The 914770-nt window shown below is 72.0% G+C and carries 834 protein-coding genes, 11 tRNA genes, 3 rRNA genes, 1 other RNA gene, 4 pseudogenes and 2 riboswitches (2 of these 855 cut by a window edge); of the genes and pseudogenes, 555 read left to right on the top strand and 298 right to left on the bottom strand.

Annotation, left to right across the window (positions count from 1 at the left end):
• On the top strand, window positions 1–1468 hold the 3' portion of the coding sequence (locus tag LUW87_RS08795; protein ID WP_232670766.1) for a CocE/NonD family hydrolase. 455 nt of this gene lie to the left of the window's left edge; the window shows 1468 of its 1923 coding nt (coding positions 456–1923); its start codon lies beyond the left edge, outside the window; it ends in the stop codon at window positions 1466–1468.
• Window positions 1469–1577: 109 nt separating this feature from the next.
• A complete protein-coding gene (locus LUW87_RS08790) occupies window positions 1578–2390 on the top strand; it encodes an NAD(P)-binding domain-containing protein (protein WP_232670765.1) in 813 nt (270 codons plus the stop codon).
• A gap of 356 nt (window positions 2391–2746) precedes the next feature.
• On the opposite strand, the gene LUW87_RS08785 is transcribed toward LUW87_RS08790, so the two are convergent.
• The 3 genes from LUW87_RS08785 to LUW87_RS08775 form a co-directional block, all read right to left on the bottom strand.
• Window positions 2747–4717, bottom strand: coding sequence for a hypothetical protein (locus LUW87_RS08785; protein ID WP_232670896.1), 1971 nt, complete (start codon window positions 4715–4717; stop codon window positions 2747–2749).
• Window positions 4718–5202: 485 nt separating this feature from the next.
• A complete protein-coding gene (locus LUW87_RS19185) occupies window positions 5203–5742 on the bottom strand; it encodes a nuclease-related domain-containing protein (RefSeq protein WP_232670764.1) in 540 nt (179 codons plus the stop codon).
• 349 nt (window positions 5743–6091) lie between these two features.
• Entirely contained in the window at window positions 6092–6991 is a 900-nt protein-coding gene (locus LUW87_RS08775; RefSeq protein ID WP_232670763.1) for an HNH endonuclease, read from the bottom strand.
• 79 nt (window positions 6992–7070) lie between these two features.
• Here LUW87_RS08775 and LUW87_RS19180 point away from each other — a divergent pair, with 79 nt between their 5' ends.
• From LUW87_RS19180 to LUW87_RS08760, 3 genes are all read left to right on the top strand, one after another.
• Entirely contained in the window at window positions 7071–8120 is a 1050-nt protein-coding gene (locus LUW87_RS19180) for an HNH endonuclease (RefSeq protein ID WP_232670762.1), read from the top strand.
• Window positions 8121–8199: 79 nt separating this feature from the next.
• The gene (locus LUW87_RS08765; protein WP_232670761.1) at window positions 8200–8430 is read left to right on the top strand and encodes a FitA-like ribbon-helix-helix domain-containing protein; all 231 of its coding nucleotides are present in this window, start codon (window positions 8200–8202) and stop codon (window positions 8428–8430) included.
• Window positions 8427–8825 carry a type II toxin-antitoxin system VapC family toxin gene (locus LUW87_RS08760; RefSeq protein ID WP_232670760.1) on the top strand — a complete coding sequence of 133 codons (399 nt, stop codon included), beginning with the start codon at window positions 8427–8429 and terminating at the stop codon, window positions 8823–8825. The genes LUW87_RS08765 and LUW87_RS08760 overlap by 4 nt, the downstream gene beginning before the upstream one ends.
• Window positions 8826–9244: 419 nt before the next feature.
• Here the strand turns inward: LUW87_RS08760 and LUW87_RS08755 are convergent, their stop codons facing one another.
• Window positions 9245–10213: a hypothetical protein gene (locus LUW87_RS08755; protein WP_232670759.1), complete on the bottom strand. Its 969-nt coding sequence runs from the start codon at window positions 10211–10213 to the stop codon at window positions 9245–9247.
• Window positions 10214–10433: 220 nt separating this feature from the next.
• Window positions 10434–11276, bottom strand: a complete 843-nt coding sequence (locus LUW87_RS08750) for a DUF7669 domain-containing protein (protein ID WP_232670758.1) — start codon at window positions 11274–11276, stop codon at window positions 10434–10436.
• An 84-nt stretch (window positions 11277–11360) separates the two neighbouring features.
• Here LUW87_RS08750 and LUW87_RS08745 point away from each other — a divergent pair, with 84 nt between their 5' ends.
• Entirely contained in the window at window positions 11361–12161 is an 801-nt protein-coding gene (locus tag LUW87_RS08745; RefSeq protein WP_232670757.1) for a hypothetical protein, read from the top strand.
• Window positions 12162–12637: 476 nt separating this feature from the next.
• Entirely contained in the window at window positions 12638–13168 is a 531-nt protein-coding gene (locus LUW87_RS08740; protein ID WP_232670756.1) for a DUF4190 domain-containing protein, read from the top strand.
• A gap of 18 nt (window positions 13169–13186) precedes the next feature.
• On the opposite strand, the gene LUW87_RS08735 is transcribed toward LUW87_RS08740, so the two are convergent.
• The gene (locus tag LUW87_RS08735; protein WP_232670755.1) at window positions 13187–14644 is read right to left on the bottom strand and encodes an ADP-ribosylglycohydrolase family protein; all 1458 of its coding nucleotides are present in this window, start codon (window positions 14642–14644) and stop codon (window positions 13187–13189) included.
• 179 nt (window positions 14645–14823) lie between these two features.
• Window positions 14824–15417: a hypothetical protein gene (locus LUW87_RS08730; protein ID WP_232670754.1), complete on the bottom strand. Its 594-nt coding sequence runs from the start codon at window positions 15415–15417 to the stop codon at window positions 14824–14826.
• Window positions 15418–15663: 246 nt separating this feature from the next.
• On the opposite strand from LUW87_RS08730, the gene LUW87_RS08725 reads away from it, so the two are divergent.
• The 7 genes from LUW87_RS08725 (at window position 15664) to LUW87_RS08695 (ending at window position 22905) form a co-directional block, all read left to right on the top strand.
• Window positions 15664–15852, top strand: coding sequence for a trypsin-like peptidase domain-containing protein (locus LUW87_RS08725; protein WP_232670753.1), 189 nt, complete (start codon window positions 15664–15666; stop codon window positions 15850–15852).
• Window positions 15853–15906: 54 nt separating this feature from the next.
• A riboswitch (SAM riboswitch) is annotated at window positions 15907–16014 on the top strand.
• A 31-nt stretch (window positions 16015–16045) separates the two neighbouring features.
• Window positions 16046–16813, top strand: coding sequence for a hypothetical protein (locus tag LUW87_RS08720; RefSeq protein ID WP_232670752.1), 768 nt, complete (start codon window positions 16046–16048; stop codon window positions 16811–16813).
• Between the two features lie 178 nt (window positions 16814–16991).
• A complete protein-coding gene (locus tag LUW87_RS08715) occupies window positions 16992–18632 on the top strand; it encodes an NERD domain-containing protein (RefSeq protein ID WP_232670751.1) in 1641 nt (546 codons plus the stop codon).
• A 102-nt stretch (window positions 18633–18734) separates the two neighbouring features.
• Window positions 18735–20438, top strand: coding sequence for an alpha/beta hydrolase (locus tag LUW87_RS08710; protein ID WP_232670750.1), 1704 nt, complete (start codon window positions 18735–18737; stop codon window positions 20436–20438).
• 44 nt (window positions 20439–20482) lie between these two features.
• Window positions 20483–21334: a phytanoyl-CoA dioxygenase family protein gene (locus LUW87_RS08705; protein ID WP_232670749.1), complete on the top strand. Its 852-nt coding sequence runs from the start codon at window positions 20483–20485 to the stop codon at window positions 21332–21334.
• 219 nt (window positions 21335–21553) lie between these two features.
• Complete coding sequence (locus LUW87_RS08700) at window positions 21554–22510, top strand: oxygenase MpaB family protein (RefSeq protein WP_232670748.1); 957 nt, start codon at window positions 21554–21556, stop codon at window positions 22508–22510.
• Window positions 22507–22905 (top strand): SRPBCC family protein, encoded by a 399-nt coding sequence (locus LUW87_RS08695; protein ID WP_232670747.1) that lies wholly within the window; start codon window positions 22507–22509, stop codon window positions 22903–22905. Before LUW87_RS08700 ends, LUW87_RS08695 begins: the two co-directional genes overlap by 4 nt.
• A gap of 52 nt (window positions 22906–22957) precedes the next feature.
• Here the strand turns inward: LUW87_RS08695 and LUW87_RS08690 are convergent, their stop codons facing one another.
• Window positions 22958–23509, bottom strand: coding sequence for a hypothetical protein (locus tag LUW87_RS08690; protein ID WP_232670746.1), 552 nt, complete (start codon window positions 23507–23509; stop codon window positions 22958–22960).
• 139 nt (window positions 23510–23648) lie between these two features.
• Window positions 23649–24608 carry a hypothetical protein gene (locus LUW87_RS08685; RefSeq protein WP_232670745.1) on the bottom strand — a complete coding sequence of 320 codons (960 nt, stop codon included), beginning with the start codon at window positions 24606–24608 and terminating at the stop codon, window positions 23649–23651.
• Window positions 24609–24710: 102 nt separating this feature from the next.
• Here LUW87_RS08685 and LUW87_RS08680 point away from each other — a divergent pair, with 102 nt between their 5' ends.
• Window positions 24711–25106: a hypothetical protein gene (locus LUW87_RS08680; protein WP_232670744.1), complete on the top strand. Its 396-nt coding sequence runs from the start codon at window positions 24711–24713 to the stop codon at window positions 25104–25106.
• A 44-nt stretch (window positions 25107–25150) separates the two neighbouring features.
• Here the strand turns inward: LUW87_RS08680 and LUW87_RS08675 are convergent, their stop codons facing one another.
• The 3 genes from LUW87_RS08675 to LUW87_RS08665 are packed head-to-tail and all read right to left on the bottom strand — an operon-like array spanning window position 25151 to window position 27272.
• Complete coding sequence (locus LUW87_RS08675) at window positions 25151–25867, bottom strand: oxygen-binding di-iron domain-containing protein (protein WP_232670743.1); 717 nt, start codon at window positions 25865–25867, stop codon at window positions 25151–25153.
• Complete coding sequence (locus LUW87_RS08670) at window positions 25867–26625, bottom strand: maleylpyruvate isomerase family mycothiol-dependent enzyme (protein WP_232670742.1); 759 nt, start codon at window positions 26623–26625, stop codon at window positions 25867–25869. The genes LUW87_RS08675 and LUW87_RS08670 overlap by 1 nt, the downstream gene beginning before the upstream one ends.
• A complete protein-coding gene (locus tag LUW87_RS08665; protein WP_232670741.1) occupies window positions 26622–27272 on the bottom strand; it encodes a TetR/AcrR family transcriptional regulator in 651 nt (216 codons plus the stop codon). Before LUW87_RS08665 ends, LUW87_RS08670 begins: the two co-directional genes overlap by 4 nt.
• A 209-nt stretch (window positions 27273–27481) precedes the next feature.
• Between LUW87_RS08665 and LUW87_RS08660 the strand changes: the two genes are divergently transcribed.
• The 3 genes from LUW87_RS08660 to LUW87_RS08650 all read left to right on the top strand — a co-directional run bounded on the left by LUW87_RS08660 (window position 27482) and on the right by LUW87_RS08650 (window position 30281).
• Window positions 27482–27928 (top strand): DoxX family protein, encoded by a 447-nt coding sequence (locus tag LUW87_RS08660; protein ID WP_232670740.1) that lies wholly within the window; start codon window positions 27482–27484, stop codon window positions 27926–27928.
• A gap of 102 nt (window positions 27929–28030) precedes the next feature.
• Window positions 28031–29089 carry an alpha/beta hydrolase gene (locus tag LUW87_RS08655; RefSeq protein WP_232670739.1) on the top strand — a complete coding sequence of 353 codons (1059 nt, stop codon included), beginning with the start codon at window positions 28031–28033 and terminating at the stop codon, window positions 29087–29089.
• Between the two features lie 67 nt (window positions 29090–29156).
• On the top strand, window positions 29157–30281 hold the full coding sequence (locus LUW87_RS08650; protein WP_232670738.1) for an AMIN-like domain-containing (lipo)protein: 1125 nt from the start codon (window positions 29157–29159) through the stop codon (window positions 30279–30281).
• Between the two features lie 127 nt (window positions 30282–30408).
• On the opposite strand, the gene LUW87_RS08645 is transcribed toward LUW87_RS08650, so the two are convergent.
• Window positions 30409–31083 (bottom strand): GOLPH3/VPS74 family protein, encoded by a 675-nt coding sequence (locus tag LUW87_RS08645; RefSeq protein ID WP_232670737.1) that lies wholly within the window; start codon window positions 31081–31083, stop codon window positions 30409–30411.
• A gap of 120 nt (window positions 31084–31203) precedes the next feature.
• On the opposite strand from LUW87_RS08645, the gene LUW87_RS08640 reads away from it, so the two are divergent.
• Window positions 31204–32256 (top strand): hypothetical protein, encoded by a 1053-nt coding sequence (locus LUW87_RS08640; RefSeq protein ID WP_232670895.1) that lies wholly within the window; start codon window positions 31204–31206, stop codon window positions 32254–32256.
• A 149-nt stretch (window positions 32257–32405) separates the two neighbouring features.
• Here LUW87_RS08640 and LUW87_RS08635 read toward each other — a convergent pair whose 3' ends face one another.
• On the bottom strand, window positions 32406–33545 hold the full coding sequence (locus LUW87_RS08635) for a hypothetical protein (protein ID WP_232670736.1): 1140 nt from the start codon (window positions 33543–33545) through the stop codon (window positions 32406–32408).
• Window positions 33546–33712: 167 nt separating this feature from the next.
• On the opposite strand from LUW87_RS08635, the gene LUW87_RS08630 reads away from it, so the two are divergent.
• On the top strand, window positions 33713–35584 hold the full coding sequence (locus LUW87_RS08630) for an HNH endonuclease signature motif containing protein (protein ID WP_232670735.1): 1872 nt from the start codon (window positions 33713–33715) through the stop codon (window positions 35582–35584).
• Window positions 35585–35619: 35 nt separating this feature from the next.
• Here the strand turns inward: LUW87_RS08630 and LUW87_RS08625 are convergent, their stop codons facing one another.
• Together LUW87_RS08625 and LUW87_RS08620 are read right to left on the bottom strand one after the other, a co-directional pair.
• On the bottom strand, window positions 35620–36813 hold the full coding sequence (locus LUW87_RS08625) for a sulfotransferase family protein (protein ID WP_232670734.1): 1194 nt from the start codon (window positions 36811–36813) through the stop codon (window positions 35620–35622).
• A gap of 117 nt (window positions 36814–36930) precedes the next feature.
• Complete coding sequence (locus tag LUW87_RS08620; protein WP_232670733.1) at window positions 36931–37311, bottom strand: hypothetical protein; 381 nt, start codon at window positions 37309–37311, stop codon at window positions 36931–36933.
• A 258-nt stretch (window positions 37312–37569) separates the two neighbouring features.
• On the opposite strand from LUW87_RS08620, the gene LUW87_RS08615 reads away from it, so the two are divergent.
• The 3 genes from LUW87_RS08615 to LUW87_RS08605 all read left to right on the top strand — a co-directional run bounded on the left by LUW87_RS08615 (window position 37570) and on the right by LUW87_RS08605 (window position 40849).
• Window positions 37570–38274 carry a hypothetical protein gene (locus LUW87_RS08615; protein ID WP_232670732.1) on the top strand — a complete coding sequence of 235 codons (705 nt, stop codon included), beginning with the start codon at window positions 37570–37572 and terminating at the stop codon, window positions 38272–38274.
• Between the two features lie 102 nt (window positions 38275–38376).
• Entirely contained in the window at window positions 38377–39582 is a 1206-nt protein-coding gene (locus LUW87_RS08610; RefSeq protein ID WP_232670731.1) for a sulfotransferase family protein, read from the top strand.
• 37 nt (window positions 39583–39619) lie between these two features.
• Window positions 39620–40849 (top strand): DUF1214 domain-containing protein, encoded by a 1230-nt coding sequence (locus LUW87_RS08605; RefSeq protein ID WP_232670730.1) that lies wholly within the window; start codon window positions 39620–39622, stop codon window positions 40847–40849.
• A gap of 12 nt (window positions 40850–40861) precedes the next feature.
• On the opposite strand, the gene LUW87_RS08600 is transcribed toward LUW87_RS08605, so the two are convergent.
• Complete coding sequence (locus LUW87_RS08600; protein ID WP_232670729.1) at window positions 40862–41695, bottom strand: class I SAM-dependent methyltransferase; 834 nt, start codon at window positions 41693–41695, stop codon at window positions 40862–40864.
• Between the two features lie 118 nt (window positions 41696–41813).
• Here LUW87_RS08600 and LUW87_RS08595 point away from each other — a divergent pair, with 118 nt between their 5' ends.
• Window positions 41814–42305 (top strand): nuclear transport factor 2 family protein, encoded by a 492-nt coding sequence (locus LUW87_RS08595; RefSeq protein WP_232670728.1) that lies wholly within the window; start codon window positions 41814–41816, stop codon window positions 42303–42305.
• Window positions 42306–42381: 76 nt separating this feature from the next.
• Window positions 42382–42894, top strand: coding sequence for an SRPBCC family protein (locus LUW87_RS08590; protein WP_232670727.1), 513 nt, complete (start codon window positions 42382–42384; stop codon window positions 42892–42894).
• 25 nt (window positions 42895–42919) lie between these two features.
• On the opposite strand, the gene LUW87_RS08585 is transcribed toward LUW87_RS08590, so the two are convergent.
• The 5 genes from LUW87_RS08585 to LUW87_RS08565 form a co-directional block, all read right to left on the bottom strand.
• Window positions 42920–43282, bottom strand: a complete 363-nt coding sequence (locus LUW87_RS08585; protein ID WP_232670726.1) for a DUF4190 domain-containing protein — start codon at window positions 43280–43282, stop codon at window positions 42920–42922.
• A gap of 215 nt (window positions 43283–43497) precedes the next feature.
• Window positions 43498–43914 (bottom strand): PLD nuclease N-terminal domain-containing protein, encoded by a 417-nt coding sequence (locus LUW87_RS08580; RefSeq protein WP_232670725.1) that lies wholly within the window; start codon window positions 43912–43914, stop codon window positions 43498–43500.
• Window positions 43915–44055: 141 nt separating this feature from the next.
• Complete coding sequence (locus tag LUW87_RS08575) at window positions 44056–44766, bottom strand: alternative oxidase (RefSeq protein ID WP_232670724.1); 711 nt, start codon at window positions 44764–44766, stop codon at window positions 44056–44058.
• A gap of 135 nt (window positions 44767–44901) precedes the next feature.
• Window positions 44902–46518: a succinic semialdehyde dehydrogenase gene (locus LUW87_RS08570; protein WP_430300533.1), complete on the bottom strand. Its 1617-nt coding sequence runs from the start codon at window positions 46516–46518 to the stop codon at window positions 44902–44904.
• A gap of 122 nt (window positions 46519–46640) precedes the next feature.
• Window positions 46641–47228 carry an acyl-CoA-like ligand-binding transcription factor gene (locus tag LUW87_RS08565; protein WP_232670722.1) on the bottom strand — a complete coding sequence of 196 codons (588 nt, stop codon included), beginning with the start codon at window positions 47226–47228 and terminating at the stop codon, window positions 46641–46643.
• Between the two features lie 116 nt (window positions 47229–47344).
• On the opposite strand from LUW87_RS08565, the gene LUW87_RS08560 reads away from it, so the two are divergent.
• Window positions 47345–49585, top strand: coding sequence for an MMPL family transporter (locus tag LUW87_RS08560; RefSeq protein ID WP_232670721.1), 2241 nt, complete (start codon window positions 47345–47347; stop codon window positions 49583–49585).
• Window positions 49586–49636: 51 nt separating this feature from the next.
• Here LUW87_RS08560 and LUW87_RS08555 read toward each other — a convergent pair whose 3' ends face one another.
• The 3 genes from LUW87_RS08555 to LUW87_RS08545 form a co-directional block, all read right to left on the bottom strand.
• Complete coding sequence (locus tag LUW87_RS08555; protein WP_232670720.1) at window positions 49637–50404, bottom strand: DUF6544 family protein; 768 nt, start codon at window positions 50402–50404, stop codon at window positions 49637–49639.
• Between the two features lie 274 nt (window positions 50405–50678).
• On the bottom strand, window positions 50679–51488 hold the full coding sequence (gene heR, locus LUW87_RS08550) for a heliorhodopsin HeR (protein WP_232670719.1): 810 nt from the start codon (window positions 51486–51488) through the stop codon (window positions 50679–50681).
• A 64-nt stretch (window positions 51489–51552) separates the two neighbouring features.
• Entirely contained in the window at window positions 51553–52515 is a 963-nt protein-coding gene (locus LUW87_RS08545) for a pirin family protein (protein WP_232670718.1), read from the bottom strand.
• Between the two features lie 83 nt (window positions 52516–52598).
• Between LUW87_RS08545 and LUW87_RS08540 the strand changes: the two genes are divergently transcribed.
• Window positions 52599–53021 (top strand): PPOX class F420-dependent oxidoreductase, encoded by a 423-nt coding sequence (locus tag LUW87_RS08540; protein ID WP_232670717.1) that lies wholly within the window; start codon window positions 52599–52601, stop codon window positions 53019–53021.
• A 270-nt stretch (window positions 53022–53291) separates the two neighbouring features.
• Here LUW87_RS08540 and LUW87_RS08535 read toward each other — a convergent pair whose 3' ends face one another.
• From LUW87_RS08535 to LUW87_RS08505, 7 genes are all read right to left on the bottom strand, one after another.
• The gene (locus LUW87_RS08535) at window positions 53292–54332 is read right to left on the bottom strand and encodes an LLM class flavin-dependent oxidoreductase (protein ID WP_232670716.1); all 1041 of its coding nucleotides are present in this window, start codon (window positions 54330–54332) and stop codon (window positions 53292–53294) included.
• A gap of 91 nt (window positions 54333–54423) precedes the next feature.
• Window positions 54424–55527 carry a phosphotransferase family protein gene (locus LUW87_RS08530; protein WP_232670715.1) on the bottom strand — a complete coding sequence of 368 codons (1104 nt, stop codon included), beginning with the start codon at window positions 55525–55527 and terminating at the stop codon, window positions 54424–54426.
• Window positions 55528–55653: 126 nt separating this feature from the next.
• On the bottom strand, window positions 55654–55842 hold the full coding sequence (locus LUW87_RS08525; protein ID WP_232670714.1) for a hypothetical protein: 189 nt from the start codon (window positions 55840–55842) through the stop codon (window positions 55654–55656).
• An 84-nt stretch (window positions 55843–55926) separates the two neighbouring features.
• Window positions 55927–56400, bottom strand: a complete 474-nt coding sequence (gene bfr, locus LUW87_RS08520; protein WP_232670713.1) for a bacterioferritin — start codon at window positions 56398–56400, stop codon at window positions 55927–55929.
• Between the two features lie 36 nt (window positions 56401–56436).
• The gene (locus LUW87_RS08515; RefSeq protein ID WP_232670712.1) at window positions 56437–56643 is read right to left on the bottom strand and encodes a (2Fe-2S)-binding protein; all 207 of its coding nucleotides are present in this window, start codon (window positions 56641–56643) and stop codon (window positions 56437–56439) included.
• Window positions 56644–56758: 115 nt separating this feature from the next.
• Entirely contained in the window at window positions 56759–57397 is a 639-nt protein-coding gene (locus LUW87_RS08510) for a nuclear transport factor 2 family protein (protein ID WP_232670711.1), read from the bottom strand.
• A complete protein-coding gene (locus LUW87_RS08505; RefSeq protein WP_232670710.1) occupies window positions 57397–58170 on the bottom strand; it encodes an SDR family NAD(P)-dependent oxidoreductase in 774 nt (257 codons plus the stop codon). The genes LUW87_RS08510 and LUW87_RS08505 overlap by 1 nt, the downstream gene beginning before the upstream one ends.
• A 128-nt stretch (window positions 58171–58298) precedes the next feature.
• On the opposite strand from LUW87_RS08505, the gene LUW87_RS08500 reads away from it, so the two are divergent.
• Entirely contained in the window at window positions 58299–59042 is a 744-nt protein-coding gene (locus LUW87_RS08500) for an SDR family NAD(P)-dependent oxidoreductase (protein WP_232670709.1), read from the top strand.
• A 30-nt stretch (window positions 59043–59072) separates the two neighbouring features.
• Here the strand turns inward: LUW87_RS08500 and LUW87_RS08495 are convergent, their stop codons facing one another.
• Together LUW87_RS08495 and LUW87_RS08490 are read right to left on the bottom strand one after the other, a co-directional pair.
• Entirely contained in the window at window positions 59073–60512 is a 1440-nt protein-coding gene (locus LUW87_RS08495) for an amidase (protein WP_232670708.1), read from the bottom strand.
• Window positions 60509–61678 carry a sulfotransferase family protein gene (locus LUW87_RS08490; protein WP_232670707.1) on the bottom strand — a complete coding sequence of 390 codons (1170 nt, stop codon included), beginning with the start codon at window positions 61676–61678 and terminating at the stop codon, window positions 60509–60511. Before LUW87_RS08490 ends, LUW87_RS08495 begins: the two co-directional genes overlap by 4 nt.
• Window positions 61679–61806: 128 nt before the next feature.
• On the opposite strand from LUW87_RS08490, the gene LUW87_RS08485 reads away from it, so the two are divergent.
• From LUW87_RS08485 to LUW87_RS08450, 8 genes are all read left to right on the top strand, one after another.
• Window positions 61807–62694: an SDR family NAD(P)-dependent oxidoreductase gene (locus LUW87_RS08485; protein WP_232670706.1), complete on the top strand. Its 888-nt coding sequence runs from the start codon at window positions 61807–61809 to the stop codon at window positions 62692–62694.
• Entirely contained in the window at window positions 62691–64208 is a 1518-nt protein-coding gene (locus LUW87_RS08480) for an acyl-CoA carboxylase subunit beta (protein ID WP_232670705.1), read from the top strand. The genes LUW87_RS08485 and LUW87_RS08480 overlap by 4 nt, the downstream gene beginning before the upstream one ends.
• 86 nt (window positions 64209–64294) lie before the next feature.
• Window positions 64295–64873, top strand: coding sequence for a MauE/DoxX family redox-associated membrane protein (locus LUW87_RS08475; RefSeq protein ID WP_232670704.1), 579 nt, complete (start codon window positions 64295–64297; stop codon window positions 64871–64873).
• A gap of 10 nt (window positions 64874–64883) precedes the next feature.
• Window positions 64884–67040, top strand: a complete 2157-nt coding sequence (locus tag LUW87_RS08470) for a hypothetical protein (RefSeq protein ID WP_232670703.1) — start codon at window positions 64884–64886, stop codon at window positions 67038–67040.
• Window positions 67037–67930, top strand: a complete 894-nt coding sequence (locus tag LUW87_RS08465; RefSeq protein WP_232670702.1) for a hypothetical protein — start codon at window positions 67037–67039, stop codon at window positions 67928–67930. The genes LUW87_RS08470 and LUW87_RS08465 overlap by 4 nt, the downstream gene beginning before the upstream one ends.
• 87 nt (window positions 67931–68017) lie before the next feature.
• On the top strand, window positions 68018–68617 hold the full coding sequence (locus LUW87_RS08460) for a hypothetical protein (protein ID WP_232670701.1): 600 nt from the start codon (window positions 68018–68020) through the stop codon (window positions 68615–68617).
• A 107-nt stretch (window positions 68618–68724) separates the two neighbouring features.
• Window positions 68725–69219 (top strand): hypothetical protein, encoded by a 495-nt coding sequence (locus tag LUW87_RS08455; RefSeq protein ID WP_232670700.1) that lies wholly within the window; start codon window positions 68725–68727, stop codon window positions 69217–69219.
• 115 nt (window positions 69220–69334) lie between these two features.
• Window positions 69335–71233 carry a propionyl-CoA synthetase gene (locus LUW87_RS08450; RefSeq protein ID WP_232670699.1) on the top strand — a complete coding sequence of 633 codons (1899 nt, stop codon included), beginning with the start codon at window positions 69335–69337 and terminating at the stop codon, window positions 71231–71233.
• A 29-nt stretch (window positions 71234–71262) separates the two neighbouring features.
• On the opposite strand, the gene LUW87_RS08445 is transcribed toward LUW87_RS08450, so the two are convergent.
• Together LUW87_RS08445 and LUW87_RS08440 are read right to left on the bottom strand one after the other, a co-directional pair.
• Window positions 71263–72060 (bottom strand): type 1 glutamine amidotransferase, encoded by a 798-nt coding sequence (locus LUW87_RS08445; RefSeq protein ID WP_232670698.1) that lies wholly within the window; start codon window positions 72058–72060, stop codon window positions 71263–71265.
• A gap of 2 nt (window positions 72061–72062) precedes the next feature.
• Window positions 72063–73415 carry a MurT ligase domain-containing protein gene (locus tag LUW87_RS08440; protein WP_232670697.1) on the bottom strand — a complete coding sequence of 451 codons (1353 nt, stop codon included), beginning with the start codon at window positions 73413–73415 and terminating at the stop codon, window positions 72063–72065.
• 64 nt (window positions 73416–73479) lie between these two features.
• On the opposite strand from LUW87_RS08440, the gene LUW87_RS08435 reads away from it, so the two are divergent.
• A complete protein-coding gene (locus tag LUW87_RS08435; protein ID WP_232670696.1) occupies window positions 73480–74271 on the top strand; it encodes an SGNH/GDSL hydrolase family protein in 792 nt (263 codons plus the stop codon).
• Here the strand turns inward: LUW87_RS08435 and LUW87_RS08430 are convergent.
• Complete coding sequence (locus LUW87_RS08430; protein ID WP_232670695.1) at window positions 74251–77355, bottom strand: putative bifunctional diguanylate cyclase/phosphodiesterase; 3105 nt, start codon at window positions 77353–77355, stop codon at window positions 74251–74253. The genes LUW87_RS08435 and LUW87_RS08430 overlap by 21 nt on opposite strands.
• A 164-nt stretch (window positions 77356–77519) precedes the next feature.
• Between LUW87_RS08430 and LUW87_RS08425 the strand changes: the two genes are divergently transcribed.
• Window positions 77520–78302 (top strand): SDR family NAD(P)-dependent oxidoreductase, encoded by a 783-nt coding sequence (locus LUW87_RS08425; protein ID WP_232670694.1) that lies wholly within the window; start codon window positions 77520–77522, stop codon window positions 78300–78302.
• A gap of 194 nt (window positions 78303–78496) precedes the next feature.
• On the opposite strand, the gene LUW87_RS08420 is transcribed toward LUW87_RS08425, so the two are convergent.
• Entirely contained in the window at window positions 78497–79510 is a 1014-nt protein-coding gene (locus tag LUW87_RS08420; RefSeq protein WP_232670693.1) for an oxygenase MpaB family protein, read from the bottom strand.
• A gap of 242 nt (window positions 79511–79752) precedes the next feature.
• A riboswitch (cobalamin riboswitch) is annotated at window positions 79753–79875 on the top strand.
• Between the two features lie 123 nt (window positions 79876–79998).
• Between LUW87_RS08420 and LUW87_RS08415 the strand changes: the two genes are divergently transcribed.
• The 5 genes from LUW87_RS08415 to LUW87_RS08395 are packed head-to-tail and all read left to right on the top strand — an operon-like array spanning window position 79999 to window position 86003.
• Window positions 79999–81048, top strand: coding sequence for a hypothetical protein (locus tag LUW87_RS08415; RefSeq protein ID WP_232670692.1), 1050 nt, complete (start codon window positions 79999–80001; stop codon window positions 81046–81048).
• Window positions 81048–82364: an energy-coupling factor transporter transmembrane component T gene (locus LUW87_RS08410; RefSeq protein ID WP_232670889.1), complete on the top strand. Its 1317-nt coding sequence runs from the start codon at window positions 81048–81050 to the stop codon at window positions 82362–82364. Before LUW87_RS08415 ends, LUW87_RS08410 begins: the two co-directional genes overlap by 1 nt.
• Window positions 82361–83989: an ABC transporter ATP-binding protein gene (locus LUW87_RS08405; RefSeq protein ID WP_232670691.1), complete on the top strand. Its 1629-nt coding sequence runs from the start codon at window positions 82361–82363 to the stop codon at window positions 83987–83989. Before LUW87_RS08410 ends, LUW87_RS08405 begins: the two co-directional genes overlap by 4 nt.
• Window positions 83986–84963: an ECF transporter S component gene (locus LUW87_RS08400; protein ID WP_232670690.1), complete on the top strand. Its 978-nt coding sequence runs from the start codon at window positions 83986–83988 to the stop codon at window positions 84961–84963. Before LUW87_RS08405 ends, LUW87_RS08400 begins: the two co-directional genes overlap by 4 nt.
• Before the next feature lie 47 nt (window positions 84964–85010).
• Window positions 85011–86003, top strand: a complete 993-nt coding sequence (locus LUW87_RS08395; RefSeq protein ID WP_232670689.1) for a 2-hydroxyacid dehydrogenase — start codon at window positions 85011–85013, stop codon at window positions 86001–86003.
• A gap of 33 nt (window positions 86004–86036) precedes the next feature.
• Here LUW87_RS08395 and LUW87_RS19175 read toward each other — a convergent pair whose 3' ends face one another.
• Window positions 86037–86942 (bottom strand): B12-binding domain-containing protein, encoded by a 906-nt coding sequence (locus LUW87_RS19175; protein WP_232670688.1) that lies wholly within the window; start codon window positions 86940–86942, stop codon window positions 86037–86039.
• Window positions 86943–87086: 144 nt separating this feature from the next.
• Between LUW87_RS19175 and LUW87_RS08385 the strand changes: the two genes are divergently transcribed.
• Complete coding sequence (locus LUW87_RS08385; protein WP_232670687.1) at window positions 87087–88040, top strand: Swt1 family HEPN domain-containing protein; 954 nt, start codon at window positions 87087–87089, stop codon at window positions 88038–88040.
• A 63-nt stretch (window positions 88041–88103) separates the two neighbouring features.
• Here LUW87_RS08385 and LUW87_RS08380 read toward each other — a convergent pair whose 3' ends face one another.
• Window positions 88104–89048, bottom strand: coding sequence for a hypothetical protein (locus LUW87_RS08380; protein ID WP_232670686.1), 945 nt, complete (start codon window positions 89046–89048; stop codon window positions 88104–88106).
• Window positions 89049–89153: 105 nt separating this feature from the next.
• Here LUW87_RS08380 and LUW87_RS08375 point away from each other — a divergent pair, with 105 nt between their 5' ends.
• Window positions 89154–89411: a globin family protein gene (locus LUW87_RS08375; RefSeq protein ID WP_232670685.1), complete on the top strand. Its 258-nt coding sequence runs from the start codon at window positions 89154–89156 to the stop codon at window positions 89409–89411.
• On the opposite strand, the gene bioD is transcribed toward LUW87_RS08375, so the two are convergent.
• From bioD to LUW87_RS08355, 4 genes are read right to left on the bottom strand one after another with little or no spacing between them, the layout of a single operon-like run.
• A complete protein-coding gene (gene bioD, locus LUW87_RS08370) occupies window positions 89374–90027 on the bottom strand; it encodes an ATP-dependent dethiobiotin synthetase BioD (protein WP_232670684.1) in 654 nt (217 codons plus the stop codon). The genes LUW87_RS08375 and bioD overlap by 38 nt on opposite strands.
• Window positions 90024–91196, bottom strand: coding sequence for an aminotransferase class I/II-fold pyridoxal phosphate-dependent enzyme (locus tag LUW87_RS08365; protein ID WP_232670683.1), 1173 nt, complete (start codon window positions 91194–91196; stop codon window positions 90024–90026). Before LUW87_RS08365 ends, bioD begins: the two co-directional genes overlap by 4 nt.
• Window positions 91193–92503, bottom strand: coding sequence for an adenosylmethionine--8-amino-7-oxononanoate transaminase (gene bioA, locus LUW87_RS08360; protein WP_232670682.1), 1311 nt, complete (start codon window positions 92501–92503; stop codon window positions 91193–91195). Before bioA ends, LUW87_RS08365 begins: the two co-directional genes overlap by 4 nt.
• A complete protein-coding gene (locus LUW87_RS08355; protein ID WP_232670681.1) occupies window positions 92500–93999 on the bottom strand; it encodes an ABC1 kinase family protein in 1500 nt (499 codons plus the stop codon). Before LUW87_RS08355 ends, bioA begins: the two co-directional genes overlap by 4 nt.
• Window positions 94000–94108: 109 nt before the next feature.
• Between LUW87_RS08355 and LUW87_RS08350 the strand changes: the two genes are divergently transcribed.
• The 5 genes from LUW87_RS08350 (at window position 94109) to selD (ending at window position 99710) form a co-directional block, all read left to right on the top strand.
• Window positions 94109–95635 carry a hypothetical protein gene (locus tag LUW87_RS08350; protein WP_232670680.1) on the top strand — a complete coding sequence of 509 codons (1527 nt, stop codon included), beginning with the start codon at window positions 94109–94111 and terminating at the stop codon, window positions 95633–95635.
• 11 nt (window positions 95636–95646) lie between these two features.
• Window positions 95647–97173: a carboxylesterase/lipase family protein gene (locus tag LUW87_RS08345; RefSeq protein WP_232670679.1), complete on the top strand. Its 1527-nt coding sequence runs from the start codon at window positions 95647–95649 to the stop codon at window positions 97171–97173.
• The gene (gene queC / locus LUW87_RS08340) at window positions 97170–97928 is read left to right on the top strand and encodes a 7-cyano-7-deazaguanine synthase QueC (RefSeq protein WP_232670678.1); all 759 of its coding nucleotides are present in this window, start codon (window positions 97170–97172) and stop codon (window positions 97926–97928) included. The genes LUW87_RS08345 and queC overlap by 4 nt, the downstream gene beginning before the upstream one ends.
• 85 nt (window positions 97929–98013) lie before the next feature.
• Complete coding sequence (gene queE, locus LUW87_RS08335) at window positions 98014–98646, top strand: 7-carboxy-7-deazaguanine synthase (RefSeq protein ID WP_232670677.1); 633 nt, start codon at window positions 98014–98016, stop codon at window positions 98644–98646.
• Window positions 98643–99710: a selenide, water dikinase SelD gene (gene selD, locus LUW87_RS08330; protein ID WP_232670676.1), complete on the top strand. Its 1068-nt coding sequence runs from the start codon at window positions 98643–98645 to the stop codon at window positions 99708–99710. The genes queE and selD overlap by 4 nt, the downstream gene beginning before the upstream one ends.
• Window positions 99711–99836: 126 nt before the next feature.
• Here selD and glgP read toward each other — a convergent pair whose 3' ends face one another.
• From glgP to LUW87_RS08310, 4 genes are all read right to left on the bottom strand, one after another.
• On the bottom strand, window positions 99837–102371 hold the full coding sequence (gene glgP / locus LUW87_RS08325; protein WP_232670675.1) for an alpha-glucan family phosphorylase: 2535 nt from the start codon (window positions 102369–102371) through the stop codon (window positions 99837–99839).
• 167 nt (window positions 102372–102538) lie between these two features.
• Window positions 102539–102997: a peroxiredoxin gene (locus tag LUW87_RS08320; protein ID WP_232670674.1), complete on the bottom strand. Its 459-nt coding sequence runs from the start codon at window positions 102995–102997 to the stop codon at window positions 102539–102541.
• 499 nt (window positions 102998–103496) lie between these two features.
• Window positions 103497–103886 carry a type II toxin-antitoxin system VapC family toxin gene (locus LUW87_RS08315; protein WP_232670673.1) on the bottom strand — a complete coding sequence of 130 codons (390 nt, stop codon included), beginning with the start codon at window positions 103884–103886 and terminating at the stop codon, window positions 103497–103499.
• The gene (locus tag LUW87_RS08310; protein WP_232670672.1) at window positions 103873–104103 is read right to left on the bottom strand and encodes a FitA-like ribbon-helix-helix domain-containing protein; all 231 of its coding nucleotides are present in this window, start codon (window positions 104101–104103) and stop codon (window positions 103873–103875) included. The genes LUW87_RS08315 and LUW87_RS08310 overlap by 14 nt, the downstream gene beginning before the upstream one ends.
• A 363-nt stretch (window positions 104104–104466) precedes the next feature.
• On the opposite strand from LUW87_RS08310, the gene LUW87_RS08305 reads away from it, so the two are divergent.
• The 3 genes from LUW87_RS08305 to LUW87_RS08295 all read left to right on the top strand — a co-directional run bounded on the left by LUW87_RS08305 (window position 104467) and on the right by LUW87_RS08295 (window position 106678).
• Window positions 104467–105114, top strand: coding sequence for a TIGR03086 family metal-binding protein (locus LUW87_RS08305; RefSeq protein WP_232670671.1), 648 nt, complete (start codon window positions 104467–104469; stop codon window positions 105112–105114).
• A gap of 179 nt (window positions 105115–105293) precedes the next feature.
• Window positions 105294–106214, top strand: coding sequence for a ParA family protein (locus LUW87_RS08300; protein WP_232670670.1), 921 nt, complete (start codon window positions 105294–105296; stop codon window positions 106212–106214).
• A gap of 11 nt (window positions 106215–106225) precedes the next feature.
• On the top strand, window positions 106226–106678 hold the full coding sequence (locus LUW87_RS08295) for a hypothetical protein (RefSeq protein WP_232670669.1): 453 nt from the start codon (window positions 106226–106228) through the stop codon (window positions 106676–106678).
• Window positions 106679–106741: 63 nt separating this feature from the next.
• Here LUW87_RS08295 and LUW87_RS08290 read toward each other — a convergent pair whose 3' ends face one another.
• The 4 genes from LUW87_RS08290 to LUW87_RS08275 all read right to left on the bottom strand — a co-directional run bounded on the left by LUW87_RS08290 (window position 106742) and on the right by LUW87_RS08275 (window position 111108).
• The gene (locus tag LUW87_RS08290) at window positions 106742–108151 is read right to left on the bottom strand and encodes an Nramp family divalent metal transporter (protein WP_232670668.1); all 1410 of its coding nucleotides are present in this window, start codon (window positions 108149–108151) and stop codon (window positions 106742–106744) included.
• A 155-nt stretch (window positions 108152–108306) separates the two neighbouring features.
• Window positions 108307–109089, bottom strand: coding sequence for a tyrosine-protein phosphatase (locus tag LUW87_RS08285; RefSeq protein WP_232670667.1), 783 nt, complete (start codon window positions 109087–109089; stop codon window positions 108307–108309).
• 188 nt (window positions 109090–109277) lie between these two features.
• Window positions 109278–110306, bottom strand: a complete 1029-nt coding sequence (locus LUW87_RS08280) for a zinc-dependent alcohol dehydrogenase family protein (RefSeq protein WP_232670666.1) — start codon at window positions 110304–110306, stop codon at window positions 109278–109280.
• Window positions 110307–110313: 7 nt separating this feature from the next.
• The gene (locus tag LUW87_RS08275; protein WP_232670665.1) at window positions 110314–111108 is read right to left on the bottom strand and encodes a universal stress protein; all 795 of its coding nucleotides are present in this window, start codon (window positions 111106–111108) and stop codon (window positions 110314–110316) included.
• Window positions 111109–111232: 124 nt separating this feature from the next.
• On the opposite strand from LUW87_RS08275, the gene LUW87_RS08270 reads away from it, so the two are divergent.
• Window positions 111233–112093, top strand: coding sequence for an alpha/beta fold hydrolase (locus LUW87_RS08270; RefSeq protein WP_232670664.1), 861 nt, complete (start codon window positions 111233–111235; stop codon window positions 112091–112093).
• A gap of 87 nt (window positions 112094–112180) precedes the next feature.
• Here LUW87_RS08270 and LUW87_RS08265 read toward each other — a convergent pair whose 3' ends face one another.
• The gene (locus LUW87_RS08265; RefSeq protein ID WP_232670663.1) at window positions 112181–112519 is read right to left on the bottom strand and encodes a sll1863 family stress response protein; all 339 of its coding nucleotides are present in this window, start codon (window positions 112517–112519) and stop codon (window positions 112181–112183) included.
• 201 nt (window positions 112520–112720) lie between these two features.
• Between LUW87_RS08265 and LUW87_RS08260 the strand changes: the two genes are divergently transcribed.
• Window positions 112721–113515 (top strand): hypothetical protein, encoded by a 795-nt coding sequence (locus tag LUW87_RS08260; protein WP_232670662.1) that lies wholly within the window; start codon window positions 112721–112723, stop codon window positions 113513–113515.
• Between the two features lie 53 nt (window positions 113516–113568).
• Here LUW87_RS08260 and LUW87_RS08255 read toward each other — a convergent pair whose 3' ends face one another.
• The 3 genes from LUW87_RS08255 to LUW87_RS08245 form a co-directional block, all read right to left on the bottom strand.
• Window positions 113569–114867 (bottom strand): EAL domain-containing response regulator, encoded by a 1299-nt coding sequence (locus LUW87_RS08255; protein ID WP_232670661.1) that lies wholly within the window; start codon window positions 114865–114867, stop codon window positions 113569–113571.
• Window positions 114864–116828 carry a PAS domain-containing protein gene (locus LUW87_RS08250; protein ID WP_232670660.1) on the bottom strand — a complete coding sequence of 655 codons (1965 nt, stop codon included), beginning with the start codon at window positions 116826–116828 and terminating at the stop codon, window positions 114864–114866. Before LUW87_RS08250 ends, LUW87_RS08255 begins: the two co-directional genes overlap by 4 nt.
• Window positions 116829–116939: 111 nt before the next feature.
• Window positions 116940–117650, bottom strand: a complete 711-nt coding sequence (locus tag LUW87_RS08245; RefSeq protein ID WP_232670659.1) for a crotonase/enoyl-CoA hydratase family protein — start codon at window positions 117648–117650, stop codon at window positions 116940–116942.
• Window positions 117651–117980: 330 nt separating this feature from the next.
• On the opposite strand from LUW87_RS08245, the gene LUW87_RS08240 reads away from it, so the two are divergent.
• A complete protein-coding gene (locus LUW87_RS08240) occupies window positions 117981–118814 on the top strand; it encodes a TIGR03619 family F420-dependent LLM class oxidoreductase (protein WP_232670658.1) in 834 nt (277 codons plus the stop codon).
• Between the two features lie 64 nt (window positions 118815–118878).
• Here LUW87_RS08240 and LUW87_RS19170 read toward each other — a convergent pair whose 3' ends face one another.
• Entirely contained in the window at window positions 118879–120111 is a 1233-nt protein-coding gene (locus tag LUW87_RS19170) for a cytochrome P450 (RefSeq protein WP_232670657.1), read from the bottom strand.
• 79 nt (window positions 120112–120190) lie between these two features.
• On the bottom strand, window positions 120191–121042 hold the full coding sequence (locus tag LUW87_RS08230) for a DUF6159 family protein (RefSeq protein ID WP_232670656.1): 852 nt from the start codon (window positions 121040–121042) through the stop codon (window positions 120191–120193).
• Between the two features lie 94 nt (window positions 121043–121136).
• Here LUW87_RS08230 and LUW87_RS08225 point away from each other — a divergent pair, with 94 nt between their 5' ends.
• From LUW87_RS08225 to LUW87_RS08210, 4 genes are read left to right on the top strand one after another with little or no spacing between them, the layout of a single operon-like run.
• The gene (locus LUW87_RS08225; RefSeq protein ID WP_232670655.1) at window positions 121137–122837 is read left to right on the top strand and encodes an ATP-binding protein; all 1701 of its coding nucleotides are present in this window, start codon (window positions 121137–121139) and stop codon (window positions 122835–122837) included.
• Window positions 122834–124012: a metallophosphoesterase family protein gene (locus LUW87_RS08220; RefSeq protein WP_232670654.1), complete on the top strand. Its 1179-nt coding sequence runs from the start codon at window positions 122834–122836 to the stop codon at window positions 124010–124012. The genes LUW87_RS08225 and LUW87_RS08220 overlap by 4 nt, the downstream gene beginning before the upstream one ends.
• On the top strand, window positions 124002–126404 hold the full coding sequence (locus LUW87_RS08215) for an AAA family ATPase (protein ID WP_232670653.1): 2403 nt from the start codon (window positions 124002–124004) through the stop codon (window positions 126402–126404). Before LUW87_RS08220 ends, LUW87_RS08215 begins: the two co-directional genes overlap by 11 nt.
• Before the next feature lie 13 nt (window positions 126405–126417).
• Complete coding sequence (locus LUW87_RS08210; RefSeq protein ID WP_232670652.1) at window positions 126418–127344, top strand: DNA double-strand break repair nuclease NurA; 927 nt, start codon at window positions 126418–126420, stop codon at window positions 127342–127344.
• A 35-nt stretch (window positions 127345–127379) separates the two neighbouring features.
• Here the strand turns inward: LUW87_RS08210 and LUW87_RS08205 are convergent, their stop codons facing one another.
• The 5 genes from LUW87_RS08205 to LUW87_RS08185 all read right to left on the bottom strand — a co-directional run bounded on the left by LUW87_RS08205 (window position 127380) and on the right by LUW87_RS08185 (window position 133767).
• The gene (locus tag LUW87_RS08205; protein WP_232670651.1) at window positions 127380–128612 is read right to left on the bottom strand and encodes a peptidase C69 family protein; all 1233 of its coding nucleotides are present in this window, start codon (window positions 128610–128612) and stop codon (window positions 127380–127382) included.
• Between the two features lie 83 nt (window positions 128613–128695).
• Entirely contained in the window at window positions 128696–129535 is an 840-nt protein-coding gene (locus tag LUW87_RS08200) for a DUF3097 family protein (RefSeq protein ID WP_232670650.1), read from the bottom strand.
• Window positions 129536–129547: 12 nt separating this feature from the next.
• Window positions 129548–130273 (bottom strand): ATP-binding cassette domain-containing protein, encoded by a 726-nt coding sequence (locus LUW87_RS08195; RefSeq protein WP_232670649.1) that lies wholly within the window; start codon window positions 130271–130273, stop codon window positions 129548–129550.
• Window positions 130270–131835, bottom strand: a complete 1566-nt coding sequence (locus LUW87_RS08190) for a hypothetical protein (protein ID WP_232670648.1) — start codon at window positions 131833–131835, stop codon at window positions 130270–130272. The genes LUW87_RS08195 and LUW87_RS08190 overlap by 4 nt, the downstream gene beginning before the upstream one ends.
• A 111-nt stretch (window positions 131836–131946) precedes the next feature.
• On the bottom strand, window positions 131947–133767 hold the full coding sequence (locus LUW87_RS08185) for an ABC-F family ATP-binding cassette domain-containing protein (RefSeq protein WP_232670647.1): 1821 nt from the start codon (window positions 133765–133767) through the stop codon (window positions 131947–131949).
• A 169-nt stretch (window positions 133768–133936) separates the two neighbouring features.
• Between LUW87_RS08185 and LUW87_RS08180 the strand changes: the two genes are divergently transcribed.
• Window positions 133937–134590: a NifU family protein gene (locus LUW87_RS08180; RefSeq protein ID WP_232670646.1), complete on the top strand. Its 654-nt coding sequence runs from the start codon at window positions 133937–133939 to the stop codon at window positions 134588–134590.
• 93 nt (window positions 134591–134683) lie between these two features.
• Here LUW87_RS08180 and LUW87_RS08175 read toward each other — a convergent pair whose 3' ends face one another.
• Window positions 134684–136957, bottom strand: coding sequence for an FUSC family protein (locus LUW87_RS08175; protein ID WP_232670645.1), 2274 nt, complete (start codon window positions 136955–136957; stop codon window positions 134684–134686).
• A 168-nt stretch (window positions 136958–137125) separates the two neighbouring features.
• Here LUW87_RS08175 and LUW87_RS08170 point away from each other — a divergent pair, with 168 nt between their 5' ends.
• The 18 genes from LUW87_RS08170 to LUW87_RS08085 all read left to right on the top strand — a co-directional run bounded on the left by LUW87_RS08170 (window position 137126) and on the right by LUW87_RS08085 (window position 155740).
• On the top strand, window positions 137126–137929 hold the full coding sequence (locus tag LUW87_RS08170) for a crotonase/enoyl-CoA hydratase family protein (protein WP_232670644.1): 804 nt from the start codon (window positions 137126–137128) through the stop codon (window positions 137927–137929).
• 73 nt (window positions 137930–138002) lie between these two features.
• Window positions 138003–139019: a Zn-ribbon domain-containing OB-fold protein gene (locus tag LUW87_RS08165; RefSeq protein ID WP_232670643.1), complete on the top strand. Its 1017-nt coding sequence runs from the start codon at window positions 138003–138005 to the stop codon at window positions 139017–139019.
• Complete coding sequence (locus LUW87_RS08160; RefSeq protein WP_232670642.1) at window positions 139019–140086, top strand: lipid-transfer protein; 1068 nt, start codon at window positions 139019–139021, stop codon at window positions 140084–140086. Before LUW87_RS08165 ends, LUW87_RS08160 begins: the two co-directional genes overlap by 1 nt.
• A complete protein-coding gene (locus LUW87_RS08155; RefSeq protein ID WP_232670641.1) occupies window positions 140083–141240 on the top strand; it encodes a thiolase domain-containing protein in 1158 nt (385 codons plus the stop codon). The genes LUW87_RS08160 and LUW87_RS08155 overlap by 4 nt, the downstream gene beginning before the upstream one ends.
• 117 nt (window positions 141241–141357) lie before the next feature.
• Complete coding sequence (locus LUW87_RS08150) at window positions 141358–142194, top strand: patatin-like phospholipase family protein (protein ID WP_232670640.1); 837 nt, start codon at window positions 141358–141360, stop codon at window positions 142192–142194.
• Entirely contained in the window at window positions 142191–142778 is a 588-nt protein-coding gene (locus tag LUW87_RS08145) for a MarR family winged helix-turn-helix transcriptional regulator (RefSeq protein WP_232670639.1), read from the top strand. Before LUW87_RS08150 ends, LUW87_RS08145 begins: the two co-directional genes overlap by 4 nt.
• Window positions 142775–143587, top strand: a complete 813-nt coding sequence (locus LUW87_RS08140) for an SDR family NAD(P)-dependent oxidoreductase (RefSeq protein WP_232670638.1) — start codon at window positions 142775–142777, stop codon at window positions 143585–143587. The genes LUW87_RS08145 and LUW87_RS08140 overlap by 4 nt, the downstream gene beginning before the upstream one ends.
• Before the next feature lie 101 nt (window positions 143588–143688).
• Window positions 143689–144945 carry an amidohydrolase family protein gene (locus tag LUW87_RS08135; RefSeq protein ID WP_232670637.1) on the top strand — a complete coding sequence of 419 codons (1257 nt, stop codon included), beginning with the start codon at window positions 143689–143691 and terminating at the stop codon, window positions 144943–144945.
• 58 nt (window positions 144946–145003) lie between these two features.
• The gene (locus LUW87_RS08130) at window positions 145004–146143 is read left to right on the top strand and encodes an amidohydrolase family protein (RefSeq protein ID WP_232670636.1); all 1140 of its coding nucleotides are present in this window, start codon (window positions 145004–145006) and stop codon (window positions 146141–146143) included.
• Between the two features lie 11 nt (window positions 146144–146154).
• On the top strand, window positions 146155–146856 hold the full coding sequence (locus LUW87_RS08125) for a class II aldolase/adducin family protein (protein ID WP_232670635.1): 702 nt from the start codon (window positions 146155–146157) through the stop codon (window positions 146854–146856).
• A gap of 2 nt (window positions 146857–146858) precedes the next feature.
• The gene (locus LUW87_RS08120) at window positions 146859–147608 is read left to right on the top strand and encodes a cupin domain-containing protein (RefSeq protein ID WP_232670634.1); all 750 of its coding nucleotides are present in this window, start codon (window positions 146859–146861) and stop codon (window positions 147606–147608) included.
• A 337-nt stretch (window positions 147609–147945) separates the two neighbouring features.
• Window positions 147946–149571, top strand: a complete 1626-nt coding sequence (locus LUW87_RS08115; protein WP_232670633.1) for an ABC transporter substrate-binding protein — start codon at window positions 147946–147948, stop codon at window positions 149569–149571.
• Between the two features lie 142 nt (window positions 149572–149713).
• On the top strand, window positions 149714–150742 hold the full coding sequence (locus LUW87_RS08110) for an ABC transporter permease (RefSeq protein WP_232670632.1): 1029 nt from the start codon (window positions 149714–149716) through the stop codon (window positions 150740–150742).
• On the top strand, window positions 150729–151940 hold the full coding sequence (locus LUW87_RS19165) for an ABC transporter permease (RefSeq protein WP_232670631.1): 1212 nt from the start codon (window positions 150729–150731) through the stop codon (window positions 151938–151940). The genes LUW87_RS08110 and LUW87_RS19165 overlap by 14 nt, the downstream gene beginning before the upstream one ends.
• Window positions 151937–152956, top strand: a complete 1020-nt coding sequence (locus tag LUW87_RS08100) for an ABC transporter ATP-binding protein (protein ID WP_232670630.1) — start codon at window positions 151937–151939, stop codon at window positions 152954–152956. Before LUW87_RS19165 ends, LUW87_RS08100 begins: the two co-directional genes overlap by 4 nt.
• Window positions 152956–153999 (top strand): ABC transporter ATP-binding protein, encoded by a 1044-nt coding sequence (locus tag LUW87_RS08095; RefSeq protein ID WP_232670629.1) that lies wholly within the window; start codon window positions 152956–152958, stop codon window positions 153997–153999. The genes LUW87_RS08100 and LUW87_RS08095 overlap by 1 nt, the downstream gene beginning before the upstream one ends.
• Window positions 153996–155363, top strand: a complete 1368-nt coding sequence (locus LUW87_RS08090) for an acyclic terpene utilization AtuA family protein (protein ID WP_232670628.1) — start codon at window positions 153996–153998, stop codon at window positions 155361–155363. Before LUW87_RS08095 ends, LUW87_RS08090 begins: the two co-directional genes overlap by 4 nt.
• Window positions 155360–155740 (top strand): DUF4387 family protein, encoded by a 381-nt coding sequence (locus LUW87_RS08085; protein WP_232670627.1) that lies wholly within the window; start codon window positions 155360–155362, stop codon window positions 155738–155740. The genes LUW87_RS08090 and LUW87_RS08085 overlap by 4 nt, the downstream gene beginning before the upstream one ends.
• A 28-nt stretch (window positions 155741–155768) precedes the next feature.
• On the opposite strand, the gene LUW87_RS08080 is transcribed toward LUW87_RS08085, so the two are convergent.
• Window positions 155769–156677, bottom strand: a complete 909-nt coding sequence (locus tag LUW87_RS08080) for a dihydrodipicolinate synthase family protein (RefSeq protein ID WP_232670626.1) — start codon at window positions 156675–156677, stop codon at window positions 155769–155771.
• 142 nt (window positions 156678–156819) lie between these two features.
• On the opposite strand from LUW87_RS08080, the gene LUW87_RS08075 reads away from it, so the two are divergent.
• From LUW87_RS08075 to LUW87_RS08060, 4 genes are all read left to right on the top strand, one after another.
• Window positions 156820–157596 (top strand): FadR/GntR family transcriptional regulator, encoded by a 777-nt coding sequence (locus LUW87_RS08075; RefSeq protein WP_232670625.1) that lies wholly within the window; start codon window positions 156820–156822, stop codon window positions 157594–157596.
• A 212-nt stretch (window positions 157597–157808) separates the two neighbouring features.
• A complete protein-coding gene (locus LUW87_RS08070; RefSeq protein ID WP_232670624.1) occupies window positions 157809–158963 on the top strand; it encodes a thiolase C-terminal domain-containing protein in 1155 nt (384 codons plus the stop codon).
• A 45-nt stretch (window positions 158964–159008) separates the two neighbouring features.
• Entirely contained in the window at window positions 159009–159563 is a 555-nt protein-coding gene (locus tag LUW87_RS08065; protein ID WP_232670623.1) for a nuclear transport factor 2 family protein, read from the top strand.
• A gap of 26 nt (window positions 159564–159589) precedes the next feature.
• Window positions 159590–160327: an SDR family NAD(P)-dependent oxidoreductase gene (locus LUW87_RS08060; RefSeq protein ID WP_232670622.1), complete on the top strand. Its 738-nt coding sequence runs from the start codon at window positions 159590–159592 to the stop codon at window positions 160325–160327.
• A 38-nt stretch (window positions 160328–160365) separates the two neighbouring features.
• On the opposite strand, the gene LUW87_RS08055 is transcribed toward LUW87_RS08060, so the two are convergent.
• Entirely contained in the window at window positions 160366–161511 is a 1146-nt protein-coding gene (locus tag LUW87_RS08055) for an acyl-CoA dehydrogenase family protein (protein WP_232670621.1), read from the bottom strand.
• Between the two features lie 132 nt (window positions 161512–161643).
• Here LUW87_RS08055 and LUW87_RS08050 point away from each other — a divergent pair, with 132 nt between their 5' ends.
• The 4 genes from LUW87_RS08050 to LUW87_RS08035 are packed head-to-tail and all read left to right on the top strand — an operon-like array spanning window position 161644 to window position 165672.
• A complete protein-coding gene (locus LUW87_RS08050) occupies window positions 161644–162762 on the top strand; it encodes an amidohydrolase family protein (RefSeq protein ID WP_232670620.1) in 1119 nt (372 codons plus the stop codon).
• A 16-nt stretch (window positions 162763–162778) separates the two neighbouring features.
• A complete protein-coding gene (locus LUW87_RS08045) occupies window positions 162779–164425 on the top strand; it encodes an AMP-binding protein (protein WP_232670619.1) in 1647 nt (548 codons plus the stop codon).
• Window positions 164418–165263: an enoyl-CoA hydratase/isomerase family protein gene (locus LUW87_RS08040; protein ID WP_232670618.1), complete on the top strand. Its 846-nt coding sequence runs from the start codon at window positions 164418–164420 to the stop codon at window positions 165261–165263. The genes LUW87_RS08045 and LUW87_RS08040 overlap by 8 nt, the downstream gene beginning before the upstream one ends.
• Window positions 165264–165270: 7 nt before the next feature.
• Window positions 165271–165672, top strand: coding sequence for a Zn-ribbon domain-containing OB-fold protein (locus tag LUW87_RS08035; RefSeq protein WP_232670617.1), 402 nt, complete (start codon window positions 165271–165273; stop codon window positions 165670–165672).
• 45 nt (window positions 165673–165717) lie between these two features.
• Here LUW87_RS08035 and dxs read toward each other — a convergent pair whose 3' ends face one another.
• Genes dxs through LUW87_RS08020 form a run of 3 tightly spaced genes read right to left on the bottom strand, consistent with a single transcriptional unit; the run spans window position 165718 to window position 169684 of the window.
• Window positions 165718–167586 (bottom strand): 1-deoxy-D-xylulose-5-phosphate synthase, encoded by a 1869-nt coding sequence (gene dxs / locus LUW87_RS08030; protein WP_232670616.1) that lies wholly within the window; start codon window positions 167584–167586, stop codon window positions 165718–165720.
• Window positions 167583–168500, bottom strand: a complete 918-nt coding sequence (locus tag LUW87_RS08025) for a phosphatase PAP2 family protein (protein WP_232670615.1) — start codon at window positions 168498–168500, stop codon at window positions 167583–167585. The genes dxs and LUW87_RS08025 overlap by 4 nt, the downstream gene beginning before the upstream one ends.
• Before the next feature lie 8 nt (window positions 168501–168508).
• Entirely contained in the window at window positions 168509–169684 is a 1176-nt protein-coding gene (locus LUW87_RS08020; RefSeq protein ID WP_232670614.1) for a lysylphosphatidylglycerol synthase transmembrane domain-containing protein, read from the bottom strand.
• 52 nt (window positions 169685–169736) lie between these two features.
• Between LUW87_RS08020 and LUW87_RS08015 the strand changes: the two genes are divergently transcribed.
• Entirely contained in the window at window positions 169737–170903 is a 1167-nt protein-coding gene (locus LUW87_RS08015; protein ID WP_488169001.1) for an SCO4651 family lipoprotein, read from the top strand.
• A 91-nt stretch (window positions 170904–170994) separates the two neighbouring features.
• Here the strand turns inward: LUW87_RS08015 and LUW87_RS08010 are convergent, their stop codons facing one another.
• Window positions 170995–171372: a thioesterase family protein gene (locus LUW87_RS08010; RefSeq protein ID WP_232670612.1), complete on the bottom strand. Its 378-nt coding sequence runs from the start codon at window positions 171370–171372 to the stop codon at window positions 170995–170997.
• Window positions 171373–171529: 157 nt separating this feature from the next.
• Between LUW87_RS08010 and LUW87_RS08005 the strand changes: the two genes are divergently transcribed.
• Genes LUW87_RS08005 through LUW87_RS07985 form a run of 5 tightly spaced genes read left to right on the top strand, consistent with a single transcriptional unit; the run spans window position 171530 to window position 177542 of the window.
• A complete protein-coding gene (locus LUW87_RS08005) occupies window positions 171530–172921 on the top strand; it encodes a TldD/PmbA family protein (protein ID WP_232670611.1) in 1392 nt (463 codons plus the stop codon).
• Window positions 172921–174261: a TldD/PmbA family protein gene (locus LUW87_RS08000; protein WP_232670610.1), complete on the top strand. Its 1341-nt coding sequence runs from the start codon at window positions 172921–172923 to the stop codon at window positions 174259–174261. The genes LUW87_RS08005 and LUW87_RS08000 overlap by 1 nt, the downstream gene beginning before the upstream one ends.
• Entirely contained in the window at window positions 174258–175640 is a 1383-nt protein-coding gene (locus LUW87_RS07995; RefSeq protein WP_232670609.1) for a TldD/PmbA family protein, read from the top strand. Before LUW87_RS08000 ends, LUW87_RS07995 begins: the two co-directional genes overlap by 4 nt.
• A gap of 46 nt (window positions 175641–175686) precedes the next feature.
• The gene (locus LUW87_RS07990; RefSeq protein WP_232670608.1) at window positions 175687–177033 is read left to right on the top strand and encodes a 1-acyl-sn-glycerol-3-phosphate acyltransferase; all 1347 of its coding nucleotides are present in this window, start codon (window positions 175687–175689) and stop codon (window positions 177031–177033) included.
• Complete coding sequence (locus LUW87_RS07985; protein ID WP_232670607.1) at window positions 177030–177542, top strand: hypothetical protein; 513 nt, start codon at window positions 177030–177032, stop codon at window positions 177540–177542. Before LUW87_RS07990 ends, LUW87_RS07985 begins: the two co-directional genes overlap by 4 nt.
• Here LUW87_RS07985 and LUW87_RS07980 read toward each other — a convergent pair.
• Window positions 177526–178599 carry an undecaprenyl-diphosphate phosphatase gene (locus LUW87_RS07980; protein WP_232670606.1) on the bottom strand — a complete coding sequence of 358 codons (1074 nt, stop codon included), beginning with the start codon at window positions 178597–178599 and terminating at the stop codon, window positions 177526–177528. The genes LUW87_RS07985 and LUW87_RS07980 overlap by 17 nt on opposite strands.
• A gap of 108 nt (window positions 178600–178707) precedes the next feature.
• Between LUW87_RS07980 and LUW87_RS07975 the strand changes: the two genes are divergently transcribed.
• Window positions 178708–179337, top strand: a complete 630-nt coding sequence (locus tag LUW87_RS07975) for a CpaB family protein (protein ID WP_232670605.1) — start codon at window positions 178708–178710, stop codon at window positions 179335–179337.
• Window positions 179338–179347: 10 nt separating this feature from the next.
• Here the strand turns inward: LUW87_RS07975 and LUW87_RS07970 are convergent, their stop codons facing one another.
• Complete coding sequence (locus LUW87_RS07970; protein WP_232670604.1) at window positions 179348–179698, bottom strand: FmdB family zinc ribbon protein; 351 nt, start codon at window positions 179696–179698, stop codon at window positions 179348–179350.
• A gap of 119 nt (window positions 179699–179817) precedes the next feature.
• Between LUW87_RS07970 and galU the strand changes: the two genes are divergently transcribed.
• The 6 genes from galU to LUW87_RS07940 all read left to right on the top strand — a co-directional run bounded on the left by galU (window position 179818) and on the right by LUW87_RS07940 (window position 185279).
• Entirely contained in the window at window positions 179818–180705 is an 888-nt protein-coding gene (gene galU / locus LUW87_RS07965; protein WP_232670603.1) for a UTP--glucose-1-phosphate uridylyltransferase GalU, read from the top strand.
• Window positions 180702–181952 carry a molybdopterin molybdotransferase MoeA gene (locus LUW87_RS07960; protein ID WP_232670602.1) on the top strand — a complete coding sequence of 417 codons (1251 nt, stop codon included), beginning with the start codon at window positions 180702–180704 and terminating at the stop codon, window positions 181950–181952. The genes galU and LUW87_RS07960 overlap by 4 nt, the downstream gene beginning before the upstream one ends.
• Before the next feature lie 43 nt (window positions 181953–181995).
• Window positions 181996–183000 (top strand): GTP 3',8-cyclase MoaA, encoded by a 1005-nt coding sequence (gene moaA / locus LUW87_RS07955; RefSeq protein ID WP_232670601.1) that lies wholly within the window; start codon window positions 181996–181998, stop codon window positions 182998–183000.
• 146 nt (window positions 183001–183146) lie between these two features.
• Window positions 183147–183719, top strand: coding sequence for a cyclic pyranopterin monophosphate synthase MoaC (moaC, locus tag LUW87_RS07950; protein WP_232670600.1), 573 nt, complete (start codon window positions 183147–183149; stop codon window positions 183717–183719).
• Window positions 183720–183986: 267 nt separating this feature from the next.
• Window positions 183987–184589 carry a hypothetical protein gene (locus tag LUW87_RS07945; protein WP_232670599.1) on the top strand — a complete coding sequence of 201 codons (603 nt, stop codon included), beginning with the start codon at window positions 183987–183989 and terminating at the stop codon, window positions 184587–184589.
• 18 nt (window positions 184590–184607) lie between these two features.
• A complete protein-coding gene (locus LUW87_RS07940) occupies window positions 184608–185279 on the top strand; it encodes a translin family protein (RefSeq protein WP_232670598.1) in 672 nt (223 codons plus the stop codon).
• Between the two features lie 162 nt (window positions 185280–185441).
• Here the strand turns inward: LUW87_RS07940 and LUW87_RS07935 are convergent, their stop codons facing one another.
• On the bottom strand, window positions 185442–185915 hold the full coding sequence (locus LUW87_RS07935; RefSeq protein ID WP_232670597.1) for a CAP domain-containing protein: 474 nt from the start codon (window positions 185913–185915) through the stop codon (window positions 185442–185444).
• A 281-nt stretch (window positions 185916–186196) separates the two neighbouring features.
• Here LUW87_RS07935 and LUW87_RS07930 point away from each other — a divergent pair.
• The 4 genes from LUW87_RS07930 to LUW87_RS07915 all read left to right on the top strand — a co-directional run bounded on the left by LUW87_RS07930 (window position 186197) and on the right by LUW87_RS07915 (window position 188560).
• A tRNA-Ala gene (locus LUW87_RS07930) sits at window positions 186197–186270 on the top strand.
• A 167-nt stretch (window positions 186271–186437) separates the two neighbouring features.
• A complete protein-coding gene (gene sqr / locus LUW87_RS07925) occupies window positions 186438–187676 on the top strand; it encodes a type III sulfide quinone reductase, selenoprotein subtype (RefSeq protein ID WP_232670596.1) in 1239 nt (412 codons plus the stop codon).
• Between the two features lie 52 nt (window positions 187677–187728).
• Window positions 187729–188046, top strand: a complete 318-nt coding sequence (locus tag LUW87_RS07920; protein ID WP_232670595.1) for a TusE/DsrC/DsvC family sulfur relay protein — start codon at window positions 187729–187731, stop codon at window positions 188044–188046.
• Between the two features lie 46 nt (window positions 188047–188092).
• Window positions 188093–188560, top strand: coding sequence for a DsrE/DsrF/DrsH-like family protein (locus LUW87_RS07915; RefSeq protein ID WP_232670594.1), 468 nt, complete (start codon window positions 188093–188095; stop codon window positions 188558–188560).
• 374 nt (window positions 188561–188934) lie between these two features.
• On the opposite strand, the gene LUW87_RS07910 is transcribed toward LUW87_RS07915, so the two are convergent.
• Entirely contained in the window at window positions 188935–190155 is a 1221-nt protein-coding gene (locus LUW87_RS07910; protein WP_232670593.1) for an acetyl-CoA C-acetyltransferase, read from the bottom strand.
• Window positions 190156–190356: 201 nt separating this feature from the next.
• Between LUW87_RS07910 and LUW87_RS07905 the strand changes: the two genes are divergently transcribed.
• The 3 genes from LUW87_RS07905 (at window position 190357) to LUW87_RS07895 (ending at window position 193168) form a co-directional block, all read left to right on the top strand.
• A complete protein-coding gene (locus LUW87_RS07905) occupies window positions 190357–191355 on the top strand; it encodes an LLM class flavin-dependent oxidoreductase (protein ID WP_232670592.1) in 999 nt (332 codons plus the stop codon).
• Entirely contained in the window at window positions 191355–191972 is a 618-nt protein-coding gene (locus tag LUW87_RS07900) for an isochorismatase family protein (protein WP_232670591.1), read from the top strand. Before LUW87_RS07905 ends, LUW87_RS07900 begins: the two co-directional genes overlap by 1 nt.
• Before the next feature lie 509 nt (window positions 191973–192481).
• A complete protein-coding gene (locus tag LUW87_RS07895) occupies window positions 192482–193168 on the top strand; it encodes a TetR/AcrR family transcriptional regulator (RefSeq protein WP_232670590.1) in 687 nt (228 codons plus the stop codon).
• On the opposite strand, the gene LUW87_RS07890 is transcribed toward LUW87_RS07895, so the two are convergent.
• Window positions 193147–193305 carry a hypothetical protein gene (locus LUW87_RS07890; protein WP_232670589.1) on the bottom strand — a complete coding sequence of 53 codons (159 nt, stop codon included), beginning with the start codon at window positions 193303–193305 and terminating at the stop codon, window positions 193147–193149. The two genes, LUW87_RS07895 and LUW87_RS07890, sit on opposite strands and share 22 nt — an antisense overlap.
• Before the next feature lie 229 nt (window positions 193306–193534).
• On the opposite strand from LUW87_RS07890, the gene LUW87_RS07885 reads away from it, so the two are divergent.
• Entirely contained in the window at window positions 193535–194452 is a 918-nt protein-coding gene (locus LUW87_RS07885; RefSeq protein WP_232670588.1) for a TIGR03619 family F420-dependent LLM class oxidoreductase, read from the top strand.
• Between the two features lie 15 nt (window positions 194453–194467).
• On the opposite strand, the gene LUW87_RS07880 is transcribed toward LUW87_RS07885, so the two are convergent.
• Complete coding sequence (locus LUW87_RS07880) at window positions 194468–194923, bottom strand: hypothetical protein (protein ID WP_232670587.1); 456 nt, start codon at window positions 194921–194923, stop codon at window positions 194468–194470.
• A 95-nt stretch (window positions 194924–195018) separates the two neighbouring features.
• Between LUW87_RS07880 and LUW87_RS07875 the strand changes: the two genes are divergently transcribed.
• Window positions 195019–196065, top strand: coding sequence for an L-threonylcarbamoyladenylate synthase (locus LUW87_RS07875; RefSeq protein ID WP_232670586.1), 1047 nt, complete (start codon window positions 195019–195021; stop codon window positions 196063–196065).
• Here LUW87_RS07875 and LUW87_RS07870 read toward each other — a convergent pair.
• Window positions 196058–197722: a molybdopterin-dependent oxidoreductase gene (locus tag LUW87_RS07870; protein WP_232670585.1), complete on the bottom strand. Its 1665-nt coding sequence runs from the start codon at window positions 197720–197722 to the stop codon at window positions 196058–196060. The genes LUW87_RS07875 and LUW87_RS07870 overlap by 8 nt on opposite strands.
• 265 nt (window positions 197723–197987) lie before the next feature.
• Here LUW87_RS07870 and LUW87_RS07865 point away from each other — a divergent pair, with 265 nt between their 5' ends.
• Complete coding sequence (locus tag LUW87_RS07865; protein ID WP_232670584.1) at window positions 197988–199163, top strand: acyl-CoA desaturase; 1176 nt, start codon at window positions 197988–197990, stop codon at window positions 199161–199163.
• A 122-nt stretch (window positions 199164–199285) separates the two neighbouring features.
• Here the strand turns inward: LUW87_RS07865 and glpX are convergent, their stop codons facing one another.
• Complete coding sequence (gene glpX, locus LUW87_RS07860) at window positions 199286–200275, bottom strand: class II fructose-bisphosphatase (protein WP_232670583.1); 990 nt, start codon at window positions 200273–200275, stop codon at window positions 199286–199288.
• A gap of 89 nt (window positions 200276–200364) precedes the next feature.
• On the opposite strand from glpX, the gene LUW87_RS07855 reads away from it, so the two are divergent.
• Both LUW87_RS07855 and LUW87_RS07850 read left to right on the top strand, forming a co-directional pair.
• On the top strand, window positions 200365–201027 hold the full coding sequence (locus tag LUW87_RS07855) for a hypothetical protein (RefSeq protein ID WP_232670582.1): 663 nt from the start codon (window positions 200365–200367) through the stop codon (window positions 201025–201027).
• Window positions 201028–201047: 20 nt separating this feature from the next.
• Complete coding sequence (locus LUW87_RS07850) at window positions 201048–201767, top strand: J domain-containing protein (RefSeq protein WP_232670581.1); 720 nt, start codon at window positions 201048–201050, stop codon at window positions 201765–201767.
• A gap of 118 nt (window positions 201768–201885) precedes the next feature.
• On the opposite strand, the gene LUW87_RS07845 is transcribed toward LUW87_RS07850, so the two are convergent.
• Entirely contained in the window at window positions 201886–202824 is a 939-nt protein-coding gene (locus LUW87_RS07845) for an HpcH/HpaI aldolase/citrate lyase family protein (protein ID WP_232670580.1), read from the bottom strand.
• 114 nt (window positions 202825–202938) lie between these two features.
• Between LUW87_RS07845 and LUW87_RS07840 the strand changes: the two genes are divergently transcribed.
• The 3 genes from LUW87_RS07840 to LUW87_RS07830 are packed head-to-tail and all read left to right on the top strand — an operon-like array spanning window position 202939 to window position 206587.
• Window positions 202939–204384, top strand: a complete 1446-nt coding sequence (locus LUW87_RS07840; protein WP_232670579.1) for an amidohydrolase family protein — start codon at window positions 202939–202941, stop codon at window positions 204382–204384.
• Window positions 204381–206027, top strand: a complete 1647-nt coding sequence (locus LUW87_RS07835; RefSeq protein WP_232670578.1) for a class I adenylate-forming enzyme family protein — start codon at window positions 204381–204383, stop codon at window positions 206025–206027. The genes LUW87_RS07840 and LUW87_RS07835 overlap by 4 nt, the downstream gene beginning before the upstream one ends.
• A complete protein-coding gene (locus tag LUW87_RS07830; protein ID WP_232670577.1) occupies window positions 206024–206587 on the top strand; it encodes an alpha/beta hydrolase family protein in 564 nt (187 codons plus the stop codon). The genes LUW87_RS07835 and LUW87_RS07830 overlap by 4 nt, the downstream gene beginning before the upstream one ends.
• A gap of 137 nt (window positions 206588–206724) precedes the next feature.
• Here LUW87_RS07830 and LUW87_RS18750 read toward each other — a convergent pair whose 3' ends face one another.
• From LUW87_RS18750 to LUW87_RS07815, 3 genes are all read right to left on the bottom strand, one after another.
• On the bottom strand, window positions 206725–207315 hold the full coding sequence (locus tag LUW87_RS18750) for a hypothetical protein (protein ID WP_283250874.1): 591 nt from the start codon (window positions 207313–207315) through the stop codon (window positions 206725–206727).
• Between the two features lie 161 nt (window positions 207316–207476).
• Window positions 207477–208283 (bottom strand): L,D-transpeptidase, encoded by an 807-nt coding sequence (locus LUW87_RS07820; protein WP_232670576.1) that lies wholly within the window; start codon window positions 208281–208283, stop codon window positions 207477–207479.
• Between the two features lie 97 nt (window positions 208284–208380).
• Window positions 208381–210126 (bottom strand): MFS transporter, encoded by a 1746-nt coding sequence (locus LUW87_RS07815; protein WP_232670575.1) that lies wholly within the window; start codon window positions 210124–210126, stop codon window positions 208381–208383.
• An 11-nt stretch (window positions 210127–210137) separates the two neighbouring features.
• Here LUW87_RS07815 and murA point away from each other — a divergent pair, with 11 nt between their 5' ends.
• The 5 genes from murA (at window position 210138) to LUW87_RS07790 (ending at window position 214480) form a co-directional block, all read left to right on the top strand.
• The gene (murA, locus tag LUW87_RS07810) at window positions 210138–211388 is read left to right on the top strand and encodes a UDP-N-acetylglucosamine 1-carboxyvinyltransferase (RefSeq protein ID WP_232670574.1); all 1251 of its coding nucleotides are present in this window, start codon (window positions 210138–210140) and stop codon (window positions 211386–211388) included.
• Window positions 211389–211483: 95 nt separating this feature from the next.
• Window positions 211484–211750, top strand: coding sequence for a NifU family protein (locus LUW87_RS07805; RefSeq protein WP_232670573.1), 267 nt, complete (start codon window positions 211484–211486; stop codon window positions 211748–211750).
• Window positions 211751–211808: 58 nt separating this feature from the next.
• Window positions 211809–212819 (top strand): methylmalonyl Co-A mutase-associated GTPase MeaB, encoded by a 1011-nt coding sequence (gene meaB / locus LUW87_RS07800; protein ID WP_232670572.1) that lies wholly within the window; start codon window positions 211809–211811, stop codon window positions 212817–212819.
• A 264-nt stretch (window positions 212820–213083) separates the two neighbouring features.
• Window positions 213084–213635, top strand: a complete 552-nt coding sequence (locus LUW87_RS07795; protein ID WP_232670571.1) for a hypothetical protein — start codon at window positions 213084–213086, stop codon at window positions 213633–213635.
• Window positions 213636–213757: 122 nt separating this feature from the next.
• On the top strand, window positions 213758–214480 hold the full coding sequence (locus tag LUW87_RS07790; protein WP_232670570.1) for a hypothetical protein: 723 nt from the start codon (window positions 213758–213760) through the stop codon (window positions 214478–214480).
• Between the two features lie 3 nt (window positions 214481–214483).
• Here LUW87_RS07790 and mscL read toward each other — a convergent pair whose 3' ends face one another.
• A complete protein-coding gene (mscL, locus tag LUW87_RS07785; protein WP_232670569.1) occupies window positions 214484–214909 on the bottom strand; it encodes a large conductance mechanosensitive channel protein MscL in 426 nt (141 codons plus the stop codon).
• An 86-nt stretch (window positions 214910–214995) separates the two neighbouring features.
• Here mscL and LUW87_RS07780 point away from each other — a divergent pair, with 86 nt between their 5' ends.
• The 5 genes from LUW87_RS07780 to LUW87_RS07760 all read left to right on the top strand — a co-directional run bounded on the left by LUW87_RS07780 (window position 214996) and on the right by LUW87_RS07760 (window position 219996).
• On the top strand, window positions 214996–215772 hold the full coding sequence (locus LUW87_RS07780) for an enoyl-CoA hydratase/isomerase family protein (protein ID WP_232670568.1): 777 nt from the start codon (window positions 214996–214998) through the stop codon (window positions 215770–215772).
• A gap of 70 nt (window positions 215773–215842) precedes the next feature.
• Entirely contained in the window at window positions 215843–216700 is an 858-nt protein-coding gene (locus LUW87_RS07775) for a rhomboid family intramembrane serine protease (RefSeq protein WP_232670567.1), read from the top strand.
• A 90-nt stretch (window positions 216701–216790) separates the two neighbouring features.
• Window positions 216791–217993, top strand: coding sequence for a PP2C family protein-serine/threonine phosphatase (locus LUW87_RS07770; protein ID WP_232670566.1), 1203 nt, complete (start codon window positions 216791–216793; stop codon window positions 217991–217993).
• Between the two features lie 9 nt (window positions 217994–218002).
• Window positions 218003–219562 (top strand): sensor histidine kinase, encoded by a 1560-nt coding sequence (locus LUW87_RS07765; RefSeq protein WP_232670565.1) that lies wholly within the window; start codon window positions 218003–218005, stop codon window positions 219560–219562.
• On the top strand, window positions 219559–219996 hold the full coding sequence (locus LUW87_RS07760; RefSeq protein WP_232670564.1) for a response regulator: 438 nt from the start codon (window positions 219559–219561) through the stop codon (window positions 219994–219996). Before LUW87_RS07765 ends, LUW87_RS07760 begins: the two co-directional genes overlap by 4 nt.
• 52 nt (window positions 219997–220048) lie before the next feature.
• On the opposite strand, the gene LUW87_RS07755 is transcribed toward LUW87_RS07760, so the two are convergent.
• The 3 genes from LUW87_RS07755 to LUW87_RS07745 are packed head-to-tail and all read right to left on the bottom strand — an operon-like array spanning window position 220049 to window position 222324.
• Window positions 220049–220492 (bottom strand): SRPBCC family protein, encoded by a 444-nt coding sequence (locus LUW87_RS07755; protein WP_232670563.1) that lies wholly within the window; start codon window positions 220490–220492, stop codon window positions 220049–220051.
• 57 nt (window positions 220493–220549) lie between these two features.
• Window positions 220550–221527 carry a galactose-1-phosphate uridylyltransferase gene (gene galT / locus LUW87_RS07750; protein ID WP_232670562.1) on the bottom strand — a complete coding sequence of 326 codons (978 nt, stop codon included), beginning with the start codon at window positions 221525–221527 and terminating at the stop codon, window positions 220550–220552.
• A complete protein-coding gene (locus LUW87_RS07745) occupies window positions 221524–222324 on the bottom strand; it encodes a class I SAM-dependent DNA methyltransferase (protein ID WP_232670561.1) in 801 nt (266 codons plus the stop codon). The genes galT and LUW87_RS07745 overlap by 4 nt, the downstream gene beginning before the upstream one ends.
• Before the next feature lie 62 nt (window positions 222325–222386).
• Here LUW87_RS07745 and LUW87_RS07740 point away from each other — a divergent pair, with 62 nt between their 5' ends.
• Both LUW87_RS07740 and mnmA read left to right on the top strand, forming a co-directional pair.
• Window positions 222387–223616, top strand: coding sequence for a cysteine desulfurase family protein (locus LUW87_RS07740; RefSeq protein WP_232670560.1), 1230 nt, complete (start codon window positions 222387–222389; stop codon window positions 223614–223616).
• Window positions 223617–223621: 5 nt separating this feature from the next.
• Window positions 223622–224701, top strand: a complete 1080-nt coding sequence (mnmA, locus tag LUW87_RS07735) for a tRNA 2-thiouridine(34) synthase MnmA (RefSeq protein ID WP_232670559.1) — start codon at window positions 223622–223624, stop codon at window positions 224699–224701.
• Window positions 224702–224714: 13 nt separating this feature from the next.
• Here the strand turns inward: mnmA and LUW87_RS07730 are convergent, their stop codons facing one another.
• On the bottom strand, window positions 224715–225614 hold the full coding sequence (locus LUW87_RS07730; RefSeq protein ID WP_232670558.1) for a hypothetical protein: 900 nt from the start codon (window positions 225612–225614) through the stop codon (window positions 224715–224717).
• 174 nt (window positions 225615–225788) lie between these two features.
• On the opposite strand from LUW87_RS07730, the gene LUW87_RS07725 reads away from it, so the two are divergent.
• From LUW87_RS07725 to LUW87_RS07715, 3 genes are all read left to right on the top strand, one after another.
• Window positions 225789–226808 carry a uroporphyrinogen decarboxylase/cobalamine-independent methonine synthase family protein gene (locus LUW87_RS07725; protein ID WP_232670557.1) on the top strand — a complete coding sequence of 340 codons (1020 nt, stop codon included), beginning with the start codon at window positions 225789–225791 and terminating at the stop codon, window positions 226806–226808.
• Between the two features lie 91 nt (window positions 226809–226899).
• Window positions 226900–228969, top strand: coding sequence for an NAD-dependent DNA ligase LigA (ligA, locus tag LUW87_RS07720; protein WP_232670556.1), 2070 nt, complete (start codon window positions 226900–226902; stop codon window positions 228967–228969).
• A gap of 56 nt (window positions 228970–229025) precedes the next feature.
• The gene (locus tag LUW87_RS07715; protein WP_232670555.1) at window positions 229026–229676 is read left to right on the top strand and encodes an HAD family hydrolase; all 651 of its coding nucleotides are present in this window, start codon (window positions 229026–229028) and stop codon (window positions 229674–229676) included.
• A gap of 28 nt (window positions 229677–229704) precedes the next feature.
• On the opposite strand, the gene LUW87_RS07710 is transcribed toward LUW87_RS07715, so the two are convergent.
• A complete protein-coding gene (locus LUW87_RS07710; RefSeq protein ID WP_232670554.1) occupies window positions 229705–230160 on the bottom strand; it encodes a hypothetical protein in 456 nt (151 codons plus the stop codon).
• Between the two features lie 101 nt (window positions 230161–230261).
• Here LUW87_RS07710 and LUW87_RS07705 point away from each other — a divergent pair, with 101 nt between their 5' ends.
• Window positions 230262–232364, top strand: a complete 2103-nt coding sequence (locus LUW87_RS07705; RefSeq protein WP_232670553.1) for a protein kinase domain-containing protein — start codon at window positions 230262–230264, stop codon at window positions 232362–232364.
• A 54-nt stretch (window positions 232365–232418) separates the two neighbouring features.
• A complete protein-coding gene (locus LUW87_RS07700) occupies window positions 232419–233996 on the top strand; it encodes a DHA2 family efflux MFS transporter permease subunit (protein WP_232670552.1) in 1578 nt (525 codons plus the stop codon).
• A 132-nt stretch (window positions 233997–234128) separates the two neighbouring features.
• Here the strand turns inward: LUW87_RS07700 and LUW87_RS07695 are convergent, their stop codons facing one another.
• The gene (locus tag LUW87_RS07695) at window positions 234129–234548 is read right to left on the bottom strand and encodes an SCP2 sterol-binding domain-containing protein (RefSeq protein ID WP_232670551.1); all 420 of its coding nucleotides are present in this window, start codon (window positions 234546–234548) and stop codon (window positions 234129–234131) included.
• 82 nt (window positions 234549–234630) lie between these two features.
• Between LUW87_RS07695 and gatC the strand changes: the two genes are divergently transcribed.
• From gatC to LUW87_RS07665, 6 genes are all read left to right on the top strand, one after another.
• On the top strand, window positions 234631–234933 hold the full coding sequence (gene gatC, locus LUW87_RS07690; RefSeq protein WP_232670550.1) for an Asp-tRNA(Asn)/Glu-tRNA(Gln) amidotransferase subunit GatC: 303 nt from the start codon (window positions 234631–234633) through the stop codon (window positions 234931–234933).
• A complete protein-coding gene (gene gatA, locus LUW87_RS07685; protein WP_232670549.1) occupies window positions 234930–236384 on the top strand; it encodes an Asp-tRNA(Asn)/Glu-tRNA(Gln) amidotransferase subunit GatA in 1455 nt (484 codons plus the stop codon). Before gatC ends, gatA begins: the two co-directional genes overlap by 4 nt.
• The gene (gene gatB, locus LUW87_RS07680) at window positions 236381–237877 is read left to right on the top strand and encodes an Asp-tRNA(Asn)/Glu-tRNA(Gln) amidotransferase subunit GatB (protein WP_232670548.1); all 1497 of its coding nucleotides are present in this window, start codon (window positions 236381–236383) and stop codon (window positions 237875–237877) included. The genes gatA and gatB overlap by 4 nt, the downstream gene beginning before the upstream one ends.
• Before the next feature lie 456 nt (window positions 237878–238333).
• Window positions 238334–238843, top strand: coding sequence for a hypothetical protein (locus tag LUW87_RS07675; protein ID WP_232670547.1), 510 nt, complete (start codon window positions 238334–238336; stop codon window positions 238841–238843).
• A 46-nt stretch (window positions 238844–238889) separates the two neighbouring features.
• Window positions 238890–239471 (top strand): hypothetical protein, encoded by a 582-nt coding sequence (locus LUW87_RS07670; protein ID WP_232670546.1) that lies wholly within the window; start codon window positions 238890–238892, stop codon window positions 239469–239471.
• A gap of 100 nt (window positions 239472–239571) precedes the next feature.
• Window positions 239572–240864: a GNAT family N-acetyltransferase gene (locus tag LUW87_RS07665; RefSeq protein WP_232670545.1), complete on the top strand. Its 1293-nt coding sequence runs from the start codon at window positions 239572–239574 to the stop codon at window positions 240862–240864.
• Between the two features lie 16 nt (window positions 240865–240880).
• On the opposite strand, the gene LUW87_RS07660 is transcribed toward LUW87_RS07665, so the two are convergent.
• From LUW87_RS07660 to LUW87_RS07640, 5 genes are read right to left on the bottom strand one after another with little or no spacing between them, the layout of a single operon-like run.
• Window positions 240881–242203, bottom strand: coding sequence for an MATE family efflux transporter (locus LUW87_RS07660; RefSeq protein ID WP_232670544.1), 1323 nt, complete (start codon window positions 242201–242203; stop codon window positions 240881–240883).
• A gap of 13 nt (window positions 242204–242216) precedes the next feature.
• A complete protein-coding gene (locus LUW87_RS07655; protein WP_232670543.1) occupies window positions 242217–242942 on the bottom strand; it encodes a hypothetical protein in 726 nt (241 codons plus the stop codon).
• Window position 242943: 1 nt separating this feature from the next.
• Window positions 242944–243933: an ABC transporter ATP-binding protein gene (locus tag LUW87_RS07650; protein ID WP_232670542.1), complete on the bottom strand. Its 990-nt coding sequence runs from the start codon at window positions 243931–243933 to the stop codon at window positions 242944–242946.
• On the bottom strand, window positions 243930–244808 hold the full coding sequence (locus tag LUW87_RS18305; protein WP_232670541.1) for an ABC transporter permease: 879 nt from the start codon (window positions 244806–244808) through the stop codon (window positions 243930–243932). Before LUW87_RS18305 ends, LUW87_RS07650 begins: the two co-directional genes overlap by 4 nt.
• Entirely contained in the window at window positions 244805–245794 is a 990-nt protein-coding gene (locus LUW87_RS07640; protein ID WP_232670540.1) for an ABC transporter ATP-binding protein, read from the bottom strand. The genes LUW87_RS18305 and LUW87_RS07640 overlap by 4 nt, the downstream gene beginning before the upstream one ends.
• 25 nt (window positions 245795–245819) lie before the next feature.
• On the opposite strand from LUW87_RS07640, the gene ilvD reads away from it, so the two are divergent.
• The 7 genes from ilvD to LUW87_RS07605 all read left to right on the top strand — a co-directional run bounded on the left by ilvD (window position 245820) and on the right by LUW87_RS07605 (window position 254780).
• Window positions 245820–247502, top strand: a complete 1683-nt coding sequence (ilvD, locus tag LUW87_RS07635) for a dihydroxy-acid dehydratase (protein ID WP_232670539.1) — start codon at window positions 245820–245822, stop codon at window positions 247500–247502.
• Window positions 247503–247781: 279 nt separating this feature from the next.
• Window positions 247782–248777, top strand: a complete 996-nt coding sequence (locus LUW87_RS07630; RefSeq protein WP_232670538.1) for a glycine-rich protein — start codon at window positions 247782–247784, stop codon at window positions 248775–248777.
• 323 nt (window positions 248778–249100) lie between these two features.
• Window positions 249101–250828 carry a biosynthetic-type acetolactate synthase large subunit gene (ilvB, locus tag LUW87_RS07625; RefSeq protein ID WP_232670537.1) on the top strand — a complete coding sequence of 576 codons (1728 nt, stop codon included), beginning with the start codon at window positions 249101–249103 and terminating at the stop codon, window positions 250826–250828.
• Complete coding sequence (gene ilvN / locus LUW87_RS07620; protein ID WP_232670536.1) at window positions 250828–251361, top strand: acetolactate synthase small subunit; 534 nt, start codon at window positions 250828–250830, stop codon at window positions 251359–251361. Before ilvB ends, ilvN begins: the two co-directional genes overlap by 1 nt.
• Before the next feature lie 75 nt (window positions 251362–251436).
• Window positions 251437–252471: a ketol-acid reductoisomerase gene (gene ilvC, locus LUW87_RS07615; RefSeq protein ID WP_232670535.1), complete on the top strand. Its 1035-nt coding sequence runs from the start codon at window positions 251437–251439 to the stop codon at window positions 252469–252471.
• Between the two features lie 221 nt (window positions 252472–252692).
• Entirely contained in the window at window positions 252693–253535 is an 843-nt protein-coding gene (locus tag LUW87_RS07610; RefSeq protein ID WP_232670534.1) for a metal-dependent hydrolase, read from the top strand.
• A 90-nt stretch (window positions 253536–253625) separates the two neighbouring features.
• On the top strand, window positions 253626–254780 hold the full coding sequence (locus LUW87_RS07605) for a fibronectin type III domain-containing protein (RefSeq protein ID WP_232670531.1): 1155 nt from the start codon (window positions 253626–253628) through the stop codon (window positions 254778–254780).
• Between the two features lie 82 nt (window positions 254781–254862).
• Here LUW87_RS07605 and LUW87_RS07600 read toward each other — a convergent pair whose 3' ends face one another.
• Window positions 254863–255780, bottom strand: coding sequence for a TIGR03564 family F420-dependent LLM class oxidoreductase (locus LUW87_RS07600; RefSeq protein WP_232670530.1), 918 nt, complete (start codon window positions 255778–255780; stop codon window positions 254863–254865).
• The gene (locus LUW87_RS07595; protein WP_232670529.1) at window positions 255777–256958 is read right to left on the bottom strand and encodes a cytochrome P450; all 1182 of its coding nucleotides are present in this window, start codon (window positions 256956–256958) and stop codon (window positions 255777–255779) included. The genes LUW87_RS07600 and LUW87_RS07595 overlap by 4 nt, the downstream gene beginning before the upstream one ends.
• A gap of 91 nt (window positions 256959–257049) precedes the next feature.
• On the opposite strand from LUW87_RS07595, the gene LUW87_RS07590 reads away from it, so the two are divergent.
• The 4 genes from LUW87_RS07590 to LUW87_RS07575 all read left to right on the top strand — a co-directional run bounded on the left by LUW87_RS07590 (window position 257050) and on the right by LUW87_RS07575 (window position 261706).
• The gene (locus LUW87_RS07590; RefSeq protein ID WP_232670528.1) at window positions 257050–258087 is read left to right on the top strand and encodes an aldo/keto reductase; all 1038 of its coding nucleotides are present in this window, start codon (window positions 257050–257052) and stop codon (window positions 258085–258087) included.
• 235 nt (window positions 258088–258322) lie between these two features.
• Window positions 258323–259636: a bifunctional o-acetylhomoserine/o-acetylserine sulfhydrylase gene (locus LUW87_RS07585; RefSeq protein WP_232670527.1), complete on the top strand. Its 1314-nt coding sequence runs from the start codon at window positions 258323–258325 to the stop codon at window positions 259634–259636.
• A gap of 118 nt (window positions 259637–259754) precedes the next feature.
• Entirely contained in the window at window positions 259755–260738 is a 984-nt protein-coding gene (locus tag LUW87_RS07580; protein WP_232670526.1) for an SDR family NAD(P)-dependent oxidoreductase, read from the top strand.
• A gap of 176 nt (window positions 260739–260914) precedes the next feature.
• Window positions 260915–261706 (top strand): methyltransferase domain-containing protein, encoded by a 792-nt coding sequence (locus LUW87_RS07575; protein WP_232670525.1) that lies wholly within the window; start codon window positions 260915–260917, stop codon window positions 261704–261706.
• Between the two features lie 21 nt (window positions 261707–261727).
• Here the strand turns inward: LUW87_RS07575 and LUW87_RS07570 are convergent, their stop codons facing one another.
• Window positions 261728–264187, bottom strand: a complete 2460-nt coding sequence (locus LUW87_RS07570; protein ID WP_232670524.1) for an ATP-binding protein — start codon at window positions 264185–264187, stop codon at window positions 261728–261730.
• Window positions 264188–264390: 203 nt separating this feature from the next.
• On the opposite strand from LUW87_RS07570, the pseudogene LUW87_RS19160 reads away from it, so the two are divergent.
• Window positions 264391–264779: pseudogene (locus LUW87_RS19160) on the top strand (VOC family protein).
• 37 nt (window positions 264780–264816) lie between these two features.
• Here LUW87_RS19160 and serC read toward each other — a convergent pair.
• The gene (serC, locus tag LUW87_RS07565) at window positions 264817–265938 is read right to left on the bottom strand and encodes a phosphoserine transaminase (protein WP_346742427.1); all 1122 of its coding nucleotides are present in this window, start codon (window positions 265936–265938) and stop codon (window positions 264817–264819) included.
• A 155-nt stretch (window positions 265939–266093) separates the two neighbouring features.
• Here serC and LUW87_RS07560 point away from each other — a divergent pair, with 155 nt between their 5' ends.
• The 7 genes from LUW87_RS07560 to LUW87_RS07530 all read left to right on the top strand — a co-directional run bounded on the left by LUW87_RS07560 (window position 266094) and on the right by LUW87_RS07530 (window position 277046).
• Window positions 266094–267296, top strand: coding sequence for a pyridoxal phosphate-dependent aminotransferase (locus LUW87_RS07560; RefSeq protein ID WP_232670521.1), 1203 nt, complete (start codon window positions 266094–266096; stop codon window positions 267294–267296).
• A gap of 6 nt (window positions 267297–267302) precedes the next feature.
• Window positions 267303–269345 carry a S9 family peptidase gene (locus LUW87_RS19155; RefSeq protein ID WP_232670520.1) on the top strand — a complete coding sequence of 681 codons (2043 nt, stop codon included), beginning with the start codon at window positions 267303–267305 and terminating at the stop codon, window positions 269343–269345.
• Window positions 269346–269386: 41 nt separating this feature from the next.
• Complete coding sequence (locus tag LUW87_RS07550; protein ID WP_232670519.1) at window positions 269387–269794, top strand: hypothetical protein; 408 nt, start codon at window positions 269387–269389, stop codon at window positions 269792–269794.
• Window positions 269795–269874: 80 nt separating this feature from the next.
• On the top strand, window positions 269875–271434 hold the full coding sequence (gene serA, locus LUW87_RS07545; RefSeq protein ID WP_232670518.1) for a phosphoglycerate dehydrogenase: 1560 nt from the start codon (window positions 269875–269877) through the stop codon (window positions 271432–271434).
• Window positions 271435–271672: 238 nt separating this feature from the next.
• Window positions 271673–273268 carry a 2-isopropylmalate synthase gene (locus LUW87_RS07540; RefSeq protein WP_232670517.1) on the top strand — a complete coding sequence of 532 codons (1596 nt, stop codon included), beginning with the start codon at window positions 271673–271675 and terminating at the stop codon, window positions 273266–273268.
• Window positions 273269–273393: 125 nt separating this feature from the next.
• Window positions 273394–274596, top strand: a complete 1203-nt coding sequence (locus LUW87_RS07535; RefSeq protein ID WP_232670516.1) for an amidohydrolase family protein — start codon at window positions 273394–273396, stop codon at window positions 274594–274596.
• Between the two features lie 65 nt (window positions 274597–274661).
• Entirely contained in the window at window positions 274662–277046 is a 2385-nt protein-coding gene (locus LUW87_RS07530; RefSeq protein WP_232670515.1) for a CaiB/BaiF CoA-transferase family protein, read from the top strand.
• 30 nt (window positions 277047–277076) lie between these two features.
• Here LUW87_RS07530 and LUW87_RS07525 read toward each other — a convergent pair whose 3' ends face one another.
• From LUW87_RS07525 to leuC, 5 genes and pseudogenes are all read right to left on the bottom strand, one after another.
• Window positions 277077–278588 (bottom strand): hypothetical protein, encoded by a 1512-nt coding sequence (locus LUW87_RS07525; protein ID WP_232670514.1) that lies wholly within the window; start codon window positions 278586–278588, stop codon window positions 277077–277079.
• 76 nt (window positions 278589–278664) lie between these two features.
• Window positions 278665–281148 (bottom strand): beta-propeller domain-containing protein, encoded by a 2484-nt coding sequence (locus tag LUW87_RS07520; protein WP_232670512.1) that lies wholly within the window; start codon window positions 281146–281148, stop codon window positions 278665–278667.
• Window positions 281149–281215: 67 nt separating this feature from the next.
• Window positions 281216–281440, bottom strand: a pseudogene (locus LUW87_RS19150) (class I SAM-dependent methyltransferase); the annotation flags it as partial.
• 4 nt (window positions 281441–281444) lie between these two features.
• On the bottom strand, window positions 281445–282053 hold the full coding sequence (leuD, locus tag LUW87_RS07510) for a 3-isopropylmalate dehydratase small subunit (RefSeq protein WP_232670510.1): 609 nt from the start codon (window positions 282051–282053) through the stop codon (window positions 281445–281447).
• Between the two features lie 13 nt (window positions 282054–282066).
• Window positions 282067–283473, bottom strand: coding sequence for a 3-isopropylmalate dehydratase large subunit (gene leuC, locus LUW87_RS07505; RefSeq protein WP_232670509.1), 1407 nt, complete (start codon window positions 283471–283473; stop codon window positions 282067–282069).
• A 176-nt stretch (window positions 283474–283649) separates the two neighbouring features.
• On the opposite strand from leuC, the gene LUW87_RS19145 reads away from it, so the two are divergent.
• Window positions 283650–284315, top strand: coding sequence for an IclR family transcriptional regulator (locus LUW87_RS19145; RefSeq protein ID WP_232670508.1), 666 nt, complete (start codon window positions 283650–283652; stop codon window positions 284313–284315).
• Between the two features lie 5 nt (window positions 284316–284320).
• Window positions 284321–285904 (top strand): Ppx/GppA phosphatase family protein, encoded by a 1584-nt coding sequence (locus LUW87_RS07495; RefSeq protein ID WP_232670507.1) that lies wholly within the window; start codon window positions 284321–284323, stop codon window positions 285902–285904.
• 18 nt (window positions 285905–285922) lie between these two features.
• On the opposite strand, the gene LUW87_RS07490 is transcribed toward LUW87_RS07495, so the two are convergent.
• Both LUW87_RS07490 and LUW87_RS07485 read right to left on the bottom strand, forming a co-directional pair.
• The gene (locus LUW87_RS07490; RefSeq protein ID WP_232670506.1) at window positions 285923–286825 is read right to left on the bottom strand and encodes an alpha/beta fold hydrolase; all 903 of its coding nucleotides are present in this window, start codon (window positions 286823–286825) and stop codon (window positions 285923–285925) included.
• 14 nt (window positions 286826–286839) lie between these two features.
• On the bottom strand, window positions 286840–287307 hold the full coding sequence (locus LUW87_RS07485; protein WP_232670505.1) for a GreA/GreB family elongation factor: 468 nt from the start codon (window positions 287305–287307) through the stop codon (window positions 286840–286842).
• Window positions 287308–287568: 261 nt separating this feature from the next.
• On the opposite strand from LUW87_RS07485, the gene LUW87_RS07480 reads away from it, so the two are divergent.
• The 6 genes from LUW87_RS07480 to LUW87_RS07455 all read left to right on the top strand — a co-directional run bounded on the left by LUW87_RS07480 (window position 287569) and on the right by LUW87_RS07455 (window position 294723).
• Window positions 287569–288543: a 3-isopropylmalate dehydrogenase gene (locus LUW87_RS07480; RefSeq protein WP_232670504.1), complete on the top strand. Its 975-nt coding sequence runs from the start codon at window positions 287569–287571 to the stop codon at window positions 288541–288543.
• A gap of 14 nt (window positions 288544–288557) precedes the next feature.
• Window positions 288558–289475, top strand: coding sequence for a branched-chain amino acid transaminase (locus tag LUW87_RS07475; protein WP_232670503.1), 918 nt, complete (start codon window positions 288558–288560; stop codon window positions 289473–289475).
• Window positions 289465–291117, top strand: coding sequence for a citramalate synthase (gene cimA, locus LUW87_RS07470; RefSeq protein ID WP_232670502.1), 1653 nt, complete (start codon window positions 289465–289467; stop codon window positions 291115–291117). Before LUW87_RS07475 ends, cimA begins: the two co-directional genes overlap by 11 nt.
• A gap of 183 nt (window positions 291118–291300) precedes the next feature.
• Window positions 291301–291759, top strand: a complete 459-nt coding sequence (locus LUW87_RS07465; RefSeq protein WP_232670500.1) for a hypothetical protein — start codon at window positions 291301–291303, stop codon at window positions 291757–291759.
• 231 nt (window positions 291760–291990) lie between these two features.
• The gene (locus LUW87_RS07460; RefSeq protein WP_232670499.1) at window positions 291991–294006 is read left to right on the top strand and encodes an HNH endonuclease signature motif containing protein; all 2016 of its coding nucleotides are present in this window, start codon (window positions 291991–291993) and stop codon (window positions 294004–294006) included.
• Between the two features lie 153 nt (window positions 294007–294159).
• Window positions 294160–294723 (top strand): hypothetical protein, encoded by a 564-nt coding sequence (locus LUW87_RS07455; protein WP_232670498.1) that lies wholly within the window; start codon window positions 294160–294162, stop codon window positions 294721–294723.
• Window positions 294724–294805: 82 nt separating this feature from the next.
• On the opposite strand, the gene LUW87_RS18735 is transcribed toward LUW87_RS07455, so the two are convergent.
• Window positions 294806–295651 carry a L,D-transpeptidase gene (locus tag LUW87_RS18735; RefSeq protein ID WP_283251006.1) on the bottom strand — a complete coding sequence of 282 codons (846 nt, stop codon included), beginning with the start codon at window positions 295649–295651 and terminating at the stop codon, window positions 294806–294808.
• Between the two features lie 24 nt (window positions 295652–295675).
• Between LUW87_RS18735 and gltX the strand changes: the two genes are divergently transcribed.
• The 11 genes from gltX to LUW87_RS07395 all read left to right on the top strand — a co-directional run bounded on the left by gltX (window position 295676) and on the right by LUW87_RS07395 (window position 308192).
• Entirely contained in the window at window positions 295676–297115 is a 1440-nt protein-coding gene (gene gltX, locus LUW87_RS07445) for a glutamate--tRNA ligase (RefSeq protein ID WP_232670497.1), read from the top strand.
• A gap of 27 nt (window positions 297116–297142) precedes the next feature.
• Complete coding sequence (locus tag LUW87_RS07440; protein WP_232670496.1) at window positions 297143–297736, top strand: YdcF family protein; 594 nt, start codon at window positions 297143–297145, stop codon at window positions 297734–297736.
• Between the two features lie 49 nt (window positions 297737–297785).
• Window positions 297786–297857 (top strand) — tRNA-Gln (locus LUW87_RS07435).
• 130 nt (window positions 297858–297987) lie between these two features.
• Window positions 297988–298944: a potassium channel beta subunit family protein gene (locus LUW87_RS07430; protein WP_346742426.1), complete on the top strand. Its 957-nt coding sequence runs from the start codon at window positions 297988–297990 to the stop codon at window positions 298942–298944.
• Window positions 298945–299601: 657 nt separating this feature from the next.
• A complete protein-coding gene (locus LUW87_RS07425) occupies window positions 299602–300801 on the top strand; it encodes a geranylgeranyl reductase family protein (protein WP_232670494.1) in 1200 nt (399 codons plus the stop codon).
• Between the two features lie 141 nt (window positions 300802–300942).
• Window positions 300943–303315 carry a phosphoketolase family protein gene (locus tag LUW87_RS07420; RefSeq protein ID WP_232670493.1) on the top strand — a complete coding sequence of 791 codons (2373 nt, stop codon included), beginning with the start codon at window positions 300943–300945 and terminating at the stop codon, window positions 303313–303315.
• Window positions 303312–304451, top strand: a complete 1140-nt coding sequence (locus LUW87_RS07415; protein WP_232670492.1) for an acetate/propionate family kinase — start codon at window positions 303312–303314, stop codon at window positions 304449–304451. The genes LUW87_RS07420 and LUW87_RS07415 overlap by 4 nt, the downstream gene beginning before the upstream one ends.
• Before the next feature lie 243 nt (window positions 304452–304694).
• Window positions 304695–305981, top strand: a complete 1287-nt coding sequence (locus LUW87_RS07410) for a M15 family metallopeptidase (RefSeq protein ID WP_232670490.1) — start codon at window positions 304695–304697, stop codon at window positions 305979–305981.
• A 62-nt stretch (window positions 305982–306043) separates the two neighbouring features.
• A complete protein-coding gene (locus tag LUW87_RS07405; protein ID WP_232670489.1) occupies window positions 306044–306907 on the top strand; it encodes an SDR family NAD(P)-dependent oxidoreductase in 864 nt (287 codons plus the stop codon).
• On the top strand, window positions 306904–307368 hold the full coding sequence (locus LUW87_RS07400; RefSeq protein WP_232670488.1) for a nuclear transport factor 2 family protein: 465 nt from the start codon (window positions 306904–306906) through the stop codon (window positions 307366–307368). Before LUW87_RS07405 ends, LUW87_RS07400 begins: the two co-directional genes overlap by 4 nt.
• A complete protein-coding gene (locus LUW87_RS07395) occupies window positions 307365–308192 on the top strand; it encodes an SDR family NAD(P)-dependent oxidoreductase (RefSeq protein ID WP_232670487.1) in 828 nt (275 codons plus the stop codon). The genes LUW87_RS07400 and LUW87_RS07395 overlap by 4 nt, the downstream gene beginning before the upstream one ends.
• A gap of 36 nt (window positions 308193–308228) precedes the next feature.
• Here LUW87_RS07395 and LUW87_RS07390 read toward each other — a convergent pair whose 3' ends face one another.
• Window positions 308229–309290, bottom strand: a complete 1062-nt coding sequence (locus LUW87_RS07390) for a phosphotransferase family protein (protein ID WP_232670486.1) — start codon at window positions 309288–309290, stop codon at window positions 308229–308231.
• Window positions 309287–310591 carry an acyl-CoA dehydrogenase family protein gene (locus LUW87_RS07385; RefSeq protein ID WP_232670485.1) on the bottom strand — a complete coding sequence of 435 codons (1305 nt, stop codon included), beginning with the start codon at window positions 310589–310591 and terminating at the stop codon, window positions 309287–309289. The genes LUW87_RS07390 and LUW87_RS07385 overlap by 4 nt, the downstream gene beginning before the upstream one ends.
• 54 nt (window positions 310592–310645) lie before the next feature.
• Here LUW87_RS07385 and LUW87_RS07380 point away from each other — a divergent pair, with 54 nt between their 5' ends.
• Window positions 310646–311092 carry a MarR family winged helix-turn-helix transcriptional regulator gene (locus tag LUW87_RS07380; protein WP_232670484.1) on the top strand — a complete coding sequence of 149 codons (447 nt, stop codon included), beginning with the start codon at window positions 310646–310648 and terminating at the stop codon, window positions 311090–311092.
• A 163-nt stretch (window positions 311093–311255) separates the two neighbouring features.
• Here the strand turns inward: LUW87_RS07380 and LUW87_RS07375 are convergent, their stop codons facing one another.
• The 3 genes from LUW87_RS07375 to LUW87_RS07365 all read right to left on the bottom strand — a co-directional run bounded on the left by LUW87_RS07375 (window position 311256) and on the right by LUW87_RS07365 (window position 314301).
• The gene (locus LUW87_RS07375; protein ID WP_232670483.1) at window positions 311256–312494 is read right to left on the bottom strand and encodes an NADH:flavin oxidoreductase; all 1239 of its coding nucleotides are present in this window, start codon (window positions 312492–312494) and stop codon (window positions 311256–311258) included.
• Window positions 312495–312510: 16 nt separating this feature from the next.
• On the bottom strand, window positions 312511–313332 hold the full coding sequence (locus LUW87_RS07370; protein WP_232670481.1) for a hypothetical protein: 822 nt from the start codon (window positions 313330–313332) through the stop codon (window positions 312511–312513).
• A gap of 159 nt (window positions 313333–313491) precedes the next feature.
• Window positions 313492–314301 carry a TauD/TfdA dioxygenase family protein gene (locus LUW87_RS07365; protein WP_232670480.1) on the bottom strand — a complete coding sequence of 270 codons (810 nt, stop codon included), beginning with the start codon at window positions 314299–314301 and terminating at the stop codon, window positions 313492–313494.
• A 237-nt stretch (window positions 314302–314538) separates the two neighbouring features.
• Here LUW87_RS07365 and LUW87_RS07360 point away from each other — a divergent pair, with 237 nt between their 5' ends.
• Window positions 314539–315354, top strand: coding sequence for a coniferyl-alcohol dehydrogenase (locus tag LUW87_RS07360; RefSeq protein ID WP_232670479.1), 816 nt, complete (start codon window positions 314539–314541; stop codon window positions 315352–315354).
• A 22-nt stretch (window positions 315355–315376) separates the two neighbouring features.
• Here LUW87_RS07360 and LUW87_RS18290 read toward each other — a convergent pair whose 3' ends face one another.
• Window positions 315377–315835 (bottom strand): MarR family winged helix-turn-helix transcriptional regulator, encoded by a 459-nt coding sequence (locus tag LUW87_RS18290; RefSeq protein WP_232670478.1) that lies wholly within the window; start codon window positions 315833–315835, stop codon window positions 315377–315379.
• 136 nt (window positions 315836–315971) lie between these two features.
• Here LUW87_RS18290 and LUW87_RS07350 point away from each other — a divergent pair, with 136 nt between their 5' ends.
• Window positions 315972–316805, top strand: a complete 834-nt coding sequence (locus LUW87_RS07350; RefSeq protein WP_232670477.1) for an SDR family NAD(P)-dependent oxidoreductase — start codon at window positions 315972–315974, stop codon at window positions 316803–316805.
• Between the two features lie 52 nt (window positions 316806–316857).
• On the opposite strand, the gene LUW87_RS07345 is transcribed toward LUW87_RS07350, so the two are convergent.
• Both LUW87_RS07345 and LUW87_RS07340 read right to left on the bottom strand, forming a co-directional pair.
• Window positions 316858–317046: a hypothetical protein gene (locus LUW87_RS07345; protein WP_232670476.1), complete on the bottom strand. Its 189-nt coding sequence runs from the start codon at window positions 317044–317046 to the stop codon at window positions 316858–316860.
• A complete protein-coding gene (locus LUW87_RS07340) occupies window positions 317043–317249 on the bottom strand; it encodes a hypothetical protein (RefSeq protein ID WP_232670475.1) in 207 nt (68 codons plus the stop codon). Before LUW87_RS07340 ends, LUW87_RS07345 begins: the two co-directional genes overlap by 4 nt.
• Window positions 317250–317483: 234 nt before the next feature.
• On the opposite strand from LUW87_RS07340, the gene LUW87_RS07335 reads away from it, so the two are divergent.
• On the top strand, window positions 317484–318176 hold the full coding sequence (locus LUW87_RS07335) for a YqjF family protein (protein ID WP_232670474.1): 693 nt from the start codon (window positions 317484–317486) through the stop codon (window positions 318174–318176).
• 84 nt (window positions 318177–318260) lie between these two features.
• A complete protein-coding gene (locus tag LUW87_RS07330; protein WP_232670472.1) occupies window positions 318261–318485 on the top strand; it encodes a hypothetical protein in 225 nt (74 codons plus the stop codon).
• 77 nt (window positions 318486–318562) lie between these two features.
• On the opposite strand, the gene LUW87_RS07325 is transcribed toward LUW87_RS07330, so the two are convergent.
• From LUW87_RS07325 to LUW87_RS07310, 4 genes are all read right to left on the bottom strand, one after another.
• Entirely contained in the window at window positions 318563–319333 is a 771-nt protein-coding gene (locus LUW87_RS07325; RefSeq protein ID WP_232670471.1) for a hypothetical protein, read from the bottom strand.
• Window positions 319334–319383: 50 nt separating this feature from the next.
• Window positions 319384–320346 carry an LLM class flavin-dependent oxidoreductase gene (locus LUW87_RS07320; RefSeq protein ID WP_232670470.1) on the bottom strand — a complete coding sequence of 321 codons (963 nt, stop codon included), beginning with the start codon at window positions 320344–320346 and terminating at the stop codon, window positions 319384–319386.
• 132 nt (window positions 320347–320478) lie between these two features.
• Window positions 320479–321327: a glucose 1-dehydrogenase gene (locus tag LUW87_RS07315; RefSeq protein ID WP_232670469.1), complete on the bottom strand. Its 849-nt coding sequence runs from the start codon at window positions 321325–321327 to the stop codon at window positions 320479–320481.
• Window positions 321328–321475: 148 nt separating this feature from the next.
• Complete coding sequence (locus LUW87_RS07310) at window positions 321476–323224, bottom strand: N-acyl-D-amino-acid deacylase family protein (protein ID WP_232670468.1); 1749 nt, start codon at window positions 323222–323224, stop codon at window positions 321476–321478.
• 152 nt (window positions 323225–323376) lie between these two features.
• Between LUW87_RS07310 and LUW87_RS07305 the strand changes: the two genes are divergently transcribed.
• Complete coding sequence (locus LUW87_RS07305) at window positions 323377–323931, top strand: cupin domain-containing protein (RefSeq protein ID WP_232670467.1); 555 nt, start codon at window positions 323377–323379, stop codon at window positions 323929–323931.
• A gap of 8 nt (window positions 323932–323939) precedes the next feature.
• Here the strand turns inward: LUW87_RS07305 and LUW87_RS07300 are convergent, their stop codons facing one another.
• Window positions 323940–325718 carry a glycoside hydrolase family 20 zincin-like fold domain-containing protein gene (locus LUW87_RS07300; RefSeq protein WP_232670466.1) on the bottom strand — a complete coding sequence of 593 codons (1779 nt, stop codon included), beginning with the start codon at window positions 325716–325718 and terminating at the stop codon, window positions 323940–323942.
• A 125-nt stretch (window positions 325719–325843) separates the two neighbouring features.
• On the opposite strand from LUW87_RS07300, the gene LUW87_RS07295 reads away from it, so the two are divergent.
• Window positions 325844–327514, top strand: coding sequence for a flavin-containing monooxygenase (locus LUW87_RS07295; protein WP_232670465.1), 1671 nt, complete (start codon window positions 325844–325846; stop codon window positions 327512–327514).
• A 111-nt stretch (window positions 327515–327625) separates the two neighbouring features.
• Here the strand turns inward: LUW87_RS07295 and LUW87_RS07290 are convergent, their stop codons facing one another.
• Window positions 327626–328894, bottom strand: a complete 1269-nt coding sequence (locus LUW87_RS07290; protein WP_232670463.1) for a cytochrome P450 — start codon at window positions 328892–328894, stop codon at window positions 327626–327628.
• 124 nt (window positions 328895–329018) lie between these two features.
• Here LUW87_RS07290 and LUW87_RS07285 point away from each other — a divergent pair, with 124 nt between their 5' ends.
• Window positions 329019–329702, top strand: a complete 684-nt coding sequence (locus tag LUW87_RS07285) for a TetR/AcrR family transcriptional regulator (RefSeq protein ID WP_232670462.1) — start codon at window positions 329019–329021, stop codon at window positions 329700–329702.
• Between the two features lie 37 nt (window positions 329703–329739).
• On the opposite strand, the gene LUW87_RS07280 is transcribed toward LUW87_RS07285, so the two are convergent.
• The gene (locus LUW87_RS07280) at window positions 329740–330795 is read right to left on the bottom strand and encodes a hypothetical protein (RefSeq protein WP_232670461.1); all 1056 of its coding nucleotides are present in this window, start codon (window positions 330793–330795) and stop codon (window positions 329740–329742) included.
• Window positions 330796–330910: 115 nt separating this feature from the next.
• On the opposite strand from LUW87_RS07280, the gene LUW87_RS07275 reads away from it, so the two are divergent.
• Window positions 330911–331147, top strand: coding sequence for a hypothetical protein (locus LUW87_RS07275; protein ID WP_232670460.1), 237 nt, complete (start codon window positions 330911–330913; stop codon window positions 331145–331147).
• A 47-nt stretch (window positions 331148–331194) separates the two neighbouring features.
• On the opposite strand, the gene LUW87_RS07270 is transcribed toward LUW87_RS07275, so the two are convergent.
• The 4 genes from LUW87_RS07270 to LUW87_RS07255 form a co-directional block, all read right to left on the bottom strand.
• Complete coding sequence (locus LUW87_RS07270) at window positions 331195–332307, bottom strand: calcium/sodium antiporter (RefSeq protein ID WP_232670459.1); 1113 nt, start codon at window positions 332305–332307, stop codon at window positions 331195–331197.
• A gap of 219 nt (window positions 332308–332526) precedes the next feature.
• A tRNA-Glu gene (locus tag LUW87_RS07265) sits at window positions 332527–332602 on the bottom strand.
• Between the two features lie 74 nt (window positions 332603–332676).
• Window positions 332677–333360: an adenylate/guanylate cyclase domain-containing protein gene (locus LUW87_RS07260; RefSeq protein WP_232670458.1), complete on the bottom strand. Its 684-nt coding sequence runs from the start codon at window positions 333358–333360 to the stop codon at window positions 332677–332679.
• A gap of 76 nt (window positions 333361–333436) precedes the next feature.
• On the bottom strand, window positions 333437–334252 hold the full coding sequence (locus LUW87_RS07255; RefSeq protein ID WP_232670457.1) for an acyl-CoA thioesterase: 816 nt from the start codon (window positions 334250–334252) through the stop codon (window positions 333437–333439).
• A 121-nt stretch (window positions 334253–334373) separates the two neighbouring features.
• Between LUW87_RS07255 and aqpZ the strand changes: the two genes are divergently transcribed.
• The 3 genes from aqpZ to LUW87_RS07240 all read left to right on the top strand — a co-directional run bounded on the left by aqpZ (window position 334374) and on the right by LUW87_RS07240 (window position 337667).
• The gene (gene aqpZ, locus LUW87_RS07250) at window positions 334374–335162 is read left to right on the top strand and encodes an aquaporin Z (protein ID WP_232670456.1); all 789 of its coding nucleotides are present in this window, start codon (window positions 334374–334376) and stop codon (window positions 335160–335162) included.
• A gap of 151 nt (window positions 335163–335313) precedes the next feature.
• Window positions 335314–336600, top strand: coding sequence for an acetyl-CoA hydrolase/transferase family protein (locus LUW87_RS07245; protein ID WP_232670455.1), 1287 nt, complete (start codon window positions 335314–335316; stop codon window positions 336598–336600).
• On the top strand, window positions 336597–337667 hold the full coding sequence (locus tag LUW87_RS07240) for a threonine aldolase family protein (protein WP_232670454.1): 1071 nt from the start codon (window positions 336597–336599) through the stop codon (window positions 337665–337667). Before LUW87_RS07245 ends, LUW87_RS07240 begins: the two co-directional genes overlap by 4 nt.
• A 39-nt stretch (window positions 337668–337706) precedes the next feature.
• Here the strand turns inward: LUW87_RS07240 and LUW87_RS07235 are convergent, their stop codons facing one another.
• The 3 genes from LUW87_RS07235 to LUW87_RS19140 all read right to left on the bottom strand — a co-directional run bounded on the left by LUW87_RS07235 (window position 337707) and on the right by LUW87_RS19140 (window position 341934).
• Entirely contained in the window at window positions 337707–339134 is a 1428-nt protein-coding gene (locus tag LUW87_RS07235) for an amidase (RefSeq protein ID WP_232670452.1), read from the bottom strand.
• 55 nt (window positions 339135–339189) lie between these two features.
• Complete coding sequence (locus LUW87_RS07230) at window positions 339190–340263, bottom strand: TetR/AcrR family transcriptional regulator (RefSeq protein WP_232670450.1); 1074 nt, start codon at window positions 340261–340263, stop codon at window positions 339190–339192.
• A 102-nt stretch (window positions 340264–340365) separates the two neighbouring features.
• Window positions 340366–341934, bottom strand: a complete 1569-nt coding sequence (locus LUW87_RS19140; RefSeq protein ID WP_232670449.1) for an amidohydrolase family protein — start codon at window positions 341932–341934, stop codon at window positions 340366–340368.
• Window positions 341935–342082: 148 nt separating this feature from the next.
• Between LUW87_RS19140 and LUW87_RS18730 the strand changes: the two genes are divergently transcribed.
• Together LUW87_RS18730 and LUW87_RS07205 are read left to right on the top strand one after the other, a co-directional pair.
• Window positions 342083–343297 (top strand): SPFH domain-containing protein, encoded by a 1215-nt coding sequence (locus LUW87_RS18730; protein ID WP_346742406.1) that lies wholly within the window; start codon window positions 342083–342085, stop codon window positions 343295–343297.
• Between the two features lie 7 nt (window positions 343298–343304).
• On the top strand, window positions 343305–344282 hold the full coding sequence (locus tag LUW87_RS07205) for a 39S ribosomal protein L45 (protein WP_232670448.1): 978 nt from the start codon (window positions 343305–343307) through the stop codon (window positions 344280–344282).
• A 63-nt stretch (window positions 344283–344345) separates the two neighbouring features.
• Here LUW87_RS07205 and LUW87_RS07200 read toward each other — a convergent pair whose 3' ends face one another.
• The 10 genes from LUW87_RS07200 to LUW87_RS07155 form a co-directional block, all read right to left on the bottom strand.
• Window positions 344346–344921, bottom strand: a complete 576-nt coding sequence (locus tag LUW87_RS07200) for a hypothetical protein (RefSeq protein ID WP_232670447.1) — start codon at window positions 344919–344921, stop codon at window positions 344346–344348.
• A gap of 984 nt (window positions 344922–345905) precedes the next feature.
• Window positions 345906–346520: an RNA polymerase sigma factor gene (locus LUW87_RS07195; protein WP_232670446.1), complete on the bottom strand. Its 615-nt coding sequence runs from the start codon at window positions 346518–346520 to the stop codon at window positions 345906–345908.
• A gap of 148 nt (window positions 346521–346668) precedes the next feature.
• Window positions 346669–347220 (bottom strand): hypothetical protein, encoded by a 552-nt coding sequence (locus LUW87_RS07190; protein WP_232670445.1) that lies wholly within the window; start codon window positions 347218–347220, stop codon window positions 346669–346671.
• A 232-nt stretch (window positions 347221–347452) separates the two neighbouring features.
• On the bottom strand, window positions 347453–348034 hold the full coding sequence (locus tag LUW87_RS07185) for a TetR/AcrR family transcriptional regulator (RefSeq protein ID WP_232670444.1): 582 nt from the start codon (window positions 348032–348034) through the stop codon (window positions 347453–347455).
• The gene (locus LUW87_RS07180; RefSeq protein WP_232670443.1) at window positions 348031–349704 is read right to left on the bottom strand and encodes an AMP-binding protein; all 1674 of its coding nucleotides are present in this window, start codon (window positions 349702–349704) and stop codon (window positions 348031–348033) included. The genes LUW87_RS07185 and LUW87_RS07180 overlap by 4 nt, the downstream gene beginning before the upstream one ends.
• Before the next feature lie 49 nt (window positions 349705–349753).
• On the bottom strand, window positions 349754–350929 hold the full coding sequence (locus tag LUW87_RS07175; protein ID WP_232670442.1) for a lipid-transfer protein: 1176 nt from the start codon (window positions 350927–350929) through the stop codon (window positions 349754–349756).
• The gene (locus LUW87_RS07170) at window positions 350926–351366 is read right to left on the bottom strand and encodes a MaoC family dehydratase (protein ID WP_232670441.1); all 441 of its coding nucleotides are present in this window, start codon (window positions 351364–351366) and stop codon (window positions 350926–350928) included. Before LUW87_RS07170 ends, LUW87_RS07175 begins: the two co-directional genes overlap by 4 nt.
• Entirely contained in the window at window positions 351363–352505 is a 1143-nt protein-coding gene (locus LUW87_RS07165; protein ID WP_232670440.1) for an acyl-CoA dehydrogenase family protein, read from the bottom strand. The genes LUW87_RS07170 and LUW87_RS07165 overlap by 4 nt, the downstream gene beginning before the upstream one ends.
• Window positions 352505–353473 (bottom strand): bifunctional MaoC family dehydratase N-terminal/OB-fold nucleic acid binding domain-containing protein, encoded by a 969-nt coding sequence (locus tag LUW87_RS07160; protein WP_232670439.1) that lies wholly within the window; start codon window positions 353471–353473, stop codon window positions 352505–352507. The genes LUW87_RS07165 and LUW87_RS07160 overlap by 1 nt, the downstream gene beginning before the upstream one ends.
• Window positions 353470–354672 carry an acyl-CoA dehydrogenase family protein gene (locus LUW87_RS07155; RefSeq protein WP_232670438.1) on the bottom strand — a complete coding sequence of 401 codons (1203 nt, stop codon included), beginning with the start codon at window positions 354670–354672 and terminating at the stop codon, window positions 353470–353472. The genes LUW87_RS07160 and LUW87_RS07155 overlap by 4 nt, the downstream gene beginning before the upstream one ends.
• Before the next feature lie 221 nt (window positions 354673–354893).
• Here LUW87_RS07155 and LUW87_RS07150 point away from each other — a divergent pair, with 221 nt between their 5' ends.
• Together LUW87_RS07150 and LUW87_RS07145 are read left to right on the top strand one after the other, a co-directional pair.
• Window positions 354894–355388 (top strand): MaoC family dehydratase, encoded by a 495-nt coding sequence (locus tag LUW87_RS07150; protein ID WP_283251000.1) that lies wholly within the window; start codon window positions 354894–354896, stop codon window positions 355386–355388.
• Window positions 355385–355834: a MaoC/PaaZ C-terminal domain-containing protein gene (locus tag LUW87_RS07145; protein WP_232670436.1), complete on the top strand. Its 450-nt coding sequence runs from the start codon at window positions 355385–355387 to the stop codon at window positions 355832–355834. The genes LUW87_RS07150 and LUW87_RS07145 overlap by 4 nt, the downstream gene beginning before the upstream one ends.
• 19 nt (window positions 355835–355853) lie before the next feature.
• On the opposite strand, the gene LUW87_RS07140 is transcribed toward LUW87_RS07145, so the two are convergent.
• From LUW87_RS07140 to LUW87_RS07085, 12 genes are all read right to left on the bottom strand, one after another.
• Entirely contained in the window at window positions 355854–357491 is a 1638-nt protein-coding gene (locus LUW87_RS07140; protein ID WP_346742425.1) for an acyl-CoA dehydrogenase family protein, read from the bottom strand.
• Between the two features lie 102 nt (window positions 357492–357593).
• Window positions 357594–358067, bottom strand: coding sequence for a PaaI family thioesterase (locus LUW87_RS07135; RefSeq protein ID WP_232670434.1), 474 nt, complete (start codon window positions 358065–358067; stop codon window positions 357594–357596).
• A 7-nt stretch (window positions 358068–358074) separates the two neighbouring features.
• Window positions 358075–359511, bottom strand: a complete 1437-nt coding sequence (locus LUW87_RS07130; RefSeq protein WP_232670432.1) for an extracellular solute-binding protein — start codon at window positions 359509–359511, stop codon at window positions 358075–358077.
• Window positions 359512–359559: 48 nt separating this feature from the next.
• A complete protein-coding gene (locus LUW87_RS07125; RefSeq protein WP_232670431.1) occupies window positions 359560–361017 on the bottom strand; it encodes an extracellular solute-binding protein in 1458 nt (485 codons plus the stop codon).
• Between the two features lie 93 nt (window positions 361018–361110).
• On the bottom strand, window positions 361111–361947 hold the full coding sequence (locus tag LUW87_RS07120) for a carbohydrate ABC transporter permease (RefSeq protein WP_232670429.1): 837 nt from the start codon (window positions 361945–361947) through the stop codon (window positions 361111–361113).
• Window positions 361937–362908, bottom strand: coding sequence for a carbohydrate ABC transporter permease (locus tag LUW87_RS07115; protein WP_232670428.1), 972 nt, complete (start codon window positions 362906–362908; stop codon window positions 361937–361939). Before LUW87_RS07115 ends, LUW87_RS07120 begins: the two co-directional genes overlap by 11 nt.
• Window positions 362905–364014 carry an ABC transporter ATP-binding protein gene (locus LUW87_RS07110; protein ID WP_232670427.1) on the bottom strand — a complete coding sequence of 370 codons (1110 nt, stop codon included), beginning with the start codon at window positions 364012–364014 and terminating at the stop codon, window positions 362905–362907. Before LUW87_RS07110 ends, LUW87_RS07115 begins: the two co-directional genes overlap by 4 nt.
• A gap of 172 nt (window positions 364015–364186) precedes the next feature.
• The gene (locus LUW87_RS07105) at window positions 364187–364945 is read right to left on the bottom strand and encodes an FGGY family carbohydrate kinase (protein ID WP_232670426.1); all 759 of its coding nucleotides are present in this window, start codon (window positions 364943–364945) and stop codon (window positions 364187–364189) included.
• 46 nt (window positions 364946–364991) lie between these two features.
• Entirely contained in the window at window positions 364992–366107 is a 1116-nt protein-coding gene (locus tag LUW87_RS07100) for a hypothetical protein (RefSeq protein ID WP_232670425.1), read from the bottom strand.
• A gap of 134 nt (window positions 366108–366241) precedes the next feature.
• Window positions 366242–366901 (bottom strand): 3'-5' exonuclease, encoded by a 660-nt coding sequence (locus tag LUW87_RS07095; protein ID WP_232670424.1) that lies wholly within the window; start codon window positions 366899–366901, stop codon window positions 366242–366244.
• A gap of 67 nt (window positions 366902–366968) precedes the next feature.
• Window positions 366969–368294 (bottom strand): RNA 5'-3' helicase PhoH2, encoded by a 1326-nt coding sequence (gene phoH2, locus LUW87_RS19135; RefSeq protein WP_232670423.1) that lies wholly within the window; start codon window positions 368292–368294, stop codon window positions 366969–366971.
• A gap of 358 nt (window positions 368295–368652) precedes the next feature.
• Window positions 368653–369360, bottom strand: coding sequence for a DUF429 domain-containing protein (locus tag LUW87_RS07085; RefSeq protein WP_232670422.1), 708 nt, complete (start codon window positions 369358–369360; stop codon window positions 368653–368655).
• Window positions 369361–369445: 85 nt separating this feature from the next.
• Between LUW87_RS07085 and LUW87_RS07080 the strand changes: the two genes are divergently transcribed.
• Window positions 369446–371452 (top strand): acyl-CoA thioester hydrolase/BAAT C-terminal domain-containing protein, encoded by a 2007-nt coding sequence (locus LUW87_RS07080; RefSeq protein WP_232670421.1) that lies wholly within the window; start codon window positions 369446–369448, stop codon window positions 371450–371452.
• Between the two features lie 13 nt (window positions 371453–371465).
• Here LUW87_RS07080 and LUW87_RS07075 read toward each other — a convergent pair whose 3' ends face one another.
• Both LUW87_RS07075 and cofC read right to left on the bottom strand, forming a co-directional pair.
• The gene (locus LUW87_RS07075) at window positions 371466–372248 is read right to left on the bottom strand and encodes a PIG-L deacetylase family protein (protein WP_232670420.1); all 783 of its coding nucleotides are present in this window, start codon (window positions 372246–372248) and stop codon (window positions 371466–371468) included.
• The gene (cofC, locus tag LUW87_RS07070; protein WP_232670419.1) at window positions 372245–372829 is read right to left on the bottom strand and encodes a 2-phospho-L-lactate guanylyltransferase; all 585 of its coding nucleotides are present in this window, start codon (window positions 372827–372829) and stop codon (window positions 372245–372247) included. The genes LUW87_RS07075 and cofC overlap by 4 nt, the downstream gene beginning before the upstream one ends.
• 106 nt (window positions 372830–372935) lie before the next feature.
• Here cofC and LUW87_RS07065 point away from each other — a divergent pair, with 106 nt between their 5' ends.
• The 12 genes from LUW87_RS07065 to LUW87_RS07010 all read left to right on the top strand — a co-directional run bounded on the left by LUW87_RS07065 (window position 372936) and on the right by LUW87_RS07010 (window position 387792).
• On the top strand, window positions 372936–373952 hold the full coding sequence (locus LUW87_RS07065) for an NAD(P)H-dependent glycerol-3-phosphate dehydrogenase (RefSeq protein ID WP_232670418.1): 1017 nt from the start codon (window positions 372936–372938) through the stop codon (window positions 373950–373952).
• Window positions 373953–373993: 41 nt separating this feature from the next.
• Window positions 373994–376330, top strand: coding sequence for a hypothetical protein (locus tag LUW87_RS07060; RefSeq protein ID WP_232670417.1), 2337 nt, complete (start codon window positions 373994–373996; stop codon window positions 376328–376330).
• Entirely contained in the window at window positions 376327–377979 is a 1653-nt protein-coding gene (locus tag LUW87_RS07055; protein WP_232670416.1) for an adenylate/guanylate cyclase domain-containing protein, read from the top strand. The genes LUW87_RS07060 and LUW87_RS07055 overlap by 4 nt, the downstream gene beginning before the upstream one ends.
• Before the next feature lie 288 nt (window positions 377980–378267).
• Window positions 378268–378984 (top strand): GntR family transcriptional regulator, encoded by a 717-nt coding sequence (locus LUW87_RS07050; RefSeq protein ID WP_232670415.1) that lies wholly within the window; start codon window positions 378268–378270, stop codon window positions 378982–378984.
• The gene (locus tag LUW87_RS07045) at window positions 378981–380537 is read left to right on the top strand and encodes an ABC transporter ATP-binding protein (RefSeq protein ID WP_232670414.1); all 1557 of its coding nucleotides are present in this window, start codon (window positions 378981–378983) and stop codon (window positions 380535–380537) included. The genes LUW87_RS07050 and LUW87_RS07045 overlap by 4 nt, the downstream gene beginning before the upstream one ends.
• Window positions 380534–381670 (top strand): ABC transporter permease, encoded by a 1137-nt coding sequence (locus LUW87_RS07040; protein ID WP_232670413.1) that lies wholly within the window; start codon window positions 380534–380536, stop codon window positions 381668–381670. Before LUW87_RS07045 ends, LUW87_RS07040 begins: the two co-directional genes overlap by 4 nt.
• Entirely contained in the window at window positions 381667–382572 is a 906-nt protein-coding gene (locus tag LUW87_RS07035) for an ABC transporter permease (protein ID WP_232670412.1), read from the top strand. Before LUW87_RS07040 ends, LUW87_RS07035 begins: the two co-directional genes overlap by 4 nt.
• 79 nt (window positions 382573–382651) lie before the next feature.
• Window positions 382652–383827: a BMP family ABC transporter substrate-binding protein gene (locus LUW87_RS07030; protein WP_232670411.1), complete on the top strand. Its 1176-nt coding sequence runs from the start codon at window positions 382652–382654 to the stop codon at window positions 383825–383827.
• On the top strand, window positions 383828–384646 hold the full coding sequence (locus LUW87_RS07025) for an alpha/beta fold hydrolase (protein WP_232670410.1): 819 nt from the start codon (window positions 383828–383830) through the stop codon (window positions 384644–384646). It abuts the gene before it with no gap.
• On the top strand, window positions 384636–385262 hold the full coding sequence (locus LUW87_RS07020) for an isochorismatase family protein (protein ID WP_232670409.1): 627 nt from the start codon (window positions 384636–384638) through the stop codon (window positions 385260–385262). Before LUW87_RS07025 ends, LUW87_RS07020 begins: the two co-directional genes overlap by 11 nt.
• Window positions 385259–385975 (top strand): biuret amidohydrolase, encoded by a 717-nt coding sequence (biuH, locus tag LUW87_RS07015; protein WP_232670408.1) that lies wholly within the window; start codon window positions 385259–385261, stop codon window positions 385973–385975. Before LUW87_RS07020 ends, biuH begins: the two co-directional genes overlap by 4 nt.
• The gene (locus LUW87_RS07010; protein WP_232670407.1) at window positions 385972–387792 is read left to right on the top strand and encodes an allophanate hydrolase; all 1821 of its coding nucleotides are present in this window, start codon (window positions 385972–385974) and stop codon (window positions 387790–387792) included. The genes biuH and LUW87_RS07010 overlap by 4 nt, the downstream gene beginning before the upstream one ends.
• Window positions 387793–387887: 95 nt before the next feature.
• Here the strand turns inward: LUW87_RS07010 and LUW87_RS07005 are convergent, their stop codons facing one another.
• On the bottom strand, window positions 387888–390575 hold the full coding sequence (locus tag LUW87_RS07005; protein ID WP_232670406.1) for a glycoside hydrolase family 38 N-terminal domain-containing protein: 2688 nt from the start codon (window positions 390573–390575) through the stop codon (window positions 387888–387890).
• A 203-nt stretch (window positions 390576–390778) separates the two neighbouring features.
• Here LUW87_RS07005 and LUW87_RS07000 point away from each other — a divergent pair, with 203 nt between their 5' ends.
• From LUW87_RS07000 to LUW87_RS06965, 8 genes are all read left to right on the top strand, one after another.
• The gene (locus LUW87_RS07000) at window positions 390779–392485 is read left to right on the top strand and encodes an ABC transporter substrate-binding protein (RefSeq protein WP_232670405.1); all 1707 of its coding nucleotides are present in this window, start codon (window positions 390779–390781) and stop codon (window positions 392483–392485) included.
• A 121-nt stretch (window positions 392486–392606) separates the two neighbouring features.
• Window positions 392607–393308, top strand: a complete 702-nt coding sequence (gene rnhB / locus LUW87_RS06995; RefSeq protein WP_232670404.1) for a ribonuclease HII — start codon at window positions 392607–392609, stop codon at window positions 393306–393308.
• 50 nt (window positions 393309–393358) lie between these two features.
• On the top strand, window positions 393359–393862 hold the full coding sequence (locus tag LUW87_RS06990) for a hypothetical protein (RefSeq protein ID WP_232670403.1): 504 nt from the start codon (window positions 393359–393361) through the stop codon (window positions 393860–393862).
• A 13-nt stretch (window positions 393863–393875) separates the two neighbouring features.
• Window positions 393876–394205, top strand: coding sequence for a NifU N-terminal domain-containing protein (locus LUW87_RS06985; protein ID WP_232670402.1), 330 nt, complete (start codon window positions 393876–393878; stop codon window positions 394203–394205).
• A gap of 81 nt (window positions 394206–394286) precedes the next feature.
• Window positions 394287–395048, top strand: coding sequence for an LLM class F420-dependent oxidoreductase (locus LUW87_RS06980; RefSeq protein WP_232670401.1), 762 nt, complete (start codon window positions 394287–394289; stop codon window positions 395046–395048).
• Between the two features lie 64 nt (window positions 395049–395112).
• Entirely contained in the window at window positions 395113–395859 is a 747-nt protein-coding gene (locus LUW87_RS06975) for a hypothetical protein (protein ID WP_232670400.1), read from the top strand.
• Window positions 395860–396003: 144 nt separating this feature from the next.
• Window positions 396004–397572 carry a Y-family DNA polymerase gene (locus LUW87_RS06970; protein ID WP_346742405.1) on the top strand — a complete coding sequence of 523 codons (1569 nt, stop codon included), beginning with the start codon at window positions 396004–396006 and terminating at the stop codon, window positions 397570–397572.
• A gap of 109 nt (window positions 397573–397681) precedes the next feature.
• The gene (locus tag LUW87_RS06965) at window positions 397682–398218 is read left to right on the top strand and encodes a hypothetical protein (RefSeq protein WP_232670399.1); all 537 of its coding nucleotides are present in this window, start codon (window positions 397682–397684) and stop codon (window positions 398216–398218) included.
• 24 nt (window positions 398219–398242) lie between these two features.
• Here LUW87_RS06965 and LUW87_RS06960 read toward each other — a convergent pair whose 3' ends face one another.
• Window positions 398243–398776: a metallophosphoesterase family protein gene (locus LUW87_RS06960; protein WP_232670398.1), complete on the bottom strand. Its 534-nt coding sequence runs from the start codon at window positions 398774–398776 to the stop codon at window positions 398243–398245.
• An 83-nt stretch (window positions 398777–398859) separates the two neighbouring features.
• Between LUW87_RS06960 and LUW87_RS06955 the strand changes: the two genes are divergently transcribed.
• The 4 genes from LUW87_RS06955 (at window position 398860) to LUW87_RS06940 (ending at window position 408397) form a co-directional block, all read left to right on the top strand.
• Window positions 398860–401430 carry a S8 family peptidase gene (locus LUW87_RS06955; RefSeq protein ID WP_232670397.1) on the top strand — a complete coding sequence of 857 codons (2571 nt, stop codon included), beginning with the start codon at window positions 398860–398862 and terminating at the stop codon, window positions 401428–401430.
• Between the two features lie 501 nt (window positions 401431–401931).
• The gene (locus LUW87_RS06950) at window positions 401932–404196 is read left to right on the top strand and encodes a glycoside hydrolase family 43 protein (RefSeq protein ID WP_232670396.1); all 2265 of its coding nucleotides are present in this window, start codon (window positions 401932–401934) and stop codon (window positions 404194–404196) included.
• A gap of 89 nt (window positions 404197–404285) precedes the next feature.
• Window positions 404286–407765: an error-prone DNA polymerase gene (locus LUW87_RS06945; protein WP_232670395.1), complete on the top strand. Its 3480-nt coding sequence runs from the start codon at window positions 404286–404288 to the stop codon at window positions 407763–407765.
• Between the two features lie 95 nt (window positions 407766–407860).
• Window positions 407861–408397 (top strand): DoxX family protein, encoded by a 537-nt coding sequence (locus LUW87_RS06940; protein WP_232670394.1) that lies wholly within the window; start codon window positions 407861–407863, stop codon window positions 408395–408397.
• Between the two features lie 409 nt (window positions 408398–408806).
• On the opposite strand, the gene LUW87_RS06935 is transcribed toward LUW87_RS06940, so the two are convergent.
• The 4 genes from LUW87_RS06935 to LUW87_RS06920 form a co-directional block, all read right to left on the bottom strand.
• On the bottom strand, window positions 408807–409850 hold the full coding sequence (locus LUW87_RS06935; protein WP_232670393.1) for an NAD(P)-dependent alcohol dehydrogenase: 1044 nt from the start codon (window positions 409848–409850) through the stop codon (window positions 408807–408809).
• A gap of 61 nt (window positions 409851–409911) precedes the next feature.
• Complete coding sequence (locus LUW87_RS06930) at window positions 409912–410202, bottom strand: hypothetical protein (protein WP_232670392.1); 291 nt, start codon at window positions 410200–410202, stop codon at window positions 409912–409914.
• Window positions 410203–410285: 83 nt separating this feature from the next.
• A complete protein-coding gene (locus LUW87_RS06925) occupies window positions 410286–411686 on the bottom strand; it encodes a serine/threonine-protein kinase (RefSeq protein WP_232670391.1) in 1401 nt (466 codons plus the stop codon).
• A gap of 42 nt (window positions 411687–411728) precedes the next feature.
• Entirely contained in the window at window positions 411729–412373 is a 645-nt protein-coding gene (locus LUW87_RS06920) for a YbhB/YbcL family Raf kinase inhibitor-like protein (protein WP_232670390.1), read from the bottom strand.
• 62 nt (window positions 412374–412435) lie between these two features.
• Between LUW87_RS06920 and mca the strand changes: the two genes are divergently transcribed.
• Together mca and LUW87_RS06910 are read left to right on the top strand one after the other, a co-directional pair.
• Window positions 412436–413287, top strand: coding sequence for a mycothiol conjugate amidase Mca (gene mca / locus LUW87_RS06915; RefSeq protein ID WP_232670389.1), 852 nt, complete (start codon window positions 412436–412438; stop codon window positions 413285–413287).
• A 65-nt stretch (window positions 413288–413352) separates the two neighbouring features.
• Window positions 413353–414309: a hypothetical protein gene (locus LUW87_RS06910; protein WP_232670387.1), complete on the top strand. Its 957-nt coding sequence runs from the start codon at window positions 413353–413355 to the stop codon at window positions 414307–414309.
• Between the two features lie 9 nt (window positions 414310–414318).
• Here the strand turns inward: LUW87_RS06910 and LUW87_RS06905 are convergent, their stop codons facing one another.
• Window positions 414319–414831, bottom strand: coding sequence for a hypothetical protein (locus tag LUW87_RS06905; protein ID WP_232670386.1), 513 nt, complete (start codon window positions 414829–414831; stop codon window positions 414319–414321).
• Window positions 414832–414908: 77 nt separating this feature from the next.
• Between LUW87_RS06905 and LUW87_RS06900 the strand changes: the two genes are divergently transcribed.
• Complete coding sequence (locus tag LUW87_RS06900) at window positions 414909–417146, top strand: molybdopterin-dependent oxidoreductase (protein ID WP_232670385.1); 2238 nt, start codon at window positions 414909–414911, stop codon at window positions 417144–417146.
• A 20-nt stretch (window positions 417147–417166) separates the two neighbouring features.
• Here LUW87_RS06900 and LUW87_RS06895 read toward each other — a convergent pair whose 3' ends face one another.
• The 4 genes from LUW87_RS06895 to LUW87_RS06880 form a co-directional block, all read right to left on the bottom strand.
• Window positions 417167–418003, bottom strand: coding sequence for a polysaccharide deacetylase family protein (locus LUW87_RS06895; protein WP_232670384.1), 837 nt, complete (start codon window positions 418001–418003; stop codon window positions 417167–417169).
• Window positions 418000–418542 carry a thermonuclease family protein gene (locus tag LUW87_RS06890; protein ID WP_232670383.1) on the bottom strand — a complete coding sequence of 181 codons (543 nt, stop codon included), beginning with the start codon at window positions 418540–418542 and terminating at the stop codon, window positions 418000–418002. Before LUW87_RS06890 ends, LUW87_RS06895 begins: the two co-directional genes overlap by 4 nt.
• A gap of 145 nt (window positions 418543–418687) precedes the next feature.
• The gene (locus LUW87_RS06885; RefSeq protein ID WP_232670382.1) at window positions 418688–419869 is read right to left on the bottom strand and encodes a steroid 3-ketoacyl-CoA thiolase; all 1182 of its coding nucleotides are present in this window, start codon (window positions 419867–419869) and stop codon (window positions 418688–418690) included.
• Window positions 419870–419927: 58 nt separating this feature from the next.
• Window positions 419928–420158 carry a hypothetical protein gene (locus LUW87_RS06880; protein ID WP_232670381.1) on the bottom strand — a complete coding sequence of 77 codons (231 nt, stop codon included), beginning with the start codon at window positions 420156–420158 and terminating at the stop codon, window positions 419928–419930.
• Window positions 420159–420314: 156 nt separating this feature from the next.
• Between LUW87_RS06880 and LUW87_RS06875 the strand changes: the two genes are divergently transcribed.
• Window positions 420315–421097: an acyl-CoA thioesterase gene (locus LUW87_RS06875; RefSeq protein WP_232670380.1), complete on the top strand. Its 783-nt coding sequence runs from the start codon at window positions 420315–420317 to the stop codon at window positions 421095–421097.
• On the top strand, window positions 421094–422062 hold the full coding sequence (locus tag LUW87_RS06870; protein ID WP_232670379.1) for an LLM class F420-dependent oxidoreductase: 969 nt from the start codon (window positions 421094–421096) through the stop codon (window positions 422060–422062). The genes LUW87_RS06875 and LUW87_RS06870 overlap by 4 nt, the downstream gene beginning before the upstream one ends.
• A 46-nt stretch (window positions 422063–422108) precedes the next feature.
• Here LUW87_RS06870 and LUW87_RS06865 read toward each other — a convergent pair whose 3' ends face one another.
• The 5 genes from LUW87_RS06865 to LUW87_RS06845 all read right to left on the bottom strand — a co-directional run bounded on the left by LUW87_RS06865 (window position 422109) and on the right by LUW87_RS06845 (window position 429044).
• The gene (locus LUW87_RS06865; protein ID WP_232670378.1) at window positions 422109–423983 is read right to left on the bottom strand and encodes a DUF4914 family protein; all 1875 of its coding nucleotides are present in this window, start codon (window positions 423981–423983) and stop codon (window positions 422109–422111) included.
• A 77-nt stretch (window positions 423984–424060) separates the two neighbouring features.
• Complete coding sequence (locus LUW87_RS06860) at window positions 424061–424393, bottom strand: hypothetical protein (protein WP_232670377.1); 333 nt, start codon at window positions 424391–424393, stop codon at window positions 424061–424063.
• Between the two features lie 80 nt (window positions 424394–424473).
• The gene (locus LUW87_RS06855; protein WP_232670376.1) at window positions 424474–426549 is read right to left on the bottom strand and encodes an FUSC family protein; all 2076 of its coding nucleotides are present in this window, start codon (window positions 426547–426549) and stop codon (window positions 424474–424476) included.
• A 6-nt stretch (window positions 426550–426555) separates the two neighbouring features.
• Entirely contained in the window at window positions 426556–427545 is a 990-nt protein-coding gene (locus LUW87_RS06850) for an LLM class F420-dependent oxidoreductase (RefSeq protein WP_232670375.1), read from the bottom strand.
• Between the two features lie 17 nt (window positions 427546–427562).
• Window positions 427563–429044 carry a serine/threonine-protein kinase gene (locus LUW87_RS06845; RefSeq protein ID WP_232670374.1) on the bottom strand — a complete coding sequence of 494 codons (1482 nt, stop codon included), beginning with the start codon at window positions 429042–429044 and terminating at the stop codon, window positions 427563–427565.
• A 301-nt stretch (window positions 429045–429345) separates the two neighbouring features.
• On the opposite strand from LUW87_RS06845, the gene LUW87_RS06840 reads away from it, so the two are divergent.
• A complete protein-coding gene (locus LUW87_RS06840; RefSeq protein ID WP_232670373.1) occupies window positions 429346–429516 on the top strand; it encodes a hypothetical protein in 171 nt (56 codons plus the stop codon).
• Window positions 429517–429636: 120 nt separating this feature from the next.
• Here the strand turns inward: LUW87_RS06840 and LUW87_RS06835 are convergent, their stop codons facing one another.
• The 4 genes from LUW87_RS06835 to LUW87_RS06820 form a co-directional block, all read right to left on the bottom strand.
• Complete coding sequence (locus LUW87_RS06835) at window positions 429637–431019, bottom strand: wax ester/triacylglycerol synthase domain-containing protein (RefSeq protein WP_232670371.1); 1383 nt, start codon at window positions 431017–431019, stop codon at window positions 429637–429639.
• Window positions 431020–431099: 80 nt separating this feature from the next.
• Window positions 431100–431699 (bottom strand): DsbA family protein, encoded by a 600-nt coding sequence (locus LUW87_RS06830; protein ID WP_232670370.1) that lies wholly within the window; start codon window positions 431697–431699, stop codon window positions 431100–431102.
• A gap of 106 nt (window positions 431700–431805) precedes the next feature.
• Window positions 431806–432498 carry a phosphatase PAP2 family protein gene (locus tag LUW87_RS19130; RefSeq protein WP_232670368.1) on the bottom strand — a complete coding sequence of 231 codons (693 nt, stop codon included), beginning with the start codon at window positions 432496–432498 and terminating at the stop codon, window positions 431806–431808.
• The gene (locus tag LUW87_RS06820) at window positions 432495–433373 is read right to left on the bottom strand and encodes a RecB family exonuclease (protein ID WP_232670366.1); all 879 of its coding nucleotides are present in this window, start codon (window positions 433371–433373) and stop codon (window positions 432495–432497) included. The genes LUW87_RS19130 and LUW87_RS06820 overlap by 4 nt, the downstream gene beginning before the upstream one ends.
• A gap of 85 nt (window positions 433374–433458) precedes the next feature.
• Here LUW87_RS06820 and LUW87_RS06815 point away from each other — a divergent pair, with 85 nt between their 5' ends.
• Window positions 433459–433908: a nuclear transport factor 2 family protein gene (locus LUW87_RS06815; RefSeq protein ID WP_232670365.1), complete on the top strand. Its 450-nt coding sequence runs from the start codon at window positions 433459–433461 to the stop codon at window positions 433906–433908.
• Window positions 433909–433959: 51 nt separating this feature from the next.
• Here the strand turns inward: LUW87_RS06815 and LUW87_RS06810 are convergent, their stop codons facing one another.
• Entirely contained in the window at window positions 433960–435870 is a 1911-nt protein-coding gene (locus tag LUW87_RS06810) for a cation:proton antiporter (RefSeq protein ID WP_232670363.1), read from the bottom strand.
• A 155-nt stretch (window positions 435871–436025) separates the two neighbouring features.
• Here LUW87_RS06810 and LUW87_RS06805 point away from each other — a divergent pair, with 155 nt between their 5' ends.
• Entirely contained in the window at window positions 436026–438572 is a 2547-nt protein-coding gene (locus tag LUW87_RS06805) for an ABC transporter permease (RefSeq protein WP_232670361.1), read from the top strand.
• 103 nt (window positions 438573–438675) lie between these two features.
• Here LUW87_RS06805 and LUW87_RS06800 read toward each other — a convergent pair whose 3' ends face one another.
• Window positions 438676–439578 carry an SDR family NAD(P)-dependent oxidoreductase gene (locus LUW87_RS06800; protein WP_232670360.1) on the bottom strand — a complete coding sequence of 301 codons (903 nt, stop codon included), beginning with the start codon at window positions 439576–439578 and terminating at the stop codon, window positions 438676–438678.
• A gap of 188 nt (window positions 439579–439766) precedes the next feature.
• Between LUW87_RS06800 and LUW87_RS06795 the strand changes: the two genes are divergently transcribed.
• Both LUW87_RS06795 and LUW87_RS06790 read left to right on the top strand, forming a co-directional pair.
• Entirely contained in the window at window positions 439767–440090 is a 324-nt protein-coding gene (locus tag LUW87_RS06795) for a hypothetical protein (protein WP_232670358.1), read from the top strand.
• Between the two features lie 59 nt (window positions 440091–440149).
• Window positions 440150–441181 carry an LLM class F420-dependent oxidoreductase gene (locus LUW87_RS06790; RefSeq protein WP_232670356.1) on the top strand — a complete coding sequence of 344 codons (1032 nt, stop codon included), beginning with the start codon at window positions 440150–440152 and terminating at the stop codon, window positions 441179–441181.
• Window positions 441182–441196: 15 nt separating this feature from the next.
• On the opposite strand, the gene LUW87_RS06785 is transcribed toward LUW87_RS06790, so the two are convergent.
• From LUW87_RS06785 to LUW87_RS06760, 6 genes are all read right to left on the bottom strand, one after another.
• Window positions 441197–442159 carry an NAD(P)H-dependent flavin oxidoreductase gene (locus LUW87_RS06785; RefSeq protein ID WP_232670355.1) on the bottom strand — a complete coding sequence of 321 codons (963 nt, stop codon included), beginning with the start codon at window positions 442157–442159 and terminating at the stop codon, window positions 441197–441199.
• A gap of 31 nt (window positions 442160–442190) precedes the next feature.
• Window positions 442191–443486, bottom strand: coding sequence for a geranylgeranyl reductase family protein (locus LUW87_RS06780; protein WP_232670354.1), 1296 nt, complete (start codon window positions 443484–443486; stop codon window positions 442191–442193).
• A 31-nt stretch (window positions 443487–443517) separates the two neighbouring features.
• Window positions 443518–444588: a hypothetical protein gene (locus tag LUW87_RS06775; protein WP_232670352.1), complete on the bottom strand. Its 1071-nt coding sequence runs from the start codon at window positions 444586–444588 to the stop codon at window positions 443518–443520.
• A 58-nt stretch (window positions 444589–444646) separates the two neighbouring features.
• Complete coding sequence (locus tag LUW87_RS06770; protein ID WP_232670351.1) at window positions 444647–445129, bottom strand: DUF983 domain-containing protein; 483 nt, start codon at window positions 445127–445129, stop codon at window positions 444647–444649.
• A gap of 80 nt (window positions 445130–445209) precedes the next feature.
• Window positions 445210–445728 (bottom strand): NUDIX hydrolase, encoded by a 519-nt coding sequence (locus LUW87_RS06765; RefSeq protein WP_232670350.1) that lies wholly within the window; start codon window positions 445726–445728, stop codon window positions 445210–445212.
• Entirely contained in the window at window positions 445725–446912 is a 1188-nt protein-coding gene (locus LUW87_RS06760) for a DUF2332 domain-containing protein (RefSeq protein ID WP_232670348.1), read from the bottom strand. Before LUW87_RS06760 ends, LUW87_RS06765 begins: the two co-directional genes overlap by 4 nt.
• A 159-nt stretch (window positions 446913–447071) precedes the next feature.
• Between LUW87_RS06760 and LUW87_RS06755 the strand changes: the two genes are divergently transcribed.
• Window positions 447072–447506, top strand: coding sequence for a DUF983 domain-containing protein (locus LUW87_RS06755; protein WP_232670347.1), 435 nt, complete (start codon window positions 447072–447074; stop codon window positions 447504–447506).
• A 16-nt stretch (window positions 447507–447522) separates the two neighbouring features.
• Here the strand turns inward: LUW87_RS06755 and LUW87_RS06750 are convergent, their stop codons facing one another.
• Window positions 447523–448251, bottom strand: a complete 729-nt coding sequence (locus LUW87_RS06750; protein ID WP_232670346.1) for a protease inhibitor I42 family protein — start codon at window positions 448249–448251, stop codon at window positions 447523–447525.
• A gap of 84 nt (window positions 448252–448335) precedes the next feature.
• On the opposite strand from LUW87_RS06750, the gene LUW87_RS06745 reads away from it, so the two are divergent.
• From LUW87_RS06745 to LUW87_RS06695, 11 genes are all read left to right on the top strand, one after another.
• Window positions 448336–449568 (top strand): acyl-CoA dehydrogenase family protein, encoded by a 1233-nt coding sequence (locus LUW87_RS06745; RefSeq protein ID WP_232670345.1) that lies wholly within the window; start codon window positions 448336–448338, stop codon window positions 449566–449568.
• Complete coding sequence (locus LUW87_RS06740; protein ID WP_232670344.1) at window positions 449565–451082, top strand: DHA2 family efflux MFS transporter permease subunit; 1518 nt, start codon at window positions 449565–449567, stop codon at window positions 451080–451082. The genes LUW87_RS06745 and LUW87_RS06740 overlap by 4 nt, the downstream gene beginning before the upstream one ends.
• A 55-nt stretch (window positions 451083–451137) precedes the next feature.
• Entirely contained in the window at window positions 451138–451545 is a 408-nt protein-coding gene (locus LUW87_RS06735) for a PH domain-containing protein (protein WP_232670343.1), read from the top strand.
• Window positions 451546–451650: 105 nt separating this feature from the next.
• Entirely contained in the window at window positions 451651–452211 is a 561-nt protein-coding gene (locus LUW87_RS06730; RefSeq protein WP_232670342.1) for an RNA polymerase sigma factor, read from the top strand.
• A 136-nt stretch (window positions 452212–452347) separates the two neighbouring features.
• Entirely contained in the window at window positions 452348–453118 is a 771-nt protein-coding gene (locus LUW87_RS18715) for a hypothetical protein (protein WP_283250871.1), read from the top strand.
• An 84-nt stretch (window positions 453119–453202) separates the two neighbouring features.
• Window positions 453203–453868, top strand: a complete 666-nt coding sequence (locus LUW87_RS06720) for a hypothetical protein (protein WP_232670341.1) — start codon at window positions 453203–453205, stop codon at window positions 453866–453868.
• A complete protein-coding gene (locus LUW87_RS06715; protein WP_232670340.1) occupies window positions 453862–454320 on the top strand; it encodes a TadE/TadG family type IV pilus assembly protein in 459 nt (152 codons plus the stop codon). The genes LUW87_RS06720 and LUW87_RS06715 overlap by 7 nt, the downstream gene beginning before the upstream one ends.
• A 53-nt stretch (window positions 454321–454373) precedes the next feature.
• Window positions 454374–455939 (top strand): pilus assembly protein TadG-related protein, encoded by a 1566-nt coding sequence (locus LUW87_RS06710; RefSeq protein ID WP_232670338.1) that lies wholly within the window; start codon window positions 454374–454376, stop codon window positions 455937–455939.
• 250 nt (window positions 455940–456189) lie between these two features.
• Entirely contained in the window at window positions 456190–456654 is a 465-nt protein-coding gene (locus LUW87_RS06705; protein ID WP_232670337.1) for a TadE/TadG family type IV pilus assembly protein, read from the top strand.
• A 50-nt stretch (window positions 456655–456704) separates the two neighbouring features.
• Window positions 456705–457550, top strand: coding sequence for a TadE/TadG family type IV pilus assembly protein (locus LUW87_RS06700; protein ID WP_232670336.1), 846 nt, complete (start codon window positions 456705–456707; stop codon window positions 457548–457550).
• Between the two features lie 10 nt (window positions 457551–457560).
• Entirely contained in the window at window positions 457561–458664 is a 1104-nt protein-coding gene (locus tag LUW87_RS06695) for a pilus assembly protein TadG-related protein (protein WP_346742404.1), read from the top strand.
• A 17-nt stretch (window positions 458665–458681) separates the two neighbouring features.
• Here LUW87_RS06695 and LUW87_RS06690 read toward each other — a convergent pair whose 3' ends face one another.
• The 4 genes from LUW87_RS06690 to LUW87_RS06675 all read right to left on the bottom strand — a co-directional run bounded on the left by LUW87_RS06690 (window position 458682) and on the right by LUW87_RS06675 (window position 462760).
• Window positions 458682–459551, bottom strand: a complete 870-nt coding sequence (locus LUW87_RS06690) for an amidohydrolase family protein (RefSeq protein WP_232670333.1) — start codon at window positions 459549–459551, stop codon at window positions 458682–458684.
• Window positions 459552–459798: 247 nt separating this feature from the next.
• Complete coding sequence (locus LUW87_RS06685; protein ID WP_232670331.1) at window positions 459799–460026, bottom strand: hypothetical protein; 228 nt, start codon at window positions 460024–460026, stop codon at window positions 459799–459801.
• Between the two features lie 303 nt (window positions 460027–460329).
• Window positions 460330–461457, bottom strand: a complete 1128-nt coding sequence (locus LUW87_RS06680) for a lysylphosphatidylglycerol synthase transmembrane domain-containing protein (RefSeq protein ID WP_232670330.1) — start codon at window positions 461455–461457, stop codon at window positions 460330–460332.
• A 73-nt stretch (window positions 461458–461530) separates the two neighbouring features.
• On the bottom strand, window positions 461531–462760 hold the full coding sequence (locus LUW87_RS06675; RefSeq protein ID WP_232670329.1) for a CaiB/BaiF CoA transferase family protein: 1230 nt from the start codon (window positions 462758–462760) through the stop codon (window positions 461531–461533).
• Between the two features lie 157 nt (window positions 462761–462917).
• On the opposite strand from LUW87_RS06675, the gene LUW87_RS06670 reads away from it, so the two are divergent.
• The 12 genes from LUW87_RS06670 (at window position 462918) to LUW87_RS06615 (ending at window position 480204) form a co-directional block, all read left to right on the top strand.
• Entirely contained in the window at window positions 462918–463112 is a 195-nt protein-coding gene (locus LUW87_RS06670) for a ferredoxin (RefSeq protein WP_232670328.1), read from the top strand.
• A 43-nt stretch (window positions 463113–463155) separates the two neighbouring features.
• Complete coding sequence (locus tag LUW87_RS06665; protein ID WP_232670327.1) at window positions 463156–464388, top strand: NAD(P)/FAD-dependent oxidoreductase; 1233 nt, start codon at window positions 463156–463158, stop codon at window positions 464386–464388.
• Window positions 464388–464888, top strand: a complete 501-nt coding sequence (locus LUW87_RS06660) for an NUDIX hydrolase (RefSeq protein ID WP_232670326.1) — start codon at window positions 464388–464390, stop codon at window positions 464886–464888. Before LUW87_RS06665 ends, LUW87_RS06660 begins: the two co-directional genes overlap by 1 nt.
• Window positions 464889–464894: 6 nt before the next feature.
• A complete protein-coding gene (locus LUW87_RS06655; protein WP_232670325.1) occupies window positions 464895–465527 on the top strand; it encodes a lysoplasmalogenase in 633 nt (210 codons plus the stop codon).
• 82 nt (window positions 465528–465609) lie between these two features.
• Window positions 465610–467169, top strand: coding sequence for an FMN-binding glutamate synthase family protein (locus tag LUW87_RS06650; RefSeq protein WP_232670324.1), 1560 nt, complete (start codon window positions 465610–465612; stop codon window positions 467167–467169).
• Window positions 467170–467290: 121 nt separating this feature from the next.
• Window positions 467291–469351 (top strand): alpha-1,4-glucan--maltose-1-phosphate maltosyltransferase, encoded by a 2061-nt coding sequence (locus tag LUW87_RS06645; protein WP_232670323.1) that lies wholly within the window; start codon window positions 467291–467293, stop codon window positions 469349–469351.
• Window positions 469352–469400: 49 nt separating this feature from the next.
• Entirely contained in the window at window positions 469401–472781 is a 3381-nt protein-coding gene (gene treS / locus LUW87_RS06640) for a maltose alpha-D-glucosyltransferase (RefSeq protein ID WP_232670322.1), read from the top strand.
• On the top strand, window positions 472778–474916 hold the full coding sequence (gene malQ, locus LUW87_RS06635) for a 4-alpha-glucanotransferase (RefSeq protein ID WP_232670321.1): 2139 nt from the start codon (window positions 472778–472780) through the stop codon (window positions 474914–474916). The genes treS and malQ overlap by 4 nt, the downstream gene beginning before the upstream one ends.
• Entirely contained in the window at window positions 474913–476838 is a 1926-nt protein-coding gene (gene glgB, locus LUW87_RS06630) for a 1,4-alpha-glucan branching protein GlgB (RefSeq protein WP_232670320.1), read from the top strand. Before malQ ends, glgB begins: the two co-directional genes overlap by 4 nt.
• Window positions 476839–476921: 83 nt before the next feature.
• Window positions 476922–478574, top strand: a complete 1653-nt coding sequence (gene mptB, locus LUW87_RS06625; RefSeq protein ID WP_232670319.1) for a polyprenol phosphomannose-dependent alpha 1,6 mannosyltransferase MptB — start codon at window positions 476922–476924, stop codon at window positions 478572–478574.
• Between the two features lie 32 nt (window positions 478575–478606).
• The gene (locus LUW87_RS06620) at window positions 478607–479440 is read left to right on the top strand and encodes a DUF2127 domain-containing protein (protein ID WP_232670318.1); all 834 of its coding nucleotides are present in this window, start codon (window positions 478607–478609) and stop codon (window positions 479438–479440) included.
• Window positions 479441–479529: 89 nt separating this feature from the next.
• Complete coding sequence (locus tag LUW87_RS06615) at window positions 479530–480204, top strand: TMEM175 family protein (RefSeq protein WP_232670317.1); 675 nt, start codon at window positions 479530–479532, stop codon at window positions 480202–480204.
• Between the two features lie 6 nt (window positions 480205–480210).
• On the opposite strand, the gene treY is transcribed toward LUW87_RS06615, so the two are convergent.
• From treY to LUW87_RS06600, 3 genes are read right to left on the bottom strand one after another with little or no spacing between them, the layout of a single operon-like run.
• Complete coding sequence (gene treY, locus LUW87_RS06610; RefSeq protein ID WP_232670316.1) at window positions 480211–482733, bottom strand: malto-oligosyltrehalose synthase; 2523 nt, start codon at window positions 482731–482733, stop codon at window positions 480211–480213.
• Window positions 482734–482743: 10 nt separating this feature from the next.
• Entirely contained in the window at window positions 482744–484891 is a 2148-nt protein-coding gene (gene glgX, locus LUW87_RS06605) for a glycogen debranching protein GlgX (protein ID WP_232670315.1), read from the bottom strand.
• Window positions 484888–487533: a M1 family metallopeptidase gene (locus LUW87_RS06600; protein WP_232670314.1), complete on the bottom strand. Its 2646-nt coding sequence runs from the start codon at window positions 487531–487533 to the stop codon at window positions 484888–484890. Before LUW87_RS06600 ends, glgX begins: the two co-directional genes overlap by 4 nt.
• A gap of 24 nt (window positions 487534–487557) precedes the next feature.
• On the opposite strand from LUW87_RS06600, the gene LUW87_RS06595 reads away from it, so the two are divergent.
• The 3 genes and pseudogenes from LUW87_RS06595 (at window position 487558) to LUW87_RS06585 (ending at window position 490105) form a co-directional block, all read left to right on the top strand.
• Entirely contained in the window at window positions 487558–488574 is a 1017-nt protein-coding gene (locus LUW87_RS06595; protein ID WP_232670313.1) for an adenosine kinase, read from the top strand.
• A gap of 9 nt (window positions 488575–488583) precedes the next feature.
• Window positions 488584–489165: pseudogene (locus tag LUW87_RS06590) on the top strand (glutaminase); the annotation flags it as partial.
• A gap of 100 nt (window positions 489166–489265) precedes the next feature.
• Window positions 489266–490105 (top strand): crotonase/enoyl-CoA hydratase family protein, encoded by an 840-nt coding sequence (locus LUW87_RS06585; protein ID WP_232670312.1) that lies wholly within the window; start codon window positions 489266–489268, stop codon window positions 490103–490105.
• Window positions 490106–490180: 75 nt separating this feature from the next.
• Here LUW87_RS06585 and LUW87_RS06580 read toward each other — a convergent pair whose 3' ends face one another.
• Both LUW87_RS06580 and LUW87_RS06575 read right to left on the bottom strand, forming a co-directional pair.
• A complete protein-coding gene (locus LUW87_RS06580) occupies window positions 490181–490789 on the bottom strand; it encodes a hypothetical protein (RefSeq protein WP_232670311.1) in 609 nt (202 codons plus the stop codon).
• An 86-nt stretch (window positions 490790–490875) separates the two neighbouring features.
• On the bottom strand, window positions 490876–491889 hold the full coding sequence (locus tag LUW87_RS06575; protein ID WP_232670310.1) for a queuosine salvage family protein: 1014 nt from the start codon (window positions 491887–491889) through the stop codon (window positions 490876–490878).
• 154 nt (window positions 491890–492043) lie between these two features.
• Here LUW87_RS06575 and LUW87_RS06570 point away from each other — a divergent pair, with 154 nt between their 5' ends.
• The gene (locus LUW87_RS06570; RefSeq protein WP_232670309.1) at window positions 492044–493483 is read left to right on the top strand and encodes an MBOAT family O-acyltransferase; all 1440 of its coding nucleotides are present in this window, start codon (window positions 492044–492046) and stop codon (window positions 493481–493483) included.
• Between the two features lie 111 nt (window positions 493484–493594).
• On the opposite strand, the gene LUW87_RS06565 is transcribed toward LUW87_RS06570, so the two are convergent.
• Window positions 493595–493810 (bottom strand): dodecin family protein, encoded by a 216-nt coding sequence (locus LUW87_RS06565; protein WP_232670308.1) that lies wholly within the window; start codon window positions 493808–493810, stop codon window positions 493595–493597.
• Between the two features lie 73 nt (window positions 493811–493883).
• Here LUW87_RS06565 and LUW87_RS06560 point away from each other — a divergent pair, with 73 nt between their 5' ends.
• Window positions 493884–495119: a DUF459 domain-containing protein gene (locus tag LUW87_RS06560; RefSeq protein ID WP_232670307.1), complete on the top strand. Its 1236-nt coding sequence runs from the start codon at window positions 493884–493886 to the stop codon at window positions 495117–495119.
• A gap of 59 nt (window positions 495120–495178) precedes the next feature.
• Here the strand turns inward: LUW87_RS06560 and queF are convergent, their stop codons facing one another.
• Both queF and LUW87_RS06550 read right to left on the bottom strand, forming a co-directional pair.
• The gene (gene queF / locus LUW87_RS06555) at window positions 495179–495532 is read right to left on the bottom strand and encodes a preQ(1) synthase (protein WP_346742403.1); all 354 of its coding nucleotides are present in this window, start codon (window positions 495530–495532) and stop codon (window positions 495179–495181) included.
• Window positions 495533–495642: 110 nt separating this feature from the next.
• On the bottom strand, window positions 495643–496692 hold the full coding sequence (locus LUW87_RS06550; RefSeq protein ID WP_249419998.1) for a PHP domain-containing protein: 1050 nt from the start codon (window positions 496690–496692) through the stop codon (window positions 495643–495645).
• Window positions 496693–496817: 125 nt separating this feature from the next.
• On the opposite strand from LUW87_RS06550, the gene ychF reads away from it, so the two are divergent.
• The 5 genes from ychF (at window position 496818) to LUW87_RS06525 (ending at window position 501274) form a co-directional block, all read left to right on the top strand.
• Entirely contained in the window at window positions 496818–497894 is a 1077-nt protein-coding gene (ychF, locus tag LUW87_RS06545) for a redox-regulated ATPase YchF (RefSeq protein ID WP_232670305.1), read from the top strand.
• A gap of 16 nt (window positions 497895–497910) precedes the next feature.
• The gene (locus LUW87_RS06540; RefSeq protein ID WP_232670303.1) at window positions 497911–498264 is read left to right on the top strand and encodes a DUF192 domain-containing protein; all 354 of its coding nucleotides are present in this window, start codon (window positions 497911–497913) and stop codon (window positions 498262–498264) included.
• Window positions 498261–499088 (top strand): 16S rRNA (cytidine(1402)-2'-O)-methyltransferase, encoded by an 828-nt coding sequence (gene rsmI, locus LUW87_RS06535; RefSeq protein WP_232670302.1) that lies wholly within the window; start codon window positions 498261–498263, stop codon window positions 499086–499088. The genes LUW87_RS06540 and rsmI overlap by 4 nt, the downstream gene beginning before the upstream one ends.
• Window positions 499089–499179: 91 nt before the next feature.
• Entirely contained in the window at window positions 499180–500526 is a 1347-nt protein-coding gene (locus tag LUW87_RS06530; RefSeq protein ID WP_232670300.1) for a DNA recombination protein RmuC, read from the top strand.
• A 196-nt stretch (window positions 500527–500722) separates the two neighbouring features.
• Window positions 500723–501274, top strand: a complete 552-nt coding sequence (locus LUW87_RS06525) for a MarR family winged helix-turn-helix transcriptional regulator (protein ID WP_232670299.1) — start codon at window positions 500723–500725, stop codon at window positions 501272–501274.
• A gap of 102 nt (window positions 501275–501376) precedes the next feature.
• On the opposite strand, the gene LUW87_RS06520 is transcribed toward LUW87_RS06525, so the two are convergent.
• The gene (locus LUW87_RS06520) at window positions 501377–502420 is read right to left on the bottom strand and encodes an NAD(P)-dependent alcohol dehydrogenase (RefSeq protein ID WP_232670298.1); all 1044 of its coding nucleotides are present in this window, start codon (window positions 502418–502420) and stop codon (window positions 501377–501379) included.
• Between the two features lie 180 nt (window positions 502421–502600).
• On the opposite strand from LUW87_RS06520, the gene metG reads away from it, so the two are divergent.
• The 5 genes from metG (at window position 502601) to LUW87_RS06495 (ending at window position 507506) form a co-directional block, all read left to right on the top strand.
• Window positions 502601–504121: a methionine--tRNA ligase gene (gene metG / locus LUW87_RS06515; protein ID WP_232670297.1), complete on the top strand. Its 1521-nt coding sequence runs from the start codon at window positions 502601–502603 to the stop codon at window positions 504119–504121.
• Window positions 504122–504126: 5 nt separating this feature from the next.
• The gene (locus tag LUW87_RS06510; protein WP_232670296.1) at window positions 504127–504933 is read left to right on the top strand and encodes a TatD family hydrolase; all 807 of its coding nucleotides are present in this window, start codon (window positions 504127–504129) and stop codon (window positions 504931–504933) included.
• A gap of 264 nt (window positions 504934–505197) precedes the next feature.
• On the top strand, window positions 505198–505815 hold the full coding sequence (locus tag LUW87_RS06505; protein ID WP_232670295.1) for a transglycosylase family protein: 618 nt from the start codon (window positions 505198–505200) through the stop codon (window positions 505813–505815).
• Window positions 505816–505920: 105 nt separating this feature from the next.
• Window positions 505921–506769: a 16S rRNA (adenine(1518)-N(6)/adenine(1519)-N(6))-dimethyltransferase RsmA gene (gene rsmA, locus LUW87_RS06500; protein ID WP_249419624.1), complete on the top strand. Its 849-nt coding sequence runs from the start codon at window positions 505921–505923 to the stop codon at window positions 506767–506769.
• A gap of 5 nt (window positions 506770–506774) precedes the next feature.
• Window positions 506775–507506, top strand: coding sequence for a 4-(cytidine 5'-diphospho)-2-C-methyl-D-erythritol kinase (locus LUW87_RS06495; protein WP_232670293.1), 732 nt, complete (start codon window positions 506775–506777; stop codon window positions 507504–507506).
• Between the two features lie 144 nt (window positions 507507–507650).
• Here LUW87_RS06495 and LUW87_RS06490 read toward each other — a convergent pair whose 3' ends face one another.
• Together LUW87_RS06490 and LUW87_RS06485 are read right to left on the bottom strand one after the other, a co-directional pair.
• Complete coding sequence (locus tag LUW87_RS06490; protein WP_208027376.1) at window positions 507651–507752, bottom strand: 30S ribosomal protein bS22; 102 nt, start codon at window positions 507750–507752, stop codon at window positions 507651–507653.
• Between the two features lie 52 nt (window positions 507753–507804).
• Window positions 507805–507876, bottom strand: a tRNA-Gln gene (locus LUW87_RS06485).
• Window positions 507877–507942: 66 nt separating this feature from the next.
• On the opposite strand from LUW87_RS06485, the gene LUW87_RS06480 reads away from it, so the two are divergent.
• The 15 genes from LUW87_RS06480 (at window position 507943) to LUW87_RS06410 (ending at window position 526012) form a co-directional block, all read left to right on the top strand.
• Entirely contained in the window at window positions 507943–509049 is a 1107-nt protein-coding gene (locus LUW87_RS06480; protein ID WP_232670292.1) for a bifunctional UDP-N-acetylglucosamine diphosphorylase/glucosamine-1-phosphate N-acetyltransferase GlmU, read from the top strand.
• Window positions 509050–509085: 36 nt separating this feature from the next.
• Complete coding sequence (locus tag LUW87_RS06475; RefSeq protein WP_232670291.1) at window positions 509086–510066, top strand: ribose-phosphate diphosphokinase; 981 nt, start codon at window positions 509086–509088, stop codon at window positions 510064–510066.
• A gap of 146 nt (window positions 510067–510212) precedes the next feature.
• A complete protein-coding gene (locus LUW87_RS06470; protein WP_232670289.1) occupies window positions 510213–510899 on the top strand; it encodes a 50S ribosomal protein L25 in 687 nt (228 codons plus the stop codon).
• Between the two features lie 68 nt (window positions 510900–510967).
• Window positions 510968–511588, top strand: a complete 621-nt coding sequence (pth, locus tag LUW87_RS06465) for an aminoacyl-tRNA hydrolase (protein ID WP_232670288.1) — start codon at window positions 510968–510970, stop codon at window positions 511586–511588.
• Window positions 511589–511652: 64 nt separating this feature from the next.
• Window positions 511653–515246, top strand: coding sequence for a transcription-repair coupling factor (mfd, locus tag LUW87_RS06460; RefSeq protein WP_232670287.1), 3594 nt, complete (start codon window positions 511653–511655; stop codon window positions 515244–515246).
• Between the two features lie 8 nt (window positions 515247–515254).
• On the top strand, window positions 515255–516343 hold the full coding sequence (locus LUW87_RS19125; RefSeq protein WP_232670286.1) for a peptidylprolyl isomerase: 1089 nt from the start codon (window positions 515255–515257) through the stop codon (window positions 516341–516343).
• 7 nt (window positions 516344–516350) lie between these two features.
• Window positions 516351–517724 (top strand): MazG family protein, encoded by a 1374-nt coding sequence (locus LUW87_RS19120; protein ID WP_232670285.1) that lies wholly within the window; start codon window positions 516351–516353, stop codon window positions 517722–517724.
• 117 nt (window positions 517725–517841) lie between these two features.
• A complete protein-coding gene (eno, locus tag LUW87_RS06445; RefSeq protein ID WP_232670284.1) occupies window positions 517842–519131 on the top strand; it encodes a phosphopyruvate hydratase in 1290 nt (429 codons plus the stop codon).
• 773 nt (window positions 519132–519904) lie between these two features.
• Window positions 519905–520228: an FtsB family cell division protein gene (locus LUW87_RS19115; RefSeq protein WP_232670283.1), complete on the top strand. Its 324-nt coding sequence runs from the start codon at window positions 519905–519907 to the stop codon at window positions 520226–520228.
• Window positions 520229–520325: 97 nt separating this feature from the next.
• Window positions 520326–522641: a xanthine dehydrogenase family protein molybdopterin-binding subunit gene (locus LUW87_RS06435; protein ID WP_232670282.1), complete on the top strand. Its 2316-nt coding sequence runs from the start codon at window positions 520326–520328 to the stop codon at window positions 522639–522641.
• A complete protein-coding gene (locus LUW87_RS06430) occupies window positions 522638–522796 on the top strand; it encodes a hypothetical protein (protein ID WP_232670281.1) in 159 nt (52 codons plus the stop codon). The genes LUW87_RS06435 and LUW87_RS06430 overlap by 4 nt, the downstream gene beginning before the upstream one ends.
• Before the next feature lie 25 nt (window positions 522797–522821).
• Complete coding sequence (locus LUW87_RS06425; protein WP_430300523.1) at window positions 522822–523751, top strand: AAA family ATPase; 930 nt, start codon at window positions 522822–522824, stop codon at window positions 523749–523751.
• On the top strand, window positions 523748–524872 hold the full coding sequence (locus tag LUW87_RS06420; protein WP_232670278.1) for a vWA domain-containing protein: 1125 nt from the start codon (window positions 523748–523750) through the stop codon (window positions 524870–524872). Before LUW87_RS06425 ends, LUW87_RS06420 begins: the two co-directional genes overlap by 4 nt.
• 28 nt (window positions 524873–524900) lie before the next feature.
• Window positions 524901–525215, top strand: coding sequence for an XdhC family protein (locus tag LUW87_RS06415; protein WP_232670277.1), 315 nt, complete (start codon window positions 524901–524903; stop codon window positions 525213–525215).
• 11 nt (window positions 525216–525226) lie between these two features.
• A complete protein-coding gene (locus tag LUW87_RS06410; protein WP_232670276.1) occupies window positions 525227–526012 on the top strand; it encodes an XdhC family protein in 786 nt (261 codons plus the stop codon).
• 422 nt (window positions 526013–526434) lie between these two features.
• Here the strand turns inward: LUW87_RS06410 and LUW87_RS06405 are convergent, their stop codons facing one another.
• From LUW87_RS06405 to LUW87_RS06395, 3 genes are all read right to left on the bottom strand, one after another.
• Window positions 526435–527259, bottom strand: coding sequence for an FAD binding domain-containing protein (locus LUW87_RS06405; RefSeq protein WP_232670275.1), 825 nt, complete (start codon window positions 527257–527259; stop codon window positions 526435–526437).
• Window positions 527256–527756: a (2Fe-2S)-binding protein gene (locus LUW87_RS06400; protein WP_232670274.1), complete on the bottom strand. Its 501-nt coding sequence runs from the start codon at window positions 527754–527756 to the stop codon at window positions 527256–527258. Before LUW87_RS06400 ends, LUW87_RS06405 begins: the two co-directional genes overlap by 4 nt.
• A gap of 83 nt (window positions 527757–527839) precedes the next feature.
• The gene (locus LUW87_RS06395; RefSeq protein ID WP_232670273.1) at window positions 527840–528286 is read right to left on the bottom strand and encodes a DUF6941 family protein; all 447 of its coding nucleotides are present in this window, start codon (window positions 528284–528286) and stop codon (window positions 527840–527842) included.
• A 52-nt stretch (window positions 528287–528338) separates the two neighbouring features.
• Here LUW87_RS06395 and LUW87_RS06390 point away from each other — a divergent pair, with 52 nt between their 5' ends.
• From LUW87_RS06390 to LUW87_RS06365, 6 genes are all read left to right on the top strand, one after another.
• A complete protein-coding gene (locus LUW87_RS06390) occupies window positions 528339–528920 on the top strand; it encodes a nucleotidyltransferase family protein (RefSeq protein WP_232670272.1) in 582 nt (193 codons plus the stop codon).
• Entirely contained in the window at window positions 528911–529717 is an 807-nt protein-coding gene (locus LUW87_RS06385) for an SRPBCC family protein (RefSeq protein WP_232670271.1), read from the top strand. Before LUW87_RS06390 ends, LUW87_RS06385 begins: the two co-directional genes overlap by 10 nt.
• Window positions 529714–530202, top strand: coding sequence for a DUF501 domain-containing protein (locus LUW87_RS06380; RefSeq protein ID WP_232670269.1), 489 nt, complete (start codon window positions 529714–529716; stop codon window positions 530200–530202). The genes LUW87_RS06385 and LUW87_RS06380 overlap by 4 nt, the downstream gene beginning before the upstream one ends.
• Window positions 530199–531110, top strand: coding sequence for a Ppx/GppA phosphatase family protein (locus tag LUW87_RS06375; protein WP_232670267.1), 912 nt, complete (start codon window positions 530199–530201; stop codon window positions 531108–531110). The genes LUW87_RS06380 and LUW87_RS06375 overlap by 4 nt, the downstream gene beginning before the upstream one ends.
• Before the next feature lie 113 nt (window positions 531111–531223).
• Window positions 531224–531814 carry a GNAT family N-acetyltransferase gene (locus tag LUW87_RS06370; RefSeq protein ID WP_232670265.1) on the top strand — a complete coding sequence of 197 codons (591 nt, stop codon included), beginning with the start codon at window positions 531224–531226 and terminating at the stop codon, window positions 531812–531814.
• A gap of 83 nt (window positions 531815–531897) precedes the next feature.
• Window positions 531898–533283 carry an MFS transporter gene (locus tag LUW87_RS06365; RefSeq protein WP_232670264.1) on the top strand — a complete coding sequence of 462 codons (1386 nt, stop codon included), beginning with the start codon at window positions 531898–531900 and terminating at the stop codon, window positions 533281–533283.
• A gap of 52 nt (window positions 533284–533335) precedes the next feature.
• Here LUW87_RS06365 and LUW87_RS06360 read toward each other — a convergent pair whose 3' ends face one another.
• On the bottom strand, window positions 533336–534307 hold the full coding sequence (locus LUW87_RS06360) for a PD-(D/E)XK nuclease family protein (RefSeq protein ID WP_232670263.1): 972 nt from the start codon (window positions 534305–534307) through the stop codon (window positions 533336–533338).
• A gap of 123 nt (window positions 534308–534430) precedes the next feature.
• On the opposite strand from LUW87_RS06360, the gene LUW87_RS06355 reads away from it, so the two are divergent.
• The 6 genes from LUW87_RS06355 to LUW87_RS06335 all read left to right on the top strand — a co-directional run bounded on the left by LUW87_RS06355 (window position 534431) and on the right by LUW87_RS06335 (window position 539160).
• Window positions 534431–534901, top strand: a complete 471-nt coding sequence (locus LUW87_RS06355) for a hypothetical protein (protein WP_232670262.1) — start codon at window positions 534431–534433, stop codon at window positions 534899–534901.
• 45 nt (window positions 534902–534946) lie between these two features.
• A tRNA-Leu gene (locus tag LUW87_RS06350) sits at window positions 534947–535032 on the top strand.
• A 212-nt stretch (window positions 535033–535244) separates the two neighbouring features.
• On the top strand, window positions 535245–537791 hold the full coding sequence (locus LUW87_RS06345; RefSeq protein ID WP_232670261.1) for a GAF domain-containing SpoIIE family protein phosphatase: 2547 nt from the start codon (window positions 535245–535247) through the stop codon (window positions 537789–537791).
• Window positions 537792–537884: 93 nt separating this feature from the next.
• On the top strand, window positions 537885–538439 hold the full coding sequence (locus LUW87_RS06340; RefSeq protein WP_232670260.1) for a hypothetical protein: 555 nt from the start codon (window positions 537885–537887) through the stop codon (window positions 538437–538439).
• Between the two features lie 37 nt (window positions 538440–538476).
• Window positions 538477–538599, top strand: a complete 123-nt coding sequence (locus LUW87_RS18695; RefSeq protein WP_283250869.1) for a hypothetical protein — start codon at window positions 538477–538479, stop codon at window positions 538597–538599.
• A 108-nt stretch (window positions 538600–538707) separates the two neighbouring features.
• A complete protein-coding gene (locus LUW87_RS06335; protein WP_232670259.1) occupies window positions 538708–539160 on the top strand; it encodes a VOC family protein in 453 nt (150 codons plus the stop codon).
• Window positions 539161–539191: 31 nt separating this feature from the next.
• On the opposite strand, the gene LUW87_RS06330 is transcribed toward LUW87_RS06335, so the two are convergent.
• A complete protein-coding gene (locus tag LUW87_RS06330) occupies window positions 539192–540118 on the bottom strand; it encodes a TIGR03619 family F420-dependent LLM class oxidoreductase (RefSeq protein WP_232670258.1) in 927 nt (308 codons plus the stop codon).
• Between the two features lie 63 nt (window positions 540119–540181).
• On the opposite strand from LUW87_RS06330, the gene LUW87_RS06325 reads away from it, so the two are divergent.
• From LUW87_RS06325 to LUW87_RS06315, 3 genes are read left to right on the top strand one after another with little or no spacing between them, the layout of a single operon-like run.
• Window positions 540182–540952 (top strand): SDR family NAD(P)-dependent oxidoreductase, encoded by a 771-nt coding sequence (locus LUW87_RS06325; RefSeq protein ID WP_232670257.1) that lies wholly within the window; start codon window positions 540182–540184, stop codon window positions 540950–540952.
• Entirely contained in the window at window positions 540949–542727 is a 1779-nt protein-coding gene (locus LUW87_RS06320; RefSeq protein WP_232670256.1) for an ABC transporter substrate-binding protein, read from the top strand. Before LUW87_RS06325 ends, LUW87_RS06320 begins: the two co-directional genes overlap by 4 nt.
• Before the next feature lie 9 nt (window positions 542728–542736).
• The gene (locus tag LUW87_RS06315; RefSeq protein ID WP_232670255.1) at window positions 542737–544194 is read left to right on the top strand and encodes a class II fumarate hydratase; all 1458 of its coding nucleotides are present in this window, start codon (window positions 542737–542739) and stop codon (window positions 544192–544194) included.
• Between the two features lie 49 nt (window positions 544195–544243).
• Here LUW87_RS06315 and LUW87_RS06310 read toward each other — a convergent pair whose 3' ends face one another.
• Window positions 544244–544726: a hypothetical protein gene (locus LUW87_RS06310; RefSeq protein WP_232670254.1), complete on the bottom strand. Its 483-nt coding sequence runs from the start codon at window positions 544724–544726 to the stop codon at window positions 544244–544246.
• 143 nt (window positions 544727–544869) lie between these two features.
• Here LUW87_RS06310 and LUW87_RS06305 point away from each other — a divergent pair, with 143 nt between their 5' ends.
• The 8 genes from LUW87_RS06305 (at window position 544870) to LUW87_RS06270 (ending at window position 552442) form a co-directional block, all read left to right on the top strand.
• Window positions 544870–545313 carry a hypothetical protein gene (locus tag LUW87_RS06305; RefSeq protein WP_232670253.1) on the top strand — a complete coding sequence of 148 codons (444 nt, stop codon included), beginning with the start codon at window positions 544870–544872 and terminating at the stop codon, window positions 545311–545313.
• 32 nt (window positions 545314–545345) lie between these two features.
• Window positions 545346–546146 (top strand): hypothetical protein, encoded by an 801-nt coding sequence (locus tag LUW87_RS06300; RefSeq protein ID WP_232670252.1) that lies wholly within the window; start codon window positions 545346–545348, stop codon window positions 546144–546146.
• Between the two features lie 201 nt (window positions 546147–546347).
• A complete protein-coding gene (locus LUW87_RS06295) occupies window positions 546348–547034 on the top strand; it encodes a dienelactone hydrolase family protein (RefSeq protein WP_232670251.1) in 687 nt (228 codons plus the stop codon).
• A gap of 9 nt (window positions 547035–547043) precedes the next feature.
• Window positions 547044–548243, top strand: coding sequence for a hypothetical protein (locus tag LUW87_RS06290; RefSeq protein ID WP_232670250.1), 1200 nt, complete (start codon window positions 547044–547046; stop codon window positions 548241–548243).
• On the top strand, window positions 548240–549640 hold the full coding sequence (gene eutB / locus LUW87_RS06285) for an ethanolamine ammonia-lyase subunit EutB (RefSeq protein WP_232670249.1): 1401 nt from the start codon (window positions 548240–548242) through the stop codon (window positions 549638–549640). The genes LUW87_RS06290 and eutB overlap by 4 nt, the downstream gene beginning before the upstream one ends.
• Entirely contained in the window at window positions 549637–550416 is a 780-nt protein-coding gene (gene eutC, locus LUW87_RS06280) for an ethanolamine ammonia-lyase subunit EutC (protein ID WP_232670248.1), read from the top strand. Before eutB ends, eutC begins: the two co-directional genes overlap by 4 nt.
• A gap of 44 nt (window positions 550417–550460) precedes the next feature.
• Window positions 550461–551510 (top strand): HpcH/HpaI aldolase/citrate lyase family protein, encoded by a 1050-nt coding sequence (locus LUW87_RS06275; protein ID WP_232670247.1) that lies wholly within the window; start codon window positions 550461–550463, stop codon window positions 551508–551510.
• Window positions 551511–551563: 53 nt separating this feature from the next.
• The gene (locus LUW87_RS06270) at window positions 551564–552442 is read left to right on the top strand and encodes an HpcH/HpaI aldolase/citrate lyase family protein (RefSeq protein WP_232670246.1); all 879 of its coding nucleotides are present in this window, start codon (window positions 551564–551566) and stop codon (window positions 552440–552442) included.
• 41 nt (window positions 552443–552483) lie between these two features.
• On the opposite strand, the gene LUW87_RS06265 is transcribed toward LUW87_RS06270, so the two are convergent.
• Window positions 552484–553311 (bottom strand): DUF1206 domain-containing protein, encoded by an 828-nt coding sequence (locus LUW87_RS06265; protein WP_232670245.1) that lies wholly within the window; start codon window positions 553309–553311, stop codon window positions 552484–552486.
• A gap of 127 nt (window positions 553312–553438) precedes the next feature.
• A complete protein-coding gene (locus LUW87_RS06260) occupies window positions 553439–555052 on the bottom strand; it encodes an acyl-CoA dehydrogenase family protein (protein WP_232670244.1) in 1614 nt (537 codons plus the stop codon).
• Window positions 555053–555152: 100 nt separating this feature from the next.
• Between LUW87_RS06260 and LUW87_RS06255 the strand changes: the two genes are divergently transcribed.
• On the top strand, window positions 555153–555668 hold the full coding sequence (locus tag LUW87_RS06255; RefSeq protein ID WP_232670243.1) for a MaoC family dehydratase: 516 nt from the start codon (window positions 555153–555155) through the stop codon (window positions 555666–555668).
• Between the two features lie 80 nt (window positions 555669–555748).
• Entirely contained in the window at window positions 555749–556690 is a 942-nt protein-coding gene (locus tag LUW87_RS06250; RefSeq protein WP_232670242.1) for an HhH-GPD family protein, read from the top strand.
• A gap of 74 nt (window positions 556691–556764) precedes the next feature.
• Here the strand turns inward: LUW87_RS06250 and LUW87_RS18690 are convergent, their stop codons facing one another.
• Window positions 556765–557280, bottom strand: a complete 516-nt coding sequence (locus LUW87_RS18690) for a UGSC family (seleno)protein (RefSeq protein ID WP_273701366.1) — start codon at window positions 557278–557280, stop codon at window positions 556765–556767.
• Window positions 557281–557294: 14 nt separating this feature from the next.
• The gene (locus tag LUW87_RS06235) at window positions 557295–558773 is read right to left on the bottom strand and encodes a YbbN family protein (protein WP_232670239.1); all 1479 of its coding nucleotides are present in this window, start codon (window positions 558771–558773) and stop codon (window positions 557295–557297) included.
• Between the two features lie 207 nt (window positions 558774–558980).
• On the opposite strand from LUW87_RS06235, the gene LUW87_RS06230 reads away from it, so the two are divergent.
• Genes LUW87_RS06230 through LUW87_RS06220 form a run of 3 tightly spaced genes read left to right on the top strand, consistent with a single transcriptional unit; the run spans window position 558981 to window position 560863 of the window.
• Window positions 558981–559829, top strand: a complete 849-nt coding sequence (locus LUW87_RS06230; protein WP_232670238.1) for an MBL fold metallo-hydrolase — start codon at window positions 558981–558983, stop codon at window positions 559827–559829.
• Window positions 559830–559841: 12 nt separating this feature from the next.
• Window positions 559842–560336: a flavin reductase family protein gene (locus tag LUW87_RS06225; RefSeq protein WP_232670237.1), complete on the top strand. Its 495-nt coding sequence runs from the start codon at window positions 559842–559844 to the stop codon at window positions 560334–560336.
• A gap of 8 nt (window positions 560337–560344) precedes the next feature.
• The gene (locus LUW87_RS06220; protein ID WP_232670236.1) at window positions 560345–560863 is read left to right on the top strand and encodes a gamma carbonic anhydrase family protein; all 519 of its coding nucleotides are present in this window, start codon (window positions 560345–560347) and stop codon (window positions 560861–560863) included.
• Between the two features lie 79 nt (window positions 560864–560942).
• Here the strand turns inward: LUW87_RS06220 and LUW87_RS06215 are convergent, their stop codons facing one another.
• On the bottom strand, window positions 560943–561452 hold the full coding sequence (locus LUW87_RS06215; RefSeq protein WP_232670234.1) for a DUF2752 domain-containing protein: 510 nt from the start codon (window positions 561450–561452) through the stop codon (window positions 560943–560945).
• Window positions 561453–561530: 78 nt separating this feature from the next.
• Between LUW87_RS06215 and LUW87_RS06210 the strand changes: the two genes are divergently transcribed.
• The 7 genes from LUW87_RS06210 (at window position 561531) to LUW87_RS06180 (ending at window position 567281) form a co-directional block, all read left to right on the top strand.
• On the top strand, window positions 561531–562412 hold the full coding sequence (locus LUW87_RS06210) for an LLM class F420-dependent oxidoreductase (protein ID WP_232670233.1): 882 nt from the start codon (window positions 561531–561533) through the stop codon (window positions 562410–562412).
• 187 nt (window positions 562413–562599) lie between these two features.
• Entirely contained in the window at window positions 562600–564003 is a 1404-nt protein-coding gene (gene sufB / locus LUW87_RS06205) for a Fe-S cluster assembly protein SufB (RefSeq protein ID WP_232670232.1), read from the top strand.
• A gap of 56 nt (window positions 564004–564059) precedes the next feature.
• A complete protein-coding gene (locus LUW87_RS06200; RefSeq protein WP_232670231.1) occupies window positions 564060–564410 on the top strand; it encodes a hypothetical protein in 351 nt (116 codons plus the stop codon).
• A gap of 316 nt (window positions 564411–564726) precedes the next feature.
• On the top strand, window positions 564727–565794 hold the full coding sequence (gene sufD, locus LUW87_RS06195) for a Fe-S cluster assembly protein SufD (RefSeq protein ID WP_232670230.1): 1068 nt from the start codon (window positions 564727–564729) through the stop codon (window positions 565792–565794).
• Window positions 565791–566105, top strand: a complete 315-nt coding sequence (locus LUW87_RS06190; protein ID WP_232670229.1) for a non-heme iron oxygenase ferredoxin subunit — start codon at window positions 565791–565793, stop codon at window positions 566103–566105. The genes sufD and LUW87_RS06190 overlap by 4 nt, the downstream gene beginning before the upstream one ends.
• A 1-nt stretch (window position 566106) precedes the next feature.
• Entirely contained in the window at window positions 566107–566952 is an 846-nt protein-coding gene (sufC, locus tag LUW87_RS06185; protein ID WP_232670228.1) for a Fe-S cluster assembly ATPase SufC, read from the top strand.
• A gap of 35 nt (window positions 566953–566987) precedes the next feature.
• Complete coding sequence (locus tag LUW87_RS06180) at window positions 566988–567281, top strand: 4a-hydroxytetrahydrobiopterin dehydratase (RefSeq protein ID WP_232670227.1); 294 nt, start codon at window positions 566988–566990, stop codon at window positions 567279–567281.
• Window positions 567282–567318: 37 nt separating this feature from the next.
• Here LUW87_RS06180 and sufU read toward each other — a convergent pair whose 3' ends face one another.
• The 7 genes from sufU to LUW87_RS06145 form a co-directional block, all read right to left on the bottom strand.
• Window positions 567319–567819: a Fe-S cluster assembly sulfur transfer protein SufU gene (sufU, locus tag LUW87_RS06175; RefSeq protein ID WP_232670226.1), complete on the bottom strand. Its 501-nt coding sequence runs from the start codon at window positions 567817–567819 to the stop codon at window positions 567319–567321.
• 87 nt (window positions 567820–567906) lie between these two features.
• Complete coding sequence (locus LUW87_RS06170) at window positions 567907–569157, bottom strand: SufS family cysteine desulfurase (RefSeq protein ID WP_232670224.1); 1251 nt, start codon at window positions 569155–569157, stop codon at window positions 567907–567909.
• Window positions 569148–569903, bottom strand: a complete 756-nt coding sequence (sufC, locus tag LUW87_RS06165) for a Fe-S cluster assembly ATPase SufC (protein WP_232670223.1) — start codon at window positions 569901–569903, stop codon at window positions 569148–569150. Before sufC (LUW87_RS06165) ends, LUW87_RS06170 begins: the two co-directional genes overlap by 10 nt.
• 97 nt (window positions 569904–570000) lie before the next feature.
• Window positions 570001–570903 (bottom strand): hypothetical protein, encoded by a 903-nt coding sequence (locus LUW87_RS06160; RefSeq protein ID WP_232670222.1) that lies wholly within the window; start codon window positions 570901–570903, stop codon window positions 570001–570003.
• A gap of 79 nt (window positions 570904–570982) precedes the next feature.
• Window positions 570983–571588: an MBL fold metallo-hydrolase gene (locus tag LUW87_RS06155; RefSeq protein WP_232670221.1), complete on the bottom strand. Its 606-nt coding sequence runs from the start codon at window positions 571586–571588 to the stop codon at window positions 570983–570985.
• A gap of 60 nt (window positions 571589–571648) precedes the next feature.
• Window positions 571649–572062, bottom strand: a complete 414-nt coding sequence (locus LUW87_RS06150; protein ID WP_232670220.1) for a type II toxin-antitoxin system VapC family toxin — start codon at window positions 572060–572062, stop codon at window positions 571649–571651.
• Between the two features lie 3 nt (window positions 572063–572065).
• A complete protein-coding gene (locus tag LUW87_RS06145) occupies window positions 572066–572332 on the bottom strand; it encodes a type II toxin-antitoxin system Phd/YefM family antitoxin (RefSeq protein WP_232670219.1) in 267 nt (88 codons plus the stop codon).
• Window positions 572333–572411: 79 nt separating this feature from the next.
• Here LUW87_RS06145 and LUW87_RS06140 point away from each other — a divergent pair, with 79 nt between their 5' ends.
• From LUW87_RS06140 to LUW87_RS18685, 5 genes are all read left to right on the top strand, one after another.
• Window positions 572412–573527, top strand: coding sequence for an acyl-CoA dehydrogenase family protein (locus LUW87_RS06140; protein WP_232670217.1), 1116 nt, complete (start codon window positions 572412–572414; stop codon window positions 573525–573527).
• Window positions 573528–573619: 92 nt separating this feature from the next.
• On the top strand, window positions 573620–574072 hold the full coding sequence (locus tag LUW87_RS06135) for a hypothetical protein (protein WP_232670216.1): 453 nt from the start codon (window positions 573620–573622) through the stop codon (window positions 574070–574072).
• 339 nt (window positions 574073–574411) lie between these two features.
• Window positions 574412–574630: a hypothetical protein gene (locus tag LUW87_RS06130; protein ID WP_232670215.1), complete on the top strand. Its 219-nt coding sequence runs from the start codon at window positions 574412–574414 to the stop codon at window positions 574628–574630.
• A 157-nt stretch (window positions 574631–574787) separates the two neighbouring features.
• Window positions 574788–575561, top strand: coding sequence for an alpha/beta hydrolase (locus LUW87_RS06125; RefSeq protein WP_232670214.1), 774 nt, complete (start codon window positions 574788–574790; stop codon window positions 575559–575561).
• A gap of 26 nt (window positions 575562–575587) precedes the next feature.
• Window positions 575588–576220, top strand: coding sequence for a gamma carbonic anhydrase family protein (locus LUW87_RS18685; protein ID WP_232670213.1), 633 nt, complete (start codon window positions 575588–575590; stop codon window positions 576218–576220).
• Window positions 576221–576281: 61 nt separating this feature from the next.
• Here the strand turns inward: LUW87_RS18685 and LUW87_RS06115 are convergent, their stop codons facing one another.
• Together LUW87_RS06115 and aceE are read right to left on the bottom strand one after the other, a co-directional pair.
• Complete coding sequence (locus LUW87_RS06115) at window positions 576282–576866, bottom strand: HhH-GPD-type base excision DNA repair protein (protein ID WP_232670212.1); 585 nt, start codon at window positions 576864–576866, stop codon at window positions 576282–576284.
• A gap of 64 nt (window positions 576867–576930) precedes the next feature.
• Window positions 576931–579663, bottom strand: a complete 2733-nt coding sequence (gene aceE, locus LUW87_RS06110) for a pyruvate dehydrogenase (acetyl-transferring), homodimeric type (protein WP_346742402.1) — start codon at window positions 579661–579663, stop codon at window positions 576931–576933.
• Window positions 579664–579783: 120 nt separating this feature from the next.
• Between aceE and LUW87_RS06105 the strand changes: the two genes are divergently transcribed.
• The 5 genes from LUW87_RS06105 (at window position 579784) to LUW87_RS06085 (ending at window position 585681) form a co-directional block, all read left to right on the top strand.
• Complete coding sequence (locus LUW87_RS06105; protein ID WP_232670211.1) at window positions 579784–580866, top strand: ribonuclease H family protein; 1083 nt, start codon at window positions 579784–579786, stop codon at window positions 580864–580866.
• On the top strand, window positions 580863–582731 hold the full coding sequence (locus tag LUW87_RS06100) for a hydantoinase/oxoprolinase family protein (RefSeq protein WP_232670210.1): 1869 nt from the start codon (window positions 580863–580865) through the stop codon (window positions 582729–582731). The genes LUW87_RS06105 and LUW87_RS06100 overlap by 4 nt, the downstream gene beginning before the upstream one ends.
• The gene (locus LUW87_RS06095) at window positions 582728–584305 is read left to right on the top strand and encodes a hydantoinase B/oxoprolinase family protein (protein WP_232670209.1); all 1578 of its coding nucleotides are present in this window, start codon (window positions 582728–582730) and stop codon (window positions 584303–584305) included. The genes LUW87_RS06100 and LUW87_RS06095 overlap by 4 nt, the downstream gene beginning before the upstream one ends.
• A gap of 88 nt (window positions 584306–584393) precedes the next feature.
• On the top strand, window positions 584394–585170 hold the full coding sequence (locus LUW87_RS06090; RefSeq protein ID WP_232670208.1) for an SDR family NAD(P)-dependent oxidoreductase: 777 nt from the start codon (window positions 584394–584396) through the stop codon (window positions 585168–585170).
• 226 nt (window positions 585171–585396) lie between these two features.
• Complete coding sequence (locus tag LUW87_RS06085; protein WP_232670206.1) at window positions 585397–585681, top strand: DUF427 domain-containing protein; 285 nt, start codon at window positions 585397–585399, stop codon at window positions 585679–585681.
• 23 nt (window positions 585682–585704) lie between these two features.
• On the opposite strand, the gene rsgA is transcribed toward LUW87_RS06085, so the two are convergent.
• A complete protein-coding gene (gene rsgA, locus LUW87_RS06080; protein ID WP_232670205.1) occupies window positions 585705–586760 on the bottom strand; it encodes a ribosome small subunit-dependent GTPase A in 1056 nt (351 codons plus the stop codon).
• A 43-nt stretch (window positions 586761–586803) separates the two neighbouring features.
• A complete protein-coding gene (locus LUW87_RS06075; RefSeq protein WP_232670204.1) occupies window positions 586804–587724 on the bottom strand; it encodes a TIGR01777 family oxidoreductase in 921 nt (306 codons plus the stop codon).
• A 283-nt stretch (window positions 587725–588007) separates the two neighbouring features.
• On the opposite strand from LUW87_RS06075, the gene LUW87_RS18680 reads away from it, so the two are divergent.
• The 14 genes from LUW87_RS18680 to LUW87_RS06010 all read left to right on the top strand — a co-directional run bounded on the left by LUW87_RS18680 (window position 588008) and on the right by LUW87_RS06010 (window position 603803).
• A complete protein-coding gene (locus tag LUW87_RS18680) occupies window positions 588008–588139 on the top strand; it encodes a hypothetical protein (RefSeq protein WP_283250867.1) in 132 nt (43 codons plus the stop codon).
• Complete coding sequence (locus tag LUW87_RS06070) at window positions 588136–588699, top strand: PRC-barrel domain-containing protein (protein ID WP_232670203.1); 564 nt, start codon at window positions 588136–588138, stop codon at window positions 588697–588699. The genes LUW87_RS18680 and LUW87_RS06070 overlap by 4 nt, the downstream gene beginning before the upstream one ends.
• Window positions 588699–589244 (top strand): PRC-barrel domain-containing protein, encoded by a 546-nt coding sequence (locus LUW87_RS06065; protein ID WP_232670202.1) that lies wholly within the window; start codon window positions 588699–588701, stop codon window positions 589242–589244. The genes LUW87_RS06070 and LUW87_RS06065 overlap by 1 nt, the downstream gene beginning before the upstream one ends.
• 99 nt (window positions 589245–589343) lie before the next feature.
• Window positions 589344–590894 (top strand): circularly permuted type 2 ATP-grasp protein, encoded by a 1551-nt coding sequence (locus tag LUW87_RS06060; RefSeq protein ID WP_232670201.1) that lies wholly within the window; start codon window positions 589344–589346, stop codon window positions 590892–590894.
• The gene (locus LUW87_RS06055; RefSeq protein ID WP_232670200.1) at window positions 590894–591868 is read left to right on the top strand and encodes an alpha-E domain-containing protein; all 975 of its coding nucleotides are present in this window, start codon (window positions 590894–590896) and stop codon (window positions 591866–591868) included. Before LUW87_RS06060 ends, LUW87_RS06055 begins: the two co-directional genes overlap by 1 nt.
• Window positions 591865–592776 (top strand): transglutaminase family protein, encoded by a 912-nt coding sequence (locus LUW87_RS06050; protein ID WP_232670199.1) that lies wholly within the window; start codon window positions 591865–591867, stop codon window positions 592774–592776. The genes LUW87_RS06055 and LUW87_RS06050 overlap by 4 nt, the downstream gene beginning before the upstream one ends.
• A 103-nt stretch (window positions 592777–592879) precedes the next feature.
• Window positions 592880–594292, top strand: a complete 1413-nt coding sequence (lpdA, locus tag LUW87_RS06045; protein WP_232670198.1) for a dihydrolipoyl dehydrogenase — start codon at window positions 592880–592882, stop codon at window positions 594290–594292.
• Window positions 594293–594301: 9 nt separating this feature from the next.
• The gene (sucB, locus tag LUW87_RS06040) at window positions 594302–595852 is read left to right on the top strand and encodes a 2-oxoglutarate dehydrogenase, E2 component, dihydrolipoamide succinyltransferase (protein ID WP_346742400.1); all 1551 of its coding nucleotides are present in this window, start codon (window positions 594302–594304) and stop codon (window positions 595850–595852) included.
• Window positions 595853–595871: 19 nt separating this feature from the next.
• Window positions 595872–597710 carry a lipoyl synthase gene (gene lipA, locus LUW87_RS19110; protein ID WP_232670196.1) on the top strand — a complete coding sequence of 613 codons (1839 nt, stop codon included), beginning with the start codon at window positions 595872–595874 and terminating at the stop codon, window positions 597708–597710.
• Window positions 597711–597806: 96 nt separating this feature from the next.
• A complete protein-coding gene (locus LUW87_RS06030; RefSeq protein ID WP_232670194.1) occupies window positions 597807–598916 on the top strand; it encodes a M24 family metallopeptidase in 1110 nt (369 codons plus the stop codon).
• 13 nt (window positions 598917–598929) lie between these two features.
• Window positions 598930–599796, top strand: coding sequence for a hypothetical protein (locus LUW87_RS06025; RefSeq protein ID WP_232670192.1), 867 nt, complete (start codon window positions 598930–598932; stop codon window positions 599794–599796).
• Between the two features lie 24 nt (window positions 599797–599820).
• Window positions 599821–600699, top strand: a complete 879-nt coding sequence (ku, locus tag LUW87_RS06020; RefSeq protein WP_232670191.1) for a non-homologous end joining protein Ku — start codon at window positions 599821–599823, stop codon at window positions 600697–600699.
• A gap of 85 nt (window positions 600700–600784) precedes the next feature.
• The gene (locus LUW87_RS06015; RefSeq protein ID WP_232670190.1) at window positions 600785–602125 is read left to right on the top strand and encodes a glycosyltransferase; all 1341 of its coding nucleotides are present in this window, start codon (window positions 600785–600787) and stop codon (window positions 602123–602125) included.
• A gap of 88 nt (window positions 602126–602213) precedes the next feature.
• Window positions 602214–603803 carry a glycosyltransferase family 4 protein gene (locus LUW87_RS06010; RefSeq protein WP_232670189.1) on the top strand — a complete coding sequence of 530 codons (1590 nt, stop codon included), beginning with the start codon at window positions 602214–602216 and terminating at the stop codon, window positions 603801–603803.
• A 35-nt stretch (window positions 603804–603838) separates the two neighbouring features.
• On the opposite strand, the gene metH is transcribed toward LUW87_RS06010, so the two are convergent.
• On the bottom strand, window positions 603839–607378 hold the full coding sequence (metH, locus tag LUW87_RS06005; protein ID WP_430300532.1) for a methionine synthase: 3540 nt from the start codon (window positions 607376–607378) through the stop codon (window positions 603839–603841).
• Window positions 607379–607536: 158 nt separating this feature from the next.
• On the opposite strand from metH, the gene LUW87_RS06000 reads away from it, so the two are divergent.
• Together LUW87_RS06000 and LUW87_RS05995 are read left to right on the top strand one after the other, a co-directional pair.
• Window positions 607537–608079, top strand: a complete 543-nt coding sequence (locus tag LUW87_RS06000) for a cob(I)yrinic acid a,c-diamide adenosyltransferase (protein WP_232670187.1) — start codon at window positions 607537–607539, stop codon at window positions 608077–608079.
• A 31-nt stretch (window positions 608080–608110) separates the two neighbouring features.
• Entirely contained in the window at window positions 608111–609607 is a 1497-nt protein-coding gene (locus tag LUW87_RS05995) for a leucyl aminopeptidase (RefSeq protein ID WP_232670186.1), read from the top strand.
• Here LUW87_RS05995 and LUW87_RS05990 read toward each other — a convergent pair.
• Entirely contained in the window at window positions 609573–610430 is an 858-nt protein-coding gene (locus tag LUW87_RS05990; protein ID WP_232670185.1) for a hypothetical protein, read from the bottom strand. The two genes, LUW87_RS05995 and LUW87_RS05990, sit on opposite strands and share 35 nt — an antisense overlap.
• 189 nt (window positions 610431–610619) lie before the next feature.
• Here LUW87_RS05990 and LUW87_RS05985 point away from each other — a divergent pair, with 189 nt between their 5' ends.
• From LUW87_RS05985 to LUW87_RS05940, 10 genes are all read left to right on the top strand, one after another.
• Entirely contained in the window at window positions 610620–611576 is a 957-nt protein-coding gene (locus LUW87_RS05985) for a YihY/virulence factor BrkB family protein (protein WP_232670184.1), read from the top strand.
• Between the two features lie 14 nt (window positions 611577–611590).
• Window positions 611591–612388: an SIR2 family NAD-dependent protein deacylase gene (locus tag LUW87_RS05980; RefSeq protein ID WP_232670183.1), complete on the top strand. Its 798-nt coding sequence runs from the start codon at window positions 611591–611593 to the stop codon at window positions 612386–612388.
• A gap of 74 nt (window positions 612389–612462) precedes the next feature.
• Window positions 612463–613644: a molybdopterin-synthase adenylyltransferase MoeB gene (gene moeB / locus LUW87_RS05975; RefSeq protein WP_232670181.1), complete on the top strand. Its 1182-nt coding sequence runs from the start codon at window positions 612463–612465 to the stop codon at window positions 613642–613644.
• Between the two features lie 274 nt (window positions 613645–613918).
• A complete protein-coding gene (locus LUW87_RS05970; protein ID WP_232670179.1) occupies window positions 613919–616099 on the top strand; it encodes a hypothetical protein in 2181 nt (726 codons plus the stop codon).
• 47 nt (window positions 616100–616146) lie between these two features.
• Entirely contained in the window at window positions 616147–617253 is a 1107-nt protein-coding gene (locus tag LUW87_RS05965; protein WP_232670178.1) for a glucose-1-phosphate thymidylyltransferase, read from the top strand.
• Window positions 617254–617378: 125 nt separating this feature from the next.
• The gene (locus LUW87_RS05960) at window positions 617379–619451 is read left to right on the top strand and encodes a glycoside hydrolase family 25 protein (protein WP_232670177.1); all 2073 of its coding nucleotides are present in this window, start codon (window positions 617379–617381) and stop codon (window positions 619449–619451) included.
• A 157-nt stretch (window positions 619452–619608) separates the two neighbouring features.
• Complete coding sequence (locus LUW87_RS05955) at window positions 619609–620685, top strand: glycosyltransferase (protein ID WP_232670176.1); 1077 nt, start codon at window positions 619609–619611, stop codon at window positions 620683–620685.
• Between the two features lie 13 nt (window positions 620686–620698).
• Window positions 620699–621919 carry a polysaccharide pyruvyl transferase family protein gene (locus LUW87_RS05950; RefSeq protein ID WP_232670175.1) on the top strand — a complete coding sequence of 407 codons (1221 nt, stop codon included), beginning with the start codon at window positions 620699–620701 and terminating at the stop codon, window positions 621917–621919.
• 134 nt (window positions 621920–622053) lie between these two features.
• Window positions 622054–623670, top strand: a complete 1617-nt coding sequence (locus LUW87_RS05945; RefSeq protein WP_232670174.1) for an asparagine synthase-related protein — start codon at window positions 622054–622056, stop codon at window positions 623668–623670.
• Window positions 623667–624740: a lysylphosphatidylglycerol synthase domain-containing protein gene (locus LUW87_RS05940; protein ID WP_232670173.1), complete on the top strand. Its 1074-nt coding sequence runs from the start codon at window positions 623667–623669 to the stop codon at window positions 624738–624740. The genes LUW87_RS05945 and LUW87_RS05940 overlap by 4 nt, the downstream gene beginning before the upstream one ends.
• Here the strand turns inward: LUW87_RS05940 and LUW87_RS05935 are convergent.
• From LUW87_RS05935 to LUW87_RS05925, 3 genes are read right to left on the bottom strand one after another with little or no spacing between them, the layout of a single operon-like run.
• The gene (locus LUW87_RS05935; protein ID WP_232670172.1) at window positions 624686–625531 is read right to left on the bottom strand and encodes an FkbM family methyltransferase; all 846 of its coding nucleotides are present in this window, start codon (window positions 625529–625531) and stop codon (window positions 624686–624688) included. The genes LUW87_RS05940 and LUW87_RS05935 overlap by 55 nt on opposite strands.
• Window positions 625515–626588: a glycosyltransferase family 2 protein gene (locus LUW87_RS05930; protein WP_232670170.1), complete on the bottom strand. Its 1074-nt coding sequence runs from the start codon at window positions 626586–626588 to the stop codon at window positions 625515–625517. The genes LUW87_RS05935 and LUW87_RS05930 overlap by 17 nt, the downstream gene beginning before the upstream one ends.
• A 51-nt stretch (window positions 626589–626639) precedes the next feature.
• Complete coding sequence (locus LUW87_RS05925; RefSeq protein WP_232670169.1) at window positions 626640–628745, bottom strand: ArnT family glycosyltransferase; 2106 nt, start codon at window positions 628743–628745, stop codon at window positions 626640–626642.
• A gap of 233 nt (window positions 628746–628978) precedes the next feature.
• On the opposite strand from LUW87_RS05925, the gene LUW87_RS05920 reads away from it, so the two are divergent.
• From LUW87_RS05920 to LUW87_RS05885, 8 genes are all read left to right on the top strand, one after another.
• On the top strand, window positions 628979–629545 hold the full coding sequence (locus LUW87_RS05920; RefSeq protein ID WP_232670168.1) for a dTDP-4-dehydrorhamnose 3,5-epimerase family protein: 567 nt from the start codon (window positions 628979–628981) through the stop codon (window positions 629543–629545).
• 64 nt (window positions 629546–629609) lie between these two features.
• On the top strand, window positions 629610–630566 hold the full coding sequence (gene rfbB, locus LUW87_RS05915; RefSeq protein ID WP_232670167.1) for a dTDP-glucose 4,6-dehydratase: 957 nt from the start codon (window positions 629610–629612) through the stop codon (window positions 630564–630566).
• Window positions 630567–630571: 5 nt separating this feature from the next.
• Window positions 630572–631420 carry a dTDP-4-dehydrorhamnose reductase gene (rfbD, locus tag LUW87_RS05910; protein ID WP_232670166.1) on the top strand — a complete coding sequence of 283 codons (849 nt, stop codon included), beginning with the start codon at window positions 630572–630574 and terminating at the stop codon, window positions 631418–631420.
• Window positions 631421–631498: 78 nt separating this feature from the next.
• Window positions 631499–632056: a hypothetical protein gene (locus LUW87_RS05905; RefSeq protein ID WP_232670165.1), complete on the top strand. Its 558-nt coding sequence runs from the start codon at window positions 631499–631501 to the stop codon at window positions 632054–632056.
• A 4-nt stretch (window positions 632057–632060) separates the two neighbouring features.
• Window positions 632061–633125 carry a glycosyltransferase family 4 protein gene (locus LUW87_RS19105; protein ID WP_232670164.1) on the top strand — a complete coding sequence of 355 codons (1065 nt, stop codon included), beginning with the start codon at window positions 632061–632063 and terminating at the stop codon, window positions 633123–633125.
• Window positions 633125–634366 carry a glycosyltransferase family 4 protein gene (locus tag LUW87_RS05895; RefSeq protein ID WP_232670163.1) on the top strand — a complete coding sequence of 414 codons (1242 nt, stop codon included), beginning with the start codon at window positions 633125–633127 and terminating at the stop codon, window positions 634364–634366. Before LUW87_RS19105 ends, LUW87_RS05895 begins: the two co-directional genes overlap by 1 nt.
• A gap of 70 nt (window positions 634367–634436) precedes the next feature.
• Window positions 634437–635162 (top strand): glycosyltransferase family 2 protein, encoded by a 726-nt coding sequence (locus tag LUW87_RS05890; protein WP_232670162.1) that lies wholly within the window; start codon window positions 634437–634439, stop codon window positions 635160–635162.
• Complete coding sequence (locus LUW87_RS05885) at window positions 635159–635569, top strand: DUF2304 domain-containing protein (RefSeq protein ID WP_232670161.1); 411 nt, start codon at window positions 635159–635161, stop codon at window positions 635567–635569. The genes LUW87_RS05890 and LUW87_RS05885 overlap by 4 nt, the downstream gene beginning before the upstream one ends.
• An 84-nt stretch (window positions 635570–635653) precedes the next feature.
• On the opposite strand, the gene LUW87_RS05880 is transcribed toward LUW87_RS05885, so the two are convergent.
• Window positions 635654–636379: a DapH/DapD/GlmU-related protein gene (locus LUW87_RS05880; protein WP_232670160.1), complete on the bottom strand. Its 726-nt coding sequence runs from the start codon at window positions 636377–636379 to the stop codon at window positions 635654–635656.
• An 80-nt stretch (window positions 636380–636459) separates the two neighbouring features.
• On the opposite strand from LUW87_RS05880, the gene LUW87_RS05875 reads away from it, so the two are divergent.
• The 6 genes from LUW87_RS05875 to LUW87_RS05850 all read left to right on the top strand — a co-directional run bounded on the left by LUW87_RS05875 (window position 636460) and on the right by LUW87_RS05850 (window position 643866).
• On the top strand, window positions 636460–637569 hold the full coding sequence (locus LUW87_RS05875; protein WP_232670159.1) for a DegT/DnrJ/EryC1/StrS family aminotransferase: 1110 nt from the start codon (window positions 636460–636462) through the stop codon (window positions 637567–637569).
• A 9-nt stretch (window positions 637570–637578) separates the two neighbouring features.
• Window positions 637579–638766 (top strand): glycosyltransferase family 4 protein, encoded by a 1188-nt coding sequence (locus LUW87_RS05870; RefSeq protein WP_232670158.1) that lies wholly within the window; start codon window positions 637579–637581, stop codon window positions 638764–638766.
• An 85-nt stretch (window positions 638767–638851) separates the two neighbouring features.
• Window positions 638852–639826 carry a Gfo/Idh/MocA family protein gene (locus LUW87_RS05865; RefSeq protein ID WP_232670157.1) on the top strand — a complete coding sequence of 325 codons (975 nt, stop codon included), beginning with the start codon at window positions 638852–638854 and terminating at the stop codon, window positions 639824–639826.
• Window positions 639823–641151 carry a hypothetical protein gene (locus LUW87_RS05860; RefSeq protein ID WP_232670156.1) on the top strand — a complete coding sequence of 443 codons (1329 nt, stop codon included), beginning with the start codon at window positions 639823–639825 and terminating at the stop codon, window positions 641149–641151. The genes LUW87_RS05865 and LUW87_RS05860 overlap by 4 nt, the downstream gene beginning before the upstream one ends.
• Window positions 641152–641213: 62 nt before the next feature.
• Window positions 641214–642413 carry a glycosyltransferase gene (locus LUW87_RS05855; RefSeq protein ID WP_232670155.1) on the top strand — a complete coding sequence of 400 codons (1200 nt, stop codon included), beginning with the start codon at window positions 641214–641216 and terminating at the stop codon, window positions 642411–642413.
• Window positions 642414–642450: 37 nt separating this feature from the next.
• Entirely contained in the window at window positions 642451–643866 is a 1416-nt protein-coding gene (locus LUW87_RS05850; RefSeq protein WP_232670154.1) for a hypothetical protein, read from the top strand.
• A 56-nt stretch (window positions 643867–643922) separates the two neighbouring features.
• Here the strand turns inward: LUW87_RS05850 and LUW87_RS05845 are convergent, their stop codons facing one another.
• A complete protein-coding gene (locus LUW87_RS05845) occupies window positions 643923–646556 on the bottom strand; it encodes a hypothetical protein (protein ID WP_232670153.1) in 2634 nt (877 codons plus the stop codon).
• Window positions 646557–646750: 194 nt separating this feature from the next.
• Here LUW87_RS05845 and LUW87_RS05840 point away from each other — a divergent pair, with 194 nt between their 5' ends.
• The 4 genes from LUW87_RS05840 (at window position 646751) to LUW87_RS05825 (ending at window position 651479) form a co-directional block, all read left to right on the top strand.
• Window positions 646751–647554, top strand: a complete 804-nt coding sequence (locus tag LUW87_RS05840; RefSeq protein WP_232670152.1) for an ABC transporter permease — start codon at window positions 646751–646753, stop codon at window positions 647552–647554.
• A 2-nt stretch (window positions 647555–647556) separates the two neighbouring features.
• Window positions 647557–648771, top strand: coding sequence for an ABC transporter ATP-binding protein (locus LUW87_RS05835; RefSeq protein ID WP_232670151.1), 1215 nt, complete (start codon window positions 647557–647559; stop codon window positions 648769–648771).
• A gap of 98 nt (window positions 648772–648869) precedes the next feature.
• Window positions 648870–651116, top strand: coding sequence for a glycosyltransferase (locus LUW87_RS05830; RefSeq protein WP_232670150.1), 2247 nt, complete (start codon window positions 648870–648872; stop codon window positions 651114–651116).
• On the top strand, window positions 651117–651479 hold the full coding sequence (locus LUW87_RS05825; RefSeq protein ID WP_232670148.1) for a hypothetical protein: 363 nt from the start codon (window positions 651117–651119) through the stop codon (window positions 651477–651479).
• A 35-nt stretch (window positions 651480–651514) separates the two neighbouring features.
• Here the strand turns inward: LUW87_RS05825 and LUW87_RS05820 are convergent, their stop codons facing one another.
• From LUW87_RS05820 to scpA, 3 genes are all read right to left on the bottom strand, one after another.
• Window positions 651515–653989: a glycosyltransferase gene (locus LUW87_RS05820; protein WP_232670147.1), complete on the bottom strand. Its 2475-nt coding sequence runs from the start codon at window positions 653987–653989 to the stop codon at window positions 651515–651517.
• A 112-nt stretch (window positions 653990–654101) separates the two neighbouring features.
• On the bottom strand, window positions 654102–655091 hold the full coding sequence (gene meaB, locus LUW87_RS05815; RefSeq protein ID WP_232670146.1) for a methylmalonyl Co-A mutase-associated GTPase MeaB: 990 nt from the start codon (window positions 655089–655091) through the stop codon (window positions 654102–654104).
• Window positions 655092–655112: 21 nt separating this feature from the next.
• Window positions 655113–657275 (bottom strand): methylmalonyl-CoA mutase, encoded by a 2163-nt coding sequence (scpA, locus tag LUW87_RS05810; RefSeq protein ID WP_232670145.1) that lies wholly within the window; start codon window positions 657273–657275, stop codon window positions 655113–655115.
• A 190-nt stretch (window positions 657276–657465) separates the two neighbouring features.
• On the opposite strand from scpA, the gene LUW87_RS05805 reads away from it, so the two are divergent.
• The 4 genes from LUW87_RS05805 to LUW87_RS05790 all read left to right on the top strand — a co-directional run bounded on the left by LUW87_RS05805 (window position 657466) and on the right by LUW87_RS05790 (window position 660992).
• Window positions 657466–658212, top strand: a complete 747-nt coding sequence (locus LUW87_RS05805; RefSeq protein WP_232670144.1) for an ABC transporter ATP-binding protein — start codon at window positions 657466–657468, stop codon at window positions 658210–658212.
• Complete coding sequence (locus tag LUW87_RS05800; RefSeq protein ID WP_232670143.1) at window positions 658209–658994, top strand: ABC transporter permease; 786 nt, start codon at window positions 658209–658211, stop codon at window positions 658992–658994. Before LUW87_RS05805 ends, LUW87_RS05800 begins: the two co-directional genes overlap by 4 nt.
• A gap of 87 nt (window positions 658995–659081) precedes the next feature.
• Window positions 659082–660440, top strand: a complete 1359-nt coding sequence (locus tag LUW87_RS05795) for a dihydrolipoyl dehydrogenase family protein (RefSeq protein ID WP_232670141.1) — start codon at window positions 659082–659084, stop codon at window positions 660438–660440.
• 12 nt (window positions 660441–660452) lie between these two features.
• Window positions 660453–660992 carry an RDD family protein gene (locus LUW87_RS05790; RefSeq protein ID WP_232670140.1) on the top strand — a complete coding sequence of 180 codons (540 nt, stop codon included), beginning with the start codon at window positions 660453–660455 and terminating at the stop codon, window positions 660990–660992.
• A gap of 124 nt (window positions 660993–661116) precedes the next feature.
• Here the strand turns inward: LUW87_RS05790 and LUW87_RS05785 are convergent, their stop codons facing one another.
• The gene (locus LUW87_RS05785) at window positions 661117–662892 is read right to left on the bottom strand and encodes an acetyl-CoA carboxylase biotin carboxylase subunit (RefSeq protein ID WP_346742424.1); all 1776 of its coding nucleotides are present in this window, start codon (window positions 662890–662892) and stop codon (window positions 661117–661119) included.
• Between the two features lie 17 nt (window positions 662893–662909).
• Between LUW87_RS05785 and LUW87_RS05780 the strand changes: the two genes are divergently transcribed.
• Entirely contained in the window at window positions 662910–663719 is an 810-nt protein-coding gene (locus tag LUW87_RS05780) for a biotin--[acetyl-CoA-carboxylase] ligase (protein ID WP_232670137.1), read from the top strand.
• A 39-nt stretch (window positions 663720–663758) separates the two neighbouring features.
• Here LUW87_RS05780 and LUW87_RS05775 read toward each other — a convergent pair whose 3' ends face one another.
• Window positions 663759–664625, bottom strand: coding sequence for an aminotransferase class IV (locus LUW87_RS05775; protein WP_232670136.1), 867 nt, complete (start codon window positions 664623–664625; stop codon window positions 663759–663761).
• A 1-nt stretch (window position 664626) separates the two neighbouring features.
• Window positions 664627–665673, bottom strand: coding sequence for a chorismate-binding protein (locus tag LUW87_RS05770; protein ID WP_232670135.1), 1047 nt, complete (start codon window positions 665671–665673; stop codon window positions 664627–664629).
• Between the two features lie 100 nt (window positions 665674–665773).
• On the opposite strand from LUW87_RS05770, the gene LUW87_RS05765 reads away from it, so the two are divergent.
• The 3 genes from LUW87_RS05765 to LUW87_RS05755 are packed head-to-tail and all read left to right on the top strand — an operon-like array spanning window position 665774 to window position 670557.
• Window positions 665774–666907, top strand: coding sequence for an LCP family protein (locus LUW87_RS05765; protein WP_232670134.1), 1134 nt, complete (start codon window positions 665774–665776; stop codon window positions 666905–666907).
• A gap of 34 nt (window positions 666908–666941) precedes the next feature.
• Complete coding sequence (locus LUW87_RS05760) at window positions 666942–669596, top strand: nucleotide sugar dehydrogenase (protein ID WP_232670133.1); 2655 nt, start codon at window positions 666942–666944, stop codon at window positions 669594–669596.
• Between the two features lie 7 nt (window positions 669597–669603).
• Window positions 669604–670557, top strand: coding sequence for a UDP-glucuronic acid decarboxylase family protein (locus LUW87_RS05755; RefSeq protein ID WP_232670132.1), 954 nt, complete (start codon window positions 669604–669606; stop codon window positions 670555–670557).
• A gap of 68 nt (window positions 670558–670625) precedes the next feature.
• Here the strand turns inward: LUW87_RS05755 and LUW87_RS05750 are convergent, their stop codons facing one another.
• Window positions 670626–671615, bottom strand: a complete 990-nt coding sequence (locus LUW87_RS05750; RefSeq protein WP_232670131.1) for a GDP-L-fucose synthase family protein — start codon at window positions 671613–671615, stop codon at window positions 670626–670628.
• A 93-nt stretch (window positions 671616–671708) separates the two neighbouring features.
• Here LUW87_RS05750 and LUW87_RS05745 point away from each other — a divergent pair, with 93 nt between their 5' ends.
• The 5 genes from LUW87_RS05745 (at window position 671709) to LUW87_RS05725 (ending at window position 677042) form a co-directional block, all read left to right on the top strand.
• Entirely contained in the window at window positions 671709–672806 is a 1098-nt protein-coding gene (locus LUW87_RS05745) for a glycosyltransferase family 4 protein (protein ID WP_232670130.1), read from the top strand.
• Entirely contained in the window at window positions 672803–673993 is a 1191-nt protein-coding gene (locus LUW87_RS05740; protein WP_232670129.1) for a glycosyltransferase family 4 protein, read from the top strand. The genes LUW87_RS05745 and LUW87_RS05740 overlap by 4 nt, the downstream gene beginning before the upstream one ends.
• Window positions 673990–675276, top strand: a complete 1287-nt coding sequence (locus LUW87_RS05735; protein ID WP_232670128.1) for a glycosyltransferase family 4 protein — start codon at window positions 673990–673992, stop codon at window positions 675274–675276. Before LUW87_RS05740 ends, LUW87_RS05735 begins: the two co-directional genes overlap by 4 nt.
• Before the next feature lie 90 nt (window positions 675277–675366).
• Window positions 675367–676050, top strand: coding sequence for a hypothetical protein (locus LUW87_RS05730; protein WP_232670127.1), 684 nt, complete (start codon window positions 675367–675369; stop codon window positions 676048–676050).
• Window positions 676047–677042, top strand: coding sequence for a nucleotidyltransferase family protein (locus LUW87_RS05725; protein WP_232670126.1), 996 nt, complete (start codon window positions 676047–676049; stop codon window positions 677040–677042). The genes LUW87_RS05730 and LUW87_RS05725 overlap by 4 nt, the downstream gene beginning before the upstream one ends.
• 561 nt (window positions 677043–677603) lie before the next feature.
• Here the strand turns inward: LUW87_RS05725 and cofE are convergent.
• From cofE to LUW87_RS05695, 6 genes are all read right to left on the bottom strand, one after another.
• A complete protein-coding gene (cofE, locus tag LUW87_RS05720) occupies window positions 677604–678320 on the bottom strand; it encodes a coenzyme F420-0:L-glutamate ligase (RefSeq protein ID WP_232670125.1) in 717 nt (238 codons plus the stop codon).
• Entirely contained in the window at window positions 678317–679291 is a 975-nt protein-coding gene (gene cofD, locus LUW87_RS05715) for a 2-phospho-L-lactate transferase (protein WP_232670124.1), read from the bottom strand. Before cofD ends, cofE begins: the two co-directional genes overlap by 4 nt.
• A gap of 21 nt (window positions 679292–679312) precedes the next feature.
• Window positions 679313–680293: a GDP-mannose 4,6-dehydratase gene (gmd, locus tag LUW87_RS05710; protein WP_232670123.1), complete on the bottom strand. Its 981-nt coding sequence runs from the start codon at window positions 680291–680293 to the stop codon at window positions 679313–679315.
• A 97-nt stretch (window positions 680294–680390) separates the two neighbouring features.
• On the bottom strand, window positions 680391–681311 hold the full coding sequence (locus tag LUW87_RS05705) for a GDP-mannose 4,6-dehydratase (RefSeq protein WP_232670122.1): 921 nt from the start codon (window positions 681309–681311) through the stop codon (window positions 680391–680393).
• A 58-nt stretch (window positions 681312–681369) separates the two neighbouring features.
• Window positions 681370–682500: a glycosyltransferase family 4 protein gene (locus LUW87_RS05700; protein WP_232670121.1), complete on the bottom strand. Its 1131-nt coding sequence runs from the start codon at window positions 682498–682500 to the stop codon at window positions 681370–681372.
• Window positions 682497–682700 carry a hypothetical protein gene (locus LUW87_RS05695; RefSeq protein WP_232670120.1) on the bottom strand — a complete coding sequence of 68 codons (204 nt, stop codon included), beginning with the start codon at window positions 682698–682700 and terminating at the stop codon, window positions 682497–682499. The genes LUW87_RS05700 and LUW87_RS05695 overlap by 4 nt, the downstream gene beginning before the upstream one ends.
• Window positions 682701–682762: 62 nt before the next feature.
• Between LUW87_RS05695 and LUW87_RS05690 the strand changes: the two genes are divergently transcribed.
• The 3 genes from LUW87_RS05690 to LUW87_RS05680 are packed head-to-tail and all read left to right on the top strand — an operon-like array spanning window position 682763 to window position 688408.
• Window positions 682763–686239, top strand: a complete 3477-nt coding sequence (locus LUW87_RS05690) for a glycosyltransferase (RefSeq protein ID WP_232670119.1) — start codon at window positions 682763–682765, stop codon at window positions 686237–686239.
• Entirely contained in the window at window positions 686236–687915 is a 1680-nt protein-coding gene (locus tag LUW87_RS05685; protein WP_232670118.1) for a DUF5719 family protein, read from the top strand. The genes LUW87_RS05690 and LUW87_RS05685 overlap by 4 nt, the downstream gene beginning before the upstream one ends.
• A gap of 1 nt (window position 687916) precedes the next feature.
• Entirely contained in the window at window positions 687917–688408 is a 492-nt protein-coding gene (locus tag LUW87_RS05680) for a TlpA family protein disulfide reductase (protein ID WP_232670117.1), read from the top strand.
• Between the two features lie 79 nt (window positions 688409–688487).
• Here the strand turns inward: LUW87_RS05680 and ftsH are convergent, their stop codons facing one another.
• Window positions 688488–690446, bottom strand: a complete 1959-nt coding sequence (ftsH, locus tag LUW87_RS05675) for an ATP-dependent zinc metalloprotease FtsH (RefSeq protein ID WP_232670116.1) — start codon at window positions 690444–690446, stop codon at window positions 688488–688490.
• 93 nt (window positions 690447–690539) lie between these two features.
• Window positions 690540–690749 (bottom strand): DUF3499 family protein, encoded by a 210-nt coding sequence (locus tag LUW87_RS05670; protein WP_232670115.1) that lies wholly within the window; start codon window positions 690747–690749, stop codon window positions 690540–690542.
• A 57-nt stretch (window positions 690750–690806) separates the two neighbouring features.
• On the opposite strand from LUW87_RS05670, the gene LUW87_RS19100 reads away from it, so the two are divergent.
• The 14 genes from LUW87_RS19100 (at window position 690807) to LUW87_RS05600 (ending at window position 707622) form a co-directional block, all read left to right on the top strand.
• On the top strand, window positions 690807–691889 hold the full coding sequence (locus tag LUW87_RS19100; protein WP_232670114.1) for a CPBP family intramembrane glutamic endopeptidase: 1083 nt from the start codon (window positions 690807–690809) through the stop codon (window positions 691887–691889).
• 58 nt (window positions 691890–691947) lie between these two features.
• Complete coding sequence (locus tag LUW87_RS05660) at window positions 691948–694773, top strand: 6-pyruvoyl-tetrahydropterin synthase-related protein (protein WP_232670113.1); 2826 nt, start codon at window positions 691948–691950, stop codon at window positions 694771–694773.
• On the top strand, window positions 694770–695690 hold the full coding sequence (locus LUW87_RS05655) for a glycosyltransferase (RefSeq protein ID WP_232670112.1): 921 nt from the start codon (window positions 694770–694772) through the stop codon (window positions 695688–695690). The genes LUW87_RS05660 and LUW87_RS05655 overlap by 4 nt, the downstream gene beginning before the upstream one ends.
• Before the next feature lie 11 nt (window positions 695691–695701).
• Entirely contained in the window at window positions 695702–697102 is a 1401-nt protein-coding gene (locus tag LUW87_RS05650) for a phosphomannomutase/phosphoglucomutase (protein ID WP_232670110.1), read from the top strand.
• A 33-nt stretch (window positions 697103–697135) separates the two neighbouring features.
• Window positions 697136–697378 carry a Trm112 family protein gene (locus LUW87_RS05645; protein WP_232670109.1) on the top strand — a complete coding sequence of 81 codons (243 nt, stop codon included), beginning with the start codon at window positions 697136–697138 and terminating at the stop codon, window positions 697376–697378.
• On the top strand, window positions 697375–698418 hold the full coding sequence (locus LUW87_RS19095) for an SIS domain-containing protein (protein WP_232670108.1): 1044 nt from the start codon (window positions 697375–697377) through the stop codon (window positions 698416–698418). The genes LUW87_RS05645 and LUW87_RS19095 overlap by 4 nt, the downstream gene beginning before the upstream one ends.
• Window positions 698419–698538: 120 nt before the next feature.
• The gene (gene ahcY / locus LUW87_RS05635) at window positions 698539–700002 is read left to right on the top strand and encodes an adenosylhomocysteinase (protein ID WP_232670107.1); all 1464 of its coding nucleotides are present in this window, start codon (window positions 698539–698541) and stop codon (window positions 700000–700002) included.
• A gap of 82 nt (window positions 700003–700084) precedes the next feature.
• Window positions 700085–700912 carry an SDR family NAD(P)-dependent oxidoreductase gene (locus LUW87_RS05630; protein WP_232670106.1) on the top strand — a complete coding sequence of 276 codons (828 nt, stop codon included), beginning with the start codon at window positions 700085–700087 and terminating at the stop codon, window positions 700910–700912.
• A gap of 53 nt (window positions 700913–700965) precedes the next feature.
• Window positions 700966–701565, top strand: coding sequence for a ComF family protein (locus tag LUW87_RS05625; RefSeq protein WP_232670105.1), 600 nt, complete (start codon window positions 700966–700968; stop codon window positions 701563–701565).
• Complete coding sequence (locus LUW87_RS05620; RefSeq protein WP_232670103.1) at window positions 701562–701993, top strand: hypothetical protein; 432 nt, start codon at window positions 701562–701564, stop codon at window positions 701991–701993. The genes LUW87_RS05625 and LUW87_RS05620 overlap by 4 nt, the downstream gene beginning before the upstream one ends.
• Window positions 701994–702065: 72 nt before the next feature.
• Entirely contained in the window at window positions 702066–704798 is a 2733-nt protein-coding gene (secA, locus tag LUW87_RS05615) for a preprotein translocase subunit SecA (RefSeq protein WP_232670102.1), read from the top strand.
• A gap of 16 nt (window positions 704799–704814) precedes the next feature.
• On the top strand, window positions 704815–705930 hold the full coding sequence (gene prfB / locus LUW87_RS05610) for a peptide chain release factor 2 (protein ID WP_232670101.1): 1116 nt from the start codon (window positions 704815–704817) through the stop codon (window positions 705928–705930).
• 109 nt (window positions 705931–706039) lie between these two features.
• Complete coding sequence (gene ftsE / locus LUW87_RS05605; RefSeq protein ID WP_232670100.1) at window positions 706040–706717, top strand: cell division ATP-binding protein FtsE; 678 nt, start codon at window positions 706040–706042, stop codon at window positions 706715–706717.
• Window positions 706718–706728: 11 nt separating this feature from the next.
• Window positions 706729–707622, top strand: coding sequence for a cell division protein FtsX (locus tag LUW87_RS05600; protein WP_232670099.1), 894 nt, complete (start codon window positions 706729–706731; stop codon window positions 707620–707622).
• A gap of 227 nt (window positions 707623–707849) precedes the next feature.
• Here the strand turns inward: LUW87_RS05600 and LUW87_RS05595 are convergent, their stop codons facing one another.
• A complete protein-coding gene (locus tag LUW87_RS05595) occupies window positions 707850–708359 on the bottom strand; it encodes a beta-class carbonic anhydrase (protein WP_232670098.1) in 510 nt (169 codons plus the stop codon).
• A gap of 103 nt (window positions 708360–708462) precedes the next feature.
• Between LUW87_RS05595 and LUW87_RS05590 the strand changes: the two genes are divergently transcribed.
• The 4 genes from LUW87_RS05590 (at window position 708463) to LUW87_RS05575 (ending at window position 711770) form a co-directional block, all read left to right on the top strand.
• Window positions 708463–709710, top strand: coding sequence for an AI-2E family transporter (locus tag LUW87_RS05590; RefSeq protein ID WP_232670097.1), 1248 nt, complete (start codon window positions 708463–708465; stop codon window positions 709708–709710).
• 41 nt (window positions 709711–709751) lie between these two features.
• A complete protein-coding gene (locus tag LUW87_RS05585) occupies window positions 709752–710636 on the top strand; it encodes a Bax inhibitor-1/YccA family protein (protein ID WP_232670096.1) in 885 nt (294 codons plus the stop codon).
• Window positions 710637–710743: 107 nt separating this feature from the next.
• A complete protein-coding gene (gene trxA / locus LUW87_RS05580) occupies window positions 710744–711112 on the top strand; it encodes a thioredoxin (protein ID WP_232670095.1) in 369 nt (122 codons plus the stop codon).
• 76 nt (window positions 711113–711188) lie between these two features.
• On the top strand, window positions 711189–711770 hold the full coding sequence (locus tag LUW87_RS05575) for a YqgE/AlgH family protein (RefSeq protein WP_232670094.1): 582 nt from the start codon (window positions 711189–711191) through the stop codon (window positions 711768–711770).
• On the opposite strand, the gene LUW87_RS05570 is transcribed toward LUW87_RS05575, so the two are convergent.
• Window positions 711743–712024: a hypothetical protein gene (locus LUW87_RS05570; RefSeq protein ID WP_232670093.1), complete on the bottom strand. Its 282-nt coding sequence runs from the start codon at window positions 712022–712024 to the stop codon at window positions 711743–711745. The two genes, LUW87_RS05575 and LUW87_RS05570, sit on opposite strands and share 28 nt — an antisense overlap.
• A gap of 127 nt (window positions 712025–712151) precedes the next feature.
• Between LUW87_RS05570 and LUW87_RS05565 the strand changes: the two genes are divergently transcribed.
• Both LUW87_RS05565 and LUW87_RS05560 read left to right on the top strand, forming a co-directional pair.
• Window positions 712152–712961: a L,D-transpeptidase family protein gene (locus tag LUW87_RS05565; RefSeq protein WP_232670092.1), complete on the top strand. Its 810-nt coding sequence runs from the start codon at window positions 712152–712154 to the stop codon at window positions 712959–712961.
• A 46-nt stretch (window positions 712962–713007) separates the two neighbouring features.
• Window positions 713008–714642, top strand: coding sequence for a DEAD/DEAH box helicase (locus tag LUW87_RS05560; protein ID WP_232670091.1), 1635 nt, complete (start codon window positions 713008–713010; stop codon window positions 714640–714642).
• A 7-nt stretch (window positions 714643–714649) separates the two neighbouring features.
• Here LUW87_RS05560 and LUW87_RS05555 read toward each other — a convergent pair whose 3' ends face one another.
• From LUW87_RS05555 to LUW87_RS05545, 3 genes are all read right to left on the bottom strand, one after another.
• Window positions 714650–715399, bottom strand: a complete 750-nt coding sequence (locus LUW87_RS05555) for an SDR family NAD(P)-dependent oxidoreductase (protein WP_232670089.1) — start codon at window positions 715397–715399, stop codon at window positions 714650–714652.
• A 152-nt stretch (window positions 715400–715551) separates the two neighbouring features.
• On the bottom strand, window positions 715552–715932 hold the full coding sequence (locus LUW87_RS05550; protein ID WP_232670088.1) for a nuclear transport factor 2 family protein: 381 nt from the start codon (window positions 715930–715932) through the stop codon (window positions 715552–715554).
• Window position 715933: 1 nt separating this feature from the next.
• Complete coding sequence (locus LUW87_RS05545) at window positions 715934–717082, bottom strand: NDMA-dependent alcohol dehydrogenase (RefSeq protein WP_232670087.1); 1149 nt, start codon at window positions 717080–717082, stop codon at window positions 715934–715936.
• Between the two features lie 237 nt (window positions 717083–717319).
• On the opposite strand from LUW87_RS05545, the gene LUW87_RS05540 reads away from it, so the two are divergent.
• Window positions 717320–718450: a nitronate monooxygenase gene (locus LUW87_RS05540; RefSeq protein WP_232670086.1), complete on the top strand. Its 1131-nt coding sequence runs from the start codon at window positions 717320–717322 to the stop codon at window positions 718448–718450.
• A gap of 37 nt (window positions 718451–718487) precedes the next feature.
• A complete protein-coding gene (locus LUW87_RS05535; RefSeq protein WP_232670085.1) occupies window positions 718488–719747 on the top strand; it encodes a cytochrome P450 in 1260 nt (419 codons plus the stop codon).
• A gap of 91 nt (window positions 719748–719838) precedes the next feature.
• Here the strand turns inward: LUW87_RS05535 and LUW87_RS05530 are convergent, their stop codons facing one another.
• Window positions 719839–720402 carry a YceI family protein gene (locus LUW87_RS05530; RefSeq protein ID WP_232670084.1) on the bottom strand — a complete coding sequence of 188 codons (564 nt, stop codon included), beginning with the start codon at window positions 720400–720402 and terminating at the stop codon, window positions 719839–719841.
• A gap of 135 nt (window positions 720403–720537) precedes the next feature.
• Between LUW87_RS05530 and LUW87_RS05525 the strand changes: the two genes are divergently transcribed.
• Complete coding sequence (locus tag LUW87_RS05525; RefSeq protein WP_232670083.1) at window positions 720538–721026, top strand: MarR family winged helix-turn-helix transcriptional regulator; 489 nt, start codon at window positions 720538–720540, stop codon at window positions 721024–721026.
• 49 nt (window positions 721027–721075) lie between these two features.
• Here LUW87_RS05525 and LUW87_RS05520 read toward each other — a convergent pair whose 3' ends face one another.
• From LUW87_RS05520 to LUW87_RS05505, 4 genes are all read right to left on the bottom strand, one after another.
• Window positions 721076–721696: a flavodoxin family protein gene (locus LUW87_RS05520; RefSeq protein ID WP_232670082.1), complete on the bottom strand. Its 621-nt coding sequence runs from the start codon at window positions 721694–721696 to the stop codon at window positions 721076–721078.
• Window positions 721693–722166 carry a hypothetical protein gene (locus LUW87_RS05515; protein WP_232670081.1) on the bottom strand — a complete coding sequence of 158 codons (474 nt, stop codon included), beginning with the start codon at window positions 722164–722166 and terminating at the stop codon, window positions 721693–721695. The genes LUW87_RS05520 and LUW87_RS05515 overlap by 4 nt, the downstream gene beginning before the upstream one ends.
• A 50-nt stretch (window positions 722167–722216) precedes the next feature.
• Entirely contained in the window at window positions 722217–724520 is a 2304-nt protein-coding gene (locus LUW87_RS05510; RefSeq protein WP_232670080.1) for an arylsulfatase, read from the bottom strand.
• A gap of 85 nt (window positions 724521–724605) precedes the next feature.
• Complete coding sequence (locus tag LUW87_RS05505; RefSeq protein ID WP_232670079.1) at window positions 724606–725433, bottom strand: endonuclease/exonuclease/phosphatase family protein; 828 nt, start codon at window positions 725431–725433, stop codon at window positions 724606–724608.
• 156 nt (window positions 725434–725589) lie between these two features.
• Here LUW87_RS05505 and LUW87_RS05500 point away from each other — a divergent pair, with 156 nt between their 5' ends.
• Entirely contained in the window at window positions 725590–727197 is a 1608-nt protein-coding gene (locus tag LUW87_RS05500) for a class I adenylate-forming enzyme family protein (protein WP_232670077.1), read from the top strand.
• Between the two features lie 20 nt (window positions 727198–727217).
• Here the strand turns inward: LUW87_RS05500 and LUW87_RS05495 are convergent, their stop codons facing one another.
• The 6 genes from LUW87_RS05495 to LUW87_RS05470 all read right to left on the bottom strand — a co-directional run bounded on the left by LUW87_RS05495 (window position 727218) and on the right by LUW87_RS05470 (window position 731243).
• Entirely contained in the window at window positions 727218–728048 is an 831-nt protein-coding gene (locus LUW87_RS05495) for an MBL fold metallo-hydrolase (RefSeq protein WP_232670075.1), read from the bottom strand.
• A gap of 41 nt (window positions 728049–728089) precedes the next feature.
• The gene (locus LUW87_RS05490; protein WP_232670073.1) at window positions 728090–728683 is read right to left on the bottom strand and encodes a flavin reductase family protein; all 594 of its coding nucleotides are present in this window, start codon (window positions 728681–728683) and stop codon (window positions 728090–728092) included.
• A gap of 52 nt (window positions 728684–728735) precedes the next feature.
• On the bottom strand, window positions 728736–728885 hold the full coding sequence (locus LUW87_RS05485; protein ID WP_232670071.1) for a hypothetical protein: 150 nt from the start codon (window positions 728883–728885) through the stop codon (window positions 728736–728738).
• Window positions 728886–728966: 81 nt separating this feature from the next.
• Window positions 728967–729203: a hypothetical protein gene (locus tag LUW87_RS05480; protein WP_232670070.1), complete on the bottom strand. Its 237-nt coding sequence runs from the start codon at window positions 729201–729203 to the stop codon at window positions 728967–728969.
• A 94-nt stretch (window positions 729204–729297) separates the two neighbouring features.
• The gene (locus LUW87_RS05475; RefSeq protein ID WP_232670069.1) at window positions 729298–730221 is read right to left on the bottom strand and encodes a DUF368 domain-containing protein; all 924 of its coding nucleotides are present in this window, start codon (window positions 730219–730221) and stop codon (window positions 729298–729300) included.
• A gap of 53 nt (window positions 730222–730274) precedes the next feature.
• The gene (locus tag LUW87_RS05470) at window positions 730275–731243 is read right to left on the bottom strand and encodes an NADPH:quinone oxidoreductase family protein (protein ID WP_232670068.1); all 969 of its coding nucleotides are present in this window, start codon (window positions 731241–731243) and stop codon (window positions 730275–730277) included.
• Between the two features lie 110 nt (window positions 731244–731353).
• On the opposite strand from LUW87_RS05470, the gene LUW87_RS05465 reads away from it, so the two are divergent.
• The 5 genes from LUW87_RS05465 (at window position 731354) to LUW87_RS05445 (ending at window position 736041) form a co-directional block, all read left to right on the top strand.
• On the top strand, window positions 731354–732211 hold the full coding sequence (locus tag LUW87_RS05465; protein ID WP_232670067.1) for an SDR family NAD(P)-dependent oxidoreductase: 858 nt from the start codon (window positions 731354–731356) through the stop codon (window positions 732209–732211).
• 2 nt (window positions 732212–732213) lie between these two features.
• Complete coding sequence (locus LUW87_RS05460) at window positions 732214–733398, top strand: sensor domain-containing diguanylate cyclase (RefSeq protein WP_232670066.1); 1185 nt, start codon at window positions 732214–732216, stop codon at window positions 733396–733398.
• Window positions 733395–734432, top strand: a complete 1038-nt coding sequence (locus LUW87_RS05455; RefSeq protein WP_232670065.1) for a cobalamin B12-binding domain-containing protein — start codon at window positions 733395–733397, stop codon at window positions 734430–734432. Before LUW87_RS05460 ends, LUW87_RS05455 begins: the two co-directional genes overlap by 4 nt.
• Window positions 734429–734998 carry a hypothetical protein gene (locus LUW87_RS05450; RefSeq protein ID WP_232670064.1) on the top strand — a complete coding sequence of 190 codons (570 nt, stop codon included), beginning with the start codon at window positions 734429–734431 and terminating at the stop codon, window positions 734996–734998. The genes LUW87_RS05455 and LUW87_RS05450 overlap by 4 nt, the downstream gene beginning before the upstream one ends.
• A 143-nt stretch (window positions 734999–735141) precedes the next feature.
• Complete coding sequence (locus LUW87_RS05445) at window positions 735142–736041, top strand: hypothetical protein (protein WP_232670062.1); 900 nt, start codon at window positions 735142–735144, stop codon at window positions 736039–736041.
• Window positions 736042–736075: 34 nt separating this feature from the next.
• Here the strand turns inward: LUW87_RS05445 and LUW87_RS05440 are convergent, their stop codons facing one another.
• Window positions 736076–737674 (bottom strand): hypothetical protein, encoded by a 1599-nt coding sequence (locus tag LUW87_RS05440; protein WP_232670061.1) that lies wholly within the window; start codon window positions 737672–737674, stop codon window positions 736076–736078.
• A 110-nt stretch (window positions 737675–737784) separates the two neighbouring features.
• On the opposite strand from LUW87_RS05440, the gene LUW87_RS05435 reads away from it, so the two are divergent.
• The gene (locus LUW87_RS05435; RefSeq protein WP_232670059.1) at window positions 737785–738207 is read left to right on the top strand and encodes a rhodanese-like domain-containing protein; all 423 of its coding nucleotides are present in this window, start codon (window positions 737785–737787) and stop codon (window positions 738205–738207) included.
• Window positions 738208–738245: 38 nt separating this feature from the next.
• Window positions 738246–738920, top strand: a complete 675-nt coding sequence (locus tag LUW87_RS05430; RefSeq protein WP_232670058.1) for a DUF3109 family protein — start codon at window positions 738246–738248, stop codon at window positions 738918–738920.
• Window positions 738921–738939: 19 nt separating this feature from the next.
• On the opposite strand, the gene LUW87_RS05425 is transcribed toward LUW87_RS05430, so the two are convergent.
• Window positions 738940–741264, bottom strand: a complete 2325-nt coding sequence (locus LUW87_RS05425) for a hypothetical protein (RefSeq protein WP_232670057.1) — start codon at window positions 741262–741264, stop codon at window positions 738940–738942.
• Complete coding sequence (locus LUW87_RS05420) at window positions 741261–741632, bottom strand: hypothetical protein (RefSeq protein ID WP_232670056.1); 372 nt, start codon at window positions 741630–741632, stop codon at window positions 741261–741263. Before LUW87_RS05420 ends, LUW87_RS05425 begins: the two co-directional genes overlap by 4 nt.
• Window positions 741633–741757: 125 nt before the next feature.
• Between LUW87_RS05420 and LUW87_RS05415 the strand changes: the two genes are divergently transcribed.
• Together LUW87_RS05415 and LUW87_RS05410 are read left to right on the top strand one after the other, a co-directional pair.
• Window positions 741758–744154: a bifunctional lysylphosphatidylglycerol flippase/synthetase MprF gene (locus tag LUW87_RS05415; protein ID WP_232670055.1), complete on the top strand. Its 2397-nt coding sequence runs from the start codon at window positions 741758–741760 to the stop codon at window positions 744152–744154.
• A gap of 32 nt (window positions 744155–744186) precedes the next feature.
• A complete protein-coding gene (locus LUW87_RS05410; protein ID WP_232670054.1) occupies window positions 744187–744594 on the top strand; it encodes a hypothetical protein in 408 nt (135 codons plus the stop codon).
• 3 nt (window positions 744595–744597) lie between these two features.
• On the opposite strand, the gene LUW87_RS05405 is transcribed toward LUW87_RS05410, so the two are convergent.
• From LUW87_RS05405 to LUW87_RS19090, 3 genes are all read right to left on the bottom strand, one after another.
• The gene (locus tag LUW87_RS05405; RefSeq protein WP_232670053.1) at window positions 744598–746238 is read right to left on the bottom strand and encodes a serine hydrolase; all 1641 of its coding nucleotides are present in this window, start codon (window positions 746236–746238) and stop codon (window positions 744598–744600) included.
• A gap of 112 nt (window positions 746239–746350) precedes the next feature.
• Window positions 746351–747553 (bottom strand): serine hydrolase domain-containing protein, encoded by a 1203-nt coding sequence (locus LUW87_RS05400; protein WP_232670052.1) that lies wholly within the window; start codon window positions 747551–747553, stop codon window positions 746351–746353.
• Between the two features lie 136 nt (window positions 747554–747689).
• A complete protein-coding gene (locus tag LUW87_RS19090) occupies window positions 747690–748364 on the bottom strand; it encodes a nitroreductase family protein (protein ID WP_346742423.1) in 675 nt (224 codons plus the stop codon).
• 537 nt (window positions 748365–748901) lie between these two features.
• Here LUW87_RS19090 and LUW87_RS05390 point away from each other — a divergent pair.
• Complete coding sequence (locus tag LUW87_RS05390; RefSeq protein ID WP_232670050.1) at window positions 748902–749645, top strand: sulfotransferase-like domain-containing protein; 744 nt, start codon at window positions 748902–748904, stop codon at window positions 749643–749645.
• A gap of 63 nt (window positions 749646–749708) precedes the next feature.
• On the opposite strand, the gene LUW87_RS05385 is transcribed toward LUW87_RS05390, so the two are convergent.
• Window positions 749709–750521: a hypothetical protein gene (locus LUW87_RS05385; protein WP_232670049.1), complete on the bottom strand. Its 813-nt coding sequence runs from the start codon at window positions 750519–750521 to the stop codon at window positions 749709–749711.
• A 51-nt stretch (window positions 750522–750572) separates the two neighbouring features.
• Window positions 750573–751157, bottom strand: a complete 585-nt coding sequence (locus tag LUW87_RS05380) for a type 1 glutamine amidotransferase domain-containing protein (protein WP_232670048.1) — start codon at window positions 751155–751157, stop codon at window positions 750573–750575.
• A 216-nt stretch (window positions 751158–751373) separates the two neighbouring features.
• On the opposite strand from LUW87_RS05380, the gene LUW87_RS05375 reads away from it, so the two are divergent.
• The 3 genes from LUW87_RS05375 to LUW87_RS05365 all read left to right on the top strand — a co-directional run bounded on the left by LUW87_RS05375 (window position 751374) and on the right by LUW87_RS05365 (window position 754834).
• Entirely contained in the window at window positions 751374–751694 is a 321-nt protein-coding gene (locus LUW87_RS05375) for a hypothetical protein (protein ID WP_232670047.1), read from the top strand.
• Between the two features lie 78 nt (window positions 751695–751772).
• Window positions 751773–752624 carry an EAL domain-containing protein gene (locus LUW87_RS05370; protein WP_232670046.1) on the top strand — a complete coding sequence of 284 codons (852 nt, stop codon included), beginning with the start codon at window positions 751773–751775 and terminating at the stop codon, window positions 752622–752624.
• Window positions 752625–752746: 122 nt separating this feature from the next.
• Entirely contained in the window at window positions 752747–754834 is a 2088-nt protein-coding gene (locus LUW87_RS05365) for a putative bifunctional diguanylate cyclase/phosphodiesterase (RefSeq protein ID WP_232670045.1), read from the top strand.
• A gap of 107 nt (window positions 754835–754941) precedes the next feature.
• Here the strand turns inward: LUW87_RS05365 and ssrA are convergent.
• Window positions 754942–755327: a transfer-messenger RNA gene (gene ssrA, locus LUW87_RS05360) on the bottom strand.
• A gap of 131 nt (window positions 755328–755458) precedes the next feature.
• Between ssrA and LUW87_RS05355 the strand changes: the two genes are divergently transcribed.
• The 3 genes from LUW87_RS05355 (at window position 755459) to LUW87_RS05345 (ending at window position 757091) form a co-directional block, all read left to right on the top strand.
• Complete coding sequence (locus LUW87_RS05355) at window positions 755459–755926, top strand: VOC family protein (protein WP_232670044.1); 468 nt, start codon at window positions 755459–755461, stop codon at window positions 755924–755926.
• A gap of 26 nt (window positions 755927–755952) precedes the next feature.
• Window positions 755953–756246 carry a ferritin family protein gene (locus LUW87_RS05350; RefSeq protein WP_232670043.1) on the top strand — a complete coding sequence of 98 codons (294 nt, stop codon included), beginning with the start codon at window positions 755953–755955 and terminating at the stop codon, window positions 756244–756246.
• Window positions 756247–756347: 101 nt separating this feature from the next.
• Window positions 756348–757091: a hypothetical protein gene (locus LUW87_RS05345; RefSeq protein ID WP_232670042.1), complete on the top strand. Its 744-nt coding sequence runs from the start codon at window positions 756348–756350 to the stop codon at window positions 757089–757091.
• 33 nt (window positions 757092–757124) lie between these two features.
• Here the strand turns inward: LUW87_RS05345 and smpB are convergent, their stop codons facing one another.
• A complete protein-coding gene (gene smpB, locus LUW87_RS05340; protein ID WP_232670041.1) occupies window positions 757125–757640 on the bottom strand; it encodes an SsrA-binding protein SmpB in 516 nt (171 codons plus the stop codon).
• Between the two features lie 336 nt (window positions 757641–757976).
• Here smpB and LUW87_RS05335 point away from each other — a divergent pair, with 336 nt between their 5' ends.
• The 13 genes from LUW87_RS05335 to gad all read left to right on the top strand — a co-directional run bounded on the left by LUW87_RS05335 (window position 757977) and on the right by gad (window position 770038).
• On the top strand, window positions 757977–758465 hold the full coding sequence (locus LUW87_RS05335; protein WP_346742399.1) for a M67 family metallopeptidase: 489 nt from the start codon (window positions 757977–757979) through the stop codon (window positions 758463–758465).
• A 90-nt stretch (window positions 758466–758555) separates the two neighbouring features.
• The gene (locus LUW87_RS05330; protein WP_232670039.1) at window positions 758556–759506 is read left to right on the top strand and encodes a PLP-dependent cysteine synthase family protein; all 951 of its coding nucleotides are present in this window, start codon (window positions 758556–758558) and stop codon (window positions 759504–759506) included.
• 217 nt (window positions 759507–759723) lie between these two features.
• Complete coding sequence (locus LUW87_RS05325) at window positions 759724–760248, top strand: TetR/AcrR family transcriptional regulator (RefSeq protein ID WP_232670038.1); 525 nt, start codon at window positions 759724–759726, stop codon at window positions 760246–760248.
• A 42-nt stretch (window positions 760249–760290) separates the two neighbouring features.
• Window positions 760291–760461, top strand: coding sequence for a hypothetical protein (locus LUW87_RS05320; RefSeq protein ID WP_232670036.1), 171 nt, complete (start codon window positions 760291–760293; stop codon window positions 760459–760461).
• A 119-nt stretch (window positions 760462–760580) separates the two neighbouring features.
• Window positions 760581–762248, top strand: coding sequence for an ABC transporter substrate-binding protein (locus LUW87_RS05315; RefSeq protein ID WP_232670034.1), 1668 nt, complete (start codon window positions 760581–760583; stop codon window positions 762246–762248).
• A 212-nt stretch (window positions 762249–762460) separates the two neighbouring features.
• On the top strand, window positions 762461–764092 hold the full coding sequence (locus LUW87_RS05310; protein ID WP_232670033.1) for an ABC transporter substrate-binding protein: 1632 nt from the start codon (window positions 762461–762463) through the stop codon (window positions 764090–764092).
• 158 nt (window positions 764093–764250) lie between these two features.
• Entirely contained in the window at window positions 764251–765057 is an 807-nt protein-coding gene (gene murI / locus LUW87_RS05305) for a glutamate racemase (RefSeq protein ID WP_232670031.1), read from the top strand.
• Window positions 765048–765785, top strand: a complete 738-nt coding sequence (locus LUW87_RS05300) for an MBL fold metallo-hydrolase (RefSeq protein ID WP_232670030.1) — start codon at window positions 765048–765050, stop codon at window positions 765783–765785. The genes murI and LUW87_RS05300 overlap by 10 nt, the downstream gene beginning before the upstream one ends.
• Window positions 765786–765814: 29 nt before the next feature.
• A complete protein-coding gene (gene rph / locus LUW87_RS05295) occupies window positions 765815–766558 on the top strand; it encodes a ribonuclease PH (RefSeq protein WP_232670029.1) in 744 nt (247 codons plus the stop codon).
• An 8-nt stretch (window positions 766559–766566) separates the two neighbouring features.
• The gene (gene rdgB / locus LUW87_RS05290) at window positions 766567–767196 is read left to right on the top strand and encodes an RdgB/HAM1 family non-canonical purine NTP pyrophosphatase (RefSeq protein WP_232670028.1); all 630 of its coding nucleotides are present in this window, start codon (window positions 766567–766569) and stop codon (window positions 767194–767196) included.
• A gap of 124 nt (window positions 767197–767320) precedes the next feature.
• A complete protein-coding gene (locus tag LUW87_RS05285; protein WP_232670027.1) occupies window positions 767321–767590 on the top strand; it encodes a metal-sensitive transcriptional regulator in 270 nt (89 codons plus the stop codon).
• 242 nt (window positions 767591–767832) lie between these two features.
• Window positions 767833–768528: a CPBP family intramembrane glutamic endopeptidase gene (locus tag LUW87_RS05280; RefSeq protein ID WP_232670026.1), complete on the top strand. Its 696-nt coding sequence runs from the start codon at window positions 767833–767835 to the stop codon at window positions 768526–768528.
• A 115-nt stretch (window positions 768529–768643) separates the two neighbouring features.
• Complete coding sequence (gene gad / locus LUW87_RS05275) at window positions 768644–770038, top strand: glutamate decarboxylase (protein ID WP_232670025.1); 1395 nt, start codon at window positions 768644–768646, stop codon at window positions 770036–770038.
• A gap of 59 nt (window positions 770039–770097) precedes the next feature.
• Here gad and LUW87_RS05270 read toward each other — a convergent pair.
• A tRNA-Leu gene (locus LUW87_RS05270) sits at window positions 770098–770179 on the bottom strand.
• Window positions 770180–770308: 129 nt separating this feature from the next.
• On the opposite strand from LUW87_RS05270, the gene LUW87_RS05265 reads away from it, so the two are divergent.
• A complete protein-coding gene (locus LUW87_RS05265; protein ID WP_232670024.1) occupies window positions 770309–770905 on the top strand; it encodes an ATP-dependent Clp protease proteolytic subunit in 597 nt (198 codons plus the stop codon).
• 19 nt (window positions 770906–770924) lie between these two features.
• On the opposite strand, the gene LUW87_RS05260 is transcribed toward LUW87_RS05265, so the two are convergent.
• Both LUW87_RS05260 and rpe read right to left on the bottom strand, forming a co-directional pair.
• Window positions 770925–771428 (bottom strand): hypothetical protein, encoded by a 504-nt coding sequence (locus LUW87_RS05260; protein ID WP_232670023.1) that lies wholly within the window; start codon window positions 771426–771428, stop codon window positions 770925–770927.
• A 1-nt stretch (window position 771429) separates the two neighbouring features.
• Complete coding sequence (gene rpe / locus LUW87_RS05255) at window positions 771430–772125, bottom strand: ribulose-phosphate 3-epimerase (RefSeq protein WP_232670022.1); 696 nt, start codon at window positions 772123–772125, stop codon at window positions 771430–771432.
• 64 nt (window positions 772126–772189) lie between these two features.
• Between rpe and LUW87_RS05250 the strand changes: the two genes are divergently transcribed.
• From LUW87_RS05250 to LUW87_RS05230, 5 genes are all read left to right on the top strand, one after another.
• Window positions 772190–773527, top strand: coding sequence for a class I SAM-dependent RNA methyltransferase (locus LUW87_RS05250; protein ID WP_232670021.1), 1338 nt, complete (start codon window positions 772190–772192; stop codon window positions 773525–773527).
• A 50-nt stretch (window positions 773528–773577) separates the two neighbouring features.
• A complete protein-coding gene (locus LUW87_RS05245) occupies window positions 773578–774156 on the top strand; it encodes a sigma-70 family RNA polymerase sigma factor (protein WP_232670020.1) in 579 nt (192 codons plus the stop codon).
• Window positions 774153–775001 carry an anti-sigma factor gene (locus tag LUW87_RS05240; RefSeq protein WP_232670019.1) on the top strand — a complete coding sequence of 283 codons (849 nt, stop codon included), beginning with the start codon at window positions 774153–774155 and terminating at the stop codon, window positions 774999–775001. Before LUW87_RS05245 ends, LUW87_RS05240 begins: the two co-directional genes overlap by 4 nt.
• A 177-nt stretch (window positions 775002–775178) precedes the next feature.
• Window positions 775179–776147 carry a zinc-binding dehydrogenase gene (locus LUW87_RS05235; protein WP_232670018.1) on the top strand — a complete coding sequence of 323 codons (969 nt, stop codon included), beginning with the start codon at window positions 775179–775181 and terminating at the stop codon, window positions 776145–776147.
• A gap of 227 nt (window positions 776148–776374) precedes the next feature.
• The gene (locus LUW87_RS05230; RefSeq protein WP_232670017.1) at window positions 776375–776878 is read left to right on the top strand and encodes an HU family DNA-binding protein; all 504 of its coding nucleotides are present in this window, start codon (window positions 776375–776377) and stop codon (window positions 776876–776878) included.
• Between the two features lie 84 nt (window positions 776879–776962).
• Here the strand turns inward: LUW87_RS05230 and LUW87_RS05225 are convergent, their stop codons facing one another.
• The 10 genes from LUW87_RS05225 to LUW87_RS05180 form a co-directional block, all read right to left on the bottom strand.
• On the bottom strand, window positions 776963–779038 hold the full coding sequence (locus tag LUW87_RS05225) for a putative bifunctional diguanylate cyclase/phosphodiesterase (protein ID WP_232670016.1): 2076 nt from the start codon (window positions 779036–779038) through the stop codon (window positions 776963–776965).
• A 218-nt stretch (window positions 779039–779256) separates the two neighbouring features.
• On the bottom strand, window positions 779257–780837 hold the full coding sequence (locus LUW87_RS05220; protein ID WP_232670015.1) for a nucleotidyltransferase family protein: 1581 nt from the start codon (window positions 780835–780837) through the stop codon (window positions 779257–779259).
• Window positions 780834–781553, bottom strand: coding sequence for a glycosyltransferase family 2 protein (locus tag LUW87_RS05215; protein ID WP_232670014.1), 720 nt, complete (start codon window positions 781551–781553; stop codon window positions 780834–780836). The genes LUW87_RS05220 and LUW87_RS05215 overlap by 4 nt, the downstream gene beginning before the upstream one ends.
• Window positions 781550–782605, bottom strand: a complete 1056-nt coding sequence (locus tag LUW87_RS05210; protein ID WP_232670013.1) for a phosphoenolpyruvate carboxykinase (ATP) — start codon at window positions 782603–782605, stop codon at window positions 781550–781552. Before LUW87_RS05210 ends, LUW87_RS05215 begins: the two co-directional genes overlap by 4 nt.
• On the bottom strand, window positions 782595–783032 hold the full coding sequence (locus tag LUW87_RS05205; protein ID WP_232670012.1) for a PqqD family peptide modification chaperone: 438 nt from the start codon (window positions 783030–783032) through the stop codon (window positions 782595–782597). Before LUW87_RS05205 ends, LUW87_RS05210 begins: the two co-directional genes overlap by 11 nt.
• 21 nt (window positions 783033–783053) lie before the next feature.
• The gene (locus LUW87_RS05200; RefSeq protein ID WP_232670011.1) at window positions 783054–784163 is read right to left on the bottom strand and encodes a glycosyltransferase family 4 protein; all 1110 of its coding nucleotides are present in this window, start codon (window positions 784161–784163) and stop codon (window positions 783054–783056) included.
• A 37-nt stretch (window positions 784164–784200) separates the two neighbouring features.
• Complete coding sequence (locus LUW87_RS05195) at window positions 784201–784998, bottom strand: Stf0 family sulfotransferase (protein WP_232670010.1); 798 nt, start codon at window positions 784996–784998, stop codon at window positions 784201–784203.
• Between the two features lie 93 nt (window positions 784999–785091).
• Window positions 785092–785166: transfer RNA gene (locus LUW87_RS05190), tRNA-Lys, on the bottom strand.
• A gap of 76 nt (window positions 785167–785242) precedes the next feature.
• A tRNA-His gene (locus tag LUW87_RS05185) sits at window positions 785243–785320 on the bottom strand.
• 75 nt (window positions 785321–785395) lie between these two features.
• Window positions 785396–785469 (bottom strand) — tRNA-Arg (locus LUW87_RS05180).
• Window positions 785470–785593: 124 nt separating this feature from the next.
• On the opposite strand from LUW87_RS05180, the gene LUW87_RS05175 reads away from it, so the two are divergent.
• From LUW87_RS05175 to LUW87_RS05155, 5 genes are all read left to right on the top strand, one after another.
• Window positions 785594–786652, top strand: a complete 1059-nt coding sequence (locus LUW87_RS05175; protein WP_232670008.1) for an LLM class F420-dependent oxidoreductase — start codon at window positions 785594–785596, stop codon at window positions 786650–786652.
• Window positions 786649–787488: an enoyl-CoA hydratase-related protein gene (locus LUW87_RS05170; RefSeq protein ID WP_232670007.1), complete on the top strand. Its 840-nt coding sequence runs from the start codon at window positions 786649–786651 to the stop codon at window positions 787486–787488. The genes LUW87_RS05175 and LUW87_RS05170 overlap by 4 nt, the downstream gene beginning before the upstream one ends.
• A complete protein-coding gene (locus LUW87_RS05165; RefSeq protein WP_232670005.1) occupies window positions 787485–789095 on the top strand; it encodes an MDR family MFS transporter in 1611 nt (536 codons plus the stop codon). Before LUW87_RS05170 ends, LUW87_RS05165 begins: the two co-directional genes overlap by 4 nt.
• 96 nt (window positions 789096–789191) lie before the next feature.
• Window positions 789192–789725 (top strand): hypothetical protein, encoded by a 534-nt coding sequence (locus LUW87_RS05160; RefSeq protein WP_232670004.1) that lies wholly within the window; start codon window positions 789192–789194, stop codon window positions 789723–789725.
• A 79-nt stretch (window positions 789726–789804) separates the two neighbouring features.
• The gene (locus LUW87_RS05155; protein ID WP_232670003.1) at window positions 789805–791151 is read left to right on the top strand and encodes a flotillin family protein; all 1347 of its coding nucleotides are present in this window, start codon (window positions 789805–789807) and stop codon (window positions 791149–791151) included.
• Between the two features lie 24 nt (window positions 791152–791175).
• On the opposite strand, the gene LUW87_RS05150 is transcribed toward LUW87_RS05155, so the two are convergent.
• A complete protein-coding gene (locus LUW87_RS05150; RefSeq protein ID WP_232670002.1) occupies window positions 791176–792144 on the bottom strand; it encodes a TauD/TfdA dioxygenase family protein in 969 nt (322 codons plus the stop codon).
• A 96-nt stretch (window positions 792145–792240) separates the two neighbouring features.
• Window positions 792241–793128, bottom strand: a complete 888-nt coding sequence (locus LUW87_RS05145) for a DUF389 domain-containing protein (protein ID WP_232670001.1) — start codon at window positions 793126–793128, stop codon at window positions 792241–792243.
• Between the two features lie 141 nt (window positions 793129–793269).
• Between LUW87_RS05145 and LUW87_RS05140 the strand changes: the two genes are divergently transcribed.
• Complete coding sequence (locus LUW87_RS05140) at window positions 793270–794022, top strand: YceI family protein (RefSeq protein WP_232670000.1); 753 nt, start codon at window positions 793270–793272, stop codon at window positions 794020–794022.
• 50 nt (window positions 794023–794072) lie between these two features.
• Here the strand turns inward: LUW87_RS05140 and LUW87_RS05135 are convergent, their stop codons facing one another.
• The 4 genes from LUW87_RS05135 to LUW87_RS05120 form a co-directional block, all read right to left on the bottom strand.
• The gene (locus tag LUW87_RS05135; protein WP_232669999.1) at window positions 794073–794894 is read right to left on the bottom strand and encodes a hypothetical protein; all 822 of its coding nucleotides are present in this window, start codon (window positions 794892–794894) and stop codon (window positions 794073–794075) included.
• 144 nt (window positions 794895–795038) lie between these two features.
• Window positions 795039–795113: transfer RNA gene (locus LUW87_RS05130), tRNA-Gly, on the bottom strand.
• 96 nt (window positions 795114–795209) lie between these two features.
• A tRNA-Pro gene (locus tag LUW87_RS05125) sits at window positions 795210–795287 on the bottom strand.
• Between the two features lie 50 nt (window positions 795288–795337).
• Window positions 795338–796729, bottom strand: coding sequence for a M15 family metallopeptidase (locus LUW87_RS05120; protein WP_232669998.1), 1392 nt, complete (start codon window positions 796727–796729; stop codon window positions 795338–795340).
• Between the two features lie 216 nt (window positions 796730–796945).
• On the opposite strand from LUW87_RS05120, the gene tig reads away from it, so the two are divergent.
• The 45 genes and pseudogenes from tig (at window position 796946) to LUW87_RS04895 (ending at window position 843576) form a co-directional block, all read left to right on the top strand.
• Window positions 796946–798397 carry a trigger factor gene (tig, locus tag LUW87_RS05115; RefSeq protein WP_232669997.1) on the top strand — a complete coding sequence of 484 codons (1452 nt, stop codon included), beginning with the start codon at window positions 796946–796948 and terminating at the stop codon, window positions 798395–798397.
• Entirely contained in the window at window positions 798394–799065 is a 672-nt protein-coding gene (locus tag LUW87_RS05110) for an ATP-dependent Clp protease proteolytic subunit (protein ID WP_346742398.1), read from the top strand. Before tig ends, LUW87_RS05110 begins: the two co-directional genes overlap by 4 nt.
• Window positions 799066–799101: 36 nt before the next feature.
• Complete coding sequence (gene clpX, locus LUW87_RS05105; protein WP_232669996.1) at window positions 799102–800373, top strand: ATP-dependent Clp protease ATP-binding subunit ClpX; 1272 nt, start codon at window positions 799102–799104, stop codon at window positions 800371–800373.
• Window positions 800374–800384: 11 nt separating this feature from the next.
• Window positions 800385–801689, top strand: a complete 1305-nt coding sequence (locus LUW87_RS05100) for a bifunctional folylpolyglutamate synthase/dihydrofolate synthase (protein ID WP_232669995.1) — start codon at window positions 800385–800387, stop codon at window positions 801687–801689.
• 217 nt (window positions 801690–801906) lie between these two features.
• On the top strand, window positions 801907–802335 hold the full coding sequence (locus LUW87_RS05095; protein ID WP_232669994.1) for a TadE family protein: 429 nt from the start codon (window positions 801907–801909) through the stop codon (window positions 802333–802335).
• Complete coding sequence (locus tag LUW87_RS05090) at window positions 802332–803648, top strand: pilus assembly protein TadG-related protein (protein WP_232669993.1); 1317 nt, start codon at window positions 802332–802334, stop codon at window positions 803646–803648. The genes LUW87_RS05095 and LUW87_RS05090 overlap by 4 nt, the downstream gene beginning before the upstream one ends.
• A gap of 10 nt (window positions 803649–803658) precedes the next feature.
• Window positions 803659–804303 (top strand): Flp family type IVb pilin, encoded by a 645-nt coding sequence (locus LUW87_RS05085; RefSeq protein ID WP_232669992.1) that lies wholly within the window; start codon window positions 803659–803661, stop codon window positions 804301–804303.
• A 56-nt stretch (window positions 804304–804359) separates the two neighbouring features.
• Window positions 804360–804767, top strand: coding sequence for a nucleoside-diphosphate kinase (gene ndk / locus LUW87_RS05080; protein ID WP_232669991.1), 408 nt, complete (start codon window positions 804360–804362; stop codon window positions 804765–804767).
• Window positions 804768–804921: 154 nt separating this feature from the next.
• Window positions 804922–805968 (top strand): rod shape-determining protein, encoded by a 1047-nt coding sequence (locus LUW87_RS05075; RefSeq protein ID WP_283250865.1) that lies wholly within the window; start codon window positions 804922–804924, stop codon window positions 805966–805968.
• 17 nt (window positions 805969–805985) lie between these two features.
• The gene (gene mreC / locus LUW87_RS05070; RefSeq protein ID WP_232669990.1) at window positions 805986–806813 is read left to right on the top strand and encodes a rod shape-determining protein MreC; all 828 of its coding nucleotides are present in this window, start codon (window positions 805986–805988) and stop codon (window positions 806811–806813) included.
• The gene (locus tag LUW87_RS05065; protein ID WP_232669988.1) at window positions 806810–807319 is read left to right on the top strand and encodes a hypothetical protein; all 510 of its coding nucleotides are present in this window, start codon (window positions 806810–806812) and stop codon (window positions 807317–807319) included. The genes mreC and LUW87_RS05065 overlap by 4 nt, the downstream gene beginning before the upstream one ends.
• Before the next feature lie 115 nt (window positions 807320–807434).
• A complete protein-coding gene (gene mrdA, locus LUW87_RS05060) occupies window positions 807435–809402 on the top strand; it encodes a penicillin-binding protein 2 (RefSeq protein WP_232669987.1) in 1968 nt (655 codons plus the stop codon).
• A gap of 3 nt (window positions 809403–809405) precedes the next feature.
• Entirely contained in the window at window positions 809406–810551 is a 1146-nt protein-coding gene (gene rodA, locus LUW87_RS05055) for a rod shape-determining protein RodA (RefSeq protein ID WP_232669986.1), read from the top strand.
• A 32-nt stretch (window positions 810552–810583) separates the two neighbouring features.
• Window positions 810584–811930: a replication-associated recombination protein A gene (locus LUW87_RS05050; protein ID WP_232669985.1), complete on the top strand. Its 1347-nt coding sequence runs from the start codon at window positions 810584–810586 to the stop codon at window positions 811928–811930.
• On the top strand, window positions 811927–812349 hold the full coding sequence (locus LUW87_RS05045) for a hypothetical protein (RefSeq protein WP_232669984.1): 423 nt from the start codon (window positions 811927–811929) through the stop codon (window positions 812347–812349). Before LUW87_RS05050 ends, LUW87_RS05045 begins: the two co-directional genes overlap by 4 nt.
• Window positions 812350–812351: 2 nt before the next feature.
• Window positions 812352–812636, top strand: a complete 285-nt coding sequence (locus LUW87_RS05040; RefSeq protein WP_232669983.1) for a hypothetical protein — start codon at window positions 812352–812354, stop codon at window positions 812634–812636.
• A 59-nt stretch (window positions 812637–812695) separates the two neighbouring features.
• Window positions 812696–815260: an alanine--tRNA ligase gene (gene alaS, locus LUW87_RS05035; protein WP_232669982.1), complete on the top strand. Its 2565-nt coding sequence runs from the start codon at window positions 812696–812698 to the stop codon at window positions 815258–815260.
• Window positions 815261–815269: 9 nt separating this feature from the next.
• On the top strand, window positions 815270–815710 hold the full coding sequence (ruvX, locus tag LUW87_RS05030; protein WP_232669981.1) for a Holliday junction resolvase RuvX: 441 nt from the start codon (window positions 815270–815272) through the stop codon (window positions 815708–815710).
• Between the two features lie 29 nt (window positions 815711–815739).
• The gene (gene mltG / locus LUW87_RS05025) at window positions 815740–817221 is read left to right on the top strand and encodes an endolytic transglycosylase MltG (protein ID WP_232669980.1); all 1482 of its coding nucleotides are present in this window, start codon (window positions 815740–815742) and stop codon (window positions 817219–817221) included.
• Window positions 817218–818093 (top strand): shikimate dehydrogenase, encoded by an 876-nt coding sequence (locus LUW87_RS05020; RefSeq protein WP_232669979.1) that lies wholly within the window; start codon window positions 817218–817220, stop codon window positions 818091–818093. Before mltG ends, LUW87_RS05020 begins: the two co-directional genes overlap by 4 nt.
• A 97-nt stretch (window positions 818094–818190) precedes the next feature.
• Entirely contained in the window at window positions 818191–819180 is a 990-nt protein-coding gene (locus LUW87_RS05015; protein WP_232669978.1) for a DUF4388 domain-containing protein, read from the top strand.
• 102 nt (window positions 819181–819282) lie between these two features.
• Window positions 819283–819972, top strand: a complete 690-nt coding sequence (locus LUW87_RS18250) for a prepilin peptidase (RefSeq protein WP_232669977.1) — start codon at window positions 819283–819285, stop codon at window positions 819970–819972.
• Between the two features lie 49 nt (window positions 819973–820021).
• Window positions 820022–821182, top strand: a pseudogene (gene aroC / locus LUW87_RS05005) (chorismate synthase); the annotation flags it as partial.
• A gap of 104 nt (window positions 821183–821286) precedes the next feature.
• Window positions 821287–821865, top strand: a complete 579-nt coding sequence (locus LUW87_RS05000; protein WP_232669975.1) for a shikimate kinase — start codon at window positions 821287–821289, stop codon at window positions 821863–821865.
• The gene (locus LUW87_RS04995) at window positions 821862–822896 is read left to right on the top strand and encodes a 3-dehydroquinate synthase family protein (RefSeq protein ID WP_232669974.1); all 1035 of its coding nucleotides are present in this window, start codon (window positions 821862–821864) and stop codon (window positions 822894–822896) included. The genes LUW87_RS05000 and LUW87_RS04995 overlap by 4 nt, the downstream gene beginning before the upstream one ends.
• Complete coding sequence (locus tag LUW87_RS04990) at window positions 822893–823351, top strand: type II 3-dehydroquinate dehydratase (protein ID WP_232669973.1); 459 nt, start codon at window positions 822893–822895, stop codon at window positions 823349–823351. The genes LUW87_RS04995 and LUW87_RS04990 overlap by 4 nt, the downstream gene beginning before the upstream one ends.
• Window positions 823348–824478, top strand: coding sequence for a M24 family metallopeptidase (locus LUW87_RS04985; RefSeq protein ID WP_232669972.1), 1131 nt, complete (start codon window positions 823348–823350; stop codon window positions 824476–824478). Before LUW87_RS04990 ends, LUW87_RS04985 begins: the two co-directional genes overlap by 4 nt.
• A 35-nt stretch (window positions 824479–824513) precedes the next feature.
• On the top strand, window positions 824514–825077 hold the full coding sequence (gene efp, locus LUW87_RS04980; RefSeq protein WP_232669971.1) for an elongation factor P: 564 nt from the start codon (window positions 824514–824516) through the stop codon (window positions 825075–825077).
• A complete protein-coding gene (gene nusB / locus LUW87_RS04975) occupies window positions 825074–825511 on the top strand; it encodes a transcription antitermination factor NusB (protein ID WP_232669970.1) in 438 nt (145 codons plus the stop codon). Before efp ends, nusB begins: the two co-directional genes overlap by 4 nt.
• Before the next feature lie 128 nt (window positions 825512–825639).
• Window positions 825640–826140 carry a bifunctional pyr operon transcriptional regulator/uracil phosphoribosyltransferase PyrR gene (gene pyrR, locus LUW87_RS04970; RefSeq protein WP_232670879.1) on the top strand — a complete coding sequence of 167 codons (501 nt, stop codon included), beginning with the start codon at window positions 825640–825642 and terminating at the stop codon, window positions 826138–826140.
• Complete coding sequence (locus LUW87_RS04965; protein ID WP_232669969.1) at window positions 826137–827114, top strand: aspartate carbamoyltransferase catalytic subunit; 978 nt, start codon at window positions 826137–826139, stop codon at window positions 827112–827114. Before pyrR ends, LUW87_RS04965 begins: the two co-directional genes overlap by 4 nt.
• A 57-nt stretch (window positions 827115–827171) precedes the next feature.
• Entirely contained in the window at window positions 827172–828506 is a 1335-nt protein-coding gene (locus tag LUW87_RS04960) for a dihydroorotase (protein ID WP_232669968.1), read from the top strand.
• On the top strand, window positions 828503–829618 hold the full coding sequence (carA, locus tag LUW87_RS04955; protein WP_232669967.1) for a glutamine-hydrolyzing carbamoyl-phosphate synthase small subunit: 1116 nt from the start codon (window positions 828503–828505) through the stop codon (window positions 829616–829618). The genes LUW87_RS04960 and carA overlap by 4 nt, the downstream gene beginning before the upstream one ends.
• Window positions 829618–832911, top strand: coding sequence for a carbamoyl-phosphate synthase large subunit (carB, locus tag LUW87_RS04950; protein ID WP_232669966.1), 3294 nt, complete (start codon window positions 829618–829620; stop codon window positions 832909–832911). Before carA ends, carB begins: the two co-directional genes overlap by 1 nt.
• Window positions 832908–833861 (top strand): dihydroorotate dehydrogenase, encoded by a 954-nt coding sequence (locus LUW87_RS04945; RefSeq protein ID WP_232669965.1) that lies wholly within the window; start codon window positions 832908–832910, stop codon window positions 833859–833861. The genes carB and LUW87_RS04945 overlap by 4 nt, the downstream gene beginning before the upstream one ends.
• On the top strand, window positions 833851–834567 hold the full coding sequence (pyrF, locus tag LUW87_RS04940) for an orotidine-5'-phosphate decarboxylase (RefSeq protein WP_232669964.1): 717 nt from the start codon (window positions 833851–833853) through the stop codon (window positions 834565–834567). The genes LUW87_RS04945 and pyrF overlap by 11 nt, the downstream gene beginning before the upstream one ends.
• A 214-nt stretch (window positions 834568–834781) precedes the next feature.
• Window positions 834782–835666: an oxygenase MpaB family protein gene (locus LUW87_RS04935; RefSeq protein WP_232669963.1), complete on the top strand. Its 885-nt coding sequence runs from the start codon at window positions 834782–834784 to the stop codon at window positions 835664–835666.
• A 188-nt stretch (window positions 835667–835854) separates the two neighbouring features.
• Complete coding sequence (locus LUW87_RS04930) at window positions 835855–837093, top strand: LLM class flavin-dependent oxidoreductase (RefSeq protein WP_232669962.1); 1239 nt, start codon at window positions 835855–835857, stop codon at window positions 837091–837093.
• A gap of 59 nt (window positions 837094–837152) precedes the next feature.
• Window positions 837153–837824 carry a TetR/AcrR family transcriptional regulator gene (locus LUW87_RS04925; RefSeq protein ID WP_232669961.1) on the top strand — a complete coding sequence of 224 codons (672 nt, stop codon included), beginning with the start codon at window positions 837153–837155 and terminating at the stop codon, window positions 837822–837824.
• A 78-nt stretch (window positions 837825–837902) separates the two neighbouring features.
• A complete protein-coding gene (mihF, locus tag LUW87_RS04920; RefSeq protein ID WP_232669960.1) occupies window positions 837903–838220 on the top strand; it encodes an integration host factor, actinobacterial type in 318 nt (105 codons plus the stop codon).
• Between the two features lie 25 nt (window positions 838221–838245).
• Window positions 838246–838782: a guanylate kinase gene (locus tag LUW87_RS04915; RefSeq protein WP_232669959.1), complete on the top strand. Its 537-nt coding sequence runs from the start codon at window positions 838246–838248 to the stop codon at window positions 838780–838782.
• Window positions 838783–838840: 58 nt separating this feature from the next.
• Window positions 838841–839146 (top strand): DNA-directed RNA polymerase subunit omega, encoded by a 306-nt coding sequence (gene rpoZ / locus LUW87_RS04910; RefSeq protein ID WP_232669958.1) that lies wholly within the window; start codon window positions 838841–838843, stop codon window positions 839144–839146.
• A 31-nt stretch (window positions 839147–839177) separates the two neighbouring features.
• Window positions 839178–840416: a bifunctional phosphopantothenoylcysteine decarboxylase/phosphopantothenate--cysteine ligase CoaBC gene (gene coaBC / locus LUW87_RS04905; protein WP_232669957.1), complete on the top strand. Its 1239-nt coding sequence runs from the start codon at window positions 839178–839180 to the stop codon at window positions 840414–840416.
• 52 nt (window positions 840417–840468) lie between these two features.
• Window positions 840469–841662: a methionine adenosyltransferase gene (gene metK / locus LUW87_RS04900; protein WP_232669956.1), complete on the top strand. Its 1194-nt coding sequence runs from the start codon at window positions 840469–840471 to the stop codon at window positions 841660–841662.
• A gap of 138 nt (window positions 841663–841800) precedes the next feature.
• Entirely contained in the window at window positions 841801–843576 is a 1776-nt protein-coding gene (locus LUW87_RS04895) for a primosomal protein N' family DNA-binding protein (protein WP_232669955.1), read from the top strand.
• 16 nt (window positions 843577–843592) lie between these two features.
• Here LUW87_RS04895 and LUW87_RS04890 read toward each other — a convergent pair whose 3' ends face one another.
• From LUW87_RS04890 to LUW87_RS04880, 3 genes are read right to left on the bottom strand one after another with little or no spacing between them, the layout of a single operon-like run.
• A complete protein-coding gene (locus LUW87_RS04890; protein WP_232669954.1) occupies window positions 843593–845092 on the bottom strand; it encodes a potassium/proton antiporter in 1500 nt (499 codons plus the stop codon).
• A gap of 12 nt (window positions 845093–845104) precedes the next feature.
• Complete coding sequence (locus tag LUW87_RS04885) at window positions 845105–845662, bottom strand: TrmH family RNA methyltransferase (protein WP_232669953.1); 558 nt, start codon at window positions 845660–845662, stop codon at window positions 845105–845107.
• On the bottom strand, window positions 845659–846300 hold the full coding sequence (locus tag LUW87_RS04880) for a class I SAM-dependent methyltransferase (RefSeq protein WP_232669952.1): 642 nt from the start codon (window positions 846298–846300) through the stop codon (window positions 845659–845661). Before LUW87_RS04880 ends, LUW87_RS04885 begins: the two co-directional genes overlap by 4 nt.
• Before the next feature lie 76 nt (window positions 846301–846376).
• Here LUW87_RS04880 and def point away from each other — a divergent pair, with 76 nt between their 5' ends.
• The 8 genes from def (at window position 846377) to ribH (ending at window position 853182) form a co-directional block, all read left to right on the top strand.
• Window positions 846377–846919 (top strand): peptide deformylase, encoded by a 543-nt coding sequence (gene def / locus LUW87_RS04875; protein ID WP_232669951.1) that lies wholly within the window; start codon window positions 846377–846379, stop codon window positions 846917–846919.
• Between the two features lie 5 nt (window positions 846920–846924).
• Window positions 846925–847896, top strand: coding sequence for a methionyl-tRNA formyltransferase (locus tag LUW87_RS04870; protein ID WP_232669950.1), 972 nt, complete (start codon window positions 846925–846927; stop codon window positions 847894–847896).
• Window positions 847893–849119, top strand: a complete 1227-nt coding sequence (locus LUW87_RS04865; protein ID WP_232669949.1) for a transcription antitermination factor NusB — start codon at window positions 847893–847895, stop codon at window positions 849117–849119. Before LUW87_RS04870 ends, LUW87_RS04865 begins: the two co-directional genes overlap by 4 nt.
• A gap of 64 nt (window positions 849120–849183) precedes the next feature.
• On the top strand, window positions 849184–849675 hold the full coding sequence (locus LUW87_RS04860) for a MogA/MoaB family molybdenum cofactor biosynthesis protein (protein ID WP_232669948.1): 492 nt from the start codon (window positions 849184–849186) through the stop codon (window positions 849673–849675).
• 124 nt (window positions 849676–849799) lie between these two features.
• Complete coding sequence (gene ribD / locus LUW87_RS04855) at window positions 849800–850819, top strand: bifunctional diaminohydroxyphosphoribosylaminopyrimidine deaminase/5-amino-6-(5-phosphoribosylamino)uracil reductase RibD (RefSeq protein WP_232669947.1); 1020 nt, start codon at window positions 849800–849802, stop codon at window positions 850817–850819.
• A gap of 4 nt (window positions 850820–850823) precedes the next feature.
• Window positions 850824–851462 carry a riboflavin synthase gene (locus LUW87_RS04850; protein WP_232669946.1) on the top strand — a complete coding sequence of 213 codons (639 nt, stop codon included), beginning with the start codon at window positions 850824–850826 and terminating at the stop codon, window positions 851460–851462.
• A complete protein-coding gene (locus tag LUW87_RS04845; protein ID WP_232669945.1) occupies window positions 851459–852697 on the top strand; it encodes a bifunctional 3,4-dihydroxy-2-butanone-4-phosphate synthase/GTP cyclohydrolase II in 1239 nt (412 codons plus the stop codon). The genes LUW87_RS04850 and LUW87_RS04845 overlap by 4 nt, the downstream gene beginning before the upstream one ends.
• Window positions 852697–853182: a 6,7-dimethyl-8-ribityllumazine synthase gene (gene ribH, locus LUW87_RS04840; protein ID WP_232669944.1), complete on the top strand. Its 486-nt coding sequence runs from the start codon at window positions 852697–852699 to the stop codon at window positions 853180–853182. The genes LUW87_RS04845 and ribH overlap by 1 nt, the downstream gene beginning before the upstream one ends.
• Window positions 853183–853298: 116 nt before the next feature.
• Here the strand turns inward: ribH and LUW87_RS04835 are convergent, their stop codons facing one another.
• Complete coding sequence (locus LUW87_RS04835) at window positions 853299–854069, bottom strand: VIT1/CCC1 transporter family protein (protein ID WP_232669943.1); 771 nt, start codon at window positions 854067–854069, stop codon at window positions 853299–853301.
• Window positions 854070–854159: 90 nt separating this feature from the next.
• Between LUW87_RS04835 and hisG the strand changes: the two genes are divergently transcribed.
• Together hisG and LUW87_RS04825 are read left to right on the top strand one after the other, a co-directional pair.
• On the top strand, window positions 854160–855035 hold the full coding sequence (gene hisG / locus LUW87_RS04830; protein ID WP_232669942.1) for an ATP phosphoribosyltransferase: 876 nt from the start codon (window positions 854160–854162) through the stop codon (window positions 855033–855035).
• A gap of 4 nt (window positions 855036–855039) precedes the next feature.
• Window positions 855040–855297 (top strand): cold-shock protein, encoded by a 258-nt coding sequence (locus LUW87_RS04825; RefSeq protein ID WP_232669941.1) that lies wholly within the window; start codon window positions 855040–855042, stop codon window positions 855295–855297.
• A gap of 46 nt (window positions 855298–855343) precedes the next feature.
• On the opposite strand, the gene LUW87_RS04820 is transcribed toward LUW87_RS04825, so the two are convergent.
• A complete protein-coding gene (locus tag LUW87_RS04820) occupies window positions 855344–855775 on the bottom strand; it encodes a DUF1844 domain-containing protein (protein ID WP_232669940.1) in 432 nt (143 codons plus the stop codon).
• Between the two features lie 326 nt (window positions 855776–856101).
• On the opposite strand from LUW87_RS04820, the gene infC reads away from it, so the two are divergent.
• From infC to LUW87_RS04740, 16 genes are all read left to right on the top strand, one after another.
• Window positions 856102–856740: a translation initiation factor IF-3 gene (gene infC / locus LUW87_RS04815; RefSeq protein ID WP_346742422.1), complete on the top strand. Its 639-nt coding sequence runs from the start codon at window positions 856102–856104 to the stop codon at window positions 856738–856740.
• 59 nt (window positions 856741–856799) lie between these two features.
• The gene (rpmI, locus tag LUW87_RS04810; protein WP_232669938.1) at window positions 856800–856994 is read left to right on the top strand and encodes a 50S ribosomal protein L35; all 195 of its coding nucleotides are present in this window, start codon (window positions 856800–856802) and stop codon (window positions 856992–856994) included.
• A gap of 81 nt (window positions 856995–857075) precedes the next feature.
• On the top strand, window positions 857076–857441 hold the full coding sequence (gene rplT / locus LUW87_RS04805; RefSeq protein ID WP_232669937.1) for a 50S ribosomal protein L20: 366 nt from the start codon (window positions 857076–857078) through the stop codon (window positions 857439–857441).
• 61 nt (window positions 857442–857502) lie between these two features.
• On the top strand, window positions 857503–858297 hold the full coding sequence (locus tag LUW87_RS04800) for a TrmH family RNA methyltransferase (RefSeq protein WP_232669936.1): 795 nt from the start codon (window positions 857503–857505) through the stop codon (window positions 858295–858297).
• Window positions 858298–858361: 64 nt separating this feature from the next.
• Window positions 858362–859396 carry a phenylalanine--tRNA ligase subunit alpha gene (gene pheS, locus LUW87_RS04795; protein ID WP_430300531.1) on the top strand — a complete coding sequence of 345 codons (1035 nt, stop codon included), beginning with the start codon at window positions 858362–858364 and terminating at the stop codon, window positions 859394–859396.
• Window positions 859393–861804: a phenylalanine--tRNA ligase subunit beta gene (pheT, locus tag LUW87_RS04790; protein WP_232669934.1), complete on the top strand. Its 2412-nt coding sequence runs from the start codon at window positions 859393–859395 to the stop codon at window positions 861802–861804. The genes pheS and pheT overlap by 4 nt, the downstream gene beginning before the upstream one ends.
• Before the next feature lie 52 nt (window positions 861805–861856).
• Window positions 861857–862900 carry an N-acetyl-gamma-glutamyl-phosphate reductase gene (gene argC, locus LUW87_RS04785; protein ID WP_232669933.1) on the top strand — a complete coding sequence of 348 codons (1044 nt, stop codon included), beginning with the start codon at window positions 861857–861859 and terminating at the stop codon, window positions 862898–862900.
• A complete protein-coding gene (argJ, locus tag LUW87_RS04780; protein ID WP_232669932.1) occupies window positions 862897–864060 on the top strand; it encodes a bifunctional glutamate N-acetyltransferase/amino-acid acetyltransferase ArgJ in 1164 nt (387 codons plus the stop codon). The genes argC and argJ overlap by 4 nt, the downstream gene beginning before the upstream one ends.
• A complete protein-coding gene (argB, locus tag LUW87_RS04775; RefSeq protein ID WP_232669931.1) occupies window positions 864057–864983 on the top strand; it encodes an acetylglutamate kinase in 927 nt (308 codons plus the stop codon). The genes argJ and argB overlap by 4 nt, the downstream gene beginning before the upstream one ends.
• Window positions 864980–866197 carry an acetylornithine transaminase gene (locus LUW87_RS04770; protein WP_232669930.1) on the top strand — a complete coding sequence of 406 codons (1218 nt, stop codon included), beginning with the start codon at window positions 864980–864982 and terminating at the stop codon, window positions 866195–866197. Before argB ends, LUW87_RS04770 begins: the two co-directional genes overlap by 4 nt.
• Window positions 866194–867093, top strand: a complete 900-nt coding sequence (gene argF, locus LUW87_RS04765; RefSeq protein WP_232669929.1) for an ornithine carbamoyltransferase — start codon at window positions 866194–866196, stop codon at window positions 867091–867093. Before LUW87_RS04770 ends, argF begins: the two co-directional genes overlap by 4 nt.
• Entirely contained in the window at window positions 867090–867590 is a 501-nt protein-coding gene (argR, locus tag LUW87_RS04760; protein ID WP_232669928.1) for an arginine repressor, read from the top strand. Before argF ends, argR begins: the two co-directional genes overlap by 4 nt.
• A gap of 74 nt (window positions 867591–867664) precedes the next feature.
• Complete coding sequence (locus LUW87_RS04755) at window positions 867665–868924, top strand: argininosuccinate synthase (RefSeq protein ID WP_232669927.1); 1260 nt, start codon at window positions 867665–867667, stop codon at window positions 868922–868924.
• A gap of 10 nt (window positions 868925–868934) precedes the next feature.
• Window positions 868935–870317 (top strand): argininosuccinate lyase, encoded by a 1383-nt coding sequence (gene argH, locus LUW87_RS04750; RefSeq protein WP_232669926.1) that lies wholly within the window; start codon window positions 868935–868937, stop codon window positions 870315–870317.
• Window positions 870314–870934: a DNA-3-methyladenine glycosylase gene (locus tag LUW87_RS04745; RefSeq protein WP_232669925.1), complete on the top strand. Its 621-nt coding sequence runs from the start codon at window positions 870314–870316 to the stop codon at window positions 870932–870934. Before argH ends, LUW87_RS04745 begins: the two co-directional genes overlap by 4 nt.
• A complete protein-coding gene (locus tag LUW87_RS04740; protein WP_232669924.1) occupies window positions 870931–871548 on the top strand; it encodes an NUDIX hydrolase in 618 nt (205 codons plus the stop codon). Before LUW87_RS04745 ends, LUW87_RS04740 begins: the two co-directional genes overlap by 4 nt.
• A 37-nt stretch (window positions 871549–871585) precedes the next feature.
• On the opposite strand, the gene LUW87_RS04735 is transcribed toward LUW87_RS04740, so the two are convergent.
• The gene (locus LUW87_RS04735; protein WP_232669923.1) at window positions 871586–872170 is read right to left on the bottom strand and encodes a hypothetical protein; all 585 of its coding nucleotides are present in this window, start codon (window positions 872168–872170) and stop codon (window positions 871586–871588) included.
• A 100-nt stretch (window positions 872171–872270) separates the two neighbouring features.
• Here LUW87_RS04735 and tyrS point away from each other — a divergent pair, with 100 nt between their 5' ends.
• The 8 genes from tyrS to LUW87_RS04695 all read left to right on the top strand — a co-directional run bounded on the left by tyrS (window position 872271) and on the right by LUW87_RS04695 (window position 884500).
• Window positions 872271–873539 carry a tyrosine--tRNA ligase gene (tyrS, locus tag LUW87_RS04730; protein ID WP_232669922.1) on the top strand — a complete coding sequence of 423 codons (1269 nt, stop codon included), beginning with the start codon at window positions 872271–872273 and terminating at the stop codon, window positions 873537–873539.
• Window positions 873540–874098: 559 nt separating this feature from the next.
• Window positions 874099–875622, top strand: a 16S ribosomal RNA gene (locus LUW87_RS04725).
• 345 nt (window positions 875623–875967) lie between these two features.
• Window positions 875968–879035: ribosomal RNA gene (locus LUW87_RS04720) — 23S ribosomal RNA — on the top strand.
• Window positions 879036–879118: 83 nt separating this feature from the next.
• Window positions 879119–879235, top strand: a 5S ribosomal RNA gene (gene rrf / locus LUW87_RS04715).
• The 16S, 23S and 5S rRNA genes sit together here, the layout of an rRNA operon.
• 740 nt (window positions 879236–879975) lie before the next feature.
• On the top strand, window positions 879976–880914 hold the full coding sequence (locus LUW87_RS04710; RefSeq protein WP_232669921.1) for a tetratricopeptide repeat protein: 939 nt from the start codon (window positions 879976–879978) through the stop codon (window positions 880912–880914).
• Window positions 880915–881109: 195 nt separating this feature from the next.
• Window positions 881110–881529 carry a single-stranded DNA-binding protein gene (locus tag LUW87_RS04705; RefSeq protein WP_232669920.1) on the top strand — a complete coding sequence of 140 codons (420 nt, stop codon included), beginning with the start codon at window positions 881110–881112 and terminating at the stop codon, window positions 881527–881529.
• Window positions 881530–881613: 84 nt separating this feature from the next.
• A complete protein-coding gene (locus LUW87_RS04700) occupies window positions 881614–883491 on the top strand; it encodes a 2-oxoacid:acceptor oxidoreductase subunit alpha (protein ID WP_232669919.1) in 1878 nt (625 codons plus the stop codon).
• Entirely contained in the window at window positions 883484–884500 is a 1017-nt protein-coding gene (locus tag LUW87_RS04695) for a 2-oxoacid:ferredoxin oxidoreductase subunit beta (protein WP_232669918.1), read from the top strand. The genes LUW87_RS04700 and LUW87_RS04695 overlap by 8 nt, the downstream gene beginning before the upstream one ends.
• A 98-nt stretch (window positions 884501–884598) precedes the next feature.
• Here LUW87_RS04695 and LUW87_RS04690 read toward each other — a convergent pair whose 3' ends face one another.
• Complete coding sequence (locus tag LUW87_RS04690; protein ID WP_232669917.1) at window positions 884599–885807, bottom strand: DUF1015 family protein; 1209 nt, start codon at window positions 885805–885807, stop codon at window positions 884599–884601.
• A gap of 129 nt (window positions 885808–885936) precedes the next feature.
• Here LUW87_RS04690 and LUW87_RS04685 point away from each other — a divergent pair, with 129 nt between their 5' ends.
• The 11 genes from LUW87_RS04685 (at window position 885937) to LUW87_RS04635 (ending at window position 895776) form a co-directional block, all read left to right on the top strand.
• The gene (locus LUW87_RS04685) at window positions 885937–886755 is read left to right on the top strand and encodes an HAD-IIA family hydrolase (protein WP_232669916.1); all 819 of its coding nucleotides are present in this window, start codon (window positions 885937–885939) and stop codon (window positions 886753–886755) included.
• A gap of 75 nt (window positions 886756–886830) precedes the next feature.
• Complete coding sequence (locus LUW87_RS04680) at window positions 886831–887439, top strand: phasin family protein (protein WP_232669915.1); 609 nt, start codon at window positions 886831–886833, stop codon at window positions 887437–887439.
• Between the two features lie 16 nt (window positions 887440–887455).
• Window positions 887456–888319 carry a TlyA family RNA methyltransferase gene (locus LUW87_RS04675; protein ID WP_430300530.1) on the top strand — a complete coding sequence of 288 codons (864 nt, stop codon included), beginning with the start codon at window positions 887456–887458 and terminating at the stop codon, window positions 888317–888319.
• A 3-nt stretch (window positions 888320–888322) separates the two neighbouring features.
• Entirely contained in the window at window positions 888323–889177 is an 855-nt protein-coding gene (locus tag LUW87_RS04670; RefSeq protein ID WP_232669913.1) for an NAD(+)/NADH kinase, read from the top strand.
• Window positions 889177–890799, top strand: coding sequence for a DNA repair protein RecN (gene recN / locus LUW87_RS04665; protein ID WP_232669912.1), 1623 nt, complete (start codon window positions 889177–889179; stop codon window positions 890797–890799). The genes LUW87_RS04670 and recN overlap by 1 nt, the downstream gene beginning before the upstream one ends.
• A 43-nt stretch (window positions 890800–890842) precedes the next feature.
• Window positions 890843–892510, top strand: a complete 1668-nt coding sequence (pyrG, locus tag LUW87_RS04660; protein ID WP_232669911.1) for a CTP synthase — start codon at window positions 890843–890845, stop codon at window positions 892508–892510.
• A gap of 1 nt (window position 892511) precedes the next feature.
• Window positions 892512–893108 (top strand): NUDIX domain-containing protein, encoded by a 597-nt coding sequence (locus LUW87_RS04655; RefSeq protein ID WP_232669910.1) that lies wholly within the window; start codon window positions 892512–892514, stop codon window positions 893106–893108.
• Window positions 893084–894082: a site-specific tyrosine recombinase gene (locus LUW87_RS04650; protein WP_232669909.1), complete on the top strand. Its 999-nt coding sequence runs from the start codon at window positions 893084–893086 to the stop codon at window positions 894080–894082. Before LUW87_RS04655 ends, LUW87_RS04650 begins: the two co-directional genes overlap by 25 nt.
• Before the next feature lie 68 nt (window positions 894083–894150).
• Window positions 894151–894522, top strand: coding sequence for a TraR/DksA family transcriptional regulator (locus LUW87_RS04645; RefSeq protein ID WP_232669908.1), 372 nt, complete (start codon window positions 894151–894153; stop codon window positions 894520–894522).
• A gap of 75 nt (window positions 894523–894597) precedes the next feature.
• Window positions 894598–895122 carry a hypothetical protein gene (locus tag LUW87_RS04640; protein ID WP_232669907.1) on the top strand — a complete coding sequence of 175 codons (525 nt, stop codon included), beginning with the start codon at window positions 894598–894600 and terminating at the stop codon, window positions 895120–895122.
• 69 nt (window positions 895123–895191) lie between these two features.
• On the top strand, window positions 895192–895776 hold the full coding sequence (locus LUW87_RS04635; RefSeq protein WP_232669906.1) for a hypothetical protein: 585 nt from the start codon (window positions 895192–895194) through the stop codon (window positions 895774–895776).
• A gap of 35 nt (window positions 895777–895811) precedes the next feature.
• Here the strand turns inward: LUW87_RS04635 and LUW87_RS04630 are convergent, their stop codons facing one another.
• The 4 genes from LUW87_RS04630 to LUW87_RS04615 all read right to left on the bottom strand — a co-directional run bounded on the left by LUW87_RS04630 (window position 895812) and on the right by LUW87_RS04615 (window position 900262).
• Window positions 895812–897989, bottom strand: coding sequence for a glutamine synthetase III family protein (locus LUW87_RS04630; RefSeq protein ID WP_232669905.1), 2178 nt, complete (start codon window positions 897987–897989; stop codon window positions 895812–895814).
• 138 nt (window positions 897990–898127) lie between these two features.
• On the bottom strand, window positions 898128–898439 hold the full coding sequence (locus LUW87_RS04625) for a DUF4235 domain-containing protein (RefSeq protein WP_232669904.1): 312 nt from the start codon (window positions 898437–898439) through the stop codon (window positions 898128–898130).
• A gap of 91 nt (window positions 898440–898530) precedes the next feature.
• Window positions 898531–899514 (bottom strand): tryptophan--tRNA ligase, encoded by a 984-nt coding sequence (gene trpS, locus LUW87_RS04620; protein ID WP_232669903.1) that lies wholly within the window; start codon window positions 899512–899514, stop codon window positions 898531–898533.
• A gap of 109 nt (window positions 899515–899623) precedes the next feature.
• Window positions 899624–900262 carry a hypothetical protein gene (locus tag LUW87_RS04615; protein ID WP_232669902.1) on the bottom strand — a complete coding sequence of 213 codons (639 nt, stop codon included), beginning with the start codon at window positions 900260–900262 and terminating at the stop codon, window positions 899624–899626.
• A gap of 96 nt (window positions 900263–900358) precedes the next feature.
• Between LUW87_RS04615 and LUW87_RS04610 the strand changes: the two genes are divergently transcribed.
• The 9 genes from LUW87_RS04610 to LUW87_RS04570 all read left to right on the top strand — a co-directional run bounded on the left by LUW87_RS04610 (window position 900359) and on the right by LUW87_RS04570 (window position 908202).
• Window positions 900359–901138 (top strand): segregation and condensation protein A, encoded by a 780-nt coding sequence (locus tag LUW87_RS04610; RefSeq protein ID WP_232669901.1) that lies wholly within the window; start codon window positions 900359–900361, stop codon window positions 901136–901138.
• Between the two features lie 3 nt (window positions 901139–901141).
• Complete coding sequence (gene scpB, locus LUW87_RS04605; protein ID WP_232669900.1) at window positions 901142–901813, top strand: SMC-Scp complex subunit ScpB; 672 nt, start codon at window positions 901142–901144, stop codon at window positions 901811–901813.
• A 3-nt stretch (window positions 901814–901816) separates the two neighbouring features.
• Window positions 901817–902593, top strand: coding sequence for a pseudouridine synthase (locus LUW87_RS04600; protein ID WP_232669899.1), 777 nt, complete (start codon window positions 901817–901819; stop codon window positions 902591–902593).
• 11 nt (window positions 902594–902604) lie between these two features.
• Window positions 902605–902973, top strand: a complete 369-nt coding sequence (gene aroH, locus LUW87_RS04595) for a chorismate mutase (protein ID WP_232669898.1) — start codon at window positions 902605–902607, stop codon at window positions 902971–902973.
• 10 nt (window positions 902974–902983) lie between these two features.
• Window positions 902984–904102 carry a prephenate dehydrogenase gene (locus tag LUW87_RS04590; RefSeq protein WP_232669897.1) on the top strand — a complete coding sequence of 373 codons (1119 nt, stop codon included), beginning with the start codon at window positions 902984–902986 and terminating at the stop codon, window positions 904100–904102.
• Complete coding sequence (locus LUW87_RS04585; protein ID WP_232669896.1) at window positions 904099–905550, top strand: 3-phosphoshikimate 1-carboxyvinyltransferase; 1452 nt, start codon at window positions 904099–904101, stop codon at window positions 905548–905550. Before LUW87_RS04590 ends, LUW87_RS04585 begins: the two co-directional genes overlap by 4 nt.
• Window positions 905547–906206 carry a (d)CMP kinase gene (cmk, locus tag LUW87_RS04580; RefSeq protein WP_232669895.1) on the top strand — a complete coding sequence of 220 codons (660 nt, stop codon included), beginning with the start codon at window positions 905547–905549 and terminating at the stop codon, window positions 906204–906206. The genes LUW87_RS04585 and cmk overlap by 4 nt, the downstream gene beginning before the upstream one ends.
• Window positions 906203–906919, top strand: a complete 717-nt coding sequence (locus tag LUW87_RS04575) for a lysophospholipid acyltransferase family protein (protein WP_232669894.1) — start codon at window positions 906203–906205, stop codon at window positions 906917–906919. Before cmk ends, LUW87_RS04575 begins: the two co-directional genes overlap by 4 nt.
• 110 nt (window positions 906920–907029) lie before the next feature.
• Window positions 907030–908202 (top strand): acyl-CoA dehydrogenase family protein, encoded by a 1173-nt coding sequence (locus tag LUW87_RS04570; protein ID WP_430300529.1) that lies wholly within the window; start codon window positions 907030–907032, stop codon window positions 908200–908202.
• 39 nt (window positions 908203–908241) lie between these two features.
• Here LUW87_RS04570 and LUW87_RS04565 read toward each other — a convergent pair whose 3' ends face one another.
• Window positions 908242–908796 (bottom strand): HD domain-containing protein, encoded by a 555-nt coding sequence (locus LUW87_RS04565; RefSeq protein WP_232669892.1) that lies wholly within the window; start codon window positions 908794–908796, stop codon window positions 908242–908244.
• 73 nt (window positions 908797–908869) lie between these two features.
• Window positions 908870–909931 carry a 4-hydroxy-3-methylbut-2-enyl diphosphate reductase gene (gene ispH / locus LUW87_RS04560; RefSeq protein ID WP_232669891.1) on the bottom strand — a complete coding sequence of 354 codons (1062 nt, stop codon included), beginning with the start codon at window positions 909929–909931 and terminating at the stop codon, window positions 908870–908872.
• 82 nt (window positions 909932–910013) lie between these two features.
• Between ispH and LUW87_RS04555 the strand changes: the two genes are divergently transcribed.
• The 5 genes from LUW87_RS04555 to LUW87_RS04535 all read left to right on the top strand — a co-directional run.
• Entirely contained in the window at window positions 910014–911396 is a 1383-nt protein-coding gene (locus LUW87_RS04555; protein ID WP_232669890.1) for a DUF512 domain-containing protein, read from the top strand.
• Window positions 911393–912835, top strand: coding sequence for a ribosome biogenesis GTPase Der (gene der / locus LUW87_RS04550; RefSeq protein ID WP_232669889.1), 1443 nt, complete (start codon window positions 911393–911395; stop codon window positions 912833–912835). The genes LUW87_RS04555 and der overlap by 4 nt, the downstream gene beginning before the upstream one ends.
• Window positions 912836–912901: 66 nt before the next feature.
• Window positions 912902–913978 carry a PP2C family protein-serine/threonine phosphatase gene (locus LUW87_RS04545; RefSeq protein ID WP_232669888.1) on the top strand — a complete coding sequence of 359 codons (1077 nt, stop codon included), beginning with the start codon at window positions 912902–912904 and terminating at the stop codon, window positions 913976–913978.
• Between the two features lie 62 nt (window positions 913979–914040).
• Complete coding sequence (locus LUW87_RS04540; RefSeq protein WP_232669887.1) at window positions 914041–914241, top strand: endonuclease Q family protein; 201 nt, start codon at window positions 914041–914043, stop codon at window positions 914239–914241.
• A gap of 32 nt (window positions 914242–914273) precedes the next feature.
• Window positions 914274–914770, top strand: partial view of a flavin-containing monooxygenase gene (locus tag LUW87_RS04535; protein ID WP_232669886.1) — the start only. Its footprint extends 1000 nt past the window's final position; 497 of the gene's 1497 nt are visible here — the first part of the coding sequence; the start codon lies at window positions 914274–914276; its stop codon lies beyond the right edge, outside the window.

Below are 914770 nucleotides of genomic sequence, written 5' to 3'. Positions count from 1 at the left end.
GCGCGGGTGGCTGGCATCGGAGGGGGTGGTCGAGCAGGGGTTCCTGCTGTTGTGGGCCGTCCGCCACCTGCTCCCCGGTCTGCAGCTGCGAGCCGAGTCGGGCTCGGCGCTGGGCACGCTCCCGGCACTCGACGTCGACGCGCTGGCATGGCAGCCCGATCCCGAGGTCCTCGAGGTGCTCGCCGCCGCCCTCCCGCCGATCGGCGCCACCCTCGCTGCCGGACGACCGGTGCCGCTCGAGGTGGGGCCTCGCCGGCTCACGGCGCCGGCGCTGTGCATCGGCGGGTGGTTCGACATCTTCAACGACGGTCTCATGGCCACCGTGGCGCACTTCCGGGCCGACGCCGGGGCGCCACCGGTCGGCCTCGTCGTGGGACCGTGGCCCCACGGGGGCACCAACCCCGGCGTCTTCCCCGAGCACAGCTTCGGTCCGGGGGCGAGTGGCGACGCCGTCGGGCTCACCGACCTGCAGCTGCGGTGGTTCGACCGCTGGTTGCGCGGTGTCGGCGTCGACGGTGCCGGGGTCCCCGAGGGCCCTGGCGCCCCCTCGGCCGCCTGGGGTTCCGGGGGCACGGGGGGCTCTGTGTCCACCGGGGGCTCTGTGGGCGCCGCGGCCGCCGGTGGTTCTGTGGGCGCCGCGGCCGCCGGTGGTTCTGTGGGCGCCGCGGCCGACGGTGGTTCTGTGGGCGCCGCGGCCGACGGTGGTTCCGGAGGTGCCGTGGCGTCCGGGGCCGAGGCGCCTCTCACCAAGGTGTTCGTGACCGGTGCCGACGAGTGGCGCGACGTGGATGCAGAGGCCCTCCACTCGCCGACCACCGACTGGTACCTCGGCGCCGGCCCAGAAGGTGGCGAGGGGTCGTTCGGTCCCGAAGCACCCGATGCCTCCCACGAGGTGGCGCTCGCCTTCGACGAACGCCACCCGGTTCCCACCCTCGGCGGGCAGACCTTCCTCCCCGGCCTCGAGGTGGCGGCCAACGCCGGGCCGCGCGACCAACGATGCCTGCTCGGGCGCGACGACGTCGCGGTGTTCGTCGGCGCCGACCTCGGTGCGGGTCTCGGTGCGGGTCTCGGTGCGGGTCTCGGTGACAGTTTTGGTGGCGCCGATCCCGGTGGCGCCGAGCTCTCGGGCCAGGTGCGGGCCCGGCTCGCCCTGGCCGGCGCGGAACCGGGGCTGCAGGTGTGCGTGCGCCTGGCGGAGGTGGAGCCGAGCGGACGGATCATGCTGCTGCGCGAGGGGGCCGGGCGCACCGGCGCCGACGGCACCACGGCCGAGCTCACCGTCGGGTGGCTCACCCACCGTCTGCGGCCCGGTCACCGCCTCGCCGTGCTGGTGTCGCTCACCAGCTACCCGAGGTTCCCGCGAACCGTGACCCGCACCTCCCCGGGCGACGAGCACGGGTCCGTGTCGTTGCTCTGCGGTGCGCAGGGTTCGGTCATCCGCCTGCCGCTGGTGGGTGGGCCCACGTGAAGACCGTCAGCCGATGGGGCCCCGTAGCGCCCGCGAGGCCAGGTGAAGACCGGGAGGCCAGGTGAAGACCGTGAGGCCCTGTGGCCATGACGACAAGTGAGAGGGCGCCATGAGCGTTGCAGTGATCGGACTCGGCAACATCGGCCTCGCCATCGGGCGACGGCTCACGATGCGGGGCCAGGAGGTCGTCGGTGTCGAGCTGTCCGAGCTCCGTCGGACGGTGTGGACGGCCATGACCGGATTGGAGGCCGTGGAACGGCTCGACGACGTCGACTGGCGCGACGTGACCCGGGTGCTCGTCGTCGTCCGGCTCACCGAGCAGGCCGAGGAGGTCCTCGAGGCACTGGGTCGGGTGGCTGAGGGGCGGGTGGCCGAGAGCCGGCCCCTCACCGCCTTCGTCGTCACCACCCTCGAGGCCGAGGCGGCCACGAGGCTCGATCGTTTCGCCACCGACCAGCTGCGGCTCGTCGAGCTGCCTGTCTCCGGCGGGGAGTTCGGAGCGCTGGCGGGGAACCTCACGGTGATGGGCGCCGGACCTCTCGACGACGAGGACGAGGCCTTCCTGCTGTCGACCATCGCCTCGAAGGTCGTGCGCTTCGATGGCTACGGACAGCCCACCATGGCCAAGCTCGTCAACAACGTCCTCGCCGCCTACAACACCGCGGCGCTGGCCGAGATGCTCCGGTTGGCCGACGAGGTCGGTCTCGACGCGGCCAAGGTCTACGAGGTGGTGCTCTCCGGATCCGGGGGCAGCTGGATGGCGGGGAGCCTCTTCGAGATCGTCGTCGATCTGCTCGAGAAGGACGTGGGCCTGTTACAGGACCGGCTGGGCGGGCTGCCCCGCATCAGCGTGGAGGGCGATGGTGAGCTGACGCGCGCCCTGGACGGCGCCCGTCGGCTCTTCGCCGGCCCCACGACCTGACCCCCCGCACCGCCGGTCGCCGTCGTGTGGGCTGGCGTCGTGTGGGCGGGCGTCGGGTTTCGTGGGTTGGCGCTGGCCGGGCTGGCGTCGGGTTTCGTGGGTTGGCGCTGGCCGGGCTGGCGTCGCGTCTCGTGGGTTGGCGCACCGCCGTCCTGCCGTCGTGTCTCGTGGGTTGGCGCAGCGCCGTCCTGCCGTGCCGTTGTGCGGTTGTGCGGCTGTCCGCCCGGGGCGGCGAGCGGGCTGAACGCGCAGCCGGCCGACGTCTCACATCGTCTGTCGCCTGTCGCCTGTCGCCTGTCGCCTGTCGCCTGTCGCCTGTCGCCTGTCGCGTGGCGTGGCCCGTCGGACCGCCTGGGTCATGGGTCGGCCGCTTCTGCCAGGGGGTCGGTGGGTGGGAGGAGAGGCCGCTTGCCCGTGCCGGGGGCGAGGCGGTAGCCGTCATGGGTCTTCATGCGGTGATGCTGCCGGCAGAGGTGCTCGAGCTCGGAGAGGGTGGTGTGGCCGGTGAGGCACCATTCGACGACGTGGTCGGCCTCGAGGCGGATGCGGTTGGAGCAGCCGAGCACGGCGCACACCGGCGAACGCCACTGCAGGGCGGTGCGCTGGACGGCGTTGGGTCGCCGGCCACGGTGGACGAGGTCGGCGACGTCGACGCCTCGCATCCGCACGGCAGCCTGCAGGGGCGCCGACGCCGGGTGCCGCAGCTCCTGCTCGGTGAGCTGCACGATGACCTTGATGTGGTGGGCACTGGTGTCGCGATCGGGCCCGGCGGGCCGACCAGCAGGCCCGTGCACGGGGGACCAGAGCTGGCGGACGAGCGGTGAGCGTCGCCCGAGGTGGAGCACGGAGCGGACGTCGAGGGGGTCGTCGTCGGCGGTCACGACCAGGGCGACGAACGCCCCCTGGCCCAGCCATTGGCGGACGACCCCCACGGGGATCGGGCCCTGCCCCACGATCTCGGCCAGGTCGCCCGGCTTGGCCACGTCGGCCACGTCGGCCGGGTCGGCTCTGTCGGCTGCAGGGACGGAGGGGGTCCGGTCGGCGGCGTTAGTTGGGTCGGAGTGGTCGGCAGCGTGGGCAGGGCCGGCCAGGTCGGCGAGCTTGAGTTGGTTGTCGACCTGGCCTTCGTCGGCGCAACGATCGAAGCCGACACCGAAGGGCTGCTCGTTCGTCGTGGCCGCGTCCCGCGGGTCATCGAGTCCCTCGAGCAGGAGCCGGTGGCTGACGTGGACGAGCACCTCGGCGGGCGCGGGTGCCTCGGAACCACGATCGCTGGAAACCGAGGTCTGGCCCTCTGCTGGTGGGGCTTCGGGCGTCGGACCCGACGTGGGCCCGGGCGGTGATGGGCCGGCCGGCGGTGGTCCGGATGGTGGCTCGTCGGGTGGGGGATCCGCCGGGGAGGGGCCGGATGGTGGCTCGTCGGGTGGGGGATTCGCCGGGGAAGGTGCGGCGGAGGGCGTGTCGGGCGTCGGACCCGACGTGGGTCCGGGCTCGGCCTGATCGGGTTGGTCGGCGCCGCTGGAGGCAGGAGCGCCGACGCCGGCATCGGTGGGCGCGGGGTCGTCGGGGGCGCTCGACGAGGACTTCGGCCCCCGGCGTTTGGGGGAGCGGAGGGCAGCTCTGGCGACGCGGACCAGGGCGTCGGCTCGGTAGGCGTCCATGGGCTCTCGCCGGCCCTCACGGCGGGCCTCCTGGAAGACGAGGTCGGTGTGGGCCTCGACCAGCGCCATGAACTGGGTGTGCTCGGCGAGTTCGAGGCTCCAGGAGCCCCGCCCGGCGCCGTCGTCATCGACCCAGGCCCGCAGGTAGCGCCCGCGGTGCACCCGAGCCGCCTGCTCTTCGGGCCCGATGGCGGCGGCTCGCACCTTGCGGCCCCGGCGCTTGAGCTCGGTGAGCGAGGAGTTCTCGGCCTGGTCGAGCATGTTGCGCTCGGACCCGGGGGCGACCTTTTCGGTGCGGACCACCTCTGCGGCCTGCTCGGTGGAGATGTCGCCGGCCTTGAGCGCCTCGAGGGTCTGCGGGGCCGACTCGAGACCGCCGGCGAGGTTGAGCAGCTCGGCGGCGTGCCCGGGGCTGGTGCCCAGCTGCCGGCCGGCCCACTTGGATCCGTCGACGTCGTCGCGGCGACGCACCTTCGACGTCTCGGCGGCGCGCTTGATGCAGAGGAGCTCGGCGGTCTGGGCCATGCGCTTGACCTTGCCGAAGCGCTTGGCGGCGGTGGCGGCGTCGCTGGGGGAGAGCTCGCCGACCTCGAAGCGATCGACGTAGCGCCCGAGGTGCTCGACGATCTCGCCCAACGTGAGCGGTGGTGTGTCGGCGATCGTCATGGCCGGAGCCGCCTGGCGAGCTGCGGGCACGCGCCCGGCGAGACCGTCGCCACCGTGCCAGGAGCACGCGGCGGTCGCCCGACCAGCGGGCACCGGCGATGGGAGCCCGACGAACCTGGTTGGACCTGCTCGGCCCTTCGCGGCATCACACGCACCTCGACCAACGGAACGAGACGGCTGAGAGGGCGCCAGAAGCGCCGAGAAGGGGAAGAACCTGCACTCTACAGGATCGAACTCATGTACGCAATCCGGAACCGAAAGAGAATTCGAATCGGGCTCTCGCCGGCCGATTTCATCCCATCGAGACCACGCAGGGCCCGACGAGCACATCGGATCGATCGATGAGCGTCAGCCTAGGAATGGCATGGGACAGTCGACCGGCGGGCCGACGACGGCGAGGCCGAGGTCGCTCGGAGCGACGAGCGACGGGCGAGGGACGACGGGCGAGGGACGACGGGCGAGGGACGACGGCCCAGCCGTCTCGTTCAGGCCGGTGGGAAGTGGCGGCCGAGATGGTGCACTGCGGCCTCGATGGTCTCGGCGGCGATGGGTCCGGTTCGGCTCACGGTCTTCTGCAGCGCGCGAGGCCAGGTGACGAGAACGCCGTCGAGCTCGAAGGGCTTCAGGAGGAGGGAGGCGTCGATGTCGACGAAGCAGAGTGCCGGTCGCACCGGGAGACCGTCGAACTCGGTGCCGAGCGCGCACCGCACCGCGGCTGCCTGGTCGGCGACGGCGGCCGCGAGTGGCGTGCGGTCCCTTCCCCCGATGTAGAGGCGGATGTCCCGACGGAACCAGCCTCCGACATCGCGCCGCTCGAGGCGACCCGAGTAGCGCTTGGTGTCGATGACGTAGACGCCGGTCGGTGTGACGGCGATGTGGTCGATGTTGCCTCGGGACCGGGGTTTGCGGCGGTCGTGGAGAGCGACGACGCCCTGATCGGCGACGGCGTCGAGACGGCTACCCACCAGCCGTTCACCGCTGGCTCCCTTGCCGTAGGTGCGCGTGGCCGTGGGATCCTTGGTCACCGCGAGGATGGCGCCGCCGATGCGGGGGAAGCGGCCCCGGATGTCGGCCTCGTGGCGTGCCTTGGCCCGGACGGCGATCTGCTCGGCGGAGCGTCCTGCTCGGCCCAGGTCGATGTCGGCCCCCGCCGGGGCATCATCAGCAAGGTCGGTCGTTGCCCCGCTCGGACTCGGATCTGTGGCCGTCGCGCACCTGAGGCAGGTGATCGTCTTGGTTGCCTGGTCCCACGTCGCCGTGGTGCCTGCTGGAAGGGGTTCGTTGCAGCTCCGACAGTGACCGGGATACCGGAGCCGTATGGACGTGTGGGCCGTCTGCGGCCTCGAGTCGTCCGATCCCGGGTGGCCCGGGGGCTCAGCCGGCATCGCGGTACTCCGAGTAGCGCTCTTCGAGGCGGTCCGGGTCCGGTCGGTCGGGCGGACGGTGGGGGAGCCTGATGAGGTTGCCGTGGAGGTCCTGGAGGCCATGGCGCAGCATGGGCCCGTCGACCTCGTCGAGGATGTCGTGGCGGATCTCCACGACGTGGTCGGGCCGGATGCCGAGGATGTTGGCGTCGAACGCGGCGTGGTGGATCTTGCAGAGGGCCAGGCCGTTGGGCACGACCGGCTCACCTCGTGGGTGACGGTCGCTCAGGATGTGGGCGGCGTCGAGCAGCTCGCTGTGGCGCAGGTGGCAGATGCTGCAGCGGGTGGCGTAGGCGGCCAGGACCCGCTGACGGAACCCGGCCTGGTGGACCCGGGTGAGGGCGAGGCGGGTGACGTACTGGCGACGGGCGTCGTCGGCGGCGTCGATGGTCACGCCCGGGGCGAGCGCCTCGACGTCCTCGCAGGCCATCAGGAACGTGAGGCGCTTGGGGTCGTCGGCGACGATGACCATGGGCCACAGCGGCGAGTACAGGCCCTTGGCGACACCCCGGAAGTAGAGGAGGGGTCGGCCTTGCTCCATGAGCGAGCGCAACCCCCGGTTGTCGGCGTGGGCGGGATCAGTGCCGAAGTAGCGGTAGCGGAGGAACCCGTCGTCGCCGGCGACGTCGCCGTAGGGGTCGTTCGGGCTGGTCGTGATGGAGATCGGCATCGGCCATCCCCGTGCCCGCCAGATGCCGCGCTGGCCGATGAGCGTGACCCGTTGCCCGGCGAAGGTGAACCCTTCGGTGAGCGCGCTCCACGGCAGGACGTCACCGAAACGGGTGGTGAGGTCTTCGACGTAGGCGAACGCCGCCCACCTCATCATCCAGTCCGCATCCGGCTCCGCCATGCCGCACCTCCAGGTGCGCAGAGCGTAGGAGATCCGCCGGAGCCGGAGACGAGCGGGCCGTGTCCGGCAAGCTGTGGTCGTGAGTGACGACCTCCTGCTCGAGCGCCTGTTGCAGGTCATCGACGAAGGTCGGCGGACGGCGACCTACAAGTTGGCGTTGTTGAGCGCCCTCATCGACGCGGCTGCCCTGGCTCCCGGTCGATCCGACATCCCGACCCGAGCGATCGCCGCGTCGGTCCTCCACACGTACTTGCGGCAGGTCCCGTCCTACGTGAGCAACGACGGGTCGGTCCACGCGTTGCGCCAGATCACCAACAAGCGGTCGGCGGTGATCCGCGCCGTGGAGCAGCTCCACGACGCCGCCGAGGCCGCCGGTCTACGCACGTTGGCCGACATCCAGGTCCAGCTGAAGGACGACTACGCCGCGGCCGTGGCCAAGGTGGAGGACACGTTCGTTCGCTATCCCATCCCGTTGCTGCAGGTCATCGGGAGCGAGCCGGTCCCGTTCCTCTACGAGCCCGATTGGCCCGAAGGCACGAGCGCGTCGTCGTTGCGCCGAGACGGCCGTGATGTCCTGCGGCTCCTCCCCGGGGTCGCCGACCGGCTCATCGTGCTGGGCCCGTTGCTGCGGCCCCTCATCGAGGTGCACTGGGCCGCCGACGTGGCCAAGTGGTCCGGGATCAGCCTGGAGGACGAGCGCCTGCATGGGCACCTGTTCGGCGCCGAGCGTGCCGCGTTCCCCGCGCCGCTGCGCAAGGGCCTCGTCGAGCTGCAGGAAGGCCGCTGCTTCTACTGCGGCTCTCCCTTGCGCAGATCGGTCCAGGTGGATCACTTCCTGGCGTGGTCGCGCTGGCCGAACGACGCCATCGAGAACCTGGTGGCGGCCGATCGGTGCAACACGATGAAGAGCTCGCATCTGGCGGCCACGAGCCACCTGGACCAGTGGCGGACCCGCTTCGATCGGTCGGGGACCGACCTCGTGGCTGTGGCGGCGGGTGCCGGCTGGGTCAGTGACCCGGCCCGCAGCCTGGCGCTCGTGCGCTCGACGTACGGCCACGTGGTGGCCGGCACGCCGCTGTGGGTGGAGGACCGGGTGTTCGAAGCGGCGGACGGCCCGGTCGCGGTGTAGGTCCTCGGCCGCTCCGAGCTGGTGCTCGGCGTGGATCGAGGGCGTTGTCTTCAGCGCCCCGTGCAAGCAGAATGCAAGCATGCCGAACGTCTTGATCCGCGATCTGCCCGACGACGTGCACGCCCGCCTGCAGCGCCGAGCCGAGGCGGAGGGCCAGTCGTTGCAGCAGTTCCTCACCCGCGAGCTGACCCGGGTCGCGTCCACGCCGTCGCTCGGCGACGTCCTGGCCCGGATCGACGAACGCTCCGGCGGCCGGGTGGGCCTCGACTCGGCCGTCGACGACCTCGCCGAGGAGCGCGGGCGGCGGTGATCGTCGTCGATGCCTCGGTCATCGCCAATGCCGTCGGCGACGACGAGGACGCCGGAAGGATCGCTCGACGTCGTCTTCGTGAGGTCGACGAGGTGGCGGCCCCCGACCTCCTCGACGTCGAGACGGTCGCCGTCCTTCAGCGCGCCTGGCTGAAAGGCGGCCTGTCCGACGAACGGTTCGCGGCTGCCGTCGACGACCTGTTGGCCCTGCCGATCCGTCGATTGCCGACCGGGCCGCTCATGCCGCGGGCCTTCGCCTTGCGGGCCAACGTCACTGCCTACGCCGCTTGCTACGTGGCTCTCGCCGAGGCTCTCGGTTGGCGACTGGTCACGGCCGACGCCCGCCTGGCCACGGCGCCCACGATCGAGTGCGCCGTCGAGGTGCTCACCGTCTGACCCTCTGCAGTGGTGTCCTACCGACGTGGGTCCCTGCGGACGGGACAGATGATCGGCGACGTCGGCTCGGCACGGGTGGCTCCGCGGGCGCCGGGGTCGAAAATGCCCACGTCGTAGCGACAACTGCGGCCGTCGTTCGGTCATCTGATCGGCCTTGGTCGATGCCGTCCGACGCCTGCGGGAACGGTCGTCCCTCGCCGCCGAAGCCGCAGAGCTCGACGCCGACGAAGCCGATCGCGAGGAGATGCTGGCGGTTGCCAGCTTGATGGAGTCCGTACGAACTCCGGGGTGAGCGCACTGAGGTCTCGGCCCTGGGGCCCATGGCTGCACTCTCCTGGCTCGGGTCCCGCTCCGCGAGTCGAAGCAGGTTCCTCAGATCGGGTCGCTCCCGATCCGCCTCAGGAGCACGCCATTGCGCCTCACAGCTCCCGTGCGGACGCGCTGAGGGGTGCCTCGACGTCGTCGAGAGCTGACCGATAGGCGCTGGCCACAGTGCGGCAGAAGCGAAGGAGTGGCTCGACCCGGTCGGTCGTCACCCACCCCGTTTCGGTGCTCGCCAGGCGTTCCGTTCCGTTGAAGCCGAACAGTGCATCGGCCTCGTGCCGGAACGCTGGTTCGGTGAGTGATTCGACCGGGATGCCGCTGTTCACCCCTGCGTAGGAGTGGAACGGAACCATCACGTGGCCGTCGCTGTAGATGGCCACCACCGTGCGGAACCCGTTGGCCGAGGGGCCTTCGGCCATCAACACGACGTGCGTCGGGCCGAGGCGCCACCGGTGCCCGTCGGCCTTCCACGCGGCAACGAGATCTTTGGTCGCGGCGAGCGTGTCGTCGGAGCTGAACTGCTCCCAGAAGGCTTCGATCGATGCGGGGGAGCGGTCCCGTTGCCGGACCTGTTCGACCGTGGCGGTGAACTGGTTCGGCTCGACCGCGACCGAGAAGAGCGGTGCCCAGGGACTGTCTCCGATCCGGACGGCCTTCGCCTCCACGAGCCAGACGGGGATACCCCGTTCGGCATCGAGTTCAGCCATCTCGTTGAGGTACTCGGCGACTGCGCGGAACTCGTCGCGGTGCTCCTCGGCCACGACGACGAGCCCTCGTGCGCGACGGGCCACGGCATAGGCCAAGCCGCGGGTCAGGTGGTCGTGGTCCGCCTTCCCGTACTGGTTCTCGATGACGAACTCGACGCCGTTCGCGTCGCTGGCGACGATGTCGATCCGCCGGCCGCCCGCGGTTGCGACCTCCCACTCGCCGACGGTCGCCAGATCCACGCCTATCGCATCACCGAGGGCGTCGAGTTGCTCTCCTAGGAGGGGGGTGAAGTCCGTCGCTTCGCCGCGCCACGCTTCACTGAGCCGTCTGAACTCCAGCCTCGCCATCGCACTCATGTCTCTCGTGTCTACACCCCGGGCTCGCGACAGAGTTCTCGGCAGAACTGGTATCGAGTAGCTGATCGTCGCGGCCCTGGGGCAGCACGTGAGCGGCGGTCAGGCGTCCTGGCGTGGTTGGCTCGGGTTCCCGAGGTCGAGGTGGTGAGCGCCCGTCCGGCCGGAGTCGTTCTCCGCGTCTGAGGCGGCTGCACGACGAGGCGTCCAGTCCGAAGGTCGACTACGGGGTGTGGGCGCCGCGAACCTCACCGGATTCGGTGACGAGCCACACCTCCAACCCTGCTCTCGTTGCCGGGTCGAGGATGCGTCCGGCCAGGGTCTCGAAGGTGGAGAAGGCCGGGAAGGCGAGCACGACGCGGGCATCTGGGTTGCCGGACCGCATGAGCATCCCGGTGAGCAGAGCCCCGGCGAAGTAGGTCCTCGCCTGTGTCGCAGTGCCGGTCGGCTTGGGCTGTCCCTTCTTTGGCCCGCTGCTGTAGATGGTGCTGGGATAGCCCTTGACCTCGATGAGGAGATGCTCGTGGCCCCGGCGGGCTTCGACGTCGACACCAGCCTCCTTGGTCCGGGTGTCGGCGACTCTCACGATCGACCACCCGTCGGCCGTGAGCATGCGGACGACGGCGTCTTGGACGTTGCCCTCCCAGAACCAGTAGCGGTGGGCAGCATCCTCAGGTGGTGGCGGAAGATCGGCGCGTGGCGTCGGGATCCGCGGACGTCTCACCGGAGGGGCCGTGGATGCGCCGGCCGAGTCCAGGCGGTACTCGCCACGATCGACCCGGACCAACCCCTGACCCCTTGCTGCGATCCCCTGGTCCGTTCGTAGGCCCGAGGTGATCTGCGTGCGGAGAGTGGAGTCGGGGTAGCGGGCCCCTCGTCTCCGAGCTTCGGCGATCAGCTCGGCGGGTGAGAAGGTCTGCTGGCCCTTCGACTCGAGTGAAGCGGCGGCCTGGATGAGTTCGTCCCGTGCGGTCATCGGCTGCCCTTTCGCCTGGACCTGTCTAGCGCCCTCGATGGGCCGTGCGGAGCTGGCGTCCCTGGGGCTGACCAGAATGGTGCCGTGCAAGGACGATCGGTGAGCGCAACGGAGGTGGGGCTCGTGCCATTACCAGGCCGCTGATCGAGGCGGTCTCGTGACACGGAGGCCCACATGCACACCACCCGTCGACGCGACCCCCGCGCCGCCAAGCGGCGCGACATCGCCCGGTCCGTTCTGCCGTCGACCGCTCGCGGCGCCGCTCGCACGACGCTCACCGCACTGCGTCGAGCCGACCGTCGGGCCGTGGCCATGGCCCTCACCACGCGGCGCGGGTCTCGGGGGGCGAACGACGACGTCGTGCTGCCGGACTACCCGCTGAGCCGGCATCGGGAGGCCATCTTGGATCGCCGCTGCGCCGACAAGCTGGCCCCGCTCGAGCGGTGGGCCGCCCACGAGGTCGACGGACTGGAGCTCGATGCGGCTCGCGCCCGCCTGCGCAAGGTGCTCCCGACGGGCTTCGTGGGCGTCCACGCCGTGTCTCACCTCGAGCTCAGCGTCCTGCGGGATCGGCCAGCGCGTCATGCACTGTCGGGACGGCCGGACCCGGCGTACCTCGAGGACGTGGCCTGTTCGATCGGGCGATGGGCGTTGGAGCACGGCCGCCATGGCGAGCTGAACCACCAGGTCCACCTCCACCTGCCCACTCCGGTCGACCCGGCCGACGGCCCGGGGAACGGGCAGCGCCGCCGACGACTGCCCGTGGTCGGCGCCATCTCGGCCGGCGGTCGCCCCCTGCTCGGCATCCACGACCTCGACGTGTGGTCTCAGGCGATCGGTGAGTCTGCGTGCGCTCGCAGCGCAGGGGCCCGTCGGTCCGACCAGAACGGGGGGTTGCGAAGGCTGCGGGGACTTTCGCCGGTCGCCAGCTGGGCGAAGTCTCTCGGGTGGTCCGACGGCAGCTCGGGTCGTTGACGGCTCGTCAGGCCGAGCTGCCAGGCCATGAGGGCTCGGGTGAGGCTCCGCCGCTCGAGTCAGCCGGGGGCCACCCCGGCAAACTGTGACAGTCGCCCGGAGAGGTCCTGCCATGTCCTTGTCGTGGGAACCGGAGATCTGTGCGTGCAGGGGATCAGGAGGGCGGATGCGGGGGGCAGGGCCGTTGGGCGTGGCGTGCCCTCACCGGGGCGGATAGTTTCCTGCCCAGCGAATCCAGGCGGTCGAGGGGACGGGCACCTCGTTGTGGCGGGTGGCGGTTCGGAGCACGAGCTGCGCCTCGATCTGCGGGCTGGTGCCTCGGGCACGATCGCAAGATCGACAGGGGAGAACCAGAAGTGACGAATCCACCACCACCTCCGGGTTTCGGCGGACCGCCTCCGGCTGGTCCACCACCTCCGTCCCCGTACGGCTCGACGCCGCCGGGAGGGCCGCCACCGAAGGGCCAGTCCAACGGCATGGCGGTCGCCTCTTTGGTGTTCGGGATCCTGACGTTCTTCTGCCTGGGCCCGATCGCCGGCATCCTCGCCATCGTCTTCGGGTTCGTCGGCCTCAACCGGGCCAAGGAGATCGGCGTCGGCAAGGGCATGAGCATCGCCGGGATCGTGCTCGGCGTCATCGGGTCGATCGGCGCAGTCCTGATCGCGGTGCTCTTCATCTTCGCCGCCGACGAAGCCGTCGACGACCTCGGTGGGCAAGCCGATTCGGACACCTATGAGCTGACCATCGATGGGTCGAGCTGCGCGACCGACCAGTTCGGCTTCGTGACCTTCGAGGGCACGATCGCGAACACCTCGGGTTCGGAGAAGAACTTCACCATCGACGTCGAGTTCCGCGACGCCTCTGATGATGTGCTCATCGAGGACCTGGCGGACATCGTCTTCGACCTGGCACCTGGGGACACTGCCCGATGGGATGTCACGACGAACATCGAAGAGGACGTCGAGCTGGTGTGCGACGTCACGAGCGTCGACAACTTCTTCAACTGACCGGCTTGACCAGCGTTGCTACCGGCCTCGCCGCCGCAGCACGTCGACCTGTTCGGCGGTCTCGGGCGCGGGTCGATGGGCCTTGCGGGTTCCGGCGCGCATGTCACTCAGGCGGGTGGTGATCGAGTCGAAGTCGTGGCCCTGGTCGGCGAGCAGGCAGCCGATGACGGTGCCGGTGCGGCCGATGCCGCCCCAGCAGTGCACGTACACCACGCCGCGCTCGCGATGGATGCCGATCAGCTGGACCAGACGGTCGTACTCGGCGTCGGTGGTGATGTCGAGGTCGGGGATGGGGACCGGGACGTGCTCGAGGTCGAGGCCGCGAGCGGTGCCCACCTCGGCGAGCACCGGGGCGTACAGGGTCAGCTGGTCTTCCGGTGTGGTGAGGTCGATGAAGGTGTGCACGCCGGCATCGACCAGCAGGTCGACCTTGGCCCGGGTGGCGACCGGCCCGCGACGGGTGGCGGGGTACTCGCCGGCGAGGACGGCACCCGGTTCGACCCACCAGGCGTGGTGGTGGTCGTCGTGCGCCCACGGCACGGGCGGAGTCGCCCCGGCTCCCCGGGCGTGGAGCTGCCGGCCCAGCTCGGTGATGCGGCTGCCGAGCGCCAGTACGTCTCGCCAGTCGGCGGGGATCCCGGATGCTCCCCAGCGGGCACCGGCGAGCTGGCCGGCGATGGCGGCGGTGGTGTCGGCGTCGTCGCCGAGGTTTGCCGCCCGCAACACGGCGTCGGCGAAGTCCTGCGCGCCGGCCACGGCCCAGATGGCCGCCTCGAGGGCGTCGACGCAGTACCCGGTGCCTCGGATCTGCGGAGGCTGCCGGTCCCGCCACGACCCACGGGCCACGGCCTCGATCTCCGGGTGCAATGGACCCCACGACCAGAAGTCGGGGTCGAGGACCTCCTCGGCCGGCATCCCTCCGATGAGAGCGGCCGTCATGGCGCCCAGCACCCGGCAGGCGTCGACGGGGCGGGTTGCGGCGTGCGTGGACCGGCTCGACTCCCCGGAGCGTTCGGCGGCCTCGGCGATGTCGGTGTGCCAGCGGATCGGGACCGGTGCCAGTCGCATGAGAGAGCCGTTGGCAGCGGCGTCCTCGTCAGGCTGGGGGTCGACAGCCTCGCCGGTGCGCTCGAAGCGGCGAAGCTGGCCGGCGACGGTGCCGCCGATGTCGAAGCAGCGACCGTTGGACGCCAGATACCCCTGGTCTCGCCAGAGCACGTAGCGCCGGAGGTGGTCGGCGAGGTCGAGCTCGTCGCAGTCGACGAGCGACTCGGCCATGCACAGCGCCATGGAGGTGTCGTCGGTCCACTCACCTAGCTGGAGCCGGAACGGCCCGCCGCCGACCATGTCCGTAAGTGGCGCGAAGCTCCCGGGGGCCCGGAACTCGACGGTCGTGCCCACCGCATCACCGGCGGCGAGGCCCAGAAGCGCGCCGATGGAACGGTCTTCGCGGCTGTGGCCTTCGATTCGACTCATGGAGCCATTGTCGCCGCAGGTTGGGACACCGAGGAGCCCGGACCAGGCGGTCAGCGCAGGGACCGTGGTTGCCAGGTGCGGAGCGTTCGACGAGCCCCATCGGCCGCCCTGCGTTCGTTCCGCGACTGGTTCCGCCTGGTGGCGGCGCGAAGCGTCCACGTGCTTGGCGTCGTCTCGGTTCAGTCTCCCAGACTGAGCGACACGTTCCAGTTTCGCTCTTCGAGTTCGGTCCGGCTGTAGCTCAGCTCACCGCGCCGCCCGACCTCGATCACGTAGAAGTCTTCGCTCGGCACGTCGACCTCGAACACGACCGTGCAGCCAAGGAACTCGAACATCAGGTCCGCCAGCTCCTCGGGGGACATGTCGTCGCTGTCGTCATCGCTGCGTCCGTCGCCCCTTTCCTCGGTGGCGTTGTCGCCGAAGTACTCGTCGATGACGATGTTGGCGCTGGTTCCTGAGGCGACGATCTCGCCGGAACCGTTGCGGACGGTCACGTTCATCCCGGGCCCGAAGTCCGAGTAGCCCCCGGTGCCGCTACAGGTCTCGGGACCTCCCCGGATGCTGTCCGTGTCCGACAAGGCGAACTCGCCCGTCAGGGTCAGCCCGTCGTCTTCGCTGGCCACAACGAGGGCGAGGGCCAAGGCGCCCAAGCTGACGACCGCTGCGGCCACGATGCCACCGATGACGAGAGGTCGTCGGCGTGTCTCGTCGGCCTGGTTGATCGCCGGCGGCGAGAGGTGGCCCTCCGCGTCTGGCGCCTCGGCGGGGGGCATCCGCTGCGATGCGGCAACGGGTACCTCGTCGTCAGGTCCGTACCACTTGCCGTCGGGGCCTTGCCGCCATCCGTCCGCCGGGGGTGGTGTGTCGCTCATGTTGTCTTCCGCCTTCTGTCGCCCGACGACGACACTGGGAGCTGACCGCCGTCAGCTGCTTTGGTCGTCGACGTGTGACAACGACCCCGCGCCGTCAGAGTACGCGGCGTCGCCGACGCAGGCCGTCCAACCCCGTAGTTCCGAGTGATGCGCACCACCGCCCGAGTCGAGCCGGGCAACTCGGGCGGTCCGCTCCTCGACGCGAACGGAGACGTGGTTGGTGTCGTGTTCGCCATCGAGACGGAAACGGGGTACTCGCTGGTGATCCCCATCGGTGTCGTCAAGAGCCTCGTGGCGAACCCGGTCCAGTTCCGACCGGTCGTTGCGTGTGAGTGACGGATCGGCGGCCCCCACGGGCGCTGTCTCACCCCCTGCGTAGGGTGAGAAGTGGCTCAAGAGCGGACGACGACTCGGGTACTCGGCCCGTCGTCCCGGCAACCGTCCACCAGCGGTGCCCCGAGGGAAGAGCCGGCCCCATCCACACGGCAAAGGTGGGACGCCTCGGCGGTGTCCCGGAGGAGGACACCCGATGCACCCCCACGAGTCCAACGCCCCCGAGATCGAGTGGGTGTTCGGCTGCAACACCGTCCTCGGCTACGTCGCCGCCGGCCAACGCCACTCCCGGTTCAACGGCCATCGCGTGCCCTATCGACCGGATCCCGACCTCACCCGCGGCGCCCGTTGGTGCTCGACGGACTGGCTGACCATCGACCGGGGCCAACGTGGCTTTGCCGCCCGGGATCAGGCCGGGCTCTCTCGAATGGGCATGTTCGTCACCGGTCAGGTGGACGGCGGCCTCGTCGTGGTCGTCGACGACGAGGACCTCGGACGAGCCGTCGTGGCGGTCCGCGCTCTTGTCGACTCGAGCGCACGCCGCGGCGACGGCCCGACGGAGTGGTCGATGGCCCTGGTGCGCGCCACCGGTCGGACTCGGCCGGCGCTACGGCTCGGCGTCACCCGCGACGACGATGCCATCGAGCGCGCTCTCGCTCATCTGACCAGGGAGGTGCCGGTGGAGTGGGCCTTCTGGTTCGCCAGCGGCATGGGCGACCTCCCCGACGTCGGCAAGCTCCTCCACCCGGACGGGACCACCTGGGCCCAGCCCGAGGGCGCGATCTACCTGGAGTCCGAACCCGTGCCGGTCCGGCTCGTCGAGCTGGCGGCCATCCACGGCAACGGCCTCGCGAGCACCGGACCCTCACCGATCATCCGGATCGACGACGAGTCGTGGCGACCCCTCGAGGACGACGAGCTCACCACCGACCACGACCTCAGCCCCTGGCTGCAGCCGGATTGAGTCCGCGAGGGATCCGACCGCTTCGACGGAGGGAGGACAGCTTGGTGCCCGGCGCGAGCGGTCGCCCCCTGCGGTCGTTGGGCGTGGCAGGCTCGCTGACGCCCCGCCCTGGACCAGCGGCGAGGACGGAAAGCGGCGGAGCGACGGCCACCGGCAGTCGAGAAGGGCAGTCACCACGATGGGCACTCTGATCCCCGAGGACTTCGACCTCGACACGCTGGCCAACGACGCCGAGCGGGTGGTCGTGCGAGCCCTCGTTGACGGCCTGTTCGACAGCTGGCTCGTCATCCCCGACGTCGGCCTGCACACGAAAGCCAAGGACCACCAGAGCGACATCGTGCTCGTCCACCCCGAGATGGGCGTCGTGTTGCTGGAGGTGAAGGGCCACCGCATGGCCATCCGCCAGGGCCAGTGGGTCGGCCAGGAGGGCACGCCCCTCAAGCCCCAGCCCGTCGCCCAGGCCAAGGACAACGCCTACGCCCTGCGCCGCCGCATCCGCAAGGAGGTCGACGGCCTCGACCACCTCGAGGTCGAGTACGGCATCGCCCTGCCCAACACCCGCGCCGTCGACGGCAACCTCCCCACCGACGTCGACCCGGCCCAGGTGCTCGTCTCGGAGAACCTGGCCGGTGGCGGTGCCGTCACCGACGCCGTCGAGCACCTGGCCCTGCTGCGGCGCTGGTCCACGCCGCTCACCCAAACCCAGCTCGAGGGCATCGTCGCCCTGCTGCGCCCCGACGTCGACTTCGCCTGGGACCCCGAAGCCCGCACCACCGCCACCCGCGAACGCCTCCGTGAGCTCTGCGAGACCCAGGTCGGTGCCCTCGTCCCCCTCATGGCCAACCGCCGGGTGGTCGTCACCGGCGGCGCCGGCACCGGCAAGACCCGCCTGGCCGTCGGCTGGGCCTGGCGGGCGTGGAACGAGGGCGACCGGGTGCTGCTCACCTGCTTCAACGAACCCCTCGCCCGCTGCATGGCCGACGAGATGTGTGGCTCCGACGGCGAACCGGTCGAGGACCTCGACACCGGGGCCTTCCTGCGCTTCTCCCTCGGCCTGCCCGGCATGCCCCGCCTCACCATCCCCGACGACGCCGACGCCTTCTGGTGGGACAACGTGGCCGTCGGCCACCTCCACAAGCACTGGCCCCTCGTCGGTGCCGCCTACGACACGATCGTCGTCGACGAGGCCCAGGACTTCAGCCCCGCCTGGCTGGCCCAGCTGGCCGCCCTCCTCGACCCCGACGGCCGGCGCCGCATGCTGCTGCTCGCCGATGAGGAGCAAGCCCTCTTCGACCGGGGCTTCGTCATCCCCCACCCCGACGACGGCTGGGTGCGCGCCGAGCTGCTGAACAACTGCCGCAACGCCCTGCCCATCGCCCGCATCCTGCGCTACAAGCTCGGCGGCGCCCCCGCCCCGGCGGCCAGCCCCGACGGCCTCGGGGTGCACTGGCGCCCCGCCGCGGACCTCGACGCCGTGGTCGCCGCCGTCGGCGCCGAGCTCAGCCGCCTCATCGACGACGAGGGCCGCGACCCCGCCGGTATCTGCGTGGGCACCTTCCACACCGACGTGCGCCAGGCCCTGCGTCGCGCCCTCGACCTCGTGGCCCACGACGAGCGCCTCGACCCCGACGAGGTGGTGTGCGAGAACGTCCACCGCCTCAAGGGCCTCGAGTTCGACACCCTGATCCTCGCCGGTCCCGACGACGAGGACGACCTCATGGTCCTCTACGTCGGCGTCAGCCGCGCCGTCACCGAGCTCGTCGTCGTCGGCCCCGAACCCCTCGCCGACCGCCTCGGCCTCCGCCCCCGCCCGGTCTGACCGCAGGCGCCCCTCCGAGAGGGTGGGCCCGAACCTCACGCGGCCACGACCTACCCTGGCCCTGCCCGGCGGGGGACCGCGGCAGAGAGACGAGGACGTCACATGCGACAGCACCGCGCACCACGACCGAGTGCGGTGGTGCTCCTCCTGGCCGCCCTCGCCCTGCTCGCCGCCTCGTGCACGTCCGACGACACCGCCACGTCCGAGAACAGCGACAGCAACCGCACTGGTGGCGCCAACAGCGTCGCCGTCGCCGCCCTTCCGGGCTCGGACACCTCGCTCTCGTGGGCCGACTGCCTGGACCCCGACGACGAGCCCGATCCCGGCGACGTGGTCTGCACCACCATCGAGGCCCCCATCGACTACGACGACCCCGACGGCGAGACGCTGCGCCTGGCCGTCGAGGTCGTGCCCGCCACCGAGCCCGACCCCATCGGCTCGCTGTTCGTGAACTTCGGCGGCCCCGGCGGGGAGACCGTCCCCGAGACCGAGGCCTGGGCGAGCACCCTGCCCGAGGCCATCACCAGCCGCTTCAACGTGGTGGGCATGGACCCCCGCGGCGTGGGCCAGAGCGGAAGGGTCGTCTGCGGCCCCGTCCCCGACGGCGTCGACCTCACCCCCACCGACGACGAGTTCGAGGCCTTCCTGGTGCAGAGCACCGTCTTCTCCTCCGCCTGCCTGCGCGACACCGGCGCCTTGCTCGGTGCGGTGGGCACCGACAACGTGGCCCGCGACATCGACCACGTCCGCGAGGCCCTCGGCGAGGAGCAGATCACCTACTACGGCTACTCCTACGGCACCCTGCTGGGCGCCCGCTACGCCGACCTCTTCCCCGACCGGGTGCGGGCCATGGTGCTCGACGGCGCCGCCGACCCCACCGCCCCGCTGGTCGACCGCTTCGTCGAGATGGCCATCGGCCGCGAGAAGGCCTTCGACCGCTTCCTCGCCGAGTGCGCCGCCGACGCGGCCTGTGCCTTCCACTCCAGCGGTGACCCCGCCGGCGCCTTCGCAGCCCTCCGGGCCGAGTTCCTCTCGGGCACGGCCGAAGGGGAGCAGTTCGCCGAGGTGCTCACCGCCGCGCCCAACGCCATCTTCTACCGGGGTCAGCCCGCCTACGACGGCCTGGCCCACTGCCTGGCCGCCCTCGCCGAACCCGGATTCGTCGACAAGCCCCAGAACGAGGTGCTCGAGGTCGTGGCCGGTGCCTGCGCCCTCCCGCTCGCCGGGGACGGTCCCGAGGACCCCGAGGATGCCGACGACCCCGACGACCCCGGCTTCGAGCGGCCGATCGTGAACCCGCTGGCTGCCGAGGGGTCGTTCCACGCCATCAACTGCGCCGACTACCCCACGCCGACCCGCGAGCAGCTCGAGGCCGCCGAGGCGAGGGTCGCGGCCGAGGCTCCCCGCTTCGGTGCCGGCGCAGTGGAAGCCGCCGCCACCTGCCTCACCTGGCCCACCCCGCCGACAGGCACCAACACTGCGGTCACGGCCGAGGGGCTGCCGCTCATCGTGGTGGTGAACACGACCCACGATGGCGCCACGCCGCTGGTCACCGCCGAGCGCATGGTCGCCGCCCTCCCCGAGGGCCGACTGGTCGTGGTCGACGGCGCCGTGCACGGGTCGTTCCCGCTGGAGCTGGCCGGCGACGGCCCGCCGGAAGCGTGCCTCGACGTGGCCATCATCGACTACCTCGTCGACCTCGTGGCCCCGCCCGAGGGCCTCGAGTGCTCGGTCATCGCCCGCGGCCCCGGCGAGCCCCGTGAGCTGCCCGGCCGCCCCAACCCGCTGTTCACGACCGACGGCTGAGCGGCCACGCCCTAACGTGGCCGAGGGGGACGGGAGGGAACCCGATGGGCGTCCAACACGTGAAGGCCGACGAACCCGTGGCCGACGTCGTCGCGGTCCTCGAGGCGGACGGGGTGGTGATCGTGGACGGCCTGCTCGACGACGACCTCCTCGCCCGCTTCAACGCCGAGCTCGACCCGCTGCTCGAGCGGGCTCGACCCGACGACGGCCGGTTCGTGAACCAAGCCGTGGCCGGCTTCTTCGGCGACAAGACCCGCCACGTCGTCGGCGTGGCCGGCAAGTCGCCCGTCTTCGCCGCCGAGGTCATGACCAACCCTGTCCTGCGGGGCGTGTGCGACGAGGTCCTGCTGCCGAACTGCGCCCGCTACCAGCTCAACCTCGCCCACGTCATGGACCGCGGCCCCGGTTCGGTGCGCCAGTGGCCCCACCGCGACGAGCTGGTGTGGAACCAGCTCCCGACGCCGCACCCCGAGGTCCAGGTGGCCTCGGTCATCGCCCTCGTGGACTTCACCGCCGACAACGGCGCCACCGTCGTGGTCCCCGGGAGCCACCGCTGGGACGACCGCGACCGCCAGCCCACCGACGACGAGTGGGTGGCCGCCGAGATGCCGGCCGGCTCCGCCGTCGTGTACCTCGGCTCGACCATCCACGCCGGCGGTTCCAACACCACCGACGGGTGGCGCCGAGGCATGCACCTCAGCTTCTGCCTCGGGTGGTTGCGCACCGAGGAGAACCAGTACCTGGCCACCCCGCTCGAGGTGGCCCGCACCCTGCCCCGCGACGCCCAGGAGCTGCTCGGCTACGCCGCCCACGACGCCATCGCCACCGGCGGCGGCTACCTCGGCACCGTGGAGGTGCAGGACCCCGTCGAGCTCATCGCCCGCGGCGAGCTGTAGCCACCAGCGGTGGAGGCGCCCGGCCCTACGGTCAGCGCCGGCACAGCCGCTTCAGGAGGAGCGGAATATTCAGCACTGATCACGGTTCCGACTGGAGTACGTCTCGTCGATCCGTGGAGGGCCGGCAGTGCCCACTCCTCTCCGTCCAGCACCCGCCACCACGGCCACGGCCGCGCGCTCCGGTGCCGCGGCGGAACACCACCTCGGCGGGGCCTCGTCGTGATCGACGCCCTCAAGGATCGCGTCGTCGAGGCGACCGGCCAGCTGTTCGCCCACGGACCCCGGCCTCTCGCCCACACGCTCGAGCATCCGGGCGATCCCGGGTTGCTGGGACCGGACTCGGTCTCGTGGCGGGTGATGGGCGACGCCTCGGTCTTCGTCGGCGGCATCCGCGCCCTCGTGATGCAGACCGCCCACCCCGAGGTGGTGGCCGGGGTCGAGCAGCACTCGCGCTACCGGGCCGACCCGCTCGGCCGGCTCTCGCGCACGGCCGCCTACGTCACCGAGACGACCTACGGGGCCATGCCCGAGGTCGAGGCCGCCGTCGCCGGGGTCCGCGCCGCCCACCGCCCCGTGCACGGCCACTCCGACCGCCAGCGGCCGTACCGCGCCGGTCACCCCGAGATGGCCGCCTGGGTGCACAACGCCCTCACCGACTCCTTCCTCGCCGCCTACCAGGCCTACGGGCCCGAGCCGCTCTCCGACGCCGACGCCGACCGCTTCGTCGCCGAGCAGACCCGGATCGGCGCCCTGCTCGGCGCCCGCCCGCTGCCGCCCACCGCCCCGGACCTGCGGAACTGGATCCGCGACCTCGACGCGGTCGCGCCCTCGTCGGCCCAGCAGGCCTCCATCGACTTCCTGCGCGACCCGCCGCTCGCCCTACCGGTGCGGGTCGGCTACCGCCTCCTGTTCGAGGCCGCGGTGGCGACCCTCCCCGAGTGGATGGTCGACATGACCGGCCTGTCGCCGCGACCGGGCGCCGCCCAGGTGGGGCGCACCACCCTCGGCGCCCTGCGCTGGACGCTCGGCGCCTCCCCGTCGTGGCACCTCGCCCTCGTCCGCGGCGGCGCCCCCGTGCCGAAGGGGCTGTTCCGCCAGCCCCTCCCCGCCGACGCCCACCTCGACGACGAACGGCGACCCGAGATGCCCGAGACCCCCGACACGGTCGCCTCGTGAAGACGCTGTGGACCTGGGCCGAGTACGACGCACCGGCGACGATGCTCTGGGACCTCCTCGTCGACACCGACGCCTGGCCCCGGTGGGGGCCGTCGGTGCGGAGCGCGGCCCTCGACGCCGACGAGCTGGCCGAGGGGGTGCGCGGCACCGTCACCACGGCGGTGGGCGTGACCCTGCCCTTCGAGATCACGACCTTCGAACCAGGCACCCGCTGGGCCTGGAAGGTGGCCACGGTTCCGGCCACGGACCACCGCGTGGAGGCCATCGGGCCGCAGCGGTGCCGCGTGGGCTTCGGCGTTGCCTTGCCGGCGGCGCCCTACCTCGCCGTCTGCCGCCTGGCGCTGGGCCGACTCGGCGGACTCGTCGACGACCGGAGGGCCGACATCAGCCGCTGAACGGCGGTGCGGGTCGGCCCGGTGACGACTCGGGCGCCGGTATCCCGGAGCGTCAGACCCGGACCGGCTCCACCTCGTCGAGGCTGATCTTGCGCTCGGCGATGCCGGCGAAGCCGTCGCCCTCGGCCCAGCTCTCCTCGCCGACCAACAGCCCGGTCTCGGGGTCCACCGGCCACACGATGGCCATGCGCGACACGTACAGGTAGTAGGCGTCGGGGTCGTCGACCTCGATGCCCCGGTGGGCCAGCACCCACCCCGGGTAGGCGATCTTGATGACGCCCTCGGTGTACACGCCGGTGCGATCGGCGATCACCCGGTCCACCGCGTGCTCGATGCGGTGGGCGTCGGTGTCGACGATCGTGGCCTGGTAGAAGGCCCGCACGCCCTCGGTGGTCGTCGGGTTCACCAGCTCCAGATCGGGGCTCGAGTGGGCCACGTATCGCGGGTTCGGGCACAGGGTGGCCAGCACGCCGTCGAGGTCGAGGGTGGCCTCGGCCTTGCCGTGGGCGATCACCAGCTCCAGGTTGCGGCGCACCACCGGGTCGGTCTCGGCGGCCAGGCGCTCCTCGAGCAGCCCCCAGATCTTGTTCGGGTCCAGCGTCATCGGTCGTGTCCTCCCCCGTCGCGGTGTCGCCCCCCACGGACGCCCCAGGGGAATCTAGGGGCGGACGCGGCGTCGGACCCGGTGGTCGAGCCCCACTGGTCTCACGGTCGTCGTCACCGCGGTTCGGGCGAGCGCCGACTCAGGCCGGCGGCTGCCTCGGCGGACGGCGGGGGTAGGCGTCCAACAGCACCTGCATGCTCGACGGCTCGAGCAGCGTCTCGGCGTCGAGCGGGTGAGCGACGCCACGACCGGCCAGGTCGTCGCCCAACAGCTCGGCCACGTGCGCCAGGGTGAGGTCGTCGGTGTGCTCGTCGTGGCGACGGGCGTCGTCGGCATCGGCGAACACCATCGCCTTCCACGAGACGCTGAGGCGGACGTCGGCCACGTCGTAGGTGCCCAGCACGGCCCCGTCCTCCACGATCTCCCAGCGACGAGGATCACCGGGCGACGGCGCCAGCAGCGAGTCGACCGTGATCCCGGGGGCGGCCTCGGTGTGGCCCACGGCCTCGACCCGGTGGTGCATGGTGTCGTTGTCGCTCACCAGGGCGGTGTTGCGAAACGGCGGCGCGTGGCGGGCCGGGAGCTCGTCGGGCCCGTCCGCCCAGTACGTGAACGCCCCGCCCTCCTGGTCGCTGAACCAGCTCACCGCGGTGGCCACCGGCACCCGCCAGCGCTCGAACAGGCCGGACTCGCGCATCACGTGGCAGATCTGCACCCCGCACTCGTTGCGGTCGATGCCCCGGTACAGCGGCACGTCGAGGTGGCCGGTGTCGGCGATGCGCCCGGCGGTGTTGAGGTTCAGGTACACGCTCCACGGCCGGACCACCGCACCCGGGTCGCCGCCGGCGAACACCTCCCGGGCGGCGGCGTGGAACGGCTCGTGGGCCAGGATGCGCTCGGCGCCCTCCACCAGCGGGCGGCCCCCGAAGGCCCAGTCGCCGCGGAACCACGGCGACCCCGGCGGCTTCGGACCGGTTCCCTCGGTCGGTGGGGTCACGTAGCGCAGGGTCGTCCAGTACGGGGCGTTGGCGTGCACCATGTCGAGGATGAAGCCGTCGTCGTCGAAGACCCGGTCGAGCTCCACCACCGTCGTTCCCATGAGCGGCGAGGGTAGTGCTCGGCGTCGCCCCGGAGGCCGGCCGGTCGAGTCGCCCCGACCGGCGGCGCTCTCCGCCCGGACCGGGTGCGCGAGCCTTGTGCCGTGCTGGTGATCGATGCCGCCAACGTGATCGGTTCCCGACCCGACGGGTGGTGGCGGGACCGGCCCGGCGCGGCCCGCACGTTCACGGACCGGGTCCGAGCCGGTGTGGCCGACGGGCTGCTCGATCCGCCCGTCACGATCGTGCTCGAGGGGCAGAGCCGCCGTGGCGTGACAGAGGACGACCTCGACGGGGTGACGGTCGTGCACGCCCCCGGCGAGGGCGACGACACCATCGCCGCCGTCGCCGAGGCGAGCCACCACGGGGCGATCGTCGTCACCGCCGACCGGGCGCTCGCCGAACGGGTCCGTACCACCGGCGCCGACGTCGTCGGCCCCGGCTGGTTGCTGCAACGACTCGACCAGCTCGACGAGCCCGATGGGGGAGAGGGGGCGTGACCGACTCCCTCGGGGCCTTCGGCAGCCCCGTGGCTCAGCGACCTCTAGTTCGACAGCCGAGCGATGCGGGCGTCGACGTCATCGGCCAGGGCCAAGAGGGCGGCGCGGCAGTCGCCGCTGAAGGCCGGGCCGTGCATCAGCGCCAGCGTCTGCACGTCGAGCTCGGCCAGCTCCCGGATGATCCGCCCGCTGGCCGGGTGCAGCGACAGCCCGCCCGGCGCCATGTCCTCGGCCTCCACCGCCGGGCCCACGATGTCGTCGTCGCTGGTCGCCTCGAACTCCCCGAACCGGGTGAACAGGTCGCCGCAGAACAACGTCTTGGCGGTGACGTCGTAGAGCACCCCCGCCTCCCAGGCGTGGGGCACGTGGGGCGTGTCGAACCACTGCACCACGTGGCCGCCGATGTCGAGCGTCTCGCCGTGAGCCAGTGGTCGGGGCGCTCGGTCGGCCAGGTCCTCGACCGACACCATGCACCCGATCTGGCCCTGCACCGGCGTGGCGTGGGGGGCCACGGCCAGCCACTCGTTCAGCGACCCCGACTCGTCGGCCTCCACGTGGCCGAAGCTCACCCACCGCAACGACTCCACCGGCAGCACCGAGCCCACCCCGGCGGACACGGCACCGAACGTGGCCCGCATGCCGGTGTGGAACAGCAAGGGCTCCTCGGCGGCGACCAGGTACTGGTTGAAGCCGACGGGAGCCCCCACGAAGCTCGAGAGCTGGTAGGTGTCGGGGGCGACCTCGGTGACTCGGGATTCCATCAGAACGGGACCTCCTGGGTGAGCAAGCCGGCCCCGGTGGCACGGCCCGACAGGATGCGACAGAACTCCAGGGCGTCGATGGCGACGTGCTCGCCGTCGGTGCCCTGCTGGTAGACGACCTGCAGCGGACCCGGCCCGGTGAGCTCCAGCACGAACGCCTGCCCGTGGCGGCGGGCCCACTCGGCCACCACGTCGGCCACGATGCGCCCGTCGTGCTCGGCGGTGAGCTCCACCTCGGCTCCGGTGGCGTCGGCCACGTCGACCCGGTGCATCCACGGGTCGCGGGTGAGGATGGTCTCGAGCAGGTAGCCCATGCGCCACGTCTCGGGCACGCCACCGACCTCCTCCTTCATCGGCATGCGCCGCATCAGCGCCGGCCGGGTGGCCCGCCACCGCGCGGCGACCGGGCCCAGCCGGTCGATCTCGGCGATCAGGTCGTCGGTGGTGGCGTCGGCCCGCTCGGCCACCTGGGTGGCCGTGAGCCCGTCGACCCGGGGCCCGCCCGACCGCTTGGCCTCCTTCGACGCCGCCCGCATGGTGCGGAACATCGCCCCGTAGCCGGTGAAGGTGGCCATCATCCCGGCGCTGTGGGCGGCCATGGCCCGCACGTCCCACAGCGGGCACGCCGTCGGCTGCGACCAGTCGTCGGGCCCGAGGCGTCGGAGCTGGTCGGCCACCCGTCGATACTCCGTGGCCGCCAGCGATTCCACCTCCTCCCGGGCGATCGGCCTGATCGTCTCCACCCGTGTCGTGGTCATCCTGCTCGCCTCCCCTTCGACCGGCCCGTGCCCTTGCGGGAGGGTGCCGTTGCTTCCTGGTCTGCCTTCTGGGCTCGCTTGGTCAGGTGGTCGTGGAACATCTCGGCGGCGTCGTCGATCAGCCGGATCCAACGGTCGCCGCCGGGGTCGTTGGACAGCTGCTGGTCGGTGAGGCCGGTGCCGAGGGCGGTGAACAGGTCCAGCATCTCGGGATCGTCCACCCCGCAGCGGGCCAGCCTCTCGGCCACCTCGGCCAGGTTCTCCTGGGAGATCCGAAAGGACTCGGGCGACGGCTCGAACCCGGGGATGGTGCGTTGGAACACCAGCTGGTAGCGGGCGATGTCCGCCGCGCAGAACTCCACGAAGAAGCGCAGCATGGTCTTCAGCGCCTCGACGGGGTCGTCGGGGAGGGGCAGCGCCGCCTGCTGTTCGTCGACGAACTGCTGCGCCGCCTGGGCGTACATGGCGTCGTAGATGGCGTTCTTGGAGTCGAAGTAGCTGTACAGCGACGGCGCCCGCATCCCCACGCTGCGAGCCAGGTCCCGCAGCGACAGCGCGGCCAGGCCGTGCTCGCGCACCTGGGTCCAGGCGGCGTCGAGGATCTCCGCCCTCGTCGCCGCGTGTCGTTCCGCTCGTCGATCTCGCACCGGTTCTTCTAACACTGTTCGGAGTATCGAACAGCGGTCGGAATCCGTCAAGGGCCGTTCCTCCCTGACGCCATCGGTCGCCTACCGAGCCGTCTCGACGGACGGCATGGGACCGCCCTCGTCCAGGGGGCGGTCCCGGTGTGTCGTTGGTGGCCGGACCCCGGCTCGGTACCGTCGGCGGGGATGGTCCCGCCACCGAGAAGGTCCCCGTGAAGAACGGTGACGCCCGCGCCGGCCGTCGTGTCCGAGCCGTCGGGCAAGGACTCCTCGGGGCCGCGCTGCTCGTCGCCGGCACCGGCCACCTCACCTTCCAGCGCGACGAGTTCCAGGCCCAGGTCCCGTCGTGGTTCCCCGCCGACCCCGACGTGGTGGTGCTGGTCTCGGGCGTGGTCGAGTTGGCCCTCGGCGTGGCGCTGGTGACCCAGTGGCGCCAACCCCGCCGGGCCCTCGTGGGCGGCGTCACCGCCGCCTTCTTCGTGGCCGTGTTCCCCGGCAACATCGCCCAGTTCGTCGAGGGCAACGACGGCTTCGGGCTCGACACCGACGCCGAGCGAGCAGTGCGACTGGTCTTCCAGCCGCTGCTCGTGGCCTGGGCCCTCGTGGCCACCGAGGCCATCCGGGTGGGTCGCCGCTGGTGGGACCGCCACCGCCACTGACGCTCCGGCGGGTCCTCCCGTCGGGTCCGTCGTCGAGGGGGGCGCCCCGACGCCGACCGTGCTGCGCTGGTAGAAGGGTCGAACGACGAACGATGCACCCCAATGACCAGGAGGAACCCCATGGGCAAGCTCATGAAGCTGACAGTGGTGGCCGCAGGGATCGGAGCGGGGGTGGCGTTCGGGCGCAAGAAGGCCGACACCCGCCTGGCCGACTGCGACCCCGAGCTGCGCGTCCCCGCGCTCGCCCTGCCCTTGTCGCTCACCAGCGAGCGGGGTCTGCGGTTCATGCGCTCCCTGCCGTCGCGCCCCACGCCCGTGGCCGACGGCGTGTCCGTCGACGACCGCATCGCCACCGCCGACGGGGCCGACGACGTGCGCGTGCTCGTCTACCGGCCCGACCAGCTCACCGAACCGGCCGGCGCCCTGGTGTGGATCCACGGCGGCGGGCTCGTCCTCGGCCAGCCCGAGATGGACAACGACTTCTGCTCCACCCTGGCTCGCGACCTCGGGATCGTGGTGGTCAGCGTCGACTACCGCCTCGCCCCCGAGCACCCGTTCCCCGCTCCGCTCGACGACTGCCACACCGCCCTGCGCTGGGTGCACGACCATGCGGGCACCCTCGGCATCGACGCCGCCCGGGTGGCCGTCGGCGGTGGCAGCGCCGGTGGGGGACTGGCCGCCTCGCTCGCCCAACGGGCCCGCGACGACGGTGGACCGCCCATCGCCTTCCAGTTGCTGGCCTATCCGATGATCGACGACCGCACCTCGCTGCGCCGCGACCACGAGGGTCGGGGCCAGCTGCTGTGGACCCCCGAGTCCAACCGGTTCGGGTGGGCTTCCTACCTCGGCCACATCCCCACCTACGCCTCCCTGCCGCCCTACGCGGCGGCCGCCCGCACCGACGACCTCGCCGGTCTGCCCCCGACGTGGATCGGCGTCGGCGCCCTCGACCTCTTCCACGACGAGGACGTCGACTACGCCGAGCGCCTCCGCGCCGCCGGTGTGGCCTGCGAGGTGCACATCACCCCCGGCATGTACCACGCCGCCGAACGCTTCAAGCCCGACGCCAGCGCCTCTCGCCGCTTCACCCAGCACATGACCGAGGCGCTGCGCGCCGCCGTCGGCGCCCCCGACCCGGCGACCGTGGCCTCCACCAACTGACCCACCGCAGTCGGCCGCCGGCGGCCCCGGGGCATCCCTCGGCGGGCTGTCGGGTAGCGCGCGCGGCATGCGACGACTCCTCGCCCTCTTCGCCGCGCTCACCCTCGTGGCCGCCGCCTGCAGCAGCGACGGTGATGACGCGGCCCCCGACGACCCCACCACCACCGAGTCGACCACGTCCACCAGCTCGACCACCGTCGACGGCGAACCCGCCTGGACCACCTGCGAGAACCCCGAGGTGGCCTACCGGGTGGCCCACCCCGAAGCCTGGGCGGTGAACGACGGCACCGTCGTGCCGCCCTGCTCGCTGTTCGACCCCGAGCCCTTCGAGGTGCCCGAGGCCACCGAGGTGCCCACCACCATCGCGCTGTCGTTCTTCGCCGAACCCGCACCGTTCGCCACGGTGGTGAGCGACTCGCCCGCCTTCGTCGAGTCCGATCGCCGCGACGCCACCGTCGACGGCCGCACCGCCCTGCGCCAGGAGCTGGTGGCCACCGGCGAGGGCCTCCACAACGAGGGGTTGAGCGTGGTGCGCTGGTCGATCGACCTGGGCGGCGAGACCCTCATCGCCCAGACCCACGACATCCCCGACACCGAGCCCGGCTTCGCCGAGGCCCAACGCGTGCTCGACCGCATGGTCGAGAGCCTCACCATCGACCTCGTCGACGACCCGGCGCCCACCACCACCACGACCGCCCCGCCCGACGAGGGCATCGAGCCGGTGGGGACGCCCGGCCCCGACGACGTGCAGAGCGAGGGCTTCCCGAGGGCTGATGGGCCAGTCCGGCACCTCGTGGCCGTGCGCCAGGCCACCCACGACGGGTTCCACCGCATCGTGCTCGAGTTCGAGGAGGGCGACAGCCCGCCCGCCTACCGGGTGAGCTACGTCGACGAACCGGTGCGCCGCCCCGGTAGCGGGCAACCCGTGGCGGTGGAGGGCGACGCCCGCCTCGAGCTGCGGCTGACGCCCGCCCGCACCGTGAGCCTGCGCGGCGACGAGCCCCGGGTCACCTACGACGGCCCCGAGCGCATCGCCATCGACCAGGGCATCGTGAACGAGCTGGTCTTCGTCGGGGACTTCGAGGCCACCATGTCCTGGGTGGTCGGCGTGGACACCCCCGACCCCTTCGCGGTGGCCATGTACGACGACCCGACCCGCCTCGTCGTGGACATCGTCTCCGACGGCAGCTGAGGCTCCGGGAGCCTCCACCGGCATCCCGGCCGGTCGGGCGGAATCCCAGCCGTGGTGGCCGCCTGCGGGGTGCTGCTCGCCCCGCTGGTGCGCGCCGTCGTCCCCGGGCCGTAGGGCACCCTCTCCGTCACGAGCTGGCGGCGGAGGACGCCGCCGCGGCGGTGACCGCCACCACGATCGCTGCCTGCAACTGCTCGACGGCCTTGCGGGTGGCCTCGCCGAGGCGCTCGTCGGCGGCCAACGCGGCGATGCGGTCCTTGCGCCCGGCCACCTCCTTGCGGCCGAAGATCCGGGGCAGCAGCTCCGCCGACGACGCCACCGCCACCACCAGGCACGTCTGCTCGTCGACCTCGCTGGTGGCGCCGTCGCCGAACACCGCCCGGCGCAACCGTTCGACCAGCTCCTGTTCGGGTTCGGGATCGGCCTCCGGGTAGCGCGTCCTGGTGAACAGGCCCAGCACCTTGGTGGACTCCTCGTGCAGCACCCCCTGTTCGACCAGCGGCTCCGCCACCCGGTCGCGCAGCCCCCGCATGTCGGCGATCCGGTCGATCCACGACTTCAGCGGCCGAGGACGACGGGCCGAGGCGATCTTGTCGAGGACCCTGTCCATGACCGCCTCCCCGGTGGGGGAGGCGTCCGCCACCGTCACGGTGCCCTTCTTGTCGTCGGCCACCTCGAGGCGCCCCTCGGTGACGAGCTCGCCCAGCACCCCCGCAGCCAACGCCAGGTTGGCGTAGGTGCCCTTCGGGGTGCCCTTCTCGTCGTGCAGGACCAACAAGAGCAGTTCCTCGTACATGCGCATGCCGACCATCCGATCACGGTCGCCCCGGCGACGGCAGCTCTTCCCTCATCCCGGCGGCGCCACGGGCTAAGTTCGCCGGCGGCGGGGAGGCACTCCGCCCACACCTGGGAGGAACCCTCGATGTCGAACTCTGCGCGTCCCCTGCGTCGCCGCACCGGCCGGATCGCCGCCGTCGGTGGCGTGGCCGTCGCCGGCCTGCTGTTGCCGGGCCTGGCCTTCGGGCCCGCCGGTGCCCAGGACGCCGGCGAGGAAGCCTCCTTCGAGTACACGGGTGAGGTCGAGACCTGGACCGTGCCCGCCGACGTGCAGTGCCTCGGCTACGGCGTGGGCGGCGGCGCCGGCGGCGCCGGCGGCGACTTCGGTGGGGAAGGCCCGGTTGCGGCCGGCGGCAGCGGTGGCCTCGGCGGCACCGTGTTCGGTGAGATGGTCGTCACCCCCGGCCAGACCCTCTCGATCTTCGTGGGCCAGGCCGGCGCGGACGGCGACCAGGAGCGGCCGCTCGAGATCGAGGCGTACACCGTCGCCGGGCTCGGTGGTGGCGGCGGTGACGGCGACATCGCCTCCGGCGGCGCCGGTGGTGCCGGCGAAGGTTCCGGCGGTGGCGGCGGTGGCGGCGCCTCGTGGCTCACCGAGGCCGACACCCCGCTGGTGATCGGTGGCGGTGGCGGCGGTGGTGGTGCGGCCGGACCCGGTGGTGACGGCGTCGACGGCGGCAACGGCGGTGCCCCGGGGACCGATGGCTACCAGGGTGAGGACGTCGACGACCTCTTCGGCACCGGTGGCGGAGCGGGCACGGCGGGCAGCCCCGGTGCGGCCGGCACCTACCTGGGCGGCGACGAGCTCTTCCTCGACACGGCCCCCACCGCGGGTGACGCCCTCACCGGTGGCACCGGCGGCACCTCCGGCGACGGCGGCGGTGGCGGCGGTGGCGGCTACCTCGGTGGTGGCGGCGGCTACCCCGGCTACGGCTCGGTCGGCGCCGGTGGTGGTGGCGGCGGCAACCTGGCGCCCGCCGGCTCCGAGGTCAGCCCCAGCCCGGCCCCGGGCGACGGTTTCGTCGTGCTGGCCTGGATCGAGGGCGACACCTCCTGCCTGCCCCAGCCCATCGAGACCACCACGACCACCACGACCGCGGCTCAGCCGGCCGTGGTCACCCCCCGCTTCACCGGGTGACTGGTCCCGGCTCCTGCGGCCGGGTGAACGAGGACCGACGACGGGCCCGCCCTCCGGGGCGGGCCCTCGCCGTGTGCGCCCGAGCGTTCCGCCACCCCACCACCCCGCTGACCCGTGGCCTGAGCGGATCGTGGATCGTGGGCGGAGATCTACGCCAGGTGGGCGGTCTCGGCCAGGCGGTCCTCCAGCTGCGCGGCCCGAGAGAGGTACCAACGGCGGGTGCCCGACACCAGCAGCTGGGCATCGCCGAGTCGGATCGGACGCCGCCTGCGCATCCGGCGCGGGAGCTCCGCCTCCTCCGGATCAGGGGCGGGCTGCTCGATGTGGGCCAGGGCCAGCAGGGCGGTGGCGCGCTTGCTTACCCCCGAGGGGCTGACGCCGCAGACGTAGGCGATCGAGGCGATCTCGAAGTAGCCGAAGCGGCGGACCCGGAGGCGGTTGCCGTGGATGGCAAGATGACAGACCGCCGCCGCGACGGAGCCTGGCTTCGGACGGCGGAACGCCGGCCCGCCGCGGTGGGCGAAGAGGGCGACGAGGCGGCGGGCGACAGTGCGCAGTTCACGGTGGATCTCGAGGCTGAAGAAGGCATCGCAGAGTGCCGCGACCTCAGTGACGAAGGCCGCCGTCGGGTCGTCGAGGCCGGCGGTGTCGAGCGGCTCGTCCGGCAGGGGATCGTCGGTGAGCCGGGCGAGCGCCTCGTGGCCACCGAGATCGGCGGCGATCTCGTCGAGCGCCCGGAGCACACCTGGTCGGTTCGCCCGGCGGCGTTCTTCCAAGAGGTGCAGGCCGGCCCGCCATGCGGGTTCCAGACGGTCGATCTCGTCGAGGAGGAACACGGTGAGCTCGGCGTTCGAGTCGGGGGTCCGGCTGCGACAGAAGCGCACCCATGCCCGGAGGCCTCGGGGGAACTCCTGCATGAAGAGGGGCACGAGGCCGTCGACGGTGTCGAGCGTGGCGGGATCCATGGCCCGGTGGACGAACCGGACGCCGCACGTACCGTCGTGGGAGAGGGCCGGGCGGTCGCCCTCGAGGAGGGCGCCCAGCCCGTAGCGCTCCTCGTAGGTGAGTGGACGCCCCTGCGGTGCGTCGTAGAACAGCTCGAGCTCCACCTTCACCCGCTCGGGAGTCCATGTTCCCGGCGGCGGATCGCCCCGGCTGGCCTCCGCCCGATCGTCGGTGGGTCGGCCGGTGGGCGCACCACGGCCGCCGACCAGACGCAGGTGGTCGGCCCTGGGACGCGGTGGGCCCGGTGGGGTCGATGGTTGGCGATGTCGTCCCTTCTTGGCCATGTCCCCGACGGTACGAAGCGTCTGGGACAGTCCCGGATTCCCCCGATGTGGTCACGGGAGGTGCCGGCAGGGACACCACCGGTGAGGAGCGGTTCGACAGGTGTGAATGCAGGAAAAGAAATGGCGAACAGGGTGGATCTCGAACGTGTGTCTGATAGCATGGCCGCATGTTCGAAGGGGCTGCGACCGGGGGGTTGGGCGACACCGCCGACCTCAGCGCGGTGGGCCACGGCGGTGAGCCTGATGCGGACATCTCGGTCGACGTGCCGGTCTCCGATGACGAGTTGGTGGCGTTGTCGCGGCGTATCGATGGGTTGGAGGCGGTGCGGGTGGTGGGTCTGGTGGGGTTCTTCGCCGCCGACGGTCACCGGGTGGAGGGGTTCCCGACCAAGGCGTCGTGGGTGCGGGCCCGTCTGGGGTTGACCGAACCGGCGGCTCGGTCGTTGTTGGTGCGGGTGGCCCGCATGGCCGTCTGGTCGACCATGCGGTCGTTGTGGGCCGATGGTGCGTTGACCGGGGCGCAGGTGGAGATGGTCGTCCGGTTGATCCCCAAGGGTCTGGTCGATCTGTACGCCGAGCACGACGCCGAGTGTTCGCCGGTGCTGGTGGGGTTGTCGTTGGCGGACACGAAGGTGGTGATCGAGGACTGGGTGGCTTGCGCTGATGCGGTCACCTCGGCGGATCCGGCCCGGTTGGAGGCCCCACCGGTGGTGCCGCCGTCGGAGGCCCAGTGGTCACGCACCCTCGGCGACCGGGCCGAGCAGCGAGCGAACTTCGCCCCGGGTGATGCCACGGTGATCGAGAACGCCCTCCGGGTCGCGGAGACCGAGGATGAGCCGGGTGAGGTGCGCACCGCCGCGCAACGTCGGGGGGACGCGTGGGTGGACATGGCCCGGTTCTTCCTCGACCACCATCCCAGCGAGGGGACCCGCCCGGGTCGTCAGCACCCCCACATCCTGGTCACCGTCGACCTCGACGGCCTTGCCGCCGGGGTGTTGTGGGGCGCCGGCATCACCACGGCCGAGCAACTGGGCGCGTGGTGCGCCCTGCACGGGTACGGCGCCGCGACTCGGGCGTTCCTCACCCACGCTCTGGCCCGGGGATCCACCGCCTTGCGCACCATCGAAGGTCGCAGCCTGACCCCCGAGGTGGTCAACGATCTGTTCGGGGAGGGCACCACCCTGGCCCGGTTGTTGCTGGCCCAGGGTCAGGTGATCGATCACGGCCGGTCGATCCGCCTGGCCACCCCCACGTTGCGTGACGCGATCCTGGCCCGTGACGGCACCTGCCGGTTCCCCGGCTGTGACGCCCCGGCGGCGTGGGCCGACATCCACCACATCGACGCCTGGGCCGACGGCGGTGGAACCGACATCGCCAGGCTGGTCGCCCTCTGCGGCGCTCACCACGGTCTCGTGCACCGCAAAGGCCACGGGCTCACCGTCGAACCCGACGGCACCGTGGTGTTCACGTTCCCCGATCGCCCACCCATGCTCTCACCGCCCCCGAGACGCACCCGACCACCCCGCCTCCCCCTCGACCACCCCACCATCGACGCCCTCACCCCCCACCCCTTCACCCCACCCACCCGCACCGACGAGGCGCGGCCCGACGGCGCCCCTGGTAGCGGCGGCGAACTGGTGGTGTCCGGCGACTTCATCGACGTCTTCGAGCCGGTCAGGGCGAGCACCAAGCCCACCGACGGAACCACCCCGAGCACCGGGGACGATGGCACCACCACCCGACCGTCGGACCCCGATGGGGCGGAACCCACCTCCGACCACGCCGCCGATCCGACCCCACCCGCAGTACCGGGCGAGTCCACAAGACCCCCGCGACGTCCCGGGCAGCGCAACACCCCGACGGCTGGGGCCTCCGAGAGCGCCGAGCTGACCGAGATCGCCGAGGTGCTCCACGAGGTCGTGGCCCTGCTCACCAGCGGCGCCCTCGGCCCCCACGACACCAACGGCGAACCCCTCGACGACGACGCCGTCCACGCCCTCATCCGCCACCGAGCCCACCAACTCGTCCGCGCCGCCTGACCACGGGCTGGCTCCGGGCGTCGCCGGGCCGGCGGTCAGGCGGTCGGTTCGGGCTCCACGCCGTAGTGGTCGATGTAGGCGGCGGCGCCCTGGCGGATCTCCTCCGCGTCGAGGCCGAAGTCGGCGGCGGAGTAGCGGTGCACCCCGTGCTTGTCCTGCGGGCGGGCGTCGAGGTAGCCGGTGATGCGTCCTGGGAGCTCGTCGGTGAACGGGATGCCCAGCCGCTCGTAGGCGCCGCCGATGGCGCCCACCGGGTCGCGCAACAGGTCGAGGTAGTGCAGGTCGGTCACCTGGTCGGCCGGCACTGCGCCGGTGGTGCGCTCGTTCATGGTGGTGTCGAGCATCATCGTCATGCCGAACCCGGTGGTGACGGCCACCTCCTTGGGGTCCACCGCGTCGGAGCGCAGCCAGCGCCCGTTGGCCACCGTGCTCACCGTGGAGGGCACCACCTTGGCCGGGTCACGGTGGGTGTGGATCACCCGGGCGTCGGGGTAGACCGCGAACAACGTCGACAACCGGCCCATGTGCACTGGCGACTTCAACGCCCACGTGGTGGGCCCGGTGCCGTGCTGGAGGACCTGCAGCATCGTCCGGTGCATCTCATAGCCGGACAACGGATCGCTCATGGCCCGCCACATCATGAAGCTGGGCACGTTGGTGCAGGTGGCCCAGTAGCCCAGAGCGAAGTCCGGGGCCATCAACCAGATGCACTCCTCGGGCAGCGTCGACGCCAGCTCGTGCACCGCGGCGAACTCGGGCGACACGTCACTCCACAGGTCGAACGACGGCTCGGTGTAGGCCGCTCGCTCGTCGGGACCATCCGAGGGGGCGAAGGGCTGCACCATCTCCCAACCCAGCGGGCCGCGCAGGTTCGGGTCCTGGCTCAACAGCTCGTGCAGGATGCTGGTGCCCGACCGCGCCGGGCCGGTGACGAACACCGGGGCGGTGACCTCCTGTTCGGTGATCGACGGGTCCCCGGCCACCGCGTCGAGCACCTGGAGGCGTACCCGCAGCTGGGTCAACAGGTCGTAGCGGGTCTGCAACCGCCCCACGACGTGCAGCTCGGCCTCGTCGTTCAACGAGTCGACCAGGCGCCGGTAGGCCTCCTCCCAGCTGCCGGTGCCGAAGTCCTCCAGGCCGGTCGAGACGGCCGCCCGCGCCATCAGGTCGTCGGCGTCGAGCGGCACCAGGTCCGCCGCCCCGCCGGCCCCCATCGCCATGGCGTTCATCCGCCGCACCCAATCGGGTCGCGTGTGCATCGTCGTCCTCCCCCCGGAGGTCCCCCGACCTCACGTCTCGACGGCCGACACCCTACGCAGCGGCGGGCCCAGGGAGGGGTGAGCGGCTCAGCACTCCTCTTCGTCGCCGTCGACCACCAGGACGGTCGTGCCCACGAACGACCCGACCGCCGCGCAGGCGACGGCGCGCTGGGAGGTGGTGGCCGTCGCCAAGGTGACGGTGGCGACGTCGTCGGCCACGACGATGTCGGTGACCTCGAGCCCGGCGGCTTCGAGTCCCGAGCGGATGGCGGTCTCCAGGCCGGCGTCGCCGATGGCGAGGTCCTCGCCCCCGGTGCCGTCCTCCGTCGCCGCGCTGCTCGTGGTGGCGTCGGCGGCGGCTTCGGTGGTGGGTCCGGCCTCGGAGTCCGACGAGTCGTCGCTTCCCCCGCAGGCCAGCGTCACCAGGGCCATCACCGCCATGATCAGAATCGCTGCGGTTCGCCTCATGATCTCGGAACCTACCATCGGCCCTCCCCGCGGGGCGGGGGAGTCGGACGGGGGGCTCGGCGCCGCGCCCCACGGCCGGGTCGACGGGCCCGGTGGCGGGGTCGGTGGCGACGTCGGTGGCGACGCAGGTGGCGGCGCACCGGCTCCGAGCCGACGTACTCGCCGAGCCGGCGGGTCACCGGAAAGGGAGAGGGATGCGGTGATACTGGGGGAGTGCGGGCGTCGTCGGCTCGCCGCGCCTCACGAAGGACCAGCCCGTTGGATCAACCCGAACGTCCCCGCCCCGCCAACCAGGACGTGCCGCCCGGCGCAGTGACCCCGCACCCACCCATGCCGGTGCCCGAGGACGCCCACGGCGTGGGCTCCGACGACCTGCCCTACGTGCGGGAACCGATGAAGATCCGCAACCGGGTGAGCGGGTCGGCCCTGGTCTGGGTGGGCGGCGTCCTCGCCCTGGTGGTCATCCTGGCGCTGGGCTTCTGGGCCGTCACCCAACGCGACGAGGCGGCCGACGCCCGCGACCAGCTCGCCACCTGGCAGGACGACGTCGGCCGGCTGAGCGAGGAGCTCGACGCCACCGAACGGGCCCTGCGCGACTCCGAGGCGGAAGCCACCTCGCTGGCCGCCCAGGCCGAGACGCTGCGCACCCAGGTCGAGGAGCTGGGCGGGGAGCTCGAGGCCAGCACCATCGAGGGCTTCCTCGTGGCCACCGACCGCGAGACCTTGCGCGAGATCGCCGAGCGGGGGCCGGTCGTGGCCACCGAGATGCAGCGTTGCGCCGACGCCCGAGGCGAGGTCGCCAACCGCGCCATCGAGCTCGTCGGTGCCCCGCCCGAGGCCCCGCGCACCGCGTTCGACGCCGCCCTGGCCAACGCCGACCAGATCTGCACCCAGGCCGTCGCGTCGCTCACCCAGCTCCAAGAGGACGTGGACGACATCGACCAACCCGCCCCCGAGGAGTGACCCGCCCCCGGCGCCGGGGCTGCTCACGTCGGCGCGGGGATCGTCGCGGGCCGTCCCGGCCCGGTGGCGTCGTGTGATAGCCCGGACGGCAGGGGGTTCACCATGTCGACCGACGACGAGACGCCGACCACCGCCACGCCCACGAGCGAGGCCGCGCCCGACACGAAGGGCCGCTATCCCACCAGCGAGCAGCTCCTGGCCGAGGCGATGGCCGCCACCGGCCTCGACGACTTCGGACCCGGCGACTTCCGGGACGGCCTCGACGCGTTGCTCGACAGCCTCACCCACGACGCCGACCTGAGCCCCACCACCGACCCCGCCGTGCTCGACCGGCTGCGCCAACGACTCGTCAACCGCCTCGAGGTGGAGGCCTGGTATGCCGAGCACCCCGAACTCGAGGGGCTGGAGCTGCGGGGCCCCGTCGACATCATCGGGCTGCCCCGCACGGGCACCACCGCGCTGGCCAACATGCTCTCGCTCGACCCCCAGTTCCGGTGCCTGCGGGGCTGGGAGCAGGCCCGCCCCGTGCCGCCGCCCACCCTCGACGGCGAGGCCGACGACCCCCGCCGCCTGCAGGCCGCGGCCGACAACGAGCAGGTGCCGGCCGAGCTCAAGGCCATGCACCTCTACGACCTCGACGCCACCACCGAGGACAGCGAAGTGCTGGGCATGGCGTTCCACGGCCAGCAGATGACGTTGCCGGTGTGGGGCTACCACGACTGGTGGCGGCGGGCCGACAGCACCGAAACCTTCGCCTACCACCGTCGGGTGGTCACCCTCCTGCAGTCCCGGCGACCCCCGGACCTCTGGCTGTTCAAGGCCCCGCACCACAAGTTCCACCTCGAGGCGATCGTCGCCGCCTACCCCGACATCCGCTTCGTGATGACCCACCGCGACCCGGCCAAGGTGGTGCCCTCCTACACCAGCCTGGTGACCAGCATCTTCCCCGAGCCCCGCACCGAGCCCGACCTGCACCGCGCCGGCCGCGAGGTCTCCGAGCACCTGCGCATCGGCATGGACCACGCCATGGCCGCCCGGGCCCGCCTGGGGGAGGAACGCTTCCTCGACGTCCACCACGTCGACCTGGTCGCCGACCCCTTCGCCACCGTGGCCCGCACCTACGACTGGCTGGGCCTCGAGCTGCGTCCCGAGGTCGAGCGCTCCATCGCCGAGTGGCACGCCGCCAATCGCGCCGGCGCCCACGGCGCCCACCGCTACACCGCCGAGCAGTTCGGCCTGTCCGCCCCGCAGATCCGCGCCGACTACGCCGCCTACATCGACCGCTTCGACGTCGCCCTCGAGGGCTGACCGCCCCGACCGCCGGCCCCATCAGGAGACCAACCCCATGACCAGCCCCCACCCCGCACCCGGCGCCTCGGCCCTGCCCAGCTGGGCCGACCAGATGGCTCTGCTCGACCACGTCGGCGACCACCTCGTCGACCTCTGGCGCCCCGACGGCGCCACCGAGGCCGAACGCCAGGACATGTACGGCCTGGCGTTGTCGATCCTGTCGGGCGGCTACCTGTGCCGCGTGTACACCGACGCCCGCCGACCGGTGTTCATGCCCCTGTGGAACTACGCCTACAACCAGGGCGGCCCCGACCCCGACTACGTGTACTCCACCACCGAGATCGACGCGACCGGGGTCTACGAGCTCTCGGGGCGTCGTGGCACCTCGCGCTTCGTCGAGATCACCCAGATGGGCTACGACATCATGAGCCCCACCAGCGTGGTGGAGGCCGGGCCGGCGAGCGCCACCCACGACCTCGACGACCTCGCGCTCGGTCCCGACGGCTCGTTCCGGGTGGTCCTCAGCCCCGAACGGCCCGCCGGCCACGACGGCGACTGGTGGGAGCTGAACCCCGGCACCGTGCGCCTCCTCATGCGCAAGTGCGCCTGCGACTGGAACGCCGAGGTCGACGCCCAGGTGGCCATCAACCGCCTCGACGACGGCGGCGCCGACACCGACGCCTGGGACATGACCCCCGAGGACCGGGCCCGACGCTTCTCCGAGCTGGCCGACTGGGTCACCGGGATGATCGAGTTCGACATGGACCTGGTCCGTTGGTACCGCGAGCACCACGGGGTGAACCACATCGCCCGGTCCACCAAGATCGACACCCTGGGTGGGCTGCCCACCCAGGCCTACTACGACGCCATCCACGAGATCGACGACGACGAGGCCCTCATCCTCGACACCGCCCTGCCCCGCGAGAGCCGCTACTGGCAGGCGCTGGTGGCCGACGACCGCTTCGCCACCGTCGACTGGGTCAACCGCCAGTCCAGCCTCAACGACGCCCAGGCCCGCGTCGACACCGACGGCCGCTTCCGGGCCGTCATCTCCCGACGCGACCCCGGCGTGCCCAACTGGCTCGACAAGGGCAACCTCCCCTGGGGTGTCATCCAGATGCGGGTCAACCGGGGCAGCGACTACCCCGACCCCATGCTGATCAAGGTGCCCTTCGCCGAGGTCCGCGACCACCTCCCGGCCGACACCCCGGTGGTCACCCCCGACGAGCGTCGCCACCAGCTGCGCCTCCGTCGCGAAGGCGCCCAACTCCGCCGCATCTGGTGACCGGCTGGCCGGCTACCGGGGGAGGCGGGCGACCATCACCAGGTAGGGGGACTCGAGGTGGCAGCCGGCCTCTGCCGACGAGGAGGTGTCGGCGTCGACCATGCACTGGTGCAGGAGCTGGCGGGCCTCGTCCTGCAGGCCCCGTCGGCGCATGCCGTCCATGAAGGCGATGAAGGGCCCGGACGCCTCGAGGTAGAAGTCGAGGGCCGCCTCCGGCGAGGGGAACGACCAGTCGAGCACCCGCTCGTGGAGCTCGACGTCGAGACCCACGGCGGCGAAGCGGCGGCGGACCTCGTCGGGATCGCCCCATGCGTCGGGCCCGGCGTTCGGTGCAGGAGTGGGTGCGGAGCCCGGGGCCAGCTGCTCGGCCACCGCGGCGCGCCACCGGCCCATCCACCCGCCCTCGGCCCATGCCGCCGCCGCCACCGTGCCCCCGGGGCGGCACACCCGGACCATCTCGCGCAGGGCGGCGGCGTGGTCGGGAGCGAAGATCATGCCGAGGACGCTGATGACCACGTCGAACTCGTCGTCGCCGATGTCGAGCGCCTGGGCGTCGCCGGGGCGCAGCTCCACCGTCACCCCCTCGGCCGCCAACCGGGTCAGGGCCTTGTCGAGCTGGGCCGGGGTGAGGTCGACGCCAACGACCGACGCGCCCCGGCGCACGGCCAGCAAGGCGGCGTTGCCGTCGCCGGTGGCCACGTCGAGCACCCGCTGGCCGGCGTCGATGCCGGCGAGCTCCACCGTGGACTCGGCCACCTCGAACATCCGGCGGGCCACCGCCGGGTAGTCGCCGATGGTCCAGATGTGGCGCTGGACGGCAGCCGCGTCCTCGTCGATGTCAGCCATGGCGGCGAGCCTTCCACACCGACCGACGATCAGTTGGTGCCCAGCGATCGCGGTCGTGTCCCTCCGCTCGGCCCTGGTGTCTGCGCGACACTGCCGGGGCACGAGCCGAGGGGGAGCGATGGGTGCAGGCCTGAGCCGCGACGACGTCCACGACATCGGTGAGGTGCTGGTGCGCTACGCCTCCGGCATCGATCGGCGGGACTGGGCGCTGTTCCGCTCCTGCTTCACCGAGGACTGCACCGCCGACTACGGCGACATCGGCACCTGGCACGGCGCCGAGGAGATCACCACCTGGATGGACCAGGTCCACGCCGCCTTCGGCCCCACCATGCACCGCATCACCAACATCGACGTCCGGCCGCCCGGTGGGTCGCCTGCGTCCGGCACCGGCACCGGTACCGGCACCGGTACCGGCACCGGTACCGGCACCGACCGGGCCGAGGCCCGCAGCTACGTCGACGTGCTCCTGGTGCTCCCCGACGCCACGGGGGCCATCCGGGGCGCCGGCTACTACGACGACGTGGTGGTGCGCACCGACACCGGCTGGCAGATCGCCGAGCGCACCTTCACCAGCGTGGTGCAGCGTACCGAGACCTTCGACGGGTCCTGACCGCCGGCCCCGGCCGCCCGGCCGCCCCGGTCCCGGTCCCGGCTCTAGGGTCGCCCCCGGCCAGAGGAGGTCAGCCATGCGTCAAGCCGACGAACCCGAGATCAGCGTGGACGTCACGGTGCTCACCGAGCCGGCCCCGCTGTGGGCGCTGGTCACCGACATCGAGCTGCCGGCCCGGTTCTCGGGTGAGCTCCAGGGCGCCCACTGGCTCGACGACGTCGACGGGCCCGCCCTCGGTGCCCGCTTCGTCGGGCGCAACCGACGGCTGTTCGGCACCGAGCCGGTGGAGTGGGAGACCACGAGCACGGTCACCGCCCTCGAGCCCCAACGGCGCTTCGAGTGGAGCGTGGGCGACGTGGACCAGCCCATCGCCCGGTGGCGCTTCGACCTCGAACCCCGAGGGGCGGGCGCGACGCAGCTGACCATGTGGGCCAAGGTCGGTACCGCGACGTCCGGGCTCACGATGGCCGTCGAGGCCCGCCCCGACCGCGAGGAGGGCATCGTGGCCGCCCGCCTCGAGGAGTGGCGGGCCAACATGGCGGCCACCCTCGACGGCATCAAGGCCCTGGCCGAGCAGCCCCGCCGCTGAGGCGGGCGGCTGGCCGACCGGTCTCCTACGTGGTCGACCTGCCCAGGAAGACCAGCAACACGACGGCGACGAAGGCGGCGACGAAGAGGTAGCCGATCACCAGCCCGGCGATGGCCAGGCCCTTGCCGCCGGTGCCGTTGCGCTTGATCGCCCCCAGGGCCAGGTGGCCGCAGATGATCCCGCCGATGGCGCTCAGCCCGCAGGCGAAGCCGAGGATCGACAGCACCAGCGACCAGATGGCCAGTGGTTCGGTGCGGGCCGAGGGCACCCCGGCCATCCCCCCGGCGGCGGCGTTGGCGGTCCAGGCGGTTCCGTCCCAGTACCTCTGGCCGCCCGGGTTGGACGGATCGGCGTACCAGCCGGCGGGAGGTCGTGGTTCTGGGGTCACCGTTGTCTCCGGTCGCCTGTCGGAGAGGCATCGGTGGGATCCCCGCCGGTGCCCCGCTCACCAGGTGGTGAGCCGGGCCCCATGATGCTCCTTGGCCGGCCGCCGCGGAGGGGATGCTCCTCGGGTGCGCCCAGTGCCCGCCGGGGATCGACCGTCGCTCGGCGATTGCGTCGACACGGCTCCGCTCGCGATCGAGCCCGGGGGTGAGGCGATCGCTAGCTGCCGGTCAGCGCGTGGTCGTCCTCGGAGGCATCGGACGATCCGGCATCGGAGGAGCCGCTGTCCGAGGAGTGGCGGTCGGAGGACGGCGCGTCTCCGGAGGTGCGGCCGGCCAGGAGGTAGAGCACGGGACCGACGACGTTGACCGAGATGACCAGGGCCCACAGGGCCTTGGGGCCCCGCACCTTCTCGGACGGTCGGCGGGCCAGGTCGATCCACGCGGCGGCCGCCATGGAGACCTGCACCACACCGGCAGCCACGAGCGTCGCCCGTTGGCTCGACTCCATGTCGTGCCAGCGCTTCTTGCCGACCCGTTTCGCCGCCTTGGCCGGCAGCGCCGCCACGGCCTTGGTGGGCAGCACATCCACTGCCTTGGCGGGGATCGACTTCTTCTTGTTGCGGGTCAGGGCCATCGTCGCCTCCTGGGTCGTCGTGATCGGTCGTTCGGGCCGGTCGGTGGTCGTCCCCACGTGCCGTCGGTGCGGCGCGCGAGATCTCGCAGGGTCCTACCCGATCGGGCGCCGCATCGGTCCTGTCGGTGATCGGGTCGTCGCTCAACCGAAGCGGGCGCGGTCCAACAGCAGCTCGCTCTCCTCCTTGTGGAGGCGCTCGTCGTAACCGATCTGGCGGAAGAGGTCGGCGAGGCTGTCGAAGGCCCCGAAGTCCTCGGTGAACTGGCCCTCGTAGCGCTCGGTCTCCCACTCGGGGTGCTCGTCGACGAGCAGGGCGTACTCGTGCTCGGCGTGATCCTCGAAGTCCGCGTTGAGCCGGTAGCTCCAGTGCGGGTTCACCGCGAACATGAACCACGACAGCTGGTAGTAGGCGAAGGCCAGCAGCTGGGGCACGATGCGGGTGCGGATCCAGGGGCGCCGGTCACCGCTGGTGAGCTCCTCGAGGATGAGCAGGTGCCACTGCTCGTTGTCCTGCTCGAAGCGGGCGGTGCGCACCCGGTCGAACACCCGCCGGGCGAAACCGGTCTGGCGGGAGGTGTGGGTGACGGCGACGTAGGCGACGTTCTCCCAGGCCTGGTACGGCACCCGGGCCACCAGCTCGAGGACCCGGAACTTCTCGAGGGTCCGCGCTTCGCCGTAGAGCAGGTCCATCACCGCGAACAGGCCGCGGGCGCTGAGCGACGCCCGGCGCCTCGGGGTGCCCATGGTGGCCCGCTGCTCCTCGACGAGGCGATCGTGGTCGAGGCGTTCCATGGGGCCGAAGGGCTTTCGCTCCCCGATCGCGGCGGTCACGGGGCCGATGCGCTCGGACATGTGTCTCCTCTGGGTCGTGTCGACGGACACGAGGGCACCGAGGCGGACCACGGGACCGCCCGGTCCTCGTCCACCCCCGAGGGTAGAGGGGCCGCGTCCGGTCCGGACCTCGCCATCGCGCCCGAAACCGGACGGTCAGCGACGCAGGGGCAGGCGCCGCAGGGCGGACAGGGCGCCGGACATCACCTTGGCGTAGGCCGCCACCGGCATCCCCGGTCGCGGGCCGATCGGCAGCAGCCGCTGCACGGCGATGGTCTGGGGTTCGGTGTACTTCACGATGCCTTCGTGGCCGTGGCGGCGCCCCACGCCCGACTCCTTCATGCCGCCCATCGGGGCGTCGATCGAGCCCCACGTGGCCGCGTAGCCCTCGTTCACGTTCACCGTGCCGGCCCGGATGCGCCGGGCGAGCGCCTCACCCCGGGTGCCGTCGGTCCACACGCTGGCGTTGAGGCCGTAGGTGGTGTCGTTGGCCAACTCGAGGGCCTCCTCGGCGTCGCGGACGCGTTGGACGGCCACGACCGGCCCGAACGTCTCGGTGCGGGCCAGCTCCATGTCGTCGGTGACGTCGGTGAGCAGGGTGGGCTCGTAGAACAGCGGCCCGAGGTCGGGTCGGGCCCGGCCCCCGGTGAGCACCCGGGCGCCCTTGGCCACCGCGTCGTCGACGTGGGCGTTGACGACCTCGAGCTGCTGTTCGCTGACCAGCGACCCCACCTCGTGCTCCCAGTCGAACCCGGCGCCCACCGACATCGACGCCACCCGCTCGACGAGCGCAGGCACGAACCGGTCGTACACGGCGTCCTCGACGTACATGCGCTCGATGCTGATGCACAGCTGCCCGGTGTTGGAGAAGCAGGCCCGCACGGCCGCCTCGACCGTGGTGTCCACGTCGGCGTCGGCCAGCACGATCATGGGGTTCTTGCCGCCGAGCTCGGCCGAGAAGCCGATGAGGTGGCGCCCGCACTGCTCGGCCACGATGCGCCCGGTGGCGGTGGAGCCGGTGAACATCAGGTAGTCGACCCGCTCGATCATGGGTGTCCCGAGCGTCGAGCCCGCCCCGGTGACCACGCCGAACACGTCGTGGGGGACCCCGGCCTCGTAGAGCAGCTCGACCGCGGCGAGCGCGGTGAACGGGGTCTGGGCGTCGGGCTTGAGCACCACGGCGTTGCCGGCCATGAGGGCGGGCACCGCGTCGCTGACGGCGAGCGTGAGCGGGTAGTTCCAGGGGCTGATCACCCCGATCACGCCCTTGGGGTGGTGCACCACGGTGGTGCGGGTGAGACCCGGCAGGGCACCCTGGCGGCGCCGGGGGCGCAGGTGCCGCTCGGCGGTGTTGGCGTAGTAGCGGGCCGTCATGGCCACGTCGAGGAGTTCCTCGAACGCCGAGAGTCGAGCCTTGCCCGTCTCGAGTTGGGTGAGGTCGAGCAGGTCGTCCTGGTGGGCGAGGACCAGGTCGTGGAAGCGCAGGAGCACCTGGCGGCGCTCCTCGAACGAGCGGTCCGCCCACCCCTTCTGCGCGGACCGGGCCCGCTGCACGGCGAGCTCGACGTCGTCGGCGTCGCAGGTCGGCACCTCGCCGACGAGCCGCCCGTCGTAGGGGGCATGGGAGGGCTGGTGGGGCCGTTCACCCACCGTCGTCACCAGCCCGGCCAGGCGCTCGATGCGCTCGGCGCTGGACCAGCGGGTCGGCGCCGGGTGGGGGGCACGCTGGCCCCGGAGCTCGTCGGCGGGGTCGAACGTCTCGACGGGTGGGATGCTCACGGTGGGCTCCAGACGGCTGCGGACAAGCTTCGACGGTCTCTACCCTCGCCGACCGCCCGCCTCCCCGCACGCCACCCTCGGCGCCGCTCGGTTGCCCCTCCGGCGCAGTGGGCCGGTCAGCGCAACCCGGCTCCGAGGCGCTCGAAGCAGGCGGTCACCAGCCCGGGGAGCTGTGGCTCCCCGTCGCTTGCCAACCACTCCTGTAGCGAGGCGCGCATCGAGGCGAGGGCGGCACCGGCCATGAGTCGGGTGGTGAGGTCGGGGTGGCCCGGGTCGCCGATGCGCGACGCCAGGGCATCGGCCAGGGAGACCTCCCAGCCGGCCTGCAGGTGGAGAGACCGGGCGAACACGGTCGGGGAGCCGGCCATGATCCGGAAGCGGCGCAGCAGCTGGTCCTTCTCGGACTCGTAGTCGGCGGCCACCTCCACGAACGAGTGCTCGAGCGCCGACCAGGGCGCCAGCCCGGGGGGTTGGCCACCCAGCACGGCGATGATGCGGGCCAGACGGTCGCCGTGGTCGGCGACGACCACGTCCTCCTTGGTGGCGAAGTAGTGGAAGAAGGTGCGGGGGGAGATGCCCGCCTCGGCCGCGATGGCGTCGACGGTGGTGGCATCGAACCCGTCGCGGTCGAACAGGTCCAGTGCGGCATCCTCCAACCGGCGGCGGGTCTCGACCTTCTTGCGTTCTCGCAGGCTCTCGGCCACGGGCAGACGGCCTCCGGGTCAACGGGCGGACAGGAATACCGTATCAGTCACTGCAAACTTGCAGGGACTGCAAAAAACGGTAGGCTGAGGACCACTCGACGGCAGGAGGCCCTCCCATGGGCAGATGGTTGCACCGCACCGGTTCGTTCTCGGCCCGTCGGGCCCGCTGGGTGGTGCTCGGCTGGGTCGTCGTCGCCCTCGTCATCGGCGTGTCCAGCCGCACCATCGGGGGCGACGCCGTGGACGATTTCTCCGTCCCCGGCGTCGAGTCGCAGGCGGCCAGCGACCTCCTCGAAGAGCGCTTCCCCGAGCGGTCCGGCGCCACCGCCCTCGTCGTCTTCCACGTCGACGAGGGGGCCGTCACCGATCCCGAGGCCGCCGGTGCCATCGCGGCCACCACCGACGCCGTCGCCGGGGTGCCCGGGGTGGTGGGCGTGACCGACCCGCTCGCCAACCCCATGAGCATCTCCGCCGACGGCACCACCGCGTTCGCCTCCGTGCAGTTCGACGCGTCGACCGCCGAGCTCGGCCGCGGCACCCTCGACGACCTCGTCGACACGCGCCAGGCCGCCGCCGGCAGCGTCGTCACCGTCGAGTACGGCGGCGAGCTGCCCACGGTGCTGAAGGAGGAGTCCACCGGGCCGGCCGAGGCCATCGGCATCGTGGCCGCCCTGATCATCCTCTTCGTCATGTTCCGCAGCGTCACCGCCATGGGCCTGCCGCTGCTCACGGCCCTGCTCGGGCTGTTCACCGGCCTCGGCCTCGTCGCCCTGCTGGCCGGCGTCATCGAGATCCCCAGCATGGCCTCCAAGCTCGGCACCATGATCGGGCTCGGCGTGGGCATCGACTACGCCCTGTTCGTCCTGAGCCGCCACCGCGACAACGTCGCCGCCGGCATGGACGTGCACGAGTCCATCGCCCGCACCAACGCCACCGCCGGCAAGGCCGTCGTCATCGCCGGCTCCACCGTGGTCGTGGCCATCCTCGGCCTGCAGTTCGCCGGCATCCCCTTCGTCGCCGCCCTCGGCTACGCCGCCGCCCTGGTGGTCGCCGTCGCGGTGGTGGTCGCCGTCACCCTGCTGCCCGCCCTGCTCGGTCTGGCCGGCACCCGGATCCTCGCCCGGCGCGACCGGGCCGGCGTCCCCGTGGCCCCCGAGACCCGGCGCGGCGGCTGGGTTCGCTGGGCCCACTGGGTGGCCCACCACCCGTGGCGGTCGGCCGTGGCCGCCACCGCCGTGCTGCTGGTGCTGGCCGTCCCCGCCCTCGACATGCAGCTGGGCCAGGCCGACGCCGGTTCGGCCCCGACCGACACCACCCACCGCCAGGCCTACGACCTGCTGGCCGACGGCTTCGGCGACGGGTTCAACGGGCCGCTGGCCCTGGTGATCGATCTCGGTGCCGACCCCGACGCCGTCGTGGCCGACCAGGTGTCGGCTGCCGTCGGCGAGGATCCCGGGGTCGAGGCCGTCTCCCCCGCGCAGATGAACGCGGCCGGCGACACCGCCCTCGTCACGGTGATCCCCACCACCAAGCCCCAGGACGTCGCCACCTCCGACCTGGTCCACCGTCTGCGCGACACCACCCTGCCGGCCGTCACCGACGGCACCGACGCCCAGGTCGCCGTCGGTGGGCCGACCGCCCGGTTCATCGACCAGTCCGACCGCATCGGCGAACGCCTGCCCTGGTTCATCTTCGGCGTCGTCACCGTTTCGTTCCTGTTGTTGATGGTCGTGTTCCGCTCGATCCTCGTGCCCCTCAAGGCGGCCCTGCTCAACCTCCTGGCCATCGGCGCCGCCTACGGCGTGGTCGTCGCCGTGTTCCAGTGGGGGTGGGGCCGCAGCCTCATCGGGCTCGACGAGGCGGTCCCCATCGCCTCGTTCGTGCCCATGATGATGTTCGCCATCCTCTTCGGGCTGTCGATGGACTACGAGGTGTTCATCCTCAGTCGCATCCGAGAGGAGTACCACCGGGGCCACAGCAACATCGACAGCGTGGTGGAGGGACTGGGCGCCACGGCCAAGGTCATCACCGCCGCCGCCCTCATCATGATCAGTGTCTTCCTGGGTTTCGTGGCCAGCCCCGACCCGATCGTGAAGATGATGGGGGTGGGTCTGGCCACCGCGGTGGCCCTCGACGCCACCATCGTGCGCATGGTGCTGGTGCCCTCCACCATGGCCCTGGTGGGCGACCCCAACTGGTGGTTGCCCCGTTGGCTCGACCGGCTCCTGCCCCACCTCGACGTCGAGGGAGAGCCGCCGGCCGCGGTGGCCGAGACCGCCGAGGGTGCCGAGGGTGCCGACCCACTCGGCGGCGAGCAGTCGGGGACGGCCCATGCCCCGGCCCGCGTCGAGGCGTAGGCCGCCCCGCCTGAGATCGTCCCGTGCCAGCCCGACCGAGGGGCTCCGGCCTCAGCGCACCAGTTCGAGGTCGGTGATCTGGTAGCGGAAGAACTCCCCCTCGGCGAAGCGGGGCGAGCCGTACCACCAGCCGATGCGGCCCTCGTTGGCGATGGTGACCCCGTCGAAGGTGGCCCAGCCCAGGGCATCGCCGCCGAACGGCACCCGCCGCCACGTGCCGGACTCGTCGGGGTCGCCCCACCGCTCGAACCAGAACCGCAGCAACCGTCCGTCGGCGTCGACGTGGAGGTGCACGTCGACGGTCTCGTCGCCCATCGAGCAGGTGACGACCAGGTGGCTGTCGTCGAGGGCCCGCCACGTCGTCCCGAAGCGGGGGAGCAGGGCGGTGGGCGCCCACACCGACTCGGCCGCGCCGCGCCCGGCGGCGGAGCGGCTGACGTCCGGACCGTCGGCGTGCACGACCACCTTGCGCCCGAGGAGGCGCCAGTCGAGCGCTCCCTGGCCGTCGAAGAAGTGGTCCGAGCCCCGGATGACCCCCCGCACCGAGGCCGGCCACACGAACCCGAGGCCCGGCGCGAGGGTCTCGGTCGCCCGGAACGGCCACCACCGCTCGCCGAGGCGGATGTGACCGGCCATGGTCAGGTGCACGGCCCGAGCCAGCGGGACCCCCGGCGCGATGGCGGCCCGGAACCACCGGGCCACCGGGTCGGGTAGGCCCAGCAGCTCGTCCTCGGCGAAGGTCTCGGCGTCGGCGGGCACCTCCAGCGCCCGGCGCATGGTGCGCACGTCCGGAGCGGTCTTCGCCGACTTGGTGCCCATCCTCGGTCCCTTCCTCGGAGCTCTCGACCCCCACCATGGCCCAACCGCCCCGCCGACGCCACGGCGGCCGCCGTCTCCTCGTGCACCACCCCTGCATCCCCCAGACCGTGGCGCTCCTCCGCATCGACCGTCCCGATCACGCCGTCGACTCGGCCCGTCGGGACCGGCCGTGCGGCGCCGGCTGATGCCCTCCGACCTCTACGCTCGCCGCTTCCTCGTCGGCGCCGTGCTGTTGTTGCCCGAGCGGGTTCGCGATCCGTCCCCCGACTGAGCGTCAGTCGGCCAGGGTGCCGCCGAAGATCTGCCAGGCCAGGGCCGTCTTGGCCGTCAGGCTCAGCACCAGGTACACCTTCTCGCCGTACAGGTAGTCGGCGAAGCGTCCCTTGCCCCGGTACTGCAGCCACTGGTTGATGGCGAAGGTGTTGAACAGCACGAACAGGGTCACGAAGATCACGTAGACGAAGGTGGGCACCCCGTCACCGTCACCGGCCTGCTGGGTCGCCGTGATGAGCGAGATGGTGATGACGATCCAGGGCACGATGCCGGCGATGCAGCCGAACACGAACGGCCACCAGTTCACCGACTCACGGTCTTCGGGGTTGACCTGCTCCATCACCAGTCCGAACAGGATCATGGCGGCGTTGACGCCGAAGAGGGCGATCACGGCATAGAGGTCGTTGATCCCGGTGAGCAGCCCGATCAGCACGATCATCAGCGAGGCGCTCACCGAGTACTCGATCCAGCGGGCGTAGTTGCGACCCCGGCGCAGGTTGGCCTCGTACCACTGCCGCACCGGGGGAACGACCATCAACAGGTGGTCGGCGGCGGCGAGGAACAAGAAGAGGGCGATGCCCAGGGGCAGGCTGAAGTCGAAGAAGGTCACCGAGTCGGTGATGGGGGCACCCGGCGGCCCGGTGGGCACGTTGGCGACGATGGGGATGGCGAACGAGGTGCTGAGCACCAGGATCGCCACGCCCTGGGCGAGGTGCACCACCCCCACGCCGAGGTTCCAGGCGCGCAGGTTGCTCAGGCGGCCCTGTTCCTCGGGGGTGGCCGCGGCGGATCGGTCCAGGTCGGTGGCCATGCGCGGCACAGTAGGGCGACCGCATCGCCCGTGCTGGGCTCGGGCCGACCGGCGGCGGCCCCGGTCAGGACCGGGGGCGGGCGGGGACGGTGCCGAGGCGGCCCGCGTTGAAGTCCTCGACCGCCTCGAGCAGCTGCGCCCGGGTGTTCATGAGGAACGGGCCGTAGTGGGCGACGGGCTCCTTGATGGGCAGCCCGCCCAGCACCAGCACCTCGAGCTGGGGGAACTCGTCGGTCTGGTGGCCGGCGGCCTCGATGCGCAGGGCGTCGCCCGGGCCGAACAGGGCCAACTGGTGGTTGTCGACCGGTCGGCGTTCGGTGCCGGCGAAGCCGTGGCCGCCGAGCACGTAGGCCATGGCGTTGAACGCCGGGTTCCAGTTCAGCTCCAGCGTGGCGCCCGGCTGGAGGCTGACATGGGCGTAGGTGATGGGCGTGTAGGTCGAGCCGGGGCCCTCGTGGCCGTCGAGGTCGCCGGCGATGAGGCGCACGAGGGCGCCGCCGTCGGGGCTGGAGAGCAGGGTGAGGTCGTTGCGGCCGATGGCCTGGTAGCGGGGCTCGGCGAACTTGTCGCGTGCCGGCAGGTTCACCCACAGCTGCACCCCGTGGGTGCGTCCGCCCGAGCGGGTGAAGGCCTCGGTGGGCACCTCGTCGTGCAGGATCCCGGCGCCGGCCGTCATCCACTGGGTGTCGCCCTCGCCGATGACGCCGCCCCCACCGTGGGAGTCGTGGTGCTCGATGACCCCGTCGAGCACGTAGGTGACCGTCTCGAACCCCCGGTGGGGGTGCCACGGCGCGCCGACGGGCTCGTTGGGGGCGTAGTCCACCGGACCGAGCTGGTCGAGGAGGAAGAAGGGGTCGCTGTCGGCGGTGTGCACCCCGCCGGGGAAGGGGCGCCACACCTCGAAGCCGGCACCCTCGACGGCGTGGTGCGCGGCGATCACGTCGCGCACCGGGCGCGGGGTCACGTCGGGCCCCGGCCGGGTGAGGCGGGGGAGCACCAGGGGGTCGGTGACGGTGATGGCGGGCATGTCTCCTCCAACGTCATTGCGCGCGCAAATGTTCCGCCTTCCCGAGCGGAATGCCGCCGGGGCCGGGCGGCGTTGGCCAGTCCATGGACCTCACCGCCGCCATGGCCTACCTCCGCGAACGTCGCAACGGGGTGCTCGTCACCCTCAAGTCCGACGGCCGCCCGCAGAGCTCGAACATCATCTACGTGGTCGGCGACGACGATGTCGTACGCGTCAGCGTCACCGACGACCGGGCCAAGACCCGCAACATGCGACGCGACCCCCGGGTGTCGCTGCACGTGAGCGCCGACGACTTCTGGTCCTACGTGGTGGTGGAGGGCGACGCCGACCTGAGCCCCGTGGCCACCGATCCCCACGACGCCACCGTCGACGAGCTCGTCGAGCTGTACCGCGCCATGCAGGGCGAGCACGGCGACTGGGACGAGTACCGCGCCGCCATGGTGGCCGACCAGCGCCTGGTGCTGCGCCTGCGTCCCACCCATGCGTACGGGATGCTCGGCCGCTGACGACGGCTGACGGTCGCCGGCTTCTGCCGGCCACGGTCGAGCGTCGACACCCGCCGTCGCACGGCCGGACGCATCGGCCCGGCGGGCCCGCCGCATCCCCGCCCGGCCCGGGCCCCGTCGGCCCGTACGGACGTTCGTGTCGCAGGGGTCTGGGAAGATGGATCTCGTGGTCGGGCGGCGGGCTCGGCGGGGTCGGCGGGCTGGCCCGCGCCGTCTCGGTGCCCGGCCACACCCCGGTCGGCGGGCGGCTGGGTCGAGCCGGTTCGCTGGTCAGGTGGTGGGGAAGGCGGGGATGACTTCGCGGCCGTAGAGGCGGATCATCTCAGCGATGTCGTCGAACCCGCCGAGCGAGGCCTTGGCGCTGGCTCCGGGCAGCCCGGCGCCGAAGGCGGCGTGCACGTGCTCGCAGCCGGTGAGGTCGCGGTAGCGCTGGACCTGGGCGATGACGTCGTCGGGGGCGCCGAAGAGCAGGCGGTCGGCGGCGATCTCCTCGGCGGGCACGTCCTCGCCGGCGTCGATGCGGGCGAAGAGGGCCTTCTCCTCGTCGTCCTCCACCGACTCGCGCCAGTGCTCCATGAGCCCGCCCACGTACTCGGGCAGCACCTCGTCCATCACCTGGCGACGGTCGGCGCCCACCCACGCGTAGCGCCGCAGCACCCAGTCCGGCGTGGTGCCGGCCGCCGCGCACGACGCCCGGTAGACCTCCAGGCACGACAGGGCCTTGCCGAGTGACTGCACCGGCCCGCACAACCAGGCGTCGCCCAACCGGGCGGCCCGGTCCACGGCGGCGTCGGCCACGCCGGCCACCCACAACGGCGGGTGCGGGTCCTGCACCGGGCGGGGGTGCACGGTGAGCTCGGGGAACGACCAGAAGCGGCCGTCGTAGGAGGTCTCCTCCTCGGTCCACACCAGCTTGAGGATGCGCAGGGCCTCCTCCATGCGGGCGCCGCGCTGGCGGAAGTCCGACCCGTGCACCTGGTACTCGAGGGGCCACCACCCGAGCCCCACTCCGAGCGAGATGCGCCCACCGGACAGCTGGTCGATGGTGGCCACCTGCTCGGCCACCCGCACCGGGTTGTGCACGGGCAGCTGGAAGATGCCGGTGCCCACCCGGAGCGTGGAGGTGCGCGCCGCCACCGCGGCGAGGAAGGTGAGGGGGTCGGCCATGTTGCCCGGCATGAAGTGGTGGTGGCCGATGGTGACCGTGTCGAAGCCGCACTCCTCCGCCAGCACGGCGAGGTCGAAGGTCTCCCGGAACGGGTCCGGGGCCGACAGGTCCTTCAGCAACGGCAACGACAACGAGAACTTCAACGACGGCACTCCATCGGCTTCGAGGGCGCCCCGGCGGGGCGCGACGGGGAGACGGTCCGAGGTCGGGAGTGACCTCGGCGGGAGGCCGGCCTCAGGCCGAGGCCGGCTCCGGAGCGGGCGGCATGTCGATGCCGATCAGCTCGGCGGTGATGGCGGCCACCGGGTTGTGCACGGCCATGGTGAGCGCCGCGGGACCCAACGACATGGAGTACATCTCGGCCAGCTTCACCATGACGAGGCAGAACTGGAAGCCGCCGAGCACCTCGTAGAAGTCGACGTGCGTGGCCGGGCGGCCCATGTGGCGCTCCCACTCGGCGATCGTCTGGGCCCGGTCGAGCATGCCCTCGAGGAGCGGTGCACCGTTGCCCTCGGTGGAGTAGCGCTGCAGGAAGAGCCACCACCCGAGATCGGACTCGGGGTTGCCGAGCGACACCATCTCCCAGTCGAAGACCCCGATGACCTCGGTGCCGCGGTACATCTGGTTGCCGGGGCGGGCGTCGCCCCAGCACAGGGCGGTGTGCTCGCCGTCGTCGGGCCAGTTGGCCATCAGCCACTCGAACGCCGGGTGGGCGATCGGGTGCTGCTCGCCCTTGGTGGCCCACTCCAGATAGCTGGCGAAGTAGTTGCGCCGCTGCTCCGGTCCGAGCTCGCCGTGGTGGGTCTGGTCGAGGTGGTGCAGGCCCACGGCCTGCCAGTCGACCTTGCCCACCCGGGTGAGCACCTCGACCGCGTTGCGGTGCCACTCGTTGCGCTCGTCGACGGTCATGTCGACCACGAAGCCCTCGACCGTGTAGGGCGGGGCGTCGCCCGGGACCAGCCCGTGGAGGCGGTCCATCACGAAGAACGGGGCGCCCAGCACCGCCGGGTCGTCCTCGGCCCACCGGGTGCGGGGCACGGGCACGTCGGTGTCGTACAGGGCCTGCATGACCTCGTACTGGTGGGCCAGCAGTTCGCTCTCCGGGAACAGCTTGTGCACCAGGGGCTGGCTGCGCAGCACCAGCTCGGCGGCCTCGTCGGTGCCGTCGGGGTTGGTCCAGCGGGCGTCGAGCAGGAACGTCTCGTTGGAGAAGCCGCTCGACTGCGGCACCTCGAGGCTGGTGATCTCCACGCCGGACGCTTCGGGCATCTTGTCGGCGAGCCACCGCTCGAGTGCGACCTTGACCTCTGCGGGATCGCGTTGACCTTCGACCGGCATGTGGTGCCCCCCTGGACCTGGCGAATCGGTGAACGGCACCCGACCTCCGGGTGACCGACGTCGCACTCTACGCCGTCGGGTCGGGGGCCTGTCCCGCAGGATCGGGCCGAGCGTCCTCCGCCGCGGTCAGTCGCAGCAGGAGTCGCGCCACCCGCACCCGGTGCAACGGAAGTGGGCGTGCTCGGGAGCCATGTCGCCGCCGCAGTGGGGGCAGTCGATGAACGTGCCGAGCGGTGATCGGGCGCAGCCGGCCGGAGGGGCGGCGGCGCTCACCGGGGTGGGCCCGGGATGCGCAGTGGTGGGTGGTTCGGCCATGGTCCCAGCCTGGCGCGGCGACGCCGCCCGGTCGGGGACCCGTGGTGGTCCCGGCCGGACGGCGTCATCGACCGTCGGGAGGGCTCAGCTCTTGTGGATCTGCTGGGTCAGGTAGTTCTCGACGCCGAGCTGCTCGATGAGGTTGAGCTGGGCGTCCAGCCAGTCGGCGTGCTCCTCCTCGCCCTCGAGGATGTGCTCGAGCAGCTCCCGCGAGCCGTGGTCGTGGCGGTCGCTGCACAGCTCGATGCCCCGGGTGAGGCGCTCGACGGCCTCCGTCTCCACCTCGAGGGCCAGCTTGAGCTTCTCGGGGACGGTCTCGCCCACCCGCACCGCGCCCAGGCGCTGCAGGTTGGGTACGCCGTCGAGGTAGAGGATGCGCTCGATGAGGGCCTCGGCGTCCTTCATCTCGTCGATCGACTCGTCGCGGAACTGGTGGCCGAGGCGCTCGTAGCCCCAGTTCTCGCACATCTTGCCGTCGATGAAGTACTGGTTGATCGCCGTGAGCTCGGCGGTCAGGACCTCGTTGAGGATCTCGATGACGTCGGGGTTGCCGTTCACGAGGTTCGCTCCCAGGGGGGTGGGCCGCCCCTGAAATCAGGCGACGGCGACGCGGATTCCGTAGATCTGCTCGACCGGCTGGCCGGTGCGGGCTGCCAGCAACTCTGCCAGAGCCGGATGGCATCCGCCGCAGCGGGTGCCGGCACCACAGACGTCACCGATCTCGTCGATCGTGCGCGCGCCCTTGTCGACGGCCTTGCGGACCTTGCGGTCGTTGACTCCTCGACAGTGGCAGATGATCACGCGGGACCCACCTGTGGCGAACTCGAGGCATTCGGTGATCCGAACGCTTCCGTTAAGTCTGCCTAACGAGAGTGAGTTGGTCAACCCCCTGTTCGCCCTCCCGGGTGAGGGGCGATCAGGCGCCGTGGGTGGGGAACCCGGGGACGAGGCCGTAGAGGGGGTCGTCAGGACCGCGACGGCCGACCCCGATGCCGTCGGGGATCGGCCAGGCCTGCTCGGGGGTCACGGCCTGCACCCACTCGGTGGTGGCCACCCGCCGGGCGATGCGCCATCCGTTGGCGTCGCGGCGTTCGAAGCGGTCGAGGAACCGGAAGCCGATGGTGAGGTTCAGCTTCGGGTCGGGATCGCTCGAGCGGTGGTGGGCGATGCCGTAGGTCTCGGATCGGGCCAGGTCGCCCTCGACCTCCACCAGCTGGTTGGCGACCAGGTGGAAGGTGGCGTCGTAGCGGCCGAGCAGGCGCTCGACCCAGGCCAGGTACTCGTCGACGGTGCCCACGAACGTGCCGTGGTCGTCGATGGCGTCGGGGTGGTAGCAGGAGCGCACCAGGGCCAGGTCCATGCGGTCGATGCCCCGGCAGTAGTGGCGCACCACGTCGCGGATGGCCTCGACGTCGACCAGGCGGGCCAGGGTCGCGGGATCGGTGGCCCGGGCCGACTGCGCAGGCCGGCCGGCGTCGGGGGTCTGGCCGGCGTCGGTGGGTGGGCCGGGATCGTCGGTGGTCCGGCTGGGATCGGCGGCGTCGGGGCCCACCATCAGTCCCCCGTGGGGCGCGGGGTGGCGGCCGGCGCCGACGACGATCCGCCGTCGACCACGACCTCGGCGCCCGACACGTACGAGGCGTCGTCGGAGGCCAGGTAGCAGACGACCGAGGCCACCTCCTCGGGTTGGCCGGCCCGTTGCAGGGGGATGCCCGCGAAGCGGGCGTCGCCCATGCCGGTGGTGTCCGGCGGCAGCATCGACGTCTCGATGGGCCCGGGCATCACCGCGTTGACGCGGACGCCCTCGGGCCCGAGCTCCTGGGCCGCGGTGCGGGTGAGGCCCCGCAGGGCCCACTTCGACGCGCCGTAGGCGCCCTGCCACGCGTAGCCGTGCACCGAGGCGAGGGACACCACGTTCACGACCGCCCCGCCTCCGTGCTGGCGGAACGCCGGGAGGACGGCCTGCAGGCCGAGGAACGGGCCGATGGCGTTGACGTCGAACGCCCGGCGCAACCGGTCGGCGGTCTCGTCCTCGAGGGGGCGCCGCCAGTAGACGCCGGCGTTGTTGACCAACACGTCGAGGCGCCCGAAGGCGGTGCCGGCCAGCTCCACCGCCGCCGTCCAGCCATCGGCGTCGGTGACGTCGTGGGTGAGGAACCGCGCCGCGCCGCCGAGGTCGGCGGCCACCGCCTCCCCCTCGTCGGTGAGCACGTCGGTGAGCACCACCCTCGCCCCTTCGGCGACCAGGCGGCGGGCGATGGCCTCGCCCATCCCTCGTCCGGCACCGGTCACGATCGCCACCTTGTCGTCGAAGCGGCCGTCGGTCATCGAGCTCCCCCTGGGTCGGCGTCGGATCCGTCGGGCACCTTGACAGATCCGCAGGGCCCGCGCTCGACTGCCGCCGGGCCGGCACCAGGCGGGCCCGACGAGATCGATGGGGGAAGCAGATGCACGCGATGGGCGCAGTGGTCATCACCGGTGGGGCGTCGGGGATCGGTCGGGCCAGCGCCCGCGCCGTCGCCGCCCAGGGCCGAGGGGTGGCCCTGTGGGACCTCGACGGTGACCGGGCCGCCGCCGAAGCCGCGGCCATCGCCGAGGAGTTCGGGGTGGCCGCCCACGGCCACCAGATCGACGTCACCGACGCCGCCGCCTTCGACGCCGCCATCGACGCCAGCCGTCAGGTGGTGGGGCCCATCGGCGGTCTCGTGCACGCCGCCGGTGTGGTGCGCGCCGACGGCCTCGGCCAGCTCGACGCCGACGCCTGGGACGCCGTGCTCGACGTGAACCTGCGGGCCTTCCCGCTGCTCACCCAGGCCCTGTTGCCCGAGCTGCGCTCGGTGTCGGGGGCGGCCGTCGTCGGCATCTCGTCGATCGAGGGGTGGATCGGCAACGGTGCCATCCCCGCCTACTGCGCCTCCAAGGCCGGACTCCTCGGTGCGGTGCGGTCCATGGCCGCCCAGCTCGGCCCCGAAGGGGTGCGGGTCAACGCCGTGTGCCCCGGCTACATCGAGACGCCGATGCTGGCCGACGCCCTCGAGGTGCCGGGCCTGCGCGAGGAGTTCTCCAACTCGTCGGTGCTCGGCCGGGTGGGCCAGCCGGAGGAGATCGGCGCCCCGGTGGCGTTCCTGTTGTCCGACGCGGCGTCGTTCATCACCGGCGCCTCCATCGTCGTCGACGGCGGGACGACAGCCGTCGACTGACACCCGCTCCCGGGTCACCGGGTCGCCGGGTCAGCCAGGCGGGGGCCAGGGGGCGATCTTGGGCCACGGGGCGGCCTCTTCGATCTGGGAGGCCACCTGCAACAAGATGCCCTCGCGGTTGTGGGTGGCCACGAACTGGGCGCCGATGGGCAGGCCGTCGTCGTCGTGGCCGGCGGGCACCGACATGGCCGGCATGCCGGTGACGTTGGCGGGGGCGGTCATCTCGCTGTACGCCCCCGCCCGGGTGAACATGGCCTCGGGGCTGGTGGTGTCGAGCCAGCCCAACTCGGGCACCCGGGGGTTCAGCGTGGGGCACAGCCACAGGTCGTGGTCGACGAAGAAGTCGGCCACCGACCGGCTCACCACCTCGATGCCCTGCAGGGCGCGGTTGAGATCCTGCGCCGACATCTGCAGGCTGCGCTCGTGCATGAAGCGGACGAAGGGCTCGAGGTCGTCGTCGCCCAGCTCCCGGCCCAGCTCGGCCAGCCGCTCCTCGACCTGAGCCGCCGACATGGCGCCCATCACCACCGAGACGGCCTCGACGACCTGGCCCGGGTCGTAGACCGGGCGGGCCTCGGTGACCTCGTGGCCGAGCTCGGCGCACACCTTCGCCATCCGCTCGACGGCGGCGGCCACGGCCGGGTCGGCCGGGTTGCCCGCCACCGAGGAGGTGGAGAACCCGATGCGCAACGGGTGCGGAGGCTCGGCCAACACGGCCATGAACGTGCCTGCCCGCGGGGTGGGGGGCGCGTTGAACGGGTCGCCGGGCATCCCTCCGGCGGTGGCGTCGAGGATGGCGGCGCTGTCGCGCACGGATCGGGTGAGGGCATGGCCGACCGAGAGCGGATACGAGAAGAACGACGGCGCCGGCCACGACGGCGTGCGGGCCCGCGTGGGCTTGAGCCCGAACAACCCGCAGGCCGACGACGGGATGCGGATGGATCCGCCGCCGTCGTTGCCGTGCCCGGCCGGCACCATGCCCCCCGCCACGGCGGCCGCGGTACCCCCGCTGGACCCGCCCGTGGAGTGGGTGGTGCGCCACGGGTTGCGGGTGGGTCCGTGCAGCAGGGGTTCGGTGCTGGCGTTCTTGCCGAACTCGGGGGAGTTGGTGTTGCCCAGGATCACCAGCCCGGCGGTCCGGTAGCGCCGGGTGAGCTCGCTGTCCTCGGCGGCGACGACGTCGGCGAAGAGCCGGCTGCCGCGGGTGGCGGGCAGGCCGGCCACGTCGCAGCCCAGGTCCTTGACCACGAAGGGCACGCCCTTGAGGGGGCCCTCGGGAAGCCCGGCGTCGACCTCGGCGAGCGCCTGCTCGAAGCGGGTGGCCACCACGGCGTTCAGGGCCGGGTTGCGTTCCTCGATCCGGGCGATCGAGGCCTCCACCAGCTCGCGAGGGGCGATCTCGCCGTTGACGACCATCCAGGCCAGGTCGAGGACGTCGCGAGTGTCGAGGAGCTCGGCGAGATCGGTCATCGGGGTGCCTCCAGGTGGGCGGCGTAGCGAGTCGTGTAGTCGGCGAAGCGTTCGGCCAGGGCGTCGGGTGACACGCCGAAGTCGTCGAGGGAGTACTGGTGGGAGCCGTGGGCCCCCTGGGTGTGGGTGGCGGCGTGGCGGTGCATGGCGTCGCTGGCCTCCGGCGAGAGGCGCTGGCCGAGCTGCTCGTAGACGGTGGTGACCGTGCCCATCGGGTCGGCCACCAGGTCGGCGTAGGCCACGTCGACGAAGCTACCCCCCTTGCCCCGGGCCTCCATGGCGTCGCGGAAGGCGCTCTGGCGCTCGAGCAGCGTGACCACCACGTCGGTCCAGGCCTCGGCGATGTAGGCGGTGCGGTCGGCGTCGCTGAAGGTGCCGGTGAGCGACCGCACCAGGCTCAGCACCGATGCCGTCACCCGCACCGGGTCGCGGTGGGTGAGCACGAACCGGGCGTCGGGGTAGACGGCGGCGAGGGCGGACGGGTCCACCAGGTGCACCGGCGACTTGAGCTGCCACTGGCCCGGGCACTGCGACTGGAGCACCTGCAGCACCTGGCGGTGGTAGCGGTAGGCCTCGGTGTGGTCGGCCGCGAACAGCCACCGGCGGTACGTCTCGACGTTGTACACGGTGGCCAGGTGGAGGCTGGTGAAGTGCTGGCCCAGCACGGTGGCGCACTCGACCGGCATGTCGGGCGGGTCGAAGTGGATGGCCTTGAACTCGGGGTTGATGAGGTCGAGCATGTTCGGCGCCTCCATGGCGGCGACGAAGCGGGGGTCCTCCCGGTAGCCCTGGGCGGTCGGCGGAGGCACCGACTCGTTGGCCTCCCAGGCCAGCAGCGAGCGGTTCGCGGGGTCGGCCCCCAACAGGTGGCTGAGCGCGGTGGTGCCGGTGCGGGGCAACCCGATGAGGAAGATCGGCGATTCGACCGACGCCGCCCCCACCTCGGGGTGGCGGGCGTGCCAGTCGGTGACCCGCAGACGGTTGGTGAGCGAACCGATCGCCATGGCCTCCACCGAGGCCTCACCGATGGCGTTCAGGGCGCCATCGGCGCCCGCCGAACCCAGGAACACCTCGAGGGCCTCCCGGTAGGAGGGGTGCCCGAAGTCGGTGAGACCGCCGGCGGCCTCGCTGGCTCGCTCTTCGAACCCGTCGGCATCGAACTGCATCGTCGTCCCTCCCCCGATCCCGGCCCCCTGCCGGGATCGGCCGACCGTAGTGGTCGGCAGCGGTGTCGTCACCAGGAGGAGAGCGGGTGCCGCTGCAGCCCTCGAGAGGGGACTGCTAGACACGCGCCATGACGAGCGACGCACCCCTCGACGGCACCCACGCCCTGGTGATCGGCGGCAGCAGCGGTATCGGCCTGGCCACGGCGCGCCTGCTGGCGGCCGACGGCTGCCGGGTCACCATCGCCGGGCGCGACGAGCAGCGCTTGGTCGACGCCCTGCGCGTCCTGGCGGCCGAGGGCCTCGAGGTGCACCCCTGCCCCTGCGACACCCTGCGCCCCATGGACGTGGCCGATGCCGTGGCCTTCGCGGCCGACGGCGACAGCCTCGAGATCGCGGTGACGGTGCCCGGAGGAGGGAGCCCCTCCCGCCTCGTCGACTACGACCCCGACCAGTTCAGTGCCGAGGTCGACCGCAACGTGCGCCCGGTGTTCCTCCTGCTCAAGTACGCCGTGCCGGCGATGCCGCCCGGCGGCTCCATCGTGGCCGTGTCGTCCACCGCCGCGGCCTTCTCCACAAAGGGCCTGGCCTCGTACAAGACCGGCAAGGCCGCCGTCGACGCGCTCGTCGAGGTGGCCGCCGACGAGCTCGGCGAGGAGGGCATCCGGGTGAACTCGGTGCGTCCCGGGCTCACCCGCACCGCCAGCACCACCGGTCTGTTCGCCGACGACGACATGATGGCGGCCTTCCTGGCCAACCAACCCCTCGCCCGCGGCGGTGAGGCGGACGACATCGCCCAGGCCATCCGCTACCTGGCCGGGCCGGAGTCGAGCTGGGTCACCGGCCAGCACCTCACCGTCGACGGTGGGCACACCCTGCGGGCCTTCCCCGACATGCGCCCGCCCCGCCCGGACGGCCAGGAGTCGGTGAGCGCCGCCGCCGAGGAGGCCGAAGAAGAGGTCGAAGCCGAGATCGAGGCCGCGGGCGAGGGCGAGACCCCGGTCCCCGCCGACGCATGAGCCCCGACGACGCCACCGGGGCCCCCGACCTGCCCGGTGGGTGGGGGCCGACCCTGGCCGACCTGTCGCAGCGCCGAGCCGCGTCGCGGGCCATGGGCGGCGAGGAGCGGTTGGCCAAGCGCCACGCCCGCGGCCTCATGGACGCCCGCCAGCGCGTCGAGCACCTGCTCGACCCCGGCACCTTCCGCGAGATCGGCACGCTGGTGGGCGAGTCCATCGCGTCCGACGGCATCGTGGCCGGCGCCGGCCGCATCGACGGCCGCCCGGTCATGGTCGGGGCCGAGGACTTCACCACCCTCGCCGGCTCGATCGGGCCGGGCAGCAGCTCCAAGCGCTATCGCATCGCCGAGCTGGCGCTGCGTGACCGCATGCCGCTGCTCATGTTGTTGGAGGGTGCCGGGCACCGCGGTGGCGGGGGAGGGGGCCGGGCCCCCACCGACCTGCTCATCCAGGCCCAGTGCTCGGGACGGGTGCCGGTGCTCAGCGCGGTCATGGGCCCCTCGGCCGGTCACGGTGCCCTCATCGTGCCCATGAGCGACTTCAGCGTCATGACCGCCGACGGCGCGGTGTTCACCGCCGGGCCACCGGTGGTGAAGGAGTCGCTCGGCGAGGAGATCTCCAAGGAGGACCTGGGCGGGCCGTCGGTGGCCGTGGCCAGCGGCCTCATCCACAACGTCACGCCGGACGACGCCTCGGCGCTCGACATGCTGCGCCACTACCTCGAGTTCTTCCCGTCGAGCGCCTGGAGCCACCCGCCCCGCGTCGGTGGCGGCGACCAGGGGCCGAGGCCCACCGACGAGCTGCTCGGCATCGTGCCCCGCGACACCCGGCGGGTCTACGACATGGCCGACGTGCTCGACGTGGTCGTCGACGACGGCCACTGGTTCGAGGTCCAGCCCGGCTTCGGCCCGTCCATCATCTGCGCCCTCGCCCACCTCGGCGGCGATCCGGTGGCCATCGTGGCCAACCAGCCCAGCGTGCTGGCCGGGTCGGTCGACGCCGACGCCGCCGACAAGGCCGCCCACTTCATCTCCGTGGCCGACTCCTTCCACCTGCCGCTGGTCTTCCTGGCCGACAACCCGGGCATGCTCCCGGGGCGGGCCTCCGAGCGGGCCGGGGTGCTGCGCAGCGGAGCGCGCATGTTCGCGGCGCAGACCCAGGCCACCAGCCCCAAGCTGCACCTCACCCTGCGCAAGGCCTACGGCTTCGGTTCCATGGTGATGTCCCTGGTCGGCTTCGACGGCCAGTCGGCCACCTTCGCCTATCCCGGGGCCACCCTCGGGGCCATGGGTGCCGCGGCCATGAGCCGGGCCACCGGTGCCGACGTCGACGAGGCCACGCTGCTGCGTGAGGCCGAGCTGGAGGCCTCGTACCGGTCGGCCGCCAACCTCGGCTTCGACGAGCTCATCGACCCGCGCGAGACCCGCACCGTGCTGCTCGACGCCCTCCGGCGGGCCCTGTCGCGTCGCCAGGCCCCGCCCGAACCCGTCCAGCGCACCGCCATCACCCCCTGACCGTCATCACCGCCTGACCGTCATCACCCCCTGACCGCCCGCCCCCTCGGGTGAACTGCGGGCGACCGGCACTACCATCGGCCGACGTGGTGCTCGGAGGCCTCTTGGGGGTCGTGGCCGGCGTTCTCGCCGTGGGAGGGATGGCCAAGCTGCGCGCCCCGGCCGCCACCGTGCCCATGCTCGAGGCCCTGCGCCTGCCCGCCCGACCCGCCCTGGCCCGGCTCCTCGGCGCCGCCGAGGTGGCCATCGGGGTCGCCACCTACCTGTTCGGCGGCCCGTGGCTGGCGGCCGCCACCGCGGTGCTGTTCGTGGTCTTCACCGGCTCGGTGCTGCGCCTGCGTGCCGCGGGCGAGGCGGCCGTCTCCTGTGGCTGCTTCGGGGCCTCGTCGGCCCCGCCCACCCTGGTGCACGCCGTCGTCGACGGGGCGGCCGCCCTCGTCGCCGTCTCCGCCGCGGTCACCGGGGCGCCGGGCTTCATCGAGATGCGCCCCGACCTGCCCGCCGCCGGCGTCGCCTACCTGTCGGTGTCGTTCGTCGCCGTGGGCCTCGGGGTCGCCCTGCTCACCGCCCTGCCCGAGGCGCTCGTCGCCGCCCGCCGCACCCCCGGCTCCGCCGGGACCGGCCGACCCGTTCGCTCCTTCTCCGTGGAGGCCCCCCTCACATGAGCCGACCGTCATGAGCCGTGCCACCACGACGCTGGTCGACAAGGTCGCCGGCGCCCTCTCCGCCCGAATGGGCCGCCGCGGCTTCTTCGCCCGCAGCGCGGTGGTCGGCTCGGCCATCGCCGCCAATCCCGTCTCCTATGCCCTCACCCCCACCGACGCCTACGCCGCGGTGTGCTCGTGCCAGGGGCAGGCCTGCGCGTGCGGCTCGTTGTGCTGCGACGGCTACACCGAGTTCTGCTGCACCCTCACCGGTCGCAACCAGTGCCCTCCGGGTTCGCTGCTCGCCGGTTGGTGGAAGGTCGACGGCACCGGGTTCTGCAGCGGCCCCCGCTACTACATGGACTGCAACGCGCCCTGCAACGGCTGCGGGTGCGGCGGCAGCGGCGTGTGCAGCGGTTCCTGCTCGGGCACCGGGTGCGGGTGCGCCAACGGCGACTGCAACAACCGCAAGGCCGGCTGCACCAACTTCCGCTACGGCCAGTGCAACCAGGGTGTGGCGTGCGTGGGTCCGATCATCTGCCGGCTCGTCACGTGCATCGCGCCGTGGGAGATCGACGGCACCTGCACCGGCACCATCCGCGTCGACAACGCCACCGCCACCCACGACCGCTCCTGCCTGCACGGGGTGACCGGCCAGATCGACTCCGCCACCGAGGTCTCGGGGGGCATCCGCGTCAAGGGGTGGGCCATCGACTGGGACACCAACGCCTCCGTCGACGTCCGGCTCATCATGAACAGCGAGGTCGTCGCCGTGGTGCGCGCCGACCGCCCTCGGTCCGACATCGCCGCCGCCCACCCGGGCATGGGCCCCAACCACGGGTTCGATGTCGTCCTGCCCGGCTCCCAGGGCGGCCAGCGCCAGGTCTGCGCCGTCGCGGTCAACATCGGCCCGGGTTCCGACGGCATCATCGGTTGCCGCACCGTCGTGAGCCGCAACCCCTTCGGGGTCATCGACAACGTGACCGTCGGAACGGGCAAGGTCACCGTCGAGGGGTGGGCGATCGATCCCGACACCACGAACCCCATCGACGTGCACGTGTACGTGGCCGGCAAGGGCGTGGCGGTGCGCGCCGACCGGCGCCGTGCGGACCTCGACGTCGCCTTCGGCATGGGCGCCGACCACGGCTTCCGGGTCACGATCGACGTCCCGCAGGGGCGTCACCGGGTCGACGTCTACGCCATCAACGTCGGGGGCGGGTCGGGCAACGTGCTGCTCGGGTCGCGGACGATCGAAGTGGGAACCCCGATCGGGACGGTCGAGCGCGTCGATCCGGCTCCGGGTGGGTTGCGGGTGCGGGGCTGGGCGCGCGATCCCGACACCACCGATCCCATCCAGGTCCACCTCTACGTGGCCGGCAAGGGCCTGGCGGTGCTCGCCGACGATCCCCGACCCGCGCTGAGCTCGACCAGCCCTTCCACCAACCACGGTTTCGATGTCGTGGTGCCGGCCCCACCGGGCAGCCACGAGCTGGTCGCCTACGCCATCAACGATCGCCCCGGCCCCAACGCCTTGATCGCCGTGCGGCCCGTCAACGTGCTCTCCGGGGCACCCTTCGGTGCCCTCGACGTCGTGCGCGCCGGACCGGGCAAGATCGCCGTCGCCGGTTGGCTCCTCGACCCCGACAGCTCCGACCCCGTCGACGTGCACGTGTACGTCGACGGCGTCGGCCACGTCCTGCGGGCCGATCGCCGGCGCTCCGACGTGGCTGCGGCCTACCCGGGGTACGGGTCGGCGCGGGGCTTCTCGGCCGAGCTGCCGGCCTCCTCCGGGCTCCGGACGGTGTGCGCCTACGGCATCAACCTCGGCCCCGGTTCGAACAGCCTGATCGGATGTCGATCGGTGTTGGTGGGCGGCTCGCCGTTCGGGTCTCTCGACGTGGCAAGAGGGGGGTCCGGCACCATCCGGCTGCAGGGCTGGGCCATCGACCCCGACACCGCGGGACCGATCGACGTGCACGTGTACGTCGACGGTGTCGGCGCGGGAGTCGCCACGGCATCGAAGAACCGCAGCGACGTCGGCGCCGCCCATCCCCTGTACGGGCCGTCACACGGCTTCGACGTCACGGTCGGGGCGTCTCGCGGGTCCCGGACGGTCTGCGTGTACCTGATCAACCGCGGCCGGGGCGACAACGTGCTCCTGGCCTGCCGCTCGGTGAGGGTCTCGTGACCGTCGTCGTGGTGCTGTTGGCCCTCGTGGTGGCCCTCCTCGCGGTGCTCGTCGTCGGGCTGCTGCGCAGCCACGCCGAGATCCTGCGCCGCCTCCACGAGCTCGGGGCCGGCATCTACGACGAGAGTGCCGACGGCGCCGACCCCACCGACCCGTCGGGCACCGGGTCCACCACGGGAGGGGTGCGCTCTCCGGTCGAGATCCGCACCCGACCCGGGGTGCCCGAGCCGCGATCGCAGACCGGCGTGGTGAGCACCGACGCCCACGACATCGCCGGCGTCACCCCCGACGGGGCGGCCACGGTGGCGGGGGTGGTCGGCACCGACCACACCACCTTGTTGGCGTTCCTGTCGAGCGGCTGTGGCACCTGCGCCGACTTCTGGCAGGCCTTCGCCGACGGCGAGGGCACCCGACTGCCCGGGCGCGACACCCGCCTGGTGGTCGTCACCAAGGGTCCCGAGGCCGAGAGCGTGAGCGCGGTGGCCGGCCTGGCCCCGACGGGGGTCACCACCCTCATGTCGAGTGCGGCGTACGACGAGTACGGCGTGCCGGCCAACCCCTACTTCATCCTCGTCGACGGCCCCTCGGGAGCCGTGCTCGGCGAAGGGGCGGCGGCCACCTGGGCCCAGGTGGCCAACCTCCTGGGTCAGGCCGCGGCCGACGCCGGCCACGACGTGGACGGCTCGTCGCTGCACCGCTCGGCCCCCGCCGGCCGCCTCACCGGCCCGGAGCGCACCGCCCGGGCCGACCGCGACCTGCGCGCCGCCGGCATCGGCCCCGGCCACCCCAGCCTCTATCCCAGCCAGCTGATCGCCGACGACGATCCCGCCGACGGAGACGACGACGACGCCGCCGCCGGGCCCGACGCCCGCGACGCGCCCTTGCCGTAGGCCGTGCCCGTCGCCCTGGTCGTCGTCGGCCTGGTCTCGGCCGTCATCGGGGCCATCCGCTCCACGTGGTCGCCCTGAGGGGAGTCGATGCTCTCGAGCATCACTCCGCTCGGTGAGCGGGGACGAGCCCAACGGTGGTGGTTGACCGTCACCGCCCACATCCTCGGGTCGGCGCTCGGCGGCGCCCTGCTCGGCGCGCTCCTGGGCCTGGTGGGCACCCCGCTGGTGGCCTGGATCGGAGAGGTGGCCGTCGCCGTCGTCGTGGGCGTGGTGGCGCTCGGTGCGCTCGCGGCCGACGCCTCCGGGGGTCGGCTGCCCCTGCCCCGCTACGGCCGGCAGGTCAACGAGGACTGGATGACCTCCTACCGGGGCTGGGTCTACGGCGGCGGGTTCGGCCTCCAGCTCGGTGCCGGACTCACCACCATCGTCACCGCTGGGCTCGTCTACGTGGTCTTCGTGACCTGCCTGCTGTCGGGTTCGTGGCTGCTGGGGGGCCTGATCGGGCTGACCTTCGGTCTGGTGCGCGGCCTGGCGATCCTGGCCGCCCGGGGGGTGCACGACCCCGACGCCCTCGTGGTCTTCCACCGCCGCCTCCAGGCCCGGGCCTCGTGGGCCCGGGTGGCCACCGTGGTCGGCGACCTCGCCGTCGTGGTGGTGGCGGTCGGAGCCACCGTCACCCTGGCCTGAGGCCGGCCGAGACGACGCGGGCGGCCCCTCCCCGCGCAGCCGGCGTCGGCGTCGGACCCCGGCGCCGCCTCCCGCCGGCGGGTCGTTCGGTGGCAGACTGGCGGATCATGCCGACGTTGTCCGCCCACGGCCTCACCGTCGCCCCACCCAACGGGTGGGACGCCCAGATCTACCGCCGCGACCCGGACCCGCTGCCCGACCCCCGGGCACCGGAGACGCTGGCCCCGTTCGGCGGAGCCGAGTCGGTGCCGCCCATCGCCCACGTGGCCAACTTCGGGCTGCCGCCGGTGCGGGGCGACTTCGGCGGCGGTGCCGTCGAGCTCATGGAGTCGGGCGCGATCTTCATCTCGCTGCTCGAGCACCCGGTCGAGGAGGCGGCCACGGCCCTCTTCGCCGGCCAGGCCATCCCGTGGCCGTTCGCCGGCGACGACTTCTCGCCCGACACCCTCCAGCGCGGCATCGCCGGCCAGGCCGGCCTCCAGCGCTTCTTCGTCGCCGAGGGACGGCCCTTCTGCCTCTACGTGGTGATCGGCAGCCACCGGCTCCGCAACGTGCTGGTGCGCGAGGTCAACGCCGTGCTGGCCAGCGTCACGTTCGCCTGACCCGGGGCCCCGCCCACCCGTCGTCAGCACCCGGCCCCGCACCGGGCCGACGTGACCGTGTCGGCCCCGATCGAGCCCCCACCGCCCCGCCGGGTCGGCGGTAGCGTCGGCGCCGATGGGAACCTTCGACGAGCTCCACGCCGCCAGCCTGGCCGACCCCGAGGGCTTCTGGGGCGACGCCGCCGCCGCCATCCACTGGGACACCCCTCCCGATCAGGTCCTCGACGCCTCGGACGCCCCGTTCACCCGCTGGTTCGTCGGCGGTCGCCTGAACACCTGCTTCAACGCCCTCGACCGTTGGGTCGACGGAGGCGACGGCGTCGACCGGTTGCGCGGCGACCAGATCGCCCTCACCTACGACAGCCCCGTCACCGCGACGATCCGCCACGTCACCTACGCCGAGCTGCGCGACGAGGTGGCCCGCGCCGCCGGGGCGCTGGCCGCCCTCGGTGTCGCCGCCGGCGACCGGGTCGTGCTCTACATGCCCATGATCCCCGAGGCGGTGGTGGCCATGCTGGCCTGCGCCCGCCTCGGTGCGGTGCACTCGGTGGTGTTCGGTGGCTTCGCCGCCCACGAGTTGGCGGTGCGCATCGCCGATGCCCGCCCCAAGGTGGTGGTGTCGGCCAGCTGCGGCATCGAGGGCAGCCGGGTGATCGAGTACAAGCCGCTGCTCGACCGGGCGCTCGACCTGGCCGGTTCGGCCGGGCCCGAACGCTGCGTGATCGTGCAGCGACCCGAGGTGGAGGCCTCGCTCCTCGCCGGCCGCGACCTGGCCTGGGCCGACGTGGTGCCCGGCGCCGAACCCCACCCGTGCGTGCCCGTCGCCGCCACCGACCCCCTCTACGTGCTCTACACCTCGGGCACCACCGGCAAGCCCAAGGGGGTGGTCCGCGACAACGGCGGGCACGCGGTGGCGCTGCGCTGGAGCATGAGCCACGTCTACGGCATGGCGCCGGGGGAGACGTTCTGGGCGGCGTCCGACGTGGGCTGGGTCGTGGGCCACAGCTACATCGTGTACGCCCCGCTGTTGTCGGGGTGCACCACCGTGCTCTACGAGGGCAAGCCGGTGGGGACCCCCGACCCGGGGGCCTTCTGGCGGGTGGTGGCCGACCACCGGGTCGACGTGATGTTCACCGCCCCGACCGCGCTGCGCGCCATCAAGAAGGAGGACGCCGCCGGCGCCCACCTGGGCGGGCACGACCTGAGCCGGCTACGAGCCTTGTTCCTCGCCGGCGAGCGCACCGACCCCGACACGCTGGCCTGGGCGGGCGAGCTGCTCGGGGTGCCGGTCATCGACCACTGGTGGCAGACCGAGACGGGGTGGGCGGTGGCGTCGCAGCTGTTGGGGGTCGAGCCGTTGCCGGTGAAGCCGGGGTCGCCCACCAAGGCGGTGCCGGGCTACGCGGTGGAGGTGCTCGACGACGACGGCCGGCCGGTGCCACCGGGCACGGACGGTGCCATCGTGATCCGGTTGCCACTGCCCCCGGGGTGCCTCCCCACCCTCTGGCAGGACGACGACCGCTTCGTGTCGTCGTACCTCGAACGTTTCCCGGGCTACTACCTCACCGGCGACGGGGGCCGCCTCGACGCCGACGGCTACCTCTTCGTGATGGGACGCATCGACGACGTGATCAACGTGGCCGGTCACCGGCTCTCCACCGGGGGCATGGAGGAGACCCTCGCCACCCACCCGATGGTGGCCGAGTGCGCCGTGATCGGTGTGGCCGACCAGTTGAAGGGCCAGCTGCCGTTGGGGCTGGTGGTGCTCAAGTCCGGCGTCGACGTCGACCCCGCCCGGATCGAGGCCGAGCTGGTGGCCCTGGTCCGCGACGAGATCGGGGCGGTGGCCTCGTTCAAGCGGGTGATCGTGGTCTCCCGGTTGCCCAAGACCCGCTCGGGCAAGGTGCTGCGCGCCACCATGCGGGCCCTCGCCGACGGGCGCGAGGTCGACGTGCCCTCCACCATCGACGATCCCACCGTCCTCGACGAGCTGGCGCCCCTGCTGCGGCGCTGAGGAACGGCGCAGCTCAGGAACGGCGCAGCTCAGGAACGGCGCAGCAGGTCGCGCCAGGAGCGGCGGGGGGCCAGCTCGCCGGCCCGGGCGGCGCGCACCCGGTCGGCCCGCAGGGCCTCCACCTCGTGGTCGTCGAGGGGGCCGAGGGCGTCGGGGCCGACGACCCACCCGAGCAACAGGTCGGCCAGGCGGGGGTTGCGGGCCAGCACCGGTCCGTGCAGGTAGGTGCCGACCACCCGGCCCACGACCACCCCTTCGCTGCCGTCGCCGTTGCCCTCGCCCACCTCGACGGCGCCGAGCCGTTGCGCCCCGCCGCCGACCACGGTGCGCCCGGCGTGGTTCTCGAAGCCGGTGAGCACCCCGAGGTCGTGGTGGACGCCGTCGGGCCCGGTGACGCCGGCGGTGGGGGTGAGCAGCTCGCCCACGGCCCGCGGGCGGTCGACGCGCACGGTCTCGCAGTCGAGCAGGCCCAGGCCGGTGCGGTCGGCGCCGGTGGCGTCGGGGAAGCGGTGGCCGAGGATCTGCATGCCGGCGCACACGGCCAGCACGGCCGCACCGCGATCGACGGCGCGGTGCAGCGCCCGGCTCTCGATCAGCTCCCGGGCGGCCTGGGTCTGGGGGCCGTCCTCGCCGCCGCCGACCAGGTAGACGTCGCAGGAGTCCGGGGCGATGTCGCCGCCGGCGACGGTGACGACCTCGGTGGGGATGCCCCGCCAGTGCAGGCGCTGGGTGAGCACCGTGGCGTTGCCGCCGTCGCCGTAGGTGCCCAGCAGATCGGGGAACAGCACGCCGACGCGGACCGCCGAGGGGGAGGAGGAGCCGGCCACGTTCACCGCGGACCTCCGACCTGCTCGAGGAACTCTTGGAAGGCGGTGTAGTTGGCGGCCACGTCGAGGACACCCTCGAGGGGCGCCGCGGTGTGGGCCCGCACGGCGGCGACGGCGCCGTCGAGGTCGGTGGCCACGCGGTGATCGACGTCGGCGTAGCGCAGGCGCACGGCCAGGTCGTGGCGGCGTTCGCCGGTGGCCACCACGAAGCGGCCGGCCAGGCGCTCGAAGGGCACGTCCCACAGCCACGAGGGGTCGTGGCCGTCCGCGATGCGGGCGTTGATGGCCACCACCACCGGGGCGGGGGCGGGCGCCAACAGGTCGAGGGCCTCGTGCCACCCGGCGGGGTTCTTGGCCAGGACCAGGCGCACCGACGTGCCGCCCACGTCGGCCACGCGGTACCGCCCGGCGATCTCGGTGACGGCCGCCAACCCCGACGCCGCCCGGTGGGCATCGGCGCCCATGGCGGTAGCCGCGGCCAGGGCGAAGGCGGCGTTGACACGGTTGACCCGGCCGGGAAGCGCCAGCGGCACGGGCACGGTGCCGGCGGGGAGGGTCACCATGGCGGTCGCCCGACCCGATCCGCCGGCGGGTTCCTGGCCCTCGTCGCGGTCGGGCCCGTCGGCCAGCGCCACGGTGACCTCGGGCTCGGGGCGGGCCAGCGCGCAGTCGGTGCAGTGCCAGGACCCCGGCTCGAAGGCGATGCGGCCCGAGCAGGCCGGGCAGCCGGCGGCGTCGGCCGTCCAGTCCTGGCCCGTGCCCACCCACACCACGGCGGGGGCGGCCATGGCGGCCCAGGTCACGAGCGGGTCGTCGGCGTTGGCCACGACCCGCCGGGGCGGGGTGGCGGTGAGGGCCCGCCGCCAGCGCTCGGCCAGCTTGCGCACCTCCTGGGTGCGGTCGAGTTGGTCGCGGCTCAGGTTCAACAGCACCACGGTCGCCGCGCCGGTGTCGGCCAGGACCTGTTCGAGCCAGCGCTCGTCGACCTCCAGCACGGCCGTGGCCCGAGGGTCGGCCGGACCGAGGGCGGCGACGATGCCCGGGGTCATGTTGGCGCCCAGCGCGTTGGACACGACCGGTCGGTCGACGCCGAGCGCAGCGCTGAGCAGCCGGGTGGTGGTGGTCTTGCCGTTGGTGGCGCTGACCAGGGCGACCGGGCGGCGGGCGGTGAGGTTGGCCAGCAGCGCCGGGTCCACCGCCAGTGCGGCCCGCCCCCCGATGACCGATCCGGAACCGAAGTGCACCGCCCGCGACGCGCCGGCGACGGCTCGGCTCACCGCCACGGCGAGGCGGGTGCGCCAGGGACGCGGGGAGAGGAGGTCGTGGTCGGCGGGGGAGGAGTCGGGGGGCGTCACGGCGGGGCCGATCGTACCGACGTCGCCGCCCGGTCCGAGCCGCCGCCGGTACGGTGGTCGGGTCATGTCGCCCGGATCGCCCCCCGAGTCCGCTCCACCGCGTCGGACCCCGGTGCTGGCCCTGCTCGGGGCGTTGGCGCTGCTGGTGGTGATCTGGGTGGGGGTCGCCGTCGTGGGCGGCGACGACGAGGCCGAACCGTCGGCGGGCGAGACCGGGGCCGCCGACGTCGCCGCGGACGTCGTCGCAGAGGGCGGGGCCGGCGCGTCGGAGGGCGAGGAGGGCGATGGTGCGGTCACCGTGCTCGGCGCCGACGGCGATCGTCCGGCGTTGGCCCTGATCGGCGACTCGATCTTCTTCGGCGCCGCCGCCGTGTTCGACGAGCGGTTGGGTGACGGGTGGGAGCTGCGCCTGCACGCCGTGCCGGGCAACACCACGCGGGAGCAGGTGGCCGGTGCCCTCGAGGTGGCGGCCGCCGAACCCCCCGTCGAGCAGGTGGTGATCAACCTGGGGACCAACGACGTGACCTCCCTGCGCCCCCTCGACGAATCGACGGCCGCCCTCACCGAGATCGTGGCCGCCTATCCCGACGCGCGCTGCCTGCACCTGGTCACCGTCACCGACCGCCGGCGCGACGAGGGTCGCATCGAGCGCTGGCCCGAGGCCGAGGCGCTCAACGCCGCCTGGCGGGGGATCGCCGCCTCCGACCCGAGGATCCGGGTCGTGGACTGGGCCGACATCCTGCGCCGGGCCGACGGCTCCGAGCCGGTCCTGCTCGAGGACCAGGTGCACCCGAGCCCGGCCGGCGACGAGGTGCTGGTCGAGGCCATCGCCGAATCACTCGCGGGGTGCGGTTGACCCCGGGCGGATCTCGAGGTGCTGCACCAGGGTGAGCTCGACGAAGGGCACCGGCCGGCCCAGCAGGTAGCCCTGGGCCCGGTCGCAGCCGGCGGCCGTCAAGGCGGCGAGCTGCTCGCTGGTCTCGGTCCCCTCGGCCACCACGCTCAGACCCAGGCTGTGGGCCAGGGACACCACGCTGCGCACCACCTCGCCGTCGTTCTCGCCGACCGTGACGCTGTCGATGAACGCACGGTCCACCTTGAGGTCCTCGATCTGGAGGTCCCGCAGCAGCGACAGCGACAGCAGGCCGGTGCCGAAGTCGTCGATGGCCAGGTGGACGCCCAGGGCGCGCAGGCGGCCCAGGCTGGCGGTGAGGCGGGTGAGATCGCCGATCAGGGCCCGCTCGGTGATCTCGATGCCGAGCGCCGTCGCCGGCAGCTCGGCCTCGGTGAGCGCCTCCGTCACGCCGTCGACGAACTCCGGACGCCCGGCGAAGCCGGGGCTGATGTTCACCCAGACCGGGAGCTCGACCCCCCTTCGGTGCCACGTCGCCGCGGTGCGGGTGGCCTCGGCCAGGACCTGGCGGTCGAGCTCGCCGTCGAGGCCGGCGTCGGCGGCCACCTCGAGGAACTGACCGGGGAACAGCAGACCCCGCGTCGGGTGGCGCCAGCGCACCAGGGCCTCGATGCCCACCGGGCGTCGGTCCTCGATGCGGTACACGACCTGGTAGTGGAGCTCGAGCTGGTCGTCGTCGAGCGCCCGGCGCAGCTCGGACTCGAGAGCCAGACGGGCCACCGCCTCGTCGTGCATGGCCGACGTGAAGGTCTCGATGCGGTTGCGCCCGGCCGCCTTGGCCCGGTACATGGCCACGTCGGCGTCGCGCAGCATGGTGTCGGCCGTGACCCCGGGGGTGGCGTGCACCACGCCCACACTGGCCGACACGGCCAGAGTCCGCCCCGCCACCTCGACCGGCCGGGCCACGGCGTCGAGGATGCGCCCGGAGATCTCGGCGGCGGCCGTCTCGGGATCCTCGTCGTCGTCGGTGCGCAGGCACAGCACCGCGAACTCGTCGCCCCCGAGGCGGGCGGCGGTGTCGCCGGCCCGCACCGAGGCCTCCAGCCGGGTGGCCACCTCCCGCAGCACGCGGTCGCCGACGTCGTGGCCGAGGCTGTCGTTGATCACCTTGAAGCGGTCGAGGTCCACGTAGAGCACGCTGGGGAAGCGGCGGTGGCGTTCGGCCTGGCGCAGGGCGGTGGCCAGCCGATCGAGGAACAGCACCCGGTTGGCCAACCCGGTGAGATCGTCGTGGAGGGCCTGGTGGGTGATCTCCACCTCGTAGGCCCGACGGGCCAGCGCCCGGCCGATGACCTCGGCCAGGCCGTTCACCAGCTCCAGGGTCTCGTCGTCCCAGGTCCGGTCCCCGCTCGTGGTGCCGAGGCCGGCCAGGCCCACCACCGGGGGTTCGGTGGCGACCGGGTGCACCACCAGCGAGCGCCAGCCGTGCTTCTCGGCCTCGGCGATCAGGGCGTCGAGGCCCTTGCGCCCGCGGAGGGCGGCCTGGGAGGCCGTGGCCGGATCAGGGAGCAGCTCGGCATCGGCGTGGGCCGCGGGGTCGTCCCAGCGAAAGACGAGCGGGCGCTCGGTGGTGGTGTCGACGGCGGCGACGAAGACGTGCTCGGCGCCGGCACGACCGCCCACCCGGGCCAGGGCTCGCTCGACCGTGGTGTCGAGGTCGTCGGCCGGCACGGCGACCAGCTCCTCGGCCACCTCGGTGATGAGGTCCTGGAAGGCCATGTGCTGGGCCAGCCGCTCGGCGGCGCGGTGGCGCTCGTCGACGTCCTCCACCACGGTGACGACGGCGTCGAGGCGTCCGCGTCGGTCACGTACGGCGGAGAGCCCCACCCGGCACCACACCGCGCTCCCGTCGGGCCGCAGGTAGCGCTTGTCGAGCGTCTCGAGCTCGGACTCGCCCCGACGGAGCCGATCATGGGCCTGGATCGATGCCGGGATGTCGTCGGGATGGGTGAGGTCGGCCCACCGCAGGGTCACCATCTCGTCGCGAGGGCGACCGAGGATGGCGCACAACCGGTCGTTGACCTCCAGCCACCGCCCGTCGGGTCGGTTCATGGACATCCCGGTGAGAGGGAGGGTGAGGTAGCCGGCCAGGTGCCGTTCGGCCTGCCGGGAGGCGTCGAAGAGCAGCTTGAGCCGCAGGAGGGCCAAGGCGGTGAAGACGAAGCCGTACGCCGCCACCAACCGGGGGTCGATGTCGTCGTCGCGGGCGACGACGAGGGCCACCAGCGGGGCGGCGGCCGCCACCGCGTACAGGGCGTACGCCCGCAGGTCCAAGGGGTCGATGCGGCGGGGCTCGAGGCGCGGCAGCCGGCGGGCGGTCGGCAGGAGGGTGGCCAGGGCCAGGACGGCGGTGCTGGCGCCGATGGCGGCGTGGGCGGTGGCGTCGAGGCTGGTTCCGCCGGCGGCGAAGTCGAGGGCGTAGACGACCGGGGTGGTGCTGCCGAGGAACAGCAGGGCGCCGACCAGCCGGACGCGTGGATCGCCCACGACGAAGCCGAACGATGCCAGGGTCGTGAGGGCCAGCCACACGATGGGCAGACCCCACGGCTCCCACCCCCCGGTACCGCTGGACGCGGTCTCGAGCACGACGCCGGCCACGAGCGTGGCGGCCAGGGCCATGACGCCGGCATCGAGGCCCTGGGCCAGGCGCTCGACGACCTTCGTGCCCGACGACGACAGACTGAGGGCGCCTGCGAACAGGGCGACGACAGCTGCCACGTAGAGGCCGAAGGTGACCGGGAGGGCGAGGAGGTCCTGGTGGGCGACGTCGGCGGCGGTGAGGGTGGTCAGATCGGCGGTCCCGGTGAGCGCCAGCGCCACGGGCACCAGCCACCAGCCCGGTCGGTCCCGGCACCGGAGCCACACCCCGGCGGCGGCCACGGCGGCGACGACGAGGGTGGTGAGGCCGGCGACGAGGTGAACCCCCGAGTGCTCGGTCACGAAGGGGACGACGACCGCAGGGACGGTCACCACCACGACCAGGGCTGCGAGGCCCCGCCGCACGCCCCACTGCTCGGTGCCGGTCACCCCTCCACTCTGCTCCTTCGGAGCGCGGAGGGTAAGGGCCACTGGTCATCGCGTGCCGCGGGGGACCGACGGACGCGTCGGCGCGGACGAGCCGCAACAGACGCCCGGTGGCGACGGGCCGCGGTCCGATCCGGCACCCGAGCACGCTGCACTAGACACTGGGCATGGACGTGGGAACCAAGGACTTCGAGGGGCGCCGCGGGGCTGCCCTGGTCACGGGCGGCACCGGCGGCATCGGCGCCGCCATCTGCCGCATGCTGGTGGAGCGGGGCAGCGCCGTGGCGTTCACCTACCGCTCGAACGACGACGTCGCCCGCCAGCTGGTCGACGAGCTGACCGGGCTCGGCGGCGAGGTCGCCGCCCACCGGGTCGACCTGGTGGACGAGGCCGCCGTCGGCGGCCTGCTCGGCGACGTCGTCGAGCGCTTCGGCGGTCTGCACACGCTGGTCCACGCAGCCGGGCCCCACGTGCCCCAGATCCACCTCTCGAAGGTGCCCCCCGCGCAGTACCGGGCCCAGCTCGAGGCCGAGGCGGGCGCCTTCTTCACCCTCGCCCACGCCGCCCTCCCGGCGCTGCGCGAGGCCGCCGGCAGCATCGTGGCCGTCACCACCGCCGCCACCCGCCGCTACCCGGTGCGAGACGGGCTGTCGTCGGGCACCAAGGGGGCCATCGAGGCCGTCGTGCGGGCCCTGGCCGCCGAGGAGGGCCGGTTCGGGATCCGGGCCAACTGCGTGGGGCCGGGCATGCTCACCGACGGCATGGCCGCCCGCCTCATCGCCTCGGGAGACCTCGACGAGGCCGCCCTCGAGGTCACGACCCGCAACATCCCCCTGCGCCGGTTCGGTGACGCCCTCGACATCGCCGAGGCCGTCTGCTTCCTGGCCTCTGACCGCGCCGACTTCATCAGCGGCCAGATGCTCGACGTCGACGGCGGTTACGGCATCTGATCGGCAGCCTCCCCCGGAGGCGGTCCAGACAGCTGCGGCTCTCTCTTCCCCCTGCCCCCGCCCCCGCCGACCCCTTGCGTTCTTGCATGAACGCGGCGCTCCATACAACGCCGATTCGATGCAAGAACGGTCTGGGCGGCAGCGGATCTCCGCAGGAACGAGCCGGCTGCGGTCGTCCTCCGGCCGGGGGTGCGTCAGGCGGCGTCGGCCGACGCGTCGTCGGAGGTCGGAGCCTCGACCTCGGTGGGGGCGTCGTCGACGGCGAGGCCGCCCATCACCCAGCGCAGTGACGCCGTGAGGGCCCGGGCCGCGGGCCGCACGACGAGCGGGTCGACGCCGGGGGCCGTCGGGAGCCAGAGGGCCCGGCGGGCCCAGAGGGGCAGCAGCCCCACCGCCGCCGGCGCCACCACCGTGTAGGCGGCCCGGGCCGGCCACGGCAGCGGGGGGACCATCAGCCACCAGGTGGCTTCGCGAGCGGCGGCGGTGGCTCCCAGCTCCGGGCCGACGGCGTGGAAGTAGGCCTCGAGCTCGGCCACCGAGCGAGCGGCCGGCTCGGCGTCGAAGAGCTCGCACAGCACCGCCATCTCGTCGACGTAGCGGTCGGCGTCGGCGTCCGACAGCGGTTCGGCCCCGTAGCGGCGGTAGGCGGCCAGGAAGCTGTCGACCTCGGCATGGTGGACCCAGGTGAGCAGGTGGGGGTCGTTGGCCGCATAGGGCCGGCCGTCCGGCGCGGTGCCTCGCACCCGGGCGTGGACCCGCTTCACCATCGCCACGGCCGCCTCGGCCTCGGCCGTGGTGCCGTAGGTGGTGGTGCCCACGTACACGCTGGTGCGCCACAGCCGCCCGATGGGGTCGTGGCGGTAGTCGGAGTGCTCGGCCACCCCGGCCATGGCCAGCGGATGAAGGGTCTGCAGCAGCAGGGCCCGCAGCCCACCGATGAACATGGAGGCGTCGGCGTGGATGCGCCAGGTGACGCTGTCGGGGCCGAAGATCCCGGGATCGTCGCCGACCACGCGCCGGTCGCGAGGAGGCGGGGCGTCGCCCACCAACATGCGGCGCATCGATCCGGCGAGACGGCGGCGGGCCTCGGCCACACCGGCATCGACGGCGGCGACGGGGTCGGGCCAATCCGGCCAGCCCAGCGCCGGAGGTCGGAGGTCGAGGTGTCGGGGGAGCGACACCCCCGGAAACGGCCGGATGGAGCCCACGACCGCGAGGATAGGCAGCGCCGGGCCGATCTCCGGGGTCCGGCGCCAGGGCGACGGTGGGCCTGGTGCCGGGGCGGCGGTCTGCCTGGTGCCGGGGCGGCGGTCTGCCTGGTGCCGGGGCGACGGTGGGCCTGGTGCCGGGGCGGCGGTCTGCCTGGTGCCGGGGCGGCGGTCTGCCTGGTGCCGGGGCGGCGGTCTGCCTGGTGCCGGGGCGGCGGTCTGATTGACGTCGGGGTGGGGGTGTGGTTGCGTGGGCCCACAACGCAACCCGAAGCCGTGGGGGAAGCCGGTGTGAATCCGGCGCTGTCCCGCAACCGTGGGTGCGTCAGCGGTGCAGACCGTGACGCACGAGCCGGAATGCCCGCGACCGAGGGAAGCTCCGCCATCAACCCGTCGTCGGACTGCGGGTCGCGGGGCCGGGATCCGGACACAGGTGCCCAGCACCGCCGGGAACGGGGCCTTCGACCCGGGTCGCCAGGATCCGCCTCGTGTCACACGTCCCCGCCGTCGCCGCTGTGCCCGTCTCCGTCGCGCCCCGCCGCAGCCGCGTCCGCCGGGTGCCGACCGGCCTGCTGCTGGCGCTGACCCTGGCGTTCGGCGGGTCGGCCGCGACCGTGGCCGCCGGGCTGGACGCCACCCCCGCGGCCGCGGCCACCCGCTGCAGTGGGTCGGTGCCCGGCGGGCACGTCCGCGTGGTGGTCGTCGTCGACAGCGGTGTCAGCGCCGCCAACGCCATCTGTCTGGTCGTCGCCGAGGGCACCACCGGCGCCCAGCTCTGGGCCGATCGGGCTGCGGTGCTGGGCACGGCCCGCCCCCGCTACGCGGACAGCGGCCTGCTGTGCGCCTTCGACGGGTACCCCGCCAGTGGGTGCGGCACCCCCTCGGGCGACGGCTACCTCTACTGGTCGTACTGGTCGGGCACCTCGGGGTCGTGGGTCTACGGCGGGGGGAACCCCCACGTGCGCCGTGTGCGCGACGGCGACATCGAGGGGTGGCGCTTCGTGAGCGGGCCCGACGGGGGGCACAACCCGCCGCCGCGCATCGCCCCGTCCCGGGCACTCTTCCCGCCGCTGCCGGCCCCCCCACCGGCGCCCGCGCCCGCCCCGGCTCCGGCACCCGCCCCGGCTCCGGCACCCGCCCCCACGCCGTCCCCGGGGCCGTCGAACAGCCCGAGGCCGGCCCCGCCGGCGCCCTCCGCGGCCGACGACACCTCCGGTCCGACGCGTGGCCCGCGGGTCACGACCATCGATCCGGAGACCGGTGCCACCATCGACCGCGACACCGGTGAGGTGGTGGATCCGATCGACGACGACACTGCGTCCGACGACACCGGGGCCGACGAGGCCGCCGGGTCCGACGAGACCACGACGACGACCCCGCGCGACGACGACGGCGCCCCGCCCGACACCGAGCTGGCCGCCGGCACCTCGTCGGCCGGCTCCGGCGGCCTCGGGGCCGGGATCGGCGTGCTGATCGCGGTCGTGCTCATCGCTGTCATCGGTGGGGCGGGCGTCGTGAGGGCCCGGTCGCGCCGGTGATGGTCCGCGCCCGCACCGACCGGCGCTTCGTGCACCCCGGTGCCTGGTGGCTGTGGGCCGCCTGCGGTGCGGTCACCGCGCTGCGCACCACCAACCCGCTGCTGCTCGGCCTGTTGCTGGCGGTCGTGGCCTTCGTGGTCGTGAGCCGCCGCAGCGACGCTCCGTGGGCGCGCACCTTCTCGGCCGCCCTGCGCCTCGGTGTGCTGGTCATCGTCATCCGGCTGGCCTTCCAGATCCTGTTCGGGAACCGCCTCCCCGGCACGACGTTGTTCGCCGTCCCGTCCGTCGACCTGCCCGCCTGGGCTGGCGGGGTGAGCCTCGGGGGAGAGGTCACCCTCGAAGCCCTGGTCGGCGCCTTCTACCAGGGCTTTCGGCTGGCCGTGGTCATCGCCTGCTTCGCCGCCGCCTCCTCGCTGTGCAGCCCCTATCGCCTGCTGCGCAGCCTGCCCTCGGTGCTCTACGAGGCCGGCGTGGCCGTCTCGGTCGCCCTCACCACCGCCCCCCAGGCGGTCGTCTCCGCCCGACAGGTCCGCGACGCCCGGCGCCTGCGTGGTCGCGGCGGCCGGGGCCTGACCGTGCTGCGCGACGTGGCCCTGCCGGTGCTCGAGGGGGCGCTCGAGCGCTCCATCGCCCTGGCCGCCTCCATGGACGCCCGAGGCTACGGACGCCGGGGCGATGCCTCGGTCGGTGCTCGCCGGGTGGCCGCCACGCTCACCCTGGCGGGCCTGCTCCTGGCCGCCGTCGGGTCCTACGGGGTGCTCGACCCGTCGACGCCGTTCGTGCTCGGCGTGCCCGCCCTCGCCGTCGGCATGGCCTCGTTGGCCGCCGCCCTCGTGGCGGGCAGCCGTCGTTCGGCCCGCACGCGGTATCGCCCCGATCCGTGGGCGGGCCCCGAGTGGGCCACCGCGGCCTCCGGGCTGATCATGGTGCTCGGCGTCGTGGCGGCCGGTCGGGCCGGCGCCGACCTCGAACCGAGCGTGCAGCCCCTCGAGTGGCCCACGCTGCCGGTGCTCGCCGCGCTCGGCCTGCTCGCCGGCCTGCTGCCCGCCTGGCTCACCCCGCTGCCCCCCTCGCTGGCCACCGTGGACGACCTGCCCCCCGCCGAGCGCACCCCCGCCACGACCCCCTGCCGCCCGGACCCGGCCGACCCCGCCGCCGCCGACCAGGGCGCGGCTGGCTCCGGCGGGCCCGAACGCGGCACGTTCGGGCCGGCCGTCGCGGACCCCTCCCCGGCCGGCGCGACCCCGGCCACCGGAGATCGGAGCTCGGCGACCCAGCTCCCCGACCCGGGCCCGCTGGCCGAGGCGGCACCGTGATCTGCTTCGACCGTGTCTCGTTCACCTATCCCGAGGCCGCGTCCCCCACGCTGCGCGACGTGTCCTTCGAGGTGCCCGAGGGCGAGCTGTGCCTGGTCATCGGTCCCACCGGGTCGGGCAAGTCCACGCTCCTGCGAGCCGTCAACGGCCTGGTCCCGCGCTTCTCCGGCGGGCTGCTCACCGGCACCGTCACCGTCGCCGGGCGCACCACCGAGGCCTTCCCCCCGCGTGAGTTGGCCGACGTCGTCGGCCTGGTCGGCCAGGACCCGGCCGCCGGGTTCGTCACCGACATCGTCGAGGACGAGCTGGCCCACGCCATGGAGAACCTGGGAGTGGCGCCCGACGTCATGCGCCGCCGGGTCGAGGACGTGCTCGACCTCCTCGGCTTGCACGAGCTGCGGGCCCGTCCCCTCGCCACCCTCTCGGGAGGACAGCAACAGCGCGTCGCCATCGGGTCGGTGATGACCGCCGGGCCCCGCGTGCTGGTGCTCGACGAACCCACCTCCGCCCTCGACCCCGCCGCCGCCGAGGAGGTGCTGGCCGCCCTCACCCGCCTGGTCCACGACCTCGGGGTCACCGTCCTCGTCGCCGAGCACCGCCTCGAACGGGTCGTCCAGTACGCCGACCGGGTGGTCGTGCTCGGCGGGCCCGGCCAGGGTGGCGCCGTGCGCAGCGGGCCCCCGGCCGCCGAGTTGGCCCTGTCGCCGGTGGTCCCCCCGGTGGTGGCCCTCGGGCGGGCGGCGGGTTGGTCGCCGCTGCCGTTGTCGGTGCGCGACGCTCGCCGCCGGGCCGGCGACCTGCGCACCCGGCTGGCCGGGGTGACGCCTCCCGTCCGCGCCCCCGAGACCGGCGCGGCGTTGGTGCGCGCCCGCGGGCTCTTCGCCGGCTATGGGCCTCTGACGGCGCTGCGCGACGTGGGGATCGAGGTGCGCGCCGGAGAGGTCGTGGCCCTGATGGGTCGCAACGGGGCCGGCAAGTCCACGCTGCTGTCGCAGTTCGTCGGCCTCGCCACCCCCCACGGGGGCGACGTCGACCTGCAGGGCTCGGCCCCCCACGGCCTCTCGGCCAAGGAGGTGGTGCGGCGGGCGGGTCTGGTGCCCCAGGACGCCGGCGTGCTGCTCTACCACGACACCGTCGCCGCCGAGTGCCGGGCCACCGACCGCGACGGCGGCCTGGCTCCCGGCACCACCCGGTCCCTGCTCGACCGCCTGGTGCCGGACCTGGCCGACGACGCCCACCCCCGCGACCTCTCCGAGGGGCAGCGGCTCGGCCTGGCCCTGGCCGTGGTCATGGCTCCCGAACCACCGCTGGTGCTGCTCGACGAGCCCACCCGGGGCCTCGACTACGCGGCCAAGGGCCGCCTGGTGGCCATCATCCGCCAGCTGGCCGACGACGGCCACGGCGTGGTGATCGCCACCCACGACGTCGAGGTGGTGGCCGAGGTCGCCGACCGGGCCATCGTCCTCGCCGACGGCGAGGTGGTGGCCGACGGCCCGGCACGCGAGGTCGTCGTGCACTCGCCGGTCTTCGCCCCGCAGGTCGCCAAGGTCATGGCCCCCGAGCCGTGGCTCACCGTCGGCGAGGTCACCGTCGCCCTCGCCGCCGGGGCGGGAGCACCCGCATGAGCGCACCGACCGCGACCGCGACCACGATCCCGACCACGACCGCGCCGACCGGCCATCCCGGCCGGGTGCAGGCCGTGCGCCTCGGCTGGCGGTCCTGGACGCTGTTGGTGGCGGCTTCGCTGCTGGGCCTGGTGGCCTTCACCTGGCCGCTGCTCACCGCCCCGTCGGGGACGGCCGGCACCGCCCACAGCGCCGACGCGCCCTGGCTCTTCGTGGCCCTCCTGCCGCTGCTGTTGGCCATCGTGCTGGCCGAGCTGTCCGAGGGCTCCCTCGACGCCAAGGCCATCGCCCTGCTCGGGGTGCTGGCCGCCTGCGGCGCCGCCCTCCGGCTCCCGAGCGGCGGGGTCGCCGGGTTCGAGCCGGTGTTCTTCCTCCTGGTGCCGGCGGGTCGGGTGCTGGGGCGCGGGTTCGGCTTCGTCCTCGGTGCCCTCACGCTGTTCGTGTCGGCCCTGCTCACGGGTGGGGTGGGCCCCTGGCTGCCGTTCCAGATGTTCGGCGCCGCCTGGATCGGCTTCTTCGCCGGCTGCCTGCCGCCCCTGCGAGGCCGGGCCGAGGTGGCGATGCTGGCCGGCTACGCGGCGGCGGCGTCGCTCGTCTACGGGCTGATCCTCAACCTGTGGTTCTGGCCCTTCGTCACCGGGGGCGACACCGCCATCTCCTTCGTGACCGGCGCCGGGCTGGGCGAGAACCTGTCGCGCTTCTGGGCCTTCCACCTGGCCACCTCGCTGGGGTTCGACCTCCCCCGCGCCGCCTTCACCGCCGGGTTCCTGGTGCTCGCCGGCCGGCCCCTGCTCGCCGCCCTGCGACGGGCCTCCCGACGAGCTGCGTTCGGCGCCGCCGTCACCTTCGCCGCCGCGCCCCACGACCCTGCGAGCCCGGACCCGGACCCGGACCCGGACCCGGACCCGGCCGCCGGTGGCTCCGGCCGGCGCAGCTCGGCGGGCGGCCGGCCCGGCGAGCCGTACGAGCCCTGAGCGCCCGCCGGCGCCGGCACCGTCGGCGGTTGCGCGACGGTGGGGGCATGGATCGCCCCGCACCGTCGCTCTCCGGCACCGTCCACGTCACCCGACCGCTCCCCGAGCCCGGCACGGCCCTGCTCGAGGCGGCCGGGCTCACCGTCACGGCCAACTCCGACGACCGGCCCCTCGACGCCGCGGAGCTGGCCGCCGCGGTGGCCGACGCCGATGCCCTGGTGTGCATGCTCAGCGACCGCATCGACGGCGCCCTGCTCGACGCCGCCCCGCGCCTGCGGGTGGTCGCCAACTACGCGGTGGGCTTCGACAACGTCGACGTGGCGGCCGCCCGGGCCCGGGGTGTGGAGGTCACCAACACCCCGGGGGTGCTCACCGACGCCACCGCCGACCTGGCCTGGGCCCTGCTGCTGGCCACCGCCCGCCGCCTCGGCGAGGGGGAGCGGCTGGTGCGGTCGGGTGCCTGGTCGGGGTGGGCGCCCCGTCAGCTGGTCGGTCAACCGGTGGCCGGGCGCCGGCTCGGCATCGTCGGCATGGGGGCCATCGGCCGGGCCGTGGCCCGCCGGGCCGCCGGGTTCGGGATGGAGATCTGCTACCACAACCGCCGGCGGGTGCCCTCCGACGTCGAGGCGCAGCTCGGCGTCACCTACGTGGGCCTCGACGAGTTGTTCGCCACCGCCGATGTCGTGTCGCTGCACGCCCCGCTCAACGCCGACAGCCACCACCTGGTCGACGCCGACGCCCTGGCCCGCATGAAGTCCACCGCGGTGCTGGTCAACACCGGTCGTGGGCCGCTCGTCGACGAAGCCGCCCTGGTGCAGGCGCTGGACGAGGGGCGCATCGCCGGCGCCGGGCTCGACGTCTACGAGGCCGAGCCGGTGGTGCATCAGGGGCTGCTCGACCGCGGCGACGTGGTGCTGGCCCCGCACCTGGGGTCGGCCACCACCACGGCCCGCGCCGACATGGTGGAGCTGTGCACCCGCAACGTGGTGGAGGTGCTGTCGGGCCGGCCGGCGGTGACACCGGTGCCCCCCGGACCCTGACCGGGTGTCGAGCGATGTGTCGGGGTGCCGGGCTCAGGCTCGGCGGCGGGAGCGGGTCTCGGCCAGCGCGTTGAAGGCGGCGATCGCCTCCGGTGCCGACCGGGTGACCACGTCGGCGCCGAGCGTCGGGGCCGATTCCGGGTCGAGGCCGCTTCCGCCGAGCACGATCGGGCACCCGAGCATCCGGCGCACGTCGGCGATGGTGGCAGCGATGTTGGCCTCGTTGCGCGGCGTGGTGGCGTTGATGCCCACCGCCACGAGCCGTTCGGCGTCGCGTGCCGCCTCGGCGAAGGACTCCGCCGGGGTGTCGGCGCCGAGGTCGACCACCGTGAACCCCTCAGCCCGCAGCAGGTCGGCGGCCAGGGCCACGGGCACACCGTGGTGGTCGCCGGGGGCGGCGCCCACCACCACCGACCCGCGCTTGCGCCCCGGTCGGGAGAAGCGCGGGCCCAGTCGCCCGATGAGGCGCAGCATCACCACCGACGCCCGGTGCTCCTCGGCCACGCTGATCCGGCCGGCCGCCCAGCCCTCGCCGATGGCGGCCATGGCCGGGGCCATCACCTCGAGGTAGATCTCGTGGGGTTCGACCCCGGCGGTCATGGCGTCCTGGAGGATCGACCAGGCTCCGGGCTCGTCGCCCGCCAGGAGGCGCCCCTCGAGGCGGTGGTGGTAGCTGACGCCCCGTCGTCTGCCGCGGGCCGGCACCGGGCCCGGCCGACCCTCGCCGACCTCGCGGTGGCCGTTGCCACCCCCGCGGGGACCGGCGGCGGCGTCGCGGAAGGCCTCCAGGTCGGCTCGTTGGACCCGCCACTCGGCACCGTGCTTGGCCGCCGGGAGCCGGCCGGTGCGCACGTAGCGGTAGGCGGTCATGTAGTGCACACCAAGGAGGTCGGCGGCCTCGTGAAGGGTGACAGCGGGGGACGGTCGCTCAGCGGACACTCGTGCTCCCTTCCCCCGTCGTCGGTCGCCCCGACGCTAGCGGGCGGGCCGCGCGCCCCTCGTCGTCGGGCGACGACCTTTTTCGCTCCGGCGCCGCGCCGGCGGCCTCGCCGCCCCGCCCCCGGGCCCGGTACCGTCGCCCTCGTGTCCGACGCCCCCGCCGCCGATCCCTCCGAGGGGCCCAGCCATCGTGGCGAGGTGGCCATCGCCTTCGAGGCCCTGGCCGAGGGTCTGGCCCCGTTCGTCGACGCCCGCATGCGGGCGGCCTTCCCCGACGAGGACTGGATCATGATGGCGGCGTCGAAGCTGGGCAAGCGACGCGACGTCCTGGTCTCGCTCACCGACCCGCACTTCCAGCTCGAGGTCATCGCCCGCTGGTGGGGTCCCGTGTTCCTCGCGGTGCTCGGGGCGTCGACGAGGGACACGGTCACCGACCTGCGCACGGCCCGCAACCACTGGGCCCACCCCGACGCCGAGCACCCCTTCGACCTCGACTACGCCCTGGCCGTGCACCGGTGGGCCGAGGACCTGCTCGAGCGGGCCGGCTCACCGATGGCCGATCGGCTCGTGGAGCTGACCGAGGACCTGCGGTGGCAGTCGGCTCGACGTCACGCCCGCCAGCGCGGCGTCACCGAGGCCGAGGCCCTCCTCGGCGAGCTCGCCGAGCTCCAGCACGAGCGCGAGGACCTGCAACGCCAGCTCGACGAGGCCCGAGCGGCCGCGTCCAGCGCCGTCGGCCGGGGCCGGGCCGTGGCTCGCCAGCTGGCCGAGCTGCAGGCCCAGTACGCGGCGGTGGCCGGTCTGCGCGACGAGTACCGCGAGCTCGAACAGGAGCTGGCGACCGAACGGTCGGCTCGCGAGGCAGCCCAGGAGGACACCAGCGCGGTGCAGTCCCAGATGGACGACACAGGGGCGGCGGCGTCGGACCTCGAACGTCAGGCCGAGGACCTGCGCCTCGAGCTCGAACGGGCGCGCCAGGCCCTGGCCCAGGTCGACCCGCTCGACACCGACGCCGGGCGACGGTGGCTGTGGTTGGTGAGCTCGCTCATCGTCCTGCTCGGGTTGCTGGTGCTGATGGTCTCCACGCTGCCCCGTTAGGGCGCTGGGCGGCCTCCAGGGGCCGGCGAGCGACGCCGTCCCACCCCGCCCGTCCGGAGCGACTCAGTGCTCGGCGTCTCGGTGGTCCCGGGCCAGGCGGGCGACCACCTCGGTCTTGGCGGCCAGCTCGTGCTCGTCGAGCACCCCGGCCCGGTGGAGGTCGACCAACTTGTGCAACAACGCCCCTTCGTCGAACGTGGGGCGGTGGTCGACCCGGGGTGCGGGCCCGGTGGGGGTGAGCAGGCGGCGGACCTCGTCGGCGGCGTCGGGCCGGACCCCTTTGAGCACCAGGGGGAGGCCGGCACGCGAGTGGAGCTCGAGCACGGTGCCGGTGAGTCGGCGCTGGACCAGCACCTCGGTGACGTCGCGTCGGCGCATGGTGCGGCGGAGGCGGCCGTGGCGGTCACGGTGCTCCACCCGGTCGTCGTAGACGAGGACCCGATCGCCGAGCTGGTCGACGCCGGCGCCGATCGTGGAGGGCCGCAGCTCCAGCAGAGGGGGAGCCGGGGACTGCGATCCCTGCTCGGCGGCGGCCGCTCCGAACACCTGGGCCACCACCGCGGCCGGCCCGCCGGTGGGAACGGGGACCGCCCCGTGGGTGGCGTCGGTGGTGTCGGCCGGCCCGGGCTCCGCGGTCTCGGTCGCCGGTGGGGGGCCGGGGCTGGCGCCGTCGTCAGCCGCGGCGGTCGGGCGCGCCTCGGGGGCGCCACCGGCCTCGGGCGCCCGCTCGTCGCGGCCCGCGTCACCTGACACCCCCGGCTCGTCGGCGCCCGCGTCGCCGCGCAGGTGGGCCAGCGCCTTGACCGCCGCCGCTCTCCGGCCCTCGGCCTGGGTCCGAGCGTCCTCCGCCGACGCCCGGTCGCGGGCATCGAGCTGGGCCGTCAACGTCTCGTCGTGCTCGGCGCCCGTCGCGACGGTGGCCAGCTGGTCGACGCGACGGACGGCCGCGGCGGCGGCGTCGGCCTCGCCGCCACGCGTGGGCGTGCGGTCGGACGATGGATGGGGCACGCTTGTCCATCGGCTGTCCGGCTCCATTGGTTGAGCCGTACGTCCACGACCGCCCGGTCCGCCGCAGGGTGCGGCGACCCCCCCGTTCGAATGGGAGTCCCCTCGATGACCACGTCTCGCGACGACATCCAGCCCGACCGCCCCGAGGATGAAGGCCTCACCGACCCCGAGCTGCCCCAGGTCGACATCGAAGGGGCCCACCTGCTGGCCAACGAGGCCCGCGGCCGGTTGAAGGGCGACGGGTTCACCGACGACGAGGTCGACGCCTGGACCCGGGCCTACTTCGAGGAGGGGCACGAGGGCGACGTCGACGGCCTCGTCGCCTTCATCGCTGCGGAGCAAGCCAAGGGTCGAACCATCTGACGAGACCCGCCACGGTCACGATGACCTCGACGTCGAGGTGGGCGTCGAGCCAGGCCTTGTTGCGTCGGTGGAGCTCGTCGGCGGCGTCGAAGCGGTTCAGGAAGACCAGCGGGGTGGCCACGTGGGCGCCCCGGTCGAGGGCTTCGAGGGTGAGGCGGGTGCCGTTGATGGTGCCCAGACCGGCGTCGGCCACCACCAGCACCACCTCGGGCTGCAGCGCCTCCACGTAGGAGACGGCGTCGCCGTCGGTGGCGTGGGGAGAGCGCACCCCGCCGGCCGTCTCGGCCAAACCCAGCGCGGGCGGGGGGACGGGCCAGATCGTCTCGGCGGCCAGGTCGTCGACGGTGAAGCGGGGGCGCCCGAGCGCCTCGGCCGCCATCGGCGGGGCCATGGCCACCGGGTACCAGCGGTGCCGGGGGCAGACGTCAGCGGGGTCCTCGCCGGTGGCTCGGGCCAGCACGTGGGCGTCGGTGGAGCGGTCGTCGGGATCGAACGACTGCGCCGGCTTGCGGGCCGACACCTCGTGGCCCTCGGCGCGCAGGTCGCGCAGCAGGCGAGCCGACACCCAGGTCTTGCCCACCTCGGTGCCGGTGCCCACCACCACGACGAGCTTCACGCCGGCCCCCCGGGAGCCGTGGTGGCGACGGGCAGGTCCGACAGGGCGGAGAGGAGCCGGTCGAGCTGGTCGTCGGTGTGGGCCGCCGACAGGGCGACGCGCAATCGGCTGGTGCCGGGGGCGACGGTGGGAGGGCGGATGGCCGGCACCAGCAGGCCGGCGTCGAGCAGTCGGGCGGCCGCATCGAGGGCGGCCGCCTCCTCGCCGAGCAGGACCGCCACCACCGGGCTCGGGTGGCCGGGGCGCAACCGGGCCACGTGGGTCCGCAGGCGGTCGCGTCGGGCCTCCCCCTCGGGCGAGGTGACCACGCCGACCGCCGCCAGGGCGGCCGCGGTGTCGGCGGGGCTCGAGGCCGTGGTGAAGATGTAGGAGCGGGCCCGGTTGACGAGCAGGTCGACCACCGACCGGGGCCCGGCCACGAAGCCGCCCAGGGCACCGAGCGTCTTGGAGAGCGTGCCCACCTGCACCACGACGGGACCACCGGAGGGCACGGACGGCGGGTCCTGCAGCACGGCGTGGGCCTCGTCGAGGACGAGCAGGGCCCCGTGGCGATCGCACAGGGCGACGAGCCCGTCAACGTCGGCCACGTCGCCGTCCATGGAGAAGACCGTGTCGGTGACCACCACCAGACGCTCGGCCCCGGGCTCGGCGAGCAGAGCGTCGAGGGCGTCGAGGTCGCGGTGGGCGAACACCCGGACGTCGGCTCCGTTGGCCCGGGCCAGACGGCACCCGTCGATGATGGAGGCGTGGTTGAGCGCATCGGAGCAGATGCGCACCCCGGGGCCGGCGAGGGTGGACAGCACCCCCAGGTTGGCGGCGAAGCCGGTGGGGAAGACCACCGCGGCCTCGGTGCCGCGCCACTCGGCCAGGGCGTCCTCGAGGTCGTGGTGCACGGGCCGGGAGCCGACGATCAGGCGGGCGGCGCCGGCGCCCGCGCCCCATCGGTCGAGGGCGTCGTGGGCGGCGCCGACCACTGCCGGGTGCTGGGAGAGGCCCAGGTAGTCGTTGGAGGCGAAGGACACGACCCTGTCGCCGGTGGCGGTGAGGGTGCCCTCGGGGCCGGCGGCGTCGAAGGCCCGGGGGGCGCGCCATTGGCCGGCGGCCCGCACCCGGTCGTTGGCCGTGTCGACCCAGGCGCGCCAGGGTTCCGTCGTGGCCTCGGGGGTCACGGTGGCCCCGGGTCGGCGCCGACCTCGGCGATGGCGGCGGCCAGCACGTCGACGATGCGGTCGATCTCGGTGGCGGTGGAGGTGAGCATGGGCATGACCACGACGACGTCGCCGAGGGGTCGCAAGAGCACGCCGCGGCGCACGGCGGCGGCGCACACCCGGCGGCCCCAGCGCAGGTCGTCGCCGGGTGGGGCCAGCTCCACTCCCGTCATCAGCCCGCGCCGGCGCACGGCCTCCACCTCCCCGAGCGGGGCGATCCGCTCGTCGAGGGCGGCGCCGAGCTGGTCGGCCCGGGCCCGGACGTTGTCCAGCACGTCCCACTCGTCGAGGAGGTGCAGGTGGCGCAGGGCGACCGCGGCGGCGAGGGCGTTCCCCGAGAAGGAGTGCCCGTGGTAGAGCGTGCGCTCGCTCAGGTCGGGCCCGAGGAAGGCGTCGTGGACCCGGGGCGAGGCCACGGTGGCGGCCATGGCCAGGTAGCCGCCGGTGAGGCCCTTGCCGATGGTCATCAGGTCGGGCCGGATGCCGCACTGCTCGCTGGCGAACAAGGTGCCGGTGCGACCGAACCCGGTGGCCACCTCGTCGGCGATGACCAACACGTCGTGGGCCTGGGCGGCGTCGACCAGGCGCCGCACCGATGCGGGGTCGGTGACCTCGATGCCGGCGGCCCCCTGCACCAGCGGCTCGACGACGACGGCGGCCAGCTCGTGGGCGTGCGCCTCGACCAGGGCGACGGCGGTGTCGGCCCAGTCGGGGCGGTCGTAGCCGGGGGCGCGCAGCACCCCGAAGCGCAACGGGTCGAAGACGTCGGTGCCGAAACCACCGGCGCCGAGGGAGATGGCCCCGATGGTGTCGCCGTGGTACGCCCCGCCCAGCGCCAGATAGCGGGTGCGGTCGCCGATGCCCTGGTTGGTCCAGTACTGGAAGGCGATCTTGAGAGCCTGCTCCACGGCCGCGGCGCCGTCGGAGGCGAACAGGAAGTGGGGGTCGTCGACCGGCACGAGGGGGGCGAGCGCCTCGGCCAGCTCGACGGTGACGCGGTTGCCGTTGCCCAGCAGGGTCGTGTGGGCCACCCGGTCGAGCTGGTCGCGCAGGGCCTGGTCGAGCTCGGGCACCCGGTGGCCCAGGGTGGTCACCCACAGCGACGAGATGGCGTCGAGGTAGCGGCGACCGTCGACGTCGATCAGCTCGTGGCCCTCGGCCGACTCCACCATGATCGGTGCGTTGTCGGCGTAGGCGGACATCTGGGTGAACCCGTGCCAGACGACGGCGGCGTCGCGGTGGACCCAGTCGTCGTGGGTGCTCGTCATACGAGGGTGGCCTCCATGTCGGGGTCGGCGGCGCGGGCGCGACGCCATCGGTCGATCTCCTCGCCCATCGGGGTGCACGGCGGCCGCCCCACGAAGGGCCAGAGCTCCTCGGCCAGGCGGCGCCAGTTGCCGGTGGCCCGCAGGTCGCCGAACAAGGCGTACAGCCCGAGGCTGATGCGCTGGATCACCACGAAGCTGGGCGGCAGGTTGGCCGCCTTCTGCATCACCGCGTAGGGCCCCGAGGTGTCGAAGAAGCGGCGCACCGTCTCCGAGGCGTACGCCGGGGTGATCTGGTAGACGCCGTCCTCGGCCACGAACTCGTAGAAGTGCCCCAGGTAGTCGAGCACCTCTTCGTCGGTGACGGGCAGACCGGCGGGCAGCAGGCCGATGCGCTCGACGGAGGCCCGGAAGGCGGCCGGGTCGGGATCGACCACGATGTGGCGGATCATCTCGGCGAAGTCGGCCAGCTCCTCGGGGGTGAAGTGCTTCACGAGGCCGAAGTCGAGGAAGGTGACGCGCCCTCCCGGACGGAAGAGGTAGTTGCCGGGGTGGGGGTCGCCGTTGAAGGCGGCCAGCCGGTAGAGGCTGCCGAAGGCGAAGCGGTACAGGGTCTCGGCGGCCAGGTCCTTCTCCTGCTGGCTCCACGTGAGCAGCTCGTCCCAGCGCACGCCCTCGGCCATCTCGGTCACCAGCACCCGCCGGCTCGACAGCTCGGGGAGCACGGCCGGCACGTGGATGGTGGGATGGCCGGCGTAGGCCTCGGCGAAGAGGGTCTGGTTGGTGGCCTCGATCTCGTAGTCGAGCTCCTCGAGCAGCCGCTCGCGCAGCTCGCCCACCAGCGACTCGTGGTCGAGCCCGGCGAAGACCTGGCCGAGGCCGGCGAAGATGAGCCCGGCGTTGTCGAGGTCGGCGGCCACCGCGTCGGCCACCCCCGGGTACTGCACCTTCACCGCCACGGCCCGGCCGTCGCGGGTGATGGCCCGGTGGACCTGGCCGATGGACGCCGAGGCGATGGGCACCGGGTCCCACTCGGCGAAGAGCTCCTCGGGGGAGGCGCCCAGCTCGTCGCGGACCATGCCGGCAGCGAGCTCGGCGCTCATCGGTGGGGCGTGGTGCTGGAGGTCGGCCAGCGCGGTGCGTACGTGCTCGGGCAGGCCCTGGTCGAGGTAGCTGGCCATCTGGCCCAGCTTCATGAGGGCGCCCTTCATGTGGCCCAGCGCTTCGGTGACCTGCTCGGCGGTCTTGAGCTCGAAGGCGGTGTCGAGCTGGCGGCGCTCTTCGGCGTCGGCGAAGAGCCGGCGGGCCCGGTGGGTGGCGTAGGAACCACCGGTGCGGGCCCCCAGGGTGGCCAGGCGCAGGTTGCGGGCCGTGCGGTGGCCGCGGCGCCCGCCTGCGGAGCGCGACGGCCGGCCCGCTCGGGTGGCGACGAGGGCGCCGAGCGCGCCGAGCGCCACGCCGCCGATCACGGCGATGGGCAGCAACGAGCGACGGGTCACGGGCGGGCAGCCTACGGGCCGGGAGGGAGTGAGCCCACACCGCGACCCGCACGTCGGAGGCGGCCGCCGAGGGGTCGGCGCGCCGGGCGGTGGCTGGCAGACTCATCGCATGTCCGCGTCCGCCGTCGAGCCCGGGAGACGGTTCGCGGCCCGCGTGGTCCGGGCCGTGGTGGTGGCGATCGTGCTCGTCGGGGTGGGCGGGGCCGGCGTCGGCCCGGGTCCGGTCCCGGTGGGGGCCCAGGAGCCCTCGGGGGTGGGGGCCGAGCGCTGGGCGCCGGTCACGACGGACCCCGCCGCCCCGCCCGAGGTCGCCGTCTCCCGCTTCTGGATCGATCCGGCCCCGCCGGCGGACGGCTCGCAGGCCTCGGTGGTGGTGGACCTGGCCTCGGCGGCAGGCCCCGGGGGGCCTCCGTGGCGGGTGTCGGTGTCGGTGGGCGACCCTCTCGGCGTCCGCACCCGGGTCTCGGCGGTGGCGGTGGACCAGACCGTGTCGGGTCTGGTGGAGCGCGGCGACGGCGTCCGCTGGGACGAGCTCGGTCCGGGCACCGTGGCGGTGGGCGACGGCGGGCGCGTCACCGTGGAGGTGCCCCTCGACGAGGCGGGGGCCGACGCCGTCGTGTGGGTGCAGGTCGAGGCCACCGTCGACGGCGCGTCCGTCACCTCGACCAGCTCGTGGTTCGCGCTGGTGGACCTGCTCGGCACCCGCCCGGGGCCGGCGCTCGGGGTGGCCCCGGTGGCTGCGGTGGTCGCCGACGGCGACGCCGGCCCCGTGAGCCTGCCGGGCCCCCGGCCCACGCTCGCCGTGGTGGGGCGGGGGCTCGAGGTCGTCACCACCGATCCCGTACCTCTCGACGTGGGCGGCGTGGGGGTGGCCGGCGTCGTCGACACGGTACTGGTCACCCGCGACAGCGACGACGGCGGGGCCCGCACCGACCGCGTCGAGATCGACCGAGGCACCGGCGAGGTGCGCCTGGTGCCGGCCGACGGCGAGGTGGTGGTGGCCGAGCCGGGGACCTCGCCGTGGTTGGTGTCCGGACCGTCGCCCACGGACCCGGGAGCACCGGCGACGGTCACCTTCGACGTCGAGGCGCTCGACGTGGCCTTGGGCGGGCCGGTGCTGGAACGGGCCACGACCGCCGTCGGGGTCACCCGCACCGTGGCCCTCGACGACGGTCGGGCGCTGCAGGCGGCCGGCGTGGTGGGCACCATGGCCTGGTTCGACACGGCGCTGGTGGCGGCCGCCCCCGACGCGGACGCCGAGACCGGCGCCGTGCGCGAGGCGACGGCGACCAGCACGGTGCTGATCGCGCTCGTGGCGCTGGTGGTCGTGGCGCTGGTGGCGGTCGTGGTGCTGGCGCGGCGCCGGCGTCGGCGGGGAGGTCGGGACCGGGCCGCCGAGCCGAGCGCGGCTCGCGCCAGCGGTGCCGGGCGTGCTCCCGCCAGCGGTGCCGGGGTCGGCGAGGGGCCCGACCCGCTGGCCGCCCTGTTCGCCGAGGTCGACGAGCTCAGCGCCCGGGTGGACCGCCTCACCGGGCCCGACCCCGGCCCTGGCCCCGACGCCGAGCCCAGCGCTGGTCCCGGTCCCGGCTCCGAGCCCGACCCGGGCGGCGGCGGCGGGGTCGAGCCCGGCCGGTAGCGTCGGTGCCCATGATCGTCACCACCGCCCAGGGCGAGGTCGAGGGCTTCGAGCGCGACGGCATCTGGAACTTCCGCGGCCTGCCCTACGCCGCCCCGCCCGTCGGCGAGCGGCGCTTCCGGGCTCCGCAACCCCCCGAGCCGTGGGCCGGGGTGCGCGACGCCCGCCACTTCGGCCCGGTGTCGTGGCAGAACAAGGGCGGTCTCATGGCCATGCTCGGCGACGCCGAGCTCGACATGTCCGAGGACTGCCTGGTGCTCAACGTGCAGACCCCGGCCTGCGACGACGCCCGACGGCCGGTCATGGTGTGGGTCCACGGTGGCGGCTTCGTCACCGGCTCCTCCGCGGTGCCCTGGTACGACGGCACCCACCTGGCCACCCACGGCGACGTCGTGGTGGTGAGCGTGAACTACCGCCTCGGCGCCCTCGGCTTCCTGTGGCTGGGCGCGCTCGGCGAGGAGTTCCGCAGCAGCGGCACCAACGGCATCCTCGACCAGGCCGCCGCCCTGGCCTGGGTGCACGACAACGTCGCCGCCTTCGGGGGCGATCCCGACAATGTCACCGTCTTCGGCGAGTCGGCCGGGGCCATGAGCGTGTCGACCCTGTTGGCCCTGCCCGCCGCCCGGGGGCTGGTCCACAAGGCCATCGCCCAGAGCGGGGCGGCCCACAACACGTTCACCACCCACGTGGCCGACGAGGTCACCGGCACGGTGCTGGCCGAGCTGGGCGCGACCGACCTCACCGCCGTGCTGGAGGCCACCCCCCAGGAGCTCGTCGCCGTCGAGGCCGCCGTCACCCGGCGGGTGTTCCGCGATCCGGCCCGCCTCGCCGGGCGCTCCGGGATCGCGTTGGCCATGCCGTTCCAACCCGTGGTCGACGGCCAGTGGCTCCCCACCGACCCGCTCACCGCCATCCGCCAGGGCGCGGCGGCCGACGTGGCGTTGCTGGCCGGCACCAACCTCGACGAGTGGAACCTGTTCCGCGTCATGTCGCCCGGAGGGATCGACCACCCCAAGCTGCTCGAGCGCCTCGACCGCATCGCCGGCAACGGCCACGAGTTCCACGACACCTACGCCGCCTCGCGGCCCGAGGCCACGCCCGACGACCTGTGGAGCGCGGTGCTCACCGACGCCGGGTTCCGTGTGCCCACGGTGCGCCTCCTCGAGGCCCACCACGGCGCCGCCGCCCCCGGTGTGGCCGCGTACGAGTACCTGTTCACGTGGCCCACCGCCGCCTTCGGCGGGGTGATGGGGTCCTGCCACGCCCTCGAGATCCCGTTCGTGTTCGACAACCTGCACCGCGGTGGGGCCGAGCTGTTCCTGGGCGGATCGGTCGGTCCGGAGCTGCACACCCTCGCCGCCCGCATGCGCGACGCCTGGACGGCCTTCGCCCACACCGGCGTGCCCGCGGCCGAGGGGCTGCCCGCGTGGCCGGCCTTCGATCCTCGCCGGCGCGAGGTGCTGCGCCTCGACCTCCAGCCCGAGGTGCTGGCCGACCCCGGCCGGGCCGAGCTCGACCGCTGGGCCGATCTGCTGTGACCGGCCCCCTGGTCGACGAGCCGGAGGGGCCGCCGCCCGTCGCCGTCGTCTTGCTCTCGGGCGGACTCGACTCCACCACCTGCCTGGCCATCGCCCGGGCCGAGGGGTTCACGCCCGTGGCGCTCAGCTTCCGCTACGGCCAGCGCCACACCCACGAGCTGGACAGTGCCCGGGGGGTGGCCGACGCGGCCGGGGTTGAGCACCTCGTCGTCGACATCGACCTGGGCGGCATCGGTGGCTCCGCCCTGCTCGACGAGTCCATCGCCGTGCCCAAGCACGTCGACGCCGAGGCCATGGCCGCCGCCGTCGGCGACGGGCCCGACGGCAGCGACATCCCGGTCACCTACGTGCCTGCCCGCAACACCGTCTTCCTGGCCCACGCCCTCGCCCTGGCCGAGGCCCGCGGGGCGCGCGACATCTTCATCGGCGTCAACGCCGTCGACTACTCGGGGTACCCGGACTGCCGTCCGGAGTACCTCGCCGCCTTCGAGGCCATGGCCAACCTGGCCACCCGCGCCGCGGTCGAGGGTCACCGGCTGGTGATCCACGCCCCGCTGCTCGAGCTCACCAAGGCCGAGATCATCCGTTGGGGCGTGGCCCTCGGCGTCGACTACGCCGCCACCTCCACCTGCTACGACCCGGCCCCCGACGGCGCCGCCTGCGGGCACTGCGATGCCTGCCTGCTGCGGGCCCGGGGTTTCGCCGAGGCCGACGTGATCGACCCCACCCGCTACGCCGACAGAGCGCGCCCGTGAGGGCGGGGGCCTCCTCCTGCCCCGGCCGGCCCCCGGGCCGCCACCGTCGTCGTGCGCGGCGATGGGGTGCACCGAGGGGGCGACGATGAGCACCTACCTGGTCAAGGAGACCTTCCTCACCCTTCAGGGCGAGGGCATGCATGGCGGGCGGCCGGCGGTGTTCTGCCGCTTCTCGGGCTGCAACCTCTGGACCGGTCGCGAGGAGCACCGGGCCCAGGCCGTCTGCCGGTTCTGCGACACCGACTTCGTGGGCACCGACGGCCCCGGCGGCGGCCACTTCCGGTCGGCGCGGGCGCTGGCCGAGCACGTCCGCTCGTTCTGGCCGTCCCCGGGGCGGGGCTTCGTGGTCTGCACCGGCGGCGAGCCCACCCTCCAGCTCGACGACGCGGCCGTGGCCGCCCTGCACGCCGTCGACCTCGAGATCGCCATCGAGACCAACGGCACCCGGCCGGTGCCCGCCGGCGTCGACTGGGTGTGCGTGAGCCCCAAGGCGGGGGCCGAGGTGGTCCTCGAGCGGGCCGACGAGCTCAAGCTGGTCGTCCCCCAGCCCGGGGCCGAACCCGAGCGGTGGGTGGACTTCGCCGCCGACCACCACCTGTTGCAGCCCATGGACGGCCCCGACCGGGTGGCCAACACCGCGGCGGCCGTCGCCTACTGCCTCGAGCACCCGACCTGGCGGCTCTCCGTCCAGACCCACAAGGACATCGGCATCCCATGACCACGCCCTCGGCCAAGCGCCTCACCGAGTACAGCCACGGCGCGGGGTGTGCCTGCAAGCTGCCACCCGGGCTCCTGGGCGAGGTCGTCGCCAACCTGCGACCGGTCACCGACGAGCGGCTCCTGGTGGGCTCGGCCACGGGCGACGACGCCGGCGTCTGGCGCCTCGACGACGATCGGGCCCTGGTGTTCACCACCGACTTCTTCACCCCGATCGTCGACGACGCCCGCACCTGGGGCCGGGTGGCGGCGGTGAACGCCGTCTCCGACGTCTACGCCATGGGCGGGCGGCCCCTGATCGCCCTCAACCTGGTGGCGTGGAACGTCGACGAGCTCTCCGCCGAGCTGTTGGGGGAGGTGTTGGCCGGGGCCGGTGACGTGGCCGCCGAGGCCGGCTTCGCCATCGTGGGAGGGCACTCCGTCGACGACCCCGAGCCCAAGTACGGCCTGGCCGTGGTGGGCGAGGCCCACCCCGACCGGCTGCTCACCAACGCCGGGCTACGGCCCGGCCAGGCCCTGGTGCTGACCAAGGCGTTGGGCACCGGCATCGCGTCCACCGCGGTCAAGCGCGGCGTGGCCCCGCCCGAGGTGGCCGCCGCGGCCGTCGACTCCATGCTGGTGCTCAACGCCGACGCCGCCCGGGTGGCGCTCTCGGCCGGGGCCACCGGCGCGACCGACGTCACCGGCTTCGGACTCCTCGGCCACCTGGGCCGCATGGCGCTGGAGTCGGGGGTCGACGTGGCCGTGGAGGCCGGCGCCGTCCCCGTGATCGCAGGGGTGAGGGACCTGGCCGCGGCCGGCGTGGTGCCGGGAGGATCGGGCCGCAACCGGGCGTTCGTGGCCGACCGCCTGGTGGTGGGCGACGGCGTCGACGAGCTGTCGGTCACCGTGCTGGCCGACGCCCAGACCTCGGGCGGGCTGGTCTTCGGTGTGGACCCCGCCCGGGCCGCCGACGCCGTGGCCGAGCTGCGCGCCCTCGGTCACCCGGCCGCGGTCATCGGCGAGGTCCTCGCCCCCGACCCGGCCGGGTCCGCCACTCGCACCGGACGCCTCCACCTCCGCTGACCCGAGCCCCCCCCCAACACCGGGGTTCTTGCATGAGTTCGGCGCGGTGGGCAGCGACGAAACCATGCAAGAACGAAGGGTGTGGGGTGGGGCGGGGGAGGTGGGAGTGGGCCGGGGCTGGCTCGGTCAGGTCTGGGCGATGGCGACGCGGCCCAGCTGGGCGTAGTCGTCGACGTCGGGGTGCGACGGCACGGCCCGCACCGTGTAGCCGAACGTGCCCGAACGGGGGAAGGTGACCTCGGCCCGGTAGCGACGCCAGCCCGGATGGTCGCCGTCGCCCACCACGGCCATGGGCACGACCTGCGGATCGCGCATGTCCTCGTCGAGGTCGATGGCACCGTGGACCAGCTCGACGGTGAGGTCGTCGGGTTCGAGGTCGCCGAGGGCCACCTGGGCCTCGACGGCGAAGCGGCCGGGGCCGTCGCCGAGCTCCTGGTAGGTGGTCGACGGCACCGAGACCCCGGGCCAGGCCCGCTCGAGGTGGCGGGTCCAGCGCACCAGCCCCCGGGCCCGTTCGAAGCCGTCGCCCATCATCTGCCCGGCCCGCTCGGCGGCGGGTTCGTACAGCCGCTCGACGTACTCGCGCAGCATCCGGGTGGACTCCACCTGCGGGCCGAGGCGCACGACGGACCGCTTGACCTTGGCCAACCACTCGGTGGGGATGTCGTTGTCGGCCCGCCGGTAGTAGAGGGGCACCACCTGGCGCTCGAGCAGCTCGTAGACGCTGGACGACTCGAGGTCGTTGCGGGTCTCGACGTCGGGGGCGGTCTCGGCCGACGGGATGGCCCAGCCCACCTCCGGCGTGTACATCTCGTCCCACCAGCCATCGAGGATCGACAGGTTGAGCCCACCGTTGAACACGACCTTCATGCCCGAGGTGCCGCAGGCCTCGTTGGGGCGCAGCGGGGTGTTGAGCCACACGTCGCAGCCCTGCACCAGCATGCGGCCGACCGAGATGTCGTAGTCCTCGAGGAACACCAGCCGGTGGCGGATGTCGATCTCGGAGGCCATCTCGGCCACCTGCTGGAGCAGGTGGTGCCCGGGCTCGTCGGCGGGATGGGCCTTGCCGGCGAAGACGAACTGCACGGGGCGATCGGCGTCGAGCAGGAGCCGGCGCAGGCGCTCGGGGTCGCGGAACAACAACGTGGCCCGCTTGTAGGTGGCGAAGCGTCGGGCGAAGCCGATGGTGAGCGCGTTCGGGTCGAGCGCCTCGTCGGTCCAGGTGACCTGGGCCGGGGTGCGGCCCTTGTCGAGCGCGGCCTGGCGCAGCTTGTGGCGGGCGTAGCCGACCAGGCGCTCCTTGGCGTCGGCCCGGGCCCGCCACAGGTCGCGGTCGGCGACGTCGTCCATGGCCCGCCACTGCTCGGGCTCGGCCTCGGGCCAGTGCGGGCCGATGGCCTTGCGGTAGAGCGCGCTCATCTCCGGTGACGTCCACGTGGGGGCGTGCACCCCGTTGGTGACGGCGGTGATGGGCACGTCCTCCACCGGGATCTCCGGCCACAGCCCGCTGAACATGCGCCGGGACACGTCGCCGTGCAGCTGGGCCACGCCGTTGGCCCGACCAGCCATGCGCAACCCCATGGCCGCCATGTTGAACACCTCGCCGTCGGGGGTGCCGGGCTCGTGGCCGATGGCCATGAGGTCGTCGACGGTGAGGCCGAGGTCGCGGCACCACCCGGCGAAGTAGCGCTCCATGAGCTCACGGGGAAAGCGGTCGATGCCGGCCGGCACCGGGGTGTGGGTGGTGAACAGGGCGCTCGGGCGCGACGCCTCCCGGGCCTCGCTGAACGACAGCCCGTGGTCGGTCATGAGGCAGCGGATGCGCTCGAGGGCGAGGAAGCCGGCGTGGCCTTCGTTCATGTGGAAGACCTGCGGTCGGCGTCCGAGGGCCTCGAGGGCCCGGATGCCACCGACCCCGAGCACGATCTCCTGGCGGATGCGCTCCTCCACCCCACCGCCGTAGAGGCGGTCGCAGGTGAGTCGGTTGACCTCGTCGTTGTCGTCGATGTCGGTGTCGAGCAGGTACAGCTCGATGCGCCCGACCCGGGCCCGCCACAGCCGGGCGTAGACGGGCACGCCGGCGAGCTCGACCATCACCTTGATGTCGGGCACCGCCTCGAGGGCCATGGCCCGGGGGTCGAGGCGGGGGAAGCGCTCGACCTGCCAGCCGGTGACGTCGAGCTGCTGGCGGAAGTAGCCGTGGCGGTAGAACAGGCCGATGGCCACGAGGGGCAGGCCGAGGTCGTTGGCCGCCTTGAGGTGGTCGCCGGCCAGCACGCCGAGGCCGCCGGAGTACTGGGGGAGGGCGGCGGCGATGCCGAACTCGGGGGAGAAGTAGGCGACCTCCTGCAACGGGGAGGCACCCCGGTCCTGGAACCATCGGGGCTCGTCGAGGCTGCGGCGCAGCTCCTCGTGCACGGCGCCGGCCAGCGACGTGAACGAGGCGTCGGCGGCCAGCCGGTCGAGCTGCTCCTGGCTCTCGGTGGCCAGGATCTCGGCGGGATCGCGGCCCTCGAGCTCGAAGGCCTCGCGGTCGAGGCGCCGGAAGAGGTCGTGGGCCCGCTCGTCGTCGGCCCAGCCCAGGTTCATCGCCACCGCCCGCAGGGGTTCGAGCTCGGGGGGCAGTTGGGACACGACGGTGAACGTCTGGACAGCCTTCATGGGCGGCAACCTAGTGGTGCGCAGTCGCTGCGAGAACAGTGGATGTGTCACACCGGCCGGGTCGGCGACCAACCGCTCACGTCGCTCGTCCCCCCGGCCGACCCGCAACCGCCGACCGCCCCCCGGGCAGCATCCCGCTCCGGTGAGCTGCGCGGTGGTCGGTCGGGTCAGGCCGAGGTGCCGGCGCGGATGACGGAGAGGGCCTCGTCGATGTGCTTCTTGGGCTTGAACTGCGACGAGAACTTGTGACGCACGACCCCCTCGGGGTCGATCACGTAGGTGACCCGACCCGGCAGCAGCCCCAGCGTCTTGCCCACGCCCCAGGCCTTGCGGACCTCACCGCTCTCATCGGCCAGCAGGGTGAACGGCAGCTGGTGCTTGTCGGCGAAGGCCCGGTGCGACGACACCGAGTCGCCGCTGATGCCCACGACACGGGCCCCGGCGTCGACGAAGTCCTCGTGGCTGTCGCGGAACGAGCACGACTCGGCGGTGCAGCCGGGGGTGTCGTCGGCCGGGTAGAAGTAGACGACGGCCCACCCGCCTCGCAGCTCCGACAGGCTCACAGGGGAGCCGTCCTGGTCGGGCAGGGTGAACTCGGGTGCGGGCTGGCCGACGGTGGCGCTCATGTCGTGGCTCAGCACCGTCGAGGCAGCTGCTATTCCGCGATGTCGGCGCCCTCCTCGCAAGCTCGTCGGGACGCGGTGTGGCGGCGACGCTGCGCTTGCCCGCCGCCACCAGCCCCAGACCCTCAGCCGACTCGCAACAGCCGAAGGAGCGCAGCGACGAAGGCTCGGACAGTTCTCGCGTTTCGCCGAAGGCGGCGAGGGGAGGCTTGCCGACCCGAGCTGAGTGTCACGGCGCCCGCCGAGCCGCACTCGCTCCCGTGCGCGCGTCAGAACCAGTGGTGCGGGCCACCCACCGGAACCGTGTCCATGGCGCCCTCCTCGCGAGCTCGTCGGGACGCGGTGTGGGCGGGTCGCTGGCGCTCCCGTCGCCCACCTGACCGTGCGCTGGTGCTGGTGACAGCCGGAGGAGCGCCAGCGACGGAGCCTCAGCCCGGTCCGGTGTTTCGCCGAAGGCGGCGGAGGGAGGCTTGCCGACCGGAGCAAGGTGTCGCGGCGCGGGCTACGGCACTTCGACGGCGCAGCGGAGGCCGGGCGCCTCGGCGAGGCGCCGGTCTGCGGTCAGCAGGGGGTGGTCGACCGCCTCGGCCAGCGCGACGTAGCAGCCGTCGTAGGCGCTCACGTTGTGGCGGAGCTCCCACACCCGAGGCAGGAGCGGGGCTGTGGGGAACACGGTGATCGGGAACGCCAGGAGGTCCTCGACCGCGCGATCGGCTTGAACGTGGGTCAGGGAACCCTTGGCGACATGTCGTCGCAGGACCGAGACCACCTCGAGTCGGAGCAGGTCAGGGCCGATGACGGTCTCGCCGCGTAGGCGTTCGCGGAACCGTCGGCCGTCGCTTCCCTCGTCGGCCACGGCCGGCGCGAGGATCGACGCATCAACGACGAGCACGTTCCTCGTCGAGGACGTCGATCGTGGTCGCAGCAGACAACGAGCCCTTCGACCGGCGCTCGATCCGGTCGAGGATGTCCTCGGTCGTCGGCGTGGCGGCGATCACGCCGAGCTGCGCGGCCAGGAACTGTTGCAGTGACTGGCCTGCCAGCTCCGCTCGCCGCACGAGCTCGGCGTGGACGTCGTCGGGAACATCGCGGACCTGCACGTTCGGCATGCATGCAGAATACATGCACGCTCGATCGTCGGCAACGGGTTGCCTCGGGGTGGGGCGGATCGCTGGCGCTCCCGTCGCCCACCTGTCCGTGCGCTGGTGCTGACGTTTCCCACCCCTTCGTGAACCTGTCGGAAAAGTGCGCTGACAGGTGTCGCGAAGTGCCGACAGCTTCGCGTTCGAGGTCGTCAGCGGGCCCCCGACAGGCGGAGGAGCGCAGCGACGGAGCCTGAGCACGCGTTCGCGCTTCGCCGAAGGCGGCGGAGGGAGGCTTGCCGACCGGAGCAAGATGTCACGGAGGCTTGCCGACCGAAGCAAGAACAAAGCGGTCACGACGTGACCGGTTGGGGCCTGCACGATGGCGCCATGACCACATCGAACAGCTCCACCACCCCGCAGCTCGCCGACCCCCGGCCGATCCTCGATCGGGCCATCGCCACCGGTGGGGTGGTGATCGCCGGCGTGCGGCCCGAACAGCTCGCCGCTGCGACACCGTGCCCGGAGATGGACGTGCGCGCGATGCTGCGCCACGTCGTCGGGGTCCTCGACCGCATCGCCGCCCTCGGCCACGGCGAAGACCCCTTCGCCGTGACCGAGACCGACGTGCCCGACGACGGCTGGTCCGACGCGTGGACGAGGGCGGGCAGGCGAGCCGCCGACGCGTGGCGCGACGATGCCCTGCTCGATCGGCCCATGGCGCTGCCCTGGATCGAGGGCAGCGGCGCGGAGATCCTGACCTCCTACTTCTCCGAGCTGACCGTCCACACGTGGGACCTCGCCACGGCCACCGGCCAGCAGCCCCGCTGGGACGACTCGGTCCTCACCGCCGCGCTCGAGGCTCGCCCCATCCTGCCCGCGGAGAACCGCCGAGCCCTCGTCGAGGAGATCTCGGCCGGGCTGGGGCTCGACGAGGTCGCCATCCCGTTCGCCGAGGCCGTCGCCGTCCCTGACGATGCCTCCGCCATCGACCGCCTCGTCGCCTGGAACGGCCGGGATCCCCGACGCTCGTCCTGAGGCGGCACGGCCGTCCGGCTCCACGGCACGGGCGGTGCGGCGGGGCCGACCGTGACTGGCGTCGGCACCTCTGTGGAGGGCGTTGGGTCCCGCCGGCGCCGATCTCGCGTCCGAGGCGCGGCACGCGTCGGCACCGAGCCTCGCCGAACGGCGAAGGGCACGGGAGTAGCGTGTCGCCCATGCCGGTCATCGCCGTGGTGAACCAGAAGGGTGGGGTGGGCAAGACCACCGTGGCGCTCGGGTTGGCGTCGGCGGCGGCGCACCGGGGGCTGCGCACCCTCGTCGTCGACCTCGATCCTCAGGCCAACGCCACCACGGGGCTGGGCGTCTGGGACCCGCCCCACACCGTCGATGCGGCGCTCGAGGCCGACCGTCCAGGGGGTGCGACCCAGCTGGTCGTCCCCGCCGGATGGCCCGTGTCCGACGATGGGGTGGTGCCCGACGTGGTGGCCTCCACGCCGGCGCTGGCGGCACGCGAGCCTCAGCTGGCCAACGACCCGGTCGGTGCGCAGGACCGCCTGCAGCTCGCCCTCGAGGGGCATCCCTACGACCTGGTCGTCATCGACTGCCCGCCGTCGCTCGGGCTGCTCACGATCAACGGGCTGTTCGCCGCCGATCGGGCGCTCATCGTCACCGAGCCGGCGGCCTGGGCGTCCGACGGGGTGGCTCAGATCCGCCGCACCATCGACCGCATCGCCGCCCGGCGCGACGGGGTGCCCCGCATCGCCGGCGTGGCCGTCAACCGCCTGGGCCGCACCCGAGACGCCAAGTACTGGCACGGGCAGCTGTGCGAGCACTACGGCGACGACGTGCTCGAGCCGGTGCGCCTGCGTGCTGCGGTGGCCGAAGCATCGGCCCAGTCGTTGCCGATCCACGGTCTCGGCCATCGGCCTGGCGCGCCCGAGGCCAGCGAGGAGTTCGACGTCCTCCTCGACGCGATTGCCCCGGAGTTGGCTCGACCCGTGCCGGAGGCACTCGCGGCTGACGAGCCCTCGACCCCGGAGCCGTCAGGTGACGGCGAGGCGCCCGGGGCCGACCCGAGGATCGACGCGGTCGGCGACCGGCCGAGCTCGTCCGCCCCCTCGACCCCCGCCGTCTGATCGGAGCCCCGATGCCCTACGACCCCCAGCGTTCCCACCACCGTCCCGAGCCGGCGTCCGACGAACCGGCGCCGGTCGACGCCATCCTCGACGCCGAGGCGGTCGCCGATGAGGTGGCGCTGCCCGAGGGCATGGATGTGGAGGTCACCGAGGGCGGTGAGCTGGTGGTGCACACCCTCGACGCCGACGTGGAGATCACCACCGCCGGCGACGACGTGGTGGTGCGCACCGACGACGCCACCGTCGAGGTGCGCCCGGAAGCCGAGGAGGTGCTCGTGAGCGCGGCCGGCGAGGAGATCATGGTCGACACCACGCCGCGCACCGGGGCCGACGCCGAAGCGATCCTCGAATCGGAGATGGCCGCCGCCGGGCGGGGCCGTCGCACCCGCCTGCTGATCGTGGCCGCCGTCGCCGCCGTCCTCGCCGCCCTCGTTGCCGCCCTGTTGGGTCGCCGCCGGCGCTGACCCGCGGGGCGGTGCCCGCGACCGGTGGGGCCACGCGCCCGGCACGGTCCGAGCCCCGAAGGGTCAGGCGACGACGCGCAGCACCGAGAGGGCCAGATAGAAGCATCCGGCCAGGGCCAGCGCGCCCGTGGCCAGCAGGCCCGGTCGCACCACCGGGGGCAGGTGGCGCCAGTTGACCAACAAGATGAGCCCGACGATGAACGGCGTGTGCACCGCGGCCACGACCCCCGACATGCTCATGATGGTGACCGGATCCTGCACCACCAGGTAGACCGCGAGCGGGAGCAGGCCGGTGACCGCCACCACGTAGAGACGGCGGAGCCGTCGGCGGGTGAGCCAGTGAGGCCGGCCACGCCGTCGGGTGAGCAGCATGGTGATGTCGGCGAAGCTGCGACCCCACCCGTCCTGGTTGGCCATCACGCTGCCGCCCAGGGCGAAGACGGTCAGCGCGATGAGGGCCCAGAAGCCGGACCGGCCCCACACGCCCTCCATGAGCCCGCCGAGGTCGGCGGCGACGTCGACCCCCGACGGCACCGTGCCCTCCGGGGCGAGCAGCTCGGCCCCGAGCACGTTGAACGAGCCGATGACCAGCGCCCCGGTCACCACGGCCAGGCCGGCGGCACGCGACACGAGCCTCAGCCAGGCCTGCAGGCGTGAGTCGCGCTGCTCGGTGTCGATGGCCGGTGGGGTGTCGTCCTCGGCACCGGCCGCCTCGTGGTGCTCGGCCGACAGGGCCGTCGGTCCGCCGTAGCCGTGGGTGCCGGTCCAGTACGAGAACCAGACGATGCCCATCGAGCCGGCCAGGATGGTGCCCACCCAGGGCAGCACGAAGCCCACGTCGAAGTCGTCGGGGATCTGGGGCACCAGACCCGATGCGATCTCCGCCGGCGACGATCCCACCTGGGTGGCGGCGACCAGGCTCAACACGACCAGCACCACGGCCAGGGCCCGGGTGAGCTTGGTGATCAGGTCGTACTCCCCGATGCCGACGACGGCGGTGGAGCCCACGATGACCGCAGCGGTCAACGGCACGGGTGAGACGTCGAACGACACGTGCAGGGCACTGCCGACGAGCGCCGAGAGCCCGGCGATCCCCACCACGGCGGCGAAGAGCTGGGGGACGAAGATCACCCAGAGGGCCCAGCCGTGCGGGCCCGGCAGCCGGTCGAAGCCATCGAGGAGGGTCCGTCCGGTGGCGGTGGTGTACCGGGCCGCCTCGCGGATCATGATCCACATGAACCCGCACGTGACGAGGGCCAGCCACAGCAGCTGGTACTCGTAGCGGGCGGCGATCCGGGGGGTGAACAGCACCGAGCCCGACCCCACCGCGGAGACGGTCCACAGCAGGGCCGGTCCGTACCATCCGAGCCGTCGCCGCCCGTGGGGCAGCGGCCGCACCTCCCGTCGGAGGGCGGCGTCGGGCGCCGTGGTGGCGCGGTGGTCTCGGGTCTGCTCGGCGGAGGTGGCGGACACGGAGCCCTTTCGATCAGCGGTCGTCAGCCGCCGACCGCTCCCCGAGCCAGCCCGCACGGCGCCCGGGAGCGATTCGGCGCGTCCGCGTCGCCTACCCGAGAGGGAGCCTCGCTATCACCGCCCGCCTGGGTCGGGGCTCACCAGCACCCGACTCGTCAGCTCGAGGGGGCGAGCAGCCCGGCGCGGAGGCGGCCCACGACGTCGTCGTCGACGCCGATCTCCTGCACGTAGCCGGCGATCGAACCGTGGGCCGAGTGCACGTGGGACAAGAAGTGCTCCATGGCCCCGGCCGGAGCGGCCAGGTAGGCCTCGGGCTGGTCGTTCATGGCCGTGAGACCTTCGGGGTTGTCGGTGCGGAGCCGGTCGCGGAGACGCTCCATGGCCCCGGCGGTGAGGGCGTAGTCGGCCACGATGAGCTCGTCGGCCACGCCGAGCAGGGCCAGCACGATGGCGGCCAGCACGCCGGTGCGGTCCTTGCCGGCGGCGCAGTGGAACACCGCCGGGACGTTGTCGGTGCCGGCCAGCAGCTCGAGGGCGCCGGCCAGGGCGGGGGCGCCGACGTCGAGCATCTGCACGTAGAGCGAACCGAGGATCTCGGCGGCGTCGGCGTTCTCGTCGAGCTCGGCGGGTGCCCAGGTCTCGTTCAGCACCGGGAGGTGGTGGTGCACGATGCCGAGGTGGTCGGCCTGGAGGCGACCACGGTCGATCTCGCCGAGGGTGCGCAGGTCGAGCACGGCCCGCACCCCGAGCCCGCCGAGCACGTCGAGCTCGTCGTCCTCGAGGCGGTGGAGGGCGTCGGCCCGGTACAGGGTGCGCCAGCGCACGGGACGGCCGTCGAGGCCCTGGTAGCCGCCCAGGTCACGGAAGTTGAAGGCGCCGGCGAAGGTGACCCGGCGGTCGGGGTGCTCGGGCAGCACCAGCCCATCTCGATCGATCACGTCTCGGAGGCTACGAGCGATGGTGCCGTCCATGACAACTCCCGGTTCTGCGTCCTCGGGGCGCCTCGCCTGGATTGCGGGGCCTCCCCTGATGTCGTGCAGTCTCCCGGGTCGGATCGTCGGGGAGGCGGCCTCGGTCTGACCGGGCGGTGACGCCTGGGCGAACGTTGGGCGTCACCCGTCACCCGTCACCCATCACCCGAGGAGGCCACGTCGAGGACGAGCGATCCCTGCACGTCGCCGGCCGCCAGGCGAGCCAAGCCGGCGTTGGCCTCGTCGAGCGCGAGCACCTCGAACTCGGTGCGCACGGGCACCTCGGCGGCGAGGGCCAGGAAGTCGTGGACGTCGGCGTGGGTGACGTTGGCCACGCTGCGCAACGACCGCTCCCACCACAGCCGTTCGTAGGCGAACTCGGGGATCCGGTCGAGGTGGATGGCGTTGATGGCCACGACGCCACCCCGATCGACGGCGTCGAGGGCAGCCAACACCACCGAACCGACGGGGGCGAACGTGATGGCAGCGTCGAGCGGCACCGGCGGCGCCTCCTCGTAGCTGCCGGCCCAGGTCGCCCCGAGATCCCGGGCTCTCTGCTGCTCCTGCGGGGAGCGGGTGCACACGTGCACCTCCACGCCCCAGTGGCGGGCCACCTGGATGACGCACGTGGCCGATGCCCCGAACCCGAACAGGCCGAGGCGGGCGCCGGCGGACTCGGGGCCGATGCCGGCCACCCCGAGGGACCGATGGCCGATGACTCCGCCGCACAGCAACGGAGCGGCCTCCACGTCACCCAGGCCGTCGGGCAGCTCGGCGGTGGCGTCGGCCCGCGCCACCATGTGGGTGGCGTAGCCGCCGTCGCGGTCCCAGCCGGTGAAGGTGCTGTCCGGGCACAGGTTCTCGCGGCCCGATCGACAGAAGCGGCAGCGACCGCAGCTCGACGCGATCCAGGCCACGCCCACGCGTGCCCCGACCGCCGGGGCGCGCACGCCGTCGCCGACGGCCACCACGTGGCCCACGACCTGGTGGCCGGGCACGATGGGCAGCCGTCGCGCCGGGAGGTCGCCCTCGACGAGCTGCAGGTCGGTGCGGCACACGGCGCAGGCGGACACCGCGAGGACGACCTCACCTGGCCCGGGGCGGGGCACGTCACGCGCCTCCAGCTCCAGGGGCCCGTCGGCGCCGGCGGGGCCCGGACGGCGCAGCACCCATGCCCGTCCCACGGCGGCGTCAGCCCTCCGGCCGGTAGACGAGCACCGGGCACGAGACGTCTCGAACGACCGCCATGGTGGTGCTGCCGAGGGCGGCCCGGGCGATCCCACCTCGGGCGTGGGTGCTCATGGCCACCAGCGTGGCGGGCAGGCGTCGGGCCAGGTCGACGAGCGCGCTCGCGGCGTCTTTGGCGACGAGGCGTTCGACGTGCACCGGGCACCCGGCGGAGCGGAACGCCTCGGCGCTCTCGGTGAGCTGGTGGTGGAGGGTCTCGGGGTCACCCCCGCCGAGCGGGGTGCCGTCGGCGTGGACGACGGCGACGACCCGCACCGAGAGCCCCAGGGTCTGCGCCCACGGGACGGCGTGGTCGACGACGGTGGACGACAGCTCACCCCCGTCGCAGGTCACCACGAGGTCGCCGTCGGTCAGCGGGGCGACGGTGGCCGACGGGCCGGCCAGGAGCACGGGGCGATGGGCGGTGCCGACGACGTCCTCGGCCACGGAGCCCAACACCACCCGGGCCAGGCCCTGGCGCCCCTTGGTGGTCATGACCACGGCACCGTCGTCGGGGGTGAGGTCCCGGATGGCGTCGGCGGGGAACGTGTCGGGCACGACCGCCGAGCGCCAGGGCACGGCCCCCAGACGGGGAGCGAGGTCGTGGTGGTAGGCGGTGAGGGCCTCGGCGGTGCGGCCCCAGCCCGCGGTGACGAGCACCACCTCGGCCCCGAACGCGTCGGCGAGCTCGGTGGCGAGCGGGAGCACGGCCTCGGCCCGCTCGGACTCGTCGAGCGGGACCACGAACGTTCGCAACATGGAGGACTCCTCGGTGGCCTGCCCCGATCCTGCCCGACGGCGGCCCCGACGGGCCAGGGCCATGGGTCCCCAGCGGCCCGGTGCGCCCGGCACGAGGAGCGGCGGTGCGGCCAGACTGGCACCCATGGTCGAGTCCACCGTCACCGTCCCCTCCTCCGACGGCGAGGTCGTCGTCCACGTCTGGCTTCCGTCGGGCGACGCCCGCGGCGTGGTGGTGGTGGCCCACGGCATGGGCGAGCACGCCGGGCGCTACGCCCGCCTGGCCGGTGCCCTCACCGCGGCCGGTTGGGCGGTGTACGCCCCGGACCACCGCGGCCACGGCCTCACCGCCGGCGCCCCCGAGGCGTTGGGCGACCTCGGGGCACGGGGCTGGGACGGGTTGGTCGACGACCTCGGGCGGATCGTCGCCTTCGCCGCCGGTCGCCACCCGGGGCTGTCGGTGGTGCTGCTGGGGCACTCGATGGGCAGCTTCGCCGCCCAGCAGTACGTGCTCGACCACGCCGACCGGTTGGCGGCGCTGGTGCTGTCGGGCACCACCGCGGTCGACCAGATCGCCGGGGCGCTCGATCCCGACCAGCCGGCCGACCTCACCGCCTTCAACGCACCGTTCGAACCGGCCCGCACCGACTACGACTGGCTCAGCCGCGACACCGCCGAGGTCGACGCCTACCTCGCCGACGACCGCTGTGGCTTCGGTCTCGACGGCCCGTCGACGGCCTCCATGGTCGCGGCCGCACCCCGGCTGGGCGACCAGGCCGAGATCGACGCGGTGCCCGACGGCTTCCCCATCCTCGTGGTGTCGGGTCGCGACGACCCGTTGGCCTTCGGGGGTGCGCTCGTCGAGCTGGTCGCCGACCGCTACCGGGCCGCCGGGGCCGACGTCACCCTCTCGGTGCACGAGGGGGCGCGCCACGAGATCTTCAACGAGATCAACCGCGACGAGATCACCTCCGAGGTGGTGGCCTGGCTCGACGCCCACGGCTGACACCGGGCCCACCTCGGCTCACGAGGAGGCTGCGGCGGTCTCGGAGGGCCCGGGGCGCCGGGGCGCCGATCCGTCGGCCGGCGAGGGTCAGCGGCCGGGGGTGATCCGCTCGGCGGCGTCGGAGAGGGCCTTGCGCAGGTCGTCGAGCGCGCTCTTGACCCCATCGGACACGGTGGACACCGCGTCGCCGGCGGCGCCGCCCACCCGATCCAGCTGCTGGCGGGCGTCGAGCAGCCGGTTGCGCATCTGCTCGAGGAGCGGTTCGATCTCGCCCCTCGCGTCCATCTGGCCGAGGTGGGCCTGCACCTCCAACTGGTCGATGCGGGCCTTCCACTCGTCGAGCTGGCCTTCCACCAGCTCGGATCGCAGCGCGTGCAGCTGCTCTTCCAGCGCGGCGACTCGTGCTTCCAGGTCCTGGTCACTCATGGTCGTCTCCTCGTGACATCGCACGGACAGGAGCACCGTACCGAGGCGACCACCGGGTGGACACCGCCGAAGGTCACGACGAGGCGGGGAGCTCGACCACCGCGTCGACGGCGTCAGAAGCAGTCGGCGTCCCATCGCGCTGAGCGCGAGCGGTCCTTCCCCCCCCCCCCGCCGGAGCGGCCGGGGCATGATGGGGCCCACATGTACGACAACGTCATCGTTCCGTTCGACAGCAGCCTGGAGCTGCGAGCGGCGTTGGCTCCGGCGGCAGACCTGGCCTGGCGGTGCCGGGCCAAGATCGTCGTGGTCAACACCACGCCCGCGGCGGACGAAGAGTCGCGCCTGGTGCTCAAGTCGCAGGCCATCTCGATGAGCGGCGCCGACGTCGACTTCTGGGTCGACCTCGATGTCGGGGTGGGCGACGCCCTCGTCGAGGCCGCCCGCCATCGGGCGCACCCGATCCTGTGCGTGGCGTCCCGCTATCGGAAGTCGGGCCTCCTCCGCCGGCGCCGGTCGATCCCGCCTCCCCGGCAGGTGTTCACCGAGATCGACGCCCCGGTGCTGGTGATCGGCCCCGAGGCCGACGTGAGCCGCGGCCTCAACATGGTCGAGGTCCTCGTTCTCGACGACGGCGCGGCGTCGGCGGACGCCTTGGCCCTGGCCGCCCGATGGGGCCAGGGGCTCCGGGTCGACGTGCGGGTGGTGTCGGTCGTCTCGACCACCGATCACGACACCATGGCCCAGGTCCAGCAGCGCTTCGACGCCCTGGTGGCCGAGGTGCCGGGCGCGTCGTTGGAGGTCCTGGCCTCCGACCGGCCGGCCGCGACCATGGTGGCGGTGGCCGGACGACGACCCGACGCCGTGGTCATGGTGGGCCGGGGGGTGCCCTCCGCCGGGTCGCCGGTGGGGCCGGTGGCCGCCGAGTTGATCGCCACCTCGCCCCGTTTCGTGGTGGTCGCCGGTGCCGGCCCGGGGGACCAGGCGGCGGTCTTCTGACGGGGCCTCGACCGGGACGCGGCCCCGTCGGGGCCCGTCGACAGGTCACCGGTTCAGCCCGGGCTGCCGGAACCTTCGCCGAGGTGGGCCAGGCGGTCGGGGTCGAAGGGCAGCGCCTGCGGTTCGCCGAGGAAGCGGCCCTGGCCGTGGCGCAACCCGAGCTCGCGCATGGCCAGCAGCTCCTGGGGGGTGGCGATGCCCTCGGCCACCAGCACTGCGCCGATCTGCTCGGTGAAGGAGAGCAGCGCGGTGGTGAGCGCCCGTCGGACCGGGTCGTCGGCGACCCCTTCGATGAAGGAGCGGTCCAGCTTGATGATGTCGGGGTTCAGCACGAGGATCTGCTGCAGGCTGGCGAACCCGGCCCCGGCGTCGTCGACGGCCAGACGCACGCCGAGGCGGCGCAGCCTCTCGACCGGGGCGACGAGGGTCGAGTGGTCGACCGACCGTTCGTGCTCGGTGAGCTCCAGGACCAGGCGGCGCCCGGGCAGCGTGGCCACGAGGTCGAGCAGGGCAGGGGACCGCAACGTCTCGGCCGACGCGTTGGCGGCCAGGTAGGCGTTGGGGGGCAACAGCGACAAGCCCTCCGCGGCCCGGCGGATGGCGGCCAGCTCCAGCTGGATGCCGAGGCCCACCTCCGCCGCCTCGGTGAACCACTGGGCGGGGCTGCGCTGGGGCTCGGTGCCGAAGCGGGCCAGCGCCTCGGCCCCCAGCACCTGGCCGGTCAACAGGTCCATGATCGGTTGGTAGACCATCGTCAGGCGGACGCCGCCCTCGTGGGCGGCCGGGGTCTGGTCGGCGGCCAGCACGGCTTCGATGCGACGACTGGCCGTCCGCCGGCGTTCGGCGTTGGCCCGCTCGGTGGCCTCCTGCTCGCGCATGCGGGCCTCGAGGATGGCCTTGTCGCGGTGGAGCCGCGAGTGCAGGGCCCGCGTCTCGAGGAGGTTGTTGAGGCGCAGGAGCAGCTCGTTGTAGCGGAAGGGCTTGGTGAGGAAGTCCCGGGCCCCCATGGCCAGGGCCCGCTCCCGGGTGGAGTCGGTGACGTCCGCGGTGAGCACCAGGATCGGCACGTAGCTCCCGGCCGGGATCAGGGGCTCCAGCTGGGCCATGATCTCGAACCCGTCGGGGGGAGGCATGTGCAGGTCCAACAGGACCAGGTCGGGTTCGAACGCGACGAAGCGCTCGACGGCCGACGACGACTCGCTCAGCGTGAGGATGTTGGTGTAGCCGGCGCGCTCGAGCATCGTGCGCAGCACGAGCAGGTTGGTCTCCTCGTCGTCGACGATGAGGATGCGGGCGTTGGTCGTGGCGGTGGCGTCGGGGGCGACCGGACCCGGGCCGGGCGAGATGGTCATCGATGGTCTCCGGGGGAGAGAGGGGCAGAGGGCAGGGCGGTGGAGGGATCGGCGCCGGCGAGGGGGAGGTCGACCCAGAAGGTGGAGCCCACGCCGGGCGCCGACCGGACGCCCAGGGTCCCGCCCATCTTCTCGGTCAGGCCGCGCGACAGGGCCAGGCCCACGCCCGACCCCTCGATGCCGGTGTGCTCCAACCCCAACCGGTCGAACGGCACGAAGAGCCGGTCCACCTGCTCGGGTTCGAGCCCGCGCCCCGTGTCGGCGACCGTGAGCTGGACTCGCCCGTCGTCGGTACGGATGGCTTCGAGGTCGACCCGCCCCCCGGGGTGGTTGTACTTGATGGCGTTCGACGTGAGGTTCAACAGGACCTGCAGGAGGCGCTGGCGATCGGCGAGGACCGCCACGGCCTGCGTTCCCGGCCGGGCCGCGGCCAGCGTCACCGACGAACGGGCAGCCAGGGGACCGGCCAGCTCGGCCACCTCGGCGAGGGCGCGGGTGGCGTCGATCGGTTCGAGGTGGAGGTTCAGGTGCTCGGTCTCGATCCGTCCGATGTCGAGCAGGTCGTTGATGAGGCTGAGGAGGTGGTCGCCCGCCCGCAGGATCTGGGCCACGAACTCCGGAGCGGGCTCGGCCAGCTCCTCGACCTCGAGCAGCTGCGCGAACCCGAGCATGGCGTTGAGCGGGGTGCGCAGCTCGTGGCTGATGCGCGACAGGAACTCGCTCTTGGCCTTGCTGGCTCGTTCGGCGTGCTCCTTGGCTTCGCGCAGGGCCGCCTCCAGCGCGATCTGATCAGAGATGTCGCGGCTCACCATCACCACGCCGTCGTGTTGGTCGTGCTGGTCGACCATGAGCTGGGCGTGCGACTCGATGGTGACCCACTGGTGGTCGGCCCGCCGGGCCCGGAAGCGCAGCGTGGTGCGGTGGTCGGCGTCGGTGGCGAGGCGCGCGAAGCCCTGGCGGACGGCGGCGACGTCGTCGGGGTGGACCACGTCGAAGAGGCACCGGTCGACCAGCGCCCGGGTCGGATGGCCGAAGATCCGCTCGAAGGCGATGCTCGTCGTGCGGATCACGCCGTCCTCCTCGAGGATGGTGATCACGTCGGGAGACGCCCCGATGACGGTGGAGAGGACCCGTTCCCGAGCGGCCAGCGTGTCGAGCACGGTGGTCAGCTCGGTGATGTCGGTGGCGACCGTGCCGATCGCGGTGGGGACCCCGTCGTCGTCGAGCAGGGGGAACTTCTGGGCGAGGAACGTGTGGGGCCCGTCGGGGAGCGGGAGCACCTCTTCGAACTGCAGCTCGTTGCGTCCCACCAGGACCTGCTGGTCGTGGCCCCGGACGGCGGCGGCGGCCTCCGGCCAGTGGTCGAAGTCGTCGGTGCCCACCACCCGATCGGCGGGCGCGCCCACCAGATCGGCGAAGGCCCGGTTCACGAACTGGTAGCGACCGAACGGGTCCTTCAGGCTGATGATCGCCGCACTGTTGTCGACGAAGGCCGCCAGGCGTGACTCGCTGCGGCGCTGGGCGGTCTCGGCCTGGTGGCGGGCGGTGCCGTCCACCGCGTAGCCGAGGACCCGTGAACGGTCGGTGGCATGACCTCGCAGCATGCCTTCCATCCACCGCCACGAGCCGTCGAGGTGGCGCAGCCGGAGCTCGAGGGGGACCCGCCGGCCCGGTGCGCCGACGGCCTCGGCGGCCGCCCGCAGCAGCGTGGCCTCGTCGTCGGGGTGGACGCGAGCCGCGAACGCCTCGGGGGAGCCCGTGATCGACGACGCGGGGTACCCCAGCACCCGACTGCAGTTGGGGCTCACGTAGTCGAGCGACAGTGCCGAGCCTCGCTCGGTGTCCGGGCCGAGCACGGCCGTCAGCATCACCATGGGCCCGGCCGCCACCAGGTCCTCCAGCACGCCCGGCGCCGGCACCGCCCTCTCGCGTCCGCGAGCGTCCTCGTCGACGCTCCTCACTCGTCCCACCTCGTCTCGCGTTCGTCGTACCCAGTTCCATCGGCACGACGGGCCGCGGACAGGAGCGAAAAGCGCGAGGGCGACCGGGGGCGGCGCCGGGCGCCGCCCGGATCAGCTGGCGGGGAGCTCCACCACGAACTCGGTCAGATCGGCCGCGAGGTCGTGCCGGAGCTGCTCGGTGATCTGGCCCCGGCAGTTGGCCCGGGTGGCCACGAAGGCCCCGCGGCGCAGCGTCTCGCCCAGATGGGCGGCGTGGGCCACGGCGGCGGCTGGCACGTCGTCGGCGGGGACGACCTGATCGAGGTACCCGACGCCGTGGGCGCCCTCGGGGTCGTAGATCCGGGCGTGGTTGATGGCCGGGATGAAGGCGGCCGGCACCAGGCGATGGCGGGCCAGCTCGACGGCGAAGCGCGGCACCGGCATGCCGATGGCGACCTCGTTCAGGCCGATCTTGGCCGGGCCGTCGCCACCGATGCGGGTGTCGGCGGCCAGCAGGAGGATGGCGCCCATGGCCAGCGCGTGGCCGGTGACGCCGAGCACGACCGGCATGGGGAACTCGTGGATCTCGATGGCCAGCTCGGCGCCCACGCGCAGCAGCTCCCGGGCGTTGTCGGTGCCCGAGGTCATGACGCTCAGGTCGAACCCCGCCGAGAACTTGCCGGGACGGCCGATGATGGCGACCGCCGACGCGTCCTCGCGCGCCCGGCTCAGACCGTCGTGGACCGCGGCGATGGCCTCGTGGCCGAGGGCGTTGGCCTTGCCGTCGTCGAGGGTGATGACGGCGACGGCACCGTCGAGGGCGTAGGTCACGGAGTCGCTCATGGAGACCGAGTCTGTGTTGTTTGTGCTCGGCTCGGCAAGCCTCGCCTCGCCGGCTGCGCCGACCGTTCGGGCTGTCTGAGCGGGCCTTGCTGCGCGGCGGCCGCTGTCACGTCACGGGGCTCGGCAAGCCTCGCCTCGCCGGCTGCGCCGACCGTTCGGGCTGTCTGAGCGGGCCTTGCTGCGCGGCGGCCGCTGTCACGGGGCTCGGCAAGCCTCGCCTCGCCGGCTGCGCCGACCGTTCGGGCTGTCTGAGCGGGCCTTGCTGCGCGGCGGCCGCTGTCACGGGGCTCGGCAGTTAAGGTCCGCTCGATGCGCTGCTGGATGCCCGTGATGTTCGAACCGCTCGACCAGCTCCTGCCCATCGCCCGTATGGCCGAGGAATACGGCTACGAGGGCATCGGCCTGGCCGACCACGTGGCCGTCCCCGAGACGTTCGCATCGGTCCACCCGTCCGGCGAGAACCCGTTGACCGCCCGGTCGGACTTCCCCGACTCGTTCACCGCCATGGCAGCCATGGCCGCCGTCACCGAACGCCTCCGGTTCATGAGCTACGTCTACGTCCTCTCGATGCGCGATCCCCTCAGCGTCGCCAAGCAGGTCGGCACCCTGGCGGGGCTCTTTCCCGGACGTCTCCGCTTCGGCATCGGCGCCGGTTGGCTCGCGGAAGAGATCGAGCTGTTCGGTGTCGATCCGAGAACACGTGGCCGGCGGATGGACGAGATGCTCGGGATCATCGCCGACCTCTGGGACGACGGGTGGGCGGAGCACCACGGCGAGTTCTTCGACCTCCCGAGGGTCGGCATGTTCCCGGTACCGGAGGACGCGCCACCGATCTGGGTCGGAGGCCGCAGCGAGGCGGCACTGCGGCGAGCCGTTCGCCACGACGGCTGGCTCGGCATGAACTACGGGCTCGACGAGATCGAGGCTCTCGTGGCCCGTCTCGGTGACCTGCGCCGCGACGCGGACGACCGCCGATCCCAGTTCGAGGTCTTCGTCATCCCCAACGCCCAGCCGACGGCGGCGCTCCACGATCGTCTGGCCGAGATCGGTGTCACCTCCACCATGGTGATGCCGTGGATCCCTGGGGACCCGGCGGCGGCCACGCTCGACGCCAAGCGCCGGGCGATGGAGCAGCTGGCCGAGCGACTCGAGCTGAGGCGATAGCGGTCACTCGTCCCGGCCGAGCCGCGAGTCGCTTCAGGGGCGTTGCCCCGTCGATCTTTTGAGCTCAGCGAGGGGTGAGGTGGAGCGGGAGGTGCTTGAGGCCGCCCACGAAGTTGGAGCGCACCCGCACCGCGTCGCCGGTCTGCTCGAAGGCCGAGAAGCGCGAGAGGAGCTCCTCGAACTCCACCTTGAGCGTGAGGCGGGCCAGGTGGGCGCCCAGGCAGAAGTGCTCACCGTGGGCGAAGGCCAGGTGGCGGTTGGGCTGGCGCCGGACGTCGTAGCGGAAGGAGTCGTCGAACACGTCCTCGTCGCGGTTGCACGACGGCGACCACACCACCACCCGCTCGCCCTCCCGGAGCTGGTGGCCACCGAGCTGGGTGTCGGCGGTCAGGGTGCGGGCCTCGGAGGTGATCGGGCTCGACCAGCGCACGAACTCCTCGATGGCGACGGGGAGCAGACCGGGGTCGTCGCGCAGGGCCGAGAGCTGGTCGGGGTGCTGCAGCAGGGGCAGCATGGCCCCCGCCGAGGCTGCCGCCCGGGTGGTGTCGAGCCCGCCGGCCAGCAACAGCACGGCTTCGGAGACGACCTGGGCCACCGGGAGCTCGTCGCCGTCGATGCGGCCCCGCAGGAACTGGCTGAGCAGGTCGTCGCCCGGATCCTCGGCCCGGGCGGTGAGCAGCTCGTAGAAGTAGAGGCCGAGCTCCATGCTGGCGGCGTTGGCCGCTTCGTAGGGGTCACCGCCGCCGGCGAACTCGGGGTCGGTGCGCGTCACGGTGCGGTGCTCGAGCTCGGCCAGCCGGTCCCAGTCCTCGCGAGGGACGCCCATGAGCGACAGCCCGATGGCGGCCGGGATCCGGTGGGCGATGTCGACGACGAAGTCGACGTCGCGCTTCTCGGCGGCCTCGTCGAGGCACTCGATCGCGTAGGAGCGGATCTGGGCCTCCAGCTCGCCGATGGAGCGCGGCGTGAAGTTGTGGGCGATGATCTTGCGCAACGGGGCGTGGCGGGGCGGATCGGTGTGGATCATGGGGTTGATCCCGGCCCCCACCCGCGGGTTCTCCATCAGGTGGCTGTCGCGGACGACGATCCCGGCGGCCTGCGAGCTGAACAGGGTCGGCTGCGAGTGGACGACCTTGGCGTCGTCGTAGCGGCTGACCGACCAGAACGGTTCACCACCGGGTCGGTCGTGCCACCACACCGGGGCTTCTCGCCGCTGGACGGCCCACGCGGCGTGGGGGTCGCCGTCGACGAACATGTCGAGGTCCCAGTAGTCGATCTCGTCCAGCGTCGTCGGCACCAGCGCCACGTCATCGCCCTCTCGTCGGTTCAGTGACCAGACGATAGGAGAGGAATCCCGGCCACGGAGGGCGCCGGGATCACATGAACTTCTTGAACCCGCTGCCCTTGGGCTTGAAGGCCCCGGCGAGGGCGGCCTCGGGGAAGGCCCCTCCGTTGGGGAGGCCGACGGCGTAGCGGTACAGGGCCGCCCGGAAGATGCCGCCCAGGGCGGCGAGGATGGCGCTGGCCACGGCGATGTAGAGCACGAGCAGCGGGATGCCCACGATCGGCAGCACGAAGCTGAGGGCGCCGAAGACGACGATGCCGGCCAGCATGACGAGCATGCCGATGATCCCGAGGCCGGCCTGGGCGATGACGTTCTCGCCCCAGGTGCGCTTGAGCAGCTCGACGGAGCGCTTGACGCCCTCGATGGGACCGTGGCCCTCGATGACGATGGCGGGCACGGCGAGCCAGGTGACGACGTTCCAGGCCATGCCGACGAGGCGCATGGCGATGTCGCCCAGGGGCCCGGTGCGATCGGCGATGGCCGACAGGATGAGCCCGACGGTGACGTTGATGGCCGCCCAGCCGGTGAGAGCCCAGAAGTGCTTCTTGGCCAGGGCGAAGGCCGAGCCGAGCGTCGGGTTGCCGCCGGCGAGGCGCTCGTTGGCCCCGGCGATGAGCACGCCGGCGAAGAACTGGGCCACGACGCCGATGACGAGCAGGCCGACGACGCCGACCACGTAGGTGAGAGGGGTGGGTTCGAGGGAGTCGCCCACCTGGGGGTCGGTGACCGTCTCGAGGGTGAAGTAGGCGCCGCCTCCGAAGACGATGGCGACCACCACGCTGATCGCGGCCGAGGCCACCGGGATGGCCACCAGCTCCTTGTCCTGGCGCAGCACCCCCCAGCTCTCCTTGGCGAGGGTCCAGCTGTTCGAGAAGCGACTCATGGCCGCAGAGAGTAGCCAGCGGCCCACCGCCTGGTGCGATCATCCGTCAGGCCGGGTCGACGTCGGTGTCGCAGCGGCTGCCTAGGGTGGCGCCATGGCTGGCGACGAGGAGGTCTCGGTTCCCGACGGGCGGGTCATCGGCACCGACGACGCCACCCCGCTGGAGTTCTGGGTGGGCGTGGCGCCACAGTCCTACCTCCAACTCGACGACGTCGTCACCTGCGAACGGTCCCTGCCCGACGGGCGCTCGGTGCGCATCTCCGGGGTGGTCGGCCAGGTCCGGGCCCGTCACGAGGGGGCCCGCTTCGACAGCGACGTCTTCCTCATCGCCGACGGTGTGCTGCCCGCCGAGGTGAGCGAGGCGGCCATGGTGCAGGCCACCCGCTTCGAGCCCGAGGTCTTCGTGCCGCCGCTGCCGGGCACCCCGGTGGTGAAGGCCACCGGCGAGGCGCGCGACCACGCCCTGTTCTTCGACGGCATGCAGCGCCTGCTGCCCGCCGGGCTGTCCCGCGACGACGAGCCCGTGTACCTCAACCTCGAGTTCCTCGACGGCTCCCGGGGCGCCCACGTCAACATCAGCGGTGTCTCGGGCGTGGCCACCAAGACCACCTACGCCACGTTCCTGCTCTACAGCCTCTTCACCTCCGGCGTGCTCGGAGCCGAAGCGGTCAACACCAAGGCGCTGGTGTTCAACGTCAAGGGCGAGGACCTCCTCTTCCTCGACCACGCCAACACCGCCCTGTCGCCCACCCAGGCGGCCCGCTACGCCGCGCTGGGCCTCAGCCCGGGTGCCTTCCCCAGCGTGGGCGTGTTCGCCCCGCCCCGGCGAGGTGACCCCAACGCCGTGCCCGACGTGGCCAGCCGCACCCTCGGGGTCACCTCCTTCTTCTGGACCATCGAGGACTTCTGCCGCGACGAGCTGTTGCCCTTCCTCTTCGCCGACGCCGAGGACGACCGGGCCCAGTACACGCTGGTCGTGCACAACGTCACCGCCCGCCTGGCCGCCGACGCCCGCCCGGTGGGCGACGGTGCGGTGTCCGTCGACGGGACCACCGTGCGCACGTTCCGCCAGCTCATCGAGGTCATCCACGCCAAGCTCGAGGACGACCTCGAGATGGAGCGCTGGGCCGGGCGGGCCGTGGGCCAGGGCACCATCAACGCCTTCATCCGCCGGCTCAACGGCGCCACCCGCCACGTCGAGCACCTCGTGCGGGGCGACGTCCCCGAACCCGATCGCCACAAGGTCCGCGACGACGCCCAGGTCACGGTGGTCGACCTGCACAACCTCAACGACCGGGCCAAGCGCTTCGTGGTGGGCGTGGTGCTGCGCAAGCAGTTCGAGGCCAAGGAGCGCTCCGGCGTCGCCCGCCCCCTGCAGTTCGTCGTGCTCGACGAGCTCAACAAGTACGCCCCCCGTGAGGGCTGGAGCCCCATCAAGGAGATCCTCCTCGACGTCGCCGAGCGCGGTCGCTCGCTCGGCATCGTGCTCATCGGCGCCCAGCAGACGGCCAGCGAGGTCGAGCGGCGCATCGTGGCCAACTCCGCCATCCGGGTCGTCGGTCGCCTCGACCCGGCCGAGGCCGGGCGCGGCGAGTACGGGTTCCTGCCCACCGCCCAACGCCAGCGCTCCACCATCATCAAGCCCGGCACCATGATCCTGGCCCAGCCCGAGCTGCCCGTGCCGCTCATGGTGCAGTTCCCGTTCCCGGCCTGGGCCACCCGGGCCAGCGAGGCGGGGGCCAACCCGGCGGCCGTCGACCAGCCCGACGACCCCTTCGCGGGGATGCCGTCGTGAGGTTCCTGCACACCGCCGACTGGCACGTGGGCAAGACCATCCGGGGCCGGAGCCGCACCGACGAGCACGAGGCCGTGCTGGGCAACCTGGTCGAGCTGGCCGACACCGAGGACGTCGACCTCGTCGTCGTGGTCGGCGACCTGTTCGACTCGGCGGCGCCGTCGCCGGAGGCCGAGCGCATCGTCTACCGCACCCTGCTCGACCTCGGGCGAGGGGGCCGCCCCGTGGTGGTGGTCTCGGGCAACCACGACAACCCGCGGCGCCTCGCCGCGGTGGCTCCGGTGTTCGACCACTCCCACGTTCACCTCCACACCACCGTCGTGCCCCCCGACCAGGGCGGGGTGCTGGCCCTCGAGGCCGGGGGCGTGCCGGTGCGCCTGGCGCTGCTGCCCTTCGTGTCCCAGCGCCACGTGGTCGGCGTCGACGAGCTCATGGGCTCGGCCGCCGACCAGCACGCCCTGGCCTACGCCGACCGCATGGCCCGCATCCTCGAGGTGCTGGCCAGCGGGTTCGAGGACCACACCGTCAACATCGTGGTGGCCCACGCCATGGTGGCCGGTGCCGTCACCGGCGGCGGCGAGCGCAGCGCCCACACCATCTTCGAGTACGCCCTGCCGTCGGTGGCCTTCCCCGCCTCGGCCCATTACGTGGCGCTCGGCCACCTGCACCGCGGCCAGCAGATCCACGGGCCGTGCCCCATCTGGTACCCGGGCTCACCGCTGGCGCTGGACTTCGGAGAGCAGCACGACCTCAAGGGAGCCCTGCTGGTCGAGGCCCTACCCCGCACCCCGGCGCGGGTCGAGCCCATCGCCCTCGGCGGCGGACGCGCCTTCCGCACGGTCACGGGCACGGTGGCCGAGCTGGCCCAGCAGGTCCGCGACGGCGACGACAGCTTCGTGCGGGTCGTCGTGCGAGAGCCGGGGCGGGCCGGCCTGGCCGACGAGGTGCGGGCGCTGTTCCCGGAGGCCATCGAGATCCGGGTGGAGCCGCCCGACGGCCTCGCCGGGCCCCGCCCCGACGACGACCTGCTGGCCGAGCGCACCACGCCGCGCCAGCAGTTCGCCGGCTATCTGGCGGCGCGCGCCATCGACGATCCCCGCCTGGTGGCGTTGTTCGACGAGCTCCACGACGACGCCGTGCGGGCCGAGCGCGACGAGGCCCTCGATGCGCCCTGAACGCCTCGAGCTGCACGGCTTCACCACCTTCCGCGAACCCACGGTCGTCGACTTCGCCGGCGCCGACCTCTTCGCCCTCACCGGCCCCACCGGGGCCGGCAAGTCCAGCATCATCGACGCCGTCTGCTTCGCCCTCTACGGCGTGGTGCCCCGCTACGACGACCGCCGGCTGGTGGCCCCGGTCATCAGTCAGGGCGGCATCGAAGCGCGGGTCCGTCTCGACTTCTCCGTCGGCGACGACCACTTCAGCGCGGTGCGGGTGGTGCGGGCCACCGCCAACGGGGCCACCACCAAAGAGGCGCGCCTGGTCCAGCACGTGGGTGCCCACGGCGCCGACGAGGTGCTGGCCGGCACGGCCGACGAGCTCACCGCCGCCGTCACCCGCCTGCTCGGGCTCACCTACGAGCACTTCACGGTGTGCGTGGTGCTGCCCCAGGGCGACTTCGCCCAGTTCCTGCACGCCAAGCCACGAGACCGCCAGAAGCTCCTCGTCGAGCTGCTCGACCTCGGCCTCTACGACCGCATGCGGCGTCTGGCCCGCGAGCGCGAAGCCACCGCGGGGGCCCAGCGCGAGCTGGTGCAGTCCCAGCTGGCCGCCGCCTCCGCGTTGGCCGACCCCGCCCGCATCGAGGCGTCGGCCGGTCGGGTTCGCCAGCTCACCGCCCTGGTCGAGCGGGTCGACGCCGACCACGACCGCCAGAGCGAGCTGACCCGCCGGGCCGAGGCGGCGGCCGCCGCCTCCACCGAATCCGAGCGCGAGGTGGCGCTCCTGGCCGGGATCGTCCGCCCCGCTGGCGTCGACGACCTCGCCGGCACCCTGGCCCGGGCGGCCGCCGCCGTGGTCGAGGCCCGCCGCGGGCGAGACGACGCCGAGGCCGCCGTCGAGGACGCCGAGAAGGCCCTCCAGGCCCTGCCCCCACGCATCGAGCTGGCCGCCACGGCCAAGGCCCACGACGAGCTCGCCCGCCTCGAGAAGGCCCGGGCCAAGGGCGAGACCACGCTGGCCGACCGCCGGGCCGAGGTCGCCGACACTCGTGCCCGCCTGCAGGGGGCCGAGGCGGCGGTGGTCGAGGCCGACGGCGCCGTGCAGCGGGCCCGCCACCAGCACCTGGTGGCGTCGGTCGCCGAAGGGCTGTCCGTCGGCGACCCCTGCCCCGTGTGCGGGGGAGAGGTGGCCCACCTGCCCGACCTCGACGCCGACGCCGTCACCAGGGCCAGCGAGCACCTCGCCGGGTGCCGCGAGGCCGAGCGCGACGCCCGCGCCGCCCACGCCGCCGCCGAGGGCGAGCTGCGGCGGGTGGCCGACAAGCTCGACGACGTGGTCACCTCCGCCGAGCGCCTGGCCGCCGAGCTGTCCGACGCCCCGGGCCCGGACGAGGTCACCGAGCTGCTGGACCGGGTGACGGCGGCCGAGGAGCTCCTCGCCGCCGCCCGCACCGCCGACAAGACCGCCCGCACCCACTGCCGCCAGCTCGAGCAGGCCGAGGACGCCGCCCGCGCCGCCGAGCGCTCCGGGCGAGCCGACTTCGACGCCGCCCGCGATGCGGTGGCCCGCCTGGCGCCACCGGCACCGGGTCGCGACGACCTGGCCGCCGACTGGGACGCCCTGGTGGCCTGGGCGGCCGCCCGTCGGGCCGAGGCCGAACAGGCGGTGATCGTGCACCGGGCCGAGGCCGAGCAGGTCCGGGCCGAGGCCGAGGCCCTGGTCGAGGAGCTGGTGGCGGCGTGCGCCGCCGCCGGCGTGTCGATGACGGGCGCACCGGTGCGCGACGTCCTCGTCGACGCCCGGGCCGAGGTCGAAGCCGACCTCGAACGGCGTCGGGCCGCGGTGGCTCAGCGCGACGAGCTCGAGGCCCGGGAGGCCGAGCTGGCCGAGGCCCAGGAGGTGGCCAAGGAGCTCGGTCGCCACCTGGCCGCCAACGGCTTCGAGAAGTGGGTGCTCGACGCCGCCCTGCGCCACCTGGTGGCCGGCGCCACCGGCATCCTCCACGCCCTCTCCGCCGGCACCTACTCCCTCACGCTCGACCCCAAGACGTCCAACTTCAGCGTCATCGACCACGCCAACGCCGACGCCGTCCGCTCGGCCCGCACCCTGTCCGGCGGCGAGACCTTCCTGGCGTCGCTGGCGCTGGCGTTGGCGTTGGCCGAGGAGGTGGCCCACCTCGGGGCCGGCGGCGCCGCCCGGCTCGAGTCGATGTTCCTCGACGAGGGGTTCGGCACCCTCGATGGCGACACCCTCGACACCGTGGCCGGGGCCATCGAGGACCTCGGCGCCCAGGGGCGCACCGTCGGTCTGGTCACCCACGTCACCGAGCTGGCCGAGCGACTCCCCACCCGCTTCGTCGTCGCCAAGACCGCCACCGGTTCCACGGTGCAGCGCGTCGACGGCTGAGGGGCTGCCGCCGATGCGCTTCGCCGTCGAGTCCTGGTCGCCCGACTACGGCAGCCCCACCGACGCGGCGGCCCTCGAGGCCTCCGAGCGCCAGGTCGACCCCTGGGTCGAGCACGATGCCGGCCGGTGGGGCCCCCTGGCCTCCGGGGCGGCCGAGCCCCTCGGTGCGGTGGCGTTCGTCGACGGGGTGCGCCGGGTGGAGGCCAACGTCTGGATCACCGACGCCGAGGGCCAGGTGCACCAGGGGATCTGCGCCTCCTACGCCGCCGGCGTGGTGCGCTGCGACGGCGCGGCCCGGGTGGTGGCCGCCGCCGTGCGCCGGGGCCTGTTCGCCCCTGCCGAGGGCGCCGCCCCCATCGCCACCCGCCACGGCCACTTCGACCTGCACCCCACCACCGCCGACGACCCCGACACGTTGTCGCTGCGCTTGCAGCAGGCCATGGGCGAGCTCGAGGCCGAGGTCTCCCTGGCCGCCGTCGACGTCGACGTCGTGGTGGTCGACGGGCCGTTGCGCCTCGGCGCCCACCGCCCCGGGTTCGTCGGCTACGTCAAGACCCACCGGGCGTCGTACGGCCCGCCGCTGGTGCGCGACGTCGTCACCCGCCTGGCGCCGGGCGAGCGCACGCCGATGCTGTTGATCGACGGGCCGGTGTCGCGCTTCAGCTGGTACCTGCGCCTGCCCTGTGCGATGGCCCACGGCTGGGACGGCGTGGTGCGCCTCGAGGTGCCCGCCGACCGGCCGGTGGCCGAGACCGCGGCGCTGGCCGAACGTCTGGGCGCCACCCTTCCCCGGTTCGCGTCCACGCCCCACAAGGACCCTCGGGCCCCGCAGAACCTGGTGCCCATCGGGGGGCTCGAGCGGGAGCTGCGCCACCGCCTGGGCGATGCCCCACTCCTGCTGCGCGCCCTGCGCACGGCCGCCACCGGCCAGGTTGCCTGACCGGGCGCCGCACCGTCATCGACGCAGTGGCCGGCTCAGACACCGAGGGTGGTGAGGGCCTCGTCGATGCGGCGCCAGGCGTCGGTGGCGAACACGGCTCGCCGGTCGCCGTCGGCGGACCGGGCCGACTGGTGGAGCACGTCGGCCTCCTGCCACAGCTCGGCCTCGAGGGGGGCGAGGACGGCGCGCACCTCGCTGAGCGCCTCTCGACCGCCGTCGGGGCCCTCCTCCACCCGCTGGCGCAAGGCGGCGAAGCGCGACCAGGTGCCCACCTCGGCGAGGGCGGCCGGCACGCCGTCGGTGACCCACACCGGCACGTAGACGCTGGCACACGGGCTGCCGAGCGCCACCCAGGCTCGCACCGGCGGGGCGTCGGCGTGGAAGTCCGGGTCGGAGGTGCCGGGCAGCTCGGCCACCATCGACGCCGCGGTGGCCTGGTAGCCCCGCAGGTGCATGCACACGGTGATGCCCGTGCCGTCGGGGCCGACGTCGGGCGAGGGGAGCGGTTCGAGATCGGTGGCGGCGCCCACACCCGGAGCTCCCCAGGGGCGCGTCCCGTGGTGGCGCATCAGGCCGGCCAGATCGGCGGGTTCGAGCGGCCCCTCCTCGGCGACCGCCGGGAGGGTGCAGGCCAGACGGACGTCGGCCACCGGGCCCCAGGCCGGCTCGCGCAGGGCGTCGAAGTCGTCGCCGGGGGCCAGGTCGGCCGAGGCGCGGGTCCAGTCGGTGCCGAGCGAGATGCGGTTGGAGATGGCAGCCGCTCCGTCGACCGGCTTGGCCGCCCAGGTGCGCCCCACCGTCTCGAGCACCCACCCGCCCCGGCCGTCGAGCACGAGGAACGACGAGTAGTAGGCCTCGTCGTCGATGGCATCGGCGACGCCCCCCTGGCCGTGGGCCTCGAGCAGCTCCACCATCACCTCCACGGCCTCGTCGGCCCGTCGGGCCCGCTCGAGGCCGAGGCGCACGAGGTCCATGCCGATGAGCGCCGGCCGGCGGGCATCGCCGTCGCGGGTGGTCCAGACCTTCTCGTTGCCGATGGCCACCCCGGCCGCGTTGACCCCGTGCTCGAGGCCCCACAGCCAGTCGGGTCGTGAACCGAGCACCGGCAGGGCACCCTCGTCGGCGATCTCGAGGTACTGCGTGCGCAACGTCGACCCGGGGGTGCGGGCCCCGAACGCCTCGATGACCTGGGGTTCGCCCGCCGGTCGGTCGGAGTTCTTGGCGAACAGGGTCCGCGTGGGCTGGACCTGGCCGACGGTGTCGCACATGCCCCTCACGCTAGGACCCGGCGAGCGGGCCCGGAGCCTCCTTCGTCGAACGGCCGGCGACCAGCCGGCGACCGTGCGGGCGATCAGCCCGAGGGCTCGGTGACGAAGTCGATGAGCTGCTCGACCGCCCCGACCAACGGTGGTTCGAGGTCGGCGTAGGAGGACACCGAGCCCAGGATCTGCTTCCAGAAGCGTCGCGGGTCGTCGACGCCGAGGGCGGTGCACACCCCTTCCTTCCACGGTTGGCCCTTGGGCACGTCGGGCCAGGCGGGGATGCCCACCACGGACGGCTTGACCGCGGCCCAGATGTCGACGAAGGGGTGCCCGGTGATGCACACGTCGGGGTGGTCGACGGCCGCCGCGATGCGGCTCTCCTTGGAGTGCTCGACGAGGTGGTCGAGCAGGATCCCGAGGCGTCGGCCGGGACGGGGGCCGAAGGACCGCACGATCTCGACGAGGTCGTCGGCCCCACCCAGGGGTTGCACCACCACGCCCTCGACCCGCAGGTCGTCGCCCCAGACCTTCTCGACCAGCTCGGCGTCGTGCACGCCCTCGACGAGGATGCGGCTGGCCCGGGCGATGCGCGGTGCGGCCCCGGGCACGGCCACCGACCCCGACGCGGTGCGTCGGTTGCCTCCGTCGGCCGGGGCGGCCTTGGCGGGCACCAGCGTGACGGGTGCGCCGTCGATGGCGAAGGCCCCGTCGACCAGGCGCACCTTGTGGTCGCGGCCTTCGTCGTCGCGCAGCACCACCACCTGCTTGTCGCCGCCCACCACCACGCCCACCTTGCGGGTGGCGCGCACCGTGACCCGCAGGCCGGGGCGGGCCTCCACCCGGCGCGGCGGTCGCTTGACGCGCGGCGCCCCACCATCGAGGTCGAGGGGGTCCGAGAGGATCCCCTTCATGTAGGGCCGGTCGCTCATGCGGGCCGGACCTCAGACACCGCCGACCAGCTCGCGGATCTTCTCCGCGGTGGCCGGTCCGTCGTAGGCCAGTTGACCGTCGCGCAGCCCCACGCAGCGGGTGGCGGCCGGCACCAGGTCGAGCTGGTGGGTGGAGCACACGATGGTGGCGCCCTGCTCGACGACGTCGCTCATGATCTCGACGAGCGTCTCCTGGCCGGGGGTGTCGAGGCCCACGAATGGCTCGTCGACGAGCATCAGCCGGAAGGGACGGATGAAGCCGAGGACGAGCCCGGTCTTCTGCTTGAGCCCCCGGCTGAACCGGGAGGGGAGGTCGTCGATCCGCTCGTCCAACCCGAACATCTCGATGAGGTCGTCGGCGTAGTCCTCCCAGTCGACGGTGCGGTGGAGCCGGGCCACGTACTCGATGTGCTCCATGAGGCTGAGGTCGTCGTAGAGCACCGGGTCGTCGGGCAGGTACGAGAGCGCGGCCCGGGCCTCGATCGTGCCGGCGGCGGCCCCGTCGACGTAGGCGGCCCCGGTGGTGGGCTCGAGCATGCCCGCAGCCAGGCCGAGGAAGGTGGACTTCCCGGCGCCGTTGGGTCCCACCAGCATGATCAGCTCGCCGTGGCCGACCTCGAGGTCGAGCTCGGTGAGGCCCATGCCGTCGCCGTAGTCCTTGCCCAACTCGAAGGTGTGCAGGGCCAGCGACGGGTCGACGTCGTCGTTGCGGGGTGGCTTGATGTCGAGGAAGCTCACAGGTGCTTCGGCTTTCGGGTGCGCAGGAACAAGAAGGCGGCGCCGACGAGCAGCAGCGTCCAGGTGGTGAGGTTGGCGACGCGGCTGGCGTCGACCGTGGCCGGGTCCGAGCCGGCGGCGAGGAGGGGCAGGAGGGCGGCCACGACGATCGCCGGGGGGATCACGACCCGAGCGAGCATCACCCAGCCCATCACGTCGGGGCCGAGCCCCGACAGGGCGCTGCTGTTGGGGGCGCCCTGGGCGGTGGAGAGGATGGCGGCGATGGCGGCGGCGAACGACACCGGGATGATGAGCACGGGGGTGAGGCGCACGACCACCTCGGCGGGCGTGAGCACCAGCGACGTGGCCGCCGCGATCAGCCCGAGCACCACCATCACCGAGAAGGCGGCGGGCACGTGCTGAGTCAGCAGGCGGCCGGGGTCGTCGGGGTAGCTGCCCCACCGGGAGGGGTGGTCGACCTCCTGGGCGACCGGTTCGGCGGCGTCGTACGCGGCGATGAAGAAGGCGAGGCCGGCCACGAACAGGGCGGCGGGCGCCCCTCGCCAGGCGGCACCGAGCGCCAGCCCGGAGATGGCCGCCAGCACCGCCATGCGGACCAGCCGCACCAGCGGGAAGCGCAGGTAGCTCTGCCAGTCGCGCTTCCAGATGGTGGGGACGCGGCTGGTGGTGGCCGCTCGCCCGATGCGAACCCAGGGTCGGCTGCGCGGCTTCTCCTGGGAGAGCTGCCGGCGCAACAGCACGACGGTGCGCACGTCCTGGAGGGTGACGGCGAAGCGCAGCTGGGCGACGAGGCCGGCCCGGCGCAGGGCGGCCTCGGTGGAGACCCGGCCGATGCCCACCACGCCGATGACGGGCACGGCCACGGCGAGGGCGGCACCGGCGATGGCGAGCGGGGTGAAGGTGATGACCCAGAAGGCCCCCGAGGCCAGCCACGTGAGCGGGGAGGTCTGCACCTCCAGCACGACGTCGAGCGCCGACCAGGCGATCAGGGCGACGGCGACCGCGTTGGCCGGATACCAGCCGACCCGACGGCCCGACAGGGTCATGGCCGTGCCCGACGCCAGCACGCCGGCCAGGGCGAAGACGACGGCGCCCCCGACGATGGCGCCGGCCATGTTGACCGGGAGCTGTTGGGCGGCCAGCTGCCCGGCGATCGCGCCGATCACCGCACCGGCGAAGGCGAGGAAGCGCAGCTGCTTGACGGCCGGCCCTCGCAGCACGGCGGCGCGATCGACGGGGGCGTTGAGCTCGTGGACGACCACGGGGGCCTCCAGTACGAGCGGGCCGCCCCGAGCCCCCGATCGCAGGCCGATGGCCACGGCCACGGCGATGACCAGGCCCAGCCAGCCGGCGGCCGAGGCGGCGAAGTCCACCGCCTCGCGCTCGGTGAGTTGCTCGCCGGGGAGCTGGCCGGCACCGAAGGCCACGGCCAGCACGCCCACGAAGCCGACCACGTAGACGCGGTAGAGCGCGTCGATCCAGTGCACGTGGGCCAGTCGGTTGTGGCGGCGGGCCCGGCGCAGGTCGTGGAGGGCGACCTCGGGGGCCTCGGCGGCGATCACGGGTCGCGACGCTACCCCTCGTCACCCCCGGCTCCCGAATGCCGCCCCTCGTGGTGGGGGGCGGGGCGAGGTCGGTCCCGGCGGACCACCCCTGTCCGGCACCGGAGGGGTTCAGCCCTTGGCGGCCTCGGCCTCCTCGGCGAGGGCCAGCCACTGCTCCTCGGCCCGGTCGACGGCGGCGGTGAGCTCGGCCAGCCGGTCGCCCAGGGCCCGCAGCTCGGTGTGGTCGGCGGTGTTGGCCTTCTCGGCCAACTCCTCCTCCACCCGGTTGCGCTGGCGGGTGAGCCGGGTGAGCTCCTTGTCGGTGTCCTTCATGAGGTGGCGCAGGGTGCTGGCGCTGCGGGCCGGCGCGCCGTCAGCCCCCGTCGGGCCGCCGGCCGGGGGTCGGTCCCGACGAGGCGAGGTGGGAGCGGCCCGCTTCGAGGCGGACGTCGCCGGCGCCGGTCCGGCCACGGCCCGGCCCTTCTGGCGGTTGGCGCGGCGTTCGTCCTCCCACGTGGCGTAGCCGCCCGGACGTCGGCCGGGCGGGGCGTGCCCGTCCATCACCCACACGTCGGTGACCGTGCGCTCGAGGAAGGCTCGGTCGTGGCTGACCACGACGAGGGCACCGGGCCAGTCGTCGAGGAACTCCTCGAGGACCCGGAGGGTGTCGAGGTCGAGGTCGTTGGTGGGCTCGTCGAGGAGCAGGACGTTGGGCTTGGCGGCCAGGACCAACAGCAGCTGGAGCCGACGTCGTTCGCCGCCCGAGAGCAGCCCGATCGGCGCGAACTGGGCGTCGGTGTCGAACCAGAACGACTCGAGCAGGGCGGCGTCGCGCCAGTCCGGCTGGCGGTGCCCGCCCACCAGGGCGTCGCGCACCCGCTGGTTCGGGTCGAGGGTGGCGCCGACCTGGTCGTAGTAGCCGAGCGAGACCGTGGGGCCGGTGACGACACGGCCGCGAGAGGGATCGAGGCGCCCGGCGGCGAGGTCGAGGAGCGTGGACTTGCCCACGCCGTTGGGGCCCACGATGCCCAGGCGCTCGCGGTTGTCGAGGAGGAGCTCGACGTGGTCGAAGAGCGGCTCGGCGTCGGGGTGGGCGTAGGCCACGTCGTGCAGCTCGACGACCTTGTCGCCCAGCCGCGGGGTGCCGAGGTGCAGGTCGGGGATGCCCTGGCGGGCTGCAGGCTCGGCCCGACCTTCGACGATGGCGGTGGCCGACTCGATGCGGGCCTTGGGCTTGCGGGTGCGCGCCGGTGCCCCCCGGCGCAGCCAGGCCAGCTCCTTGCGGGCCAGCACCCGGCGGGTGGACTCGTCCGACGATGCCTTCTCCTCGCGCTCGGCCCGTCCCTCGAGGTAGGCGCCGTAGCCGCCGTCGTGGAGGTAGCCGCGCCCGCGGTCGAGCTCGAGCACCTTGGTGGTCACCCGGTCGAGCACGTGGCGATCGTGGGTGACGAGCACCAGTCCGCCCCGGTAGGCGGCCAGGCGCTCCTCGAGCCAGGCGATGGCGTCGATGTCGAGGTGGTTGGTGGGCTCGTCGAGGATCAGCAGGTCGCTGTCGGCCACCAGGGTTCGGGCCAGGGCCACCCGCTTGGCCTGCCCACCCGACAGACGGCCGGTGTCGGCGTCGGCCAGCTCGGACATGCCGAGGTGGTCGAGGACCGCAGCGGCCTCCCAGGCGTTCTCGGCGCCGCCCTCGACGGCGGCCAGCACCGTCCCGGACGGGAGGACCGGTCGTTGGGTGAGGGCGGCGATCCGGACTCCGCGACCGGTGCGGACCACGCCGGACTCGGGCTCGGTCTCACCGGTCATCACCGAGATGAGGGTGGACTTCCCGCAGCCGTTGAGGCCGACGATGCCGAGGCGGTCGCCGGTCGAGAGGGTGAGGGAGAGGTCGGTGAAGAGCGGCCGGCCGGGGCGGCTCATCGTCACCGACTCGAGGTCCACGAGGATCACAGCGGCGAGGCTACGGCCCCGGTCGCCGACCCCGGTCCGGTCCGGGTCGGCGCCGCCCCCCTCGTCCCCGCTGGGGGGCTTCGGCGACGGCTCTTTGAGCCGGGCGGGTCCGGCGATACGCTGATTTGCACGACCCGGCCCGAGTTTTCTCCGCCGAGAGAGGCCCTGCATGACGATCGACGCCGACACCCCCGACACCGAGACGGACCCGGAGGCGGGGCCCGTCCCCGTCCTGGCCGTGAGCCCCGAGGCCCTCACCCGGGTCCTCGAGATCCGCGACGGCGAGGAGGACCCCGGCAGCCTGTGCCTGCGGGTCGAGATCACCGGGGTCTCTGGGCCCGACTACACCTACGACCTGGCCTTCGAGAGCGTCTCCGAGCTCGAGGAGGACGACGACATCTCGGTGCAGGGCGGCCTCAGCGTGGCGGTGGCGGCCGACAGCATCGAGCGCATGCAGGGCTCCACGCTCGACGTCCCCCGCAACCCGGGCCAGGCCGGCCTCGTCATCCGCAACCCCAACCGGCCCAACCCGATGGCCGGCAAGGACATCGTGCTCACCGGTGACCTGCCCGACCAGGTCAACCAGCTGCTGGCCGAGTCGATCAACCCCAGCCTGGCCGCCCACGGCGGCTACGCCGAGCTGGTCGGGGTCGAGGGCAGCACCGCGTACCTCACCATGGGTGGTGGCTGCCAGGGCTGCGCCATGAGCGCGGCCACCCTGCGCGAAGGCATCCAGGTGGCCATCCTCGAGACCATCCCGGACATCACCGAGGTGGTCGACGTCACCGACCACAACGCCGGCGACAACCCCTTCTACACCTAGGGTCCTGACCCGGGGCCTCTGCGCTGCCGGTTCGGTCGGAGCGCACCAGCCCCCCGGCGGCCCCTCAACCCCGTGTGGGGCCGTCACCCGGCATCAGACGGTCGCGGCGTCGGGGGACTCGACCTCGGCCGGCGGCGGCCCTTCGCGCTGCCACCAGCGGCGGGGGAGGTCGCGCACCAGCTGCACGCTCGCCGGGGCGGTGTGCTCGACCGAGCGCTCCAGCAGGTCGAGCCACGCCCGCAACCAGATCCACGACAGCAGCACCCGGGCGTCGACCCCGGTCGGGTCCGGCAGAGCCACCGGACCGGCCTCGCCGAGGGGGCGCACGATGCACCCAGGGTCCTCGAGCTGGTCGGCCACCAGGCCCAGTCGGGCCTCGACCTCGAAGGTGCGGGCCTCGAGGGTGAGGGGCCCGAGCGCCGGGGGGATGTCGTCGGCCGAGGGGACGTTGCCCGTCAGCGGTCCGGTGCGGCCCACGTCGGCGGGGTCGTCGACCCAGAACGTGCGTCGCGTCCAGTCGCCGGCCAGCACGACGGCGGGCGGGGTGAGCAGGGCGACCCGGGTCGAGAGGTCGACCACGGTGCGCCGATCGGACGTGAGCTCCTGGAGGGTCTCGTTGAGCTGGGCGCGGGTGGCCAGCAGCTCGTGGCGAGCGCGGTCGAGGGCCCGGGGGCTGCCGGGTAGGTCGAGCACCTCGGCGGTGATCGCCGCCACCATGGCGCCGGCCGCCCGGTAGTAGCGGGCCGCCACCGCCCCGATGGTGGCCTCGGGCCCGCGTGGCCAGAAGAGCACGCCGGCCACCGCGGCCACGGCCACGCCCACCGCCACCGTCTCCAACCGGACGAGCGCGGTCTGGGCGCCCTGCGGGGTGAACAGGTTGAACAGCACCACGACGAAGACGGTGAAGGCGGCCTGCCCGGTGCCGAGCCCGATGGCGGCCGGTGCCCAGGCGGCGACGAACGTGGCGATCGGCAGGACCACCCACAGCACGGTGTCGTCGCCGGCGAAGAAGTAGGCGAGCGGCGCGGCCAGCACGAAGCCCACCCCCACCCCCTTGAGGGCGTCGACCGCGCTGGCGGTCGTGTCCACCGCACCGCTGCGCAGCACCATGAGGGTGCCCAGCAGCACCCAGAAGCCGTGGTCGAACTCCCAGGCCCGGGCGATCGTGAGGGCGGCGGCCAGAGCCACCCCGGCTCGCAGGCTGTTGCGCAGGCGGGTGCTGGTCCAGCGCAGGTGGAACCCGAGGATGGCGAGCGTGCGCCCGACGAAGGCCCGGGCCCCGGGTCGGGGGATCTCCACCTCGACGTCGAGGAGGGGGCGGGTGCCTCCGGCGGGGAGGTGGCCCGCCACGACGGCGGCGTCGGCCGCGGTGACCGCCGCGAGCGAGGCGGCCAGGCGATAGCCGATGGTGGCGGCCGCATGGCGTTCGACGTCCCAGCGCACGGCGGGGTCCTCGGTGGCCAGGGCCTGGATGAGCCGACGGCGGTGCGCGGTGAGCTCGTGGTGCACGGTCCCGAGGTCGACGGCGTCCCCCTCCACGAGGGCGCGAGCGGCGGCCTCGAAGGTGTCGGCGGCCAGGGCGGCCAGCTGCCGGCAGTCCGAGGAGGTGTCGACCGCACCCAGCTGTTGTTCGGCGACGTCCTCGGCGGCGACCGGGTCGAGCCGCTCGACCACCAGGGTGGCCCGGCCCAACCCGTCGAGCAGGCCGGTGAGGGCCCGCTGGTGGGCCGAGGAGTTGAGCGGTCGGGCCACCGAGCGCTCGAGCTCGATGCGGGCGTTGGCGATGCCTTCGAGCCCGGAACGGGGGTCGGGGTGGCGGCCGGCGGCCAGCTCGCGCAGGTCGGTGGCGAGCATCCGGGCGTGCTCGGCCAGGTTGTGGCGCGCCGGGTAGCGGTAGCGGGCAGTGGTCAGCACGGCCACCGCGGTGGCCACCAGCACCCCGATGGCCCAGCCGGCGACCCGCTGGTCCATCTCTTCGACGGGCGTGGCCATCACGGCGAGGGCGAACGCGGTCATCAACGTGGTGCCGGCAACCGTGGCGTAGCCGCCCAGGCAGCCGACGAAGCGCAGGACGAACGCCACCACGAAGACGGTGACGACCGCCGCGGGGAGGCTGTCGGCCACCGCTCCGGCCAGCACCACCAGGGCCGCCCCGCCCACGAGGAGGAAGCCGTAGCCGCCGAGGCGGCGTCGGACAGGGCCCTGGAAGTCGGCGAAGACCAGCGCCGAGAAGCAGGCGAAGGCGGCGAAGAGCGAGGCGGTGCCGCCGATCGCCCCGCCGACGACCCCGTAGGTGACGGGCACGGCCAAGCCGGCCCGCAGGCCCTTGTGCAGGGCGAGCCGATCGGGATCGTGGACCAGGGGCACCTCGTCGATGATGGTCGACCGTCCGGGTCTCGCGGCTGATGGGGGAGCGACGGCATCTAATTGCTATGCGGTGTGAAGTAAATTAGGGTGCGGCGAGCCGGTGGTCGCCAGTCGACTGCCGCATTCCGCCGGCACCCCGGGGGGCCACGACGCCATGGGAGGCAACGCATGCCCGATGCCCTGATCGAGCGCGACGGTCCCGTCCTGGTCATGACCATGAACCGGCCCAAGCGGCTCAACGCCCTGTCCGGGGCGATGCTGATCCGCCTGCACGACGCCATGGTCGCCGCCGACACCGACGACGACGTCCACGCCCTCGTGCTCACGGGAGCCGAGGGCAACTTCTCCTCCGGGGCCGACCTCAAGGCCATGGCCGGCGACGAAGGCCCCGACGCCGACACCGAGATCGACGTGCGGGCCCGCCTGGCCGACGATCCCGACCTCATGTGGAAGTGCCTGCTGCGCCACTACCAGCCCACCAAGCCGCTCATCGCCGCGGTCGAGGGCATCGCCTTCGCCGGGGGCACCGAGCTGCTGCAGGGCACCGACATCCGAGTGGCCGGGCAGAGCGCCCGCTTCGCCGTCAGCGAGGTGAAGCGCTCGCTGTACCCGATGGCCGGCTCGGCCGTCCGCCTGCGCCGCCAGATCCCCTACACCATCGCCGCCGAGGTGCTCCTCGCCGGGCGCGAGCTCACCGCCGACGAGGCGCTGCACTACGGCCTCGTCGGCCACGTGGTGCCCGACGGCCAGGCCCTCACCCGGGCCAAGGAGATCGCCCACCAGATCGCCGCCAACGGTCCGCTGGCGGTGGAGGCCGTGCTGCGCACCTTGCGCGAGACCGAGGGCATGACCGAACGAGAAGCGCTCGACCACGAGTTCGCCTACGGCCAGGCCGTCTTCGCCACCGAGGACGCCAGGGAAGGCCCCCGGGCCTTCGCCGAGAAGCGCCCACCCGTCTACCGGCGCCGCTGACGGCCCCGTCGCCGTCTCGTCGCCCACCGATCCACCCACCCACCACGACGCCTCAACCCACGAGGAGAACCACATGGCAGATGTCGTCCGAGAGTCGGTCTTCCGACTCCAATTCCCCTTCCAGCGCACGCTGGGCCCCACCGTCGGGGCCTTCGCATCCGCGCTGGCCGACCAGACCCTCATCGGGGTCAAGGTCGGTGACCGGGTCATCACCCCGCCGCTCGAGTACGACCCCGAGAACGGCGCCGCCGCCGGCACCGACTTCGTCAAGGTCGGCCCCAAGGGCACGGTGACCGGTTGGACCTGGGTTCCCGAACCCACCCACCTGCACCCGCTGCAGAAGCCGTTCGCCTTCGCCTTCGTCACCCTCGACGGCGCCGACACCCCGATGTTCCACGCCGTCGATGTCGACTCGGCCGACGCCATGAGCATCGGCATGCGGGTCGAGCCGCGGTGGCGCAGCGAGCGCCAGGGCCGCATCGACGACCTCGAGGCCTTCGTGCCGGCGAGCGACGGTGGCCCCTCCGAGGGCGCCGGCGACCCGTGGAGCGCTCCTGAGGAGCTCCCGGTCGACGCCATGGAGATGTTCTGCGACCTCACCTACGTCGACAACACCGCCCCGGCCACCATCATCTGGATGAAGTCGCTCCTCGAGGGCAAGCTCATCGGCCAGAAGTGCCCGCAGTGCGAGCGCATCTACGTCGGTCCCCGGGGGATGTGCTGCGTCGACGCCATCGAGCTCGACGAGAGCCACCTCGTCGACGTGCCCGACAAGGGCGTGATCACCAACTTCACGGTCATCACCCCGACGCCGTACCCGGGCCAGACCGAGACGGAGCCCTTCGCCCGCTGCTCGATCCTGCTCGACGGCACCGATGCGGTGCTCAACCAGCAGGCCATGCTCGACGTCGACGCCTACGACATCCGGGTGGGCATGCACGTCGAGTGCGTGTGGGCCCCGCCCGAGGAGCGCAACGTCGACGACGTCGGCAACCGCGGCTGGGGTGTCGCCGGAGACTGCATGCGCGGTTGGCGACCCACCGGAGAGCCGGATGAGCCGGAAGAGAACTACGTGGAACGGATGATGTGATGCCCCGCACCGAGAACGACATCGCCATCGTCGGCTACGCCATCTCACCGTTGGTGCGCCGTACCGAGGACACCGAGACCCTGATGATGCTGCCCACCGTGCAGGGAGCCATCAAGAGCGCCGGTCTGACCAAGGACGACATCGGGTTCACCGTGTCGGGTTCCTGCGACTACCTGTCGGGCCAGGCCTTCTCGTTCGTCTCCAACGTGGACGCGTACGGCGCCTGGCCGCCGATCAACGAGTCCCACGTCGAGATGGACGGCTCCTTCGCCCTCTACGAGGCGTTCGTGCGCCTCCTCCAGGGCGACATCGACACCGCCGTCGCCGCCGGCGTCGGCAAGAACTCCAACTCCGATCCGAGCACGCTCTACACGATCGAGATGGACCCCTACTACCTGACCCCGCTCGGGGCCGACCCCTGGTCGTTGCACGCCCTGCAGTACCAGGCGTTGCTCGAGTCCGGGAAGGCCACCGAGCGCGACGTGGCCGAGGTGGTGGCCCGCAACCGGGCCGCCGCCAAGGACAACATCCACGCCCAGGTCTCGGGTGACTTCGACGTCGACGAGCTCCTGGCGGCCGACTACATCCGTCAGCCGCTGCGTCGCCACGACCTGCCGCCCACCACCGACGGCTGCGCCGCCGTGGTCCTGGCCCGGGGCAAGCGGGCCTACGACCTCTGCGAGCGTCCGGCCTGGATCACGGGCATCGACCACCGCATCGAGCCCCACCTGCCCACCCTGCGCGACCTCACCACCTCGGTGTCCACCACGCAGGCGGCCAAGGGAGCCGGGGCCGGCGACGGACCCATCGAGGTCGCCGAGCTGCACGCCCCGTTCAGCTACCAGGAGCTCATCCTGCGCGAGTCGCTGGGTCTCGACGACCAGACGCTCGTCAACCCCTCCGGCGGCGCCCTCGCCGCCAACCCGGTGATGGTCACCGGCATCATCCGCATGATCGAGGCCGCCCGCCAGATCATGGAGAACGGCAAGCGCCGCACGCTGGCTCACACCACGTCCGGCCCCTGCCTCCAGCAGAACCTCGTAGCCATCCTGGAGGGTGACGCATGAGCCACCAGCCTGTAGCCGTCGTCGGCGTCGGCCAGACCCATCACAAGCGTCGCCGCGGCGACGTGTCCATCGCCGGCCTCGTGCGCGAGGCCGCCGAACGGGCGCTCGAGGACGCCGGCATGGACTGGGGTGACATCGACGCCGTGGTCCTGGGCAAGGCCCCGGACCTGTTCGAAGGCGTCATGAAGCCCGAGATGTTCCTCGCCGACGCCCTCGGCGCCAACGGCAAGCCCATGTTCCGAGTGCACACCGCCGGCTCCGTCGGTGGCTCCACCGGCATCGTGGGCTCCCACCTCGTGGGAGCCGGGCGCCACAAGCGGGTGCTCTCGGTCGCCTTCGAAAAGCAGTCCGAGGGCAACGCCCAGTTCGCCCTCGGTGGCGGCAAGGGCGGGTCCATCGGCGCCGGCGGGGCGTTCGCCCCGTTCATCCGGGCCTACATCCGTCGCTCCGGGGCTCCCGAGGACGTCGGCTGGAAGGTCGCCGTCAAGGACCGCCTCAACGGCGCCAAGAACCCCTACGCCCACCTCAAGCTGGCCGACATCACCATCGAGAAGGTCAAGGAGTCCCCGATGATGTGGGACCCCCTGCACTTCCTCGAGTCGTGCCCGTCGTCCGACGGAGCGTGCGCGGTGGTGTTCACCGACGAGGACGGCGCCAAGAAGGCACCGAACCCGCCGGCCTGGGTCCTGGCCACCGCCATGAAGTCCGAACCGTCGACCTTCGCCGGTCGCGACCCCGTCAGCCCCAAGGGCGCCCACATGTGCTCGCAGGAGATCTACGACCAGGTCGGGATCACCAACCCCCGCGAGCAGATCGACTGCGCCGAGCTGTACGTGCCGTTCTCGTGGTACGAGCCCATGTGGCTCGAGGCCCACGACATCGCGGCGCGCGGCGAGGGCTGGAAGATGACCGATTCGGGGGCCACCGCCCTCGACGGCGACTTCCCGGTCAACATGTCCGGCGGCGTGCTGTCGTCGAACCCCATCGGGGCGTCGGGTCTGCTGCGCTTCGCCGAGGCGGCCCTGCAGGTGCGGGGCATGGCCGGCGACCACCAGGTCCCCGACGCCAAGCTGGCCATCGCACAGGCCTACGGCGCCAACGCCCAGTTCTACGCGATGTGGGCCGTCGGCTCCACGCAGAAGCCGCTGGGCTGAGGCTCGGGTGCTCGGTGCGGGCCCGAGAGGTCCCGCACCGAGGCCGCGTAAGGACGACGGGGGCCGGTCACGACGTGGTGACCGGCCCCCGCCGCATCTGGTGAAGAGACGAGGGTCATGGGCAAGGCACTGGTGTTGGGTGGGGGCGGGGTCGCCGGCGTGGCCTGGGAGACCGCGTTGTTGCTCGGGTTGCGCGACGCCGGGGTCGACCTCACCGATGCCGACCTGGTGGTGGGCACGTCGGCCGGGTCGGTCGTCGCCGCCCAGATCACCACCGGGAACGACCTCGCCGAGCTGTACGAGGCCCAGCTGGTGGCCCCCGAGCAGACCGGCGAGCTGGCCGTCGAGTTCGACACCGACGCCTTCACCGCCACCCTGGTGGAGCTGCTGTCCGACCGACCCGCACCCCAGGAGCTACGGCGTCGCCTGGGGGAGGTGGCCCTGGCCGCCGACACCGTGCCCGAGGCCGACCGGCGCCGGGTCATCGAGGCCCGCCTGCCGGTGCACCAGTGGCCCGACCGCAAGGTGGTGGTGACCGCCGTCGACGCCGCCACCGGCGAGTTCGTGGCCTTCGACGCCGACGGTGGGGCGAGCCTGGTCGAGGCCGTCGGGGCGAGCTGCGCGGTCCCCGGCGTCTGGCCCCCGGTGACGATCGGCGTCCGTCGCTACATCGACGGTGGGGTGCGCTCGACCATCAACGCGGACCTGGCGGCCGGCCACGACCGGGTCGTCGTGGTGGCGCCGTTCGCGTGGGGCATCGCCGGACCGGTGGACGACGAGGTGGCCGAGCTGCGCGCCTCCGGTGCCCGGGTCGCGGTCGTGACCGCCGACGAGGCGGCGCAAGCGGCCTTCGGGCCGAACCCCCTCGATCCGGCCACCCGCCGGCCGGCGGCCGAGGCCGGACGGGCTCAAGGGGCCGCGGTGGCGGCGACGGTGGCCGAGGTGTGGCGATGAGCGCGGCCCGGCCCACCGACGTCGGCGCCGACCCCGCCGCCGCCCGCCGACGGCTGCGCGACGCGCTGCAGGCGCTGCACCGCATCACCGGCAGCGCCCGCCTCGAGCGCCTGAACGCCGCCCGCTCGGGTGTCTCCATCGGCTACGGCGCCGTCTCCGTGCTGGGCCGGGTGATCGAGGGCGGCCCCATCCGCATGAGCGATCTGGCCGCAGCCGGTCGCATGCACCCCGCCGCCCTCACCCGGCAGGTCCAGGCCCTCGAGGCCGAGGGCTACGTCGAACGGCGGGCCGACCCGGGTGACGGGCGGGCCAGCGTCATCGTGGCCACGGCCTCGGGACGGGGTGCCTACCGCCGGGTCGAGGCGTCCACCGATGCCATCATGGCCGAGCAGCTGTCGGGCTGGTCGCCAACCGAGCTGGCCGCCCTGGTCGACCAGCTCGACCGCCTGGTCGGCGACCTGCGGGCCGTGCCCGCATCGCGGACGGGACGCTCCCGGGTGGCCCCGGGGTCCGGGGCCGCCGAGACCAAGACCGACACCGACGACAGCGCGAGCAAGGGCTCGCGCGGGAGAGCAGACCGATGACCGATCCGAGCCGCCCCTCGACCACCCCGGTCCCGACCCGGCTCACCGGCCGGGTGGCACTGGTGACGGGCTCGGCCCACGGCATCGGCGAGGCGATCGCCCGGCGCTTCGCCACCGAGGGCGCCGTGGTGGTCGTGGCCGACCTCGACGCCGGGGCAGGGGAGTCGCTGGCCAGCGACCTCCGCCGTGAGCACGGCGACGACTCAGCCTGGTTCGTGGCCCTCGACGTGTCGTCCGAGGCCGACTGGGAACGCGCCATGGCCGAGATCACCGCCCGCCACGGCGGGCTCGACATCGCGGTCAACAACGCCGGCATCGTCGTGCACGCTCCCCTCGAGGAGTGCTCGCTCGACGACTACCGCCGCAGCGTCGACGTCAACCAGGTCGGCACCTTCCTCGGGATGAAGGCGGTGATCGCCCCCATGCGGGCCCGGGGCGGCGGGTCCATCGTGAACACCTCCTCGGTGCGGGGCCTGGTGGGAGCCACCGACCTGATGGCGTACACGGCCACCAAGTTCGCCATCACGGGCATGACCAAGGCGGCGGCGCTCGAGCTCGGACCGGACGGCATCCGGGTGAACTCGGTGCACCCGGGGGCCATCGGCACCCGCCTCGTCGACGGCGCCGACGACGACGCCATCGCGTCGTACTTCTCGAACCAGGCCATCGCCCGCCTCGGCCGTCCCGACGAGGTCGCCGCCCTCACCGCCTTCCTCGCCTCCGACGACGCGTCCTACTGCACCGGTGGGTCCTTCGTGGTCGACGGGGGGGCCACCGCGGGCGTGCGTCGGCCGGCTCGCAACCGCTGACCGCAGTCCGCGCCGGGAGCCTTCGGAACCCGACCACCCATCATGTAAAGTATTGAAACCGCAGCAGTCGGCGGCGGTGGCAGACCTGATCGGGGGATCAGATGGTCGTGCTCAACGACGAGCAGAAGCGAGGCCTCACCCGGGGCGCGCAGGGTCGGCCCAAGACGGTGACCTTCCTGCCCGAACCCCAGCGTCGGGCCCGGCCCTACCTGCTCATCTCGGTCGACGACCACGTGGTCGAACCTCCCCACCTGTTCGAGGGGCGGGTGCCGGAGCGGTTCGTCGAACGGGCGCCGCGCATCATCGAGGAGGACGACGGGCGCCAGCAGTGGCACTTCGACGGCACCCAGCCCAACGTCGGGCTCAACGCCGTCGTGGGGCGCCCGGTCCTCGAGGCCTCCTTCGAGCCCTCCCGGTTCGACGAGATGCGCAAGGGGGCGTGGGACATCGATGCCCGCGTCCACGACATGGACCTCAACGGCGTGTACGCCTCGGTCTGCTTCCCCTCGGCCCTGCCCGGCTTCGCCGGACAGCGCCTCCAGCTCGGCACCAAGGACGAGGCGCTGGCCGACGCGGTGGTGCGGGCGTGGAACGATTGGCACCTCGAGGAGTGGGCGGGCACCCACCCCGATCGCATCATCCCGGTGCAGATCCCGTGGCTGCTCGACCCGCAGAAGGCGGCGTCGATGATCCGGGAGAACGCCTCGCGCGGCTTCCGGGCCGTCACGTTCCCCGAGGCGCCGGAGAAGCTCGGCCTGCCGTCGTTGCACACCGGCCACTGGGACCCCTTCATGGCCGCCTGCGAGGAGACCGGCACCGTCATCTGCCTGCACATCGGCTCGGCGTCGTCCCCGCCGCCGGTGAACCCCGAAGCGCCCCCCGACGCCCTCGGCGTGCTGTTCTTCGCGTCGGCCATGTTCTCCGCCGTCGACTGGCTCTACTCGCTGCTGCCGCTCAAGTTCCCCGGGCTCAAGATCTGCCTCTCCGAAGGCGGGATCGCCTGGGTGCCCGGCCTGCTGGACCGCCTCGACCACGTGGCCCGCTACCAGGAGCTCTACGGCACCTGGGACGGCTACGAGCTCAGTCCGGCCGAGGTCCTCCAGCGCAACTTCTGGTTCTGCGCCCTCGAGGACCCCTCCAACATGCAGCTGCGCCACCGCATCGGGGTCGAGAACATCTGCGTCGAGAGCGACTACCCCCACCTCGACTCCACCTGGCCCAACACCCAGCGCATGGTGGGTGAGGCCCTGACCGGGTTCCCACCCGACGAGGTCCGCAAGATCACCTGGCAGAACGCGGCACGGCTCTTCGACCATCCCGTGCCCGCCGCCGTCGCCGCCGACCCCGAGTCGTACTGACCGGCGCGCGACCGCTCGCCACCGTCCGTCCCCGCCCGCCACCTGCCCCAGGAGCACGATGTCCACGTCAACCCCCGCCGGCGCGTCCTACCGCCTCATCGACGCCGATTCCCACGTCAACGAGCCCCCGGGCCTCTGGGTCGACCGGGTGCCGGCGCAGTACCGCGACCTGGTGCCGCGCATGGAGCACTTCGAGCAGGGCGACGCCTGGGTCATGGAAGGGGTCAAGGACCCCATCAACTTCGGCCTCAACGCCGGGGCCACCTTCAGTCGCACCGAGCGCCGCCCCTGGGTGCGCTTCGAAGAGCTGCCCGCCGGCGGGTACGAGCCCGCGGCCCGCCTCGCCGAGCTCGACCTCGACATGGTCGACGCCGCCGTGCTGTACCCCACGCCGCGCCTGAGCCACCTGGCCATCGCCACCCAGGATCCGGACCTGCACCTGGCCATGGTGCGGGCCTACAACGACTGGCTCGCCGAGTACGCCGGCTACGAGCCCACCCGGCTCGGCGGGGTGGCGATCATCCCCAACCGGGGCGTCGAGCAGGCCGTCGCCGAGATCCGACGGGTCGCGACGATGCCGGGCATCGCCGGACTCCTGATCGGCAACTACCCCCACGGTGACCCGGACCTGTCACCCGAGGACGACCCCGTCTGGGAAGCCGTCGTGGAGTCGGGCCTCAAGCCCCACATCCACGTGAAGCTGGTCAACGAGATGCCCGAGGACATCTACGCCCCGGGCAAGATCACCCAGGGCCGGGCGGCCGCCGACCTGCGCTTCCTGCAGGCCCCCGCCACCATGGTGCAGTTCCTCAACAGCGGGGTCTTCGACCGCATCCCCGAGCTCGAGGTCGTCTTCGTCGAGGTCGACGCCGGGTGGGTGCCCTACGTCAAGGAGCAGCTCGACAACCGCTTCCGCCGCCGGGCGGTCGACCCGAAGTCGCGGCTCAAGAAGCTGCCGAGCGAGTACGTCGAGGAGCACTTCTCCTTCACCTACATCACCGACTCCTACGCCATCCGCAACCGCCACGCCATCGGCGTCGATCGGCTGATGTGGTCGAGCGACTTCCCCCACTCGGGGGCCGACTGGCCCGATTCGTGGCGCACCATCACCGCCGTCATGGACGACGTCCCGGCCGACGAGCGCCACGCCATCTGTGCCGGCAACGCCCAGCGGCTCTACCGCTTCGGCGAGCGTTGAGGGCGGCGACCATGGACGAAATGGATCCCCGTTTCCGCATCGCCGCCGCTCGCCGCATGCTGGCCCGCGCCGGGTGCGAGAGCCGCGTCGCCGGTCACGTCAGCGAACGGGCGGCCGGTGAGGACGCCTTCTGGGTGTCGCCCTTCGGCTACTTCGACGAGACCACCCCCGACATGGTGGTGAAGGTCTCGTTCGACCTCGACCGCCTGGAAGGGGACTGGGAGCCGTCGCCCGCGGTCGAGTTCCACGCCGAGATCTACCAGCGCCGGGCCGACGTGGCCTCGGTGATCCACACCCACTCCCACGAGCTGTCCAAGTTCGTCACCCGGGCCCGCCCCATCGGCATGTACAACGTGGCCGCAGTGCTGTTCTTCGAGGACCAGGTCTGCTTCGACCGCGACGACCCCAGCCGCCACGAGATGGGCGACAGTCTCGCCGCTGCGCTCGGCGACAAGCGGGTGGTGCTCATGAAGAACCACGGTGCCGTGGTGGCCTCGCAGTCGCTCGAGCAGGCCACCATCGAGGCGATGATGCTGGAGGCCTGCGCCGAGTACCACCTCGCCGCCGAGGCCATCGGGGGCACGGAGTTCGAGGAGCGCGAGGTGCGACGGGGGCGCGACCGCTACCGGCAGTTCTTCCTGCCCAACATGTGGGACGCCAACTTCCGGCGCCTGCGCCGATCGGACCCGGACCTCTTCGAGCACCTGGACTGACCGTGGCCGGCATCGTGTTCGCGCCGGTGGGAGACCGTGGTCCGGCCCGGCGGCCCTCCTCCTACGAACCGGTGACGGGGGTGCAGCGCACGGCGGCCGACCTCGGCGACGTCCCCCTGTGGCTGGAGGACGTCGAGCTGGCGCCGGGGTCCGAGCTCGTCTTCCGTCCCGACCACGGCGAGGAAGCGCTGTTCGTCCTCGAGGGAGTGGTCGACGTCGACGGTGAGGGGTGTGGCGCGGGCGGTGCGGTGATCGTGGAGGCCGGGGCCCGGCCCCGGGTCCGGGCCGACGAGCCGGCCCGCCTCGTCCACTTCGGGCGCCAGGCGGCGGATCGCCGCGAAGCGGACGTCGCCCGTCCTGCGACCCACCACGTCGTCGGGCCCGAAGGCACCTACGCCCGCGAGGACGACGAGCGCCGCACGCGGTTCTTCGCCGACTCCGACTGCGACGGCTGTGCCATCACCCTCTTCACCACCGGGCGCACCAGCGCCTACACGTCGGCGCCCCACAGCCACTCGGCGCCCGAGATCCTCTACGTCGTCGACGGCACCATCGCCTTCGGTCGACGCCGCCTCGGGCCCGGCGACGCCGTGGGCATCGCCGCCGATCGCCGGTACGGGTTCCGCAGCGACGGTGCCTTCACGTTCCTGAACTACCGCCCGGGCCCCTCGTCGATGACGGCCGAACGAGGGGGCCGGCCTCGACCAGAGGGGGCGCGGGCCCATGGCTTCGAACGGGTCGCTCAGCCCTGAGCGGGCGTTGTAAGTGTAAACATTACAAAGATGACAGGGGCAGTATCGACAGCCTCCCGAACGCACGCTAGGGTCATCGGTCACAGGAAGCACAGCGTCGTGTGCGGGCTCGCCCCAGGGGGGATCGCTCGTCGGCGACCGACGTGGCCGCAGGCCGCCGGGCGCTTCCCCGTCGGGGGTTCGTCGATGACCACAGCGCCAGACAACGTGACAGGGACGTCCCACGTCTCTCGAGCCCCGTAGTCCAGGGGAGTCGTCGCCTCGGCGATCGATCGCCCCACCACCCGGGTCGTGCCCGCACGGTCCGAAACCCTCACCGGAGGAACGGATGAACCTGATGTCCAGGAAGAGGACCCGGTTCGGCGCATTGGCGCTGGCCGGAGCCCTGTTGCTCGGAGCGTGCGCTTCGGACGACTCGAGCAGCACAGAAGGCACCGACAACGGTGGCACCACCCCCGAGGTCGAAGAGTCCAGCTCGGTCATCCAGGCCGGCTGGGTCAACGAGACCGACCTCGAGACCACCCAGGGCGGCACCCTCGACGTCACCCTTCCCGCCGCCCCCTTCGGCCTCGACCCCACCGTGGCTTCGCTCGGCGTGACCACCGGTGGCGCCCCGCTGGCCGCCCTGTACGACACGCTCTTGCGCTGGGATCCGCTCACCAACGAGTACTCCGGTCAGCTGGCCGAGAGCATCGAGTCCAACGAGGACTTCAGCCAGTGGACGCTCAAGCTGCGCGATGACGTCGTCTTCTCCGACGGCACGCCGCTCGACGCCGACGCCGTCGAGTTCAGCGTCGAGCGCATGAGGAACGGCCGGGGCAGCGCCGCCACCTACCCCGAGTACATCGCGTCCTACGACAAGCCCGACGCCCAGACCGTGATCTTCAACATGGTCGAGCCGCTCAACAACTTCGACGCCCTCCTCGCCGGCGAGCTCGGCTACATGGTGTCGCCCACCGCGGTCGCAGCCGACCCCGATGGCTTCAACACCAACCCCGTCGGCGCCGGTCCGTTCGTGGTCGACAGCTTCAACGCCCAGGAGGCCCTGGTCGTCGTCCGCAACGAGAACTACTCGCTCGGCACCCCGCCGCTCGATTCCATCCGCTTCGTCTGGAACCCCGAGCAGGGCGCCAGCGTCGACAAGATGGTGAACGGTGAGACCGACGTCGCCATGTTGACCTCGGTCCCCGAGGAGGTGCGGGCCATCGAAGAGGGCTTCGCCGCCTATTCCCAGCTCGTCGCCGGTTCCGGCATGGCCATCAACTCCGCCCCCGATCGTGCCTTCCCCGGCGACGATCCCCGGGTGCGGCAGGCCATCTCGCTGGCCCTCGACCGTGATGCCATCAACGCCCGGGTCAACAATGACCAGGGCATCATGGGCGACTTCTACTTCCCGCCCTCCTCGCCGCTGTACACCGAGCAGCCCTTCTCCGCCTTCGATGCCGACGAGGCCCGTCGCCTGGTCGAAGAGGTCAAGGCCGAGACCGGCTGGGACGGCAGCTTCGAGCTGCTCACCCCGGTGCCCACCGACTACGCGCTGTCCTACCAGGCCCTGCTCAACAACGTGGGCTTCGACGTCACCATCGACCAGGTGGCGTCGTTCCTCGAGCTCGTCGAGCGCACCAACTTCACCAGCAACTTCGACGTCTCCATCCACGTGATCACGGCCTACGAGACCAACGTGTACCAGTCCCTGGCTCGCAGCCTCACCAGCGACAGCGCCAGCAACTACTCGGGCTACGCCAACCCCGAGTTCGACGCCATCGTCGAGGAGCTGCGCACCGCGTCGGTGCCCGACGGCCAGGCCGAGGTCCTCGGTCGCCTCGGCGAGCTCTGGCTCGACGAGCAGCCCTTCGTGCTCACCGGCGCCCAGCCGTTCACCACCATCACCACCCAGCAGGTCGGCGGCCTCATGCCGACGGTCAACGGCCTGCTCCTCTTCGGCGAGGCCTTCAAGGTCTGACGCCTGTCGTGGCGAGCTCTGACGCCCGTCGTCAGCCGCTCGTGACGAGCCGGCCGTCGGCCCCTGGTTACGGAGATAGTGTCTCCGTAACCAGGGGCCCGGGGGCCCTCACCTTTCAGCAGGACCCATGGGGGAGACAACGATGACGGCCGTCGCCACGACATCGACGGACAACAAGGACGCGGCGAACCGGGCCAGTCGGAACAAGCGCGTGCGGGCCGGCAAGGCCATCATGCGCAAGCTCGGCGAACTGGTGCTGGTGATCCTGCTGGTCACCTTCGCCACCGCCGTGCTGGTCGACCTGGTGCCCGGCAACGCCGCCGTGGCCATCCTGGGCGACAGCCAGCCCCCCGAGGCCTACGCGGCCCTCGAGGAGGAGCTCGGCCTCAACGACGGGCTCTTCGTCCGCTACGGCGAGTGGCTGGGCAACGCCCTGCAGGGCGACCTCGGTGAGTCGATCATCCCGCCCGGCGGCTCGGTCGTCGATCGCATCTCCTCCGCCCTGCCGGTGAGCATCCAGCTCGCCATCATGGGCCTGGTCATCGCCCTCGGTGTCTCCATCCCGCTGGCGCTGTGGTCGTCGTGGCGACCAGGGGGGAGGGTCGACCGCATCATCACCACGATGACGTTCGGATTGGTGTCGCTGCCGAGCTTCGTGGCCGGCATGTTGCTCATCTTGTTCTTCGTGAAGGTGTGGCCGCTGTTCCCCCGGGCCGAGTGGGTGCGCCTCACCGAGTCGGTGCCCGACAACCTGCGCCACGCCTTCCTGCCCGCCCTCGTCGTGGCCGTCGGCGAGATCCCCGTGTTCCTGCGGGTGCTGCGCGGCGATCTCGTCGAGACGCTCCAGCAGGACTTCGTCACCGCCGCCCGGGCCCGGGGCATGTCGCCCAAGCGGGTCCTAGTGAGCGAAGCATTCCGCCCGTCGTCGCTCTCGCTGGTCACCGTGGCCGGCGTGAGCCTCGGGCGCCTCATCGGCTCGACGGTCATCGCCGAGTCGCTCTTCGGGCTCCCCGGCATGGGCAGCCTCATCGTCTCCTCCGCCCTCACCAAGGACCTCGCCCTCTTGCAGGGCGCCGTGGTGACGGTGGCCGTCATCTACGTGGTGGTGAACGCGTTCGTGGATCTCTCCTACAGCCGTCTCGATCCGAGGCTCCGTCGTGCGGGGGCGTGACGACGACCGGGGTACGACCCCGGACCTCGCCACCGCTCCCTCCCGGCCGTCCCGCGACAACGAGGACGCCAACGCCGAGCTGGTGATGCGCTCGCCCCACCAGGGCGACGTCCTGGTGGAGGCCGAGGCCGTTCTCGGCGAGCCACTCCTGCCCGAGCAGGCAGCCGAGCACGGGGCGCCGCGCTCCAAGGCGCTCGCCGTCCTCATCGGCGCCGCGCTCTTCGTCGTCGGCATCGTCTTGGTCGTCCTCGGCGCCTCTGCGCTGCGCAACGAGCTCGTGATGAACGCCCGGGTGGCGTTCGTCCTGGTCGGCCTGGTGCTCGCCTACGTGGGCCTCGCTCGTGTCGTGCGGGGCATCTGGGGCCCTCGCACCGATGTCGCCTTCTGGTTGTCGGTGCTCTGGTTGGTCCTGCTGGTGGGGGCGGCGCTGTTCGCCCCGGTGCTGCCCCTCGGCGAGGCCGAGAACAGCGCGGCCACGCTCGCCGACCCCATCAACGCCCGCCCCGAGCTGTTCAGCGAGAACCCGTTGGGCACCAACAAGCTCGGTCTCGACATGCTGGCCCGCACCATCTACGGGGCTCGCACGTCGCTCATGGTCGCCCTGCTCGCCGCTCTCATCGGCATGACCCTCGGTGGCACCTTCGGGCTCATCAGCGGGTACCTGCGCGGCGCCTCCGACGCCGTCATCGGCGTCGTGACCAACGTGTTGCTGGCCTTCCCCCCGCTGGTGCTGCTGCTGGCCCTCGCCGCCGTGCTGCCCCGCACGTCGCGCAACCAGGCCCTCGCCCTCGCCCTGCTGGTCATCCCCATCAACGTGCGTCTGGCCCGAGCCACCACCCTCAGCTTCGCCCAGCGTGAGTTCGTGCTGGCCGCCCGGGCCATCGGCGCCAAACGGCGCCGGATCATGATCGGCGAGCTGCTGCCCAACGTCTTCGTGCCCCTGTTCAGCTACGCGTTCATCGTGATCGCGGTGCTGATCGTGGCCGAGGCCTCGTTGAGCTTCCTCGGCCTGGGCATCCCGCCCCCCAGCCCCACGTGGGGCAACATGATCGCCGAGGGCCGCAACGGCGTGTTCGAGCGCGAGCCCCACCTGGTGCTGGTCCCGGCGGGTGCGCTGTTCCTCACGGTGCTGTCGTTCAACCTGGTCGGCGAGCGGATGCGAGCCAGGCTGGCCAGCGGAAAGCAGGTGGAGCTGTGACCGACACGCCGCTGCTGCAGGTCCGCGACCTGCACACCACCTTCAACACCCCGCGGGGTCCCGTCCCGGCCGTCGACGGGGTCGACCTCGACCTCGCCGCCGGCGAGACCATCGGCATCGTCGGTGAGTCCGGCTCGGGCAAGTCGGTCTTCGTGCGCTCCGTGATGGGGCTCACCAACCACGTGCCCCAGGCCAAGGTCACCGGCCAGGTCACCTTCGACGGCCGCGACCTCTCCGCCGCCGACACCAACGCCTACCGCAGCCTGTGGGGCGCCGAGATCGCCATGATCTTCCAGGACCCCATGACCTCGCTGAACCCGGTCAAGAAGATCGGCGCCCACTTCGACCAGGGCCTGCGCAAGACGCTGGGCCTGTCCAAGAAGGACGCCCGGGCCCGGGCCACCGAGCTGTTGGTGGAGGTGGGCATCCCCGAGCCGGTCCGGCGCCTCGACCAGTACCCCCACGAGCTGTCCGGCGGCATGCGCCAGCGGGTGTGCATCGCCCTGGCCCTCGCGTGCCGGCCCAAGCTGCTGATCGCCGACGAGCCCACCACCGCGCTCGACGTCACCGTGCAGCGCCAGATCCTCGACCTGCTCGAGCAGGTCACGGCCGACACCAACATGGCCACCATCCTCATCACCCACGACCTGGGCGTGGTGGCCCGGCGAGCCGACCGCATCATCGTCATGTACGCCGGTCGGGCCGTCGAGCGCGCCGCCGTGCGCGAGCTGTTCCACCACACCACGCACCCCTACACCGAGGCCCTCCTGGCGTCCGTGCCCCGGCTCACCTACGAGCCCCACACGCGGCTGGCGGCCATCCCCGGCACGCCCCCGGACCTGACCCGGGCCATCGTCGGCTGCCCGTTCGCCCCCCGCTGCGCCTACGCCACCGACATCTGCCGGGTCGAGCACCCGCCGCTCGAACCGGCCACCGCGGACCCGGGCCACTTCGTGGCCTGCCACCACCCGGTCGACGTCGACAGCCGGGCCCCCCTCGCCACAGGAGCACGCTGATGGCCGGCACCGGCAACGCCCACCTCCGACCCGACGACGCCATCCTCTCGGTGCAGGACCTCGTCGTCGAGTACCAGACCAACGCCGGCATCGTGCACGCGGTCTCCGGCATCAGCTTCGACCTCGCCGCCCGCGAGACCCTCGGTCTCGTCGGCGAGTCCGGCTGCGGCAAGTCCTCCGCCGGGCGGGCCGTGATGCAGCTGCCGTCGCCGACCTCCGGCTCGGTCAGCCTCGGGCTGGTCGAGCTCACCGACCTGGGTGAGGAGAAGCTGCGCCGGGTCCGCTCGCGCATGCAGATGATCTTCCAGGACCCCATCTCCTCGTTGAACCCGCGCCGCAAGATCCACGACATCGTGGCCGAGCCCATCCGGGTCTGGGAGGGGCGCAAGACCCCCGACGAGACCGAGCGGGTCCGCAAGGCCCTCACCTCCGTCGGGCTCGATCCCGACCAGGTCTGGGACCGCCGGGCCCACGAGCTGTCCGGTGGCCAGTGCCAGCGGGTGTGCATCGCCCGCACCCTGGTGCTCGACCCCCAGGTGGTGATCTGCGACGAGCCCGTGTCCGCCCTCGACGTGTCGGTGCAGGCCCAGATCCTCAACCTGCTCGAGGAGATGAAGGCCGAGTACGACCTGAGCCTCGTCTTCATCGCCCACGACCTGGCGGTGGTGAAGAACATCTCCGACCGCGTGATGGTCATGTACCTGGGCAAGGCCTGCGAGGTGGCGCCGTCGGCGGCACTGTACGAGCACCCGGCCCACCCCTACACGCGGGTGCTGTTGGCGTCGATCCCCGAGCCCGACCCCGACGCGCCGGAGGCCGACATCGCCGTGACCGGCGAGCTGCCGTCGCCCATCGACCCGCCCAGCGGCTGCCGGTTCCGCACCCGCTGCCCCCGAGCCGACGAACGCTGTGCCAACGAAGAACCCGTCCTGACCGAGGTCGGACCGGACCACTTCGTGGCCTGCCACCACCCCCACGACGAGCCGCTCGTCGAGGTCGCCGTCGCCGCCCCGGCCGCCGACGCGCCCGGTGGGGGTTCGTGACGGACCCGCTGCGCTACCTCGCCCTGTCGGGCAGCCTCGGCTGCGGGTTCGAGGAGCGTTCGCTCGAGCGCGGGGTCGACGCCGGCCTCGCCTTCATCGCCTGCGACTCGGGTTCCACCGACGGTGGTCCCTACTACCTCGGCAGCGACGCCTGGATCTGGGCCGACTCGGCCTACGAGCGCGACCTCCGCCTCGGCCTGGCCGGCGCCCGTCGGGCCGGGGTGCCACTGATCGTGGGATCCTGCGGCGGCGGGGGCGGCGACCGGGCCGTGGCCGGCTACCTCGAGATGGTCGACCGGCTGGCCGCCGAGCTGGGCTGGTCGCCCACGGTGGCGTGCGTTTTCTGTGAGCCCGATCGCGAGGTGCTGGCCGCCAAGTACGACGGCGGGCGTCTGGTCGAGCTCCCCGGCGCGCCGGCCATCGATCGTGGCACCTTCTCCGCCGACGGCCACATCGTCGCCATGGCGGGCGCCGAACAGGTGCAGTGGGCCCTCGACACGGGGGCCGACGTCGTGCTCATGGGTCGGGTCGCCGACGCCGCCCTCTACGCCGCCATCCCGTTGGCCGCCGGCCACGACCCCGCGCTGGTGTGGAACGCAGCCAAGATCATGGAGTGCGGAGCCGCCGCCGCCCTCAACCGTCGCGGCCAGGACTCGCTGCTGTGCACCCTTGACGCCGACGGCTTCGTGCTCGAAGCTCCCGACCCCGACCTCGTGTGCACGCCCGCCAGTGTGGCCGCCCACACCCTCTACGAGGTCTCGGACCCCTACCGCCTGGTGATGCCGTCCGGTGTGCTCGACAGCCGCGAGGCTCGCTACGAGGCGCTCGACGATCGTCGGGTGAGGGTCACGGGCGGTCGCTGGACGCCGAGCGAGCAGTACACGGTGAAGCTCGAGGGATCGGCACCGCTCGGCTTCTTGTCGTCGTTCTGGGGCTCCATCAGCGATCCGCTGCTGCTCGGCCAGCTCGACGCCTGGTGCGCGTCGGTCGAGGACCGTCTCCGGGTCCGCCTCGGCGAGGTGGGGGCGGGTTCGTTCGAGGTGGCGGTGCGCACCTACGGTGCCGGGGCCACCACCGCCCAGCACGGCGCGGTGCCGCGCGAGGCGGTGCTGGTGGTCGATGTCGTGGGCCAGACGCAGGACGCAGCCTCGGCCATGGCCCGAGCGGCGTACCACGTGGCCCTGCACTGGCCCATCCAGGGCTGGAGCGGCGGCTCCGTCACCTCCTTCGCCCACCCCTACAGCGCGCCGGTCGTCGACCGTGGGCCCGTGTACCGCTTCACCCTCAACCACGCGGCCGTGCTCGGCGACGACGAGATCACCGGGTTGTTCCGACTCGAGACGCACCGGGTGGGGGCGGCGTGAGCGGCGCGCCGCACCGGGCCGAGCTCGGGTGGGACGACATCGTGGCGCGCGCCCCCAACCTGACGCGCCACTTCCGCCTCATCCGCAGCAAGGACGCCGGCCCGTTCATGTTGACGACCGACCTGTTCTGCCACGACGCCGAGGCCTACGCCCGAGCGGTCGACGCCGGCCTGCTCGACGTCGCCTTCTGGGCGGCGGCCTACGACCAGGACCCGTCGGTCGTCGAGGTGCATCCGGTCGAGGCCATCAGCGCCATCAAGGTGAGCTTCCCCCGTCGCGTGGTGAGCGGCGACCTGCCCGACACCGACATCACCGGTGGCCAGCAGTACGCCCGGGTGGTGGAGGCCCTGGCCCGCACGGCTCTGGCCGACCCGTGAGGCCCTGAGCGTGGACCTCGGCGGCAGGTCAGCCCACCCAGCCCTCGATCGCCGGGATGCCGGCCGCGTCGAGGTGCTCGACGATGGCGTCGACCACCTCGTCGGACACGGTGAGCTGGGGCAGGCGCACCGTGCCGCCCGGGAGGCCCAACCGATCGAGCACCGCCTTGGTGGCCCGGATGCCGCCGTGGCCGTACAGCAGCCCCGACAGGCGAACCACCTGGCCGAAGGCATCGAAGGCGGCGGCCAGGTCGCCGCGCCGGTGGGCGTCGATGACCGTGGCGCACAGCCGTGGCGCCAGGTTGGCCTCGGAGCTCAGGTAGCCCTGGGCGCCGAGCGACAGCGCGGTGAGTCCCTGCATGGGCCCACCGACATGGATGCTGAGCCGGCCACCGACCGTGTCGCACAGGGCCACCAGGGCGCCGACGTCGCCGTGGCTGCAGTTCACGCCGACGAGGTGCTCGTGCTCGTCGGCCAGCTCGCCCAGGAGCCGGGGGCGCACCTTGTAGCCCACGGACTGGTGGCTCGACACCACGCAGGGGAGCGTGGTGGCCTCGAGCACGGTGCGCAGGTAGGTCTCGACCTCCTCGGGACTCGGGCGGTGGCCATGGCCGGGATCGAGCGAGTAGATCTGGGCGGCGTCCACCCCGGCCCCGGCGGCGACGTCGAGGTAGTCGATCATCTGCTCCGCGGTGCGGGGCTCGATGCCCATCGCCCGCACCGGCACCCGTCCCCCGATCTGGTCCACGCCGATCTCGAGGACGCGGCGGGCCTCCTCCGGGGTCAGGGTGAAGCCCTCGCCGCTGCCGCCCCCGCCCAGGTAGACACCGACGCCGGCATCGGCCATGCGGTCGAGGTGGGCCCGCAGGGCCGTCTCGTCGAGGCGGCCCTCGGCGTCGAAGGGCGTGATGCTGATGACGAACACCGAGGGTTCCATCATGGCAATCTTAGATGGAAGAGCGGGGCCCGGCGGCCGATCAGCGCACCAGCGGATCGGGTGCCCCGGCACCGAGCAGTACCTTGCTCGGGCAGGCGGACGATGAGAGAAGGTGTGTGACGTGGCACGAGGGAACGGTCCGGTGAGCGCTCGCCACCAACTGCGTCAACCTCGCCTGGCCGAGATGGTGGCCAGCACCCTGCGGTCGCGGATCCTCTCGGGGGAGCTGGCCGACGGGTCGCTCCTGCCCAAGCAGGACGAGTTGCTCGAGGAGTTCGGGGTCAGCCTCCCGCCCATCCGCGAAGCGCTGCGCATCCTCGAGACCGAGGGGCTCATCACGGTGCAGCGCGGCAACGTGGGCGGTGCCGTGGTCCACGCCCCTCAGCGGGGCAAGGTCGTGTTCATGATGGGGATGGTCCTCGAGTCGCGTCAGGTCCCCCTCAGCGACGTGCTCTCCGCGGTGATCGCCTTCGAGCCGGCCTGTGCGGCCGCCTGTGCGGCTCGACCGGATCGGGCCACCACCGTGCTGCCCGCCCTGCGGGCCACCCTCGACGCGGCCGAGGCGGCGATCGACGACCCGACGGCCTACGCCGGGCTGGCCCGCACGTTCCACATCCAGATCGCCGACCTGTGCGGCAACGAGGCCATGTCGCTGGTGGTCGGTGCCCTCGAGTCGTTGTGGACCGGTCACGTCGACGCCCTGGCCCGACAGCGCGAGGAGCACGGGGCCTACTCGGACCTGGCGGCGCGCCGCCACAGCGCCAAGGAGCACGAGCGGCTCTACGTCAAGATCGAGAAGGGCGACGTGCGGGGCGCCGAGCAGCTGGCCCGCTCCCACTTCTCCGAGCCCGACCCCGGTTGGGAACGAGCCGTGGAGACCCAACGCACCGTTCGCGCCGAGTTCCTCGACGGCCGCTGACCCCGTCGCCCTCACGCTGCCCCCTACTGCACCCCCACCCCGAGGGTTCTTGCATGGTTTCGGCGTGCTGGAGCACGCCGAAACCATGCAAGAAGCGGTCTCCGTCCCTGGGGGTCTCGGGGGTGGAGCGGGTGGTCCCGGGGTGATGGGGGAGCGAGAACGAGCAGGGCCCCCGCTGTTCTCTCTATGATTGCGAGGAAAGGGAGGGGCGTGTGGCTCTGAGGCAGGCAGCGATCACCGGCGTGGGGTACACGCCGCTCGAGAAGCGATCCGGGCGGTCGGTGCTCGACCTGGCCACCGAGGCGTGCCGGGGGGCCATCGACGACGCCGGCCTGGCGCCGACCCAGGTCGACGGCGTGGCCAGCTTCGCGGTGATGCACGACTCGGTGCCCACCCAGGCGGTGGCCACCACGCTCGCCCTGCCCCAGCTGCGGTTCTCGCTCGACATCGACCTCGGCGGGCAGGCCCCCTGCCACCTCGTCACCCAGGCCGCGGCCGCCATCGCCACCGGCCAGGCCGACCACGTCGTGGTGTTCCGGGCCCTCAACGGCCGCTCCGGCAACCGGGTGGGCACCATGCAGTTCCACGGGATGGGGGCCCAGCACCGCTACCCGATCGGCTACGACGCCTACCTCATGTACGTGGGCATGTTCGGCCAGCGCTTCCTGCACGAGACCGGCCAGGGCGAGCTCGACACCGCGGCGGTGGCGGTGTCACAGCGCCAGTGGGCCGAGCGCAACGACCGCGCCTACCGGCGCCACCCGTTGACGGTCGACGAGTACCTGGCGGCGCCCTTCGTGGCCGAGCCCTACCGCGGCCCGGACTGCACCGTCGAGGTCGACGGCGCCTGTGCGGTGGTGGTGTCCGCTCTCGACGTGGCGCGCGACCTGGCCCACCCACCGGCGGTGGTGGCGTCGGGCACCTACCGGGGTGGCCCCCGACCGGGGCTCGACATCGGTGACCACCTGCTGTGGGACGACTACACCCGCAACTACACGTCGTACCTGGCCGACGACCTGTACGGGCGGGCCGGGGTGAGCGCCGCCGACGTGCAGTTCGCCGAGATCTACGACTGCTTCACCACCACCGTGCTGATGGGCATCGAGGGCCTGGGCCTGGCCGAGCGGGGCCAGTCGGGGGAGCTGTTCCGCTCCGGGGCCACCGGTCCCGGCGGGGTGTTCCCCGTGAACACCCACGGCGGGTTGCTCTCCGAGGGCTACCTGCACGGCATGAACACCGTCGCCGAGGCTGCGCTGCAGGTGCAGGGGCGAGGGGGGGAGCGCCAGGTCGCCCGCCACGAGGTGGCGGTCGTGACCTCGGGGGCGCTGATGGACGGATCGGCCATGATCCTCACGGCCGACCGATAGCAACTGCGACACGACACCGGCCCACCGTGGCCGACAGGGGGAACCATGCAGGATCAGGAGCTGGACCAGGTGCTCGACGTGTTCCGGCGGCCCGAGCGACGACGCTCGACCGTCGAGGAGCGCCTGACCGCGCTCGAGGACAAGACGGCCATCCGCGAGGTCATCATGGCCTACGGCTACCTGTGCGACGCCCGGCGCTGGGACGAGCTGCTCGAGCACTACACCGACGACATCGAGCGGGTGCTCGGAGGCACTCTCGCCGAGCGGATCCAGGGCAAGGAGGCCCTCAAGGAGGTCTACGAGGCCCCCGTGCTCCCCCGCGAGGGAGGCGAGGCCCCGCCGGCGGCCGAGCTCAACACCTACGAGCTGCGCCACCTGATCGTGGGCGACATGGTCCGGCTGGCCGACGACGGCACCACGGCCTGGGCAGTCGCCGCCTACTCGATGGTGGCCTCCAAGGGCGAGGTGCCCGACTTCGTGCGCGGCCAGCACGAGGGCGCCTACGTCTTCGAGTTCCGCAAGGTCGACGGTCGCTGGAAGGTCTCGCACTTCACCGTCTTCTCCGAGAACGCCCGCAACCCGCTCTTCGCCAGCCGGTGAGCGACCAGGGAGGGGCGCCGGGTCGGGTGGCGCTGGTGACCGCCGGCGCCGACGGCATCGGTGCGGCCGTGGTCGAGCGCCTGGCTCGGGACGGGCTGACGGTGGTGGCGGCCGACATCGACGATGACGGCCTCGCCCGACGCTGGGACGGCGACGCCGGTGTCGCCGCCCGGGTGCACCCGCGCCACCTCGACGCCACCTCCGCCGACGAGGCGCAGCGCCTCGTCGACGACGTCGTCGTCGAGCTGGGCGGGCTCGACGTGCTGGTCAACGTGGTGGGCGGTTCCCGGCCCGGCGTCACCATCGACGCGCTCGACCCCGAGGCCTGGCAGCGCCTCGTCGACCTCAACCTCACGAGCGTCTACGCCATGTGCCGGGCGGCCATCCCCCACATGCGCGCCGCCGGAGGCGGGGCCATCGTGAACGTGTCGTCGGGGGCTGCGATCCGGGGCATGAAGGCCAACCCCGGCTACATCGCGGCCAAGGCCGCGGTGATCGCCCTCACCCGTTCGCTGGCCATCGACCACGGCCCCGAGGGCATCCGGGCCAACTGCGTGGCGCCGGGTCCGGTGGCCACCCCACTGATGCGTCGCAACCGCACCCCCGACGAGATCGACCAGATCGCGGCCACCCAGACCATCGTGGGCCGCATCGGGGAACCGGAGGAGCTGGCGGCCGCCATCGCCTGGTTGGCGTCCGAGGATGCCAGCTACGTCCTCGGCCAGACGTTGCAGGTCGATGGTGGGGTGGCCACGTCGATCTGACGCGGGGCGAGCGGCCCCACCCCGGCCGCGAGCGCCCGTCAGAGCCCGAGCGATCGCCCGATCAGCTCCTTCATGATCTCGTTGGACCCGGCCCAGATGCGCGAGACGCGCGCGTCGGCCCAGGCTCGGGCCACGTCGTACTCGGCCATGTAGCCGTAGCCTCCGTGCAGTTGGACGCAGGCGTCGATCACCCGGTTCTGCACGTCGGCGCTCCAGTACTTGGCCTTGGCCGCACCGGTGGCGTCGAGACGGCCTTCGACGTGCAGGGCCAGGCAGCGGTCCACGTAGACCTGCGTGACCTCGAGCTCGGTGACGAGCTCGGCCAGCAGGAACTTGTTGTGCTGGAACGAGCCGATCGGCGATCCGAAGGCCTCCCGGGTCCGCACGTGCTCGAGGGTCTGCTCGACGGCGCGTCCGGCGTGGGCGACGTTGGAGATGGCGGTGGAGAGGCGCTCCTGGGGGAGGCGCTGCATCATGGCGGCCCAGCCGCCGTCGACGTCACCGAGGAGGTTCCCGGCCGGGAGCCGGACGCCGTCGAAGAAGAGCTCGGCGGTGTCGGCCTCGGGCTGCCCGATCTTCTCCAACTGGCGGTCCTGCTGGAAGCCGGCCATGCCCTTCTCGACCACGAAGAGGCTGATGCCCCGGTTGCGCGAGTCGGGCGTGGTGCGGGCGGCGACCACGACGAGGTCCGCGGTGGTGCCGTTGGTGATGAACGTCTTGGCGCCGTCGAGCACCCAGTCGTCGCCGTCGCGTCGCGCGCTGGTGCGCAGAGCGGCCAGGTCGCTGCCCGCGCCGGGCTCGGTCATGGCGATGGCGCACAACGTCTCGCCGGTGCAGAACCCCGGGAGCCAGCGCTGGCGTTGTTCGTCGGTCGTGAGCTCGAGCAGGTACGGGGCCACGACATCGCTGTGGATCTGGAACGCGGAGCCCAGCGCCAGCCCCTGGCGGCACAGCTCCTCGTTGACGACCGCGTTGAAGCGGAAGTCGTCGATGCCCCCTCCGCCGTAGGCCTCGGGCACCGCCAGCCCGAGCAGCCCCAGCTCGCCGGCGCGCCGCCAGACCTGCCGGTCGATGACGTGCTCGGTGCGGAAGCGGGGGTGCTCGGGGGCGACCTCGTCCTGCACCCACCGCCGCACCGTGCGCCGCAGCTCCTCGTGCTCGGGTTCGAACACGTCTCGGTCCATGGGGGCTCCTCGTGGGATCGGCGTGGGGTCGGCTCCCCGGTGGACAGCCTCCGCTCTTTCCTTATAATCTTAGAACACTTGGGGTGGGGCGCAGGGCGTCCCGCCACGCTCCGGCCACCAGAGGGGAATCACATGGGTACGACCGATCAGACCAAGGGACGCCGCTACAGGGTCATCTCCGGCGACAGCCACGTCAACGAGCCGCCGGACCTCTGGATCGACCGGGTGCCGGCCGCGTTCAAGGACCGGGCTCCTCGCATCGAGCACTTCGACGAGGGCGACGCCTGGGTCATCGAAGGCGTGAAGGACCCCATCAACTTCGGCATGAACGCCTGCGCCGGCCTGGCTCCCGAGGAGATGAAGGGCTGGGCCCGCTTCGACGACATCCGCCGCGGCGGCTGGGACCCCGCAGCCCGCCTCGAGGAGATGGACCGCGACGGCGTCGACGCCGAGGTCATGTACCCCACTCCCCGGCTGTCCAACGCCATCGTCGCCAACACCGACGCCGAGTACCACCTGGCCATGATCCGGGCCTACAACGACTGGATCAGCGAGTACGTCGGCTACGCCCCCGAGCGCTTCGGCGGACTGGCCATCATCCCCAACCGGGGCGTCGAGGAAGCCCTGGCCGAGATCGACCGGGTGATGGACCGCCCCGGCATGCGCGGCGTGATGATGGGCTGCTGGCCCCACGGCACGCTCCAGATCCAGCCCGAGGACGACAAGGTCTTCGGGGTGCTGGCCGAGCGTCGCCTCCCGTTGAGCATCCACGTCACCATGACGCAGTCCTTCCCGGCCGCCCACAAGGCCAAGCTCCCCGGCTACGGCCGCTTCTTCGACGCCCCCAACCGCATGATCGAGATGATCTTCGCCGGGGTCTTCGACCGCTTCCCCGAGCTCGACGTGATGTTCGCCGAGACCGACTTCGGCTGGGTGCCCTACGTCAAGGAGCAGATCGACAACAACTACTTCCGACTCGACCCGGTCAGCGACTTCGGACTGGAGATGCCCCCCAGCGAGTACATCTCGCGACACTTCCACTTCGGCTACATGACCGACACGTTCGGCCTGCGCAACCTCGACTACGTGGGGGCCGAGCGGGTGCTGTGGTCCAACGACTACCCCCACATCAGCGCCGACTGGCCGAACTCCTGGCGGGTCATCCAGTCGTCGATGGCCGGCATCGACCCCGCTGATCGCCAGCTGGTCCTCGCCGGCAACTCCCAGCGCCTGTACGGCTTCGGCTCCTGAGCCGGAGGGGGCACGAGTGGGGGACAGCCACGGGGCACTCACCGACCTGGTGACCCCGCCGGCACGCGCCGCGGCCTATCGCGACGCGGGCTGGTGGGACCACACGACCCTGCCCGGTCGGGTGGCGCACCACGCCGCCACCCGACCCGGGGGGCTGGCCGTCGTCGACGGGCATCGCCGCACGACCTACGCCGAGCTGGCCGCCGAGGCCGCCGCTCTGGCCGCCGCCCTGGCGGCGCGGGGGGTGGGGGCGGGCGACGTGGTGTCGGTGCAGCTGCCGAACCGCCACGAGGCCGCGGTGGTGGCCGTGGCCGTGCTCTCCCTGGGTGCGGTGATCAACCCGTTGCTCCCCAACTACCGCCAGCGCGAGCTGGCCCACGTCTTCACCACGGCCCGCCCGGCCGCGGTCGTGGTTCCGGCCGAGTACCGGGGATGCGACCACGTGGCGCTGGCCGCCGAGGTCGCCGCCACCACCGGTCTCGACCCGCTGATCGTGGTGGTCCCCGCCGACCCGGCGGCGTCGGGGTTCTCCGTCGTCGGCGAGGGCGAGCCCGTCGCGCTCGACGCCGGTCCTGTTCTCGGCGACCGCGACCCGAGCACGGTGTCGGAGCTCATCTTCACCTCGGGCACCGAAGCGCGACCCAAGGCCATCATGCACACCGAGCAGACCGCCGGGTTCAGCGTGCGCATCGCCCACACCGACCTGGGGGTGGGCGACGCCGACGTGGTCTGGATGCCCTCCCCGGTGGGGCACTCCACCGGCTTCAACTACGGGTTGCGCTTCGCCCTGCACCACGGGCTCCCCCTCGTCCTGCAGGACCGTTGGGACGCGGACGAGGCCATCGACCTGGTGACGGCGGAGGGGTGCACCTACACCCTGGCCGCCACCACCTTCCTCCAGGACCTCACCGAGGCCGCCCACCGCCGCCAGGTGCGGCTCGACTCGCTGCGCCTGTTCGGCAGCGGAGGGGCGCCCGTGCCGGCGGCCCTGGTCGACGCGGCCGCCGAGCGGGGCATCGGCGTGCTGCGCCTCTACGGCTCCACCGAGGTGCTGGTAGCCACCTGGAACCGGCCGGACTCGAGCGCCGACCACCAGCGCGACACCGACGGCCGGGCCATGAGCCACGTCGAGCTCCGCGTGGTCGACGAGGACGGTGCGATCGTGGACCCGGGTGAGAGCGGGGAGCTCGAGGTGCGCGGTCCCGACACGTGCGTCGGCTTCTTCGCCGACCCCGACCGCACCGCGGCCACCTTCCACCCGGATGGCTGGGTGCGCTCCGGCGACCTCGTCCGGGTCGACGACGAGGGCTACCTCACGGTCGTGGGCCGCAAGAAGGAGATCATCATCCGGGGTGGCATCAACATCACCCCGCGCGAGATCGAAGAGCTGCTGGTCGCCTTCCCCGAGGTCGAGCGGGCCGCGGTCATCGGCTTGCCCGACGCCCGCCTGGGTGAGCGCACCTGCGCCTGCGTGGTGCTGCGCGGCGGCACCACGCTCGACTTCGACACCATGATCGAACGCCTCGACGCCGCCGGGCTGGCCGTCTACAAGCGCCCCGAGCGCCTCGAGGTCGTCGACGTCCTGCCCACCACCGCATCGGGCAAGATCCAGAAGCACGAACTGGTGCGAGCCCTCACCCCCGGAGACGACACCCATGGCTGAGACCCCCGAGGACCGCGCCCCGACGGGCGGCGACGATCCCGTCGTGTGGGAGCGCCTGTCGGTGGGCGACGGCGCCCGCACGGTGGCGGTCGTGCGCCTCAACCGCCCCGACAGCCTCAACCCCATCGACACGTCCGTGCTCGCCGCCCTCGACGCCGCGCTCGACGAGATCGCCTTCGACCCGCAGGTGGCCACGGTCCTGGTGACCGGCAACGGACGGGCGTTCAGCGCCGGCGGCGACCTGAAGGGCTACCAGGAGCTGCAGCAGGACCCGGTGGCGTTCCCTCGCTTCGTGGCCGACCTGCACCGCGTGTTCGGTCGCTTCCGCCAGCTGCCGGTGCCCACCGTGGCCCTGGTCAACGGCGTCGCCGTCGCCGGCGGGCTGGAGCTGATCCTCAACTGCGACTTCGCCCTGGTGGCCGAGTCGGCCCGCATCGGCGACGGTCACCTCAACTTCGGCCAGATGGGCGGGGGAGGGGTGCTCACCCTGCTGCCCCGGGCCATCGGTCGGGCCCGAGCCGCGGAGCTGGTCTTCAGCGGCCGGTTGCTGACGGCCCCCGAGTGCGTCGAGTGGGGTCTGGCCAGCCGGGTCGTCCCCGACGCCGACCTCCTCGACGAGGGGTTGGCCTTCGCCACCGAGGTGGCGGCCAAGAGCCCGCTGGCAGTGGCCAACGCCAAAGCGGTGATGCACGACCTGTGGGCCGACAACGGCTCCGTGGACGCCGGGCTGCGCTACGAGCTCGAGCGCGACGTCTACTACTGCCTCACCTCCCACGACGCCCCCGAGGGGTTGGCCGCCTTCCGCGAGAAGCGCACGCCGCGCTTCGAGGGACGGTGAGACGACCATGACCCTCCCCGTCCCCACGCCCGACGAGCTGTCCGCCCCCTGGTGGGAGCACCTCGCCGCCCACCGGGTCGTCGTCCAACGCTGCCCGTCCTGCGACCGCCGCCGCATCCAGCGCCTGCCGTCGTGCCCCTACTGCGGGGCCCAGGGCGCGGCCGGCGGCGAGGACCTCGAGGTGCCGGGCACCGGCACCGTGTACTCGTTCGTGCGGGTGCACCGCCCGCTCACCCCGGCCTCGGCCGACGAGGTGCCGTACTGCGTGGCCACCGTCGACCTCGACGGCGGCGGTCGCGTCTTCGGTCGGGTCGAGCCCTACCAGGACACGGCGATCGGCGCGTCCGTGCAGGCCCGCTTCGTCGACCACGACGGCTGGACCGAGCTGCGCTTCTCGCTGAGGCCCTGACCGGGTGCTGCCCCGAGCCGGACCCGGGGGGCAGCTCGACCGGAATCAGACCGTGGCCGAGGCGCCTTCGGGGTGGTCGGCCGCCATCAACGAGACCGCCGAGGCGACGATGCCGGAGGTGTCGAGGCCCAGGTCGGCGAGGATGACGTCGGGCTTGGCGTGGGGGATGTACTGCGCGGGCACGCCCAACACCCGCACCCGCGGCTCGGGCCGGCCCACGGTGAGCTCGGCGAGCTGGTCGGCGATGGCCATGCCCACGCCGCCGTCGCGCAGACCGTCCTCGACGGTGACCACGTAGGGGTGGCGTCCGGCGTCGTCGAGCATCGCCGGGTCGAGCGGCTTGACCACGCGAGCATCCCACAGCGAGACCGAGACGCCGTCGGCTTCGAGGCGCTCGGCCGCGGCCTCGGCGGCATCGAGCATCTTGCCGACCGAGATGAGGCACAAGTCGTCGCCGCGACGCAGTCGCCGGGCCTTCAGCCCGGCACCGACCTCACCGGGAGCCGCCTGGCGGGCGGCGGTCTTGGCCCATCGGATGGCCACCGGTCCGTCGGTGATCTCGAGGGCGTCGTGGAACATCTGACCGAGCTCCTGGTACGACGCCGGGGCGAACACGGTCATGCCCGGGACCTTGGTGAGCAGCACCATGTCGAGGATGCCGTGGTGGGAGGGGCCGTCGTCGCCGGTGATGCCGGCACGGTCGAGGCAGAACACGACCGGCTGGCGGTGCAGGCCGACGTCGAGGTTGACCTGGTCGATGGCCCGGGTGAGGAAGGTGGAGTAGAGGGCCACGACTGGACGCAGGCCGCCCATGGCCATGCCCGCCGCCGAGGTGACGGCATGCTGCTCGGCGATGCCGACGTCGAAGCAGCGGTCGGGGAAGCGGTCGGCGAAGGGCAACAGGCCCGTGGAGTCGGGCATGGCCGCGGTGATGGCCACGATCTCGGGGTGGATCTCGGCTTCGGTGATGAGCGCCTCGGTGAACGCCGCGGTGTAGCTGCCCGGCTTGGGGGCCCCGATGTCGTGCATCCGCTTGATCGGGTCGTTCTCGGCCGGGCCGTAGCCGCGCCCCTTCTGGGTGAGCACGTGCAGCACCTGCGGCCCGCTCATCTCCGTGGCGTTGTGCAGGGCCTCCTCGAGGGCCTCGATGTCGTGGCCGTCGAAGGGGCCGGCGTAGCGCACACCGAGCGTTTCGAAGAAGGCATGGGGCTCCCACATCTCCCGGATGGCGGCCTTGGTGGCCTCGAGGCCCCGCTCGGCGAAACCGCCCACCACGGGCATCTCGGCCAGCGCCTTCTCGAGCTTGGCCTGACGACGCATGTACACGGGGTTGTTGCGGATCTTCACCAGGCTCTCGCCCAGCTTGGAGATGGTGGGCGCGTACGAGCGCCCGTTGTCGTTGAGGATGATGATGCAGTCGCGGCCGGAGTGGCCGAGGTTGTTGAGCCCCTCGAAGGCCATGCCCCCGGTCATGGAGCCGTCGCCGACGACGGCGACGATGCGGCGCGGGTCGGCCCCGTCGGCCGCCTGGGCCACGGCCAGCCCGTAGGCGTAGCTGAGGATGGTGGAGGCGTGGCTGTTCTCGACCCAGTCGTGCTCGCTCTCGTCGCGGCTGGGGTAGCCCGACATCCCCCCGGACTGGCGCAGACCGGTGAAGTCACCAGCTCGTCCGGTGACGATCTTGTGCGGGTAGGCCTGGTGGCCGGTGTCCCACAAGATGATGTCGTGGGGCGAGTCGAACACGCGGTGCAGGGCCAACGTGAGCTCGACCACGCCGAGGTTCGACCCCAGGTGGCCGCCGTTGGCGTTGACGGCGTCGACGATGAGCTCACGCATCTCGGCGGCGAGCACGTCGAGCTGGTCGTAGGTGAGCGACCGGAGGTCAGCGGGCGACGAGATGGTCTCGAGGATCATGGAGCGGGAGCTTCCTGAGCGGTGGAGCGGCCGGCGGCGGAGGCGTCGGGGCTCGCCGGCGGGATCGTGGCCGGCGGGGCGGCTGCGTCACCAGCCACGGTACCGGCACCTCTTCTCCGATTCTGCATCATGGCCTGGACGGCCCGGGCGACCCAGTAGCCAGCGGCGATCACGACCACCCCGCCGACGGCGTCGAGCCAGAAGTGGTTGCCGGTGACGACGATGGTGAACAGGGTGAAGAGGGGATAGGCCACGGCCAGGGCTCGGGCCCACCAGACCCGCAGGAACGGCCACAGGGCCATCGCGCACCACAGGGCCCATCCCATGTGGAGGCTGGGCATGGCCGCGTACTGGTTGGAGACCACCTGCATGGTGCCCGAGTCGAACGACCACAGGCCGCCGTGCACCGCCAGGGTGTCGACGAAGGTGGGCAGACCCTCCTGGAGCACCTGCGGACCGGCGCCGTAGGCGCAGTCGCACAGCAGGCGAGGGGGCATGAGCGGGAACAGCGCATAGCCGACGAGCGCGATGCCGGTGCCGGCGAGCAGGGTGGTGCGCCAGAAGGGGTAGGCGGCGGGGTGGCGCAGGGCGAGGAAGACGAGCACGCCGACGGGCACCACGAAGTGCAAGGTGCCGTAGTAGATGTTCACCCCGCGCAGGAAGACCGATGCGTCGAGGAACCACCCCTGGACGGTGGCCTCGTTGAAGATGCCCATCGCCTTCTCGAGGTCGATGATGGTGAGGGCGTTGGCGTAGGCCGTCTCGGGGCTCACCGTGGCCGAACCGAAGCGGTTCCGCACGAACGAGTAGAGCAGGTAGAAGGCCAGGATGTAGAGGACCTCGCGAAAGATCCGGACGCGCGGTTCGGCAGTGCCGGCGAGCGGGCCGTCGGACCCGGACGCGCGTCGTCGCATGGCAGGGCTCACGGGGGCGTGGCGGTCATGGGGGCGGTGGCGGTCGTGCGTCCACCGACGGCGAACGTCGGGACGCCGGCGAGACCGACGGCGAGGTTCAACAGGTAGAGCATCAGGCCGAGGGCCACGGCCTGCTCGGCGGGCACCCCGAGGGGCGTGAGGAACACCACGAACGCAGCTTCGCGGATACCGAGCCCGGCGATGCCGATGGGCAGCACCTGGGCGATGAGCACCGCCGGGAAGAACGCCAGCAGCGGGGTCAGCCCCATGTCGCCGATGCCGAGGGCGGCCGCCGCCATCAGCGCCGCCAGGCACAGCACCACCTGGTAGACGATGCCGACGGCGAGCACGGCCGCCGCTGAGAGAGGCCGGCGGCGCATGCGGGTGACGCCCGTGTGCACGGCGGCGACGAAACGGGTCCAGCCGCCGGAGGTGCCGAAGCGGCCGCCGACGCGCGGGCTGTCGGCCAGGAGCAGGACGACCGCCAGGGCGACGAGGGTGGCGCCGGCGGTGACGACGGCGAGCACCGTGGCGCGACCGAGGTCGCGCAGCCCGGGGTTCACGGCCAGCCCGAACAGGGTGATCAGGGGGAGCACGAGCCAGCCGGTGAGGCGCTCGAGGACCACGGACGCGAACGTGCCGGCCGGGTCGCCGTTCTCCTTGGACAGCCGGCTGACCCGCAACACGTCACCCCCCACGGTGGTGGGCAGGACGTTGGAGACGAACTGGCCGGCGAAGCTGAGCGGCACCAGGCGGCGGAGCCGGGACCGCAGGCCCAGGGCGCGCAGCACCTGGTACCAGCGCACGGCCGACAGCACGAGGGCGAGGAGGGTGAGGGCCAGGGCCGCGCTGAGCAGGCCCGCGGTGCGAGAGGACCAGCGGGGCAGCAGCGCCGACCAGTCGAAGTCGGGCATCTGCCAGTAGAGGACCCCCAGCATCCCGACGCTCACCGCGATGCGGGCCCCGAGCACCATGCCGCGTCGGTGGCCCGAAGGGGTGCGGTCGCCGGGTTCGGTGGGCAGCGACGCCTCCGCCTCGGCGGCCAGGAGCTCGGGCAGAGTGCTCTCGACGAGGTCGCCGAGCTCGGCCTCCGGGCTCCACGGCCGGGCGACAGAGTCGGTCGAGGGTCCGGCCGGGGTCGCGGAGCCCGCGTCAGGGGCGGAGTGCCGCGAGGCCCGATGCATGTCGTGAAGTGTACGAAGCCCGTGCCCCGAGCGTCGCCCGGACGACGAGACGGTGACGCCGGGATGCCCCGCGACCGTCTGGTCGGCGCGACGTCGTCGACGACGACAGCCGTTACCGTTGGTGCCGGTGCCGCCCCCCGGGGTGGACCTGGACCGAGCGGAGGGAACCACTGTGACGACGACGAGGCGGGCTCCCCGCCGGTTGGTGGCGATGGCAGGCCTGCTCGCCGTTCTCTTCGTGGTGGTCGCCGCCTGCGGGCCCCGCGTCGGCGAGGGCGAGGCCTCCGAGGGCGCGGCCGGGGCGTCCGTCGTCCGCGACGCCGCCGAGCGCACGAGTGAGCTCGCCACCGGGCGGCTCCGGGCGACCGTGGCGGTGGAGGCTGTCGGCGAGGGTGGTGGGCCCACGGAGGTCATGGTGGTCGACACCGCTTTCGACACCGGCGCCGACCGCTCGTCGGTGACCACCACCCTCGACCCGTCGGCCATGGCCGCGGTCATCGGTGAGGACCTCTGGGGCGAGGCGACCGACGGAGGGGAGCTCCCCGGGATCGACGGCTTCCTGGACGAACCCCTGACCACGGTCGTCGACGGCGACGTGGTCTACAACCAGGTGCCCGCCGCCCTGCTCGGCCGTGACGGGGGTGGCACCGTGTGGGTGCGGGTCGACGGCGCGTTCTCGGACCTCTTCGGCGCCGTGGGCCCGGGGGGCGGTGGGGCGATGGTCGGGGTCGACCAAGAGGTCCTCGAGGCCCTCGAGGCGGTCACCGAACCAGTGGTGGACAGCGGTACCGAGGTCGTCGACGGCGTGGAGACCACCCGCTACGAAGGCGACCTGGACCTGCGGGAGGCGGCCGAGCTGGTCGGCGAGGACGTCACCGGCGAAGATGCCGCCGTCCACCTGGACGGGCTGACCTCCGCCTACGTGGTGTGGATCGACGCCGACGGGCTCGTGCGTCGGGCCGAGGTGGTGCTCGAGGGGCTCGACGGAGCCTCGTTCGCCACGTCCCCCGACGCTGGCGCGGCACGGGAGCTGCGTTTGGCCGTCACCATGTCGTTCTCGGACCTGGGTCGCCCGGTCGCCATCGAGGTGCCACCGGCCGACGAGGTCGTGACCATGGCCGACCTCTTCGCCGGGATGGCGGGCGAGGAGGGGTTCGCCGAGCTGGGTGACGTGTTCGGCGCGCTGCACGAGGCCGACGCGGAGCCGGCCGGCTCCTGACACCGTTGGTCCGGTCCGCGGCCCCCGACGGGCGAGGTGCCCCGGTCGCTGTCGGCGCCCTATCGGGCCGGCAGCTCGGTTCGCACGACGCTCAGGAGCACTTGGTGAGGAACTGCTCGGCGTCGACCACCACGCGGGTGACGCGCCCGGCGGCCACCAGGCCCCGCTCGTCGTTGACCGAGACGGTGAACGACACCCGTCGCCCGGCGACCTTGTCGACGGTGGCCTCGGCGGTGACCTCGTGGCCGACGGCCGAGGGCTGCAGGTGGTCGATCTGCACCTTCATGCTCACGGTGGTCTCACCCGCCTTGAGGTGCCCGGCCACGGCGTTCACGGCGGCCTCTTCGCACAGGCCGATGAGGCGGGGGGTGGCCAGGACGGGGACCTCGCCGGAGCGCAGGGCGATGGCGGTGTCACCGTCGCCGACGAGGAGTGTCACGGCTGCGCACTGACCGGCTTCGACAGGCATTGGCGGTACGCTACGCCGCCCACCCTCCTCGGGCCAACCGGCCTCGTCGGCCTCTGTGACCGGCGTCGCTGCTACCAGAGGCACTTCGGTGGAAACAGTGTCACTCAACACCCCGGACCGTCCGGCCCGGGGCCGCTCGACGAGGAGGACCGCCGTCGTGATCGACGAAGCCGTCATCGACCGGGTGCTCGGCACCGCCCTGCGCACGGGCGGCGAGTTCGCCGAGGTCTTCGCCGAGGACAAGCGGTCGTCGTCCGCCCTGTTCGACGACGGCAAGGTCGAGGAGCTCACCTCCGGGCGAGACCGGGGCGCGGGCATCCGGGTCGTCGTCGGTGACACCACCGGCTTCGCCCACACCGCCGACCTCACCGAGGCCGGCCTGCGCACCGCCGCCGAGGCGGCGGCCGCCGCGGCGCGGGGCGGTGGGGGCGGCACCCGCACCGTGGCCCTCACCCGTCGCCACGCCGACCGTGGCTACGCCATCGAGACCTACCCCGAGGACGTCCCCAAGGCCCGCAAGGTCGAGCTGCTCGAGCGCGCCGACGAGGTCGCCCGGGCCACGGCCGGGGCCATCAGCCAGGTGTCGGCCAGCTACGGCGACAGCCGGCGGCGCATCCTGGTGGCCAACTCCGACGGGGTGCTGGCCGCCGACGACACCGTGCGCACCCTGTTCTCGGTCAGCACCGTCGCCAGCGGCGACACCGGCATGCAGACCGGGCGCGAGAGCGTCGGGCACACCGTCGGCTTCGAGCTCTTCGACATGGTCGACGTGGAGGAGATGGCCCGTCGCGCCGCCGGACGGGCCCTCACCAAGCTCCAGGCCCGCCCCGCGCCCAGCGGCCAGATGCCCGTCGTCATCGCCAGCGGCGGCGGCGGGGTGCTGTTCCACGAGGCGTGCGGGCACGGCCTCGAGGCCGACCTCGTGGCCAAGGGCGCATCGGTGTTCAAGGGGCGAGTCGGTGAGCGGGTGGCCAGCCCCGGGGTCACGGTCGTCGACGACGGCACCATGGCCAAGGAGTGGGGCAACCTCGCCATCGACGACGAGGGCAACCCGGCCCAGCGCAACGTCCTCATCGAGGACGGCTACCTCACCGACTACATGTGGGACCTGCTGCGGGCTCGCAAGGAAGGTCGCCCCAGCTCCGGCAACGGTCGCCGGCAGAGCTACCAGCACCTGCCCATGGTCCGCATGACCAACACCTACCTGCTCGCCGGCGAGGAGGACCCCGACGCCATCGTGGCCTCCACCGAGCGGGGCGTCCTGGTCAAGCACCTCGGCGGGGGGCAGGTGAACACCGCCACCGGCGACTTCGTGTTCGGCATGACCGAGGCCTACCTCATCGAGGACGGCGAGGTCACCGAGCCGCTGCGCGAGGGCAACCTCATCGGCAACGGGCCCGAGGTCCTGCAACGCATCGACGCCCTCGGCAACGACTTCGCCATGGGTCCTCCGGGCACGTGCGGCAAGGACGGCCAGGGGGTCCCCGTGGGCGACGGCGTCCCCACCCTGCGGGTGTCCAGCCTCACCATCGGCGGCACCGCGGCCTGATGGGCGATCTGCTCGACATCGCCGACCAGGTGGTCGCCCGGGCCAACGACGGGGAGCAGCTCGAAGCCGTCGTCGTGCGCGGCCTCGACACCGAGATCCGGGTCTACGAGGGCGAGGTCGAGTCGCTCGCCTCGGCCCAGAGCCAGGGCGTGGGCGTCCGCGTCGTCGTCGGCGGCCGCCAGGGCTTCGCCTACGCCGGCAGCCTCGACCCGGACGTGCTCGACGAGACCCTCGCCGAGGCCCGCGACAACGCCCGCTTCGCGACCGTCGACCCCTTCGCCGGCCTGGCCGAACCCGACGGCGTGACCGTACCCACGCTCGACCTCTACCGCGAGTCCCTGGCTCACACCCCCACCGATCGCAAGGTGGGGCTGGCCCTGGAGCTCGAGCGGGCGGTGCGGGCCGCCGACGGTCGCATCTCGGGCATCGAGTCGGCCGAGTACGTCGACTCGCTCTCCGAGGCCGCCATCGTCACCACGACGGGCATCCGCTCCAGCAGCCGCGACTCCAGCTGCTACGTCGCCACCTACGCCATGGCCACCGAGGGTCCCGACACCCAGACCGGGTTCGGCTTCTCCGTGGGCCGCGACCTCGAGAGCCTCGACGTGAGCCGGGCCGCCACCGACGCCGCCGACCGGGCCACCCGGTTGCTGGGGGCCTCCCAGCCTCCGTCGGAGCGCGTCACCGTCGTGCTCGACCCGTGGGTCACCGCCCAGTTCCTCGGCCTCATCGGCTACACCCTCGGCGGTGAGGCCGTGCTCAAGGGCCGCTCGCTGTTCGCCGAGCGCCTCGGCGAACAGGTGGCCTCCCCGCTGGTCACGCTGGTCGACGACCCCACCGACCCGCGGGCCTTCACCGCCACCGACACCGACGGCGAGGGCCTGGCCGCCCGTCGCAACGTGCTCGTGGCCGACGGCACGCTGTCGATGTTCGTGCACAACGCCTACACGGGCCGCCGGTCGGGTGGCGCCAGCACCGGCAACGCGGTGCGGGGCTACTCCTCGACCCCGTCGGTCGGATGCATGGCGGTGTCCCTCGTGCCCGGCACCGCCTCCCAGGGCGAGTTGGTGGCGTCGGTCGGCGACGGCGTGCTGATCCAGGACGTCGCCGGTCTGCACTCGGGCGTCAACCCGGTCAGCGGCGACTTCTCCACCGGCGCCGAGGGCCTGCGCATCCGGGGTGGCGAGTTGGCCGAGCCGGTGCGGGAGTTCACCATCGCCTCCACCCTCCAGCGCATGCTCCTCGACGTCGCCGCCGTGGGCGGCGACCTCCAGTGGCTCCCCATGAACGCCTCGGGGGTCAGCCTCGTCATCCACGACGTCACCGTGTCGGGCGCATGACGGCGACCGATGCGGGCACCGTCGCCCCCGACGACGAGTGCGCCGACCTCCTGGACCTGGCCGCCGGCGTCGCCCGCCAGGCCGTCGGTGGTGAGCAGGTCGAGGCCTTCGTCGGTCGCAGCTCGTACACCACGGTCAAGGCCCACGGCGGTGAGGTCGAGTCGTTCTCGTCGGCCACCACCGCCGGCATGGGCATCCGGGTCGTGCGCGACCACCGCCAGGGGTTCGCCTGGGCGGGGAGCCTCGACCCGGACGTGGTCGCCGAGACCCTGGCCGAGGCTCGCGACAACGCGGCCTTCGCCCAGCCCGACGAGTGGGTCGGCCTGGCCGACCCCGACGGCGTGGCGCCCGTGCCCTTCGACGCCTTCGACCCGGCGGTGGCCGCCCTGGCCCCCGAGCGCAAGGTGGCGCTGGCCCTCGAGCTCGAGGCCATGGTCCGCGGTGGAGACCCTCGCATCACCGGGGTGCGGGTCGCCACGTTCTCCGACTCGTCGAGCCGGGCCGCCGTCGCCTCCAGCACCGGCATCGCCGGGGCCTCCCGCTCGGCGTGGTGCTCGATGGGCGTGCTCGCCCTCGCCGCCGAAGGCGACGAGACCTACACCGGTTCGGGCTCCACGGTCGGCTTCGGACCCGACGACCTCGACCTCGACGAGGCCGCGACCGACGCGGTCACCCGGGCGGTGCGCCTCTTCGGTGCCCGGCCGGTGAGCTCCCGACGCCTCTCGGTCGTCCTCGAGCCCCGCATGGCGGCCGCCGTGGTAGGCCTGCTCGGCGGCACCCTCACCGGCGACCGGGTCCTGAAGGGTCGTTCCCCCTTCGCCGACCGCCTCGGCGACACCATCGCCGTGCCCGGCCTCACCCTCGTCGACGATCCCACCGATCACCGTTCGTTCGCCGCCGAGACCTTCGACGGCGAAGGGTTGGCGTGCCGGCGCAACGTCCTCGTCGCCGACGGGGTGCTGCAGGGCTTCCTCTACGACTCCGCGACCGGCCGCCGCGCCGGCCACCCGAGCACCGGGTCGGCCGTGCGGGGCGTCACGTCCACCCCGTCGGTCGGTTGCCAGGCTCTGGCGGTCACCCCCGGCGCGGGCACCCACGACGAGCTGGTCGGGGCGGTCGACCTGGGGGTCGAGGTCCAGTCGATCACCGGCTGGCACTCCGGCGTCAACGCCATCAGCGGCGATCTCTCCGTCGGCGTCGAGGGCGTCATGATCCGCGACGGCCAGCGGGCCGAACCGGTGCGCGAGGTCACCATCGCCTCCACCCTCCAGAAGATGCTCCTCGGCATCGACGCCATCGGCGGAGAGGTCGAGTGGCTGCCGGGAGGCACGGGCTGCCCCACCCTCGTCTTCGGCGACATCAGCCTCAGCGGCACCTGACGCCCGGCGCGGCCTCGGTGGGCCAGACTCTCGGCGTGGAGGGTTCGTGCGCCGGCTGATCGCCCTGGTGTGTCGCTTCGCGGCCAGACTGCTGTTCCGCCGGGTCGAGGTCGCCGACCGCGATCGCCTGCCACGCGGGAGGCCCGTGGTGTTGGTGGCCAACCACTTCAACGGGTTCGTCGACCCCCTGGTGATCGGGGCGGTGCTCGGACGGCTGCCCCGGTTCGTGGCCAAGGCCGCCCTGCTCTCGGTGCCCCTCACCGGCTTCTGGCTCCGGCGGGTCGGGGTGGTGTTCGTCCAACGCCGCCAGGACGGCCCCACGAAGGGCAACGACCACGCGTTCGTCGAGTGCCACCGCGCCCTCGCCGCCAACGACACGGTGGCCATCTTCCCGGAGGGGACGACCCACGACCGCCCCCGACTCGACCCCATCCGCACCGGCGCCGCCCGCATCGCCCTCGGTGCCCGGGCCGACGGCGTGGCCGGTGTGGTCGTCGTGCCGGTGGGCCTCACCTTCCCGGACAAGTCCGCGCTGCGGTCGTCGGCCCTGGTGCAGTTCGGCGAGCCCATCGAGGTCGACGAGATCGACGAGGTCGCGCCCGACGCCGGTGACACCGACCACGCGGCCGTCGCCGAGCTCACCGCTCGCATCGACCACGGCCTGCGTTCGGTGAGCCTCGACTTCGCCGACCTGGGATCGGCCCTCGCCATGGAGCAGGCGGCCGCTGTCGCCCTGAGCGCTCCGGGTCGGCGCCCGCCCACCCTCGAGGCCCGCTACGACCTGGCCCGGAGCCTGGGTCGGGCGCCGTCGGAGGCCCAGACCAGGGTGGCGGGGGCCCTCGGGCGCTACCTGACGTTGCTGTCGGGGTTGCACCTCACCGACACCGACGTGGTCAGCCCCACCAGCCCGCGGCGGCTGCTGCGCTCGGCGTTCGGCATCGCCGTGCTCGTGGTCCTGCTCGGAGGGGTGGTGGCCGCCACGATCGTGGTGAACGCCATCCCCGCAGCCCTCGTCGCCGCCGTGAGCACGTTCGTGCGCACCCCGGTCACCAAGGGCACGGTGCGGGTGCTCGTGGGCCTGGTGGCTTTCCCGGCGGCCTGGGTGACCGCGGCGATCGTCGCCGCCGACGACGTGGGGGCCGGGCTCCTCGTCGTCCTCCTCGCCGCCATCGGCGCCCTGGCCGCCGTCTGGCTCGTCGAGCGCGCCATCACCCTGACCGTGATGCTGCTGCGATGGCAGGCCCAGCTCGAACGGGCCCGCAGCATCGAGCTGGCCCTCCCGGCTCGCGGCGAGGTGATCGACGCCGTGCGGGCGGCGGTGCCGTCGGGCGAGCTGGCGGCGACGGCCGGGTCCCGCACCGTCACCGCCGACGACGGGGGCGAGGCGTCGTGACCGGCCCGCCCCGCGTCCACGTCGCCGTCGACGACGGCGAGCGCATCCGCCCCGGTCGCATCGGCCAGCCGGCGAACACCACGTCGAGCCTGGCGTTCGTCGTGGCGGCGCTGGCGATGGTGCGCCGGGCGCGGCGGCGCGATCGGGCCTGGCCGTGGACGGCGGTGGCGGGCGCCACCGCCCTCGTGGGGGTCGGCAGCGTCGGGTTCCACGGTCCGGGCAACCGGCCCGGCAAGGCCGTCCACGACCTCGGGGTCGCGGCCGTGGCCCTCACGTTGCCCCTCGCCCTCGCCGTCGACCCCCCGGACCGCTTCCCTCGGGCCGCCGCCGGCCTCGGTGCGGCCGCCGTGCTGTTGCACACCCAGAGCCGCACCGGTCGGCACCTGGCGGGCACCGACGCCCCGGTGCCGGGCCACTCGGTCTTCCACGTGGTGGCGGCGGCCGCCCTGGCCTTCGTGGTGCCGGGCCACGACTCGGGGGAGCGGGCCTCGATCAGATCGTGCCGGTGACCAGCAGGCCGACGGCCACGGCCGCGACGGCGAGACGTTCCCAGCCGAAGACCGCCAGGCTCCGCGACTGCAACCAGGCGACCATCCACTTCACGGCCACCACCGCCGACACGAACGCGAACACCAGCCCGATGATCGGGTCCACCGCGCCGTAGGCGTCGAGCATCGTCGAGCCGTTGTTGACGGTCTCGTAGAGGGTGGCGCCGCTGAGCGTCACCAGGCCCAGCAGGAAGCTGAACTCCACCGCGGTGGCGAGGCGGGCACCGACGGCCAGGGCGGCGAGGATGGTCACCAGGCTGCGGCTGGTGCCGGGCCACATGGCGATGATCTGGGCGATGCCGATGATGAGGGCGTGGCGGGGTCCGAGCTGTTCGAGCGTGAAGCCGGGCCGGTCCGGTCGCAGCCGGCCCGACACGGCCAGGATGACCAGCCCGCCCACGACCCAGGCCACCACCACCGGCCACGGCCCCAGCAGGTTGTCCTTGATGGGGCGCTCGAAGAGCAGGGCGACCACGACGGCCGGGGCGGTGGCGCACACCAGCGCCACCAGGAGCCGGCGGCCGTCGGGGTCGCGGCCCAGCAGGCCGGTGAAGAGGGTGGCGACCCGCCGCCGGTAGAGCACCAGCACCGCCAGGATGGCGCCGAACTGGATGGCGATGGCGTAGGAGTCGGCGGCGTCCTTGGTGGCGTCGTCCTCCCCGATGCCGAGGATCCGTTGGGTGACGAGCAGGTGGCCGGTGGAGCTCACCGGCAGGTACTCGGTGACGCCCTCGACCACCCCGAGCACGGCGGCCTTCAACGGCGTCATCTCGCTGTCGGCCGCCTCGGCGTCGACCGTGCCGTCGACCGTGCTGTCGGCGGTGTCCGGCGCCGGGTCGGCCTCTGCGGTCGCGGCCGCCAGCTCGCCGGGAGCCCCGGGGTCGGAGCCAGGACGGGCGGGCGTGGCCCCGGCGGGGGCGAGCCAGAGGGCCGAGGCGAGCACCGCCAGCACCGTCGCCAGCGCGAGCACGGCACGGGTCGGGACGGGCCGCGGACGAGGGAGGGGGGAACCGCGCACGGCGTCGCACGCTAGTTGACCCCGATCGGGCCCTTTCGCCGGCGTCGGGTGCCCCCTAGGCTCGGGCCCACTTCCCCCACCTGTGCCTCGTCGTCTCGGAGGACCACCGTGGGAACCCACTTGGCCGGGCCCGACCGTCGTCGCGTCCGGCGGGGCCGACGCCGGCCGCTGATCCGCTGGGCGGCCACCGTCGTCGCCGCGCTCGTCGCCGGCGCCCTCGCCGCCGGGGCCGTGGCGCGGGCCGACGCCGCCCGGGCGGCGTACGGCACCCTGCGCGAGGTGCCGGTGGCGCTGCGGTCCCTGGCGGTGGGCGACGTCGTGGGCCCGGCCGACGTCGAGATCCGAGCCCTCCCCGAGGTGATGGTGCCCGAGGGGGTGGCCGAGGACCCCCTCGGCCGGGCGGTCGGTGACGCGATCGTGGCCGGAGAGGTCGTGCTCGATGCCCGCCTGGCCGGGTGGGGCACCGGCCCGGCCGCCCGGCTCGAGCCCGGCCAGCGGGCCCTGGCCGTCCCCGTCGACGACCGGTCGCTCGTCCTGCAGATCGGCGACCGCGTCGACGTGCTGGCGCCGGAGGTGGGGTCCACCACCGGGGCCCGGCGGGTGGCGCGGGGTGCCGAGGTGCTCGCCGTCGACGCGCTCACCGTCACCGTGGCGGTCGATGCCTCGGCGGCGCCCGCGGTGGGTCGGGCCGTGCTCGACGGCGCCGTCGTGCTGGCGCTGGTGGGGGCGGTGCCCTGAGGGCGCCGTGTCAGGCGGCGCTGGACCCGCTGGAGCTGGTGGAGTCGGACCCCGATGTGCTGCCGGCGCTGTCGGAGCTGGTGCTCTTGGAGGCGCTGTCGGAGCTGGTGCTGGTGGAGCCGCTGTCGGTGGTGCTGGCGCCGCCGCTGCTCGACTCGGTGCTCGACGCGCTGCTCGACGACGTCTGGCGGGCGTCGTTCTTGTAGAAGCCGCTGCCCTTGAAGGCGATGCCGACCGACCCGAACTTCTTCTTCAGGGTGCCGCCGCACTCGGGGCACTCGGTCAGGGGGTCGTCGGTGAAGGCCTGCTGCGCCTCGAGGTGTCGGCCGCAGTCCTTGCAGCGGTATTCGTAGGTGGGCATCGCCGTCCTCCGTGGGGACCAGATCGTTAGCACTCGAGCAACGCGAGTGCCAGCATACGGCAGCGCCCCGGTCGGTGCGACCTAGCATCGGGGCCACGTCGATCGCACGAGGAGTGTCCGTGGCCACGCCGCACGTCACCAAGGCCGTGATCCCTGCCGCCGGGCTCGGGACCCGGTTCCTCCCGGCCACCAAGGCCCAACCCAAGGAGATGCTGCCGGTCGTCGACAAGCCGGCCATCCAGTACGTCGTCGAGGAGGCCGTCCGGGCCGGCATCGACGACATCTTGATCATCACCGGCCGGGGCAAGCGCACCCTCGAGGACCACTTCGATCGCAACTTCGAGCTCGAGTACTACCTGGCCCAGAAGGGCAAGGAGACCGAGTTGGCCGAGATGAAGGCCCTCGCCGAGATGGCCGACATCCACTACGTGCGCCAGGGCGAACCACTGGGGCTGGGCCACGCCGTGTCGGTCGCCCGCAAGCACGTGGGCGACAACCCGTTCGTCGTGATGCTCGGCGACGACATCATGGTCGACGACGGCGTCGTGCTCACCGAGATGATCGACACCTACGCCCACTACGGCCGTTCGGTCGTCGCCCTCTCGGAGTTCCCCGCCTCGGAGATCTCCGCCTACGGCTGCGTCGATCCCGAAGTCATCAGCGACGACCTCGTGCAGGTGCGCGGCATCGTCGAGAAGCCCGCCCCCGAGGACGCCCCGTCGAACCTGGCGGTCATGGGGCGCTACGTGTTCACCCCCGAGATCTTCGACGCCCTCGAGCAGGTGCGCCCGGGGGTCGGTGGCGAGATCCAGCTCACCGATGCCATCGCCGTGCTGCTCGCCAGCCAGACGGTGTACGGGTGGGTGTTCCGCGACGGCCGCTACGACATCGGCAAGAAGCTCGACTACCTCCGCGCCACGGTGGAGCTGGCCCTCGAACGGGAAGACCTCGGCCCCGACTTCCGCGACTTCCTCGTCGAGTTGCTCGACAAGCGCGGCCTGCGGTGATCTCGCTCGCCGAGGCGAGGGACGTCGTGTTCGGCGGGTGCCCCCGCGGGCCCGAAGCCGTCGTCCCCGTCGCCGAGGCGCACGGCGCAGTGCTGGCGGCGGCGGTGGTGGCCGGTGAGGCGGTGCCCCCGTTCGCCAACACGGCCATGGACGGCTTCGCGGTGCGGGCCGCCGACACCGTCGGAGCCGGACCCGACCACCCGGTCGACCTCGAGATCGTGGGCACCGTCCAGGCCGGCATGTCCGGGCTCGACGCTCCCGTCGGCGAAGGGCGAGCCGCCCGCATCATGACCGGCGCACCCATGCCGCCGGGGGCCGACGCCGTGGTCATGGTCGAGCGCACCGAGGTCACCGGCGACCGAGTGGCTGTCCTCGCGGAGGTGGCTGCGGGGCTGCACGTGCGCCCCGTGGGCGACGACGTGCGCCCCGGCGACGAGGTCGTGGCGGCCGGCACGGTGCTGGGGGCCGCGCACCTGGCCCTGCTGGCCACCGTGGGCGTCCAAGAGGTGCCCGTGGTGCGCCGCCCGGTGGTGGGGGTGCTCTCCACCGGCGACGAGCTCGTCGACGGAGGCGGGCCGCTCGGCCCGGGGCAGATCCGCGACTCCAACCGCCTGGCGCTGCGCACGCTGCTCGCGGCCGCGGGGTTCGAGGTGGTCGACCTCGGGCTGCTCCCCGACGACGAGGCCGTGATCACCTACGGCATCCGGGCGGGCATCGAGCGGTGCGACGCCCTCGTCACCAGCGGCGGGGTGAGCATGGGCGACTTCGACTTCGTGAAGGTCGTGCTCGACCGCCTGGGCGCCATGCGCTGGATGCAGGTGGCCATCAAGCCGGCCAAGCCCCTCGCCTTCGGCACCGTCGAGCGCGCCGACGGCGTGGTCGTGCCGATCTTCGGGCTGCCCGGCAACCCCGTGTCGTCGATGGTGAGCTTCGAGCTGTTCTGCCGGCCGGCGCTGCGCCAGATGGCGGGCCGCACCGGCATCGACCGGTTCCGGCCCCAGATCGTCGCCATCGCCGACGAGGCCATGGCCCGCAAGGCGGACGGCAAGACCCACTTCGTCCGGGTCCGGACTCGGTGGGACACCTCGGACGGACGGGTGCACGTCGCGTCGGCCGGTGCCCAGGGCAGCCACCAGCTGACCGCCATGGCCAACGCCGGAGGTCTGGCCGAGCTCCCCGACGGTGCCGGCGTCGAGGTCGGCGACCAGGTGGCGGTGCACCTCCTCGACGCCGCACTCGGGCTGTGATCGCCCCGGTGGTCGTGGCGGCACGCCGATACGCTCTGCTGCCGTGACCGATCCCACCCCCTCGGACCTCGTCGACGGGTACGGGCGCGTCCACCGCGACCTGCGCATCTCGGTCACCGACCGCTGCAACTACCGCTGCACCTATTGCATGCCGGCCGAAGGCATGCCCTGGCTGCCCCGCCAGGAGCTGCTCACCTACGAAGAGCTGGCCCGGGTGGCCCGCGTGTGTGTCGAGCGCTTCGGGTTCGACGGCATCCGCCTCACCGGTGGCGAGCCGACCGTGAGGGCCCACCTGCCGGTGCTGATCGAGAAGCTCGCCGCGCTCGGGGTCGACCTCTCGCTGACCACCAACGGCTCCACCCTCCGCCTCGTCGCCCACGACCTCGCCGCCGCCGGGCTGCAACGCATCAACGTGTCGTGCGACTCGCTGCGTCCCGAGCGGTTCGCGGCCATCACCAAGCGCGACGACCTGCCCCAGGTCCTCGACGGCATCGCCGCCGCCCACGAAGCCGGCCTCGGACCGGTCAAGCTCAACGTCGTCGTCATGCGGGGGGTGAACGACGACGAGATCGTCGACTTCGCCACCTACGGGCGCGAGCACGACGTCGAGGTCCGCTTCATCGAGTTCATGCCCCTCGACGCCCAGGGCGCCTGGACCGACGACCAGGTGGTGTCGCAGGCCGAGATCGTGGCCGCCATCGACGCCGTGCACCCCCTCGACGAGGTCCCCGCCGCCGAGCGCGGCGCCGACCCCGCGGCTCGTTGGCGCTACCGCGACGGCCGTGGCCACGTGGGCGTCATCGCCAGCGTCACCCAGGCGTTCTGCGAGTCGTGCGACCGGGTGCGCCTCACAGCGGAGGGCATGCTCCGCCACTGCCTGTTCGCCACCCGGGAGCTCGACCTGCGGGCGTTGCTGCGCGAGGGGGCCTCCGACGACGACCTGGCCGACGCCATCCGGGCGGAGGTGGGGGCCAAGTGGGCCGGCCACCAGATCAACCAGGTGCACTTCATCCGCCCGGCGCGCTCGATGAGCCAGATCGGCGGCTGAGCCGAGACGTAGGCACCCGCGGCGAGCCCACCGATCCGCCCCCCCTTTGCGCGGCAAACCTGTCGGGAACGGGCTGTCGACAGGTGACGCCCAACCCTGACAGGTACGCGGGGTGGGCACGAGCGGGCCGCCTACACTCGGCGCCCATGTCCGATCGCGGTCTCACCCACCTCGACCCCCTGGGTCGGGCTCGCATGGTCGACGTCACCCCCAAGGAGGTCACCCACCGCCGGGCGATCGCCCGGGGCAAGGTGTTCATGCAACCGGAGACCACGTCGCTCATCGCTCGCGGCGCCGTCTCCAAGGGCGACGTGCTGGCGGTCGCCCGGGTGGCGGGCATCCAGGCGGCCAAGAAGGCACCGGACCTCATCCCGCTGTGCCACCCGCTGCTCGTCGGGTCGGTGTTCGTCAACTTCCGCATCGAGGACCGCTACGTCGAGGTCGAGGCCCAGGTCGAGACCGTCGACCGCACCGGGGTCGAGATGGAAGCCCTCACCGCCTGCAGCGTGGCCGCGCTGACCATCTACGACATGTGCAAGTCCGCCGACCGCTCGATGGTCATCGGTGACGTCACCCTCTGGGAGAAGACCGGCGGTCGCTCGGGTACCTACCGGCGCGACCCCCTCGACGAGGCGGGCGTCGGTGTGGAGGGCCTCGGCGGCCTGTCGGGCAGCGACGACGACCTCGGCCTCGGGCTCGATCTCGACGACGAGACCTGACGTCGCCCGTCCCGGCCGCCGCCCGGCCGGCCCCTGTCCGGGCCTGGCGGACGCCGTCGTCGGCGCGAAGTCCCTGGTGACGGGCGGATGGCGCGCCGATGGCGGGGAGGCGACGGATGGCACGGTGGAACCCGTGGTGGTTCCGTAGTAGAACCGTAATGTTCTGATTCCGCCGATCGGCCGGACCGCCCAGGGGATCCACCCCCTGTGACATGCGGCCCGGTACGGTCCCCGACACCGAAAGCGCAGGCCCGGAGCGTGACATTCGTGGTGCTGTTCATCCTCGCGGTGGTGTGGGCGGTCTATCTGGTCTCGTGGTTCCGCACGCGCTCCGAGACCCGTAGCGGCAACTCCATCTCGTCGTTCAGCCGGCACCTGTCGGTCCTCGAGCGCACGGCTCCCGGTGCCCGCCAGGGCGGTGCCCGGGCGGCTGACTTCGGCCCTGCTCGGGCGGCGGCCGGCCTCGGCCCGCTCTCGTCCAGCGTGGCGCCTCGTCGCTCGGCGCAGGCCGCGGCCAAGAAGCGTCGCAAGGACATCTTGATGGGCCTGCTCGCCGCCACCGGGGTCACCGCACTCGGCGGCCTCGTGCTCGGCGGTCCGCTGCGTCTGCTGTTCGTCGTGTCCCTCCTGCTCACCGTCGCCTACGTGGCGCTGCTGGCCCAGGCCCAGAAGCGAGTGCTCGAGCAGCGCTCCAAGGTCCGCTACCTGGGTCCCTCGGGCGCCGTGAGCCCCGTTGCTCCCGTGGCCTGGGACGACGAGGCCTGGTACGACGAGGCCTACGACGAGCCCACCGCGGACGGCACCTACCCGACCGCCGACGTGCACGCCTACCCGCAGCCGCAGTCCGGCTACATGATCGCTCGGCGCTAGCCGCCGGCTGGCCTGCTCGTGTTCGCGGCCGACGCCCCGTCGAGCCGGCGTGCCGAGATGCTCGCCGCCGTGGAGGCGGTCCGCTCCGAGTTGGCCGGAGCCCACGCCGCCCGCGAGGTCGCACTCCCTGCCTGCCGGGCCGCCATCCGGTCCTCGGGCAGCTCGATCCGGGCCGTGCACCGAGGTGAGCCGGAACGGGCCGCCGCCCTCGCGGCCGACGCCGCCTCTGCGTTGCGCGAGGCCCAGGACGCGCTGGCCCCGTTCCCGGCGGTGGCCCACGCCGGCTTCCTCCACGACGCCGAGCGGGAGGTCGCCGAAGCCCACCTCACGGCCGCCCTCGTGGCCGGAGAGCCCCTTCCCGGGCCGGATGCGCTGGGGATCGACGGCCCACCCTGGCTCAAGGCCCTGGCCGAGGCGGCCAGCGAGCTGCGCCGCTACACGCTCGACCGGCTACGCGAGGGGGAGATGGACCGGGCCGAAGCCCTCCTGCAGTCCATGGACGACGCCTACGACGTCCTCGTCACGGTCGACTACCCCGATGCCCTCACCGAAGGGCTGCGCCGCACCGTCGACGCCTTGCGGGCGGTGGTCGAGCGCACCCGGGGCGACGTCACCACGACCGTGGTGCAGGTGCGCCTCCAGCAGGCCCTCGAGGGCCACGGCCACCCGGTCGAGCCGCTGCAGCCCTGAGTCCAGCGCTGGTGCGCCGGCCCGTGTCGCGCTGACGTCGGGGCGACCGGTGAGCGAAGGCGGGACCCGAGCGCGGTTCCGACCGGCGAACGGCGGCGGGCCGGACGCGCCAGTGGCGCCGCCGGGGCGGCGCCACTGCGACGAGAGGGGGAGGGCTCGGGGCTACTCGTACATGAACTCGTGGACGACCCACACCCGGCCGTCGGCGCCACGGGTGACACCGGTGCCCACCTTGTTGAAGCCACGGTCGAGGATGTTGTCGCGGTGGCCCTTGGAGTTCATGAAGGCCTGGTGGGCGCCCTCGATGGATCCGGCCACGCCGACGTTCTCACCGAGCTTGCGCCACGTCGTCGACCAGTTGTCGTTGGTGAGGTTGGAGTGCGAGAGGTGCCCCTGGCGGCTGAGGTGGTCGGCCCAGCCCTGGGCCTTGAGGTAGAGCATGGTGTTGAACTGCAGCGCCGGGATGCCCCGCTGGGCGCGTTCCTGGTTGATCAGGTCGGCGGTGCGGTTGGCCTCGGGGGTGCATGCGGCGAACAGCATCACGGCGGCGAGCGCCAGCGCGGCGAAGGCACCGGCACGCCGGCGGGACGGCCGGCGGGTGGTCGGTGCTGCCTGGGGGAGGGTCGCAGAGGTCATGTCAGTTACTCGGCGCGTTCGATCCTTCACCTTGAGTGATTTCCTTTCGGTCGGCCATCCGGCGCACCGGGGGCTCGGGCGACCCGCGTGGTCGTCGGTGACCGTTCTGGCGGGCGCGTGTGAAGGTGACGTGAGGGTCGGCTGAGACTCCTCCCATGTGCGCGGCACGCCGGGCGGCACCGGACGCAGCGGCACCCGTCACCTCGACGCCGGCGGCGGGAGCACGACCCGGGATGGTTTGCCGTGCCCGGCCCGGGGAGGAGTATCGTGGGCGCCCCTGCGGGGGTGTAGCTCAGTTGGCTAGAGCGCTACGTTCGCAACGTAGAGGTCGGGAGTTCGATTCTCCTCACCTCCACCGCCGCCGAAGGCCCGGTTCGCCGGGCCTTCTGGCTTTTTCGCCCCCGGGGTGGACGCGGGCCCCACGGGGGCTTCGATACCCGCGGGGGTATGACTTCGGACCCTAGGCGCCACCGTGGAGCCGCAGGAGGATGACGAGGACAACGAACAAGGGAGGCATGGCCCATGGCGCACCGCATCGTCATCCTCGGCGGAGGCACCGGTGGGACCTTGATGGCCAACCGGCTGCGCAAGCACTACGGCTCCGACGCCGAGATCACCGTGGTCGACCAGGACGACCGTCACGTGTACCAGCCCGGGTTGCTCTTCGTGCCCTTCGGCCTCGCCGACCCCGAGCACATCGTGCGGGGCCGCGAACGCCAGCTGCACAAGGGGATCGCCTTCCGTCTGGCGGCCGTCGACCGGGTGGACATCGACGAGCGCATCGTGACCCTCGAGGGCAACGAGACGCTGCCCTACGACCTGCTGGTGGTGGCCACCGGGGCTCGCCTGCTGCCCGAGGAGACCGAGGGCCTCACCGGGCCGGGGTGGAACGAGAAGGTCTTCACCTTCTACGACCTCGACGGGGCCACCGCCCTGCACCAGGCGCTCGAGGACTTCGACGGTGGCCGCATCGCGCTGAACGTCATCGACATGCCCATCAAGTGCCCGGTCGCCCCGTTGGAGTTCAGCTTCCTCGCCGACTGGTACTTCCAGGACCGCGGGATCCGAGACGCGGTCGAGCTCACCTACGTGACCCCCCTCGACGGCGCCTTCACCAAGCCCACCGCCTCGGCCGCACTCGGCGGGATGCTCGAGGAAAAGGGCGTCTCGCTGGTCACCGAGTTCAACACCGGTGAGGTCGACGGCCCCGGTGGCCGCATCGTTTCCTACGACGAGCGCGAGGTGCCCTTCGACCTCGCCGTCGTGATCCCCCTCCACGGCGGGGCCGAGTACGTCGAACGGTCACCCGGTCTCGGCGACGAGCTGGGCTTCGTGCCGACCGACGAGCGCACCCTGCAGTCCAAGGTCCGCCCCGAGATCTTCGCCATCGGCGACGCCACCAACGTCCCCGCCTCCAAGGCCGGGTCGGTCACCCACTTCGAGGGCGAGGTGCTGCTCGAGAACATCATCCGGTTCCTCGACGGCGACGAGCTCGACGCGTCCTACGACGGGCACGCCAACTGCTTCATCGAGACCGGGTTCCACAAGGCGATGCTCATCGACTTCAACTACGACACCGAGCCGTTGACCGGGCACTTCCCGTCATCGGTCGGCGTGCCGCTGTTGAAGGACTCCCGCCTCAACCACCTCGGCAAGCTCATGTTCCAGTGGTTCTACTGGCACGCCCTGCTGCCCGGTCGAGACATCCCGGGCATCGGCCCCGACATGCCCACCTCGGGCAAGGTCCTCGGCCCCCGCTGACCCCGCCGACCGCACGCACACCCCCGATCCCGCACCCACGAGGAGACACGCCATGGCCACCGTGACCATCGCCGGCCACACCATCGATCGCAACGACGAAGGGTTCTTCGAGGACCCCGACCAGTGGAACCAGGAGGTCGCCACCGAGGTGGCCAAGGAAGAGGGCATCGAGGAGCTGACCCCCAAGCACTGGCAGGTCATCGAGTTCATGCGCAAGGAGTACTTCGAGAAGGGCACCGGGCCGACGGTGCGCATGCTCGGCAAGACCTCCGGCGTCACCGTCAAGGAGCTCTACCAGCTCTTCCCCAAGGGGCCGGCCAAGGTGGCCGCCAAGGTCGCCGGCATCCCCAAGCCCCGCGGCTGCATCTGATCCGCGACCCCCGCCCGCCACACGACCACCACGAACTGGAGCCCCCATGTCCGACGCCATCGAGAAGGTCTCGATCATCATCTCCAAGGGATCCCTCGAGGGGATCTACCCGGGGTTGATCATGGCCAACGGCGCCCGCGCCGAAGGCATCGAGGCCAACCTCTTCTTCACCTTCTTCGGTCTCGACGCCATCCACAAGAAGAGGATGGAGCACATCAAGGTCGCCACCGTCGGCAACCCGGGGATGCACATGGCCACCCTGGTCGGTGGACTCCCGGGCATGTCGGCGATCGCCACCCACATGATGAACAAGAAGATGGAGGACTTCGACATCCCCTCCATCCCCGAGTTCATGGAGCTCATCAGCGACACCGGCGCCGGCATGTACGCCTGCCTGGCCTCGGTCGACCTGTTCGGCATGACCGAGAGCGACTTCATCGACGAGCTCGACGGCATCATCACCGTGGGCGACTTCTACGAGATCGCCGCCGGAGGCCAGATCCTCTTCACCTAGATGGCGCCCTCCTCGCAAGCTCGTCGGGACGCGGTGTGGGCGGGTCGCTGCGCTCCCGTCGCCCACCTGACGGCGCACGCCACCGGAACCCACTCGGACCCGAGTCCATGACGCCCTCCTCGCGAGCTCGTCGGGACGCGGTGTGGGCGGGTCGCTGCGCTCCCGTCGCCCACCTGACCGGGCACCGTCGGTGACCAACGCGGAAGGGCCCTCCCGTCGGGAGGGCCCTTCTGGTTCGTTGTCGCTCTTTGTCAGGCGCTTAGAACCCTCGAATCGGCTGGTGACAGCCGGAGGAGCGCCAGCGACGGAGGCTCAGCCCGGTCCCGCGTTTCGGCGAAGCCGGCGAGGGGAGGCTTGCCGACCCGAGCTGAGTGTCAGAGCCGCTCGACGATCATGGCCATGCCCTGGCCGCCGCCGACGCACATCGACTCCATGCCGATGGTCTTGCCGGAGTCCTCGAGGCCGTTGAGCAGGGTGGTCATGATGCGGGCACCGGTCATGCCGAAGGGGTGGCCCAGGGCGATGGCCCCGCCGTTGACGTTGAGCTTGTCCCAGCTGATGCCGAGCTGCTTGGCCGAGGGCACCACCTGCGCAGCGAAGGCCTCGTTGATCTCGACGAGGTCGATGTCGTCGATGGTCATGCCGGCGCGAGCCATGGCCTGACGGCAGGCCTCGATGGGTCCGAGGCCCATGATCTCGGGGTCGAGCGCGGAGACACCCGACGAGATGATGCGGGCGATCGGGGTGAGCCCCAGCTCGCGGGCCTTGGTGTCGCTCATCACGATCACGGCCGCGGCGCCGTCGTTGAGGGGGCAGGCGTTGCCGGCGGTGACGGTGCCGTCGGGGCGGAACACCGGCTTGAGCTCGGCGAGCTTCTCCTTGGTGGTGCCGGGGCGGATGCCGTCGTCCTTGGTGACGGTGACCGGGTTGCCGTCGGCGTCGACGGTCTCGATGGGGATGATCTCCCGCTCGAAGAAGCCCCGCTCCTGGGCGGCGGTGGCCCGCTGCTGGGACAGGGCGGCGAACTCGTCCTGGTCCTCACGGGCGACGTTCTCGTACTGGGCCACGTTCTCGGCGGTCTGGCCCATGGCGATGTAGTAGTCGGAGATGCCGTCGAAGGGCGTCCACGTGGGAGCGTCGCCCTCGGCGCGGGCCTTGGTGCGCTCCTCGGCCGACGCCATGCGCTCGTTGTGGGTGCCGGGGAGACCGTCGGACATGCCGCTCATGAACTGGCTCACCGTCTCGACGCCGGCGGCGACGAAGGCGTCGCCCTCGCCGGCTTTGATGGCGTGGGCGGCCATGCGGATGGTCTGCAGCGACGACGAGCAGTAGCGGTTGACGGTGACGCCGGGAACGTGGCCCATGCCGGCGAGGTCCGAGACGATGCGGGCCATGTTGTAGCCCTGCATGCCGGCCGGCTGGGCGCAGCCGAGCATGAGGTCGTCGATGGTGGAGGCGTCGAGGGCCGGCACCTTGTCGAGGGCGGCCCGCACGATGGTGGCGGCGAGGTCGTCGGGGCGCACCTTGGTGAGCGAGCCCTTGTTGGCCCGTCCGATGGCGCTGCGGGCGGTCGAGACGATGACGGCTTCGGGCATGTGGGGCTCCTGTCGTGGGTGAGGCTGGACGCGGGCCCGGTGACGGACGCCCCCCACTGGGCCCACAGCGTGGTCTTGTCTATCGCAGTGGCGGCCCGACGAGGTAACCGATCGGTAACTTGCCGAGCCGCGGCCGAGCCCTCCCGTTGCCGCACGCTGGGCTAGAACAGGACGACAGCCACCACCGGGGGAGACGCCGTCATGACCATGTCCATCCTGCGCTTCGACATGCGCGCGCCGGGCAAGAGCCGAGCCGAGATCCAGAAGATGTACGCCGCCGCCCTCGAGATGGCGGAGTTCGCCGACAGCAACGGCTTCGACATCTGTGTGCTCTCCGAGCACCACGGCAGCCCCGACAACTACATGTCGTCGCCGCTCGTCATGGCCGGCGCCATCGCCGCTCGCACCAAGAACGTGATGATCAGCATCCAGGCCCTGCTCGTGCCCGAGCACGACCCCGTGCGCCTGGCCGAGGACCTCGCCGCGGTCGACCACATCTCCGGTGGACGCATCACCTTCACCACCGGTCTGGGCTACCGGCCGATCGAGTACCACATGCTCAGCAAGGACTGGAAGCGGCGCGGCAAGCTCCTCGACGAGGCCCTCGACACCCTGCTCAAGGCGTGGACGGGCGAGCCCTTCGAGTACAAGGGCGACACCGTGCAGGTCACCCCTCCGCCCTTCACCGAGCCGCACCCCATGTTCTTCGTGGGGGGGTCGGGCAAGAAGGCGGTCGAGCGGGCCGCCCGCTTCGGCCTCAGCGCCCAGTTGGCGGTGCACGACGACGACCTGGCCGCTCACTACCAGGCCGAGTGCGAGCGCCTCGGCACCACGCCGGGCATGTGCCTGATGCCGGCGGAGAAGACCACCGGCTGCCTGTTCGTGAGCGAGGACCCCGAGCGCACCTGGGCCCAGGTGGGCCCGCACATGCTCCACGACGCCACCGTCTACAAGTCCTGGCAGACCCCCGACATCCGCTCGGCGGTCAGCACCGACGCCGACACCATCGACGACCTGCGCCAGGGCCACATCTACAAGGTGCTCACCCCCGACGAGACGGTGGACTTCGCCCGCGAACAGGGTCCCTTCGGCGGCCTGGTCCTCATGCCCATGGTCGGCGGCGCCGATCCGGCCGAGGGCTGGAGCAGCCTCGAGCTCTACGTCGAGAAGGTCCTGCCCCGGCTCAAGGACGACAGCTGATGGCGGTCGACCTCCGGCCGCTGCTGGAGCCGTCGACGACCGCGGTGGTGGCCTCCGAGTGCCAGAACGGCGTCCTCGGACCCGAGTCGGCGTTGCCCCAGCTGGCCGAGGCGGCCGCCGACACCGTCGTGCCCAACGGGGGCCGCCTCGTCCACGCCGCCCGCACTGCCGGCGTGCAGGTGATCCACGGCGTCTTCTGGCGCCGTGCCGACAACCGGGCGGCCAACACCAACGGCCGGTTGTTCGTGGCCATGAACACGTCCTCGCCGGCGATGGAGCCGGGCAGCGAGGCGGCGGCGCCCATCCCGGACTTCGGTCTCGCCCCCGACGACATGGTGCTCGGCCGCTACCACGGGCTCGATCCGATCGGCGGCACCGACCTCGACCCGGTGCTGCGCAACCTCGGCATCCGCACGGTCATCGTGGTCGGCGTGTCGGTCAACGTGGCCCTGCTCGGGCTCTCCATCGGGCTGGTCAACCACGGCTACCACGTGGTGGTCCCGCGCGACGCCGTCGCCGGGGTGCCCCGCGACTACGCCGAGGCCCTCCTCGACAACACCTTCCGCTTGATCAGCACCGTCACCACCACCGACGAGGTCCTCGCCGCCTGGCCGTAACTACTGCGCCCTCCTCGCGAGCTCGTCGGGACGCGGTGTGGGCGGGTCGCGCTCCCGGTGTCGGGTCCTCGGGGTCCCGGCAGGTCCTGTCCCGCACCAGAACCTGACGTGCTCGGTCGCTCGCAGCGGCGGCTTCGTCGAGCTCGGGCGTGGGTCGACGAACCCTTCGTCGAGTGCAGGCTGCGGTGGCCGAGCCGCACTCGCTCCCGTGCGCGCGTCAGAACCAGTGGTACGGGCCACCCCCCGGGACCCGCTCGGCCCCGACTTGCTGGCGCAGGCCGTCATCCAACTTGCAGCAGGCGGAGGAGCGCAGCGACGGAGCCTCAGTCAGCGCTCGCGTTTCGCCGAAGGCGGCGGAGGGAGGCTTGCCGACCGGAGCAAGTTGTTGCGACTCGCAACAGCCGAAGGAGCGCAGCGACGGAGGCTCGGACCGGCCACGCGTTTCGGCGAAGCCGGCGGAGGGAGGCTTGCCGACCGGAGCAAAGTGTCGGCGGCCCTAGCCTGGCCGGGTGTCCGATCCTGCGTTGCAGCCCACCCGTACGGTGGTGGGGCCGCGCGCCATGGGGCGTCGGGGCCAGCGCACCCGACAGCGGCTCCTCGACCGCACGGCTGACCTGTTGGGCTCGTCCACCTACCGCGAGGTCCGGGTCGTCGACATCGCCCGCGCCGCCCAGATGTCGCCGGCGGCCTTCTACCAGTACTTCGGCGACGTCGAGGAAGCCGTGCTCGCCCTCGCCGAGGAGATGGTCGAGACCTGTGGGCCCGAGCTGGCCTCCCTCGTCCGCGACCGCCCGTGGGGCGGCCCGTCCGCCTGGTCGAGCGCCATGGGGGTGGCCGATGGGTTCCTCGATGTCTGGGATCGACACCGGGCGGTGCTGCGGGTCGTCGACCTGGCCACCGACGAGGGGGACCAGCGGTTCCGGGCCCTGCGCACCCGGTTCCTGAGCCAACCCTCCGAAGCGCTCGTCGACATCCTCACCGAGCGACGAGCCGCGGGGTCGCCGGTCGGCCTCGACGCCCGCGCCGAGGCCGGCGTGGCCATCTCGATGCTGGCCCACGTGGCGGCCCACCACGAGGGCCTCGAGCAGTGGGGCGCCCCGGCGACCGACCTCCGCCAGGCCATGGCCCGCCTGCTCTTCGTCACCGTCACCGGTGACCTGCCCCCCACGAGCTCTCAGTCGTCGTCGGCGGGGTAGTCGTGCCGGGCCCGATCCGCGATCGAGCCGCGCCGCAACATGCCCCACAGCAACACCGCCAGGACGGCCACGACCGCGGCGACGACGGCCGGCCACGAGACCGCGAGGAGCACGACGGCGAGGTCGGAGCTGAGCACGAACCGCACTGTAGTGAGCACCACCGCACGGCCCGTCGTCGACCGGACCCGGGGTCCGGGACCCGCGGTCGTCGCACCCGGGCGCCGGGGTGGCGCTCGACTCCGGCGGGTTCGCGGCGGGCAGACGGGTGGAACGGGGCGGGCCGGGGTGGCGGTGGGGGCGTCGGTAGGGTGGCCGGGCTCGTCGTCGCGCCCTGCTGTCGATCTCCTGCGAGAGGAAGCCCGCACCATGAAGTTCACCCTCGGCCTGCCGGTCCACAACGTCGATCCGGTGGAGGAGTGGTGCAGCGCCGAGGCCATCACCGTCATGGCCCGGGCGGCCGAGGACGCCGGCGTCGACGCCGTCAACGTCACCGACCACCCGATCCCCGACGCCAAGTGGCTCAGCCGCGGCGGGCACCACACGCTCGACCCGTTCGTGGCGCTCACCGTGGCCGCCACGGCCACCACCCGGGTGCGGTTGCAGACCAACCTGGTGATCGTCGCCTACCGCAACCCGTTCCTCACCGCCAAGGCGGTGGCCACCCTCGACACCGTGTCGGGCGGGCGGGTGGTCGTGGGCACCGGCGCCGGCTACCTGCGTTCGGAGTTCGCGGCGTTGGGTGTCGACTTCGACGAGCGCAACCTGCTCACCGACGAGGCCATCGACGCCATGAAGGCCGCCTGGAAGGGCGAGCCGTTCGATTTCGAGGGCACGCACTTCGTCGCGGAGAACGCCCTGGCCCTCCCACGCCCGGTGCAGCGCCCCAACCCGCCGATCTGGATCGGCGGCAACTCCAACCTGGCCATCCGGCGATCGGTCGAGCGGGCCGACGGCTGGCTGCCCATGCCGAGCCCCGCCGGGGCCACGCGCCTGTTGCGCACGCCGCCGCTCGAGACCCTCGACGACCTCCGCGACCGCATCGCCTACCTGCGGGGCCACGTCGAGAAGGTGGGCCGCACCGACCCCCTCGACATCGTGTTCATGCCCATCGGGCTCGACGGGTTCCGCGAGGAGCTGCCCGAGGCCGGCCCGCTGGTCGAGCAGGTGCACGCCCAGGCCGAGCTCGGGGTGACCGCTCTGTCGATCACCCTTCCGTCGCCGAGCCGGGCGGCCTGGCTGGAGAACGTGGAGTGGTTCCGCCGCGAGGTGGTGGCCCACGCCTGAGCCGGGGGTGCGGGCTCAGCCGTCGGTGTCGGGGTTCGTCTCGACGCGGGGGTCGTGGGCGGCCCGCGGGCGCGGCTCGTGGCCCGGGCGGCCGCGGGAGCGCCGTCGTTCCTTGAGCTCGCTCTCGAAGACGTGGCGTTGCCCATCCATGTGGTCGCGCTCGAGGCGATCGAGCTCGGCCTGGACCGGGTGGAAGTAGAGCTCGTCGAACTCCTCGACGATCTGGAAGGTCCAGCGGCCGTCGAGCACGTTGCGACCGATGACCTCCTCGCGGACCCGCCCGGCCTCCTCGACGAGCCCGGCCTGCTCGAGACCGTCGGCGACCTCGTCGAAGAGCAGATCGGCGTGGCCGATCAGCTGATGAGCCGAGTACAGGTGTCCGCGGGCGCGGATCAGGTACTCCACGGCCTCGGAGAACTTCCCGACCGCCTCCACCGCCTCGTCCGATGCTCCCTCCGGTCGTTGCTTCACCTGGCCTCCTTTGCTCGACGCAGTGAGGATGGTCCAGCCGGGCGGCCCGCGCTCGATCGGGCGGCCTCCTCCCGGGTGGTCGGTAGGCTCCCCTCATGGTGGGCGACGATGCCGAGACGGGCGACGACGCGGCGATCGTCGACGGCGAGGCGGGCCTCGATCGCGCCGTGGCGGTGCTGCGGGACGGGGGGTTGGTGGCCTTCCCCACCGAGACCGTGTACGGCCTGGGGGCCGACGCGGCCGCCCCGGACGCCGTGGCCTCGATCTTCACGGCCAAGGGGCGACCGCCGACCCACCCCCTGATCGTGCACCTGGGCGATCTCGAAGCCCTCGACCAGTGGGCCGAGCGGGTTCCTCCCGAGGCCCACCTGCTGGCCGACGCGTTCTGGCCCGGCCCCCTCACGATGTTGCTGTGGCGGGCACCGGACGTCCCCGACGTGGTCACCGGTGGGCGGCCCACGGTCGGCGTGCGCGTGCCGGACCACCCCGTGGCCCGCGCCCTGCTGACCCGCTTCGGTGGCGGGGTGGCCGCGCCCTCCGCCAACCGGTTCGGCCGCGTCAGCCCCACGACCGCGGCGCACGTGCTCAGCGAGCTGCGAGGCCACGTCGACCTGATCCTCGACGGCGGCCCCTGCGAGGTGGGGGTGGAGTCCACGATCGTCGACCTGACCGGCGCCGAGGCCGTGGTGCTGCGTCCCGGCGGTGTCAGCACCGAGCGCCTCGCCGAGGTCCTCGGTCGCGAGCCGGCCGCCGCGACCGACGCCCCTCGCGGGTCCGTCGGGGCTCGTGCCCCGGGGATGCTGGCCGCCCACTACGCCCCCCGGGCCCGGGTGGAGGTGCTCGACGAAGACGCCGCCGCCGCCCGGATCGCCACCCTCCTCGCCGCCACCGATCCGGCCACCGGGCACGGTCCCGCCGTGGGGCTGTTGGCGCCGGGGGCCATCGACGGCGTGGCCACCGACGCGGTGGTCCTCGAACCGGTCGGGCCACCACCCGACTACGCCCGGCTGCTCTACGCCCGCCTCCGTCAGGCCGACCGGCTCGGTCTCGACGTGGTGGTGTGCGTGCCCCCGCCGGCGGCCGGCATCGGGGTGGCGGTGCGCGACCGCCTCCGCCGCGCCGCCCAGAGCTCGGTCAGCTGACCTGCACCGTGCGGGTGTGCCACCCGGTGGCGCCGTCGGGCGCCACCCGCGAGCGCTCCTCGGTCTGCGTCTCGCCCTCGCCGTCGGTGGCTCGTACGCGCAGCCGGTGCTCGCCCGGGGTGGCGTCCCAGTCGATGGCCCACTGGCGCCACACGTCGCTGTTGGCGCCGTCGCTCAGACGGGCCTCCTGCCAAGGACCGTCGTCGACCTGGACCTCGACCTGGCTGATGCCCCGGGTGGGGGCCCAAGCCACGCCGGCGACGGCGACGGGTCCGGCCACCAGGCCCGCTCCGGTGCGCGGCACGTCGATGCGTGACTGGGTCTTGACCGGGGCCTCCTTGGCCCAGCCCCGTGGGATCCAGTAGGCGTCGAAGTCGTCCCAGCCGGTGAGCTCGAGGCGGGACAGCCACTTGGTGGCCGACACGTAGCCGTAGAGGCCGGCGACCACCAGGCGGGCCGGGAAGCCGTGGCGCACGGGCAGGGGCTCGCCGTTCATGCCGACCGCGACCATGGCCACCCGCCCGTCGAGTGCGGTCTCGGTGGGGAAGCCGACGGTGAAGCCGTCGACGGAACGCCCCACCAGCTGGGCGGCGTCGTCGGGCACCTCGCCGGCCCGCAGCCCCGCCCGCTCGAGCACCGCGGTGAGGGGGACGCCCTGCCACACGGCGGTGCCGACCAGGTCGCCGCCCACCTCGTTGGAGACGCAGGCGATGGTCACCGGCGCCTCGACCATGGGCATGTCGAGGAGCTCGTCGAACGTGAGCGAGTAGGGCTCGGGTGTGGCCCCGGCGACCTCCAGGGACCAACCGTCGACGCCGACCTGCGGGAGCACCAGGGCGGTGTCGATGCGGTAGAAGTCGGCGGTGGGGGTGATCAGCGGGCTGACGCCGTCGACGGTGAGGCCCGGGCCGGGGACCGCGGCGCCGGAGGGGGCGGGAGGCAGCACGATCTCGGCGCGGGCCGCCTCCGCCGAGGTGCGACCGGCCAGGGACCGTCCGCCCAGGGCGGCGACCCCGGCGAAGGCGGTGGCGGCACCCGTCCAGGCCAGGAAGGCCCGCCGATCGCCGCGTCCGGTGCCGGGGACGTCGAGGTCGTCGGTGCGCAGACCCGGCATGGGCTCGGCCGCTCGTGGGCCGGTCGCCCCGCGCGAGACGGCGGTTGCGGTGGCGGTGGCTGCCACCGGGCGGCGGGTGGCCACCGGCAGCGGTCCTCCGGTGCGGGCCACGCCGAGCAGGGCCCACAGGGTGAGCGAGCCCGATGCCCAGGCCAGGACGGCCGCGGTGACGGCACCGGCGTCGGACGAGAGCGGGTCGGCGACGCCGGCGGCCGCGCCGGCGACGGCCGCGGCGCCGAGGGCCGCCGGTCCCGCCCACGCACGGCGCTGGGAGGCGGCGCCCACCAGAGCCCCGAGACCGAGGCACACGACGACGATGCTGGTCAACAGCACGGCCTTGTCGGCCGTGCCGAAGACCTCGATGGCCCACTTGACCACGCCGCCGGGGGAGCGGTCGACGACCTGGTCGCCCACCGAGGCCACCAGCGAGCGGGTGCTCGCCGACAGCCCGGTGACCAGCTCGGCCACGCCGAGCGCCACGGCCGCCGCGATCAGGCCGGCCAGGGAGGCGGGCCAGCGAGGGGCGGAGGCGTCGGTGGGCATCGTGCTCCAGTGTCGTCGCTCGTGGGGTGTCGGCGACGTCGGCACCCATCGAGTGAACGGAGCCGAGGGCCATGCTGGATGACATCGACGGATCGGGCGTGGGAAAGGAGCGTCCCGGCGCGGGTGAACACCGTGTGACGACTGTCCGCAGTGGTAGCCTACCGACCAGTAGGTAGGGTAGGGTCATCGTGTCTACCGACCAGTAGGTAGGCGCCAGTAGGTACGCACTGGTCCGAACGACCTTCCCCCCAGTCAGCGAGGCCCCGTGGACACCAGCACCACCCCCGTCGTGGAGGATCCTGCGGTCGGCACCACCGTGCTCCCCAAGGTCACCGCACCGTTCGAACGCTCCGCCGAGGAGCGCGTCAACTGGCGGGCCTCGATCCCGTTCCTGATGGTGCACGTCATCGCCGTCGCGGGCACGCTGGCCTTCGGCATCACCCTGAAGGCCCTGGTGCTGTTCGTGGTGCTGGTGTGGGGGCGCACCTTCTTCATCACCGCCGGCTACCACCGCTACTTCGCCCACCGGGCCTACAAGACCAATCGGGCCTTCCAGCTCTTCCTGGCCGTCGGCGGGGCCATGTGCGTCCAGAAGGGCCCCCTGTGGTGGGCCGGTCACCACCGCAACCACCACCGCTACAGCGACACCGAGGTCGACATCCACTCACCGCTGCGGGGGTTCTGGTGGAGCCACGTGGGCTGGATCCTGTGCGACAAGTACAAGGACACGCCCACCGACAAGATCCGCGACTTCGCCAAGTACCCCGAGATCCGCTTCGTCGAGCGCCACGACGGCATGTTCCCCTGGGTGCTGGGCGTGGCCAGCTTCCTCATCGCCGGGTGGTCGGGGCTGTTCTTCGGCTTCTTCCTCGGCACCGTGGTGCTGTGGCACAACACGTTCCTGGTCAACAGCCTGGCCCACGTGATGGGTCGGCGTCGCTACGTCACCGACGACACCAGCCGCAACTCGCTGCTCATCGCCGTCACCACCCTCGGTGAGGGCTGGCACAACAACCACCACTACTACCAGTCGTCGGCCCGCAACGGCTTCTTCTGGTGGGAGCTCGACGTCACCTGGTACATCCTCAAGGCCCTCAGCTGGGTCGGCATCGTGAAAGACCTCAAGGTGCCCACCCAGGAGATCCTCCAGTCGAACCGCATCGCCGACGGCAACTTCGACGTGGGCATGTACAAGGCGCACTGGGCCAAGGCCCAGGCCTACGTGGCCCACGCGCGGGTCGACGACCGCATCGCCGCCCTGTCGGCCACCGCTGACGACGCAGGGGAGGGGCTGGCCGCCGACCGCGACGCCCTCGACCTGGCCATCGAGACCCAGAAGGTGGCCATCGACGAGCTGTTGCACCGCACGATCGAGCCCGCCGAGGAGCTGGCTCGCGTCGCCAAGCGCAGCCAGAAGCAGTTCCCGGTCATCGACCGCTGAGGCGACGGGCGGGCCACCGCCCGCCCGTCGGGCCGGTCAGGCCCTCGGGTCCCAGCGCGGAACCCCACCCGGCGGCCCCGGCCCGCTCGGACCGAGGCCGCTCGGAAGAGTGGACCGGTCGCTCAGCTCCCGTACTGGGAGCGGAACTTGTCGAGGCGGTGGCGGGCGTTGACCAGCCGCACCGTGCCCGACTTGGAGCGCATCACCAGCGACTGCGTGGTGGCACTGCTGGCGTCGAGGTGCACGCCCCTGAGGAGGTCGCCGTCGGTGATGCCGGTGGCGGCGAAGAAGCAGTTGTCACCGGCGACCAGGTCGTCGGTGCCGAGGACCCGGTCGACGTCGTAGCCGGCGTCGAGTGCGGCCTGGCGCTCGGCGTCGTCGCGTGGCCAGAGGCGGGCCTGGATCTCGCCGCCCATGCTCTTGAGGGCGGCGGCGGTGATGACGCCCTCGGGGGTGCCGCCCACTCCGAAGAGGATGTCGGCGCCGGAGTCGGGCCACGCAGTCGAGATGGCCCCGGCCACGTCGCCGTCGGGGATGAGCCGAACGCGGGCCCCGGCCTGGCGGACCTCGGCGATCAGGTCGTCGTGGCGGGGACGCTCGAGGATGACCGCGGTGACCTCGGTGACGGCTACCCGCTTGGCCTGGGCCACGGCGCGAAGGTTGTCGGTCGGCGAGGCGGCGATGTCGATGGCTCCGACCAGCTCGGGGCCGACGGCGACCTTGTCCATGTAGACGCAGGGGCCCGGGTCGAACATGGTGCCGCGCTCGGACAGGGCGATGACCGAGATGGCGTTGCCCCGCCCCTTGGCGGTGAGGGTCGTCCCCTCCACCGGGTCGACGGCGATGTCGACCTCGGGCGGGGAGCCGTCGCCGATGCGCTCGCCGTTGTAGAGCATCGGCGCCTCGTCCTTCTCCCCCTCGCCGATGACCACGATGCCGTCCATGGCGACGGTGCCGAGCACCAGGCGCATGGCGTCGACCGCCGCGCCGTCCGCGCCCTCCTTGTCGCCCCGACCCATCCACCGGCTGGCGGCCATGGCGGCTGCCTCGGTGACACGCACGAGGTCGAGCGCGAGGTTGCGATCCGGCTGGGAGTCGTTGGTCTCTGCCATGGGCCGAGACTACTTGGGTGCGCCGAACGGGCCGGCCCCGGCGGCCGCCCGTTGCCCGACGTCCGGGTCCGAGGGGCCATACTGCAACGGTGGCCGACCACCTCCGTGACGGAACCGACGACACCGAAGGCGCAGCGGCCGGCATCGCCTCCGACGACGATGCCGCCGAGGCCCGCACCGAGTTCCCTCTCGACGACTGGTCCGTCGAGGATCGTGCCCTCCTCGACCGTCTCCTGACCGGTGAGGACATCCCCCACGCCTGGCAGGGCGCCACCGTGGTGGTGCCCCGAGGTTCCCAGTACGTCGTCGACGAGCTCATCGACCAGGTCGAGATGGCCGCCACGCCGGGGACGATGGCCGAGCCGGCGGTCCACGACGCCCTCGGCTCCGGCGGCGAAGCCGAAGGGGAGGCCGGCGGCGACCCTGACGGCGACGAGTGGGACGACGCGGAGGGATGGGACGACGACGTCGACGCCCAGGAGGTCTTGGGTGAGGCGTTCCTGGCCGCCGACCGGCTGAACCGTCGGGCTTCGGATCCGGAAGGGGTGCTGGCCCTCGTCGAGGTGCACGGGACCATGCAGTCCATGGGGCTCCCCTTCGGCTTCGAGCCCGCTGTCTGGGACGACCTGGTGTCCGCCGTGGCCAGGATCGCGGCGGTGCTCACCCAGGAGGTCGAGCCGGGCCCGGGCGGCGGGGAGCACGTCGAGGCGCTGGCCGAAGACCTGCGGGCCCGGCTGAGGCCGCTCGTCTAGGCGCCGATACCCTCGGCGCTGTGGTGGTGTTGGCCGAGCTCGAGATCTTCTGCTCTCGCCCCCACGCGCCCACCCGGCGGGTCGCCCTCGGAGAGATCGACCTCCCGTGCGAGCCGGCCCCGGGCTTCGGTGGGGTGCTGCTGGCCGGCATCGTGGCCGAGCACGTGGGGGCCATCGACCCCGACCACCTGCCCGACCTGGCCCGGCTGACCCGCGAGCTCGAGGACGGTCGCCGCATCCCCCAGCCGCGACTTCGCCATCGACTCCAGGTCGACACGGTCGGGCTCAACGCGGTGAGCCACCGCCTCCACGGTGACGGCGAGCGGCTCTGGTTCCAGTTCGGCGACGGCGGCGCCCCCGAACAGCAGGTCCTCGGGGCCGTGTACGCCGCCGGCCGGCTCGAGCCCGGCGCGCGCCACTCGGTCATGTCCTCGCTGCGACGCGCCACCCGGTGGGTGGGGCCCGTGGGCACCGACTTCATCGGCGTCGTCGCCGGCGGAGCTCGGGGGACCTCGTTCGACCACATGGCGCTCGAGAACCCGACGGCCTGGGCCATGACCGTCATGGGCTTCGGTGGGGGAGGGGCGACCACCCTGGTCGCGCCGCCGCCACGCGACGTGGTGCGCCGCTATCGCGAGCTGCTGCGCGAGGCTCATCCCGACCACGGCGCAGCCGACGAGGGCGCGGCCCAGCGCATCGCCGACCTGGCCGAGGCCCGCCGCATCCTCACCGGCGGCTAGCTGAGCTGGCCGCCGTGGGCGCGGTCGCGAGCCTCGCCGGCCGCGTCCGTTCCCCGCCGCAGGGTTCCCCTGGGAGCGGTCGTCGGGTGTCCGGGGGCGGGGCCGGGCGGCGGCGCCGTCAGGCCAGGCCCAGCTCCCGGGCCCACGCCAGGTTCTTGCGAGCCGACGCCACGTGGGCGCCGTGCACGACGTGGCCCTCGCCGTCGTTGGGATCGCCGTAGGTGATGGGACCGGCGTCGGGGTCGGCGGCGGCCTCGGTGGCCAGCCGGTCGAGGTCGGCCCAGTAGCGGACCTCGTCGGCGGTGGGGGAGAAGACCTCGTGGACCACGTCGACGTGCTCGGCGGTGTTGAGCATCATCCCGAAGTAACCGAGGTCGCGCAGCTCGGTCGCGAAGCGCCGCAGTCCGTCGAGGTCGTCGTTGGTGCCGCCCCACATGCCGCTGATCGGGTACTTGATGCCGGCCGCCCGGCAGTCGATCAGCACCTTGGAGCGGATGAAGAGCGTCTCGGTGCCCTCGGCGGTCCACCGGTAGCCGACGCTCTGGTGGATGTCGCCGAAGCGGGAGATGGCGCCGCCCATGTAGGCCACGCGAGGCGACGCGTCGGCGATGTCGTAGGCGTTGCGCAGGGCGGCGGCCGTCTCGAGGATGGGGTACAGGGCGACCGTGCCCACGGCCACGTCGTTCTCGACCTCCGCGGCGGTCACGATGGCGTCGGCGGCGACCACGTCGCGACCGTCCTCGAGCTTCGGGGTGAGCACGCCGGTGAGCGCCCCGCACAGCACCGGGTGCAGGTCGCGGTACATGAGACCCGTGCGCGGGGAGCGCACCCGCACGAAGTAGCTGGGGTGGTCGCCGTCGTCGGGCAGCGAGCGCAGGAACTCGCCCACCATCCGACCGGCGTCGCGACGCTGCTCGTCGGAGAAGGGCTCGCGCGGTTCCTCGAGGTCGACGACGACCGCATCGGCGCCACTGGATCGGCTCGTGTCGAGCGCACCGGCGTCGTCGCCCGGTACGAACACCAGGCTGCGGATCGGTCGTACGTCGTCCTTGTGCATCGAGCCCCCTGCGTGTCGGCTGCGTCGGCGGTGGTGGCCGCCCCGGCTGGTTCCCGAGCACCCTAACGGCCGGTAGGTTGGTCGCTCTTCACGGTCCGATCGAGGGGGAACTCCATGACCGCCACCGACATGCTCACCGCCGCCGAGGTCCGCCGACGCGTCGGACACCCGATCGTCGACGGCGACGGGCACTTCCTCGAGTTCATGCCGCTCGTCAACGACGAGATCACCTCCTACCTCGAGGAGAGCGGCGGGACCGCCCTCGCCGAGCGCTTCCGCACCCAGGTGCGGGGCGCCTTCGACACCGCCGTCTTCCAGGCCGACCGCTCAGCCCCCGAGGTCCTCGAGCGGTGGGCCTCCATGCCGTCGTGGTGGGGCAACCCCACCGACGACGCCCACGAGCGGGCCACCGCCCACCTGCCGGCGCTCATGTACGAGCGACTCGACGAGCTGGGCATCGACGTGATGTGCATCTACCCCAGCTGGACGCTCGGGTTCGTGGAGGCCGGCGATGACGAGCTGCGAGCCCATGCCTGCCGTGGCGTCAACCGCTACATCTCGCGTCTGTTCGCCGGCTATGAGGATCGGTTCGTCCCGGCCGGGGTCATCCCCATGGACACGCCCGAGATGGCCGTCGGCGAGCTGCGCTACGCGGCCGAGGAGCTGGGCATGAAGAGCGTCGTGCTGGCGGGCAACGTGGCTCGCCCGGTTCCGTCGGGCGGCACCCGCCTCGACGTGTTCGGCCTCGACAGTGCCCACGACTACGACCCCGTCTGGGCCACCTGCGTCGAGCTGGGCCTGGCCCCGGCCTTCCACTCGTCATTGCAGTACTCGCACTCCGCTCGCTCCGTGTCGAGCTACGTCTACAACCACGTGGGCGGCATCGCCGGAGCCCACACCGTGCTGGCCAAGGCCCTGTTCCTCGGTGGAGCGCTGCGCCGCCACCCGGAGCTGCGCATCGGCTTCCTCGAGGGTGGCGTGGCCTGGGCCGCCAGCCTCCTCGCCGATCTCGTCGGCCACTGGAACAAGCGGGGCGGCCACGCCATCGCCGATCTCGATCCTGCCAACCTCGACGTGGCCGCCGTCCTGGCCCTCGTCGAGCGCTACGGCGATGATCAGATGAGGGCCAACCTCGACCGGATCGGCGAGTACCTCTCGCGCCGCCCGGGTCGACCCGAGCAGCTCGACGAGTTCGCCGCCGCCGGCGTGACGAGCGTCGAGGACATCCTCGAGCCGTTCGAGAACCGCCTCTTCTTCGGCTGCGAGGCCGACGACCCCCTGGTCGGGTTCGCCTTCGGCCTCGACCTCGAAGGCACCCCGGCGCAGCTGCGGCCCGTCCTGGGCAGCGACGTCTCGCACTGGGACGCGCCGGTCATGGGCGACGTCATGGTCGAGGCCTACGAGCTGCTCGAGCACGGCATCCTCACCCCCGAGCAGTTCAAGGCGTTCACCTTCGACAACCCGGTGCTGCTGCACGGGGGCGCCAACCCGGACTTCTACGTGGGCACTCCGGTCGAGACCGAGGCCGCCGCGCTGCTCGCCGCTCGCCTCGGCCGATGAACCCCGGGCCGATCACCGTGCCCCGTGCCGACGCCGACGCCGCGGCGCGCTACCGCGCCGAGGGCTGGTGGGGCGACACCACCCTCGGCGACACGCTGGCCGCGCACGCCGTCCACCGCACCGAGCGGGCGGCCTACGTCACCGCCACCGAGCGGGTCACGTGGGGCGAGCTCGACCGGGCGGCCACGGTGTTGGCCGAGGTGCTGGCCGGCCTCGGCCTCGACCGGGGAGACCGGGTGGCCGTGATGTTGCCCGACACCGCCATCGTGCACGTGGCCTTCCACGCCCTGCAGCGCGCCGGCCTGGTCACCATGGGCATCGGCACCCGGGCCGGCGACGCCGAGGTGGCCCATCTGGCCGGCCGTTCCGGCGCCCGCGCCCTGCTCACCGTCGACTCCCTCCGGGGCCGTCGCACCAGCGAGCTGGTCGAGGTGGCCCGCGCCGCCGGCGCCCCCCTCGAGCACCACGTCGTGGTGCCCGACGCCCTGCCGGCCGTGGCCGCCCAGATCCAGGTCGACGGCCACCCGGCCACGCCGGGCGTGCTCGCTCCGAACCTGGCGCTCGACCCCGACGAGCTGTTCCTGCTCAACTCCACCTCGGGCACGACCGGGCTGCCCAAGTGCGTGATGCACACCCAGAACCGCTGGATCGCCTACCACCGCATGGCCCTCGAGGCCGGAGAGTTCGGCGACGGCGAGGTGTTCATGAGCCTCCTGCCGGCGCCGTTCGGCTTCGGCCTCTGGACCGCGCACTTCACGCCGACGCTGCTCGGCTGCCCCACCGTCGTCATGGAGCGCTTCGACGCCGAGGCCGCCCTCGACCTCATCGAACGCGAGCGGGTCACGGTCCTGTGCTGCGTCAGCACGCAGTTCATCATGTTGCTCAACGCCCAGGCCGAACGCCCCCGCGACCTGTCGTCGCTGCGGTGCATGTTCACCGGAGGCGAGGCGGTGCCCTTCCAACGAGCCGCCGACTTCGAGCAGACCACGGGTGCGTCGGTGCTGCAGTTCTACGGCTCCAACGAGACGGGGGCCTTGAGCTGCACGACCACCCGCGACGACCGTGAGCACCGCCTCACCACGGCCGGACGCACGATCGACGCCATGCACGTCCGGCTGTTCGATCCCGAGACCGGCGCCGACACCACCGGCGAGGGTCGGCCGGGGCAGCCCGGGTGCCGTGGGCCGGTCACCTGCCTCGGCTACTGGGCCGACGACGAGGCCAACGCCTCGCTGCTCACCGACGACGGGTGGATGCTGATGGGCGACATCGTCGAGATCGATCCCGACGGCTATCTGACGGTCGTGGGCCGCACCTCGGACTTCATCATCCGTGGCGGCAAGAACATCAGCGCTCCGGCGGTGGAGGCCGAGGTGGGCACCCACCCGGCGGTGGCCATGGTGGCGGCGGTGGCCTGGCCCGACCCGGTGTTCGGCGAGCGGGTCTGCGTGTACGTCGAGCTCCGCCCGGACACCACCCTCGACCTCGACGCCCTGGTGGCTCACCTGCGCGAGCGGGGTGTCACCACCGAGTGGTACCCCGAGCGGCTGGTGGTCGTCGACGAGATCCCGCGCTCGTCCGGCGGCAAGGTGGCCAAGGGCGAGCTCCGGGTGGACGCCGAGCGTCGGGCGGCAGCCTCGTGACCTCGGCCGGGGGCGTGCTGTTGGCCCCCGGGGCCGGTGCCGACCGCGATCACCACACCCTGGTGGCCCTCGAGGAGGGCCTGGCCCCGCTACCGGTGGGACGCATGGACTTCCCGTACCGCAAGGCCGGCAAGAAGGCCCCGGATCGGGCCCCTGTCGCCGTGGCCGCAGTCGTCGAAGAAGCAGAGGCGCTCGTCGCCGAGACCGGCGTCGACCCCGGGTCACTGGTGCTGGGCGGACGTTCCTTCGGTGGCCGCATGTGCTCGATGGCCGTCGCCGAGGGCCTGCCCGCCGCCGGCCTGGTGCTGCTCAGCTACCCGCTCCACCCGCCGGGCAAGCCCGAGAAGCTGCGCACCGACCACTTCGCGGCCCTCGATCTGCCGGTGCTGTTCGTCAGCGGCGAGAAGGACCCGTTCGGCTCGCCGGCCGAGTTCGAGGCGACCACCGCGGCCATCCCCGGCCCGGTGAGCTTCGTGTGGTTGAAGGGCGGGCACGATCCCCGCAACGCCGACGAGGCCATCGTGGCCGCCGTCGCCGACTGGCTCGCCACCCTCGCCTGACCGGCCGGTCCCTTGTCCCCTCCGGCAAATCTGTCCGGGCCCTGACCCCCTCCGGCAAACCTGTCGGAGAAACGCACCACACCGGGAGCGCACTTTTCCGACAGGTTCGGCGAGCGGGCGGTCGGGGCGAAGGACGCTCAGCCGGTGGAGGTGGGAGGGGCGGAGAGCACCGGGGTGTCGGCTGCGCCGGTCGCCGCTCGGGCCTCGGTGGTCGCCTCGGCGTAGACCGGGGACTCCCGCACCGCTCGGTTGATGATGACCCGCACGTCGTTGTCGGTGCGGGCAGCGATCAGCAGCTCCACGAGGTCGCCGTCGACCCAGTCGATGAGGTCCGCCTTGGCTCGGGTGATGTTGAGCTGGGTGACGGGCGGGGGCTCCGGGTCGTCGTTGACGTCGGGGTGGGGCTCCTGGCAGATGTCGTAGGACTCGAGCTCGGGCCAGCGTTCGAACACGTCCGGGGTGACGAGCGCCGAGAGCGTCCACAGCCGTTCGGCGTACTGGTCGGTGGAGTAGGCGGGGTCGATCGGCTCGACGTACAGCGCCAGGTGGCGACCGTCGGGGGACGGCTCGTAGCGGCCGCCCTCGAGGTCGATCAGAGCCGCGCGGGTGAGGCGCAGACCCATGGACGCGAAGGCCTCGTCGTAGACCCGTCGCACCGATGTCACATCCTGCGGGGGCAGCGTCTGGTCAGTGGCGACGGCGGGCAGCAGGGCGCCGGCGACGGCCACCTCGCCCTCCGGGGCCCGTGTCGCGCCCTCGACGGTGCTGGAAGGGCCGGTCGCGGGCTCGGTGGTGGTGGTGGCGTCGTCGGAGTTGTCGGAGCAGCCAGCGGTGAGCAGCGCCGCGGTGGCCAGGGCGGCGATGGCGAGCCGGGGGGCTCGCAGCGCGCTCAGGCGATCACCTCGACGGGTACGCCGAGAGGAAGGATCTCGGACAGGGCGACGATGTCGTCGTTGTGCATGCGGATGCAGCCGTTGCTGACCTTGGAGCCGATGAGCTCGGGACGGTTGGTGCCGTGGATCCCGAGCTGGCCCGGCCCGCCGTTGAACGAGGTGAGCACGTCGGAGAACCCCGACAGACCGTAGGCGAACGGCCCGTAGGCTCCGCCGGGGTCGGGGGTCTGCACCAGCTCGGTGATGTAGTACAGCCCGCCCGGGGTCGGCGTGTTGTCGGAGGCGACGGCGATGTCGATCTCCTTGATGGGCTCGCCGTCCTGGAGCACGGTGAGGGTGAAGTCGCCGAGGTCGGTCTCGATGCGGAAGGGGTTGGCGCTGATCTCCACGTCGCTGCGCTTCACCCAACCGCTCGACCCGTTGGGGCGCACGGGGAGGAAGACCTCGACCCACTGGCAGTCGTCGGTGACGGGGGCGTCCTTGACCAGCATCACCAGCGGGACGGCGGCGTTGGGGTCGCCGTTGATGAGCCGTGGGTTCTCCATGGAGCTCACCGGTTCGGCTGCGCCGGGCGCGTCGTACACGGCCAGGTCGCCCTGGTTCACGGCGGCGGCGTTGTAGCTGATGGTGCGGTCGGCGACGGCGCCGCAGCCGAACGGCAGCGACGCGGTGGTCGTCGTCGCCTCGGTGGTGGGGACGGTGACGACGGGGACGGTGTCGGCGGTGGTCTCCGAGCTCGATCCGCCGCAGGCGGCGAGGATCAGACCGAGAGTGGCCACCACCGCCGCGAGGCGGGTGCGCATGGGGGTGAAGGGTACTGGGGAAGTGGGCGGCGTCGCATGGCGCGCACCGGCGTTTTCATCTCCGACGGGAGAGGCCGCACACGATGGCGGGGTTCGCTCAGAGGCGGTCGCTCGGGTTGAGGTCCTCGAGCTCTCGGTGGGCCGTCTCCGGGTACCAGAGCGCGACGAACACCACCAACAGGGCGGGGCCGACGGCCAGCACCGCCATGGCCGGGCCGAGGGCGTCGAAGCGGTCGGCCAACCAGCCCGCGGTCAACAGCCCGAGGCTGGAACCGGCCACGCTGATCACCTGCAGGCCGCCGTTGGCCAGCCCCCGCTGGCCGGTGGGGAACAGCTCGGGGCCGTAGACGCCCAGCGCCGGGATGGCCACCGAACCGATGACGGCGGCCATGACCGACGACGCCCAGAGCGGCCAGCCCCATGTCACGTAGGAGATCACGGTGAAGCCGACCCCTCCGACGATGCCGATGATGCCCATGAGCCGGCGCCCTCGCCGATCGGCCAAGCGGCCGCCCACGATGACCCCGATACCGCCGGGGGTGTTGGTGGCGAGCAAGAAGATGGTGATCTCCACGCCCGAGAAGCCCCGCTCGGCCCGCAGGTACTCGTTGAGGAACTGCGCGGCAGGGGCGAGGAAGAGCGACCAGCAAAAGCCCGAGGCCGACAGCAGCGCGAAGCGTCCCCAGTCGACTCGTCGGCCGCGACCGGGCGCCATCGCGGGAGCGTCGGGCCCGGGCACCGAGGGGCCCGGAGAGGGCACGTCAACCGGCTCGGGAGCGGCGAGGTCTTCGGGGCCACCGGTGTCGGTGCGACGGGCCGGACCGAGCCGGTGGCGTTCGAAGCGGCGCGTCTCGGGGACCCGTCGGGCCAGGCGGACCATGGGCGCGACGGCCAGCAGGGGCAGCACGTAGGCCACCCGCCAGGCCCCTTCGGCCACGTCGGCGTAGAGGAGGTTGGCCACGCAGGCGCCGGCGCCGAGCGCCGCGGTCATGGCCAGCACCGACACGGCGAAGGCCCGTGCCCCCGACGGCATCTCCTCGATGGCGATGATCCCGATGAGCAGGGCGACGACCGTAGTCAGGGCGCGCGAGAAGGTCTGAGTGGTGCCCAACCAGACCATCCCGGGAGCCAGGGCGCCGAGGGCGGTGATGACCGCGGCCCCCACGATGGCGGCCAACAGCACGGCCCGCCGGCCGCGCCGGTCGGCCACCGACACCACCACGAGCGAGACCAGCACACCGATGCGGACGCTGGCGAGGAGCGTGCCCTGATCGGTGGTCGAGGCGTCGAACTCACGGGCCGCGTAGGTGATCGTCTGGGTGATGAGGGTGCCGAGGTAGCCGCCGAAGGCGCCGAGCACGCAGAGCAGCGACAGCACGGTCGCGGCCCGGGCGTCGAGCACCTGGGGCGGCGCCCACCAGGGCATCGACCCGGTGGGAGGGCCGCCGGCGCGCAGGTGGCGCCGCAGGGCGAACGAGAACAGCGGGGCCCAGACCGGCACGGCGAGGCGGTAGCGGACCGTCTCGGTCACCTCGACGGTGCCGTCGGCGGCAGTGGCCGTGCGCTCGGCGTCGCCCGGCGACGTGTCGCCGTCACCGATGTGGACCCGACGCTCCCATTCGTGGAACGGGCCCTCGACCAGGCCGAACACCAGCGTCTCGTCGGCCTCGACGACGGGCGTCGCCTCGCGCACGAGGCCGGATCGGGGCTCTCGCCACGCGGCCAGGTCGCCGGGGTCGATCCGGTGGTGGTTGACCGCGACGGGCACGAAGGGGTGGGCCTCCTGCCCCGGAGGGCGGTGGTCGGGACCGGCGCCGGCGGGGGACGGGGCCGGGGCGGCCATACTGGGCCGCCGTGGACCGCATCATCGTGCATCGCAGCGGACCCCTGTCCGGAACCGTGCCCATCGCAGGGGCCAAGAACTCGGTGCTCAAGTTGATGGCGGCCACGGCGCTGGCCGAGGGGCGCTACGAGCTCACCAACGTGCCCCGCATCACCGACGTCGACTGCATGGGCGAGCTGCTGGGCTCCATGGGCATGACCGTCACCGCGTCGGGCGACCACGGGCTCGTCATCGAGCACCACGACGGGCTGGTGCCCGAGGCGCCCTACGAGCTGGTCGAGCGGATGCGGGCCTCGATCGTCGTGATGGGTCCGCTGGTGGCCCGCTACGGGCGGGCCCGAGTCGCCCTGCCCGGTGGCGACGACTTCGGTCCCCGTCCCATCGACATGCACCTGCGGGCCCTCGAGCAGCTCGGCGCCACGTTCGAGACGGCGCACGGCTACATCGAGGCCCGAGCCGAGCGCCTGGTGGGCACCCGCATCCTGCTCGAGTTCCCGAGCGTGGGAGCCACCGAGAACGCGCTCATGGCGGCGGTGCTGGCCAAGGGCACCACCGTGATCGACAACGCCGCCCGGGAGCCCGAGATCGCCGACCTGGCCTCCTTCCTGACCCGGATGGGCGCCCAGATCCTCGGAGCCGGCAGCTCCACCATCGAGGTGGAAGGCGTCGACGAGCTGTCCGCGGTCGAGCACCGGGTCGTGCCCGACCGCATCGAGGCGGCCACCTTCCTCGCGGCGGTGGGCATCGCCGGCGGCGAGATCACCCTCACCGGCGCCCGGGCCGACCACATGGACATGCTCATCGCCAAGCTCGGCGAGATGGGGATGCGCATCTCGCCGACCGCCGATGGCCTGTGGGCCATGGCCCCGGGGCGGTTGCTCGCCACCGACGTGTCGACCCTGCCCTACCCGGGGGTGGCCACCGACTACAAGCCCCTGCTGGTGGCCATGCTGGCCACCGCCGACGGGGTGGGGATCGTCACCGAGAACCTGTTCTCGGGTCGCTTCCGCTACGTCGACGAGCTGGTGCGCATGGGTGCCGACATCCGCACCGAAGGCCACCACGCCGTGATCCGCGGCGTCGAGCAGCTCTCCGGAGCGCCGGTGCGGGCCCCCGACATCCGGGCCGGCGCGGCGCTGGTGGTGGCGGGACTGCGGGCCGAGGGTGAGACGGTCGTGGCGGGGGCCGACCACATCGACCGTGGCTACGAGCTCTTCGTCGAGAAGCTCCGCGCCATCGGGGCGTCCGTCGACCGGGGCTGACGCCGCACGGCGGGCGACGGTGCGGCCGGGTGGCTGGAGTGCCGGTTCAACGGCGACGGTGTGGAGCGCTCCGCCGGTTCCCTACACTCGGTGACGTGCGCGACAAGGTCGAAGAGGTCATCACCGTCATCCGACCGGCGATCCAGGCCGACAACGGCGACGTCATCCTCCATGACGTCGACGAGGAGAGCGGTGTGGTCACCGTGGAGCTGGTCGGCGCCTGCGTGACCTGTCCGGCTTCCACCGTCACCCTCAAGGCCGGCCTCGAACGCATCCTCATGGACCGGGTCCCGGGGGTCACCGAGGTGATCAACTCGGGGGAGACGGCCCAGGAGATCGGCGAGACCGCCGTCTCGTTGTAGGACCCAGACCTCCTGACGGTCGCAGGGCGGCCGAGTCGCCGTCGTTAGGCTCCGGGCCGTGGCCCGCCCCCCGTCCCGATCCCCGGCCGAGTTGCTCGACGCGGCCCGTGGCGGCGATCGCGGTGCCCTGGCCCGCTTGCTGTCGACGGTCGAGCGCGGCGGCGACGGTGCCCGGGAGGTGAGCCGGGCGGTGCACCCCGTGGGAGGGGCAGCCACGACCGTGGGCATCACCGGTTCGCCGGGGGCCGGCAAGTCGACGCTGGTGTCGGCCCTGGTGGGCGAGGCGCGCCGGGCGGGCGAGCGCATGGCGGTGTTGGCCATCGATCCCTCGTCGCCGTTCACGGGCGGCGCCATCCTGGGCGATCGCGTGCGCATGGGCGAACATGCCCTCGACGACGGGGTGTTCATCCGGTCCATGGCCACCCGTGGCCATCTGGGCGGGCTGTCGCTGACTGCCCCGGCCGCGGTGCGGGTCCTCGATGCGGCGGGCTGGCCCTGGGTGGTGCTCGAGACCGTGGGCGTCGGCCAGGTCGAGGTGGAGGTGGCCGGCGAGGCCGACACCACCGTGGTGGTGGTGAACCCGGGGTGGGGCGACGCCGTCCAGGCCAACAAGGCGGGTCTCATGGAGATCGCCGACGTGTTCGTGATCAACAAGGCCGACCGGCCGGGGGCCGCCGACACCCGTCGGGACCTGGAGTCGATGCTGGCGCTGGCTGATCGGGGTGGCTCGGATGGCGGTCGGGGTCCTGCTGGCTCGTCGGGCTCTGCCAGCGGTCCGGGGCCGTGGGTGCCCCCGATCGTGGAGACGGTGGCCACCACCGGCCAGGGGGTCGCTGAGCTCTGGGGCACGCTGGCCCGCCACCGCGAGTGGGGGCAGGCGAGCGGGGAGGTCGAGCGGCGTCGGGCTCGGCGGTCGGGGGCCGAGCTGCACCGCATCGTGGTGGCCCGCCTCATGGAGGAAGCCGCCGCACTCGGTTCGGGGGCGTTCTTCGACGGCCTCCGCGACGAGGTGGTGGCCCGCCGGCTCGACCCGTGGTCGGCAGCCGACCGCCTCCTCGCCGAGCTGTAGCGCCCCCGTTCCTGCGCTCGCCGGCCGGGCCGGTCGACGGTTCGCGGACGCGCATGGGTCGAACGGCCCGAATGCGGCGCCCGGCCCGGGGGGTGCCCTTGTGGAGCCGACGAACCTTGTTTACCGTGCCATCGCATCGCCGAGGGGTTCCTGGACACCCTCGGCCCCGTCGAGCGGACGACAGGACCACCCATGGACCCGACCTGCACCTCGCGCGCCCCCGGCGCGCCCCGATCACCCCGTCCCGCCCCCACCTTCGCGGGGTTGGCGCTCCTCGCCGGGCTCCTGCTGGCGGCCTGCGGCAGCTCGGGCTCGGCCGCCCCCGCCACCTCGACCACCACCGAGGCGCCCCCGTCGTCCACCACCACCTCCACCCCCACCACCACCGAAGCCCCCACCCCGGAGGCGGAGATCGAAGCCGTCTACCGAGCCTTCTGGGACGCAACGATCACAGCGAACAACCCCCCAGACCCTGGTTCGCCTGCGCTGGCGGAGTCGATGGCAGATCCGATGTTGGCTCACGTCACCGAGCAGGTGGCGAATCGATTGGAGACAGGGCAAGCAATTCGCCTGCCTGAGGGCTCACTGTCGTCAGTCTCAAATGTGGAAGTGGAAGTAGTTGGTGAAGAAGCGACCGTGATGGCCTGCGTTGTCGATGATGCCGTCGTGTTTGACCGAGCGAGCGGACTGGTGCTCAACGACCGGGTCACATCTGGTTGGACTCGGGCGACGGTGCGTCTCGTCGGTGACGGATGGCGGGTTGTCAGCAACGAGTACACCTCTCGGTCAGAAGGGGTTGACGGTTGCGCTCCCTAGCAGCGTCACTGAGTGTTGTCGTGCTGTTGCTCGCATCTGCTGATGTCGCTCGAGCCGACAGAGGCGATGACGTTGTGCTGCCGGGGGCAGGGGTTACGAACGGGTCGCCGGAGGCGGTGGTGGTGGTGGGGTCGTCGGGGACGATCGCGTCGTGGGAGGGCGGCACCGGAGGCGGGCGGCCGCGGTGGCGGTGCGGCTACTACCAGGTGGAGGCCAAGCCGTCGGAGTCCGAGGCCCATCCGATCCGCTACGACCTCGGTCCGATCGACCCGGTGGCCGGCGAGGCCTACGTGCTGGCCTGCTTCGACGCCGCCGACCAGATGGTGCTCAACCGGCCCACCCGTTTCGACCCGGGAGATCCGCTGGCGGGCATCGCCGCGGCCGAGCGGGCGCTCGACGAGGCCCGTCGGCGCCTCGACCTGCCCCTGCCCCAGCCGGCGCTGAACCCTCCCGGCGAACAGCTGGTGGGCGTGGCCACCTGGCTGTGGTTGGCCGACGCCTGGGCGCCGTCGTCGGCGACCGCGGCCATCGGGGCCGTGTCGTCCACCGTCACCGCCCAACCGGTGCAGGTCACCTGGGACATGGGCGACGGCACCACGCTCACCTGCGACGCCGGGGTGGCCTACGACCCGGGACGGGCACCCGAGGAGCAGTCGAGCGCCTGCACCCACGTGTACACCCGGGCCAGCGCCGGCGCGCCCGGTGGCCGCTACCCCGTGACGGTGACGGTGGGCTACGAGGTGAGCTGGTCGGCGAGCACTGGTGCCGGCGGCGAGCTGGAGGGCCTGAGCCGGCAGACGACCATCGACGTGGTGGTCCGCCAGGCCCAGGCCGTCATCCGCTGAGGCTCAGGCCTGGGGGCCCTTGCCCTCGCGGAGCGCGTCGCGGATCTCGGCGAGCAGGTCGAGCTCGGTGAGCACCACCTCCGCCTCGCCCTCCTCGCGCTTGCGCAGGTTGCTCACGGCGCTCATGGCCTTGATGACCGCGAACAGCACCGCCGCGATGATGAGGAAGTTGACCACTGCGGTCAGGAAGCTGCCGTAGTAGATCTCTGCGTCCCCCAGACCGATCGTGAGGCTGCTGAAGTCGGGCTCGCCGAGGATGGCGGCCACGATCTGCATCAGGATGTCGTCGGTGAGGCTGGTGATCACCGCGGTGAAGGCGACACCGATGATGAACGCCACGGCGAGGTCGATCACGTTGCCCCGCATGATGAAGTCCTTGAAGTCCTGCAGCATCGTGGTGTCCTCCCCCTCGGGCGGCCGGTCCGCCATCTGATCAGAGTCTGCCAACACGGCCATCGGGGTGCCCGGATGCTCGGCGCGTGGGGTCACCCGGTGCGGCGGTAGGGTCGTCGGCCATGTCAGAGCCCCTGGTGACCCTCGACCGTCGCGACGATGGCGTCGCCCTGGTGCAGCTCCGCAACGGCAAGGTGAACTCGCTGTCCACCGAGGTGTTGCGCCAGCTCGAGGTGCTGGCCGGCCAACTCACCGACGACCCTCCCGGTGCGGTGGTGGTGGCCGGGAACGACCGCATCTTCGCCGCCGGGGCCGACATCTCCGAGTTCGCCGGACCCGACGAGGCCCGGGCCATCGGGGCGCGTTTCCTCTCGGCCCTCGAGGCGGTGGCGGCCATCCCCCGCGTCACCATCGCCGCCGTGGCCGGCCCCGCGCTCGGCGGTGGCTGCGAGCTGGCGTTGGCGTGCGACTTCCGCCTGGCCGCCGACACCGCCCGCTTCGGCCAGCCCGAGATCCTGCTGGGCATCATCCCGGGCGGAGGCGGCACCCAGCGCCTGGCCCGCCTCGTCGGACCGGCCCGGGCCAAGGATCTCGTCCTCTCGGGCCGACAGGTCCGCGCCGACGACGCGCTCGCGATCGGGCTCGTCGACGAGGTCGTGCCGGCCGACGCCCTCCTGGCCCGGTCCCTCGACCTCGCCGCCACCTACGCCCGGGGGCCGCTCGCCGCCCAGGCCCTGGCCAAGCAGGCCATCGACCGCGGCCTCGACACCGACCTGGCCACCGGGCTGCGGCTCGAACAGGACCTGTTCGTGGAGGTCTTCGCCACCGACGACGCCCGCATCGGGGTGGCGTCGTTCCTGGAGAACGGGCCCGGCCAGGCCACCTTCACCGGCCGGTGAGGCGAACGACCGCCCCCTGCGCAGGTGGGTGCCTGCCGCACGGGGGTACCCGCTCGGTAGCGTCGAACCCGTGACCGCCCCGACCCCGATCACCACCTGCTACCGCCACGGCGACCGCCGGGCGGGGGTCGCCTGCCAGCGGTGTGGCCGACCCATCTGCCCGAGCTGCATGACGCAGGCCTCGGTCGGCTTCCAGTGCCCCGAGTGCGTGCGCGAAGGCGCGTCCCGGTCCCGCTCGATGACTGCGAGCGACCTGGCGCCGGGTCGCCCGCTCGCCACCCAGGTGCTCATCGGGCTCAACGTGGTGGCCTTCGTGGCCATGGCCCTCACCGGCGGTTCGCTGTGGGGAGCCGGTGGCGACGTCTACCGCGAGGGAGTCATCTTCGGCCCGTTCGTGGCATCGGGCGACTGGTGGCGGGTGGTGACGGGAGGGTTCCTGCACGCAGGCCTCCTGCACCTCGGGATGAACATGCTCATCCTGTGGATCCTGGGCCAGATGCTCGAACCGCTCCTCGGGCGGCTCCGGTTCGTCACCTTGTACTTCGCCGGTCTCGTGGCCGGCAGCTTCGGGGTGTTGCTGGTGTCGCCGACCTCGCCCACGTTGGGCGCGTCGGGTGCCGTGTTCGGCCTCATGGGTGCGGCGATGGTGGCCCAACGCCGCGACGGCATCGACGTGTGGCGCAGCGGCATCGGCGGCCTGGTGCTCATCAACCTGCTCATCACCTTCCTGGTGCCGAACATCTCCGTCGGTGGGCACGTGGGCGGTCTGGTCGGCGGCTTGATCGCCGGGGCCGTCGTCTTCGCCGTCGATCGCGCCGTGCCCCGCCCCTGGGTGGGGGCCGCCGCGGCCCTCGCGCTCACCGCCGTCTTCTACGTCGCAGCCCTGTGGGCCGCCGGCCAGTGGGCCTCACCACTGCTCGACATCTGAGGGGACGGCCGCCGCGACATGCCAGACTCTGACGACGGGGAGTGGGGCGCGAACGATCCCGAACGACGGACCCCCGACGAGGCCCACCGCATGACGCCCACCGAGCCCCACCCGCTCGAAGCACCCCGGATCCTGCTCGTCGAGGACGACGACGGCGACGCCCTGCTCGTCGAGGTGCTCCTCGAGGAGGCCTTCCCCGACGGGGTCGAGATCGATCGGGCCCGCGACGTGGCCGAGGCCGTCGCCCACCTCGACGCCCATCGACCCGGCTCGACGTGGTGCGCGCTCGTCGACCTCGGGCTGCCCGACGCCGAGGGGCTCGACGCCCTGCAGGCGGTGCGCCGCGCCGCCCCTCGCGATCCGGTGGTGGTGCTCACCGGCCTCGCCGACGACGCCAAGGGCCTGGCCGCGGTGGCCGCCGGGGCCCAGGACTACCTGGTCAAGGGCAAGGTGCAGGCCGAGGACCTGCGGCGGGCCGTGCGCTACGCCGTCGAGAGGTGCCGGGCCGACGAGGCGGCGCGACTGCTGCTGGAGGAGCACTACCTCCACGAGGAGAACGTGCGCCTCGAACGGGGGCTGCTCCCCAAGCCGCTGCTCGAGCAGCACCATGGACTGCGATGGGCCAGCCGGTACCGGCCCGGCAGCAATCGGCTGCGCATCGGGGGCGACTTCTACGACGTGGTCGAGTACGACGGCGTCGTGCACGTCGTCGTCGGCGACGTGTGCGGGCACGGACCCGACGAAGCCGCCATCGGCGTGGTGTTGCGGGTGGCGTGGCGGGCGCTGGTCCGCGCCGGCCTCCCGCCCGAGGAGGTCATGGGCCACCTCAACGACCTCATGGCCGTCGAGGCGCTCGAGCTCGGCCAGTTCACGACCGTGGCCAGCTTCCGGCTGCTCGGCGAGGGGCGGGTCGGGATGGTCCTGGCGGGGCACCCCGGACCGTTCGTGATCTCGGACCACGACGTCTCCGTCGTCGACAGCGACGCGGGGCCGCCGTTGGGCCTCTGGGAGGGGCTGCACTGGGCCGAGCAGATCCACCAGTTCCCGGCCTCGTCCATCGTGCTCGCCTACACCGACGGGCTGGTCGAGGGGCGGGCCGAGCCGGGTTCGGTCGAGCGGCTCGGTCTCGAGGGGGCGTCGGATCTGGTCCGCCACCTCGTCGCCGAGGCGGCCGGCGCGCGTCGGGCACTCGACGAGCGGGCCCTCGATGCGCTGCTCACGGCCATCGAGGAGCGTCATGGGGGCGCCCTCGACGACGACGTGGCCGTGATCGCCGTCGAGCTCCCCGGGTAGGCGGTCACGATGTCGAGGTCCCTCCGTCGCCGGCTGACGGCCATGATGGTGGCTGTCGCCTTCTTGCTGGTCATCATCGTGGTGGTGGCCGCGGTGTCGTTGAACAGCCTCCGCCGGGCGGAGACGGAGCTGATCGACCGGGTCCAGGTGGCCCGCGCCGCGGCCAAGGACCTGGAGGTGGCGCTGCTCGACCAGGAGTCCGGGGTGCGGGCGTTCGTCCTGTCCGAGGAGGGCGATCTCTTGTTGCCCACGGTGGCGGGCGTCGAGGCCGAAGAGGCGGCCATCGAGGCGATCCAGCAGACCACTGACGGGGACGAGGACGTCCTCGCCGCTCTCGAGGAGGTGGCGCGCACCATGGAGCGCTGGCGAGAGGAGGTGGCCGCACCGGTCGTGGCGGCCGCCGTCGACGGACGACCGGAGGAGGCCATCGGGCTCCTCGACGCCGAAGCCGCCCGCTTCGGGGAGGTCCGCGTCGCGCAGAACGAGCTCGAGGCGCTCCTGCGCCAGCGCCGCGACAGCGCCGTCGAGCGCTTCGACGATGCCCTGACCCAGCTGGTGATCGTGGGCGTCGCCGGAGGCGTGCTGTTGGTGGCCATGGCGGTGGCGGTGACGCTGGCCCTGCGCCGGTCCGTGCTGGAGCCCCTCGAACGCCTCGGCGAGGACGCGGCCATCGTCGCCGGCGGCGACTTCGAGCACGAGATCGCCCTGGCCGGGCCGGAGGAGGTCCGCCAGCTGGGCGAGGCCATCGAGGAGATGCGCCGACGGGTGACGCAGGAGTTCTTCCAGGTGCTGGCGGCGCGCGCCGATCTGGCGGCCAAGGCCGACGAGCTGGAGCGCTCGAACCGTGATCTCGAGCAGTTCGCCTACGTGGCCTCGCACGACCTGCAGGAGCCGCTGCGCAAGGTGGCCGGCTTCTGCCAGCTGCTCGAGCGTCGGTACGCGGGCACGCTCGACGAGCGGGCCGACGAGTACATCCACTACGCCGTCGACGGGGCCCAGCGCATGCAGGACCTCATCTCCGACCTGTTGTCGTTCTCGCGGGTCGGGCGCACCACCGAGCGCTTCGAGCTGGTCGACCTCGGCCGTGTGGTTGAGTCCGTGTGGACCCACCTCGAGCGTCCCGAGGGCGCCGAGCTCACGGTGACCACCGAGCTGCCCGAGGTCGCCGGCGACGTCGCTCTGCTGCGAGCCCTGTTCACCAACCTGCTCGGCAACTCGGTGAAGTTCGCCGGCGAAGGAAATCCGCGGGTGCAGGTGTCCGCCGAGGCGGACGACGGGTTCTGGCAGATCGAGGTCGCCGACGACGGCATCGGGATCGACCCGGAGTTCGCCGAGCGCATCTTCGTGATCTTCCAACGCCTCCACGGCCGGGAGACCTTCGAGGGCACGGGCATCGGTCTGGCCCTGTGCAAGCGCATCGTCGAGTTCCACGGCGGCGGCATCCGCCTGGCCGAGTCGTCGCGGGGCGCCCGCTTCGTGATCACCTTGCCGGTGGTGGAGGACCCCGCCGCCGTCGGACCGCCACCCGAACCAGCCATCTCCCACCGCCCCGGAGGCACCGCACCATGAACCAGGCCCGGCCCATCGAGATCCTGCTCGTCGAGGACGATCCCGGCGACGTGCTGATGGCCCGCGAAGCGCTGGCCGAGGGCAAGGTGGCCAACCACCTCGCGGTCGTGGCCGACGGAGTCGAGGCCATGGCCTACCTGCGCGCCGAGGGCGAGTTCGCCGAGCGCGCCCGACCCGACCTCGTGCTGCTCGACCTCAACCTCCCGCGCAAGGGCGGGCTCGAGGTCCTCGAGGAGCTCAAGGCCGATTCCGACCTCAAGCGCATCCCCGTGGTGGTGCTCACCACCAGCGACGCCGAGCGCGACATCGTCGTCAGCTACGACATGCACGCCAACGCCTACATCAAGAAGCCGGTCGACTTCGATCAGTTCGTCAGCGTGGTCCGCCAGATCGACGAGTTCTTCGTGAGCGTGGTGCTCCTGCCGCCGTCGTGACCGAACGGGCGGCGCGTCGGTCCCCGCTGCGCCGCGGGGGACCGGCCGGTGCTCAGCCCCCGCTCTCGACGATGCGCTTGAGGTTGGCCAGGTTGCGCGCCCAGACCAGGCGCAGCACCTCGCCGCCGACGGCGGCGCCGAACGGCCCGCCCATCCACCACGGGAAGCGGAGGCGCTCGGACCACGTGAAACGGGTGCGACCGCCGCGACGGCGGGTGAGGGTGAACACGCCCGTGCCGGTGACCATGCCCACGTGGCGCACACCCATGGCCTTGCGAGGCTCCCAGCGGGTGATCTCCATGCGATCGGTGAGGCGGAAGGGGCCCACCTTGGTGTCGCAGTCGAACGTGGTCCCCACCCCCGACGTGCGCGACGACGTGAAGTGGATGGCCACGGCGTCCTCCATCCACTCGACGTGGTCACCGACGTGGCGCACCACCTCCCACACCTCTCTCGGGGTGGCGTCGATGGTGGTGCTCACGCGGATGCCGGCCATGGCCGCATGCTAGGGAGCGGTGGAGGTCGAGGACGGACCCGGCGCCGACGATCCCCTTCAGGCGCCCCGGAGCTGGGCGGCGGCCCGTTCGGGGGCGACGATGTTGATGAGCACGCCGGTGCCCGCCTCGAAGCCGGCCACGCTGGTGAGGCGGGGCAGCACGTGCACGTGCCAGTGGAAGAGCCCCTCGCCCTGGTGGGGAGCGGAGTGGAACACCAGGTTGTAGGCCACGTCCCCCACCAGGCGTTGCAGTGCGGCGAGGCAGTCGCGCACGGCCCGCCCCACGGCCACCAGGTCGCCCGGATCGGCCCCGGCCAGGTGGGCCTCGTGGCGGCGGGGCACGACGAGCATCTCGTAGGGGGTGGCGCTCCAGTAGGGGCACAGCACCACGACCTTGTCGTCGGCGGAGACCACCCGCCGCCCCTCGTCGCGCTCGGTGGTGTCGGTGGCGCACAGCACGCAGTCGCCGTGGCGGTGGTCGAAGCCGGTGAAGCCCCGGCACTCGGCGCTGAGCTCCTCGGGCACGAACGGTATGCCGAGCAACTGGCCGTGGGGGTGCTCCAGGGACGCGCCCGCCTCGCGGCCGTGGTTGACGATGACCTGCGTGTAGCGCACCGACGACTGGCGGGCGTGGTCCTCGAGGCGATCGCGGATGGCGGCCATGGTGAGCCCGACCTGCTTGTCGTCGAGGCCGGACCAGCTGGCCCGGTGGTCGGGCGAGAACACCAGCACCTCGTGGATGCCGGTGGCGGGCGCCTGGGCGTGGAGAGGGCCGAGGTGGTCGACACTGAAAGGCCCGCGCCCGTCGAAGGCGGGGTAGAGGTTGGGGACCACCCGCACCAACCAACGCCCGTCGCGGGCGTAGGTCTCCAGCGCCGGCGGGGTCTCCTCCTCGTGTCCCGGGCAGAAGGGGCACGGGCGGTCCGACGGCTCCACGTCGAGCCACCGCGGCGCGAAGTCGCCGGGACGCGACGCTCGTTCCACCGCGATGGCCACCCAGCGGTCGGTGAGCGGGTTGAGGCGCAGCTGGCTCACGGTGTGGGGGCCCTCCGGTAGACGCTCACGTGGGTGTCGCAGGACGCGTCGAAGGCCCGGCCGTCCCAGCCGCCCCAGCGCTCGGTGCGGACCAGGCCGGCGGCGGCGGCCGCCTCGTCGAGCTGTTCGGGCGTGAGGTAGCGGACGCGCCACGGGCGCAGCCGCACGCCGTCCTCGGTGAGCTCGACGTGCTGGCCCTGGATCACCTGGGCGGCGGCGTCGTGCTCGGTGGCGGTGAGCACCACGGCGTCGGCGCGGACGGTTCGCACATCGAGCGAGGTCCGGGGCACGTCCTCGTCGGTGGGGACGAAGGCCTCGACGGCGAGCGCGCCGCCGGGGGCGAGCAGGCGGGCGCACTGGTGGAGGCAGCGACGTTGGGCGTCGTCGGTGGTGAGGTTGAAGAAGGTGTTGTAGGCGGCGAACACGAGGGCGAAGGCACCGATGGCGTCGGGTCCCAGGCGGGTGGGCGTCGCCTCGTGCTCGCCGGGAGCCAGGTCGTGGGCCGCCTCGACGAGCAGGTCGCCCATGTCGGCCAGGAGCGGATGGACGCGGACCCCTCCGGGCTTGGCCGCCAGACGATCGAGCATCGCCTTCGAGGCGTCGACTCCGATCACCGTGAGCCCTGTGGCGGCCAGGGGGATGGCGAGGCGCCCGGTGCCCACGCCGAGCTCGAGGACCGGGCCCGTCCCCGCCAGCGCCGCCAGCGCGTCCACCGCGGTGTCGGTGTCGAAGGCCTCCCCGTACCAGTCGTCGTAGACGTCGGCGAAGGCATCGCCGTACTGCGCGGGCTCGTGCACCGCCCCAGTCTGACGCGTGCCGATGGGTGAGCCCGCGACGCGGGCCGTAGCCTGGCAGGGTCATGCCCGCCGCCCACCAGAGCGCCTACCTCGACCACGCCGCCACCACGCCGATGCGGCCGGAGGCGGTCGAGGCCATGCTGCCGTTCCTCACCGTGCGCTACGCCAACCCGAGCGGCGCCCACCGCATGGCGCGCGACGCCCGGCGAGCCCTCGACGAGGCCCGCGACGAGTGGGCCGAGATGCTGGGCTGCGCTCCCGGCGAGGTGGTGTTCACCAGCGGGGGCACCGAGTCCGACAACCTCGCCGTGTTCGGCGCCGCCCGCCGTCCCGACGACCCGGCGGCCGAGCTCACCGCCCACGCCGGGCTGGTGGTGTGCTCGGCGATAGAGCACCACGCCGTGCTCGATCCCACCCTGGCCCTCGGGGGCCGCACCGTCGCCGTCGATCGCACCGGACGCCTCGACCTCGACGACCTCGCCGCCGTGCTCGACCAGGAGGCCCGGCGCCACGATGCCGGCGAGGGTCCCGGCGTGCGCCTCGTGTCGGTGATGTTCGCCAACAACGAGACCGGCGCCGTGCAGCCCGTCGGTGAGGTGGCCGAGGTCGTCCGCCGCCATGCCCCGCACGCGGCCCTGCACACCGACGCCGTCCAGGGCTTCTGCCTGGCCGACCTCTCCGTCGCGGCCGCTGCCGCCGACCTGGTCAGCTTGTCGGCCCACAAGTTCGGTGGCCCCAAGGGCGTGGGCCTGCTCGTCGTGCGCCCTTCGGTCCGGCTCACCCCTCGCCAGCTGGGTGGGGGCCAGGAGCGCGGCCATCGGCCGGGCACCCAGGACGTGGCCGGCATCGTGGCCGCCACCGTCGCCGGCCGCCTCACCGCCGCCTCGCGCCCCGCCGAGGTCGAGCGCCTGACCAAGCTCCGCGACCGCCTGGTCGAGGGCCTGCTGGCCGTGCTCGACGACGCGGTCGAGACCGGGGTCGAGCGCGTCGACGGCCTCGCCGACCGATCGGGCCGGGCCCCGGGCATCGCCCACCTGTGCCTCGGCGGGGTCGAGAGCGAGGCCTTGCTGTACCTGCTCGAGCAGGCCGAGGTGTTCGCCTCGGCGGCGTCGTCGTGCTCCAGCGGGGCGATGGAGGCCTCCCACGTCCTCGGGGCCATGGGCGTCCCGTCCGAGTGGGCGGCGGGGTCGCTGCGGCTCTCGCTCGGCTGGGCCAGCACCGACGCCGAGGTCGACCACGCCCTGGCCGCCATCCCCCCGGCGGTGCACCAGCTGCGCCGCTTCACCCTCTGACCGCCGTGGCCGTCCTCGTCGCCATGTCCGGGGGAGTGGACTCGTCGGTCGCCGCCGCGGTGCTGCGCGACGCCGGTCACGACGTCGTGGGCGTCACCCTGAAGCTCTGGGGCGGCGAGAGCGACTCCGGCTGCTGCTCGGTCAGCGACGTCGACGACGCCCGGCGGGTGGCCCAGCAGCTCGACATCGAGCACCTGGTGTTCAACTTCGGCGACGACTTCACCCGCCACGTGGTCGGTCCCTACGTGGCCGACCACGATGCCGGCCTCACCCCCAACCCCTGCATCGAGTGCAACCGCCACCTCAAGTTCGACCGCCTGCTGGGGCGGGCCCGTGCGCTCGGCTTCGACGCCGTGGCCACCGGCCACCACGCTCGCATCGTCGACGCGGGAGCGGGCGGGTCGCCCCGGCTGGCCCGGGGTGCCGACGCCGCCAAGGACCAGAGCTACGTCCTCCACGTCCTCCACGGCGCCCAGCTGGCCGAGGTGCAGTTCCCCATCGGGGCCATGACCAAGGCCGAGGTGCGGCAGCGGGCCGAGGAGCTGGGCCTGCGCACCGCCGGCAAGCCCGACAGCCAGGACGTCTGCTTCATCACCCGCAAAGACGGTGGCCGTCGCGCCTTTCTCGGGTCCCGGCTGGCGCTGCGCCCGGGCCGCCTCGTCGATGACGAGGGCCGGGCCGTCGGCGAGGTCGAGGCCGTGCAACTCGTCACCGTCGGCCAGCGGCGAGGGCTCGGCGTCGCCGTCGACGGCTCGCCTCGCTACGCGGTCGACGTCGACGTCGAGACGTCGACTGTGCGGGTGGGCACCGCCGCGGAGCTGGCGACGCCGTTCGAGGCGATCGGTGGGGTCGGGTGGGTCGACGAGGCGGCCCGGGTCGACGTGCTCGCCGGTCGCGTCGACCCGCTCACCGCCCAGTGCAGCGCCCACGGGGCCCCGATCGAGGTGGCGTCGGTGGTCGAGGACGAGCGCGGCGCGCTGACGGTGACATGGGTGGAGGCGCAGCGGCGGATGGCCCCCGGCCAGAGCCTGGTGCTCTACGACGGCGACGTCGTCCTGGCCGGCGGCACCGTCACCCGGACCTGAGCCCGGCGTCGGATCAGCCCACCGGGACCCGGCGCCGGGCCGCCTCTCGGAGCACGGCCGTGGATCGTGACGGGGTGAAGGTGACGGCCTCCACCCGCAGTGGGGTGGTGGAGCGCTCGCCGCGGGCTGGCCGGGGCGGCACCGGGACGATGACCTCGGGCTCGGTGAACTCCAGTTGGAGGGCCAGGCCCAGCGCTCCGGCGGTGAGGTCCAGGGCCGCGTTCTCCGCCGGCGCCGGCCCGAGGTGGGCGATGCGGTGACGCCGGGCGAGGAGGGCGTCGGTGAGGACCGTCGTGTCGACCAGCACCATGCCGGCCGGCACGAACACCACCCAGCGGCGGGCCAACTGGTGCAGGGAGCGCACGCCGAGCGCGGCGACGGCCCAGCCCACGGCGATCAACACGGCGCCGAGCACCCACTGCTCGGCGGCCAGCAGGAGAGGGCCTGCCACCGCGCCGGCCACGACCAGCGCCCAGACCAGCTCGATCGGCCCGAGCACCAACGGCCCGGGGGGGCGGAGGGGGAGACGGCGCTCCTCGCCGTACGCGGACCCGTTCACGAACTCCTCGCCGACGGGGGCGGAGAGGGCCACGACGGCGCTCAACGTGGTGATGCCGAGGGCGACGGCCTCGGGGGCACCGGCGCCGTCGGGGACGACGAGCGCGGCCCAGCCCGCCGCCACCACCGAGGCGGGCACCGTGATGCGCACCAGCGTGAGCGACACCGTCCGGGGGACGAGCGTCGCCACCAGCGCCACGGCCCACAGGGCCCACAGGCCGAGGCTGGCGGTGACCTGGATCGGCCGGCTCCGGGGGTCGAGCGCGTCGGCGAACGAGGGGCCGGCGAGGAAGGGCAGGGTGAGCCAGAGCAGGGGCAGGCCCCAACGGCGCGCGAGGGGGGCGAGTCCGTCCATCCCGTCGAGATTTGCCGAGGTGGTGCCCCGCTGGCTATTCCAGTGGGGTGCCCGCGGTCGACGACCGGGGGGTGAGGGGCGTCGGGGGGCGGCCCGGAGAGGTGGTCACGTGGTGGCGATCGTGCTGCAGTGCAGGCGGACGAACCGGCGCGTCCCGAGCCCGGGCGGGGGCACGTGACGCTCTCGCCCAACCCTGCGGTGCGCCTGCCCGTCGGTCTGGCCACCGGCATCGGCTGCCTGCCCCACGTCGATCCCGGCGACGCGGTGGAGTTCGTGCTGCGCCACACGCCCACCCTGCCGGCTGCGCCCAGCCTTCCCGCCCGTTCCCGACGTGAATCCATGATCGCCCGCGCCGCCACCGGGGTGGCGGGGGTGACCGTCGGCGACGACGGCAGCCTCGACCTCGACCATCGGGCGCTCGATCCCGAGGCACCCATCGCCCCCGGCTTCGACACCGACGCCTACACGAGCATGCGGGCCTTCCTCACCGCCGTGGCCGACCGCACCGGCCCGGTGAAGTTCTCCCTCACCGGGCCCGTCACCCTGGGCGTGGCCCTGCACGCCGCCGGGGTGGAGGCGCCGCTGGCTTTCCGCATCGCCGGCCGCGTCGTGCGCCAGCGGGCCCGGGCGCTCACCGACGAGGTGCTCCAGCGGGTGCCCCAGGCTCAGCTCGTGGTGTTCGTCGACGAGCCCGGCCTGGTGCAGCTCACCGAGCCGGGCTTCCCGATCGGACCCAACGACGGCATCGACCTGGTCTCGGGCGCCCTGGCTGCGCTCGAGCCGCTGGCCATCACCGGCCTGCACTGCTGCGGCCCGGCGGACTGGCGGTTGGCCCTGGCCGCCGGGCCGCGGATCCTGTCGTTGCCGGTGGGCGCCGGGGCCGAGCGCCACGCCGGCGTCCTCGGAGACTTCCTCGACGACGGCGGCTGGTTGGCCTGGGGGGCGGTGCCGGTCGACGGCCCCGTGGGGCCCACCGTCGACCGATTGTGGCGGCGCCTGTCCGACGAGTTCGGCGAGCTCGCTGCGGGCGGCTGCGACCCTGCGCTGCTGCGGACCCACGCCATGATCACCCCGGTGTGCGGGCTGCCCCACCACGGCATCACCCAGGCCGAGCACGTGATGACGCTGGCCAACGGCCTGGCCACCCTGCTCCACGGCCAGGCCATCGGCCTGCGGCTGTCGGTGGGCGCCTGAGGCCCCTCGTGGGCCGACGCCGCCGGGGCGCGCCCCGTTCCGGTCGGGTGGTCGGGATCGCCTGTCGTCGGCCGTCGGTAGTGTCGCACCCGTGAGCGAGGTCGATCCTGCGGAACGAGTCGAGGAGTTGCGCCGGCTGGTCCGCCACCACAACCAGCGCTACCACGAGCTCGACGCCCCCGAGATCCCCGACGCCGACTACGACGCCCTGCTGCGCGAGCTGCTCGCCCTCGAAGAGCGCTTCCCCGACCTGGTCACCCCCGACTCGCCCACCCGCACCGTGGGCTCGGCCCCGAGCGCCACCTTCGCCCCGGTCGAGCACCGCGTGCCGATGATGAGCCTCGACAACGCCTTCACCGCCCCGGAGCTCCAGGCCTGGGGTGGCCGCCTCGAGCGCCGCCTGGCCGAGCTGGGCGAGAGCACGCGGGCCGTCGGCCTGGTCGGGGAGCTCAAGATCGACGGGCTCGCCATCTCGCTGCGCTACGAGGGCGGCCGCATGGTCCAGGCCGCCACCCGCGGCGACGGCCGCACCGGCGAGGACGTCACCGCCAACGTGGCCACCATCGACGTGCTGCCCGACGTCCTGGCCTCGGGTGCGCCCGAGGTTCTCGAGGTCCGTGGCGAGGTGTACATGCCCATCGGCGTCTTCGAGGCCCTCAACGCCGCCCAGGTCGAGGCGGGTGACCGCACCTACGCCAACCCGCGCAACACCGCGGCCGGGTCGTTGCGCCAGAAGGATCCGTCGGTCACCGCCCGACGCGGGTTGGCCTTCTGGAGCTATCAGCTGGGCGAGGTCGTCGGCGGGCCCGCCTTCGCCCGCCACTCCGAGACGCTCGAGTTCCTCGCCGACCTCGGCTTCCCGGTCAACCCCGAGGTGCGCGTCCTCGAATCGCTCGGCGCCGTCTACGACCACGCCCAGCACTGGCAGGCCCACCGCCACGACCTCGACTACGAGATCGACGGCCTGGTGGTCAAGGTCGACGACCTGGCCCTGCAGCGCGAGCTGGGGTTCACCTCCCGGGCCCCGCGCTGGGCCATCGCCTACAAGTTCCCGCCCGAGGAGCGCACCACCCGCCTGCGTCGCATCATGGTGTCCATCGGTCGCACCGGGCGGGCCACGCCCTTCGCCGAGCTCGAACCCGTGGTGGTGGCCGGCTCCACCGTCGGGCTGGCCACCCTGCACAACCAGGACCAGGTCCGGGCCAAGGACGTACGGCCCGGCGACGTCGTCATCGTGCGCAAGGCCGGCGACGTCATCCCCGAGGTCGTGGGGCCCGTCCTCGCCGAGCGCCCCGAGGGGCTCGAACCCTGGGAGTTCCCCACCGACTGCCCGGTGTGCGGCCAACCGCTGGTGCGCCCCGAGGGCGAGGCCGACACCCGCTGTGTCAACGTGTCGTGCCCGGCTCGGGTGGCGGGCAGCATCGAGCACTTCGCCTCCCGCGGGGCCATGGACATCGAGGGCCTCGGCGAGCAGCGCGTCCGGCTCTTCCTCGAGCTCGGCCTGCTCCACGACATCGCCGGCATCTACCACCTCGACCGCGACGCCCTGCTCGGGCTCGAGGGCTTCGGCGAGACGTCGGTCGACAACCTCCTGCGGGCCATCGAGGACTCCAAGGCCCGCCCGTTGCCGCACCTGCTGGTCGGGCTCAACATCCGTCATCTCGGCCCGGCCGGGGCCCAGGCCCTGTCGCGGCGCTTCGGCCACATCGACCGCATCGAGGAGGCCGACGTCGACGAGCTGGCCGCGGTCGACGGCGTGGGGCCCACCATCGCCGAGGCCGTGCGCGAATGGTTCGGCGACGAACGCAACCGGACCCTCGTCCAGGAGCTGCGCGACGCCGGGCTGACCATGGAGGGGCCCGCCGCCCCCCAGGTCGAGCAGAACCTGGTCGGTCGATCCGTCGTGGTCACCGGCACCCTCGACCGCTTCACCCGCGACGAGGCCGCCGAGGCCATCAAGGCCCGGGGCGGCAAGTCCCCCGGCAGCGTGTCCAAGAAGACCACGGCGGTCGTGGTCGGCGCCGACCCGGGCGCCTCCAAGCGCACCAGAGCCGAGGAGCTCGGCGTCCCCGTCCTCGACGAGGCCGGCTTCGAGCACCTGCTGGCCACCGGTGAGCTCCCCGGTGCCGAGGGTGACACCGAGGTCCCGTCCAGCGACTAGAACACGTCAGGCGCCGCCAACCGGGCGGCGACAGACGTCGATCGCAGGGGGACGTGGTGACCATCAAGGCCGTGGTGTTCGACTTCGGGGGCGTCTACACGGGCTCGCCCTTCACCGGGGTGCACGGGTGGCACGTCGAGCGAGGCCTCGATCCCGCGGTCGGCCTGCGAGCGGTCTTCGGCCCCTACGACCAGGACACCGACCACCCGTGGCACCGGCTCGAGCGGGGCGAGGTGGCCATCGCCGCGGCGGCGGAGCAGATCAAGGCAGTCGCCGCCGAGGAGGGCCTCGACATCGACTTGTTCGACCTGCTGTCGTCCATGGGCGGTGGGGGAGGCGTGCGCCAGGACGTCATCGACCTCACCCTCGGCCTGCGGTCGCGCGGCTACCGCACCGCCCTCATCACCAACAACGTGGCGGAGTTCGCCGACGGTTGGCGAGCCATGATCCCCGTCGACGACCTCTTCGAGTTCGTCGTCGACTCGAGCCAGGTGGGGATGCGCAAGCCCGATCCGCGGATCTTCCAGATGGCGCTCGATCAGCTCGGCGTGGCAGCCGACGAGGCGGTCTTCCTCGACGACGCCCGGGGCAACGTCGAGGCCGCCCGGGCGCTGGGCATGCACGCCATCTTGGTGGACGACGACCACCTGCCGGCGCTCGACGAGCTGCAACGGCTCCTCGACGCCGAGGGCCCCGCCCCCACCTGAGGCCCGCTGCCGGCTGCTCGCCGCCGGATCACACCACCGTGAAGCACCACGCCCGGCTGCTCGACTGGCCGGGGCCGGTCTCCGAGCGCCAGAACGTGGCGATGATGCAGTTGCGTCCGGCCGGCCACGACTCGAAGGTCTGGCCCGGGCCAGGCTGGTAGAAGACCTGGTTCAGCTCCGGCACGAGCATGACCTCGTCATCGGGCAGCGGGTCCCCGTTGAGGGCCAGGCTCCCCTCGTAGCCGGGGGCCAGATCGATGCCGATGCGGTCCTGTTGCAGGATCTGGGCCTCTTCGGTCGGATAGAGCTGCTCGATGGCCGAGCTCTGCCCGGTGCCACCGTCCTCGGCCGCCAGCTGGTACACGAAGTAGAGGGCCACGGCGGCGACCGCGACGAGCGCGACGTAGCCGGCGTGACGGGGTTGGAGGCGTCGGGGCGGGCGGGCGGCCCCCGAGGTGGTCGTCGACGCAGCGGGATCGGTCATGGGCCCCAGTGTGCCCGCCGATCGGCGGGCGAGTGCCATCGGGCCGAGGTGGAGCGGGAGGGGTCGCCGAATTGCACGCGTGTAACCAGTAGCCTCGGGGAGTGGCAATTTCCCGCGTGAGCGACCGTGTGGGTCAGGTCCTCGGTGGGCGCTATCGCCTGCTCGGTCCCATCGGGACCGGGGCGTCCGCGACCGTCTACCTGGCCGATGACGTGGTCCTTCGCCGCCGTGTGGCGGTGAAGGTCCTGCATGCGGCGTTGGCCGACGACGCCGCCTTCCTCAAGCGCTTCCAGGCCGAGGCCCAGGCGGCGGCGGCACTGAACCACCCCCACGTCATGGGCGTGCACGACTGGGGCCAGGGCGACGTGCCCTACCTGGTCACCGAGCTGCTCGGCGGGGGGAGCCTGCGGGCGATGCTCGACCTGGGCCACCACCTCGACCCGTCCCAGGTCCGCGACGTGGGCATCGAGGCCGCCCGAGGTCTCGACTACGCCCACCGGCGGGGCTTCGTGCACCGCGACATCAAGCCCGCCAACCTGCTTTTCGACGACGAGGGTCGCCTGCGCATCGCCGACTTCGGCCTGGCCCGGGCCCTGGCCGAGGCCGCCTGGACCGAGCCGATGGGAGCGGTGCTGGGCACGGCCCGGTACGCGTCCCCCGAGCAGGCCCAGGGTCGTCCCCTCGACGGGCGCAGCGACGTCTACTCCCTCGCCTTGGTGCTGGTGGAGGCCCTCACCGGTGAGGTCCCCTTCACCGCCGACACCACGCTCGGCACCCTCATGGCCCGAGTCGGGCACCCCCTGCCGATCCCCGAGCAGGCCGGGCCCCTGACCGCCGCCTTGGCCGCCGCCGGAAACGACGATCCCGCCGAACGGCCCGATGCCGGCAGCTTCGCCACCCTCTTGATGGCCGCCGGCGACCTGGGCCCGGCGTCGCCGCTGCCGTTGGCCGGCACGGCCACCATCGACCCGGACGCCTTCGAGCCACGCGAGCCCACCACGCTCTTCGTGTCCGAACGTCAGCTGCGCGCCGAGCTCGATCCCGAGATCATGGCCGCACCACCGGGCACGACGACCAACGGCCTCACCATCGTGCACGAGGGCATCGAGGTGGTGCAGCCCGAGACGGTGCGCGTCGACCGCGACCCACCCGCCGACGACGAACCGCGGAGCCGGGCCGAGCGACGGCGTCGGCGCAAGGAGGAGCAGCGAGCCCAGAAGGCCGACGCCGAGGCCCTGGCCCTGGCCGGGGCGGGCGTCGACGACGGGCCCCCGCCCATCGGCGACGGCGCCGGAGAACCGCCGCGTCGCCGTCGGCGGGCCCGCTACGTCGTGGCTGCGCTCGTGGTGCTGGCCCTGTTGGGCGGCGGCTCGGCCGCGGCCTGGTACAGCACGCGGCCGGCCACGTTCGTGCTGCCCAGCTACGTCGGCGGCCCCGTCGACGCCGCGCTGGCCGAGCTGGCCGAGCACGACCTGGTCGTCGAGCAACGCCAGGAGTTCGACGATGTCGAGGCCGAGGGCACCGTCATCGGGCAGGACCCGGGCGCGGGCGTCGAGCTCGAGGAGGGCGAGGCGGTCGCCCTGGTCGTCTCGAGGGGTCCGCCTCCGGTGGCCGTCCCCCCGGCCGACCAGATCGGCGGCAAGTCCCTCCAGCAGGTCACCGACGAGCTGGCCGCCATCGGCCTCACCGTGGGCGAGGTCACCCGCACCTACGACGAGAACTGGGACTACGACACGGTGCTGGGCCTGGCCGAAGGCACCCCGGCCGAGCTCCCCAGGGGCGGGGCGGTGGCGTTGACCGTCAGCGACGGCCCCTTCCCGCGCACCGTCCCGGCCGGGTTGGTCGGCGGCACCTACGACGCCGCCGTGGCCGCGCTCGAGGCCGAGGCCCTGGTGCCCGAGAAGGTCGAGCAGTTCGACGACGAGGCGGCGGTGGGCACCGTGCTCTCTCTCGACCCCCAGGGCGGGGCCACCGTCGAGCGCGGGAGCAGCGTCACCGTCGTGGTGTCCAAGGGGCCCGAGCTCGTCACCATCCCGTCGTCGATCGTGGGCATGACGATCCTCGAGGCCTCCACCGCCCTGCAGAACCTGGGCCTCTACGTCGGGGGCATCCAGGGCTCGCCGCTCAGTCCCGTCACCGGCAGCGATCCCGCCGTCGGCCAGGCCGTCCGCAAGGAGACCTCGGTCAGCCTCACCACCCGCTGACCGGGTCGGCGACCACCGGAAGGCGGCCCGAGGTGGCCGGATAGGCTGACGGCCGTGCCCGTGTCCGACCAGAACCCGTCGGCCTCCGGCGGGTCGGCCCGGCCGGCTACCGGTGCGACCAGAGCCGACGAGTCCACCGACGAGCTCGAGATCGGCCTGGAGCCACCTGGCGCCGAGGACATCGCGGTGCTGCCGTGGAGCCTGATGCTGCGCCGGCGGGTCGAGGGCCGGATCGGCCGCAGCTCCCGCGGCCCGTGGATCGTGCTGGCCGCCTCGCTGCTCGGGGTGTTCACCGCCAGCTTCACCATCACCGTGCTCACGGTGTCGCTGCCCGAGATCGCCGACGACCTGGGGTCGACCGCCAGCGTGCTGACCTGGGCCATCACCGGCCCCAGCCTGGCCATGGCCGTGCTCGGTCCCATCGCCGGCAAGCTCTCGGATCGTCTCGGCGCCCGGCCCGTCTACCTGGTGAGCATGATCGGGGTGGTGGTCTTCTCGGCCGCCGCGGTCGTGGCCTGGGACGCCTACTCGTTGATCGTCTTCCGGTTCCTGGGCGCGGCCACCGGGGCGGCCGCCGGCCCGTCGGCCCTGGCCATGATCAACCGCAGCTTCCCCCCGGCCCGCCGGGCCCAGGCCATGGGCTACTGGTCGTTGGTCGTCGCCGGGGCCCCGGTGCTCGGGGTGGTCATCGGTGGCCCCCTCGTCGACGGCTACGGGTGGCGCTGGATCTTCGTGCTGCAGACTCCGGTGGCCATCGCCGCCCTCGTCATCGGGTTCCTCGTCCTGCCCGACACGGAGCGAGGCGAGCGGGTGCGCTTCGACGTCCTCGGCTCGGTGCTGCTGGCCCTCGGCGTGGGCTCGCTGCTGCTCGCGCTCAACCGCGGGCCCGAGAGCGGCTGGACGAGCCCCCTGGTGCTCGGCGGCTTCCTCGTCACCCCGTTGCTGCTGTGGTGGTTCGTGCGCACCGAGAACCGCGTCGCCCACCCGCTGCTGCCCATGCGGTACTTCCGGCACCGCAACTTCTCGTTCCCGTTCGCGACCTTGTTCCTCGCCAACTTCACCTACATGGGCGGCTTCATCCTCACCCCGCTGCTGCTCAGCGACCTGCTCGACTTCAGCACCACCAAGACCGGCTTGGCGTCCATCGTGCGTCCGGCGGCCTACTCGATCGTCGGGCCCATCGCCGGCTACCTGGCCGTGAAGTGGGGGGAGCGCACCATCGGGGTCGCGGGGGGATTGTTCCTCGCCGCCTCCATGATGGGCATGGCGGCCGTGGGCACCGGCACCGGCCTGTGGTGGATCGAGATCTCCCTCGCCCTGTCGGGGGTGGGCATGGGCGCGGTGGCCCCGTCGATGATCGCCAGCGTGGCCAACACCGTCGACAGCGGCGACCTCGGCGTGGCCAGCGCCGCGTCGCAGACCACGTCACAGATCGGCGCGGTGGCCGGCATGCAGATCCTGCTCACCGTGCAGGCCGCCACCGTGGCCACCCAGGGCGATCGCTCCTACGCCACCGCCTACCTGGTGGGCACCGCGGTGGCCATGGGGGCGGCGGTCACCGCCTTCTTCGTGCGGCGTACCGACTTCGGCGCGCCCGAGCCGACCGGGCGCACCGCCGACGCCGGCACCTGACCGGCCCCTGACCGGCACCGACCGGCCCCACCGCCCCCGACGCTGACCCACCCTGCGCACCCGTGCCCGGCAAACCTGTCGGGAAAGGGCGTCATCTGTCGGCGCACTTTTTCGACAGGTTCGCGGTGTGGGTCAGGAGCGGGTCATGTCCTTGACCGCCTCGGCGATGGCCACGGCGTTGGGATCCGGGGTGATGGCCTGGGCCTGCAGGGCCATGAGCTTGGTGATGTCGCCCTGCACCTTGACCTTGCCGGCCATGAAGGCCTGCATGGCCACGGCGAGGTCCTGCTCGACGAAGATGGCCTTGGCGGTGTCGTACTCGACGGTCACGGTGAGGTCCGGTGTGTCGAGGTGGCCCTCCTCGACGAGCAGCTCACCCTTGGAGGTGTCGACGTGGCCCTTCATGTCGCCACCGTCGAAGGGGGTCTGGATGACCACGACGTTCATCTTCATGGTCACCGGCGGTTCGCCCTCGGGTTCGGGCATCTCCTCGCGGAGGCGGCGCACCTGCGCCAGCCACTCCTCGCTGAGGAACTCGTACTGCTCGGCCACGGGGCCCTCCTGGGACGTCCAGACGCTCGACGCCGATGACCCTATCGGGACCACGCGACGGCCCACGTAGCATGAAGCGCCTATGCCCGAACGCCTGACCCGTGACGACGTGGCCCATGTGGCCCACCTCGCCCGACTGTCGCTCAGCGACACCGAGCTCGACACCTACACCGACCAGTTGGGGGCCGTGCTCGACCACGCCGCCGACGTCGCCGCCCTCGACCTGGCCGACGTCGCCCCGACCGCCCACCCGCTCCCGCTCGCCAACGTGCTGCGCGACGACGTCGTCGACGCCTGCGTCGACCGCGACGAGGTGCTGGGTCAGGCCCCCTCCGTCGAGGACGGGCGCTTCCGGGTCCCGGCCATCCTGGGGGAGGAGCCGTGAGCGAGCTCCCCGCCACCGCCGCCGGCATCGCCGCCGGTGTGCGCGCCGGGCAGGTGTCGGCCCGGGCCGTCGTCGACGCCCACCTCGCCACCATCGACGCGACCGAGGGCGAGGTCCACGCCTTCAACCTGGTCCTGGCCGACGAGGCCCGCGCCGCGGCCGACGTCATCGACCAGCGGGTGGCCGCCGGCGAGGACCCGGGGCCCCTGGCCGGCGTCCCGGTCGCCCTCAAGGACAACCTCTGCACCCGAGGGCTGCCCACCACCTGCTCCAGCCGCATCCTCGAGGGCTGGCGCCCGCCCTACGACGCCACCGTCGTGGCGCGCCTGGCGGCCACGGGCGCGGTGGCGATCGGCAAGACCAACCTCGACGAGTTCGCCATGGGCTCGTCCACCGAGAACTCGGCCTTCGGCCCCACCCGCAACCCGCGCGACACCGACCGGGTCCCCGGCGGGTCATCGGGCGGTTCGGCCGCCGCCGTGGCCGCCGGCTTCGCCCCGGTGTCGCTCGGCTCGGACACCGGGGGTTCCATCCGCCAACCGGCTGCCCTCTGCGGCGTGGTCGGTGTGAAGCCCACCTACGGCCTGGTCAGCCGCTACGGGCTGGTGGCCTTCGCCTCCTCGCTCGACCAGATCGGTCCGTTCTCCACCACCGTCGCCGACGCCGCGCTGCTGCTCGACGCCATCGGCGGCCACGACCCCCGCGACTCCACCTCCATCGACCGGCCCTACCAGCCCGTCGGGCCGGTCCTCGACCAGGGCGTGGCGGGTCTCAGGGTGGGCCTCGTCACCGAGCTCATGGGCGACGGCATCGCCCCCGACGTGGCTGCTCGGGTGCGAGAGGCCGCCGAGGCCCTGGCCGCCGCCGGCGCCGAGATCGTCGAGGTGTCGGTCCCGGCCGTCACCTACGGCCTGTCGGCCTACTACCTCATCGCCCCGGCCGAGGCGTCGAGCAACCTGGCCCGCTACGACGGCGTGCGCTACGGCCTCCGGGTCGACGCCCCCACCACCGCCGAGATGAACGCCGCCACCCGTACCGCCGGGTTCGGCGACGAGGTGAAGCGCCGCATCATGCTCGGCACCTACGCCTTGTCCGCCGGCTACTACGACGCCTACTACGGCAAGGCCCTCAAGGTCCGCACCCTCATCGTGCGCGACTTCGACGCCGCCTACGAGCAGGCCGACCTCTTGTTGTCCCCCACCTCGCCCACCACGGCGTTCCGCTTCGGCGACAAGACCGACGACCCGCTCGCCATGTACCTCAACGACGTGTGCACCATTCCGTCCAACCTCGCCGGTCACCCGGCCATGAGCGTGCCCTACGGCCCCGGCGCCGACGGCATGCCCGTGGGGGTCCAACTGCTGGCTCCGGCGCTGGGCGAACCCACCATGTTCCGGGCCGCGGCCGTGCTCGAAGCGGCCGCGCCGAGCCTCGAGGAGTTGGCCCGATGAGCCCGATCGAGAACCTCACCCACGAGCCCATCGAGGGCGAGCACTTCACCATCGACAGCGAGGCCACCGGGGCCACCTGGGAGATCGTGGTGGGCCTCGAGGTCCACTGCGAGCTGGCCACCGCCACCAAGCTCTTCTGCGGGTGCCCCAACCACTTCGGGTCCGAGCCCAACACCAACGTCTGCCCGGTCTGCCTGGGGCTCCCGGGGTCGTTGCCCGTGCTCAACCGCCAGGTGGTGGAGCTGGCCATGCGCCTCGGACGGGCGCTGCACTGCGAGGTCGAGCCGTCGGTCTTCGCCCGCAAGAACTACTTCTATCCGGACATGCCGAAGGACTACCAGGTCAGCCAGTACGACCGGCCCATCAACGTCGACGGCTGGCTCGACCTCCCCGACGGCACCCGCGTCGGCATCGAACGGGCCCACATCGAAGAGGACACCGGCAAGAACACCCACGCCGGGGGCAGTGGGCGCATCCACGGCGCCGACTACTCCCTCGTCGACTACAACCGCGCCGGGGTGCCGCTGGTCGAGATCGTGGGCCGACCCCACATCCGCCACCCCGAGCAGGCCAAGGCCTACATCGACGAGCTACGGGCCATCCTGCTGGCCACCGGCGCCTCCGACGCCAAGATGGAGGAGGGGTCGCTGCGCGTCGACGCCAACGTCAGCGTGCGTCACGTGGGCGACGCCGAGCTCGGCACCCGCTGCGAGATCAAGAACCTCAACTCGCTGCGCTCGCTCGGGCGGGCCATCGAGTACGAGGCCCGCCGCCAGGTCGACCTGCTCGAGACCGGTGAGCGCATCCGCCAGGAGACCCGCCACTGGGACGAGGGCGCAGGCCGCACCCGTCCCGGGCGGTCCAAGGAGGAAGCCGAGGACTACCGGTACTTCCAGGAACCGGACCTCGTGCCCCTCGACCCCGGCCGGGAGTGGGTCGACGCCATCGACGCCGCCCTCCCCGTGCTCCCGGCCGAGCGCCGGGCCCGCCTGGCCGCCGCGGCCGGGGTGGCACCGGCCGAAGCCGCCATCGCGGTGGCCCGCGACCTCGACGCTCTGGCCCTGTCCGCCATCGACGCCGGCGGCGAGCCGGCCCGGGTGCTCACCCACGTCGAGCACAACCTGGCCGTCGAGGGGGCCGAAGGGCTCGATCCGTCCCACCTCGCCGCCCTCATCGCCCTCGAGCTCGACGGCAAGCTCACCGCCACCCAGGCCAAGGCCGTGTTGGCCGAGATGGTCACCAGCGGCGAGCCGCCCGACGCCATCGCCGCGGCCAAGGGCTTCGAGGCCATGGACACCTCGGCGCTCGAGGCCGTGCTCGACGAGATCATCGCCGCCAACGCCGAGGCCTGGTCGGACTACTGCGAGGGCGACGACAAGAAGCGGGGCAAGCTCACCGGCTTCTTCGTCGGCAACGTGATGAAGGCCACCAAGGGCCAGGCCGACGGCAAGATCGTCACCGCCCTCCTGGAGCAGCGCCGCGTCGGCGCCTGAGCGCGCACGTCTCACCCCCCGACCTCCCGGCGGGTCCTGTCCCGGACCAGAACCTGACGTGCTCAGTCGCTCAGAGCGGCGGCTTCGTCGAGCTCGGGCGTGGGCCGACGAACCCTTCGTCGATCGCAGGCTGCGCTCGCCGAGCCGCACTCGCTCCTGTGCGCGCGTCAGAACCGTGGTCCGGGCCACCCCCCGGGAGGCCGACGGCTGGTTGTCGCAGGGGTGTGGCGAGGAGCGGCCACGTGGTCGAAGGCTCGCTGTCGTCGTGAGTCAGATGACGTTTGCGGACAGGTGGGCGACGGGAGCGCCAGCGACCCGCCCACACCGCGTCCCGACGAGCCTGCGAGGAGGGCGCCATCAGCAGAGCCCCTTGGCGGGGAATCGGCTCGGGGGTATCGTCGGCGCATCGGCCCTCCGGGGTCCTCGAAGCCACGAGGACCCACTGGAGGTCTCGACATGTCCTCACACCACGTCGCCCGGGCGGCCCTTCTCGCTCTGCTCGCCTCGGCCTGTTCGGGCACTGCCGCGTCTGCGCCTCCGCCCGAGCCGGCGGTCGTCAGCACGTCCGCTGGGCATGAGGAGGATCGCACCGCCCAGTGCGTCGCGCTGATCCACCTGTCCCACGCCACCGCCTTTCCGGCGCTGGGCCCGGAGGCGTCGTCCTCGGCCGAGCAGGGTGAGCTCGGGGAGTGGCTCGCCGGCCTGCGCACCCAGGTTCCGCCGGGGTTCGCCGACGACCTGGCCGCCATGGAGGCGGCGGTGACGACGCAGGTCGAGGCCCTGGCCCTGCTCCACACCGCGGCGGCGTCGAGCGGCTCGTGGCCGTCGGACGCCGAGGTGGCCGGGGTCCTCGCCGAAGGGACCGAGGCCTTCGAGGCGGCTGCGGCCGAGCTCGGGGCCTGGATCGACGCCGAGTGCGGGCCGGATGTGGTGGGACCGGCCGACCTGCTGGTTCCCGGCGCGTAGTCTCTGGACGACCACGGCCCCAGCCTGGACGGAAAGTGAGCTCGACATGGCGATGACTGCGATGCGCAACAAGGTGATGGCGACCCTGCTCGCCCTGGTGATGGTGGTGGCCGTGGCCGCGTGCGGCGGTGGTGGCGACGACCCCGTCGTCGAGTCCAGCGGCAACGATTCCCCCACCACCGAGGCCACCGACGACTCGGGCAGCGACAGCGACGACGGCGGCAGCAGCGGCGACCTCGACAACGCCCTGGGCATGTTCGGCGACGACGAGTGCACCAACGTCGGGCTGGCCTACGCCACCATCAGCCTGGGCGCTCTCGGGTCGATGTTCGGTGGGGCCATGGAGGACGAAGAGCTCCAGGAGATGGAGGACGAGCTGGCCGGGCTCGGTGCCGAGATCCCCGACGAGATCGCCGACGACTTCGAGGTGATCCAGGACGCGTTCGCCGAGTTCGGTGAGGCGCTGGGCGAGGGTGGCGGCAACATCTTCGACCCGGAGTACCAGGAGAAGATGGAAGAGGCCGGTGCCGCCCTCGAGAGCGACGAGGTCACCGAGGCTCAGGCCAACATCGAGGAGTGGCTCGCCGAGAACTGCGAGGGCTTCGACGCCTCGGACTTCGGTAGCTGACCACCTCGTGACCTGACACGAGGGCCCGGGCCGAGCGCCCGGGCCCTCGTCGCGTCCGAACCCCCGTGGCGTCGGGCCCAGGGTGGGGCAGACTCCACCCATGGGGGACGTGACGCTGCGCACCATCGGCGACGACGAGCTGGGCGAGTTCGTGCGAGCCACCGACCTGGCCTTCGGGTTCGTGCCGCCGGCCGCCCACGTCGAGCTCGAGCGGGGTGTCGTGGAGTACGACCGCACCCTCGTCGCCGAGCTCGACGGGGTCTTCGTGGGCGGGGCCGCGGCGTACTCGACGGCCATGACGTTGCCGGGTGCGACCGAGGACATCGGGGCGGGACGTCCCGCCCCCACGGTGCCGGTCGCCGCAGTCACCAACGTGGGTGTGCGCCCCACCCACCACCGCCGCGGGCTGCTCACCTCGATGATGGCCCGCCAGCTGGTCGACGTCGCCGAGCGGGGCGACGCCGCCGCCGTGCTGCTGGCCTCCGAGGCCGGCATCTACCGACGCTTCGGCTACGGGGTGGCCAGCGAGCACGAGAGCCTCAGGATCGACCGGCATCAGGCGTCGACCCTGGCCGCGCCTCCCGAGCGCCACCTGCGTCTCGTCCCCCAGGCCGAGGCGGCGGCGACGCTGGCCCCCGCGTTCGACCGGTACCGCCAGCAACGCCCGGGCGAGCTCAGCCGCCGCGAGGCGTGGTGGGAGTGCCTGCTGTCCGAGACGGCCACGTGGAAGAGCTTCGGTCGGGGCTTCGTGGTCGTGGCGTCCGAGGAGCCCGACGGCTCCGCCACCGGCTACGCCCTGTACAAGGTGCACCAGCGCGGTGAGGTGGGGACCTGGGAGGCCGAGGTCTTCGAGATGGTCGCATCGGACCCCGAGACCGACGCTGCCCTGTGGCAGTACCTCACCACCCTCGACCTGGTGTCGTCCGTGGTGATCTCGCGCCGCCCGATGGACGAGCCCCACCGCCTCCGCCTCGCCGACCCGCGTGCCCTCGGCGTCACCGAGCGCCACGACGGTCTGTGGGTGCGCCCGGTCGACGTGGCCGGCCTGCTGTCGGCCCGCGGCTACGCCGGTCAGGGCCAGGTGGTCGTGCACATCGCCGATCCGTTCGGCCGCCGAACCGCCGAGCGGTCCGGCTCGGCCTGTCCCTTCGACGTCACCGGCACCTACCTGGTCCAGGCCGATGCGGCCGGCACGGCGGCGTGCACCAGGGTCGAGGCCGATCCCGACCTGTCCACCTCCGTCGCCGACCTCGGCGCGCTGTGCCTCGGCCACACCACCTGGCAGGCCCTGGTCGGGGCCGGTCTGGTCACCGAGCACCGGTCGGGCGCGATCGCGCTCGCCGACGCCTTGTTCGCGACCGGGCTCGCCCCGCACTGCACCACCCGCTTCTGAACCGGGTCAGCCGTCGTCAGCGGTGGGCGCCGGTCACCGCCCAGGCGTCGCCCCGCCAGCGGTGCCACAGCAGCACCAGCCGGGTGACCATCAGCAGCGACAACGCCGCCCACAGCCAGCCGATGCCCAGCCCCAGCAGGGCCACCGCCGCCGCGCAGGGGACGAACACGAGGGCGGCCACCCCCATGGCCCGGGCCAGGAACGCCATGTCGGCCGCGCCGATGAGCAGACCGTCGAGCACGAAGACCACGCCGTTCACCGGTTGGATCACGGCCACCCAGAGCAACACGAACCCGGCGAGGGCGACCACCTCCGGATCGGTGCTGAACAGCTGTCCCAACCACGGGTGGGCCCCGGCGACGACGACGCCCAACACCACCCCGGCGGCCAGCCCCCACCCGAGGAGGCGTCGGCCGGCGGCCCGGGCCTCGGCGACCGAGCCGGCGCCCAGGTAGCGCCCGATCATGGCCTGGCCGGCGATGGCCAGGGCATCGAGGATCAGGGCCAGCAGGGCCCAGATCTCGAAGGCGATCTGATGGGCGGCGACGTCGACGGTGCCGATGCGGGTGGCCACCGCGGTGGCCACCAGCAACGAGCCGCGCAGGGCGGCGGTGCGCCAGAACAGGTCCCGCCCCACCACCGCCAGGCGCACCACCGTTCTGGGATCGACGCCGAGCGGCACCTGGTGGCGGCGCACGGCCCGGGCCGTCCACCACACGTACACGCCGGCCGAGAGCCACTGGGCCACCACCGTCGACGCCGCCGATGCGCCGACCCCGAGATCGAGCACCACGACCCACCACAGCCCGAGGACCAGGTTCAACAGCGCGGAACCGGCCGCCACCAGCAACGGGGTGCGGGTGTCCTGCAGACCCCGCAGGTAGCCGGTGCCGGCCAGCACCATGAGCATGGCGGGCACGCCCAGCAGGCTGATGCGCAGGTACAGCTCGGCCTGGGTGCGCACGTCGCCCGTGGCCCCGAGCAGCCCGACGAGGGGCCCGGAGGCGAAGGCGGTGACGACGGCGACCGCCACGCCGAGACCCAGGGCCAGCCACAGGCCCTGCACGGCCTGGTGGGCGGCTTCGCGCTCGTCGCCGGCGCCGATGAGGCGGGCCACCGACGCCGTCGTGCCGTAGGCGAGGAAGATGAAGATGGCGTAGCCCAGCAACAAGATGCTGGTGGCCACGGCCAGGCCGGCGAGGGCGTCGGTGCCGACGGCACGCCCCACCATGGCGGTGTCGGCCAGCACGTAGAGGGGTTCGGCCACCAGGGCGCCGAGCGCCGGCACGGCCAGGCGCAGGATCTCCCGATCGAGGTGCCTCACCGGGGCCGCGGCCACCGCCCGATGGTGGTCACGCCACGTCCTGGCGGGACAGTCGACGGGTGGCGTACACCAGCGCGGCCACGCCGACGAGCGGAGGGACCACCCAGCGGTAGGGCGAGGCCACGGCCGCGAAGCTGAGGGTCACGTCGGCGATGTCGCTGAGGGCCGAGCGGGCATAGGTGCGCACCGCCAGGCGGGCGGCGGTGTCGTTGGCCGTGGCGATGAACCCCTCCCAGATGAAGATGTAGAGCAGTCCCCACACCAACGAGCGGCGCACGCGCAGGCCGAGCGCGCAGAACAGGCCGGTGTAGGCGGTCAGCGCCAACGTGGTGGCCACGACCGTGCCCACGACGAGATCGGCGCCGCCACCGGTGGCCCACGCCGCCACGGCCAGGGGCACCACGACCAGCGGCCAGGCCACGGTCAGCGAGGAGGCGGCGGCGGCCACGACGATGCGGGAGCGACGGACCGGTCGCAGCCACAGGTAGACGAGGGTGCCGTCCTCGTCGAGGTCGCCCAGCGAGGCGGCGGCGAAGACCAGGGCCGTCACCGGGACCAGCAGGGAGAGGCCGAAGGCGTTGACGAAGCGGGCGCCGCGCTCGACCGGTTCGAACGAGGTGGTGGAGCCGATGGCGATGCTCACCACGATGCCGACCGCGCCGATGGCCAGCAGGGCCAGGACCCGGCCCCGGTTGACCTGGGTGCGCAGCAGCAACCGGTAGATGGGCAGGGTGGTGGGGGAGAGGGCCGCCACGTCAGCCCCCCACCAAGTAGCGAAAGACGCTCTCGAGGTCGTCGTCGAGGGGGGCGACCTCGAGCAAACGGGCGCCGTGCTCGGCGGCGACGACCGGCACCTCTCGGCGCAGGCGGGCCGCATCGGTGGTGTCGACGACCACGGTGTCGTCGCCGGTGAGACGGATGGCGACCACGACGCCTCGGTGGAGCAGCCCGCTGGCCAGCGCCCGGGGGGCGTCGCTGCGCAGCCGCACCCGGTGGGGACGGTCGTCCATGAGGTCGCGGATGGCGTGGAAGTCGCCCTCGGCGGCCAGGCGGCCCTGGGCCATGACCAGGACCCGGCTGCCGAAGCGTTCGACCTCGTCGAGGACGTGGCTCGACACCACCACCGTCTTGCCCTCTGCCCCCAGACGTTGGAACAGCCCGATGAGGTGGATGCGCTGGCGGGGGTCGAGGCCGGTGAGGGGCTCGTCGAGCACCACCACCTCGGGGTCGTGGACGATTGCCTGGGCCACCTTGGCCCGTTGGCGCATGCCCTTGGAGAAGCCGGCGATGGGGCGGGGCTCGTCGGGGTCGAGCTCGACGATGGCGAGCGCGTCGCGGGCGGCGCCCTCGGGGTCGTCGCGGCGGTGCAGCACGGCGGCGAGGCGCACGAACTCGAGGGCTGAATAGCCCTCGAAGAGGGTCTCTTGCTGGGGGACCAGACCGATGCGTCCGGTCAGCTCAACGTCGCGGCGGGGGTTGCCTCCGAGCACGGTGACGGTGCCCTGCGACGGTGGGGTGAGCCCGCACAGCAGGCGCATCATGGTCGACTTGCCGGCGCCGTTGGGGCCCAGGAGGGCGGTGACGCCCGGCCCCACGTGGAAGGTCACGTCCGACACCGCCACCAGGTCCCCGAACCACTTCGAGACGTGGTGGACGACGATGCGGGCGTCGGGCGGCACCGGCGGGTCGGGCGGGCCCGGCGGGGGCGGGCGACCGTCGGTCGGAGGCGGAGGGAGCGGGGTCACCGGGTGACCGTCATCCTGCGGTAGCGCAGCCAGGTGAACCCGGCGAACAGGGCGGTCCACCCGGCGTAGAGGGCGACGATGGTGCCGGTGGCGATGTCGCGGGCCGAGGTGATGCCGCTGGGCTCGTCGTAGATGCGGGCGACCAGCTCGAAGGGGAGCTGGACCAGGTTGAGGCCGAAGGCGATGTCGGGGGCGGCGGCACTGGTGAGCAGCGCGTCAGACACGGCGGTGCTGGCCAACAAGATGAGGATGATCGCCGCCGAGGCTGCCGCCTTGCGCGACGTGGTGGAGGCCACGGCCAGGGAGAGGGCGGCCTGCACCACGGCCACGGCCAGCCCCCCGAGGACCATCTGGAGCAGCAGCTCGGCCACCGCGGCCGGGCCGTCGGGCCCGCGTCCCACGATGACGAACCCGGCCAGCATCAACAGCAGCGGACCGAGCGTGACGAGGGCCAGCAGCACGACCACGGCGACGGCCTTGCCCAAGAGGTAGGTGTTGCGGGTGAGCGGTGACGCCAGGTAGAGCCCGAGCATGCCGGTGCGCCGGTCGGTGCACAGCAGCTCGGGAGCGACGAACGCGGCGAACACGACGATGGCGGCCGAGATGAACCCGTAGTAGTCGACGTAGGTAGGCAGGACGCCGGCGTTGTCGAGCAGCACGTCGGGCAGCAGCACGCTGATGCCCACGAAGACGATGGCGGGGACGTAGGCGATGAACACCGCCAGCAGGGGCAGCACCTTCTGCCAGACCGGCCGCTTGAGGCCGAGCGCCCGTTGGGTGGAGTGCACCACCAGCGAACGCACCGCCCCCCGCACGCCGGTACGGGGGCCGGTGTAGGCGCGGTAGCCGCGATCGAGGATGCGGGCGTCGCTCACGCGCCGACCTCCAGGAAGACGTCCTCGAGGCGGACGGTGCGGTCGCTCAGCCGTCGCACCCCCACCCCGGCGGCCACGACCGCGTCGCGCACGGCGTCGTGGATCACCACGTCGCCGGGCGGGCCCGAGCCGTCGGCCTCGGTGACCATGAGGCGCAGGCCGTCGACGGCGACCTGCAGGCCCGCGGCCCGCAGGCGGGCGGCCACGTCGTCGACGCTGGCGTCGACCTCGACCACGACCCCTCGTCCCTGGCCGGTGAGCTCGGTGAGGGGTCCGGCCGCCACCACCTGGCCGGCCCGCAGGATGACGGCGGCGTCGCAGGTGCGCTCGACCTCCTCGAGCAGGTGCGAGGAGATCACCACGTGGATGCCGAACTCGGTGCCCACCCGCCGGATGAGGGCCAGCATCTCGTCGCGCTGCACCGGGTCGAGGCCGTCGGTGGGCTCGTCGAGCAGGACGAGCGCGGGGTCGTGGGCGATGGCCTGGGCCAGCTTCACCCGCTGGCGTTGGCCGGTCGACATGGTGCCGACCGGCCGGAAGCGCTCCTCGCCCAGGCCCACCTGCCAGAGGGCGTCGCTGGCCCGGGCCGTCGCCTCGCGGTGGGGCAGCCCGTGGATCTCGGCCAGGTGGCGGACCAGGTCGTGGGCCCGCGTGTCGGGAGGCAGGAGGTGGTGCTCGGGGGAGTAGCCGATGCGCGCCCGCACCGCCGGCCCGGCCACGGTGGGGTCGAGGCCCAGGACCCGCAGCCGCCCGTCGTCGGGGCGGTGCAGGCCGAGGAGGAGCCCCATGAGGGTGGTCTTGCCCGCCCCATTGGCGCCGAGCAGGCCGGTGATGCCGGCCCCGATCGCGAACGTGGCCCCGTCGAGGGCGGTCACCGCTCCGAATCGACGGGTGACGCCGGTCGCGGTGATGACGGCGTCGGCGATGACGGTGCCCGACGGGGCCGTACCGCCCGTCGGGGCAGCCGGTGGGGAGTGGTCCGTCATCGCCAGCGGAGCCTAATCTCGGCCCATGACCGACCCGATGAAGCCCCGCTCCCACGAGGTCACCTCCGGCAAGGAGCGGGCCCCGGCCCGGGCCATGTTGCGGGCCATCGGCATGGGCGACGACGACTGGGAGAAGTCCCAGGTCGGGGTGTGCTCGTCGTGGAACGAGGTCACGCCCTGCAACCTGCCGCTCGACCGCCTGGCCAAGCGGGCCAAGGACGGTGTTCGCGCCGCCGGGGGCTTCCCCATCGAGTTCGTCACCATCGCCGTAAGCGACGGCATCTCCATGGGCCACGAGGGCATGCGGGCGTCGTTGGTGAGCCGCGAGGTCATCGCCGACTCGGTCGAGACGGTCATGCACGCCGAGCGCTTCGACGCTCTCGTCTCCTTCGCCGGCTGCGACAAGAGCCTCCCCGGCATGCTCATGGCCTCGGCCCGCCTCAACCTGCCCGCGGTGTTCGTCTACGGCGGGTCGATCCTGCCCGGCAACGCCAACGGCCAGGTCCTCGACATCGTGTCGGTCTTCGAGGCGGTGGGGGCCGAGGCCACCGGCGCCATCACCGCCGAGCAGCTCGACGCCATCGAGCGCAACGCCTGCCCCACCGAGGGCAGCTGCGCCGGCATGTTCACCGCCAACACCATGGCCTCCATCGGCGAGGCCCTCGGGATGTCGCTGCCCGGTTCGGCGTCACCGGCCGCCGTCGACCGCCGGCGCGACGACTACGCCAAGGCGTCCGGCGAGGCGGTCATGGAGCTGCTGCGCCAGAACATCCGCCCCCGCCAGATCATGACCAAGCAGGCGTTCGAGAACGCCATCGCCGTCACCATGGCCCTCGGCGGTTCGACCAACGCCGTGCTGCACCTGCTGGCCATCGCCGCCGAGGCCGGGGTCGAGCTCGAGCTCGACGACTTCAACAAGGTCGCCGCCCGGGTGCCCCACATCGCCGACACCAAGCCCCACGGTCAGTACCACATGGTCGACCTCGACCGGGTGGGCGGCGTGCCCATGGTCATGGCCGAGCTGCTCGAGGCCGGGCTCATCCACGGCGACTGCCTCACCGTCACCGGCAAGACCGTGGCCGAGAACCTCGCCGACATCGGACCTCCCGCTCCCGATGGAGCCGTGGTGCACCGCCTGTCCGATCCCATCCACGCCGTGGGCGGCATCGCCGTGCTCACCGGGTCGTTGGCCCCCAACGGTTCGGTGGTCAAGGTGGCGGGCATCGACTTCGACCGATTCGAGGGCAACGCCCGGGTGTTCGACGGCGAACAGGCCGCCATGGACGAGATCATGGCCGGCAAGATCCAGGCCGGCGACGTGGTGGTCATCCGCTACGAGGGTCCCAAGGGCGGCCCGGGCATGCGCGAGATGCTCGCCGTCACCGGCGCCATGAAGGGCGCCGGCCGCGGTGGCGACGCCGCCCTCGTCACCGACGGTCGCTTCTCCGGTGGCACCCACGGCTTCTGCATCGGCCACGTGGCCCCCGAGGCCGTCGACGGCGGGCCCATCGCCTTCGTGCGCGACGGTGACCGCATCGTCATCGACACGGTGAGCCACACCATCGACCTCCTCGTCGACGACGCCGAGCTCGAGCGTCGTCGGGCCGAGTGGAAGCTCCCCGAGCCCCGCTACACCAGCGGTGTGCTGGCCAAGTACGCCAGCCTGGCCCAGGGCGCCGAGAAGGGCGCCATCACCCTGCCGAAGTAGCTCGGCGAACGAGCGACGGCGGGTCCGGCTGCCGGCGTCACCATCGACGACGCCCGTCCGGGCTCACGGCACTGCGCGTCTCGGGGTCGGCGGAAGCACGGGCGCTGGTGGGGGTCAGCGTCGCGGCGACGCCGGCCTTCGCGCCGGCGCCCGCCGTGCTTCGAGACGATCCCGATCGGGTGTCGGGTCGGTCACCTGCTGGGCACTGGCGGGATCCCGGCGCGGCAGTTGCCCGGCCCACTACTGTTCGTCCGACTCGAACTCGATGGAGGAACCGTGATGCGACGGACTCGACGTGGTGTGACCGCAGCGGCCGTGGCCGTGGCCTCGGTGCTGGTGCTGCCGGCCACCGCTGGCGGCCAGTCCTTGGAGCCGGTGGTGGAGGGCTTCGAGGTGCCGGGCGTGCTCGACTGGATCGTCCCGACCGGGATCTGCGAGATCGATGTCGAGGCCTGGGGTGCCTCGGGCGGCTACGACGAGGGGGGCCCCGAAGGCGGCCTCGCGGCCGGTCTCGGTGCGCGGGTGCTGGCGACGGTCACCGTGACGCCGGGCGACGAGCTCGTGGTGGTCGTCGGCGGCCAGGGGCAAGACGCCGTGGAGGGCATCGGCGGCGCTGGCGGTGTCGGTGGCGGCGGCGACGGTGGCACCGCGCAGGAGGTCACCTCGGGCGGTGGCGGCGGTGGCGGTCTCTCCGGGCTGATCCCCGACGGACCCGAACCCCTCGTCGTGGCCGGCGGCGGGGGCGGTGTCGGGGGTTTCGCCGGCGTGGGTGAAGGCGACGGTGGCGACGGGGGCGAGGTCGGGGTGGCCGGTGCCGACGGCAGCGAGGCCGCCACCACCGGCGGTGGCGGCGGCACCCAAGCGGCCGGGGGCGCGGCGGGCGTCGACTACAGCGGCAGCGTCACCGCCGGCGCGGGTGTCACGTTCGACGGCGGCGACGGTGGCGACGGCACGGTCGACAACACCCCCGACCTCTACAACGGCGGCGGCGGTGGCGGCGGCGGCGGCTACTTCGGTGGCGGCGGCGGCGGCGCCGTGGTGAGCGGGGGTGGTGCCGCCGCAGGCGGCGGTGGCGGCTCCAGCTACGGCCCGGCCGGCGCAGTGTTCGAGACCGGGTTCAACGAGGGCGATGGTGCCCTGGTCATCAGCTACGACCCGGCCGACCAGCCCGCGGACTGCGGTGTGGCTCCCACCACCACCACCACGTCCACCCCCACGCCGAGCACCACTACGGCCGCTCGGCCGGCCGTGGTCACCCCCCGCTTCACCGGCTGATCGCTCGTCGCACCAGCCAAGCGTCGTCCTCGGTGGCGGGCCCTCGGGCCCGCCACCGTCGCGTTCGGCTGGGCCTCGCTGTCGGCCCGAGTTGCCGCCGGCGCAGCGGGCCTGGCACACTGGTCGGCCTATGAGCCCCGCGGACATCATCGTCATCTCGCTCGTAGTACTCCGCTAGCGCACGCCGGCCTCTCTCGCCGCGTGCGCGTCCCCGACCTCCCACTTGCGGGAGGTCGGTTGCGTTTTCGCCGCCGAGCGGCCGCCTCCCCGACCGTCCAGCCCCACCTCCCCACGCCACCACGCCCCGCACCGAGGACCACACCATGAAGACCAACGGCGGTTCCGCCCTCATCAAATCTCTCGAGCTGGAGGGGGTCGACGTCATCTTCGGCCTGCCCGGCGGCGCCATCCTGCCGGTGTACGACCCCATCATCGACTCGCCGATCCGCCACATCCTGGTGCGCCACGAGCAGGGCGCCGGCCACATGGCCGAGGGGTACGCCCACGTCACCGGCCGCCCCGGCGTGGCCATGGTGACCTCCGGGCCGGCGGCCACCAACATCGTCACCCCGCTGGCCGACGCCTACATGGACTCGGTGCCGCTCGTGGTGATCACCGGCCAGGTCGCGTCCAAGGCCATCGGCACCGACGCCTTCCAGGAGGTCGACACCGTCGGCATCACCCGGTCGGTGACCAAGCACAACGAGCTGGTCACCCGGGCCGAGGACATCCCCCGGGCCATCCGGGAGGCCTTCCACATCGCCACCACCGGGCGCCCCGGGCCGGTGCTGGTCGACATCCCCAAGGACATCGTCGACCCCACCAACCCGGCCTCCGCGCTCGACTGGTACTGGCCCGAGACCGTCGACATGCCCGGCTACAACCCCCGCATGGAGGGTGATCCGGACCTGGTGAGGGCTGCCGCCGAGCTCATCGGCACCGCCCGGCGCCCGGTCATCTACGCCGGTGGCGGCATCCTCAAGGCGCGGGGCGCCGAGGCGCTCACCGCCCTGGCCGAGCTGCTCGACCTCCCGGTCGTCACCACCCTCATGGCCCGCGGCGCCATCCCCGACGATCACCCGTTGTGCCTGGGCATGCCGGGCATGCACGGCAACTACACGGCGGTCACCGCCATGCAGGAGTCGGACCTGCTCATCGCCCTCGGCTCGCGCTTCGACGACCGGGTCACCGGCAAGCTCGACGGGTTCGCCCCCGACGCCAAGATCATCCACGTCGACATCGATCCCGCCGAGCTGGGCAAGGTCCGCCGGCCCGACGTGGCCATCACCGGCGACGCCCGCCTCGTCATCGAGGAGCTCATCGTGGCGTTGAAGGAGCTCGGCGCCCCCGGGAACCAACCGGACCGCTCCGAGTGGCGCTCCACGGTGAGCGGCTGGCAGGAGAAGCACCCCATCAGCTACGAGCAGTCCGAGCCCGGTGAGCTGTTGAAGCCCCAGTACGTCCTCGAGCAGCTGCGCGACAACACCCCCGACGACACCATCGTCGCTTCCGGGGTGGGCCAGCACCAGATGTGGACCTCGCAGTACTGGAAGTTCAACCACCCCTACACCTGGGTGAACTCCGGGGGGCTGGGCACCATGGGCTTCGCCGTGCCTGCGGCCATCGGGGCCAAGGTCGGCCGCCCCGACAAGATGGTGTGGGCCGTCGACGGCGACGGCTGCTTCCAGATGACCGCCCAGGAGCTGGTCACTGCGGCGGCCGAGCGCATCCCGGTGAAGATCGCCATCTTGAACAACGCCTACCTCGGCATGGTGCGCCAGTGGCAGGAGATGTTCTACGAGGAGCGCTACAGCGAGGTGTACCTCTCGCCCGACCTGCCCGACTACAAGATGTGGGCCGAGGCCATGGGGTGCGTGGGCATGCGGGTCGAGTCACCCGAGGAGGTGCTGCCCGCCATCGAGAAGGCCAACAGCATCGATGACCGGCCGGTCGTCATCGACTTCCGCACCGACGCCCGGGAGAAGGTCTTCCCGATGGTCCCCTCCGGCAGGACCAACTCCGAGATCGTCATCGGCCCAGGGGAGTCCTGATGCCCACGTCCACCCGTCGCCAGCACATCCTCTCGGTTCTCGTCGAGGACAAGCCGGGCGTGCTCGCCCGCGTGTCGAGCCTCTTCGCCCGCCGGGGCTACAACATCCACTCCCTCGCCGTGGCCCCCACCGACGACGAGCGCTTCAGCCGCATCACCGCGGTGGTCGACGTCGAGAAGGCACCCCTCGAGCAGATCGTCAAGCAGCTCGACAAGCTGGTGAACGTGGTCCAGATCGACGAGCTGGCTCCCGGCGACGCCGTGGAGCGCGAGCTGCTGCTGGTCACCGTGGAGGCACCGCCTGAGACGCGCGGCCAGGTCATCGAGCTCATCGGCGTGTTCGAGGGTCGCGTCGTCGGGGTCGGCTTCGACGAGATCACCCTGGTGCTCGAGGGCCACCCCCAGAAGCTCGACGACTTCGCCGAGCTCATCGCCAACTACGGCGTGGTCGCGCTCCAGCGCACCGGCCGGGTGGCCCTGCCCCGCATCGAGCGGCGATCCCCGGAGCTTTCCGCCGTCGCCGACGCGTCCTAACCTCTCCCGGTTCCCCGGACGCGCCGCGACGCGCCCGCCTCTTCTCCCCGTAATCCCTCCCAGACTGGAGTTCCCGTGGCCACCGTGTACTACGAAGCCGACGCCGACCGTTCCTTCATCGCCGACCGCAAGGTGGCGGTGATCGGCTACGGCTCCCAGGGCCACGCCCACGCCCTCAACCTCAAGGAGTCGGGCGTCGACGTCGTCGTCGGCCTCCGCGAGGGCTCGAGCTCCAAGGCCAAGGCCGAGGCCGAGGGCCTGAAGGTCCTCCCGATCGGTGAGGCCACCGCGTGGGCCGACGTCATCATGATCCTGCTGCCCGACACCGAGCAGAAGTCCGTCTACGACGCCGAGATCGCCCCCAACCTCTCCGAGGGCGACGCCATCTTCTTCGCCCACGGCTTCAACATCCGCTTCGGCCGCATCGTGCCGCCCGCCGGCGTCGACGTCGCCATGGCCGCCCCCAAGGGGCCGGGCCACCTCGTGCGCCGCACCTACACCGAGGGTGGCGGCGTGCCCTGCCTCATCGCCGTGGAGCAGGACGCCACCGGCCACGCCCGCGACCTGGCCCTGGCCTACGCCGACGCCATCGGCGGCACCCGGGCGGGGGTCATCGAGACCACCTTCACCGAGGAGACCGAGACCGACCTCTTCGGCGAGCAGGCCGTGCTGTGCGGCGGCCTCACCGCTCTGGTGCAGGCCGGGTTCGAGACCCTCACCGAGGCCGGCTACCAGCCCGAGATGGCCTACTTCGAGTGCCTCCACGAGGTGAAGCTCATCGTGGACCTCATGTACGAGGAGGGCATCGCCGGCATGCGCTACTCCATCTCCGACACCGCCGAGTACGGCGACGTCACCCGCGGTCCCCGCGTCATCACCGCCGACACCAAGGCCGAGATGAAGAAGATCCTCGCCGAGATCACCTCGGGGCAGTTCGCCGAGGAGTGGATCGCCGAGTCGGAGTCGGGCCGCGAGAAGTTCAACTCCCTGCGCAAGGCCGGCGCCGAGCATCCCATCGAGGCCACCGGCAAGGAGCTGCGAGGCATGATGCCGTGGATCTCCGCCGGTCGGAAGAGCGTCTCGGAGACCTCCGGCGGCGCCCAGGGCTGAGTCCCTGGCGGCGCGGAGCGCCGCGTGTGGCGGGGTCGCTGGCGCTCCCGACCCGCCACCTGACTGCGATCGTGCCCGGGGCTCACGTGCTCCCGCGTGACGGCGGTGCGGGAGCAGTGACACGTGATGCCTCATGTCGAGGGTCGGCCCTGCTGGGGGCCGGCCCTCCTCGCGTCCCGGGGGATGGGGGCCCGTCCGTCCGGGGGTGCGAGCATGGGGTGGTGACCTCGACGGGTGGGCTGACCGAGCGACGGGTGCGCCTCGCCCACGGCGACGAGGTCGACCCGGCATGGAACGCCCGACGCCCGGAGCTGGCCTTCGCCGTCAACGCCGTCTCGTTGCTCATGCCCTACGCCGAGCCGTACTTCGTGCGGGCGGTCCGGGGGGTGGCGCACGACCTCGACGAGCCGCTGCGGTCCACGGCGGTGGCCTTCTGCGCCCAGGAGGCGCGCCACCACGGCGAGCACCGCCGCTTCAACGACCGCCTCACCGTCGATCGGCCGGGCCTCGTGCGCGTCGAGGGGTGGGCGAGGCGGTCCTACGGATGGCTCGACCGCACCCGCAGCACCCGCTTCAGCCTGGCCTTCGCCGCCGCGTCGGAGACGATCGCCTTCAGCATCGCCCGGTGGGCCGACCGCCACGACCGCGTGCTCTTCGACGGGGTGGAGCCGTCGACAGCCGCGCTGTTCCGCTGGCACCTGGCCGAGGAGGTGGAGCACAAGAGCGTGGCCCACGACGTGTACGAGGCCGTCGACGGGTCCCGCCTGCGCTACGCCCTGGCGGCGTTCACCACGCTGTCGCTGCTGGCCTGGTTCACCGTGCTGGCCGTCCTCGCCCAGCTCTGGGGATCGCGGTGGCGCTGGTCGCCGTTGCCCTGGCTGCGCCTCGTGCCCTGGGCGGTGAGCATCGGCTTCGTCACCGTCCCCAACCTCGTGGTGGCCAGCTTCCCCGGCCACCATCCCCGCGACTTCACCGACCCACCGGGGCTCGTCACCTGGCTGCGCTACTTCGATCCCGCCACCGGCACCGTCCCCCTCCTCGAGGGCGACCTGCCGGACAGGTGAGCGGTCCGCCCGCGGTCGACCGGGGCCGCGGCCCGGCCCCGAGCACCATCCGGGCCCAGCGCCACGGTGACGCGCCTAAGCTTCCCGGCCATGAGTGCCCCCTCGCCCTTGGCCGTGATCGCCCGACCGCGCACCCTGATGGCGGTGCTGGTCGCCGTCGCTCTCGTGATGTCCACCTGGTTGGTGGCCCGGCCCGCCTCGGCGGCCGCTCCGGCGCCCACGGTGCACTACACCTTCGACGGCACCGTCACCGACCAGGCCGGCGGCAGCACGCTCAAACCCGTCCCCGCGTGCCCGGACAACCCGTGCAACACCTCCAGCGGGTTCGGCTCCGACGGCAACGGCGGCTTCTGGGAGTGGACCTCCAGCGGGCTCAACGGCGGAGGGTTCCGCGTCAACACCAGCGCGCCGATCGGCGACACGTACACGCTCGCCCTCAAGTTCTCGTTCTCCCAGGTCAGCAGCTACCGCAAGATCATCGACTACGAGAACCAGACGTCGGACAACGGCTTCTACTTCTACGACGGCTTCCTCGAGTTCTACCCCTTCTCCGAGACCAGCCCGTCGGCCTACCCGGCGAACACCGTGCTCGACCTGGTGGCCGTGCGCCAGAGCACCGGTGGGGTGAGCGGCACCTTCACCGTCTACGCCGTGGGCGGCGACGGGAACCTCACCCAGGTGTTCACCACCAACGACCCCACCGGTGAGTCCCTGGCCATGGGCAACGGCAAGGGAGGCACGCTCCTCGGCTTCTTCTTCGACGACAACGTGGTCGACGAGGAAGCCACCCCCTCGGGCAAGGTGTACGACCTGCGCATCTGGTCCGGCACCGCCCTCACCCCCGAGGAGCTCGAGGAAGAGGTCCTGCCGCCGACCGCCCCCACGGGAGTCACCGCCGTGGCCGGCGACGGACAGGCCACCGTGAGCTGGGACGCCGTGCCCGGCGCCACCTCCTACGAGGCCACCGCCGAACCCGGTGGTGCCGGCTGCACCACCATCGCCCCCGCCACCAGCTGCGTGGTCACCGGCCTCACCAACGGCACGACCTACGCCTTCGTGGTCAATGCCATCAGTGACGGCGGCGTCTCGGCCCCTTCGGTCCTCTCCAACGAGGTCACCCCCTCGGGCTCGGCCACGCCGACCACCACCGGCGGCACCGGCGGCGCCGGCGGCACCGGCGGTTCGGGTGGTGCCGGCGGCACGGCCGCCAACCCGGTGGCGGTCACGCCCCGCTTCACCGGCTGAGCGACGCCTGTAGGCACCACTGACACCGGGAAGGGCCCGCCCCCCGGCAGGCCCTGTCGCGTCGGGTGGTGAGTGTCGCCGGTCAGGACGAGCGGGTCAGCCGGGCGAGCAGGTCGAGGGTGCGGAGGCGTTCGCCGGGCTCGCCGACCACATTGGCCAGCAGCTCGGTGGCCCCGGCGTCGGCGAGGCCTTCGATGCGGGCGGCCACCGTGTCCTCGTCGCCCAGGACCACCAGGTCGACGGGGTCGGCGATGCCCTCGGCCTCCACCATCCTTCGGTAGGAGTCCATGTGCACCGGTCCCGCCATCATCGGGGCCAACCGCTCGCGGGCGCCGGCGACGTCGTCGGTCACGCAGACCGGCAGCCCCACGATCACCCGGGGGGCGCGGCGCCCCGCGGTCTCGGCCGCCGAGGCCAGGCGGGGCACCACGTCGCGCTCGAGGGCGACGGGCCCGGTCATCCAGGTCACGGTGCCGTCGCTGTGGCGGCCGGCGAGATCGAGCATCTTCGGGCCGAGGGCGGCGACCACCATGCCCGGCGGCGCCACGGGCATGCCCAGGGTGATGCGGGCGGTGAGGTGCTCGCCCTCGACCGCGGCGGTGCGCTCCGGGGCGAGGAGCGCCTCGAGCACCTCGAGGGTCTCGGCGGCCAGGCCCACCACGTCGGCGTACGGGATGCCGAACCACCCCTCGGACACCGGCTTGTGGGTGACGCCGATGCCGAGAGTGACCCGGTCGGCGCCGGCGACGTCGGCCAGGGTGAGGGCCTGTAGGGCGAGGGCGATCGGGTGGCGGCCCTGGATGGGCACCACCGCCGAGCCGACGGCGATGTCGGGCACGCGATCGGCCACCACGGCCAGTGCGGTGAGCGTGTCGAGCGCGGCGGTCTGGGGCACCCAGACGCCGGGGATGCCCAGGTCGGCGGCGGCCTGCACCCGTTCGGTGAGGGCGTCGACGGTGACGGTGTCGTGGCCGGCCCACAAGGAGATGGCGGGGGTCATGTGTCCTCCACGAGCACGGCGGGGATGGGCGCGTGGCCCAGGTTCCCGGGGACGGGCGGATAGGTGGCGCCGGCGACGGCGTCGAGCGAGCGGCAGCGATCGAGCAGCACTTGCACCGAGACGGTGCCCTCCAACCGGGCCAGGGCGGCGCCGGGGCACACGTGGGGGCCGGCTCCGAACGCCAGGTGCCGACGAGGCTCGGGTCGGTCGAGGCGGAAGGCGTCGGGGTCGTCGTAGACGGCTTCGTCGCGGTTGGCCGAGGCGATGCCCATCTCCACCCAGTCGAGGGTGTCGAAGTGCTCGCCGGCGAACTCCACGGCGTGGGTGCAGCGCCGGCTGGTGCGTTGCACGGGCGCGTCGTGGCGCAGCGACTCCTCCACGAAGGTGGGGACCAGGGCCCGGTCGTGGCGCAGCTGGGCGAACAGCTCGGGTTCGGCGACCAGGCGGCCGGCGAGGTGGGTGAGCAGGCCGCGGGTGGTGTGCACACCGGCCTGCACCATGAACTGGAGCTGGGTGAGGATCTCGGTGTCGGTGAGCGGCTCGCCCTCGACCTCGGCGCCGGCCAGCCGGGCGAACACGTCGTCGGGTGGGTCGGGGTCGGCCCGCCGGGCGGCCAGCACCTCGGCGAACCAGCGGTGGGGCTCGTGGGCGTCACCGACGCCCGGGGTGCAGGGTCGCTGCATGATGCGGCCGTCGCCCGACCAGGCCATGAAGTGGGTGGCGGCCTCGGGTTCGAGGCCCATGATGTGGGCCATCACCAGCCCGGGGATCGGCAGCGCGTAGCCGGCGTGGAGGTCCCCCGGTGGGTGGGCCACGAGGTCGTCGACGAGGCGGTGGCAGGTCTGCTCCACGAAGTCGGCCTCCGCCGCGATGCGATGGGGTCCGAAGGTGGCGTTGAACAGCCGACGGATCTGGCCGTGGCGGGGTTCGTCGATCTCGGAGAGGTAGAGCTGCTCGTCGGGGACCTCCTCGACGCCGCCGAGGCCGGAGAGCACACCGAGATCGGCGCGGAAGGTGTCGACGTCCTTGAGGGCGGCCTCGACGTCGGCGTAGCGCGACAGGTAGCGGGCTCCCGTGGGTGTCGGGCACACCGGTTGCTCGGCTCGGATGCGGGCCAGGTGGTCGAAGGGAACACCGTCGACGAGCCACCGCGGGTCGTGGGGGTCGTAGGAGAGCATCGCCGTCGACCCTAGTCACCGACCGCGCCGGTCGAGCTGGAGCCGTCGGCCGCCGGTACGGTGGCGGCGAGCCGCGACCGAGGGGGACGACGTGCACTACCGCAGACTGGGACGAACGGGGCTGCAGGTGAGCCCGTTGTGCCTCGGGGCGATGATGTTCGGCGAGTGGGGCAACCCCGACCACGACGACTCGGTGGCCGTCATCCACGCCGCCCTCGAGGCCGGCATCAACTTCATCGACACCGCGGATGTCTACTCCGCCGGCGAGTCCGAGGAGATCGTGGGCAAGGCCATCGCCGGGCGCCGCGACGAGGTGGTGCTGGCCACCAAGTTCTACGCCCCGATGGGCGAGGGACCGAACCAGGGCGGGGCGTCGCGCCACTGGATCATACGGGAGGTCGAGAACAGCCTGCGCCGGCTGGGCACGGACCACATCGACCTCTACCAGGTGCACCGACCGGACCCGAACATGGACGTCGACGAGACCCTCGCCGCCCTGTCCGATCTGGTCCACCAGGGCAAGGTCCGCTACATCGGCAGCTCCACCTTCCCGGCGTCGGAGATCGTCGAGGCCCAGTGGGTGGCCGAGCGGCGCCACCGCGAGCGCTTCGTGTGCGAGCAGCCGCCGTACTCGATGCTGGTACGCGGCATCGAGGCCGACGTGTTGCCGACCTGCCAGCGCCACGGCATGGGGGTCATCCCCTGGAGCCCCCTCGCCGGGGGCTGGCTGTCGGGCAAGCGTCGCCTCGCCGGCGACGACCCCTCCAGCCACCGAGCCATCCGCACACCGGCCCGCTACGACCTGTCGATCCCCGGGAACAGCCAGAAGCTCGAGGCGGCCGACGCCCTGGGCCGGCTCGCCGACGAGGCCGGGCTCAGCCTGGTGCACATGGCGGTGGCCTGGGTGGCCAACAACCCGGCGGTCACCTCGGCGATCATCGGGCCCCGCACCATGGAGCAGCTGACCAGCCAGCTGGGGGCGGCCGACGTCCGCCTCTCCGACGACGTGCTCGACCGCATCGACGAGATCGTGCCGCCGGGCACCAACTTCACCTGGGCCGACGCCGGGTGGACCCCCCCGATGGTCGGCGACGCTCGCCAGCGTCGCCGCCCGCCCCGGCGCAGCTGACGCACCCGGTCCCTCCCGCCTCGCCCCGCGCGCCCCGACCGTCGAACCTGTCGGGAAAGGGCGCTACCCCTCGGCGCTGTTCCCTGACAGCTTCGGCGGTCTGGCGCTGACCTGTCGCAGGCGCGTGACCGGCGTCTAAATCCGACTTGGTTGGTCAGGATTCGGGGCCGTAGGCTGCCCGCAACCGTCGTCACACGACCGTCGTGGTGACCGTGACCGCACCTCAGGAGAACCGATGAGCGAGCAGTGGGGCTTCGACACCCGCCAGATCCATGCCGGGCAGGAGGCCGACCCCACCACGGGGGCTCGGGCCGTGCCGATCTACCAGACCACCTCGTACCAGTTCCGCGACACCGCCCATGCCGCCAACCTCTTCGCCCTGGCCGAGGTCGGCAACATCTACACCCGCATCATGAACCCCACCCAGGCCGTGTTCGAGGCGCGCATCGCCAGCCTGGAGGGTGCCACCAGCACCGCCATCGGCATCCCCGGAGCGCTGGCCGTGGCCTCGGGCCAGGCGGCCGAGACCTACGCCATCATGAACCTGGCCGAGGCCGGCAGCCACGTCGTGGCCTCGGCGGCCCTGTACGGCGGCACCTACAACCTCCTGCACTACACGCTGCCCAAGTTCGGCATCGACGTGACCTTCATCGACGACCCCGACGACCTCGAGGCGTGGGCGTCGGCCGTGCAGCCCAACACCAAGGCCTTCTACGGCGAGAGCATCGGCAACCCTCGCAACGACGTGCTCGACATCGAGGGCATCTCGAAGGTGGCCCACGACAACGGTGTGCCCCTCATCATCGACAACACCGTCGCCTCGCCGTGGCTCATCCGACCCCTCGAGTGGGGCGCCGACATCGTGGTGCACTCCGCCACCAAGTTCATCGGCGGCCACGGCACCTCCATCGGCGGCGTCATCGTCGACGGCGGCAGCTTCGACTTCTCGGCCAACGACAAGTTCCCCATGTTCACCGAGCCCGACCCGAGCTACCACGGCCTCACGTACTGGCCGGCGCTCGGCCCCGGCGCCTTCATCATCAAGGCCCGCGTGCAGCTCCTGCGCGACATGGGCGCGGCGATCACGCCCTTCAACTCCTTCCTGTTCCTCCAGGGTGTCGAGACGCTGAGCCTGCGCATGGAGCGCCACAACACCAACGCCCAGGCCGTAGCCGAGTACCTCGCGAACCACGACCAGGTGGAGTCGGTGCAGTTCTCCGGTCTGCCCGGCTCGCGCTGGCACGAGCGCATGCAGCGCTACGGCCAGGGCAAGGGCGCCGGCTCGGTGCCGGCCTTCGTGATCAAGGGCGGCAAGGAGGCCGGCCAGAAGTTCGTCGAGGCGCTGGAGCTGCACAGCCACGTGGCCAACATCGGCGACGTGCGCAGCCTCGCCATCCACCCGGCCAGCACCACCCACTCGCAGCTCACCGAGGTGGAGCAGGTCTCCGCCGGCGTGGAGCCCGGGCTGGTGCGGCTCTCGGTGGGCCTCGAGGACGTCGCCGACATCATCGCCGACCTCGACGCCGGGTTCGCCGCCGCTCGCTCCTGAGCACCGCCGATCCGAGTCCGGGCACCCTCGTGGGCGCCCGCTGAGCCTGCCCGGGGCACGTACGCTCGTCGTCGTTCCCCGGGCAGTTCCGCGTCCGGGGTCGGAGGAGGGGACCGACGTGGGTGATGCAACCGGGGCGACCGACGCGCCCGAGCCGCTGGGGTTCGACGGCCAGGTGGCGGTGATCACGGGCGCCGGCGGTGGTCTGGGTCGCGCCTACGCCCTGCTCCTGGCCCGACGGGGCTGCCGGGTGGTGGTCAACGAGGTCGGGCTCCGCCACGGCGATGACGTCCCCACCGCCGAGTCGGTGGTGGCCGAGGTGGAGGCGGTCGGCGGAGTGGCCGTCGCCGACACCCACGACGTGATCACCGCCGGCGCCGACGTGGTGGCCACCGCCCTCGACGCCTTCGGCGGGGTCGACATCGTGATCAACAACGCCGGCATCGGGGCCGGCACCCCGATCGGGCCCGATGCGGCCGACGAGTGGCGGCCCACCATCGACGCCACCCTGCAGGGCTCCATCGCCGTCACCGGCGCCGCCTGGCCCAGCCTCGAGGCCCGCGGGGGAGGTCGGGTGGTCATGACCTCCTCGTGCGCCATGTTCGGCGCCTCCACCACCCCGCCGTACTCGACGGCCAAGTCGGCGCTGTACGGCCTCACCCGTTCGTTGGCGGGACAGGGTCGCCGGTCGAGGATCAGCGTCAACGCGATCATGCCCTCCGCCTACACCCGTCTCACCCGTTCCCTGCCCGACGGCCCGATGAAGCAGATGTTCGCCGAGCACTTCCCACCCGAGGCGGTCGCCTCGTTCGTGGCCTGGCTCTGCCACCCCTCGTGTGAGGTCTCGGGGGAGTCGTTCTCGGTCGGTGGGGGTCGTGCCGCTCGGGTCGTGCTGGGCGAGAACCGAGGGGTCCGGCTCGACGACGAGGCCGACCCGGCCGGCTGGGGCGCGTTGGTCGACGACCTGATGGCCACCGACGAGGTGGTGTACCCCCGGTCCATGAACGACGAGGTCACCTGGCAGGCCCACACGCTGGGTCGCCCGGTGCCGGCCGAGCTGGGCCCCGGGGGAGCGCTCGACTGGGACCGCCGTCCCCGCTGACGGCGACGAGAAACCGTGGGCCAGGCCCCCGAGCCCTGACGACCCGCGCCTCACCGGGCCGATCGCTGCCCTCGCCACGGCACCGCCAGGGTTCCGCAAGGACTTCGGCGCCCGCCCGGGGCGATGGTGGACCCAGCGGTGCGAGGACGCACCGCAGCTCGACCAGGGAGGCAGTCATGCAGGACACGACCACCACCACCAACACCCTCACCGTGGACCCGGAGGCCCTGCGCGCCGAGGTGCGCACCAAGTACACCGATGTGGCCACCGACCCGGGGGCCGGGTACCACTTCCACACCGGACGGCCGCTGGCCGAACGGCTCGGGTACCCGACCGACCTCTTGGCCGAGCTGCCCGACGATGCCGTGGCCAGCTTCGCCGGTGTCGGCAACCCGTTCTCGGCCGCTCCGCTGCCCGAGGGCGCGAACGTCGTCGACCTGGGCTCCGGTGGCGGCTTCGACTGCGTGGTCGCCGCCCACGTCGTGGGTCGCCAGGGCCACGTCATCGGCGTCGACATGACCGAGGCGATGCTCGAGCGGGCCCGCCGGGTGGCCAGCACCCTGGGGCTCGACACCATCGACTACCGGGCCGGGATCCTCGAGGACCTGCCGGTTCCCGACGGTTGGGCCGACGTGGTGATCAGCAACGGCGTGTTGAACCTCGTCGCCGACAAGGCCCGGGTCTTCGGCGAGGCGCGGCGGGTGCTGCGGCCCGGCGGGGTGCTCCAGTTCGCCGACATCGCCGTGGGTCGCGACGTCCCCGACGAAGCCCGCAGCGACATCGGGCTGTGGACCGACTGCATCGCCGGCGGCCGGTCGGTCGACGAGTGGTGCGCGGCGATCGAAGAGGCCGGCTTCACCGGCTTGTCGGTGGGGATGGCCGTCGACACCTTCGGAGGAGCCCCGGGTGAGGAGCGGGCCCGTTCCTTCGACGTCTACAGCCACACGTTCCGCGCCCGGCGCCGCTGAGGGCCGGGCCGGGCCGCCGGGTCAGGCCCCATCGGGGTCTGGCTCCGGTGGCTCCTCCCGGGCCAGCACCCGCGCCAGACCCCCGATGGCGGCCTCGGCGGCGTCCGGCGGGCGCCAGCGGCGTCCTTCCGCGACGAGCTCATCGGCCCGCTCGCCCAGCCTCGCCGACAGCTCGTCGCGCAGCAGCGCCGCGAGCACCTCGGAGAGCCCCACGGAGTAGCCGGATGTCTCCCGCGCCCCGAGGAGGCGAGCCGCCAGATCCACCTCACCGGCGTCGGCGAGGAGGCGGGCGGCCATGACCACGTCGGCGACGACGAGGTTCCACATGCCTCGCTCCTGGTAGCGACCGAGGGTGCGTCGCAGGATGTCCATGGCCTCCCGGGGCGGCCGTGACGGCAGCGCCACCTGGGTCAGGGTGCTCGCCGCCGCCCCCAGGAGCAGCCGGTACTCGCGTGCCAGCGACGTCTCGGCGACGGCCTCGAGCAGCGCGATGGCCCGGACGGGGTCGGAGGCGCACACGCGAAGGCCGGCCGTCAGGACGTCGAGCGTGCCCAGCACGCCGGTGGCGGCGTCGTCGGGCTCGACGGTGGCCGAGGTGACGTCGGTGTCCTGGCGCACGGCGGCCACGATGGCGACGAAGCCATCGGCGTAGCCCCGGTCGAAGCCCCGAGCCGACCGGCTGAGTTCGACCAGCTGGGGAGCCAGCTCGACCACGGTGTCGAGATCACCTCGGTAGTAGGCGGACCACACCAGGGCCATCGCAGTGGGATGGGAGCGGTGGGCCGCGGCCGCCTTGCGGGCGAGCTCGGCGGCGCGCTCGACGTGGCCCTGGTGGGCCAGCATGCGGGAGAGGACGGCCATCGTGTCCGCGTGCAGGTCCGACTGCGGCTCGTCGCCGAACCGTTCGACGGCGCGACCCGCCCAGTCCGCCACCTCGTAGGTGGCTCGCAGCTCGGCGACCTCCACCACGGCCCGCAGCAGGTGGCCCACGGCGTCGACGTCGTCGATGGCGAGCCCGTACCCGACCGCGGCGCGCAGGTTGGACCAGATGGCGGAGAGCTCGGCGATGGCCTCGTCGATGTGGTCCGTCTGGCACCGGGCATCGAGGTGCTCGGCTCGTTGGACGAAGTGGGCGACGTGGCGCCGGCGTCGATCGTCGTCGAGCGGCACCTGCTCGAGCACGAAGTCCCTGACCGAGTCGAGCAACTGGAACTGCGTCCTGCCCCGTTCGGCCGGGCGGGCCACGACGAGCGAGTGGCGCACGAGGCGTTCGACGTGGTCGACCACGTCGAACGGATCGGCGTCGGCCAGGGCGATCATGCGGGCATCGTCGAGGGTGAACGGGCCGACGAGCACGGCGAGGTCGGCGAGCAACGCTTGCTGGACGTCGTCGAGCGCGTCCCAGGAGGTGGCCAGGGCGGCGTGCAGCGAACGCTCGGCCCCCGCGACGGTGGCGCGCAGGAGGCGGAAGCGGTCGCGGAGCAGCGGCACCATCTCCGCCGGCGACAGCACCCGGGTGCGGGCGGCGGCGAGATCCAGGGCCAACGGCACGCCGTCGAGCCGTTCGCAGAGCTCCACCAGGGCGGGGTCGTCCACCTCGACCGTGGCCCCGGCGTCGGCGGCGCCGCGAGCGAAGCACCTGACGGCGTCGTCGAGGGCGAGCGGACCGAGCACCACCACGCTCTCGTCCTCGAGCCCGAGTGGCACCCGGCTCGTGGTCAGGACCCGGACCCCGGGACAGCGGGCGAGCAACCCCGCGACGAGCGGCTCCACGGCCGCGAGCACGTGCTCGCAGTTGTCCAGCAGCACCAGTCCCTGGCGGCGCTCGAGGACGCGCAGGACCGTCTCCATGGGCCCCCCGCCGCCCTGGCGAGCGTGCCCCAGGGCCCGGAGCACGACGTCGCCGACACTCGACGGGTCGCGCGTCTCGGCGAGGTGGCAGACGATCGGGTCGGGGGCGGCCACCTCGGCGATCAGCGTCTCGGCCAACGCCGTCTTCCCCACGCCCGCGGGGCCGGTGATCGTCACCAGCCGGTGGCCGTCCAGTCGTGCGGTGACCTCCCGACGATCCCGGTCCCGTCCCACGAGGTCCCGGCGGCGGGGCAGGGTCCAGTCGGGGAGTCCGGTCCGGGGGAGGTCGGGGCCCGGTCCGTCGAGCTCCTCGGCCTCGGCCACGAATTGGTAGCCCACACGGTGGGCGGTGCGGATGCGGTGCTGGCGCCGGCCGTCGTCGTCGATGGCGGCCCGGGCGTGCTTGATCCGGGTGCTGAGTGCCGATTCACTGACGAAGCGGTCGCCCCAGAGCTCGTCGAGCAGCTCGGTCTTGGGGACGACACGGTCGCGGTTGTCCACCAGGTAGGCCAGCACGTCGAAGGTGCGCGGCTCGAGGTCGACGACGACCCCGCCGCGGGTCAAGGTGCGGGCCCCGGCGTCGATGACGTGGTCGCCGAAACGGGTTCTCGCCGTGCGGGCCTGGGCCATCGAGGATCCCTCCCGGACCAGCCGGGGAGCCCTGCCACGGGGAGTGCCCGCCGAGGCGGGGCTCGATGCGCTCTGTGCAGTCCCTGGTGAACCTACCGCGCCCCGGAGGTTCGCAGCAGGTACGGCTCCTCCGCTGGCCCTTGACCCCGCCATGGAGTGCCGCCAGGGTCGCGGGGGAACGACCCGACGCGGAGGTGCCGCCGATGACGTTCCCGTCGATCACCCACATCGCCCTCACGGTGACCGATCTCGAGCGCAGCGTGCCCTGGTACGCACGGCTCTTCGGCACCGAGCCGGTCATGGACGAGGACACGGGGCCGTTCAGGCACGTCGTCTGGTCGCTCGGCGACACCCTCGTCGGGCTGCACGAGTTCCCAGACGGCCTCGACGACGTCGGTTTCGACGAGCGTCGCCCCGGGCTCGACCACCTGTCCTTCGGGTGTGCCGACCGGCACGAGTTGGAGGATGGGAGACCAGGCTCGACGAGCTCGGCATCCGCCACGGTGGTATCGAGGACGCCAGCTACGGCTCCGGGCTGTCGTTCCGGGACCCCGACGGGCTACCCCTCGAGTTCTTCGCGCCGCCGACCTGAGCGGCCCGGGGGTCGGGCGCCCGGGACGAGGCGGGGCTCAGCTCAGGGCGTCGACCACGTGATCGATGCACGCGGTGAGCGCGGCGACGTCCTCGGGATCGATGGCCGGGAACAGCGCCACCCGGATCTGGTTGCGGCCGAGCTTGCGGTAGGCCTCGGTGTCGACGATGCCGTTCTTGCGCAGCACCTTGGAGACGGTGGTGGCGTCGATGGCGTCGTCGAGGTCGATGGTGGCCACCACGTGGCTGCGGTCGTCCGGGTCCTTCACGAACGGCGTGGCCCACGGCCGGGTCTCGGCCCAGCCGTAGATGGTCTCGGCCGACCGGTCGCAGCGCGACGCCGCCCAGTGCAGGCCACCGTTGTCGTTGATCCACTCGACCTGGTGCACGGCCAGGAACACGGTGGCCAGCGCGGGGGTGTTGTAGGTCTGGTCCTTGCGGGAGTTGTCGAGCGCGGTGGTGAGGCTGAGCGACTCGGGGATCCAGCGATCCGACGCCCCGATGCGCTCGATGCGCTCGACGGCGGCGGGGGAGACCGCGGCCAGCCAGAGCCCGCCGTCGGAGGCGAGGCACTTCTGGGGGGCGAAGTAGTAGACGTCGGTCTGGGCGGGATCGAAGCGCAACCCCCCGGCCGCGGACGTGGCGTCGACCAGTACGAGCGCCTGCTCGGCGGTGGTGCCCTCGGGGCGTACGAGGGGCATGGCCACGCCGGTGGAGGTCTCGTTGTGGGTGAAGGCGTAGACGTCGACGGCGGGGTCGGCCACCGGGTCGGGGTGGCTGCCGGGGTCGACCGACAGGACCTGGGGGTCGTCGAGGAACGGGGCCGCGGCGGCGGCCTTGGCGAACTTGGAGGAGAACTCGCCGAAGGTGAGGTGCTGGCTGCGGCGCTCGATGAGACCGAAGGTGGCGATGTCCCAGAAGAGGGTGGAGCCGCCGTTGCCCAGCATGATCTCGTAGCCGTCGGGCAGGGCGAACAGCTCGGCGAGCCCGTTGCGCAGGCGGCTCACCATGAACTGCACCGGCACCTGGCGATGGCTGGTGCCGAGGTAGTCCTGCTCGGCGGCGAGGGCGGCCACGGCCTCGGGGCGGACCTTGGAGGGCCCGCAGCCGAAGCGGCCGTCGGCGGGCTTGAGGTCGGCGGGGATGGCGATGTCGGGGATGGCGGCGCTCACGTCCGAAGTCTCCCATCGTGCGGCGTCGCGGAGAAATGCGATCCTGCCTCGCCACGGGCGGCCCCGGAACCCGGGGCTGACCCGGCCGGGCGGCTCCGGTAGGTTCGCGGCCGGCCCCGTCCCCCCGCTGCAAGGAATCCCCCATGCCCGAGCGCCTGTCCCGTCGCGTCGCCGCCATCGCCGAGTCGGCCACCCTGGCCGTCGACGCCAAGGCCAAGGCCCTCAAGGCGGCCGGCGAGCCCGTCATCGGCTTCGGGGCCGGCGAGCCCGACTTCCCGTCGCCGGCCCACGTGGTCACCGCCGCCCAGGAGGCGTGCTCCGACCCCAAGAACCACCGCTACAGCCCCGCCGGCGGCCTGCCCGAGCTGAAGGAAGCGGTCGCGGCCGCCACCAACCGCCACTCGGGCACTGAGGTGACGCCCGGGCAGGTCCTCATCACCAACGGCGGCAAGCACGCCGTCTACAACGCCTTCGAGGCCATCCTCAACCCTGGCGACGAGGTCCTGCTGCCGGCGCCCTACTGGACGACGTACCCCGAGCCGATCGCCCTGGCCGGGGGCTCCTCGGTGGTGTTGCCCACCGGCGTCGACGCCGAGTTCCGGGTCACCGTCGACCAGCTCGAAGCCGCCCGCACCCCGAACACCAAGGCCATGGTGTTCGTGTCCCCGTCCAACCCGACCGGTGCCGTGTACCCCGCCGACGAGGTGCGGGCCATCGGCGAGTGGGCCGTCGAGCACGGGATCTGGGTGCTCACCGACGAGATCTACGAGTACCTCACCTTCGGTGACCACACGTTCTCCTCCATGCCCGGTCTGGTGCCCGAGCTGGCCGACACCTGCCTGATCCTCAACGGTGTGGCCAAGACCTACGCCATGACCGGCTGGCGGGTGGGGTGGATGATCGGCCCGGCCGACGTCGTCAAGGCCGCCACCAACCTCCAGTCCCACTCCACGTCCAACGTGGCCAACGTCTCCCAGCGTGCTGCCCTCGCCGCCCTCGAAGGAGGCCTCGACTGCGTCGACGAGATGCGCGAGGCGTTCGCCCGCCGGGCCCAGCTCATCCACGGCCTCCTCAACGACATCCCCGGGGTCACGTCCATGGAGCCCCAGGGGGCCTTCTACGCCTTCCCGTCGTTCGAGGGTGTCCTGGGTAAGGACCTCGACGGAGCCCGTCCCACCACCACCATCGAGCTCGCCGAGGTCGTCCTCGACAAGGCCAAGGTGGCCATCGTGCCCGGCGAGGCGTTCGGCGCTCCCGGCTACGCCCGCTTGTCGTTCGCCATCGGCGACGACGACATCCGCGAGGGCGTGGGTCGCATCGCCGAGCTCCTGAGCCGGGCGAAGTAGGCCCGCGTGCCGGCCCCCGAGGCACGGCCCCACGGGTCGTGGCCCTCGCCCATCACCCCCGAGGTCATCGTCGCCAAGTCGGTCTCGATCGGCGAGGTGGCCGTGGGCCTCGACGACGTGTGGTGGGCCGAGGCCCGACCCGAGGAAGGGGGACGGGTCCAGCTGGTCCGCCACCGTCCCGGCGGCGACCGCGTCGACGTCCTCCCCGACGGCTACGCGGCGCGCACCCGGGTGCACGAGTACGGCGGGGGCGCGTGGTGGTTGCACGGGCCCGACGTCGTCTTCGCCAACTGGGCCGACCAGCGGCTGTACCGCCTCGACGGCGGTGCCGACCGGCCGGTGGCGCTCACCCCCGAGCCCGAGGTTCCCCTGGGCGACCGCTACGCCGACGGCCGGGTCACCGCGGACGGCCGCTGGACCGTGTGCGTGCGCGAGCGGCACCGCCCCGACGGCAGCGAGCCGGCCAACGAGCTGGTCGGTGTCGCCCTGCGTCCCGACGGCGATCCCGCCGATCCGGTGGTGTTGGCCACCGGCAGCGACTTCGTGGCCGCCCCCCGGCCGAGCCCCGATGGCCGCCACCTCTGCTGGCTGCGCTGGAACCACCCCGACATGCCGTGGGACGGCACCGAGCTGTGCGTGGCCCCCATCGTCGATGGCCCCGACGGTTCGGACGACATCTCCGTCGGCGACGCGGTGGTGGTCGCCGGCAGCCGAGACGAGTCGGTCACCAACCCCGGTTGGGGTCCGGACGGTTCCCTGCTGTTCTGCTCGGATCGCGCCGACTGGTGGAACCTCTACCGGCTGACGGCCGACCAGGTGAGCGCCGCCACCGACGGTCCGGCGGCCGTCGTCCCCGAACCGGCGCCGGTCGCCCTGCTCGAGGCCGAGATCGGGGTGCCCCACTGGGTGTTCGACCAGTCCCGCTGGGCGGTCCTGGCCGACGGTCGCATCCTCGTCGCCTTCATGCGCGACGGGCTCGACCACCTCGGTGTGGTCGAGGCCGACGGCGGCGACGTGGTGGCGCTGGCCTCGGGGATCACCGCCTGGTCGTCGCTGCGCGCGTTCGGGAGCGGCGCAGTGGCGGTCGGGGCGTCGCCCACCACCGAGGCGGCGGTGTTCGCGCTCGACGTGCCCGATGTCGTCGCCCCCGACGGTGCCACCGCGGTGAGCACGGTGGCCCTGCGTCCACCCCGGGAGCTGGGCATCGATGTCGCCTGGTTCTCGGTGCCCGAGCCGATCATCTTCGCCACCACCGGCGACCGCTTCGCCCACGCCCTGCACTACCCGCCCACCAACCCCGAGGTGGTGGCTCCGGCCGGCGAGGCGCCGCCGCTCATCGTGATGATCCACGGCGGCCCCACCTCGGCGGCCCGGCCCCAGCTGAACCTCGGCGTGCAGTTCTGGACGTCGCGCGGGTTCGGGGTCGTCGACGTCAACTACGGAGGCTCCACCGGGTACGGACGCCGCTACCGGCGTCGGCTCAACGGCGAGTGGGGCATCGTCGACGTCGACGATTGCGTCGGTGCCACCCGCTATCTGGTCGACCACGGCGCGGCCGACCGTGATCGCCTCATCATCCGCGGGGGGAGCGCCGGGGGCTTCACCACCCTGGCCGCTCTCACCTTCCGTGAGGTCTTCGCCGCCGGCTGCTCCATGTACGGCGTGGCCGACCTCGAGGCCCTCGCACGCGACACCCACAAGTTCGAGGCCCGCTACCTCGACTCGCTCGTGGGGCCCTACCCGGCCCGCCGCGACCTCTACGAGGAGCGCTCTCCCATCCACCACACCGATGAGCTCGAGTGCCCCTTGTTGGTCCTGCAGGGCCTCGAGGACGAGGTGGTGCCGCCTGCGCAGAGCGAGATGATCGTGGAGGCCCTGGCCGACAAGGGCGTGCCCCACGCCTACCTGGCCTTCGAGGGCGAGCAGCACGGCTTCCGGCAGGCCGCCACCATCGTGCGGGCGTTGCAGGCCGAGGCCAGCTTCTACGCCCAGGTCCTCGGCTTCGAGTTGTCCGACGACATCGAGCCGCTCGAGATCACCGACCTCTGAGGTCGCTCAAGGGCGATGGTGGACGTGCCGACTGAGGACGGGTGAGCCCCGAGGACCATCCCGAGCCCGCCGACGCCGACGAGGTGATCGCCGTCGTCGCCGACCACGAGGAGGCCCGCCCCCTGGTCGAGTCGCTGCTGTTGGCCGGCCTGGGCCCCTCGTTGCGCGACGTCTCCGCCGGCGTCGAGGTGACGGTGGTGGCCGGTCAGGGACGCCGGGCGCGCCAGGTCCTCGGCCTCCCCGATGCCGAACCGGTCGACCCCTCCCCGGCGCCGCCCCGTCGTCCCCTCGGGGGAGTGCTCGGGTCGCCGGCGGCGGCCGCCCCGACAGACGGTCCGCCGGTCCGGGACCGCGCCTCCACGCTGCGGGCCCTGGTGATCTTCGCGGTGGCGCTCGTCGTCATCCCCGCGGTGGCCTTCTACATCAGCTTCAAGGTCGCCGGTGGCTGACACCGGGCACCCGGTGGCATCGGTCACCGGACGGGTCGGCCCGGAGGAGCACTGTGCCGCAGGGCCGTAGGATCGACCGCATGGCCCGCATCCTCGTCACCGAAGCCATCGCCGAAGGCGGTCTCGACCGTCTGCGCGAGGCCGGTCACACCGTCGACATCCACGAGGGGCTCAGCCCCGACGAGCTGTTGCAGGCGGTGCCGGGGGCCCATGCCCTCATCATCCGCTCGGCCACCCAGGTCACCGCCGAGGTCCTCGCCGCCGCCACCGACATGGTCGTGGTGGGCCGGGCCGGCATCGGGCTCGACAACGTCGACGTGGCTGCGGCCACCGACCGCGGCGTCATGGTGGTCAACGCTCCGCAGTCCAACATCCTCTCCGCGGCCGAGCAGACGATGGCGCTGCTGTTGGCCCAGGCCCGCAACATCCCCCAGGCCCACGCCGCGCTCGTGGCCGGCCGCTGGGAGCGCAGCCGCTGGACCGGTGTCGAGCTCGCCGACAAGACCCTCGGCGTCGTCGGCCTCGGTCGCATCGGCAAGCTGGTCGCCCAGCGGGCCATGGCCTTCGGGATGCGCATCGTGGCTCACGACCCGTTCGTCAGCCCCGAGATGGGTCGCAAGATGAACATCGACCTGGTCGATCTCGACACGTTGATGGACGTCAGCGACTTCGTCACGCTCCACGTGGCCAAGACCCCCGAGACGATCGGCCTGATCGATGCCGACCGCCTGGCCAAGGCCAAAGCCGGCATCCGCATCATCAACGTGGCCCGGGGCGGCATCGTGATCGAGTCCGACCTGGCCGAGGCCATCAAGAGCGGTCACGTCGGGGGCGCCGCCCTCGACGTGTTCGACACCGAGCCCACCACCGAGTCGCCCCTGTTCGGTCTGCCCGAGGTCGTGGTCACCCCGCACCTCGGTGCCTCCACCCACGAGGCCCAGGACAAGGCCGGCGACACCATCGCCGACATGGTCGAGCTGGCCCTCGCCGGCGAGTTCGTGCCGTTCGCAGTCAACGTCAACGCCGCCGAGGCCAGTGAGACGGTGCGCCCCTTCCTCTCGCTCGCCGAACGGCTCGGTTCGCTGTTCGCCGGCCTCACCGGCGGTGTGGGCGAGCTGCAGATCTCCTACGAGGGCGAGATCGGCGGGTACGACACCCGCATCCTCACCCTGTCGCTGCTCAAGGGCTTCTTCGGGCGCATCAGCGACGACCCGGTGTCCTACGTCAACGCGCCCAAGCTGGCCGAGGAGCACGGCATCGGCGTCACCGAGACGGCCACGACGACGTCGCACCACTACGTGAACCAGATCACCATCCGGGCCGGCGAGCACTGCATCTCCGGCACCCTCGTCGGGCTCGAGGGCGAGGCCCGGCTGGTGATGGTCGACGACCACCGCGTCGACCTCCCGCCCGCCCGGCACATGGTCGTGGTGCGCAACGACGACCGTCCCGGGATGATCGGCAAGGTCGGCACGCTGGTCGGCGAGGCCGGCATCAACATCGCCGACATGGACGTGGGCCAGTCGGCGAGCGGCGTCTCGGCGCTGATGGTGCTGGCCACCACCGAGCCGGTGCCCGCCGAGGTCCAGGACGCGCTTCGTTCGGTCGATGGCATCGTGTCGGTCGCCTCCTTGACCTGATCCGGCTCCTGGCTCGCAGGTTGACGTTCGGTGAGCGTCCCGGCACACTGACCGACATGTCCTCGACACGCTTCGAGCTTCTCCTTACGTAGGGCGAGCGCCCCCACATCGGTGCTCGCTGAACCTCCTGTGCCCACCGGGCCAGGGGGTTCTTGCGTTTTCGCCCCGCCGACACCGCTCGCCCGCCTCGCCCTTCTCCTCGCCCCCTACGACTCGCGTCCCCTCGAAAGGCCCCGCCATGGAGACCACGCCCACCCCCGCCAGTCCCGTCACCGACGACCCCGACCGCATCATCATCTTCGACACCACGCTCCGCGACGGCGAGCAGTCCCCGGGCATCTCCCTCGACCAGGGCGAGAAGGTCGAGATCGCCGAGCAACTGGCCCGCCTCGGCGTCGACGTCATCGAGGCCGGCTTCCCCATCGCCAGCCAGGGCGACTTCGAGTCGGTGCAGGCCATCGCCCGGGCCGTCCAGGGCCCCGTGATCTGCGGGCTGTCGCGGACCGCCCGCAAGGACATCGACCGCTGCTGGGAGGCCATCGAGCCCGCGGCCCGGCACCGCATCCACGTGTTCATCGCCACCAGCGAGACCCACATGGTCCACAAGCTGCGCATGACGCCCGACCAGGTGAAGGCCGAGACGGCCGCCGCCGTGGCCCACGCCCGGGGCTACACCGACGACGTGGAGTTCTCACCGGAGGACGCCTCGCGCTCCGACTTCGACTTCATGTGCGAGGTGCTGCAGATCGCGGTCGACAACGGCGCCACCACCTTGAACATCCCCGACACCGTCGGCTTCGGGGTGCCCGAGGAGTACGCCAAGCGCCTGCACGACGTGCGCGACCGGGTCACGGGCGACTACGTCATCTCCACCCACTGCCACAACGATCTGGGCCTGGCCGTGGCCAACTCCCTCGCCGCCGTGCAGACCGGGGCCCGCCAGGTGGAGTGCTCCATCAACGGCATCGGCGAGCGCGCCGGCAACGCCGCGCTCGAAGAGGTCGTGATGGCCCTGCGCACCCGCTCGGACTACTACGGCGGAGTCGACACCGGCATCCGCTCGGAGGAGCTGGCCCGCACCAGTCGCCTGGTGAGCCGCCTCACCGGCTACCCGGTCCAGTACAACAAGGCCGTCGTCGGACGCAACGCCTTCGCCCACGAGTCCGGCATCCACCAGCACGGGGTGCTCACCGAGCGCAGCACCTACGAGATCATGGACCCCGCCGCCGTCGGGCAGGGCGAGTCCAAGATCGTGCTGGGCAAGCACTCCGGCCGCCACGCCTTCGCCGACACCCTGAAGAAGATGGGCTACGACCTGCACGGCGACGCCCTCAACCAGGTGTTCACCCGGTTCAAGGAGCTGGCCGACCGCAAGGTCGAGCTGAGCGAGTCCGACCTCGAGGCGCTGGTGGCCGAGGAGATGGGCGACACCGTGCGCTACGCCTACCAGCTGGTGTCCATCGACGCCCACGGCGGCTCGTCGTCCACACCCGTGGCCACGGTGGTCGTCGACCGCGACGGCACCAAGCTCGAGGCCACCGCCGAGGGCGACGGCATGGTCGACGCCGCATGCCAGGCCATCCGCTCGGCCACCGGCATCGACGGGGTGCTCACCGACTACACCGTCACATCGGTCACCGGCGGGGTCGACGCCCTCGCCGACGTGGCGCTGCGTTTCGAGGCCGACGGCATGTCGATGCCGGGGCGGGGGCTTTCCACCGACGTCGTGGAGGCCTCGGCCCGGGCCTTCCTCAACGCCATGAACCGCATCGTCCGGGTCCGCGATTCGGGCGAGGACCCCACGGCCGTGGACCGGCCGGGCTCGCTGCGGTAGTGGCCCGCTGATCGTGCGGGAGGGCGGCCGCAGCCGCCTTCCCGCCCGGTCCGGCCCCCTCGGGCCGCTACGGTCGCACCCTGGGGCTCGGGGTGCTGGCCGAGTGGATGCCTGAGGGGGACCCGATGCAGCGTTACACCGTCATCTCGGCCGACTGCCACGCCGGCGCCGACCTGCGCGACTACCGGCCCTACCTCGAGGCGCGCCACCACGACGCGTTCGACGCCTGGGCCGACGGCTTCGTCAACCCGTTCGGCGATCTCCAGCGCGACGACGCCGACCGGAACTGGGACAGCGGACGGCGCCTGCGGGACCTCGAGGCCGACGGCGTGGTGGCCGAGGTGGTGTACCCGAACACCGTGCCGCCGTTCTTCCCGAGCGGTGGGCTGGTGGCCACGTCCCCGGCGGCGGACGAGTTCGAGCTGCGCCTCGCTGGCCTCCGGGCCCACAACCGATGGCTGGCCGAGTGGTGCGCGGAGGCTCCCGAGCGCCGTGCCGGCATCGGCCAGATCCTCCTCAACGACACCGACGAAGCCGTGCGCGACGTCCACTGGATCGCCGACCACGGCCTGCGGGGTGGGGTGTTGCTCCCCGGGGTCCCGCCCGATGCACCCATCGCTCCTCTGCACGCTCCGGACCACGATCCGGTCTGGCGGGCCTGCGAGGAGCGGGGCCTGGTCGTGAACGCCCACGGCGGTGGTGGTTCGCCGCAGTACGGGCCCTATCCGGCCTCGCTGTCGATGTGGCTGATGGAGGTGGCGTGGTACTCGCACCGACCCCTGTGGGCCTTCGTGCTCTCGGGCGTCTTCGATCGCTTCCCGGCCCTGCGTCTGGTGCTCGCCGAGCAGGGCGTGGGGTGGGTGGCCACCGCCTTGTCGTCGATGGACAACTTCTACGCCCAGCTGGCGGCCGGCAACGTCGGCGAGCTGGCGTTCGTGGAGCCCTTCCTGCTCGAGCGGATGCCCAGCGAGTACTGGGAGACCAACTGCGCCATCGGCGCCAGCTTCTTGCACCGTGACGACTGCGAGCGACGCGACCTGCTCGGCGTCGACCACATCATGTGGGGCAGCGACTACCCGCACCTCGAGGGCACGCCCCCGTTCTCCAAGGAGGGCATCGCCAAGACCTTCGCCGGCGTGCCCCGCCCCGAGGTCGAGGCCATGCTGGCGGGCAACGCGGCGGCTGTCTACGGCTTCGACCTCGACGTGCTGGCCCCGCTGGCGGCACGCGTCGGGCCGCTGGTCGACGACGTGGCCGCGGGGCTCGACGCCGTGCCCGAAGGGGCGACCAGCCCCGCCTTCGCCGAGCACATGATCCCCACCGTCTGACCACGCGTCACTGTCCGGCCTGCTCCACCCGCACCACCCGCACCCGACGAATCGCCCCGAGGACCATGAACGACAGCAGCGATCCCATCACCGACCCGACGGCCCTGCTCGGCGATGTCCGAGTGGTGGACCTGACCGATGGCTACGGGGCGTTCACGTCCCGGTTGATGAGCGACCTGGGCGCCGAGGTGGTGCGGATCGAGCCACCGGGCGGTGGCGCAGGGCGCCGGCGCCGGCCCCGTGCCGCCGACGGCACCGGGCTGCACCACGTCCACCGCAACGTCGGCAAGGTCGTCGTCGAGATCGATCCTGCGCTCGACGAGGGCCACCAGGCCGTCGAGGAGGTCCTGGCCGGGGCCGACATCGTGGTCGTGGCCGACGGGTGGGGCCACGAGCGCGACGACATGGCCCCGGCGCGGCTCTCCGAGCGCCACCCCCACCTGGTGGTCGTGTCCGTCACCCCCTACGGCATCGAGGGGCCCGGTGCCGAGTGGCCGGCCACCGAGCTGGTCGCCCAGGCCCTCGCCGGGGTCGTGTACCGCTCGGGCGTGCCCGAGCTGCCGCCGGTGTCGGCGCCCGGTTCCTACTGCGAGGACGTGGGGTCGACCACCTCGGCCCTGGCCGCCCTGATGGCCCTGTGGCAGGTCCGCCACGGGGGCGCCGGCCAGGTCGTCGACACCTCGACCGTGCTGGCCCTGGCCCAGTGCACCGAGATGTCGTTGCCCCTGTGGAGCCTTCTCAACTTCGACCAGGTCCGCTCCGGATCGGGTCTGTACCCCCTCTTCGAGTGCTCCGACGGGATGGCCCGCCTGGTGCTGCCCATGACGGCCAACGACTGGCGCAGCCTCATCGCCTGGCTGGGCAACCCGCCGGAGTGGACCGGTGCCGGATGGGAGGCCGCCATGCTGGGCGAGGAGGAGCGGGCCCAGATCATGGAGCGCCTCCCGGGCAAGTTCGCCGGCCGCACCCGCGAGGAGGTCACCGTCGACGGCGAGGCGGCCGGCCTGCGGGTCACGCCGGTGCTCACGCCGGCCGAGCTGCTCGAGAACCCTCACGTCGTGGCTCGTGGCACCTTCACCGAGATGCCGGTCGACTCCGAGGCCCGGCCCGGCCTGGTGATGGCCGGGCTGTTCGGCGTCGACGGCGTGCGGGCTGCCGCCAGCGGGCCCCCGCAGACGGTCGATGCTCCGCCGTCCTGGCCGGCGCGCCCCCGCCCCGAGAACGACCCTGGCCCCGCTGGCGTGGGGCCCCTGACCGGCCTGCGGGTCCTCGAGATCGGCACCGGCGTGGCTGCTCCCGAGGCAGGGCGCCTGCTGGCCGAGTGGGGGGCCGACGTCATCAAGGTCGAGACTTCCACCCGGCCCGACTTCCAGCGTCGGGTCCTCGGTGGCGACATGAACCCGGCGTTCGCCACCGTGGCCCGGGCCAAGCGGGCCCTCGGCGCCGACCTCGGCACCGACGAGGGGCGAGAGGTGGTGCGCTCGCTGCTCCCGCACGTCGACGTGCTCGTCGAGAACAACGCCACCGGCGTCATCGATCGTCTCGGGTTGGGCTGGGAGGCGGTCTCGGCGATCAACCCCCGCCTGGTCATGGTGGGCAGCCAGCTCTACGGCGATCGCGGGCCCTGGGCCACCCGCAAGGGCTACGGCCCGAGCGCCCGGGCGGTCGGCGGACTGACCTGGCTGTGGGCCCACGACGCGGAGGCCCCCCGTGGGGTGATGACCATCCACCCCGACCACCTGGCCGGTCGCCTCGTCGCCTTCGGGGCCCTCGCCGGGCTGTTGGCCCGTGAGCGCACCGGACGGGGATGCCACCTCGACGTGGCCCAGTTCGAAGCGGTGGCCGCCCTGCTCGGTGACCTGCTGCTGGCCGAGAGCCTCGAGGCCGGGGCCGCCCAGCCCCTCGGCAACCGCCACCTCGACCATGCCCCGTGGAACCTCTACCGGGGACCGGACGAGCCCGGCGGGGCCGAGAGCTGGCTGGCGGTGTGCGTCGCCGACGATCGGCAGTGGGCCGCCCTGGCCTCGGAGGTGCCCGAGCTCAACCGTCCGGAGTGGGCCACCGAGGAGGGCCGCCTCGCCGACGCCCATGCCGTCGACGCCGCGGTGGCGGCCTGGGTGGGCACCGTCGCCACCGACGACGCCGAGCGCCAGCTGCTCGCCGCCGGTGTGCCCGCTGGTCGGGCCCTGAGTCCGCGACTGCAGGCCGAGCACCCGCTCTTCGTCGAGCGGGGCTACGTCGTCTCCCTCGACCAGCCCGGCTCCGGTTCGATGCTGGTGGAGGGTCCGTGCTTCACCGCCTCCGGTCTGGGCGAGCCCCACCTGGCCCCGGCCCCGGCGCTGGGGGAGCACACCGTGGCCATCTGTCGCGACCTGTTGGCCATGGACGACGCCGACATCGACCGGCTGGTCGCCCTGGGCGCCCTGGAGGTGGCCCAGCCGGCCGAGTAGGGCGGGGGCGGCTGGACGCCCTCGCCGGGCTCAGACCGGCTGGTAGGTGAGGCCCGCCTCGCTGGCGGTCAGGCGCACCGGGCGACCCACCAGTCCGGTGTCGGTGAGCTGGCTCATGAGGTCGGGGTCGTCGGTGCGGGCCCCGACCCGGGCCCCGTCGTCGAGCTCGGCCACCAGCGGGGCCGCCTGCGCGTCGCCGTCGGGCCCGTGCACGACGGTCATGGCCACCACGGTGGCCACGCCCTCCACCGGCGCCTCGGGCGGTGGACCGACGGTGCTGGTGGGGGCAGGCGGTTCGTCGAAGGCTGGCGCCCGCTCGGGTGGTGTCGCGGCCAGCAGGCCGGCGGCGAAGTCGTTGGGCATCCCGCCGACACCGGTGAGGGCCACCACCTCGCCGAGGTCGGCCCGGGCGCGCCGGGCGGCGGCGGCCAGGCCGTGGAGCCCGTAGGAGGCGCCGGGGCCCCCGAAGTAGGGCAGCCCTCCGGTGAGGGTGAAGGGGCGGGGGTCGTCGAGGGCCACCCCGAAGGCGTCGAGGCCCAGCTGCACCGCGGCGGGGAAGCACGAGTACAGGTCGAAGGCGGCGATGGCGGCCGGGTCGACGCCCGTGTGGTCGAGCACGGTGCGGGCGGCCAGGCCCAGGGCGGGGGAGCGGTGCATCTCGGCCCACCGCGAGGGGGCCATGGGGTCCTTCACCGAGGCGGTGGCCCAGGGGTGCACCCGTCGCTCCACCGGGACCCCGAGGCGGTCGGCCTCGGCCACGGAGCACACCAGAACGGCGGCGGCCAGGTCGACGGTGGGGAACGAGCACATGGACTTGGTGTAGGGCTCGGCCACCAGCCGGTTGTCGGGGCGCACCTCGGCCAGGTCCGCGCCGGAGCGGGCCCGGGGGAACCAGGCCACCTCGGGACGGGACGCCGCCGTGGCGGTGAACGGAGCCATCAGCGCACCGAGGCGGGCGCGGTGCCCGGCCCAGGACTCGCCCGGCCGGGCCATGGCGCTCTCGATGAGCGCGAAGAGCTGCACGGGCATCTGCGCCCCGGCGCGGATCTCGGCGGGCAGCGGGCCCTCGACCGGGAGGCGCCGTCCGCTGGGCATCGGGGCCTGGTGGCGCGATCCCTGCGACCACACCGAGGTGGGCGGCGCCGGTGGGTCCTCGCCCCGGAGACGGGCTCGCTTCACCGAGGCGTCGGCCACGCCGCCGACGAGCAGGGCCGCCTCGATGCGGCCCTCGGCGATGCGCCGCCCGGCCTCGGCCAGCAGCCGCAGGGGACCAGAGCCGGTGTACCCGGTCTCGACCGTGTCGGCGGCAGCCAGCCCGAAGCGGGCCGCCACCAGGTCGGCGGCCCGGTCCTCGCTGTAGATCGACAGCGGGGTGGCGCCGACCAAGCCCACCCGGTCGAGGAGGCGACGGCCGGCGTGGCTGTCGGCGACGGCGTGGTCCACGGCCTCGGCCAGCAGCTCGAGGGGGTGGACGATGCGGTCGTCGTCGGTGTTGGCCACCTCGCCCACGCCCACGATCACCGGCAGCCGTGCCTGGTCCACTGTGCCCCCTGTCGTCGGCCCGGCCCACCCGGGCACCGGCGGGCGACGTTACCGCCGGTGCCGAACGGGTCGGGAGTCAGGCGAAGGCCGTCCAGGCCCGGGCCTCGAGCGTGGCCAGGTCGTTGACCATGACCCCGGCCGTCGACACGGTGAGGAGCCGGTCGCCGACCACCAGGGAGCGTTCGATGGTGGGTGCGTAGCCGGCGGGCTCGTAGAAGCCCGGTCCGCAGTCCGCCTCGGGCGGGCACACCGGTCGTGTGCCACCCGGTGGTTGCTCCTCGGTGGCGGAGGGGTGGGCCAACCGTCCCCGCTCGACGATGCCGTCGTCCGTGACGGTGGTGACCAGCACGCCGCGGAACACGTCGGCCGGGGCGCGGGCGATGTCGGCGCCGGGCTCGGGGGCCGGCAACGGGACGATCGGCCCCGCCCCCCAGACCTCGAGGGGCACCACCAGCGTGTCGGTGGCCGGCCACCACAACAGGGCGTGGTGGTCCTGCTCGGCCAGGGAGGTGCCGTCGGCCACGGTGAACTGGGCCAGGCGGGTGGGGTTCGCCGGATCGCTCACGTCGAACAGGCTCTCGGCGAACCCGATCAGCCGCCCGTCGTCGGTGCCGTCCTGGCCCACGCCCAGCAGGCGGCCCTCGTCGACGAGCTGCAGGTACGACGAGTAGCCGTTGATCTTCAGCTCACCGGCGACCACCGGGGCGGCGGGGTCGCGCAGGTCGACCACGTAGAGCGGATCGGTGCGCCGGAAGGTGACCACGTAGGCCAGGTCGCCCACGAAGCGGGCCGAGTAGATCTGCTCGGTCCGGCCCAGCCCGCCGACCTCCCCGATGCGGGCCAGCGTCTCGCCGTCGCGTTCGAGCACGGTGACGAAGCTCTCGCTGACCTCGGGTTCGGGGGCGACGCGGCGACCACCGTCGACGGTCGTCATCGGCCTCGACCACCCCCACCAGCCGGGGTCGACGGTGGTCGCCACCCGCAGGTGACCTTCGTGCTCGGACAGCGAGAACTGGTCGAGGACGGTGCCCCGCACCCGGCCCGACGCCAGGTACTCGGCCGGGCCTCGGCCGGCGATGCCGAAGGCGTGCACGTCGGTGTGGGGACCGGCCTCGACAGGGTCGTCGGGGGTCGTGGTGGTCGTGGTGGCTTCGGGTTCGCTGGTCGTCGTCGTCGACGGTTCAGTGGTCGAGGTCGAGGTCGAGGTCGTGGTCGATTCGGTGGTGCTGGTCGTCGACGTGGTGGGCGCCGAGGACGGGCTGGTGCCGGGCGTCGTCGTGGGCGCGGTGGTCGTGTCGGGCACGGTGGTCTCCGGTGCCGCCGGCTCATTCTCGGTGGCTGGGTCCCCCAGCTCCGGGGCCGGGGTCGGTGGGCGGGTCGGCCCGGGCACGGCGGTGCCGACCGCATCCTCCGCCCCGTCCTCGTCGCTGGTCGGAGTGTCGCCGTCGACGGCGGCGTCGGGCCAGCGTTCGGTGGTCACGTAGAGCGTGTCGGTGGAGGCGTAGACGGTGCCGGCCCCGGCGACCACGCCGGCGGAGGGCACCAGCTCGGCGCCGTCGGCGCGCAGGTCGAGGCCGACCACGGTGACCACGTCGAAGCCGGAGAACTGCTCGGGATGGTCGACGGCGTCGCAGGCCACCGCCTGGCGGACCTCCTCGGTGCCATCGGCGTTCGCCACGGCCAGCTCCGGGAGCCAGTCCTCGATGGTGGACGAGGCGATGATGTCGCGGTTGGCCTCCATGGACCGTTGCTCGGAGGCCTCGGTGCCGCTCGGGTACACGAAGCCGAGGTCTTCGGGACCGGAGCGGGTGACGACCCGTACCACGCCGTCGACCATGCGGGCGTCGACGTGGTCGGCACCGATCTCGACCCGTCCCACCACTCGGGGCTCGCCGTCGAGGTCGATGCGGGTGAGGGTGGTGCGCCCGGAGCCGGGCGGCAGCATCGACGACGACCCGATGCCGCCGTCGGGCTCGACCGGCATGCGGTCGCTCCAGCCGTGGCTGATCACCACGGCGTGGTCGCCCTCCACGAGGAGTCGGCCACCGGGCTCGCCCAGCTCGACGGTGGCGGCCACCACCGGCTCGGGACCGGTGAGGTCGACCACCCGCAGGTCCCCGCCGACCACGGTGACGAGCCGGCTGCCGTCGGTGACGGCCAGGTCCGGCTCGCCCACCCCGGCCTCCTGGACGTTGGTGGTGGAGAAGTCGCCGACAGTGGTGGGGGTGGAGGCCTCGGCTCCGTCGGCGGCGGCCCGGCTGCTCTCGCTGGCGGCGGAGTCCTCGGCCATGAAGGGCCTCATGGTCGGCCCTGGGACGCCGTACCAGCCTTCCTCGAGCCCGTAGGCCGTGACCCGCTCCCCGGCCTCCTCGTGGAACCAGCCCAGGAGGTCGTCGCAGGAGTCGAACGATACGAGGCGGGCCACGGCACCCACCACCGGGGTGGCGGGACCGCCGCCGCCGTCCCCTCCGCCGGTGCAGCCGACCGCCAGGACGCCTGCCGTCGTCACGAGGGCGACGCCCTCCCACACCCGCCTGGGCCAACCGTTCGTCGTGGTCATGGTGGATGAGACGTCGCCGCCGTCGATCTGGTTCCCGGCGATCTGGAGGTCGTGGCCCTCAGCGGTGGGCGGCCCTCACGCCCTCGGGCGCGACGTCGAGGCCGAGGACCTCGCCCGGCGCCACCCGGGCGGCCAGGTCGAGGGTGATGGTGCCGGGTCCGCAGCCCACGTCGAGCAGCCGCTGGCCCGGCTCGAGGTGGTCGAGCAGGTGGGCGGCGGAGTTCTCGGCGGTGCGCCACCGGTGGCTGCGCAGCACAGAGTCGTGGTGGCCGTGGGTGTAGCGGTCGGCCACGGCGTCAGCCCGCCCGCTCGGCCCCGCTGGTGGGCATCCACTCGGGCCGGGTGGCCTCGAAGGCGGTGATGTCGCCCTCCCACTGCAGGGTGATGCCGATGTCGTCGAGGCCCTTCAGGAAGCGCTCCTGGGTGGAGTCGTCGAGGGGGAACTCGACATCGAGGTCGATGGCCGGGGCCCGCAGGCGCTTGGCCTGGACGTCGACGGTGATCTCGATGGTGGGGTCGGCCATGACCGCGTCGATCAGCTGTCGGCTGATCTCGTGGCTGACCACGACGGGGACGAGGCCGTTCTTGGTGGCGTTGTTGCGGAAGATGTCGCCGAAGCGGGGGGCGACGACGGCGGTGAAGCCGTAGTCGGTGATGGCCCAGACGGCATGCTCGCGTGACGAACCGACGCCGAAGTTCTCGCCGGCGAGCAAGATGGCGGCCTCGCCGAACTGGGGCAGGTTCATGACGAACTCGGGGTCCTCTCGCCATTCCGAGAAGAGCCCCTTGCCGAAGCCGGTGCGCTCGACCCGCTTGAGCCAGTCGCTGGGGATGATCTGGTCGGTGTCGACGTCGGAGCGGTCGAGGGGGAGGGCCGTGCCGGTGAGGGTGATGACGGGATCCATGGGGAGGTCCTTTTCAGTCGAGGTCGCCGGGGGCGGCGAACGTGCCGGCGATGGCGGTGGCGGCGGCGACGGCGGGGCTCACCAGGTGGGTGCGCCCGCCGCGGCCCTGACGGCCCTCGAAGTTGCGGTTCGAGGTGGATGCGGCCCGCTCGCCGGGAGCGAGCTTGTCGGGGTTCATGGCCAGGCACATCGAGCAGCCCGGCTCTCGCCACTCGAAGCCGGCCCCGGTGAAGACCTCGTGGAGGCCCTCGCGCTCGGCCTGGAGCTTCACCTGATAAGAGCCGGGCACGACCATGGCGCGCATCCCGGACTTCACCGAACGGCCCTCGGCCACGGCAGCCGCGGCCCGCAGGTCCTCGATGCGCGAGTTGGTGCACGAACCGATGAAGACGGTGTCGACCGGGACCTCGCGGATCGGGGTGCCGGCCGTGAGGCCCATGTACTCCAGGGCTCGGCGGGCGGCGTCCTTGCCCGAGGCCTCCTCGAAGCTGTCGGGGTCGGGCACGGCCCCGCTGAGCTCGACGACCTGACCGGGGTTGGTGCCCCAGGACACGAACGGGGTCAGGGCGCTCCCGTCGATGTGCACGACCTTGTCGAAGCTGGCGCCCTCGTCGGTGGGCAGGCTGCGCCAGTACTCGAGGGCGGCCTCCCAGGCCGGGCCCTTCGGGGCGTGCTCGCGGCCCTCGAGGTAGGCGAAGGTGGTCTCGTCGGGGGCGATGAGACCGGCCTTGGCTCCGGCCTCGATGGACATGTTGCAGACCGTCATGCGGCCTTCCATCGAGAGGTTGCGGATGGCTTCACCCCGGTACTCGATGATCGAGCCGATGCCGCCGCCGGTGCCGATGCGGCCGATGATGGCCAGGATCAGGTCCTTGGCGGTGACCCCGGGCGACAGGGTGCCGTCGACCTCGACGGCCATGGTGCCGGGACGGTGCTGTTGCAGGGTCTGGGTGGCGAGGACGTGCTCGACCTCGCTGGTGCCGATGCCGAAGGCCAGGGCGCCGAACGCGCCGTGGGTGGCGGTGTGGCTGTCGCCGCACACGATGGTCATGCCCGGCAGGGTGAGGCCCTGCTCGGGGCCGATGACGTGCACGATGCCCTGGCCCGGCGAGCCCATGGGGTGCTCGACCACGCCGAACTCGGCGGTGTTGGCCCGCAGCACCTCGACCTGCTTGCGCGAGATCGGATCGGCGATGGGCTGGTCGATGTCGAGGGTGGGGACGTTGTGGTCCTCCGTGGCGACGGTGAGGTCCGGGCGGCGCACGGTCCTCCCGGCCAGCCGCAGGCCGTCGAAGGCCTGCGGGGAGGTCACCTCGTGGACGAGGTGCAGGTCGATGTAGAGCACGTCGGGGTCGCCGTTCGCCCGGCGTACGACGTGGTCGTCCCAGATCTTCTCGCTGAGGGTCCTGGCCTCGGCCATGGGTGCGGTCCTTTCGTCGGCGCCGGCGGGGGCCGACCGGCGCATCTCGAGCCCGACGTCGCGTCTCGGCTGTCCACCTCGACCGGGGAGCCACCCTCGTGGTGGCCGGGCCCTGGTGGGGTGGGTCCGTCTGCGTCCTGCTTGTGTCTCAATATGTGAGACGCTAGTCTTGTCTCGTGGGATCGAGTGTAGGTGGTGTGGGCGTCCTCGACAAGGCCGTGGCCGTGCTGGCCGTGCTCGAGGTCGAGCCCCGCTCCCTGGCCGAGCTGGTGGAGGCGACCGGGCTCACCCGGGCCACGGCCCATCGCCTCGCCGTGGCCCTCGAGCACCACGGGCTCGTGCGACGCGACGACGAGGGGCGCTTCGCCCTCGGCGCCCGGCTGGTCGCCCTGGGCCGGGCCGCCTCGGAAGGCCTGTCCCTCGTCGACGCCGCCGGCCCCGCGCTCGCCGAGCTCCGCGACGCCACCGGTGAGAGCGTGCAGCTGTACCTGCGTGAGGGCGAGGTGCGGGTCTGCGTGGCCGCGCTCGAGTCGCCCCACGGGCTGCGCACCATCGTGCCTGTCGGGGCCCGCCTCCCCCTCGGGGCCGGCTCCGCGGGGCGCCTCCTGGCCGAACCGGACGCCCTTCCCCGACGGGGGTGGGTCGACAGCGTGGGCGAGCGTGAGCCGGGCGTGGCCTCGGTCAGCGCGCCGGTCCTCGACGCCGACGGCCGGATCGTGGCCGCCATGAGCGTCTCGGGCCCCATCGGTCGGACCACCCGGGCACCGGGCCGCCGCTACGGCGCGGCGGTGGTGGCCGCCGCCCGCAGGCTGGAGCGCGACGCCGGGTTGCGACAAGAGTGAACGTCGTGAGCGACGACGCCACCCCCGTCGAGCGGCCCCTCGCGGCCATCGACATCGGCACCAACTCCTTCCACATGGTGGTGGCTCGCATCGGTCGGGGCCCCGGCGACGGCGGTGGCGAGTTCGAGGTCATCGCCCGGGAGAAGGAGATGGTCCGCCTCGGGTCGGCGTCGGGCGACATGAAGCGCCTGGTCCCCGACGCCATCGACCGGGGGGTGCAGGCCCTGGCCCGCATGGCCCGCATCGCGGCCATCCACGACGCCGACGTGCACGCGGTGGCCACCTCCGCGGTGCGCGAAGCGGAGAACGCAGAGGAGTTCCTCTCCCGGGCCCGCGACGAGGCGGGCGTGGAGGTCGAGGTCATCTCGGGGGTGGAGGAGGCCCGACTCATCCATCTGGGCGTGCTGCAGGCCGTTCCCGTGTTCGACCGCCGTCTCGTGCTGGTGGACATCGGCGGCGGCTCGACCGAGATCCTGGTGGGGGAGCGGGGGGAGACCCTCGCCGTGGGGAGCCTCAAGCTCGGCGCCATCCGGCTCACCCGGCGCTTCTTCCGGGGCGACCGGCTCCACCCCGGTGCGGTCGATGCCTGCCGACGCAACATCCGCTCGGTGCTGGCCCCCATGGCCCGCGACGTGGAACGGGTCGGCTTCGAGGTGGCGGTGGTGTCCTCGGGTACCGCCGAGGCCGTGGTCGCCATGGCCCTCACGGCGCGGGGTGACGAACCGGCGCGGACCTACAACAACGCCTCGGTGACCGCCGCCGAGATCGCCGCCGTCGTCGACGAGCTCATCGCGGCCGAGACGGTCGAGGGCCGGCGACGGCTGCCGGGCATGGACGCGGGGCGGGCCGACATCATCCTGGCCGGGGCCCTCATCCTCGACGGCGTGGTGCGTGGCCTCGGCATCGACGAGGTGGTCTTCTCGGACTACGCCCTGCGCGAGGGAGCGCTGCTCGATGCCCTCGCCCGCCGCCGGGGGGCCAACCTCCACCACCTGCGCGACCTCCGCCGTCGTAGCGTGGTGGCCCTCGCCGCGTCGATGGACGACGAGCCGGAGCACTCCGAGCGCACGGCCGGGCTGGCGCTGGAGCTGTTCGACGCCACCGCCCGCTGGCACGGCCTCGACGACGAGTGGCGCGAGCTGCTCGAGGCCGGGGCGTTGCTGGCCAACGTGGGGCAGGCCATCTCCCACTCCGAGCACCACAAGCACAGCTACTACCTGATCCGCCACTCCGACCGATTGGCCGGCTTCACCGACCACGAGATCGAGCTCATCGCCCTGATCGCCCGCTACCACCGCAAGAGCGCACCGAAGCCCAAGCACACCGAGTTCGCCCGCCTCCGGCCGGAGGACCAGGAGGCGGTGACGGTCCTCGCCGGCATCCTGCGGGTGGCCATCGCCCTCGACCGCTCCCACGCCGGCCCCGTCGAGCACCTCCGGGTCACCAGCGCCAACGGCTCGGGTCCGTTGCAGATCCTCGTCACCGGCCGTCCGGGAGCCGACCTCAGCCTCGAGCTGCACACCGGGACGGAGCGCAAGGACCTCCTCGAGCGGGTCCTGGGCCACCGCATCGACCTGGTGGCCACCTGAGGCGCACCGGCAGGCGCCTCACCCCGCGGCGGCGTGGTGGCAGGCCTCGAGGAGGGCGGGCACGAACGCCGGTGGATCGACGGCACAGACGTCGTGGGCCCCGTCGACCTCCCAGACCCGGGCGCCGGGGATGGCTTCGGCCAGCCGCCGTTGGCGTCGAGGGGGCACGGTGGCGTCGAAGCGGGGGATGACCACCCCGGTCGGGACGTCGACGTCGCGTATCCAGGCCTTGGAGGAGAACGTCGACAGCGCGTGGCCGGCCTCGAGGATGGAACGCAGGTCGTTGAGGCGCGCCTGGTCCCGAGCCCAGCGGCCCAACGGCGTGTCCTCGTAGCGGGCCACCAGGACCCTGTCGGTGACGCGCCGGCGCAACCCGATGGGCGCGGCCCGGGCGGCCACGGTGAGCCCGGCGATGACGCCGAACACGGCGTGCTCGCTCGGATGGGCCTTGAAGTTGCGGCTGGTGGCGCACAGCACCAGACCCTGGACCCGCGAGCGGTGGCGCTGCCAGAGGAGCTGGGCGATCGGGCCGCCCATCGAGTAGCCGACCGGTACGAAGCGTTCGATGCCGAGCACCTCGGCCAGGGCGGCGACGTCGTCGGCGCAGTCCTCCAGACGGAAGCGACGCCAGGTGCGCAGACCCAGACCGTGACCCCGGTGGTCGAGGGCCACCACCCTGAAGTGCTCACCGAGAGGCTGATAGGTGGCGAACCAGTTCAGGGCGGAGTTGGCCGTCCAGCCGTGGAGCAACACGACGGTCGGGGCCCCTGGTGGCCCCGCGACCTCGCGCACGAAGGTCGTGCCTCTACCGGGGAGCTCCACGACACGACCCTCGGGCAACCCGGGGGTGGGGAACGGCGCGGTGGCCTCCGGATCATCGGCCTCGCCATGGTCGTCGGCGGAGGACCGGGGCTGGCTCACCGGCGTGGCGCCACTCAGGCCTCGATGTCGACGATCTCGACCCGCAGCTCGCCGTTGGGCGCCTCGTAGCCGACGACCTCGCCGATGCGCCGGCCCATCAGCGCCTGGCCGAGCGGTGAGCCCGGAGAGACGACCTCGACGTCGCCGTTGCGCTCCTCGATGGAGCCGATGAGGAAGCGCTCCGGATCGTCGTCGCCTTCGTAGCAGATGGACACGACGACGCCGGTGGCGACCGAGTCGGTGGCGCCCGCCTCCACGATCTCGCAGTCCTGCAGGAGCGCCTGCAGGTGGCGGATGCGTCCCTCCATCTTGCCCTGCTCCTCCTTGGCGGCGTGGTAGTCGCCGTTCTCGGAGAGGTCGCCCAGCTCACGGGCGGCCTGGATCTTGCGGGCGATGTCGACCCGGCCGTGCGTGGTGAGCTCCTCGAGCTCGCTGCTCAGGCGGTCGTAGGCTGATTGTGAGAGGTGGTGGACGTCGGGCACCTGGTGGATGGTAGCGAGGCGGAGCGGGCGGGCATACCCCTGTGCGCCGCCTCGGCGAGGGGGGTACACTCTGCGTCGTGCCCGTCGCCCCCACGACCCTGGTAGCGATCATTCGGTAGCGCACGCCGTTCGTCGGTGTGCGCTTCTCTGGCCGTCCACCTGGTGGGCGGCTTTGTCGTTGTAGGGGCCGCTGTGCACACTGTGGCCCCGTCGTCGGGAGAGCCGACGGCGCCGCCACCCAAGCCTGCTCGGAGAATTGCGTTGAGTCACAGGATCGGAGTCATCCCCGGAGACGGCATCGGCCACGAGGTCGTCCCGATCGCGCTCGGCATCGTGCGGGCGGCGGGTGTCGAGCTCGACACGGTCGACTACGACCTCGGCGGTGAGCGCTACCTGCGCGACGGGGTCGTCCTCGACGACGCCACCATCGCCGAGTGGCGTGGTCTCGACGCCCTCTTCCTCGGTGCGGTAGGCACCCCCGACGTGCCTCCTGGCGTCATCGAGCGGGGGCTGTTGCTCAAGATGCGCTTCGACCTCGACCTCTACGTGAACCAGCGTCCGTTCCTGGCCCCCGGGCACGAGTTCATCGTGATCCGCGAGAACACCGAGGGCACCTACGCCGGCGAGGGCGGTTTCCTGCGCAAGGGGACCCCCCACGAGGTCGCCACGCAGGGGTCGGTCAACACCCGCTTCGGGGTCGAGCGCTGCGTGCGCTACGCCTTCGAGCTGGCTCGCAGCCGGGAGCGCAAGCACCTCACGTTGGTCCACAAGACCAACGTGCTCACCTTCGCCGGCGACCTGTGGGAGCGCACCTTCGACGCCGTGGCCGCCGAGTACCCCGATGTGGAGACCGCCTACAACCACGTCGATGCCGCGTGCATCTACTTCGTCGAGAGCCCGCAGCGCTACGACGTGATCGTCACCGACAACCTCTTCGGCGACATCCTCACCGATCTGGGTGGAGCGGTGTCGGGGGGCATCGGGCTCGCCTCCTCGGGCAACCTCAACCCCGATCGCACCGGACCGTCGATGTTCGAGCCGGTGCACGGCTCGGCCCCCGACATCGCCGGTCAGAACAAGGCCAACCCGGTCGCCGCCATCCTCTCGGCGGCCATGATGCTCGACTTCCTGGGCGAGGCCGACGCGGCCGCACGCATCCGTGCGGCGTGTGCCGAGACCGCCACCCTCACCGGATCCACCACCGAGATCGGCGACGCTGTCGCCGGCCGGCTGTAACAGGGGGAACACCTGTGCCCATCACACCCACCGAGAAGATCTGGATGAACGGCGAGCTCGTCGCCTGGGACGACGCCCGCATCCACGTGCTCACCCACACCCTGCACTACGGCATGGGCGTGTTCGAGGGCATCCGGGCCTACGAGACGCCCCAGGGCCCGGCCGTGTTCCGTCTCACCGAGCACATGGCCCGCCTGCACAACTCGGCCAAGATCATGGGGATGGAGCTGCCCTACTCCGTCGAGGAGCTGGTGCAGGCCACCAAGGACGTGGTGCGGGCCAGCGGGTTGCCATCGGCCTACATCCGTCCCATCGCCTACTACGGCTACGGCGAGATGGGCCTCAACACCCTGCCCTGCTCCATCGACGTGTCCATCGCCTGCTGGCCGTGGGGCGCCTACCTGGGCGAGGAGGCGGTCACCAAGGGCGTGCGCATGAAGATCTCGTCGTGGACCCGCCACGACCACAACACCATGCCGCCGGCGTCCAAGACCACCGGCAACTACGTGAACTCCTCGCTGGCCAAGGTCGAGGCCCTCAAGGCTGGCTACGACGAAGCCATCATGCTCAGCCCGCAGGGGTTCGTGAGCGAGTGCACCGGCGAGAACATCTTCGTGGCCCGCGACGGCGTGCTCGTCACCCCGCCGGTGGCCGCCGGGGCCCTCGAGGGCCTCACCCAGGACACGGTGATCGCCATCGCCAAGGACTTCGGCTTCGAGGTCCGCTTCGACTACCTCACCCGCAGCGACCTCTACGTCTGCGAGGAGATGTTCGTGTGCGGCACCGCCGCCGAGGTCTCGGCGGTCAACTCGGTCGACGACCGGGACATCCCGTGCCCCGGCCCGATGACCACGGCCATCGCAGCCGAGTACGCCCGAACCGTGCGCGGCGAGGTCGACCGCTACAAGGACTGGTTGGAGCATGTCCACTAGCAACGGCGCACCCCGCCCCGGCGCCACGGCCGCCGGCACCCCCCAGCTCCCCGAGTCGGTCGAGATCTTCGACACGACGCTGCGCGACGGCGCCCAGTTCGAGGGCATCTCGCTCACGGTCGACGACAAGCTGCGCGTCGCCGAGCAGCTCGACTGGCTCGGCGTCCGCTGGATCGAGGGCGGGTACCCGCAGGCCAACCCCCGCGACGAGGAGTTCTTCCGGCGCGCACCCACCGAGCTCGATCTCTCCACCGCCGAGCTGGTGGCCTTCGGCTCCACCCGCCGTCCCGCCGGCAAGGTCGACGTCGACCCCACCCTGTCGGCGTTGGTGGGAGCCGGCACCGGCACGGTGTGCATCGTGGGCAAGAGCTGGGACTTCCACGTCACCGAGGCTCTGCGCACCACCCTCGACGAGGGCGTGGCCATGGTCGGCGAGTCGGTGCGCTTCCTGGCCGATGCGGGCCTGCGGGTCTTCTTCGACGCCGAGCACTTCTTCGACGGCTACAAGGCCAACCCCGAGTACGCCCTCCGGGTGCTCGAGGCGGCTGCGGTCAACGGCGCCGCCTGCGTGGTGCTGTGCGACACCAACGGCGGTTCGCTGCCCCACGAGGTCCAGCACATCACCACCCAGATCACCTCGCACCTGGGCGCCGACGTGGCGGTCGGCATCCACACCCAGAACGACTCGGGCTGCGCGGTGGCCAACTCCGTGGCCGCGGTGCTCGGTGGGGCGACCCAGGTCCAGGGCACCATCAACGGCTACGGCGAACGCACCGGCAACGCCAACCTGATGACGGTCATCCCCGACCTCACCCTCAAGCTCGGCGTGGCCACCCTCCCCGAGGGCCGCATGGAGCGGCTCACCCTGGTGAGCCACCGGGTGGCCGAGCTGGTCAACCTGCCGCCCCAGCCCTCCGACCCCTTCGTCGGCGTCTCCGCCTTCGCCCACAAGGGCGGCCTGCACACCTCGGCGCTCGGCCGCGCCGGCGGAGCCACCTACGAGCACGTCGACCCCTCGGTCGTCGGCAACCACACCCGGGTCCTCGTCTCCGACCTCGGTGGCCGGGCCGGCATGTCCATGAAGGCCGCCGAGTTCGGGCTCGAGCTCGACGACCGCGCCGCGGGCGCCCTCAGCGAGGACCTCAAGCGCCTCGAGTCCGTCGGCTGGACCTTCGAAGCCGCCGACGCCTCGCTCGAGCTGCTGATGCGTCGAGCCGCCGGCTGGGAGCAGTCCTTCTTCCAGGTGGAGGCCTACCGCGTCTCGAGCTACCACCGCGAGGGTCCGGTCATGCCCAGCGGCGAGGTCGAGGTCACCGTGGAGGCCACGGTCAAGCTGTGGATCGACGGCCACCGCGTCGCCGCCGTGGGCGAGGGCAACGGCCCGGTCAACGCCCTCGACGCCGCCGTGCGGCGCGCTCTCAACGGGCGCTTCCCGGTGCTCGACCGCATCCACCTCACCGACTTCAAGGTGCGTGTCGTCGACGGCGGAGCGGCCACCGGGGCGGTGGTGCGGGTGCTGGTCGACTCCACCGACGGCGAACGGGTCTGGACGACCGTCGGCGTCGACAGCAACGTGATCGAGGCCTCGTGGCAGGCCTTGATGGACTCCATCCAGTACGGCCTGCTGCACGGCTCGGACTGACCGCCCGGGTCCTCTCGGTCGGCCGCTCTCGTCGGTCGGGCCGCGCTTCGACGGTGGCCGGCGGCACCTCCGGGAAGGCCGCCGGCAGTGGTGGTCGCCGCAGAGGGGAGACTCGCGGGCCACGGATCGGGTAGGCACCAGGGGCCGGCACCGCGTGGTGCTGGTCGACCACCGAGGAGCACCGTGGAGATCATCCGAAACGACGACGGCACCCTGGTCGTCCCCGTGGAACCCGAGCGTGGGCCCGACGCCGAGGGCGACGAGCCCGATGCGGCGGAGGAGCCCGCCGGTCCGACGACCCGGCTCCTCCACCCCGGCGAGGGTGGCTACGACGAGGCCCTGGCCGAGTGGGACCTCCAACAACACGACGGCGAGGCGGCCACTTCGACCGCCGACGGCCGCAAGGAGGCCAGGGCACTCGTCCACGCCGTGGCCGAGGACCCCGATCACGCCGTCGCCGATGCGGTGGCCGGGCTCGACGACCCCTCCGCCAGCGCCGAGGCGCTGCGCCACGTCCTCGCCGGTGGCGTGCACTCCGTGGAGGACTTCGCCGCCGAGGTCGCCGACGCCGAAGGCGGCGAGCCTCTGCCCACCCACCAGGCCAGCAAGATCATCGGCGAGATCGTGGCCGAGCTCGAGTGAGCTACGGGGTTGAGGGGCTGAGGGGCTGAGGGTCCGGCCCCTCGGAGGCGCAGCCCGGGCTGCCGCCGGGCCCGAGGTCGTGGTGCGCGGGCAGGACGAGACGGACCGCCGGCCACGTGCGGTGTGGGTGTCGGCGCGCCCGGTGAGAATCCGTTCGAACTCCGAAAAAGGTCGCGAAATAGTTCGGTATCTACGCTGCATCTCGAACATGTGTCTGGTAGATTGGGACGCATGTTCGAAAGGGCTGCGACCGGGAGAATCGGCGACATCACCGCCCCCGGCGCGGCCGCCCCGGTCGCAGAGCACACCCCGACTGACCACAGTTCGAACGACCCCGGCCTCGAGGGTCACGACTCGACCGGTCACGACCTCAATGGGCACGGCCCGGTCGGCGACGGCCTCGACGGCCTCGACGGCCTCGACGGCCTGGGCGGTGGCGGCTTGGGTGGTTTGCCTGATGCGGTGGTGGGGGAGGCTGGGATCGTGGCGCTGTCGGCCCGGATCGATCGCCTGGAAGCGGTTCGGGTGGCGGCGTTGGTGGGGTTCTTCGCCGCTGACGGTCACCGCGGTGAGGGGTTCCCGACCAAAGCGTCGTGGATGCGAGCCCGCCTCGGGTTGACCGAATCGGCGGCGCGGGCGTTGCTGGTGCGTGCCGATCGCCTGTCGGCCTGGCCCACCATGGGGTCGTTGTGGGTCGACGGGTCGCTGTCGGGGGCGCAGGTGGAGATGGCGGTCCGGTTGATCCCCAAGGGTCTCGTCGAGTTCTACGCCGACCACGACGCGGTGTGTTCGCCGGTGCTGGTCGGGTTGAGTGTGGCCGACACCAAGGTGGTCATCGAAGACTGGGTGGCCCGCGCTGATGCGGTCACCTCGGCGGATCCGGCCCGGTTGGAGGCCCCGCCGGTGGTGGCGCCGTCGGAGACGCAGTGGTCACGCACCCTCGACGATCGCGCCGAGCAGCGCAGCACCTTCGCGCCGGGTGATGCCACCGTGATCGAGAACGCCCTACGGGTCGCGGAACGCGCCGACGAACCCGGTGAGGTGCGCACCGCCGCGCAACGCCGAGCTGAGGCGTCGGTGACCATCGCCCGCTTCTTCCTCGATCACCACACGACCAGGGCTGGCCGTCCGGGGCGTCAGCACCCCCACATCATGGCCATCGCCGACCTGGATTCGTTGGCTGCGTCGGTGCTGTGGGGCGCCGGGATCACCACCAGAGACCAACTCGAAGCCTGGTGCGCTCTGCACGGGTACACGCCGGCCACCGAAGCGTTCCTCACCCACGCCCTGGCCCGCGGATCCACAGTCATGGGAACCATCGAAGGACGCACCCTGCCCCCCGAGGTCGTCAACGAGCTGTTCGGGGAGGGCACCACCCTGGCCCGGCTGTTGACCATCGACGGACAGATCCTCGATCACGGTCGTTCCATCCGCCTGGCCACCCCCACCCTGCGCGACGCCATCCTCGCCCGTGACGGCACCTGCCGCTACCCCGGCTGTCACGCCCCCGCCGCCTGGGTCGACATCCACCACGTCCGTGCCTGGACCGACGGTGGCCCCACTTCTGTCGTCAACCTCGTCGCCCTGTGCGGCGCCCACCACGGTCTCGTGCACCGCAAAGGCCACGGCCTCAGCGTCGAACCCGACGGCACCGTCGTGTTCACGTTCCCCGACCGCCCACCCGTGCTCTCACCACCCCCGAGACGCACCCGACCACCCCGCCTCCCACTCCACCACCCCACCGTCGACGCCCTCACCCCCGACCCCTTCACCCCACCCACCGGCGAGCCCGTCGCGAACGACCGGCCCGTCGCGAACGACCGTCCCGTGGCAGGCACCGAGTCCGTGGCCACCCGCCGCACTGCCAGCTCCGCCGGAACCGAAACGACCACGGCCGACACCCACGGCACCCGGCCCGACGAGGCCCAGCCCGACGACGCCGCTGGTCGCGGCGGCGATCTGGTCGTGCCCGCCGAGTTCGTCGACGTCTTCGAGCCGGCCACGACCCCAGGCCAAGCCGGGGTCCGCGAGAAGGCCGAGCTGACCGAGAAGGCCGAGCTGACCGAGAGGGCCGAGAGGGCCGAGAGCGCCGAGCTGACCGAGATCGCCGAGATCCTCGACGAGGTCGTGGCCCTGCTCACCAGCGGCGCCCTCGGACCCCACGACACCAACGGCGACCCCCTCGACGACGACGCCGTCGACGCCCTCATCCGCCACCGAGCCCACCAACTCGTCCGAGCCGCCTGACCGGGAGCCGGGAACCGCAACGGTTCCTCGCTCGTCGGACACAGCGTGGATGTGAACGGCAACCGACGGCGACGATCGCGGTGGCGACCGGGCGTCGCCGGAGCCCGGGCCACGTTGGGCTCCGCACCGAGGCGAGAACTAACGTGCCCGGCGATGGCTGCTCCCGACTACGTGCCCACGCCCACCGACGACAAGGCCCGCGTCTACGCCTCGCCGCCGCGTCGGCCCGATTCGTGGCGAGCCGATCGGCCCGCCGAGCTCGGCGGACGCCAGCCCCAGGGGCCCCGGCTGGGGAACCCCGGGCCCGACCAGGGCTACGCCATGAAGTTGGCCAACCAGTTCCGCGGGAAGCTGGTGCTCACCGCAGGGGAGCACGAGGACGACGCCCTCTCCGGGTGCCTGGCTCTCGCCATGCGCCGCGCTGCGCTGTTCGGGCGCGCCCCGATGATCCACGACATCACCTTCGCCCTCAACCTCTGGGGCTTCCTCACCGAGCCGACCTCGGAGCTGGCCGCGGCCCGGCGCGACGCCTTCGCCGGGGTCGCCAGCTCGCACCACTACACCGAGCGGGGAGCGTTGGTCGCCAGCGTGCCCGACGACGTCCTGCGCCTCACCCCGGCCGAGGTCGCCACCATGGTGGCCGCCGAGCCGGCCCGGGTGCTGGCCCTCGCCGAGGCGGCCCTCGCCGCCCACGGCGCCGACACCTCCACCCACTGATCCGGCCCCGGAGGGCCCGAGGCAGCTGAGAGGCGCCCAACCGGCGCCCCTCGCAGGGGCGAGCGGCCCAGACCTCCGGGTCCTAGGCCAGCACGTCGACTGGGGTGCCGGCCGGGAGGATCTCGGCCAGGCGGATCACCACGTCGTTGGGCATCCGGATGCAGCCGTTGGAGGCCTGGGTGCCGATGAGCTCGGGCTGGTTGGTGCCGTGGAAGGCCACCACCGGAAGGCCGCCGTCGAAGGTGTCGAGGCTCTCGCTGTAGGCGTTGGTGGACAGCACCCACGGGCCGTAGACGCCACCGGGGTTGGACTGCTCGATCTTCTCGTTCAGGTAGAAGCGCCCGGTCGGGGTGTAGGTGTTGTCCTGGCCGATGACGACCTGGGTCTCTTCGATGACCTCGTCGCCGTCGTACACCTTGAGGTTGAAGTCCGAGAGGCTCAGCTCCATGCGGTAGGAGTGGGTGCTGGTCTCGACGTCGGCGGCGCGGACCCACCCTTCCAGCTGGTTCGGGCGAGCGGGGATCATGACCCGCAGCCACTCGCCGGCGTCTTCGGTCACCACCACCACGAGGGGGTTCCCGAAGTAGGTGGGGTTCTCGAACGCCCAGCCGGCGTCGGTCTTGCGGGCTCCGGCGGAGTTGAGGTCCGGGCGGGGGATGGCGGGCAGGGAGCGGTCGAGCACCGTCGTGGAGGTGGAGGTGGTCGGTTCGATGCCCTCGGGCGGCTCGGCCACGACCTCGAGCTCGTCGCCCACGGCGGCGGCCACGGTGACGACGTTGGGGGCGGCCGTCGTGGTGGTGGACTCGACGGTGGTGGTGACCGGCTCGGCCGTGGGCTGGGAACCGCTGGAGCAGGCGCCGGCGAGGAGGCCGAGGGCGACGACCAGGGCCGCGACCAGGCGCGAGAGGGTGGCTCGACGGAGGCTCATGGGCGCCGACGGTACCATCGGCGGGTGACTTCCAGCCCCGCGCCCACCGACGTCTCCACCCCACCGACCCGTGTGCGCTTCGCCCCCTCCCCGACGGGCTACCTCCACATCGGTGGTGCCCGCACGGCCCTGTTCAACTGGCTCTTCGCCCGCCAGCAGGGCGGGGAGTTCCTGTTGCGGATCGAGGACACCGACGCCGAGCGGTCCCGACCGGAGCTCATCGACGTGATCTTCCGGTCGCTCGAGTGGCTGGGCCTCGACTGGGACGGCACGCCGGTGCACCAGTCCCAGCGCGCCGACGCCTACCGGGAGGCCATCGACACCCTGCTCGGCGCCGGCCGGGCCTACTGGTGCGACTGCACGCCCGACGCGGTCAAGGCCCGGGCCGAAGCCAGGGGAGGCACGCCCGGCTACGACGGCCACTGCCGCGACCGGGGCCTCGGTCCGGGCGAGGGCCGGGTGGTGCGCTTCGCGGTGCCGACGGACGGCACCGTGGCCTTCGACGACGTCATCCGGGGGGCGGTCTCGTTCGAGAACGCCCACCTCGAGGACTTCGTGATCGTGCGCTCCAACGGCACCCCGATGTTCCACCTGGCCAACGCCGTCGACGATGCCGCCCAGGGGATCACCCACGTGATCCGCGGCGAGGACCTCATCAACGTCACGCCCAAGGTGCTGTTGCTGCGCGACGCGCTCGACACTCCCGGCTCGCTCACCTTCGCCCACCTCCCCCTCATCGTGAACGAGAAGCGCCAGAAGCTCTCCAAGCGCCGCGACGACGTCTCGGTGGGCGACTACATCGACCGGGGCTACCTCTCCGAGGCGATGGTGAACTACCTGGCCACCCTCGGGTGGGGTGCGCCCGACGGCATCGAGATCCGACCCCTGGCCGAGATCGTCGCGCTGTTCCGCCTCGCCGACGTGAACAAGGCCGGCGCCTTCTTCGACGTGAAGAAGCTGCAGCACTTCAACGGCGAGTACATCCGGGACCTCTCGCTGCCGCAGTTCGTGAGCCGCTCCACCCGTTGGCTCTACGCCGAGGACGTCCCGTGGGCGCCCGACGCGTTCGACGTGGCCACCTTCGAGGTGCTCGCCCCCCTGGTCCAGGAGCGGGTGAAGCTGCTCTCCGAGGTCCCCGGCTACGTCGACTTCGTCTTCCTGCCCGAGCCGGTGATCGACGACGCGTCCTGGCAGAAGGTGATGGTCAAGGGCCGCGACCTCGCCGTGGCGGTGCTCGCCCATGCCGAGCGGGTCTTCGCCGACTGCCCCTGGACCCGCGAGGACCTCGAGGTCGTGCTGTTCGCCTACGCCGAGGATCACGAGGTGGCCAAGGGCAAGGTGCAGGCCCCGGTGCGGGTGGCCGTCACCGGTCGCAGCGTGGGCCCGCCCCTCTTCGAGTCGTTGGAGGTGCTCGGCCGCGACGAGACCTTGACGCGGATCCGTGCTGCAGCAGCGCGAGTCTGAGCCGGTGACGATCGAGGCGACGAGGGCGTGATCCGGTGGGCCGTGCGCCTGGCTTTGGGCGTGGTCGCGCTCGGGGTGCTCTACGTCGGCGTGACCTTCGTGCAGGTCTGGCACGCCGCCCGTCAGGACGACACCAGCGCGGCGTCGGCCATCGTGGTGATGGGCGCCGCCCAGTGGAACGGCGTGCCCTCACCGGTGCTGCGCTCCCGCCTCGACCACGCCGCCGCCCTCTACGAGCAGGGGGTGGCGCCCCTCGTGGTGGTCACCGGCGGCAAGCAACCGGGCGACGAGTTCACCCAGGGCCAGAGCGGCTACCAGTACCTGCGCGACGTGGGTCTCCCCGACGAGGCGCTCAAGGTGGAGGTCGGGGGGACCAACAGCTACGAGGAGCTGGCCGCCTCGGCGGTCATCCTGCGCCAGGCGCAGGTGGGCGACGACGTCATCGTGGTCACCGATCCCTACCACGCCATGCGGGTGGAGGGCATCGCCGGTGAGGTCGGGCTCGACGCCCACGTCTCGCCCACCGAGGCGTCGTCGTCGTTGCGTTCCCTGGCCAGGGAGACCGCCGCGGTCGCCGTGGGCCGGATCATCGGCTACCGCCGGCTCTCCAACCTGCTGTGAGCGTCAGGTTGGTGGGTCGCGAGCGCGGCCACTAACCTCAGACTGCCCTTCGGGGGTGGTGTAATCGGTAACACAACTGGTTCTGGTCCAGTCGTTGGGGGTTCGAGTCCTCCCCCCCGAGCACGATGACACGGGCGCCGCCGCGGCGGCGCCCGTGTCGCGTCCGGTCGGCTGAGGGGCGCCGATCGGCTCGGATCGGCCGCCACGAGGGCGGTGTCCCTAGCATCGGGCCCATGTCGAACCACGCACCCATGCCACACCGCCGTCTCGGTCGTTCCGGGCTGGAGGTGAGCCTGCTCTCCTTCGGCTCCTGGGTCACCTTCGGCAGCCAGCTCGACACCGGCCTGGCCCGGGACTGCCTGGCCGCCGCTCGCGAGCGCGGGGTGAACTTCTTCGACAACGCCGAGTCCTACGCCGGCGGGGAGTCGGAGCGCATCATGGGCCAGGCCATCGCCGAGCTCGGATGGCCCCGGTGGTCGTACGTGATCTCCACCAAGCTGTTCTGGGGCCTCCACGACGACATCAACATGCGCAACACCCTCAACCGCAAGTACCTCCTGCACGCCATGGAGGGCAGCCTCGAGCGGCTGGGCCTCGACTTCGTCGACGTGGTGTTCTGCCACCGGTCGGATCCGAACACCCCCATCGAGGAGACGGTGTGGGCCATGTCCGACCTCATCGAGCGGGGTCACGCTCTCTACTGGGGCACCTCCGAGTGGTCGGCCGACGAGATCCGCGCTGCGTGGGAGATCGCCGAGCGCCACCACCTCCGCAAACCCGTCGTCGAGCAGCCCCAGTACAACCTGTTCGAGCGCCGGCGCGTGGAGACGGAGTACACCCGGCTCTACGAGGACACGGGGCTGGGGCTCACCACCTGGAGCCCCCTCGCCTCGGGGCTGCTCACCGGCAAGTACCTCGACGGTGTGCCCGAGGGCAGCCGGGCCGCGCTGCCCGGCTACGAGTGGCTGCGCGACATGCTCACCGAGCCGGGCCGCAACGAGGTCGTGCGTCGCCTGGCCGGCATCGCCGACGAGCTCGAGTGCACGCTGTCGCAGCTGGCCATCGCCTGGTGCGCGGCCAACACGGACGTGTCCACCGTCATCACCGGTGCCAGCACCCCCGAACAGGTGGTGGAGAACATGGGCGCCCTCGACGTCCTCGACCGCCTCGACCCCGACATGCTCGACCGCATCGACGCAGTTACATGATGCTCCGGTCGGCAAGCCTCCCTCCGCCGGCTTCGCCGAAGTGACATCTTGCTCCGGTCGGCAAGCCTCCCTCCGCCGGCTTCGCCGAAGTGACATCTTGCTCCGGTCGGCAAGCCTCCCTCCGCCGGCTTCGCCGAAACGCGGGACCCTGCTGAGGCTCCGTCGCTGGCGCTCCTCCGCCTGTTGCGGGTCGGCTGACGCCTGCCCTCAGGTGGGCGACGGGAGCGCCAGCGACCCGCCCACACTACGTCCCGACGAGCTTGCGAGGAGGGCGCCATGGACACGGTCCCGGGGGGTGGACCGCACCACTGGTTCTGACGCGCGCACAGGAGCGAGTGCGGCTCGGCGAAGCTGCCGCTCTGAGCGACTGAGCACGTCAGGTTCTGGTGCGGGACAGGACCCGCCGGAACCCCGAGGGTCCGACAGGTGGGCACCGGCAGCCTCGGGACCCCGAGGACCCGTCAAGGGGGCGATGGGAGCGCCAGCGACACGCCCGCACCGCGTCCCGACGAGCTTGCGAGGAGGGCGCCATGATCACGGTTCTGGTGCGGGACAGGACCCGCCGGGCCCCCGAGGGTCCGAAGGGTGGTGAGAAGGTCATGTGACTCTCACCTCCCGGGTGCGGGAAGCGTCGCTCGAGCAGCGAGACTGGTCGGCATGGAGCGTTGTGATGTCGCCGTGATCGGGGCCGGGCCGGCGGGGTCGGCCGCGGCCACGTGGGCGGCGCGCGGCGGCGCCGACGTCATGCTCTTCGAAAAGGGCGAGCGCGGCCGCGACAAGTCCTGCGGGGACGGGCTCACCCCTCGGGCGGTGGCCGAGCTCGACCGCATGGGGGTCGACATCGGGACCTTCCACCGCATCGACGGCCTGCGGGTGCAGGCCGGTCGCACCGTGCGCGAGGTCGACTGGCCCGACGGGCCCTTCCCTCCCCGCGGTGCGGTCGCTCCTCGGGCCGAGTTCGACGCGCTGCTCATGGAGACGGCGGCCAAGGCCGGCGCCGACCTGCGGGAGCGATCGGTCGCCGAGCCGGTGCTCGACGGCGAGAGGGTCGTCGGCGTGCGCACCAAGCACGGCGAGGTGCGCGCCGACCTCGTGGTCGTGGCTTCGGGAGCGGGCTCGCCCGCGGCGAAGGCCCTGGGTGCGGTGCGGGTCCCCACCTCGCCGTTCGGCCTGGCCATCCGGGCCTACGTCCCGTCCACCCGGGCCGACGACCGGTACATGGAGGCGTGCCTGACCGTCCAGGGTCCCGATGGCGACATCGTCCCGGGCTACGGCTGGGTGTTCCCCGCCGGCGACGGCGTGGTCAACGTCGGGGTCGGTGCGCTCTCCACCATGCGGAACTTCTCGGACCTGAACCTCAACCGCATGCTCGACGCCTACACCGCCCAGGTACGGGAGTCCTGGGGTCTGGGTGAGGTCCTGGCCCGCCCGCGGGCCTGGCGGCTGCCCATGCACGTCGGGCGCCGCCACGGGCCGGGATGGGTGGCCATCGGCGACGCCGCCGGCCTCGTGAACCCGTTCAACGGCGAGGGCATCGACTACGGACTCGAGTCCGGCCGCCTGGCGGCCGAGTGTCACCAGGCCTCCCCCCACCACGCCGATGCGCTGTACGGCGCTCGCCTGGAGGCCGAGTACGACGCCTTCTTCGCGACCGCCCGCCGCTTCGCGTGGGTGATCGGGCGCCCCCAGCTCCTGAGGGTCCTGCTGGCGATGGCGCTCTCCACCGGGTTCACCATGCGTCTGGTGCTCGACATCATGGCCAACCTCGTCGACGAGGAGCACCCGGGGTTGGCCGGCCGGTCGCTGTCGATCGGGGGGCGAGGGCTGGCCCTTCTCGACCCGGTGTTGCGCAGCTGACGGCGGTGACCGCCGGTCGACGGGGGTCCGGCGGGCGGGTGCGTCGCGGTGAACGTGGGGTGAAAGGGTAGGAACCCTCCCCGATGCGCCGCGACCGCGCCGGTAGGTTCCGGCGCACGGTCGGCCAGGGAGGGATGCGCCGTGACCCAGCTCGACGAGCAGGACGCCGAACGCCTCGATCGGTGGTGGCGGGCGGCCAACTACCTCACCGTCGGTCAGATCTACCTCCGCGACAACGTGCTGCTGCGCGAACCGCTGCGCCCCGAGCACGTCAAGCCGCGGTTGCTCGGACACTGGGGCACGTCGCCGGGCCTCAACCTGCTGTGGGCCCACCTGAACCGGCTCATCGTCGCCCGCGACCTCGAGATGCTCTTCGTCTGCGGGCCGGGGCACGGTGGTCCGGCGGTCGTCGCCAACACGTGGTTGGAGGGCACCTGGAGCGAGGTCTACCCCGACATCGGGACGGACGAGGCCGGACTCCGACGGCTCTGCCGGCAGTTCTCCACCCCGGGAGGCTTCCCCAGCCACGTGAGCGTCGAGGTGCCGGGCTCCATCCACGAGGGCGGTGAGCTCGGCTACGCGCTGGTGCACGCCGTCGGGGCCGCGTTCGACGCGCCCGACCGCATCGTGGCCTGCGTGGTGGGCGACGGGGAAGCCGAGACCGGTCCGCTCGAGGGGTCGTGGAAGGGGGTGCGCTTCCTCGATCCGCGCCGTGACGGGGCGGTCCTGCCGATCCTGCACCTCAACGACGGCAAGATCTCCGGACCCACGGTCCTCGGCCGGAGCGACGACGCCGACGTGGCCGCGCTCCTGCGGTCCCACGGCTACGACCCGCTGTTCGTGGAGGGCGACCGGCCCGAGCAGGTGCACGCCGACCTGGCCGACGCCCTCGAGCGGGCGGTCGACACCATCGGCGAGAACCGGGCCGACGCCCGGTCCGGACGGGCCATCGATCCGGCGGTCGGCCTGCCCTGGCGGTGGCCGGCCATCGTGCTGCGCACCCCCAAGGGGTGGACGGGCCCCGGCGTCGTCGACGGTCTGCAGGTCGAGGGCACCTTCCGATCGCACCAGGTGCCGGTGAACCAGGTGCGCACCGACCCCGACCACCTCGCCGTGCTCGAGGAGTGGATGCGCAGCTACCGACCCGAGGAGCTGTTCGGGGTCGACGGCCGGCCGGCTCCCGATCTCGTCGACGGCGCGCCCCGGGGCGACCGTCGCATGAGCGCCAGCCCGGCGGCGAACGGGGGTCGGGTGTCGGTCGCCCTCGATCTGCCCGACTACGTCGACTACGCCTTCGACGTCACCGTGCCCGGCCAGGAGTACCACGAGTCGACCCGCCGTCTGGGGGAGTGGTTGCGCGACGTCTTCGTGCGCAACGCGGAGGACGGGAACTTCCGGCTCTTCTCACCCGACGAGACGAACTCCAACCGCCTCGGTGCCGTCTTCGACGTGGAGAACCGGTGCTGGACCCTGCCCGTCACCGACGACGACGACCACCTCGCTCCCGACGGGCGGGTGATGGAGGTCCTCAGCGAGCACCTGTGCCACGGCTGGCTCGAGGGCTACAACCTGACCGGCCGGCACGGGTTGTTCGCCACCTATGAGGCCTTCGCCATGGTGTCGGCCTCCATGACGGTCCAGCACGCCAAGTGGCTCGATGCTGCCGCCGAGCTCGGTTGGCGGCGCCCCGTCCCCTCGTTGAACGTGCTCCTCACGTCGACGTGCTGGCGCAACGACCACAACGGGTTCAGCCACCAGGGCCCGGGTCTCATCGACACGGTCATCTCCAAGAAGCCCGAGGTGGCGAGGGTCTACCTCCCGCCGGACGCCAACACCCTGTTGTCGGTCGCCGACCACTGCCTGCGCTCTCGTGACTACGTCAACCTCATCGTGATCGACAAGCAGCCTCAGCTGCAGTGGCTCGACATGCGCGCTGCCCGCGAGCACTGCACCCGGGGCTACGGCGACTGGGAGTGGGCCGGCACCTTCGGCGGGGAGGACCCCGACATCGTGCTGGCCTGCGCCGGCGACGTGGTGACCATGGAGACCGTGGCCGCCGCACAGCTCCTGCGTCGGTGGGTTCCCGAGCTGCGCGTGCGCGTGGTCAACATCGTCGACCTCATGACCCTGTTGCCGGCGAACGACCACCCGCACGGGATGGACCTGGTCGCCTTCAACCAGTTGTTCACGCCCGACCAGCACGTGGTGTTCGCCTTCCACGGCTATCCCCGGGCCGTGCACTTCCTGGTGCACGGACAGGGGCGCCAGGATCGCTTCCACGTGCGTGGGTACAAGGAGGAGGGCACCACCACCACCCCGTTCGACATGGTGGTCCTCAACGACGTGAGCAGGTACCAGCTCTGCCTCCAGGCCCTCCGACGGGCCCGGCGCCGGCCGGCTGGGGCCGACGAGCTGGGTGAGCACTGCCGATCGCAGCTGGCCGCCCACGAGCTGTACATCACCGAGCACCTCCAGGACCTCCCCGAGGTGCAGGACTGGACCTGGGAACCGTGACCGAGCCGTCCCTGACCGTCCTGGTCGTCAACGTCGGGTCGAGCACCGTCAAGCTCGACGTGGTGGCGATCGGAGGGGGGCGGGTCGAGGGCGAGGCGAGCGAGGGCGTCCGGATCGTCGGTGAGGCGCTCGACGCACCGCTCGAGCCCGACGCGCTCGAGCGGTTCCTCGACCGGGCCCCCGGCATCGACGTCGTGGGCCACCGGGTGGTGCACGGGGGGCCGCAGCAGTCCGGTCCGGCGATGATCACCGATGACCTCCTGGGCGATCTCGACGAGGTGTCGGTCCTGGCTCCGTTGCACAACCCCCCGGCCCTGCAGGCCATCGAGGTCGTGCGTCGGCTGCGGCCCGGCCTGCCGGCGGTGGCCTGCTTCGACACCACCTTCCACACGACCATCCCGCGAGAGGCGGCCACCTACGCCGTCCCGGCGGAGTGGAGGGACCGTTGGGGGCTGCGTGTCTACGGGTTCCACGGCTTGAGCCACGCCTACGCCACGCGCCGGGCGGCCCGGATGGTGGGTCGTCGCGTCGAGGACCTCCGCGTCGTGACCTGCCACCTGGGGGCGGGGGCATCGCTCGCCGCGGTCCGGGGTGGCCGATCGGTGGCCACCACCATGGGCTTCACGCCGTTGTCGGGCTTGGTGATGGCCACCCGGTCGGGTGACGTCGACCCCGGGGCGTTGATGTGGCTGCAGCAACAGGCCGGTCTGGGCGCCGACGAGATGACCGACCTGTTGTTGCACCGGTCAGGACTGGCCGGGCTCTCGGGGACCAGCGGCGACATGCGCGAGGTGCTCGCCGGGATCGCCGACGGCGACGAGGCCTGCCTGCTGGCGTGGAAGGTCTACAACCACCGGCTCCGCTTGGGGATCAGCGCCATGGTCGGCACCATGAGCGGGCTCGACGTGTTGGTGTTCACCGGTGGGGTGGCCGAGCGGGCCGGGTCGGTGCGCCTCTCGACCTGTGCGTGGGGGGCCTTCCTCGGCCTGGGCATCGACGACGAGGCCAATGCGGCCCACGCTCCTGACACCGATGCCGACCTGAGCGAGGACGGCGCGACGGTGCGCACCCTCGTGGTCCACGCCCGCGAGGACCTCGAGGTGGCCCGCCAGGTGAGCGAGCTGCTCGCCGGCTGACGAAGGCCTCGAACGGCCGGCGAGGGCCCCTGCGGTCGGTCGCCGGGTTGTCCGAAGATGACGATCCGCGGTCGGTGGCTGCCGGATTCGTGGTTCGTTCGGCCCATCCTGGTGGCGATGGCACGTGACATGCGTCACAAGATGATGCGCGCGCGGGGGTTCCGGGCCTGCTACATTGCGGTTCCGTTACAGGTCGTTGACGTCCTCTTACCCACCTCTCGCCGCCAGGAGTCGCTGCTCCCGATGTCCCGCTCCACCCGGGTACTGCGCATCCCCTCGCTCGCGGCCGCCGCCACCGTGCTTCTCGCCGTGGTGCTGGCCGGTACGCCGCTCTCCACCACTCCTGCGGTCGATGCCGACACCGCGGCGGAGCAGCGCGAGGTGAAGGCGCAACGGGCCGAGGTGGCGGGCCAGATCGACACCCTCGAGGCCACCGACGCCGAGGTGAGCGCAGCCCTGGACGCGCTCGAGGCCAACGTGCGTTCCACCCGGGCCCAGATGGCCGACGCCCAGCGGGCGGTCGACGAGGCCGAGGCTCGGGCCCAACAGGCCGAGGACGAGGCTCGCGCCACCGAGGCTCGCATCGGTGAGCTCCGCGCCGCCGTGGTCGACGCTGCGGTCGCGGCGTACGTCCAGCCCGAGGGCGAGCAGGTCCTCGATGCCTTCCAGGAGCTGTCGGCCAACGACGCCAGCACCAAGCAGGCCCTCCTCGAGGTGGCCAACGGCTCCAAGCTCGACGCCGTCGAGGAGTACCGCACCGCCCAGCGCCAGCTCGAGGACCAGCGCGACGAGGCCCGCAGCGCGCGCGACGTCGCCGAGCAACGACGCTCGAGCCTGGCCGACACGGTGGCCGGCTACGAGTCCGCTCAAGCCGAACAGGAGCGAGTGGCCTCCGAGATCGCCACCCGCCTCGGCGACAAGCTCGCCGAGTCCCAGGCGCTCGCCGCCCTCGACCAGCAGCTCTCCGATCGCCTGGCCGCCGAGCAGGCCGCCATCGCCGCTCAGCTGGCCGCCGCGCGAGCCGCTGCCGAGGCGGCCGCCGCCGCCCGGCCGGCGCCGAGCAGCGGCGGAGGTTCTGGGGGTGGCTCCGGTGGAGGCTCCGGTGGTGGCGGCGGACCCGTCACCCAGATCCCCCGTCCGGGGGGCCTCACCAGCGTGCGAGGCATCACCGTGGCCGGTTCCATCGCCGGCAACCTGGCCAGCCTGCTCGAGGCGGCCAGCGCCGCCGGGATCCACCTCACCGGCAGCGGCTACCGCGACCCGGCCATGCAGATCGAGCTGCGCAGGCAGCACTGCGGCACCAGCCAGTACGCCATCTGGCAGATGAACCCCGACTCCTGCAGTCCGCCCACGGCGATCCCGGGGCGCTCGAAGCACGAGCAGGGCCTGGCCATCGACTTCGCCCACAACGGTCGGTCCATCCAGAGCCGCAGCTCCCCGGCCTTCCAGTGGTTGGCGGCCAACGCCGGCCGCTACGGCTTCGTGAACCTGCCCAGCGAGCCCTGGCACTGGTCCACCGACGGCAGCTGACAGCGACCACTGCGGCGATACCGGCGCAGTAGGGTCCTCGCCACGCGTTGCGAGGAGCAGACATGAGTGAACGACCGGTCGCGTTGGTGACTGGCGCCAGTCGGGGGATCGGCAAGGCCGCCGCCCTCGCCCTGGCCGAAGCCGGATTCGATGTGGCGCTCACCGCCCGAACGGTGCGCGAAGGCGAGGGTCGCAGCGAGCCCAACTCGGTGCGCGGCGACGAGCCCGTCGTGGCCCTGCCCGGCAGCCTCGAGACGACGGCGGCCGAGGTGGAACGACGGGGACGTAGGGCGGTGTCGATCCCGATGGACCTGCTCGACCTGGCCAGCGTGGAGGCCGTGCCGGCGGCGGTCCTCGAGGGGTTCGGTCGCATCGACGTGCTGTTCAACAACGCCATCTACCAGGCGGGCGGCACCATGGACCGCCTGCTCGACCTGCAGATGAGCGACCTCGACAACTTGATGCGGGGGAACTTCGCCCACCAGATCCGCCTCATCCAGCTGGTGGTGCCCCACATGGTCGACCACGGCGAGGGGCGGATCATCAACATGGTGTCGGGCTCGGCCCGCCACGACCCGCCCGGGCCGGCCGGCGACGGCGGATGGGGGATCGCCTACGCGGCCTCGAAGGCGGCCTTCGGCCGGGTGGCCGGCGGCATCGAGGCCGAGTACCGCGACCGCGGGGTGCGGGCCTTCAACGTCGATCCCGGCAACGTGGTCACCGAGAAGCGCAAGGCGCTGCGCCCCGACGACGACTTCGAGCAGGGCTTCGGATCGGCACCCGCCGAAGCCACCGGGGCCGTCGTCGCCTGGCTGGCCACCGACCCCGAAGCCACCCGATTCGTGGGCAAGTGGATCTTCGCCCCCAAGCTCTGCGCCGACCTCGGGCTGCTGCCCGACTGGCCGGCAGGTGAGGGCGAGGGGTGAGCGAGCTCCAGTTCCTCCTCGACCGCCTGGCCCTGCAGGACCTCGTCGCCGCCTACGCCACCTGCGTCGACAGCGACGACCCTGCCTCGGCGGCGGCCCTGTTCACGCCGGACGGTGAGCTGCGCATCTTCGAGCGGGGGGCGGAGGCGCCGGTGCGCGAGCGGGTCGGTCCCGAGGCGATCGCCTCGGCCATGGCGGGGCTCGACCGCTACCACACCACCTTGCACGTGATGGCCAACCACACGGTCACGATCGAGGGCGACACCGCCGATGGGGTCACCTACTGCCTGGCGCACCACATCCACGACGTCGACGGGCCCGAGGGCACGACGCTGCCCTACGACTACGTGATGCACATCCGGTACCTCGACCGGTTCGTGCGGGCGCTCGACGGCTGGCGCATCGCCCGTCGCCATCTGGTGGTGGAGTTCACCGAGGACCGACCGATCGCCGTGTCGTGACCGGCGTCGCGCTCGTCACCGGAGCCAGTCGGGGCATCGGCCGGGCGGCAGCGCTGGCCCTGGCCCGGGCCGGCTTCGACGTGGCGGTGTCGGCTCGCACCCTGCGCGAGGGCGAGGGCCGCGTCGAGCCCGACTCGGTGCACGGCGGCGAGTCGGTGGCGGTGGAAGGAAGCCTCGAGCGCACGGCGTCGGAGATCGAGGCTTCCGGCCGGCGGGCCCTGCCGGTCGCCATGGACTTCTGCGACCTGGCCAGCGTCGAGGCCGCGGTCGCGACCGTGCTCGCCGCGTGGGGTCGGGTCGACGTGCTGGTCAACAACGGCCTCTACCGGGGCCCGGGCACCATGGACCGCCTGGCCGACCTGCGCATGGACGACCTCGACCACCTGATGCGGGGGAACTTCGCCTACCAGATCCGGCTCGTCCAGCTGGTGCTGCCCGGCATGCTCGAGCGCGGCCACGGCCGGATCGTCGACATGGTGTCGGGGTCGGCCCGCCACGATCCGCCCGGCCCCGCCGGCGAGGGCGGCTGGGGCATCGCCTACGCGGCCTCGAAGGCGGCCCTCGGTCGGGTCGCCGGCGGCGTGAACGCCGAATACGCCCCTCGTGGCGTGTGGGCCTTCAACGTGGACCCCGGCAACGTGGTCACCGAGCGGCGTCGGGCCCTGCACCCCGACCAGGACTTCACCGACGGCTTCGGCGCCGACAGCCCAGAGGCCACGGCCGAGACCATCGCCTGGTTGGCGAGCTCCCCCGACGCCGAGCGCTTCCTGGGTCGCTGGGTGTTCGCGCCCAAGCTGGCCGAGGACCTGGCCCGCCGCTCCTGACGGGCGGCGAGCAGCGACGTCGGGACGGGGGCGAGCTCAGCGACCCCGGAGGGCGGGGATCGACGAGGCGTTCGCCCGGTCGAGGGCGATCTGGGCCACGGCCTCGATGGTGGGGGCGATGGCGGCCGCCCGGTCGGGGTCGGTGGCGGCCAGGCGGGCCTGGCTCCCGGCGATGATGGCGGCCATCTTGGTGGCCGCCAGCACGCAGTAGACGTCGATCTCGTCGACCTGGCGACCGCTGGTGGAGGCGTAGCGCTCGATGAGGCGGTCGGCCGACGGGAAGCCCGGGTTGAGGCGATGGGGCTGCGGCGCCCGCTGGCGCCACAGCAGCTCGCCCATCTCGCCCCAGTACATGACCACCATGCCGACGTCGGTGAGCGGATCGCCGAGGGTGGACATCTCCCAGTCGAGCACCCCCACCATCCGGCGGGGCTCGTCTCGTGCCCACATGGTGTTGTTGAAGCTGTAGTCGCCGTGCACGACGGCCGCGCCGGCCTCGGCCGGGACGGCCTCCGCCAGACGGCGCAGGGCCTCGTCGACGGCCGGCAGATCACGTTGCTTGGCGGCTTCCCACTGGGTGGTCCAGCGCTTCACCTGGCGGGCCAGGAAGCCCTGCGGCTTGCCGAACCCGCCCAGCCCGACGGCCTCGTAGTCGACCGCGTGCAGGCGGGCCAGCACGTCGACCAGCTCGTCGGTGGCGGCGGCGGCGTCGTCGACGTCGAGGTGGGCCACCGCGTCGGCGTCGTCGTAGACGATGCCGTCGAGGCGTTGCATGAGGTAGAAGGGCGCACCGATGACGTCGGTGTCGTCGCACCGGGCCACCGGGGCGGCCACCGGCACGTCGGTGCCCACGAGGGCTTGCTGCACGGTGAACTCGCGCCCCATGTCGTTGGCGGTGGCCAGCAGCCGGCCGAGCGGAGGTCGCCGCAGCACCCAGTCGTTGGCGTCGTCACGCACCCGGAAGGTGAGGTTCGACGACCCGCCCGAGAGGTGGTCGATGACGAGGGGTCCTGACGCCTCGGGCACGTTGGCGCGCACCCATGCCGTCAGCCGGTCGGCCGGCACCGCCTCCTCGACCGGGAACGCGTCGGCGCTCACAGGTTGGCCTCGGCCAGGTCGAGGTACTCGGCGAAGCGGGCCTGGGCCTCGGCGGTGCGGGTGGGGACGTGCTCGGTCGGGTAGCCCTCGACAGGGCTGTAGTCCTTGAGGACCTTGCGGGCGATGAAGGACTTGTGCACCTCGTCGGCGCCGTCGGAGAGCCGGAAGTTGCGGGCGGTGCGGTACATCCGCTCGAGGGGCAGGTCGGTGGAGTACCCGAGGGCACCGTGGACCTGGATGGCCCGGTCGATGACGTTGTAGAGGACCTGGGCCCCCCACCACTTGATCTGGGCGATCTGGACCCGCGACGCGGAGCCGCCGTAGGTGTCCCAGTGCCAGGCCGCGTGCAGGGTGAGCAGGCGCGCCGCCTGGATCTCGGTGGCCGAGGAGGCGATGAAGTCCTGCACGAACTGCTTGTCGGACATGGGTCGCCCGCCCATCTGGCGGGAGATGGCCCGCTCGCACATCATGTCGAAGGCCCGCTGGCAGGTGCCGATCCAACGCATGGCGTGGTGGATGCGACCGCCGGACAGGCGCTTCTGGGCCAGCAGGAACCCCTCCCCGGGTTGGCCGATGAGGTTGCCCTTGGGCACGCGGCAGCCCTCGAAGATGATCTCGGCGTGGCCGCCCAGGTGGTGGTCGCCGGGATAGGGGTGGGGGTGGTCCATGGTGCCGATGTCGCGCACGATGTTCATGCCCGGGGTGTCGCGCTCGATGAGGATCATCGAGGCCCGGCGATGGGGCCCGGCGTCGGGGTCGGTGACCACCATGGCCAGGACGAAGTCGGCGACCGATGCGTTGGAGGCGTACCACTTGTGGCCGTCGATGACCCACTCGTCGCCGTCGAGCACGGCCCGGGTGCTGATGCCGGTGGGGTCGGATCCGGCGGTGTGCGGCTCGGTGAGCGAGAAGCTGGAGGTCATGTCGCCGGCCAGCAGGGGCCACAGCCAGCGCTCCTTCTGCTCGTCGTCGGCGCCGATGGCCAGCAGCTCGCTGTTGCCCGAGTCGGGGGCCTGGTTGCCGAACAGCGCCGGCGCGCTTCCGGTGCGGCCGAGGATCTCGTGCATCAACGCCAGCTTCACCTGGCCGAGACCCTGGCCCCCGAGCTCGGGATCGAGGTGGGCGGCCCACAGGCCCCGCTCCTTGACCTCGGCCTTGATGGGGTCGGTGGCCCGCTTCCAGGCCTCCTTGCTCATCTGGCCCTTCACCAGGTCGAGGGGCTGGATCTGCTCGACCACCACCTCACGGATCCAGTCGAGCTCCTCCTGGAACTCCGGATCGGTCGAGAAGTCCCATGCCATCGCCTCTGCCCCCTAGAAGTCGTTCACAATGTGAAGGACCTAGGCTAGGTCCCGATGTCGTCCCCCGCCAGCCGCCGTCGGCTCAACGAGTCCATCAGCGCTCTCGCCCGGTTCACCCGGAGCCGCAAGCTCGACGCCCTGCACGCCGAGCGGGCCGGGGTCTCGCTCAACTTCCCCGCCTTCTCGGTCCTCGGCCGACTGGTGGCCGACGGTCCCCTCGGCGTGGGCGAGCTGGGCCGCCGCAGCCACATGGCGCCCAACGCCCTGAGCCGGCAGGTGAAGGTCCTCGAGGATGCCGGGTACCTCGAACGCCGGGCGCACCCCGACGACGGCCGGTCGTGGGTGCTGGCCGCCACGCCCGACGGGCGGGCGGCCCACCGGCGGCTGCGGGAGGCCAACGAGACGATGCTGGCCCGTCAGCTCCGCGACTGGACCGATGACGACATGGACGCCCTGGCGGCCGGGCTCGAACGGCTGGTGGCCGACCTGCGTCGCCAGTGACGCGGTCACCCTCCGTTCCAGCGCTCCCTGTGCCCCCGCCGGTCCCCGCGTAGCTGTCGGGACAGGGCGTCACCCCTCGACGCTCTCTCCTGACAGCTTCGCCCATGGGCTCGGGAGGAGGTTGGGGCTCGGCCAACGGGCGCCGGGCCTCGAGCGCGGCTGGCTACCTGATGGTGTGGGCGGCGGGCACGACGATGGGCTCGGGGTGGTCGAGCACGCAGCGGCTGCCGCTGTAGATCGACGGCATGCACCGGTTGCAGTGGATGCAGTTCCCCTCCAGCTGGTCGCCGGACTGCATGCGGGCCAGCAGGTCCGGTTCGCGTAGCAGCGCCCGTCCCATGGCCACGAACTGGAACCCCTCGGCCATGGCCCTCTCGATGGTCGCCCGGGTGTTGATGCCCCCGAGCAGGATGAGCGGCATGTCGACCGCATCGCGCACCTGGCGGGCCTTGCCGAGGAAGTACGCCTCCTCGAAGGGGTAGGCCGGCATCATCTTGCCGGCGATGAGCTTGAAGCCGAAGCGCTGGAGGGGGGGCAGGGTGGCGGCGAAGTCCTCACGCGGGGCGTCGCCCCGGAAGAGGTACATCGGGTTGGCGAGCGAGCTGCCGCCGGTGAGCTCGAGCGCATCGAGGCAGCCGTCCTCCTCGAGCATCCGGGAGAACTCCGCGCTCTCGGGCAGCCGGAACCCGCCCGGGACGCCGTCGTCGAGGCTGACCTTGGCGGTGACCGCGAGCCCATCGCCGACCGCCTCGCGCACGGCTCGCACCACCTGGCGGGCGAAGCGGGCCCGGTTCTCGAGGCTGCCTCCCCAGCGATCGGTGCGCTTGTTGAACTTGGGCGAGAGGAACGACGACAGCAGGTAGTTGTGGGCCAGGTGGATCTCGATGGCGTCGAAGCCGGCCTCGGCGACCAGCCGCGCCCCGCGCTGGTAGTCGAGGGTGATGCGGGTGATGTCGTCGTCGGTGACGGCCCGGGTGACCTTCATCGACACCGGGTTGAACGACCGGCTCGGGGCCAGGGCCGTGGCCCGGTTGCTCTTGGCGTTGGCCACCGGCCCGGCGTGGCCGATCTGCGCCGAGACCTTGGCCCCCTCGGCATGGACGACATCGGCCAGCCGGGCGAGGCCGGGCACCGCCTCGGGTCGCAGCCAGATGCACTCGGCGTGGGTGCGGCCCTCCGGGGAGACGGCCAGGTAGGCGACGGTGGTCATGCCCACCCCGCCGGCGGCCGGCCGACGGTGGAACTCGACCAGCTCGTCGGTGACCAGGGCCTCGGGGACGACCCCCTCGAAGGTGGCGGCCTTCACGACGCGGTTGCGCAGCGAGAGCGGTCCCAGCGTGGCGGGGGCGAACGGGTCCGGCGGCGTGGCGGTGACCGGACGGTCGGGGGTGGTGTCGGTCATGAGGTCAGGTGGCGAGCTACCAGAGCTCGTCGGTGTAGGTGTCGGTGCCGAGCGCGGTGCGCAGGAACGGCGCCACCAGACGGGTGTCGGCCAGGCCGGCGGCCTCGACGGCGTCGGTGTAGGCCCGGACGCGTTCGAGGCAGTCGGTCACGTCGCCGCGCACGAACAGGATCTGGCACAGGCGCTCGGGCCCGCCGGCCGGAGTGCCGAGGTCCATGGGCTGGTCCTTGGCCGGGTTGGGGTTGGGCCGGAACGAGGTGGCCATCTCGATGGGTCCCCCGTCGAGGAGGGCGGGCAGGGCCTCGGCGCGCAGACCGCTGAGCAGGTCGGGGGCCTCGGTGCCGTCGCGGCCGTCGAACCAGACGACGACGATGCCGTCGTAGGCGGCGTCGAGGGCCACCAGCATGGGGACCGGGTCGTCGTCGCGGTAGTCGGTGTCGACGTAGTCGTAGAGCACCGTGTGGGTGTGGGTGCGCTCGGCGAAGCCCCGGCCGTTGGAGTACAGCCAGGTGACCTGCTCCTGGGCCCAGTCGTTCCAGTCCTGGTGGTGGCCCTCTTCGACCCAGTAGATGGCCACGTACGAGCCGGCGTCGGTGGGCGAGGCGATGGTCTCGTCGCCCTCGGGCCAGCGCAGGTCCTTGAGCCGGCGAGGTGCCACCCAACGGCTGCCGGCCAGCTGGTACGGCCCGGTCAGGCAACCGGCGTAGAAGTGGTCGCGCTCGTACCAGCGGTTGTAGGCCTTCTCGAACCCCTTGTTGGGGTCGACCATGGTGAGCAACATGCTGCCCACCTTCACCGGGTAGTCGTTCACGCCACCGACGTCGAGCGGATAAGCCATCGGATTCCCCCGTTGTGCACTTCTGCGACCTGGTACGGCCCCGGACCGTAGTCGGGCCCGGCGGAGGTCCGGCTCCGTCCCGGTCGCGGGTCGCCCGGTGTGGCCCGTCGCTCGGTCGGGCCGGTCCGGCGACGACCCTGGATCCCGGTGGGGCGCGTGTCAGCGCTCGTGGGTGCCGACCACCGACACCCGGTACATGAGACGGCGCCCGCCGAAGTCGGCCAGGACCATGTGCATGGTGGCCCGGTTGTCCCAGATCAACAGGTCGCCCTCCTCCCAACGGTGGCGGTAGGTGAAGGGCTCCTTGGTCGTGTGGCGGTACAGGTACGCCAGGAGCATGTCGCTCTCGTCGGGGGGCAGGCCCACGACGTGGCGGGTGTAGGTGGGGTTCACGAACAGGCCCGGCGCCCCGGTCTCGGGGTGGGTGCGCACGATCGGGTGGGCGTGCCGGCGCTCGTCGGCCACCGCGGCCGAGTAGTCGGCCGCCGAGGCCGATCCGAACCGGTAGCGCAGCTCGCTGATGCGGCTCAGGTCGTGCACCGCGGTGAGCCCTTCGAGGTAGCGCTTCATGGGCGCCGAGAGCGCGGCGTACGCCGCAGTGCTGGAGGCGAACATGGTGTCGCCGCCCACCTCCGGGAGGAGCTTGGCGTGGGTGAGCGTGCCCATGGGCGGGTGCTCGAGGAAGGTCTCGTCGGTGTGCCACATCGACGCCGTGGTGCCCTCCTCGGAATCGAGCACGCTGACCTGTTCGTAGCCGGGCCCCAGGTTCGGGAAGAAGGCGTGGACCTCGATCTCCCCCAGCTGGCGCCCGAGAGCCATGTGCTGGTCGGGCGTCATGGTGGGGGCTTTCACCAGCAGCACCTGGTGGTCGAGGAGAGCCTGGTGCACGCCGTCCAGGGTCTCGGGGTCGAGGAGGTGGTCGAAATCGATGCCTCGCACCTCGGCGCCGAGCGCGGCACCCAGCCTCATGATCTCCATCGTCGCCTCCCCGGGACCGGGCGCACGTCCGGCCGTTCGCCGATGTTGGCACGAGCCCGGCCGGGCATCCCATCGAACGGCTCGTGCGGGAACCGAGAGAGGCGAGAACGTGCATGACTTCGACGACTCCTGGTGCGCCGACGTCATGCGAGAAGCGTGATGAGGGCGGGCACGGGGAGTGGAGTAGGTTCGAGGCGGACCTAACGCTCGTTTCGGGGGAGATCACCCATGTCGGACCTGTTCAACTACGAGGGCAAGCGCGTCGTCGTCACCGGCGGTGCCACCGGCATCGGTGCCGCGCTGGTCGAGCTGCTGCGCGAGCTCGGCGCCGAGCACATCACCGTGCTCGACATCAAGAAGCCCGAGGGCCCCATCGACGCCTACGTCGAGGTCAACCTGGCCGACCCGGCCAGCATCGACGCCGCCTGCGACCAGATCGACGGTCGCATCGACGTGCTGTTCTCGAACGCCGGCGTGGCTGCCAACGCCGGGGTGCGCACCTGCATGGCCGTCAACGTGCTGGCCTCGCGCCGCCTGGCCGAGAAGCTCATCGACCGCATCCCGTCGGGTGGCACCATCGTGTACACCGCCTCGATGGCCGGCAACGGTTGGCCCAACCAGGTCGGCGAGATCAACGAGCTCCTCGACATCGAGGACTGGGATGCCTTCCTGCAGTGGTGCGACGACCACCCCGACACGATCGGCGACGTCTACGCCTTCTCCAAGATGTGCATGCAGGTGTTCACCATGCGCAACGCCAAGCACACGATGGCCAAGGGCGTGCGCACCAACAGCATCTGCCCGGCCCCGGTCGACACCCCGCTGATGAAGGACTTCCGCGAGACCATGGGCGACAAGGTCATCGACTGGTCGGTCTCCCAGCAGGGCGAGGCCCGCATGGCCGTGGCCTCCGACATGGCCCCGCCGCTGGCCTTCATGGGCAGCGACGCCGCCTCGTTCATCAACGGCGTGAACCTGTTGGTGGACTCCGGGTTCACCGCGGCCATGACCACCGGCCAGGTGGACTTCAGCGCCCTGGCGTAGCGGCTGCGGCCGCGATGGTGGCTCAGCGGGTGGTGGGGGACCGGGCGAAGTCCTGCACCACCCGCCGCAGCAGCCCGGCCAGGACCTCGAGGTCCTCGCTGTCCCAGCTCCGGAACGCGTCGGCAGCGATCTTGTCGGTGGCGGCTCGGAACGTCCGGTAGGCGGTGCGGCCCTCGTCGGTGAGGGCGATGATCCGGGCCCGACCATCGGTCGGGTCGGTCTCGTTGGTGACGAAGCCACGCTCGGCGAGCGTGCGCAGCTCCCGGCTCACCAGGGGAGCCTCGGTGTCGGCGGCCTCGGCCAGCGCGGCGGAGCGCATGGGCCCGTGCTGGTGGAGGGCGGAGAGGATGGCCGCGGCGGGGTTGGAGAGCTCCACCCCCGAGACCTCGGCGCGCACGCGGGCAGCCTGGCGGCTGCGGCCGATGCGCCCCACCTGGCGCAGGGACCACTCGATCTCGCGCAGGTCATCGCGGCGGCTCACGGGCGCCGACACTACCGCTGCGATCTCGGCTCCTCGGGCTGTCGGCCCGGCGCGAACCGGCTCGTGCGAGGCGTCCGACCCGCGCCGGTAGGATCCTGAACCACATCAAGCAACTCTTCCGACGAAGGGAACCCGCATGTCAGCTCGGACCGCGATGGTCACCGGCGCCAGCCGAGGGATCGGGCGGGCCACGGCCATCGCCCTCGCCGAGGCCGGCTTCGACGTGGCCATCACGGCCCGCACGGTGAAGGAGGGCGACGCCACCGCTCGCACCGACGACCCGGCCATCGTGCTGCCGGGCAGCCTCGAGTCCACCGCCGCCGAGATCGAGGGGCGTGGGCAGCGGGCGGTGCAGGTTCCTCTCGACCTGCTGGAGCGAGAGGCCCTGTGGCCGGCGGTCGACGCCGCCATCGAGGGCCTCGGCCACCTCGACGTGGTGGTGAACAACGCCATCTACGTGTCGCCGGCCGGGTCCAAGCCCTTCCTCGACACCGACCCCGACGAGGTCGTGAAGCTGGTGTGGGGCGACTTCACCGCCCAGCTGCTGTTGCTGCAGCGCACGGTGGGCCACATGGTCGAGCGGGGCGGGGGCACCGTGGTGAACATCGGCTCGGGATCCGGCAAGTACAAGCTGCGGCGGCCCATCGGCAAGGGCGGGGCGGCGCTCACCTACGCCGCGGTGAAGGCCGGGTTCCACCGGGTGGCCGACCGCCTGGCCAACGAGTACGGCCGCCAGGGCATCGTCGCCTACACGATCGATCCGGGCTACGTGGCCACCGAGCGCACCCAGTTGCTGTCGAACCTCTCCGACGTGGCCAGCCGCGGCGTCGACCCCTCCGTGGTGGGCGCGGCCGTCGCCTGGCTGGTCACCGCCGGGCCCACCGAGGTCGACAACGGCAGCTACCACGAGGCCCAGGACATCGCCCGGGCCCTGGGCCTGCTGCCCCCGCTCGACGAGGGGACGGCCTGATCGGGACCCGCCGGCTGGGCTCGTCGGCCGGCTGCGTCGACGTCGGGGGCTGTCAGGCGCTGTCCGGGCCCTTGGGGTCCGCAGTGCGGCCGGGGGCGGTGTCGGCGGTGTCGTGGCTGTCCACGGGCTCGGCCTCGTGGTCGGCCAGACGCCCGAGCGCGATGCCGCCGCCCATGACGCTGCCGTAGACGGTGATGGCGAAGATGATCGAACCGACGATGAAGATGGCGAGCTCGCTCACGACGTCACCTCGGCCTGCTTGGGGGTGGGCTGCTCGATGGCGGTGAGCAGGAGGGTGCCGAGGGAGTGGATGGAGGGCACCCAGAGGCCCACGAAGATCCCGGCGGTCTGCTCGTCGGCGACGAAGTACAGGTACACCGAGAAGAGGAACGACAGGAACCCGGCGAACAGGAACGGCAGTCGACGTCGGAGGGATGGTGGCACGGAGGGCATGGGAGAGTCCTTTCTGCACGAAGGCGTCGACCCGTCCAACCACATTTAGTGCTAAATCCTTCCCGCGGCGGTGGCGCCACACCGGGTGGCGGTTGCGAGCGGAGGAATAGGGCGACCGACGGCGCCGTTCCCGGTGGTGTGACGACGTCCGGTCCAGCCCCTGCGCAGGCCCGTGGAGGGCATGGGGTCGTCCCTGGTGCTGCCGGCTTCGATCGGCCGCTGGTGATGACCCAGCGATGGAGCTCGATCGTGTGGTGCCACTGGCCCGTGCCGATCGAGACGGTCGCCCGCCGGCTCCCGACGGGAGTGCGGCCGGACCTGTTCGAGGGTCGGGCCTGGGTCGGCTTGGTGCCCTTCGAGATGCAGCGTCTCCGGCTGGTGATCGCCGGGCGAGAGCTCCCGGCGGTGCCCACCACCGAGAACTTCAGCGAGGTGAACGTGCGCACCTACGTCATCGGCCCCCGGGGCCCGGGCGTGTGGTTCGACTCTCTCGACGCGTCCTCGCGGCTCGGTGCGGCCGCCGCTCGGGTCGCCTGGTCGTTGCCCTACCAGCGCTCGCAGATCCACACGTCGGCGCACGACGGGCCGGGCTGTCGGGCGTGGTCGATCCGTCGCCCGGGCGGGACCACCGGGCGGGTGCGCGTCGCCGTCGGTGACGCCGTGGACGACCGAGCCGACCTCGATGCCTTCCTCACCGAGCGCTACGCCCTCTACGCCCGTCCCTGGTGGTCGCGATCGCCGGCGAGCGTGCTCTGGGCTCCCGTGCGCCACCGCCCCTGGGAGCAGCGTCGGTGCGTCGACGTCGACGTCGACGCCGGTCTCGTCCGGGCCGCCGGGTACCCGGTCGACGACGATCCGGTGCACGTCGTGGCCGCCGATGCCGCCGTCGTGCAGGTGGGGCTCCCGCAGCGGCTCTGAGAGGAGGTCCTCGGTGCTGCCCCTCTTCGAGGACGGCATCTCGGACCTCGCCCGGGACGCTCGTGTCGGTGCGACACTGGCCGTGTGGACGCCGAGGCCGCGATCCGGAACGCGCACGTGTTCTTCGAGCACAACAGCGGGTGGGCTCCACCCGACGACGAGACCCTCGCCGAGTGGGTGGCCGACGGGGTGTGCCGCTGCCCCGACGAGTGCCTGGTGACGCCGGACGGCTGGTGTGAGCACGGGATCGCCTCATGGGCTCTCGTCCTCACTGCCCTCGCCGAGGAGGACGCCGCCAACCAACGGTGAGCGTGTTCGTGCCCCTTGAGCGCGGCCGGGAGGCGGGGCGGGCTGGGTCGACCGATGAGGGGTCTACGCCGTTGCGCCTAGCGATCCACTCGCGATCCCTCGTCGTCGACCCGGACGGTGACCTGATCGAGCTGCTCCGGTGGCACGTCGCGCTGGTGCACGAGTATCTGCCAACCTCGCTCGACGGTCGCCGCCTCGGCCTCGAAGCCCTGGTCGTGGTCGGCGGCCCATTCCTGCAGCGCAGGCAGCTCCAGGGCGGAGGCCAGGGCTCGGTCGAGAGGTATCCGGTCGGTCGATGGGGTGGGCAGCTCCACCACGATCGGGGCGGGTGCCTCGGTGGCCTCGAACGCGTACACCGCTCCGAGGCCGATATGGGCTCGCACCTGGGCCGGTCCGGGGCCGAACCCGATGGTGGCGAGGTCGAGGGAGCCTTCCGTGGTGAGCTCGTCGCCTCCTTCCAGGGTCAGGACCTCACCCGGGTCGCAGTCGTCCCCCTCGAACGGGACCGACCGGAGCGCGGCGAGGGCCAAGGTCAGCGCGTCCAGCGGCGCGGGCTGACCGGACCCCGCGACCGGGAGTCCGGGGCCGTTCCAAGAGCTCGGGGTGAGGCTGATGGACGAAGGGCAGAGACGTCGCAGCGACAACGGCTCGGCACCGGTGTTCACCACGGTCAGGCGCCCGACCAACGAGTCGTCGAGGGTCGGGGAGGTCGGGCTGACCGCCAGGTCGATCTCGAGAGGACCGAAGTGCCCCTCCGACGTGACGGAGCCCCCTTCGTCCGACCCGGTGCAGCCCACGATCGTGAAGACGCCGATCACCAGGAGCAAGACCGTTGCCGCGGCGTTCACGCTCGGGCTCCGGTGCGGTGGGCCGTGCCGCGCCACCACCACTTCGGGGGTCACAGGCGGGGGCGGACCTGGGTGAAGAGGAGCTCGACGTGCTCCTCGACGAGGTCGTCGGGCATGGCGGCGATGCTGGCCCACAGGTACACGTGCTCGACGGGCGAGTCGGCGACGGCCTCGCGGATGGCAGCCACGGCCTCGTCGGGCGTGAGCACCCGCAGACCCGGCACCGATCCCGGGCCGGTGCGGCGCGACAGCACCTTCTCGGCGGTGAGCACGCGTGGTTCCCGACCGGTGCCGGCCGCTGCGGCCGCCCCATAGCTGTTGGCCTGGTGCAGGTAGTGGGGGAGGATGCGCTCGAGGGTGGCCTCGGGATCGCCGGCGACCACGATGTCGAGCAGGCCGCCGGTGCGGGCCGTGGCCGGGTCGTGGCCTCCCTCGACGAGGCCGTCGCGGTAGGGCTCGAGCAACGAGCGGTCGAGGCTGAGCAGGCCCACGCCGAGGCGTCCTGCTCGCCGTGCCCCCTGGGGGCCCTGGTAGCCCAGCCAGAGGGGGAAGGGGCGTTGGGCGGGACCCGGGGTCACCACGCCGTCGTCGAGCAGGCGGCGGATCTCGGCCACGGCGGCGTCGGTGAGGCCGTAGCGCCGGGTGATGTCGCGGTCGTAGAGCTCGTACTCGCGGGCGACGTAGCCGGCTCCGATGCCCAGCTCCAGGCGCCCCCCGGAGAGCTGATCGACCACGGCCGCCTCCTCGGCGACGAGGGGGGCCGGCCGCAGCGCGGCCAACACGACGGCGGTGCCGATGGTCATGCGCCGGGTGCGGGCGGCCACCGCGGCGAGGAAGGTGAGGGGCTGGGGGAGGTAGCCGTCGTCGAAGAGGTGGTGCTCGGTGAACCAGGCCGCTTCGCAGCCCAGGGCTTCGGCCCGTTCGAGCAGGTCGAGCGTGGCCCCGTAGACCTCCGGCCACGGCCGGGCCCACGGCTCGGGGTTGCGCAGGTCGAAGAACAGCCCGAGCTTCACCGGCGGCCTCCCATCGGGCTGGTGGTGCGGGTTCGATCTGGTGCCTGACGCGTCACGATCCGCCACGCTACTGGGAGCCGGCGGATCGTGATCACGGTCAAGCAACCGGCCGATCGGCGGCCGGGAGAGGGCTCAGCTCGGGACGGGGCCCTTGGCCACGAGGGCGTCGTGCCCGATGGCCGGCTCGATGAACGAGGTGAACAGGGGCCCACGGCGCAGGTGGTGGCCACCGTCGACGTTGATGGACATGCCGGTGATCCACCGGGCCTCGTCGGACACGAGGAAGCGCACCAGGTTGGCCACGTCCTCGGGCTCGCCGACGTCGCCCAGCGGGGTCTGCTGGATGTAGCTGTCGTAGACCTCGGAGTCGCGCGGGATGCCCTCCATGATCTCGGTGGAGATGAAGCCGGGGCGCACGGCGTTGAAGCGCACCTTCACCTCGCCGTACTCGTCGGCGGCGTTCTTCATCATCTCCTCGATGCCGGCCTTGGCCACCGTGTAGGCGCCGAACATGGGGTGGGTGCGGTGCCCGGCGAGCGAGGACATGCCGACGAAGGAGCCACCGCCGGCCGCCACCAGGTGGGGCACGGAGTGCTTGACCGAGAGCATGGTGCCCAGCACGTTGAGGTGCAGGACCCGTAGGAACTCGGTGGTGTCCTGCAGGTGGTAGGGACCCATGCCCCCGCCCCCGCCGGCGTTGGCCACGAAGCCGTCGAGGCGACCGAAGGCCTCCATGTGCCCGGCCACGAGGGCGGCCACGTCGTCCTCGACGGTGACGTCGGTGACCTGGTGGCGCACGGTGCCGGCTGCTCCGGAGGCGCCGATGCGATCGACGACGTCGGTGAGCTTGCTCTCGGTGCGGCCGCAGATGGTGACGTCCATGCCGTCCGAGGCGAGGCGCTGGGCGCAGGCGGCGCCGATGCCGGTGCCGCCTCCGGTGACGATGGCGGTGCGGCCGGCGAGGGACGCGTCAGCAGTCATGGAAGGTGTTCCCCCTGGGGTGTGTGATCTGGTCGCGGGCGCAGGTCGCGCCCGCGGACGGGACGCCTGCACCCTAGGCGGCGCAGGCGGGTGGGCCGGGAGGCCCGGAGCATCCGGCGAGGTCGCCGGTACCGGCGGGCCGGGTGGTTCAGCGGGCGCCGCGGACGAGGCGACCCGGGCGGGCGCCCGTGTCCTGGCCGTCGCGCCGGGTGACCACGCCGCTGACGATGGTGTGGGTGTAGCCGGTGGACCCCTGCAGCAGGCGCTTGCCGCCGGCGGGCAGGTCGTAGGCCATGTAGGGCCGGCCGATCTCGATGCGGTCCATGTCGATGATGTTGATGTCGGCCTTCTTGCCCTCGGTGATCACCCCACGGTCGGTGAGGCCGTAGAGCTGGGCGGTGTCGTGGGCCTGCTTCTTGACCACGAACTCGAGGGGGAGCCCCTCGCCGCGGGTGCGCCCCTTGGCCCAGAACGACAACAGGTAGGTGGGGTAGGAGGCGTCGCAGATCATGCCGCAGTGGGCGCCGCCGTCGGAGAGGCCGGCCACGCCCGCCGGGTGGGTGAGCATCTCGCGCACCGCGTCCTGGTTGCCGTTGGAGTAGTTGAAGAACGGCACCATGAGCATGGCGGTGGCGTCGTGCTCGCAGTAGAGGTCGTAGAGCACGTCGAGGGGGTCGCGGCCCTGGGCCTGGGCCATGGCCGTGACCGTGCGGTCGGCGGTGGGCTCGTAGTCGACCGGGTCGCCGAGGGAGTAGGTGCGGTCGACCATGCCCTGGCAGAGCCCGTTCATGCCGTCGAACAGCACGTTGGGGTCCGACGGGAGGTCGGTCTCGGACAGGATGGCGGCCTTCACCGTCGGCTTCTGCAGCTCGACGGCGAGCTCCTGCGGGGAGAGCCGCGAGGCCAGCTCCACGTAGGTGGGGCGCTTGGAGAAGGCGTGGTGGCCGGCGAAGCCCAGGAGCATCCCGAAGGGGCGGGCGGCGGCCTGCGGGTAGATCGGCGCCCCGGCCTCGTGGGCGGCGAGCGACTCGTCCATGATCTCGCGCCACAGATCGGGAGCGGCGTCGACCTGGATGAGGGCGAACGACACGGGGCGGTCGACCTCGGCCGCCAGGCGGCGCATCCACTCGACCTCGGTCTTGGGGGCCAGGATGTCCTCACCGGCGGCACCCATGGGGGCCAGCTCGAACACGGAGCGGCCTCCCTTCGCCATCGCTCGACCGAGGCCGAACAGCTCGTCCTCGGCGGCGAAGGTGCCGGGCACGGGTTCGCCGTTCATGGCGCGGTGGCCGAGCGTGCGGGAGGTGGAGAAGCCGAGCGCCCCGGCCTCGACGGCCTCGGTGACGTACTTGCCCATGAGGTCGATGTCCTCGGGCGACGCCGGCTCGTTGCGGGCGCCACGGTCGCCCATGACGTAGGTGCGCACCGTGCCGTGGGCGATCTGCACCCCGAAGTCGACGGCGAGCTCTCGGCTCTCGAGCTTGTCGAGGTAGCCGGGGAAGCTCTCCCAGCCCCAGGTCATGCCCTCGTGCAGGGCGGTGCCGGGGATGTCCTCGACACCCTCCATGAGCTCGATGAGCTCGGTCTCGCCGCCGGGATGGACGGGGGCGAACCCCACGCCGCAGTTGCCGCTGACGAGCGTGGTGACGCCGTGGGCGCTGGAGGGCTCGAGCACGGCGTCCCAGGTGACCTGGCCGTCGTAGTGGGTGTGGATGTCGACGAACCCGGGGGCCACGACCTTGCCGGTGGCGTCGATGGTCTCGGCGGCGTCGCCCTCGAGACCTCCGCCGCGCGTGACGGCGACGATGCGTCCGTCCTTGACGCCGATGTCGCCCACGAAGCGGTCGGCGCCGGTGCCGTCGACGATGGTGCCGCCGGTGATCTTGAGGTCGTACATGGGGGTCCCCCTCGGGAGTGACGTGTCCTCTGTCACCCTAGAACATCTGACGCGGCGACGTGTAGCGCTGTCACAGGAACTCTGGTTCGGGTGTTGGGCTCGTGGGCGCGGCAGTGGACGCGGTGACCGGCCCGGTCCGTCAGACTGCCGCCATGCGCCATCGCCTGACCGTCCTGCTCGCCGCCCTGCTCCTCGTGGTCCTGGCCGCGTGCGGTGCCGACGACACCGCCGAGGAGCGTTCGGCCGCGGCCCCCTCCACCACCGAGAGCGACGCGGACTCGACCGACCCGACCGACCCGGGCTCGTCCGACGAGCCGGTGGTCCGCGAGATCCTCTCCGAGCACGTCGACCCGCCGGGTGTGCCGGGGATGACCCTGTCGCTCGTCCGCTACACGATCGCCCCCGGGGCCCAGCTGGCTCCCCACGTGCACCCCGGCATCCAGATGGCGTTCATCGAGTCGGGCACTCTCAGCTACACGGTCGAGTCGGGCACTGCTGTCGTCCGGCGGGCCACCGGCACCGAGGAGGACGTCACCGGCCCCTCCACCACCTCCATCGAGGCCGAGGAGTCAGTGGTGGAGGTGGGCGACATGGTGCACTTCGGGGCCAACGACACCGACGCCCCGATCGTGATCCTGGCCACGCTGCTGACCGAGGACGGCGCCGGCCTCTCCGTGCCGGTGGTGGGCCCCACCGACCCCGCCTAGCCGAACGATCAGTCCGGGGGCGGACGCAGCTTCGCCAAGCTGTCGGCGCGCCCGCCCGGACGGGCCCGCCGGTCCCACGCCGCTCCCTGGGCATCGCGCACCTCGTCGAAGTCGAGGCGGAGGCGCTCCGCCGCGCCGGCCGCCCCGCCGCCGCGGGCGGCCAGACGGCGGGCGCCGTGGCGGGCGAGACGGATGGCAGCGTCGAGCTCCACCACCACGTCGTCGGCATCAGCGCAGGCGGGACGAGCGCGACCGAGAGCGGTGAGCGCGTCGTCGAGCGCCCCGGCCACCGCGTTGGCCCGCGCCGGGTGGACGGCGCCGGCCCCCGGCAGGAACATCCCCGAGACCACCTCGGCGGCCAGGGGGCTGGCGTTGAAGGTCTGTTCGCCGGTGCGGTGCCACACGCGCCCGATCGCGTCGAGGAGGCCGCCGAGCACCTCGGCGCGGTCGGCGAACACGTCGCGGTCGAGCACCGCGGTCACGTCGGCGTCGGCGTTGGTGGCTGCGCACCAGCTCACCGCCCCGGCGTAGAGGATGGCGGGGAAGCTCACCGAGGGCGGCTGGTGGTGGCCGTTGTCCCCCCAGTCGGTGACGAGGTAGCCGCCGGCACCGCGCTCCACGCCCACCCGGGCGGCGTCGAGGAGGTTGGCCCGGGCGTTGTCGATGCGGCCCACGAAGGAGTTCCACGACGACGTGCCGGGACACACCCAGAAGGGTCGTCCGGTCCCGGCGAGCGGTTCGGTGACCGCCGAGAACCCCGGGGCGTAGCCGGACCACTCGTCGAGGTCGAGGCCGATGCGGGCCATCAGATCGCGGATCTCGGGCGCCAGCGCGGCGACCGGCAGGTCCCGCTGGGGCGCCTCGTACCACCAGACCAGGGCCACGGCCTCGTCGGGGAGGTGGTGCAGCGCCTCGGGACGGCGCCGCACGACGTCGTCCCAGAACAGCACCCGCCGACCGTCGTCGGCGAGGGGGTTCGCCACGCGGGCCACGTGCTCGGCCCACACGTCGGCCGCTCCCCGTTCACGCACCGCGTCGGCGCTCACCCCACGACCCAGCTCGAAGGTCTCGTCGCACCCGATGTTCACCGTGCGTCCCGACAGGGCGGCCTGCTGCTCGGCCACCAGGTCGAGCACGAAGCGGGCGTTGTCCTCGGTGGGGGCGAGGGTCGACGGTGGCAGGGTCAGGCCCGGGGTCAGCTCCAGGCCCTCGGGGAGCTCGGCCCGCGACCGGTACGCGTCGTGGGCCAGCCACCGTTCCATGTGGCCGAAGCAGTTCTGGTTGGCGGCCAGCTCGATGCCGCGCTCGGCGCAGCGCGCGTCGAGCCAACGCAGGTCGTCGGCCGTCAGCGGGGAGGCGTCGTGCCACACCTCTTCGTGGTCGGCGTAGGCGAACGTGTGCTCCACGTAGAGCTGCAGGTGGTTCATCCGCGCCCGTGACATCACCTCCACCAGGCGGGCGAGCGTGGCGCGGGTGGGGACGCGGTCGCGGCTCACGTCGAGGTGGTAGCCGCGCACGGACAGGTCGGGATGGTCCTCCACGGTGCCCGTCGGGAGCCGGTCCGGGAACTGTCGACGCAGCTGGCCGAGGGTGGCGTCGGCGTGGGCCCGTCCAGCGTCGTCGGCGTGGTCGATGCGGATCTCGTCGTCGGCCACCGTGAGGCGGTACCCCTCGGCCGGCAGCGAGGGGTCGAGCGCGGTGCGCACCGCCGCGCCCGGCGGGCACGTCGCCGCGCCCAGCTCGACGTGACGGGGGTGGGGGAACAAGAAGCCGGTGTCGATGGCCATGTCCCAGTCTGGCCGGATGCGGACCGGTCGGCGACGGGGTGGCGCGTCGGCCCGACCGCATCGGCGGTCGGGGCCCCACCCGCCGTCCTGGGACATGATGGGGGGAGCACGAAAGGGGGACGCTCATGGCAGCAGAGGCGGAGGGCAGCCGGCCCGACGTCCACGAGCCCGGTCCGGTCACCGAGGTGGACGCGGTGGTGGTGGGGGCCGGCTTCGCCGGGATGTACATGCTGTGGCGGCTGCGTCGCCTGGGCCTCTCGGCGCAGGTGATCGAGGCGGCCGGCGACGTCGGCGGCACGTGGTGGTGGAACCGCTACCCCGGTGCCCGCTGCGACATCGAGTCCATGGACTACAGCTACTCGTTCGATCCCGACCTCGAACAGGAGTGGGACTGGAGCGAGCGCTACGCGACGCAGCCCGAGATCCTGGCCTACGCCGGCCACGTGGCCGACCGCCACGACCTCCGCCGCGACATCCGCTTCGAGACCCGCGTGACGGGGGCGTCCTGGGACGAGCTCGAGGGTCGGTGGCTGGTGCGCACCGACGCCGACGACCGGTTCCGCGCCCGGTTCCTCGTCATGGCCGTGGGCTGCCTGTCGGCGGCCAAGGAACCGGAGATCGAAGGCATCGGGACCTTCGCCGGCCCGACCCACCACACCGGCCGGTGGCCCCACGAGGGGGTCGACGTCAGCGGCCAGAGGGTCGGGGTCATCGGCACCGGGTCCTCGGGCATCCAGTCGATCCCGTTGCTGGCCGAGGTGGCCGAGCACCTCACCGTCTTCCAGCGCACGCCGAGCTACGCCGTGCCCGCCCAGAACGCACCGCTCGACCCGGAGTTCGTGGCCGAGCGCAAGGCGAACTACCGAGCCCACCGCGAGACGCTGCGCACCGAGACCCACGGCGGGGTGGTGGTGCCACCGCCCGCCGGGTCGCTCGCGGAGGCCGCCCCCGAGACCCGCGCCGAGCGCCTCCGCGCCGGGTGGGAGTCGGGGAAGCTGTTCGGGCTCCTCGGTGCCTTCTCCGACGTCATGGTCGACCGCGAGGCCAACGCGGTGGTGGCCGAGTACGCCCACCAGCGCATCGCCGAGATCGTCGAGGACCCCGAGGTCGCTCGGCGGTTGATGCCCACCACCTATCCCATCGGGGCCAAGCGGCTCTGCCTCGACACCGACTACTACGCCACCTACAACCGGCCGAACGTCGAGCTGGTCGACCTACGCGAGACCCCCATCGAGGCGATCGTGCCCCAGGGGGTGCGCACCACCGACCGGGTCCACGAGCTCGACGTGTTGGTCTTCGCCACCGGCTTCGACGCCATGACCGGCGCCCTGCTCGCACCCGAGATCCGAGGTCGAGACGGCGTGTCGCTGCGCGAGAAGTGGGCGTCGGGTCCGCGCACCTACCTCGGTCTGGCCACGGCCGGGTTCCCGAACCTGTTCATGGTCACCGGTCCCGGTTCGCCCTCGGTGCTCACCAACATGATGGTCAGCATCGAACAGCACGTGGAGTGGATCTCGGACTGCATCGCCCATCTGCAGACGGCGGGCATGGCCACCATCGAGGCCGACCCCGACGCGGAGGACGCATGGGTCGAGCACGTCAACGAGCTGGCCGGCTACACGCTCTACCCCGAGGGGAACTCCTGGTACCTCGGGGCCAACGTCCCGGGCAAGCCTCGGGTCTTCATGCCCTACCTCGGGGGAGTGGCGGGGTACCGCCAGCGGTGCGAGGCGGTCGCGAGCGACGGCTACGTGGGGTTCACCCTCGAACGGGCCGGGGCCGCCTCCGACGCCTGAACGACCCGGCGAACGAGCCGGGCGTCGCATCCGGACGCGACGGTGCCCCGCTCCGAGGAGCGGGGCACCGTCGGGCTCCCCCAGAAGGAGAGTGGGCCGTCGCGGCGAGGCTCAGACGGCGGCGAGCGGCGCCGGGTTGCGCCGGGCGCCGGTGCTGTAGGTCACCGGCATGTGCTTGACCCCACCGATGAAGTTGGAGCGCAGCATCTGCACGTCGCCGGCGAGCTGCATGTCCGGGATGCGCTCGAGGATCTCGCGGAAGATGAGCTTGAGCTCCATGCGGGCCAGGTTGGCGCCGAGGCAGAAGTGCTGCCCGCCGCCGCCGAAGGCGATGTGCTCGGGGGCGTTGGGCCGCTCGATGTCGAAGGTGAAGGGGTCGTCGAAGACTGCCTCGTCGCGGTCGGCCGAGATGTGCCACATCACGACCTTGTCGCCTTCGGCGATCTGCTGGCCACCGATCTCGGTGTCGGCCGTGGCGGTGCGCCGGAAGTGGTACACCGGCGTCGCCCAGCGCAGGATCTCTTCGATGGCGTTGTCGAGCTTGCCGTCGATGTCGTTGCGCAGCAGCTGGTACTGGTCGGGGTTCTGCATGAGCGCCCACATGCCCCACGAGGTGGTGTTGCGGGTGGTCTCGTTGCCGGCCACGGTGAGCAGCATCATGAACATGTCGAACTCGAGCTCGGAGAGCTTCTCGCCCTCGAGCTCGGCGTTCAACAGCTTGGTGACGATGTCGTCGCGGGGATCGGTGAGGCGCTGCTTGCCGAGCTCGTTGACGTACATGAACAGCTCACCCGACGCGGCGGCGCCGTCCTCACCCGCGTACTCGGGGTCGTCGATGCCGATCATGCGGTTGGACCAGTCGAACAGGAGCTTGCGGTCCTCCTGGGGGACGCCCATGATCTCGGCGATGGCCTGCAGGGGGAGCTCGGACGCCAGGTCCTCGACGAAGTCGCAGCTGCCGCGCTCGATGATGTTGTCGACGATCAGGACGGCCCGGTGCTCGAGGTACTGCTCGATGAGGCCGACCATGCGGGGGGTGAAGCCCTTGTTCACCAGGCGGCGGTACCGCGTGTGCTTGGGCGGGTCCATGTAGAGCATCATCAGGCCGCGCGGGTCGGTGCCCGAGGAGGTCTCGTACTCCTCCGGGGTCAGGATCGAGATGCCGCCGATCTCCGAGGAGTACAGGCCGGTGTCGCGGTTGACCGTGATGAGGTCCTTGTGCGAGACGATGTTCCAGAAGCCGGCGGCGCGGGGCAGGTTGTGCTCCTGCCAGGCCACAGGTGCCTCCTGGCGGAGGCGCTTGAACATCTCGTGGTGCTCGAGGTCTCGGAAGCGATCGAGGTCGAGCAGGTCGATGCCCTCGGGTACGACGGTTCGCATGGTTCCCCCTGATGGGACGGTTGGAGATCGGATGCCGGCGTGGCGGTCGTGCGTCACATGCTGCCCGGTGGATTTACGGAAGTCAAGCCTTCCGTAAATCGTTCGGTGCCGTAGAGTACCCGGCGTGGCGGACTCCACCACCAGCGCCGAGCCGGCCTCCGGCCCCATCGACCTCTCCGGCGTCGACCTCTCCGGCGTCGACGTCGACGCGGCCACCGGCGACGACCCGACCCCGATGGTGCGCGGACGCGGCCGTCCGCTGGCCGCCGACCGCACCGACGCGATCCTGCAGGCCGCCGGGGACCTGTTCGACGAGGTGGGCTACGACCAGCTGCGCGTCCAGGACATCGCGTCGCGGGCCGGGGTGGGCCTGGCCACCCTCTACCGCCGCTGGCCCACCAAGCAGGCCCTGCTGGTCGACGCCCTCCGGGTGAAGAACCAGACGTTCGAACGGCCGGGGGAGGGCGAACCGCTCGAGGTGCTGGCCCACATCGCCGGCCTGGTGGCGGGCGGCACCCTCGGCACCAGGGGCGAGTTCCTCCCCGGGCTGCTCACCGCCATCCGCGACGATGCCGAGCTGGCCGAGTCGCTGCGCGTCGGCGTCATCGACCCGCTCCACGACCGCGTCCGCGCCGAACTGGTGGCGATCCTGGGAGCGGACCACCCCCAGCTCGAGCTCCTGGTCGAGATGGTCCCGGCGCTGTGCATCTACCGGGCCCTGGCCCCGATCGAGCCCGGAGATCCCGACGCGCTGGTGGCCACGATGGTCGACCTCGTCACCATCGTGGCCACCGCGTCCGGCCGCTGAGACAAGAGCTGTCGCGGCCCGGATCCCGAGATCCGGCTCAGCTCTCGGTCGTCGTGGTCGTGTCGTCGGACTCGTCGTCTTCGTCGTCTTCGTCCGACGAGGAGCCCGAGTCGCTCAGATCCGCCTCGCTGATGGAGACGGTCAGCTGGGCCTCGACCGGGTCGCGGTCGGCGTTCAGACCGGTGAGGGTCAGGACGTAGTCGCCGGGGCCGAAGTCGTCGGCGACGAAGCCGATCAGGTTGTCCCGCGCGGTGGTCCCGGTCTGGAGGCTGCCGGGCCCGTCGTCGAGGCTCTGGCCGACGTCGGTCCCGTCCGGCAGGGTCAGCCGCCACTGGTTGGAGCGGACGGTCTGGGTGGTGGTGTCCTGCGCCGCCAGGGTGACGTCGTATCCGAAGACGAGCAGGGCTTCACCGGCGTCCAGCGGCTGATTGCGGGTCACCTCGTTGTACTGGACGGTCACCTCCACCACGTCGAAGGTGAACACTCCGGCGACCGCCGTCTCGCCCATGTCGATCACGGCCGGCTCGAGGGTGACGACGTCGTCGCCATCGAGGGGGACGATCGCCTGGTTCACGGCGTCGGTCCCGAAACGGATCTCGGCGTCGGCCAGATCGATGTCGGGTTCCACTCGGCTGAGGTCGAACGAGAGCGTCCCGGTGCTGCGGCCGAGGCCGGGCACGCTTCCACCGTCGTAGTCGGCCGGGATGGTCTGCTCGTCGCCCACCCAGAGCTGGACCTGGTTCGCTCGCAGGGTCTGGTTCCGCTCGGACAGGTTCTCGACCTGCACATCGATCGTGAGCTCGGGGTTGTCCGGGGTGACTTCTTCGAGGGCAGGATCAGCCAGGCCGATCTCGAAGGCTCCGAACCAGACGGTGGTGTCGACCTCCACGCCGCTGGGGAGGGCGTCGATCGAACCCGAGGCGGTGGTGGTGGTGGCTTCGGCCTCGGTGGTGCTGGACGACTCGACGACCTCGGCGTCGTCGTCACCGCCGCCACAGGCCGCCAGCAGCAGCGCGGTGGTCACGGTCGCCGAGGCGAAGAGGGCGCCACGCGTGCGTCGCGTTCGGGGGGTGGAGATGATGGTGCTCAGCATGGGCGGAAGGGTAGCGGGCGATCTGTGAGGGATCTGAAAGTCGTCCGGGTGGCGAATCGCCGCCCGTCGGCCCATGCTGGACGCCGAGAGAAGACCCCGAGACCGAGGAGACGACGTGAGCGACCACACCGACGGCGAGCACGACGAGCCCACGCTGCGCCAGAAGCTCCACGCCGCCACCGGCGACCGTGACGCCGAGGCCGAAGCGGTCGCCGACCGGGCCGACGACGTCGATGTCGACGACGCCAAGGTGGCCGTGCAGAAGGCGCACGGCGAGAGCGTCGAGGGCACCGACCCCGACGGCGACATGGCCACGGTCGAGGACGCTCGCGAGGTCGCCGACGACGAGTGACCGGTGCCTCCGGGCCCGGGCGACCGGGCCCGACGGACCGGGTCGGCTCAGCCCGCCTGTGAGTCGGCGAGGCGGGCCCGGTGCCGTCGCCACGCCTGGAAGCCCAGCACCGAGAAGGTGAGCAGCACCAGCGGGGTCACGAGCAGCACCGCCGGGCCCACCACGTCGGCCGCGTCGTGGTCGCTCGAGTCGAGCACCAGGTAGGTGATGTAGGCGACGTAGAAGGCCATGAGGACGATGCCCTCCCAGCGGCGGATCGCGAAGCCGGTCCACAAGATGGGCAACAGCACGAACGTGGCCGCCAGCATCACCGGGAAGTCGAGGCGCAGGGCGGCGTCGCTCACGGCGATGCCGTCGCTCGACACGATCGCCGTCGTCCCCAGCACGAGCAACAGGTTGAACAGGTTGGAGCCGACGACGTTGCCGACGGCGATGTCGCGCTCGCCCCGCATGGCGGCCAGCACCGAGGTGGCCAGCTCGGGGAGCGAGGTGCCGATGGCCACCACCGTGAGACCGATCACCAGGTCGCTCAGGCCGACCGCCTCGGCGATGTCGGTGGCCGCCCCCACGAGCAGCTGCGAACCGGCGACCAGCAGGACCAGGCCCGCCAGCACGAGGAGGACCTGGACGTAGAGCGGACGCTCGATGATGGCCCCCTCGAGCGCTTCCAGCGACTCGTCGTACTCGGCGTCGACGTCGGGTTCGTCGCTCTTGCGGGCCCCTCGGATCAACCAGAACGTGTAGGCGATGACCCCCGCCACCAGGATCAGCCCCTCGATGCGACCGATGCGGTTGTCGAGCGAGAGCAGCAGCACGAGGGTCGAGACACCGATGAGGATCGGCACGTCGAGGCGGATGATGCGCTGGGACACCACCAGTCCTCCGATGGCGGCGGCGGCACCCAGGATCAACAAGATGTTGGAGATGTTGGACCCGAGGACGTTGCCCAGGGCCACGTCGCCCTTGCCGCCGGCGGCGGCGCCGACGCTCACGGCCAGCTCCGGGGCGCTGGTCCCGAAGGCCACGATCGTGAGACCGATGATCACCGGGGCGATGCCGAAGCGGCTGGCGATGGACGCCGCGCCCTTGACCAGACCTTCGGCCCCGGCCACCAGGCAGACCACGCCCAGGGCCAGCACGACGAAGGTCAGCACGGTCATGGCGCAGCACTGTGCCACGGATGCGGGCCGGCGCCGACCACGCCGCTCGGCGGTGCCCGCCGCCGGATGCGGAGAGGTCGCCACCACCATCACGGCTGGGCGCAACGCAGACCTGCAGTGGTGCGCCGGGGAGGCCACCGGCATCCCGAGTGGGCCCGAGAACGCACGGAGCCCCCGGTCGGTGCACCAGCTCGGTGCGCTCACCAGGGGCTCAGTGGTTGGCACCCCCAACGGGATTCGAACCCGTGCCGCCACCTTGAGAGGGTGGTGTCCTAGGCCGCTAGACGATGGGGGCGAGTTGCTGCACGCCAGCCGGGAGAGCATAGCGAGCTGGAGCCGGCTCTCCCAAAGCCGACGAGCAGGCGCTGGTCAGAACTCGCTGGCGGGCTCGGGCGGGAACTCCACGTCGTAGGCCGGCCGCAGGGGCCGCACCTCGACGGCCCCGACGCCTCGCACCTCGACCATGCGGCTGCGACCGGCCTGCACCCAGTCGGGCTGGCCTCGGAGCGACTCGTTGTCGGCCAGCAGCTCGCCGGGGCCGGCCTCGTCGCACAGGCGAGCGGCCAGGTTCACCGGTCGGCCGATGTAGTCGTCGCCGTCGAAGAGCAGGGCCGTGCCCGACGCCACCCCGGCGCGCAGGTCGCTGGCGAGGGTCTCGAAGCGGCCGGTGAGCTCGGAGACGGTGGCGACCGTGGGACCGGGGAGCACGCCGACGAGCAGGGCGCCGTCGCCCAGCCACTTGGCCACTCGGATGCCACGTCGGCCGGCGATCTCCTTGACCAGGCTGCGGAAGGTCTTGAGCATGGCGATCGAGCGTCGGGGGCCGTGCTCCTCGGTGAACGCGGTGAACCCGCAGATGTCGACGAAGGCGAAGGTGCGCTCGAGCTCGATGGGGCCGTCGGTGGGGGGCAGGAACTCGGGACGTTCGGTGCCCGGGATCAGCGGGTCCTCGTCGTCGAAGTCGCCGTACGGGGCCCAGCGCGCGAAGGGGTCGAACTCTCCCGCTCGGTTGGTGCTGGGGCCCACCGCCGGCATGTCCCACTGATCGGTCATCCCCTTGACCATGACACAGGTGGCGCCCCGGCGGGAGTGCATTGATCCGCTCCCTCGCCGACCCGTGCGGCGCCGGTCACGGGGCGCCCGGTGCCGGTCGCCGGGCGCGAGCCAGGCCCTCCTGGGCGACGGTGGCGATCTGGCGGCCCGCCGCGTCGAAGACGAGGGAGGTGGCGAAGGCCCGGGCGTCGGCGTTGCCGTGGCCGTGGAGGTCGAACAGCACCCAGTCGTCGATCCGGAAGGGCCGGTGGAACCAGATGGCGTGGTCGAGGCTGGCGGTCATCAGCGACTCCCAGTCCCTGGCGCCCGAGTGGGCCGACAGGGCGGCGCCGAGGAGGTGCTCGTCGGACAGGTACGCCAGGGCGCAGGCGTGCAGGGCGGGATCGTCGCCGAGGTCCTCGGTGGCGCGCATCCAGGCCCAGCGGGCGGGGCCGGCGTCGATGCGGGTGGGGCGGGTCTCGAAGAAGAGGTCGGTGGGCTCGGCCGGGACGTCGAGAGGGGCGGGGGCGTCGGCGGGCACGTGTGAACGCTGGGCGTCCTCGGACTCCTCGGGCAGGTGGAAGCTGGCGATGAGCGTCGAGATGGCACCGCCGGCCTGGTAGGCCACGACCTGGCGGGTGGAGAACGAGCGCCCGTCGCGGATGCGCTCGACCTCGTAGAGGACCGGAGCCTTCTCGTCGCCTTCGCGGATGAAGTAGGCGTGCAGCGAGTGGGGGAGCTGCCCGTCGCCCACCGTGTGGCCGGCGGCCCGCAAGCCCTGGGCGATGGCCTGGCCCCCGTAGATGCGCCCCCAGCCGTTGTCGGCCGTGGGGGCGAGGAAGGCGTCGGGCTTCACCGGGTCGAGGGTGAGCAGGGCCTTCAGGTCCTCGGGTGGGGGGAGCGAGACGGTCACCTGCACAGGTTGCCACGAGGCCGTCGGAACTCATCCCCCCGATCCGACCTCGGAGATCCTTCGTCGAATATCGTTTCGCCGAATCGCTCGACCGGGGTGGTTCAGGGACGAAGGAGTGACCATGGACATGGGCAGACGTCTGACCGTCGAAGCGATCGGCACGTTCTGGTTGGTGCTCGGAGGGTGCGGTAGCGCGGTGCTGGCGGCCACGTTCGGCGGGGATTCCGAACCGTTCGTGGGCATCGGTCTGGTGGGCGTCTCGCTCGCCTTCGGTCTCACCGTGTTGACCATGGCCTACGCCGTCGGGCACATCTCGGGCGGCCACTTCAACCCGGCGGTCACGCTCGGGCTGCTGGCCGGTGGGCGCTTCAAGGCCAAGGATGCCCTTCCCTACGTGATCGTGCAGCTGATCGGGGCCATCGCCGCCGCCGGCGTGCTGTTGGTGATCGCCAAGGGTGCTCCCGGCGGGTACGACGCCGCCGAGCAGGGTCTCGCGGCCAACGGCTACGGCGACCTCTCACCCGGCGGCTACGGGCTCGGTCCCGCCCTGCTCACGGAGCTGGTGATGACCGCCGGGTTCCTGTTCGTGATCTTCGGCGCCACCGGCCGGCGGGCCGCCGCCGGCTTCGGGCCGCTGGCGATCGGCCTGGCCCTGACGCTCATCCACCTGATCAGCATCCCGATCACGAACACGTCGGTGAACCCGGCCCGATCCACCGGCCCGGCGCTGTTCGCCGGCGGGGAGTACATCGGCCAGCTCTGGCTGTTCTGGCTGGCGCCGATCGTCGGGGCGGTCGTGGCCGGCCTGGTGTGGCGCTACCTGAGCCCGGCCGACGCCGTGCCCGAACCCGAGTCCCAGGAAGCGCCGCTCGGCGAGAACCTGGTCTCGGACTCACCGAGCGCCCGCTGACGCACGGGTCGCGTCGTCAGCCCACGGGATCAGATCGGGTTCGCCTCGTCACCGAGCGTTCGCTCGTGGTTCGTCTGTCCGTGCCCTCCCGGCCTCCGGCGGCACCGTCGGGCGTCGCTAGGGTCTGCTCGGACGGGAAAGGACCACCTTCGTGAACGAAGCCCTCCGCCGCACCCGCTGCTCGGACCCCTCGGCGATCGTCGAGCACCTCGGTGCCCACACCGACGTCATCGTGCCGCTCGCCAACGGCGAACCCGACACCGTGATGACCGCAGTCGATGCCGCCGGCCCCGACCTCGAGGGAGTGCGGGTGCACCAGATGCACTCCTTGCACGATCGCCCCTACCTCCACGGCGTCTATCCCGGCCTGCGCCACGTGGCCTACTTCCTCTCCGAGATCACGCGGCCCGCCTTCCACGAAGGGGGTTTGGACTTCACGCCGGTCCACTTCTCGGAGATGCCGCACATCCTGAGCTACGTCACGCGAGCGCCCATCATCGCCGCCGCCGCCTCTCCGCCCGATCGCCACGGGTACTTCTCGCTCGGCACCAATGCCGACTACGTGGCCCGCTTCATCGGCAAGGCCCCGTTCTTCCTCGAGGCCAACCCCCACATGCCGCGCACCCGCGGCGAGAACACCATCCACGTCTCGCAGGTCGCCGGTTGGGTGGAGGCCGACTACCCCCTGGCCGAGAGCCCGTCACCCCGGGTCAGCGAGAAGGACCGCATCATCGGTGAGCTCATCGCCGAGCGGGTCCCCGACGGGGCCACCATCCAGGTCGGCATCGGCTCCATCCCGGCCGCGGCGTTGAGCGCCCTCGGCAACCACCGCGACCTCGGGGTGCACACCGAGCTGCTCTCCGACGCCATCGCCGAGCTGTTCATGGCCGGTGTCATCACCGGCACCGGCAAGACCACCCGCCCGGGCAAGATGGTCACCACCTTCGCCCTGGGCACCCGGGCGTTCTACGACTTCATCGACGACAACGCGGCCGCCGAGTTCCTCCCCGTCGACTGGGTCAACGATCCTCGGGTGATCGGACGTGAGCGGGCCTTCGTGTCGATCAACGCCACCGTGGAGGTGGACGTGATGGGACAGGCCAACTCCGAGATGATCCGCGGGCGCATGTGGTCGGGGTCGGGGGGGCAGGCCGACTTCGCCAAGGGGGCGATGTTCTCCCCTCACGGCATGGGTTTCCTGGCGTTGCATTCCACCACCAGGGACGAGTCGGTGAGCAGGATCAAGGTCCGCCTCGGCGAGGGGGCGGTCATCACCACCCACAAGAACACGATCGACAACGTCGTCACCGAGTACGGGGTGGCCGAGCTGCACGGTCAACCGGTCTCGGTGCGAGCAGAGCGCCTCATCGCCATCGCCCACCCGAAGTTCCGCGACGAGCTGTCGGCCGAGGCCCGCACGCTGGGCTACCTCAGGTGAACGCCGGCTCGCTGTCGATGCCGCCGGCCCCGCAGTGCTCGTTCGCCAGCGACAACGCCGCAGGGGTCCTGCCCGAGGTCCTCGACGCCATGGTGGCGGCCAACGAGGGGTGCGCCCTCGCCTACGGCGAGGACCCCTGGACGACCCGGGCGGAGTCGGCGCTGGCCGACCTCTTCGGGGGCGCGGCCGCCGTGGCGCTGTGCTGGGGAGGGACCGGGGCCAACGTCGTGGGGTTGGCCTGCCTGTTGGGGCCCGGCGAGGCGGTGATCTGCGCCGAAGAGGCCCACATCGCCGTCGACGAGGGCGGCGCCCCGGAGCGCTTCACTGGCTCGAAGCTGCTCACGGTGCCCACGCCCGACGGCAAGCTCCGCCCCGACGACGTGCTCGCCGTGCTGTACGCGCTCGGCAACCAGCACCACGCCCAGCCCGGCGTCGTGTCGATCACCCAGTCCACCGAGCGAGGCACCCTCTACCGGCCCGACGAGATCGCCGCGGTGGCCGAGGTGGCCCACGACCACGGCCTGCACGTGCACCTCGACGGGGCCCGGATCGCCAACGCCGCCGCCGCGCTCGACGGGGATCTGCGCTCGTTCACCACCGATGCCGGGGTCGACGTGGTCAGCTTCGGCGGCACCAAGAACGGCCTGATGTACGGCGACGCCGTCGTGGTGCTCGAGCCGGCGGTGGCCCGGGTGCTGCCCTTCGTGCGCAAGCAGACCACTCAGTTGGCCTCCAAGATGCGCTTCCTCGGCGCCCAGTTCGAGGCCCTGCTGGCCGACGACCTCTGGTTGCGCACCGCGGGGCACGCCAACGCCATGGCCCGGCGCCTGGCCGACCGTCTCGACGGGGTCCAGGGGGTCCAGGTGACCGGCACGCCGGACGTGAACGCCACGTTCGTGCAGCTGCCGTCGGCGGCCGCGGTGGCCGAGCTGCAGGCGTGGTCGTTCGTGTGGGAGTGGGAACCGGCCCGTCACGAGATCCGCGCCATGACCAGCTTCGCCACCACCATCGACGACGTCGACCGCTTCGCCGCCGGCATCGCGGCGGTGGCGGCGCAGCACGGCTGAGCCTCGATCGGGCCGGGCTGCGGGCCGTGGGGCCGCTGCTCAGGCGTGCACCGGTGGGAGGCGGAGGGTCCAGTCCTGGGCCCCCTGCAACTCCGATGCGACGCGCACCAGCAGGTCCTCGCGGCCGAAGGCCGCCACCAGCTGGATCCCGATGGGCAGGCCGTCGTCGGTCCAGGCCAGCGGCAGCGAGATGGCGGGTTGGCCGGTCACGTTGAACTGCGCGGTGTACTGCATGAGCTCGGTGACCCGGTCGAGGCCCTTCTCGGGATCCGACAGCCATCCCAGCGGGGGAGGGGTGCCGTTGATGACGGGGCAGCACAACAGGTCGAACCCGCCGTCCCACCACTCGGCCATGCGGCGGGCCCACCGGTGCTGCCAGCGGGTGGCGGCCAGGTGGTCGGCGGCGCTGGTGGCCCCGCCGATCGCCGCGAACATGGCGTTGGCCGGCTCCAGCTCGTCGCCGCCGATGGTGCGTCCGAGGGTGGTCTCCCACTCGTCGAGGTCGGCTCGCAGGTTCGCCGCCATGATGGTGATGAAGTGCCGGGAGAAGTCCGGGTCGCCCATGGCCTCGGGGTGGCTCGCCTCGACCCGGTGGCCGAGGTTCTCGAGGAGGCCCCCGACGGCGCGGAGGGTCTCGCCGACCACAGGATCGGCGACCACGTCGGACTGCGCCGGACGGTCGAGCAGGCCGATGCGCACGATGCCGGGATCGGCCCCGACCTGCTGGACGTAGGGGCGGGCGGGAGGTGGGGTCACGAAGGGGTCGCCCGGGGCCGGGCCGCTCATGACGTCGAGGAACAGCGCGGTGTCCCGCACGCTGCGGGTGACGACGCCGTTGATGACGGCACCGTTCCAGTGCTCGGCGTAGCGAGGTCCGAGGGGGGTGCGACCTCGGGTCGGCTTGAGGCCGACGAGGCCGCACTCGCTGGCCGGGATGCGGATGGATCCGCCCCCGTCGCTGGCGTGGGCGGCCGGCACCATCATCGAGGCCACCGCCGCGCCGCTCCCTCCCGACGAGCCCCCGGTGGAGTGCTCGGTGTTCCATGGGTTGCGGGTGGGCCCGGCGGCCACTGGTTCGGTGGTGATGGTGGTGCCGAACTCGGGGGTGTTGGTGCGGCCGAGGATCACGAGCCCGGCCGCCCGGAAGCGCTCGGTCAGCGTGTCGTCGGTGGCGCTGGTGGAGCCGGCGTCGGCGAGGAAGCGGGTCCCGCAGTGCAGCGGCTCGCCGGCGATGTGCAGGTCGAGGTCCTTGACCAGGAAGGGCACCCCGCGCAGCGGTCCGTCGGGGAGCGGGCCGGCCGCCTCGGCCCGGGCTGCGTCGAAGCGTCGGTGGATGACCGCGTTGAGGGCCGGGTCGACCGCCTCGATGCGGGCGATGGCGGCGTCGACCAGCTCGCTCGGCGTGACCTCGCCCCTCCTGACCAGGTCGGCCTGACCCCACGCGTCCATCTGTGCCAGCTCGTCCACCGCGCCCCTCCGTCGTCGTCGGCCCGGCGAGGTTACCGGCGGGTAGAGCCGGCGCTCACGAACGCACCGGGGGCGAGGCGACGGGTGGGACGAGAACCCGTTGTACGACCCAGCGCCCGAGGGGGAGGGCCACGGCCACCCAGGCCGCGGCTGCGGGTCGGATGTCGGCGGGGAACGCCGTGGGGTCGTCTCGACGCATCGCCCCCAGGGCCCGGGCCCGGGCCCGCAGCGGCCGCCCGATCACGGCGTCGACGGCCGTGGTGACCTCGGGGTCGAGCGAGGGGCCGAGGCGGAGGGCCTCGACCTGCGGCCCCCACCGCTCGGACCCGACGGGGCTCGGCGCCGACAGGCAGGCGGCGAGCAGGCCGGCCTTGCCGGAGAAGCGGTTGTACAGCGCCCCGGTGGACGTGCCGGCGCGCCGGGCGATGGCGTTCACGGACACGTTCTCGTAGCCGACCCGGTCGATCGCCTCGGCCGTGGCCAGCAGGAGCCGGCGACCGCGCTCGTCGAGGAGCGGGCCCGAGGTCGCCGCCGGCGCGGAGGTGGGGCGATGGTGCAGGGCGTCGGGCTGCCCGGTGCCCGACGCGGAGACGGAGCGGGTGCTCGAGAGGTGATGGCCCGCGGCCCGGAGCTGGTGGGTCAGCGGCGGCGGGCGGCGGTGGAGGCCGAGGGCCAGGAGCCACGAGCCGACGAGCAGGGCCGCCGCGGCCGGCCGGTCGCGGTCGGCGCCGCCGAGGGTGCGGTCGGCCGGGGACACGACCGAGCGCATGCCGGCGCTGAGCGGGCTCGGCCAGGCGGCGGCCACGCAGAGCTGGCACCAGGCGGCCACGACCGTCGCGTCGGGGGCTCGGGGTGGGCGGCGGTGGGTGTCGAGGCCCTCGGCGAGGCCCTCGGCGAGGCGGTCGAGCCAGTCACCGACGGGGGGCGCGAGGACCTCGCTCATCACCGTGTCGAGGAGGTCGTCGCGGGTGGGATGGCGCCGGTAGATCGTGGTGGTGGTGACCCCGCAACGATCGGCGACGGTCGTCAGCGCCAGGTCGTGGACGCCGGTCCGGGCCAGCTCGGCGACGGTGGCCGCGTGCAGCTGGCGCCGCCGCTGCACCGAGGCCTCCCGGGTGACCCTCGCCATCCGCGGACCCTAACGGCACCCGACCGGGCCTGCGCCGCCCCCTCCCTCGCCCTCGCGTGCCGGGCCGGTGCGCCGTCGTCCGGCCCGGATCCCGGCCCGTGCCTACAGGGGCTCGCCTTTGATGCCCTGGCCGTTCAGCAGCGACGTGTCGAGCTGGTCGCCGTTCTTGACCAGGCCGCCCATGACGAGGACCTGCTCGATGCCCGCCGACATGATCGACGGATCCTCGACGGTGGACCTGTCGGCGACCGTGGCTGGGTCGAAGACGGTGATGTCGGCGTCGGCCCCCATCTGGAGGCGGCCCTTGCGCTGCATGAGGGGGACGACCTTCTCGACCCGCTTGGTGGGGATGATGGTGGCCTTGGCGATGGCGTCGTTGAGCGACAGCACCCCCAGCTCTCGGACGTACGGGCCCACCAGGCGGGCGAAGCAGCCCGCCCCTCGCGGGTGGTTGTTGTCGGCGGGCTCGGGGATGGAGTCCGAGCCGACCATGGTCCACGAGGCCGACGCGGCGGCGTTGATGTCCGCCTGGGGCATGGCGTAGGCGACGACCAGCTTGTTCTGGGCCTGGTACGTGCCGAAGGTCTGGGCGGTGACCCGCTCGGAGGTGCCGGCGACCTGCAGGTCCTCGTAGGTGATCCGGAAGCGGGACTGCCAGTCGCCGTTGAAGCGGGCCGAGCCGAGGTAGGTGCCCCAGTACGTGTAGGGGTAGAAGCAGCCGGTCACGTCGAGGCCCTGCCCGCGGGCGTCGTCGAGCAGGGACATGGCCTCGCTCATGACGTGCGTGGCCATCGACGGGATGTGGTCGACGTGGAGCGACACGCCGGACTGCTCGGCGACGCGGATGACCTCCTCGATGGCCGAGATGGAGTTGGCTTCGGGCGGGTCCGGGCTGGAGTAGCGGATGTGGGTGAACAGCGGCACGCCCGCGTCGCGGGCCACCTCGCCCAGGGCGACGTACTCGGCGAAGTCGATGTAGGGGGCGTACTCCGGGTCGATGGCCACCCCGATGAAGCCGGCGTCGATCTGCTGGTCGAGGGCATCGCGCAGGCGTGAGAGCTGCGATGCGCTGGCCGTGTCGTAGATGCCGATGGTCTCGCGGAACCACTGGTCGGAGAAGGCGCCGCCGAAGTGCACCGGGCTGGTGCCCCCGTACTGCGCGAAGAACTGGCCGGCGTCGGTGGGGGCCTTGATGCCGTGCATCCCGAGGTTGGTGGTGACCCCGTCGCCGATCTTGTACCAGGTGCCGAAGGAGTTGGGCTCGTAGGAGAGCAGGTCGACGAAGCCCGGGGCGACCACCTTGCCGGTGGCGTCGAGGGTGGTGGTGCCCTGCAGGGGCTCGAGGGAGATCGAGGTGATGCGGTCTCCCGTGATCCCGACGTCGGCGATGGTGTCGAAGCCCGAGTCGGGGTCGATGACCCGTCCACCCTTGATGACCGTGTCGAAGACGAACCCGGCCGGAGGGGGCGGCTCGGCCCCGGGCATCGACGGTGGGATCGGGCGGATCGGTTCGGTCACGCTCACCGTGGTGCTCGACTCGTCGCCCCCGAAGGGACTGCAGCCGGTGGCGGCCACGGCGGCCGCCAGGGCGGCCGTGCCGCCGAGCACCAGGAAGCGCCGGCGACCGGGGTCGAAGGGCGCGGGGAGAGGAGGGGGGCCACCTGTCGTCACACCGGCGAATCTACCGGGGCCCTCCGGGGACTCCGAGGTCACCCCGACGGAGGCTCTCGGCGAAGCACCCGCGGGTGGGTGGGGTCGGGAAGTACCCTGGGCACCGGACCCGCCCGTCCGGGCGTGTCGTTCCTGTGAGGTGGTGTCTGTGGCGATACTCGGCCGGGTCTTCATCGCCGTCCCCGACGACAAGAAGGATCAGGTCCTCTTCAAGTGGCCTGACATCAACCTGCGCAAGGGCAGCCGCCTGATCGTCGAGCCCGACATGCTGGCCCTCTTCGTGAACAAGGGCGAGGTCGTCGGGACGCTCGGGCCGGGCCAGCACCGGGTCGAGGCCGACGAGATCATGGGTCTCGGTGCGGTCATCGACTGGGCCACCGACGGCAACGCCTACCGGGCCGAGCTCTTCTTCGTGGGCACCCGCGAGTACACGAGCGAGCGCTTCGGCGGCCGCATCGACGACGTCCAGGACCCCCAGACCGGCAACATCGTCACGCTCGGGGTGTTCGGTGAGTACAGCTTCCGGGTCACCGACCCCGCCAAGCTGGTGCTCAACCTGGTCGGCACCATCGACGTGCCCGACAACGACCACATCACCGACTGGGTCGAGCAGCAGATGGTCAAGGTGATGCGCACCGAGGTCACCCGCCAGATCGTGGGGCACAACTGGCCGGTGCTCGGGCTCTCGGCCTACACCCCCGAGATCGAGCAGGCTGTCATCGCGGCCACCAACGAACAGATCGCTGACTACGGCCTGGCCGTCGCCCGCATGGGCAACTTCGATCTCAACCTCTCCGCCGAGGACCAGGCCACCCTCAAGAAGCTGGCCAAGGACACCGCCTACAGCCGCCTGGCCGGTGGCTTCCAGCAGTACGCCCAGGGCGAAGCGCTCCTCGGCGCCGGCGAGGGCATGGCCAAGGGCGGCGGGGCCGGCACCGGTGCCGCCTTCCTGGGGGTGGGCATGGGCATGGCCAACCAGATGAACCAGCCCGGGCAGGGACCCATGCCGCCGGCGGCTCCGGGCTTCGCCGGCGGTGGCGAGGGCTTCGCCGCCCAGGGAGCCGGCGCCGGTGGCGCCGCGTCCGCCGCGGGGCCCGCCTGCACCGGGTGCGGGGCGGCCACCCCGCCGGGTGCGAAGTTCTGCGCCCAGTGCGGCACACCCGTGGCCCAGGCCCGGTTCTGCGCCGAGTGCGGCAACGAGCTCGTCGCCGGCGCCAAGTTCTGCGCCCACTGCGGGACCGCGGTGGCCGAGCCGGGAGGCGACTCGCCCGCCGAGGCATCCGCCGGGGCGGAACCGACGACGGACACCACCGCTCCCGAGGGCGACGGGTCCGAGACCGACGACACCGACGGAGAGGGCTGACCACCTCGTGCTCGCACCGCTCCTCGATCTGACGCGCCTGGCCATGGTCGACCTGCCGTCGCTGTGGTTCCGCGCCGGTGGGGGCACCGGTGGTGGCTTCTCCGGCGGCGGTGGCTTCTCCGGCGGTGGCGGCTTCTCCGGTGGCGGTGGCTTCTCCGGTGGTGGCTTCTCCAGCGGGTCGGGCGTCGGTGCGGCAGGGGGCGGGTTGTTGTTCTTCCTGCTCTTCGGCGGCGGCTTCACCGCCTTCATCATCTGGTCGGTGTTCATCGCCGCTCACCGGGGCCGCGGCGGCATGCCCACCCAGCCCGCCACCACCACCAGCGGCGCCTACCTGGCCGGCACCGACGCGTCGCGCCAGCACGCCACCACCCGGGCCGACCTCGAGGCCGGCATCGCCCAGATCCAGGCCCACGACCCGGCCTTCGACCCCAACCTGTTCGTCAACGAGGTCAACAAGGCGTTCTTCGCCATCCAGCAGGCCTGGAGCGAGCGCAAGCCCGACCTGTCGCGCCGGGTGATGGCCGAGCAGATCTGGCAGCAGCACCGCTTCCAGATCGAGCAGTACCTCACCGCCAACCGCCGCAACATGCTCGACAACCTGGCCATCCAGAACACCTATCTGGTGTCCGCCAACAGCGACGAGCACTTCGACACCATCACGGTGCGGTTCTTCGCCAGCTGCGCCGACTACGACGTGGAGCTCAAGGACGACGGCAGCCCGGGCAAGGTCGTGCGCGGGTCACGCAACGTCGAGCCGTGGACCGAGGACTGGGCCTTCCAGCGCTCGTCGAAGGCGGTCACCAAGCCCGAGGGCGGCACCCTCGACGACCGGTGCCCCAACTGCGGGGCCCCGCTCGACCTCGACATCGCCGGCGTGTGCAGCTACTGCAAGGTGGCCGTCATGTCCGGCGAGTACGACTGGGTGCTGAGTCGCATCGAACAGCTGCCGAGCTGGCAGTACGGCCAGGCCACCCTGCCGAGATAGGACAGGAGGCCCCTTCCGGGGCCTCCTGTCGAAACTGATGATGATCGTGGTGTCGTCGCGGGATCAGCGCGGGGCGGGTCGACCCGTCTCGGCCGGCGGGCCGGCCGGGGTCTCCGGCAGGTTGTCGGTGGGCACCGGGGGCACCGGGGGCACCGGGATGTCGGCCGGGGGGCCCGGGACGTCGGCCGGGGGGCCCGGGACGTCGGCCGGGGGGACCGGGAGGTCGGCTGGCGGACCCTGCCGTGCCTCGGCCCGAGCGGCGGCGTTGGCCTGTGCCTCGGCGGCGATGTCGAGGCCGTCGACGCCGCCTTCCTGGGCATCGGCGCTCACGCGGGCGCCGAAGCTGTCCTCGGGCGGACCATCGCCCTCGGTGTCGCCCTCGGCGACCGGCTCGACGGCCGCGTCGGCAACCTCCTCGGTCGGGTCGACGGGTGCCTCGGCGTCCTGGCGGCGGTCGGCATCCTGGCGGACCGTTTCTGGTGCGCCGTCGCCTGCTTCGACGACGGGCACCTCTTCAGGGGCACGGTCGACGATGGCGGCGCCGGCGACGCCGAGGCCTCCGACGGCGATGACGCCTGCGGTCGCGGCGGCGGCCACCTTGGTCGAGATGCCCAGTGCTGCGAGGGCTGCGGTGATCATGGTCGTTTCCTCCGTGGATGGTGGTTGTTCGCCTCGGTAGCCCCGAGGTCTGTCAGCGACAGATCCGAGGGCGTTGCTCCCGTACCGTCACCGGTGCGGTCGCCTTTTCGTTCGAGACATCCGTCTCGTTGTCATCGGCGCCGGGGCGCCGAAGATCAGGGTCGGTCGGGCCTCGTCGGCGACGGGGGCTCGGTGGCTCCCGGCGTCGAGGCGGCGTCGGGAGAAGGGGGTTCGGGGGCTGCGGGTGGCGTGGGCGGTGGGGAGGGTTCGGGCGGCGCAGCGGGTGTGGGCGGTGTCGGCGTGGAAGGGGTGCGATCCGGTGGGCCTGGTGGTTCCACGGGTGGTGCGACCGGGACCGTGGGCTCGGGGCGAGGCGGAGGTGCCGGCACGCCGGGGGTCGGCGGCAGGGACGTGGGATCGTCACCGGGCGGGGTGGGCACCGGAGCTCCCGGTGCGTCCTCGGTCGATGGCACCGACGGCCGGTCCTCGGCGGGGTCGTCGCCGACCACGTCGTCGCCGGGCACCACAGGTTTCGTGGGCTCCGGGGCAGGGGTGCGATCGAGGCCCACTGCGCTACTCGCCCGGTCGAACACGCTCTGCACGGGTCCGGGCAGCGCCCCGGCGAGACCGGTCCCGGTGGCGAGGGCCGCGGCCAGGACGCCGGCCACCACCAGGCGGCGCGATCGGTGGCTGCGGACCGTGGTACCCGTCTTCTTCGCCGTCTCCGACCCCGGCCCGGGAAGCGGCGCCGGGGATGGAGCAGCTGGGGTGTCGATCCCCGAGAGGAGGACGTCGGCCAGTTCCGGGCCGGCCGGCAGCGCCGGGGAACCGGCATCGGCGAAAGAGGTCCGAATGGCGGCGACGGCCTCGGTCAAACGCTCGTCGGCGGTCCCGGCCAGTACGGCGTCGACCTCGTCTGCTCGTCGTCGGAAGCTCATCTCGGGGCAGTGAACGCCGAGGGGGCCGGAAGGGGTACGGGCCGGCTCACGAATCCTGCTCGGCACCCCCGTCTTCCGCCTCGAGGATCCGTCGCAACGCGGCGAGACCGCGGCGTTGCAGGGCCTTCACTGCACCGGGCCGCTTGCGGACGGCCACCGCCACCTCCTCGACGGTCAGGTCGCCGACGATCCTCAGGACGAGGACGTCGCGCTGGTCAGGCGAGAGGCGCGACAGCAGCGACGCCACGCGCTCGTCGCCCAACCGCTGACCGATGACCGCCTCGGTGGTGTCGGTCGTGGCCCGCTGGTCCGGGATGGGACGGTCGACGACATCTGGACGGCGCGATCGGCGCCGACGGTCGTCCACGAGTCGGTGGTGTGCGATCGTGAACAACCACGACCGAAAGTGGCCTTCGTCGCCGTGGAACGTCGCCAGGTTGGTGAACGCTCGCAGGAAGACGTCGTTCGCCATGGAGTCCGGGTCCTCGGCTCCCTGGCCCCTCAGGTACCCGGCGACGAGGGGGCCGAACGCGTCGAACAGGCGCTGGTAGGCCCAGGGCGCGTTGGCGCGGGCTGCGTCGAACACCTCCGGGAACGCGGCGCCGAGGCGCAGCGCTCGCCGAGGGGTGGAATCGGCCGTCGGAATCTCGGGGCTCCCCATGTCTCGGGTCTGTCAACGCCGCCGGTGCGGTCGAGGGGTACGGCCCGAGGCTGGTTCGCCCGTCATCGTTCGATCCCGGGGGTCCCCGCCGTGGTGCGTGCTCCCGCAGCTTCGGTCGAAGGAGCCGGATGTCGGGACTCGGGGCGGGTCAGTCGCCGCCGGGGCGCCCGCCCGGCTGACCGGCCCATGGTGGCGGGCCGGCGCCGTCGGGGCGACCTCCACCCCTCTGGTCGCCCTCGTCGTCGGCCTCGGGTGCCTCGGGGCCCTTCTCCCGGTCGGCCTTGCGTTCGGCGGCGCGAGCCCGGGCCTCGGCGGCGATGGTGGGTCCGTCGACGCCGCCGTCGCGGGCATCGGCGCTGACCCGGGCACCGAAGGTCCCCTCGGGTGGGCCCTTCCCCTCCGGTGGGCCCTGCTTCTCGGACAGCTCCGGAGTCTCGTCCCCGGGGCCCTCGGCGGCGTCGGACTCGAGCGTCGCCTCCTCGTCCTCGATCGTGGTCGACGTGGTCGAGGCGGTGGTGTCGGTGGTGGTGGTGCTGTCGAGCGTGGTCGACGATTCGGTGGCCTCGGTCGCGGGATCGTCGTCATCGGCCGAGGTCACCGCGGCGGCGACGCCCACCCCGCCGACGGCGACGGCGACGGCCACCGCGGCCGCCACCACCTTCGTCGGCACACGGAGGTGGGTGAGCAGATCAGCGAGCATCGTGGGGTCCCTCCCGGGATCGTCGGCTTCGGCAGCCACCAGGGCCCAGAGGGTCCGGTGGCGTTGCTCCCGCCCCGTTGCCGGTGCGGTCGCCCTTGTCGGTCGAGACGCACTCGCGTCGCCGGTCGGTGGCGCGGGTCCCTCTCAGGGCCCTACATCGCTCGTCGGGCCCGCACCGATACGGGTGGACCAGGGTCGGGCGCCGGGCCCGGGGAGCCGATCTGCACCCCGCTCACGGGCACAGGTGGACGACCGCCCGCTCGAAGCGGGCCATGACCTCGCGAGGGGCGGTACCGGTGATGAGCGACACCAGCGACGCCAGCACCTGGTGCTCGAGGAGCTCGACGAGGACCTCGCGGTCGGCCACGTCGTCGCCCACGGCCTGGTCGAGCCACGACCGCCCCGACCACGGCGATTCCTCGCCGGGCGGGGTGGCCCCGCCGGCGAGGTAGGCCCGGAACATGGCCTGGTACAGCAGCGGCACCCGTTCGTAGGTCCGCACGACCTTGGCGAAGGCGGCCACGATGCGCACGTCGAGGGGGCGGTCGTCGGCCGGCCGACGTCGCCCCACGGCCTCGGAGGTGCGCAGCCCGGACTCGACGAGGGCGTCCACCAGCACGGCGTCCTTGGACCGGTGGTACTGGTAGAGCGTGGCGGGGGAGACTCCGGCGGCGGCGGCCAGCTCCCGCATGCCGAACCCGTCGTAGCCGTGTGCGGTCGCCAGGGCGACGGCGGCGTCGAGGATGCGGCCCCGGGTGGCGGCCTGCGTGCGCGACAGCCGGCGGGGCCCGGACGGCTCGGTCGTCGTGGTCACGTCAGGAGGTGCTCGCGGCCGAACTCGGCGAACTCGACGCGGAGCGCGGCCCGCTCGTCGTCGGTCATCTCCCGGAGCCGGTCGCCCGGGGCGGGGCGCCACCACACGGTCCCGGGGCCGTCCCAACGCAGGGCGCGCAGGGGCTTCTTGTCGAGCTTGTTCGAGCCGGTGAGCGGCATCCGGTCGGTGACGCGCACGTAGCGCGGCGCCCACTTGGTGCCGAGGTCCTCCTGGGCGGTGAGGAAGGCCTCGAACGCCTCGGCGGAGAACTCCGTGCCGGGCACCAGCTCGATGGCCGCCATCACCTGGTCGCCGGTGCGGCTGTCGGGCACCGGGTACACGGCGTTGACGAGCACGCCGGGGAAGCGGGCGATGATGCGCTCGATGGGGGTGGTGGCGAAGTTCTCGCTGTCGACGCGCAACCAGTCGGCGCCCCGGCCGGCGAAGTAGAACCAGCCGTCCTCGTCGCGGTAGCCGAGGTCACCGCTCCAGTACCAACCGTTGCGCAGCCGCTCGGCCGACGCCTCGGGGTTGTTGTAGTAGCCCTCGAAGGTGACCTCGCCGTCGCGCCGGACGATCTCGCCGATGGCCTCGTGGTTCACCAGCTCGCCCTTCGGCCCGAACCGGGCGGGAGGGCACTCCTCGAGGGTCGTGGGGTCGACGACTGCGACGTCGCCCTCCTGGGGGCGGCCGAGGGAGTGCCGCGGCGTGCCCGGCACCTTGATGATGGAGATGGGCCCCTCACTGGAGCCGTAGCTCTCGAAGAACGCACAGCCGAACCGGCGGCTGAACTCGTCCATGTCGCGGTCGGTGGCCTCGGTTCCGAAGGCCAGTTGCAAGGGGTTGTCGGCGTCGTCGGGCCGCTCGGGCGTGGCCAGCACGTAGGCGAGCGCACGCCCGACGTAGTTGATGTAGGTCGCCCCGAACCGGCGGACGTCGGGCAGGAACCCCGACGCCGAGAACTTGCGGCGCAGGGCCCACGGCGCGCCCGTGCCGAGGCACATGGCCCAGCTGGCCATGAGGGCGTTGCCGTGGAACATGGGCATGGCGTTGTAGCAGACGCTCTCCTCGGCGGTGATGCCGAACATGCCCGGCGTCCGGCCGGCGATGGCGGCGAAGCGGCCCTGGGTGCAGACCACCGCCTTGGGGGCACCGGTCGAGCCCGAGGTGAACAACAACAGGAGCGGCTGCTGTGGGTCGATCGGTTGGAGGACCTGCTCGGGCTCGGCGTCGCCGTGGCGCTCGAGCAGGGCGGCGTACTCGGGTGAGTCGACCAGCCAGACCCGTTCGGGTGGCAGCCCCAGGTCGAGCCCGTCGAGCAGCTCCAGGTGGTCGCGGTCGGTCACGATCATCTGGCAGTCGGTGTGGTCGACGTCGTGGGCCAGCTCGGCGCCGCGGCGGGTGGAGTTGATGCCGACGACGGCCGCGCCGGACAGGCCGCCGGCCACGATCCAGAACAGGTACTCGGGTGTGTTGTCGAGCAGCACGCCCACGTGGAACGGGCCATCGGTGCGCACCTCGAGAGCGATCGCCGCCCGACGGGCGCCCTCGCCGACCACCTCCGCCCAGGTGTAGTGCTCGTCCTCGAACAGCAGGCCGGGCCGGTCCTCGTCGGCGCGCTGCAAGAGCAGGTCCGCAGTGGTCGTCGCGGCGACGTCGTCGGTGGTCATGCGTTCCCCCTCGGTTGTCTCGCCCGGTGTCGTGTGCTGGTGTTCGTGCTCAGTGGTCGCGACCGAGGACGAGCCCGCTGGTGGGCACCCCCGTCCCCCCGGTCACCAGCACGTGGTCGACGTCGTCGACCTGGTTCACCGAGGTGCCGCGCACCTGGCGCACCCCTTCGGCGATGCCGTTCATGCCGTGCAGGTAGGCCTCGCCCAGCTGGCCGCCGTGGGTGTTGACCGGCAGGCCGCCGCCGATCTCGATGTTGCCGTCGCGGATGAAGTCCTTGGCCTCGCCCCTCCCGCAGAACCCGAACTCCTCGAGCTGGGTGAGCACGAACGGGGTGAAGTGGTCGTAGATGATCGCGGTCTGGATGTCGGCGGGGCCGAGCCCGGAGTCGGCCCACAGCTGGCGAGCGACGAGGCCCATCTCGGGCAGGCCGGTGATGTCGTCGGCGTAGTACGACGTCATCATCTGGGTGCTGGTCGTAGCCCCCTGTGCCACCGCTCGCACGACGGCGGGGGGATGGGGCAGGTCACGGGCCCGCTCGGCGCTCACGATCACGAGCGCCTGGCCGCCGTCGGTCTCCTGGCAGCAGTCGAGCAGGTGGAGGGGCTCGGCGATCCAACGGCTGTTCTGGTGGTCCTCGAGCGTGATGGGCTGCTCGTAGAACCACGCCTTGGGGTTGGTGGCGGCGTGCTTGCGGTCGGCGACCGCCACCCGCCCGAAGTCCTCGCTGGTGGCGCCGTAGGCGTGCATGTAGCGCCGTGCGCTCATGGCCACCCACTGTGCGGGGGTGAGCAGGCCGTAGGGGGCGTACCAGGAGAACTGGGCGCCCTCGGCGGTGGGGGCGGTGCCGAGATCCTGGACGCCGGCGCCGAAGCGCCGGCCCGACCGTTCGTTGAAGGCGCGGTAGCAGACCACGACGTCGGCGACCCCGGTGGCGACGGCCATCGCCGCCTGGTGCACGGTGGCGGCCGGGGCGCCGCCGCCGTAGTGGATGCGGCTGAACAGCGTGAGCTCACCCATGCCGAGGTTGCGGGCCACCTCGATCTCGGGGTTCGTCTCCATCGTGTACGTGACGAGGCCTTGGACCTCCGAGGGGGTGATGCCGGCGTCGTCGAGGGCGTCGCGGACCGCCTCGCAGGCCAGCTGCAGCTCGCTGCGTCCGGAGTCCTTGGAGAACTCGGTGGCGCCGATGCCGGCGATGGCGGCGGTGCCGCTCAAGGTGCTCACTGGTCGCCTCCGGGGAGCTCGACGGTGACAGTGCCGGTGACGTGGTCGCCCAGCTGGTTGCGTCCCCGGATGGCGACGTCGACGCAGGTGCCCTCGACGGCGGTGACCCGACCGCTGAGCACCATGGTGTCTCCTGCGTAGTTGGGGACACCCAGACGCACGGCGACCTTGCGCAGGCGGGCTCGCGGGCCGGCCCAGTCGGTGACGAACCGGCCCACCAACCCGTTGCTGGTGAGGATGTTGGTGAAGATGTCGGCCGAGCCCTTGGCCTGGGCCAGCTCGTGGTCGTGGTGCACGTCCTGGTAGTCGCGCGACGCGATGGCGGCGCTGATGATGAACGTGCGACTGAGGGGGACGGAGAGCTCGGGGAGCTCGTCGTCCACCGCGACCTGGTCGGCCCGGAGCGACGGCGGCAGGGTGACGGACGGGTCGGTCATCGGCGGGCCTCCTGGGTGGCTCGGGCCCCGGTCGCGATCGCCTCGCCGAGGCGGGCCAGATCGCTGCTCGGGGTCCCGAGGGTGAGCTCGAGCTGCTTGGCCCACAGGAAGTAGCGGTGGACCGGGTAGTCGACGTCGGCGCCGAGCCCGCCGTGGAGGTGCTGCACGGCGTGCACGACCCGCTGGCCCCCGTCGGCGGCCCACCAGCGGGCGGTCAGCACGGCGGTGGCCACCTCGTGGGGATCGGGATCGGGCTGCTCGGCCAGCCAGGCCGCCTGCCAGAGGGTGGCCCGCATGGCCTCGACGTCGATGTAGGCGTCGGCGGCGCGGTGGGCGGTGCTCTGGAAGCTCGACAGCGGCCGGCCGAACTGCTCTCGCTCGGAGGTGTAGGCGGCGGCTCGGCGGAGGGCCTCCTCGGCCACGCCGAGGGTGACCGCGCTCAGCGCCAGCATGAGCCGCTGGGCCAGCCAGGTGACGTCGCCGGTGTCGAGGCCGCCGAGGGGCTCGGCGGGGGCCGAGGCGAGGGTGACGTGGCCGTGGGGCCGGCGGTCGGTGGTGACCACCGCCTCGATGGTCACGCCGGGGTCCGACGGGTCGACGAGGAAGAGCCCGCTGTCCGGGGAACCGTCGATGCCGGCACCCACCACCAGCAGGCGGCACTCGGCGGCCGCGGCCACGGCGGGGAGCCAGCCGTCGAGCTGCCAGACCTCGCCGTGACGGGTGGCGGTCACCTGGGGGTGCTCCCATCGGGCCCCGGCCGGCTGGTCGAGGGCGACGGCGAGGGGTCGATCCCCGCTGACGACGCCCGGCAGCCACCGCGCCCGCTGGTCGGGGGTGCCGAGGCGATCGATGGCCGCCGAAGCGACGAGCGTCGTGGCCAGCGGGACCGGCGCCAGCGCTCGTCCCTGCTCCTCGAGCAGGCGACAGACACAGATGAGGTCGCCGCCGCTGCCCCCGACGTCGTCGGCCAGGCCGACGCCGATGAGGCCCGCCTCGGCGAGGGTGGACCAGAGGTCGTGGTCGGTGCGGCCGCCCTCGGCCTCGGCGGCCTTGAGGCGGTCGAGGTCGACCTCGCCACCGAACACCTGAGCGGCGAGCTGGGCGACCGCCTCGTGCTCCTCACCGAAGGAGAAGTCCATCAGGCACCGTCCTGGGCGGGGTCGGGAGCGAACTGCGGGAGGACCAGTCCGTCGCCGAAGTCCTCGAAGCGCACCGCCACCGCCATGCCGATCGTGACGTCTTCCGGCGCCACGCCGACGATGTTGGACACCACGCGGGTGCCCTCCTCCAGCTCGACGAGGGCGACCGCCAACGGGTAGTCGAACGACGGGATCTGGGGGTGGTGGTTGACCACGAAACTGTGGACGGTGCCGCGGCCGCTGGACTCGACGGTGTCCCACTCGGTGGACCGGCACTGCGGACACATGGGCCCGGGCGGGTGTCGCAGGGAGCCGCACGCCGAGCAGCGCTGGATCAGCAGCTTGCCCTGCTCGGCCCCCTCGAAGAAGAAGGCGTTGTCGCGGTTGACGGCCGGGCGGGGGCGAGGGGGCCGGGCCGCCACCTCGGCTTCGGGCTCGGGTCGGGGTCGTGGGGCGAAGCGCAGGAGGCGCCACAACTGGGTGCCGACCACCTCGCCGTCGGCGTCGGTGAAGGTCATCCGGGTGGTGATGAAGTGCCCTCGCCCGAGAGCGGTGTCCTTCTCGTCGGACACCGACTCGATCACCTCACGCATGGAGACGCGGTCGCCGGGGCGCAACTCGCGCTCGTAGGTCTGCTCGCAGTTGGTGGCCACCACCGAGGTGAAGCCGGCCTCGTCGAGCACGGCGAACAGCTCGCCGCGCCCCGATGGGCGCGGGTCGGGCCGCTGGCTCGCCGCCAGACCGCGCATGGTCCAGGCCTGCAGCATGGTCGGGGGGGCCACGACGCCGTCGCGGCCGGTGGCCCGGGCGGCGTCGTCGTCGACGTACACCGGGTTGGCGTCGCCCATGGCCTCGACCCACTGGCGGATCGCCGTCTGGGTGACGGGGTCGAGCGCCTGCTCGCGAGGAGAGGCGTCGCGGCCCTCGAAGGCCGAGAGCCGTTCACGAAGGGACGGGCCGGTGCTCATGGCTTCTCCTGACGCCGGGCGGTGCGGGTCATGCCCAGGCCGGCATAGGCGACGATGTCGCGCTGCACGTCGTTGACCCCGCCACCGAAGGTGTTGATCTGGGCGGCTCGGGCGCCCTGCTCGGCCTCGCCGCGCAGCACCGCCGCCGGTTCACCCGGTCGGATGGTGCCCTGGCCTCCGAGGATGCCGAGGAGCAGCCGGTAGACCTCGACCTGGCACTCGGTGCCGTAGACCTTCGAGGCCGACGAGTCGGCGGCGGTGAGGTCGCCGCTGGCCACCGCGGCGGCCATCTTCCAGTTGAGCAGCTTCATCGCCTCGAGCCGGGCGTGGCACCGGGCCAGGTCGGTCTGCACCCAGGGCTGGTCGATGAGGTGCTCGGACCCCTTGGGGCCGGCCGGTGTGGTGGCGCACCAGGCCACCACGTCGGCGTAGAGCTGCTCGACCCGTCCGCCGAGGGCGGCCAGACCGACCCGTTCGTGGTTGAGCTGGTTGGTGATGAGACGCCACCCACCGTTCACCTCGCCGACCACGTTGTCGACGGGGACGCGGATGCCGTCGTAGAAGGTGACGGTGGTGTCGGTGTCGCCGACCGTGTGGATCGGCGTGACCGAGAAGCCGGGCGCCGACGTGGGCACGATGATGATGGAGATGCCCTTGTGCTTGGGAGCGTCGACGTCGGTGCGACAAGCGAGCCACACGTAGTCGGCGCGGTCGGCGCCGCTGGTGAAGACCTTGTTGCCGTCGATGACCCACTCGTCGCCGTCTCGCACCGCCCGGGTGCGCAGGTTGGCCAGGTCGGTGCCGGCTTCGGGTTCGGTGTAGCCGATGGCGAAGTTGATCTCGCCGTTCAGGATCCCGGGCAGGTAGGTGTCCTTCTGGGCCTGGGAGCCGTACTGCATCAGCGTGGGGCCCACGGTGTTGACCGTGACGAAGGGGAAGGGTGCGCCGGCGCGCTGGACCTCGTCGAAGAACACGAACTGCTCGAGGCCGGTGAGGCCCCGGCCGCCGTACTCGACGGGCCAGCCCACCCCCAGCCACCCGTCGGCTCCCATGCGCCGCATGACGTTGCGGGCGGTGTTGCCGCTCTCGGCCGACTCCGCCCGCAGAGCGGCCCGGATCTCGGGGGTCATCAGGTCGGTGAAGTACTGGCGCAGCTCGGCGCGCAGCGCCTGCTGCTCGGGTGTGTAGCGGTAGTGCATGCCGTCCCCCTGCTCACGAGCAGGTCATGGCCCGCCCGACACCAGGGAACCAGAAAATCAGACACGTGTCCAGGTCTGACGCACGCCAGGGGGCGACCGTCGGGGCGTGCCCACGTGTTACAACGTGGGCTCGCACAGCTCGACGAGGGGGTCGCGTGGGGACAGAACAGGACGGGTCGGACCGTTTCCGGAAGCGTCTCGACGCCCTCATCGGCCAGCCCATGGGGGCCGGTGGCCCCTCGGTGGCGCCCGATCCGGTCAACCAACCGATGATCCGGCACTGGGCCGCCGCCTTCGAGGACGCCAACCCCGTGTACACCGACCCCGACGCGGCGGCTGCGTCACGCTTCGGCGAGATCGTGGCCCCGCCCACGATGCTGCAGACGTGGACCATGGCCACTCCCCGCATCACGGGCCTGCGCGAACGGGGCGGTGCCCCGACCGAGGTGTCGGGCGAGAGTCCGCTGTCGGTGCTCGACGATGCCGGCTTCACGGGGACGTTGGCCTCGAACTCCGAGTTCGAGATCGAGCGGTACGTCCGCCTCGGGGAGGTGCTCACCGCCGAGACGGCGATGGAGTCGATCTCCGAGGAGAAGTCCACCCGCCTCGGCGCCGGCCATTTCGTGACGTGGGTCAGCACCTACCGCGACGAGGCCGGCGAGGTGGTGGGGCGTCAACGCTTCCGGGTGCTCAAGTTCCGGCCGGCGGCGTCATGAGCGCCCTGCCCTCCACCCTCGACTGGTACCGCGTCGCCGTGGGCGACGAGCTGACCCCGATGGTCGTCGACGTCACCGCCAGCGTGGTGGTGGCCGGAGCCCTGGCCACCCGCGACTTCATGCCCGTGCACCACGACCGCGACTTCGCCAACGCCCAAGGTGCCCCCGACATCTTCATGAACATCTTGTCCACCAACGCCTACTGCACCCGGTTCCTCACCGACTGGGCCGGACCCGACGCCATGCTGCGACGGCTGTCCGTCCGCCTGGGCGTGCCGGTGATGCCGGGCTCCACGCTCACCTTCAGCGGTGCGGTGACCGGCACCGGCACCGACGGCGACGACGGCCTGGTGGAGATCGCCTTCCGGGCCACCAACGACCTCGGTGACCACGTGACGGGCACCGCCGAGCTGGGGATCCCCCTGGCCCGATCGCGAGCGTCCTGACGGCGACGGGCGCGGCGCCTCAGACGAGTGCGGGGCGGGCCCGGTCCAGCACCGCTCGCAGATCGAGACCGGTGGGGAGGTTCCCGAACGCGTGGCCGGGCGCGCCGTCGAGGCGAGACGCACAGAAGGCGTCGGCCACCGGCTCCGGGGCGTGGCGCACCAGCAACGACGCCTGGAACACCGTCGCCATGCGCTCGACCAGACGGCGGGCCCGCAGCTCGATCTGGTCGGCGTCGGCCAGCTCGTCGCGCAGCGCCGTCGCCGCCGCATCGAGCCGCGTGTCCGCTCCGGCCGCCAGGGCGACCTCGTCCCAGTAGGCGTCGAGGACCTCGGGAGCACGCGCCATGGCCCGCAGCACGTCGAGGCAGATCACGTTGCCCGACCCCTCCCACACGCCGTTCACGGGGCTCTGGCGGTAGAGGCGGGGGAGCCCGGACTCCTCGACGAATCCGGCCCCGCCCAGGCACTCCAGGGCCTCGGCGGCGTGTTGGGGGGCCCTCTTGCAGGTCCAGTACTTGAGCACCGGGGTGAGCAGCCGCTTCAGCCGCGCCTCGTGCTCGTCGTCCGGGTCGGCGTCGAACGCCCGAGCGAGGCGCAGGACGGTGGCGGTGGCCGCCTCGGACTCGACGGCGAGGTCGGCCAGCACGTTGGCCATGAGCGGGTGGTCGTCGAGCCGGGCACCGAAGGCCCGACGGTGGTGGGCGTGCCACGAGGCCTGGGCCACCCCCTGGCGCATGATGGCGGCGGACCCCAGGGTGCAGTCCAGCCGGGTGTGGCTGACCATCTCGATGATCGTGCGCACCCCCTGGCCTTCGTCGCCGACGCGTCGGGCCCAGGTGTCGAGCAGCTCGATCTCGCTCGAGGCGTTGGCCCGGTCGCCCAGCTTGTCCTTCAGCCGCTGCAGGGCGATGAGGTTGCGGGTGCCGTCCGGGCACCACCGGGGCACCCAGAAGCAGGTGAGGCCACCGGGGGCCTGGGCCAGCATCAAGAAGCCATCGGACATGGGCGCCGAGCAGAACCACTTGTGGCCGGTGAGCAGGTACTCGTGGCCAGAGGGGCCGAGCGGGACAGCGGTGGTGGTGTTGGCCCGCACGTCGGATCCGCCCTGCTTCTCGGTCATGGCCATGCCGGCGGTGGCCCCGGTCTTCTCTCCCGCCGGCCGGTCGGCCGGGTCGTAGCGGCGTGACACCAGGCGAGGCTCCCATTCGCCGGCTGTCGCCGGGTCGTGGCGCAGCGCAGGGATGACCGAGTAGGTCATGGAGATGGGGCAGATGTGGCCGCCGTCGACCTGATACCAGGTGATGACCTTGGCCGCCCTGGCCACGTGGGCCCCGGAGCGCTCGTCGGACCACGGTGCCGCGTGCAGCCCGTGCTCGACGGCGGTGCGCATGAGCCAGTGGTAGGCGGGGTGGTAGTCGACGGCGTCGATGCGATGGCCGTACCGGTCGTGGGTGCGCAGCGCCGGAGGGTTCTCCTCGGCTCGGCGGCCCTGCTCCTGGGCCTCCTCGCTTCCGGCCAGCCGGCCGAGGGCGGCGAGCTCGTCGGCCACCCAAGTGGCCCCTTCGCGCCGGACGCCGTCGCTGAGGGCGACGTCGGCCCCGGCGACGTCGTAGCCGGCCAGGGGTGGGACCTGGTTGGTGACCTCGTGGGTTCGCAGCACGGCGCTCATGCCGCGGAGCGTAGGACTGCTCCGCCGTCGCTGTCCCTCGCCGAGGAGCCGGGCCGACCCCGAGCCGAGCCTCCCCGGCGGCAGTCCCGTTCAGCCGGCGGGGGCGCGCACCTTGTAGACGACGCTGGCGGTGGCGACCGGCTCGCCGTCGGCCCCGCGGGCGCTGGCCTCGCAGAACACGATCGAGCGCCCGCGCTTGGTGACCCAGCCCTCGGCGACGCAGTCCTGGCCGCGGACCGCCCCGAGGTACGAGATGTTCATGGAGAGCGTCAGCATCTCGGGGACCGCTTCGAAGGGCCACCCCACCGCCGGGACCACCACCGTGTCGAGCAGACCGGCGATGGCGCCACCGTGCACCACCCCGGCGGGTTGGCGCAGCTCGGGGCGGTAGGGGAGGCGCATGCGGGCGTAGTCGGCGCGCAGCTCCTCGAGCCGGAGGCCCAGGACGTCCCAGAACAGCGTGTCGTCCCACTGGCCGAAGCGGCTCCAGCGGGCGTGGGCGGCGGCTTCCATCGGCCCGAAGCGCACGGCGTTCGGGGCGGTCGGGTCGGTCGGTGCGGTCATCGTCGTCTCAGAAGCCTTCGTCGCGGTAGCGCTGGAAGGCGGCATCGAGCTCGTCCTGCATCAGCTGCAGGGCCTCCTGCGGGCTGCGGCCGTCGACGGCGAGGGCCTCGAGGCCCTCGCGGATGGCCAGACGGGCCTCGGTGTAGGGGCCGATGAGCGGACCCGGGAAGGTCGGGTCGATGCCGTCGACGAGCATCTCGTTGGCGGTGGCCAGCCAGCGGCCCGACAACGTGGTCGACCACTCTGCGGCGATGCGGGGATCGTCGACCGCCGAGCGTAGGAACGGCAGGTACGAGCCGCCCAGGTTGAGCTGGACCTGGGCCTCGTTGCCGTTGAGGAACTTCATGAACTCCCAGGTGGCGGCCTGCACCTCGGGTGGGCTGGTGTTGACCATGTACCAGGCGGCGCCACCGACCTGTCCCCGCCCGCCGGCGTCGATGCCGGCGAAGGGGCCGGCGCCGATGTCGAGCCCGGAGAGGTCGGTGGGCTCGTCGGCGTCGGCGTCGACCTCGGCCAGGTCGAGGTCGCCCTCGAGGAAGGCGGCGATGGACGTGGCCGCGCTGGAGGACTCGACGGTGAACGATGCGTTCTGGCTGGCCAGGGCCAGGTACTGGTCGATGCCGCCCTCGGCATAGGGCAGGGCCTGGAGCAGGCCGTCGGCTTGCATGTCGGCGATCCAACCCAGCAGCTCGGTGGCGGTGTCGTTGTCGGCGAGGGCCGCGGCGGTGGCACCGCCCTCGCCCCGGCCGTTGCCGTTGTCGACCACCGGGGCCCCGGCGCCGGTGAGCCAGAACTCGATGATCCACGGCGAGAGCGACAGCACCATCGGGGTGGTGGTGACCCCGGCGGCTTGGATGGCCTCGGCGGCGGCGCGGAGCTCGTCGAGGGTCGCGGGCGGGTCGTCGGGATCGAGCCCGGCACGCCGGAAGTGGTTCTTGTTGTAGTAGGTCAGCGCCGTGCCGAGGTTGGCCGACCCCGGGTAGAAGGCCCCGTCGACCGTGTAGTAGTCGACCGCGGTGGTGAGGAACTGCGACAGCGCGTAGTCGTCGACGTCGGCGCAGCTCTGGGCGGGCAGGACGACCCCGGAGTCGGCCATGAACTGGGTGGAGGTGTCGTCGACCACCAGAGCAGCCGGGAGCTGGCGGGTGGGGATGGCCTGGGTGAACTTGCGCACCAGTTCTTCGTAGCTGGAGCCCTGGCTCTCGAGCACGACCTCCACGTCGTCCTGTGAGTCGTTGTACTCGGCGACCAGCGCCTCGAGGGTGCGCTCGGTCTCGGCCAGCTGCGAGTGCCACACCACGATCTCGACCGGTCCGGTGGCCGTCTCGAGGGCGTCGAGGGGGCACTCGGGCAGGGCGGCGTCGACACCGCCGCCCCGGTCGTCGTCGGTGCCGCCGCCGCAGGCGGCGATCAGCAATGTGGCGGCGACCGCGGTGGCGGCCACGGCACGACGACGACGGGGCATGGGGACCTCGCGGTGGTGTGGGCCTCGCTACAGCGAGGCGTTGTAGTCCTGGAGGGCCTGGGTGGTCTGCTCGGCGGCCTGGGTGATGGCGGTCGCCGGGTCGGCGCCCTGGAAGGCCACCGCGGCCATGGCGTCACGCATGGCGATGCGGAACTTGTCGTACGGGCCGATGAGCGCACCGGTGAAGTCGGGGTCGCCGTCCTGGAGTTGCTCGTAGGCGATGCTCAGCCACTTGCCGGCCAGCTCGTCGCTCCAGAAGGCCTGCACGCGGGGATCCTCGGCGGCGGCGTCGAGGAACGGCAGGTACGAGCCTTCGATGTTCCAGGTGACCTGTTGGTCGACCTCGTTCCACCACTTCATGAAGTCCCACGACGCCGAGATCTGCTCGTCGGTGGAGGTGCTCATCATCCAGAAGCCGTTGCCGCCGATCTGGGCCTGGCCGGGCTCGGTGAGGCCGAAGACCTGCCCGGCGCCGATGTCGAGGGCCTCGGCGTCGGCGTCGGCCGCACCGCGGCCCAGCTCGGCCGCCACCGACGTGTCGCCACCGAGGAAGGCCACCACCGAGGTGGCGGCGGTGGAGGTCTCGATGGTGATCGAGGCGTTCTGGTTGGCCATGGCCAGGTAGTGGTCGAAGTTGCCGTCCGTGGCCTGGACCGGGGTCATGAGCCCGTCGTCGATCATCGACTTGATCCAGTCGAAGATCTCCTGGGTGACCTCGGTGTCGAAGGTGGCCTCGGTGGTCTCGTCGGGTCCGTAGCCGTTGTCGTTGTCGACCATGGTCTGCTGGTCGCCGGTGAGCTGGGTCTCCACGAACCAGGCGTCCATCTTGAGCACGACAGGGGTCTCGGTGATGCCGGCGGCCTTGATGGTCTCGGCGACCTCGCGCACCTCGGCCAGCGTGGCCGGCACCGTCTCCGGGTCGAGGTCGGCTCGGCGGAAGTGGTTCTTGTTGTAGTAGGTCAGCAGGTTCGACAGGCTCGCCGAACCGGGCCACATGGCCCCGCCGACCGTGTAGTGGTTGACGGCCGCCTCGGCGAAGCCGTCGGTGGAGAGCCCGTCGGCGTCGAAGCAGGACTGGGCCGGGAACACGGTGTCGCTGTCGATCAGGAAGCGGGTGGCGGTGTCCTCGGCGACGAGCATGTCGGGCAGGTTCCGCGACGGGATGCCCTGCTCGTACTTGCGCAGGAGCTCGTCGTAGGAGACGCCCTGCAGCTCGGCGGTGACGCGCACCTGGTCCTGGGAGGCGTTGTAGGCCGCCACCTGGGCTTCGAAGGTGTCGCCGGCCTTGCCGCTGAGCTGGTACCAGACGGTGACGTCGACGGGGCCGGCGGCCGAGTCGAGGGCGCCCACCGGGCACTCGGGGAGCTCGACGTCCTCGGTGGCGGGCCGGCCGGCGGAGTTGTCGCCGCTGTCGCTGCTGCCGCAGCCGGCGGCGAGGAGGGCGGCGGCGAGCAGACCGCCGACGATACGGGTGGACCTGGGCATGCGGTGACTCCTGGAGGCGAGGGTGACGAGGGGATGCATCGGCAGGTTGGGGGGACGGATGAAGGAGGTGTGCGGGGGGAGGGTCGGTCGGGTTCAGCCCTTGACGGCGCCGGCGGTGAGGCCCCGCACGAGCTGGCGCTGCAGGAAGACCAACAGCAACAAGATGGGCAGGGCGGCGATCAGGGCGGCGGCGAAGCCGAGGTTGTTCTGGTCGACCGTGGAGGCCTGCACCGACTTGAGGCCGATCTGGATGGTCTCCCAGTCGCCTTCGGTGACCACGGCTCGCGGCCAGGTGTACTGGTTCCACGCGGCGAGGAAGGCGATCACCGCGAACGAGGCGACGATGGGCTTGGTGACGGGGATGGCTACTCGTCGGAGAAAGGCCAGGTGGCCGAAGCCGTCGAGGGCGGCGGCGTCGCGCAGGTCGCGAGGGATGCCCATGAACCCCTGGCGGATGAGGAAGGTGCCGAACGCGGTGGCGAGGAACGGGCCGACCAGGCCCGGGTAGCTGTTCAGCCACTCGAAGCTGCGGATGCTCTGGACGTTGGGGATGAGCGTGACCTCGATGGGGAGCATCAGGGTGGCCATGAACACCACGAAGAGCACCCGCTTGAAGCGGAACTCGAGGAAGGCGAAGGCGTAGGCGGCCAGCACCGAGGTGAGCAGCTGGGCGGCCACGATGATGACGGTGACCACGACGCTGACCCAGATCTTGGAGCCGAAGTCGCCGACGTTCCAGGCCCGCGAGAAGACGTCCCACTGCACGTCGACCGGCCACGGCGGCTGACCGGCCTGCACGTACGCCGCCGGGGTGGACAGCGCCCGCACCAGCGTCATGTACACCGGGAACAGCACCATGACGGCGAGCGCGGTGAGGACCAGGTACCAGACCGCCTTCTTCCATGGGGTCTGCAAGGTCTCAGTTCCCATAGTGAACCCGCTTCTCGAGGATCAGGAACTGGGCGAGGGTGACGACGAGCGTGATGCCGAACAGACCGACGGCCATGACCGAGCCGGTGCCCTGATCGGAGGGCTGCTGGCTGTAGAAGATCTTGTAGACGAGCGTCTCGGTCGAGCCCACCGGCCCGCCCGCAGTGAGGATGTCGGACTGGGCGAAGGCCTGCAGGGCGAAGATGACCAGCACCACCATGAGGAACATGAGGGTGGGACTGATGAGCGGGAGGGTGACCCGGAAGAAGCGCCGGACGGGCCCGTAGCCGTCGAGGGTGGCCGCCTCCTGGATCTCCTCGGGGACCGCCTGCAGTCCGGCGAGCACGATGATGAAGGTGAGGCCGAGGTTCTGCCACACCGACGAGAGCGCCACCCCCCGCAGGGCGGTGTCGGGATCAGAGAGGCTGAAGAAGTCGATGCTGCTGAAGTAGCCGACCTGCGGGTTCAACAACACGAAGAACACCACCGAGGCCACCGCCACCGACGTGGCCACGGTGGAGGCGAAGATGGTCTGGAACACCTTGATGCCCTTGAGGTGGCGGTTGGCGGCGACCGCCAGCAGCACACCCAGCACCAACCCGAGCGGCACCGTGTAGAGGACGTACGAGGCGCTGATGCGCAGGCCCTCGGTGAACTCGTCGCCGGTGAGCACCTCGCCGAACTGGCTGAAGCCGACGTAGCGCTCGTTGGTGCCGAACCGGTTCTGCTGGTGCAGACCCAGGTAGAAGAGCCGGTAGAGCGGATAGAAGAAGAAGACGATGAACACCAGCGCCGAGGGCACCAGCAGCGCGTAGCCCAGCGCGGCGTCGGTGAACTGCCGCCGCCGGTACGCGGGCATCGGGGCGTCGTCGGGCGTGGCGGCTCCCGGTGGAGCGTCGCCCACCGTGGGCGTGTCGGTCGCCGGACCCGTGCCGGGATCGGCGTCGATGCCGCGGGTCAATTCAGCCGCTCCGTGGTCGACGGGTCGAAGAGGTGCACCTCGGCCGGGTCGGCGCCCAGGGGCAGCGACTGGCCGGCCTCGACGGGGACGTCGCCGCTGGACTGGCGTACGACGACGGGGTGGCCGGCCAGCTCGCAGGTGACGAGGCGCTCGTGGCCCAGCCACTCGACGGCGCGGACCAGCGCCCGGACGGGCCCATCGGGATCGACGACGAGGTGTTCGGGGCGAACCCCCACCACGACCTCGGTGCCCGCCGCCAGCGGCTCCGCCGACAAGGGGGCCACGGCGATGTGCTGGCCCCCGAGGTCCACGGCGGTCTCCCCACCGGTGACGACCACCCGGCCGGGGACCGTGTTCATGGGGGGCGACCCGATGAAGCGGGCCACGAAGAGGTTGTGGGGCCGTTCGTACACGGCCTGGGGCGGCCCGACCTGTTGGAGGCGGCCGTCGTTGATGACCGCGATGCGGTCCGCCATCGTCATGGCCTCGACCTGGTCGTGGGTGACGTAGACGAAGGTGGTGGCCAGGCGTTGCTGCAGCTCGACGAGCTCGAGGCGGGTCTGGGCCCGCAGCTTGGCGTCGAGGTTGGAGAGCGGCTCGTCCATCAAGAACGCCGCCGGGCGGGCCACGATGGCCCGGGCCAGCGCCACCCGCTGGCGCTGACCGCCGGAGAGGGCGCCGGGCTTGCGGCCGAGCAGGTCGGTGAGCCCGAGGGTCTTGGCGGCCTCCTCGATGCGCTCCTTGCGCTCGGCGCCGTTGAGCTTGCGGGGCTCGCCGGCGCCGTCGACGTGGAACTTGCGGGCCAGGAGGGGCGATTCGATGTTCTTGGCCACGGTCATGTGGGGGTACAGCGCGTAGCTCTGGAAGACCATGGCGATGTCGCGGTCCTTGGCCTCGACGTCGTTGACCACCCGTTCGCCGATGCGCAGCGTGCCCTCCGAGACCGTCTCGAGGCCGGCGATCATGCGCAGGGCGGTGGTCTTGCCGCAGCCGGACGGGCCGAGGAGCACCATGAACTCGCCGTCGTGGACCCGCAGCGTGAAGCGGTCGACCGCGGTGACCTCACCGAAGCGCTTGGAGACCTCTTCGAAGACGACGTCGCTCACTGGAAGCTCCTCGGGCGGGCCTGCCCCGCCGATGGGGCTCCGCCACCCCGGCGGCCCCGCGAGGACACCGGAACGAGGGAGCGACGGGGTGAGGTCGGTGGCCGCACGTTAGCCGCGGTGACACTGGCGTCAGGGTGAACGGCAGGTGACGCCACGAGGGTGCGTCGAGGGGTCACGGGGAGGGGAGGGCTCCGCCGACGTGGACCGGGAGGACGGCCGCCAGCCCGAGCTCGGATGCCGCGCTCGCGGTGAGGCCGCCGGCGGCGTCGGCGGGGACGACGAGCGTCGGCAGCACCAGGTCCCAGTCGCGGGCGTCGTCGACCACGGCCAGCAGGTCGGTGCGCCAGCGTCGGCCGGTGTGGCGGTCGAGGACGCCGGTGCCCACGGCGTCGTGGGCGCCGAGGTGGTGGTCGCCGGTGAGGCGCTGCACCAGCCAACCCGCCGGCAGGGTGAGGTGGCGGAGCCGATCCCATGCGTCGGGGTCGGATCGATGGAGCCAGGACAGCAGGGCGACGGTGGAACCAGCCCCGGGGAGGGCTCCCGTGGCGTCGTGCCACGCGTCGGAGCCACCGGCCGCGTGGCCGACGAGCCAGTCGGCGTCGGCGGCCGAGGCCTCGTGGGACCCGAGGACGGCACCACCGATGACCTCGTGGTGCGCGTCGAGCGGGACCAGCCCCCCGGGTGGATCGCCGTCGGCCACCAGGACCATCGCGATGTCGCTCGCCCCTGAACCCATCGGGGCGAGCGCATCGAGGGCGTCTCTGGTGGCGGCGATCGCGGCCCTCCACCAGGTCTCGGGGTCCTGGCCGTGGTCGGCACTGGCCGCGGGGTGGGGGGCGGACACCTCCGTGAGGGTGCTGTGGGCCGCGGTGTCGCGGACCCGCGCCGTGGTGGCGGCGGCCGACCAGGAGAGCTCGAGCACGAGGGTCATGCTGCGAGCCTTGCACGCGCTGTGCTCCCGGAGCCTCGTGCGCTGCTCAGCGGTGGGGGAGGGGCTCGCCGTCGTGGGTCGACAGCAGCGAGAGCGCGGCGGTGAGGCGGTCGTGGACCGAGCCCGGCAGGCTGCGCCCGAGAACGTCGAGCGCGACGGCTGTGGGGAGGGCGTCGCCGAGCGTCCAGCGGGCGAACATCCCTGCATCCATCCAGGACAGGGTGCAGGCGTCGAGGAGCGCGGCCGGATCGGCCCGACAGATGGCGGCGAGGCGCAGCACCTCCCACGTGACGACCCTCCCCGCGGCGCCGGTGAGATCGGCGATCTGGGCCGGCGACCATCCCCCGAGGTCGGTGCGCTGCTCGGCGAACGCGGCGGCTGTGTCGCGTCCGACCATGTGGTGGACCACGAGGTCGGCAAGGGTCACCGATCGTCCGGCACCCTCGTCCGGCTCCCCTCCGTCGACGGCGTCGAAGAGGTCGCGGGCGACGTCGTCGTCAGTCGCCCGGCGCAGCCACCGGAAGCGCTTCGCGGCTGCGGCGACGAGGTCGGGGTCGAGTTCGAGGCCGTCGAGGAGGCGGGCGAGGGGATGGCACCGGAGCACATCGGCCCACGAGAGGCTGCCGGCGAGCAGCGATGTCGAAAGGACGGCATCGAGCCAGTGGTCGACGAGCGCGGCGGCGGTGTCCCTGGGCGGTGGGGCGGTCGGGAGGCCCACGATGCGTCGACAGGCGTCGGGCACCCGGCCCGATTGGGTGGTGGTGGTCGGGCCCAGGACGATCGCCCCCTCGTTCGCCGCGGTGGGCGGGACCACCGTGACCGAGACCCCGTGGCGGCTGACCAGGTGGACGAAGCGACCGTGGCCGAGGGTGGTCGTGTCGTCGATGGCGCGCACCCTCCCGGCGCCGGTGAGGCCGACGGCCCACGCCGAGCTGGCGGCGCATCGGCCCAGCAGCCCGGCGACGGGGTCCGACGGGGGCAGGGCGTGCTCGGCGACGGGATCGGTCCCGCCGAGGTCGAGGATGTCGAGGACCTCCACGTACGTGGCCGGCCCATCGGCTTCGCGGGCGGCGAGAGCGAGGGCGATCTCCACCAGTCGTTCGCCGGGCAGGTCGGCGTCGGTGCCGGCCGGTGCGGATCGATGGTCGTGGGAGGTGGACATGGCGGGGCCTTTCGCGCAGCGTCTGTGCTGGCGAGCCGTGACCCGTCGGGGACCGGGGCCTCGCGAACCCGTACGGGAGCAGTCTGCTCGGGGGCTGCGACATCGCGGGAGCGGAGCGATGCCGGCTCGGCGGCTCAAGCCGAGCGGGTGAGACGCCGGCCGAGCAGGCGCGGCCGTCCCGATGGCAGCCCGGCGAGGAGCGCGGCGAGGAGGCCGGCCGTGGCCCGGGCGTCGACCAGGGCCCGGTGAGGGTCGACCAGGGCCACGTCGACGTGGGCGCACAACGCCGCCAGGGACCACCCGCCGGCCGGCCGGCGCACCATGCGCCGGCTGAGGTCGAGGGTGCACAACCCGCCGTCGGCGGCGGCGAGCAGGTCGGCCCCCACCCGTCGTTGTTCGGCGGCGAGGAAGGCGGCGTCGAACGCCAGGTTGTGGGCGACGACCACGGTGCCGGCCAGGAGAGGGGCGACCTGGGCGGCCACCGTGGCGAAGTCGGCCGCGCCGGCCAGGTCGGCCGCGGTGATGCCGTGCACCTCGGTGGGGCCCGGGTCGCGGCCCGGGTCCACGAGGGCCGACCACTCCCCGAGCAGCCGACCGTGGCCGTCGACGGTGACCACGGCGATCTCGATGACGCGATCTGTGGCCGGATCGAGCCCGGTGGTCTCGAGGTCGACGACCGCGAAGCGTTCGGGGTGCTGCGCTCGCCCGACACGTCGGGCTCGCAGCTGGACCAGTCCGGGCGGCAGGGCCTGGCGGCCCCGGGGGGCGCGGCGGCGGACGGAGGGCAGCGGCACCCCGTCACGGTACGCAGACGCCACGACACCAGGGTGCCGGGGCCCGAGGCTCGAGTCCCCGAGAGCGTCAGCCGTGGAGGGGCACGTCGAGGAGATCGGTGACCACGGCGGCGATCTCGCTGCGCTCGCTGCGGGTGAGGGTCACGTGGCCGAAGATCGGATGGCCGCGCAACGCCTCGATCACCGAGACGACGCCGTCGTGGCGCCCCACGCGGAGGTTGTCGCGCTGGGCCACGTCGTGGGTGAGAACCACCCGGCTGCCGACCCCGAGCCGGCTGAGCGCGGTGAGCAGCACGGGCCGCTCGAGGTTCTGGGCCTCGTCGATGATCACGAAGCTGTCGGTGAGGCTGCGGCCCCGGATGTGGGTGAGCGGGAGCACCTCGAGCAGGCCTCGGGCGTGGACCTCGTCGATGACCTCGGGCCCGGTGATGGCCTCCAGCCCGTCGAGGACAGCGGCGGCCCACGGGCTCATCTTCTCGAACTCGGAACCAGGCAGGTAGCCGAGCTCCTGGCCGCCCACGGCGAACAGCGGGCGGAAGATCACGACCCGCTTGGCCGACTGCTGCTCGAGCACGGCTTCGAGTCCGGCGGCCAGCGCGAGGACGCTCTTGCCGGTGCCGGCCGGGCCGCCCAGGGAGACGATGCCGATGCTCGGGTCGGCCAGCAGGTCGATGGCGATGCGCTGCTCCGCCGAGCGGCCGCGCACGTCGAACACACCGCGGTCCGGGCGGATGAGGTGCAGGGCCTTGTCGTCGTGCACCCGGGCCAGCGCCGACTGCGACCCGGCGTGCAGCACCACGCCGGTGTGGCACGGCAGGTCGCGGGCTCGGTCGTCCTCGAGGACGCCGTCGAGGAAGAGAGCGTCGATCTCCGGCCCGTCGACGTCGAGCTCGACCATCCCGGTCCAGCCACTGTCGTGGGCCAGCTCGTTGCGGTACTCGTCGGCCTCGAGCTCGACGATCGAGGCCTTGAGGCGCAGCGGCAGGTCCTTGGTGACCACGGTGACGGAGAGTCCCTCGTCGGCCAGGTTGCGGGCCACGGCCAGGATGCGGTGGTCGTTGCTGTCGCCGGTCAGCGACGGCGGCAGCGCCGAGGGGTCCTGGTGGTTGAGCTCGACCCGCACGGTGCCGCCCTGGTCGTTCACCGCGATGGGTGACGTGAGGTCGCCGTGGCGCACGCGGAGGTCCTCGAGGGAGCGCAGGGCCTGGCGGGCGGCCCAGCCCAGCTCGGCGTGGTGGCGCTTGGACTCCAGCTCGAGCAGGACCACGACGGGGAGCACGACGTCGTGCTCCTCGAAGCGGGCCAGCGCTCCCGGGTCGGCCAGCAGCACCGACGTGTCGAGGACGTACACCCTTCGGGCGGCGCCGTCGGTGGCGGTGGTCGGCCGGGTCACACAGCTGCCGGGACGCGTCGGGGTACGGCTCGAGTCGGTCACGGGTCTCCCACGGGGCTCGGGCACCGCGACAGACCCATCACCTCAGCGTGCTCCCGCTGGTGGCGCACCCCTGGCTGCGAGCGGCCCGGTGGTGGGTGCCGTTCGAGGTCGGGGTGGCCGTGAGATGGGCTCGGGTGCAAGACGGAGCATGCAGTGCCCATCAGACACCTTCGGGCGCCCGCCGTGGTGGATGCCGGGGGAGATGTCATCGCCCGTTCACGCGGCGGTGGCCCGCCGGTTGCGACGGGTTGGGTCCCCGGCCAGGTCGGAGGCTGCGTCGAACCGTCGACTCACCGGCGCCGCTGGGTCGATCCGCTCAGATCACGATGCGGACGGGGAGGCCTCGGTCGTCGGTGGCGCCGTCGCCCAGCACGTGGGCGGTGCCCGCCAGCCAACGCCGAGCCGTCCACGCGTTGGCGGCGGCGTCGAGCACGTCATCGGCGGCCGACCCCGTCGGCGGCCGAGCGTCCAGGGCGTCGACGGCACCGAGGTGGCGGGCCAGCAGGGCCCGGCGCTCGGCGCGGCCCGCGGCGGTGCGCTTGGAGCTGGCCAGCGGTGCGCCGGCCATGGTGGCGAAGCCCGACTCGGGGTGGGCCTCGACCAGCCGATCGCAGTCGTCGGGACGCACCGCGACGTCGAGCTCGGCCATGCGTCCCAGGAGGTTGAAGGCCTGGATGGAGATGCCCCGTCCGTCGAGGGCGCGGCCGCGACGGACCGCCTCGGCATGGTCGGGGGCATCGAGGAGCGGACGCGGCGGGGTGGGGAAGACGGTCGAGCGTCGAGCCCCCAGGCGGGCCCGGGCCTCGTCGTCGCACGCCCGACGCCCCGACGCCACCAGCCCGATGGGCATGTCGACGGCCACGGCCGACAGGTCACCCCGCCGGAGGCGGTCGAGGACCTCACCGATGTGGTCGACGACCTCGGCCTCGGCGGGCGGCCCGTGAACGGCCGGCGCGGTGACGACCACCCAGCCGGCCCGACACCCGTCGACGCCGGCGATCGGTGCTGGAGCTTCGACGGGCACCCCTCGAGTCTGCCCGATGCCTCGCCCCGGGCCGGGTGCCTCGGGAGTAGGTTTCGCTTCCACTGGACGAGAGGATCGGGGCGGCATGGCACGGCGCGACAGCACGGCGGAACACGAGGCAGCACCGGCGGCGGCCGCCGGTGGCGCCTCCGAACCGACGCACGACCCCCTGGGCCCCTTCGGCGACTTCCTGCCCTGGATCCTCTATTGGGTGCTGGTCGGCAACCTGGGGTTCCGGGCCACTCTGGCCCTGGCCGCCGGGCTGGCCCTGGCCCTGCTGGTCGTTCGCCGACTCATGGGTGCGCCGACCCGAACGCTCAACGTCGGGGGCGTGGCCGTCTTCGCCGTGCTGCTGGGGCTCGCCTTCGTGGTCGACGACGCCTTCCTCGAGCGATGGCTGCAACCGCTGTCGAACCTCGGTCTGTTGCTGGTCGTGCTGGGCGGGATGGCCGTGGGGCGTCCGTTCGTCATGGACTACGCACGGGGATCGGTGAGCTCGGAGATGGCCGCCACCCCGGGATTCCTCTGGCTCAACCAGCGCTTCACCGCCATCTGGGCCGTGGCCTTCGCGGTGATGACGGTGTCGGCCTTCGTCCCCCCGCTGATCGAGGGCGACGCCACGATCAAGGAAGGCGGCTCGCCGCTGTCGATCGCGGGGTACTGGGTGGTGCCCTACCTGGCCCTCGGCGTGGCGGCCCTGGTCAACGTCGTCCTCGTGAAGGGCATCCAGGGCCCCGACGCCGATGCCGCGCAGATCGACGAGGACCGGCCCGGTACCGGGCTGGCGGAGGTCGCCGGCGAGCCGACCCCGGCGGACCAGGGTCCGCTCGTCTCGGTGGCGTCGGCGTCGATGGTCACCGACGACCTGCCCGTCACGGTGAGCGGCGTGGCGGCCGGTGCGTCCGTCGAGCTGGAGCTCCAGCTCACCGACGCGCTCAACCGTCGCTTCGTGAGTCGCGCCACCTTCTCGGCACCGGACGGCGTCGTCGACACGTCCCGCCACGCCCCGGTCGACGGCGACTGGGCCGGGGTCGATCCCAACGCGGCCGTGTGGGCGGCGCAGTGGGACGAGGAGGGCCCGCCTCAGCTCTTCCTGCCGTCGTGGGGTCCCATGCACGGCCTGGTGACGGCCACCGTCGACGGCCGAGTGGGCCGAGCCGAGCTGGTGCGCCACGGCATCGCCCCGGGTGTGACGGTCGCCGAGGTGAGAGAGGGCGGCGTCGTCGGCCGGCTCTTCCTCCCGGCCGGCCCGGCGGCCACGGGGGTGGTGCTGGTGGGAGGCTCCGAGGGCGGCATCGACTCGATGTCGGCCAACGCCTCGTCGCTGGCGTCGCAGGGAGTGGCCGCCCTCGTCGTCGGCCTCTTCGGTGCCGAAGGCCTCCCCACCTCGCTCGACCTCGTGCCGCTCGAGCCCATCGCCGCCGGTGTGTCGCTGCTCGCCGAGCGCGCCGCCGTCGACCCCTCTGCCATCTCCCTGCTCGGCATCTCCCGAGGAGCGGAGGCGGTCCTCGCCGCGGCGGCCGAGCTGCCGGGGCTGCGGTGCGCCTCGGTGGTGGCCCTGTCGCCCGGGTCGACCGTGTGGGAGTCGATGACCGACGACGGGTCGCCCACCGGTCGCTCCTCGTGGACGGTCGGTGGTTCGGCCCTGCCGTTCGCACCCATCGACAGCGTGGCGGTGGACCGCGACCTCTGGCGCACCGCGGTGGCCCGCATCCACGACCGCCACGCCCCTCGCTTCATGCACCTGCGCGCCGCCTACGAGGGCGGCCTGGCCGGCGCCGAGGCCGAGGCCGCCGCCATCGGCGTCGAGCGCATCGACGCCCCCCTGCACCTCTTCGCCGGTGCTGGCGATGCGCTGTGGCCCTCGGTCGCCATGGGGCGCCGGATCGTGGACCGCCGCCAGGAGCACGGCCACGGCACCGACGAGCTCACCGTCTTCGACGGGGCCGGGCACCTGCTGCGCATGCCCCTGATCCCGGTGCGGCCCTTCACCACCGGCCCCATCGACCTGGGTGGGGAACCGGCCGGCCATGCCGCCGCCCAGGCCGCCCTCGGCCGGATGTTGCCCCAGATCCTCTCGCCGCGCCCCTGAAGGTCCGGGCCGCTCAGAGGCGGGTGATCGCCTTGAACGCCTCACCGGCGGCCACGCCGGCAGTGGCCCCCACGGTCTCGGCCCGTGCTGTGATGCGGGCCCGGAAGGCGGCGGCCGCGGTGCCGTCGTCGTCGGGCGGGATGTCGTGGGTGGTCACGAACTGCGACGCGTGGGCGAGGAGGGCCTCGACCTTGGTGTCGACGAAGTCGGTGACGTCCTCGACGTGGTCGGGCTCGTCGGCCTCGAACAGCAACATGGCGGAAGGTCGGTGGTGGGCCACGTCGTGGTGGCGGGCGAAGTGCGGGTCACGGGCGGCCACCACCGCGTCGACGGCCAGCCAGCCCGCGTGGCGATGGTCGGGGTGTAGCCGGTAGCGCTTCCACGGATCGTGGCCCAGCACCACGTCCGGGGTCAGCGCCCGGATCCAGTAGGCGACCTGGTCGCGCACGTGGAGCGACGGTTGGAGGTCGCCGTCGACGTGGCCGAGCATCACCACCTTGCCCCTCGATCCGAGCCGACGGGCCGCTTCGAGCTGCTCGGTCTCGCGCCTGGCCACCAGCGCGGCCACGTCGGCGTCGACGTCCCACGTGCCCTTGGAGCCGTCGGTGAGCACGAGGTGGTTGATCACGCAGCCGCGTGCCGCCCACTTGGCCAGCGTGGCTCCACAGAGGAACTCGGCGTCGTCGGGATGGGCGCCGATGACCAGCGCCCGGCCGGGTGTCGGGAGGTCGACCGACGACACCGGCCCGCCCGGCACGCCCCCACCGGGGAGTGGGGAGGGGATGGGGTCGGTCATGCCGGCAGGGACCAGTCCGGAGCCACGAGGTCGGCGGGGAGGTCCACGTCCCAACCCAGGCGGGGCTCTCGGACGACGCGCAGCTCGAGCCCCAGGCGGTGGGCCTCGGCGACGTGGCGGGTGAAGGAGCCCGGCCCGTAGGCGAAGGTGAACCTCGCTCGGGCAGGCACGGCGGCCACGTTGGTGCCGTCGTCGTGGCGGTCGGGCACCAGGGTGACGCCCTCGCCGTCGGCCACCCAGGCCAGCTCCAGGGCGTGAGGGAGGTCGGCATGGGCCACGATGACCCGCTCGGTGCCGGCGTCGGCCAGATCCGCCACGCCCTCGTTCACAGCGCCGTTCAGCCCGCGCCCCGGCTTCCAGAGGACGTGGGCCCCCACGGACCTGGCCCAGTCGGCGACCTCGTCGTCGTCGCAGACCACGTGCACCGGCAGCGGGCTGGCCGCCGCCACCACCGAGGTGGCCATGGATCGGGCCAGCTCGGCCCGCGCCGACGGGGCGAGCGCCGGCGCCAGCCGCAGCTTGGCGTCGCGGAACGCCTTGACCGGCACCAGCACGGCCAGAGCTGCCGACGGGGTCGTCACCGCGCCGAGTGTAGGGGGACACCACGACGAGGTCGGCCTCGAGGTGGTGACCCGGCCCGGACGTGGCGCCCGTCACCGTGTCGCCCACCGGTCGTAGGGTTCGCCCATGGAGATCCGGTGCGCAGTGATCGGCGCCGGCAGCTGGGGGACCACCGTCGCCCACCTGCTGGCCCACAACACCCCTACCGTGCTGTGGGCCCGTGACCCCGTCGTCGCCGCCGAGGTGCGCCAGAGCTCCACCAACGAGCGCTACCTCCCCGGAGCCAGCCTGCACCCGGCCCTCACCGCCACCGACTCGATGGCCGACGCCGTGGCGTCCGCCGACCTGATCATCATGGGTGTGCCGTCCCACGGCTTCCGCGACACCCTCGAGGCCACCGCCACCCACATCCGACCCTGGGTGCCGGTCATCAGCCTGGCCAAGGGGCTCGAGCAGGGCACCAGGCTGCGCATGACCGAGGTGATCAACGAGGTGGTGCCCGGGCACCCCTACGGGGTGCTCACCGGGCCCAACCTGGCCAAGGAGATCCTCGCCGGCGGGGCGGCCGCCTCGGTGCTGGCGATGAGCGACGACACGATCGCCCAGCGGCTCCAGGCGCTGTTCTGCACCAACCTCTTCCGCGTCTACACCAATCCCGACGTGGCGGGCTGCGAGGTCGCCGGTGCGTTGAAGAACGTGCTCGCCATCGCCTCGGGCATGGCCGACGGGCTCGGTACGGGCGACAACACGAGGGCGGCGGTCATCACCCGGGGCCTGGCCGAGATGGCCCGCCTGGGGACGGCCATGGGGGGCCACATCGTCACCTTCGGGGGCTTGGCCGGGCTCGGCGATCTCCTGGCCACGTGCATCAGCCCCCAGAGCCGCAACCGCCACGTGGGTGAGCAACTCGGCCTGGGGCGCACCATCGAAGAGGTGATCGACGAGATGCACATGGTGGCCGAAGGGGTGAAGTCCGCACCGGTCGTCATGGCCCTGGCCGAGGAGCACGGCATCGAGATGCCCATCGCTGCCGAGGTCCACGCCGTGCTGTACCGGGGCCGCACCGCCGAGGAGGCGTACCGGGGCTTGCTCAACCGTGGCCACGTCGAAGAGATGCACGGCATGCGCCGGCCCCGGGCATGACGGGCGCCCACCCCGCGGCTGGCCGATAGCGTCTGGTCCCCATGGCTGCGCCTCCCGATCGCCTTCTGCCCTGGTGGCTCGAGCGACAGCTCGACCCGACCGGGCCCGACGTGGTGCCGGGTCCGGCCGCCACCGTGAACACCACCCACCGCGACTGGGTCCTCCTCGGCACCGTGGGGGCGCCCGAACGAGCCGTCCTCGATCCCCGGGGCCTGCTGACGCCGTGGCCGGCGGGATGGTCGCTCGACTGGTGGGTGGGCGCCGACGACCGTTGGCACCTGCCGTCGCGAGCATCGGGAGTCCGCCAGAACCTGCTCGGTGATGCGCCCGTGGTCGAGACCGCCATGCGCGTGCCCAGCGGCGACCTGCGCCACCGGGCGTGGGCGGTGGCCGGTGGCGACGGCGTGCCCCCGGGCGGGGCGGTGGTGGTGGAGCTCGAGAACGCCTCGCCGGTGCCCGTGGCGATCGCGCTGGCCGTGCGCCCGTGGAATCCCCTCGGTGCCTCGGCCGTGCACGCCGTCGATCTCGAGGCCACCACCGTCACCGTCGACAGTCGGGTGGCCCTGGTGCTACCCAAGGCGCCCTCGCGAGTCGCGTTCGGCGACGTCCGCCGTGACGCGGTGGAGTCCGTCCTCGACGGCACCGCCAGCGGCGAGTGGCCCGAGGGCGGGGTGCGGTGCACGGCCGGTGCGGCCACGGCCGCCTTCCTCTTCCCGCTGCCCCACACCGCGGTGCTGCGCGTGGTGGTGCCCCTGGCGTCGGTGCCGGTGGGACCAGGGCGCCGGCGCAGCGACGCCACCGCCCTGGCCGAGGTCGAGCCTCGTGCGCTCCCCGGCGCCGACCGGGTCGTGTCCGGCTGGGAGGCCCAGGTGCGGCGCGCCGCTCGGGTGGAGCTGCCCGAGCCGCGGGTCGCCGAGGCGCTGGCGGCCGCTCGCCGCCACCTGCTGTTGCACACCGCCGGCGACGACGCCGGGGCCTGGCCGCCGGTGGTGGTCGGGGGGCTCGACACGTCCGTGCTGGCCGTGGCCCTCGATCGTCAGGGACTGCACACCGAGGCCGAACGGCTCCTCGTGGGCTTCGCCGATCGCCAGGCCCTCGACGGCTCGTTCGGCGGCGAGACCCACCGGGGCGACGCGGCCGGCGCCTGGCTCCACGCCGTCGCCGAGCACGTGCGCCTCACGGGCGGAGCCGACCTGGCCGTCGACCTCGTGGGCCCCGTCGCCAAGGCCGCCCACCACCTGCAGCGTCGCCACCTGTCCCGCCGTGCCCGTCGCAGCGACGGGGGACCGTCACTGCTGCCCGCCGGTGACGGCCCGGGCTGGGTCGGCGACGACGGTCCCACGTACCACGATGCGCTCTGGGCCTGGCGTGGCCTGCTCGACGCCTCGTTCACCCTCGAGGCCGCGGCCCAGCCCGACGCCGCCAGCGAGGTGGCCGCCGGGGCCGCCGAGATGGCGGGCGCCCTCGCCGCCTCCCTCACCGCCGACGCCACCGCCACCGCCAGCCTGGTGCCCCTGCTCGGCCCCGGGGCCCGGATGCCCGCGGGGGCGGTGGCCACCGTGGCCGCCCTGGCGTCGGTGCTGTGCGGACCGGGAGCCCCTCCAGAGGAGCTCGCTGGCGCGCTGGCGGCCGGCGCCGGCTGGTTGGCCGAGCAGCCGGCCGACACCCCGGCGGTCTGGCACCACGTCGGCCACGCCGGGCAGAGCCCCCGGCTCACCGCCGCGGCGGCGCTGGCCGACACCCTCACGGGACGAGCCGACACGGCGATCTCCCGCCTCCGGTGGTTGCTCGACCGCGGTGCCCCCTTGTGGACCTGGCCCGAGCACGTGCACCCGCGCACCGGGGGTGGCTCCGGTGGTCAGGGCCACGACGCCGCGGCGACGGCTGGGGTCATCGGGCTCATCCGGGCCCTGGCGGTCGTGGAGGTGTCCGATGGCCTGGCCCTCGCGCCGGCCGTGCCCGCCGAGTGGTACGGGCGCGAGATCGAGGTCCACGGCCTGCCCACGGCCGTCGGCCGGCTCTCCTACGCGGTGCGCTGGCACGGTGAGCGCCCGGCACTGTTGTGGGAGCTCGAACCTCCGGACGACCCGGCTGTCGCCGATGCGCTGGTCCGGCTCCTCGGAGGTCCGGTGCGGCTGTCGGCCCCGGGGCTCGACCCGACGTGGTCCACCCACGAGGCGCGGGGCGAAGCACTCCTCGAACGTCCTCCGCTGGCCGACCAGGCGCGCGTCGAAGCCGACGGAGCCACCGGAGCCGATGCCGCGCCGGCCCCGGTGGGCACCCCCGCCGCCGCCCAGGGCGACGTTTCCCCGGCCGGCCCGGTCGCCGAACCCGTTCGACGCGACCCGGCCCCCGACGACGGCGGGTCGTTCTCGTGACCGAGGGCGAGCCGCCGGTCGACCCCACCGAGGGTCGGACGGAGAGCCCGCCCGCCATGGCCGACAACGACAGCCGGGCCCTGGCCGCCTACACCGATCTCGAACAGCCCCGGTTCGACCTCGCCGACGTGGCCCGCCAGTCCGGGCTCGACGCCGACATGTTGCACGTCTACTGGCGCGCCCTCGGCTTCCCTGAGCCGCGCCCCGGCGAGAAGCTGCTCACCGACGACGACGTCGAGATGCTGTCGAGCGTCGTGGGGCTCATCGCCAACGGTTCGCTCGATCCGGAGGTGGCGTTGCAGATGGCGCGAGTCATCGGCTCGGCCCTCGATCGGATCGCGGCGGCCCAGGTCGACGCCCTCCTGGCCCGCCTGTCGCGCGCCACCGAAGCCGGCGAGGTCGAAGAGGTGCAACGCACGGCCGAGATGACCTCGCTCATGCCGCAGGTCCTCGAGTTCGTGTGGCGCCGCCAGCTGGCGGCCGCTGCTCGGCGCCGGGTGCTCCGCGGCGCCGTGCCCGGGGAGACGCCGCCGGTCTGCGTGGGGTTCGCCGACCTGGTCGGGTTCACCGCCCAGACCCAACAGCTCGACCAGGCCGCGTTGGCGAGGGTGGTGGGGCGGTTCGAGTCGATCGCCTACGACGTGGTGGCCCGGCACGGGGCCCGAGTGGTGAAGACCATCGGCGACGAGGTCATGTTCGTCGCCGACGATGTGCGCACGGGGGCCGAGCTGGCCCTCGAGTTGGCCCGCAGCTACCGCGAGGACCCGAACCTCTCCGACGTGCGCGTGGGCCTGGCCACCGGACCCGTGCTCGAGCGCGACGGCGACGTGTACGGCCACACCGTCAACCTGGCCAGCCGCATCGTGAGCATCGCCTATCCCGGTTCGGTGGTGGTCGGCCCCGCCGTCCACCAGGCGCTCGCCGATGACGGCCGCTTCGACTTCACCTCGCTGCGCCACCACTACCTGAAGGACATCGGCCGTGTCGCGCTGTGGCGCCTGCAGCGCTCCGGGGACAGCTACGAGGGGGCCTACCGCACCGCCCGCGAGGGGCGGTCGGCGCGGCGCCGGGTGTTGCAGGACCGCTGGCGGGAACGCGACCGGTCGCTGCGCGAGCGCGCCGCCGGCGGCCTGGCCGGGGCCACCCCACCCGAGGACCTGGAATCGCTGCCCGAACGCCTGTCGCTGGTCCTGCGGGGGGAGGCCCCGCCGGAGGTGGTGCAGGACCTCGTCGACGATCCCACCGTCGACGAGCTCGACGCCCTCACCGAGCTGGTGCTGTCCGCCGACATCGATGCCGACCTCCAACTCGACCTGCTCACCGACATCGGTGCTGCGCAGGCCCTGCGCGAGCTCGACCGTGAGGCCGATCGCAAGGCCGAGCAGGCCGACGATGAGGCCGAGCGCCGGCTCCGGCGCATCGAAGCCGACACCGCCCGTCGCGTGGCCGAGGTCGAGCACGAGGCCCAGCGCAAGGTGGCCGAGGCCATCGCCCGGGCCGAGGAGGAGTCCCGCAAGGTGGACGTGGAGGCGGCCCGCCGGTTCGAGAAGGTCGTCGCCGAGGCGCACGACAAGGCCGAGCGGGCCACCCGCGAGGCCCGGGCCCGGGCCTCTCGGGCGGCCCAACGCCGGCGCAAGCGCAACCGCTGACCGGCCGGCGACGGCCCCGCCTCGCCCCGCCCCCGCTCGCTCCGCCCCTGCCAGCGTCACCCCCGAGCGCCCCCCTCTGCGTACCTGTCGCGTCTTCGCGACACCTGTCAGCGCACTTCTCTGACAGGTGCGGGTTCGGGCAGGTACGCAGATGGGCAGGGGAGCGTTCGGCGTTCGGGGGAGGTCAGACGGCGTTCAGGGGGTGTGCAGACGCACACAAGGAGCTCGTCGTGGCGCCGTCACGGTCGGGAAACGGCTGCGACACAGGCCATCCCTACGTTGACCTGCGTGTATACAGAGCCGTATCCGAAGCTCCCCGAGCCGAGAGGGGACCGCGCCCACGCCGAGTTGAAGACCCTGTTGCTGCGGGGCGACTTCCACTTCGGCGTGCGGATGGGAGAGGAGCGTCTCGCCTCGCTCCTCGAGGTCTCCCGGACGCCGGTCCGCGAGGCGCTCGCCCGCCTCCACGTCGAGGGACTCGTCGAGCGCCACCCCGACGGCGGCTACTGCCCGGTCCTGCCCGACCTCGACACCATGAACGGCCTCTACGAGGTCCGGTTCGCGCTCGAGCTCGACGCCCTCGACCGACCGGGCCGGCGCGGCATCCCCCGCGACGTCGACGCCCTCGTCCGGCTCCGAGACGACTGGCAGGCGGCGGGTGACAGCGTGGGCGAAGAGGTCTTCGAACCGGACCCTGACTTCGTCCTGCTCGACGAGGACTTCCACCTCAGGGTGGCGGCCGCCTCCGGGAACCACGCGCTGGCGGAGCTCCTCGGTCGGGTCAACGAGCGGATCCGCATCGTGCGCATGCAGGACTTCCTCACCGAGGAGCGCGTGGTCTGCACCGTCGAGGAGCACCTCGGCGTGCTCGACGCCCTCCTCGAGGGCGACGACGCCGACGCCCGCACGCGGCTGATCGAGCACTTCGAGAGCTCGCTGGCCGTCGTCGGCGAGCGGGCAGCCGCCGCTCTGGCCCGCATGTTGACCACACGGGGCCGGCGATGACGGCGCCGCTGCTCGAGGCCCGCGGCATCACCCAGCGCTTCGGCGACCTGGTCGCCAACCAGTCGGTCGACTTCGTGGTGCGCGCCGGCGAGGTGAGCGCCCTGCTGGGCGAGAACGGTGCCGGCAAGTCCACGTTGATGAAGGTCCTCTACGGCGTCAACCACCCCCAGGAGGGCGCCGTCACGGTGGACGGTCGACCCCTGGCGCTCGGGTCGCCCGGCGCGGCGAGGGCCGCCGGCATCGGCATGGTCTTCCAGGACCTGCGTCTCGTGCCCGCCTTCAGCGTGGCCGAGAACGTGGCCCTCTCCCTCGGCGTGCGCCCCGGTGCCCCCGGGCTCGGCGCCCGCATCCTCGAGACGGCCGACCGCCACGGTCTCCACGTCGACCCGAACCGGCCGGTGCGCGAGCTCGACCTGGCCCGGCGCCAGCAGGTGGAGATCTTGCGGGTCCTGCTGGCCGACGCCCGGGTGATCATCCTCGACGAACCGACGAGCGCTCTGGCCCCCCAGGAGGTCGACGCCCTGCTGGAGGTCATCGACCAGCTCCGCGCCGACGGCCTCGGTGTGGTGCTGATCACCCACAAGCTCCGAGAGACCCGCCAGGTGGCCGACCGCCTGACCGTCCTGCGGGCCGGGCACCTGGTGGTGAGCGACGCCGCACCGTCGTCGATGACCGACGACCAGCTGGTGGAGGCGATGGTGGGCACCGTCCCGGCGCCGCTGCCGGCCCAACGGGCCCCGGTCGGCACCGGCACGCCGGCCCTGGCGATCAGCGGACTCAGCGTCAAGGGCGACGACGGGCGGCCGGCGCTGCGCGACGTCACCTTCCTGGTGGAGCCCGGCGAGCTCGTCGGGGTGGCCGGTGTCTCCGGCAACGGCCAGCGCGAGCTACTGGAGGCCGTGCTCGGCCTGCGCCCCTTCCACGCCGGAGAGGTGCACGTCTCCGGGGAGCAGGTGCGCAGCAACCGGCCTCTCGATGCGCTGCGAGCCACGGACCCCGATGGTGAGGCCGGGCCCGACGGCACGGACCCGACGCGTCGCTTCGGCGCCGTCGGCGTCCCGGAGGACCCGGTGGCCGACGCCGTCGTGCCCGGCCTCACCGTCCTCGAGCACCTCGTGCTCACCGGTCGGCCCCTTCCCCGCCGCGGGGTCGGCGTGGACTGGCGGCGGGCCCGGACGTTCTTCGACGAACGACAGGAGCCTCGGCGTCTCAACCTGCAGGCCCTGGACCGACCGGTCCAACAGCTCTCGGGCGGCAACATCCAGCGGGTGATGCTGTCGAGGGCCCTCGTTCTCGACGACGCCGCCCTCGTGGTCGTGGCCTACCCGAGCCGGGGTCTCGACGTCGCCTCGGTGCGGGCCACCCAGGAGCTGCTGCTCGAACGGCGGGCCGGTGGGACCGGGGTGCTGATGGTCTCCGAGGACATCGACGAGCTCCTCGCCGTCGCCGACCGGATCGTCGTCCTGCACCACGGCGAGGTCGCCGGGATCGTCGAACCCTCCACCACCGATCGCCGAACCGTCGGCCAACTGATGCTGCAGGGGGCCGCATGAGCACCACCGTTCCCCGTCCCATCGCCCCTCCGGAGGTCGGCGGGACCCCTCCGCCCGCCGACCCTCCACCGGCGTCCGCCCCCGACGACGAGGTCGGGGGCGGCGCCGCCGCCCGGCTCGTCGTCACCGGGCGCAGCGTCCTGCGGTGGGTGCTGGTGCTCGGCGGCGCCGCGCTCGTGTACTGCGTGTTCCTGGTGGCCAAGGGAGCCTCACCGCTGGAGGTGCTCGAGGCCATGTGGACGTCGGCCTTCGGGAGCCCCCGAGCGGTCGGCGAAACGCTGGTGCGAGCCGCCCCGCTCCTGCTGGCGGCCCTCGCCGTGGCCATCCCCGCCCGGGCCGGGCTGTTCAACATCGGCGGCGAGGGCCAGCTGGTGATCGGTGCCGTCGGTGCCGCCGGGACGGCCTACGCCCTCGGCGATGGCCTCCCCACCGGGCCCACGCTGGTGCTGATCGGCCTGGGCGGGGCGGTCGCCGGCATGGCCTGGGCGCTGATCCCGGCTCTCCTGCGGATCTGGTTCGAGACCAGCGAGGCCATCGTGTCGCTGCTGTTGAACTACGTCGCCTACATCGTCCTCGCCTGGCTGGTGTTCGAGCCCTGGCGGGATCCCGTCAGCACCGGCCAGGCCTACTCCACCGAGTTGGTCGGCCCCCAACGGCTCCCCCTGCTGTGGGGGAACCGGGTCAACATCGGCATCCTCGTCGCCCTCGTCGCCGTGCCCGTCGTCTGGTGGGCCTTCCGGAGCACCCGCTGGGGGTTCCGCCTCCGAGTCGTCGGCGGCAACCCCGAAGCGGCCCGCCGGGCGGGCATGAACGTCAAGGGCCTGGTCGTCTCGGCCTTCGCCACCGGCGGCGTCCTCGCCGGCATCGGCGGCATGGTGGCCGTCGCCGGGGTGGAGGGCCGTCTCCGTCCCGACTTGCTGGTCGGGTTCGGCTACATCGCCTTCCTCGCCTCGTGGCTGGGGCGCCACCAGCCCTGGAAGGTGGCGATCGCTGCCGTGGCCCTGTCGGCGATCGCCGTGGGCGGCACCGGCCTCAAGATTGCCGCCGGCCTCTCCGGCGGTGCGGTGAACGTGCTCATGGCCCTCATCCTCCTGGCCGTCCTCGGCTGGGGACGCAAGGAGACCTCCCGATGATCGAAGCCGTCCTCGCCGGAGCCGTGGCCGGCGGCACCTCCATCTTGTTTCCGACGCTCGGAGAGGTGGTCGCCGAGCGTTCCGGGGTGATCAACCTCGGAACCGAGGGGTCGATGCTCACCGGGGCGTTGGCCGCCTACGCCGTCGGGATCGAGACCGGCAACCCGTGGCTCGGCGTCGCCGCCGGCCTCGCCGCCGGTGCCGCACTCGCCGCGGTGCACGCCTTCGTCGTGCTGTTCCGGGGCGCCAACCAGATCGCCGTGGGTCTTGTGGTCACCTTCTTGGCCATCGGCATCACCGCCCTGTTCGGGCAGTCGTACGTGGGGCAGGGGGTCGTCCCGCTCACCGACGTCGCGGTGCCCGGCCTCTCCGAGCTGCCGTTCCTCGGCAGCATCCTCTTCGATCACGACCCGCTGACCTACCTGTCGGTGGTCGCCGCCGCCGGCCTGTGGTGGATGATGCGCTCCACGTCAGCGGGTCTGAAGCTGCGGGCCGCCGGCGAGCGGCCCGAGGTGCTCGAGGTCTACGGGTCCTCGCCCCGGTCGGTGCGGGTGTTCGGCGTGCTGGCCGGCGGAGCCCTCGCCGGGCTCGGCGGCGCCCAGCTGGCCACCGCCTTCACCCGCAACTGGTCCGAGGGCATGGTGGCGGGCCGAGGCTTCGTGGCCGTCGGCCTCGTGATCTTCGCCGCATGGAACCCCCTCAAGGCCATCGCCGGCGCCTACCTCTTCAGCGGCGCTGTCGCCCTTCAGCTCGAGCTGCAGGCCCAGGGCAGCGAGGTGTCGCGGTACCTGTTGCAGGCCCTGCCCTACCTGGTGGTGATCGCCGTGCTGGTGGCCCTGAGCCGTCGCCGTCGCCACGCCGCCCCGGCCGCGCTGCAACGGGTCTTCGAAGGCTCGGCCTGACCCCGACCTCCGCCCGCGGCGGACTGCTCTCCAACCCCCCATCTGGCCTCGGCCAGTGACGAGAAAGGCACCACACCCCATGAGTCCAGTTGCCAACCCCGGGGACACGCACCCCACCCGACGCCGCCGACCCTGGGTGGTGCTGGCCGCCGCCCTCGGCGTGCTCGCCCTGCTCGGCTCGGCCTGCTCGAGCGACGACACCGCCACGGCTTCGGCCAGCGACGCAGACGGTGACGCCCCCACCATCGGGTTCCTCTTCGTCGGCCCCAAGGACGACTTCGGGTACAACCAGGCCGCCTACGAGGGATCGGTCGCCGTGGAGGAGGCCTTCCCCGACGCCACCATCCTGCGGGCCGAGAACGTGCCGGAGACGGCCGAGGCCGAGCAGGTCATGGAGGAGATGATCAACCAGGGCGCCGACATCATCTTCCCGACCTCGTACGGGCACATGGAGTTCGCCAACAACGTGGCGGCGTTGCACCCCGACGTCACGATCGTCCACCAGGGCGGCCTCGAGCCCGAGCCGGGCCTCGACAACTTCGGCACCTACTTCGGCACGGTCTACGAGCCCGTCTACACGGCGGGCATCGCGGCCGGGGCGGCCACGGAGACGGGCAAGCTGGGCTACGTCTACGCCTTCCCGATCCCCCAGACGCTGTCCAACATCAACGCCTTCACCCTCGGTGCCCAGAGCGTGAACCCCGAGATCGAGGTGATCGCCGTCTCCACCGGGTCGTGGTGCGACCCCGGCCTGCAGGCCCAGGCGGCGTCGAGCCTGCTCAACCAGGGCGTCGACGTGCTCACCCAGCACCAGGACTGCACCAAGACCATCATCGAGACCGCGGATGCCGCCGGCGCCATGACCGTCGGCTACCACTTCGACGCCTCCGAGCTCACCCCCGAGGGCTGGATCACCGGCTCGGAGTGGGACTGGGGTCCCCTCTACGTCGAGATCGTGCAGACCATCCTCGACGGTGCGTTCGTCGACAGCGACTTCAACGGCGACTTCCGGGTGGGGTTGCAGACCGGCTCGAACCCGTTCGTCCAGTCGGCCTACGGCCCCATGGTCGACGAGGACACCCAGGCCCTCGTCGACGAGGCCCGCCAGCGCTTCATCGACGGCGGCTCGCCCTTCGCCGGTCCGGTCGTCGACCAGGACGGCGAGGTGGTGTGGGCCGAGGGTGAGCAGCCCACCTACGCAGAGGTCGAGCAGATGGACTTCTTCGTGCAGGGCGTGACCGGCCGGACCAGCTGAGTGGAACCTGCCCTCGAGCTCTGCTCGCCCTCGACCGGGCTGTCGGTCACGGTCGAGGGCGGCGGCCCGCTCGTCGTCGTCATCCACGGCGTCGGGGTCGGACCGGACTCCTTCGCCCGGGTCGTCGCCGGGCTCGGGGCAGCGTTCCGGGTCGCCGTCGTGCACCGTCCCGGCTACGGCCGGGCGGAGCACGAGGTGACCGCCCCGCTCGAGGCGCAGGTGCCCGCGCTGGTCGAGGTCCTCGACCGACTGGAGGAGCCCCCGTCGCTGGTCCTGGGGATCAGCGGCGGGGCCACCATCGCCCTGTCGCTGGCCTCGTCCGGCCGCTATCCGGGGTGCACCTACCTGGTGCATGAACCGCTGCTGGGTCCGTCGGCGCCGATGCTGTACGACGCGGTGACCACCGCGGCGGCGGCGCTGACCGAGGACGCTGACCCGGCTGCCACGGTTCGCTTCCTCGCCGCGTTGGTCGGGGAGCACACATGGACTCGATGGAGCGACGAGCTCACCGAAGTCGCCCGGCGCCACGACGCGGCGATCCGGTGCGAGGTCCCCCGCTTCACCGCCGTGAGCTTCGATCCGTCGACGCTGGCCCAGCTGGCCGACACCGGCGTCGCGCTGCACACCAGCGTCGGGGCGCGGTCCGGTGCCGCCCGCCACCAGGTGGCGGAGGTGCTCGCCGCCTCCGCCGGCGCCGCCGTCCACCCGCTGGCCGACGTCGGCCACCTTCCCCAACTCGACGCCCCCGACCGGCTGGTCGAACTGCTCGTGTCCCTCGCCCCCGCCCTGTGCTGTCAGGAGGTCCGACGTGGTCGCTGAACCCGTGCGCCAGGTGGCCTCGGAGCCTTACCCGTGGCCGTACGACGGCTTGCGCCCGCCTTCGCTGGGCCTCCTCCTCGTGGGGTGGGACCGGCACTGGGCCTCCGTCGTGGAGGACCCCGACGAGGTCGTCGCCCGCTGCGTGGGCCTCGCCGCCGCCGTGGTCGCGGTCGGCGGCCAGGTCGTCTCCGTCTCCCACCAGCGACTGCGCCGAGGCGCCTCGCCCGCGTCGGCCGTCGTCCCGTCCCTCCCGGTCGATCGGCTGCCACCGACCACCATCGCCGTGTCGAGCTCGGGAATCGACGGCTTCTTCGCCGGCGAGCTCGACCTCACCCTGCGCACCAACGGCATCGACCAGCTCATCGTGGCCGGCCTCGGGCTCGAGGGCCCGGTGCACTCCACGCTGCGCAGCGCCAACGACCGCGGTCTGGAATGCGTGCTCGTGACCGACGCCTGCGCCGCCGCCGACGCCGACCTCGTCGCCGGTTCGCTGTCGAGCGTGTGCATGTCCGGCGGCATCTTCGGTGCCGTCGTCGGCCTCGACGCGGTGCTGAAGGTGCTCGCCCCCGCGGTTTCGCCCTCTCCCGTCCCCTCCACCCAGGAGTCCCGACCATGAGCCCCGACACCACCACCGAGCGACCCACCGTCGCCACCGTCGCCGCCGAGCCCTACCCCTGGCCCTTCGAGGGCTCCGTGGCGGCCGGCGCGATCGCTCTCGTCCTCATCGACTGGCAGGCCGACTTCTGCGGTCCCGGCGGCTACGTCGACGCCATGGGCTACGACCTGGCCCTCACCCGGGCCGGCCTCGAGCCCACCCAGCGGGTGTTGGCCGCGGCCCGCGAGGCGGGCTGGTTGGTCGTGCACACCCGCGAGGGGCATCGCCCCGATCTGTCCGATTGCCCGCCGAACAAGCTGTGGCGGTCCCAGCGCATCGGCGCCGGCATCGGGGATGCCGGTCCGTGCGGGCGGATCCTCGTGCGGGGCGAGCCCGGGTGGGAGATCGTCCCCGAGGTGGCCCCCGTCGACGGCGAGGTGATCATCGACAAGCCCGGCAAGGGCGCGTTCTACGCGACCGATCTCGACCTGGTGCTACGCACCGCCGGCATCACCCATCTGGTGCTCACCGGCATCACCACGGACGTGTGCGTGCACACGACCATGCGTGAGGCCAACGACCGCGGCTACGAGTGCCTGCTGCTGAGCGACTGCACCGGAGCCACCGACGTCGGCAACTACGGGGCCGCCCTCGAGATGGTGAAGATGCAAGGCGGCGTCTTCGGAGCGGTGGCGCCGTCGTCCGCCCTGTTGTCGGCCATGGCGGGCTCGTGAGCACCTCGGGACCGAACCGTCGAGACCTGCGGTTGGGTTCGCTGCGGACCTCGTACCGCGAGGGGTCGGCCGACCCGCGCACCGTGATCGGTGAGGTGCTGGCGCGATGTGACGGCGCGCTGGCCGACGGGACGCTGCTGTCGGTGATCGACCGCGCCGCCGCCGAGGCCGAGGTCGGCGCGCTGCTCCGCCGGCGAGGCGACGCCGGGTCTGACCCGTTCGCGGCCCTGCCCCTCTACGGCGTGCCGGTCGTGGTGAAGGACAACGTCGACGTCGCTGGGCTGCCCACCACCGCCGGCTGCGAGGCCTACGCCTACCGCCCCGAGCGATCCGCTCCGGCGGTGCAACGCCTCGAGGAGGCGGGCGCGATCGTGGTCGCCAAGGCCAACATGGACCAGTTCGCCACCGGCCTCGTGGGTGTCCGCAGCGAGACGCCCCCGCCCAACGCCCTCGATCCGGCGCTGGTGCCGGGTGGCTCGTCGTCGGGGTCCGCCGTGGCCGTGGCCCGGGGTCTGGTCACCCTCGCCGTCGGCACCGACACGGCCGGCTCGGGGCGCGTGCCGGCCGCCATGAACGGGGTGTTCGGTTGGAAGGCTCCACCCGGGCGGGTCTCGAACGACGGGGTCGTTCCTGCCTCCTGGACCCTCGACTGCGTGTCGGTGTTCGCCGCGGATCTGGCCGGGGCTCTCGTGGCCGGACGGCTCCTCGACCCGGCCGGTCCGTGGCGGCCGGTCAGCCCGGGTCGGGTCGGTGTGCTGGATCAGGTGGGGCTGGGTGGCTGCGCTCCTGGAGTGGTCGACGGCATGCGATGGGTGGCCGACCGCCTCGATCCCACCGTCGCGGTGGTCGCCGTCGACAGCGGGGCGCTGTTCGCCGTGGGGGACCTGCTCTACGAGGGGCCCTGGTTGGCCGAACGCACCGCCGCCGTCGGCGACTTCATCGCCGCCCACCGACGCGACGTGAACCCGGTGGTGGCCGACATCATCCTGGCCGGGGACCGCTGGTCCGCGGTCGACGTCTACCGCTCCGAACGCACCCGGCGACGCCTGGTGCGCGGTCCGCTGGAGGAATTGTGGCGCCGGGTCGACGTGCTGGTGGTGCCCACCGTGCCGTGGCTGGCCACCCTCGAGGAGGTGGCGGCCGATCCCGTGGACGTGAACCGCCACCTGGGGCGCTTCACCAACTTCGCCAACCTCCTCGGGCTGGCCGCCATCGCTGTGCCGGTCCCGTCGGCGCCCCGCTCGCACCCGGCCGTGCCCCTCGGCGTGACGTTGCTGGCCCCCGCCGGGCGCGAGGGCATGCTCGTGGCCCTGGCGGAGCTGCTCACCGGCGAGCCCGACGGGGCTCTCGACCAGCCGGCGCCGACCCCGGGTGACGTGCGGGCCCGGGTCGAGCTGGTGGTGGCCGGGGCCCACATGACCGGGTTCCCCCTCGAACGCCAGCTGCTGGAGCGAGACGCGGTGCTGGTGCGCCGTACCAGCACCGACGTCCACTACCGCTTCCACCACCTCGCGGCCCGACCGCCCGACCGTCCGGCCCTCGAGCGCGTGGAGTCCGGTGGCCGCGCCATCGAGGTCGAGGTGTGGTCGATCCCCCTGGCCCGGCTGGGCGAGCTGATGACGCTGGTCGCGCCGCCCCTGGCCATCGGGTCGGTGCGCCTGGCCGACGGCGAGGAGCGCCTCGGGTTCGTGTGCGAGTCCGGGGGCCTGGCCGGGGCGGTGGACATCACCGGCCACGGCGGTTGGCGGTCCTACACGAGTGGCACCGACGGCGACCGCGGGCACCCGGTGGCGACCACCGGCGAGGGATCGACCTGAGAGGGACCGACCTGAGAGCCAGTTGCATGGTTTCGGCGCGCTCTGGCACGCCGAAACCATGCGAGAAGCGTCGGTGTGGGTGGCCAGGCCGGTGCTCAGTCCAGCAGCAGGGTGGCGATGCGCCAGGGTGCCAGCTCGACCGTCCCCTCGAACGGCTCCACGGGACGCCCGCGCAGGTCGAGGACCCAACCGCGGCGGCCCTCCACCTCGACCATCGTGTCCGCGTCGGAGGCGTTGACCACCCGTACTTCGAGCGACGGGCCGCGGCGTTGCACGGCGGTGACCTCGGCGCCCGTCACCGAGAGGGCCTGGCCGGACGAGGGGCGGTCGCCGCCACCCTCGGCGCGGGTGACCAACAGGGGTACCAGCAGGTCGTCGGCCAGCGCATGGGCCTGGGCCCATCGCTCGGTCGGCCGGTCGGCCGGAGGGTCGTCGAACGCCACGCCGTAGCGCACCGTGTGAGGGCCGAGCACCTGGGCGCCCGGGGTGGGCCGCACCGGTCCGGCCGGGAGCGGGCGGGCGGCCATGGGCCCGTTCGAGAGCAGGCCGGTGGCCCGCAGCAAGGTCACCGCCAGCGCGCCGGCTGAAGCGGGGTGCGTGTCGTCGTCGAGGTCCACCAGCTCGTACTCGTGGAGCCCTTCGTGGACCACCACCAGCCCGCCGGCGGCGACGAAACGGCGCGACGGATAGGTGGCCAACGGTCGCTCGGTCGGGCCGCCCTCGGCCACCAGACCCCGTTCCACGACGGCGAAGGCGCACTCGGCGAACGACCGGTCGGTCCGCTCCGGGAGCGGGAGCCAGGTGCGCAGCCGGTGGTCGCGGCTGGCGTTCACGAACCCGGTGGTGACGCGCACCAGAGGCGAGCCGGCCTGGACCTCCAGCACGGTGCGGACCTCGGTGGGCACCGATCCGACGCGGCGGTCGCCGTCGGCTCCGGCCGGCCAGGCGTGGGTGCCCACGATCTCGAGGCGGCCTCGCAGCGGGCCCTCTTCGAGGAGCGCGACCTGCACCTCGTGGGGCGCGTCGATCACCGTGTCGTGGGTGGGTGGGTTGTGGTTGTAGGTGTCACCGGTGTCGCCGCCGTCGACCAGGCGGCCGAGGCCGGCAGTGCGGCGCCCGGCGGCGGTGAGCTCCTGCAGCGAGAACGTGCCTGAACCGGGATCGACGACGACCTCGATCAGCCCGTTGCCCAGACCGAGCCCGTCCTCGGTGGGGGCCACCGCGTCGACGTCGTGCGGCCGGGGCTCCCAGGTGGTCCACCCGAAGCCGGGCACGTCGCGGGCCCGCACGACGGCGGCGTGCGCAGGGGGCACCGTGATGGTGAGTCGTGCGGGGGCGTCGGGTGCGGCGGCCGCCAGCTCGCCCACCTCGGCCCGGATGGATCCGGCGTAGCGGACCTGGCGGCGGCTGGGATCGTGGTGCAGGCGCACGTCGAGCACCCCGTCGACCTCGACGGTGGCCTCGGCCTCGAGCAGGTGGGGGTGGTCGTCGAGCGCGGCCTGCACCAACGTCACGCAGTCGCGTCGGGTGATGCCGTCGGATCGTTGCTCGCCGTCGTCGAGAGTGAGGACCTGCGTGTGGGGGCACGGTTCGTGGCCGGGGAAGCGCAGCTCGAACAGTCCGTCGCGGCGCCGGTGCGTCGGGTTGACGACGAGCGGTCCGGCCTCGGTCAGGCTGTCGGCCAGGTGGGCCACAGCCCGCTCGGTGAGGCCATCGGCGATCTGGGCCGCCTCGGCGTAGCGGACCAGGACGGCGTCGACCACGGCGTCGTCGGAGCACGCGCAGCTGGAATCGTGGGCGGCGTCGAGGACGACGTCGCGCCACGCCTCGGCGAGGAAGGCCTCCGGCCACGCCTCGGGCGGCACGTACAACGCCGAGAGGGGTTCGGCCCGCCGCTCGAGGCCCGTCTCGGCTCGCGAGGCGGCGCGGCGCACGTCGACACGGTTGGAGACGACGCCCATCAACAGGTTGGCCCGGGCCCCGGAGCGCAGCTCCCCGTGCCACTCGGGGAGGGCCGTGGTGGGGGCCCGGGTGACGTGGTCGGCCAGGCCCGTGACCACGAAGTGGTAGTCGTCCTGGACGGCGTTGGCCTCGGCGATCACCCGCCCCAGCCAGGGCTGGGGCATCTGGTGGTCGGTGCCGTTCATCCAGAGGATGTCGCCGACGAGCATGTCGGCGTGGAGCCGCTCGTAGCGCCGCACCATGGCGACCAGGTCCTTGGCGTCGTCGGGCAGCGTGGCGCCGTTGCCGTAGCCCTCGGGCAGGTACTCGGCCCGCACCCGAGAGCCGTCCGGCGCCTGCCACCAGAAGCCGGTGCGATCGACGGCCGCGGGCACGCCCCGCCACACCACCGCGTGCTGGAGGCCGAACTGGGCCAGCAGCTGGGGCATCTGGGCCACGTGGCCGAACATGTCGGGCAGGTAGCCGACCTCCATGGCCCCACCGAAGGCGGCGGCCCGGTCGAACCCCATCTGCAGGTCCCGCACGATGGTCTCGCCGGACACCAGGAACTCGTCCATCAACACGTACCAAGGGCCCACGCCCAGGCGGCCCGACGCCCCGAGCCGCCGCAGCCGGGGTTCGGCCTCGGGTCGCACGGCGAGGTAGTCGTCGACGACGGCCATCTGCCCGTCGAGGAGGAAGTGGGCGTAGCCCGGGTCCGCCTCCAGGCGGGGGAGGAGCTCGTCGAGCAGGTCGACCAGCTTCAGCCGGAAGATCTGGAAGGGGGCGTACCACTCGCGGTCCCAGTGGGTGTGGGGCACGACGGCGACGGTGCGGGCCATGCCCGCAGGCTAGGAGAGCGCCCGGAGGGAGCCGGGCCGGGCACAGTGGGTGACGCCTGTGTCATCGGGCACGTAGGGTGGGTGGCCACGCCGGTGCTCGCCGGTGGGCACGCCCGTCGGCGCCCGCGCTGGTGGACGGACGGGTGGAGCAGTCGGTGGACGTGTCGGTGGATTGGGCCCGAGGGGCTCGGACTGGGGGAACGATGACCGCAACGAGGACGGGGACGCGTGGCTGGAGGCTGGCCGGGGCCACGGGTGCGCTGGCGGTGGCGGCGCTCGCGCTGGCCGCCTGCGGCGGCGAGAGCGGGGATTCCGCGGGCGGGGGAGGGGGCGGTGCGGTGGAGCCCGACACCACCGACATCACCATCGCCCCGAGCGGCGACCCGCAGTCCGGCGGCACCATCACCTATGGCATCGAGGCCGAGACCGACGGCTGGAACCCCACGTCCAACCGATGGGCGATCTCGGGCTACATGGTGGGGTCGGCGGTCTTCGACCCCCTGGCCGCCTACGACGCCGACGGCGTACCCCAGCCGTACCTGGCCGAGTCGTTCACCGCCAGCGAGGACTTCCTCACCTGGACCATCGGCGTGCGGCCCGACATCGAGTTCCACGACGGCACCCCCCTCGACGGCGCCGCGGTGGCCAAGAGCCTCGAGGCGGTGCGGACCGACCCACTCACCGGGGCCTCGTTGGCCAACATCGCGAGCGTCGCCGTCGATCCGGCCGAACCCATGGCCGTCACGGTGACCATGACCGACCCCTGGGCGTCCTTCCCCGCGGCCCTGGTCAACCAGGTGGGCTATGTGGTGGCCCCCGCCCAGCTCGACGCCGAGGCCGCCGAGTCGTCGGCCCGCCCCATCGGCACCGGGCCGTTCGTGTTCGAGGAGTGGGTGCCGGACCGCAGCTGGAAGGGCACCCGCAACGAGAGCTACTGGCGCACCGACGAGGCCGGCAACCAGCTGCCGTACCTCGACGCCGTCGAGTTCGTGCCCGTCCCCGACAACCAGAACCGCTACAACGGGCTGCTCACCGGCGACCTGCAGATGATGCACATGACCAACTGGCTGGTCATCGACCGCATGCGCAGCGAGGCCGAGGCCGGCACCATCCAGTTCGTCGCCGACCAGGGCGAGAACGAGGAGTCGTTCGTGCTGCTCAACACCGAGAAGGCCCCGCTCGACGACGTGCGGGTGCGTCGGGCGCTGGCGCTGTGCACCGACCGCGACGTGGTCTTCGAGGTGTCGGGCACCCCGGCCGACTACGCCGCCGAGACCCAGTTCCGGGAGGGCTCGCCGTGGTTCGAGCCCGACAACGGCTTCCCGGCGACCGACGTGGCGGCCGGCTCGGCGCTCATCGCCGAGGTGGAGGCCGAGACCGGGCCGGTGAGCTTCTCGCTCGGCACCACGCCGTCGCCGGACAACGAGGCCGTCACCGGCACGCTGGCGTCGCTGTGGGAGGCGTGTGGCATGGAGGTCGAGCTGAAGACGACCGAGCAGGGCACGTTCATCGCCGATGCGGTCACCGGCAACTACGACGCCAACCTGTGGCGCCAGTTCGGCGCGGCGGACCCCGACGGCGACTACCTCTGGTGGACGTCGAAGAACGCCAACCCGATCGGCCAGCTGTCGCTCAACATGGCCCGCCTGCGCGACGAGCAGGTCGACGAGGCCCTGGACACGGCCCGGGCCTCCGACGATCCGGAGGTCCGCAAGGAGGCGTACTCCGCCCTCCAGAAGCGCCAGAGCGAGCTCATCCCCTACGTGTGGCTGGGCCACACCCAGTGGGCGGTGGGCGCCGCCGACGACGTGCGCGGCATCGGCAACGGGACCCTCCCCGACGGTCAGCCGTCGTCGCCGTTCGAGATCGGTCGCCACCGTCTCACCGAGACCTGGCTCGAACAGGGCTGACCCGGGTCGGCGGCGTCGTCGCCGACGTCGTCGACGACCGCCTCGTGGAGGCCCGGGCCGCGAGCCCGGGCCTCTTCGCGTCCTCGCCGGTCGAGAGCGGCGAGCTACCGTCGGCGGTGTCGTGACCGCCACCGTTGTGCCGCCTCTGCGCAAGGCCCTCCGGGCCAAGGCGCCGTCGTTGTCCGTCGAGCGCGAGCTGTGGGCCGGGGGCGACACCGTCGTCGTCGGGGTCGACGAGGTGGGACGCGGATCCTGGGCCGGTCCGCTGGTGGTCGGGGCCGCCGTGGTGCCCAAGGACCGGCGGCTCAACAAGGTCCGCGACTCCAAGATGCTCACCGAGGCCGAGCGTGAAGCGCTCTTCGACCGGGTGGCGGGCTGGTGCGAGGCGTGGGCCGTCGGGTCGGCGTCGCCCGAGGAGTGCGACGAGCTGGGCATGTCGGCGGCCCAGAAGCTGGCGGCGCGGCGCGCCGTCGAAGGGCTGGGGGTGGCCCCCGACCGGGTCCTGATCGACGGCAACTGGGACTTCGTCGGCGGCGGCATCAGCCGCACGGTGGTCAAGGGCGATGCCCGCTGCCTGTCCATCGCCACGGCGTCGATCCTGGCCAAGGTCAGCCGCGACCGGCTGATGCGCCGGGAAGCCGAGCACTTCCCCGGCTATGAGTTCCACGCCAACAAGGGCTACCCCTGCCCCCGCCACAAGGTGGCGTTGGCCGGCATGGGGCCCACCACCATCCACCGCCGGACCTGGGCCTTCATGGACGCCCTGCCGTGGTCGGGGATCGCCCGCCGACCCTCCTTCGACGAGGCGCCCACCCTGTTCTGAGCCCGGTCGGCGCCGACCGGGCCCCGGGCCCGGGCGGGTACCCTCGGGCCATGACCCGCCGCGGATGGTCCGGACTCGCCGCCCTCGTCGCCTGGACGGTGTTCGTCTGGTCCAACCGACTGGTCAACGCCTGGGGGTCCGACACCGAGAGCACCGCCGACAAGGTCACCTCCAGCCTCCTCGCGGCCGTGCTGTTGGGCTTCGCCGTCGTCGGGGTCGTGGTGCTGGTGCGCACGTGGCGGTCGCCGCTCACCGCCGGGTGGGCCCGGGTCGTACAGGTCTTCGCCGGGCTCACCGTCGCGGTGTGGGCGGTGCGGGTGCCGCAGATCTTCCTCGCCGACCACGAGCTCGCGTTCCAGGTCGTGCACGCCCTGCTCGGTGTCGTGGCCATCGCCCTGGCGGTGTGGACGTGGCGGGCCGTGGCTCCCGCGGCATCCGGTCGGGGTGGGCCCGGCCGGGCCGAGGCCGACGGCGCCCCGCCGCTGGCCTCCGCCGCGGCCGGACCTGGTGGCGGCGCGACCGGGGATGCGGGCGCGCCGCAGGCCCGGCACTAACATCACCGCCGCCATGGGACAGCCAGTCACCGTCATCGAGAAGTCCTCCCCGCACCCCGGTGTGGTTCGCTTCGAGACCAACCGCCCGCTCACCGGCATGGGCCACGAGACCTTCCGGTCCCCGGCCGACGTCGAGGCCGCGGCCGACAAGCCGGCCAGCCGGGTCGCCGGTGCGCTGTTCGCCCGGGGAGGGGTGACCGGCGTGCACGTGAACGGCAACGTCATCACCGTCCACCTCGATCGCACCGACTCCGCCGCCGGGCTCAAGGAGCTCGTCGAGGAGCTGTTCACCTACTACCGCGAGGGTGTCGAGGTCGTGATGCCCGAGGGCGTCGGCGACTAGCGCCGGCCTCGTCTCCGCCGGGCGGTCGGGCTCGGAGGGTGACGGTAGCGTGCCACCCGAGGACGACCGGGAGGCCGAGACATGACCCGTTTCGAGGTCGGGGTGCAGTTGCAACCCCAGCACACGACCATGGCCGATCTGCGGGCGGCGGCCCGGGCGGCCGACGAGATGGGGGTCGACTCCATCTGGACGTGGGACCACTTCTTCCCGCTCTACGGCGATCCGGCGGGCAACCACTTCGAGGGGTGGACGACGCTGACGGCCATGGCGGCCGACACCTCCCACGCCCGCCTCGGGATGCTCGTCACGGGCAACACCTACCGCAACCCCGAGCTGCTGGCGGACATGGCCCGCACCGTCGACCACATCAGCGACGGGCGTGCCTACCTGGGGCTCGGCGCCGGGTGGTTCGAGCGCGACCACGACGAGTACGGCTATGAGTTCGGGACCGCCGGATCCCGTCTCGCCGCCCTCGAGGCCTCTCTCGAACGGATCAAGGCCCGGATCGACCGGTTGGTGCCCCCACCGGTGGGAGACCTGCCGATCCTCATCGGTGGCGGAGGCGAGAAGGTCACCCTGCGTATCACCGCCCGCTACGCCGACGCCTGGAACACCTTCGGGCCTCCGGAGGTCTTCGCCCACAAGAGCAGCGTGCTCGACCGCTGGTGCGCCGAGGTGGGCCGCGACCCCGGCGAGATCGAGCGCACGGTGGCGATCAGCGGCGGCGAGATCGAGCAGGTGGACGCCTTCGTCGAGGCGGGCGCCACCCACGTGATCTTGATGTGCGGCACCGAGGGCCCCTTCGTGCTCGACGACCTGGAGCGCCTCCTGGCGCGGCGGTGAACCGGCGCCCCGCGATGAGCTGACCCCGCTTGCCTGACTCGAACAGCTGTTCGATACTGGCGGGGTGGCTGTCCCCGCCGAGCTCCGTGAGATCGCCGACCGGGCCGCCCCGGTCACCCTGGCCCGCCACCAGACCCTGCCCGTGGTGGAGGCGCTGGCCCCGCTGCTGCCCGAGGGGGCCGTCGCCCGTGGTTCGGTGGTGGGGGTGGCCGGAGGCGCGGGAGCCACGTCGCTGGCCCTGACCCTCGTGGCCGGCCCGTCACGAGACGGGTCGTGGGCGGCGGTGGTGGGCCTGCCCGAGCTGGGCCTGGCCGCGGCCGCCGAGCTCGGGGTGGCCCTCGACCGCCTGGCGTTGGTGGCGCTGCCCCGTCACGACCCCGCCACGTGGGCCCCCACGGTGGCGGCGTTGATCGGCGCCGTCGACCTGGTGCTGGTCGACGCCCGACTTCGTCTCGCCGCCCGAGACACCAGGCGCCTCGCCGCCCGCGCCCGGGAGCGAGGCTCGGTGCTGGTCCCCGTCGCTCCCGGTGCCCTCGTGTCGGGTGGTGCCGGCGGAACCGGGGGGGCGAGGCCACCGTCACGGAGGATGTTGGGTGAGTGGGCCTGCGACGTGATCCTCGGCGTCACCGAGGTCCGGTGGGAGGGCCTGGGGCAGGGTCACGGGCACCTGCGCCGCCGCCAGGTGGTGGTGACCGCCGACGGCCGGGGCCGGGCGGCCCGACCCCGTCGGGGCGAGGTGTGGTTGCCCGCTGATGGCACGACCGAACGGCTCCAACCCTCGGCCCCGTCACGGCTTCGGGTGGTGTCGTGAGCGCGGTGCGGGCGCTGGTGGCCCACTGTGGTCGTGGGGGGACGGTTCGGGCCCGGCTTCGGGTGGTGTCGTGAGCGCGGTGCGGGCGCTGGTGGCCCACTGTGGTCGTGGGGGGACGGTTCGGGCCCGGCTTCGGGTGGTGTCGTGAGTGCGGTGCGGGCGCTGGTGGTCTGGTGCCCGGACTGGCCGGTGGCGGCCGCGGGAGCCGGCCCGGACGAACCGGCGGTGGTGGTGCGGGCCAACCGGGTCCGAGCCGCCACGCCGGCGGCGCGGGCCGAGGGGGTGGCGGCCGGCCAACGTCGTCGTGAGGCCCAGGGGCGCTGCCCCGACCTGGTCGTGCACGAGCACGACGAGGCCCGTGACGCCCGGGCCTTCGCCGGGGTGGCCGCCGCCCTCGAGCGCTACACGCCTCGCCTCGAGCTGTCCGGGCCGGGCGTGGTCACCTTCCCCACCCGTGGTCCGGCGCGCTACTTCGGTGGGGACACCGCGCTGGCGACAGCCGTGTTCACCACCGTCGACGAGGTGCTCTCCGAACGGGGATGGGAGGGGCACGCCGGCGTGGGTGTGGCCGATGGCGCCTTCGCAGCCGGCCTGGCGGCACGCGCCGCAGTCCCGGGCTCCCAGGTGGTGGCACCCGGGGGCACCCCGGCGTTCCTGGCCCCCCGCCCGGTGACCACGCTCGACCAGCCCGATCTGGTCGACGTGTTGGTGCGGCTCGGCCTGCGCACCCTCGGTGCGTTCGCGGCCCTCGACGCCGGCGACGTGGTCGCCCGCTTCGGCGCCGACGGTCGGGGCGCTCACCGTCTGGCCCGTGGTCTCGACGAGCACCCGCCCGCCACCGGTCCGCCGCCGCGCCACCTCGAGGTGGCCGCCGACCTCGATCCTCCGGCCGAGCGCGTCGACGTGGTGGCCTTCGTGGCCAAGGGGCTGGCCGACGAGCTCCACGCCCGTCTCGACACCGACGGGCTGGCCTGCACCCGGGTGCTGGTGAGCGCCGAGACCGACCAGGGCGAGGTCCACGAACGGGTGTGGCGCCACGAAGGCGCGCTGGGGCCCGGGGCGGTGGCCGATCGGGTGCGGTGGCAGCTCGACGGGTGGTTGAACGGTCCTCGGGCCCACCGGCCCACCGGGGGAGTGGTCCGCCTGGTCCTCACCCCCGAGGAGGTGGTGGCCGCCACCGGTCGCCAGCTGGGCTTCTGGGGTGGGGAGTCGGGTGCCTCCGAACGGGCCCGGCGCGGCCTGGCCCGGGTGCAGGGCCTGCTGGGGCCCGATGCCGTCACCGTGCCCGAACCCCGCGGCGGACGGGGACCGGGCGAACGGGTGGTGCGGGTCCCCGCCGCCGCCGTCGAGCTCACCGGGCCTCGAGGTCCGACACCGGCCGCCGAGGCGCCCTGGCCGGGGCAGGTGCCGGCTCCCTCCCCGGCGCTGGTACCGCCCGATCCGGCGCCGGTCGAGGTGCGCGACGGCGACGGCGTCGTCGTCGTCGTCGACGGTCGGGGGGGCATCAGCGGGGCGCCGGTCGAGGTGGTGCTCGACGGCGGGCCCGCCCACCGGGTTCTGGCGTGGGCGGGCCCGTGGCCGGCCGACGAACGGTGGTGGGACGGCCCGGAGCGACGACGGCGGGCCCGTCTCCAGCTGGCCCTGGTCGACGGTCGGGCCGTGCTCGTGTACGTGGAGGGCGGCCGCTGGTGGCTGGAGGCGGTCTACGACTGAGGTCGCCCGGTCGGCCCGGGAAAGGGGTTCAGGAGGTGCCGGTCGGAGCCGAAGACAAGGGGGCTCTCACCACCACCACCACCACCACCCACCTACCTCGGAGACCGACATGAGCGAGCAGGACTTGATCGACCGGGCCCAGGCCGTCGTCGGAGACGGCGACACCATCGTGGCCGCCGCCTGGTTCCAGCCCCGAGGCACCTCGGGTGGGGTCACGGGCGGCTCGGCGGTCGGCACCTCGCTGGGCAACATCGCCGGCGACGGCTTGTTCGGCGCCGCACTCGGTCTGGCCGGTGGGGCCGCCGGCTACGCCGCCGAGAAGCACCACGACGGACACGTAGTCAGCGAGACCGGCGGCGAGGTGCGCATCGTGCCCTGGGAGAGCCTGGTGGCGGCGTCGAAGACCCGTCTCTACGGTTGGCGGATCAAGCCCCACGTCGGTCGTCGCGAGCCCGGTGAGCAGCTCTTCGCCTACGACCGTGATCGCATCGCCGTCACCGTGCACTCGAGGGTGGGGGTGCGCACCTTCGAGCTGGAGGACCAGGACACGGGAGTGCGCTGGGAGTTCGAGTCACCTCGCATCGCCGGCCATCTGAAGTTCCTCCTCGACGCCCTGCATCCCGACACCGAGCCCGCCGGGGCCTGAGTGGCATCGTCGGAGGGTGCCGGCCTACTCGTCCTCGTCGTCGACGACGACCGTGCGGTGCTCGACGATCTCGCCGTCTCCCAGGACCAGCACGCCCATGGTCCGGTGAGGTTGGCGGCGGCGCTGGACCGCCGACCCCGGGTTGAACAGCAGTTGGCTGTCACGGCCCTCGGCGTTCCACGGTTCGTGGCTGTGGCCGAACACCACCACATCGGCGGTCGGGAACCAGCGGCGCATCCGGCTCTCCCGACCGGCTCGGGCCCCGGTGTCGTGCACCATGGCCACCTGCACACCGGCGATGGAGACCTCGAGGCGATCCGGGAGCATCCCGACCAGCTCGTGGTCGTTGTTGCCCAACACGACGTGCAGCGGGCGGTCACCCACCAGGCGGGTCAGGTCGACGAGGGCCCCGCGGTCGAGCACGTCGCCGGCGTGGAGCACCACGTCGGCGGCCTCGAGCTCGCGACGCACCACCACGGGCAGACGTTCCACGGAGCCTCGCAGGTGGGTGTCGGCCAACACGGCGACCCGGACGGGCTCAGAGGTCCGGACGATCACGACCTCCATCTTGCGGCCGGGGGCAGCACGGAGTCGAACCAGGCCTACGTCAGTGTCGAGGTCGAGCGGGATAAGGTCCGGCGGTGAACCTCACGTCCCCTGCGGCTCGTCGCTTCTGCGTCGTCGTGGTGGCGGTCGTCATGGCCGTGGGAGGACCTCTCATCGGTGCGGCCGAGGCCCAAGACCAGCCGGAGCCGATCTCGCCTCCTGCGCCGGTCGCTCCTGCCGCGCTCGAGGAGGTGGCGACCACGGGCGAAGCAGAGGTCATCGTGGTGACCGATCGACCGGGCGAAGAGGTCGTCGACGAGGTGCTGGCCGACGTGCCGTCGGCGTCACCGGCCGAGGTGCGCAGCGCCGGCCGAGCCCCCCAGGTGGCGATGACGGTCGACGCCGCCGAGCTCGCCGAGCTGCGGGAGTCGCCCTTCGTCGAGGAGATCATCCCCAACGCACGCAACTACGTCACGGCCGGCGCGTGGGCGGAGTCCATCGGCGTGCCGGCCACCCTCGCCGCCGGCGGCACGGGGGCCGGTCGCACGATCGCCGTGCTCGACACCGGGGTGCAGGCGGACCACCCTTATCTGGCCGGCAAGGTCGTCGCCGAGGCCTGCTGGTCCCTCGCCGGCTCGCCGAGGTCGGGGATGGCCGGCTTGTGCTCGGGAGAGGACCCCACCCATTCCACGGGCCCCGGCAGCGCCTCCCCCTGCACGGCCCCCGCGCATGCGTGCGGCCACGGGACCCACGTGACCGGCATCGCGGTCGGCGGGCCGTCGTCGCCGTCGGCCGAGCGGGTCGGGGTGGCGTCGGGAGCCTCGGTGATCGCGGTGCAGGTCTTCACCCAGGGCCTGACGTCCGCAGTGTGTCTCAGCACCCCGCCGTGCCTGTTCGCCTACGACTCCGACCTGAACGAGGCGATGCAGTGGTTGTACGAGCAGAAGGACGCCGGCATCGACGGGTTCGCCGAGCTCGACGCGGTGAACCTGAGCCTGGGGACCGACAAGCTCCACAGCGGGTACTGCGATGCGGCCAAGTCGGCCACCAAGACGCAGGTGGATCGGCTCCGCAGCGTGGGGGTGGCGACGGTCGTCGCCAGCGGGAACCAGGGGGCCACCGGCATGATGGCCGAGCCTGCCTGCATCTCCGGGGTCGTCAGCGTCGGGGCGACGTCGACCTCGGGCGCGCTGGCCTCCTTCTCCAACGCGTCGACCCTCACCACGCTCCTGGCGCCGGGGCAGTCCATCGACTCGTCCTGGCCCGTGGCGGGCTTCACGTTGATGAGTGGGACGTCGATGGCGACCCCGATGGTGAGCGGGGCCGTCGCCCTGCTCCGCCAGGCCGATCCTCTCGTCGCCCTCGATGACGTCGTCGACCGCCTGCGCACTACAGGGAGCCTCGTGGCGACGTCGTTCTCGTCGACCGGGCTCCCCCGGATCCAGCTCGACGCCGCGCTCCTCGGAGTCCCCTCGCCTCCTCGGGCGGTGACCGCCACCGGGGGCTTCGGCGTCGCGTCCGTCTCCTGGCTCCCGCCGTCGTTCGCGGGCAGCGAACCGGTGACCGATGTGGTCGTCACGGCCAGTCCCGGCGGTGCGACGTGCACGTCCTCCGGGACGAGCTGCACCGTCACCGGCCTCAGCAACGGCGTCGCGTACACCTTCACCGCCGTCGCCAACAGCTCCAACGGTACGAGCGCCCCGTCGACGCGGTCGTCCGTCGTCATCCCGTCCGGGCTCCCGTCGGGGTCGCCGTTCGGTTCGCTCGATGTGGTGTCGGGGGGTCCGGGGTCGGTGAGGGTGGCTGGTTGGGCGTTGGATCCGGATACGGCGGCGTCGATCGACGTGCACGTGTACGTGGACGGAAGGGGGTACCCCCTGCGAGCGGATCGGTCGCGGTCGGATGTGGGTGCGGCGTTCCCGGGGTATGGGTCGGCGCACGGGTTCTCGGTGTCGGTGCCGGCGTCGGGTGGTTCTCACCAGGTGTGTGCGTACGCGATCAACGTGGGGTCGGGTGGGAACTCGTTGTTGGGGTGTCGCACGGTGGTGGTGCCGTCGGGGTCGCCGTTCGGTTCGCTCGATGTGGTGTCGGCGGGTCCGGGGTCGGTGAGGGTGGCTGGTTGGGCGTTGGATCCGGATACGGCGGCGTCGATTCCGGTGCATGTGTACGTGGGGGGTCGGGGGACGGCGTTGACCGCGGATCGCACGCGTAGCGATGTGGGGGCGGCGTATCCGGGGTATGGGTCGGCGCACGGGTTCTCGCGGACGTTGTCGGCGTCGCCGGGGGCTCAGCGGGTGTGTGCGTACGCGATCAACGTGGGTCGTGGTTCGACCACCTTGTTGGGGTGTCGCACGGTGGTGGTGCCGTCGGGGTCGCCGTTCGGTTCGCTCGATGTGGTGACGCGTTCGGGGTCCGAGGTGAGGGTGGCTGGTTGGGCGTTGGATCCGGATACGGCGGCGCCGATCGATGTGCACGTGTACGTGGGGGGCAGCGGGTTCGCGTTGACGGCGGATCGGTCGCGGCCTGATGTGGGTGCGGCGTTCCCGGGGTATGGGTCGGCGCACGGGTTCTCGCGGACGTTGGCGATCGATGGGCGTGGTCTGCCGGTGTGCGTGTATGCGATCAACACCGGTCGTGGCGCCAACTCCTTGATCGGCTGCCGCTGAGCGCGGTGACGTCGTTCGGGTCACCCGGCACCACCACCCGAGGACGGGGCGACGACACCGGACGGTCCCGTCCCGCTAGAATTCGCCACTTCGGCGGCGTGGGCCCATGCGTGGACGGGTCGGAGGTGGGTGGCGATGGTTCGGTCGGCTCGTGGGGTAGGCGCGCTTGCGCTCGTCATGGCGCTCCTGGTCACCCTGAGCCCGCTCGTGCGCAACGCGGCGGCCGAGGGATCGGTCGATCCGTCGGCCTCCTCGACGACGACCTCCCCTGAGGCACCGTCGGAGCCGGCACCCGGCTCCGAACCGGCACCGGGTCCTGAGCCGACCCCGGATCCCGACGCGTCGGAGCCGACCCCGGGCCCAGAGCAGGCCCCTGATCCCGAGCCGACGGCCCCGGGAGGACCGGACCCCTCCGAGCCCGCCACGAGCCCGTCGAGCTCGCCCCAGCCGGGTCCGACCGACGATGAGCCCACGGCCGGCACCGGATCGGCGCCGGCGGCCATGGACCCCATGGCCTCGAGCGCGTTCGATCCCCAGTACGTCGGCGCGCCCTGGTTCGAGCCGGGGCAGCTCTACGACCAGAACTTCCCCGATCCCACCGTGGTCCGCCACGGCGACCGGTACTGGGCGTACTCGACCTCGACCGGCGGACCGACCCTTCCGGCCATGTGGTCCGACGACCTGGAGAACTGGTACGCGCGCGACGCCCACGATCCGAACGAGTGGAACGGCGACCCGTATTTCAACGATGCCGTCGTGGTGCCCCCGTCGTGGTCGCTCGGTGGAGCACAGCACTTCTCGGGCAAGGCCCAGTGGGGTCCAGGTGTCGCCCGGTTCGGCGACTCCTGGGTGGCGTACACCTCGTGGGAGACCTCGACGCCGGGTCGTCGGTGCATCTCGGCGGCGCCGGGGCCCTCGCCCGAGGGTCCCTTCCGTGACACGGCGTCGCGGCCGCTGGTGTGCGACGACGACCACGCGGGCAGCATCGATCCCGAGGTCTTCCGGGACGAGAGTGGTCGTGCCCACCTCGTCTGGAAGTCCGAAGGGGGCAACAGCCCCACGGGTTGGCGCCAGACCCGCATCTGGTCCCAGCGCCTGAACAGCACCGGCACGGGGTTCGCCACCTCCCGGCCCGCCCTGCTCCTCGAGACCGCGCTGCCGTGGGAGGGACCCATCATCGAGAACCCCTCGATGGTGCACCATGGCGGCACCTACTGGCTCCTCTACTCGGGCAACGACTGGGCGTCGTCGAACTACGCCATGGGTGTCGCTCGCTGCGACGGCCCGTCCGGGCCGTGTGTCCGCACTCGTGACACCCCGTTGGTGCCCAACGACGACGAGCGCAACGGTGCAGGCGGGGGGAGCCTCTTCGTCGATGCCGACGGTCAGCTGCGCATGGCGTACCACGCATGGAACCCGCCCTACTCGGCTTACCCCAGCAACTCGAACTGCGACGGCAACGGGGAGTGCACCAGCCAGGGGCAACGGTTCCTGCACGTCGACAAGGTGCTGGCGTGGAACAACACCCTCACCGTCTCCCCGATCGGATTGCTCGATCGGGTGGAGACCGGTCCGCGGTCGGTTTCGCTGTCGGGCTGGGCGTTGGATCCTGCGACCGCGAACCCGCTCGACATCCACGTCTACGTGGATGGAGTGGGTCATGTGCTGACGGCGGATCGCCCGCGCAGCGAGGTGGGCAACGACTTCCCGGGATACGGGTCGGCGCACGGGTTCTCGGCATCGGTGCCGGCGTCGGGTGGTTCTCACCAGGTGTGTGCGTACGCGATCAACGTGGGGTCGGGTGGCAACTCGTTGTTGGGGTGTCGCACGGTGGTGGTGCCGTCGGGGTCGCCGGTGGGGTCGTTGGATGTGGTGTCGGGGGGTCCGGGGTCGGTGAGGGTGGCTGGTTGGGCGGTGGATCCGGATACGGCGGCGTCGATCGACGTGCACGTGTACGTGGACGGAAGGGGGTACCCCCTGCGAGCGGATCGGTCGCGGTCGGATGTGGGTGCGGCGTTCCCGGGGTATGGGTCGGCGCACGGGTTCTCGGTGTCGGTGCCGGCGTCGGGTGGTTCTCACCAGGTGTGTGCGTACGCGATCAACGTGGGGTCGGGTGGGAACTCGTTGTTGGGGTGTCGCACGGTGGTGGTGCCGTCGGGGTCGCCGTTCGGTTCGCTCGATGTGGTGTCGGCGGGTCCGGGGTCGGTGAGGGTGGCTGGTTGGGCGTTGGATCCGGATACGGCGGCGTCGATTCCGGTGCATGTGTACGTGGGGGGTCGGGGGACGGCGTTGACCGCGGATCGCACGCGTAGCGATGTGGGGGCGGCGTATCCGGGGTATGGGTCGGCGCACGGGTTCTCGCGGACGTTGTCGGCGTCGCCGGGGGCTCAGCGGGTGTGTGCGTACGCGATCAACGTGGGTCGTGGTTCGACCACCTTGTTGGGGTGTCGCACGGTGGTGGTGCCGTCGGGGTCGCCGTTCGGTTCGCTCGATGTGGTGACGCGTTCGGGGTCCGAGGTGAGGGTGGCTGGTTGGGCGTTGGATCCGGATACGGCGGCGCCGATCGATGTGCACGTGTACGTGGGGGGCAGCGGGTTCGCGTTGACGGCGGATCGGTCGCGGCCTGATGTGGGTGCGGCGTTCCCGGGGTATGGGTCGGCGCACGGGTTCTCGCGGACGTTGGCGATCGATGGGCGTGGTCTGCCGGTGTGCGTGTATGCGATCAACACCGGTCGTGGCGCCAACTCCTTGATCGGCTGCCGCTGAGCGCGGTGACGTCGTTCGGGTCACCCGGCACCACCACCCGAGGACGCTTCGCCTTCGGAAGGCGAACGTCTGTTCGCTAGCATGGTCGCATGGGGTGGAGGAACCCGCCGGTGCCTTGGAGCGAGCTGGAGCGGCGCCTCGGCGACGCGCCTGCGCCCGCGGGAGGTCGGGGACGGCCCTTCTTCCCCGGTGACGGGGGCGACAGCCCGGCCTGGTCTCGGAAGCGCCCCACCTACGAACCACCCGCCGCCCCGGGTCGATCGCGGGGATCGGTGCCCTATGCCGAGCTGCACGCCCACACCCACTTCAGCTTCCTCGACGGGGCCTGCTCGCCCGAGGCCATGGCCGAGGAAGCGGCTCGCCTCGGCCTCGAGGCCCTGGCCGTCACCGACCACGACGGCTTCTACGGGGTGGTACGAGCGGCCGAGGCGGCCCGGGCCTTGGGGCTGCCCACCATCTTCGGCAGCGAGCTCACCCTCGGGCGCCGGGGGGTGCCGGTGGGCGAGCCCGACCCCGGGGCCGGCACCGACGAACGCCACCTGGTGGTGCTGGCCCGCGACCCCCGGGGCTACGCCCTGCTGGCCCGGGCCATCAGCGAAGCCCAACTCCGGGGCGAGAAGGGGGGTCCCCGTCTCACCCCGGCCGACCTCTGCGGCATCGGCGGCACCGGGGCGCCGTTCGCCGACCAGGGCCACTGGCTGGTGCTCACCGGGTGTCGCAAGGGAGCGGTGCCCGCCGCCCTCGAGACCGAGGGCCCGGCCGGTGCCGCCCGCCGCCTCGGTGAGTTGGTCGACACCTTCGGGCGCGACCACGTGGCCGTCGAGCTGTGGGACCACGGCCACCCCCTCGACTCGGCGCGCAACGACGCTCTCGCCGCTCTCGCCGTGCGCGCCGGCCTCGACCCGGTGGCCACCACCAACGCCCACTACGCCGCCCCCGCCCAACGGCCGCTGGCCACCGCCATCGCCGCGGTGCGGGCTGGCCGCAGCCTCGACGAACTCGACGGGTGGCTGCCGGCCGCGGCCGGCGCCCACCTGCGCTCGGGGGTCGAGATGGCCCGTCGCTTCGCCCGCTTCCCCGGGGTGGTCGAACGGGCGGCGGAGCTCGGCCGCGACTGTGCGTTCGACCTGCACCTGGTCGCCCCGGCGCTGCCGCCCTACCCCTGCCCCGACGGCCTCGACGAGATGGGTCTGCTGCGTCGTCTCACCGAGGCCGGGGCCGAGCACCGCTACGGGCCCCGTGGCGGTGCCGGCAGCCACCGGGCGTGGACCCAGATCGACCACGAGCTCGACGTCATCGCCCAGCTGGGGTTCCCCGGCTACTTCCTCATCGTGTGGGACATCGTCGAGTTCTGCCGCCGGCAACGCATCTACTGCCAGGGGCGGGGCTCGGCGGCCAACTCGGCGGTGTGCTTCGCCCTCGGCATCACCAAGGCCGACGCGGTGGCCCTCGGGCTGCTCTTCGAGCGCTTCCTGTCGCCCGAGCGCGACGGACCGCCCGACATCGACGTCGACATCGAGTCGGGTCGGCGCGAAGAGGTCATCCAGTACGTCTACGAGCGCTACGGGCGCCGCTACGCCGCCCAGGTCGCCAACGTCATCACCTACCGGGGCCGCTCGGCGGTGCGCGACATGGCCAAGGCCCTGGGCTACGCCCCCGGCCAGCAGGACGCCTGGGCCAAGCAGGTCGACCGCTGGAGCGGTGTCGCCAAGAGCGCCGAGGTGCCCGACCACGGCATCCCCGAGGCCGTGCTCGAGCTGGCCGCCCAGGTCGAGCACGCCCCCCGCCACCTCGGCATCCACTCCGGGGGCATGGTGCTGTGCGACCGACCCGTCATCGAGGTGTGCCCGGTCGAGTGGGCCCGCCACGAAGGTCGCACGGTGCTGCAGTGGGACAAGGACGACTGCGCGGCGGCCGGCCTGGTGAAGTTCGACCTGCTCGGCCTGGGCATGCTCACCGCCCTGCACCGCGGCGCCGACTTCGTGGCCGGCGCCCACGGCCTCGAGGTCGACCTGGCCACCATCCCCCAGGACGACGCCGTCTACGACATGTTGTGCGCGGCCGACTCCATCGGGGTGTTCCAGGTGGAGAGCCGGGCCCAGATGGCCACCCTGCCCCGGCTCAAGCCCCGCACCTTCTACGACCTGGTGGTGGAGGTGGCCCTCATCCGCCCCGGCCCCATCCAGGGCGGGTCGGTGCACCCCTACATCCGGCGGCGCAATGGCACCGAGCCGGTCACCTACCTGCACCCGCTGCTCGAGGGGTCCCTCGCCAAGACCCTCGGCGTCCCGCTGTTCCAGGAGCAGCTCATGCAGATGGCCATTGACGTGGCCGGGTTCAGCGCGGGCGAGGCCGACCAGCTCCGCCAGGCCATGGGCTCCAAGCGCAGCCGCGAGCGCATGGAGCGCCTGCGGGCCCGCCTCTACGACGGCATGGCCGAACGGGGCATCACCGGCGAGGTGGCCGATCGCATCTACGACAAGCTCGCCGCCTTCGCCAACTTCGGGTTCCCCGAGAGCCACTCGGTGTCGTTCGCCTACCTGGTCTACGCCAGCTCGTACCTCAAGCGGTACTTCCCGGCGGCGTTCTGCGCCGGGCTCCTCGACGCCCAACCCATGGGCTTCTACGCCCCCCACACCCTGGTGGCCGACGCCCGCCGCCACGGGGTGGAGGTGCGCACCCCCGACCTCAACGCGTCGCGGGCCGGCGCCTCGCTCGAGTGGGTGGACGGCGAGGCCGCCCCGTGCCGCCCGCAGGGCCCGCCCGACGACGACCGCCCCGATCCTCACCCCCCGGCCGACGACGACCCCGCCCTGTTGCCCCGGGGCGGTCGCGACGTGCCCCAACCGGCGGTGCGCCTCGGGTTGTCGTCGGTGCGCACGGTGGGCGGCGACCTGGCCGACACCATCGTGGCCGAGCGCGACGCCCACGGCCCGTACACCTCCATGGAGGACCTGGCCCGCCGGGTGGCGCTGTCTCGCGACACCCTCGAGGCGCTGGCCACCGCCGGGGTGTTCGCCCGCCTCGACGACGGCACGGGTCGGCCCCTCGACCGCCGCCGGGCCCTGTGGGCGGCCGGCGCGGTGGCCCAGGGCGGGGCCGATCGCCTGGCCGGGGTGGTCACCGGAGTGGAGGCCCCACCGCTGCCCGGCATGAGCGACCGTGAGGTCGCCACCGCCGACCTGTGGGCCACCGGGGTGGCTCCCGACGGCCACCCCACCCGGTTCGTGCGCCACCAGCTCGCCGAGCGGGGGGTGGTCACCGCCACCGGTCTGGCCGGCGTCGAGCCCGGCAGCCGGGTGCTGGTGGGCGGGGTGGTCACCCACCGCCAGCGGCCTGCCACCGCCGGGGGTACCACGTTCCTCAACCTGGAGGACGAGACCGGGCTGATCAACGTCGTGGTCTCCCAGGGTTGCTGGGCCCGCTACCGCCGGGTGGCCCGCACCGCCCCCGCCATGTTGGTGCGGGGCCGCCTCGAACGGGCCGAAGGGGTCACCAACGTGGTGGCCGACAAGCTCGAACCCCTTCCGCTCACCGCCGCGGTGCCGTCCTCCCGGGACTTCCGTTGATGTCGTTGCCGCCCTGCGACGCCGGTCGCATCGACGGGCCGTGCGATGGCCCTAGTGTTGGACGCTGTTCGTGACCCGAGGGGGAGTTCCAACCCGTGCACCACATCGTCGCCACCATCCACGACGTGGACGGCCTGAACCTGGGCCTGTTCATCCTGCGGATCGCCGTGGGCGTGATCATGATCGCCCACGGGTACAACCACATCTTCCGGGGCGGAAAGATCGAGGGCACCGCCGGCTGGTTCGCCTCCCTCGGCATGCGCCCCGGCATCCTGCACGCCTGGTTGGCCAGCGCCACCGAGCTCGGCGCGGGTGCCCTGCTCATCCTCGGGTTCTTCAACCCGCTGGCCGCGGCTGGGGTGGTGGGCACCATGGCGGTTGCCCTCATCACCAACCACCTCAAGAACGGCTTCTTCATCTTCCGGCCCGGTGAGGGCTGGGAGTACGTCGGCCTGCTGGTCTGCACCGGCCTGGCGCTCGGCGCCATGGGAGCCGGCGAGTGGTCCGTCGACAACGCCCTCGACTGGGACTGGACCACCGGCATCACCGGCTTCGTGATCACCGCCGTCGTCGGCCTGGGTGGCGCCGCCGCGCTGCTCGCCGTCTTCTGGCGCCCCCAGAAGAAAGACTGAGCGGCAACACTCAGCTCGGCTCGGCAAGCCTCACCTCGCCGCCTTCGGCGAGACGCGTGGGCTGACTGAGCCTCGGTCGCTGGCGCTCCTTCGGCTGTCACCCCAGGGTGGTGGTCTGCAGGACCGCTGCTGTGTCTTGTTCGGGAGTCGGCTGCGACGATCGGTCAGGCGGCGGATGGGAGCGCCAGCGACCCCGCCGCACCGCGTCCCGACGAGCTCGCGAGGAGGGCGCCATGGTCACGGCAAGCCTCCCTTCGCCGCCTTCGGCGAAACGCGTGGGCTGACTGAGCCTTCGTCGCTGGCGCTCCTTCGGCTGTCACCCGCACCCGTGGACGTTCGAGTGGGCGATGGGAGCGCCAGCGACCCGCCCACACCGCGTCCCGACGAGCTTGCGAGGAGGGCGCCGTAGCTAGGGCACGATGACGGCGCGGCCCTGGAGGGTGCCACCGACCATCTGGCGGTAGACGTCGGCCGCCTGGTCGAGGGGGTACTGGGCCGCGTGCACCTCGAAGCCGCCGTGGCGCGCGAGCGTGAGCAGCTCCTGGAGCTCGGTGATGCTGCCCCAGTAGGTGCTCTGCACCGAGGCCTCGTAGGGGAAGCCGAAGAAGTTGAACGGCAGGGTGCCGCCCCCGACGCCCACGACCGTGAGGCGACCGAGCGGGGCCACCACGGCGGCGGCCAGGGCGAGGCTGTCGTCGTAGCCGGCGATGTCGAGCACGAGCTCGGCGCCGCGGCCGCCCATGTGCCCTCGCACCTCGGCCGCGGCCTCGGGTCCGGCCACCACGGTGTGGTCGGCACCCAGGTCGGCGACCAGGGCCAACGCCGACTCGCGCTGGTCGACCACGATCACCCGGGCGGGCGAGAGCGCCTTGAGGAACTGCACCGCGAGGTGGCCGAGGCCGCCGGCCCCGATGACCACGGCGGTCGAGCCGGGGACGAGGACCGGGAGCGACGCCTTGATGGCGTGGTACGGGGTGAGCCCGGCATCGGTGAGCGGAGCGGCGTCGGCCGGGGCCGTGTCCTCGAGGGGCACGAGGTAGCGAGCAGACGGGACGAGGAGGTACTCGGCCATGCCGCCGTCGACGCTGAGCCCGGGACCGCTGGCGCTGATGTTGAGGCAGTAGTTCTCCATGCCCTTGCGGCAGTTGAGGCACTGCCCGCAGCCCCACGCCCCGTAGACGGCGACCGGGGCGCCGACCTCGAGGCCGGGCACTGCGACGTGGCCGGGTCCGAAGGCCTCGATCCAGCCGGCGTTCTCGTGGCCGAGCGTCATGGGCACCTCACGCGGGCCGGCGGCGGAGAACTCCATGAGGCTGACGTCGCTGTGGCAGGCCCCGGCCCCGCCGATGCGCACGAGGACCTCACCCGGGCCGGGATCGGGCTGGGCCACGTCGTTGAGCGCCGTGGTCTGGTCGACGTCGGCGGAACCGCCGACGAGCTGGAACGCCTTCATCTTCGAAACCCCCTGATGGGCGAGGCCCGGTGCCTCGGCCGTGATCGGTTTCTAGCGCAGATCAGCGCAGCGCCTGGGCGAGCAGGCCGATGGACTCGGCGATGGCGACGTAGGCCTCGTTGTCGGGGAGGCCGGAGGCGCGATCGTTCACCTGCTCGGCGAGGAGGCGCAGCTGGGTGGCGACCGCCTCGGCCTCGGAGCGGGTGACGTCGTGGCGGTCGGAGCGCAGCCCGGGTCCGATCTGTTCGGCCTGCAGGGCCACAGCGGCGGCGCCCTCACCGGGATCGAGACGGTCGGCGAGCACGGCGCGGGCGGTCTCGGTGACGAACCGGACGCGCTCGGCAGGGTGCATGCGACCAGCCTGTCATCCCGCCTCGGACCACGCCGGAGGAACGAAGGGCTCGGACCCTGGGCGCAGGTGGGACCCTCGCGCGGTCAGGCGCCGTCGTCGAGCTCGGTCGGCTCGGTGGTGGTGGTGGGTTCCGGCTCGGTGGTGGTGGTCGTGGGCTCGCTGGTGGTTGTCGTGGACTCGGTCGTGGTGGTGGTGGGCTCGGGTTCGGTGGTGGTGGTGGGCTCGGGTTCGCTCGTCGTGGTGGTGGTGGGCTCGGGTTCGGTGGTCGTGGTGGTGGGCTCGGGTTCGGTGGTCGTGGTGGTGGTGGGCTCGGGTTCGCTCGTCGTGGTGGTGGTGGGCTCGGGGGTCACGATGGGCGCGAGCGCGGTGGGATCCGGCGCGATGGTGGTGCTCGATGGAGCGATCTCGCCCGGTGTCACCGCGACGACGGGCTCGGCGGTGGGGAGGGACCCCCCGACGCCCTCCCCGCTGGCCGGTTCCGTCTCCTCGCCGCCCTGCAGGCTCACGATCCCCAGCGTCGTCAGGGCCAAGGCCAGGGCGGCCACCACTGCCGCGACCCGCGATCGTCGCGACCGGTGTTCGACGGCCGCGGCGAGGCCGATCGGCGCGACCCACTCGGTGGCCGGTGCCATCGCCGTCGACTCGTCGGAGCGATCGTCGGCCCCGGCGGCCTCGTCGGCCATGGCGGTGAGCAGCCCGGCCAGGGCCGAGGCGTCGGGTCGCGACGCGGGATCGCGTCGGGTCATGGCCGACAGCAGCCAACGCCACCGCGAGCCGAGCTCGTCGGGGATGCGGGGGGAGCGGACCAGCCGGGCGGCCATCGTCTCGGTCGTGGTGCCCTCGAAGGCGGGTTCTCCCGTCGTGGCCTCGAGCAGCACCAGACCGAGTGAGTACACGTCCGAGGCGGCGGTGGTGCTGTGGCCCTCGACCTGTTCGGGGCTCAGATAGGCCGGCGTGCCGACCACGGTGCCCGTTCGGGTCAGTCCGGCCGCCAGGCTGGATGCCGCGATGCCGAAGTCGATGAGCTGGGCCCGGCCTGTCTCGGCTTCGATGAGCACGTTGGCGGGCTTGAGATCGCGGTGCACGACGCCGTGGGCGTGGGCGCACTCGAGCGCGCGAGCGACGTCCGCCCCGAGCTGGGCCACCTCGCGGACCGGGAGAGGGCCATCGCGGCTGGCGCGGGCCTGGAGCGACTCGCCTCGGATCAGCTCGGTGACGATGTAGGCCCGGCCGTCGTGCTCGCCGACGTCGTAGACGTCCACGATGTTCGGGTGGCGCAACCGGGCCAGGGCCAGCGCCTCGGCGCGCAGGCGGGGGGTGTGGTCGGGATCGGTGGTGGCCACGACCTTCACCGCCACCGCCCGCCCCAGGCGCTCGTCGTGCGCTTCGATGACCTGCCCCATCCCCCCGGTGGCCAGGTGGGCAGTGGGCCGGTAGCGGCCGCCCAGCCGTGTCGTAGGGGAGAAGGGGAGCGGGGGTGTCATACCCTCGCGTCCCTACCCGTTGTGACGATGGTGATGCGGTCGTCAGCGTTGGTAGGTGCCGGTCATCACCGACAAGGCCACCGACCCAGCGCTGACGATCTCCTCGGTCTGTGCCGACGGTGTGTCGGCCGTGATGCCGGACGGCTCGGCGAAGGCGTAGACGGTGAAGTCGTAGAGGTTGCTCTGGCCGACGGGCGGGCAGAGCGGCTCGTACGCGGCGACCCCGAGCCCGTTGCGGGCGACCACGGCGCCGGGGGGTACTGCCCCCTCGCCGATGGACCCCTCGCGGGGATCGAGGCCGGCGACGACCCAGTGGAACGAGCCGGCATCGTCGGGGGCGCTGACCACGACGACGAGCTCGACCACGCTGTCGTCGGCGCCGGCCACGGTGAGCGGCGGTGAGACGCCGTCGCCGTCGCAGGTGAAGGTGGCGGGGATGGCGCCACCCGGCTCCCAGGCCGGCGACGTGATCGACAAGCCGATGGGGGCCGCCGTGGTGGGGACTGCGGCGGTGGTGGACGTGGGGCGGGGCGGGGCGGTGGCGCCCGGAGCGGGATCGCGCAGGGTGCGGCCGCTCGTTCCGCATGCACTCAGCACCACGACCAGCGACCCGGTGACGAGCATGGCGGCCACGGCGCGACGCCACCTCGGCCGGGCGGTGGGGGCGGGGAGGGGAGGAACGCTCACGGGCACCGACACTACGACGGGCCGGCCCGCGAGCCGAGCCGCCCCGGATAGCGTCATCGGCCATGGCTCCGCGCTGTCTCCTCTCGATCCACGCCCACCCCGACGACGAGGCCTCCAAGGGTGCCAGCACCGTCGCCAAGTACAAGGCCGATGGGGTCCATACCGTCCTGGTCACCTGCACCGGCGGCGAGGAGGGCTCCATCCTCAACCCGGCCATGGACACGCCCGAGGTCCGTGAGCGCCTCCACGAGGTGCGTCGTGACGAGCTCGACCTGGCCGCTCGCATCATCGGCTACGACGAGGTCGTGCTGCTGGGCTATCGCGACTCGGGGATGCCCGACACCGAGGCCAACACCCATCCCGACGCGTTCGCGGCCGCCGACTTCGACGAGGCGGTGGCCCGCCTGGTGGAGGTCATCCGGCGCACCCGGGCGCAGGTCATCCTCACCTACAGCGACGACCAGTCCGGCTACCCGCACCCGGACCACCTGCGCGTCCACGACATCTCGCTGCCAGCCTTCGATCTCGCCGGCGATCCCGACTACCGCCCGGACCTGGGTGAGCCGTTCACCCCGGTGAAGCTCTACTACTCGGTCTGGAGCCACCAGCGCTTCGTGGCCATGCACGAGAAGTTCCTCGAGCTGGGGTTGGAGTCGCCGTACTCCGAGGACTGGTTCAAGCGCCCCAACCAGGACGACCGCATCACCACCTCGGTCCCGATCGACGACTACCAGGACGTTCGGCTCGAGGCCCTGCTGGCCCACGCCACCCAGGTCGACCCCACGTCGCCGTTCTGGTTCGGGCTGCCCCGCGAAGAGGCCCGCACGATCCACCCGTACGAGGAGTACATCCTCGCCGCCAGCCGGGTGCCGACCGAGCTGCCCGAGAGCGACCTCTTCGCCGGGATCGACTGAGGCCGGCCGCCGATGTTCGCTCGGCGGTCAGGGGGCCCGCCGGTGTCGTGCGCTCCAGGGCGCCGATGACCGCCCGTCGCTCTCCTCCTCGCACCGCACTCGGGGTGGTGCTGCTGATCGTGGCCGGGATGTCCGCCGCCCTGGCGGTGGCGACCTTGTGGTTGCGGGCCGAGGTCCTCGACCCCGACGCCTGGACCGACACCACCGCCGCCGTGTTGGCCGACCCCGTGGTGCGGGCCGACGTGGCCCGCACCCTGGCCGAGCAGCTGGTCGAGGCCGTGGGCCTGGAGGACCGGGTCGGTGCGCTGCTGCCCTTCCCCCTCGGTGGTCTGGCCGACTCCCTGGGCGACGGCGCCACCGACCTGGTGGCGGAGGGTGCCGAGGCCCTGGTGGCCACCGACGCCTTCGCCGACCTCTGGGAGCAGGCCAACCGCACCGCGTGGACGGAGGTGCTGCGAGCCCTACGAGGCGACGGTCGGGCCACTGCGGTGGTCGACGGCTCCCTCACGCTCGAGCTGGGACCGTCGCTCGACCTGCTGCGCAGGGCGCTGGTCGACCAGGGGGTCCCGGGCATCGACGGGCTCGACCTCGGCGGCATCGACGCCCGCGTCGTGCTGGTGCCGGCACCCGAGCTCGAGCGGCTGGAGGCCATGATCCGGGTCCTCGACGTCGCCGCCGTGGCTCTCCCGGCGATCGCGCTGGCCGCGGCTGTCGTCGGTGCCGTGGTGCTGCGTCGCCTCGGGCTGGGCCTGGTCTCGGTCGGGGCCGGGGTGGTGCTGGGTGCCCTGGCCGGGGTCGTGGCGGTGCGAGCCGCTCGGATCGCGGCGACCGAGATCCTCTCGGGGGGCATCCTCGGCGACGAGGCCGCCGAGCGGACCGTGGAGCTCGTCGGCGGGTCGGCCGGTGGGGTGCTCCTCGCCACTGGCGTGGCGGGAGCGGCCGCAGTGGGCGTCGGCGTGGCGCTGCTCCTCGCGGCGATGGCCCGCCGCCGTTCGGTGCCCGGGAGCGCGCCGGTCGGGTGACCGCCGACGTCAGCTGGCGGGCGTCAGCTCGATCGCCAGCGAGCGGTCGAGGTCGTCGAGGGGGGAGAGCTCGAGCGTGCCCGGGTCGGTGAGCACGACGGTGACCTCGTCGCCTGCCCGTTGGATGCCGCTGTCGACGAGCGGCGAGGGGGTGGCGACCTCCGGGTCGTCGAGATCCGGTGGTTCCTCGCCCGGCGGGGTCAGGTACCCCACTACCCGCTGCTCACCGGGCCCTGCGAAGCGCAGCTCCATCACCGATCCGGTCGGCAGACGGGCCGGATCGGCGGACACGGCGGGATCGTCGGCGCGGCGCGGACCCACCGAGGCGGTCAGTGCATCGCCGTCGACGGTGACGATCAGGTGGGGGGTGAAGTCGACATCGGGGATGCCCGGCTGGCCGGTCTGGTCCTCCCGGCAGCCGGCCAGCACGACCACGGCCAGCGCCAGGGCGGCCGACGTGCCGGCCCTCCGCCACGAGCGGCGGCGTCGACCGACGGGCGGGGGAGGGGCGCTCGAACGCACGGCGGCGAGTCTCGCGCGTGCCGGCGGCGGCCCTCGGGACCGCGCCCGCCCTCGGACGGCGGTTACCGTCGGTCGCCATGGCGACCCACCACCGCACCTGTCCGCTGTGCGAGGCCATGTGCGGCCTTGAGATCGAGACCGAGGGCGACCAGGTGGTGCGCATACGCGGCGACCGCGACGATGTGTGGAGCAAGGGCTTCCTCTGTCCCAAGGGAGCCTCGCTGGGCCAGCTCCACCACGATCCCGACCGGATCCGTGAGCCCATGGTCCGAGAGGGTGACACCTGGCGCGAGGTGACCTGGGAGGAGGCGTTCGCCCGCTGCGAGGAGCTGTTGCAGCCGGTGGTGGCCGAGCACGGACGCGATGCCGTCACCGCCTACCTGGGCAACCCCAACGTGCACAGCTACTCGCTCAGCCGCTACTCGGGTGCGGTGCCCGGTATCGGCGGCCTGAAGGTCATCTGGTCGGCGGGAACGGTCGACCAGTGGCCCAAGAACCTGGCGTGCGCCCAGCTCTACGGCGGGGCGTGGAGCATCCCCATCCCCGACGTGGCCAACACCGACCTGTTCGTGGTGATGGGCGCCAACCCCCAGGCGTCGAACGGCTCGATCCTGGCCTACCCCGACCTCGTCGGTGAGCTCGACCGCATCCGCGACCGGGGTGGGCGCACGATCGTCGTCGATCCGCGGCGCACCGGCACGGCCGAGCGGGCCGACGAGTGGCTGCCCATCCGGCCCGGCACCGACGCCGCGCTGCTGCTCGCCGTCGTGCAGGTGCTCGACGCCGAGGACCTCATCCGGCTGGGTGCGGTCGAGGGTCGGGTGCAGGGGATCGACGAGGTCCTCGATGCGGCCCGTGGGTTCACCCCCGAGGCGGTGGCGGACTGGTGCGGCATCGACGCCGACCGCATCCGGGGGCTCGCCCGCGAGCTGGCGACCACGCCGCGCGCAGTCGTGTACGGCCGCATCGGGTTGTGCAACCAGGAGTTCGGCACGCTGGCGTCGTGGCTGGTCGAGGTGGTGAACATCCTCACCGGCCACCTCGACCAGGAGGGCGGGTCGCGCTTCTCCCGGCCCGCCATCGCCACGATGTCGTCCACCGCCCGCCGGCGAGGGCCGGTGCGCACCGGACGCTGGCGCACGCGGGTGCGGGGCGCCCCGGAGGTGCTCGGTCAGGCCCCGCTGTCGTGCCTGGCCGAGGAGATCGACACGCCGGGCGAGGGCCAGGTCAAGGCCCTGATCACCATCGCCGGCAACCCGGTGCTCTCGGCTCCCGACGCCGGACGTCTGGATGCCGCCTTGCCCCTCCTCGACGCCATGATCAGCGTCGACACCTACCTCAACGAGACCACCCGCCACGCCCACGTGATCCTCCCCGGTCTCTCGTTCCTCGAGCAGCCCCACTGCGACGAGGCCATCTGGGGGTTCGCGTTGCGAGCCGTGGCCCGCTGGTCGCCGCCGGTGTTCGACCCCGGCGACCGGCCCCACGAGTGGGAGATCATGTTGCGTCTCGGAGCCATCCTGGCCGGCGTGCCGGCGGCCGACGTCGACGTCGAGGCGTTCGATCGCGAGTGGTACCTGGCCCGCGCCGCCCGCCACGGCGTCGACGGCGCCGAGGTCGAGAGCGTCGAGCGCCGGGGGCCCGACCGCATCGTCGACCTGACCCTGCGCTCGAGCCCGTTCGGCGATCAGTACGGCGCCAACCCGGACGGGCTCACCCTCGACCGGGTGGCCGCGCACCCCCACGGGATCGACCTGGGACCGTCGAACGCCCCCGTCGGCGACGTCTTGCGCACCACGTCGGGCGACGTCGAGCTGGCCCACGCCGACATCCTCGGCGACCTCGACCGCCTGCGGGCCCGGATGGCCGAGCCCCGTCCCCCGCTGGTGCTCATCGGCCGGCGCCACGTGCGCTCCAACAACTCCTGGATGCACAACCTGCCCGCCCTCATGCGCGGTCGCGATCGCTCCACCCTGGTGATCCACCCCGACGACGCCGCCGAGCACGGCGTGGACGACGGCGCCCTGGTGGAGGTGCGCACCGCCCGAGCGGCGGTGATCGCGGTGGCCGAGATCTCCGACGAGCTGGTCCGAGGGGTGGTGAGCCTGCCCCACGGCTTCGGCCACCACAGCCCCGGAGCCCGACTCGGGGTGGCCGCCGAACGACCGGGGCCGAACACCAACGTGCTGATCCCCCCGACCGCGCTCGACGAGCCGTCGGGCAACGCCGCGGTGAACGGCGTGCCCGTCTCGGTGACGCCAGCGCCGGCGGCGACGGCGACCGCGTCGGCGCCAGGGACGAAGGCCGAGATCTGACGGGCCGACCCGCCTCGCCGTCAGACGGCGGTGCGTTGGAGCTCGCGCAGCTCGCGGTAGCCGATGAGGACGGCCCCGGAGCGGGCGATCATGGCCCGCAGCCCCGAGTCGTGGCACATGAGGTGGTGATCGTCGACCCGGGCGGCCCAATCCGACGACATGGCCCGCAGCTCGGGCGTGTCGGCCGCCGGGTGCACGTACATCTCGGTGACGCCGTTCGGCAGGTCGAACAGCGCCTTCTCGATGGATCGGCGGCTCCCGACGCCGTTGACGTACACGAAGTGGTCGGGGAACACGACCCCCTCCTCGGCGGCGAGGCGGCGGAAGGGGAACCCGATGGCCCGTTCGGTGGTGGCCCCCGAGAGCCGGAGCGGCAGGCCGAAGTCGACCGCCATCTCGAGGTACACGTCGAAGAACTCGGGGCGCAGCTGCAAGGCGCCCAGATGGGAGTCGAGGTGGCTCACGTCGAACCCCCACAGGATGGCCCGCTCGATCTGGGCCCGGCACTCCCGACGCACCTCTTGGAGGTCGGCGTGGTCCCAGAGGTCGACGAGGGTGCGGGGGAACCCGCCGTCGCCGTCGAGCAGCGACGGAGCCCGGGTGGCCGGGCCCCAGCGGTACACGTCCCACTCGGCGTTGAGGGTGAGGTGCACCCCGACGTCTTCGCCCATGTACTGCTCGGCGGCGTGGCGGGCCCACGGGCACGGCACCATCAACGAGGCGCTGGTGGCCAGTCCGGCCCGCAGGGACTCGTAGACGCCGGCGTTGGCGGCCTGGGCCAGACCGAGGTCGTCGCAGTTGAGGATGAGCAACTTGGCGTCGGCGGGGTGCCCGAGGCGCTCGGCGAGGGTCGTCACGGCCCTGACGGTACCGCCCCGGGGCACGCCGACCACAGGCCTCGTCCCTCCCGCCGGGCTTCGGCCGCGGCGGACAAGAAGGCGTCGGTGTGGGCGACGTTGGGCGCGATGGTGAGCACCTCGGCCAGGCCTTCGCGCACGAGGGCGAGGTTGACGAACAGTCCGTCGTCGGCGCGCACCACGTAGGCCAGCAGCCGTCCGTAGTGGTCGCGCTCCTCGGTGTCGCGCTCGAGCACCACCGCCGTGCCCGGGGCCAGCAGGTCGTGGGTGCGCGCCGACGCCTCGGGGCCGAAGCACTCGACGGGCCTGGTGGGGTGCACGGTCTCGGGAGTGTCGATGCCGAGGAGGCGCACGTCGTCGGTGCGCCCGTCGATGCTCACTCGGATGGTGTCGCCGTCGACGACCCCGACCACGAACGTGCCTCGAGCCGGGTCGACCTGGCGCCACGACCCGAGACCGGTGATGGCGACGAAGACGAGACCGCCCCCGAGCACCACCCCGGCCGCGAGCAGGAGTCCCCAGGCGCGACCTCTGACCATGCGGACGGGCTCACGCGGACCGGAGGTCCGGCGGCGGGTTCGACGAGAGGGGGCCACGGGCGGGTCCTCGGTGGGAGCACGGCGGTGGCCGCCTGCAGCGGCGATGGGGTCCGACGGGCCCGGTGGGGCCCGTTCGACGAGGGCGCTACTGGACGCGTTCGAGCAGGGTGCCGGTGCCCAACCCGCCGCCGCAGCACATGGTGACGAGCCCATAGCGACCACCGGTGCGGGCCAGCTCGTGGACCGCCTTGGTGGTGAGGACGGCTCCGGTGCCGCCGAGCGGATGGCCCAGCGCGATGGCGCCGCCGTTGGGGTTCACGCCCTCGAGGTCGGCGCCGATCTCCTTGGCCCAGGCCAGCACGACCGAGGCGAACGCCTCGTTGACCTCGACGACGTCGATGTCGCCGATGGAGAGCCCCGTGCGCTCGAGCAGGTGGCGGGTGGCGTCGATGGGCCCGGTGAGCATGAGGACGGGGTCGACCCCGACGAGGCAGGTGTCGACGATCCGGGCCAGGGGCGTGAGCCCGAGGGCCTGGGCCTTCTCGGCGGTCATCATCAACAGCGCGGCGGCGCCGTCGGAGATCTGCGAGGACGAGCCGGCGGTGTGCACGCCGTCTTCGCGGGCGACGGGCTTGAGGTTGCCCAGGCCCTCGAGGGTGGTGTCGCGCAGGCCCTCGTCGCGCGCCACGAGGTGGGTCGTGCCGGTGGGCTTGCCCTCGTCGTCGAGGTCCGGGGCGTGGACGGGCACGATCTGGGTGGCGAAGCGGTCCTCGGCCCAGGCCTGGGCGCCGAGCTCCTGCGAGCGCAGGGCGAAGGCGTCGGTGTCGTCGCGGGTGATGCCCCACTTCTCGGCGATGCGCTCGGCTCCCTCGAACTGCGAGGTGTACTCGTAGTGCTCGAAGTAGCTCTTGGGCACCGGGACGCCGAACCCGAGCTTCTTCGACGAGTTGGACCCGATGGGCACCTGGCTCATGGACTCGACACCGCAGGCCACGGCCACGTCGACCACGCCGGCCCCGATGAGGGCGGCCGCCATGTCGGTGGCCTGCTGGCTGGAACCGCACTGGGTGTCGACGGTGGTGGCGGCCGTCTCCAGCGGCAGACCGGCGGCCAGCCAGGCCGTGCGGGTGACGTTGAACGACTGCATGCCTACCTGGCTGACGCAGCCGCCGACGACCTGGCCGACCTCGGCCGGATCGACCCCGGTGCGCTCGAAGAGCGCGGTGAGCGGCACGCCGAGCAGCTCCGCCGAGTGCATGGTGGACAGACCGCCGTTGCGACGCCCGACCGGCGTCCGCACGGCATCGACGATGACGACCTCGCGCATGGGGCGAGCCTACCGGTGGCGGGGGCGGGGGCCGCTCGGATGGGCCCGGCAGGCCACCTCAGGCCGCCACGGTGTGGGTGTGGTCGGCGTCGGCCTGGTCGGCCACGGAGGGACCGGCCGGGGCCGGGTCGCCCAGCGGGCGGTGACGGGCCTGGCGGAGCGCCTCTCGGGCCCGGGCGATGCCCGAACGGCCCACGGCCTTGGTGGTGGCGTCGATGCGCCACGCGGCGGGTGCCTCGGGGGAGTCGGCCGAGCGGGCCTCGGCCAGCAGTCGCAGCTGTGCATCCATGCAACACAGTCTCCCCAGGGGGTGGGACAGTGCCGACGTCCCGGCGTCGGGAACGCCACCGGGTGCACCGGGGGCCGGCGCGGCACGGTCACACCAGCTCGCCGGTCGTCGCAGGGGCGCTCCGACGACGGGCCCGGCCACGTAGAGTCCATCGACGTGAACGCACGCGAATGGCTGGGGCTCGAGCCCACGCACAACCCCATGCGCTGGTACCTGCCCGTCACCCCGGGCATCTGCAGCGGCCTCGGCACGCTGTTCGGCGGCTGCGGTCTCGGCGCGGCCATCGAGGCCCTCGAGCGCACCACCGGACGTCCGGTCGTGTGGGCCTCGGCGCAGTACCTCAACTACACCCGTCCTCCCTCGGTCGTCGACCTCGACGTGCACATCGGCGCCCACGGCCGCTCCACCACCCAGGCCCGGGTGCTGGGCCAGGTGGGCGACACGGAGATCTTCACCGTCAACGCCTCCCTCGGTGCCCGCGAGTTCGCCGAGGAGGGCCAGTGGGTCACCATGCCGGACGCCCCGGCCCCCGACGACTGCCCGCCCCGCGAGTACCGCTTCGATCCCGGCAACACCATCGCCAGCCGCCTCGAGTCGCGGATGGCCGTCGACACCCCGGGCACCGGTCGCACCGCCTTCTGGAGCCGCATCACCGGCATGTCGATGAATTCGGCGGCCGCGCTCGCCGTGCTCGGCGACTTCGTGCCCATGGGCCTCGGGCAGACCCTCACCAGCGAGATCGGTTCCAACAGCCTCGACAACACGCTGCGCGTGCTGCACAGCGCCGTCACCGACTGGGTGCTCGTCGACGTGCGCATCGAGGCCGTCGCCCGTGGGTTCGGCCACGGCCACATCTACCTGTGGGCCGAGGACGGCACCCTCATGGGCACCGCCAGCCAGTCGGCCATGATCCGCATCTGGCAGGAGCGCCGGCGGTGACCACCCGCTACGGCATGACCGTCCCCCTCGGGTCGGCGCCGTTGCACGCCCAGCGCCGTCAGATCGAGGAGCTCGTCGACCTCGGCTACACCGACGTGTGGTCGGCCGAGGCCGACGGCGTCGACGGCTTCACCCCTCTGGCCCTGGCCTCGGTCTGGGCCCCCAGCCTGCGCCTCGGCACCGCCATCATCCCCGCCTTCACCCGAGGCCCGGCCACCCTCGCCCAGAGCGTGGCCGGGCTCTCGCAGGCGGCACCGGGACGGTTCGTGCTCGGCCTCGGCACGTCGTCCAACGTCATCGTCGAGGGGTGGAACGGCATCGCTTTCGAGGAGCCGTACAAGCGGATGCGCGACACGCTGCGCTTCCTGCGGGCCGCGCTGGCCGGCGAGAAGGTCACCGAGGTCTACGACACCTTCTCGGTGCGGGGCTTCCGGTTGCGCAGCCTGCCCGAGGGCGAGGTGCCGATCCTGGTGGCCGCGCTCCGCGAGGGCATGTTGAACCTCGCCGGCCGCGAGGCCGACGGGGCCATCGTCAACTGGCTCTCGGCCGACGACGTCGCCCGGGTGGCGCCCATCGTGCGGGCCCACGGGGCCGACAAGGAGATCGTCGCCCGCATCTTCGTGGCCCCCTCCGAGGACACCGATGCGGTGCGTGGCGCGGCCCGCTTCGCCATCGCCGCCTACGTCAACGTGCCCGTCTACAAGGCCTTCCACCAGTGGCTGGGTCGGGGCGACCGCCTCGGAGCGTGCTGGGCGGCGTGGGAGGCCGGCGATCGGGAGGCGGCGTTGGCCGCCATCCCGGACTCGGTCGTCGACGAGCTCGTGGTGCACGGCTCGCCCGAGGCCTGTCGGGCCCACATCCAGCGCTACGTCGACAACGGCGTCACCACCCCGGCACTGGCCGTGCTGCCCCTCGCCGCGGACATCGACCTGGGTCGGGCCGTCGCCGATCTGGCGCCCCGGTAGGGGCGCCAGGGGCGGTCCGCCGAGTGGCGGACGGTGAGGGGTCGCGTCAGATGGTGGGGATCAGGGCGTCGAAGTCCTCCACCGAGCCGCCATCGAGCACGCCCTCGATGATCTGGCGGCCGAGCGGATCCAGCTCGTCGACCCGGAACTTCGCCAGCTCGCGCTTCGCGAAGTCCTCGAGCTGGGCGGCACCGACGTCGTAGAGCTCGGCGTGCAGCTCCCGCTGCAGCTCGACGTGGAACATCCACCGCGGGATCTGCTGGCCCTCCACGGTGATGCCCATCGGGGCGCGTCCGAGCAGCGGCAGCCGGGCGGGCACCAACTTGCCCGGCTCGAAGCGGGCCGACCCCCGGCGGGCGAAGTACTCGCGTCCCAGCCACTGGGGCATGAAGCCGACCCGCCAGCACCCGATGTGCTGGTTCGGGAACAGCACGTAGTCGACGGCGGTGGTCGCCTGGATCTGGCGCAGGAGGAGGTTGGCCTGGTCGACGCGCCGTCCGGTGGCGAAGGGCCAGTACGAGCCGACCCCCTCGCTCGACATGCCCTCGCCGCCGATGATGCTCGGGTTGTCGTGGCCGCGAGGAGCGATGAGCCGCCACACCCACGCCAGCGCCGGCGGCAGGGAGTGGAACAGCCCGATGATGCCGTAGGTGGGCTTCTCGGGGGTGCAGGGAGGGGTGCGGATCCCGAAGCTGCGGATGTCGACCTTCACCGTGCCGTCCACCACCCCCGGCACGATGTGGCGGGGCAGCACGACTCGCGGGTTCGGCGTGGGGACCCCCGGCGCGTCCTCGGTGTGGTCCCAGATGAGAGCCCGGCTGCCGACGACGGCATCGATGTTGAGGAACAACAGGGGCTCGGGCGGATCGGCGGTGAGGCGCTCGAGGCTGGGATCGGTGCCGTAGTGGGTGATGTGGTTGACCCGCACGAACCAGGCGTCCTCGGCGTCACGCAGGTGCAACTTGGCGTCGTCGGTCTGCAGCGAGGGATGGCACATGGCCATGTCGTCGGTGACGGGGCGCAGCTCGCAGGTCTGGGTGGGCAGCACGATCGTGCGGACGTCGTCGCGCAGCACGTTGGCGCCCAGCACGAGGGTGCCGTCGGTGCGGCGGTGGGGGTACTCGAGCATCTCGCTCTTGCCCGATCCGCTGGCGCCTTCGTGCATGAAGGTGACGGTGTTGTCGTACGGCGTGACGACCTGCACCGTCGAGCAGTGCGCCACCACCCACCCCTCCTGCTCGCCCACGTTGATGAGCACGCCGTACACGCCCTTCTTGGCCGAGGGCCCGGGGTAGAGGTTGTAGGCGAACAGCTCGTGCAACCGGGCCTCGGTCCGGCGGTTGTGGACGACGACCTGGCGGCCGTCGAAGTGGGTGTGGCGAAACGGCGGGACGACGTAGATCACGGCCCGGGTCTCGAAGCCCTCGGGAAGGGCGTCGACGTCGATGATCCCCTGCAGCAGTGCCAAGCCGAGTGCGAAGAAGCCGGCGTTGGCCGGGGCGACGACCGCTGCGCCCACGCCCGTCTCGCGGTCGCCCGCCACGAACGGGAAGACCACCAGCTCCTGGGAGGCCAGCCAGGCGAAGCTCTCCTGGCGGACCGGTTCGAACTCGTGGTCGAACCGGTCGCGGTAGCGGGTCTTGTCGGTGGGGAGCTCGTCGGCGACCACCAGGGCATCCGGGTCACGGCGGCGCATGTAGGGCTCGGTGTAGTTGGCGCTCACGCCGTTGCGGACGCCGACGGCCACGGCCTCCACCACCCGTCCGTGTCCCGGCACCTCGTAGGCCACCTCGAGGGTGCCGTCGCCCACGGCGGCGGCCCGGAGCTCGTCGGCGGTGCGGGCCACCGTCACCCGGGGGGCGGCCTCGAGCACCTCGACGGCCTCTGGAGGGAGACCCAGCTTCGTCCATGCATCGTCCATGTTCGACAAGTACTACCCAGGGATCGCCGAATGATGGCGGCTACGCGACGAGCACGTGAACTCTGGTCGACGGTCCGTCATGGCTCGAAGAGGTCGAGTTGCTCGGTGCGGGCGGCGCGCTCGGGCAGGGGCTCCCAGACGACACCGCCGCGGGGTCCCCTGTCGCGCACCTCGACGAGGTGGAGGGGGAGGGCCCGCAGCGCTCCCTTCTGGTCGCGCACGCCGAGGCTGCCGTCGGTCTCCCGTCGCACGACGACGCCGTCCTTCCAGCGTTCGCTGTCGCGGCGACGGAAGCGAACCCGGTCGCCACGGGCCACCCCGATCATGGCCAGATGGGGGTCACGGCCGAGCGCCTCGGCGAGAGGCTCTCCCGGGTCGGAGCAGCGGCGTCGGGGGGCTCGAGGGGTCACGGGCGCAGCCAGGACCGGATCAGGCCGGGCGGTCGACGACGAGGCGATCGAGCGGGTCGCGGTGGTCCATGGGTGCGAGCCTACGACGGGGGTCGGACAGCGCTCGGGGGCCGGCCGACGACAGGGTCGACCCCGCCGAGCTCGTCGAGGACCAGGTGGGCGCTCAGGAGGTGGGCCTCGACCGCGGTGGCACCGCTCGTGGTGATCCGCGGTCGGAAGTCCTCACCGGCATCGAGGCGACGGAGACGCTCGCAGAGGTCGGTGCACGACGTCACGGCCTGGGGCCCGATGCCGCCACCAGCACGGCCGTCGGTTGCATCGACCGGGTCGGACGAGGCCAGGTCGGCGGCCACGACCGCCGCCGTCGCGTCGACCAGCGCGTCGAGCAGGCGGCGAGCCTGACCGGGGCTCAGCGAGCGTCGGCCGGGCTCGTGCTCGGCGGCGACGATGGCGGCATCGGCGGCGGTGCGAGCCTGCAACACCTCCGTTCGGGCCCGGAGGACCTCGGGCTCGACGTCGCTCTCGGGACCCGTGACCTGGTCCGAGCGCCGGCCCAGGACGGCAGCCGCGTAGTGGCCGAGTGTGGCCGCGGTGGTGGCGAGCGCCTCGACGAGCGGGCGACCAGCCCGTCGGGGGCGGACGAACGCCACTGCGAGGGTCAGTGCGCCGGCGCCGACCGTGAGCCCGAGACGGAGGACCACGTCTCGTTCGACCGCCTCACCCGCGCTGGCGAAGAGGGAGAGCACGATGACGGTGATGCCGCTCACCGCGATGGCGTAGTTGGCCCAGATGAAGCTGAAGGCCACCAGCGACCCGACCGACACCAGAACGGTGATGCCGAGGGTCCCGGGGTCCGTCAGGGCGAAGACCCCCGCCGCGATCGCCACCCCCACCAGGGTCCCCACGACGCGTAGCGACACCCGGCTCACCGTGCCGGCGAGATCGGGTTTGGCCATCCAGGCCACGGTCATCGGCAGCCAGTAGGCATGGGCGACGTCGAGCGAGACGGTGATGAGGGTGGCCAGCCCGACCGCAACGGCCAGGCGCACCGCGTGGCCCACGAAGAGCTGCCCCGTCCGCAGCTCGTGGCGCAGCGTGGCCCCCACCGATGCCCCGGCGGTGGTCACGGTCCCCCCGGCAGGTGGATCGGTGACGGTCGTGTCGACAGGGGCCCGGGTCGCGAGCGGCCAGGGTGCCCCCGCAGCGGTCGCCGATTCGGTGAGCGCCGTCGCGAGAGCGTGCGCGGCCTGCCGTCGCGAAGGGTCGTGCCCGACCGCGTCCGCCGCCCGGAGCAGTTCGCCCACTCGGTCGGGCAGGCCGCGCCGCCGCGCCGGCCAGACCAACGTGCGGGCCACCTGGCGAGAGACCCGGGCGGCCGCCTGGAGCAGCGCCTGGTCACCGGGGTCGCGGTCTTCGGCGGCGACGAAGCCGAGGCCGAGCATGGCCAGGCGCGCTCGCTCGCCGTGCTCCACGAGATCGAGGAGGCGGGCCCGAGTCGACTCGGTGATCGCATCGGCGCGCACCGTCTCGTCGGCCGACACGAAGGCGGCCGCGACGAGGGGCGAGACACCGGCGCCCCGGTCGTCGGTGGTGGAACCGGCCAGCATCCGGAACCCGGTGGCGACCGCGGCGCGCGACCCTCCGGCTCGCCGGGTGGGCCAGGCGACGATGGCCACGGCGGTCTGCACGAGACCGCCGGCAGCCACGAGGGCGCCGGCGAGGAGGGCGTGGACCTCATCGGTGGCCTCGCCGGCGTAGACGATGAAGAGCACGAGGGCCAGCAGGGCGATGAACGCGGCTCGCGGTCCGAGCACGCCCATGTAGCCGCAGATGGCGGCGACCGCGATCGCGGTGACGACGTGGAGCCACGGCACGCCCGACACGGAGGCGCCGAGCGTGGTGAGGGCCGCGCACCAGAAGGTCGTCCACACCATGGTGCGGGCCCGTTGGGGGTAGCTCTCTCCCATGTCGGCCAGGCCGGCGAACAGGGCACCCAGGCACAGTGCGGCCCCGGCCCGGGGTTCGCCCGCCCCCAGCGCCGTCGCCGTGAGCACGGCGACCACGACCGTGCAGCGAAGGGGGGCGGTGAGGGCCACGCGTCCCACCTCGACGTGGCGGGCGTCGCGGCCCAGAGAGCGCAGGTTCCCGTCGGCCACGGCTGGTCAGCCGCGCCCGGCGGCGGCTTCCATCGTCGCTCGCACCGTGGTCATGCGGTCACGACCCCAGGGCAGGGGCATGACGACGGGCACGTCGACGCCGGCGTCGGCATAGGCCCGCACCGTGGCGTGGACGTGGGCGGCGTCGCCCATCACGTCGATGGCGTCGACCATGCGATCCGAGACCGCGGCGAGCGCGCCCTCGCGATCGCGAGCGGCGTGGCGCTCGCGGATCTCGTCGACCTCGTCGGCGAAGCCGGCCCGGGCGAAGCTGCGGGCGTAGGCGTCGACCACGGCGTAGGAGAACAGGTCTCGTCGGGCGAGCTCGACGCCGTCGGCACGGTCGCACACGCCGACGTGGACGTAGGCGTAGACGGTGGCCTCGCCGCCGGCCCGGACCTGCTCGACCGACCACGGCACGTGCGACGCCGGGAGGTAGTTGAGCAGCACGCCGTCGGCCAGCTCCCCGGCGAGTCGCAACATCGCCGGGTTCAGGGCGGCCAGCACGATCTTGGGCCGCCGCTCGCCGAGGCGGACCCCCAGTCGGAACTTGCGCACCTGGTAGAAGTCGCCCTCGAAGGTGACGGGCTCGCCCGTGAGGCACTCTCGGAGCAAGGTGAGGTACTCGCGGGTCTGGGCCAGGGGGCGATCGCCGTAGGTGGCGCCGTGCCACTGCCCGGTGACGACCGGCGAGGAGACGCCGATGCCGAGCAGGATGTCGCGATCGGGGTGCAGGGCCTGCAGCGAGGCGCCGGCCATGGCCACCACCCCGGGGGTGCGCAGCTGCAGGGCGATGACCCCGGTGCCGAGGTCGAGCTCGGGGTTCGCGGCGCCGGCGGCGGTGAGGGTGACGAAGGCCTCGGGTCCGGTGGTCTCGGCCGTCCAGAACGACGAGTACCCGAGCTCGCCCGCCCATCCGGCAGCCGTGACGGCCCGGTCGAGGCCGAGGTTCATGAAGCTGGCGAAGGTGAGACCGAGGCGGTCGGGGTGCGGCATGGCCGAAGGGTACCGAGTCACCACTTCCCGCTGCGGGTGAGGACGAAGTCGTCGGCGGTGCGGCGTTCGCCCACCCAGCTGACCCGGGCCACGAGGTCGCGGTTGGTGTTCCCGAAGCAGTCGGGCTGGTCGAGGGTGACCGTCGCCGTGTCGCCGTCGGCGCTCACGGCCGTGCCGAGGACGTCGCCCTCGCTCAGCACGTCGAGGCGCATGGCGGCACCGTCGGGGCTGGTGAGCTCCACCCGCAGCGTGTTGTTGCAGAACAGGTTGAACGAGTGGTCGACGCGGAACCCGAAGCGCTCGATGGCGTCGCCGGGCACGAGGTTGGCCTCGACGCGGTCGTCGAGGGTCTGGCCGGCCACGACGTTGGAGACGGCTTCGCAGCCGTTGGTCGGGTCGCCGTCGTAGTCGGCCCGCCCGGCGAGGCACTCGACACCGTCGGTGCCGGGGGCGGCGGGTTGCCCGCAGGGCTGGTACGGCAGGTCCTGGCAGGGTTCGGTGGTCACGGGGGCCACGATGGTGCCCACGGCGTCGTCGCCGCCGACGCGGGTGGTGAGGACCACTGCGACCAGGACGACCGCCAGCGCGGCGAGGGTGCCGAGGACGAGGCCCTTCACGGGGCGGCCGGGACGCCGGGGGAGCTCGCCGCTGACGATCCGGGTGCCTGCCGGGCCGAGAGGCTCGATGCCCGCGGCGTCGGCACCCGCGCCGCGGTCGGGGCGGGGGCGAGCCGACGCGGCGGTCGCCGAGGCGCTGGGCCGGCGTTGGGGCGCTCGGGCGCGGGTGGGCATCAGCCGACGTCGCAGGGTGCGGTCGAGCCCCGCAGGGAGCGGGGCGAGCCGGCCACGGGCGGCGCGGGGCAGGACCACGGCCGCTTCGCCCCGGCCGTACGGAGGGTTGCCGGTGGCGGCGAACAGCAGGGTGGCCCCGAGCGAGAAGACGTCGGCGGCGGGGCCGGCCTCCTCACCACGGGCCTGCTCCGGGGCCATGAACTCGGGTGTGCCGACGACGGCGCCCGTCACCGTGAGCCCGCCGGTGGCGTCGCGGATCGTGGCCACACCGAAATCGGCGAGATAGGGCGTGCCCGCCTCGTCGAAGAGCACGTTGGCCGGCTTGATGTCGCGGTGGACGATGCCCTCGCGGTGGGCGGCGGCGAGGGCCGCGAACAGGGCATCGGCGAGGACGTGCACCTGGCCGGGGCTGAGGGGGCCGTGGTGGGCGACCTGGTCGGCGAGGGTGCCGCCCGCCAGGTAGGGGAGCACCAGGACCACGTCGTCGCCGTCGTCGAGCACCTCCAGCAGCGGGACCACGTTGGGGTGCTGGAGTCGGGCGAGGACCGAGGCCTCCCGCCGGATGCGCTGACGGGCCCGGTGCATCTCGTGGGCGCTGCCGTGCAGCAAGAGGCGCTTGCAGGCCACGCTGCGACCCTGCTCGTCGACGGCGAGGTCGACCACACCCATACCGCCCCGGCCGAGACGGCGCTGCACCACGTAGCTCACGAGGGGTCGATCCTACGGCCCGGGCGGAGGGCTGCGGCGTCGCCCGGCGGTCGGCCGGCGGGGGACCCGTGATCGTCTCTCGGAAAATGCGCGTCCTGAAACCCGCCTGTCACACCCACCCGCCTACCATGGGTGAAGTCCGGAGGTCACGGTGCCGACAACCTTGGTAGCGGTGCCTCGGCTCCCGGGTAGATCCTTCGGGGTCGACATCGTCCCCGACACCATGCACGACCAGCAGTCCCCGGGCCCCCGGGCTCTCCGACCAGCGCCAGCCGGCTCGCCGGCCACGACAGGAGAAACCATGACCGAAACCCACGAGCAGGACACCATCAACGAGGCCCTGTCGATCATCGACCGGGCTCTCGGCGAGATGCTGCATCGTGAGCTCGTGAGCACCGACGAGGTCTCCGACCTCCTGCTCGACGTCCGCACCCTGCTCACCACCGAGGGTTCGGTCCTGGCCCAGAACTGACCAGGGCCGGTCGCCACGGCCGGCACGGATGACTGCGACGAGGGGCACGGCCGCGCGGCCGTGCCCCTCGTCGTTGGGGCGCACCATCTTCGCGACCGGTGGGTGTGACCCCGGCCGCGGCTACGCGCTGGCCGCGAAGAGGTCGGCGAAACTGGCCTCGATGAGGGCCACGAAGCGGTCCGGGTCGGTGATGGCCCCGGCGTCGCTGTGGATGCCGAGGTGGCAGGTGCCGGCATAGGAGAGCAGCGTCACGTTGAGGGCGGCGGCGGTGAGAGGCCCGATGGGGTAGTCGGCCAGCACCCGAGCGCCGGCCAGCCACACCGGCACCGGCGCCCCCCGCACGTTGGACGCGGCGAAATCGACGGCTCGGGCCTGCTCGCGGGTGACGCGGGTCATCACGGTCACGGGCACCAGGTTGGCCACCATGGCCAGCTCGTCGACCACGCCCAGCACGGGCTCCCGCTTGACCCGCTCGAGCACGGCGTGCACGGCCCGGAACCGCGTGCGCGGGTCCTCGTCGCCGACCGGGAGGACCACGCGGGCCGGCACGAAGGCGTTGCCTCCGGACGCCCCGCGACTGCGCACGCTGACCGGCATGGCCATGCGCAGGGCCTCCACGGGGTGCCCCGCCTCGCGATGCACCTCGGCGATGGCGCCGGCCAGGCCGGTGACGAAGGCGTCGTTGACGCTCCCGCCCAGGGCTCGGGCGCTGGCCTGCAGGGACGAGAGCGGGAGGTCGACCCCGTCGAGGCGTCGCCGCAGGGTGCGGCCGGTCCACAGCGGCGACAGGGAGCGATCGGTGATCGTGAGCTGGTCGAGCACCGACCTGGTGGTGGCGACGGTGGTCGTCAGCGTTGCCGGCACCCGGGTGGGATGGGCGGCCAACCCGACCGCCTCGCCGGCGATGTGGCGGCCCACCGTCACCGCCCGACGAGCGGCGAACGCCGCCGCGTCGGCTACGAGGGCGACCGGGCTCGTCGGAGGTCCGGGGCGAGGACCGAGCGAGGTCGGCTCACCGAGGTCGGGCAGCTCGGGGCCGGTGTCGAGGAACTCGGCGGCGATGCGCAGCACCCCTTCGCCGTCGGTGATCGTGTGGTGGATCTTCTGCACCAGCGCGCCGCCGCCGTCGGCCAGCCCGTCGATCACCACGAACTCCCACAGCGGTCGCCGCCGATCGAGAGGGTCCTGCACCAGCCTGGTGGCCAGGTCGAGCAGCTGGCGGTGGGTGCCCGGCGCAGGGAGGCGGAGCACACGCAGGTGGTGGTCGATGTCGAACTCGGGGTCGTCGCACCAGGCCGGCGGGGTGAGGCGACCGGCCGGCGCCACGACTCGTTGGCCGAAGCGGGGGTGGTTGTCGACCATGCGCAGGAGGCGGCCGCGCAGGTGGTCGACGTCGGGCATCGACTCGAGGAGGGTGAGGCTGCCGAACGTGGGGTCCAGGTACGGGTCGCGCTCGACGTTCCACATCAGCGCTTCGACGTCGCTCATCCAACCGGTCGCCATGTCCGCTCCGTCAGTGCTGCGCAGGGGTGCCCGATGCTGCTGGGCGGTGTTCGGTGTTCGGTGTTCGGTGCTCGTCCCGGTCAGCGGTCGAGGCTGGTGTGCTTGAACTCGTTGAGCGCCGGCCAGTCCGTGAGCATGGTGACGCACTGCTCGACGCTACGTCGAGCATCGGCGGCGTCGTGGGGCAGGTCCATCAGCCGGACGAACGCGGCGCGACCGCCGGCCATGAACGTGGGGACCCCCCACACGTCGAGGTCGCGGGCGGCCGCCTCGTGTTCGGCGCGCACGGTGGTCAGGGGACGTCCGGTGGCGACCTCGGTGAAGACGGCGTCGGCATCGACCCCTTCGGCCGCGAGCAGTTGGCGCAGCACGGCCTCGTCGCGCAGCTGGGCACCTTCGGCGTGGCGGGCCTCGAACAGGCGGCGATGCAGCGGCCAGAAGCGATCGGGATCCTGGTCGCGCACGACGACCGCGGCCTGCAGGGCGAGCAGGCCGGTGTCGTCGTCGGGTCGATCCCAGATGGGCACCTCGCCGGGCTCGACGTGGACCTGGCCGAGGCAGAAGGGCACGAAGGTGACGTCCCAGTCGGCGCCGTCGAGGAGGGCGTCGACGACGTGGCGGTGCACGATGCGGGCGAAGGGGCAGCGGTAGTCCCAGGTGAGCGAGAAGGTCAGAGGCACGGTGGGGCGAACCCTTGGTCGGGGGGCGGATATTCCGGTGGGGTGGGCAACGCCCGTCGGGCTCGTGGGGGTGCGGCGCCCGGGAGCAGAAGGGGCACGGCGGGTGTCAGGTCTTCTTGAGCGGCCAGACCCTGCGGGCCACGAGGCCGAACACCGTGCCCACGGCCACCCCGCCGACGACGTCGGAGGCGTGGTGGATGCGCACGTGCACCCGGCTGGCGGCCACCAGCGCGGCCAGTCCGAAGTAGAAGGGCTTCACCGAGCGTGGGGAGTGTTGGGTGAGCAGCAGCGACGCCAACATGGCGGTGCTCGAGTGGCCGCTGGGGAACGAGGTGGTGAGCGGGATCCGCATCTTGTAGGGCCGCGGTTCCTGGGCCACCGGACGCTCCCGCTTGAACTGGCTCTTGATGAGGCCGTTCAGGAGCACGGACTCGACCCCCAGGGCGGCCGCGAGGCGCCACGCCGCGGTGGCATCGGCATCGGAGCGCAGACCCCGGGTGAAACCGAGCAGGACCCAGATCAGGCCGAAGTCGCCGAGCTCGGTGAGGGCGTACATGATGCGGTCCGCCGGCTCGGTGCCCCGGACGCGATCGAAGGCCTGGTCGACGGCGTCGTCGAAGCGCTGGACGGGTGAGAGCCGGTGGGGGGGATCGACGGAGTGCGAGGGCAGCGGGATCGAGGGGTGCGTCGTCTCGATGGCCTCGATGGTGGCGTCGATCAGCCCCTCGGGGGGCAAGGTCTCCTCGGCCGGGTCGTCGGTGGGGTCTGCGTCGGTCGGCGACGCCTCGGTGTCGGTCACCCGGCCGATGCTACGGGCACCGCGACGGCGGCCCCGTCGGTGGCGTGGGCCGTGCCGAGCTCGGCCTGGGCGGCGAGCTCGCCGGCCACGCGCTCGGCCTCGGCGATGCTGCCCCCGAACGACGGGCAGTAGGCCTTGTAGGCGCAGTAGTCGCACAGACGGGAGGTGCGGGGGGCGAAGTTCTCCTTCTCGCACGCCCGCTCGATGGCGGTCCAGATGGCGCGTACCTTGCGCTGCAGGCCTCGGATGGACTGCTCGGTGGGCACGGTGACGATGGCCACCGGGTCGGCGAGGTAGAGCAGCTGGACGCGAGCCGGCCGGCGCCCGAGGACCTGCTCGCACAGGAAGGCGTAGAAGTGGACGCCTCCGAGCCGCGACTGCTCGAAGTTCTGGTTGGGGGCCCGCCCGGTCTTGTAGTCGGTGACGACCAGCTCACCGTCGGCGTCGAGCTCGAGGCGGTCGATGATGCCGCGCAGGCGCAGGCCGTCGATGTCGGTCTCCATCTTGAGCTCGAGACCGATGGGGGTGACCGTGGTGGGGTCCTCGAGGGAGAAGTACCGCTCGATCAGGGCCTCGGCGTCGGCGACGAGGCCGGCCCGTCCTGCGTCGTCGAGGTCGAGGGCGACCAGCTCCGGGTCGTCGTCGGCCGCCGCCCACGCCTCGGCCAGGCACGCTTGACCGGCCGACGGGACCCGCTGCTCGGGTGGGAGGAGCATGAGGCGCTCGAGGGCGGCGTGGACGAGGGTGCCTCGCACGGTGGCCACGGTGGGCGGGTCGGGGAGGCGATCGATCGCCGAGAAGCGGAAGGCGAGCGCGCACTCGGTGAAGGACGAGACCTTCGACGGCGACAGCGAGGTGGGCAGCTCCAACGGCATGGTCCCAGGGTAGGCACCCCTCGCGACACCGGTCCGTGACCCCGGACGGCCCGGGCCTGCCCGGAGCGCTTGTACCGTGCACGTCGTGGCCCAGCCCGACGGACCCTCGCCCGACCGGGCCGCCGACACCGCGGCGGTGCGTGAGGCCAACCGCACCTTCTACGCCGCCTTCGAGGCCCGCGACCTCGATGCCATGTCGGACCTGTGGGCGCACGACGCCGAGGTCACCTGCGTCCACCCCGGGTGGGTCACCCTGCGCGGCTGGGGTCAGGTGGCCGCCAGCTGGGCGGCGCTGTTCGACGGTCCGCAACGGCTGCAGTTCATCGTCACCGACGAAGAGGTGGTGGTGGCCGGCGACGTCGCCTGGGTGACCTGCGACGAGAACCTCCTCGGCGACGACGGTGGGGCCACCGTGGCGGTGCTCAACCTCTTCGCCCGCGACCCCGAGGGGCGATGGCGGATGCTGGCCCACCACGGGTCGCCGGTGATGGGCCGCTCGATCGCCGCCGAGGACGCCGACGCCGACGACCGCTGACCCAGGGTCGACGACGAAGGCCGAGGTCCCCGGCCCGCCGTGGCCCGGCCGCTACCCCTCGCCGAGGACGAACACGGTGTCGCCGGGGCCCACCGTGGCTCGCCTGGGGGCCAGGTCGAGGCGACCGCTGCTGTGTAGCACGCAGAGCAGGATGACGCCCTCGGGCACGGCCTCGACGGCCCTGGCGTCGGTGGCGTCGGCGTCGATCTCGATGGCCCGCACGGCACCGTGCTCCTCGAAGGCCTGCGCCAGCTGGCGCTGGGTGACCCCGTGGGCGAACGGCCGCCGGGTCCACGTGGCGGCCGGGGCCACCTCGACCAGCTCCTCGTCCCCCTCGACCGGGCCCATCCCCGGGCCGCCGTCGCCGCCGAGGCCGACGGCGGACGTGGGGCCGGTGGCCGCCTGGGGGAGGGGGCCGGCGATGCGGCCGGCGATGCGACCCCATCGGGTCCTCGGCTGCTGGAGGGTGGCCGGGCGCTGCGAGGCCGGCAGCACGAAGACGTCGGACCGGGACAGGTCCTCGAGCGCGCGGGCCAGGGCCACGGCGTTGTGCTCGTCGTCGAGTGCGGCGATCACCGCCGAGTGCACGCCGGCGAACGCCGGATCGACCCGCGCCGACATCATCGGGGCGGTGAAGAGCTTCCAGGGGTGGCTGCGCCCGGCCAGCTCGTAGCGGTTGGTCGCCACGACCGAGACGTCGACGTCGTGCTCGCTCAGCCGGTCGGCCAAGGAGAGCAACCACGGGGGGCTGCCCACGAGCAGCACGCCGTTGGGGTCGGGCAGCGCCACCCCGATGCGTCGGGCGAGGGGGGCCGCGGTGACCCCGTAGACGAGGCAGGTGCCCACGATGACGAGGAACACGATCGACGCCAGGTCCTGGCTGCCCTCGTCGGTGACGCCGGCATCGGCGAGCTTCAGGCTGAACAGGGCGGAGGTGGCGGCGGCCACGATGCCCCGGGGGGCCATCGCACCGATGAAGATGCGATCGGGCATCCGCATGGCGGTTCCCGCGGTGCAGAGCCAGGTGACGAACGGGCGCACGACCACCACGGCGAAGGCGACCAGCCCCAGCGACGGCAACAGCAGGTGGAGGAGCTGGTCGACCTGGGTGCGGGCGGCCAGGACGATGAAGAGCCCCCCGAGCAGGATGATGCCGATGTTCTCGTTGAACGCGGTGATGCGCCTGACCTGCACGTAGCGCTGGTTGGCGAGCAGCACGCCGAATGCCGTGGTGGCGAACAGCCCGGATTCCGAGGCGATCGCCTCGGCCACCGTGTACGAGGCGATGACCACCATGAAGGTGACCGCCAGCTCCAACTCGTCGGGCACGGCGAAGCGGCGGAGAGCGGCGATCAACACCATTGCGCCGGCGAGTCCGGCGCCCATGCCGGCGGCGATGGTCACGACCAGGCGCACGAGGGGCTCGTCGCCGCCGAGCACCACCTGGAGCACGATGAGGGCCAGCGTGGCGCCGATGGGGTCGATGACGATGCCCTCCCAGCGCAGGATCGTCGACGACGGCGGTCGGGGACGGGCCAGCTTCAGCAACGGCCCCACGACGGTGGGCCCGCTCACCACGAGCAGGGCGCCGAGCAGGGCCGCCTCGCCCGCCGGCAGCGAGAACAGGGGCATCGACACCAGGGCGAGCGCCACGGCCGTGATGGCCACGCCCACGGTGACCAGGCGCACCACCGGCTTGGGCCCGTGGGCCCGGAGCTCGGCGATGTCGAGCCCGAGGCCACCTTCGAACAGCAACAGGCCCACCGCCAGCGAGACCACGGGGAACAGGGCGTCGCCGAAGATCTCGTCGGGCTTCACCAGATCGAGCCCGGGCCCGGCCACCAGCCCGGCGCCCAGGAGCAACAAGATGGCGGGCAGGCGGATGCGTCGCGACAGCCACTGCATGCCGATCCCGAGCACGACGATCGTGCCCAGTCCGATGAGGATGCTGTTGTCGTCCATGGGTCCGGTCCTACGTCGGGGTCGGATACTCGTACCACGGTCGCAGGGCCGGGATGCGGTTCGGTGCCGGCGAAACCGGATGCCGGGCGCGGCCATCGGTGCAAGGCTGAGACCGATCCTCGCCTGCCCCCCTGCCCCCTGGAACCGGAGATCCCATGCTGCGCGTCACCCTCCGCGGCTTGCTCGCCCACAAGGTCCGCCTGGCCACGACGGCTCTCGCCATCCTGCTCGGGGTGGCGTTCATGTCGGGCACCCTGGTGCTCACCGCCACCATCGGGTCCACGTTCGACGGGCTCTTCGCCGACATCAACGCCGGCACCGACGTCGTGGTGCGCTCGGCCGAGGTGGTCGAGACCGATTTCGGCGAGCAGCGCGGCACCATCGACGAGTCGGTGCTCGGCGAGGTGGCGGCGGTCCCCGGCGTGCGGGTGGCCGAGGGCGACGTGAGTGGCTACGCGCAGTTCGTCGACAAGGAAGGGGAGGCCATCGGCAACCCCAACCAGGGCGCCCCGACGCTGGGCTTCGCCTGGGGTGACGACCCCGAGCTGAACCCGCTGCGGTTGGCCGAAGGCGGTCCCCCGGCGGGGCCCGACGAGGTGGTGATGGACAAGGCGTCCGCCGACACCGGGGACTTCCGGGTGGGCGACCCGGTCACCGTCCTCACCGCAACGGGGTCCCAGGAGTTCACGGTCGCCGGCATCGCCCGGTTCGGCAACGTCGACAGCCCGCTCGGTGCCTCGATCGCCGCCTTCGCTCTCCCCACCGCCCAGGAGCTGTTCGGCCTCGAGGGCCGGTTGGTCAGCGTGTTGGCGGCGGCCGAGGAGGGAATCGCCCAAGCTGAGCTGGCCGAGCGGGTCGCCGCCGCGCTCCCCGCCGGCCTCGAGGCCATCACCGGCGACGACCTCACCGAGGAGCAGCAGTCCACCACCCGCGACCAGCTGGGCTTCTTCAACACCTTCTTGTTGACGTTCGCCCTGATCGCCCTCTTCGTCGGGGCGTTCATCATCTACAACACGTTCTCGATCATCGTGGCCCAACGCACCCGCGAGATGGCGTTGTTGCGGGCCATCGGGGCGGCCCGCCGACAGGTCCTCTCCTCGGTGCTCATCGAGGCCGTCGTGACCGCCCTCGTCGCCTCGGCCGTGGGTGTGCTCGCCGGCCTGGGCGTGGCGATCGGTCTGCGCAACCTGTTCGCCTCGTTGGGCATCGACATCCCGGCCGACGGCCTCACCGTGGAGCCCAACGCCATCGTCGTGCCCATCGTCGTGGGGGTGGTCATCACCCTCGTCTCCGCGGTGCTCCCGGCCCGTCGGGCCTCGCGGGTGCCACCCATCGCCGCCCTGCGCGACGTGGCCCACGACGAGTCCGGCCGCTCGGTCCTGCGGGCCGTGGCCGGCGTCGCCGTGCTGGCCCTGGGCGGTGGGGCGGTGGCCCTCGGCCTCGGGGCCGACGTCGACAACGCAGCAGCCATCGTCGGGCTCGGCGCCGCCCTCACGTTCATGGGCGTGGCCGTGCTCGGGCCGGTGATCGCCGGCCCGCTGACCCGCGTCATCGGGTGGCCGCTGCCCCACCTGCGCGGCATCGCCGGCCACCTGGCCCGCGAGAACGCCATGCGCAACCCGAAGCGCACGTCGTCCACGGCCGCGGCGCTGATGATCGGCGTCGGCCTGGTGGGCTTCATCACGATCGTGGCCGCCTCGGCGTCGACGTCCATCCGGGCGACGGTCGACGACGGCTTCGTGAGCGACTTCGTCGTGCAGTCCAACGCCGGGTTCCAGGGTGGGCTCAGCCCCACCGTGGCCGACGACATCCGGGCGCTGCCGGAGGTGGAGGCGGTGGCCGAGCTGCGCACCGGGGTGGCCCAGGTCGACGGCAACGGCACCTTCCTCACCGGCCTCGGCGCGGAGGAGTTCGCCCGGGTGGCCGACATCGGCGTGGAGGAGGGCGACATCGCCGCCCTCGCCGATGAGGGCACCATCGCCGTGTACGACCAGACCGCCGACGACAAGGGCTGGGCGCTCGGCGACACCGTCTCGGTCGTGTACCCGACCACCGGCGAGCAGCAGTTGCGGATCGTGGCTCTCTTCAGCCAGGAGGAGGTGCTCGGCGAGTACGCCACCGGCCTGTCGACCTACGACGCCAACAACGAGGTCCTGCTCGACGCCATCGTCTTCGTCGCTCTCGCCGACGGAGTGTCGCTCGATGACGGGCGGGCCGCCATCTCCACCGTCACCGACGCCTTCCCCAACGCCGACCTGCAGGACAAGACCGAGTTCGCCGACGCCATCGTGGGCCAGCTCAACCAGCTCCTGAACCTCGTCTACGTGCTGTTGCTGCTGGCCGTGGTCATCGCCCTCATCGGTATCGCCAACACGCTGGCGCTGTCGGTCTTCGAGCGCACCCGCGAGCTCGGGTTGCTGCGCGCCGTCGGGATGACCCGTCGCCAGATGCGGTCGTCCGTGCGATGGGAGTCGGTGATCATCGCCGTGCTGGGCACCCTGATGGGGCTCGTGATCGGTGCTGTCTTCGGGTGGGCGTTGGTGCAGGCCCTCGCCAGCCAGGGCTTCACCAGCTTCACCCTGCCGGTGGGGACCCTCGTCGTGGTGGTGGTGATCGCCGCGCTGGCCGGGGTCGTGGCCGCCATACCGCCGGCTCGCCGGGCGGCCCGGCTCGACATCCTCTCGGCCATCTCCACGGACTGACGCCTCGGACCGCACGCGAGCGGGCCCCGGCACCCGCCGGGGCCCTGTACGCGCGGTCTCGGTCGGGGCCGGCTCCGGGCCCGACGCCTGCTCGCCCTCGGGGTCAGCCCTCGCCGAGGACGGTCTTGACGATCTTGTTGATCTCGCCGCTGGAGTCCTCGGGCACGATGTAGCTCGACTCGTCGCGGATCTGGCCCAGGTGCTCGGCGAGGTCCTCGGCGGTCAGCTCCGGGTTGTAGTAGCCGTCGGTCAGGCCGATGAAGAAGCGGCTGATGATCCCGCCGGCGGCCGAGTAGACCTCGCCGCTGACGTCGCAGGCCTCCGAGGCCAGGTAGGCCACCAGGGGGCTCACGAGGGCGGGATCGAGCTGGTCGCCGGCCTTGCCGAACATGTCCTCGGTCATGCGGGTGGCCGCGACCGGGGCGATGGCGTTGGCCTTGATGTTGTACTTGCGACCCTCGATGGCCAGCACCCGGGTGAGACCGACGAGGCCCATCTTGGCGGCGCCGTAGTTGGCCTGGCCGAAGTTGCCGAGGATGCCGGAGTTCGAGGAGGTGGAGATGACGCGCCCGTAGCCCTTCTCGCGCATGATCAGCCAGGCCGGCTGGGTGACGTAGAACGCGCCGAGCAGGTGCACCTGGATCACGGGCTCGAGCAGCTCGGGGGTGAGGTTGTGGAACGACTTGTCGCGCAGGATCCCGGCGTTGTTGACGACGATGTCGACGGTGCCGAAGGCGTCGACGGCGGTCTGCACCACGGCCTTGCCGCCCTCGGCGGTGGCGACGGAGTTGGTGTCGGCGACGGCTTCGCCGCCGAGGCCGACGACCTCTTCCACCACCTTCTGGGCGGGGCCCACGTCGCCGCCCTCGCCGGTGACCGAGCCGCCGAGGTCGTTCACCACGATGCGGGCCCCGCGGCGGGCGAGCTCCAGCGCGTGCTGGCGGCCGAGGCCGCCTCCGGCGCCGGTGATGATGGCGACCTTGCCGTCGAAGCCGATGTCAGCCATGGGTTCCTCCTGCGCCCGGGGGGCGCGATGTCGTTGGGGGCGAACGGGCCAGACAGTACCGAGGCCGCCCCCCGAGACCCGAATGCGCTGCGGGGCGGTCTTCGTCGCCGCGGCCACGGGCCGGTAACCTCCCGGGCGTCACCTCGACGTCCTCGACGCACCGCACCGCACCGGAGATCCCCAGACCCATGGCCCCGACGATCAGCACCGAGAAGGTCTTCCGCAAGCGCCAGAAGGTCGTGGCCGCCGTCGATCTCCCGGGGGTGCCGGCGGGCACGCCCGGCAAGGTGTACTACGTGGCCGGGGTCACCTGGATCCGCTACCACGTCCTGTTCGAGAACGGGGTGGAGATCTCCACCCTCGATGCCGCCCAGCTGGCCGACCGCAAGGCCTGGACGAAGGAACAGGACCGCATCGCGCGCGAGAACCTCGAGGCGGAGCGGTCGGCCGAGCGGGAGCGTCGTCGCCAGGAGAACCTGGCCAACCTCGCCGACGGCCCCGGCGGTCACTAGCCGAGGCCCCACCGACGCCCGGCACGGCCGGTGTCGCCGTTCCTCAGGGGGGACACGTCATGAAGCTGGGAATGCAGATCGACTACGCCGGAGGCTTCAAGGCCTCGGCCCAGCGGGTCGCCGACTACGAGCGAGCGGGGCTCGACGTGGCCTGGGTGGCCGAGGCCTACGGCTTCGACGGGCCTTCGTTCATGGGCTACCTGGCGGCGACCACCGAGTCGGTCACCATCGCCGCGGGGATCCTGCCCATCTACACGCGCACCCCCACGCTCATGGCCATGACCGCCGCCGGGCTCGACGCCCTCTCCGATGGCCGGTTCCTGCTCGGCCTCGGCGCGTCCGGTCCGCAGGTCATCGAGGGGTTCCACGGTGTGCGCTACGACGCCCCCCTCGGGCGCACCCGCGAGATGATCGACATCTGCCGGGCGGTGTGGCGGCGCGAGCGGGTCACCTACGAGGGCAAGCACTACACGCTGCCCCTGCCCGCCGACCAGGGCACCGGTCTCGGCAAGCCGCTCAAGATCATCGCCAAGCCGGTGCGTGAGCGCATCCCGATCTGGATCGCCTCGCTCGGTCCCAAGAACGTGCAGATGACCGCCGAGAAGGCCGACGGTTGGCTGCCCATCTTCTTCGTGCCCGAGCGGGTGAACGACGTGTGGGGCGACGACCTGGCGGCCGGGAAGGCCGTCCGCGAGGAGGGCCTGGCCCCGCTCGAGATCGCCGCTGGTGGGGTGGTCGCCATCGGCGAGGACGCCGGCCCGGTGGCCGAGATGACCCGCCCCATGGTCGCCCTGTACGTGGGTGGCATGGGCGCCAAGGGTCGCAACTTCTACAACGACCTCATGTGCCGCTACGGCTACGAGGCCGAAGCGGCCGAGATCCAGGACCTCTACCTCGACGGCAAGAAGGACGAGGCGGCGGCCAAGGTGCCCGACGAGTTCCTGCGTCTCACCAACCTGTGCGGCCCGGAGAGCTTCGTGAAGGAACGCCTGGCGGCTTTCCGCGACGCGGGGGTCACAGTGCTCAACATCATCCCGGTGGGCGACCGACCCCTCGAGATCATCGAGAAGGTCAAGGAGTGGACGGCCTGATCCGCCGTCGACGGGTCAGCGCAGGGCGCTGACCCGCTCGATGATGGCCTCGGCCTCGACGACGAACGAGCGCACCAGGTCGCCGGCGGGGACGAGCTCGTCGATGGCGCCCACGCCCTGGCCGGCGGGCCAGAACTCCTTGTCGGGGTCCACCACGACGTCGGGGCCGCTCCCGAGGTGGTTGGCGCCGTCCTCCATGGACTGCACGAACTGGGCGGGGAAGGGCTTGACGGCGCGGTCGCCCTGGTCGAACGCCCGGGTGTAGGCGTTGGCGTTCACCCGGCAGGTCTTGCCGGTGAAGGCCCTGGTGATCACCGTGTCGTCCTCGTGCATGGCGAGGAGCCGTTCCTTGTAGCCGGCGGTGCCCCAGGCCTCGGGCGTGGCGATGAAGCGGGTGCCCACCCAGATCCCGTCGGCGCCGAGGGTGAGCGCGGCCGCCAGGCCCCGGCCGTCGACGATCCCGCCGGCGGCGACCACGGGCACGCGACCGTCGACTGCGTCGACGACCTGGGGCACCAGGGCCAGGGTGGCGACCGCGCCCGTGTGGCCACCGGCCTCGGTTCCCTGGGCGATGACGAGGTCGCAGCCCGCCTCCACCGCGGCCACCGCGTGGCGCACCTTGCCGCACATGGAGGCGATGAGCACGTTGTTGTCGTGGCAGAGGTCCACCACGTCGCGCGGCACGCCGAGACCGGCGACGAACACCCGCCCGCCGTGGTCGATGATCGCCTGCACCTGGGCCGCCATGTCGCCGGGGGCGGCGGTGAGCAGGTCGACGCCGTAGGGCCTGGAGGTCAGGGCCCGCACCTGCTCCATCTCGGTGACCATGCGCTCCGTGCTCATGGTGGAGGCGCCCAGACAGCCGAAGCCGCCGGCCTCGCTGACCGCCGCCACCAGCTCGTGGTAGCTCACGCCGCCCATGCCGGCGAGCATCACGGGGTGCTCGATCTCGAGGATGTCGGTCAGTGGGGTGCGCATGGTGCGAGCCCACACGCTCTTGACCGTCTGGTCAAGCGGTTCCGTCGACGGAGCCCGACCGGTAGGCGCCGGGACCGGTGAACATCCCACGGTGCCAGCGCGACGGGGTGAGCAGCAGGGCCCGGGGGTAGTCCTCGTAGAGCCATCGGGCGAAGTTGCGGCGGGTCCAGCTCGTGGACCCCGCCGCCCGCAGCGTGGCCCGGACGCCACTGCGGTGGCGGAGCACCGCGATGAGCCGATCGGCGAGGCGGTGGTCGACGGCCAGCTCGTGGTGGACGCGTCGCCGGTAGCTCTCGCCGGCCTGCCGGCGCCCCTCGGTGGCCGGCGAGGCGGGGACGGACAGGATGGCCTCGGCGGCCCACCGCCCGGTGAGCAGCGCCTGGCCGATCCCTTCGCCGGTCATGGGGTCGGTGGCGGCGGCGGCGTCGCCGACGAAGAGCACCGGACCGTGGGCGAGGGTCATGTGCTGCACCCGGGCGGGGATGGGCCAGGCCCGGTGGGCCCCTTCGGGCTCGGCCGCCGGACCCAGGAAGGAGCGGATGTGAGGGCGGGCGAGAAGCTCGCGCCAGAGCGCGCCCATGTCGCCCACGTCGTAGGAGCCGCCCCTCTGGATGCCGAAACCGACGTTGGCCCGCCCCTCCCCGAGCGGGAAGGACCAGGCGTAGCCGGGCAGGAGGTCGGGCTCGAACCACACCGTGAGGGTGGAGGCGGCCTCGTCGCTCACCCCGGTCAGGTACTGGCGCAGCGCGTGCCACTCGCCCCGGTAGGCGGGCGGGTTCACCCCCAGGGCCTTGCGCAGGGGCGACCACATCCCGTCGGCCCCGACGCCGTGGCGGGCGCGGACCGCGCCGATCCCGTCGACGTCGGCGACGAGGTCGCCGGTGGCGTCGTCGAGGCGCGCCCCGCGCAGCGGGTGGCCCTCGGCGACAGTCGCGCCACTCGCCCGGGCGAGGTCCACGAGGGCGGCGTCGAGGTCACGCCGGCGGGCCACGGCGCCGTAGCGGCCGGACCCGCGAGGCAGCGGGAACGTGACGTGGTGCCCGCGCGGCGAGCGCATGGCCACGGAACCGACGTCGGTCCACGACGCCACCGCCGCCGGGTCGAGCCCCAACGATTCGAGCTCTCGCAGGGCCGAGGTGGTGAGCCCGTCACCGCAGATCTTGTCGCGGGGGAAGCGGGCCCGATCCACGACCAGCACCCGGCGTCCGGCCTGCGCCAGGCAGATGGCGGTGGCGGCACCGGCCGGACCGGCGCCCACGACGAGCACGTCGACGTCCGTCTCGGGGGTGTGGGACGCGTGAGGTCCGGAGGGAGGCTCGGGGGGCATCGGCGGCCGAGGGTAGCCCTCGCCCCGGTGGCTACTCGTAGTCGCGGAGGCGAGCCTCGACCTTGGAGAGCAGGCGAGTCAGCTCGGAGCCGCCGGAGGGGGCCGGGCGGTCCTCGCTGGTGGGCAGCGCCGTGGCCGCGCTGGCGGCGAGGATGTCGTCGCTCGTGCGGACCTGTTCGTCGATGGCGTGCACCGGACCACTCCAGTCGATGATCGAACGTCGGGAGGAGGTGCCGTTCCCGGACGGCTGCCCCACCCCGGCCAGACTGTAGGCGTCGGCCTCGGCCGTCACGGGGACCCCCGGATCGGGCGGGGCACCGGTTCCGGAGGGACCGACCGGCTCGGCGGCCTCGGCGGGTGCGGTCGGCGTCGGCAAGGGATCGAAGCCGCGACCAGGCTCGGCGGTGGGGTCCCACGCGGTGACGGGGTCGGCGTCCTCGGCGGCCGGCGCCAGGGGGGTCTCGTCGCTCCCGGCGGGCTCGGGGCTCTCGGAGCCGTCGCCGATGGTGTCCTCGTGGTCGGCGCTGACAGGTGCCGGCTCGCCGGCTGCGGGCGGTGCGGGCGTGTCGAGGCCCGGCAGCGGCGGCAGGTCGCCCCACGTGTCGGAGGGGTCGTCGAAGGGGAAGACCTCGTCGTCCGACGCGGATGCCGACGTCTCGTCGTCGGTACCGCTGGTGGCCGGGGCGGGGGAGGGCGACGTCTCGGGGGTGGGTCCGTCGGTCTCGTCGTCGGTGACGGGCGCAGGGGCGGTGGCGTCGGAGCCGGCGAGGAGCTCTTCGAGCGACCCGAGGGACTCGAGGCCCGCGGCGGTGTGCGCTTCGATGACCAACTCTCCGTCCGCCGCGTGGGTGGAGCGCTCGTCGTCGGACATCGTCCACTCGCTGAAGAAGGCGTCGTCGGGGGCGTTGGACTCGAGGACGTCCTCCCAGTCCGCCATCCCCGACTTCTCGTCGCGGGCGGCCCGCAGGCGCAGGACCAGGCTCACGGCGATGAGCGCCCCCAGCACGACCAGGGCGCCGGCCAGCGCGTCGACCTCGCGAGCCACGTACACGGCCCCCGCCGCCACTGCGGCCACGAGGACGATCCCCCCTGCGAACTTCACGATCCTCGCCACGGTGCCACGACCTCCTGAGCCCTCGACCGTCACCGGTCCTTGTGCTTTATCGGCCGGTCGACGCCTCGGGTGGAGTGGAATCTCCGCGCTGGGGTCCGTAGCCCTCGTCGACCTCGCCCGGCTCGAGGGGTCGCATCATGAGGTCGGCGGCCAACCAGACCGTCTTGGAGAACGGCAGGAAGAGCAGCGGCATGAGCACCGCGGTGGCCGCCGACGCCCCGATGAGCACACCGATCGGGGGGTCGGGCCAGGTCACCAGGAAGCCCCCCAGCAGCACGATGAGCAGGACCCCGAAGCTGACGATCGTGTTGACGCCGATATCGCCGGTGATCTGGCCCTCCACCCGCTCGAAGCGCAGCCCGCACCGGGGGCACCGCGGGGTCATCCAGAACCAGCGGCGGAAGAGGCGGCCCTGGCCACAGACGCCGCAGTGCTTCAGCCACCCTCGCAGGAACGTGCGGCCGCGGCGCTCGGTGGGCACGATGGCGCCCTTGGCCGTCGGTCGGTAGGGAACGGTGGGGCTCGTCACCTCGTCCATGGTGTCGGCGGCCACCGCCGACGACAACCGACGAAGGTCCCCTCCTGGCAGGTGCGGATCGGCGGGACGGGTCAGGCGAAGGGACCCGGACCGGTGTGGGTGATGTCGATGGGGGCGTCGGGAACCCGCCCGGCCACCAGGTCGGGCAGGAACTCGCGCAGGCGCACCGGCAAGACGTTGTCGGTGCTGCCCATCAAGGCGTCGATGGACCACCAGCGGCGGCCTCCGAAGGCCATGGCCTCGAAGGCTTCGAGGCCTGCCGGTTGCACCGAGGCCAGGTCGATGCGGTCGCACCAGGCGACGTGCACGTGCTCGTGCTGGTCGAACTTCCATTCGGCGAAGGTGAAGCGGGCGTGCTGGGTCCACACGCACGGACCGATCTCGGCATCGGTGATGCCGGTCTCCTCGAGCAGCTCGCGCCGAGCCGCGGTCGCGGTGTCCTCGCCGGGGTCGATGCCCCCACCGGGGATCTCCCACCAGTGGCCCTTGGCCGCATCGGCCGGATCGCGGGCCTCGAGCAACAGCACGTGGGCGTCGGCGTCGAGCAGCACCACGCGGGCGGCGGTGCGCCGCAGGACCCATTCGCTCATCGTTCGCTCCTGGTCAGCCAGCCCAGCCATCGCCCATGGGGGTGCATGATGGCCAGGGCCTGGTCGTCGGGGGCGCCGTCGAGGACGAGGTGCAGGCCCACGACGGTGAGGGTGCCGTCGGCGTCGTCGTCGGGGCCGGTCGTGGATGCGACCGCCGCGGGGTCGGTGGGGGGGACCCAGGGCGTGACGTGGGCGACCTCGGCGGTGAGCAGGGCGATGGTGCGTCGCTCGCCCACGGCGTCGATGGTCCGGAGCACGCCGGCCCGGTCGTCGCCGGCCAGATAGGCCAGCGCCCAGGTGGCGACCACGATGGGCACGACGTCGTCGCCGAGCGCGTCGAGCAGCGGGCCGAGGTCCCGGGTGGCGTCGCCGGTGAGCAACGTCGGCGGATCCTCGAGCGCGATCTCGATGGCGGCGGCCAGCCGTTCGGGGCGGTCCGGGATGCCCGGCCACACGCAGGCGGTGAGCCATCGTCGTTGGTCGTCGTCGGCCACGGCGATCGGGGCCAGGTCGAGGCCCCGGCGCGTCGAGATGGGGAGCTCGAGGGCGGAGAGCGGGGGGCGGAGGCCGCCGCGCAGCTCGCAGCGCAGGCGCACGGGTGAGTCGGGCGGGCCGATGGTGGTCGAGGCCGCGCCGTCGGGGTCGTCGTAGGTGATGCAGAAACGGTCGAGCAGCAGGTTCAGCCCGGCGGACGGACCGATTTCCACGAGTGCCAGGGGACGGTTGTCGCCGTGGTCACGGAGACGGCGTACGACCTCGCCCAGGGCCGGCACGAGCGCCGCCGACCGACCGACCTCGTTGGTCTGGATCGAACGGGTGGCCATGAGGTGGCGGACCTCGTCGGACCGCTCGTGCAGCAGGTCCCGCACGAGCGGCCAGGGGTCGGCGTCGTCGGCGCCCCGGTAGATGGCGGCGAGGGGCGACATGGGTTCGGCGAGGACCAGGTGGTGGATGGCCGCCAGCGCGAGGACGGGGGTGCGGTTCACGGGGGCCGGTCCGAGCAACCGTCGCAGCGAGGCCGGGTCGTCGGCGATCGCCCGGGCGACGCGGTCGTAGACGGGGCAGTAGCCGGTGAAGTCCTGGTCGGCGAGCAGGCGGAAGCGGCCGGCCAGGGCGTCGACGTCGCCGACGGGGCCGTCGGCCGGCCCGGGGGTGGTGGTCGGGGCGTGCGCGCTCGAGGCCATCGGCGGCGAGGCTAGCGGTGCACGGCGGGATCGTCCGGGGTGCCGCACCGGTCGATGAGCCGCCGCCGTGGGGCCTTTTCGGGGACCGCCCCGGGGACCGCCCGAGATGCTCGGCTCCCGGCCCGCCGCGCGAGGCACCCACGGGGGCACAATGGGTTCATGGCCACCCCGCCGTCCACCGTGCTGCGGCGGGGGTTCACGCGTCGGTGTGCGGTGTGCGGCCAGGGCCACCTCTTCCGCCACTGGGTCCGGATGGCCCCGACGTGCCCTCAGTGCGGTCTGCGCTTCGCCCGCATCCCCGGCCACTGGTTGGGTTCGTGGTTCCTCAACGTGTGCCTGGCCCAGGTGGTCGTGCTGGGCATCCTCATCATCGGGGTGGCCATCACCTATCCGGACCCGCCCATGCTCGTGCTGGGGGTGATCGACGCCTCGGCCGCAGTGGTGGTTCCGTTGGCGTTCTTCCCGTTCTCCCGCACCATCTGGACGGCGATCGACCTGGTGATGCGACCGGCCGACTTCTACGACGACGTGGCCCCGGGCTACCTCCTCGAGGAGGACATCGCCCGGCTCCGAGACGAGCGGGACGCCGCCTGACAGGTGCACGGCGTGGTCAGCCGGCCTCGACGGGCTGCTCCTCCTCCTCGCCTGCCTCGGCGTCCGGAACCGGGAAGAGCGGCGGAGGCACGGGCACCTGGATGGTGAACACGACGGTGGGGGCCTCGGCGTCGGGCTGGCCGACCCGCACGTAGCGCAGCTCGACGGTCGTGGTCCCTGGTGCCCGGGCGACGTAGGAGAGCACCTGGAGCGACCGGGTGGGCACGGTGGTCGTCGTCGGTGCCGCCTCGGTGGTGGGCGGCGCCGTCGTCTCGGGGTCCTCGGGGACGACGCCCTCGGGGGCCCCGTCGGCCTCCTGCTCGGCGGGGTCCGTGGTGCCCTCCTCCGGCGGGGGAGGCGGGGGCGCAGGTGGCGCCACGGTGGTGGTGGGCAGGTTCGTCACCGTGTCGCGCAGCACGAACTGCGAGCCCAGGGGCAGCACGACTGCCCGGTCGACCTCGCTCACCACCTCCCACCGGTAGCCCTCGGTGGGTTCGGCGTCGAGGATCAGGGCGAAGCGTTCCCCGATCTGCGCCTCGACGGGCGCGGCCGGGTCCGCGTAGGCGGCGTAGCCGAGCGGGTCGTCGACGGCCGTGGCCACCTCGTCGGCGTTCGTGGTGGGTGGCCCGGAGGCGTCCTCGTGGGTGCAGGCACCAGCCCCGAGGGCCAGCGTGGCGGCCAGGACGACCGCCGTCGGCCAGGGTGATCGGCGGTGTCGGGAAGGGGCGGGGCAGGGACGCGACATCGTGCGCTCACCCTACGAGCCCGACGCCTCGTGGTCCCCCCGGCCGTTTCGAACCGAACAGGAACCCCGTTCTAGAGTCGAGGCGTGAACTTCGACGAATCCCCCGAGGAAGCCGCCCTGCGGGCCGAGATCCGCGCCTTCCTGGAAGCCAACGCCACGCGCAAGACCGGTACCGAGGCCGATTGGTCGCGCGGGCCGGTGGATGACAGCGAGGATGCCGCCCACGCCTACTTCGAGAAGACCCGGGCCTGGCAGCGCACGCTCTACGACAACGGCTGGGCCGGGATCACCTGGCCCAAGGAGTTCGGTGGCCGGGGGGGTACACCCGCCGAGGCGATCATCTTCGGTCAGGAAGCGGCCAAGTTCGACGTGTCCGCCGGGTTCTTCGGGGCCGCCCAGTCCCTGGTCGGTCCCCCGATCATGCGCCACGGCGACCAGGCCCAACAGGAGCGCTACCTGCCCAAGCTCATGAGCGGGGAGGAGTCCTGGTGCCAGCTCTTCAGCGAGCCGGGCGCCGGCTCCGACCTCGCCGCCCTCTCCACCCGGGCCGTGCGCGACGGCGACGAGTTCGTGGTCAACGGCCAGAAGGTCTGGAACTCCGAGGCCCAGCACGCCGACTACGGCATCCTCATCACCCGCACCGACCCCGAAGCCCCCAAGCACAAGGGCATCACCTTCTTCCTGGTCGACATGAGGACCCCGGGCATCGAGGTGGTGCCGTTGCGCCAGGCGACCGGGCAGTCGCACTTCAACGAGGTGTTCTTCAACGACGTGCGCATCCCGGCCGAGAACGTGGTCGGCGAGGTCGACGGTGGTTGGCCCGTCACCCGCACCGTGCTCACCAGCGAGGCCGGCATGATCGGCTCGGGCGGCGGGGGAGCCTCGAGCTTCGACTCGCTGTTGGCCACCGCCAGGGCCTTCGGGCGCGCCGACGACCCGGTTGTCCGCCAGGGTCTGGCCGAGGTGTACTCCCGCGAGAAGATGCTGTCGTGGATGGGCCTGCGCATGCAGACCTTCGTCATGCACCGCCGTGGCACCCCGCCCGATCCGTCGGTCATGAAGAACTTCTCGACGCAGTCGACCGAGATCAAGGTGAACCTCGGGGTGGCCGTCGAGGGCCCCGGCGGCATGCTCGACCGGGCCGACGCTCCCGAGGCGGGCTTCTGGCAGAACCTGGTGCTCTCGCAGTTCTCGTCCCGCATCGGCGGTGGCACCAACGAGGTGCACCGCAACATGATCGCCGAGCGGGCCCTGGGGCTCCCCCGCGACATCCAGCCCGACAAGGACCTGCCCTGGCGGGAGATCCTCAAGGCGTGAGCGGTCCCGGGCGGGGGGACACCTCAGCGGAGGTCGACGTCACCGCCGACCCGTCCGCGCTCGTCGACGACGGGCCCTCGCGCCCGCGCCAGTCGCCGTGGGTGGCCATGGGCGTGATCCTGGTCGGCACCTACGGCGCCGTCTTGAACTCCACGACGATGGGGGTGGCGCTGCCCGAGGTGGCGCGGGACCTCACCCCCTCGCCGCTCGGGGTCGACGTCGACTGGGTCATCACCGCCTTCCTCCTCGGGATCGTCATGATCCAGCCCGGCATCGGCTGGTTGAGCGACCGGTTCGGGCGCAAGCACGTCTACGTCGGGGCGCTGCTGTGCTTCGTGGCCGGTGCGGCCGTGTCGGCGCTGGCACCGACGATGGAGGTGCTGGTCGGGGCCCGTTTCGTGCAGGGCCTCGGAGCGGGTGCGGTCATGCCGGTGGGCATGGCCACCATCTACGAGCTCTTCCCGGCCGACCGGCGCGGGAGCGCTCTCGGCATCTGGGGCATCGCGGTCATGGCCGCCCCGGCGGTGGGTCCGCCTCTCGGCGGGTGGATCGTCACCGCGGCGAGCTGGCGCGTGCTGTTCGTGGTGTTCGTGGGCGTCGGGCTGGGTGCCGCCGCCCTGGCCTACGGCGTCCTGCGTGACAACGGGGCCCGGGAGCACCGCCCCCTCGACCTCACCGGTTGGGTGCTCGCCGTGGTGGGCATCGCCATGGTGGTGATCGGAGCCCGTCAGGCCACGTCGTGGGGGCCGACCTCGGCCCTCACCATCGCGGTGGTGGGGGCCGGTCTGGCGGTGCTGGTCGTGCTGGTGCGCTGGGCGCTGCGCCGGGACCATCCGATCATCGAGTTCCGGATGTTCGCCTATCCGACCTTCGCGGTGGGCATGGGCGTGATCGCACTGGTGACGATGGCGCAGTTCTCCCGTCTCAACTACATCCCCATCGAGTTGCAGGTCGTCCGCGGCCTCGACGCCCAGGAGGTGGGCCTGCTCCTCGCTCCGGCCGCGCTCGGTGCGGCCGTGATGATGCCCATCTCGGGCTGGGTCTCGGACCGGGTGGGGGCCCGCCCGCCCACCGTCGTGGGGCTGGTCATCATGGCCTTCTCGATGTGGCAGCTGGCCCACCTCACCGTGGACGGATCCGACCGGTGGGTGACCATCGTGTTGATCATTCAGGGCGCCGGCGCCGGCCTGTGCCAGATCCCCAGCTCGGTGGCGGCCATGAACAGCCTGCCCAGCCGCTTCGTCTCGCAGAGCACGGCCATCAGCCAGCTCATCCGCCAGATGGCGGGCGCCCTCGGGGTGGCGGTGCTGGCTACCCTGCTGGTGGCCGACATGGGGGCGGTGGCTCCGGTGGACCCGCCGCTCGAGGAGGCCCAGGCCGCCTACAACGGGGTGTTCCTCGTCGTGTTCTGGCTGGTGGTGGCCACGATCGTCGCCGCCCTGTTCTTGCCCGGCCGTCGACGTTCCCAGGAGCACCAGGCCGAGCGGGCGCGCGAGTTCATCGAGTCGTCGTGACCGGCATCGGGGGGCCGCGTGGGCGTCGGGCCGCCGTTGGCGCCACACTGTGCACGTGAACGCCATCGGGTTCCGTCTCCACATGCGCCCGGTGCCGCGGGTGCTGCGCACCCTGGTGCTGGTGCTGTGCGCCGTGCTGGCCGCGTCGTGGGCCGTCGCGGGGGACTCCGCCCTGTGGTTCCGGGTGGCCAGCGCACTCGTGGCCCTGGCCTCGCTGGCGGGGCTGCGCACCCTCTGGGGCCCCGTCGTGGTGGTGCGTGACGATGGCCTCCGGGTGCAGAAGAACTGGCCGCTGCGCCGGACCTACCCCTGGTACCGCATCCTGGCCATCGACGTCATCCCCGGGTTCTGGCACCTGGAGGTCGAGCTCAACTCCGGCGATCGTCTGGCCCTCCCACCGGTCGTCGAGCTCGATCGGTTGTACCGGCTGATGGAGCACCATCGCCAGGCGCTCGACGCCTGAGCCCACCGGTCCATCACCGTGCACTCCTCGTCCTCCGACCGTCCAACCGATCGCGCCCGTGGTGGCCCGTCGGCTGCGTCCTGTGGCGCCCGGTAGCGTCGGAACGTGATCGGCGACGACTTCGAGTCGGTTCTGGCGGCCGCCAAGTCCGGCAGCGACGACGCCGTCACCCGTCTGTACGTCGACTCCGTGCCGCGGGTGCTGGGCTACGTGCGGGCGCAGGGCATCTCCGACCCCGAGGACGTGGTCTCGGAGGTGTTCGTGTCGATGGTGCGCAACCTGGCGCACTTCGAGGGCGACGAGGACGCCTTCCGAGGGTGGTTGTTCACGATCGCCCACCGCCGGGTGGTCGACGAGCGGCGCCGACGGGGGCGGCGCCCGGAGGCGCCGATGGACGCCGAGGTGATGGAGGGCGCCTTGGGCGCCGGCGGCGACGGTGAGGCCGATGCCATGTCACGGCTTCGGGTGCAGAACGTGATCGCCGCGGTCGACCGCCTCACCCCCGATCAGCGGTCCGTCCTGCTGCTCCGGGTCCTGGCCGACCTGCCCATCGCCGACATCGCCGACATCGTGGGCAAGGGCGAGCCGGCGGTGAAGGCGCTGCTGCGCCGCGCCGTCGCCACCATGGGACGCCAGATGGCCGACAGCCTGGGGGACGAGACATGAGCCGGATGGCCCTTCGTCGCCGAACGCGTCCCGTGGCCGTATCGAAAGTGTTGCTGACGACGATGGTGGTGGCGTGATGGCCGAAGAGACGCCACGGCGGCGCGACGAGGGCGACTCGGGACTCGACGAGACGACCATGCGTGGTGTCTCGGACGCGGTCCGTGAGGCCTTCGCGCAGCCGCCAGCCGATGACGTCGTGCGGGCCCACCTGGCCCGGATCACCGGCCCCGACGGTCGCATCCTGCGCCACGAGGCCCCCGAGCGGGACCTCATCGCCGCCGCCCGCCCCGACGAGCTGGCCACCCGCCGTTCTCGCAAGCGCACTGCCGTGTTGGCTGGTGTGGCCGCGTCGGCGGTGCTGGTGTTCGGCGGCGGGGGAGTGGCCGCCGCCTCCGGTTCGCTGCCGGCCCCCATCCAGGACTTCGTCTCCGACGCCGTCGAGCCGCTCGGCATCGACATCCCTCGTGGCCAGTCCGACGATGCCCCCGGTCGTGGCGGCGACGCCCCGGGCAACTCCGAGAACGCACCCGGGCAAGAGGGTGGTGGGCCGGGCAACTCCGAGAACGCTCCGGGCCTGACCGGCGAGGCTCCCGGCCAGGGTGGCGAGAACCCGTCGGTGACCGCGCCCGGCCAGGGTGGCGAGAACCCGTCGGTGACGGCGCCGGGTCAGGGTGGCGAGAACCCGTCGGTGACGGCGCCGGGTCAGGGTGGCGAGAACCCGTCGGTGACGGCGCCGGGTCAGGGCGGGGAGAACCCGTCGGTGACGGCGCCGGGTCAGGGCGGGGAGAACCCGTCGGGCACCGCACCTGGTCAGGGTGGTGGGAATCCGTCGGGGACGGCTCCGGGTCAGGGTGGTGGGAACCCGTCGGACACCGATCCGGGTCGCGGCCAGGGCGTTTCCGACTGAGTCCGGGTCCCGGCCACCGATCTCACTCAGAGTGAGATCGGTGCCGCCCGTATCGCGCGGGCAGTGTCAGGCGATGTTCGTCATGTGAGGACCCCCTGGACCAACTCCCCTCGAGGCCCGAAGCGGCACCGGGATGACGCCTCGCGCACCGCCGAGCGGGACCGGGGTGCCAGCCTCGTCGAGTACGCCCTCATCGTCGGTGTCGTCGTCGTGGCGATCATCGGGGCGGTCCAGTACGTGACCGACGAGGGCTCCTCGGAGCTGAGTGATCGGGCGAACCGCGTCGGGGCTCCCGACGTCGACGACGCTGGTCTCTCTCCCGGCACCTCCACGCCACCGCCTCCCTCCAGCGTGACGACGGTCCTTCCCGGGACGGCGATCGCCACCATCCAGAACGTGCAGGCGTGCTGGGACGACGACAACGGTGCGAAGAAGTGGCTGGCCCGCTTCACCTTCGACCTCGTGGACCAGAACACCGGTGATCCGGTCGTGGGGGTCACGGTGCTGGGTGAGTTGCGAACGTTCCGCCAGAGCGGGTTGACCGGCACCGACGACGTCGAGGTCACCTCCAACCTGGGCGGCGAAGTGGTCATCTCCCGCCAGAAGCTCACCTTCGGCAACAGCGATCCGGCCAAGGACGACAGCCGCGTGGAGCTGGTGATCACCGATGTCGTCGGCGACGACGTGACCTACGGCGAGGCCCCCGTGACCTACTCGGTGGACAAGGCTGACGGAGCATCGGCATGTTGAGCCGAGCCCGAGCCCGCAACGACGAGGGCGCTGCCCTCGTGGAGTTCGCCCTCGTCCTGCCGTTCCTCGCCCTGCTCCTGTTCGGCATCATCGAGTTCGGGTGGACCTTCGGCCAGTACCTCGACGTGCGGCACGGAGCCCGCGAGTCGGCACGGCTCACGGCGGTGAACTACCGGTCCACTGCCGGGGCCACCGGCGGCGCGCAGAGCGCGGAGATCGTGGCCGAGACCTGCGATCGGCTCACCAATCCCGACGAGTCCACCGTGGAGATCCGATTCGACGGCGCCGGCAGCGCCACAGGCGACCCGGTGACCGTCGAGGTGACCCAGGGCGTCGACAGCCTCACCGGCTTCCTCGACCCGTTCCTGCCCACCAGCCTCACGAGCGAGGCCACGAGCCGCCTCGAACGTCCCGCCACGTTCGTGGCCGTCGCATCTCAGGCGTGTCCGTGATGCGGCGCAGGTCGACACCCGCTCGGGGGGCGCGCCACGGCGTCGCTCGCCGGTTGCGAGACGACGCCGGCATCACCCTGATCCTGGTCGCCCTCATGCTCGTCGTGCTGATCATCTTCGCCGCGTTCGCCGTCGACATGGGTGGCGTGTACGCCGCTCGTCGCCAGGACCAGACGGCAGCCGACGTGTCGGCCCTTGCCGCCGCGCAGGACCTGCGCAACGGCGAAGCCGCCATGGTGGCCACGGCCAAGACCTACGCCCACGACACGCTCGGAACGACCATCCCCGATGGTGCGGATGGCTGGAACAGCTGCCCTCGCCCCGATCCCGCGGCGCTGGCGAGCCAGACGGCGAGCGCCAGTTGCATCTCCTACGAGGGCTCAGAGGTGCGCGTCCGCCTCCCGGACCGCTTCTATCCCACGGCGTTCGGCGGGGTGGTCGGTCTCGGCGACTACCGTCACTCGGCGTTCGCCATCGCTGGTCTCGAAGGGGCCGGCTTCGGCGGGGTGCTGCCCTTCTTCACCACCACGGGAGTTGCGGCCAACGGCTACGACTGCCTCCTGGCCGACGGCCCCTCCGACTGCGATCCCGCCACTGGCAGCTTCTTTCCGTTGCGCTTCAGCTACCACACCCCGACCTGCGAGGTCGGCGGGAACATCAACGAGGCGAAGTCGATGCTCGTCGACAACGCCGGGGCGGGCGTCGACCACGACCTCAGCCTCTACAACGGTGACCCCCACGGCTCCAACGTCGTGGTCGACATCTCCCCTGGCTGTCCGCTGGCGCCCAACGCCACCGAGAACTTCACCGGCAACCAGCCGAGCGAGGTCCGCGACGGCCTCCTGACCGGGTCCTCGGCGCAGTTTCGCGACGGCGACGGGCCCCGGTTGCAGCGCGACGCCGGTGTGGGGTCGGTGCTCCCGCCCCGCATCACCACCTACGACGGTCGCGACCTCGACAACACCCCGCTGTGGTGGTTCATCCCCGAGAACTACGGGCCGGGTGAGGCGCAGCTCGCCGACATCCCTCCGAGCTGCAAACGCGATCAGTTCCTCGATGACTCGGGCAATCGCTACACCGACCTGACCGACAACGGCGACCTCGATCCGGGTGTCGCGGCCCATCTTGAGGGCTTCGACGAGCAGTCGGACAAGTACCTCGGCCTCCTCGTGCGGTGCTTCGACCACTACTCGGGTCGTACCTGGGACGGCTTCCCCGGTGAACTGGAAGAGGAGGATCCCGTGCCGCCCGAGTGCGCCAGCGGGTGCACCGCTCCCGTCTTCGCACGCAACAGCAGCGGCGACGAACCGGACCTCTACGACATCCAGTACTCGCCTCGTTTCGGGTACTCCCCGGTGACCGACGTGATCCCGTCGGGCGGTTCAGGTCAGATCCGCTTCATCGAGTTCAGGGCCATCTACATCAACCGCCTCAACCTGGGCAACGCCCGGTCGGTGTGGGACGCCGGGTTCTCCCCCACCGACCCCGATGTCCCCAACACCCCCCAGACGTCGGTCGAGGCCTTCTTCTTCCCCGAGACCATGCTGCCCGGCGGCCTCGGTGGCCCCGAGGCCCCGTCCGAGATCGGCGTGAACCGGTTCGTGACGCTGGTGCGCTGACCCGCGCGCCGAGGATCGCTGGCCGGACCATGCTCGAGGCGCGCCCGGTTGCCTCGCCGGTGAGGGCCGCCAACGGGTAGGGTCTCTGTGAGCCATCGGCTCGCATCACCTGGACAACCTGATCGCACGTGACAAGTGCTGAGTTCTGCTCGACCACAGAGGGTGGTCGAGCTTCTTGAGGTTGTGTACACTCCCTCCCGAGGTGCCTGGACGGTCCTCGCCGTGCTGGACGGGAAGGAAGTGGTGATCCATGGGGCAGCCGTCCCAGGACTCTCGTGGGGGCCGACGCCTTCGTGACGACGCGGGTGCCGTGCTCGTGGAGTTCGCCCTGCTCCTGCCCTTCCTCGCCGTGTTGGTCTTCGGCACGATCGACCTCGGCCGCGCCTACCAACTACAGAACCAGGTCACGAACATGGCCCGTGAGGGTGCCTTCTACGGCCAGTTCCACCCCGGCCGGGTCGAGTGTTCGTCGGGCGACGACATCGTCGGCGAGGTGCAGGCCGAGAGCCCCGGCGCCGACGTCGAGGTCCAGGTGTTCCGAGACCGTGGGGGAGTGATCACCGAGCTGACGGGCTGCTCCGGCAGCGCCCTGTCGGGCGATCTCCTCGAGGTCGTGGTCACCACCGAGATGCCGATCGTCACCCCCCTGGTCGGAGCCCTCACCGGCTCGGTGCTCGGGATCGACGGTTCGGCCGAAGTGGCGGTGCAGGGGTGACGGCCGGGGCCCCGACGTCGTCGCGCCGCTCGGTCGGTGAGCAGGGGGCCGTGATCGTCGAGGCGGCGCTCGTGCTCCCGTTGTTGCTCGCGCTGCTGCTCGGCTTCGTCGAGTTCTCCCTGGTGGAGTTCCAGCAGGGTCAGGCCAGCTCAGCGGCCCGCGATGGCGCCCGCGTCGGCATCCTCGGCTACCGCGAGGCAGACATCGTGGGCAGCGCCGACAACGACGCGATCGTGGCGGCGGTCAATGCCCGCCTCGCCGGCCAGGACAACGTGTCGGTCGACGTCCGCTGCCTCACCACGGCGGGAGCCGCCGCCGCGTGCTCGACCGTCCCCATCACCGGATCGATCGAGGTCGCCGTCTCGTGGCCCCACACCGATCTCACCTTCTTCGGTCCTCTGGTCCCCTCCACCATCGAGAGCACCTCCACCATGACGCTGGTGGGTGGGCCCGTGACGGTCACCCCCACCACCTCCACCACGGCCTCGACGTCCACCACCACGCCGGCCTCGACGACGACCAGCACCGCACCACCGTCGACGGGCTGTCAGCTGAGCACGAACCTCGTCCCCACCATCACCGGTGCCGCGGCCAAGTCGAACGGCCAGCTGCGCAGCGCGATGACGATCGCCGACATCGTCACCAACGGCGACGGGTCGTGTGGCATCCCGAAGATCCGCATCTTCTACACCGCCGACGGGACGAACCCACCGTCGCTGACACAACAGCTGAACCCGCAGAGCACGCCGAACACCTACGCCTACACCTGGTCGGCGAACCACAAGCCCTCCCAGGGCAATGCCCCTGGCTGGACCCCTGGTGTCGTCCAGTTCCAGGTCCTCACCGGCACCGACGTGGTGATCGGCCAGTACCAGTTCACGATGGGCTCGAACTGAGATCGGACAGATGATGCCAAATCCTGGTCCACGAACCCCCAACCGGACCCACCGGGACGATCGAGGTGTCGCGGCGGTACTCGTGGCTGGCTTCGCCCTGGCGCTGGTCCTGGTTGCTGCGCTGGCGATCGACGGGGGGCAGGCCTACGCCAACCGTCGCCAGATGCAGAACGCCTCGGACGCGGCGGCCATGGCCGGAGCTGCGGCGTTCGCCACCCAGCGTTCCCAGCCCGCACCCGGGCTGAGCAGCGTGACCGACCAGGTCCGCACCGTCGCCGAGGCCAATGGTGCCGACGTGACGGGTGATCGGCTCAAGTGCTGGTTCGTCGACGACCAGGTGCGCCGGCTGCCGATCGGGTCGCCGGTCGACATCTGCGGATCCGGGGCGACCTGGGCATCGGCGAACGCTGGGTCAGCGTCGGGTGTCGAGGTGGAGACGAGCGCGGACAAGGAGACGTTCTTCGCCCAGGTGGGTGGCATCGAGACCGTCTCGGCCCGCACCGAGGCGGCGGCCACGCTCCAACCCCTGGTCGGCACCGGGGCGACGTTCCCCTTCATCATGTGCGGAGTCGCCGACTCGGGGGGTTTCGACATCCTCGACCAGAACCTCCAGGTTCGGCCCGAGGTCATCGGGTCCATCCTGTACCCGCTGCAGGACCCGGGCGGGGGCAACACGGAGACCTTCAAGCGCTGCGACGGTGGTTCGAACACGTTCAAGGGCAAGGGCGACGGCGATCCCGCGATCGTGGGTGAGTGGACCGGCACCGACACCGGCAACGACGATCCCGACCCGCTCAGTGGCGACTTCACGCCCGTCCTGGGCTCCGATGCCTGCCCGGCCAACACCCTGACATTCGACGGGTGCCTCATGGTGGTGCCGCTGGCCAGCAACGCCCGAGGCACCGGCAGCAACGCCGAGGTCTACATCGTGGGGTTCTCGGTGTTCGAGGTCTACTCACTCGGAAACGGTGCGGACAAGGGCCCGTGCGAGGACCTCGGTACCCCCAACCCCAAGTTCTGCGGCTACCTCGTCGGTGGGCAGGTCGAGGGAGGCATCACCGGTGGGGGGCCGGTCGGTGTGGGCGGGGTCTATGCCATCAAGCTGGCCAAGTAGGCTGCCGAGCCCCCGGCTCAACCGAGCTTGAGGACCTTCAGGGCGTTCTCGCGGAGGAACTTGGGCCACACGTGGTCCTTGAAGGGCACGTTCTCCATGTCGTTGAAGATCCGCTCGTAGGACAGCCCGGCGGGGAAGTAGCCGGCGTAGATGATCTTGTCGGCGCCGCGGGTGTTGGCGTAGTCGATGATCACCTTGTCGTAGTGCTTCGGGGCGAAGGCCGAGGTGGAGTAGTAGAGGTTCGGCCACTTGAGCATGAGCTTCATGGCCAGCTCGGTCCACGGCTGGGCTCCGTGGCGCATGACGAAGGTGAGCTCAGGGAAGTCGTACATGACCTCGTCGATGAGCTCGACGTGCTGGGGGGCGAAGGGCACACGGGGGCCCGGGATGCCGACGCACACGAAGATGGGCAGGTCGAGCTCCACGCACAGGGCGTAGAGCGGGTACATCTTCTTGTCGTTCAGCGGCACCCGGTAGCCGGCCGGGAAAGTGCTCACTCCTCGCACCGGGAAGCGCTCCACCATGTCGCGGATCTTGCGGATGGCAGCCATGGTGTCGTTGGGGTCGAACTCGACGCAGGTGACGAACCGGTCCGGGTGCTCTTCGATGGCCCGGGCCGAATCCGGGTTGATGTCGTTGAGGCCCAGGCCGAGCATGGCCACCTCGATGTTGTAGCGATCGAGGTTGTCGATGAGCAGGGCCACCGGGTCGACGCTCTCGTCGAGGTCGCCGGGCACGTCCTTGAACATGTACTGGGCCGGGAACCGCATCTCCTTGGAGCCCTCGTCGCGCAGGTGTGGTGCCAGGAACTTGTAGACCTCCTTGCGGTTCCGGCTGGGCATGCCCACGAAGGTCTCGACGATGGGGATGTCCTTGGGGTATGCCACGGTGCGCTCCTGGCTGAGGTCGGCGGCGCCGGCCGTCGGCGCGCCCGAGCGATCGTAGGTGACTCGCTCGGGCCGTGGGCACGCTCGTAGCCGCCGTGCCGTGCCGTGCCGTGCCGGCTGGCCAGACGCGACGATGCCCGCCCCGGGGGGAGGGGCGGGCATCGCAAGCGCTCGTGGAGGGGGAGCCACGGCGCAGACCCGGAGCAGATGTCGGTGGGGGGTGGGGCCCATCCGCTCCGGTGGGGGGTCAGGCGGCGCTGGGGTGCGCCTCGGTGACGGTGAGACCGAACTGGACCTCGAGGATCCACGCCTCCATCTCGAGCTCGCTGGCTCGCCGGCGGTAGGTCACCGCCAGGACGTCGTCGAGTGCGTCGGCCTGGTGGCGCAGGCTCGTGGCTCGGCTGCGCAGGCCGGCGACCTCGCGGCTCGCGGCGGCCTCGGTCGCGTCTTGAGTGGTGTGTCGAGCGGTGTCCATCGGGACTCTTTTCCTCCCCTTGGTTCGTGACCCTTACAACCACCAGGGCCCCGGCGTCATTCCCACCGGTGGTGCAGCGTGCGCCGCAACCCGGTTCGGGGTGGTGCCCTCCATCTGCCCAGACGGAGGTGATCCCATGCATGGACGGTCGTTGTCCGCGCGTCGTGCCGTCGAGCCGTCGCCTCGAATGGCTGGCGGTCGTCGAGCCGCGTCACCGAGAGCCCGACGCGATGCGGGCGGGGCCGGGCAGATGGAGGGTGAGCTCGACGAGGGGCGCGTGGGTCCGACGGACCGTGCCTGCGGTCAGGCGGGGGCGAGCTCCGTGCGCCCGTAGCGGTGGCGGAACAGCAGGTGGGCGACCAGCCCGGCCGGCAGGGGCAGCCAGTACGACACGATGCGGTAGGCCAGGGTGGCGAGCAGGGCCTGGTCCGACGGCACCCCGGCCACGACCAACATGGCGGTGAGGCCGGCTTCCACGAAGCCCAGCCCGCCGGGGGTGATGGGGATCATCCCGAGCACGGCGGCGGCGCCGAAGGCCAACAGCACCACGCTGAAGCGGGGGCTCACCCCCACCGCCATGAGGGCGGCCACCAGAGCGAAGTAGTCGAGCAACCAGTTGCCGACGGCGGCGAGCAGGGCCTTCTTCCAGCGGGCGCCCAGGCCGGCGACCATCAGGTCGCGCTGTTGCACGAACCCCTCGGCGGTGGGCCCCCCGGTGCGGTGGAGGCGGCGCAGCACGAAGCCGGCGACGCGCTCGATGGACCGCCCGAAGAGCAGCAGCGGCCGGTCGTACTTGACCAACAAGAAGCCGAAGACCAACAACATGATGAACAGGGCGGCGCCGCCATAGGCCACCAGGTCGAGCCCACGCGGCACCGGGGCACCGATCACCGAGATGAGCAGTGCGGCCAGCGGGAGCATCAACAGCACACCGTTGGAGATGATGCTCGTGGCGGTCAGGGCCGCCCCGGCGGTGCCCTTGTTCACGCCGGACACGGCCAGCATCCGATAGCCGGCGGCGGCCCCCATGGCCGCCCCGCCGGGCACGGCCTTGGCCACCGCGTTGGAGACCAGCTGAGAGGTGCCGGCCACGAACCACGAGACCTGGGGGAGCGCAACCCTGGTGAGCCACCACACCGATGCGTAGCTCCCGGCCATCAAGAGCAACATGACCGCGAACCACAGAGGGGCGATGCGGCTGAGGCGAGGGACGGAGTCCCACATGTCGACCAGCTGCGGGGCCAGGCCGTAGAGGGCCACGGCGGCGATGGCCAGCATGAGCAGCCGGCCGATGATGCGCAGCACCGACGGCCGCGCCGCCGGGGCAGAGACGTCGTCGCCCCCGACGCCCGCCGGGACGTGACCGGGCTCGCCGAGCGGCGCGCGAGAGACCGCGCCCGTCGTCTCGCTCGTCGAGTCAGGCGCCGTCACCCGTTCGACGTTAGCGGCGCCCCTGGTCCGCTCTGTAGACCGACGGATGGTCGGTCTGCAGGCGGCGAGGGTCTCAGCGGACGGCGCCGGCTTCGCGCAGGGAGGCGATGCGGGCCTCGTCGAGGCCCAGCACGTCGCGCAGGACCTCGTCGGTGTGCTGGCCCAGGGTGGGGGCCATGCCCGGGTCGGACAGCTCTCCTCCGACCACCTTGACCGGGCTCGGCAACATGTCGGCCCCGTGCGTCTCCTTCGGGAGCCACGGCAGGCGGTCCTTGAAGTGGGGGTCGTCGGCGAGGGTCTGGGGGGTGTTGACCGGGGCCAGGAGGGCATCGTTGTCGGCGGCCCAGGCCATCCACTCCGCCGAGGTCTTCGTGAGGAAGATGTCGCGCAGCTCGCGCTGGAGCTCGCGGTTGCCGCGTGCGTGGTCGGCGAACTTCGAGCCCGGCCACTTCTCGAACAGGTCCGGGCGCCCGACGTTCTCGCAGAAGCTCTTCCAGAAGGACTGCTCGGACGACATGAACAAGATGTGCCCGTCGGAGGTGTCGTACATCTGGTAGCGGACGCCCTCCTTCATGCCTCCGGTGCCGGGGGCACGGCGTTCGTAGTCGTCGGCCTTGTTGCCGGTGACCTCGTCCTCGGGTCGCTCGTAGGCCTTCCAGGTCTCGCTGCGCAGCCAATCGGTGGCCGCGGCGGCGTCGGCCTGGGCGATCTCCATCTGGCAGCCCTCACCGGTGGCCCGGGCCTTGATGATGCCCGCCAGGATGCCCATCGCCCCCATGACCGGGGCGGCGTTGATGCCGATCGAGACGTGCTCGGGGATGTAGCAGAACCCCTCTTCGTCGTAAGCGGGCGGCACGATGCCGGCCCAGGTGTCGTAGGCGATGCCGTGGCTGGGCAGGTCCTTGTAGGGACCGGTCATCCCGTAGCCGGAGATGGTCATGAAGACGATCTCGGGGTTGATGGCCTTGAGGTCCTCGTAGCCGAGGCCTCGGCGGGCCAGCGCCCCGGGACGCATGGCCTCGACGACGGCGTCGGCGCCCTTGGCCAGCTCCTTGAAGACCTCGATGCCCTCGTCGGTGCGCAGGTCCAACACGATGCTCTTCTTGCCCCGGTTGGCGTGCAGGAACAACAACGAGGTGCCGTCCACGATCGGCCAGGTCATCTCCCGGCCGTAGTCGCCGTTGGGCGGCTCCACCTTGATGACCTCGGCGCCGAGGTCGGTGAGGTTCTGGGTGATGGCGGCGGGACCGAGCATCGAGGCCTCGATGATGCGGACGCCGGCGAGGGGAGCGACGGTGGTCATGTCCATCAATCTGACACAGCCTCAGATGGTCGGGGTAGCCCCGTGGCGGATCCGCGGGGGGTCGAGTGCCGGACCGGGACACGAGGCGGCCTCTCATGGTGCATGATGGGACCTCGTGCCGGATGGGCCGAACGGTCTGAACGTGAGGGGATGCATCATGCGAGTGGTTGTCGATTTCGACCTGTGCGAGAGCAACGCGATCTGCATGGGCATCGCGCCCGAGGTGTTCGAGGTGCGCGACGACGACTTCCTCTACGTCCTCGACGAGACCCCGCCGGAGTCGATGCGACCCAAGATCGAAGAGGCCGTCCAGCGCTGCCCGAAGCAGGCCATCTCCATCGCCGAGGACTGAGCCTCCCGACCTCTCCACCGGCGGCGGGCCGGTGTTCGCTGCCATGACAGACTCCATCGCCGTCATCGGCGCATCGCTCGCCGGGCTGCACGCGGCCCGCACGTTGCGCCACCAGGGTTTCACCGGTCGCCTCTCGGTGATCGACGCGCACGACCACACGCCGTACGACCGGCCACCGCTGTCCAAGCAGGTGCTGGCCGGCGAGTGGGACTTCGATCGCATCGTGCTGCCCGCCGCCACCGAGGACCTCGACCTCGACTGGCACATGGGGACGCGGGCCACGCGTCTCGACCGCGACGCCGGCGTGGTCCACGTCGAGCGCCCCGGGGGCGAGGCGGCCGTCGTCGCCTACGACCAGTTGGTGCTGGCCACCGGGGCCGAGGCCCGTCGCCTGCCCGGCACGGAGGGCATCGGTGGGGTGCACGTGCTGCGCACCTGGGACGACGCCGTGGCCGTCCGAGCCGCGCTCGACGCCGGCGCCCGTCGGGTCGTCGTCGTGGGCGCCGGCTTCATCGGTGCCGAGGTGGCGGCCACCTGTCGGGGCCGCGGCCTCGACGTGACCATCCTCGAAGCCCTCCCCGTCCCGCTCGAGCGAGCCCTCGGCCGTCAGATGGGCGAGGTCTGCGCCCAGCTGCACCGCGAGCACGACGTCGACGTGCGTCTGGGCGTCGGCGTCGACCACCTCGAGACCACCGACGGCCCGGACGGTCCGCAGGTCGGCGCGGTCGTGCTCGCCGACGGCACCTCTGTCGAGGCCGATGTCGTGGTGGTCGGCATCGGGGTCGGCGTCAACACCGCCTGGCTGGAGGGGTCGGGTCTCGACCTCGACGACGGGGTGGTGTGCGACGAGACGTTGCTGGCCGCCCCGGGCATCGTGGCCGCCGGCGACCTGGCCCGCTACCCGAGCCGTCGCTTCGGTCAGATGCTGCGCGTCGAGCACTGGGAGCACGCCGTGCGCGGTGGCGAAGCGGCCGCCGAACGCCTCCTCGCCGAGCAGCGGGGCGACCCAGCTGCCGTCTTCGACCCGGTGCCGTGGTTCTGGAGCGATCAGTACGACCGCAAGATCCAGCTGGCGGGACGGCCCGGACCCGACGACGAGGTCGTCGTCGTGCACGGGTCCACCGAGGAGTTCCGCTTCGTGGCCCTCTACCGCCGCGACGACCGCCTGGTCGGGGTCCTCGGCATGAACCGACCCCGCCACGTCATCCAGCTGCGGGCGTTGCTCGAGGACGACGCCGGTTGGGATGCCGCCCTGGCCCGAGCGGCCGAGCTCTGATGGACAGCGCCGACGAGGAGATGGTCGAGGTCCTCGACGACGACGGTGCCGTCATCGACACCGTCTCGCGCCGGGAGATGCGCGAGCGCAACCTGCGCCACCGCAGCGTCCTCGTGGCGGTGGTCAACGACGCCGACGAGATCCTCGTGCACAAGCGGGCGTCGTGGAAGGACGTGTGGCCCGACCGCTGGGACGTCGCCGTCGGTGGCGTCGTGGACCCGGGCGAGGCGTGGGAGGCGGCCGCGGCGCGCGAGATGGTCGAGGAGACCGGCGCGGTCGCCGAGCTCGGCTACCTGGGCGAGGACCGCTACGACGACGACGAGGTCCGCGTGCTGGCGCGCATCTACCACGCCCGCACCCCCGGGCCCTTCAGCTTCGACGACGGCGAGATCGTCGACGCCGTCTGGGTGCCCATCACCCAGCTGCGCGACTGGCTGGCCGACAAGCCGGCCTGCCCGGACAGCCTCGCCCTCGTCCTGCCCCGCCTCGACTCCCCCTAGGTCCCCGTGAACGCGCCTGCGGTCGTCGTGCTGTCGTTGACCGCGGTCGTGGCCGTCCTCGATTGGTTGGCGGTCGGCACGGGGCGCCGTGCGGCCGAGTACGCCCTCAAGCCCTTGGTCATGGTGGGCCTCGTGGTGACGGCGCTCACCCTCGACGCCTCGGACGACGCGGTGCGGGTGGCCGTCGTCGTCGCCCTGGTGCTCTCCCTCGCCGGCGACGTGTTCTTGATGCTGCCCCGGGACCTCTTCGTGCCCGGGCTGGCGTCCTTCCTCGCCGCGCACGTCGCCTACATCGTGGCCATGGTGCTCCTGGGGGCCTCGGGCGCCGGCCTCCCGTTCGGCCTCGTCGCCGTCGGACTGGCCGTCGCGGTGGTGGGTGGGCGCGTCCTGCGTGGGGCCAAGGCCGCCGACCCTGCCCTGGTGGGGCCCGTCGCCCTCTACCTGGCGGTGATCTCGATCATGGTGGCCACCGCCGCCGGCACCGGCCTCTGGCTGGTGGTCCTCGGTGCCGTCTCGTTCTACGTCAGCGACGCGGTCCTGGGCTGGACCCGCTTCGTGTCGTCGTTCCGCCACAGCCGGGTGGTGGTGATGGTCACCTACCACCTCGGCCAGGCCCTGCTCGTCGTCGGGCTGATGTAGCCCGACTTCAGGGCCCCTCGGCGGGTGGGCTCGGGTCCGACGGCCGGTTCCGGGGCCGGCCCGGTTCCGTAGGCTCAGCCCCATGGGATGGCTCGTGGCGGTCGGGGTGGTGGTGGGGCTCCTCGCCGTGGTGGCCCTCCACGACCTCATCCAGCGGCGCCACGCCATCCTGCGCAACTTCCCCGTCATCGGTCACCTCCGCTTCATCCTCGAGGGGATCGGTCCGGAGGTCCGCCAGTACATCGTCACCGACAACGACCAGGAGCGGCCGTTCAGCCGAGATCAGCGACGCTGGGTCTACACGTCGGCGAAGGGCGAGAACGCCTACTTCGGCTTCGGGACCGACAACGACCTCGATCGGGCTCACAACTACCTGGTGGTGAAGCACGTCGCCTTCCCCGTGGCGGGTCCACCCGACGAACCCACCCATCCGAGCCCCGATCGGCTGTTGCCGTGCGCCAAGGTCCTCGGGGCCTCCCACGGGCGGCGTCAGGCCTTCCGTCCGTCGTCGGTGGCCAACATCTCGGCGATGAGCTTCGGTTCGCTCAGCGCTCGGGCGATCGAGGCGCTCAACCGGGGCGCGGCGATGGCGCACGCGCTGCACACGACGGGAGAGGGTGGCATCTCGCCGTACCACCTCAACGGCGGCGACCTGGTCTGGCAGGTCGGCACCGGCTACTTCGGGTGTCGTGACCCGGAGGGGGCGTTCAGCCTGGAACGACTCGTCGAGCGCACCGCCGCCGCCCCCGTGCGGGCCATCGAGATCAAGTTGAGCCAGGGCGCCAAGCCCGGCCTCGGCGGCATGCTGCCGGGGGCGAAGGTCACCCCGGAGATCGCCGAGATCCGTGGCATCCCGGTCGGGGTCGACTGCAAGAGCCCGGCCGGGCACAGTGCGTTCGCCGACGTCGACGGCCTGCTCGAGTTCGTGGAACGCATCGCCGAGGCGACGGGACTGCCGGTGGGCATCAAGTCGGCGGTGGGCGAACGCGGCTTCTGGGAGGACCTGGCCCTGCGCATGGATCGCACCGGTACCGGCCCCGACTTCGTCGTCGTCGACGGCGGCGAAGGCGGCACCGGCGCGGCGCCGCTGACCTTCAGCGACCACGTCTCGTTGCCGTTCCGCTGGGCCTTCGCCCGGGTCTACCGGACCTTCGCCGAGCGGGGCCTCGCCGACGACATCGTCTTCGTCGGTTCGGGGAAGCTCGGTCTGCCCGAGAACGCCCTGGCAGCGATGGCCCTCGGATGCGACATGGTCAACGTCGGGCGCACCGCCATGTTCTCGGTCGGCTGCATCCAGGCCCAGCGCTGCCACACCGACCGCTGCCCGACCGGCGTGGCCACCCAGTCGCGCTGGTTGCAGCGAGGGCTCGACCCCGAGCTCAAGTCGGTGCGCAGCGCGCTGTACCTGGCTTCGTTGCGCTTCGAGCTGGTGCGTCTCGCCCGGGCCTGCGGTGTGGCCCACCCGGGCCTGGTCACCGCCGACCAGCTCGAGCTGCTCGAGGACCGGTGGCGGGCCGTCTCGCTGCGTGAGGTGGTGGGCTACCCGGTCGGCTGGGGCCTCCCGAGCCCGGCCGACCAGGCCGACATCGTCCGCATCATGCATGCGCCCGGTGGGCCCGTCGCCGACTCGGCGTCCGCGTGACCCACGACGTTCACGCTCCCGACGCCCGCCGTCCACGATCACCGGCCAAGGTCGGTGCACGACCATGCCAGCCCCTGGGTAGGAGACCGTGACGGCCACGCCAACGACTAGAAAGGCGCGCATGAGCCCCGGCGCTCCCAACCGCATCGTCATCGACGCCGTCACCCCGCAGATCGACGGCGGCCGCTTCCCGGTCAAGCGGGTCGAGGGCGAGCCGGTCACCGTGGGCGCCACGGTCTTCGCCGACGGTCACGACGTCCTTCGCGTGGTCGTGAGCCACCAGCCGCCCGGGTCCAAGAACTGGACCGACGTGGCAATGCGCCAGGTCAACGCCGGCCTCGACCGCTGGGAGGCGAGCTTCACCCCGCTCGAGCGCGGCACCCACCGCTTCAAGGTGCTGGCGTGGGTCGACCACTTCGCCTCCTGGGCCGACGGCACCCTGCGCAAGCTGGCCGCCGGCGTCGGCATCGACTCCGAGCTGCTGGCCGGTGCGGCGCTCCTCGAGGACGCCGCCGCCGGTGCGCCCCGTTCCGACGCGGGCCCGCTGCTCGCCGCCGCCGAGCGCCTCCGAGCGGGAGAGACCGTCGACCTCACCGACCCCGGCGGCACCGACCGCCCGTCCGCACAGCAGCTCTACCACCGCCGTCTCCGGCGCCCGAAGGCCGCCAGCGGCCCCCTGGTCGAGGTGCTCGTCGAGCGGGAGCGGGCCCAGTTCAGCGCCTGGTACGAGCTGTTCCCCCGCTCCACGTTCGTGGGGGGTGGCCGCGCCGAGGCCGTCGCCGCTCCCGACGACGAGATCGTCCACGGCACCCTCCGCGACGTGGAGGCTCGGCTCGACCTGGTGGCCGAGATGGGTTTCGACATCCTCTACCTGCCGCCCATCCATCCGATCGGCCGGTCGTTCCGCAAGGGGCCCAACAACGCCGAGAAGGCCGGCGCCGACGACGTGGGCAGCCCGTGGGCCATCGGCTCGGCCGAGGGGGGTCACACCGCCGTGCACCCCGACCTGGGCACCGTCGACGACCTGCGCAGCCTCGTCGACGCCGCCCGGGAGATGGGCATCGAGGTCGCGCTCGACCTGGCCTTCCAGTGCTCGCCCGACCATCCGTGGGTGACCGAGCACCCCGAGTGGTTCAAGCATCGGCCCGACGGCACCATCCAGTACGCCGAGAACCCGCCCAAGAAGTACCAGGACATCTATCCGCTCGACTTCGACAGCGAGCACTGGCGCGAGCTGTGGCAGGCCCTCCTCGCCGTCGGGAAGTTCTGGATGGACCAGGGCGTGAGCATCTTCCGCGTCGACAACCCCCACACCAAGCCGTTCGCGTTCTGGGAGTGGTTCATCGCCGAGCTCCGAGCGCAGGACCCCGACCTGATCTTCCTCTCCGAGGCCTTCACCCGCCCCGAAGTCATGCACCGTCTCACCCGGTGCGGCTTCACCCAGAGCTACACCTACTTCACCTGGCGGGTGTCCAAGGCCGAGCTCGTCGAGTACGCCACGGAGGTCAGCACCTCACCCGGCGCCGATCGGTTCCGGGCGAACTTCTGGCCCAACACCCCCGACATCCTCCCGTGGCACCTGCACGGCGCCCGCCGCGAGATGTTCGCCCTGCGCCACCTCCTGGCGGGCACCCTCAGCGCCAGCTACGGGGTGTACGGACCGGCGTTCGAGCTCTGCGACAACCAGGCCGCCGGCAACGGCAAGGAGGAGTACCTCGACTCCGAGAAGTACCAGTTGCGCCGTTGGGATCTCGACGACCCGATCAGCCTGCGCGACCAGCTGTCGGCGCTGAACCGCATCCGGCGCACGCAGCTGGCGCTGCACACCACCCGTACCCTGCAGTTCCACGACGTCGCCAACGACCTGCTCATCGCCTACTCCAAGACCGCCCACGACGGGGCGGACCCGGACCCGACGCGACCCCACCGCAACCCGGTGCTCACCGTGGTCAACCTCGATCCTTCCGGCGGCCAAGCCGGCGTGCTCGAGCTCGATCTCGCTGCGCTGGGCATCGATCCGGCCCGCCCCTACGACGCCCACGACCTGCTGGCCGACCGCCACTACGAGTGGCACGGACCCAACCCCTACGTCGAGCTCCACCCGAGCGACCGTCCCGGGCACGTCCTGCGCATCAGCCAGCTCCCGGTGCCGACCGGGCCCGACGGCGAACCCGTCGCCTGATCGACATCTGCTCCATCCGCCCTCCAGACACGCACGGGGATACGCGCCCATGATCGAAGAGTCCGCCGACCAGAAGGACTGGTACAAGGATGCCGTCATCTACGAGTTGCACGTCCGAGCGTTCGGCGACTCCGACGGCGACGGCATCGGCGACTTCGACGGTCTGACGGCCAAGCTCGACTACCTCCAACAGCTCGGCGTCACCGCGCTGTGGTTGCTGCCCTTCTACCCGTCGCCGTTGCGCGACGACGGCTACGACATCGCCGACTACGCCGACATCAACCCCAGCTACGGCGACCTGCGCTCCTTCAAGCGGTTCTTGAAGGAGGCCCATCGGCGTGGGCTGCGGGTCATCACCGAGCTGGTGCTCAACCACACGTCCGATCAGCACCCGTGGTTCCAGCGGGCGAGAAGGGCCAAGCCGGGCAGCCGCTGGCGCGACTTCTACGTGTGGAACGACACCCCCGACCGCTACCCGGGGGTGCGCATCATCTTCGAGGACTACGAGACCTCGAACTGGACGTGGGACCCGGTCGCCCAGTCGTACTACTGGCACCGCTTCTTCTCCCATCAGCCCGACCTCAACTACGACAACCCCGAGGTGCGCGACACGATGTTGCGCGTCGTCGACAAATGGTTGGAGATGGGCGTCGACGGTGTGCGGCTCGACGCCGTGCCCTACCTGTTCGAGCGGGAGGGCACGAACTGCGAGAACCTCCCCGAGACCCACCAGTTCCTGAAGGACCTGCGCGCCCACGTCGACGAGGCGTTCCCCAACCGCATGCTGCTGGGCGAGGCCAACCAGTGGCCCGAGGACGCCGTCGCCTACTTCGGCGAGGGCGAAGGCGACGAGTGCCACACGGCCTTCCACTTCCCCTTGATGCCCCGGCTCTTCATGGCGTTGCGCATGGAGGACCGCTACCCGGTCATCGACATCCTCCAGCAGACGCCCGACATCCCCGAGACGTCCCAGTGGGCCATCTTCCTGCGCAACCACGACGAGCTCACCCTCGAGATGGTCACCGACGAAGAGCGCGATTACATGTACCGCGCCTACGCCGCCGAACCGCAGATGCGCGTGAACGTGGGCATCCGGCGCCGGCTGGCGCCGCTGATGCAGAACGACCGGCGCAAGATCGAGCTCATGAACGGGCTGCTGTTCGCGCTGCCGGGCACGCCTGTCATCTACTACGGCGACGAGCTGGGGATGGGCGACAACGTCTATCTCGGGGACCGTGACGCGGTGCGCACGCCGATGCAGTGGAGCCCGGACCGCAACGCCGGCTTCTCGCAGGCCAACCCCCAGAAGCTCTTCCTCCCGGTCATCATCGACCCCGAGTACCACTACGAGACGGTCAACGTCGAAGCCCAGGCCAGCAACCCCAGCTCGCTGTTGTGGTGGATGCGTCGTCTCATCGCCCTGCGCAGCCAGCACCGCGTCTTCGGGCGTGGTGAGATCGAGTTCCTCCTGCCCGAGAACGGCAAGGTCCTGGCCTTCTTGCGGCGCGACGAGAACGAGACGGTGATGGTGGTCGCCAACCTCTCCCGCTTCGCCACCGCGGTGACCCTCGACCTCCACGAGTTCCGCGGCGCCGTACCCGTCGAGCTCTTCGGCCACACGGAGTTCGCACCGATCCAGGAGGGCCCGTACCAGCTGACCCTCGGCCCCTACGGCTTCTACTGGTTCTCGCTGGAGAGCCAGCGCAGCGACGGCGGCGGCCCCGAGTTCCACGACGGGCGCGACCTGGCCACCCTCACGGTCGCCAACGACTGGCGCTCGGTGTTCCGGGGGCGCGGCCGGGCCGGGCTCGAGAAGGCGTTGCCGCAGTTCCTCGCCCACAACCGCTGGTACGCAGGCAAGGCCCGCAAGATCCGCGCCGTCGACATCCTCGACGTGGTGCCGCTGTCCGCACCCCGCACCCGCAAGAACCGGGCTGAGGCCTTCATGGTGCTCGCCCACCTCGACTACACCCAGGGCGAGTCCGAGACCTACGTCCTGCCCCTCACCGTCGCCTCCACGGGGCGGGCCGACCAGCTGTTGGCCGATCACCCCAACTGCGGGGTGGCCTGGATCGACAACCGGGCCACGGGGGAGCGGGTCTTCCTCCACGACGCACTGGTCGACACCGGGTTCCTCGAGGCCACCCTCGACGGCTTCGCCAAGCGGCGCAGCTTCACGTCGTTCGGTGGCGCCGAGCTCCGGGCCAGCGTGAACCCGCGCTTCCGCCGGGCCGTGAGCGGGGCCACCCACGAGGACCTCGCCGTGCAACCTTCCGGAGCCGAGCAGAGCAACACCTCGGCGATGTTCGGGCACCGGGTCGTCATGAAGCTCTTCCGGCGGGCCCAGGAGGGCGTCAACCCGGACCTCGAGATCGGGCGCTTCCTCACCGAGCAGGCCGGCTTCGAGCACACCGCGCCGCTGCTCGGCGCCCTGGAGTACCAGAAGGGGGCGCGCAGCGAGCCGCGCACCATCGCCCTGCTCTCGGCCTACGTGGCCAACGAGGGCGACGCCTGGCACTACAGCCTCGACCAGCTCAGCCTCTTCTACGAGTCGGCGCTGCAGACCATCCCCGACGACGAGTTGGCGGTGCCGGCGTGGTCCACCATCCTCGACTCGGTCGGAGGCGAGGTGCCACAGGTGGCCGCCGACGCCATCGGCCCCTTCCTCGACTCCGCCGAGCTGCTCGGCCGGCGCACCGCCGAGTTGCACCACTCGCTGGCCAGCGGTCTCGACGAGGCGTTCGCCCCCGAGCCCTTCACCACCCTCTATCAGCGCTCCCTCTACCAGTCGATGCGTTCGCAGGTGCGCCCCACGCTGTCGATGGTGCGCCGCAGCCTGGCCCACCTCGACGACCGCACCCGTCCGCTCGCCGAGCTGGCGCTCGAGAGCGAGGGGTCCATCCTCGAGCGCTTCGACGCCCTGCGCGATCACCGCATCGACACCCATCGCATCCGCGTCCACGGCGACTACCACCTCGGCCAGGTCCTGCACGCCGGACGGGAGTTCGTGATCATCGACTTCGAGGGGGAGCCGTCGCGCTCGCCCACGGAGCGCCGCATCAAGCGGGGGGCGCTCACCGACGTCGCCGGGATGATGCGCTCGTTCCAGTACGCCCGCGTCGCCGCCCTGCGGGCGCTCGAGGAACGCGGCCTGCTCCCGCTCGAGCAGCGAGACGCCATGACCCGTCGCGGACGGGTGTGGCAGCACTGGGTGACCGTGCGCTTCCTCGCCGGGTACCTCGACGCCGCCGGCGAGTCCCCGTTCGTGCCCGCCGACCAGGGCGACGTGGCCTCGCTGCTCACCGCCTACACCCTCGACAAAGCGCTCTACGAGGTGCGCTACGAGCTCAACAACCGGCCCGATTGGGCAGCCATCCCCCTCAGGGGTGTCCTGCAACTGATCGCCGCCGAGGACGAGGCCCCCGCGTGAGCACGGCCGTCGACCCGGGCGACCTGAGCTCGCTGGCCGGGGCCCTCGGCGTCGAGGGTTCCTACTGGGACACGGCGGGCAACCGCCACGAGGCCACGCCCGATGCCCTCCGGGCCGTCCTGTCGGCCATGGGCGCGCCCGTGGACGAGTCGGCCGACCTGATGGAGCTGCGTCGCCACGTCGAGGCCAACGGGGTCCGACTGATCGCTCCGGTGGTCGTGTGGTGGGCCGAGGACGCCCACCTCGAGATCGAGGTCTGCGTCCCCTTGGCCGGCGTCGACGACACCTTGGCCTTCCACGTCGCGCTGGAGCACGGCGGGGGCGACGTCGAGGGTCGGGCCGATCTGGCCGAGTCCATCGAGGTCGGCCACCGCCACGGCGGGGGAGTGACCCACTCGGTGCGCCGCGTCACGCTCGACATCCCCGACGCGCTGCCCGTCGGCTACCACCGCCTGACGGTCGAGTGGGGGGCGCAGCGCCACCAGGCGACCCTCGTCGTCGCACCTCGCCGGGTTGCCCAGCCGGCCTGGGACGAGCGCACCTGGGGGGTCATCGCCCCCCTCTACGCCCTGCGCCCCACCATGGCCGTGGGTCCCCACGTGGGCGAGCTGGTCGAGCTCGGCCGTTGGATCGGCCACCAGGGCGGCAAGGTGGTCGGCACCCTGCCGATGCTCGCCACCTACCTCGACGCCCCCTTCGATCCGAGCCCCTACACGCCGGTGAGCCAACGCTTCTGGAACGAGCTCTACCTCGACCTGCACGCCGCGCCCGAGCTGGCGGCCAGCCCCGCGGCGCGGGCCTTGCTGGCCGAGCCGGCCGTCCAACGCGCCATCGCCGAGCGGGCCGAGGCCGACCGCTTCGACCACCGGGCGCAGTACCGCATCCTGCGTCCCGTGCTCGAGGAGCTGGCCGCCACGTTCTTCTCCGGGCCGGAGTCCGGCCGCGCCGGCTTCGACCGATGGATGTCCGCCCGCCCGACTGTCCGGGGCTACGCCGCCTTCCGGGCGGCGACCGACCGAACCGGCACGGGCTGGCACGCCTGGGGCACCGGGCCGGGACGCCTCCCCGACGGCACCGACGTGGACGGCCCCGAGGCCCGGTTCCACCAGTACGTGCAGTGGACCATGCAGCGCCAGATGGCCGACGTGGCCGCCCAGCTCGGCGACAACGGACAGCGCCTCTACCTCGACCTGCCCGTGGGCACCCACGGCGACGGGTTCGACACCTGGTCCCATCCCGACCTGTACGGCTGGGGGTGCGGGGTGGGGGCCCCGCCCGACGACTTCTTCAGCGAAGGGCAGAACTGGGGCTTCCCGCCCGTCTCGCCGATGGCGTCGAGGGAGCAGGGCCACCGTCACTTGGCCGCCTGCCTGCGCCACCACATGCGCGCCGCCGGGGTGTTGCGACTCGACCACGTGATGGGGCTGCACCGCCTCTTCTGGGTGCCCGACGGGGCCGACGCTCGCGACGGCGTCTACGTGCGCTACCCGCGCGAGGAGCTCTTCGCCGTGCTGTCGGTGGAGTCGGCGCGCCACGACTGCCGGGTGATCGGCGAAGACCTGGGCACCGTCCCCGACGAGGTGCGTGAGGCCATGGGCCACCACGGGTTGCTCGGCATGTACGTCAGCCAGTTCCAGCTGCCCAACGACGGAGGGCCCGTCCCCGCTCCCACCGACCGCCAGGTCGCCAGCATCGACACCCACGACACGCCGACCTTCGCCGGTTGGATGAGCGGGCTCGACATCGAGATCCGCAAGCAGATGGGGCTGCTCGACGAGCGATCGGCGGGCCGAGCCTACGGGGAGCGTCAGCGCGACGTGGACCGGCTCATGGCCGCGCTGCAGCGTGCCGGTCTCCTCGGTGAACCCGCCGACACCCACGACACGCTGGTGGCGCTGGTCGCCCAGCTGGGCGCCAGCCCGGCCGCGACCGTGCTCGTCGGCGTCGACGACCTGCTCGGCGAGACCGAGCCCCAGAACGTGCCCGGCACGGGCCTCGACCGCCCGAACTGGGTGCGCAAGCTCCCCCGACCGATCCGCGACCTCGACGCCGACCCGGACATCCGGGCTGCGCTCGAGGCGTTGCAGTCCGCCCGACTGGCGGCCCACTCCCGGGCCCAGGAGGAATCCCGATGAGCGTTCTCACCCCCGACGACCTGTGGCTGTTCAACGAAGGCGCCCACACCCGTTTGTACCAGCGCCTCGGCGCCCATCCCGGCCTGGGTCCGAACGGGGAACCGGGCTGTTCGTTCGGGGTGTGGGCCCCCAACGCCCGCCAGGTGAGCGTGGTGGGTGACTTCAACGCCTGGCGCCCCGGCGTCGACCTCCTCGACCCCCAGGAGAGCTCGGGCATCTGGAACGGCTTCGTGGCCGGCGTCGCCGAGGGCGACTGCTACAAGTACCACGTCGAGTCGCGAGCCAACGGCTACGTGGTCGACAAGACCGACCCGGTGGGCTTCGCCTCGGAGATGCCGCCGCGCACGGCCTCCAAGGTCGTCGAGCTCGACGGCTACGAGTGGGGCGACAGCGAGTGGATGGCCACCCGAGGGCGTCGCAACGCCCTCGACGCCCCCATGTCGGTCTACGAGCTCCACCTCGGCTCCTGGCGTCACGCCGCCGACGAGCACCGGTCGCTGAACTACCGCGAGCTGGCGCCCGTGCTGGCGGAGTACGTGCTCGAGCAGGGCTTCACCCACGTCGAGTTCATGCCTCTCACCGAGCACCCCTTCTACGGCTCGTGGGGCTATCAGACCACCGGCTACTTCGCGCCGACGGCCCGCTTCGGGTCGCCCCACGACCTCATGTACCTGATCGACGTGCTGCACCGGTCCGGCATCGGGGTCATCCTCGACTGGGTGCCGTCGCACTTCCCGACCGACGAGCACGGCCTGGGCTACTTCGACGGCACGCACCTCTACGAGCACGCCGACCCGCGCAAGGGGTTCCACCCCGACTGGAACAGCGCCATCTTCAACTACGACCGCTTCGAGGTGCGCAGCTTCCTGCTCTCGAGCGCCCACTTCTGGCTCGACCGCTACCACGTCGACGGCATCCGCGTGGATGCCGTCGCCTCGATGCTCTACCTCGACTACTCGCGCGAGGACGGCGAGTGGATCCCCAACGAGCACGGAGGCAACGAGAACCTCGGGGCGCTGCGCTTCCTGAAGAAGCTCAACGAGACCGTGTACGCCGACTTCCCCGACGTGCAGACCATCGCCGAGGAGTCCACGGCCTGGCCCATGGTGTCCCGACCCCTCGAGTACGGCGGTCTGGGCTTCGGGTTGAAGTGGGACATGGGCTGGATGCACGACACCCTCGCCTACTTCGAGCGAGAGCCGATCCACCGCGAGTACCACCAGGGTGAGCTGACCTTCCGCATGGTGTACGCGTTCACCGAGAACTTCGTGCTGCCGCTGTCCCACGACGAGGTGGTGCACGGCAAGGGGTCGCTCCTGGCCAAGATGCCCGGCGACGAGTGGCAGCGCATGGCCAACCTGCGGGCCCTCTACGGCTACCAGTACGCCCAGCCGGGCAAGAAGCTGCTGTTCATGGGGGCCGAGCTGGCCCAGGAGTCCGAGTGGGATCACGACAGCCCGCTGCCGTGGTGGCTGCTCGACCGTCCGGCTCACGCCGGGGTCCAGGCCTGGGTCCGCCACCTCAACCTGCTCCACCGTCGCGAGCCGGCCCTGCACGAGGTCGACATCGAGCCGGCCGGCTTCCAGTGGGTCGACGCCTCCGACACGGCCGCCAGCGTGCAGTCGTTCCTGCGCCACCCGCGCCGTGACGCCGAGGGTCGGCCCAGCACCGAGGGCGCTCGCGAGGTGCTCTGCGTGTCCAACCTCACCCCCGTGCCGCGGGAGGGGTATCGCGTCGGGGTGCCCCGGCCGGGTCGATGGACGGAGTTGGCCAACTCCGACGACGTGGCCTACGGCGGCTCCGGGGTCGGCAACCACGGTGGCGTCGAGGCCACCGCTGATCCGGCGCACGGGTTCGGGTGGTCGGTCCCCCTCGCCCTTCCCCCACTCGGAGTGGTGTTCCTCGCGCCGGAAGTGGAGTGACGGAGGGCACACAAGCCTCTGACCAGGGGGTTCGGGTTTTCATCTGCCGCGCGGCGACCACGCCACCGGGCTACCCTCGATCCGTGGCCACGACGATCGAACGCGCCCGCGCCGCCGTGGCCGGATCTGCAGAACTCCGACATCTCGTCGACCGGGGTCGCGACCTGCTCTACGGACGGCACCCCGATGCGCCGTTGGCCCACTCGGAGATCTCGCCGTGGCGGCCCGCTCGCACCGAGGCCCGACGCCCGTGGCTCACCGTGCTGGTGGCGCTGGCCGGTTTCCTCGGCGCCGTGCTCATCTCCACCTCGGCCCCGGTGTGGCGTCTGGCGGTGCCCTCCTGGCGCTTCACCCTCCCGTTCATCCCCCACCCCGGCACCACCATGCAGTCCGCCGCCCTCTTCGTCGGTGGTCTCGTCCTGCTGGGCCTCGGATGGCTGGGCCTCATCGCCCGGGCCGGACGACCCGGCGATCGTCGTCGCCGCATGGCCACGATCGCGGCCGTCATGGCGCTGTGGTGCCTGCCCTTCCTCGTGGGACCGCCGCTGCTGTCCAACGACGTCTACAGCTACGCCGCCCAGGGCGAGATGGCCAGCCAGGGCATCGACCCCACCTCCACCGGCCCCATCGCCCTCGGGCGCGGCGACTGGCTGCGCCAGGTCGACCCGGTCTGGCGGGCTGCCCCCGCCCCCTACGGCCCGGTGGCCATCGGCGTGGGCGAGGCCGTCGTCGAGGCCTCCGGTCACGACCCCGCCAGTTCCGTGTGGCTGTTCCGGGGGGTCATGGTCATCGGCGTGATCATGGGTGCCGTCGGTGTGGCCCTCATCGCCGCCCGATCGGGGATCGACCCGGTTGTGGCCGTCGCCATCGGCATCGGCAACCCGCTCGTGACGCTCTACCTCATCGGCGGCATCCACAACGACGCCCTCATGTTCGGGTTCCTGGCTCTCGGCCTGGCCGCCGCCCAACGCGACAAACGGGTGCTGGCCCTGGTCCTGATGACCGCGGCCACCGCCATCAAGCTCCCCGCCGCGGTGGGCCTCGTCTACCTCGGTTGGACCTGGCCCGGCCTGGTGGCCACGTTCCGCCAGCGCATCGCCACCACCGCAACCGTCGTGGCGGCCGCCGCCGGGCTCATCGCCGTCGCCTGCCTGGCCACCGGGGTCGGCATCGGGTGGATCACCGCCCTCGAGTCCACCGGCAAGGTCACCACCACCTTCTCACCCACCACCAAGATCGGCTTCAGCCTCGGTGAGGTCATGACCTGGGTCGGGCTCCCCGTGAGCCCCGACGCCGTGGGCGCCGGGTGGCGCATCCTGGGCCTCCTCGGCACTGCGGCCCTCGGGTTGGTCATGATGCTGCGCAGCCCCCGCATCGGCATCGTCAAGGCCACCGGGGTCATCCTGGTCGCCTACGTGCTCCTCGGCCCCGTGCTGTGGCCGTGGTACCTGCCGGCGGGCTTCGCCCTGCTCGCCGCGGTCGGACTGGGCCGCTACCGCCCCTCGTACCTCATGGTGTGCCTCGCCATCAGCTGGTTCGTGTGGCCGACCTCGGTCATCCCGGTCGACTACCTCACCGAGTACCAGCACCTGCTCGGCCTCGGGGTCGTCGTCCTCGTGACCGGCATGGCCTTCGGGGCCCAGCGCTTCGCGTCCCGCTTCGAGCGGCGCCTGGGTCGAGAACGGATCGACGAACCGGTCGAGGACGAGGCTCCCTCACCGGCCGCCGTGGGTTGAGCCAGCGGCCCGGCCCGGCGGGCGGCTGAACCGTGCGACCCCTGCCTCGGCGTTGGGACGCCGAAGCGCTCACCTGCGCGATACGGGGCCACGTCGCCCCCGGTGCCCGAGCGCGGATCGTCACCGACGACGACCACGACCTCGCCGTCGACGCCCCGGACGGCGCCCGGCTCAGCCGCTGCCTGCGCTGCGACAACTGGTTGCGCAGCGAGCCCCCCACGTCGGCTTCCGCCACCTGGGATCGGCTCCCCCCGCTCGACGCCCTGCCCCGGCCCCGCCGCGGGAAGGCGCTCGACGACGCCATCATCACCCGCTTCATCGCCATCGAGCGCTTCGGCCACTTCGTGGTGTTCACCCTGTTGGCCGTCGCGCTCGCCCTGGTCGACACCGACCTCGGCGGTCTGCGGGCCGACGCCCGCTCCATGGCCGACGGGCTCACCGACGCCGTGGCGGGATCCAGTCGGGGCGGCGCCCACTCCTGGGCGGCCGAGCGCCTGGAGGAGCTGGCCAGCCTGCAGGGCGACACGGTGCGGGTGCTGCTCGTGGCGTCGGCGCTGTTCGCCGTGATGGAGGGCACCGAGGCCATCGGCCTCTGGCTCGAGAAGCGCTGGGCCGAGTACCTCACGGTCGTGGCCACCGCGATCTTCCTGCCCCTCGAGGTGCGAGAGCTGGTGGAGGGCGTGAGCGCGGTCAAGGTCGCCACGCTGACCGTCAACCTCCTGGTGCTGGCCTACCTCATCTGGGCGAAACGGCTCTTCGGGCTCCGAGGGGGCCGATCGGCGGGGGAGGCGACCGTCGACTGGGCGGCCGTGCTCGACGCGCCACCGCCCACCCCGGACCAGCTGGGCTCCCGCCGGCGGAGCTGACCTCGTCGACGCCCGTCACGGTGCGGGGGTGAGGAGCGCACGTGTCGGTGTGGCCGATCGGACGGGTGTGAGGCGTTAGCGTCCGCCTCATGGGGGACGAGCGCGAGACCGGGGCCGAGCTCCAGGCCGGCCTGCGCCAGGGCCGCTGGACGCGTGATTCGCTCGAGTTCGCCCGCCTGTTGAACCTGAGCGACGGCGTCTTCGGCTTCGCCCTCACGCTGCTCGTCACCGGCATCACGGTGCCGACGCTGGCCTCCGGCCAGAGCCTCAGCGACGGCCTGGGCGACCAGGTGCCGGCCATCATCGCCTTCACCATCACCGTGGTGCTGATCGGCCGCTTCTGGATGGCCCACCATTCGCAGTGGTCGACCTACGGCTCGATCGTGCCGCCGGTGATGTTCGCCAACGTGGTCTACCTCGGCTCGGTGGCCTTCCTGCCCTTCCCCATGGCCGTGCTGGGTCGCTACGACGGCCAGACAGCGGCTGTGGTCCTCCAGGCGGTCGCGCTCGCGGTGGTGAGCACGATGGAGGTCGTGGTCGACGTGGTCGCCGACGCCAACGACTGCCTTCGGATCGAACGGAACCGGGCCCAGCGCCGTCGGCTGGTCGTGGCCGGGTTGGTACCGACGGCGGTGTTCCTGGCGTCGATACCGGTGGCCTTCGTGAGCGGAACCCTGGCCATGTGGACCTGGCTGCTCATCATCCCGGTCGAGCTCGCGCTCGACAAGGTCCTCGATCCCGAGCGGACCGCGACGCCGACCTGAGCCCGTTCAGGCCGCGGCGACGAGAACCGCGACAGGGAGGTGGGCGGTGAGGGTGGCGCACGGCACGGGACCGGCGGCGACGGGGTCACCGGTGAGCAGGTCGACCCAGCGGCCGGACGGCACTTCGACCACGGCATCGACGGGCGTGGCGAAGCGTCGAGGCACCACGGCGACGAGGCGTTCGCCGCGTCCGTAGGCCAGCACCGCGTCGGCTTCGGGGCCCGAGGTGGCCAGAGCGCGATACGAGCTGGTGGGGTCGAGGATCGGGGAGGGCCCGGCGCGCAGGCCGAGGAGCCGGTGCAGCACGGCTGCCTTGACGGCGCCGTCGTCGGTGGGATCGCCGGCGGTGCGCTGCCACCGTTCGACCAGCGTGGCGCCATCGAGGCCCTCGACCTCGGCCAGCACGGCGCGCCGGCGGTCGGCGTCGACGGGTCGCCGGTTGTCGGGGTCCACCAGCACCAGGTTCCAGAGCTCGTCGCCCTGGTAGATGTCGGGGGTGCCGGCGGCGGTGGCGGCGAGCGCCACCTGGGCGAGCGAGGCCGCCCGCCCGGCCGCCAGGAGCTGCCCGACCAGCGCGCCGATGGCACCGGTGGCCGCGGGGTCGCGGTGGACCTGGTCGAGGAAGGCGTGGACCCTCTCCTCGTAGGCCTCGTCGTTGGCCACCCACGAGGTGTGGGCCTTGGCCTCGCGCATCGCCTTGGTGGCGAAGGTGTGGCTGCGGTCGGGGTCGATGGGCCACGCCCCGATGAGCGTCTGCCAGAGCAGCCACTCGAACGCCGGGTCGGGAGCCGCCTCGGCCACGCCGGCTCGGGCCCGCCCGACGGCCTCGGTGAAGGCTCCGGGGTCCTCGGCCAGCCGTCCGAGGCGGGCACGGACATCGGCGCCGCGCTTGGTGTCGTGGGTCGTGAGGGGCACGAAGGTGCCGGGCCACCGTTCGACGGTCGTGGCCAGCGCGGCGTGCAGCTCGTCGGTGTGACGCCCGCTCCGTGTCGGGTCGCCGCCGACCTCGTTCATCCACAGCAGGGGGGTGAAGCGGTAGAAACCGGTGTCCTCCACCGCCTTGGCCGCGAGCGGAGCGGTGAGCTGGTTGAACCGCACGACGAAGCGGTCGACGGCGGCCCCGGTGCCCTCACGCCGGGCCAGGAGGTCGACCACCAGGTCGCAGGTCGCCCCGGCGAGCTCCGGACGACGGCGCCGGAGGCGCTCGGCGGCGGCATCGACCCGGGCGCGGTCGGTGTCGGCCAACCCGTCCGTGCCGGGCACGGGGTAGGTGCGGTAGACGTCGAAGCCGATGGCCAGCTCGCGGACCAGGGCGGTGGCCTCGTCGAGGTCGAGGTGGTGGGGAGGATCGACGGCATCGACGGCGTCGACGAGCGCCTTGGCGGCGCGTCGGGTCTCGGGGACGAGCAGGTTGTCGAGCACGACGACGCGGCTCTCGGTCTCGACGTCGTGCCAGGAGGTGGTCGTCCCCGTGCGATCGCCCCATGCTTCGGTGAGGGCGGTGGCGCCCTGACCGAGGGTCAGGACCTCGCTGATGCGGGCGGTGAGCTCGTAGCCGGTGGTGCCGTCGACCGGCCAGTGCGGGGGAAGGACCTCGTCGGCGGCGAGGATCTTCTCGACCACGATGAGACGATCCGGCCCCACCAGCGCCCGGAGGCGTTCGAGGTAGCCCTCGGGATCGACGAGGCCGTCGACGTGATCGATGCGAACCCCCTGGATCACCTGGGCGCCCAGGTCGTCGTCGGCCAACCACCGCCGGAGCAGGTCGTGGACGTCGTCGAACACGTCGGCCCGTTCGATGCGCACACCGGCGAGGTCGGTGACGTCGAAGAAACGCCGCCAGTTGAGCGTGTCGGCCGTGCGCGTCCAGTGCACGGGACGCCAGTGCTGGGCGTCGATGAAGTCGGCCAGGAGGGACGGGTCTCGGTGCAGGGCGTCGAGCGCCTCCTGGATCCGCTCGGTGCAGTCGCCCGCCCCGAGCCCCACGACCTCGAGCGATGCCTCCGAGGCGGACCACCGATCGCCGTGGTGGCGGACCTCGAGCTCCACCGTGCCCGGGCGGGCTTCGACGGTGATGGCTCCGTCGGCGATGGCTCGCTCCAGCGGGCGATCGAGGAAGGGCAGCGCCACCTTGCCGTGCAGCTCGCCGCCCGTCTGCCAGTCGATGTCGAAGTGGTGGGCGTAGACGCTGTCCCGCCCTCGGGCCAGCACCGACTGCCACCACCGGTTGGAGGGCGAGCGGATGCCCATGTGGTTGGGCACCAGGTCGAGCACCTGGCCCATGTCGTGGTCGGCCAGGGTCTGCCACAGGCGCCGCAGCCCGTCGGATCCCCCGAGCTCCTCGCGCACCAGTTGGTGGTCGGTGACGTCGTAGCCGTGAGTGCTGCCCGGGGTGGCCTCGGCGAGGGGTGAGGTGTAGAGGTGGCTGATCCCGAGGCGAGCAAGGTAGGGCACCAGCGCGGCGGTGGCGTCGAAGCCGAAGCTGGGGGTGAGCTGGATCCGGTAGGTGGCGCGGACGAGGGGAGCCATGGAGGCGCTCCTACCCCCGCGGCCGGTCGGAGAGGCGGCGCAGGAGCACGACCGACCGGGCGATGACCGACACGGGAGCTCTGGCGATGAAGCGGTGCTCGCCTTTGCGCGGGAACGCCAGGTTGGGGTCGTCGTGCGCGGTGTCGAGGACCGTCGTCCACACCGGGCCGTAGGTCTCGTCGGGCAACCGGAACTCGACGGTGTCGTCCCAGGCGTTGAACACCGCGAAGAAGCTGGCGTCGGTGAGGCGTTCGCCTCGGGGGCCGCGCCCGGGCAGGGCCTCGCCGTTCAGGAAGACGCCGACGCACAGGTTGGTCCCGGTCTGCCAGTCCGACGTGCTCATGGGCGTGCCCGCCGGGGTGAACCATCCGATGTCGTCGATGTGCTCGTCCATGATCGGTTGACCCTGGAAGAACTTGCGGCGCCGGAAGACCCGGTGGGTGTGGCGGAGGTTGATCAGTCGGGAGGTGAACTCGAGCAGGTCCTCGTCGACGGCGCTCCAGTCGTACCAGGACAGCTCGTCGTCCTGGCAGTAGGCGTTGTTGTTGCCGTGCTGGGTGCGGCCGATCTCGTCGCCGCCGAGGAGCATCGGCACCCCCTGCGAGAGCAGGAGGGTGGTGAGCATGTTGCGCCGTTGGCGGCGACGCACGGCGTTGACGGCCTCGTCGTCGGTGGGGCCCTCGACGCCTCCGTTCCACGACCGGTTGTCGTCGGTGCCGTCGCGGTTGGCCTCGCCGTTGGCGTCGTTGTGCTTGCACTCGTAGGAGACCAGGTCGGTGAGGGTGAAGCCGTCGTGGGCGGTGACGAAGTTGATCGACGCCGACGGGGTGCGGCCGTTGTCCTGGTAGAGGTCGCTCGAGCCGGTCAGGCGGTAGCCCAGCTCGGCGACGGTGTGGTCCGCCCCTCGCCAGAAGTCGCGGATCTCGTCGCGGTACTTGCCGTTCCACTCCGACCAGAGGGGCGGGAAGTTGCCCACCTGGTAGCCGCCCTCACCGACGTCCCACGGTTCGGCGATCAGCTTCACCTGGCTGACGACGGGATCCTGCTGGATGAGGTCGAAGAAGGCCGACAGCTTGTCGACGTCGTGCAGCTCACGGGCGAGGGTGGCGGCCAGGTCGAAGCGGAAGCCGTCGACGCGCATCTCCGTCACCCAGTAGCGCAGGCTGTCCATGATGAGCTGCAGCACGTGCGGGTGACGCATGTTCATGCTGTTCCCGGTGCCCGTGTAGTCGACGTAGCGGCGTTGGTCGTTGGGGTCGAGCCGGTAGTAGGCGGCGTTGTCGGCGCCCTTCAGCGACAGCATGGGCCCGCCGTCGTTGCCCTCGGCGGTGTGGTTGTAGACGACGTCGAGGATGACCTCGATGCCGGCGCGGTGCAGGGTCTTCACCATCTGCTTGAACTCCTGCACCTGTTGGCCCCGCTGGCCGTACACCGCGTACTCGTTGTGGGGGGCCAGGAAGGCGATGGAGTTGTAGCCCCAGTAGTTGCGCAGGCCCAGCTGGTCGAGGCGGTAGTCGTGGACGAACTGGTGGACCGGCAGGAGCTCGACGGCGGTGACCCCGAGGTGGCGGAGGTGCTCGATCACGGGCTGGCTGCACAGCCCGAGGTAGGTGCCCCGCTGGTCCTCGGGCACGTCCGGGTGGTTCATGGTGAGGCCCTTGACGTGGGTCTCGTACACGACCGTCTCGTGCCACGGCGTGCGGGGGTGGCGGTCGTCGGCCCAGTCGAAGTAGGGGCTGATCACGATCGACTTGGGCACGAACGGTCCCGAGTCCGAGGTCGTGGGCGGGCCGTCCGGACCGTCGGCGAAGGCGTAGGGGAACACCGCCTCGGCCCAGCGCACCCCGCCCTCGACGGCCTTGGCGTAGGGATCGATGAGCAGCTTGTCGACGTTGCCGCGGGTGCCCTGCTCGGGCGCCCACGGTGCGTCGACTCGGAACCCGTAGCGCTGACCGGGCTGGATGCCGGGCACGTAGCCGTGGTGCACGAACGCGGTGATCTCCGGCAGCTCGAGGCACGTCTCGGCCCCGTCGTCGTCGAAGAGGCACAACCACACCCGCTCGGCGACCTCGGAGAACAGCGAGAAGTTGGCGCCGGCGCCGTCGAAGGTGGCGCCCAGCGGGAAGGCCTCCCCGGGCCAGATCTCCGGGCCGCTCAACGGAGGGAGCCGGCGAAGGCGGCCGCCTCGCGGTCGCGCAGGGCCACGTTGACCTCGAGCCGCTCGAGGTGCTGGGCGAGGATCTTGTCGCCCTGGGGCACGGTGTGGTCCTCGAAGAAGGCGAACACCGCCGGGGCCATCTCGGGCCCGGAGAGCGACCGGATGCCCTCGAGCATCCGTGCGATCGAGTTGGACGGCAAGCGGTCGTTGATGGTGGTCCACTCCTCGGCCACGAAGAACCAGGCGAGGGCTCCGTGGTGCCGGTTGGTGAGGGCCCGACGCAGGAGCAGCGGCGCGTTCTGGGTGCGCACCTCGTCGAGGGTCATGGCCAGCAGGCGGCGCACGACGTCGGGGTCGTCGAAGTCGGCCAGGGCGTAGAGGTAGCGCAACTCCTCCTGGGGAGAGGAGGCGCCTCGGAAGCGCTCGAGGAACAGCTCGAAGTCGGCGTCGTCGCCGTGGGCGGCCACGACGTTGACCGCGGCCGCGGCCATGGCCGGATCGGCGGTGTCGGGGTGCGCGACGAGGACCCGCGCGTCGAGCACCGTCTGGTCGTGGGCCCCGATGGTGCCCATCGCCTCGAACAGCACGCCGCGCAGGGCACGGGTGCGGTCGGGTTCGTCCTGGCCGGGCTCGGGTCCGAGGCGTTCGAGCGCGGGACCGACGAGGGCGCGGACCCGTTCCTGGAAGGCCAGGCGGTCCTCGGGCTCGTCGACCAGCCGGTCGAGGGCGTGCAGGCACCCCACCAGGCGCTGCCACACGGAGAGGTCGGTCTCGGTGGCGAACGACTCGGCGAGGTGGAGGAAGTCGGCCGCGGTGGTCTCCGCCGCCAGCACGCTGGCCCACGCGTCGTCGACCAGGCCGTAGCGCTCGATGGGGGAGAGGTCGGTGGGGGCGTGGGCGACGAGGGCGCCGAGCAGGTCGGGGGCGTAGCGCACGCGGTAGAAGCCGGTGCCCTCGGTGTTGACCAGGATCCACTCGACCGGCTCGACCAGCTCGATGTCGATGCTGTCGCCCTCGAGCAGCACCTTCTCGAAGGTGACCACGCCGTCCTGGGTGGACTTCTGGGTGAAGATCAGCGGCACCGACCAGCGGGTGGCGTCGTCGTCGGCGGGCAGGGGCTGGGGGTCGCCCTCCCCGAGGTCCCCGGCGTAGCCGAAGCGGTGCTGGGACAACCGCAGCGTGCCGCCGTCGTCGAGGAGGTCGACGGTGATGAGGGGGTAGCCGCCCTGGAAGATCCAGGAGTCCATGATGCGCCGCACCGGCTCACCGGTGGCCTCCTCCAGCGCGTCCCAGAGGTCGGTGGTCTCGGTGGTGGCGTAAGAGTGCTGCTGGAGGTAGAGGCGGATGCCCGAGCGGAAGGCGTCGGCGCCCAGGTACTGCTCGAGCATCCGCACCACGGCGGCGCCCTTCTCGTAGGTCAAGATGTCGAACATGCCCTCGGCGTCGGCCGGTGACACCACCGGATACTCGATGGGGCGGGTGCTCGACAGCGAGTCGGTGTCGAACGCGGCCGAGCGGGCCAGACCGAACGTCACCCAGCGCTCCCACTCGGGGCGGAAGGCGTCGGTGGCGTGCATCTCCATGAAGGTGGCGAAGGCTTCGTTCAGCCAGATGCCGTTCCACCACTTCATGGTGACGAGGTCGCCGAACCACATGTGGGCCAGCTCGTGGTTGATGACGTCGGTGACGTTCAACAGCTCGGCCTGCGTCACCTCGCCGGGATCGACCAGCAACAGCACCTCACGGAAGGTCACGCACCCCAGGTTCTCCATGGCCCCGAACGCGAAGTCGGGCACGGCGACGAGGTCGAGCTTGTCGCCCGGGTAGGCGATGCCGTAGTAGTCGGTGAAGTGGCGCAGGCAGAACGCCCCCACCTCCAGGGCGTAGGAGGTGAGGTGGCCCTTGCCTCTCGGGTACACGATCCGGAGGGGCGTGCCGTCGACGTCGACGGGGTCGGTGGCCTCGAGGGGCCCCACGACGAAGGCCACCAGGTAGGTGGACATGACCATCGTGTCGGCGAAGCGGACCTCGTGGCGGCCCTGGTCGCCCTCGACTGGCGTGCGCGACACCTGGGCGGCGTTCGAGACGGCGAAGAGGTCGGCGTCGACGACCAGGGTGATGGAGAAGACGGCCTTGTGGGCGGGCTCGTCCCAGCAGGGGAACGCCCGGCGGGCGTCGGTGGCCTCGAACTGGGTGGTGGCGATCGTCTGCTCCGCCCCGTCGGCGTCGGTGAAGGTGGAGCGGTAGAAGCCACGGAGCTTGTCGTTGAGCTGACCCCGGAAGCGGGTGTGGAACGTGACGTCGCCGGCGGGGACGGGCTCGTCGAAGCCGAAGCTCACCCGTTCGGTGTCGACGTCCATGGTGACGGCCGTGGGCGCGAGCCGCGTGCCGTCGGAGGTCTCCACCCAGGCCTCGTCGATCACCAGCTCGAGCGCGTTGCAGGTGATGGTGGCGGCGTCGTCGTCGAGCACCAGCGAGGTGGCGCACGAGCCGGTGAAGGTGGCCTCCGCCAGGTCGGGCTCGAGGTGCAGGTCGTAGCGCACCGGCCGGACGCCCTCGGGGAGTCGGTAGGGGTCGACGACGGGCGGGTCGTCGAAGACGGGCTCGGGGAACGGGGTCTCGACGGGTTCGCGTTCGGTCACCCCGTCAGCGTAGGGTCGCTCGCCGTGACCGTGCTCCAGCCCCCCGCCGGCCGTGCCCTCGACGTCGTGTGCATCGGCAACGCCATCGTGGACGTCCTCGCCCACACCGACGATGCGTTCCTGGACCGCCATGCCATGGCCAAGGGCTCGATGCAGCTCATCGACACCGAGGTCGCCCATCGCGTGTACGCCGACATGCCCCCGAGCATCGAGATCTCGGGCGGCTCGGCCGCCAACACCGCGGCCGGCATCGCCGCCCTGGGCGGGTCGGTCCGCTTCGTCGGCCGCATCGCCGACGACCAGCTCGGCGAGGTCTTCGCCCACGACATCCGCGCCGCCGGCGTGGCGTTCGACGTGGCGCCGGTGACCGGTGCCGCGGCGGCGCCGGGCACGGCCCGCTGCCTGGTGCTGGTGACCCCCGATGCCCAGCGCACGCTGAACACCTACCTCGGCGTGTCGGCCCAGCTCACCCCCCACGACGTCGCCGGCCTCGGCCTCGATGCGGCCCGGGCCCTGTACTGCGAGGGCTACCTGTGGGACGAGCCGTCGGCCAAGGAAGCCATCCGGCTGGCCATGGACGAGGCGCGTGCCGCCGGCACCCCGGTGGCGTTCACCCTGTCCGACGCGTTCTGCGTCGATCGCCACCGCACCGAGTTCCTCGAGCTGCTGGCCGGCCGGGTCGACATCGTGTTCGCCAACGAGGCCGAGATCTGCTCGCTGTACGAGGTCGACGACGTCGAGCAGGCTGCCGCCATGGTGGCGGGCCACGTGGCCATCGCCTGCGTCACCCGCTCCGAGCGGGGCTCGGTGATCCTCACCGCCGACGGCGACCGCGTCGAGATCCCGGCGGCGCCGGCCGAGGTGGTCGACACCACCGGTGCCGGCGATCTCTACGCCGCCGGGTTCCTGGCTCGGTGGGCCGCCGGTGCCGACCTCGCCGAGTGCGGCCGGGTGGCCTCTCTCGCCGCGGCCGAGGCCATCTCACACCTCGGCGCCCGGCCCGAGGCCGACCTGCGCTCGCTCCGCGCCGGCTCCGAGTAGCACCATGGGCTCCGGCCCGGGTCCACGGCCGAGGAGCGTTGGGGGTTCGTCCTCGACGGGTCGTCCCGGTTCGCCGGCCGGGCGCTGGTCCTCGACGAGGAGGTCTACGAGTCCGAGAGCCGCCACAACCTGCGCAACCAGGGCATCGCCCACCTCATGGACAGCTACGGGCGGCTCTACGCCGACCCCGACGAGGCGATGGACACCTACACCCGGCAGTGCTCGGTGCTGGTGACCACCGAGGACCTGGCCGCCATGGCGGCGACGTTGGCCAACGGGGGTGTCAACCCCCGGTCGGGTGAGCGGGTCGTCGAGGCGAGCACCAGCAAGCGGGTGCTCGCCGTCCTCGCCACTGCCGGCCTGTACGAGCAGTCCGGTGAGTGGCTCTCCGACGTGGGTCTGCCCGGCAAGAGCGGGGTCAGCGGCGGCATCGTGACCGTCGCCCCGGGCAAGGGGGGGGGTCTGGCCACCTTCTCGCCGCCGCTGGACGCAGCCGGCAACAGCGTCCGGGGGCAGCTGCTCACCGAGTACCTCTCCGATGCGCTGGGGCTGAACCTCGTCGCCTCGGTCCCTCGGGTCGAGGGGCCGTAGCCGCATCTCGAGGTCGGGCGGTCGGTGGGGGCGGCCGCGACGGCGGCCGGCCGCGTCGGAGCGCCGACCCGGGCGGGGACCGTGGGCGTAGCCTTCGGCGATGGGGTACTCCTGCTTCGAGGTCGAGGTCGCTGACAAGGTGGCCCACGTCCGCCTGTCCCGGCCGGATGAGCTGAACACCATGAACCGGGCCTTCTGGGTGGAGCTCCCGGCCGTCGTCGCCGAGCTCGACGGTCGAGGCGACGTGCGGGCCATGGTGCTGTCCTCCACCGGGAGGCACTTCACCGCCGGCATGGACCTCTCGGTGTTCACCGCCGGTGATGCGCTCGGAGGTGACGGCGGCGAGGTCGGGCGGGTGCGGGCCCGCCTCCGTCAGACGGCGCTGATGCTGCAGGACAGCTTCACGGCGTTCGAGAAGGCCCGCTTCCCGGTGCTGGTGGCCGTGCAGGGCGGGTGCATCGGCGGAGGTGTCGATCTCGTCTGCGCGGCCGACATGCGCTACGCCACCGATGACGCGTTCTTCGTCGTGCAGGAGATCAACATCGGGATGACCGCTGACGTCGGTACCCTCCAGCGGCTGCCCCGGCTGGTCCCCGAGGGCATCGCCCGGGAGCTGGCCTACACCGGTCGGCGCATGCCGGCCCGTCGTGCGGCCGAGGTCGGTCTGGTCAACGAGGTCTTCGCCGACCACGAGACGTTGGTGGCAGGGGTGTTGGACATCGCCGCGGAGATCGCGGCCAAGAGCCCGCTGGCGATCTGGGGCACCAAGCAGACGATGAACTTCTCGCGGGACCACACCATCGCCGACGGGCTCGAGTACATCGCCACCTGGCAGACCGGCATGTTCCAGCCGGGCGACATGATGGAGGCCTTCGCCGCCAAGGCCGAGGGCCGCGACCCCGAGTTCCCGGACCTGCTCCCGAGCCCCGACGACTTCTGATCACCCCCCAGTCGCGTAGCTGTCGGTGAAGGGCGCTGGGGGGTGGCGCCGTTTCCCGACAGGTCCGCGGGCGGGTCAGGTGTCGTGGAGGTCGTCGAGCGGGGGGAGGTGGTCCCACTTGATGTCGCCCACCTTGACCAGGATCGACGAGATCCACCCGCCCATCGAGGACAGGTGGGTGTCGAGCTGGGCGCCGTCGGCGAGGGTGTCCTCGTCGACCTCGTAGGTGCCCTCGTAGGACACCTCGATGGCGAACTCCGGGTCGCCGAGGTCGCCGGGGTACACCGTCTCGATGGTGGGCCCGCTGCGCTCGAGGCGGTCGTGGCCGATGACGGGGCTCATCTCGGGCAGGACGTCGAGCAGGGCCTTGGGGTCGGGGCTCGACGCCAGCCGTTGCACCCGCAGCACGATCTCGATGTCGATGCGCGGGGGCTCGTCGAGGGGCTCGCCGATGTACCACGACCGGTACGCGGTCTGGGCCCACGTCGGCCAGTCGAGGGTGATGTCGGCCTGGACACGCGGGGGGAGCCCCTCGCCGGGCAGCCCGTACGAGGTCTCCCACGTCATGTCACCGAGGAGCACGTCGACGTGGAAGCGCTCCTCGAAGGCCTGGCGCTCGAGCAGTGCCCCCTCGAAAGCGTCGCGCAGGGCGCCGATGGCATCGGTGAAGACATGATCGAGCATCGGCGCAGGACCCTACCGGCCTGGCGCCGCGCACCCTGACGGGTCTCTGTCCCGACGGCCCGGCACCGAGGGGTGCCGGACCGGGGTCAGTACGCGGTGCTCCGGGCTCGGTGGCGCGGGTGGGCCTTGTACCGGGGCGCCCCACCGCGTGACCACAGCACCTGGTCGAGGTGCCAGCTGGCCACGTCGTGGCCCTGGGCGGCGAGGGCCCGCCGCAGCTCCTCGACCGCGTGGAGGCCCACGGCGCGGATCTCGACCTCCTCACGGGACCCCGGTTCCAGCAGCTCCTCGGCCTCGATGCGGGCCACCAGGGCGCCGTCGAGCTCCAGGACCCCGTCGAGGCGCAGGACGTGGGGCACCAGGTTGTCGGCGAAGGCGGTGAGGCGGTCGACGTCGTGGAACCGGCCGGGCCCGTCCCCGCCGAAGGTGCGGTGGAGGTCGGCGACGGCCAGCTGCGCCCGCTTGAGGATCGGCACCTCGAGTCCGTCGTGGGTCCACACGTCGGCGAAGCCGGGCAACGAGGCCAGCACATCCACGAGCCCGGCGGCGGCACCGTCGGCGGACTCGACGAGGGCGACGAAGGATCCGTCGAAGTCGGTCTCGACCAGCACTCCCAGCTCGGCCAGGGCGGTGGCGAAGTGGACCATCAGCTGGTGGACCGGGCCGTCGTCGTGGGGTTGATCGAAGATCCGGTGGGCATCGGCCGGCTCGAGCGCGGCGAGCCACGCCGCGGTCACGTCGCCGTGGCGGGCCACGTGCTCGCGCAGGTTGGTGGCCATGGTGACCGCACCAGAGCATCCCGGTCGCTTGCGGACGACCGGGTGCCATCCCGAACCGAAGTTGATGGTGTCGAGCGCCAGCACCATCGCGGTCGCCGCCTCCGGTTGCGGATGCTCCACGGCCCAGGGGCCCGAGCCGGGGTCGGCCGGGCGCAGCGCGCCCGAAGCGACGAGCTCGGTGGCGTACGCATCGAGGCGCTCAGGCGCCAGCCGGACATGGGAGGCGCGTGCGGCGACCTGCTCGGCCCGTAGTCGGACCCGGTCGAGGACGTCGCCACGGCGACCGCCGTCACGGTCGTCGGCGTCGGCGTCGGGGGTCACGGCGGCGACCCTAGCGAGCCGCCGGGGAGCTCTTCGGGCGATCACCGGCCGGCCCCGTCCGGGTCCCCGGGGGAGGAAAAGTGCTGCGGTAGCGTCGCCCCCGCCGCCGGCCCGAGGTGGGACGGCCAGTCGTCACTGCGAGAGCCCGCCACGCATGCTGTTCCCCACCATCGACTTCGCCGTGTTCTTCGTGGTGGTGTTCACGGCCAGCTGGCTGCTGCGGCCTCGGCACACGGTCTGGCGTTGGTTCATGTTGGCGGCCAGCTGCTACTTCTACGCCTACTGGGAGTTCGGCTACCTCTTCTTGCTGCTCGGCAGCATCGGGGTCAACTGGCTGTTCGGCGAGGCGGTGTACCGAGCGCTCGGACCGGACGGGCAGCGCACGACGGCGAGCAAGTGGCTGGTGCGCGCCTCGGTCGTGGTCAACCTGGCGGCGCTCGGCTACTACAAGTACCTCGACTTCTTCGTCTCCTCGGTGTCGGACCGCCTCGAGTCGCTCGGTCTCGATGTTGACCCGCCCGTGCTCGAGATCCTCTTGCCGGTCGGCATCTCCTTCTTCACCTTCCAAGCCATGAGCTACGTGCTCGACATCGGCCGGGGGGAGTGGCGGCGACCGATGACGCTGCTCGACTTCGCCGTCTTCCTGAGCTTCTTCCCCCAGGTGGTCGCTGGCCCCATCGTGCGGGCGAGCGAGTTCGCACCGCAGCTCGAACGCCCCGCCGACCCGCGCTTCGTGCGCTACTCCGAGGCGTTCATGCTCATCTTCCGCGGCCTGTTCAAGAAGGTCGTGATCTCGAGCTTCCTCGCCGCCCAGATCGTGGATCCGGTGTTCGCCGTGCCGGAGGCCTACGGGCGGTGGGAGGTGCTGTGGGCGATCTACGCCTACGCCATCCAGATCTACGCCGACTTCTCCGGCTACACCGACATCGCCATCGGCGTGGCCCTGCTGCTGGGCTTCCGGTTCCCCCAGAACTTCAACGCCCCGTACATCGCCACGTCGCTGCAGGACTTCTGGCGTCGCTGGCACATGACGCTGTCGCGCTGGTTGCGCGACTACCTCTACATCCCCCTCGGTGGGAACCGGGGCACCACGCTCTTCACGTATCGAAACCTGTTCCTGGTCATGCTCATCGGTGGCCTGTGGCACGGGGCCAACTGGACCTTCGTCGTGTGGGGCGCCATCCACGGTGGCTACCTGGTGGCCGAGCGGGTCGTGAAGACGCGCTGGGCGGCCCGAGGGTCGCTGGGTCTGCCGGCGCCGCTGGTGAAGGGCCTGCAGTGGTTCCTGACCTTCAACGTGGTGTGCCTGGCCTGGGTCTTCTTCCGGGCCCCGTCGGTGGGTGACGCCTGGACCATGCTCGGCCGGCTCTTCGCCGGGGGCGGGGCGCCGTCGGTCGTGTCCACCCTCGTGCTGGTGACCGTGGTCTTGTCGTTGGCCTCGCAGTTCGTGCCACCCCGGGTGGCCGAACGGGGCGAGCAGGTCTTCTCGAAGCTGGCGCCCCTGGCTCAGGCGGCCATCCTGGCCGTGGGCCTGGTGGTCATCGACGCCCTCGGCCCCGAGGGCGTGGCCCCGTTCATCTACTTCCAGTTCTGAGCGAGGCCACCGCCACCGGGTGGTCGGCGGCTTCGACGTCGGGACGCGACGGTGACCCGGCCGAGAGCCGGGCCACCGTGTCGCTCCGGGCCGCCGACCGGCGGCGTCGGGTCAGCTGTCGACCTTGAAGGCGACCTCGACCACGACCTGCCACGCCTCGACCGTCGAGTCCGGGCCGAGGGAGGCCCGGAGCTCGCTGATCTGGGCCCAGCTCTGACCGTGGACCTTCTCGCCCGAGGTGGCGAGCGCCGTGCGCACGGCCTCCTCGATGGAGTCGGGGGACTCCCCGACGAGCTTGGACATCTTGTAGGTGTTGTTGTTGGCCATGGGTTCGCTCCTACCCCGCGACGACCTCGGGGGTGTCCCGGGAACGGGTGGGGGCGGCGGTACCCTCGGGCCGATGTCCCGCCAGCCCCCTCGAGACGACCGCCCGGTGGGCACCGGGGGCCGCGGCCGCCACGCCCGCGGTCCTCGCTTCAGCTGGCGCATGCTCCTGCACCCGTTGCGGTCCCAGGAGGAGGGCACCGCTCCGGCCGGGATCGTGTTGGTGGTGGTGCTCGTCGCCCTCCTCGTGGCCGCGGTGCTGAACGCCGACGCCACCTTGCGAAAGAGCAACGCCGCGGGTGAGGGCTGGCGCAACGAGGTCGCCCAGGTCGTCGCCGACGTGAGCGGCACCCTCCGCCTCACCTCGCTGCGCAACCGCGCCGACGAGGCACTGGGCAAGAACACCACGACCGACATCGACGTCGCCGACCTGTTGGCCGAACAGCAAGCCGAGCAGGCGGCCGACCCCGAGGCCGCCGATCCCGAGGCCGAGGCCGCTGCGGAGGCGGCCGAGGCCGAGGCCGCCGCGGCCCAGGCCGAGGCCGACCGTCTCGCCGCGCTCGAACCCGACCTGCCTGCGGCCACGCCGGCGGCGCCGCTCAGCATGTACATCGGGGGCGACTCCATCGCCCGCGACTTCGGCCAGGCCATGCAGCGCGTCGCCACCGCCACCGGTGTCATCGCCCCCACGCTCGACTACCGGGCCGCCACCGGGCTGTCCCGTCCGGACTTCTTCAACTGGCCCGAGCACCTGGTGCGCGACGTGGTGCCGACCAACCCGCAGCTGGTCGTGTTGCAGTTCGGGGCCAACGACAGCCAGAACTTCACGATCGACGGGCGCCCGGTGGAGCGCCTCTCCGAGGAGTGGCTCACCGAGTACCGACGTCGTGTCGCCGCCACCATGGACCTGCTCCAGTCACCCGACAACCAGCGCCTGGTGGTGTGGGTGGGCGCCCCGATCATGGGCCCGGGCTCCGGCGTCAAGGGGATGGACCTCCTCAACCAGATCTACTGGGAGGAGTCGCAGAGCCGACCGTGGGTGTCCTACTTCGACACCTATCCCTTCCTCGCCGACGCCAACATGGCCTACGTCGACACCGCGATCTACGCCGACGGGCAGTCCCGCGAGCTGCGCCAGAGCGACAAGGTCCACCTCTCCGCCGCCGGCGGCAGCCGCCTGGCGTGGGGGGTCATCGACCTCATCACCGAGACGGTGGACCTCTCGGCCGGCAACGTGGAGCCTCCGCCGTCGGAGGCCGCTCCCCCCGAGGTCAGCCCCCGCGACGAGCTCCCGCCTCCGGCTCCGGCGTAGCGGGGCCCGAGCACCCCCGACGAGCAGCCCCGGCAGGGCGAGCCCGGACCGCGGTGGCGTCAGCTCGGGTGCGAGGCGGTGACCGTGGTGGCGATGCCCCCACGGACCTTCCAGATGGTCTCGACCGTCATCCGACGGGGGAGGGTTGCTCGCACCAGGTCGTCGAGGATGCGGTTGGTCACCGCTTCGTGGAACGCGCCCTCGTCGCGGTAGCTCCACAGGTACATCTTCAGGCTCTTCAGCTCGACCAGGAGCTCATCGGGCACGTAGGTGATGCGCACCGTGGCGAAGTCGGGCTGGCCGGTGACCGGGCACAGGCAGGTGAGCTCGTCGGTCTCGCAGACGATCTCGTAGTCCCGTCCCGTCTCCGGGTTCGGGACGGTGACGAGCTCCTTGGACGGCTGGCTGGGCACGGACCGGCGCGCGTTCAGCGCCCGGCGTTGGGCTTGGTGCCGTGGTTGGCGGGCTTCTTGCGGGCGTTGTTCTTGCGCTTATCGGTCTTCTTCGACATAGGGGTGCGAGGCTACTGGTCCGGGTGGCTCGCGGCCCATTCGACGAGGTCGTCGGCGCTCCAGGTGTTCACGATGTCGTCGAGGCCGACCCGGTGGCGGGCCGCCTTGTCGCACCCGTAGCCCTGCCACTCGAGCTGGCCGGTGGCGTGGGCGTCGGTGTCGATGGCGATCTTGCAGCCCCACCCGAGGGCCAGCTCCAGCAACTCGTCGGGCGGGTCCTGGCGCTCGGGTCGGCAGTTGATCTCGACGGCGGTGTCGAAGCGGGCGCAGGCGGCGAACACCATGTCGGCGTCGAACACCGACGGAGGTCGCTTGTCGGCCACCTCCAGGCCGGCGGCCCCCGTACGCGATCGCACCATGCGGCCCGTGCAGTGGCCGAGCACGTCCACGTGGGGGCTGGCCACGGCCAGCACCATGCGACGGGTCATGGCCTCGCGGTCCATCCTCAGCTTGGAGTGCACGCTGGCCACCACCAGGTCGAGGCGAGCGAGGAGGTCGTCGTCCTGGTCGAGCGCGCCGTCCTCGAGGATGTCGACCTCGATGCCGGTGAGGATCCGGAACGGGGCCAGCTCGGCGTTGAGCACCTCGATCTCGTCGATCTGGGCGAGGAGGCGCTGGCGATCGAGGCCGTGGGCCACGGTGAGGCGGGGGGAGTGGTCGGTCACGACGAGGTACTCGTGGCCCTGGGCCGCAGCGGCGCGGGCCATGGCCTCGATCGAGGCACCGCCGTCGCTCCACGTCGAGTGGCTGTGGCAGTCGCCGCGCAGGGCCCGGCGGTACGCCGCCCCGGCCTCGGTGGTCTCGACCCCGGGGCCCGTCTCCAGCTCGGCGAGGCGGGCCGGCACCTCACCCGCCACCGTGGCGGCGATGACGGAGGCGGTCGACGGCCCGATGCCCGAGAGCTCCTGGAGCGTGCCTCGGCGGGCCCGATCCGCGATCTCGTCGTCGCCGAGGTCGAGCACGATCTCGGCCGCCCGGCGGTAGGCCCGCACCTTGCTCGACGGGGCCAGCTGCCGGTCGAGGAGGTGGCCGATGCGGGCCAGGGCGTCCGCCGGGGCCATGGGGGCGGTCAAGGGAGCGATGCCGAGAAGCGCAGGATCCACCCCTCCTGTGTACCCGGGTCGGCCGCGTCACGGCTCGACGGAGCGGCCGGAGGGGGTGGGGACCACCGGTAGCCTGCGCCGTCGTGGAACGCTTCGGGTTCGTCGGACTCCCCAACGCCGGCAAGTCATCGCTGTACAACGCCCTCTCCGGGGGCAGCGCCCTGGCGGCGCCGTACGCCTTCGCCACCAAGGACCCCAACGTGGGGGTGGCCAAGGTGCCCGACACGCGGCTCGACGAGCTGGCGGCCATGAGCAAGTCCAAGAACGTGGTGCCCGCCAGCGTGCAGTTCGTCGACATCGGCGGACTGGTCGAGGGGGCCAGCGCCGGCGAGGGGCTCGGCAACAAGTTCCTCGCCAACATCCGCGAGGCCGACGCCATCGTGTTCGTGCTGCGGGGGTTCGAGGACGACGACGTGCCCGGCCCCTCCGATCCGCTCGAGCACCTGCGCATCGTGGAGACCGAGATCGCTCTCGCCGACCTCGAGACGGTGGAGACCCAGATCGACAAGCGCCGCAAGGCGGCCAAGCAGGACCGGGCCGTCGCCGACGAGGTGGCGGCCCTGGGTGAAGCCCTGACGGTGCTGTCGGAGGGCACGCCCATCTACCGCAGCGAGCTCGGCGACGAGTCCCGTCAGCTGCTGCGCAACTACTTCCTGCTCACCAACAAGCCGGTGCTGGCCATCGTCAACGTCGGGGAGGACGACCTGGAACGGGTCGACGACAAGGTGGCGCCGGTGCTGGCCGAGTTCGGCGGCCACGGCGAGGTCATCGGCATGTGCGTGCAGCTCGAGGCCGAGGCGGCCCAGCTCGACGTCGCCGAACGGGCCGAGATGCTCGAGGGCCTCGGCCTGGGCGAGGGGGCGCTGCCACGCTTCCTGCACACCGCCTACCAGATGCTGGGACTGCGCACCTTCTTCACCACGGGCGAGAAGGAGAGCCGGGCCTGGACCTTCCGGGCCGGGTACAAGGCGCCGCAGTGCGCGGGGGTCATCCACACCGACTTCGAGCGGGGCTTCATCCGGGCCGAGGTCATCCACTGGGACGAGCTGCTGGAGGTGGGTTCGTGGTCCAAGGCCCGAGACGTGGGCAAGCTCCGGGTGGAGGGCAAGGACTACGTGGTCGCCGACGGCGACGTGATGGAGATCAGGTTCAACGTCTGACCCGTACGCTCTGGTCATGACCGACTCGCCTGCGGCGACCGATGGTGGCTGGCTCGTGTCGGGCGACCGCGTGCTGGCCAGCCTCGAGATCGCCGAGTCGTGGCGGGACCGCAGCCAGGGCCTGCTCGGGCGCGACGGCATCGAGGGAGCCCTGCTGTTGCGCCCGGCCCGATCGGTGCACACCTTCCGGATGCGCTTCCCGATCGACGTGGCCCACCTCGACGCCGACCTCACCGTCCTGCGCATCACGACCATGGTCCCGAACCGCCTGGGCCGCGTGGTCTGGAAGGCTCGCAGCATCCTCGAGTGCGAAGCCGGCTGCCTGGCCTCGTGGGGCATCGAGGTGGGCGACCGCTTCGAGATCCGATGACCGGCGCCCTCGTGCTCGTCGGCACGCCCATCGGCAACCTCGGGGACCTCACCCCCCGGGCCATCGAGGAGCTGGGCCGGGCCGACGTGGTGGCCTGTGAGGACACCCGTCGCACGGGGCGCCTGCTGGCCCACGTCGGTGTCCGGGCCCCGTCGTTGCTCGTGGTCAACGACCACACCGAGCCTCGGGCCGTGGGCGAGGTCCTGAGCCGGCTGGACCGGGGCCAGCGGGTGGCGCTGGTGAGCGACGCCGGGATGCCCGGCATCTCCGACCCGGGCGAACGGCTGGTCGCCGCCGCCTCGGCCGCCGGGCACCGCGTCGAGGTGGTGCCCGGACCGTCGGCGGCCATCGCCGGCCTGGTCGCCAGCGGGCTGCCCGCCGGCCGGTTCGTGTTCGAGGGCTTCCTGCCCCGCAAGGGCTCGGGGCGCCGGGAACGCCTGGCGGCCGTGGCTGCGGAGCCCCGCACGGTGGTGCTCTACGAAGCTCCGCACCGCCTCTCGCGCACGCTCGTCGACCTGGTGGAGGTCTGTGGGCCCACCCGTCGGGTGGTGCTGGCCCGCGAACTCACCAAGCTCCACGAGGAGGTGTGGCGGGGGCCCCTCGCCGCCGCGGTCGAGCACTGCACCGACACCGAGCCTCGCGGAGAGTACGTGGTCGTGCTCGACGGTGCGCCGGACCCGGGGCCCCCGTCCGACGACCAGGTCCGTGAGGCGGTGGCCCACGCCCGCCAGCGGGGCCTGTCCACCCGCGACGCGGCCGCGGAGGTGGCCGGCACCTTGGGGCTGTCCAAGCGCCACGTCTACGCGCTGGCGCTCGAGGCCTGAGCCACCCACCGGTGGGCCGACGACCCGGTCGGTCCCGATCGGCGCCGAGGGTCCGCGACCACTGTCACACCCCCTGCGCACAATCGAACACATGGTCTTGCTCGCCGTTGCCTCACTCGTGGTCGCCGTCGGTTGCGCCGTGGCGCTCGTGGTCGTGCTCGCACGCCGGTCGCCGCCCGCCCCGGCCGTGCCGGAGCAGCCCGTCACCGAGGAGCTGGTGGCGGCCACCGTGGCCGCGCTGCGCGCCGAGCAGGTGGCCACCGTGCAGGCGGCGGTGGAGTCGGTCGTGAGCGTCGCCGGCGAGCAGCTCGGCAGCCGGGTCGAGGTGGCCGACCGCGCCCTCGCCCAGCGCCAGGCCGCCATCTCCACCGCCCTCGAGGAGGACCGCAACGTCGTCGGGCGCGAGCTCGCCGAGGCCCGCCGCCAGCTCACCCAGATGGCCGAGCTGGTCGGCGACCTGCGGCGCGAGCGGGCCGAGCAGCAGGGTCGCCTCGAGCAGGGGCTGGCGGAGGCGGTGCGGTCCACCACCGCTCTCACCGGCACCACCGACGCCCTCCGCCAGGCCCTGGCCAGCACCAAGGCCCGCGGCCAGTGGGGCGAGCGCATGGCCGAGGACGTGCTGCGCGTCGCCGGGTTCGTCGAGGGCATCAACTACCGAAAGCAGACGGCCATCGCCGGGGGCACCATCCCCGACCTCACCTTCCCCCTGCCCGGTGGTCGTGAGCTGCACATGGACGTCAAGTTCCCGTTCGACAACTACCTGCGGGCCCTCGAAGCCGACTCCGACACCGAGCGCGAGTCCTACGAGGCCAAGTTCCTGTCCGACGTCAAGGCCCGCATCCGCGAGATCACCACCCGCTCCTACATCGACGCCGAGACCACCGTCGACCACGTGGTGCTGTTCATCCCCAACGAGGCCATCTTCGCCTTCGTCCACGAGCGCGATCCGGGGCTGGTCGACCACGCCATCGGCCAGAAGGTGGTCATCTGCTCCCCGTCGACCCTGTTCGCGGTGCTGGCCGTGGTGCGCCAGGCCGTCGAGCAGTTCCGCCTCGAGCGCACCAGCGACGAGATCCTGGCCTGCCTCGCCTCGTTCGAGAAGGAGTGGACCAAGTACTCCGAGAGCTTCGCCAAGCTGGGCAGCCAGATGGCCACTGCGGCCAAGACCTACGACGCCCTGGCCGGCACCCGCACCAACCAGCTCGAGCGGACCCTGGCCCACATCGAGCGCCTTCGCACCGAACGGGGTCTCGAGGCGGTCACGCCTCTGTCGGTGGCGCCGGCCACCGACGGCCTCACCCCGTCTCGTGCCGAGGGCGCCGATGAGGCGCCGACCTCGATCGATACGCGGTACCTCGAGGCGCCGACGCTCGACCGGGCGGTCGGCGACGACGACCGTCGGGCCCCGACCCGCCCGGCGTCGTTGCGCCTCAAGTAGTCGAGGGTCGCCCGGCCTCCGGGTCACCCGTCGTCCCGGATCGGCCGTCGTCCCGGGTCGGGGCGTCGACGGACGAGGCGTCGACGAAGGGTTCGCCTCGGGATGCGGCCTCGACTGCTCGACGTCGGCTCGCTCCCATCGGGGGTCGGGCCCCTCGTCGGGCGATCCACCACGCGGGCCGTGTGATCATGACGGGGTGGCAGCCGACGACGAGCACACCGGCGGGATGACCGCCGCCGATGGCCCCGACCAGCCCGGACTGGTGCGGGCGCTGCGCGACCTCGTCGCTCCCGACGACCTCGACCGTGTCGTGCTCGCCTTGCGGGCCATGCGCTTCGGACGCCTGGTCGAGCGCCACCTCCAGGTGCTCCTGCGTCCCACCGGGCTCGAACGCTCCGAGTTCTCGGTGCTCACGGCGCTGCTCTTGGCGCCGCCCGAGCGCGGCCAGTCGCCCACCGAGCTGGCCCGCACCGTGGTGCAGACCACCAGCGGCATGACCAAGACCGTCAACCGCCTGGTGGCTCGCGAGCTCGTGCGTCGAGCGGAGGACACCAGCGATGCCCGGGGAGTGGTGGTCACCCTCACCACGCAGGGTCGGACCACGGCGGCGCAGCTGCTGGACGAGCTGGCCGTCGGCCTCGACGAGGTGCTGGGGGCCAGCACCACCGACGCGCGCGCCGGGCTCACCGATGCGCTGGCCGCCGTGCTGCCGGCCCTCGAGCGATCGGCCGACGTCACCCGGACCTGACCCGGTTCGGGCCGACGGCACCGGGCCCGTGCGTCGTGGACTGGGCATCCGTGCGTCCGAGCCGGTCGCGCCGGCCTGACGGCCCCGGGGGTCGCGCCGCGCTCAGCTGCCGGGCACGACCACGAGGCGGCCGGCCACGCGACCGTGCGCGAGGTCCTCGTAGGCGCCCGCGGCGCCCTCCAGGTCGACCCGGGTCACCTCGGCGCGGATCGATCCCCGGCGGGCCAGCTCGACGACCTCCAGTAGCTCGGGGAGCGAGCCCCAGTACGTGGTCGCCACCGAGCACTCGTAGGGCACCGAGAAGAACCCGAACGAGAAGTTCCCGCCGCCGATGCCGACGACCGTGATGTGGGAGTAGGAGCGGGCCACCGTGGTGGCCAGCGCCAGGCTCTCGTCGCTGCCCACCATGTCGATGACCACGTCGGCGCCGAGTCCGGCGGTGGCGTCGAGGATCGCCGCCGGGGCGTCGTCGCCGGCCGCCACCGCGGTCTCCGCCCCGGCCCGGCGGGCCAGGGCGAGCGCGTCGTCACGCGTGTCGACGGCGATGATCCTGGTGGGCGTCGTCGCGGCGAGGAGCTGGACCCCCATGTGGCCGAGCCCGCCGATGCCGATCACCACGGTCGTGCTGCCCGGTCCGAGCAGCGCCGCCGACCGCTTGATGGCGTGATACGGCGTCAGGGCGGCGTCGGTGAGGGGAGCGGCCTCCACCGGGTCGAGGTCGCCGAGGGGAACGAGGAGGCGCGACGAGGGGACCAGCATCAGTGGGGCCATCCCCCCGTCTCGCCCGAGCCCGCCACCCGCCACGCCGATCTCGGCCGCCCGCTCGCAGTAGTTCTCCATCCCGACCCGGCAGCGTGGGCAGCGTCCGCAACCCCATGGCCCGTACACCGCGACCGGCTCTCCGACCTCGAGGTCGGACACGCCCCGGCCCAGGGCGTGGACCCAGCCGGCGTTCTCGTGACCGAGGGTGAAGGGCGGGTCCCACGGCACCATGCCCTCGGTGAAGTCGTGCAGGAGGTGCAGGTCGGAGTGGCAGGCGCCGGAGCCACCGATGCGCACCACCACCTCCCCCGGACCGGGATCGGGCTCAGGGACCTCGGTCAGCACCGGGTCCGACTGCCAGGACTGGATCTGCAGCGCACGCATCACGACCTCCTCGCCGTGCCCTCACTGTCCGGGTCGGGGCGTCCTGTGACAAGGGCCACGCGTCACACTCGGCGGGGCCGGAGAGCACGATCCGCGACGCGCGTCCCGGCCCCTTCGCCCGGAGACGTCGCTCACCGAACCGTTTCGTCGGTGTTGCCGGCGCCTCGTAGCCTGGCAGGCGTGCCTGAACGCTTCTACGTGACCACGCCGATCTATTACGTCAACGACGTCCCCCACATCGGCCACGCCTACACCACGGTCACGGCCGACGCCCTCGCCCGCTGGCACCGCCTGCTGGGCGAGGAGGTGACGTTCCTCACCGGCACCGACGAGCACGGGCTCAAGGTGGCCCGCTCGGCCGAGGCCAACGGGATCACCCCCCAGGAGCAGGCCGACCGCACCAGCGCCCGCTTCCGCGAGGTCTGGGAGCTTCTCGACATCACCAACGACGACTTCATCCGCACCACCGAGGACCGTCACACGGTGTCGGTGCAGGCGTTCATGCAGGCCATCTTCGACAACGGCTGGATCCGCAAGGGCACCTACGCCGGGCTGTACTGCGTGGCCTGCGAGGCCTATTACACCGAAGCCGACCTGGTCGACGGCAACTGCCCCATCCACGGCCGTCCGGTCGAGTGGCTCGAGGAGGACAACTGGTTCTTCGAGCTGTCGAAGTTCACCCAGCCCCTGCTCGACTGGTACGAGGCCAACCCCGACGCCGTGCAGCCCGAGGGCAAGCGCAACGAGGCCCTGGGCCTCATCCGCCAAGGACTCGAGGACGTCTCGGTGTCGCGGACCTCGATCGACTGGGGCGTGCCCGTGCCCTGGGACGAGGGCCACGTCTTCTACGTCTGGTACGACGCCCTCATCAACTACGCCACGGCCGTGGGCTACGGCTCGGACAGCGAGCGCTTCGCCCAGTGGTGGCCCGAGGTGCACCACCTCCTCGGCAAGGACATCCTGCGCTTCCACTGCGTGTACTGGCCGGCGATGTGCCTGGCCGCCGGCATCGAACCGCCCAAGAAGCTGGCCGTGCACGGCTTCCTGCTCGTCGGCGGCGAGAAGATGTCGAAGACGCGACTCAACCAGATCTTCCCGGCCGACCTGGTGGCCGACTTCGGCGTCGACGGATTCCGGTACCACTTCCTGCGCGACACCCCGTTCGGCCCCGACGGCGACTTCTCCTACGAGCAGATGGTCACCCGGTACAACACCGATCTGGCCAACAACCTCGGCAACCTGCTGGCCCGGGTGGCCACGGTGGTCACCAAGAAGTGCGGTGGGATCGGTCCGGCTCCCTCGCCCACCTCGCCGCTCGCCGACGTGGTGGCCGAGGCCTACGAGGCCACGGCCGCCGGTTGGCAGGCCATCGCTCCGAGCGTGGCGCTCGAGGCCACCTGGCGCCTCATCGGCGCCGCCAACGCCCACCTCGAGGCCAACGAGCCCTGGAAGATGGAGCCCGGCCCGCAGGTCGACGCCGTCATGGGCGACGCCCTCGAGGTGCTGCGCATCGTGGCCGTGCTGGCCTCGCCTGCCGTCCCCCGCGCCTGCGAGCAGGTGTGGCAGCGCATCGGGCTCGAGGGCACACCCTGCGACCAGCGCCTCCCCGAGGCCGCGGCGTGGGGTGCCTACCCGGGGGGCCTGGCCGTCGAGAAGGGCGCCGGGCTGTTCCCGCGCATCCAGGCCCCGGCCGCGGGTTGAACGGCGTGCCCGGCGACGACCCGACGCTCGCCACCGGCGGGCTGCGCTGGACCGACGACCACTGCCACCTGGCCCTCGGCGCCGACGGGGGTGCCGGCGCGGCCGAGCAGGTCGGCGAGGCCCGAGCCGCGGGCGTCGAGCGGTTGATCACCGTGGGCACCGACCTGGACGGCTCCCGTGGCGCCATCGCGTCGGCCCGGGCCCACGACGGGGTGTGGGCCACCGCCGGTGTGCACCCCCACGACGCCTCGCAGGGGCTCGACGGCATCGAAGCCCTCCTGGCCGAGCCGGAGGTGGTGGCCGTGGGGGAGTGCGGGCTCGACTACCACTACGACCACTCACCCCGGGACACCCAGCGGGCGGTCTTCGCCGCCCAGGTCGCGTTGGCTCACGCCCACGACCTGGCCCTCGTCGTGCACACCCGTGAGGCATGGGCCGACACGTTCGCCGTCCTCGAGGCCGAGGGCCTGCCCGAACGGACGGTCATCCACTGCTTCACCGGAGGCCCCGACGAGGCCCGGCGCTGCCTCGACCTCGGCGCCCACCTGTCGTTCAGCGGCATCGTCACCTTCAAAGGTGCGCCCGAGGTGCGCGAGGCGGCGGTGCTGTGCCCGCTCGACCGCCTCCTCGTCGAGACCGACTCGCCCTACCTGGCCCCGGTGCCCCACCGGGGCCGTCCCAACCGGCCGGCGCTGGTGCCCCTCGTCGGAGAGGCCGTGGCCGCGGCCCGCGGCGTCGCGACTGCGGCCGTGGCCGAGGCCACGTGGGCCAACGCCGAGCGGGTCTACCACCTCGGCGCCGACGGCTCCTGACGCCGGCGGGGGCCGCCCGGCGCGCCCCGCTTCCCGGCCCCACGGGCCGTGAGGGGCGACGTCGATGTCGGCCCCGTGTCGTGTCTGACAGCCAGGTGACAGAAGTTGCGATCGCGTTGCAGGCTGCCTAGGGTCGGAGACGGCTCCGGGCGGAGTGACGGTGAGCGTTGATGCGCTCGGCGTGGCCCCGCTGTGCGCAGCCGGCCTGTCGCCCAGTGAGAGAAGAGCACGCTGTCCACCACGTCGAGCCCCCCGCAGCGTCGAATGGTCCTCGCATTGGTGGTGACGCTGGTCTGCCTTCCGATCCTGGCGCTCGAGATCATCGGTGGGGTGGCCTCGGCCGACTCGGAGGTCGCGGTGGTCACCACCGACGCCCCCCAGCCCAGCCTGGTGGTGGCCGAGGCGCCCTCCACCACCGCTGCGCCGGACACGACAGTGCCCACGACGGCCGAGCCGGCCCCGGTCGAGACGATCGAGACAACGACCACGGCGGCGCCCTCCACCACCGCGGCCCCGCAGACCACGACCACCACCACGGCGCCTCCTCCTCCGCCCCCGCCCCCGCCTCCTCCGCCCCCCACGACCGCCCCGCCTCCTCCGCCCACCACGGCGGCACCGGCGCCCCCGGTGTCCAACGGCGCCATCTGGGACCAGCTGGCCCAGTGCGAGAGTTCGGGCAACTGGTCGATGAACTCGGGCAACGGCTTCTACGGCGGCCTGCAGTTCACGATGCAGAGCTGGCGCTACGTGGGGGGCACGGACTTCGCCGCCATGCCCCACCAGGCCAGCCGAGCCGAGCAGATCGCCGCGGCCGAACGCCTCCGTGCCCAGCAGGGCTGGGGTGCCTGGCCGGGCTGCGCTCGCCTCCTCGGCCTGCTGTAGCCCTCGCCGACAGCCCGGCCCGGCCGGGCTGCCAACTGGTGTTCCGCCGGCCGGGTTCGCCAGTGGCGGCGGCGGTCGGGACCTCGACTCGCCCGGTGACCGGCGATGGGCGAGGCTGACACGGTGACCCTCACCCGCACGCAGGTGGTCGAGCTCTTGGAGCGCCACGGCCTGGCCCCGAGCCGGGCGCTCGGCCAGAACTTCGTGGTCGATCCCAACACCGTGCGGCGCATCGCCCGGCTGGCCGAGGTCGGTCCCGGCGACTCGGTGGTGGAGGTGGGTCCCGGCGTGGGGTCGCTCACCACGGCTCTGGCCGAGACCGGGGCCACGGTGACCGCGGTCGAGCTCGACCGGCACCTCCTCCCGGTGCTCGAGGAGGTCGTCGTGCCCCTCGGGGTGCGGGTGGTCCAGGGCGACGCGCTCGCCGTCGACTGGTCCGAGCTGCTGGCGTCGGCTCCGGCGTGGACCCTCGTGGCCAACCTCCCTTACAACGTGGGCACCACGATCGTGCTGCAGCTGCTCGACGACGTCCCCGCCATCGAGACGATGTTGGTGATGGTCCAGCGGGAGGTGGGGGAGCGCCTGGCCGCCGGTCCCGGTGGCGGCGCCTACGGCATCCCGTCGGTGAAGGTGGCCCTGTGGGCCACCGCTGAGGTCGTCGGACGGGTGCCGCCCACGGTCTTCGTGCCCCAGCCCAAGGTCGAGTCCGTGCTCGTGCGCATCCGCCGTCGTCCCCGCCCGGCGGTGGACGCCGATCGCGACGTGCTCTTCGCGCTCGTGCGAAAGGCCTTCGGGCAGCGACGCAAGATGCTGCGCCGGTCGCTGTCGGGATGGGTGACATCCGAGATGTTCGCCGCCGCGGGCGTGGCCCCCGACGAGCGGCCCGAGCAGCTCGGCATCGAGCAGTGGGGCGCGCTGGCCGACGTGGTGGGACCGGCGCCCGTGCCAGGCTGACCGAGATGTCCGAGCACGCCCCGACCCTGCCCGTCACGCTGACCGCCCCGGCCAAGCTCACGTTGTCCCTGCGGGTCACGGGCCGGCGTGACGACGGGTTCCACCTCCTCGACGCCGAGATGGTCACCCTCGACCTGTGCGACACGCTCGAGGTGGCCGAGGGCGACGGCCTGGACATCGTCGACGGATCGTCCGGCGCTGCCCACGAGGTGGAGGCGGACGACGACAACCTGGTGCGCCGGGCGCTGGCGCTGGTCGGACGTCGGGCCCACGTGCGGCTGCACAAGCGCATCCCTGCCGGCGCCGGGCTGGGTGGGGGGTCGGCCGACGCCGCGGCCGTGCTGCGCTGGGCCCGCTTCGACGACCTCGAGGCCGCGGCCGATCTCGGTGCCGACGTGCCGTTCTGCCTGGTGGGCGGACGGGCACGGGTCCGCGGCATCGGCGAAGTCGTCGAACCGCTCCCGGTCGAGGTCCGCACCCTCACCTTGTGGACCCCGCCGTTCGGCTGCTCCACCCCGGCGGTCTACCGGGCCTGGGACGACCTCGGTGGTCCCCGGGGCGAGCACGGCAACGACCTCGAGCCCGCCGCCCTCGTCGTCGAGCCCCGTCTCGCGGCGTGGCGTGAACGCTTGGCCGAGGTCACCGGGCAGCGGCCCCGTTTGGCCGGGTCGGGCTCGACCTGGTTCGTCGACGGGGACCACCCCGGCGACGGTCGCGTGGTGGTCCACACCGTCTGAGCCCTGCGGCATCACTCCGGCCACCGAGGGCCGGCGGCGGGTGCGGGGAAGGGGTCCCGGACGCGGACCCACCCGGCGCCGAAAGGGCCGGGTGGGTGAGAGATGGACGTGACGGTGGGCCGGTCCGGCCCCCGCGAACGGGGGCTACTTGCCGGCTGCTCGGCGTTGGAAACGAGTGCGCTTCAGCATCTTCTTGTGCTTCTTCTTGCGCATTCGCTTGCGACGCTTCTTGATCAGAGAACCCATGGCGGCGAGGACTCTACCGGGACCGTGACGAGGTTGCGAAACGAGCGACCAGCTCGGGGGCAGGGACTCGAACCCCGAAGACCAGGACCAAAACCTGGCGTGTTACCTATTACACCACCCCCGAAAGGTGCCCCCGACGGTACCACCGGCCCTGCTGTCACCCGACGGGGGGTGGCGATAGAAAGGGGCCATGGACCGCCCCTTGTCAGCCATCGTGCTCGCCGCCGGCGAAGGCACCCGCATGCGGTCGAGCCGCCCCAAGCCCCTGCACCTGCTGTGCGGGCGGGCCATGGTGCTCTACGTCCTCGATTCGCTGGTCGACTGCGACGTGCGCCGGGCGGTGGTGGTGGTGGGCCACGGTGCCGAGCGGGTCACCAAGAAGCTCGTCGACGCCGCCCCCCACGTCCCGTTGGAGTTCGTGGAGCAGCACGTGCAGCGCGGCACCGGCGACGCGGTGAGCGTCGCCCTCACCGCCTTCCCGGCCGAGGACCTCGACGAGAGCGACGCCGACCTGCTGGTCCTCCCCGGCGACACCCCGCTGCTGCGGGCCTCCACCATCACCGCCCTCGTCGAGGCCCACCGGGCCAGCGACGCCGCCTGCACCATGCTCACGGCCCACATGGCCGACCCCACCGGGTACGGCCGGGTGGTGCGAGGTCGCGACGATCGCGTCGAGCGCGTCGTCGAGCAGGCCGACGCCACCGACGAAGAGCTGGCCATCGACGAGGTCAACACCTCGATCTATTGCTTCCGGGCCAGCCTGTTGGCCCCGGCCCTGCGCCGGCTCAGCCCCGAGAACGTCCAGGGCGAGTACTACCTCACCGACGTGGTCGGGGTCCTCGCCGCCGCCGGCTACCAGGTCGCCGCCGTCGCGGCCGACGACGCAGCCGACACCCAGGGGGTGAACGACCGCGTCCAGCTCTCGACGGCCGAGGCCGAGCTGCGCCGGCGCACCAACGAGGCCTGGCTGCGCAAGGGGGTCACCATGCTCGATCCCGAGCGCACCTACGTCGACGCCACCGTCGAGCTGGCCACCGACGTCACCTTGTTCCCCGGCACCATGCTGCAAGGACGGTGCGTCATCGGCTCGGGGGCCGAGATCGGCCCCGACACCCGCCTCGTCGACTGCGTCGTGGGCGCCGCCTCGGTGGTCGAGCACACCGTCGGGCGAGACGCCGAGATCGGTGAGGGCACCGTGGTCGGTCCCTTCGCCGCCCTGGATGCGGGCAGCCGGGTGCCCGACGGCGTGCGCACGGGGCCGTTCTACACTGCGACTCTCGCCGACCCGGCCCAGTAGCGCCGGGGCATCCGCCACCCACCCCAGGGGAAGCACATGGAGTTGGTCACCAAGAAGCGCCTGCACCTCGTGTCGGGGCGGGCGAATCTCCCTCTGGCGACCGAGATCGCCGAGCAGCTGGGGGTGGAGCTCGGTGACGCCAACCTGGGTCGCTTCGCCAACGGCGAGCTGCACTGCCGCTTCGGTGAGTCCGTGCGGGGCACCGACGTGTTCATCATCCAGAGCCACGTCGGCACCGACACCATGTCGGTGAACGACGCCCTCATGGAGCAGCTGATCATGGTCGATGCCGCCCAGCGGGCCTCGGCCAAGCGGATCACTGCAGTCGCGCCCTTCTACGGATACGGCCGCCAGGACCGCAAGTCCGAGGGACGAGAGCCGATCACCGCCAAGCTCGTCGCCAACATGTTCAAGTCGGCCGGCGCCAAGCGCCTCATCAGCGTCGACCTGCACTCGGGGCAGATCCAGGGCTTCTTCGACGGCCCCGTCGACCACCTCACCGCCATGCCCGTGCTCGTCGAGCACATGCGCAGCCTGGGCGACGACCTGGTGGTGGTGTCGCCGGACGCCGGCCGGGTGAAGGTGGCCGAGCGCTACGCCAACTCCTTGCACGCCGACCTCGCCATCGTGCACAAGCGCCGGGTGAAGGGACAGAAGAACGCGGTCGAGGCCCGCGACGTCGTGGGCGAGGTGCAGGGGCGCACGTGCGTGCTCATCGACGACATGATCGACACCGGCGGCACCATCGTCGCCGCCGCCGAGCAGCTCATGGAGCACGGTGCCGCCGAGGTCCACGCCGCCTGCACCCACGGGGTGCTCTCGGGCCCGGCCATCGACCGGCTCAAGAACTCGGTGATCACCCGCGTCATCGTCACCAACACCCTGCCCCTGCCGTCGGAGAAGCAGCTCGACAAGATCGAGGTGCTGTCCGTGGCCAGCGTGATTGCCGACGCGATCGACGCCGTCTTCGAGGACACCTCCGTCTCGGAGATCTTCGGGGGAGCCAACCAGTCCTGACCTCGGGGGCGGCACGCCCTCGGCCCGCGGGCACGGTCGCCGGAGGATTTCCCGGGTTCGGCCGGCCCCCGGTAGGATTGCCTGCCGTTCTTCCGCCACCCGCCGGCGCGCGCACCGGCCGCCGCCCCAGGAGCACCTGACAGACCATGGAACTCACCCTCACCGCCACCACCGGTCGCGAGCTCGGCTCGCGCACGTCCGGCCGTCTCCGCAACGAGGGCAAGGTCCCCGGCGTCGTCTACGGGCTGGGGCGTGACGCCGTCGCCGTCGCCGTGGAGTGGACCGAGCTGCGCCGGGTGCTCACCACCGATGCCGGCCTCAACGCCCTCATCGACCTCGAGATCGACGGCGAGACCGAGCTCACCCTGGTCAAGGACATGCAGCGCGACCCGGTGCGGCGCGACGTCCTACACGTCGACTTCCTCCGCCTCGACCGCGACGCCGAGACCTCCGTCGACGTGCCCATCCTCCTCACCGGCTTCGCCAAGGACGTCGAGGACCGTCGCGGCATCGTCGACCAGACCCTCAAGACCTTCACGGTCAACGCCAAGCCGGCCGACATCCCGACCCAGTTCGAGATCGACGTCACCGACCTCACCATCGGTGGGGTCATCACCGTCGCCGACGTGGAGCTGCCCCGGGGCGTCTCCACCGATCTCGACCCGGAGGCCCCCGTCGTCGTCGGCGTGGGCACCCGCTTCACCACCCTCATCGATGCCGGCGTCGATCCCAGCGACGCCGCCTTCGACGAGGAGGGCACGGGCTACGAGGCCGAGGGCGCCGAAGGGGCCGAGGCGTCGGACGAGTCCGAGTCCGAGGGCGACAGCGAGTGATCCTCGCCGCCGCGGCCCTCGGCTGAGGGACGGGGCGGCCGCCACCGAACCGGGAGCGCGCGACGACCATGGCCTTCGGCAGACGGCGTGAGCACGCTCGCCGCGGGACCCCGGCCGACCTGTTGGTCGTGGGGCTCGGCAACCCCGGCAAGGAGTACGCCCACACCCGCCACAACGTCGGCTTCGACGTGATCGAGCTGCTGGCCCAGCGCCACGCCGGCTCGCTGAAGGGCGGGCGCGAGAACTCCCTGGTGGCCGAGGTGCGCATCGACGGCCGGCGCGTGACGCTGGCCCAGCCGCTGACCTACATGAACCTGTCGGGTGATGCCGTCGGTCCGCTCGTGCGCCGCCACGGCATCGAGGACCCCCAGGCGCTCGTCGTCGTCCACGACGAGCTCGACCTCCCGCTGGGGCAGGTCAAGGTCAAGGTGGGCGGCGGGCTCGCCGGCCACAACGGATTGCGGTCGATCAAGGCCCACCTCCACACCGCCGATTTCGTGCGGGTGCGCATCGGCGTGGGCAAGCCACCGAGCAAGGAGCAAGGAGCCGACCACGTGCTCAAGCGGGTCGGCAAGTCCGAGCGCACCGAGCTCGACATCGCCGTGCAGGAAGCCGCCGACGCCGTGGAGCTGATCCTCGCCGAGGGTCCCGAGGCGGCCATGAACCAGGTCAACACCCGACGGCGCTGAGGCAACTGACACGTTCGCCGCCCGCTCCGGCCGGGTGCCGCGGCCGGTAGCCTCCGAGGTCCTCATGGCGCTCTCCGATCTCCCCCCGCTCCTCGCCGACGAGCCCGGCCTCACTGAGGTCATGGGCCGTCGCGATGCCGTCCTGGCCGTCCCCGAACCGGCCCGGGCCGTGGTGGTGGCCGGCCTGGCCCACCGCTCCGACCGTCAACCCATCGTGGTGGCAGTGCCCACCTCCGGCGAGGCGGAGCGTCTCACCAACGACCTGGTGGCCTTCCTCGGTCCCGACGAGGTCGACCTGTTCCCCGCCTGGGAGACCCTGCCCTTCGAGCGGGTCAGCCCCAACACCGACACCATGGGCCGGCGGTTGCGCACCCTGTGGCACCTCCGCGACCCGCAGCGGGCCCCGCGGGTCGTGGTGGCCCCGGTCCGGGCGCTGGTCCAGCGCCTCGGTCCCCACGTGGCCGACGTCGAGCCCATCGTGGTCGGCGCCGGCGACCGGGTCGACCCCACCGAGCTCGTCGAGGAGCTGGTCGCGTTCGGCTACCGCCGCGAGTACCAGGTGGAGCACCGCGGCGAGGTCGCGGTGCGAGGCTCCATCGTCGACGTCTACCCGAGCACGGCCGACGCCCCGGTACGCATCGATCTCTGGGGTGACGAGGTCGACCGCCTCACCGAGTTCTCGCCCGCCGATCAGCGCTCCACGGTCGACCTGGCCGAGGTCGAGCTGTTCCCGTGCCGCGAGCTGCTGCCCACCGCCGAGGTCAGGGCCCGGGCCGAGAAGCTCATCGCCGCCGAGCCGTGGGGACGCGAGCAATGGGAGCGCCTGGCCGAGGGCCAGACCTTCGACGGCATGGAGTCGTGGCTGCCCTGGTTGGTCGCCGACGGCCGCGACAGCGACGACGCCGAGGTGCTCTTCGACCTGCTCGACGACGACGCCCAGGTGCTGTTGTTCGAGCCCCGACGCATGCGCGACCGCGCCGGTGACATCCTCGCCGAGGAGGACGACCTCGCCGTCACCCTGGCCCGCACCTGGGGGGCCCTCGACGACGGTCCGGTGCCGGGCGCCGATGCCGACGAGGCCGACCAGGCCGCGGGCGGCGAAGGGGCGGGCACGTCGGCCGAGGACACGCCCTCCGCCGGCCATCGCGCCGACACCCACCGGTCGCCGTTCCCCCGGCTCCACCTGCCGTTCGAGCGGCTCCTCGTGCGCACCACGGCTCCCTCGTGGACCGTGACCACCGCCCCCGAGGGACCCGACGTGGCCACCGTGGCGGCGGCCGGCTGGAACCCGGTCGTGGGCGACGGCGAGGGCCTCGTGCGCCAGCTCCGTGAGCTCCTCGACGACGACTACCGCGTGGTGGTGGCGGCCGACGGCGCCGGTTCCGGTGCCCGGCTGGTGTCGCTGCTGGGGGAGCAGGGCATCCACCTCGACCTCGACGAGCGGGGCGTCGCCGACCTCACCGTCGCCGGGGGCCACGTCGTCGTCGCTCCCATCGAGCGAGGGTTCCTGTTGCCGTCGGTGCGCCTGGCCGTGCTGGCCGAGGCCGACGTCACCGGCCGGCGCCGGGCCCACCGGCGGGCCAAGCCCCGCAAGGCGGCCGCCCAGGGCTACTTCGACGACCTCAAGGTCGGCGATCACGTGGTGCACTTCCAGCACGGCGTGGCCCGTTACGGCGGCATGGTCAAGCGGGCCATCGGGGGCGTCGAGCGCGACTACCTGCTCCTCGAGTACCGCGGCGACGACAAGCTCTACGTGCCGTCGGACCAGATCGACGCCGTGCGCCACTACACCGGCGGCGACTCGCCCAGCCTCAGCCGGTTGGGCGGCGGTGAGTGGCAGAAGAGCAAGGCCAAGGTCCGGGCCGCGGTCACCGAGATCGCCCAGGAGCTGGTGGTGCTCTACCAGAAGCGGGTGACGGCCCCCGGGCACGCCTTCGGGTCGGACACGCCATGGCAGCGCGAGCTCGAGGAGTCCTTCCCCTTCGAGCCGACCCCCGACCAGCTCAAGGCCATCACCGAGGTCAAGGCCGACATGGAGGCCGACGCCCCCATGGACCGCCTCGTCTGCGGCGACGTCGGGTTCGGCAAGACCGAGGTCGCCATCCGGGCGGTCTTCAAGGCCATCCAGGACGGCAAGCAGACCGCGGTGTTGGTGCCCACCACCCTGCTGGCCCAACAGCACTTCACCACCTTCGCCGAACGGTTCGCCAGCTACCCGATCCGGGTCGAGGTGCTCAGCCGGTTCCTCACCAACGCCCAGGCCAAGAAGGTCGTCGAGGGCCTCGCCAGCGGCGACGTCGACCTGGTCATCGGCACCCATCGACTCCTGGCCCCCGACCTGCGGTTCAAGGACCTCGGACTGCTGGTGGTCGACGAGGAGCAGCGCTTCGGCGTCAACCACAAGGAGTCCATCAAGAACCTCAAGGTGGGCGTCGACGTGCTCACCCTGTCGGCCACACCCATCCCCCGCACCCTGGAGATGAGCCTCACCGGCATCCGCGACCTCACGCTGCTCAACACGCCCCCCAGCGAGCGCCAGCCCATCCTCACCTACGTCGGTGAGCAGGACGAGCGGGCCATCGCCGAGTCGCTGCGACGGGAGCTGCTGCGCGAGGGCCAGGTGTTCTTCGTGCACAACCGGGTGCAGGACATCGAGCGGGTGGCCGCGCAGCTGCGAGAGCTGGTGCCCGAGGCCCGCATCGCCGTGGCCCACGGCCAGATGGACGAAGGCACGCTCGAGAAGGTCGTCCTCGACTTCTGGGAAGGCGAGTTCGACGTCCTGGTCTGCACCACCATCATCGAGTCGGGCATCGACATGCCCACGGTGAACACCCTGGTGGTCGACCGCGCCGACCTGCTCGGCCTCGGCCAGCTCCACCAGCTGCGGGGGCGGGTGGGTCGCTCGGGGCAGCGGGCCTACGCCTACCTGTTCTTCCCGCCGGACCGCTCCCTCACCGAGGAGGCCTACGAACGGCTCAAGACCATCGGCGAGGCCACCGAGCTGGGGTCGGGGTTCAAGATCGCCATGCGCGACCTCGAGATCCGCGGTGCGGGCAACCTGTTGGGCACCGGGCAGAGCGGACACATCGCCGCGGTCGGCTACGACCTGTACTGCCAGATGGTCACCGAGGCCGTGGCCGAGTTGAAGGGCGAGACGCCCCGTGAGCCGGCCGAGATCAAGATCGAGCTGCCGTTCGACGCCAACCTCCCGCGCCAGTACGTCGAGCGCGAGGAGCTGCGACTCGAGGCCTATCGGCGCCTGGCCGGTGTCACCACCGAAGCCGAGGTCGACGACATCCGGTCCGAGTGGGAGGACCGCTACGGGCCGCTTCCGGCTGCCGCCGAGGCCCTGCTCGAGGTGGCCCGCCTCCGTGCCGAGTGCGTGCGCACCGGCATCCGCGAGGTCGTGGTCACCAAGGGCCCCGGCTTCGGGGGACCCAAGTATGTGGCCCGCCTGTTCCCGCTCACCCTTCCCGCGTCGAAGTCGGTGCGCGTCGAGCGCCTCTACAAGGGCACGGTGATCAAGCCGGCGGTCGAGCAGGTCCTGCTCGCGGTGAAGACCGCGGCGGGCGCGGCGGGGGAGATCGTGGCTGCCCTCGCCGACCTCGTACCCGCCGAGGTGTCGACTTCGCCGGACAAGACCCCTTCGGTAGTGTGAGCGACCTTGTGAAGACGAACGCTCGCAGCTCTCTCGCCCTGCTCGCCCTGGTCCTGGCCGCCGCTCTGGTCGGGGCCTCGTGTTCCTCGGTCACGCCGAAGGCCCTCACCGTGGAGGGGTGGAGCCTCTCCGAGGAAGCGCTCGTCGACCAGCTCGACGCCCTCACCCCCGAGGGCGAGGTGGGCAACGGGTGGTCCACCGCCCTGGCCGCCCAGCTGCTCAACGCCCAGGTGCTGTTCCGGGTGGCGTCCGCCGAGGTCGCCCAGCGTGGCCTCGAGGTCAGCGAGACCGACCTGCGCAACGCCGAGGTGCAGCTCAGCTTCCAGTTCTCGCCCACCGGTGGCCAGGGTGGTGGCAGCACCGCCGATCCGGCCGGCCTCGCCGTGCTCGACGAGCTCCCCGACTCCAACCGCCAAGACCTCGTGAGCGGCTATGCCAGCTTCCTGGTCCTCGGGGCCGACATCCTCGACCGGGCCGCCAGCGACGAAGGGCTCCGTGAGCTCTACGAGGCCCAGACCCAGGAGGACCGGGCCTGCGCCAACCACATCCTGGTCCAGGCCGGCGACGGCTCCGCCGAACCCACCGAGGCGCAGTTCGCCGAGGCGCTGGCCGAGATCGAGACCATCGCCGGGCAGCTCGACGGCACCGATGACTTCGGGGCCCTGGCCGCCGAGTTCTCCGACGACCCCGGCAGCGCCTCAGCGGGCGGCGAGCTGGGCTGCGCTCCCGAGGGCACCTACGTGGCCGAGTTCGACGAGGTCGTGTGGTCCCAGCCGATCGGCGAGGTGAGCGAGCCGGTGCGCACCAGCTTCGGGTACCACCTGATCCTCGTCACCGCCCGCGGTGAGGTGTCGTTCGAGGACGCCCGCAGCCAGTTGGCCCGCGCCGTGCAGCAGAACGGACAGGCCATCATCGGCGACGCCCTCGCCGGGCTCCTCACCGACGCCGACGTGAGCGTCGACCCCAAGTGGGGTCGGTGGGACGCCGAGTCCGGCCAGGTGCTGCCGCCGGCCGGGGCCCAGCCCCCGCCGATGCCCACGCCCGACCTCGAGGGCCTCGACGGCCTCCCCGAGGGCCTCTTCCCGGCCGAGGGGTAGCGACCCGGTGAGCGTCACGCCCCGCGTCGTCGTCGTCGGACTGGGGCCGGGCGGCCCCGACCTGGTCACCGGGGGCACGCTCGCCGAGATCGAGGCCCACCCGATCCGCTTCCTGCGCACCGAGCGGCACCCGTCGGCCCGCCTGGTGCTCGACGCCACCTCTTTCGACGACGTCTACGACGATGCCGCCACGCTCGACGAGGTGTACACGACCATCGTCGAGCGGCTGGTGGCCGCCGCCGGCGACCACGGCACGGTGCTCTACGGCGTGCCCGGCTCGCCGGTCGTGGCCGAGCGCACCGTCGAGGCGCTCGTGGCCGACCCCCGGGTGCGCACCGACGTGGTGCCGGCGCTCTCGTTCCTCGATCTGGCCTGGGTCCGCCTCGGCGTCGACCCCTTCGCCGCCGGGGCCCGCGTCGTCGACGGACACCGCTTCGCCGTCGAAGCCGCCGGCGAGCGCGGACCGCTGCTGGTGGGCCAGTGCGATTCGGTCGACGTGCTCTCGGAGGTGAAGTTGGTCCTCGACGCCGGTCCCACGCCGGCCGTGGGCCCGGACACCACCGTCGTCGTCCTCCAACGCCTCGGGCTGGCGGACGAGTCGATCCGCACCGTGGCCTGGCACGACCTCGACCGGGTCGTCGAGCCGGACCACCTCACCTCCCTGTGGATCCCCGAGCTGGCCGCCCCCGTCTCACGGGAGATGGCCCGGCTGGTGCAGCTGGTGGCCGACCTCCGCGTCGGCTGCCCGTGGGATCGCCAGCAGACCCACGAGTCCCTGCGCCGCCACCTGCTCGAGGAGGCCTACGAGGTCCTCGAGGCCATCGACCATCTCGACGTGGAGGCCGGCACCGGTTTCGAGCACCTCGAGGAGGAGCTGGGCGACCTCATGTTCCAGGTGCTGTTCCACAGCCGGCTGGCCGAGGAGGAGGGGCACTTCACCCTGGCCGACGTGGCCGCCACCATCCACGACAAGCTGTGGTCGCGGCACCCCCACGTGTTCGGCGACGTCGTGGTCGGCGGTCCCGACGACGTGGTGCGCAACTGGGAGCAGCTCAAGAAGGCCGAGAAGCAGCGCGAGAGCGTCTTCGACGGCATCCCCGACGCCCTGCCCGCCCTCCTCCACGCCACCAAGGTGCAGAAGAAGGCGGCGACCCTGGCCGAGAGCGGGCTCGACCTCGCCTCGGTGGTGGCCCCGCCCGGCCTGGCCGAGGCCACCGCGACGGCCGCCGCCGACCCCGGCGAGGAGGCCGTCGGCGCCGCCCTGTTCGCCCTCGTGGACCTCGCCCGTTCGGCCGGCATCGATCCCGAGAACGCCCTGCGCGTCGCCTCGTCGCGGTACCGCGACGAGGTGCGCGGGGCCGAGCAGGCCACGGGCGGCTGAGCCGTCCCGCTCGCCGCCACCGCCCGGCGAGCCTCGTGCCGACCGGGGTGCGCCATTCTCCCCGACGGGCGTGACACCCTTGTGCGGACCCCAGCCACCAGGAGACATCCCCCCACCATGAGCATCATCGAGCACATCGCCGGTCGTGAGGTCCTCGACAGCCGAGGGAACCCCACCGTCGAGGTGGAGGTCATCCTCGAGTCCGGCGCGTCGGGACGGGCCATCGTGCCCTCGGGCGCCTCCACCGGCGCGTTCGAGGCCGTGGAGCTGCGCGACGGCGAGAGCCGGTACGGCGGCAAGGGCGTCCTCGACGCCGTCACCCACGTCGACGACGAGATCTACGACGCGATCGTCGGCTTCGACGCCCTCGATCAGCGCGACATCGACCGCGTGCTGATCGAGATCGACGGCACCGACAACAAGGCCAGCCTCGGGGCCAACGCCATCCTCGGCGTGTCGCTCGCGGTCGCCCGCGCCGCCGCCGACGAGCTGGCCATGCCGCTCTACCGCTACGTCGGCGGGGCCAACGCCCACGTGCTGCCGGTGCCCATGATGAACGTCCTCAACGGGGGCGAGCACGCCGACAACAACGTCGACGTCCAGGAGTTCATGATCATGCCGGTCGGCGCCGCCTCGTTCTCCGAGGCACTGCGCTGGGGCGTCGAGACCTACCACGTGCTCAAGGGCGTCCTCCACGACCGCGGCCTGTCCACGGCCATCGGTGACGAGGGCGGCTTCGCCCCCAACCTGGCTTCCAACGAAGAGGCCGTGCAGCTGCTGCTCGTAGCCGTCGAGAAGGCCGGCTTCACCCCGGGCGACGACATCGCCATCGCGCTCGACGCCGCCTCCACCGAGTTCTACCGCGACGGCAACTACGTCCTCGCCGGGGAGGGCCGTACCCTCGATCCGTCCGAGATGGTGGGCTACCTCGCCGACCTGGCCGCCAGGTACCCCATCGTGTCGATCGAGGACGGCATGGCCGAGGACGACTGGGACGGCTGGAAGGCCCTCACCGAGGCCATCGGTTCGCGCGTGCAGCTGGTCGGCGACGACCTGTTCGTCACCAACTCCGAACGGCTGCAACGGGGCATCGACGCCGGCGTGGCCAACTCCATCCTGGTGAAGGTCAACCAGATCGGCTCGCTGAGCGAGACCCTCGACGCGGTCGGCCTGGCTACCCGAGCGGGCTACACCTCGGTGATGTCGCACCGATCCGGGGAGACCGAGGACACCACCATCGCCGACCTGGCGGTGGCCACCAACTGCGGCCAGATCAAGACCGGGGCCCCGGCCCGCAGCGACCGGGTGGCCAAGTACAACCAGCTGCTGCGCATCGAAGAGGACCTGGGCGAGTCGGCGGCCTTCTGGGGTGGCGCCGGTCTGGCCCGGGGGAGCTCGCAGGGTTGAGCACCCGGGGCCGACGTCCGCGCACCGAACCGGTGGCGACCCCCCGTCGACCCGACGCGCCCCGGCGCGACCTGACGGCTCTCCTCGAGCTGCTCAGCGAAGACGATCTCCCCGCGGCCAGCCGACGCCCCCGGAGCCCGGCGTCGCACCCCGCGACCGCCCCGGCGGCGCCCGCGCGTCGCGCACGGTCTTCGGCGAGGTCTGCGAGCGACCAGTCGGCGTCGCCCTCCGCCCAGCCCCGCTCCGCCCCGCCCCGTTCCGGTCGTCCGGCCCGACGCCCGGCCGAGCCCACGGGCCGTTCGGTGTCGAGGCCGCCGGATGCCGGCCGCCCCGCCGCAGCCGGCGAGCCCGCCGCGGCCAGCCAGCCCCCCGAGTCCGGCAAGCCCCCGAAGTCCAGCAAGGGAAGGCGGTCCCGGCGTTCCGACGCCGGCGAGCGAGGCCGATCGGCGAGGCCGGTTCGGTCATCGGCGAGCGTGACGACGGCCGAGGCCCCGAAGGCGGCGTCCAAGCGGCCGGTCCGGCAGTCCCGGGCGTCCGAGGCCGGAACCGGGGCCACCCCGGGGAAGGCTCCCGGCAGGGGCACGAAGGCGAAGGCACCCGGGCCCGGCCGCTCGGCACGAACCGCGAAGGCGCCGGCCGGCGAACCCAAGCGGGTCCGGCCGATCGCGCCCGTCCCCGATCCCGATCGAGCGACGTCGGCGGACGAGCCCCGGGTCGCCCGACGTGGGCGCACCCGAGCCCGCGCCACGCGCCGGCCGAGCCGGGTGGGCAGGGTGGCCGGACGCCTCGTCCTGCCGCTGGTGCTCGTGGGGCTGACCGTGGGGGTCATGCTCCTCGGCGTGTTCCCCACCCGCACGTGGCTCGACCAGCGTGCCGCGCTGAGCAGCGCCCAGACCGAGCTGGCCGAGCTCGAGGCGGCCAACGCCGAGCGCCGCGACCGGGTGGAGGCGCTGCTCACCGACGACGAGGTCGAGCGCATCGCTCGCGAGGAGTACGGCCTGGCCGAGCTGGGCGAAGAGGTGTACCACGTGCTGCCGCCACCCGAGGACCCCATCGAGATCCCCGAGGCCTGGCCCTTCACCCGCGTCGCTCCCTGACCCCCGACGCCGAAGAGGGGTGCGGCGACACCCGCCCCGACGGGCAAGCGGTAGCGTGCCTGACGTACGTCGCGGACGGCCCAGGGGGAGCAGAACGATGAGCGTGATGGGAACGCGGGTGGCGAGGCGGGAGGACCCGGTCTTCCTGACCACGGGCGGCGTCTACACGGCCGACCTCGACGAGCCGCTCCTCGAGGGGGCCCTGCACGCCCAGTTCGTGCGCTCCACGATCGCCCATGCTCGGCTCGTCGAGGTCGATGCCTCCGAGGCCCGGGAGGCGCCGGGCGTGGTGGCCGTCTACACCGCCGCCGACATCGCGGCGGCCGGCGACCTCGCCCCCTTCCCCGTGCCCATCCCCGGCATGATCCCCGACGGGCTGGCCCGGCCCTGGCTGGCCACCGACGTCGTCCGCTTCGTCGGGGAGGCCGTGGCCGTGGTCATCGCCGAGACCAAGGAGGCCGCCGAGGACGCCGCCGAGCTGGTCATCGTCGACGTCGATCCCCTCGAGACCCTCGTCGATCCCCTCGCCGCCGCCACCGACGAGCTGCTGCTGTTCCCCGAGCACGGCACCAACACCGCGCTGGGCGTCGACTTCGGCACGACCGACGACCTCTTCGACGGCTGCGAGGTCGTCGTCCGCCGTGACCTGGTCAACCAGCGCGTGGCGGTGTGCCCGCTCGAGCCCCGTGCGGTGGCCACCACCTGGCACGACGGGCGGCTGGTGGCGTACGTCTCCACCCAGGCTCCCCACGGGGCCCGCAACAAGCTGGCCGGCATGTACGGCCTCGAGCCCGAGCAGGTCCACGTCATCGCGCCCGCCGTCGGTGGCGGCTTCGGGGCCAAGATCAACCTGCAGGCCGATGAGGCCCTGCTGCCCTGGATCTCGCGCCGGCTCGGCCGCCCCATCCGCTGGGCCGAGACCCGCAGCGAGTCGATGGTGTCGATGCCCCATGGCCGGGGCCAGCACCACAGCATCGAGATCGGCGGGCGGCGTGACGGCACCGTCGAGGCCTATCGCCTGAGCGTCGTGCAGGACGCCGGGGCCTACCCGGGCATGGGCGCCTTCCTGCCCTTCATGACCCGCACCATGGCCCCGGGCGTCTACGACATCGCCAAGGTCGAGTGCAACGTCAAGAGCGTGGTCACCAACACCACGCCGGTCGAGGCCTACCGCGGCGCCGGTCGCCCCGAGGCCACCGCGGCCGTCGAGCGCGCCATCGACCTCTTCGCCGCCGAGATCGGCATGGATCCCGCCGACGTGCGCCGCCGCAACCTCATCGCCGCGGACGCCTTCCCGTTCACCACCCCCACCGGCGCCGAGTACGACGTCGGCGACTACGCCGGGGCGCTCGACCGCATCCTCGACGCCGCCGACTACGCCGGCCTCCGAGCCGAGCAGAAGGGCCGCCGGGAGCGCGGCGACCGCGTGCAGATGGGCATCGGGGTGAGCATCTACGTCGAGATCACCGCCGGTCCTGCCGGCACCCAGGGCGAGTACGCCAAGGTGCACGTGCGCCCCGACGGTTCCGTCGTGGTGCACACCGGGACCTCGGCTCACGGCCAGGGCCACTCCACGTCGTGGGCCATGCTCGTCCACGACGCCACCGGCGTCGACATGGATCGCATCGAGGTGGTGGCCGGCGACACCGACCGGGTGGCCGAGGGCACCGGCACGTTCGGGTCGCGCTCGTTGCAGCTGGGCGGCACCGCCGTCTGGAAGGCCACCGAGATCGTCGTCGACAAGGCGCGCGAGGTCGCCGCCGACCTGCTCGAGGCGGCCGTCGCCGACGTGGTCCTCGACGTCGACCGCGGCGTCTTCCACGTGGCCGGTACGCCGAGCGTCACCCGGTCGTGGGCCGACGTGGGCGCGGCGGGCGACCTCACCGCGCCCATGGGTGAGGGCCCCACCGGCCAACCGCTCGAAGCAGCCCTCACCCACACCGCGGACAAGGCGACGTTCCCGTTCGGTGCGCACCTCGCCGTCGTCGAGGTCGACACCGAGACCGGCGAGGTCACCCTCGATCGCATCGTGGCCTGCGACGACGCCGGCCGCATGCTCAACCCGCTGATCGTCGAGGGCCAGCGCCACGGGGGCATCGCCCAGGGCGTGGCCCAGGCGCTCTACGAAGCCGTCCTCTACGACGACGACGGCAACCCCCAGACCGCCAACCTGGCCGACTACGCGTTCGTGTCGGCCGCCGAGCTGCCCAGCTTCGAGCTCGTGCCCATGGAGACCCCCACTCCGGTCAACCCGCTGGGGGCCAAGGGCATCGGCGAGTCCGGCACCATCGGCTCGACGCCCGCCGTGCAGAGCGCGGTGATCGACGCCTTGTCGCCCTACGGGGTCGAGCACCTCGACATGCCCCTCGACGCCGAGCGGGTGTGGCGAGCCATCCGGGACGGCGGCGCATGACCGAGCCGCTGCGCCCCGAGCACCTCGACAAGCGCCGCCGCGACCCGGCGGCGCCCGAGACCAGGTGGCAGAGCTCGGCCAAGTGGACCCTCGTGGCCGTGGCCCTGGTGGTCGTGGTCGGCGGTGGCGGCTTCTACTGGCTCGTCCTGAGCTGAACCCCGCTCGCCCGCGACTCCTACGGTGACCCCCGTGACCCCTGCCCCGCTGCCCGCCCCGACCTCCGTCGACGAGGTCGCCGCCGCGCTCGAGGCCCACGGCTACCTGCCCGACGAGGGGTTGGCCACCGCCGTCTTCCTGGCGCTGCGCCTGCACCGACCGCTCCTGCTCGAGGGCGAGGCCGGCGTCGGCAAGACCGAGGTGGCCAAGGTGCTCAGCGCCTGGACCGGCGGCCCCCTCCTGCGCCTGCAGTGCTACGAGGGCATCGACGCCTCCCAGGCCCTCTACGAGTGGGACTACTCCCGTCAGCTGCTGCACCTGCGGGCGGCCGAGACCGCTCGCAGCGACGTCGACGCCGACCAACTCGAGCACGAGCTCTACAGCGAGCGCTTCCTCGTCGCCCGCCCCCTGCTGCAGGCCATCACCGCGGCGGCCGACGGTCCCGCCCCGGTGCTGCTCGTCGACGAGGTCGACCGGGCCGACGACGAGTTCGAGGCCTTCCTGCTCGAGGTGCTGGCCGACTTCTCGGTGACCGTCCCCGAGTTGGGCACGTTCACCGCCGAGGTGCCGCCCGTGGTGGTCATCACCTCCAACCGCACCCGCGACGTCCACGACGCCCTCAAGCGCCGGTGCCTCTACCACTGGGTGGAGCACCCCGACTTCGAGCGCGAGGTGGCCATCGTGCGCTCCCGGGCCCCCGAGGTGCCCGAGGCCCTGGCCCGCCAGGTGGCGGCGGCCACCGAAGCGTTGCGGGAGCTCGGCCTGTACAAGCCGCCCGGTGTGGCCGAGACGATCGACTGGGCGCAGGCCCTCGCCCTCCTCGGACACCACGACCTCGACGCCGGCACCGTGTCGGTCACCCTCGGGGCCGTGCTCAAGTACCGCGAGGACGCGGAGCGCACCCGTCGCCACGGCCTCGAGGAGCTGGTCACCGCCGCCCTGGCCCGGGCATGACCTCTGCGCCGGCACCGGCCACCGCCGAGGAGACCGCCCTCGGCTTCGTGGCCGCCCTGCGCGGCGCCGGTGTGGCGGTGCCGGTCACGGCCGCCGTGTCGTACCTGCGGGCCCTGGCCGAGCTCGGGGGCAGCCTCGACGAGCTGTACTGGGCGGGCCGGGCCACCCTGCTCACCGGCCCCGAGCAGACGGCCACCCATGACGCCGTGTTCGCCCGGTGGTGGCTGGGCGGCGAGGCCGGGCCGGACCGCGACGAGCCGGTCGTCCCGACGACGTTGGTCACCGACGACGAGGACGACGGCGGTGACGGGACCCCGCCACCAGCGGCGGACGACGCCGGGGCGGTGCAGGCCCTGCGCTTCAGCGCCCACGAGGTGTTGCGGGCCAAGGACTTCGCCGACTACGACGAGGCCGAGCTGGCCGAGGCCCGGCGGTTGATGGCCGACCTGAGGCTGCTGGGCGCCGCCCGACGGTCCCGCCGGCTGCGCCCGAGCCGCCGCCCTCGGGGGCACCCGGACCTGCGTCGGACCGTGGGCGCCGCCCTGCGCACCGGGGGAGAGCCGCTGCAACGCCGCACGCTGGAACGCCGCACCCGACCCCGGCGCATCGTGGTGCTGCTCGACGTCAGCGGTTCCATGGAGACCTACAGCCGGGCCCTGCTGCGCTTCGCCCACGCGGCCGTGAGCGGACGCACGCGGGTCGAGGTCTTCACCCTCGGCACCCGACTCACCCGCCTCACCCGGGAGCTCACCACCCGCGACCCCGACGCGGCGCTGACCAGGGCCGCGGCGGCCGTGCCCGACTGGTCCGGCGGCACCCGGCTGGGGGAGGGCCTGCAGGCCTTCAACGACGCCTGGGGGGTGCGGGGCATGGCCCGGGGCGCCACCGTGGTGATCCTCTCCGACGGCTGGGACCGGGGTGACCCCGCCGAGCTGGCCGAGCAGATGGCTCGCCTGTCCCGGGTGGCGCACCGGGTGGTGTGGGTGAACCCCCTGAAGGCCTCACCTGAGTACGCCCCCCTCGCGCAGGGCATGGCCGCGGCGCTACCGTTCGTCGACGACTTCGTCGAGGGCCACTCCGTGGATGCCCTCGAGGAGCTGGCCCGGGTGATCGCCCGGTGACCCCCCGACCAGACCGCGAGCAGTGCCGGTGAAGGAACTCATCCCCGACATCGAACGGTGGCGAGCCGACGGTCGCCGCATCGTGGTGGCCCGCGTGGTCGACATCGAGGGCTCCGGTCCTCGGCTGCCCGGGGCGGCCATGGCCGTGGCCGACGACGGCGAGGTGGCCGGCTCGGTGTCGGGCGGCTGCGTCGAAGGCGCCGTCGTGTCCGAGGCCCTCGAGGTGCACGACAGCGGCGAGGCCCGGCTGGTCACCTTCGGCTACAGCGACGACGAGGCCTTCGCCGTCGGGCTCACCTGCGGCGGCACGGTCCACCTCTTCCTCGAACCGCTGGACTGGTAGTCGGCTCGACGATGGCATCCCTCTACGACACCTGGCGCGATGCCGTCGCCGACCAGCGTCCGGTGGTGCTGGCCACCGTCATCGAGGGTCCCGGTACCGGGGCCAAGATCCTCGTCGGCGAGGGCGTGGAGGCCATGGGCACCCTGGGTGACCCCGACCTCGACCGGGTCGTCGTGCGCGACGCCCTCGGCGAGCTCGAGTCCGGTCGCACCAGCGTGCGCCACTACGGCCCGCACGGCGAGGCCCGCGAGCAGGCCGTGGCCGTGTTCGTCGAGAGCTTCGCCCCGCCCCCGCAGATGCTCGTGTTCGGGGCGGTCGACTTCACCGGCGCCCTGGTGAAGGTGGCCAAGGTCCTCGGCTACCGGGTGACGGTGTGCGACGCCCGCGAGGTGTTCGCCACCGAGCGGCGCTTCCCCGACGCCGACGAGGTCGTGGTCGACTGGCCCCACCGCCTCTTGGACCGGGTGGGGGAGCGGCTCGGCCCGCGCGACGCGGTGTGCGTGCTGACCCACGACCACAAGTTCGACGTGCCGGCCATCCTCGCCGCCCTCACCACCGACGTCGGCTACCTCGGTGCCATGGGCAGCCGCCGCACGTGTGCCGAGCGCCTCGACCGCTTGGAGGCCGAGGGAGCCGACATGGCGGCGGTCGACGCCCGGTTGCACGCCCCGATCGGCCTCGACCTCGGGGCCCGCACCCCCGAGGAGACGGCGGTGGCCATCGTGGCCGAGATCATCGCCACCCGCACCGGTCGTCCCTCCTCCAGCCTGCGCACCACCACCGGCCCGATCCACTGACACGGGGCCCCCCTCGCGAGCTCGTCGGGCCGCGGTGCGGGCCACCCCCGGACCCCACGCACCGCCTGTTCGGGTCCTCGGGGTCCCGGCGGGTCCTGTCCCGCACCAGAACCTGACGTGCTCGGTCGCTCGCAGCGGCAGCTTCGTCGAGCTCGGGCAGTGGTCGACGAACCCTTCGTCGATCGCCGGCGCCGGCCGCCGAGCCGCACTCGCTCCCGTGCGCGCGTCAGAACCGGTGGTGCGGGCCACCCCCCGGAACCCGCTCGGCCCCGAGTTGCTGGCGCAGGCCGTCAGCCGACTCGCAACAGGCGGAGGAGCGCCAGCGACGGAGCCTCAGACAGGCCACGCGCTTCGCCGAAGGCGGCGGAGGGAGGCTTGCCGACCGGAGCAAGATGTCGCGGCTTGCCGACCGGAGCTGAGTGTTATCGGCCGCAGGCTTCGAGGGCGCGGCGGGTGAGGACGCGGGCGAGGTGCTCGCGGTACTCGACGCTCGCGTTGTTGTCGGCTTGGGCCTCGGTGCCCTCGGTCGCCCGGTCGGCGGCGGAGGCGGCGTCGGCACCCTGGCCGAGCGCGTCGACGACACCGGCGGCGTAGAGCGGGGTGGAACCCATGTTGACCAGCCCGACGCCGGTGACGGAGTCGCCGACCACGGCCGCCACCCCGACGATGGCCCAGTCCTGGGCCCGGCGGTTGAACTTCTGGAACGACCAGCCGGCGCCGGGGCACTTGGGCACGCGGATCTCGGTGAGGAGCTCGTCGGGGGCCAGGGCCGACTCGAGGAACCCCTCGAAGAAGTCGCCGGCGGCGATGGTGCGCTCGCCGCCGGGGCCGCGGGCGACGAGCGTGCCCCCGAGAGCCAACAGCACGGCCGGGAGGTCCGATGCCGGATCGGCGTGGGCGAGAGAGCCCCCGAAGGTGCCCCGATGCCGGACCTGCGGGTCACCCACCTCGCCGGCGGCGTGGGCCAGCAGCGGCACCTCGGTGGCCAGGAGGGCGTCGGTCTCGAGGTCGCGATGGCGGGTGAGGGCCCCGATGGCCACGTGGTCGCCCTCGTCGCGCACGTAGCGCAGGTCGTCGAGGCGTCCGACGTCGACCAGCACCGAAGGGGCGGCCAGGCGGAGCTTCATGAGCGGCAGCAGCGAGTGGCCGCCGGCCAGCAGCTTGGCCTCGTCGCCGTGCTCGGTGAGCAGTGAGATGGCCTCGTCGGCGGAGTCGGCGCGCTGGTAGTCGAAGGCGGCGGGGATCATGCGGCACCTCCCGACCCGGCCCGGGCGGGTTCGGCCACGGGCTGCTCGGCGCAGGCCAGGACGGCCTTGACGATGTTGTGGTAGCCGGTGCAGCGGCAGAGGTTGCCCTCGAGCCCGAGGCGCACCTCGCGCTCGGTGGGGGCGGGGTTCTCCTCGAGCAACGAGACGGCGGCCATGACCATGCCCGGGGTGCAGTAGCCGCACTGGAGGCCGTGCTCGTTCTGGAACGCCTGCTGCATCGGGTGCATCTCGGTGTCGCTCGGGGCCAGCCCCTCGATGGTGGTGACCTCGCACCCGTCGGCCTGGACGGCCAGGACGGTGCACGACTTCACCGACTCGCCGTCGAGGTGGAGGGTGCACGCCCCGCACGACGAGGTGTCGCACCCGACGTTGGTGCCGGTGAGGCCGAGGTGCTCGCGCACGAAGTACACGAGCAGCGTGCGTGGCTCCACCTCCGCGGTGCGGGCCACGCCGTTGACGGTCACCGTGATCTCCATCGTCCCCCTCGATTCTGCGGCGATTCCCCCGGCACAGTACCTGTTGACCGGTGGCCCGGCTGGCGGCCTCCCCGACGCGTGGCTCAGGCCGGGCGCTCCGGAGGGTTGGCCACCGAGAAGCTGGTCTGCCACTCGGGCTCGGTGGACCCGTCGATGACCAGGCGCCAGGTGTAGCGGCGGCCGGCCTGCAGCGGGAGGGCGGAGAAGTTGATCGCGATGGGCACGCTGAGCGGTGCCCCCTCGGGCCACTGGGCCGGCCGACCGGCCTGGAACTGGCCGTTGACCATCACCGGACGCTCGCCCACGAGGACGGGCACGCCGTCTTCGTCGAGGAGCTCGCACACCCAGTCGAGGCGCTCCTCGGCCCGATCCCACGGCACCTGCAACAGCAGAGCCAGCGAGATGGGCTTGGGCTGGGCGGGGAGGATGGCGAGCCCACCTCCGAGGAGGAACAGCTTGCCCTCGGCCACCTGGGCCGACTCGGCGAGGATCACCGACGCGATGATGTTGGGCGGGGTGAGGGGGGCCATGGGCCGCACCCTATCGACCCCGCCCCGGCCACCACGCTGGTTGACTGGGTCGATGGCCGACGTCGACGCGCCGCTGGTGGCGGCCGCCGTGCTCGCCGCCGGCGGCTCCAGCCGGTTCGAGGGCGGACCCAAGCAGTTGGCGACGCTGCGCGGTCGGGCCCTGGTGACCCACGCGGTGGAGGCGGCCGTCGGCGCCGAGGTGTTCGCGGCGGTGTTCGTCGTGACCGGCGCGGCGGACCTCACCGGGGCGCTTCCCGGCGGGGTGGTCGTGCTCGACAACCCGAGGTGGGCCGAGGGGCAGGCGACGTCGCTGGCGGTGGCCGTCCACGCCGCCACCGTCGGGGGATTCGACGCCCTCGTCGTGGGCCTGGCCGACCAGCCCTTCGTCGGCGCCGACGCCTGGCGGCTCGTGGCCACCGAGGACGTGGGACGACCCATCGCCGCCGCCACCTACGGCGGTCAGCGCGGCAACCCCGTCCGCCTCGACCGCGAGGTGTGGCCCCTGCTGGCCCAGACCGGCGACGAGGGCGCGCGGACGCTCATGCGTGGGAGGCCCGAACTCGTCGGCGAGGTAGCGTGCCCGGGCGACGCGCTCGACATCGACACAGTGGAGGATCTCGACCGATGGAGCTGATCAACACCTTCGACGTGAGTGTGCCGGTCGATCAGGCCTGGGCAGTGCTCACCGACGTCGAGCGGATCGCTCCGTGCCTTCCCGGCGCGCAGCTCCAGGAGGTCGAGGGCGACGAGTACCGGGGCATCGTGAAGGTGAAGGTCGGCCCCATCACCGCCCAGTACAAGGGCAAGGCCACCTTCGCCGAGCTCGACGAGGCCAACCACCGAGCCGTGCTCGACGCCACCGGGCGCGACACCCGGGGGGCGGGCAACGCCAACGCCACCATCACGGCGGTGCTCACCGAAGCCGACGGCGGCACGCACGTCGAGGTGACCACCGATCTCACCGTCACCGGCAAGGTCGCCCAGTTCGGCCGTGGTGTTCTGGCCGACGTCAGCGCCAAGTTGCTCACGCAGTTCGTCGACAACCTCGAGACGACCGTCCTCGTCGACCTCGACGACACCGAGGGTGGCGCCGGCGAGCAGGCGGGGGTCGCAGCCGACCTGGCGGCGGTCGAGGCCGCGGCCGACGACGCCGCGGTCGAAGCGGCTGCGGGCGAGGCCGCCGTCGCCGAGTCCGAGGACGCCGCGGGCATCGTCGACCAGCAAGCGGCGGTGGCCGCCGAGGCCGCCGAGTCCGACGCCGAGGGGGCCACCGGCCGTCCCGGCGGAGTCCGCCGCGTCGAGGCCCCCGAGCCCGAGGCGATCGACCTGCTCGAGCACGCCGGCTCGCCGATGCTCAAGCGGTTGGTCCCGCTGCTCGGCCTCACCATCGCCGCGGTGGTGGTGTGGCGCCTCCTTCGCCGCCGGCGGTGACCGCGTCTCCGGCCGACCGCGAGCGCGTCGCCGTGCTCCTCGGCCGGATCCCACGGGGCGACTTCGACGTCGTCGTGCGCACGGTGTCCGGCGACCCCGCGGTGCTGCGCAACGCGCCCTTGCTCGACGACGGCACTCCCATGCCCACCCGCCACTGGCTGGTTCACTCCGGCCTACGGGCGGCGATCGGCACGCTCGAGTCCCATGGCGGGGTGCGCCGGGCCGAAGCCGAGCTCGACGCAGAGGCGATCGCCCGAGCCCACGCCGCCCACGCCGCGGAGCGCGACGGCGACCTCCCGACGGGCTACGAGGGCCCGAAGCCCTTCGGCGGGGTCGGGGGCACCCGCCGCGGCGTGAAGTGCCTCCACGCCCACTACGCCCACTGGTTGGCCGGCGGTGCCGACCCGGTGGGAGCGTGGGTGCACGAGCAACTCCTCGACACCGACCTCATGCCCGCCGATGCCCCCGGGAGGATCACCTCATGAGCGCCCCGGTCGCCGCCATCGACTGCGGCACCAACTCGGTCCGCCTCCTCGTCAGCCAGGACGGCACCACCACCCTCGAGCGGCTCATGCGCATCACCCGCCTCGGTCAGGGCGTCGGTGCCACCGGACGCCTCGACCCGGCGGCTGTCGAGCGCACCCTCGACGTGTTGCGCGAGTACCGCGGGGTGATGGACCGCTTCGGCGTCGAACGGGTCCGGATGGCCGCCACGTCGGCGGCGCGCGACGCCGCCAACCGCGAGGACTTCTTCGCTGCGGCCGGCGAGATCGTCGGCGCCCGACCCGAGCTGTTGACCGGCGACGAGGAGGGCCGGCTCTCCTTCCTCGGGGCCACCGCCGACCTCGACCCCGCCCAAGGGCCGTTCCTCGTGTTCGACATCGGCGGAGGATCCACCGAGTTCGTCTACGGGCACCGGCAGGCGGAGGGGGCGATCTCCACCGACATGGGCTGCGTGCGCATGACCGAGGCGTGGTTGCACCACGATCCCCCCACGGCCACCGAGCTCAGCCAGGCCATCTCGGTGATCGACATCCACCTCGACGACGTGCTGCGCGAGCTGCCCGACTTCTCCGACACGCGCACCTTCGTGGGGTTGGCCGGAACCGTGTCCACCGCGGCGGCGGTCGAGATGGGCCTGGCCGCCTACGACCGCGACCGGATCCATCACTTCCGTCTCACCAAGGACGCAGCCGAGGACGTCTTTCGCACGCTCGCCACCGAGGCGCTGGCCGACCGCGTGCACAACCCGGGCCTCGAAGCCCAGCGGGCCGACGTCATCGTCGGTGGCCTGTGCGTGCTGGTCACGGTCATGCGGCGCTTCGCCATCGGCGAGGTACTGGTCTCCGAGGCCGACATCCTCGACGGTCTGGCCATGTCGATCGCCGGGTGAGCTCGGCCACGCCCGGCGCGGGCCTGCCCCCGTCGGAACCGCGGACCGAACGCCGTCCCGGCGGCGACCGGGGGCGGCTCGACCATCACCCCTCATGGGTAGGATCGCCGCCCGTGACCACCCTGTTCGGCCGGCGAGTGCTCCTGCGCCCCCTCGTGGTCTCGGACTTCCCCTCGTGGCGCGAGGTCCGTCGCCGCAACGAGGAGTGGCTCACCCGTTGGGAGCCCACCCGGGTTCCGGGGCAGCCCGACGTCGTCGAGGATCGCGACGCGTTCGCGGTGCGCTGCTCGGCGCGCCAACGCGAGCGCCAGCTCGGCGCGGGGTACGGCTTCGGGGTCTTCGTCGACGGGTCGTTCGCCGGGGAGATCAACCTGTCGTCCATCCAGCGGGGACCGTTCCAGAGCGCGTACGTGGGCTACTGGATCGACGAGGCCCACGCGGGCCAGGGCTACACCCCCGAGGCGCTGGTGGTGGTGGCCCGCTTCGCCTTCGAGGAGCTGCGCCTCCATCGCATCCAGATCGCCATCATCCCCCGCAACGCCGCCAGTCGGCGCGTGGTGGAGAAGCTCGCCATACGCGAGGAGGGCGTCGCCGTGCGCTACCTCGAGATCAACGGCGAGTGGGAGGACCACGTGCGCTACGCCATCACCGCCGAGGAGTGGGACGAGCGGCGGCTCGAGCTCGGCCGGGAGTGGCTGGACTGACGTCCGGGCGCCCCTCGTGAGGCGGCGCGAGGGCGTCCGGTGGCTTCGATGGTTCGACGAGCGCGCCGGTAAGGTCGATCGCCATGGACCACGCCCCGGAGCCCGCCCCCGCTCCGGCTCGGGCGACACCAGCCGCGTCGCCCGACGACGCATCGACGGCCGAGCGGATCTCGGCGTTCGCCTCCTTCCGAGAGCGGAACTTCGCGGTGATGTGGACGGCGTCGCTGGTGTCCCAGACCGGCCAGTGGCTCCAGAACGTGGCCGTGCCCTTCGTGGTCTTCCAGCTCACCGGCAGCGGGGCCTGGCTGGGGTTCACCGCCTTCATGATGCTGCTCCCGATGGTCTTGCTGGGCCCCATGGCGGGCTCGGTGGCCGACCGCTTCGACCGGCGCAGGGTCTTGGCCATCGGCGCCGGCCTGCAGGGCCTGCTGACCGCCGGACTGTGGCTCACCTGGGCCGCGGGGGTGCGGTCCGTGGGGGTCCTGATCGTCCTGGTCACCGCCGTGTCGTGCGTGGCGGGCATCACGGTGGCGTCGTGGCAGGCGTTCGTCCCGTCGCTGGTGCCGCGTCGCCTCCTGCTCAACGCGGTCACCTTGAACTCCGCCCAGTTCAACGCGGCCCGAGCGTTCGGGCCCGCGCTCGGCGGCCTGGTCATCGCCACCGCCGGGCCCTCGTGGGCCTTCTTCGTCAACGCGGTGTCGTTCTTCGCCATCGTGGGCGGTCTCGTCCTCGTGAAGGTGCCCCGCATCGAACGTCCCCCGTCCCAGGGTCGACCACGGGTCCTGGCCGAGATGTGGACCGCCATGCGCTACGTGCGCACCCAGCGGGGCATCGTGGCGTCGCTGGCCGTCGTCTTCGCCCTGGGGCTCCTCGGCGGGCCGCTGTTCAACCTGGTCGTGGTGTTCGCCCAGGAGGTGTACGACGTCGGCGACGGCGCCTACGGCGTGCTGGCGGCGTGCATCGGCATCGGATCCATCCTCTCCGCTCCGGTGTGGGCGGGCTGGGGGTCCCGCCAGCGCCGCGGGTCCATGGTGTCGCTGGCCATGGTCGGCTACGGCGCCGCCCTCGTGGCGGTCGGTGCGGCCCCCGTCTACGCGGTGGGTGCCGCGGCCCTGCTGGTGTCGGGGGCGGGATACCTGGGCATCTCCTCGACGCTCAACACCACCATCCAGATGCAGGTCACCGAGCTCATGCGAGGCCGGGTGCTCGCCCTCTACGTGATGTCGCTCACCCTGGCCATGCCCATCGGCTCGCTGGTCCAGGGCGCCCTGATCGACGTCATCGGACCGCAGTGGACGGTGGCCGGGGCGGGCGTGTTGTTCCTCGGCGTCTTCTTCGTCCTGCGCTTCGCCACGGACCTCTTCGTCCACATGGACGACGTCCCCGACCACGACCGGGTCCACGAGGGGGAGCTGCAGCTCGATGTGGCCGAGAGCGAGGCCGTCGAGGCCGCCGTCGAAGGGCGCTGAGCGGTCCCTCGCTCGAGCACCCGGGTCCCGTGAGGCCTGGGCCCGGCTGCGGTCAGATCTCGTCGTCTGCGTCGTCCCAGCGCTCGTCATCGGCGTCGTCGCCCAGGTGTTCCCGACCGGTGGCGCAGGAGGCCAGCACGGGGCACCAGCGACACGGCGGGCCCGGCCGCAGCTCCGGGGCGCGACCCCCCTCGAGCTCGTGGAGCTTGCGGACCCCGTCGATGGTGCGGGCCACGGCGGCGCGCAGCACGTGCTCGGTGACGGCTTCGGGCTGGGCCCGGGCCTGGTCGAGATAGTACGAGGCGATGAGACGGGGCGGCGTGCCGATGCGCAGGGTGTCGACGAGGGCGTAGAAGCGCAGGTCGTCGGTGTGCGCGGGGGAGAAGCCGCCGGTCTTCAGGTCGACCACGACCTTGCCGGCCCGGGTGCCGTCGGCCCGGCCGAGCGTGAGGTCGGTGCGACCCTGCAGCACCACCTTGCCGCCGAGCAGGTCGGCGCGGAGGCGGCCCTCGGTGACGGGGACCCAGCGCGACGACAACGGGGGGAAGCACTCGAGGAAGGAGGTCACCCGCTCGCCGGCGACCGATCGCAGCTCGGCCCGATCGCTCTCGGTGCAGGTGCGCAGCCAATCGGAGATCGACTTGTCGTCGTTGGCCAACCGGGCCATGGCCTCGTCGACCAGGTCGAGCGGGATCAGCTCGCCCCGCCAGTGCACCGAGAGCTCCACCGCCTTGTGGACCACCGCACCGCGAGCCAGCGCCGGGCTCCAGGCGAAGTCGCCCGCCTTCTCGGCCAGGTGACGGCCCTCGCACCCGTGCACGCTGGTCAGCGTGTGCTTGGCCACCCACAGCGAGTCGTCCGGGCCCAGCTCCTCGGCCACCGGTGCCAGGCCCTCCTCGAGCTCGGCGCGCAGCTCGTGGCGCAGGCCGGCGTCGAACACCGGGCGGGCCTCGGCGGGGGCGCCGAGCAGGTCGAGCAGGTCGCGCTGGGCCGGGTTGAGGGGCGGAGGCTCGAGGGAGGTCACCCGAGGATGGTACGGAGGGTCGACGACATCCCGGGTGATGAGCCCCGCCGGGAGCCGGCCGCTCGGCCGACCCCGGGGTGGGCCACCGGGGGAGTGTCACAGGCGGTGGGGAGGATGGGAGGCATGCAAGCCACGTCCGTGCGGTTCGCCGCCGCTGCCCGAGTGCTGGGCCAGGTCGCCCGCCGCCGGGGTCTCGACGTGCCCTCGTTCCGCAGCCCACCCCGACTCGAGGGGGCCGATCGTTCGCTTCGACGTCATCGCTCCGGGGGCGCCACCGTGTCGGTACGGCTACGTGAACGTCCGTGGTCGGCGGTGGTGGCGGACATGATCGAAGGTGTGGTGGCCGCCAATCGCCTCGTCGGTCCCGATGCCGACCGGGCGCGCACCGCGCTGTGGGCGGCGGTGGAGGTCGAGGCGCAGCGCACCCGTGACAGCGTGGCCCGTTCCCGTCGTCACGCCGAAGAGGTGGCCGCCTCGGACGGGCGGGAGGCTCCTCCCCGACGCTTCGCCGCCCGCCGCCCCCTCCCGGCGCCCGACCAGCGTCGCCCGGGGCGGCCCCCGCTCCGGGTGGTGCCCGGTCGTCGGGTGGCCTGACTGCCTGCGCTCGCGGGTGGGGCCCTGGCTACCGTGAGGCCACCGGCCCGGGTGGCGGAACTGGCAGACGCAGGGGGCTTAAACCCCCCAGCCCCTCACGGGGCGTGCGGGTTCGAACCCCGCCCCGGGCACGTCGTCTCGACCTCGTCGAGGCTCGTCGTGGTCAGTGGAGGCGGCTGTCGCGGGCGAGCAGGATCGAGCCCCTGGGGTCGGCGCCGCGCACCATGTCGCCGCGCCCGCCCGTGACCAGGAGCCCGCCCAACCGGGCGCACGGCTACCGAGCGTGCTCGGGCGGCGGCGATCGGTGGGCAGCCTGGGGGCCTCGGGCGTAATGTCCCCGTCGATGGCTGGCCACGAGCTGCTCCCTCTCAGAGCGGCCATCGACGCGCTGCCACGAGGGGTGGCGGTCACCGATGCCGCAGGGATCCTGAGGTTGTGGAACCGCTCGGCCCGCGAGTTGCTCGGGTGGTCCGAGGACGACGTGGTCGGCCGGTTCTGCACCGACGTGGTGGTGCCCTTCGCCGACCGGGACATGGCCGAGGAGGTCCTGCGCTCGGCCATCGCCGGCCTCCCGTGGCAGGGGGTCGCCACCCTCGCCCACCGTGACGGATCGTCGGTCAAGGTCCTCCTCTACGAGCGGCCGCTGCCGAAGGAGGGTTCCGAGGAGGGCTGGTGGATCTGGGCGTTCGAGGACCTGCGCGAACGCCAGGGCGTCGCCCGGCGTCTGGGCGAGCTCGCCGACCGGCTCCGGCTGGCGCTCGATGCCGGCGGGCTCGGCACCTGGCGGTGGGACCGGGCGACGGGCCGCACCCAGTGGAGCCCCCGTCTCGAGGAGCTCTTCGGTCTCGACCACGGGGCGTTCGACGGCACCTTCGAGGGCTGGGTCGAGCGTCTCCACCCCGACGACCGGGCGCAGTCGCTCGCCGCCGTCGACCAGGCCATCGCCTCGCGTGGCTCCTACGTCGTGAACCACCGAGCGGTGTGGCCGGACGGGACCGTGCGCTGGCTGGAGGGTCGCGGCGCCGTCACCGTCGATGACGCCGGCACGGTCACGGGCACCATCGGCTGCGCGGCCGACGTCACCGAGCGGGTCCTCGCCACCGAGGAGCTGCGCCGGGCGCTCGACGCCCTCGAGGGCGCCGCCGCGGCCGAGCGCCTCAATGCCGAGCGACTCGAGTTCCTCGTGCACCTCAACGACGCGATCGACAGCGCGACCGACGAGCGGTCCCTCATGACCAACGTGGCGTTCTCGGCCGTCCGTCGCCTGGGTGACTGGTGCTCGGTCACCGTGATGCCCGAGGAGGACGACGAGCCGCCGGTCGTCGAGGTCGCCCACGTCGACCCGGAGATGGTGGCGCTCGCTCAGGAGCTCCAGGTCCGCTACCCCTACGACCCCGATGCGACCGGTGGAGTCGCGGCCGTGCTCAGAGGGGGAGGGACGGAGTTCATCGCCGAGTTGGACGAGTCGTTCATCGATGGGCTCGATGCCCCGGAGGGGGCCAAAGAGGTGGCCCGCGAGCTCCGGCTGCACAGCGCGATCACCGTCCCCGTCGAGGCCGGCCACGGGGTGCTGGGCGCCATCCTCTTCGTGAACGTCGCCGGGAGCCGTCCCTTCACCCACGACGACGTGGCGCTCGCCCAGGTGGTCGGCGAGCGCGTGGGTGCGGCGATCGAGAACATGCGCCTGCGCGAGCGGCTCCACCGGGACCAGTTCCGGCGAGCCCTCGATGCCCTCCTCGACCAGGTCACCATCTGCCGTCCGATCCGCGACGAGGCCGGCGACATCGTGGACTTCACCGTCGAGTACATGAACGCCGGCACCGCCGACGGTGCCGGCCGCTCTGCGCCCGAGTTGATCGGACAGCGGGTCCTGGAGCTCTATCCCGGCTGGGTGGAGCTCGGCTTGTTCGACGCGTTCCGGGCCGTGGTCGATCGCCAGGAGCCCCTGGTGCTCGAGCGGCAGCGCTACGAGGGCACCACGGCGGAGGGACGGCCGATCGACGGGTGGTGGACGTTGCAGGTCGTCCCGTTCGAGGACGGGTACCTGGCGGCGGCCCGCGACGAGACGTCGGCCGTGCTGGCCGAGCGCGAGCTGCGCCAGGCCCGATCGGAGCAGGAGAGGACCCGCATGGCCGTGGAGCTCCTCCAAGCGGCCTGCCTGCCCGACGAGCTCCCCCGGGTGGACGGGCTCGACATCGCCGTGCGCTACGAGCCGGCGCGGGCCGAGATGCCCGTCGGGGGCGATTGGTACGACGTCTTCTCGCTGCCCTCCTGTGGAGACGTGGGCGTGGTCGTGGCCGATGTCGCCGGACACGGAGACGAGGCCGCCCGCACCATGGTGCAGGTGCGCAACGTGGTGCGAGCCCTCGCCCTCGAGGGGCTCGAGCCGGACGAGGTGCTGCGTCGGGCCAACGGGGCCATCGCCGCCGAGGGCGACGACCGACCCTTCGTGACGTGCAGCTACATGGTCATCTCCGAGGACCAGCGCTCGGCCCGATGGGCCTCCGCCGGCCACTACCCGCCGCTGCTGCGTCGGGGCGACCGCGCCGCGACCCTCGACCAGGTCGTGGGGCTGCCCCTCGGTGTCCGTCGGTCGGTGTCCTACGAGACCTCCGGGGTCGGTCTCGAACGGGGCGACGTGATGGTCCTGTTCACCGACGGTCTCGTGGAGCGGCGCGGCGAGATCATCGACGTCGGCCTCGAACGCGTCTGTGCGGTGTTGGCATCTGGCCCTGCATCGCCTGCGGACGAAGTGCTCTCCCACACGGTCGAAGGCCTCCTCGCCGGTCGCCGTCGCGACGACGACCTGGCTGTGGTCGGCCTCGTCCTCGTCGAGGACCGTGGGGGTTCACAACCGGCACAGATCGGCGTAACGTCCGAACCGTCGTGAACCATGGTCGCCCCGTGGACGGGTCGCCGCGTCGGCACCGAGCCGACCAGGTCTGAGCCCCTTCCCGGTCGTCGCAGGAGGAGCGTGTTGACGATGAGTCGAGGACGTTCGCGGGCACGCCGATCCCGCTTCCCATCGCTGGTCGTGGTCGGGGCCGCGGCGCTGCTGGCCTCGGCATGCGGTCCACCCGTCACCAACTCCACGCAGGTGGACTTCACCTGCGTGTTCGATCCTCAGTCCCCGGTGGTGAGCGAGCAGATCGGCATCGTCACCGTCACCGCCCCGGAGACCGCCCTGGCCGGCGTCGACGTCCCCGTGAGCGTGCAGCTCGAGATGCCCGGTCTCTCGCCGGCGAGCATCACGGTCTACGACCTCGTGATCACCAGCACCTACGAGATCACCGGGCCCGTCGCATCGCCCGGAACGGTCCAGTTCGACCAGGGCCCCGCCGACTATCCGGTCGGGACGACCGTGCCGTTCGAGACGTTCGACCACATCATCGACACCACCGGACCGGGCACGGTCACCATCGCCTTCGTCGACGTCGACTACCGGTTCACCTTCTCCAGTGGCGGCGACCAGGTCGTCGCCGACTGCACCGTCGAGTCGTCGCCGGTGGTGGTGGCCGAGATCGAGATGGTGAGCTGAACGAGAGGTCGCCCCGCGGGTCTGCGATGCTGGGCGGGTGCTGCTCACGTTGATCTTCGCCCTGTTGGCCCTCGTCGTGGTGGGGGCCTGGCTGAGCCTGCAGCGACGCCGTCGGGCCTACGAGGCCACCGAGGTCGACGACCTCGACGCCGAGTACTGACCGTGAGGATCGCTCTCGCAGCCTGGTGATGGTGCTGGGCTGCTGTCGGTGACCGCGAGCGTGACCCCAGCACTGACTGGCTTCGTGTGGGCGTCGTAGGGTGCCCCGATGGCTCAGATCTCGGTTTCCCACATCGGCCTGTGCGTGTCCGACCTCGACCGGTCCATGCGCATCTACTGCGACGGTCTCGGCTTCGAGCCGGCGGAGCGTTACGACATCGGCGACGAGGTCGCCGACACACTGGAGGTGCCGCACGGCGTCGAGCTGGTCTCGCAGATGATCGCCCGCGACGGCTTCAAGATCGAGCTGCTGGGATGGGTCAGCCCTCCGGTCGAGGGCACGCCCTCGACCCAGCGCAACCAGCTCGGGATCACCCATCTCTCCGTCACGGTCGACGAGATCGCCCCGGTCGAGGCTCGCCTCGTCGAGCTGGGCTGCACCGTCCTGGAGTCCACCCGCACGGTCATCCCCTTCCCCGGGGGTCGCACCGAGCTGCTCTTCCTGGCCGACCCCGACGGCACCCGGGTCGAACTGATGGCCTTCGTCATGGATCCGGCCTGAGCGTCGCGTCGGCCCCGCCGCGAGCGTCGGGTCAGGTCTCGAGCGGGAGCAGGGCATCGGCGAGGCGCCCCAGCTCGGCATCCCAGTCGTCGGCGTCGCCGAGCGGCATGGCCACGAACTTGGTGGCCCCGGCCGCGATGAAGTCGTTGACGAGGCCCGACAGCTGGGAGAAGTCCGGCACCACCCGGCGGGGATCGAGACCGGGACGTCGGCGGGCGACCAGCTCGGCGATGCGCGGCGGCACCGGTCCGTCGCAATACGCCAGAAGCACCCCGTAGTGCTCGGGGTCGGACGTCCGCCCGGCGGCGGTCGCGGCCTCCTCGATCACGGCGATCCCCTCGATCACGTCCTCGGGTGTGCAGAACGACGGCAGCCAGCCGTCGCCGATGCGTCCGACGCGGCGCAACTCGCTCGGGGCGATGCCTCCGAGCCACACGTCGAGCGTGTCCTGGTGAGGCCGGGGCAGGACACGGACCCCCTGCACCTCGTAGAAGTCGCCCTGGTGGTCGACGGGCTCACCGGACCAGAGGCGCCGCATCAGCTCGAGGGCCTCGTCGAGGCGTCGGCCGCGCTCCTCGCGCCGGACCCCGAAGGCCTGCTGTTCGACGGGGTCGACCGCCCCCAGCCCCACGGCGGGGAGGAACCGTCCCTGGGACAGCACGTCGAGCGAGGCCATCTCCTTGGCCAACAGCACCGGGTTGCGGCCGGGGACGACGAGCACGGACGTGCCCAGCTTCAAGCGCTCGGTCCGTCCGGCGGCCACGGCGAGGGCCACGAGAGGATCGGGGGCGGGGCCGCTGATCCGTTCCGAGAGCCATAGGCTGTCGAAGCGCAGCGCCTCGAGGCGGTCGACGAGGGGGCCGAAGCCGGGGCCGCTGACTGCGGTCGTGGCCGTGCCCAGCCCCACCCCGATGCGCACCTTGGTGCCGCGGCGGGTGGTGGTCGAGGCGGTGGTCATCGGGCGATCCTGCCATGGCGGTGAGGTCCGGGGCAGGGGGACGGGCGAGTACGGTCGTCGACCGTGTCCGATCTCGATCTCTCCGACCTGTTCCGCCTCGACGACCGTGTCGCCATCGTCACCGGGGCCTCGAGCGGCCTCGGCGATCGCTTCGCCCGCGTGCTGCACGCGGCTGGCGCCCGGGTGGTGCTCGCCGCCCGGCGGGCCGACCGCCTCGAGGCGCTCGCCGCCGACCTGCCCGGATCGATAGCGGTGCCCACCGACGTCAGCGTCGAAGCCGACCTCGAACGGCTGGTGGCGACCGCCATGGATGCCCACGGTCGCATCGACGTCTTGGTGAACAACGCCGGCGTCTCCGACCCCATGCGGGCCGAGGAGGAGACCGTCGAGCACTATCGCTGGGTGATGGACGTCAACGTCGACTCCGTCTACCGGCTCTCGCAGCTGGCCGCGCGTCCGATGCTGGAGGCCGGTCGGGGGTCGATCGTCAACGTGAGCTCCATCCTCGGCCTGGTGGCCTCCACCCCGATCAACGAGGCCAGCTACGTGGCCTCCAAGCACGCGGTCGTGGGGCTGACCCGTCAGCTCGGATCCGAGTGGGTCCGACGTGGGGTGCGGGTGAACGCGCTGGCGCCGGGCTGGTTCCGCACCGAGATGGCCGAGGTGATGTTCACCGATCCGGGTTCGGTTCGCTTCGTCGAACGCAACACACCGATCGGCCGCGGTGGTGAGCCTCATGAGCTCGACGGCGCCCTGCTGTTCCTGGCGTCCGACGCCAGTGCCTACGTGACCGGCCACACCCTTCCCGTCGATGGTGGTTGGACGGCTCGGTGACCCCGAGGCGCTCTGGGCGGGCGACGGTCCGGTGGCTGGCCTGGGTGCTGGCCGTGGTGGTGTTCGTCGGTGCCTGCACCGACGGCGGGACGGCCGATCCGCCCGTCGTTCCACCTCCCCCCGTCCCGACCGACGAGCCGGTCGTGCCCGTCGAGGGCGGGGTGCTCCGGGTGGCCAGCGGACCTCTGCCGCTCGACTGGAGCCCTGCGGCCCAGGTGTGGGACAGCTCCGCGGCCCAGGTGGCGCGCGGGCTCTACGACCGCCTCGTCGTCTACGACGCCAACGGCTCCGCAGTGGGGCAGCTGGTCGAGGCCCTCGAACCCAACGACGACTTCACCACGTGGACCATCCGTCTGCGGCGGGGCGTCCTCTTCCACGACGGCACCCCGCTCGACGCCTCGGCCGTGGCCGCCAACCTGGAGGCCCAGCGGGCGTCGGTGGTCGGAGCCGACCTCCTCGCCCCCGTGGTGTCGGTGAGCACGCCGTCGTCGTTGACGGTCGAGGTCGCGATGTCGGGGCCGTGGTCCACCTTCGCCGAGACGCTGGCCACCCAGGTCGGCTACGTGGCCTCGCCGGCCACGCTGGTCGGTGGGGGAGCCCTCCCGGTCGGCACGGGTCCGTTCCGGATGCCTCGGGCCGACGAGGCGACCGTCGCCACCGACGCGGCCCAGGGCGGCATCGTCTTGGTGGCCAACGACTTCTACTGGCAGGCCGGGTTGCCGCGGCTCGATGCGGTGGCCTTCCCGGTGCTGGTCGATCCGATGGAGCGCGTGGCGGCGGTCATCGCCGGCGAGGCCGATCTGGTGGCGGCGGACCGTCCCGATCAGCTCGTTCGCCTCGACCGGGCCGCGCGCCGCGACACCGTGACCGTGGTCGAGGATCGCAACGCCGAGTCGCCCAAGGTGGCCATCGCCCTCAACACCGCCCAGGCCCCCTTCGACCGCATCAGTGCCCGTCGGGCCGTCGGTCTGGCCACCGATCGAGACGAGATGGTCGACGACGTGCTCGACGGCGAGGGCACCTTGGCCCGCAGCCTGATCAGCGACCCCTCTCCGTGGTTCTCCGACCTGCCCCTGCCCGTTCCCGACGGCCCTCGATCCCGGGGGGAGGCCGCCACCTACGCCGAGGAGGCGGGGGAGCCGTTGGCGGTCGAGTTGCTGGTCCCGCCCGACCCCTTGCTGGGCGACACGGCCCGCCTGTGGCGCCGGCAGCTCGCCGAGGTCGACATCTCGGTGACGCTCGTCCCCGTCACCGACGCCGAGCTCGCCGACCGCCTCGCCCGGGGCCAGTACCAGGCCGCCATCACCATCGGGTTCGTGGCCGCCCACCCGGACCTCTACGAGCCTGAGTTCCGGGGCCTCCCGGGTGAGCAGCCCCTCGTGAACCCCAACCTCACGCGCTACGTCAACCCGGTCGTCACCGAGTCGTTCGATGAAGCGCGGGCCACCGCCGACGTGGCCGCCCAGGTGGAGGCCTACCGCATCGTCCAGGAGCAGCTGTTCAACGACGTGCCCTGGCTCTTCCTGGTGCAGCTGCGCCAGGGCGTGGCCTTCGTGCCCGGCGTGCGCGACGTCACCAGCTGGGAGCTCCCCGGAGGCGGGCGCGGCCTCGGACAGGACGGTGTGACCGTCGCCCTCGCCCAGATCTGGCTCGACCCGACGGCCACGACCGACACCGCAGAGCGCGCCGGCGACGCCGGTCGGACCGACGACCCCGTCGACGGAGCGCCGACCACGCCGACCACCGCGACGTCGCTCACGGGAGGGCCTGGGTAGGTTCGCCGCATGAGCGACGAGACCCGCCTGCCCGAAACCGGCGATTCGCCGGGCGACGACCTGCCCGACCGCCCGACCCACCGGGTCGAGCACGACTCGATGGGCGAGGTCCTGGTGCCCGCCGGTGCGCTCTACCGGGCCCAGACCCAGCGGGCCGTCGAGAACTTCCCCATCTCGGGCCAGCCCATCGATCGGGCGCTGATCCGGGCCCTGGCCCTGGTCAAGGGCGCAGCCGGACCGGTGAACGCCTCGCTGCGCGACGTGCCGGCGGTCGACCGCCGCATGGGCGAGGCCATCGCCGCGGCCGCCGATGAGGTGGCCGAGGGTCGCTGGGACGACGAGTTCCCGGTCGACGTCTTCCAGACAGGGTCGGGCACGTCGTCGAACATGAACGCCAACGAGGTCATCGCCACCCTCGCCTCACAGCACCTGGGCGGCGCCGCCGAGGTTCACCCCAACGACCACGTGAACGCCTCGCAGAGCTCCAACGACGTGTTCCCCAGCGCCGTGCACCTGGCCGCGTCGGAGGCCATCGCCTTCGAGCTGATCCCCGCCCTCACCCAGCTCGAGGCCTCGCTGCGTCGGCGGGCCCGTCGCTTCCGAACCGTGGTGAAGTCCGGCCGCACCCACCTCATGGACGCCACCCCGGTCACCCTGGGCCAGGAGTTCGGGGGGTACGCCACCCAGGTGGAGCAGTGCGTGGCCCGCCTCCACGACGTGCTGCCCCGCCTGGGGGAGCTCCCCCTCGGCGGCACCGCCGTCGGAACGGGGATCAACGCGCCGCGTCGCTTCGCCCCCAAGGTCATCGAGACGTTGCGGGAGCGCACCGGCCTGCCGCTCTCGGAGGCCTCCGACCACTTCGCCTCGCAGGGCGCCCGTGACGCGCTGGTCGAGGCCTCCGGCCAGCTGCGGGTGGCGGCGGTGGCCCTCACCAAGATCGCCAACGACGTGCGCTGGATGGCGTCGGGGCCCCGCACGGGTCTGGCCGAGATCCGCCTGCCCGACCTCCAACCCGGCTCGTCGATCATGCCGGGCAAGGTCAACCCGGTGCTGCCCGAGGCGGTCACCCAGGTCGCCGCCCAGGTGATCGGAAACGACGCCGCCGTGGCCTTCGGCGGTTCTCAGGGCAACTTCGAGCTGAACGTGTACATGCCGATGATGGCCCGCAACGTGCTGGAGTCGATCCGCCTGCTGGCCAACGTGAGCCGACTCTTCGCCGAACGCTGCATCGACGGCATCGAGGCCGACGAGGAGCGCTGCCGGGACTACGCCGAGTCCTCGCCGTCGCTCGGCACCTCGTTGAACCCCTTCATCGGCTACGAGGCAGCCGCCGAGCTGGTGAAGGTGTCGGTGAGCACCGGCCGCTCGATCCGTGAGCTGGCCCTCGAGACCGGCCTCATGACCGAGGAGGAGCTCGACCGTGCCCTCGACGTGCTGTCCATGACCAAGGGCGGCGTGCAGCGCTGAACCCGGGGCCTCGACCCCACCGGCTGGGCCGACCTCGCAGGGAGGCGGCTCAGACGGGCGTGCCGTGGAAGGGGCTCGGGTCGCCCACGTCCGGCACGAGGGGGACGGTCCAGTCCATGCGGTCCGAGAGGTTCTCGGCCACGGTCCGCCACTCCTCGGGGTTCCAGCCCTCGGCCGCCGTCTCGACCTGGTGGTGCTGGTTCACGTGCACGAAGGCGGGGAGGGTGGCACAGCCGAGGCCCTTCACCGCAGTGCGGTCGGGATCGGTGAAGACCAGGTACTCCGAGGCCAACGGCCCGAGGAACCGGCGGGCTTCGTCGGGCGTGCCGGCCACCAGGAAGGCGCACCGCACGTCGGCTTCCTTGTAGCGCGAGAGGATGCGGATCGCCGGAGGCAGGATCCACGAGCTCTCGAGGGTGAAGGGATCGAGGGCCACGACCGCCAGATGGAAGGTGGTGGTCCACTCGCTGATCGGGCGGCTCGAGCCGGTGAGGGACGCGAGCTCGAGGTCGGCGGGGACGTCGGTGATCACGGCCCCGAAAGGTAGCGCGCCCCACCACGACGCCGTGAAATGGGGCCGGGGGTGGCCCCGAGCCGAGGTCGTGGATGAGGGTCGGGGCCGGCGCGGGCGCTACCTTCGGCGCGTCCTCACCGTCGAGACCCTGGGAGAGATCCGTGCTGTTCGCCGCCGTCGGAGACACCGGCTACAACATCGTGTTGTTGCTGCACGTGCTCGGGATGTTCGTGGGGTTCGCGCCGGCGTGGCTCACCCCGGTGCTGGTGCGCCTCACCGCCAACGGCGACCGTGCCGCCGCCGAGGCGCTCGAGATGGCCATCGTTCGGCTCTCGCTGCCCTTCCTCGGGGTGGCCGGCCTGCTGGGCTTCGGGCTGGCCGGGATGAGCGACAGGGTCTATCGGGTGGCCCAGCCCTGGCTCATGACCTCTGCCCTGCTCTGGCTCGTGGTGCTCGCCGTGATGCTCTTCGTCACCCGACCGGCCATCAAGGCCTTCGGCAACGGTGACGCCAACGCCCGCAAGATCGTGATGGCCGGCACCGGGGTGACGCACCTGATCCTCGTGGTCACCCTCTACCTGATGATCTGGAAGCCCGGCCTGTAGGACGGTCTCGCCGCCGGTTAGCGTCAGCGGTGATGCATCCCGTCGAGCGGCTCCGGCACGTGGCCCGCGCCACCGGTGCGCCCCAGGACCTCGTCGTCGCCGAGACGGCTCGGGCCCTGGGCGCCTTCGCCCACGACCCCCAGGGGCTGGTCACGGCCTGCCGGCGCATGGTGTCGCGCCAGCCGCGCTCCGGCGCCCTGGTGTGGTTGTGCGCCCGGGTCCTCACCGCGGGCGACCCGGTGGCCGAGATCCGCGCCGCGTTGCGCGACCTCGAGGACGATCGCACGGCGGCCGCATTGGCCAACGCGCTGCCCGACGACGCCTCGGTCGTCGTGCTGGGCTGGCCCGAGACCGCGGGCGCGGCCCTGCCCCGCCGAGGCGACGTCGAGGTGCTGGTGGTCGACGTGGCGTCCGAGGGCTCGGGGTTGGTCCGGCGCCTCGCCCACGCCGAGGTCGACGTGGTCGACGTCCCCGTCGCCGGGCTGGGTGCGGCGGTGGCCGAGGCCGACCTCGTCCTGCTCGAGGCGGCGGTCGTGTCCCCCCGGGAGCTGCTGGCCCCCAGCGGATCGCGGGCGGCGGCGGCCGTGGCCCGGGCGGCCGGCGTCCCGGTGTGGCTGGTGGCCGGGGTGGGGCGCCTGCTCCCCGAGCGCATGTGGGAGCCGTTGCGCGCTCGCATCGTCTCGGCCGAACCGTGGGACGACGACGACGAAGTGGTCCCCCTCGATCTCGTCGACCGGATCGTCGGGCCCACCGGGCCCCTCGAGGTCGCCGAGGCCCTCCGTCGCACCGACTGCCCCGTCGCCCCCGAGCTCTTCAAGGGCGACATCCTCTGAGCCCTCGGTGCTCGCAACCGTCGAGCACGACGCCTCCGATCCGCCGCTCGTAGCCGTCGAGTCGACCTCCCCACCCGTTCTTGCATGGAATCGTCGCGGTGGAGTGCGCTGATCTCATACAAGAAGCCGCGGGGGGGGGGGGCGGTCGGGGCAGCTGGGGCGGTCGGGGCAGTGGGGGCAGGGGGTCGATAGGGTCGCGGCATGGGTGAACTCGTCTCCTTCCCGACCAACGGCCACGAGACGGACGGCTACCTGGCGGTGCCGGTCGGTGGCTCCGGCCCCGGTGTGGTGGTGATCCAGGAGTGGTGGGGCCTGGTCCCGCACATCCGCGACGTGTGCGACCGCTTCGCCGCGGCCGGCTTCGTCGCCCTGGCGCCGGACCTCTACCACGGCGAGAGCACCACCGAGCCCGACGAGGCCGGCAAGCTCATGATGGCGCTCAACCTCGACCAGGCGGTCAAGGACATGAGCGGCGCCGTCGACCACCTCCGCAGCCTCGACGCCGTCACCTCCGACCAGGTCGGGGTCGTCGGCTTCTGCATGGGGGGAGGCCTGGCCCTCGCGCTCGCCTGCGCCCGCCCCGACGCCATCGGGGCGGCCGTCCCCTACTACGGCGTCATCCCCTGGCCCAACCTGCAGCCCGACTGGTCACGCATCGACTGCGCCATCCTCGGCCACTTCGCCGAGCAGGACGCCATGTTCGGCCCCGACCAGGTCCGCCAGCTCGAGGAACGCCTCCGCGAGCACGGCAAGGCCGCCGAGCTCATCATCCATCCCGGCGTCGACCACGCCTTCTTCAACGACACCCGACCCGAGGTTCACGACCCCGAGATGTCGGCGCAGACGTGGGAGCAGACCACCGTGTTCCTGCGCGAGAACCTGGCGTAGAGCCACCCCGTGTCGGACTCGTCGCTCGTCGAGCGCTACCTCGTCCTGGGGCTGGCGCTGGGCCGTCACGTCGACGGGTTCGTCGACGCCTACTACGGACCGCCCGCCCTGGCCGAGCGAGTGGCCCGCGAGGCGGTCACCCCGCCGGCGGGGTTGGTGCGCGAGGCGGCCGACCTGTTGGTCGACCTCGACGCCGGGGTCGGTGAGCCCGACCTCGATGCCGGGCGTCGCCGATGGCTGCGAGCCCAGATCGTGGGCCTGCACACCAGTGCGCGCAAGCTGGCCGGGGAGCCCATCGGGTATGCCGACGAGGTCGAGTGGTGCTACGGCGTCCGACCGGCACCGGTCGACACCGAGGTCTTCGGCGCCGCCCACGCCCGCCTCGACGACGCGCTGCCCGGGTCGGGCCCGCTGCGAGACCGCTACATCGCCTGGCGCGAGTCCCAGGCCGTGCCCGTCGACACGTTGCCGGCCGCCCTGCACTCCCTGGCCGACGATCTGCGCGAGCGCACCGACGCCCGGTTCGGCCTCCCCGAAGGCGAGCACGTCGAGTGGGAGCTGGCCCGCGACCAACCGTGGTCCGGGTTCAACTACTACCTGGGTGGGCTACGCAGCCGGGTGGCCATCAACACCGACCTGCCGGTGCTCTCGCCGAGCCTGGCCCACCTGGTGGCCCACGAGGCCTACCCGGGCCACCACACCGAGCACTCCCGCAAGGAAGCGGGGTTGGTGCGTCAGCGTGGATGGCAGGAGGAGACCATCTTCCTGGTGGGCACCCCACAGTGCCTGCTGGCCGAAGGGCTCGCCGACCTGGCGCTCGAGGTGGTCATGGGGGAGCACCCCGAACAGGAGGTGGCCGCCCACCTGCGCCCCCTCGGGATCGCCTATGACCCCGAGGTCGTGGCCGCCGTGGCCCAGGCCGGCGAGGCGCTCAACGCGGTGCGAGCCAACGTGGCCTGGCGGCTCCACGAGGAGGGGGCGTCGGTCGACGATGCCGTCGCCTACGCCGAACGCTGGGCCCTGCTCCCGCGCAACCGGGCCGAGAAGGCCGTCGAGTTCCTGACCTCACCCACCTGGCGGGCCTACATCTCCTGCTACGTCGAGGGCCTGCCGCTGTGCCGGCGCTACGTGGCCGGCGACCCGTCGCGCTTCGCCACCCTGCTCACCGAGCAACTGGTCCCCGCCGATCTGGCCGCCGCCGCGGCATGACCTACCGCTCCACGCTTCGGGGCGAGACGTTCACCTTCAGTGACCTGCGAGAGCTCCTCGGGCGGGCCGGTGCCCCGAAGGCCGGCGACGCCCTGGCCGGGGTGGGAGCCCGCTCGGAGCGCGAACGGGTCGCCGCCCAGTGGGCGCTGGCCGACGTGGCGGTGGCCGAGATCGTGGGCACCCCGCTCGTCGAGGACGACGTCACCGCGCTGGTCCTCGACCGCCTCGATCGCGACCAGCAGGCCACGATCGCCGGGCTCACCGTCGGCGAGCTGCGCGAGCGCATCCTGGGGCCGGGCTTCGCCGACGAGTGGGCGGCCGGTCTGCACCGAGGCATCACGCCCGAGGTGGGCGCCGCGGTGGCCAAGCTCATGGGGACCCGCGACCTCATCCAGGGGGCGGCGCCGCTCCGGGTCGTCACCCGCTGCCGCAACACCATGGGTGGGCCGGGCGTGTTCGGCGTGCGGGTGCAGCCCAACCACCCCAGCGACGACCTGGGTGGCGTGCTCCTCTCCGCCGCCGACGGCCTGCTGTTCGGCTGCGGCGACGCCGTCATCGGGGTGAACCCGGCCGGCGACTCGGTGGAGGTCGTGGCCGGTCTCGAGCGGGCCCTCGCCGCCCTGCTCGAGCGGACGGGCGCCCCCACCCAGACGTGCGTGCTGGCCCACGTCACCACCCAGCTCGCCGCCCTCGACCGAGGGGCCCCGGTCGACCTGCTGTTCCAGAGCATCGGCGGCACCACGGCCACCAACGACAGCTACGGCGTGTCGCTGTCGGTGCTGGCCGAGGGGCGCGACGCCGTCGTGGCCCACCACCGCGAACGTGGTGGCTTCCTCGGCGAGCAGGTCATGTACTTCGAGACCGGGCAGGGGAGCTCGCTGTCGGCGGGCGCCGACCACGGTGTCGACCAGCTCACCTGCGAGGCCCGCGCCTACGGCGTGGCCCGCGCCTTCGACCCGTTCCTCGTGAACTCGGTGGTGGGCTTCATCGGCCCGGAGTACCTCGCCGACGGTCGCCAGATCATCCGAGCCGGGCTCGAGGACCACTTCGTCGGCAAGCTCCTGGGCCTGCCCATGGGCTGCGACGTCTGCTACACGAACCACGTCGAGGCCGACCAGGACACCACCGACCAGCTGCTGGTCCTGCTGGCCACCGCGGGCTGCAACTACGTGATGGGCGTGCCGGGCTCCGACGACGTGATGCTCAACTACCAGTCGACCAGCTACCACGACGCGGCCGGAGTGCGCGAGCTGCTCGACCTCCGGCCCGCGCCCGAGTTCGAGGCGTGGTTGGAGTCGGTGGGCGTGATGCGGGCGGGTCGCCTCACCGAGGCCACGGCCGACGGGCCGGGGTCGATGGCCCTGCTGGCGGCCGCCGTGCGGGAGATCGGCGCGTGAGCGGCGAGCTCGAGCCGGCGGAGGGATCCGACGTCCCCGGGGCCTTCGAGGTGCTCGACGGGGTCGAGGTCCCCGGCGTCACGCCCGCCCGGGTGCTGCTCGGCCGGGCCGGCACCTCCTACCGCACCTCGACCCACCTCCGCCTCCGCGCCGACCACGCCGCCGCTCGCGACGCGCTCCACGAGCGGATCGCCCTCGACGACGAGGTGATGGCGCCGCTGGTCGAGCGCGTCGGCCTGTTCGAGGTGCGCTCGGGTGCCTCGTCGCCGGCGGAGCACCTCGCCCGCCCCGATCTCGGCCGCCGCCTGGCCGACGGCGAGGCCGAGCACCTCCGGGCCGAGTGCCCCACCGGCGTCGACGTGCAGGTCGTGGTCGGTGACGGCCTCTCCGCCCGAGCGGTGCACGCCCAGGTGCCGGTCCTGCTCCCGGGGCTCCTCGACGGCGCCGCGGCCCGGGGCTGGAGCGTGGGGCGGCCGTTCTTCGTCCGCCACTGCCGGGTGGGCCTGCTCAACGACATCGGTGCGGCCCTGGATCCCGAGGTCGTCGTGCTGCTCGTCGGCGAGCGGCCCGGTCTGGCCATCGCCGAGAGCCTGTCGGCCTACCTCGCCTTCCGGCCCCGCCCCGGCCACACCGATGCGGACCGCAACCTCGTGTCCAACATCCACGCCGACGGCGTGGCGCCCGACGAGGCGGCCCGCCGGGTGCTCGACCTGGCGGCCGAGCTGCTCCTGCGCCAGCGCAGCGGCTACCAGGTGAAGGAGCTGGGCGGGGCCTGACCCGACGTTCGCCGGATCGGGTTACCCGAGGGTAGGTTTCGCGTATGCGGAACCCCAAGGACTTCTTCCGTCCCCTCGCCGTGGGCGCACCCGAGCCGCTGCGGGAGATCCCGGTCAAGCCGTCACGGATGATCCACTTCTTCCCCCCGCACCTCGAGAAGGTGGTGGCCAAGCTCCCCGAGATCGCCCCCACCGTCGACGTGTTGCTGGCCAACCTCGAAGACGCCATCCCCGCCGACGCCAAGGAGGCGGCCCGGGCCGGGCTGGTGGAGGTCGGTCGGACGGTCGAGCTCGGCCGCACCCAGTTCTGGACCCGCGTCAACTCCCTCGACTCGCCCTGGTGCCTCGACGACCTCACCGCAGCGGTGCTCGAGGTGGGCGACAAGCTCGACGTGGTCATGATCCCCAAGGTCGAGGGGCCCGAGGACATCCACTACGTGGATCGTCTGCTGGCCCAGCTCGAGGCCCGAGCCGGGCTCGATCGGCCGATCCTGGTGCACGCCATCCTGGAGACGGCGCGCGGGGTGGCCAACGTCGAGGAGATCTGCGCCGCCAGCCCCCGCATGCAGGGCCTGTCGCTCGGGCCCGCGGACCTCGCCGCCAACCGCCGCATGAAGACCACCCGGGTCGGCGGCGGCCACCCTGGCTACCTGGTGCGCCAGGACCCGGTCGACGGCGACATCGAAGGCGACCGCAGGATCTACCAGCAGGACCTCTGGCACTACACGATCGCCCGCATGGTCGACGCCTGTGCCGCCAACGGGATCCTGCCCTACTACGGCCCGTTCGGCGACATCGCCGACGTCGTGGCCTGCGAGGACCAGTTCCGCAACGCGTTCCTGCTCGGGTGCGTGGGGGCGTGGAGCCTGCACCCGGTGCAGATCGGCATCGCCAAGAAGGTCTTCTCGCCCGACCCCGCCGACGTCGCCCACGCCAAGCGGGTGATCGACGCCATGGGCGACGGCACGGGTGCCCTCATGCTCGACGGCAAGATGGAGGACGACGCCTCCGTCAAGCAGTGCAAGGTGATGGTCGAGTTGGCCGAAGCGCTCGCCGCCGACGATCCCGAGCTGGCCGCGGCGTACGGGTTCTGACCCGACCCGTTCCCGCCCCGACCCCGCCCCGACCCATCCCGTCAGGAGCCCCGATGTCCGACGACCTCCGTCCCCGCCGGTCCGTGCTCTACATGCCCGGAGCCAACGAGCGCGCCCTCGAGAAGGCCAAGACCATCCCCGCCGACGCCCTGATCCTCGACCTCGAGGACGCGGTGGCACCCGACGCCAAGCCCGACGCCCGCGATCGGGTGTGCGCCGCCGTGCAGTCGGGGGCGTACGGCTCCAAGGAGCTCGCCATCCGGGTCAACGGCATCGGGACGCAGTGGCACGAGGCCGACATCGCCGCCGCGGCAGCCGCCGGGCCCGACGCCGTGCTGGTGCCCAAGGTGAACTCCGCCGACGAGGTGCGCACGCTGGTGGCGGCGCTGGAGGCCGCCGGGGCCCCGGAGCGCACCGCGCTGTGGGCCATGCTCGAGACCCCGGTCGCGGTGCTGCACGCCGCCGAGATCGTCGGGGCCCACGACCGCCTCGCCGTGGTGGTCATGGGCACCAACGACCTGGTCAAGGAGCTCCGGGCCCAGCACGTGCCCGGGCGAGAGCCGCTGCGCCACGGGCTGCAGGCCTGCCTCCTCGCGGCCCGCATGGCGGACAAGGTGATCCTCGACGGCGTCTACAACGACATCGCCGACGCCGAGGGCTTCGCCGCCGAGTGCGCGCAGGGGCGCCAGTTCGGGTTCGACGGCAAGACGCTCATCCACCCCAGCCAGGTGGAGCCCTGCAACGAGGCGTTCGCCCCCACGGCCGCCGAGATCGAGTCGGCTGGCGAGATCATCGCCGCCTTCGAGGAAGCCACCGCCGCCGGTCGTGGCGTGGTCACGGTGAACGGCCGCATGATCGAGAACCTGCACGTCGACGAGGCCCGCCGGGTCCTCGCCCAGGCCGAGGCCATCGCTGCTCGCCAGCCGGGCTGACCGACGGCGATCCAGGGCCGGTGGCGGGGAGGGGACCGGTCTCAGGCCGCCTTGCGGTGCTTGGCCTCGGCGACGGTGAAGACGCCGAACGCCAGCAGGCCGAGGGCCACCACCCACAGCACGAACTGGCCCCAGCCCTCGCCGGACAGACTCTGCAGGGCCGCAGAGAGGCCCTCGGCCTCGCTGGCGTCGTAGGTGAGGCCGGCCTGGATGAAGAAGACGCCGACCATGGCCAGGACGATGGCCCGGGCCAGATAGCCCCAGCGGCCGGCGGAGGCGATCCAACTCTCCTCGCCGACGTCGACGCGCTCGAGGAACTGCATGTCGATGACGTACTTCTTCACCTGGTAGGCGGCGAAGCCGATGATGGCGAGCCCGATGAGGGCCACGATCCACCGCCCGGCCGGCCAGTCGAGCACCACGGCGGTGGCCTGCTGGCGGGTCTCGGTGCCGCCGCCCTGCGACGTCTGACCGGCGTCGTTCCAGTTGGCGATGGTGGCGGAGAGGGCGGCGGTGGCCAGCGACAGGTAGAGCAGGCCGAGGACGGCGAACTTGGCGCGGTCCTTGGGCTCGGATCCCTCCACCGGGTCGCCGGTCAGCGCATCGAGCAGCCGCCAGGCGGCCAGCGCGAAGAGGGCGATGGTGAGGGCCACCAGCAGGAACTTGCCGAGGGGCTGGGCGCCGACCCACTCGATGGCGCCGTTCTTGGTGGTGTCACCCGATGCATCCCCGAGGGCTAGCTGGATGGCCAGGACGCCGATGACGGCGAAGACCACCCCCTTGCCGACCAGGCCGACGCGGCCGAGCGTCTCCTTCCAGTCACCACGGCCGGGTGAGCCATGACGGACGGTGTCGGTGACGCTCGGCATCGTGGAGCCCCTCGGGTGTGGATGTGCGAGAGTCGCTACCCGTTCAGGGGGCTCGTAGAACCCGACACGGCGTCGCAGAGCGCCGGCGCGTCTGTCGAAGGGTCGGGGTGTGCGGCGCGCCGGGGTGTCAGCTCTTGGCGTTGTCCATCATGCGACGGGCGATCACCTTGAGGCACAGGGTCTCGTCGGCCCCTTCGAAGATGGACAGCACGCGGGCGTCGACGAAGTACCGGCTCACCGGGTACTCCTCGGCATAGCCGAAGCCACCGTGGATCTGCATGGCCTCACGGGTGACCCACTCGGCGGCCTTGCAGACGTACGCCTTCACCATCGACGCTTCGAGCTGGCCGCGGCCCTCGGCCATGAGCCTGGCCACCTCGTAGCCGAACTGGCGACCGGCCTGGATGAGCACCACCATGCGACCGAGCTTGGCCCGCGTGAGCTGGTACTCGGCGATGGGCTGGCCGAAGACGACGCGGTCGAGGGCGTACTGGTGGGCGTCCTCGTAGGCGGCCTGCATGACCCCGACGGCACGGGCGGCGGTCTGCAGCCGGCCGTTCTCGAAGCCGGCCATCTGGTAGTAGAAGCCCTTGCCCAGGCCGTCGTCGCCGCCGACCTGGTTGTCGGCCGCCACGAACCAGTCCTCGAGGGCGATCTCGTAGGAGTGCATGCCCCGGTAGCCGATGGTGTCGATGGCCCGACCCTCCATCTTCCCGCCGCCGGGGGCCCCGCCGTCGGCGCCGGCCTCCTGGGCGAACGCGAAGCCGTGGCCCTCGCCGCGCGGCTTGGGCACCACGAACATCGACAGACCCTTGTGGGTGAGGGACTTGTCGGGGTTGGTGCGGGCCAGCAGCATGAGCACGTCGGCGCGGGCGCCGAACGTGCACCAGGTCTTCACCCCGTTGAGCAGCCAGCCTCCCTCGGTGGGGGTGGCGGTGCACTTCACGCCGGCGACGTCGGAGCCGTAGTCGGGCTCGGTGACGGCGACGGCGGCCATGACCTCGGCGGAGGCCAGCTTGGGCAGCCAGTGGGCCTTCTGGGCCTCGGTGCCGCCGGCCAGCAGGGCCCGGGTGAGGATCTCGGGGCGGGTGATGAGCGACCCGCCGGCCCCGAGCGACGCCTTGGACAGCTCCTCGGTGGCCACGACCATGCCGATGTACTCGCTCTCGCCACCCTCGGAGAAGCCGTCGTACTCGACCGGTACGGACAACCCGAAGCCACCCATCTCGGCCAGGCCCTCGATGAGGTCCTCGGGGATGTCGGCGTTCTCGCGATGGATGTGCTCGGCGACAGGGGCGATCTTCTCGGTGGCGAAGCGCCGGAACGTGTCCTGCACCATCTCGAAGTCGCTGTCGAGGTGGCGGGGTCCGGCGGTGTCGGCCAGCGCGGCCAGGAACTCCGGGGCCCGATAGGCCGCCACGAAGTCACGGGTGCCGTCGAGCGCTCCCGGTTCGATGCCCCACTGCGCCTCGCGACCGAAGAGCTTGGGCGCCAGCTCGGCGACCGCGTCGGCCACGAACGCGCAGGCGATGCGGGCCTCGAGGTCGCCCTTGGCCCCGTAGGTGAGCATGGCCCGGCCCGTCTCGACGGCAGCGGCGGCGTGGGCCAGGTCGTAGGTGACGACCTGGTGGGCGTCCGGGTCGCCGGCCGCGGCCAGGTGGCGGGTGCAGGTCTCGACGATGCCGTGGGCGGTCTCGGTGACGGCTGCGGCGGCGGTGAGGTCCGGGTCGATCACGGTCATCCCCCGAGGTTACTCAGGGGTAGGTTGGACGACGAGATCGTGCGGAGCCTTCGCCGCCTCCCGCGGCGGACGGCCTCCGCCTTGTCGTGAGGAGCCTGCCGTGACCGTGATCGATCGTCCCTTCGGCCGTCACTTCGAGGACTTCGAGGTCGGCGACGTGTACCGCCACTGGCCCGGCAAGACCATCACCGAGGCCGACGACCACCTCTTCTGCATGATCACCATGAACCACCACCCCACGCACACCAACAACTGGTATGCGGAGAACGAGTCCCCGGTGGGCAAGCCGCTGGTGGTCGGCAACCTCGTGTACTCGCTGGTGTTGGGCATGAGCGTGCCCGACGTGAGCGGAGCCGCCATCGCCAACCTCGAGGTCGAGACGCTCAAGCACGCCAAGCCCACGTTCCACGGCGACACCATCTACGCCGTCACCAAGGTGCTGGCCAAGAAGGAGACCTCCGACGGCGAGCGCGGGATCGTCACCGTCGAGACCAAGGGCATCAACCAGCGCTCCGAAGAGGTCTGCTTCTTCCGGCGCAAGATCATCGTCTGGAAGCGGGCGTTCGCCCCCGCGCGCGGCCTGCCCTACGGCGACGACGTCTTCGCCGACGAGTAGGCGCCGAGACGAGCGGCCGCGGTCGGCCCGAGCCGTCGGTCCGAGCCGTCGGACCGGCGGTCTGGGCCACACTCGTGGCCATGAGCGGGAGTCGGTCGCAGGCCGAGGCGAGCCACGAGGTCCTCGGCTGGTGGGAGGCCACCCGCCGCGACCTCCCATGGCGTCGCACCCGGGACCCCTGGGCCGTGCTGGTCAGCGAGGTGATGCTGCAACAGACCCAGGTCGATCGGGTGGTGCCCCGTTGGCGCCGCTTCCTGGACCGCTTCCCCGACGTCGAGAGCTGCGTCGCCGCCGGGTCGGGCGCGGTCGTCGAGGAATGGGCCGGGCTCGGCTACAACCGCCGGGCGGTGGCCCTCCACGGGTGTGCCGCCGCCGTGCTCGACGACCACGACGGCACCTTCCCCGACGACCTCCCCGCCCTCCTGGCTCTCCCGGGGGTCGGGCCCTACACGGCTCGGGCAGTGTTGGCCTTCGCCTTCGAGCGCGACGTCGCCGTGGTGGACACCAACGTGGGTCGCATCCTGGCCCGCACGGCCGGGACGGCGCTCACCGCCCGCCAGGCCCAGGCGGCCGCCGACGAGCTGGTGCCCGAAGGGGAGGGCTGGCAGTGGAACCAGGCCCTCCTCGACCTCGGCGCCACCGTGTGCACCAAGCGGTCGCCGGCCTGCGAACGCTGCCCGGTCGCGTCGACCTGCCGGTGGTGGCAGGCCGGCCGTCCCGACCCCGACCCCGCGCTCGGCTCCCATGCGGTCAGCCGGCCCCAGAGCCGCTTCGAGGGGTCGTTCCGCCAGGGTCGGGCCCGCCTGCTCGACGCCCTGCGGGCCGGTCAGCGGCCCGACCCGTCGCAGTGGCGGGCCCTCTGCGACGGTCGAGCCGACACCGAGGCCGATGTCGGCCCCGCCGACGGCTCCGCTGCGTCCCACGAGTGGACCGACGACTCGGCGACCCGCGCCGCCGAGTCGTTGGTGCGAGATCGCCTGGCGACCTTCACCGCCGACGGGCGTCTCACCCTGCCGTCGTAGCGCAGAGCCACACCGGGTCGCCGATCCCTCGGCGTCCGCGTCGCCGCCCGGGCGGCCCGGGAGGGCCGGGCCGGTCAGGACTCGGTGGTGAGGGCGGCCACGATGGCGTCGACGGCGTCGTCGGCCAGGGCCCGGATCTCGTCGTCGGTGCGGTCCTGGATGGGATGGGCGACGAAGACCGCAGCCGGGTCGGCCCCCCGGGCCGACGACTGGGTGGCGGCGGCGTCGACGAACTCGGTGGAGGCGACGAACACGCCCACCACGCCCCGGCTCTCGAGATCCACGATGTCGTGCACACTGCACGACGTGCAGCTCCCTCAGTCGGCGAGCGCCTCGATGACCACCTCGCACTGCATGGCGATCTCCTGGCGCAGGTCGACGGGCGCCGGCTTGGTGAAGGTGGGCTTGCGGTAGCGGCTCACCACCGCCCCCCGGCGGGCCAGGTGCTCCTCGACCCGATCGAGGAAGACGTCGCCGCGTGCCTTGGTGATGTCGAGCAGGCCCACTCGGCGACCCTCGAGGGAGGCGACCCGCGGGGCCCGCTCCCGCGGGGTGGGCCGGAGCTCGCCGGTGGGGTCGAGCACGGTCAGTCCCTCGTGGTCGGTCACGGACGCACCTCCAAGGTGACGGGTTGGCTGCCGATGGCGCCAGAGGCCCAGGAGCCGATGATGGCACTGAACATGCCCGCCCCGCCGCCGGCGTAGGTGATGAGCAGCCCGCCGTCGCGGAACTTGGGCAGCCGGAGGCCGGCGAGGGAGGGGTCGAGGCCCGGGGCCATGCCGTCGAGGCCCTTGAGGACGGAGTCGGTGTCGGTCATCAACAGCTCGGCGAGCTCCCGGTGCAGGCGGGCCTTGCTCCACCCGGCCTCGGCGAAGACCCGACCGTGCTCCGGGCTCACGACCACCATGGCGTCGAAGGCGACGAGGGCCCGGGGGTGGGCCACGGTGCGCAGGCAGGCGGCGAACGTGCGGGCCAGCGATTCCGGGGTGCGGGAGTCCTGGTCGGCGAGCCCGCGCACGCCCTCGGCGGCGAAGAGCGTGACCGCCGAGCGGTCCTCGGCGACGCCGCGTTCGGTGGCCAGGGACTCCCAGGGGGACCCCTCCTCGTCCTCGGCGAAGCAGAAGGTGTACTTGCCGGGGTTGCCGAGCGTGGCCCGATCGATGCCGCCCGGCCGGCCGCCGCCCACGTTGCGGATCACCAGCTGCAGGGCTCGCCCGATGGTGGCGTTGGCCCGGTTGCCCTGGCCGAGCGCGTTGATGCCGCTGTTCATGCCGATGGCTCGCGCCATCGGGCCGTTGACGACCACGAGCGGCCCGGCGAACCAGGTCGTGGCCAGGACCCCGTGGATGTTGAACTCGTCGGTGCAGGCCGCTTCGACGGCGGTCAGCACCACGGGGAGGTACTCGGGCTTGCAGCCCGCCATCACCGCGTTGATCGCCACCTTCTCGACCGTGCACTCCACCAGGTCGGGTGGTACCACGGCCACCAGGTCGTCGGGCGACCGGGAGGTGGCGTCGAGCATGCGCAGCACGCGCTCGGGCGTGGGTGGCACCACGGGGAGGCCATCGGTGAAGCCCCGCTCGAACAGCGACTCCATCTCGTCGTCGAGGGCGGAGATCTGGATGCGGCGGGAGCGGAGCCGGCCGCCCTCGTGGCGGACCTGGAGACGAGCCCATCGGGCGGGCTCCTCGCTGAGCGAGCCGCACCCCGGACGGAAGTCGGGGAGCTGCGGGCCGAGGTCCGACCGCCCGGTGAGGCCCTGCCACTCCTCGCGGAGCCACCCCTCGGTGCGGGCCACCTCCTGACCGCCCTGGCGCCGCACGAGGGTCGGCACGGTGGTCACCTGCAGCGCCCACGAGACGTCGAGGTCGTCGTCGGCCGAGCAGCGGGGGAGATGGGCGAAGGGCTCGGTGTCGTCCTGGACGAGCACGGTGAGCTCCCCGTCGTCGGCCAACTGCTCGAGGACGGGGACGACCAGCAGGCAGGTGGGGCAGTCCCGCTTGACGACCACCACCAGGCCGTCGTCGGGCAGGTCCGGCGGGGTCGTCTCCGCCGAGACGGCGGCTGGTGCGTCGTCGCTCATCCTGGCTCCCTCTCGCGCCCGGCGCGGGTGCCCCTGGGGTGGCCGCCGGCGCCCCCGGCTCGTCCGGTGCGGATCGTGTCCCCCTGCATGGTGCGCGAAGCTACCGGTCCCGGAGTCGATGTGAGACTTGTCACTCGGGGTTCACGCGCTCGACACGGTGGTTTACCCTCGGCCGGGCACTCGCGAGGGGGAGTTACTCGTTTGGACGTGACGTTCTACGGAGTCCGAGGTTCCACTCCCTGCTCGTGCGACGAGAACCGTCGGTACGGCGGCAACACGTCCTGCGTGGTGCTGCGGGCTCCCGGTGCCGATCCGATCCTGCTCGACCTGGGCACCGGTCTGCGCTTCTTCGGTCTCGACCAGGCCGAGGGCGAGATGATGCGGGCCCACGCCCTCGTCACCCACCTGCACTGGGACCACGTCCAGGGCCTGCCCTTCTGCCCTCCGCTGCTCTCGCCGGGGGCCGAGCTGACCGTCTACGGTCCGGCCGACGGCTCCCGCAGCTTCGGTGAGGCCTTCGACCAGCTCATGGCCCCGCCGTTCTTCCCGGTACGGGCCCACGAGCTCTCCGGCGACATCGTGTTCGTCACCCTCCCGGCCGGCACCCACCAGATCGCCGGGGCGTCGGTCACCGCCGCCCTGGTGCCCCACACCGGCGAGACGTTCGGGTACCGCATCGAGCGTGACGGCGTCGCCGTCGTCTACATCAGCGACCACCAACAGCCGGTCGACGACCCCAGCCACATCGCTCCGGCCGTGCTCTCGCTGTGCCAGGGTGCCGACCTCTTGATCCACGACGCCCAGTACACGCCCGACGAGTTCGTCCTGCGGGCGCACTGGGGCCACTGCACCGTCGACTACGCCGTGCACGTGGCGGCGGAGGCGGGCGTGCGGGCGCTGGCGCTGTTCCACCACGACCCCGGCCACGACGACGAGAGCGTCGATCTGCTGGAGCTCGCCGCAGCCGAGAGGGCGCGCGAACGGGGGGTCCCGAAGGTGTTCGCCGCCGCCGAGGGGCTCACCGTCTCCGTCGAGCGGGCATCGGTGGGGGCCTAGACTCGCCTCCTTGTGAGCCCAGAACACGTCCCCAGCTTCGATTCGGCCAAGTTCCGTCAGGTCCTCGGGCACTTCCCGACCGGGGTGACGGTCATCTCCTCGATGTACGAGGACACGCCGGTCGGCCTCGCCGTCGGATCGTTCGCCTCGCTGTCGCTCGAGCCCCCGCAGGTGCTGTTCTGCCCGGGGAAGCAGTCGAGCACGTGGCCCAAGATCCAGCAGTCCGGTGCCTTCTGCGTCAACATCCTGGCCGAGGACCAAGAGGACGTCTGCCGGGTCTTCGCGTCGAGCGCCGCCGACAAGTTCGCCGAGGTCGGTTGGCGGAAGTCGGGCAACGGTTCGCCCATCATCGACGGGGTCCTCGCCTACGTCGACTGCACCGTGGCCGACGTCGTCGAGGCCGGCGACCACTACGTCGTCATCGGGGCCGTGCACGACCTCGAGGTGCGCCACGAGGGCGGGCCGCTGCTGTTCTTCCGTGGCGGCTACGGCCGCTACACCATCTAGATCGCCCAATGGCGATCTACGCCCTCGGCGACGTCGAACCCCGCATCCACCCGTCGGCGTTCGTGCACCCCGACGCCGTCGTCATCGGCGACGTCGAGATCGGCGCGGAGTCCACGATCTGGCCCTGTTCGGTCCTTCGGGGCGACAACGGGGGGATCGTGATCGGGGCGCGCACGTCCATCCAGGACGGCTCGGTGGTGCACTGCATCCCCACCCGCCCCACCCTGGTGGGCGACGACTGCGTGATCGGCCACATCGTCCACCTCGAGGGGTGCACCATCGAGGACGCCGCGCTGGTCGGCAACGGCTCGGTGGTGCTGCACGAGGCCATCGTGCGTTCGGGGGCCCTGGTCGGCTCCAACGCAGTCGTGCCCGATCGCATGGAGGTCCCCACCGGGATGATGGCCCTCGGCGTGCCCGCCAAGCTGCGCGAGGGCACTGGCAAGCTCGACGGCATCCTCTACGCCGCCGGCGACTACGTGAAGAAGGGCCAGCGCTACAGGGCCGAGCTGCGTCGTCTCGACTGAGCGCTCGCATCGTTCGGTCCGAGGTGCTCCGGTTCGGCGGCGCTCGCACCACGAGCGTCGGCGCCGGAGCGGTGTGGGCTCAGAGCAACCCGGACGCCAACCAGTCGAACGGCGACCACGGCAGGTTGCGGATCACCCAGAACCCGCCCACCAGCGTGACGGCCGCCCACGTCATGGTGGGCGTCCAGCGCCACGTGGGAGCCCGGTTCCGGGGCTGGGTCCCGAACAGGAGGCTGCGCACGGCCCAGAAGAGCAAGAAGGGCAGCGCCAGCACGAACAGGGCGTTGTGGTCGAGCGCCTGCAGGGGGTTGCCGGTGACCAGGGCGTGCAGCGCCCGGGTGATGCCGCAGCCCGGGCAGTCGAGGCCGGTGACGGCCAAGAAGGGGCACGCCGGGTAGAGCGACGAGGAGCTGTTGGGGTCGTAGAGGGCCACGTAGGCGCACCCGGCCAGGGCGGTGGCACCGAGCGCGCCGATCCTCCACCACGACACGCCACCCGGCGCAACGGTGCCCACGCCGGCGGTGTCGACATCGGCACGGTCGTCGTCGCGCACCGGCGGCGGCGGTGGGGGTGGGGGCGCCAGACTCACGTCCTCGAGTGTAGGCACGGGGATCCCGCGGTCGCGGGCCATCCCCTCGGTGCGGCGCTGGTTGCGTAGGGTCGGGGCATGGATCTCGGACGCGTAGGACTGTGGCAGTACCAGCTCGACCAGGTGCCCTCGGCGCAGAGCCAGGAGGTGGCCGCCGAGATCGAGGAGCTCGGGTACGGGGCCATCTGGATCCCCGAGATGGTGGGGCGGGAGTCGTTCGTCAACTCCACTCTCTTGCTCTCGGGCACCGAGCGCATCGTCATCGCCACCGGCATCGCCTCGATCTGGGCCCGCGACGCCCTCAACGCCAACTCGGCGCTGCACACCATCACCGAGGCCTTCCCCGATCGCTTCCTCATGGGGCTCGGGGTGAGCCATCAGGTGATGGTGGAGGGCCTCCGGGGCCACGACTACTCGCGCCCGTTCTCGGCGATGCAGGCCTACCTCGAGGCCATGGACAACGGCATGTTCACCGCTTCGCCGCCCACCACCGACACCCACCGGGTCCTCGCCGCGCTCGGTCCCAGGATGCTCGCCCTAGCCGCCGAGCGCACCGACGGGGCCCACCCCTACTTCATCCCGGTGGAGCACACGGCCTTCGCCCGCGAGCAGATGGGTCCCGACGCCAAGCTCTACCCGGAGCAGGCGGCGGTGCTGGAGACGGACCCCGCCAAGGCCCGCGAGATCGCCCGGGGCCACATGTCGATGTACCTCACCCTGCCGAACTACACCAACAACCTGAAGCGGTTCGGCTGGACCGACGACGACTTCGCCGACGGGGGCAGCGACGCCCTGGTCGACGCCATCGTGGCCTGGGGCGACGAAGCCGCCATCGCCGAACGGGTGGCGGCCCACCACGCCGCCGGTGCCGACCACGTCTGCGTCCAGGTCCTGCCGGCCGAGCCCACGGCCATCCCCATGGACGAGTGGCGTCGTCTGGCCCCCGCCCTGCTCGGCTGAGTTCGACCGCGCCGCCGGACGGGGCTCTCCCCGCCGCCACGCGGAGATTGCACGGGGGATGCCGGGAAAATCCCCGCCGGACTGGTGGTCCCGGCCCCGGGGTTTGTTACTATCGCCATAGGAGAAATTCTCGGGTGTCGGGTACGTCCCCGTCCTCCCGCCCCCTCGATCCCAGGAGCGAGCCCGCATGGCCACCACCGATCTCGATCTCGACCTCGGCCGCTACAAGCTGGGTTGGTCCGACGAAGAGGACTACGTCTTCAAGCCCAAGAAGGGGCTGACCGAGGACATCATCCGCGAGATGTCGTGGATGAAGGGCGAACCGGACTGGATGCGCGACTACCGCATGAAGTCCTACCAGCACTTCCTGCGGCGCCCGATGCCCAACTGGGGCGGCGACATGTCGGAGATCTACTTCGACGACATCTTCTACTACATCAAGCCCACCGACCATCAGGTCGACGCGTGGGACGAGCTGCCCGATTCGGTCAAGCAGACCTACGAGAAGCTGGGCATCCCCGAGGCCGAGCGCAAGTACCTGGCCGGGGTCACCGCCCAGTACGAGTCCGAGGTCGTGTACCACAAGAACCGCGAGGACCTCGAGGCCCAGGGCGTCATCTTCACCGACATGGACACCGCGCTGCGCGAGTACCCCGAGATCGTGCGGGCCTACTTCGGCACCGTGATCCCCAAGAACGACAACAAGTTCGCGGCGTTGAACTCGGCGGTGTGGTCCGGTGGGTCGTTCATCTACGTGCCGCCCGGCGTGCACGTCGAGATGCCGCTGCAGGCCTACTTCCGCATCAACGCCGAGAACATGGGCCAGTTCGAACGCACTCTCATCATCGCCGACGAGGGCAGCTCGGTGCACTACATCGAGGGGTGCTCGGCACCCACCTACACCACGGACTCCCTGCACTCCGCAGTGGTCGAGATCGTCGTGAAGCCCAGCGCCCGGGTCACCTACACGACCATCCAGAACTGGTCGAACAACGTCTTCAACCTGGTGACCAAGCGGGCCCGGGTCGAGACCGAGGGCCACATGGAGTGGATCGACGGAAACATCGGCAGTCGCCTCACCATGAAGTACCCGGCGGTCTACATGGTCGGGCCCAAGGCCTCCGGTGAGGTCCTGTCGGTGGCCTACGCCGGCCACGGCATGCACCAGGACGCCGGCGCCAAGATGGTGCACGCCGCGCCCGAGACGACCTCCAAGATCGTCTCCAAGTCCATCTCCAAGGACGGCGGCCGCACCTCGTACCGAGGGCTCGTGCGGGTGGAGGACGACGCCTACGGGTGCAAGAGCCACGTGCAGTGCGACGCCCTCATCCTCGACGACGATTCCGTCTCGGACACCTTCCCCTACATGGAGGTCGGTTCTCGCGACGCCATCGTCGGCCACGAGGCCACGGTGTCCAAGGTGGCCGACGAGCAGCTCTTCTACCTGATGAGCCGCGGCCTCTCCGAGGAGCAAGCCATGGGCATGGTGGTCAACGGCTTCATCGAGCCCGTCACCCGCACGCTCCCGATGGAGTACGCGGTCGAGTGGAGCCGCCTCATCGAGCTGCAGATGGAGGGCTCGGTCGGCTGACGCCGGTCCCCGACGCCTGACATCTACGACGCTCGTCCGCGAGGCAGACTCGACCCATGCCCATGCGTGAGGAGTGCAAGCAGTTCGAGAGCCGGACGTACGCGACTGGTGACACCGTCCGGAAGTGCAACCTCGATCTGGCCCCCGAGGCACCGTGGCGGTGCCCGTCGAACTGCGCCAAGTACGAGCCGCGCCTCGTCGACGTGGACTGGCGACACGGCACCCTGGTCACCCCGGCCACGCCCCCGGAACCCGTCGGTGAGGACATCGGGGCCCTGCTCGACGCGGCCGAGGACATCGTGAACGCCGTCGGGCCCACGGTGCTCGCCGAGGTGGAAGCGGAACGGGCCCGTGGATCGCGCAAGGGCCTGGCCCGCCTGTTCGGCCGGTTCCGCCGAGACCGCTGAACCTGGCGGCGCCGATCTCGGTCCGGGCTGGCCGGAATTTCTCCTACGGCGGTAGTGTGAATTCGTTCCCAGCCCGCCGGCGCCCCCAGCGCCCCTTCGCCGAGGTATCGCCCTGAACCGCCTGACGTCCGCCGCCCGCGAGCTCCGCGGCCCCGCCTGGCTGAACGAGCGCCGGGCTCGCACCGTCGAACTCCTGGGAGACGCCACTCTCCCGTCCACCGAGGAGGAGGTCTGGCGCTACAGCCGCATCGCCGACCTCGACCTCGACCAGTGGGAGCTGGCCACCGACAGCCCCGCCCCGGCCACGCCGGCCGGGGTGACCGCCGTGCTCGACGCCGTCCCCGATCGGGCCGCCACCGTCGTGGTGCGCAACGGCTTCGTCGTCCGCGCCGACCTCGACCCCGCGTGGGAGGCCAAGGGCCTCTATGTGGGCCCGTTGGTCGACGGCCCCGACGCCGAGGCTGCTCTGGGTGCGGTCGCCGAGCATCCCATCGACGTGTTCGCCGCGCTCAACGACGCCTGCACGGCCGAGCCGCTGCTCGTGTCGGTGCCGCGGGGGCTCACCGTCGATGTGCCGATCGTCATCGCCGACTGGGTCGACCAGGACGGCGCGGCGGTGTTCCCCCGGCTCGTCGTCCGCGTCGGCGAGGACGCCGAGGCCAAGGTGGTCGTGTGGCAGGGGTCCGAGGACGTGGCGGCCTTCGTGGCCCCGGTGGTCGAGCTCGACGTGGCCCGGGCGGCCCGCCTGTCCTACGGCGAGGTGCAGGACCGCACCGGACGCGTCTGGCAGATCACCTCCCAGGTGGGGCGGGCCGACGCCGACGCCACGCTGACCGGCTCGCACGCCGGCCTCGGTGGCGACTACGCCCGGGTGCGCACCGACTGCGGGCTCGTCGGCAGGGGAGCCACCGGCAACCTCCAGGCCGTGTACTTCGGCGAACGGAGCCAGACACTCGACTTTCGCACCTTCCAGGACCACGTGGCCCCCGACACCACCTCGAACCTGCTGTTCAAGGGCGTCGTGGGCGACCAATCCCGCTCGGTGTACACCGGGCGCATCAGGGTGGAGAAGGAGGCGCGGGGCACCAACGCCTTCCAGACCAACCGCAACATCAAGCTCTCCGAGGACGCCTGGGCGGAGTCCGTGCCCAACCTCGAGATCGAGAACAACGACGTGCACTGCAGCCATGCGTCCACCGTCGGGCCCATCGACGAGGAACAGCGCTTCTACCTCGAGAGCCGGGGCGTGCCCACCGAGATCGCCGACCGCTTGATCGTGGCCGGGTTCTTCGACGAGGTCCTCGAGCAGTTCCCGGTGCCGGGTGTGCGACCCCTCATCGAGGCCGCCATCGAGGCTCGCCTGGACCGGCGGGAGCAGCCATGAGCGCCCAGCGCCTCTGCTCGGTCACCGACGTCCCCGACGGCGAGGCCCGCCGCATCGACGTGGCCGGCCACCGCCTCGCCGTGGTCCGCCTGGGCGACGACTGGTACGTCATCGGCGACCGGTGCACCCACCAGGACATCTCGCTCGCCGAGGGCGACGTCGACCCGGACCGCCTGGAGATCGAGTGCTGGAAGCACGGCAGCTGCTTCTCGCTCGTCACCGGCGAGCCCAGCTCGATGCCCGCCACCAAGCCCACGCCCACCTACACCGTCACCGTCGACGGTGACGACGTCTTCGTGGAGATCGACTGACATGGCAGAGCTCCGTATCGAGAACCTCACCGCCGAGGTCGACGGCAAGCCGATCCTCAACGGCATCGACCTCGTCGTGCGCGCCGGTGAAGTGCACGCCGTCATGGGACCCAACGGCTCGGGGAAGTCCACCCTGTCGCACGTGCTCATGGGCAAGCCCGGCTACACCGTGACCGGTGGCTCGGTCACCGTCGGCGGCGTCGACCTGCTCGGTCTGCCCACCTGGAAGCGAGCCCAGGCCGGCCTCTTCCTGGCCATGCAGTACCCCGTCGAGGTGCCCGGCGTGAGTCTCCAGGACCTGCTCATGGAGTCGCGCGGTGCCGCCGGGCACGACGTCTCGGTCGTGCCGGCCGAGATCGCCGCCGAGGCCGAACGCATCGGCTTCGCCGAGCGCCTGCACACCCGGGCGCTCAACGTCGACCTCTCCGGCGGCGAGAAGAAGCGCAACGAGACCTTGCAGCTGGCGGTGCTCAAGCCCCGCTTCGCCGTGCTCGACGAGCTCGACTCCGGCCTCGACGTCGACGCCCTGCGGGCGTGCGCCCGACGGGTCGAGGCGGCCACCGAGGAGTTCGGCCTCGGCGTGCTGGCCATCACCCACTACAAGCGGCTGCTCGACGAGCTGAAGCCCGATGTCGTGCACGTGCTGGTCAAGGGGCGGATCATCGCCACGGGCGGTCCCGAGCTGGCCGACGAGCTCGAGCGCACCGGCTACGCCGAGTACCAGGAGGAGGAGGCCGAGATGGCGGACGCAGTCCCCAAGGCCCGGGTCCTCGACCCCTCGATGCACCCAGGAGCGGGCGGCCCCGGTGGCATGTTCGACGACCCCTTCGCCGATCCGCTGGCCTGACCGATCCGCGACACCGACCGCCAGGAGGTCGTCTCATGGCCCGATCCACCCCGCTCACGTCCGCCGAGGTCGACGCCCAGCTCCGGGAGCGCCCGGAGTGGGAGGTCGTCGACGGTCGTCTGCACCGCGAGCTCGAGTTCGCCGACTTCGTCGAGGCCTTCGGCTTCATGACCCGCGTGGCGTTGGTGGCGGAGAAGCTCGATCACCACCCGGACTGGTCCAACAGCTGGAACCGCGTCGTGATCGACATCGTCAACCACGACGCCGGCGGACTCACCCCGGAGTGCTTCGAGTTGGCCCGGAGGGCGGACGAGGCCGCATCGGGCTGATCGGCCCGGCTGGCGTGGCGCTCGGTCCTGCGCCGCCTCAGGCGTCCTCGCCGGCCGCGGACTCGTCGAGGCCCTGGCCGAGGGTGTTCCACGCCAGGGTGGCGCACTTGATGCGCACCGGGAACTTGACCACGCCGCGCAGCGCCTCGAGGTCGCCCAGCTTCACGTCGGGCACATCGGTGGTCTCGCCGGTGGCGGCGTCGGTGCCCTCGGCCCCCTCGAGCGAGCTCTCGTGCACCGACATCATGGCCTTGAAGGCCCGGGTCAGGTCACGGATCTCCTCGACGGTCTTGCCCTTCACCGCGGCTGACATCATCGACGCCGACGACTGGCTGATCGAGCACCCCTGACCCGAGATCTTGATGTCGTCGACGGTGCCGTCGTCGGCCACGTCGAGGTACACGACGATCTCGTCGCCACACAGAGGGTTGAACCCCTCCACCCGATGGGCGGGCGGCGACTCGAGCTCGCCCCGGTTCCGGGGGTTGCGGTAGTGGTCGAGGATGATCTCGCGGTACAGGTCTTCGAGGCCGGGCATCGAGGGCACTTCCTGGCGGATGGTCGAGGGGGCGGGGGACAGGCTAGGCGGGCGTCGGACCGGGCCGAGGGTTCCCGGCCGGGACGATCACCAGGCGAAGAAGTCGCCGGCGGCGTCGAGGGCGTCGCACAGGGCGTCGATGTCGGTGGTGTCGTTGTAGACGTACACCGACGCCCGCGCCGTGGCCCCCACGCCCATCAGGCGCATGAGCGGCTTGGCGCAGTGGTGTCCGGCCCGGACGCACACGGCGTGCTGGTCGAGGACCTGGGAGATGTCGTGGGGGTGCAGGTCCTTGTAGGCGAAGCTGAACACGCCCCCACGCTCGGCGGGATCCGGTGGCCCGTGCACGACGAGGTCGTCGCCGAAGCGCTCGGCGAAGGTGGCCAGGGCGTAGGTCGTGAGGGCGATCTCGTGCTCGCGCACGGCGCTCATGCCCAGACCCTCGAGGTAGTCGACCGCGGCACCGAGGCCGACGATCTCGGCGATCGGCGGGGTGCCCGCCTCGAACTTCCAGGGCACCTCGTTGGTGGTGAAGCCGTCGAGGCGCACGTCGCGGATCATCTCGCCGCCGCCGAGGAAGGGGGGCATGGCCTCGAGCAGCTCGAGGCGACCCCAGAGCACGCCGATGCCGGTGGGGCCCACCATCTTGTGGCCGGAGAAGGCCACGAAGTCGGCGCCCATGGCGGTCACGTCGGTGGGGGTGTGGGGCACCGACTGGCAGGCGTCGACGACGCTGATGGCGCCGGCGGCGCGGGCGGCGGCGGTGAGGAGGGGTATCGGGGTCAGCGTGCCGAGCACGTTGGACATGGCGGTGACGCCGAGGACCTTGGCGCCGTCGAGGAGACGGTCGAGGTCGGTGAGGTCGAGGCGGCCCTGGGCGTCGAGGGGGATCCAGCGCAGCTCGAGACCCTTCTCGGCGGCGAGCATCTGCCAGGGGACGATGTCGGCGTGGTGCTCCATGTGGGTGAGCACCACCACGTCGCCCTCGGCCAGGTTGGCCCGGCCCCACGATTGGGCGACCAGGTTCAGCGACTCGGTGGCGTTCTTGGTGAAGACGATCTCGTTGACCGACGGCGCTCCGATGAAGCGGCGCACCTTCTCGCGGGCGCCCTCCATGGCGTTGGTGGCGTCCTCGGCGATGGCGTACACGCCGCGGTGCACGTTGGCGTTGATGGACCGGTAGTACGCGTCCATGGCGTCGAGCACCAAGGTCGGCTTCTGGGCGGTGGCTGCCGAGTCGAGGTAGACGATGGGCTTGCCGTGCACCGAGCGGGACAGCAGGGGGAAGTCGGCCTTGACGACGGCGGTGTCGAGGGGATCGGAGATGGTCAGCGCCATGCGTCGTAGCCCTCCGTCTCGAGCGTCTCGGCCAGCTCCATGCCGCCCGAGGCCACGACGCGTCCGTCGATGAGCACGTGCACGACGTCGGGCTGCAGCTCGGTGAGCAGCCGCTGGTAGTGGGTGATGGCCAGGATGCCGAGCTCGGGGCGGGCGCTCTTGACCTCGCGCACGCCCTTGGCCACCACGCGGAGGGCGTCGATGTCGAGGCCGGAGTCGGTCTCGTCGAGGATGGCGACCTCGGGTTCGAGGATGGCCATCTGGAGGATCTCGTTGCGCTTCTTCTCGCCACCCGAGAAGCCCTCGTTGAGATAGCGGTCGGCGAAGGCCGGGTCCATGTCGAGGCGTTCCATCCACTCCATGATCGCCAGGCGCAGCTCGAGCATCGACAGGTCGAAGCCCTTGCGGGCGCTCAGGGCCTGGCGCAGGAAGTTGAGCACCGAGACGCCGGCGATCTCCTGGGGGTACTGGAAGGCGAGGAACATCCCGGCCTTGCCGCGCACGTCGGCGGGCCAGTCGGTGATGTCGTCGCCCTTGAGGCGGATGTGCCCGGAGGTGACCTGGTACTCGGGGCTCCCGAGCAGCGAGGAGGCCAAGGTGGACTTCCCGGAACCGTTGGGGCCCATGAGGGCGTGGATCTCACCGGGGCCGATGGTCAGGTCGACGCCGTGGAGGATCGCCGAGGGGCGGTCATCGGTCGTGCTGACGTGGAGGTCCTCGATGGCGAAGAGGGGAGCTGCAGCCATGAGGCCAGTCTAGGCGGCCCCCCGCATTCGCACTATCGCCGTAGGAGAAATTCCGCCGCCGGTCGGCTCGCCCCGAGCGTGGCGGCCCTCCCCGGGATCAGGACCCGCAGACCTCGAAGGTGTTCTCGAGCGGCCCGAGACCGGCGTCGAGGGCCTGAGATCGGAACTCCGCCAGTCCGGCCTGGCCGGCCAGCCAGTCGAGCTTGGTCCGCTGTCCCGCGGTGAGCGGCGCGACCCGGTAGACGAAGGCGCTGAACGCCTCGGCGAAGTCCTCCTCGGGGTTGGTGGCCGCGTAGGAGCCGAAGAAGCTGTCGTCGACGTCGCAGCGGTCGTCGCCGTCTTCCGGGTACGGGTCGGCGTCGACATCCACCGTGGCGAGCTCCTCGTCCGACCAGAACTCCTCGATCCACGCCGCCATGAGCGATCCCGGCCGATAGCAGCCGTCTCCGTTGAAGTGGGTCTCACAGGCAGCAGGATCGGCCACCGAACGGTCGAGCTGGTCGGGGGTCTGCGTGAACACGTGTGTGAACTCGTGGGCCAGGGTGAGCGACGCCTCGTCGCGGTCGGCGTCGAAGGCGGGCAGGTTGATCGACATCTGGAACGCCAGGCCCTCCGAGTCCAAGGCGTTCACGAAGGCGAGGGTCTGGCTGTCGTCGTCTTCGTCCGCGACGAAGCCGACGACGACGGCGAGGTCGGAGAGCTGACCGGGTGGGGTGATGGCGACGAGCTCGTCCCACGCCTCGACGAGGGTGTCGTCGGGTTCGCCGAAGCACAGCGCGCCGAGTCGCCCGTCGGTGACGACGTGGGCAGCCGTGACGAGCACCGTGTCGTCGCTCTCGAGTGCCTCGTCACAGAGCTCATCGGGGTGCACCAGGGAGCGGTCGCTCCCCGGCGCCTCGACCTGAGCTGAGCCCGAGGTCCCGCACGCCGAGGCGATCAAGACCGTCGAGGCCACCAGCAGCGCGCGCAGCATGCGAGCAGCTCGTCGAGGAACAGGCACGGACGGCGATCCTAGGTGTCGTTCACCTCGACCGAGCGGCGACACCGAACCAGAGGTTCGGCGGCGAAGAGCTGTCGGCTCACCAGCCCCGGTCGACCCACTCCTGCAGGTGAGGCCGTTCGGTGCCGATCGTGGTGCGGTCGCCGTGGCCGGGCAGGACGATGAGGTCCTCGGGGAGGGTGAAGAGACGCCGGTCGATCGACTCGATGATCGTGTCGAAGTCGCTGTGCTCGAAGCTGGTGTTGCCCGGCCCGCCCGGGAACAGGGTGTCGCCGGTGAAGAGCAGGGGGGTGCCCTCGACCTTGAAGCAGATCGAACCCGGCGTGTGGCCCGGCGTGAGGATGGTGCGCAGCTTCAGACGGCCCACGTCGAACACGGTGTCGTCCTCGAGCAGGTAGTCGTAGCTGGGCAGCATCCCGGCGTCGGCCGCGGTCACGCCGACCTCGTAGCCGGCGTCGCGGATCTCGGGGATGGCCTGGATGTGGTCCCAGTGGCCGTGGGTCTCCACCACGGTGCGCACCTCGAGGGTGCGGCACAGGTCGAGCAGGCGGTCGTGCTCGTTGGCGGCGTCGATGAGCAGCGCGTCGCCCGTCTCGGTGCAGCGCAGCACGTACACGTTGTTGTCGACGGGCCCCACCACCACGTTGTGGAGCTCCCAGCCGGTGTCGGAGAGCAGCAGCGTCATGGGACCATCCTCTCGTCTCCGGGCCCTGTTCGCACCCGGGTCCGCCCGGCCGCCGAGGTGTCAGTCCTCGGGCGTGGGTACCGGTTCGAGGTCGAGGGCCACCGCCGCCAGCACCTGGCGAGGGTCGAGGGTCAAGAGGCGCACGGGGCGGGGGAGCCGGGTGGCGGCGGCCAGGTGGATGGCGTCGACCACCCGCAGGCCGAAGTCGGCGCCGATCTCGGCGGCGCGTGAGAGGCAGCGTTCGTCGACGGGCACCACGTGGAAGGCGTCCCAGTCGGCGTAGAAACGGGCGGTGAGGTCTTCGGCTTGGCGAGCGCTCGTGGCCAGACGGGCCAGCAGGATCGTGGTCTCGCACCGCACGAGGTCCGAGGCGAACCACTGGGCCTCGGCGTCCATCAGCGCGGTGACCGCGGCGCTCTCCGGTTCGTCCACGTAGCGCTTCACCAGGGCGCTCGAGTCGATGGCCAGCGCCACGGTTCAGCGGACCTTGCGCAGCTCGATGTCGGACCGGGTGTCGACCGGCAGGGGAGTGCGGGCCACGTCCGGCCGCCCCGTGCGGGCCCGCGGTGCCCGCACCGCGCCCATGGCCACGAGGTCGTCGAGCCCGACCTCGTGGCCGCCGCCGACAGGTCCGAGCACCGCCGCCGGTCGACCCGAGACGGTCACCACGATGGCCTCGCCCGCCTGGGCCCGTCGCACGAGGCCGGCGAGGTTGGCCCGGAGCTCTCGCACGCCGATCTGCACGGCACCCACCGTAGATGTGGACGCGTGTGTACACAAGATGGTTTGCAGCCCGGCGCGCCGCCTCGTAGCGTCCCGGCCCATGAACTTCGCCTTTTCCGAGGAGCAGGAAGAGCTCCGCAACATCGTCCGTCAGTTCCTGGAGGCCAAGTCCTCCGAGGCCACCGTGCGCGAGCAGATGGAGACCGAGCGGGGCTACGACCCCACGGTGTGGAGCCAGATGGCCGAGCAGCTCGGCCTGCAGAGCCTCACCATCCCCGAGGAGTTCGGCGGCCAGGGCTTCGGCTACGTCGAGCTCATCGTCGTGCTCGAGGAGATGGGCCGCTCGCTGCTGTGCGCCCCGTACTTCTCCACGGTGGTGCTCGCCGCCAACACGATCCTGCAGGCCGGTGACGACGACGCCAAGGCCGCCCTGCTGCCGGGCATCGCCTCGGGCGAGACCATCGCCACCCTCGCCTTCACCGAGCCCAACGGTCGCTGGGACGAGTCCGGCATCGAGGCCACCGCCACCGACGACGGCGGCACCTGGAAGATCAGCGGCACCAAGAGCTACGTCCTCGACGGCCACGTGGCCGACCTGATCGTGGTGGCCGCCCGCACCGCCGCCGGTGTGAGCCTCTTCCACGTCCCCGGCGACGCCGCTGGGCTCACCCGCACGGCGCTGTCCACCATGGACCAGACCCGCAAGCAGGCCAAGCTCGACTTCGACGGCGTCGAGGCCACCCTCCTCGGCACCGACGGCGCCGGCTGGGACACCCTGTCCACCGTCCTCGACCTCGCCGCGGTCGGCCTCGCTGCCGAGCAGGTCGGCGGCGCCCAGATGTGCCTCGACATGGCCGTCGAGTACGCCAAGGTGCGCGTGCAGTTCGGCCGGCCCATCGGCTCGTTCCAGGCCATCAAGCACAAGTGCGCCGACATGCTCCTCGAGGTCGAGTCGGCCAAGTCGGCCGCCTACTACGCCGGCTGGTGCGCCTCGGAGATGAACGACGAGCTGCCGTCGGTCGCCTCCCTGGCCAAGGCCTACTGCTCGGAGGCCTACTTCCACGCCGCCTCCGAGAACATCCAGATCCACGGCGGCATCGGCTTCACCTGGGAGCACCCGGCCCACCTGTACTTCAAGCGGGCCAAGAGCTCCGAACTGCTCTTCGGCGACCCCACCTACCACCGCGAGCTCCTCGCCCAGCGCATCGGCATCTGAGCCGGTCGTCGGGCCCTCGGGGCCGACCACGACCGCGAGGCCCGCACCGTCGCCGGTGCGGGCCTCCGCCGTTTTCTCCGTAGTCTCGTGTCGTGCTCATCGTCTTCGTCGTGCTCACCGTGGTGGCGGTGCTGGTCATCGCCCTGGTCACCATCGGGCGCCTCACCTACCGCCTCGAGGACGAGCCGCCCACGTCGGTGTACGACCTCGAGGAGGCGGTGGAGTTCGTGGCCGACCGCCTCCCCGAGGAGATGACCGCCGAGCTGACCTACGACGACGTGCGGGCGCTGCTGCTGTGGCACCTCGACTACCTCGAGGATCGGGGCGTGGCCCGCGACTTCGGTGAGAACGACACCAGCGGTCCGCTGGTCGCCGCCGAGGACGAGGGGCTGGCCTACGTGCTCGGCAAGGCGGCCGAAGGCGGTCTCGAGCTCGACGACGTGTGGGTGGTGCGGGTCCTCGACGCCTCGGGTGAGTACCTCGAGGCCATCGGCGCCATCGGCGGTCAGGTTCCCGAGCCGCCGGATCCCTCGGCGAGCTCCTGAGCCCTGCGAACGGCGTGTGAACGGAGCCGAAAGGCGCGTGCACTCGGCGGGGCAGAGCTGGCACACTGCTCGGACCGAGGAAAGGAGGTGGTCCACCAGATGAACGACGGTTGTTGTGGGACCTCGGAGGTGGCTGGTCGCTAGCGCGGCGAGCTGGGCCGGCTGGTGAATCCCACCCAGCCACCGCCGGTGACGACGGCCGGGAGCTCGTCCCGCCCGGTAGCCAACGTCCCACCGGTCTCATTCCACTTACTCAGTGACAGGGGAGGGCCTTCGTGCCCTCCCCTGTTCGCGCCCGCCCTACGATGAGGCTCCCTGCAGCGGAGGTGCGCACGACCAATGGAACGTCCCGGGAAGTACGCCGAGCACCGATGGGTGGGCGACAAGCGCACCCAGGTGGTCTACGACGTCGACAACCTCACCGAGCCCGAGATCATCGCCGAGCTCATGGCGGCCGAGACGTTCATCGGCTTCGGCCCCGACACCCTGGCCGAGGCCCGCAACCGCGGCTACAAGCCCTACAAGGGCGACGGCTCGGGCGCCGGCGTCGCCGAGTGACCCGCATCGGCCGAGACGTCGGGAGCGCCAGCGGCCGGTCTCGCATCGGCGGCGCTCCGCGTTCCGGGGTGGGTTCGTGTCGGGGTGGGGGGTGGCGAGACGTCGGGAGCGCCAGCGACCCGTCTCGCACCGGCGGCGCTCCGCGTCGCCCATAGTCATGGAGCAGCTGTTCACCTCGGGGGGCATCGGGATCGCCGGGCACCTGGCCCGGCCCAGCATCGCGGCGGGGACGCAGGTGCCGGGGCTGTTGATCACCCACGGGTTCCCCCACATGAACCAGGGCGGGCGGCTCTCGGCGCGGTCTTTCCCGGAGCTGGCGGAGCGCATCGCCACCGAGATGGGGTGGGTGGTGCTCACCTTCACCTTCCGTGGCTGCGGCGACTCCGGCGGCGACTTCTCGTTGCGGGGATGGCTCGACGACCTGTTGGCGGCAGCCCGCTTCCTGCGCGAGGTCGACGCCGTGCGGGGCGTGTGGGCAGCCGGGTTCGGCACGGGTGGGGCCCTCAGCGTCTGCGCCGCCGCGGCCGATCCCGAGATCCGAGGAGTGGCGGCGGTGGGGGCACCCGCCGACTTCGACGACTGGGCCAGCCACCCACGCCGGCTCCTGCAGCACGCGCGCGACACCGGCATCATCCGTTCGGCGGCCTACCCGCCGGCGTTCGACGCCTGGGCCCGTGAGATCCGCGACGTGCGGGCCGTGGCGGCCATCCCGAAGGTGGCACCTCGATCGGTGCTGCTGTTGCACGGCTCGGACGACGACGTGGTGCCCGTGTTCGACGCCCGGGTCCTGGCCGACGCCCACGGCGACGCCGACCTGCGCATCATCGACGGCGGTGGGCACCAGCTGCGCCACGATCCCCGTGCGGTGGCCGTCCTGCTCGGCTGGCTGAACCGTCAGCGGGCCCTCAGCTCGGCCGACCGGTCGAGCTGACCGACCCCGACCGACTGGAGGACCGCGTGCCGGCCTATGAGATCGAGGGCGTCCGGCCCGTCGTGCACCCCGGGGCGTTCGTGCACCCCGACGCCGTGCTCATCGGCGACGTGCACGTCGGCGAGGGCGCCTACGTGGGCCCGTTGGCCAGCCTGCGAGGCGACTTCGGTCGCATCGTCGTGGGCGAGGGCGCCAACGTGCAGGACGGCTGCGTGCTGCACTGCTTCCCGGGGGAGGCCTGCGAGCTCGCACCCGAGGCCCACGTCGGCCATGGCGCCATCCTCCACGGCTGCACGGTCGGCTCCTTCGCCATGATCGGCATGAACGCCGTGGTGATGGACGGCGCCCGCATCGGTGGCGAGGCGTTGGTGGGGGCCAACGCCTTCGTGCCGGCCGGCATGGAGGTGCCGGCTCGGCACCTGGCGGCGGGGAACCCGGCCAAGGTGGTGCGCGAGCTCGACGACACCGCCCTGGGATGGAAGGCCAACGGGGTGCGCGTGTACCAAGAGCTCGCCCGACGCAGCCGTGGTTCGCTTCTGCGGTGCGAGCCGCTCGCCGAGATCGAGCCCGACCGGCCCTCGCTGTCCACCGGCACCGAGGTGTCGGTGCCCCTTCACGTCGCCCGCGAACGGGCGGAGGACGAGGGTTCGTCGTCGTAGCGGCGTCGAGGCGTCGCCCGGTGTCCAGGGGTGGCCGGGCGCCTTCGGCCCGGCGGGGTCGTCACGCCTTGTCGGCCTTGCCCTTTCCCTTGGCCTTCTGGGCCTTCTTCCACTCGCGGACCTTCAGCAGGGCCTCGGGCGAGGAGATGTCGGCCACTGACCGGGGCACGTCGTCGGAGAACGGCGCGGCGGCTGCCTCCCATCCGGCCGGCGCCTTGCCCAGCCGCTTGGCCAGGATGGCCATGAAGATCTTGGCCTTCTCCTCGCCGTAGCCGGGGAGTTCGCGGAGGCGTCGGTAGAGCTCGTCGCCGGAGCGGACGCCCTTCCAGACCTTGGCGGCGTCGCCGTCGTAGTGCTCGGTGAGGAACTGGCACAGCTCGTGCGTGCGGCGGGCCATGGCGGCGGGGTAGCGGTGCAGGGCGGGCTTGGTGACGAAGACCTCGACGAGGGCGTCGGGGTCCATGGCCGCGATGGCAGCGGCGTCGAGCCCGTCCAGGCGCTGCGACAAGGTGAGGGGCCCCTTGAACGCCCACTCCATCGGCACCTGCTGGTCGAGCAGCATGCCGATGAGCAGGGCCAGAGGATCGGTGACGAGGAGGCGGTCGGCCTCGGGGTCGCCGGTGACGGGGATGGATGGCGCGGCCATGGCGGTCACGCTACCCAACCCGTCGGTGCCGTCCGCCGCCGGAGACGGCGGTGACGGTGGCCGGTCAGATGGTGCGGGGGTCGGGGGTGTCGGGGTCGAGCTCGTGGCGCTTGATGGCGTCGGCCACCCTGGTCGGGTCGACCGCTCCGTCGTGGGCCAGGGCCGAGAGCACCGCCACCTCGACGTGGGCGGCGTCGGTCTCGAAGTGCCGGCGCAGGGCTTCGCGGGTGTCGGACCGGCCGAAGCCGTCGGTGCCGAGGGGGACGAACGTGCGCTCGCCGAGGAACCGGGCGACCTGGTCGGGGACCGACTTCATGAAGTCGGTGACGGCGACGATGGGACCGGGGGCATCGGCGAGGAGGCGGGCGACGCGGGAGGTGCGGGGCGGGTCGAGCGGGTGGAGCCGGTTCCACCGCTCGACGGAGAGGGCGTCCTCGCGCAGGGCCTTGTAGCTGGTGGCCGACCACAGCTCGGCCCCGACCCCGGCCTCGGCGAGGGCCGCCTGGGCGTCGCGGGCCGCCGCCTGGGCGGTGCCCGAGAACACGAGGGTGGCCTGGGCCTCGACCCCCTCGGGGCTGTCGGCCCACTTGTAGAGGCCACCCACGATGTCGTCGGCCGTGACGTGATCGGGTCGGGCGGGCATCTGGTAGTTCTCGTTGTAGGCGGTGAGGTAGTAGAAGCCACCGTCGCCGCCGTTGGGCCCGTCGCCGGCGGCGCGGCCCTCGGGCCCGCCGTACATCTCGTGCAGGCCGTGCTCGATGATGGCTGCCATCTCGTAGGCGAAGGCGGGGTCGTAGGCGTGGCAGGTGGGCACGGTGGAGGCCAGCACCAGGCTGTGGCCGTCCTGGTGCTGCAGCCCTTCGCCCATGAGGGTGGTGCGCCCCGCGGTGGCGGCGATGAGGAAGCCCTTGGCCTGGGCGTCGGCCGCCGCCCAGATGAGGTCGCCGACCCGCTGGAATCCGAACATCGAATAGAAGATGAAGAAGGGCACCATGGGCACGCCTCGAGTGGCGTAGCTGGTGCCCGCCGCGGTGAAGCTGGCCATGGCCCCGGCCTCGGTGATGCCCTCTTCGAGGATCTGGCCGTCCTTGCCCTCCACGTAGCTGAGCAGCAAGGAGGCATCAACGGGTTCGTAGAGCTGGCCATGGCTGGCGTAGATCTTCAGCTCGCGGAACAGGGCGTCCATGCCGAAGGTGCGGGCCTCGTCCGGGATGATGGGCACGACGCGGTCGCCGAAGCCCTCGTCGCGGGCGAGGCCGCGCAGCATCCGGGTGAAGGCCATGGTGGTGGACACCGCCTGCCCACCGGAGCCGGCGTCGAACTCGGCGAACGCGGCCGGATCGGGCAGGGTGAGCGGACGGCGGACCTCGGTGGAGCGGATGGGCAACGGCCCGTCGAGGGCGCGCCGCCGGTCCATCAGGTACTTGTACTCGGGCGAGTCCGTGTCGGGCCGGTAGTAGGGCGGAGTGTCCTCGTCGTCGAGGGCGTCGTCGGGGATGACGTCGTCGAGGTGCAACCGGTCGCGCAGCTCGCGCAGCTGGGCCATCGACATCTTCTTGATCTGGTGGGTGGAGTTGCGGCCCTCGACCTCCGAGCCCAGGGCCCAGCCCTTGACCGTCTTGGCCAGGATGACGGTGGGTACGCCCTTGGTCTCGGCCGCGGCCTTGTAGGCGGCGAACACCTTCTTGTAGTCGTGACCGCCTCGGGGCAGGGCCCGCAGCTCGTCGTCGGAGAGGTGCTCGACGAGCTTGCGCAACCGCGGGTCGGGGCCGAAGAAGTGCTCGCGGATGTACTCGCCGGACTCGACCGCGTAGCGCTGCCACTCGCCGTCGAGGGTGGCGTTCATCTTGGCCAGCAGCACGCCGTCGACGTCGCGCGCCAACAGGTCGTCCCACCCGGCGCCCCAGATGACCTTGATCACGTTCCAGCCGGCACCGCGGAACGAGCTCTCGAGCTCCTGGATGATCTTGCCGTTGCCCCGCACCGGGCCGTCGAGGCGTTGCAGGTTGCAGTTGATGACCCAGGTGAGGTTGTCGAGCCCCTCGCGCCCGGCCAGCGAGATGGCGCCCAGCGTCTCGGGCTCGTCGGTCTCACCGTCGCCGAGGAAGCACCACACCCGGCTGGCGGCGGTGTCGTCGACGCGGCGGCTGTGCAGGTACTTGTTGAACCGGGCCTGGTAGATCGAGTTGATGGGCCCCAGGCCCATGGACACCGTCGGGTACTCCCAGAAGTCGGGCATGAGCCACGGGTGGGGGTACGAGGAGAGCCCGGGTCCGTCGATCTCGCGACGGAACCCGTCGAGGTGGGACTCGTCGAGGCGGCGCTCGAGGTACGCCCGGCTGTAGATGCCCGGCGCGGCGTGGCCCTGGATGTACACGTGGTCGCCGGCGAGCCCGTCCTCCTTGCCCCGGAAGAAGTGGTTGAACCCGACCTCGTAGAGCATCGCCGACGAAGCGAACGTCGACAGGTGCCCGCCGATGCCCTCGGCCTGGGTGTTGGCGTTGATCACCATGACCGCGGCGTTCCAGCGCAGCATGCGGCGCAGGCGCTTCTCCACGTACTCGTCGCCCGGGAACCAGGGCTGCTCGTTCACGGGGATGGTGTTCACGTACGGGGTGGACACCTCGGCCGGGGTCCCGACCTGGCGCTCCCGGGCCCGCTCGGTGAGGCGTGACACCAGGTAGCGGGCCCGAGTCTTGCCCCGCTCGCCGATCACCGCGTCCAGCGAGTCCAACCACTCGCCGGTCTCGGTGGGGTCGGCATCGGGCAGTTGCGAGACGTGCTGGTCGAGGTTCACGGGGGGAGACCCTTCCGGGCTCGAGGGGCAGGGCGCCTTCCATGATGCCGCCCCTCGGTCGGTTACCGGTGGGTAGTTCGGGAGAACTGTGCATGAACCGGTCTGTGCGACGCTGGGCGGGTGACGACCGTGGCCTACACCGATGGTGCCTGCAAGGGGAACCCTGGCCCCGGGGGCTGGGCCTGGGCGGTGCCGGGCGGAGCCTTCGCCAGCGGCGCAGAGGCCCACTCCACCAACCAGCGCATGGAGATCACGGCGGCCTTCGAGGCGGTGAAGGCCAACCCCGGGCCGCTGGAGGTGGTGAGCGACTCCACCTACGTCGTGCACTGCTTCCGTGACGGCTGGTGGGAGGGCTGGAAGCGCAAGGGGTGGCTCAACTCCCAGCGCAAGCCGGTGGCCAACCGCGATCTGTGGGAGCCCTTCGTCGACCTCGTCGTCGCTCGCGGCGACGTGAGGTTCCGTTGGGTGAAGGGGCACGGCGGCGACCCGGGCAACGACCTCGTCGATCGCCTGGCCGTGGAGGCCGCGGAGACCCAGCAGGGCCGGTCGGGCGACTCGCCCCCGGAAGAGGTCGGGGCACCCGACCGACCGGGCGCACCGACGCGGTCGGCGGCCTCGGTCGGCACCAGCGGCACCGACGACACCGGTTCGGGAACCGACGGCGACCTGCCCGGCCATCCGGTGGTGATCCTCGGGCATCGCCCTCCCGTCGTGGATCCCGAAGCCGACCCCGAGGGGGCCGGCATCCTCCTCGACGAGCTGCTCACCAAGCTGGTCACCCTGGTCGAGCGCGACCCCGAGCTGGTGGTCGTCACCGGGCTGCGCCGGGGGGCCGAGCAGCTGGCCGCCGAGGCCGCCGTGGGGGCGGGCGTGCCCTACGTGGCCGTGCTCCCGTGGCCCGACCCGGCCACGGGGTGGCCCGAGGCGGACCGCGAGCGTTTCGAGGAGCTCGTGGGCGAGGCCGACGGGGTGCGGGTGCTGCGCCCCGACGTGCCGGCAAGCGTCGACGACCAGCGCGCCGCGATGGCCCGGCGCGACGACTGGCTGGCCCGCCGGGCCCGCGCCGCCCTGTTGGTGTGGGACGGCCACGACGAGGCGATGGGGCGCCTGCACCGCACCCTCGTCGACCACCTCGGGTCCACCGCCGTGGTCGTCGTGGCCCCGCCGCCGCCCCCTCCTCCGCCTGCGCCTCCGGGTCCATGACGCGCGTCGGCAGCGACACCGGGGGCACCTTCACCGACCTGGTCACCGCCGACGGTCGCATCGCCAAGGTGCCCAGCACCCGAGACGACCCCGGTCGCGCCGTGCGCGACGGTCTGGCCCTGCTGCTCGGTGACGAGCAGGCCGAGACCCTGGCCCACGGCACCACCGTCGCCACCAACGCCCTGCTCGAACGCAAGGGCGCCCGGGTGGCGCTGGTGACGACGGCCGGCTTCGCCGACGTCATCGAGATCGCCCGCCAGGACCGTCCCGCGTTGTACGACCAGTCGGCGACCCGCCCCGAGCCGCTGGTGCCCCGCCACCTGCGCCTCGAGGTCGACGAGCGCCTGGCCGCCGACGGCACCGAGCTGGTGCCCCTCGGCGAGATCCCGGTCATCCCCGACGTCGTCGACGCGGTCGCCGTGTGCCTGCTGCACAGCGACCTCGAACCAGGGCACGAGTGGGTGGTCGGGGCCGAGCTGGAGTTCCGGGGCCACGACGTGAGCTGCTCGTGCGACGTGAGCCCGGAGTTCCGCGAGTACGAGCGCACGGTGACCACCGTCGTGAACGCCTACCTGCGGCCCGCCTGTCGGACCTATCTGCGCGACCTCGACGACGCAGCCGACCGCGTGCTCGTCATGACCTCGGCGGCGGGCCTGGTGCCGGCGAGGCGGGCGGCCGAGCGACCGGCGGCGCTGCTGTTGTCGGGCCCCGCCGGCGGGGTGCTGGCCGGGGCCGTGGCCGCCGCGGCCAACGGGTTCCCCGATGCGGTCACCTTCGACATGGGGGGCACGTCCACCGACGTGTGCCTCGTGCTCGGCGGCACCCCCGAGCCGGCCGCCGAACGGGAGGTCGCCGGCTTCCCGGTGCGAATGCCGTCGCTCGACGTGCACACCATCGGCGCCGGCGGGGGGTCCATCGCCCACCTCGACGACGGTGGGGCCCTCGTCGTGGGGCCCGAGAGCGCCGGGGCCGAACCCGGGCCGGCCTGCTACGGCCGGGGTGGTCGGCGTCCCACCGTCACCGATGCCGACCTGGTCGCCGGCCGCATCCCGGCCGACGCCGCCTTCCCCGGTCTCGGTCCACTCGACCGCGATGCGGCCGAGACGGCGTTGGCCGCCGCCGGCGTCACCGCCGACGGAGTGCTGGCCGTGGTCGACGCCGCCATGGAGGAAGCCATCCGGGTGGTCACCGTCGAGCGCGGTGTCGACCCGTCGGGTCTGGCCCTGGTCGCCTTCGGGGGCGCCGGTCCGCTGCACGCGTGCGCCCTGGCCGAGGCCCTGGACATGGCCGCGGTGGTCGTGCCGGCCCGAGCGGGCGTGCTCTCGGCGGTGGGCATACTCGGCGCGCCGTTGCGGGTCGACCTGGTGCGCTCCGTCGTCGACCCCCGCGACCACGCCGGCGCCCGCCTCTTGGGCCACGAGCTCGTCCAGGAGGCGACGACGCAGCTCCTCGCCCAGGCGCCGCCACCACCGGCTGACCGCCACGACGACCTCGGGGCCGGCCTCGTCGGGGTCACCACGGCCGAGCACCGGGTCCACAGCGACGTGGCCTTCGACTGCCGCTACGCCGGCCAGAGCCACGAGCTGGCGGTGCGCCACCCGGGGCGCTTCCACCGCGAGCACCGGCTCCGCAACGGCTACGAGCGTCCGGAGCACCCCGTCGAGGTGATCGCCGTGCGGGTCAAGGCCTGGATCGAGTCGCCCGTCGGGGTCGACGACCTGCCGGCGCCCGACCGGGTCGGTGCCGTCGGGCCGGCCGTGCTCGCCGAGGAGGACTGCACGATCTGGGTCCCCGACGGATGGGTCGCCGAGCTCGGCGCGGCCGGTGCCCTGGTGCTGCGGCGGGTGGGGCAGGAGCGCTCGTGACCCTCGATCCCGCCGCCCTGCAGGTGCTCATCGCCCGCCTCACCGGCATCGCCACCGAGATGGGGGCGGTCCTGGGTCGCAGCGCGTTCAGCCCCAACATCAAGGAGCGTCACGATCACTCGGCCGCGCTGTTCACCGCCGAGGGCGAGCTCTTGGTGCAGGCCGAGCACATCCCGGTGCACCTCGGCTCCATGCCGGCGTCGGTGGCGGCGGCCATCGACCGGTTCGGTCCGGGGACAGCTGGCTGGGAGGCGCTGGCCGGAGGTGACCAGGTCGTGCTCAACGACCCGTTCCGCGGAGGAACGCACCTCAACGACATCACCCTCGTCGCCCCGTGCGTTGTCGACGGCCGGCTCGTCGGATGGGCAGCCAACCGCGCCCACCACGCCGACGTCGGCGGCGCCGCTCCCGGGTCGATGCCGGCGGAGGCCACGGAGATCTACGCGGAAGGACTCCGTCTGCCGCCGGTGCGCCTCACCGACGAGGTGCGCGCCGTGCTGCTGGCCAACTCCCGCACCCCCGACGAGCGGGCCGGCGACCTCGACGCCCAGGTCGGCGCCAACCGCCGGGGGGTGGCTCGCCTCGCCGAGCTGTCCGACGCCCCGTTCGCGGCCGTGCTCGAGCACGGCGAACGGCGCATGCGGGCCGCCCTGTCCGAGATGCCCGACGGCACCTGGCGCTTCGCCGACGTGGTCGACAGCTTCGGGCCGGCGCCGGACCAACAGGTCGAGACCCATGTGCGGGTGGCGGTCACCGTCGAGGGTGACAGCATCACGTTCGACCTGTCCGACAGCGACCCCCAACGGCCGGGCAACGTCAACGCGGTCGAGGCGGTCACGGTCAGCGCCGCGGTGTACGCCCTGCGGTGCGCCCTCGACCCGACCATGCCCGCCAACGGCGGTGCCCTGCGACCCGTGCGGGTCGTCACCCGGCCGGGCACCATCGTGGCCGCCTCCGAACCGGCCGCGGTGGGGGCGGGCAACGTGGAGGTGAGCCAGCGGGTGGCCGACATCTGCCTGGGCGCCCTCGCCCTGGCCCGACCAGGGCGTCTGGGGGCGGCCTCGCAGGGCACCATGAACAACCTGCTCATCGGGGGACGACGCGCCGCCGACGCGACCGAGGCGCAGCGGCCCTGGGTGTACTACGAGACCGTGGCCGGTGGGCAGGGCGGCCGGGTGCACGGCCCCGGCATGAGCGGCGTCCACACGGCGATGACCAACACCAAGAACACGCCCATCGAGGCGTTGGAGCGGGCGTTCCCGCTGCGGGTGCGACGGCTCACCTTGCGGCGGGGGAGTGGCGGCGCCGGGCTCCACGCCGGCGGCGACGGGGTGGAGCGCGACCTCGAGGTCCTCGCCCCCGCCGTGGTCTCGCTCATCACCGAGCGCCGGCGCTCGGCCCCGTGGGGGCACGAGGGCGGCGCGGCAGGCGCGACGGGCGAGAACTGGCTCCTGCCGAGGGGAGACGAGGGCGCCGCCCAGCCCTTGCCGGACAAGGTGACGGTCGTGGTGGACGCCGGCGACGTGGTCCGTCTGCGCACGCCCGGCGGTGGCGGCTGGGGCCCGCCCGCCTGAACGACCGGTCCCTCGCCGTCGGGGACTCCGCCCCGCCGGACACGGTGGATGCGGTCCCCGGATCGTCGGATCCGTAGGATCGGTTCCCATGGACATCAATGGAACCTCTGCCATCGTCACCGGTGGGGCCAGTGGCATCGGCGAAGCGTCGGCCCGTCAGCTGGCCGCCCGCGGCGCCAAGGTCGTCATCGCCGATCTCAACGACGAGCGGGGCAACGCCGTCGCCTCCGAGCTCGGTGGCGCCTTCTGCCACGTCGACGTGACCAACGTCGACGAGGTCATCGCCGCCGTCGAGACCGCCAAGGAGATGGGGCCGCTGCGCGCCGTCGTGAACTCCGCCGGCATCGGCGCCGCCAGCCGCACCATCGGCAAGGACGGCAGCTACGACTCGGCGTTCAACCTCGACTACTGGCGCAAGGTCATCGACATCAACCTGACCGGCACCTTCAACGTCATCCGGTTGGCCGCCACCGCCATGGGCCAGACCGAGCCCCTCGAGTCCGGCGAGCGTGGCGCCATCGTGAACATGGCGTCGGTCGCCGCCTTCGACGGCCAGATCGGCCAGGCCGCGTACTCCGCATCCAAGGGCGGCGTGGTGGGCATGACCCTGCCGATCGCCCGCGACCTCGCGGTCGTCGGCGTCCGGGTCAACACCATCGCACCGGGCCTCATCGACACCCCGATCTACGGCGAGGGTGAGGGCTCCGAGGCGTTCAAGGCCAACCTGGCCAAGGACGTGCTGTTCCCCAAGCGCCTCGGGTCGGCCGACGAGCTGGCCAGCATGGTGGTCGAGCTGGTCACCAACTCCTACATGAACGCCCAGACCATCCGGGTCGACGGCGGCGCCCGCCTCGCCCCGAAGTGAGCCGCTGAGCGGTCGGGAGCGCCAGCGACCCCGCTCACACCGCGTCGCTCCGCCGTGGGGTGGGGTGGGTGGTGTGGTTCGGGGTGGTGAGCGGTCGGGAGCGCCAGCGACCCCGCTCACACCGCGTCGCTCCGCGGCGCCATAGGTAGGGAAGATCCGGCCCGGCTCAGGGGTTCTCTCCTGGGACCGGGCCGGTTCGCGTCCCGGGAGTGTCGAGGAGGACGAGATGGCCAAGGCGATCTGGAACGGTGCGGTGCTGGCCGAGAGCGACGACACGATCGTCGTGGAGGGCAACCACTACTTCCCTCCGGCGAGCGTGAACGACGAGCTCTTCACCGACAGCGACCACCACTCGGTGTGCCCGTGGAAGGGCACGGCGAGCTACCGCAACGTCGTCGTCGACGGCCAGGTGAACGGCGACGCCGCCTGGTCCTACCCGGAGCCCAAGGACGCGGCGGCCGAGATCGCCGGCTACGTGGCCTTCTGGCGAGGCGTCACGGTCGAGGCATAGCGCGCCCGGTCGGGCGGCCGGGATCAGTCGCGACCCTTCTGGCGCTTGACGTCCTTGACCATGCGGGCGAAGCGCTTGTCGTGGCGACGTCGCTCGACGGGAGAGGCCCGCACCTCGGCGGCAGCTGTCTCCTCCATGAGGTCCTGCCAGCGCTGCACCCGAACCGGATCGAGCTCGCCGGCTTCGAGGGCGGCCCGTAGCGCGCAGCCGGGCTCGGTCTCGTGGGCGCAGTCGCTGAAGCGGCACAGCTCGGCCACCTCGGCCACCTCGGCGAAGGTCTCCTCCACGGCCTCGGTGTCGCCCACCAGGCCCACCTCGCGGATGCCGGGCGAGTCGATGAGGATGCCGCCGTTGGCGAGCAGGTGCAGCTCGCGGGTCGTGGTGGTGTGCCGTCCCTTGCTGTCGCCGCCGCGCACGTCGCCGACGAGGGCCACCTCGGTGCCCAACAGGGCGTTGACGATCGACGACTTGCCCGCCCCCGATTCGCCCAGCAGGGCGACGGTGCGTCCGGCGACGAGCTCTTCGAGGGCGCCGAGCCCTTCACCCTCCATCACCGAGGTCACCACGACCTCGATCCCCGGGTTCCCGGCGCGCGCCTCGGCCCGGGCCTCGTCGGGGTCGGCGGCGCTGGGGTCGGCCGCCTTGGTGAGCACGACCACGGGCTCGGCGCCGGCGTCGTGGGCGATGGCCGTGCCGCGCTGGATGCGGCCGTCCTTCACCGGCCGGTCGAGCCCGCACACCAGCAGCAGGCGGTCGACGTTGGCGGCCAGCTGCTGCTCACCGCCTCCCGGGGCTCGGCGCCGCAGGAGCGAACGACGGGGGAGCACGGCGCTGATCTCTCCGTCGACGACCGCGATCCAGTCGCCCACCGCCGGCTCGGGATCGAGGCGGCGGGTGAACATGAACGTGCGGGTCTCGTCGGCCAGGGCCAGCACGAGTCCGGCTCCGTGGTGCTGGAGCACACGGGCGGGCTGGGCGCCGGGACCGAAGTCCACCAGCGCGTCGGCCCAGTCCTGGTCCCACCCGAGCGCCGCGAGGCGCGGTGGCGGCTCCGGGCCGGGCCCGGCACGATCGCTCACGAGATCGTCACGGTACCGGACACCTCGCGCCGCACGGGGTGCGTCAGGCCGCGGCGTCGTCGGCGGGCCGGTCGAGCAGGGCCCGCAGCGCCCCTTCGAGGTCGGGGTGGGCGAAGGAGAACCCCTGGGCGTCGAGCACCCCCGGGAGGACCCGCTGGCTGTTGAACAACAAGGCGTCGGCGAGCTCGCCGCCGAGCAGGAGCTTCGGCCCGAACGAGGGCACGGGCACGAGGGTGGGGCGGTGCAGCACCGAGCCCAACACCTTGGTCAGCTGAGAGTTGGTGGCCGGGTCGGGGGCGGTGAGGTTGACCGGACCGGAGACGTCGTGGTCGATCAGGTGGCGGATCGCAGCCACCTCGTCGGGGAGCGTGATCCAGCTCCACCACTGCTGTCCGGAGCCCATGCGTCCGCCGAGCCCCACCTTGAACAGCGGGAGCAGCTTGGCCAGGGCTCCGCCCTCGGGGCTGAGGACGATGCCGGTGCGGGGGTGGACCACCCTGATGCCGGCCTCGGTGGCGGGGGCGGCGGCGCCCTCCCACTGCACGCACACGTCGGCGAGGAAGTCGTCGCCGGCCGGCGCCTGCTCGGTGACGGCCGAGTCGCCGGTGTCGCCGTAGTACCCGATGGCCGACGCGCTCACCAGCACGGACGGGGGGTCGGAGAGCCCCGCCAGGGCGCGGGCCAGCACGTCCGTGCCCTTGGTGCGGCTCTCGAGGATCGTGCGCTTGTACTCGTCGGTCCAGCGCTTGTCGCCGATACCGGCTCCCGCGAGGTGCACCACGGCGTCGAGGCCCTCGAGTGCGGCCGTGTCGATCGTGCCTCCCGACGGATCCCAGCTGATGCCGACCTCTCCCGCGGTGAGGGGGCGTCGGACCACGGGCACGACCTCGTGGCCGTCGGCGGCGAGGGAACGGCCGAGGGCGGTCCCGATGAGACCGGTCGAGCCGGTGATGGCGATCCTCATGCCAGGCACAACCGCCGTCGGCGCGCTGGTATGCCCGACGGGGCCGCCCGGTAGGCTCCACGGTCGATGAGCACCCGGAAGCTGATCCTGCTGTCCCTCGCCTGCGGCCTGGCCATCCTGGGCGCGTTCGCGCTCCAGCTCTTCATCGCCCGGTAGCGGGCCGTCGGTCCGGGGCACGACGGGGCCGAGGTCTGGATCGGGTGGTCGGCGGATACGAGTGAAGCGGGGTCGCGCGGCGCATCAGGTGCGCCGCTGGCCCGTCACCGATCGAAAGGACGCACTCGTGGATCCGTTGGTGATCATCGCCATCGCTGTGGTGGTGCTCGTGGCGATCGTCGTCGCCCTGGTGCTGGTGCAGCAGCGACGCCGCAAGGGTGGCGTCGTCGTGTCAGGGGACGAGGGAGGCGGCTCGTGAGTCGCTTGTTGCGGGCGGGCACGCTGACCGGTACCCCGGTGGTGACCTTGTCGGGCGAGTCCCCCCTCGAGGTGAAGGACGTCGTCTTCGGTCCCGACTCGGGAGAGATCCTCGGCTTCACCCTGCGCAAGCACGGGTTCCTGGGTGGCCCGGTGGGTGACGTCTTGTTGTGGAAGGGCGTGCACGGCCTCGGACCCGATGCTGTCGTGGTCGCCGACGAGGACGTGTTCGGCCCGGGGGCCGACCTCGACGGAGGACGGGGCGACGTCCTCGGCGCAGAGGTGCTCACCGAGTCCGGGTCGGTGATCGGGGAGGTGGTCGAGGCCATCGTGCAGGTGGGCCGGGCCCAAGCCGACGTGGTCGGCTTCGAGATCGAGCCCGCCGAGGAGTTCTCCGGCGGCGGCGACCGGCACGTGTTCCTGCCGTTGCCCGACACCCTGGCCGTGTCGGGGGCGCGTGTGATCGTCCCGGACGGGGCCACCTCGTACATCCGTGACGACCTGGCCGGGTTCGGGTCGGCCGTCGAGGAGTTCCGCAACCAGTTGGGGGAGGACGCCTGATGCGCTGGCGACGAACGTTGGGCATCGACGTGATCGACACGTCGGATGCGTCGAAGGTCGGATCGGTCGACGGCATCGTCGTCGACGTCGACTCCTCCCGGTGCGTCGGTGTGGTCACCGGCGCCGGTGTCATCGGCTGGGACGACTCCGGAGGGGTGGGCCGCGACGCCGTCACCATCAGTTCGCGAGACCTCGTCCGGGAGCCGTCCACCGATGCCGAGGAGGCCGCCGTGCAGGGTCGCAGCGACCCGCTCGGACGGCGCGTCCTCACCGAGGACGGTGTGGCGCTGGGGAAGGTCGCCGACGTGAGTTTCGACGCCGAGACCGGCGAGATCCGACGCCTCCTGCTCCCCGACGACGACGTGCAGGGCAACCGCCTGCTCGGCATCGGCAGCTACGCCGTGATCGTCGCCTCACCGGACCGTGAGGACGCGGACGATCTCTCCGGACTCACCCGAGACGAGCTCTACGAGCGAGCCCGGGCGCGAGACATCGAGGGACGCTCGGGGATGACCAAGCAGGAGCTGCTCGACGCGCTGAGCTGAGCCCGGCATGGCGATCGGCGCGCCGTCTGCGTGTGAACGACTCGTGAACGTGCGCGTCGAGGGTCCGCCGGGACAGGCGACGGTGGCTACGGTGACGTCGTGGTAGGCGATCTGTTCCGCGAGTACCGAACCGAGGGGTTCTTCGACGAGGTCTTCACCCCGGACGGTGAGGTGCGCGACCACTACGGCGCTCTGGTCGAGCGGTTGTCGCGGTTCGACGCCGACGACCTGGCCCGGCGCGAGCTGCGGCGCGACGCCGCCTTCCGCAGCCAGGGCATCACGTTCACCGTGTACGGGGAGGGCGAGGGTATCGAGCGGACCTTCCCCATGGACCTGCTGCCCCGCGTGGTCCCGGCCGACGAGTGGGCGGTGGTCGAGGACGGCCTGGCCCAGCGGGTGACCGCCCTCAACCGCTTCCTCGACGACCTCTACGTGGGCGACCGGGCCATCGTGCGAGACGGGATCATCCCCTGGTGGCTGCTGTCGAGCTCCGACGGCTTCGCCCGTGAGGCGTTCGGGGTGCCGGTGCCGCTGGGCGCCCGGGTGCTGGTGGCGGGCAGCGACCTCGTGCGGGACGCAGAGGGCACGTACCGGGTGCTCGAGGACAACCTGCGCAGCCCCAGCGGCATCTCCTACGTGGTCGAGAACCGGGTGGCCATGACCCGCCTGTTGCCTCACGTGTTCGCCAACACGCCCGTCCGCCCGGTGGACCACTACGGGCGGTCGTTGCTCGGCGCGCTCACCCGGGTGGCGCCGCCGGCCGCCGGCGAGAACCCGACGATCGTGGTGCTCACCCCCGGCGTCTACAACTCGGCCTACTTCGAGCACGTGTTCCTCGCCGCCCACATGGGGGTGGAGCTCATCGAGGGCCGCGACCTCGTCGTCGACGACCACGTCGTCTACATGCGCACGACCCAGGGCCTGCAGCGCGTCGACGTCATCTACCGCCGCATCGACGACAGCTTCCTCGACCCCGTCGTCTTCCGCCACGACTCGACCCTCGGCGTCCCGGGCCTGCTGGCGGCCGTGCGGGCCGGCAACGTCACCGTGACCAACGCCATCGGCAACGGCGTCGCCGACGACAAGGCGGTGTACCCCTACGTGCCGGAGATGATCCGCTTCTACCTGGGGGAGGAGCCCATCCTGCCCAACGTCGAGACCTACCTGCTCTGGGACCCCGAGCAACGCGCGGCCGTTCTCGAACGCCTCGACCAGCTGGTGATCAAGCCGGTCGCCGAGGCCGGCGGCTACGGCATCACCATCGGCCCGGCCGCCACCGATGCCGAGTTGGCGGCCTGTCGAGACGCGATCCTGGCCGACCCCCGGGGGTGGATCGCCCAGGAGGTGGTCTCGCTGTCCCGGCACCCCACGCTCGTCGGCGACCACCTCGAGGGCCGCCACGTCGACCTGCGGCCCTTCGTGGTCACCAGCGACACCGTCGAGGTCATCCCGGGCGGCCTCACCCGGGTGGCGATGAAGGCCGGCTCGCTGGTGGTGAACTCCTCGCAGGGAGGTGGCTCCAAGGACACCTGGGTGCTGGCGCGCACCGCCGCCGAGGTGGCCGCCGAGGAAGCCGAGCTGGCCGAGGCGGCCGAGGGCTCGGGCCTCTCGGGGGCCCGGAGCGACGCAACGATCGAAGCGGTGCGCTGATGCTGGCACGCGACGCCGAGAGCCTGTTCTGGATCGGCCGCTACCTCGAGCGGGCGGAGGACACCGCCCGGCTGCTCGACGTCACCTACCACGGGCTGCTCGAGACGACCGCCGCCGAGGAGCGGGCGGCGTGGGGCGGTGTGCTCGCGGCCGTGGGCCTGCGGGGCACGTTCGACGAGACCGAGCGCCCCCTCACGGCGGCCATGGTCTCGGAGTTCCTGGTGGTCGATCGCGACAACCGGGGCTCGATCCTGGCCAGCGTCGAACAGGCCCGTGAGAACGCCCGGACGGTGCGGGGCTGGCTCTCCACCGAGCTGTGGGGCGCCATCAACTCGTTCTGTCTGCAGCTGCGGGGGCGCAACCTCAAGCTCGACCTCGAGTTCCAGCCCCACGAGCTCTACGGCTTCGTGCGACGCGAGTGCCAGGCGGTCGCCGGCATGGCTCACGAGACCATGACCCGCGACGAGGGGTGGCGCTTCCTCGAGCTCGGCTGGCACCTCGAGCGGGCGGCGTGGGCCTGCCGGTTGCTGCGCGTCCGGCAGGGTCAGCTGGCCTCGGCGGGCTTCCACGAGTGGGTGGGCACGCTGCGCTCGGCCTCGGCCCTCGAGGCGTACCGCCGCACCCATCGGGCCTCCATGGCCCCCGCCGACGTGGTGGCCTTCCTGTTGTTGTCGCGGACCTTCCCCCGGTCGGTGCTGCACGCGGTGCGCACCGCGGAGGAGAGCCTCACGCTGCTGTCGCCGCCCCACGGCGAGCTCTCTCGCCCGCTGCGCCTGCTCGGCCGGCTCCGAGCCGACCTCGAGTACGCCGAGGTCGGCGAGCTGATGGCGGGAGACCTCTCGGCGGAGCTGATCCGGGTGGAGGCGGCCATCGCCCAGGTCGGCACCGCGGTGGGCCTGCAGTACTTCACCAACAGCCACGAGTTCGACATGCACACCCTGAAGGTGCTCCCCGGCGAGCAGTGGGCGTCATGAGGCTCGACATCCGCTACCGCACGAGCTTCACCTACGACGCCCTGGTGCGCGAGTCCCAGAACGAGCTGCGGGCCTGCCCCATCACCGACGAGCACCAACAGCTCGTCAGCTATCGGGTCACCACCTTCCCCTCGGCCAAGGTCTCCTCCTTCGTCGACTACTGGGGGACCAGGGTCGACGCCTTCGGGTTGCGGTCCCCCCACGTGGCGATGGAGGTCGTGGCCGAGGCCACCGTGGAGACGCTGCCGAGGCCGTTGTTCAGCTCCGCCAGCCACCGTGCCGCCCTCGACGCCCCTGCCTTCCGCGACGAGCACGCCGAGTACCTGGCCCCGTCGCCGCACGCCGAGTGGGACGAAGGGGTGCGACAGGCGGCGACCACCCAGGCCGCGCTCGTGGGTCCCGACACCGTCGGCATGGTGTTGGCCATGCACCGCTTCGTCGGCACCTCGTTGCGCTACACGCCCGGCTCCACCGAGATCGGCGTGTCGGTGGAGGACGTGCTGGCCCACGGGCACGGCGTGTGCCAGGACTTCGCCCACCTCGCGGTGGCCCTCTGTCGCAGCCAGGGCATCCCGGCGCGCTACGTGTCGGGGTACCTGTTCACCCGCGACGAGACGACCAACCTCGACCCCTCCGAGGACGGCGACGACGACGTCGTGTCGGTCCAGACCCACGCCTGGTTCGAGGCCGCGGTCCCCGGTGTGGGGTGGCTCGGCCTCGACCCGACCAACCAGCAGCCCGTCGGGCCCCGGCACGTCAAGATCGGCCACGGCCGCGACTACGACGACGTGCAGCCACTGCGGGGCATCTTCTCGGGGAACACCCGGGCCACGGTCGAACCCCACGTCGAGATCCGTCGCCTCCCCGCCGCCGCCGGGCGCCCCACCTCGGCGCTGCAGCAGCAATAGGACCGACCGGGCCGATCCCGTCGGTCGGTGCCGGGGGTCGGCGTGCGGGCCCGGTCGGCGCCGCCCTCTGGCCTGGGTAGGCTCCGACCGATACCCCGAGGAGGTGGTCCCCACGGCCGAGAACTACGACGTCGTCATCATCGGTGGCGGCCCCGGTGGCTACGCCGCAGCCCTGTACGGCGCGTCAGCCGGGCTCGACGTCGCCCTGGTCGAGAAGTACAAGGTCGGCGGCACGTGCCTGCACGTCGGCTGCATCCCGGCCAAGGAGCTGCTCGAGACCGCCGCCGTGCACCGCGCCGTGGTGGGGGCTTCCACCTTCGGCATCACCGCCGGCGAACCCTCCCTCGACTTCTCCGTCACCCAGCAGCGCAAGCAAGAGGTCATCGACAAGCTCTTCGGTGGGTTGTCGGGCCTGCTCAAGTCCCGCAAGGTCACCGTGCTCGACGGCACCGGCACGCTCCACGGCGACCACCTGGTGCGGGTGTCCGGGGGCTCGTCCGGCGATGTCGAGCTCACAGGTGACCACGTCATCCTGGCGTCGGGCTCGGTGCCGCGCACCATCCCCGGCTTCGAGGTCGACGGCCAGCGGGTGGTGACGTCCGACGAGTTGCTCTCCCTCGAGCGGCTCCCGGCGTCGGCCGTGGTGATCGGCGGCGGGGCCATCGGTTGCGAGTTCGCCTCCATGATGAGCGACCTCGGCACCGACGTCACCATCCTCGAGGCCCTGCCCAAGATCCTCCCCGGCCTCGACGACGACATCACCCGGGTCGTGCTCCAGTCGTTCAAGAAGCAGGGCATCGACGTGCGCACGGGTGTGGCGGTCACCGGCCACGAGCCCCACGACCACGACGGCGGTACCAAGGTCCGCTTCGGCGACGACGAGACCATCGACGTCGAGATGGTCGTCGTGTCCGTCGGCCGCCGCCCGCTGTCGGAGAACCTCGGTCTCGACGGCACCGCGGTGAAGGTCTCCGACCGCGGGCACATCGAGGTCGACGAGTGGTGCCGCACCGGCGAAGCCGGCGTCTACGCCATCGGCGACGTCATCGCCACGCCCGCCCTGGCCCACGTCGGCTTCGCCGAAGGCGTCCTCGCCATCCAGGACATCCTCGGCGAGGACCCCGTGCCCGTCGACTACGGGCGCGTGCCGTGGTGCATCTACTGCCACCCCGAGGTCAGCTTCGTCGGCCACACCGAGGCCAGCGCCAAGGAGGCCGGCCACGACGTGGTGGTGTCCAAGCGACGCTTCGGCGGCAACGGCCGGGCCATCATCCTCGACGAGGCCGAGGGCATGGTGAAGGTCATCGCCGAGAAGCAGTCCGACGGCACCGGCGGCCGCATCCTGGGCGTGCACATGGTCGGCCCGTGGGTCACCGAACAGCTCGGGCAGGCCTACCTGGCGGTGAACTGGGAGGCCACCGCCGAGGAGATCGCCCAGTTCATCCAGCCCCATCCGACCCTCAGCGAGGTCTTCGGCCATGGTGCCTTCACGCTCACCGGTCGCTCCTACGAGTGACGGGCTGACGTGGTGCGCCTGCTGGCTGCCCTAGGCCGCGCCGCCGCCACCCTCTTCGCCCTCGTCACCGGGCGCTCCCGACCATCCGCCCCCCACATCCCCCAGCCGCCCGGTCCCACCACTCCCGCCGAGACCGGAACCCACCCCCCATCGACGGAGGAACCCCGCCCCATGGCCGAGATCCAGCTGCCCCAACTCGGTGAATCGGTCACCGAGGGCACCATCACGAAGTGGTTCAAGCAGATCGGCGACCAGATCGCCGAGGACGAGGTGCTGTTCGAGGTCTCGACCGACAAGGTCGACTCGGAGGTCCCGTCGCCGGTGACCGGCACCCTCACCGAGATCCGGGTCCCCGAGGGCGACACCGTCGACGTGGGCACGGTCATCGCCGTCGTCGGCGACGCCGGTGCGGCCGACAGCGCCCCCGCGGCCGCCACCCCCGAGACGCAGACCGCCCCGGAGCCCGAAGCGGCGCCCGAGCCCGAGGCGCCGGCGGAGTCGCCGGCCCCGGAGCCGGCCCCCGAGCCCGAGGCGCCGGCACCGACCCCTGCCTCGGCCCCCGCTCCTGCCGCCTCCGAATCCGCATCCGCGCCCGAGGCGCCGGCCGAGGCCACCGCCGGACGTCTGCTGTCACCGATCGTGCGTCGCCTGATCAACGACTACGGGCTCGACCCGGCCCGCATCGAGGGCTCCGGCCCCGGCGGTCGCATCACCCGCGCCGACGTCGACCGGGCCATCCGGGAGGGGGCGGCCAGCACGGCCGCGCCGGCCCGTCCCGCGGCGGCGTCCCCGGCCCCGACCGAGTCCGGAGGCGCTCGGCGTCCGGCCCCCGCCCCTCGTTCGGGCACGGGCGACACGGTCGAACCGCTCAACAACATCCGGCGTCGCACCGGTGAGCACATGGTCATGTCCAAGGCCACCTCCCCGCACGCGTACACCATCGTGGAGGTCGACTACGAGAACGTCGAGCGGGTGCGGCGTCGCCACCGTGGCGACTTCAAGGCCGGCGAGGGGTTCAGCCTCACGTACCTGCCGTTCATCTCCCGGGCCGTGATCGACGCCCTCCGCCAGTACCCGCACATGAACGCCTCGGTGGGCGACGGCGAGCTGGTGGTGCACAACTACGTCAACCTCGGCGTGGCCGTCGATCTCGACTTCCAGGGCCTGTTGGTGCCAGTGGTGCAGGGCGCCGACGACAAGCGCCTGCGGGCCATCGCCCGCGACATCAACGACCTCGCCAGCCGGGCCCGGTCCAAGAAGCTCAGCATGGACGACATCTCCGGCGGCACCTTCACGCTGTCGAACTCCGGGTCGTTCGGGAGCCACCTCGTGCTCCCGGTGATCAGCCAGCCTCAGGTCGCCGTGCTGAGCACGGACGGTGTGAGCCGCAAGCCGGTGGTGGTCACCGACGCCGACGGGGGCGAGTCCATCGCCATCCACTCGGTGGGCCTGTTGGGCCTGGCCTGGGACCACCGGGCGTTCGACGGTGCCTACGCCGCCTCGTTCATGCGCGAGGTCAAGGAGATCCTCGAGACCCGCGACTGGGACGCCGAGCTGTGAGCGGCGCGGTCGCCCGGCCGTGAGCACGGTCCCGCTCCCCCCTCTCGGTCCGACCGAGCAGCGGGAGCGGGCGTCGTCGCGTCCCCTTCGCCTGCGCTGGTTGGGCACGGTGCCCTACCACGAGGCGCACGCGCTCCAGCACGGGCTGTTCACGCACGGTCGTGACGACTGGCTGCTGCTGTTGGAGCATCCGCACGTCTACACGTTGGGGGCCAGCGCCAGCACCGAGCACGTGCTGGTCGATCCGGCGTCGGTCGGCGCCGAGCTCGTGCCCACCGACCGGGGCGGCGACGTCACCTACCACGGCCCCGGGCAGTTGGTCGGCTATCCGATCCTCACCGTGCCGGGCAAGCGCGGTGGAGGCATGGCCGACACCGTCGCCTACGTGCGCTCGGTCGAGCAGCTGGTCATCGACACCCTCGCCTCGTTGGGGCTGACCGACGTCGGTCGCCTGCGCGACTACCCCGGTGTGTGGGTCGAGCCGAACAGCTCCGCCCCCCGCAAGATCGCGGCCATCGGGGTCCGCCTCACACGGGGCCGCTCGATGCACGGCTTCGCCCTCAACGTGGCCCCCGACATGGCGATGTTCGGTCACATCGTGCCCTGCGGCATCGCCGACAAGGCCGTGACCAGCCTGGCCGAGGAAGGCATCGACGCGTCGATGGCCGAGGTCGTCGACGTGCTGGCCCAGCACGCCATCGCGCGATGGGCGCCCGACGGCCGCCCGGTGGAGCGGGCCGACGTGGTGTGGCGCAGCCCCCGGGCCGGCGACGACGACCTGGCCCCCTTCAGCCGGGGCGAGGGCGCCGGCACCCCCGTCCGTCGGGCGGCCGACCACGGCCCGGATGAGCCAGGGGCCGCGCCGGTGGCGCCTCCTCCGCTCGTCGAGGGCCCGCCCGAGACCGCCGTGGCCGGTCCGTCCCTGCGCCTCCGGGGGCGGCTGGCCGAGGCCGGTGTGGCCGGTGGTCTCGCCGTGCGCGACCGCAAGCCCGACTGGCTGCGGGCCCCGGTGCGGCTCGGGCCCGGGGTGCGACGCCTCGAGCAGACCGTGCGAGACCTGGGCCTGGTCACCGTGTGCGAGGAAGCCGGGTGCCCCAACCGGTCCGAGTGCTGGGGCGACGACGGCACCGCCACCTTCATGATCAACGGCGAGCGCTGCACACGAGCCTGTGGCTTCTGCCTCGTCGACACCCGCCGGCCCGAGCCCCTCGACCCGACCGAGCCCGATCGGGTGGCCGAGGCGGTGGCCCGCATGGGGCTGGGCTTCGCCGTGGTCACGACGGTCGCCCGCGACGACCTCCCCGACGAGGGGGCCGCCGCCATGGCCGCCACCGTGGCGGCCATCCACGCCCGCACCCCGGGGGTGCAGGTCGAGGTGCTGATCTCGGACTGCCGTGGTCGCCGCGACGCCCTCGACACCATCTTCGCCAGCCGGCCCGAGGTGCTCAACCACAACGTCGAGACCGTCCCTCGCCTCCAGCGGGCGGTCCGTCCTTCCGCCGGCTACGCCCGATCGCTGTCGGTGCTGGCTCGGGCCAAGGATGCCGGCCTGGTCACCAAGTCGGGGCTCGTGGTCGGCATGGGCGAGACCGACGACGAGGTGGCGGCCACCCTCGCCGACCTCGCCGGGGTCGGTGTCGACATCGTCACCATCGGGCAGTACCTGCGGCCCACGTCGCACCACCTCCCCGTGCACCGGTGGGTGACGCCCGCCCAGTTCGACGAGTACCGACGGGCAGGGGAGTCGATGGGCCTGGCCCACGTGGAGTCCAGCCCGCTCACCCGGTCCAGCTACCACGCCCGGCAGGCGTCGGCGGCGGCCGGCACCGCGGTCGAGGACACCCGGGTCACCGCCTGAGCCTCGTCGCCGCCCCCGCCGGGGTGGCGTCGGGTCGGGGCGTCAGGCCCTGACCTCGAGTTCGGACGCGGTGAGACCCCCCGGTAGCCTCACCGCGTGCACGCAGAGCGACTGGCCCGGGTGCGGGCCGCCATGGACGAACAGGGTGTCGACGTGTGCCTGCTCTCGGTCGGGCCCGACCTGCCCTGGCTGATCGGCTACGAGGCCATGCCCCTCGAGCGACTCACGATGCTGGTGGTGCCCCGCGACGGCGACGCCACCCTCGTGGTGCCCCGTCTCGAGCAGCCTCGGGTGGTCGAGCGCCCCGATGTGTTCCACGTGCGGCCGTGGGGCGAGACCGAGGACCCCATCGCCCTGGTGGCCGACCTCGTCGGCCCCGCCACCAACGCCGTCATCGGCGACCGAACCTGGGCCCAGTTCGTCCTCGCCCTGCAACAGGCGCTCCCTTCGGCCCGCTTCGGCGCCGCATCCCGGGTCACCGGCCCGCTGCGGGCGATCAAGGACGCAGCCGAGATCGAGGCCCTGCGCACCGCGGCGGCGGCGGTCGACCGCATCGCCCTCGCCCTGCAGAGCGGCGAGATCCCCCTCGTGGGCCGCACCGAGGCCGAGCTGTCCGCCGAGCTGGGGCGGCGCATCCTGGCCGAGGGCCACCAGCGCGTGAACTTCGCCATCGTCGCCGCCGGACCGAACGCCGCCAGCCCCCACCACGAGCCGGGGGACCGGCGCATCGGTCGGGGCGAGGTGGTGCTCTGCGACTTCGGAGGCACCTTCCCCACCGAGAGCGGCGCCGGTTACTGCTCCGACATCACCCGCTGCGTGGTCGCGGGTGACGCGCCGCCGGCCGACGTGGCCGAGGCCTACGCCGTGTTGCAGCCGGCCCAGGCCGCCGCCGTGGCCGCCGGGTCGCCGGGCACGCCTTGCGAGGACGTCGACGCCGCCGCCCGGGGGGTCATCGAAGCAGCCGGCCTCGGCGCCCACTTCATCCACCGCACCGGTCACGGCATCGGCGTCGAGGAGCACGAGGACCCCTACATCGTGACGGGCAACACCACCGCGCTCGCCGCGGGGCACGCCTACTCCGTGGAGCCCGGCATCTACCTGCCGGGACGGTTCGGACTGCGACTCGAGGACATCGTGGTGACCACCAGCGACGGGCCGGAACCGCTCAACCGGGCCGACCACGACCTCGTCGTCGTCGACGCGTGAGCCCTGTCGCCTCGTGATCAGCCTCGACGCGGCCTCGGTGCTGCTGCAGTGGTCGGTCGGGGGCCTGCTCTTCTTGTGGGTGACCACCCGGCGACGTGAGGTCTCCCTCGGCTACGGGTGGCTGATGCGGGGCACGTATGCCCTCATGGCGGCCGGCGCCGCCTACATCGGCTTCGCGATCATCGACACCAACCTCGTGCGGGACCTGTCGTCGGTCGCGGTCGCCGTGGCGGCCACCGCGGCCCTGGTCTCGTCGGTGGTGCGCCGTCAGGCGGGCGTCGCCGGCCAGGTCGAGCTGGCCGAGGCCCGCTCGGCCCGGGTGGCCGCCATGACGGGCATCGACCGATCGGCGGCCAGCAAGGACGAGACCGTCCGGGAGTTCGATCCTCGCCTCGACCTCATCGCCCCCATCCTGGGCGTGCCCGGCATCCTGGCCGCGGCGGCGGTGGCCGCCGACGCGGGCGACGGAGAGCTGTGGCTGGCGATCGCCCGCTTCCTCGTGGGGGCGGCCTTCCTGGGAGCGGTCAGCGACGCCATGCTGCTCGGGCACTGGTACCTCGTGCAGCCGGGGATGGCCCGGGGTCCCCTGCTCGAGCTGGTGCGCTGGACCGGCATCATGTGGTTCCCGGAGGTCGCACTGCTGTTGGTGCCGGTCGGGATGGTGTCGGCCCTGAACGGCACGATCGACGACGGGTACAACGGCTTGCTCGGCTGGTACTGGGTGATGTCGGCCGTCACCACCCTGGGCCTGGTCGTCGTCACCCGATTGGCGTTGAAGGAACGGGCCTACAGCGCGGTGATGGCCGCCACCGGGTTGCTCTACCTGGCCATCCTCACCGCCTTCAGCACCGATCTGGTCGCCCGGGCGCTACTTTCCTGAGGACCGGGCGGGAAGGAGAGCGCCATGCCCCGTGCCATCTGGAGTGGGTCGATCAGCTTCGGGCTGGTCAACATCCCCGTGAAGCTCTACAGCGCCGTGAGCCGCAAGACGGTGCACTTCAACCAGCTCGACAGCCGCACCGGAGCGCGCGTGAAGCAGCGTCGCGTCGACGCCGAGACCGGCGAAGAGGTCCCGTGGGACCAGATCGTCAAGGGCTACGAGCTCGACTCCGGGGCCTACGTCACCATCAGCGAGGACGAGCTGGCGGCCCTCGACCCCAAGGCGGTCCGCACGATCGACCTCGAGGAGTTCGTCGACCTCTCCTCGATCGACCCGATCTTCTACGACGCCGCCTACTACCTGGTGCCCGACAAGTCCTCCAAGCCCTACGCCCTGTTGGCCAGGGCCATGGAGGAAGAGGGCAAGGTCGGCATCGCCCACTTCGTGATGCGGACCAAGCAGTACCTGGCGGCCATCCGTCCCCAGGAGGGCCGGTTGGTGCTCTCCACCATGGTCTACGCCGACGAGATCAACGACCCGGCCGAGATCCCCGATCTGGCCGAGGTGGCCGAGGTGGAGGTCTCGGACAAGGAGTTGGCCATGGCGACCCAGCTGGTCGAGTCGCTCTCGGCCGACTTCGAGCCGGCGCGCTTCCAGGACACCTACCGCCAGGCGGTGCTCGACCTGATCGACCGCAAGGCGGCGGGTGAGGAGGTCGTCGTCCCGGCGGCCACCGCCGAGCCCGAGCGGGTGGTCGACCTCATGGCGGCGCTCGAAGCCTCGGTGGCTGCCGCCAAGGAGACCCGCAAGCGCCATCCCACGGCGCGTGGCGCCGACACCGGAGACGCTGACGACGAGGGCCAGGCGGACGAGGCGGGGGAGGCTCGGTCGAAGGCGTCCTGACCGGGTACCGGCGCGCCGCGGGCGGTGACCTCGGGCCTCGACAGGGGAGGTCCTCGGGCCCCGAGAGGGGATCTACGCTCGCCTCGTGCCCCAATCGAGACCTTTCGTGCGCGTCGTCGTGCTCAACTTCAACGGCGGCACCATGACGGCCAAGTGCGTCGAGCACCTCCGGCGCGTGCACTACCCCGATGATCGCTACGAGATCGTCGTGGTCGACAACGCGTCGGCGGACGACAGCCTGGAGGCCATCCGTCAGCGCTTCCCGGAGGTCGAGATCCGGGCGAACACGGTGAACGGCGGGTTCCCGGCCAACAACCTGGCCATGCGGGACCTCGAGGGCGTCGACCACGTGGCGCTCATCAACAACGACGCGTTCGTCGAACCCGGCTGGCTGGCGGCGCTCGTCGACACCCTGGAGGCCGATGGAGCGCTGGGGGCCGCCTGCTCGAAGCTGGTGCTCGCCCCCCGCTTCCTCGAGCTCTCGCTCAGTGCGCCTGCGTTCGTGCCCGGCACCGGGGATTCGCGGGAGCTGGCGGTCATGCTCCGCGACGTCGTCGTCGAGGGGCGGTCCTGTCGACGCGACGCCCACTTCGGCCGGGGCGGTTGGGGCATCGAGCACGATCGCGACGGGATCTTCGAGTGGGCGAGCGGCTCGTCGGTGCTGAGGGTGCCGGTCGGTGAGGACCAGCCCACGTCGGTGACGCTGCGGTTGCAGGCCGAGCGGACCAAGGACGTGGTGATCGACGGAGGGGCGGGCCAGGTGACCGTGGTCGTGGGGCGTCGGGCGTGCGACGTGGTCGTGCCGGTGGCGGGCACCGCCTACGACGTGGTGAACAACGTCGGGTCCATCCTCTACGAGGACGGGGCGGGCGCCGACCGGGGTTGGCTCGAACGTGATCTCGGCCAGTTCGACGAGCCGAGCGACGTGTTCGCGTGGTGCGGAGGCGGTGTGCTGCTCCGCAAGGGCTACCTCACCGACGCCGGGCTCTTCGACGAGGACTTCTTCCTGTACTACGAGGACACCGACCTGGCGTGGCGGGGTCGGGCCCTCGGCTGGGGCTATCGCACGGCCCCGGGAGCGGTGGCCCGCCACGTGCACGCGGCCAGCTCGGACGCCACGTCACCGCTGTTCGCCTACTACGTCGAACGGAACCGGCTGCTGATGCTGGTGAAGAACGCGCCCCGCGCCATGGCGTGGCGGGAGGTGTGGCGCTTCGTCCTGGTCACCGCCTCCTACGCCCGGCGCGACGTCGTCCTCCCGGTGCTCCGGGCTCGCCGACCGACGGCGGTGCAGGTCCGTCGTCGCGTCGGCTCGTTCCTCGGCTTCGTCCGCCTTCTGCCCCGGATGCTGGCGAAGCGCCGGGGCTTGCGGCGCCGACAGCGGGTCGCCGACCGCGAGCTGGTCGCGTGGTTCGTCGCTCGTTGAGCGCCACCGGCGTCCTCGGGCCGCGAGGTCGCGCCGGTAGGGTCGTGGCGATGGCTGGTCTCGGCGCGTTCACAGTCGGGGTGGCGTCGTGACGGGGAGCGGGTCGCGACGCCGGGTCGCTGTCTACGACGCCTACTGGCCGACCGCCGGTGGAGGCGAGGCGTACGCGGCAGGGGTCGCCGAGGTCCTGAGCCGGGACCACGAGGTCACCCTCCTCGCCCACGACGCCGTCGACACCGGCTGGATGGGAGAGCGGCTCACCGCGGACCTCTCCCGGGTCGCGGTGCAGGTCGTCGACCCGACCGAGCCCCTGGTGGCCACGACGGCCGGCTTCGACCTCCTCGTGAACCTCTCCTATCGGGACCACGGCCGCTGCGGCGCCGCCCGTGGCGTCTACGTCGTGCACTTCCCGGATCAGCCCGGTGGCGAGCTGCGACCGTGGCAACGGGCTCTGGTCCGCAGCGGACGACGGTGGGCTCGGCCTTCGCTGCGCGTCGACGCGGTGCGTGGCCTGCACCGCTCCGATCTGATCAGGTGGCAGGAGGTCCACTGGACGAACGGCCACGGGGTCCTACGGGTGCACGGTCAGGCCGGTGGGGTGGAGCCGATCACCCTGTGGTTCGGGCGCTACGTGCCGGGCGGCCCTGAACGACAGATCGGTGTCCTCGTGGACGGTGAGGTCGTCGCCGAAGGCACCCTGAGCCCCCCGCGGAGCAAGCGCGACCTGATCGACCCGTTCTCCCTCGACATCGTCGTTCCGGGCCGCCCGGGCGGAGCGCTGGTCGAGATCCACAGCGACAGCGACGTCGCTCACGAGGTGCTCGGCAACGGCGACCGGCGCCGGTTGGGTGTGCCGCTGGTGGCCGTGACACGAGGCCACGGGTGGCGTCGACACGTCCTGGGCCGGGCCTCGCTCCTCGCCGCTGACCCGACCGACACCACCTGGCTGGACTCCTACGACCGGATCGTGGCCAACTCGCCGTTCACGCAACGGTGGATCGAGCGATGGTGGGGCCGGACCAGCACGGTGCTCGAACCGCCGGTGCGACTTCGCGAACCGGCGGCCAAGGACCCGATCATCCTCTCGGTGGGTCGCTTCTTCGCTCCCGGCCGCGGCCATGCCAAGAAGCAACGGGAGATGGTCGACGCCTTCGCCCGCCTGGTCCGCACCGGGCTGGCCCCGGGCTGGGAGCTCCACCTGGTCGGGGGCTGCGATCCCCACGACCATGCCTACCTCGACGAGGTGCGAGCTGCCGCAGAGGGGCTGGCGGTCACCATCCACATCGATGCCAGTGGCGCCGAGCTCGACGCGCTCTACCGGAGAGCCTCGGTCTACTGGCACGCGACGGGGTTGGGGGAGGACGTCGACGCCGACCCCGTCCGCGCCGAGCACTTCGGCATCACCACCGTCGAGGCCATGTCGGCGGGTGCGGTGCCGGTCGTCATGGCGGCGGGCGGTCAACCCGACATCGTCCGCGACGGTCACGACGGCTTCGTGTTCCGCGACCTCGACGGGCTGGTCGCCGTGACCGCGCAGCTCGTGGGCGACCCCGACCTCCGCCGGGAGATGTCCCGGGCCGCCATCGCCCGCGCCCAGGAGTTCGGCTTCGAACGCTTCGCCGAGCGCGTGCAGGCGCTGGTGGCACCGTTGCTCGAACCCGAGGCCTCCGACCGATAGCGGTCGGCAGTGGGCGCGGCCGCTGACCAGCCCGGTCAGCGGGCCACGAAGTACTTGGCGCGGGGGTGATGGCAGATGATGGCCGACGTCGTCTGTTCGGGCTGGAACTGGAAGCCGGTCTCCTCACCGACCTCGATGCCCACCCGGCCGGCGTCGAGCAGGCGCCCCACGGTCTCGTTGTCCTCGAGGTCCGGGCAGGCGGGGTAGCCCCACGAGTAGCGGCCCCCTCGGTACTGCTGGCGGAACAGACCGGCCAGCGACGGCCCGTCCTCGTCGGCGAAGCCCCACTCCTCCCGGATGCGCCGGTGCCAGTACTCGGCGAGGGCCTCGGCCATCTCGACCCCGAGGCCGTGCACCAGCAGGTACTCCTGGTAGCGGTCCTCGGCGAAGAGCCGGGCGGTCACGTCGCTGACCCGCTGGCCCATCGTCACGATGTGGAAGGCGGCGTAGTCGACCTCACCGGAGTCGACCGGGCGGAAGAAGTCGGCGATGCACAGGAACGGGGCCTTGTTCTGGCGCGGGTAGTGGAAGCGGGCCAACTCCTCGGTACGGGACTCGTCGCTCCACACGACCAGATCGTCGCCGTCGCCGTTGGCGGCGAAGTACCCGTAGACCACCTGGGGGACGAGCATGTCGGCGGCCTTGGCCTCGGCCAGCTGGGAGCGCAGGGTCGACCGGACCCGGGCCTTGAACTCCTCGTCGGTCTCGGTGCTCCCGTCGGCCGTCGACTCCGGACGGAAGCCCCACTGGTTGCGGAAGAGGGCGGTCTCGTTGACGTAGTCGACGATGTCGTCGAGGGGGATGCCCTTCACGACCTTGGTGCCCAGGAACGGGGGCCGGAACACCGGGTTGTCGGTCTCGACGTCGGGGGAGCGAGCCGGGAGCACCACCGGCTCGGCCGGGTCGGCGGTGGTCGTGCTGCGACGAGCCGGGACGGTGCTCTCGCTCGGGACCCGGCCCCAGTCGGCGTCGTCGTCACCGCCCTTCTTGATGTCGGCGATGCGGTCCATGACCCGCAGACCCTCGAAGGCGTCCTTGCCGTAGAAGAGCCGGCCCTCGTACACCTCGCGCAGGTCCCGCTCGACGTAGCTGCGGGTGAGGGCGGCCCCGCCGAGCAGCACCGGGATCTCGGCCAGGCCCCGGGCGTTGAGCTCCTCGAGGTTCTCGCGCATGATCAGGGTGGACTTCACGAGCAGGCCGCTCATGCCGATCGCGTCGGCCTTCACCTCCTGGACCTTCTCGATCATCTCGGCGATCGAGATCTTGATGCCGAGGTTGACCACCTCGTAGCCGTTGTTGGTGAGGATGATGTCGACCAGGTTCTTGCCGATGTCGTGCACGTCGCCCTTGACGGTCGCCAGCACGATGCGGCCCTTGCCGCCGGAGTCGTCCTTCTCCATGTGCGGCTCGAGGTAGGCGACGGCCGTCTTCATCGTCTCGGCGGACTGCAGCACGAAGGGGAGCTGCATCTCGCCGGTGGCGAAGAGCTCACCGACCACCTTCATCCCGGCCAGCAGCACGTCGTTGATGATCGCCAACGGCGCGAGGCCCTTGGCCATGGCGGCGTCGAGGTCGTCCTCGAGCCCCTCTCGCTCGCCGTCGATGATGCGCTGGCTCAGCAGCTGCTCCACGGACCAGTCGGTGCGGTCCTCGCGCACGACCTCGCTGGTCTGGACGTCGGCGAAGGTGTCGAGCAGCGCTGTGAGGGGGTCGTAGTCGTCGCGACGGCGGTCGTAGATGAGGTCGAGGCAGCCCTCTCGCTGCTCGTTGGGGATCTTGTTGAGCGGCATGATGCGCGCCGCGTGGACGATCGCCGAGTCGAGGCCGGCCTGCACGCACTCGTGCAGGAAGACCGAGTTCAGGACGTGGCGGGCAGCCGGCTTCAGGCCGAACGACACGTTGGACACGCCGAGGGTGGTGTAGACACCCGGCAGCTCGGACTTGATGCGCCGGATGGCCTCGATCGTGGCCATGGCGTCGCCGCGCAGGTCGTTGTCGCCGGTGGACAACGGGAACGTGAGGGCGTCGAAGATCAGGTCGCTCGACTCCAGCCCGTAGCGGTCCACCGCGAGGTCGTGGATCTGGTGGGCGACCCGCATCTTCCACTCGACGTCACGGGCCTGGCCCTCCTCGTCGATGAGCAGGCAGATCACCGCTGCGCCGTACTCCTTGGCCAGCTTCATGACCTTGTCGAAGCGGCTGCCCTCGGCGTCGCCGTCCTCGAGGTTGGCCGAGTTGAGGATCGCCCGTCCGCCCAGCCACTGCAGGCCGGCCTCGAGCACCTGGGCCTCGGTGGAGTCGAGGACCAGCGGGACGCTGGCCTGGGTGGCGAGCAACTTGGCCAGCTCGTCCATGTCCGCCGTGCCGTCGCGCCCGACGTAGTCGACGCACAGGTCGAGGACGTGGGCGCCCTCCTTGACCTGGTCCTTGGCCATCTGCACGCAGGTGTCGAGGTCGCCCTCGAGCAACGACTCGCGGAACTTCTTGGAGCCGTTGGCGTTCGTTCGCTCGCCGATGATCATGAACGAGGTGTCCTGCTCGAAGGGCACCAGGGAGTAGATCGACGTCGCCCCGGCCTCGTGCTGCGGGGAGCGTGGTGCGACCTCCAGGTCGCGGCAGCGCTCGACCACGGCGGCGAGGTGCTCGGGTGTCGTGCCGCAGCAGCCGCCGATGACGTTGACGCCGAGCTCGGTGACGAAGCGGGCATGGTGCTCGGCCAGCTGGGCGGGGGTCAGGTCGTAGTGCATCTCGCCGTCGACCACGCTGGGCAGGCCGGCGTTGGGGATGCACGAGATCGGGACGCGGGCGTGGGCGGCCAGGTGGCGTAGGTGCTCGCCCATCTCCACCGGCCCGGTGGCGCAGTTGATGCCGATCACGTCGGGGCGCAGCGGGTCGATGGCGGCCAGGGCGGCGGCGATCTCGGTGCCGGGCAGCATGCGCCCGGTGAGCTCCATGGTGACCTGGACCTGAAGGGGGACCTCCCGGCCGATCGATCGCATGGCCCGGCGGGCGCCGTTCATGGCCGCCTTCACCGAGAGCAGGTCGAAGAACGTCTCGATGATGAGCAGGTCGGCGCCACCCTCGATGAGGCCGTGGGCCTGGACCTCGTACTCGTCGCGCATCTCGGCGTAGCGCACCTGGCCCAGCGAGGGGAACTTGGTGCCGGGGCCGATGGAGCCGGCCACCCACCGGGGGCGATCCGGGGTGGCGTACGACGAGGCGACGTCCTTGGCGACGCGGGCGGCGGCCACGTTGAGCTCGTGGGCCCGCTCCGCGATGCCGTACTCGGCCAGGGTGAGGCCGAGGCTGCCGAAGCTGTCGGTCTCGATCACCTCGCACCCCACCTCCAGGTAGCTGGCGTGGAGATCGGCGACGAACTCCGGACGCGTCACCACGAGGAGCTCGTTGCACCCCTCCAGGTCCGGACCCCCGAAGTCGTCGGCCGTGAGCCCGGCGGACTGGATGCCGGTGCCCATGGCACCGTCGTAGACGACCACTCGCTGGCGGGCGGCGTCGAGGAAGGAACTGCTCATCTCGTGGGTACTCCTGGCGCGTCGAAGACGGATCTCCATCATCGCCGGAGCCGGGGCGAACACGCCCTCCCCATCAGGACAGCTCGAGGCAGCGGCCCACGCTAGCAGCGGTGCTCCGGAACGGTGCGAGTCCCGCCGAGCCCTTCCGAGACGAGGCCCGAGCCCGGGTCGGCACCGCCGGGTCGGTAGTGTCGGCGAACGTGAAGATCTACACGCGCACCGGCGACGACGGAACCACCGGCCTGCTCTACGGAGGGCGGGTGCCCAAGGACTCGGCGGCGCCGACGGCCTACGGCACCGTCGACGAGCTGCAGGCATCGCTGGGGGTGGCCCGAGCCGAGACCGACGACGGAGAGCTCACCGGCCTCCTCATCGGCATCCAGCGCGACCTCTGGGTGCTCATGGCCGAGCTGGCCACCGACCCCGCCAAGCGGGACCGGCTGGTCGAGGGCCAGACCCTCGTCACCGACGACATGGTGAGCCGGCTCGAGAGCCTGATCGACGAGATCAGCGAGCGCTTCGAGCCACCCACCGAGTTCGTGGTGCCCGGAGAGACCCGTGTGGCCGCATCGGTCGACGTGGCCCGAACCGTCGCCCGCCGCGCCGAGCGTGACGCGCTGGCCGCCGCGGTGCCGGGGAGCTCGGTCGTGCCCTACCTCAACCGGCTGTCCGACCTGTTGTGGACCATCGCCCGATGGGAGGAGGGCACCTCGGTGCCCACCCGCTCCGTCGAGCCGTCCTGACCCGCCCCTCACCGTCGCTCCAGGAGCCCCCATGCCACCCGTGATCGAGGTCAGCCGCGACGTGCCCGAGGGGCTCGACCTGCTCGCCGTCGCCGTCACCACCGAGGGCGCCGAGGAACCGCGACTGGGCGAGGACGAGCTGCCCGCCACCTTGCTGGCGGCCCAGGGGTTCACCGGGGCGGCGGACCAGGTGGCCCTGGTGCCGGGGTCGGAGTCGGGCCCGCCTCGGGTCGTGGTCGGCGTCGGGCCGGCGGCCGAGGTCGACGCCGACCGCCTCCGCCGGGCGGCCGCCCAGGCCGTGCGCGCTGGTCGTCGGGTCGGCTCACTCGGCCTCCGCCTCCTCGAGGTGCTCGACGCCGACGTCACCGCTGGGCAACGGGCGCAGGCCGCCCGCGCCGTCGCCGAAGGTGCCGGCCTCGGCGCCTACCGCTTCGTGGACTTCCGCTCCGAGCCCACCCCCGAGGTCCTCGAGCGGGTGGTGGTGATCGGCAAGGGTGGGGCCAAGACCGCGGCAGCGGTCGAACTGGGGGCTCGCATCGCCGAGGCCCAGTGCCTGGCCCGTGACCTGGTGAACACCCCCGGGGGCACCCTCACCCCGGCGATGCTGGCCGAGGTCGCCGTCGAGATCGCCGAGCGCGAGGACCTCAAGGTCACCGTCCTCGGCCCCGACGAGATCGCCGAGGCAGGGCTGGGAGGGCTGCTGGGCGTGAACCGGGGGTCGAACCAGGAGCCACGGTTCGTGGAGCTCGCCTACGAACCCGAGCGACCCCGGGGCACCCTCGCCATCGTCGGCAAGGGCATCACCTTCGACTCCGGTGGGCTGTCCATCAAGTCGGGCGAAGGCATGATGACCATGAAGATGGACATGGGCGGCGCCGCCGCGGTGATCGGGGCCTTCTCCGCCCTGCGGGCGGTGGCACCACGTTGTCGCGTCCTCGGGTACCTGCCCATGACCGACAACATGACCGGCGGCGACGCCACCCGCCCCGGCGACGTGCTCACCATCCGCAACGGCACCACGGTCGAGGTGCTCAACACCGACGCCGAGGGCCGCCTGATCCTGGCCGACGCCCTGTGCCTGGCCAGTGAGAGCGAGCCCGATGCGATCGTCGACCTGGCCACCCTCACGGGGGCCGTGGAGGTGGCGCTGGGCAACCGGATCGCCGGCGTGCTGGGCAACGACGAGGTGTGGCTCGATCAGGTCGAGGCCGCGGCCGGGGGAGCAGGCGAGCGCATCTGGCCGTTGCCCCTTCCCGCCGACTACCGCTCTCGGCTCGAGTCGACCGTGGCCGATCTGCGCAACATCTCGACCACCAAGGACGGCGGCACCATCACCGCGTCGCTGTTCCTCGCCGAGTTCGTGGCCGACGGGATCCCCTGGGCGCACATCGACATCGCCGGAACCGCATGGTGGGGCGACGGTGACGACGGCGAGTGGAGCAAGGGCGGCACCGGTTACGGGGTGCGCACGCTCCTGGAGCTGGCCCGCACCTTCACGCCGCCTCGTCGCCGCCGGTCCCGGGGCTGATCCCGCTCGACCCGCCGTCTGCCGAGGACCGGGGCGGGACGGTCCTCGGCAGCGGGGGTCGCGGCGACCGTGACCCGGGGGTGGGGTCGTCGGTCGGCGCCGACCGGGGTGCAGGGGGCGCCGGCGGTGCGGCGACGCGGGTGGAGAGGTTCTCGGCGCGGGCCATCGCGGCGCGAGCGACCGCGGTGGCCGGCTCGCGGCTCGGCGCCGGGGGAGCCGCCCCGTCGACGTCGCTCGACGATCGGGCCCAACGCACGGCGTCGAACGCCACCGCAGGGTGGAACCGCCAGGCGTGGAGTTGGCGCTCGCACGCCTCGGGTGACTCGCCCAACTCGAGCAACGACAGGGCCAACCGGCGGGCCCGCTGGCGCATCTGCTCGACGGCGGGCACTTCGGAGGGGCGGGCCACCCACTCGGCGTGCTCGGCCTGCAGCCAGTCGGGGAGGCGTTCGACCTGGGAGCGGTTGAGCGGAGCCAGCCGCCGGCGCACCGAGAGGTGGTCGTGGCCGAACATCCGGGCGGCGCCGAAGCGACAGCACCGTTCGACGGTCTTGAGGATCGGGGCGTTGCGGCCACCGCGCATCCCGACCCCCAGGCAGCGGGCGGTGTCGCCCAGATCGAGGCGGAAGCCGTCGGGCTCGGCGTCGAGGCGGTCGGCCACTCGGCGCAGGAGCCACACGGTCGAGGGGCCGAGGACCGGCAGCCAGAAGCGCTCGACGTACGGCGCTCTCGGGTCCACACCGAGCTCGTCGACCAGGGGGTCGGCCCACGGTTCGACGGTGAGGACGGGCAGTGGTGACTCGGCATCGATCATGTGGGGCACGTCGCCTCCTTCGTGAGAGCGCCGCGGTGTCCAGCCCGCGGCGACCTCGAAATGCATGTCGGTGCGTTCCGAGGATTTCGGTGAACGTCAATGTTCCAGATGGTTCTTGGTGTGTCAAGGGGGATCGAAATGCACCGAGATGTCTCTTCCGGCGGGCAACGGGGTCCATCGGTGGGGTAGACGCGAGGCATGTCATCGCCACCGGCCGCCGCCTCCGCCCGGACCCCCGACCGCGCCGACGCCCGTGCCGGGGCGGACCCCGGTCCGGCGGACGAGCGATCGGCCCCGGCCTCGACGGGACCGGAGGAGTCCACGGACTGGCGCTCGGTGGCCATGCGGGTGAAGGGCAGGGTCCGAGACGACAACGTCGTGCTCCTGGCGGCCGGCGTCGCCTTCTTCGGGCTGTTCGCCGTCTTTCCGGCGCTCGTCGCCCTGGTCAGCATCTACGGGCTCGTGTCGGATCCAAGCGATGTGGCCCGCCAGGTGGAGAACCTGGCCGCGGGCCTCCCCGAGGCGAGCAAGGAGTTCCTCGACGACCAGCTGAACCGCATCGTCGAGACGTCACCCACCGGCCTCGGTGTGGCCCTGGTCGTGTCCCTCGTCGTGGCCCTCTGGTCGGCGTCGAGCGGCATCGGCCACCTCACCAAGGCGGTCCGGGCGGCGTACGGCGAGGCCCCGCGCACCTTCGTGCAGGCTCGGCTCCGCGCCCTGGGGATGGCCGTCGGCGCCGTGGTCCTGCTGGCGGTGCTGTTCGGTGTCCTCACGGTCGTGCCCCCGCTGGTCCGGGAGGCGAGCGACGTGCTGGGCTCGGTCGTGGCCTGGCTGCGATGGCCGCTCGTCGCCCTGGTGTTCCTGGCCGCCATGGCGGTGCTCTACCGGATCGCCCCGGCGGCCGAGGATGCCCGCTGGCGCTGGTTCAGCCCTGGGTCCCTCGTGGCCACCGCCATCTGGTTGCTGGGCTCGGCGGGCCTTGCGCTCTACGCCTCGCGGGTCGCCGACCTCGAGGCCACCTACGGGACGATGGGCTCCGTGCTCGTGCTCATGCTGTGGCTGCTGCTCAGCGCCCTGGCGGTCATCGTCGGCGCCATGGTCGATGCCGACGTCGAGCACATCGCCCCCCGATCCGAGGAGGACGCGGCCGGTTGAGGCAGGCTCGAGCCATGGACCCGGTCGACCCCGCTGCCCTCGCCGCCGCACGCGCGGTCCTCGACGGTGCCCGACGCGTCGCCGTGCTCACCGGCGCCGGCATCAGCACCGACTCGGGCATCCCGGACTTCAGGGGGCCCAACGGCATCTGGACGCGTGACCCCGCCGCCGAGAAGCGATCGACCATCGATCACTACCTCTCGGATACGACGGTGCGGGAGGCGGCCTGGCGCATCCGCCTCGAGTCCGAGATGTGGGCGGCCGAGCCCAACGCCGGACACCACGCCGTCGCGGATCTGGCTCGCCAGGGTCGCCTGCACACGCTGGTCACCCAGAACATCGACGGCCTGCACTCGGCGGCGGGGCTCTCCGCCGACCACGTGGTCGAGGTGCACGGCACCGTGCACGCCGTCGAATGCCTCGGTTGCGGCGACCGGGGGCCCATGGGTCCCGTGCTCGAACGGGTGCGCCAGGGGGAGCCCGACCCGCCCTGCGCGGCCTGCGGGGGGATCCTCAAGTCGGCGACGATCATGTTCGGCCAGGCTCTCGTGCCCGCCGATCTGGCCCGGGCCGAGCGCGCCGCCATCGAGGCCGACGTGCTGGTGGCGGTGGGCACCAGCCTGAATGTCTATCCGGTGGCGGGCATGGTGCCGCTGGCCCTCGAGCTCGGACGCCCCGTGGTGATCGTGAACGCCGAACCCACCCCGTTCGACGATGCCGTCACGGTGGTGGTCAGGGGCTCGGCGAGCGACGTGCTCCCGCTGCTCTTCGCCCCCCGCTCCGACGGGGGTAGCGAAATGTCGACCAACTAGGTAGGGTTTTGCTTCCACCGGATCCGTCGGTCGTCGTCGCCCCTGACACGACCCCCCCTGCGAAGGCGATGTCGATGCCCACCTTCCGAGACCTCCTCACCGCCACCAAGGCCCAGATCCGCGAGATCACCCCGGCCGAGGCGGACACCCGGCGCGACACCGAACCCGAGACCGTCTTCCTCGACGTGCGCGAGCCCGACGAGTTCGAGCAGGGCGCCATCCCCGGGGCGGTGTTCATCCCCCGCGGGCACCTCGAGGCCCAGGTCGAGAGCCGGATCCCCGGCCGTGAGACCCCCGTGGTCGTCTTCTGCGCCGGTGGGGTGCGGTCGGCGTTCGCAGCCAAGACGCTGTCCGAGCTCGGCTACACCGACGTGGTGTCGATGTCGGGCGGGTTCAACCAGTGGAAGGACCAGGACCGGCCCTGGTCCGCTCCCCGCACCCTCACCCCAGAGCAGCGCAACCGCTACCAACGCCACCTGCTGCTGCCCGAGGTCGGCGAAGAGGGCCAGCTGCAGCTGCTCGACGCCAAGGTGCTGCTCCTCGGCGCCGGAGGCCTCGGTGCGCCGTCCGCGCTGTACCTGGCCGCCGCCGGGGTGGGCACCATCGGCATCATCGACATGGACGTCGTCGACGAGTCCAACCTCCAGCGCCAGATCATCCACAACCTCGATCGGGTGGGCATGCGCAAGGTCGACTCCGCGCGCGAGACGATCGAGAAGCTCAACCCCGACGTCAAGGTCGAGACCCACGACACGCGCCTCGACGCGTCGAACGTGGTGGAGCTGTTGAGCCAGTACGACCTGGTGGTCGACGGGGCCGACAATTTCCCCAGCCGCTACCTGCTCAACGACGCCTCGCTCAAGACCGGCACCCCGGTGGTGCACGGCTCGATCTTCCGCTTCGAGGGGCAGGCCACGGTCTTCAAGCCCCACGACGGGCCGTGCTACCGCTGCTTCCTGCCGGTGCCCCCGCCGCCGGAGCTGGCCCCCTCGTGCTCGGTGGCCGGCGTGCTCGGCGTGCTGCCCGGCATCATCGGCTCCATCCAGGCCATGGAGGCCATCAAGCTTCTCCTCGGCCTCGGCGAGTCCCTCTCCGGGCGGCTGCTGGCCTACGACAGCACGGACCAGTCGTTCATGAACTACAAGATCCGTCGGGACCCGAACTGCCCGGCGTGCTCGATCGATCCCGACGACCTCGTCATCGCCGAGTACGACCAGTTCTGCACCCCGCACCCGGTGCCGGCCGCCGTCGGCTGACCGCGGAGCTGAGGCGGTGGTCATGGCGGCCTCGGGCCGTCGGCGGCCGCCGACGACTGTCGACGATGCGACCGCTTCCTCAAGGTCGGACCGCTGACGCCCGATGAGCAATGGGCTGGGCCTCCGCCTCTGGCGTGCGCACGGTTGCTAGCTTGGCGCCGGGCGGAGACCCGGCGTCGCGCGCGCCGTCACCCTCGAGGTCTGCATGCCAACTCCGAAGAGTCCGCAACGAGCGAACCCCACGCACCTCTCTTCGACCCGCCGAGCGTGGCGGGTGTCGACGATCTCGCTGGCGCTGGTCGCCTCGTTCGTGCTGAGCGCGTGCGTCCCGCTGCTCTCGCCGTCGACTTCGGGCCGGACCTACGGCCAGGGTCCGATCGACGCCGTCTGGGCGGCCGCCGACGCCCATGCCAAGTGCTCCGGGCTCACGTCGGCCGAGCTCGCCGCCATGATGATGGTGCCCACCTACCCGGAGACCGGCGGGCCCGTCCCGTCCCCCATGACGCTCGGGCGCTGGGACAACGTCAACGTGTGGTCGCTCAACTCGAACCTCTTCGCGTTCGGGCAGACCAGCGGGCCCTACGTCGGGGCCTTCTTCACGGCCGGGGTGGGGATGTGGCAGTTCGACTCGGCCGGCGGGTGGAACCTCACGGCGGCCGACGCCATCGACTCGGTGAAGGCCGCCCAACAGGCGGCCACCACGATCGCCTTCCGCTACTGCAACCCGCCCTCGTCGGTGGCCGACCAGGATGCGGCTCGCCGGGCGTACGCCTGGGGACCGTGGTACGGCTGCAGCTCGTGGTCTGGTTGGGACTGCGAGGCCCTGTACCAGGACCTGTACGAGTCCGAGATGCTCGATGTCAGCGTCGACGACCGGGTGGGTCGCTACGGGGGCATGGAGCAGCGCACCTGCGACATCTCGGGCCTCGGCACGGCGCTGACCTGCTGGTACGTCGACCCGGCGCGGGCCCAGGGGTCCACCGGATGGCGCTACGGCTCGTACGACCCGGCCAAGCCGGGAGGCGTCACGCCACTGCCCGAGCCGTTCTACGTGGTGTCCCACAACGGTCGCGAGTACCGCTACTGGTTGCCCGTCGACACCGGCTACGACACCGGGATCACCGCCCACAAGTCGATCACGGGGAACGCACGGACGTCGCTGACCTGGGTGCGGTCGGCACCGTTGTGCGACCGCACCCTCGGTCGGGGGAGTTGCGGCAACAGCGTCCCGTTCGGCAGCTTCGACGCCGCCAGGTCGCCGGGACCCAACCAGGTCCGGGTCCAGGGGTGGGCGATCGACCGGGACACGCAGTCCGGCATCCCCGTGCACGTCTACATCGGCTCCTCGGGCCACGCCATCACGGCGAACAAGCCGCGCGCCGACGTCGCCGGCGCCTACCCCGGCACGGGCGACCGGCGCGGCTTCGACGCCGTCCTGCCGGCCCCGGTGGGGACCCATGACGTGTGCGCCTACGCCATCGATGTCGGTGGCTCGAGCAACGTGCTGCTGGGCTGTCGGTCGGTGACCGTGCTGGGCCCGCCGCGAGGCAGCCTCGACGTCGTCACCGGCCGTCCCGGGTCGTTGAGGGCCGCGGGTTGGATGAGCGTCGAGGGCGACCTCTCCGCCCAGGCCGTGATCCGTGTCAACGGCGTCGAGCGGGCCCGGTTCACGCCGTCGTTGACCCGTTCCGACGTGCAGGCATCGGTGCCCGGTGCGGGCGCCACGGCGGGCTTCTCGGTGCAGATCCCGTCCGAGGGGGGCACCCACCGGGTGTGCCTGAGCTCGGTGGGGGCACCGCCGGAGGCGCTCGGATGCCGCACCGTCACCCTCCCGACGGGGCCGCCGTTCGGCTCGTTGGATGTCGTGCGCCCCGTCTCGGGGGGTGTGGAGGTCGCGGGCTGGGCGATCGATCCTGACACGAGCGCAGCGATCGACGTCCACGTCTACGCCGGGTCCACCGGCGTGGCTGTGCGAGCCGATCGGACCCGTGGCGACGTCGGCGCCGCCTTCCCCCTCTACGGCTCGCAGCACGGCTACTCGGCGCGGATCGAGACCGGAGCAGGGCCCACCACGGTGTGCGCCTACGCCATCAACGTCGGGGGAGGGAGCAACGTCTCCCTCGGCTGCCGGACGGTGACGGTCGTCGGGGGCTCCCCGTTCGGCTCCCTCGACGTGGTTCGCCGCACCGCCTCGGGGATCGCCGTCGCCGGTTGGGCCATCGACCCCGACACGACCGGAGCCGCCGACGTGCACGTCTACGTCGGCGGGGCCGGCTACGCGCTGCGAGCCGATCGTCCGCGCCCCGACGTCGGAGCGGCCTTCCCCGGCTACGGCGATGCCCACGGCTACGCGGGCACGCTCCCGGCCCCGGGCTCGGCGGTGCCGGTGTGTGTGTACGCGATCAACGTCGCCGGAGGTGGTGGCAACGTCCTGCTCGGCTGTCGGACGGTGTGAGTTCCGCAGGGCCGGTGGCGTAGTGGGGCGATGGTAGACAGAAGCCTGTGAAGGGCCTCATCCTCTCCGGCGGCGCCGGCACCCGACTGCGACCGATCACCCACACGAGTGCCAAGCAGCTCGTCCCGGTGGCCAACAAGCCGATCCTGTTCTACGGGATCGAGGACATGGTCGAGGCCGGCATCACCGAGATCGGCATCATCACCGGCGACACCGGCGCCGAGATCCGGGCCGCGGTCGGTGACGGCTCCCGCTGGGGCGCGACCGTCACCTACATCCCCCAGGACGCACCCCTGGGGCTGGCCCACTGCGTGCTGATCGCTCGCGACTTCCTGGGCGACGACGACTTCGTGATGTACCTCGGCGACAACCTGCTGCGCCAGGGCATCGCCGAGTTCGTCGAGCGCTTCGAAGCCGATCGCCGACGCTTCGACGCGCCGACGCTCGATCAGTCCGAGGCGGCCCCCTCGGCCCAGATCCTGCTGGCGAAGGTCTCCGATCCGCAGCGCTTCGGTGTCGCCGAGATCGGCGCCAGCGGAGAGGTGGTGCGTCTGGTCGAGAAGCCGGTGGAACCGCCGTCGGACCTGGCGCTGGTGGGGGTGTACCTCTTCGATCCCAGCATCCACGAGGCCGTCGCCACCATCGAGCCCTCCGATCGGGGGGAGCTCGAGATCACCGACGCCATCCAGTGGCTCATCGACGCCGGCAAGCGGGTCCGTCACGAGGTCCTCGACGGTTGGTGGAAGGACACCGGCAAGCTCCAGCCCCTCCTCGAGGGGAACCGCCTGGTGCTCGAGACCATCGAGCCGGAGGTTCGCGGCAGCGTCGACGCCGACTCGCTCATCGACGGGCGCGTGGTGATCGAGGAGGGCGCCCAGATCATCAACTCCACGGTGCGAGGCCCCGCCATCATCGGCGAGCGCACCCGCGTGGTGAACAGCTACATCGGACCGTTCACCTCGGTGTACTTCGACTGCGAGATCGTGGACTCCGAGATCGAGCACTCGGTCGTCCTCGAGGAGTCCAAGGTGCTCGACATCGCCCGCGTGGCCGACTCCCTCATCGGCAAGCAGGTCCTGGTGCGGCGCTCCGAGACGCGCCCCCGGGCCACGCGGCTCATGGTGGGTGACCACTCGGTCGTGGACCTGGCCTGATCCGCGACGGGCCTCGGCCGGTACCGACGGCCGTCCATCTGCCACACTTCAGGCGGGGTCCGATCGTGCCGATGTCGTGGGGACGTCCCTGCGGCGTCGATACCGAAGGCAGAGATGGTGCACCGATGAGCAATCCTCCCGCTCGGACAAGTGGCCGACCGAAGGCCACGGCGTGGCCATCCCGGGCGCGGCGTCGACTGGCGACGGCGCTCGTGGTGGTGGTGGCGATCGTCGGCGGAGCGGCGATCCCGGCTGCGGCGCAGCTCACCGGGGTCGACGTGGCCAGCTGGCAGCATCCGCCGACCGACCAGCATCCCAACGGTGCGCCGATCAACTGGTCGCAGGTGCGCAACGCCGGGCACTCGTTCGCCTTCGTGAAGGCCACCGAGGGCACCACCTACCGCAACCCCTTCTACACGACCGACTTCGCCGGCGCCGCTGCGGCCGGGCTGTACCGGGGCGCCTACCACTACGCCCGACCCAAGCTGCCGCTCTCCAGCGCGGTCGATCAGGCCCGCTACTTCGTCTCCGCCACCGGGTCGCTGTCGGGCGCCCGTGACCTCCCAGCGGTGCTCGACCTCGAGGAGTCGGGTGGCCTCTCCAAGGGCGATCTCGCCCAGTGGGCGCGGATCTGGTTGGCCGAGGTGGAGCGTCTCACCGGGCGGGCCCCCATCGTGTACACCGGCTACTACTTCTGGCGCGACGCCGTGGGCAACCCCACCGACATCGGCGCCAAGTACCGCCTCTGGCTCCCGAGCTACCCGCTGAACCCCGACAGCACCACCTTCACGCCCTTGGTGCCATCGGGGTGGGCGACGTGGACGTTCTGGCAGTACACCTCCACCGGGAGCGTGCCCGGCATCGTCGGAAACGTCGATCTCAACCGATTCTGCTGTTCGCTCGCGAACCTGACCGGGCTGGCAGGCGGGGGTGGGAGCGCGGGAAACCCCTTCGGGAGCGTCGACGCGGTGGCCATGGAAGGACCCAACTCGGCGCGGGTGTCGGGCTGGGCGATCGACCCCGACACGACCGACCCCATCTCGGTGCACGTCTACGTCGACGGCCAGGGGCACTCCACCACGGCGTCCAAGACCCGCAACGACGTCGGCGTCGCCTATCGAGGCTTCGGGCCCGACCATGGCTACTCCACGACCGTGCCGGTGCCCGACGGCGCTCGTCAGGTGTGCGTCTACGCCATCAACACCGGCCCCGGTGGCAACGTGGGCCTCGGTTGCCGGAACCTGGGCGGGAGCCCGGTCGGGAACCTCGATGCGGTCAGGTCGGCAGGCCCGGGGCAGGTCCGCGTCGCGGGATGGGCGCTCGATCCGAACACCGTCTCGTCCCCCGACGTGCACATCTACGTCAACGGTGTGGGGACGGCTGTCACCGCCTCCAAGGCCCGCTCCGACGTCCAGTCCGCCTTCCCCTGGTGGAGCGCCAACCACGGCTTCGACGTCGTGCTCCCCGCAGGGGGCGGCCGGCAGCAGGTGTGCGCCTATGCCATCAACAAGGCCGGTCCGGGCGGCAACACGTACCTGGGCTGCCGCACCGTGGTGCTCCCGACAGGCGACCCGTTCGGCTCGCTCGACGTCGTCCGAGGTGGCAACGGCCGCATCGACGTGAGCGGCTGGGCGATCGACCCGGACACCGCCGCTCCCATCCCGGTGCACGTCTACGGGGCCGGCACCGGGTTGGCCCTCACCGCTGATCGTGGGCGTTCCGACGTCGGGCGAGCATTCCCCGGCTATGGCAACAACCACGGGTTCCGCGGATCGATCCCGGCGGAGGCCGGCGTCCACTCGGTGTGCGCCTACGCCATCAACGCCTCCGGCTCGGGATCCAACCGCCTCCTCGGATGCCGCACGGTCACCGTCACCGGGTCGGGGAGCCCGTTCGGTTCGCTCGACCTGGTCTCGGAGGTGCCCAGCGGCCTCCGGGTGGCCGGGTGGGCGATCGACCCGAACACCTCGGCGTCCATCCCCGTGCACGTCTACGTCAACGGTCAAGGCTACGTCCTGACGGCCGACCGCCAGAGAGCGGACGTGGGACAGGCCTACCCGGGGTTCGGCAACGCGCACGGCTACGACGGCTTGGTTCCGGTCACGCCGGGGCCCCCTGGCACCAACCAGATGTGTGTGTTCGCGATCGACGTGGCCCCGCCCGGCGCCAACGCCCTGATCGGCTGTCGCACCTTCTAGTGCCCACCCGCCGGTCTCCGATCCGTCGCGAAGGGTCACCGAGTTGACGGACCCCCGATCCTGGTCCGGATCGGCGTCGGCTGGGCGAGTCGAGGGCTCTTCTTCACCGCTGACCGTCGTCGTCTTCGGTACCTTCGACGAGGCGAGCCACCCTCGGGTGAAGGTGTTGGTCGAGGCCATGGAAGGCCTCGGTCATCGCGTCGTGAAGTGCAACGAACCGCTGCGCGTCTCCACGGCGGAGCGGGTTCGCCTCGTGAGGCGGCCGTGGCTGGCCGGCCCGGTCCTGCTCCAGCTTCTCAAGGTGTGGTGGAGGCTCGCTCGGCGGGCTCGCCGCATCGGGCGGGAGACGCCCGATGTCGTGCTGGTCGGCTACCTCGGTGTGCTCGACGTCCACCTGGCTCGTTGCTGTTTCGCAGCGCCAGTCATCCTCGACAACATGGCGCCTCTGGGAGGCATCGCCGAGGATCGGGACCTGCCGCTGGGCGGCCTGCTCCGTGTCATCGATCGTGTCGCCTCAGCGGCGTCATCCGTGGTGGTCTGGGACACCGAGGCTCACCGCATCCTCGGGTCGACGACCGCCAAGGCGACCGAGAAGGCCCTCGTGGTCCACGTCGGTGCTCCTGACGAGTGGTTCCACAGCGACGGTGGGGCGCCGGACCCGACCGGTCCGCTGGAGGTCTGCTTCTTCGGTCTCTACACCCCGCTGCAGGGCACGACCGTGATCGCCGAGGCCATCCGCCGGGTCGACGCCCGGGCGGCCGTCACCTGGACACTCATCGGAGACGGGCAGCAGCGGGCACTCGTCGAGGAGACGGTGGGCCCGAACCCATCGGTGCGATGGGTGGACTGGCTGGAGCCGGAGGCCCTGGCTCGGACGGTGGCAGCTCACGATGTGTGCCTGGGGATCTTCGGCACCACTCCGAAGGCGATGCGGGTGGTGCCGAACAAGGTCTACCAAGGCGCTGCGGCCGGTTGCGCCGTGGTCACTTCGGGAACCGAATCCCAGCGAGCGGTCCTGGGCGGTGCCGGGATCTACGTCCCTGCAGGCGATGCCGAGGCCCTGGCGGACGCCATCGTGGCGCTCGCTTCGGATCCGGAGTACCTGGAGGAGCGACGAAGCGCCGCTCGCAGTCGGGCTCTCGAGGCCTTCTCGCCGGAGGCCCTCCGAGATCAGATCGGGGAGGCGTTGCGAGCCGCGAGCCTTCGTGGCCGCCATCGCTACTGGGGCCACTAGCATTCGACCTCCCATGGCGACGCGCTTCTTGGTGATCAACCAGCACGGCGACAACCGGGGCGACGAGGCCGCGATGAAGGGGCTGTTCGCCGCACTCCGGAGCCGAGTTCCGGATTCCGACATCACGGTGCTCCACCAGTTCGCCGACCCGAAGAGCGCGATCGACTACGAACGAGTCGACTACCTGCCGCTTCGCCTGCCGATACCGGAGGCGCTTCGGCTCTCGCTCTGGGCCCTCCTCCGGCGGGTGGGAGCTGCGCCGAGGTCGCTGTTGGGGCCGCTGGGTCTCCAGATCGTGGAGGCCTACGCACGCGCCGATCTGGTGATCTCGGCGCCCGGTGGTCCGTATTTCGGAGACCTCTATGCGAACCACGAGGCCGTGCACTGGTTCTACGCCTGGCTCGCCAGGCTCCACCGCAAGCCCCTGTGCCTGTACCAGCCCTCTGCCGGGCCGTTGCGCAATCGGCTGCTGAACCCCCTGCGTCGACGGGGTTTCGGATGGTTTCGGTTCCTGAGCGCCCGAGAGCAGATCTCGGTGGGTCACCTGGAGTCGTTCACGGGGCGGGAGGTGCACCTCGGCTCTGACTCCGCTCTCCAGCAGTCGGTGGAGCCCGTCGATCCGTCGCCCTGGTTCGACGACGGGACCCCCAGAACGCAGCCGATCGTCACTGCGACCTTCCGAGATCCCGGTCCCGATGGGAGAGAGATGCACGACGACGCGGTCGTCGATGCCCTGATCCAGGTCGGCGATGCAGGACGCACGGTGCTCCTGCTCCCGCAGTTGCACGGGCCGCGCCATCGTGACCAGCCGTACCTGGAGAAGCTTGCGGTTCGGGCCCGTCGGCGGGGTGGCTCGGTGGTGGTGGTGCCCGAGGACCTGAGCAGTGACGAGCAACGAGGTTTGGTCGCGGCCAGCGACTTCGTGCTGGCCGGGCGCTACCACCCCCTGGTCTTCGCCGTCTCCGCCGGAGTGGCCGCGGTGACCATCCCCTACGAGCACAAGGCGAGTGGCTTCGCCGCCTCGGCGGGACTCTCCGACTACGTCGTCGACCCCGCCGACCTCGACGGCGACCGGTTGTCGATCGCGATCTCACAGCTGATCGAGCGCCTCGACGAGGTGCGGGCCACCGTTCGCGATCGGAGCCCCGAGCTGCGCCAGTCGGCTGAGGCGATCTCAGATCAGGTGGTCGCGTTGGTGGGTACGACGACCGAGGGGGCCGCTTCGTGCACGTGATCGTCGCCGGGATCGATCTCGCCCCTGGCGCGATCGAGCGGGCTCTGTCGTGGGCAGGTGAACAGGGTGCCACCGGAGTCGAACGGGTCGAGGGCGGTCGGGGGGTCATCGCCCTAGCCTCGAGCGGTGGGCCCATGGCCCAGCTCCGCCGAGCGCCTGAAGGTGCCGTGGCGTCGCTCGGCGTGCGAGCCGGACCACCGATCGCCGATCTGCGCCTCGGACGAGTGCCCGATGGCACCGTCGCCGTGGCCCTCGACGCAGGCACGCTCCTGGTCGGGTCGGGCGAGGGCAACCAGCGTCTCTTCCAGCACCGAGGGCCGAATGGGGTGCTGGTATCGACCCACGTCGGCGCTCTGGCGGCGGCCCTCGGGCCGGACCTCTCCCTGGACCGCTCCTACGAGGACTTCCTGTTGGGCTTCGGGTTCCTCCCCGATGGCCGAACGGTGTTCGAGGGCGTCGCCGTGCTGGCTCGTCCGGCCGTGTTCGATGTCGCCTCGGGTGACGAGCTGGAGGCGGTACCGGCGGAGTCCGGGCCCACCGAGCCAGCCGATGCTTCTGATCTCGCCGAGCTGGTGTGCGAGGTCGTCGACCAACAGGCCGGCTCGGCACGCACGGTCGGGGTCCTCCTCGGCGGTTTCGACTCGGCCCTGGTGGCGGCGGCCCTGCACCGCACCGGCCGCGCCGTGCACACGTTCACATTCTCGTACGCGGAACCCGGCTTCCAGCAGCGCCACGTCGAGGCCGCAGTCGCCGCCGCTCGAGCCGAGCACCACTGGGTGCGATTCACCCCGGACCTGATGGGGGAGGCGTTGACGACGCTCCCCGCCAGGCTCAACCAGCCGAGCCCCCAACCCCACTACCAGCTCCAGACCATCATCGCGGCCGAGGCCGCAAGAGCAGCCGGGGCACAGGCGATCTTCACCGGCGACGGCTGCGATGCGCTGTTCGCGGCCTACCCCACCATCAACGCCCGGGCGAACGCCACCACGTCGCTGCGGCGGGTGCCGGCTCCTGTCCGCAAGGCCGTCTTGCGTCTCCTCGGCACGCGACCGGTGGACCGTCGTCTGGGCCACGTCGCCCGGGTGGGACGGAGCGCTGTGTCCGCCAGCCTCCTGGACGGCCCCGCCGGGCTCCACCTCCCGACGCGCTACCTCGACGAGGTCGCCCTGCACCGTCTGCGGGTGGGCGGGACCGGACCGACCCAGAGTGAACCGGTCGACCAGGTCCGGCGTCGTCTGGCCGAGGCCTCGCGCCAGACCACCTCGGCACGACTGGCGGTGGAGGGCAACACCCTCACCGGCCAGAGCCAGTCGAAGGTCGAGGGCGTCGTGGCGCGCACCGGGCTCCCTGTCTTCTCTCCGTTCGTCGCACCGCGGTTCAAGGAGGCGTTCGCTGCGTTGCCGACCCACCGCCAGCAACCCCATGGGCGGCTGCGCGGGGCCGAGGGCAAGCCTGTGCTCCAGGAGGCCGCCATCGCAGCAGGGCTACTTCCCGAGGAGGTCGTCTACCAACCCAAGCAGTCACCCACGGAAGCGCCGGTGGACGGCTGGTATGCCGGTCCCCTTCGATCGACGGTCCTCGAACTGCTCGACGACCTTCCCTTTGCCTACGACCGGGCCTACGTCGAGGAGATCCTGCGACCGAAGGTGGCCGAACGCGTCTATCGGGAGCGAGTGGCGATCTCCAAGCACGCCTTCCAGGCGATCGGGCTGCTGGCGTCCTACGGATCGTTCAGCCGGCTCGTCACTTGACTCGCTCGGTCCGGGGTCGACGTTGGTGGCTGTACAACGTCGTGGTCCCCACGGTGGCCGTGGGCCTACTGGGCGGCTACGTCTACAGCCGACGCTCGCAGTTCGAGGCGCTGGGGGACATCCCTCCCACCCAGATCCTGCTGGTGGCGGTGCTGAGCGCACTCGGATTCCTCTTGAACGCCATGGAGTTCGGGCTCCTGTACCGGGTGATGGGAGCGCGGATCGGCTACGGCGAGAACTGGCTGCTGTACTCCGCCGGCCAGGCCGGCAACTACCTGCCCGGCCAGATCGGCACCCTCTATCGGTTCAAGTACCTCCGCGACGTCCACGAGATGCCGTACTCGATCTCCACAGCGGCCTACAGCGCCAACTTCGTGATCACCATCTTCGCCACGGGCGTGACCGGGCTCTTCGCCCTCGTCTGCTTGGGCCTCACCGACGGCACCTGGTCGTTGCTGCTGACGGTGGGGTTGGTCTTCCTGATCGCAGTGGCAGGGGCGGCCGCGGTGGTGCCGGTGTCGCCGAAACCCCGGGAGACCCGTCTCGGGTCGGCCTGGGTGCGCCTCGGACAGGGATGGGAGAGGGCCCGTCGGGCACGCGCCGCCGCCGCAGTGGTCTTCGTGCTCGAGGCGGCCCGCTATGGGCTGGCCGCCTGGCGGCTGGACATCGCTTTCGGCTGGCTCGGAGTGGACGACTCCTACTTCTTCTTCCTGGCCATCGCCCCCATCGCTGCGCTGGCGACCTTCGTGGCGATCACCCCCGCCGGCCTCGGGATCCGCGAGCTGGCCATCGCAGCAGCGGTCGTTGCCTTGGGTCGGCCGTTCAGCGACGGCATCCTGGGTTCCTCCGCGGAGCGGGCGATCAGCCTCGCCGTCGTGCTGATCGCGGGGATCCCGAGCTTCATCGTGACTTCACGGGCGCTGCACCGGTCGGCGGAGGCCCGTTCGGCGCGCGCTGACGGCACGCGCAGGCACGGCGACGCCACGGAGGTGAGCGGTGGCGACGCGGCGTTGGCTCAGGACGATCGCGGTGCCCGAGACAGGCGTTGGCGGTTCTGGCGGCGGATGTAGGCACGACGCAGCCGCGCCGGCACGAGGGTGGTGAAGAGGTAGCGCGGGAGCAGGGGTGGAACGACACGCGCCGTCTGGCCGATCGCTCGCAGCCGTGACGGTTCGGGGAACAGCAGGTAGTCGGATCGCAGCCTTCGACGGATCCCGAGGCCCTGGCGGTGGATGAAGCGGATGGAGGTGAGGACCGACGTCCCCCGGTCGCGGTCGCCCCACCAGGACAGCTCCACGAAGAAGGTCGCCGCGCCGGACCGGATCATCTCTCGAGCGCCCTTGAGGACCCGTAGCTCCCCACCCTCGACATCGATCTTGACGAGGTACCGGTGATCAGCGTCGAGCAGGTCGTCCAGCTTGATCAACGGGACCTCGACGGGTGCGTACTCGTTGGAGCGCTCCTCGACGGGGAAGAGGCCACCGGAGATCTGGGTCCCGGTCGTGTAGAACTCGACCGTGGGCCCGTCGCGGAGGTCCTCGTCGTCCGAGACGGCGGCGAATCGGCACTCCACCTCGACGTCGGTGTCGGTGGTCCACTCGGCCACGTTCTTCTGCAGGAGCGCGAAGCGGGCCGGGTCGGCCTCGATGGCGATGATCCTTCCGGTGGCCATGTGGCGGAGCGCATGGAACGTGTACACGCCGTGCGAGGCTCCGACGTCGATGAAGGTGTCGACCCCGTCGAGAAGTGCGCCGAACCGCTCGAACTCGGACGCGTCGAGTCCCCCCTCGCCGAAGTAGGTCCAGGCGAGGTACTCCTGGTAGTCGATCGGGTCGGAGTCCCTGTCAGGATCGGGGGGCACGGCTGCTCATCTCTGTCGCGGTGGCTGTTCGGGTAGCCGGTCCGTCGTCGGCTTCCGGCCCGGAGAGGTTTCGAAGGCGCTCGGCGAACCGAAGCTCCGAGAGGATCCTGCGGTTGACCGACATGAGGTCGGCGATCACACCGAAGATCCAGAGCTGGAACGCCATCAGCATCAGCACCGCGGCTGCCACCAGGCTGGGGACTCGGCTCCCCGATGAATCGCCGAACCATGTGAGCGCGAACCAGCGCACGACGAGAATGGTGCTGAGGAGGAACGGGAGCGCGCCCAGGACGAAGAAGAAGCGGAACGGCTTGTAGAGGACGAAGCTCCTCAGGATGGTCTGTGCCGAGTGGAACACGTAGCGAGGCATGCTGCGGACCAGGCGCGAGGGTCGCGTCTCGCCGTTGACCTGGACCGGAACGGTGGCCACCCGGAGGTTCTCCCAGCCGGCCTGGATCAGGGTCTCCATCGTGTAGGAGTAGCGGCCGTTGAGCTGGACCTTGAGGGCGGCGGTTCGCGAGAAGGCCCGGAACCCCGAGGCCGCGTCGCGGACCTCGGTCCGGCTGAAGAGGCGCACCGTCCAGCTGCCGAGCCGTTGGAGGCGCTTCTTCACGAACGAGAACGTCTGGATGGACTCGATCGGTCGTTCTCCGACAGCCATGTCGGCCTCGTCGGCGACGACCGGAGCGACCAGGTCGGGGATGCAGGCGGCGTCGTACTGGTTGTCGGCATCGGTGTTGACGATCACGTCGGCGCCGGCTCGAAGGGCCGCGTCGAGGCCCGTGGTGAAGGCGGTGGCCAGGCCACGGTTGTAGGGCAGGCTCACGATGTGGTCGACGCCGCATTCGCGGGCGACCTCGACGGTTCGGTCGGTGCTGCCGTCGTCGATGACCAGCCACTCGACGACGTCGAAGCCGGGGACGTGGCGGGGGAGCTCGGCCAGCGTCGCCGGGAGCTGCTCCTCCTCGTTGAGGCACGGGATCTGGATGATCAGCTTGCGTCCGTCGGCTCGATCGCCGGTGGCGTCTCTCGTGATTCCTCGGTCGTCCACCGCCATGGGGCGAGCGTAGTGGTCGGGTGGGTCGGGGCCGTCCAGCCGTCCAGCCGTTCAGTCCAACGGCAGGAGGTAGAGGGTGAAGGTGCTCTCCGCGTAGTCGGTCGGGGGCCCGCTGATGGTGGGAACGATCTCGTTCGAGGACACTGCGGTCGAGGTGACGATGGTGTCGGCCCCGGCCAAGGGCTGGAGGATCTGGAGCGCCCCCGGATCGGTGGAGACGGCCACCGGGGCCCGGCCCAGGCCCCGCATTCGATCGGCCGCGGCGGTGGCGGTGGCCAGCTCGTCGGGACCCCTGACGATGGCTGCTGGGTGACCACACCAGGAACGGAGTGTCTGGGGCAGGACGATGGACGCGTGGGGACCGACGACGAAGAAGACGGTGTCGTCGGGCACTGCGGCGCAGGCTTCTTCGACGACCTGGACGTAGCCGGCCTGCTGGACGCCGTCGCGGATCGGGAAGGTGACGAGCAGGGGACCGACCAGCAAGGAGAGGCCGAGCAACGTCGCCAGCCCCCGCATGACCATGGGGCGGGTCCGTACCGACCAGACGGCCGCGACGGCGACCGTCGCCATGATGCTCAGCGCCGGCAACACGACAGGGACGAACCGACGTGACGCCCAGAGCTGGTCGGGCGTGATGCTGGGCCGGAGCCAGTAGAGCGAACCGGCCGCCAGACAGAGGACCAGGGCGACGAGAGCGCCCGGCGTGACGCGGCTGCGGAGGGCCCGCGCCGCTGTCGTTGCCAGCCCGGCGATCGCCGCCGCCAGCCCGATCGGGCCGAGGTACCAAGCCATCCACCAGAGGGTCTCTTCCGTGTAGCGGAGACGGCCGTCGACCTCCAGGCCCTCGAGGGCCTGATAGTGCTCGAGGTAGCGGATTCTGCTCGCACCTCGTGCTTCGAACAGGAACGGTCGGAGCAACCACGCCGCGAGGAGGCCGACGGCCAGGAGGATCGCGGCGAAGGGAGCCGCCCGTCGGGCGACCCGGCGGGCCCGCTCCAGTACGTCGGGGCGACCGGAGAGCCAGATCACCGCCCACGCCCCGACGGCCGACACCAGGGTGGCCCCCACGAGCAGGATCCGCAGAGAGGCGATCTGGCCGGAGAGCGCAGAGGCGTACACCCTGGAGTGCCACTCGAGGTCGGCCCACCCGATGAGAAGGCCAGGCAGGAGGCCGACCGCCGCCGCTCCCACGGCCAGCAACGTCCGCCGTCGTCGCGGTGAGTGGAAGCGCATCGCGACGGCCAGGGCGCCCAACGGCACGGCGAGGGCGACGTACAAGAGCGCGTCGACCCGGATCGCCGTGACCGCGCCGAGCAAGAACCCACCCCAGGCTGCGAGGAGCGGGGAGGAGCGTTCGTACGCGGAGACAAGGGCGAAGAAGGCTCCCCAGGCGACCAGGAAGGCGAACGGCTCCGAGTAGGTGTCGCGAGCGATGAACAGCACCGGAGCCATCAACGCGAGGGCTCCGGGCACCAGAAGGGCGATCCACGGTCGTCGCAAGGCTCGCGCTGCGAACGCGTAGACGACCAAGAGCCCGGCTGCCGTGGCCAGGGCCGGGACGCGCACCATCAGCTGGTAGCCGCCCACCTCGTAGCCGACGGCCAGGATCACGCTGGTGAGGTGGTTGAACTGGAACTGGAGCTCGTCGGGCCCGGCGGTGGTCACGGCTGCCGAGTGGAGCCGGAGCTCCTCGTCGCGGAGGGTCTGGTACACCTCGCCATCGGTCTCCACCGCCAGGTCTCCGTCGTTCGCCAACCACACCGCCGTGTTGGCGTACGAGCCGGGGTCACGATCGATGAGGACGTGCTGGGCCGGCGCCCAGCCGGCCCACAGGGCGAACGCGACGGAGATGAGAAGGGCGACTCCGAAGGGCGGCACCTCTCGACGTGCGGTGGGCGTCGCGCGAACGACTCGGACTCCCACCCCGAGGATCGCTCCGGTCACGACCAGGCCACCGGCCAGAGCCCACAGGGCAGAGAAGGAGCCGAGGAAGGCCTGGGTGAGTCCGATCAGGCCCACGGTGGCGACCAGGGTGGGAGGGACGAGCACCACGAAGGGAAGCCAGCGAGCGGCGGTCGATCCCACGCGGCCGCCCCGACCGGCAGAGGGGCCGTCGACGCTCGTGCTTTCCGCCAGGACGGGTTCGTTCGGCACGTCCGCCTCCTTCGCCCCGATGGCGTCGAGCGCCCAGCACCGCCACTGGGGCCTCCGGTGGTCAGAGGCGGGTCGCAGGTTACCGCCCGGCCAGACGGCCCCCGGCGCGTACCTCGGCAGCATCATCGCCGCCGGACCGGGGCGGATGGGTGGTGCCCACGGAGCGCGGTGGCGCTTCCGCTAGCCTCCGGTCCCGTACGAACCCCCTTCGGACCACCTCGAGGCACGTTCCCATGGCTGTCGTCCACCCTTCCGATGTCATCGCCGGCGTGCACGTCGTCGATCCCGTGGTCCACGGTGACGACCGGGGCTTCTTCGTCGAGACCTATCGCCGGGAGTGGTTCCCCCAGGGCCGCGAGATGATCCAGGGGAACCGGGGTGATCGCCAGGCGGGTGCCATCGTCGGCCTGCACTACCACCTCCACCAGGCCGACTACTGGTACGTGCCCTTCGGCACCGCCCGGGTGGTGCTGCACGACCTGCGCACCGGTTCGCCCACCGACGGCGCCACCCTGTGGCTCGATCTCGGGGTGCAGCCCGACGGCACGAACCCCCACCGCGGCGTGTTCATCCCCCCGGGTGTCGCGCACGGCTTCGCCGCGCTCACCGACATGACCATCACCTACCTGGTCGACGGCTACTACAACCCCACCGACGAGCTGGGCGTGGCGTGGGACGACCCGGCCATCGCCGCCGACTGGGGGGTCACTGACCCCATCTTGTCGGGGCGCGACCAGGCGAACCCCCGCCGTGCCGACATCGAGCCCCAGTGGCAACCCCACTACGGCCTGCGTCCCTAGATCGCGCGGTGCTCCCGGCCCGGGAGCGCGATGCGCTCGACCCGCTCGAAAGGTCTCCTCGTCCATGAAGCTCTTCGTCACCGGCGCGGCCGGGTTCATCGGCTCCAACTACGTGCGTCACGTGCTGGGCACCACCGACGACGAGGTCACCGTCTACGACGCGCTGACCTACGCCGGCAACCTCTCCAGCCTGGCCGACGTGGCCGACGACCCCCGGTACCGCTTCGTGCAGGGCGACATCTGCGACCGCGAGGCGGTGGCCGCGGCCATGGCCGGGCACGACGCGGTGGTGCACTTCGCGGCCGAGAGCCACGTCGATCGCTCCATCGTCGACCCCGACACCTTCGTGCGCACCAACTGCCTGGGCACCAACGTGATGTGCGACGTGGCCCGCCAGATCGGCGTCGAGAGGTTCCTGCACATCTCCACCGACGAGGTCTACGGCTCCATCGAGGAGGGGTCGTTCGTCGAGACCGACCGGTTGGGCCCCCGCTCGCCGTACTCCTCGTCCAAGGCGGGCTCGGACCTCATCGCGCTGTCCTACGAGGAGACCTACGACCTGCCGGTCATCGTCACCCGCTCGTCGAACAACTTCGGGCCCTACCAGTTCCCCGAGAAGGTCATCCCGCTGTTCGTCACCAACCTGCTCGATGCCAAGAAGGTCCCGCTCTACGGCGACGGACTCAACATCCGCGACTGGATCTACGTCGAGGACAACTGCACCGGCGTCGACATGGTCCTGCGCAAGGGCGAGATCGGCGAGATCTACAACATCGGCGGGGGCAACGAGACCACCAACCGGGAACTCACCGAGAAGGTGCTGGCCCTGTGCGGCGCCGGCGACGACATGATCGAGTACGTCACCGATCGCCTCGGCCACGACCGCCGCTACTCGATCGACTGCTCCAAGGCCAACGCCCTGGGCTGGAACCCGAGCCGCAGCCTCGACGAGGCGTTGGCGGCCACCGTCGACTGGTACCGGGCCAACCGCGCCTGGTGGGAACCCCTGAAGGGGGCCTGAGAACCGTGCGCGTCCTCATCACCGGCGCCGGCGGCCAGGTCGGTTCGGAGCTGGTGGCCTGCTTCGAGGCCGCCGGGCACCACGAGGTGGTGGCCGCCGACCACGCCACCGTCGACGTGTCCGACCGCGACGCGGTGCTGGCCGCCATCACCTCGACCCGACCCGATGCCGTGGTGCACCCGGCGGCGTGGACGGCGGTGGATGCCTGCGAGGGCGACCCCGAGCGGGCCTTCCTGGTGAACGCCCTCGGCACCCGCCACGTGGCCGAGGGCGCCCGCCGCGTCGGGGCGCCGGTGTTCTACGTCTCGACCGACTACGTCTTCGACGGCACCAAGGCGAGCCCCTACACCGAGTGGGACCCGACCTCGCCGGCCTCGGTCTACGGCGCGTCGAAGTTGGCGGGGGAGCACGAGCTCGACCCCGGGTCCACCGTGATCCGCACCTCCTGGGTGTGCGGCTACCACGGCGGCAACATGGTGAAGACCATCCTGCGCCTGGCCGGCGAGCACGAGACCCTCAGCTTCGTCGACGATCAGAGGGGCCACCCCACCTTCGCCGACGACCTGGCCGCCATGATCATGCGTCTGGTGGTCGAGCACCGACCGGGCACGTTCCACGTCACCAACCAAGGGGCGGTGAGCTGGTACGAGTTCGCGCGCGAGGTCCTCGCTGCCAGCGGCCAGGACCCGGACCGGGTCCGGCCGGTGGCCACCGCCGATCTGCAGCCCCCCCGGCCGGCGCCGCGGCCGGCGAACTCGGTGCTCGACAACGCCGCCCTGCGCATGTCGGGACTCCCCCTCCTCGACGACTTCCGCGTTCCCCTGAGCCGTCTGGTCGAACGGCTTTCCGGGTGATGTACTAAATGCCTGTGCGGCGGCCGGCGGGGTCGCCGCACCCGGCCCCGGTGCCAGACGGCGAATCGAGACGAGCTGATGAGCGACCACGATGACGACGGTCCTGCAAGAGAGTCCGGTTCGTCCGAGGTGGAGGCGGCTCTGGAACGGATCCGCAAGAGGGTCGCCGAACGTCGGGCCATGGGTGACTACCCCCCGGGGATGGAGAAGCAGCTCGACCACCACTACCGGGCGCTGGTCTCCACGTTGGCCACCGAGCACGCCGCGGTCGAGATCCTCCAGGAGGCCGTGTCAGAGCTCGACCGCATGGAGCCGTTCGGCGCCTCCCGGATCGAGCGGACGTCGCGCCATCGGCTGGTACGGATGTACCAGCGGATCTGGGCCCGGTTGGCCCGACACCAGACCCGAGGGGTGCTGGCCCAGATGCAGGACTACGCCGTGACCGTCCGTCGGGTGGTCGACCGCATGAGCGATGTGGTCGAGACGCTGGCTCTGCACGGGCACCCGGAGACGGAGCGTCGTGTGGCCACCATCGCCGACCGCCTCTCCTCGCTGGAGGAGATCGCCCGGCGCCTCGACGACATCGAGGCCCGCCTCCCTCCCGGCGAGGCCCGCCACGGCGACCCACGGGCCTGACGAGGTGTACTTCCACCAGGTCGTGGCCGCTGCGGGACCCGACGATCCCAGGATCAGCTGCGCCCGCAACCTCGGCGCGGTGCTGAGCCAGTGCGGGGAGTCACGTGTCTTCGTCGTGGGGGACGCGCCGGTCGATGCCGGGATCGAGCCGTTGTGGACCTTTCCCTCGGTGGGTTCCCAGGACGGGGTGATCCTCTTCCACGGCGGGGAGGGGAACCCTGCCGCATTGCGATTCCTGCTCGAGCGACCCGAGCCCCTCGTGCTGATCTACCGGAGTCCACCACCGATGGAGTCGTTCGAGCTGAACGATCCTCACCGGGCGGCGATGATCCACTGGGGGCAGCGGGAACTCGAGCTCCTGCGTCCCCGGGTGGCCCTCGCGGTGGCCGACTCCCGCCCAGCGGGCCAGGACCTCGAGGCGCTCGGCTACGTCGACGTGGTGACGATCCCGGTCGGGCTGGACGTGGGGCGGTTGCGGCGTGTCGACCCCGATGAGAACGCCATGCAGACCTTGAGCGCCTATGTGGGCGATCCCCTCGTGGTCGCCGTGGGCGAGCTGCTGGCGCACGAACGGCTCGACGTGATCCTGCACGCGCAGCTCGTTCTGCACCGGATCGGTCTCTCGTCGACGCTGGCGATCGTCGGTCCCTCGACCGACCCGGTGACCGCGAGGGCGTTGCAGGAGCACGCCCGGGACCTGGGGATCCCCATGTGCCTCATGCTCGGTGCGCTGGGTGAGGATGCGCTGGCCGCGGTGATGCGCCGAGCGGACATCGTGGTCACGGCGAGTGAGCACCGGGGGTCGTCGCCCGCGGTCCTCGAGGCGCTGGCGATGGGAGTACCGGTCATCGCTCGAGACTCCGGGGGCCTGGCCGACACGGTCGGCGCCGGCGGCATGGTCCTTCCGGCCGACACGGGGGCGGTCGAGCTCGCGGAGGCGGTCAGCGAGGTCCACGCTGACCGGCGCCTCGCCCAGGAGCTGGGCGCGCACGGGCGCCGGCGGGCTGACGAGCTCGTGCTCGACCGCAACATCAGCGCGTTCCTCGACGAACTGGCCGAGGTCATCTGATGCGGCTGATGTTCGTGGTCCAACGCTATGGAGAGGACATCGCCGGGGGATCGGAGCAGTGCTGCCGGCTGTTCGCCGAGCACATGCTGCAGCGCGGGCACCACGTCGAGGTGGCGACGAGCTGTGCTCGGCGTTACACGGACTGGGTGAACGAGTTCCCGGCCGGCCCCACCGACGTCAACGGGGTGACGGTTCACCGCTTCCCGGTCGATCGGCCTCGAGATGCACACTTCTCCGACATCAACTGGGTGAACGTGGGTACCAACCGACCGGTGCCGCTCTTCCTGCAGGAGGAGTGGGTGGACCGCATGGGCCCCCGCACCGTGGACCTTCCGGCCTACCTGGTCCAGCGCGCCTCGGACCTCGACGTCATCGTCTTCTTCACGTACCACTACTTCCCCACGGTGCGCGGACTCGAGGCAGTGGCCGGCAAGGTGTGCACGGTCTTCCACCCGACTGCCCACCACGAGCCGGGCTTCACCGTGCCCCTCTACGATCGACTCTTCCGCCTGCCGGATGCGATCGGCTACCTCACCGTCGAAGAGCGCGGGCTGGTCGAGGAGAGCCGCGGGGTGCAGACCCTCAACGACGTGCTGGGAGTGGGGGTGGACCTCGACGTCGAGGGCGACGGGTCGACGTTCAGGGCGGCCCACGGGCTCGGCGACGAGCCGTACCTCGTCTACGTGGGGAGAGTGGACCCTGGGAAGGGGTCTCTCGAGGCCTACCAGTACTTCCTGACCTACAAGGAACGGAACCCGGGGCCCTTGAAGCTCGTGGTCGTGGGAGACCAGGTCGTGCCGCTGCCACCGCATCCCGATGTCGTGCTGACCGGCTTCCTGTCCGAGCAAGCGAAGACCGACGCCTTGGCCGGCTCGCTGGCTTTTCTCCAACCGTCGTACTTCGAGAGCTTCTCGATGGCGCTCACCGAGGCGTGGGCCCTCGAACGAGCGGCCCTGGTGCAGGGGCGGTGCGATGTCCTGGTCGGCCAGAGCCGTAGGTCGGGCGGGGCCATCCCCTATGTCGGCTTCGCGGAGTTCGAGGCCGCATTGGACATCTTGCTGGCAGAGCCCGCCGTGGCCGAGCGCCTCGGGCAGGCCGGCCGTCGCTACGTCGAGCAGCACTATGCCTGGGATGTGGTCATGGAGAACTACGAAGCGCTCCTCACCGACGCGCGCACCGCGTTCGAGCGTCGACGATCGTCGTCCTGGTCCGTCAGGATCGCCTCCGGGACCCCGACGTGAGGCTGACGGAGGTCGCCCCCGCGGTCGTCCCCGAGATGGGCCGGTAGAGGTGGCCAGCTAGGGTCTGGCGGTGGCCGACCCGCATGGCACGTTGCTCGCCATCGTGCCCGCACTCAACGAAGAAGCGACTGTCGGCGACGTCGTCAAAGCGATCATCGGCGATCTCGAGGCCGATGTGCTGGTGATCGACGATGGCTCGAGCGACCGAACGGCCCTGTTGGCGAGGGACGCCGGGGCCGTGGTCGTCCGACACCCCTTCAACCTCGGGGTGGGGGCGGCGCTGCGCACCGGTTTCAAGTACGCGCGAAGGACCGGGTACCCGGTCGTGATCCAGGTCGATGCCGACGGCCAGCACGACACCGCGGGAGCCCATGCTCTGGTCGCGGCGGTCGTCGACGGAGGCGTCGATCTCGTCGTGGGGTCCAGGTTCGCCGAGGGATACCAGGTCTCGGGACTGCGCCGGCTGAGCATGCGGGCCCTGTCGCGCACGGTGTCGCGGCGCCTCGGTGTCGAGATCACGGACACGACGAGTGGGTTCCGGGCCTTCAGCGCCCGCGCCGTCGACCGCTTCGCTGCGAGCTACCCGTCGCAGTACCTGTCGGACACGGTGGAGGCTCTGCTGCTGGCGCACGACGACGGGTTGCGCATCGCCGAGGTGCCCGTCCGCATGCGCGAACGGATGGGCGGTCGCGCGTCGGCGGGCAGGATCAAGAGCGTGTTCCACCTGGTACGGCTCATGCTGGTGGTCTCCATCCATCGGTTCCGTCGGCCTGCACTCGTCGGAGGGGGATCGTGAAGCTCGAGATCGCGGTGTTGTCGTTGGCCATCGTGTTGTTGGTCGTGATCCTCGAGGTGGTGCGGCGGCGGCGCCTCTCGGAGAACTACGCCCTGCTGTGGCTCGGGGTCGGCGTCATGGGCGTGCTCCTGGGGCTCGCTCGACCGCTCGTCGACCGCCTCTCGAGCGCCATCGGCATCGTGTACGGCACCAGCCTGGTCTTCGCTCTGGCCTTCGTCTTCCTGCTGATCGTCTGCATCAACCTCACGGTGCACGTGAGCCGCCTGGAGGAGCGGGTCGAGGTCCTCGCCCAGGAAGTGGCACTGCTCTCGAGCGATGACGCTGAGCCGCCCGCACTCGGATCCTCGGGGGGACCTGCGACCCGCAGCGACGAGTCGCCGGAGCCGCCGGGACAGCCCAGCAGCTGACGGGGCACGAGGGCCTGGCCGAGGCCGGCGCGTCGGACGGGAACGGTGTGACCCCGATACGGCGCGTCGGGCGGCCGGGAAGCCTCAGGCTCGGCGCGACGCCTCCCACAACGCCAGCGCGTCGGCGAACGCGGCCGGGAGGGCGTCGGCCTCGCCCTCGTAGAAGCGGGTCAGTCCGGCGATGTCGGCCGCGGAATAGCCTGCGCGCTCCAGCCAGACCGCGTTCACCCCGCCGGGGGCGGCGGGCACGCCCTTGACCAGCTGGTACGGCGCCACGTCCTTCACGACGGCAGCCTGCATGCCGACCATGGCGCCGGCGCCGACCACCCGCCACTGGTGCACCGCAGCCGCCAGGCCGATGTTGGCGTCGTCGCCGATGGTCACGTGGCCCCCCAACGTCGAGTAGCTGGCCATCCGGACCCGATCGCCGAGGACGCCGTCGTGGGCCACGTGCGACGTGTTCATCATGAACACGTCGTCTCCGATGACGGTCGGGCCGGCGGTCCCCGAGTGGACCGTGCAGCGCTCTCGGAGGATCGTCCGCGAACCGATCTGCACCCCTCGGCCGTGACGACCGAACCACATCTCCTCGTCGGTCGGAGCTGGACCCTCCGATGCCACTGTCTGCACGACCATCTCGCCGACGTGCTCGGCGGTGGTGCCCACCACGGCATGAGGGCCGATCCAGCAGTCGTCGCCGATGCGGCACGGTGCCACGACCACCGCGTAGGGGCCGATCACCGTCCCCTCGCCGATCTCGACCTCGGGTGCGACGATGGCCGTGCGGTGGATGGCGGCAGGACGGGGCATCGCATCCCTCAGGTGGTGGACCGGTCGTCTGGACCGGAACGGCGGGTGACTACCATCTTGGACGCTATGCGGGCCATCACATGACGATCACTGTTCCCATCACCACCGTGCGCTTCGGCGAGGCCGAGGAGCAGCTGGTGCTGGAGGTGCTCCGATCGGGGATGCTCGCCCAGGGTGCGAAGGTCGCCCGCCTCGAAGAGCTCTTCAGCGCCATGACCGGTGCTCGTCACGCAGTCGCCGTCAACAACGGCACCACCGCCCTCGTGGCCGCGCTCCAGGCGCTCGAGCTCGAACCGGGCGACGAGGTGGTGACCACCCCGTTCACCTTCGTGGCCACCCTCAACGCCGCCCTCGAGGCCGGGGCCACCGTGCGCTTCGCCGACATCGACCTCGACGACTTCGGGCTCGACGCGGCGTCGGTGGAGGGTGCGCTGACCGACCGGACCCGGGTCCTGATGCCGGTGCACCTCTACGGCCAGGCCGCAGACATGGACGCGCTCGTCCCGATGGCCGAGCGCCACGGTCTCGCCGTCGTCGAAGACGCCGCCCAGGCCCACGGGGCGGAGGTCCACGGCCGCCGGGTGGGTGCGTTCGGCCAGGCCTGCTTCTCGCTGTACGCCACCAAGAACGTCACGACCGGCGAGGGGGGAGTGGTCACCACCGACGACGACCACCTGGCCGATCGGCTCCGCCTCCTGCGCAACCAGGGGATGCGGGCCCGCTACCAGTACGAGCTGGCGGGGCACAACTACCGCATGACCGACCTGCAGGCGGCGGTGGGCATCCCCCAGATGAAACGTCTCGACGAGATCACCGAGGCCCGGCGGGCCAACGCCGCCGCCCTCGACGAAGGCCTCAGTGGCCTCGAGGGGCTGGTGACGCCCCCCGAGGTCGCGGGGCGGCGCCACGTCTACCACCAGTACACCGTCCGGGTGACCGACGACGCCCCGCTCACCCGAGACGAGCTGGGCGAGCGCCTGGCCGACGCGGGTGTGGGCAGCGGCATCTACTACCCCCGGCTGGTGCACGACTACGCCTGCTACCAGGACCACCCGGGGGTCGTCGCCGGTGAGACCCCCAACGCCGCACGCGCCGCCGCCGAGGTGCTCAGCCTGCCCGTGCACCCCCACCTCACCTCCGGCGACCTCGACCAGGTGGTCACCGCAGTGCGCCGAGCCTTCGGGAACTAGACCGGTACCGTGCGCATCGCCGTCGTCAACGCCTTTTTCCCGCCGCGGGCCGGGGGCAGCGCCCACCTGAGCGAGGCGGTGGCCCGCCACTGCGCCGAGGCCGGCCACGAGGTGATGGTCATCACCTCGTCGTTCCCCGACGCCCCGCCCGAGGAGACGGTCGGGGGGTTGCGGGTGGTGCGACTCCCGGGGTTCGCGCCCACGTCGCGGCTGGCGTTCAACTACGACATCCCGTTCGCAGCCTCCCCGCGGAACATCCGTCGGGCGTTCCGGCTCCTCGACGAGTTCGCACCCGACGTCGTCCACCAGCACGGGCAGTTCTTCGACCTGACCTGGATGAGCACCCTGTGGGCTCGGCGTCGCCACGTCCCCGTCGTACTGTCGGTGCACACCCGCCTCATCAGCCCCAGCCGCCTGCACGGCGGGGTGATGGCCGCGGGCGACCTCACGGTGGTGCGGGCCCTCGTGCGGGCGTCGCGGCCGTGGGTGGTGGCGGTCGACGGTCCGGTGCACACGTACGTGCGAGCCCGCTACGGCATCGCCGAGGACCACGTCGTCGACATCCCGGTGGGGGTCGAGACCGACCGCTTCACCACCGGCGACGGGGCGACGGTGCGAGATCGCCTCGGCATCGGCGACCGCCCGACGATCCTGTCGTTGGGCCACGTCATCCCGCTCCGCGATCGTCTCGCCCTGGTCGAGGCCATGCCTCGCATCCTCGAGAAGGTTCCCGACGTGGCCGTGGTGGTGGTCGGTCACGTCTACGACGACCGCTTCGAGCGGCGGGCGAAGGAGTTGGGCGTGGACGGGTCGCTCATCGTCACCGGCGCGGTGCCCAAGCACGAGGTGCCGGACTTCGCGGCGGCGGCGGACGTCGAGGCCCACGACCTGCAGGATCTCGGCTTCGGCACCGCCAGCCTGGAGATGCTGGCGGCCGGGGTGCCGGTGGTGACCACCGCGCTCCCCGACAACTACCCGACCGGTCGTCTCGTCGACGGCGAGAACGTGCTGCTGGCCCGCGCCGGCGATCTCCGAGGCATCGCCGACGCGTTCGTGCGGCTGCTCGACGACCCGGCTCTACGGCGCCAGGTCGGAGAGGGTGGGCGGCGCCTCATCGAGGAGCGCTTCTCCATGGAGGCCGTGACCGCCGCCCACCTCGACCTCTACGAACGGGCGATCGCCGAGAACCGGCCCTAGCCCGCTCCGGGGCGCCCAACGGCGCCCCACGGCACCCGCCGGGGTTCCCGGGCCGCCGACGCGCCGGTGGTACTTTCGATCACGAATGTCGCCACTACGGATCGCCCTCGTGGGCTCGGGGATGATGGGCTCGCTGCACGCCCGGGTCATCGCCCAGCACCTCTCGACCGAGCTCACCTTCGTCGTCGACACCGACGCCACGCGAGGACTGGCCACCGCCGAGACGTGGGGCTCGAAGTGGGTCCCCGACCTCGATGACTTCGGCGCGATCGACGCCCTCGTCGTGGCCACGCCCAGCGAGACCCACCTCGAGTGGGCGCTGCGGTCGCTCGACGCCGGTCGTCCCACGCTGGTCGAGAAGCCGCTGTCGCAGGATCTCGACGAGGCCCGTCGGTTGGTCGAGGCCTCCGAGGCCAACGGCGTCCCGCTCGTCTGCGGGCTGCTCGAGCGGTTCAACCCGGCAGTGCTCAAGATGCACGAGATCGTCGAGAACCCCGTCCACGTGAACGTGGTGCGCCACTCGCCGCACACGCCGCGCATCACCCAGGGCGTGGCGTTCGACCTCGCCATCCACGACGTCGACCTCGCCATCCGGCTGGCCGGTGAGCGCCCCGATCGCGTGCAGGCCCAGCTCTCGAGGTGCCACCCCACGTCCCCGCCGGGCTCCGAGGACATCGCGGAGATCGCGCTGTCGTTCCCCCGGGGTCTGGTGGCGGGCCTCTCGGCCAGCCGGGTCTCCCAGCGCAAGCTGCGCACCCTGCAGGTCGCCGAGCTCGAACGTCTCATCGAGGTCGACCTGCTCCGGCGTGACATCACCGTGTACCACCACGTGGGCGCCGACTTCCTCGAGGGCCGCCAGACCGGCTACCGCCAGCAGACGGTGATCGACATCCCGGCCATCCTCGACGCCCGCGAGCCCCTGGTCACCCAGCTCGAGCACTTCGTGGCACTGGCCGCAGGCGCCGGCGACGTCGACGCGGAGCGCCGTTCCATCCTTCCTCCGCACGAGGTCCTCGACCAGATCGTCGGTTCGGCCCGGGTCGCCGAGGCCACCCGATGAAGGCCAAGGCCACGCGGATCGCCGCCCAGGCCCGTCAGACGCTGCCCGAGGGCACGACGTCGGTCGGTGCCGGCCTGGCCGTCGCCGCCCTCACCTCGTACGTCTTCGTCGTCATCTCCCTGAACTCGCTCGTCGGCGGCGCAGCCGCGGCCTTCTCGGCGTTCTGGGCGGTCATCTTCGTGGCCGGGCCCGGCTTCTTCCTCCCCCTCGAACAGGAGGTGGGCCGAGCGGTCGCCCACCGCCGGGCGCAGGGCCTCGGCGGCGGCCCCCTGGTGCACCGGGCGGCCCGCCTGGGCGGCCTCATCACCCTGGTCCTGATCATCGCGTCGGTGGCGTCGACGCCGCTGCTCAACGATCGCCTCTACCACGGCGACATGCTGTTCGTGCCCGCGATCGTGGTGGGCCTCATCGGGTTCTACGTCGTGCACCTCACGCGCGGCGTGCTCGCCGGGCAGGGTCGGTTCCGGGCCTACGGCGAGCTGCTGGCCGCCGAGGGCATCCTGCGCCTCGTGGGCGCCCTCGCGCTGGCGGGGGTCGGGGTGGACCGCGCCGGCGCCTACGCCATGGTGCTGGCCATCGCCCCGTTCTTCGCCGCCGCCTTCGCCCTGCGGCGCCAGCGAGGTCTGCTCGAGACGGGACCCGACGCGCCGTACAGCGAGCTCTCGGCCGCCCTGGGCTGGCTGATGCTGGGGTCGGTGCTGACCCAGTCGCTGGCCTACTCGCCCCTGCTGGCCGTGAACCTGCTCAGCGGCCCGGACGAAGCCGTCCTGGCCGCCGGGTTCGCCTCCGCGTTCTTCGTCGCCCGCGTGCCGGTGCTGGCGTTCCAGGCGATACAGGGCACGCTGCTGCCCAAGCTCGCCGGGCTGGCCGGGTCCGGGCGCCACGACGAGTTCCGCGTGGGGCTCCAGAAGCTGTTGCTCGTCGTCGTGGGCGTGGCCGTCCTGGGCGCCATCGGGGCCTTCACCGTGGGCCCCTTCGTCGGGCGCATCCTGTTCAACGACTTCAACCTCGGAGCCACCGGCCTCGGTCTACTGGCCGCCGGCAGCGGCGCGTTCATCGTCGCCATGACCCTCGCCCAGGCGCTCATGGCCCTGGGTGGGCACAAGCTGATGGCGGGCTCCTGGGCCCTCGGCCTGCTGGCCTGCCTCGCCGTGATCGCGATCATCCCCGATCTGGAGCTGAGGGTCGAGATCGGCTTCATCGTCGGATCGGCGGCCGCGGCCACCGCCATGGGCTTCGCCACCTGGTCGCGGATCGGGTTGGCCGAGGGGATCGGCATCGAACCGCTGGTCGAGGCCATCGAGCACGAACCCATCGAGATTTGAACGCGACGGCGAGGGGTGCGGGCCGGATCTGCTTCCTGACCGGGGACCCGGTCGGGCCCCTCATGGCCGGGCCGGCCATCAGGGCGGTCGAACTGGCCCGGGCGCTCGCCGCCGAAGGGCATCCGGTGGAGGTCCTGGCCCCCGAGGTCAGCGGCCCCCTTCCGGCCGGGACACCGCCGGTCTCGGCGGTCGAGGACGACGAGGCCGTGCGGGCGAGGCTGCAGGGGGCCGACGCTGTCGTGGGGTTCTCCGCGGTGCTGGCCGAGCGGCCGTGGATCTTCGAGCTGGGGATCCCGGTCGTGGTCGACGCCTACGATCCCGGGCTGCTCGAGACGCTGGTGCGGTTCCAGGGCTCACCCGTCAACGAGCAGCGGGATTGGGTGTCGGCCGCCCGCCGTCACCTCCTCGATCCGCTCGAGCGGGCCGACCTGGTGCTGGTCGCCAGCGAACGTCAGCGCCACCTGGTGCTGGGCCTGCTCGTGGCCGCCGGACGGGTGAACCCCCGGACCGTGGCCGAGGACCCCACCCTGCGGTCGCTCTGCGCCGTCGTGCCCTTCGGGACCCCCAGCGACCCACCGGAGCCGACCGGGGGGGATCCGCTGCGCGGATCGGCCGGGCTGGTGGCCGACGACGCGGTGGTGGCGCTGTGGGGCGGGGGGCTCTACGGCTGGCTCGATCCCCTGACCCTCGTCCGGGCAGTGGCGCGGTGCGAGGACGAGCGGGTGGTCGCCGTCTTCCTCGCCGGACCCCACCCCACCCCGGCAGTGGGGGCCTCGCCGCTGGTCGAGCGCACCCGGCAGCTCGCCGACGACCTCGGCGTGCTGGGTCGGCGGGTCGTGCTCGTCGAACGATGGGTGCCCTACGCCGAGCGGGGGGACTGGTTGCTCTCGGCGGACATCGGGGTCAGCCTCCACCACGACCACGTCGAGACCACGTTCTCGTTCCGCACCAGGATCCTCGACTACCTGTGGGCCGGTCTTCCGATCCTGTGCACGCAGGGTGATCACTTCGCCGACATCGTGGAGGGGGAGGAGCTCGGCGCGGTCGTTCCCTTCGGGAGCGCCGGGGCCGTGGCGGCGGCGCTGCGGTCGCTCGCCGGCGAGACCGCCGAGACAGCTCGGCGGCGGTCGGCGCGGATCGCCTCGCGGGCGGCCCGGTCCACGTGGTCGAGCGCCGCCGCTCCGCTCGCGGACTGGTGCACACGTCCACGGTTGGCCGCCGACCGGTCTGCGTTGCCCGGCGACCTCAGGCCCGGAAGCTAGGGTCGCGTCCCGTGCCGAGACCCATCGTCATCTCTTGGTGAACGACGAGCACCTCCCTGCAACCGGCCACCCGGAACGCTCGGCGCGGACCCGGGCGGGGCTCACCCTCGCGGCGCTGCTCGTCGTTGCGTGCGGGATCAACGTGGCCCACATGTTGCGCTACACCGAGCTGTCGCCGATCGACGAGGCTCAGCATCTCGATTCGTTGATCCGCATCCCCCGGGGCGATCTCATCGGCAGTGGGGAGCGGATGGGGCAGGAGACGCTTCGGATCCAGACCTGTCAACGCATCGATTCCCCCTTCGACGAAGCAGTACCGCCCTGTCAGCCCGCTGATGGTCCCTACCTCGACCCTGCCACCTTCCAGGAAGAGGGATACAACACGGCGTTCATCCACCCCCCGACCTACTACATGGTCGGCGGGGTCCTCGCGAGAGGGATCGACGTCGTCCTTCCTGGTGACCACGACCTGCTGACAACCGGGAGGCTGGCCGGGCTGACCTGGGTGGTGGGCAGTGTCGTCTTCCTGTGGCTGCTGCTCGCCGAGCTGGGGGCCGGACTCCTCGGGCGATCGAGTCTCATCCTGCTGGCCGTCACCGCTCCGACGGTGTTGCACGCGAGCGCCACGATCAACCCGGATGGGACCGCACTGCTGACTGGTGCGGCGCTGCTGTGGGCGACTCTGCGATGGGAACGCGGCCGGATGACGACGTGGGTGCCCCTCGCACTGGTGGGGTTGGCCGCGGCCATCAAGGTGACGAACCTGGTGGGTGTCGCCGTCGTCGTGGCCTACCTCGTCGTCCGTGCCGTGAACAGCACGGATGAGGAAGGGCTGCGCTCCACCCGCTTCGGGCTGAAGGAGCGCTTCTGGCAACCGGAGTCGCGCGCGCGGCGCCTCTTGACGATGGCCGGCGGTCTCGTCGTCGTCGTCGGTGTGGTGTCGTTCGGTTGGTTCGTCGCGCAGCGCGTGCTCCAGGAAGCACCGCCATCGACGATTCCGATGGTGTCACGCTACGAGATCACGAGCTTCCCGCTCGTCGAGATGGCGAGCTCCTGGAGCCAGACGGTCAGCCCCCTGCAGACGCCCTACCTGCCCGACATCCTCCAGACCGACGGCGTGATGGCGATGGCGGCCATCGTCGCCATGTTGATCGTCGTCGGTGCGGTGGCGGGAACGATCCTCGCGGTGCGGGGAAGCCGAGAACGATCGCTCGGTGTCTGCGCCCTCGTGCTCTTGCCCCTGCTGGGCCCGCTCCTCGTCCTCTTCAACGCGATCGTGCAAGGCCTCTACGTGGTCATCCCGAGCCGGTATGGCCTTGCGCTGATACCAGCGCTGCTCGCGGCTGCGGTGCCTGCACTGCGCTATCGCACCTCCCTCGTCGTCGCCGGCTCTGCTGCGGTCCTCGCCGTGGGGTCGCTGGCGCTGGCGCTCGTTGCTGCCCCTCCCGCCTGAGCTCGGCTCCGAGACGCACCGCTGTCCGATTCGCCGCGCCGAGGCGACATCCCGGGTCAGATCCTCCGGCAGCCCAACAAGGCGTTCCCGCCGGCCGTCCCGGGGCTGTTGACGGCGTAGGCGCAGAGCACGTGCGGGCCAGGGGTCACCCCGAGGGTGGCGGCGAACCCGTGGCGAGGACCGAACGCCGGATACACCTGGCCGACGTCGGAGCGGAGCCGGTCGGCCGTCAGCGCGGCCGCGCCGACTCCGTCCACGTAGACATGCACCTCGTTGGGTCCCGTGGCGTCGGGGTCGATCGCCCACCCTGCCAACGTGACGGACCGAGCGTCCGTGCGCCGGACCAGGTCCAGGGATCCGAACGGGTCGACCGGCATCCGGACGTTGCGACAACCCAGTAGCGCGTTGCCTCCTCGGCCGGTGTTGATCCCGTAGGCGCAGACGACGTTGTTCGCACTTCGGGACGGAACCTGTAGGGAGTACCCGTGGTTCGGCCCGTAGCCCGCAAAGGCCGCGGCCACGTCGTCGCGCCGGTTGCTGGCGATCGTGGAACCGCTGAAGTTGCCGTTCACGTAGACGTGGACGCCGATCGAGGCCGCGGTGTCAGGATCGATCGCCCAGCCGGCGACGCCGATCTTCCCCGGCCCCGAAGGCCGTGCCGCGTCGACTGTTCCGAACGGGCTCCCCGAGCGGACCGTCACGGTCCGGCATCCGAGGAGCGGATTGCCCCCGCTGCCGACGTTGATGGCATACGCACAAACGGTCTGGGCTCCGGCGGAAGCCGGGAACGTCATGTCGAAGCCGTGCAGAGAGCCCCAGCCGGGGATCGCACGGCCTACGTCGGGACGGGGGAGCGAGGCCGTGCCGGCTCCCAGGAACCGTCCGTTGGCGTACACGTGCACGTCGATCGGCTCATCGACGGCGGTGTCGGGGTCGATCGCCCAGCCGGCGACGCGAACCGTCCCTGGGGGAGCGCTCACCATGTCCAGCGAGCCGAAGGGGATCCCGCTCGGCACGTCGACGTCGAGCGAGCCGGTCGCATAGGCGCGGCTGACCGTCCCGTCCGGTGAACGAAACACCAGGTAGGGCCAATAGGTCCCCGACGGTGTGCCCTTCGCGTTCCACTGGAAGCTGTTGGTTCCCGGGTTCATCGACAGTCCCGAGGCGAGCTTGGTGCCGTCGAATCCGGCGCGATCGTCGTCGATCCAGACCTCGGCCGTGGTGCCCGACTGCCAGGCGTTGTCCCGGAAGGTGAAGGTGAAGTTGGGGTCGGCCCGTTCGTTGCGGGCGAGGCGGACATGGTCGATCCGCCAGGTCCGGCCCCCCGGGTCCTCATGGGGATCGAAGCGGATGTATCGGATCCGGCGACTGCTCGGCCCTCCCCAGCCCACAGGGTCGGCCGACGTCTCGTCTTCGATCAGCGAGGGCGGATCGGTCTTGAGGTCGAAGCTCACCGTCTGCCATCCCGGGGTGACCACGACGTCGCGGCCGTCATGCCAGCTGATGCCGCCCGACCCGTTGTCCACACCCCAGATGAGGCGCATCACCATCCCCCCACCAGGAGCGTCGTCGAGTCCCATCGGTCCGTCGTAGGAGATCCGGAAGCTGAGTCGATGCCACGTGGTGGCGTCGATCGGCCCCGCCGTCGGCAGGTAGAAGTAGGGATCGCCAGCGGCGGCCAGACCGCTGCCGGACCCGGTCAGCAGGCCACCACCGAACGTGGGTCGGAAGTTGTTGATGCCGACGGCGTCGGTTGGTTGTGAGAAGTCCCAGGCGTCGCCCCTGAGGGTCGTGGCGTAGTCGTCGCCCCCGAGCACGGAGGGGGTGAGCATCTCCGGTTGGGGTCGAGGCGCGATGACCAGTGGATCGCTGTAGGCGCCGACCTGCCCACCTTCCTTGGTGTAGAAGCGATACTCGCCCGGTGGGTAGGCGGCGGCGTTGAACGACACCGAGCCCCCCGAAGGCAGGCCGGTGCCCAGACGCCCCGCGCTCGAGCCTTCCAGCCGCGACGGGTCGTTGTTCGTGGGATCCGCATCGGAGTCCCACCACACCTCGCTGCCGGCGCCGCCTTCGACCGAGACCGTCACCGGTGCGGTGGCCTCGTGGATGCGCAGCCAATCGATGTGGACCGGGAAGCTGCTCGGTGTCGAGCCGCTCGGGGTCACTCGAAGCCCGGTGATGGCACCGGACCAGCCCCCGATGCTGTCGAAGAGGTAGGGCCCCTGGGTGGGATCGATCTCGTAGGTGTTCCAACCCGGGAACACCGTGAAGGCCTTGGCGGCGGCGCAGCCCGGGACCTGGCCCCAACAGGTGAACCACGTGACGCCCCCCGCCTGCGGCGTGCTGGCACCGGAGTACATCCGGATCGAGATCCGGTTGTAGCGCGTCGCAGTGATCGGGAACTGTTCGCTGTCACGCCCCCGCAGGATGCTGCCGAGCGTCCTCACCGGCTGGAAGAACCCGCCGCTGGTGGCTCCGAAGCTCATTCGGCCGTCAGCCACGACCGGATTCGTGAGGCCGCTGGTCGACGCCGGTGGCAGGTCCTCGGGATTGTCGAAGTCGAACGAGTCGGCGAGGTTCTCCCCGGCCCAGTCGGGTGCCTCCACGTACGTCGTGGTGGACGGGGTAGCGCTCGCGGTGCCGGCGGAAGCGGCGATCTCCGGCAGGCCGGCGATCAGAGCTGTGGCCAAGACGGAAACCACCAGCGCCCGGCTGGCACGCGAGTGCGCGTTCATGAGAGAGACATCGGCATCGGGTGCCGCGGCCTGAAGGTCATGCGAGGCCGCGAGAGCGCTGAGCGGCCGCTGCTACCCTCGGGGGGCTCACACCCGGCTGGATCGGGGGCTTCCGCCCGGCGCGGCCCGCCCCGAGGAGACCCCCCAAGTTGACCGCTGTCACCGAGATCTGGGCCTACCGAAGCCTGATCTACAACCTCGCACAACGCGAGCTCCGAGCTCGGTACAAGAAGAGCCTGCTCGGCTGGCTCTGGTCGCTCATCAACCCGGCGTCGATGCTGCTCATCTACAGCGTCGTGTTCGGCGTCTTCCTGCGCCAGACCCCCCCGCCGATGGGCAACGGCACCGACGTCTTCGCCCTGTACCTCTTCGCCGGGCTCTACGTCTGGAACCTCTTCAACGGCACCGTGATGGGGGCCATCGCGGCCCTGCAGGCCGGGGGTCTGCTCAACAAGGTGTACTTCCCGCCCGCCTGCCCGGCCATCGCCAACACCATCACGGTGGTGCTGCAGGCGATCATCGAGGGCGCCATCCTGGCCCTGGTCATGGTGATCATCGGGAACGTGAGCATCACCTTCCTGCTCTTCCCGCTGCTGCTGGTGTTCGTCACCATGTTCGCCATCGGGATCGGGTTGGCCCTCAGCGTCTACAACATCTACTACCGCGACGTGGGCTACCTGGTGGGGATCTTGATGAACCTCCTCTTCTACGCCACCCCCATCATCTACCCGCTGAGCATCGTCCCCGAGCAGCTGTGGGGCCTGCCCATGCGGCGGATCATCTCGTTGAACCCCATCAGCCAGTTCGTGGAGTGGTCCCGCGACGCCTTCTACCTGCTGCAGTGGCCGAGCCTCTCGTCGTTCCTCGGGGTGATCCTGACCTCCGTTGTCACGTTCGTCGTGGGATGGTCGATCTTCGTGCGCAAGTCACGCAACATCACCGAGGAGCTGTAGGCGTGGGTGTGATCGAGGTCGACGACGTCTCCAAGCGGTTCAAGCTCTACAAGGACCGTCCCGGCAGCGTGAAGGAGATCTTCACCAAGTTCGCCAGCAAGCGCTACGAGGACTTCTGGTCGCTCCGCGACGTGAGCCTCGAGGTGGAGGAGGGCACGGTCTACGGCCTGATCGGCCACAACGGGTGCGGTAAATCGACCCTCCTGCGGCTGATGGCCGGCATCTACAAGCCCACCAAGGGCACGGTGCGCACCGAAGGGCGCATCTCGGCGCTGCTCGAGCTCGGCGCCGGGTTCCACCCCGAGCTCACCGGGCGGGAGAACGTCTACCTGAACGCGTCGATCCTGGGCCTCAAGCGCAAGGAGACCGATCGGCTCTTCGACGACATCGTCGCCTTCTCCGGTCTCGAGGCGTTCATCGACTCGCCGGTCAAGCACTACTCCAGCGGCATGTTCGTGCGCCTGGGCTTCTCCGTCGCCGTCCACGTCGACCCTCAGATCCTCCTCATCGACGAGGTCATCGCCGTGGGGGACGAGGAGTTCCAGCGGCGGTGCTTCGAGCACCTGGCGTCCCTGCGCAACCGCGGGGTGACCATCGTCCTGGTCACCCACAGCCTGCCGTTGGTGCAGACCATGTGCGACCACGCCACCTGGATGGACCACGGCCAGGTGAAGGCCACGGGAGCGGCGCTCGACGTGGTGGGCGAGTACCTCGAGCTGGTCAACCGCAACGAGGAGGAGGCGCACCCGGCCGAGGCCCCCAAGCAGCGCACCGAGGAGCGAACCACACCCCTCACGGTGGAAGGCGTCGAGTTCCTCACCGGCAGCGGCGAAGCGACCAAGTTCGGGCTCACCGGCGAACCGCTCACCGTGCGCATCCACTGGCGGGCCCGTGAGACCGTCGAATGGCCGATCTTCTCCTTCGCCGTCGACTCCGAGGGTGGGCAGCACCTGTCCACCGCCGGGATGCAGGGTCGGGTCGAAGGGGTCGGCCCCTTCCGGGGCGAGGGCATCGTCGATTACCGGATCGATCGCCTCCCCCTGGCGCCGGGGAGCTTCGTGCTCAACGTGGCCGCCCACGACCCGCGCGGCGTCGAGGTGGTCGACCGCATCGACAACGCCGCCACCCTGTGGGTGCGCCCGGGGAAGCGGCTCGTCCCCGGCCTGTTGGATCTCGGCGGTACCTGGGACACGCCTCGCGGGGCCGCAGGGTCGTGAGCGTCGGCGCGACCGGCCGATCGGTCGCGGTCGTGTCGGCCGCGGGGCCGGCCAGCCTGCCCTCGCTCGTGGTGTTGGCCGAGTCGGTGTCTCGTCACATGCCCGACAGCTCCATGTCGTGCCTGGCCCCCACCGCGAGCGGCGCGTCGGTCCCCGGGGCCGAGCTGTTGGCGTGGAGCGATCTCGCTGCCGTCGGGGTGAGCCTCACCGAGGTGCACCGCCGAGCGGCCTTCTCCGGCACCGACGAGCTCCTGACCTCGCTCAAGCCCGCCCTGCTCCGCCTGGCGTTGCAGCGCGGCTTCGACACGGCCGTGTGGCTCGACGCCGACTCCGAGCTCCACGGTGACCTCTCACCCCTCCTCGACGCCGCGGCCGGCGAGGGGCTGGCCCTGGTCCCCCGGGTCCGAGCTCCGCTCCCGGACGACGGACGGCGCATCGACGACGCCTCGCTGCTCACCGAAGGGTTGGTCGACCCCGGCTGCGTGGCCGTCACCAGCGCCGCCGACGAGCTGCTCGCGTGGTGGGAGGCCCGTGCCCGACGGGACTGCCTGCTCGACCCGCCGGGCGGACTCCTGCTCGACCGACGCTGGCTCGAGGCCCTCGTGGTGTTCGGGGCCCGGTTGGTCACCGATCCTGGAGTCGGGGTGAGCTACGTCAACCTCCACGAGCGCCGGTTGGACGGGTCCGTCGAGACCGGCTGGACGGTCGACGGGGAGCCGTTGCACGTCGTCGACTTCGGCGGTTTCGATCCGCAGCGACCGTGGTTGCTGTCGGCGCACCAGGGCGACCGTCCCCGGGTGCGGCTGTCGGACGCTCCGCCCCTGCGGGCGCTCCTGGCCGGCCGGCTCGACGCCCTGACGGCCGCGCAACGGTCCCTTCCCTCACCCCCTGCCCCTTGGCCGTTGGCCACGGCGGCCTGCGGCCTCGACATCGACCAGCGTCAGAGGAGCACCTACCGCCGAGAGCTCCTCGCCGCCGAGGCGGCAGGGACAGCACCTCCGCCGGACCCGTTCGACGACCGCGATCCCGACGCCTATCGCAGGTGGCTCGCCGAACCCGTGGGCGGCACCATCGAGCATCCCCGGAGCCGATGGGGGCAGAGCCTGCTCGACGAGCGGATCGACCTGCGCATCACCTTCCCGCACCCCGACGGTGCCGATGCCGCTCGCTTCCACGCGTGGCTGCAGGAGTGGGCACCCCCGGAGGGAGCCGAGCACGGGCTCATCGCGGCAGGGGTGGAGCCCGACCCCCGACCGCAGCCCGTACCGGGATGCAACGTCGTCGGGTTCCTCGGACTCGACCGCGGCGTCGGGCAGGCCGCCCGCGCCCTGGGCACCGCCGTGGAGGCCGCTGGGTTCCCGGTCCACCGCCTCGACCTCCCCGACCCCGGTCTCCCCCCCGGGCGGCGTGCCCTCGAGGTCGACGTCGGCCCCTACGACGTCAACCTCCTCTCGGTGAACCCGAACGAGGTCGCCCTGCTCGCCGCCAGCGCGGCGCATCGACCGATACTGGAGGACCGCCGCAACATCGGCCTGTGGTTCTGGGAGGTGGACCGGCTGCCGGAGTTCATGGTCCCGGCGTTCGATGTCGTGGACGAGATCTGGGTGGCGAGCCGCTACAACCAGGAGCTCTTCGCCGCCTGGACGGAGACCCCGGTCGAGGTCTTCCCTCACCCGGTGCTGCCCGGCGGGCCCACCCACCTCACCCGGGCCGATCTGGGCCTCCCGGAGGGCTACCTCTTCGGCTTCTTCTTCGACCACCTGTCGATCATGGAGCGCAAGAACCCGGTCGGGTTGGTCGAGGCCTGGAAGCGAGCGTTCGCGCCGACAGATGGTGCGGCACTGGTCCTCAAGTCCATCAACGGCCAGCATCGGGCCACCGACGTCGAGCGGTTGCGCCTCGCCATCGGCGACCGCGACGACATCGTGGTCATCGACGATCACCTCTCCGGGACGGCGATGCGGGCCCTGTACGCGTTGATCGATGCCTACGTCTCGCTGCACCGTTCCGAAGGGTTCGGCCAGACGCTGGCCGACGCCATGGCCCACGCCAAGCCGGTGATCGCCACCGGGTACTCGGCCAACCTCGACTACATGCACGCCGACAACGGCTATCTGGTCTCCTGGACCCCCACGCCGGTCGGCGACGGTTCGTGGCCGTACCCGCCCGAGGCGACATGGGCCGAGCCCGACATCGACGAGGCGGCCGCATGGATGCGCCACCTGTTCGAGAACCCCGACGACGGTCGAGCCAAGGGTGAGCGCGCCCGGCGCGACATCCTCGCCGGGTACTCGTTGGCGCGATCGGCGGCCTTCGTGGCGGCCACTCTGGGGAAGGTGTGGTGAATGGGTGACCCCGAGAACGACCTTCGGCGTCAGCTGAACGAAGCCTTGGACCTGCTCGAACGGCGCGACGCCGAGCTCGAGCATCAGCGCCGCGCGCTGGAGGCCACCGCGGGGCGGTTGGCCGAGTGCGTGGAGCGCCGGCGCCTCGCCGAGGCCAGAGTGGTCGAGGTCGAGGCCGAGGCCGAGCGGCAGCGACGGCTGGCGGAGGAGCCCCTCGGACTCCTCGAGCTCGGGGTTCGGGCCCGCCAGATCGTGGAGGTGCGCACGCTGACGTGGTTGCGGGCCCAGGCGGCGCGCCTGCCCGAGCCGATCGCCGACGGGCTGCGCCGGGTCGTCGGGCTGCTCCGGCGCTCAGCTGGCTGACGCCGGCCCGGTCTCGCGACGACCAGGTCGGGCGCTCAGCGTCTGGTCAGCGCACGACCGCGGTTGACGAGCCGGCGGGCGAGGAGCTCGAGCCCGCCCTCCTGGCGGGCCCGCTTGGCCCCCCGCAGAGACCCCACCGCGGCGCGGACGATCCGCTCGACGAGCCCGACGGGCGCAGGCTGCTTCTCCACCGGCTGCTGCGACCAGGCGTCGGGTGATCGCCCGGCGCTGCGGCAATAGCTGGCGAGGGGCTCGAGCACGTCGCTCCAGCGCATCTCGGAGGCCAGCTGCAGCGACGCGGTGCGGCAGGAGTCTCGGAACTCCACGTCGGTCAGGGTGGTGAGCAGGGCCTCGCTGAGCGCCTCCACGTCCTCGGGTGGGACCGTGATGCCGAGACCTCGCTCGTGGATGATCCCGGCGAGCGTGTCGCCTTGGGTGGACACCACGGGCAGCCCGCACCAGAGGTAGTCGAGGATGCGGGTGCGGAAGCTGAAGGCCGTCTCGACGTGCTCGAAGTGGGTGCTCACACCGAGGTCCGCGTCGAGGAGGTGGTTCTGACGTTCGTCGTAGGGCACCCAGCCCTCGTTGAAGAAGACGTGGGTGCCGTTGATGCCCAGGGCGTCGGCCAGGGCGCGGGCCTCGACGGCGACCCGCATCTGGGGCACGTCCGGGTTGGGGTGCTTGGTCCCCATGAACACCAGGCGGACCTCGGGCAGCGTGTGACGGATCCGATCGACGGCCTCGATGAGCGTGAGCGGATCGAACCAGTTGTAGATGCCACCGCCCCAGATGATGACCTTGTCGTCCTTGCCGATGCCGGGCACGACGCCGCGGATGCCCGGGCCGGTGCGCCGAGGCGGATCGTCCTCGACGCCGAAGGGGACGACCGCGAGCAGCGAACGCAAGCTCTCGTCGGCCTCGTAGACGTAGGGGTTCACCCGCTGGAGGGCCGAGAGCTGCCCGAGCCAGAAGTCCCGCTGCTTCTCGCTGGCGCACAGGAAGAAGTCGCCCCGCCGGATCTGCTCGTTCAACACCCGGACGGTGTGCCCGATCGCGTCGGAGCGCTGGGCCAGGGGCAGGTCCCGGAACTGCTCGAGCTGCTCGAGGTGGAACGGGTCGTAGAGGTCGGCGACGATGATGCGGTCGGTGTGCACCACCCAGGGGTGCTCGTCGAGGAGGAACCCCTGGAACACGATGACGTCGGCCCACCCGACCATCTCGTGGAGGCTGGCGTCGTCGAAGTGCTCGACGGAGAAGTCCGGGTGGCTGATCTCGCACCGGGCCTTGGTGACGAGCCGGACCTCGTGCTCCCGGCTCAGGGTCTTGGCCATGTGCCAGACGCGGATGGCCGGCCCGGCCATCGCCGGGCGCAGCGTGTCGCCCGTGGCGATGAGGATCCGGCGCCGTTCGGCGAAGACCTGATCGGCGCCGAAGGCCTCGGCCACCGGCCGGAAGACGTCGTGGAACGACGCCTCGGCGAGGTTCGGCTGGAGGGGGAGGCGGAACAGGCGGGTGATCTCGGCATCCGGTCGCAGGCGCTGCGCCTGGATCTCCGCCCGCTGGCGCCGCAGGTCGGGGAGGGCCTCGGTGAAGGCGTCGACGGCGGACAGGTGGGCCAGCGCGGCAGGGGGGGTGCCGATGGCCGGCTCGAGGGCGACGGGGGGCGACACCTCCATGTCGAGGCCGTGGCGGTCGATGCCCCCGAGCGTGGTGGCCCGGCGCACGGCGAGCAGGAGGGCGGCCGGCAGCACCCGACGCAGGTTGGCGTCGTCGTAGTTCTTGTAGACGGTGAACAGAGCGTTGCGCTGCAGGAGGAACTGCTCGTAGGCCGGATCGATCGACGTCATCGAGGCGTGGTGACGGTGGTAGACGAGCGAGGTCGGCTCGTAGACGACCCGCAGGCCGGCCAACCAGGTCCGCCAACCGAGGTCGACGTCCTCGAAGAACATGAAGTACCGCTCGTCGAACCCGCCGAGCCGATCGAACACGTGGCGGGGCATCACCATCGCCGCACCGGAGGCGAAGAGGACGTCGTGAGGGCGGTCGAACTCCGGTCCGTCGTCGGCGCCCACGTGGAGCTTGTAGGCCTGCCCGTCGAAGGCCATGGCGGCGGCCGCGAAGTCGATGGTGCGGCCCTCCCAGTCGAGGACCTTCGACGCGATGATGCCGATGCTGGTGTCGTTGCGCAGGCGGTCGACGGCCGCCGTCACCCATCGCGGGTCCGGCCGGGCGTCGTTGTTCAAGAAGGCCACGAACTCGCCCGACGAGCTCGCCACCCCGAGGTTGCAGCCTCCGGCGAAGCCGAGGTTGCGCTCTGCGGGGACCACGCGAGCGCTCGGGCACGCCTCGCGGAGCGTGTCCGCCTCCGCCGCACCGGGCGAGTTGTCCACGACGACGATCTCGAGACGGTCGGCCGGCCAGTCGAGCTCCAGGAGCCCCTCGACCGCAGTGGTGGTGTCCGCCGCCGCTCGGTAGTTCACCAGGACGACGGAAACCGTCGAGTCGCTCATCTGCACCTTCCGCCGGACCATGGACGCGTACACCGACGGACGCACCCTAGTGGGCCCTCTGCGCCCCGATGACGCCGCGAGAGGCGGGGCTCGGTTCGTTGCGCGTGGTGCCTCAACGCCCGCCGAAGCTGTCGAGGAGGCGGCGGGCGGCCACGGTGGGGGACACCCGGCCGGAGGCCACGTCGGCTTCGACCGCACCCACCAGACCGGCCACGGTGGGGTCGGCGCGGAACCGGTCGATCAGCGCATCGGAGATCTCGCTCCACAGCCAGGCGGTGGCCTGGCGGGCGCGGGCGTCGTCGAGCTCTCGGGAGCTGCGCACGGCGGTGTCGAAACGGTCGATCGCGTCCCACACGTCGTCGACGCCGCTGCCGGTGAGAGCCGAGCACGCCAGCACCTCGGTGGCCCAGCTGTGCCACTTCGGGCGCAACAGGTGCACGGCGGCCGCGTAGTCGGCCCGGGTGCGACCCGCGGCGGAGGCCAGATCGCCGTCGGCCTTGTTGACCACCACCAGGTCGGCGAGCTCCATGATGCCCCGCTTGATGCCCTGCAGCTCGTCGCCGCCGCCGGGGGCCACGAGGAGCAGGAAGAGATCGACCATGTCGGCCACCGCCACCTCGGACTGGCCGACTCCGATGGTCTCGACGATCACCACGTCGAACCCGAAGGCCTCGCAGAGCAACATCGCTTCGCGGGTGCGGCGGGCCACCCCTCCGAGCTGGCCGGCGCCGGGGGAGGGCCGGATGAACGCATCGGCGCGACGAGAGAGCTCGCCCATGCGGGTCTTGTCGCCGAGGATGGACCCACCGGTGCGCCGGCTCGACGGGTCGACCGCCAGCACCGCCACGCGGTGGCCTTCGTCGATGACGTGGGTGCCGAGCGCCTCGATGAAGGTGGACTTGCCCACCCCGGGGGGGCCGGAGATGCCCACCCGGCGGGCCCCCCCGGTCTCCGGGGCCAACGTGTCGAGCACCTCGTCGGCCACCGTGCGGTGATCAGCCCGCGTCGACTCGGCCAGGGTGATGGCCCGGGCCAGGGCCCGTCGATCTCCGCCCCGGATGCCTTCGACGAGGCGGCCGGGGTCGGGGATCGGGACGGTCACGACGGGGAGGCGCTCAGGCGCTCAGACGGCCGGGCGGCCGTCGGAGAGCAACGCCAGGACCTTGCGGGCCGCGGCAGGGATCTTGGTGCCGGGGCCGAAGATGGCGGCCACCCCGGCCTCGGTGAGCATGGGGTAGTCCTGCGGGGGGATGACGCCTCCGCACACCACGAGCGTGTCGCCGGCTCCGGCCTTGTCCAACTCCTCGATGAGCTGGGGCACCAGCGTCTTGTGGCCCGCGGCCTGGCTGGAGACGCCCACCAGGTGCACGTCGTGCTCGACGGCGTCGCGGGCCGCTTCCGCCGGGGTCTGGAACAGCGGGCCCATGTCGACGTCGAAGCCCAGGTCGGCGAAGGCGGTGGCGATGACCTTGGCACCCCGGTCGTGCCCGTCCTGGCCCATCTTGGCCACCAACATGCGGGGTCGACGGCCTTCGGCCTCGGCGAAGGCGGCGATCTCCTTCTGGAGCGCCAGGAAGTCCTCGTCCTCCTCGTAGCCTTCGCTGTACACGTTGGAGATGGTACGGACCTCGGCGGTGTGGCGGCCGAACACCGCCTCCATCGCATCGGAGATCTCGCCGAGCGTGGCCCGGGCCCGGGCGGCCTCGATGGCCAGGGCCAGGACGTTGCCGTCGCCCTTGGCCCCTTCGGCGAGCGCATCGAGGGCGGCTCGGCAGGCCTCGTCGTCGCGGCTGGCCCGGATCTGCTCGAGCTTGGCGATCTGGCCCTCACGCACCTTGGTGTTGTCGATGTCGAGGACGTCCACCATCTCCGGGTCCTCGGGGACGTACTTGTTGACGCCCACGACGACGTCCTCACCCCGGTCGACGCGTGCCTGCCTCCGGGCGGCCGACTCCTCGATGCGGAGCTTCGGCATGCCGGTCTCGACGGCCTTGGTCATCCCGCCCAGCTCCTCCACCTCGCAGATGAGCTCCCAGGCGGCGTCGACGAGGTCGTTGGTGAGCGCTTCGACGTAGTAGCTGCCACCGAGCGGGTCGACGGTGCGGGTCACGCCGGACTCGTCCGCGATCACCAGCTGGGTGTTGCGGGCGATGCGGGCGCTGAAGTCGGTGGGCAGGCCGAGCGCCTCGTCGAAGGCGTTGGTGTGAAGGCTCTGGGTGCCGCCGAGCACCGCGGCCATGGCCTCGATGGTGGTGCGCACCACGTTGTTGTACGGATCGGACTCGGTGAGCGAGACGCCGGACGTCTGGCAGTGGGTGCGCAGCATCAGCGACTTCGGGTTCTTCGGGTCGAACTCCGACATGACCCGATGCCACAGCACCCGGGCGGCGCGCAGCTTGGCGACCTCCATGAAGAAGTCCATGCCGATGGCGAAGAAGAACGACAGGCGCCCGGCGAAGGCGTCGACGTCGAGGCCGTTGGCCAGCGCAGCCCGCACGTACTCCTTGCCGTCGGCGATGGTGAAGGCCAGCTCCTGCACCGCCGTGGCGCCGGCTTCTTGCATGTGGTAGCCGGAGATCGAGATCGAGTTGAACTTCGGCATGTCGGTGGCCGTGAAAGCGATGATGTCGGCCACGATCCGCATGCTGGGCTCGGGCGGATAGATGTAGGTGTTGCGGACCATGAACTCCTTGAGGATGTCGTTCTGGATGGTCCCGGCCAGCACCGAGCGGTCGACGCCCTGCTCCTCGCCGGCCACGACGAACATGGCCAGCACGGGGATCACGGCCCCGTTCATGGTCATCGACACGCTCATCTTGTCGAGCGGGATGCCGTCGAACAGGATCTTCATGTCCTCCACGGAATCGATGGCCACCCCGGCCTTGCCCACATCGCCCACCACCCGGGGGTGGTCGGAGTCGTAGCCCCGGTGGGTGGCGAGGTCGAAGGCGACGGACAGGCCCATCTGGCCCGCGGCGAGGTTCCGGCGGTAGAAGGCGTTGGACTCCTCCGCGGTGGAGAAGCCGGCGTACTGGCGCAACGTCCACGCCCGGCCCGTGTACATCGTCGCTCGCACACCCCGGGTGAAGGGGGCGAAGCCCGGGAGGGTGTCGGTGGACAGCTCCGCGACGTCCTCCGCGGTGTAGAGGGGCTTGACCTCGATGCCCTCGGGGGTCGTGGTGACCAGCGTCGACGGGTCGGCGCCCTTCAGGTCCTTGCTGGCGGCTGCCCTCCAGTCGTCGAGGGTGGGCGCAGCGGTCTCGGAGGTCTCGGCGTCGTTGCTCACGGTCTCGCAGCCTAAGAGGCGGGCCCGGCAGGTGTCATGTCCATGGCGGCGCGGGGCCCCGCGGTGCGGCCGGGTCGCTGGCGCTCCCATCGGCCGCCTGGGTGGGCGCCGGGGTGGGGTGGTTCTCGTGGGGGGGCATGGTGGTCGGATCAGCGTGGCGCGCGGTGGCGTGGGCTGGAACGCTGGGCTGGTGGACGACCCGCCGATGCCCGAGCCGGTGCTGCGCTTCGAGGGGGTGCACGTGACGGCCGCGGACGGCAGCGAGATCCTTCGCGGGGTGGACCTCGACGTGTTCGAGGCGCGCCTCACGGTCCTGGCCGGTCCCTCGGGGTCGGGCAAGTCCACCCTGCTGCGCCTCGCCAACCGCCTCGAGGTCCCCTCGGCGGGACGGGTGCTCGTCGGCGGGCTCGACACCGCCGGCACCGACCCGCTGGCCCTGCGGCGCCGGGTCGGGATGGTGTTCCAGCGGCCCACGCCCTTCCCCGGCAGCGTGCGCGACAACCTGGCCGTGGCCGCGCCCACCGCTCCCGCCGAGGAGCTGGCTCGGGCCCTGGAACGGGTGGGCCTCCCGGTCTCGCTGCTCGAACGGGGCGCCGACGACCTCTCCGGCGGCGAGGCCCAGCGGATGTGCCTGGCCCGCACGCTGCTGACCCGACCGGACATCGTGTTGATGGACGAGGTCACGTCATCGCTCGACCCGACCTCCCGCAACGGCGTGGAGGACCTGGCCCGGCGCCTGGTCGACGACGGGATCACCGTGGTGTGGGTCACCCACGACCTGCGCCAGGCCCGCCGCATCGCCGACGAGGTCGTGGTGCTGGTCGACGGCCGGCGGGCCGACGACGACGAGCGGCGCCGCTACCTGGACCAGGACGACCCGGGGGAGGCGCCCGAAGGCCCGGGAGGCTCGCCCGGAGACGCGGGAGAGGCGGCATGAGCTCGACGGCGGCCATCGGCGTCGGCGGGCTGGCGGCCTCGCTCGTGCTGGTGGCGGTGGCGCTCGGCCTGTCGGGCTGGCAGCGGCTCGGGCTCAACCGTTCGATCCTGTGGGCGTCGGCCCGGGCCGGTGTGCAGCTGCTCGCGGTCGGCGCCGCCCTGGTCCTCGTCCTCGATCCGGATGCCCCGCTGGCCTGGTCCTGGCTGTGGGTGGTCGGCATGGTCGTGTTCGCCGGGGTCACCGTGCGCAATCGGGCCCGGGAGGTGCCCGGCCTGGCCGGGCTGGCGGTGCTGGCCATGGCCGTGGTGGTGATCGTCAGCCTGAGCGTCGTGTTCGGGCTGGAGATCTTCCCCATGGAGGGACGCACCATCGTCCCTCTCGCCGGGATGATGATCGGCAACTCGATGACCGCCAGCGTCATCGTCGCCCGTCGCATCGTGGGCGAGCTGGCCGACAAGCGCGACGAGGTGGAGGCTCGCCTGGCGCTCGGGCAGCCATGGCCCGAGGCAGCCCGACCCTACGTCCGCGCCGCCCTGCGAACCGCGTTGGTGCCCCAGATCGAGTCCACCAAGGCCGTGGGGCTGGTGTTCCTCCCCGGAGCGATGACCGGCCTCATCCTGGCGGGGGTCGACGCCGGTGACGCCGTGCTGGTGCAGCTGGCGATCATGTACCTGATCCTCGGATCGGTGGCCTGCAGCGTCACCGTCATCGGCCTGGGGCTGACCCGGCGCCTGTTCACCCGCGACCACCGCCTGGTCCCCCTCGCCCGGGTCGCCAGCTGAGCACCCGGGCCTCGCGGGCTCCTCGGCCGCATCCGGGCCTCGCGGGGGCGGTCCGACAGCGGTGGTGCCGCCAGTAGCCTCTCGCCCATGGCCAAACGCTTCGTGATCATCGGTGGGGGACCGGCGGGCAACACCGCGGCCACCCACGCGGCCCGACTCGGTGCCGAAGTCACGATGATCGAAAAGGACGTGGTCGGCGGAGCCGCCCACCTCTGGGACTGCATCCCGTCCAAGGCCATGATCGCCACCGGCGGGGCGTTGGCGCGACTGAGCAAGGCCGAGGGCATGGGCCTGCGCAACGTCAGCGCCGAGCTCGATTTCGACGCCCTCGCCGAACGCATCCGCTCGATCGAGGAGCGCCTCGAGACCTCCGGCGTCGAGCTGTTGGAGAGCCAAGGCGTCCGCATGGTCGAGGGCGCCGGCCGGCTGGTGGGGCCCAACCAGGTGGTCGCCGAGACGGCCGCCGGTCCCCTCGAGATCGAGGCCGACACCGTGGTGCTCTCCACCGGCAGCCGCCCCCGGATCCCCGACTGGGCCTCCATCGACGGCACGCGGGTGCTCACCACTCGCGACGCGTACCCGCCGCCCCAGCTCCCCGAGCACCTCGTCGTGGTCGGCTCCGGAGTCACCGGCGTCGAGTTCGTGCACATGTTCTCGTCGTTCGGCTGCCAGGTCACCCTCATCGTGAGCCGTCAACAGGTACTGCCCAACAAGGACCCCGAGGTCGCGGCCGCCCTCGAGGACGACTTCATCGCCCGAGGGGTGCGGCTCTACAAAGGCGCCCGTGCGGTGGGCATCGACACCGACGACGACGGGGTCACGGTGCAGTGCGACGACGGCCGCAAGGCGCAGGGATCCCACGTGCTGTTGGCCATCGGCTCGGTCCCCAACTCCGAGACGCTCGGTCTCGACGCCGCCGGCGTCGAGCAGCGCGACGGCTACGTGGTCGTGAACCACAACTGCCAGTCGTCGGTTCCGAACATCTACGCCGCCGGCGATCTCTCGGGCAAGCTCCCGCTGTCATCGGTCGCCTCCATGCAGGGCCGCAAGATCGCCGAGCACGCCATGGGCCTGCACGGCGGAGCCCACCGCCACCTCGACTACGACAAGGCCGCCTCGGCCATCTTCACGGTGCCCGAGATCGCCGACGTGGGCCTCGCCGAGGCCGACGCCTTCGCCGAGGGACGCAAGATCCGGGTCACCAAGGTGCCGTTCTCGGCCAACGCCAAGGCGCTCATCGAGAACGACCCCCGAGGGTTCGTCAAGATCATCTCGGACCCGGCCACCGGAGTGATCCTGGGTGGTTCCATCGTGGGCCGCCGCGCCGCTGAGCTCATCTCGGTCATCGCCCTCGCCGTCACGGCCGGTCTGCGGGTGCACGACATCTACGAGAGCCTGCTGGTGCACCCGACGCTCGCCGAGGCCCTTTCCGACGCCGCCGAGTGAGAGGGTGGCGGTGTGGCTGATGGCGAAGAGCACCGCGACGTCGGGGTGCCACCCGTGACGTCCACCTCCTCGCGGCGAGTGCCCGGGCCCGAGGACTTCCCGGCGCGGGGCCCAAACGCCCTGGCCGCGCCCGGGCCCCGCTTCGGTGCCCGAGGCCTCGATCTCCTGCTGGTGGCCGTCCCGGCCCTCATCGTGGCCTCCTTCTCGGTGTCGGAGATCGAGGGGCAGGTGCAGGTCGACCTGCCCTCGTGGTTGCCCTGGCTCGTGCTGGGAGTGGGCCTCGTCTACGAGGTCGTGACCGTGGCGTTGTGGGGCCGTACCGTTGGCAAGTGGCTCTTCGGGCTCCGTGTGGCTCGCTACACCGACGGACAACGCCCCAAGCCCGACCAGGCTCTGCTGCGGGCCTTGCTCCCGTGGGCGGCGTACGCCGTCCCGGTGCCGTTCTCCGGGGCCATGCTGCTCGCCGTGTGGTTCACCGGGATCGGTGGGGGGGCGCTGCACCGGGGGCTGCCGGACCAGGCCGGCGGCACCATCGTGGTCGCCACCCGTTGATCGTCGTCCCCGGCTGAGGGTCGCCATCGACCGAACCGCGGCGGTGGTGTCCCGCCCGGACGCGACGGAGGGCCGGCCCCCGGGGCCGGCCCTCCGTCGCGCTCGTCTCGGTGCGAGGTGGCGGCTACTCGATGACGACGACGACGTCGCCGGAACCGACGGAGTCGCCCGCGGCCACCTTGATCTCCTTGATGGTGCCTGCCTTGTCGGCAGTGATGTTGTTCTCCATCTTCATGGCCTCGAGCACACACACGGTGGCGCCCGCTTCGACCTCCTGGCCGACCTCGACCAGGACCTTGACGATGGTGCCCTGCATCGGGACCGACACGGCACCGGACCCGCCGCCGGCGGCACCGGCACCCGAGCCGCCACCACGGCGGGCGCGGGCAGGAGCGGCCCCGGCGCCTGCCGCCCCGGCGGCGACGACGGCGCCGGCCTGGGACTCGGGGATGTACATCTTGACCGAGAAGCGCTTGCCGTTGACCTCGACGTCGACGTCGCGCTGGACCTTGGTCTCGCCGTCCTCGCCGGAGCCAGTGGCGCCCCCGGTGACGCCGGTGAGGTCGAGGACGTCCTCGACCCACTTGGTGGAGTGCGTGGCCGCCACGAAGTCCGGGTGCTCGAGGATGGCGATGTCGGCGGGGATGGTGGTGGCGATGCCGTCGATGCGGAACTCGCGCAGGGCCCGCAGGGTGCGCAGGATGGCCGTCTCGCGGTCGGCGCCCCAGCAGATGAGCTTGCCCACCAGGTTGTCGTAGTACTGGCTGACGGTGTCGCCCGACTCGTAGCCGCCGTCCCACCGGGTGCCGAAGCCGGCCGGCGGGACGATGGTCTCGATGTGGCCCGGGGACGGCAGGAACTTGCCCTCGGCCGGGTCCTCGGCGTTGATGCGGATCTCGATGGCGTGGCCGGAGAGCACGATGTCGTCCTGGCCGAACGAGAGCTTCTCCCCGGCGGCGACGCGCAGCTGCTCGGCCACCAGGTCGAGGCCCGACACCATCTCGGTGACGGGGTGCTCGACCTGCAGGCGGGTGTTCATCTCGAGGAAGAAGAACTCGCCGTCCTGGTACAGGAACTCGACGGTGCCGGCGTTGTAGTAGCCGCAGGCCTTGGCCACCTTGACGGCGGCCTCGCCCATGGCCTGGCGGATCTCGGCCGGGAAGGCCGGAGCCGGGCTCTCCTCGACCAGCTTCTGGTGACGGCGTTGGGCGGAGCAATCGCGCTCGGCCACCCACACCACGTCGCCGTGGGTGTCGCCGATGATCTGCATCTCGATGTGGCGGGGCCAGGTCAGGTACTTCTCGACGTAGCACTCGTCGCGGCCGAAGCCCTTGAGCGCCTCGCTCTGCGCCGAGTTGAAGGCCTCCTCGGCCTCCTCGGCCGAGCGCACGACCCGCATGCCGCGCCCGCCGCCGCCGTAGGCGGCCTTGATGGCGACCGGCCACCCGAACTCCTCGCCGAAGTCGACGACCTCGGTGTGGGAGGTGAGGAACTCGGACGTACCCGGTACGCCGGCCACCCCGGCGGCTTCGGCCGCCTTGCGGGACGAGACCTTGTCGCCCATGACCTCGATGGCCTCGGGCGGCGGGCCGACGAAGGCCACGCCTCGTTCGGTGATGGCCCGGGCGAAGTCGGTGTTCTCCGAGAAGAACCCGTAGCCGGGGTGCACCGCATCGGCGCCGGAGCGCTCGATGACGTCGAGGATGGCCTCGGTGTTGAGGTAGCTCTCGGCGGCGCTCTGGCCTCCGAGGGCGTAGGCCTCGTCGGCGAGGCGGACGTGTAGGGCATCTCGGTCGAGATCGGAGTACACGGCCACCGTGGCGATGCCCATCTCTTGGCATGCACGGATGACGCGTACGGCGATCTCGCCGCGGTTGGCGATGAGGACCTTGTTGAGCACGCCATATGGTGGCATGTGTGAAGGGGTCCTCCGCCACATCGAGACTCGAGGGCACTCGTTTCGGGGAGGTCCGGTGGGTCGACGAGACCGGTTCGACCAACGCCGACCTGCTCGCGGCAGCGGCAGAGGGCGCTCCCGACGGCCTCGTGCTGGTGGCCGATCATCAGACCGCGGGCCGGGGCCGACTCGACCGCACGTGGAGCGCCCCGGCGGGGGCGTCGCTGTTGGTCTCGGTGTTGCTGCGCCCGACGATGGCTGCCGGCGATGCCCATCTGCTGACCACCGCCGCCGGTGTGGCCGCGGTCGAGGCCTGTCGTCAGCTCGACGGCATCACGCCGGGCTTGAAGTGGCCGAACGACCTGGTGGTGCTGGCCGGTCACCGCTTCGCCGGCCGCAAGCTGGGAGGGATCCTCGCCGAGGCCCGCCTGAAGGGTCCCGACGTCGAGGCCGTGGTCGTGGGCATGGGCCTGAACGTCGAGTGGCCGTTCGACCTCCCGCCGGAGCTGGTCGACGTCGCCGTGGCCCTCAACCACGTCAGCGGGCGTGCGATCGACCGAGAGGACCTGCTGGTGGCGTGGCTCACCCGTCTGGACGCCGTGCTCGCCGACCTCGACGAACCGGACGGCCGCGTGCGGCTGCTGGAGTCGGTGCGCCGGGTCTCGGCCACCATCGGCCGGCCCGTGCGGGCCGAGCTGCCCGACGGCACCGCCGTCGAGGGGACGGCGGTCGACGTCGCCGCCAACGGACACCTGGTCGTCAGCCCCTCCGACGGCGGCCCGCCGCTCGAGATCGCGGTCGGCGACATCGTGCACCTCCGTCAGCGGTGAAGGCGGCGGGCGGCGGGGTCGCCGACGCCGCCTCGCACCTCACCAGTCGGTGACGAGGTCCTGGTCGACCGCCCGGTCGTAGGCCTCCCGGGCCGCGAGGGTGAGGGGGCCACCCACCGACGGCACCGGGTGGGCGTCGACGATCGACACAGGGACGACGCCGCGGGTCGCCGAGGTCACGAAGACCTCGTCGGCGTCGTGCAGCACGGCGATGGGGAGGTCGTGCTCCGTCGCCAGCCCCGCCTCGAGCACGACGTCGCGTACCGTGCCGGCCAGGCAGCCGGTGTCGAGGCCGGGGGTCGCCAGACGCCCGTCGACGGCGACGAAGACGTTGGCGGTGACCGCCTCGCTCAGCCGGCCGGTCGTGTCGGCCAGGATCGCCTCGTCGGCTCCCATGCGGCTCGCGTGGTCGAGCAGCGCGACGCCTTCGCCGTAGCTGGTGGACTTCACCCCGGCCAGCACGGATCGTTCGTTGCGGGCCCACCTCACGGTGCAGGCCGTGATCGAGGTGGGCGTCGGGCCGGTGTCGGCGGCGGCCACCACCGTCGTGAGGGGGCCGGGTGAGCGGCGGGGGCCGAGGGGGCCCGGTCCGCTGGTCACCGTGAGCCGCAGCCGGGCATCCGGCCCGGCCCGATGGGCCAGCACCGCCTCGGCGCCGGCCCGCAGCTGCTCGTCGAGTGCCAGCGCCGCGCCATCATCGTCGGGGTCCTCGAGGCCGACGACCTGCAGCCCGTGGTGGAGCCGGCGCAGGTGGCGGGTCCAGAAGACCGGTCGGCCGCGGGCGACGCGGATGGTCTCGAACACGCCGTCGCCGACGGTGAACCCGCGGTCGAGGGCAGCGATGCGGGCTCCGGCCTCGTCGCCCAGAGAACCGTCGACCCATACGACCGGGGGCGGAGGGCTCATGTCAGGCCCGGGCCGGGACGGGGGCCGACACCACGTCGAGGAGCCGCCGGGCCTTGAGCTCGGTCTCCTCCCATTCGCCGTCGGGGGTCGAGTCCCAGGTGATCCCCCCGCCGGTGCCCAGGCAGAGCCGCCCGTCGTCCACGAAGAACGTGCGGATGGCCACGTTGAGCGACCCGCGGTCGTGGTCGGCGTCGACCCAGCCGACCGAACCGCAGTACACGTTGCGGGGCACCGGTTCGAGGCGGGCGATGTGCTCGAGCGCCGCCAGCTTGGGGGCGCCGGTGACCGAGCCCGGCGGGAAGGTGGCGTCGAGGAGGGCGGCCCACCCGACACCGGCGCGGAGCCGCCCTTCCACGGTGCTGACCAGGTGGACCAGGCCCGGGTGCTCCTCGCGGCCGAGCAGCAACGGGACCGAGATCGAGCCGGGTCGGCAGACCCGTCCGAGGTCGTTGCGGACCAGGTCGACGATCATGACGTTCTCGGCGCTGTCCTTGGCCAGGAAGCCGTCGACGTGCTCGGCAGTGCCCTTGATGGGTGAGGACCACACCCGGTCGCCATCTCGGGCGAGGAAGAGCTCCGGGGAGGCGGAGGCCAACCTGACCCCGTGCGTGGGGAGCTCGACGATCGCCGCGTGTGGGGCGGGGTTGCCCGCGGCCAACGCTCCGCCCAGGGCCAGCATGGAGGCGTCGGCCGCCAGGGGGGCGGAGAGCCGGCGGGTGAGGTTGACCTGGTAGACGTCGCCGCGGCCGATGCCGGCACGGACGGAGGTCACGGCGCGGCGGAACCCGGTCTCGTCGAGCGAGCTGGTCCACCCGTCCCGCCGGGGCCCGCGCCATCGACGAGAGGACAGCTCGCCGGGGCGGAGGAGGCGCTGCTCGGCGAAGCGGGCCAGCAGCGGCGGACCCTCGAAGGGGGCGACGACCAGCCACCAACCGTGGCCGTCGAGGGCGTCGGGATCGTCGGTGACGTCGACGAGGCCGGTGGCGACCATCCCGCCGACGACGGCCACGGCATCGTCGAGGTGTCGGCCTGGGGCGCAGCGGGTCACCTCCGAAGCGTACGCGTGCGGGCCGCGACAGCTCCGGGCCGCCGGCGCCGCGCCCCGGGGGACCCCCTTGCGGCGACGGGCCGGTAGTACTCTCGCCGCCGTGCGCCGCCCCCACCGCACGTGGTCGCAGCGTCTGCTGCTCACGTTCAACTCGTTGCTCGTCATCGTGTGCCTCGTCGCCGCCGGCGGTCTGACCTGGACCTACGCCCAGGCGAGCGATCTGCCGCGCATCGATCTCGGTCGGGCCCTCTCCGAGCCGGTCGAGGGGGGTGAGCCCCAGAACGTGCTGCTCGTCGGCATCGACAACGGCGACGGCCTCGAGGAGGGGGACCCGGTGCTGTTCGGGCGCACCAGCTCGCTCAACACCGACACGATCATGGTCCTGCGCATCGACCCTCGCACCAAGGAAGCCGCCATCTTGTCCATCCCGCGGGACCTCTACGTCCCGCTGGCGGGCGGGGGACGCGATCGCATCAACGCGGCGTTGGCGCTGGGCGGTCCCGAGCGCCTGATCGAGACCATCCGCCTCAACTTCGACATCCCGATCAACCACTACGCCATGGTCGACTTCGCCGGCTTCCGGTCGCTCGTCGACGCCGTCGGGGGCGTGCCGGTCTACTTCCCGTGGGAAGCACGGGACCAGAAGACGGGGCTCTTCCAGTACGACCCCGGCTGCGTCACCCTCGATGCCGACCAGGCCCTGGCCTTCGCCCGCTCCCGGTCGTTCGAGATCAAGGTCGACGGTCGGTGGCGCACCGACCCGACGGGTGACTTCGGCCGCATCGATCGCCAGCAGCTGTTCATCACCGCGGCGCTCGAGAAGGCCGTCGCCCGTGGGGTGCGCAACCCGTTCGTGCTCCAGGACCTCATCGGCGTGGCCCAGCAGAACGTGACCCTCGACAGCGAGTACACGGTCTCCGACATCGTCTCGCTGGGCACGCAGTTCCGCGACTTCGACCCGCAGAGCCTGGCCACCTACCGGGTCCCGGGCGAACCGGTCTTCGTGGGGGCGGCGAGCGTCGTCGAGCTGAACGCGACCGCAGCCGAGCCGATCTTCGAGATCTTCCGGGGTGCAGCCCCACCCGAGCCCGAGGATCCGACCGGCGAGCCCGGCACCGAACCCGAGGCCCCGGCGGAGCCCGCGACCCCTGGGATCGGGGAGCCGAGCACCACGTCCACCACCACCAGCTACTCGTTCCTGCCCGAGGCGCCTCCTGGCGTCTCGTGCGGCTGACGAGCGGCCACCCACGACCGAAGGCGGAACTTCAGTGGACCAGACGATCGCGGTGATCGGGACCGGCTACGTCGGGCTCACCACGGGTGCGTGCTTCTCGAGCCTGGGGCACACGGTGGTGTGCGTCGACATCGACCCGGACAAGGTGGCGTCGCTGCAGCAGGGGCGGATCCCGATCCACGAGCCGGGGTTGGAGGAGATCGTCCGTGAGGGGATGGACGCGGGCCGGTTGCGCTTCACCACCGACGTGGGTGCCGCCACCGCGGACGCCCAGTTCGCATACCTGTGCGTGCCGACCCCGCAGGGGGCGGACGGTTCGGCCGACCTCACCTACCTGGAGGCGGCCGCCGAGCAGATCGCCCCGCACCTGCCGGCCGAGGCGGTGGTGGTCAACAAGTCCACGGTGCCGGTGGGATCGACCCGACGGGTGGAGCAGGCCCTGGGGCGGTCGGACCTCTACGTGGTGTCGAACCCGGAGTTCCTGCGCGAGGGCTCGGCGGTGCACGACTTCTTGAACCCGGACCGGGTGGTGATCGGTTCCGACGACCAGGGGGCGGCCATCCGGGTGGCCTCGTTGTACCTGGGGGTGCCGGCGCCGCTGATGGTCACCGACCCGGCGTCGGCCGAGACGATCAAGTACGCCTCGAACGCCTTCCTGGCCATGAAGCTGTCGTTCGTGAACGCGGTGGCGGCGCTGTGCGAGGCCCTCGGCGCCGATGCCGACGACGTGATGCTGGGCATGGGGTACGACACCCGAATCGGCAACAAGTTCCTGCGCCCCGGCCCCGGATGGGGTGGAAGTTGCTTCGAGGGCGCCGAGACCGTCCTCGTGCGCCGGGGCTGGCAGACGTCCCTCATCACCTTCGAGCAGCTTGCCTGCGAGGTGGAGTCCCGGGGGATCGCCGGTGTCGAGGTCCTGGCGTGGAACCCCGGGGACCCGGCCCCTGAGTTCTTCCCTGTGGCACAGCTCACGGTGCGTGACTACGACGGCGTGGTCGTCGACATCGTCACCAAGATGGGACGGCGCCTCACTGTGACCGCCGACCACCCGATGGTGGTCGGCGACGGCGTCGATCCCGAGCGCACCGGTCTGCGCCTGGCCGATGATCTCACCACCGATGACTGGCTCCCGATCGCCCAGGGAGCGCCCCTCGCGCCAGACCACTTCCTCATCCATGACCTGACCGCCACGTTGGGACACGCCGACCTCGATCCGTCACAGGTGATCTGTCGACTGTCCGCCGTCCAACGGCAGCGGCTTTTCGAGGTCGCCGACGAACTTCCCGCCGGGCGTCGGCGGGACGTGCTGCGCTCCGGCACCCTGCGCCTGGACGAGCTGGAGCGCCTGGGGATGGACGTCGACGGAGCACTGCTCGGCACGACGACGAACGGGACCTACGTGCCGGCCTTGGTGCCCGATGGTGACGAGCTGTGGTGGATGCTCGGCATCTACGCCGCCGAGGGCCACGTCACCCGGGACGGATCGCGGCGACGCGTAGCGTGCAGCTTCCATCCTCACCTGGAGCACGACCTGGTCGAGAGAGTGCGTGCCTACTGGGAAGGCCAGGGCGTGAAGGCCGAGGCCCGCCGGGTCTCGACGACGCGGCAGGTCGCCGTGAGCTCCCGAGTGCTCGCCGCATGGTTCGAGTCGGGCCTCGGGCTGGGGTCCACGAGCTACACGAAGCGGGTGCCCGACGTGCTGTGGGGGTTGCCCGAAAGCCGGCAGAAGGCGTTCCTTCGCGGACTCTGGGACGGCGATGGATCCTGGTCCTACGTCAACGGCGGGCCGAGCGTGTGTCTCGAGTACGGAACCGTCTCACGCGAGTTGGCGGACGGAATGCTCCGGCTGCTCGGTGGGCTCGGGATCGTGGCGCGGTTGAAGGTCGGTCGGTCCGCCAAAGCCACCACCGACGCGTACTTCCTCACCATCTCCGGAGCCGATCAGGTCGAGCAGGCCCTGTTCCTCGTCCCGGAAGGCGAGGCCTTCGAGATCCGTGCAGCCCTCGACCGCCAGGCCAAGCGCATCGCTCCCACGGGCTATCGCCGACTGGGCAAGGGGGCGGTGTGGGCCCGCGTCGCCCGCGTCGAAAGCCGGCACCACGTCGGGCCCGTCTACTCAATCGAGGTCCCTGGGCCGCACACCGTGGTCGCCACCGGCGGGTTGGTGGCGCACAACTGCTTCCCCAAAGACACCAGGGCGTTGCGGTTCATGGCCACCGAGGCGGGCTACGACTTCGACCTGCTCGACGCCGTGCTCAGCATCAACGACGCCCAGTTCGACCGGGTCGTGGCCAAGATCACCCAGGCCGCCGGCGGCACGGTCGACGGCGTGCGCATCGGGGTGTGGGGGCTGACCTTCAAGGCCAACACCGACGACCGCCGCGACTCCCCGGCCGTCGAGATCGTGCGCCGCCTGGTGGCCGCCGGCGCCGAGGTCCACGCCCACGACCCCACCGTCACCGGATCGCTTCCCGAGGTGCCCGAGGTGGTTGTCTGCGACGATGTCTACGCCCCCTGCCAGGGGGCCCGGGTCCTCGCCGTGCTCACCGAGTGGGACCAGTTCAAGTGGGTCGACCTCGACAAGGTCGCCGACGCCATGACCGATCGCCACGTCGTCGACGCCCGCAACCTCCTCGACCGCGGCGCCCTGCTGCGGCGGGGCTTCACCCACCAGGGCATCGGCCGGTAGGAGCACCGTGGCTCGCATCGTTGTCACCGGAGGCGCCGGGTTCCTCGGATCGCACCTCTCCGAGGCCCTGTTGGACCGCGGTGAGGAGGTCGTCGTGCTCGACAACCTCCTCACCGGATCGGTCACCAACATCGAGCACCTCTTCGGACGGCACGGGTTCACCTTCGTGCACCACGACGTGAGCACCTACATCTGGGTGCCGGGCCCGGTCGACGCGGTGATGCACCTGGCCAGCCCGGCGTCGCCCATCGACTACCTCGAGCTGCCCATCCAGACCATGAAGGTGGGCAGCCTCGGCACCCACAACGCCCTGGGCCTGGCCCGGGCCAAGGGGGCGCGCTTCTTCCTCGCCTCCACCAGCGAGGTCTACGGCGATCCCGAGGTCCATCCTCAGCCGGAGACCTACTGGGGTCGGGTGAACCCCATCGGGCCGCGGGGCGTCTACGACGAGGCGAAGCGCTTCGCCGAGGCCATCACCCTCGCCTACCACCGCGAGCACGACCTCGACGTGCGCATCGTGCGCATCTTCAACACCTACGGCCCGCGCATGCGGGCCCAGGACGGCCGGGTCGTGTCGAACCTGCTGGTGCAGGCCATCAAGGGCGAACCGCTCACCATCTACGGCGACGGCACGCAGACTCGCAGCTTCTGCTACGTCGACGACGAGATCCGGGGCCTGCTCGCCCTGCTCGACAGCGATCACACCGGACCGATCAACATCGGCAACGACGGTGAGTTCACGATGCTCGAGCTGGCCGAGCTCGTCCTCGAGGTCACCGGGTCCGGGTCGACGATCGAGCACCGCCCGCTGCCGGTCGACGACCCCACCCAGCGGCGGCCCGACCTCACCCTCGCCCGCACCTTGCTCGGCTGGGAACCGACCGTCGGGCTCCGCGACGGTCTGGAGCGCACCGCGGCACACTTCCGCCGGCAGCTGGGAGACGACGCCACCAGCGGTTGAGCCGGTCGGTGAGCCGGCCCGCGCCCACGGTCACCCCGGGCCCGGGGTGACCACCCCGCCGAGCAGGCTCAGATGGCGCGAGCCTCGGCTTCCTCGCGGTTGGCCAGGTACCAGTCGAGGGTGAGGCGCAGCCCCTCCTCGAACGAGGTGCCGGCCACGAAGCCGAAGCGGTCCCGGGCCCGGCTGCCGTCGACGCCCCGGCGGGGCTGGCCGTCGGGCTTCGAGGTGTCCCAACGGACCTCACCGGTGAAGCCGACCAGCTCGACGATGATGTCGACCAGATCGCGGATGGGGAGCTCCTGGTCGGCACCGAGGTTCACGGGCTCGCCGTCGTCGTAGAACTCGGTCGCCAGCAAGATGGCCTCGGCGGCGTCGTCGACGTAGAGGAACTCGCGGCTGGCCGAGCCCGTGCCCCAGACCTCGATGGCCTCGTCACCCCGTTCGGTGGCGTCGACGGTCTTCTTGATGAGGGCGGGGATCACGTGCGACACCGCCGGGTGGAACTTGTCGCGGGGCCCGTAGAGGTTGGTGGGCATCAGGTAGACGGCGCGTTGGCCGTACTGGGCGCGGTTGGCCTGGAGCTGCACCAGCTGGGCCAGCTTGGCGATCCCGTAGGGGGCGTTGGTCTCCTCCGGGTAGCCCTGCCAGAGGGAGTCCTCGGTGAAGGGCACCGGCGTGAACTTGGGGTACGAGCAGATGGTGCCGAGCATCACGGTCTGCTCGGTGTCGCGCCGGCGGGCCTCGTCGAGCACGTACGTGCCCATCAGGAGGTTGTCGAGGTAGAGGTCGGAGGGGCGGGCCATGTTGGCCCCGATGCCCCCCACCCGGGCGGCGAGGTGGATCACGAGGTCCGGCTCGACGTCGGCGAACATCGAGGCCACAGCGGTGCGGTCGCGCAGGTCGTAGTCGGAGCTGGTCGGGGTGACCACCGCCCGCGGCCCGCGGGTCTGGAGGCGGTCGACCACCGCTCGACCGAGGAACCCGTTGCCACCGGTCACCAACACGGTGCGGTCACGCCAGAACGCCGGATCGGGCTCGAACCCCGGAACAGGAACCATGGCCGCCACCCTACCGACGAGCCGGGGCCGTCCCGGGGCGTCCCGGCGGGCGTGGGAGACTCGCCCGTCGTGGACCGACCGCTACGGGTCGCGGTGACCCTCGAACAGTGCTGGCACAGCGTGCCGGGCGGCACGGCGCAGGCCGCGCTGGAGTCGGTGCGCGCCCTGCAGGTGCACGGGCAGGTGGCTCAGATCGGGGTGAGCGCCCGCCACCGCCACGATCCGGCGACGAGCTGGGTGCCGCCCATTCCGGTGGTGCCGCTGCCGCTTCCCCGCCTGGCGCTCTACGAGTCCTGGCACCGGCTGCGCCGCCCCCCGGTGCAGCGGGCCACCGGTCCGGTCGACGTGATCCACGCCACCGGGATGGCAGTGCCCCCGCCGTCGGCGCCGCTGGTGGTCACGGTGCACGACCTGGCCTTCACCCACGACCCCTCGCAGTTCACCCGGCGCGGCGTGGCGTTCTTCCGGCGGGCCATCGATCTGGCCCGGCGCGACGCCACCCTCGTCATGGCCCCGTCCCGGGCCACGCTCGACGAGTGCCGAGCGCAGGGCTTCGACCCCGATCGCCTCCGCCTGGTGCCCTGGGGCATCGAGCCCCGACCGGTCGCCGGGAGCGAGGTGGAGGCCTTCCGGGCCCGCCACGGCCTCGAGGGGCGCTACGTGCTGTGGGCCGGCACCATCGAGCCTCGCAAGAACCTCCCTGTCCTCCTCGATGCCTTCGCCGCCCTCGCCCGCCGCGACGTCACCTTGGTCCTGGCCGGCCCCCAGGGCTGGAACGAGGACCTGACGCCCCGCCTGGCGGCGCTGGGGGAGCGCGTGCGCCCGGTGGGCTTCCTCACCCAGGACGACCTGCGGGCGGCCTACGCCGGTGCCGACGTCTTCTGCTTCCCGAGCCGCCAGGAGGGCTTCGGCCTCCCCGTGCTCGAGGCCATGGCCCAGGGCACGCCGGTCGTGACGTCGGCCGGCACCGCCACCGCCGAGGTGGCGGGGGAGACGGGCGTCCTCGTGGACCCCGAGGACGTGGGCGGGCTGGGCGACGCGCTCGGCGGCCTCCTCGACGATCCCGACCGTCGGGCCCGGCTGGGCACGGCCGGTCACGACCGGGCCCGCGACCACTTCTCGTGGGCCGCCACCGCGGCCGCCCTCGAAGCCGTGTACCACGAGGCAGCCTCCCGAGGAGGGCCGTCGTGAGCGCCGCCCTGGCGGTCGGTGTCAACCTGCTGTGGCTCGTCCCCGGCGACGTCGGGGGCAGCGAGGAGTACACGGTCGGCCTCCTCGAGGCCCTCGCCGACGCCGCCCCCCGCGACCTCGACGTGACCCTGTTCGTCAACGGCTCGTTCTCGTCCGCCCATCCCGACCTGGCGGGCGCCTGGCGCACCGTCGTGGCGCCCGTCTCGGGGCGCAGCCGGCCCCGGCGGGTGCTGGCCGAGTCCACCTGGTTGGCGGCCGAGAGCCGTCGTCGGCGCCTCGACGTCGTCCACCACGCCGGCGGCACCATCCCGTGGGTGTCGCCGGTGCCGTCGGTCGTCACCCTCCACGACCTGCAACCCCTGGCTCACCCCGAGCGGTTCTCGGCGCTGAAGCGCACCTACATCCGAGCCGTGGCCCCTCCCTCGCTGCGGCGGGCCCGCATCGTGATCACCCTGACCACGTTCACGGGTCGCGACGCCGTCGACCGCTGCGGGGTCGACCCGCGCCACCTGCGTCTGGTGCCCAGCGGGGTCGATCGGCCCGGCCCGCTGCCCCGCTCGGTCGACCCCGACGCGGTGCTGGGTCGCCTCGGCCTCGCCGGTCGGCGGGTGGTGCTGTACCCGGCCATCACCTACGCCCACAAGAACCACGAGACCCTGGTTCGGGCCCTGTCCCTCCTCGTCGGCGCCCGTCCGGACCTGGCGCTGGTGCTCACCGGCCGGGCCGGTCCGGCCGAGTCGCACCTCGACGCCGCGGTGGCCGCCTACGGCCTCGAACAGCACGTGGTGCGCACTGGCCGCATCCCCGCGACCGACCTCGAGGTGCTCTATCGCCGTGCCTCGGTGCTGGCCTTCCCCTCCGCCTACGAGGGATTCGGCCTGCCCGTGGTCGAGGCCATGAGCCGCGGCTGCCCCGTCGTGGCCTCCGACGCCGGGGCGCTCCCCGACGTGACCGGCGGTGCGGCGGTGATCGTGGACCCCTACGACGCCACGGCCTGGGCCACGGCGCTGGCGGACGTGCTCGACCACCCGGCACGGGCCGAGGCCCTCGTCGCCGCCGGCCGCCGCCGGGCGCTCGCCTTCGCCTGGCCCCGCTCCGCCGCCGCGCTGGCCGACGCCTACCACGACGCCGCCCGACCCGACCTCGGGTCCCACCCGATCGACCCCGCCCACCAGGAGCCCCGGTGAACCTCGTCGTGCTGTGCCCCCACTTCGCCCCGGACGTGGCCCCGACCGGTGAGGTGATGACCCGCATCGCCCACGAGTTGGTCGAGCGAGGCCACCACCTGCACGTGGTGACGTCGCTGCCCTGGTACCAGCGCCATGCCATCGAGCCGGGATGGGAAGGACGCCTGGTCCGCAACGAGGACACCGGGTGGGGTCGCGTCAGCCGGGTGCACCCGTTCCCCACGGACAAGCGCAACATCCCGGCCCGAGCTCTGGCCTTCGGGGGGTTCACCGCCCTGGCGACCGTCGTCGGGGGGCTGTCCCGCCGTCCCGATGCCGTGCTCTCCATGTCGCCGCCGCTGACGCTGGGGCCAGCCGGGTGGTCGGTGGCTAGGGCCCGACAGGTGCCGTTCGTGTTCAACATCCAGGACGTCTTCCCCGACGTGGCGGTGGAGCTCGGTCTGCTCCAGGGCGAGCGGGTGATCGCCGCCGCCCGGTGGTTGGAGCGCACCACCTACCGCCTGTCGGACGCCGTGACCGTGCTGTCCGACGACCTGGCTGACAACGTCCGGGCCAAGATCACCGCAGGGGTCGAGCCGTCGAGCTCGGCCCGCCAGGCCGCCAAGGTGCGGGTGATCCCCAACTTCGTCGACACCGACTGGATCCGACCGGGCCCCACCGAGAACGCCTATCGGCGCGACCACGACCTCGTGGGCCGAAAGGTCGTCATGTACGCCGGGAACGTGGGCCTGTCCCAGTCCCTCGACATGGTGCTGGCCACCGCCCGGCGCTTCGCCGACGAACGCCCCGACGTGGTGTTCGTCGTCAACGGCGGTGGCGCGGCGCGCCCCGAGCTCGAGGATCAGGCGCGGGGGCTCGCCAACGTCCGCTTCGTCGACATGCAACCCAAGGAACACCTCCCGGAGGTGCTGGCGGCCGCCGACGTGCACGTGGTGCCGCTGAAGCGGGGTCTGGCCTGGTCGAGCGTCCCCTCCAAGCTGTACTCGATTCTCGCCGCCGCCCGGCCGCTGGTGGCCAGCGTCGACCCCGGCACCGAGGTGGAGCGCACGGTCGAGCGAGCCGGTGCCGGGCTGTCCGTGCCCCCCGAGGACCCTGATGCGTTCGCCGGTGCGGTCGGTGAGCTGCTCGACGATCCGGCCCGGGCGTCGGCGATGGGTGCGGCGGGCCGGCAGTTCGTCGAGGGTTGGGCCTCACCTGCGGCGGTGGCCGCCGCCTACGAGGAGCTCTTCGACGAGCTCGCCGGGCGTCGGCGGCGCGACGGCAGCGGTGCTGCGGGCCACTAGCCTGTCCGCCCTATGGGCAAAGCGTCCTCGGCCAAGAAAGTCGCCCGCGCTGCACGCGCCGGCGGCTCACCATCCGCACCCAAGCGCCAGTTGGCGTTCCCCTTGAGCATCCTGGCCATCGTGGTCGTGGGCGCCGTGCTGGTCGTCGTCGCCCGAGGCGCCAACCAGGAAGCCGCCGCCGAGAGCCCTCGCGTCGGTGAGCACTGGCACGCCGCCTACGGCATCTACGTCTGCGACACCTTCCTGCCCGCGGGTTCCGATGTGGGCCCCGACACCACGGGCCTGCACACCCACGACGACGGGGTGGCCCACCTCCACCCGTTCGTGAACGGCTACGCCGGCCGCAACGCCACCCTCGGCGGTTTGGGCGAGATGGTCGGGTGGTCGTTCGGCTCCGGCTCGTTCACCTACCAGGGCACGACCTACGACGACGGCTACGACTGCGGCGGCGAACCCGCCGAGGTCAGCGTCACCGTCTGGCCGGCCGACGATCCCGACGACCCCGGCACCGTCGTCACCGACGACATGGGGGGTGTGCGCTTCGACGAGGATCGCCTGGCGGTCACCATCGCCGTGGCCCCCGCCGGCGCCGAGATCCCGCGCCCGCCGAGCGTGCCCCAGCTCGATCAGCTCAGCGACATGCCGGGTGGAGGTGTCACCTCCGACATCCCCGACGGCCTCGACACACCCGTCGAGCAGGTCCCGAGCGGGTCCACCGACCCCACCGAGGCACCCACCGCCAGCGACGACCCGGGCACCACGGTCGCTCCGTGAGGGCCGTCGTCCTGGTCGGCGGCTTCGGCACCAGGCTCCGGCCCCTCACCCTCGCCACCCCCAAGCAGATGCTGCCGATCGTGGACCGGCCCATGATCGAGCGGGTGATCGGCTCGCTGGCCGCCCACGGCGTCAGCGAAGCAGTGCTCAGCCTCGGCTATCGCCCGGACGCCTTCGTCGACGCCTACCCGACCGGCCGGTGCGCCGGCGTGGACCTGCACTACGCAGTCGAACCCGAGCCGCTCGACACGGCCGGGGCGGTGCGCTTCGCCGCCCGTTCGGCCGGCATCGACGAGACGTTCGTCGTGGTCAACGGCGACGTGCTCACCGACCTCGACGTGAGCATCCTGTGGAAGCTCCACCACGAGCGGGGGGCCGAGGGCACCATCGCCCTGACCCCGGTCGACGATCCTTCGCGCTACGGCGTCGTCGACACCGACGACGACGGACGGGTGCGGGCCTTCATCGAGAAGCCTCCTCCCGGCACCGCCCCCACCAACTGGATCAACGCCGGCACCTACGTGCTCGAGCCGTCGGTCGTGGACCGCATCGACGACGGCCGCAAGGTCTCCATCGAGCGGGAGACGTTCCCGGCCATGGTCGACGACGCCCGCCTGTACGCGGTGGGGAGCGAGGCGTACTGGGTCGACGCCGGCACGCCGTCCACGTACCTCCAGGTGCAACTCGACCTCATCGACGGGGTGCGAGGCGACCCCGAGGTCGGGCTGCACCCGTCGGCACAGGTGGCCGACGGTGCGGACGTGACCCACAGCGTGGTGATGGCCGGCGCCAGCGTCGAAGCCGGTGCCGTCGTCCGCGACGCCGTCGTGATGCCCGGGGCACGGGTCGCGGCCGGCGCCCGGGTCACGGCGTCGCTGGTGGGCCCCGGCGCCACTGTCGGTGCGGGTGCGATCGTCGACGAGCTCAGCGTCCTCGGCGACGATGTCGTCGTCGAGCCCGCCGCCGAGCTCCACGCCGTCCACATGCCGTAACACTCAGCTCCGGTCGGCAAGCCTCCCTCCGCCGGCTTCGCCGAAACGCGAGAGCTGGCTGAGCCTCCGTCGCTGCGCTCCTGCGGCTGTTCGGGAGTCGGCCGAGGCGTGGAGCCGGGTGGGCGACGGGAGCGCCAGCGACCCGCCCACACTGCGTCCCGACGAGCTCGCGAGGAGGGCGCCATGGGCACAGCAAGCCTCCCTTCGCCGCCTTCGGCGAAGCGCGTGGCCGGTCTGAGGCTCCTCCCTGCGGTCGTCGCCTGTTGCGAGCCGGCACGGACCTGGTCTGTCCTTTCGGGGCCGAGTGGGTTCCGGGGGGTGGCCCGTGCCACGGTTCTGACGCGCGCACGGGAGCGAGTGCGGCTCGGCGGGCGTGACATCTTGCTTCGGTCGGCAAGCCTCCCTGCGCCGCCTTCGGCGAAGCGCGTCCGCGTGCTGAGCCTCCTTGCTGCGCAGCGTCGGCTGTCGCAAGTGGGCTGACGCCTGCCGTCAGGTGGGCGATGGGAGCGCCAGCGACCCGCCCACACCGCGTCCCGACGTGCGTTGGAGGAGGGCGCCGATCTAACGGAAGAGGTCGTCGGCGGGGGAGCGGACGATCTCGTCGTGGACGCTGCCGTCGCGTCGCCACGATGGGTCGACGCCACGCACGACTGCCGCCGGGACGCCACTGGACTTGCCCATGACGAGCTCGGCGGCGGCGGCGATCTCGTCGACCACGGCGACCTCGGTGACCTGCATCTCGCGACCGAGCGCGTCGGGGGTGCCCCGGAGGTCGACCACGGCGGCGATGCCGGCGCAACCGATGGCCACGTCGGTGACCCCGCGCCGCCACGGACGCCCGAAGGTGTCCGAGACGATGACAGCCACGTCGACACCGATGCGGTGGCGCAGCCCGTCGCGGATGCGTCGGGCGGAGCGGTCCGAGTCGACCGGGAGCAGGGCCGCGTAGCCGCGGTCGACGTTGGACAGGTCGATGCCGGCGTTGGCGCACACGAAGCCGTGTGCGGTCTCGCTGATGACCAGTTCGCCCCGGCGGCGCAGCACCCGCACCGACTCCTGCTCGACCAGTGGTTTGTGGGCGAGGGGGTCGTCGGGGTCGACGGCGACGAGGCGGTCCTCGGCCTTGGAGACGACCTTCTGGGTGACGACGAGCACGTCGCCGTCGACCAGCTGGGTGTCGGGGGAGGCAGCAGCGGCGGCGGCGATGATGCCGGCCAGGTCGTCGCCGGGGCGGATCTCACCGATCCCGTCGAGGCCGAAGACGCTCAGGCGGCTCATGCGAGGCCCCGCCCGGCGTCGATGACGACGCGGCCGAGCTCGGCGGCGATCTGCGGTGTGCGCATCACCGTGGGGGCGACGACCGGCCGGATGCCCTCGGCCTCGATGATGTTCGCGGCGTCGAGGTCGGCCTCGTCGACGACCAGGGTGGCGGCGAAGGGGGCGTAGAGCCGGGCCACACCCACCACGGAGGCTTCGTGACCGAGCTCGGTCATGAGCCGGTCGGCCGGGCCCTTGAGGGCGGCGCCGGCGACGATGGGCGACACGGCGACCACGTCGTCGCGTCGGGCCACCAGGGCCCGCCGGACCCCGGGTACGGCGAGCACGGGAGCGATCGAGACGATCGGGTTGGACGGTGCCACGACCACGACGTCGGCGTCGGCGATGGCCTCGAGGACGCCCGGGGCCGGTCGGGCCAGGTCGGCCCCGTCGACGCGCACGGCGGCCACGGGAACCGCGTGGCGGCGCTGGACGAAGTACTCCTGGAACCCCACCTCGGTGCCGGCGGTGAGCCCGGGGGAGTCGGGTCCGGGAGCGTCGTCCTGGCCGAGGGTGACCATCGTGCGCAGCCGATCGGTGGTGACGGGCAGCAGGCGTAGCGCCAGCCCCCATGCCCGCGTGATCTCCTCGGTGACGGCGACGAGGTCGGCTCCCTCGGCGAGGCGTTGGGTGCGGTAGAGGTGGGTGCCGAGGTCACGGTCGCCGAGCCCGAACCAGCTCTCGCCGCCGTAGCGGCCGACCATCTCCATGGCCTGCCACGACTCGTCCCGGAGGCCCCACCCCCGATCGGGGTCGACGGCGTCGGCGAGGGTGTAGGTGATGGTGTCGAGGTCCGGGCAGATGCGCAGCCCGTGCAGCTCGAGGTCGTCGCCCACGTTCACCACCGCGACCACCTCGGCGGGGTCGACGACCCGTACGAGCCCGGCCAGGAGGCGGGCCGCCCCGACGCCGCCGGCGATGACGGTGATCATGGGGTGGGGGTCATGGCGGGGTCAGGCGAGGTGGCGTTGTTGGCGGGCGACGGCGTCGAGGTCGGCGTCGACCATCATCTCGACGAGCTCGCGGAACCCCGTTCGCGGGGTCCAGCCGAGGACGTCGCGGGCCTGGGAAGGGTCACCGACGAGGAGGTCGACCTCGGCGGGGCGGAAGAACCGCTCGTCGATGACGACGTGGTCGGACCAGTCGAGGTCGACGTGACCGAAGGCCAACTCGCAGAACTCGCGCACCGAGTGGGTCTCGCCGGTGGCGACCACGAAATCGCCGGGGGTGGGCTGTTGCAGCATGCGCCACATGGCGTCGACGTAGTCGCCGGCGAAGCCCCAGTCGCGCTGGGCTTCGAGGTTGCCCAACGCGATGGTGGTGTCGAGGCCCAGCTTGATGCGGGCCACCCCGTTGGCGATCTTGCGGGTCACGAACTCCAGGCCCCGTCGGGGCGACTCGTGGTTGAACAAGATCCCCGAGTTGGTGTGCATGCCGTAGGACTCGCGGTAGTTCACCGTGATCCAGTGCCCGTACACCTTGGCCACCCCGTAGGGGCTGCGGGGGTGGAACGGCGTCGACTCGGACTGGGGGACCTCGACGACCTTGCCGAACATCTCCGACGACGACGCCTGGTACAAGCGGATCCCCGGGTCGACCATGCGCACCGCGTCCAACAAGCGGGTGACGCCCAACGCGGTGGTCTCACCGGTGAGCACCGGCTGGGTGAACGACGTCTGCACGAAGCTCTGGGCGGCCAGGTTGTAGACCTCTTCGGGCTGATGGGCCCGCAGCACCTGGATCATCGACGCCTCGTCCAACAGATCGCCCGACACCAACTCGAGGTCGTCTTGGAGGTGCCCGATGCGCTCGAAGTTCACCGTCGAGGAACGCCGCAGCATCCCCACCACGTGGTAGCCCTTGGCCAACAACAACTCGGCCAGGTATGAACCGTCCTGACCGGTGATCCCGGTGATCAGCGCGCGCTTGGACATGGAACCACCATCACGATCGGGTGCCGACGAGCAGCACAGGGCAAGCAGACGAGTGTAGGAGCGACCGCCCCGGGGCCCGGAACCGACAGGTCGGCGGTCACGGGGTGCTCGAGGCGGGACGCCGGGCCCGACGGTGCTCGTCGAGGATGTCGGCGAGCGTGGTGTCGAGATCGATCTCGGGCGCCCAACCGGTGGCGGCGCGCAACTTGGTGTTGTCGCCGCGCAGCACCGGGGTCTCCACCGGGCGTTGCAGGTCCGGGTCGGGCACCAACCGCATCGGCGCCACCGCCAGGCCCACCAGACGCTCGGCCAGCTCCCCGATGGCCAGATCCACCCCCGAGCACACGTTGTAGGCCTCCCCGGGAACCCCGTCGACGATCAACGCCCGATAGGCGCGCACCACATCACGCACATCGGTGAAGTCCCGCCGCGGCGTCACATTGCCCACCGGCACCACATCAGCGCCGGTGGCCTCGTTGGCCACGATCCGCGCCGCGATCGCCGGGGCCACGAACCGCGCCGTCTGCCCCGGCCCCAGATGGTTGAACGCCCGCGCCCGCACCACCTCCAGGCCATACCCCCGATGAGCCTGCACCCCCAGGTAGTCCGCCGCCACCTTCGACGCCGCATACGGCGTGATCGGACACAACTCCGCACCCTCGCCGATCGGCAACCGCTCCGGCGCCACCTGCCCGTACACATCGGCCGACGACACCACCAACACCTTCGGCCTCGACCCCGACCCCACACACGCCTGCAACACGTGCAACGTGCCCTCCGCATTCACCCGGAACGCCGCCGCCGGGTCGTCCCACGACGCCCCCACATCACTCCACCCACCCAAGTGGTACACCGCATCGGGCGCCACCCGCTCCACCAACGACGCCCACCCCGCACCATCGCCGAGGTCCGGACCATCGGAACGGTCCACCCCCACCACCACGTCGCCCTGAGCCTCCAGGTACGCCGACAAGTGCCTCCCCACGAACCCGGCCGCACCGGTCACGAGCACCCTCATCGACTCTTCGCTTCCCTCGGGACGGGCCCCGCTGCTCGGTGGGGGCGTGGTGCCGACACTACCCGTGCCACGCGTCGCGGTAGAGCGTGACCAGGCCATCGGCGGTGCGCTCCCAGGAGAAGGCGTCGAGGCGGGCCAGCCCGGCGTGCACCAGGGCTCGGCATCGGTCGTCGTCGTCGAGCAGGCGGAACAGGCCGGCGGCCAGGTCGTCGGGGTCGCCGGGCTGGGCCCACTCGGCGGCGTCGACGAGGACTTCGGGCAACGCCCCGGCCCGGGTGGCGAGGACAGGGGTGCGGTGAGCGAGGGCCTCGAGGGGAGGGAGGCCGAACCCCTCGTAGAGCGAGGGGTAGGCGAAGACGCGGGCGCCGGCCAGGAGGGCGTCGCGGTCGGCGTCGGTGACCCATCCGAGGCGCCGGATGCGGTTGCGGTGGCGGGCGGCGGCGATGGCCGTGGCCACGGCGTCGGCGCCCCAGCCGTCGGGCCCGGCGATCACCAGGCCGATGTCGGGCTGCTCGGCGGCGACCACGTCGAAGGCGCGGACCAGCGTGGGCAGGTCCTTGCGGGGCTCGAGCGTGCCGAGGGCCACGACGTAGTCGGTGGAGCCGGCCAGGTGCCGCCCCCGGGCAGCCATGGGACCGAGCCGGTCTGGGTCCAGCGGGGCCGGTGCGCCGTTGGGGACGGTGCGGACCCGAGCGGGGTCGATGGCGAAGGTGGCCGCCACCTCGTCGGCGACGGACGTGGACACGGTGTGGATCCAGGCGCCGCGAGCCATGGCGCGCCGGAGCAGGCCCGGGTAGGCCAGCACGTCGCGGGTGCACATCTCGGGGAAGCGGACGCAGGTGAGGTCGTGCACGGTGACGACCTCGGCGGCCCGGCGGGCCGGAGGCACCACGAAGTTGGGGCCGTGGACCACGTCGACGGGTCCGGTCCACCACTCCACCGGGGGCAGGTCGATCCGTTGCCAGAGCTCGCGCAGCGGGCGGGCCGCCATCGGTCGGCGGACCACGTCGATGCCGGCAGGGACGAGGGGGCGCAGGTCTTCGCGGCCCCGCCAGGTGAGGCCGAAGGCGGTCAGTTCGAGCGGGGGCTCGTCGTGGCGGGCGGCCAGGGCGGCCAGGAGCTCGGCGGTGAAGGTGCCGACGCCGGTGCGGGGTCCGAGCAGCGAGGTGGCGTCGAGGGCGACCCTCACCCCGGCTCGCCCCGACCGGCGATGCGATCGAGGAGCCGGGTCAGGTCGGCTGGTCGGGGAGGGACGGCGACACCGAGCTCCCGCTCGAGCTCGCGTCGGCGCACCTGGAGCGCCTGGAAGCCCAACAGCCCCAGCCCGACGCCCACGTAGAGCGTCTCGCGAGCGACGCGTCCGGCCTCGTGCAGGGGATCGTCGGCCATGTCGAGAGCGTATCGGGGGTGAACCCCGTGTCAGGGAGAGGGGAGTACCCTCGCCTCCCGTCGTGACTGTCCCGGATGAGAACCCCCAACGGGACTCGAGCCTGCCCGGCCGAGACCCCCAGCCCGCCGATCCGGCCGCGGGTGACGTCGCGTCCGATTCGACCGGACCGCTGCCCGAGGCGGTGCCTCCGGTGGTGGTCGTCCTGGTCACCCACGACCCGGGCTGGTGGTTCGAGGAGACCCTGGCGAGCATCGGCTCCCAGCGCTATGCCAACACGTCGGTGCTGGTCGTCGACGCGGCCAGCGCCGACCCCGAAGGCCTCCGGGCCCGGGTGGCCGCCACCCTCCCCGGTGCTCACCTGCGGCGCCTCGAGCACAACCCGGGGTTCGGTCCCGCGGCCGACGAGGGCGTGCGCTCCGTGCAGGGGGCGGCCTTCCACCTGCTGTGCCACGACGACGTCCGCCTCGAACCCGACACCGTGCAGATCATGGTGGAGGAGGCCTTCCGGTCCAATGCCGGCTTCGTGGGAGCCAAGGTGGTCGACTGGCACGATCCCCGCCGGCTCCTCGAGGTCGGCATGGGTGCCGACCGCTTCGGGCAGCCGTCGCCGTACGTCGAGCGAGGCGACCTCGACCAGGCCCAGCACGACGGGGTCCGCGACGTCTTCTACCTGCCGGGGGCTGCGACCCTGGTGCGGGCGGACCTCTTCGAGGCCTTGGGGGGCTTCGACCCCGAGATCGGCTTCCACGGCGAGGATCTGGAGCTGTGCTGGCGGGCCCACGTGGCCGGGGCCCGTGTCGTCGTGGCCCCCGCGGCTCGGGTCGGTCACCTCGAGGCGCTCGGCCTCCGGCGCCCGCTCGACGACCGTCGTCGCCTCCAGGCCCGGCACCGGCTCCGGGCCATGCGGGCCTGCACCACCACCGGCACCCGTCTGCGCACCACCCCCGTCGCCTTCCTCATCGCGCTGGTGGAGGTCGTGCAGTCCGTGGTGCTGGGACGCTTCCGCCACGCCCGCGACGTGGCGTCGGCCTGGACGTGGAACGCCCGCCACGCCAAGGGCACCCGCGCCCGGCGCCGTTCGCTCGCAGGCCTGCGCCAGGTGTCCGACCGTGAGGTTCGGGCCCTGCAGGTGCGGGGGAGCGCTCGACTCTCGGCCTACCTGCGCGGCCAGCTCGGGCGCAACAGCACCCACGCCCGCGACGTGGTCTCCAACGTGCGAGAAGCCCGGGCCACCACCTCGCTGCTGGTCATGGGTCTGCTCGTGCTCTTCCTCGTGGTGGGCAGTCGCGAGCTGCTCTGGGGATCGCTCCCCGCAGTCGGGGACCTCCCGAGGTTCGACGCTCCCGGCGAGCTCCTCGGCCGCTGGCTCAGCGGGTACGACGCCACCGGGCTGGGGTCCACCGATGCGTCCGCCACCGGCCTCGGCGTTTTCGGTGGCCTCGGGGCCCTCCTGTTCGGGGCGACCGGGTTCCTGCGGACCGTCGCCGTGCTCGCCCCACTGTTCCTCGGGCTGTTCGGGATGTTCCGACTCGCCCGGCCCATCGGCTCTCGCCGGGGGCGGTTGGTCGCGACCGCCGTCTACGCCCTGGTGCCCGTCGGCACCAACGCGCTGTCCACCGGTCGCTGGGCGGGCATCGTCGCCTTCGGCATGGCCCCGTGGGTCATCTCGGTCCTCGCCTCGGTGAGCCAGGTCGCTCCGTACGGTGAGGACGGCGGGGCGGCGGGACCTGGCGTCCGCCGCCGTCCGCTGCTCCAACGGGTGGTGGCACTCGGTGCGATCGTGGCCGTGGCCGCCGTCGTCGACCCCTCGCTGTTGCTGGTGCTGCCGTTGTGCGGGGCCGGCCTGGTGCTCGGTGGGCTCCTGGCCGGCCAGTTCGCCGGTGCCGTCCGACTGGTCGTGGCCACCGTCGGTGGGACCGCGTTGGCGCTGGTGCTGCACCTGCCCTGGAGCCTGACCTTCCTCGACGGCTGGTCGGCCATCGTGGCGCCCACCTCCCTCGCCGGCCGAGAGCTCGATCTCGGTGCCCTGCTCCGCTTCGGCACCGGCCCGCTGGGCGCCGGTGTCGCGTCCGGACTGTTCGCCCTCACCGCCGTGCTCCCGTTGCTCATCGGTCGGCGGTGGCGGGTCGGGTGGGCGGTGCGGGCCTGGGGGGTGGCGCTCGTCGGCTTCGCGTCCGTCTTCGTCGGTGCCCAGGGCTGGCTCTCCTTCGACCAGCCCACCCCGGAGGTCCTGCTGGCCCCGGCGGCGGTCGGGCTGGCGTTGGCGGCCGGGCTCGGGATGGTGGCATTCGAGGTGGACCTGCCCGACTACCACTTCGGGTGGCGCCAGATCGTCTCGCTCGTGGCCGCCGGCGCCTTCCTGGTCGCGCTGGTGCCGGCGATCGGCTCCACCTGGTCGGGCCGGTGGGAGCTGCCCCGGGGCGACTTCCGGCGCGCTCTCACCTTCATGAGCGACGAAGCGGAGGAGCAGCCCTTCCGGGCCCTGTGGCTCGGCGACGCTGGCGTGCTGCCGGGTGTCGGGTGGGCGCTCGAGGCACCGGAGATCGACGACCTCGGTCCCGAACGCACCCTCGCCTACCTGACCACCGAGGCGGGCGTCCCCACCCTGGCCGGTCAGTGGCCCGGTGCGGCGACCGGCGCCACCCCTGAGCTGGCCGACGCGGTGCGCGCCGCGTCCAGTGGCGACACCTCGCGACTGGGCGAGCTGCTGGCCCCCATGGGGGTGCGCTACGTGGTGGTCCCCCTGGGCCCGGCTCCGGATCCCTATGCCGAGGACCGCCGTTACGACCCCGCCGACCTGGTGGCCGTGCTGGAGTCGCAGCTCGACCTCGACGGCGTCACCGTCAACCCGGGGGTGCGCGTGTTCGAGAACGCCGTCTGGGGTGCCAGCCCGGCGCTGCTCCCGCCGGACACGGCGATCGGTGATGGTGCGACCGACGAGGGCGCGGTCGCGCAGACCATCCCGGGCCTCGCCGGCGCGGGCCCCGCGCTGTCCTTCGACGCGGTCGGCACCCACGCGACCGGCACGCTCGACAGTCCGGGGGTCGTGTACCTGGCCGAGGGCGGTGGTGACCGCTGGACCCTCGAGGTCGACGGCCGCGACGCTCCCCGATCGGACGCCTTCGGCTGGGCCAGCGCCTTCACGGTCGACACCTCGGGGCCGGCCACGTTGTCGTTCGCCACCCCTGCCTCGCGCTGGCTGGCGCTCGCCGGGCAGGTGCTGTTGTGGGTCCTCGCGCTCGGCTACCTGCTCCGGGTCCGGGTGGTGGAGGACGAGCGCGACGAGCTCGAGCTGGCCGCGCCGCTGGCGCCCGAGCGGGTGGTCGTCAGACCGCCGACCGAACGCCCGAGCCGGACACCGCGGCGCGCACCCCGAGACCGACCCGAGGCCGACACCGGGCCCGACACCGTGGCGGAGGAGCCGATGGCCGAGGAGCCGGCACCCGACGACGTCACGAGGGTCGTCCCGGCGATCACCGTCGAAGGTGCACCGCGGGGCCGTCGAGGGCGCCGTGGCAAGGGGAAGTACGCCCGATGAGCCGTTCCGCGTGGCGCGTGCCCATGCTCGTCGTGCTCGTCGCGCTCCTCGTGGCGGCGGTGGTGGTCGATCGAGACGATGGCCGCGGGAGGTCCGGGGTCAGGGTCGACCAGCTCGCTCCCGTGGTCGCCGCCGACGACGCCCAAGGCTCCACCTGGTACTGCGCGGCCGGGTCGGCCACCGGAATCACCGAGGGCGAGGGCGCGGGAGCGGCCGAGCACACGGTGGTCCTCACCAACGTCTCGGACCAGCCGGTCGAGGGGCGTCTCACCGCCTATCCCGACGATGGCGATCCGGTGATGGTCGACGTCGAGGTCGGTGCCCAGGACCGCTCCGAGGTGGTGCTGTCCGAGGTGCTCGTGGCGCCCTGGGCCGGGGCGGTCGTCGAGCTCGACGCCGGATCGGTGGCCGTCGACCACGAACTGGTCGGTCCCGGTGGGAGCTCGGTGAGCCCCTGCGCATCGAACCCCTCGCCGTCGTGGTACTTCCCGGCCGGCACGTCACGGGCCGGCACGACCACGCTCCTCGCCCTGTTCAACCCCTTCCCCGGGGAGGCGTCCGTCGACATCTCGGTGGAGACCGAGGAAGGCACCCGCGCCTCGCCGAGCTTCCAGGCCGTCCTCGTCCCGGGGAGTGCGGTGACCGTGATCGACGTCGGTGCGATCGTCACGCTCCGCGCCGAGCTGGCCATCACCGTGACCGCCCGCAGCGGCCGGATCATCGCCGAGCAGCTCATGGTGAGCGACGGCACCGACGACGCCCCTGTCGGCCTCACCGCCAGCCTCGGTGCCCCGTCGCCGTCGCCGTCGTGGATCTTCCCCGATGGCAGCCCGCCGGCCGAGGGCCGCACCGTCTCCTACAGCGTGCTGAACCCGACCGAGGACGAGGCCGAGGTCGAGGTGCAGGTCTTCCTCGACGACCCCGCCACCAACGGCAGCGTCGAGCCCTTCACCCTGACGGTGCCCGGCGGTCGCCACGACGTGGTCGAGGTCTTCACCGAGGAGCGGCTCTTCCCCGAAGGGGTGGCGAGCTGGGTGCTGGTGCGGTCCGTCAACGACGTGCCCATCGTCGCCGGCCGGCTCGAGGGGGGGATCGAAGGGACCGACGCGTCCGGCTTTGTCGCCTCCGTCGGCTCGCCGCTGGTGGCCACCGAGTGGGTCGCTCCGGTGCCGGCCGTGCCCGACGCCGACAGCGCCGCCATCGTGGTGGTGAACCCCTCGGCGGTGGGCGAGGCGACCGTCACGTTGCGGGCGCTCTCTGGTGGAGGCGACGTGGAGGTGCCCGGGATGGGCGAGGTGGTGGTCCCGGCCGGATCGCGGGTGGTGATCCCCGTCGAGGGCCCGGCTCTCGAGCTCGCCGGCCTGTCGGTGGTGGTCGCCGCCGACGAGCCCGTCGTCGTGTCGTCCGCCGCGGTGGTGGGCGACGATCGATCGGCGGCCGTGGCCATGCCGGTGGCGGGCACCGAGTCGATGCCGACCTCCCTGGCCGGGCCGGACGCCTTCGTCACCGAGCCTCCCGTCACCGAGCCTCCGGTCACCGAGGCCCCGGACACATCGACCGATGGCGAGGCCCCCGGCACCGACACCGACGCCGACGCCACGCCGGCCGAGGGGGACGACGAGTCGACGACGTCCGTGGCCGACCAGCCGCCGTCCGACGCCGGCGAAGGCGGCTGACGTGGAGCGGCTGGTGATCGCCGCCATCGTGGTCGTGGTGGCCGTGGTGGTCGCGCTCGTGCTCCAGCGGCGCCAGGCCGACCCCCCGACCCGTGCGGCCTTCCAGGTTCCCGCCCAGCTCGACCGCCGCGACTTCGATCGGCCCGACGCCCCCTGGTTGGTCGCGGTGTTCACCTCGGCGACGTGCGACACCTGCGCCGGCGTGTGGGACAAGGCCCGGCACCTCGACGCCGGACCCGGAGGCCCGGTCGTGGTCCAAGGGCTCGAGGTCGGGGCCGAGGCCGAGCTGCACGAGCGCTACGGCATCGATGCCGTGCCCCTCGTGGTGATCGCCGACGCCGACGGTGTGGTGGTGCGGCACTTCCTCGGCCCGGTGACGGCCACCGACCTGTGGGCCGCGGTGGCCGAGGCCCGTGCGCCCGGCTCCACCCCTGGCGAGTGCCAGGCCCACGAGACGGCAGCCGACGAGAACCCTCGTCCCGAGAGCCCCTGACCCACCCGCGGCCCGCCGATCGTCCCGGGCCGGGCCGAGGAGGACGCCGGCGGTGCCGGGGTCCGGGAGCGGGCGGGGGTCAGGCCGGTGGGTGCGGTTCGTGGCCGTCGGCGTCGGCGTGCTCGGAACCCGAGGAGCCGTTGGCGTTGACGAGCACGCTGTGGGGGTTGGCCGCGGTGGCGCCGGGGCTGGCCAGCTCCAGCAGGCGGGTGACCTCGGTGCCGTCGATGGTCTCGTGCTCGAGCAGGCCCCGCGCCACCAGATCGAGGCCGTAGCGGTTCTCCGAGAGCACCTGGCGGCAGCGGTCCTGCTGGTCGCGCAGGATGCGCTCGACCTCTTCGTCGATCACCCGGGCCGTGTCGTCGGAGTAGTCGCGGGTGTGCATGAGGTCCTCGCCCAGGAAGACCTGGCCCTGTGAGCCCCAGGCCATCGGCCCGACCCGATCGCTCATGCCCCACTCCCGGACCATCTTGCGGGCCAGCTCGGTGGCCCCCACGAGGTCGTTGTTGGCGCCGGTGGAGATCACTCCGAAGACGAGCTCCTCGGCGATGCGTCCACCCATGCGGACCACGAGGGAGTCCTCGATGTAGTCCTGGCGGTAGATGTGGCGCTCTTCGAGGGGGAGCTGCATGGTGACGCCGAGGGCCATCCCCGAGGGGATGATGGTGACCTTGTGGAGCGGATCGGCGGTGGGCAGCACCGCGGCGCACACGGCGTGGCCGGCCTCGTGGTAGGCGATGGCCTCCTTCTCGAGGTCCGACAGGACCATGGAGTCGCGTTGCGGCCCCATGAGGATCCGGTCGCGTGCCTCTTCGAAGTCGCGCTTGGCGATCTCGGACTCGCCGCGCCGCACGGCGAGCAGGGCTGACTCGTTGACCAGGTTGGCCAGGTCGGCGCCGCTCATCCCCGGCGTGCCCCGGGCCACGAGGTCGAGGTCGACGTCGGGAGCTATGTGCTTGTGCTTGACGTGGACCTCGAGGATGCGCCGACGGTCCTCGAGCTCGGGGAGGGGGACGACGACCTGACGGTCGAAGCGCCCCGGGCGCAGGAGGGCAGGATCGAGGATGTCGGGCCGGTTGGTGGCCGCCATCATCACGATGCCGGTGGTCACCTCGAACCCGTCCATCTCGGCCAGCATCTGGTTGAGGGTCTGCTCGCGCTCGTCGTGGCCGCCGCCGAGGCCGGCGCCGCGCTTGCGGCCGATCGAGTCGATCTCGTCGACGAAGATGATGGCGCTGCCCATCTTGCGGGCGCTCTGGAACAGGTCGCGGACCCGGCTGGCGCCGACCCCGACGAACATCTCCATGAAGTCCGACCCGGTGACGGAGAGGAAGGGCACGCCTGCCTCGCCGGCCACGGCCCGGGCGATGAGGGTCTTGCCGGTGCCGGGCGGGCCCACGAGCAGGATGCCCTTGGGGATGCGGGCCCCGATCTCGGCGAAGCGGTCCGGGTGCTTGAGGAAGTCGACGACCTCGGTGATGTCCTGCTTGACCTGCTCGTAGCCGGCCACGTCGTCGAAGGTGGTGCCGGGGCGCTCGGTGGAGTAGGTCTTGGCCTTGGACCGCCCGATGGACATGATGCCGCCCATCTGGCCCTGGGCTCGCCGCTGCATCCACACGAAGAAGGCGATGAGCAGCCCGACCGGGATCAACAGCGGCAGGAGGCTGGCCCAGATGCTGGCCGTGGGGGTGGTGAACTCGACGCCCTTCTCGGTCATGAGGGACTGGTCGGCATCGGTGGGCTCGAGCGGGCCGTTGCTGCTGAAGCTGGTGCCGTCCTCGAGCTCACCGCTGATGCCGCCGTCGGTGTTCTGGAAGGTGGCCTCGGCCACCCGGTCGTTGCGCAGGTCGTCGAGGAACTGGCGGTAGGAGATCTGCTCGCTGGACTGCGAGCTGAGCAGCCCCGGCAGGAAGAGCGCGCCGGCGATGACGGCGAAGAGCACCCAGATGGTCCAGCGGGGCCAGCCCTGGTCGCTGCCGAAGCGCCCGGTGGGACGCTCGTCGCCCTCGGACGGGGGGGATGGGCGTTCGGAACTCATGTCCGAAGCCTAGATGGAGCTGCCGAAAATGCTCGTCACGGGGCGGGGCATCCATTCGTCGGCGAGGGCCGTGTGGGACCCGCTCCCAGGGTCCTAGGAGGCGATGGCCTGCTCTCGTTGGTCGACGAGCTGCCAGCCGTTGGGCACGGTGAGCGCGTCGGCGTGGCGGCGGCACACGTCGTAGAGGGAGGGGTGGGCTTCGGGGGCCAGGTCGTCGAGCCAGACCGTGGACGCGGCGTACTCGTAGGCGAGCGTGGCCTCGGCGGGCTCGCCGCAGCCCGGGCGCGCACAAGAGCGGGTCATGACGCCGACGGTAGCGGGCGCAGGAGGGGCCACGGCGGACCGGTAGCCTCGGCGCCCGTGACCCGACCCGACAACCGACCCTCGAGGGTCACGCCGTCCAAGAAGGACCTGGCCGAGGGCCGCTCCCGGGGCTCGTCGCGGGCGGGTTCCAAGAGCACCGCCAAGGGCGGCAAGGCCGGAGCCGAGGACTCGAAGAAGGCGGCTCGCGAGAGCGGGTCACGTCCGAAGGGACGGGTGTCCGAGGCGGCCGCGCCGCCGGCCCGGACCGGCCTGCTGGCCCGCCTGTTCCCCCCGCGGCCGGTCGGTGCCGACCGCGTCGAGGTGGTGAGCGCCTCAGCGGACGACGGCGGGGCCGCCGAGGGTCCGGCCGACGGCCGCCGCTACGGCGCCGGGGCCATCCTCATCGTGTTCTTCGCGGCCCAGCTCCTGGCCACCATCGCCTATGCCATGGTCATCCCGGGCAGCGAGTACGACCCGCGCGCCGTCACCGGCCTGGGCGGGGCGGTCGGCCAGGCCGTCAACCAGGCCACCACCGGTCAGGCCGTGGTCATCAGCCAGCCCGTGCCGCTCTGGTTGAGCACCCTGCTCCAGCTGCCCCTGTGGGGGGCGCTGATCGCCGGCCCGTTGTGGTTCGCGGCCAAGAAGGGACGCGGCATCGTCGCCGACCTCGGGCTGCGCATGAAGGCCACCGACGTCCCGCTCGGTCTGGCCATCGGCATCGCCAGCCAGCTGCTCATGGTGCCGGCGCTGTACTGGGTGGTGTTCAAGATCATCGGGGTCCAGGACGTCTCGGCCGAGGCCCGGGCCCTCACCGACCGGGCCACCGACCCGCTGTCGATCGTCTTGGTGTTCGTCATCGTCGGCATCGGCGCGCCGGTGGCCGAGGAGATCTACTTCCGGGGGATGGCGCTGCCCATCTTCCGGCGCCGGGTCCGGGCCCGGTGGGCCATCCTCGCCTCGGCCGCCTTCTTCGCCGCCACCCACCTCCAACCCCTGCAGTTCCCCGCCCTGTTGGTCTTCGGGGTGATCCTCGGCGTGCTGACCGTGAGGTCGGGTCGCCTCGGGCCGGCGCTGTGGGCCCACGTCGGCTTCAACGTCGTGGCCGCGGTCTCGTTGCTGTGGAACGTCACGCTGTTCTGAGACCGGGCGCTCGGCGTGCCACTCGGCCGGGTCCGGTCGGTGCCACGATGGGACGACCATGACCACGAGCGATCACGACGTCGACCCCGACGCCCCCGCGCAGGGCGGTGCCCACGGTGCTGCTCCCGGGGTCGTGATCTCCGATGACCCCACCGAGGCCGGCGACCCGACCGTCGACCGCCTCGCCCGGGCCATCGACCCTCCGGGCCGATCGGAGCGCCTGAAGGCGCTCCCCGGCAGGGCTCTGGACGCGTTGGGCGCCTCGCCACTCGAGGCATGGGTCTCGCTCGCCGTGGTCCTCGGCTGCGTGGCCTTCGTGTTCAGCCAGCTCGGCCCGGGGAACATCTTCTCGGACTCCACCCCCGCCGGCGGCGACATGGGGGCCCACGTGTGGGGGCCGGCGTTCATGCGCGACCACCTGCTCCCGTCGTTCCGCCTCACCGGTTGGACACCGGACTGGTACGCCGGCATGCCCGCCTACCACTTCTACATGGTCCTGCCGTCCCTGGCCATCGCCCTGTTGAGCTACGTGATCCCCTACGGAGTGGCCTTCAAGCTGGTGGCCATCAGCGGTCTGGTGACCCTCCCGATGGCGGCCTGGGCCTTCGGTCGTCTGACCCGCCTTCCCTTCCCGGGCCCGCCCCTCCTGGCCGTCGGGGCCACTGCGTTCCTGTTCGACCGGTCCTATTCCATCCTCGGCGGCAACATCGCGTCGACCATGGCGGGGGAGTTCGCCTTCTCCATCTCGCTCAGCTTCGCCCTGCTGTTCCTCGGGGTGGTCGGTCGGGGCATGGAGACAGGCAAGCACCGGGCCCTGGCCGCGGTGCTGTTGACCCTCACCGGGTTGACCCACCTCATCCCGTTCCTCTTCGCCATCGGCGCCTCGCTGGTGTGGCTCGTGATCGCCCTCGCCCGCCGGACCGGTTGGCCCCTCCGGGTGTGGTGGTTGTTCGGCGCCGGTGCGGTGGGGTCGGCGCTCACCATGTGGTGGCTGCTGCCCTTCTACCTGCGGTCGCCCTACATGAACGACATGGGCTGGGAGAAGCGCACCCAGTTCGTCGACCTGCTCTTCCGGCGCGAGAACCTCGACGGCGGTCTCAGCGACAGCCCCCGCATCGAGCTGGTGCTGGTGCTGGCCTTCCTCGGCCTGGTGATGTCGATCGCGTGGAAGCGCCGCACGGGTGCCTTCTTCGTGCTCGCCTCCATCGGCGTGGCCATCGCCTTCGTGGTGGTGCCCCAGGGACGCCTGTGGAACGCCCGACTCCTGCCCTTCTACTACCTGATGCTCTACCTGCTGGCGGCAGTGGGCATCGCCGAACTGGGTCGCACCATCGCCACCCTGGTGGCCCGCGACCCCTCCAAGCCCCCTCGGTCGATCACGGCCGGGACCGCCGTGGCCACCTGCCTGGTCGTGCTGGTGGCCCTGGCCATGCCCCTGCGCTCGCTGCCCGGCGGCAGCGTCCAGGCCGACGGCTCCTACCGGTGGTTGTTCCTGTCCACGACCGACTCCAGCTTCCTCGGTTCGTGGGCCCGCTGGAACTTCAGCGGCTACGAGAACAAGCCGGCCTACCCCGAGTACCACGGCATCGTCTCCACCATGGCCGACCTCGGCGAGACCGAGGGCTGCGGTCGAGCCATGTGGGAGCACGAGTCGGCCCACGATCGCTACGGCACCCCGATGGCGTTGATGCTGCTGCCCTTCTGGACCGACGGCTGCATCGGGTCCTCCGAGGGGCTCTTCTTCGAGTCGTCGTCCACCACCCCCTACCACTTCTTGATGCAGGACGAGCTGTCGTCAGCCCCGTCCAACGCCCAGCGCGAGCTGCCCTACTCGCCGGGCGCGCCCACCCAGACCGAGTTCGACATCGGCGTGCAGCACATGCAGCTCCTGGGCATCCGCTACTACATGGCGATCTCCGAGCCCATGATCGAGAAGGCGCAGGCCAGCCCGTCGCTCACGGAGGTGGCGACCAGCGGGCCGTGGGCGGTGTTCACCGTGGCCGACAGCGAGCAGGTGGTCGTCCTCGACGACCAGCCGGCGGTCCTCACCGGGGTCGACCCCGGGCACGGCTGGCTCGACGCCGTGGTCCCCTGGTACGAGGACCCCACCCAGTGGTCGGTGTTCCTCGCCGCCGACGGCCCCGACGAGTGGCAGCGCATCGCACCGGGGGAGACGCCCGAACGGATCCCCACCGAGCCGGTCGCGGTCACCGACTACGAGGCCGGTACCGACACCATCTCGTTCCAGGTCAGCCAGCCCGGTACGCCGGTGCTGGTCAAGACGTCGTACTTCCCCAACTGGCAGGCCGAGGGGGCCGACGGCCCTTGGCGCATCAGCCCCAACCTCATGGTCGTGGTGCCCACCGACACCGAGGTCACGCTGCGCTACGGCATGACCGGCGTCGACTGGCTGGGCTGGCTGGTGGCGGCCCTCGGCCTGGTCGGCCTGGTGGCGCTGTGGCGTGCCGGCCCGCTCTCGTTCCCCGAGCCCCGCTCCTGGCGGCCCCGACCCGATTCGGGTCCGGCGCCCCCGCCTCCTGGGCTGGGCGGTGACCTCGCCTCGCCCGGTGCGAGCGGCGAGGCCTCGGCGGAGGCGCCAGCCGGGCGGGCACCCGCGCCGGACGCCGGCGTGCCCGCCGGCGCCTTCGATCCCGCCTCGGTGATCCTGGCCGAGGTCCCGGGCGTGGCCGAGCCGGTCGAGGGACCGGCGCCCGACGGGCCCGGGTCCGCACCAGGTCCCGATGGGCCCCCGACGGACGACGTCTCCCCGGCCCACGGCACGGCCCCCGTCGTCGACCCGGTCCCTGCTTCCGAGGTCCCTGCTTCCGAGGCCCCTGCAGCCGATCCTGATGCCGCCGATCCCGACGGCGGGAGCCGTCCGTGAGCTCGACCGCGGTGCGAAGCGTCGCGGTGGCCGCCGCGAGCAGCGCGTTGACGGTCGTGGCCCTCCGGCGTTGGCAGCAGGGCCTGTCGCCGGTGCGGGCCGACCTCGAGCGGCGGCGCGACCGCCCGGTCGCGCCCGGCAGCCGTCGCCTGAGCGTGGTCATCCCCGCCTTCGACGAGGAGTCCCGCATCGGGGCCTCGGTGGCCGAGGTCCGTCGGGCCCTCGACGTGGTGGCGGCCTACGGCGGCCTCGAGGTCGTGGTGGTCGACGACGGCTCGAACGACGACACGTCGGGCGCGGCCGAACGGGCCGGCGCCGACGTGGTGGTCCGCCACGACGTCAACCAGGGCAAGGGCGCCGCCGTGCGCACCGGTGTGCTGGCGGCCAGCGGTCGCACGGTCGTGTTCACCGACGCCGACCTGGCCTACTCGCCCGACCAGATCCCCGGTCTGGTGGCTCTCGTCGAGGAGGGCTGGGACGTCGTGGTCGGGAGCCGGCGCCACACCGACACCACCACCTTGGTGCGCGCCCGTCGCCTGCGCGAGATCGGCGGGCGGGCCATCAACCTGCTCACCCGGGCCGTGCTGCTGGGGCAGTACCGCGACACGCAGTGCGGGTTGAAGGCGTTCCGCTCCGACGCCGCCCGACTCATCTTCTCGCGCTCCCGCGTCGACGGTTTCGCCTTCGACGTGGAGCTGTTCCACCTCATCGAGCGCTACCACTTGTCCCTCGCCGAGGTCCCCGTCGCGGTGGCCAACTCGAGCCGCTCGTCGGTGCACGTGGTGCGCGACGCGCTGCGCCTCGTGCGCGACCTGTTCCTCGTGCGCCAATGGGCCACGGAGGGTCGCTACGACCTCACTGCCGACGACCTCTTGGCCGGTTCCGGCCCCGCCGGGGTGGGGCCGGTCCTCAAGTAGGGTTCCGGCCCATGGCCCCCCACGACCTCGCTGCGCTGGACCGCATCTTCAAGGCCTACGACATCCGCGGCACGGTCCCCGATCAGCTCGACGCCGACCTCGTCGAGCGCATCGGCGCCGCGTTCGCCCGCTTCGCCGCCGACACCACCGGCGCCGGCCACGTGCTGGTCGCCCACGACATGCGGCCGTCGGGACCGGAGTTCGCCGAAGCCTTCGCCCGGGGGGCCACGGCCCAGGGCGTCGACGTGGTCCACCTCGGTCTGGCGTCCACCGACCTGGCCTTCTGGGCCGCCGGTCACTACGACGCGCCGGCTGCCATGCTCACCGCCTCGCACAACCCCGCCCAGTACAACGGCGTGAAGCTGGCCCTCGCCGGAGCCAAGCCGGTGGGGGAGGAGACCGGACTCCAACAGATCAAGGCCGATGTCATCGGCGGGCTGGAACCGGTGGCCACGCCCGGCTCCGTGTCGAGCCGCGACGACGCGCTGGCGGCGTTCGTCGAGCACGTGCACTCCTTCGTCGATCCCGACGCCCTGGCCCCGCTGAAGGTCGTCGCCGACGCCGCCAACGGCATGGGCGGGCTCACCGCGCCGGCCGTGTTCGAGAAGCTGCCCATCGAGCTCGAGATGCTCTACGGCGAGCTCGACGGCACCTTCCCCAACCACCCGGCCGACCCCATCCAGCCCGAGAACCTGGTCGACCTCCAGGCCCGGGTGCGGGCCACCGGGGCCGACGTGGGCCTGGCCTTCGATGGCGACGCCGACCGGGTCTTCCTCGTCGACGACCGGGGCGAGCTGGTCTCGGGGTCGCTCACCACCGCCATCGTCGCCGACGCCATGCTCGACGCCCATCCGGGGTCCACCATCCTGCACAACCTGATCTGCTCCAAGGCGGTGCCCGAGATCATCACCGAGCGCGGCGGCACCCCGGTGCGCACCCGGGTGGGGCACTCCTTCATCAAGCAGGTGATGGCCGAGACCGGTGCGGCCTTCGGGGGCGAGCACTCCGGCCACTACTACTTCCGTGACAACTTCCGGGCCGACTCCGGCATCATCGCCGCGGTGGTGGTCCTCGGCGTGCTCTCCAAGGCTGGAGTGGCGCTGTCGGAGCTGCGCCGGCCCTACGAGCGCTACGCCGACTCCGGTGAGATCAACACCGTCGTCGACGATCCCCGGGCGGTCATCGAAGTGGTGGCCGAGCGCTTCGCCGGCGCCCAGCAGGATCGCCTCGACGGCCTCACGGTCGACCTGACATCCGGTCCGGGCACGGACCTGGACGACCCGTGGTGGTTCAACCTGCGCCCGTCCAACACCGAGCCGCTGCTCCGCCTCAACCTCGAGGCCGCCACGCCCGAGGCCTGCCGGCGCCACGTCGACGAGCTCCGCACCCTGATCGCCGAGGCCGCCGGCTGAGCCGGAGCCCCCACCCGCCCAAGGACGACACCCATGGCCCTCGATCCCCAACTGCTCGAGATCCTCGCCTGCCCCGAGGACAAGGGGCCGCTGCTCTACTTCGCCGACGAGCAGTCGCTGTACAACCCCCGCCTCAAGCGCCGTTACGACGTGCGCGACGACATCCCCATCATGTTGATCGACGAGGCCAGCTCGGTCGACGACGCCGAGCACGAGCGGCTCCTGGCCAAGGCCGAGGCCGAAGGCGTCCGCCCCACCTTCGAGGCGGCGCCGTGATCCTCGACTCCCTGGGGATGTTCGACGCCACCGCCGCGTTCCCCGAACAGGTCGCCATCGCCGCCGACGCCGCCACCGAGGTGCTGGCATCGGCCGTCCTGCCGGCCCACGACGACATCCAACACGTCGTGGTCGTCGGCATGGGGGGCAGCGGCATCGCCGGCGACGTGGTCCGCGAGGTGGCGGGTCCGCTCATGGCCGTGCCGGTCGTGGTGCACAAGGGCTACGGCGTCCCCAACTTCGTCGACGAGACCACGCTGGTGGTGGCGGTGTCGTTCTCGGGCAACACCGAGGAGACCCTCGAGTCCGTTGCCGACGCGGCCATGGACGGTGCCCGGGTGGTCACGGTGTCCAACGGTGGGGCCCTCTCCGAGCTGGCGGCCGACTGGGGCGTGCCCCACCTCCCCGTCGCCGACGGGATCCCGATGCCGCGAGCGGCCCTCGGTGCCCTGGCCGTGCCGCCGTTGCTCCTGCTCGAGCGCGTCGGGCTGTTCCCCGGCGGGCGATCCTGGGTCGACGCGGCCGTCACCCAGCTCCATCGCCGTCGCGACGCGCTGATCAACGAGGGCAACGAGGCCCAGGTGCTGGCCCACCGGCTGGGCCGCTCCTTCCCGCTGGTCTACGGCGGCAACGGCCTCGGTGGTCTGGCCGCGCTGCGTTGGAAGAACCAGTTCAACGAGAACGCCAAGGTGCCGGCGTTCTACAACCAGCTGCCCGAGGCCACCCACAACGAGATCGCCGGGTGGGGCCAGGACGGCGACGTCACCCGTCAGATCATGCAGCTGGTCCTGTTGCGCCACGACTTCGAGCACCCCCAGGTGATGCGCCGCTTCGACCTCGTCGTCGACTACCTCGACGAGGTCGTGGGGGCGGTGCACACCGTCGCCGCCGAGGGCGACGGGATGCTCGCCCAGCTGCTCGACCTGTGCCTGTTCGGCGACATGGCGTCGCTGCACGCGGCCGTCGAGCAGGGCGTCGATCCCGGTCCCATCCCCGTGCTCGACGACATCAAGCGGCGCCTGGCCGAGCCCGTCGAGTAGCAGCTCCGGTAGCATCTCCACCCTCTCGGGCTGAGCAGTGAGGGTCAGACGGCCCCAGCCCCCGTCCTTGGCCGTACCGCCCTCGGCGGTCGTGCCGTTCGCGCAACCCAGGAAGCACAGATGACCCTCACCGCCCAGTCCACCGATGATGGCCTCGACTACCGCGTCGCCGATCTCGGCCTCGCCGCCTTCGGCCGCAAGGAGATCCAGCTCGCCGAGCACGAGATGCCCGGCCTCATGGCGTTGCGGGCCGAGTACGCCGATGCCCAACCCCTCGCTGGGGCCCGCATCACCGGCTCGCTGCACATGACGATCCAGACGGCCGTGCTCATCGAGACCCTCGTGGTCCTCGGTGCCGAGGTGCGCTGGGCCAGCTGCAACATCTTCTCCACCCAGGACCACGCCGCCGCCGCGGTCGTCGTCGGGCCGGAGGGCACCGTCGAGCGTCCCAAGGGCGTGCCGTGCTTCGCCTGGAAGGGCGAGACGCTCGAGGAGTACTGGTGGTGCACCGAGCAGATCCTGCGCTGGCCCGACGGCTCGGGCCCCAACATGATCCTCGACGACGGTGGCGACGCCACCCTGCTGGTGCACAAGGGCGTGGAGTACGAGCGTGCCGGCGTGGTGCCCGAGACCGGCGAGGACGACTCCGAGGAGTGGGCCGTCGTGCTCGAGACGTTGCGGCGCACGGTGGCCGAGGAGCCCGAGCTCTGGCACGGCGTCGCCCAGGGCATCCAGGGCGTCACCGAGGAGACCACCACCGGCGTGCACCGCCTGTACCAGATGATGGAGGCCGGGCACCTGCTGTTCCCGGCCATCAACGTCAACGACTCGGTCACCAAGTCCAAGTTCGACAACCTCTACGGATGCCGCCACTCCCTCATCGACGGCATCAACCGGGCCACCGACGTGATGATCGGCGGCAAGGTGGCCGTGGTCTGCGGCTACGGCGACGTCGGGAAGGGCTGCGCGTCGTCGCTGCGCGGCCAGGGAGCCCGGGTCATCGTCACCGAGGTCGATCCCATCTGCGCTCTGCAGGCGGCCATGGAGGGCTACCAGGTGGCTCGCATCGAGGACGTCCTCGACACCGCCGACATCTTCATCACCGCCACCGGCAACTTCAACGTGATCACGGCCGAGCACATGGCCCGCATGAAGCACCAGGCCATCGTCGGCAACATCGGCCACTTCGACAACGAGATCGACATGGCCGGCCTCAAGAAGATGAGCGACGTGCAGCGGGTCACCATCAAGCCCCAGGTCGACGAGTTCGTGTTCCCCGACGGGCACTCGGTCATCGTGCTGGCCGAGGGCCGGCTGTTGAACCTGGGCTGCGCCACCGGCCACCCCAGCTTCGTGATGTCCAACAGCTTCTCGAACCAGGTGATCGCCCAGATCGAGCTGTTCACCCACAACGACTTCTACGAGCGCAGGGTGTACACCCTGCCCAAGCACCTCGACGAGAAGGTGGCCCGCCTCCACCTCGGCGCCCTGGGCGTGCGCCTCACCGAGCTCACCGAGGACCAGGCCAGCTATCTCGGCATCCCGGCCGAGGGGCCCTACAAGTCCGACCACTACCGCTACTGAACGGGGAGGGCTCGGCTCGGCGCTGCCGGGCCGAGCCCGACATCGACACACACACACACCGACCGCGAGACAAGGGGGGCACATGGATCAGCTCGAGGGCAAGGTCGTCATCGTCACCGGGGGGGCCAGCGGCATCGGCCTGGCGGTGGCGCACCGCTTCGCCGCGGAAGGCGCCCGGCTGGTCCTGGCCGACATCGAGGCCCCGGCCCTCGACGAGGCCTCGGCCTCGTTCGCACCCGGCGCCGAGGTCGTCACGGTGGTCACCGATGTCTCCGAGGCCGACCAGGTCGATGCCCTGCGTGACCGGGCCATCGAGGCGTTCGGCGCCGTCCACGTCGTCTGCAACAACGCCGGCGTCGGGGGCGGTGGGCCCATGCAGGACCTGACGCTCAGCGACTGGGACTGGGTGCTGGGTGTCAACCTGTGGGGCGTCATCCACGGTGTGCGCACGTTCCTGCCCCACCTGCTCGAGCAGGGCGAGGGCCACATCGTGAACACCGCTTCGGTGGCCGGGCTCTACTCGGCGCCGTTCATGGGCCCCTACAACGTCTCCAAGTACGGCGTCGTGTCGCTGTCGGAGACCCTGGCCGTCGAGCTGGCCATGGCGGAGTCGCCGGTGGGCGTGTCGGTGCTGTGCCCCTCCTGGGTCAAGACCAACATCGCCACGTCCACCCGGAACCGTCCCGACGACGGTTCGGCGCCCACCGCCGAGGAGCAGGCCGGCATCGCGGCCATCGTCGAGCACTTCCTCACCACGGGCATGGAGGCCACCGACGTGGCCGAGCACGTGGTGGAGGCGGTGCGCACCAACACGTTCTGGATCCTCACCCACGACGAGACCCCCGGTGCCGTCGAGCAGCGCACCCGGGCCATCCTCGAACGGGCCGCACCGCCGCTGCTGATGCACTGAGCGCCCACCTCGTCGAACGATCCGGCGTCGCAGCCCCTCGCTAGGGTCAGCACATGTGGTTCCCGGAGTCCTGTGCCTGCTGCGGTCTCCCGGGGCGCTCCCCGTGCTCCTCGTGCACCCGTGCGCTGCGCCCGGCGCCCGCGGCGCCGGTGCCCCACGGGCTCGACTCGCTCGGCGCGCTGGTCGCCTACGACGACGCGGCTCGGCCTCTCGTGGTGGCGGTGAAGTACCGCAACGCCCGCTCCTCGCTGCGCACGCTGGCGCCGGCGGTGGCGTCGCTGGCCCCCCGGCTGGGCCCGCACGCGGTCGTCACCTGGGCCCCCACCACGGGGGCCCGCCGGCGTGAGCGTGGCTTCGACCAGGCCAGGGTGTTGGCCGAGCTGGTGGGCCGTCGCCTCGGACGTCCCGTCGTCGGGCTCCTGGCGCGCACGGGCACGGGGCACCAGACGGGGCAGGGGCGGGCGTCCCGCCTGGCCGGCCCCACCTTCGTGGTGGCCCGGCGTCGAGTCCCCACCGAGGTGGTCGTCGTCGACGACGTCTGTACGACCGGCGCCACGCTGTCGGCGGCGGCAGCCACGCTGAGGGTGGCGGGCGCGCAGGAGGTGCACGGGCTGGTGCTGGCCCGAACCCCCGAGCGTCGGGTGGCGGCGTGAGCGACGCCCCCGGGTTCGCCGGGGTGGCGCGGAGGTGGGGTCCCGACACCGTACGCGTCGTCCTCGCCGAGGAGGCGCCGCTGCTGCGCCGCCAGCTGCTGCTCGCCCTCGAGTCGCACCCCCGGGTGGTGGTCGTCGTCGAGGTGGCCGACGCCGAGGCGCTGGTCGGGGTGGTGGTCCAGGAGACGCCCGATGCCGTGGTGGTGTCGGCGCACCTGCCCCCGGAGGGCTCCGGAGCGGCCGTGGTCGCCGCCCGGCGGGCCCACCCGCCGATCGCGGCCGTCGTCGTCGACGGCGGTGCGGGTGGGGCAGGGTCGCTGCCCGTCCCGGGGGTGGTCCACCTGAGCCTCGACGTGGCGGTCACCGAGGTGGCGGCGGCGGTGGTGCGCCTGGTCGACGCTCGGCGCAACCGGCCACAGCAGGCCTGACCCCGCCGCCGGGCCCGGCAGGGGAGAGGCCGCCCGCCTCCCACCCGGGTCGCCGGTACACTCGGCGATCCCATGGGCATGTTCGACAAGCTCCTCCGTACCGGCGAGGGCAAGAAGCTGAGGGCGCTGCAGAGCCTGGTACCCGACATCGGGTCCTACGAGGACGAGATGCGCGCGCTCTCCGACACCGAGCTCACGGCCAAGACCGCCGACTTCCGCCAGCGCCTCGACAACGGTGCCACCCTCGACGACGTGCTCATCGAGGCCTTCGCCGTCACCCGGGAGGCTGCCAGCCGGGAGATCGGCCAACGCCACTACGACGTGCAGCTCATGGGCGGCGCCGCCCTGCACTTCGGGTGGGTGGCCGAGATGAAGACCGGTGAGGGCAAGACCCTCGTGTCGACCCTGCCGGTGTACCTCAACGCCCTGGCCGGCAAGGGCGTGCACGTCGTCACGGTCAACGACTACCTGGCCACACGCGACGCCGAGTGGATGGGGCAGGTCCACCGCCGCCTCGGGCTCGACATCGGCCTGGTGATTCCCGGTCAGTACGACGCGGCCCACAAGCGCGCCCAGTACGCCTGCGACATCACCTACGGCACCAACAACGAGTTCGGCTTCGACTACCTGCGCGACAACATGGCGATGAGCCGCGCCGACCAGGTCCAGCGGGGCCACAACTACTGCATCGTCGACGAGATCGACTCGATCCTCATCGACGAGGCCCGCACGCCCCTCATCATCTCCGGGCGCGTCGCCGACGCCGCCAACATCTACTACCAGTTCGCCTCGATCGTCCGGGGCCTCAAGCGCGACGTCCACTACGAGTTCGACGAGGAGAAGCGCACCGTCGCCCCCACCGACGAAGGTGTGGAAGCGGTCGAGAAGGCGCTCGGCATCGAGAACATGTACGACGAGGTCTCCCAGAACCTCGTCCACCAGTTCCAGGCCGCCCTCAAGGCCAAGGAGCTGTTCAGGCGGGACAAGGACTACCTCCTGCAGAACGGCGAGGTGAAGATCGTCGACGAGTTCACCGGGCGCATCCTCGAGGGCCGTCGTTGGTCAGAGGGCCTCCACCAGGCCGTCGAGGCCAAGGAGGGCGTGAAGATCAAAGAGGAGAACCAGACCCTCGCCACGGTCACCCTCCAGAACTACTTCCGGATGTACGAGAAGCTGGCCGGTATGACCGGCACGGCCCTCACCGAGGCGGCCGAGCTCGACGGCACCTACGGCTTGCAGGTCGTTCCCATCCCCACCCACCGCGACCTGGCCCGCGTCGACCAGCCGGACCTGATCTACAAGACCGAGGACGCCAAGTTCGACGCGGTGGTCGACGACATCGCCGAGCGCAGCGAGGCGGGCCAGCCGGTGCTCGTCGGCACCGTCTCGGTCGCCAAGAGCGAGAAGCTGTCGCGCTTCCTCGAGAAGCGGGGCGTGCCCCACCACGTGCTCAACGCCAAGCTGCACTTCCGGGAGGCAGACGTCGTCGCCCAGGCCGGGCGGCTGGGTGCGGTGACGGTGGCCACCAACATGGCCGGACGTGGTGTCGACATCCTCCTCGGCGGCAACGCCGAGGGGCTCGCCGAGCGAGACCTGGCGGCCGAGGGGCTCGAGCCGGACTCCGAGGAAGGACAGGCCCGTCTGGCCGAGCTGCTCGCCCACTACGAGGCCGAGACCGACGGCGAGGGCGCCAAGGTGCGCGAGCTCGGCGGTCTCTACGTGCTCGGCACCGAACGCCACGAGAGCCGCCGCATCGACAACCAGCTCCGCGGGCGTTCCGGCCGCCAGGGCGATCCGGGCGAGAGCCGGTTCTACCTGTCCCTCGAGGACGACCTCATGCGCCTGTTCGCCACCGGCGCCATGAACTGGGTGATGGGTCGGGCCCTGCCCGACGACGTGCCCATCGAGGCCAAGATGGTCACCAAGGCCATCGAGCGGGCGCAGAACACCGTCGAGCAGCGCAACGCGGAGATCCGCAAGAACGTGCTGAAGTACGACGAGGTCATGAACGAGCAGCGCAAGGTGATCTACCGGCGCCGCGACCAGATCCTCGACCAGGCCGACCTGCGCGACGAGGCCATCGAGTACCTGGCCGAGGCCGTCGACGGGGTGATCTCCACGTTCTGCGTGAGCGACCTCGCCGAGGAGTGGGACCTCGAGGGCCTGGTCGCCGAGGTGGGCACCTTCTGGCCGTCCCAGCTCACCGTCGACGACCTCCGCGCCCACTGCGTCTCCACCGACGACCTCTACGAGCACCTGATGGCCGAGGCCACCACCCACTACGAGGCCCGCGAGGCCGAGTTCGGTCCCGAGGCCATGCGTCAGGTCGAGCGCCAGGTCATGCTGCGCATCATCGACCAGAAGTGGCGCGAGCACCTCTACGAGATGGACTACCTGCAGGAGGGCATCAACCTGCGGGCCATGGGTCAGAAGGACCCGCTCGTCGAGTGGCAGCGCGATGGCTATGCCATGTTCGGCTCGATGATGCAGAGCATCGCCGTCGACTTCGTCAAGTACGTCATGCACGCCCAGGTCACCGTCGCCGAGCAGCCCAAGCTGCAGGCGCCGGTCGCCGTCAAGGACATGATGTACACGGCACCGGTCGACCCGAGCGAGGCCCCCAGCAGCCTCGCCGAGGCCGCTCGGGCCCAAGCGGCAGCCGAGGGCGTCGAGCCCCCACCGGTCGCCCCCGACGACGAGGTCACCCAGCAACCGGTCGTGAAGAGCGATTGGGACAAGACCCCGCGCAACGCCCCGTGCCCGTGCGGCTCGGGCAAGAAGTTCAAGCTCTGTCACGGCCAGTAGGGCAGGACCCCCCACCATGAAGGACTACTCCGACGACCTCGCCGCGCTCCGGCGCCGACTCGACGAGGCGCGCGTCTACCTGCGCATCGACGAGCTGCGCGAGGCCCGCCCTCAACTCGAGGTCGAGGCCAGCCGGCCCGACCTCTGGGACGACGCCGACCAGGCCCGCAAGGTGACCGGAGAGCTCTCCTCGGTCGTCGAGGACATCGAGCTCTACGAGCGCCTCGAGGGTGGCATCGCCGACGGCGAGACGCTCTTCGAGCTGGGCCGAGAGGAGGCGGATGACTCGGTCGAGGCCGAGATCGCCGAGGCCCTCGAGGCGCTCGGGACCGACTTCGGCGAGCTCGAGCTGCGGGCCCTCTTCACGGGCGAGCACGACGACTCCGACGCCCTCTGCGAGCTGCAGTCCGGTGAGGGCGGTGCCGATGCCCAGGACTGGACCGAGATGCTCCTGCGCATGTACCTGCGCTGGGCCGAGCGCTCCGGGTTCGAGGTCGAGCTGGCGGAGGCGTCCGCCGGGTCCGAGGCGGGGCTGTCGTCGGCGTCGTTCGTGGTCCGCGGCCGCCACGCCTACGGCCGCCTGCGCAGTGAGCACGGGGTGCACCGCCTGGTGCGCATCTCGCCGTTCAACGCCCAGGGCAAGCGCCAGACGGCCTTCGCCGCGCTGAAGGTGACGCCCTTCCTCGACGACGTCCCCGACATCGAGATCGACGAAAAGGACCTGCGCGTCGACACCTACCGTTCATCGGGCGCGGGCGGACAGCACGTCAACGTCACCGACTCGGCGGTGCGCATCACCCACCTGCCCACTGGTGTCGTGACCTCGTGCCAGAACGAGCGCAGCCAGCACCAGAACAAGGACGTGGCCATGCAGATGCTGCGGGCCAAGCTGGCGGAGCGCCAGCGCGAGGAGCGCGAAGCGGAGCTCTCGGCCATCCGGGGAGAGCAGCGGTCGGTGGGGTTCGGCAGCCAGATCCGCTCGTACGTGCTCCAGCCGTACCAGATGGTCAAGGACCTGCGTTCCGAGCACGAGACGGGCAACGTCGACGCCGTGCTCGACGGTGCGCTCGACGGCTTCATGGAGGCCTACCTGCGCTGGGAACGCAGCGCCTCGGACCCCGCCGCCGAGTGAGCACGCCGGTGACGCAGGACCTGTCGCAGGTGCCGCGGTTCGCGCGGTCGATGCGTCTACCCTCGGCCACTGGCCCTGGCCTCTGCTGCGCCGCGGTGCCCCACCTCTCATGATCACGCTCGAACACGTCACCAAGACCTACAAGGGATCCACCGTCGCCCTGCGCGACGCCAGCCTCGAGATCGCCAAGGGCGAGTTCGTGTTCCTGGTCGGCGCCTCGGGGTCGGGCAAGTCCACGTTCATCCGTCTGTTGAACAAGGAAGAGACCCCGGAGGACGGCAAGATCTACGTCGCCGGCAAGGACATCGGGTTGCTCTCGAACTGGAAGGTGCCCTTCCTGCGGCGCAACATCGGGTGCGTCTTCCAGGACTACAAGCTGCTGAGCAACAAGACCGCCTACGAGAACGTCGCCTTCGCCCTGGAGGTCATCGGACGGCCTCGTAGCGTCATCCAGACCCAGGTGCCGGCCATCCTCGACCTGGTGGGCCTCGGGCACAAGGCCGCCAGCTTCCCCGACGAGCTCTCCGGTGGTGAGCAGCAGCGGGTCTCGGTGGCCCGCGCCTTCGTGAACCGGCCGCTCATCCTCCTGGCCGACGAGCCCACCGGCAACCTCGACCCGGCGACGTCGGTGGGCATCATGCGGCTGCTGGACCGCATCAACAAGACGGGCACCACCGTGGTGATGGCCACGCACGATCGCGGCATCGTCGACACGATGCGGCGCCGGGTGATCGAGCTCGACCGCGGCTCGATCGTCCGTGACCAGGTACGCGGCGTCTACGAGTAGGGATCGCCGCCATGCCGAAGCTCGACTACGTCGTCCGCGAGACCGGGTCCAACCTGGGCCGCAACGTCACCATCACCTTGGCGTCGGTGCTCACCGTCTTCATCTCGGTGCTGCTGGTCGGTGCCGCTCTCATGTTCAACCGGGCAGTGGAGAACGCCACCCAGCGTTGGCAGGGCGGCATCGAGTTCGTCGTGTTCATGCGCGTCGACGCCAACCAGGACCAGGTCGATTCCGTGGCCGACGCCCTCGACGAGAGCCCCGAGATCGCCTCGGTCGCCTACGTCGACAAGGACGGCGCCTACGACGAGTTCCGCTCGCTGTTCGCCGATTCCCAGGAGATGATCGACAGCGTGGCGCCCGACGACCTGCCGTCGTCGTTCCGGGTCGAGCCCGTCGACAAAGACGTCGAGGCGGTGGAGGCGCTGGGATCGCAGTTCGGCGACCGGCCGGGCGTCGACAGCGTGGTGTTCGCCTCGGAGACGATCCGATTCATCCAGGACATCTCCAGTCGGCTGACCACCGGCATCTTCGTCGTCGCGGCCGTGCTGTTCGTCGCCTCGGGACTGCTCATCTTGAACACCATCCGGATGGCCATGTTCGCTCGGAGGCGCGAGATCGAGGTCATGAAGTTGGTGGGGGCCACCAACTGGTTCATCCGCGTGCCCTTCATGTTGGAGGGCCTCATCCAGGGCTTCCTGGGAGCGATCGCGGCCATCGGCTTCCTCGCCGTGCTGCGCCCGTTTTTCCTCGGCTGGCTCCCCGACAGCGACGACTTCCCGCTCATCGCCGGTTTCACCGTCGGAGGGGCCGAGCTGATCAGCATCTTCTTGTTGCTCGGGGTGGCCGGCATCCTCATCGGCGCCATCGGCGCCGGCATCGCCGTCACCCGCTTCCTCGACGTCTGAGGCTGTGACATACAGCTCCGGTCGGCAAGCCGCGACATCTTGCTCCGGTCGGCAGGCCTCCCTCCGCCGGCTTCGCCGAAACACAGGACCTGTCTGAGCCTCCTTGCTGCGCGGCGTCGGCTGTTTCGAGTCGGCTGACGCTCCCGGTCAGGTGGGCGATGGGGAGCGCCAGCGACCCGCCCACACCGCGTCCCGACGAGCTTGCGAGGAGGGCGCCATGGTCACGCCTACTCGACCTCGCGGACGAGGCGGGGGTCGATGGTGCCGGTGACAACGTCGTACATGAAACCGCCCACCACGGTGCCGGGCGGTAGCCAGGGGCAGGCCACGAGCGCGTCGACGTCGTCGACGATCGCCTGGTCCTCGTCGGCGATGAGGTGGAACTCGACGTCGTCGGGGTCGTGACCGGTGGCGTCGGTGACGGCTCGCCGCAGACGCCCGAGCTCGATCTTGGCGGCGCCGCAGTCGGTGTGGTGCACCACGGCGATCCGCGACACCCCGAGCTGGTTGGTGGACTTGATCAAGGAGCGGATCATGTCGTCGGTGGTCCGTGCCCCGGCGTTGCGCAGCAGGTGAGCATCGCCCGGACGCAGGCCGAACGCCTCGTGGGCGTCGATGCGGGCGTCCATGCAGGTGAGCACGGCCAGCCCGAGCCGGGGCGGCGCCTCGAGGTGGGCATCGGCGAAGTGGGCGGCGTGGTCGGCGTTGGCGTCGAGGAGGTCGCGAAATCGGTGCACGGGGGGCGATGCTAGGGCGGTCGCGGCCAGCGTCCGGACGGGGTCTGGAGCGCGACGGGCGGTATCCGCGCCGCAGGGGACCGGACGTGGCACCGTCATGGCCATGGCCGGCGACGACCCTCAGGCCGGTGCAGACGGCCCGCCTCCTCCCGACGACGCTCCCGTGTCGCCGAGCGGGCTCGCGGCCCGGTTGGGGGGAACCCCGCTCGAGCCCAGCGAAGCGATGCCCCGATGGGTGCCCCGCGCCATCATGCTGTTCTTCGTCGGGGTGGTGGGCCTGGCCGTGGCCCGGTGGCTCCTCGGCGAGCTGAAGGACCTGCTGATCACGATCCTGATCGCCCTGTTCGTCTCGTTCGCCATGGAACCGGCGGTCAACTGGCTGGCGGCACGGGGCTGGAAGCGGGGCTGGGCCACCGGCCTGGTGTTCGTCGTGTTCGTCGTGTTCTCGCTGCTCTTCCTGGGTGCGCTGGGCAAGGTGGTGGCCGACGAGGTCGTCAACCTCGTCGACAGCGCCCCCGGCTACCTCACCGACGCCGAGGAGTGGCTCAACGAGACCTTCGGCCTCGAGCTCTCGGGTGACGACCTGCGTGACCAGCTCACCGATGCCGACGGCCCGGTGCGCAGCTTCGCCACCCAGGCGGCCGGCAACGCGCTCGGCATCAGCGCCAGCGTGCTCGGCATCGTGTTCCAGTTCTTCACCGTCGCCCTCTTCGCGTTCTACCTCGTCGCCGACGGTCCCCGCTTCCGTCGGGTCATCTGCTCGTTCCTGCGCCCCGATCGCCAACGCCAGGTGCTCGAGACGTGGGAGATCGCCATCCAGAAGACCGGGGGCTACATCTACAGTCGAGCGCTGCTCGCCCTGCTCTCGGGCGTGGCGCACTGGATCGCCTTCGAGATCATCGGCGTCCCCTACGCCATCGCCCTCGCCGTGTTCGTGGGGCTGGTCTCGCAGTTCGTGCCCGTGGTCGGCACCTACCTGGCCGCCGCGCTGCCCGCCTTCATCGCCCTGGTGGGCAGCCCGTTCGACGCCGTGCTCGTCGTCGCCTTCGCCACCTTCTACCAACAGATCGAGAACTACGTCTTCGCGCCGCGCATCAGCGCCCGCACCATGGACCTGCACCCGGCGGTGGCGTTCGGATCCGTACTGGCGGGCATCGGGATCCTCGGGGGCATCGGCGCCCTGCTGGCCTTGCCGTTCAGCGCGGTCGTGCAGGCGCTCGGCTCCACCTACATCGAACGCCACCCGGTGATCGACTCCGACATGACGTCCGAACCGGCCGCGAGCGGGTCGGGTCGCAGTTCGTTGGTCCTGCGGTACTGGCGCGCCCGGCGAACACGCCGCGCTCCGTAGACTGAGACCGCTGGCACCGAGCCCTCGTACAAGGAGCAGTCATGGCCAACCCCGTCCTCACCCCCCAGCGCTTCGAGCGCGAGGGGGCCACTGGCCCCGGATGGGCCAGCACGGCAGGACCTTCCTCCGGCGCGGCCACCCAGGCCGCAGCCGGCACCAAGGCCGCCGGCGGGGGCCGTTTCGGCTCGATCCCCGACGTGCCCCACGACGGGCCCACCATGACGCTCGGCGGCAGCATGACCGCCATCGGTGTGCTGTTCGCCATCATCCTGGCCGCCGGCTCGTTCGGGTGGATGCAGGTCGATCAGACCTCCGAGGCCCGCATCGACCCCGAGACCGGCCAGGAGGTGATGGTCAACACCACGTCCATGCCGGGCTGGCTGCTGATCTCCGTGCTGGTGGGTCTGGGTCTGGCCATCCTCACCATCGTCAAGCCCAAGCTCTCGCCGTTCACGGCGCCCGCCTACGCGCTGGCCTACGGCGTCGCGCTGGGAGCCATCTCCGCGGTCTACAACGCCGAGTGGAACGGCATCGTGGTGCAGGCCATCGGGGCCACGCTGGCGGTGTTCTTCGTCATGTTCTTCCTGTACGCCACCCGGATCATCAAGGTCACCAAGAAGTACGTGGCCGTGGTCGTGGCCGCCACGCTCGGCATCTTCGTCATGTACGCCGTGACCTGGATCGCGACCCTCTTCGGCGCCGACATCATGTTCTGGAACGAGCCCTCGGCGCTCGGCATCGGCATCAGCGTCGTCATCGTGATCGTGGCTGCCCTCAACCTCGGCCTGGACTTCGCCTTCATCGAGCAGGCATCGAAGGCCGGGGCCCCGAAGTACATGGAGTGGTTCGGTGCGTTCGGCGTCACCGTCACGGTGGTGTGGCTGTACCTCGAGATCCTCCGGCTGCTGTCGCTGCTGCGTCAGTAGCCGCCCGCATCGTCGGGCGGGAACATCCCGGTGCCCCCCGTTGTTGTATACCCCACTGGGTATCCCGCGAGGGGCCCGTCACGACCACACGAGAGGACCACCAGGACATGGCGACCACCACGCTGACCAAGGACACGTTCGAGCAGACCCTCGACGACAACGACATCGTCCTCATCGACTTCTGGGCCGAATGGTGCGGGCCCTGCAAGATGTTCGCACCGGTCTACGAGAAGGTCTCCGAGGCCCACCCGGGCGTGGTGTTCGCCAAGGTCGACACCGAGGCCGAGCCCGAGCTCGCTGGAGCCTTCCAGATCCAGTCCATCCCCACGCTGATGGCCGTGCGCGACAAGGTCGTGCTCTACAGCCAGCCCGGTGCCCTGCCCGAGCAGGCCCTCGAGGACATCGTCCGCCAGATCGAGTCCATCGACATGGAGCAGGTGCACCAGCAGATCGCCGACGAGAAGACCGAGGGCTGAACGCCCCGATCCCTGGGGGCCGCGCCGCCCTGCGGCGACCGTCCGTGGTCCGCGGCCGCGTGCCATCATCGATGGCGTGACCGATCGTGCGCTCGCCGGTTGCCTGCTCGTGGCCACACCGGTGATCGGTGACCCCAACTTCGACCGGACGGTCGTGCTGCTCCTCGACCACGGTGACGACGGTGCGCTGGGGTTGGTGCTGAACCGGCCCACCGACGTCGACGTCGGCGGATCGCTCCCGCAGTGGGCGCCGCTGGCGTCGGATCCGGCGGTGGTCTTCGTCGGTGGACCGGTCGAGCAGGCCGCGGCCATAGGCCTCGGTCGGCCGGCGCCGGGGTCGCACGACCCCGGTGACCGACCCTGGAGCCCGATCCCGTTGGCCACCGACGGGCCCGGCCCGCTGGCCACGCTCGACCTGGGCGCCGACCCCGGCCCCGACCCTCGCCTCGAGGAGGTGCGGGTCTTCGTCGGGTACTCCGGCTGGGGGGCGGGGCAGCTCGAAGCCGAGCTCGACCAGGAAGCCTGGTTGGTGGTGCCCGCTCTCGGTGCCGACCTGTGGAGCGACCGCCCCGACGACCTCTGGCGCATCGTGCTGCGTCGCCAGCAGGGGAGTACGGCGTGGCTCTCGCTCTACCCCTCGGACCCGTCGGGCAACTGACCGGCCGACCCGGGGTCGGGGCGTCGGGTTCGACGGGCCCGGATCAGCACCACGGTGACGACGACCACCAGCACGACCCCGGCCACGAACAGCGGCAGGACATGGGTGCGTCCCGACGCGGAATCGGGCACGGCTCGGTCGGCGGGCACGATCAGCTCCAGCTCGGGGGCGGTGCCGGTGGGGCCGATGAGGGTGCTGGGGGGGCCGGCCACCTCGTCGGGGAGGTGCACCGTCACCGAGGGGGGCGGTTCCACGCGGCGAGCCTAACGGGGCCCGGCCCGGGTGCCGGGGTCGGTCCCGACGGGGCGTGACGCCCCCCGCCGGCCCCGGTTGGAGCTCGCGATGCCGCCGCCGGGCTCGCTTCTGGAAGAGTGGAGGGCGATGTCTGGTCCCTCCCTCGCTCCCCGACTGCTCCGTCTCGCCGCCCTCGTGGGCCTGGCGGTGGTCCTGGCGTCGTGCGCCGGCGGTGGCGGCTCGCAGCCCACCGGGGCTCCCGACAGTGCCGCGAGTCCCACCACGGCGTCCCCCTCCACCACGTCGGCGAGCACCACGACCGCGGCGCCGACCACCACTGCGACTCCCACCACGACCGCCGCCCCCACCACGACGACGACGACCGTCCCCGAGCCGGTCTCGGTGGTGCCCGACACCTCCGAGGAGATCGGTGCCCTGCAGTACGAGCTGGCGGCTCGCGGCTTCGCGGTGACCGATCCCCCCGGCGAGTACGGCCCGGGCACCCGCCACGCGGTCATGGCCTTCCAGAAGCTGCACGGGCTGGCCCGCGACGGCGTGGCCGGACCGCAGACCCTCGGCGCCCTCGCCTCGGCCGGGCCGGTGGAACCCCGGCTCGGTCGCCACCCGCACATCGAGGTCGACCTGGCGGCCCAGGTCGTGATCGTGGTGGAGGCGGCGGGCAACGTCACCGCCCTCAACGCCACCTCCGGTGCGGCGGCCACCGCCACGCCGCCGGGGGACTACAGCATCTTCCGCCAGGTCGACGGGTGGGACCCCGGACCCTGGGGACCCCTCTACCGGCCCAAGTACTTCGTGGGCGGCATCGCCTTCCACGGGGGCTACCCGGTGTTGGCCAGCCCGGCCTCCCACGGCTGCGTGCGGCTGCCCGATCCCTCGGTCGACTGGCTCTGGGCCTCGGGAGCAGGGGCCGTGGGCACCCCCGTCGACGTGTACTGAGCCATCCGGAGGGGGCCCCGGGCCTCGGTAGACTCCGGCGCTCGACATGTCGCGCTCCGTCCGCCTCCGGCCCTGGCAGAAACAGGCCCTCGAACGCTTCCAGACCTCGAGCGATCCCGACTTCCTGGCCGTGGCCACCCCGGGGGCGGGCAAGACGACCTTCGCCCTGACCGCGGCGGTGCAGCACCTGGCCACCCACCCCGACCGACGGGTGGTGGTGGTGGCGCCCACCCAACACCTGAAGGTGCAGTGGGCCAGTGCGGCCGCTCGCCTCGACCTGCACCTCGAGCCGCAGTGGTCGGCCCGGGACGGGCGGCTGCCGGCGGACATGCACGGCATCGTGGTCACCTACCAGCAGGTGGCCATGCAACCGGTGGCTCTCCGAGGGATCGCCGCGGGGGCGTTCGTGATCTTCGACGAGCTCCACCACGCCGGCGACGACCGGGCATGGGGGGAGGGCGTGCGCACCGCGTTCGAGCTGGCCGCGCGGCGCCTGGCCCTCTCGGGCACCCCGTTCCGCTCCGACACCGCCGCCATCCCGTTCGTGCACTACGACGACTTCGGCGAGGCCCACGCCGACTACGAGTACGGCTACGGCGAGGCCCTCGTCGACGGCAAGGTGGTGCGCCCCGTGTACTTCCCCCGGATCGACGGTCAGATGGAGTGGGTCGGACCCGACGGCACGGAGTACGCCCACACGTTCGACGACGCCCTCGATCACGCCCGGTCCGGCCAGCGGCTGCGCACCGCGCTGTCGCTGAGTGGCGAGTGGCTGCCGGTCGTGCTCGATCAGGCCCACGCCCAGCTCCAGGCCATCCGGGTGACCCAGCCCCATGCCGGCGGCCTGGTGATCGCCATGGACCAGGAGCACGCCCGGGGGATCGTCGAGTTGCTGCGTCGACGTCACGGCGTGCACTCCACCCTCGTGGTCAGCGACGACCCCACCGCCTCGGCCCGCATCGAGCACTTCGCCGAAGGCGATCAGCCGTGGATCGTGGCGGTGCGCATGGTCTCCGAGGGCGTCGACATCCCTCGCCTGCGGGTCGGGGTCTTCGCCACCAACACGGTGACCGAGCTGTTTTTCCGCCAGGCCACCGGCCGCCTGGTGCGTTGGACGCAGGGGCTTCGCTCGCAGAAGGCGTTCTTCTTCATCCCGGACGACCCCCGTCTGCGACGCTTCTCGGCGGGGATCGCCGAGCAGCGTCGCCACAGCCTGCGCCGGCGCGACGACGAGGAGGGCCGCGAGGGCGACGACGGGATCGACGACGCCGTGCCGGTGTCTGCCCAGGAGGAGCAGCTGTCGTTGTTCTCGGCGCTCTCGGCGGTCACCCTCGGCGGCCACGAGCCGGAGTGGGTCAGTGAGGACCACGATCCCGACGGCGTGCTCGCGCTCGACGACGGTGACGAGGACGAGGACCTGACCATCCTGCTGGCCCCACCGCCCCGCCCGGGGGGAGGGGGCAGCCACACCCACCACCGCACCCGGAGGGAGCACAAGGCCCACCTACGGATGGAGAACGCCGAGCGGGCCCGCGACATCGTGCGCCGCTCGGGGCTCACCCATGCGCAGGTGAACGCCGAGCTCAACCGCCTGTCGAGCGTGCGCCGGGTGTCCGAGGCCACCGTCGAGCAGCTCGAACGCCGGCTCAACCAGGCCGACCGTTGGCTGTCGCGGCTGTGAGGTTGCCTCAGGTGGTGACCGACCCGCCGTTGATCTGGATGGTCTGACCGGTCACCCACTCGGCCTCCGGGGACGCGAGGTACACGCAGGCGTACCCGATGTCCTCGGGCACCCCGGTGCGTTTGGTGGGGATCTGGCGGGCGAGCGCCTCGGTGACGCTCTGGTCTTCGTTGGTCATCAAGCCGATGGCCAGGGTGTTGGCGGTGACGCCGTAGCGGGCGTTCTCGATGGCGAGGTGGCGCATGAAGCCGATGGCCCCGCCCTTGCCGGCGGCGTAGGGCGAGACCCCGATGTTGAGGCCCACCAGGCCGGCGCCGGAGGCGATCGTGATGATGCGGCCCCAGCCCCGTTCGCACATGCCGTTGATGACCGCGTGGCTGCAGTTCAAGACGCCGTAGAGGTTGACGTCGATGGGACCTCGCCACGAGGCCGGGTCGGACTCGCGGAACTGGGTGGGGCGCATCCCCTCGGCGCCGCCGTTGCCTGCGTTGTTGACCAGCACGTCGACGGGACCGAGCGTCCCTTCGACCTCGGCCACCCCCGCGGCGACCGCCTGGTGGTCGGTGACGTCGAAGCCGATGGCCACGGCGCGCCCCCCGGCGGCCTCGATGGCGGCCACCGTGTCCGCCGCCCTCTCCGGTCGGATGTCGTTGACGGCGACGGCGGCGCCCTGCTCGGCGAGCAGCCGGGCGATGCCGGCGCCCACGTTCTGGCCGGCCCCGGTCACCAGAGCCACCTTGTCCTCGAGCTCGAACACAGCTCCCCCTGTCGGTCGTGCGCTGGGGGCAGTCAACCACAACGGCCGGTCGGGGCCGGGCCTCCGCCCGGCGAGTGTCATGGTCCCGACGCGGCCGAGGGCAGCCCCTCTCGGTGGGGCTGCCCTCGGCGGCGTGCAGGTGCGGCGGTCGGTCAGGCGTCGGGGTCGGCCTCGCCGTCGGCGAAGGCCCGCATGCTGGTGATCTTGCCGGCGTCGTCGAAGGTCATGAGGTCGGTGGTGGCCATGGCGATCTTGGTCTCGCCGAGGTCGATGTCGATGCGGAACTGGAAGGCCGCTTCGCCCCCGCACACGGTGACGGGACCGATGCGGCGCATGACCGGCGTGACCCCGAGCTTGGTGATGCCGTCGTAGAAGTCGCGGATGGCCTCGCGGCCCACCTTCCTCTCCGAGCCGACGGGGTCCTCGACCCAGCAGTCGTCGGCGTAGAGGGCCATGATCCCGTCGGTGTCGCCGGCGCTGACCAGCTCCACGTAGCGATCGCAGATGGCGACGAGCTCTTCTCTGGTGGTCATGTCAGCTCCCGTACACGATGACGCCGCGGATGTTCTTGCCGTCTCGCATGTCCTGGTACCCCTGGTTGATGTCGTCGAGCCCGTAGGTGCGGGTGACGAGCTCGTCGAGCTTGAGCTGGCCGCTGCGGTACAACCCCAGCAGGCGGGGGATGTCGTAGCGGGGGTTGGCGCTGCCGAAGATGGTGCCCACGAGCGACTTCTGCTGCATGGCCAGGTCGAAGAGGTTGAGGTTCACGTCGTTGGCCTTCATGTCGGCCACGGCGGTGAACACCAGCTTGCCGCCCTTGGCGACGAGGCCCATGTAGGTGCCGACGTCGGCCCCCTTGCCCTCGCCGACGGTGACGATGACCTTCTCGGCGTTGCGGCCCCACGTGAGCTCACCGAGCAGGGCCTGGGCCTCCTCGGCGGTGGCGACCGCGTGGGTGGCACCGAACTGCTGGGCCTGCTCCCGCTTGAACTCCACCGGGTCGATGGCGATCACGTAGCGGGCGCCGGCGAGGTGGGCCCCCTGCACGGCGTTCATGCCGACACCGCCCGTGCCGATGACCACCACGGTCTCACCCGGGGCGACGTCGGCGGCGTAGGTGGCCGATCCCCAGCCGGTGGTGACGCCGCAGGCGACCAGGCAGGCCTTGTCGAGGGGGAGGTCGGGCTCGACCTTGACCAGTGAGTTGAGGTGGACCACGGAGTGCTCGGCGAAGGTCCCGAGGCAGCACATCGTGGCGATGTCCTTGCCGTCGAGGGTGTGGTGGCGGCTGGTGCCGTCGGCCTGGTGGCCGCTGAGGAGGTGGGCGCCCATGTCGCAGAGGTTCTGGTTGCCGCTGGCGCACGACGGGCAGCGTCCGCAGGACGGGACGAACGAGGTGACCACGTGGTCGCCCACGGACAGCTCGGTGACTCCCGGGCCGACCTCGACCACCACGCCCCCGCCTTCGTGGCCCATGATGATCGGGTACTGCTGCCAGCCGAGCATGTCGAGGACCTCTTGGTCCATCGCCATGTCGCCGGTCACCATGTGCTCGTCCGAGTGGCACATCCCGCTGGCTTCGAACTGGACGAGGACCTCGCCCTCCTTGGGCGGGTCGAGCTCGATCTCCTCGACCACGTAGTCGGTGTGTGGCGCGTAGAGCACGGCGGCGCGGGTGCGCATTGGTTCCCCCTGTTGCGGTGATGAGGCCGGCGCCCGCCGGCAGGCCGGGGCGGCGTCGATGACGTGGGGCCAATCTAGTGCTCCGGCCCCGGCGTGCCCGCTCCCGGCCGCCCTGCGCCGCCGTGCCCGACATGTGACACGCGAGCACTACTACGCTGATCTTGTGTAGCATGAGGGGGCCGCACCGCACGGTCGGCACGGGGTGGCCGGAGACGGCCCACGAGGGGAGCAACCACCATGAGCACGCCCATCGCCGAACGCCTCGGCATCGAGTTCCCGATCTTCGCCTTCTCGCACTGTCGCGACGTCGTCGCCGCCGTGACCAACGCCGGTGGCTTCGGCGTGCTCGGGGCCCTGGCCTACGGGCCCGAACGACTCGAGATCGAGCTCAACTGGATCGACGAGCACGTCGGCGACAAACCCTACGGCGTCGACTTCGCCATGCCGGTGAACTACGTGGGCAAGGGCGGCGGTGACGAGGCGTCGTTCCAGTCGCTCGATGCCATGATCCCCGAGCAGCACCGCCAGTTCGTGGACGAGCTCCTGGATCGCTACGAGGTGCCCGAGCTGCCTCCCGAGCTCGACGACCACGCGCCGGTCGCCGCGGCCGGTCTGGGCGTCGACGAGATGGGCCCCAACCAGGTGCAGGTCTGCCTCGACCACGCCGCCAACGTCAAGATGATCGTCAACGCCCTCGGCCCGCCCCCGCCGTACGTCATCGAGCAGGCCCATGCCGCCGGGATGCTGGTCGGGGGCCTGTGCGGCTCCAAGGTGCACGCCGAGCGACAGGTGGGCATCGGCGTCGATGTCATCGTCGCCCAGGGCACCGAGGCCGGCGGCCACTGCGGCGAGATCTCCACGATGGTGCTCGTGCCCGAGGTGGTCGACGCCGTCGGCCCCGACGTGCCCGTGCTGGCCGCCGGCGGCATCGCCACCGGCCGCCAGATGGCGGCCGCCCTGGCCCTGGGCGCCCAGGGGGTGTGGACGGGTTCGATGTGGCTCACCGTGAGCGAGGCCGACACCGGCCCGGAGGCGCTCGAGAACATGCTGGCCGCCACGTCCCGCGACACCGTGCGCTCGCGGGCCATGACCGGCAAGCCGGCCCGTCAGCTGCGCACCGCCTGGACCGATGCCTGGGAGGGGCCGGACTCGCCTGGCACGCTCCCGATGCCCCTGCAGGGCATCCTGCACCAGGAGGCCGGGCGCCGCACCCAGCGGGCCCACGCCAAGGAGCTGATCGGCTACCCGGTCGGCCAGATCGTCGGGCGGATGAACAAGGTCCGCCCTTCCAAGGACCTGGTGCTCGAGATGGTGGAAGAGTGGATCGAGACCACCGAGCGGCTCAACGGCCTCCTCGCCGAGGATTGACCGCACTGGTGCTCACGAGGCCTGCGAAGGAGACACGATGACGACCACGACCGACGTCGGCGGGACGGCGGCGACCGATGCCGCACCGTCACTGCACGATCCACGCACCTACGACCACGGCGTTCCCTACGAGTACTACCGCTGGTTGCGCGACAACGACCCGGTGTCGCACCACGACCACCCCGCCTATCCGGGTGGCTACTGGGCCGTCACCCGCCACGACGACGTGCAACGGGTGTCGCGGGACTCCGTCACGTTCCACAACGCCCCCGACCCCTTCCTCGACGACGGTCGGATGGGCGACGCCGAGGGTGGCGGCTCCTCCGAGCTGTTGATCAGCAAGGACGCCCCGGAGCACATCAAGCTCCGCAAGCTGGTGAACAAGGGCTTCACGCCCCGGCGCGTGGCCGATCTCTCCGACCGGTTGCGCGAGCGCACCGACGCCATCATCGACGACCTGGCCGGCCGCGACGGCTGCGACCTCGTGCACGACCTGGCCCTGTGGCTGCCCCTCCACGTCATCGCCGACATGGTGGGCGTCCCCGAGCAGGACCGCGCCATGGTGTTCGACTGGACCGAGCGCACCTTCGGGTTCGACCCGGCGGTCACCGCCGAGCAGCGGACTCAGGCCATGACCGAGATGTTCATGTACGCCGACGACCTGGCGTCGCAGCGCGAGCGCGAGCCGCGCGACGACCTCATGAGCGTCCTGCTCGCCGCCGAGGTGGACGGTGAGAAGCTGACGAAGTTCCAGATCGAGGTGTTCTTCATGCTGCTGCAGAACGCCGGCAGCGAGACGACCCGGAACCTCATCACGACCGGCACGCTGGCCCTGCTGCAGGACCCCGAGCAGCTGGAGTGGCTGCGCGGCAACCTCGACCAGCTGCCCACGGCCATCGAGGAGCTGCTCCGCTTCGTCACCCCGGTGGTGCACTTCACGCGAACGCCGGTCACCGACGTCGAGCTCGGTGGCCGATCGATCTCCGCGGGCGAGCGCGTCCTCATGGTCTATGCCTCGGCCAACCGGGACGAGCGGGCCTTCGCCGAGCCCGACCGCCTCGACCTCACCCGTGACCCCAACGACCACGTCGCGTTCGGTGCGGGCGGCCCACACTTCTGCCTGGGGGCGAGCCTCGCCCGCCTCGAGGCCCGCATCATGTTCGAGGCCATCCTCACCCGCTTCGAGGGGCTCGAGGTCGTGGGCGATCCCGCCACCTTCCCGCGGGTCAACTCGAACCTCATCGACGGCTTCGCCGAGCTGCCGATCACCTGGTCGGCGATCCGTCCGGCGCACTGACCGGCCCTGGCGCGGTCGACCACGAACGCGCGACGAGGCCCTCCCGGGCGTCGGGAGGGCCTCGTCGCGTCAGGTCTGCCGGCCCGCCGGATCAGGCGTTGGCGGGCTCTTCGACGTGCTGGACGACCTGCACGTCGAGCTCGATCTTGATCTTGTCGCCGACGAGCACCCCGCCGGTCTCGAGGGCCACGTTCCACTCGAGGCCCCAGTCCTTGCGGTTGACCTCGCCCTTGGCGGTGAAGCCGGCGCGGGTGCCGCCCCACGGGTCGCCGCTGACGCCGTCGAACTCGAGCTCGAGCTCCACCGGCTTGGTGACGCCCTTGATGGTGAGGTCGCCGACGAGCACGAAGTCCCCGCCGTCCTGGCGCACCTCGGTGCTGGCGAACGTCATGGTGGGGTGGTGCTCGACGTCGAAGAAGTCCTCGCCGCGCAGGTGGGCGTCGCGGCCCTCGTCGCGGGTGTCGACCGAGGCCATGTCGATGGTGGCCGTCACCGAGGACTGCGTTCGGTCCTCGGCCACGGTGACGGTGCCGGTGACCCCGCTGAAGCGACCTCGCACCTTGGTGATCATGAGGTGGCGGCCGACGAAGCCGACGGTGGTGTGGGAGGGGTCGACGTCCCAGGTGCCGGGGGTGAGGTCGTGGATCGAGGCCATGGTGCGCTCCTGTGTGGGGGGGTCGGTGGCGGCGACTGCCGCTCGTCCGTGGTGATTGTGAGCACAAGTATTGCCGGAAGAGATTGTGATCACAACCTTTGTGGGGAGAAATGTGCGGCGGGCTACGCTGGGGGCATGACCGAGTGGCTCGACGACACCGAGATGGCGGCGTGGCGAGGACTCCTCGGGGTGCACGCCGACGTGCTCGCCGAGCTCGAGAACGACCTCGTGGCCCGGCACGGCGTCACCGCCGGCGACTACGCCGTGCTGGTGGCGCTGTCGGAGGCTCCGGGCGACCACCTGCGGATGTGTGACCTCGCCGCCCACCTCCACCTCTCGCCGAGTGGGCTCACCCGCCGTCTCGACGGGCTCGTGAAGGCCGGTCTCGTGGCCCGTGAACCGTCCTCCGACGACCGACGCGTGATCCTCGCGGTGCTCACCTCCGAGGGCCGGGCTCGCCTCGATGCGGCCGCTCCCGACCATGTCGCAGGGGTCCGACAGGCGTTCCTCGACCACCTGGACCCGGCTCAGGTCGCCGCTCTGGCCGACGCCTGCGCCGCCGTGCTCCAGGGCCGGGCCCAGCGAGACGCGGCCGGGGCCCCGGCGCGAGCCGCGGCCCCCTGAACGTCGCCACCCGGCCGGTGCGGTCCCCACGGGATGGTCGGCCGCTCCGTCAGGCCGGGTAGCCCTCCCCGCGCAGCGAACGCGCCAGGTGGGCGCCGTTGGCCGCCACCGTCCTCGTGGTGGTGCGGGTCTTCTCGCTGCCATCCGGGAGGTCCTGGTAGTCGGTGCCGTGCATGGCCTCGCCCACCCAGTAGGTGACGCCCTGGGCGGGAATGGTGAAGCCCACGTCGTTCAACCCCTGGAAGAGCTCGGCGCTCACGTGGTGAGCACCGTCCTCGTTGCCGACGACTGCCACCACCGCCACCTTGTCGAAGGCGACGGGACGTCCCCGGTCGTCGAACTCGGCGAGGAAGGCGTCGAGGCGCTCGAGCACCCGTTGAGCGGGACTGGCGGCGTGACCCAGCCAGATCGGTGTGCCCAGCACGAGGATGTCGGCGGCCAGCACCTTGTCGCGCAGGACCGGCCATTCGTCGCCGTGGCCCTCGTCGCTCGTCACACCGGGCCGGACGTCGTGGTCGACGACCCGCTCGATGCCGAGCGAGTGCACACCGTGGCCGCCGAACGCCTCCATGACCTCGGTCAGCAACAGGTGGGTGCTCGATGGTCCGGCGTCGGTGCCCTTGAGGCTGCAGTTGAGCCCGAAGGCGGTCAGCGGCTCCGACTCGCTCATCGATCCGTCCCCTCGTCCTCGGTGCGGGCCGCTCGATCCAGGAGGTCGGCCAGGACGTGGGGTTCGGCCACGGTGACGGTGAGGCCCGGGTGGCGGACGGCCCCGAGGGGATCGATGCCCGTCACCGGCTCGTGGAAGGTGAGGCACACCCCCCGGGCGTTGGTGGTGGCGAAGGTGAGGCCACGGTCGGAGAACGACAGGTGGGCTGGTCCGGCGACCTTCCACCAGCTGAAGGGCCCGGACACCGTGGCCGAGGACACGTTCGACAACGGCGTGTCGACGGTCCACGGCCCGAAGCGGGCCACCAGGCGGTCCTGGTGGACCTCGACCCGGGCGGTGCGGTCCGTCACGCCGAACGCCAGCGCGGCGAGGGCGAAGCGGCGGTCGTGGCCGAACGGGAAGACGACGGGGTCGGTGCCTGCGTCGGTGGCCGACGCCGGGTAACTGGGAGGGGACGAAGAGGGGGGCATGCCCCCGACCTACCCGTTGGAGGGGTGAGGGTTCCCTGCCGTGGCGTGGATCAGTCGTACTTGGCGCCCAGCTTGCGCAGCAGGTCCACGACGTCGTCGGGCTGATCGGGCGGTCCGTCGCCCGGGGTGTAGGTGACGGACCGGAGCTGGCCCGAGTAGGGGTAGGAGCCGTGCTCGCGGAACAGGTCCCAGCACACCGGTGAGCGTGGGTCGCGACCGACCGAGATGCCCTCGAACGGCGCCATGCCGTACAGGAGGGGGACCTCGGCCGACTCGGGTCCGGCCACGCCGTCGACCTCGATGGTGATCCGCCACTGGCCGTTGCCGATGGCCGACAGGTGGGCGGTGACCTCGTGGTCGCCGGGCCCCACCGCGGGCCCCGTCACCTGGGTCATGGTGCCCCGCCCGTCGTTGTGGCGCAGCGCCGGGAGGCCCCCCTCCAGCACATAGAGGGCGTAGCCGCCGCTCTGGTCGCCGTGGGCCACCAGGGTGCCGTGGTCGCCCTCGGTGACGTGGAGCCGGGCGGTGATGTCCACGCTGCACATCCACACCAGCTGCAGGGACCGCCACCGCTCGAGGGTGGGGGTGCCCGGCCAGATGGTGAGCGGGGCGCGCACCACGTCGGTGTGGGGTGGCCGCAGGACGTACTTGAGACCGGTGCCCTCGTCGAGGGGGAAGATCTGCGTGGCCCATGCCGCGGCCTCCCAGGCCCGGGCCAGCTCGGCGGTCTTCTCGGGCTGTTCGGCGGCCAGGTTTCTCAGCTCGGTGGGGTCGTCGGCGAGGTGGTACAGCTCCCACTCGCTGTCGTCGAACGGGGTCCAGGGTTGGTGAAGGGTCACGACCTCCCACCCGTCGCGGTAGTAGCCCCGGTGGCCGATCATCTCGTAGACCGCTTCGGTGCGTTGCGCCGGCGCCTCGGGGTCGAAGAGGGTGGGGGCCATCGAGCACCCGGTGATGGGCTTGGCCGGCCTCCCATCGCGCTCGGTGAGCGGGGTCACGCCGGTGAGCTCGAGGAACGTGGGCATGAGGTCCGAGACGTGGGCGTACTGGCGGCGCAGCGTGCCGCCCCCCTCGGTGAGACGGCGCGGCCAGCTCACGACGAACGGCACCGTGTGCCCCCCGGCGTGGGTGTTGATCTTGTAGAGGCGGAACGGGGTGTTTCCGGCCATGGCCCAGCCCCGCGGGTAGTGCGGTGAGGTCTGCGGGCCCCCGAGCAGGTCGAGGCGGGCCCGGTCGGCGGCCACGTCGTCGCCGTTGAGCAGGTGGACCATGTAGGAGCTCGTGCCGACCAGTTCGCCTTCGCGGGAGGCGCCGTTGTCGGACGTGAAGACGACGAGGGTGTTGTCGAGCTCGCCGATCTCCTCGAGTGCAGCCAGGATCCGCCCCGTGGATGCATCGACCGACTCGACCATGGCCGCGTACACCTCCATGTGGCGGGCGAACAGCTCGCGCTCGTCGTCGGAGAGCGAGTCCCATGGCTGGACCTCGTTGCCGGTCTCGCGGTTGCGGGGGGCCAGCTCCACCCCTTCGGGCACGATCCCGAGCTCGAGCTGGCGCCGATAGCGCTCCTCGCGGAGGGCGTCCCAGCCGAGGTCGTAACGGCCCCGTTGCTCGGCGATGGCGTCGGCGGGGGCGTGCAACGGGGCGTGCACGGCCCCGTGGGCCACGTAGGCGAAGAACGGCTTGGTGGGATCGGCCGCCTTGCCCGCCTTGATCATGGCGATCGCCTCGTCGGTGATGTCGTCGGTGAAGTAGTAGCCCTCGGGGTAGGCATCGACCTCGACCGGTGTGTTGTCGCAGACCAGCCGATGGGGGTGGTGCAGGTTGGTGAAGGCGTCGAGCACCCCGTAGAAGCGGTCGAAGCCCTTCTGGCAGGGCCACGACGACCTCGGTCCAGCATCGGATTGGCCGGAGTCCTTGCTGAGGTGCCACTTGCCGACCATGTAGGTGGCGTAGCCGGCGGCCCGCAGGGTCTCGGGGAGCGTGGCCACGTCGTCGGCCAGCTCCATGGCGTAGCCGGGGAAGCCCGGATCGGAGTGGGCCACGGTGCCCACCCCGGCGAGGTGGGGCTCCATGCCGCTGAGCAGCGACGCGCGGGTCGGCGAGCACATGGGCGTGGCGTGGTAGTTCGTGTAGCGGAGGCCCGAGGCGGCCAGGGCGTCGATGTTCGGGGTGGCGATCTCGCTGCCGTAGCAGCCGAGGTCGGCGTAGCCGAGGTCGTCGACGAGGACCACGACGATGTTGGGGGCGCCCGGCGGGGGAGTGGGGCGAGGCGGCCACCACGGTTCGGACGTGGCGAACACCCGACCGACCTGGCCCTCGAAGCCCTCGTACGCGCCGGTGCCGTCGGCCATGTGCTCGTTCCCCCTGGTCGTGGCCACCACCGTCAGCGGCTGGGCCGATGGTATCGACGACGCCGCGTCGACCGCGAGCCGAACCTCACATGTCGACGTCGGTGACCACGGCGAAGTGGTCCGAGGGCCAGACCCCGTCGACGGGTTCGGTGCCGGCGAGGTGGCAGGCCGCCACGTGGCCGGAGTTTCGCCGACGCGGCCAGCTCACCATCACGTAGTCGAGCCGGCGGTCCGGGTACACCGCCCGCTTCGGCACCAGCGGGTTGGCCGACGACCACGTGTCGCCCCTGCCGGTCTGGCCGGCGGCCTCCCAGGCGTCGACGAAGACGACGTCGTCGACGAGGGGGACCGACGCACCCGTCAGCCCACGCACCTCGTCGGACCACGGGACGGCGTTGAGGTCCCCGGCCAGCACCGCCGGGAGGGCCCGTGTCCGGGCGGCACGATCGCCGAGCGCTTCGGCCACGCAGGCGGCGAGATGGCGGGCCTGGGCCATCCGGGTGGCGGAGCGGTCGAGCCCGTGCTCGAGGTGGGTGCCGGCCACCAGGAACGGGCCCCCTTCCGCGTCGGGTCGCAGCACCCGGGCCAGGAGGGCGTGGCGCCACGTCGCGTCGCCCCGCTCGTCGCGGAGGGGCCGGGCCATCTCGACCTCCAGCGGCCACCGCGACAGCACGGCGTTCACCACCCAGTAGGGCGCCTGCGGGTACCGGTCGAAGCCGGCGAGGTCGGCGGCCGTCACCGCGTGCCACCCGAGCTCGGCGGCCATCTGCTCGGCTTGGGTCCCCCCGTCGCTGGTGACCCAGGACTCCTGGAGGGCCACCACGTCGGGATCCAGGTCGTCGAGCACGGCCACGATGGCCGCGTGGCGGTCCTGCCAGTCTCCGACCCGCCCCTGGACGTTCCACGTCGCCACTCGCACCGTCTCAGCCTGCCCGTTCTGGGCGACCCTCGTCGGGTCGGCGAAGCGGGTGAGGGGAGCGACGTCACCGTGGGGGTGGGCGGCGCGACACAATGGGAGACGCCCTGTCGACGGTGACAGGGCCCGAACGCTCTTCCCAGGGGGACATCGATGGACGCCGACAAGGTGGCGCAGTTCCAGTTCGCGGGTCAGGACATCCCGTGGCTGCTCGACGAGTGGGTGCAGCGCCAGCCCGACAAGCCGCTGCTGATCTGGGAGCCCCGCAGCGGCGAGACGCGCACGTGGACCTATGCCGAGTTCGTCGGCGAGGCCAAGCGGCTGGCGGCCGGCCTCGCCGATCGCGGGGTCGCCAAGGGCGACAAGGTGATCATCCACGCCGACAACTGTCCCGAGATGGTCCTCGCCTGGTACGCGTGCGCTCACCTCGGCGCCGCCGGCGTCACCACCAACACGCGCAGCGTGGCGGCCGAGATGGAGTACTTCATCTCCCACACCGGCGCGGTGGCGGCCATCACCCAACCCCAGTACGCGGCGCTGGTGGCCGAGAGCGGTCCGGCGCTGAAGTGGGTGGCGGTGACCGAGGACGACAGCGGCGAGGCGCCGGCCGACGAGGCCGCGGCGGCCGTGGCCGCCGGCGACTTCGTGGCCTTCGCCGACCTCCGAGGCGACGAGGATGGGTTCGAGGGCCGTGCGCCCGAGCCCATGTTGCCCTCCGGCATCATGTTCACCTCCGGCACCACCTCGCGCCCCAAGGCCGTGGTGCACACCCATGCCAACGCCCTCTGGACGGCCCGGGTGGGTCCCACGAACATCTCCATCGACAACGACGGCGTGTACCTCATCTACCTGCCGTTCTTCCACGTGAACGCCCAGACGTGGTCGATGTGGACCACCGTGCTGGGGGCCGGCGGCACCATCGTGTTGCAGCCCAAGTTCTCGGCGAGCCGCTTCTGGGAGGTCGTCGTCCGCCACGACGTCACCCACATCTCGATCATCCCGTTCGTGCTCAAGGCGGTGGCCGGCCAGCCCATCCCCGAGAACAAGCTGCAGGCGGGCGTCTTCGGGCTGGTGATGCCCCAGATGGGCGACCTGCTCGGCGGCGTCGACATCATCCCCGCCTACGGCATGACCGAGACGGTCATCCACGCCACCGGCTGGGTGCCCAACCGCCTCATCCCCCAGGGGTCGATGGGCAAGCCCACACCGGGCTACGAAGCGCTCGTCGTCGACGACGCCGGGGAGATCTGCCCGCCGGGCGAGGTCGGCGAGCTGTGGATCCGCGGCACCCGTGGCATCCAGCTCTTCCTCGAGTACTACGGCAACCCCGAGGCCAACGCCAAGAGCTTCACCGACGACGGGTGGTTCAAGACCGGCGACCGGGTGCGCCAGGGTCCCCACGGCGAGCTCATCTACTCCGAGCGCGACAAGGACATGCTCAAGGTCGGTGGCGAGAACGTGTCGGCCAAGGAGGTCGAGGACCTCATCCGCACCGTGCCGGGCGTGGGCGACGTGGCGGTCGTGGGCCGGTCCCATGACATGCTCGACGTGGTGCCGGTGGCCTTCGTGATCGCCGGTCCCGGCGCGCCGGACGAGGAGGAGCACGGACGCCAGATCATGGAGCTGTGCGCCGCCAACCTCAGCGACTTCAAGGTGCCGAGAGCGGTGCACCGGGTCGAGGACTTCCCCCGCGCCACGCTCGACAAGGTGGCCAAGAACAAGCTGCGCGACCTCGCCGACGAGCTCGCCGCGCAGGGCTGAGCCCGGCGGAGGACCCGTCGTCAGCAGCCGACGACGGTGAGGTCCTCACCCCACACGATGCGCCCGGCGAAGTGGGCGGCGGCGAGCGCCACCCACTCGTCGGCTGCGTCCGGGGCCGGCGTCGGTACCTGGTGCGTGAGCACCAGGGTGCCGACGCCGGACCTCGCCGCGGTCATGGCCGCCTGCTCGACGCTCGAGTGGTAGTCGATGGTGTCCCGGAACCGGGGCATGGGGATGGCGCGCACCAGGTCGTCGCGCAGCACCGTCTGGACGTAGACGTCGGCGCCCCGGCAGAGGTCGTCGACACCGGGGCAGGGCACGGTGTCGCCCGCCAGCACCACTGATGCGTCCTCGTGCTCGATCCGGTAGCCGACGGTGGGCTCGACCGGTCGATGGTCGGTCGCGGCCGTGCGCACCGTGACCCCGTCCCGGTCGAAGGGAACCGATGCGCCCGTGATCTCGAGCACCTCGACCCGGGGCTCCCAGGTGAGGTCCTCGTGGTGGGCCAAGCGGTAGGCGATGTCGGGGGCGAGCATGGCCAGGCACGCGTCGACCACCTCGGCCGTGCGGGGTGGACCGATGACCTGCAGGGTCGCGGGCTGGGCGCTCATCACCCAGTGGGTGGTGATGACGTCGTTGAGATCGCAGATGTGATCGCTGTGCAGATGGGTCAGCAGCACGGCGTCGAGCATCACGGGCAGGGCACCGGCCGCCGCCAGGCGCATGGTGACCCCGCGCCCGGCATCGACGAGGAAGTGCTTGCCGGCCGCTCGCACGAGGGTCGAGGCCCCGGCGCGCTCGGGGGAGGGGACGGGGTTGCCGGTGCCGAGGAGGGTCGTCTCGATGCCCATGGGCATCGATTCTTGCAGTAGGGCTGCGAGATGTCTCGCGGTCAGTCGCCGGCGTCCGGCCCGGGGTCCTCGTCCGGCGACGCGGTGGCGACGGGTCCGTCGGCGTCGAGGCGGGCCAGGAGCTGGTCGCGGACCGACACGCCGGCCTCGCGGGCCTTGTCGCCGGTGAGGCGCCAGCCGTGCCGACTCGAGTAGAGCAACGGGGGCTCCTTCAGCCGGCCGGTCCCCGTGGCGACGACCCGCCCGAAGACCAATTCGTGATCAGCCATGGTCATCCGCTCGAAGATCTCGGCGGTGAACCAGGCGATGCACCCCACGACGACCGGGTGGCCGTCGACCTCCTCCAGGAACTCGGGGGCCATGTGGCGGAAGCGACGGCCCGGGTAGGAGAAGTACTGGCCCTGGGCGATCTGATCGCCGGCCAGGATCGACACCGTGAACGAGCCGGACGACTCGATCAGGGGCCAGGTGTCGTGCTTCGGTGAGATCGAGGCCATCACGATGGGCTCCTCGAACGACACCTGGGTCACCCAGTGCGACGTGTAGGCCCGGGTGAGCCCTTCGTGGGTGGCGGCCACCACCTGGACGCCCTTGATCATCTGGCCCAGGCTGCGCTTGACGGTCGGGTCGATCATCCGGCCAGTGTGGTGCCGACGGGGGGCGTCCGGCGACGCGGGGCGGGGCCGTTCAGTCGCCGCCGTCCTCGGCGTAGGTGCTGGTGGCCGCCTGGTCGGGGTGATCTCGCTCCTGGGCCTCGCGGACCTCCTCCTCGGTGGGGGGATCGTCGGCGGCTGCGTCCTCGACGGGGACGGCGCCCTGTTCGCTGTAGTCACTCATCGCCAGGGCATACCCCACATCGGCGCCCGGGAGACGTGGTGCCCTTCGTGGGCGGGGCGCGCGATGGCGACGGGCGAGATGTCAGTCCTTGACGAGCTTGCGGACCAGCCGGTCCCAGGGGTCACCGTCGCGAGAGAGCTGGCTGAGGGCGTGTTCGGTGAGCTGCAGCCCCTTCGTCGCCTCGAAGTCGTCGCTGCGTCGGGCGATCCGCGCCTGGAACCCGGCGCGGAGGGCGTCGAGGGTCTCGCGGTCGGCTCCGGCCGCGGTGACCATGGCCTCGACGGACGGCGAGGAGGAGGGGGCTCGGCTGGCGGGCATGGGGCGCTCCGGGAGACGTCGGCGGGGGATGGGTCCCAGACGCTACCGGCGTCGGCGGCCCCGGCTGGCGTCGACCCGACCTCCCGACCGGCTTTCAGTCCTGGACCACGACCGTCTCGTGACCGGCGCTGCGGCGGGCGCTGACCACCTCGATCGCCAGGACCACGACCAGACCCACCACGGCCAGCACGATCGGGAGCACGACGGGTGCTCCCGAGGGGAGCTCGAGGCGGGTGGAGTACACGCCGTTGGGCCAGGGCCACAGCACCCGCAGGGAACCCAGCATGAGGCCGATCATGATGGCGAGGACCCGATCGTGGTGGTGGTGCAGTGACCAGCTCAGCGCCGTCGAGAAGCTGGCCAGGCCGACCACGCACCCGAGGAGGAACAAGGCGATCAAGAACAGGTCGCGGTCGTTGACCGCACCCAGCACCTCGGTGTACATGCCCAGCAGGACCAGGATGAACGAGCCGCTGATGCCCGGCAGGATCATGGCGCAGATGGCGATGGCGCCGGCCACGAAGAACATCCAGAAGGGCTCGGTGACCAGCTCGGCGCCGGATCCCTCGGTGTCGGCTCGTAGCCCGAGGAAAGTGAAGAAGAGCACGGCCGAGCCGAGCATGAGCGCGATGTTGGCCGGCGTCACCTGCTTGGCCAGGCGCCACGAGATGATCACGGACCCGAGGATGAGACCGCAGAACAGCCCGGCCATCGCCTCGGGGTGCTCCTCGAGGAGGCGTTCGATGATCGACGACAACGCCAGCACGGCGACGCCGATCCCGGCCAGCAGGGCGATGATCCAGAGCCATTCGACCTGCACGAAGCGTGTGCGGGCCTCGCCGATGTCGCGCCGCACGACGCTCGACAGCACCGAGGACGCCTTGCGGATGTTGTCGACCAGGCGCTCGTAGATGCCGAGGACGAGGGCTACGGTGCCGCCGGACACGCCGGGGACGATGTCGGCCGCCCCCATGAAGAACCCGCGGACGACCTGAGCGATGGAAGCGACGACAGACACGGTCGGCAACCTTAGGTGAGCGTCCGAGGGCCTTCGTGGCACCCGGGGGCCCGTCAGGGGACCAGTGCCACCTTGCCCGCCACTCGGCGCTCGGCCAGGTCGCGCAGGGCCCGCCCGGCGTCGGCGAGAGGGTAGGGGTGCGGTTCCACCGGGTGGATGCGCCCGTTGCGCACCAGGTCGAGCACCTCGGCGACCAGGGCGCGATTGCGCTCGGGGTGGCGACCCGCCCACCCGCCCCACTCGACGCCGACCACCCGGCGGTTGCGCAGCAGGACCTGGTTGGCCGGCAGCTGGGGGATGCCGGCCACGAAGCCGATCACCAGGTGCGTGCCCTCGTCGCCGAGGGCCCGGAGGCAGGCTTCGCCGAGCTCGCCGCCGACCGGGTCGTAGACGATGTCGACGCCGCCCCCGCCGAGCTCGCGGGCGCGGGCCTTGACGTCCTCGGTGGAGGAGTCGATGACCCAGGTGGCGCCACGATGGCGGGCCAGCTGGCGCTTCTCCTCGGAGGAGGCGGCGGCCATGACCCTCAGGCCGAGCGCATCTCCGAGGTCGACCGCGGCCAGGCCGACCCCACTGCCGGCACCGAGCACGAGCATGGTCTGGCCGTGGTGGGCGTCGATCCGCTCGCGCAACGCGAACCACCCGGTGAGGTAGCTCTGCATGAAGGTGGCCCCCTGGCCGTCGGTGAGCTCGTCGGGGAGGGGGACGGTGCGCGCGGCGGGCACCACCAGCTCGTCGACGTAGCCGCCGATGCCCACGTCGACGAAGAGCCGCTGGCCGACCTGGCGGTCGACCACCTGAGCGCCTCGTTCGACGACCCGTCCGACGACCTCCATCCCGGGTGTGAAGGGAGCCGGGATCTTCACCTGGTACCGACCCTGGACCATGAGGCCCTCGACGTAGTTGACGCCGCAGGCCGACACCTCGAGGCGGACGTCGTCCGGGCCCAGGGGCGGTGAGGGGCGTTCCTCCACCACCAGGTCCTCGACCGGCCCGAGCTCGTTGCAGACGACGGCGCGCATGCCCCGACCGTAGGCGAGCGAGGAGCCACCGCGGGCGGGGGCGGGTGCCGCGTAGGGTCCGCGACAGGATCGCGGCCGGCGTGGCCGGATGACTGCCCGAGAGGAAGACCATGACCACCCAGAACCCCGCCAACGTCGTGCCCGTCGACGACTGGAACCGTCTCCTCGACGGGCGGGTCGCCGTGGTGACGGGCGGCGGGGCCGGCATCGGAGGCGCGGTGTCGCGCCTGTTCGCCGCCCACGGGGCCCACGTCGAGATCGCCGAGATCGACCAGGAGCGAGCCGACCAGGCGGTGGACGAGATCGAGGCCGCGGGGGGCTCGGTGAGAGCCCACGTGGTCGACGTGACCACCGAGGCCGGGGTCGACACGTTGCGCGACGCCGTGCTGGGTGAGCACCCGGCGGTGTCGGTGCTCGTCAACAACGTGGGTGACTACCGGCCGCTCGTCCGCTTCCCGGTCTCCAGCGCCGAGTCGTGGAAGGCGATGTACGACATCAACCTGTTCCACGTCTTCGCCGTCACCCGGGCCTTCCTCGACTCGATGGTCGACAGCGGTGGGGGCAGCATCGTCAACGTCCACTCGGTCGAGGGGCTGCGGGGCTACCCCGGCGACCCGGTGTACGGCGCCTTCAAGGCCGCCGTCGCCAAGTTCACCACGGACCTGGCCGTGGGCATGGGGCGCAAAGGGATCCGGGTCAACGGGATCGGCCCGGACCTCACTCAGACCCCCCAGGTCGACTACCTCGGCGGCTACGAGGACCACGACGACATGTGGGAGTCGTGGGCTCCCGTCGGGCGCCTCGGATGGCCCGAGGACCAGGCCCGGGTGGCGTTGTTCCTGGCCTCGGACCTGTCGTCGTTCGTCACCGGTCACAACGTCCCGGTCGACGGTGGGTCTCTGGCCGGCGGAGGCTGGTTCTGGTCGCCCACCGAGAAGCGCTTCGTGAACCGCCCCCGTACCCTGTAGCCATGATGGACGACGGGGGCGACGGGCGACCCGCCGAGGGTCCCGACGAGGCGCAGCGCTATCGGCTGCTCGCCGAGAACGCCTCCGACGTCATCGTCCTCCTCGGCGCCGACGGTCGGGTGGCGTGGGTGTCGCCGTCGATCTCGGCCTTCGCCGGCTGGCGCGGGCACGATCTGGTCGGGGGTGACCCGTGGGCCTTCGTCCATCCCGACGACATGGGCGTCGCCGAGCGAGCCTTCGCGGAGGCCACGTCGTCGGCGGACCCCGTCCCGCCCTTCGAGGTCCGTGTCGTGCGGTTCGACGGCAACGAGGTCTACGTGTCGATCTCCGCCAGGGGGGTGTTCGAGAAGGGGAACGCCGACGGTGTGGTCGTGGCCATCCGCGACGTCGATGAGAAGGTCCGCGCCAACCAGGCCCTCGCCACTGCGCTCGACGTCACCCGGTCGTTGTGGGACGTGCGCAGCGCCAGTGACGCCCGACACGCGGCCGAACGGCTGGTCACCGCACTCGGCGGCGTGGTGGTGGCCGCCGAAGGGGCGGGCCCCGAGGCCTTGCCGGCCGACCTGTCCTTCGGTGACGGGCCGCCGATCCTGCCGTCGGCGCCGTTCGACAGCACAGCTCGGTCCTTGATCGAGCTGCACCTCCCCGGCTTCCTGAACGATGCCCGGACCGCCGTGGGTCGAAACACCCACATCGAACAGCTGGCCGAGGACGCGTCGATCGATCCGCTCACCGGCATCCCCAACCGGAGGATGCTGGGACGTGCCCTCGGCCGCCTCGGTGAGGCCGACGTGGTGATCATGTTGGACCTCGATCACTTCAAGGCGCTCAACGACGAGCTCGGGCACCAGGCCGGCGACGACGTCCTGTACGAGTTCGGCCGCACCCTGCGTGACACCGCTCGCTCCCGTGACATCGTGGGCCGATACGGGGGCGAGGAGTTCCTGGTGCTCATGCGTGACGAGGGAGCGACGCGGTTCCTCGAGCGGCTGCGGGAGCGATGGGAGCACCGTCGACCCCACCCCGTGACCTTCTCCGCCGGGGTGGCGGCCTGGCTCGGGAGCGGCCCCGAGACGGTGGCCCGCGCCGACGAGGCGCTCTACCGGGCCAAGCGAGGCGGCCGGGATGGATGGGTCGTGGCGGCAGAGGAGACGGCGTCGCTCACGAGGTATGGAGGCCGCCGATGAGCCTCCCGGATGGTCTCGAGACGCAGATCGGCCCCTATCTCGACGAGGCGCTGCGGGGCGATCGGTCTGGTGCGTGGCGCCGGTTGATCGGCCTCTACCGCCACGGGGTGCCCCCTGGTGACCTGGTCGAGATGCTGGCGGAGTCCCAACGCGAGGTCGGGGAGCGCTGGTACCGCAACGAGCTCAGCGTGGCCGACGAACACGTGGCATCGGGCGTGTCGGCGGCCACCCTGGCGGCCCTGGCGCTCGAATCGGCGCCCGACGAGCTCGCGGGGCACACGCTCGTGGCCTGCGCCGAGGGCGAGTGGCACTCGCTGCCGGCGGAGATGCTCGGACATGCTCTGGAGGCTCGCGGGGTGGGTGTCACCTTCCTGGGGGCATCCACTCCGGCCGAGGCGGTGGTCGACTACCTGTCTCGTCACCCCGTCGATGCGCTCGCCATCTCGTGCAGCTTCGCCGTGAACTTCCCGGGCGTCGCCCGCCTGGTCGATGCCGCCCATGCCCGGGGAGTCCCCGTGCTCGCCGGGGGCCGGGCGTTCGGCACGACGTCGCACCGGGCCGACCGCCTCGGCGTCGATGCGTGGACCGACGAGGCCGAGGTCGCGGCGACGATCCTGAAGGGCTGGCGCGACGTCCCGCCGACGGCGCCCGAGGCGCCGGTCGCCCTCGACCGGGCGGCCCTCGAGCTGCTCGGGGCCGCTCCGGGCCGACGCGGGCCGATGCTCGCCGATCTCGACCGTCGCCTGCCGGAGACGGCTCCGGCCGAGCACGGTCGCAACGCCCGGCTGGTCGAGGACATGGTCACCCTGCTCCAGCACCTGGCCGCGGCCTGGTTGGTCGACGACGACTCCGTGCTCGAGGAGTTCGTGCACTGGATGCGGCGTCGCTGGCACGGCCAAGGGGTCAGCACCGGCGAGGGCGCCGCAGCGTTCGACGTCGCCCGCACCGCCATGGGCTCGTCCGGACCCGAAGCGACGCGACTGCTCGAGATGGCGGTCGCGATGGTGGTGCCGCTCGCCGGTGGCGACGCGTGACCGAGGTCGATCTGACGTTCACGGCGGCCACGGCCCGCCTGTCGACGTGGCTCTTCCTCGGTGCCCTGGGCGCCGCCACGGCCGGGGTGCTGGCGTTCTACGGGCGCAGCATCCAGGGTTGGACGGGCCCCGCGCCGCGCACCGACCTGGTGACGCCCGGGCACTTCGTGCGCATGCGGGGCCACCATCTCGAGGTGGACCTGGGCCGAGGCTGGCGCGCCACCGACGATCCGGGCGCGGCCTGGCACCTGTGGTGGGCGTCGGGGTCGGGGGAGCTCGTCGGCCTCCGGTACAGCGCTCTGCCACCGCCACCGGGTCCGCTCTACCTCGGCTCGGTGAGCGGCCGGACGCTGCTCGACCCGATGGGGGTGCACCACTTCACGGGCATGCGGGTGCTGGGCCACTGCGACCGGCCGCCGACCCGGGCCGAATGCGACGAGCTCCGGGGCCGACCCGACGGGATCGATCTGCTGGTGGGAGGGACGCACGGGGCGCTGGCCGAGACCCACGACCTGCTCGACGGGAGCGGACACGACGGCGACGACGCCCCCGCCGGAGACGACTGACCGGCGAGGCCGGGACCGTTCGCCCGGCGCACCGGGCGGGTGAACCGGTTCGTCATGGACGAGGCACCCTCGCGAGACTGCGGTCGATGGGTCCCCCCTCTGCGTCGCGCCCTCTTCTGAGGCTCCACGGGCACCACCGCGCCGTGGCTTTCGTGCTGGTGGCCTCGCTGATGTTCGCCGCCTCGAACGTGGCCTGGCGCTTCGGCGACGGCTCCACCGTCGCGGTCGTGGCCCTCCGCGCGGGGCTCGGCACCCTGGTCGCGTGGCTCATCGTCCGTCGTCGGTCCCCGCAGGCCTGGTGGTGGGCGTTGCGGTGTCGTTCGGGGCGGACGGCGGCCGCGGTCTCGGCGGCCACGATGCTGGCGGCCGCCACCATGTTCCGGACCCTCGACGGGCCCCTCGCCGGCTTGGCGCTCGCGTGCACGCCGGCGGTGGCGCTGCTGGTGCGCGATCGGGTCGGGCCCAGGGCCACCTGGGCGGCCCTGGGTTCGTCGGCCGCCGCCATCGTCGGGCTGGTGGCAGCCGCCTTCGGTACCACGACGGCCACCCGGGTGACACCGCTGGCGGTGGCCGCGGCAGTGGCCTTCGTGGCCCTGGAGGTGTGGTCGATGCGCACCAGCCAACGCGCCGTCCAGGAGGGGGTCGACCCCTCGTCGCTGGTGATGGCCACCATGGTCCTGGCGGCAGTGGCCCTCACCCCCGTGGCGGCGGTGCAGCGAACGACCCTGGAGCCATCGGTCCTGGCGGCGTCCGCGGCGGCCGCGCTCGTGGTGGCCGTCCTCGGCACGATGGGCCGCGTCCTGCGCACGGCGGCGCTCCCCGCCGCTGGTGTCCCCGCCGTGGCGGCCAGCGCCCAGGTCACCGCCCTCGGCACCGCGGCAGGCGGTGTGCTCGTGCTGGGCGACTCGCTGACCTGGTTCGGGGTGACCACCGCGATCGTGGCCGCCGCGCTCGGCGCGCTGGCGGTGTTGGCGGCCACCTCGTGGCGTCTGGCCACGGGTCGGTCCGGCCCCGCGTCGCTGGCAGGGGCGGGGGCGGAGTGACGTCTCGCTCGCCGGCGTCACCGACGGTGCCCCGTCACGGCGCCGGCTCGCCGATCCGGGGGACGCGCAGAGCCCGACCGGTGAGACGGTGCGGGGGTGCGGCGCCGCTGAGGTCGAGCAGCGTCGGCAGGACGTCGAAGGAGCTTCGGGTGCCCAGGTCACCGGGATCGATGCCGTCGCCGTGGACCAGGAGTCGGCCGAGGGGGCTGGTGTGGCCGCCGGTTCGACGGGGTGGGAGCGGGCCGATGGTGCCGAGCTCGGGGTGGTCCAGTCCGTAGACGCCGTCGGCCCAGTCGACGACCAGGTCGGCATCGGTGACGCCGACGGCGAAGGGGTCGGCGGCGGTGCGGTGCATCGCGCCCACGGCCGGCCCACCGGTACGCGGGTCGCGACAGCCACGCAGGAGCTCCTCGACCTCCGAGAGCACCTGGTCGTAGTCGCCGGGGTCGACCCGACCCTGCCCCTCGCGCCCCCTGACGTTGATGCGGACCCGACCGTCGTAGAACGAGGGCAGGGCGAACGCGGCCATCTCCGGCCAGCGGGGTTGGTGACGCAGGAGCGGCATCCATTCGAGGCCCGGCGCCGGACGTGCGCCGCGCAGGCGGCGCAGCGCCGACCGCAGGGGATCTGGCAGGTGCCGGGCGGCGCGGCGCACCGCCGAGACGGGCGGACGCCGATGCTCCGACGGTGGGGTCAACGCCGTCGACACCGCGGTCGACCAGCTCTCGTCCTCGCCGAGGACGGCCACGCCGTGGGCATCGAGAGCGAAATCGGTGTCGGGTGTGCGCTGACCCGACCACCGGGCGAGGAGCTCGCCCAGGAGGGCCATGGTGGTCACGTCGCTGGTGTTGCGGCCCATCCCGTGAAGCGAGAAGACGACGTGCACGGCATCGGGGAAGGCGCCGAGCAGCGAGCCGACCAGGCGATCAGCCGCGTCGTAGACGGCCCGCAGCGACCGGGCGGCGGAAGGGGCCGAGGCGTGGGCGTGCAGCGGGTGCTCCGGGTCGACGCCGTGGAACAACCCCTCGGTGGCGCTGTGGGGTTCCGACACCCCGATCAGGGCCAGTCGCCAGTCGGGGAGTCGCTCGCCGAGCAGCCAGGTGGCGATCTGCGCCCGCCGATCGACGGCCTCGACCAGGTCGCGGCCCATGGCCTCGCAGCGCGCCGGCGACGCCCACGGGGTGGCGTACACCCACGGCGCAGCGGGATAGGTGCCGAACCGTGCGTGCAGCTCGCTCCGGACCCCGTCGGGTCGCTCCTGGGGCGGACCTCCCGGGTCGTGCGCCCCCCAGTCGGTGATGCCGGTGACGGTCGGGGGGCAGGCGTCGAGGTCGAGGTAGCAGGGATCGAAGACGACCGTGGGCACGGCGCCCAGGGCCGGTGCCACGAGGAAGCCGTCCTGGCGGCACTCGTAGGTCGCGGGATCGAAGGTGACGGCGCTGGCCCGGCCGGCGTCGTCGGGGCCGAGGCCGGTGACCAGGTGCTCGCCGGAGAGGCCGCTCAGGTGGGCGGTCCCGTTGTCGAGGTGGGCCCAGGCTCCCTCCTCGGCGAGCGCGCCCAACGAGGGGAGGTTCCATCGGTCGGCCAGGGCCATGTCGAAGCCATCGAGCCAGATGGCCAGCACCCTCGTCATCGTCCCCACTCTACGGACCGCGGGCTGCGCCGGGACGGAGGCAGCGCTGTGGAACTGTACCCCTAGGGGTATATGCTCACGGCGCACACCGTCGTCCCCCGGAGCACCCGATGCCCTCACCTCGTCGCCCCCTTGCCATCGTCGCCGCCGCCGTGGCCCTCCTGCTCGCGCTCACCGGATGCTCCCAGGGCTCCTCGGCCAGCGCCGGCGCCGAGGCGACCCCTTCGACCGCCGCGTCGGCCGGCTCCACCCGGGCCGTGCCCAGCGACGCCGTCATCGTGGACGTCCGGACCCCTGCCGAGTTCGCCGAGGGTCACGTCGAGGGCGCGGTCAACATCGATGTGCAGTCACCGGACTTCGCCGACGCCGTCGCCTCGCTCGATCCCGGGGCACCGACCGTCGTCTACTGCCGGTCCGGCAACCGCTCGGCCGCGGCGGTCGCCCAGATGGCTCAGGCCGGCTTCTCCGACCTGACCGATCTGGGATCGGTCGGAGAAGCCGCCGAGGCGACCGGCCTGCCCATCGTGGGCTGAGGGAGCCCTCGACCCGCTGGCCGCTACCCTCCCGGCCCGTGGACGAGACAGCCGAGCCGGCCGACCCCGACCTGGAGATCATCGACGACGGGTCCACGGTGTGGCGCTTCGACCGGGCCTTCCTGAGCTCGGCATGGACCTGCCTCTGGGGTCGAGGGTGCCTCGGGATCCTCGACGAACCCGCCGAGGAGCTGGGCCAGGGCTGCTGCTCGGTCGGTGCCGAGCTCGGCGACGAGGACGAGGCTCGCATGATCAGCGCACTGGCCGCCATGGTCGAACCGGACCGGTTCCAGTTCCACGCCGAGGCCCTCGCCGATGGCGTCTTCTCCGACCACGCGCGCACCAACACCAGGGTCGTCGACGGGGCCTGCATCTTCTTGAACCGCCCCGGCTTCGCCGGTGGCGCCGGGTGCGCGCTGCACCTCGCCGCCGTCGACGCCGACGAGTCCCCCATCGAGTGGAAGCCGTCGGTGTGCTGGCAGCTCCCTCTGCGCATCGACTGGCTGGCACTCGGCGACGATCGTGAGCAGGCCACCGTGCGGCGCTGGACCCGGGCGGACTGGGGGGCCGAAGGCGAGACCATGGCCTGGTGCTGCACCGAGGGCGACCGCGCCTACATCGGCGACCGTGCGGTGGTCGAGTCGCTGCGCGCCGAGCTCGAGGACATCGTGGGCCCCGAGGTCTACGTCGAGCTGCGCCGGCGCCTGACCTGAGTCGGCGGACCCCGTCGGCTCAGATCCCGCGACTGGTCACGCTGGCGATCCGAGACCAGAGCCGGTTGCTGGAGGCCAGAGCCCGCTGCGCCGCCTCCTCGGCCTCGGCGGCACCGGCACCCGGCGGGACGACGACCAGGGCCTCCCCGTGGTCGGAACCCGGATCGCTGCGCAACAGCACGAGGAACTCGAACGCGGCGGGCACCTCGACCGATCGGCCCGGGCCCGCGGCCATCCACGGCACCGCCGTCACCGGACCGATCTCGCTGGTCACCTCGACGGTGACGGCCGCGAACGGGTTTGGTGTGGGGCGTCCGGTGATCACCAGGCCCGGGGCCAGGTCGTAGCGGCTTCGGGTCCCGGAGACGGGGCGGAGGTCGGAGTCGGCGAGCGCGGCACCGGGGGCGAGCTCCAGGGCGCCGCCGTCGGAGCGCAGCGCCAGCGTGGCGAGGCGGCGGCCGTCGGGTGACGGGAGGCGCCGCTGGAGGTTGACCAGCAACAGCAGCAGGCCGAGGGGGAGCAGGCTCGACACGACGACCAGGCCGACCGTGATGAGGGCGCTGGTGGCGGCGTCGGCCGGGCGCGTCAAGGTGAGCGTCGGAAAGGCCACCTCCCCGCCCTCGCCGAGGGGTTGACCCTGGGTGGCGCCAGGAGGTGCATAGGTGACCGTGTAGGGAAGGGTCACCGTGGCGGTGTCGTTGCGGACTCCGTCCACCACGATCTCGGCGCCGATGTCGAACGGCTGGGTGTCCGCCCCGCAGACCTCGGGGTCGCTCGGGCGCACGGTGACGCCGTCGCGGTCGACCTGGGCGTCGCCGAACGTGACGCACAGGGTGCCGTCGGTGGACGCTCCGGGGAGCACGGTGAGGCGACCTCTGAAGGTGCCGTCGCCCTCGATGGTGTCGGGGCCGTCCCACACCACGGCGGGCACCGGCGGGGACCCGAGGATGCTGACCTCCTGGGTGAGCGAACCCACCGGCCCCCATTCCGGTGTGGTGGCTTCGATCACGATCGTCGGGGGAGCGTCGACCGGTCCCGGGACGGTGATCTCCCAGGTGCGGCCGGCTTCCTGCCAGGTCACCGCCAGGTCCTGGTCACCGGTGCGGGCCGTGACGTCGACGGCATCGGGACCGAGGCGCTCGCCGGCCGTGCCCGACGCCGGCGCGGCCGCCCCGAAGACGTCGACGCGGACTGTGCTCGACTCGGCCGCCCCGAAGATGGTCGCCTCGCCGGCCGGGCTGATCAGCGCGGCCAGGTCGGCGAAGCACCCGGCGGGGGCACCGCCGGACACCTGGACGGTGACCCGACCGACCGCCCCGACGTCGTCAGGGGCCACGAAGGTGGCGTACCCGGCACCGGACGCGACCGTCGAGCCGTCGCGCACGAGGGTGACCGTGGCCCCCGGTGGGTCGGCGCGGACCGTGACGGCGCGGGTGAGAGGGGCCGGCAAGCCGGTCGCGAGGAGGTCGCACGAGACCTCTCGGCGACCGAGGGCGATCTGGCCCTGGTTGAAGAACTCCACGGCGAGCGCACTGGCCTGGCTCGCCTCCACCCGGCCACCGGGGACCCGGCAGGGCTCGGTGTCGTCGCCGGTCAGGAGGCGATCGATGACCGGCGCAGTGGCGGCTCGGTCGGCGGCCTCGGCCGAGGTGGGCGTTCCCGAACCCAGGAAGTCGACCAGCTGCACGACGAACCCGGCTGCCCGGATCTGTTCGCTCAGGGGAGCCGTGAGGCGGCTGGGGGCGGGGAGGGCGCCGCAGGTCTGGCCCTCGAACTCGTCCTCGATCGCGTCGGCGTCGGTGGAGGCGGTGTAGGTGGCGATGCCCGGGGCCTCGACGTCGTCGATGCTGTAGGCGCCGTCGGTGAACCACACCAGGCGCTTGCAGTCGGTGGGCACCTCCGTGAGGGTGGTGAAGTACTCGGCCGCGTAGCGCAGGGCCAGCACGTAGTCGGTGTTGCGGCCCTCGCGTCGGTCGGCGAACGACGCCACGACACCGACGGCGGCGTCGGTCTCCTGAGGGAGGGTGGCCTGGCCCGCCTCTTCGACCGCCGAGGCGAAGCCGGCGATGGTCAACCCGACGGTGCCCCCCGAGGCGGATGCCGACGCCGCCAGGCTGCGCACCAGGATCTCGCCGGCGGCGACACGCTCGTTGCCGGGGTCGGTGGTGTCCAGGCTGGCCGACTCGTCGATCAGCAAGAGGACCTCGACGCGCTCGCTGCAGTCGGCCGGCGTGGCGCCGGTGGGCGCTTGGGCGCCGGCCGGGTGGCTGACCGGCACGGCGCTGATCGTGAGGATCAGCGCGAGGAGCGCGACGAGGGCCGCGTGCCGGGTACGGCCGGTCATCGACGAGCGACCGCCTGGGCGACCAGGAAGGCACCGCCGGCGCCGGCCAGCCAGCCGACCACGGCCAGGGCCAGGGCCACGGTCCGTGGTTTCCAGGAGGCTTCGACGTAGCGACCCGTGGCCCGTCGACGGGCGTCGAGCGTGCCGAACCAGGCGAACTCCATGAGGCCCAGGAACGAGCCGAAGGCCCAGGCCAGGAGGGCGGCGGTCGAGATGTCGTCGGTGGAACCAGCGCCGTCGACCAACGCCCCGATGGTGAGCACCACGGCGGCCATCGTGGTGATGGCCAGCATGGCGATGGGGATGACCGGCGGACCCGTGCGGGGGCCGGCGAGGTCCAAGGTGTCGATCGGGTCCAGGTCGGTCACGGACGGTTCATCGCCAGGGGGCACCATCGCGGTACTGGCGTCGTCGGATCCTCGTCCCACTCGAGCCTCGGTTCGGCTGCGTCCATCCCGGTCGGCGATCGACCTTCGTCGCCTAGTCTCGCCCGATGTCCGACCCCGAGGCCACGCAACCCGCAGGCGCGGCAGGGTACGGGTCCGTGCTCGACCGGCTGGTGTCGGTGGTGCGGACCCATCCAGCCACCTCGCTGCTGTTGGTGACGATCACCGTCGCCAGCGTGCTCACCGGGGCGCTGTGGAACGACGCCGCCGAGGATCCGGCCCTGTACGACCGGTTCGGCTACGGGCTGCCCGCATGGCAGGACGGTGAGCCGTGGAACTTCCTCACGGGTGGGTTCCTGACGCCCCAGTTGGTCCTCTACGCCCCCATCCTCGTGCTGGTGGCCGTGGTCGCCGGCACCTACGAGCGGAGGGTCGGAGCCTGGCGCACCCTGGTGGTCGTGGTGGGTGGCCAGGTCCTGGCCGCCCTGGCGGCGGCCGCCCTCTTGGCGCCCTTCCAGGACTCCGGCTGGACATGGGCGGCCGAGCTGGCGGACCGTCTCGACCTCGGTCTCTCGGCCGGCGGGTTCGCCGCGCTCGGTGCCCTCACCGCCGTGATGCAACCGGTCTGGCGCACCCGGGTCCGCGTCGCCGCCAGCGCGTACCTCGTGGCCATGTTGTTGGGCTCCGGCCTGCTGTGGGACCTCGAGCACCTGCTCGGATGGGGTATCGGCCTGGTCGCCGGGCCGCTCCTGGTGGGGCGGGCACCCCGGTGGCCCGAGTGGCACTTCGGTCGCCGGACCCAGCGGGCGTCGGTGGCGCTGGTCGTCGCCGTCTTCGCCGTCGCCAACCTCGTCGAGGCGGCGTTCCCCGGCAACGGCGGACCCTTCCACGACGGCGGCGACCGGTACCAACCCGTCGGGCTCTCCCTCGGCGTGGTGGTGGTGGCGCTGTTCTGGTTGGTGACCGCCGACGGGTTGCGGCGCGGCAAGCGCGTCGCGTGGTGGTTCACCGCAGTGCCCACCGTGCTCGGCGTCGTCGGTTTGCTGGCTGGTCCCGACAGCGCGGAGACCCGTGCCGACCTCGTGCTCCTCGGGTTGCAGGCCGTCCTGCTGGCCGTGACGGTGGGAGCCTTCACGGCCCGAGCCCCCGAGGGCACCACGGCCCGGGTGGTGCGCCGCCTGCTCGTGGTCCTGGTCGTGCTGTTCGTGTACACCGTGCTCGGTTTCGTGGTCCTCCAAGACGATGTGGCGCCCCCTCTCACGGTGGCGACGGCGTTCGAGGAGTTCGCCGACCGCGTGACGTTCTCCACCGATGCGGTCGAACCCCTCACCGACGCGGCGCGCCTCTTCCTCGACTCGATCGCCGCCGTGTGGGCCGGGGCCATCCTCGTCACCCTCGTGGGGGCGATGTACGCCTCGCGGCGCACGCCGTCGCCGCCCGACCAGGACGAGCGCATCCGCCGTCTGCTGCGGGACTCGCCCAGCACCTCGTCGATCGAGTGGATGCTCACCTGGCCCGGCACCACCGTCTGGTTCGCGCCGTCGGGGACGACCGCGATCGGCTACCGGGTGGTGGGCACGGTCGCCCTCTGCCTGGGCGACCCCGTGGGTCCCGCGGCCGAGCGGGCCGACGCCCTGGCCCGCTTCGACGAGTACTGCGAGCTGCGGGGGTGGACCCCGTGCCTGTTCGCTGCGGGTGCCGACACCGTGGCCGACGCCGGCGCGCAGGGTTGGAAGGCGGTGCAGGTCGGCGAGGACGCCGTGGTCCCGCTCCCCGGACTCGAGTTCAAGGGCAAGGCCTGGCAGGACGTGCGCACCGCCATCAACAAGGCCGGCAAGCAGGAGGTGGTGCTCGAGGTGACCCGTTGGGCGGACTGCCCGCCCGCCATCGCCGACCAGCTGCGGGTCATCAGCCAGGGCTGGGTCTCCGACAAGGCGCTGCCCGAGATGGGCTTCACGCTCGGCACGCTGGCCGAGGCCGACGACCCCGAGGTCCGGCTGCACCTGGCGATCGATGCCGATCGCACCGTCGAGGGGTTCACCTCGTGGCTGCCGGTGGCCCGCGACGGCGAGGTCGTGGGCTGGACCGTCGATCTCATGCGCCGGCGCGAGGGCGGTGCCTTCCGACCCGTCATGGAGTTCCTGATCGGAGCCAGCGCCCTGCAGTTCCAGGAGGAGGGCTACGAGTTCCTGTCGCTGTCGGCGGCGCCGCTGGCCAAGGCCCCCGACACCGCGGCCGGCGACAGCGACCAACGGGTGCTGCAGGCCCTGCTCGACCTGCTCGGTGACACCCTCGAGCCGTACTACGGCTTCCGCTCGCTGCTGCGCTTCAAGGCCAAGTTCAAACCCGAGTTCCGGGCCATCCACCTGGTCTTCCCGGACGAGACGGCCCTGGCCGAGATCGGCATCGCCATCGCCCGCGCCTACATGCCCGACGCCGGGCCGATCCAGTGGGCCCGGATGGCGGCGGAGCTGGTGGGCCCCTCCACCGAGGCGGCGGGATGACGCCTGACGGCCGCGTGCGCGATGGTTGGGCCATGAGCGGCGAGTCGATCCCCGATTCCCCGTCGCTGTGCGTCGGCTGCGGTCTGTGCTGCGACGGCACCTTGCTGAGCCACTTGGCGCTGAGCGACGAGAGCGACCTCGGGGCGCCGCTCATGGCCATGGGGGTGGAGGTCATCGTGGCGGCCGATCCGCCCGTGTTCGCACTGCCGTGCCCGGCGGTGGTCGACGGCGTGTGCTCCATCTACGCCCGGCACCGCCCGCGGGCCTGCTCGCTCTTCGAGTGCGATCTGACCCGGGCTGTCGCCGAGGGTCGGCTGTCGACCGAAGAGGGCCGCCAGACCATCGCCGACACCATCGAGCTGCGCGACCGGGTGGCGGCGGGCGCGGCGCCGGCCGAAGCGCTGGAGCGCCAGGTGGCGCGGCACTTCCGATCGGGGTGAAGGTCAGCTGGTCCGGGTGAAGGTGCCGAGACCGTTGCGGTCGAGGAACTCGACCCGAGCGGTCGTGGCCTGACCGTCGGGGCCCATCTCGAAGGTGACCTCGCTGATCCCGACCGCGTTCTCGCCGGTCGGCTCGTACGCGAAGCGGTCGCCGTCCCAATGGGTGAGTAGGAAGCTCTCGGGTGCCGGGCCGAGGGTCATGACCAGGCGGCCCTCCCCTTCGACGACGACGCCCAGGGGGCCGTAGTAGTCGTTGGCGTAGGTGCCCAGGTAGGCCTCTGGGGCTCGTGCCGGGGCGGGGAACGCCGGAGGCTGCTCATCGGCCAGCACGCTCGGGTTCACGAACATCTGAGCCATGACGGCTCCGTAGCCGTCGAGCCAGTCACGCTCGACCTCACCGGTCTCGACCAGGTCCATGAAGGTGGCGGCGATGGCCTCGGGGAGCCCGACGGGCATGCCGTTGGTGAGCACCACGATGCCGAGGTCCTCGGAGGGGAGCAGGTTGATCACGGTGGCCGCTCCGAGGGCGAAGGCCCCGGAGTGGCTGAGGCGTACGCGGCCGGTCCAGTCGTTGCCCACGCCGATGCCGAGGCCGTAGAAGCCCGAGCGGGCGTCGGGCGTGGCCGGCGGCCCGCTGAGCGACTGTGGCGTGGTGGTGGCGGCCAGCGCCTCGGGGTCGATGAGCTGGTCGCCGTCGTAGGTGCCCTCGGCCAGGCGCAGCCGGAGCCACTGGGCCATGTCGTTCGCCGAGGAGCTGACGCCCCCGGCGGGCGATTGGGCGTCGGGCTGGCGGACGTAGAGCGGCTGCCACTCGCCGTCGACCTCGACGTGGGTGGCGGCCTTGTTCTCCCGGGCCTCGTAGTCGGCGAAGCGATCGCTCGACGACGACATCCCGAGCGGGTCGAAGACCTCTTGTTGGACGATGTCGGCCCACTCGGTCCCGACGGCCGCGGCCGCTGCTTCGGCCGCCGCGGTGAGCCCGAAGTTGGTGTAGGCGTAGCTGTCGCGGAAGGCGTCGAGGGGAAGGAAGCGGAGCCGCTCGAGCACCGCCGTGCGGTCGTAGCCGAGGTCCTCCAGCAGGTCGCCGGCGTGGTCGGGAAGCCCGCTGCGGTGCGAGAACAGATCGGCGACGGTGACCAGCTGGGTGGTGACCGGGTCGGAGAGCGCGAAGCCGGGCAAGTGCTCGACGACGGGGTCGTCCCAGGCGATCTCGCCCTTGCCGACCAGGCTGGCCATGGCGGTGGCGCTCACCGGCTTGGAGAGCGAGGCGATCTGGAACACGGTGTCGGTGTCGACCGGCTCGTCGGTGTCGGTGCTGCGCACGCCGTAGCCCTCGGCGAAGACGACCTCGTCGTCGTGGACCACCGCCACCGCCACGCCGGGGACACCGCTGCGGGCCTGCATCTCCTCGATGATCTCGGGCAACTGCGCGAGGGCGGCGTCGATCTGCCCGTCGGGGATGGCGACCGCGGAGACGACCGAGGGAGATTGGTCGTCGTGGTTCGTCTCGACGGCGACGGATGTCTCCGTGGCATCCGGAGCGGTGGCTCCGTCGTCACCGTCGTCGGAGGTGCACGACGTCGCGAGGGCGGCGAGCACCAGCCCCACGGCGAGGACTCGGAAAGCAGGGCGACGGACGGACATCGGTGGGCTCCTGGTGGATCGTCAGCAGACAAGCATGGCCCACGGTGGGCCGAGGCGGCTTCGTGGTGGCGGTCGGCGTCGCAAGCGCGTGCGGATCGTCGGGGCCGACTCGTCAGGTCGGGGCGTCGAGGGGGGCGTCGGGCGAGAGGAGGTCGGCGATGCGGTTGGCCACGGTGATGGCGTCGTTGTCGGTGCCGGCGTTGTCGATGTTGCCCGTGGTGTAGACGACGATCGTGAGCGAGGGGTCGGACAGATAGGCGGTCACGCCCCGGTAGCCCTGGAGGCTCGGGTTGGCCACCAGCCAGTCGCCGAGCACGCCGATCCCGAAGGAGAAGTACCGCTCGTCGGTCATGGGACCGAGCCCGGCGGTGTTGGCCGGGTCGAGCTGGAGGGCGAACGCCTCGTCGCTGACCAGCTCACCGGTGCCGAACGCACGCGTCCACCGCCCCAGGTCGGCCACGTTCGCGTTCATGTTGCCGCTGTTGAGGGCCCAGGTGGGATTCCACATGGTGGACTCCTCGTACACCCCGCGTTCGTTCGTGTAGGCGTGGAACGCCGGCTGGCCGATCTCGTTGCTCGTGACCCATGTGGCGCTGTCCATGTCCAGCGGGTCGAAGATGCGTTCCTCGAGCAGCTCGCCCATGGTCTGGCCGGTGGCCGCCTCCAGCACGGCGCCCAGGCTGGCCAGGTCGGTGTGGGAGTAGGCCCACCCCTCTCCAGGGGGGAACAAGGGGGGCGACTGCTGGGCGTAGTCGAGCAGCTCGTCGTAGGACCACTCCCGGAACGGGTTGGCGTCGACGGCCGCCACGAACGCCTCGTTGGGGATGAAGTCGGGCGTCCCCGACGTGGTGTTGCCCAGCATGGCCACCGTGATCTGGTCACCGTCGACCAGGTCAGGCAGGTAGGACTCGACGGTCTGGTCGAGGGAGAGGACGTCTTCCTCGTCGAGCTGCAGCGCCACGGTCGCCATCATCGACTCCATGGGCTGGCCCACCCGCACCAGGGCGTCCGGGCTGGTGGGAGCGAAAGCGCCCGGCCCGTCCATCGCACCGCGCACCACCTCGGTGTCGCCGTCCCACACGCCGAACACCACCGACTGCAGGTCGAGCTCGGCGACTGCTTCGTCGACGATGCCCACGATCTGATCGGCACGCGGATCGTCGCCGGCGATGATCTGGTCCCCGAGGGCGGTGGCGGTGGTGGCGGGGTCTTCGCTGGCGGTCGTCTGGTCGCCGTCGGAGCAGGCGCCGAGCAGGGCCGCGCCGAGCCCGGCGGCGACGAGGGCCACCATGAGGCGTCGTGCATGTCGAAGCATGCGGGCACGGTAGCCGTGACACGGATGTGGCTCGATCCCTCGGGCGCCCGGTCGAGGCGACAGCGGCGGCGCGACGGGCGCCGATGGACGTCGCGCCCCGGCCGGGGGGGGGTCGGTGCGTGCTGGTCGCGGCGGGTCAGTCGCCTCGGAACGCGTTCCAGCGCATCATCTCGGCAGCAGGCCTGCGCGGCGTGGGTCGGAAGTCGGTCCCGATCGTGTGGGCGATGGGGAACAGGCCCACCTGCATCCACTTCTCGAAGGGGATGTCGAGGACCTCGGCCACCTCGCGCTCGCGCACGAGCGTGAGCGTGGTCCACGCCGAGCCGAGCCCGCGAGAGCGCAGAGCCAGCATGAACGACCACAGGGCGGGGATCACCGACCCCCAGCGGTTGGCCTGCCAGAACGCACTGGTCCGGTCGGCGTGGGCTCCCGCCCCGGCGCCGTCGGTCCGCCCGGCCACGAGGGGGACGCACAGCACGGGCACCTCGTGGAGGTGCTCGGCGAGGTGGGCCACGCTGCGGGCGATGCGCTGCTGGGCTTCGCCGCTGCGGTCCACGTTGTCCTCGGCCGCGTCGGTGCGGGGCCGGGCCACGAAGTCGGCCATGGCGGCGCGGTAGATGTCGGCGAGGGCGGCGCGGCGATCGGCGTCGTCGACGAAGAGGAACCGGTAGGGCTGGGTGTTGGAGCCGTTGGGAGCGTGCACCGCCAGGTCGAGGCACTCCTCGAGCACGTCCCGTTCGACGGGGCGTTCGAGATCGAGTCGCCGCCGCACCGAGGGCGTGGTCTGCAACAACAGGTCGGGGTCGTGCACGACGAGCGGGCCCTGGAAGAGGGTCTCGTAGGCGGTGAGGGTGCCCCAGTGCTCCCAGATGCGGTCGATGCGGTCGTCGTCGGCGAAGCGGAACAAGAAGCCGTAGACGTTCTCGTAGGGGCGCCCGGCGCGAGTGGTGGCCCGGTACGTGTGCTGGCGGAACACGTACGCACCGTCGGCGACCACGTGCACGTCGTCGAAGCGGGCGGTGGTGAGGTCGTAGCGGTCGACCCGGCGGCCGTTGGGCTGGGGAGGCGACGGGGCCCGGCCGAGGACCAGTCGACCGATCTCGTCCTTGCCCCGGAACACGGTCTGGCCCGGGGCGGCGGGGAACCGGCCGAGCCCGTTCCACCATTCGACGTCGTCGGTCATGAGGTCGAGCCGATCGAGCTGGCGCGGTCCCTCGAAGAACTGCTCCACGACCGCCAGGCGGCTGTCTCGTTGCCCCATGTGCCCCCCTCGGGCGAGTGCGCGTGCGCCGGTGACCCTACGGGACGGTCTCGGTCACCGCCGAGGGCCGATGGCTACGCTCGGTCGATGCCCCCGTTGTTGGCCCTCTGGGCCGTGCCTCGCAGCGCGTCGACGGCGTTCGAGCGCATGGTCGCCGAGCGGGGCGACCTCGTCGTGGTGAGCGAGCCGTTCTCCGCGGCGTACTACGACGGGCCCGAGGCCCGGTCCGAGCGGTTCGGGTGCAGCGCCCCGGAGGCGACCTTCTCCGCCGTGCGCTCCGAGCTGCTGCGTGCTGCACGGGAGCGGCCCACCTTCGTCAAGGACATGGCCTACCAGGCGCTGCCCGCGGTCGACGCCACGCTGTTGGACGGGTGCCGTCACACGTTCCTGGTGCGAGACCCGGCCTGGTCGGTCCCGTCGCTGGCGAGGGGCTGGCCGGACTTCACCGCCGAGGAGGTGGGCTTCGACGCGGTGGAACGGTTGGTCGCCCGGGTGGAAGACGCTGGGCACGAGGCGGTGGTGTTGGACTCCGACGACGTGCGACGCCGCCCCGAAGCGGTGCTGCAGGCCTGGTGCGAGCGGGTCGGTCTGGCCTTCCGGCCAGAGGCGTTGGCCTGGGAGCCGGGGATGACGGACGGTTGGGAGCGCTGGCAGGACTGGCACGGCTCCACCGCCTCGTCGGCCGGTTTCCGGCCACCCGATCCCGAACCGCCGACCGTGGACGACGAGCGCGTGCGCCGCGCCATCGAGGCCGCCCGGCCGACGTACGAGGCGCTGAGGGCTCGTCGCCTCGTCATCGACGACATCGCGCCCCCGACCCCACCGTCCTGAGGGCGGCCCGCCATCGCCCGGTCCGGCGGGCTCGGTACGAGTGTCGTGTGCGGGTGCTCGTCGTCAGCCCGGGGCGGGTCCGACGCGCAGCACGACGGCGGTGGTGACCCGGCCCCGTCCGTCGTCGTCGACGAGGTCGACGCGGATGGTGCCCTGGTCGGGTGGGCCCACGAAGCGAGCCCGGGTGGCGATGGGTGAGACCCGGTTCTGGGCGAGGTAGAAGACCTCGATGTCGGACACCGCGTGGCGGTCCGTGCCGCATGCCCGGTGGTGGTCGGCCAGGTCCTCGGCGGCCGCCTCGGCCAGCCCGGCGACGATGCCGCCCTGCATGGCCCCGGCCGGGTTGGCGATGGCGGGGGAGAGTGCGACGCGAACGATCCCCGACGCCGGGTCGACCGATTCGAAGCCGGCTGCCCGGCGCAGCGGCTCCTCCAGGGGTGGGAGCCCGAAGTCCCGAGGGACGTCCGCCAGGTCGAACATCACCTTGGGTGGGTCGCCTTCGCGTCGCGGGACCCGGGCGAACCCGGCGATCGACGTCCCCCACTCGGCGCCGTCGACCCTCAGCGCCACCTCACAGGTCGTCGACCTCGAGCCGCCGCGCAACGTGGTGGTCCGGGCCTCGACCGGGCGGGGCGAGGCGACGAGCGGCCGGCGTACCGAGAGCTGGGAGGTGAAGGCCCAGGTGTCGGGGTCGGTGTCGATGGTGATGCCGGCCACCGCGTCGGACAGGTACACGAGCGCGGCGATGGGGAGCAGGCCCCGCTCGCACAGCCCTGGGTGGGGGAGGAGGGATCCGACGAGCTGGCCGTCGACGACGGCGAACTCGACGCCGATCCGGGCCGGAACGCTGGTGAGGTCGGTGGGGATGTCCGTCACGAGCTCCGAACCTAACCAACCGGCGGCCCGCCCCCGAGCGAGCGAACGGGATCAGGACCGGGTGGCGGTGCGCTCCCGAGCCCCGGCGAGCTCCTCGAGCAGGGCCCCGCAGAAGGCCGGGAGGTCGCCCGGGTTGCGGGAGGTGATCAAGGTGTTGGGCCCGTTGCGGCAGACCATGACCTCGGCGTCGACCCAGTTGGCGCCTGCGTTCCTGAGGTCGATGCGCAGGCTCGGCCAGCTGGTGAGCAGGCGGTTGCGGGCGACCGCGGCGTCGATCAGCATCCACGGGGCGTGGCAGATGGCGGCCACGGGCTTGCCGGCGTCGACGAAGGTGCGCACCAGGTTGACGGCGTGGGGGTCGGTGCGCAGCTGGTCGGGGTTGGCGACGCCACCGGGGAGCACGAGACCGACGAAGTCGTGGGGCGAGACGTCGGGGACGGTGCGGTCCACCGTGAAGGTGTCGGCCTTGTCGAGGTGGTCGAAGGCCTGCACGTCACCCGACTCGGGGGCGACGAGCACGGGTCTGCCACCGGCCTGCTCGACCGCCTTCCAGGGCTCGGTCAGCTCGACCTGCTCGACGCCCTCGTTGGCGACGAGGAAGGCGACAGCAGCACCGTCGAGGTGGTTCGTGGGCATGGGGCTCTCCGATCGTCGCGGACTCCCGGTCCCTACCCGCCGGCCCGCCGATCGACCCCGACCCGAGGTCGGCGGGTGGCGGGGCGCGCCACCGAGGGACCGTCACCGCCAAGGGTTCCGCACCGCACGGCACGGGGTGGACCCCACACCGCACGGCACGGGGTGGACCCCACGGAATCGCTCAGGCCGGGGGCCGCCCATCCCGAGAACATGGGGATGGGACGACGCGGGGCACGCTCGGACGCCGACGAGAAGGTCGCCGAGCTGCTTCGTGCCGCGAAGGACTCCCTGGGGCACAGCCTCACCTTCCTCAGCCGCCTGGACGGCCAGAGGCAGCACCTCGAGGTCGTGGAGTCGGCGACCCCGCTCTTCCGAGACGGGCAGACGCAGCCGCAGCAGACGTCGTTCTGCCAGGCGATCCTCGATGGGAGGCTGCCGAACGTGATCCCCGACGTGGCCAAGCTGCCGGAGGCGAAGCGGCTGCCGGCCGCCCGCTTCCCGAGGATCCGCAGCTTCGTCTCGGTCCCGGTTCGCTAGAGCGACGGCACGCTGGACGGAACGTTCTGCGCCGCGTGCTTCGCGTCGGATGGGCTGAGCCGTCGTGATCAGGCGATCATGGAGGTCCTGGCCCGAGTGGCGGCGACGGTGATCGAACCCGGCGTGCAGGAGCGCCGCCGCGGTGACGAGATCCGGGCTCGGTTGACGCCCGTCATGAGCTCGGGTGGGCCGACGGTCGTCCTGCAGCCGATCGTGTCGTTGTCGAGCGGTCGACGTCTCGGTGCGGAGGCACTGAGTCGGTTCCCTCGGGAGTGGTCGAAGGCCCCGGACGTGGTGTTCGACGAAGCGGCGTCGATCGGCGTGGGGTTCGAGCTGGAGATCCTGGCCTTCCGCAACGCGGCGGCGCACCTGTGGGACGTGCCGGGCTACGTGGCGATCAACTTCTCGCCGGCCACGCTGCTCGACTCGCGGTGCCTGGAGCTGCTCGCCGACGTCCCGGCGGAGCGCGTCGTGCTCGAGCTCTCCGAGCACGAGGCCGTGCGCGACTACGACGAGCTGGCCACGGTGCTCGCCCCGTTGCGGGAGGCCGGCATGCGCCTGGCCATCGACGACGTCGGCGCGGGGTTCTCGTCGCTCCGCCACATCGTCCAGACCGCCCCGGACATGGTCAAGCTCGACCGCACCATCGTGGCGGGTGTGGCCGGCGACCGGGTGTTGCGGACCCTCGCCGGGTCGCTCGTCGAGTTCGCCCACTCCGTCGGGGCGCTCGTGGTCGCCGAGGGCATCGAGACCCTCGAGGACGCAATCGTGCTGGCGCAGGCCGGTGTCGATTGCGGACAGGGCTGGTTCTTCGGTCGCCCTGGTCCGGCGGACGCGCTGGTCGAGATCTACCCGCTCGAGACGGCTCTCCTCGACGACCCCATCACCGGAGGTGCCTTCGGCGCAGAAGGCGTCGACGCCGTGAGTTGAGGGCGTAGGCGACCGCGTGGAGCCCATCTGTGGTGCGCCGGCCGTTCCCGGGCGGCCGGCGGGAACTCCTGAGAGCCTCGGACGGGTAGGAACGCCGCCATGGGTGCGACAGGCGGACGCGGATGAGCTCACGGGACGACTCCACGGTCGACCGGGCGCAGACGGAGCTCGAGTACGCCGAGTACGGCACCCTGCTCATCCCGGCCTGTTCGGACATCCTCGTCCTTCTCGACGACGACAGAGCGGTCCGGTACGTGAGCCCGTCGGCATGGCGCCTGCTCGGCCGGGAGAGCGAAGAGATCAAAGACGGCGATCTCACGGGCCTGTTCCACGACGAGGACCGCGAGCGGGCCACCCACCTCTTGGACCAGGCGTCCTCGGAGCTCAACTGGGGCGACGCGGTCGAGTGCCGGATGCGCCACGCCGACGGTTCGTGGCGGACGATGGAGATGTACTCGCGGAGCCTCGAGGAGGCTCAGGACGCCGTGTCAGGCTCCGTCGTCACCTTTCGCGACGTGACCGACCGCAAGGAGTTCGAGGTCGCCCTCGCGCTCAGCACCAGGCACCAGCGGCTTCTGAGCCTCGTCCCCTCCCCGGTCCTGGTGCTCGACACCGACCACCAGGTGATCTACGTCAACAGCGCTTCGGTCAAGCTCTTCGAGGCACCGGGCACCGAGCTACTCGGCCGGTCCTTCGTCGACCTCGTCCGACCCGAGGGACGCCCGAGGCTCGAGGACGTGCTGCGGAGGACCAGCCAGCACGATCGCGGTGCCGACGTCCAGGTCCGCCTTTCCGGCCCGGACGGCGACGACGTGGTGCTCGAGATCCGCTTCCTGGCGTTGAGCTGGGACGGCGAGCCCGCCTTGGCCGGGTTCGCCCAGGACGTCACCCGCTGGACCAACGACCAAGAGGACCTGCGGCGCCGGGTCCTGTTCGACGAGCTCACCGGGCTGCCGAACCGGAGCCTGCTCCGTGACCGTCTCGATCATGCGCTCGTCAGCAGGACCCGGACCGGGGCCCGGCCCATGGTCATGTTCCTCGACATCGACCGCTTCAAGGCGGTGAACGACTCCTTCGGGCACCACGCTGGCGACGAACTGCTCGTCGAGATCGCAGCACGACTCCGGGCCGCGGTGCGACCGCAGGACACGGTCGCCCGCTTCGGCGGCGACGAGTTCGTCGTCCTCGTCGACGACGTCGAGGACGTCGAAGAGGCTCTCGCGGTCGCGAGGCGTGTCTCCGAGCCGTTCTCGATACCAGTGGAGGTCGGCGGGACCACGATCACGGTGGCCGCATCCGTGGGACTCGCCGGCGGACCGGACCTCGAGCTCGTCGGCGGCAGCACCTCCGATCTCCTCCAGGCCGCTGACACGGCGATGCACGAAGCCAAGTTGCGCGGCGACGGCATCGAGTTCTACACGCCCGAGTTGCAGGAGGCGGCGCTGGACCATCTCCGCCTCGAGTCCGATCTCCGCCAGGCACTGGGCGACGGCCACATCGACGTCGCCTTCCAACCGATCGTGTTCCTCGACGACCACAGCATCGTCGGAGCAGAAGCGCTGGCTCGCTGGTCGCACCCCGAACGGGGCTCCATCGGGCCGGCGACGTTCGTCCCCATCGCCGAGAACGCGGGGCTCATCGACGACCTCGGCACACAGGTGCTCCACGATGCGGTCAACCAGGTGCGCGAATGGGCCGGGGACGGGCTCGTCAGGGGCAACTTCGCCATTCACGTGAACGTCTCGGCCGTGCAGCTGCAGGGACGGGCGATCGTCGCCGACGTCACCGAAGTCCTCGATGGCCTACCCGGTGGGGTCTCCGTGCTGCTCGAGCTCACGGAGAGCGTGATCATGAGCGAGGACGATGGGTCGCGTGCCGTCCTGCGCGAGCTCCGCGAAGCAGGCGCGCGCATCGGCATCGACGACTTCGGGACCGGGTACTCCTCGCTCGCGTACCTGGCCCAGCTTCCGGCCGACACGGTCAAACTGGACCGCCAGTTCGTGAGTCGGCTCGATGATGGGCGGTCCGCGCGCGTCGCGGGCGTCGTCGTCGCACTCGGCGAGACCCTCGGAATGGATGTCGTCGCCGAGGGGGTGGAGGCCCCCTCCGAGGAGACTGCGCTACGCGAGCTCGGCGTACAGCTCGCTCAGGGCTACCTGTTCGGCAGGCCCATGCCCGGCACGGAGTTCAGGGAACTCCTCGCGACCTGACGCCAACCGAGGAGCGGTCGTGGTGGGTGGTGCCCCGTGGTGTGGCCCGCTCGGCCGCTCGGTTTGGGTTGGTTGGTTGGTTTGGTTGGTTGGTTGGTTTGGTTGGTTGGTGGAGCTGGGGGGAATCGAACCCCCGTCCGCCGAGTGGCAACTGTCCGCGCTACGACCATTCCCGAGCTTGCGGCTCACGGTTACCGCACTGCCGGGTCAGCTGGGGCCGGAGCCCCACCGCCGGGTCTTTCCCCGAGGTCAGCGGTCTTTCTCGCCGTCAGCCTTCTTTCAGGCTGTCACTCCCCGCTTCTGTTGCCGGGCTGCGGTGAGTAGGCCCCGTGCGCCATTGCTGGTCACTGTGGCTCTCTAGGTCTGATCTAGATCAGGCTGCGAGAGTGAACTGCTCATCGGCGGTTCATGTGTTGCCCCCGTTTAGCGAGTCTGAGGCAACTCGGGTCGCACGATCCAGCTCCCGGTCTCAACGTCGAAACCGATCAGCCCCGTGATCGTGAAGTCCGCCTTGTCTCCGGCGGGGTTCCCACGATAGCGGGCCGCGCCCTCGCTGCCGAGGGGCGCTCGTCTGCCAGACTCGGCGCTGTCGTGCTCGGGGGGAGCACGGGTCAGGGGATCGAGATGACCCAGGTCAGGTTCAACCACATGGAGCTCACGGTGCCGCGTGGCACGCTCGACGCGCAGATGCGCGCCGACCTCACCGCCTTCTACGGCGACGTGCTCGGCTGGGAGACGATGGACGTCGAGATCGTCGGCGGCAACCAGTTCCTCATGCGCCCCGACGACGGGCAGTTCATCCTGGTGGCCGAGCACGACCGTCCGCTCTCCGCCCCTGGCTACGACCACCTCGGACTGCTGTGCGAGACGCGCGACGAGGTCGACGAGATCCTCGAGGCGTGCCGGCGGTGGCAGGACAAGGACGATCGCCTGCGCCTCAAGGTCTACGACGACCTGCACACCGGCAACGTCGTGGTGCACGCCTTCTACCTGAAGTACCTGCTGCCGATCTGGTTCGACGTGCAGTCCATGGAGCACGCAGCCGGCACCGGGCCCACCCATCGCTGGCGCTACGCCCCCGTCGGCAACTGAGACGGCACGGGCCTAGATTCGAACGCATGCCAAGCGAATCCCTTCACGCACCCCGCGAACGACTCAGCGACCACACCCTGGCCATGCACCAGGCCATCAGCTCGCTCATGGAGGAGCTCGAGGCTGTCGACTGGTACCGCCAGCGGGCCGACGACTGCGACAACGGCGAGCTCAAGGAGATCCTCCTGCACAACATGCGCGAGGAGATGGAGCACGCCGCCATGATCATCGAGTGGATGCGCCGCAACGACGAGGACTTCTCCGGCCAGATCGAGGAGTATCTGCACCGCGACGGCCCCATCGCCGGCGCCGACGACTGAGCGACGGGATGGGTGGCGGGACGCGGGCCGTCGTGCCCACCCATCTCGGGCCCGGGGTGGCCGGGTGCCGCCGACACCGCTGACCGGGCGGCGGGGTCGCCGTGGCTGACTGGTGGCGCGACGACATCGTCGACGCAGGCAAGCTCCCGCTGCTGTTGTGCCTGGTCGCCTTCATCGTGACCTTCGTGGTCACCCGGCTCATCACCCGCATGATCCGGTCCGGCAGGGGTCCTTTCTCCAACAACAGCGTCGGCGGCGTGCACATCCACCACGTGGTGCCCGGCCTGGTGCTGATGGTGCTCAGCGGCCTGGTCGCGCTGCGCACCGAAGCCGATGGCTGGCTGCACGTGGCCGGTGTCGTGTTCGGCATGGGTCTGGCGCTCGTCCTCGACGAGTTCGCCCTCGTCCTGCACCTCGACGACGTCTACTGGGAGGAGCAGGGCCGACTGTCGGTCGACGTGGTCTTCGTGCTGGCTGCGGTGCTCTTCCTGGCCATCGTGGTGGGCTCGCCGGTCGGCATCGACGACGGAGACGACGACCTCGTCACCCGGATCGTCCTGATCGGCGTGGTGGTGCTCAACCTGGGTGTGGCCGTCCTGGCGGCTCTGAAGGGCAAGCTCGGCGCGGCTCTGGTGGGAGCGTTCGTCTTCCCCTTGGTGGGCTACATCGCCGCCGTCCGGGTGGCGCGACCCGGCTCGCCCTGGGACCACAAGCGCTACGAGGCTCACCCCCGCAAACGGGAGAAGGCGGCCCGGCGCGAGGCCAGGTTCGACGCCCGGTGGCGATCGAAGGTGGACCGGCTCCAGGACTTCGTGGCGGGCCCCTCCACGGGGGACGGCCGCTGAGCGCCCGTCCCCTCGTGGGAGCCCGACGAACGCTCAGTCGAGGCCCTTGCGGGCCCGACCCATCTCCTTCTGCGCTTCGCGCAGGGCATCGCGCTCGGCGATCGCCTGGCGCTTGTCGCCCTTGGTGCGGCCCTTGGCCAGCCCCAGCTCCAGCTTCGCTCGCCCGTCCTTGAAGTAGAGGACAAGTGGTACGAGCGTGAGGCGCTCGAGGTCCATGCGCAGCTTGAGACGGTCGATCTCGCTGCGGTTGAGCAGCAGCTTGCGCTTGCGATCCGGTTCGGCGAGGTCGTGCACTCCGGTGGCCCCGTAGGGCGAGATGTGCATCCCCACCACCCACGCTTCGTGGCCGTCGATGCGGCCATGAGCCTCCTTGAGCTGCACCTGGGCCTCACGCAGCGACTTGACCTCGCTGCCCCGCAGCACCAGGCCGGCCTCGATGGTGTCGAGGATGGTGTAGTCGTGGCGCGCCGAACGGTTGGTGGCCACGACCTTCACGGTGCCGTCCCTGCCGCTGGTGATCTTGGGTGCCTTCTTGGCCGATGCGCTCATGGAGCCTCCGAGGCTACCGACCCACAGGCGACGATCCGGCGGAGCGCCGCCACCCCGGCGCCGATCCGCACCGTGGTGGGAGGTCGGGTGGGGGGAACCCATCCCCACCCGACCTCCGGTTTCGAACGCCGAGCCGCACCCGGCGCCGCTCACACTCCGCGACGGCCGGCGTGTCCGGATCACGGCCGTCGGCCGATCTCTGATCCGGGCCCGACGGGCGGCGTGGGATCGATGGTCGCGCCACTGACGCGGCCACGACGGGTCGGAGCGGCGGTTCGAGCGCGAGCCCGTCCGGGTCGGCCGATCCGAGCGGTCAGGGCACTAGGGTCGAGCGCCGTGTTGCACCTCGCTCGGAGCGCCCACCTGGCCATCGTCGGCCACCTCCTCGACGGCATGCCCGACGAGGCGTGCGGGCTGCTGGCCGGTCCGCTCCGCCCGACCGCGGATCCTCCTTCCGGCATCGACGCCGACGTTCGCCACGGCTCGTCACGAGACGTCCGGGGCGGCTCCACCGGCGCCACCGAGGCCACCCGCTTCTACCCGACGGCCAACGCCGCTGCCTCCAGCCGCATCTACACGGTCGAACCCCGCGACCACCTCCGTGCCGACCGCGACGCCGAGGACCGGGGGCTCGAGATCCTCGGGGTGGTGCACTCCCACACCCACACCGAGCCGTACCCCTCGCCGACCGACGTCGCCCAGGCCCCCGACCCCGCCTGGCACTACGTGATCGTGTCGTTCCGCACCGGGGTGGCGGCCCTGCGCTCCTACCGGATCGTCGACGGATCGGTCCAGGAGGAGCCGGTCGTGGTGGTCGAGGGGTAGAATCCCGATCACAACGGTCGACATTCGTCCCGGCGCCATCCGGGACATCGCCGTCCGCCACCCGGCGGACACCGTCACGGAAGGGCCTCCATGGCTGTGTACTCATCGGTGCTCGACATGATCGGCGACACGCCGCTCGTCGACGTGAGCCGCATCAGCCCCAACCCCAAGGTGCGGATTCTCGGCAAGATGGAGGGTCAGAACCCGGCCGGGTCGGTCAAGGACCGCATCGCCCTCCAGATGATCGAGGAGGCCGAGGCCGACGGGACGCTCAGCCCGGGCAAGACCATCATCGAGCCGTCGTCGGGCAACACCGGCATCGCCATGGCCATGATCGCCCGCATCAAGGGCTATCCCATCAAGATCGTGCTGCCCGAGAACGTCTCGATCGAGCGCCGCCAGCTCCTCGAGGTCTTCGGGGCCGAGATCATCCTCTCACCGGGCAACGAGGGGTCCAACGGCGCGGTGCGGCGGGCCATCGCCCTGGCCGACGAGCACCCGGAGTGGGCGTTCCTCTACCAGTACGCCAACGAGGCCAACCCACGGGCCCACTACGAGGGCACCGGCCCCGAGATCTGGCGCGACTGCCCCGAGATCACCCACTTCGTGGCCGGCCTCGGCACCAGCGGCACCCTCATGGGCGTCGGCACGTTCCTGAAGGAACAGAACCCCGACATCCAGGTCATCGCCGTCGAGCCGCCCATCGGCGAGCTCGTCGAGGGCCTGCGCAACCTCGACGAGGGCTACATCCCGCCGGTCTACGAGAAGTGGGGCGGACCCGAGCTCCTCGACCGCAAGCGCATCGTGCGCCCCAAGGAGAGCATCGTCTACACCCGACGACTCGCCGAGGAGTGCGGCATCTTCTCGGGCATCTCCGCCGGCGCCGCGCTCGCCGGCGCCTGCAAGGTCGCCGAGGCGATCGACGAGGGAACCATCGTGTTCATCGTGTGCGACGGAGGGTGGAAGTACCTCTCCACCGGCGCCTGGACCGACGACATCGACGAGGTCGTCGAGCGGGCCAAGAAGATCATCTACTTCTAGGACCCGCCGGCCCCTCCCGGTGCCCGCCCAGCCCCGCCCGGCGAGCGGCGGACTCCGGACCGGCCGTCGGTCGAAGCAGACGCGTAGTGTTCGCCGCATCGAGGCGATGGCGACGAGTGCGACGAGCCGGAGGGGCACGGCAGCGGCGGAGGCAGGCGACGGGCCGGCCGGTCGCCGGCCCGGGAGGCCGCGCGACTCCGAGGCCGACGCTGCCATCTTGAGCGCCACCATCGAGCTGGTGGGGCGCCACGGTGTGCGGGGCACGACCATCGCCGCCATCGCCGACCGGGCCGGGGTGGGCAAGGCCACCATCTACCGGCGGTGGCCGACGAAGACGGAGCTGGTCCTGGCCGCGCTCTCCACCCTCACCCTCCGACCGCCGGTGCCCGACACCGGCACCGTGCGGGGCGACCTCCACGCCTACCAGCGCTTCTCGCTGCGGCTGATGACCGGCCCCCGTGGCGACGTCCTGCCCAGCCTGCTGTCGGCGGCCTTCGAGCAGCCGGAGCTGCGCGAGGCCTGGGGTCGCTACCTGGTGAGCCGGCGCGCCGTGCTGCGCGAGATCCTGGTGCGGGGGGTCGAGCGGGGTGAGCTGCGAGACGACCTCGACCTCGACATCGCTCTCGACCTCTTCAGTGGCCCGCTCGTGTACCGCGACCTGATCGCCGGCCTCCCGGTGGACGAGGACGTGGCCGAAGACCTCGTCGACCACGTGCTGGACGGTCTGCACCGGTCCCGTTGAGCGGGATGGAGAGGAGTGCCCCTGCGCTCGAGCAATGACCCCGTGCGCTCCCAGGAGCTCATCGACGAGATCCAGGTGATCTGGGATCGGGACACGCCCGGGGTGATCCTGTCCCAGCAGCCGACCCTCATCGCCTGGAACCCCGACGTCCACGGGATCGTGCCGACCATCACCTCGATGGTGCTGTTCCACGACGCCTTCCTCGCCGGATGAGGCGGCCGGACCGGCGCGCGAGCGGCCCGTCTCATCGTGTGACGTCGGCCACCTCGCGCGTGGAGTAGTTTCGGACCCGCAAGGCTCGAAATGGAGCACGACCTCACCAGGGGGACCTGATGTACAGAGCAGGAACGTCGACGCGCCCGCGTTGGCTCGTCATGATGGCCATCGCGTTGTTCGCAGCGTTGTTGGCCTCGTCGTGCGCCAGCGACGACGAGAGCGGTGACGGCGGCAACGGGGGCAACGGCGGCGACGCCTCCGGCGAGGAGATCATCGACGACGGTGCGCTCAACACCGGTTTCGTCAACACCCAGGACGAGGTGGAGCCCGTCGAGGGCGGCACGCTCACCATGGGCATGTACTCGCCCATCACCAGCCTCGACCCCACCGTGATCAACGGCAGCGGCACCGCCGGCGGCATCGAGATGGCCGCCCTCTACGACGTGCTCATGCGCTACGACTACGACACCGGCGAGTTCGTGCCGCACCTGGCCGAGAGCCTCGAGCCCAACGAGGACTTCACCCAGTGGACCCTCACGCTGCCGTCGGACGTGACCTTCACCGACGGCACGCCCTACGACGCCGAGGCGGTGGCCTTCAACCTGCAGCGCCACAACGACAGCGCCAGCCGCTTGCGTCCGCTGCTGGTCGGCCTCACCTGGGAGGTGACCGACCCCCAGACCCTCACCTTCAACCTGGAGACGGCGTGGTCCGGCTTCCCGTGGGTGCTGGCGTGGACTGGCGGCTACATCGCCTCGCCGACGGCCATCCAGGCCGATCCCGAGAACTGGGCCGACAACCCCGTCGGGGCCGGCCCGTTCGCCAACCTGGCCGAGTTCTCGGCCAACGAGGTGCTCGCCCTCGACGCCAACGAGGACTACTGGGGCGAGGGCCCGTACCTCGACCAGATCCGCTTCGCTCACCTGCAGGGCGATGCGGCCAAGGCCGAAGCGGTGCTGTCCGACGACTTCGAGGCCGGGTTCATCCGTCTGCCGGTGCCGGCTCGCGAGGTCATCGACGCCGGCTACCCGGGGTTCCTGACCCTCAACAACAGCGGTGAGTTCATCTTGATGAACAACGGTGTGCGCGATCAGACCGATCGCCCCACCGCCGACGAGCGGGTCCGCAAGGCGGTGCGCCTCGCCATCGACTCGCAGGCCTACAACGACCGCGGCTACGACGGCCTGGGCTTCCCGACGAACTCGCTCATGGGTCCCCGCTCGGAGTGGGCGACCGAGAGCACGGTGGAGGCTGATCCCGAGGAGGCTCGTCGCTTGCTCGAGGAGTACAAGGCCGAGACCGGCTGGGACGGCAAGATGAGCACCATCACCGCGGTGGGCTCCGAGGACCGGGCCTTCTCGATCCAGGCGCTGTTGAACAACGTGGGCTTCGACATCGAGGTGGAGGTCCTGCCGACCATCACCGACATGATCAACCGGGTGTTCATCGACGCCAACTACGACATGATCTCGTGGGGCATGAACATCGCCGACGCCGAGCCGTGGGTGGCGCTCAACCAGAACCTGTCGAGCACCAGCCTGGCCAACCCGTCGGGCTTCAGCGACCCACAGCTCGACGAACTGCTCATCGAGCTGCGCGCCAGCGACGACGCGGCCCGCACCCAGGAGATCCTCGACGAGATCCAGGTCATCTGGAGTGACAACCAGCCCGGCGTGATCCTGTCGCAGCAGCCCGAGCTGATCGCGTGGAACCCGAGCGTGCACGGCGTGGTGCCCACCATCGCCTCCATGGTCCTGTTCCACGAGACCTTCATCACCGGCTGACCTCTCCGGCACCGAGCGACTGCCCCCGGCGCGACCCGCGGCGGGGGCAGTCCCGCGTCGGGGGAGGGTCGAGGGTTCGGGCCCCGGTGTGACATATGGCACTCGACCTGGGCTAGTTTCGGAGTGGCAAGGCTCGAAACCGAGCGCTACTCACCAGGGGGGACCTGATGCACAGAGCAGGAACGTCGACGCGCCCGCGTTGGCTCGTCATGATGGCCATCGCGTTGTTCGCGGCGCTGTTGGCCTCGTCGTGCGCCAGCGACGACGAGAGCGGTGACGGAGGCAACGGGGGCAACGGGGGCAACGGGGGCGACGCCGCCGGCGAGGAGATCATCGACGACGGTGCACTCAACACCGGCTTCGTCAACACCCAGGAGGAGATGGAACCCGTCGAGGGCGGCACGCTCACCATGGGCATGTACTCGCCCATTACCACCCTCGACCCGGCCAAGGTCAACGGGGCCGGCACCGCCGGCGGCATCGAGATGGCCGCCCTCTACGACGTGCTCATGCGCTTCGATTTCGAGACGAACGACTTCGTGCCCCACCTGGCCGAGAGCCTCGAGCCCAACGAGGACTTCACCCAGTGGACCCTCACGCTGCGTCCCGACATCACGTTCACCGACGGCACGCCCTACGACGCCGAAGCGGTGGCGTTCAACATGCAGCGCCTCATCGACAACCGGGCCCGCATCGCACCGGTCATGCAGGGGATGACGTGGGAGGTCACCGGTCCGCTCGAGGTGACCTACAACCTCGAGACGGCGTGGTCGGGCTTCCCGTACCTCCTGGCTCACCAAGGCGGCTACATCGCCTCGCCGACGGCCATCCAGGCCGATCCCGAGAACTGGGCCGACAGCCCCGTCGGGGCCGGCCCGTTCGCCAACCTGGCCGAGTTCGCGGCCAACGAGGTGCTCGCCCTCGACGCCAACGAGGACTACTGGGGCGAGGGCCCGTACCTCGACCAGATCCGCTTCGCTCACCTGCAGGGCGACGCGGCCAAGGCCGAAGCGGTGCTGTCCGACGACTTCGAGGCCGGGTTCATCCGTCTGCCGGTCCCGGCTCGCGAGGTCATCGACGCCGGCTACCCGGGGTTCCTGACCCTCAACAACAGCGGTGAGTTCCTGCTCATGAACAACGGTGTGCGCGACCAGACCGACCGCCCCACCGCCGACGAGCGGGTCCGCATGGCGGTGCGCCTCGCCATCGACTCGCAGGCCTACAACGACCGCGGCTACGACGGCATGGGCTTCCCGACGAACTCGCTCATGGGTCCCCGCTCGGAGTGGGCGACCGAGAGCACGGTGGAGGCTGATCCCGAGGAGGCTCGTCGCTTGCTCGAGGAGTACAAGGCCGAGACCGGCTGGGACGGCAAGATGAGCACCATCACCGCGGTGGGCTCCGAGGACCGGGCCTTCTCGATCCAGGCGCTGTTGAACAACGTGGGCTTCGACATCGAGGTGGAGGTCCTGCCGACCATCACCGACATGATCAACCGGGTGTTCATCGACGCCAACTACGACATGATCTCGTGGGGCATGAACATCGCCGACGCCGAGCCGTGGGTGGCGCTCAACAACAACTTGTCGAGCACCAGCCTGGCCAACCCGTCCGGCTACTCGGACCCCCAGATCGACGAGCTGCTCATCGAGCTGCGTGGGGCCGACGACCCGGCTCGCATCCAGGAGATCCTCGACGAGATCCAGGTCATCTGGGACCGTGACATGCCGGGCGTGATCCTGTCGCAGCAGCCCGAGCTGATCGCGTGGAACCCGAGCGTGCACGGCGTGGTGCCCACCATCGCCTCCATGGTCCTGTTCAACGAGACCTTCATCGCCCCGTGACCCGCACCGGCGTGGGCCGCACGACCCTCGCCCACCACTGAGCTCTCCGAAGGGTCGGTCCCGCCGCCGGGGCCGACCCTTCGGCGCGTTCGGTGACCACATGCACCTCCGGCGGCGGCCGACCCTGCCGGTCGGGCCGCACCGGTAGCCTCGCCGCCGTGGACCCCCGACCCATCGGCATGTTCGACAGCGGCTTCGGGGGCCTCACCGTCGCTCGGGCGCTCATCGACCTGCTCCCCGACGAGGACCTCGTCTACGTGGGTGACACCGGGCGCTACCCCTACGGGCCACGACCGCTCGACGAGGTGCGTCGTTTCTCCCACGAGATCACCGCCCACCTCCTCGCCGGCCACGACGTGAAGATGATCATCGTGGCCTGCAACACGGCGTCGGCCGCTGCTCTCGAGGAGCTGCAGGAGCGAGCCCCCGTGCCCGTGATCGGGGTCATCGAGCCCGGGGTGCGATCCCTGGTCTCGGCCACCCGCAACGGCAACGTGGGGGTGATCGGCACCGTCGGCACGATCGGGTCGGGCGCCTACCAGCACGCGGTGGCGGCCGCCGAGCCGTCGGTGCAGCTGAGCTGTGCCGCCTGCCCCGGCTTCGTCGAGTTCGTGGAACGCGGGGAGACCGATTCCGATCAGGTGCACGTGCTGGCCGAACGCCTCCTGGCCCCCTTGCACGATGCCGAGGTCGACACCTTGCTGTTGGGGTGCACCCACTACCCGTTCCTCGCCCGCACCATCGGCGACGTCATGGGCCGAGAGGTGGTGCTGGTGGACTCCGCCGACGAGACCGCCTTCCGCGTGCGCGAGCTGCTCGAGGGCCAGCTGATGGCGCGACGGGGTGACGAGCGACCCGGGCACCACCACTTCGAGTCCTCCGGCGACGTCGAGGTCTTCCGTTCGCTGGGGAGGCGGTTGCTCGGTCCCGAGCTCGACCGGGTGGAGGCGATCACGTGGGACTGACCCTCACCGTGCTGGGGTGCTCGGGCAGCTACCCGGCCCCCGACGTCCCCTGCAGCGGCTACCTGGTGCGCAGTGACACCACTGCGGTCGTCCTCGACATGGGCCACGGCGCCTTCGCCGAGCTGCAGCGCCACATCGACGTCGCCGACGTCGACGCGGTGGTGTTGACCCACGCCCATCCCGACCACTGGGTGGATCTCACGGGTATGCGCATCCTCACCCACTACGGGCGGGGTCTCGACCACGTGCCGGTGTGGGGCACCGACGAGACCCGGCGCATGGTCGCCACCGTCAGCTCGGGCATCGAGCCGGCCTTCCGGTGGCACGTCCTGGGTCCCGAGCGCACGTTCGCCATCGGCGACCTCGAGCTGCGCATCGAGCGGACCGACCACTACGTGGAGACCTACGCCGTGCGGGTCACCGGACCCGACGGGACCTCGCTGCTCTACTCCTCCGACACCGGTCCGGGGTGGTCGCCCGCCGAGCTGGGACACGACGTCGACCTCGCCCTCGTCGAGTCGTCGTACCTCGACGCCGACGAGCTCGGCGACGTGTTGCACCTCTGTGCCGACATGGCCGGAGCGGCCGCCCGGGCCGCTGGGGCACGACGTCTCGTCCTCACCCACCTGGTGCCCGGCGCCGACCCCGAGGCGCACGCCCGGGCGGCCGCAGCCGCCTACGGTGGCCCGGTCGACGTCGCCAGCCCTGGCGCCGTCTACGCCCTCTGACCCCCCGCTCCACCAGCAAGGACGTGTTCATGCGCCCCGACGGCCGCACCCCCGACCAACTCCGCGAGGTCTCCTTCGAACGGGATTTCACCGACGCCGCCGACGGCTCGGTGCTCATCACCGCCGGCAAGACGATGGTGCTGTGCACCGCGTACGTCGACGACGACGTGCCCCGTTGGATGCGGGGGAGCGGCAAGGGGTGGGTCACCGCCGAGTACTCGATGCTTCCCGGGGCGTCCCCCGAACGCATCCGCCGGGAGGTCACCAAGGGATCGCCGTCGGGCCGGACCCAGGAGATCCAGCGCCTGATCGGCCGGTCGCTGCGGGGGGTCTGCGACATGGAAGCCCTCGGTGAGCGCCAGGTGGTCGTCGACTGCGACGTGCTGCAGGCCGATGGCGGCACCCGCACGGCCTCGATCACTGGTGGCTACCTGGCGTTGCACGACGCTCTGACCCGCCTGGTGCAACGAGGCGACCTGGCGGCCAACCCCCTCAGGGAGGCGTGCGCGGCGGTGTCGGTGGGCATCGTCGGCGGGACACCGCTGCTCGACCTGCCCTACGTGGAGGACTCGGCCGCCGAGGTGGACATGAACGTGGTCATGACCGAGGGGGGTCGCTTCCTGGAGGTGCAGGGGACCGCCGAGGGCATGAGCTTCTCGCGCGACGAGCTCGACGCGCTCCTCGGCCTGGCCGAGGGGGGCATCCGTCAGCTCATGGAGCTCCAGGACCTGCTGGTCGCCGACCCGCCCGACCCGCGCTCGACGCAACGCTGACGGTCGGCGTGCGACTCGTCACGGCCTCGGCCAACCCGGCGAAGGTGGCGGAGATCGCCGCCATCCTCGAACCGGCGGGCGTCGACCTCGAGCCCCGGCCCGCCACGGTGCCCGACGTCATCGAGGACGCCGACACGCTCGAGGGGAACGCCCGGCTCAAGGCGGTGGCCATCGCCGAGGCCGTCGGTCGGGCCGCGGTGGCCGACGACACCGGCCTGGAAGTCGACGCCCTCGATGGGGCCCCCGGGGTGCACTCGGCCCGCTTCGCCGGCGACGAGCGCGACGAGGCCGCCAACGTGGCCAAGCTCCTCCGCGACCTCGAGGTGCGTGGGGTCGGGTCCGCACGCGACCGGCGGGCCCGGTTCCGGACGGTGGCGCTCGTGCGCTGGCCCGATGGCCTCGAGGTGATCGCCCACGGGGTCGTCGAGGGCCACATCGCCGCCGAGCCGCGGGGGAACCAGGGGTTCGGCTACGACCCGGTGTTCGTGCCCGACGAGGGCGACGGCCGCACGTTCGCCGAGATGGAGGCGTCCGAGAAGCACGCGATCAGCCATCGCGGTCGGGCCTTCCGGACGCTCGCCGCCCTGCTCGGCGCCGAGGGCGGGGAGCCGTCCGAGGATCGATCCCCACCCTCCTGAGCTCCCGTTCTGTCGCGACGATCCCTTCCGAACATACCCAGCGGGGTATATGCTGGACGATGCCGGACAGGGACCCGGCACCCGGGAAGCCTCCCCCCGAGCTTCCTCAGAAAGGAACCCGACCATGGACATCCCCGAGGACGTGATCGCCGACGTCCGGACCCGCCTGCGGCGCGTGGCCGGTCAGGTGCAGGGCGTGGAGCGCATGCTCGAGGAGGGACGCGAGTGCCGTGACGTGGTCACCCAGCTCTCGGCGGCCACCCGAGCCCTCGAGCAGGCCGGCTTCAGGCTGGTCGCCGCCGGTCTCACCTACTGCGTGACCGAACCCGAGAAGGCCGAAGCCGACGGCTACCCGTTGGCCGAGGTCGAGAAGATGTTCATGAAGCTGGCCTGACGCCTCCGCGCGACGGTCGGCTGGGCCACGGACGCGGGCAGACTGTCGGGGTGACCGATCCGGGCTCTCCGCCGCCCCCGCCCCCACCACCCCCCGGCAACGGACCGTGGGGCACGCCACGACCGAGCGCGCCGCCGTCGGCCCCCAACGTGCCGGCGCCCTACCCGTCGGGTCCTCCTCCGTACGGCCCTCTTCCGGCGGCACCGGCCGGCGCCCCACCCGTGCCCACGATCCGTTGGGGGATGGGCGATGTCATCTATGGCCTCGTGCTGTGGCTCGCCGGCGGCGTGGTGGCCGCGATCGCGATCGTCGCCTCCGGTGCCATCGACCTCGACACCGGTGAGGTGGGGGAGCTCAGCCTCGGCGCGATCGCGTTCACCCTGGTGGCCGGGTGGGTGGGCTTCGTCGGCTGGCCCATGGTGGCCACCTACCGCAAGGGCCAGCGCAGCCTGGCCCGCGACTTCGGACTCCAGGTCCGTTGGATCGACGTCGGGTGGGGTCTGCTCGGTGGGTTGGGTGCGCTCGCGGTGTCCGTCGCCGGGGGGCTGCTGTGGACGATCATCTCGGGCGATGAATCGCCCACCAACGCCGACTTCCTGCCCAGCTCACCGGGGCTTCTCGGAGCGCTGGCGCTGTGGTTCCTGGTGGGGGTGGCCACCCCCGTCGCCGAGGAGCTCTTCTTCCGGGGCCTCATGTTGCGGGCCGTCGGGCGACGCTGGGGCCTGCCGGCCGGAGTGGCCCTCAGCTCGATCGTGTTCGGCTTCTTCCACGCCAACGCCCTGAGCTTCTCGGGGCTGTTCATCGTGGCGGTGACGGCGTCCTACGGGGCGGTCTTCGCCCTCTTGGTCGTGCGGGCCGAGGGACGGCTCGGCCCGGCCATCGTCGCCCACGCCGTGGTGAACTCCGTGGCCGTCGTGGCCATGTTCGCCACCAGCTGACCGCTTCGACGGGTCGGCCACCGTCCGCCCGCTCGATCCATGGGCATGCCACCATCGGTGGCCCCGCCGACTCCGGCGCCCTCGGCGCCGCGGTCCGAGCCCATGGAGGAGCCAGATGCTCTCCGAGCACGTGCAGGACGCCGTCGATGCCACCGTCGCTCCGCTGTTCGGCAGCCGAACCATGATCGAACCGATCCCCCGGTTTCGCCTACCGGACGTGGAGATGGAGCCGCAGGCGGCCTACCAGCTGATCCACGACGAGCTCAGCCTCGACGGGAACCCACTGTTGAACATGGCGTCGTTCGTGACGACGTGGATGGAGCCCGAGGTCACCAAGCTCATGACCGAGACGCTCCCGAAGAACTTCATCGACGCCGACGAGTACCCCCAGACCGCCGAGATCGAGCGTCGCTGCGTCAGCATCATCGCCGATCTCTTCCACGCCCCGTCCTCCGGTGAGCAGGCCATGGGCACATCGACGGTCGGTTCCTCCGAGGCCATCCACCTCTGTGGCCTGGCCCTCAAGGTCAACTGGCGCAACCGTCGTGCGGCGGCCGGACAGCCGACCGACCGTCCCAACATCGTGATGGGCGCCAACGTCCAGGTGGTGTGGGAGAAGTTCGTGCGCTACTTCGACGTCGAACCCCGCTACGTCGACATGGCGCCGGGCCGCACCGTCATCGGGGTCGACGAGGCCATCGCCCTCGTCGATGAGAACACCATCGCCGTGGTGGGCATCCTCGGCAGCACCTACACCGGTGAGTTCGAGCCGATCGCCGAGCTCGACACCGCCCTGCAGGAGCTCAACGCTCGTACCGGTTGGCAGGTCCCGATCCACGTCGATGCCGCCAGCGGCGGGTTCGTGGCCCCGTTCGCCTACCCCGACCTGGCGTGGGACTTCCGGTTGCCGTCGGTGCGGTCGATCAACACCTCGGGCCACAAGTTCGGCCTCGTCTACCCGGGCGTGGGATGGGCGGTGTGGCGAGATCAGGCCGACCTGCCCGAGGAGCTGCTCTTCCACGACAACTACCTCGGCAACGACCAGATCACCTTCGACCTCAACTTCTCCAAGGGCTCGAGCCAGGTGATCGGCCAGTACTACAACCTGATCCGCCTGGGCCGTGACGGCTACCGGCGGATCATGGACGGGCTGCTCGACATCTCCCGAGACCTCTCGGCCAAGGCGCGGGCCAGCGAGCACTTCGAGGTGGTCTCGTCCGACCAGGCCCTCCCGCTGGTGACGGTCCGGCTGAAGGGGGAGCGGGCCTACAGCTGTCACGACATCAGCGAGCACCTCCGGCTGCGGGGCTGGATCGTGCCCGCCTACACGCTGCCGCCCAAGGTCGACGACGTGTCGGTGCTGCGCGTCGTCATCCGTGAGGGGTTCAGCCGCGACATGGCCGACAACCTGCTCGCCGACCTCGATGCCACCATCGAGCACCTCGAGGCCAACCCTCCCGCGGCGCCCACCGTGAAGCCCCACCACCGTCAGCGCCATCGCGTCTGCTGAGGGCGGGCACGCGCCGCATCGCCGCCACATGGCGGCGCTCCGCGCCGCCATGAGTCGGGTGCGAGCGGGGGGACTCGAACCCCCACGTCCGAGGACACCGGGACCTAAACCCGACGCGTCTGCCAGTTCCGCCACGCTCGCTCGTGGTCCTGCCACGGTACCCCGGGAGGCCGGGAGCATCGACGGCGGTAGCCTGCGGGTTCCGGGTCGTCTGCGGCCCGCCGTTCGTTCGTGACACCCGGCCTCGGGTGTGTGTCGTCAAGGAGACCGATGGAGCATCCGCCGCTCGCACCGCTGGCCCAGACCGCTGGTTCCGACCCGGGTGCGGAGATCTACCGCATGTTGCTCAAGGAGCGCATCGTGGTGCTCGGCAGCGACGTGAACGACACGGTCGCCAACCAGCTGGTCGCTCAGCTGCTGTACCTCGAGGGCCAGGATCCCGACAAGGACATCTGGCTGTACATCAACTCCCCCGGTGGGGTCATCACCGCGGGCATGGCGATCTACGACACCATGCAGTTCATCTCGCCCGACGTCGGCACCATCTGCATGGGTCTGGCGGCGTCCATGGGCCAGTTCCTCCTCACCGCCGGGGCCGAGGGCAAGCGCTACACCCTGCCCCACGCCCGGATCCTGATGCACCAACCCCTGGGCGGGGTGCAGGGCCAGGCCTCCGACATCGCCATCCAGGCCGAGCAGATGGCCTACATCAAGCGGCTGATGGCCGAGCGCATCGCTCACCACTCGGGCCAGTCGGTGGAGCAGATCGAGACCGACTCCGAGCGCGATCGGTGGTTCACCGCCGAGCAGGCCAAGGAGTACGGCCTGGTCGACCACGTGATCTTCAAGCGGGGCGAGCTGAGCTAGCGCGGCGGGCGCCGGCGCCTCAGGGGGCCGGCGCCTCGTCGGTGCCCTCGGTCGTTGCTCCCCCTGCCGCTGAGGTCGGCACCGGCGTGGTCGGCACCGTGGTGCCGGAGTCGAGGTCGAGGCCGCAGTTGGTCGCGCTCCACTCGCTGAGCGAGCGTCCGGCGGCCGTGAGCGCCTCGGCCCGGTCCTCGGTCGCGGCCAGCAGCTCGCGAAGCGTCTCGCGACGGTCGCCGGTCGCGGTGGAGAGCGGGCCCGTGAGGTCGTCGATGGCCAGGCTCAGCGTGCTCACCGCCGGCTCGATGTCGGGTGGGGCGACCGAGACGGCGCGCCGCAGGGCGGCGGCCTGACCCTCCAACGCTTCGGCGTCGGCCACGGCGAGGCTCTCGTCGAGCCCCTCGGCGACCTCGAGCTCGCGGCACAGGGCGGCGACCGACGGCTCCGGTTCGTCGCTGCAGGCGGTCAGGACGGCTGCCGCCAGCGCGCACGAGGCGAGGGTCCGACGCCCACGGCGGCTGCCGGCCATGTCAGCTGCGCTGGGCGGCGACGGCCAGCTCCCGCAGCTCGGCGGTGGCGTGCCCGAGGCCTTCGGGATCGCGGAAGAGCGAGCTGCCGGCGACGAGCACGTTGGCGCCCGCCCCCGCGGCCCCCGCGATGGTCGCCGGGCCGATGCCGCCGTCGACCTCGATGTCGACGTCGTGGCCGCCCTCGGCGACGAGCGTGCGCAGCTCGGCGATCTTGGGCTCCATGGTGGCGATGTAGGCCTGTCCTCCGAAGCCGGGGTTCACCGTCATGACCAGGACCATCTCCACCAGGTCGAGGACGTGGGCCACGTCCTGGACGGGGGTGGCCGGGTTGAGGGCGACCGCGGCGGCGGCGCCCAGCTCCTGGATGTGCCCGAGCGTGCGGTGCAGGTGGCGGCACGCCTCGGCGTGCACGATGAGCAGCCGGCACCCGGCGTCGACCATCGCGTCGAGGATCCAGGTCGGCTCCTCGACCATGAGGTGGGCCTCGAAGGGGATGCTCACCAGCGGACGCGTGGCGGCGATCACGTCGGCGCCGAAGGTGAGGTTGGGCACGAAGTTGCCGTCCATGACGTCCCATTGGATGCGGTCGACCCCGGCCTTCTCGAGGTCGAGGCAGGCGTCGCCGAGGTGGGCGAAGTCGGCTGGGAGGACCGAAGGCACGATCTCGACGGGGCGGGGGGAGGGGAAGTCGGTCATGGGTTGCCTCTGGGCGGCGGAGAGGGGCGCGGGCCGATCGACCCTACCCGCCTACGCTGCCGAGGTGGCCCTGCCCCCTGACCCCCTCACCCCCGGCGACGTTCCGTCCGCGGCCGTGGCGGCGCCCGGCGCGGTGCCGGGCACCGGTGGCGAGTCGTTCGTGGTCACCGCCGAGCGGTTGGTGGCCGGGGGGGTGGCGCTGGCCCGTCGGCCCGAGGGCAAGGTGGTGCTGGTCGAGGGGGCCTATCCGGGCGAGCGCGTCAGGGTGCGGCTCACCTCCACCTCGAAGGGTGTCGACCGGGCCGAGACCGTCGAGGTGGTGGAGGCGTCCCCCGGGCGCCGAGCCCCCCACTGCGCGCACGTCGACGACGGCTGCGGTGGGTGCGACCTGGCCCTGCTCGACCCGGACCACCAACGCGACGCCAAGGTGGAGATGGTCCGTGACGGCCTTCGTCGGCTGGGCCGCGTCCCCGCGCCCGAGGTGCGCGCCGGTCCGGCCCTGGCCGAGGAGGCGTTCCGCACCACGATGCGCCTCGCCGTCACCGACGGCCGGGCGGGGTTGCGGGCTCTCGCCAGCCACGACGTGGTGGCGCTCGACCATTGTGTGGTGGCCCATCCGCTGCTCGACGAGCTGGTGGCCGAGGGCCGCTTCGGGGAGGCCGACGAGGTGGTGCTGCGGGTCGGCGCGTCCACCGGGGAGCGCCTGGCCCTCGTCCGACCGACCGCGACGGCGGTGAGCCTGCCCGACGATGTCGTGGTGGTCGGCGCCGACGAGCTGGCCGCCGGTCGGCGGGCCTGGATCCACGAGGAGCTGGCCGGTCGTCGCTGGCGGATCTCGGCGGGCTCGTTCTTTCAGACCCGGGCCGATGGCGCCCGTGCGCTGGTCGACGTCGTGCGCGAGATGACCGCCGACGTGCTGTCGACCGGTGGTGACCCCGCCCCGGGAGGAGGCGACGGTCCGGCGACGCTCGTCGACGCCTACTGCGGGGTGGGTCTGTTCAGCGGGGCCCTCCTCGACCCCGCCGGGCCCACCGGCGCGAGCGGCTGGCGGGGCCTGGCGGTGGAGCGCAACCGCTCCTCGGTGGCCGACGCCCGCCACAACCTCAGCGGCCTGCCCGTCCGGGTGGTCGGTTCGGCCGTCGAGCGCTTCCGGGCGCCTCGGGCCGACGTCGTCGTGGCCGACCCGGCCCGTTCGGGCCTGGGGCGCCGTGGCGTGGAGGTGCTCGCCGGCACCGGTGCCGCTCGGCTGGTGCTCGTGAGCTGCGACGTCGCCTCGGCGGGGCGCGACGTCGCCCTGCTCGCCGAGGAGGGCTACCGCCTGGTCGAGGCCGTGGTCGTGGACCTCTTCCCCCACACCCACCACGTCGAGGTCGTGAGCTGCTTCGACCGGGAACCCCTGTGACCGAAGAGACCTCATCCGAGGGCTCCCACGGCTCCGAAGAACGAGCGACCATGCCCACGGACCCGTTGTCGACCTCCAGCGACGCCGTCTTGGTGATCGCCATCAGCCGCTTCGACGAGCAGGCGCTCGCCGAGGCCTACCGCCGTCACGCCGGCGCCGTCTTCGCGCTCGCCCGGCGGCTCCTCGGTGAGCCCACGCTGGCCGAGGAGGTCGTCCAGGAGGTGTTCCTGCGCCTCTGGAACGACCCCGACAAGTTCGACCCCGAGCGGGGCGCCCTGCGCTCGTACCTCCTCGCCCAGGGGCACGGCCGGGCCGTCGACCTGTTGCGCTCGGAGGGAGCTCGTCGCCGACGCGAGGAGCGCGACGCCCAGCGCACCGCGGAGGCGGGCTACGACCTCGAGCTCGAGGTCCTCGACCTCGCCGTCGCCGAGCGGGTCAAGGTGGCCATGGCCCAGCTCCACCAGAACGAACGACGGGCCATCCAGCTCGCCTACCTGGGCGGGCACACCTACCGCGAAGTGGCCGCCATGCTGGACGAGCCGGAGGGGACCGTGAAGAGCCGGATCCGATCGGGCCTCAAGAAGATGCGGGGCATGCTCGACCCGTCCGACCTCGAGGTGGCGCGATGAGCGGACCAGATATCCCCGTGGCCGAGATCGAAGAGCTCCTGGGCGCCTACGCCCTCGATGCCGTCGACCCCGACGAGCGCCGCCTCGTCGAGGCCCATCTGGCGGTCTGCCCGCGCTGCCGCGACGAGCTGGCCGGTCACCTCGAGGTCGCGTCGTGGATGGCCGGTGGAGGGTCACGCGCCCCCGAGGGGGTGTGGGACCGCATCGTCGACGCGCTCGACGATGCTGCGCCGGCCATGCGCCTCAGCCCCGCGGAGCTCGACGTCGCCCGACGCCGAGGCACGACGACGCCGGCGGCGTCGAGCCCCGAACCGGTCACGGCCGAGTCCACGAGCAACGGTGACGCCGAGGTGGTGCCGCTGTCGGGTCGTTCCCGCCGGGTCGTGACTCGCACCCTCGTGGCGGCCGTGAGCGTGGCCGCCGCGGTGATCCTCGTGCTCGGCATCGTGGTGGCCCGCCAAGAGGATCGCCTCGACGACATGAGCCGTGAGGTGGCCGCCATCGACCTGCAACGAGCGGCCGGTCAGGCCATGGCCGACCCCGAGGCCACCAAGGTCTCGCTCGCCCCGCCCGAAGGGGGCGACGCGACCGCCACCGTGGTCGTGCTCCCCGACGGCACCGGCTTCCTGCTCGGGTCGCTGCCTTCTCTGCCCGAGGACCGCACCTACCAGCTCTGGGGCATCGAGGACGAGCGGGTCATCTCCCTCGGGGTGTTGGGCAGTGCTCCCACCGTGGCCGCCTTCCCGGTGGGCGAGGCCGGCTTCACCACCTACGCCCTCACCGAAGAGGTGCGAGGCGGTGTGGCCCAATCCGAGAACCCACCGCTGGCCGTCGGGGTCATCTGAACCGTTCGGGCCCGTGGGGGCCGGCTCGTCCGTGGTCGACGCGATCCGGGGCGGGTACGTCGGCCTCGCGCGGGGGTACGTCGTCGAACCGGTGACGACCGCGGGGACCTGATCGTGCGCCCGCCGGGCGATGTCAGACTCGTTGCGACCCACCGTCGACTTGATGGAGACGTTCTCGTGCTCGCTGTCACCGCCGCCCGCTTCGATGCCGACGACCCTCTCGCCGCCCTCGAGGTGGGCGACCGCCCCGAGCCCGAGGTTCCCGAGGGGTGGGTGGTGGTCGAGCTCGAGGCCGTGGCCGTGAACCACCACGATCTCTGGAGCCTGCAGGGCGTGGGTCTGCGCGACGAGCAGCTCCCGATGATCCTGGGTTGCGACGGGGCCGGCGTCGACCCGGACGGCAACGAGGTCGTGGTGCACGCCGTGATCGGGGACCCCGACGCCGGGGGCGGGGACGAGACGCTCGATCCTCGCCGCAGCCTGCTGTCGGAACGCCATCCGGGGACGCTGGCCGAGCGGGTGGCCGTCCCTCGTCGGAACCTCGTGCCCAAGCCCCCGTCCCTGTCCTGGGAGGAGGCCGCCTGCCTGCCGACGGCCTACCTCACCGCGTACCGCATGCTGTTCACCCGTGGCGGCCTCCGTCCGGGCGACACCGTGCTGGTCCAGGGGGCGGGTGGTGGGGTGGCGACGGCTCTGGTCCTGCTGGCCCGGGCCGCCGGGCTGCGGGTCTGGGTCACCAGCCGAGATCCGGGGAAGGGGGAGCGGGCCCTCGAGCTCGGGGCGCACCGCGCGTTCGAGTCCGGCGAGCGGCTACCCGCCAAGGTGGACGCGGTCATGGAGACGGTCGGGGCGGCCACGTGGAGCCATTCACAGCGCTCTCTCCGTCCGGGAGGGACGTTGGTCGTGGCGGGGGCCACCAGCGGCAACGATCCGAGTGCCGACCTCGCCCAGGTCTTCTTCCTCCAGCGGTCGGTCATCGGCTCGACGATGGGCACGCGCGCCGAGCTGGAACGGCTCATCTCGTTCTGTGACGCGACCGGGGTGCGGCCCTTGATCGACTCGGTGCGCCCGTTGGCCGAGGCCCGCGCCGGCTTCGCCCGCATGCTCGACGGTGAGCAGTTCGGCAAGGTCGTCCTCACCGTCTGACCGCGGGCCCGAGGGGAGGGTCGTCGACCCTTCTGGAGGGTGGCCGGTGGCCGGATGATGAGGGGGCTCATGGCCCCGGCGAGGCGTCAGGGTTGGGGTCCTCTCTGGCTGAGGTCTTGAGCTCTGCTGGTGATTGCCGCGCCCGAGTGGCGAAACTGCGTCATGCTTTGGGTCGTTCACCCATCGATGACCCCGATCTCGGGGACCAGTCCGAACGAGGAGACAGCGTGAACAAACGAGAGCTGGCCGCCGCGATCGCCGTGCGGCTCGACAAGGACCGCACCGAGGTCGAGGCGGTCTTGAACGAGGCCATCGGCACGATCACCGACACAGTGGCCGGCGGTGAGCAGGTCGTGCTGACCGGCTTCGCCAAGTTCGCCCGGGTGCAGCGTGGGGCCCGCATGGCTCGCAACCCCCAGACGGGCGCGGCGGTCAAGGTGCCGGCCAAGAAGGCCGTTCGCATCACCCCGCTCAAGTCGCTGAAGGACACGGTGGCCACCGGGAAGCCGGCGAAGAAGGCCGCGGCCAAGAAGACCGCGGCGAAGAAGACCGCGGCCAAGAAGGCTCCGGCCAAGAAGACCGCGGCCAAGAAGGCTCCGGCCAAGAAGACCGCGGCCAAGAAGGCTCCGGCCAAGAAGACCGCGGCCAAGAAGGCTCCGGCCAAGAAGGCTCCGGCCAAGAAGGCTCCGGCCAAGAAGGCTCCGGCCAAGAAGGCTCCGGCCAAGAAGTGACGCGACGCCCCCTGGGCGGTCGCTGATCACGACGATCCGAGAGACCCGACGGCCGGCCCGTGCCGGCCGTCGGCGCGTCCGGGACTACCAGCGGGGCGTGAGATCGAGCTCCTCGACGGGCGCAGGACGACCGATCAGGTACCCCTGCACGTAGCCGCAGCCCATGGCGCGCAGCCGCTCGAGCTGAGCGGGATCCTCGATGCCTTCGGCGACGGTGGTCAGGTCGAGTGCGGCCCCGAGCCGGACTATGGCCTCGGCGAGGGCACCGTCGTCCTCGGACCCCAACCCCCGCACGAAGGTGCGATCGATCTTCACGAGGTCGACGGGCAGGTCTCGCAGGTACTGCAGTGAGCTGTAGCCGGTGCCGAAGTCGTCGAGCGCCACGGCCACACCCGCCCGGCGCAGGGGCCGGAGGCGCTCTCCGGCCGAGCTGAGCGTCTCGATGAGGGCGTTCTCGGTCAGCTCCAGGATGAGGCCCTCTGGGTCGGCGCCGGCGGCGGCGCACTGGTTCAGCACCTGGTCGACGACGTTGCCGTCGAGGAGCTGGCGAGGTGAGACGTTGATGCTCACGGTGAGGTGTCGACCCTCGGCCTGCCATGCCCCCAGCTGGCGGCATGCCGTGGTGAGCACGAACGCGCCGAGCTCGACCACCATCCCGCTGCGCTCGGCCGCGGGCAGGAAGTCGCCCGGAAGGAGCAGTCCCCGTTCGGGGTGGTGCCAGCGCACGAGCGCCTCGACCCCGTGCACCGAGCCGTCGGTGCAGGAGACCACGGGCTGGTAGTGCACGGCCAGCTGGCCTTCCCGCAGGGCCACCCGCAGGTCGGCCTCCTGCTCGAGGCGTTCGACGGCCTCGGCTCGGAGGCCTTCGGTGAACAGCGTCGACCGGCCCCGACCGTCCGCCTTGGACCGGTACATGGCCACGTCGGCGTCGCGGAGCAGTTCGGCGGGGGAGTGGATGTCGTCGCCGACCACGACCCCGATGCTGGCGCTCATCGAGAGCGACCGACCGTCGAGGTCGAACGGAGTTCCGAGCGCGGAGGCCACCCGATCGCACAGCGCGGCGACCTGGTGGACCCGTTCGATCTCGCAGACCATCACGAACTCGTCGCCCCCGAGGCGGGCGACGGTGTCGGTGGGGCGCACGCACTGGCGCAGCCGACGGGCCGCTTCGACGAGGAACTCGTCGCCGGCGGCGTGACCCAGCCCGTCGTTGACGATCTTGAAGTCGTCGAGGTCGAGGAACAGCACCACGACCTCGTGGCCGAGCCGGTCCCGCCGGAAGAGGGCTTGGCCGAGCCGGTCGAGGAGGAGCATCCGGTTGGGGAGGCCGGTGAGGGCATCGTGGCTGGCCTGGTGGGCCAGGCGGGCCTCGGCCTCGCGGGCCGCGGTGATGTCGAGCACCTGGGCCAACACCAGCGATGGCTCGTCGTCGTCGGGATCCGACAGCGTCGACATCGACAACCTGGCCCAGACCTGGGACCCGTCGGGGCGCACGTAGCGCATCTCGCACTCGGCTCTCGGGGTCTCGCCGCTGATCAGTCGGCGGGTCGTGCGTGAGGCCACGCGAACGTCGTCGGGATGGATGAACTCCTCCGTTCGGCGCCCGACCACCTCGGCCCACGTGCGGTCGAGCAAGACGCAGAACGAATCGTTCACCCACAGCAGGCGCCCGTCGCCGGAGGACAAGCCCATGCCGATGGGCGACTCGTCGAACGCCCGACGGAAGCGGGCCTCGCTGGTGGCCAGCGCGTCCTCGGCGGCCCGTAGCCGGGTGAGGTCGGCGACGTGGGTGAGCCGGCCGTCGATCCGACCCTGGGTGTCGCGCTCCATGCGGCTGGTGCAGCGGGCCGGCACGACGTGTCCGTCGGCGTGGCGATAGCGGCGATCGGTGACGACCACGTCGGGTTCGCCGTTGATGGTCCAGGCCAGGACCTGAGCGGGGTCGTCGTCGACGACCAACTCGTCGTCGCGACAGCCGATGAGGCTCTGAGGGTGCCGACCGAGCATGGCCGCGAAGGCGTCGTTGACCTCGAGCAGGACCCCATCGGCCGACTCCACGACCATCCCGAACGGCGCATGCGAGAACGCCCGACGGAAGCGGGTCTCGCTACGGGCCAGAGCGTCGTCGGGGTCGGTGCCCACGTCGGTGGCGTGCTGCACGAAGTCTCCCAGTCGCGGAGGGGGGCGGACGCCGACACCGGCGAGCCTCGAAGGTGTCGGTCAGCGTAGTGAGCGCCACCGGCCGGATCGGGGACCGTCGTGGCCCCTGTCGGGCCTGCGGGGCGGCGGTGCGCCGGGATCGGGAGCGGCGGCGCGGGCCGGGTGCGCGGGCCGGGTGCGCGGGCCGGGGGCGTGGAGCTCTCGTGGCCGGGATGTCGTCAGCGGTCTGGCGAACTGGGTGCCAGGGCGATGCCGGCGCCCAGGACCCGGAGGTTCACCGCCGGCCGAGGGCGCAGGCCCGGTCGTGCGACCCGAACGACGAGGTCGAGTGTCGGAGCGTGCCCGGCCAGCGGGGGCACCACGGTCGCGAAGACGGTCTGGGGCTGATCGCCCACGACGGCCCGGGCGACCACGGTGTCGTCGGCGAGCACCTCGACCGCCTTGGGCCCGTCCAGGCTGGCGGCGTCGAGCTGCACGGTCAGCGCCCGGCCGTGGGCGGCGCGAGGAAGGCTCAGCACGAGGTAGGACTCGCGACCCATGGTCACGGCGCCCTCCGGTGTGGACTTCCACCACCCCGGGCCCCCGAACCGGTTGAGGGTCGACGGCTGAGTGAGATCGAGGTCGGTGGGCAGGACGAGGTCGTGGTCGGGGGGACGAGGCACTCGGGCGATCGGTCCGCTGATTCGGCGCAGGGCGCGGCCGACCGTCGCTGACCGTCCCGATGCGGCCCGGGCCAGGGCGGCGGTGGGATGGGCCACGAGGTGCAGCTCGAGGCGGCGGTGGACGAGGTCGCGCGCCCCTCGGATGGGACCCGCCCCTCCGGTGGCGTTGCGGGAGAGGTCGAGCAGGGGGCGCGCGGCCGGGCCCCGATGGTGACGGAGGCGTTCGAGGTAGGAGCTCTGGCCCCGTACGGCCTGCAGGATCGGCTCGACCGTGGGTTCGCCGGTGAGGTCCAGCACCGCTCCCAGGCCGGCCTCGGCGACCCGGAGGGCGCCATGGGTGCGGGCCTGGGCGAGGAAGCGCGGCGCCAGCACGCCGACCGGCGTGGACCGGGCGACGTGGACCACGTCGGCGATCCACTGCACGGGCGGGTTGTTGTCGAACTGCACGCCATGCAGGAGCAGGTGCACCAGCAGGTCGGCGGGTTGCAGGACCCGCTGGCGGGTGCCGGCGACGTCGATGACGACAGAGCCCTCCCAGAAGGCGCGGTCGGCGTGGGTCCACATCGAGCCGGCCAGCGCATGGTGGTGGAGGTCGAGGTGGCCGTGCTCGCCCGACTGGAAGCCCCAGCCGTTGAGGAAGGGGCGCATGCGCTGGCCCACCCATTCGACGGGCTCGCCCTGTTCGGGGGTCCAGCCCAGCGAGGTGAGTTCGTCGGCGGCCTCGTCGAAGCGCTCGTCGGGGACCAGCACGTCGATGTCGTACATCGGCCGGGCCCCCCAGTCGCCCCCGTAGACGGGCAACAGCGCACCGCCCTTCATGAGCAGGGTGGGGATGGCCCGGGCCTCGAACGCGGCCATGGGGGGCAGTGCCTGGTGCCAGAGGCGGTGGTTGCGGACCCAGGCCTGCCGGTAGAGGCCACGGACCCGGCGGCGCACCGGATCGTCGTCGGGGATCACGCCGCGGCGCCGGGCGACCAGCGGCAAGAGGCGTTGGGTGGCGTCGTCGATGTCGTCGAAGTCGACCGCGGCACGCCAGGCCCGCCACGCATCACTGGCCTCGGGCTCCGGGCAGAGAGCCGCCACCAGCATCTGGCGGTGGTGGGGATCGATGCCCGCGACGATCTCGTCGGCGTTCATGCCTGCTCCTCGCCGGCCGCCTGCTCGGCTCGTCGACGCCGGTGCGCGCGCACGACGCCGAGCAGGTGGCGGTTCCCGCTACGGGCTTCGGCGCGACTCATGTTGGTGGTGTGCAGGCGACGGCGGATCACGACGTCGTCGACGTCAGCGCTGCGGAGACCTCCGGTGATGCTGCGGGCGAGCCAGTCCGGCCCCGGCGCCCGGGTGTGCGCGAGGTCGAATGGTCCGATCCGGTCGAACGCCGGTCGGTGGACGAGCATGGTGGAGAGCAGGCGCCCGGGGGTGGGCGCCGCGTCGAACCGGTACCGAGCCGCATCTGCCGGCGCCAGGTCCGGACTGACGAACTGCTGGACGTGTCCGAACACCGCGTCGAGGTCGGGGCGGTCGGCGAGGTGGGCGACCCTGCGCTCGATCGACGTCGGTGTGAGCACGTCGTCGGCGTCGAGGAACGTCAGCAGGGGCCGCCGGGCCCGGTCGACGCCGAGGTTGAGTGCTGGTGCCAACCCCTCCGGTGGGCGGGTGTGGACCGACAGAGACGGACCGAACGAGGCCAGGATGGCGGGGGTCCCATCGGTCGATCCGTCATCGACGACGACGATCTCGCCCGGGGGTGAGGTCTGGTCGAGGAGGCTGCGGAGGGCCTCGTCCAGGTAGCGCTCGCCGTCGCGCACGGCCATCACCACGCTGACCGCACTGGCCGACAGGGCGACCGTCACGGGCCCGCTCGGGCGGCTGCGTCGACCGCGTCGACGATGGCCGCCGGATCCGAGCCCAGGCGGAGGCGCCGGCAGGGAAACTCGGTGGCCACCCGTCGCAGCCCGGTGAGGGTGGTGGCCCCACCTTCGTCGAGCGACCCCATTACGAGGGTGTGCAGGGCGTCGCTCGGCGACACGTCCTCGAGTGATGTCACACCGTCGTCGGCGACCGACACCAGCAGCACGGCCCGCAGGGGGGCGTGCGGGACGATGTGGGCGGACGGGTCGAGCAACGGTTGCGACGGGTCGCCACCGACGGCGAGGTGCCGCACGGAGGCCATCCGCTCGAAGGCGTCCGGCTCGAGCTTGGCCAGACCGAACAGGGTGGTGGCGGTCGCGGCCGGGTTCCAGTCGACCAGGCAGGCGTCGTCGCCCATGAACCCCATGCCCGCCGCCATGCACGTGAGGGTCGTGGTCGACTTGCCGGAACCGCTGGCCCCGGCCAGCGCCACCGCTCCGTGGTCGGTGGCGACGGTTCCCGCGTGCAGCAGGGCCATGCCGTGGTCGGCCGCCCACCAGCCGAAGAGCTGGCGCATCGGGGATCGCTGCACCCAGACGGGTACGTCGTCGGCGTCAGCGACGTGGAGGAAGGCTCGGCCCCGATCCCGGTCGTAGACGGTGAGCATGCGCATCCACCGGTCGTAGCTGACGCGGACGCGGTCCTCGGCGTGACCGCGGACGGCACCCGTGGGCAGGAAGTCGGTCAGCGCCCAGGGCGGTGAGGGCGGGGCGACGCCGGTGACGGCTCGGTCCCAGCAGTCGATGCGGAGGTCGGGCTGGCGTTCGACAGCGGTGTGGGCATGGGCGAGGGCCGGGTCCAGGATCGCGGCCAGGCCCCGGCCCGCTATGCGGATGGCGAGACCGTGACCGCCCAGATCGAGTGCTCGTGTCTCCACCTCGGCGGTGGCCCCCGCGGCCCGATCGACGCACTCGGCGAGGGCATCGACGAACTCGTCGACTGCGGCCGCGGCCGGGCGACCACGGGTCGGGGCCGCGCTGGCGTCAGGCCCCATCGCCCTGGACGGGGAGCGGCCAGCCGGCGTCGTCGACCTCGTGGATGGGGTCGATGAGCAAGAGCTCCTCGAGGTCGTCGAAGCCCTGGAGCTCGGGTGGCGCGTAGCGCCGGCGCCCGGAGGGCGGCGGGTCGGGCAGCGCGATCGCAACCGGACGATCGCCGGCCAGTCGGGCCAGACGCTGGTCCACGAGCGTGGCGACGAACGCAGCGGCGTCGGCTCGAGCCCGCTCCTCGTCGACGTCATAGAGGATCGTGAGCACCCCCACCATCTCGTCGATGCCGCCACCGTCGACGGCGACCGTCCAGCAATCGGCCGCCGCGTCGTCCATGGCGAAGTACACGCCGCTCTCGATGTTGATGGCGATGACCTCGTCGTCGAGACGCTCGTGGTTCACCGCCGGCTCGATCCGGATCTGCTGGGGCATCGGTGCTCCTGGGTCGGATGGTCAGTGCGCCGGGACGGCGAGCTGACGGTAGATCGTCTCGTAGCGCTCGACGCACCTTTCGAGGCCATACTTCTGTTCGGCGCGACGTCGGGCCGCCCGGCCGAGCTCGCGGCGGCGGTCGGGCGCCGCCAGCAGATCGACCATGGCCCGGGCCAGGGCCGAGGGGTCCTCGGGCGCCACCAGCACGCCCGTACCACCGTCGACCACCGCCTCGCTCAGGCCCGGCACCCGGGTGCCCAGCACCGGGCGACCGGCCCATGCTGCTTCGAGGGCGACGAGGGGCAGGCCCTCGTACCGCGACGGCATGACGACGAGGGCGCTCCGGGCCATGAGGGCCGCCACGGTGGCGGTGCCGGTGCGCCCGAGGAAGCGCACGGTGCCGCCGAGGCCGAGGTCGGAGGCGACCGCCCGGAGCGCAGCGCCGTCGGGCCCCTCGCCGACGACGAGGAGGCGGACATCCGGGGCGACCGCCGCCACCTGTGCCATCGCGTCGAGGAGGACGTCGACGCCCTTCTGTGCGGTGAGGCGGCCCACGAAGACGACCTGTCGCGGGTCGGCGACCACGTCGGACTCGCGGCCCGGGGGCGACGGGACCCCGTTGGGCAGGTACCGGATGCGGCCGGTGAGCGCTGGCACGTACGACAGGGTGTCCTCGAGGGCATGCTCGGAGACCGCGGTGACCACGTCGGCCTTCTCGAGCATCTGTCCCATCGGCACCTGGGCACCCGCGGCGCCCTGGAGGTGCCGGGTCATGACGTTGTGCACGGTGACCACGAGCGGCACCGGCGAGCTCCGGGTTGCTCGTTGGTGGAGCCAGAGCAGGGCGCCCATGTCGTGGGAGTGCACCACGTCGGGTCGGAACGCCGTCATGACCTCACGCAGGCGGCGGTGCAGGGCATGGAGCCCGCGCACGTCCCGTGCTCGCATCGGCGTCTGCACGTCGAGACGGTGGACCCGCACCCCGTCGACCTCGTCGGGAGCGGGGGCGTCGGCGCTCACGATCTCCACCGCGTGGCCGTGGTCGCGCAGCTGTCGGCAGATCTGGTGGAGCAGCACTTCGATGCCGCCGACGTGGGGCAGGTAGGCCGCCGAGAGGTACAGGACGCGCATGCCGGGACGGTTCCTAGCACGTCGTGGGGGGTCGTCGTCAGGCCACGGGGGCGTTCCCGCCGGACTCGGCCAGGTAGCGGGCCCGCCACTGGGCGGTGAGGTCGTCGGCCTGCCGCTCGAGCAGCCGTGGGGGAAGCGGCGCGTCGGCTGCGCCCAGGTGGTCGAAGACGGTGCGAACCGTGCCCTCGTAGTCGGCGTCGAGGTCCTCGTAGGTCACCGTCAAGGGCTCGATGGCGTGGTCGGCGAAGTAGCCGTCCCAGCCGGTCTCCTCGTGTTCGATGCGCTCGAGGCAGCGTTCGATCTGCGACCGGTCGTAGGTGGGCTCGGACCGGGAGGCCATCGCCGCCGTCCACTGGTCCGTGCTGATCGCCCGGCTCCACGACAACGCCTGTCCGAGCCGGTCGTCGCGCCGGATCCGCACCCAGCTCACCGGTCGCTCCCAGTAGCCGGCGTCGAACCCGTGCGAGCCGAAGAGTTCGGAGTAGTCGCTCCACATCACCTTGAGGGCGAGGACACCGTCGTCGCTCGTGTGCCGGTCGGCCACACCGTCGAGGACCCGACGCGCCGTTCGCGACGTGAAGGCCGACTGCCCCAGGTCCCTCCAGTCCGGTCGGCCGGCGAGCCGGCGCCGCAGCTGCCCGACCCGGGCTCTCGGCTTGACATGCACCGGACCGAGGCCCGAGCGGTTCTCCCGGAGGTTGCGGAAGGTCAGAGGTTCAGCGGGTGCCCCGAGCCGTCCGGTCGCGGCGAGCGCACGGCACAGCAACGTGCTGCCGCTGCGGTTGGTGGCGGCGACCAGGACGACGCGCTCGAGGGGACGGGGAGCCTCCGGCATCGGCGGCACCGTACTCGTCAGGGCCCGGTCGGTGTCGGAGACGAGAACGCGGCGAGGCCCGGGCGCTGGGCCCGGGCCTCGCTGGTGATTCGGTGGTACGCCCCCTGGGATTCGAACCCAGAACCTGCGGATTAAGAGTCCGTTGCTCTGCCATTGAGCTAGAGGCGCATGTGGGTTGTCGAGTGTACGTCCTTGCGGTGGCGGTGGTGGCACCCATCGCGAACGGTGGGTGCCACCACCTCCATGGGGTGAGCGAGGGGACTCGAACCCCCGACCTCCAGGGCCACAACCTGGCGCTCTAACCGAGCTGAGCTACGCCCACCATGGGACTGGCGAGCTTACGCGGACCGAGCCGCCGGGACGAAACCGGTGGTGCGGGGATGGCTGCGCCTCGGTGTGCCCCCGCCAGGAATCGAACCCGGAACCTGCCGGGTAGAAGCCGGCCGCTCTATCCGATTGAGCTACAGGGGCGTGGCCCGAAGGCTACCCCCGGCGCCGTCGGCACTCGGATGGTGAGCCCCGGGCCCGATGCCCCGGCCGAACGGGGTGCGCCCGGTGTGATGGACGCCACATCGCCTGCGCGAGACTCGCCGGCATGAAGCTCGCCCTGGGTCTCGACCTCTACCGCGGCGCCTCCATGGAGGTCCCCGTCGACCACGTCCGGCGCGCCGAGGACCTCGGCTTCCACTCCGTGTGGACCGCCGAGGCCTACGGCTCCGACGCCTTCTCCCCGTTGGCCTACCTGGCCGCCCTCACCAGCCGCATCAAGCTGGCGACGGGTGTCGTGCAGATCGCGGCGCGTACCCCGGCGGCCACCGCCATGCACGCCCTCACCATCGACGCCCTGGCCGGCGGCAGTCGGGTGATCGTGGGCCTCGGGGTGTCCGGACCCCAGATCGTCGAGGGGTGGTACGGCCAGCCGTGGGGCAGCCCCAACCGTCGACTGCGTGAGTACGTCGCCATCATGCGCAAGGTCTTCGCTCGCGAGCCCCTCACCAACGAGGGCCCGGAGTTCCCCCTGCCCTACGACGGGCCCCGCACCCTCAACCAGGGCAAGGCGCTCAAGTCGATCCTGCACCCCGCCGGCGAGATCGAGGTGTGGCTCGCCGCAGGCGGCCCCAAGAACACCGAGCTGAGCGCCGAGGTGGCTGACGGCATGTTGCCCATGGGGTGGGGCTTCGACGGCGACGAGGTCTACGGTCCGGCGCTCGAGGCGGGCTTCGCCCGGCGAGGTGGCCGGCCAGCCGACTTCGAGGTCTTCGGGGGCTGCAGCGTCGTGCTCACCGACGACGTGCAGGGGGCGCTCGACGCCATGAAGCCCCTCACCGCCATGTACGTCGGCGGCATGGGCAGCGAATCGCACAACTACCACCGTGAGGCCATGGCCCGTCGGGGCTTCCCGGAAGCAGCGGCGCGCATCCACGAGCTGTGGTTGGCGGGCCGCCGCGAGGAGGCCGTGGCCGCCGTGCCCGACGAGTACCACGATGACGGTGCGCTCATCGGATCGCCGGAGCGCATCCGCTCTCGCTGGGAGCCCTGGACCCGAGCCGGTCTCACCGGGCTCATCGTGCGCAGCGAGCAGATCGAAGGCCTGGAGCTGGTGGCCGAGCTCGCCGGCTCCCGCGACCAGACCCACGAGGAGGAACGAGCGTGACCGACTACGAGCTCATTGCCGTCGAGACCCCTAGCGAGGGTGTCCGGCGCATCGTCTTGAACCGCCCGGAGAAGCGCAACGCCATCTCCACCCCCCTCCGGGCCGAGCTCCTCGACGCGCTCTCCGCCCACGACTTCGACGACGACGTGCGCGTCACCGTCATCAAGGGTGCCGGCGACTGCTTCTCGGCCGGCTACGACCTCGGCGGCGACCTCATGGCCGAGCCGCCCTTCCACACCGCGCCCGGCGACGGGTCGTGGTCGCGCCACGTCACCGACAACTGGTTCGCCTTCTGGGACCTGGCCAAGCCCGTCATCGCCCAGGTCCACGGCTATGCCATCGCCGGGGCCACCGAGCTGGCCCAGGCCTGCGACCTCGTCTACGTGGCCGACGATGCCCGCATCGGCTATCCCATCGTGCGGGTGGCCAGCCCGCCGGACTGGCAGTACCACATGCCCCTGTTGGGCATGCGCCGGGCCATGGAGATCATGCTCACCGGCGAGGACATGACCGGGGCCGAGGCGGTTGCGGTGGGGTGGGCCAACAAGTCGTTCCCCGCCGACCAACTCGACGACGCCGTCCTCGACGTCGCCGAACGGGTCGCCGGTGTCGCGTCCGACCTGGCCCAGATCAACAAGCGCCTCGTGCACCGCCAGGCCGACGTCATGGGTGTGCGGGCCGCCATCCGCTCCGGCTCGGAGTTCCAGGCCCTGGCCGGGCACCAGCAGTCGGTCGAGGCGTTCAAGGCCGACCCGCTGGGCACCATGAAGCGCCACAACGCCGCCGACGCCGCCCGCCGGGCGGCGCGTCGGGGTGGCGACGACGGCGCCCCGTGAGCATCGACGGCACCCGGTCCGTCGGTGACCCTCCCGGTGGTGGTCCCTCCCCGGGTCCGGCGCCGCCCGAGGCTGAGGCGACCCACAGCCTCACGCCGATCAAGGTGGCGATCGCCTTCGGAGGCATCCTGCTCGGCACCACCCTGTCGGGCCTCGACGCCTCGATCGTGGCGACCGCTGCGCCCACGCTCATCGCCGAGCTCGGCGAGCTGTCGCTGCTGCCGTGGCTCACCACCGGCTACCTCCTCGCCCAGGTCACGTCGATGCCCGTCTACGGCAAGCTCGGCGACATCTACGGGCGGCGGCGCCTCTTCACCCTCGCCATCGTGGTCTTCCTGGTGGCCAGCGCCGCCTGCGGGCTGTCCAACAGCATGCCGATGCTCATCGGGTTCCGTGTCCTGCAGGGCATCGGCGCCGGTGGGATCACCGGTCTCGGCATGGCGCTCGTCGCCGACCTCGTCCCGGCGGAGAAGCTGGGCCGCTACCTGGGCTACACAGGCCTGGTCTTCGCCGCCACCAGCGTGCTGGGACCCTTCGCCGGCGGCATGTTCGTCGACCACCTGTCGTGGCGGTGGGCCTTCTACGTCAACATCCCCAGCGGGCTCATCTGCCTGGCGGCGCTGCTGCTGCAACCCAAGCAGCTGCACTACCTTCGCCATCGCATCGACGTCGCCGGGGCAGTGCTCTTCGCCGGGGCCGCTGGTTGTCTGATGTTGGGGCTGAGCCGGGGTGAGAGCGGTGAGTCGTGGGCTTCGCCGGTGGCCCTCACCTACTTCGCGGCCGCGGTGGCGCTGGCCGTGGCGTTCGTCTGGTGGGAGGGCCGGGCCCCAGAGCCGCTGGTGCCGCTGCGGATCCTGTCCACCCGCATCACGGCGCTGGCCACGGCCTCGAACCTGGTCGCCGGGTTCGGCTTCACGGTGGGGATCATCTACCCGCCGGTGTTCTTCCAGGCGGTGGCCGGGGTCAGTGCGGCCTCGTCGGGCCTGCTCCTGGCCCCGTTCGCGTTCACCTGTGCGGTGAGCACGCTGTTGGCGGGCCAGCTCACCGACCGGGTCGGTGGCTACAAGGTCATCCCGCTGGTGGGCATGGGCTTCCTCATCGCCGGCTACGCCCTGCTGGCCACGATCGGGGCCGACACCTCGGCGGCGACCGTCACCGTCTACGCCATGGTGGCCGGGGTCGGCGTCGGCTTCGTGATGCAGACCTTGCTGTACGTGGTCCAACGCGCCAGCAGCGCCACGGACATGGGGGTGGCCACGTCCACCGTGATGGTGGCGCGCGTCCTCGGCAGCTCCATCGGTGTCGCCGTCGTGGGCAGCGTGTTCACCTCCCGCCTGCTCTCGGAGGTGGCGATCCGGCTTCCCGGCTTCGCGCCGGCCGACGTGCAGGGTGATCCCCAGCGGGTGGCGGCGTTGCCGGCCGAGGTCCAGGTGGAGGTGGTCGACTCGTTCGCCATCGGGCTCTCGAGTGCGTTCGCGGTGGCCGTCCCGATCATGATCGTGGGCCTGGTGCTGGTGGTGCTCCTGCCCGGTCGGCGGGTGGCCGAGCTGGTCGAGGCGGGCGGGGGAGAGGCGCCGTCGGCCGACACCACCGCCCACGTCATGTGAGGTGAGAGCGTCACCACCCGCGCGGCGACCGGGCCGACCGACCCGACCTTTCGTTGCGGGCGCCGGTAGGTTGGTCGCGGTGGAGGTAGCAGCGAGGTGACGGGGGTCTATCTGTTCGCCGCGGCTGTGGGCATCCCGCTGGTGCTCTGGTTCCTCGTCGCCGGGGTCGACGACGGTGGCGATGCCGGCGGCGACGCCGACGGGATCAGCGCGGTCATGTTCCGACTGCTGCCCCTCAACAGCGTGGCCATCGCTGCCGCCGGCTTCGGTGTCACCGGGTTGGCGCTCACCCTGCTCGATGCCGGCTTCGGGGTGACGCTGCTCGCGGCTGTGGGGGTCGCCGTGCTGGCCGCCGTGCTCAACAGCGTGGTGTTCTCGTTCCTGCGCAGCTCCGAATCCACCAGCGAGATGGGCGATGCCGCCCTCGCCGGCAGCATCGGGCGGGTGGTGATCCCGGTGGCCGAAGCCCATCGGGGGCGCATCGCCGTCTCCGTCGGTGACCAGCCCGTCTACCTCTCCGCCGAAGCCATCCCCGGCACGGCGGCGCTGGCCGCTGGTGATCCCGTCCTCGTCGTCGATGTCGCCGACGGCATCGCCCGGGTCACCCGTCTCGACCGGGAGCTCGAGTGACCGCCGTGCTCTCGTCCCGACCACTCACTCCTCGCGCCGGTGTCCCCGGCCCCACCATCCCCGAACCTGGAGCTCACCCATGACCGGACTCGTCCTCGGCGCCATCGTGGCGTTCGTCATCCTCTTCATCTTGTTCACGGTGAAGAGCCTTCTCATCATCTGCCCTCCGAACCGGGTGGCGGTGATCTCGGGCCGGGCCCGAGAGCTGAGCGACGGCCGCAAGGTCGGTTACCGCGCCATCCGTGGCGGACGCACGCTGCGGGTGCCGTTGCTGGAGAAGGTCGACTGGATGGAGCTCAACACCATCCCCATCGAGGTCGCCGTCCAGAACGCGTACTCCGCCGGGGCCATCCCGCTCAACGTCCAGGGCATCGCCAACGTCAAGGTCTCCAGCGTCGAGGGCCTGTTGCAGAACTCCGTCGAGCGCTTCCTCGACCGCGACCAGAACTACATCGCCGCCATCGCCAAGGAGACGCTCGAAGCCAACCTGCGTGGCGTGTTGGCCACCCTGACCCCCGAAGAGGTCAACGAGGACCGCCTCAAGTTCGCCCAGACCCTCATCGAGGAGGCCGACGACGACATCAAGACCCTCGGCCTCGAGCTCGACGTGCTCAAGATCCAGAACGTCACTGACGAGGTCGGCTACCTCGATTCGGTCGGCCGTCGCCAGACCGCCGAGGTGCTCAAGGAAGCGCGTGTGGCCGAGGCGGTGCGCAAGGCCGAGGCCGAAGAGACCGAGGCCACGTCCCGGCAGCGCGCCGAGATCGCGGCCGCGCACGCCCAGCTGCGCATCTCCGAGGAGCAGAACGCCCTGCGGGTGCGCCAGGCCGAGCTCGAGGCCCTGGCCGGCGCGGCCGAGGCCGAGGCCAAGGTGGCCGGCGAGAAGGCCCGGGTCGTGGCCGAGCAGACGCTGGAGGCCGAGCGCATCCAGCTCGAGACCCGTCGCCTGGAAGCAGACGTCGTGGCCCCCGCCAAGGCCAACCTGGAGGCCAAGGAGCTGGCCGCCAAGGCCGAGGCCGCCTCGATCATCGAGGACGGCAACGCTCAGGTGGAGGTGTTCCGCCGCCTCGTCGAGGAGTACCAGGCCGCCGGCGACGACGCCCAGCGCATCTTCGTGCTGCGCATGCTGCCCGAGATCATCGACAAGATCGTGTCGACCGTGAACGCGGTCGACATCGAGAAGGTCTCCATCATCGACAGCGGCGGTCAGGGCTCGGGCATCCCGGGGTTCATGAACCAGCTGCCGGCGACCGTCATCAGTCTGGCCGAGCAGCTCGAGACGGCCACCGGCGTCGACATCTTCAAGTCGATGCGCCCCGACGACGAGGCCGATGCCTCCGGCCCGGTCCCGGCCGCGGTCGGTGCCGGAACCGGCGACGCCGGTGAGGGCCCCACCCCCCCGGGGGGAGATGGTCAGGCCGAGTGAGCCGGCCGGGGCCGGGCCCTGCGTTCAGGCGTGGGGACGGTCGCCGGTGATGCTCGCCCGCTCCATGACCCGCCGCTCGGGCCAGTAGTCGCTGGCCGCGTAGTGCTGCACGGCTCGGTTGTCCCAGAAGGCGACCGAGTCGGGTTCCCAGCTGAAGCGCACCTGGTACTCCACCGTCTCGGCCTGGCGGTACAGATGCAGCAGCAGGTCATCGCTCTCGTCTCGGTCGAGCCCGACGATGCTGTCGGTGAAGACCCGGTTCACGTAGAGCAGACGGCGTCCGGTGCCGTCATGGGTGACCACGACCGGGTGCTCCACGACGGGGTAGCGCTCGCGCATCTCGGCGAGCTTGTCGGGGGCCAGCCCGTGGCCGAACGCCTTGGCGAAGTCGTGGCGGGCCACCAGACCGTCGAGACGGACCTTGAGGTCGTCGTCGAGGCCCTCGTAGGCGGCGTACATGTCGCAGAACAGCGTGTCGCCGCCGACGGCCGGCACGTCGATGGCGTGCAGGACGGCTCCCATCGACGGGCGCTCCCGCCACGTCACGTCGTGGTGCCAGAGGTTCTCGTAGCCGGCGGCATCGGCCGACTTCTCGAAGCGGACGAGCTCGGGGTGCCCGGTGTTCGACGGGATGAACGGGTGCACCTCCAGCTCCCCGAAGCGGCTGGCGAACGCCACGTGCTGGTCGGGGGAGAGGGGTTGGTCCCGGAAGAAGATGACCTTGTAGGCGTGGAGCGCCTCGCGCAGCTCGTCGACCACCGGGTCGGCCAGCTCACGGGTGAGGTCGACCCCGGCGATCTCGGCGCCGAGGGTGGAACCGAGCTGGCGCACGGAGAAGTGCTGCCACCGCAAGGCGGCGAGGTGGGCACGGTCGTCTCCCAGGTGGGTGACCGGGCCCATCGTGAGGCCGAGCGCATCGGTGCGGCGGTGTGCGCCGAGGCGGGCGCCCGGGTCGGCGTCGGCGACGATCTCGGTGGTGTCGGTGCTGGTCATGGGGCCCCCTCGACTGATTGCGTCCTGGGACGCTACCACGGTGTCGCGTGAGGGCGAGGGCCGCCGGCCGTCCAGGAGCGGCCGGGGTCGCCCCGCTCAGGCCAACCGGCGGCGCAGCTCGAGGGTGACCACCCCGGCGACGAGCAGGCTGGCCACGTTCACGCCGAGTTGGACCGACGCGCCGAACAGCTCGGAGTGGTCCCGCCCGGCGAGGGCCACCCCGATGTTGGCCGCGGCCGGGATGGTCGTGATCGACACGAAGACCCCGACCAGGCCGCGAGCATCGGGAAGGGTGATGGCCAGCGCCCCGGCGATGCCGGCCAGCACGGCCACCACCACCGAGAGGGTGTCCGGCTCGGAGATGAACAGCGTGAGCTGCTGGCTGGGCACGGCGTCGGCCCGGGCCACCCCCGTGAGGCGCAGGATCTCGGTGAGGGCCCACGCCCCGGCGGCGGCCGCGGTGAAGCTGACCACGAGCGCGATCAGCCCGCGGCGCACCCGGTCCCAGTTGCGGTGGACGACGGACAGGCAGGTGTCGGCCACCGGGAAGTAGTCGGGACTGAGCGCCATGGCCCCGACGATCAGCAGCAGCTGGTCCTCGATGATGCCCACTGCGGCGATGGCCGCGGCGATGACCATGAGCGCCACGTTGATCCACGACAGGCGGCCGGCATCGTGGACCTCCTGGGTGACGGCCGCCCACACGACGGCATCGTCGTCGGGGTCGTCCTCCGCCCCTCGCGGGTAGAGCACCTCGGATCCCTCGACGGCGACATGGAGGCCGTCGATGGGGCCGCGGTGGGGGAGCAGGGCGAGGATGCGGTCGACTGACGAGCGCGGCACCTCGGCCAGCACGACGTCGCCGTCCGTCATCCGACTGGCTCGGGGGATCACCGCGATCTCGCTGGCGGCGGCGTCGGCGGACAGCACGGCGACGATGGCATCGGTGTGCCCGGTCGGGCAGGTGATGCGAAGCAACGGCATCAACGGTTCCGATGCGGGGCTCGGGATCGCACGAACACGGGGACCTCGGTGGGGGCGCTGGTTCGGGGAGGACGGGCGAGAGGATCGGTGCACCGGCGGCCCGACCGTCCCGGTGGGAGGGCCGTACCCTAGGCTCCGGCCATGGCCAAGCGGACCCCTGTCCTCATCGGTGCCGCTGTGGTGGTGGCCGTCGTCGTCGCCGGTGGTCTGTGGTGGTTCCTGCGTGACGACGCGCCCGACGCGGTGAGCCTCGATGCCGCCCGTGAGTCGGTCGAGGCCACCTCCTCCACCACCAGCATCGCTGCCGGCGGCGAGCCCGCCGAGGAGGGGTCCGACGGGATCGACGGCACCTGGACGGTCGACACCGACACCGGCGACTTCGACTTCGAGTCGGCCAGCGGCACCTTCGCCGGCTTCCGGGTGCAAGAGGAGCTGTCGACCATCGGCTCTACGACGGCGGTCGGCCGCACCGGCGACGTGAACGGCTCGATCACCATCGACGGCGACGCCGTCACCGAGGGCAGCTTCACGGTCGAGCTCACCACCATCACCACCAACGACGAGCGTCGCGACTCGCGCGTCCAGTCGGCGCTCGACACCGCCCAACACCCCACTGCGACCTTCACGCTCACCGCCCCGATCGACCTCGGACCGGGTGCTGTCGACGGCGAGCCGGTCACGACCACGGCGTCCGGCGACCTCGAGATCAAGGGCACCACCATCCCGGTGGAGGTGGCCGTGGAGGCCCAGCTGGTCGACGGCGTGATCGTCATCGTCGGATCGGTCGACATCACCTTCTCCGACTTCGGGGTGGAGACGCCGTCCGCGCCGATCGTGCTGTCGGTGGACGACGAGGGCGTGATGGAGTTCCAGCTCCTGTTGAACCGCGAGTAGGCGAGGCGGCGACGCCTGGGTCCGGTGCGGCGGCCGACGCTCGGATCCCGCTACCAGTCGACCTCGGGGGTCGGGGGGAACAGCCGGTCGCGCTCGCTCGTGAGCCGCGCGCAGTCCCAGTCCGGCTCGACCGGGATCAAGATGATGGGGCTCTTCGACAGGTCCTCGTGCTGGACCCACGCAGCCTGGGTGACGAAGGCCTCGTCGCTGGCGCCGATGACGAGCTGCTCGGAGCGGTCCGACACCGAACCGACCAGCGAGCCGTCGTCGCGCTCCTCGACGACGTAGGAGAAGATCTCGCGCCGGGCCAGGTAGAGCTCGCCCCCGAGCGCCTCCGACACCGTGATGGTCGCCGTGACCCCCGGCTTCCCGTCGCCGTCGTCGTCGGCGATGCGGGGGTCGGCCGGATCGGTGGGCAACGGGTCGTTCGCCGGATCCTCGAGGTCGACGCCGATGCCCGTGGGCGTCTCGGGGCGCGAGACCCGGGCCCGGCCGTCGGCGACGGTGAGCGTGACGGGAGTGGGAACGGGCCGGATGGCCTGGGTCGCGGTGTCGGACAACTGGACCTCGATGGGCTGGTCGCTGCGGTGCTCCGAGCTGCAGAACGAGTCCTCGGCGACGAGGGTGGTGCCCTCAGCGGACAGGTCGGTGAACCCATAGCTGATGATGAGCGTCTTCATGTCGCTGCTCTCGTACGCCACCACGTCGAAGTGGGCGTACCTGCCCGTCAGGCGCTCGATGGCCTGTCGGGTCTCGTCCGGCAGGTCGCCACCGGGTGCGTCGGAGGTCGACGAGCTCGCACCGCAGGCGGTGATGGTGGCCGACGCGGCCAGGCCCAGCGCGAGGTACCGCAGTCGGCGGGTGGCGGTCATGGCGCGCCTCTGTCGAAGGGCAACATGGCGACACTGTCGCACCCGGGCCGCAGCAACGGTGGATCGGAGGGGCAGCCGGGTGCGGGACCCGCAGGATGCCGAAGGCCCGGGCCGGGCTCGAGAGCCCTCCCGGACCGTCGGGGTTGGAGCGGGTGACGGGAATCGAACCCGCATAGCCTGCTTGGAAGGCAGGGGCTCTAGCCATTGAGCTACACCCGCGAGAACGACCACGGTACCTCGGCGTTCGACCCCCGTGGCCCTCGTCGGTCGAGCGCCCAGCCAGGGGTGGTGCCACCTGGACCGCTCGGTGATCGCTGGTCGGGGAGGGGAGATTCGAACTCCCGGCCTCCTGCTCCCAAAGCAGGCGCGCTAACCAAGCTGCGCCACTCCCCGGACCGGCTGAGCGTAGCGGGCGGGGGCCCGCCCCCGATCCCGCCGGTCGATCAGTCCCCGGACCCGCCCGGGGTCCCGCCGGTGGTGGGCTCGGCCTGCGTGGTCGTGGTCGTGGCCGTGGTCGGCGTGGTGGTCGCGGTCGTCGTGGACGTCGGCACCGTGGTCGGTGTCGTGGTGGAGTCCGGAGCGTCGGGCGCCACCGGCTCGGGCTCGGTGAAGATCGAGGCAGGTGGGTCCACCGTCACCGCCCGGCAACCGAGAAGGGTGTGTGAACCGGTGCCCGCGGCGTTGATCGCGTAGACGCACACGGTGTGGCGGCCGGGAGCCAACGCCAACGGAAGGTCGTAGCCGTGGGGATGGGCGGCGTAGGCGGGGAACGCCCTGGCCACGTCTCCCCGTGGGGCGCCCGCCTTCCATCCGCCGACGCCCTGGCCGTTCACGTACACGTGGACATCGATCGGTTCGCTGCGATCGGGATCGATCGCCCATCCGAGCACCCTGGCGCCACCTTGGACGGGCCGGACGGCGTCGAGCGCTCCGATCGGGCTCCCGCTCAAGGGGAAGCCGTTGTCGGCGAAGACGCTGCGACAGCCGAGGAGCGTCGACGTGCCGGTGCCGTGCGCCTCGATGCCGTACACGCAGACCTCGTTGGGGCCGTTGGCCAGCGGCAATCGGAGCGAGAACCCGTGGGGTCGAGAGGCGTAGGCCGGGAAGGCGGCGCCCACATCCGGCCGGGGGGAGCCTGCCCGCCATGCGCCGACACCCTGACCGTTGACGTACACGTGGACGTCGATGGGATCCTGTTGGTCCGGGTCGAAGGTCCACCCTTGCACGAGCGCGCCGCCTGCTCGAGGCGCCACCACGTCGAGGCTGCCGAGGGGGCTGCCCTGCAGCGGGAGCGCGTTGCCGAACCCGAAGTACTTCCCGTGGAACATCCTGCCGCCGTCGCCGATCCACTCCCAGTGCCAGGGCTCGGGCACGGGTCCGCCCTGGCGCATGGCCTTGGGGTGGAACCAGCCGTAGTGCCAGCCGTACGCCGTCAGCCACTTGAAGGCTTCGCTGTCGTAGGTCATCGGCAGCGACCCGTTGCGGAAGTCCACAGCCTTGCCCCACCCGTGGTTCGACGAGCCGGGAACGGCCGCCATGTGGCACTGGCTGAGCCCGCACCAGTAGTTGCGGGCCGAGATCTGGCCGGCGAGGTCGCGATAGCAGCTCGTGGGCGTGAGCTTCACGCCGTCATCGGCGGCGGCCTGCATCATGAGCTTCAGCGAGACCGCAGCCTCCCAGTAGACGGTGCAACCGTTCACGTTCACCAGCCGGCCGCCGGGCAGCTGGCCGTTCTCGGCCCCGAAGATCGGGGCCGCTCGGTTGTCGTCGTGGAGCTGTTCGCACGCCGTGCCGAACAGCGCCATCACGACGAGGACGGCGATGGCGGGGACCACCCGGAGACGGAGTCGGCGCGACGGCCTCGGCGTTCGACTCGGCGGCGTGGCCACGGCAGGGCCGGGCTCGGTGAGGGGAAGATCGTGCATCACGTGCTCCGGGACGATGGCCGACGTGGATCTATCGGCAGCTCTGGGCGCCGAGTGGAGCACAAACCCGGACAGACTCGGGCTCGTGCACGGGGCCGGCCGACCCACCGGTAGACTCCCGGGACTGTGAATACAACCGTCGAGCCCCTCGAGGGCAACAAGGTCAAGCTTTCGATCCAGGTCGACGAGCAAGAGTTCGAGCGGGCGGTCGACGCTGCGTTCAAGAAGATCGCCCGGGAGGTGCGCATCCCCGGGTTCCGGCCCGGCAAGGCGCCCCGCCGGCTCCTGGAAGCCCGCATCGGCACCAGTGCCGGGCGGGTCCAGGCCCTCCAGGACGCCCTGCCCGACTACTACCTCGATGCCGTCCGTGCCCACGAGGTCGACGTCATCGCCGCCCCCGAGTTCGACGTCACCTCCGGCGAGGAAGAAGGGCCGGTGCACTTCGACGCCGTCGTCGAGGTGCGGCCCACGGTCGAGGTCGACGGCTACGCCGAGCTCACGGTCACCATCCCGGCGCCGGTCGCCTCCGACGACGAGATCGCCGAGCAGATCGAACGCACCCGCGGCCAGTACGCCGAGCTCGAGGTCGTCGAACGGGCGGCCGACGACGGCGATTTCGTCACCATCGACATCGAGGGCAGCCAGGACGGCGAGGTGCTCGACGGGCTGGTGGCCACCGCCTACCTCTACGAGCTGGGCTCGGCATCCATCGTGCCCGAGCTCGACGAGGCGCTGCGCGGCGCGGAGGCGGGTGCCGAGATCGAGCTCGACGCCGCCCACCCCAACGACTCCGAGGAGACGCCCGAGGCGCCGTTGCACTTCGAGGTGTCGGTCACCGAGGTCAAGGCCAAGGTGCTGCCCGACCTCGACGACGCCTTCGCCGCCGAGGCCTCGGACTTCGAGACGCTGGCCGAGTGGCGCGACGACCTCGTCAGCCGCATGACCAACGTCAAGCGGGCCCAGGCCCAGGTCGCCCTACGCGAGCGCATCGGCGAGGCGCTGGCCGGGCTCGTGGCCGACGACCTCCCGGAGTCGCTGGTCACCTCGGAGATGCAGGAACGCCTCCAGGACATGGCGATGCGCCTGCAGGCCCAGGGCCTCACCCTCGAGCAGTGGATGCAGTTCTCCGGCACCGACCAGGAGAGCTTCGTGGCCGACCTGCGCGAGACGGCCGCCACCTCGGCCAAGGTCGACCTGGCCCTGCGGGCCGTGGCCCTCGCCGAGGGCATCGAGGTGACCGACGACGATCTCGAGGCCGAGTTCGTGGCCGTGGCCGAGCGGGTCGACTCCGATCCCGACGAGGTGCGGACCCGCATCACCGAGGCGGGCCAGCGCGCCGCGGTGGCGGCCGACATCGCCAAGCGCAAAGCCCTCGACTGGCTCGTCGAATCGGTCGAGGTCGTCGACGAGGACGGCAACGCCATCGACCGCGCCGAGCTCGAGGTCGACGAAGAGGCAGAGGACGACGACGACGCCGGACCCGAGGCGTCGGCCGACGCGGCCGATAGCGTCGATGACGACACCGCCGCTGACGCCGACGCCCCCGGGGGCGCGGACGACGAAGGGAACGCCGAGTGACCGTCTCGACCGGTGGAGGCCTCGCCGACCTGCGGGTCTCCAACTACATCCCGAACCCTGCGGTGCTCTACGAGACCAACCGCGGGCAGACCATCCAGGCCGATCTGTACTCGCGGTTGCTCAAGGAGAACATCATCTTCCTGGGCACCCCGATCGACGACACGGTCGCCAACTTGATCTGCGCCCAGCTCCTGCACCTCGAGTCGGAGAACCCCGACAAGGACATCAGCATCTACATCAACAGCCCCGGCGGCGACATCACGGCGCTGTTCGCCATCTACGACACGATGCAGTTCGTCAAGCCCGACATCTCCACCATCTGCTTCGGGCAGGCGGCATCGGCCGCCGCGGTGCTGCTGGCGGCCGGCACGCCGGGCAAGCGCCTGGCGCTGCCCCACGCCCGGGTCCTCATCCACCAGCCCTACGCGGGAGCCCAGGGGCAGGCCACCGACATCGAGCTGGCGGCCAAGGAGATCCTGCGCATGCGGACCCTCCTCGAGGAGATGCTGGCCGCCCACACGGGACAGACCGTCGAGAAGGTCCACCGCGACACCGACCGCGACTTTGTAATGTCGGCAGAGGAAGCCAAGGAGTACGGGATCCTCGACGAGGTCATCTCGGCTCGTTCGCTCGCCGATGTCAGTGGTCCCATCACGGCCGTCCGCTAGGACGGTCCCGAACGCTCGGAGCGGGGGAAGACCAACGTGGCCAAGTTCGGAGACGGGGGCGAGCTGCTGAAGTGCTCGTTCTGCGGCAAGTCGCAGAAGCAGGTCAAGAAGCTCATCGCCGGTCCCGGCGTGTACATCTGCGACGAGTGCATCGACCTGTGCAACGAGATCATCGAAGAGGAGCTGGCCGAGACCGGTGAGGTCCACTTCGACGAGCTCCCCAAGCCCCGGGAGATCTTCGAGTTCCTGAACGACTACATCGTCGGTCAGGAGCCCGCCAAGAAGATCCTGTCGGTCGCGGTCTACAACCACTACAAGCGGGTGCAGTTCGGTGCGGCCCACCACGACGAGGTGGAGCTGGCCAAGTCGAACATCTTGCTGTTGGGTCCCACCGGCTGCGGCAAGACCCTGCTGGCCCAGACCCTGGCCCGCATGCTCAATGTCCCCTTCGCCATCGCAGATGCCACCGCGCTCACCGAGGCCGGGTACGTGGGCGAGGACGTCGAGAACATCCTGCTGAAGCTCATCCAGGCCGCCGACTACGACGTCAAGAAGGCCGAGACGGGCATCATCTACATCGACGAGATCGACAAGATCGCCCGCAAGAGCGAGAACCCGTCGATCACCCGCGACGTCTCCGGTGAAGGCGTGCAACAGGCGCTGTTGAAGATCTTGGAGGGGACCACCGCCTCGGTGCCGCCCCAGGGGGGTCGCAAGCACCCCCACCAGGAGTTCATCCAGATCGACACCACCAACATCTTGTTCATCTGCGGTGGAGCCTTCGCCGGCATCGACCGGATCATCGAGAGCCGCATCGGCAAGAAGGGGGTCGGGTTCTCCGCCGAGCTGCGCTCGGACAACGCCGACCTCGGCCAGCTCTACACCGCCGTCCTGCCCGAGGACCTCTTGAAGTTCGGCCTGATCCCCGAGTTCATCGGGCGCCTCCCGGTCATCGGTGCCGTCTCGAACCTCGACCAGGCCGCCCTCATCGAGATCCTCGTCGAGCCGCGCAACGCCCTGGTCAAGCAGTACAAGAAGTTCTTCGAGTTCGAAGACGTCGAGCTCGAGTTCACCGAGGACGCGCTGGCGGCGGTCGCCGACCAGGCCCTCCTGCGGGGCACCGGCGCCCGGGGGCTGCGGGCCATCCTCGAAGAGGTGCTGTTGGGTGTGATGTACGAGCTGCCCAGCCGCGACGACATCGAGAAGGTCGTGATCGACGCTGACGTGGTGCTCGAGAAGGTCAACCCGACGCTCGTGCCCCGTGCCGCGACGCCCCGCACGACGCGGCCCCGCCGCGCCGCCAGCTGAGCCGACTCCCTTTGGAGTACCGCGACGCCCTCCGGTTCCTCGACCGGCACATCAACCACGAAGCCACCGCCGGCCGCATCTCCGGGCTGTCCCTCGACCCCATGCGAGCGCTGGTGGAGGTGCTGGGCGACCCTCAGCAGGCGTATCCGGTCATCCACCTCACCGGTACCAACGGCAAGGGCTCCACCGGGCGCATGATCACGGCGCTGCTCGCCGAACACGGCCTGTCGGTGGGCAGCTACTCGAGCCCGCACCTGCAGAGGGTCAACGAGCGCCTGGCCTGGAACGGTGAGCCGATCGCCGATGACGACCTGGCGCGGGTCGTCACCGAGCTGGCCCGCCTGACCCCGTTGTCGGGAACCGAGCCGTCCTACTTCGAGCTGCTGACGGCCGCGGCCTACCTGTGGTTCGCCGAGATCGCGGTCGACGTGGCGGTGGTGGAGGTGGGCCTGCTCGGCCGCTACGACGCCACCAACGTCGCCGACGCCGATGTCGCCGTGGTCACCAACGTCGGTCAGGACCACACCGACGGCCAGGGCGACTGGATGCAGCGCATCGCCTCCGAGAAGGCGGGCATCATCACCCCTGAGTCGGTGCTGGTGCTGGGGGAGACCGACCCCACCCTGCAGGCCACCTTCCTGGCCGAGGGACCGCGCCTGACGTGGCGGCGCGGTGAGGACTTCGACATCGTCGAGGAGTCGTCGGCCGTCGGTGGCCAGATGATCTCGGTGCGCACGCCGCTGGGCAGCCTCGACGACCTGTTCCTCCCGCTCTACGGTCGCCATCAGGGCGCCAACGCAGCATGCGCCATCGCCGCGGTGGAGGCCTTCTTCGATCGTCCTCTCGACGCCGAGGTGGCTCGTGAGGCCCTGGCCACGGTCACCATGCCGGGCCGTCTCGAAGTCGTGCAGCGCAACCCGCTGGTCCTCCTCGACGGGGCGCACAACCCGCAAGGCGCCATGGCCCTGGCCGAGACGGTGGCCGAGGAGTTCGACGTGCCCGGTCGGCGCATCCTGGTCGTCGGGCTGTTGTCGGGGCGTGACCCCCGCCAGATGCTCGACGCCCTCGACGCCCAGCGCGCCGACCTCCTCGTCGCCTGCACCCCGGACTCCCCGCGTGCGGTTCCCGCGGCGGACCTGGCCGCGGTGGCCGCCTCGGTCCCGGTGCTCACCGAGATCGTGCCCGATCCCGCCGAGGCGCTCGACCGCGCCCTCGCCGTGTGCACCGAGGACGACGTGGTGTTGGTGGCCGGTTCGCTCTACGTCGCCGGCGCCGCCCGCACCGAGATCGAACGCCGCCTCCGCGAGGACATGTAGCCACCTCACGAAACGGGTTGCATCGTCAAGTTCCGGTGCTCGTGTGCCGATGCAGTGATTGGGCCTTACGGCCCACGGCACCGGCCCCGCGGGTCGCTACCGTCGAAGCAGACCTTCCTCTGGACGAGAAGGACATCCGATGTTCTCCCCCTGCATGGCGCGCCGACGGCGTGCTCACCCAAGGATCCCCCGTCGAGGACGCGGCGACGACGGCGCCGTGCTCGTCGAGGCCGCCCTCATCCTCCCGGTGCTGTTCCTGGTCGTCGCCGGGATCCTCGACTTCGGCGTGGCGCTCAACGATCGCAACGCCATCCGGCATGGCGTCAGGGAAGGCGCCCGCCAGGGCGTGGTGGCCGAGGGCGCCGGGATCGCCACCACCGACGAGCTCGAAGCGCTCACCCGCGATCGCATCGGTGAGCTCACCACCGTCGACGACCTCGAGGTCTACGTGCGGGTGGCCGACCCCTACCTCGTCGTGTGTGCCGAGGCCCAGGTCGAGAGCCTGACGGGCTTCCCCGTCGTGGCCGATGCCGTGGAGGGCGAGGTGCGCGACAAGGCCGTCATGTTCATCGAGGGCGATGGTGTGCCCTTCGGCTCCAGCCCCGGCACCCCGGCGTGGTGCGACGCCCAGGAGGCCACAGCATGATCACCCTTGCGAGGTCCGGCCGAGCACGTGACGACGACGGCGCCGTGCTGGTGCTGATGGCCGGCGGGCTGATGGTGGTCGTGCTCCTGGTGGCTGCGCTGGCGATCGACGTCGCCTACGCCCGCCAGGAGCGGCGCCAGGCGCAGACGTCGGCCGACGCCGCCGCGCTGGCGGCGGCCCAGACCTTCGCCGACGGCGGCAGCGACGCGGAGGCGGCCGAGGCTGCTCGCCAGATCGCGGACATGAACTGGTCGGCGCTCACGAGCGCGGCCTGGTCCGGTTGCACGGTGGGGCAACCCGACGGCTACGAGGTGATCGGAGCCAGCACCGGGAGCTGCGTGTCGGTCTACCGACCGGGCGGAGTGGTGCGGGTCGTCCTCCCCGAGGAGATCGCCCCGAGCTTCTTCGGCGGGGTGGTGGGCAGCGACGGCACCGACGTGACCGCATCGGCCGAGGCCAAGTGGACGCAGGCGACGACCGGCGACCCCGGCCCGTGCGGCATCTGCGCCATCGGTGGGGCGTGGTTCCAACAGGACGGGAACGGCAACATCAACAGCGAGGACGGCCGCGGGGTGTGGGCCGACCGGCTGCTGATCAACACCAACGGCAACAACAACCGTCCGACCACGCTCGTCTACGGGATCCAGAACGAGTCCAACAACGACAAGTACACCTACGCGTCGGTCCCCTCCGGAGCGCCGTACTTCGGTCGGGTTCCCAACCCCTTCGAGCACGTCACCGTGGACTACACGGGTGTCACCATGGGCACACCGGAGAACGCCGGGTGCGACGACCTGGTGCCCGACAAGATGTGGAACCAGAAGGTCAACCTCAGTGGGAACTGCACCCTCACCGAGTCGGGCAACTACTACTTCCGTCGGGGCCTCCAGGTGAGCGGCTCGCTCAAGAGCGCCGCGGGGGCCCGGGTCACGCTGATCTTCGGCTGCGCCGGCGGCAACCCCACGGCACCGACGAAATGCGAGGGAGCCCACACCGGAAACTTCGATGTGAGCGGGAGCCTGCAGCTGGACGAGCCGTACCACATGGGCGTGTCGATCCTCTGGGACGAGACCGCCGTCGGGGCCTCTGTGTTCAACAAGGACGGCAACGGCAACGTGAAGCTGGGCGGCGCCTACTACTCCAAGAACGCCACCCCCTCGATCAACAGGGGGAACTTCGAGGCCACGGCCCTCGTCTTCGGTGGGGACGGGCTCTACGGGAACCAGCACAGCTCGGTGATCAAGATCACCGCTCCCTCCGGCGGCACAGGAGGAGGTGGCACCGGTGGTGGCTCGGTCAGCCTCTATCGCTGAACGCGTCCCGGTGGCCCCCGATCGCGGCGCCAGCCTGGTCGAGTACGCGCTGATCGTCAGCCTGTTCGCGCTGGTGGTCCTGGGCGCCCTCCAATGGGTCCAGAGCTCGGGCAGCGATGCGCTCGACGACGCCGGTGCCAACGTCACCCCGACCATGACCGCGGGCGACCTCCCGCCGGCCACGACGCCCTCGGAGCCGCCGACCGGTCCGGCCCCTGACCCGGTTCCCGATCCCGACCCGGTTCCTGACCCCGATCCTGCTCCGGATCCCGATCCCGATCCGGATCCCGATCCCGATCCGGCGTCGCTGGCGACGGACATCTCCTTCGCTTCCACCGAAGCGCTCAAGTGGGGTTCCAACTGGGCGCCGAGCATGACGTTCGACTACGGCGGCTACGACAGCGCCAAGGTGACGCTGCGCCTCGCTCGGACCTATGCGGATGGTCGCGCCACGTCGCCGACGCTCTACGAGGTGTGGGTGAGCCCGAACCAGGCCAATTCCACGCACACGGGGCAGTGGCCCCGCACCGGCAAGGACGCGGTGACGTCGGTAGAGGTGGCGGTCGTCCAGATCGAGGCGCGTTCGGCGCCCGGGGCCTGGCCTCTCACGGTCCACGAGACCGGGGGCCCGGCGGTCACCATCGCCGCGCCCTGACGGCCGGGCCGTCGACTGTCGCCCTGGTCGCCGCCTCGTCTAGGTTGAGCGGCCCTATGGATCGCACCCTGGTCATCTGCAAGCCCGACGCCGTGGAGCGTGGTCTCGTCGGCGAGATCATCAGCCGCCTCGAGCGCCGCAACCTCACCCTGGTCGCGGCCGAGCTGCGCACCCTCGACGCCGACAGCGCCGGTCGGCACTACGCCGAGCACGCCGACAAGCCCTTCTACGGCGATCTGGTCGACTTCATCACCCGCGGTCCCGCCATGGTCCTGGTGGTCGAGGGCCCCGAGGACACCTGGAAGGTGGTGCGCACGATGATGGGCGCGACCAACCCCCGCGAGGCCGCCCCCGGCACCATTCGCGGCGATCTGGGCATCCTCTTCACCGAGAACCTGATCCACGGCTCGGACAGCCTCGAGTCCGCCGCCCGCGAGATCGACATCTTCTTCCCCGGCCTCTGACCCTCCGTTCATCTCTCTGTTGCAGTCACGTTACGGAGCGGTACCCTTTGCGGCGTCGACCGGTGTGAGCGGGCCCGGCCGACGCGCTCGGCCGTGGTCGCCTACCCTGAGCACCTCCACCACCCCGCCGAGCACCTCTCGGAAGGTCTCCCGCATGGCCGGACAAGTCTTCACCTCGCTGTCCAACATCATGGGCCGCGACATGGCCGTCGATCTCGGTACGGCCAACACCCTGGTCTACGTGCGCGGTGAGGGCATCGTGCTCAACGAGCCCTCTGTCGTGGCGGTCAACGTCAAGGACGGCCGACCGGTCGCCGTCGGCACCGAGGCCAAGCGCATGATCGGGCGCACCCCGGCGCACATCCAGGCCATCCGCCCGTTGAAGGACGGCGTCATCGCCGACTTCGACATCTGCGAGAAGATGCTGCGCTACTTCATCCAGAAGGTGCACCAGCGCAAGTGGTCCAAGCCCCGAATGGTGATCTGCGTGCCCTCGGGCATCACCCCGGTCGAGCAGCGCGCCGTGCAGGAGGCCGCCGAGTTCGCCGGTGCCCGCAAGCCGGCCTACATCATCGAAGAGCCCATGGCCGCGGCGATCGGTGCCGGCCTGCCGGTGCAGGAGCCCACCGGGAACATGATCGTCGACATCGGTGGTGGCACCACCGAGGTGGCGGTCATCTCGCTGGGGGGTGTCGTCACCTCGCAGTCGGTGCGCACCGGCGGCGACGAGCTCGACGACGCCATCATCAACTTCATCAAGAAGGAGTACAGCCTCGCCCTCGGTGAGCGCACCGCTGAAGAGGTGAAGATGGCGCTCGGGTCGGCCTGGCCCCTCGAACAGGAGCTGCACGCCGAGATCCGCGGCCGCGACCTCGTGACGGGCCTGCCCAAGACCATCGTCACGACCACCGAGGAGATCCGCGAGGCGCTCGAGGAGCCCGTGTCGGCCATCGTCGACGCCGTCAAGGTCACCCTCGACAAGACGCCCCCCGAGCTCGCCGCCGACATCATGGAGCAGGGCATCGTGCTGGCCGGCGGGGGTGCGCTGCTCAACGGCATCGACGCCCGGCTGGAGCACGAGACCGGCATGCCCATCGTCATCGCGCCCAACCCGCTGTTCGCGGTGGCGATCGGTTCCGGTCAGTCCCTCGAGGAGTTCGACGCCCTCAAGGGCGTGCTGTTCTCGACGACCATCACCTGACGCCCGCGCCGTAGTCCGTGGCTCCTCCCCGCCGCAGCGGTCGTCGTCGCTTCACCCTGGTGTTGCTGGTCCTCACGTCGATCACCCTGCTGACCCTCGACTTCCGCGGCTTCGCCCCCCTCGAACGGGCCCGTTCGGCCGTGCTGTCCGTGCTGTCCCCGGTGGGCGACGTGGCCGCCAACGTCTTCGACCCCATCGGCGACTGGTGGGACTCGGCGTTCAACAGCGACGAGATCCTCGCCGAGAACGAGGCGCTGCGAACCCGCGTCGACGAGCTCGAGGGCGAGCTCACCAGCGCGCAGGTGGCCAAGGACTCCCTCGAGGAGCTCCTCACCCTCGTGGGGATCCCCTTCGTCGGCGACATCCCCACCGTTCCGGCTCGGGTGGTGTCCGGGGCCATCGGCAACTTCGACACCACCATGGAGCTCGACAAGGGCAGCTCCGACGGCATCGCCGAGGGCATGCCGGTGGTCACCGGCCGTGGCCTCATCGGCCGCGTCGTCAACGTGTCGTCGGACCGCTCCCGGGTGGAGCTGCTCACCGGCGGCAACCTCCGGGTGGGCTTCCGGACGGTCGGCACCAACATCATCGGCACGGTCAGCGGCACGGGTCGAGCCGGTCAGCTCACCGGCTCGGTCTCCCAGGACCGCCCGGTGGAGGTCGGCGACATCCTGGTGACGAGCGGGCTGGAGCTCAGCCCGTACCCCGCCGGGCTCCCGGTGGGCACCATCACCGGGATCACCGAGGACGACGCGGCGCGGGTGAAGCGCCTCGACGTCACCATGCTGGCCGACGTCTCCGACCTGACCTTCGCCAGCGTGGTGCTCTACGAGGCCCCCCAGTGACCGCGGTGCCGGTGCGCTTCGCGCTGTTGGTCATCACCGCGGTGGTGCTGCAGCGCGGGGTGGCCTCCCAGATCCGCATCGCCGACGCCGTGGTCGACCTGCTGTTGGTCCTGGCCGTCGCCGCCGGTATCGCCGGGGGCGCCGAGCGGGGCGCGACGGTGGGGTTCTTCGCCGGGCTGGCCATGGACCTGATGCTCCCGAGCCCCATGGGCCTCGGCGCTCTCAGCTACCTGGTGGCCGGGGCCGTGGCCGGTCTCCTGCGTTCCGGCGAGGTGCGCTCGGCCCGGTGGCGCACGATGGTCACCGCCGCTCTCGGCTGCGCGGTGGGCGTGGTGACCTTCGCCATCGGTGGCGCCATCCTGGGTCGATCCGACTTCCTCGGGTGGCACCTCCTCGGGGTGGTGCTCATCGTGTCCCTGGGCGGGGCGTTGCTCGGCCCCCTCGCCGTGCGCCTGTGCCACTGGGCCGACGGCGACAGCGACCGACTCCGCCCCGCGCTGCGATGACGGCGCCGGTCTGCTTTGCTGGGGAGCCAGTGCACCTCGTACCGCTCCCCTCACCGTCGCTCCCCGGCCCGTCCCGATCGCAGCCCTGATGGACACCTCGTCGCCTCGCCTGCGCATGAGCGTCCTGGGCTTCGTCGTGCTCGGGTGCTTCGTCGCGCTCTTCGCCCGGCTCTGGTACCTCCAGGTCATGGCCGCGCCGGAGCTGAGCATCGAGGCGGCCGCCAACCGCACCCGGGTGGTGGCCGAGGAAGCCCCCCGAGGGCGCATCCTCGACGTCAAGGGTCGGGTCCTCGTCGACAACCGCACCTCGCTGGTCGTCACCGTCGAGCGCCGGGCCTACAGCGAGCTCGACGACGCCGAGCAGACCGATCTCGTGAGCAACCTGGCCGAGACGCTCACCCGCTTCGGCGTGCCCACCAAGATCGCCAGCGTCGAGCGGCGCCTGGCCGACCCCCAGTACGACCCGGTGCAGCCCGCTCCCGTGGCCGCCGACGTGCCCGAGGAGCTGGAGATCTACCTGGCCGAGCACGCTCGGGAGTTCCCCGGCGTGGAGGTGCGGCGCGAGACGGTGCGCACCTACCCCGAGGGCCGGCTGGCGGCCAACATCCTCGGCTACGTGGGCCGCATCTCGGGCGAGCGGCTCGAGACGGCGGAACCGGGCGTCGATCCCGACACCGGGGTCGAGAAGACCTACCAACCGTCGTCCAACATCGGCCTGGCCGGCATCGAGGCCACCTACGAGGCCGAGCTGCGGGGCACGCCAGGCATCGAGGTGCTCGAGATCGACGCCGACAACCGCCCGGTGGGGCAGGTCAGCTACCAACCCCCCAAGCCGGGGAGCGACATCCAGCTCAACATCGACATCGACGTGCAGCGTCGTTCCGAGCAGGCCCTGGCCGACCGCCTGGCCTACTGGCGGGGCAAGCCCCAGTCGGGGGCCGACCTGCGCCGCAACGCCCCTGCCGGTGCGGCGGCCGTCGTCGACCCCCAGGGGGGCGCGGTGCGGGCCCTGGCCACCTATCCCAGCTATGACCCGGCCGAGTTCGTCGGTGGCATCTCTCAGCAGCGCTACGACCAGCTCACCGACGTGGGTGGGGTGAGCGCGCTGGTCGACCGGTCGATCTCCGGCCAGTACGCCCCCGGCTCCACCTTCAAGCTGGTCACCGCCGACGCCGCCCTCACCAACGGTGTGTACGGGCCCAACGACTGGTACAACGACACCGGGGTGTTCGAGATCGGCGGCCAGGAGTTCACCAACGCCGGTGGCGCCGTCTACGGCAGCGTGGACATGAGAAGGGCCCTCACCGTGTCGGTCGACACGTACTTCTACAGCCTCGGTGCCCGCATGGACGGCACCACCCAGATCCAGGACGCGGCCGCCCGGTGGGGCTTCGACGCGCCCACCGGGGTCGACCTGCCGGGGGAGTCGGCCGGCTTCGTGCTCACCCCCGACGAAAAGCAGGCCCTGCACGACCAGTACCCCGACGCCTACCCCTACGGCGAGTGGTTCACCGGCGACAACGTGCAGCTGGCCATCGGCCAGAACGTGGTGGTGGTGACCCCGTTGCAGCTGGCCAACGCCTACGCCGCCCTGGCCAACGGCGGCACCATCTACCAGCCCCGGGTGGCGTGGCGGGTGCTGCGATCGGGATGGAACCCCCTCGAGACCCCCGAGCCCGAGGTCCTGGAGGTCATCGAGCCCTCCGTCGTGCGCACGGTCGACGCCGACCCCGAGGTGCTGCGCATCATCGAGGAGGGCCTGGCCGGGGTGACCACCGACTCGCGAGGTACGGCCGTGGGCACCTTCGCCGGCTTCGACCAGGGGGCCTTCCCGGTGGTGGGCAAGACGGGCACCGCCGAGGTCACCTTCTTCGAGGACGGCGTGGAGAAGAAGCGAGCCGACACCTCGCTGTTCGCGGCCTTCGGCCCGAGAGGCGACGCCAAGTTCGCCGCCGCCGCGGTGATGGAGGAGTCCGGCTTCGGTGGCGAGGGCTCCGGCGTGGTCGTCCGCCAGATCCTCGAGCTGGTCAGCGGCCAGGAGCTCACCGGCGGCGACATCCAGACCCGGACGACCGGGGACTAGCCGGTGCAGCCCACCTACGTCTCGCGCCGCGCCTCCAACCTCAGCCGACGCGACCCCACGGCCCCGCTCAAGCACATCGACCCGGTGCTGCTGGTGTGCACCCTGGCGCTCGCCTTCGTCGGGATCATCGCCGTGTGGAGCGCCACCCGGGGCCCGGGCCCGGACTTCGACGACAGCTTCCTCGTCCGCCAAGGCGTGTTCGTCGTCGGCGGCACCGTCGCCCTGGCCGTGTTCTCGCTGGTCGACTACCGCAAGCTGCACGACTGGGCCTGGGTGTTCTACGGGCTCACCACCGTGCTGCTCATCGGGGTGCTGTCGCCGTTCGGGACGCGGGTCAACGGGGCCCAGGCCTGGTTCAGTCTCGGGCCCTTCCAGCTGCAGCCGGCCGAGTTCGCCAAGCTCTCGCTCATCGGGGTCCTGGCCTTCATGCTCTCGGAGTTCCGGGGCGACATCGACCTGCGCCGCCTGGCCGCCCTGCTGGTCGTGCCCCTCGTGCCGATGGGGCTCATCATGCTCCAGCCCGACCTCGGCCAGGTGCTCACCCTGGTGGCCATCACGCTCGCCATGCTGCTCGTCGGCGGGCTGCCGGGGCGCTTCATCGCCGTGCTCACCGTGATCGGCGTGGTCGGGGTGGTCGGCATCCTCAACTCGCCGGTGCTGGCCGAGTACCAACAGGACCGCCTGACCGCCTTCGCCTTCCCCGGCGATCCCGACAACTCGGCCACGTACAACATCCAACAGAGCCAACAGGCCATCGCCTCGGGTGAGGTCACCGGCCACGGCCTGTTCGAGGGCCCCCAGACCCGTCTCGGCTACGTCCCCGAGCAGCAGACCGACTTCATCTTCACCACCGTGGCCGAGCAGTTCGGCTTCGTGGGCGGGGCGACCGTGCTCGTCCTCTACGGAGTGCTCTGCTATCGCATCTGGCGCACCGCCCAGATCGCACGTGACCTGTTCGGGACGCTGGTGTGCATCGGCGTGCTGGCCATGTTCGCCTTCTCGATCTTCCAGAACGTGGGCATGGCCATGGGCATCATGCCCGTCACCGGCATCCCCCTGCTGCTGCTGTCATCGGGAGGCTCCTCGACGATGGTCGCCTTCGCCGGCCTCGGCCTGGTGCTCAACGTGCACATGCGCCGTTTCCGGTGAGGTCGTGACCGCCGCCGTGGCAGGCTGCCCGGGTGGCTGACGACCTCTTCGCCGCCGCCGCCGAGGACCGCCTGACCCGCCAGGCCCCGCTCGCGGCCCGGTTGCGCCCCACCTCCCTCGACGACGTCGTCGGCCAGGAACACCTGCTCGGCCCCGGTCGGCCCCTGCGCTCGCTCATCGAGGCCGACCGCCTCTCGTCGGTGATCCTGTGGGGCCCGCCGGGCACGGGCAAGACCACCATCGCCCAGCTCATCGCCCGCACCACGGCCAAGGCCTTCGAGCAGCTCTCGGCCGTCACCGCCACGGTGAAGGACGTGCGCGAGGCCGCGGCCCGCGCCCAGGACCGACTCGGTCAGCGGGGCCAGGGCACCATCTTGTTCCTCGACGAGGTGCACCGCTTCAACAAGGCCCAGCAGGACGCCCTGTTGCCCTCGGTCGAGTCGGGCCTGCTCGTCCTCGTCGGCGCCACCACCGAGAACCCGTTCTTCGAGGTCAACCCGCCGCTGCTCAGCCGCTCCACCCTCTTCCACCTCGAGCCGCTGTCGCTCGAGGCCGTCACCCGCCTGGTGCGCCGCGGCCTGGAGGCCGAGGGCGTCGCCATCGACGACGACGCCCTGGTGTTGCTGGTCGAGCGCGCCGCCGGCGACGGACGCCACGCCCTCACCAGCCTCGAGGTCGCCGTGGCCCTGGCCCACGAGCACCCCGACGCCGTGCGCGACGCCGACGGCCGCGCCGTCGACGAGGCGGTGCGGGTGCGGGTGGCCGACGTGGAGGCGGCCCTCGGCACCAAGGCCCTGCGCTATGGACGCGACGACCACTACGACGTCGTCTCGGCGTTCATCAAGTCCATCCGGGGCTCCGACGCCGATGCCGGTCTCTACTGGTTGGCCCGCATGCTCGAAGCCGGCGAGGACGCCCGCTTCATCGCCCGGCGCCTCGTCATCCTGGCCAGCGAGGACATCGGCCTGGCCGACTCCCAGAGCCTGGTGGTGGCCGACGCCGCGGCGAGGGCGGTGGAGTTCGTCGGGCTGCCCGAGGCCCAGCTCAACCTGGCCCACGCCGTCGTGCACCTGGCGTCGGCGCCCAAGTCCAACCGGGTCACCGTCGCCCTCGGCCGGGCCCGGGCCGACGTCAAGGAGCGTGCCGGAGGAGAGGTGCCGTTGCACCTGCGCGACGCTCACTACAAGGGGGCCAAGAGCCTGGGCCACGGCAAGGGGTACGAGTACCCTCACGAGGACCCCGAGGGTTGGGTCGACCAGCAGTACCGGCCGGCCGAGCTGTCGGAGCGGGTCTACTACGAGCCGTCGTCCAACGGCGACGAGGAGCAGGTGCGCCAACAGATGCAACAGCGACGACAGCCAGGTGGGGGAGCGTCGTGAACGGTCTCTCGGTCGTGCTCATCGTGGTCGCCATCGTCGGCCTGGTGGTCGTGGCCATGGCGGTGCAGTCCCTCATCACCACCCTGCGGTCGTTGCGCGAGACCGTCGACGACCTCCGCCGCGAGACCCTGCCCGCCATCGCCGAGCTGCGCGCCACCGTCGACGCCGCCAACGGCGAGCTGCAGCGCGTCGACTCCCTCCTCGACACCGCCGAGGACGTGTCGGCCCGGGTCGACGCCACGTCCAAGCTCACCTGGATGGTCGTGCGCAACCCGCTGGTCAAGCTGGCCTCGGCCTCGGTGGCCACCGAACGGGTCGCCCGCCGCCTCGGTCGCGCCGATCCCGAACCGCCGCGGGCCCTCGAACCCGCCGACCGGCGCATCGCGCGCCGGTCTCGCCGCGAGCGCAAGGCGGGCTGAGGTTGTTCAAGCGCGCCACCTGGTTCACCGTGGGGCTGGCGGTCGGCGCCGGTGGCACCGTGGTCGGGTACGTGCGGGCCCGCCAGCTGACCCGTCGCCACGTCCCCGAGTCCGTCCAGGACGCCGCCGGCCGGGCCGCCCGCCGGGCCGAGGACGAGGTCGTCGATCTCGCCGAGCGGGCCTCCGGGGCCATCGACGAGTGGCGCACCACCGCCGCCGAGACCCGACGCGACCGCGCTCAGGCCGAGGCCGTGCTGCGCCACGAGCTCGACCGAGCCGGCCTGTAGTCGGCCGACAGCCGAGACCGTCCCTCCCAGTCGTTAGGCTGACCCGCACCATGACCTCCATGACCGCCAACGAGCTGCGGCGCGCCTTCCTGGGCTTCTTCGAAGAGCGCGGCCACACCGTGGTGCCCTCGGCCAGCCTCATCCCCCACGACCCCGACCTCATGTTCACGGTCGCGGGCATGGTGCCGTTCAAGCCCTACTTCCTCGGCGAGGAGCAGCCTCCGTACCGTCGGGCCACCACGGTGCAGAAGTGCGTGCGGGCCGGCGGCAAGGACAGCGACCTCGAGGAGGTGGGACGCGACACCCGCCACCTGAGCTTCTTCGAGATGCTCGGCAACTTCAGCTTCGGCGACTACTTCAAGTCCGAGGCCATCCCCATGGCCTGGGAGATGGTCACCGAGCTGTTCGGGCTCGATCCGGACCGTCTGTGGGTCACGGTGCACCTCACCGACGACGAGGCCGAGGGGATCTGGCGCGACACCGTCGGCGTCCGTCCCGATCGCATCCAGCGCCTCGACGCCGACAACTGGTGGGGTCCGCCCGGCGGGCCGCCCGGCCCCTGCGGGCCCTGCTCGGAGATCTACGTCGACAAGGGCCCGGCCTACGGCCCCGACGGCGGACCGGCCACCGGTGGCGACGAGCGCTACCTGGAGATCTGGAACTTGGTCTTCATGCAGTTCGCCCGCGACGCCGACGGCGTCGACACCGAGCTGCCCCGCAAGAACATCGACACCGGTGCCGGTTTCGAGCGCATCCTCTCGGTGCTCCAGGGCGTCGACTCCGTCTTCGACACCGACGTGATGGTGCCCCTCGTCGACGAGGCCCAGCGCCTCACCGGCGTGCGCCTCGGCGCCACCGATCGCTCCGACATCTCGCTGCGGATCCTGGCCGAGCACGCCCGCACCATGTCGTTCCTGGTCAGCGACGGCGTCTTCCCGTCCAACGAGGGACGGGGCTACGTGCTGCGCCGCATCATCCGGCGAGCGGTCCGCGAGGCGTACCTGCTCGACGTGGCCCACCTGGTCACCCCGGACCTCGTCGACACCACCGTCGCCGTCATGGGCGAGGCCTACCCGGACCTCGTCGCCCAACACGACTTCGTACGCCAGGTCGTGGCCCGCGAAGAGGAGCGCTTCCGGGCCACCCTCGCCACCGGCACCACCCTGCTCGATGCCGAGCTCGACAAGCTCGGTGCCGGGGCACCCATCGGCGGCTCGGTGGCCTTCCTGCTGCACGACACCCACGGCTTCCCCCTCGAGCTGACCCGCGAGATCGCCCTCGAACGCGGCCACGACGTCGACCAGGCCGGCTTCGACGCCGAGATGGCCGAGCAGCGCCGCCGGGCCAAGGAGGCCCGCAAGGGTGGCGAGGGCACCAGCGACGAGTGGGTGGAGTTGGCCGAGGCCGTCGGGCCCACCGACTTCGTGGGCCACGAGAACGACGAGTGCCAGGCCCGGCTCCTCGCCGTCACCGACGACTCCCTCGTCCTCGACCGCACGCCCTTCTACGCCGAGTCCGGGGGCCAGGTCGGCGACACCGGCTGGATCACCTCCGACACCGGGCGCGCCGAGGTCCTCGACACCGTCTACGGCGCCACCGGTCTGGTCCGCCACCGGATCGGGCCCATCGAGGGTGCCCTCGAGGTCGGCCAAGAGGTCACCGCGGCCATCGACGCCGACCGACGCAACGCCATCCGGCGCAACCACACCGGAACCCACCTCCTGCACTGGGCGCTGCGCGAGGTCCTCGGCGACCACGTCAAGCAGCAGGGCTCACAGGTGGCCCCGGACCGCCTCCGCTTCGACTTCAGCCACTACGCACCCCTCAGCGCCGAGGAGACCGCCCGCATCGAGGACCTCGTCGCGGCCGAGGTCCTGGCCAATCCGCCGGCCCGGCACTACGAGACCACCAAGGAGTACGCCGAGCAGATCGGCGCCATCGCCTTCTTCGGCGACAAGTACGGCGACGTGGTCAAGGTGCTCGAGGCGGGTCCCCGCTCGGTTGAGCTCTGCGGTGGCACCCACGTCAAGGCGCTGGGCGACATCGGTCCCATGAAGATCGTCAGCGAGGCCTCCATCGGGTCCAACATCCGCCGCATCGAGGCGGTCACCGGCACCGGCCCCCTCGAACGGCTGCGCGCCGACGAGGCCCGCATCGCCGCAGTCACCAACCTGCTCGGCGTGGCCAACGACGAGCTGGTCGAATCCGTCGAACGTCGGATGGCCGAGGTCAAGGAGCTGAGGGCCCGCGTGCGCGAGCTCGAGCGGGCGGCGGCCAGCGGTCGCGCCGGCGAACTGGCCGAGGACGCCGTCGACGGCATCGTGGTGGCCCGGGTCGACGGCCTCGACCGCGACACGCTGCGCGACCTGGCGGTGGCCACCCGCGACGTGCCCGGCATCCGCGGGGTGGTCCTCGGCAGCGCTCCCGACGGCGGCGGTGTCGCCATGGTGTCGGCGGTGCGGGCCGACTCGGGGCTGCATGCCTCCGAGCTCATCGCCGACGCGGCCCGCACGGTCAAGGGGGGCACGGGCAAGAACGCCGAGCTCGCCGTCGCCGGGGGCAAGGATCCGGGGGCGCTCGACGAAGCCCTCGACCAGGTCCGGTCCGCAGCCGGCCTGGCCTGAGCGGCGCCGGTGCGAGCCCTCGGCCTCGACCTCGGCAGCAAGCGGATCGGTGTGGCCCTCAGCGATTCGAGTGGGGTGCTGGCCTCGCCCTACGACACGGTGGTGCGTAGCGGCGACGTGAGCCGCGACCACCGCCGCATCCTCGCCCTGGCCGACGAGGCCGAGGTCGAGGTCCTCGTCGTGGGCCTCCCGTTGGGGCTCGACGGGGGCGTCGGCCCGGCCGCCCAGGGGGTGCTCGACGAGGTCGAGAACCTCCGGCGCGTCACCTCCCTGCCGGTCGAAACCTACGATGAACGTCTGACCACCGTCACGGCCACCCGTCTCCTCCGCGAGGGAGGGGTCAAGGGCAAGGCCCGCCGCCAGGTGGTCGACAAGGTCGCTGCGGCCGTGATCCTGCAGTCGTGGCTCGACGGGCGTGCCGACCAGCGCCCACCGTCCGCCGGCCCCTGACGGCCCCTCCCCACCCCGAGAGCCCCAACGTGTCCGACCCCCGCCCGCCCGAGGGCCCCCACGACCACGACCGCCCCGACGAGGGTGACGACTGGGACCTCGGACACCTCTTCGACGACCAGGACCAGGCCGACGCCGTGGCCGATCCGGGGGCTCCGGGCGATCTCTGGTCCGACGACCCCACCCGGGGTGCCTCCGACGGGCCCGAGGGCGCCGACGAAGCGCCCGTGTACGTCGACGAGGGCGGGTACGAGGCGGCGGGGTACGCGGGGGAGCCGGTGTACGCCGACGAGGGCGGGTACGAGGCGGCGGGGTACGCGGGGGAGCCGGTGTACGCCGACGAGGGCGGGTACGGGGAGGAGTCGCCTGGTTACGCCGGGGAGCCGGTGTACGCCGACGATCCTGCGTATGGCGACGAGGCGTGGGAGGGCGCGGAGTTCGTGGCCGTCCGGCCCGAGGGCTCCACTCGCAGCCGGTGGCTGTTCGCCGCCCTGCTCTTCGTCGGGGTGCTCCTCATCGGGGTCCTCGCCGGCGGGGCGTGGGTGCGCCAGCAGATCGACCCGGGCGACCCCGGCGATCCGGTGGAGCTCACCATCCCGACCGGTGCGACCACCGCCGACATCGCCCGCCTCCTCGAGGAGAAGGGGGTCATCGGCAACCCCACCGTGTTCGAGTGGTACCTGCGCTTCGCGGGCGGAGGCCCGTTCCGGGCCGGCGACTACACCGAGCTGCGCCAGAACATGGCCATGGGCGACGTGATCGAGGTCCTCGACGCCGGTCCGCTGCCCCCACAGATCGAACGGGTCACCTTCCGCGAAGGGCTCTGGATGTCCGAGACCCGCCAGATCATCCTCGACACCTTCCCGTCGGTCGAACCCGAGGCCCTCGACCTGGCGCTGTTCTTCCTGCGCGTGCCCGGTCTTCCCGAGGTCGAGGGCAACCCGGAAGGGGTGCTCTTCCCCGCCACCTACGACGTGCAGAAGGCGACCTCGGACGACCCGGCCGTCCTGCTCGGCCAGATGGTCGCCGCCTTCGAGGCCGCGGCCCAACGCCAGGGGCTCTACGACGCCACCGCCAAGCTCCAGGGCGTCGCCGGCGAACGGGCCATCACCCCGTACGAGGCGCTCATCGTGGCCTCCATGGTCGAGGCCGAGGCTCGCACAGACGAAGACCGCCCCAAGATCGCCCGGGTGATCTACAACCGGATCAAGAACGACATGCGTCTCGACATCGACGCCACCGTGCTCTACGCCCTCGGCGACCGCCTGCCCACGTTGACGCAGTCGCAGCTGGAGGTCGACTCGCCGTACAACACCCGCCGCTACCCGGGCATCCCGCCCGCCCCGATCAGCTCCCCGGGGGAGGCCTCCATGGAGGCGGCTCTCAACCCGGCCGAAGGCGACTGGTTGTACTACGTGCTCGCCGACGAGGACGGGTCGCACTACTTCACCGACGACTTCGACGACTTCAACCGAGAGGTCCGCGAGTCCCGGGAGAAGGGCCTGCTGTGAGCGTCGACGGTGCCGGTCGGGCTGCTCCCACCGGCGCCACCCGCGTGGCCGCGGTCATCGGCGAGCCCGTGGGCCACTCCCGCTCGCCGGCCATCATGAACGCCGCCTTCGCCGCGACCGGGCTCGACTGGGTGTACGTGGCCTTCGAGGTGCCCGCCGGTGCCGTGCCCGCCGCGCTCGGCGGGATGCGGGCCTTCGGCATCGGGGGGTTGTCGGTCACCATGCCGCACAAGGAGGCCGCGGCCGGCGCGGTCGACGAGCTCTCCGACGATGCCCGCCGGCTCGGTGCGGTCAACTGTGTCGTCAACGACGACGGCACGCTGCGGGGCCACAACACCGACGGCGCCGGCTTCGTGGCCGCTCTGGTCGCCGAGACGGGCGTCTCGCCGGCAGGGCTCCCCTGTGTCGTGCTGGGGGCGGGCGGTGCCGCCCGCTCGGTCGTGCTGGCCCTCTCCCGGGCCGGAGCCGACCAGGTCACCGTGGTGAACCGAACATCGTCTCGAGCCGAACGAGCGGCGGCCCTCGCCGGCGACCGGGGCCGGGTGGTGGCCCCCGCCGACGCCCCCCCGGTGCTGGCCGAGGCCGGGCTGGTCGTGAACGCCACGTCGGTGGGCATGGGGGAGGGGGCCGGAGGAGCCACACCGTTCGACCCCGAGGTCCTCCACGAGGGCCAGCTCGTCGCCGATCTCGTCTATCAGCCGCTGGTGACCCCGCTACTGGCCGAGGCCGGTCGGCGCGGAGCCACCCCGGTCGACGGCTTGGGGATGCTGGTCCACCAGGCCGCGGTGGCCTTCGAGCTCTGGACCGGCACCCCGGCCCCGGTCGCCGACATGGCCGCGGCCGCCCGGGCCTCGCTCGCGCGAGGGTCCTGAGCCGCCGTCGCGCAGAAAAGACTCGACTCGGCGCCCCAGGGTGCCGATGGTTCCAGGGTGGCGGCACGGGAGGCCCGTGCCCGGCCAGGGAGGAACCGTGGCACTTCAGGGAACCATCGACACCTTCGCCCTCGCCGACGTCCTGCGCCTCCTGGCCTCGACGTCGAAGACCGGGCGGCTCAGCCTCGACGGCGATCGAGGACGCGGCCACCTCGAGGTGGTCGACGGCCAGGTCCATCGCGTCGGGCTCGATCGGACGGCACCGGGCGGGGACCTCCCGCTCGACGAATCGCTGTTCGAGCTGCTCCGCTTTGACCAGGGCGCCTTCGAGTTCGAGGCCGACGCCGGCGTCGACCCCGACGGCGAACGACACGACCTGGAGGCGTTGCTCGGTCGGGCCGAGGAGCTCCTCGCCGAGTGGCGGCGCATCGCGTCGGTCCTCCCGTCGCCCCAGTGCCGCCTGACCCTGGCCCCCGAGCTCCCCGGCGAAGAGGTGGCCATCGATGCCGATCGCTGGCGGGTCCTCGCCGTCATCGGATCCGGCGCCACCGCGGCGGCGGTGGCCGAGCGCATCGGCGCCAGCGAGCTGGGCACCGGCCGTCTCGTGCATGGCCTGGTCGAGATCGGCGTGGTGCACGTGGGCGAGGAGGCACCGGCCGAGGAGGCCCAGCCCCCCACCGCGGACGCCGACCTGCTCCCCAGCGGCGGTGGGATCGCCACCGAGGCCGCAGACCACGACGGGTCGCTCCGGGTCGATCACCTCGACGATGTCTCCACCGGCGGTGCCGAACCGCCCGCCAGCTGGTTCGAGGAGTCCTCGTGGGACCCCACGCCGGCCATGTCCGAGTCTCCCGCCACCGGTGGCGATGCGTTCGATCGGTCCGCCGACGATGGGGCCGACGACGACACCGCAGCCGAGTTCGCCCGTCACCTCGCCAACCTGAGCCCGAAGGCAGCCAAAGCCGTGGCGGCGGCGGCCCGGGCCGACTCGCCCGAAGAGCGCGACCGGGTCCTGGCCGAGGTGGAAGCCACCGAGGAGCTCGACCACGAGCTGCTGCTGCGCTTCCTGGGTGACGGCGAACGCTGATCGCCGGCGCCCTCGTCGAGAGCGCCGTCCGCTAGAACGCAGGGCAGGCTCCGTGTCCGGCCATGTCCGGCCGCACCGACGGTGACCGCTACCGTCGCCGACGTGAACGTGGTCCGGCTGGTCGTCTGCGTGCTCCTCGCCCTCCCCGTGGGCTGGGTCGCCGCCGTGCTCGTCGACCGCGTCCCCGACCGCCTGTCGCTGGTCGATCCCCTCAAGCCCCTCCGACCCTCGACCCGGGATCTCGCCGTGCACGTCCTCGTGCTCGTGCTGTTCGCCGCGGCCGCATGGCGCTTCGCCGACGCCTCGGTCGGCACCCTCGGCGCGTTCCTCGTGCTGTTCACGGCCCTCGCCGCCCTGACCGTCATCGACATCGAGCACTACCGGCTGCCCGACCTCATCGTCCTGCCCACCTTCCTCGTCTCGGTGCCGCTGATCGTCGTCGTCTCGGTCGTCGACGGCGATTCCGATCGCATCCGCCACGCCCTGGCGGGCGCCGCCCTCTACTTCGGGTTCCTGTTCCTGGCCCATCTCATCTCTCCACGGGGCATGGGGTTCGGTGACGTGAAGCTGGCTGCGGTGATGGGCCTCTACGTCGGGTGGCTCGGCTCGGACCTCCAGCAGGCCCTGGCCCTGGTGCTGTGGGCGATGCTCATCGGGTTCCTCAGCGGCACCGTGGTGGGTCTGGTGCTGCTGGTCGCCCGCCGGGGCAGCCGCCCCTTCCCCTTCGGTCCCTTCCTCGCCCTCGGCACGGTGCTGGCGGTGCTCTTCAGCGAGTCCCTGGTCGGGGTCTGAGCCGCCAACGGGCTTCGGGGCCCGGCGCGCCGGCCGGTAGATTGGCCCGGTGCTGCGCTTCCTGACCGCCGGAGAATCCCATGGCAAGGCCCTCGTGGTCGTGCTCGAGGGGGTTCCCGCCGGCCTCCCCCTCACCCTCGAACAGATCACCGACGAGCTGGCCCGTCGCCGGCTCGGCTACGGCCGTGGCCCCCGCATGCGCTTCGAGGCCGATGAGGTCACGTTGCTCACGGGCATCCGCCACGGGCGCACCCTCGGCGCGCCGATCACGCTCGAGATCGCCAACAGCGAGTGGGAGCGCAAGTGGACCGAGGAGATGTCGCCCCACCCAGGGGTCACCTCCCAGCCCCTCACGACCCCGCGCCCCGGCCACGCCGACCTCACCGGCATGCAGAAGTACGACCTCGCCGACGCCCGCGACGTGCTCGAGCGGGCCTCCGCTCGCGAGACGGCCGCCCGCGTGGCCGCGGGGGCGGTCGCGAAGGCCCTGCTGTCCCACATCGGCACCGAGGTGGGGTCCCACGTCGTCGCCATGGGCGGCGTCCACGCTGACCCCGCTCGGCGCCCCGGCCCCGGTGAGCTGGGCGCGGTCGACACTTCCGAGGTGCGCTGCGCCGATCCGGCGGCCGAGGAGGGCATCATCGCCGCCATCAAGGCCGCGGCCAAGGACGGCGACTCCCTCGGTGGGGTCGTCGAGGTCCTGGCCCACGGGGTCCCCATCGGCTTGGGGAGCCACGTCCACTGGGATCGCAAGCTCGATGGTCTCCTGGCCCAGGCCCTCATGAGCATCCAGGCGGTGAAGGGCGTCGAGATCGGCGACGGCTTCGACGTCGCCGGACGCCGGGGGAGCGAAGCCCACGACCCCATCGAATGGGACCCCGAGGCCGGGATCTACCGCCGTACCAGCGCGCGGGCCGGCGGCATCGAGGGCGGCATGTCCACCGGCGAGGTGCTGGTCGCCCACGTGGCCATGAAGCCGCTCGCCACCCTCAACCGCCCCGTCCTCGCCACCGTCGACACCGCCACCAAGGAAGCCTCCACGTCCTTCAAGGAGCGCACCGACGTGACCGCGGTGCCGGCCATGGGCGTGGTGGCCGAGGCCATGGTCGCCCTGGTCCTGGCCGACGAGGCCCTGCGCAAGTTCGGCGGCGACTCCCTCGGCGAGTTCGTCCGCAACCACGACGGCTTCGTCGCCCAGGTCCGCGTCCAATCGGCCTCGAGGGCACCGGCCGCCGCCGGCGACCCGGCCTCGGCTCCGCTCAACTGGGACGAGCAGCAGGCCTTCGACGACCCCGACCCCACGGCCGGCCGATCGTGAGCGGGTCCGTCGGGGGCCAGACCCCGCGTGGCGCCGGTCGGCACGTGGTGCTGGTGGGGATGATGGGCGTGGGCAAGTCCACCGTGGGTCGTCGGGTGGCGCAGGAGCTGGGACGGCCCTTCTCCGACAGCGACGCGGTCATCGAGGAGCGCACCGGGCGCACCGTCGCCCAGATCTTCGCCCACGAGGGCGAGCCCGCCTTCCGGACCCTCGAGACCGAGGTCCTCGCCGAGGTGCTCGACGACCCGACGCCCACCGTCGTGGCCGCCGCCGGTGGCGTGGTCCTGGATCCCGCCAACCGGACCGCCCTGGCGCGGGCCGGCACGGTGGTGTGGCTCCAGGCGCCACTCGAGCTGCTGGTCGAACGGGTCGCCGGGTCCACCCACCGCCCGGCCCTCGAGGACGACCCGGCGGGCACCCTGGCCCGTCTGGCCGAGGGCCGCGAGGGCCTCTACGCCGAGGTCTCCGACCTGCTGGTCGACGCCGCCCGCCCCCTCGACGAGGTGGTGGACCTGATCGTCACCACCGTGCGCGAGCGCGAGGCGAGCAGCGCGGCCGGAGGGCCGACGTCGTGATCACCGTCCCCGTGCCCCTTGTCCCGCAGGGCTACGACGTGCTCGTGGGCGACGGTGCCCGTCACCGCCTGGCCGAGGTCCTGCCCGCCGGGGTCGGACGCGTCGCGGTGGTCACCCAGGCCGGCATCGGCGTCGAGGTCGACCCCGGGCGGGAGCACCAGGTGTTCGAGATGCCCGACGGCGAGGACGCCAAGTCTCTGGCCACCGTCGAGGACCTCTGCCGGCAGTGGGCCCGTTGGGGTCTCACCCGGGCCGACGCCGTGGTGGCCGTCGGGGGCGGCATCGTCACCGACACCGCCGGCTTCGCCGCCGCCTGCTACCACCGCGGGGTGCCCGTGGTGCACGTGGCCACCACGCTGCTCGGCCAGATCGACGCCGCCATCGGCGGCAAGACCGGGGTGAACCTCCCCGAGGGCAAGAACCTGGTGGGCGCCTTCTGGCAGCCCGCCGCGGTGCTGTGCGACACCGAGGTGCTGGCCACACTGCCGCCCCGCGAGTACCGCAGCGGCCTCGGCGAGCTGGCCAAGTACCACTTCCTCGGCGGCGGCGACCTCGACGCCCTGCCCCTCGACGAGCGCGTGGCGGCCTGCGTGGCGATCAAGGCCGAGGTCGTGGCCGGCGACGAACGAGAAGGCGGGCGCCGGGCCATCCTCAACTACGGCCACACTCTCGCCCACGCCATCGAGATCGCCGGCCATCACGACCTGCGCCACGGCGAAGCGGTGGCCGTGGGCCTCGTCTTCGCCGGCGAGCTGGCTCACCGCCTCGGTCGGATCGACGCCGACGCCGTGGCCGAGCACCGACGGGTGGTGTCCGCCTACGACCTGCCCGACGCCCTACCACCGGGTCTTGCCACCGCCGAGCTCATCGAGCTGATGGGGCGCGACAAGAAGGCCCTGCACGGCCTGACCTTCGTCCTCGACGGCCCCGATGGCGTCGAGTCGGTCACCGGGGTCGACCGCTCGGTCATCGCCGACGCCATCGACGCCGTGCGCACCCCCGACGACCCTCAGACCGGGAGGCCGACATGACCACCGAACCCGCCCTGGTGCTGTTGTTGTCGGGCCCCAACCTCGATCTCCTCGGCGAGCGCCAGCCCGAGATCTACGGCACGGCCACCCTCGCCGACCACGTCGACCGGGCCCGGCGACGCGCCGAGTCCCACGGCCTGGCCCTCGACCACCTGCAGACCGCCCACGAGGGGGAGATGGTCGCCGCCGTCCACTCGGCGCGTGGTCGGGCGGCGGCCATCGTCGTGAACGCCGGGGCGTTCACGCACTACGCCTGGGGGCTGCACGACGCCCTCGCGTCCTTCGACGGCCCCATCGTCGAGCTCCACCTCTCCAACCCCGACAGCCGCGAGGCCTGGCGTCACACGTCGGTCGTGAGCCCGGTGGCCACCGGTGTGATCGCCGGGTTCGGCGGCGACGGCTACGACCTGGCCATCGATGCGGTGGCGGCCCTGCTGGAAGCCCCACCCCGATGAGCGCGCCGGCCGCCGACCTGGCGACGACGCTGCGCACCCTGCCGAACGTCGACCACCGAGCCCGCATCGACCGCCTCCGCTCCCTGCTCCCGCCCGCGGGCGTCGACGCCCTCCTGATCACCCACCTCACCAACGTGCGCCACCTCACCGGCTTCACCGGCTCGGCCGGGTTGCTGGTCGTCACCACCGACGGCGTCGTCTTCGTGACCGACGGCCGCTACGACGCCCAGGCCGCCCAGCAGGTCGGCGGCGCCGACATCGGGGCCCGCATCGAGATCACCAGCACCGAGCAGCGCCGCATCGTCGCCGATGCCGTCGGCGGCACCGGCACCGTGGGCCTCGAGGCCGAGCACGTCAGCTGGGCCGCGCAACGCCGCTACGCCGAGGACTGGTTCCCCGGCCGGGAGCTGGTGCCCACCTCAGGCCTGGTCGAGGAGCTGCGCCTGGTCAAGGACGACGCCGAGCTGGCCCGCATGGGGGCGGCGGCCGCCGTGGCCGACGCCGCCCTGGCGTCGGTGCGCCACCGGCTGCTCGAGGGACCCACCGAGGCCGAGTTCGGTCTCGAGCTCGACACCGCCATGCGCCGACTGGGGGCCAGTCGCCCCAGCTTCGAGACCATCGTGGCCTCCGGCCCCAACGGGGCTCTGCCCCACGCCCGCCCTTCCGATCGGCGGATCGGTGAGGGCGACCTGGTCGTGCTCGACTTCGGGGCCGTGGTTGACGGCTATTGCTCCGACATGACCCGCACGCTGATGGTCGGCGAGCCGACCGAGGTCCAGGCCCGGATGCTCGCCGTGGTCACCGAGGCCCAGGCCGCCGGGGTGGCTGCCGTCGCCGCCGGCGTGGCCGCTTCCGAGGTCGACGCCGCCTGTCGCGGCGTCATCGCCGCGGCCGGGTGGGCGGACGCCTTCACCCACGGCACCGGTCACGGGGTGGGCCTCGACATCCACGAGGCCCCGAGGGTGGCCGGATCCAGCGATGCTACGCTCGACGCCGGCCAGGTGGTCACTGTCGAGCCGGGTGTGTACCTGCCCGAGCACGGCGGCGTGCGGGTCGAGGACTCGCTGGTCGTCACCACCGACGGCAACCGCCCCCTCACCCTCACCCCCAAGCTCACCGCGCCCTGATCGGCGCGCTGCCCCTCGCCCCGAGAAGGTTCGCCATGCCCACGATCACCACCAACGACCTCAAGAACGGGATGACGCTCGAGCTCGATGGCGGCCTCTTCGAGGTCGTCGAGTTCCAGCACGTCAAGCCGGGCAAGGGTGGGGCCTTCGTGCGCACCACGCTGCGCAACGTCCGCAGCGGCGCCACGGTCGACCGCACGTTCCGCGCCGGCGAGAAGGTCGAGCGGGCCATGATCGACAAGCGCGACATGCAGTTCCTGTACCGCGCCGGCGACGACTACGTCTTCATGGACTCCACCACCTACGACCAGCTCAACGTGGGTCCGTCGTCGCTGGGCGAGGCCGCCAACTTCCTCGTCGAGAACTCCGACGCGGTGCTCAAGATGTTCGGCGACGAGATCGTGGGGGTCGAGCTGCCCGCCGCAGTCGAGCTCAACATCGCCGAGACCGAGCCGGGCATCCAGGGCGACCGCGTGTCGGGCGCCCGCAAGCCGGCCACCCTCGAAACGGGCCTCGTCGTGCAGGTGCCGCTGTTCGTGGGTCCGGGCGAGCGCGTGAAGGTCGACACCCGCACCGGCGAGTACATCACCCGGGCGTGAGCGATCCCAGGGATGCCACCGATCGTGACGCCGCCCCCTCCGGGGTCCCCGGCGGCCGCCACGAAGCTCGGGAGCGAGCCTTCCACCTGCTCTACGAGGCCGAGGTCAAGGGCCTCTCGGCCGACGACGTGCTGGCCACGCTGCCGTTGAGCCCCGACTCCTTCGCCGTCGAGCTGGTGCGCGGGGTCGACGCCCACGGCGCCGAGGTGGACTCGCTCATCGTGGGCCACTCCCACCGTTGGGAGCTCGACCGCATGCCGGCGCTCGATCGTGCCGTGCTGCGCCTGGCCACCTACGAGCTGGTGCACCGGCCCGACGTCCCGACCGGCGCCGTCATCGACGAGGCCGTCGAGCTGGCCAAGCAGTACTCCACCGACGACAGCAGCCGCTTCGTGAACGGCGTGCTCTCCGCCATCGCCGACGAGGTGCGGTAAGATCTCCATCTGACCGTGAAGCGGGTCCCGTGAGGCCCGGACGGACAGGAAGGACCACGCACGTGGCAGAACGCGAACGACGCCTCACGCCCCCGTACGGGGGCGTTTTCGTTGCCCGCACCCAGGTGATGAGCGCCGAGGACGTGCAGCGGGCCACCCGCCGCATCGCCCACGAGATCATCGAGCGCAACCACGGGCTCGCCGACCTGGTGCTGATCGGGCTGCAGACCGGCGGGGTCCCGCTCGCCGAACGACTGGCCGAGGCCCTCGTCCAGATCGAGGGGCTCGAGGTGCCGGTGGGCACCCTCGACGTGGCCTTCTACCGCGACGACATCGGGCTGCGCCCGGTGCTGCCCGAGGCCGTCACCGACATCCCCGGCGACCTCGACGGACGCATCGTGGTGCTGGTCGACGACGTGCTCTTCACCGGCCGCACCATCCGGGCCGCTCTCGACGCCCTCGCCGACCACGGCCGGGCCCGGGCGGTGCAGCTCGCCGTGATGGTCGATCGCGGCCACCGCGAGCTGCCCATCCGTCCCGATTTCGTCGGCAAGAACCTCCCCACCCGCCGCGACGAGGTGGTGAACGTGAACGACGACGGCGTGGAGCTGGGGGAGATGCGCAAGTGAGCCCCACCGCAGCCGCCCGACGCGCCGGCCCGGCTCGCAACCTGCTCGGCATCGACGACCTGGGGCCCGACGTGGCCTCCGGCATCGACGAGGTGATGGGCCTCACCGACTCCTTCGTCGAGGTGAGCGAGCGCATCATCCCCAAGGTGCCGACCCTGCGGGGCCGCACGGTGGTGTCGCTGTTCTTCGAGGACTCCACCCGGACCCGCCTCAGCTTCGAGACCGCAGCCAAGCGCTTGTCGGCCGACACCATGAACTTCTCGGTGTCGACGTCGTCGGTCAAGAAGGGCGAGAGCCTCCGAGACACCATCGAGACCATCGAGGCGATGGGGGTCGACGCCATCGTGGTGCGCCACGGTTCGTCCGGTGTGCCCCGCCAGGTGGCCCGGTGGACCGACGCCGCGGTCGTCAACGCCGGCGACGGGTGGCACGAGCACCCCACCCAGGCCCTGCTCGACTGCTACACCATCCGCCAGCACGCGGGGAGTTTCGCCGGCAAACACATCGCCATCGTCGGCGACGTCAAGCACTCCCGGGTGGCCCGCTCCAACGTCGCCGCGTTCACCGCCCTCGGCGCCGAGGTCACCCTCGTGGCCCCGCCCACGCTGCTGCCTCCCAGCCTGGAGGGGTGGCCCGTGCGGGTCTCCCACGACCTCGACGGCGTGCTGCCCCACACCGACGTCTGCTACCTGCTGCGCATGCAACGCGAACGCATGACCGAGGCCCTGATCCCCTCGCTGCGCGAGTACACCGCCACCTTCGGCCTCACCACCCGTCGAGCCGATCGCCTCCCCGACGATGCGCTGATCATGCACCCGGGCCCCATGAACCGGGGCGTCGAGATCGCCGCCGAGGTCGCTGACCGGCCGGGCGCCGTGATCGTCGATCAGGTCCGCAACGGTGTGGCCGTGCGCATGGCGGTGCTCTTCCTCCTGCTGGGTAGCGGTACCGAGTGGGGTGGTGAGGATGCCTGACCCTCACCAGCTCGCCGCACCCGCCCACCTCCCCCCGACCCGAAGGACCCCCTGCCGATGACGCCACCGTCCACCACCTCTACCGGCCGGCTGCTCCAGGGCGGCCGGGTCGTCGACGCCACCGGCGAACAGGTCGCCGACGTGGCCGTCCGGCCCGACGGCACCATCGCCGCCGTCGGCACCGACCTCGACCTCACCGCGCTGGGTCTCGCCGACGCCGACGTGCTCGACTGCGCCGGGTGCGTGGTGGCTCCCGGCCTCGTCGACCTGCACACCCACCTGCGCGAGCCCGGGCGCGAGGAGGCCGAGACCATCGAGACCGGCAGCCGGGCCGCCGCCCTCGGCGGGTACACGGCGGTGGTGGCCATGCCCAACACCGAACCGGCCATCGACTCCGCCGGCATCGTGCGCCAGGTCCTGGAGGCGGGGGCCGAGGCCGGTCTCTGCGACGTGCGCGTGGCCGGGTCCATCACCGCCGGCCGCCGGGGTGAGGCCCTGTCGCCCATGGCCGAGATGGCCGACCTCGGTGTGCAGATCTTCACCGACGACGGCAACGGGGTGCAGGACGACCGCCTCATGCGACGGGCGCTCGAGTACGCCTCGGGGCTCGACCTCACCCTCGCCCAGCACTGCGAGGTGGAAGCGCTCAGCGAAGGCGGCCACATGCACGAGGGGGCGTGGTCGAGCCGCCTGGGCATCCCCGGCATCCCCGCCGAGGCCGAGGAGCTCATGGTCTTCCGCGACATCGCCCTGTCGCGCCTCACGGGTGCCCGGGTGCACTTCCAGCACCTCTCCACCGCCGGCGCGGTGGAGCTGGTGCGCCAGGCCAAGGCCAAGGGCCTCCCCGTCACCGCCGAGGCCACACCCCACCACTTCACGCTGACCCACGCCGAGGTGGCCTCCTACGACCCGACCTTCAAGGTGAACCCACCGCTGCGCGACGACGACGACGTCGCCGCGGTGAAGGCCGGTCTCGTCGACGGCACCATCGACGCCATCGCCACCGACCACGCCCCGCACACCCAGGAAGTCAAGGAAGCGCCATTCGACGAGGCCCCGTGCGGGATGCTCGGCCTGGAGACGGCGCTGGCGCTGGCCATCACCGAGCTGGTCGAACCCGGGCTGCTCACCCTTCCCGAGGTGCTGGCCCTCATGTCCTGGCGACCGGCTGCCATCGCCGGCCTGGACGGCGTGCACGGGGGCCCGGTCGTCGCCGACGCCCCTGCCCACCTGGTGGTCATCGATCCCGAGGAGGAGTGGACGGTCGAACCCGCCCACCTGGCCAGCCGCAGCCGCAACACCCCCTACGCCGGACGCACCGTGCGCGGCAGGGTCCGCCACACCCTGCTGTGCGGCGAACCGACCGTTCGAGACGGAAAGGCCACCCGATGAGCCGAGACATCACCGAGGCGCACCTGGTGCTCGCCGACGGCACCGTGTTCGAGGGCGAGGCGCTCGGCGCCGACGCCCCCGGCGGCGTCGCCACCGGCGAGGTGGTGTTCAACACCGCCCTCACCGGCTATCAGGAGATCATCACCGATCCGTCCTACGCCGGGCAGATCATCACCTTCACCTACCCCCACATCGGCAACTACGGGGTGACCCCCGCCGACGACGAGTCTCGCCGGCCGTTCTGTCGCGGGGTCATCGTGCGCGAGATGGCCCGCCGCCGCAGCAGCTGGCGCAGCGAGGCCGACCTCGACGGGTTCCTGCGCACCGCCGGGGTGGCGGGGATCGGCGGCGTCGACACCCGTCGTCTCACCCGTCACATCCGCGATGCCGGCTCCATGCCCGGTGCGTTCGGAACCGCCGACCTCGCCACCCTCACCGCGGCGGCGACCGCCGAGCCGGGCACCGACGGCCTCGACCTGGTGCGCCAGGTCACCTGCGGGCACCCCTACGAGGTGGCCTACGCCGGCCCCGAGGGTCGCCCGCCCCGTCGGGTGGTGGCCTACGACTACGGGATCAAGACCACGATCCTGCGGCACCTGTCGGGCATCGCCTCGGTGGAGGTGGTGCCGGCCGACACCCCTGCGGCCGAGGTGCTGGCCCGGCGCCCTGACGGGGTGTTCCTCTCCAACGGCCCCGGCGACCCGGCCGCCGTCACCGGCGTGCCCCAGATCGTCGACGGGCTCCTCGGCGAGGTGCCGGTGTTCGGCATCTGCCTGGGCCACCAGCTGTTGGCCACCGCGCTGGGAGCCGAGACCTACAAGCTCCCCTTCGGCCACCACGGCGGCAACCATCCCGTGCGCCACCTCGCCGACGGCGGCGTGGAGATCACCAGCCAGAACCACAACTACGCCGTCGACGACGGCTCCCTGGGGGGGCGGGTCGAGGTCACCCACCGCAACCTCAACGACGGCGTCGTCGAGGGCATCCGCTGCACCGACGTGCCTGCCTTCAGCGTGCAGTACCACCCCGAGGCCGGCCCCGGCCCCCACGACGCGGCCTACCTCTTCGACCTCTTCGACGACCTCATGGACGACTTCGGAAAGAAGCACTGATGCCGCGCCGCGACGACATCTCCTCGATCCTGCTCATCGGCTCCGGGCCGATCGTGATCGGCCAGGCCTGCGAGTTCGACTACTCCGGGACCCAGGCCTGCCGGGTGCTGCGCGAGGAGGGGTATCGGGTGATCCTCGCCAACTCCAACCCGGCGACGATCATGACCGACCCCGACTTCGCCGACGCCACCTACGTCGAGCCGCTCGACGCCGAGGTCCTCGAGCGCATCATCGAGCGGGAGCACCCCGACGCCCTGCTGCCCACCCTCGGCGGGCAGACGGCGCTCAACCTGGCCATGGAGCTGGTCGAGAACGGTGCTCTCGAGCGCCATGGCGTCGAGCTCATCGGGGCCGATGCCACCGCCATCGCCACCGCCGAGGACCGCGAGCTGTTCAAGCAGGCCATGGCCGAGATCGGACTCGACGCCCCGCCGTCGGCCACCGCCCACACCATCGACCAGGCGGTCGTGATCGCCGAGGACCTCGGCCTGCCCGTGGTCATCCGCCCCGCCTACATCCTGGGCGGCCGCGGCACTGGCATCGCCGCCGACATGGACGAGTTCCGTCGCATGGCGGCCATCGGCCTCGAGGCCAGCCCCATCAGCGAGATCCTCATCGAGAAGTCCATCGCCGGCTGGAAGGAGTACGAGCTCGAGGTCATGCGCGACCACGCCGACAACTGCGTGATCATCTGCTCGATCGAGAACGTCGACCCCATGGGGGTGCACACCGGCGACTCGATCACGGTGGCCCCCGCCCAGACCCTTTCCGACGTCGAGTACCAGAAGATGCGCGACGCGGCGTTCGCCTGCATCCGCCGGGTCGGGGTCGAGACCGGTGGCTCCAACGTGCAGTTCGCGGTCAACCCCGCCGACGGCCACATGGTGATCATCGAGATGAATCCCCGCGTGAGCCGGTCCTCGGCGCTCGCCTCCAAGGCCACCGGGTTCCCGATCGCCAAGATCGCCGCCCGCCTGGCGGTCGGCTACACGCTCGACGAGATCCCGAACGACATCACCGAGAAGACCCCGGCGAGCTTCGAGCCGAGCATCGACTACGTGGTCACCAAGATCCCCCGGTGGGCGTTCGAGAAGTTCCCCGGCACCTCCGGGGTGCTCGGCACCCAGATGCAGTCCGTCGGCGAGGTCATGGCCATCGGACGCACCTTCCCGGAGTCGCTCCAGAAGGGCCTGCGCTCTCTCGAGCAGGGTCGTCTCGGCCTCAACTGCGATCCGGGGGAGGCCCAGTACGACGAGATCCGTCTCGACGAGCTGGTCCGCCTCTCGACGATCGCCACGCCCGACCGGATCTTCCAGCTCGAGGCGTGCCTGCGCCGGGGGATCAGCGTCGACGACCTGGCCGCCGCCACCAGGGTCGACCCCTGGTTCCTCGACCAGATGCTGGCCGTGACCGAGGAGCGAGCCCACCTCGACGGGCGCGGTCCTGGCGACCTGACCCGGCCCGAATGGCGCCGGGCCAAGCGGGTGGGGTTCTCCGACGCGCAGCTGGCCCACCTGTGGGGCGTGCCCGAGGCCGAGGTGCGGGTGGCGCGCATCGCCGCCGGCGTGGTGCCCACCTACAAGACGGTCGACACCTGCGCGGCCGAGTTCGAGGCCCGCACGCCGTACCACTACTCGACCTACGAGGACACCGACGAGGTGATGCCCTCGGACCGCCCCAAGGTCGTGATCCTCGGGTCGGGGCCCAACCGCATCGGGCAGGGCATCGAGTTCGACTACTGCTGCGTCCACGCCAGCTTCGCCCTGCGCGACGCCGGCTACGAGACGATCATGGTCAACTGCAACCCCGAGACGGTGTCCACCGACTACGACACCTCCGACCGGCTGTACTTCGAACCTCTCACCCACGAAGACGTGATGAACGTCATCGACGCCGAGCAGCCGGTGGGGGTCGTCGTCTCGCTCGGCGGCCAGACCCCGCTGAAGCTGGCCGACTCGCTGCCCCAGGCGCTGGTGGTCGGCACCCCTCCCGCGTCCATCGATGCCGCCGAGGACCGCGAGCGCTGGAACGCCCTGTGCGCCCGCCTCGAGATCCCCCAGCCGGCCGGGGGCACCGCCGCCGACATCGACGCCGCCCGGGCCATCACCGAGCGCATTGGCTTCCCGGTGCTCGTCCGGCCCAGCTACGTGCTCGGCGGCCGGGCCATGGTCATCGTCTACGACGGTGAGAACCTCGCCGCGGCCATGGCCGAGATGGCCGCGTTCGGCAGCCTCGGGCGGGAGGGCGGGTTGTCGGCCGAACGGCCGGTGCTCGTCGATCGCTTCCTCGAGGACGCCACCGAGGTCGACTGCGACGCCATCCGCGACGCCGAGGGCAACTTCATGGTCGGCGGCATCATGGAGCACGTCGAGGAGGCCGGGGTGCACTCCGGTGACTCGGCCTGCGTGCTGCCCCCGCACACCCTCTCGGCCGAGACCATCGAGGTGCTCACCGACTACACCCACCGCATCGCCGACGAGCTCGGCGTCGTGGGTCTCATCAACGTGCAGTACGCGGTCAAGCACGGACAGGTCTTCGTCATCGAAGCGAACCCGCGCGCCAGCCGCACCGTGCCGTTCGTGGCCAAGGCCACCGGCGTGCCCCTGGCCAAGATCGCCTCGCGGGTGATGATGGGCGCCACCCTGCCGGCGTTGCGCGACGAGGGCCTCGTGCGCGACCCGGTCGTCGGGGACCACCACTCGGTCAAGGAAGCGGTGCTGCCCTTCAACCGCTTCCCGGAGGCCGACGCCGTGCTCGGCCCGGAGATGCGCTCCACCGGCGAGGTCATGGGCATCGACCTCACGGTCGGGCTGGCCTTCGCCAAGGCCCAGCTGGCCGCCGGCACCCGTCTGCCCGCATCGGGCACCGTCTTCTTGTCTCTCGCCGACCGGGACAAGGCCGTCGGGGTGCGCGCCGCCCGCCGCTTCCGTGAGCTCGGCTTCGACATCGCCGCCACCAGCGGCACGGCGGCTCACCTCTCGGGCGAGGGCATCGACGTCGCCGTCGTGGTCGCCAAGCTGGGCGAGCCCGAGGGCCACGACGCGGTCGAGCTCATCGAGAGCGGCCGGGTCGACCTGGTCGTCAACAGCCCGAGGGGTCGCGGCCCCCGCAGCGACGGCGCTCACATCCGTGCCGCGGCGGGCACCCACAAGGTGCCGCTGCTCACCACCGCGGCCGCTGGCCTGGCCGCCGCCGACGGCATGGCCGACCGAGCCCACCATGCCCTGCAGGTGCGCCCCTTGCAGGAGTACCACCAGGGCGTCGGGGCGGATCAGCTGGAGCCCCACGGGTGAGGCGACGCCGCGCCGCCGCGACGGAGAGGCCGGCGGTCGACCTCTCCACGCAGGTGGGCTCGCTGAACCTGAGGGCCCCCGTGCTCACCGCCTCGGGCACGGCGGGGCACGGCGACGAGCTGGCCGCCTACGTCGACCTGGCCCGACTCGGTGCCGTGGTGGTCAAGTCGCTCTCGGCCGATCCGTGGCCCGGCAACCCCGCGCCTCGGGTGCACGAGACCCCGGCCGGCATGATCAACAGTGTGGGGCTCCAGGGCCCGGGGGTGGCGGCGTGGCTCGACCGCGAGCTGCCGGCGGTGCTGGACACCGGCGCCACCGTGGTGGCCTCCATATGGGGGACGACCGTCGACGACTACCGCCGGGCCGCCGAGGCGCTCGCCGAGGCGCCCGCCGAGGTGGTGGCCGTCGAGGTCAACGTGAGCTGCCCGAACCACCACGACCGCAACCGCATGTTCGCCCATTCGCCCGCCACGACCGCCGAGGCGGTGCAGGCGGCCGCCGGTTGCGGCCGGCCCATGTGGGCCAAGCTGAGCCCCAACGTGAGCGACCTGGCCTCCATCGCGGCGGCGGCGCACGATGCCGGAGCCGAGGCGGTGGTGCTGGTCAACACGGTCCTGGGGATGGTCATCGACACCGAGGCCCGCCGTCCCTTGCTCGGCGGTGGGGGAGGGGGGCTCTCGGGTCCGGCCATCCATCCGGTGGCTGTGCGGGCCGTGTACGACGTGCACGCCGCTCGACCCGAGCTGCCCATCGTCGGGGTCGGTGGCGTGGCGCGCGGGGTCGACGCGATCGAGCTCATGCTGGCCGGCGCCTCGGCCGTCGAGGTCGGCACGGCCAGCTTCGCCGACCCCCGGGCGGTGGGCCGGGTGCTCGACGAGGCCGAGGACTGGTGCCACGAGCACGGGGTCACGGCCGTGGCCGAACTGATCGGGGACGCCCATGCCCGCTGACCGGACGGCCGACGTCGCGTCGGGGGCACCGCCCGAGGTGCGCGCCCGGCTGGCGCTGGCGCTCGACGTGGACGACCTCGTCGAAGCCCTCCGCCTGGTCCGGCTGTTGCGCCCCTGGTTCGGGGTGGCCAAGGTGGGCCTCGAGCTGTACAGCGCCGCCGGCCCCGACGCGATCGGTGCGGTCGCGGCCGAGGGCCTCGACGTGTTCGCCGACCTCAAGTTCCTCGACATCCCCACCACCGTCGAGAAGGCGTCGCGGGTGGTGGGCACCCTCGGGGCCCGCTACCTCACGGTGCACACCCGTGCCGGGGTCGAGCACCTGGCCGCGGGGGTGGAGGGGATGGCCGCCGGGGCCGCCGCCGTCGGGCTGCCCGAGCCCACCGTGCTCGGGGTCACCGTGCTCACCAGCGAGGGAGCCGACCCCACGGCCCTGGCCGACCGTCTGGGTGTGGCCGTCGCCGCCGGCGCCGGGGGAGTGGTGTGCGCCGCCTCCGACCTGGCCGAGGCCACCCGGCTGGCCCCGGGCCTGGTCCGGGTCGTGCCCGGCATCCGCCCGGCCGGCGCCGATGCGCACGACCAGGCCCGCCCCGCCACCCCGGCGGCCGCCCTCGCCGGCGGCGCCGACCTCCTGGTGATCGGTCGGGCCGTCACCCGGGCCGTCGATCCGGTGGCGGCCGCCGTGGCCGTCGCCGCCGAGGTGGGCTGACGCGGGGCGGCCACTCGACGGGACCTGACCCCACCCGGACCGGTGGGGCAGATGGCCCGGGCGCCGGGGTGGGGCGAGACGCGCTGCCGGCATCGCACCCTCACTGACAGTGGTAGCGTGACCGCGGTCATGCGGGCGCGGCGCGTGGCCGGGCCTGCTGCCGCAGGCTCGTGCGCGGCCGTCCGCTCGGGAACTCCGAAAGGACGCCAGTCGCATGTCCACCACCCGCCCCCTCTCGGTCGATGCCGGGCCCCACACCACCGACGACGGCTTGTTCGGTCCCGACAGCGTCACGTGGAAGGCCATGGCCCACCCCTCCACCGGCATCGGGGCGGCGACCGCAGCGATGGTGCAGATGCTGTACCCGCCCGTGATGTACGTCATCGACCAGTCCTCGAACGTGCGGGCCAACCCCGACCTGCGGGCCCAACGCACCGCTCAATACGCCACGACCATCACCTACGGCGATGTCGCCAGCGCCGACGCGGCCGGTGCCGCCCTGCGACGCATCCACGCCCGGTGCACTGCCTCGCACCCCGACACCGGGGCGGCGCTGGCCGCCGACGACCCCGACTTGTTGGTGTGGGTGCACAACGCCCTCACCTGGTCCCTGTTGCGCACCTGGGACCTCTACGGCGCCGACCTGAGCGCGGCCGAGCGCGACCAGTTCGTGGTGGAGCAGCGCGAGGCGGCCCGGCTGGTGGGCTGCGATCCCGACCGGGTGGGTGGCTCGGCGGCCGAGGTGGACGCCGCCATGGCAGCCATGGGCCCGCGGCTGGCGCTCTCGGCGCCGGCGGTGTGGTTCCGCGAGATGGTGACGGCGCAGCCGGACGAAGCCGATCTGGGGACACGCGCCACCAAGTGGCTCATGACCCAGGGGGCGATCGCCGCCATGGGCCCCGAGCACCGGGGCCTCTACGGGTTCACGTGGTCGTCCCGCCGGGAGCAGGTCATGGTGGGGCTCACCAGGGCCCTGCTGGCCACCGTGGAGGCCAAGATGCCCTTCGACGTGGTCATCCCGCAGCTGCGCACCATGGTGGACGAGCAGGCCTTCGGCTCCCGGCGGCGGGTCGAGGTGCCCCGCGCGGAACCGGGCTGAGCCAACCCCTGGTCCGAGAGGGTGTCGGCGGGGCGCGTGGTCGACGACGCTCGCCCCCACCGGCGGGGAGTGCCGCGAGGCCGCGGGCGCGGTGCCGGCCGCTCGGCAGCGGACTGCGACATGTGGCACACTATGGGATTCTAAGCGCCAGCATTAGAACCGTCCGCCCCCTCGTCTCCGGAGGATCCATGGAGTTCGCAGTCTTCCTCAACGGGTACACGCCCGGTCCCGCCGCCCACGACACCGAGCTCGAGCACACCGAGCTCATGCGCGAGCTCGAGTTGTCGATCGCCGCCGACAAGCACAACTGGAAGTACGTGTGGCTGGGCGAGCACCACGCCCTCACCGAGTACAGCCACCTCTCCGCTCCCGAGGTGATGATCGGCTACCTGGCCGCCAAGACCGAGCGGATCCACATCGGCACCGCCATCAACAGCCTCTCGCCCCGCAAGGAGCACCCGGTGCGCTACGCGGAGCGGGCGGCGATGATGGACCACGTCACCCAGCGCCGCTTCGAGTGGGGCACCGGCCGCGGCGCCGGCTCCCACGAGATGGCCACCTTCAACATCCTCGACAAGGACTCCACCAAGCCCGAGTGGAACGAGGTCGTCCGCGAGGTCCCGCGCATGTGGGAGCTCGAGGACTACGAGCACCAGGGCGAGACCTTCACGGTGCCGTACCCCCACAACGTGCTGCCCAAGCCCTACGGCCAGGGGCACCCGCCGATCTGGGTGGCGTGCGGCAACCCGCCCACCTTCACCACGGCGGGCCAGATGGGCATCGGCGCCATCGCCTTCAACTTCGAGCCCATCTTCAACCTCCGCGGTCGCATCGAGGCCTACAAGGAGGGCATCGCCAACTGCACCGAGCCCATCGGACAGTTCAAGAACGACAACGTGATGATCACCAACTCGGTGATCTGCTGCGAGACCCGCGAGAAGGCGCGTGAGATCGCCCTGCGCAAGGGTCGCGGCTACCTGGTGACGATGGTGAACCTCTACCACGACACCATGCCCAAGTCCCAGGACGCCATCACCTGGCCCGGCACCCCGATGTCGCTCCACGACATCGTCCAGGATCCCAACATCGACGGCGACGAGCTCCTCGACGGCATCATCGAGGCCGGCCACATGCTGTGCGGCACCCCCGACGAGGTCGCTGAGCAGATCGCCGCCTGGGGCGACGTGGGCATGGACCAGCTCGCGTTCGGCCTGCCCATCGAAGGCATGTACCACGAGGAGATCCTCGAGTGCCTCGAGCTCTTCGGTCAGAACGTGATCCCCGAGTTCGACAAGGATCCGGTGCACTCCACCGACCGGTACCGGGCCGAGGCCCAGCCCAAGTACGGCCGCTTCTCCAAGCCGCTGCCCGACATCGAGTGGCCGACGGTCATCCCCGACTCCGCTCTCGCCCCGCTCCCGAACTGATCCCGGACGTCGGTGGGGTCCCTCGGACCCCACCGACGCACCCGGTAACGTCGCCGACCGTGCCCCGCGACAGCACTCCCACCAAGGAACGCCTCCTGCGCGAGGCCGAGCGGCTCTTCGCCCGACGCGGTCCGTACCGCGTCACGCTGCGCGAGATCACCGACGCGGCCGGGCAACGCAACGTCTCGGCGGTCAACTACCACTTCGGGTCCCGCGAGGGGCTGCTCGAGGCGATCCTGGCCCGTCACGGCGATCCCACCGACGCCGCCCGCGGTGAGCTGCGGGCCCGCCTGGCGGACGGGAGCACCACCAGAGACCTGGTCGCCGTGCTGGTGGTTCCCTACGCCGCCCACCTGGCCACTCCGGAAGGGCGCGACTACCTGCGCATCGTGGCAGGGTTGTCGCCGCTCTTCTCGGACTGGCGTGCCGACACCGTGGGCACCGGGCCTCACCTCGTCGACATCCTCACCATGCTCGAGGCCCGGCCCACCGAGCTGCCGGCGGCGGTCCGCCGCGAGCGGGTGGTCGAGATGATCATGCTGATGACGGCGGCGATGTCGTCCCGGGCCCGTCAGCTCGAGTCCCGTCGGCCGGTCGAGCTCGACGACGACACCTTCGAGGCCAACCTCACCGACGTCCTCGTCGGTGTGCTCGAAGCCCCACTGCTGGGCCCGCTCCCCGCCGCGCTCGTGGCCCCGGGCGGCGCCGTCGGTCCCGTCCCGGCCTCCTGAGCGTCCCGGACGAGCCCGGCGCGGATCTCGTCCCCGGTCTGGCCCGGAACGACCGGCGCGAGGGGTAGGGTCGCGATCATGCCGCTCCCTCCCGCCCTCTCGGACGAGCAGCGCCAAGCTGCGCTCGTCAAGGCCGCCGAGGCCCGTCGGGCTCGCGCCGAGCTCAAGGAACGCCTCAAGATGGGCTCGATCACCCTGCCCGAGCTGCTCGCGGAGGCCGACCGCGACGACATGGTCGCGGGCATCAAGGTGCTCGCCGTGCTCGAGTCGCTCCCGGGCGTGGGCAAGGTCACCGCCCGACGCACGATGGACGAGATCGGCATCGCCGACACCCGGCGCCTCCGCGGCCTGGGCGCCCAGCAGCGCAAGGCCCTGCTGGACGCCTTCGGGTCCTGACCTCGCGGCGTCGGGCCCGACGCCGGTGATCGTCGTCGTGTGCGGCCCCGGTGGGGTCGGCAAGGGCACCGTCGTGGCCCGCCTGGTGGCCGAAGACCCTCGACTGTGGTTGTCGCGGTCGTGGACCACCCGCGCGCCCCGACCGGGCGAGGCGGCCGACGCCTACACCTTCGTCGACCGGCCCACCTTCGAGGCCCACGCCGCCTCCGGCGGTTTCCTCGAGCACGCCGACTTCCTGGGCAACCTCTACGGCACTCCGTGGCCGGAGGCCGGAGACGACCACGACGTCGTGCTCGAGATCGACGTCCAGGGCGCCGAGCAGGTGCTCGAGCGCGAGCCCGCGGCCCTCGTGGTCCTGCTGGAGCCGCCGTCGCGCCAGGTCCAGGCCGACCGGTTGCGGGGGAGGGGCGACCCGCCCGACCAGGTGGCCGAGCGGGTCGCCGTGGCCGAACAGGAGCTCGAGCGGGGCCGGGCGCTCGGCGCGGTGCGGGTGGTCAACGACGACCTCGACGACACCGTCGCCGAGGTTCGAGACCTCATCGAAGCCCGACGTAGCTGGTAGGATCGCCCGGCTCCATCCCGCCCGACCAACCCCCCCCGACACCGGAGAGTGCAGACCCGTGGCCCAGATCCATGACTCGATGATCAACCCTCGCGTCGAGACCCTCCTGTCCAAGGTCGACTCCAAGTTCACCCTGGTGTCGCTGGGGGCCATGCGGGCCCGCCAGATCAACGCCTACTTCGGCCAGCTGGTCGACGGCACCACCAACAACGTGCCACCGCAGGTGACCTCGGTGGCGCGCAAGCCGCTGTCGATCGCCTTCGAGGAGATCGCCGCCGACAAGATCGTGCCCGTGCGCACCACCCCGGCCGAGCTCGTGGCGGTGGAGACCGATCAGGCGGTCGAGGGCGACGACGCCGAGTGAGCCGCACCGACCGGCGCCGCCGACCGTTGCCGTGAGCCTCGCCGGGCGCCGGATCGTCCTCGGGGTCACCGGGGGGATCGCGGCCTACAAGGCCATCGACGTGTGCCGCCGCCTGGTCGACGCCGGGGCCCACGTGGCGCCCGTGCTGACGGAGGGGGCCACCCACTTCGTGGGGGAGACCACGTTCTCGGCGCTGGCCTCCGAGCCGGTGCAGACCTCCCTGTGGCACGAGGACAGCCCCATCCCCCACACGCGGCTCGGCCAGGGCGCCGATCTGGTCGTGGTGGCTCCCGCCACCGCCCGTGTGCTGTCGGCCTACGCCCACGGCTACTCCGACGACCTGCTCACCGCCACCCTCCTCGCCACCCGGGCCCCCGTCGTCGTGTGCCCGGCGATGCACACCGAGATGTGGGAGCACCCGGCCGTGCAGGACAACCTCGAGCTGCTGCGCTCGCGCGGGGTGCACGTCGTGTGGCCCACCGAGGGGCGCCTGGCCGGTGGCGACGTCGGCGCCGGTCGACTGGCTGAGCCGGCCGACATCGTGGCCGCCGTCGCGCACGTGCTCGACGGAGCCGACGCTCCGCCCGACGGCCGGGCCGACGACCTCGCCGGGGTGTCGGTCCTGGTCACGGCCGGTGGCACCCGGGAGGCCATCGACCCGGTGCGGGTCATCACCAACCGGTCGTCCGGCAAGCAGGGCTACGCCCTGGCGGCCGAGGCCGCAGCCCGTGGGGCGCGGGTCACCCTCGTCAGCACCGTCGAGCGTGCTGCGCCGGCCGGTGTCGAGATGATCGAGGTGGCCAGCGCCGCCGACATGCAAGCCGTGGTCGTGCCCCGGGCCGACCATGCTGACGTGGTGGTCATGGCCGCGGCGGTCGCCGACTTCCGTCCCGTCGTGGTGGCCGACCACAAGTTGAAGAAGCACGAGCTGGCGGCCGACGGCCCGCCCCACATCGTGCTCGAGCCCACCCACGACTTCCTCGTCGACCTCGGTCGGGCCAAGCGGCCCGGCCAGGTGCTGGTCGGCTTCGCGGCCGAGACCCGCGACCTGCTCGACAACGCACGGGCCAAGCTCGAACGCAAGAACCTCGACCTCATCGTGGCCAACGACGTGAGCGCACCCGGCGTGGGCTTCGAGCACGACACCAACGCGGTGGTGCTCCTCGGGCCCGGGGGGATGCGCCAAGATGTCCCCTTGACCGACAAGCGGGCGGTGGCTCGAGCCGTGCTCGATGCCGTGGTGGAGCTGCGCACCGCGACATCGAGCTGAGGCCGTTCCCACCGTCCACCACCTCGGGCCCGATGCCCGCCAAGGAGCACCTGTGACCAGCTGGACCTTCACCTCGGAATCCGTCACCGAGGGCCATCCCGACAAGGTCGCCGACCAGATCTCCGACGCCATCCTCGATGCGATGCTGGCCCAGGACCCCATGAGCCGGGTGGCGTGCGAGACCATGGTGACCACCGGGCTGGCCGTGGTCGCCGGTGAGATCACCACCTCGGGCTACGTCGACATCCCCAAGATCGTGCGCTCCACGATCAACGAGATCGGCTACAACCGCGAGTCCTACGGCTACGACGGCAACACCGTCGGGGTCATGGTCAGCCTCGACGAGCAGTCACCCGACATCGCCCAGGGGGTCGACGACTCCGAAGAGGTCCGTACCGGCACCTCCGGCGAGGACCTGTTGAACCAGCAGGGCGCCGGCGACCAGGGGATGATGTTCGGCTACGCCTGCCGCGACACCGACGTCTTGATGCCCCTGCCCATCCACACGGCGCACCGCATGGCCGAGCGCCTCGCCGAGGTCCGCAAGTCCGGAGCAGTGCCCTACCTGCGCCCTGACGGCAAGACCCAGGTGACCTTCGACTACGAGGACGGGCGGCCGGTGCGGCTGCGCACCGTGCTCATCTCCACCCAGCACAACGACGGCATCGACCGCGACGACGCCATCCGCCCGGACCTCATCGAGCAGGTCATCCGCCCCGTGGTCCCCGAGGCCTTCGCCGACGACGACTACGAGGTGTTCGTCAACCCCACGGGGCGGTTCGTCATCGGCGGTCCCGTCGGCGACGCCGGGCTCACCGGGCGCAAGATCATCGTCGACACCTACGGGGGCATGGCCCGCCACGGAGGGGGCGCCTTCTCGGGCAAGGACCCGTCGAAGGTCGACCGCTCCGCGGCCTACGCGGCGCGGTGGGTGGCCAAGAACGTGGTCGCCGCCGGGGCCGCTGAGCGCTGCGAGGTGCAGGTCGCCTACGCCATCGGCGTCGCCCATCCGGTGTCGCTCATGGTGGAGACGTTCGGCACCGCCACCGTCGATCCCGAGAAGATCGCGGACGCGGTGCGCCAGGTGTTCGACCTGCGCCCCGCCGCCATCACCCGAGACCTCGACCTGCGCCGCCCCGTGTACCGCCAGACAGCCGCCTACGGCCACTTCGGCCGCGAGGGCGACGGCTTCACCTGGGAGCGCACCGACCGCGTCGAGCAGCTGGCCTCGGCCCTCGGCCTGTAGGGACCGGCCACGCCGGGCCCCGACCAACCCAGCTTCGACTTCGGGGACGCTCCCGAGGACGCCGCCGGCCCGCCTCGCGCCGGCGGCGGTTCGTCGCGCCGGCGCTCGGGGTCGCTCCGCGTGCCCCGGTCCGCACCCGTGTCCGCCCGACCGAGCCACCCCGACGGCGAGCGCTCGCGCGTCGTGCGGGTCCGCCCCGACCTCCCGGCGGTCGACAAGTGCTTCGACTACACGGTCCCGCCGGCGCTCGACGCCGAGGTCCGGGTCGGCACCATCGTGCGCATCTCGCTGCACGGTCGCCGCGTGGGCGGATGGGTGGTCGCCGACCACGTCGAACCCCCGCCCGGGGTGGTGCTGCAGGACCTGGCCAAGGTCACGGGCTGGGGACCGCCCCCGGAGGTGTTCGACCTGGCCGACTGGGCGGCGTGGCGGTGGGCGGGACGGCCCGTGTCCGTGTTGCGCACCGCCTCGCCGGAAGGGGCGGTGCGGGGACTGCCCCGGGCCGGGGCGCCATCCGCCGGTCCGGCCAGCACCGTGGCCCTCGGCGACGTGGGCGCCCTCGCCGGGGAGGCGCTGCAAGGCGGCGTGACGGTGCTGCGGCTGCCCCCGGCCGGCGACGTGTTCCCCGTGGTGCTCGCCGCGGCCGGCCTGGGTCCCGCCCTCGTGATCGCCCCGTCGCTGGCCACCGTGCGCCACCTCGGTCTCCGCCTGCGGCGCGCCGGAGTACCCACCGCCGTGCTGCCCCGCGACTGGGCGCAGGCCCGGGCCGGGGGGTCCACCGTGCTGGGGACCCGCGCCGCCGCCTGGGCTCCCCTGGCCGAACCGGCCGCGGTGGTCGTCCTCGACGAGCACGACGAATCGCTCCAACAGGAGCAGGCGCCCACCTGGCACGCCCGCGACGTGGCCCTCGAGCGGGCCCGCCGCGCCGGCGTCCCCTGCGTGCTGGTGTCGCCGACGCCGTCGCTGGAGGCGCTCGGGTCCGGCCGGTTGCTGGCGCCGTCGAGATCGGCGGAGCGGGCGGGATGGCCGCGGGTCGAGGTGGTCGACACCCGTGACGCCCCTCGGGGCCAGGCTCGCTACAGCTCGCGCCTGGTCGACGTGCTGCGCAGCGACGCGCGGGTGCTGTGCCTGCTCAACCGCAAGGGGCGCAGCGGTCTGTCGAGCTGCGCGGCATGTGACGAGCTGGCGACCTGCGAGCGCTGCGGAGCCTCGGTGGTGCAGGGCGACGACACCGGCCTGGTGTGCCGTCGCTGCGGGGAGCAGCGCCCCCAGGTCTGCCTGCGCTGCGGTGGCACGCGCATGAAGAACCTGCGGGTGGGCGTGAGCCGGGCCCGCGAGGAGCTCGAGGCGCTCGCCCTGCGTCCGGTGGCCGAGCTCACCGCCGAGCACGAGGCGGGGGCGGCCGGTCCCGGTGCCGAGGTGGTGGTGGGCACCGAGGCCGCTCTGCACCACCTCGACGCGGTGGACGTGGTGGCCTTCCTCGACCTCGACCAGGAACTCCTGGCCCCCCGCTACCGGGCGGCGGAGGAGGCGCTCGGCCTGGTGGTCCGCGCCGCCCGCCTCGTGGGGGGCCGGTCGGGGACGGGTCGGCTGTTGATCCAGACCCGGCTCCCGGACCACGAGGTGGTCAAGGCCGCCCTGCTGGCCGATCCGTCCCGGGTGGTCGAGGCCGAGGCCGCCCGCCGCGACGTGCTCGGTTTCCCACCCGTGACGGCGATGGCCCTGGTGTCGGGGGCCGTGGCCCCGGCGTTCGTCGAGGCGCTCGGCGCCCCGCCAGGCGTCGAGGTGCTCGGCCCGGCCGACGGACGGTGGATGCTGCGGGCACCCACCCACCAGGTGCTCTGCGACGCGCTGGCGTCTGTGCCCCGACCCTCTGGTCGTCTGCGGGTCGAGGTCGATCCGCTCCGCATGTGAGGGGAGCGGGCCCTCGTCAGCCTTCGCCGAGGGGCGGCCCCTCCCCCTCGGGGAGCACGGCGTCGGGACGCAGCCGGTCGCGTAGCGCAGTCAGGGCGTCGTCGTCGGTCAGGACGAGGAGGCGGTCCCCGGCCTGCAGGCGGGTCGAACCCGTCGGCACGAGCTGTTGATGGCCCCGCTGGATCACCACCACCAGGGCCTCACGGGGCAGGCCGGCTTCCACGAGGGCGCAGCCGTCGACCGCCGAGCCCACCGGGACGACCACGTTGCGCAGGGTGGTGCCGTCCGGTAGCGGACGCCCCGCTTCGAGGAGCGTGTCGGGTTCGGGTGGAGCCGGGCGCAACGAGCCGAACAGCCGAGCCACCGGGGTGATGGTGGTCCCCTGCACCAGGACCGACACGACCACGACGAAGAACACCACGTTGAAGATGAGGTCCGCCTGCTCGACCCCTTCGAGCAGGGGGAAGGTCGCCAGCACGATGGGGGTGGCACCCCGCAGACCGACCCAGGCGACCACCCCCTGGTGTCGGACCGGGACCCGGAAGGGCAGCAGCGACACGAGGGTGGCCACCGGCCGGGCCACGAACACGAGCACGGCGGCGACGGCCAGGGCCGACCAGGCCACGTCGAGCAGCTCGGAGGGGAAGACCAGCAGGCCGAGCAGCAGGAACATCCCGATCTGGCACAGCCAGGCCACGGCTTCGTGGAATCGCCGGATGGTGGCCTGGTGGATGACGTCGTGGTTCCCGATCCACAGGCCGGCCAGGTAGACCGCGATGAAGCCGCTGCCCCCCAACACCACGGTGCCGGCATAGGTGAGCACGGCGATGGCCAGGGTGAGCACGGGGTACAGCCCGTCGGCCCCCGGTCGGAGGCGGTTGAGCACGGTCCGGGTGGCCCAACCGGCGGCGAGCCCGGCGACCGCCCCCACCCCGAGTTGGAACGCCATCCCGGCGACGAGGCCGAGGGGGCCGGGAGCGTCGCCGGTGACCACCTCCACTAAGGTGATGGTGAGCAGGACCGCCATCGGATCGTTGGACCCCGACTCGAGCTCGAGGGTGGGCTGGATCCGCCCGGCCAGACCGGTGCGACGGCCACGCAGCACGGCGAAGACCGCGGCGGCGTCGGTCGACGACACGATGGCGCCCAGCAGCAGGCCGAGCTCGAGGGGCACGTCGAGCACCCAGGCGGCGGCGACCCCGGTGATGGTGGCGCTCACGGTCACGCCCACGGTCGCCAGGGTGAGCCCCTGGCCGAGGACCGGTCGGACGAGGCCCCAGCGAGTGGAGAGGCCGCCATCGAACAAGATGAGGGCCAGGGCCACCACCCCGACGCCCTGGGCCACCTCGGCGTTGTCGAAAGCGATCCCGCCGGGGCCGTCGGAGCCGGCCAACATGCCCAGGCCGAGGAACAGCAACAGCGCCGGGAACCCCACTCGCCCGGCCAGCTTCGAGCCGAGGGCGGCCACCAGGACGAGCGCCGCCGCGATCAGGAGGGTGGGTTCGATGGAGATCACGGCGGGCCGGCCCTACGCCGGCGGCGGCTCGTCCGCGGTGACGGTCGGGGCCCACTCCCAGCGGCGGACCTCGTAGATGGCCACCGCGGTGGCCGTGGCCACGTTGAGCGACCCGATGCGCCCGACCTGGGGGATGAACACCAGTTGGTCGCATGCGACCAGAGCGTCCTTGGACAGGCCCCGGTCCTCGTGGCCCACCACCAGGCAGACGTCGCGGGCCGGCGCCGCCTCGGGCAGCGGTACCGACCCGACCGCCAGCTCCACGCCGAGCACCCGGTACCCGCCGCGTCGCGCCTCGGCGATCGCATCGAGCGGGTCGTCGGTGGCGCTCCAGGGCACGAAGCGCTGGGAGCCGAGGGCGGTCTTGGCCACCTTGGTGTCGCTGGGGGTGGGGACGTGGCCGGCCAACCAGATGTGGTCGACCCCGAGCGCGGCGGCGCTGCGCAGCACCGACCCCACGTTGAAGGGGTTCTGGACGCCGTCGAGGATCAGCGACACCCTGCCCTCGGTGCGTCGTCGCCAGGTCCGGTGCAGGCGCTTCAGCTCGGTGCTGGTGTACGTGCGGGTCACGGGGCCACCGCCGGAGGGCCAGGGGTGACCGACAAGAGCCGGTAGCCGGCGCGGGACGCGAGGCGTTCGGTGGGCCACCCCTGCGCGGTCAGCCAGGCGGCCAGCGAGTCGGCGCCGAGGTGGCGTTGCACGACGAGCACGGCCCGCCCGTCGGGGGCGAGACGGGTCAGCCAGGTCCTCAACAGGGCGTGGAGGGCGACCTTCCCGATGCGGATCGGTGGATTGGACCAGATGAGATCGAACGCCGGGAAGGTGGGGCCGGCCTCAGGAGGCGATCCCTCGGCGTCGACGGTGACCGCCCGCACCCGGACATCGTTGGCCGCCGCGTTCTCACGGCACAACGCCACGGCCCGCTCGTTGACGTCGACGGCCCAGACCTCGGCCCGGGGTGAGCGCCGCGCCAGCGTCACCGCCATCGGCCCGTAGCCGCAGCCCAGGTCGAGCAGATGCCCCTCGGCCGGTGGGGGCGGGGCCTGCTGCAGCAGCAGGCGGGTCCCGGGATCGACGCGGTCGCCGGAGAACACCCCGGCGTCGGTGGTCAGCGAGAGCGACATGTCGGGCAGGTGGAGCTCGACGGTGCGACGCCGCGACGGCGTGGCGGGCTGGGCATCGAAGTAGTGGGGGGCCCGCTCGTTCACGCCTCGAAGGTACCCGCCCCCTCGTCCGGGCGAGTCCCGGGGCGTCGGCCGAGGCGGGCACCGATAGCCTGGGGGCGTGGCCCCGCACGACATCCGCATCATCGGCGATCCCGTCCTCAAGCAGCGCGCGTCCGAGGTCACCCGGGTCGACGGCCGGCTGGTGAAGCTCGTCGACGACATGTTCGACACGATGTACGACGCGGTCGGGGCGGGTCTGGCCGCCCCCCAGGTCGGCGTGCAGCAGCGCTTCTTCATCTACGACTGGGACGACAACCCCGGCGTCGTCGTGAACCCCGAGATCGTCGAGTCACGTGGCGAGGCTGCGATCACCGAGGGCTGCCTGTCGGTGCCCGGGTTGCGCTGGGACATCGTGCGCCCGGCCGAGATCCTGGTGCGGGGCTACGACCTCGACGGGCGCGAGCTGGCGATCGAGCTCGACGACTTCGGCGCCCGGGTCTTCCAGCACGAGCTCGACCACCTCGACGGGGTGCTGCTGGTCGAGCACCTCACGCCCGAGCAGCGGGCCGAGGCCAAGAAGGCCCTGCGCGAGCTGCGCGAGCGGGGCATCACGTCGCTGCCGGAGCCGGACGTGGCCGCCGGCGGGCTGCGCCTGCGCTGACCGGCGTGCCCGACACCTCCGAGGCGCCCCTCGCCGCGCCGCCCGATCGACCACGTCGTCTCGTCTACCTCGGTACTCCCGAAGTGGCGGTGCCCCCTCTGCGCGCGTTGCACGCCGCCGGCTTCGAGATCGCCCTGGTCGTCACCCGCCCCGATCGGCGCCGGGGGCGAGGGAGCGCCACCAGCCCCAGCCCGGTGAAGGCCGCCGCCCTCGACCTCGGACTGGCCGTCGAGCACGACTTGGCGCGGGTCGCCGAGGTCGGCGCCGACCTCGGCGTGGTGGTGGCCTACGGGCGGATCATCCCCCGCCCCGTGCTCGAGGTGCTGGCGATGGTCAACATCCACTTCTCGCTCCTGCCGCGCTGGCGGGGGGCCGCACCGGTCGAGCGGGCCCTGCTGGCCGGGGACCGACGCACGGGCGTGTGCCTCATGGAGGTCGCCGAGGGCCTCGACACCGGCGGCGTGTACGCCTCGGTCGAGACCGAGATCACCCCCGACGACACCCTCGAGTCCCTCCGGGGGCGCCTGGTCGACCTCGGCACCGAGCTGCTGGTGGGCCGGCTGCGCGAGGGTCTCGGGCCGGCCGTCCCGCAGGCGGGGGAGCCGACCTACGCGGCGAAGCTCGACCCGGCGGAGTACGGCATCGACTGGAGCCGGTCGGCGCGGGAGATCGCTGCGCTGGTGCGCCTCGGTGGGGCCCACACCACCTGGCGCGGCAAGCGCCTCAAGGTCTGGGCGGCCCACGTCGGCGACGACGTCTCTCGGGCCGATGGCGACGAGTTCGCCGGTGACGGGTCCCCGGACTCGGTGGTGCCGGGAACCGTGCTCACGGTGCCCGCCGTCGAGGGCGTCGTGGTCGCCACAGGCGATCACCCCCTCGTGCTCACCACGCTGCAGCCCGAGGGCAAGGCCCGCCAGGACGCCCGGGCCTGGCGCAACGGGGCCCATCTGGTCGCCGGCGACCGGTTGGGCTCGTGACAGGCCGCGGTCCCGCCCGCTCGGGGCGATCGGGCGCCGGGCGTCCGCGTCGGACGTCGGCACCGTCGGCGCCACGAGCCACGGCGCCGGGGGTCGATGCCCGCCGACTGGCGGCCGAGGCGCTCGAACGGATCGCCGACGGGGGCGCCTACGCCAACCTCGTCGTGCCGCCCATGCTCGAGCGCAGCGCCCTCGAGCGGCGCGACCGGGCGTTCGTCACCGAGCTGGTCTACGGGGCCACGCGGATGCGGCGGGCGTGCGATTGGCTGGTCGACCGCTTCCTCCCCGATCCGGAGCGCATCGATCCCACCGCTCGGGCCTGGCTACGCCTCGGCGCCTTCCAGCTGGCCTTCCTCGACACGCCGCCGCACGCGGCAGTGGGGGCCACGGTCGAGGCCGCTCCCCGCAAGCTCAAGGGCCTGCTCAACGCGGTGCTGCGCAAAGTGTCCACCGGTCTTCCGGTGACCTGGCCGGACGACGCCACCCGGTGGAGCCAGCCGGAGTGGATCGTCGACGTGCTCACGGCCGACCTGGGGCCCGAGCAGGCCCGCCTCTCCTTGGAGGCCATGAACCGGGCCGCCCCAGTGACCGCTCGCGCCGATGGCTACGTGCAGGACCTGGCGTCGCAGTGGGTCGCCGACGCCGTCGCCGCCGTCCCCGGCGAGCGGGTCCTCGACGTGTGCGCCGCTCCTGGTGGCAAGGCCACCGCCCTGGCCGCCACGGGAGCCCACGTCGTGGCGGCCGACGCCCGCCCCTCCCGCATCGGCCTGGTGGCGGCCAACGCGGCCCGCCTCGGCCCTGCGGCCTCGACGCTGTCGTGCCTCGTCGCCGACGGCACCGCCCCGGCCCTGCGCCCGGCGAGCTTCGACAAGGTCTTGCTGGACGCCCCCTGCTCGGGACTGGGCGCGCTGCGCCGGCGGCCCGATGCCCGGTGGCGGATCGGGCGGTCCGACGTCGAGGTCCTCGCCGCCCTCCAGCGGCGCCTGGTCGACGCCAGCCTGCAGCTGGTGCGCCCGGGTGGGGAGCTCGTCTACAGCGTCTGCACCCTCACGAACGCCGAGTCCGAGGGGATCGACGACCACCTCGCCGAACACCACCCCGGCCTCGAGGTGCTGGCGCCGCCGGGCGACCCGTGGGTCCCGCTCGGCCGGGGGGCGCGGCTGTTGCCCCATCGGGCCGACACCGACGGGATGTACCTGCTGCGGGTGCGGCGCCCGGGGTGACCGACGCCGCGGCACGGGCGGGCTCGTGGCGCCGCGGTCCCCGCGTGTCCGCCAGACTGCGGTCATGACCGAGCACGCGGCGTCCACCACCCCAGCGACCGGCCTGGCGGCCAAGGTCCTCACCGTGTCCGACGGTGTGATGGCGGGCGTCCGCGACGACCGTTCGGGGCGGGCCCTCGTCGACCGCCTCACCGACGCCGGGTTCGCCGTCGTCGAGCACCGGGTGGTCAGCGACGGGCGCCAGGAGGTGGGGGAGGCCCTCGTCGAGCTGGCCGAGGGGTTCGCGGGCCTGGTCGTCACGACCGGGGGGACCGGGTTCGGCCCCCGCGACCTCACCCCGGAGGGCACCAAGGTGGTGCTCGACCGCGAGGCGCCCGGACTGGCCGAGGCCATGCGCCTCGTGAACCCCCTGGGGCGGCTGTCGCGGGGTGTGGCCGGCACCCGGGGCCGCTGCCTCGTGCTGAACACCCCCGGTTCCACGTCGGGGGCGGTGGAGTGCCTCGAGGCGGTCCTCGACGTCGTCCCCCACGCCCTGCGCCTGCTGGCCGGCGAGTGACCCGAGCGCATCCCGAGCGCCGACTGGGTGGTCGCGGGCGATACGATCGTGGCCCATCACGACCACCGGGTTCCGTCCCGGACGTCGGCCCGGCCCGTCTGCCCTGCCCCTCCACGGAGACGCCGTGACCCCAACCCCTCCCGACGACGAGGCCCGCATGGCCCAGGCGCGGGCCGTGGCGGCCGCGTCCCGGCGACGGGTGGCACCCCGGCCGTGGGTCGGCGCGGTGCTCGTCCCGGCGGGTGATCCCCACCATCGCGGTCACGTGGGCGCCACCGCGGGGCGCACCGGACCCCACGCCGAGGTGGTGGCCCTCGAGGCCGCCGGCGACGAGGCGGCCGGTGCGACGCTCTACGTCACACTGGAACCCTGCGCCCACCACGGAGCCACCCCACCGTGCGCCGATGCCGTCGTGGCCTCCGGTGTGGCACGGGTCGTGGTGGCGCTCGAGGACCCCGACCCCCGGGTCGCCGGCGAGGGGTTCGACCGCCTGCGGGCCGCCGGCATCGAGGTGGTCGTGGGCGTCGGGGCCGCCGAGGCCGCCGAGCAGCTGGCGCCGTACCTGCACCACCGGCGCACCGGCCGCCCCCACGTCGTGCTCAAGCTGGCCGGCACCCTCGACGGACGCACCGCGGCGCCCGACGGCACCTCCCAGTGGATCACCGGCTCCGAGGCCCGACTCGACGCCCACCGGCTCCGGGCCGACAGCGATGCGGTGTTGGTGGGCGCCGGGACCGTGCGGACCGACGACCCCGCCCTCAACGTGCGCCTCCCCGCCCACGAACGGGGCCTCGACGACACCGAGCCGCTCCGGGTCGTGCTCGGCCGCGCCCCGGCCGATGCCGCCCTCCAACCGTGCCTCGAGCTCGGTGGCGATCTGGGCGACGTCCTCGACGAGCTCGGGGACCGTGGCGTGCTCCAGCTCCTGGTCGAGGGCGGCGCCACCGTCGCCCACGCCTTCCACGCGGCCGGCCTGGTCGACCGCTACGTCGTGTACCTCGCCCCCTCGCTCCTCGGCGGCGACGACGGCCTCGGCTTGTTCCACGGCGCCGGGGCGGCGACGCTGGGCGGCGCGTGGCGAGGCCGTTTTGTGGCGGTGCGCCAAGTGGGCGACGATCTGCGCCTCGATCTGAAGGGATCCTGACCCCATGTTCACCGGCATCGTCGAAGAGCTCGGCTCCGTCGTCCGTCGCGACGGCGCCCGGCTGCGCATCGCCGCCACGCGCGTGCTCGACGACGCCACCCTCGGTGCCTCGACCGCGGTGAACGGGTGCTGCCTCACCGTGGTGGCGTTCGATGCCGGCGAGGGCTGGTGGGAGGCCGACGTCAGCGACGAGACCTTCGCCCGCACCAACCTCGGGGCCCTGGGCCCCGGCGACCCGGTCAACCTCGAACGGCCCGTTCGCATGCAGGACCGCCTCGGGGGCCACCTCGTGCAGGGCCACGTCGACGCCGTCGGCGAGGTCGTGCGAGGCGTCCCCGACCTGCGGATCCGCGTCCCGAAGGACCTGCTGCGCTACGTCGTGGAGAAGGGCTCCGTCACGGTCGACGGCATCTCGCTCACCGTGGTCGACGTGCTCGACGACGGCTTCACCGTCGCCGTGATCCCTCACACCGCGGCGGTCACCACCCTCGGGGCCAAGGGCCCCGGAGACCCGGTGAACCTCGAGGTCGACGTCATGGCCAAGTACACCGAGCGGCTCCTCGTGGGCCAGCTCGCCGCCCTCGGTGCCACCCCGCCGATCGAGGGCCCCGCTGCACACGAACCGGCCGAGGAGGCCCGATGAACCCGCCCGCCCGCTCGGAGTACGCCGAGCACTTCGCCACCATCCCCGAGGCGGTCGCCGCCATCGGCAGGGGGGAGATCGTGGTGGTCGTCGACGACGAGGACCGCGAGAACGAGGGCGACCTGATCATGGCCTCGGAGGCCGTCACCCCCGAGAAGATCGCCTTCTTCGTGCGCCACACCTCGGGTGTCATCTGCACGCCGCTCACCGGTGAGCGCCTCGACGAGCTCGACATCCCGCTCATGGTCCGCGACAACACCGAATCGCAGCGCACGGCCTTCACCTACAGCGTCGACTACCGCCACGGCACCAGCACGGGCATCTCCGCCGCCGATCGGTCGGCGACCATCAAGGCGCTGATCGACCCCGCCACCCGCCCCGGTGACCTCGCTCGACCCGGTCACATCTTCCCCCTGCGCTACTCGGCCGGCGGTGTGCTCAAGCGGGCCGGGCACACCGAGGCGGCCGTCGACCTGGCCCGCATGGCCGGGCTGTACCCGTCGGGTGTGCTGTGCGAGATCGTCAACGACGACGGCACCATGGCGCGGGTCCCGGACCTGGTCGCGTTCTGCCAGGAGCACGACCTGCTGCTGATCTCCATCGCCGAGCTCATCCGCTACCGCCGCCAGAACGAGAAGCTGGTGAAGCGGGTGGCCGAGGCCCGGATCCCCACCGAGTGGGGCGACTTCACCGGCTACGTCTACGAGTCCCTGCTCGACGGCGAGCAGCACGTCGCCATGGTGAAGGGCGCAGTGCAGGGTGAGGACAACGTGTTGGTGCGGGTGCACTCCGAGTGCCTCACCGGCGACGTGTTCGGTTCGCTGCGCTGCGACTGCGGGATCCAGCTCGACCACGCCATGGCCCGCATCGCCGAGGAGGGCCTCGGCGTCGTCGTGTACCTCCGGGGCCACGAGGGCCGCGGCATCGGCATCGGCCACAAGATCCGCGCCTACTCCCTGCAGGACGAGGGGGCCGACACCGTCGAGGCCAACGAGGCCCTGGGCCTGCCCGTCGACAGCCGAGAGTACGGGATCGGCGCCCAGATCCTGGTGGACCTGGGCATCACGACCATGCGCTACATGACCAACAACCCGTCCAAGTACGGCGGCCTCGAGGGCTTCGGCCTCGACATCGTCGAGCGGGTGCCGCTCGAGTCGATCCCCAACCCGGAGAACATCGGCTACCTGCGCACCAAGCGCGAGAAGATGGGCCACCTGCTCGAGGGGCTCGACTGATGTCCACCAACTTCCGCTCGGCCAACGCGGTGACCGGGGAGGTCGACGGGTCCGGGGTCCGCATCGGGCTGGTGCTCGGCCGGTTCAACGACCACATCACCGAACGCCTCCTCGAGGGCGCCGAGAACGCCCTCGCCGTGCACGGCGTGGCCGAGGCCGACGTCACCGTCGTCTGGGTGCCCGGCGCCTTCGAGATCCCGCTGGCGGCCAAGGCCCTCGTGGTGCACGGTCACGTCGACGCCGTGGTGTGCCTCGGCGCGGTCATCCGGGGGGAGACCTCGCACTACGACTTCGTGGCGGGGGAGTGCGCCCGGGGCATCCAGGACGTGCAGCTCGAGACGGGGGTGCCCGTGGTGTTCGGGGTGCTCACCACCGAGAACCTCGAGCAGGCCCTGGCCCGCTCGGCGGAGGACGACAACAAGGGCGAGGAGTCGGTGCGCACCGCCCTCGAGATGGTGAGCCTGCTGGGTCAGCTCGGCTCCTGATCCGTCCCGGCCCATCGGGTTCGAGATCGGGTCAACGGTCCCCGGGTCGAGGCGGCGCGGCCGGCGCGTCAGACTGCGCGGTCAGACCGCGCCGTCAGACCGTGCCGTCAGAGCCGTCAGACCGCGGTGCCGACCAGGCGGCCGATGCCCATGGTGAGGGCCATCGCCGCGGCGCCACCCACGATGATGCGGGCCATGGGCCGACCGGGCCGGGCACCGCCGGTGAGCGCCGACACCACACCGAGCAACGCCAGCGCCACCAAGGCGGCGGCCAGGATCACCAGGATGCTCGGCGGTGACCCGCTCGCCGCCGCGGCGACGAGGGGGATGGCGGCGCCGATCGAGAAGGCCAGCCCTGAGGACCCGGCGGCCACGAGCGGTCGGGCCTGGGTCTGCTCGGTGATGCCGAGCTCCTCGATCAGGTGGGTGCGCAGCGCATCGTGGTCGGTGAGCTCCTCGGCCACCTCGCGGGCCAGGCGGGGGGAGAGGCCCTTCTCGCGGTAGATGGCGGCGAGCTCGGCCAACTCGCGCTCGGGGACGTGCTCGAGTTCCCACTTCTCCTTGGCGATGTCGGCCTTCTCGGTGTCGCGCTGGGAGCTCACCGAGACGTACTCGCCGAGCCCCATCGACAGTGCGCCGGCCGCCAGACCGGCCACGCCGGCGGTGAGGACCGCGTCACGGCTCGCATCGGCGGCGGCCACACCGAGGACCAGGGCCGCGGTGGAGACGATGCCGTCGTTGGCACCGAGCACGGCTGCTCGCAGCCAGCCCACCCGATGGCTGTAGTGGCGTTCGCCGTGGCTCAGGACGGGCCCGGGACCGCCATCACGACCAGGGTGGCGCTCGCCCTCGGCGGCGTCGGGACCGTGGTCGTGCGAGGTGGTCATGGCGATCAGCCTACGGGCTCTTCGGTCCGGTCAGCGGGTCCGGCGGAACCCCTGCCGGAGGGGCGCGGTGGGAGCGGTAGCGTGGCCGGAATGTTGAAGATCGTGCTCCCGAAGGGCTCCCTCGAGAAGGCGACGCTCGAGCTGTTCGAGGCGGCCGACCTCAAGGTCCGCCGCGACTCCGCCGTGCAGTACAAGGCCTCCATCGTCGACCCCCGGGTCGACGAGGTTCGCATCCTGCGTCCCCAGGAGATCCCCCAGTACGTGTCCGAGGGGCTCTTCGATCTCGGCATCACCGGCCGCGACTGGGTGGAGGAGACGGCGAGCAGCGTCGAGTCCCTCGGCGAGATGCACTACTCCAAGGCCACCTCCGACCCGGTGCGCATCATCGTCGCCGTCCCCCAGGCGAGCGAGGTCGAGAGCGTCGCCGACCTGCCCCAAGGCGTCCGGGTGTCGAGCGAGTACCCCGAGCTGACCCGCCGGTTCTTCGCCGAGCGGGGCATCGAGGCCGACATCCGGCTCTCGTACGGCGCCACCGAGGCCAAGGTCCCCGACATCGTCGACTGCATCGTCGACATCACCGAGACCGGCCGGGCCCTGCGGGCGGCCGGGCTCAAGATCATCGACACCATCCTGGTCTCCTACACCGAGCTCATCGTCAACCCCGAGAGCCTCGCCAACCCCGAGAAGGCGCATGCCATGCGCCAGCTCAAGACGCTGCTCGACGGCGTCCTCGAGGCGCGGGGCAAGGTGCTGGTGAAGCTCAACGTGCCCAAGGACCGCCTCGAGGACCTCATCGCCCTGCTCCCCTCGATGAAGGCCCCGACGGTCAACGAGCTGTTCGGGGAAGCCGGCTACGCCGTCGAGACGGTGGTGCCGAAGGCGACCATCAACGTGTTGATCCCGGCGCTCTCCGATGCCGGTGCCACCGACATCATCGAGATCCCGATCGCCAAGATCGTCCACTGAGCCGGTGGCGCCACCGACCGCAGACGGGGCCACGATCGTGCCGCTCGGCTCCCACCGGGGCACGGTGCGCAGCTTCGACGACCCCCGTGGCATCGGTGTCGTGCTCGGCCCGGACGGCACCGAGCTGGCCTTCCACTGCACGGCCATCGCCGACGGCACCCGCACCATCGCCGAGGGCACCGACGTCGTGTTCCGTGTGGTGCCCGGGCGCCGGGGGCGCTGGGAGGCCGCCGACCTCCGCCCGAGCCAGCGGGCCGGCTGACGCCGACGGCGGCCCGTCGACAGCCCGCCGCCCCGGCTTGTCGGGCTCAGCCCTCGGTGCTGTCGGTCATCTGCAGGTAGACCTGCTGGAGCTGGGTCAGGGCCTGGCGCAGGGCGGCGGCGTCGTCACCGAGACGGCGCTCGGTGGCGTCCATCACCGCCGCCATGGCGTCGATGGCCAGGCGGGCGGCCTCGAGGTCCGGCTCGGGTTGGCCGAGGTGGATGGCGGCCAGCTCGTAGAGGCCGACCACGTGGTTGGTGACGACCTGGGCGGCGGGGGCGGCCAGGATCTGGCGCTGCACCTCGGCCATCTCGGCGATCATGGCCTCGGCCTGGGCCCGCTCCTCGGGGGAGAGGTCCTCGAGGGAGGGGCCGCCCACCATGCCCGCGGCGCCGGCGTCGCCCTGGGGTGCAGGCTCGGGTTCGCTCGACGGGTTGCGCTCGATCGGCACCTCGCCGCCGGGGGTCCACAGGCTCATCTCGTACTCGCTTCCTCCGGCACACGACCCCGGCCCTGATGGCCCCGGATCGCCGCCGCTCGCATGTCGTGGTGGTTCTGGCTATCGTAGGCCCCCACAACACAGGGAAAGCGGGGCTTGTCCCCCACCCGGCCATACGACCCGCTCCGGTGGGAAGGGTGCGCCGGGTCGTTGCTCATCGAATGGACGTGCCTCGGCGCGTGCTGCGACGGGCGTCGGCTCTCCCGCCTCGACGCCCGCCCTCCACCGCCCGCGGTGGCGTGCAGGTGTCGGTACCTGCCCACCGCGCTACGGAGGATCTGCGCATTGATGAGGAGTGACCGGCGATAGCCACGGCCGCCAGCAACGAGCCCCGGATCAACGACCGCATTCGAGCACGCGAGGTTCGCCTCGTGGGTCCCGACGGTTCCCAGATCGGGATCAAGCCCCTACCCGAAGCCCTCAACATGGCGCGGGAACTCGAACTCGACCTCGTGGAGGTGGCCGACAAGGCCAACCCCCCTGTCTGCCGGATCATGGATTACGGCAAGTACAAGTACGAGGCCGCCCAGCGGGCGAAGGAATCCCGGAAGAAGAGCACCAACGTCGTGGTCAAGGAGATGAAGTACCGGCCCAAGATCGGGTCCGGCGACTTCGACACCAAGACCAAGAAGGTCGAGCACTTCCTGTCCGAAGGCCACAAGGTGAAGGTCACGATCATGTTCCGCGGTCGGGAGATGCAACATCCCGAGCTCGGGCGCAAGATCCTCGACCACGTCGCCGAGGCCGTGGCCCACACCGGTCGGGTCGAGACCTACCCCCGCCTCGACGGTCGCAACATGACCATGGTGCTCGGACCGGACAAGAAGGCCCAGGCCGCGGCCGAACGTGAGCGCCAGACCTCCGACGCGGAGACCTCGGAGTCCGCCGCCGCCCCCGACTCCGCCGCCCCTGCGCCGGAGACCGCCCCCACCGACGACGCCTGAGCCGTCGGCCCCCCACCACCGAGCCGCTCGGCTCGTCGGCCCCACCCATCGGAGAACCAATGCCGAAGATGAAGACCCACAGCGGCGCCAAGAAGCGCTTCAAGATCACCGGGACCGGCAAGATCACCCGCCGCAGCTCGAACCTCAACCACATCCTCGAGAAGAAGTCCCCCAGCCGCAAGCGTCGGCTCAAGGGCGACTTCGTCCTCTCGCCGGGCGACAGCGCCAAGGTCCGTCGCCAGCTCGGCCTCTAGGAACCTCCTCCGGCGCCCGCCGGACCGCCGGCCACGAGCCGGTGACCCCCCGTTCTCTCCCTCGACATCAAGGAGGCTCCGATGGCCAGAGTCAAACGTGCCGTCGCCAGCAAGAAGCACCGTCGCGCCACTCTCGAGCGCGCCAAGGGCTACTACGGCAACAAGAGCCGCTCGTACCGGGCGGCCAACGAGCAGGTCATGCACTCCCTGCAGTACGCGTACCGTGATCGGCGCGCGCGCAAGGGCGAGTTCCGCCAGCTCTGGATCCAGCGCATCAACGCCGCCTGCCGGCTCAACGGCACGACGTACTCGCGCTTCATCGCCGGGCTCAAGGGCGCCGGCATCGAGGTCGATCGCAAGGTCCTCGCCGACCTCGCCGTCACCGATCCGGCGGCGTTCGCCGAGCTGGTGAAGGCCGCCGACGCGGCGGCGACGGCCGAGGCCTGAGCGGCCCGGTTCCGGACCACCCCTCCCGATGGCCGCACCGCTGTCGGCGGGGAACCCACGAGTGACCACCCTGCGGCGCCTCTCGGGGCGCCGCAGGGCGCGTCTCGAGGCCGGCCGCTGCGTGGTCGAGGGCGTGGTCGCCGTCACCGAGGCGCTGGCGGTGCCCGGTGTGCTCCTCGAGGTCTACGTCGACGCCGACCTGGCCCATCGGGCCGACGCGGGGTCCGGGGTGCATGAGCTGCTGGCCACGGCCACCGACTCCGGGGTCGAGGTGCACCGCCTGGCGCCCGGCGTCATCGATCGGGTGGCCGACACCGCCACCCCCCAGGGAGTCATGGCGGTCGCCGCTCGGCGCGTCGTCGACGTCGCCGAGTTCGCCACGGAGCGGGGTCCCGTCATGGTGGTGGCGGGGGTGCGCGATCCCGGCAACGCCGGCACCGCCGTGCGCACCGCCGAAGCGGCCGGCGCCGCGGGGGTGCTGTTCGCCGACGACGCGGTCGACCCCTTCGGGCCCAAGACGGTGCGCGCCGCCGCCGGCTCGGTCTTCCGGGTGCCCGTCGCCGAGTCCCCGGCCGGTCGGCCCACGATCGCCGCCCTGGTGGCGCTGCGGGCCGGCGGGCGCAGCCTGCTCGGCACGGTGGCACGCGGGGGAGCCGCCCCCGAGGAGCTCGACCTCACCGCCCCGTTCGCTCTCCTGCTCGGATCCGAGGCCCACGGCCTCGGTGCCGAGGTGGCGGCGCTGGTCGACACCGAGGTGACGATCCCCATGGCCGGGCGGGTCGAGTCGTTGAACGTGGGCGTGGCCGGTGCCGTCGTCCTGTTCGAGGCGGCCCGCCAGCGTCGGAGCCGGCGGTGAACGGGCGCCGGTCGCTCAACCAATTGGACGCTCGCGTCCCCCTCCGACAGGCTCGGTGGCGATGATCGACGACCTCGCCACGCTCACCACGAGCGGGACCGAACGACTCCGCGACGCCCCCGACCTCGACGCCCTCCACGAGGCCGAGGCCGACCTGCTCGGCAAGAAGGGCGAGCTGGCCTCGCTCAAGAAGCGCCTGAGCGGCCTCGATCCCGACGAGCGCCGGGCCACCGGCCAGGCCCTCAACGAGGCGCGGACCGTGCTCGAGGAGGCGGCCGCCGAGCGGCGCGCCGCCCTCGAGTCCGTCGCCCACCAGGCCCGCCTGCTGGCCGAGCGCCAGGACCTCACCGAGATCGTCGAGCACCGGCGCCGCGGCAGCCTCCACCTCGTCACCCAGACCTGGGACCGCCTGGTCGACGTCTTCGTCGGCATGGGCTTCGAGGTGGCCGAAGGGCCCGAGGTCGAGACCGACTGGCACAACTTCGAGGCCCTCAACATCCCTTCGGCCCACCCGGCCCGGGGCATGTGGGACACCCTGTACGTCGACCTCGGCGCCCCCGAGTCCACCTTGTTGCGCACCCACACCTCTCCCGTGCAGATCCGGGTGATGAGCGAGGGCGAGCCGCCCTTCTACTCGGTGATGCCCGGACGGGTGTTCCGCCGCGACACCGCCGATGCCAGCCACATGCCGGTGTTCCACCAGATCGAGGGCCTGGTCGTCGACCGGGGTGTGTCCTTCGCCGACCTGGCCGGCACCCTCGAGGCGTTCACCACCGCCTACTTCGGCGGGGCCATCCACTCCCGGCTGCGCCCGTCCTACTTCCCGTTCACCGAGCCGTCCGCCGAGTACGACATCAACTGCGTGTTCTGCGAGGGCTCCGGGTGTCGCACGTGCGCCCAGACCGGGTGGTTGGAGCTCGGCGGCTGCGGGATGGTGCACCCCAACGTGCTCACCAACGTGGGGCTCGATCCCGAGCAGTGGTCCGGGTTCGCCTTCGGCTTCGGTCTCGACCGCCTGGCCCTCATGCGCCACGGGGTCGACGACATCCGCGAGATGTACACCGGCGACGTCCGCTTCCTGGAGCAGTTCCCCGCATGAAGGTCCTCCTGTCCTGGCTCCGAGAGTTCGCGCCCTTCGAGGGCGACCCCGTCGCGCTCGGCGACCAGATGAGCGACCTCGGCATGGCCGTCGAGTCCATCGAACGCATCGGCGAGGGCCTCGACGGGGTGGTCGTGGCTCGGGTGCTGGCCCTGCGCGAGCACCCCGACGCCGACAAGATCCAACTCGTCGACGTCGATCGGGGTGACGGCGAGGCCCTCCAGATCTGCTGCGGGGCCTTCAACATGTCCGAGGGCGACCTCGTGCCGCTGGCCACGCTCGGCACCACCATGCCCGACGGCATGGAGATCGCCCGTCGCAAGATGCGCGGCGAGTGGTCCAACGGCATGTTGTGCTCCGGTCGCGAGCTCGGGCTGGGCGACGACCACTCGGGTATCTGGATCCTCGAGGAGGGCGCCGACCCGGGCACGCCGATCACAAGGGCGCTCGGGGTCAGCCCCGATGTCCTCTACGACCTCGAGATCAACCCCAACCGCCCCGATGCCATGTCGGTCGCCGGTGTGGCGCGCGACCTGGCCGCCCGTCTGGGGCTGCCCTTCGCCATCCCCGAACCGCAGGTCGACGAGGTGGCAGGCGAGCAGGGCATCACGCCGTCGGTCGAGATCGTCGATCCCGACCTCTGCGGACGCTTCCACGTGCGGGTCATCGAGGGGGTGCGGGTCGAGCCGTCTCCCCGCTGGATCGCCGACCGCCTCACCGCCCTCGGCATGCGGCCCATCAACAACGTCGTCGACGCCTCCAACTACGTGATGCTGGAGCTGGGCCAGCCCAACCACACCTACGACGCCGCGAAGGTGCCCGACGCTGCCCTACGGGTGCGTTGGGCCCGCGACGGCGAGCGCATCACCACCCTCGACGGTGTCGAGCGCACCCTCACCGGAGGCCGCGACGGTGTGATCTGCGATCGCTCCGACACGGCGGTGGGCATCGCCGGCGTGATGGGCGGGGCGTCGACCGAGATCTCCGACACCACCACGGCGGTGCTGCTCGAGTGCGCCTGGTGGCAGCCCATGGCCGTGGCCCGAAGCTCCAAGCACCTCGGTCTGCGCTCGGAGGCGTCGGCCCGCTTCGAGCGCGGCACCGACCCCGAGGTGGTCGACCTGGCCGCTCGTCGTCTGGCGGAGCTGCTGGCCCCTTCGGGCGCGCGTCTCGTCGCCGGCGCGGTGACCGTCGACGGCGGCCTGCCCGAGCGAGCCCCGGTGCGGGTCCGCGAGAGCAGGGTGGCCGAGCTGCTCGGCGTCCACCTCCCGGCCGACGAGATCGTGGCCCAGCTCGAGCCCATCGGGTTCGAGATCGTGGCCCGCTCCCGCGACGCGTCCACGGGGCTGGTCAGCTCCGAGGGCTGGTCCCGTGAGGCCGAGGAGCTGGCGGTGCGGGTCCCGTCCTTCCGACCCGACACGGTCACCGAGACCGACGTGATCGAGGAGATCGCCCGGCACCACGGCTACAGCCGCATCCCGAGGCGGATGCCCCGCTCCAGCCGCACCGGTGCCCTCACCCCGCGCCAGCACGACCGCCGGGTCATCCGCCAGGTCCTCGTCGGGCTGGGACTCGACGAAGCCATGCCGCTGCCCTTCCTCGCCCCCGACGACCTCGAGCGCTGCGGGCTGGTCGCCGACGTGGTCACCCTCACCAACCCCCTGGCCGCCGAGGAGTCGGTGCTGCGACCGTCGCTGCGCCCCGGGCTGCTCAAGGCGGTGGCCTACAACGAGTCGCATCGCCGCGACGGCGCGGCGCTGTTCGAGCTCGGCAAGGTGTTCGCCCGCCCGCCGCAGGGCCAGGTGCTGCCCGACGAGCGTGAACACCTCGGCGTGGTGCTGGCCGGGGCGGAGGCCTCCGCTGCGGTCCAGGTGTGGGAGACGCTGCACCGCACCCTCGGCTCGGGGCCACAGCGCCTCGACCAGTCGGTCGACCCACTCGGTCTGCACCCCGGTCGCAGTGCCCTGGTGCTGGTGGGCGACACGGCCGTGGGCGAGGTCGGTGAGGTCGACCCCGCCGTCCTCGGACGTTCCGAGATCCGCGAACGGGTGGCCTGGCTGCATCTCGATCTCGATGCCCTCTTGGCCCTGCCTCACGGGGAGCACCCCTATCGGGCCATCAGCCGGTATCCCTCCAGCGACCTCGACCTGGCCTTCGAGGTCGACGAGGCGGTGCCGGCGGCCGACGTGGGCCGCACCATCGAGGGTGCCGCCGGCGAGCTGTTGGTCCGTTGCGAGCTGTTCGACGTCTTCCGCGGCGCGCCGGTCGCCGACGGGCGCCGCAGCCTGGCCTTCCGGCTCCGGCTCCAGGCCGGCGACCGCACCCTCACCGATGACGACCTCACCACATGCCGTCGTGCCGTGATCGACGCCGTCGAGGCCCGTTGGGGAGCCACCCTGCGAGGGTGACCCGGCTCGGCGCCGGTTTGCATGACTATGCAGACCTGCGTATGGTGTTCGGGTGATCGAGGTCGGCATCATCGGCGCCTCCGGCTACACGGGGGCTGAACTGCTCAGGCTCACCAGCGCCCACCCGGAGATGCGCGTCCGCTTCGCCACCGGCGACAGCCAGGCGGGCACGAGGGTGGCCGAGCTCTATCCCAGCCTCGCCGGCGCCCACCCCGACACGGTCTTCGTCCCGTACGATCGCTCGTTGCTCGACGGGGTCGACCTCGTCTTCTGCGGGCTCCCCCACGGGGCGTCGCAGGCGCTCATGCCCGAGTTGGTCGACGACGTGCGCTGGGTCGTCGACCTGGCCGCCGACTTCCGCCTCGAGGACCCCGACCTCTACCCCCGTTGGTACGGCGAGGCCCACTCGGTGCCCGACCTGCTCGCCGGCTTCGCCTACGGCCTCCCCGAGCTGTTCCGGGCCGAGATCGCCGCCTCGTCGGCGGTGGCCACCCCGGGCTGCTACCCGACAGCGGCTGCGCTGGCCATGGCCCCCCTCCTCACCGGCGGCCTGGTGGAGCTGGACTCCATCGTGGTGAACGCGGTGAGCGGTGCGTCGGGCGCGGGTCGCCCGCCCAAGCCCAACACCACGTTCTGCGCCGTCGACGAGGACTTCACCGCCTACGGCCTGCTCACCCACCGCCACACGCCGGAGATCGAGCAGTCGGTGGCCCGTCTGGCCGGTGCCGGCGCGGCCGACGTGTCGGTGCTGTTCACCCCCCACCTGGCCCCCATGAACCGGGGCATGCTGGCCACCTGCTACCTGCGGCCCGTCGCCGGGCACACCACCGGCGACCTGCTCGACCGGTACCGGAACCACTACGCCACGGAGCCCTTCGTCGTCGTCACCGACGCCTCGCCGTCGACCAAGGCCTGCCTGGGCTCCAACACGGCCCACGTCAGCGTCCGGGCCGACGAGCGCACCGGGTGGCTGATCGCCCTGGCCGCCATCGACAACCTCACCAAGGGCGCGTCGGGCCAGGCCGTGCAGTGCGCCAACATCCTCGCCGGACTGCCCGAGCAGACCGGCCTCAGCACCGTGGGGGTCTATCCATGAGCGTCACCGCCGCTCCCGGCTTCACCGCCGCCGGGACCGCCGCCGGCATCAAGGAGTCCGGCGCTCGCGACCTGGCCCTGGTCGCCGTCGCCGACGGCCGTCCGGCGCCGGCGGCCGGGGTGTTCACCCGCAACCACATGACCGCCGCACCGGTCCTCACCACCAAGGCCCACCTGGCCGCGTCGGGCGGCCAGGCCGCAGCCGTGATCCTCAACAGCGGCAACGCCAACGCCGCCACCGGCGAGAAGGGGTGCGCCGACGCCGAGGCCATGTGCGATCTCGTCGCCGCCGAGCTCGGCGTGGATCGCCACCACGTCCTGGTCTGCTCCACCGGCCTGATCGGCATCCCCCTGCCGATGGCGGTCGTCGAGGCGGGCATCGCTCCGTTGGTGGCGGCGCGGTCCGAGCACGGCGGCGAGGCGGCCGCGGCCGCGATCATGACCACCGACACCGCCTCCAAGGAGGTCGTCGTCGAAGCCGAGGGCTTCGTCGTCGGGGGCATGGCCAAGGGCGCGGCGATGCTGTCGCCGAACATGGCCACCATGCTGGCCGTGCTCACCACCGATGCGGCGGCCACGCCCGCCCAGCTGCAGGCCGCCCTCACCGCCGGCGTGGCCGACTCCTTCAACGCCCTCGACGTCGACGGCTGCACCTCGACCAACGACACCGTGCTGTTGCTGTCGTCCGGTCGCGCCGGGGAGGTCGACCAGGTCCAGCTCGAGCGGGCCGTCGCCGCCGCGTGCGCCGACCTGGCGGCGCAGATGGCCGGCGACGCCGAGGGGGCGACCAAGGTCGTGCGCCTCACGGTGACCGGCGCCCACTCCGACGACGAGGCCCAGGCGGGGGCCCGCTACGTGGCCCGCAGCCAGCTGGTCAAGTGCTCCTGGTACGGCCAGGACCCGTACTGGGGCCGCATCGCCAGCGACCTGGGCAGCTGCGGGATCGCCTTCGACCAGGCGCTGGTCTCGGTCTCCTACGGGGGCATCGAGGTGTGCCGGGGCGGTGTCGAGGTCGATCACGACCGCGAGGCCGTGGCGGCCCACATGGCGCAACGCCACCTCGAGATCGCGGTCGACCTCGGTCTCGGAGCCGGGCGCGGCACCATCCTCACCAACGACCTCACCCACGCCTACATCGACGAGAACATGGGGACCTCGTGAGCGCGGCGAAGGCCGGGGCCTCGGCCCCGGTCGCCCCCGACGCCGGCCACGTCGCCACCACCGAGGTGCTCATCGAGGCGTTGCCCTACATCCGGCGCTTCTGGGGTCACACCATCGTGGTCAAGTACGGCGGCAACGCCATGACCGACCCGATGCTGGCCGAGACCTTCGCCGCCGACGTCGTGTTGCTGCACGCCGTCGGCATCCGGGTGGTCGTGGTGCACGGTGGCGGACCCCAGATCGGCGACCTCATGGACCGGCTGGGCAAGGTGCCCGAGTTCCGCGATGGGCTGCGGGTCACCGACGCCGAGACCCTCGACATCGCCCGCATGGTGCTGGTCGGGAAGGTGAACCGCGACATCGTCGCCTCCATCAACGCCCATGGCCCGCTGGCCGTCGGGATGTCGGGCGAGGACGGCGGCCTCATCGAAGCCGGCCTGCGCAACCCCTCGCTCGGCTTCGTCGGCGACGTCAAGGCGGTGAACCCGGCCATCGTCGAGTCGCTCCTCGCCCAGAACCTCATCCCGGTGGTGTCCACCATCGGCGCCGACCTGGCCGGCCAGTCCTACAACATCAACGCCGACACCGTGGCCGGGGCCCTGGCCGGCGCGCTCGACGCCGAGAAGGCCATCTACCTCACCGACATCGCCGGGCTGCTGCGCGACGTCGACGACTCGTCCTCGCTGATCACCCGCACCGACGCCACCGAGATCGGCGAGCTCATCGACGCCGGGGTGCTGAGCGGCGGCATGATCCCCAAGATCGAAGCCTGCCTGGAAGCGCTCGCCGGTGGAGTGCGGGCCGCCCACCTGCTCGACGGTCGCGTGCCGCACGTGCTGTTGCTGGAGCTGTTCACCGATGCCGGCGTGGGCACCATGATCACCGCCGATCCGATCCCGCCGGCCCTCGAGGAGACCTCGTGAACGCCCATGCCACGGCCATGGGGGCGCCCCCCGGCCTCGACCACTGCCCGCTCATGCCCACCTACGGTGCCCCCACCGTGCAGTTCGTGCGGGGTGAGGGGTGCCGCCTGTGGGACCGCGACGGCACCCGGTACCTCGACTTCCTCGCCGGGCTGGCCGTGGTGGGGCTCGGTCACGCCCACCCGGAGGTCGCCGACGCCATCGCCGAGCAGGCCCGCACCCTGGTGCACGTGTCCAACCTCTTCGGCACCGTGCCCGGCGGGGAGGTCGCCATCACCCTCGACCGGCTCCTGGGCGGCGGGGGCCAGGTCTTCTTCTCGAACTCGGGGGCCGAGGCCAACGAGTGCGCCATCAAGCTGGCGCGCAAGTTCGGGGGCCACGGGCGCCACGAGGTGATCAGCGCCTACGGATCGTTCCACGGCCGCACCCTGGCGGCGCTGGCCGCCACCGGCCAACCCGCCAAGTGGGAAGCCTTCCAACCCCTGCCCGATGGGTTCCGTCACGTCCCCTGGAACGACCTCGACGCCCTCGAGGCGGCCATCGGTCCCTCCGTCGCCGCCGTGCTGTTGGAGCCGGTGCAGGGCGAGGGCGGGGTCAACCCGGCCACCGCCCACTACTTCGAGGGCGTGCGGCGGCTGTGCGACGAACGCGGCCTGCTGTTCATGGTCGACGAGGTGCAGACCGGCCTCGGGCGCACGGGGGAGTGGTTCGGCTTCCAGCACTTCGGGGTCGAGCCCGACGTCGTGACCCTGGCCAAGGCGCTGGGCAACGGCATGCCCATCGGCGCCTGTTGGGCCCGGCGCGACGTCGCCGCCGCCTTCGAGCCCGGCGACCACGCCACGACCTACGGCGGCCAACCCCTCGCGGCCGCGGCCGCCCTGGCCGTGCTCGGGGTCATGGAGCGCGACCACGCCCCCTCGCTGGCCGAGCACGCCGGCAGCCACCTGCGCCACGCCCTGCAGGCCCTGCCCCAGGTGGCCGAGGTCCGCGGCCTCGGCCTGTTGCTGGCCGCCGAACTGGTCCCCGGCATCGACGCCCGCAGGGTGGCCGCCGACGCCCTGGCGGCCGGCCTCGTGGTCAACGCGGTCACCCCGAGCGCCCTCCGCCTGGCCCCGCCGCTGGTGGTGACCCCCGACGAGATCGACGAGGGCGTGGCTGTGTTGGCCGACCTGCTCGCCGACGCAGCGCGCCGCACGGAGGCGGGACAACCGTGAGGCACCTGCTCGAGATCGACGACCTCACCCCCGACGAGCTGCACCACGTGCTCGCCATGGGCGCCGCGCCCGTGTCTCCCCGGGTCCTCGAGGGCCACGGGATGGCGCTGCTGTTCGAAAAGCCCTCGGCCCGCACCCGCAACTCCATGGAGATGGCCGTGGTGCAGCTGGGGGGGCACCCGCTCACCATCCGTCCCGACGAGGTCGGGCTCGACACCCGCGAGACGGTCGAGGACGTCACCCGCACGCTGTGCTGCTACCACGCCGCCATCGGCGCCCGCGTCTTCGAGCACGCCAAGCTCGAGCGCATGGTCGCCGTGTCGACCGTCCCGGTGGTCAACATGCTCTCCGACGCCGGCCACCCCCTCCAGGGCCTGGCCGACGTGCTCACGTTGGCCCAGGAGTTCGGCGGTGTCGAGGCCCTGGCCGGTCGGACCGTGGCCTACGTGGGCGACGGGAACAACGTGGCCCGTTCGCTCGCGCTCGCCGCCGGCATGGTGGGCATGGCGGTGCGGGTGGCCACCCCGCCGGGCTACGAGCTCCCCGCGGCCGAGGTCCATCGGATCCGAGCGGCGGGCGTCGACCTCACCACCACCCACGTGGCCACCGACGCCGTCGAGGGCGCCGACGCGGTCTACACCGATGTGTGGGCGTCCATGGGCCAGGAGGCCGAGGCGAGCGCCCGCCGCGAGGCCTTCGCCGGCTTCACCGTCGACGCCGCCCTCATGGTCGGTGTCGCCGACGACGCCGTCTTCTTGCACTGCCTGCCCGCTCATCGGGGCGAAGAGGTCTCCACCGAGGTCCTCGAAGGTCCCCGGAGCCGAGTGTGGCGCCAGGCCGAGAACCGCATGCACGCCGCTCGTGGCGCCCTCACCTGGTTGTTGGAGCATCGATGAGCGCCCGTCGGGATCCGGCCCGGGAGCCGGTGAAGCTGGGCAAGACCCAGCGCCAGCACCTGGTGGCCAAGCTCATCGAGGCCGAGCCCGTCGCCAACCAGGCCCAGCTGGTGGACCTGTTGGCGGCCGAAGGGGTCGTGGCCACCCAGGCCACCGTCTCCCGCGACCTCGAGGACATCGGCGCCATCAAGGTGCGCGTGCCCGGCGGCGAGTCCGCCTACGCCATCCCGGCGCTGCCCAAGGAGCAGCGTGCCCCCGAGGACCACCTGCGCCGGGTGTTCGGCGACTGGGTGGTCGAGGTCGAGCACTCCGCCAACCTCGTCGTGGTGCGCACCCCACCGGGTTCGGCCCACGTCGTCGCCTCGGCCCTCGACCGCGCCGGGGTGCCCGATGTGGTGGGTACCGTCGCCGGCGACGACACCATCTTGGTCATCGTCGACGCCGACGTCGGTGGCGCCGAGGTGGCCGGGCGCCTGTCCGACCTGGCCGGTCTCTAGAACCGGCCGCTGTTCCCCTGATCGAAGTTCCCCCCCGAACGGGCCCCCGGGCCGTGGCAGAAGGAAGTGCGTCAATGGCGAAGCGAGTGGTGCTGGCCTACAGCGGTGGTCTCGACACCTCGGTGGCCGTGCGTTGGATGATCGAGAACTACGGCGTCGAGGTGATCACCGTCGCCTGCAACCTGGGCCAGGAGGGGGACTGGGAGGGTCTGCAGGCCAAGGCGTTCGCCGCCGGGGCCGTGGAGGCCATCGTGGTGGACTGCCGCGAGGAGTTCGCTCGCGACTTCCTCGCCCCCGCCCTCAAGGCCAACGCCCTCTACGAGGGCCGCTACCCGCTGGTGTCGGCGCTGTCCCGTCCCGTCATCGTGCGCCACCTCGTGGCCGCCGCCCGCTACCACGGCGCCGAAGCGGTGGCCCACGGGTGCACGGGCAAGGGCAACGACCAGGTCCGCTTCGAGGTGGCCACCCGGGCCCTGGCGCCCGACCTCGAGATCATGGCGCCGGTGCGCAACTGGGGCATGACCCGGGAGATGAGCATCGAGTACGCCGAGGCCCACGACATCCCCGTGGCCGCCACCAAGGAGAAGCTGTACTCCATCGACGACAACCTCTGGGGCCGGGCCATCGAGTGCGGTGAGATGGAGGACCCGTGGGCGCGCCCGCCCGAGGGGGTGTGGAGCATGACCACGGTGAAGGCCAGCGAGGCCCGTGAGGTCGTCGTGGGCTTCGAGGAAGGCGTGCCGGTCAGCCTCGACGGCGAGGCCATGGCCCTGCACGACCTCATCGTGGAGCTCAACGACATCGTGGGGGCCTACGGCTGGGGGCGTCTCGACATGGTCGAGAACCGCCGGGTGGGCATCAAGAGCCGCGAGACGTACGAAGCCCCGGGTGCGTTGGCCCTCATCGAGGCCCACCGCGACCTCGAGTCGATCACGCTCGAGCGCGACGTCGCCCACGAGAAGCAGCGCCTCGAAGGGCGCTTCGCCGACCTCGTGTACGACGGGATGTGGTACTCCCCGCTGAAGGAGGCCCTCGACGCCTTCGTCGACAACACCCAGCGCTTCGTCACCGGTGAGGTGCGCCTGCGCCTCGAGCCCGGTCGCTGCTACGTCGTCGGTCGCCGCAGCCCCCACAGCCTCTACGACTACGGCCTGGCCACCTACGACGCCGAGGACAGCTTCGAGCACGCCGACTCCGAGGGCTTCGTGAAGCTCTGGGGACTGGGCATCCAGACCTGGGCGGCCAAGCAGTCGGCCGCCCTCCCCGGGACGCCGACCTCCGCCAGCGGCGCCACCACCTCCACGTCGACCTCCGCCCCGACGGCGGGGGAGTGAGCGCCGCCCGATGAGCACCCTGTGGCACGGCCGCTTCGAGGGAGGCCCGGCCGAGGAGCTGTTGGCGTTCACGGTGAGCCTGCCCTACGACCGCCGGCTGGCCGGCGACGACATCACCGGCTCGCGCGCGCACGTCCGGGGACTGGCCCGGGTCGGAATCCTCACCGAGGCCGAGCGTGACGACGTGCTCGAGGCGCTCGACCGAGTCGAGCGCGAGCTCGAATCCGGTGAGCTGGTCTTCGTGGCCTCCGACGAGGACATCCACACCGCGGTCGAGCGTCGTGTGACCGAGCTGGCCGGTCCGGCCGGCGGCAAGCTGCACACCGGGCGGAGCCGCAACGACCAGGTCGCCACCGACCTGCGGCTGTACGCCAAGCGGGAGCTCGCCGGCATCGCTGCACGCGTGCTGGCCCTCCAAGGAGTGCTGCTCGATCGTGCCCGGGAGGCGGGCGACGCCTACCTCCCCGGCTACACCCACCTCCAGCGGGCCCAGCCGGTGCTGCTGGCCCACCACCTCCTGGCCCACGGCTGGGCGCTCGCTCGCGACCTGGACCGGCTGGCCGACACCAGGCGTCGCCTCGACGTCTCACCGCTCGGCGCCGGGGCCCTGGCCGGTTCCTCGCTGCCCCTCGACCCCGAGGGGACCGCTGAGGACCTCGGTTTCGCCCGCGTGTTCGACAACTCCCTCGACGCGGTGAGCGATCGCGATTTCGTCGCCGAGGCCCTCTTCGACCTGGCCCTGCTCGGAGTGCACCTCTCGCGGCTGGCCGAAGAGCTCATCTTGTGGTCCACCGACGAGTTCGGGTTCCTCGGCCTCGACGACGCCTGGTCCACGGGCTCCTCGATGCTGCCCCAGAAGAAGAACCCCGACATCGCCGAGCTCACGAGGGGCAAGACCGGTCGTCTCATCGGCAATCTCACCGGCCTGCTGGCCACGCTGAAGGCGTTGCCGCTGGCCTACAACCGCGACCTCCAGGAGGACAAGGAGCCGCTCTTCGACAGCCTCGACACCGTGGCCCTGGCGCTGTCGGCCATGACCGGTCTGTTGGCCACCTCCACGCTGCGCACCGACGTCATGGCGGCCGCCGCCGACTCACCCACCAGCGCGGCCACCGACCTGGCCGAGCACCTCGTGGCCGGGGGCCTGCCGTTCCGCGAGGCCCACGCCGTCGTCGGCGCGCTGGTGCGGCGCTCGCTCGACGAGGGCATCGCCCTGCGCGACCTGGTGGCGGCGTCGCCCGAGCTGGGCCCCGAGGCCGTCGGCCTCCTCGACGAGGGCGTCGCCGTCTCGCGGCGCACCACCCGAGGCGGGGCCGGGCCCGCGCCGGTGGCCGCTCAGCTGGCTCGCTTCGCCGAACGGCTCACCGAGGACCGGGACCGCTGGGAGCAGTGAGCGTCCCCACCGGTGCGGTGTTGCCGCGCTCGTTCTACGACCGGGACCCACGCGTCGTGGGCCCGGAGCTGCTGGGCAAGGCGCTCGTCCACGGCGACCGTGCCGTGCGCATCGTCGAGGTCGAGGCCTACGTCGGGGCCGACGACCCCGCCAGCCACGCCTATCGGGGTCGGACGCCACGCACCCGGGTGATGTTCGGGCCCCCGGGGCACCTCTACGTGTACTTCAGCTACGGCATGCACTGGTGTGCCAACGCCGTGTGCGGGCCGGAGGGCGAGGCCGCCGCCGTGCTGCTGCGCGCCGGTGAGGCCCTGGCGGGCCTCGAGGCCATGCGCCACGATCGCTCCGCAGCCCGCCGCGACCGTGACCTGGCCAACGGGCCCGCGAAGCTGTGCCAGGCGCTGGGCATCGACGGGGACCACGACGGTGCCGACCTGGTCGACGGAACCGGCCCGACGATCCTCGACGACGGTGTGCCCCCGCCGCCATCGCCGGCCACGAGCGGTCGAGTCGGCATCTCGGTGGCGGTCGAGCACCCTTGGCGTTGGTTCGTGCCCGACGACCCACACGTCTCGCCGGGGCGTCCCGGCCCGGCGGTGGGCAGGCGGGGCCGATGACCTCGCCGGGCGCGAGCTCCGGCCCCCGCCGACCCCAGCTCCTGACCGCCGATCGACTTGCGTCCTCCGGAGAGCTGTCGTCGCTGGTCGCCGACCTGCACCGCCACGAACCGGCCGACGCCGGGCAGGCCCGCCTCCGCGATCAGATGCTCGAGTTCGCCTCGGCGAACCCGGATGCCCTGCATCGGTCCTGCGCCGCAGGCCACTTCACCGGCTCGGCCCTCGTGCTCGACCCCGACAGCGGTCGGGTGCTGGTGCTGTTCCACACCAAGCTGCGCAAGTGGCTCCAGCCCGGCGGCCACACCGACGGCGAAGCCAACCTCGCCGCCACGGCGCTGCGGGAAGCGACCGAGGAGACCGGCATCGACGGGCTGGTCGTCGTGGCTCCGCCCGCCGACCTCGACATCCACGAGGTCCGGCCGCCGAAGGAGGCGGCCCACCTGCACCTCGACGTGCGCTACCTGGTGCTGGCACCGTCGGGGGCTCGGGCGGTCGGCAACCACGAGTCCGAGGCGCTGCGCTGGGTCGCGCCGGTGGACCTCCCGGCCCTCGGCGCCGACGAGGGCCTGATCCGCCTGGCCGAACGGGCGGGGGCCCTGGCGGGCCGGCTCTGACCCACCTGCTCCGCGGGTCGGGGGCCCGCCCGCGCCGTCAGGCGATGTCGCCGGGGGTGGCGCAGGCCGGCATGTCGTTCACCGTGGCCAGGTAGTCGATGGGCTCGGTGATCTGGCGACGTTCCTTCTCGGTGACGAGGAGGCGGGCACCGGGATCGGTGGACAGCGCCTCGACGTAGCGCTCACGATCGCCGAGGAACGTGCGCCAGTCGCCCAACCACTCGTCGATCATGCGGGCGTCGTCGCTCGCATCGGGCGGGGGAGCGATGGCGTCGAGGCGATCCAGCATGACGGCCAGCTCGTCGTTGGCGGCGGCCACCACGTCGGCGCGGGCGCCCGAGTCGCGTGATTCGTAGGCCGGTGGCAAGGCGTCGATGGCGGCGAGGGTCTCCGCACAGATGGGCTGAGCCGCCTCGGGGAAGGCGGGTGAGTCGAACGTGCCCTGGCTGACGCGTTGCACGGGGCCCCACAGCGCGTAGGCCCACATGGCCGCCACGGAGATGGCCACCACCGTGGCGAGGACCCGGCTGAGGCGACGACCTACCGACAGCGGTGCCACGTCGTCCTCGGGGGTGTCGGGCGGTGGCCCGGCGGGCGACGTGCCCCTCGTGGTGTCGGCCATGGCTCAACTCTGCCTCCGGGTGCCGGCGGCCGCCAATCACGCCGGCCGTCGGGGAGATCGGGTTGGACGCAGCGCTGAGGAGGCGGGAGAGTCTGTGCCCGTGAGCGATGCTGCGATCCTCGACGACCTGCTGTCCCGTGGGCTGGTGCACGACACCACCGACACCGACGCCCTGGGGGCCCGTCTGGCCGAGGGGCCGATCCGGGTGTACGCCGGTTTCGATCCGACGGGCGACAGCCTGCACGTGGGCCATCTCGTCCCATTGCTGTTGTTGCGCCGCTTCCAGCTCTTCGGGCACCAGCCGGTGGCACTGGCGGGAGGAGCCACCGGCATGATCGGCGATCCGGGCGGGCGGTCCACGGAGCGCAACCTGCTCGCCGCCGACGAGCTCGACCGCAACGTGGCGGCCATCACCAGCCAGTTGACATCCTTCCTGGACTTCGAGGCCGACGGGAACCCGGCCCTCCTGGTCGACAACCGGGACTGGACGGCCCGGATCGGGGTGCTGGAGTTCCTGAGGGACGTGGGCAAGCACGTCACCGTCAACACCATGCTGGCCAAGGAGTCGGTGCGCGCCCGCGTGCAGAGCGAGCAGGGGATCTCCTTCACGGAGTTCAGCTACATGCTCCTGCAGGCCAACGACTATCGCCACCTCCACGAGACCCTGGGCGTCGAGCTCCAGGTGGGCGGGTCGGACCAGTGGGGGAACATCACCGCCGGCATCGACCTCGTACGGCGCACGGTCGGCGCCCACGTGCATGGGCTCACCGTCCCGTTGGTCACCCGCGCCGACGGGGCCAAGTTCGGCAAGTCCACCGGCGATGCCGTGTGGCTCGACCCCCACCGCACGTCCCCGTACGCCTTCTTCCAGTACTTCGTGAACAGCGACGACCGCGACGTCGAGCGGTTCCTGCTCCAGCTCACCCTGCTCCCGCTCGACGAGATCGCCACGGTGATGGCCGAGCACCGCGACGCCCCCGAGCGTCGCGTCGCCCAGCGGGCGCTGGCCGAGGCGGTGACGACCCTCGTGCACGGCGAGGCGGCGGCCCGAGAGGCAGGTGTCGCATCGACCGGGTTCACCCGGGCGGTGGGCGACCTCGCTGTGGCCGACTGGGAAGCGCTGTCGGGCACGGTGCCCACGGTGGCGCTCACCCCCGACGAGGCCGGTGGCGACCTCGTCGAGGTCCTGGTCACCCACGGGGTGCTGGCCTCCAAGGGCGAGGGGCGTCGCCTCATCGCCCAGGGCGGCCTCTACGTCAACGACGTCGCCGCCCCCGAAGGACGCCGGCTGACGTCTGCTGATTGGCACCACGATCGCTGGTGCATGGTGCGAAGGGGCAAGAAGCAGCGCCATCTGTTGGTGCGCTGACCAGGGAGAACGTCGCCTGGGGGGCGTCGAGTGACGAACGACACGCTGTCTCAGGTTGCCGGGGTGTGAACGGCGGACTACGTTCACATCTCGCCGCACCGACCGGTTCGCCGGGCGGGACGAGGACCAAGCAGGACGTTGCACCGGTTCCACCGGGTTGACAGCCTCCAAGCGTCTCGGTAGAGTGGCACTCCGCTCCAAACGGAACCAGCGCCCACGGGCGCCTCCATGGAGTCGGAGAGTTGGAACCGCCGCCAGATGGTGGCAGGCCAACAACGAGTGCGCCGAGTTCAGGCTGTGCCTTCTCGGCCGAGCGCTCCTTGAAAACGGAACAGAGGACGAAAAAGCCAGTGCGGGCGATCACCGCAGACGGCGTCCACCCGGCTCGTGCTTCGGCACAAGGGGTGGTCGTACGAGTCGTGATCGTTCACCAAGCAATTCCAAACCGGTGAAGGCCTTACCAGGCCGACACCAACTTCGGGAACCATGGAGGAGAGCCCCTCCATCCCGGACTTTTCATTGCGATCGAGATCGCCGCCCACGGGTGGTGGTCGAGATTTTGACGGAGAGTTTGATCCTGGCTCAGGACGAACGCTGGCGGCGTGCCTAACACATGCAAGTCGAGCGGGGTCCAACCAGTGGCAACACTGGGGACGACCTAGCGGCGAACGGGTGAGTAACACGTGAGAAACCTGCCCCGAAATCTGGGATAACCCGAGGAAACTCGAGCTAATACCGGATGCCCTTCTTTGGTCGCATGGCCGTTGAAGGAAAGATTTATCGTTTCGGGAGGGTCTCGCGGCCTATCAGCTAGTTGGTGGGGTAACGGCCCACCAAGGCATCGACGGGTAGCTGGTCTGAGAGGACGATCAGCCACACTGGGACTGAGACACGGCCCAGACTCCTACGGGAGGCAGCAGTGGGGAATCTTGCGCAATGGGCGAAAGCCTGACGCAGCAACGCCGCGTGCGGGATGACGGCCTTCGGGTTGTAAACCGCTTTCAGCAGGGACGAAATTGACGGTACCTGCAGAAGAAGCCCCGGCCAACTACGTGCCAGCAGCCGCGGTAACACGTAGGGGGCGAGCGTTGTCCGGATTTATTGGGCGTAAAGAGCTCGTAGGCGGCTCGGTAAGTCAGGTGTGAAACCTCCAGGCTCAACCTGGAGACGCCACCTGATACTGCTGTGGCTAGAGTCCGGTAGGGGAGCGTGGAACTCCTGGTGTAGCGGTGAAATGCGCAGATATCAGGAAGAACACCAGCGGCGAAGGCGGCGCTCTGGGCCGGAACTGACGCTGAGGAGCGAAAGCGTGGGTAGCAAACAGGATTAGATACCCTGGTAGTCCACGCCGTAAACGTTGGGCACTAGGTGTGGGTCTCAACCAACGAGATCCGTGCCGCAGCTAACGCATTAAGTGCCCCGCCTGGGGAGTACGGCCGCAAGGCTAAAACTCAAAGGAATTGACGGGGGCCCGCACAAGCGGCGGAGCATGTTGCTTAATTCGAGGCAACGCGAAGAACCTTACCTGGGTTTGACATTCTGGGAAAAGCCACAGAGATGTGGTGTCCGTAAGGGTCCAGAACAGGTGGTGCATGGCTGTCGTCAGCTCGTGTCGTGAGATGTTGGGTTAAGTCCCGCAACGAGCGCAACCCTTGTCCTATGTTGCCAGCACGTAATGGTGGGGACTCGTAGGAGACTGCCGGGGTCAACTCGGAGGAAGGTGGGGACGACGTCAAGTCATCATGCCCCTTATGTCCAGGGCTGCAAACATGCTACAATGGCTGGTACAAAGGGCTGCTAGACCGCGAGGTTGAGCGAATCCCAAAAAGCCAGTCTCAGTTCGGATTGGAGTCTGCAACTCGACTCCATGAAGTCGGAGTCGCTAGTAATCCCGGATCAGCAACGCCGGGGTGAATACGTTCCCGGGCCTTGTACACACCGCCCGTCACACCACGAAAGTCGGTAACACCCGAAGCCAGTGGCCCAACCCTTTGGGAGGGAGCTGTCGAAGGTGGGATTGGCGATTGGGGTGAAGTCGTAACAAGGTAGCCGTACCGGAAGGTGCGGCTGGATCACCTCCTTTCTAAGGAGTCCAGCTCGAAAGAGCACCTCTCCCGATCGTTCGGTCACCACGACCGGACCGTGGAGAAGGATTCCCAGTTGGTGCACTGGCTACTCGGCAGCGAAACGCCGGCGTCGGATGGAGCTCTCGGGCTCTCCTGCGTCGACTGATTGGTGTCGTCGTTCTCTGTTCCGTTTTGAGGGTGTGCTCTCCAGCACGCACCTCGGACGCGGTGACCAACGCCTGCGCAGGCTCGAGCCCAGCTCGCCTGTGCAGCAGCGCGTCACCCACAACGTCGTCGGGACTCCTGTCCCGGTGCCGCAGCGCCCTTTGAGAATTGCATAGCGAGCACGAGCATCTTTGTTCTTCCAAGCTACAAAGAGCCAACGGTGGATGCCTTGGCGTCTACTACCGATGAAGGACGTGTCCGGCTGCGATAAGCCACGGGGAGCTGCCTAGAGAGCTTTGATCCGTGGATGTCCGAATGGGGAAACCCAGCACCCGTCATGGGGTGTTACTCCTGTCTGAACACATAGGGCAGGTAGAGGGAACCGGGTGAATTGAAACATCTAAGTAACCCGAGGAACAGAAAGCAACATGCGACTCCCTGAGTAGCGGCGAGCGAAACGGGATCAGCCTAAACCGTGCCGGTGTCATAGCCTGATGGCGTTGCCGGTACGGGGTCGTGGGACCTGAGAGGAGAGGCATCAGACTCTCCACAGAGTTACAAAGTGCCGGTGTAGTGGAAGCGTCCTGGAACGTCGCACCACAGTGGGTAAGAGTCCCGTACACGAAACACCGTCACCTCTGCTCGGTTATCCCAAGTAGCGCCGGGACCGTGAAAACTGGCGTGAATCTGCGAGGACCACCTCGTAAGGCTAAGTATGCGTAGACGACCGATAGTGCACGAGTACCGTGAGGGAAAGGTGAAAAGTACCCCGGGAGGGGAGTGAAATAGTACCTGAAACCGTTGGTTTACAATCAGTCAAAGTGTCGCCACCGCTTGCGGTGGTCACGATGGCGTGCCTTTTGAAGAATGAGCCAACGAGTTACGGTGTGTGGCGAGGTTAACCCGTGAGGGGGAGCCGGAGCGAAAGCGAGTCTGAACAGGGCGTTCAGTCGCATGCTGTAGACCCGAAGCCGAGTGATCTATCCATGGGCAGGTTGAAGCGGGGGTAAGACCCCGTGGAGGACCGAACCCACCTAGGTTGAAAACTGGGGGGATGACCTGTGGATAGGGGTGAAAGGCCAAGCAAACTCGGTGATAGCTGGTTCTCCGCGAAATGCATTTAGGTGCAGCGTCAGATGTTCAGCAATGGAGGTAGAGCACTGGATGGGCTAGGGGTCCTACAAGATTACCGAACCCAACCAAACTCCGAATGCCATTGCTCCAGAGTCTGGCAGTGAGACTACGAGGGATGAGCTTCGTGGTCGAGAGGGAAACAGCCCAGATCGCCGGCTAAGGCCCCTAATTCTGGACTAAGTGGTAAACGATGTGAGACTGCCCAGACAGCCAGGAGGTTGGCTTAGAAGCAGCCACCCTTGAAAGAGTGCGTAACAGCTCACTGGTCGAGTGGTCTTGCGCGGACAATGTAACGGGGCTCAAGTCCAGAGCCGAAGCCGCGAATGCGTCGTAAGACGCGTGGTAGCGGAGCGTCGATCTCGGAGTGAAGCGGCGGGGTGACCCGTCGTGGACCGTGGTCGAGTGAGAATGTTGGCATGAGTAGCGAGAGAGGGGTGAGAAACCCCTCCGCCGAAAGCCCAAGGGTTCCTGGGGAAGGCTAATCCGCCCAGGGTAAGTCGGGAGCTAAGGCGAGGCCGAAAGGCGTAGTCGATGCACAACCGGTTGATATTCCGGTACCGCTGTAGTCGCGCCCATACCAAGTCATTGTCGCTAAGGGGCTGTCCCACCTTCGGGTGACGACGAACCGACCCACGATGAGGCGGTAAGCAATGAGGGGACGCAGGAGGGTAGATGAACCCAGGCGATGGTTGACCTGGGGTAAGCGTGTAGGGAGAGGACTAGGTAAATCCGGGCCTCACACATCCTGAGACGCGACGCCGAGCCGATACAGGCGAAGTCATCAATCCCATGCTGCCGAGAAAAGCCTCTAGCGAGCTACTACGGCGCCCGTACCCCAAACCGACACAGGTGGGCAGGTAGAGAATACCAAGGCGATCGGGAGAACTGTGGTTAAGGAACTCGGCAAAATGCCTCCGTAACTTCGGGAGAAGGAGGACCCCATTAGGGTGATGGACTTCGCGTCCTGAGCTCGAAGGGGTGGCACAGACCAGGGGAAAGCGACTGTTTACTAAAAACACAGCAGCGTGCGAAGTCGTAAGACGATGTATACGCTGTGACGCCTGCCCGGTGCTGGAAGGTTACGGGGAAGGGTCAGCCTTCGGGCGAAGCTCTGAACCTAAGCCCCAGTAAACGGCGGCCGTAACTATAACGGTCCTAAGGTAGCGAAATTCCTTGTCGGGTAAGTTCCGACCTGCACGAATGGCGTAACGACTTTCCTACTGTCTCAACCACAGACCCGGCGAAATTGAAGTACGAGTAAAGATGCTCGTTAGCTGCAGAAGGACGGAAAGACCCCGTGGACCTTTACTACAACTTGATGTTGGGCTTTGGTATGTGTTGTGTAGGATAGGTGGGAGGCTAGGAAGCATTGGCGCTAGCCAGTGTGGAGCCAACCTTGAAATACCACCCTGCACATGCTGGGGCTCTAACCCACGCCCGTTATCCGGGTGGGGGACAGCGTCAGGCGGGTAGTTTGACTGGGGCGGTCGCCTCCTAAAGAGTAACGGAGGCGCCCAAAGGTTCCCTCAGCCTGGTTGGCAATCAGGCGTCGAGTGCAATGGCACAAGGGAGCTTGACTGCGAGACCTACAAGTCGAGCAGGTGCGAAAGCAGGGCATAGTGATCCGGCGGTTGCGTGTGGAAGCGCCGTCGCTCAACGGATAAAAGGTACCCCGGGGATAACAGGCTCATCTTCCCCAAGAGTCCATATCGACGGGAAGGTTTGGCACCTCGATGTCGGCTCATCGCATCCTGGGGCTGAAGCAGGTCCCAAGGGTTGGGCTGTTCGCCCATTAAAGCGGTACGCGAGCTGGGTTTAGAACGTCGTGAGACAGTTCGGTCCCTATCCTCTGCAGCCGTAGGAAATCTGAGGAAGGCTATCCCTAGTACGAGAGGACCGGGATGGACGTAGCTCTCGTGTGCCAGTTGTCCTGCCAAGGGCACGGCTGGTTGGCGACCTACGGAAGAGATAAGCGCTGAAAGCATCTAAGTGCGAAGCTCGTTCCAAGATGAGATTTCCCACAGGGTCAACCTGGTAAGGCCCGTGGTAGACCACCACGTTGATAGGCCGGAGGTGTAATCGTGGTAACACGTTCAGCCGACCGGTACTAATCGGCCGAGGGCTTGGATCGACAATGATGTTCGTGCTCGCTATGGAGTTCTCGAGAGGGCTCGGCTGCCACCAGTGGGTGGCGCCGCTCGCTTGACAAAGGTTTTCGGTGGCCACAGCGGTGGGGTCACACCCGTTCCCATTCCGAACACGGAAGTTAAGCCCACCAGCGCCGATGGTACTTGGGAGGATTCTCCCTGGGAGAGTAGGACGCCGCCGGATTTCGCACTCGAAAGGGCCCCGAGAGGGGCCCTTTCGTCGTTTTCGTCCGCAGTTCGGCGCCCCCGAGGGGGCTGCCGGCACCTCGCCGCTAGGTTGGTCCCATGGCTCGTCCTGCTTCTTCTGGTTCCTCGCGCCCCGATCGGGGTCGTCCGGCTCGTTCGAGCGGCGGCCCCGGTGCCAAGCGCGGTGCCTCCAAGGGCGACGGCGCCAAGAGCGGAGGCAGCCGCGGGTCCGGCCCCAAGGGCGCGGGAGGCAAGAGCGGCGGGCCGAAGAGCTCCGGCACGAGGCGGTCTGGCCCTGGCGCGGGTGGCGGAACGGCCAGCCGTGGCGCCCGCACCGGTTCCGCCGGCCGGGGCGCCGGTCCGACCGGCGGGGGACGCCGCAGTGGCGGTGCCGAGGGGCGCAGCGAGAGCGGGGGTCGCAGCGGTCCCCGCTCGGAGTCGTCTCGTTCGGCGTCCCGCGATGATCGTGGTCGTAGTCCGGATCGTGGTAACTCGAGCGAGCGTACGCGTCGGCCGGGCTCGGAACGGGATGACAGGCGGGGCGGCGCGCCGATCCCACGGAGCCGGGCCCGCAGCGACGAACGCTCTGGTGGGGGGCGTGCGGGCACCGACCGTCGCCCATCGGTGGGAGGGCCGAGGCCGGAGCGGCGAGCAGGGGGCCCCCGAGGTCGGGGACCCGGTTCCGCTCGGCCCGACGATCGAGACGAGTACATCGAGGCCCCCAAGGCATGGGGGAGCGTGGCCCGCCGTGGGCTGGGGGCGGCCACCGGCAAGCGGGTGTCGAACGCCAGTCGCGCATGGCGCGATGCAGTCGAGGGAGCCGACCGGTCGGGTGGCGCAGCGGAGCGCTCGGCCGCGCCGGAGGCCGGTGCGGCCGACGCACCCGTCGACGAGGAACGCCGGCGCGACGACGAGGCCCGAGCCGAACGTGAGGCTCGGGCCGGCGAGGAGTGGGTGCTCGTCGAAGAGGTCCGCGACGAGGCCCAGGGGGCGGTGTCGCGTGGGGGCCAGCGCACCCGGCGCAACCGGACGACGCCCACACCGGTCGGCGATCTGGCCGAGGAGGTCCGCCTCGAGTTGTCGCGGGCCGTGGGCACGGCTCGCAGTGAGCGGGTCGAGCGTCGCCTCCGGGAGGCCAGCGAGGACTTCGAGCACGAGCGGTTCGGCGACGCGGCCCGGATCCTCAAGAAGCTCTCGGACGAAGCCCCCACCGTCGCAGCCGTCCGTGAGCTCTACGGGCTGACGCTGTACCGCCAGAGCAAGTGGAAGGCGGCGGCCAAGGAGCTCGAGGCGTTCCGCCTCCTCGCCGACAGCGTCGAGCAGCACCCGGTGTTGGCGGACTGCTACCGGGCCCTCGGCCAGTGGGCGATGGTCGACGAGCTCTGGCAGGAGCTGGGCGCGGTGTCTCCGGGCGCCGAGATCGTGACCGAGGGGCGCATCGTGGCAGCCGGCGCGCTGGCCGACCAGGGCCAGGTGGTCGGGGCCATCGACCTGCTGGCCTCGGGCTGGAAGTTCCCGAAGAACCCCAAGGACCACCACCTCCGCCGGGCGTACGCGCTCGCCGACTTGTACGAGCGGGCGGGAGAGGTCCCGCGGGCCCGGGATCTGTTCGGTCGCATCGCCGGCGTCGACCCCGACTTCGCCGACGTCGAGCGGCGGCTGCGGGCCCTTCGCTGAGACCGCCCCACCCCGCTTTCGGGGTGGACGGCCCGACGTCTGCGGTCGGCGGTCGGGGGTTTCGACCGCGGAGTCGGCCGCCGAGCCGCACCGCAGCCCCGACCGCTGTCGCACCCCCTGCCTAGGGTGGCGGTCACCTTCCCCCGAACCGGCCAGCGGCCGGCCCTCCGGCCGCGTCCAACGGGGAGGTCCCCCATGTCAGAGTCCTCGCGACCTGCTCCCACCGATGCCGACCCGGCATCGTCCGTCGGCGCCACGAACGTGGTGGTCCTGCACGGTGTGCTCAGCCGCGATCCCGACGTCCGCACGTTGCCCTCGGGCGACGACCTCGTGGCCTACGAGGTCACCGTGGCCCGCCCCGACGGACCGGCCGAGAGCGCGCCCGTGGTGTGGATCGACCCACCCCGCCGCCGAGCGGTGCTCACCGCCGGCGATGCCGTGGTCGTCGTGGGTCGGGTGCGCCGGAGGTTCTACCGGGCGGGCGGCGTCACCCAGAGCCGCACGGAGGTGTTCGCCACCAAGGTGGTGCGGTCGCCGTCGCCGTCTCGGGGCCAGGAGCTGGTGCGGCGGGCGCTGGCCGCTTTCGAGGAGCTCCCGGGGCCGGCGGTGGGCTGAGCACGCCGAGCCCCCGGGCGGCCTGCACCGCACCTCCATCGGCTCGCGCTAGCGTCGCCTCGAGGACCGAACAAGGGGGTTCGTATGTCCACCACGGCCGATCAGGCCCCGGCGACCGAGCACATCGATCGGGTCATCATCCGCTTCGCGGGCGACTCGGGCGACGGGATGCAGCTCACCGGCGACCGATTCACCAGTGCGAGTGCCCTGTTGGGCAACGACCTGGTCACCCTGCCGGAGTACCCCGCCGAGATCCGGGCCCCAGCCGGCACCGTCGCCGGCGTGTCCGCGTTCCAGGTGCACATCTCCGACCACGACATCACCACCCACGGTGACACGCCCGACGTCCTCGTCGCCATGAACCCGGCGGCGCTGCTGTCCGAGGTCGGCAAACTCGAGCCCGGGGCCAGCCTCATCGTCAACATCGACGCCTTCGACGAGCGGAACCTCACCAAGGCCGGCTACGACCACAACCCCCTCGAGGGCGACGACCTGTTGGCCTTCACCGTGTTCGAGGTCCCCATGACCTCGCTCACCCGGCAGGCCTGCGAGCCGCTCGGGGTCAAGCCGCGCGACGCGGAGCGATCGAAGAACTTCTTCGCCCTGGGCCTCATCTCGTGGATGTACACCCGGCCCGAGCAGCCCACGCTCGACTGGATCGCCACCAAGTTCGCGTCCAAGCCCCAGGTGCGCGACGCCAACGTGGCGGCGTTCAACGCCGGCCACGCCTTCGGCGAGACCGCCGAGCTGTTCGGCCACCGCTACGCCGTCGATCCGGCACCACAGGCCCCGGGCGAGTACACGTCGGTCAACGGCAACACCGCCACCGCGTGGGGCCTCATCGCCGCCTCACAGCTGGTGAAGCTGCCGCTGTTCCTCGGGTCGTACCCGATCACTCCGGCCTCGGACATCCTCCACGAGCTGTCCAAGCACAAGAACTTCGGGGTGCGCACCTTGCAGGCCGAGGACGAGATCGCCGGCATCGGGGCCGCGCTGGGCGCCGCCTACGGCGGGCACCTCGGCATCACCACCACCAGCGGTCCCGGGGTCGCCCTCAAGAGCGAGACCCTCGGCTTGGCCATCAGCCTCGAGCTCCCCCTTGTGATCATCGACGTCCAGCGCGGGGGACCCTCCACCGGGCTTCCCACCAAGACCGAGCAAGCCGACCTGTTGCTGGCCATGTTCGGCCGCCACGGTGAATCGCCGCTGCCGATCGTCGCCGCGTTCAGCCCGGCGCAGTGCTTCCACGCCGCCATCGAGGCCGTGCGCCTGGCCGTCACGTATCGCACCCCCGTCTTCCTGCTCACCGACGGCTACCTGGCCAACGGCTCCGAGCCGTGGCTGATCCCCGACGTCGACGACCTCCCCGACATCCCGGTCGCCTTCCTCACCGAGCCCAACGCCACCGCGGCCGACGGGTCCCCGATGCTGCTGCCCTACCAGCGCGACCCCGAGACCCTGGCCCGGCCGTGGATCATCCCGGGCACCCCGGGCCTCGAACACCGCATCGGCGGCATCGAGAAGGCCGAGGGCACGGGCAACATCTCCTACGACCCGGAGAACCACGAGCACATGACCCGGGTGCGGGCGGCCAAGGTCGCCGGCATCGCCGACGACATCCCGGCCGCCGAGGTCACCGGCGACGTCGACGATGCCGAGCTCCTGGTCGTGGGGTGGGGGTCCACCTGGGGGGCCATCAACGGCGGCGTCGACCGCTGTCGGGCGCGTGGTCGCAAGGTGGCCCACGTCCACATCACCCATCTCAACCCGTTCCCGGCGAACCTCGGCGAGATCGTGCGGCGCTACCCCAAGGTCGCCGTGCCGGAGATGAACCTCGGCCAGCTCACGTTGCTACTGCGCGCCGAGTACCTCGTCGACGCTCGTCCCATCAGCAAGGTCAAGGGGCTTCCGTTCACCGCTGGTGAGCTCGAAGCCGCGTTCCTGGAGGTCCTCGATGACTGACACCGCCGTTCCCGAGACCACCCGCAAGGACTGGTCGAGCGACCAGGAGCCCCGCTGGTGCCCCGGCTGCGGGGACTACACGATCCTCGCCGCCGTGCAATCGCTGATGCCCAACCTCGGTGTCCGACGCGAAGAGACCGTGTTCGTCTCCGGCATCGGGTGCGCGGCGCGGTTCCCGTACTACATGGACACCTACGGGGTGCACACCATCCACGGGCGCGCCCCCGCCATCGCCACCGGGCTGGCCGTCGCCCGCCCGGACCTCGACGTCTGGGTGGTGGGCGGCGACGGCGACATGCTCTCGATCGGTGGCAACCACCTGCTGCACGCCCTGCGCCGCAACGTGGACCTCACGATCCTGATGTTCAACAACCAGATCTACGGTCTGACCAAGGGCCAGTACTCGCCCACCAGCGAGGTCGGCAAGGTCACCAAGTCCACGCCGTTCGGGTCGCTCGACCACCCCTTCAACCCGATCAGCCTGGCCATCGGCGCCGAAGCCACCTTCGTGGCCCGGACCCACGACATGGACCGCAACCACATGCAAGACGTCCTCACCCGGGCCCACGCTCACGAGGGGGCGGCCTTCGTGGAGATCTACCAGAACTGCAACGTGTTCAACGACGGGGCCTTCGCCCAGATCACCGCCAAGACCAATCGGTCGTCGATGCTCATCCCGCTCGAACACGGAGAGCCGATCCGGTTCGGCGAGGAGAACGAGCGTGGGGTGGTCATGGGCCCCGACAGCGCTCTGCGCATCGTCGACGTCTCCGACGTCGGCGAGGACGCCCTGCTGGTCCACGACGAGACCGATGCCGGCCTGGCCTTCCAGCTGTCCCGCCTGTCCCACGGCCCCACCGAGCCCACGGCCATCGGTGTGTTCCGGTCCATCGAGCGAGACGACTACGGCTCGGGCGTCTCCCGTCAGGTGGCGGCCGCCGGCGAGCAGAAGGGTCCCGGCGATCTGCGGGCCCTGCTGCACTCCGGAGCCACCTGGACCGTCGACTGACTCGGCGCCGAACGGGCCCGTCCTCGTCCTCGCTCCGCCCCGGCGTCACGCCGGGGCGGAGTCGCGTGCGGCCCCGACACGTGCCGGCGGCGGGCGGGCTAGTGCAGGTCGCGGAAGACGATGCCCGTGCGGGGCTTGGGATAGAAGAACGTGGTCTTGGGAGGCATGCGCTCGCCGCCGTGGGCGATGTCGACGATCTGGGCGACCGTCGCCGGGCGCAGCAGCACGCCCGCCTGGGCTTCGCCTCGGGCGATGCAGCCCCGGATGTTGTCGACGCCGTGCTGGTAGACGACGGTGGGGGAGGGCAGGGCGGCCAGCGCCACGTCGAGACGGCTGGAGTCGAGGTCGCGTGCGGAGGCCATGGCCTCGGGCCGGGGTCGGGCCAACCAGTCGCCATCGGGGGTGATCAGGGCCAGACCGCCCTCGGCCTGGAGGCGAGCGACGGTGCCGGCACCGGTGAGGTCGATGGGGCTGAGCTCGAAGAAGGGGGCCAGGGCCCCCGGGAGGTCGAAGCCGTCGGGGAGCCCGGAGAGGAGCCGGTGGATGGGTCCGACGGCAAGCTCGTCGTCGACCAGCTCCACCATGAAGCACATGACCGCCTCGGCCGCGCCGACACCCGGTCCGCCGTCGTCGGCCGCGACGCGCCGCTCGCCGAGGTAGGCCAGCGAGGTCTCGTAGCGGTGGTGGCCGTCGGCGATCACGACCGGGTGGGCGGTGACGGCCGTGCTGATGGCGGTCAGGCGATCCGGGTCGGTGATCGTCCAGACCGAGTGGGTGACCCCGGTGTCGTCGGTGAAGTGGATCGACGGCGCCTCGTCGCAATGGAGCAGGTCGGTGAGGCCCGGTGCCGGGGACAGACCCCAGACCGCGGACAGGTTGGCGGTGGTGGTCCGCAGCAGGTCGAGGCGGTCGGTCTTGGCCTTGGGTGTCGTGAACTCGTGCGGCAGGATGCCGTCGTCGCCGGGCGGCGAGAGGGCGAGGGCCCCGACGACACCGGTGGTGTGGCGGGCGTGGCCGTCGTCGTCGACGAGTTCCATGCGGTACACGGTGAACGAGGGCCCGGCGTCGGTGACCAGGGTGCCGTCGGTCTGCCAGGCGGCCCACAGTGCGGCCGCCTGGGCATAGGGGTCGGCGCCCGAGTCGTCGGGGACGGGCAGGTCGATGCGCACGACGTTGCGAGGGTCGGCGGCCACTAGCTGCTCGCGATCGCTCGGGGAGATGACGTCGTACGGGGGGGCCGTCACCGCGGCCGGATCGGCGCGGGCGACGTCGTAGCGGATGCCGGGAAAGGGCTCGAAGCGGGGCACCGCCTAGTCCTACCAGACCGGCCACCCCGCCGGGTCCGGCGGTCGAGCCCGCTCGGTACGGTCGGGCCGTGGGCGGCGCTCGGCCGGGGGATGGACGGGCGACGGCTCCGCGGCGGCGATACTCACGCCATGGCCTGGGTCTTCGATCTCGACGGCGTCATCTGGCTCGGCGCCGAGCCCATCCCCGGTGCGGCCGAGGCCGTGACGGAGGTGGTGCGCTCCGGTGCAGGGGTGGCCTTCGTCACCAACAACTCCTTCGGACGTCGGGTCGACGTCGAGGACAAGCTGGCCCGGCAGGGCATCGAGGCCCACGGCTCGGTGGTGACGTCGGCGATGGCCGTGGCGTCGCTCGTGGCCCCGGCCGAGCGGGTCCTGGCCTGCGGAGGCCCGGGCCTGCGTGAGGAGCTCGCGGGGCGCGGCGCCGACGTCGTCGACGCGGCGACGCTGGTGGCCTCGGTCGCCCGGCCCGGCCCGAAGGGGGTCATCGAGGCGGTGACGGCGACCGGACCGTTCGACGCGGTCGTGGTGGGCTACCACCGAGACTTCGACTACCACCGGATGACGGCGGCGGCCTGGGCGGTGCGCGGCGGTGCCCGGCTCCTGGCCAGCAACGACGACGCCACCTATCCCACGCCGGATGGGCCGATCCCCGGGGGCGGATCGATCCTCGCCGGCATCGCCACCGCGGCCGGGGTGGCGCCCGTGGTGGCGGGCAAGCCCCACGATCCCATCGCCGACCTGGTGCGCCATCGCCTCGGTCCGGACGGGATCGTGGTGGGGGACCGACCCGACACCGACGGGTGGTTCGCCCGCACGCTCGGCTACCGCTTCGGGCTGGTCCTCTCGGGGGTGACGACCGCGGCCGACCTCCCGGTACGACCCACCCCTGATCACGTGGCGGCCGACCTGGCGGCGTTGGTCAGGGACATCTCCGACGCCGAGCGGTAGCCTCCTGGCGGGCTCTCGAGGTGGGCGTCCGCCCGTCTTCGACGAGGTGTCCCGAGCCAGCCACGAGGAGTGATCATGGCCAAGCAGGACCCGATCTCCAGGGCGATCGATGTCGGCAGGGACGTCACCGAGAAGGGCCAGAAGCGGGTGGAGGGTCTGCTCCGCGACGTGTCGCAGGCGACCGACCGCCAGTCCAAGCAGGTCACCAAGGCGGTCGACGATCTCGTCCGCGACGTGACCAAGACGACCGACCGCCAGACCAAGCAGCTGGCCAAGCTGGTCGACGACCAGTCGAAGACGCTGGCCAAGGCGGTCGACGAGGTGCGCGACCGCAGCCGCGAGAACACCGAGCGGGTGGGCGAGGTGGTCGAGACCCAGGTGCGCAACCAGCTCAACGCCATGGGACTGGCGACGCGGGCCGACGTCGATCGCCTGGAGAAGAAGGTCGACGCCCTGGCGGCCGAGGTCCGCAAGCTGGCCAAGGCCTCGGCCAAGGCGTCCACCGCCAAGACGTCGAAGAAGGCGGCCAAGAAGGCCGCCAAGAAGGCCGCCAAGAAGGCGTCGAAGAAGCCGACCGGCAAGCCCACGAAGAAGGGCGCGGCGTCCGGCGGTGACGGTGACGTCGCGGTGACCGAGCCGGCGGCGCTGGCCGCGTCCGAACGCCGGAGTGGGTCGTCCAGCTGACCTCCTCGAGGTGGTCGTGAGCACCCGGCGGCGCCTCGATGCCGAGATGGTCCGGCGAGGCCTGGCGGCCAGTCGCGAGCGGGCCCGAGCCGAGATCGAAGCCGGTCGCGTGACGGTCGGCGGTGCTCCGGCGGTCAAGGCGGCGCGCCTGGTCGGTGCCGGCGAAGCGGTCGTGGTGCACGGCCCCGGCCCACGCTACGTCAGCCGGGCGGGGGAGAAGCTGGCGGGCGCGGTCGACCGCTTCGACCTCGCCGACGTCGTGTCCGGGGCGCGGGTGCTCGACGCGGGCGCCTCCACCGGGGGGTTCACGGACTGCGTCCTCCAGCACGGGGCCAAGGAGGTCGTGGCCGTCGACGTCGGCCACAACCAGTTGCACGAGCGGCTCCGGGCCGACCCCCGGGTGCACAACCTCGAGCGCACCAACCTGCGCATCCTCGACCCGGCGGTCGTGGGCGAGCCCGTCGACGTGGCGGTCGGCGACCTGTCCTTCATCTCCTTGCGACTGGTGCTCGACCCCATCTTCGCCGTGGTGCGACCGGGTGGTGCGTACGTGCTGTTGGTCAAGCCGCAGTTCGAGGCCGGGCGAGCCGAGGCGAACCGTGGGCGAGGGGTCATCTCGGACCCGCTCGTGTGGCGACGGGTGCTCGACGAGGTCGCCGGCGCCCTCATCGATCGTGGCGCGACCATCATGGGGGCGATGGCCTCTCCGCTCACCGGTGCCGACGGCAACGTCGAGTTCGTGGTCGCCGGCCGCGCCCCCGGCGCCGGTGCCGACGCGTCGCTGGCCGGTCGGGCGCCGGTGGCGGGCACCGCGCTGGGCGAGGTCCTCGACGCCGCCGTCGGCGAGGCCGTGGCCGCGCCCGCCGAAGGGAGCGGCTGAACCGTGGCCGTCGTCGCCGTCGTCGTGCACCACGATCGCCCCCGGGCGGCAGAGGTCGCGGCGACCACCATCGACTGGCTCCGGGGTCTCGGTCACGACGTGCGGGTGCCGACCGAGGACGCCGACCGCATCGGCCGCCCCGAGCTGGCGGTCGACGACCGCGACCTCGCCGCGGGTGCCGACGTGGCCCTGAGCCTCGGGGGGGACGGGACGATGCTGCGCACGGTCTCGCTCGTGGCCCGCTCCGACGTCCCCGTCGTGGGGGTGAACTTCGGGCACCTCGGCTACCTCACCGACGTCGAGCCCGACGGCGTGCAGGCGGCACTCGAGCGGGTGCTCGCCGGCGACTTCCGGGTGGAGCACCGCATGCTGTTGGCGGCGACGGTGCGCCAGGCCGGCGAGCCGGTTCGCGAAGTCGTCGCCCTCAACGAGGTCGTGCTCGAGAAGACGACGAGCGGCCACACCGTGCGCATCGACGTCGAGCTCGACCGCGCCCGCTTCACCCCCTACGCCGCCGACGCGCTGATCGTGGCCACCCCCACCGGTTCCACCGCCTATGCCTTCTCGGCCCGCGGGCCCATCGTCGATCCCACCCACCGGGCGCTGCTGTTGACCCCGGTGTCGCCCCACATGCTCTTCGACCGCACGCTGGTGCTCGACGACGACGCCGTCGTCGGCCTCACCGTCGGCGAACCGCGATCCGCCGCCCTCGTCGTCGACGGGCACAGCCTCTGCGAGTTGGCTCCGGGGGACACCGTCACCTGCCGGGCGGCGGGGCACACCGCCCGCCTGGTGGTGTTCGGGCCGCGTGACTTCCACGCCATCCTCAAGGCCAAGTTCGGCCTGGCGGACCGCTGATGCTGCTGGAGCTGCGGGTCAGCGATCTGGGCGTCATCGACGAGCTCTCGCTCGTCCTCGGGTCGGGCATGACGGCGGTGACGGGCGAGACCGGAGCGGGCAAGACGCTGGTGGTGACCGCCATCGAGCTGTTGGTGGGCGGCCGGGCCGAGACGACGATGGTGCGGCCCGGAGCCAGCGAGGCCGTGGTCGAGGGTCGCTTCGTCTCCGGCGACGACGAGGTCGTGCTGCGGCGTGTCGTCCCGGCCAAAGGGCGGACCAGGGCCTACGTGGACGGCCGTCTGGCCACCCTGGCCGAGCTGGCCGAGAGGGGCGCGGTCCTCGTGGACCTGCACGGCCAGCACGATCACCAGTCGCTTCTGGCCCCATCGGTGCAACGGCGGGCCCTCGACCGCTTCGCCGGCGTCGATCTCGAGCCGCTCCGTGGCGCCCGCAAGGAGCTGGCTGCGCTCCAGGAGCGCCTGGGCGCCCTCGGAGGCGATGCTCGTGAACGAGCCCGCGAGATCGACCTGCTGCGCTTCCAGGTCGCCGAGCTCGACGCCGCCCGGCTGACCGACCCCGACGAGGAAGCGGTCCTGGCCGCCGACGAGGACCGGCTGGGCGACGCCGTCGCCCATCGTGAGGCGGCGGCGCGAGCCCTGGAGGCGCTCACCGGCGATCGGGGGGCCACCGACGCACTCGGCGAGGCCGTCGCCGCCGTGGCCGATCGTGGACCGTTCGAGGACCTCGATGCCCGTCTCGCCGCCGCCGTCGCCGAGGTCACCGACCTGGCGGTGGAGCTGCGCTCACGCGGCGAGCAGATCGAGGACGACCCCGAGCGACAGGCCACGGTTCGTGAGCGACGCCAGCTGCTGGTCGACCTGAAGCGCAAGTACGGCGACACCCTGGCCGAGGTCATGGCCTGGCGGGACGACGCCGCCGCTCGTCTGGCCGAGCTCGAAGGCCACGACGAGCTGGCCGCCCGGCTCGACGCCGAGGCCGAAGCGGCTCGCCGGGCCCTGGCCGAGGCCGAGGAAGAGGTGGCGGCCGCCCGTCGGGCCGCCGCCCCCGGACTGGCCGCCGCGGTCGAGTCCCAGCTCCCCGACCTGGCCCTCGGCAAGGCTCGGGTCGAGGTCGACGTGTCGGGGCCCGCCGGCCGTGAGGTGACCTTCCGCTTCGCCGCCAACCCCGGCATGGCGCTGCAGCCGCTGGCCAAGGTGGCCTCGGGCGGGGAGTTGGCCCGCGCCATGCTGGCGCTGCGACTCGTGCTCTCCGAGGGGCCGCCCGTGCTGGTGTTCGACGAGGTCGACGCCGGCATCGGTGGGGCGGCGGCGCTGGCCGTGGGGCGCAGCCTGGCGTCGCTCGGGGACGACCATCAGGTCCTGGTCGTCACCCACCTGGCCCAGGTGGCGTCGTGGGCCCACGCCCAGGTCGTGGTGGACAAGGTCGTGCACGGTGACACCACCCGCACGACCGTGGCGCCGGCCCGGGGCGAGGAGAGGGTCACCGAGCTGGCCCGCATGCTCTCGGGCAGCCCTGACTCGGCGACGGCCCGCCAGCACGCCCGCGAGCTCCTCGACGACGTCACCCGGCGGTCGGACGTCACCGCGCCATCACCAGGTCGAGGCACGGGATCGGGCTAGCCTGCGCTCCCGACGTGAACGCCGCCGCCGGGAGGTCTCCTCGATGACCAAGCACATCTTCGTGACCGGTGGCGTGGCTTCGTCGCTGGGCAAGGGGCTCACCGCCTCGTCGCTCGGGCGGCTGCTGAAGAGTCGGGGTCTGCGCATCACCATGCAGAAGCTCGACCCCTACCTCAACGTCGACCCCGGGACGATGAACCCGTTCGAGCACGGCGAGGTCTACGTCACCGACGACGGTGGCGAGACCGACCTCGACCTCGGCCACTACGAGCGCTTCATCGACGAATCGCTCAGCCGGGACTCCAACGCCACGACCGGCTCGATCTACTCGGCGGTGATCGCCGCCGAACGTCGCGGCGACTACCTGGGCAAGACCGTCCAGGTGATCCCCCACATCACCGACGAGATCAAGCGGCGCATCACCCGCCTCGCGGGCGACGACGTCGACGTGGTCATCACCGAGATCGGCGGCACCGTCGGCGACATCGAGATCCTGCCCTTCCTCGAGGCCATCCGGCAGTTCCGCCTCGACGTGGGTCGCGAGAACGTGCTGTACGTCCACGTCACGCTGGTGCCGTTCATCGGGCCGGCCGGCGAGCAGAAGACCAAGCCCACCCAGCACTCCGTCACCGAACTGCGCAGCCGCGGCATCCAGCCCGACGCCATCGTGTGCCGCAGCGAGACGGCCATCTCATCGGAGCTCAAGCGCAAGATCTCGAACCTCTGCGACGTGCCCGTCGATGCCGTGGTCAACGCGGCCGATGCCCGCAGCCTGTACGAGATCCCGCTGATCATGCACGACGAGGGCCTCGACGCCGTCGTGTGCCAGCACTTCGGGTTCACCGAGCTCGACATCGACCTCTCGGAGTGGGAGATCCTGGTCGACCGGGTCGAGAGGGCCTCCACGCCCGTCCGGATCGGGCTCATCGGCAAGTACGTGAGCCTGCCCGACGCCTACCTCTCGGTGGTGGAGGCGCTGAACCACGGTGGCTTCTTCCACGGGGCCAAGGCGGAGGTCGAGTGGATCCAGGCCGAGGACGCCGAGGGGCTGCTCGCGGATGGCCGCCTCCGTGACCTCGACGGCATCGTGATCCCGGGGGGCTTCGGCGAACGAGGCGTCGAGGGCAAGGTGGCGGCGGCCGGCTACGCCCGCGAGCACCAGATCCCCTGCCTGGGCCTGTGCCTCGGCATGCAGGTCATGACCATCGAGTTCGCCCGCAACGTGCTGGGCCTCACCGGCGCCAACTCCAGCGAGTTCGACCCCACCAGCGCCCACCCGGTGATCGACATCATGGACAACCAGCGTGACGTCACCGAGAAGGGCGGCACCATGCGGCTGGGGGCCTACGTGGCCGAGCTCCTGCCCGGCTCCCAGGTCGCCCGCGCCTACGGCCGAGAGGTCGTCTCGGAGCGACATCGGCATCGCTACGAGTTCAACCCGCGGTACCGCAGCCGCTTCGAGGGCAGCGGCTTCGTGTGCTCGGGCACGTCGCCCGACGGTCGGTTGGTCGAGTTCATCGAGCTCGAGGGCCACCCGTTCTGGGTCGGCACCCAGGCCCACCCGGAGTTCAAGAGCCGCCCCGAGCGGCCGGCGCCGCTCTTCCGGGACTTCATCGATGCGGCGCTGGCCCGCGCCGAGGGGCGCAACCCGCACCTTCCCGATCTCGACGCCGAGCCACCGGCCTCGTCGTCGTCGCCCGCCACGGCCTGACGTGGACGACGCGCACGACGCGCACGACGTCGGACCCGGCGGGCCAGCGCCCGGCTTCGCCCACCTCGCCGACGAGGTCCTGCACGAGGGCCATGTGATCTCGCTGGTGATCGGGCGCTATCGGGCCCCGGACGGCTCGACGTTCACACGCGAGATCGTCCGACACCCGGGCGCCGTGTCCGTGGTGGCGTTGCACGACGACGGCACGGTGAGCCTCGTCCGCCAGTACCGCGCCGCCCTCGACCGGGAGCTGCTCGAGATCCCGGCCGGGAAGCGCGACGTGGCCGACGAGCCCCCCGAGGTCACCGCACGCCGGGAGCTGGTCGAGGAGGTCGGCCTCGTGGCGGATCGACTCGAGCCCCTCGCCGAGTTCGTCAACTCGGCGGGATTCAGCGACGAGTACTCCTACGTGTTCCTGGCCACCGGCCTGCGCGGCGTCGACGACGATCGCCAGGGCCTCGAGGAGCAGCACATGACCGTCGAGCGCGTCGCCCTCGCCGACGTCCCCCGCCTGATCGCCGAGCGTCGCTTGATCGACGCCAAGACCGTGATCGGGCTCACCCTCGCTCGTGAGTGGGTGGCCGGGCGGCCCTCGTGACGGCCGGGCGCGAGCCGGTGGAGCCGGCCGTCGAGGACCCGCCGGTACCGCCGCTCCCGCTCGACGTCGAGGAGTTCCTCACCTGGTTGAGCGCCGAGCGGGGCCGATCCGCCAACACCCTCGCCGCCTACCGTCGCGATCTGCGGGCCTTCTGGGCCTGGTCATGGCACCGGGGGCTGGGCCTCGACGCCGTGGGCCCCGGCGAGCTCGACGCCTACGTGGGCCATCTGAGAGGTCGAGGGCTGGCCCCGTCCTCGGTGGCTCGGGCGATGGTGGCGGTGCGCTCCCTCTACCGCTTCCGCACCGAGGAGGGCCTGGCCGACAACGACCCGTCGGCCGCGGTGGAGTCCCCCCGGGTCCCGGCCGGGCTGCCGAAGGCCCTGACCGAGGCCGAGATCGGGGCGTTGCTCGACGCGGTCACGGGCGACGATGCCGTAGCTCGTCGTGATCGGGCCCTCGTGGAGGTGCTCTACGGCACCGGGGCCCGCATCTCCGAGGCATGCGGGCTCCGCCTGGGCGACGTCGACCTCGACGGCTCCCTGGTCCGGCTGTTCGGCAAGGGCGCCAAGGAGCGGGTGGTGCCCCTCGGGCGGATGGCGCGACTGGCCCTGGCCGACTGGTTGGCGCCGGGGGGGCGCCCGGAGATGGCCCCCGAACAGTGGAAGCGGCGAGGCGACGCCGAGGCGGTGTTCCTGAACCAGCGCGGGGGACGGCTCGGGCGCCAGGGGGCCTGGTCCATCGTGCGTGGCCACGGCGATGCCGCCGGTCTGGGCGAGCGTCTCACCCCCCACGTGCTGCGCCACTCGTGCGCGACGCACATGCTCGACCACGGCGCCGACATCCGCGCCGTGCAGGAGCTGCTCGGGCATGCCTCGATCAGCACGACGCAGGTGTACACCCTCATCTCCACCGATCGGCTCTTCGCCGCCTACGACGCCGCTCACCCTCGCGCCCGCCGCGGCGCCCCCTCGTGAGGTCGCTGCCCCCGGCGGCCCGAGCGAACTGACACGGCGGCGAGGCGCGGTCCCGCTACCGTGGTCGGATGACCGACACCGGTGGCACCATGACCCCCGATTCCTCCGGCGAGACGGCGGCTCCTGTCCCCGGCGACGTCCGGGGGGTGCTCGAGGAGACGCGGGCCCAGGTCGAGGTCCAGATCCAGGATCTGGGCGTCGAGGGCGAGAGCGGCATCGTCGACGAGAACTTCGCCGACTCCGCCGCGGTGTCGGCCGAGCAGGGCGAGGCGCAGGCCCTGGCGTCGCGGCTGCGCGAGCAGCTCGACGACGTGGAGAAGGCGTTGGCCCGTCTCGACGACGGCACCTACGGGGCCTGCGAGGTGTGCGGGAACCCCATCGGTGAGGCCCGCCTCGAGGCCATGCCGGCCACGCGGTTCTGCATCGAGCACGCCGGCTGAGCGGTGCGGTCGACGGCCCCGGCGCGCTCCTGAGAGGGAGCGGCCACGCCGGGGCCACGCCAGACTGAGACCCCCATGGCTTCGTCGGTCCACCTCGCCACGCGCTTCTTCACCAGCCTGCGCCCCGGCGGTCCTGCCGCGTCCGAGCGCGAGTGGGTCCGGACCCAGCTCACCGGGGCGGAGTGGGAGCTGTGGTCCAGCCTGTCGGGTCCGGACCGGCGCCATTCGGCGGCCGTCGCCCGGCGGGTGGAACGAGCCCTCGGGGTCGAGGCCACCCGGCCCGTGCTGGCGGCCGCGCTCCTGCACGACGTGGGCAAGCTCGACGCCCGCCTGCGCACCTACGGTCGGGTGGTCGCCACCCTCGCCGGCAAGGCCGTCGGCCGCGATCCGGCGGTGATCCGCGGGTGGTGCAAGGCGGGAGGCTTCACCCGCCGGGTGGGTCTGTACCTGCGCCACCCGGAGCTGGGCGGCGACCGACTGGAGCTGCTCGGCAGCGACCCCCTCACCGTGGCCTGGACCCGCCAGCACCACCTCCCGGCCGAGGAGTGGACCGTGTCCCTGCCCGTGGCCCAGGCCCTCCACGACGCGGACGATGACTGACGGTCGAGTCGCCGGTCGAGCGCCCTCGCCCGGGGTTGCGACGGCAGCCTCGACCCGAGGCACTCCGCCGTGGAGGTGACCGACGGGGTCGACCTGTACTGGATCCCCCTCGGTGCGGGGGCGGGGGGCGGCCTGGTGCGCTGGAGCGGGCGAGCCTACGAGGCCGCGTCGGCGGCTCGGGCCCGCCGCCCCCGCCGCCCCCTGTACCACTCCGCCCTCGAGATCCACGTCGACGGGAACTCGATCAGCGTGGAGGTGGCACCCGTGTGGGTCACCCGCGGCGAGCGAGGGGTGGTGGCCGAGGGTGCGGTCGGAGCGAGGGTCCTGGGGCGCTCGCGACTGTTCCGCTACGAGGTCCGGTGCTGGCCCGGCGGCACGATCCCGGACCTGGCGGCGGCCGTCGGGGGCCCGGTCCGGGTGACCCAGGGCCCACTGCGGGCCCGGCGCGTCGTCGAGGCCGTGCGTGACGCTCCGGCGCTGGTCTGGGGGCGCGACGAACTCGGCGCCGGCGACATGTGGAACTCCAACTCGCTGGTGTCGTGGGCACTCGTCCGCGCCGGCGTCGACGTCAGCGGGCTCCGTCCTCCGGGCGACGGCCGCGCCCCCGGCTGGCAGGCCGGCCTCGTCGCTGCCTCGACGTCTTCCGATCGCTGAGGCGCGAGTCCTCACGCGTCGCCCGTGCGTTCCGGTCAGAGGATGAAGAGCATCTCCTGGTAGGTCGGCAGCGGCCAGAGGTCATCGGCGACCATCGTCTCGAGCAGGTCGGCGGCCTGGCGGATCTCGCCCATGGCCTCGAGGAGGACGTCGCGTGCGTACGTCGCCTCCTCGAGGGACCCCAGCGCGGTGTCGTGGGCCAGCGCCGACTCGAGGGCGGCGATGCCGTCCGTGAGCTGGGCGGCGTGGGCGAGGACGGCATCGAGCAGCGTGGTGTCGACGTCGTAGCCGAGGGCCTTCAGGCTGGCGTGGCCGGCGGCCAGCTCGCCCTGGTAGCGCAGGGCGGCGGGCAGGATGATCGTCTTGGCCACCTCGAGGGAGCTCTTGGCCTCCACGGCCACGCTCAGGTGGTAGTGCTCGAGGTAGACCTCGTAGCGGCTGGCCAGCTCACGCTCGTTCAGCACGCCGTAGCGAGCGAAGAGGTCCCGGACCTCGGGGCTGTCGAGCTCCGGCAGGGCGTCGACGGTGGTGCGCAGGTTCTTCAGCCCTCGTGCCGCCGCTTCCACCTGCCAGTCGTCGGAGTAGCCGTCGCCGTTGAACACCACGCTGCCGTGATCGGTGATGATGCCCTCGAGCACCTTCTGCACCGCCACGTTGAACTCGGCGCCGTCGGCCATCGCCGACTCGATCTCGGTGGCGATGAAGTCGAGCGAATCGGCCATGATCGTGTTGATGGCGACCATCGGACCGGCGATGGACTGCGCCGATCCCGGGGCGCGGAACTCGAAGCGGTTGCCGGTGAAGGCGAAGGGGCTGGTGCGATTGCGGTCGCCCGGGTCCGACGGCAGCTCCGGGAGGGTGTCCACGCCGATGATGAGGGTCCCCTTCTCCCTCGATGCCGTGGCGCCGCCCTTGGCGATCTGGTCGAACACGTCGGCCAGCTGGTCTCCCAGGAAGATGGAGATGATGGCCGGCGGGGCCTCGTTGGCGCCGAGACGGTGGTCGTTGGAGGCCGACGCCACCACGGAGCGCAGCAGACCGCCGTAGAGGTGCACCCCGCGGATGACCGCCGCGCAGAACACGAGGAACTGCGCGTTCTCGTGGGGGGTGTCGCCGGGGTTGAGCAGGTTGCCCTGGGTGGCGTTCCCGAGCGAGAAGTTCACGTGCTTGCCCGAGCCGTTCACGCCGGCGAAGGGCTTCTCGTGCAGCAGGCACTCCATGCCGTACGCCTGGGCCACCTTGCGCAGGGTGACCATGAGGAGCTGTTGGTGGTCGGTGGCGATGTTGGCCTTCTCGAAGACCGGGGCGATCTCGAACTGGCCCGGCGCCACCTCGTTGTGGCGGGTCTTGGCGGGGATGCCGAGCTTGAAGAGCTCCTGTTCGGCTTCGAGCATGAAGGCCAGCACCCGCTCGGGGATGGCACCGAAGTAGTGGTCGTCGAACTCCTGGCCCTTCGGGGACGGGGCGCCGAAGAGGGTTCGACCCGATGCCATCAGGTCGGGGCGGGCGAACAGGAAGTGGCGATCGACCAGGAAGTACTCCTGCTCGGCGCCGGCGAACGACGACACCGTCGAGATCTCGTCGTGGCCGAACAGCGACAGGATCCGCTTGGCCTGGGCGCCCATGGCCTGCTGGGAGCGCAGCAGCGGGGTCTTCTTGTCGAGGGCCTCACCGGTCCAGGAGATGAAGACCGTGGGGATGCACAGCGTGTTCCCGTTGGGGTTCTCCAGGATGTAGGCCGGGCTGGTGACGTCCCATGCGGTGTAGCCGCGCGCCTCGAAGGTCTGGCGCAAGCCGCCGTTCGGGAAGGACGATGCGTCCGGCTCGCCCTGCACGAGGGTCTTGCCGGCGAACTCGGCGATGGAGCCACCGGAGCCGTCGGGTTCGAGGAAGCTGTCGTGCTTCTCGGCGGTGAGGCCGGTGAGCGGGTAGAAGACGTGGGCGTAGTGGGTGGCCCCCTTCTCCAGGGCCCAGTCCTTCATGGCCGAGGCCACGACATCGGCCACGGTGTGGTCGAGCCGGTCCCCGTGCTCGATGGTGGCCAGCACCGACGCGAACACGGTCTTCGGGAGGCGCTTCTGCATCACCGATCGCGAGAACACGTTCTGGCCGAAGATCTCACCGGGAGCGTCGGTGCCGACGGCTCCGCCGTTCGGCGTGACGTACGCGGTCACGGCATCGATCGCCCGTTGCCGGGTGGCCTGTCCAGTCATCGGTCGTTCCCTTCACGCGGTGACATCCCGACCGCGTGCGGCGGAGCGAGACGGACCGGCGTAGAGCCGGCGAGGCAGGACGGTACGGAGGCTGCGTGTCGGGAACGTTTCGGGGGTGAGAACTCCCGATCAGTCCGATCAGTCCGTGGTCATGCCCGGGGGGTCGGTCCTGGTGGCCATCTCCCAACCGGTGGCGGCCAGGCGCTCGCTGACCAACCGCCCGATGCCCACGCCGACGCCGGTGGCGACGGCCCACTGGATGGCTTGCCCCCACGACGCCCGTCGATCAGCCGGGTTCCCCGGGGGCTCGGACGACTTGACGCTCGACCACGCCAGCTCCAGCAGCTTGCGGGTGGCGATGCCACCCACCACCGCACTCAGGGTCGAGACCGCCTTCCACGCCAGCTGGCGCTGGCGGTCGTCGTCTTGCAGGTCGAGGCGTGCTCCCATGCAGGGCCCGTACCCCTCGGGGCCGAGGTCGAGACATGCCCGCGGCGAGGTGTCGACCGGGCGAACGGTCGCCGCCGCCGCTCGCTGGGCGTCAGTGAGGGGCGAGCAGGCCGAGGTTGTGGCGGGCCCGGGCGAGGGTGGGCACTGCCACCTCGCGGGCCTTCGCCGCGCCCTTGGCCAGGAGGGCGGCCGTGCCCTCGGGATCGGCGGCGAGCTCGGCGAAGCGGTCCTGGATGGGGCGCAGCGTCTCGACGACCGCTTCGGCGCAGGCGGCCTTGAGGTCGCCGTAGCGGGTGTAGGTCTCCCCGACGGTGGCGGGGTCCTCGCCGGTGCAGGCCCCGAGGATGGACAACAGGTTGGACACGCCCGGTTTGGCCTCCGGATCGAAGCGGACCTCGGTGTCGTTGTCGGTGACGGCCCGCTTGATCTTCTTGGCCACGCTGTCGAGGGGTTCGAGCACCAGGATCGTGCCCTGGGGCGAGTCCTCCGACTTCGACATCTTGCGGGTCGGCTGCTGCAGGTCCATGACGCGGGCCCCGACCTTGGGGATCGCCGCCTCGGGGACGACGAACGTGTCGCCGTAGCGGTGGTTGAACCGGATGGCCAGGTCGCGGGAGAGCTCGAGGTGCTGGCGCTGGTCGTCGCCCACCGGCACCCGGTCGGTGTCGTAGAGCAAGATGTCGGCTGCCATCAGCGCCGGGTAGGTGAACAACCCCGCCGAGACGAAGTCGGCCCCGTCGCTCTTGTCCTTGAACTGGGTCATGCGGCGCAGCTCGCCGAACGAGGCGGTGCACTCGAGGATCCAGGACAGCTCGGCGTGTTCGGGCACGTGGCTCTGCACGAACAGGGTGGAACGATCCGGGTCGATCCCGATGGCGACGAGGAGCTGGGCCAGCTCGAGGGTGCGCGAGCGCAGCTCGGCGGGGTCCTGGGGGACGGTCAAGGCGTGGAGGTCCACGACGCAGAACACCGTGTCGGCCTCGCCCTGGTCGGCGACCCAGTGGCGCAAGGCGCCCAGGAGGTTGCCGAGCTGGACCGGACCGGTGGGCTTGATGCCCGAGAACACGCGCGTCATGGGGGGCGATGCTACCGACGCCGGTGACGCCCTCCCGAAGGGGTTGCCCGTCGGTCGGGCTCGTGGGCGGGGGCTGCGGACGAGACCGCCCGTCGGGGCCTCGGCGGAGTCAGGGTGCGGAGGTGGAACCGGGAGCGGTGGTGGTGTCGCTCGGGTCGGTGTCGCCCGGGTCGGTGTCGCCCGGGTCGGTGTCGAATGCCACGTCGCAGGCCGCGAACAGCTCGCTGGTCACCGCGCCCAGGTCGACGTCGAGCTGGTCGGGCGTGCCGTCGCCCGACAGGGCCAGGCCCACCAGCAGCAGCGACCGCCGCTCCTGGTCGAGGGCCAGGACCTCTCGCTCGAGGCAGGCCTGCCGCTCGCCGTCGGTGCCGGGGACGCCGGCGCCGGCGCCGGCGGCGATCACCTCGGCGAGGGCCTCCGGCGTGATGCACCCCTCGAGCACGTCCTGGAGGGCTCGGCGGTCGTCCAGCGAGGCGGCCCCACCGATGGACAGGGCGACACTGGACGAAGGGTCGTCCTCGAAACGCCCGAGCAGGCACTGCCGCACATCGGTGCCGAGCCCGAAACCGCCCGCCACGACGTCGGCCGCCTCGGCGGGAGGCGGACCTTCCGGCTCCGACGAGCAGGCGCCGAGGGCTCCGAGCACCACGAGCGCTCCGACGAGGACGCGGCCCCGTAGGCGCCGTCCGGCGGTTCCCGGCGGCGGCGGGGTCGGTCCGGACGGGGCGTGGAGGGCCGATGTGGGCATCGTCCGCGATGGTAGGCGGCGAGACCTCCGGCGGCGACGAGGGGCACCTCCACCGCGGTGCACCGGGCCTCGTCGTGGCGGGCCTATCGTGGGCCGATGCCCTATGAGGTGCAGACCCCCGTGTTCGAGGGTCCCTTCGACCTGCTGCTCCACCTGATCCTGCGCGAGCAGGTCGACCTCTACGAGATCTCGCTGTCGCGCATCATCGACGCCTACCTGGCCGAGCTCGATCGCATGGAGTTCCTCGACCTCGAGGTCACCACCGAGTTCCTCCTCATCGCCGCCACCTTGGTGGAGCTCAAGTGCAAGCGCCTCCTGCCCGAGGACGCCGACGTCGACCTCGACGACGAGTTCGCCCTCTGGGAGGAGCGCGACCTGCTCCTGGCCCGTCTGCTCGACTGCAAGACGTTCAAGGACGCCGCCGCCGTGTTCGCCTCGCTGGCCGACGCTGCGTCGCTCTCGCGACCGAGGACCGCCGGCCCCGACGATCGCTTCCTGGAGCTGACACCGGACCTGTTGGCGGGGATCGACGCCGAGGACCTCAAGGCGGCGTACCTGCGGGCCATGACCCCGAAGCCCAAGCCGGCCGTGAGCGTGGACCACATCCACTCGATCAAGGTCACCGTCACTGATGCCGTGGCCGAGCTCGTCGACGAGCTGCCCCGTGCCGGCCGGGTCACGTTCCGCCACCTCACCGAGAGCCTGGTCGACCGCATCGAGATCGTGGTGCGCTTCCTCGCCGTGCTCGAGCTGTTCAAGCAGGGGTTGGTGGAGCTCGACCAGACGGCCGCGTTCGGCGACATCGACATCGTGTGGCTCGGCTCGCCGGCCATGGCGGTGGCCGACCTCGCCGGCGTCGACACCTACGAGGGCTGAGGGGTGGCCGCGGAGGTGAAGCGGGCCCTGGAGGCGATGGTCATGGTGGCCGACTCGCCGGTGCAGGCCACGGTGCTGGCCCAGATCCTCGACGTGGGCGTCGGCGAGGTCGAGGAGGCCCTGGCCGAGCTGGCCGACGAGTACCGGTCCCAGGAACGGGGCTTCGAGCTGGCCCCGGTGGCCGGAGGGTGGCGCTACCAGAGCCACTCCGATCAGGCGCCCCACGTCGAGCGCTTCGTGCTCGAGGGGCAGACCGCCAAGCTGTCGGCGGCCGCCCTCGAGACGCTCGCCATCGTCGCCTACAAGCAGCCCATCAGCCGGGCCCAGGTCGCCGCCATCCGGGGGGTCAGCGTCGACGGCGTGGTGCGCACCCTCGAGCAGCGCGGCTACATCACCGAGGTGGCCCGCGATCCCGGCCCTGGTCAGGCCGTGCTGTTCGGCACCACGCCGCTGTTCCTCGACAAGCTCGGCCTCAACTCGCTGTCCGACCTCCCGGCGGTGGCTGACTTCGTGCCCGGAGCCGACGTGGTCGAGGCCCTCGAGCACGGGCTGCGCATCGAGGCGGCCGCTCCCGACCCGTCCACGACCGGGCCGAACGGCCCCGGGGCCGATGGCGCAGCGGGTGCGTCGGACGATCGTCCCGTCCTCGGCGATCTCCTCGACGGCGAGAGCTGAGCCGTGCCCGACGACCGCGCCGCGCCGGATGGTACGGGCCGCACCGCACCCGTGCTCTCCGAGGGTGAGCGCCTGCAGAAGGTGATGGCGGCGGCCGGGCTGGGTAGCCGTCGCACCTGCGAGGACCTCATCGCCGGTGGCCACGTCACGGTCAACGGCGACGTCGCCCGACTCGGCCGCCGCATCGATCCCGAGGCCGACGTCGTCGCCGTCGACGGTGTGCCCGTCGGGCTGAGGGCCGGGCGGGTCCACTACCTGTTGAACAAGCCGGCAGGGGTGGTCACCACCGCCGACGACCCCCAGGGGCGCGCCACCGTCGTGGAGCTGGTGCCCGATGAGCCCCGTGTCTTCCCCGTGGGCCGCCTCGACCTCGACACCGAGGGCCTGCTGCTGCTCACCAACGACGGCCAGCTGACCCATCGCCTCACGCACCCGTCGTTCGGGGTCGACAAGGAGTACGTGGCCCACGTGGAGGGCACCCCGACGCGTGCGGCCATCCGGCAGCTGCGCGAAGGCGTCGAGCTCGAGGACGGGCGCACCGCGCCGGCGCAGGCATCGCTGGTGGCCCCGTCCATCATCAAGCTCGTCATCCACGAGGGCCGCAACCGCCAGGTGCGGCGCATGTGCGAGGCCATCGGCCACCCCGTCAGCCGGTTGGTGCGCACCCGCATCGGCCCTCTGTCAGACCGCCGGCTGAAGCCGGGCACGTGGCGCGAGCTCACCAACGACGAGGTGCGGGCCCTGGAACGGGCCGCCGGGCCCCGACCGGACCAGGGGTAGGCTCGCCGGCCGTGACCGCCGCTGTGAGAGCCCTGCGTGGGGCCACGACCGTCGACGCCGACACCGCCGAGCAGGTGCGGGCGCGCACCGTCGCGCTGCTCCAGGCCATGCTCGACCGCAACGGCGTGCACCACGACGACATCATCAGCGTGCTGTTCACCGCCACCGATGACATCCACAGCGTCTTTCCCGCCACGGCGGCCCGCGACGTCGGGTTCGGCGACATCCCCCTGATCTGTGCCCGCGAGCTCGACATCGTCGACGCCACCGAGCGCTGCATCAGGGTGCTCATGCACCTCACGACCGAACGGGCCCGCGACGAGCTGCGTCACGTGTACCTCGAGGGGGCGGCGGGCCTGCGCGACGACCTGCCGGAGTGACGTGGCCACCGTGTCCGGGTCCGCAGCGGCCCCCGACGAAGACGGGCCGGTGACACCCGCGTCGGCGGGGCGACGAGCCCTGGTGGTGGGCACCGGTCTGGTGGGCGGCTCGATCGCTCTGGCCCTGCGGCGAGCCGGGTGGTTCGTGCTCGGTCGCGACCGTGACCGAGCCACCCTGGATCGGGCCCTCGACCGAGGGGCGATCGATGCGCTCGCCCCCGACGGACCGGTGGACGCCGACATCACCTTCGTGGCCGTGCCGGTCGGTTCCGTCGCCGACGAGGTGGTGCGGGCCCTGGCCGACACCGGGGGACTGGTCACCGACGCCGGCAGCGTGAAGACCCCGATGCTCGACCTCATGGGCGACCCGCGCTACGTGGGCGGTCACCCCATGGCCGGGTCCGAGCTCGAAGGGGTCGACGGCGCCCGCGCCGACCTGTTCGAGGGCCGCACCTGGGTGCTCACGCCCGTGGCCGGCACCGACGACGACGCCTACGCCCGGGTGCGCGGCGTCATCACGACCTTCGGCGCCGAGGTCGTGGCCATCCCTCCGGAACGCCACGACACCATGGTCGCGGTGGTCTCCCACGTGCCCCACCTCACCGCGGCGTCGCTCATGGGCCTGGCCGACGAGCGGGCCGAGCAGCACCGGGGGCTGCTGCGGCTCGCGGCCGGCGGCTTCCGGGACATGACCCGCATCGCCGCCGGCCACCCGGGCATCTGGCCCGACATCTGCGCCGAGAACCGCACGGCGATCGTCGAAGAGCTCAGCCGTCTCATCGCCGCGCTCTCCCAGGTGCGCGACGTCGTCGCCGACAACGACCGGGATGCCCTCGTGGCTGTGCTCGAACGAGCCCGGGCCGCTCGACTGGCCCTCCCGGCGCGCTTCAGCCGTCCGGAGGACCTGGCCGAGATCCGCGTACCGATCGTCGACCGCAAGGGGGCCCTGGCCGAGATCATGGTGCTGGCCACCGAGCTCGACGTCAGCGTGGCCGACATCGAGATCGCTCACTCGGTCGAAGGTGACGAGGGCGTGCTGATCCTGCTGGTCGAGGCGGCTCTCGGTGAGCGCCTGCTCGGCGGGTTGCTGGCCCAGGGCCACCGGGCGACGCTCCAGGTGCTGACATGACCGCCGCGGCCAGCCCGCCGGGTGCCCCGCTCCCGGACCCGTACGAGGTGCTGCCCTTCGCGGGCCCGGTCGACGCCGTCGTGCGCCCGCCCGGCTCCAAGAGCATCACCAACCGAGCGCTCGTCGCCGCCGCCCTGGCCCCCGGGCGCAGCGTGCTGACCGGCGTGCTCTTCGCCGACGACACCGAGGCCATGCTCGACTGCATCGCCCGCCTGGGCGCACACGTGCGCATCGACCGGCCCACCCTCACGGTCACCGTCGACGGTGTCGGCGGACGCATCGCGGATGGCCCCGTCGATCTCGACGCCCGGCTGTCGGGCACCACGTCGCGCTTCGTCCTGCCCATGTTGACGCTGGGCGCCGGTCCGTACCGCCTGGACGGGGCGGAGGCCCTGCGAGCCCGTCCCATGGGCCCGGTGCTCGACGCGCTGCGAGCCATGGGGGCCGAGGTGGTGGAGGAGGGCCGACCCGGCCACCTGCCCGTCACCGTGCGGGGCACGGGCGGCCCGCCGGCGTCGGGCGCGAGCTCGCTCGGTGGCGGGGGCGCGACGAGCGCGCCGATCCCTCCTGCACAGGTGCTCGACCTGCCGGGCGACGTGTCCAGCCAGTTCGTCTCCGGGCTGTTGTTGAGCGCCCCGTGCGGCCCTCCGGGCACCATGACGGTGCGCCTCACCACGACACCCGTGTCGGTGCCCTACCTCGACATGACGGTGGCGGTGATGCGCTCCTTCGGCGTGCCGGTCGAACGCCCGGACGCGCGCACCTTCGTCATCCACCGGCCTGGTCCGTCGTCGCCGGACGATCGCTCCGAGCCCTGGGGCTACCGAGCGGCCGCGTCGTACACGGTGGAGCCCGACGCCTCGGCGGCGTCGTACTTCTTCGCGGCGGCGGCCATCACCGGCGGACGGGTGCGGGTCGAAGGGCTCGACCCGGACTCGCTGCAGGGCGACGTGGCCTTCGTGGACGTGCTCGAGCGCATGGGCGCCACCGTGGTGCGCGAGCGCGACGGCATCGAGGTCCGAGGCACCGGCACCCTGCGCGGCGTCGAGGCCGACTTCGCCGACATCTCCGATACCGCCCAGACCCTCGCCGCGGTGGCGGTCTTCGCCGACTCGCCCACGCGGGTGCGCGGCATCGGCTTCATCCGCGGCAAGGAGACCGACCGCATCGCCGCGGTCGTCTCCGAGCTGCGCCGCTGCGGGATCGATGCCTCCGAGCACGACGACGGCTTCAGTATCCGCCCCGGCGCCCCTCGTGCCGCGGTGGTGCAGACCTACGACGACCACCGCATGGCCATGAGCTTCGCCCTGCTCGGACTGAGGGCCGCCGGCGTGGCCATCGCCGATCCCGGGTGCGTGGCCAAGACCTTCCCCGACTACTTCAGTGTGCTGGAATCGCTGCGGCCACCGCCTGGCGACGACCGGCCCCACGCAGGGAGCGACCGATGACCGAGAACGACCAGGCCCCGCTGCGGGTGATCGCCATCGACGGCCCCGCCGGATCGGGCAAGTCCACGGTGGCCCGAGCGGTGGCCGAACGGGTGGGACTGCCCTACCTCGACACCGGTGCGATGTACCGCTCGGTGGCCTTCGCCGCCCTGCGGGGCGGGGTCGATCCCGAGGACGGCGAGGTGGTGGGCAACCTGGCCGAGTCGCTCAGCATCGACGTCAGCCCCGAGGGCACCGTGACGGTCGACGGGGTCGACGCCACCATCGAGATCCGCGGGCCGGAGGTCACCCGGGCCGTGAGCGTGGTCGCCGCCAACCCCCGCGTCCGCGGTGAGATGCGCCGCCGTCAGCGCGAGTGGGCCGAGGTCCGGGGGGGAGGGGTCATGGAGGGTCGCGACATCGGCAGCGTGGTGTTCCCCGATGCGGCGCTGAAGGTGTACCTCGATGCGGCCCCCGAGGTGCGAGCGGCCCGTCGCTCCAAGGAGGTCACCGACCTCGACTACGAGACGGTGGCGGCCGACCTGGCTCGCCGCGATGCCCTGGATCAGGGCCGCGAGCACGATCCGCTGCGTGAGGCCGACGGGGCCTTCGTGGTCGACACCAGCGACCTGAGCATCGACGACATCGTCGACGTCATCCTGGAGCGCCTCGGATGACCCGGCGCGAGCTCCACGTCCCGGCCGGACACGAGCTCGGCGAGGACCTGAGCAGGTCGCAGAGGATCTTCTACGCGGTCATGCGAGCCCTCATCGCCGGTGGGGCCCGGCTGTGGTTCCGACTCGAGGTCCATGGTCGCGAGAACATCCCCGCCACCGGTCCCTTCATCGTGTCGCCGATCCACCGCTCCAACGTGGACACGCCCCTCCTGGCGCCGATCACCCGACGGCGCTTGCGCTACATGGGCAAGGAGTCGCTGTGGACCTCGAGGTTCGGGGGGTGGTTCCTGACCTCCCTCGGTGGGTTCCCCGTCGAACGGGGCACCGCCGACCGTGACGCGCTGCGCGCGTCCATGACCGTCATCGAGCGGGGCGAGCCCCTCGTGATGTTCCCCGAGGGGACGCGACAGAGCGGACCCGAGATCGCCAAGGTGTTCGACGGCCCCAGCTACGTCGCCTGCCGCACCGGTGCGCCGATCCTGCCGGTGGGCATCGGCGGGAGCGAGCGGGCCATGGCCAAGGGGTCCAAGTGGGTGCGTCCGGTGAAGATCGTGATCGTCGTCGGCACCCCCATCACGCCGCCTCCGAAGGGCGAGAACGGGCGGGTCCCCCGTCGGGCCGTCCGGGAGGTCACGAGCCAGCTGGCGGTCGCCATCCAGGCGCTCTTCGACGAGGCCCAGGCGCTGGCCGGGTCGCCCAACCGGCACGGCTGAGCCCGTCTGGAGGGGGCACCCCAGCCACGACCCCGGGCTCGATCCGACAGGGCATCGGCCGCCGCCGTGCGCCGGCGGGGCGCGCTGTCGGCTACAAACGAGGCATGACGATGACTCTGGGGGACACCGGCACCGACCTCGTGGCGGCCATGGCCGACGTGGTGACCGAGCAGGCGGGGGCCGCCGAGGCCGCCCGCACCATGACCGCGCCGATCGTGGAGGCCATGTGGGACACCGGTCTCATGCGCCACATGAACCCGGCGCCGGCCGGGGGGAGCGAACCGGGCTTCGCCGAGATGCTGGCGACCTGGCAGCAGATGGCCTGGCTCGACGGCTCCTTCGGCTGGATCGGCATCGCCAACCTGCCGTCGGCGGCGGCGACCGCGGCCTACCTGCCCGACGAGGGCTTCGACGAGGTGTTCGGCGACCTGTCCGAGCGGGTCACCCTCGGTGGGCAGTTCGCCCCCAACGGCCAGGGCGTCAAGGTCGACGGCGGCTACCGGGTGAGCGGCTCGTGGAACTTCGGGTCCGGGACCGGCCACTCGGCCTGGGTCTGCGCCGGCTTCCTCCCGATGGACGACGGTGAGATCGTCCTCGACGACGACGGCCAGGTGCAGCTCCTCGCCGGCGTGTTCCCACGCGAGGACCTGACCTTCACCGACGGCTGGCACGTCCAGGGCCTGAAGGGCACCGGCTCCTACGACTACAACACCACCGACACGTTCGTGCCCGAGCACCGGGTGTTCAACCTCTTCGAGCGCACCCCTCACCGGGGCGAGGGGCCGGCGTTCCGCATGGGCCTCATGGCCATCACCGCGGCCGGACATGCCGGCTGGGCGCTGGGCGTGGCCCAGAGCATGCTCGACGACGTCGCCGAGCTGGCCCTGAGCAAGGTCCGCATGAGCGACATGGAGACCCTGGCCAACCGCCAGACCTTCCAGCGCAACTTCGCCCACCACACCGGCATGTGGCGGGCCGCCCGCCTGCTGGTCCTCGACGCCTTCACCACCGCCGAGGCGGCCGTGACCGCCGGGGAACCCCTCACGCCCAGGATGCGCGCCGACATGCGCATCGCTGCCACCTACGCCACGGAGGCCAGCCGCGAGGTGGCGCAGTGGTGCCACCTCGCTGCCGGCACCACGGCGATCCGTGAGGGCAGCCGGCTCGAGCGGGCCTTCCGCGACATCTACACGGGCACCCAGCACGCCTTCATCAGCGAGAAGACCTACCTCGAATCGGCTCAGGTGCTGCTCGGCCTGGCCGAGGACCACCGGGGCCTCTGACGCCGGCTCCTCGGGCCGTCCGGCTCGGGCCCGGGGTCGCTACATGCGGGCCTGGGCGGTGACCTGGCGCACCAGCGGCTCGAAGTGCTCGAGCGGCAAGGTGTCGTACTCCGGGTCGAAGGCCACCTGGTCCCACTCGTCGGCGAAGCGCTCCGCCAACGCCCACTCCTGGTCGCTGAGCTCGGCCCGGTGGGCGTCGCGGGCATCGGGGTCGCCGCCGAAGTGGGCGTAGTAGTGGCGACCCTGGAAGTCCTGGTGGACGCGGATCATGGCGTAGACCTCGGGCCGCACGTAGGGCTTGATCATCTCCGCGGAGATCGCCGGGTGGTTGGGCACGCTGATCGCCTTGCCCACGTCGTGCATCAGCGCCGCGAAGACGACGTCGTCGTCGGCGCCGGCCCGTTCGGCGAGGGTGGCCGTCTGCAGGCAGTGGGTGAGCTGATCGGTGCCGAACCCGTCGGTGATGCTGGACAGGGCGCGCAACAGCTCGAGCATCCGCTCGGCCACGCGGCCCTGGTTGGCCGACGTGGCCGCGCCGATCTCCATCCAGTCCTCGAGGGTCGACTCGTCCATGCGGGTGAAGGTGGCGGGCATGTCGCCCAGTGTGCCATCGGACACGTCCGACGTCACCGTCGGGCGGGTCGGCCCGAGGACACCGCCGGCGGGATCAGCCGAGCCTGGCGAGCACCTCGCTGGCCGCGACCAGGCGATCGTTGACCGGCGGCCGATCCTGCGTGGGACCCCCGAGCAGGAACCCGGCCGCGGTGTCGACGCTCGACAGCAGGTCGCGGAGGTTGCGAGGCGGTGGGAAGTACTCGTCCTCGGTGGTGATGCGCACCTCCTGGACGCCTCGAGCGGGGGCCAGGCGGGCGATCACGGTCTCGACGAGCTCCTCGGGGGCCGATGCCCCGGCCGTGACCCCGACCGTGCCGTGCAGGTCGTCGGGTACCTCATCGGGCCCGTTCACCCGGTAGACCCGCGCACAGCCGGCGGCGCGGGCCAGCGACTCCAACGCCCGGGTGTTGGACGAGTTGGCCGAACCGATGACGACCACCGCATCGCAGCTGGGGGCGATCTCCATCAACGCCGACTGGCGGTTGGTGGTGGCGAAGCAGAGGTCGGAGCGGCCCGGCATCCACAGCTCGGGAAACCGCTCACGGGTGGCGTCGAGGACGCCGGCCCAGTCGCGGTGGCTCAGCGTGGTCTGGGCCAGCAGGGCGACGGGTCCGTCGAAGCGGGGGAGGGCGTCGACCTCCTCGACCGATTCGACGCGGTGGATGGCCTCGGGGGCGACCGCCATGGTTCCCTCGGCCTCCTCGTGCCCCTCGTGGCCCACGTAGACGATGTGGTAGCCCTTCCCGGCGCGGACCTTGACCTCGTGGTGGACCTTCGTCACCAGGGGGCAGACGGCGTCGACGACGTAGCCGCCGTTGGCCTGGGCCGCCGCCACCACCTCGGGCGCCGACCCGTGGGCCGACAGCATGACCGGTCGACCCGGCGGCACGTCGGCGATGTCGTCGACGAACACGACGCCCAGGTCCTCGAAGCGGCGGACCACCTTCTGGTTGTGGACGATCTCGTGGTAGCAGTAGACCGGCGGCTCGAAGGCCCGCACCATCCAGGCCAGGGCCTTGATCGCCATCTCGACGCCGGCGCAGAAGCCACGGGGAGCGGCCAGGAGCACGGTCTGCACACCGGTGGCACCGGCGGTGGGTGAGGCTGCATCCATGGTCGCAGGGTATCGGCGGCGGCGTGTCACCGAACGGGCGGGAATGCGTGTCTGGCCAGGGGCGCCGGTAGCCTCGGCAGCCATGTCCACGCCCCGTGTCGTCGCCGTCGCGCCCGCGTCGCCGGCCGCTCGGGCCGGGGTGCTGCCGGGTGACGAGATCCTGTCGCTCAACGGCGAGGTGCCGCGCGACGTCATCGCCTACCGGTTGCTGGCCGACGAGCCCGAGCTCGACCTCGAGGTCGGCCGTGGCGGGTTGGCGCTGCAACTCGAGGTGGTGAAGGGCGCCGGAGAGCCTCTGGGCGCCGAGATCGAGTCGGCCCTGTTCGATCAGGTGCGCACCTGCGACAACCACTGCGAGTTCTGCTTCATCTACCAGTTGCCGCCGGGACTGCGAAAGAGCCTCTACCTCAAGGACGACGACTACCGCCTGTCCTTCCTCTACGGGAACTTCACCACCCTGACCCGCTTCACCGAGGCCGACCTCGAGCGCGTGATCACCGAGGGCCTCGGCCCACTGCACGTCTCCATCCACGCCACCGATCCCGAGGTCCGCGCCGAGATGCTGCGCAACCGGCGGGGGGCGACCAGCCTGCGATGGCTCCGGGCACTGCTCGACCACGGCATCGAGGTCCACGGCCAGGTCGTGGTGTGCCCGGGGCGCAACGACGGGGCGATCCTCGACGACACCTTCGCCGGGGTGCTCGACCGGTACCCCGAGCTGGCGTCGCTGTGCGTGGTGCCCCTCGGCGTGAGCCGCTACAACCCCGAGCCGGGGATGCGGCCCCACACCCTCGCCGAGGCCGCCGCCGTGCTCGACGCGGTGCACGACTGGCAGGAGGTCTACCGCGCCACCCTGGGTCGGCGGCTGGTCTTCGCGGCCGACGAGTACTACCTGCTCGCCGAGGCGCCCTTCCCCGAGGCCGAGGCCTACGAGGGCTTCCCCATGCACGAGGACGGGGTCGGGATGGCCCGCACCTTCGAGCAGGAGTTCACCGGCCGGGTGGCCGAGCCGACCGGGGTGGCGTCGGGGTTCTTCGCCTGGGTCGACGGGGCACCCGCCGAGGGCTACCGCGCCCCTCGCGCCAGCGGGGCCGCCGGGGGCGACAGCGGCGCCTCCGTGCGTCTGCGCCCCCGCCGGGGAGCGCCCGTCGGGATCCTCACCGGGGTCTACGGCGCCGCTGTGCTGGGGCCCCTCGTCGAGGGGTTCGGCCGCGACGACGTGCGGATCGTCCCCGTCGAGAACGAGTTCTTCGGCGGCAACACCGGCGTCGCCGGCCTCATGGTGGGCGCCGACCTGGCCCGCGTGCTCGCCGACCAACCCGAGACCCACCGCTACCTCTTGCCCGACGTGTGCCTCTCGCAGGGCTACTTCCTCGACGGTACGAGCCCAGCCGACCTGCCCCGCCCCGTCGAGATCGTCGCCACCGACGGCATCGCCCTGCGGCGCGCCCTGGAGGAACGATGATCGACGACCCCAGCCCGACCCCACCCGACCACGACGACGAGGTCCTCGATCCCTTCGCCGACCCCTACGACACCGAGGCCGACCGCCAGGCCGACCTCGACGGCGCCGACGCCCTGGCGCCGGCCAGCTCCGAGCTCCCGGTCGTGGCGGTCGTGGGGCGGCCCAACGTGGGCAAGTCCACGTTGTTCAACCGGATCCTGGGGCGGCGCGAGGCGATCGTCGAGGAGCGACCGGGCGTGACCCGGGACCGCAAGGAGATCGTCGCCGACTGGCGGGGTCGCGAGTTCCGGCTGGTCGACACGGGCGGATGGATGCCCGGGGGCAGCACCCTCGACGAGAAGGTGTCCCGCCAGTCCGAGAAGGCCATCGCCGACGCCGACGCCGTGCTGTTCGTCGTCGACGCCACCGTCGGCATCACCGAGGAGGACAGCCGGGTCGCGGCCATCCTGCGGCGCAACGCCCGCCCGGTGCTGTTGGTCGCCAACAAGGTCGACGACACCAACCGTGAGGCCGCCATCTGGGAGCTGCTCAACCTCGGCGTGGGGGACCCGCTGCCCGTGAGCGCCCTGCACGGCCGGGGGACCGGCGACATGCTCGATCTGCTCGTGGACCTCCTGCCTCCCGCCCCGGACGAGCCCGACGACGACGTCGGCCCCGTCGACGAGAAGGACAAGGTCTTCTCCGTCTCCATCGTGGGACGACCCAACGTCGGCAAGTCCACGTTGTTCAACCGGTTGATCGGCGACGACCGCTCGGTCGTCCACGACATGCCGGGCACCACCCGCGACGCCGTCGACACCGTGGTCGAGACCCCGGACGGGCCGGTGCGCTTCGTCGACACCGCCGGCATGCGACGCCGGGCCCGGATCGACGAGGGCACCGAGTACTACTCCCTCGTGCGGGCCCTGCAGGCGATCGACCGTTCCGACGTCGCCCTGCTCGTCATCGACGCCACCATCGGGATCACCGCCCAGGACCAGCGCCTGGCCGAGCGCATCGACGCCGCGGGCTGTCCGATCGTGGTGGTGCTCAACAAGTGGGAGCTGCTCGACGCCGAGCAGCGCGACGAGATCGGCTATCAGATCAGCCAACGCCTCCACTTCGTCGGCGAGGCTCCGGTGCTCAAGATCAGCGCCCTCACCGGCAAGGGCGTGCACCGGATGCTCCCGGCGCTGGCGGGAACCATCGAGGACTACCACCGTCGGGTTCCCACCCGGAAGGTCAACCAGGTGATCCGCGCCGCGCAGGCCTCACAGCCGGCCCCTCACGGCGCCCGGGTGCTCTACGCCACCCAGGGCGCCACCGACCCGCCCACCTTCACCTTGTTCGCCAACAAGGAGATGCCGGCGTCGTACCTGCGCTACCTCGAGCGTTCCCTGCGCGAGGCGTTCGACATGGGGGCCACCCCCATCAAGATGCGGGTCCGCAAGCGCGACTGAGCCGGCCCGCCACGCTGCGTGGTGGGGCCGATGGGGGTCACACCCCGGCACTACGCTCGCTGCCGTATGGACCAGCCCCTCCTCGTCGTCGTGACGTTGGCCGGCTTGGTGGCGGCCGTGGTGTGGGCCCGGTCGGCGCGCTATCGGCTGCGCCAGCTGCGCCGCCTCGAGAACGCCGAGGGTGATCCCGAGACGCTCACCCTGGTGCGATCCGACTTCCGTAAGGACGCCCTGTCCTCGGCCACCTACCTGCTCATCGCCGGCGTGGCGCTGGTCTTCGCCTGGCGGGCCGGCCGCTTCGAGTCCCTGGCCCTGTTCGCGCTCGCCGTGCCGGCCATCGTCTCGGTGGTGCTCGGCCGCAACTTCGTCGCCGAGGCGCGGGTGGCGCAGGCCCGCAGCGAGCTCGAACGGCGGGCCCAAGAGGTGCTGACCCAGGACGAGCTGGCCCCCCGCCGCTGGGCCGAACGTCTCGCCCCCGAGAGCCTGCCCGCCTTCGAGGGGTTCGAGATCGGCCGGGTCTACCAGCCCGGTGACGGCCTCATGGCCGGTGACTTCTACGACCTGATCCGGTTGAGCCCGACCCGCATGGCGGCCGTGATCGGCGACGTGTCGGGGCACGGGATCGAACCGGCGATCACCGCCTTCCAGGCCAAGTACCTGTTGCGGGTCTTCCTGCGCCAGTACCGCGATCCGGCCCAGGCGCTCGAGGAGCTCAACGCCCAGATCACCGCCGTCGGGGGGCCCGAGGAGTTCATCTCGCTGTGCGTCGTGGTGTTCGACACCGCCGCCGGCACGCTGCGCTTCGCGTCGGCGGGACATCCCGCGGCGTGGATGTGGCACGACCGCGACCTGCGCCCCCTGCGGGCCACCGGCCCCATCTTGATGCTCGACGCCGGCGCGGAGTTCACCAGTCGTGAGGTCACCCTCGAACCCGGCGATCTCTGCCTGCTCTACACCGACGGCCTGTCGGAGGTCCGAGATGGCGAGCACCTGTTCGGCGAGGACCGCATCGCCCAGATCGTCAGACGTGATCCCGGGGCGGGGCCCGACGTACTGTGCAAGTCCCTGCTCGAGGCGGCCAGCGACTTCTCGAGCGGACCCCTGCAAGATGACGTCGCCATCCTCGCCATCCGACGGACCTGAAGCCTCGGGCCCGGCATCGGGCCCGGTGCGCGTCGCCGGACACCCCCCGCAACGAGGTCCCCTTGCCGTTCTGTGAGGACTGCGACAAGTTCTGGAGCCCGAACTCCATGCCCCCGGACGGCGCGTGCCCGACCTGTGGTCGTCCCATCGCCGAGCCACCGAAGTCCGGCCGGGCGCCGTGGCACTTCTGGGTGCTCGTGGTGGCGCTGGTCCTCTACCTGGGGTGGCGGGTCGTCGAGGGCGTGCAGTGGTTCCTGAGCTGACCGGACGCCCGAGGAGGCGGCCACTGCGCATCGTGGTGATCGGCGCCGGCTTCGCCGGGCTCGGCGCCGCCATCGAGCTGGTGGCGGCCGGCCACGACGACGTGGTGGTCCTGGAGGCGGCGGACGAGGTGGGCGGCACCTGGAGGGACAACACCTATCCGGGTTGCGCCTGCGACATCCCGAGCCACCTCTACTCGTTCTCCTTCGAACCGAACCCGGACTGGACCCGGGCCTATCCCCGCCAGCCCGAGATCCAGGCCTACCTGCAGCGCACGACCGACCGCCACGACCTGCGCCGACGGATCCGGTTCGCCACCACCGTGACGGAGATGGTCTGGGACGACCACGACGGCACGTGGGCGGTCCACACCGCTGATGGTGAGGTGCTCGTGGCCGACGTGGTCCTCAACGGCACCGGCCCGTTGTCGCAGCCCCACGTGCCCGAGCTCCCCGGCCTCGGCGACTTCGAGGGCACCGTGTTCCACTCGGCTCGCTGGGACCACGCCCACGATCTGACCGGCGAACGAGT

This window comes from Rhabdothermincola salaria, assembly GCF_021246445.1.
GTDB classification, from domain to species: Bacteria; Actinomycetota; Acidimicrobiia; order Acidimicrobiales; family Acidimicrobilacustridaceae; genus Rhabdothermincola_A; species Rhabdothermincola_A salaria.
The sequence above is the reverse complement of the archived record's forward strand: the minus strand, read 5'-3'. Positions and strand labels throughout refer to the sequence as shown.

Excerpts from the sequence above, each read along its gene's own strand:
- LUW87_RS06780 (WP_232670354.1), bottom strand. The coding sequence starts at position 443,486 with ATGCCCCCCGAGCCTCCCTCCGGACCTCACGCGTCCCACACCCCCGAG.
- LUW87_RS05240 (WP_232670019.1), top strand. The coding sequence starts at position 774,153 with ATGAGCGGACCAGATATCCCCGTGGCCGAGATCGAAGAGCTCCTGGGC.
- LUW87_RS05820 (WP_232670147.1), bottom strand. The coding sequence starts at position 653,989 with ATGAGCGACTCGACGGTTTCCGTCGTCCTGGTGAACTACCGAGCGGCG.
- LUW87_RS05520 (WP_232670082.1), bottom strand. The coding sequence starts at position 721,696 with ATGAGCGAGTCGGAGCCGCTGACCGCCTTCGGGCTCAACTGCAGCCTC.
- LUW87_RS08645 (WP_232670737.1), bottom strand. The coding sequence starts at position 31,083 with ATGCGCATGTACGAGGAACTGCTCTTGTTGGTCCTGCACGACGAGAAG.
- metH (WP_430300532.1), bottom strand. The coding sequence starts at position 607,378 with ATGATGGAGATCCGTCTTCGACGCGCCAGGAGTACCCACGAGATGAGC.
- prfB (WP_232670101.1), top strand. The coding sequence starts at position 704,815 with ATGAAGGACTACTCCGACGACCTCGCCGCGCTCCGGCGCCGACTCGAC.
- LUW87_RS07730 (WP_232670558.1), bottom strand. The coding sequence starts at position 225,614 with ATGGACGGACTCGCCCCCCTCGCGCGCCGTTGGGGCCTGCCCCTGCTC.
- LUW87_RS06650 (WP_232670324.1), top strand. The coding sequence starts at position 465,610 with ATGGGATGGCTCGTGGCGGTCGGGGTGGTGGTGGGGCTCCTCGCCGTG.
- LUW87_RS08480 (WP_232670705.1), top strand. The coding sequence starts at position 62,691 with ATGAGCCCCGACGACGCCACCGGGGCCCCCGACCTGCCCGGTGGGTGG.
- sufB (WP_232670232.1), top strand. The coding sequence starts at position 562,600 with ATGGCCACCACCGATCTCGATCTCGACCTCGGCCGCTACAAGCTGGGT.
- LUW87_RS04990 (WP_232669973.1), top strand. The coding sequence starts at position 822,893 with ATGACCACCGAACCCGCCCTGGTGCTGTTGTTGTCGGGCCCCAACCTC.
- LUW87_RS06965 (WP_232670399.1), top strand. The coding sequence starts at position 397,682 with ATGAGCGAGCAGGACTTGATCGACCGGGCCCAGGCCGTCGTCGGAGAC.
- LUW87_RS06190 (WP_232670229.1), top strand. The coding sequence starts at position 565,791 with ATGAGCGCCCAGCGCCTCTGCTCGGTCACCGACGTCCCCGACGGCGAG.
- LUW87_RS06645 (WP_232670323.1), top strand. The coding sequence starts at position 467,291 with ATGAGCCCCGGCGCTCCCAACCGCATCGTCATCGACGCCGTCACCCCG.
- LUW87_RS05985 (WP_232670184.1), top strand. The coding sequence starts at position 610,620 with ATGTCATCGCCACCGGCCGCCGCCTCCGCCCGGACCCCCGACCGCGCC.
- LUW87_RS05540 (WP_232670086.1), top strand. The coding sequence starts at position 717,320 with ATGAGCACGCCCATCGCCGAACGCCTCGGCATCGAGTTCCCGATCTTC.
- LUW87_RS07410 (WP_232670490.1), top strand. The coding sequence starts at position 304,695 with ATGTCCCGCTCCACCCGGGTACTGCGCATCCCCTCGCTCGCGGCCGCC.
- LUW87_RS08395 (WP_232670689.1), top strand. The coding sequence starts at position 85,011 with ATGGATCGCCCCGCACCGTCGCTCTCCGGCACCGTCCACGTCACCCGA.
- LUW87_RS07845 (WP_232670580.1), bottom strand. The coding sequence starts at position 202,824 with ATGCACAAGGACGACGTACGACCGATCCGCAGCCTGGTGTTCGTACCG.
- LUW87_RS05490 (WP_232670073.1), bottom strand. The coding sequence starts at position 728,683 with ATGATCGACCCGACCGTCAAGCGCAGCCTGGGCCAGATGATCAAGGGC.
- LUW87_RS05365 (WP_232670045.1), top strand. The coding sequence starts at position 752,747 with ATGAGCTCACGGGACGACTCCACGGTCGACCGGGCGCAGACGGAGCTC.
- LUW87_RS05175 (WP_232670008.1), top strand. The coding sequence starts at position 785,594 with ATGAAGCTCGCCCTGGGTCTCGACCTCTACCGCGGCGCCTCCATGGAG.
- LUW87_RS07605 (WP_232670531.1), top strand. The coding sequence starts at position 253,626 with ATGAGTGCCCCCTCGCCCTTGGCCGTGATCGCCCGACCGCGCACCCTG.
- LUW87_RS07760 (WP_232670564.1), top strand. The coding sequence starts at position 219,559 with ATGAACCAGGCCCGGCCCATCGAGATCCTGCTCGTCGAGGACGATCCC.
- LUW87_RS04680 (WP_232669915.1), top strand. The coding sequence starts at position 886,831 with ATGGCCAAGCAGGACCCGATCTCCAGGGCGATCGATGTCGGCAGGGAC.
- LUW87_RS04555 (WP_232669890.1), top strand. The coding sequence starts at position 910,014 with ATGTCCACGCCCCGTGTCGTCGCCGTCGCGCCCGCGTCGCCGGCCGCT.
- argJ (WP_232669932.1), top strand. The coding sequence starts at position 862,897 with ATGAGCGTCACCGCCGCTCCCGGCTTCACCGCCGCCGGGACCGCCGCC.
- LUW87_RS07030 (WP_232670411.1), top strand. The coding sequence starts at position 382,652 with ATGAGTCCAGTTGCCAACCCCGGGGACACGCACCCCACCCGACGCCGC.
- cmk (WP_232669895.1), top strand. The coding sequence starts at position 905,547 with ATGACCGAGAACGACCAGGCCCCGCTGCGGGTGATCGCCATCGACGGC.
- LUW87_RS05600 (WP_232670099.1), top strand. The coding sequence starts at position 706,729 with ATGCCGAAGCTCGACTACGTCGTCCGCGAGACCGGGTCCAACCTGGGC.
- LUW87_RS05695 (WP_232670120.1), bottom strand. The coding sequence starts at position 682,700 with ATGGCCGACGATCCCCTGCACGAGGCCGGACGCGTCGCTCGCGAGACG.
- leuD (WP_232670510.1), bottom strand. The coding sequence starts at position 282,053 with ATGGATCCCGTCATCACCCTCACCGGCACGGCCCTCCCCCTCGACCGC.
- LUW87_RS05930 (WP_232670170.1), bottom strand. The coding sequence starts at position 626,588 with ATGGCGGTGGACGACCGAGGAATCACGAGAGACGCCACCGGCGATCGA.
- LUW87_RS07570 (WP_232670524.1), bottom strand. The coding sequence starts at position 264,187 with ATGGCCCAGGCCCGCACGGCGAGAACCCGTTTCGGCGACCACGTCATC.
- ribH (WP_232669944.1), top strand. The coding sequence starts at position 852,697 with ATGTCCACCAACTTCCGCTCGGCCAACGCGGTGACCGGGGAGGTCGAC.
- LUW87_RS05510 (WP_232670080.1), bottom strand. The coding sequence starts at position 724,520 with ATGGCCGACGGCACCGGCGCGTACGAGGGCTTCGAGGGCCAGGTCGGT.
- recN (WP_232669912.1), top strand. The coding sequence starts at position 889,177 with ATGCTGCTGGAGCTGCGGGTCAGCGATCTGGGCGTCATCGACGAGCTC.
- LUW87_RS06295 (WP_232670251.1), top strand. The coding sequence starts at position 546,348 with ATGGGTGAACTCGTCTCCTTCCCGACCAACGGCCACGAGACGGACGGC.
- LUW87_RS08720 (WP_232670752.1), top strand. The coding sequence starts at position 16,046 with ATGCACCCCCACGAGTCCAACGCCCCCGAGATCGAGTGGGTGTTCGGC.
- LUW87_RS06390 (WP_232670272.1), top strand. The coding sequence starts at position 528,339 with ATGGCCGACGTCGACGCGCCGCTGGTGGCGGCCGCCGTGCTCGCCGCC.
- ku (WP_232670191.1), top strand. The coding sequence starts at position 599,821 with ATGCCCCGTGCCATCTGGAGTGGGTCGATCAGCTTCGGGCTGGTCAAC.
- LUW87_RS06200 (WP_232670231.1), top strand. The coding sequence starts at position 564,060 with ATGCCCATGCGTGAGGAGTGCAAGCAGTTCGAGAGCCGGACGTACGCG.
- LUW87_RS05550 (WP_232670088.1), bottom strand. The coding sequence starts at position 715,932 with ATGACCACCAGAGAAGAGCTCGTCGCCATCTGCGATCGCTACGTGGAG.
- LUW87_RS06765 (WP_232670350.1), bottom strand. The coding sequence starts at position 445,728 with ATGAGCGAATGGGTCCTGCGGCGCACCGCCGCCCGCGTGGTGCTGCTC.
- LUW87_RS06315 (WP_232670255.1), top strand. The coding sequence starts at position 542,737 with ATGAGCGACGAGACCCGCCTGCCCGAAACCGGCGATTCGCCGGGCGAC.
- LUW87_RS08525 (WP_232670714.1), bottom strand. The coding sequence starts at position 55,842 with ATGGCCGAACCACCCACCACTGCGCATCCCGGGCCCACCCCGGTGAGC.
- LUW87_RS04835 (WP_232669943.1), bottom strand. The coding sequence starts at position 854,069 with ATGACCACCTCGCACGACCACGGTCCCGACGCCGCCGAGGGCGAGCGC.
- LUW87_RS07075 (WP_232670420.1), bottom strand. The coding sequence starts at position 372,248 with ATGACCGACCCCATCCCCTCCCCACTCCCCGGTGGGGGCGTGCCGGGC.
- pyrF (WP_232669964.1), top strand. The coding sequence starts at position 833,851 with ATGCCCGCTGACCGGACGGCCGACGTCGCGTCGGGGGCACCGCCCGAG.
- LUW87_RS06885 (WP_232670382.1), bottom strand. The coding sequence starts at position 419,869 with ATGCGCGAGGTCGTCATCGTCGATGCCGTGCGGACGCCGGTCGGGCGT.
- LUW87_RS05855 (WP_232670155.1), top strand. The coding sequence starts at position 641,214 with ATGGCCGGGCCGGCCATCAGGGCGGTCGAACTGGCCCGGGCGCTCGCC.
- LUW87_RS04615 (WP_232669902.1), bottom strand. The coding sequence starts at position 900,262 with ATGCCCACATCGGCCCTCCACGCCCCGTCCGGACCGACCCCGCCGCCG.
- LUW87_RS08775 (WP_232670763.1), bottom strand. The coding sequence starts at position 6,991 with ATGGCGGAGCCGGATGCGGACTGGATGATGAGGTGGGCGGCGTTCGCC.
- LUW87_RS06820 (WP_232670366.1), bottom strand. The coding sequence starts at position 433,373 with ATGCCGTTGGAGCTGCCCACCTCGCTGTCGCCGTCGAAGGTCTCGTCC.
- LUW87_RS08540 (WP_232670717.1), top strand. The coding sequence starts at position 52,599 with ATGGACCTCACCGCCGCCATGGCCTACCTCCGCGAACGTCGCAACGGG.
- LUW87_RS05860 (WP_232670156.1), top strand. The coding sequence starts at position 639,823 with ATGAAGGCCAAGGCCACGCGGATCGCCGCCCAGGCCCGTCAGACGCTG.
- LUW87_RS05960 (WP_232670177.1), top strand. The coding sequence starts at position 617,379 with ATGAGCAATCCTCCCGCTCGGACAAGTGGCCGACCGAAGGCCACGGCG.
- LUW87_RS07835 (WP_232670578.1), top strand. The coding sequence starts at position 204,381 with ATGAACCCCGGGCCGATCACCGTGCCCCGTGCCGACGCCGACGCCGCG.
- LUW87_RS08635 (WP_232670736.1), bottom strand. The coding sequence starts at position 33,545 with ATGGCCAAGAAGGGACGACATCGCCAACCATCGACCCCACCGGGCCCA.
- LUW87_RS06075 (WP_232670204.1), bottom strand. The coding sequence starts at position 587,724 with ATGAGGATCGCCATCACCGGCTCGACCGGTCTCATCGGGACCGCCCTC.
- LUW87_RS05995 (WP_232670186.1), top strand. The coding sequence starts at position 608,111 with ATGCCACCCGTGATCGAGGTCAGCCGCGACGTGCCCGAGGGGCTCGAC.
- LUW87_RS08230 (WP_232670656.1), bottom strand. The coding sequence starts at position 121,042 with ATGAGTCGCTTCTCGAACAGCTGGACCCTCGCCAAGGAGAGCTGGGGG.
- LUW87_RS08135 (WP_232670637.1), top strand. The coding sequence starts at position 143,689 with ATGGTCGTGCTCAACGACGAGCAGAAGCGAGGCCTCACCCGGGGCGCG.
- LUW87_RS07005 (WP_232670406.1), bottom strand. The coding sequence starts at position 390,575 with ATGGCCCGCACCGTCGCCGTCGTGCCCCACACCCACTGGGACCGCGAG.
- LUW87_RS08160 (WP_232670642.1), top strand. The coding sequence starts at position 139,019 with ATGCCCCGCACCGAGAACGACATCGCCATCGTCGGCTACGCCATCTCA.
- LUW87_RS06330 (WP_232670258.1), bottom strand. The coding sequence starts at position 540,118 with ATGACCACCGCCTCGACCACCACCCGCCGCGGCACCAAGGTGCGCATC.
- LUW87_RS05220 (WP_232670015.1), bottom strand. The coding sequence starts at position 780,837 with ATGAACGCCGACGAGATCGTCGCGGGCATCGATCCCCACCACCGCCAG.
- leuC (WP_232670509.1), bottom strand. The coding sequence starts at position 283,473 with ATGGCCGAGGCCAGGACCCTCAGCGAGAAGATCTGGGACGACCACGTC.
- LUW87_RS07335 (WP_232670474.1), top strand. The coding sequence starts at position 317,484 with ATGACCCAGCGATGGAGCTCGATCGTGTGGTGCCACTGGCCCGTGCCG.
- ndk (WP_232669991.1), top strand. The coding sequence starts at position 804,360 with ATGGATCGCACCCTGGTCATCTGCAAGCCCGACGCCGTGGAGCGTGGT.
- LUW87_RS07290 (WP_232670463.1), bottom strand. The coding sequence starts at position 328,894 with ATGCGAACCGTCGTACCCGAGGGCATCGACCTGCTCGACCTCGATCGC.
- trpS (WP_232669903.1), bottom strand. The coding sequence starts at position 899,514 with ATGACGCGCGTGTTCTCGGGCATCAAGCCCACCGGTCCGGTCCAGCTC.
- LUW87_RS08295 (WP_232670669.1), top strand. The coding sequence starts at position 106,226 with ATGCCCTACGACCCCCAGCGTTCCCACCACCGTCCCGAGCCGGCGTCC.
- LUW87_RS06810 (WP_232670363.1), bottom strand. The coding sequence starts at position 435,870 with ATGGACGACAACAGCATCCTCATCGGACTGGGCACGATCGTCGTGCTC.
- LUW87_RS07575 (WP_232670525.1), top strand. The coding sequence starts at position 260,915 with ATGCAGGACACGACCACCACCACCAACACCCTCACCGTGGACCCGGAG.
- LUW87_RS08745 (WP_232670757.1), top strand. The coding sequence starts at position 11,361 with ATGCACACCACCCGTCGACGCGACCCCCGCGCCGCCAAGCGGCGCGAC.
- LUW87_RS04565 (WP_232669892.1), bottom strand. The coding sequence starts at position 908,796 with ATGCCCGCCACCTTCACCCGCATGGACGAGTCGACCCTCGAGGACTGG.
- LUW87_RS06865 (WP_232670378.1), bottom strand. The coding sequence starts at position 423,983 with ATGGACGATGCATGGACGAAGCTGGGTCTCCCTCCAGAGGCCGTCGAG.
- LUW87_RS07875 (WP_232670586.1), top strand. The coding sequence starts at position 195,019 with ATGGTGGGCGACGATGCCGAGACGGGCGACGACGCGGCGATCGTCGAC.
- LUW87_RS06155 (WP_232670221.1), bottom strand. The coding sequence starts at position 571,588 with ATGACGCTGCTGCTCTCCGACACCGGCTGGGAGCTCCACAACGTGGTG.
- LUW87_RS05525 (WP_232670083.1), top strand. The coding sequence starts at position 720,538 with ATGACCGAGTGGCTCGACGACACCGAGATGGCGGCGTGGCGAGGACTC.
- LUW87_RS07585 (WP_232670527.1), top strand. The coding sequence starts at position 258,323 with ATGAGCGAGCAGTGGGGCTTCGACACCCGCCAGATCCATGCCGGGCAG.
- cofE (WP_232670125.1), bottom strand. The coding sequence starts at position 678,320 with ATGAGCCGCCTGAGCGTCTTCGGCCTCGACGGGATCGGTGAGATCCGC.
- ilvD (WP_232670539.1), top strand. The coding sequence starts at position 245,820 with ATGACCGACCCGATGAAGCCCCGCTCCCACGAGGTCACCTCCGGCAAG.
- LUW87_RS08010 (WP_232670612.1), bottom strand. The coding sequence starts at position 171,372 with ATGCCTGTCGAAGCCGGTCAGTGCGCAGCCGTGACACTCCTCGTCGGC.
- LUW87_RS05565 (WP_232670092.1), top strand. The coding sequence starts at position 712,152 with ATGTCTGGTCCCTCCCTCGCTCCCCGACTGCTCCGTCTCGCCGCCCTC.
- LUW87_RS05425 (WP_232670057.1), bottom strand. The coding sequence starts at position 741,264 with ATGACCGGCCGTACCCGGCACGCGGCCCTCGTCGCGCTCCTCGCGCTG.
- LUW87_RS08655 (WP_232670739.1), top strand. The coding sequence starts at position 28,031 with ATGACCAGGAGGAACCCCATGGGCAAGCTCATGAAGCTGACAGTGGTG.
- LUW87_RS06405 (WP_232670275.1), bottom strand. The coding sequence starts at position 527,259 with ATGATCCCCGCCGCCTTCGACTACCAGCGCGCCGACTCCGCCGACGAG.
- LUW87_RS07180 (WP_232670443.1), bottom strand. The coding sequence starts at position 349,704 with ATGACCACCGACGACGTCGCCGCGACGACCACTGCGGACCTGCTCTTG.
- LUW87_RS08300 (WP_232670670.1), top strand. The coding sequence starts at position 105,294 with ATGCCGGTCATCGCCGTGGTGAACCAGAAGGGTGGGGTGGGCAAGACC.
- LUW87_RS07370 (WP_232670481.1), bottom strand. The coding sequence starts at position 313,332 with ATGGCTTATCCGCTCGACGTCGGTGGCGTGAACGACTACCCGGTGAAG.
- LUW87_RS08140 (WP_232670638.1), top strand. The coding sequence starts at position 142,775 with ATGACCGATCCGAGCCGCCCCTCGACCACCCCGGTCCCGACCCGGCTC.
- LUW87_RS06550 (WP_249419998.1), bottom strand. The coding sequence starts at position 496,692 with ATGGCCCCGGCGGACGCCCTGGCCCGCATCGGCCACCTCCTCGACCGG.
- LUW87_RS06795 (WP_232670358.1), top strand. The coding sequence starts at position 439,767 with ATGGCCCCGACGATCAGCACCGAGAAGGTCTTCCGCAAGCGCCAGAAG.
- LUW87_RS07080 (WP_232670421.1), top strand. The coding sequence starts at position 369,446 with ATGGCACGGCGCGACAGCACGGCGGAACACGAGGCAGCACCGGCGGCG.
- LUW87_RS06300 (WP_232670252.1), top strand. The coding sequence starts at position 545,346 with ATGCATCCCGTCGAGCGGCTCCGGCACGTGGCCCGCGCCACCGGTGCG.
- LUW87_RS08685 (WP_232670745.1), bottom strand. The coding sequence starts at position 24,608 with ATGGGAACGACGGTGGTGGAGCTCGACCGGGTCTTCGACGACGACGGC.
- LUW87_RS05390 (WP_232670050.1), top strand. The coding sequence starts at position 748,902 with ATGCCCCCGTTGTTGGCCCTCTGGGCCGTGCCTCGCAGCGCGTCGACG.
- LUW87_RS06785 (WP_232670355.1), bottom strand. The coding sequence starts at position 442,159 with ATGCGCACCCCACTGACCGACATCCTCGAGATCGAGCACCCCGTGATG.
- LUW87_RS07540 (WP_232670517.1), top strand. The coding sequence starts at position 271,673 with ATGGAGACCACGCCCACCCCCGCCAGTCCCGTCACCGACGACCCCGAC.
- LUW87_RS06235 (WP_232670239.1), bottom strand. The coding sequence starts at position 558,773 with ATGAGCGACGACGCACCAGCCGCCGTCTCGGCGGAGACGACCCCGCCG.
- LUW87_RS07190 (WP_232670445.1), bottom strand. The coding sequence starts at position 347,220 with ATGCTCGCTGATCTGCTCACCCACCTCCGTGTGCCGACGAAGGTGGTG.
- mrdA (WP_232669987.1), top strand. The coding sequence starts at position 807,435 with ATGAGCGTCCTGGGCTTCGTCGTGCTCGGGTGCTTCGTCGCGCTCTTC.
- LUW87_RS08490 (WP_232670707.1), bottom strand. The coding sequence starts at position 61,678 with ATGCAGTTCGATGCCGACGGGTTCGAAGAGCGAGCCAGCGAGGCCGCC.
- LUW87_RS06495 (WP_232670293.1), top strand. The coding sequence starts at position 506,775 with ATGTCCGAGCACGCCCCGACCCTGCCCGTCACGCTGACCGCCCCGGCC.
- LUW87_RS05905 (WP_232670165.1), top strand. The coding sequence starts at position 631,499 with ATGAGCGACCACGATGACGACGGTCCTGCAAGAGAGTCCGGTTCGTCC.
- LUW87_RS05545 (WP_232670087.1), bottom strand. The coding sequence starts at position 717,082 with ATGCGCACCCGCGCCGCCGTGCTCTACGCGCCACACACCGACTACGTG.
- LUW87_RS05330 (WP_232670039.1), top strand. The coding sequence starts at position 758,556 with ATGGCTGTGTACTCATCGGTGCTCGACATGATCGGCGACACGCCGCTC.
- LUW87_RS08630 (WP_232670735.1), top strand. The coding sequence starts at position 33,713 with ATGTTCGAAGGGGCTGCGACCGGGGGGTTGGGCGACACCGCCGACCTC.
- LUW87_RS07425 (WP_232670494.1), top strand. The coding sequence starts at position 299,602 with ATGGAGCGTTGTGATGTCGCCGTGATCGGGGCCGGGCCGGCGGGGTCG.
- LUW87_RS08435 (WP_232670696.1), top strand. The coding sequence starts at position 73,480 with ATGTCGCCCGGATCGCCCCCCGAGTCCGCTCCACCGCGTCGGACCCCG.
- LUW87_RS05265 (WP_232670024.1), top strand. The coding sequence starts at position 770,309 with ATGGAGCATCCGCCGCTCGCACCGCTGGCCCAGACCGCTGGTTCCGAC.
- gatC (WP_232670550.1), top strand. The coding sequence starts at position 234,631 with ATGCCCGAACGCCTGACCCGTGACGACGTGGCCCATGTGGCCCACCTC.
- LUW87_RS08000 (WP_232670610.1), top strand. The coding sequence starts at position 172,921 with ATGGGCGATCTGCTCGACATCGCCGACCAGGTGGTCGCCCGGGCCAAC.
- LUW87_RS04645 (WP_232669908.1), top strand. The coding sequence starts at position 894,151 with ATGACCGACACCGGTGGCACCATGACCCCCGATTCCTCCGGCGAGACG.
- LUW87_RS08155 (WP_232670641.1), top strand. The coding sequence starts at position 140,083 with ATGAGCCACCAGCCTGTAGCCGTCGTCGGCGTCGGCCAGACCCATCAC.
- LUW87_RS07060 (WP_232670417.1), top strand. The coding sequence starts at position 373,994 with ATGGCTGCGCCTCCCGATCGCCTTCTGCCCTGGTGGCTCGAGCGACAG.
- LUW87_RS08715 (WP_232670751.1), top strand. The coding sequence starts at position 16,992 with ATGGGCACTCTGATCCCCGAGGACTTCGACCTCGACACGCTGGCCAAC.
- LUW87_RS08170 (WP_232670644.1), top strand. The coding sequence starts at position 137,126 with ATGCCCGATGCCCTGATCGAGCGCGACGGTCCCGTCCTGGTCATGACC.
- LUW87_RS08640 (WP_232670895.1), top strand. The coding sequence starts at position 31,204 with ATGTCGAACTCTGCGCGTCCCCTGCGTCGCCGCACCGGCCGGATCGCC.
- LUW87_RS07065 (WP_232670418.1), top strand. The coding sequence starts at position 372,936 with ATGGAGATCCGGTGCGCAGTGATCGGCGCCGGCAGCTGGGGGACCACC.
- LUW87_RS05535 (WP_232670085.1), top strand. The coding sequence starts at position 718,488 with ATGACGACCACGACCGACGTCGGCGGGACGGCGGCGACCGATGCCGCA.
- LUW87_RS05380 (WP_232670048.1), bottom strand. The coding sequence starts at position 751,157 with ATGCCCACGAACCACCTCGACGGTGCTGCTGTCGCCTTCCTCGTCGCC.
- rsmA (WP_249419624.1), top strand. The coding sequence starts at position 505,921 with ATGGGCGAGGCTGACACGGTGACCCTCACCCGCACGCAGGTGGTCGAG.
- LUW87_RS05460 (WP_232670066.1), top strand. The coding sequence starts at position 732,214 with ATGATGGACGACGGGGGCGACGGGCGACCCGCCGAGGGTCCCGACGAG.
- LUW87_RS05075 (WP_283250865.1), top strand. The coding sequence starts at position 804,922 with ATGGCCGGACAAGTCTTCACCTCGCTGTCCAACATCATGGGCCGCGAC.
- LUW87_RS04610 (WP_232669901.1), top strand. The coding sequence starts at position 900,359 with ATGCCCTATGAGGTGCAGACCCCCGTGTTCGAGGGTCCCTTCGACCTG.
- LUW87_RS06140 (WP_232670217.1), top strand. The coding sequence starts at position 572,412 with ATGAACTTCGCCTTTTCCGAGGAGCAGGAAGAGCTCCGCAACATCGTC.
- LUW87_RS08500 (WP_232670709.1), top strand. The coding sequence starts at position 58,299 with ATGGGCGCAGTGGTCATCACCGGTGGGGCGTCGGGGATCGGTCGGGCC.
- LUW87_RS07885 (WP_232670588.1), top strand. The coding sequence starts at position 193,535 with ATGAAGTTCACCCTCGGCCTGCCGGTCCACAACGTCGATCCGGTGGAG.
- LUW87_RS05210 (WP_232670013.1), bottom strand. The coding sequence starts at position 782,605 with ATGGGGCCTGACGCCAGCGCGGCCCCGACCCGTGGTCGCCCGGCCGCG.
- moeB (WP_232670181.1), top strand. The coding sequence starts at position 612,463 with ATGCCCACCTTCCGAGACCTCCTCACCGCCACCAAGGCCCAGATCCGC.
- LUW87_RS06980 (WP_232670401.1), top strand. The coding sequence starts at position 394,287 with ATGACCCGTTTCGAGGTCGGGGTGCAGTTGCAACCCCAGCACACGACC.
- LUW87_RS06565 (WP_232670308.1), bottom strand. The coding sequence starts at position 493,810 with ATGGCCAACAACAACACCTACAAGATGTCCAAGCTCGTCGGGGAGTCC.
- LUW87_RS05650 (WP_232670110.1), top strand. The coding sequence starts at position 695,702 with ATGGCCCCCCACGACCTCGCTGCGCTGGACCGCATCTTCAAGGCCTAC.
- LUW87_RS05795 (WP_232670141.1), top strand. The coding sequence starts at position 659,082 with ATGGCCAAACGCTTCGTGATCATCGGTGGGGGACCGGCGGGCAACACC.
- LUW87_RS05470 (WP_232670068.1), bottom strand. The coding sequence starts at position 731,243 with ATGCGCGCCGTCGTCTGCAACGAGCTCGGGCCGGTCGAGGACCTGGTG.
- sufC (WP_232670223.1), bottom strand. The coding sequence starts at position 569,903 with ATGGCTGCAGCTCCCCTCTTCGCCATCGAGGACCTCCACGTCAGCACG.
- LUW87_RS06430 (WP_232670281.1), top strand. The coding sequence starts at position 522,638 with ATGACCGAGCCGCTGCGCCCCGAGCACCTCGACAAGCGCCGCCGCGAC.
- LUW87_RS07365 (WP_232670480.1), bottom strand. The coding sequence starts at position 314,301 with ATGAGGCTGGGTGCCGCGCTCGGCGCCGAGGTGCGAGGCATCGATTTC.
- LUW87_RS08410 (WP_232670889.1), top strand. The coding sequence starts at position 81,048 with ATGGTCCGCGCCCGCACCGACCGGCGCTTCGTGCACCCCGGTGCCTGG.
- LUW87_RS06180 (WP_232670227.1), top strand. The coding sequence starts at position 566,988 with ATGGCCCGATCCACCCCGCTCACGTCCGCCGAGGTCGACGCCCAGCTC.
- LUW87_RS06880 (WP_232670381.1), bottom strand. The coding sequence starts at position 420,158 with ATGGATGCACAGCTGCGACTGCTGGCCGAGGCCCGCTCGGCCGACTCC.
- LUW87_RS07935 (WP_232670597.1), bottom strand. The coding sequence starts at position 185,915 with ATGACCTCTGCGACCCTCCCCCAGGCAGCACCGACCACCCGCCGGCCG.
- LUW87_RS04695 (WP_232669918.1), top strand. The coding sequence starts at position 883,484 with ATGACTGACACCGCCGTTCCCGAGACCACCCGCAAGGACTGGTCGAGC.
- LUW87_RS04820 (WP_232669940.1), bottom strand. The coding sequence starts at position 855,775 with ATGAGCCTGTGGACCCCCGGCGGCGAGGTGCCGATCGAGCGCAACCCG.
- LUW87_RS06340 (WP_232670260.1), top strand. The coding sequence starts at position 537,885 with ATGAGTCGAGGACGTTCGCGGGCACGCCGATCCCGCTTCCCATCGCTG.
- moaC (WP_232670600.1), top strand. The coding sequence starts at position 183,147 with ATGTCCGATCGCGGTCTCACCCACCTCGACCCCCTGGGTCGGGCTCGC.
- LUW87_RS08590 (WP_232670727.1), top strand. The coding sequence starts at position 42,382 with ATGCGTCAAGCCGACGAACCCGAGATCAGCGTGGACGTCACGGTGCTC.
- LUW87_RS08625 (WP_232670734.1), bottom strand. The coding sequence starts at position 36,813 with ATGAACGCCATGGCGATGGGGGCCGGCGGGGCGGCGGACCTGGTGCCG.
- LUW87_RS07120 (WP_232670429.1), bottom strand. The coding sequence starts at position 361,947 with ATGGGAACTGAGACCTTGCAGACCCCATGGAAGAAGGCGGTCTGGTAC.
- LUW87_RS06435 (WP_232670282.1), top strand. The coding sequence starts at position 520,326 with ATGAGCGTGATGGGAACGCGGGTGGCGAGGCGGGAGGACCCGGTCTTC.
- dxs (WP_232670616.1), bottom strand. The coding sequence starts at position 167,586 with ATGATCCTCGAGACCATCTCGTCGCCCGCTGACCTCCGGTCGCTCACC.
- LUW87_RS05155 (WP_232670003.1), top strand. The coding sequence starts at position 789,805 with ATGACCGGACTCGTCCTCGGCGCCATCGTGGCGTTCGTCATCCTCTTC.
- LUW87_RS18715 (WP_283250871.1), top strand. The coding sequence starts at position 452,348 with ATGCGTGGTGTCTCGGACGCGGTCCGTGAGGCCTTCGCGCAGCCGCCA.
- LUW87_RS08560 (WP_232670721.1), top strand. The coding sequence starts at position 47,345 with ATGGGCAGATGGTTGCACCGCACCGGTTCGTTCTCGGCCCGTCGGGCC.
- LUW87_RS05500 (WP_232670077.1), top strand. The coding sequence starts at position 725,590 with ATGGACGCCGACAAGGTGGCGCAGTTCCAGTTCGCGGGTCAGGACATC.
- rpe (WP_232670022.1), bottom strand. The coding sequence starts at position 772,125 with ATGACCGACTTCCCCTCCCCCCGCCCCGTCGAGATCGTGCCTTCGGTC.
- LUW87_RS05370 (WP_232670046.1), top strand. The coding sequence starts at position 751,773 with ATGGAGGTCCTGGCCCGAGTGGCGGCGACGGTGATCGAACCCGGCGTG.
- LUW87_RS05195 (WP_232670010.1), bottom strand. The coding sequence starts at position 784,998 with ATGCCGGAGGCTCCCCGTCCCCTCGAGCGCGTCGTCCTGGTCGCCGCC.
- carA (WP_232669967.1), top strand. The coding sequence starts at position 828,503 with ATGAGCCGAGACATCACCGAGGCGCACCTGGTGCTCGCCGACGGCACC.
- LUW87_RS07105 (WP_232670426.1), bottom strand. The coding sequence starts at position 364,945 with ATGACCCTCGTGCTCGAGCTCTCCTGGTCGGCCGCCGCCACCACGGCG.
- LUW87_RS05375 (WP_232670047.1), top strand. The coding sequence starts at position 751,374 with ATGGGACGACGCGGGGCACGCTCGGACGCCGACGAGAAGGTCGCCGAG.
- LUW87_RS08610 (WP_232670731.1), top strand. The coding sequence starts at position 38,377 with ATGTCGACCGACGACGAGACGCCGACCACCGCCACGCCCACGAGCGAG.
- glpX (WP_232670583.1), bottom strand. The coding sequence starts at position 200,275 with ATGGCAGAGACCAACGACTCCCAGCCGGATCGCAACCTCGCGCTCGAC.
- LUW87_RS05310 (WP_232670033.1), top strand. The coding sequence starts at position 762,461 with ATGGCCATCGCGTTGTTCGCGGCGCTGTTGGCCTCGTCGTGCGCCAGC.
- LUW87_RS04740 (WP_232669924.1), top strand. The coding sequence starts at position 870,931 with ATGACCTCGCCGGGCGCGAGCTCCGGCCCCCGCCGACCCCAGCTCCTG.
- heR (WP_232670719.1), bottom strand. The coding sequence starts at position 51,488 with ATGGCCACCGACCTGGACCGATCCGCCGCGGCCACCCCCGAGGAACAG.
- LUW87_RS05350 (WP_232670043.1), top strand. The coding sequence starts at position 755,953 with ATGCCAAGCGAATCCCTTCACGCACCCCGCGAACGACTCAGCGACCAC.
- LUW87_RS04930 (WP_232669962.1), top strand. The coding sequence starts at position 835,855 with ATGGAGTTCGCAGTCTTCCTCAACGGGTACACGCCCGGTCCCGCCGCC.
- LUW87_RS18735 (WP_283251006.1), bottom strand. The coding sequence starts at position 295,651 with ATGAGCCTCCGTCGAGCCACCCTCTCGCGCCTGGTCGCGGCCCTGGTC.
- LUW87_RS08095 (WP_232670629.1), top strand. The coding sequence starts at position 152,956 with ATGGCCGGCACCGGCAACGCCCACCTCCGACCCGACGACGCCATCCTC.
- LUW87_RS05245 (WP_232670020.1), top strand. The coding sequence starts at position 773,578 with ATGCCCACGGACCCGTTGTCGACCTCCAGCGACGCCGTCTTGGTGATC.
- LUW87_RS08130 (WP_232670636.1), top strand. The coding sequence starts at position 145,004 with ATGTCCACGTCAACCCCCGCCGGCGCGTCCTACCGCCTCATCGACGCC.
- LUW87_RS06090 (WP_232670208.1), top strand. The coding sequence starts at position 584,394 with ATGGACATCAATGGAACCTCTGCCATCGTCACCGGTGGGGCCAGTGGC.
- rph (WP_232670029.1), top strand. The coding sequence starts at position 765,815 with ATGCGCCCCGACGGCCGCACCCCCGACCAACTCCGCGAGGTCTCCTTC.
- LUW87_RS06580 (WP_232670311.1), bottom strand. The coding sequence starts at position 490,789 with ATGCTCGATCATGTCTTCACCGATGCCATCGGCGCCCTGCGCGACGCT.
- LUW87_RS06685 (WP_232670331.1), bottom strand. The coding sequence starts at position 460,026 with ATGGACACCGCTCGACACACCACTCAAGACGCGACCGAGGCCGCCGCG.
- LUW87_RS07520 (WP_232670512.1), bottom strand. The coding sequence starts at position 281,148 with ATGACCACGACGAACGGTTGGCCCAGGCGGGTGTGGGAGGGCGTCGCC.
- LUW87_RS06355 (WP_232670262.1), top strand. The coding sequence starts at position 534,431 with ATGCAAGCCACGTCCGTGCGGTTCGCCGCCGCTGCCCGAGTGCTGGGC.
- LUW87_RS07195 (WP_232670446.1), bottom strand. The coding sequence starts at position 346,520 with ATGGGGAGCCCCGAGATTCCGACGGCCGATTCCACCCCTCGGCGAGCG.
- LUW87_RS08650 (WP_232670738.1), top strand. The coding sequence starts at position 29,157 with ATGCGACGACTCCTCGCCCTCTTCGCCGCGCTCACCCTCGTGGCCGCC.
- LUW87_RS06805 (WP_232670361.1), top strand. The coding sequence starts at position 436,026 with ATGCTGCGCGTCACCCTCCGCGGCTTGCTCGCCCACAAGGTCCGCCTG.
- LUW87_RS05920 (WP_232670168.1), top strand. The coding sequence starts at position 628,979 with ATGGCTGTCGTCCACCCTTCCGATGTCATCGCCGGCGTGCACGTCGTC.
- LUW87_RS06065 (WP_232670202.1), top strand. The coding sequence starts at position 588,699 with ATGCGCTGGCGACGAACGTTGGGCATCGACGTGATCGACACGTCGGAT.
- LUW87_RS08215 (WP_232670653.1), top strand. The coding sequence starts at position 124,002 with ATGCGCCCTGAACGCCTCGAGCTGCACGGCTTCACCACCTTCCGCGAA.
- LUW87_RS07780 (WP_232670568.1), top strand. The coding sequence starts at position 214,996 with ATGTCAGAGCCCCTGGTGACCCTCGACCGTCGCGACGATGGCGTCGCC.
- LUW87_RS04575 (WP_232669894.1), top strand. The coding sequence starts at position 906,203 with ATGACCCGGCGCGAGCTCCACGTCCCGGCCGGACACGAGCTCGGCGAG.
- LUW87_RS07280 (WP_232670461.1), bottom strand. The coding sequence starts at position 330,795 with ATGCTGAGCACCATCATCTCCACCCCCCGAACGCGACGCACGCGTGGC.
- LUW87_RS06585 (WP_232670312.1), top strand. The coding sequence starts at position 489,266 with ATGGGGTACTCCTGCTTCGAGGTCGAGGTCGCTGACAAGGTGGCCCAC.
- hisG (WP_232669942.1), top strand. The coding sequence starts at position 854,160 with ATGTTGAAGATCGTGCTCCCGAAGGGCTCCCTCGAGAAGGCGACGCTC.
- LUW87_RS06115 (WP_232670212.1), bottom strand. The coding sequence starts at position 576,866 with ATGGCCGCGCCATCCATCCCCGTCACCGGCGACCCCGAGGCCGACCGC.
- LUW87_RS05465 (WP_232670067.1), top strand. The coding sequence starts at position 731,354 with ATGACCACCCAGAACCCCGCCAACGTCGTGCCCGTCGACGACTGGAAC.
- LUW87_RS07295 (WP_232670465.1), top strand. The coding sequence starts at position 325,844 with ATGGCAGCAGAGGCGGAGGGCAGCCGGCCCGACGTCCACGAGCCCGGT.
- LUW87_RS08545 (WP_232670718.1), bottom strand. The coding sequence starts at position 52,515 with ATGCCCGCCATCACCGTCACCGACCCCCTGGTGCTCCCCCGCCTCACC.
- LUW87_RS05685 (WP_232670118.1), top strand. The coding sequence starts at position 686,236 with ATGAGCCGTTCCGCGTGGCGCGTGCCCATGCTCGTCGTGCTCGTCGCG.
- LUW87_RS07045 (WP_232670414.1), top strand. The coding sequence starts at position 378,981 with ATGACGGCGCCGCTGCTCGAGGCCCGCGGCATCACCCAGCGCTTCGGC.
- LUW87_RS06755 (WP_232670347.1), top strand. The coding sequence starts at position 447,072 with ATGGCCACCCCGCCGTCCACCGTGCTGCGGCGGGGGTTCACGCGTCGG.
- LUW87_RS06505 (WP_232670295.1), top strand. The coding sequence starts at position 505,198 with ATGGTCCTCGCATTGGTGGTGACGCTGGTCTGCCTTCCGATCCTGGCG.
- LUW87_RS07380 (WP_232670484.1), top strand. The coding sequence starts at position 310,646 with ATGTCGTCCCCCGCCAGCCGCCGTCGGCTCAACGAGTCCATCAGCGCT.
- LUW87_RS08145 (WP_232670639.1), top strand. The coding sequence starts at position 142,191 with ATGAGCGCGGCCCGGCCCACCGACGTCGGCGCCGACCCCGCCGCCGCC.
- LUW87_RS04625 (WP_232669904.1), bottom strand. The coding sequence starts at position 898,439 with ATGGGAGCACGCCTCGACCTGCAAGACGACGACCGCCAGCGCCAGCTG.
- LUW87_RS08275 (WP_232670665.1), bottom strand. The coding sequence starts at position 111,108 with ATGTTGCGAACGTTCGTGGTCCCGCTCGACGAGTCCGAGCGGGCCGAG.
- LUW87_RS06840 (WP_232670373.1), top strand. The coding sequence starts at position 429,346 with ATGACCGAAACCCACGAGCAGGACACCATCAACGAGGCCCTGTCGATC.
- LUW87_RS05585 (WP_232670096.1), top strand. The coding sequence starts at position 709,752 with ATGGCCAACCCCGTCCTCACCCCCCAGCGCTTCGAGCGCGAGGGGGCC.
- gmd (WP_232670123.1), bottom strand. The coding sequence starts at position 680,293 with ATGTCCAAGCGCGCGCTGATCACCGGGATCACCGGTCAGGACGGTTCA.
- LUW87_RS04700 (WP_232669919.1), top strand. The coding sequence starts at position 881,614 with ATGTCCACCACGGCCGATCAGGCCCCGGCGACCGAGCACATCGATCGG.
- rplT (WP_232669937.1), top strand. The coding sequence starts at position 857,076 with ATGGCCAGAGTCAAACGTGCCGTCGCCAGCAAGAAGCACCGTCGCGCC.
- LUW87_RS06520 (WP_232670298.1), bottom strand. The coding sequence starts at position 502,420 with ATGCGTGCGCTGCAGATCCAGTCCTGGCAGTCGGACCCGGTGCTGACC.
- LUW87_RS07905 (WP_232670592.1), top strand. The coding sequence starts at position 190,357 with ATGACCATGTCCATCCTGCGCTTCGACATGCGCGCGCCGGGCAAGAGC.
- LUW87_RS07385 (WP_232670485.1), bottom strand. The coding sequence starts at position 310,591 with ATGGCATGGGACTTCTCGACCGATCCGGAGTTCCAGGAGGAGCTCGAC.
- LUW87_RS08020 (WP_232670614.1), bottom strand. The coding sequence starts at position 169,684 with ATGCATCGGGCCTCGCGGCACTCCGCCCCTGACGCGGGCTCCGCGACC.
- LUW87_RS06705 (WP_232670337.1), top strand. The coding sequence starts at position 456,190 with ATGGGGCAGCCGTCCCAGGACTCTCGTGGGGGCCGACGCCTTCGTGAC.
- eutB (WP_232670249.1), top strand. The coding sequence starts at position 548,240 with ATGACCTACCGCTCCACGCTTCGGGGCGAGACGTTCACCTTCAGTGAC.
- sufU (WP_232670226.1), bottom strand. The coding sequence starts at position 567,819 with ATGCCCGGCCTCGAAGACCTGTACCGCGAGATCATCCTCGACCACTAC.
- LUW87_RS08495 (WP_232670708.1), bottom strand. The coding sequence starts at position 60,512 with ATGACCGATCTCGCCGAGCTCCTCGACACTCGCGACGTCCTCGACCTG.
- LUW87_RS04935 (WP_232669963.1), top strand. The coding sequence starts at position 834,782 with ATGTCCACCACCCGCCCCCTCTCGGTCGATGCCGGGCCCCACACCACC.
- LUW87_RS05945 (WP_232670174.1), top strand. The coding sequence starts at position 622,054 with ATGGCCCAGCTCCGCCGAGCGCCTGAAGGTGCCGTGGCGTCGCTCGGC.
- LUW87_RS07995 (WP_232670609.1), top strand. The coding sequence starts at position 174,258 with ATGACGGCGACCGATGCGGGCACCGTCGCCCCCGACGACGAGTGCGCC.
- LUW87_RS04705 (WP_232669920.1), top strand. The coding sequence starts at position 881,110 with ATGTCAGAGTCCTCGCGACCTGCTCCCACCGATGCCGACCCGGCATCG.
- gad (WP_232670025.1), top strand. The coding sequence starts at position 768,644 with ATGCTCTCCGAGCACGTGCAGGACGCCGTCGATGCCACCGTCGCTCCG.
- LUW87_RS08725 (WP_232670753.1), top strand. The coding sequence starts at position 15,664 with ATGCGCACCACCGCCCGAGTCGAGCCGGGCAACTCGGGCGGTCCGCTC.
- LUW87_RS08735 (WP_232670755.1), bottom strand. The coding sequence starts at position 14,644 with ATGAGTCGAATCGAAGGCCACAGCCGCGAAGACCGTTCCATCGGCGCG.
- LUW87_RS07740 (WP_232670560.1), top strand. The coding sequence starts at position 222,387 with ATGCCCGCCGCCCACCAGAGCGCCTACCTCGACCACGCCGCCACCACG.
- LUW87_RS08055 (WP_232670621.1), bottom strand. The coding sequence starts at position 161,511 with ATGGACCGAGACGTGTTCGAACCCGAGCACGAGGAGCTGCGGCGCACG.
- LUW87_RS06925 (WP_232670391.1), bottom strand. The coding sequence starts at position 411,686 with ATGACACCCCCGCTCCCCTTCTCCCCTACGACACGGCTGGGCGGCCGC.
- LUW87_RS07840 (WP_232670579.1), top strand. The coding sequence starts at position 202,939 with ATGACCGCCACCGACATGCTCACCGCCGCCGAGGTCCGCCGACGCGTC.
- LUW87_RS04685 (WP_232669916.1), top strand. The coding sequence starts at position 885,937 with ATGGCCTGGGTCTTCGATCTCGACGGCGTCATCTGGCTCGGCGCCGAG.
- LUW87_RS05670 (WP_232670115.1), bottom strand. The coding sequence starts at position 690,749 with ATGACCCGCTCTTGTGCGCGCCCGGGCTGCGGCGAGCCCGCCGAGGCC.
- LUW87_RS05645 (WP_232670109.1), top strand. The coding sequence starts at position 697,136 with ATGGCCCTCGATCCCCAACTGCTCGAGATCCTCGCCTGCCCCGAGGAC.
- LUW87_RS05625 (WP_232670105.1), top strand. The coding sequence starts at position 700,966 with ATGTGGTTCCCGGAGTCCTGTGCCTGCTGCGGTCTCCCGGGGCGCTCC.
- LUW87_RS04845 (WP_232669945.1), top strand. The coding sequence starts at position 851,459 with ATGAACCCGCCCGCCCGCTCGGAGTACGCCGAGCACTTCGCCACCATC.
- LUW87_RS06385 (WP_232670271.1), top strand. The coding sequence starts at position 528,911 with ATGGAGCTGATCAACACCTTCGACGTGAGTGTGCCGGTCGATCAGGCC.
- LUW87_RS07815 (WP_232670575.1), bottom strand. The coding sequence starts at position 210,126 with ATGGCCGCCCCGGCCCCGTCCCCCGCCGGCGCCGGTCCCGACCACCGC.
- LUW87_RS06790 (WP_232670356.1), top strand. The coding sequence starts at position 440,150 with ATGAAGCTGGGAATGCAGATCGACTACGCCGGAGGCTTCAAGGCCTCG.
- LUW87_RS08150 (WP_232670640.1), top strand. The coding sequence starts at position 141,358 with ATGGGCAAGGCACTGGTGTTGGGTGGGGGCGGGGTCGCCGGCGTGGCC.
- LUW87_RS06945 (WP_232670395.1), top strand. The coding sequence starts at position 404,286 with ATGGGGTGGAGGAACCCGCCGGTGCCTTGGAGCGAGCTGGAGCGGCGC.
- LUW87_RS06930 (WP_232670392.1), bottom strand. The coding sequence starts at position 410,202 with ATGCACCCTGCCGAGCGCGTCCGGTTCGTCACCGAGACCGCCCGCGCC.
- LUW87_RS08705 (WP_232670749.1), top strand. The coding sequence starts at position 20,483 with ATGGGCGTCCAACACGTGAAGGCCGACGAACCCGTGGCCGACGTCGTC.
- LUW87_RS08575 (WP_232670724.1), bottom strand. The coding sequence starts at position 44,766 with ATGTCCGAGCGCATCGGCCCCGTGACCGCCGCGATCGGGGAGCGAAAG.
- LUW87_RS08790 (WP_232670765.1), top strand. The coding sequence starts at position 1,578 with ATGAGCGTTGCAGTGATCGGACTCGGCAACATCGGCCTCGCCATCGGG.
- LUW87_RS06130 (WP_232670215.1), top strand. The coding sequence starts at position 574,412 with ATGGAACGTCCCGGGAAGTACGCCGAGCACCGATGGGTGGGCGACAAG.
- LUW87_RS04735 (WP_232669923.1), bottom strand. The coding sequence starts at position 872,170 with ATGGCCGACACCACGAGGGGCACGTCGCCCGCCGGGCCACCGCCCGAC.
- LUW87_RS08305 (WP_232670671.1), top strand. The coding sequence starts at position 104,467 with ATGACCACATCGAACAGCTCCACCACCCCGCAGCTCGCCGACCCCCGG.
- LUW87_RS06335 (WP_232670259.1), top strand. The coding sequence starts at position 538,708 with ATGGCTCAGATCTCGGTTTCCCACATCGGCCTGTGCGTGTCCGACCTC.
- ilvN (WP_232670536.1), top strand. The coding sequence starts at position 250,828 with ATGCCCACGTCCACCCGTCGCCAGCACATCCTCTCGGTTCTCGTCGAG.
- LUW87_RS07820 (WP_232670576.1), bottom strand. The coding sequence starts at position 208,283 with ATGCGCACCCGCCTCGCGGCGGTGGTGGCCACTCTCGGTCTGATCCTC.
- LUW87_RS05455 (WP_232670065.1), top strand. The coding sequence starts at position 733,395 with ATGAGCCTCCCGGATGGTCTCGAGACGCAGATCGGCCCCTATCTCGAC.
- LUW87_RS07165 (WP_232670440.1), bottom strand. The coding sequence starts at position 352,505 with ATGGACTTCTCCTTCGGTGAGGAGCACGAGGCGGTCGCCCAGCTCGCC.
- LUW87_RS08245 (WP_232670659.1), bottom strand. The coding sequence starts at position 117,650 with ATGAGCGACTCCGTGACCTACGCCCTCGACGGTGCCGTCGCCGTCATC.
- LUW87_RS06695 (WP_346742404.1), top strand. The coding sequence starts at position 457,561 with ATGATGCCAAATCCTGGTCCACGAACCCCCAACCGGACCCACCGGGAC.
- LUW87_RS08025 (WP_232670615.1), bottom strand. The coding sequence starts at position 168,500 with ATGCGACGACGCGCGTCCGGGTCCGACGGCCCGCTCGCCGGCACTGCC.
- LUW87_RS07375 (WP_232670483.1), bottom strand. The coding sequence starts at position 312,494 with ATGACCGACACCACCCCCGACCGTCCGGTCACCGCCACGCCGCCGGAC.
- LUW87_RS06675 (WP_232670329.1), bottom strand. The coding sequence starts at position 462,760 with ATGACCACCGTCGCTCCCCTCGCCGGCGTCCGCATCATCGAGGCCTCG.
- LUW87_RS05800 (WP_232670143.1), top strand. The coding sequence starts at position 658,209 with ATGAGCTCGACGGCGGCCATCGGCGTCGGCGGGCTGGCGGCCTCGCTC.
- LUW87_RS07000 (WP_232670405.1), top strand. The coding sequence starts at position 390,779 with ATGACCGCAACGAGGACGGGGACGCGTGGCTGGAGGCTGGCCGGGGCC.
- LUW87_RS07910 (WP_232670593.1), bottom strand. The coding sequence starts at position 190,155 with ATGCCCGAAGCCGTCATCGTCTCGACCGCCCGCAGCGCCATCGGACGG.
- LUW87_RS08730 (WP_232670754.1), bottom strand. The coding sequence starts at position 15,417 with ATGCCCCCCGCCGAGGCGCCAGACGCGGAGGGCCACCTCTCGCCGCCG.
- LUW87_RS07430 (WP_346742426.1), top strand. The coding sequence starts at position 297,988 with ATGCCACACCGCCGTCTCGGTCGTTCCGGGCTGGAGGTGAGCCTGCTC.
- LUW87_RS07270 (WP_232670459.1), bottom strand. The coding sequence starts at position 332,307 with ATGACCGTGCTGACCTTCGTCGTGCTGGCCCTGGGCGTGGTCTGCCTG.
- LUW87_RS07135 (WP_232670434.1), bottom strand. The coding sequence starts at position 358,067 with ATGACCGCACCGACCGACCCGACCGCCCCGAACGCCGTGCGCTTCGGG.
- LUW87_RS07630 (WP_232670538.1), top strand. The coding sequence starts at position 247,782 with ATGCGACGGACTCGACGTGGTGTGACCGCAGCGGCCGTGGCCGTGGCC.
- argR (WP_232669928.1), top strand. The coding sequence starts at position 867,090 with ATGAGCGCCCGTCGGGATCCGGCCCGGGAGCCGGTGAAGCTGGGCAAG.
- LUW87_RS08040 (WP_232670618.1), top strand. The coding sequence starts at position 164,418 with ATGGCTGAGACCCCCGAGGACCGCGCCCCGACGGGCGGCGACGATCCC.
- biuH (WP_232670408.1), top strand. The coding sequence starts at position 385,259 with ATGAGCCCCGACACCACCACCGAGCGACCCACCGTCGCCACCGTCGCC.
- LUW87_RS08260 (WP_232670662.1), top strand. The coding sequence starts at position 112,721 with ATGTACGACAACGTCATCGTTCCGTTCGACAGCAGCCTGGAGCTGCGA.
- LUW87_RS08225 (WP_232670655.1), top strand. The coding sequence starts at position 121,137 with ATGGCTGGCGACGAGGAGGTCTCGGTTCCCGACGGGCGGGTCATCGGC.
- LUW87_RS04585 (WP_232669896.1), top strand. The coding sequence starts at position 904,099 with ATGACCGCCGCGGCCAGCCCGCCGGGTGCCCCGCTCCCGGACCCGTAC.
- LUW87_RS05355 (WP_232670044.1), top strand. The coding sequence starts at position 755,459 with ATGACCCAGGTCAGGTTCAACCACATGGAGCTCACGGTGCCGCGTGGC.
- LUW87_RS06170 (WP_232670224.1), bottom strand. The coding sequence starts at position 569,157 with ATGGCGCTGACCATCTCCGATCCCCTCGACACCGCCGTCGTCAAGGCC.
- LUW87_RS08400 (WP_232670690.1), top strand. The coding sequence starts at position 83,986 with ATGAGCGCACCGACCGCGACCGCGACCACGATCCCGACCACGACCGCG.
- glgB (WP_232670320.1), top strand. The coding sequence starts at position 474,913 with ATGAGCGTTCTCACCCCCGACGACCTGTGGCTGTTCAACGAAGGCGCC.
- LUW87_RS08470 (WP_232670703.1), top strand. The coding sequence starts at position 64,884 with ATGAGCCGTGCCACCACGACGCTGGTCGACAAGGTCGCCGGCGCCCTC.
- LUW87_RS06345 (WP_232670261.1), top strand. The coding sequence starts at position 535,245 with ATGGCTGGCCACGAGCTGCTCCCTCTCAGAGCGGCCATCGACGCGCTG.
- ilvB (WP_232670537.1), top strand. The coding sequence starts at position 249,101 with ATGAAGACCAACGGCGGTTCCGCCCTCATCAAATCTCTCGAGCTGGAG.
- LUW87_RS08345 (WP_232670679.1), top strand. The coding sequence starts at position 95,647 with ATGATCGTCACCACCGCCCAGGGCGAGGTCGAGGGCTTCGAGCGCGAC.
- sqr (WP_232670596.1), top strand. The coding sequence starts at position 186,438 with ATGGCGCACCGCATCGTCATCCTCGGCGGAGGCACCGGTGGGACCTTG.
- LUW87_RS05515 (WP_232670081.1), bottom strand. The coding sequence starts at position 722,166 with ATGCCCCCCTCTTCGTCCCCTCCCAGTTACCCGGCGTCGGCCACCGAC.
- LUW87_RS08080 (WP_232670626.1), bottom strand. The coding sequence starts at position 156,677 with ATGGAACCCTCGGTGTTCGTCATCAGCATCACGCCCTTCGACGCCGAG.
- cimA (WP_232670502.1), top strand. The coding sequence starts at position 289,465 with ATGTCCACTAGCAACGGCGCACCCCGCCCCGGCGCCACGGCCGCCGGC.
- LUW87_RS06985 (WP_232670402.1), top strand. The coding sequence starts at position 393,876 with ATGGGACAGCCAGTCACCGTCATCGAGAAGTCCTCCCCGCACCCCGGT.
- LUW87_RS08460 (WP_232670701.1), top strand. The coding sequence starts at position 68,018 with ATGCTCTCGAGCATCACTCCGCTCGGTGAGCGGGGACGAGCCCAACGG.
- LUW87_RS07150 (WP_283251000.1), top strand. The coding sequence starts at position 354,894 with ATGGGGGCCGGTGGCCCCTCGGTGGCGCCCGATCCGGTCAACCAACCG.
- LUW87_RS08125 (WP_232670635.1), top strand. The coding sequence starts at position 146,155 with ATGGACGAAATGGATCCCCGTTTCCGCATCGCCGCCGCTCGCCGCATG.
- LUW87_RS06410 (WP_232670276.1), top strand. The coding sequence starts at position 525,227 with ATGGCATCCCTCTACGACACCTGGCGCGATGCCGTCGCCGACCAGCGT.
- LUW87_RS08210 (WP_232670652.1), top strand. The coding sequence starts at position 126,418 with ATGCGCTTCGCCGTCGAGTCCTGGTCGCCCGACTACGGCAGCCCCACC.
- LUW87_RS05315 (WP_232670034.1), top strand. The coding sequence starts at position 760,581 with ATGTACAGAGCAGGAACGTCGACGCGCCCGCGTTGGCTCGTCATGATG.
- LUW87_RS04630 (WP_232669905.1), bottom strand. The coding sequence starts at position 897,989 with ATGACTGGACAGGCCACCCGGCAACGGGCGATCGATGCCGTGACCGCG.
- queE (WP_232670677.1), top strand. The coding sequence starts at position 98,014 with ATGAGCACCTACCTGGTCAAGGAGACCTTCCTCACCCTTCAGGGCGAG.
- treY (WP_232670316.1), bottom strand. The coding sequence starts at position 482,733 with ATGGCTCCCCTCGTCCGCGCCACCTACCGGATCCAGCTCACCCCCAGC.
- LUW87_RS08455 (WP_232670700.1), top strand. The coding sequence starts at position 68,725 with ATGCCGACGTTGTCCGCCCACGGCCTCACCGTCGCCCCACCCAACGGG.
- LUW87_RS06715 (WP_232670340.1), top strand. The coding sequence starts at position 453,862 with ATGTTGAGCCGAGCCCGAGCCCGCAACGACGAGGGCGCTGCCCTCGTG.
- LUW87_RS05285 (WP_232670027.1), top strand. The coding sequence starts at position 767,321 with ATGGACATCCCCGAGGACGTGATCGCCGACGTCCGGACCCGCCTGCGG.
- LUW87_RS04545 (WP_232669888.1), top strand. The coding sequence starts at position 912,902 with ATGGACCAGCCCCTCCTCGTCGTCGTGACGTTGGCCGGCTTGGTGGCG.
- LUW87_RS08580 (WP_232670725.1), bottom strand. The coding sequence starts at position 43,914 with ATGGCCCTGACCCGCAACAAGAAGAAGTCGATCCCCGCCAAGGCAGTG.
- LUW87_RS06850 (WP_232670375.1), bottom strand. The coding sequence starts at position 427,545 with ATGCCGCACCCCGACCGCCTCGGTCTCACCTTCGCCAGCTTCATGAAC.
- LUW87_RS08110 (WP_232670632.1), top strand. The coding sequence starts at position 149,714 with ATGACGGCCGTCGCCACGACATCGACGGACAACAAGGACGCGGCGAAC.
- LUW87_RS07560 (WP_232670521.1), top strand. The coding sequence starts at position 266,094 with ATGCCCGAGCGCCTGTCCCGTCGCGTCGCCGCCATCGCCGAGTCGGCC.
- sufC (WP_232670228.1), top strand. The coding sequence starts at position 566,107 with ATGGCAGAGCTCCGTATCGAGAACCTCACCGCCGAGGTCGACGGCAAG.
- LUW87_RS07360 (WP_232670479.1), top strand. The coding sequence starts at position 314,539 with ATGTCGGACCTGTTCAACTACGAGGGCAAGCGCGTCGTCGTCACCGGC.
- LUW87_RS05530 (WP_232670084.1), bottom strand. The coding sequence starts at position 720,402 with ATGGCCTCGATCCACGACCTCACCCCCGGCACCTGGGACGTCGACCCC.
- LUW87_RS08240 (WP_232670658.1), top strand. The coding sequence starts at position 117,981 with ATGTTCGAACCGCTCGACCAGCTCCTGCCCATCGCCCGTATGGCCGAG.
- LUW87_RS08510 (WP_232670711.1), bottom strand. The coding sequence starts at position 57,397 with ATGGTGGGCCCCGACGCCGCCGATCCCAGCCGGACCACCGACGATCCC.
- eno (WP_232670284.1), top strand. The coding sequence starts at position 517,842 with ATGAGCATCATCGAGCACATCGCCGGTCGTGAGGTCCTCGACAGCCGA.
- LUW87_RS07970 (WP_232670604.1), bottom strand. The coding sequence starts at position 179,698 with ATGCCCACCTACGAATACCGCTGCAAGGACTGCGGCCGACACCTCGAG.
- LUW87_RS06835 (WP_232670371.1), bottom strand. The coding sequence starts at position 431,019 with ATGGCGACCGGTTGGATGAGCGACGTCGAAGCGCTGATGTGGAACGTC.
- LUW87_RS05830 (WP_232670150.1), top strand. The coding sequence starts at position 648,870 with ATGCCCGACAGCTCCATGTCGTGCCTGGCCCCCACCGCGAGCGGCGCG.
- LUW87_RS08785 (WP_232670896.1), bottom strand. The coding sequence starts at position 4,717 with ATGACGATCGCCGACACACCACCGCTCACGTTGGGCGAGATCGTCGAG.
- LUW87_RS05560 (WP_232670091.1), top strand. The coding sequence starts at position 713,008 with ATGTCGCGCTCCGTCCGCCTCCGGCCCTGGCAGAAACAGGCCCTCGAA.
- LUW87_RS05405 (WP_232670053.1), bottom strand. The coding sequence starts at position 746,238 with ATGTCCGTCCGTCGCCCTGCTTTCCGAGTCCTCGCCGTGGGGCTGGTG.
- LUW87_RS05260 (WP_232670023.1), bottom strand. The coding sequence starts at position 771,428 with ATGGCCGGCAGCCGCCGTGGGCGTCGGACCCTCGCCTCGTGCGCGCTG.
- LUW87_RS05950 (WP_232670175.1), top strand. The coding sequence starts at position 620,699 with ATGGCGACGCGCTTCTTGGTGATCAACCAGCACGGCGACAACCGGGGC.
- LUW87_RS08270 (WP_232670664.1), top strand. The coding sequence starts at position 111,233 with ATGGTCGAGTCCACCGTCACCGTCCCCTCCTCCGACGGCGAGGTCGTC.
- LUW87_RS08530 (WP_232670715.1), bottom strand. The coding sequence starts at position 55,527 with ATGCCGGTCGAAGGTCAACGCGATCCCGCAGAGGTCAAGGTCGCACTC.
- LUW87_RS06540 (WP_232670303.1), top strand. The coding sequence starts at position 497,911 with ATGACCGACTCGCCTGCGGCGACCGATGGTGGCTGGCTCGTGTCGGGC.
- LUW87_RS08505 (WP_232670710.1), bottom strand. The coding sequence starts at position 58,170 with ATGACCGACGGCCGCTTCGACGACAAGGTGGCGATCGTGACCGGTGCC.
- LUW87_RS06395 (WP_232670273.1), bottom strand. The coding sequence starts at position 528,286 with ATGGCCCCCCTCACCCCGCCCAACATCATCGCGTCGGTGATCCTCGCC.
- LUW87_RS05145 (WP_232670001.1), bottom strand. The coding sequence starts at position 793,128 with ATGCCGTTGCTTCGCATCACCTGCCCGACCGGGCACACCGATGCCATC.
- LUW87_RS05630 (WP_232670106.1), top strand. The coding sequence starts at position 700,085 with ATGGATCAGCTCGAGGGCAAGGTCGTCATCGTCACCGGGGGGGCCAGC.
- LUW87_RS05825 (WP_232670148.1), top strand. The coding sequence starts at position 651,117 with ATGGGTGACCCCGAGAACGACCTTCGGCGTCAGCTGAACGAAGCCTTG.
- carB (WP_232669966.1), top strand. The coding sequence starts at position 829,618 with ATGCCGCGCCGCGACGACATCTCCTCGATCCTGCTCATCGGCTCCGGG.
- LUW87_RS05400 (WP_232670052.1), bottom strand. The coding sequence starts at position 747,553 with ATGCTTCGACATGCACGACGCCTCATGGTGGCCCTCGTCGCCGCCGGG.
- LUW87_RS05495 (WP_232670075.1), bottom strand. The coding sequence starts at position 728,048 with ATGGGCATCGAGACGACCCTCCTCGGCACCGGCAACCCCGTCCCCTCC.
- LUW87_RS06665 (WP_232670327.1), top strand. The coding sequence starts at position 463,156 with ATGACAGACTCCATCGCCGTCATCGGCGCATCGCTCGCCGGGCTGCAC.
- LUW87_RS08115 (WP_232670633.1), top strand. The coding sequence starts at position 147,946 with ATGTCCAGGAAGAGGACCCGGTTCGGCGCATTGGCGCTGGCCGGAGCC.
- LUW87_RS06890 (WP_232670383.1), bottom strand. The coding sequence starts at position 418,542 with ATGGTCAGAGGTCGCGCCTGGGGACTCCTGCTCGCGGCCGGGGTGGTG.
- LUW87_RS07765 (WP_232670565.1), top strand. The coding sequence starts at position 218,003 with ATGTCGAGGTCCCTCCGTCGCCGGCTGACGGCCATGATGGTGGCTGTC.
- LUW87_RS04640 (WP_232669907.1), top strand. The coding sequence starts at position 894,598 with ATGGCTTCGTCGGTCCACCTCGCCACGCGCTTCTTCACCAGCCTGCGC.
- LUW87_RS05135 (WP_232669999.1), bottom strand. The coding sequence starts at position 794,894 with ATGACCGCCACCCGCCGACTGCGGTACCTCGCGCTGGGCCTGGCCGCG.
- LUW87_RS06660 (WP_232670326.1), top strand. The coding sequence starts at position 464,388 with ATGGACAGCGCCGACGAGGAGATGGTCGAGGTCCTCGACGACGACGGT.
- LUW87_RS08205 (WP_232670651.1), bottom strand. The coding sequence starts at position 128,612 with ATGTGCGACACCGTCGGCCAGGTCCAGCCCACGCGGACCCTGTTCGCC.
- mihF (WP_232669960.1), top strand. The coding sequence starts at position 837,903 with ATGCCGCTCCCTCCCGCCCTCTCGGACGAGCAGCGCCAAGCTGCGCTC.
- LUW87_RS05895 (WP_232670163.1), top strand. The coding sequence starts at position 633,125 with ATGCGGCTGATGTTCGTGGTCCAACGCTATGGAGAGGACATCGCCGGG.
- LUW87_RS07405 (WP_232670489.1), top strand. The coding sequence starts at position 306,044 with ATGAGTGAACGACCGGTCGCGTTGGTGACTGGCGCCAGTCGGGGGATC.
- LUW87_RS06475 (WP_232670291.1), top strand. The coding sequence starts at position 509,086 with ATGGAGTTGGTCACCAAGAAGCGCCTGCACCTCGTGTCGGGGCGGGCG.
- LUW87_RS07455 (WP_232670498.1), top strand. The coding sequence starts at position 294,160 with ATGGCTGCTCCCGACTACGTGCCCACGCCCACCGACGACAAGGCCCGC.
- rfbB (WP_232670167.1), top strand. The coding sequence starts at position 629,610 with ATGAAGCTCTTCGTCACCGGCGCGGCCGGGTTCATCGGCTCCAACTAC.
- LUW87_RS05280 (WP_232670026.1), top strand. The coding sequence starts at position 767,833 with ATGGGCGATGTCATCTATGGCCTCGTGCTGTGGCTCGCCGGCGGCGTG.
- aqpZ (WP_232670456.1), top strand. The coding sequence starts at position 334,374 with ATGGACATGGGCAGACGTCTGACCGTCGAAGCGATCGGCACGTTCTGG.
- LUW87_RS06400 (WP_232670274.1), bottom strand. The coding sequence starts at position 527,756 with ATGGAGATCACGGTGACCGTCAACGGCGTGGCCCGCACCGCGGAGGTG.
- LUW87_RS06265 (WP_232670245.1), bottom strand. The coding sequence starts at position 553,311 with ATGCCGAGCGTCACCGACACCGTCCGTCATGGCTCACCCGGCCGTGGT.
- LUW87_RS04985 (WP_232669972.1), top strand. The coding sequence starts at position 823,348 with ATGAGCGCGCCGGCCGCCGACCTGGCGACGACGCTGCGCACCCTGCCG.
- LUW87_RS08600 (WP_232670729.1), bottom strand. The coding sequence starts at position 41,695 with ATGGCTGACATCGACGAGGACGCGGCTGCCGTCCAGCGCCACATCTGG.
- LUW87_RS05865 (WP_232670157.1), top strand. The coding sequence starts at position 638,852 with ATGTCGCCACTACGGATCGCCCTCGTGGGCTCGGGGATGATGGGCTCG.
- LUW87_RS07035 (WP_232670412.1), top strand. The coding sequence starts at position 381,667 with ATGATCGAAGCCGTCCTCGCCGGAGCCGTGGCCGGCGGCACCTCCATC.
- LUW87_RS07315 (WP_232670469.1), bottom strand. The coding sequence starts at position 321,327 with ATGACTGCTGACGCGTCCCTCGCCGGCCGCACCGCCATCGTCACCGGA.
- LUW87_RS07900 (WP_232670591.1), top strand. The coding sequence starts at position 191,355 with ATGGCGGTCGACCTCCGGCCGCTGCTGGAGCCGTCGACGACCGCGGTG.
- pth (WP_232670288.1), top strand. The coding sequence starts at position 510,968 with ATGGCCTTCGGCAGACGGCGTGAGCACGCTCGCCGCGGGACCCCGGCC.
- glgP (WP_232670675.1), bottom strand. The coding sequence starts at position 102,371 with ATGAAGGCTGTCCAGACGTTCACCGTCGTGTCCCAACTGCCCCCCGAG.
- rsmI (WP_232670302.1), top strand. The coding sequence starts at position 498,261 with ATGACCGGCGCCCTCGTGCTCGTCGGCACGCCCATCGGCAACCTCGGG.
- LUW87_RS05435 (WP_232670059.1), top strand. The coding sequence starts at position 737,785 with ATGCCCTCACCTCGTCGCCCCCTTGCCATCGTCGCCGCCGCCGTGGCC.
- LUW87_RS07770 (WP_232670566.1), top strand. The coding sequence starts at position 216,791 with ATGACGCCCACCGAGCCCCACCCGCTCGAAGCACCCCGGATCCTGCTC.
- ispH (WP_232669891.1), bottom strand. The coding sequence starts at position 909,931 with ATGGATGCAGCCTCACCCACCGCCGGTGCCACCGGTGTGCAGACCGTG.
- LUW87_RS06470 (WP_232670289.1), top strand. The coding sequence starts at position 510,213 with ATGGAACTCACCCTCACCGCCACCACCGGTCGCGAGCTCGGCTCGCGC.
- LUW87_RS05750 (WP_232670131.1), bottom strand. The coding sequence starts at position 671,615 with ATGGTTCCTGTTCCGGGGTTCGAGCCCGATCCGGCGTTCTGGCGTGAC.
- LUW87_RS07460 (WP_232670499.1), top strand. The coding sequence starts at position 291,991 with ATGTTCGAAAGGGCTGCGACCGGGAGAATCGGCGACATCACCGCCCCC.
- LUW87_RS07310 (WP_232670468.1), bottom strand. The coding sequence starts at position 323,224 with ATGTACGACCTCAAGATCACCGGCGGCACCATCGTCGACGGCACCGGC.
- LUW87_RS07200 (WP_232670447.1), bottom strand. The coding sequence starts at position 344,921 with ATGATCACCGCAGCCCTCGCAGCACTGGGCATCTCGACCAAGGTGGCC.
- LUW87_RS04850 (WP_232669946.1), top strand. The coding sequence starts at position 850,824 with ATGTTCACCGGCATCGTCGAAGAGCTCGGCTCCGTCGTCCGTCGCGAC.
- LUW87_RS06055 (WP_232670200.1), top strand. The coding sequence starts at position 590,894 with ATGCTGGCACGCGACGCCGAGAGCCTGTTCTGGATCGGCCGCTACCTC.
- LUW87_RS08310 (WP_232670672.1), bottom strand. The coding sequence starts at position 104,103 with ATGCCGAACGTGCAGGTCCGCGATGTTCCCGACGACGTCCACGCCGAG.
- pyrR (WP_232670879.1), top strand. The coding sequence starts at position 825,640 with ATGAGCGCCGAGGACGTGCAGCGGGCCACCCGCCGCATCGCCCACGAG.
- LUW87_RS05775 (WP_232670136.1), bottom strand. The coding sequence starts at position 664,625 with ATGAGCCCTCCGCCCCCGGTCGTATGGGTCGACGGTTCTCTGGGCGAC.
- selD (WP_232670676.1), top strand. The coding sequence starts at position 98,643 with ATGACCACGCCCTCGGCCAAGCGCCTCACCGAGTACAGCCACGGCGCG.
- LUW87_RS08450 (WP_232670699.1), top strand. The coding sequence starts at position 69,335 with ATGGGAACCTTCGACGAGCTCCACGCCGCCAGCCTGGCCGACCCCGAG.
- LUW87_RS05150 (WP_232670002.1), bottom strand. The coding sequence starts at position 792,144 with ATGACCAGCACCGACACCACCGAGATCGTCGCCGACGCCGACCCGGGC.
- der (WP_232669889.1), top strand. The coding sequence starts at position 911,393 with ATGATCGACGACCCCAGCCCGACCCCACCCGACCACGACGACGAGGTC.
- LUW87_RS08620 (WP_232670733.1), bottom strand. The coding sequence starts at position 37,311 with ATGAGGCGAACCGCAGCGATTCTGATCATGGCGGTGATGGCCCTGGTG.
- LUW87_RS07125 (WP_232670431.1), bottom strand. The coding sequence starts at position 361,017 with ATGCCCAGGTCCACCCGTATCGTCGGCGGTCTGCTCGCCGCCGCCCTC.
- LUW87_RS08165 (WP_232670643.1), top strand. The coding sequence starts at position 138,003 with ATGGCAGATGTCGTCCGAGAGTCGGTCTTCCGACTCCAATTCCCCTTC.
- LUW87_RS06420 (WP_232670278.1), top strand. The coding sequence starts at position 523,748 with ATGACCTCTGCGCCGGCACCGGCCACCGCCGAGGAGACCGCCCTCGGC.
- LUW87_RS06530 (WP_232670300.1), top strand. The coding sequence starts at position 499,180 with ATGGTCTTGCTCGCCGTTGCCTCACTCGTGGTCGCCGTCGGTTGCGCC.
- LUW87_RS08740 (WP_232670756.1), top strand. The coding sequence starts at position 12,638 with ATGGCGGTCGCCTCTTTGGTGTTCGGGATCCTGACGTTCTTCTGCCTG.
- LUW87_RS06750 (WP_232670346.1), bottom strand. The coding sequence starts at position 448,251 with ATGTCGCGTCCCTGCCCCGCCCCTTCCCGACACCGCCGATCACCCTGG.
- LUW87_RS04960 (WP_232669968.1), top strand. The coding sequence starts at position 827,172 with ATGACGCCACCGTCCACCACCTCTACCGGCCGGCTGCTCCAGGGCGGC.
- mca (WP_232670389.1), top strand. The coding sequence starts at position 412,436 with ATGGCTCCGCGCTGTCTCCTCTCGATCCACGCCCACCCCGACGACGAG.
- LUW87_RS08710 (WP_232670750.1), top strand. The coding sequence starts at position 18,735 with ATGCGACAGCACCGCGCACCACGACCGAGTGCGGTGGTGCTCCTCCTG.
- LUW87_RS06570 (WP_232670309.1), top strand. The coding sequence starts at position 492,044 with ATGCTGTTCCCCACCATCGACTTCGCCGTGTTCTTCGTGGTGGTGTTC.
- LUW87_RS04860 (WP_232669948.1), top strand. The coding sequence starts at position 849,184 with ATGACCGAGCACGCGGCGTCCACCACCCCAGCGACCGGCCTGGCGGCC.
- LUW87_RS08320 (WP_232670674.1), bottom strand. The coding sequence starts at position 102,997 with ATGAGCGCCACCGTCGGCCAGCCCGCACCCGAGTTCACCCTGCCCGAC.
- LUW87_RS06615 (WP_232670317.1), top strand. The coding sequence starts at position 479,530 with ATGGGGGACGAGCGCGAGACCGGGGCCGAGCTCCAGGCCGGCCTGCGC.
- LUW87_RS05415 (WP_232670055.1), top strand. The coding sequence starts at position 741,758 with ATGTCCGACCCCGAGGCCACGCAACCCGCAGGCGCGGCAGGGTACGGG.
- LUW87_RS06085 (WP_232670206.1), top strand. The coding sequence starts at position 585,397 with ATGGCCAAGGCGATCTGGAACGGTGCGGTGCTGGCCGAGAGCGACGAC.
- LUW87_RS07920 (WP_232670595.1), top strand. The coding sequence starts at position 187,729 with ATGGCCACCGTGACCATCGCCGGCCACACCATCGATCGCAACGACGAA.
- LUW87_RS08350 (WP_232670680.1), top strand. The coding sequence starts at position 94,109 with ATGTCCGCGTCCGCCGTCGAGCCCGGGAGACGGTTCGCGGCCCGCGTG.
- LUW87_RS06560 (WP_232670307.1), top strand. The coding sequence starts at position 493,884 with ATGTCCCGCCAGCCCCCTCGAGACGACCGCCCGGTGGGCACCGGGGGC.
- LUW87_RS06490 (WP_208027376.1), bottom strand. The coding sequence starts at position 507,752 with ATGGGTTCTCTGATCAAGAAGCGTCGCAAGCGAATGCGCAAGAAGAAG.
- LUW87_RS06800 (WP_232670360.1), bottom strand. The coding sequence starts at position 439,578 with ATGGCTGACATCGGCTTCGACGGCAAGGTCGCCATCATCACCGGCGCC.
- ftsH (WP_232670116.1), bottom strand. The coding sequence starts at position 690,446 with ATGAGTTCCGAACGCCCATCCCCCCCGTCCGAGGGCGACGAGCGTCCC.
- LUW87_RS06480 (WP_232670292.1), top strand. The coding sequence starts at position 507,943 with ATGGACCGCCCCTTGTCAGCCATCGTGCTCGCCGCCGGCGAAGGCACC.
- LUW87_RS06260 (WP_232670244.1), bottom strand. The coding sequence starts at position 555,052 with ATGACCGTGATCGACCCGGACCTCACCGCCGCCGCAGCCGTCACCGAG.
- LUW87_RS08690 (WP_232670746.1), bottom strand. The coding sequence starts at position 23,509 with ATGACGCTGGACCCGAACAAGATCTGGGGGCTGCTCGAGGAGCGCCTG.
- mscL (WP_232670569.1), bottom strand. The coding sequence starts at position 214,909 with ATGGCGGACCGGCCGCCCGAGGGGGAGGACACCACGATGCTGCAGGAC.
- LUW87_RS06760 (WP_232670348.1), bottom strand. The coding sequence starts at position 446,912 with ATGGCCTCGAGCGCGCACGCCCCGACCACCACCCCCGGGCCGGCCGAC.
- LUW87_RS07040 (WP_232670413.1), top strand. The coding sequence starts at position 380,534 with ATGAGCACCACCGTTCCCCGTCCCATCGCCCCTCCGGAGGTCGGCGGG.
- serA (WP_232670518.1), top strand. The coding sequence starts at position 269,875 with ATGGCCCGCATCCTCGTCACCGAAGCCATCGCCGAAGGCGGTCTCGAC.
- LUW87_RS08555 (WP_232670720.1), bottom strand. The coding sequence starts at position 50,404 with ATGGGCACCAAGTCGGCGAAGACCGCTCCGGACGTGCGCACCATGCGC.
- LUW87_RS06900 (WP_232670385.1), top strand. The coding sequence starts at position 414,909 with ATGGCGACCCACCACCGCACCTGTCCGCTGTGCGAGGCCATGTGCGGC.
- secA (WP_232670102.1), top strand. The coding sequence starts at position 702,066 with ATGGGCATGTTCGACAAGCTCCTCCGTACCGGCGAGGGCAAGAAGCTG.
- LUW87_RS07665 (WP_232670545.1), top strand. The coding sequence starts at position 239,572 with ATGGGGGACGTGACGCTGCGCACCATCGGCGACGACGAGCTGGGCGAG.
- LUW87_RS06220 (WP_232670236.1), top strand. The coding sequence starts at position 560,345 with ATGGCGATCTACGCCCTCGGCGACGTCGAACCCCGCATCCACCCGTCG.
- LUW87_RS06950 (WP_232670396.1), top strand. The coding sequence starts at position 401,932 with ATGGACCCCATGGCCTCGAGCGCGTTCGATCCCCAGTACGTCGGCGCG.
- LUW87_RS08425 (WP_232670694.1), top strand. The coding sequence starts at position 77,520 with ATGGACGTGGGAACCAAGGACTTCGAGGGGCGCCGCGGGGCTGCCCTG.
- LUW87_RS05980 (WP_232670183.1), top strand. The coding sequence starts at position 611,591 with ATGGACCCGGTCGACCCCGCTGCCCTCGCCGCCGCACGCGCGGTCCTC.
- LUW87_RS07675 (WP_232670547.1), top strand. The coding sequence starts at position 238,334 with ATGTCCTCACACCACGTCGCCCGGGCGGCCCTTCTCGCTCTGCTCGCC.
- LUW87_RS07100 (WP_232670425.1), bottom strand. The coding sequence starts at position 366,107 with ATGTCCACCTCCCACGACCATCGATCCGCACCGGCCGGCACCGACGCC.
- mfd (WP_232670287.1), top strand. The coding sequence starts at position 511,653 with ATGGCGCTCTCCGATCTCCCCCCGCTCCTCGCCGACGAGCCCGGCCTC.
- LUW87_RS05660 (WP_232670113.1), top strand. The coding sequence starts at position 691,948 with ATGACCACGAGCGATCACGACGTCGACCCCGACGCCCCCGCGCAGGGC.
- LUW87_RS06210 (WP_232670233.1), top strand. The coding sequence starts at position 561,531 with ATGGATCTCGGACGCGTAGGACTGTGGCAGTACCAGCTCGACCAGGTG.
- gatB (WP_232670548.1), top strand. The coding sequence starts at position 236,381 with ATGAGCCCGATCGAGAACCTCACCCACGAGCCCATCGAGGGCGAGCAC.
- efp (WP_232669971.1), top strand. The coding sequence starts at position 824,514 with ATGCCCACGATCACCACCAACGACCTCAAGAACGGGATGACGCTCGAG.
- LUW87_RS08605 (WP_232670730.1), top strand. The coding sequence starts at position 39,620 with ATGACCAGCCCCCACCCCGCACCCGGCGCCTCGGCCCTGCCCAGCTGG.
- LUW87_RS05485 (WP_232670071.1), bottom strand. The coding sequence starts at position 728,885 with ATGAGTGACTACAGCGAACAGGGCGCCGTCCCCGTCGAGGACGCAGCC.
- LUW87_RS07640 (WP_232670540.1), bottom strand. The coding sequence starts at position 245,794 with ATGACGGACCACTCCCCACCGGCTGCCCCGACGGGCGGTACGGCCCCG.
- LUW87_RS06375 (WP_232670267.1), top strand. The coding sequence starts at position 530,199 with ATGAGCGCCCCGGTCGCCGCCATCGACTGCGGCACCAACTCGGTCCGC.
- ftsE (WP_232670100.1), top strand. The coding sequence starts at position 706,040 with ATGATCACGCTCGAACACGTCACCAAGACCTACAAGGGATCCACCGTC.
- LUW87_RS06365 (WP_232670264.1), top strand. The coding sequence starts at position 531,898 with ATGGACCACGCCCCGGAGCCCGCCCCCGCTCCGGCTCGGGCGACACCA.
- LUW87_RS07755 (WP_232670563.1), bottom strand. The coding sequence starts at position 220,492 with ATGGCCGGCATCCGCGTGAGCACCACCATCGACGCCACCCCGAGAGAG.
- LUW87_RS06910 (WP_232670387.1), top strand. The coding sequence starts at position 413,353 with ATGACCGCCCGTCGCTCTCCTCCTCGCACCGCACTCGGGGTGGTGCTG.
- LUW87_RS05480 (WP_232670070.1), bottom strand. The coding sequence starts at position 729,203 with ATGCCCGCCAGCCGAGCCCCCTCCTCCTCGCCGTCCGTCGAGGCCATG.
- LUW87_RS07710 (WP_232670554.1), bottom strand. The coding sequence starts at position 230,160 with ATGACCGATCCCGCTGCGTCGACGACCACCTCGGGGGCCGCCCGCCCG.
- LUW87_RS06935 (WP_232670393.1), bottom strand. The coding sequence starts at position 409,850 with ATGAAGGCGTTCCAGCTCGTCGGCGGTTCCGCCGACGTCGACCAGACC.
- LUW87_RS07145 (WP_232670436.1), top strand. The coding sequence starts at position 355,385 with ATGAGCGCCCTGCCCTCCACCCTCGACTGGTACCGCGTCGCCGTGGGC.
- LUW87_RS07170 (WP_232670441.1), bottom strand. The coding sequence starts at position 351,366 with ATGACCGACCCGTCCGTCACCCTGCCGCCGTCGCTCCGGGCCGACCAG.
- LUW87_RS08180 (WP_232670646.1), top strand. The coding sequence starts at position 133,937 with ATGACGATCGACGCCGACACCCCCGACACCGAGACGGACCCGGAGGCG.
- LUW87_RS08255 (WP_232670661.1), bottom strand. The coding sequence starts at position 114,867 with ATGACCATCTCGCCCGGCCCGGGTCCGGTCGCCCCCGACGCCACCGCC.
- LUW87_RS07155 (WP_232670438.1), bottom strand. The coding sequence starts at position 354,672 with ATGCACTACCGCTACACACCCGAGCAGCAGGCGCTGCGCGCCGAGCTG.
- LUW87_RS08050 (WP_232670620.1), top strand. The coding sequence starts at position 161,644 with ATGGGTACGACCGATCAGACCAAGGGACGCCGCTACAGGGTCATCTCC.
- LUW87_RS06125 (WP_232670214.1), top strand. The coding sequence starts at position 574,788 with ATGGAGCAGCTGTTCACCTCGGGGGGCATCGGGATCGCCGGGCACCTG.
- LUW87_RS05705 (WP_232670122.1), bottom strand. The coding sequence starts at position 681,311 with ATGAGGGTGCTCGTGACCGGTGCGGCCGGGTTCGTGGGGAGGCACTTG.
- LUW87_RS07230 (WP_232670450.1), bottom strand. The coding sequence starts at position 340,263 with ATGGCGAGGGTCACCCGGGAGGCCTCGGTGCAGCGGCGGCGCCAGCTG.
- LUW87_RS08595 (WP_232670728.1), top strand. The coding sequence starts at position 41,814 with ATGGGTGCAGGCCTGAGCCGCGACGACGTCCACGACATCGGTGAGGTG.
- LUW87_RS08035 (WP_232670617.1), top strand. The coding sequence starts at position 165,271 with ATGACCCTCCCCGTCCCCACGCCCGACGAGCTGTCCGCCCCCTGGTGG.
- LUW87_RS08065 (WP_232670623.1), top strand. The coding sequence starts at position 159,009 with ATGCAGGATCAGGAGCTGGACCAGGTGCTCGACGTGTTCCGGCGGCCC.
- LUW87_RS04570 (WP_430300529.1), top strand. The coding sequence starts at position 907,030 with ATGACTCTGGGGGACACCGGCACCGACCTCGTGGCGGCCATGGCCGAC.
- LUW87_RS07670 (WP_232670546.1), top strand. The coding sequence starts at position 238,890 with ATGGCGATGACTGCGATGCGCAACAAGGTGATGGCGACCCTGCTCGCC.
- LUW87_RS07530 (WP_232670515.1), top strand. The coding sequence starts at position 274,662 with ATGAACGACAGCAGCGATCCCATCACCGACCCGACGGCCCTGCTCGGC.
- LUW87_RS05200 (WP_232670011.1), bottom strand. The coding sequence starts at position 784,163 with ATGCGCGTCCTGTACCTCTCGGCGGCCTACCTGCCCCACGTCGGCGGC.
- LUW87_RS08485 (WP_232670706.1), top strand. The coding sequence starts at position 61,807 with ATGACGAGCGACGCACCCCTCGACGGCACCCACGCCCTGGTGATCGGC.
- LUW87_RS08765 (WP_232670761.1), top strand. The coding sequence starts at position 8,200 with ATGCCGAACGTCTTGATCCGCGATCTGCCCGACGACGTGCACGCCCGC.
- LUW87_RS07160 (WP_232670439.1), bottom strand. The coding sequence starts at position 353,473 with ATGAGCACCGGCCCGTCCCTTCGTGAACGGCTCTCGGCCTTCGAGGGC.
- LUW87_RS05590 (WP_232670097.1), top strand. The coding sequence starts at position 708,463 with ATGGCCGGCGACGACCCTCAGGCCGGTGCAGACGGCCCGCCTCCTCCC.
- LUW87_RS06250 (WP_232670242.1), top strand. The coding sequence starts at position 555,749 with ATGAGCGGGAGTCGGTCGCAGGCCGAGGCGAGCCACGAGGTCCTCGGC.
- bioA (WP_232670682.1), bottom strand. The coding sequence starts at position 92,503 with ATGACGAGCACCCACGACGACTGGGTCCACCGCGACGCCGCCGTCGTC.
- LUW87_RS06990 (WP_232670403.1), top strand. The coding sequence starts at position 393,359 with ATGACCCGCCGCGGATGGTCCGGACTCGCCGCCCTCGTCGCCTGGACG.
- LUW87_RS06275 (WP_232670247.1), top strand. The coding sequence starts at position 550,461 with ATGCGGAACCCCAAGGACTTCTTCCGTCCCCTCGCCGTGGGCGCACCC.
- LUW87_RS06670 (WP_232670328.1), top strand. The coding sequence starts at position 462,918 with ATGCGAGTGGTTGTCGATTTCGACCTGTGCGAGAGCAACGCGATCTGC.
- LUW87_RS05205 (WP_232670012.1), bottom strand. The coding sequence starts at position 783,032 with ATGCCCCAGCAGATCCGGATCGAGCCGGCGGTGAACCACGAGCGTCTC.
- LUW87_RS07595 (WP_232670529.1), bottom strand. The coding sequence starts at position 256,958 with ATGCTCTCCTACGACCCCCACGACCCGCGGTGGCTCGTCGACGGTGTT.
- LUW87_RS07300 (WP_232670466.1), bottom strand. The coding sequence starts at position 325,718 with ATGGCCATCGACACCGGCTTCTTGTTCCCCCACCCCCGTCACGTCGAG.
- LUW87_RS06270 (WP_232670246.1), top strand. The coding sequence starts at position 551,564 with ATGTCCGACGACCTCCGTCCCCGCCGGTCCGTGCTCTACATGCCCGGA.
- LUW87_RS08755 (WP_232670759.1), bottom strand. The coding sequence starts at position 10,213 with ATGAGTGCGATGGCGAGGCTGGAGTTCAGACGGCTCAGTGAAGCGTGG.
- cofD (WP_232670124.1), bottom strand. The coding sequence starts at position 679,291 with ATGATCACCGTCATCGCCGGCGGCGTCGGGGCGGCCCGCCTCCTGGCC.
- LUW87_RS07870 (WP_232670585.1), bottom strand. The coding sequence starts at position 197,722 with ATGCCCACCGACGCCTCCGCCCCTCGCTGGCCCGCCTCCCTGGCCGGC.
- treS (WP_232670322.1), top strand. The coding sequence starts at position 469,401 with ATGATCGAAGAGTCCGCCGACCAGAAGGACTGGTACAAGGATGCCGTC.
- LUW87_RS06100 (WP_232670210.1), top strand. The coding sequence starts at position 580,863 with ATGACGCGCGTCGGCAGCGACACCGGGGGCACCTTCACCGACCTGGTC.
- LUW87_RS07350 (WP_232670477.1), top strand. The coding sequence starts at position 315,972 with ATGTCAGCTCGGACCGCGATGGTCACCGGCGCCAGCCGAGGGATCGGG.
- alaS (WP_232669982.1), top strand. The coding sequence starts at position 812,696 with ATGACCGCCAACGAGCTGCGGCGCGCCTTCCTGGGCTTCTTCGAAGAG.
- rpmI (WP_232669938.1), top strand. The coding sequence starts at position 856,800 with ATGCCGAAGATGAAGACCCACAGCGGCGCCAAGAAGCGCTTCAAGATC.
- pheT (WP_232669934.1), top strand. The coding sequence starts at position 859,393 with ATGAAGGTCCTCCTGTCCTGGCTCCGAGAGTTCGCGCCCTTCGAGGGC.
- LUW87_RS05875 (WP_232670159.1), top strand. The coding sequence starts at position 636,460 with ATGACGATCACTGTTCCCATCACCACCGTGCGCTTCGGCGAGGCCGAG.
- trxA (WP_232670095.1), top strand. The coding sequence starts at position 710,744 with ATGGCGACCACCACGCTGACCAAGGACACGTTCGAGCAGACCCTCGAC.
- LUW87_RS08200 (WP_232670650.1), bottom strand. The coding sequence starts at position 129,535 with ATGAGCGACCGGCCCTACATGAAGGGGATCCTCTCGGACCCCCTCGAC.
- LUW87_RS08675 (WP_232670743.1), bottom strand. The coding sequence starts at position 25,867 with ATGGAATCCCGAGTCACCGAGGTCGCCCCCGACACCTACCAGCTCTCG.
- LUW87_RS08670 (WP_232670742.1), bottom strand. The coding sequence starts at position 26,625 with ATGACCACGACACGGGTGGAGACGATCAGGCCGATCGCCCGGGAGGAG.
- LUW87_RS06050 (WP_232670199.1), top strand. The coding sequence starts at position 591,865 with ATGAGGCTCGACATCCGCTACCGCACGAGCTTCACCTACGACGCCCTG.
- LUW87_RS07535 (WP_232670516.1), top strand. The coding sequence starts at position 273,394 with ATGCAGCGTTACACCGTCATCTCGGCCGACTGCCACGCCGGCGCCGAC.
- LUW87_RS07915 (WP_232670594.1), top strand. The coding sequence starts at position 188,093 with ATGTCCGACGCCATCGAGAAGGTCTCGATCATCATCTCCAAGGGATCC.
- smpB (WP_232670041.1), bottom strand. The coding sequence starts at position 757,640 with ATGAGCGCATCGGCCAAGAAGGCACCCAAGATCACCAGCGGCAGGGAC.
- LUW87_RS07260 (WP_232670458.1), bottom strand. The coding sequence starts at position 333,360 with ATGACCGATCAGTGGGACATGCCGGCGGTGGGCCCCAGCACCAACCGA.
- pyrG (WP_232669911.1), top strand. The coding sequence starts at position 890,843 with ATGACCAAGCACATCTTCGTGACCGGTGGCGTGGCTTCGTCGCTGGGC.
- LUW87_RS05410 (WP_232670054.1), top strand. The coding sequence starts at position 744,187 with ATGAGCGGCGAGTCGATCCCCGATTCCCCGTCGCTGTGCGTCGGCTGC.
- argH (WP_232669926.1), top strand. The coding sequence starts at position 868,935 with ATGAGCACCCTGTGGCACGGCCGCTTCGAGGGAGGCCCGGCCGAGGAG.
- LUW87_RS05880 (WP_232670160.1), bottom strand. The coding sequence starts at position 636,379 with ATGCCCCGTCCTGCCGCCATCCACCGCACGGCCATCGTCGCACCCGAG.
- LUW87_RS05140 (WP_232670000.1), top strand. The coding sequence starts at position 793,270 with ATGGCCAAGCGGACCCCTGTCCTCATCGGTGCCGCTGTGGTGGTGGCC.
- LUW87_RS07305 (WP_232670467.1), top strand. The coding sequence starts at position 323,377 with ATGCGCCATCGCCTGACCGTCCTGCTCGCCGCCCTGCTCCTCGTGGTC.
- LUW87_RS05440 (WP_232670061.1), bottom strand. The coding sequence starts at position 737,674 with ATGACGAGGGTGCTGGCCATCTGGCTCGATGGCTTCGACATGGCCCTG.
- LUW87_RS07600 (WP_232670530.1), bottom strand. The coding sequence starts at position 255,780 with ATGACCCCCGCCATCTCCTTGTGGGCCGGCCACGACACCGTCACCGTC.
- LUW87_RS04755 (WP_232669927.1), top strand. The coding sequence starts at position 867,665 with ATGGCGAAGCGAGTGGTGCTGGCCTACAGCGGTGGTCTCGACACCTCG.
- ahcY (WP_232670107.1), top strand. The coding sequence starts at position 698,539 with ATGACCCTCACCGCCCAGTCCACCGATGATGGCCTCGACTACCGCGTC.
- LUW87_RS08265 (WP_232670663.1), bottom strand. The coding sequence starts at position 112,519 with ATGAGTGACCAGGACCTGGAAGCACGAGTCGCCGCGCTGGAAGAGCAG.
- LUW87_RS08375 (WP_232670685.1), top strand. The coding sequence starts at position 89,154 with ATGACCACGTCTCGCGACGACATCCAGCCCGACCGCCCCGAGGATGAA.
- LUW87_RS05090 (WP_232669993.1), top strand. The coding sequence starts at position 802,332 with ATGATCACCCTTGCGAGGTCCGGCCGAGCACGTGACGACGACGGCGCC.